Here is a 922,746-nt window from a genome sequence, read left to right as displayed (position 1 = left end):
GTTACCGGATCGAAGTCCTGGGAACGGAGTTCAATGCCTTTTCAAGGGCGCGTGGCAAGCGGGTCTTTCTGGAGAAAGGAAAGGTGAAGCTCAATCTCCCCAAAGGACAGGAGGTTTACCTGAGCCCGGGCAATTATTTCACGGCCGACGCGAAAGGCAGTTTTCAGGTGATCACCCCCGACGAGCCGCTGGCAATCACCGCGTGGAAGGAGCAGACCTTCTATTTTGAAGACGTCACGCTCACAGAAGTGGTGGAGCAGATCAACGAGCGTTTTGCAGCACATATCAAAATCGCGGACCGCGAGCTCGCCGCGCGAAAAATAGGAGGGATTTATCAGGCCAAAGACCCCGATGCGCTACTGCAAATACTGTCGGCCATGTTTGAGATGGACATAATCCGTCATGACGAGGAAATAGAATTGCGTTCACCCAAAAACCCAGATTTATGAAGATCCCAATTTTACGAACATGTCTGATCGGCACAGGCTTACTTGCCTCCCGGCTCGGTTTTTCACAGGACATTGCACTGGCGCGCCCGCCTTTATTCCACCAGGATAACCCAAGATCGGAGCGGACCTACAAGCTCAAAGATGTGCTGATGGACCTTGGCAAAAAGCACCATGTCAGTATCCTGTTCGAGCAATCGAGTGTGAGGGGGATCACTGTTTCCGCAGGTTCCTCCGATAACAGTGAAAATGTGGAGGCTGAACTGAAAAGCTTGCTGACCCCAACTGGCCTGGAATTTATCAAAACCGGCAGGAAAGCCTATTTGATCAGGAAAAAGGACCAGACCGAAAAGCCGCAGCAACAATCGCTGGTAAAACCGGTGATATTGGGTGCGGTGATCGGAAACGAGGTGGCTCCTGTTGTCGAAACCGTTCAGCGGCCGGTTGATGTGCGTGTCAAAGGAAAAGTAACCGATGAAAAAAACGACGGTTTGCCGGGGGTTAGCATTTTGGTAAAAGGCAGCAATACAGGTGCTGTCACGGATATGGACGGCAACTTTTCGCTCAGTGCTCCCGACAATGCGGCTGTGCTGGTTTTCTCCTTCATCGGGTATGTGTCGAAAGAAATGCCGGTAGGCAACCAAACTACATTAAATGTGCGCCTGGACGCATCGGTGAGCAGTTTGAGCGAGGTGATGGTCGTCGGTTACGGCACCCAGCGCAAAGGTGACATTACCGGGTCCATTGGCTCGCTATCGGCCAAAAATATCCGGGAAGTGCAGGTAACCAACTTCGAAAACGCCATTCAGGGACAAATTGCGGGGGTGCAGGTGCAGGAGCCCAGTGGGGAACCAGGCGCTGCCACCACGGTGCGGGTGCGTGGTCTGGGGTCGGTATCTGCCGGCAACGAGCCGCTTTATGTGATTGATGGATTTCCTGTGACGAAAAATATGGACCCAGGAATTCAGGGCGATATTACGCGCCGGACCACAGCTTTTGCATTGCCGCCAAGTAACCCGCTCGGGACGATCAATTCCAATGATATCGAGTCTCTGGAAGTGTTGAAAGATGCTTCTGCGGCTGCTATCTATGGGTCGAGAGGTTCCAATGGGGTGATTCTGATTACTACTAAAAAAGGAAAAAGAGGTTCCAAACCAGTGGTTGGGTTCGATGCGTACTTTGGCATACAATCCGTGGCTAAAAGGGTGGAGCTAATGAACTCGGCCGAGCTGGGCCCCTACGTGAAGGATTCGAAAAACAATGCCTATTTGCAGGATGTGCCGGGTGCCGATATCAATGACAACAACGCAACGCGCTACACTAAAACGACCAACGGAAGCTATTTTATTCCCGACGATTACGAAAATCCCACCGGGACAGACACCGACTGGCAGGATGTGATTTTTAAAACCGCGCCCGTGCAGAGCTACAATGCGTCGGTTTCTGGCGGTACCGAAACGATGAATTATTTCTTTTCAGGAGGTTATTTTAATCAAAAAGGGATTATCGACCGCAGCGGGTTTGAGCGGTACAGCTTCCGGGCCAATATGGAGGTGAACCCGCTCAAAAAATTGAAGATCGGGTTTGGATTAAGTCCTTCTTTTACCAATACCGATCGCTCTCCGGCGGGTGCTCCTTACTTTGCCGATCCTCCGGGAATCGTGTATTCTGCGCTGGTTACTTCGCCGACTGTAACACCTTACCTGCCCAACGGTACGATCAATCAGATCGATAACCAATCCCATTTGCTGACCCAGGATGGACGCGGCGCCAACATGACCGCAGCCAGTAACCCGTTGGCGATCATCAAATACGTGACCGACGATCTGAAACAATTCAGGACTTTCGGAAATGCTTTTATAGAATACGAGCTCATCGACGGACTGAAATACAAGTTGTATACCGGCATCGATATAAACAGTTATAACCGCTCATTTTACATGGCGCGTGCCTTCCTGAACCGCAATGCAACCGTGGGCGATCCTTATGCGCAATCCAATGCATCTTTGAACTCCAACTGGCTTGTGGAGAATACATTAGCCTATGAAAAGACATTCGGAAAAGAGCACCACATTTCGGCGGTTGTGGGTTATAGCGCGCAAAAAGACCGGCTCGATGCCAACCAGGTTTACGCACAAAACCACCCCGACGACCTCTCCCCGTCGATCAGCGGCGGGCAGGTGACCAGTGGGGGCGACAACGTGCAGGAATGGTCGCTGGTGTCGGCATTGGCGAGGGTAAACTATTCTTTTCGGGACAAATATCTGTTAACAGCAACCGTCCGTTCCGATCGCTCCTCGCGCTTTGGGGCTGGCAATAAAACAGGGACATTTCCTTCTTTTTCAGCAGGATGGCGTTTGTCCGAAGAAGCTTTCCTGAAAAGCCTGACGGTGGTAAGCGACCTGAAACTGAGAGGCAGCTGGGGTAAAACCGGAAACTTCCTGATCCCGAATTATGCAGCGATTGGTTTGCTGAGTCCATATAATTATACATTTAATAATGTGATTGTGAACGGAATCGCGCCGTCGACGATCAGCAATGATAAGCTTACCTGGGAAAAAACCACGCAGGTAGACTTCGGAATTGACCTTGGCCTGTTCCGAGACCGTCTTTTTATCTCTGCCGATTGGTACAAAAAAACAACTTCCGACCTGCTGCTGAATGTGCAGGTTCCTTCTTCGGTGGGGTTTACTACGGCATTGCAGAACATTGGTGAAGTAGAAAACAAGGGTATAGAACTCACGATCAACAGCCGCAACATTGTCGGCGCGTTTACCTGGTCGACCGACTTTAATTTCTCGGCCAATCAAAACGAAGTACTTCAGCTCGGGCCGACCGGCGATCCGATCCTGAGCACAGGAGGTGCAGGTATCCGTCATATTACGCAGATCGGCGCGCCGATCGGGAGCTATTACGGCTATGTGGTCGATGGGATCTACCAGTCACAGGCTGAGATCGACGCTGCTCCGAAAGATGCAATTGCACCCGCAGCCCGCCCGGGAGACCTGCGATTTAAAGACGTGAACGGTGACGGCAGAGTGAATGCAAGTGACCGTACGGTGATTGGCAACTACATGCCAGACTTCATGTACGGGATCACCAATCGTTTCAGTTTCAAAGGTTTGGACCTTAGCGTTTTCTTTCAGGGTGTGCAGGGCTCCAAAATCCTGAATCTGACCCGCCGCCACCTGGGCAATGGGGAAGCCGGGACTAACTCGTACAAAGACTGGACAGAGCGCTGGATCTCTCCCGAAAACCCGGGCAACGGCACCATCCCGCGTGCCGACCGCCTTACCGATTTGCACGGCGGCAACAACCGTCCCTCTTCCTACCAGGTTGAGGATGGGTCTTATTTCAGGTTGAGAAGCATCACCCTGGGTTACACATTTCCTAAGACCATGCTCGGGAAAGTGCAGTCACTTCGGGCATATGTATCGGGTACCAACTTGTTTACCAGTACCAAATACATTGGGTTTAACCCAGAGGTTAACAACCAATCGGGCCTCTCGGGCGTGCAGGGTGAAGATTATGGCGCATATCCGTTGTCGCGTAATTTCACTTTTGGCCTGAATGTAACATTCTGAAATCCCTTACTGACTTTAAAGCAAAAAGGATATGAAATTAAAAAACTTCTTTCTGGCCTCTCTAATCGCGGGAAGCCTGTGGTCATGCAGCCAGGATTTTACAGACCTTACTCCCGTAACCCAGCGGAGCGCTAATGGTTTTTACCTCACCGCGGGCGATATGAATACGGCCATCAATGCGGCTTACAGAGCATTGCAGATGAACGGCACTTACAACCAGAGCTATTGGATCATGCAGGAAATGCGTTCGGACAACACCGACCAGGGACCGGACGGGACAGGTCTGGGAGCTGAGTTGACGGTGATCGACAACTTCTCCGAAATCGCGACCAGCGAGATGATCGCCGCGGCTTATACGGACTCTTACCTGGGCATTGCGCGTTGCAACATCGTGCTCGACCGCATTGGAGCGATTGAAATGGACGCTGCATTGAAAGAGCGGATCAAAGGAGAGGCGCTGTTCCTGCGCTCACTGTTTTTCTATAATCTCGCGATCTCTTTCGGTAATATACCCATGCCGCTTTCGGAAGCTAAGTCTGTGGCCGAAGGCAGTTCGCTGCCGCAGCTGCCCGCGTCGGAAATTTACAAACAGCTGATCGTAGATCTTCAGGCTGCTGAAACCGCGTTGCCGATCAAGCACGCGGCGGCCGATGTGGGGCGGGCTACCAAAGGGGCAGCCGCTGCATTGCTGGGTAAGGTAATGCTTACTGCCGCTGATAAAACGGGCGCTGCCGCAGCGCTTAAAAGGATTGTGGACGGTTACGGGTATTCCTTGCTGGCGGATTATGGCAGTCTTTGGGGCCTGGCCAACAAGAACAATGCAGAATCGATCTTCGAGGTGCAGTTCAAGGGTGGGGGAACCGGCACGGGAAATTCATTTACCAATGCATTTTCGCCGCTGTTGAGGCAAACCACCGGCGCGTTTAAAAACCGCCCGACCGTGAACATGATCAATGCGTACGAGCGGGGCGACGATCGTTTTCTCAAATCCATGGATACCAGCTTTGTCAACAGCGCGGGGGTATTGAATACCAATTCGCGTAACGATACGCGCTTTATTACCAAGTTTGGAAAGGAAAATGCATTCAATGAAAACGATGCCTCTTACAACTTTGTGGTATTGCGCTATGCCGATGTGCTGCTAATGCTCGCCGAAGCGCTGGGCGATTCGCCGGAGGCTTACATCTATATCAATCGCGTGCGTGCGAGAGCCAAGCTGGCGCCGATCAGCGCTGCGACCGCCGGGACTTTCGAAGAGAAACTCCTTCGTGAACGCAGGGTGGAACTGGCCTTCGAAAATCATCGCTGGGCTGATCTGCTCCGTTTCGGAAAAGCGGCGGAAATGATGACCGCGCAGGGCAAAACTGCCCGGCCGCTTTACCTGATCCCGCAGCGGGAATTGGATATTAACGCTTCTTTTAAGCAAAACTAATCAGCCTAAACCCACGGTTTTCTCCTTAATCGTTTCATAATGATGCGCTTTAACCTCAAAAACGCGGCAATGTGCCTGTGCCTTGCCGCAGGCATGCAGCTCCCCGAGACGCAGGCACAGATGCCCGCCAAACCATCGTCGGCCAAGATATTGCACGACATGCAGAAGCTCAATGTACTGGGAAATATCCTGTACATGGCAGCTCACCCCGATGACGAAAACACGACTTTTATCGCCTATATGGCCAATGGAAGGCAATATAACACCAGCTACCTGGCCCTCACCCGGGGCGACGGCGGACAAAACCTGATCGGTCCCGAGATCCGCGAGCAGCTTGGGTTGATCCGCACGCAGGAGCTTTTGCAGGCGAGGCGCGTGGACGGCGGGAAACAATACTTTTCGCGGGCTAATGATTTTGGTTTTTCCAAAAATCCGGAAGAGGTTTTTACAATCTGGGAAAGAGAAAATCTGCTGGCCGACGCCGTTTGGGTGATCCGTAATGTAAAGCCCGATGTGATTGTAACCCGCTTTCCGCCCGATGCGCGGGCTGGCCACGGGCATCACAGTGCTTCGTCGATCCTGGCCGAGGAGGCTTTTGAGGCAGCAGCCGATCCGAAACGTTTCCCCGAACAATTGAAATTTGTACAACCCTGGCAGGCCAAAAGGCTGATGTGGAATATTGGCTTGTGGGCAATGCGAAACCGCGAGGAATTTATCAAAAGTGCTAAAAACTACATGCAGATCGATGTGGGCGGGTATAATGCATTGCTCGGAAAATCATACGGAGAAATTTCGGCGGAAAGCCGGAGCATGCACAAAAGCCAGGGTTTCGGCTCCATTGGTTCACGCGGGATTTCGGTGGAATATCTGCAGCATACCAAAGGCCCAAGGGCGCAGAAGGACTTGTTTGAAGACGTGAATACCACCTGGACGCGGGTAAAAGGTGGTGAGAAAATCCAGCCGCTGGTTACCGCGCTCATCTCGGGTTACAAGCCAGCAAACCCCGCTGCCAGCGTTCCGGCATTACTGAAACTAAAAATCGAGCTGAACAAATTGCCCGACGGTTTCTGGAAAACCACCAAACTTAACGAGGTAAACGAGATCATTAAAAACACCCTTGGACTGTACCTGGAAGCCACTGCATTCGATTATGCATTTACACCCGGCGAAACCATGCAGGTATCCGTGGAGGCGATCAACCGTTCTGCGGCCAATGTGGTTTTGCAGAAAGTAATATTTCCTTTCGGATCGGGTGACACCGCAGTAGCAACGCCATTGAAGTATGATACCAGTCTTGATTTTGTATTTAAAACAAAAATCCCTGAAAACACCCCGATCTCCCAACCTTACTGGCTGCGCAAACCGATTGGCTACAAAGGACTTTTCTCTGTGGAAGATCAGCATGAAATAGGCCGCGGCGAGAATCCGCCGGTAGCTATGGTCACATACGAACTGGCATTGGACGGGCAGAAGCTGCACTATGAAACGCCGGTTGTTTTCAAGAGAAAAGACCCGGTGGCGGGAGAGGTGTACCAACCTCTGGTAGTGACGCCGCCGGTTTTTGCCAATATTGTGCAGGATGTGTATATGTTTGAAGACGAGACGCCTAAGAATATTGTCGTGGCGATTAAAGCCGGGAAAGACGATTGCTCGGGCAAGGTAACCCTTGATTTGCCTGCGGGCTGGAAATTGGTCCCTGAAAACATTCCCTTCAATATGAAACTGAAAGGAGCGGAGCAAACTGTTACTTTTCAACTTTACCCACCTGCCCAATCACAGGAAGCAGAAATAAAGGCGGTTCTGGAAGTAGATGGCAAAGATTATGACAACAGCTTTGCCATGATCAGTTACGGCCACATTCCGGCGCAGGTATTTTTCCCAAAAGCCACCGCTCGGGCTGTGAAATTGGATCTTGTTAAAAAAGGGACCAACATTGGTTACCTGATGGGCGCCGGCGATCTGATTCCCGTGAGCCTGCGGCAGATCGGTTACAATGTGACGGTGCTAGACGATAAGGATGTAACGCCCGAAAAGTTGAGCCAGTACGATGCGATTGTGGCTGGTGTGCGGGTTTACAACACTAATGAGCGGATGAAGCATTACCAGGGCACGCTCATGGATTATGTCAAAAACGGGGGTAACCTGATCATCCAATACAATACGGATATGGACCTTGTGATGAAGGATATCGGCCCGTACCCGTTTGTCCTCACCCGCGACCGCATTACCGTGGAAGGTTCGGAAGTACGTTTTCTGAAACCCGAGAGCCCGGTTCTCAATATTCCAAACAAGATCACCAAAGCCGATTTTGAAAACTGGGTACAGGAACGCGGACTTTATTTCCCTCAGAAATGGTCGCCCGAATACGAAGCCGTGATCTCATCGAATGATCCCGACGGCCCTGCGCTCGATGGCGGAATTTTGGTAGCGAAATATGGCAAAGGTAATTATGTATACACCAGCCTGTCGTGGTTCCGGGAGCTGCCTGCGGGTGTTCCGGGTGCGTACCGGGTATTTGTGAACCTGCTTTCGCTGGGGAAATAAGAGGAGGGTCTATCATGCAAAAGCCAAGTTTCGGCAGGTAAAGGTTCTTCCAACTTAATTTCATGGCACTCGTGTTGAGAGTACCACGAAATTAAGTTGTTATCCTACATTACCGGCTGCCTTCATTTGTAACTAAGCCTGGCAGCGAGGCATAAATGGATCTATTCCCAGCCAGGGTTCTGAGGCAACAGATTGTTTTGATCAATCTCTGCCTGCGGGATCGGCCATAGATAATCCCGCGTTTGGAATCGTCTTGTTTTAAGCGTTCTGCCGGTAAATTCCAGGATCGGACTATTGTTAGCCTGTGCCAGCGATCTTCCATCGGCGGACAGGCTGTAAGACAATCCTTCCGCTGCCAGATGCTGGGTTCTTGCTTCGGCGTACATCAGCAGCACATCAGCCAAACGGATCACAGCAAAATCAATTGGCCCGTTTTCCCGAAGAAGACTTTCGTCCCCAACGGACACAAATTTGCGCCAAACATAGATTGCATTAGCGTTCCAGTTATTTTGTATGTGACGGAAAGGCGCCGCCGAGCCTTTGTAGGGCCAGCCGAGCGTGTATACAACGTTACTTGCGCCTGTGTATTTTGCATAAGGAATGATCACGCTGGCCTGCAGACGTAGGTCACGGTTCTGATAGGCCTTCTGCACTTTTGTTGAATCAGAAAACAAAGCACTTTCTTGATCCGTCGTCATTGCCGAGAATCCTGGTATCACCTTATTCCAGTCAAATGGCGAGCCGTCCAGATTTTCGTACATATCAACCAGCGTGGGGGAAGGAATGCCATTGGTCCAGCAGGAGCCGCTCGTAGCGCGGGTGCCCAACGAAAGCTTAGGCTTTCGCCGTAACCAGCTACTGCAATGTTTTAGATCGAGAAAATCACCTCACTGTTACTTTCTGTCTGTGAGCGGAACACCTGTGAATAAACCGGTTGTAATGTATAATTCATGTCCCTAACCGCCTGGAAGTCTGCTTCTGCCGACGCCCAATCCTGGCGGTACAGCGCTAGTTTTCCTCTCAATGCCAATGCTGCTCCCTTCGTTGCCCGTCCGAAATCGGAGGTGCCGTAACTTTCAGGCAATGCAGCGATGGCTTCTGTCAGGTACAGGTGTATCACCCTTTCGGTTGATCCAACTGAATCTGGCCGTGCTAATTGCCTCGAAACTCGGCGGCGGGTGGATTTTTGAGTAGTAGAAATATTTCTGTAGTGATTGTTGAACGTGAAGATGGAATGTGATGAAAGCGAAAAACGACAAGCGCAACCAATGGCAGCATGTGCGGCTGACAGAGCTGGAATACAAACAGATCCAGGAACCAGTACTACATCTTCGCCAGTTTTTCCTCGCAGTGTTTTTGCCAGCTCGGAGATAGCAAATAATGGCACAGAAATGACAAGAAGGTCGATTTGGTCCGTAATCGTTTTCATAGACACTGCTTTTGCCCCGGACAGGTTGGCAATAGATTGGATACTTTCTACCCCTTTCGCATCTGCCATTATAACCTGATGTGATGCCGCACTAAATTGTGCAGCGAGTGTTTTGCCTATCAGTCCGGCTCCAATGATTCCTATTTTCATATTTTATGTTTTTTTGTTGTGATTGTTTTAGACGCGCGGATCAATACCGTACTGGTCCGGGGCACCAAGATGGCTGCGTAAAGTCTTTCCGTCATACTCCTGGTGGAAAAGCCCGCGCTGTTGAAGGATCGGAACTACTTCATCCACAAAGGCATCAATTCCGTCTGCATTTACATCGGGAGAAATCCAGAACCCATCGGCGGCACCTGCTTCAAACCAAGCCTGCATATGATCTGCGGCTTCAATGCCCGGCCCGACAATTACAGGATGATAATCAATTACACCGTGGGCTAATATGTCACGTAGGCTCCATCCTTCTTTTGCAATCTTCAAAGCATGCGGTGAGCGGGGATCATAACGGGACGGGCGGGCATCAGCCAACTGTTCTTTGGAGAATGGCTCGTCCATGCGGCGAACATCAATTGGTATACCCAGCATTTGTTGAAGATATCCGGCCCTTTGAGCGAGTGATTCCCCGGCTAATTGAATCCTGCGGTCAAGGGCTGTGCGCCTGTCTTTGGCAATGGTAGTCATCAGGCCCGGAATGTATTTGATCTCATCGGGGTTACGGCCGTAACTTTTAGCCGCCTCCCGGAATGCGTTTCGCTGGGCGCGTGCATCGTCAATCGTGAATGCCGCACCTATTACGGCGTTGGCAAAACGACCGGCCAGCTCGTGGGCATTGGGGCTACCGCCGGCGTGAAAGATAACGGGCTGGCCTTGCTCAGATGGTGGAATGTAAAGTGGTCCCCGTGAGCCGGCATATTTGCCCTGTAAGTTTATTGGAAGGATCTGATCTTTCTTTGCAAAATGGCCACTCTGCTGGTCATGCACCCAGGCATCCTTTCCCCAACTGCCCCAAAGCGCCTGTATAAGTTGAACAACTTCGTGGGCGCGGCCATAACGGTCTTCGCTCGAAGGGATTTTCTTTCCGTAATTTGCAGCAACATCTTCACCACTTGATGTAATGGCATTCCAGCCCGCCCGGCCGTGGCTCATCACATCAAGGGCCTTAAATTGTCTTGCCAGATTGAAAGGTTCATTAAATGTCGTAGACCCGGTGGCAACCAAACCGATTCGGTTCGTTTCGCGAGCGACCGCAGCCAGGGTCATCATCACATCCAGGTTGAACGCCGGGGATTCGGTGGCAATATCTGCCAAGACAGCCCCGGGCCCATCAGGTAAAAACAGAAAATGGAATTTGCCGCGCTCTGCTGCCTGTGCCTGTTTTACCCTTGCGTCAAAACTGGTATAGCTTTGGGGATCTACTCCCGGCATTCGCCAGGCTCCCGGCTGAGAACCATATCCATTTCCCAGATGCAGGCCGATTAGCATCTTGTTACCGATGTTTGAAATTTGATTCATATTTTCTATTGAAGAATCAATAATTCTGTACTTTGAAATTACATGTACAATGCCCTGCTCAAACGTAGGCCAAAATCTGCATCTGGATTTGCCGTCGAACTGCTCATTCGTTCCATAATAGCTGCCACAACTAGATCCCTGCGTTTGGGAAGACGGTCTTTTTCTGCTGTGTCAATGACGGCTTGTATTTCAGTTAATGTCAGATCTGTGCAATAGGCAGGCGCGCCGGGCTGCTGCCGCCAGGAATTTGCTAAGGAGCCCGTATTGAAAGCATTAAATCCGGTGTCGTCAACTAGTTTCATGGTAAGCTCCCGGTCAGCGTCGCGATCCGCGGCGATAGGGATTGCAATACGGTCCGGGCTTCCGGCGGGTTTCCCGTTCACTACCAAAGAATGGGAGCCAATAGCATTCCATGCTTTGGCAATGCTATGTCCCAACTGTTGAACAACCCATAAACTTTCTACCTGGCCTGCTTCAATGCTGTCAATTTTCAAATCGCGGGCTGGATAATAATTAGAGGTGTCTATTACCGTTGTATCTTCTGATACCGATGCAAAAAGTGGCGCGATTTCAGGAATGCGGTTGAGGGGAATGGATAAAATGATTACGTCTTTGTCTTGTACTGCTTGTTGAGCTGTAACTGCCTGGGCACCCGTAGCAAGTACATCTGCATGTATTTTTTCAGGTCCACTTGAACCAGCCACAAATACATCATGTCCTGCTTTGGCCAACTTCATCGCCAATGTCTTTCCAATATGGCCTACGCCTACAATTCCTATTTTCATGCAAAAAGCTGTTTATATGTTAGATAATTAGATAAATATATAAGCAAATGTTTATGTATTTGGATAAAATAAATCCCGCTACATTTTGATCAGCGGGTGGAACTTTCTATGTTGTTTTCAGGGATTGTAGAAAGCTCGTCAACTCGTCTAATTTTTCATCATTAATAGCAAGGCGCATATTACGCCCTTCCTTATGCGACTCGATTAAGCCGGACTCGGCCAAGGATTTTAAGTGCTGCGACATGGATGGCTGGCTTATGGGAACAAATTCAAATAGATCCGCACACCCTCTGTTTGTCCCTTTTGCTATTTCTTTAAGCAGCAGTAGACGGTGCGGGTCGCTAAGCGACTTTGCCATTTTAGTAAGTGATTTCGTATCCATCAATAGTAAGTATTTAAATACATGCGCATTCGTTAATGTATTGGTAACTTGTTGTCCCCTTTAATCGTTCCATCGCAATTCAAAATTTTGAAGTTATTTTTAATACTTCGAAAAACAACCTTGTCAACTGGATAGAGAGTATTCCTATTACGTATGTCCAGGGTCGCCAGAAGCTCTGCTTTTCAGCTATTCAGCGCCTATGCAGGCGACAGGAAAAATGGAACATTAGAAAGAAGCGAGCAACTTTAAGGATGCTGTGCGCCAAAACCAACTTATTAATCAGATACTGCTATCGTCAGAAACATTTTAAATAGGACATTTGCATTGATCGTATTTACAAGAAACACGCAATTGCAAGTTTCTTCATTTACATGACGCTAAAGTATTCAAAGAGCTCAATTCGGTCGTGCGCGAAAACGGTCGTGGCCGTTGCACAACCGATCATCTCCAAACTTTATTAGGTAGTACAACCAAAATACTCGCTTCTGTGTCATTTAGACGAACTAGATCGGAAATTATGAGATCGATTGCAGCTATTGTCTTACTGTTACTTGTTCTTGCATGTAAAACGAACGATGTAACGACTGTTCCTAATGAGCTGATTGGCAAATGGAGAATGACTTCCAGGCAAATCAACCAAAATGGAACAGTCGAATGGGAAGACGTTGCGGAGAAAGACTCTATCTACATGTTTTTTAGTCGCTATGGTGAATACGTTGATTCCGAGGGGTATGTTTTGCCCTGTGGACCAACCTCATTGAATATTAATTCAAATTTCTACAAAATCAATTTTCGTAGCGAACTTTCAAATAGCTTCTACCTTAGTCTTTGTGCTGAATGTCCTACCTGGGATCTCGAACTGAAACAAACAAATCTTGTTGTTGATAGATGCTCGTCAGATTTAAAAATGATATATGTTAAAGCTGACTAGTTATATAACAACCACGGATGAAAATGTTGCATAACTCATTAAAAACTTTGAAGGTGAACCCTGGAGGTGAATCGTACCCTTATTGGGTTCATAAAACCTCAGCAATAATTTCAAAAGAGTTGTTTTTCCGCTGCCACTTGTCCCTACGATTGCTGTGGTCTTGCCATGTGGTATTGTCAGCGTGATATCCTTTAACACAGGTTCATTCCCTGCGCCCGGATAACCGAAGGCTGTTTTGTGTAGGACTATATCACTTTTTTGCTCCATTCTTTGCTGCTGACCTTGCCATCCTCTTCTTCATCCGACAAGCCATGTACTTCATTTAGCCGCTTCAAGCTAATTTTGAGCATCCTGCCCAGATTGAAGAAAGCCAATCATTTGTTCAACCGGAGCATTGAATTGCCCAGTATATGCTGAATGGACATCATGCCTCCAAGGCTCAGTTGCGCCCCTACCACCGCTTTTGCGGCAAGGAAGGTAATCAAGATATTTTTTACTTTGATTTATCAATAATCCGCCAATACCCTGATAATGAGCCAACGATAGGCTTTTAATATTCCATCGAAAAAGCTTTAACTGATTTCTTTCCCATTCCCAACGTTTCGAAGTTTCAGCACCAGCTAGCTCAATATCCTGCATGCCTTGAATAATCTGAATTATTTGGCTTTGATTCTTTGATGATACATCAAAACGTCCAACATCCAAGTTTCGCCTCGATTTCAGAAATGAAACGACTCAAAGAGCATACAAAATTGATGCTCCAACAGCTACCAGAAAAATAGCTTTATCATGATAAGCGAGTACAGTCACCCCGCGTATAGCTGCCGAAGAGAATGATCATTTCAGCCGGGACTTTGTCAAGTACATTTTGGTAAGCGCTTCTAATTGGTCTTGCTTGTTTTGTGGAGATGAGAGAGGGAGGTTTTCATTCGTGTGTGGGTTTTTGAAATTTTGGTGAGATACAAATTTCAAAAACCCAATGTCACCTGCATCCTAATTGAAACTGGTTCGGTATTCCGTCGGCGACATGTTGGTCTTGTTCTTGAATAGCTTGTGAAAGGATTGAGGATATTCAAATCCCATTTGGTAAGCGATCTCACTTACCTGTAAGTTGGTCGTTGTCAACAACTGTTTGGCCTTTTCAATCACTTTGGCCTGGATATGTTGCTGAGCTGTCTGGCCAGACGTAATACGCAGCATATCGCTTAAATAATCAGCGGACAAGTTTAATTCCTTCGCTATTTGCTGTACCGTTGGCAATCCTTTGTGCTGATCCCAAAACTGGTCAAGTACGTTTTCGAGTCGGGTAAGTATCTCATCATTGGCAATCTTGCGGGTGATAAACTGACGGGCATAGAACCTGCTGCTATATTGTAGCAAAAGCTCAATCTGGGCAATCATCACGTCCTGGCTGAAATTGTCGATACTGCTTTGATATTCGCTTTCTATGTTGGAGAATATATCCTCAATCCTAGCTTCTTCCTGCTCAGACAAATGCAGGGCTTCATGGAGCTCGTATGAGAAAAAATGAAAGTTTCGAATCTTGGCAGCCAGGGGCGTATTAGCGATAAAATCCGGATGAAACATTAAGGTCATACCACCTGGAGGTTTTGTTCCGGGGCTTAGTTTCATCAGCAGTTGAGCAGGAGAGATAAATGCCATCATCCCTTCATCAAAGTCATAATGCTTGTGCCCGTATTTCAACTTGCCATCATAATCTTTCTTGATGGAGATGCAGTAGAAATTCAGCGTGAAGTGCTGCAATTCGGTCAAATTGTCGTACGCAGCATCTTTATGGCGGAAGACGCTGATCAGCGGATGTTTGGGCTTGGCCAATCCGAGCAGTCGGTGCTGCTCGGATATGGAATTGATAAGATATGGCTTGTTCACTTCTTGAAATTACAAGGTTTTCATGTCAATGACAAAACGATATCGGACATCGCCTTTTTGCATCCGGTCGTATGCGGCATGGATATCTTTGATGTCGATCAGCTCAATGTCAGAAACAATTCCATGTTCTGCACAGAAATCCAGCATTTGCTGTGTTTCGGGCAAGCCTCCGGCACCGGAACCGGCAATGACCTTGTTGCCCGTAGCGAGCGAGAAAGAGCTCACCTCCCAGGGTTTGGCCGGCATACCGACATTTACGTAAATACCATTGGTTTTTAGTATGCTCAGATAAGGGTTCACATCGCTGTTGCCAGAGACTGTGTCCAGCACAAAATCGAATGTTTTAAATGCGGTTTTCATCTGCGCCTCGTCCCGGGAAATAATAAAGTGGGATGCGCCGAGCTGCATTGCAGCTTCCTGCTTGCCCGGAGAAGTGCTCAGCACCGTCACTTCGGCACCTAAGGCATTACCAAATTTGACCGCCATGTGTCCCAGTCCTCCTAAACCAACAACAGCAAGCTTATGGCCTTTGCCCACGTTCCACCTTTTTAGCGGCGAGTAGGTCGTTATACCGGCACAAAGCAATGGTGCGACCCCTGCCAGGTCGAGTTTATCAGAGATGTGATGGACAAAGTCTTCGTTAACTATGATGGTGTTCGAATACCCTCCATAGACGGGCAGGCCGTCGTGGCCCAGGTTATTGTAGGTTTGAACAGGGGCAACGGTGCAAAACTGCTCCTGCCCGTTCTTACAATCCTGGCACTCGCGGCACGAATCGACCATCACGCCTACACCGCCTAAATCACCGATGCCGAACTTTTTGGCATGAGCGCCGACAGCGCTGATACGTCCTACGATCTCATGGCCGGGAACCATTGGAAAGATACCGGGAAACCATTCGTTACGGATCAGGTGAATGTCGGTATGACAAACCCCGCAGTACAGAATTTCGATCTGTACGTCATGCGCGCCAATGTCGCGTCTTTCAAATTGCCAGGGCGCTAGTGGGCTTTCTGCCGTTTGCGCGGCGTATCCTTTTGCTGCTATCATAGATGAAAATTTTATGATACAAACATAAGTAGCGGTTACTTGCAGCGATTATCCAAATCCGGGAAAAACGTATCCAAGATTTCTTATCCGAAACAGGAGCATGAGATCTTAACTTACGGATATTCAAGCTTATTATAGCGACAATCAATGCTCGCCATTCCATACTTACTTATTGAACTTTGTTGGCATTGTCATCCAAATTAATTTTAACACCCTCTTTCCATACGCTAAGGATTGAAAGCGAATCCGAAATATTCTCTGTGGGATTCCCTTTGACTAATATCAAATCAGCTCGTAACCCTTCGGCAATACTTCCTCTGTCTGTTAAACTAAATCTTTTCGCAGTAACCGAAGTTGCTGACCTTAAAGCATCAATTGGACTTAAACCAGCTTCAACTAGCAACTGCATTTCATGATGAACGCTCACTCCGTGCGCAAGCCCTCCTAAATGAGCCATTGGAACCGATACATCAGTGCCTACGAGAATATCAACTCCTGCATCATGTAAATCTTTTACATTATTGAAACTATCTTCCATTTTTCCTGACGGAAAAGTATTAAAACAAGAGCACATTGTCGCTTTCCAATCTTCATTTAGTTTGTGTTGCACCCGGTCGTCTTTTGCTACATGACAAGCCGAATTTCCGATTATTGAAGAATTAAGCACTAAACAAGGCGTTACAAAAATTCTTTTGTCTGCTATAGATTTAATCAATTCGCACGTCCAACTAGGTCTGTCAATAAATAAATGAGCCAAGCCATCTACACCAACTTCAATCGCGGTTTTTGCAGCCTCAGCTGTCAAAACATGCGCTATCGCTATTTTACCTAACTTATGTGCTTCATTCACTGCGGCTTTCAATACTTCAGTTTTTATCATTGGCAAGCCTGGAGCATTCATAACCGTTCCTTCCTCAATCATTACTTTGAAATAATCTGCACCGTTTTCTATTTGTTGTCTTACAAACTGCACAGCACCATCTACTATTGTAACATCTATCTTATTACTATCTTCATTTTCCCTTTCCTCAAATGCAGCAACAAAATCTTTTTTTTCCTTCTCTGTCATTTTCTCCATCTTTTTCAAGATAAAGCTAGGAATTCCATCCTCTTTCGGAATTAATTCATCTGGATGTCCTCCAGGTGCTGTTAAAGCCATGCCTGATGAACGAACATCAGCAATATTACTCTTGTCTTTTATCTGCAGTTCACGACCTTTTCTTGTCATGCCACCTTGCATTTCTAATTCGGTAGTTACTCCAAACAGTATGGCATCTCTTAGCGAATCTTCCGAAGTATGGACATGTGCATCTATTAAGCCGGGCAGTAATGTGCATCCTCTTCCGTCAATAACTTCTGCATCTACTGGCACTTCTTTTGAAATGCTGATGAACTTTCCATTTTGAAAGACGACGGTTCTTTGTCCCAATATTTCCTTTCCATCAAATACATTTGCATTGATGATTGCTGTTTTTTTATTTTGCATCATTTAACTTGTTTAAAATTATGATGCAAAATTATTGGTCCTATGGGGTTGAAAATTGTATAAATCGGTCGTTTGTTTTTGTCTTAATGGGCCAAATAAAAGTCACAGTTTATGACTATTTATCTTTCATTAATAAAAGAGGCTTATCCTTTTCTACAATATAAGTTGCAAGTTCACAAGCTTCGAATTTGCCAAAAAAGTTGTCTTGGAGTGTTTCATTTTAATCTTTTATTATATAAAGGTAAATAGTGCAAGTTATTTGTTCGGCAGAGTATAAAATTGTATAAATTGGTCATTTTGGTTATTTCTCAGCTCTTTTGGCAGTGCCCCGGAGAGTTTTTTTACTTCTTTGATAAAATGTGATTGGTCTGCAAAGTTCTGTTGTGGAAATACACTGCCATCTTTGATATGTTGAAAAGAAGCTCGGAAGCGAAGAATATTGCAATATGCCTTTAGTGTGAGTCCAAATTGCTGATTAAAATAACGGTTGATTTGTCTACTGCTCCAGAATACTTTTTCTGAAAGCTCTTTGACAGTAAGTTCTCCATTTGAAGAATAGATTAATCTAAACAGTTTTTCTTTTCTTTTATCTATTTCTGTGGGTAAGAGCAATTGAATTATTTGAGACGATTTTTTATAGAAAAGTGTAAAATCATTTAATTCAGATGCGTCAAAGTTCCAATAATTCGGAGGTAAATTTTGAGCATTGTTTAACAACTTGGAAATCGAGCTCTTAAAAACATATTCTGCAGCAAGTAACTTAAAACTAACTACAAACATTGTTGTATTCCTTGTAAGAATTACTTTATCCGGGTGGGTTCCAATTCCTAAAAGGGTGGTTTGAGTTGCCTCAGTAGTGGATTTTGTGAAAATTAAGTCAATTCTTCCGTCCGGTAACACAATCACCTCCTTGTCGGTGTCTGATTGATTTTGAAGCATCCAAAAACTTTCTACAAAGTCGTCAAGCGATCTGTCGGGTTTGATGAGTTCGTAATTCAAGTGGTTATTCATAGGTACTATTCGTCTTTCGGGTTTCTGATATCTTGCTGATTGCGCACTTTCAATACAAATGAGTATTTCGCATTTGTGTTGTATATAGTTGGATTACTTAGCAGATGGCAAAAATCAGTTTGTTGATGAAGCGAATTATCGAGATATTTTAAGCATCAAATTGATGATCTCAAAAATATTTATTCGGTTTCATAAATTCAAGTTGAAAAGACGAAATGGACGTTTCCATATAAGGGGCCTCCAAAAAGTAACAACCGAGTTTACCTGGGTTGCTATGGCCCATAACATGAGAAAATTGCACCTGAAACGGCAGAAAGCAGCATCATAGAAGTAAAAAAAGGTCAAAAAGTGCGCTAAGAAGCACTTTTGACCCGTTTTAAAGTATCACATTGATAAAACCGAGAAAAAGCTGCGAGTATCGGCTTGTGCCCAAATTAAGGCATGCCTTTTGGTCAGCCCCAAAAAAGTCGCATATCTCAATTTGATGACTTATCTGCCTTGGGCAATTGAAGAATTTGGATTGACCCTCCCGCACTGTATCCCGAGATCTGGACAAATATATGATCTCCCTCTTTTCTACGGATTGCGTAAACTTTCACCAAATTGTTGGTGTAATCAATCGAGCCCTCTTCGCCGAAATAGGTAGCCTCGTCTTTGATACGGTCTAGTTCTTTCTGGGGTACTCTTCCTTGAAATATCAGCATACCCCCAGCCGCTGTGATCAGGTCTTTATAGCTCTTTTCAAAATACGGCAAAGACCATTCTTTGCCTGTGACACTCGTTAAAAAAGCTTTATAAACCTTTCCTTCCACAGGAACCATTCCTTCCCGCGTCGGAAAAAACAGACGATCAAAATCGCGGGTAAGCGGCTTATTCAGAGGAACTATGTCTGCCGGAGGATTAAAAACCGGAAAGGCGGCCAATTCCTTTTCATTGAAGGGGAGTTTGCTCAAATCAATCGAGTCTGCAAGCATATTTCTGACCGTTTCCTGCGCAGATGCAGTATTCTCCGCTAGGAGTTTGGGTTTTTCACGAAGGGTGTTTGCTTTGCCGGATTTATTGCAGACAAAGAACAAACTCGCCAGAATTACGGACATTAAAACTTTTTTACTTTTCATTTAATTGGCTGTTTTTGTAGTAGATTTTGCAAATATATCTTCAAATGCGATGTAAATGCTTCGTGACGTTCCCGTGTGGTTTCGTATCATCACCAAATTCACCGGATGATCTTTTGAAACTTCGGCGAATTGACGTAGCCAGGATTAAGGAAATTACACCAGTTCCAGCCCAAAATGCATCTGTAAGGGCAGTATAATAAAGTCCCATCGACCATGCATTAAAGATCCAGTCACCTGTTACAAATCCATTGGCAAGCGGGACAAGAACCGAAAACAGCCCACCAACAAGCAGGTAAAACCAGGTCATTCCGGATTCTGTTTTCAGCAGTAACCCCGCTATACTTAACGCGAGCCACGATACGAAAAACACAGCCCTAACCAGGAAAACGTGGTTTTCAACGTTTGGTATCAGTAATTCTGCACTGAACAGAATGGCTGTGGCAGGGAAAAGACCGAAGGAAATGGCAAGATACCACATGGTGACCCTGTGATGGAACTGCTTTTGTTTGTCAGTATAGCTTTTTTTATTCCTGGCCTCTTTCCAGAGCAAGACACCGCTAATGATAACGAAACAGGTAAACAGAGCTAACAGAAAATAGATTGCCTTCAAAGCAAGCCCTCCGAAAGTAGCGAAATGCAGTCGGGATATTCCGAATAATACGGATTCAGCGTAAGTCTTTTTGCCTGGTAATTTGTCGGAGATCAATGCTCCATCTTTCAGCCTTACCGCCACTGAGCCGTCGCCCGCGAAAGTTTTGCTGTTTTCCAGCGAAGCCGAAACGATACCGTCTTCCCGGTCATAATGTTTGATCTGCAAGTAACGTAAATCCAACTCCGGATTTTCATTTTTTACTTTTTCGAGAATGCCTGTTACCCCTAGATTCTTTGTGGTAAAAGGAGATGTTTCACTCACTTCCATGGCGCGCTCCGAAAAAATATCATTGATCGCTTTCTCCTGATTGCCGTCGTAGAACACCATCACCACCGGAAGCAAAACCAGAAATGACAGCATATAGTAAGCCCCGGTAATCGCATACATCAGCTGGAAAGGCAGTCCCAGTAAACCAAAGACAGTGTGCGCATTGGTCCAGATATTTTTCAATGACCCTTTGAGCGAAAAGCCGTGAAATTTGGTAAGCATATTTTGCCAGTGGATCATTACACCCGTAATCACCGCGAAAGCAAAGAACAGAGCCACGAAGCCGGAAAGATACCTGCCTATAAACGGGATCTGGTCAAAAAAATGCAACCGGTATAACGTTTCTCCGACCGTGGTTTTTTCGTCCTTGAAAAATTGACCGGTCGCCGGAAAATAGGTCGTGTAGTAATGTTGCTCGGGTTTGCCTTTGGGTACAGTTAAATGCCCGTAAACCTTGACCAGAGGTCTTTCCGCGGATTCTGTGACGATGGTAATATCTTCTGAAAAATCAAATTGGGGGTTGGATTTTTTCAGGCTGCTTAGCATTTGATCATAGTCAACCGGGTGTACCAATGTTTGCCGTGCTGCCGGATTTTCCCATTGGTAAAATTCATCTTTAAAGAGCGAAAATGCGCCGGCAAAAAATATTACGTACAGCCCAAAGCTGATGACAATGCCCGAAACGGTGTGGGTGTTAAAAGTAATGTTGTAGAGTCGCGGCGATAAACCTTTTAGTTTCTTCATAGCTATTTTAGAAGATATATTCCTGCTGCGCAAAAAATAATCGAAAGAAGATATATGCTCCAGACAATCCAGCCATTGCGCATTAGAAATGCGATGATCATGAGTGCTGTCCAAAGCAAAAAGACCGAAAACGCACCAGTAAGAATGATTTCCATGCGATAAGGAAGTGCGACGGCCAGAAGCATGTGAACGGCCACAGCAAGAAAATAGCCGCCGAAAAGTCCGGCCGTGATTTTGAGGGCACGCTGGCCGCGTGTTGTCAGATATTCCTTTTTAGCTGGCATCGCAGATCAGTTGTATCAGTAATAAAACATGTATGACTACGGCCATTCCATAGAAATAATATTTACCCAACACCGCAAAAAGCTGGACCATACCCATCGCCAGCATACTGGCGGCCAATGCAAGCAAAAGCCCGCCTGCCCAACCATCAGCTCGCACATATAACAAAGATCCGGCTATCGTAAAAAGCAATCCAAAGAGCCGGACGCTACGAAATCGCGGGCTGAACAGAAAGTCTGGATAATATTTTGACTTGGAATAGTACAAGTACATTCCCAGGAAGATAAAATAGAATTGTGGCATAAAATTATTTTTGCAAATATTAATATTATTTAAACTAAATACAAATAAGTAATTACATTTGACGAAAATTCTGCAAATGATCTGTTATGAGAATATTTTTCCTCCTCTTTATGTTGCTGCTTATTGATGAAACTGGATATGGCCAAGGGTTTTCCTTTTCTGGAACAGTCAAAAACGGCGATGGCAATGCTTTGTCTTTTGTTTCTGTCTCTTTGAAAAATACCAAATATGAGACTGCGTCAGATGCGGATGGTACATTCCGGCTCATAAATATTCCGGCAGGAGATTACAAACTGGTTGTAAGCCACGTAGGTTTTAAAACGTTTGAAAAAGATATAAAAATCACTAGCCGTAATGTGGTTGAAGATGTCGTATTGATTAGTGATACCAAAGATCTTGATGAGGTTTTGGTAAAAACTGAAAAGCAAAGCCGCGTACAGGAAATGAAGCCGATCACCATCAGCAGCGTGGAGATCAAGAATGTGGTGAGCCAGAATGTACTGATCACCGACATCATCGACCGGCTTTCGGGTGTGCGCATCCGGCGTTCAAGCTCACTTGGGGAGCCTTCAGATATTTCGATTAACGGTTTACGTGGCAATGCAGTGCGGGTCTACATTGATGGTCTGCCGATGGAATTCATTTATCCCAACTTCGATATTTCGACTTTGCCGATCGGAAACCTGAAACGGATCGATGTATATAAAGGCGTATTGCCGGTCGACGTTGGTACTGATGCGTTAGGCGGCGGTATTAATCTGGTAACCGAGCAGAAATCGTACAATTCGCTTCGCGCTTCTTACAATGTCGGCTCTTACAATACGCATTTGGGCGATTTTGCATTGGGGCTGGCCAATAAGAAAAATTACTTCCTGAATGTTACAGGCGCTGTCAATTACTCCGATAACAGTTACAGAATGGACGCCAGGATTTTTGAAAATGGTAACCGTATCGAACGCGTCAAGCGCTTCCACGACCAGTATAGGATCTTTTTTGGCGGGATAACCATCGGTACCCACAGTAAGCCCTGGGCCGACGAACTGAAACTTTCAGTGAACGTTTCGGGCGGAAACAAAGAATTGCAAAACGGCGCCAGGGTAAGCGGGACTGCTTTCGGAGAGGCGAAGTATAAGGCCGAAAACCTGACGGCGGTTTTAAAATATGAAAAGTCACTCTGGAAACAGCGGGCGCTGTTTTCCACAGCCGCTAATTACAGCAGTCAGACTTTGAATTATGTGGATACGACCACGAATGTGTACAGCTGGAGTGGAAAAGTGATTGGCAGAAAGGAGAGCCCGGGCGAATATTACGAAGCCAATTCGGATACTTACATCCATGGCTGGATCAATCGGAGCAGTTTTACCTTTAAAATAAGCCCGGATCACAAACTGCTTTTCTCGAATTTATATGCCAAACAAAAGCTGACCGGCATCGATTATCTGGAAGCCGATCCCATGGAGGATTACCTGCGCATTCCTCAGTTTCTGACCAAAAATGTGGCCGGAGTGCAGTATGAGGGCTTGTTTATGAACAGGTTAACTTTTTCAGCTGCCACTAAAAGGTACGATTATATTCTCGATGGTGCCGAAAACAACACATTTGAGCTAGTTAAAAAGAAGGACGGCATATGGGGCTGGAATACGGCATTGAAGTATGATATAGCCGAAGGTTTTTTCACCCGCGCATCTTTTGAGAAAGGTTACCTGATCCCGCAGTTTGCCCAGTTCGTAGGCAACGGCGCAGATATCGTCCGCAATACAGACCTGTTGCCGGAAAGCAGCGATAACCTCAATATTGGTGTTGTAATCAGCAAGCCGGTCACCAAAATTTTAAGCATTACGACGAACATTAACGGGTTTTACCGGAGCCAGCACGACATTATTTTCATAGGAAATGGCGTGATCAGAAGATACGACAATGCGGACCAGGTGCGGACGCTGGGCGTGGAGGGTGACGTGGCACTGACCTTCAAAAATGCATTCAGCCTGAAAACGAACCTGACTTTCCTGCGCAAAACTTTCACAAAAATGAAGCTGGCGGAAAGTCAGTTCCTGGTCGGCACCGACTTTCCAAACAACCCCAATTTTTATGGTAACTCGGAGTTATCATGGCAAAAACCGGGATTATTGAAAACCGACGATCGTTTCCGGGCTTACTTGTTTTACAACTACATCGCGCCGTTTAACCACATCACCGTCGGCAAAGGCAACAGTATCAAAAATACGCCGGAAGCTTACGTGCCCGTTCAGCATCGCCTGGATGCGGGTTTCTCCTATAAGTTCGCAAAACGCGGCCTAATCGCTTCCCTGAATGTCATTAATGTCTTCAACGCCAAGCTTTTTGATAACTACCTGGTGCCACGCGCCGGGACGAATTTCAATGTAAAGCTCATTTACGAGATTTCGCGCTTTTAGGGGAAGTAAGCTGTAAGCTGTATGCTATAAGCCGACAGCCGATTGCCGACAGCCGATTGCCCCCTACCACAACTTTCCAACAAAATCCAATCCCCAATGAAAACAACCAATCTATTACTATCCATTTTTTTTGCCGCCGCACTGATTTCATGCAGCAGTGATGATAAACCAGTTGCCGAACCTGAATCGCTTTATCAGGAAGAAGGATTTTTGTTGTCCAGCATTTCGCAATCGACTGCGGGGTTTAGCTATTACGCCGGTTTTTTTTCGCAGCAACCTTCCGGTGATGTCGATTTGACCAAAAACACGGCTTACAGCACCTTCATGGCGAGAACTTCCTTTAAGAATTTTATTTACGGGATTTCGCTGGATGGAGACAATAAATTGTCCAAGCAGGCAATTTTGAAATCTTCCGGGGCCGTGGTGGAAGTAGCAAGCATTCCATTGCTGGAATATTTGCAGTCTGTGCTGATCATCAATGAAAACCTGGGTGTTTACTCGACCAGTGGAAACAGGGCACTGTTCCTTTTTAACCCGGCCACCATGGAAAACCTGGGGCAGATCGATATGTCGAAAGCCAAAAATTTTCCTGAGAACGACAGAAATGTTTATGCGCATTTATCATATCGTCCCAACGACAACAAGCTATTCGCCTCGCTTTTAACAAACAGCAGCAAAACCGGCCAGTTTTACGATGCACAGGATGTATATGTGGAAGTGGTGGACCTGACGACCAGAAAATGGGAGAATACAGCTGTTTTTAAACAAGCCACTTATCCGGTCTCCCGGGGTTTGGAACATAGCGTTGTGGATGAAGCGGGTAACGTTTACATCAGTACGCAGGGTCAGTATGGGCTGGACGGGCAACTTGGGCCAAATGCTGCGAAAAGGTCCAGACCGCAGATTTTGAAAATTCCAGCCGGGAAAACGGACTTTGACTCCACTTATGCTTTTAACCCGGTCAATGCGGTAGGACAGCAAAGTTCAATGTTCCAATTGCTTTTGGGGACTACCTATGATGCCAATGGAATTGCTTATGCCTGCATTTCCGCAGCGCCATATCCTCCGAGATTATTGGAGCTGATCGGTAAGCTGGCAGTCAATTCAATTACGGCTGCAGAATACACGGAACTGTCGGACCTGGCATTTTACAGTCCCGTTCAGCGCTGGGTGAAGTTGGATTTAAATGCACAAACTGCGACAGTGATTGCGGATTTACCGCTTACGGCAGCTTATAGTTATCCCAGCACGCACAAATATGATGGCAAGTTTTACCTTCCGGTTTACAATTCCAGTATGAATTTGAATGGTTACTACAAATATGATCCGGCGACAGGAAAATCAGAAAAAATGGTGAATGTTACTGCCGGTGGATTGATAACGGACTTGTTAAAGCTAACGAAGTAGGAGTGGATGCAATGATAGAAAGACTGGTCGGAAGTGTTCGCCCATTTTTTGGTTGTCAGAAGGCGACTGATAAACGCAGGCTTAATTTCCTTTATAATTTATCACTTCAAATAGCAGCGGATCTATTTTGATGAGGTTCCAAGTGTAAAGCGTGCGGTTGCTTATTCCTGGCAGGTTTTTTCAAGTGGGCCATTGAAAACATCATAATACCAATGATACAAGGCTTTGGTTTGTTATAAATCAAAAGAGTTGAAATGACAGGCGGATTTAAAGCAGCAGAATTCATGTATGCCAGAAGACTATGAAGGAGCTGCGGGTATTTAACTATAAAAAGGAGACTATCGACAGGTTAAAACCCAAGCCAGTCTCCTTTTTACGTTAAATTTATCCTAAAAAATTATTCCTTAATTAACACCCGTACGTGTATCCCACCACATTTTCTTTCCCCAGAAATTGTCATTGATTTCAGCGATAAACGATGCGCTATTGGCTGAATTAAGCGTTGTTTCTGTTGGTGGATATGGATAACGGAACGGTGGGCGCGTATGCCCTAGGAAAGGAGATCCGGTAGCAGCAGCTAATAATGGCACATCTGTACGTCTCGATTCTGCCCATGCTTCCTGTCCGTTTTTAAATAACGAAAGCCATTTTTGCGTGTGCAGTTTGCTGGTGGTATTGTCCCATTTTACTCCTGAACCTGCCAGGTACGTACTGATAACCTTACCGTCTGTAATGCCGTTTTCATTCAGCGAAGCGGTTACACCAGCTTTGTATAAGGTTTCGGCAGTACTTGCGCCTACATTCCATCCTTTTTGTGCTGCTTCTGCCATAATGAAAAGCACTTCGCTATATCGCATGAAGGGAGAAAAGCCGGTTGCATCTTCACGGAACTTAGTGCCAATACGGGAATAAAGGGAAATGATCGGAGAAGTAGCAGGGCCCACTTCAACACCTCTGTACTGGCCATCACTTGGTGCCGGTTTGGCATAAACTGCTATTCTTGGATCGCCCAGTTCTTTCAGTTTAGTGATCAATATATTACTCGGGCCATGATCGTCACGTGTCATAAAATTGTTGTTCCACGGTTCAATATATGGGCTTGATCCCGACCATTTTAACATCGCATTATCGGCGTTGCTGGCCAGTACAGGATAAGTGGTAGCCGAGGAAGCGATTTCTTCAATTACCGGCTTGGCAGTGGCAGGGCTCACGTTTGATATACGGATTGCAACCCGCAAACGAAGAGAATTACAGAATTTCTGCCATTTTTTTACGTCACCTCCGTACAGCAAGTCTCCTTCTCCCAATACGTCCGTTCCTCCTGTTGCGAACAGATCTGCTGCCGTTTTTAATTGTGAAATGATAGCCGGATAAATTGTTTCCTGCGTGTCATATTTTGGTGTGATAAAACCAGCGTCACCTTTAAAAGCTTCGGTAAAAGGAATATCTCTCCAGCGGTCTGTGGCTACCTGCAAAATATAAGCCTGCATGGTGAGCCCCACTGCTTTCATGTTCGTAGAACCTGTTTTGTCTGCCTGGTCAATAATGGCCTGGGCGTTTTTCAGGTCACGATAAACAACAGTCCATAATGTATTGATATTCGTTGAAGTAAATACATACTTCGCGTCATCAATGTATTGTAATTTCCCAAGCTGGCCGCTGTAAGATGATGGCTCACTCATATCTCCGAGCGGTCCGAAATAATAGAGAGCGAAATCTTCCAGCACATAACCAAGCACGTTTGTAATAGGTGCTTCAACGGGATTGTTGGGATTTGTATTTATTTCTTCAAAATCGCTGGTACAGGCTTGTCCGGTAAATACCAGCAGAAGAATGATCAGGAAATAAGATTTTATATTTTTCATAATGATCAGAATTTCAAATTTAATTTTACACCTATGCTTCTGTTGGAAGGAATCTGGTATTGTTCGATTCCTAACCCGTCATTTCCTACACCAAATCCTGTTTCCGGATCGATGTTTGCTACATTGCTTTTGCTGGTATACAGTAAGGCTATGTTGCGGGCAAACAAAGAAATGCCGGCTCCTTTAAGCCAAGGGTATTTTAATGTAAAAGCAGACGGCAGCTGATAACCGAATTCGATCTGGCGTAGTTTCACGAAACTTCCGTCGACGATAGCCGTTTCTCTTCCACCCCAAAGGCTTTGGAAATAATCTCTCGCACCAATGCGGATTGTATTAGGTGTCCCATCAGCCATTGTAACTTTTTCGTCTTTCAAAACGTCCTGCCCAACAATAAGCCCGTTTTCACGAATTCCGCCTTCAACTGTTGGAGCTGTCACACCAGACTGTAAGCCAAACCATTGCGTCACACTAAACACATCACCGCCTTTTCTCATATCCAGCAGGAAGCTGAAATTGAAATTTTTGTAAGTAAAATTATTGGTAACACCACCTACCCAGTCGGGCATTACATTACCTACTGCAGTTGGGGTAGAATTGTAAGTTGGCAATCCATTGCTTCCGACAATGATTGCTCCCGTTGAAGCATCTCTTGCAAAGGAAGAACCTCTCATTACACCGTAAGCCTCTCCCGGAACCGCATCCACAGTAAGCCCCCAAACGGATGTGATCGTATAAGCTTCCAGTTTCTGGCCGGTTGTAGGGTCTTCGTATAGTTTATTCACCATACTTTTGTTCTTGGCCCAGTTTACGCTCAAATCCCAGTTGAAGCCACCCGAATTGCTGATAATGCCTGCGTTCAATTGCAGTTCAATTCCTTTGTTCTGGATTTCTCCCGCATTCAGCTGCATGGTGCTGTATCCCGATGCTCCGGAAATATTCACCTGCATGATCTGGTTGGTCGTGATTTTATTGTAGTACGTTGCATCCAGTCCGATTCGGCGGTTTAAGAACTGCAGTTCCAAACCAACTTCTGTACTTTTTGCTTTTTCCGGTTTCAGGTTAAGCGGAGGCAACGTGCTTGAAATACTGTAAAGCGTTACACCATCAAAAGCGGTTGCATTGGCATTGTAAGACGATTGCAGCTGATAAGGGCTGCCACCATTTCCTACACTTGCCCAGCTTGCGCGCAGTTTACCAAAGCTCAGGATGTCGGGATTAACCGGAATTACATTGGTGAAAACCCAGCTCAGACTCGCCGAAGGATAAAAATAAGACCAGTTGCCTTTTGGCAATGTTGAACTCCAGTCATTACGGGCAGTGACGTCTAGATAGAGATAATCCTTAAATCCCAGGGATGCTTGTCCATAAACACTATTTGTTCTCAACTTATTCGTAGTCATATCCGTTGTCGGACTTCCTTTGGCATTCTTGATATTGAACAGATCAGGAACAGTAAGTTGCGCGGCACCAAGTGAGCTGAAATTGTAGGAATAATTCCGGTAATTGGCTCCTGCTGTGTAACTTAATGTAAGGTCTTTTGAGATATTGCCATGACCGGTTAATATCAGGTCCGCATTGATCTCATTGATGTTATACTTCGATTCAGTGAATTTGCCGCCGCCCCACGTTTTGTCCGCCATACTTGTCAGCGTTTCGTTGGATTTGTTGAGCGTTATTTCCTTGCGTTGCTCAGCCGACCAGTCTGTACCGATTCTGGCCATGGCACTAAACCACTCATGAAACCGGTAAGTTGCACTCACATTGCCAAATACACGGTCTTTGTAACGTGAATGTGTATTATTGTTTACATTGAAATACGGGTTGTCATGGAAATTGTTGTTCCAGTTATAAGGCATTCCGTCTGCGAAAGTATCATTGTAATGTTCCTTCAAATCTTTCATATCCACCTGGCGGCCAAACCACCCTCCGAGAGATTGCATAGGGTTATTTGCATGATATCCTTGTCCTACCAGGTTGTCGTTGGCAGTTCTTACATAATTTACCAGGGCATTGGTTTTTAATCTTTTTGTCAAATTCTGCGTCGTATTCAGCTGGATTGTATACCGTTTCTGATCTGTATTAGGTATAGTACCAATCTGTTTTTGCTGACCAAAAGACAAACGCGTATCACCATTTTCAGAACTGGAAGACACAGCTACCGAATTATCAATCGTATAACCGGTCTGGAAAAAGTCTTTTACATTATTAGGATTTGAAACCCAGGGCGTTGCAGTACGATTGCCATTTGCGTCCAGCGGACTGTTATATTGAGGAATCAGCAAACCGGCGTCCAACCTTGGTCCCCAGCTTTCGTCAACTCCGTCGTTGATACCATTTCCGAGTCCGTCCAGATAAGAGAATCCTGTTGAAGTAGCGTAATCCTGATAAGTGGAACCGTCGTTTTTCTTTTTCCACATATATTCTTCACCATAAACACCCTGTCCGTACTGGTTCTGGTATTTTGGCAGGATGTAAGGTTTTTCATAAGAGAAGCCACCAGAATAAGAAATGGAAGTGCCTTTTCCTGAGCCTTTGCCATTTTTAGTGGTAATCAGAATTACACCATTTGCAGCCTGATAACCGTATAAAGCAGCAGCATTTGCTCCTTTCAGTACTGACATGGAAGCGATATTATTCGGATCAATTTCAGCAATGGCATTACCATAATCCACTCCTCCGCCAGAAGTTGTATTGGTTGAAAAATTACTTACGGGAACACCATCTACAACGAATAGCGGCTGGTTATTGCCAAATGAGTTATTACCACGAAGAACAATTCTGGAACCCGATCCGATTGCACCGCTTCCCGCTGTTATCTGTACCCCGGCCACTTTACCCGAAAGAGAATTGAGTACATTTTGTTCGTTGCTTTTAACAAGTTCGCTGCCTTTCAATTCCTGAATGGCATAACCCAGTGACTTTTTTTCTCTCGTAACACCCAAAGCGGTTACAACTATTTCAGTCAGAATCCTGCTGTCCGCTACGAGCGCGATATTAATGATGCCTTTTCCGGCAACTTGTGTTTCCTGAGACAGATAACCGATAAAACTAATGATCAGCGTGCTGTTTTCGGCCACGGTTAACTTAAACCGGCCTTCTCCGTCGGTGGTTGTACCATTGTTGGCTGCACCTTTTACAATAACAGATGCTCCCGGAAGTGGGCTGCCATCATCTTTGGAAATAATGACCCCGGAAATTTCTATGTCAGCCATTTGTGAAAATGGCGTTATGCTTTTTGCCCTGGCAGTATGTTCGGACGGTAGGCAAAAAAATGCAATGCAAGTCACCAGAAAGGCACGCATTGCCATCATTAAGATAGGTTTGTTCATATTAAAGTAGATAGGTTTGTGAAAATTCAGAATCAATTTTTTGTCAAGTCAGAAGTCTTTTTGTCTTGATTACTTCTATGTATAATAGGTTTAGATGTACCAATTAGTCAGAAAAGGATGATCGTAATTCTATTTGTAAAATTACTTTTCACACAGAATAATATCTTCTTATGAATTGCTGAATAGTTTACCAATATTAACTTCGCAATAAAGATATTTTGTGTAATGTGTATTATGCAGTGATTTATATGGAATTTTTGATAAATGTCAAATTAATCCATTGTGCGACCTTTACTTATCCTTATGCGCTGATAATATCAGAACTTGTGTGTTTTACAGTCCCTTACCAACTTCTTTGGTTTTTGTTTGGAGAGTAGGCGTGTCTTCTCAGAAAGTCTGTGTCGCCTCCTATTATACGTTGTTCTTCGAATCAAGTTAGGAAGCCACGGGGGCACCCGCCAACATTTTACACCCGGACTATTTGGGCGGCAAGTCGGCTATTGGCCATTTTGCTTGATAATACCAAAATAAAGGGCTGGTGCGACGTCGCCAATGATCACTGTTTTTTGCGAAAGTGGACCTGGAATCCCGCGCTGTGGTCAGGTACAACATCCCAAATTCGGACGCACATAGTGCCAAAAGGCAGCTGATCCATGAAAATAATATGTTACTTTTTTGAAAAGTACAGCCAACAAAACGATGAATGTATTGGAGATCGACCTCAAAGGTTGAGCTGATGATAATAAGAAAGGGGGTAACAAACTGAGATGAGAGCAATTTGTTATTTATGCGTCACTAGCATCCTTTGATTCAGAAAACCAGTGCGCAACAAAGAAGGCAAGATTAAAACCAACAACGAGAAAAAGATGGGAACGGATAGAATAACAAACCCGCGAACAAATTATATACCCTACCTTTTTTCTTTATTGATCTACCTGAATGGTTGACCGGCAACCAGCAGTTAAAACTGAAAGGTGTGCTTTTGGGTTTGCGCTTCTCTATTACTAAATACCGTGTCGAAATTTGCCTGAGAATCAGAAATATGCATACTGCCAATTGCAGGATAACTAACTCCGTTGGTCCTGTCATTCAAGGCAGACAAGGAAATCAATATTGATCGTGTTCTTAACCCCCGCTTAGTATCATTATTTGCAAGCATGTATATAACGTCACCAGTCATTGGGTTACCACTTTCTTGTGGTTCAAACCCCAGTCTTTGAGTGCATAAATGATTGGCGTCAGTGTATCTGCATATTTTTCCAGTTTATAAGAAATTTTGACCGGATAATCGTCAATAATGAGCCTGTTTATCAATTTATGCTGTTCAAGGTCTTTAAGTTCCTTGGCCAAAACCTTGGGCGTAATGCCTGGGATACTTTCCTGAATGTCCGTAAAACGGTCGTTTCCCACACCAATGGAAATGATAATTGGTAATTTCCATTTTCCGTTAATCACATCCAGTGTGTCGCGTACGGGTTTAATGGTAGCAAGACAGTCGCAATGTATTTTCTTCTGTGCCATAGTTCTTTCTTTTATCAAGCCCGTGAATTTACGTTAATTTCCTTCATCACTTCGGCAAACAATTGGGCCGATTTAATGCGGTCTTCGGTAGCATACATGGTGGAAACGGCAATCAGTTCATCCACATTCGTGTCGTCCAAAAAGGCGATAATTTGCTTTTTTACGGTTTTTTTATCGCCTACAAAAGAAAATCTCAGCATTTGGTGCACACTCGGATGATTGAAGATTTGCCTCCATTCTTCTGTCATTTCAGATGGTGGTTGCACCGTTTGCATATTGCCCGTCATCATTCCGTAAAACATCCCGATCAGTGAAGTGAATATTTTTTCCGCTTCCTCATTGGTGTCCGCCATAATTATGTTGATGCCCGCAATGGTGTAAGGAGCACTTAGAAATTCCGAGGATTGAAATTCCTGCTCGTAAATGCGCAGCGCATTGTACAAATGTGTAGAAGCAAAGTGGCTGGCAAAAGCATACGGCAAACCTTTTTTGGCAGCCAAATGCGCACTGTCGGTACTCGAACCCAATATGTATATCGGAACATCTGTACCTTCCGCCATGGAGACCCTGACTTTCGAAGATCTGTTAGCAGGCGAGAAGTAAGTCTGTATTTTCTTAATCTCCTCAGGGAAAGAATGTGCCGCCTTGAAGGAGTCCGACCGGATGGCTTGTGCAGTTGCCGTATCAGTTCCGGTGGCCCTGCCTAAGCCCAGATCGATTCGGTTGGGATACAACTGTGCCAATGTTCCAAACTGTTCTGCCACAATCAAGGGCGAATGGTTGGGCAACATTACCCCGCCGGAACCCACTCTGATGCGTTTGGTATTTTCTGCCACATAACCGATCAAAACGGCGGTTGCCGAGCTTGCCACTGTGTCTGAATTATGGTGTTCGGCAAACCAATACCTTTCGTACCCGTTCTCTTCGGCCACTTGGGCCAATGCCAATGTATTATTTAAAGTTTCTTTTACAGTGGTACCTTGCGATACCGTTGCTAGTTCCAGTATGGAATATTTTATGTTATTTTTCATTTTAAGAATTATAATGGACTATTCTAAATGCGGATCTAAAACAGCGTTTTTTTAAATTTTTCTGAACAATGGTCTTGCCAGTTCATTATTGTTCCTTTTGGACCAGCCATTCAACAGGAAATGTATAAAGCAAAATTAGACAAAACTTAGTTACCAAAAGATAGTACTTTCCTAAAAGAAAGTAGTTTTCGGTTGGCCCGAAACCCTATTTCACTTTCCTTTGGGAAAGCGCTATCCAAGTGAAAGAGATGGTGGTGTATCTTTATTTGCTTGATCGAAAGAGAAATAAAAAAGATTGATACCGATAAGGTTTACGATGGTTTAACACTTCGTGATCAGTTGGGCTTGCCTTATCAGAATTGGTTTTGGGATAAGTGCTTATTCAATAAAGATCAGACCATTGATGGAGGCGATTGTAGTGGTGGCGAGAAAAATTATAACAAACCGATAGCAGGGCCGGAAGAAAGGCTAAGTGATTTAAGCAGTAAAATCGCAAGCCAGCTCAAATCTTTTATATAAGGTTACTTGTGCAGATCGTGATTTCAAGCTACGGATTATCAAACTAATCAGCTGTACACAGAAGATTTTAAATTAAGTAAATCAATAAACTAATTAAAACAGATCATGATGAATATAGGAATTATTGGATCGGGCAATATTGGTAGCGCCCTTGCCGGATACCTCACAAATCTTGGGCACCAGGTTATGATTGCCAACTCTCGCGGACCTGGCTCGATAAGCGAGCTTGCCGCAAAAACCGGCGCAATTCCGGCAACTACGGAACAAGCTGCGGGCGCCGAAGATCTTGTTATTATTGCTATTCCTGAGAAGGCAATCCCCGATCTTCCAATATCCATTCTTGCAGCGTCAAGGGCCATTATTGTCGACGCGGGCAACTATTATCCCTCGCGCGATGGCCGAAACACTGATATCGAAAGCGGATTAACGGATAGTGAATGGGTGGCAAAAGTGATAGGGCACCCAGTAATCAAGGCTTTTAATAATATCGTTGCCCCAAGCTTAGCTTCAAAGGCTGTTGTGGCCGGAAGCGCGGACCGGATTGCGATATCTGTTGCCGGTAATGATGAGCAGGAAAAGCAGGTGGTTATGGATCTCATCGATCAGATTGGCTTCGATGCCATCGATGCAGGCTTACTGTCTAAGTCGTGGAGGCAGCAACCGGGTGAGCCCGCATATTGCCGGGACCTGGATAAAGATGCGTTAAAATCTGCCTTGGCCGATGCCGACATAAGTAAGCGCGCGGCTAACCTTGCACATGCAGACGAAATGGCGCGTCCATATCTTTAATGGTCGGGTTAGTCCTGAGCTGTCGAGCATCATTCATAAGAGTTATTCGAAAAAACGATCGTAGCTCTGTTAACGAAGTATTTTATGAATTTTAGTAAGGGAAACGGATGGTTTGGCTACATATGAATGTGCAGTCTGCTGCGTGCTGCGTGCAAAGTATAGGGCGGACTATATCCCACGATGGCTTTTTCTAAAAAAGTCAATGATGAAATTACTTGGCTGTGCGCCCACCAAAGCCCACGATAGAGGGCGTTGGTGGCGAAAACCTGACAACAAACACCAATGCTGACTTTATACGCCCACCCAGAAAAAACGGGTATTGGCGCATGCCTTTGGTCACATAATCGGCCTCCTGCATACTGGCACAAGCAATAAGTGGGTGCCAATCATATCGGAGGCATCAACCGCAACTTGGTACTGATGGCACATTATTAGCATTGGGGCGGGTTTACAATTGATGACAAGAGGGCCATAGAATCCCTAGTTCTGTGAAATTCTTTGAACACTGTTCAAAGAATTTCACAGAAAAGTTTTTTTATTGAACACTGTTTAATAGATTTGCATATCAAATGAGTTTGACATGTCTATATCGAAGAGGAAAGAGCAGGAAAAGATAGAAATGCACAAGAAGATTTTGGACAGTGCGCGTAAGATTTTTCTTGAAAAGGGCTACGAACAGACCAGTATCCGCAACATTGCCAGTGAGATCAATTATAGTCCGGGTTCCATCTATTTCTATTTTAAAGATAAGAGTAAGATTTTTCATGAGCTTCATAAAGAAGGGTTCCGGTTGTTTTTAAGCCAGATGAAAGCTTTGGATAGCATCCAGGATCCCTATGAACGCTATAAAGCGCTTGGTTTGGTATTCATCCGCTTTGCACAAAAACACACCGATTATTACAATCTGATGTTTCTGGTCAGTGATACGGGTAAATCAGAAGGGGAGGGGTTTCAGATTGCGCAGGAAGCGATTGAGCACTTGTCGGGCGTGATCCAGCAGTGCCAGGATCAGGGAAGGTTCCAGGGGCTCAATAACAAGTATTTCACACTGATGACACTGTCTTTGGTACATGGTATTTGTTCACTGTACTGCAAAGACCGGATGTCGGGGTTCTTTGAAAAATCAAGTGAAGAGCTGATGCTGCACGGATATGAAACCTTTATTGCCTTGATAGAATCAAAATAGATCAGGACTTAAAATTTTTTTCAGAAAGAGTACGCGTTGATGTAAGGCCGGTTGTAACAGGATGATTTCATTCTGAATGATTTGGCCTATTCTTTTAAATATTAATTAAACAGTGTTTAAAATTATCACAGTGAATAATTTGCTAAAAAAATCTAATGTTTGGAAAGCGGCGCTGTCGTTTCCAATGCTTGCCATGCTGGCCTACCCATCTCAGGGACAGGGCAGGCTCCATGATTACATCACCGAAGGGCTTGGGTCAAACCAGAGCATCAAACAGCAAAATTTTCTCTTCGAAAGAAACGTGCTGGCCCTGGCAGAAGCCAAAACCATGTTTCTGCCCAGCGTGTCATTTTCTGCAACTTACAACAAGGCAAGCGGCGGACGAACGATCGATTTCCCGACCGGTGATCTGTTAAATGGTGTTTATTCCACACTCAACCAGCTGACCAGCACCAACGCCTTTCCAAATTTGCAAAACCAGAGTATTCAGCTTTTCCCCGACAATTTTTATGATGCAAAATTCCGGACCACGTTGCCTCTGATCAATGCCGAACTGGTTTACAACAAGCGTATCAAAGGCCAGCAGGTAGATCTGCAAAAAGCGGAGATACTCGTTTATAAACGCGAACTGGTTAAAGAGATTAAAACCGCTTACTACCAGTATGCCAAGGCGGTTAATGCCGTGCAGATCTACGAATCTTCACTGGGTCTGGTACAGGAGGGCAAGCGGATCAATCAGGTGCTGTTTGACAATGAGAAGGTGAACCGCACCGGGGTAATCCGCAGTGCCAATGAAGTAACCAAGATCAATGCGTCGCTGACGGCAGCCATCAAAACCAAAGAATCCGCCCGTTACTATTTCAATTTTCTGCTTAACCGGCCGCTTACTGATAGTGTACAGGTTGACTCCATTACCAGTCTGCCCGAATTTGGTACGCTGCTGGCTGGCGATGTGGCAGGCAGGGAAGAGCTCTACAAACTCAAAATTTCACAAGGAATCAATACCAACCTGACTGGTCTTGCCAAGTCCTACATCATCCCCAGAGTAGGAACGTTTATAGACCTGGGTTCGCAGTCATTTGATTGGAATTTCAATAATAAAAGCCGCTACTATTTCTGGGGTGTGTCGCTGGACTGGGACCTGTTTGCTTTTGGAAAAAATAATTATAAAATCAAAAAGGCGGCCGCTGAACAGAAAAGCATTTCGGCTCAGACTGATTACATAGAAAAGCAGCTATTTACAGAGTTAAAGGTCCGTCAAAACCAGATGCAGACTGCGATAGCCCAGTACCAATCCGCCCAGTCACAGCTTAAAACAGCCCAAACCTACTACAACGACGAGCTGAAATTATATAGGGAAGGTGTGGCGATTTACATTGAACTGCTCGATGCGCAAAACCAGCTGATCAATGCCCGTCTGGATGCCAATATTGCGCTGTTCGACATCTGGATTACCCAGGCTTCGATCGAGCGCGCCAATGCCAGTTTTACATTTCAATAATCAAAAAAATAGAATATATGAAAACGATACCATTACTGATTTTGGGAACTGCGGCCTTTCTGGCCTGCAAACAGACACCCAAAGAGGAAGTTCATTTCGATGACAGGGAAGCAATTCCTGTAAAAGTTTCAGTGGTCAGCTCACTTGACGTTTCGGGGAACATCAATGCAACAGGTCTTGTCAGCACAGAACATGAAGCAAAGTATGGCTTTAAAATAGGAGGGGTGATCAGCCGCATTCTGGTCGAGGAAGGACAATCTTTCAAAAAAGGGCAGCTATTGGCCGTTTTGAACGCCACAGAGATTGCAGCGGGGTTGAGCCAGTCGAATCTGAATGTAGAAAAAGCGCAGCGCGACTATGACCGGGCGGTGAACCTTTACCGCGACAGTGTGTACACCAAAGAACAGTTGCAGAATACCAAAACGCTTTTAGATATCGCCAAAAAAGGGGATGAGACCGTATCCTTCAACGAGCAGTATTCCCGGATTTACGCCGCGTCCGATGGTTTTGTCGCCAAGCGGCTGGCCTCGGAAGGAGAGGTGATCGCGCCGGGTAGCCCGGTACTTGTCATCAACGAGACCAAACAGGACAAAAGCTTTCTTTTGCGGGTAGGACTTACCGATAAGGAGTGGGCCGCTGTGTCCGCTGGACAAAAAGCAACGGTTATCCTGGACGGCTACCCGGACAAACCGATTGATGCCTTCGTATTTCGTAAGTCTCAAACCGCTGATGCGGCCGCGGCCTCTTTTCAGGTGGAATTAAAATTGAAATTAACAGACATCAAACCTGCCGTGGGCATGTTTGGCAAAGCGCAGATCGCTACCGGAAAAGCGCAGCATGTAATGAGCATTCCCTATGATGCGTTGGTGGAAGCGGACGGATACACGGCATACGCATTCATTTTAAATGGCCCGGGAAAAGTAAAGAAGGTGCCAATTGACATTGCCAGTTTCGACAACAAAACGGTGTATCTGAAAGAGGGGCTCAAGCCGAGCGACCAGGTGGTTATTTCCAATAGTGCCTATCTGAACGAAGAATCAACCATCAAAGTAATACAGTAATCTCAAAGCAATGAAAATTACCAGTTTCGCTGTTAAAAATTATCAGTTCACCCTGATTATTTTCCTTCTGGTTGCTGTTGTCGGCGTGCTGACGCTGCTTACCATGCCACGCTCAGAAGACCCCACGACCCATCCACCACAATATCTGGTCACAGTAATTTACCCTGGCACCAGCCCCAAGGACATGGAAGAACAGGTTGTTAAACCCATCGAAAATAAAATTTACGGTCTGGAAAACATCGACAAGATCCTGACCACGGTCGAAGACGGAGTGGCCGCCATCCAAATCAAGTTCAAGTATGGCGTTGATGTGGATAACAAGTATCAGGAAATTTCCACGGAAATAAACGCTTTGAAAAATAGCGAGCTTCCCAAGGAAATTTATCAGATCAAGACTGAAAAAATCGCCTCGTCCGATGTGAAAATCATTCAGGTCGCACTCATATCCAATACGGCTTCATCAAAAACATTGAGGGACAATGCGGATATTCTGAAAACCAAACTGGAAAAGATCACCAACCTGCGAGAGGTGAAATACACAGGAATGCCAGAACAGGAGATACGTATTGATTTGCAACTGGATAAGCTCACACAGCTGAAAATACCGATAAACCTGGTCGCAGGTAGTTTGCAAAGTGAAGCGGCAGACATTCCGGGAGGAAGTATCCATATGGACAGCAAGGTTTTTAATGTGAAAACCAGTGGGAAATTTAAAAATGCGGAAGATGTTGCAAACACGGTCATCTACAACGCCAACGGAAAAATAGTATACCTCAAAGATGTTGCCAGCGTGAGCTATAAAGATGGCACAGTTAGCCACATCACCCGCATCAACGGTCAGCGCTGTATTCTGGTCACGGCCGCAATGAAAAACGATGTCGACATCAGTCAGGTTAAAGGACAGTACACACCTGTACTGGAAGAATTCAGCGAAATACTGCCTGCGAATATTAAAATGGTCAAAAACTTTGACCAGGCCGATATGGTTTCCAAACGGCTGGGGCACCTCGGATTCGACTTCGGACTGGCCATCCTGCTTGTGATTGTTACGCTGCTGCCTTTGGGTTTCAGGCCCTCATTGATCGTGATGATCTCCATTCCACTCTCGCTCGCCCTGGGGCTTATCGCGATGAACCTTTTAGGCTACTCGCTTAATCAGCTTAGTATCGTGGGGCTGGTGGTAGCGCTAGGCCTTTTGGTTGACGATAGCATTGTAGTGGTTGAAAACATCGAAAGGTGGCTCAGGGAAGGGCATTCCAGAAAGGATGCGGTCTTAAAAGGCACCCGGCAGATCGGGGCAGCCGTTGTGGGCTGTACCGCAACGCTTGTCATTGCATTTTTACCGTTGGCTTTCCTGCCTGATATGGCTGGCGAGTTCATACGGAGTCTTCCGATGGCGATCATTACCAGTGTGCTCGCATCAATGATCGTAGCGCTGACGCTGGTACCTTTTATCGGGAGCAAGATCCTGAAAACCCATGCGCACGGAGAGGGTAATTATTTTCTGCGGAAATTGCAGGGCTTTCTGACCTATTCTTACCGGGGCATCATGCCGGTAGCTTTAAAGTGGCCGAAGGTAACAATAGGCATCTCGCTTGTATTGAGCGTACTGGCGTTTTTGCTGTTCCCGCTGGCAGGGTTCAAGCTTTTCCCTACCTCAGAAAAACCGATGTTTCTGATCAATATTAAAATGCCCCTGCAAGCCAACATCCCTGAAAGTGACAGGGCCACGAGGCTGGTGGAAACGGAGCTGAAAAAACATGGAGAAATCGCTTACTATACCTCTAATGTGGGGAAAGGCAATCCGCAGATCTATTACAATGTTCACCAGCAGGATATCAAACCGGATTTTGCACAGATTTTTGTGCAGCTCGAGGAAGAAACAAGTCCGGATGCCAAAACAGCACTGATCAAAAGACTTAGAGGGAAGTTCAGTGATTTCCCTTACGCCAAAATAGAAGTAAAAGATTTTGATCAGGGTACCCCGATTGAAGCCAACATCGTGGTGCGGGTTTTCGGGGACAATCAGGATACGCTGCGCGCGCTAACCTTTAAAGTGGAAGAGATCCTGCGCAAACACCCCGGCACCTTTTTTATCAATAATGAGCTCAATACCTATAAGTCGGATGTGAAAATCAGCATCGATAAGGAAAAAGCCAGGACATTGGGCGTGATGACCAGTGATATTGACAAGGTTATTAGATTGGCGGTTGCCGGACTGAATGTCGGAGATTACATTGATGACAGGGGAGATGCCAGAAATGTAGTTATTACCATTCCGCGCGACAAGTTCTCCAATCTGGACGCATTAAAAAACCTTTATGTAAGTAATATCCAGGGTATGCCTGTACAGGTAGATCAGATTGCGAGTATCGGTTTTGAGACCTCGCCGACGGCCATCAACCACTTCAACAAGTCGCGATTTGCAAAGGTTACTTCGCTGACAAAGGATAACATGCTGGCTAACGATATTTTGAAAGATGTCGTACCGCAGCTTAACAAATTGAAAATGCCTAAGGGCTATTATTACAAATTGTCTGGTGAGGCCGAATCAGAAGGTGATGCGCTGGGCGGGAATTTCCTTTCAGTGATCATTTTAAGCACATTCCTTTTTATTGGCGTGCTGCTGTTACAATTCAAAACCTTCAAGGGAATCATCATCGTTTTATCAATTATTCCACTGGGCGTTTTGGGTGGGGTGGTCTTTTTGCTGATGACCGGAAACCCGATGTCGCTTGTTTCAATCATTGGTTTCATTGGTCTCTCCGGTATACAGGTTAAAAACTCGCTGCTGCTCGTAGACTTTACCAATCAGCTCAGAGCAGAGGGTAAAAGCATAGAGGAAGCGATCAGCATTGCCGGAGAAACCAGGTTCCTGCCCGTGGTGCTCACTTCGATAACAGCTATATGCGGTCTGATCCCAATTGCGATGAATCCCAATCCGCAGATCGCACCACTTGCCATTGTACTGATCGGAGGATTGATCTCCTCAACGATCCTTTCCCGTATCGTTACCCCGGTGATGTACAAGCTGATCCCGCCAAGCATTGATAATGATATGGATGATGAGTGACAAACGTTGCAAAACCGGATGAAGGGAAATGTAGTAGCCTGTTTTTCAGGCATGTCAAAATCGCTCAAAAGAACCTGATCAAACAAATATTTTAAATTTATCAAAATGAAAATTAAAAATGTCACAGTATTTGGCTCCGGGGTACTGGGTGCCCAAATTGCTTTTCATACTGCTTATCACGGGTACGATGTCACATTGTTTGATATCAAGGAAGAACTACTTGAAAATGCGAAGTTAAAACTTGAGCAGTTTAAAGCGCTTTATCAGCAGGATATCAAAGCGGCCCCTGCTGATCTGGATGCCGCTGTATTAAGGGTAAATTTTACAGCGGATCTGCCCGAATCAGTGAAAGATGCGGACCTGACCATTGAAGCGATTCCAGAAAGCATTCAGATAAAAAAGGATTTTTACACCAGGCTTGCTCTACTGGCTCCGGCAAAAACCATTTTTTGTACCAACTCCTCTACGCTGCTGCCCAGTCGGTTTGCTGCTCAGACCGGCAGGCCGAACCGGTTTCTGGCGCTGCACTTTGCTAATTATCTGTGGAAGAACAATGTGGCTGAAATTATGGGACATGCTACAACTGATCCTGAAATTTTTGAGCAGGTTGTGGCATTCGCCAAAACAATTGGCATGCTGACCATACCGATCTATAAAGAACAGCCTGGCTATGTGATGAACTCACTTTTAGTGCCCTGGCTGATAGCAGGTCTGGACCTGTACCGAAATGGTGTTGCCGATGCCGCATCCATTGACAAGACCTGGATGAAAACACTGGGGGCGGATCTGGGGCCTATGGCGATGGCGGATCTTGTAGGAATGACCACCGCCTATAATGTGACAACATCCTTTGCAGAACTGACCGGCGAGCAGCTGTGGAAAGACAGGAGGGATTTTCTGAAAGAAAACTTCATTGCTAAAAACAAGCTGGGTATTTCTACGGGGGAAGGTTTTTACTCATACCCAGACCCGGCATATGAGGATGTGGATTTTTTAAAATAGTGCCTGATCTAAATGTAACCAGGTAGGATGACACCCAAAATTCAAATATTACTAACCTAAATTTTACTGAGCATGAAAGAATACATACTGCTCACCGGGGCTTCATCCGGTATTGGCTATGAGATGGCCGATCAATTGGCTGCGAAAAAATGGAACCTGATATTGGTGGCCCGGACCGAATCCAAATTGCAGCAGATGCAAGCTGAGCTAACAGAAAAACATGGCATTAAAGTTGAGTATTTTGCTGCGGATCTATCTGATGTAAATGCTGCAATAAGCCTTCATAAAGCAGTGAAGCAGGCAAAGTTTATAGTAACCCACCTGGTCAACAATGCAGGTGTAGGCAACTATGGCCATTTTACAGAAACGTCTTTGGAAGAAGAATTGAGCATGATTCAGTTGAATATTTCCAGTCTGGTGGTACTGACCAAGCTTTTTGCACAAGATATGGTCAGCCGCAAGTCTGGCCGGATCATGAACGTAGGCTCTGTGGTCTCATTTTTACCAATGCCTTATTTTTCTGTTTATTCTGCTACCAAAGCTTTTGTAAAGGCATTTAGTGAAACGCTTGATGCCGAATTGGACGGGACTGGTGTTACCGTTATCTCGCTATATCCAGGCACGGTAGATACTGGCTTTACGACAACCGAAATGCAATCTACCAATCTTCACAAAACCAAACCCATGCACCCTAAAGAAGTGGCAATACAAGGTGTAGACCATCTATTAAAGGGAAATGGGAAAAAAGTAGTGGGTTTTCAAAACTGGTTTAACTCTAAACTTCCAAACTTCGTGCCTGATCGTATTATGATGAAGATTAAGAAGGGTTTGGCCAGTCAACGGTAATAAGCAGATTATAAAAATAGCCGGGCTGCAACTTTGGGGAGCTGGTGATTTGCCACATTAGGATCATCGTAAGCATTCTCTCTGCTTGCGATGACACTGGCGAGGGAACCGAGGGGTGTGGGATACAGAACGTTCCGGATGTTTAACAGCAAAATTGCACAACACTGGGAGATTTTTGATCATACTCAGCTATCACGCTCCAGAGATAAACAGTGCAAGAACAAATGTCGCGCTGATAATTTGCTGGTTAAACGCTCTTTCAAAAGGTCACGGGCATCCGCAGTAATTAATGTTCAGAATGGGAATAGCAGAACGTAAAGTAAGAAAGCATAACGCAACAAGAAAGTTGATTCTTGGCACTGCTCTTGATTTATATTTACAGGAAGGCTTGGAGAACACAACGATTCGTAAAATTGCCCAGAAGATAGAATATAGTCCCACAGCGATCTATCTTCATTATCAAAGTAAAAATGGAATTCTCTACGACATGCAAAAAATTGCATTTGATTTTTTGTTCAAATATTTAAGTGCAAACCAGGTACAGGAAAGTCCATATCTAAGGCTGAAAAAATTCGGGAAGGCCTATATTGATTTTGGTTTAAAGTATCCAAAATATTATGACCTGATGTTTATACTCCGTTCGCCCATGGAAGGGGTTCAAGAAGATCAGCCTTTTAAAAATTGTCGAGAAACTTATGCGTTCATGCTGGGCATAATGACTGATTGTATATCAACAGGTGAGGTTAAATATACCGATCCACAGACGGCATTATTACAATACTGGGCAATTTTGCATGGACTGACATCGCTAAATATCAACAACCGGCTATCGGTGATTGCTACTGACGAATGGCAAACCACTGATTTTATCTATCAGGCTTGGGAGGTTTATATCAGCAGTGTGCAAGCTTAACTACCTGGATATAAGGGTCCGATAATTAATGCTTTCTGATTGGAAACCCATTTATATCATGATAAATATCTACTGAATGGTCGACAAACCCTTCCGGATAATTACCTGAGATAAGAATATTGAAATACTCATCACCATTATGGGAATATGTTTTTTATCTGGGATATGATCTTCGGCACTGCCAAAGTAACGAGGGAATTCTCCGGGCACATTGGCCTGGAAGATTATCATGAAGAACCGTGGTATGTGCAATTGGGCTATCCCAGTCTGCGAACCGAAAACCAATTTATCGATGGTGCTCTAAAAACATCCACGACCGACTATCGGTAAAATGGCAGGAAAAAGGAAAAGGTACTTACTTCCAAATCAGCATTAAGTCAGTACGAGGTCGATTTTTTTGGGTCGGGGAAGATTTAGAAAAGCGACGACATAATTACCTTCTGCAACAATCCTGCAGAACTCGTCAGCTCGGAAACGCAGAACCTAGGAGTATAGGGTACCTGTTTGGAAAAGTGCCATTCCCATTGTTAACAATTCACCGGGCAAATCAGATCTATGCATATCAAGCCAATTCTTTTAACCTAAGGAATGTCCTGGAATTTGTTAGTGACCATTACGTGAGCACAACCATCGATCATTCATTCATTCATTCAACGAATTTATTTTCAATAAAACACCACTGTTAAAAAGGCTAAAACTGGGGGAGCGGTCTCATTCAAAGGGTTGTAGGGTGGTCCAAGACCACAAAACAGTCCAATCGTGAACAATAGGCTGTACCAGTTTCCTGTCGATTCACAAGGCGTTCCCTATACTTATACCCTGGGGAGCATTCCATACATGGAAGCTAGCTCAGGTGTTTCCAATTTTTTTAAATTCTTTCGGGTCGATGCCGTACGCCGTTTTAATTACCTTAATCATCCAAACGTTTCTCCATGGGAAATTCGAATGAAGGCGACATTTGATTTTTAGTTGTTTATAGGTGACTCGCTGGCTACTATATGAGTCGGAAAGGTAGTTTTGAAATTGCATTGCATCGAAAACTTTCTTGTGATGAAAATCCCATCTCAAACTGGAACGGGAGTCGAACCCCTGCAGTTTGTACAGTAAATCAATAACTTAGGGAACACATAGAGAATTAATCGAAGTATCGGAGTGCGATAATTTGTTTTGTTTGACGATGTTCGAGTCCCGCCGGAAGGCCGGCCCCGCCAGACTGCAGAAAGCTCAGAGAAATCTAAGCTTTTTCGTTTATGGAGGGTTCGAGTCCCGCCCGAATGCCGTATTACCAGACCGCAAGAAGCTAGAAGATAATGTTGAGAGCAGCCGCAGATCGAAGTGATTTTTTCCTAACTTAGTTTTCCTTAAACTGAGCGGACAGATGCAGAATATTGGTATTTATACAAATATTACAACTGCGGATTCCTGATTAATCTTTTGAGAAGATAAGCTTTACACATGCCTTCCACAAAACCCAAAACAATCGACGAATACATTTCTAATTTCCCGCCGGAAGTTCGGCAGGCATTGCAGGAAATTCGGGAAACGGTTCGAAAAGTTGCTCCTGACGCGGAGGAGACCATTTCGTATGATATGCCGACATTCAATTTGAACGGTTCATACCTGATTTATTTCGCGGCCTGGAAAAAACACATTGCATTGTATCCGGTTTCTGCGACACTCGCAGCTTCATTAAAAGACGATCTTTCCGGCTACAAAGGGACAAAGGGTTCCGTCCATTTTCCGCTCGATAAGCGGATGCCGCTCGAACTGATCGAAAAAATTGTTACATGGCGGCTTGAAGAAAACAGCAAGTCCTGACAATCCTGCATTCATATTCTCCGGCTTGCTCGCTGATAAGTATAATATCAGCATTGCTTTCTTTTTTTAAGCGCCTCCTCCAATGTTTTAAGATAATCACGTTAAGTCAGGTTAACTCAACTGCATTCTGCTATATCTGACGCTTTTTTCATAATTCAAAAACGAATATTTATACACTATCCATAAGGTTATGTCCATCTTTCGAAGATTATTGATCCTGCTTCTTTACGTCTATATAACAGGTGCTCATGAGCAGATTTTAGCGCAGAAGCCAAAAGCCACAGCAGTCAAGGCGGACACCGCCAAATATGATCGGGAATATGCATTGGAAGCGACGATGCTGGGTTTTTTTGCACCTGACGGTGCGCGCAACCCCACGTTGAAAGCCAATAAAGGGGATAAGGTCCGCATCAGAATCACAAATGGTGAGCTGATGACACATGATATCGCTCTTGAGAAGCTGGGTATTAAGAGCAAGGTAATCCTGGAAAAGGGATCGAGTACAAGCATTCATTTTGTGGCAGCGCAAAGCGATACCTATTTCTGTTCGGTGCCGGGCCACCGTGCCGCGGGGATGGTGGGCAGTTTCGAGGTCGTGGAAGGAGAAGTTAGTGAGAAAACAGTCGCAGGCCAATTGCCCCTGAAAGACGGTCAGCCTTTGAACCTGAATTTTGAAACAGGCACATTGAAAGACTGGACGGCGACCGGCGATGCTTTTGCAAATCCATTGTTTAGTGAAGACCCTTCGCCGGTGCATGAAAAAGAAATGAAGATTGGTTTTGATGGAAAATATTTCCTGAGCAGCGGTGGAAATACAAATTACAAGCTGACCGGAACACTGACCTCCGCGCCATTCAAGGTAAGCCAACCTTTCGCTGCATTCAAAGTTTCCGGTGGCGCGTTGCTGGATACGCGCGTCGAGCTGGTTTTGGCGGGAACGGATAGCGTTATTTATCATATTACAGGTCAGGGGCGGGCGACTTTGCAGCCTGCTGTCGTAGATTTGAAGGGATATCTCAACCAGGAAATTTTTATCAGGATTATTGATAATGAGACGGGTATATCACAAATCCCTTACATAGCCAATGACAAATGGGCGCATATCAATTTCGACGAATTCCTGTTTTATCCCAGCCGCCCGGAGTTTACCAACGAATTAAAGCAAAATGATATCATCATTCTTCCACCACTGGATCCTGTTCTGAACGCGGGGCTTTCAGGTGAGAAAGCAGCGGCGGCTATGACGCCCCCGGCAGGTTTTAAAGTAACATTGGCTGCGTCGGAGCCGGAAGTTGTAAAGCCGATCGCGTTTACAATCGATGCAAAAGGTCGGCTTTGGGTTGTAGAGGGACATACTTATCCGGTCCGTGCGCCGGAAGGGCAGGGCAGGGACAGGATTTTGATCCTGGAAGACACAAATGGTGACGGAACATTGGATAGCAAGAAGGTTTTTGCTGAAAATCTTAACCTGATCAGCGGAATAGAAGTGGGAATGGGGGGAGTTTGGCTGGGCTCTGCGCCTAATTTGCTGTTTATTCCCGTTGATCCGAAGACAGACAAACCAGCCGGGCCAGAGCAAATATTGCTCGACGGCTGGGGCCTGGATGATACGCATGAGGTGCTAAACAGTTTCAGGTGGGGGCCGGATGGCTGGCTTTACGGAACACATGGCGTTTTTACCAATTCAGTTGTAGGAAAGCCGGGTGCGCCCGAAGGGGGCCGGGCGAAAATCAACGGCGGCGTGTGGCGGTATCACCCTACAATGCACAAATTTGAAGTTTATGCAGAAGGTTCAAGTAATCCCTGGGGCATTGATTTTAATGATTATGGGCACCCATTCATCACGGTTTGCGTAATCCCGCATATGTATCATGTGATCCAGGGGGCGCGTTACCAGCGCCAGGCTGGAAAGCACTTCAATCCATACACATATGATGATATCAAGACCATTGGCGATCACGTGCACTGGCTTGGTGAACGTGGTCCTCACGCAGGCAATTTCCGCTCGGCGGCGGCAGGTGGCGGACACGCTCATGCGGGTGCGATGATTTATCTGGGCAATAGCTGGCCAAAAGAATATCGCAACGAGATCTTTATGAACAACATCAATGGCGCACGGATGAACATTGATCATTTTGAGAAAAAGGGATCGGGTTATGTGGCTTCTCACAGACCGGATTTCATGGCCATGAATGATTCCTGGTCGCAGTGGCTGAATTTCAAATACGACGCGAGTGGTTCTGTCTGGGCTATTGACTGGTATGATAAAAACCAATGTCATAGTCCCAATCCCGATGTTCATGACAAAACCATGGGAAGGATTTTCAAAATCACACATGAAAACGACAAATGGGTGAAAGTGGATCTTACCAAGGCGTCTGACATGGAACTGGTTAATTATCAGTTGAATGATAATGATTATTACGTAAGACAAGCCCGCACGATTCTGCAGGAACGCGGTGCAAACAAAAAAGTGCACAAAGCATTAAAGGAAATCCTGGCTAAAAACCCCGATGCAACGCGCAAGCTGCGTGCATTGTGGACCTTGCATGTAACAAAGGGTTTGGAGGACAAAGATTTGATGGATCTGCTGTCAAATGAAAACGAATACATCAGAAGCTGGTCGGTTCAATTGCTTACGGAAGACAAACAAGTTTCGCCGGAAGCATTGAAAAAGTTCGTAGAAATGGCTCAGAACGACCAATCGGCCATGGTAAGGCTTTATCTGGCATCGGGAATGCTTCGGCTGGAACCCGCGCAACGTTGGGATGTGGTGGATGCATTAATGCAAAAAGAACAGGATAAGGATGATCATAACCTGCCATTAATGGTCTGGTACGCGGCCGAACCTTTGGCTCCATTAGATATGAAACGCGCGTTGCAAATGGCAGAAAAATCAAAATTGCCGAAAATCCTTGCTTACACTGTTCAGCGCGTTGCGGCGATTGGAACCGAAGATTCTAAAAAGGTTTTGAAGGAATTGAATCAAAAGCTGGGTCAAAGTGGCTCGCATGAGCATCACGAAAGCCAAATGCTGATCGGAAAAGCACTTGAGGAGAAGTAGGTGTATAAAAAAACACGCAGGTTTCAAAATGAACCCGCGTGTCAAATTACACTTCATCAACAAACTAAAAACCAAATAAAACTAATACGAAAATATTCGCTTGTCAAGTTTTTTTTGCTGTAGGAGGGGGATTCGAACCACCCACGGTGCGGTTAGCTACGGTACAAATACTGTTGGTGGTCCACCCCAGTCGACTTGCGTCGGCATTATGCCGCGTTTATCCCTTATTCACCACCCCCGAGACAGGAGGGCATGGCTGCCAATTTCATCACCCTACAATGTGACATTTCTCATTGTAAGAGGCATTTTATTAAGATACCTCATACTTTGGTTTTGCAAAACTAAAACTTCTCAACTTAAATATAAAATATTTTCATTTAAAATTGTTAAAATTTACAATTGTTCTATAAATTAGATAGGTTTATTATGAAAAATTCAAACAATTTGGGGTAAATGCAGAAATATTCAGATATAGACAGCACCGATTTGCGCATACTTTCTCTGTTAATTGAGAATGCGGCATTGCCTTATACGGAGATCGGTAAAAGAGTGTTTGTGTCCGGCGGTACCGTACACGTTCGCATGAAAAAGCTGGAACAAATGGGCATTGTCAAAGGCTCGCAACTCGTAATCGACCCTGCTAAATTAGGCTGGGATATCAGCGCGTTTTTAGGAATTTACTTAGATAAGAGTTCCTTGTACGAGCAAGTTGCGACAGAGCTGGAAGGCATTCCCGAGGTTGTCAATATCCACTATACCACAGGCATTTACAGTATATTTTTGAAAATCGTATGCCGCGATACGGGGCATTTGCGTGAGATCCTGCACGATAAGATTCAGAAGGTAAATGGCATCCAGCGCACGGAAACCTTTATTTCTCTCGAGGAACGGATTAATCGCTCGATACCGCTGGCTGAAAGTTAAAATTTTTTGACAATCATTTGTAAGGAAAAATAAATCTCATAATTTTGTATTGTATATATAAAGAACTTATATATATTTGTTCAGAAACAAAATGACTCATGGAGAATAACGCAACGAGTAACGAGTACGTACGCGGTACATTGAAGACCATAGTATTGAACCTATTGGCTGAGCACGAACGGATGTACGGATATGAGATAACCCAGGAGGTAAAAGAAAGGACAGGCGGAGCTATCGCATTGACATTCGGTGCGTTGTATCCTGTTTTGCATAAATTAGAACAAGAAGGAATGCTGATAACCGAGTCGGTCGAGGTGGATGGCCGTTTGAGGAAATATTATTCACTGACAACCCCTGGAAATGAGGCTGCCCGTAATAAAACCAATGACCTTGAACGTTTTATAGATGCAGTGAGATTATTACTGGCTCCAAAAAGTTTGGCAACTGAGTAGACCTTGTTACATGGCTCATATCTAAACAGATAAACCGATGAAACGCCTTCAGGAAAATCGCATCGATTTGATTAACAAATATTTGCAGTCAAGCAAGTTGGATCCGGAGTTGCTACCCGAAATCCTGGACCACCTGGCTTGCGAAGCAGAAGAGCGTCTTTGGGATGGAAAACCGTTTGAGCAGATCTATGATAATATTCTGGAAACTGCTGATCCGCAATCTCTCCTTAACCTGAGTGTCGATCACAAAAATCTGTTAGCCATGAAAAAATCATTGAATGACATTGTTTTCGAAGGCCGTAACAAATTGTATGGAGCGTATGATCTGAGGAAAAGTTACGGACAGACTATTCAGCGCTCGGTGTTGATGGGCGTCACGCTTTTTCTGCTTTTAGTCATGTTTCCCAATCTCTACGCACGTTTAGTGCCGGAATCTAAGCCGGAAGACATTGCCTATATTGTTGAAGCGAACCCGCTGAACATTACGCCGGAAATGCTTCCGAAGCCACCTGTTAAGGAGGAGGTTGCACCAGCGCCTAAAACGGTCCGTTCGTTGCCTCCGGTTGTTTTGCCGGATGAACAGGTCACCGTTGAAAATCTCCCTCCGGCCATTGAAGAGCTGGAAAATGCGCAGCCAGCAGAAAAAACATTGGATGGCATGGAGGAAATAACGATTATCGTTCCGCCTGCTCCCGAAGCTGCTTCATCGAAGCCCGCGACGGCCGGATTGGAACCAAGGAAAGAAGAAATATTCAGGAGCGTTGAACAAGCGCCCCGATATAGGGGTGGACTTGCGGAAATGGGTGCTTTCCTGCAAAAAAACCTGAGATACCCTTCCAGTGCAGCGCAAGCTGAGGTTCAAGGAAAGGTTTTTGTTGAATTCACTGTTGCATCTGATGGAAAAATTGAAAATGTGACTGCAATTAAGGGAATTGGTTTTGGCTGTGATGAAGAAGCGGTACGCGTGGTTAAGCTGATGAAAGACTGGATTCCTGGCAAGCAAGCCGGAGTGCCTGTGAAAGTCCGCTTCACGTTACCAATCGTTTTTCAGCTGAATTAAGGTTTCTCACGGCATTGCGTAAATGCCTCCCGATTATTGAAAAAATCCTCGCTTTGCCGGGGATTTTTTTGTTTTTTTGTATATAAATATTAAATAGAAAGAGTTGTAAGGTTAATGTATGCAATAGTAGATATTGAAACAACAGGCGGGGGAGGAGGAGCGCGCATTACTGAGATAGCCGTGTTCAGGCATGATGGTCAGCAGATTGTCGATATCTTTCATTCCCTTATCAATCCCGAAATATATATTCCACCGTTCATTACCCGCCTTACGGGGATAGACAATGCGATGGTGCAGGATTCACCTACATTTTATGACGTGCAGGATTCCGTTCGTGCATTAACGAAGGATGCCTGGTTTGTAGCGCATAATGCGAAGTTTGATTATGGTTTTATCAAACGCGAGTTTGGTGCGATGGACGAGTATTTCCAACGGGATTTACTGTGCACCGTTCAACTGAGCCGGAAAATATTTCCGGGGTTGAAATCTTACAGTTTAGGCAATCTCTGCGAGAGCCTTGAAATCTGCATTGAAAACCGGCACAGGGCGCATGGTGACGCGGCGGCAACGGTGCAATTGTTTGAAAAACTGCTTGTTAATGATCGTCAGAGTCTTATTCCGATGGATTTCATGTTGAGATGAATGCGGTTTCCGGAAGTGGAACGATTATTTAGGTAAAGCATTAAAGTATCAACCTAAATTTTACCTGCACATGAAAGCATACATCAACTTCCTCGTCGTTTTGCTATTAACCGTAACACTTACAGGCTGTGAAGTCGTAGGCGGCATTTTTAAAGGTGGCGTTTGGACCGGCGTTATATTAGTGGTTGCGGTCATTGCGATTGTGATCTGGGCGTTATCCAGGGCATTTGGAGGCGGGCGAAGGTAATCAAGATAAAAATAGCGACATGCTTGCTTATAAGGATTCTCCGTTTCATCTTTGCACTCCCTTCGACGGAGGGTGTTGCAGTTTTGAAATGGGGGATTAGCTCAGTTGGCTAGAGCGCTTGCATGGCATGCAAGAGGTCGTCGGTTCGAATCCGATATTCTCCACATCAATTATCAGGCTTTTAAGTGTAAAAACTTAGAAGCCTGTTTTTTTTAGTCGAACATCAGTCGAACATTTTGTTAGGCTGCTTGGGCTAGCTTAGTAACTGACGGAGGCGCGTTGGTAAGCATTTGGCGAGATTAGTCATTTGGAGTTGGCTGTATGCCAAGATCTACAGGTAAAACAGCCGCTGTGTGGCAGCCAGAGTGGAAGAGCCGCAAATCAAAAGTTAATTAAATCCGAGGTATCAGAAGTTCCCCATTTACAAACTGAGCTTTTAACTGATCTGCAATGGCCCAGTTAAATGTATCAACTCTCAGCATGCTGTATTTAGATTTGCTGTTATACTAACTTGTACTTTCGAGCAGCAGATTTAGCAACAAGTGAATTGAACGAGAAAAGATCGAAAGTTCTGAGAGTACAGTTTAACTGCCGAATTTTTAGTAGGTCAACATCGGTTACATAATAAGTGTAAGCGTGCTTTCCAATATGCATAGACGCTTTTGGTGGCGTTATGCTCTCAACATGAAATGAATTCCAGGTCACCAAGAACTTTACCAGGAACAGCAATTTGGCACACTATTAATGAGAAAGGGCAAAGCTGCGTATATTAAAAACAAGAACTATGGCAAAGGCCCCTTCTAAAACGGAAAAACAAATGAGTGATATTATCCGGCATTTACAAATGCAGCGGGAAAGTATTCTAAATAAATGGCGTTCAACCTGTGCAGAAGACCTGGTTATGTTAAGCAAAACCAGCTTTTCCAGAGAAGAATTCAATGACCAGGTGCCTGCAATTTTAAATATTCTGAATCAGCGCCTGGCAAAATTACCGGAGGAGTCAGAGGTGGTCATTGTGGCACAGGAACATGGGCTTCACCGGTGGCAGCGGGGTTATTCACTTCCTGAGTTATTAGTTGAGCTGGAGCTGCTTTTCAATATCCTGATGGAGACAATTAACCAGTTTCATAAGGAACAAGATATTTCGGCTGACGTGCTACTGGAAGTCTATCAGCATGTGCTATGTGTTTCTCAGGAAGCAAGCCGTGGCAGCGTACTTTACTACGATGAACTACGCCAGACCAACGCAGCTGAGCAGGTCAATGCTACAAGAAAGGCACTGCATCAGCTGGAGGAGTTGGGGGAAAAGCGAAATAAGCATTTGCGGGAAACCACCCACGACCTCCGATCCGGCTTTAGTACATTGTTTGGGGTTTCGCACCTGCTGGAGCTGCCGGGGAGTGAAAAAGAACGGACGGAGCTTTTTGCAATGCTCAACAGAAATTTGGGTTCAATACGCGATATGCTCGTGCAATTAAGTGATTTTTCCCGCATTGAGGCAGGACAGGAAACCCTGGAGATAAAAGAGTTTGATGTGGCAGACCTGTTGCGTAAAAGTGTGGCGGCCGCACGTCCTTTCGCGGATCATCGCAGTCTCGACTTACGCGGAGAGGGACCAGAAAAGCTCAAAGTGAAGAGTGATCCTGTTAAGATTCAGCGAATCCTTCAAAACCTGTTAATGAATGCTCTTAAGTATACCGTCGAAGGAGGTATATACATTTCCTGGGCACAAGAAAACGATACACGCTGGATACTTAGCATTCAGGATACCGGGCCGGGCTTTCCTGCAAGCAGCCCCTCAGGCCTTCTAGCTGAACAGCTAAAACCGTTAAGCCAGCAAGGCAGCAGTCATCGAAAGGGCGGAAAGTCAGAATATCCGATGGACCAGCCACCTTCAACAGAAACAATCAAAAATGATATTGCTTCCCAAATGAAGGAAAGCGAAGGTCTTGGATTGTTTATCGTAAAGAAGCTTTGTGAATTATTAAAGGCCAGTATGGACATAGAAAGTAGCCCAGGCCAAGGCACGCTTGTCCGTATCAGGTTCGTTAGTTATCAGTGATTACATGCTCAAAGAAGACTTACTCAATCTCTTATGTTTAGTTCAAACTACCCGGTTAATAGCCAATAGCGGTTACATAACCAATAAGCATTCATTGTTGTCCGCACCTGGGGAGGAATTACATAAATATCCGTTATAAGATGCTTGCCAAAAATATATAAGAGTGACATGGCATTATTTTTTTGTAATGTGTCTGGAGGTTAATGTATTATGAATAAAGACGGCACAATTATTATTATCGAAGACGACAAAGATGATCAATTCGTCCTGGAAGAAGTATTTGGTGAATTGGGATATCCAAACAAGAGAATGTACTTCTCAAGTGGATTGAAGGCATTGGATTTTCTTTATTCAACTAGCGATCGGCCTTTTCTTATCATTTCAGATATCAATTTGCCAGAACTGAATGGATTAGAACTAAGAAGTAAGATACAGCAAGACGCCGATCTCAATTTAAAATGCATTCCTTACATTTATTTTACCACTGCCCTTAATCAACAGGTAGTGATAGATGCTTATAGCACTTCTGCCCAAGGCTTTTTTGTGAAACCGGGTACCTATGAAGAGATCAAAGAAGCTATTGATGTGATGATCAAATATTGGAAAAAATGTGCCGCCCCTAATAACTTTTAAACTGCATTAGGACTGAGCTAACCGTCCAGGAAAAGAAATTTTATTCTAATAATTTCTGCAAGAGCTTGAATTCTCGGAATTTTATTTTACATTTGTGGAATATTTTAATAAAAAGTTATGAATCAAGGAACAGTTAAGTTTTTTAATGGCACCAAAGGTTTTGGTTTCATTGCTCCCGAACATGGTGGAGACGATATTTTTGTACACACGTCTGGCCTCAATGATGATATTCGTGAAAACGACAGTGTGTCATACGATATTGAGAACGGTAGAAAAGGACTGAATGCAGTTAATGTAAGCATTATCTGATCAAACCATATCACGCAAGTGCTGAATCCTCCCCTTCGGGAGGATTTTTTTTTGCCCTAGGTTGCTTGCTGTTTTATTTAGCCTCACCATTATCGGGCACCATTAAGCCATTGCCCGGCGCAACCATTCTGTGGCACAGTTTTTTACTATGCCATCGGATTTACTCTCCCGCCGCTTGCTCTTGAAGTTACCTTTATAAACCCTTCCCATACCGCAGGTATGCTCCCCGATCTGATACCCTAAATTCCATATGTGACAGCGATAGTATGCTTGAATCCAAACCGTTCACAATCTATATTTGCCGATTTTTTTAGTAGCTATCATTGCTGATAGCCTTTGCGTCCAGGGATAAACAGTAGAAAACCAAATTTTGAGAAGCTAATGGCATTTATTGATTATGTATTGCAACCCCCTTCCTATGGATGGAAGAAGGAAAACGGTGAGCTGGCCATACCAACTCACAGTCAGATCCTTCGGGAATTTTTTAATAGGCTGAATATATTCAAAGACATCAGGAATTGGTTGCCACTGATGAGTTGGGTTAAAGTATTGGCCATGTTACCGTTCTTGGGCCTGTTTATATTCAAGTTCTTTACCTGGCCATTGCTGGCAGTAGCATTTGTTTATAGCATGATCATCATGGGGACTCATGGTACGATCTGGCATCACAGGTATTGTACCCACCGGGCATACAAGTTCAAAAATGGTTTTTGGCGGTTTATCACCAAAAATTTGACCATCAGCATGATACCCGAGGAAATATATGTAATCTCCCATCATGTCCATCACGCCAAGTCCGATCAGCCAGGTGACCCTTACAACGCAAAGGCGGGTTTTCTGTACTGCTTCCTTGCAGATGTGAACCATCAGCCAATCGCAAAAGATCTTAGTGAGAGCGATTATAATCGTGTAACATTACTGATGAAACATACCGGTGTAGAAGCAAATACATATAGCCAGTACCTCCACTGGGGCTCTTATGTAAACCCGGGCGCGGCGCTGCGTGGCTGGATTCTCAACTGGTCTTTCTGGTATCTGACTTTTTACCTGATCGGCGGCCATGCGCTGGCTTGTTGCATGTTCGGCGCTGCGGGCTTTTGGGCTGTTGGGGTTCGTACTTTCAACTATGAAGGCCATGGGAAGGGTAAGAATGTGCAGGTAAAGGGTGTTGATTTCAACACAAATGACAATTCGATTAACCAGGTGTGGCCCGGCATCGTCGCTGGTGAATGGCATAACAACCACCACTTGTACCCCAAGAGTGCCCGTAGCGGATTTAAACCCTATCAGGTTGACCTTGCATGGTATTACATCAAATTCCTTCACCTGATAGGCGGGGTAATTACGTACAAGGATTCGAAAACCGACTTCTTAAAACGTTATCACCTTCCGCATTTACAAAAATATGAGTAGCAAAAGCGTTATCTGACTGCTTCGAGTAATCTGGATTTAGCAGCAAATGAATAGCCTAGGGAAAGAAACATAGTCTTCCCCGTTGACCTTTCCGTAGTCCTCTCTCTCCCTCTGAAAGAACAAAAAAAGTCTTTCTCCGAATTGGGGTCATTCGTAAGTGTTTTTTTTTGTATTGGTATATGCTTAGGTTTGCTATATTGGCGGTTACAAACTCCAATATTTACACATTATGCAGACCCTACCCTACGTCGATTTACCAAAATTACGGCTGGTTAGTTTGCGCCGGAATGGTTTTAAAGCTTGCAGACTAATATTTGCTGCATATTGTATTTTCACGTTTTTTGCTTGCGAAAATTACAGACCGGGAGAACCCATTATCAGCCAGTACGTGCAAATAACAAATGTGAATCGAGATACGCTCGTAGTAATTCCAAATGAGAAATCAGCTAAAACCGCTAGCATAGCTTTTACAGAAACTTTATCTGATACAGCACTAGTCAGGATTTCCCCTGATACGGCATTCTCAAAACATGGATCCTTGTTTTTGCTTCCAATAACAAACCCTCCGTTAACATATATATCCGGCCTTTCAGGAGATTCCTTGTTTATTAAATATCAGCCATATAAAACACCCATTTCCGGTGACCTTACAATTATAGTTACATTTCAAAATTAGTTTCAGCAATCTCAGCTAGATGTCTCAGATGACGTGTTCAGCCAGCCCATGCCCTCAGCTTTGTTTTTCAGGCTCTCCTCAGACCAAAAGTCAAATCCGAAACTGGACAAGACAATGGCTGGCTTAAAGCCATTTGGTGTGCCACCAGGTTCGGGAAGGCTGTTTGCTGCCCAGCCCTATACACACAGTTTTATGTAGGAATTGTACTAACGAATTCTGCTACAAGAATATCTTCTAATGAAAAAGCCCCGGCAATGTGCAGGGGCCTAAAATCTTCTCCGTTTTTTGTGGGTCAATGGTTACAACACTTTATAATTCTGACCAGTTTGACCGCCCGCCACACTTTTCACATAAGCTTGCGCTACGCGGTGCATGGAGACCGGAACATGGCCGGGGAAAAATGGGAAATAGCCTGGCGACTCTTCAACCACGTCTGGCCCCACTGCATTAATGCGGACGCCATTTTCGAGTTCGATTGCGGCAGCCCTTACAAAAGCATCGATAGCGCCGTTTATCGCACTTACAGCTGCACCCAGCATAATGGGATCGTCCCCCATGGTTCCCGAAGTAAGTGTAAATGAACCTTTTGGATTGATGTATTTCTGGCCGATCAGGACAAGATTAACCTGGCCCATCAGTTTGCTGTCTACTCCGGCACGGAACTCATTTTCAGTCATGTTCGCAAGCGGACCAAAATGACCATATCCGGCAGTACTGACCACCGCGTCGAACGGGCCAACTTTCTCAAACAGGGACTTGATAGATGCTGCATCCGAAATGTCCACCTGCAAATCGCCGCTTTTTGAACCGACCTGAATAATTTCGTTGCCATTTTCCAGTGCTTTTACGACATGTTTGCCGATTGTTCCCGTAGCGCCGATAATAATGATTTTCATGATATTGATTGTTTTACGAAAAGAGGATTGTTTTTTTCTCCGATATGTGAGTTTTTTTTAACTTATTATAAAAGCTGTTTCAAAAACTTTTTACTACCTGGCGAGTTATTGTTTAAACATTTACGGATTCTGGGGCCAAATCAAATCCTGAGAAACCAATCCCCCGTTTCTTTAACCGTTCTTTTCATAAAGTTTGCACCTCAAACTGGGTTTGTATGAACTCGTCTTGTTTCTGGTGGTGCAACGAACAAAGGAAGTTGGGGTTCGGCAGGTGCTTGGGGCCAATGTAATTCTTGAAATCGGAGCATCATTGGGTATTCTAATTAGCCGTATGTATCTTGTGCGATTAGAATCTACTACATGAAAAGCTTCTTTAACCTGTTCGATTTTACCCAAAAGATCAATTATAAAAATGAGATCCTTGCCGGGCTTACCGTCGCGATGACGATGATGCCGGAATCACTTTCATTCGCCATTTTAGCTGGCTTTTCGCCATTGGTTGGGCTTTACGCGGCGTTTATAATGGGCTTGGTCACCTCTATTTTTGGCGGTCGGCCTGGTTTGATTTCGGGTGGTGCCGGTGCAACCGTGATCGTTTTGATTGCGCTAATGCAGTCTCATGGGGTTGAATATGTGTTCGCGGCGGTTGCACTGGCGGGTGTCTTTCAGATTTTGGTGGGCGTTTTTAAGTTCGGGAAATTTGTTCGGCTGGTGCCGCAACCGGTTATGTATGGTTTTGTGAATGGCTTGGCCGTTGTGATTTTCATGTCGCAGATGGAGCAATTCAAAACCGTTGTTAACGGCGAGCAAGTGTGGTTAACCGGCTCACCATTCATGATCATGGCTGGTTTGGTTGCCCTGACTATTGCCATTGTTGTCATCTTTCCAAAAATCACCAAAGCCGTTCCGCCATCGCTGGTTGCGATTATTGTTGTGTCGTTCATTGTACTGGGTTTTGGCATTGAGACTAAGACGGTTCGTGATATTGCATCGGTAAGCGGCGGATTTCCTCCTTTTCACATTCCTGATATTCCGCTTAACATTTCCACGTTGCAGATTATTTTCCCCTATGCGCTCGTAATGGGTGCTGTGGGGCTTACGGAAGGGCTTTTAACATTAAATCTGGTTGACGAAATAACAGGAACCAGAGGCGATGGAAACAGGGAATGCATTGCGCAGGGAAGTGCTAACATTCTGAATGGGTTTTTTAACGGAATGGGAGGCTGTCCGATGATCGCGCAAACGCTCGTCAACCTTTCTGCGGGCGCAAGATCCAGATTATCCGGTGTTATTGCTTCACTGACCATTTTGATGATTATTCTTTTCGGCGCACCTGTGATTGAATTGGTGCCCATGGCTGCCCTCACCGGGGTAATGTTCATGGTCGCAATCGGGACATTCGAGTGGGTCAGTTTCAGGATCATCAACAAAATGCCAAAGCAGGATATTTTTATTGGCATCTTGGTAGCAGCCATCACCATTTATCTGCATAATCTCGCATTGGCTGTCTTAATCGGTGTTATTTTATCGGCACTGGTGTTCGCATGGGAAAGTGCGAAAAGGATCCGTGCCCAAAAAATAATGGATGAAAACGGTGTGAAACATTACAAAATATACGGCCCGTTATTCTTCGGCTCAGTAACTGCATTTACCGAAAAGTTCGACGTTGCAACGGACCCCGAAAAAGTAGTCATCGACTTCTCAGAAAGCCGCGTCGCAGACATGTCGGGCATAGAAGCGCTTAACAAAATCACCGAAAAATATCAAAAGGCAGGCAAAAAGATCCATTTGACGCATTTGAGTCCGGATTGCAGAAGGCTGCTCGCCAATGCGCACGACGTGATTGAAGTAAATATTATCGATGATCCAAATTATCACGTGGCGCATTGAGCGCACAAATGCATAAACTCAATAGCAGCCTGCTGATCCCATTTGACCATGCTGTATTGACTAAGACCTAATGCGGAAAATATTCGATATAGTTACAAATAACTACGCTAAAAGTCGATGGTAGATAAAATTACCTATAAACCGAATCCCATAGCGTAAATTCCTTTATTATTGCAACTTCTTTATTCAAGACGCTTAAATTATGTCAAATAACGTATTCGATTTTGGAATGATCGGACTTGGAGTGATGGGTAGGAACCTATTGCTCAACATGGCCGATCATGGCTTCTCTGTTATCGGTTTCGATAAGGATGGAGCTAAAAACGCAGCATTAGAATCTGCTGCAACGCCTGGGACCACTGTGAAAGGTGTGTCGGAACTAGCGCAAATGATCGAGCTTCTGCAGCGCCCGCGCAAAGTGATGATGCTCGTTCCGGCTGGTCAGCCAGTTGACGACGTGATCGCTTCTTTGCTTCCTTTGCTGGAAAAAGGCGATGTGATTATTGATGGTGGAAACTCACATTATACGGATACATTGAGGCGCGTGAAATATTTGCGCGAGAAAGAAATACATTTTATGGGCATCGGCGTTTCCGGTGGCGAACAAGGCGCACGCACGGGCCCGAGCATTATGCCTGGAGGTGATCAGGCTGCTTACGAGCATGTAAGGCCTATGCTCGAAGCAATTGCCGCAAAAGTGGGCGGGACGCCTTGCGTGGATTACCTAGGAAAAGAGGGTGCTGGCCATTACGTGAAAATGGTGCACAACGGCATAGAATACGCGATTATGCAATTGATCAGCGAGTCCTATGCGATCCTGAAACACGCCGGGCTGACTAATCAGCAGCTCCACGAAGTTTTCAAAACATGGAATGAAGGCAAGCTGCAATCATTTTTGGTTGAAATCACTGCGGATATATTCCTGCAAATGGACGACCAAAGCGACGCCCATCTTGTAGATGTGATCTCCGATAAGGCGGGCTCAAAAGGAACCGGTAAATGGACTTCTCAGGATTCTATGGAACTCCCTGTGGCTGTGTCGGTAATCGATACTGCAGTGGCTATGCGGACATTGTCTGGTTATAAAGATGAGCGCGTTCAGGCTGCTGAAATTTATGCAAAAGATGGTTATGGCTCGTCGACACCTACGGACGAACTGGTTCAGGAAGTGCAGGATGCCTTGTATTTTGCAACCATTATAAGTTACGCGCAAGGACTTGCCATGTTATTCCAGGCATCCAAAGATCTTGCCATGGATATTCCGCTTCCAAAAGTGGTGAGCGTATGGAGAGGCGGCTGCATTATCCGGTCCTCGTTATTGGAAATCTTTACCAATGCATATACGCAAACATCGGAATTATCCAACATTTTGCTGAACCAAGAGGTTGCCGAAGTCGTTAAGTCGGTAGAAGAGAATACGCGTTCGCTGATCGCGTTTGCAGCTAAGGCAGAAATTCCGGTTGCTGGGTTAATGTCGTCACTGGCTTACTTTGACGCCTATAAATCCAAGCGCATGGCCACTAACCTTATCCAGGCGCAACGTGACTATTTTGGAGCGCATACTTATCAACGTATCGATATCCCCGGTACTTTTCATACAGAGTGGGGTCAACAATAAATCAGAAATTTTATGCAAACCAATAAACGTCCACCTGCCTCAGTAGTATTTATTTTCGGAGGAAGCGGGGACCTTAATTACAGGAAACTGACTCCGGCACTCTACAATCTGTTTTTGGATAACTGGATGCCAGAGAAGTTTGCCATAGCGGGCATTGGCCGCAGCGCTTACTCAAACGATAAATATCACGAGCATTTACTGGACGGCGTTACCAAATTTTCGCGCCGGAAGGGAAAGCAGAACGGTCATTGGACAGAGTTTGCCCAGCACGTTTCGTACCTGCAAATGGATGGGGATGATGCTGCTGCTTACCATTTGATCACCGATTTGGTAAAACAAAAAGAAGAAGAGTGGGGCGTGCATCCCAATGTTATATTTTACCTTGCTGTTGCACCTCAGCTCGTTCCTTCGATTGCGCAGAAGTTGGGCGCTTTGAAGATTTGTTCAGAGAAAGGCACGACCAGGATTGTTGTTGAAAAACCTTTTGGTCACGACCTGGAAAGCGCACATGAACTGAATGAGCTATTGTCCAGCATGTTTGCGGAGGAGCAGATTTTCCGTATTGACCATTATTTAGGAAAAGAAACGGTTCAGAATATTCTTGCACTGCGTTTTGCCAATGCGCTTTTCGAGCCACTTTGGAACCGCCACTACATTGATCACATTCAGATTACCGCTGCGGAAAGTGTTGGTTTAGAGGGCAGGGGAGGCTATTTCGAACATGCAGGTGCTCTGCGCGATATGGTTCAAAACCACATTTTGCAAATCCTCTGTATGATCGCGATGGAGCCGCCTGTTTCTTTCGACGCTAATGAAATTCGCAATAAAAAAGTAGATGTGCTGAATGCGATCCGTCGCATTACCAAAGATCAGGTTCATGATTACGCTGTTCGCGGGCAATATTCAGGCGGTTGGAAAAAGGGTGAAAAAGTGGTTGGATATCGTCAGGAGGAAGGTGTTAACCCACAATCCAATATTGATACGTTCGCCGCTGCAAAGTTTTACATAGATAACTGGCGTTGGCAGGGCGTTCCTTTTTACGTGCGTACAGGCAAGTTCTTGAATCAGAAAGCCACGCACATTACATTGCAATTCAAGCCGGCACCGCATTACGCATTCCCTTCGGAAGCTGCGGAAACCTGGCGTTCTAACCGATTGACTATCAGCATTCAACCGAATATGGACATTAGCATTCGTTTTCAGGCGAAACGTCCGGGTCAGACGATGACGCTCGATCCTGTGGACATGACATTTGATTACGATGCAGTTGCGGGCGATCATGCTCCGGAAGCTTACGAAACATTGCTTTTGGATGTGATGGAGGGTGATGCAACATTATTTATGCGCAATGATCAAGTGGATGCAGCCTGGAAAGTGATTATGCCGATCCTGGAAACGTGGGAGAGCAGAACACCACAGGATTTCCCTAATTATGCACCGGATTCATGGGGCCCGGATGGTGCTGATGCGCTCCTGGCGCGCGACGGTCATACCTGGATCAACCTCCCACCCGCGCTTTAACATATGGAAATGCACATTGCAACCGACACCGGGCGACTTAGTCATGATCTGGCTGCCTGGTTAAGTGATTATATCAGGGACGTCCTGTCAAAAAAAGACCGGTTCACATTCGTTTTGTCCGGCGGTGGCACACCGAAGCAGCTTTACGCATTGCTGGCGGAAGCACCTTATAAAGAAGCGATTGACTGGCAAAAGATCCATTTTTTCTGGGGTGACGAGCGCGCTGTTCCTTTCGAAGATTCGCGTAACAATGCGAAAATGTGCTATGATGAGTTGCTAAATAAAGTGCCGGTTAATCCGGCTCATATTCATATCATGCGCACGGACATCGAGCCGGAGGAATCTGCAATCGAATACGAAAAAGTCTTGAAAGAATATTTCACTGACTCAGAATTGACATTCGACTTCGTGCTGCTGGGAATGGGCGATGATGGGCATACGCTCTCGCTATTCCCTGGCACAGAGGTGATTCATGAGAAAAGCGCCTGGGTTAAGGCATTTTATCTGCCAGCCCAGGAAATGTTCAGGATCACATTGACGGCGCCGGTTGTTAACAATGCCGCGTGTGTGGCATTTCTTGCGGCAGGGGCAGGGAAAGCGGAAACATTAAAGCACGTTTTAAAAGGCGGGCCTAATATTGACCTTTACCCATCCCAGATCATCAAGCCGCTAAAAGGACAGCTCCACTGGTTTGTTGATCAGGCAGCAGCAGCATTGCTTTGATTTTAAAAGTTTGTTATAAAGAAAGACGCGTCTGAAAGGATGCGTCTTTTTGTTTGTAATGCTTTTGATACGTTTAACGGTCCAAAGAAACCACTGGATAATATATATTATATGTCTGGGTTTGATAGCATTAAATTTACTTTAAACAAACCTCACAGGCATGAAATACTTTCTCAAAATCGTGGCGGTTATCATCGTCATCACTTACTCGCTCAGACTTGTCAATGCTCAATCCGATCTTCTTGTATTTGGCGGGTTGGCGATCATTGGCGGTGCCGTTTATTTGCTAGCAACGGATCTTAATCAGTTTTTCAGCTCTTTTAAATCGAAAATACAATGACCCTTGGTAGAAAAATTATAATTGGTTCAGTGAGTTTTTTTCTGGCTGTAATAGTGCTTTTTATCCAGCCTTTTACGTTTGAAAACATTGATGCAGGTAATGTCGGCATTCGCATCAACCTTTACGGAACTGATAAAGGGGTTGATAACATTACATTGGTGACTGGTCGTGTTTGGTACAACACCTGGACAACAAAGATCATTGAGTTTCCCACTTTCACGCAAAGTGTTGATTATGATTCTTTTGTAATCACAACAAAAGATGCAGCAGAATTTAAGGTAGACCCTAAGCTGAACTATCACATTAACCCGGATAAAGTGCCGCAAATTTATCGCCAATACAGACGACCGTTAGGCGAAATTCAGCAGGGATTTATGAAAAATACGATTTACGACGCATACAGAATTGTTGCCAATTCATTCAGTTCGGATAGCGTTATGTCCAATCGGGAAGCGTTTGAGGATCGGGTGCAAAATGTGCTGACGAAGACTTTGGGCAAGGACGGTTTTATTTATGACCAGCTCACATCCGCCATCACGCCGCCGCCATCATTGCGGCAGATGATTGATGAAAAAAACACATCCATTCAGGCGCGTTTGAAAGCCGAAAACATGGCTAAACAGGCAGAAGCAGAAGCAAAAGTAATTATTGCCCGTGCAGAAGGCCAGGCGAAGGCAACTTTGATCAAGGCACGGGCAGAAGCAGAAGCTAACCAATTGCGCCAGAAGACTTTGACTCCACTGCTCATTCAGCAGGAATGGGTTTCTAAATGGAATGGCGTGTTGCCTACAACCAATGCTGGCGGCAGCACTAGTTTAATGCTGGGGGTTAAATAATCTATTTTATCCCCAGATTGAAATCTAAGGCCGTTAAATCTGTCGTGCCTGACTGCACTGGACGAGTAAAAGTGCCCCGTCAGGGACAGCCAATTCAATTGCTCCGGGTTTTAACCCGGAGCAAATAAGAATCAAAGTTTTTTAAGCAGGCTTCCGGGCAAATTCACATGAGCGCTGTTCGAAACTTCTAGGTCTAATGATTGGAAAATATCTTGATCGACCTGAAAATTGCTGCTGTCCATCACAACGACTTTGCTTTTTCCAAACCGGTTCATACCATTCAATTTCACAATTGTACCGGCACTAAATTGTGCATCCAGGTCGGTCACCTGATTTTCCGACAACATAATAGCACCTCCATGTTGCTTCACTTTCAGCTTTTCTCCTTTGAAACCTTTGATCTTGCAAATGATGTTTTGGGATTCCAGTCCATCCAATTTGGGAGCTAAAATGTAGACTGCTGGTCTTGAATAAAATATATTTTCGTTGAATCGCCATCCTTGCGGTAATTCTTTTTCGTATTTGATTATCAGTGTATCATTTACAACTTTCCAACTAATGTTTTTCTGATCTAAAATAGACTTGATTTCATAATCTTCACCATAACTGATCTCACTAATGCCGAAGTGCTGTCCTTGCAACTTTACGTAACGAAATGGTTCGACACTATGTCCTTTGTAACCTGTGAACAGGTCTTTCCTGTCAAGCAAGTCAAACCTTTTTTTTAGGATCAAATCGGACCCGACGACCGCCGTCAGAAACATGGAGAGCATTATAATGAGTAATATATTGCTGGCTTTCATAGCATTAAGATTAATTGTTTAGCGGAAATGTATCTACAACAAACTGATCATATAGCGTTTTTACTTCGTCCATTGTGATATTGAGCAGATAGAGTGTTTTGAAAACCTCCGGTAGTTCTGATTCAAGGAAACGCTCCTTTTTGTAAATCAAAATACGCTGTTGCGCATCTTCGGTCACCGAATAACCAATGCCCCTTTTGTTAAAAATGATCTCCTTATTCTGTAAAAAATCATACGTCCGCATTACGGTGTTGGGATTCACTTCCAGCATTCCGCCGAAATCCCGCACAGACGGAATGCGCTCGTTAGGAGGCCATTTCCCCAGCAAAATCTGCTCGCAGATGTAATCTGCAATTTGCAGGTAAATAGACTGTTTATCTTTAAATTCCATGAATGCGTTTTTTAAACTTCTTTTTCTTTTAGTCGTAAATAGGCCATGTACCAAAAGCTCACGATAAAAAGTGCCGTGAAACCTTGTATAATATGATAAGCGCCTTCCGGGTGTGTGATATGCAGTTCATTTATTCCTGCAACCATATTTTGACCATCGAAATACCAAATCTGCCAACCGGCAAGTGGCAAAGTGTTAATCCTGGATGGATAGTGGGTCAGATAACCCGACAGCATAGTGTGGGTCGTGAACACAATAAGCACGGCAATGACGATGAACGCCGCGGTTTTGACATATGACCGTTTCGAAAAATAGATTGACCCTAAAAACAGAATGCTATGCAACATCAAATAGGCAAAACAAAAGTAGACCGCTAAATCCGGTTTCATGTACGGGTATTTGTAGCTGTTAGCGGGGAACTGGGCATTGGCAGCATCAATCGTTTTGTAATGCAACTGGAAAAAAAGAAGTAAAAATGGAATGATGAACACCAAATTGTAGAAGAGCGCACTGAGAAATTTCTCCAAATTCGAGGCTGGCAGCATTAAACTGCTGATGGAAGTTGGAAAAGCGGAATAATGCGTCATGGCACTGCCTGTGTAAAAAGTAGTTGCAAAAAGCATAACCATGAAAATAGCCATATAATGCAAAGCCTCGTAAAAGCCCACTGGCTTACTCGACGTTGTGATGGGGAGCATCATTGCAAGTAATAAAACCAGCAAGATTGCGGCGATCAATAAGTAATTTTTGCCGCGCTCAAAAAAGTCGAGCTTGATGACGAGTGCGAACCGGTGAATGTTAAATGTCTGATTCATAATAAAAAGCGATCAATTGATGACAGGAAGCAGCGATTGCGTGAGCATAGCCAGCAAAAGCAACAGTAGGAATAAGAAAAACTGCGTCATTTTTTGCTAAAAATTTGTCTGATCCGTTCCGGGTTGCCGAGCACTGCGTTGAACAGATATTCAAGATCCACGCGGCTTTCTTCCAGGTCTGAATTTTCAAAAACAGCTTTATAACCCTTCATTGATGGTTCGGAATAAATAACGCGATCATCATATTCGATGCTCGGGAGTGTGCCGAAACATAACTTTTCAGCCACTGTATCCAGACTGTGTTGAATCAATATCTTGCTGTTTTCCAGAATGATGATCGAGTCGATCAGGTTATCGAGGTCGCGCACCTGGTGTGTCGATATGAGGATAAGCCTGTTTTTGTCAAGATTCGTTGAAACCAGTTTCCGGAACTGGCTTTTTGAAGGAATGTCCAATCCGTTAGTCGGCTCGTCCATGATCAGAATCTTCGTGTTGGTGGAAAGCGCAAATGCAATCAGGAACTTTTTGCGCTGGCCATAGGACATGTCTGTCAGCTTGTTACCCTCCGGCAAATCCATGTTCGCAATATATCCGTCAAATTGCGCCTCATCGAATTTAGGATAGAAAGGAGCCATCATTTCCAGATATTTTTTAATCGTCACCGAAGGCAGGTAAATTTCTTCCGGTAAAAAGAAAACGTCTTGCAAAAATGCAGGAAGCCGCTTTTTTGGTTCATAACCAGCAACAGTAATGTTGCCGTCCTGCGGAAAAAGCAGTCCCACGATATTCCGCAGCAAGCTCGATTTGCCCGCGCCATTCGTGCCCAGCAACCCGTAAATGTGCCCGGCTTCCAGGTTAAGCGACAAATTTTCAAACAGTTTTTTCTTCTTACTATATCCAAAAGTTACACGGTCTAGGTGGATCATTTTCAGAATTGTTTAGTGTTCTAGTTAAGTAGTACACTGTAAAGGTAAAAGTCTGTAACGGATAAGCAAGATTTTGTGAAAATAATTTTTGGAATTGAATGAAAGGAGAGTTGATCCGGCGAATGGTGAAATTTATATTCAGTGAGGTCGGGACGTTTTAACTAGCTGTTACGGAGCAATTTCTGATAATCTGCCTGCGTGTCAATATCTACGCTGCCGAGTGGAAATGGGATAGAGGTCGCGTCGTCGGTGAACTTTTTAACAAGCTTTTTAGCTCCTTCTGCTCCGCTAAGGGTTAGCAGTGCAGGAAAATATCGATTAGAAAACAGAACAGGCGTTCCAAATGTATTGTCGTATTCCGACGCAACAATGCCAAATTTAGTTTCTAATGCTTTGTCAATTAATACATTAAATAAATCAGATGTAACAAACGGCTGGTCGCTCACTGCGAGAATAACTCCTGCAATGTTCGGATGCATCGTCATGAGTTCTTGGACCCCAGCCACTATTGATGAAGCCATTCCACTTTCCCAATTTACATTCTGAACGGCGTGGTAAGAGAGTGAAGCTAATTCCTCTTCGATTAATGTTGAATTGGAACCGGTTACTACAATCACAGTTGCACTTTTCGCTTCGATTGCAGCTTTGGTAACGTGCCTGATGAGCGTCTTGCCTTGATATTTCAGCAGTTGCTTCGGTTCGCCGAGTCGTGAGGAATTGCCGGCGGCAAGAATAATGGTCGCATATCCGGACGCCTGATGCATATTTAGGATTGTGAAGTTTGAATTTCACAAAGAAAATCTTCCCTTGTGGATTTGTGATAATCCACTTTTTGATCTGATCTGCTGTGAATAGGCTCGGGCTTTTCACGCAATGAAATTCCGGTTCTGCCATTTAGAACGGCTTTGATTTCCGCAAGCACCGACAATGCGATTTCTTCTGATGTTTCAGCGCCAACGTCCAATCCAACCGGTCCGAAAATTTTGGATTTTTGCGCGTCAGTTACGAAAATTCCTTCATTTCTGAGATCGTCATACATTCTTTCGAGTTTCTTTTTTGGGCCCAGTGCACCTATATAAATGCAATCTTTCAGATTGATCAACTCTTTTAGCAGCGCCAGATCGTAGTTATAATTATGCGTCATGAGCACAAAGAATGTTTGTGCGTCAGTTTCAATTCTGGACAGCACTTCGGATGCCTTTGCGACAATCACATTGTTCGCTTTTGGAAAGCGTTGCTTCGTTGCATGACCATTCCGGCCGTCGACAACCGTAACGTCCCAACCTAAAATGTGCGCCATTTCAGATAACGGAACGGTGTCATTGCCAGCGCCCGCAATGATCAGCGCCGGAGCCGGACGCAGATATTCCACAAATCCGGTGAGTTTTTGACCATACAAAATAAATTCTTTGAAAAACGATTCCTGTCGTTCTTTTACCAGCTCAGCCTCGGGAATCAGTTGTTCTAAAAGATTATGATCCGACACATTATTAATGGTGATCTTGTCCGTTTCCAGATCCAGGAAGCAAGTGCCAGGCTGGCTGGCAGTTCTCGAACTGAGTGAAAAAAGGGTGATCACCACTGCATTCTGACGCTTTTCGAGTGCCAGTTTCATAAGCGCAACAGGGTTTGCGGCATCATCCGGATGAATAGGTTCAAACAGAATATGGACTATGCCGTTACAGCCGAGCTGAACGCCAAGTGTTGTGTCGTTGTCGTCCGTTGTATCGTAGGTAACAAGTTTGTTTTTTTGTTGAGAAATTGCCAGCAATGCTTTTCTGAGCGCATCTCCTTCGAGGCAACCGCCACTAATAGCGCCCGTGAGCTGTCCATCGTCGGTGACGAGCATACGCGCTCCGGGCCGTCGGTAGGATGAGCCTTCTACATGCACAACTGTTGCCAGTGCCGTTTTTTTTCCGGCCGCAACTGCAAGGTCATATGACTTTATGATGTCCGTAATTTCTTTCACTTCTATGCTCCTTTACAATTTTAGAAATGACCTTTACAGCGTGATCTACTTGTTGTTCCGTAGAGAACCTGCCAAAGCTGAACCTGAATGTGTTGTGAATCAGTTCATTGGAAAGGCCCATCGCTTTTAACACATAACTGGGTTCAAGTGTGGCGGAGGTGCAGGCCGAGCTTCTCGAAAATGCAATGTCGCTGCCTGCTTCGAAAATCATTTTTTCGCCGTCTATATCGTGAAATGAAATGTTCGTCGCATGTGGCAAGCGCGGCGCATGACCGGCATTAATGTCAATGTTGTCCAATTCCAAAATCTGCTTTTCAAAACTGTCGCGAAGTACGCCCAGGCGCTCGTTCTCAGAAGTGATCTTTTCTGCGCAGATTTCGCACGCCTTACCAAAAGCCACGATGCCGGGGACATTGAGTGTGCCGCTGCGCATGTTGCGTTCGTGGCCTCCGCCATCGATTTGTGCGGTCAGCGTAACCGTCGGGTTTTTCTTTCTTACATAAAGTGCGCCAACGCCTTTTGGACCATACAGTTTGTGGGCGCTGAAAGCCAGCATATCAATGCCATCTGTCTGCACATTGACCGGAATTTTACCAACAGCCTGTGTTGCGTCTGTAAAAAACAGAATGCCACGGGCTTTTGCAATGTCGCTTATTTCTTTAATCGGCTGGATCACGCCCGTTTCATTGTTGGCATACATCACAGCAATCAGGAATGTGTCTGGCGTTATGGCTTTCTCCAGCACTTTAAGATCAACCAACCCATTTGACTGAACAGGCAGATAGGTGACCGAACCGCCTACGTTTTCAATATGCTTGCAAGTGTCCAGAACAGCCTTGTGTTCAGTTATAATGGTGATAATGTGCCCTTTCTTTTCAGGATCATTTTGCCAGGCACCTTTAATAGCAAGGTTTACTGCCTCCGTGGCGCCGGATGTAAAAACGATTTCCTGTGGATGAGATCCGATCAGGCCGGCAATATTTTCGCGGGCAATGTCAACTGCTTCTTCTGCTTCCCAGCCATAAGCGTGCGTGCGGCTGGCTGCATTACCGAATTTTTCCGAAAAGTAGGGCAACATCTCTTCCAAAACCTTTGGGTCCATTGGAGTGGTTGCATTATTATCCAGATAAACGGGCAAATTTAAACTCATGGCAACAGAAGTGAATGTTTATTTAGAAAACAAAAACCTTCTTTATAGTTCAAAATAAACAAAAAACCATCTCGAATTGAGAAACTCATTTTTGAAACTTATTATTTATTTTTGCGTTAACTCTATGACCTTAGTAGATTATATCGTCCACTTAAATCTTTATATATTATGTCACTTCGACTAGGAGACATCGCCCCTGATTTCGAGGCAAATACCACACAAGGCCAGATTAAGTTTCACGAATGGCTGGGAGACAGCTGGGGATTGTTATTTTCTCACCCTGCCGACTTTACACCTGTTTGTACAACTGAACTTGGAAAAACGGCTCTTTTGCAAGGCGAGTTTGAGAAGCGCAATGTGAAAGTGCTTGCAGTGAGTGTTGACGACATTGATTCTCACAATCGCTGGATTCCGGATATTAATGAAGTGAATAACACCGAAGTTAATTTCCCGATCATCGCCGATGAAGGCCGCAAGGTTGCTGAACTTTATGATATGATCCATCCTAATGCAAGCGAGAAGTCAACAGTTAGGTCTGTATTCATCGTTGGTCCTGATAAGAAAATTAAGCTTACACTGACTTACCCAGCTTCCACTGGCCGTAATTTTAACGAAATCCTGCGTGTGGTTGATTCGCTTCAACTCACTGCAAATTATTCCGTTGCAACGCCAGCCGACTGGAAAGATGGCGAGGATGTGATCGTTGTGCCGGCAGTAAGCACAGAGGACGCACAAAAGAAATTTACAAAAGGCCTTAATATTGTGAAGCCTTATCTGCGTTACACGCCACAGCCAAATAAATAGCCTGGCAGCAGTAATCCGGTCCGGCCATAAAAAAGAGGATGTCTGTTCACAGGCATCCTCTTTTTTATGGCCGATTAAGTATGAAAGATTAGCTTTCGTTTTCGAGCACTTCTTCCGGCTTGATCATTTCCTCACCGTAGTAAATCATATGCCGGGCTCCCTGATAATAAAACCAGATCGAAGCGCCCATGCTGATGTGGCTAATGTCATTGTAGTTAAACCATGGCCCGAAACTGAATTTCAACGCATGCAAACCAGCCGATACGGCTCCTAGTCCCGTTGCAATGAATATATTGACGCTTCCGGGATCCTTTCGCTTTTTGTAAACATAAATTTCTATTAAAAAGAGCATGAGGAAAAGCCCGTAAAATGCGTGGATTTCTACAACCACAAAATTCAGCGTAACGAAGGTGAGGACGAAGAAAATAACGAGCTCGACATAATTTAGCCAGCCCAATATCAACCCGTTACGTGCGTGCAAAAGTGGTTTGATATGCCATATGGCGGCCCGTTCGAACAATGCTACGGCGATCATACTGGCAAACCAGCCGGGGATTTTTCCGGGTTGTCCGGTCAGGTAAAGAAATCCGTGGCCGAGAACGCCGCCGATTGCGGTGGCAATTCCCATAAACAGGAAAAAATACTGGATCTGCAAATACATTCTATGCGCACGGCCTAATTTGTTTAACTGGAAAAATGCGTAGATGCATATTATGGTCATCATCAGACTGGTGATGACAGTCGAAGGTTCCAAAATGGTTATTCCAAAAACCTGGATCTGGTGAACCTTGCTGAAATCAATGGCAACTTCATTCATGAACGGAAGAGTATTTTAAATATTAATATAACAAAATTATACCACGATCCGGAAATGACATCTCATTTCCCGGATAATCTTCCAAGTATGCTTATATTAAGCATATATTTGAGGCGAATAAAACGTTATTATACGGAGTAGTTTTGGTATTTTTTTAATGCGGATTATCGCTTGAGTAGTTTCCATTTTTAACATTAATTGCATGAAATGGTCTTTCGTAATTCAACAGAAATTAAAAGCAGCATTGTTGCTGGGAGGCATTATGGCGCTGATCATACTGGCTACACTGCTGTCCAGGCACAATATGGAGGGAATCGACAAGTCATTTTCGTCTATTTACCAAGACAGGCTTATACCAGCTACGACGATCATTTATTTAACCGAAAATCTTTACGGGAAGCGCCTTTCGCTGGAAGAATATTTACTGACGAATGGCGCAGGAAATGAAAGTGAGATAAAATCACAATTAAGCGCACATAACCAGCGTATTGACTCGCTGATCGCCGCATTCGAAAAAACGTATCTTGTGGATGAAGAGGCAAAAAGCCTCACGACCTTCAAGACCGAAGTAGTGAAATACACCGCGTTGGAAAAATCGGTGTTAAACCTATGTAATGCAGGTGAGCAGGAGGAGGGCAAAAAGCTTTTTGCCGGGGCGGGAGCAAACACTTTCAGGAACACGATTACCAATTTGAATGAGCTGACAAACATTCAGTCGAGCATTGGAAAGGATTTGATGAAGGAATCTAAAAGTGACATTGCCAGCTTTGGGATTATTTCTTTCCTGCAAATTGGGCTGGCGGTGGTTATCGGCCTCATGTTGCTGGTTCTGATACAAAACTCAGCGATTATTAATAAACCGAAAATCACAGGTGAGAAAAACCGGCATTTTAACCTTAATTAGAACGACATTAAACGCAAAAAGGTCAGGATTTCCTGACCTTTTTGCGTTGTTGATAAATATGTCACTGACCTACTTTGCGGCCTTTCAAAGTTTCTCTTGAATTTTTAACCTGTTTCAATAGGTCTTTCTTCACAAATAAACGGGCGCCGTTTCCGCCTTGCAAATCGAATGTGCGTTCTTTGTAGTCAAACTTATTGTTTGGCAGCACATCCAGAAAATAATTCTGTCCGCTCAAATTGAACTTCATTCCTTTGGTATCCTGTTGCGTATCATCCCATGAAACGTGGATAACGCCATTATCCGAGCTCAGTGCCACACCTGGCGTAAACGGAAGCACATTAATGGTTTGAATGCTCTTGCCATTGCTCATTGTGATCTGTCCTTCAGGATTGACTTTAATGTCGTTCGGATCGGAAACTTCTCTGCGAATGTTGATGGCCTTGTCGTTGAAAAACTGGACTTTGGCTATCTCAATATTTGCTGATTCCAGGTCGCGGCGAAGATCTTCCGTAAACACTGTATAATTAGAGAGAGGGACGGAATTCATTGTGGTGCAGGCTGATACTGCGCTCAATAAAAATACGCCTGCAAAAAGTTTTTTAATAAGATTCATGTTACTAATTGGTGTTCTGAATGAACGGTTTGGATGATTTTAGTTGAGTTGTTTACAGATCGCAATATTAAGAAAAAAGCCAGTCAGTTACCAACCCCTTGATTTTATGCAATTGATTTAGCATTCCTGACAATCTGTCAGCCAAACCGCTTTTAACTGTATTTGGAACGCATATTTGAGTTCGGTATTGCAGAGTAGAAAAAACAATTTCTTCAATAATATAAACAAAAACGGCATAACTATGGAATCAGTGATTCAGGAAAAAGGAAACCTAAGCATTCATACCGAGAACATATTTCCGATCATCAAAAAATTCCTTTATTCGGACCACGAAATATTTTTACGAGAATTAGTATCCAATGCAGTTGACGCCTCTCAGAAAATCAAAAAACTGGCTTCTTACGGCGAATTCAACGGAGAGCTGGGCGACCTTAAAGTGGTTGTAAAGCTTGATAAGGAGGCCAAAACCATTACGATCAGCGACAATGGGATTGGTATGACTGCTGACGAGATCAAAAAATATATCAACCAGATTGCATTCTCCGGTGCCACTGAATTTGTAGAAAAATACAAAGACAAAGGTGAGGACGGAAAAGGCGACAAAGGCATAATCGGTCACTTTGGACTTGGTTTTTACTCTGCCTATATGGTTGCGGAAAATGTAGAGATCATTACAAAATCTTACAAGGAAGGCGCGGAAGCTGTTCGCTGGGAATGCGATGGCTCTACGGAATTTGAATTGGGTCCGGCGGAGAAAGCAGAGCGCGGTTCGGATATTATCCTGCACATTGCTGCTGATTCTGAGGAGTTTCTGGACGAACACCGTTTGCGTGGCATCCTTGAAAAATATGGTAAGTTTCTTCCGATTGAAATTGAGTTCGAAGAAAAGGTAATCAACAACCCGAATCCGATCTGGACAAAAAATCCTGCTGACCTGAAAGACGAGGATTATCTGGCATTTTATAAAGAGCTTTATCCGTTCAGTGAAGATCCGCTTTTCTGGATCCATTTGAATGTGGATTATCCGTTCAACCTGACAGGGGTTTTGTATTTCCCTAAATTGAAAAATGATTTTCAGGGACAGCGCGAAAAAATCCAGCTTTACAGCCGTCAGGTGTTCATTACGGATGAAGTAAAAGACATTGTTCCCGATTTCCTTCAATTACTCCACGGTGTAATCGACTCGCCGGATATTCCGTTGAACGTGTCGAGAAGTTACCTGCAAGCGGATGGTAATGTGAAGAAAATCAATGGCTATATCACCCGTAAAGTGGCGGATAAGCTTTCTGAGATCTTTAAGAACGACCGCGAGGGTTTTGAGAAGAAGTTTGATGATATCGGCCTTTTTGTAAAATATGGCATCATCAGCGACGATAAATTCTATGAAAAAGCGAAGGATTTCTGCCTGTTGAAAAATACGGAAGGCAAGTTCTTCACATTTGAGGAATATCGCGAGCATGTGAAAGGCAACCAGACAGACAAAAACGACACCCAGGTTTGGCTTTATACAACGGATGAGAAAAAGCAGGATGCATTTATCCAGTCGGCCAAGAAACGCAGCTATGACGTCCTGACTTTCACCACGATCATTGATTCACATTTTATCAATGCGCTTGAACAGAAACTTGAAAAAGTGAATGTGAAACGTGTGGATGCGGATACGCTTGACAAACTGGTTGAAAAGGATGTAACATTAGAAAGTATTCTTTCCAGCGATGACCAGGATAAAGTGAAGAAGATTTTTGAGGAAGTGGCCGGAAGCAAGAGCGCTCACGTTCAGGTAGAAGCGATGCCGGTGGACGAATTGCCTGTTGTGATCACATTTCCTGAGTTTATGCGTCGTATGACGGACATGCAGGCGACTTCGGGACAGCGTTCGATGTTTGGTGACATGCCATTAATGTATACCGTTTCGCTTAATTCCAATCACCCGGTAATTAGCCGCGTGTTGCAAACTGAAAACGAAGAGGAGCAGAAATCGCTTGCCAAGCAGGTTTTTGATCTTGCATTGCTTTCGCAAGGTTTGCTTTCAGGAAGCGATTTGACGCAATTTATTCAGCGCACCGTCTCGACTTTGTAAGCTGTAACCAGACTAGACTTACCAAGTCTTCAAGACTTGGTAAGTCTATCGCACAAAAAAGCCCGCTAATATTCGGTTAGCGGGCTTTCTTTATATGGTAAGTCAGGATTATTCTTTGCCTGACAGAATCAATCTTTTAAGTTGTTCCAGTTCATCCCATTTCTGGTCCCTGGCCAGCAATGCTTGCTTTGGCCAGGAAGTCGGGTTTTGGATCTGAAACCGTGGACCGGCTTTTTTCAAAATAGCCGCGATCCTGATAATGGAAGTGTCTGCTAGCTGTTCAATGGTACGAATGCCTTCCCGATTGAGCAATTCTTCAATTTTCGGCCCGATCCCTTCAATAATCTTCAAATCTTCCATTAGCTGCATGCTTAGCGGTTCATGGAGATCAGGAATTCCTCGTTGCTTCTGGTGCCTTTCATATGTTCAAGCAAGAAGTCCATAGATTCCATAGCATTCATGTCGGACATGTGTTTTCTAAGGATCCACACTTTTTTCAATGTTTCTTTATCCAAAAGCAAATCTTCACGACGCGTACCCGATGCCATCACATCGATAGCGGGGAATACACGTTTGTTGGAAAGCTTGCGATCCAGCTGCAATTCCATGTTACCCGTTCCTTTGAACTCTTCAAAGATTACTTCGTCCATTTTAGAACCTGTATCAATCAGCGCCGTGGCAATAATCGTCAGTGATCCGCCATTTTCAACATTTCTCGCCGCTCCAAAGAATCTCTTTGGCTTATGCAATGCATTGGCATCCACACCACCTGAAAGGATTTTACCGGATGAAGGAACCACTGTGTTATATGCACGGGCAAGACGCGTGATAGAATCCAGCAGGATAACCACGTCATGACCACATTCAACCATTCTTTTGGCTTTTTCCAAAACAATGCTCGCAACTTTCACGTGACGGTCTGCCTGCTCATCAAATGTAGAAGCAATCACCTCAGCTCTCACGCTGCGCTGCATATCCGTAACCTCTTCCGGACGTTCGTCGATCAGCAGGATCAAAAGGAAAACTTCCGGATGGTTGCGCGTGATGGCGTTTGCAATTTCTTTTAACAAAACAGTTTTACCTGTTTTGGGCTGCGCAACGATCATTCCGCGCTGCCCTTTTCCGATCGGAGCAAACAGATCGAGGATCCTTGTAGAATATTGATCAGGACGTGAGCTTAGTTTTAAACATTCTTCCGGGAAAAGCGGCGTAAGATATTCGAAAGGAATACGATCCCTGATCTCCTCTGTTGTCTTACCGTTAACTGTTTCAACACGAAGCAACGCAAAATATTTTTCACCTTCTTTCGGCGGGCGAATCTGTCCCCGCACGGTATCACCGGTTTTCAAACCAAAAAGCTTGATCTGAGAAGGCGAAACGTATATATCATCAGGACTAGCCAGGTAATTGTAATCTGCCGAGCGAAGGAAACCGTAGCCGCCGTCCTGCATAATTTCAAGGACACCTTCGTTAACGATCAGTCCGTCAAACTCTCTAACGTAGTTGTTGTAATTGCGCTTAATTTTCGAAGACGGATCGTCGCGGTGGGCAGGCTGTTGAGGTTGCTGCGATTGGCGGTCGTTTGCTTCGTTAGGCTGTTGAGGTTGCTGCGATTGACGGTCGTTTCCTTCGTTAGGCTGATTTTGTTGGTTCGGCTGGCGGTTTTGCTTTTCTTCTTTCGCAATCGCAGCAGCTTCTTCAATGGTTGTTTCATGTTTTTCCTGAGCAACTTCCTCATTTACAGGCGTAACTTCCTCGGGTTGACTCACAATTTCTTCTTTGCCCAAATCATTCAGCGTATCGCTGTCAGAATCCGCTTCTTCACGGATATCCAAATTCTTTGGTCGGTCATTTATATCGGGACGCTGATTTCTCAGGGAAGTATCAAATAGGGGAGCAGGTGAAGGAACTTGCGATGCACTGTCTTTTTTCATTCTTGCCGACCTGTTATTTGCATTTGCCGGCCTGTTGTTCGCAGGTTTCATCGTATCCCCGGCAGCGTTCTCGGCTGGCCTTCGTGCTCTTTTTTTCTTTGGCTCGTCGGAGTTATAACCATCCGAATCTGAGGCCGTCGGATCAACCGGGGCTGCCTCCGGTGTATTGTTAACGGGCTCGGAAGCTGTGGATGCTTCGGTAGCCGGTACAGGTTCCTGTTTAAGCAGGATTCTGTTAATCAATTCTTTCTTAGGGAGTTTAGCATAATCCGCAACACCAAGGTTGCCAGCTATTTCTTTAAGCTCTGATAAAAGCTTAATGTTCAATTCATCAATTGTAGGCATACAGACAAGGGAAAGTAAAGTAACACTTTACCAAATGGATATTAAAGTTTTGAATTTTTTTGGACAAAAGCCGAGAAGCATATCTCGAAGTGACGTGATGGTCATTAATATTGAAAAAATATCTTTTGTATAAGCCCGGGTGGCGACTTTACAAGCTGAAAAACTTTATTGGATTTACTCTGAAAGTTAGCAATTAAATAAAGGAAGTAAAGACAGTAAATCTGCAAGATTTTTAAAACCTCGACAACGTTGAGAGTTATCGCGAGATGGAATTTGGATTTAGAAGTCGATACTGGACTTATAGCGACGAAGGTAAAGAAAATCTTTTCAATCTCAAAATAAAAATTTGATAAAGATTTAAAAATGATAAATATATGGCCTATACACTCGAATGCAAATCTTTAAGGCCTGATAATGAATGTACAAAACACAGACGGGTCTTTTAAAAGCGTTAGTTTTTGTGCCTCAAATGTAGGACTTTTGCAAAATTATGAACATTGTCATTGACTCAGGGAACACCTATTCGAAAGTTGGGTGGTTTCAGGAAGAGAAACTCTTACGATATACGACGCGGCTTACTTTCAGCGAATTGATAGAAGCGGTGCGCTCCGAAATCCCTGAGTACATTTTATTCTCATCCGTGAGTTACACCGCAGCTGATTTTGAGAATGCGCTGGGTAAGTCTTTGAAAACATTCGAGCTGACGCCGGAAACGCCTTTACCGATCACAAAGAACTACGATACACCTCAAACTTTGGGCGCAGACAGGATTGCAGCATCGGCAGGCGCTAATTTTCTGTATCCCGGTGAAGATTTGGTTGTGATTGATATGGGGACATGCATTACATATGACCTGATAGATAAAAATGCGGTGTTTCAGGGCGGATTGATTTCCCCGGGTGTGAAGATGCGATTTAATGCCATGCATTCGTTCACTAAGCGGCTTCCACTGGTAGAGCCCGAGCCTGGCCCTCCATTAATAGGGAAAAGCACGCGTAGCGCTATGCAGAGCGGTGTTATGAACGGGGTTTTGGCAGAAATACAAGGAATTATTGAGCAGTATCGTCACAATTCACCGGATTTGCGCGTACTATTATGTGGAGGAGATGCCGCTTTTTTTGAAAGTAGCCTGAAACCACCCATCTTTGCGGTGCCGGAATTGGTTTTAATAGGATTGAACAGAATTTTAACATATAATGTCTCGTTACAGTAGATTCAGAATACTCACTTTTGCAATTGCACTCATTTGGAATTGTACATACCTAAATACGGCGCTGAAAGCACAAGGCCTGGGCAATTCTCCATACTCTTCACTGGGGATGGGTGAGTTTTACGGAGATGCTTATTCTGACAATACAGGGATGGGGCAATCGGGTGTTAGTACCAGCAGCGGATTTCAGATCAATAACCTCAATCCTGCGCTTTGGGTCCGTAATCGGTTCACCACGCTTGATATCGGTCTGGTGGGACAATATAAGGATGTTGTTTCCGGTTCAAAAAAGCAAACCAATGCGGGTGGAAACCTGGCTTATGTTTCGCTTGCGTTCCCGATCAGCCCGCGCTGGGTCATGGGTGTGAGCCTTAAACCATACACATTTGTTGATTACAGTAACGCATCTGTTCGCGAAGTGCAGGGAACGCAATTTGTTGGAATATATAACACAACCGGCAAAGGTGGCATCAACAAAGCCTCATTAACAACGTCTTATCAGGTTACAAAATACCTGAGCCTTGGACTTGAAAGCTCTTACTTCTTCGGCAATGTACGTAAAGCCACAGAGGTTTCCCTAGTTGATAGAGTTGTTCTCGAAAGCGGCGCAGACTTTTCAGATGAGGCTGTTGTGAGCTTAAATGACAGAACAACCTATAATGACATTGCTTTTCGCGCTGGTGCGGCATTAAGAATCCCCATCAAAAAAGAAAACAAGCTGAACCTGAACCTGGGTGCATCTTACAGCTTCGGAACGACCATTAATGCAGACCGGACGACCACTTTCGAAGTGACGTCCAATGCGTTCAACATCATTGACCCCGACACGCTGGATAATGCGGTTGGCGGAGGTCTTAAAACGCCTAACCAGCTCCAAGTAGGAGGAAGCTTGGAATGGCCGTTTAAACTGATCCTTTCTGCCGATTTCAGTTACCAGCAATGGTCAAAATACAGAAGCTTTGCAAAGTCCAACGATGGTCTGAATGATGTAGGACGCATCAATGTGGGTGCTGAATACCTTCCCAGATTTACATCGCTTAATTATTTCGACCTTGTGAGATACCGCGTTGGTTTCAGTTATGGCAAAACGCCTTATACAATTGGAAACAGAGATGTGAACGATGCAAGCGTGAGCTTGGGCTTCACATTTCCAATGGGTCGCGGTTACCAGAACTTTCTATCCGTTGCGCTCGTCGGTGGTCAGAGGGGTTACACAGGCGGCGGGATGATCCGCGAACGTTACGGACGCATTGTGCTGGGTGTTACACTGTTGGAAAGGTGGTTTGTTAAACAAAAAATTGATTAAAAAGCTGATATGCGTATTGCATTGATCTTCAAGTATATAATTAAAGGAGATAAATTTTTATCTCCTTTTTATGTTATTGTGCTGGCCACCTGGCTGTTGGCGGCTTGCGAGGGCAAACAAAACAAGGTGGGGGCATTATACACCGGCCCACTCGAAGTCGTGAATGATGTTGAGGTAAAATACAGCGAGCAGGGTAAGCTGAAAGTCGTGATGAAAACGCCAAGGAGGCTTGCTTATCAAAATGAAGCACAAGTTTTTCCGGACACAATTAACATTAATTTTTACGATACAACAGGCACTATTGTAACACGGCTGCGTTCTGATTCAGGACATTATGACAAAGCTGCGGATGTTTATATTGTGAAAGGCAATGTGCGGGTCGTGAAGTCGGAAACAGAGGAGTTACTTAAAACAACGGAGTTGAATTGGAGCCCCAGAACGCGTAAAGTTTTTACTGAAAAACCGCTTTCAGTTATCAATAAAAGGACTTCCGAAGTAACAAATGCCATTGGAATGGACGCCGAGCAGGATTTTACGAGGATCAAATTCCGGAAGGCGACCGGCATCTACAAGTTTAGCGGCGCGCCTTAATATGCTTTGCAATTTTTTAATGCAGTTTGAACAGCTTCAATAGGCGTATATAAGCTGTCTTTTCCCCATTTCATACGCACAAACGTCACCAGCTCAGCAATCTCAATTTCGGTCAGCTTCGGATTTGCCGGCATAGGGCGGTTAAATTCCTTTCCGTTCACGAGAATGGTGCCTTTCATCCCATTTCTGATAATGCAGGCAACGGCGGACTTGTCATTAAGTATAGAGGAATTGGCTAATGGTGGATACAGATTAGACATCCCTTTCCCATCGGCCTGATGGCAGTTGGCGCAATAGGTCGTGTAAAGTTGATATCCTACTACAAAATACTGCTCGCTCTTTAACTCCGATGCGCTTTTGCAAGCAAACATTGTAGTGACAAACAAAAGAAAAATTGCTGATTTGGTCATTAAATTGAGAGATAGGTTACTGCTTATATTCTTCAAGCAGTGTTTTAATGTCAGCTATTAATTTCTGAGTTCCTTCTTCAGTGGTGCCGTCATACATACCCCTGATGTGCTTTTCCTTATCAACAAGAATGAATGCACCGCTGTGAATGTAGCCACCGTCAGCCGTCTTGTCTTCCTTTGCCGTGGACAAGTATTTCTTCTGGCCGATTTCGTAAATTTTCTCTTTTTCTCCTGTCAAAAACTGCCACTGATCGCCGCTGATGCCCAGATCCGTCGCAAATTTCTTTAAAACCTGAGGCGTATCGTGATCAGGATCGATAGAGTGGGAGAGGATCATTACATCCGGATTGCCTTTGTATTGGTTATAAACCTTCACCATTTGACGCTTCATAACCGGGCAAATGGTAGGACAGGTTGTGAAGAAAAAATCAGCTACATAAATTTTACCTTCTACAATTTTTTCAGAAACCGTGTCGCCTTCCTGGTTTACAAAAGTGAAAGCAGGAATGGCATTGAAGACCGTATCAACGACCTCTTTGCCGTCCACCGTTTTCTTCACCACGTCCCGTTCGCCTAATATGGGCAGCCTCCGATCTTCCTTACAACTGATCACACTGGAAACCAGTATAGTAAGAACGAATGTGTATATATGACCGGCGTTTTTTATTAGTTTCATAATCTTACTCCAAAAATGTTTGCGCTTCCTGAATAGACTTTAAAGTTGTTTGCTTTACTTCCAGGATTTTTTCCTTTTCCTTTTCAAAATATGCCACAGCTCCTTCCGGCGCTAATTTCTTCGCAGAGTCGCCGCGGTATGCGTGCATCCAGCTCATCATCAGCTTATCCGACTCATTGAGTTTTTGATTGAGATCAACGGCTTTAATTCGCTCTTCGGCAATGGTGTTACTGCTTATCCCCTCATTTTGCAAGCTGTCCATATGCTGTATTTTCTTGGATAGCTGTGATTTCAATGTCATAATCTGATCCATTTGCGGCATTACTTCGTCGTGAATGGTCATTACTTCGGCTTCCAGCTCAGAAACTTTGTCTTTTTTTGCTTCGTTGCCACAGCCGGCCAAAAAAACCAGGGTTAATAGAGGGAGTATTAAACATTTCATATCATGAAGAGGTTAGGTGTTAATTATAAAAATGCTTTGTTATGTTTGTTCTTTCAGGATCATTTCGCGCGCATTCACCAGCACTGTTTCCGATGGATTATGCCCACCTATCATTTGCGCGATTTCCTGAACCCGCTCGTCTACGGTCAGTTTTTTAATCTTACTTACAGTCTTGTCCGACGAATGGTCTTTGTAAACGAAATAATGCGCATTGCCGCTGCTGGCGATCTGATGTAAATGGGTGATGGCGATGATCTGATGGTTATGAGCCATATTCAGCATCATTTTGCCCATTTTCCTGGCAATTTCACCTGAAACTCCCGTATCAATCTCGTCAAAGATAATGGTGGGAAGTTTTCTCTTGTCAGCCAAAATGTATTTGATAACCATCATTAATCGCGAAAATTCACCACCGGAAGCTACTTGCTTCAATTCCTGCGGAACAATTCCTTTGTTTCCGCTGAACAGGAATGCAACCGAATCCAGACCATTCGCGGTCGGCAATGTCTCGGTGATCTGTATAGATAAACTGGCGTTTGGTATTCCCAGTTCCGAAAGCCTTTCTAAAATCAGCTTTTCTATTGCCTTGGTCACTTTGCGGCGTTTTTCGGAGAGAACATTTGCACTTTTAAGCATTTTCTCTTTGGCCTGAATTGCCGTCTTTTCTGCTCTTGCCAAGTCTTCGTCCAAATTCAAAACAATGCTCAGCTTATGCTGCAAATCAGCTTCTATTGCGAGCAGCTGATCAACATTGGTTGCCTGGTGTTTTTTGAGCAAAGTGTAAATCAGATCCAGGCGCTCCTGAACCAGCTCAGCCCGGCCCTGATCAATGTCCACCGAGCTGTTTGCCTGGTCGATCTCGTCCGCAACATCGCGCAATTCGATCAATGTGCTTTGGACGCGCTCGCGTATCGCGTCGTAAACGGGAACGAGGCGCGCTGCCTGGCCTAACGCATTCGCAGCATTTTTAAGTAATTCAAGAATAGAGTTATCGGGGCTATCGAGCAGCGTGTGGGCCAGTTGCAGCTTTTCCCTGATCTCGACTGCATTTTCGAGGATGTTCAGTTCCGCCTCCAGCTTTTCCTGTTCATCACTCGCGAGCTTCGCATTTTCCAGCTCCTGAAAAAGAAACTGATCATAATCAAACTCTTTCCTTAACTTGACTGCTTCTTGTTGAAGATTTTCAAATGCTCTTGCTGCTTCTTTGTAAGCTGAGAAATCGCGTTGATAAGATTTAAGTAATTGTGAATTATCTGCAAATGAGTCCACAACCTGCAACTGGAACTCATTATTGCCGAGCATGACAGAGTCGTGCTGCGAGTGAATATCGAGTAACTGACTTCCTATGCGCTTCAATGCATCCAGATTAACCGGCGTGTCATTGATAAATGCGCGCGATTTGCCTGCCACAGAAATCTCGCGCCGAATAATGCAGTCATCGGAATAATCGAGGTTTTCGTCTTCAAAGTTGGGTGCGAGATCATATCCTGAAAGGCTGAAACTGCCTTCAATGACGCACTTTTCACTGGAATCATACAAGGATTTTACGTCGGCCCGATTGCCCAGAAGCAATCCGATAGCGCCCAGCATAATAGACTTTCCTGCGCCCGTTTCACCTGTAATGATGTTCAGCCCGGGATCGGGGGACATCTCCAGCTGCTTTATCAGCGCGTAATTCTTTATAAGTAAATTTGAAAGCATCTCTATACGAATATAGTTATCATATCAACAAATAGGAAATATAACCATCCGCTGCCCATTTTGGCTTGCTTACTTTGAACTTGCGTCATAAACAATTTCGTAAAGCGACAGCAATGGAATATGGTGCGCATGATTTCGCGTATCCCGGATCAGCAGGTTCTCTTTGGTGAACGATTCCAGTTTGCCAAAGTGCGTATTGCCGTTGTCCGTGATCGCGTTAATCTCTGTTTTGAGCAGCCTTTCGAGTGAAGAATAAATGTCTTTGGCAGAAATACGAACTAATCTTTTACTCATAATCGGGAGCTTCGAATGGAGGTGCTGATGGAGAGAATGCAGATGTTATAAGGAAAGACGTTGATATAATTGCGTTTTTCCAGGATCCAACCCCACCAATAAGGTGTAAGCTTTGGCCCGCTCCTCGGGTTGGGCTTCGATCAGGATCCTATAAAGTTCGTCAGATTTGGAATCAAAAAATGAGTTGATCACCACGCTGGCGGGACGAAGCTGATTTACTTCTTTGGCCGTATTCAGGACTTCCAAAACCTTGGCGCGTGTTTCAGCAGGATTTTGAGTTGCTACGTCCAGTCCAAGCCGGTAATATTTATACATACCCTCGCGGAAAGGCGTAAACTGCTGGCTCATGAGGTTTTCAACCAGCCAATAACGATTGCGGGAATCGCCATTGGAATCCCAGCCCCGCTTGTTAGGCGACGAGTTACGCGCTTGGTTTACAAGATTAAATGCTTTCTGAACATAAGGCGAACCGCCTAACTTGCTAAAAGAATCATAATCGAAAATCAACGCGATGTTGGCATAAAAAGCCAGAATATAGGGAAGCTCTTCGGTGTAATTGTTTTCGTTGAAGTAAAGCGGTGTGTTGGGCAAATAGGTGAAAGTGAAATTTTTATCGACGTAAGTAAATAGGACCGTCTCGTAATTGGAGTTGTAGACCGGTCTTGAAACAATCAGTTGTGCATTTCCCTCATAGTTTCCCTGATTCAGCGAGCGGGTCAGATTGACATTCAATTTACATCTGATTTTCTCTTCCTTTCCAAATTCATCATTTGTCCAGCGGGTGTTGTTCAGAAAGTCACTCATATAAGTTTGAAGCTGGGCCATGGACTGCGGGTCAGTCTTTTGCTGTGCAACGAGCTGTTCATAATTGAGATTGACCGAGAACTGGAATTCCTGGGCAAAGGACTGCCCGGAAATGGTGCAGGCAACCAGTAAAATCAACCAAACCCCTATTTTTTTCATGCTTCACTCCATTTATTTAGGACAATGTTCAGGATGTCCTGTGCCACTTCTTCTTTATGTTTCAGATCGAAATGTTTCACATTTTTCCTTTTGTCAATAACGGTTATTTTGTTCGTATCGTGTGCAAAACCTGCGCCCGGATCATTCAATGAATTCAGAATGATGTAGTCGAAGTTTTTGCGCAGTAATTTGTCCATGGCATACTCCATTTCATTTTCCGTTTCCAGCGCAAAACCAATCAGCAGCTGGTTTTCCGTTTTCGATTTGCCTAATGTTCCCGCAATGTCCCGGGTCTTAACCAAATCGAGCGCCATTTCTTCGCCTTGCTTCTTGATCTTATTCGCTGCAACAAATTTTGAAGTATAATCTGCAACGGCCGCCGCAAATATCACCACGTCGCTCTCCGCAAAATGTTCATGGGTTGCTGTAAACATTTCATCGGCACTTTGCACATTGATGCGTTGTATAGTCGGTTCAGGAATCGGCAGGCTCGTGGGGCCGCTGACAAGCGTAACCATCGCGCCCGATGCGGCGAACGCTTCTGCGATTGCGTAACCCATTTTGCCGGAAGAGCGGTTGCTAATGTAACGAACCGGATCAAGCGCTTCAACGGTCGGACCTGCTGTAATAAGCACTCGTTTCCCGGAAGCGACAGCCTTTTTAGCAAAAAAGACTGACAATGTCCGGACGATCGTCTCTGGCTCGGCGAGACGTCCATCACCGATCAGCCCGCTGGCCAGTTCACCGTGTTCCGCCTCGATAAAATGATTTCCAAAGCGAATTAATGCTTCAATATTTTGCCTGGTAGAAGGATGCTGATACATATCCACGTCCATTGCCGGCGCGAAAAAAACCGGGCATCGTGCTGATAAGTAGACAGCTGTGAGCAAGTCATCACAGTTTCCCGTTGCGCATTTGGAAAGCGTGCGTGCTGTTGCAGGAGCCACAATGATGGCATCCGCCCAAAGCCCCAGCTCCACGTGATTATTCCAGGTTCCTTCTTCCCCGTCTGTGAATGTGCTTAATACAGGCTTTTTGGATAACACAGACAACGTCAGCGGTGTAATAAATTCCTTAGCAGACTTTGTCATAACCACTTGGACCTCAGCGGCAGCCTTAACCAGGAGTCGGACAAGAAGCGCGGATTTATATGCAGCAATGCTGCCGGAAACGGCAACGAGTATCTTTTTACCTTTGAGATTCAATCTTCAATCGCTTTGGGTGGTCAATTCGGATGAATTCCTATCAGGCATAAAGTTACAGAGATAAGTGTAACAATTTAAAATCTTTGGGGCCTATAAATGAAAAGCCAGCCGCAAAAGAACTTTGGCGGCTGGCTTTTTGTAAATCAAATTTTATTCTTCTGTCGTATCGCGGTAAGCGTGATATGTTTTTCCTTCGATAAACTCATCGATTGAAATGCTTCCGGCTTTTGGCATGCGCTCGTAAAACTTAGAAATTTCAATCTGCTCTCTGTTTTCAAACACCTCTTCCAGGTTATCTACGCCAGAAGCAAATTCAGCCAGCTTGTTGTTAAGCTCTTCCTTCATTTTGCTCGAAATCTGACGGGCTCTTTTAGAAATCACTGATACTGACTCGTACAAGTTACCAGTTACGTCTGCGATCTTGTCCGTATCCCGGGTAATGATTGATGGATTGGTTGCCATGCTTATGGATATTAGTTGAAATTTTGATTAATAAAAAGAACTACTGTCCTTTTGGTTCCGAAATGGCCGGCGTTGTTACTTTCGTCGGCTTATTAGCTGGATCCGGCTGTGTTTCAAGTAGTTTTTGCCGCTCCACTTCTGCTTTTGCAATGACTTCAATTTGCTTCTGACTTTCGTCAAACATCTTTTCCGCGTCCCTGTTAAACTTGCCGGTCGGATATTTGTCGATCAGTTCCTGGTAGAACTTCAAAACGTCCTGATATCTTTCTTTTTGCTTGATGCTGTAACTGTTCGCTGCAAGATTGTATTGTGATTCCACTTTCAGGAATGCAAGCTCCTCGTTGTATTTTGAATCCGGGAAATCTTTACGAAAGTTCTCAATCGAAATTACAGCTGATTTCAAAGACATTGCATTGAAGTCACTGATCTTGTGGTATAAGCGTGCTCTCTCGTAAGCTTTCTTTTCCAGTTTCGAGCGTAGTTCTAATATATACCGCGTACATTCTTCCCTGAACGGACTTTCAGGATATGTGTTGATAAAATCCTGCATCGCGGAAACGGCCGTGAAAGTGCTGGTCTGATCTAAATTGAACGGCGACGAGTCCTTATACAGGGAAAAAGCATGCATGTATAGTGCTTCCTGTGCGTAATCGCTGCGTGCGTATGTATCAAAGAACTTTTTAAATAAAAACTGGCTGGTATTATACTGCCCTTGCTGATATTGGGTGTAAGCATAATAAAACTGCGCTAACTCAGATTCCGTACTTCCTTTCAATAACGGAATGAGTTCTTCGAAGAGTAAACCGGAACGGTAAAAGTCCCCCTTTTTGTAATAGGACATCGCGGCATCATATTTTTCCTGATCCGTACCAGTCTTTTGTAACTTCGAGAACTTACTACAAGAAGTAATTACAAGGATCGCAATAAAAAGCAAGAAATAGCTTGCTGGACTGTTTTTTCGCATATTAGGTGCAAAGGTAATAAAAAAAGCTACACCATTCATAACGAATGCGTAGCTGATATAGTGTTAAAAATTAGCCTATTGCTGATGACGTACAAGCATTTTTTTGGTGGCTACTTTCTGACCGTCCAGTGACAATTGATAGAAATAAAGCCCTGTTGGCATATCCTTCGTATTCACACGCAGCTTTCTGTCATTTCTGTTTAGGGGCAGCTCAGCCATTTGCGAACCGAGCACATTGTATATAATCACTTTTGCGTCACGAATGCTTGCTGTAATGTTATAATCAAGATCCGCATATTCGCTGGCAGGATTGGGATAGATATTTGAAACCGAAATTTTGTCATTTACATACAACTGCTCTTCCGCTTTCATCTGCGCTTCCATCGCTGGCTGTCTTCTGTCCGTTGTCTTTTCCACAATCTCAGTTGCTGCTACACCCGTGCTTTCAGAAGCATTTGGAGAGGAGAAAAGGAAAGAACGGTAAAAACTATTCAGTGCTTTTGGATTTTGCAAAGACAACAATTTATAGCTTGAACCCGTTGCCAGGCCTGAAAATTTGATGTTTTCCCCGGAGGCCGGTTTCTTTTTGCTGACCATGTTCAAACGACTGCCGTTCGAGACGGATTGTGCGTTTAAACCCTGTAAGGCCAACGTTAGTGAGATTAGTAAGTAAAGTATATTTCTTTTCATAGCGTCTTATTGTGATACTTTTGACTAATAATTTTTGACTATTTTAGCAAAAAAGTACATTACAAAAATATAGAGAAATAATTGTATCTTCAAAATATATTGTGTGAATGGACATCTTTATTTTTTAAAATAAAAAACCATGCCGGTCTGCCGATTTTTAAGCTTGCCCTGATATATTTTTCACAACTCTCTCCAAATTGTCTTATTCTTAGTTGGTTTTTCTGTAATTCTCCAGTTAAACCCTTCCAATTGTCTCTCCGGGGCCTTGATTTTCGAAGGCGGAATCAGCTTGCCGTCTGGTTTCCCCACAAATGAGATTTTTTGTACCCGATTGTCGGTAAACAGCAGATTCATCCTTCCACACTCTACGCGGTTCAGCCCAATGTTTTTCTGGTTATCATCCACCGCATAATAAGCACTTTCGCCGTTTCCGTCCACGAGAACCTGTTTTAACTTGTTACCCGTTTCGAAGTATGCATTGATCGTGCGGCCTTTTACCTGGTTAAACTGTTTTACCAATGTGTCCTCCGTAATCACGAAAGATTTTCCTTTCAGCAACATCCGGTTAATCTCGTTATTAACCAGAAACGCGGTGATTGAGTCGGCCTCCATCTGATAATGCTGATCGCTCCAGAGGATCGGCTTGCGGAAAAAACGGATGATCGAATCAGCAGTATTATACGTGATCGAATCGCATTTGCCCTGGAAATCGGATTTGTATATAAATACATTCTTGTTCCCAACCAATTTTCTGGTACTATCGCGCTGATTTTCATAAGAATATAATGTGTCGGCGCGAATATAAAGCGTGTCATCGGAAACCACATTTCTGACATAAGCGTGACCGAAGATTTTGGAATAACCTTCCTTTTTCCAATAATAACCTTCGTCACCATTCAGAACCGTCTTGTCCTTTTTTGCAACAATAACTACGTTCCCTTTTCCTCTACCATTGTTACTTTTTCCGTCCACTTCCAGCGAGTCAGCGGTGAGTGTATACGTTTCATTATCAACCGTAGTCCGCTTCTGAAATGCCGACGCTGCTGACTCTGTATTATAGCGACCTTTTGTTCCGTTTACTGTGCCGTCTTTATTGGTGATTTTCGTCACACCATTAAAGTCCGACCATTTCGTAATCGAGTTATAAAGCAATGTGTCGGTAGTCAGCACATATTTTTTGTTAACCAGTTTTACATTTCGATAATATGTAAACTCCTTGGTCCGTGTGTTATAAAAGCCCTCTTTGCTCGTCAGCACATTCTCCTCATCGACGGTCCGGCCCGGCGTTTTGTAATTGGCAATGCCGTTGGCCATGTCGTACTCAATCTTCCGGGTTGTCAGGGTGCGCTTACTATCTTTCAGGACCGTCTTTTTACCGCTAACAATCGCCAGACGCGTATTGCCGTAGTAATAAAGCGTGTCGCCGGTAACCGTAACCGTATCACCCTGAACGATTTTTACATTTCCAAAGGCCTCAATCACGTTCGTATTAATATTCTGAATGGCCAGTTTACTGTATAAAAGTGCTCCTTTGTGCTTAAATACGCCATTTGTGACACGTCTGGAATCAACGCCATTTTCATTCACAATTTCCAGCTCGTCGGACTTTATAATTTCAACAAGATCCTCACTCTGAACGGGCTTAGATTGCGATAATGCTTTCTGTGCCAGCAGATAAGGTGAAAAAAACATCAAGACAAAGAACGTCAATCGGAATATGTTACTTTTGATATTGATGACGCGTAAAAGTTTAAAAGGGTTGCAGTTTGTGATGTATTTTTTTTTCTTCATGTTGCCGTTCTTTCCTTTACCTTTGAAATAGGTGCCCTTAGTAAGCCTGGTAAAAGACTTTTTATTCTTATATACGCCAAAACTACATCAATTACGTTTCTTAGGTTCATGTTGGATCCTTTTTTAACTTTTATTAACCAACACAAGCTGGATCTCAAAAAGCAGCCTTGCTTACTGACTGTGAGTGGGGGAGTGGATTCGGTGGTAATGCTTCATTTGTTTCAAAAAGCTGGTTTTCCTGCGGGAATTGCACATTGTAATTTTGGGTTAAGAGGCGATGAATCGGAAGGTGACGAGCAGTTTGTAAAAGAGCTTGCCAAGACATATGATTTTCCTTTTTTTTCGAAACGTTTTGATGTTAAATCTTTCGCAAAGAAAAGAGGCATTTCTACTCAAATGGCCGCCAGAGAGTTGCGTTATGAATGGTTTGAGCAACTCAGGGCAGCACACAATTACGCATATATTGCTACTGCGCACCACGCGAACGATTCGCTCGAAACAGTGCTCCTGAATCTAACACGTGGAACAGGATTATCGGGACTGTATGGCATATCGGGCATTAATAGTTACCTTTTGCGTCCATTGATCCTGGCTACGAAAGAGCAAATCCTGGCTTACGCGCAAGCAAATGGATTGCATTGGCGAGAGGATCAATCCAATGACTCGGATGATTACAAACGCAATTTGATCAGGCACAAAGTTGTTCCGGTCTTGCAGCAGCTCAATCCTTCGTTGGAAGCAACATTCATTCATTCTGCGGATAAGCTCCAAAGCGCGGATCAATTGCTGAGGGAATTGCTGGATGAGTGGTCAATAAGGGCCGTTATAAAAAAAAATGATCAAATCCGGATTCATATCGCTTTGCTTCTCGCCGAGGGCCAGGCTGCATACCGGCTTTGGCATTTGTTGGATCAATTTGGGTTTTCGTATCGCCAGTCAGTTCAAATCATCGCGAGCTTACCAGGCATTCCCGGAAGGCAATTTTTATCTGATTCACATATTTTACTGATTGATAGAGAGGAGTTAATTGTCCAAAAAAAATTTGAAGGTCTGGAAAGTTCAACTTGGGCGATTCATGTCCCGAATGGCGAGTTACAACTGGGCGGCTTCATACTCCGCCTTTCGCAGAAAGACAGGGATTCGCTTCCCCGCAACGCTTACGACAGCCAGACAGTCATTCTGAATTCTCAAAAGCTCGAATTCCCTTTAACCGTCAGGAAGTGGCAGACAGGCGACGTTTTTCAACCCTTTGGAATGAACGGCAGGAAAAAAAAGCTGAGCGATTTTTTTACCGATCTGAAAATGGACCTCTTTACAAAACAAAGTACATTTATCCTTGTAAATGGTAATCAGGAAATAATCTGGGTAATCGGCTTGCGATTAGACGAACGCTATCGAGTTAATCCGGACACGACAGGCTTTTTAGAGGTTACATGGACAGTTTGCGAGTGAGCAGAAGAACGCACTCGCAAACTGTTCAGGTCAATGCAACCGAGTTTGCACTTGCAAAAGAGAAATTACTCATAACAGCATCTTTCAACAGGAGACCATTTTTTTAATGTCGTGCCGGAAGGCTCCAAATAGTCTGCTCGGGCATTTACTCGGTTCTTAAAGCAGAAACAGGGTTCAGCCAGGCGGCTTTAATGGCCTGGGAGCTAACAGTAAGCAAGGCAATGGACGTGGTCACCACACCTGATACGGCAAAAATCCACCAACTTATTCCCGTGCGATAGGCAAATGTTCCCAGCCAGCTGCTTAAAGCCCACCATGCGAGCGGGGAGGCCAGCAGCAATGCGATCAGGATGAGTTTTAAAAAGTCGGATGAAAGCAGCCCGACAATGTTGGCCGAGCTTGCTCCGAGGACTTTTCGCACCCCGATTTCTTTGGTTCGCTGCTCAGCCGTGAATGCAGCCAGCCCAAATAGTCCGAGACACGAAATCAGGATTGCCAGCACACCAAAATAGTTCACAAGCGTATTCACCTGTTGCTCGCTCCGGTAAAGATTTTCATACTCATCGTCCAGAAAATGATAATTGAAAGGGTAGTCCGGGTTAAATTCGCGGCTAACATTTTTGAGATCTGCGAGGGCCTGCTCTGTTTTTCGAGCGCGCGTTTTAATCAATAAGTAACTCGAATTTTCAGGGATATAAGTCAATATAAGCGGCGTTATGGCCTGGTGGAGTGAACTCATATGAAAGTCCTTCATGAGCCCGATCACACGTCCGGTGCCTTTCCAGAATTTGATTTCCTTGCCGACCGGATTTTTTTCGCCCATCAGCCGTGCCGTCGCTTCATTGATCAGGTAAGCTGATGAATCCGCCGCACTGCCAGGACGAAAGTCTCTGCCGTCCACCAGTTTAATGTTCATCGTTTTGATGAAATCGGCTCCCACTGTCATAGCGGTCACCGTAGTTTCCAGGTTCGGATCTTTACCGGGCCATGTCAAATCGCCTGATGTCGCCTGGATATTGACCGGGAGCATGGCGGTCACCGACGCCGAGGCCACGGATGGCTGCCGCATTACTTCCTGTCGGAAGGCTTCCATTTTTTCAGGCTTGGTAACATTGCCTTCCAAGGGGAGGTAAATGACATTGTCACGGTCTAAACCAAGATTTTTCGTGCGCAAATATTGCATTTGTTTACTCACAGTAAGCATACCCACGATCAGGAAGACGGATAGAGAGAACTGAAAAGTTACCAGGACCCGCCGGAAGAGTGCCGGGCCATTCCCAAACTGTAATTTGCCTTTGAGGATCTTGATCGGCTTTAATGCGGACAGAAACAACGCCGGGTAGCTTCCGGCCAAAAGTCCGGTCAACAATGTCAGTGCCAAAATCCCTGCACAGAGTGCCGGGTTGGTAAGGTCCACGGTCAGCTGCTTTCCAAACAACTGGTTAAAAGTAGGTAGCGCCAGCCAGACGGCTGCCAGGGCCAGGACAACTGCTAGCGCACTGGTAAGAACCGATTCACTTAGAAATTGCCCGATCAGCGACGAACGATGTGCCCCAACCACCTTTCTTACACCCACCTCTTTTGCCCGTGTAGCCGACCGGGCAGTGGCCAGATTCATAAAATTGATGCAGGCAATGAGCAGAAGAAACCCGGCAACGATCGAAAACACACGGACATACTCAATCCGCCCACCGACCGGCTTTCCCAATTTGTACTCACCATAAAGGTAAACGTCCGTAATGGGCTGAAGAATGGGGACGCTGGTATTTTCCTTGTCTGTATAGCGCTTGTAAATCCCCTTCATGCTTTGCTCGGCCTGTGTTGCGGACGTATTTTGCTGTAGCCGGACATAGGTTAGAAAAGAACTGTTGCCCCAGGTTTTTTGCCACGGCTGTTCCTGCTCTTTCCAGTTGACAACCCAGCTGAACTTTAAGGTCGAATTGCTAGGCAGGTCCTTCAAAACAGCGCCGACAACGTAGAATTTCTCGTTATTCAGCTGTAATGTTTTTCCCAGCGCCTCGGTGTTAGGGAAATATTTGTCGGCAATTTTTTGTGTAATGATTATTTGATTTGTTTGCGCAAGCGCCATGCGCGGGTTACCTTTCAAAGCAGGAAATTCGAATACGCCGAAAAAATCTTCCGTTGCATAATATCCCTTTTCCTTGGCACTCTTTTCTCCCGCTTTGACCAATAACTCCATCCAGGGATTGATTTTTGTGGCGGCCGCAACTTCCGGAATGTCCTTTGAAATGGCATCCTGCAACGGTCCGGGCGTCACTTCACCTGTGCCGATCTCTCCCGTGTTGCGGTTGGTAGAGTTTGTCCTTACAAAAAAGACTTTTTCTGCATCCGGAATGAAGCGGTTATAGCTAAGCTCGTCTTTTACCCACAAACCGATCAGCAGGGCGCAGGCCATGCCAAGGGCGAGTCCAAAGACATTGATGCTGGTGTACATTTTGTTTTTGGCGAGGTTGCGCCGGGCGGTCGTAAAATAGGAATGCAGCATATCGGCAAGGGTTGGTTTAGGATATTTTGAAATGACTTGTCGTTTGTAAAAGAAAGGGGTAATGCAATGTAAAACGGCCCATGTATACGCACGCCGGGCACGGGTCGGTCCGCTCATTGCCACTTGTTTATGGAATGCTTCATGCAGGTCGCCCTGCACAAATTCGAGCAGGTGCGGTGCTACAAACCATTCAAGAAGCTTGTCAGCCCAGCGGGGAGGATTGACGGCCGGTTGTTGATGTTGATCTTTTCGGGTCACGCTTTCATGAGCTAAAGGCCTAATAATTTCAATTTTTCTTCCGGAATAGCTTGCCAAAGATTTTCGCGCATTGCACGGATTTCGGCCAGCACGCTGGCGCCAGCTGCCGTCAATGCAAAAAAACGCTTGCGTCTTCCGCCCCTGTCACTGGTCGCCCCGCCGACGGATGAAGATAGGAAGCCCTTTTCTTCGAGCCGGTACAACGTGGTATGCACAGCACCAATGGTAAAGCTGCGACCAGCGTGCGCTTGCAGTTGTTCCATTACAGGAACCCCATAAACTGGTCCGGTACTGGCGGCCACCACTAGGAGCACCAGTTCCTCCAATTCTCCCAGGACTGTTTTCTTCATGAATGTAGGACCCCTGATTATATACAATAAGTTAAATCAAATGCCATGCCTGAGGCTGAATGTGCCCTCTTAGGCCAGTATAAGGGCAAAGCAAATGAAAAGGGCGTTCGAATACGGACAGATCATGTCCATCATCGAACAGCCGATATTTAGCGCATAGGATGTGTTCAACATTTACTGTCCATCAGGACGCAACACGAATGGCCTGCTTTTCTTGCGTAGATTAAGCTTGATTAATGCACTCAATTGCCCGGAAATTTTTGGATATCGGCACTACTCGGGCGTCGATCAGCTCGATTATTAAATTAAAATTTCAAAAAACTGAACTTTTTGAAGTATGTTTAGGATACCTATCCATTTCAATGAAAACGGCCGCCTGCATTATTCTGCTCGTACTGCTGCTTTGCAATATGCTGAGCCTTTCATTGACTATTTTATTCTTCGACAGCGGCTATAAGAATGCCAAGATCAGTATTAAAGGCAACGTAACCCAAGCTATTAAAATCCCGTTGCCGTCGATCCCATACGCAGCTCCGTTAGAGTTGGGTGATGTAGAAAACCATTTGTTGCGCATTGCAGACGGTTTTTATAATATCACCCGATTTGTGCACGAAAACGATACGCTATTCGTGACACTTACGCCTGATGCATCTGCCCATCAGCGTTTTGCGGAGCTTTCCCACATGGTGCAGCAAGTGCACGAATTTCCGGCTGGAACATCCGAATCTCCACGCAGCAAAACAATCAAGCTGCTGAATGATCTTATCAAGATCTATCTGCCGGCAAATGCTGATGTGTTGGATGGTGATATGTTTTTGGTAGATTTAATCATCGAAAACCGGTATCCTTGCCTCAATTTCAAACTACTTTCCTCAATTCATACGCCTCCATATTCTCCTCCGGAAGCAGCCTAATACTTCATTGATTGGTTGACATAACACGGCTGTAATCCGTGCGTATGCCTGTATTTTATTATCCAAAATCAAAAAAATGACGAGCACATAGCTGCTGAGTCTATTGTGAAACTGCGGGTAAAATCGGTTCTATTCAAAATCTTTCATAAAGTTATGACGAAGATCAGACCAAAAATTATATTATCAATACTGGTTGCAGGAGGGGTTATGGCCATGAGCCTTTGCAAAAAACCTTCATCCGAAGAGAAAATGCTGCAACTCTTGCAAGACAGTAAAGCCAGGGTTTTTAATTATCAAAACAATTTTAGCCCTGAAGCGCAACTCGCTTATCTTGATTCCTGCATTAAAACAATCCCGGAGACAGAACAGGGCCAGCTTTTTAAGCTTAACCACTTCAAAGCGAACGTCCTCGTACAGCTGGGGAACGCTAAGGAAGCGATAACGATCCTGAAAAAGCTGGAACGAGACCCAAATCCGATATACCGGCACATCGGAATTATTCGAAGAGTGAAGGATGACCTGGCAGTAGCCTATCTCCGGCTCGGAGAGCAAACCAACTGCATAACCAACCATTCCATCGACGCCTGCATATTGCCTATAAAAAATGGGGGCGTACACCGTGATATGGGCGGTTCGAAAGGCACAATAGGCATTTATAAAAGATTGCTGGCGGAACGCCCGGATGATCTGGAAGCGCTTTGGCTGCTCAATGTTGCTTATATGACCTTGGGCAAATATCCGGAGGGTGTTCCAAAGAAAATGCTGATCCCAAACCTTGATAAGGCTGATGAAATTAGTGTAAATGCCTTTCAGGACATTGCCCCGGACCTGGGACTGGATGTCAAAAACATGGCAGGCGGAACGATCATTGACGATTTCGATAACGATGGTTATCTCGATTTAATCATGTCGAGCTGGGATCTGGGAGAATCCATGCATTATTTCAGAAACAAGGGTGATGGTTCATTTGAAGACAGATCCGCCGCTTCGGGTCTGGACCGTTTTACCGGCGGCTTGCATATTATGCAGACCGATTTTAACAATGATGGTCTCAAAGACGTATTTGTGATGCGCGGCGCCTGGCTCGGCAACACATTTGGTGAGCAGCCCAACTCCCTTCTGAAGAACAATGGTGACGGTACATTCACCGATGTGACCATCGATAGCGGCTTACTCTCATTCCACCCCACCCAAACCGCAACCTGGAACGACTTCAATAACGATGGCTGGGTGGATGTCTTTATAGGTAACGAGACAAGTCTCGGGGTTAACAGTCATCCCTGCGAACTTTACCTGAATAACAAGAATGGCACCTTTACGGAATCCGGGAAGCTTGCTAATGCCGGGATCGAGGCTTTTGTGAAGGGAGTCACTTCCGGCGATTATGATAATGATGGCTGGAATGACATATTCCTGTCGACGCTCAGCGGGAAGAGGATTTTATTAAAAAACAAGGGTATATCCGGTTTAAAAACAGGTCATGTTCTCTTTGAAGATGTGTCGAAAAAAGCGGCTTTGGATTTGGATCAAAACAGAAGTTTTACAACCTGGTTTTTTGATTATGACAATGATGGCTGGTTGGATATTCTTTGCGGCGATTACACGATGGAACACAATCTGAGTTATTATGCTGCTGCTGAACAACTGGGCATCTCTCCTGAATTTCATGGCCAGCCTGTTGTTTACAAAAACAATCGCGACGGCACATTCAGCAATGTTACCAGAGCACTGGGCCTGGATAAAACTGGTTTTGGAATGGGAGGGAGCTTTGGCGATATCGATAATGATGGCTTTCTGGATATTTTTCTGGGAACAGGCAATCCGAGCTACAAATCTTTGATACCAAACAAGATGTTCAAAAATGTCGGTGGCCAATCATTTGTGGATGTAACGTCATCAGCAAAAGTGGGAAGCCTGCAAAAGGGGCATAGCGTTGGATTTGGGGATATGGATAATGACGGCGACCAGGATATATATATCGAAATGGGCGGTGCGTATCTCGGCGACGCATACCAGAATTCGTTTTTTCTAAATCCAGGGCAGGCAGCAAATAACTGGATCTCCATCGATCTTGAGGGAATGGCAGCCAACAAAGCAGCTATTGGAAGCAGGCTTAAAATCACAATCCGCGAGGATGGTGTCACCAGGCATATTTATCGGGATGTAAACTCAGGTGGCAGTTTTGGATCAGCTCCTTTCAAAAGAGAAATTGGTCTGGGAAAGGCTACGCAAATTGATGAAGTAGAAATTAAATGGAATGGAAGCGGGAGAATTCAAAAGATTCGGAATGTTGCTGTAAACCAATTTGTTAAAATTAAAGAAGGCAGTAACAAAGTCGAGAAAGTAATGCTGAAAATGCTTGCCTTTAAAAACAGATCAGATCACCAAATTCCAGTTTGTCCACCTATTGCCAAGGCGTCTATATAGTATGTAAGTAGGCATTATAACTTGGAGATCCATTGATAAAGGGTCTCCAAGTTTTGCTTTTTTTCTCAAATAGTTCGGCCACATCAGATCTTCGTGAGATTTGTCGCATTGCAACCACGGCAGTTTTTGCCGTCAGCCGGGCTTTACAACCCAAGGGGGAAGGTTATGAATACTTTATGAAGGGCTTGATATTGTTGATGTAATTCTGCTAAGCCAATACCACCTATCCTAATCCTTCCTGGCCTTAGCTAGCGTCAGTTCACTATTCAGATCATCTTGCTGTTGCATAAGGATCAGGTTTTCTTTCTGGAGAGTGGTCATCTTGGTTTTCATGACCATCAGTGTTGTGTCATCAGCTTTGCTCTTAATAATTTCGTTAAAAAGATCGACATAACTGGTGATAATGCTTGTGTAAAATGGCTGCTGATACGCATTTTTAAGATCACCTGTCCATTTAAAAAGGGGGGCAAGTGCCTGTGCCTTTACATCGGCTGCCTTTTGGATTTGAATAACCAATGTATCCGCGTCGTTGGTATGATGTATTAATTTTTCAACCTGCTCATTCGTGATCGCAGTCAGTTCACTTTGCTTTTTTGGTATTTCAATCAAGGAAAAGTAGAGCAGGAAAACGAACAACAAAATCATTACAAAATAACAAAGAGAGAACCGGAGTATTACTGCATTGCGCTGCGCAGCATTGATTGGCTTCATGGAAAGTCGGTTATGGTAAGCCCAGCAGGACCTGTTTGATCATTTGATTCTGAGATTTTAACTCTGTATTTTGTTCTTCCAATTTGGCAACTAACGCACTGACACGTTTTACTTCACCTGCCTGCTCATTTCGTTTGCTTATTAAGTGCTTGTTCAACAAAACTCTCACCTGGTAATTCCGGATGAGTTTGGATGCTAACAGGGCAGGGGAGGTTTGTCCCGCATATTCCTTTTTCATCCATGTAAATTGCTTTTCCAAGATGGCATCCGTGCTTGCAATCGCGATCTGATCATTGGAAATCAATGCATTGACGTGTTGTTTATACAAGCTGTCAAGGACTATCACTTCTTTTCTGAACTCACTTTCTTTTTCCTGGCTAATCAGCTTTGTTTGATTGCTCTTTCGAAACTTGGGTGTCGCATAGTAAAAAGAGATGCTACCGAAGAGGAATAACATTGTGTTGATCAGTATATACCAATGAGATCGATTCATATTCCTTAGAGGTTAAGCAATGTCCCATTTCCCGGCGTCGACGTAGGGTAGTGCCAGCAGGTTTTGAAGGACAAAATCAATGAAGTCCAGATAGCCTTTCACATTGTCGAGCAAATGGCTGCAATCATTATGGTTATAAGGGCTTGTCAACACCGAATCGATCATCGAATCCATTACCGACTTGGTTACTTCACCGTAATGCGTGTTGAACTTGGTTGTTCCTGCCACATTATTTCGCAGATACTGGTAAAAACGACTAGCACTATTTTCGGACAAACAATCGATTGCAGTGCGCATCGTGCGGGCATATCTAACGAGCTCCTGGATAAAATGGACTGGAGGGAGATCTTTGGAAATAAGCCGGTAATGATCGATAATTTCGAGGCCTGCAAAAACCAGCTTCTCCGAAATTTGGTAAATGTCCCGGGCAATTGGCGACTGGTTTTGCATAGCATTAATTTTCCTCAGGATTAAAATTGCGGTCTGATGTATGCTGTTGATCTGTTTTCCACAAGTTTCATAATACCAAAGCAGATTCTCGCCGAAAACGCCAGCCGAGGGAGGAATGTAATCGTAATCAGGAGAAAACATCTGCCCTTCAAACCTAATCCTGAAAATAGGCATACTATGGGCGTCAGAAAGCTTTTCATGAACAGAAAGCAGTTCCAGCATGGGTTTTAGTGTCACAAACGGTTTACGAAGCGGTTGCTCCTCCATGTCATATTCGCCCGTTTCCGTTAAGCCGGACAGCGCAATGCGCAGGACTACGTAAAAAATACCCACATTGCCAAGCCGATTTTTGTAATCCATCAACGACAAGCTTACACTATCCGGGTCGGTGCCCGCGTCCCATTCCACGCGTATGCCGCCGGGTGTAATGGCACGGCAGGACAACATTTGAATGGTATCGCCCAGGACCCGAAGCTGTATCCCGGCACCCGCATTATCTGCGTCGGGCAGCAGACCATAATTATGCGCATTCAAAAAAATGGCGGTGGCATCGCGCACTGCGTCGCGAATTGCGTGGTCGTGGGCGACGAGATGCCGCTGGGTAATTTTCATCCCATCCCGCCAGTTCAGAAATGGATAAGTAATTTCTGGAAGTGTCATGACCGGATTGGATTAGTGCTGATTGCGTAAATAGTGTCATTTCCCCTTACATCATTCTCAAAAAGGGTTTTATCTGTATCTAAAATGATCTTCTTCCTTCGAGAAGAATATTTGAACAACATCCATTCAAGTGGCAGTTGGTTATCCGACAAGAACTGGATGGGTTTCTTGCGATATTCCCTGTGTTTGTTATGAAAAGAAATGAAGTAATGAAAAAGCTGTCCCAAACTGGTGTTCCCAGGATATTCCACTTCATAACCTTCGAACGGCTCATTTTTGCCGGGCACAGGCGTGAAATTCATCATTACCCTGATGGTTTCAACGGGCACCAGTCTTGGCACCGGCTCATTTACCGGATAAGCCCAGGTCTTGTATCTTAGTGCAGGAATGGTTATCCAAAGTTTATAAGAAACAAAAATCAGGGCCGGGAGAAGAAATGCGGGGGAACCAGAGAGTAAAAGATATTGAAAAGGATTGTTGTGTTCCAGCAGGTTGTAAGTGATGATATATCCGGCAATCCCAACAAAGTAAAGTGACAAGCCGCCAATGAAGACGTCCAGCAAGGAATCATTGCTCCACCATGACAGCGTCATGGGCGCCAGTATAAGATACAGGATACCCATTATAAAGGACACAGCAAGTAATACGATAAAGCCAGTTGTAATCGAATCTGTTTTTGAATTAACAAATCCTAAAACGGCAAACAGAAGAAATGTCCAGATCAGCCAGATCGCCCACCTCAAAATGGACATCGCGCTTCCTTTCTCGTACATTAAAATTCCAGTAAAGGCGAGCCCTGATAACAGTGCTAGCAATGCTGGTAATATCTTGTAAAACAACTCCATAAATGCCAATAATCATAAAATTGTTGAATAGCCGAGGACACCCGTTTCCCTGGTTTTATTAATGGTGAAAAAGCCTTTTTCAGCGATCAGTAACATGTCCCAGGATATTTCCGCCGGCAGTAGTAAGTCGCATAGGAATGTCAGCGTGCGATACTGTTTTCCGTACGGCTCATGGCTTCTAAAATCGTAAAGCCCGGAGTCGGCAACCGGGCCAACGCGGATGTTGATGTGATCAGGATTGTTGTATTTCCCATGCAGGATCCAGTCGACGCCTAACGTGCCTTTGCCCAGCGGTTGCAGGAAATCCATTCCAACGCTATGCTCAGACTTTTGCTGGCTCGTATCAAAGGACACTTTTTGCCCCAGCACTTTTTCAAAATAAACCGGGCAAGCCTGCATATTGCCGACGATCAAATGTGCGTGAATGGTCAGCTCTAAAATCGCCTCCTTCTGCTCCGGCGAAAGTTGGAGGTCCAGATCCGGCCATAAGTAATCGAATAGTGTGTCGTGATAATAGGCGAATGGATTCACTACGGAATGATGCTCATGCATTTCCAATGCCATCCGCTGCCTTCCAAATTCAATATCAAAGGGTGAGAAGAATGTTCTTGCCTGACTAATTCCGGTTTCATAGTCATCAATGTCTTCCAGCACAACTTCTGTGGAACGTTCGCTCCGGCTGATCGTCGGCTGGAATATCATTCCCGGCGGCAGCATATCCGAGATCCCCTCCCGCGTCATGCGCACTTTGGTATAAGGCATCTGCAAATCGGAATCCCGGTTCTCGTCCGTTATGGCCGTAACATCCCTGGATCCGGACCTGTTAAAGGCGCCGACGGGCGCTAACAGAATATTTTCGGGAGTTTGGATGGCTGCTTCGGCGATTTCGCGTGCGACGGTCTCCGCTCGCAAGTCGGGCTTTAATTTGAGCAGTGTTTCGGCAACTTCATATATCTCCATCACATTTTCCAGTTAAATCCGTGAACAGAAACATATAAGGGCATCATCCCCACCGACTTTTGTGAAAGGTTGTTTTTCACCAATCGGGCCTGCCTCATCCAATATTCATCATTCTGATCTTCTTTATTTGGGAATATCAAAACATCCAATGCGAAGCGAAGGCCTTCCTTTTGTCCTTCACCTATGCCCAGTCCTTTTTTGACCTCAACCTTTGATGCAGTATCGCCTAAATAGTTCTGTGCCATTGTGCGGTAGTCTTCAAGCGTAACGGCTCGTCCCCGCGTGAGCAGTGTTTCTTTGAGTGCCTTTTGCATTTGCACATCGTTCATAGGAGCGCGGCCGCCTGTGGTAGGGAGCATTAAGAAGGATGCTTCGGTTTTGAATCGATTCGAAGGAGCGGCATTCAGCTTCGTTAATGCACGGAGACCATTTGCTTTCTCACCTTCGGAAGTCCAAAAATACACGTCGAGAATGGTTCCCACAGACCGGGTTTTCACCATAATGTAAACCTGAGGCAGTGCGAAATCGAATGTTTCCAAATGCTCCTTTAACTTACTTACACTCTGATTGATTTTATCCAGATGATTGGAGACGGTGGAAATATCAAGTGCGTTAAAAGCAGCCAAGTCGTCGCGCATTTTAGCCGTAACATCATTCAGGCTTTGGAAAGCGTCGCGTTTATCAAAACGTGCAACGCCGCGGTTGCGTAGTGCGTACACATTCTGGCCGTTTGCGAATTTATTTTTTTCAGATGACAAAAGCGTTTCCCCGTCTCCATTCACAACTTTATCAATCGTCATAAAACCCTCGTCATCTTTCAGGCCATATACATTAAAAAGCGGCTGCAATCTGCCGCGTTGATGGACAAGCTTTCGGTTGAGGACAGGAATACAGTTCGTGAAAACTTCCATTTTGTCCAGTGCTTCGGGTGTGATCGAAGCCGGGCAGCGCATTTTTATCCAAAGTAATTTATTTGGGAAAAGCGTTTTGACATTTGATTCGGGAATGATCCCAGTCCATTCTTTCGGATGATTTTCTAGTTCAGATCCGGCTTTAAGTCCGGTAACCGTCATAAAGTGCGCGTTATAAGATTCCCTCACGCTCTCTTCAATGGGTTTGAAAAATTCTTCTTTGTTTTCGACAGTTTCGATGGTCGTCACACCGTCGAGTAATCCGTAATGCAGAACGGGATCTGTAAATGTGCCTGGCGAGCTGTTGGAAAACCTAATTAAGGGTATGTACGACAGGTTTTTAGATTGATCAGCGATCGCCGTCCAGTTGAAAAACAATGTTATTTGATCGGGCACTTCTTTTTCCGGAATTTCAAGGGCAACCCAACAGGTTTGTTGTTCGATAGGTTTGCCGGTGATCCGGAATGCAGTTTCCCTTTGAAAAGTGGAGCCGATCCTGTCGATCCGTGCGCCAGTTGCTATAAAGCGGACGGTGGCACCCGAAAGTCGGAAAGATCCCGCCGGGCTCATCGTGATCTGGTTATTGCCCTGGGTTGTAAACTGATCCGAACGGATAATGTCGATTGGTCCTGAATTGGTTTTGACCATCAATACGGAGTGCGCAGGAACAATGCCTGTGATTGTTTCGGGTAACACTGCCTCGGCCATGCGCTTCACAGTATGGGATTGTGAGGACTCAATCTCTTGCCAGATCTTTTCGGTTTCAGTCGCAAACGCACCAAACAGCAGATCTACAAGCGGGTCGAACGAACCATTTTTCAGGTCAATTTCATCCACGCCCCATTGCCGGGCAGCTTCCTTATGCAAGCGGCTTTTTATCGACTCTTTGGTTTCTGAAATTTGCATAATGTTGGATTTCGACTGATGTCACTCAAACCACCGTAATCGGCCCGAAGAACATTAAAAATGTTTCGTCAAAATTTTCACCGGACTGAATCACAATTCCCTTGACTCTTATGTTGAGACGATTTCGAATGCGTGTAACTTTATTTTCTTTGTTAACTTCTTGCAATTCATCTCTTTGTACATCTACGTCGTGGATTTTTAGCCGTGTCTCGTATTTATGGACAGAAAGCCTGATGTCGTCCCTGACCTGGTCTAACCAAATATTGAGGTTGTCTGTTTGTTCAAAATCTTTTTCCCACAACAAGCATTGAAATCCGTTGTCATAGCGCCATTCACCGCGCTGGGTAAGCAGCAGGAGATAAATGTATTCGCGCACCGATGCTTTTATCGTGACCTGTGGCAGCGGCTTTTTTTTGAGCAGCGCGCCAAAATCAACTGGAATGCGGTGATGCTTAGCCATTATTTTAGTTGATCATCACCATGGCCGCTTTCAAGCTTGCCTGGGCACCGCCTTCGAGTGCAAGTTGCGCATTCCCTTTTACGCTGGTTTGAGACTTGCCCTCGATATTTACAGTCGCGCCTCCGATCTGCATTTTGGCTTTGGCTTCAATGCTGCCTTTATTGGTTTCGACGGTCCAGTCTTGCTGGGCATTCATGCTTATTTTGTCTGCTTTCAATTCTATTTCTTTTGCTTCGAGCTTGATTTTTCCTTCGCTTTTTACGCTGATGACGGGTTCTCCGTCCAGGGTCAGGATCACCTCGTTTTTGTTACCCTTATTGTAAATCCTGATCGCTTCTTTTCCGCTTGAATCATCGATAATGATGTGGTTACCGCCTTTGGTAATGATCCCTTTGATCATATTATCTTTTTCAAAAAGGTTACTTCCAGGCAATGCTGAACCCGTGAACATGGATCCGCGCACAAAGGGCAGGTCTGGGTTTCCGAACTCAAAATCAACAAAAACCACCTCATCTATTTCAGGCACAAAATAAACGCCGCGCTCATCGCCGCTCATTAGGTTTGCTACCCGGGCCCATGGCGTTGAATCACCATCTTTTTGCCAGTAAAACTGCACTTTCACCCGACCCATTTGCTCGGGATCGTTGGTATCAATCACTTTGGCTGGCTGGGTTTCGGCTTTGGGTTGAAAAACCGGGTAAGCTACGGGGGGATAATCAATGTCCTGCGGAATTGCTTCGAAACTATTTTGATAGAAACCTCTGGAATCTACATAATGTCTGATGCTTGTGATGATGAATGAGCCATAGTCGTCGGTGCGAATGATTTTGCCGTTTTCTTTAATATCATCTTTAACCTTGATCGGGCTTCCTATACTGATTTCCAGGCTGGTTGAAGATCCTTTGAGAATGGCAAGGCTGTTGGTAGATTTGCTTTTATTATTTTTTACCGATTTGCTGATTAACGACTGTTCATCATCTCCCGAAAATTCAATGTTGAGGACTTCTTCACTGAACATGCTCTCGGATTTGGATAATGCTAATTGAGCAAAATCTTGCAGGTCGACAGTCTCGCTTTTCGACGAAACTTCGAGTTTTTCATCCTTTATATAATTGTAATACTGACCTTTGAAGGTCAGCGGCACCAGTTTCAGTTCATACTCCATTTGCGTGAGGTTCACGCGGTATTCAAGGTTAGCAACGTTCGTTTTACTCCGAGCTGATTTTCCAAACAGCACTTCCTCCCCGTCATAATAAAACCATTCACCGTAAGTTTCGGCCAGGCGTTGCAAGAATTGATAATTGTCTTCCTGATATTGCGTGATATAGGGGATTCTTTCGCCGAATTCCGGTGAGATTTTAGCTTTTAGCAAACCCTTAAAAGGATTTACAACCTCCTCCACAATGTCTGCCAGCGTTTTTTCTGAGAATGCGCGCGTATTGCTTCCTGTTTTGAACAAAACGGTTGGGCAAACGCCGTAAATGACCAATGTGTTGTCAACGGCATCATTCATCTGAATTTGAACGCCTTTCACGATCCCTATGAAAGTGTGCTTGGTTTTCTCCTTCAAATTGTTGGAAGTGTCTGCCTCGCCCTGCATGATTGTCGCTGTCACTTTTTCACCGGCCCATTTTTGGGTTAGTTCTTTCAGGCTTACCTGGCTGTCAATGCCTTTGCCCAGCAAGTCGTTGATATCCTCGAAAGTAACGTGGATATCTAAACTATGCTGGGAGTCAAAAGGTTGTGACAGACTCAAAAAGCTAAACTTTTTGAGGGTTAATCCGCCAAGATTTACGTCTATCCGGTTGATCATTTGGCTTTCTATTTTAGCGTTATAGACTATATGACACTTATACAGCCAAGCTTAGCATGTTTGTAAGATTATTTAGCTACTGCCAGTCTGCAGATGAGTTCGGTCCATAGTGCCAAGGGGTCTGGACCATATTTGTTCATATTGAAATCTTGTTTCAGATTTGGACCATGAATGCATAATATGTCTGTCAATGTGGTCAGGAGAAAACGCGTAGACGGCCTCATATTCGTTAGAGAATTGAGCCTGGGCTGCGTGCTGAATCATATTTTCACCAATGCGCTTATTAACATAGTTTTCTACTGCAAAAAAGCGAGGTCCTCTGTTGTGTTGATGACCATAGCGAGCCTCATTTACTGTACGAAAGTTTCTTCTTTCGTGTCCTATCGGTACGATATCAAATAAATCGTAGTCTCCAAATAAGTACTTTCCATCAAATTTTACACATCCGTAATAGCGCGACGATGGATTCCTGTCAACACTAAATCTAAATTCTTGTATACTGTTAGGCTTAGTAAGATTAGATAGTGTTGAGCCTAGCCTAGCAGCGTATCTATTCCAGTTGATCTTTTTTTCATTTGAATATATTCCCGGCAGCAAATCCGGACTAGCCACCAAACCAGCTACATTGTGAAACTTATTATTTATCCACACACCATAATCAGCGGTCTTGAATTTGCATTGAATTGGCTTAGGACTGAATCCTGATTTTCCTATGTATCGTAGCGAGTGGTGGTTTGTGCGTTTTAGCAAAATCCAAGCATTTATTTCGACTGCTGCATTTTTAAAAATTATGGCATCTTGAATTCTGATATTTTCAAATGAGATTCCCATATTTTCGCTAAGTAAGAGTTATTGAATATACGGCAAAGAGGACCAGAAAACAGAACGGTTATCTATTGACAGCCATATTCCGCTGCACCCATGTGATCGAAACCTGTTAAAGATATCCACTTAGTGTAGTTGGAGTCGGTCGGCTTATTCTTATAATATGTATTTTCACCGAAACTAATCTCTGTTATGTTTTCTGGAAAGTTTACCCTGTCAATTGGCAGCAGAAATTTCTTTCTGGCATCATTTATTAATAAGCTATCTCTGAGTAAAATATTTATTTGACGAAGATTTCCGTGTTCAAATTTTAAATCAATATGTTGAAATGATGAGTCAATTTTAGCAGTTGTTTCATCCCCGATCTGGAATCCTTCATAGTATTGAGTTGTTTGGTTGCAAGGATCTCCTTTATTTATGTAGCTTTTATTGCTGCAATTATATAAATTATGATGATAGCCAAGCTCCTTCTCAAATATGCATCCTAATTCAGTGGATGGCATTCGTAATAAAGTTACCAATGGGTATTTATCAAATAAATTTGAAGGTTTCGGACGACCCATCAAACTGTCAGATACTTCTGTAAGATCTGTATTAGTTTCTTTGATCTTGTTGCAGCTGATCGCTAAACTGACCAAGAAAATGAAGGCTGTATATTTCATTTTAATATTTATGACTATCGCCCATTGACGGACCAGTGTGGAGCATCGTTAAGGTGCTTTATTAATCCATAAGATTTACCAACTTCGATTAACTTCTTATTTGTATTAGGATTATCCTGATAAGTAAGCTCGATTTTGGTTCCGTCTTTCTTTTGGACATGAATTTTTCCAACCCAGTTGATATCGAGGTCGACTGCTTTTCCTAAAATGTGATTACTGCGTAAAGCAGGTGCCACATTACTTCGAGGCGGTATAGCAAGGCCAAACGCGCGAACCATTTCTTCGGCACCGGCAATACTCTGCATTTTATTTCCATGATCCCAACTAATGTCAACACCTTCCATTGAGGTTGCCGCTGATGGGCTGCATTTCCCAAGTGCAATTAACCAACTCCAATGGAATAGATAAGCTCGTCTTGCGGATCGCCTCGTTGCCTGGACTGAAACAACAGCACCAGCCGCAACAAGTGCTTCAACAAAATCCTTTACTTGTATCCTGAAGTGGGGATCCAATGCCATTAATCCCTTGCTATTCGGAGCATTTAGATCTGCCCATTGCTTCCAATGTTTCCCAGATTTTCTATTCATAAGTTCCAAATAAATTAGTATATACTAACATTCAAATTACGAACACACCAGCTGCGAAAACGAGCAATTCGTAATTTGAAATGTTATATCTTTTGTGACTACCACTTTTTCTCAAAAGCCACTTCGTCGATTGTCAGTTTCTTTACCGAAAGAGTTACATTTTCCGTCGTTGTACCAGTTGATCGAGCATCGAGAGATTCGCTATATCCGACAACAGCAGCATCTTCAAATGCAACAGTTTTAAAAGTTTTTTCCTCATCATCATCTGCTTTAAAGATGATCTCCCCTTTAAACCGTTTGGTTGGGTGAATGGCGTATTCCCAGAATTTGGATTTATTAACAGATTCGACCTCCAATGTTACATTTCCAGCATACACTTCTGAGGTAGTTTTACCAGTTACATAGTCGGCGCTCTGAGATACGGAATAAGAGGCATGAAGAACCCGTCTTTCTGGTGAGCCTTCGAAATTAATTTTAGCATCAAACGGCATGATCGTGATAGTTAGAGATTTGAAAATGATTAAGATTATTTAATTTCTGTGTTCCATGCATCTCCGCCGTCCATCCCTGACAAGCTTACCAAGAAACTTCTGGCTGAGAAATGCGGGGTGATTGAAATATCCAGGATAATGTTTTTGATATCGTTCGGGTCACGGCGAATGTCCTTTACCGTGTAATCTTTGATCAGCTTCTTGGATCCGGTGATGCTGTTCAGGAACTTGGAGATCTGTTTCCGCAAATTATCATCTGTGTCGTAAGTCCAGTTTTGAAATGCATAACGGTCCAGGAAGTCGACCAGCACTTTATTGATCCAGTCAAAAACGCGGACAACGGAATAAGTTTGTAATCCAACATTGTCGCCATTGAACATGGTCCTGTCCGAAAATGCCTGCACTTTTCCGTAAGCCGACAGCATCGGGATCAGCCCCATGCGGTTCATATCCCCGGCCTGGTTCCGGTCAATGTTAAAACGCGTTCCTTCTGCGCCCATCAGCATGCCGTAAGTTGCTCCGGCCACCGGTTGCGACATTAATACCGAGTGCATTCTGCCAGCCAGCGCCGTGGAAGGCGGAATGTGCAATGCTTCCTCTTCACCCAGATCATTGTAAGCTTTTCTTCCGACAAGCCAGTTGCAGGCCATTAACAAGTTGGCTTTGTGATTGCTTGCGTCGGCCAGTTTATTTTTTTCGAATGAGGAAATCGCATCCTTAACGTCCACAAAATCCTCGTAATCGGTGATCATCATGACCTTATGCTTGCTGGCCACCCGCGCAAATGAATCGATGACCGTATTTTTGCCCATATAACCCGGGATCACCATCAACGAATAATTGTCGCTCAGATCGTAAACCTGATAGTTGTTATGCAGCTCTTCATCAATGGTTTGTAACACTTCGCCATCCTTAATGTCCGCTACCTGATCCATGGAAGCATTCACCAATGTCAGCTTTGGAATAGAACGTTGCTCCGTATTGAGCATGAATGTCGAAAGTCCCTGATACGAAACTTCCAGGTCGCGGGAGGCTTCGAGAATAGAGGATTGGTTTTTTTTAAGTAAAGCCTCATTCAGTTCCTGTCCAGCTCGGGCTTTGGACTGCATTTCATCCACGGAGGCACTTTCGCTGATGAGCTCAGCCCACAGTTCGAGGCGCTGCAGTAAATCTTTACGCTCCTGCTCGGTGTCTTCATCCGAAAGATAATTGGCTTTCGCCCCTGCTTTCTGGGGATTAAGATCGCGCACTCCTTCTACGGTCGTTTCGATAAATTTGAATCCGCCCAACGATTTCAATAATTCCAGGCTATCATTCAGTGAAAGCTGCTGCGAGGCAGTTTGTGCTGCCGACGGCTCCTTAAACGCAGCTTCTGATCCTAATGGCTGGGTTTCTTCCTGTTGTTTTGCCATGTCTGTATGACTGGTTAAAAAATGTTTTGAAATAGATAACAGGGATTACAAGCTTTCCTTTAACTCGCCGATCAGCGTTTGCAATGCGCTCAGATACGTTGCGCGCGTGGCGGGGTCGCTTAATGCTTTTTGTAATTGGCGGTTGTTTTTGAGGTTTTTATAAAAACGGTCGTAATTATATTCTTTCCCCGAAAGTTCTTTCAAAAACGGGCTTTGTTCCAACATTCCCTCGGGAGAGAAATCTTTCATTTTGGTAAAAGAAATGGTTTCAAAAACAGGCGCACCATTCTCATCCTCGAATTCTGCCTCGACTTCGGGCTTGAAATGTTCGAAAACGGCTTCCATAGTTTCCAGTCCGGTAACCTTTTCCTTTTCTGGGTTGCTGTTGAAGGCCGAGACATACAATGTCCTGGAAGGAGGCAGTGCTTCTATCTTTTCATAACCTTTGTTAGCGTCGGGATCCACATTTCCGCCGGGGCGAATGAAGTCAAATTGGCCAGCCATAAGCTTTTGTATTTTAAATTTTATGGGTAAAAATTTTAGTCAAACGGAATGACGTTTTCCTGTATACGTAAACAAACTAATGCTCCCAAACGTAGGCGTTATCTTCTCCAAAGCTTAGCTTCACATTGCTTCCTTTTCCAATTTCTCCTGAGATGATCATCTGCGAAAGCGGCTGTCGTAATCGGTTGCTGATGACGGCCCTGACCGGCCGCGCCCCGAACTGCGGGTTGTAACCTTCCAGTGCTAATGCTTTTTCTGCTTCTTCGGTGATGCTTAATATGATGCCCAGCTTATCGAGGCTTTTGCGCAATGGCCGCAATTGGAAATTGAAAATCTTGCGAATGGTGTCTTCCGTGATCGGCCGGAAGGGCGTCAGGCCTGTAAGCCGACCAAGGAATTCGGGGCGGAAGTAGCCTTCCATATTCTGTATCAAGTCAGTCTGCGAAGGCACACGTCCTTCATTGAACTCTTTAACTATAAACTGAGAACCAATGTTTGAAGTGAACAGCAGGATCGCATTCGTAAAATCGCCCTCTCGGTCCAATGTATCGTGTAACCGTCCTTCGTCCAGGATTTGGAGAAAAATGTCGTACACTTTTGGGTGTGCTTTTTCCACTTCGTCAAAAAGGAGAACTGCAAAAGGCTGCTGACGGATCCGGGTAACGAGCAAACCACCTTCTTCATAACCAACATAGCCCGGAGGCGAACCTTTTAATAGTGAAACCGTATGTTCCTCCGCATACTCGGACATATCAAAACGGATCAATGCTTTTTCATCATTAAAAAGCAATTCGGAAACCGCTTTTGCCAGCTCTGTCTTTCCTGTTCCTGTCGGTCCCAGCAAAAAGAATGAAGCTGGCTTGCCCGTCTCGCCTACACCGGAACGGCTCTGCCTGATCGCATTGGATATGATCTCGATAGCAGTATCTTGGCCCACAACCCGTTTCCTCAAATGGTCTTCCAGCTGCATTAGCTTCTCTTGCTCGTTCACCTGGATCTTACCCAGCGGGATCCCCGTTTTGTAAGCCACTACGGCGGCAATATCCGTTTTGTCAACCAATTCTTTGTGTTGCTGTCCCTGAAATGCTACTTTTTCGAGGAGTAATGTTAGTAATTCAATGGCCGTCTGCGGGTCTTCAATGTTCTTAATGTCATTGAGTTCCTCAATTTGTCCCAACAAAACAGGGCTTAGCCGATCATGCAATTGTTGCTCAAACCACCGCAGTTCTTCCAGAAATAATGCTGGTTCGGCTTCTCTGTATTCATCTTTTAACCTCCTAAATTCCTCGTTAAGATATTCAATTTCCCCCGGCGTTGTTTCGGCCATCAGTTTGCGTGCGGCCATGGTGCGGTCTATCAAATCCAATGCTGCGTCGGGTAGGCGACGGTCTTTAATGTATCGCCTTGATAACATCACTGCTTCTTTGACAGCATCTGTATCCAGATTTAAGCCATGATGTAGTTCAAATTGGGGCACAACCTTTTCGATCATTCTACGCGCACGCACATCGTCCGGCTCGTCGACTTTAACAATTTCGAAACGTCTGCTGAAAGCCTCATCGCGCTCCATGTATTTGCGATATTCGTCCAGCGTTGTAGCACCAATCACCGTCAGTTCGCCTCTTGCGAGTTCCGGTTTAAGAAGATTTGCCAATCCCGGAACACCGCCCTGCGGGTCCATTAAAACGTGGATCTCATCGATAAAGAGCAAGGCCCTTTCGTATTGTTTTATTTCTGCAATAATATTTTTCAAACGGTCCTCAACCTCGCCTTTATAGGACGCACCGGCAATTAATGAGCCCATATCCAGCTGGAAAAGCTGAGAATTGAGCAAATGTGCGGGCACATTTCCGTTGATAATCAAGTGGGTTAATCCTTCCACCAATGCTGTTTTGCCCACGCCTGGTTCACCTACAATGATCACATTGGGTTTTGTTCTTCTTCCCAATGTCTCCACCATCATCCGGGTTTCTTTTTCCCGGCCAACGATCGGATCCAGTTTGCCTGCTTTTGCCATAGCAATCTTGTCAATACAAAATTTCGCTATTGCTTTGTTTTGTGGATTTGCGGGCGGTGCAATGGTGGCTGCCTGCGCGGACCCGTTTGGCAACGTTGTTCCATTATTGCCGGAATCCATGGACTGAACCTCTTCCAGCGTTTTGGTCAGCAGAACGGATTCGGTTATCGGGAAAGCTTTTAATTCATTTTTAGTAAAAGCAACTTCGGGGCGGGTCAGTGCTATGAGGACGGCAAAAGGTGAAACTTCCTGTTCTCCCAGTTTGAGCCGGATCACATCCGCAACTTCCATCGTCTTCATAACCTTTTCGTCACCGGCGGGTTCTTCGATGGCACGCGCCGATTTAGGATATTTCTCAATCTTGTATTCGGCCCAGTCGCGGATAAACTGAATGTCCGTTCCCCACGCCACCAGTGTGCTTCCTATGCCCACATCATTGTGCAAAAGGCCGATCAATAAATGCGACGGTGAGAATGTTGCATGCCGGTATTCTCTGGCAGTTGCCTGGGCAACCTGCAATGCGCGAATCAGTTCGTCGGAGAGATTTGAAGTCAGCATGAAAACCCGCTTAGAAGGTGTATTGAATTAACGATGCAATGTTATTAAAGATAAAGGGCGGGCGAAATACGTCATTTGACGTATTTTTTAGCATTACCACTTTTTGCTACTTGCATTGGTCTTGAAACCGGCTTTTGAACTTCATGAATCCATCTGCAAAGCGCATTACCATTGGCCGAAAACCGGGTAACACCATTGTCCTCAACACGCACGATGTTAGCGGCACACACGCTTCGCTCACATTGATAACGCCAGTAACGAATACGTGGGAAATTCAGGACCTGGGATCAGCGAATGGCACTTTTGTGGATGGAATGCGCGTGTATAGAAAGGAAATTACACCTGCAAATCAGATTAAGCTGGGGCAAACATTGCTTTCATGGGAGCTTATACTGGACCCGCGGCCGTTGCCGCCGGTGGTCCCTGTGATGCAAACAGCCAAAGTCCCTGAGCCCGAAGAGCCTTCCGCAGAAGAGGAAGAAATACGCGAGATTGCCTGGAACCTCAAAAAAGTAAGCGACGACTTCCGGGAAAAGCGGAACAGGATCGCAGAAATACAGGCGCAGGAATCCATCAATTCCAGAATTCAGGGTTTGGGTTTTCCAATGGGAGCTGTAATAGGTTCATTGGCACAGGCGCTGCCGCCGGATTATAAAATATTCGGATACGCAGGTGGCGTCATTTCGCTTGGGTTCGCGGTAAGCGCTTTGATTAGTTCAAAGAAATTGAGTAAGGAAAAAAAGAAATATATGGGGCTCGACGACTGGTACAAAATCAACTATGTGTGCCCGCACTGTCACACATTTATCCAGCAACCTTTTGAGTTACTTGAAAAAACAAAGAATTGCAGGGCATGTAAAAAGCCCCTGATTCCTTAATATCATATGGATATCTTATGAACAATCTAGATTTCGAAAAAACCCAGATCTGGGCGAAAAACCTGGCTGCTAACCCTGTTCCGCCTGCGACCACCATTCCCAGACCGTCCTTAAATTTTCAAAAGCCGGCTTTCAACATGAAGAAACCCGTGCTCAGGCCATTGACAAAAGAGGAGAAAATTACCCTGGCAGCAGGCGGCGCATTGGCGATAGGCCTGGGAGCCATTGTCATCACGAGTTTGTCTGACGAGGAAGTCGCAGCTACTCCAGCCGCTCCGTCCATTGCACACCTGAACGCGCCAAAACTTAATCTTGACTCGCCGGAGCCGGTTGTAAAACCAGCAGATCCGGAGCCCGCACATCACACGCCACCACCACCAAGACCCCCTTCCAGGCCACATGAACTAGCCCGCGAGCATTCTAAACCAGACGGCCTTCATGCCCTGATCGACATTCCGGAAACACCCCGAAGTTGCTACAACGCCGAAAGACGAGCAGACTTTTATCGATGCATTTAATACGGCCAGAAAGGAAGTAGGCCCGGCCGGACTTTTCGCATGGAGGGACACCTATTACAGCACATTTACCGACAAAGAGTGGGAATCCGTTGCGGAGGACAAGAAAACATTATGGCTTGACGGCGCCCAACCGATCATTGATCCGCACGTCGAAAATATAGTGCAAGTGGCTGAGCCAGTTGCTGAGCAGCAGAATGTGATCGTGGCAGAGCGGGGAGCGGTGACCTGGACAGGGATCGACAAGGACGAAGACGGGCAGGCGGAAATCCTGATGGCGCGTATCAATGGCCAGTCTCCTATGGTGCTCATGGATACGGATGGCGACGGGCTGCTGGATACGCGGTATGATTATGAAGCTTCCAGCGGTAGGACTTATGCATCAGTAATCGATCCGATTTCAATGAGCGCGGCAGAGATCGCACAGCTTGAAATCGTACCCGTGGGGCCGGATATGGGTTTCTTTTAATCAATCTACAAGCGTACATTCGTCTGAGTCATTGCCCGTTTCTATTGTAGAATATGGGGATAGTTATGTTGTAAGCCTGGACAGCAATAACGATAACACAGTTGATGCTATAACTTACTTAACGGACGATCGCGGGCCGATTGTTGGTCTGGATCACGATAACGACGGGCAGATCGAGACAGGTTATGTTTACGATTCGGAAAGCGGAACGATCAAATTCCAGGAAACCGCGCCGATGGAGGAGATGACCGTGGGCCCACCGGAGTACCAGTTGTTTTCGGAAACGTCAGGTCAGGAAGAGCTTCATACACCGGATCTGCCGGATAATGAAGCATTGTCGGTGAATGAGGACGATGATGTTACCGACGATTTTGATTCTTATTTTAAAAACGATTCGGATCAGTCGGACGAGTATTCAAATGCCTGAGCGAAATGTTAACATGGCAATAAAATGGAAATAGCATGCAGAAAGTGCGGCGCCGTGCTATCCGTAGCCAGCACCGCTATACCGATTGTGAAATGTACCAACTGCGGGTATCCCAATCCCGTGATCGCGGGGGCACAGCCGCCGCCTGCAAGACCGCAAATGCCCGCTCCACCTGCGCCATCTCAACAAATGGCTGCTCCGTCACCGCAGCCATCCATGTCCCAGCCGCCTAGACCAGCGGCGGGCAGGACACAGGCAACCGCGCCGGAATTGGGTTGGCTGGTAGTCCACGACGAAAATGCGGATCAGCAAACCCATCCCCTACGAATTGGCAAACAGGTTATTGGCAGGAAAAGCGTTAGCCGCCCGTGCGACATCATGATCGATACGGACGATCCTTATATGGGCCGCAATCATTGCATTTTGGAGGTTAAGCCCAGCAGGACCGGCAGCTATGAATTCTTTTTGTCGGATGTGAAAATGACCAATGGTATTCCCGAACAAATGAGCACGAACGGAACATTCGTGAATTCGCAGCCCGCTCCGTTGCGTCCAAAAGATATGGTGTATCTCAAAGATGGGGACACCATTCAAATGGGCAAAACCAAAGTCGTAATTAAAACATTAATTACCGTTGCCAGTGCTCAGGATGCGTCCCGAATTGTGCAGGACATGGACTATGCGCCGACCGTCATTATCAAATAACAACACCCAGATAAGTCAGGAAATTTAAAGCCTCTCCCGGAATGAAAATATCAATTCATCAGCCAGCCGGTTTTAACGAAATAGGTGGACGCTCCAACAATGAGGACAGCATTTATCCCGCTCCCGGAAAAGCCACAATTTCGGACCGGCTCTTTATGGTTTGTGATGGGGTGGGAGGTGAGCATAAAGGGGAAGTAGCAAGTTTTCTTGCTTGTAAGCATATCGGCGAGTTCTTCTCACAGACTGGTGAAGTTGATGTTTCAAAAGCATTTGTTCAAAAAGCAGTCGACACGGCTAGGGAAGCTTTTATAGAAACCGAAAAAAATGACCCGGAGACGGCAGGAATGGCCACAACGCTGACATTGCTTTACTTTGATGATTCCGGTGCAATATTGGCTCATCTGGGGGATAGCCGGATTTACCATATCCGAAACGGGAAGGTGATTTTTCAAACCAAAGATCACAAATGGGTAAACGAACTGGTGGAAAGTGGGGTGATTACCGAAGCGCAGGCTACACAACATCCACAGCGAAATGTGATCACGAAAGTCATCACCGCCTCTCGTTCGGACGAAGCCGATTATATGCAGATCAGCGACATTCAGGCGGGAGACTTTTTTTTTCTGTGTTCCGATGGCGTGCTTGAACAGCTGTACGACGACCTTTTGGAGTATCACTTGCGTGACAACCCGGACAATCATCCCGAACCGATCGAAATATTAGAGGCAATAAAGACCGAATGCGCGCACCAAACGAACGACAATTTTTCAGCCTACCTCATCAGAATAGAGTCCGTCATGCAACAAAAAGTTGTGGAGGAAAAGGTGAATGAAAAGGTGGTTAATGCCGTCACGCCTGAACCGGTCATTTCACAACGACCATTAAGAAAGCCGCGTGGCGTTTTGTTTGGCCTGATCACTTTTGCAGGCATTTTTTGCAGTGGATTAATATATCATTTTGTCAGATCAGAGAAACAAGCGCAAAAAGCTTTTTTTGAGTCAAAGGTCGATGTGAACGAGGTTGATACTGCGCAGGTTAAGATTCCCGCCCGGGCGATTGACGTGCAGGAAATAGACAATTAAGTTTGAATCTGAAGTGAATTAAGAATTGATCAATATGGATGCCACCGACTTCAATGACCGCTTTGACTATGATGCCGACAACGACTTGCTCGGCGAGGGTGGTTTTGGCAAAATTTTCAAAGCCTGGGATAATGTCAGGAATGAGTTTATTGCTCTTAAAATGTCCAAAGTCGTTCCTGGCATGGAGGAATTCAGCCTTTTGAGTGAATATGAAAGGGTCAAGCAATTGGAACATCCGAATATTGCGAGATATATGGATTGCCGCCGGATCAAATTACCGGGCATAGGGACGCATGATATTGCATTGATGAAGTATTATGAGCATGGCAATCTTGCACAATTACTAAAAAATCACACCCTTACCACCGGGCAGAAAACCAAGCTTATAGAAGGACTTCTGGACGGTATTTCCTATTTACATAAATTGAAACCCCTGATCATTCACAGCGACCTCAAACCATCGAATATTCTGGTTGTGGAAAGGAGAGGGTTTTTCATTCCGTTAATCACCGATTTCGGAATAAGCCGCAGGGCAACAGTGGACGATAAGTCTTACGTAACCAATCTCACAGGCGCCGGCACGTACGCCTATGCGGCCCCGGAGCAGTGGGAAGCAAAGGAACTAAGGCCGAATGCCGACTTGTGGAGCTTTGGTATTCTTGCCATTTATGTTTGGTTCAATGGTAAAAAACTTCCTTTCCGTTCTGACGACATCAGCATTGCCACGGAATCGGGAAGAATTGAATACATGAAAAGGGTGATGGCGTTGGATTTTATTCCTGACCTGAAAGGGCTGCCGGAAATGTACCAAAAGATGATCGACGCGTGCCTGGTTATCAATCCTCAAAACAGGGTAAAGAGCGTAGATCAGCTGTATACAATCCTTCGTGGAGGCGAGCCTGCCGCGGTGGATGAGCAAACGAAGGTCATGCCAAAGCCAGAGGCAGTGAAACCAAAGCCTGTGGTCATTGACGAAAAGACCAAGATCCTGCCACAAATTCCGGAGCCTGTGAAGGAGGTCATAAAAGAGGAGCCTAAACCCCAGCCGGAACCCATTCCTGTGAAAAAAAAGAGCTATCTCATGCCTGTTGCAATCGTATCTGCGGCAGTCATTGGCGGGCTTTTGTGGGTGTTGATCACTGCGGATCCAAAGCCGGTGGCAGTGAAATCGGCACGGTCCATACCAGTCGTAGCAGTCAAGCCTGTTGTGAAAGAAGAGCCTGCGCCGACTGTTATTAAACCTGTTGAAAAGCCTAAGAAAAAACTCCCGGTCAAGAATGCCGCCGCTGTGGTAAAAAAACCCAAAACGGACAGTAAGGCTGTGTATCACGTGGTGGAAGAAAGTCCGAGGTTCCCGGGTGGAACATTGGCAATGGAAAACTGGGTTTCCAATAATATGCAGATGCCCGAAGCAGCATCCCGGTCTTTTATTTCGGGAGCTGTGCGTGTTTCGTTTGTGGTAAATGCCGATGGAACCCGTGAAGATGTACAAGTGGTCAGAGGCCTGGGCTATGGCTGTGACGAAGAGGCAGTCCGGCTTGTAAAAGCGATGCCCCGCTGGATCCCCGGCAGAACAGCCGGAAGCAGCGTGCGGGTGAGGACTATTGCCGCCATAACATTTGATTAATAAGTCCTGCCGATAACTTTGGCGACCGCCTCACGGCTTCCTCTTACTTGCAATTTTTGGTAAATGTGTTCGAGATGTTTGCGAATCGTTTTGTCCGAAACAAATAGTTTTTCGCTAATCTGCCGGACATTAAGCCCGCGCACCAGCCATTCGAGTATTTCATTTTCCCTTAATGTAAGTTCCGCTGATTTCGAAACCGACTGTATTTGAATATCATTGGATCCCTGGCGAAGCAGATCCAAAGTTTTGGCGGCCATTAACGGCGACATCGGGGCACCTCCTTCCAGCACTTCTGATATGGCATTGATGATCTTATGGGGCTTCTCATCTTTTAACAGATAACCGGATGCACCCGCTTTGATTGCTTCGAAAAGTTTGGCATCATCGTCGAACATGGTCAGAATGAGGATCTTTACCGAAGGGTATTTTTCTTTTAGCAGGCGGGTTGTCATGATCCCATCCATTTCAGCCATTTCAATGTCCATCAAGAAAACTTCTGGCAGCGCAGAATAGGCTAATTTCTTAAAAAGGTCTTTCCCGTTTATTGCCTTAAGTATAAGTTCAATGTCTTCGCTCAGAGACAATTTCTCCCATAAATCTGAGGCAATTGTGGGATTGTCTTCTACTAATCCGATACTGATTTTAGGCATAGAACAGGGGGTTAACTTTGTAACGAAAGAGAAAGACACCGCAATGCGGTAATAGCCCTTTTACAAAGTAACGAATCAGAAATCGCTCAAAAAATACGTCAAATGACGTATTTTGTTTGTTAAAGTGGGAATTCTACGTGCACTTTTGTGCCTTCTTTTGAAGAATTCAGATCGAGCTTTCCGTTTAGTTCTTCCGCCCGCTTTTTGATATTTTCCAAACCATATCCGGGACAGATTTCCTGGGGGCAAAAGCCCTTGCCATTGTCGTTAACAAGCACGGTAAAGCTGGTCTCGTCAATGGCCAGACAGACCGAAATCATGGTTGCTTCCGCGTATTTCATCGCGTTATTGACGGATTCCTGGACGATTCTAAAAATGGAAGATGCAACATGTGGTGAAAGCAGCACTTCGCTGTCTCCGTAAGCCACAATGTTCAGTTTTGGATATTCCGATTCGCAGGAAATGCGGGTAAGCAGCCCGCGGACGCGTTCCGTCAATTGACCGTATGGAATCTCAGGCTGATTGAGAACCCAGATCGTCTCCCTCAATTGCTGGAAAGTTTCACTGGTAAAGTCCCGCAGGTCCGCCAGTTGCGTTTGGCTCGCTTGATTATTGAAAGCCATGATGTCGAGTCGGGAGATAATGTGTGTTAACTGCGATCCGATACCATCATGCAAGTCCCTGGCAATGCGTTCGCGCTGGTTTTTCAGTTGAGAATGGAGCAACGCGCTTTCCTGCGAGAGGAATTGGACGGCTCTTTTCGTAGCATGCCTGTCAAGGTCACCATTCTTTTCGTTGATCGATGAGCTGGTTTTTGTGACGGCAAGCACGGGATAATCATTAAATGAGGAAACGTTAGTCATGAGGTCGGGGGCGAAAATTACGTATGTCAAATTTCATTTAACTATTTAATTGCTACAATACTGATCATTCAGTAATTTGGGAGAAACCCTCACTAAATGCAATGAACTCTACTCAGCCAATTGCTTTTGATTTGACTACGATCAGGAAGATATGGAAATCTGACATACTCAAATCGGAAGCCAAAGAAATAGAAGAATACCTGCGGGAAAATCCACTCCTGACGGAAACCCTGAATTTGAATAACACCTCAGTAGCCATCATTGACATTCAATCGATGCGCTATCTCTGCTGCCTAGGCGATGCTGAGCCCGTCATTGGATGGAGCAACGACATGATAATGCGGGAAGGAGTGCAGTTTTTTCTCTCCAAAGTCTTCCCTCCGGACTATGTCGGATTTGAAACCATGTCGGCTATGACTACTGAATATGTGTGTAAATTGGATGATCATAAGATTATTTCGTTTAAATCACTTTTTGATTTTAGAATGGTCCGGCCAGATGGGAGTTTAACCAGGGTAATGCATCAGGGAGTTGCGTTAAAGCGTGATCCTTTCGGTAATATATCTTTTCTGCTTGCATTAATCTCGGATATTACACATTTAAAGCGCGATGGAAGGCAGCACTTACACCTGACAAATGGCTCCGAAAATCTAATTTATGAGGTTAATAATGAAACAGGTATTTCCAAGAAACTGGAAAGCCTTAGCGATCGTGAACGCGAAATTGCCCGGCTGGTAGGTAAAAAGCTCACGAGCGAAGACATTGCAAAAAAGCTGTTCATAAGTACACACACCGTAAATACACACAGGCAAAACATGCTCAAAAAGTTAGACATGGCAGATACAATGGAACTGATTAATTTTTTGACCGTGTATCACCTCATTTAAGTCAGGTTAGCACATTTTAAATGTGCTCATACCATTCGTCGGAATCCTTTGTCTGGACATCATCCGTGTTTTCGGCAATTTCGTCTTCTGAGTACAATTCGTCTATCTGCTGGTCGAGACGTTGGTCTTCTGCAACCGGCTGCACGTTGAAATTTTCAGCCTCTTCATCTTCATGAACATACTCGGGATCAAGAAATTCGCGGTAGAACATTTCATTTCTGTAAACCAGGGGCTGATCATCGGAAAAGCGTTCGTAATGAAGCGAAACCGTGTCCCAATCCTCATTTAATACGGCCGTGGTCAGCTCGGGGAACCTGGATAACGAACCTGTATTATACACATAATCGAACAGGATCTGCTTTTGTCTTCCGGACAAGCTTTCCCAATCCGTATTTTCGGGAAATAAATCAGGATGCGCACTGACGAAATTTGCAATCTGATCGATCGTGCGCTGCTCATATTCGGGAACAAGCACATTCTCAAAGAGGCTCCGTTGCTGTTGCTCTGTAATAAAGATCCCGCCTCGTTCCGCCACCCAGCCCGCAGCTTCCGGGCCCGTTTTTTCCGCCGCATCAATTAATGCATATGCAGTCTCGGGATCGATACCCGCATTGGTAAGGTCTGTATAGATTTCCTGAGGTGTGCGGTGCCCCATATCGTAACCTGGTCCAATGGTAACACCCGATTTCCCCCCTGGGAAATGGGGAACTAAGCTCTGTCCCTGGTGGCCTATTTCCTGATGATAAGTAAAGGTATATTTTGCCATATGAAATAGTATTTTGTACTGCTGCGATACGACCAGGGCACCTGATTATTGTTTAAAAATACGACTTTGTTTTTTATTATCCACCGAGAAATTTTAAAGTTATTTTACGGTTAATACTACCAAAATATACGTCAATTGACGTATTGATTGCCAGTTTCGACCAACCTATTTTTGGCTTGTCAAAAGTGCAAAGTTCCCTTCTACCTTAACTTTACGCAGCCATGCACAATCGTTTACCACAGCATATCATCCTGTTGTTGTCAATACTAATCTGTGGTAACTCAATTGCGCAAACGCCTGTCCGCAAGCCCGACAAGATCTTTAAAGGCGATCAGACCATTATGGAAGTGCTGATTGAGGAGGTAAATAAAACGGACATCGCGTACAAAAAATTAAGCGACCCTAAGGGGCCCCTGTATGCCATTCCTAAAAAGGATGTGTGGAAGATCATTTGGAATAACGGCGAGATAGAAGAAGTAAACCCGCCCGTTACCGCAACGGCAAAAGCAAGAAAACCAACCGATCTGATCGTCAGTAAAAAGAAGGCGGAGGAGAAATTCTGGGAAAAAAGCGGCTTGTATGCTGGCGCCAGAATAGGGGCGGGATTGTCCTTTATGCCCGAATCAACCGGATTAATTAAAGGAACTGAATTGGCTTATAGTGGCGGCATTGCTGTTGGTCTGCATAAAAAAGCATTGGGTATTCAAATCCAGGCGCTATACACACAGCTAGGGTTTGGCGTGTCTGTGCCGCTAGGCTCGACGGGTGAGGTAACCAGTATAAAGGGCACGCAATCGCAGCTGCTTTTACCACTGACTGTTATGACGTCCCAAAAAGCAGGCCCGGTCAGAATTGGCGTTTCGGTGGGCGCATTCGGAGTCATACAGGTGGGCGCTGGGGGCCTGAAAGTCAGTGATGCAAACGGCAGCTCCACAGTGAAAAATTGCGATGCTTGTTCGGATAAAGATTTAGGTTTTGGCGTGACTGGCGGAATAGGCGTAACAATATTGGAAGGCCCGCGCCACGCCATCTTTATTAATGCAGACTGGTATTACAATCTGGGGGAAAATAAGGATTACAGGCCTGGGGAAACCAGTGTCAAGACGCATTTGGGTTTGTTAAGCGCAGGAGTGCTGCTCCATTTTCCCGGCCAGCACTGATCAAAGATCTGATATGAAAATTTATTCTGGAACGGTCGTTCTATTTCTTGTCCTGCTTGTTGGTTCTCGTGCATCATATGCGCAGGAACGCTTTTACTTTCGGAACGGCAATACGTTCCCGCATCGAATTGTGGAAGCCAATGATAAGGAGATCAAATTCTTGGAACCAAAAGGTGATGCTACGATCAGGCGCGGCATTGACCGCGAGAATGTTGTGGTCGCTTTTAATGCGCATGGTTTGTTTATTGTAATAAAAGATCTTAGTGCGGATCCGGAAGTTTCCAGAAAGTCCCTTGAAAAGTTCTATAATGCGACCGGTCCAGCCACAGATCTGCTGATCAAGTCAACACCTATTGAAGTTATTCCGGCAACGATCAGGATGGAAAATGATGCCATCAACTATCTCACAGAAGACAATAAACCTGCGTCCATTAATAAAAATGACCTGGTAGCCATCATTTATCAGGACGGCAGACATCAATTGTTAAAAGATGCTGAGGAAGCCGAAAATTTACTTAGCGCCGCCGCCGACAAAGTGCTGAAATATAGCAAGCCTGCATCCAAACGGGCCAATGTGCCACCCGCGAAAGTGGTCACTGCACCGCAGCCGGTTGCCGAAAAAGCAAAACAGCCTGTGTTGTCCGAACAGGAATATAAAGAGTACAGGCAAAAATCAATCACTAAGGTGGAACAATTTAGTGACTATCTGCAAGTGATTGTAGACAGGAGTTTTTCCATGAATGAAAGGGATTTGGCTATTAAAAACGCATTGCAGCTTTTTCTGCCTGAAACACAAATCGAGGTTTCTTCGAAAAACAGAAAAGGCGTAACAAAGCTGCCGCTGGAAATGTATCTCAAACGCCTGAAAATGCTTCCGTATGGAAATGTTCAGATTAAATGGAGCCAGATTGAATATGTGAGCGAACTGAAACAGGAGCAGGATGGCAACTATTATGGGACCATTGTCGGTAACCAGACATTCACCGGCTATGGAGAAAAAAACCAGAACATTCTTTACAGTGATATCACGAAAAAGAGCGTTCGGGTAAAGCTTGAAGCATATCAAAAAGAAATTGACGGGCAAAGTAAAACCAACTGGACGGTGCTGCTCGGGAACATTGGTGTGGTGGCTGACGAATAGTTATTCTAATATTTTGATGAAAAAGGTTTTGCTGCTTTTGTTGCTGAGTATAGTGATCTGGGACCTGAATGCGTCACCTCAGGCACTGCGTATTAATGGACAGGCCAATGATGTGCGCTCCGGAGCAAGCGTGTCGGGTGTATCGTTTTACATTGAAAAAGAAAACCGGCGCACATTGCTTTCGTCCACAGACGAGCAAGGGCGTTTTAGTCTCGACCTGCTTTCGGATGCTACAAAGCTTATTATAGAGAAAAAAGGTTATCGCCTGATCAGTACGGGAATTTCAACATATAAGAACACGGGGAAGAGGATCGACTTTTTTGTTAAGATACCACTCATACCACTTGATGAACAGGCGAATGATACACCCTATATGCAAAGCCAGCAAACGCAATATACAGTTGAGAATGAGCAAAAGAAGAAGACGGCCATCGTGAGAAAGTTTTTTGTTTTCGACGCTGTAAACGGCGCTCCCGTGAAAAAAGGGATCTTGTGTTTCGAGTTCACAAGAAATGCCAAAAAGGAATGTAAGGATTTAAATGCAGAACCAGTCATGTCTTTTGGCGAATCGGACATTGTGGGCTTTACCGTTTCCGCGGAAGGTTACCAGGAATACACAGGCAACCTGATCATTGAGAAAATGGATGAAAGACCAGGCAAATACGACATTAAACTTACGCCGGAAATCACCATGCTTTCATTAAATATAACCGGAAATCCAATGGTGGCTTCTTGTAAACTCACCGCGGATTCAGGCGGAGAAATTGTGTTGCCTGCTTTGGATAAGATGGCCTATTCGGCCATGATGCGTGCGGGAAATTATCGCCTTAGTGTATATGACAGGAAAATGGCATTAATACATTCCGAGAAGGTTTTAGTGACAAAGGGGCTGAATTTTATGGGCCTGGTCGTAGGAAATAAACCCATTCGCGTTCAGGAAGCGCTGGTTGAAAAAGTTGAAATAGAGCCTGTAAAGGCAGAGGGGCTGGATTCTCTGGAAACGCTTACAATATATTTCAATCAGAGCGATTACACATTCAAACCGGAGGAAAAAGCGAAACTCGATGCCCTAGCAGAATGGCTAAAACAAAATATCAACAAGAAAGTACGGGTAGTAGGGCATACCGATAATGTGGGCAGTACCAAGCTGAACATTACGCTTTCCGAATTTAGGGCCAAGGTAATCCGTCATTACCTGTTGTCGAGGAAGGTAAGCGAAAAGCAAATTCTGTGGGCTGGGGTGGGAGGAAAGTATCCGGCCAGGAAAAACGATACGGAAGAAAACAAACGATTGAACAGGAGAGTCGAAATTTCCATGCTCCCTTAAAATTTAGACTAAAATCATTAACCGATATAGCTTATGCGATTGATTTGTACCACCTGCTTTTATTTACTCGTCCGGGCTTTGGCATTCTCACAAACCCAGGAACTTTCACCTGCCGACATTAAAGAGATACGCGCTGAGGCCAGGAAGGTTGTAGAAGTGCAGCTCAACGACCTGCTGAACACCGTCGCCCTGGACAACATTACCGAAAGCAACAAACAGCTTTTGATTTACGACAGCTATCTGCCGAGCCAGAATCAGGTTTTTTATGGAGACAAGGCCATGGTGGAAGATGATGTCAACCCGGATAATACTGTAAAAAAGTCAGGGCCGGACCTGCCGATCCGCAAGTATCTGGACGATCTTAAATTGTATTATAACAAAAGCCCCAAATACAGTATCAAAATTTCGGAGGTCGCGGTTGGTCAGGTGCAACAAAAGGAATATCCCTATGTGCAAGTTACCTTCAAAACACATTTCACCAATACACACCGCCAAAAGGCAACCAAATACGAAAACGTATATAGGGTAGCGGAATTGCGTGCAGACAAGCCAGACAAGCAATGGATCGTGCTGATAACACGGATCGGCTATTATCAGCCATCAGCAAACACAGTTGCAACCGCACCAACGGCAACAGCGCCGGTTGTTGCATCAGCACCGGTTGCGGTTAAAAAACCGGAAGAAACCAAAAAGATAGAGGAAGCGAAAAAGCCCGAGGAACCTAAAAAAACAGCGACTGTTGTTCCGGAAAAAGCGGCGGTGACGGCGGTAGCGAACAAAGAACCGGATAATGTGCCCAAAAAAGAAGCTCCTGCCAAAAGCACGATCAAGGAAGAAGTGCCTGTGGCTGAATTGAAAAAACCAGAGGGTCCGGAAAAGAAAGAAACACCAAAAACAGAGCCGAAAAAGGAAACTCCCGCCACAGTAAAGCCAGCCGAGAAGTCGCCAGAAATGGTTCCGACCGCTCCCAAGGACAGGCGAACAGTGACTTTGAATGCAGAACTGGCCTCTCTGGAGAGAAAAGCAGCCAAATATAAACGGGAAAGCACGCTCATCCGAGCAGGTGCAGGCATTGCGGTCGTGGCTTCAATAGCAACCGGTGTGATCTTATACGGCGCTTACAACGATTACAAGTCCGAGATTGATAAAAATAACGCAGCTTTTGACAAGTGGTATGATACGGAAGTCGGGGGCGTAAGAAATGGGGAAAGATTCAATTCCCGGGCGAGCTATCACGCCAGACCCAACAGCCTCATCTCTTTTGCAAGTCCGGGGATTTTTGTGGCAGGCGCCGGCATCATTGCCGGAGGCGTGCTCTGGTTTGTGGGCAGTAAAAGTGCCAAGGAAGCCAAACGTTACAACAAGTTGCTCGAGCAGAAGAGAAAGCAGATCGTTGTCTCCCCTCAGTGGAATGGTACCCAACGATATGCCGGGGTTCATTTGACTTACCAGTTTTAATTGATTTCTAAATCCGACGGAAATGATTTCCAAGATAGCCCTCATACTCATTGCATTAGTAACCGTCGCCTGTTCAATGCAGGAGCCCGGTGCTCCAAAGGTGGATTTCGAAGCATCGATTACGGACTGCCAGGCGCCATGTAAGGTCGAATTCAAAGATTTGTCAGTAAATAAAGGTGTTTACAATTGGGAATACGACTGGGCATTCAAGGATAGCGCGAGCTTTTCATCAGACCAGGATCCTACTTTTACTTTTGACAAAGCAGGTAAGTACCAGGTTGTAATGACCATCCGTAATGCAAAATATGGCAGCCACAGCGCAGAAAAAACCATCACTATTACGGCACCCATTGCTCCGGTAGCGGAATTTAGTTTCACGGGCAACAATTGTCAGGCACCGTGCGAGGTTGGTTTCACCAATCTTTCTAAGAATGCACAAACATTCAAGTGGGAGTTTGGGGATAGCAGCACGGTGAATACAGAACAATCTCCAAAGCATACGTTCAACAAAGCTGGGAAATTTAAAGTCATATTAACCGCCTTCAACGAAACGGTAAGCGACACCGCTGCGAAAGTCGTGACCATTATCACGGCGTCCAAAGTACTGGAAGCCGATTTCGACATTGTTGCAAAAGATACAACCCGTTCCGATTCAGCTGTTTACTCATTCGTCAACAAATCCAAGAATGCAACCAGCTATTTGTGGGATTTCGGAGATAAGAGCCGGGTCAAGGTCGACTCACCGACACACGCATTTCCACGCAGCGCCAAAGATGTTACGTATAACATCTCTCTTTCCGCCATTTCGGGAAGTGAAATGAAGAAAAAAACAAAAGCCCTCATCATCAGAAAGAAATAGCAAGCCGAACCTATGAGAAGAATTTTAATTCAGTTTTTGTTACTGGCAATCGTTTTCGGCTGTCATAAAGAGCTGCCACCGCAGCCGGTAGCTGTATTTACTTTCGCGCCAGAAACCTGCACTGCACCTTGTAAGGTAACATTCACCAGCAGATCGGAAAATGCAAATAACCTCGAATGGGATTTTGATGATGGAAAAGGTATCAAAACAGGCAGCGGGCCAATTGAATATAATTTTGAAGACGGAAAAGACTACTATGTTAAGCTAATTGCTAAAAGTGCGGACGGAGGCAGTCATGGAATCACACAGAAAGTCGTGGTGAATGCCAAACCGGCCTCAAAACCAGAAGCCATTTTTTCAGTTACGCTCGACCATGATAGCATAGCGCCAGCTACGGCGACATTCAGCAATCTATCTAAAAATGCTAAAACTTATCTATGGAACTTCGGTGACGAAGAAAATAGCACTCCGTCTAATCCAAATACCAGCAAAGAGCAGAATCCGAAACACCGATATGAAAAGCCCGGAAAATATAGCGTATCGTTAACATCTTATAATGAAGAAAATGTAGCTTCCGAACCAAAGGTTATCGTAGTTGAAGTCAAGTCAATGAAACCTATCGCTAACTTCACCTTTCCTGAGAATGAATGCTTTGCCCCCTGTGAAATTGCTTTCACAAATAAGTCAACCGGTGCGAAATCATATAGCTGGGATTTTGGAGATGAAGGTGCGAAGAGCGCAGAGATTTCACCCAAACATACATTCAAAGAAGCTAAATCCTATATCGTAACTCTGACTGCTTTTGGCGATGGAGGCCAAAGCAATGTTAAGACAGATACGGTTATTATAAAGAAGAGCGAATCTAATGCGGTGAGTATTTCCAGCGAATGGAATGAGCCTCGTGACATCATTGCTGACGCAGTTGGAAATATATACATATGTGGTATAACGAGAGGCGAAACCAGATTTGGTGACGGAAGAGTTTTTTCCTCCAATTCAAAAGGTAAAAACGATTTTTACATTGCGAAATATAACATCTCTGGGCAGATGATCTGGGCATACGTGGATGGAAGTGTAGAAGATGACGCTGCGAATGGCATGGCCCTGGATGATCAAGGGAATGTATACCTTACCGGTTTCGTCGGTGGTGCAGTACAAATTAACAATATAATACCCCAGGGTAACTCTGATGGCTTCGTTGCCAAATTCAATGCCGCAGGTGTGCGGCAATGGTTTACTCTTTATGGAGGCCCCGACAATGATGATGGTGCAGCATTGGCATTTTATAATACTCCAGAAGGCCCAAGAGTCTACTTAGCAGGCAACCTCACTGGCGATCCAAGAAGAGATAACATAAATTTTTTCAACGGAGCCCCGAAGATGTCTGCCTTCGATGAGGATATTGTTTTTGTTTTTGTAGACGCAAATAATGGAATGATCAGGCAGCCTACTATTTTGACACATGTTGGTAATCAGCGCGTTAATGCCTTGAAAGTGGATAGCGACGGAAATGCTTACTTAGCCGGAACATTTGAAGATGTAATTATCTTTCCAGGGTCCGACCCACCGCTCGAGTCGCTTGGTCGGACTGATGCCTTTGTTGCGAAATGGATATTACACCCAGGCCGCTTCGAGTGGTCCAGACGAGCAGGATCTCCAAATGAAGACTCCGGATATGATGTTGTAATTGATAACGGGAGAAACGTATATGTAACGGGAAAATATATTGGCCCTTTAACTCCCTTGGGTGTAGGCAGTAGAGGAGATATTAATGTTTTCCTTGGCAGATGGAATGCCGACGGAAGTACAAATAACGAAATCCCCTGGGGTAAAAGCGGTTTCAATAATGGCAACAATGATTATCCTGGTGGCATTGCCATTAGTCCAAGCGGAAATATTTTAATATCCGGATCCTATCCTGGCACAGGCAGTTTTCCTTTTGATACCCGGGTTCCTTTTGAATCGCAAGGGAGCACCGATATGATCATAGCAGAGGTTGGCGCGGGTGATGGCCTGGCAACAAACAAATTCCAGATCACCGGTGGAGGACGAGGCGAAGACCAGGGAATCAAAATTTGCGTGTCGCCTGATGGCCATGTGTACAGTGCCGGATTTTTTTCCGGAACGGCAACATTCAACGGTAAGGAGCTTTCTACGACTGGATCTCGCAATACCTATATCGTAAAATACAAATACTAACTGCTCAATGGGAAAACCAGCTGCAAGAATAGGCGATATGCACGTCTGCCCAATGGTAACCGGGCTCGTACCACACGTAGGCGGCCCGGTCATCGGCCCTGGCGTCCCAACCGTCCTGATCGGCGGAATGCCTGCCGCGGTCTCAGGCGATATGTGCGTATGCACCGGCCCGCCTGATACGATTGTGCTTGGTTCTACTGGTGTTTTTATTGGTGGAAAACCGGCCGCAAGGATGGGGGATATGTGCGCACATGGCGGGACGATTGTGGTTGGGTTGCCTACGGTTTTGATTGGGGAGACGTATGCGGGGAGTGCGGCTGCGGGCGCGCCTCCGGCGGCGTTGGCGGCAGGGTTGAAAGATATGCCCGATGCCCTTTCGAAGGTAGTCGCCCAGGCCGTCACATTGAAGAGGGCGGCAGATAATGGTGTTCCGTTTTGCGAGAAATGTTAAAAATCAGCTATGAAGATTTATAAAAAGCAGTATCAGTCAATTGATCTGATCCTAATAAATGCATATCAGAAAAAAGTAATTGCCTACCTGACGCAAACTTTTGATACTAAAACTTTCCCAAGTTTGCTAGGAGGTCTCAGTGCGGAACAATTCACATATAAATGTTATAGGCAGGCAATAGAATATAATATTGATCAGGAAGCAAGTGTAACTGCTTATACCTTATTAAGTATATTAAATGGTATTAATTTTATTGAAAAGCCGGAATACGAAATATACAAATATAAACTATTAGAAGATACTACGGATTCTAACTTGTATATCTTTGAAATTCCATCACTTTCAATGAAGTAGAAAAATGGATATTCTGTTTACTCAAAAAGCATTGGGATGTGCTGAAAATTGTATTTCTAAACAACCGAACAAGGAGAGCAGGTATCTTAGAAGGCAATCTCTAATTTACGAGGGTAAGCAAAGTGGTAATGAAATTTTGATGTTAGCTGCTGAAAGGTTAGAACGAAACAGTCGGGCAGTAGAAAATGCCAAACTGAGTAAGGATGTTTATGATGCAGACAAGAATTTTATATCACCTATTGAAGGTCAACCCGAGGGTTGGCATAAACTTGATGAAGCGGAACTTAATTCGATTGGTATTAATAAGTCAGATTTAATAGATCCCATCAGCGATTTTAAAGCAGCAATTTATAAACCTAGTTTTAAATCTCCTCCTCCAAAATATGTCGTCGCTTTTGCAGGAACTGATTCCGTTACTGATATGGAACACAATATCAAACAAGGTTTGGGAAAAAAGTCAGAACAATATAACTATGCTATGGAAATAGCTAAAAGGATTCAAAACAGAGTTGGGACTGCAAACGTAGAGTTCACTGGCCATTCATTGGGAGGAGGACTTGCTTCTGCGGCAAGCACTGTTACGGGCAGTAAAGCTTCAACTATTAACTCTGCGGGGCTCAACATGGCGACAGTAAAGCGCTTAGGGATTGATCCCGAGGTATTTGAAGCCAGGGCTAAGAACATTGACGCATTTTATTCTAAAAGCGACCCGCTTAATAACATACAGGACAATTTTTCGCTTACTCCAAAAGCCATAGGCAACAGATTCGATGTTAATGTTCCGAATATGGATCAACATTCATGGCTTGCGTTAATTATTCCTGTAATTGCCCTTAGTTTTCTCTCACCCATATTATCAGTGGTCTATGGCCTGCGTAAGAGTGGGAACATGGCCTTGCAGGGGCATAGTGTTGATCAAATGATTGTCAACTTTGAATATGAAAAAAATATGGATGAATATATCTTGTCAATCGGTAAAGATACGTCTATGCTTGGGTAGCATATTTACTGTTATATTTGCTATTGCGTACTATTTTTTTATTATGACACAAAACAGTGATTTATTCCGAGGAGAAGATTGTAAAATAGCAGAAGCTGTTTGCAATGAGGATTTGAATTATCTGGAAAGTCATTTAAACGAATCTAATATAAATCATCTGAATGAAGGTGGATTGACATTTATTAATCTAGCCTATTTAAAAAATAAAAAAAAATCTTTTAAGTGGCTGATAAATCACTCAGCGGATCCAAACGTGCCGATTTATCAAAATGGCTCATATCTAACTTTTTTACTGAATTTGGCAATAAAAGATGATTCAAATTTTTATTATCAGCTTCTTATTGGTAAAGGAGATTTTGAATTGAAAGATTATAAAGGGCTTAGTCCGGTACATAATGCATTAAGAGTTTCACAGTTTGAAAGAGCTTTGGAATTAATAGATGCGGGTGCCAATATTAATGTAGTTGATAGTCATCATCAGACTCCAGTCTTTTATTTATGCCAGATTGGTAATTATGAACTGGCGTATAAATTTCTACAACGCGGTGCAGATATAGATATACCGGATGATGGAGGAATTAAAATAGCTTTTATGATTTCCAATGACCAGCTTCCAATCAAGTCTAAGGCGTATTTCTGGCAACAGAAGATCCTGGAGGAATTCATATACCACTAGATAACCTTATTCCATGCCAACCCACCTCCTCCTAGACGCAGCCCGCATGGAAGATGCAATGGATCGGGCACGGGAACTTAATCCTTTGCACGCGTCGCTTTACCGCAACAAGGAGGGACAGGATGAGATTCTTCCTTCTGTGGCGCCGTTTTTGTTTACGTATCCCTATACAGCCGACTTTGAGGAGTTTGTAATGGGCGAGGGGTGGGGCAATTCCTGGGGCCTTTGGGTGGAGAGTAATGCTGAGTTTGAGGAGCTTTACAAACATTTTCGTCGGTTTCTCATGGTGCAGACGGAAGATGGACAGGAGCTTTATTTTCGGTTTTATGATCCGCGGGTTTTGCGGATTTTTCTGCCTACTTGCGATCAGGATCAGCTAGCAGAGTTTTTCGGGCCTGTCAGCCAGTTTGTTATGGAGGATGAAGATCCTGCTTTTTGCATTCTGTTTTCACTTTGGCAAGCGCAATTGTTTGTGGATCGCCAGGATGCTTCTTTATTGAAATATATTCTGAATGATGAGGTAAGCGGCTGAAATGTGCCCGCGTGATTAACGATTACATTCGTAAAAGTAGGTGTTGTCCCCGCTGAAAAGATTCGATTTCGTAGGGAAGCCTTCGCTGTTATATTGTGTGAATGCGGTTGCTTCATTTACCTGCATTTCATCCATCGATCCGGCGCGGTATATCGCCTTCGTGTAGCTGGTTATATTATGTAAAATAACACCTTCCGGTGCCAGGTAGGACGGATGACCCAGAAATACGCGGGAGAGTAAATTGATATTTTTTTGATTATCATATCTCCATTCCTCAACACAATTCGTCTCAAAAGCCAGAGCGGGATCCCGGAAAGTTTTTCTGATTAATTGTCCCTCATTATCATATTCCAATTTTTGCTTTGCATTGTCTGTAAACTCGATCTCGGAAATTCGGTTATTTGCAATGATATATCTGGTGACTCTGTATGTTTTGGTAAAATTCTGGTGTTTAAGTGTATACAATTCACTTGGATTTTCACTGCTCGGGTTAATCGAGGTGAGCAGGCCGGTTTCAGAATAGTTGTAAACAGTGCCGTCAACAGTGACTTTTGAAACATTGTAATTTGAATGATACTCGTACTGAAGGGCCGACCTGCTTATCGTACTTCCCCCGGCAGGATTGTTCCGGTCCTTGACGGTTGTTCTCAAAATTTCGGTGGAGGACAATAATCCGTCATTATTATATTTATGAGTAAACCTTCCGGAACTGATCTCGACCACAACCTGGCTATTGTTTCTCACCGATAAAGAATAATTCCGAACCGTCAGAAAACCGTCTGCGTAAGTATAATCGTTGACGATTCGGGAGACCGGAGCACCCGAAACTTCGTTTTCTATTTCCGTACTTCGAAGCGGGAAGTCATTCGCGTCGTAGCTGTAAAGAGCTTCGTAATTTCCGCTGATCTGGTGCTGCCTTGTTTGTTTGGTGAATTTACATTTGGCGTAGATCTGCACCGTCTTCTTTTTCATGCTGGTCAAACTTCCATTTTTGGTGACAAGTATGACATTATACGCTCCTGCACGCTTGTAATTGTGTTTTGGTGAAAGATCGGTTGATAAACCTCCATCCCCGAAGTTCCATAGATACGTGATCCCACTGGTGGATTTGTTTGTGAATGTGACATCACAATTATGTGTGCAGTCGTCCCCGGAGATATCAAATTCCGCTGTCGGTTGCACAGACTGCGGCGCAGTCACGCGTAAAGTCTTGGTCAGCGTGTCATTTGGAAGGCCATTTGCCTTTGCAATTAATGTAATGGCATAACTGCCAGGATCGTTGAAAGTGCGGCTAAGTTTCACTTCACGTGTCTCAACAGGCGTATTGTCGCCAAAAAACCAGGTAAAGGACGTGGAATGAATAGAGGAGTTGGTGATGGATACTGTGCACGGAGCGGCGCATTCGGTGGCCGGGTCCAGTTCAAAAATTGCTTTGGGGAGCGGTCTGTCGGGCTTCTCCACTTTCACCGGCCTGGAAATTCCATGGGACCCGCCGCCACTTTTGGCGATCAGTCTCACTGTGAAATCGCCGCCAATCTTGAAGTTGTGAGTAACCTCGACATCGCTGCTGGTCACGATGGTCGAGGTGTCCCCAAAATCCCATTCATAAGCACTGGCATTCCGGGAAGTGTTTCTGAACGTTGCAGGCACGCCCGCCTTGATCGTTCCCGTCGGCACTTCGAAATCCGCTTCCGGAAACTCGACCTCTTTGTGACAGGAGAGGACGACCGCCAACAAAACCATCAAAATAATATTTTTCATCATTGGATTAATCTTTGTTTAAATGGAAATCCCCATAAACTGTTAATTCCCGTTAATAAAGATAAAATCACTATTAGCTCGCAACAATACGTCATTTGACGTATTTTAGATAGCAATTTTACGATTGAGACGATTGTGCGGATTGAGGAGGTGCTACAGGTGGAGTTGATTGGGGTTAAGGTGGAGTGAGTAACAAGCCTGCCAAATTCTTCAGAATAGAGATTCTGGAAATTGCTCATCCTCCGTAATGCAAGAATTATCTAATTCTGCGGAGGAAAATCCTTTTTCTCTCGCAAGTAAGGTCTCCCTATGTTCCATTGCCTCCGGAACAGAGGTGAATTCCGCCTTGAAACCGAGTTCAGTAATTTTACTTTCGATCTCCTCTAACGACACATTAAAAAATTCCCTCCGGTAGTTTAGCATGTTGACCTTTAAAGTCCAGGATACCCATATGTATTGGAATGGAGGTTTTGAATAAATCAAATATATATAACTAATTCAAAAAAAATAATCCAACGTGTCGGATCAAATCGCAGAGTACGTTTAGCCGCAGAGCGGCTCCTTGTTTATAGAAAAGTACATTCCAATATTAATGCAAAGGCCCCAGCGGGGCCTCCTGATTGATTGCCAATTCAAAGGAGGCCCCGCTGGGGCCAGAAACATACGATCTTCGATTTTCTAGAAACAGGTAGCTCCTCCGGAGCTTTAAGCTGTCTTTTTTGTCTACCCCCGAATCAGCCGCTCCAACCGCCCCATCATTTCATCCTTCTCCTTCAACATCCGCTCATACAAAGCAATCTTCTCCTCGTGAAGTTGAATAATCTTTTCAACCGGATGTAAATTAAAGGTGCCGAAGTTGAAGGAGTTTTCAACTTTATCAAATGTGTTCGCGATAATATTCACAGCTTGCTGCTCATCAAAATTCCGAATCGCCTCAGCAGGAATTTTAAGAATCGCCGCAACTTGTTCCAAAATATCAGAATCAATTTTTTCTTTTTGTTCGAGTAGCGAGATTTTTTGCTGGTTCCAATCTTCACCGAGCTCAAATGCTAGCGCATCTTGCTTCACCGACATCATTTCCCTGAAACGCTTCAAATTACGGCCTTCGTGAATCTTTGGATTGGAGGTAGTATGTGTCATGCGAAAAGGTGTTTGGTTAAAAAAAGCAATTTATGTAAATCTCCCCGGAAGTGCCCGGATATCTTACATGCATTGCAATGTATGTTACCTGATGGATTCGTTGCGTACAATTGGGGAGAGTCGGTGCTTTAACTAGCCATCCTCCCCAAGTGACATGGCAAAATGCCTTTGCAATCTGCTTCGAGAAGAAAGTTCATTTATGGACAGCTACCAAGTTTGCGCCAATATATCAATTTTTTTAGTTAGCGATCTCCGATCTGTTTTGTTCAATCAACTCGGTTGGCGTCAGGCCGAATGTTTTTTTGAAAGCGAATGAAAAGTGCGACAGGTTTTCAAACCCAACTTCTAGATAAACCTCAGAAGGCCGCATTGATCTCTTTGAAATGAGATAATGCGCTTGTTCCAAACGCTTTTGCTGTAACCACTTTTCGGGCGATGTTTCAAATATCTTTGTAAAATCCCGTTTGAAGGTAGACAGGCTACGCCCTGCGAGTTTAGCAAACGATGATAGGGGAATGTTATACTTGAAATTGTGGTTCATGTACGTTTCCAAATCCATCTTATGCGGTTCCTGAAAATCAAACAAAAGTTTTCGGTAAACATCACCGCTTTGTAGCAATAGCTCAATGGCTTCACGGGTTTTTAGCTCCGCTAGCTTTGCTGTTAGTTTGCTCGGATGATCGACGTAGGGCAGCAATGAATCAAAAAATCCCTTTAAAAACACATTGCCTGTTAAGTCAATCATAGCGTGCCCCTTATACCCGCTTTGTTTTGGAACATCATTTTCTGCTGCGTATTGGAGTAAAGATTTTTGATCAAGGAATATGCAGATCAATGAAGGCGGCTCACCGTTTGGACCTGCTTTTTTGAGCTTTTTGAATAACTCATTTTTACGCATTAAGCAGATGGTGCCTTCCCTCATCACAAATGTTCCGTCATTCGAAAAATAGTACGATTCGCCTGACAGCATGATTCCCAGGGCGTGTTCGGGAAAGTAATGTTCACTGCTTTGCGTTTTTTGATGACCCAGTGCATACAGGATATTATGTTGAATGACGACGTTTTCCACAGCACACTATTTTATTTGGCTCATGATCAATCTATCCATTTGCTTGTCGGATAGAATTTTTCTCAAAAATAGCAAAAGCGAGGAGGCCATTTGTGAAGTCGTATACCGTGTTTTCGGACTTTTTGCTTCTATCCCGTTCCTGACGAGCTTAGCGATCACTTCCGGTTCTGCTATATCCTTATTTAACCGGGTAAATACATTGTGTGTTTTGGCCGCCAGGTCTTTATAAGCGGTATGGCCTGAAACTTTCATGAGAATATCCGTTGCAACATTGCCCCATTCAGATCGGGTGGCGCCAGGCTCAACAACGATCACGTCGATACCAAATTCCTTCACTTCACTTCGCATACTATCGCTCAATGCTTCCAGTGCAAATTTGCTGGCGTGATACCAACCACCCAGTGGAAAAGCAATCTTACCGCCAACAGACGAAATGTTCACAATCTTGCCGTATCTGTTTTCCCGCATTTTCGGTAAAACCAGTTGTGCCAAACGCATGGCACCAAAGACATTCACCTCTAATTGATAGCGTGCGTCTTCCATGGGTATATCTTCGATCGCCCCTTCCAGTCCAAAGCCTGCATTGTTTACCAAAATATCAATACTCCCTTCTTCCTGAAATATTTGATTTACGCACGCTGTCACGCTTTCATCTTTTGTTACATCGAGTGAGATCGGTTTAATGCCGTACGTTTTCAAGTCTTGCATTTTGTCGATCCTGCGCGCTGCACCGTACACATTATAACCATTTTGTGCGAGATAAATGGCAGTCGCTTTGCCAATTCCAGCCGAAGCCCCTGTTACTAACACTGTCTTTTTCATATTGCCTAAGTTTTCTTTTGCTAAAATTTATATAGCAAAGGTAATTCAGGCTCGCAGGTGCGGGTTTGTTGAAAAGTCCAAGTTTGTATGCTGACAGGGTCATGCTTCAAAGGCAGTGCATCACAATAAATTCTTAGTTATAGCCCGCCCTGAATTGCAGTGGTGTTTGCTGTGTCTTTGTTTTGAAAAGCTTGCTAAATGACTGCGGATAATCGAAACCTAATTGATAGGCAATTTCACTGACTGACAGCTGCGTAGTCGAGAGCCTTTCCTTGGCCCGCTCGATCAATTTTTCATGGATCAATTGTTGCGTGGTGCAGCCCGTAAGCTGTTTTAGGCAATCGCTCAGATACTTGGAAGATAAATGTAACTCTTCCGCCAAGAACTGGGCCGTGAGTAAACCATTATTGAGCTGGTCGGACTCAAAGTAATTGTTCAAGATTCTTTCAACTTTATTCAGAAGCTCATCGCTGACTGTTTTGCGCGTGATAAACTGCCGGTTGTAGTAGCGATCGCAGTAAGTCAACATCAGCTCAATATTCGCAATCCATACTTCCTGACTAAAATTGTCAATAGGCAGCAATAATTCTTTGTGCAATTGCAGGAAAATCGTTTCCATTGTCTTCTGCTCATCGTCGGAGAGGATAAGCGCTTCATTGACAGCATAATCAAAATAACCGTAAGACTTGATCTTGCTCCCCAAAGCCGAATTTCGCAGGAAATCCGGATGGATAGATAGCTGCCAGCCAGCTTTGGCAAAGACAAAATCCTTCTCAATAAAGCTTACCTGCCGCGGCGCAAAGCAGGACATTACCCCTTCATCAAAATCAAAAATGCTTTGGCCGTACTGAATTTTGCAGGGGCATTCTGTCTTCAGAGTCACCTGGTAAAAATCCGTAATAAGCCTTGTACGCTCTTCAATTTTTATTTCGGGAAAATCCTTAAATGGGATCAGGCTCACCATTGGATGCCTGGGCTTCGGGAGCTGCAAGAGTTGGTGCAGCTGGCTGATAGACTGAATGTGAACCGTCGTTGTCGTTTCCATCGTACTAAGTTAGTTACAAGAGCGCTAATTTTTTCTGATAGGACTTGGCCATAAAGCGGGTGATCATCGCATTAGGCAATAACGCCACGATACGTGAGCCCAGGCGGTTCCTGCTTCCGGATACGTGGAAATGTTTTTTTGTGTTTAATGCCTGCAATAGTTCGTCGGCCACTTCGTCCGGCGTCTGCGTTGCAGCGGTTTGATAATCTGCGTTCAGTCCGGCTCCCTTTTCATTATTGATGCCCGCAGCTTCGTTGAAATTGGTTTTTGTGAGTCCCGGCGCAAACAACATAACCTGAATATTATATGGTTTACATTCTTCTGTTATCGCCTCGGTAAAGGAGCGGACAAATACTTTGCTCGCTGCATAAGTCGCCATGTAGGGTACCGGAGCGAAAGCTGCCAGCGAGGCTACATTGATGATTGTACCGCTTTTACGATCACGCATAGGTTGCATGAAAAGATGCGTCATAGCCACCAGGGATGCATTATTTAGTTGCATCAGATCCAATTCCGATTGCAAATTCAACGTTGCAAACTCACCACCTGAGCCGATTCCGGCATTGTTGACCAGCATATCGATTTCCCAGTTTTGTCTTCGGGTTTCTTGAAAAATTTGAAATGGAGCCTCCTGTTTAGCAAGGTCTGCCGCAATGTAAGCTGCCTGCACTCCGTAGGTTTCCTGTAATTGTTTACTAAGCTTGGAGAGTTTCTCCGCGTTGCGGGCTACAAGAACGAGGTTATGCTTTTTCTTAGCCAGCTTTATTGCCAAAGCTTCTCCGATTCCGCCAGAAGCTCCCGTTACCAATGTATATTTCATTTTGTCTCTGCATTAAATGATGATGCAAAAGACGCTCGGTACGCTGAACAACTTGTAATCAAAAGTCGGTTTGTTGTGTTCAATAATCGGGTGACTCGTCAAGCAATGCGAAGTGTATATGTCAAGGACGAGCAATCAGCAGTATTTGGATTACTACTACAAAAATCCTGACAAGCCATTTTGCAAAACTTGAATCCTCAGCCCGAAAAAACAAGCTCAGCGTAAGGCAGAAGGGCTTGGTTTATGAAAATGGAGTCAGAGAAAACAGTTCTGAAACCAGTAATAAAATCTGAATGGTCAATCTTCGAGTAAATTCAGAAATAACGATTTCGTTAAAGTCTTCCTGTGAGTTATTACTTCAAATTCGTTTCGACCCGACCTTTCAGCACAACCCTTTCCGGATAGATTGGACCGAAAGAAGAATTTCTCTGACTTATCTTAAAACTGAGGTCGAATTCGGCATGAATTGCTCCGGTGAGGGGATCGTAACTTAAAACATTAATAGTGTTTTCCACACTTCTGTCCATTACATATTGGTCTTTACCAGCATCACAATTGATGCTGGTAAACTTCAATACAGTGTATTCGTGCTCGGTTAACTCTACAAACTTGTTCATTGATGTGATTCCAGTAGCAAGGGGTACCCTAAACAGCAAAGTCTCTAAAATACAAGATTCAATGGGACGATTGGTCAGCAAAGAAGATATAGAGATGAATAACTCCTGGCTTCCACCCACGGAATTTGGAGGGCTTAAGACCTCGGCGTTAATTGAAAGGTATGGTGCATGATTCCATGTATGCCCATTGAAAGAAGCCTCAATCTGGCCACCCAGAATTTCAGACTTGTAAGTTTGGATATCAGAGCCATCCATATTTTTTGGGTATTGCCCATCATATGAATTTGGATTGAAGCCGATGTCATCCTTACAAGAAAAAGTAAGGATGACAAAAACCAGAATACTTACCGTTTTCATAACTTAATTATTTAAGCACAACAAAGGGTCTGGCGGTGGTTTTTGTACCGCTTTTGAATTTGCATATATACATGCCACTATTTAACGATGTTAATTCAACAAAATGTTTGTGACTCCCGGCGGCGACACCTTTAATTGTTTTTTGAACCCTTTTCTGACCTGTTATATCTAATAATTCCAATTCAACATCGGATGTTTCACTAAGAGAGAAATCGACCGTAAGCACTTTATCTGCTGGATTGGGATAGACCGCCTTGACATCAGTAACCAGCTCCTTAGAAGTACTTGCCGTAACAAACTCGGAGGACTGCCTGCATCCCGAACAGATATTTACATTGATTGTGGTAGTTGTAACATAATTTTGTCCCCCGTTATTGATTATGCAACGAAGAAACAGGGTGCCATTGTTACTGGCGTCAATGTTATAGAAATTGACTGCATCCCCAAAACCTACCGGGGACCCATAGTTAAAGCCATCAGTACTGAATTGCCAGGTCGTGGAACCAAGAGGCTGGCAAAAAAAGTATAATTCCCAATCGTACCAACCAGCTGTGTTTATACTTGTTGGGCCGATAATGGTTGCATTAAAAGGTTGCGTTACTGATGGCCTAAAATTTACAACATTCAAACTGGTTTCTGAGATGACTCTGGCAACATGGTTAACGTTACTTGTTCCGGTCGGCACGCCGTTGAAATTTACATTTGGGCTGGAAAAGTGCATTATACGGTTTGAATTGTCTTGAAACGTATGCATCATCGTCCGAAATGCGCCGTTGGCTGCAAATGCAAAACCGTGGGAATATGAAGGTGGACCTGGGTCAGTCTGATGACGTCCCCCCATTAAATGACCTAATTCATGAGTGAATGTGAAAAAATTCGCAGCACTTGAGAAGGGCCCCCTTACGATGGCTGCATAATTAACATTACTCGCCGGGACAACAACAACTGAACCAATAGCCCCATTATTATATTCCCGTTCTACCATGCAAATCACCAGGTCTGCATTGTGTTGATTTCTTAGGTTCTGGATGTTTGCATTGTCCCGCACGAAAGCCGCAGCTTGTTCAGCGTCGGGCGTACCCTCAGGATCGTTTGCCCCAGCGAAGTTTACCAACTGCGTGCCAGTTAATACAATATTGTTTGTCTGGGGCGTTGATACCCCCGAGTTAGCTAATGTCTGATTGTACTGTTGGACCGACAAATTGATTGTCTGTCCAATGTTCGCTACGCTGTTGGCGGCTGCTTGGGTATATACCACTAAAACCCGGGTTGGTTCCGTACACACGCCCATTCTCGCGCCTTTGTCTGTTGGAATTGAAGGCTGCACTATCGTATCTGGCTTTGCATAGCCGTGCTCACCAGAACTACACTGGACGGTGATATCCGTTCTGTCTTCCTGCAGAATAGATATTCCATCGTCCAAAGTATATACCTGAAAGTACCGTTTGCCAACATTGAATGCTCCGGATATAGCCCCTTTTTCACTTATAAAAGTCGCCGTAGATAAATAATCTTTCGAATGGCCGTACCATACAAAATCAAGGTCAGATTCAGCATTGACCTTTTGTGCAATGAAAGTGAATTTTTCTTGTGAACCCGGGATGGAAAATGTGAGGACTCCGTTTTTTTGGATTCGGGGTATTCGCCCAATTTTTACTGGAACGATCTGCTGGTAGAGCCTGGATCCGTTCATCTTATTAATCTTTTCTGAGACAGTCGCCTGAAGCGAAACCTCGTCTTTCGAAATAACTGTAAATAGATCCGTTTCTGAGCCAGTTGACTGGCCAACTACCGAACTTATAGCAACCAATAATAACAGGACAGCCAAGTATGGCTGTTTACTCTGTAAGGATAAACCGCCTCTTAGTTCTGCGATAAATCTGATGGGAGAAAATGTAAAAAATCTGTTCATTGTTTTTTGAAGTTAAAATGAGCAAAAAGAATACTTTTTTACACGAAGACTCCAATGCGCCCCATATGGTTGTAACTATTTTTACATTTATTTAAATTTTTTCTTAAAAATAGAAATTTAAGTAGCATTAATATGACGCAAAAGAGCTACAATCTTGAATACGTATATCAGAATCGAACCAATGGGTGGATCGGATCAATTCTCTTCTCGAACCGATTCCATCGAACTCAATGCAAACGAACGTTACAACGCAAAAAAATGATGACTGCAAGCCGGCACTGTTATCCGGGAGAAAACTACTTTCCAGAAGACCGCAGCTATGTAGTCGTTGAATCCATTGAGGTATCTAAAAGATAAAGGAGTTCTCCGCCTGGCCAGACTATCGAAACTTACTCTACTGGACGAACTCTTACGTTCAATCTGAAACTCAATAAGCGACCAGAATCAAACTTGGCAAGCAAACCACTCGGACGCATTAAACATGCACTATTTTGCTAACCGCACAATGGGTTAATAACGTTAGTCAAGATAAATACGCCCATCCTTCAATTGCCAAGTCAAAAAAACAGTGAGCTGCTTTATTTATCAGATCTCAGCAATCAATTGCCTCGGGTTCAGCCCGGGGAATAAGTTATTCAATGCTTGCCAAACAGGGACGTAAAGCCTGATCCCGTTCTCTGGTCCACAATGTTCAAAATGTAGGTTCCGGCAGGTAATGCTTGCAAATCAAGTTTGATAGTCTCGACAGCGCCTGATTTCTGCTGCGTCATTACCCTGCCTGTTATATCCAGAACATACAGCTCAACCGGCTTGTTTATTTTGATACCGGATACATTTAAAATCCCATCGGTCGGGTTGGGATATACCACATACTGAGCTGGTGCTAATGGCTGTTTTAAGGCGACCATTTTCGAATAACTATATGTCCCATCATAATCGACCTGTTTGAGGCGATAATAGGATAGTGCAACAGGAGAAAGGTCGTAATAATGATATGTTTTTGATTGAGTCGAATTCCCCGTTCCTGCAATCCGTGTCAGGGGGTAAAATATCAAGCCGTCTGACGATCGCTCTACCTGGAAATATTCGTTGTTCGTTTCTTCCGAAGTTGCCCATCGCAGCTCATTCTGGGCGTCAAAGGCTTTTCCTGTAAAATAAATGAGCTTAACAGGGAAAGGGGCAAAAGCATCGGGCTGTAATAATCCTTGTGACAGCATATTTGCCGGGGATTTTAATGTCTGTACGCCTGCCATTTCGCCCACACTCCAATCCAGATACAGGGTTCCGGCATTTCCCTGCCCACCGCCTGCATTAATTATTTGCGGGCTCAGGCTTTGGGCGCGGACTACCAACGTGCAGTTTGCCAAGAAGACAGCTATTAAATACTTTTTCATGTTGATCGGGTTGATGTTAGTAGACCAAAACACTCGTATAGCCCCATTCACAGTTGATCCAGTTCGCGCTGCTGGTAACACCTCCCATTCCAAAGTCATAAGTCCCCGCAGGAAGATTTTTGAAAACGCCGTTGACAGAATGGATAATTCTTGTATTGGCCGGCACCTGAAGTCCAAACATGCCCAGGCCCAACTCTATAATCGGACTGCCTGGGATGGTACTCTGAGCAATTGGCTTGATACCCAATTCGTTAGCCACAAAATAACCTCCCAAAGCCCTTGATGCAATGACAAAAACTGATTGACCCTCCTGAATGGTTAACCTGACAGGTTTGGTGATGAATGCCATGATGGATGAAGGGTATGGGGCTGAGCCCGCTTCATACGCACTTTGAATAACACCTGGAGAACCTTGTGGCCCCTGAGGGCCTGTCCCACCCAGCAAAATCCAATTTGGGGAACCAGCGGAGCCTTTGTTATAGTAGAATCCCTCCGGCGCTTCGGTCTGGTATACCAACAGCCCGGTTGCTGGCTGAGAAAGGGTTGTTCTTTGCTGGGCGTTCATCCGCGGAACCAGCAATCCTTTGGACTCACTGCTCAGGTCCAGCAATGCGCTTGCGTCCGGAGCGTTTGTCCCGATACCTACATTGCCGCTGTTCTTGTTGATAATGCTATTGCCATTTGTTTTCCACTGATTGTCGGCACTGCTCAATGAATAAGGTACACTCAGCAATTGCGAGGAGCCCATGTCGGTGAAAGCATTACCGCCACTGGGATCGATTTCAACTTTCAGAAATTTCGGACCGTTTTCCCAGTTCGCTGCGTTCATGGAGCCAGACACATCCGTGGCGCCATTACTGCCAATCGCGACCGTAAACAAGCCCAGATTATTGGTGGTAACGCTTCTGGTTTCACTATACTCAGCATTACCCGACGGGCTATCGTGTCGGACACTGAGGCGCAACGTAATGTTCTGATTAGAGAGGGCAATCCCAGCCGCATTCCGGGCAACTGCCTGGTAATTCATTTGTTCAGGTGCCTGCGCCTTGAGTGAAATTTTTCCCAGAAAGCAAAGAAGGAAGGTGAGTATTGATAGCCATTTCATGATAAAAAGTTTAATAGTGTTTAAAATAACGCCGTAAATGTAGAATGGCCCGCCAGCTCAGTACTAAGGGGACTGAGTGGATGGCGGTTTGCCTGGTGTATGCAGTTACTTTATTGAGTACATGATTTAACGGTCAAAGAACACACCGTATCCTGCCCGATTGACGTCCGGTCTGACCGCTAATGAGACGCGCCTGCGACCAAGAAATTGAGTTAGCGGCTATGTTTTTCGCGCGGAATATTTATGGCGTTACAGAACACTCAAAAAAAGTGCATTCCGCTCATTACCAGATTCGCAAGCTGGCGCCTCACCATAGTTTTGCACAAAACAAAACATAAAACAGAAATGAAATCTTTCAGAATTTACAGTTTGCTTTTATTAGCACTCATGGCTATCGCCGCATGCAGCAATGATGATGATGATGCCGTCCAACCTGCGCCCACGTCAGTGGAAGGTACCTGGGAAGGAAAGTATGGAAACGGAACCAAGGTGCCCGACTGGTTCATGGGCTTTGAAATCGACCCCAATGGCGTGATTCATGAGCTGAATGAAGACGGCAAAAAAATCGGCAAAGGGGTGTGGACGATTTCAGGAGATCAGTTTTTATCCACTTATCACAACGACATACCCTACAACTCAAATTATTCGCTTAAAGCAACCTTCATAAAGTCGCAAGGCACATTAAAAGGAACCTGGGGTTTTGGCAATAAGGATACCGATGGTGGCACTTTTGAGTTGGTCAGGAAAGGGGTAACCAACAAACGCTGAGTCAATTGCTTCATAACAATATAAATCATTCAATCACAAGCACATGAAAAAGTTATTAGTACCATTTTGCTTGCTTCTTTTGGCAGGATTTACAGCATTCAGGCCGGTTAGTAAAGTCGACGGTGTATTTATCCGGTCAGCCTACAAATTTGGCGATATGAAGGATTGGGGGAAGGACGATTCCTTAACGGTGATCAAAGTATTGCGGGACGGCTTTTGGATGGTCGCTTATTATGACGACAACAGAAAGGGCCGTGCTTCCTTCAATGGCCTTGCAGGAGGAACATATGAGATAGCAAACGGAAAATACGTGGAGCATATCAGCTTCTATTCCTGGGATTCAACAGCTGCCGGGAAAACTTTTGAATTCGACTTCGAGGTTGGCGACCAGTCGTTTGAACAGCACGGCAAGATCAATTCGGATAAGTACAAAAACTATCCTATTCATGAGAAATTCAAACGGCTGCAAGCAGATACACCATTGGAAGACAAAAGGCTGGAAGGAATCTGGAAAATGACGCGAGGCGAATGGGGAGAGAAGGGCCGGTTTGGAGAAGGCATTTACAAAAATATGACCACCATCAAGATCTATTCCTACCCGATTGCTATATACGCATACTACAATGAGGCGACTAAGAGCTTTCAGGGAGGGGGTGGAGTTCGTTACAATTTCAATGGGGAAACGCTGACGGAAACCAATGAGTTTTGGTCATGGAAGCCGGATGGTAGCCGAAAAGGTCTGTTGCAGACACACCAGATCACATTTGATAAAAACAAAGTGACGCAAAAGGGTTGGGAAGGCAAGCTGCATGAAGAATATGAGAAATTGAAATAATCCGGTAACGAAACGAAACACGGAAACTTTAAAGAAAGAACCCAGCTGCGCGGACAATAGCCGGATTACAGAAAGCGCACTAAGGTGCGCTTTCTTCGTTTAAATTAGTCTGAAATCAGCTGTCTACAAGATAAGTGAATCATTGACAGTCCACATGGGAAATGTTACCGTTTACTAAATAAATCGGACAGGTACAGATCAATACATCCAAAATGCCGATTAAATCGGGAATTTGTTAGCTTAAATGAATTCACGAGCTTGAACTGTTTCAAAAACTTAATTACCCGCTTCGTTGTCACACTTTTTCAGTTGTGCGGTTTTACCTGCCTGGCACAGCTCCCTGATTTCAATGTGCAGGTACTCAATGAAAGCAACGGAATTAAGACGTCAGACATTTACCGGATCATTAAAGATAAAAAGGGCTTTTTGTGGATACAGTCTTCGAGGCATTTACAACGGTTTGACGGCCAGAATGTAAAACGTATCGAGACAAATGGTGAGGATCTGCACGATATCGCAGCCGATTCGTCGGGAGTAATTTACATTACAACTGAATCTGGTATTGAGCGGTATGTAAATGATATCAAAGGGTTTGAGCCAATACGCATTACCGGCAGGGGCGTAAAGCCGGATAATAAGCTTAACAAATTACAGGTCACACCGGACAACCGGATCTGGGCCAATTCGACAAAAGGCCTCTACAGTTACATTGCCGGAGAGGATGCATTTAAGCATTATCCATTGCCCGGCCTTGAAAACCACAGGTTTTACCGGCGGATATTTAACGCAAAAGGATATAATCTTTTTATAGCGGATATCGACACAGTTTTCACAGTAAACACCCGAAGCAAGGAAGTTCGAATGGTTCCTCTCCCAGGTATCAGAACTGTGGTTCCTTTTTCAGAAGATGTGGCCTGGGCCACAAACCACCTGCTTCAAAATTTTGAAGTAAATTTCAAAACAAGGTCGGTCAAACGCATTTCCGGGTTGCCATTGGTCGAATTGAACAGCATAAATCATTTAAAAGGAGATAATTATCTGGTTAACACGAGGAAAGGCTGTTACAAGTATAACAAAACAGCGAAGGCGTTCACCAAAGCCACACTTTACAATTCGGGAAACGAGCTTCCCAATGACGAAAATTATACGGATTATTTCGATTCCGACAGTACTTTCTGGCTCGTTTGTCAGGAAGGCATCGTGTTTTTCAGGCCACTCGAACATAACATTGGCTGGTTGCGAGGTTTGAAAAACGCTGACAGGGAATGGAATAATAATATCCGTGCCGTGACTGAAGACAAAAATGGTAACATCTGGCTGGGGACCGTTGAAGGGTTTTACAGGCTAAACCTGGTTGACGGCAAAGTCAAATCTTACCGTCCGGATGTTAAGGGGCGTAAAGGTTTACCTTTTCCGGCGGTGCGGTCACTTGTTCATGACGGACGAATTCTCATTATCGCACCAGAAAAAGGCGAGCCTGTTATTTTTGATCCGGTTGCCGAATCGTTCAGGCCGCTGAAATATCCACAGGGAATATCTGGTATCAGGCTGAGAAGAAAAATGCAGAACGAATTGATCGCGACGATTTACCGACTGCACAAAGGCGGCCACCTGATCGTTGGAGAGGAAACCTGCTATTTCATCGAAAAAGATACTTATCTGGTCAGTGAAAGGTATTTTCCGGAGGCCTATCACAACATTCAAACGGTTGCAGAGGAACAGGGCGGCAACTTTTGGATGGGCTCGTACAGAGGCTTGTTGTATGTAAACAAGAATTTCAAAACGTTGTATAATGATATCAGCTTTACGCCCAGTCTTTTGATAACATCTTTGCTGATACAAAACGACTCGACAATCTGGTGCGGCTCGGTAGGTTTATACGAAGTCATCCGCTCGGAGAAATCATTAAAAAGAAGGCTTATATTCCCACAGCTGCGTAACCAGCGGATTACTATGTTATACCGTGACAAAACCGGCAAAACGTGGATTGGCGCCGACGATGGATTGTACCGTTATGACCACGTTTCTCAAAAGCTCGAATGGTTTGATGTTTGGGACAATATTCAGAATAAGCGATTTAATCTCAATGCTTTAAAGGAATCCCGCAGCGGATATGTCTTTCTCGGGGGATTCAACGGGTTGAATTACTTCAAACCGGAGGAGATCAAACCAATAAAGGAGAAACTGAACGTAAGCATTTCCAACGTCAAGGTTAATCAGGACGATACCATGTATCTGCTGCGGCCTGCCCCTATGGAATTGAACTGGCAAGAAAACTCGGTTGAATTTCAATACCTGACCACTTATTACCGAAATCCTCAAAAGCTGACTTACCGGTACCGGATGATCGGGCTGGACAGCAACTGGTCGTTAAACGGACGGAACAACAAGGTTCGTTTTTCTTCACTCTCATCCGGCAATTACACTTTCACGGTGGCGGCCAGTCTGGACGGCGTAAATTGGGATGAAACCTCGAACCCTTTCTCTTTTGTGATTTTACCTCCGATCTGGAAACGTGCCTGGTTCATAGGCTTGGGTATACTGGTCACCGGCGGGATCGGGTATGTCATATTCCGGGGCCGGATCCGGGCTATCCGACAGCAAATCACCATGCGCGAACGTGTTTCAGAGATTGAGATGAGAGCATTGCGTGCGCAAATGAACCCGCATTTTATTTTCAATTGCCTTAATTCGATTAACCGTTATATCGTGAAAAGCGATAATGCGACCGCCTCTCTTTATCTGACCAGGTTTTCAAAGCTGATCAGGCTCATTCTTGAGAATTCAAACAGTAAAAAAGTGCTGCTTTCCAATGAACTGGAAGCATTGCGGCTGTACATTGAAATGGAAGGAATTCGTTTTGACAATAAATTCAGCTGCGAAATATTCCTTGCCGATAATGTTTTTGCAGATTCAATCGAAGTGCCTTCACTCATCATTCAGCCCTATGTCGAAAATGCGATTTGGCATGGTCTGCTGCATCAGGAAACCAATGGTAAGCTCCTGATAAAGATCAGTATGCTGGAAGAGAACGTGCTGCAGTGCGTCGTCGAAGATAATGGCGTGGGGCGTGAAAAAGCGCGTGAATTTAAAAGCAAGTCGGCAACAAGTAAGAAATCTATGGGAATGAAACTCACCGAGGACAGGATTGCCATCCTGAACCAATATGCCCAAACCAGCGCCAGTGTAGAAATCATCGACCTCATGGACCAAAACAACGAGGCGTCCGGGACCCAGGTCATTATCAGGATTCCGGTTTAAGTGGTAATAAATGGAGTATCAAACTTTAATATCAGCTGCCTGAAATATGGAAACTATAAAATGTGTCATTATTGACGATGAAAACAATTGCCTCGAAATGATGGAGTGGCTTTTGAAAATGTACGCACCCACCGTCTCCATTTCTGCCATGTGCAATTCGGCAGAGAAAGGTATTGCGGCAATCCACGCGCACCGGCCCGATGTGGTTTTTCTGGATATTGAGATGCCCAGGATGAACGGTTTTGATATGCTCGAACAATTCGATAAACTTTTCTTTGATGTGGTTTTTACCACAGCGTATGACAAGTTTGCTATTAAAGCATTCAAGTACAGCGCATTGAACTATTTATTAAAACCGGTCGACCCCGACGATCTGAAAGAAACGGTCAGGCGGATGGAAAACAAGAAAACAGTTCCCTCCAAAGAACAGATTGAGCTGCTTTTCCAGAGCGTAAGGCAAATGAAACCGACCCCGATGCGCATTGCCCTTACGACGGCGGAGGGGCTGATTTTTGCCACTACACAGGATATCATCTATTGCGAAGCGGAAAGCAATTACACCACGGTGGTCCTGTCAGGCGGGAAAAAAATTGTGGTTTCAAAGGTGCTCAAGGATATCGATGAAGCACTAAACGGCCCTGACTTTTTCAGGGTACATAATTCTTATCTGATTAACCTGAACCGGATCAAGAAGTTTGTGCGCGGGGACGGCGGCTACGTCGTAATGGATAACGATATGGCTATCGGTATTTCACGCTCGCGCCGTCAGGAGTTCATGGACATGTTCGCCAAGTTCTAGTGAATGTACCAACCTTTCCAGATAACAACAGACTCAACAAAATAGCAGCAAACTAAACAAGAAAGCGGTCCGTTCCTTCACATTGATGTAGACAATCAATAGAAGTAACATGGGTTTGGCATTAAGGAAGCTGACATCCATATTCTGTCATATTAAAAAGTAACCGTAAAGCCTGCTGAATTTTGAACAAGCTAAAAAAGGCAATGTGATTTTTGTTCGATGAGCTTATCGAAGCTTGTTTATACTATAGTACATACATGTCTTGCGAGATACTCTTGAAGCTATCCCATATCTCGCAAGTAGCATCCGATTGAAATCGAGTCATTTATTTGTCGATCTCGATTCCGATCTTGCCGTAGAAGTTTTTATCTCCGGTTTTGTTTTCCAGCAAACTATGCGCTTTACTCATCTCCGACAACGAAAAGACCTTGTTAAGAACAGGTTTTAACTTGTTGGTTTCTACCAGTTTCGTTATTTCATCCAATTTATTTCGGTTTTGGCGGGTAAAGACAAAATGATAGGTCGCATTTTTCCCCCAGGCGTGAATCAGGTTTTGAGGTTTTTCAATGTCGACCACTGTAACTACCTGCCCCATCTGGCTAAGGATCAGCCCGCTATCAGAAAGTGTATTACCTCCAAGGGTGTCAATAATGACATCAACCCCCTTACCACCAGTAAGTTGCTGAATAGCGTCGATGTAGTTTTCATTTTCATAGTCGATCACATGATCAGCTCCTAATTCAAGCAGAAATCGGTGGTGGACTTTCCTAGCTGTGGTGAAAACGATCGCTCCCATTGCCTTGGCAATCTGAATGGTCGGTATTCCTACGCCACCGGCACCACCATGGATCAAGATGGATTGATTGATCTTTAGCTGTGCCCTGGTAACCAGCATTTCCCAAGCCGTGCCCGCTGCTAAGGGAAGCGTTGCAGCTTCGAGATGGCTTAGGTTTTTTGGTTTTAATGCAATGATAGACTCATGGGCGCAGTGATACTGCGCATAGCTTCCCTGGCCCTTAAAGATCTCAGGGGTATAATATACCTGGTCACCGATCTTGAAATTTTCTACACCCTGACCGACTTCTACAATTTCACCGGAGACATCGTGACCTGTTATGACAGGTAAGGACAATTCATTTTTATAATCTCCACGGCGGACCTGGTAGTCCAAAGGGTTCACAGATGTTGCAAACACTTTGACCAAAACTTCTCTGAAACCTGGTTTTGGCATCGGCACGTCTACAATTTCGAAATTTTCGGCAGGGCCGAACTCCTTTAAGATTGCTGCTTTCATTTTGCTTTTAGTTAATTAGGTAAATATCTAAGTTTCTTGTCAAAAAAATTATAAATTCTCTTTTATGTGCTTCGCCAAATTTTGGATTGATTGTTCATTCCTCTTGTAATATGTCCACTGATCCTTTCTTGTGGCGGTTAAAATACTGGCGGTCGACATTGCTTTTAAATAAACAGAAACGGTAGGGACAGACATCCCTGCTTTTTTTGCAATATCAGAAACACATACGCCTAACTCTGGCGAATAGTCGGCTAGCTCTTCGGCAGGAAAGTGCGTAAAAGGCTCTTTTAACCATTCTAGAATGTTTAGCCGGGTCTGATTTGATAATGCCTTAATGACTTCTAATAGAACCATGATACAAATTTAGAAAATTACCTAAACGCCTACAAGTCTTTTTGCTTTTTTTTTTAGTATAATCGTTTTCGGGTCGGCGATTTGCGTTTGACTAGCGTGTATATTCCAGATTTGTCCGGCAAATTTAGGACAGGCATATTTCTCTTACAGGGAATGCAATCAGGTCAAAAAATAATCTAATTAATTTCCACAGGGGAAGTGGACGTAAAATCAACATGCTCGATGTTCGTTGTTTCGTACGGATCATTTCCTGTGAAGTAAAAATCAAAATTTTTTTACCAAATGGTAAATGAACTGTCCCCAACCAAGTCGAAATTTAATGTATGGAAGAATTCATTAATTATATATTACAGTTTGGAAATCTGAATAAGCAGCAAACAGATTTCATTGTTGGCAAAGCAAAGACGCTGGAACTTCATAAGGAGGACTATTTTTCAGAAGCCGGAAAGATCCCAAGGCAGGTTGGATTTCTTCTCGAAGGGGTCGTTCGTTTTTGCTATTATAATAACAAAGGTGAAGAAATCACGCAATACTTCATTGACGAGAATAATTTTGTTTCGGACCAACAAAGATTTGAGGCACAAGTAGTGGCTTCCGAGTATATACAGGCAGTTACCGATTGTAAATTGCTTGTTTTTTCAAAGAAAGATTGGGACGAGATTGGAAATACTATTGTTGGCTGGGACGCTATTACAGGTCTGATATTAAAAAATTGTTTGTTGAAAACGATAGAAAGGAGGAGCCCCCTGGTTTCAGAGGATGCAACCACCCGATATTTATCATTTATCGAACATTTTCCTGGCCTTGTCACTCGTATCCCGCTTTCTCATATCGCTTCTTATATAGGAATTACACAGCAGTCTTTAAGTAGAATAAGAAAAAACATCCGTTAAAATCCGTTTTTACCATTTGTTAAATGCTTTCCTTTTTTAGATTCTGACCTTTGTCTCATGATTTAAATTAAATAGAAATGAGCAAAAAGATCGTTTTAATTACAGGAACAAATAGTGGTTTTGGATGGCTTACTGCCAATAGTTTAGCCGCTTTGGGGCATAAAGTTTACGCCACCATGAGAGATACCAACGGAAAGAATGCTGATAAAGCAAAAGCACTGTCACAAGTGGAAAATATCACCGTGTTAGATGTAACCCTAACAGACGAAACCAGCGTGAAAACTGCTATTGACACCATCATCACCAAAGAAGGAACCATTGATGTAGTGGTGAATAATGCCGGTATTGGAATGATGGGCGTGGCAGAAAGTTATTCGGTGAAGGATGTGCAGGAAATGTTTGACGTGAACGTAATTGCACCTTTTAGATTAATAAAACTGGCATTGCCATTCATGCGCAAAAAATCAGAAGGACTGATCATTAATATCACAAGTGGTTTCGGGAGGGTTAGCTTTCCTTTTTCGGTAGTTTATGGTGCTTCAAAATTTGGTTTGGAGGGATTGAGCGAAGGTTTGCATTATGAAGTAAGGCCGTTGGGAATTGATGTGGCAATTATAGAACCGGGCGCATTTCCTACCGAGATGAGCCAAAAAGCCAGACTTGCTTCGGATGTGGAAACCACTAATGGATACGAAGAATTGTTAGCCGTTTATCCGAATAAAATGGTAGCCGCCATTGGCCAACTATTTGAAACTTTTACGCCCAATCCTCAGGATGTGGCAGATGCAGTAGTGGATCTGATCAATTTGCCAAATGGAGAAAGACCATTAAGAACAGTTGTCGATCCCACGACAGGGGAATTTATAAAAAAAGCCAACGACGCTGTCAGTGTTGAATATTCAAAAGCTTTGACAGCATTTGGGATGGAAGGCCTTTTAGCATAAACTTTCATGGTTGTTCAAATCAGCCCGGGGGATCACTTATTCCCGGGCTGATTTGCTGTAATAATAAACCATACTTCTTTAACTTGGAAGTAACTAGTACATGCTAAGATTGCTTCACCAACTGCAATTCAACATGGATAGATATATCGTCACTTACCAATAACCCTCCGGTTTCCAAAGGCATATTCCAGTTTAATCCCCAATCTTTACGACTAATCGTACCCGTTACCGAAAAGATCGCTTTTTCCTTGCCCCAAGGATCTTTAATGATGCCTCCAAACTCAACCGTTAGTTTCACTTGCTTGCTGACACCTTTGATTGTAAGCGCACCATAAATGTTATACTTGTTGCTCTTATCAGCCGCTTCATAGGTGTTTCCAGTAAAATTAATTTCCTTAAAGTGATCAGTGTCAAAGAAATCGGAATTCCTCAGGTGGTCATCCCTTTGTGCATTGCCTGTATCTATTGAGGCAGGATTGATCCAAAAATCAACCTCAGCAGTTAAAAAATCTTCATTTGTTGTGTAGATACTAGCATCATATTCTTTGAAGACGCCTCGTACAGTCGATACCATAAGATGTTTGAGTTTAAAGCCTACTTCGCTGTGGCTCCGATCAATCACCCATCTTGTTTTATTTAATGTTTCCATTTGTATTTATTTAAATTCTATGACTGATTTTGGATGCTGTTAGATTGGGAAACTGCTTTCTTTTTCATGCTATATTGACGTTGAGGGATTAAAGTTTAGGTAGACATTTGGGGGGAGACTGGCTTTCGACGTTCTGATTGACCAGCGGAATCACTTTGCTGCCGATCAACTCGATAGACCGCATTAACTGCTCATGTGTCAGGCCCGCGATGTCCATTTGGAATGTGAACAGGTCGATACCGCCGAGTGCTTCACTATGCCTTTTCAGCTTTTCGGCCACCGTTTCCGGTCCGCCGACTACCAGGACACCTTTTGCCGAGGCACCCGCATCGAATTGCGATTTGGTAACCGGCGGCCAGCCGCGTTCCCGGCCTATTTTGGACCATGACTCTATGTACCCGGGAGCATAATCCGCGATCGCCGACTGATCAGTATCGCCTACATATCCCGGTGAGTGCAGTCCAACTTTCAAATCCTCCGGCTTGAAACCAGCTTCTTTTCCAGACTTTCTGTAGAGATCTACCAGCGGCCTGAAACTTTCTGTCTGTCCGCCTATGACGGCCACCATTAGCGGAAGCCCCAGCGTACCGGCACGCACAAATGATTGCGCCGTACCGCCTACGCCTACCCAAACTGGTAATTTCTTCTGTACAGGGCGGGGATAGACCGGCTGATTATGCAATGCAGGTCTGAACTTACCCGACCACGTCACGAACTCCTCGTCCCTGATTTGTAGCAACAGTTTTAGCTTTTCTTTGAACAAAGCGTCATAATCATTAAGGTTATAACCGAACAACGGAAATGCCTCGGTGGCAGAACCCCGGCCGGCGATGATCTCCGCACGTCCTTTGGAAATAATATCCAGTGTAGCGAATTGCTGAAACACCCGAACCGGGTCGGATGTACTTAACACGGTCACTGCACTCATCAGCCTGATCCTTTTGGTACGGGCGGCGGCAGCTGCCAATATCACCGCCGGAACCGAATCCAGAAATTCTTTTTTATGATGTTCTCCGATCCCGAAAACATCGAGTCCAGCCTCGTCTGCCGCCACGATCCTGTCCAGCAGTTGCTCCATTGCGTCGACGCTGTTCAGTTCATTACTTCCATACATGGCCGATGCGAAACTATCTATGCCTATTTCCATATTCTTCCGTTTTTGAGTTTGTATTGAATGATATCAGTATCCGGTTACTGAACCGCTGTCAGGACAAGGTATTGGCGAGCATAAAGGCGACATCCTGAAATGATCGGAATGTCGCCTTGCCGGTGGTGTTTGTTATTGTGCCGGTACAGGGGTATTTAACAATTGCTGTTCCCATGCATAAGCTACGCCGGTTGCTCCGCAATGCTCGATCATCAAGCCGGATAACTGGGTAGCTGTATCAAGCCGCGCCCAATCACGCTGCCATTCAGATAAGACTGCAAACCAGTTAATTGGCGTAATACCATGCTGTACCATACGTCGCACAGCCATTTCGTGCCCTTCCAGCGATGACGACCCACAGGCATCGGTTACAACAAATACATCATAGCCCTCCGCTGCTGCCTGGATGGCAGGCATAGCTACGCATATCTCTGTCCATAATCCGGCAATGATCAGCTGCTTGCGGCCGCTTTTTGCCACAACATCGGTCACATCGGGGTCTTCCCAGGTATTGATCCATGTACGGTTGATCGGTTTTTGCTCCGGAAATACATCCTGGATCTGTTTGATGATCAAACCGCCGCGTTCCTCGAGCACCGTGGTCAGAATGGTGGGCACATTAAAAATCTTTGCGGCTTTTGAAAGGCCTGCAACATTGTTAATGATCATCGTCGGCTCGTGGCTGTTCAGGTTAGTAAACTGGAATGGCTGGTGATCGATCAGCACAACAATACTGTCCTCGGGACGCAACAGGGCATCAAGGCCTTTTTTTTGATTGATTGACATTTTTTAATTATTGTATGGTTAATGAACAGTTGAGACTGTGATGCGGGTACGGAAGGTTTGTTTTTGTGGATGCAAAGTTCATGAACCAGACAAGTCGGAACGATGACATTTGAAGCAAAATCACGTAGATAATTGTCTATGAAATTTTAACAGATACCCCAGTGGGTAAAAGCATATAATTTATAAAAAGCAGTCTATCAGACAATTAACAGACACGCAGGGCCTGCGCTCGGAGGAATGCTCCATTAATCTTATATTTGTATGACGGTCAAAAATATTTTAGAGAGATACAAAGGCTTATATGTACGACGCTTATTTTGAATATCTGAAGAAATTTAGCTCCGAACCACTTACAGACGACGAAAAGGCATTGATAAGGCTGAACGTAACGCCATTCAGATTAAGGAAAAGACAATATTCATTACAGGCCGGGGACATTTGTAGGAAGTATGCATTTATCGTAAAAGGCGCGATGCGGATGTATTTTGTAGATGATAAGGGCATAGAGCATATTGTGAGGCTTGGGATCGAGGATTGGTGGATGGGCGACCGTGAAAGTTTTGTAAATCTTACGCCAAGCCGTTACAATATTGATGCTCTGGAGCCATGCGACCTGCTCTATATGACTTTGGATAATGCTAACGAGTTGCAGAAAAAAGTTCCGGCCTTTCATCAGATGAAGAACATGCTTGACGAACGAAACCAAATGGCCAACCACCGCCGCATCACATCTGCGATCAGTTCAACTGCAGAAAAGCGATATGTGGAATTTGTTGAATGCTATCCCGAGCTTGTCAATCGTTTCCCTCAGCATGTTATCGCTTCTTATCTCGGTGTCAATAAGGATACGCTAAGCCGTGTTAAACGCCAGCACAATTTGAAATAATACAGTGTTGTTTTTTGTCTCAATTAAATAAGTAGACATTTATCTACTTCATTTTCCTACAAACATCATCGTCCTGCGGCATCTGGTTGCCGACATTTGTATGGCAGCTTTAACGATCGTCATGCACTGCACGGAATCCGTATCCTCATGGAAATCCGTCTTACATGGCGGCAAAAAATCAGAAAGATATGGAAATCCACGAATATGCGAACGGGGAGGTAACCCTCCTCTGGAAACCCAAACTATGCATCCACTCGGCCATTTGCGTTCGGACGCTTCCTAATGTTTATGACCCGAAGGCGCGTCCCTGGATCAGACCAGAGAATGCGACCGGCGATGAATTAATCGAACAGATCGCCAAATGTCCCTCAGGTGCATTAAGTGTCAAAGAAGAATCGAAAATGAGCAATAAACTTGAATAATGGAAAGTACAAAAGTTGTTTTTACAGGGCATGTCCATGGTGAGGTCCAGCTCTTTGCGGATGAGGAACAGATCGGTAAAATGAGTCTGGCCATGACGGGAGGTAGGCTGGCGGTATTTCATACCGAGGTTGACCCGGAGTTCGAGGGCCGGGGTTTTGCAAAACTGCTGCTGGCCGAGCTGGTCGGCTACGCCAGAGAAAAAGATCTGAAGATCATTCCGCTTTGCCCCTACGTGAACGCGCAGTTCCACCGACATCCCGCGGAATATGAAGATGTGTGGAGCAAGGACTGGCATGGAATGCAAGGTTGATGAAACTAAACATAATACTGCTGGCAGGTCTGTTAATCTTAGCAAAATTCTCCCAGGCCCAAAATTTCAGGCTGCTGCGCTTTGATGAGGACTGAGGAGGAAGGGAGGTTTGCATGCAGGTTTTTCTCTTGCAACGGTATCAGCTACACGCCGATCTGCATTTAGGTGATCGGGCCCTGCAATATGGCAGCGGCCGCCTCATCGATGTACAGGAAGGCCCTATATCTCCGGCTCTATTTTGACGGTGCTAAGGTTGCTTACAGTTCTGCTAAGCTAAGCGTAGACGGCTTTGTCATGGCCAACGGCGGGATAAAAACCGGTGTCTTTGACAATCGGGTGAGCCGTATGGCGGGTTTATAGGGAGTATACAGCACCTGGTTTGCAGCTAAAAAGATCAATATCGATCTGTCTTATCTCGGGATCAGCCGGACTGGTGCCAGGTTTGACGAGGGAATTGCTGATGAATTGCGACATACCGTAGGCGCGCGGTTCTGGAATTCGGGCAGCGGCTTTTTGTACAACTTAGAGACGAGTTATCAGTTTGGGTCCTTCGGGGAGGGAAAAATTCAGCCCTGGGGTGGCTTTGCCAATAACCACTATTGAAAGCAAATACATGAAAAATAACGCTATGGATTTCGGTCAATATATATCCGATTTTAAAGCAGTGAATGAAAAAGCAGAACCAATTGAGGTCAAAAAGCTGGATGTGAACACTTGGAAAGTTGCGGACCTGAAAAACGCTGCTTAAATAAGTTACCCGGTGTCCGACGGATGGGAACACCTTATGCAGCAAACTGTATTGAACAGGATACAAATCTTGCGACTCGGCTTAGCACATTTCAGATCGTAATACTACAAAATGAGTGAGAAAAAATTGTTTAGCCTTTTTAGAAAAATAGGCAGAGCGATACCCTAATTGCTGTTATATTCACATTCCCTATTTGATCTAACAGTTTCGGAATATCTCTATATGCTCCGCCCCTCTGCATGCATTTCAGTTCTTATTTTTTGTGGGGGTATATTGTGTTTTCTTTCGCAGGGAAAAGCCGGAACAATCGACTCCCATGAAAGCCTGTTCAAAAAAGCGACAACACAACAGGAATTAAGGCAAGCAGAACGCTACGGGCGAAAAGCGTGCGAAATGGCTGTCCGGGAGAAGGAGTTTGAAAAAGCTTCAACTTACTACCTCACGCTTGGGAAAGTATTTTACGATAGAGGTAACTACCTGCCCGGAATAGCTCAGGCGCTCGCCGGGTTGCGGGTCATCGAACAGTTTAAAGTCAACAACGATACATTAAAGTTCAATCAGTTTTCGCTGCTCTCGGCTTCTTACAGTCGGCTGCCTATGAGCGATTCCGCCACCTTTTGGTTTACCAAAGCAAATGACTGGCTGAAACAGCAACCTCTGATTGCGAAAAAGATACCCGCAGATGTTTGCGGACATTACCTGAATCAGGGCCTTTTTTACGGTTGGACAGGTGATTTTGGCAGGTCTACCAAATATCTGCGGGAAGCACTGGTTTTGTCTAAAGCAGTCAAAAACATCCGGCTCGAATCCATCGCTTATAATTATCTGGGCAATAGCTATTTCAGGCAAAAAAATTTCCGGGAAGCCGATCATTACTACAGAAAAGCATTGGCGGGTTACCGGTCCGGCTCTACCGATAAGTGCTGGGGTGAAATCATTCTGGGTAACAATCTCAGGGCGGAGGGGCGTTTATCGGAAGGGATTACACATATCCGAACCGGGCAGAAGGATTATAACCGGATAAAAAGAGGAGACCCGGCGCAACAGGACATTGATTTCGAAATCCAGTCATCGAATTACCTTGCTGAATGTTTTCGAGCAGCAAAGGATTTTAATGCGGCTGAGAAATCATACAGGACTTGTATAGAACTGCACAAAAGATCAGGGCGATTACAGGGCGAATTCATTGCATTCAGCTGGATAGGGCTGGCCCATATTGCCCGCCAAAGGCAAAGCCTGGACTCCGCGCTTCACTACGCGGATGAGGCGATCAATGCTTCGAGATATCCGGTAGCAAAAAAGAAAACTGCCTTTCCCGCTGTCGTAAGTGAAAAAACGCTGTATGAAGCTTTGCTTATTTCTGCCGAAGTGAAACAGGACAAATGGAAAAAAACTAATTCTGTAAAACAACTTGCAGAAGCGGTTTTGGCATACGAAGAAAGCCTGGAAGCGGCGGCCAGACTTCGCAGAAACATGATCCCGGAAGAGTCAAAGCATTTTCATGTTGAACGCGTTGCAAAAAGTGCGAGTACGGCGGTTCGGCTCTGTTATGAAATCTATACAAAAACGAAATCCGATCAATGGAAAAGTTTGCTTTTTGATCTGACAGAAAGAAACCGTAGCATGGTCATTTCGGACCTTCTGCACGAAAAATACAGGGTCGTAAAAAAGGTGCCTTCCAGAATAATAGCCGTCGAACGCACGCTGAAACAACGGAACACCGAACTCAACAAACAGCTTGCCGCCAGCCGGACAAAACAAAGCACCGATAGCTTGCTCGCATTATTAAACACTGTGGACGTTCAATCCTATAATTTCCTGGACAGTCTGGAAAGAGAATTCAGCCAATATTATGCCTTAAAATATGATTTCAAGGAGCTCAGTTTGGCAGATGTGGCCGACCGGCTCGAAAAGAATACTGCGTATTTGTCTTACTTTATTGACGGAGAGTCGCTCTACTGCATTTTCATCCACAATGGCAAAAGCAAAGTAAAACGAATGCGGTTACCTGCAAATTTTCCTGCTCTGGTCATGCAGTTGCGGCAGGCTTTGGTCGCCGACCCGGTGATGTTTGCATTTTCAGGACATAGCCAATCCGCAGCACTTAATGATATTCTTATCAAACCTTTTCTGCGGCCTGAAAAGTCGATCAGGCGATTGATCATCACCAGGGACGGGCTGCTTCATTACCTTCCCTTCGAGGTTTTAGAACCAAAAGATAAGCCGGAGCATTTCCTGGCCAGGAATTACGCGATCAGTTACAGCTACTCTGCCAAGCTTACGTTTGATGCTGACCGTCAATTCAAGGGCGCTCCAAAAGTGCTTGGATTTGCACCTTTCGCGGGTGATAATGTTCCAGATTCATCCAAATTAATCAGCTCTCTTTCAGAAGTAAAAGCCTGGAAAGGGGTGATTTTAATTGATTCGGCTGCGACAAAACCGTCGCTTCACAAAATGATCGGCCAAACGGACATCCTGCTGCTTGCTACCCACGCGATGGCGGACGTAAAGTCTCCTGAGCATTCTTTTATTGCACTTCATCCAGACACACCCGATAGCCTGCTTTACGCAACCGAAATTGTCAATATGCCGCTTGAAAAGCTCCGGATGGTGATTCTTAGTGCCTGTGAAGGACATGAAGGATCTTTTAACAAAGCCGAAGGACTGTTGAGCCTCGCGAGGGCATTCAGGATAGCGGGTTGCCAGACTATACTTACCACTTCCTGGAAAGCCCAGAGTGAAAGCACATCGGAATTTTCAAAACTGTTTCATCAGTACCTTACCGAAGGATATCCCACCGACATTGCACTGCTAAAAACACGTCAACAATTCTTTACAGATTCCCGACTGCTCAAATGGGCTCATCCCTATTACTGGGCGAATTTTACATTAATCGGGAATTCTGCTGTGATTTACCCTCCTGAAATTGCGTACAATCCCTGGTACTACTGGGTTGTCGCATTACTTTTCATTGTTTTTCTTCTGCTGATAATCAGCCGTTCAAGAGCCGCCGGTCCATTGTGACCTTTTCAGGTGCCACCAGATTTTCCAGCGCTCGATCGCCGGTACGGAATATTCTTTGGAATCCTGCAGTTCATGATAGGTCTCGTTTGCTTTCTCAGTTTGGCTGTTTTTGAGATAGCAAATTACCAGGTGCCATTGTGCCGCCTCCTTGAAATAGGGCCTGAGGTCGGAGTAGCCTAATACTTTTTCAAATCGCTGTTGAGCCAGCTGGGATTCGCCCTCAGCAAGATAAGATTGTCCTTCAAAAAACAGGTCGAAAGCCTGCTTTTTTGCAAGTGAAAGGTTATTGGTAGAATCTGCCTTGTATTTGGCCCTGAAATCACGCAGAATGCTCAGGTCGTTTTCTTGTGCAGGCAGCCTGAGTGGAGAATATGCCAGGAACAAGATAAAAGCGATGCAGGCCGCTGCCGCGAAGCTGCTCGTCAATGTGAAAATGCGCGTTACTTTTCTCCTGGAGCGGCCTTCATCCCGTAGTTTTTCTAAAATGTGCCTGGCGTTTTTCTCAAATCTTACTTCTTCCAGCAATTGTATGCCCGGGCGAAGGCTTTTGGCTTCCCTGGCAAAATCCTCGTTTTCTTTCATTTCTTTTTCAAAAAAGAGTTTCTCGTCATGGGATAGCTTTCCCGACCAATACTTCTCTATCCATTCCCATTCTTCCAATTGTCCAACAGGGCGTTTCATAGCGACGGATTAATAAGTTTTCCCAATCTCTTCAAACAATGATATTTCTGCGCTTTGGCTGATGCAGCATTTCTGAAACCAACCATCACCGCAATATCTTCCATAGACCAGCCATCCATAAATGCCCTGATCAGTTTCTGGCAGTTAGGTTCCAGCTTTTCGAGCAACCTTTCCACAAGCTCTTGATTCTCATAATTTGTAAACTGAGAATCATCCGCTTCATCTGCCTGCGTCCCCGCTTCGATGTCTTCGGCAGCCCTCGGCCTTGTTTTCTGTTTTTTCAATTCTGTAAGCCACTTGCGCTTCGCTACACCATAGAAGTACGTGCTGATTTTTGCATCCTGATGCTCAAACTTTTCCGACCGGACATTTTTGAAAAATGTAAACACCACATCATTCAGGATTTCCTCAGCCTCTTCCCGCGAGCCGCTGTTGGAAGTGACATACCTTAAAATCATCGGCTCATAGGCCTTGTGAAGAAATTTTAGGGCTTCGTTGTGCATGCGAATGTCAGTCGACTGCAGCATTGAAATTACTTCCTGGTCTGAGTAGCGTTTGGCCATAGGTGTAGGGACATTTTACTTCTTAATGCCCCATTGTTCGGTTAAGGTAAAAAATATTACAAAAAAGATGTGAAAAAGTCAGGCTCTCTTCGATGAATAGAGGAAGAGCGGATCAAGGCGCCAATCCTGCTCGGTTTTTTTCCTCACTTAAACAATCGACTGAAATGAAACTGACAGTGCTTTTGGCGCATGGTCGCTCCATAGGGGTATGCCTTGCTGTTGTCGGAATGCTTTGGCTGGCATCCTGCGAATCGCAGTCCGACGTTAAACCGCTGACCAAGTCGGCAGCGGATTCCACCTCCCACAACCTGGTAGCCGACGATCCGCCGGTGAAGCCAAGTGGCCCTGGCGGAGGGCCCTAAGTGCCAATGCAGCTGCGGCCTGTTTGATCAGGTCGCAGCTAAACATTAAAGGGTAAGCGTATATGGTAATACGTTACAGTGACGAAAGAAAAAAACTTTAAAAAGCACTTTACTTCTTGCAAGCAGATGTGCATTCATCGGAAAAGGGCATAAAAGTCTGCTCAATGTAAACCAATTTAAATTTTACCTTAAAACAAGCCCCCTATTATGAAGACACTCGCCGTTTCTATTTTTCTGCTGGCCATTTGCGGCAGCGTTTTTGCTCAGGATATCAAGATCGCTCCAGTGCTTGGACCAAGTGTGAGCATTCCAATGGTATCAACCGAAATGAGGGATCTTCTTACCGACATCTACGACGAGGATTTTGAAACATCCTCCAAAAGTACATTTCCGCCCTCGTTAAGATTGCAGGCTGGTGCACTTGTAGACTACGGATTTAACGAATCGCTGAGCCTTCAGACCGGATTAATTTTCAATCTCAGAGGCTTTAAGTATAAAATAAAAGCGGATTATACGGATGCAGATGGGGACAGACAAAAAGCGAGCGGGAAAGCCACTTTTTCCATAACCTATCTCGAAATACCTATTTGGCTTAGCTACCGTCTGGGAGACACCGGGTTTAAAATTATTGCTGGTCCCGGTTTCGGATTTGCAATAGGCGGAAAGGCAAAAAGCAAAATGAGCGTAGGCGATGAATCAGAATCGTATTCCGAAAAGCTTGACATTGGCACGGATCCTGATTCAGACGCCGTAAAGCCTTTTGATTTGAATTTTAATATCGGAATTGCAAAGGAAATTAATTTGGCTGACCGTCCGCTTGAAATATCTGTTTTTGCTCAGCCTTCAGTTACAAAATGGATCCCCAGATCCAGTGCAGAATCGGATTATTTCGCCCGCCATCTTAGTGCTGGGATTCGTGTAGCTTACTTCTTTCAGATCAAATAATAGCAGCGATAACCATTGTAAACCATCCTTTATCATGAAAAAGTACCTGCTTTTTTCTATGCTCATGTTGATCCTGGGAGGTTGTGAAAAAGACAATCTCCCGGACAAAATGCCGGAAGTATATGTTTACGCGAATGTCAACGGTGAGAAATTTAGATACGAAGGCGAAGAGGATTATTTCGCTGAAAATAAACCGTGGGTGCCTCAGTTTCAATTAGGAGCATTTCTAAGTGATTTTGAAGGCCTGGCTTTCTCAACAGAAGACGCATTGAGCGGTAAATCCCAAACATTGAAAATCAATTCCGCCACGTTTTCAGACAGCCGGTATACTGAATATTCGTCGGGAGATTACAGCAACGCAGGCAAACCAACCAACGGAAAATGTACTATCACGCATGCCGATAACTACGTAGTTGAAGGGACATTCTATTTTGACGTGTATGACGAGGATGGTTACGGCAATAAAAAGCTTTCGATTAAAGACGGGCGCTTTCGGGTGAAGTATAATTAGCACGTCGCGGTTATCAAATTCGCTATCCATTCTTAGTAACTACTATTTCGGCATCCGCTTCCAAATGATGAAAAATGCATTTCTATTGATGGTCCTATTCCTGACCATCACGAACTTATACGCGCAAAAGGGTGAGGTTTTAAGCAATAATAACATTGTTGCTATGCACCAGGCCAAGGTGTCCAAGAGTTTGATTATTCAGAAAATTAACGCGAGCACGGCCAGATTTGACATGTCCGTTCCCGGTATGCTTGCCCTGGAAAGTGTCAAAGTGCCTGAGGCAATTATGGAAGTAATGCTCACTGCCAGCAAACCGGCAGACGTACTTCAAAACGAGCAGATCATTCAAATGCATCAGGCGGGTTTTTCCAAACGGCTGATCATCCAGAGAATACAGGCCGGGCCGAACAGATTCAATGTCACGACAGATGGATTGATCCAGCTCCGGATTGCCAAAGTGCCCGAAGCGATTACCAAAGTGATGATCAACGGAAATTCAAAGTCGAAGTGAAAAGCATTTCCAGGGCAAATCGGAAAATATCAGCGCATTTAGCATCTTAAAACAATGAACAACTTTTACCGAACACTCGGGCTCTCATCATTATTGTCCGTAATAATGGCAGGATGCGGCGCAACAGAAAATCGAGAAGCAGACCGCCCGGATTGGAATTTCGACAAATCAGAAATTACGGATACAGGCGCTGCCAGTACTGAGAAATTGAATGTTGATGTGTATCTGGATGTAACCGGGTCCATGGAGGGATTTTCCGTACCAGGACAAAGCGACTTCGGGAACTTTGTGGACGATATTGAATCGACCTGCCAGAACACCTGGAAGAAGACCGATATCAAGTACTTCAAGTACGGGAGCCGGGTTGACAGCATTTCCAGGAGCGAATTCGTTTCGGCCAAAAATGATAAGGCGATTTTTACCGACAAAACCCTGAACAATAAAACGGACTTCGCCAACACGATAAAGAATACAGATCCAAAACGTGTCAGTATTCTCATTACCGACCTGTTTTACAACAACAATGACATTAACTCAGTAGTGGGCACCATTAAAGAGCAATGCATTCAGAAAGGGATAGAGATTGGTGTGGTGGGTGTTTCCAGTGCTTTTAATGGCTCCGTCGGCGACCTTGGGCAAGGTGTAAGCAGGTTGACCGTCAATGCGCAGCGCCCGCTTTTCGCATTGGTTTTTGGTGACAAAACAAACATTGACCTGTTGTTCCGAAGCTTGCAAAACAAGCCCTACATTACTGGAAACAGGTTTCTGATACTCGCTAATAAGCCAACTGAAAGTTTTGATGTAGCGCTGGAAAAGGATAGAAAAAGCAAATCTATCAATAGAAGCAGCCTGCCCAAAAAACAACTTGAATCCTATGGTACCGTCTTCGCTTTTACCATGAAGGAACGTGAAAAAGAGGCGCTGCTCCATTTGGATATGACGTTGCTAATGGATAAGTCCATGCCGGATTTTACAGAGAAGAACATCAAAGCGCAAGTATTTAAAAGGAAGATTTCAGGCAAAGATTCTGTTGCCGTAGATAGTGAGATCAGGCTTGAAAATCTGAAAATTTCAGGCGGCAAAGTCACTGCCGACATTAAGCTCAACAACGCCGATCCGGAAGGGATTTTTTCCTATGCTGTGTACCTCACCATGGATAATACGGTACCGCTTGCTATGCCTAAATGGATTAAAGATATAAGTACCGATTCCATTGACGGCGTACAGGCAGGCAAAACACTAAACCTGGAAAAACTCCTCACCGATATTGCCACCAGCCACGCTACGGCGAAGCAGCCGAAAGTCGCCAAGTTTTACATATACCTCGAAAAAAAATAAACTTCAAATCCTCAACCAAGATGAACAAAAGTCCGATTAACTATGTACTGACCGCCGTAATTGGCGCAACGCTCTGGGTCATTTTTGCCATATTTCTGGCCAGTTATTTTTCAGAAAATCCAAGCCTGGCCGAGAAGTACCCGGAAGATCTCGCGGTAGAATTGCGTCTTATTTTCGGCGCGGGAACAATGCTGAGTATCCTTTTCGCAGGCTACTGGTATTATTACGGCAGCCAGGAAAAAGTAGCAGGTCAGCTGCCTGCGGCTAAAACCAAATGGCGGACCCTATTTTTCATGCAGGTTCTTATTGCCGTAGCCCTCGCATTTGCAATTGTGATCCGGAACAGGAACGAGGGAATTGAATCTCAATGGTTTGTAATATACTTCCTGGTTCTTTCCCTGCTGACATTCACACTATTCTGGCTTACTACATTCCTGTTTTCTCCCCGGACTGTCAAGTTCGTTCCATTCGGCAAATAACTAAACTCCTGCACCATGTTAAAAAATGTTTTGATCGGAATTGGGGGAACGGGTTCGAGGGTCATTGAATCAGTTATTCACCTATGTGCCGCAGGGCTGGGGCCAGACAAGTTACACATCTTCATGATCGATCCGGATCAGGGAAATGGCAACCTCACCAGGACACATACTTTGATTAAAAATTACATTGACCTCAGGAATAAATTTCAGCGGAGGGGGAACAACAAATCTTTCCGGACCGAAATCATAATCCCGCCGGGTGACAAGCAATTCGTTTGGAATATTTTTGAAGAAAGCAATTACACACTCGCCAAATACATCAACTACGACAACATTGTTAAGACCAAACCGGAAATAGCGGACCTGGCAAATGTATTGTTTACAGAAAAGGAATTAAATACCTCGTTGAACAAGGGTTTTCGCGGGCATCCTTCTATCGGTGCGGTCGTGATGGCGGATCCGCCGATGGAAGAATACCCTTTCAAAATGCTTTGGGAAGGAATTGAGTCATTCGGGGCAAACGAGCTGCGCGTATTTCTTGTAGGCTCTATATTCGGCGGAACCGGCGCGGCAGGCTTTCCGACTCTGGGCTCCCGCCAGCTCATTAAATTCAACGAATCCATGCAGGCCAGCCTGGGTGGTGAGCAAAGCCGGGTGCTGCTGGGAGGCGCGCTTGTGCTTCCTTATTTCAGCTTTTCGGTGGATAGTGTAAGCAGTGCGGGCGAACCAATGTTTGTTACCACGGGAGATTTTCCCATTGCCACAAAAGCGGCATTGCAATATTACAATGACAAGCAGCTCGGTTTTGACCAGTATTACTTCATCGGAGATTCGCTGGCACAAAAGGTCGGCGATTTCAGCACCGGAAGTTCCACACAGCAAAACAAGCCCCATTACATTGAAATGGTCAGCGCACTGGCAGGTTTCGATTTCTTTGGTCAACCGGCTCAGCTGCCGAATAACAATAAAAAGTATTTTTTAGCGAGCCGCGAAACTGAGAAAATCACCTGGAACGTACTTCCCCTGACCAGGGACAATACGGGCCTGACTGAATACAAGCGGAAATTCAAAGCTGCAATTGCTGATTTTACCGTGTTCGCCTATGCTTATCTGACATACGGAAAAAAAGAGCTGAACAGGACCCACAAAGAAGTCTCGATTGAGCCGTGGTATTCCGAGAATTTCGGACGGGATTTTAAGGAAGATAACCACCTGTACAATCCGCGGCACAATCAAAACAGCGATCTGTACAACGTAGCCGACCATTTTCTGAATGCGTTCCTGTATTGGATCGCCTCCATAGACGATGGTGAAACGGTATTTCTGATCGATAGTAAAAAGCTCGCATCCGGCGCAATCGCCCCCAATAAGAAGCTTGAACTTTTTGATCCCGAAACCAACATTGGCAACATCGGAGAGTTGGTCAAGGGAGATTCAATGCATAAAACTTTCAATGCTTTTAGAATAGAAGGACTTCAGGAGGCGATCATCAAGGATAACATCACTGCCGGAAGCAAGTACCTGAACATTTTCTATGACGCTGCAACCAGGTTTAACACTAGTAATCTGGTCAACAACTAACGCTCTGATTTATGTCACAAAAACATCTATACCTTCCAAAGCTGATCACGGGAGCAGAAATCAGCGAGCCCACCTCAGATGCACTCTGGGAAGATAAACAGCGCAGAATAATCACCGATATAGGCAATGGGATCGAAATAGACGAGTCGGCCCAGGCGAGGGGCGTTTCATCCATTCCGGACATTTACGCAAGACCGCTCACGTTCCAGGGCGCTCTCAGTTCCGAGAAGCACCCGCTCCGCGACCGCATTGTGCAGGAATGGAAGGGATTACTGAGCTTGCTCGCATTGCACAGCGTAAAGCCTGACCTGGGCAAACTGCAAATATCGCCGGTGATTTTCAACGACGAAAAGTTTTGCCGGGCGCTGGTTAACCTGGCACCGAAGCCCATTGAGCTCCAATCGAATGGAACATTATATTCCTGGACGGACATTCTGATCATCAAGTTTGGGGACATTCCGATCGGGGCGTTTTCTCCGGCCACCATGGTTTATACATCAGCCGATTACAATCGGAAACTAAAAGACTTGCGTGGATTTTCGCTGAAAGACAGTGAAGGCTATCTGCGCCCGCCATTGAAATACGAAGGGCTGGAATATGTGGGAAAATGGCTGGAAGATTTCCTCGACAAGTTCAATCGCATTGCACAAACCAATGATACCCCGTCGCAAGGGCATGCTTACATTGGCGATATCAACAAGTTGCTAGCCGACTGGCTTAAAGAAATAAAACAGGAGCTGGGTGTTGCGCAGGACAAGATCATCCAGTCCGCTAAGGTGAAAGTAGCCGAAGAAATGCCCGAGGCGATACGGAGAAACCCGCCTGCATTTCTTTCACGATATGAAATTTACCAGCACATTCTTACCCCGCTGGTGGAAGGCGACGTAGATGGTGAAAGAAATAAATCGGATTACAGTCTCTCTATGTCCCGGAACAAATCGGGTTATCTTGAAAACAAATCGGGGTATAAAGAGGTGGTGGTTATTACGCCTTCACTGCTGTCGCAAAACAAAACTTTATGGGATGGTCTCACACCGAGGGAATTGGGAGATGATACCCATTCGCTGGTTAGTAAATTTTTCAATGAAGAGTCAGGTGTTTTTATCAATAACATCAACATCAAGAACCACGATTCGATCTGGATCAGGCCGGAGCTCTACTTTCTGACGGATACTTTGTTGAAAAATAAGACCGATGATGACATTCTCAATACCACAGAAGCCTTTCTGAATGGCGACGAAACTGAATTTATCCTGCCGTTCAAGAAAGAAATTCTTTACTTTTTCACACCCGAGGATATTCAGGAAAAATTGAAGCCACGTTTTGTAAAAACGGACGAAAAAGTCGTTTTCTCATTTTCCCTGCCTTTGATCGACGGGCAACGGGTGGAAATTAAAAAGACATTCAGGACTGCGCAATCGGGTCTTCAAAAGGGAGAAGGCGAGATTATCGAAGTAGAAGTGCCCGTTCTTGAAATCTTTCCCGACTATCTGGGAGATTTCTGGTGCCAGTATTTTATGCTTTGTTCCAACATTGATTCCTTCAAAATCGCGCCGCTGAATTTCGCGGAAAACATAATCGTTTCCCAGAAAGAACAGAAAATTGAATCCAACCAGGACAGGGAAAAAGCAGAGATTATCCGGATTTCTGGATATAATTCTTTCCCGGAAGCAGTTTCTATCAACAGTTCAAATCGCGGCAACAATGCGTATGGTCTGGTTTTGCTGAGTAAAAACCCGGATGTGGAAGGAAAACAGTTTACCAATAAATGCATTGTAGGAGTCGACCTGGGAACATCCAATACCAACATCTACCGCTATACCAATGAAAATGCGAAAAGGTGGGTTTTCAGTTTTTCCAAATATGTGAGATCCATTTTGAATTCCGATCCGCAATCGGCAGGAGGAAACAGCAACCAAAAAAAGGAAAAGTCGAAAAGGGAAAAAATCACGCGGGCGTTTTTTGTTCCAACCGAAGACCAACATCTGCCGATACCGACATTGCTGAGGATTTTCAAAGCTGGTATCACCAAAGATATCCTGCTCGACCAGTTCATTTATTTTCCCAACGAGCCTCAGTATCCCAATTACGTTTTTACGGATGTGAAATGGCACGAGGATACCGCGGGAATGATTGCATTTATCCGATCCACCATTTTTCTGGTAATTATTGATCTGTTGCAAAACCGGGTTGGAAAAATTGAATTCAGGTGCACTTATCCCAAGTCTTACTCAGATGACAAAGTCCGGGCAGTGAAAAGGGCCTGGACCGAATCACTCGAAAAATTCGTGCACGTGGCAGACGAGGGTGAAAAGAATGTTCCAGACGGAAAATTCATCTGGGGGGAAAGGCGGCGATTCGACGAGTATGAAGGATATTACAATATCACCACTAAAAACAATGGGAAAATTATCATTAACACAAAACCCAGCTTTACAACGGAGGGAATTGCCGCTGGCGAGTATTTTTCCAGTGACCATATCAACAACGATGGCACCAGTCCGGCTAATAAAGAAGATGGCGCACTTTGTGTGGATGTGGGCGGCGGCACGACCGATTACAGCATTTGGTTTAACAGCAAAATAAGGCTCGACGCGTCGGTAAAACTGGCCGGCACACAGATAGCCAACTTGCTGAAAAACAACTCCCGGGTACGCGACCTGTTATTTACCGATGATTCAGCCAATGCGCTGAACGAAGTTAAGGAGGATTCGCTCCTTTTCTTTTCCCGGCTCAACTTTGTACTCCGGAAAGAAGAAAAACAAATTGCCTCCAATCTGAGCAACAACGCCGGCAACCGGGATATTGCCTGGCTGCGACGCATTCTTGCTATCGAGTTCGGGGCGCTATCATTTTATGCGGCGCACCTTTGCCTGGCTGTGGACGAATTTCTGGAATCGGGACTTTCCAAACGCGCCAAAGAGAACATATTCAAACTGCACTGGGGTGGAAACGCGGCCAAATTTATCAATTGGATCGATTACGGCCGTTACGAACAGGATGGTATCGCATCAAAATTCCTGAATGGGATATTTGCCAATACGATCTACGACAAAAGCATAGGCGCCAGGGGATTTTTACCTTTGAAACTCGGTCAAATCCAATCTCCGGGGCATAAGGACGAAGCATCAGGCGGCATTGTGGTAATGGAAAATGTCCCAGCGCCTGATGGCCAGTCTGCTGACTCACCCGGCGGGTTGATATTACTTGAAGATGATTTTTCGAGTAAAGACAGACTTGAAGGAGTCATACTAGGCGAACGTATAAACATAGGCGGCAGTAAATTCGAACACTATCAGGTAATCAATAAAAACGACTTCTTCAACGAAGCCAGAAGTGTTTTTGAAAGCACTGAACTGGTGCAGTTGGAAAGGTTTGTGCATCTGATCAACCAGGTAGGACTGAAAACCGGGCTTTTCCCGGAAGGCGCCCAAATCAATTTATCGCTCGAAGAGAAGCTTTCCATCAAGCAACGGGTGAAAAATGAACTGGCCCGCCAGGCCCAGCGTGGCCCGGACGAACGGGACGTTGAGCCGATTATCATCTTGGAGATCAAATATTTGCTAGACATATTAAGCCATAAAATGAAATGATCCCACGCGTAGGAATCGATCTTGGAACTACTTTTTCTTGTATGAGCTACATTGATGAACAGGGAATTCCGGTAATCATCAAAAACAGCGACGGCCAGGATACCACTCCGTCTGTGATCTGGTTTGACGGCAAGGTTGCATATGTTGGAAAAAAAGCAAATGACAGGAAACTACAGGCGAATTCCCCGGTTTACGAGTTTGTAAAAAGGGATATTGGAAAATCTGTATCGAACCGGTATGTGATCGATGGATTTGATTATGGTGCAGTCGGAATGTCAGCGATTATTCTCAGAAAGCTGAAATACGATGCTTTTTATTTTTTCAAAAGGAAAGCGTGGCTGTCGCCCGATGATACTTTGCAAAACCTTGTGATACCCGCAGTGATTACCGTACCCGCCTATTTTCGCGACAAGCAACGGCACGAAACAAGGCTGGCGGGCATTGCTGCCGGGTTCGACGTGATTGCGATCGTCAACGAACCGACTGCTGCTGCACTTACTTATGGTTTTGACCTGAACGAAACGAAACGGATCATGGTGTTCGATCTGGGCGGAGGTACTTTTGACGCGAGCATTCTGGAAATTGCCAAAGGAAATGCAAAGGTGATCGCCTCCGACGGTGCCGACCAGCTGGGTGGAAAAGATTGGGACAAAATCATCAAAGACTATCTTTTAGCCGAATTTGAAAGGCAAACAGGCAAGGAAGTGCCCGACGACCTTTGCTGGGACATCGACAGGCATGCCAATGAAAGCAAGATCAATCTCACCGAGCAGCCGGAGATCAGTGTCCTTTTGAATGCGGAAGGAAATGTTGCTGAACTGACCTTGTACCGGGAGCGCCCGGCGGGAAGCGGCGACGTGCTTACGGATTTCATACTTGACGATGAAAATGAGGATGGCGGTTTTTATTTCGAGGAACGAGCACAGGACCTGTTGGCTATCTGCAAAGCGATCATGAACAACATGCTAGATAAAGCCGGTTTTACCTGGAATGATATCGATGATATCGTTCTGGCAGGCGGCTCTTCCAGGATGCCCATGATCTCCAAAATGCTCGAACAGGTTTCCAGGAAGAAAATAAGGCGCAGTATCTCCGGATATAGCTTTGATACCGCTATTTCACAGGGCGCCGCCATTTACGGGAGAAATCGTGAGCGGGTTATCGATGTCACTTCCAAGTCAGTGGGAATTGAAATGCGCCAATCGGGCAAAATGATCATTGAACATTTGATCAAGAAAAACATGCCGCTGCCGGTCAGTATCACCGAAACATTTCCCGCAGAAAAGAACACGACTTTAAAGATATACGAGGGAGAAGACAGCACAGACCCTGAACATTGTTACCCGAGAGGCAAGTTGCAACTCGAAAATCCGGCCGGAAAGGTGGTGGTAGGTTTAACCATCGACGCATTCGGCATCATCCACGCGTCTATTGATTCCAATGGAACCAAGGCTGAGTTGAGGATTCAATCAGAAGAAGGTGAGATTGATATTGTAGAGCTGAAAAGCAAAATCGAGGCAATTGACCTAAGAGCATAACAGATATGGAAGGTTCAGAAGATAAGATAATCCCCGGAGAGAATTCCAGTTTCTCACCCAGCCAGAAAGTCATTCCCGGTGGGCAGAACGCGACTTACGGAACCAGCAAAGTGCTTCCTGGCGAAGATGCGCCTCTTGAAAAACCGGGCAGTAATGCGCCGCGGCCCGCGCCTGAGGCAAGTCCGACTGACATAAAGCAGCTCATTGCTATGTCAACAAGCAAGGGCGGATTGAAAGTCATTCCGCCGGATTTTGAAAATAAGAATGGTTCATGGAGCAGCATTACTTCAACCAATCCATTCGAAATCTTGTACCTGGATTACAGGCAGTACAAAAGCATTACCCCGGAGATTGTGCAGAACAATCACAGGATCATTGCGGAATTCTGGGCGGATAAATTGCTGATCATGAACCGGGGCGCGCGCGATCAGATTGAGAAAAAATACACGGCGGCCGTCGTAACCGGCGCAGAAAAAAGGCTTCAAGCGGCATTTAACAAATTAAAAACGACCGCCAGCCTGGAACTTACCTTTCAGCAGGTAGACGAAAAGAGGCTCACCGACGGTTTTGCAGCTATCGCGGATTTGATTGATTTGTCGGTTCAGGACGGTGATATTACCGAAAATAAGGCTAACGTCATTATCACAAGAGGGTTAAAAAATGGCCTGGAAACGCACGAAATTGAACGTTACATTATTTCTGTTATTCAAGAAAAAGGATTTAACCCGAGAGCAGAAAAGCCAGACGAAACGCGTCCGTTTAGAAACCTGTGGATGACAGACGTAGCCTGGGCAGCCTACCAGAAAAGGGCAATTATAAGGGTAGAATGGCTGGACGAATACGCATCATCATTGGAAGAACTGGGCGATATCACATTTAGGAAAAAGGAGAAATCCGAATATTTTCTCAGGGACACCAATTTCCTGCCGCCGCTTGTAAACAAACTGACAGACAGCGCATCCAGAACTGCCGAATTTCAGCGGATCATTCAAGAAGAAAAAGATGCCGAAAAAAAATACCTGAAAATCCTCTACCATTTAAACCCTGCATTACCTTTCCGGTTTCGCGGCACGGGCTTTACCGAGGTTGATCAGCTTTTGGAGCATGCCTGTGAAAAGCCAGAATCATTTTGGGAAGCTGCTGATTTTTTCTCGAAAGATTATCTCCAGATATGGCTCAGTGAGTCTGCACCGCAGGTTATGATGCTGGCCCCGGAGAAAAGGGACGCGATCGGCTTTCTGACTTTCCTGTATTCTGTTAATAGAAATTATCCCTTTTATCTCAACAATAATAAATTTCTTAGCCCCGAAGACCTCGCGCGTTCTATGAAGACCAACCAGGCGATGTGGGTCAATGTAGCTCAGCATATGGAGAACGGGTATCTTCCGGTCTGGTTCAAAGCAATCGGCAGATCTGATATCAACAGCAGGTACAATACCCACCTGGAATCCATAATCGGCTCGGGGTTGTATGATGCGAAAGAATTGAAGCTGGCCGCGGCGCAAACGCTGATACTCATCATTGACTCCTCTGTTACTATACCCACCATCACTGCCGACGTCAAACAGATTACATTACCAGAGGTGGAAGGCGGGAGCGTGGTAAAGTCTGCCGTCAGGTTAAGGATACAGAATCATGCATTCGTAAAAGCAACAGTAAAACTCGACACCCAAATCGAAGGCATTACGATTAGTGAGAGTGAACTGACATTCAACAGCTATACCCACGACTCAGAAAGGGAGGTGTTTGTTACCATAAACTCAGCCCAATTAATCAAAGACAGACCTTACTCCCTGAATCTTTTGATACAAACGTCTTACGGCATTGTTGATATTCCGATCCAGATCAAAGTCGTTTTCCCGAAAAGAGCCGTGACAATCAAGCTGGCTCAATATGGCGCAGCAACCGCACTTTATTTCGGATTATTCAGGTATCTGTTGAGTCTGCTTCTAAACTATGACGATTGGCTGGTGGGTTACAGCTATGTGACCGGGAATTACCCTTTTCTGGTATTTCTCCTCTTTGCAGGCTTTATTTCAGGAGGTGCTTATTCTTACAAACTGGTCAAAAAACTTGAAAAAATTTAGGACATGAAAAAGAAAAAATCTTATTTCTGGCCCATTGTATTATTAGTGGTCGTTTTCTCTCTGATGAGCGATTTCCTGGCGAGGATCAGTTCAGCATTTTTCCTGCCTGTTGACAGATTGCTGTTCATTTCCCCCAGCATATCACCCGTCACCATGTGGGCGTTTCTGGGGATGCTGCTGGGGGTAGTATACGGATCTTTTGTAGCGATAAAAAAATTTCGGCTTGATAGTAAGCTGATCGTGATACCCGTCGGAATAGCGATCGTTATGATCAACTTAATGATCCTTTTGTCATGAATACGGCCAGCTGCTTGTCACGAATATGTGATTTCATGGAATGAAATCACATATTCGGAAGCACAACCCAATAAAAAGTAACGACCCTTCGTCTCTTATCATTTTTCAAGACCTCGTCCGGGAGTCCAGGCGGGAGTTCTTCACCTCTTCCCAGCGTTTGCACGGATATGTCGATCAGGTTTGCGTGTTCCTTTTTGCGATCAGCAATGATCCGTTCGAGAAGCTGCCGGACGGCATCAGCCCGCAGCTCCGACAACTTGCGGTTGAGGTCGGGCTGGCCCGGCTCCGTGATATTTTCCGATTGCGAGAGTCTGGCTGCAAGATCCTTGTATAATGCAGAACCCGGTTCGACCGCGGTAGCATCAGAATATCCGGTAACGATGATTTGTCCTTTCAGACTATTGAAGGCATTCTTATATTTATTTGCAAAAACGTACAGTTTTTCAACCACAGGACCAAACAACCGCGTTCCCTCTCTTACCTGCTCCCTGATCAGCCTATATTCGCCCGGCCTGAACAAAGCGCCGATCTCAGACTTGGAAAAGGTTTCACTTCCCAGAAAGTCGACAATCACTTTCGTTTTCTCTTCCATGATCCTGAGGATCTCAGCTGACTCGAACACAGTGCGACTTGCATTAGCCAGGATTTCTGCCTCCTTTTTATCTGTCTTGTCGTTTTCAAAGTCCCTGATATCTTGTTGTGCGGCTTCCAGTTTTCGGGTAATTTCATGAATCTTCTTACGTTCCGAATTCACGTAGTTTTGGATATCCACATTCGTTTCATGATTGATCTGCCGGGATGAGTCGGCCCTGTTCGCATTGTCGGAAACCCTTTCCAGCATGATGAGTGCATTTTGTTGAGATTCCAATGCTACTTTCAGGGCCAATGCCGATTGAGACGTCGCGACGCTTTTTTTTGCACATTCGGTCAGCAAGAAAATCATCATAAATCCGGTAATTGCGAGAAAGACCCGAGGGTGAATTACAGAATGCATAGAGGAGTTAAGTAAGGTCGGGTTCTATAATGGATTAAAAATTAAAGCCAATCGGCCACAACAGCAAGTTAATTCTAAATATTTGGCAAAAAACTGGTGCTAGGAAGATGCCATTATAAAATGAAGTATCCGCCGGTTGCAGGAAGGCGGGTTTAAAGTACATTTTTACTGTTAATTTTTTAGTTTTGGTAAAGACTTTCCATCAAACCTCCTATGAATAAGCTGTTTGCTCTTCTTATCATTTTCACTATCCCTTGCAAGGCACAGCAGACGGACCGGATCACCTGGAAATTGTTGTTTGAGATTCATGATGCACAGTCGGGTGTTTTGAGAGAAGCAAAGATTAGCAACCGCTTATTTCAGCGAATGTCTGCAAAATCGAACATTTGGCGCAGGAACAGAATTGATAACACTGATGGGACTGATCATCAATGGACCGAAGAAATCCATTTGAACTCCTCAAAACCTGAAACCGTTATTTTCGTTACCAGCGAACCTGCGGAATTTGACCGACTGGTTAAGTCTCTTACCGATCAACAAGTGGGCGCGGGTGAAGGTCAGGGCTTTGCGTCGCTGGAAGCACGGACTTTCGCCAGTGGGAGAACAATGTCGAGTTTTTCAAAGAGTTCACGTTTGGTGGAGGTGCTGTCCAACAATAATGCAGGTACCCAGGAATGGATTTTTCAATTGTCCAAAACAGCACCGGCAACTCCTACTCCTACAAAGGACAAAACTCCGCCGGTGATTTCCATCATTGAACCGAAAGAGGCACAAACCAAGTCGCTTGTTGAAGTAAGATTGAGCAGGATTTCTGTCAAAATCAAAGTATCTGACGGCAGCGGGATCAAATCTGTTGTGATGGATGGAAAACTGGTAAAACCGGACGTAGACAGCATATATAGTCAGGTATTTACGCTCCCGCCCAATTTGTCTCAAAAAACGGTAAAAATTGAAGCAATTGACAATCCAGGGAACGTAGCTTCGGCCCTGGTAACACTTAAATCCAAGTTGCCGGAACCCATTACTGCCAGTGACGAGACCAATTTTGAAGACATTGCTCAGGGTCGGTATTACGCCTTGATCATTTCGGTTCAGAGCTATCAGCCTGGCATCCGGCCGCTTAGCAATCCGCACAAAGATGGGGAGGCACTGTCCAAGGTGCTTTTACGCCGTTATAAATTTAATGCTGGCGATGTTTCCATCCTCAAAGACCCAACTGTTGCCGAACTTGGGCAAGCGCTTGAAAAGCTCAAAGCCACTCTGACGAAAAAAGACAACCTGCTGATCTTCTTCTCTGGGCACGGCGAATGGGATGAAAAAATCGGACAGGGATACTGGCTTTTAAAAGATGCCGAATACAAAAACCAGGCGACCTGGATTTCCAACTCAACGGTTAAAGATTACATCCGCGGGATCAATTCGCGGCATACATTACTGGTAACCGATGCTTGCTTTGGAGGGAGTATCTCATCTAAAAGTGCTGACGACACGGCCGAAAAGAAGATCTATAAATTGCCCAGCCGCATCGCCATCACTAGCGGAAATCTGGAACAAGTACCTGACAATAGTGTCTTTATGAAGTATTTTTTGGAAAGGCTGCGTGAAAACGAGAGCAAATACTTGCCGGCACTCGCGTTTTTCAGTTCTTTTTACACGGCGGTGATCAGCAATTCAGGAGAAAATACGCCGCACCAGCCTCAATACAGCCGCATTGATAACACCGGTCATCAGGGAGGAGATTTTATTTTTACCTTGAAATAAGGTTTCAAACATAGCACGGAGGATCAAGATGCGAATCGCAACCGGGCGCCCATGCGTAAAGCCCGGCTAAATTGCCAGGCAGTACGTTACTCAACCGTCCTTATTTTTTTAAGAAGAGCTCGCGTTCTCCGTCCGTAGCTTTTTCAGCAACATTGCCTTTCCGGTTAGAAGCTATCCTGAATGTGCCGCCTGATTCGGAGAATGCGTCGCTGTCGTAAAAAGCCCTTCCGGTATTGTTTGGAATCAGGTCATCATTAACGTTGCCGTAATTGTCTATCATTATAATCGCGTTCTGTATGTTTTTGATCCCGGTCGGAGATAACTCTCCGGAATATACTTCCAGCATCTTAAACCTGGAACTGTTGTAAGTGTGCTCCCCCTCCGTTACGATAAATACCGTAAAGAAATTACCTTTTCCCGCTATATACGCCCCATTCTGACCAATTGAAGTGGTGCGGAGCTCACCGGAAAAATTGTAACCTTTATTATCCAGGGATATGGTAAGCTTTTTCTCATCCTGATTGTAAAGTTTTATTTTATAATCATCGAATCGATGGCCCACCTTATAATTATCGTTTGGCACTTCGGTCATTGTCATGATCAGCGGAGATAGCCAGTAGGTACCGTTTAATAAAGGTGGTTTTGTACCCTCGTTCACTTTAATGCCCATTTCTCTTATTTTATCAATCGTCTCTTGGGGGATATTACTGCGAATTGCTTCGCTGAAGGGTTCGTCAGGCTGCGGATCATTGTTTTTGCAGGCCCCAAAAGTCAGCGCGATTCCAACGATAAGTAGCAGACGAAGGCTGAATAATTTCTGAGATAAAGTTGCAGTTTTCATAAAGTCAAAAAGTTAAATTGGATGGTTGATTTTGCTTTCGTTAATTCATCGTACGACCCTATCGATTTTCACACAATGCATAAATTTTTTTTCAATCGCTTTTTACTATTTTCTGATTCTGCCTATTAAGTAATAAGTAAGTCGCTATTTCAAAATCTGCGTCTGAATTCGCTTTAACATTGTTGGATAATGCGTGAAAATCCCGTGGATGATCCGATACAGTGAGAGGCTAGGGGAGAGGAAGCAAAACTCTTCAGACTTAAAAAAAAGAATGCGGTTCTCGCATAGATTAGACTATGAATCAGTATTTTTTGACTTAAATAACCTCCTTCTATTTATGAGTACGGAAAAGCCGCCTTGTCCCGAATACAATACGGATGCAGAACTGTTAAAAGATTTTCTTGAAAAACTTGACAAGGCATATACTTGCCTGCTTTTTATATGTTATCGCAAGATCATTCCGAGCCTGAAAAGGAAAAATTTCCAGATAGAAAAGGATGTGGAAGATATTGTGATGAATGCGCTGACGGAAGTCGTTATGAAAACAGAAGTGTACGGTTCATTGAAGAAATTATTGTGGACTGTGAGCAGCATGCGGTTGATCGACTGGATCAGAAGATTCTCGTCCTATGATGCTGACGGAGAGGTTATCGTCAGGGAGAATACAACCGACAACTGGGGCGTTTTTGAATCGCTTTTCGTACAGGCAGACCCGATCCTGGACATCGAGTTCGAAGATGAATTCAGGTCTTTTCGTACGACACTCAACGAGCGGGAGGAATTGCTTCTGCGGCTACTTTCCGAGGGTAAGACTGAGGAAATGATTGCTACAATGATGGATTTGAAACCCGGGTACGTAGATAATCTCAAATCGAGTGTTAAAAGAAGCTACCTAAAATTTTTCGATGTGCGAAAATAAAAGCGGATCGGTGTGCGAATTGTCAGTTGAATTTTAAAAACAAAAGTTCTCAAAGTGGAAAATTTAAGCCGGGAAGATATTAAACAAATTCACCTTTATCTGCATCATCTGATGGAGCCGGAAGAGCGTGAACAATTTGAGTTAAAAATAAAATCAGATAAAGCGTTTGCTGATGAAGTAGAAATTCAGCGGATCGCCCAAATGTACCGTTTTACAAAAATCAAGGATCATCTTGCGGGCCTACGAGACGAGATGATTGCTAATGGACAGCTTTCCGATGAAAAGGAGAGCTTACCTCTAAAAGAGCTCCCGCTGCTGGGCCGTAAGGCCGACATCAATTCGGAAACAAACGTAATTTCACTTTGGCCCAAAAGACTTGCAGCCGCAGCATTGATTATTGCAATGCTGGGCTTCGGAACCTGGTATTGGTACAACCAGAACAATACGGGCGATGAGATTGCTGACGGCATTAAGAAGGAGCAGAAAAAAGACAAGGTAACCCCGATTAGTCCGACCGCCGAAGACATGGTAGCCGTATTCATTGGCGAGGCCTCACAACCAAGGGAGAATGTGCCTCCAAATTTCAAAAAGGCAGTTGGCGCATTTGAAAACCAGAAAACCGATGAGGCGATCAGAATGTTGCTGGACAAAAATATAAGCCAGCCACCCAAAGGATCAAAGGGTGAATATGGCGCTAGTCAAAAAGGTCCGAAAGCGGATCCTGTTCTGGAATCGTACCGAAAATTTTACCTGGGGATCAGTTACTTGTCCAAAGGCGAGCCGGCGAAAGCATTAACCTACCTGAGACAGGTTAAGGCGCCATTGAAGGATGAAGGACGCTGGTACATGGCATTGGCATATCTAAAAAATAGCGAACCTGCCAAAGCCAGACCGCTACTGAGGTCCATTAACAGCGACAGATCTTCCAAGCATGTGGATGAAGCTGCACAATTACTAAGGGAGTTGAAATAGATTACTATGAAATCATTGGAGCTGCTTCTTTCTATTTTGCTTGCGATCGCTGCCGGGGCGCAGGAAACTTTGCAAGGGCAGAGCCTGGAAATCAATGATTCTGTTTACAATTCAATCGAATCCGCCAACATGCTCTACGGAGCTGCGCTTCCGGAGGGAGCTCCGAAAAATTTAAGTTTGCGAATGTACTGTCCCCTAGCTCCTGTTACGGCTTCGGGAGGACTAATCTGGACGGCCGCAATCAGCAAAGCGATGAGCATAATGTTGGGATACGGTAAACAGTGGAGCCGGGAGCAGGTCGAAAACCAAGCCTTTTCACCGTATTTTTTATTTGATATGCTGCCAAAAGTATCAATTGAAAGTTGCGGGCTTCATAAGGAATGGATAAAACAAACGCAGGATTTGCTTGTCAACATTGGAAATGTCAAGTTGACTAAATATAGTCAAGGCGCGGCTGACTGCCACAATAAACCATCGGAACTACTCAATAAGGTCGACCGCTATCTGATTCGTGCAATGACCAGGCTCTTTGTTAATAATCCCACGGATGATCTTGCGAGCATTGGTCAGAAACAATTTGTCATCAAACGCTGTCTTGGCCGGAAGCACCCGGTTGTGTTGTGTATAATGGCCGACGAGGGCTTTGTAAATCTTAAAACGGACGTTTGGGCACCTGGTTCCGGTATGAAAAGCCTTCAAACGGTTGTGGTAACCGGATATGATGACCAGCGGCAGGCATTTGAAATTACGCATCCGATTGGTAAGAATTGGGGAAAAGGTGGTTTTGCCTGGATCCGTTATGCTGATCTTGGACATGCAAAGTATGCATTTGAATTTACAATGGAAGACCGTCCCGTACTCGCCCGTGAATCAGAAAAGAACATTGCCAGGCATCAAAAATCCAACACTGGTACACATATTCCTGATAGAAGTGTACTATATGGAACATTGGTGCTAAATTCAGTCAATACAGAAGGAAATTACATACCTGTGGCGCTAACCAGCCACCCTGCAGGTTACTATGAACCCGACAGACGCTACGACGTGCTTTCTCAGTTTCAATTGCTGGGTACTGGTGCCGCGAAGAGTTATGTATATGTTTTGGGCGTAGATCCCGATGGAAAAGCACAGCTGCATTACCCGCATCAAAAAGAATATAAAGAAGATTCTCCCCGAATATCGTCAGCGATGTTGTCCGAAGCCCAAAGCCAGGTTGTAATCCCTGAGCCGATCCTGACTTACGATGTGAATGGAAATCAGATCCGAAAGGAGCAGGTATTTATCAAAGAACGTCAAGGAACTGATTGGTTGGCAGCAATTTTTAGCAATAAAAAGATGGACCGGGAAATCACGATCCTGATTCGGGAGCTGGACGGGCATAGTACTGATTTTCTATCGCGCTTTCAACAAGTCTTTGGCAAATACCTTACGCCAAAATCAATGGTAAACTTTGAAAAAGACCACATGAAATTCAAAAGCAGCCCATTGCCGGATGCGTCACTAGTTCCAGTTATTTTAAAATTAGAGGGCAACTAGAAAAACCGATGCGATCAAAAAAAATAAAGATGAAGCTTACCCCTTATTTTACTCTCCTGGCAACTCTTGTGTGTTCTGTAGTAATAGCGCAGGAACAACAGGGGTTCGGGTTGATATTTGACGAAAAGAATTTTTCACTAATTCCGAGAATGCCCGAGCAGACCTCTGCGACAAAAAGCCTGGGAAACATTGCATTGCGAAAAGATTTATTGCAATATGCGCCCAGCCCTGCCGCACAGGGGGCGATTCAAAGCTGTGTTTCCTGGGCAACTGCTTACTATGCCTATACCATCCAGTATGCCGTTCAACATAAAATAACAGACCGGTCGGAGATTGATAAGATCGCACTCTCAGCCATGTACCCTTACAAAAAGTTACGCCCTGGTTGTGAAGGAGGTATGGATATCTTTGAGATTGCGGATTACATGAAAAAGCAGGGAAACATTCCCTTTAAAGAATTTTCTATAAACGCTTGTAGTGGCAAACTGCCGTCCTCAGTATCACCGATTTTCCCTATCATAGATTATCAGGCGGTATTTGACTACAAAAAGGATCCTGGGAACAAGGGAGTACAAGCCATATTGCAGGCGATTGCTTTCAATGACTTGCCCGTGATTGTGGGCATGGAAGTAGGGGATGTTTTTGCAAAACTCAATGAATCAAAAAACCATTATGACCCCAAAAAAGAAGGAACGAAAAAGTATGGTCACGCTATGACGGTAGTCGGCTATGATCTTCCCAAAAAAGCATTTAAAATTCTGAACAGCTGGGGGGAAAAGTGGGGCCAGCAGGGCTGCTTTTGGATCGGGTTCGAAGATTTTTCGAGGATTGCCAAGGCAGGAATCATCTTGATCCTACCCGAAGAAGTGACCGAGGCAAAGGCTGAAACAGGCGGTATGACAAAAGTTGGCGGAGTATTCGGTTTTCAATACCTGGACGAGAAAACAAGCGATTTTGTACGGGCCAGCCCGGCATATTTGAGTAATGGTGTTTATGAACTCAACAAAAAAGACTGGAAGGTAGGCCAGGCATTTCAGCTCCTCACCAATAATGCCCGCAATGGTATGTCCATGTGCGTTTTCAGTATTAATAGTAAAGGGAAGTCGACCGTGCACTGGCCAAGGGATAAAGATTTTGGATTAGGAACGGGAGACAAGCTGCCTGTCAGGGGTTTCGATATGGTTATCCCTTCGCCTGAAAGCGCCTTACTAATTGAAGAAGTCGGCTCAGATTACTTATGTGTCTTTTACAGCAATCAGACCTTGATGCCTCATTTACAGGGCATTCTTGAACGTATTGAAAATGGTAAAGGAGATATTCCGTCACGTATCCGTGAGAGCCTTGGCAGCAAATTGATGAACCCTACAAGTATACGTTACGAAGCCAAAGAAATGCGTTTTTCCGCGGCAGGGAATGAAGGAGACACAGTTCCTCTGATTTTGAAAATTGAGTCTGTGAAATAAAAGAGTTGTCATAATGCGAACCGCATAAATGCCCTGCCCCGCCAAGTGCTGGCCAGAACGCGCCAGAACTTCCACTTCAATATCTGCCGCGGCAAAATCATCCCATGGGAAGCCACATTATCAACCATTTGTTGGATTACCGGAAGAAGAAATGGCTGACGCTGCGTCAGCGCTCGCATGAGATATAATACCCCTTAATTGCTCTTGGGCGTTTTTTCAAACATGGCAACGAACTTCAGTGCGGTCGGCACCGAAATTGTGAGTACCGACAAATATTTCAGCAGGGTTTCGTAAGCCTCCTGCTGGGACGCGAAAAGAAATGCGAACACTGCCACGATCAAGATGATCAATGGAATTCTCAAGCTGTTCCATTCTCCATTATCCCTGATCTGGCTACGGATTTTCATGACCTCACCGGTACCGATAGATGTAAGAATTAAATGACGGAAGCCGAAATAAAAAATGCCCAAACCGCTGTCATCCTGCAAAATGAGCCCTTTCAGGATCAAAAGGGATAGGTTATGATTGTCAAACGGGTTCCATCGGCATAGTCTGTCAAATCAAACCATTTCCTAAAGAGAGAACCGTCGTTGTACATTCCATAAGTGCCTACATAGATTTTTGGAGCATTTTCTGAGGCCTTTACCCTCTTCTATGTTTTGTTGGTTAAGATAAAATCCGCTAATGAAACAAACCGTCCGCCAGGGATTTAGGGTTTTAAAGGTGAACTTTATTGGAAATCAGTTCGAACCGTGGTTTTTGGGCTTCGAGCCAACAAAGTGTGGCTGTATAAAATCCAGATTTTATTTTCTTAGGAATTTCTACATTGAATTCACCTGCCATTAACTCCCCATTTTTCCGGTACGGCCTGTCATCTTTCAGCGCCACCAGATAAAAGCAATTAGGATTTGAATTTTCCGAAAGTCCCAGATAAACATCCTTTCTGGGCACATCACCCCCGACATTCAAGATTTTGATCGCATTGATCCTGTAGATAAAGCTTTTGTACCTGTCTAATTCCGGATATTCGGTTACCTGTATTTCCAAACCATGTCCAGGCAAAGCGGTTGCGCTTTTCCATGCATCAATAATCTTGTTGTCAAAATATTCCGGAAATGAGTAGTTTTCGAAAAATGCGGGCTCAGGTTCAGGAAGGTTATAATATTGATGAAGGAAAATTCCATTCCTTGTGTAATTGTAAGTATCAGCTTTCAGCCCGCTGTCATTGAAATTGACCGCCCGATCATATTTTTTGTAACTGTAAATGCTTACGACCAATGCAACACCTATGGAAGTGATTTTGAAAAAAGAAGCTTTTCGAAATGGGGCACTTTTAACCATAAACAAATAGAAGACGATTGCTATGCTCACGGAGTAAATCTGAAACCGTGGTGCGATCATTGTTCCCACCCCTTCTGCATAACGTCCAATCATAATGGTCGCCATGCTAGCGAGCATTCTTAAAAAGCAGATATCTGTCAAATCAAAATTAAGCAGTTCTTCCAAAGAGAACTTTATACCTTCTTGTGAGCGACGGAAAAACTTAAGCGAAAGAAAAATGACAAGAATGCCGGAACCCAAGATTGTGGACAGAACTATGCCGTGGGTGTCTGAAATAAATTTAGCAATCGAACCCGTGATAACAATAAAAGCGTGCGCCATAACCGGCAAATTAGTAACTGAAAAGTCAATGTGGCTGGCTGAGGAAAGTTTGAAATTTGTAAAGTAGATGGCCATATAAAAAGCCGTAAGGCCAAAGAAAACTGCCCCGTCTTTCCAGCGTTTCTGCATCAAAAGCCAAACAATACATACGGGCATGACGCTAATGCCGTCTAGGTTGGTCAGGCTGGCTGCTACGGCGATGGGAAATGCAAAAAACCAGGAAGCTTTCTTTTTAGGCTGTAAAAAATACAGGCTCAAAATGGAAAATGCAATAGAAAGGGTGTGCTGAAAAGCAGTAAGGCTCCAGAGATGGACGTGATAGACTAATGGAGAAAATAGCAATAACGGCACCGGTAAGAACAGGGTATTCTCTTTATTCGCAGATCTGTAAATGAGGTAAAAAGCATAGCCCAGTAGCATAAGGTTAAAGTATCCCAAAAGGACTGTCAACCTGAAATTCAACGTACCACTCAGGAGATAGCTGACTATAATGCCCAATCGTGGAAAGGTCGACCGGTGGTCATTCTGCTGTCGGAAAAGAGTGGTGAAGGCATTTGTAGTTCCCTTTTTAAGAACATTGACACAATCGATGAGTTCCATGTCATCCATATAAGGAACGTTGAGTGCATGTTTAAAGACGTAAACAGCAAACACAACGACTGGAACGGACATTGTAAAATAAAGCAGGATTTGCTTCCCCTTGGTACTAAGCGCCTTCATGCAGTTAGTTGTTTGAAATATAAGGCATCTTAATTCAATTTGACCGGCAAAATAAAAAAGTGTGATCCACCGATTATTGGAGCGCTGCACTATTTCTTGACTAAGCCTTTGAGATATCCATATGTATGAATGATCGTCAGCCAAGCATTCCTTTTAATTGAATCGACAGAATTTGCGAATTGTACATAGCCGGAAAACTTTATCGGACCATAGTTGTTTTCAATATATTCCCTTGCATTTGCCTCAGAACGAAGGTACAGATCGCGATTGTCATTCGCTTGTGTACCGCTGCTTGTACTATCGAAAGGGGCGTGCCTGGTGTAATCTTCTAAACGCAGATGTTTGAAGCGGTATCCTTTTTGGTAAACGTCGTGTGACCAGACAGTGGCATTATCTACACCGCCCCAATTGCCTCCATAGCAACCAATATCGCCATCAGGAATAGTTTCTCTCCGGTAGCTTTTCACATTGATCATTGCGCAGTATTCATTCAATCGGCATTCGGGCATAATATGGACCCGACCGCCAGAGATTACATTTTTCTGTATTTGCTGTCGGGGAGTGGCGTAGGCCTCCGTAATTTCCATGGCCTCTTGGTAAGTAGGAACAAAATCTTCGTACACGTGAGGGTTGCACTTATTTGCCCAATCACTTCCTGCGGGACAACTCCAGCATTGGCCAATAGAACCTATACCAATTAAGTTTTCAGGACCGGTCGTCATTTGTTGCAGCATTATCCCGATCATGTCGTCATGGAACAACATGTCGTTATGCATAATACACAAATAGTTCTTTTTCGTGGTTTCCAACGCATACTGGTACATAATACTCTGCCTCCAGCTGGTATCATTCTTCGCTCTTTGCAAATCTATCACACCAAGACCGAGATGGTGATATGGATAATGAATGACCAGGCGAACGTTTGGATCGTTGCGGAAGTAGTCGACAACCTTAAAGATTCCTATATAATCATTGTGTGGTTGTCTGCGTTCGCGGGATATGTATATTTTGTCTATGTATTGACCGCTATGTTGGATTAGCGACTTAATAGTAACAATGGTCTGATAGGGTTTGCCATAAAATGCAATACCGACGTCGACTTGGGGTTTCATAACTATAATTTAAAATATTCTGTCAACTTATATTACCTTTTTTGAGACAATTGACTTGGTGATTTATTGGAACGGAACAGAGACAAATCTTTTAAAAGTACCTTCAAAGTTTGTTCAACTCGTTTGTTAATCCGAAGACTACCTGCGCTGTCATCATTAGCATATGCTGATTAATACATCTGGGAGCTGTTGCTTTAAATTTTAGTAGAAATTGGATTTATCCGGGAAGCAACCAAACGGCATCAATGCCATTTTTATGCAGGAAATATATAGTGGCCTGTCACCTGAAGCAATAGTCAAAGGTAAGAATACTGTAAAAATTGACACCATTGCGGAAAATTTACGATTTAAGTAATACTACAAAAGTCAGTGACATAGTGCAAAAGTAACTTATTAAACGGTTGTAAAAGTCGAAGAACCGTATTTAAACTTTACGCCGGGGATATTGGGTGGTGGGCAAGACCCGCTCATGAAACGGGTGTTCGCAGAAAAGACTTATTTCGGAGGGTTTGACCGATAAAGTGACCGATTCCGCACCGATAATGTGGGCGATCTAGTAAGCGATATTTATCACCTGTCTTTGTCTGCGGTCTTCAAAAGAATATAACAACTCACCTATAACAAGTTCCTGCCTGGGAGTCAGCCTTGTTGTTGTCGTAAATAAAGTCATTTTGCTTGATCGTTGCATCAGGTGCAAGTGTTCGATAGAGTTCCTCTATAAGAAGTTCGTATTCCATTCCACTACTCATAGTTACCAATTGCAATTATTGATGTTCGGATTTATCCTCAATCCAGTGACCATAAATATATAAGGTGAGTATTTGACGAAATTGGTGCCTTTGTATCCATTCTGACAATGATAATGTCGGCCAATTACTAACGGTAGTCAAAATCAATTTGAATATGTTGGCCGGGTATACGCAAATGACCCTCAGTCCTTGCAGAGGGTAAGCGAAACAAGTCAAATTACGACCAAGATAATAAATGAGATTCGTTCGCTTACAAAAAGCATGGATCAGAGTTTCATTGCCCATCACGGACTGGCGGAGGCATTGAGTCATCATCTGGGTTATGTAAGTTAGGCTAAAAATATTGAGACTGAAATTGTTACGTAGGGAGACGCCCATCCTATGGGCTTTGAAAAAGAGATTGTGATAGTGAGAATTGCTCAGAAATTTTTCAACAACTCGCTAAAACATTCCAGAGCTACAAAAATTTCAGTTTTACTTAATTTCGAAAGTCATCATCTACAAATCGAATTATTTGACAATGGAGTTGGGATGGATATCGAGATTATCTAATCAAGGAATATGGATGTTTCAGATGCAGGACTCCCGTATAATAAAAGACCTTATCAATTGTTCTTGGGCGTTTTTTCAAACATTGCAAAGAACTTCAATGCAGTCGGTACCGAAATGGTAAGTACCGACAAATACTTAAGCAACGTTTCGTAAGCTTCCTGCTGCGAAGCAAAGAGAAATGCGAACACCGCCACAATCAAAATGATCAATGGAATTCGCAGGCTGTTCCAGGCCCCATTATCCCTGATCTGGCTACGGATTTTCATGACCTCACCGGTACCGATAGATGTAAGAATGAAATGACGGAAGCCGACATTAAAAATGCGCAAACCGCTGTCATCTTGCAAAATCAGCCCTTTCAGGATCAAAAGCGACAGGTTATGTTCGTCAAACGGATTCACCAGTCCATCTTCGGCCAGGTCATAAAGTATAAATTTTTCCTCTTTGGTTAGAGATTGCCATAAGCCCATATAGTAGTAATGCGAAGTTATTTCCATTTTAAAGTCCAGTGAATCTCCGTCAAGCATACGCAGATTTTTATTTGACATTTGTGTTAATACTTTCATTGCAGGGTTCCGCATTTCATTCAGGAACGATCCGTAACGCAATTCCGACTTGATGGTTTTCTGCCATTCGGTGGTGGCACTGCGTGATTTTCTGCCATCAGCGATTCCTCTCACGATAATCCTGAAATGACAAAGCAATAGATGCCATCGTTCGAGGTCATGCTCAGGCTGCCTTTGCCCTACCGGCTTTTTATTTTCAGCCTGATTTAGTGAATCCAGGAAGTTGATTGGGTGCACTGTTGATACAATGATTATTTTGCAGTCGGTTTTGTGCAGCAGGCTTTCCAGGAAATTCAGCTTTATCCGGTTGGTATTCATATTATGAAGATCGTATTCAAAATGGTTCACGATAATTAGTTTGTAATTTTTATTCCTTGTACTGGCCTGGATGCCAAGCCATATTTTATCGGTCTTTGCATCTTCCTCATTGTCCGGGATCATAAGCATATCTGCGATATGGGCATTTTTGGTCCATGGAAAACCACCCCCAAAAGCCAGCTTCTCATCGCCCGGCCCTCGGATCTTGCCGGCGTTTACATGTTCTTCAACCATTTCAAGAATATTGGAGCCAAAAGGTCCGATCAAGAACAAGTTGGAATTCAAATTGTTGTTGAGGAGCAGTTCTTCATCAATCTTGGCCCAGCCAATCTGCTTTGGAAGATTGAGCGCAAACAGCTTCCGGATAATTCTGTGCAGGATAAATGCAAACAAAACCAATGCACCCAGAAAAATACACCAGTAAGAAACGCCCTTCCAATCTAACCAGTTAGCCCAGTTAGTTCCAACGACGGCAGGAAGCCTATAATTGATTGGTTCAGTAGTTAGTCGGTTGAAACCCGGGTTGTCAGCCTGGAAATCCGTAGTTGTGATGCCTCCTTTGAATCTGGCATATCCGCCGGCTTTCTGCGCACCTGTGTATGAAACGCCTTCATCATGTGGGATATGCCCGCCCAACTTTTCGAATAAACGTTTTGCCATATCTTCCATATCTGCCGCTATCGCATCAGGTTTTTGCAAACCTGCAATCCATACATTGTCAAAAAACATATTGGTACCCAGCCCAAAGTGCTTTACCCCGCCGCGCCGGACAAATTCCTCATTAAATTGTTTGTGACGATAAGTGCCGATTAGCGACGATTCGTAGTTGTAAGCTGAAATAAAGAAGTAAGCGACCGGCAAGGCACTCATAATAAGAAGCCTGGTAAAGACCATGGCCGTAAAGCAATGGCTTACCCGGAAATTACTGGCCAAATTGACCAAGCGACGCCTGTGTCGGGTCTGAACCGTAAGCTTTGTGTAAAAAAAGCCAAAAACAGAGATGATGATTGTAAAATACAGAAAGCAGTTAAAGTCCGTATTCACTGCGGCGGCAATAATAATGACACCCGCAATCCCGAAAAGCGTTTTGATGGCCTTCTCCTTTTGCCGGAACTTGTGAGCCTCATTCTTGAAATAACTCCTGTTATACTGGATGTTAAGGAATATCGAAACCGCAGTAGCAGAAAGCAGCATGATAAAAAGAAACTGCATAAAAGATGCAAAGCAGGCGAACGGAATGAGCAAAACAATAATGACGCAATTGAAAACAAAAACAAGAATGTACCTCGGCCTGAACTTCTTATTAGGTCCCAGCCAGGCAATGTCGAAGTAATGCTTTTTAAGGAAACTTGGCCGCTGATAAAGCAGATAGATCACCACAAAATGAATGGCAAGGAAAAGAAAGAAGAGGAACAAAAGTGTAAAAGTAAAAACAAATACCTTGGTATCTCTTGCGGAGTTGAAACCGGTGTCTTCAAAAACAACCATGTAATAAGGCAACCTACTAAACGGTGAAATGTATACGTTGCTCTCTTTTCCGCTGTATTTGGTTTTCATGGAGAAATCCTCCGTCCCGCGCAATCCTTCCCGCAGCAGATCTGTGTCGTAAAATTCCTGAATCAGGTTTTCGTTCAGATTCTTGAACGGATTTGAATGGTACAGAACATTTCCTTCCTTGTCTATTATGGCAAATGTGAAACCTGCCGGCAGAAGCGGGCGCGCAACACTTTTAGGATTGAACGCAATAGCCGCGTAAGACGCAGCACTATCGCCTTCGACTTTTTTGGAAACTACAGTCACGAAACTACCTGTGGTCCACGAAACGACTTGCTCAAGGCCAAAACCGGATCCGTTTTCTAAATGGTACGGTCGGTTGTCGGACAATTGTTTGTAATAACTGCGATCAGCGTAGCTAGCAGAGGGCGCACTCGTCGTTTTGTTGTAATTGTATATCTGCCAGCCCTTGCGATCGAGCCAGAAAACCTCCTCAACAATCAATTTTGATATAAGTGGCTGCAGCGCGGCTTTTGCAGTCTTGTCACTGAGTTTCACCGGAGTCACCGCATTCTGGGATTTAATATCCGCCGAAATATTCGAGAGGTTTCTATTTATGTTATTCTTGATGCGTAAACTATCAATACTGGAAAGCACATTGAAGGCTTTTGTAATGTCTGACTCAAATGCTGTTTTCAAACCATTTGCCAGGTTCCTGCTGCTAATCTTGGAGGAGCGCTCGCCCGGCTGCATAATCCCATTGTAATTCAGAAAGGCGAAAACGAGGAAAGCAAGCAGCAACAAAGACGATACGAATGCAAAAAGGCCATCAAAAACCGTCAACCTATCCTGATTTCCAATTTGATAAAGCTTAATCCAGGGAAAAGAAAGAATGAGCGCCAGCAGGATAAACAGTATAAATACTACCATGTTTTCAGGCAGGCTAGTATTCAAGTGCTGATACTTCTGCTTATTTAGCAGCCCCGCAATGGTCACAAACTTGGTTGGAGCCAGCTTGATCTTCTGAAGAAAAATCTTGTAATCAACCCCTCCCAGACGAATGTCCCGGACGTTTTTGTTCTTGAACCCGGTGTAATTGCTTTCAATCGAATCCATGGGAAGCACGATGGCCCCGCTATGAAACGTCTGATAAATGATTCGCCCCCGTTCATCGATCAGCAAATAATTGTCGAATGCATCTTTGGAAAGTAAAGGCTCAATGAATTTTTGGAGCGTATATTTCATCTGGATACTCAGATTGTCATTTTGCAATCTGATCTTCACATTTTCATCGTCAAAAGAGATTTTCCGGAGGTTGTCCCCTCTCGTGTCCAGTGGAAATGAGTCATCGGGCTTAACCTCAGACAATTCAAAATCGTTCTTCGGAAAGGACTTTATATATGAAGCCACAACAGTATCCTTATTCTGTTGGTACGCCAACAACTGGTTCATCAACATCACAGAATTGTCAACCTTCTTGCCAATATTTTTATCAATGTTTTGAATTGCCCGGAAGCGGATTGCCTCTACATTCCTTTGATTGGATGGTATGTAAATAAAAAGATACAGCGCAGCAGTAACCAGTATAGAAAGGATCGTCATCAGGATAACGATTTGTTTTCTGTCCAGAGAGAAGAAATTTGAGAGCGAAAATGTCGCGGCTTCCTGGTTCATATTGGTAGGGGGTAAAATCACTTAAACTCCAAAGCTCGCAAGTAAAACGACCACTTTAAATACCTGATTACTACTAATTTGCATCCTAAAATTTAAGGATATTGCCCTTGGTAAATCGTTGTATCTTCGTTAAGTTTACCTAAACGCCTCCTCTATGAAAAAACTGCTACTTATTTTATCAATACTGTCGTCGAACTGCTACGCACAGCAGGCTGCTATCGATGGTTTAAAACAAGAACTAAGCAATGCGGGCTCGAAACCCAAAGGATTGGTAAGGGACACGCTTATATGCTACGCTCTGAAATCCATCATGCGGGCTTATGTGGATGTAGATATTGATTCCTCGTCGCATTACAACCAACTATTGATTGCTCAAAGTGAAAAGCCGGGACTGGAGAATTACCTGATTTATGCCTATCAATATGCCGGGTATCTTTACCAGGTACGCGGAGATTATCATCAGAGCATTCGCTACCATTATAAAGCGCTTCCGCTTGCCGAAAAAATGCGTCAATACACGCGGACGGCTGCTTCCCTCGGGTGGCTCGCTCATGCATATACCAGCCTGACGGAATTCGATAAGGCTTCAAAGCTTTGTCAGCAGGGCCTGGCAGTCCTGCGCAGGCACCCCGATTCTTACATTGAGTCTTCGATCCTCAATGTACAAGGGGCGATATTTCGGCAGCAGGGCGAGTTGGAACAAGCGCTTGAAGTTAATCAAAAACTTTACAGACTTGCCCAAAGGGAGCAGCTCACGTGGTATGAAGCCCAGGGATTGCACGCGATTGGCTGGGTTTATAAAGAAATGAAAGATATGCCCAAGGCACTGGATTATTTCAGAAAAGCACTTTCACTAGCCCGCGAAACAGGAAGTGCTGATCTGGAGGGAAGTATTTTGCTGAATATCAGCAATCTTTATTCCAGCCAGAAAAGATGGACAGAGGCCCTTGCTTACTGCCAATTGGCTAAAGAAACTGCCAAAGATGTGGGTGACAGCAGCATTGAAGCAGAGGCATTTGAAGCGCTTTACAAAATATTCAAGCAGACCGGCAACCCCGCCAAAGCGCTGAATGCATACGAAAACTATGTGCTGTTAAGAGACAGTCTTTCGAAGGAAAAAACAGACCATCGGATAGAAACGCTGCAGGCCCAATATGACAATGTTCAAAAGACCAGTGAATTGCAGAAAAAACAAGTAGAGCTATTGGCCAATCAAAAGGCCCGCAAAGTGCTTTTCATTGGAATAATTCTCATTTTGGCCGTTGCCGGGCTGCTTTTTTGGAACAACAACGGTCTGCAGGCCAAAAACAAACTAATCAACAGACAAAAGGCGCAGCTGGTAACAACCCAGGCAGAGCTTGCCAATATTAACAAGACGCTGGAAAGCCGGGTAGAAGAACGAACGCTGGAGCTGGTGGAAGCAAACTGCGAATTGATCAGGAAAAACGAGGAAATTAAAGCAGCACTTTTCAAAGGGCAGACTATTGAACGTAAACGGGTCGCAATTGAGCTGCATGATAATCTGAGTAGTCTCCTCAGTGCCGTTAACATGAGCATACAGCACATCAATCCGCACCATTTATCAGAATCAGAGCAGTCGGTGTATCAGAATATAAAGCATCTTATACAGAACGCGTATGCCGAAGTCCGCAACATCTCACACAATATTCTGCCTGCCGAACTGGAAAAAGAAGGTCTGGTAAGAGCTTTGGCTTCCCTTGTCGCTAAGCTCAACCAAAATTCACCGCTGCAATTTTCGTTGATGTTTGCAGGGCTGGATCAGCGGCTGCCTGCCGAAATTGAATTTAATGTTTATAGTATCGTGCTCGAACTGATCAACAATGTGATCAAACACGCGAAAGCATCAGCTGCGGGAATCAGCATACGCAGGAGCAGTTACGGCGTCGACATTGCAGTTACCGACAACGGAATCGGGCTGGGGGAAAACCAGGTTAAGAAAGGGATCGGCCTACAGAATGTTGAAACCAGGCTCGAATCCCTTGGCGGTAGCCTGACCGCTACATTGTCTGATGGTAGAGGCATGAGGATAGCCATAAACATTCCCATTGAAACGGAAAGCCTCAATGGGAATGTGTTCATCGCCTGAAGCCGGATCCTTGATTATGGTCTGGGAGGCCCCGTCGGATTCATGTCGTCCATCGTTTCAGGAGTAGGCAGTTCGGCCGTTTCCCAGGTGAGGTCAGGATCAATGATCTTCCAAAGGTCATCATAAAGCTTAAACTGGTCTTCCGTAAACTGCGCGTACATGTCGATCTTCAAAAATCTGATCGGCGGGTTTACGGGCGGTGGTACCACAGGCGGATTTTCCGGAAATGATGGAGTCCAACCTTCTGGTGTCCCGGGGATAAAGGAGAAAAAAATGGGCCTCTTCACTGGATAGGGTTTTCCCATGGGATCGCACATGCTGAGGGTCAGGCGCCCGTCCACTGCCACGCCAATGTGGGCATAGCCCCGCAGACGTACATACTTTACTGTTTCTGTGACAGTCTCTGCTGCTGTTTCAGTCATAATCATAATTGTAGTTAACGGTTGAAGGTTTATTAATTTATCTTGCTCAATTGGGTCAGCACCTGGGGACTGTAAAACTTATAGCCTGCTGCGATCAGGTTCATTGCTGTTTCCAGCTGTTCGAATTCGGCATTTTTCAGGATATAACCATCTGCTCCGGCATCTATTGCTTGTTTGATGATCTCTGGCTGATCTTCGACTGTCAGCAAACAGATCTTTACCATCGGGAAGCGCTCCTTCAATGCACAGGTAAGCTCGATTCCTCCCATACCTGCCATATGTAAATCAGAAATCACGAGATCGATATCGGAATGCTGTCTCAATGCATTTAAGACCTGCTGGCCATTTGCATGGCCCGACACGATCTCTACACCTTTTATGCGTGACATTAAAAGTGTAAGCGTTCTTAATAATATTTGATTGTCTTCCGCTATTAAAATCCGCATACATGCATGATAGAACATGACAAAGGTGCCTGATTTAAAAGCTTGTAAAAATCCCCGATTCTTATGATTTTTTATCCTAGAATTTTAGGATTTGGAATGAAATACAAAATGGCCATGCACTGCGGGATCATTTACTTGCAGCTACATTTATTGGCGAAGTTATGCAGCCATTTATTTTCATACATTGAAAGGGACAAAAGATAATATGATGATAATCTTAGTTGTTAAAAAATATTTCAAAATTGCGCCGTTGTTGCACTTATAACGGAGAGATTTTCCTGATTTTTGCTTTGTTATTATAGTGGAATATCCAATAGGTTAAAACCTGTGAATTAAATTTACCGGATAATTTTCATGCTTTGTAATGATCTAACTTCTTCGTGAAAAAATGATGCGTATTCTGATAGCAGATGACCACAGAATTCTACTTGATAGTCTGGTTTTACTTCTATCCAGTATGAAAGATGTAGAAGTAGTTTCTAAACATACAAATGGACAGCAGGTATTATCTGCACTCGAATTGGAGCCAAATATTGATCTGGTCGTTTCGGACATTCAAATGCCCTTCATGGGTGGGATTGATTTGACATTAAGAATGAGAGAACGATTTCCGAATGTTAAAATCTGCCTGCTCACTGTAGCGGATCAGCCCGAAGCCATTAAGGAGGCTATTCGCGCCGGCGCTCATGGCTATGTACTTAAAAGTGCGGAGAAACACGAGCTTGAAACGGCAATTAACCTGATTGCAAAAGGGAATAAATACTATTGTGCCGAAGTTTGGACCGTATTGTCGAGAGATACGAGTCTGGATTTAACGATTAAAGTTAACAAGCCGCAGAGTATCGCTATTACCAAGCGGGAACTCGAAGTGCTCAGGCTAATTGCAGAAGAATATTCAGGAACTGAAATTGCCGAAAAGCTTTTTATTGAACCAACGACCGTGGAAACGCATCGCAAACATCTCATGCAGAAGTTAGGAGTACAATCTACAATTGGCCTTGTCAAATATGCATTGAAATTTCAGATTATATAAATTAATCATCCATTTCATCCTAAGAACTGCCTGCTTGTACAAGGAGGTAAAACAAAAGAAGCCGCCTTTGCATTAAGGAAGGCGATTGGACCAATATAAATTACCACCATCTATTTTCAACTGAAATATCCTCAAATTATAGGATATCAAATCGTCATAATCCAGTATTTACAAGACGCCAATTCATCACGAACTTTGATTCGTAAAAAATGTATTGGACTTAGCTGCATCAAGTGTCAGATACATTTTCAAGCAGTTTTTAAATCGCATAAATTATGAAATTTCAGCATTGACCAACTGGTGGATAGTTGGGACTTTCAAGATAACCCACATCCATAAATTTAACAACAGTTGGCCAGATAAGCAGAACTCAAATGCAAATTTTACATGATAACAATTAACAATATTTTCACATGAACGGGATATTAGATTCGACAAATGTATCGCTGAAAACTCATATCGACCTACTGAGCGACTTGCAGGGAAACATACTTAAATTTCATGGACGGACGCATGCATTTCATATCTTCCTGCAATTTGATCGTGAATTGGCGGAGGCCGCCAGAGATTGGATTTCCAGATTCAATGTAACTTCTTCTGCCACGCAACTGGGTGATGCCCATTTAAGAAAATCTAACCCCACACATGATGGCGGAGCTTTTTTCAATTTCTCGTTAGCTGCCTCGGGATACGAGGAGTTAGGAATTCCGGAGGCGCTTATACCCTCGGAAAGGGCATTTCGCGACGGCTTGCAAAATAGGGTAAGCGAAACGGCTGATGACCTTGAAAAATGGGAGCCGGATTTCAGGCAACGAATTGATGCCCTAATCATAGTCGCGGACAGCAATATTTCAAAAGCAACACTGGAGAAAGATCGCATTTTAAATGAGGTATCCGGATTTGCAAAAATAGTCCATGTTCAGAAAGGGAAAGTCCTGCGTAATGCGAGCGGCATCGGCATTGAGCATTTCGGTTACGCCGACGGCGTTAGCCAACCCAGCTTTCTGGCCCATAACGATTCTCCGGCCTCACAATGGGACGATAATGGTGCTTTATTGAAGACACTCCTGGTGCCCGAAGCAAACGAAAGCGACACGGAGACATTCGGGAGCTACTTTGTATTCAGAAAGCTGGACCAAAATGTCAGGAAATTTAAAGAAATGGAGGACCGGTTAAGTAAGCAATTTAACAAGATATCTGATGAAGAATATGGAATATTAAACCGAAAAGGCAAAAGCAATAGGGAACTGGCAGGTGCAATGATCGTAGGCAGGTTTGAAGACGGGACTGCAGTAACAAATCATAGTGATGAGTTCGGAATAACAGGAGAAGCACAATTGGAAAACGATTTCGATTATCGCGATGATTTAAAAGGCTTGAAATGTCCGTTTCACGCGCACATCAGAATCACCAATCCTCGCCGGGATGTCAGTAATGAATTTGCAAAAAGCGTGAGACTTACGAGAAGGGGAATTCCATACAACGACATTGGCCGCGACGAGCATAATCTTGAAGAAGATCAACCAGATGGCGGTGTAGGGCTTCTTTTTATGTGCTATCAGAGCAGCATTGAAGGTCAATTTGAGTTTATTCAAAGGGATTGGGCTAATAAAGGGGACATTGGTGGCAAGCTTGTGGGCCAAGATGCGATTATTGGTCAGGGGCCGAATGGATTTATCAAATCTCTGCCGAATCAATGGAATACTGATACAGGCAGAGAAAATATACCTACCGATTTCAGGGACTTTGTTACCATGAAAGGCGGCGAGTATTTTTTTACGCCTAGTATCGGGTTTTTAAGAGGATTGGTTTGAAAACTAATTTGAGCAATAAAGGAATAAATATCTATCAATATGGCAAGGGGAAATATTTATCCGATCACTAACCATTTCTTAGTTATAATGAATTCCGGCTTCGGCTGAATACAGTTACGGACCGGCAATAGCGATGCAGGATACATCTATTTTGAATCCGATTTAAGCGGCAAGCCAGATCGCTTTGGCGGACCAAATGAGCACCCTTACATCGTTACAACTTTGCCCTCAAGTATGTTGGACACAATCCTGAATCTCCTTAGAAACGAGCAAAATATATTTATAAGGGGATTTGAAAGTGGTGATGGCGATGTTACCGCATTCCTTTTCACCTCCGGCGATGGTGCATTCTTCGAAGGTGGATAAGATTGCCGGAGAGCTTATTCCTCCTGCCAGAACCCAGGCTATTGTTGGCACTGTTATTCACAGTTCCGGAATGTCAGGGGAGTGGAAGTGTACTTCCAGAATGGATTAACAGGCGAGATAATTGTAAAAGTGGCGAACCTTTCAGTAATGTAAAACTCTTCCCCTATGACCCTTGCCGACATCCCTATCCTCGCTACCGCCATAGCTATCGTGGTCAGTTGGGCTTTATATGCATTGTTCTGCAGCTATATCCTCGAAGCCTGGGTGCAGATCAAGGCGGACCGCGGAAGATTTATGAAAGATTATCTGTACCTGCAATTAATGGACAATGTGAACGGGATCAATTGGGCGGAAATGATTTACACGCATGGAACAATTGATTTATTAAGCCGTGATCCAAAGAAGCCTTCCAATGATATCTCCCCAAAGCTTTTTGCGGAGACACTTGTTGAAATCGTAGGAAGTGCACATTTGGTTCGGAGCGGAATCAGTTCTTTTAAAGGGCCGACTGTTGGTTATCGATCAGAACTGTTAAGAGATTTTAAATATGGCACGCTCCTACTCAATGCAAGCGACGTAGTCTCACTTTTCAGGCAGGCAATAAATTATGCAGAATTGAAAGCAAAAAAGGATGCTGCAGGTAATATCAATGAGGAAGATGTACATAATCATCTCGTTGGTTATTTCGAAAACTGGTTCAACGAGTTTACACAAAGGCTTACATTATGGTACAAAAAGAAAACCAGGGAAAGATTGTTTTATCTTGGCATATTAATGGCTGTTATAATTAATGTGGACAGCCTTCAATTATTTACTTTCTACGAAAACAATCCGAAGGCAAAAGCAGATGTTATCAGGTTTTACAATAAACATCCAAATCTGGAAATAGGCACTGCCGTAAATGCTTCAAAGAATCCCCTGACAGATACATTAAAGAGCCTGATCGAAGAAACCCAATTGCCTGTGGGCTTTAAACACAATCTATTTAAAGATAAGATTTTTCAGCACAAGGCAAAATCGAATAAGTGGGAAATTTTACTCAAAATCCTTGGTGTTTTGGCCTCCGGTTTCGCTGCCAGCTTCGGGGCTCCTTTCTGGTTTGACGTTCTGAAAAAAGCTACTTCCAAACCTTCTTAAATCATGCAATTCTATAATGTTCATAGTCATGTATTTAACATCAGGAATGCGCCAAAAAAATTCCTTAACCTCTTTCTTCCGGATTTCGCTGCATACCTGGTAGACCGCCTGACCAACACAGATGCCGGGTCGGCCATGTTCCAGGTACTGTTGTCCAAATTAGGAGGGAATCTGGGAAAGAGGTATGCCAGCTTTTTACAGGTCGGCAAAAGCAGAAATCAGCGTGAAATCTTTGAGAATTTAAAAAAGCAATATGATGATGACCCGCATCTGAAGATTGTTGCACTTACGATGTATATGGAAAAATGCGGAGCAGGACCATCCGACACGGGGTACGAAGGTCAATTAGAAGGTATTATTGAAATTAAAAAAGAGAATCCGGATAATCTTTTGGTTTTCCTTGGTATTGATCCCCGATGGAAAGCAACGGGGAAAGAGTTGAAAGAAACCGTTGAGCGTTATTTTGAAACAAAGGTCCGGGTTAACGCGGAACGGTCCGTATATCCGTTCGCCGGCCTGAAAATCTATCCAAGTCTGGGCTTCTATGCTTTTGATGAAAAATTGAAAGATACTTTTGAATGGGCCGCCGAAAATGAGGTGCCTGTTTTGACACATTGCAGCTATCTCGGCGGGATTTACAATAATGATACCAGGTTTGTTAATGAAAGTCTGGATCCTGTTAATGCTTACACTGGTCTTAAGTACTCTGAAACACTTGGAAGTGAAGCAACGCCTCCGTCGCCAGACAAATCCATAAACATCCTCAAATGGATATTTGGACAAAATGACAACAATCGAAATCTCAATACCTGTTCATATTTTCTAGAGCCTGAGAGCTACCGATCGCTTTTGGAATACTTTAAGAACAAAACAAAGCCACTGAAAATTTGCCTTGCTCATTTTGGAGGTGATGAGCATGTGTTAAATGAAAGCAAGGAATCATCTTCGGGAAAGCTATTTGGAACCTTACAAAAAAATTGGTGTGCCCAAATCAAAAATCTGATTCGCGAATTTCCTGAAAGCGTTTACACCGATATCTCATTTACGGTAGGCAATCCTGATACACACAAGCCTTTCTTTAAGGATTTAAAGGATCCTGAACTGCAAAATCGCATTATGTTCGGCACCGACTTCTTCCTGACCGAACGGCTACTTCCCGAGAAAGACGATTACGCCACTTTTAAAAAAGCAGCACTGGCGCAACCGTTTGGAAATACCAATGCCTGGGAAATAATGGCTTCAAAAAATGTGGAGTCGTTTTTAGCCAGTAAGTACAATCCATGACATCCAGGTTCATTGTTCAATTCTAAATTACGAGATTTAAAATGGCACTTCCCCGTCTTATCCCTGCCAGTGATTCTGTCAACGTCCAGCAAACAACATTTGGGCTTGACGTGATACCGCGTTTTGTTTGCAATACATGGGATGAAGCAACATCGGATTCGGAGGGAATTGATGTTGTCGTAATTGGCTCCGGCATGTATGGAGGATACTGCGCTTCAAAGATTTATGAAATGAGCCGGGAGCGTTTCGCACAGGGAGACGCCACCAAAGCGCTTCGTGTTCTGGTTTTGGAAGCAGGTCCATTCGTGGTGGCCGAACATACCCAGAACATTCCTAACCTCGGATTATTTGATCCTGCAGGTGCTGGACCGGTTTCCGTTGGATCGGGTTCAAATCCGGGAACCCGCAACCTGGTTTGGGGGGTAGGCTGGCGAAGTAACCAGCCGTTTGTCGGCCAAGCTTACTGCGTTGGCGGAAAGGGAATCTACTGGGGTGGGTGGTGCCCGCGTTTACAGGAATCCGATCTGAAAGAATGGCCGGAGGAAGTCCGTAATTATTTGCTGGATGTAAATGACAATAATCCTGTTGGCACAAGGCCAATCAGCCATAAAGATCCGGTGACGGAAAAGACATTTGTACGTGGCGAACCACTTTCTGCCTACGAGGCTGTTGAGTACGAAATCGGCGTTGCTCCGGGCGACGATTTTGTTTTTGATCCGATTTCTTTTAACAAGGAGGGCCCCGAACCGGTAGGGCTGAACGAAGCACTCCGCGTTTTCCTCACTAAACAGCAAGCAACGATTGATCCCCGGATTACTCAAATACTTCCTGCGCCGATCGCCGTCCAAACCCAGTCCTATATTTCCGGTTTATTTGCGCTGGACAAGTATTCCAGTGTTCCGGCATTAACGGCCAGCACGCGGGCAGATCATGGGGATGGCCGCTCCTCCGATCTGCGTATGTGTGTTGTTCCTCTGACCCACGTAATCAAACTGGAATGTGCCCCTGCCGGAGCCGAAAGCCCTGAAACAGGCACCAGACTTGTTGATCGTATTGTTGTCAATACGCCCGGAGGACGCAAAACGCTCAATCTCGGTCCTCATTGCCAGGTCGTACTGGCTATGAGCAGCATCGAGTCAACACGCCTTGCCCTCGAATCGTTTTCATTGGAATCTTCGCGTCTCAGAGCGCCGGGGGAGGAGCTGATGGGCCGTAATTTTATGATCCATATCAGGTCAGATATCAAATTCAAGGTTGAGCGTGAAAAATTTGCAGCGTTTGTTGCAACCCAATGGCCAGGAAAAAAATTAGCTGACGTGCTTCAGCTGGCTTCTCTGCACGTGCAGTGTGAAGGAGCGCATGGTACCTATCAATATCAGCTTTATGCAGCAACCAATACTTTTGGCCCTGATTCAAATATGTACAAGATGGTACCCGACCTGCAAATTCAATCGAGAATAGCAGACGACTTTGACAGTGAATCGATTAGTCTTGTGCTCAGGTCCAGCGGGGAGGTGAAAGGCGGGCGAAATACTGTATTAAAGGATCCCGCATTCGACTACGTTGACCTGGCAGGAGATGCCGACAGCGACTTTGAATTTGGTCACCGCAGGGCGTGGGTGCAATTCAAAACGAATCCCGATCATACTTCGGACCTAATTTGGCTGGATATGCACGACACTGCGCATGCGATTGCCCGGGCATTGGCAAACGGTGGTTCACTCACGTATGATGCTGATTACACATTGCCGGCATTCAGCAGGCAGCAAGGTGTGGGTACTACTTTCCACGATGCCGGGACCCTCTGGATGGGAGATCATCCCGATACCTCGGTAACCGACGCGAATGGACATTTTCATCACGTAACAAACGCTTATTGCGCAGATCAGGCATTGTTCACGACTGTCGGATCTGCGAACCCGGTTCTGACGGGGCTGGGACTGGCGCGCAAAGTTGCTGACGATATCGTGTCGCGTCACGGCAGTTACACCGCGCCGGCATCTGAGTTAACCGGTTTCAGGATTGAATCTCTCGCCCCGGGCCGCGGCTGGAAAACGGCTCCGTATAATGGTATCCGTTTGCTGGATTCTGATATCATTGAGACAAACCCGGATCAGGGAATCGGGATTTATTACCTGCCTGAAGAGCTTGACGATTTCGAGCTATCTGTTGAATGGAAAGCGTTCCGCACCCCGGCATTCCCGAACTCCGGCATACTGCTACGAATGCCTGATCCGTCTGCGGTCAATTTCAACGACCAGGCGCAATTTGATGCATTTTATGAGAGCTCCATTGAGGTTCAAATTGATGACCTGGGAAAGAATTTCGATAAAGACAGAATCCCCCAATCGATTTTTGGTGATTCGAAATACAAAACCGGTGCCATTTACGGTGTTTCTCCTGCTCGCCAATGGGCATCCACTGTACTCGCACCCGATGGTCCGTTAACAACAGAAAGATATTGGAACCTGTATCAGATCTCCGTGAACCAAAATGAAATAACGGTGCGGTTGAATGGAAAATTAGTCAATAAAGCGACGTTACCTGTCTCCAAAAGAACCAAAGGTTTTCTTGGTTTTCAATTTCACACAGGACGGGTGCAGTTTAGGAACTTACATATTAAGTAAAATCTTCAACCTTCAAATATCGAAAACATGAACAATCCAGCACAAGACGCAAGAGACCCGAACAAGAAATCAACAGGGATTCCCGTGGCAAAAAATGAGCGGAAAATCGCCCGAGGCCACGGATTTGGCACACGTACGGAAGAATGTCAGCCTTTGGGCCAATTTTCTCAAACCGGCAAGTTCGGGAGGCTGTTTCCATTGCTTAAACCGCTGGTTCCGCCTGCGGCAAGTCTTGAAGCCCTAGGTGCTGCCATGATTGACAGTGTTACGGTTGATATAAACGGACCAGTAGCTCACCCCGACGGCGACAACGACAACCTTCCGGCAGGATACACTTATTTCGGACAGTTTGTTGATCATGATATTACACTCGACACCACTTCTCTTCAGGAAATCTTGGTTGACCCTTTGGCAGTTACAAATTTCCGGACCCCGATGCTTGACCTTGACTCGATCTACGGCTCCGGGCCGGTAGCCAATCCTTATCTCTATCAAAGAGATAATAACGGTTTATTTTTGATCGGAAACACCAGCAACACGCCTCCGTTTGGAGACCCCTCTGTTCCGGTAAGTCTTCCTAACGATCTTCCCCGTAATTCAGAAGGCTTCGCACTGATAGGAGACCCCAGAAACGACGAGAACCTGGTCGTAGCTCAATTACATCTAGCATTTCTGAAATTTCACAATAAGGTCGTGGAAGGGCTTGTGGACGGATCAATTCCCCGTGAATCTCCGTTACGTAAATCGACTTTCGAAGAAGCCCGTGATCTGGTGATCTGGCACTACCAATGGATAGTCTTGCATGACTTTTTGCCCAGGATACTGGATCCCGTGCAACTGAACGATGTACTTGTAAACGGTAGAAAGTTTTACAATATCAATGATGACATACCATTTATTCCAGTAGAATTCTCCGTCGCTGCTTACCGTTTTGGCCATAGCATGGTAAGGGAAGCGTATAATTATAACCGTGTTTTTGGTTTTGGACCCGGGGCAGTAACACCGGCAACATTGGAACTACTATTCGAATTCAGTGGATTGTCCTCGCGTAATCCCCAAAGTAGTGTTCCTATACCAAGCGATTGGATCATTGACTGGAGACAGTTTCTGGAAATAGAGCCGAATATAAAACCAGAACTTAGCCGTGGGATTAATCCATTGATTATCCCTAAATTACATGACATCCCTGGATTAGGAAGCCTAGCTGTACGAAACCTTAAACGCGGCAGTAGCATGGGCTTGCCTCCGGGCCAGAGCATTGCCAGACTGATGGCCTTCACGCCACTGACGCCCGATGAGATAGCAACCGGAGCAGATGGCGAGGTAGCAGCAGCGCATGATTTGCATCTGGAAACACCTCTATGGTACTACATTCTAAAGGAGGCGGAAATTCAGGGCGATAGTAAGCATCTAGGTCAGGTTGGGAGTCGCATTGTTGCAGAGGTTTTTATCGGATTGTTAAAAGCAGATTCCAGCTCGTTTCTTGCCAGAAAACCGGAATGGGTTCCTACTCTGGGTGTGCCAGGATCAGGAAACTTTACACTGGCGGATCTTGTCAGGTTTGTGGGTGAAATAAATCAAATCGGTGACACCTTTGATTGGAGAGCAACAGTGGACCTGCAACCTGTTCAACCTACGCCTGGTGGTACTTTAAGTGTGGTTGGAAAAATAAATATGCATCAGGAAATAAAGGTTGCCCAACTTCAAAAACGCATTCCACAGGGAATAAATCCTTCCATTTTGCAATTGGAGATCATCAAAATTGATGCTGAGCTCCCGGAAGGTATTCAGGAAATCAGGTATGAAGAAAATCTGACCACGACAGACCAGTACAGTTCGATTGAGGTCTTTCTGGGTAGTGAAGTGGTGAAAAATATCACTGACATTCAAATTGTTCAATAGTTAAAGGAATTTTCAAGAACAACTTTGTGACCAATGTCTTCCCTAACACAACTTTCAGATATCTGCCAGCGACTGGCGCCGTTCGGTTGGGCGGCGCTTTTAAAAAGGCACGGCCTTAACATTGAAGCTCCGAACCTGGAAGCGGAGATCTACAAGGATATTTCGGCAACCATTGATCGGAACATATTGGGGTTCGAGGATTTTATTTCCTCCGGACGCCGGGCAGTTGAGCCTTATATCCCTTGCAAAAGCCTCCTTTTCCATGCATTTTCAAGCCCGAATGTGCATCCAGGACCAGGGAATTCGATTGTAGATAACCAGGATGCCTATCCCACACTGACCGAGCTCGATGCGTTGGAAAACTTCATTTTTTCTTCTCATCATGGAGCGTCCGGAGTTGCTGTTCGGGATAAGACATTTTTTGAGGAAAATTTTCAATCTGATAACCTGTCGATTACCGTTTTTGCCTATCAGTACCGGGCAGGGATAAGGAGTGTCAACGAGAGATATGCCGACTTTGTCTATTCCAGAACAGGCGTTTCCCGTGTTGGGACGGCCGGTCCTGTGTATGTTCCGGCACGAAGGAGTTTTTGGACCATCCCCGAAAACGGGGAAGATACCATTCCTGTACTGCCTGCGAGATATGGCCTGTTTCTAGCGGAAAAAAGACTCGCGACACGCCGGGAGGACGTGTTGCGTAACCCGAGTGATAACCGGGACTACAATTTTCCAATCCACAAAATTTTCAGTGGAGACGATTGTATCAGGAACCTCAACATTCCGGACTTTGAGTTTGCAGAAAACCATCTTTCTGAAAAATTAAAGCGTGCTTTTGAAGCAATCAATGTGCCGCAAAACGGCTTTGACATCAATCATGCACCTTTTTTGACGAGCTCTAAGTCGGGTGGAAAGTTGGTCAGCCTGGAACCGGTCGGTTCTTCGGCCATCCTGGTGCCGGAGCATGAAGAAACATTGGTCAGTTTCGCAGAGCAGGACGGAAGAAAAGTCAGTTTCCGGGTTCCCGCAAGAGGTAATAATAACCGCTTTTCAACTTCCTTCCAGATCCCCACATTCGGCGGAGGATTAAGACTGGGACCAGAATACATGAATATCCGTTTTCAGCTTATGGCAGACGACACGGTCGAAAATGTGTCAGATCAATTTCCAGCTGCGCGGCACAATGATTTTTTGACAAAAGTCAGGACCGGCGGCTATGATGCAGCCCTGTTCACCGATAAGACCTGTGACGGATGCATTGTTCCTCAATTTGCTGGCCCAAATCCGCTAACCGATAAAATCCTGCCTGCCTATTCGCTTGTGACGGCACCGGATTTCTTTCCATTATGTGATCAGCTGGAAATCGTGAACTGGCTCGCCGAAAACAGACTCACCGCCAACGAGCATTTTGCATTTGGAGCACCGCGACCGCTCTTTAACGATAGGTCCCGCATCAATCCTTTCATCGAACTGCCGGATTCAGGGAACGCTGCTTTTTCTGAAAATACGCAAACTGAAACAGTCGTGGCCATTGTGAGTATGTCCGTTTTTAGCAATTCCAATTCAATTGTTACAAAGGATCATAACCAGGTCAGCTTTTTAACCGATGCCGCGAGCGGGGTCTTTGCGCCAGGCTGGGATGTATCGTTGGTGTTTGACAGAGGGTTGAACAAATCATTTCTAAGTTCCAGCGGGTTGGGAAGTCCATTCCCGGAAGATGCGAAACTTTGCGCCGCTCTGAACTCATTTTGGCCGGCGGTGGCGCCGGATGCTTCTCAAACTTTTATTGATGACAAGGTAAACGGGGTGATCCCTACGGCCTTCCCGATGATGAACTCAGAGCTGGGCTATCACCAGAACCACCCTTTGGTCACTACCGGCATAAAGAGCGCATCAACCGGCTGGGATGGCGAGCAGGGGCCCTTCTTTGAAGGAGATTTTCAATTTGTAAATTTTACCAACATTGAAAGATCCGACTACACGGCAAACGCGCTGAAAGGAAAAATATCGGTAAAGCAATTATGTATGGTTGGCGCGAGCGAATGGATCGACCGGATGACTGTTTTAAGAAACTGCATTTTTATCTTACCGGGTAATGGCCGGGTACCCGACTCGAAGGAAATGCGATTGGTTTATGCTGAGAAGATAACGGATTGGGGTGAGGCTGCGGAAAGGGTGGATGTTCGTCTGACAGGAGTCGGCTATATTTTTCAATTTGCAGTATTGGAAGGTAATGAACTGTCTACGGGAGAAGTAATGCGCAGAAAAAAGGCTGTGAAAGAATCGTACACATGTCAGATTTCTGAAACATTCATTTTCTTCAAAGAAAATTCCCAACCTAATTTTCAGGCAGTAAGGAGATCCGCAATACCGATCAGACGTTGAGCACCGACTAAAAATGAATGCATTGATCATTGGTGCCGGCCCCGCTGGTACTTCCTGCGCAATTCAACTTTTAAAGGCTGGTATTGAGGTTAGCATATTGGATAAGCAACATTTTCCAAGATCCGCTCCTGGTGAAACGTTGCATCCCGGTATTGAGCCACTGTTGAAAGAACTGGACATTTGGAAGGAAATCGAAGGGTTTTCCTTTAAGCGGCATCCCGGAATTATTACAGAATTCCGGGATTCGGCTAAGTTGGACTTGTACAATCAGGAAGGCAGTTGGGAAGGGTTTCAATTTCCCCGGGACACTTTCGATCAACTTTTGCTGGATCAGGCAATTAGTTTAGGTGCAAAATTCTATTCCGGCTCCAAAATAACCGATGTGACATTAAGCTCTATCGGCATTGCGACGGTGTTTACTAATTCCGGAAGCTTCAACGCAAGTTTTTTCATTGATGCATCGGGAAGAAATGCTGTATTGCCTAAAAAATTGGGTATCCGATATAAACAACAGTCAACCCCATTATTTGTCCATTTTGGTTATGTAGAATCGGAGAATACCCATTCATTTTCAACTCCCCGGATGATTTGGGATGCTGACGGCTGGATTTGGGTTTCGAGGATCTCGGAAAAGCTCATCAGTTGGAACCGACTTTATCCGTTTAACCAAAAAATTGCTAAAAACTGGCTGCCGGAATGCCTGCAACACCTCAAACCGGCCGGGTCGCACAAGGCTGCAGATGTTACCTGGCGGATAGCCGAAAACGTTTCCCGGAGTAACTACTTTTTAATCGGCGATGCCGCCTTCACATTTGACCCGGCATCCTCCAAAGGCGTTTTGAAAGCGGTCATGAGCGGTATGATGTGCGGCTATTTGCTGGGACAATTGAAGCTTGTAAAATCGGATATTAAAGAAATACATGCTCATTACAACACCTGGATGAATGACTGGTTTTCGAACGATCTGGCGAATATGAAAAACATGTACGCAGAGAAAGGATTTCCAATTTAATTTATATCAACCTTCGACGCTTGTTCCAGTGAAAGTGCTCCTGGTTTTCACAATGTTATGCCTTTGCTACTGCACTTCTTTACAAATCAATAGCGTATCAGGAGTTTGTTTGATGCTTGAATTCTGACCTTAAAAACAAAAAAGGACTGTCGCCAACAGTCCTCCGATTCCTAAACCTTTTCTCCCAACTTCTGAAACCCCTCTACAAGTAAGTTCACATCAAAAAGCGCCGACTTTTCGGTCGTATCAAACGGAATATCCGAATGATAAAGCGCCAGATCATGGACCATTTTGAGCGAATGTGCCAGCTCCTTGCAGCCCTGACATTCTACAAGATACCGAAATGATCGGCGGCAGCATTGTTGCTTTTTTCACAAGGCAAATCCCTTGGTAGCAGAAAAATCGAAAAAGTACTAAATTGCCGCACAAAACCCACACCCTATGAAATCCACACTCGCCCACCTCCCAAAAACCAAACAAGACCAACTAAAAGCGCTCACCCAAATAATTCTCGACAAAGTCCCAGCCGAAATGATCATCCTCTTCGGCAGCTACGCGCGGGGCGATTGGGTCGAAGACTACCAGGAAAAATACGAATATGTGAGCGATTTCGACATTCTGATTGTCACCAAAGACAAGAATGCCGCCAAGCAAGTCAAGAAATCGCGGGAGCTGGACAAGGAATTGATGGCCAATGAGGCGATCACCAGAACCAGCATCATCTACCACAGCATTGGTTTTGTGAACGACAAGATCGAGCGGAACTACTATTTTTTTGTAGATATTTTGAAGGAAGGAATTTTGCTTTATGATTCAGGAAAATTCACTTTGTCCGAGCCGAAAAATCTTAATGTGGCGCAACGGGTGGAAAAATCGACTGAGGAATTTGAACATTGGTTCGAAGGTGCTTGCCAGTTTTTGGAGACAGCATATATCCAGATTGAAAAAACCTGGTATAAAATAGCTGCCTTTCAACTTCACCAAGCCACTGAAAGATATTATGCTGCCATACTTCTCGTTTTCACTGATTACAAGCCAAGAATCCATGACATTGATTCTAGGAAATCAGGTCGAAAAACTGAACACCAACTTCGCGACAGTTTTTCCAAAAACGACAGCCGAAGAAGAGCGACTATTTATTCTTCTTAAGAAAGCGTACATCGATGCGCGTTACAACAAGAATTACAAGATTGAAAAAGAGGAATTGGAATACCTTGGCGGTCGGGTTACATTACTGAAAGATTTGACGGAACGGATTTGTAGAGAGCGGATTGCGCAGTTTACTGACAGCTGATCCAATGAACGAAGCTTTTTTCGCTTTGGCTGCTACTTGAAGAACTCGGCTTCGCTATTCTGCATCACCCCAGCGATCAATACATGCTTGCAGCCGCTTTCAACGTGCCGACTTCGTTGCCTATCCGTATTAATTGACCACATAATTTCCTTAAAACTCTCAATTCCTGCTTCCAAATTCTCAATAATATCATTGGCAAAAATGTCAGGATCAGGCAAATTATCCAGGTCTGTCAAGCTATTGTCTTTTAGCCAGATTACGCAAGTTTGGGCAAATTCACTTCCTCAGGTTGAACCGCTGAGTTCAGTGCAGCCATTTTTATAATATTATCAGCATTCTCAGGATTGATCATTAAATGTGTCCTCTCCAATAAGAGCTTGTCATTTAAGAACTTGTGCTTCATCTCAAATTCGGCGAATATCTGGCTCCATTTCTTAACATAAACTTTAATACGTCCCTTATCAGACCAATGCACCAATGATTCAATTCCATGGTTAGCATTCGTCTCTATCAGTTTTTTTATAAATCCTGTATTGTCAAACTCGTTTCCAATCAAATAGAATTCCCAAGACATATTAGGCGCATTGAACATTGGCTCATTTAGGATTGTCTGTAAATACTTATCCACTTGCCCATACTGGCTCAGTCCTAGCCTAATTTTCGGGTGTTTTAATTCAACTACAATATTTTCAATTCTATTTGTCTGAACATTTTGTCTGCACATAAATATGTCCATTTCTTTGTATTTATGAGGATGGTCGAGCTTATGATCAGTATCCTCTTTATATAACAAATAGTGATATCGTCTTAAAGCTTCATCAAACTTTGGTTCGGCTGCTGTGACTAAGTGATATTGTTCTCCGAAAAGCCAATAATGATTTTCAATAACCTTTTGTAAATGATTGACCTCGTTTGCTTTGAGATCAGCGCTAAATACCAAATCTCTTAGATGATAATATGTTTTGTATCGATCCTCAATTAGCTTAATGCATTCAACAATTCTGTTAAGCTTCGTGGTTTTGAATAACTCCACAAAGTCGTTCCTTTCCTCCGTATCAAGATCCACAACTTCATCAATTATTCTCAGCAAATTATCCCTTTCATTTGAGTCGAGCAGCAAATCCAGTAATCTGACAAATGTTTTCTTCTGATCAGTGTTCAGACTAATAAAGAGTTTAGGTTGCACCTCATAGAGTCCAATGATCGTTTCTTCAAGCAAAGATTTTTTGAAGATTTTTTCCCATTCATTTCGATATATGGGCATTATTCCATCTTGCTCGTATTGTTGAACCAGTTTCGCACCGTATTCCCTGAGGAATGGCTTCCGCTTCTCACGTAAATATTTGGTGATCTCAAAAAGCAAAAATTTGTATTCAAGTGAAGATTTTGCCTTGCTAAGCAAACTTAGCTGAGGTGATGATTCTGAACTTCCGAAATCGAAGTTGTCAAAAATATCACTTTGAATGTAGACGCTGTGATAAAACTCGTCACCTTTCTTATTTAGTGTTGTAAAATCTTTATATACCTCGTCTCCAGCACTGGAAAGAAAATAAAACTTGGAAAGCTCTTTATGAAGTGTCTCTTTCCACTGCACATACTTGAACGTGAATACAGTACCCGTAGCCTCATAGATTAGTGTTTGTGTTTCTTGGTAGTCGAGAATGTTGTTAATGTAATCTAAATCAGCGTCATTGACAATAATCCTGAACCCCTTTGCTTTGTTCAATTCAAGAAACCAGCAAAATTCGGAGACTAAAAATGGAATCACCGAATTCTCCATTACTTCCTTGGAAATGAACACATTGTAAAATAAAACCTCAGTTCCAGATAGACTAGTTATTGGAGAATTATGTTGGACTGCGTTGTATGTATGCAAGCCGGATACGCCAATTTCAACTGTCCCACTTGCAAGTCCGTTCTTTGTCTCGAACGCCGTTGTCCATCTTGCGTTGTGGGCAAATGTAAAGAATGTGAGACGTCCCACGCCATTCTTTCCATGCGTTGCAGAATGATGTTTTGGGGAGGATATTTCTATCGCCTTTTCAGACTCATAAAAGGGCACAAATTTGACAGGGAGCTTTTCGAAGTCAATGCCATATCCGTTGTCCGTAATTCTGACTTCATTTATATTTTCGAAGGCGTCAATAGAATACTTGAGATTTACAATAGTCGCATCTGCGTCAAATCCATTCCATATATATTCGGCAATCGACAGTTGTGCGTTGTAATTGCGAAGAATTTTTTTAATTCCCTTTGAGCTTATTTCTAGTCTATTTCTCACGGTTTACAGGCTGATTTCTGATTGTATGCCAAGTTTGCTGGATTAGCTTGATCATGAGGTTATTGTATATCCTAAACCTTCGTCAAGGCAACTTCTATTATGTCGTTGTCAAAACCAATTTGGTTTAAGAAGCATGCTACAAGCAACAGTTTGATCTTTTTGGTAACGTAATATAACTCCTTTCCATCTAGAATGTCATCGCTATCCTTTTTGTAGAAATGAGAGTAATAGTGTCTCGAGTCTACTACCTGCTTGAAAATTTCCGTCTTATTGACAAAAGCCGAGCTAATCACGCTGAGATGGCAGAATTCATCATGTAAGCATAGGAGTCTGTCTGAAAGGCCTTTTTGTTTCGCATATCTAAATCGGCGATGGAATCCCTCCAAGGACTGTACAATGTTCAGGAAGTTGTTCACCGCAAATACATTATTGGGCTTGATGTTCTCAATAAGGTATCTTCGAATCGGCCAAAGATCACCATCCATATGTAGCCAGTTTTCAAGCAACTTTTTCACCAAATGATCTACTTGGTTGAATGAAAATAAGAATTTTGAAAAATGCTTTACTGTTGGCGTGTAAGATAACGGTGGTTCTAGAAATACATCCAAAGTAATTGGCCGATTGTGTTCATGTTCTCCCTTCATGTTCCAAAATAACTTAATGGCTGCAACCTTCACTTCTGAAAGCGTAGCAAGAGATAGAAAGTCACAGAATAGTGAAATTTGCTTGGATAACTCAAGATAGGAAACGGAAATTTGGCTCTCAATATCTACGAATACGTCCTGGTTTATTTCCCGTCTGTACTGATCTTTTCCTTGATAATCATACTTATAGTTGAGAGTAAACTTATATTGGTCGTCGATAGCAATTGCAATCGGTTCAGGATATTTGTATTCAAGACTAAATCCTGATTCATCAACGGAGGTACGAGTTATACCAGTGAAGCCAAGCCATTCTTGCAAATGTGAATATTGAACACGAATTTTTTTGAAGATGGCCTCGTTTGGGTCTTCGAGGAAACAGCCCGCCACAATGTCACCAACGATGAAGGAGGTCAATGGGAACTCTGAATTCAAATTAAGACTGGATGCACCGGGTATACAGTTTAGTAAAGAATATCCTTCACCGTTAGCCCCCCGTCCAAAAATTGCGGGCGTATTTTTCGATTGTTCCTTTTCGAGCGAACTGAGATATTCGTCATGCGAATTCCCGTTCAATGAGCCAAATAACTCAAGCCGGAATCGATCTCCTTCAACATTTAAAATGCCCGCAATTCTGTTTTCTTCATGATTGGGCAAGAACCAATATCCTTTAACCGGAAATTTTGTCATCATAGTTATTTTTGGGAGGATTTGCTTCATAAAGTCTGGGTTGAGACTGCCATCCTTCAAAAACTTATTAACCGGTTTTTGCATACATATAAATCTTCCTAACTAGACAATTCACCCACCCTCTAACATGACCGCCGAAACCCTCAACATTCAACTCCTCGAACTCTACCAAACATACACCCAATCCATCTACTCCCAAACCTGGGATGACAATGTCTCCGCACCATTGCTAATGCACGTTTTTGACGAGTATTGTGTGATGGAAAATAAGATTCTTTTCGTCGGACAGGAGACCCATAGCTGGGGACAGATGAACTTAAAACCAAGTCCCGAAGAGCTACTAAACAAATACCGTGATTTCAATCTCGGCAAGTCGGCCGACTATGGCGACGGAAAGCCGTTTCGTTATTTGCGTAGTCCGTTCTGGAATTTTAATCGCAATCTCTTCTTTCAGGGGAATTGGCGTAACAGTGAGGTAACTAACAAAACGAATGGATTTCTTTGGACCAATATATCCAAGTTCGATTGCAACAGTACTACGCCGTCACACGAGCTGCAAGATCGCAACAAGGCAGGTTTTGAATTGCTGAAAGCTGAAATTTCCATATTAAAACCAGATGTGGTGGTTTTCCTCACCGGTTCCAAATACGACCATCGCATCGATGAGGTGTTCAAGCCTACGCGCGAAACCATTTTGCCCGACGGATATTTATATCGACTTTCCACCAGCGACGGTTCTCTGCCGCCCCGCACTTTCCAAACCAAACATCCCAGAACATTACTAGGCTCCCGCCGGAATAAAATGCCGAATCGGTATCAGGAGGTTTTGGGGGAGGTTGTTGAATGTGGGTTTTCAATTTAAAACTTATAAATTTATGAAATGAGTTCTGTAAAATTTGATCTGGCAATATTGGGTTGGCAGCAGTTTGAGTTGCTTGCGTTTAAATGTCTCCAAGAGGATATATCTCGATCGATAAAGTATTTTGATGGCGGAAAAGATAAAGGTAGAGACATAATATACAGCGGTGTTACGCATTTCTTTGAAGTTGGTGAAAATTCAGCGGACCATATCTTCCAAGTGAAGCATAAATCGGATCTAAAAGCATTTGCGGACTTAAAAAATGATCTCAATAAGGAATTGAGAAAAGTTATTATTCGACATGATTTACCTTTTGATAATTATTGTCTTGTAACGAATCTGCCGATAAACGCAAATGAATACGATGAACTTAGAGAACTATTTATTGATTTCAAAGCTGAGCATTCGCCAAATAGGAGTATTAATTTCTATATATATGATTATCATCACTTTGAAAGTGCAATAGAAAAATATAGTTATATTAAATGGAGCTTTCCCTCCATAGTCAAGTCAACCGACTTTGAATATATAATTAGAAATTTGTTCATCGAAAAAAATAGCCTCTTTGTTAAGACATGGCTAAGCATATTTAATAGGAACCGAGCAAAGTTTATAAATACTAATATCTATGAAGAGGCAAAAGTGAAAATCGAGGATAATACAGCAATACTATTGTCAGGCCCACCAAGAACTGGTAAAACATTTACTGCGGAAATGATCCTATTGGATAAGTTTATTCAGGAAGGTTTTTGTCCCTATAAGATAGATAATATTGAAAAATTCTTTAATTTTTTTGTTGAGGGAGAGAAGCAACTATTTTTGTTTGATGATACATTTGGTCGTCACGAGATAGAACCTTCTCGAGCAGACGAAATTAATCGTAAATTGGAAGATGTGTTTGAATTGTTGGATTCTAATCACAAATGTGTTTTTACTAGCCGGGAATATATTGTTAGAGCATTTGATGAGTATTCTGACTTAAATATTGAAAAGATGCTATCGAAAATTACCGTGGATACGTCTTTCCTAACTCCTGAAGAAAAAGAGAATTTATTGCTGCGCTATTTCACAATCAAATTTCCTAATTGTGACTTTGCTTATCCAAATGGCTTAAAATTGCTGACTTCGCATGTTAATTTTTCCCCAGAAAGTGTACGTTCGTATTTTGAAGATGTAGACGAATTCAAGGCACATCTCTTTCTTCGACATATAGGAAAACCATTCAAATATTTAGAAAAAATTTTCATTAACCTATCAATTGAAAAGCAAAGTATTCTCCTCTCGATCCTAGTTTCCCTGCGTTCAGATTTAAAGAATATTGAATATTCATACAAAAATATATGTAACGATTATGGACGAAATTCTTTCATTAGTTTGCAAAGAGAGGTTTATAATATGGACGAGTCAATTATCAAAATTGAAGGTAATCAAATAAGTTTTTTTCATCCGTCGATGGTAGATTTTTTTGTTGAATACTTAGGAAATCTAAATGATATTTATCGAGACGTAATAATAAAAAATATAAATTTCGAGCTACTAAGCTTAGTTAGATTTAATAACAGATCTAGTCCCGAAATATTGAAAAAATACATCTATTTGGAATTGAGTGATTTAGATAGTTTGCAACTTGGGTTCCGAAGAATCATTTCTAACCAAAATATATCAATAGCTGATATAAATGCCATTTTAATCTGGCTTAACTCACCAAATATTTTAATTAGTTTTAAGTTGCAGTGGGGTATCCAATATAGAGATTTTCAGAACGGGGTTATTTTTGACTTAGTACACGTCAATATAGATAAATTTAGAGGTTCGAGTGTTGGTGATCTAATTTTTTTCTTTAAACAAGTTACTTTACACGGATATCGACTTTCTAATGCATATAATATAGTTACAGAACTGCTTTTCTGTAAAAAGAATGATCCTGATTTTTGGAATTTAGTTTTTAGAATAATTCCAGTTACTCCACATGAAATTCTTTTTGATGAGCGGTACCTTGGTCAGACTTGGTTTGATGAATTTTATGCCACGTTGGATGCCCAAATCATCCTCCTTCTAAAAGAACAGTCTTCCTTAAGAGGTTTGGTAGATATAAGTTGGTACCCTAGGTACCTTCGCTGTAAAGAGCAATTAAAAGCAATTCAAGCTCATCATCCTCTTGGATATCCAAGATATGAAAACATTATCAACAAGTTTCAAACACTAAAAAGCCGTGAGGATTATCACCAGACATACTTCAATAGATTGAAGGGTGAAGGAAAAGAGAGATTGCCGTTCTAGCACAAAAAATGCTTTAAGATTGAATAATGAACCGTTAGAAAATTCCCCCACCCTCAATTTGCATTTCAGCAAATTTCTCCCGAATAAGCGACCTCCAAAAAAGTAGCGTTTATGAAAAATCTTGAAAGTGTCGCCCTGTTATGATGTGAGGTCGGCGAAAGTCCCTCGAACGATGATTACTTCGTCTGGACACCTTGGGCAGGGCATTTTTTTATCCATCCATCCAAAAAAGTATCTTAATGAAGAACAAACCAAACTTCCCCCGAGTCTGCGGACTCTACGTGTAAGGCCTACGGTGAAAAGGTCAAAGAATTGCTGAGGGCCAGTTCGCCAGAAGCCTGATGTGATTATCTTTGGTCGCTGCATGGCGGTTATGTGCTGGCTCAGAAGTAATTAGGCTATCCCCCCGACGCCCCAAATGTATTCTGGTCGTTCCGCGATCTGCTGTTTTTCTTTGAGAGTTTCAGGGAAAATAAGCGGAAGATTGATTGAGTGATCGGGACTCTCCCGATGTGAATTGCATTATTTACTCTCGTTCCTTATTATGATTCTTCCCCCGGTTCAGCATTGTTTTATCCGAAATCCCAATAATACAAGCCGCAACCATTTCGTCCAATGTATTAGCATACTGACTATTTTCTAATAACCAGCTTAAATGGTCGGAGGTCAGGCTGACATTCTTGTGATCAAGATCTCGCAGTGTGTACACTTTCCGTTTCCTCTGCATTTCAGCTTTCAACTTATCCAGTTCAGGAAGCAGAATGCTAAGCCACAAATCCGCGAATTGATCAAGGTCTGCATAATTCTCGTCATCATATTCTGGGTGGAAAAGAGCTAATATTTTCTCAGCATTTTGGTTGTCTGCTTCCGACTTGAAAATGTTCGTCGCGTAATAATTCAGAATTTTTTCGGCACGCTCTAATGCCCGTTTCTTCTTCCAAGGTAAGAGCTCCTTTTCTTGTTTGCGGAGCCGATACATTACCTGTCGCATTGCTTCCTTCGTATTTACTTCATTCCACCTTCGCTGAACGACCTTGCCAGTTGAAAGGTATTGCTTTAATTTTTCTGAAATTTCAGAGAAGTCAGTGTAGCTTTTGCTTGTACCATCAATTAACAGCCATTTTGGACTTTTGGCGGTGCTGCCTCTAAAAGCAAAAAAGCTCCAAGTCTGCTCTGTCTCTAAAAAGCTGATTGCTGTTTTTACCGAAGCTTCGACATCTTTATACTCATCATAAGTACGACGATCGATTAACGCGCCCTTCCCTTCAATGAGACTGTAAAGATCCTGCGTACTATCACTTACCCCGTCCCAGCCGTAGTCTTCTTGGGTGTACTCTGTAAATGCTTGTATAAAATTTTTTGTATTCAGACCATTCCTTAATTGTTTATTATAGATAGCGGTCGGGATTTCCACATTATTTCCAATCAGGCCTTGGTTACCATGAGCGTATCAATCATTCTTTTATCACCATTCAGTGAAAATTCTTCCGAATCGTCAGGCCAAAGGATGGTAATCTCTTGGTGCTCGCAGTCCATGCGTTCCAGCCGACCGATACGCTGTTCGATTATTCGCAATACACTGGGCATGTCCAGCAAAACCAGGCAACTGGCGTCTTGAAGGTTGATCCCCTCCGACATTGCATCGGAACAAAGCGCAATTAATTTCTCATCTGCCTGATTTTCTAATGCAAAAAGTCTGGTAACTTTCTCTCGGTTGCCGGTATTGTGGCCCGCAGCAACGATCGTTGTCAGATCCGGACGCTTTTCTGAAAGTAATTTGTGTAGATAATCCAGCGTGATAACAGTAGAATCAAACGCAAGAATTTTCTTATGACTCTTGGTTTGATTGATCAACTGGTTCACTTTACTCAGCTCTCTTCTATTGTTTTGCCACTTCCTGTCGGGTCCGCGATTAGCACGCGCCCTTGATCCTGCATAATCTTCATAGCGCGAGCAATACCGATTTTTTGAGAGGGCCAAAGTTCTTGCGACATTAAAGCTTGATATAAAACCGGATACTCCCGCATCCATTTGCTTTCCAGTATTTCGGCAACTGTCCTCCCAATCCGCATCCTTAAATAGCTTTTTAAGCAGTGCTATCAACTCATCATTATAGTCTTTTCCCTTACTGAAATAATATTCTCCGATGCGCTTAATGTCTTTATACATATCCTCGCTAGCAGCGTTGGATTGTTATTCGACTCTAATGTTAGCCTCAGTTTGAGCGATTGTTCCTGACTTACTGAAATTAGAGGAACCCAAAATCGCAGCATGATCGCCAATGTAAATTTTCGCGTGGAATCGATCTATGGCCTTAAAATGATAAGTCTCTGTTTTTATTTTTTCAATAATCTTTAAAATCGGACCGCAGAGTTTAGTGCTTACATTTTGCTGGCACCAAATACATCTAACAGCATGGATAGAGAAGTAAAGCCCGTCAGGATAAGGTAATCTGACGAGTTACGAATGTCCTTCAAAAGGATCTCGCGAACGGTCCGGCTTTGTTCCTTCAAATCCTATTTTAAAATAAGGTCTTATACTCCGTTTCTTAAATGGATTTACCTTGATGGCCAAGGATCCACTGACACCGCTCACTGTAATTCACCGGGCTACTATCTGAATTTACTTTATAAAGTGGCTTATTGGCTCCAACGCCTGCCACGATTTCTACACTAATTTCCTGCTTGCCCTTTAATGTTCGCAATTCGCCCAGCTCATTGTCGACATCGGCCTCCTTCCTGGCGGCGTCACAAACTTCCATTTCAGACAACCGATTGTATTTAGCTTTCGCATCACTATACTTTCCGTCGACTACCGCCTTTCTTCCGTTACTCCTCAGCGTATCGATTTTATTATAGATGCTTTTGAACTGATACCGCTGCCGAGGATTCTGTAACTGCAAGAACCAAGTAAGAATGCACTTATCAAACCAAACATCCCAGCATTGCGCAAACACCCGCCGGAATTAAATGCTGATACGACTGGAACTCTACAAATGGAAAAACTTCTGTATTCCGGCGGCTCAATATTATTTATGGTCGAAACTATTCTGGTAAAACAACTTTATCTAGAATATTAAGTGTATAGAAAACGGTTGTCTGCACAGGCATTACCAGGACGCAGATTTTTCAATTGTACTGGAAGGGGGGAAGATATTCAATCAGAACAACTTTGATCAGCTCGACAAGAAAACTAAAATCCGTGTTTACAACACTGATTTTGTGAGAGAAAATCTAAGTTGGATTCACAATGATGAAGAAGGAACTATTGAACCCCTTACAATTCTTGGTGCATTAAATGTAGACCTGGATAAGCAAATTAAAGAAATTGACTTGATGCTTGGCAGTTTAGAAGAAGCAAATGGTCATCTTGCCGATTTCAAGTCAATGGAAGAATCATTTGCGAAAACAACAGCCGAGTTTCGTAAGAAAGATATGGAGCTAGATGAATGCAATTCGCCTAGTTGATCTACTCCCAAGTTCGTAGCTCTGATAAAGGTAACAACTTGATCAGCAACACTACATACCGTTAGGTATTTTCCCTATTGATCCGCATTTGGGGCAGTACGAAGTATTATTATTTAAAGTCGCTTGATGTATGTTGTCCAAAAAAATTCCCGAACCATAGACATGACCTCGAGAGCAAATTGCCTGAATTTCCACTGGATTGATTTAAGAGAATCTAATGTGGTACCTACAAAAAGACAACAGAAATTAATACATAATCGAAAAAACCCTCAATGCTGCCTGTATTGAGGGTTTTAGCGTCTATCTGCAGAGAGAGAGGGATTCGAACCCCCGGACCTGTAACAGTCAACGGTTTTCAAGACCGTCGCAATCGACCACTCTGCCATCTCTCTAAAGTATTTCGCCGTATGCGAAACGTGGTGCAAATGTAAATATAAAATCCTTATGCGCAATAGTTGCGTTAAAAAAATCTCGTTGATCAATACGAGGAAAAGGCTGAAACCGCTTGCCGATCGGGAATGTAAGCGGTCGGGGGAGTCGAAATTTTGTATCGGACGTCTCAGTAGTAACAAGGAATAAAAGACGTTTTTATTCGAAAAGTCGCGAGAAATGATCTTTCCAATTTGCTGCGCATTCCGTTACGCAACTGTCTGAACTGCCGTTCTCAACAATTTTCACAACGCCCTTATTTAAGACAAAGCTCGCATCGGCTGGATATGTGCGCAAGATTGATCCGTTCAGCTCAACATTACGCTCTTAAAAGTGCTGTGAAAGCGTTTTATTGTGCTCTCTGGGAAGATAGTTGTAGCAGCGGTTTCAGACGGAGCCGAAGAGACAGGCACCAAAAGAGGTTTGGACCGTTTTGAGGATTCGTTGTCCCCAAAATTACCGAAAATCTCCGCTATAATGTCCTCTTCAATGTCTTTGGAAAACACAAACCGCACGGACGTGGCTGCACATAGTCTTGTAATAATGACCGTCAATGCTGTATTTTTTTTGAAGTTTTTTAAAAACAGTTGAAATACAGGCTACTTTTGCCAGATAACACACAACAATGTTCATCTCGGAATATGTGGGCGAAACTTCCATGGTTGAAGTGATTTGAAATGAAACATTACCTTGCACTTTTTGCCCTTTTTTTCTCCTTCGCAGGTCATGCCCAGGTTTTGCGAAAACGTACCACCATGCTCATGGGCGGGCGTTTCGACATTACAATCGTCGCCAAAGATTCGGCGGAGGCAGAGGAGAATATCAAGGAGGTCATCGCTGAAATCACGCGGATCGAAAACCTGATTTCCGATTGGAAGCCCACATCCCTGGTTTCAGAAGTAAATGCGTGTGCGGGCATTCGTCCGGTGCATGTCGAAATGGAGGTCTTTGAGTTAACAGAAAGGGCGATCGCGCTCTCGATATTAACCAACGGTGCCTTCGATATCAGCTTTGCCGCTATGGACCGCATCTGGAAATTCGACGGATCTATGACCGAAATGCCGACCGCTGTGGCGATTGCAAAATCCGTTGAAAAAGTGGGTTATCAAAACATTATTCTTGACAAAAAACACATGACTATTTTCCTGAAAAGGAAGGGAATGAAGATCGGGTTTGGGGCGTTGGGCGAAGGCTATGCGACGGATCGATGCAGGGATATGATGCTTAAAAAAGGGGTTGAAGCGGGCATTGTGAATGGTTCGGGCGATATGAGCGCGTGGGGAAAGCAGCCGGATGGCAGCGATTGGGTGATCGGCATTACAGACCCGAAACGACAGGGAGCACTTTTTGCAGTGGTGCCGCTCCGCCAGGGCGCGGTGGTGACTTCGGGGAGTTATGAGAAGTTTGTGGTGTTCAATAATAAACGTTATTCGCACATAATCAATCCCGCAACCGGTTACCCCGCAACCGGACTCACCAGCGTGACCGTTTTTGGCCCCAGCGCCGAGAGAGCCAATGGTTTCAGCACTTCATTGATGGTTTTGGGGAAAAATGCCGGAATGAAACTGATTAATGATTTTCCTGAATTCAGCTGCATTATGATCACCGACAACGGCAAAGTTTTCACTTCCAAGAACTTCGATATTTCGGACTATCAGACTCAGTAGCAGTCCATAAGCACCTGGCTGTGCGACTGGTAATAGCTGATGTCTTTTCCTAACCGGGCCTGGCAAATGTCGTCCAGTAAGGCGACCACCTTGTTTTGCATCGAAAGCGAACCACATAGCATAATCACGCCATCGTTTGCCAATGTATCGGCTACAAAAGCTTCATCGGCTGCGAGCAAATCGCGCACATACTGCCTTTCTCCCTCACGTGAGTAAGCAATATGGAGGCTGTTTAACTTCTTGCCTTCCAGGCTTTTATCGATAGCGTTTTTGTAAAGCGAAAAAGAAGCCTGGTCCCGGAAGCCACAGTACAACCGGCAATTCGCATCAGGACTTTGCTCATCGATCATGCCCAGAAATGGCGCTATGCCTGTTCCGTTGGAGATCATGATCACGGAAGTGGCTTTTTCCGGAAAATGAAAATGCTCATTCCCGACAATCCTGGCACTGATAACGCTTCCTGAATTGAGGCGATACAGATACTCGGAACCCAAACCGCCCTCGTGTAACTTTACGCTTAACTGAATATTATTCCCAACCTTACCAATCGAATAAAGCCGCTCGCGGTGATCATTGGCGGGATAAATAGCCAGCAAGTCGCCGGAAGTGAAGTCTGTGAGATCATTGGCCTGAAAGCTGATTAAAAATGATTCGCCTGCGTCAGTAACCTCTGTTTTATGTATTACGGTAAAGTCTTGTAATGGCTCCTGCCGGGTTGTCAGTGCATCGCTCGCAATCTCCAACGCAATGCCCGCCTGCTGCGACCAGCTTGCCGCCCATTGACCGAATTCATCGGGCGATTTGTCATTCACTGTGTGGATTTCGAGTGTTGGAATAGACCATTCCTGCTTTGCGAAAAGGTTATCAACCTCAAAAGCGAATTTGCAAAAATCGGGATAGCCATGCGAACCAAAACCTACAACGGAGAATCGGATGGGATGGGGCTGTTTGTGCTTTTCCAACTGCATTGCGAACCGGGCAGCATTGGTAGGCGGGTTACCCAGCCCGTAAGTCGCCGCCATGATGATCATATTCGATGCTTTTGGGAAAACCCTGTAATTATTTAATTCCGTGACAAAGGCTGATTTTCCATTGGTAATGAGCTGTTTATGAATGGCATTGGCAAAGCCGAATGTGCTGCCGTTTTCTGAGCCTACCAGAATAATAAACTCGCTTTCCTCGGCGGTATATTTGTTTTGGATCCGATTGGCCCTGCGCCTGAATGTCATCGCAAAGCCGGAGTAAATGAAGAAAAGGATGTTTCCCGAAGCGACTGCCAGAATAATTGCCCAAACCGCATTCGTACGGCCTGTGTGCAAATCCAGGTTAAGCTCGGTCAGCATTGAAGCAGTCGGGTAATTTATTTCGCTCAGAATATCCCCCGTTATCTGGTTCACCGTCACTTCCCGGTTGGCAAGTTTTAATGTGTAGTAATCCTCAGGATCTTCGGAAAACGGGAACTCAATGGTCTGGACTTCTGATAATTTTATGTTTTTAAATATTTCAAAATCAGCCGGATTCTTAACCGGCTCTGATTTTATGGCATCAAAATCCACTTCGGCTGACACTTTCGGCGATGCTATCAAGCCAAAACGTGCCAGCGACAGATAGGTGCCGCTTAATGCAATGATCAGGATTGGAATAAGCGATAACCTGCCCAGAATCACATGATAATACTGGGCGAAATTTTCTTTGATGATGCGGTTGAAAAACCGTTTAAGGCCACGCTGGCGCTGAATGATCAACATTGTCCCGGAAACCGTGATCAGTAGTAGCAAAAATGCCGTCAGACCGATCAGGAAGCGGCCGGTTTCGTGGATAAAAAGAGAGCGGTGTAAAGCGGTTACCCATTCAAAAAACTCGCTTTTGGGAGATGGATAACCGAGTATTTTTCCCGTTTGCGGATCAATGTAGGCTTGCAGCTTTTTTCCTTCGGCATCGGAGCCCCTGATCTGGACAAACTGGTTTTTGTCAACTGTCAGCTCGCTGATTCCGGGATATTGTTTTCTTAAAACCGGCAGTGTCCGGGCAAGCGTTGTTTCACTTAAATTGTCGGTGCGGTAGGGTAGGACTTTCTCCGATAATGGCTGGAACGCCAGGATGATACCGGTTATCGAAGCAAGGGCCAGAAAAATAAAAGAAGATACAGCCAGTGCGAGGTGGCTGTATCTCCATATGGAAATGGTCATAGGACACGCATTGCATTAATTTGGGCTAAACCGGACGTAACGAATGTATCCGGTGCCTTCATTTTTGGCAGAAAGCGCCTCGGTGGTCAATGGTATTTCCAGATCTTTTACATGATATTTCTGGTCTTCCACAGCACTTTCGAAACGAATTTTATAACCAGCATTGAGCTTCGCATTATCAATTTCAAACACGTTCACGCTGCGGTCGCCCCCGGTTACGGATGCTCCGGTGATCGCGCTAATGTTCGTTTTTTGCCTGGATTGGAATTTATGCCATTCTTTCATGCTGTTATACCACTTTTTATCCGGGCCAAGAACATACAACGTTTTTTCGTAAGCGCCTTTGCCGTTGATAAGCGAAATCACAATGTAAGCGCCTTCACCCATGTAATTCGTCATCTGGATCATGCACTTGTATTTGCTGGTGCCGGTTGTTTGCGCAATTGCAGCATTGGGTTGGGCCAGGTTCAGCGTGAGAAAAAGGATTGTTATTTTAAGTAAATCAGACATGAAAATTATTTCAGGAAATTAACGGTTACATTGTTTTTGGACAACGATTCATTTTCACCTGCCAGGTCAAAAGCAGTTTCTTTGAAGTTGGTTTCAATCTCTTTTTTAGCCCCGATCGAAAGCAGATATTTCAGCATGGCATCGTCTTTAGAAACCATCGCAGCCTTGTGCAAGGCTGTTATGCCTTCGGTGTTTTTTGCATTCACATCAATCTGATACGGCTCCAAAAGTTTCACAAGGGCCAGGTCGTTTTTCGCAACTGCCACGTGGTACAATGTGTTTCCATTTTTAGCCGGGGCAGCAATGTTGAAGCCTTTGTCTTGCAAAGCTTTCACCTTAGCTCCGAATTCATTCGCCGTTCTTGCATTGTAGGACTGTGCGAGGTAAAATGCCAGGTTATCGCCGTTTTTATCCGTTGTGTTAATGTCAGCGCCTTTGTTGATCAGGTAGCTGATCACTTCCGGAGAATTTCCGCGAACAGCCATTGCCAGCGCGCTAGCCCCCTTTTCGTTGACCTGGTTAATGTTTTTAACAGTGGAAAGTAATATTCCAATGGTCGCTGTGTCGCGATTGCTGGCCGTTGCGTTCATGAAAACGGTGTTGCCATCTTCGTCCGCTTTATTTACATCAACACCCTTGCTCAGGAAATATCTGATGATTTCTTCTTGCTTTGGCTTACGAACAATGGCGTGCAGTGCATTCTCTCCGTTCTTGCCGATCACCGTCGGTTTCAATTTCAGACTTTCCAGATATTGATAAACTTCAATCAGATTAGCACCGCCGCGAGAGCCTTGTGCCGCCATGAGGATCGCATCTGAATTTGCAGGGACACCTTTCGCCAGGAGCGCTTTTAAAACTTCAATCTTTCCTGCCCGTGCGGCGTAGCTGAATGCATTGTTACCGGCAGCGTCTGTACTTTTCAGATCAAGGCCTTTTGATATAAAATAATTGGTCAAAGCCAGATCTTTGTCATTTGCAATGCCGATGAGCAGCGCATTCGCTCCGTCATTGTTCAGGTCCTTTTTCAAGTCAGCGCCATGTGCCAGGCAGATGTCGTAAACTTTGGTATTCTGCTGACCGCCGCCCGCCGCGAAATTGATCGGAGTAGCGCCGTGGCCGTCTACATAATTTCCTTTCGAACCTTTTGCAACGAGATATTCCATCAGCTCCACATTGCCACGCATTGCGGCCCAATGCAGGTAAATGCGGCCATCGTGCGTTGCCTTGTCCACTGTGTTGCCCGGCTGGGTGAGGAGATATTCAATGGTAGGATTGGGTGCACTGGCATTAATCGCCAACACAACCGGATCAAACATGTTGTTGTTAAACTGAGCGGGATTGCTTCCTTTTTCAATTTCTGCTTTCACTGCGTTCACGTCCGGGGAGGTTTTCCAGAACGACTGTTCCAGAAGCACATTTTGCTGAGCCTGAGCAGCCAAAGAAAAGAATGCGCAAACGGCAATAAGAAGTTTTTTCATACAGACACGAATTAGTAAATGCTGGGTTAACCTGATGCGTTTCCCTGGTCAAAGAGTCAAGGTGCACAAAGTTAAACGATACTTGGTCTAAATATGGATTTGCCGGAAGTTTTTGAAATGAAATTAAATGGGAAAAAGACAAATCATCTCAATATGCCACTTGAAACAACATACTTGGAAAGTTCCTTTGCGAACCGCTGCGCGCCAGGTTCGCTGAGGTGGCAAACGTCGCAAAATGTGGCGGAATCTTTGGGCATAACGGCTGAAATGTCGAAAAAATAGGTTTTCTGTTCCCGGTGGACTCTTTCGAGCACTTGGTTGTGCGTTCGAACGCCCTTGAGGACATTTTCGGGTTTGCCCCATGTGGTCACAGGCGAGACCATGTAACAGGGCGTAAAGTATTGTTTATCAGTGGCTTCGCCCGTCAGCTTTGCACCGGTAGGGAAGAAAGTTGTGTACTTTACCAGGAGTAGCGGATCGTGTTTTTCGCTGGCCAGGCGGGCAATGTCGCTGATGTTATGGTAATAAGACTTTGCGGTTTTGATGTCTTTTCCGTAGACAGCGTAGGTAGGATCCACTTGCTCGTTGCTGACGAAATTGCGGTGCCTTAACCTGTCTATGACGCTTTTATACAATAAATGAACCGCATAGGGGATCACGGTAATGTTCAGTTCCGGGTGTAGCAGCAGCAAATTGATCTCGTCGTACCATTTGATATGGCTGTAATCGGGATAGAACATTTCCGTTGGAACGTTGTTGGCGCGGTTTTCATTAATCGCCTCGTAGTAAATAACCAGGTCGTAATGCTGGTCTTTCAGCAGCCTGTATTTCACCATATTATCGCGGGAGTTGTGCCCGGGCATCGCAACGTTGAAGAAATTGAACTTCCTGATATCCGGATAGGCTTTCTGAAACAATGTATCCAGACGCATCTCCAACCTCGACCAATGCGTATTGACCACAGAACCGCCCAGGATGAGGATATTACGCGTATCATCCCTACGCTCAACCGCTGCCTGCTGCATAGGCTGGATGTAGGGATAATATTTACTCTCGAGATATTTGGCTGGCTGAAAGAACGGGTAACCGAAAAAGACAAGCGCGATCCTGAAAACAAGCTCTGAAAAAACAAACAGGAGCCCCAACAGGGTAATGGAAAGGTAAAATTTTCTAGATAGCATGTGTTTAAGGTAATGTGCGACGTTACCATAAAGACCCCGAATCACTTTCCGAACGTTGCATCGCCCCAGAATTTATTAACTGCCCGGTTGCATGTGCGTGCTGATCGCAATGCGGTTCCAGCCGTTGATCGTCACAATGGCCATGATAACCTGCGCCAGATATTGCTGGCCGAACGTTTCCTCTGCCTGGCGGTATAGTTCGGTGGGAATACCATCATTATGGATTAAGGTCACCGCCTCGGTTAGTGCTAAAATGATCTTTTCTTCGGCTGTAAAAAGGCTGGTTTCTTTCCAGGCATTCAGCAACACCAGGCGTTCTACGGTTTCTCCGGATTTTAGCGCGTCTTTGCTATGCATGTCCAGACAAAACGCGCAATGGTTGATCTGCGAAGCCCGCATTTTAATCAGTTCTTTGTGGACTTTGGTTAACTCACTGTTTCTCAGGAAGCCTTCAAGGGCATACATTGCTTTGTAAGCTTCCGGCTGCACGGCCTGCATGTTTAATCGATTTTCCATGATCTTGTTCTATATAATGAATGAGTGAATGAATTATTAACTGGACAAATGTCGCAGTCAGTAGTCTGAAAAAACTTAAACCAGTTTAAGAACGCACTGTTGATTGTAAAAGCGGCTTGATGCAAACCGGTCAGGATAATCTTGTTCATATCCTGTTTTGTCCGAAGCTTTTAGGGTAATAAAGATTTATACTTACTTTTGAAGAAATGCTATTCTAATCCATATGCGGCCTTACATTTTTGGCAGGAAATGGTTGCTCGGCTTCGCACTCGCAATTGTCTACATCCCTTTACGAACATTCATTAATGTTCAGCAGGACTTTTGGAACACCATATTAACCAAGTTGCCGTTTTTCTGCATTGAAATCCTGATCAGCACTATTTTCTATACGGCGTGGATCTATCTCATCGACTGGTTTCTGCAAAAACTGGCACTGGTAACTGGCAGCGACAGGTCGTCGGAATTCAAGATTACCGACCAGCTGATGACACTGCTGCCTGCCGTTGTGCTTGCGCTGCTTTTCAATATTATGCTGATTTATACCTGGGGTTTCATGAATTCATTTTGGACGCACATGCCCAGTCCGACCTTTCACGGGGCTTACAGGTCTGAAATAGGAATGGTAAAATGGAGAGCTAATGAGGCTTTGACAATCCTGGCGCTGCTTGCAGGTTATTATTTGTGCCTGAGCAATCAAGTGCAGGAAAAGTTGAAAAGGTTATTGGTTGACTCCGAAAAGCTGGCGAAGGAAAACATGGCAGCACGTTTTCAGGCACTGAAAAACCAGATCAGTCCGCATTTTTTGTTCAATAATCTAAGTGTTTTAGCGTCGCTGGTGGAGTCCCAACCCGAGAAATCGGGCGAATTTATCCAGCAGCTTTCCCTGGCTTATCGCTACATCCTCAGCCAGGCGGAGTTACATCAGATCAGCTTGAAGGAGGAGATCAAGTTTTTGGAAACTTATACATTTTTGTTGCGGACCCGGTTCAAGGAGAAGGTGCGGATAGAAGTCAGCCTTGCGCCCGGGGACCTCGAACGGTTTTCCATCATTCCCCTCACATTGCAGCCGCTGATCGAAAATGCAGTTAAACACAACACCATGTCTGCCATTAATCCGCTCACGATACGGATCTTTATCCAGGATGATATGCTGGTGGTGTGCAATCTTTTGCAGGCCAGAAAGTTGAATGCGTCTTCGACAAAGCTGGGATTGCAAAATATTGAAAGCAGATATAGGCTTTTGCAGAATAAAGAGGTTATTGTTGAAAAAACAGACGCTCATTTTATTGTAAAAATTCCGTTACTGTCATGAATGTGCTCATTGTTGAAGACGAGGAACTGAGTGCCGAGCGCTTGCAAAAACTGATATTCGGGATCGATCCCTCCATTCAGGTGCTGGCCATGATCCCGTCGGTCCTGGAAACAATTGCTTATCTCGAAAACGATACGAAAACCAAGCCTGACCTTATTTTTCTGGACATTCACCTCGAAGATGACAACGGCTTCCGGATCGTTGAAAGTCTTAATTTGCTGATCCCGGTTATTTTCACCACCGCTTTCGACGAATATCTGCTGAAAGCGTTCAAAGCCAACAGCATTGATTATCTTTTGAAACCCATTAATCCGCTTGAATTGCAGGCAGCGCTGGCCAAGTTCAGAAAGTTATTCGTCACTGGCCGTCAGCAGCAGACAATTGTAGCGGCAGAACTTATTGCTAATGAGCCCTATAAAGACCGGTTCTTATGCACGGCTGGCTCGCGGATCTTTACTTTTAAAACGTCGGAGATCGCCTATTTTTCAATCGAAGAACGCGCCACCTTTCTGCGACTTTTCGATGGCCGGCATTTTGCGGTAGAATATAGTCTCGAAAAATTGTCTCAAATCCTCGATCCAAGCCATTTTTTCCGCGTCAACCGTACTTTGCTGATCTCCATCGACGCTATTAAGGACATGCACGCGATTACGGCTGGCAGGCTAAAATTAGTGCTCAGCCCGGCGGCATCGCAAGAGGTGACCGTGAGCCCCGATCGCATCGCAGGTTTCAAAAATTGGCTGGGCAGATAATGGTCCCATATGCTTCTGCATGCAAAAATGGCTTTTCGTGAATCGATAATTGACTTCCGGACACAAAAATTTTCGGGACTAATAATGATTACCAAAATTGGAATAGCATTATTCCATTTCGTATCATGCCAGCCATTAAATTCACCGTTCGCAAGCGATTCCATTTACTCCAAGGCAAGACCCGGTCATTGGATGCGGGTAAGGAACATTCAGCGCATTACCGGCTTATTTTTGTGCTTTCCGGGGAAGGGAAGTTTATTCTAAATCAGGAAATCCATTCCTATGCGCGTGATGGTGTCATTTTCCTGGAACCGGGCCAGCAGCCGGCATTCCAGGAGGACAGGGGGACGGAGATCCTGATAATCGCTTTTGATACGCATCTGTCAGACGATTTTCAACAGAAAAAGGCTTACAGTCCGGATTTTGCCGATACTTACAAACAGATCGAAAATCTTTGTAAAAATCTGCGGCTAAGCCAGGGAAAGCAAGTGAAAATCGATCGGGATGCACAGACGATCAGCTACTTGATCAACCAGATATCCTTTGAGCTCTCACAGCAATCCGCATCTTTTATCAAGCTTATCAAAAGCAGTATTGAACTGATTGTGACGATTTTGGTAAGGAACAATTTTGAATGCAGAAACGCTGCGGAAAAGCCGTTACAGCAGGACCTTGCAGCGTCTATGATTGGTTATCTCAAATCTCAGATGCAACAGAACAAGAGCGTTCGGGTAGGAGCGCTGCTGATGAAGTTCGACATTTCCGAGGAAGCGGCCAATCTATGTATGCTGAATCAAACCGGCATGTCGCTGCGCAATTTCATTTTCAAGTACAAAGCCGATCTTTTTAAGAGTAAAATGCTCAAAATGGACGTTTCAGAGTTTTCGGCGCGAGCGTGTATCGACTGATTTTCCCATCTTTGCATTTAGATAAGCACCTTTATCTGCTTATATTTTTTGCGTGGATTTATTTTAATGTTAGGAATATGTCGATTACCAAAGAAGAAGAACTGACAGGAATGCAGCGTGCCAGTGAAGCTGTGGCATTGATTCTCAAAGAAATGACGCGTTTTGCGAAGCCGGGAATAACGACCAGGGAGCTGGACAACTTCGGGGCCGGGCTATTTAAAGAGCTGGGGGCCAGATCTGCGCCAAATCTGGCTTACGGCTTTCCAGGCTGGACTTGTATCAGTGTCAATAACGAGTTTTGTCATGGCATTCCCTCTTCAAAAACAATGCTTCGTGACGGGGATCTGGTCAACATTGATGTTTCGGCAGAGGTTGACGGTTACTGGTCTGATAATGGCGGATCATTTGTTCTGGGACCGGATAAAAACGGACATCAGCAGCTGGTTGATGCGTCGAAGCTGATCTTAAAAAAGGCCATTGGCAATATTAAAGGAGGCGTAAAGATCTCGGATATAGGTTTTCTGATTGAAACCGAAGCAAAAAAACGTGGCTATAAAGTAATTAAAAATCTGAACGGTCACGGAATTGGAAGAAGTCTGCACGAGGAGCCGTCGGAAATCGCTAACTATCGCGACCGCTTCAACACGCGGCGCTTTAAGAAGAATACAGTCGTGGCTATTGAAACATTCATTTCAACAAAATCGACGCTGGCCGTTGAAACAGGTGACGGCTGGACGACGGTTGGGGATAAAGGCGGCTTCATGGCCCAGCATGAGCATACAATCGTTGTAACCGACGGTGCGCCGATCATTCTGACGCACAATAATGATATTTGGGCATAAGCCTATGCACGAAACGGATTATCCCTTCGGCAATTTATAGCCGTTGTGATAATCCGTTTCTATCAGCTTGTTAGCGGCGGAGTTATCAAATTTCCCCTTCTCTTCATTCCAGTCGATTTTCTTCCCTGTTCGGTAAGCAATGTTACCCATTTGTGACAGGATCGCAACATCGGCACCCACCTGGATAGGCGCGTTCAGGTTTTCTATTTTCCTTGACCGGATCACCTCGATGAAGTTTCTGGCATGCAGATCCAGCCCGTTATCGGAGGATTTTTGAAATGGCACGGCTTCCATTTTTTGTCCCTGCGGCAGTCCCTGCGGCAGTCCCTGAGGCACCACTTCCCAGCCCTTTCGGTCGAGGAGAAGCGTTCCGTTTCCGCCCATGAATGCAATGCCGTGCTCCCGGTTATAAATGCCGGCGCCGTAGCCAATGGCGTGTTCCCACTGAATGTTAAAGCCGTCAAATTCGTAAATGGTGGTAAGCGTATCCGGCGCGTCCACACCAAAATTAAGGACCATCCCGCCCGCAGCGGAAACGCTTTTTGGCGCGCCAGCTTTCATTCCCAGCAAGGCGTAATCCAGTAAATGAACACCCCAGTCGGTCATAATGCCGCCTGCGTAATCCCAAAACCATCTAAAACTTCCGTGGAATCGGTTTATATTGAAAGGCCGTTTTGGCGCAGGCCCGAGCCACATATCATAATCAACACCCGCAGGCACCGCGCTGTCGGGAATGGCGGATATTGGTGTGCCGTAATTGAAATAACCCCAAACTTTGACCAAACCAATGTTACCCAACTTCCCGGAATGTACAAATTCAATGGCATCCCGGAAGTGCTGCTGGCTTCGCTGCCATTGCCCTACTTGCACCACACGCTTGTAACGTTCCTGCGCGGCCACCATAATCCGGCACTCTTCTATCGAATTGCCAATAGGTTTTTCTACATACACATCTTTTCCGGCCTCACAGGCTTCCACCATCATCAGGCAATGCCAATGATCCGGTGATCCGATCACAATAGCATCGATATCTTTGTCTTCCAGCATCTTACGGTAATCGTCGTAAGTTTTGACTTTCATGCCTTTGGCAGCAAGCTCAGCTGCGCGTCTGTCGAGCACATTCTTGTCCACATCACATAATGCTACGCAAGTGACGCCTGGATTTTTGAGGACGGCATTCAGGTCGGCCCAGCCCATGCCGTTGATCCCGATCGCCGCCACGCGAATGGTGTCAGCAGGCGAAAAAATCTTAGGGAAAGCGGATCGGGAAGAGGGCAGCGTGGCAGAAAGCCCTGAGCCCGCCATAATCAGCGATGCCGAACTTATAAATTTTCTCCTGGAAGTTGTCATGCTGAGACCAAAGAAATATTCAGGCCAAATAACAGAATATTATAAATATAAAGAAATATAATGCTATGATTTGGTCGGAACATTTTCATCTGATGTTTCACATTTTTCCGACAACGGCCATGACCAGAGTTGCCGCGTTATGGGCGGCGATGTCGTAAAATGCCATAATGTCGTTTTGCGCTTTGTTATTCGCTTTGTCGCTGAGGCTGCGGATGATCAGGAAAGGCGTATTTTGCTGGTAACAGGTTTGGGCAATAGCGGCACCTTCCATTTCCGTTGCAGCGGCATTGAGTTCTTTGCGGAGGCGCTGTGTTATGATTTCAGAAGAAACAAATACATCGCCGGTAACAATGACGCCTTTTTTTACAGCCGGTTCGAAACTGCCGTTTTCGCGTTTGATTTTGGAAAATGTTAGATTTTTCGAGACAGCTAATGCTTTCGTTACCAGGGCGCTGTCGCAAACGAATGATCTCGGGTTTTCCAGCATTGTTGCAGGATTTTTGGTAGACCAATATTGCATTCCGCTGTCTTCTGCCATGCCGTAGTCATGATAAGTGACGTGCGTGCCGATCACAATGTCGCCTGGGTGCAGGGCAGGGTCAATGCCACCGGCAATGCCGGAGAAAACGATTTCCCTTGGTTTGAAATGCTCTATCATGATCGTGGTGGTGATCGCAGCATTTACTTTACCGATCCCGGTTTGCGCCAAAACGATCTGACGACCATTCAGTTTTCCCCTCGTGAAGCGGATTTGCTGGATAATGGTGTCTTTTTTGTCCTCCATTTTGCTTTGGAGCAGCACCAGTTCAGGCGGAAAAGCACCGAGTATGCCGGTCACATTCTGGGCTAGAAGGCCGTTGATTTGAGCAAATAAAAAGAAGACTAACAGGAGTGATTTTTTCATAAAATTAAAGAATGAGTGCCAAAACGGCGAAAATGTCAATGATCCATAACGCAAGACTAATCTCGCGTATCTTTCCAGTGGCAATATGCAATGCCGTCCAGCTCAGAAATCCCCAGATAATCCCTTGCGTAATGGAGTAGGTGAACGGAATGAGCACCATGGCAAAAAATGCAGGAAAGGCTTCGCTCAGGTTTCCCCAATTGATCTTCACAACCGGTTTCATCATGAAAACGCCGACGAGAACAAGCGCCGGCGCAGTTGCAATGGTTGGTATGGCGCTGAGCAATGGTGATAAAAACAGAAATGGCAGGAATAAAATTGCGCCTGCGACAGCAGTAAGACCGGTTTTCCCACCTTGTTCTATGCCCACAGCGGATTCAATGTAGGCCGTTCCCGGACTGCTTCCCACTAATCCGGCTATGGTTGTCGAAAACGCGTCGGTAATGAGGGACCGTTTGATATTTTTCGGCTCGCCGGTTTCGTCTAACAGATCAGCTGCTTCGGCCAGTCCGACGAATGTGGAGAGGCTGTCGAACATGTCTGTGAAAACGAATGCAAGTATGATCGGGGCGAGGCTCCATTGAAGTGAATTGACAAGATCAAGTTGAAAAAGGAGGCTGAAATCGGGCATTGAGATCATATTGTCAATGTTTACAATGGTCTCGGTTCCGCCCCACCATCTGCCGATAGGCCAGGCAAGTAAGCTCGTGAGCACAATGCCGATGAGGATGCTGCCTTTTATATTTCTGATCAATAAAACGACGGTAATAAGCAGTCCGGCCGCAAATGTGAGAGCCGGCGCATTTAGCTTACCCAGACCAACCATGGTCGCCGGATGCGCAACGATAAATTTGGCATTCGCAAAGCCTATTAATGTGATAAACAGACCGATACCCGCCGCGATTGCAAACCGCAAGGATTTCGGAATGGCCTTAACAATGTATGCCCTGACATTAAAAAGCGACAATAAGAGAAAGAAAACACCCGACCAGAACACGGTCCCCAGCGCAACCTGCCAGCTCAGTTTTTCGGTAAAGACGGCTGTGAATGTAAAGAAAGCATTCAGCCCCATTCCCGGCGCAACGAGGATTGGATTGTTTGCATACAAGCCCATCATCAGACTGCTGAAAAATGCGACCAGGATCGTGGCCGTAAGCACTGCCGAAAACGGCATGCCGGTCTGACTTAATATGGAAGGATTGACAACGATAATGTAAGCAGTCGCTAAAAAAGAAGAGATTCCCGCGAGAATTTCGGTTGAGAATGAAGTGTTGTTTTTCTTTAATTCAGCAGCGGAAAACATAGCGTATCTGTTTATTTCAAAGATATTGATTACGCTTTGTTTTAAAAAATGGAACGGTGGACTAATTCGCTGCGCTATCAGATCAGGCCATTTCGTTTGGCAATGTTCACGGCCTCGATGGAGTTATCGACCCGAAGCTTTCCGAGAATGCGCTGCCGGTGGGTGTTGACCGTATGCACACTGATTTGCAGCGACCAGCCGATTTCCTTACTCAGTTTTCCTGCGCTGATCATTTTGAGCACTTCTTTTTCCCGTTCCGTCAGGCCGGATGTTTCGCCGGTTTCGGCAAGTTGGATAAGCTCGCCTGTGTGAAAATTATTGATCTGATATTTCACGCCTTGCACATCTGTCTGATTGGGGGAAATGTCAATTACGCCTAATGAAAGCCAAATGTTGCCCAGCGCATCCTGTTCCAAAATTTGCTGTTGTTCAATAACCTGCACATATTTTTCATTGTCTGCCCGGATCCGGTATTCACTCACCATTTTATAATGTTTCCTGGTTTCGGGCGGCACGCTCATAATGAAATTCATGGCGTTGGAGCCATTCTTTTTCAGCTCTTCCAGATCATCGGGATGGATTTTGCTGTCGTAGATCTCGTTTTTAATGTTGATTTGCTGCGCACCGATTTCATATCCGTAAATCCTGTAAAACTGTTTGGAAGTGAAAATATGGATATTATTCTGCATGTCGTAAACCGTAACTCCACTGCTGCTCAGCTGGGCCATAGTACGGATCATAGCCAGTTGCTTTTCCAGAATTTCCTGCTCTGATCCATCAAAATGAAAAGGCTTATCGGTACAAACGCCGGAGGCATCTTTAAGGCGGTCCACATCGGTTACGGGCTGTCGTTGTAATGATAAATCAGTATTTCGTTTCATTTTGAAGCTGCCTTTATTTGTAAAAGGTTTTGGAACGTATTGGATAGCACTGGTTTGCACAGGTATGACAACTTCAACCGTGTTTACCTTAAACCTTGCTGGGCTTTTTTTGAATAAACTATGAATTTTTCTGTCATCAGGAGCGCAGATACGCTTTGGGGAAGCGCGGCCGCCATGGAACTGGCCATGCAAAAGAGACATTTGATCCTGCTGGGAAAGGAGCTTCCGGCACTAGAATCATTGAGTCAAAAAATAAGAAAGCACGCGGACGTACATGTGCAGTATTTCCAGACGGATGATGCCTCGACGCAGGATATCATTGCTGTCTGTGACTATATTAATATGCATTATGAGGTAGATATGCTTTTCAATTTTGCTGAAATAGGCTTTGAGCAGAAGCTGGAAGACTACGATATTCACCAGCTTGACATCAAATTAAAGGTAAATCACGCAGCCGGGACATTGTATCTGCACCAGCTGCTGCCTAACCTGCTTTTGCATGGCCACGCGTTAGTTATGCAATTCTGGTGCTGCGCCGCTCCGATGCAGCCCTGGCAGGAGGCTTTGGTGAATTATAACCTGCATTATGCCGAATTTTTAAATAGCCAATGGAAGGAAACAGGATTGATCATTAAAAATTTCACGGTTGAAGTTCCCAGGACGGAGCCGGTTTTTACATTTTAAGTAAGCAAATCATTTTACGGTGTGCAGGGCGTGTCATGAAATGATAACGCATTGGCGTTTGTTGGTAACCCCCCGGCGGGGGATGAATTTTACATTTGTATCAGTCAAATCGATCATTCATCTAAACAATTAACAACATGAAAACGCTGAAAAATGTATTGCTTCTTAATGCGGTAAGTTCAGGTGCAACGGGGCTGGGGCTGATCTTCTTCCCTGATTTCTTTGCCGGACTTTTTGAGATCAAAAGTACGGTTCCATTTGTTGAAACCGGCATTTTCCTGGCTGTCTTTGCGACGCTGGTGTTTGCCGCTGGGATCAAAAATCCGATCAACGCAGGCGCAGTCCGGTTTATTATCGTGCTGGATACGCTTTGGGTGGTTGCCAGTTTTACCGTTATTTTGTTTCAAATGTTCAATTTATCACTTATTGGCTATTTGATGATAGCGGCCGTAGCATTATGGGTTGCGGCAATGGCTTATCTTCAAACTGCTGGTGTGAAGCAAATATCGGTCATCAAATAATTTGATTTGCGTATAGTAAGATGCGTTATCTGAGCCAGGTAAAACGGCATTTGACACGCTATCAAAATTTTTTTCCAGCCAGGAACCTGATTCTTATTTCGTCAGTTATGGGTAACCCACATGAGGGCTTGACTGACAGGATTTTAGCCATTTGAAAATAAGATTTTGAAGAAATGAGATATCAGGTTTTCCCAGCTCCGCACGTGCTCAGCAAATACGTTCGCTATTTTTGGTCGATCGATTATCAGGAAAGTACGGATTTTAGCAAAATCATCAAGATTTTCGCAGACCGTTATCCGAGGCTGATATTCCAGGATTTGGATGGTCATCGCAAAATCCAAACTGCCAATGGAGAATGTTTGCCGGCCACATTCCTGACTGGCATCGCTACGGCCGACACCAACTACATTGTCAACGGCAAATACGCTCACCTTGGGATCAGTTTTTATCCGCAGGCGCTGAAATTGTTTTTTAATGTAGACGCATTCGAACTGACAAACCAGATGCCGGACCTGATCAATTTTTGCCCGGCCGATCTGCCCCTCAGATTGCAAGATGGTCGCAATCACCAGGAGCGTATTGCTATACTCAACCATTTTCTGATCCAAAAGTTACAAAGATATGGGAACGAGGATCATTTGGTGAACGACTGCGTGTTCGATCAGGATGTTTCGGACGAATGGCTTGTGAGTTTGTGGCTCAAAAAATACCGCATTTCAGAAAGACATTTAGAGCGCAAGTTTAAAGCTTCAGTTGGTGTTTCACCCAAGACATTCTTACGCATTACCAGATTCGAAAAAGCACTCGACATGATCAAGCGTGCACAATTTCATAATCTTTCGGACATTGCCTACGACTTGAACTATGCCGACCATTCGCACTTTATCAAAGAGTTCAAGAGCTTCTCCGGGTTTACGCCCAACACATTCCTTTCCATGCAAAAGCTGGGTGAAGAAAGCGCGTCATTTTTGATTGAGAAGGCCTGAAATAATATCAGCGGATGTCGGGTTTTTACTATTTTTCTGATGAAAGCCCCGATAGTTTTGTAAACTAAAATTTGGTTATCAGGGGCTTGACCAACTGGAATTGATTCGTTAACGACATAAATATTATATCCACCATGAACAATGAAAGTATCATTATCAGAAAACTAACGCTTCCCGCGAGCATCTCCGAAGTATGGGACGCTCTGGTGAACCCGAAGAAAACGAAGCAGTTTATGTTCAATTGTGAAGTGAATTCGGATTGGAAGATAGGAAGTCCGATTGTCTGGAAGGGGAATTATGAGGGTTATGAAAGCGGAGAAAGGGGAGTGATCCTTGAATTTGATGAAGGCAAAAGATTGAAATACACTTCATTCGATCCCAATTTCGAGCTGGCAGATACGGAGGAAAATTATTTGCATATTTCTTACGATCTGTCAGCGAAAGGGGATAACTCAACAGAACTGGTAACCACGATCGAAAATTTTAACGGTGATGCGAAGCGAAACGGACACCTCGCAGCCGGTTGGGATATAATAGTTTTGCCAGCATTGCAAAAGCTGTTTATCAAATAGAATCCGTTAGCCATGAAATAAAACTTTCAGCTCATTAACAGCGTAAGAGAATGTATTCTGGGCAGCATTCCAGTTTGCCGCTCTGTGCTGATTTTTATTTCCAGAATCACGAAACGGTCAGCCTGACCCGGGAAGCGTTTTTCCGGGCCAGGCATTGCCTTGTCATTTCAAAGCTAAGAAATTCACTCCTTTTCTTTTGACTCCTCCGGCCCTTAATGCGCCCAAAAATGTTATCATTGTATTGGAAATCAGACAAAAAACGAGTGTCAGCCCAAATCTATTTGAACAATCATGGATGATCGTGAACAACCTTCCTTTTCCCATGCAGAACCGGTTCTTGCAGTCTATAACGTGACTGGGACCATCAAATACTGGCAGGAAGTGCTGGGCTTCCCGAACCAATGGACCTGGGGCGATCCGCCAACGCACGGTGGCGTTTCGTGGCATGGCGCGTTTATCCAATTTTCACATGACCCTGCACTGGCTGCCCTCCGGCATGGGCATTCAATCTGGATTCGTGTGCGTAACATTGACCGCCTTTATGAAATTCACCAGGAGAACAAGGCCGAGATTACCATGCCGCTTTCAAAACAGGTTTACGGGCTTACCGAATATGTTGTCAAGGACAACAATGGTTACTATGTCACTTTCGCTGCTCCGACAAACTACAAAAAAGGGCATTCAGAAAAACTACCGGACAACGTTAGAATCCTGGTGAAAAAGCCAACCGTGGTTCAGTATCGTAACTTATTCGAAGCCGTGGGTTGGTCTAACAAGGCAACCGATGCCATGTTGCAGGCACAGCTTGATTTCATGCAAACGGTCATTATAGCAGAAAACGAGGACAATGGCGACGTCATCGGCTGCGCTTTACTGCTTGGCGACGGGTTTAGTTTCTATTATGTAAAAGACGTTATGGTCCACCCCGACTGGCAAGGAAAACGCGTTGGCACTGCAATCATGCAGGAACTCTCGCGCTGGCTGGATAAAAACGCAGCGAACAAAGCCATGGTGACATTATTCTCGTCCGAACATCTCGCTCCATTCTATCAGCAGGTTCATTTTTCACCAACATTTGGAATGATGCGGATCATTGACCGTGATCACCAGCCAATGCCGTAATCTTCCCCATGATTACTGGACCCGCCCCAGAAACTTTTATGCTGCCAATCAAAGTATATGGCGTTAATGGGACCGCTTGTTCTTGGCTGATAATAAAGCTTATATCCCATTCTTGAAAGTTCCTTTCTTGACCAGTCCGGCATGGCCTGGTTCAGGATCAGGCCACCCGGTTCCTTTTCATGAGCACCAAAACTCGCATACATTTGCAAAGTTTTGAAGCTTGGCGCCTCGGTTGCTTCCTGAACGGTCATTCCAAATTCCACAACATTCAAAAAGAATTGAAGCAGCAGCTGATCCTGCTCGTCGCCAGCTTGTTTGGCAAAGGAGAGGAATGGCTTTCCATCTTTAAGTGCAAGGCTTGGTGTCAATGTTACCCTGGGGCGTTTCCCCGGCTCCACAACATTGAACGGATTTTCTTTTGGATCCAGAACGAATGACTGCATACGTTGGCTTAATCCCACGCCTGTATTACCTGCAATGCAAGCGGGCACCCAACCGCCACTAGGCGTAATGCTCACCACCCAGCCTTCTTCGTCCGCTGCTTCAACGGAAGTGGTCCCGGCTGTAAATTCTTCCATATACTTTTCATTCAGTCCGTTCGCATTGCGGTTGAGCGAAGCGTGGAAGTTTCCCCAGGACCTAATCTGATCGGCGTAAGGATTTTTCTTGCCTTCAAATGGATAGGGATCTCCCTGAAGAGCCTTGGCATCATTCGTTTCCCAATTGATTTGCTTGATCCTTTCCTTTGCATATTCTTTGGAAAGCAAACCTTTCATCGGTTCTTCCGGGGCAAAAGCAGGATCGCCATAGTAAAAATCACGGTCTGCAAAGGCCAGGTTCATCGCCTGGTACAAAGTATGCACATAACGGGACGAATTGTAACCCATACTTTTCAGATCGAAGTTTTCCAGCATGTTTAATGTTTGCAGCAAAACCGGTCCTTGTGTCCATTGCTGCATTTTATAAACATCGATGCCCCTGTAAGAAGTCATCAGCGGTTCTTCAATTTTAACTTTCCAGTTTGCCATATCCTGTTCCGTGATCAGGCCGCCCTGTTCCTGGGTGCCTCTTGCAATTTCCTTGGCAATGTCCCCTTTGTAAAAACGGTCGTAAGCGGCATAAATCGCCTCTTTTCTGTTTTTGCCTTTTTTTAATGCTTCCTGCTCTGTGTCTACCAGTTTTTGGAGCGTTGCCAGCAAATCCTTTTGAACAAATATCTCACCAGCGTCAGGAGCCTCGCGCTTGGATCCGAGATGGGGTAAAAATATTTTGGTCGAGTATGGCCATTTTTTTATTTCGCCTTTATCCCTTTCAATGGCATTGGCAGTTTGCGCTTCGATCGGATATCCTTCTGCCAGCTGCATGGCTGGCGCGAGCACTTCTTTCAGTGACATGGAACCATATTCCGCAAGCATTGTCATTAATCCGCCGGCCGTTCCGGGCGTAGTTGCCGCGAGAGGACCATATTCCGGCGGATATTTCATGCCTTTATTTTTGAAAAACGCAGCCGTCGCGCCGGTTGGAGCTACGCCCATTGCATTGATGGCAATCACTTTTTTTGTTTTCGGGTTGTAAATCAAAGCCTGGGTTTCACCGCCCCAGCTTAATACATCCCACATTGTGCAGGTCGCTGCCAACATAGCACAAGAGGCATCAATCGCATTTCCTCCCTTACTAAAAATCATTGCACCCGCTGTTGCGGCCATCGGTTTACCCGTAATGCCGATCCAATGTTTCGCATGCAAAGGCGGCTTCTGCGTGGTGACCGGAAAGTTATTAAAAGACTGGCTATTCGCTGCAAACGAGATGACGGTCAGGGCGAATGATTTGAAAAGAAAATTTATTTTCATCAGGTAGCTGGTTCAGGTTTCGGCTAACGGTGATCTGTAATCACTACATTATCCTCTACGCAATTTAAACATTACTCTTTGCTGAGCCGCGCCCTTTTGTATTTTTGTTTCAATCATCCGCATTGAATGTTGTTCATGGCACGACACCCTTCGCGCCATGAAACAAACATTCAAAACAATGAACCTTGGGTATAACTGCCTCCGGGAAGACCAAGAAGCGGAAATGTTGCGATTTGCTCGTATTTAGAACCCGTGATCAGCGATCTTCTGAGCAAGATCATTTCGCTCGCCTGGAAAGTAGCCAAAAACTCGCGGTAAAGCCAGTCTATTGCTGCCTTTGCAGTTTGCAAAGCACTCATGTTCCTGGCGATGGTAAAGTGCGGATCGTCACAGAAATGATTCTCTCCCGGCGCCCATTGCCGCACATGATTGCCAACTTCCATTTTCAGCCTTTTAGCCAAATCCAGAACCTGATCCGATGCGCCTGTTTCCAAGTCAACATAGAACGTGCCGTATTCGTACTTTTTAAACTGTGTAAGCGAAATAGATAATGGAGATGCATGACGGGCCACTTTCTCAAACCCTTGGATAATACGGTCCACTTTGTTTTCGTGAATCGTGCATTTAAAGAGCGTCAGGTGAGGCACCAGGTTAGCGGCATATGCACAGCCGTAATTCTCTTCGAAATACCGCTTGACATTATGAAGCAAAGCTTCTGTAACCTTATCACATGAAAATACCAACAGATATTCATACATGTGGTGCCTAATGCTGGCCAGTGTATTCCAATGGTTGTTGTTGATGTGAACCCGTTTCATATTTATGTTGATGAAGTGTAATCCTGATGTAAAAATAATATTGTTATTTTAAATATCAAACATTTGACACTAAAAATATCTGAAATATTTTTCATAAAGCATTGACAGGGCCAGTTTTGTAGCCTAGGTAGCTTAAAAAGGCCTATATCGGTACGAAACAAGTGTTGGGTTTTTTCTTAAAAATCCGATATGCTTCATTGTATGTGGGCATAGGTGGATCAGGGTGATTAAAATACGGGTGGATCGGATAAGTGGTGACAGGGTGGTGCTCATTCGTCATTCGAAAACGGTTTTCCGTCAGTTGATCCGTGCATTATAGCGATTGGTCATTTTTTGGTTGAGGAGGGAAGGTTCAAAATGTCATTTTTGCATTGTTATGAACAAGGCAATCACCATTTTTTTCCTGCTTTACTACCCGGTCCTTGGCCAGCCGGATTGGAAATTAGCCGCTGAAAAGGAGGGGATAAAGGTGTATGCCAAAACAGTTTCCGATTCTAAAATCAAAGCACTGAAGGCGGAATGTGTCGTTGAAGCCACTGTCCAAGAGGTTGTTGCTCTGCTGCTGGATGTAAAAGCGGCTGAGCATTGGGTCTGTCATACAAAGCAATGTTCACTGATCAGAAAAGTGTCTCCAACTGAACTGTATTATTATACCGAGGTGTCATTGCCGTGGCCATTGGAAAACAGGGATTTTGTAACGCATATGGAAGTTTTTCAAGATCCGGCAACCAAGATTGTGACGGTTAATGCCCCCGCAGTGCCTGGTTTCGTTTCTCCAAAAAATGGTAAAGTACGCATTACCCATTCATCCAATGTCTGGCGAATCATTCCTCTGGACAAAAGACATGTAAAGCTGGATTACACCCTACAGGTTGATCCCGGCGGCCTGCTTCCGGCCTGGGTGGTTAACCATTTCGCTTGCCAGGGGCCAATTATAAGCTTTACGGCAATGAGAAAGGAGTTGCAAACCGGAAAATATAAGCAAACAAACGGCCATTAAATGCCGAATTTCCGAAGATTGTACACAAAGCTGATCAGGAAATATCGTTTCAGGACCTTGCTTTGGACATCTTCAATAAAAGTTTCTGCTGTGTTGCGTATGAGACTGCGGTTTTGGTTCAGTAAATCGAATATCTGCCAACGGACTTCTCCTTCTTTACCCTTCATAAATTTTTTGGCAAACGTTACATTCCAGAGCACAAATTGCTGATTATAAGCGGCAGTACGACCGGTTGTCGCATGATACGTTACATCGCTGGCAACCACCCAGTTAAAAGGGAGCTGCCAGTTCACGTCACCAGTGGCATAGGGCGACCAGAACGCTGTGTTTTGTTTTGATAAAAGCGAATATTTTGCGGTCTGATAGCTGATCCTGACGGTTAGTCCGAAATCAAGTTTGCTATCCCCGGTCGACTGAATGCCCAGCCCGCTGCCGAGCGAAACGACCCGGGAGCGATTGGTCTGACTATTGACCAAACTATTCACCTGCGTTAAATTGCTGTTCGCACTCACAGTAACAGACATTTGAATCGCCGGAATGGTCTTGCCAAGCGACAAGAAACTATTTGAAACCCAGTAACCGCCCGCATTGACTGGTTGGGTTAGTTGTGCTCCGTTTTCTGTGACGCGCGTAGCGGAGGTAATGTAATTGTTACTTTGGTTAAAGGTCGTGCTTAAAAATATGCTTTCTCTTCCCGCATTGTACGAACTGTTGTACGTCAGCACGACATTGTTGAGATATGTGGGGTCCAATCGCGGATTTCCAATGCTGATATTCAGTGGGTTACTGTTGTCGGGAACCGGTTGCAGTTGGGTAATGGACGGTGGGGTGAGCCTGCTCCTGTATTGCAATCGTATGCTTTGGTTTCCCGCGATAGCGAAATTTAGCAGCGCATTTGGTAAAACATGGAAATACTTTCGGGAGGAACTGGAATCAACGCTTCGATTTTTAAGGCTGAGCATCGACGCTTGTAGGTCGAAACCTACGGAAAAACTGTATTTCAAACGGCTCGTCTGCAAAGCGGAACCTATTTTATGGGTTGCAAAGCCGCTGCCGGACCGGTTGCTTAGCAGCATATTGGGATGAATATATTGGCCGGTTTTTTCCTGCTTTTCCCAAACTTCCCTTCCAAGACGGTTCCTCGCATCACCGTATGCATATCGTATTTCCAGCTTTTTGTTCAAAGATATCCGCTCGGTAAACGACAACGAAAGCATATTTTCGAGTGAATAATTATTTTGAAAGCTTTGTTGATCTATGCGTTTCACATCTGCATTTGTTGAGTCAGAACCGGAAAAACTGATCACAGATCGGTTATAGGAGTCGGCTTTGCCATTGTTCAACGTCGTGTTTAGGTTCGCTGATAATGTTCTGCCTGGTTTGTTTAGTTTTCGCATCAGCAAAAGGTTATTGAAACCATTCATCCTATTGCCATCGGAATCATAGACTGTATTTCCGGAATTCAGTGAATCACCATTGTTCAGGTAGGATGAGCTGTTAGCAATGCTTTTGTAATCAGTGTTTTGCCAGGAAATATTCGGAGTGATCCGGATGCTTGTCAGCGAGTCCAGCTGCCAGTCAAACCGCCCGTTGAAACGTTGGTTTGTCCGTTTATTTTTGGAATAGTTATACTGATCGGTCACAAACGAGCGGTCTGGAAGCACATTAATGCGGCGACTTTCCTGATCTGTCGTCGTAATGGTCTGATTGGCAAAATAACTTGCAGCGATTTCCGCCCTCTTGCCCCATTTTGGCTTGGCGCCATCGCTTCTGTAATTGATCCCGCCGGCTTTTGTTTCAATAATGTTAGTCGGCATCTGGTTGCCCGGCGGCCCGGCATTACCATTAATCTGAACCTCACCATTGTCACCAGTCATGGAAAAGTTCTGCTGATTAAGGTTATTCGCCTGGCCAACAACAGATAGCTGACGGGTTTGCCCGCCGTCATGGTTATTGAAACGGTTCACGCTCAAGCGTCCCTGATAACGTTCAGATCCTTCGTTGAGGCCATTTCCGGCGCCAAGCGAATTTTGTCCGAAATATCCTTTCCCCATATCCTTTTTAATGGTCAGATTGATTGTATTCTGGCGGTTTCCATCGTCCATTCCCGAAAATTGCGATTGGTCGGATGACTGCTCATACAGCTGGACTTTGTCGATAATATCGGCCGGCAGGTTGCGGGTTGCCATTTTCGGGTCATTGCCAAAAAACGGTTTCCCATCCACAAGCACCTGGGTTACAGCTTGTCCATTTGCTTTGACAGAGCCATCCCGCGCAACTTCGACGCCGGGAAGCTTCCGCAGCAACGCTTCGACCTGCGCATTCGGTTGCGTCTTAAAGGAATTGGCGTTGAACTCAATAGTGTCCTGCCTGATCCGCACCGGTGGTGCCTCCTCTTTAACAATCATTTCGTCCAGCACATTTGCCTGCTGCACCATGCTAATCGTGTCCAATGCAGCATTTAAAGTATTTACAGAAACCGGCGCTGACGCATTCCGGTAACCTATAAACGTCGCGAGCAAACGATAATTTCCTTGCGGCACATTACGGACCAGGAACCGGCCGTCGCCATCGGTTACTGTCGCATCCACATAGGACGAATCTTTCGCGGACAATAACGAGATGGTAGCAGCACGCATCGGCTTCCTGCTCACCGAGTCCACCACCACACCGAAAATCTCAGATTTGCCCGTGACTTTCTGCCCAAATACCGAAGTGGAGATAAGCAATAATGATATCCCAAAAATTGAACATCTCATGTTGTCAATCAATTGCGTTCCCGGGTCATCAACTGCTGCTGAAAGTCAGCCACTGCCTTTTGTCTAAGGTCTGCCAGTTTCTCGGCGGCTACATGCTCAGCACCTTCGGTGGGTGTAACCTCCCTGTCGTCTACCACATGAAGACTTACCTTGGATGCCTTAAATTGTTCTCCGCTGCCTTCAATAAGCAGCACAACTCCTTTTTCTGGCATCAAATCGGGGATAGGGGAGTAAGTCAAGGGCAGCTCAGTTGTAAACCACACCGTGTATGTCTCATTTTTAAACGGAACTGTTGCCTTTTTGCAATTGTAACCCGCTATTTTCCTGGTTTGCTCAGAACTTTGCCAGCCAGTTGTACGCTTGACCGGCGTTTCGGCCTGATAGGTTTTTGCTTCTTTTGCTTTTCCAACAGTGAGTTGTGTTATTGTTTTCAAATTGACGAAATCCAGAAACGTTTGCTCTTCGAAAGGACGACCCATATTCGTAGTTCGGGGCGGGCCGCCGCCGCCCTGGACAAATGTTCTCACCACCGCGTTTTGCTCATCCCGGCTCTCTTTGGCAAAATTTCCGGAAAAAGTGACTTTTTGGCCGAAAGTCCGCGTATCTGGTACGTCCGCTGGAAAGTTTGGATCGCCAGGCTTAACCTGCTCACCATTAATCATGATCCGCATGCCGGAAGGGTCTGTTTTCCTTACAACTTCATAGCTGATGTGTCCCGAAGACTGAGCGAATGCTGAAAATGTGCCGGTGAGCAGCAAGCCGGAAAGGAAGATCGATTTAAAACGTGTTTTCATGAGCGTTACCAGTTTTGTTTTGACCCATCAAAGTTGAACACACACTTTGTAATCGACTGCTATCTAGTGTTAAATAGTGTTAACTGCATAAAAAGCTGATTATGAGCATTTAGATTTGCAATATGAAACTGCGTATCCGCTCTATTTTTTGGTTGATGACCTGCTGCATCGTCGCGATCAATGCATTTCAGGGATATTGGCTTTGGACGACTTACCGGCTTAATAAGCAGCAGTTTATCCAAACCGCACAAAACGCAATGTTCCAGGTTGTGGAAGCGCAACAACTTGCAGACGCGGACCATATGTTTGGAAAGGACCATGAGAAAATGGGTGATGTGAACGGTGTTGAGCGGTCCCGGATGATCATCAAAAAATTCCGGACACCGGATAGCCGCCGTGCAAGTATGTTCTTCACCTCGTCCGACACACCTGCTGATACATTAGCGAAGCGACTTTCTAATAAATTAATGCTAGGCTGGACGAAAGGCGGGCTGTTGGACCTTACAAAATTCAAAAAGATCTATCGTGCCGAAATGGCCAGAAGAGGCATCTCGACTGATTTTACATTGGATACGCTTACTATTAAACCCAAAAAGAAAGAAGACAATGTTTATATTTTTAACAGTGAAGAAGTTGCAGTGGAGGATGGCAGCGGACTGAGCACGGTCGCTATGCCGATAAATCCGATAAAAAACCAGTTTGTAAAAGCAACATTCCTTTCCCCTTTCTCTTATTTGTTACGGCAAATGGCCTGGTTATTAGGTAGTTCAATGTTCTTGCTGATGCTTACTTCCAGCTGTTTTATCTTCATGCTCACAACCATTCTCAGGCAAAAAAAACTTTCAGAAATAAAAAATGATTTCATCAATAACATGACGCATGAGCTCAAAACGCCGATCGCAACGGTTACAGCGGCGGTCGACGCGCTAATGCATTTCGGGGCAATAAATGATCCAGGGAAAGCGCAAGCTTACTTGCAAATTTCTCACCATAATTTACAGCACCTTGCAGCTATGGTGGAAAAAGTGTTGAATCTCGCCGTTGATGAAAAGCGCGAACTTACATTGAATCGTGAGCCGGTTAGTCTTGCAGTAATGGTGCAGGAACTGGTCGATAACCATCAGCTTAAAGCGCAGAAACTTATTTATTTCGACACAGACATCCCTGCCGAAGCCGTTGTATGTGTTGATAGCATGCATTTTAGCAATGCGCTTAATAATCTAATAGACAATGCGATCAATTATTCATATGATCAGGTTAGGATTTCAATGTGTTACAAAAGAGAAGCCGATAACTGGCGCTTGATCATTTGTGACAATGGGATCGGCATTCCCAAAGCCTATCACGGGGCTATTTTTGAACGTTTCTTTCGCGTGCCGACCGGGGACCTGCACCAGGTAAAGGGATTTGGACTGGGATTAGCTTATGTACAACAAGTTATGCAGCGGCATGGCGGCAAGATCCGCGTTTCCAGTGAGTTGGAAAAGGGCAGTAAGTTCATTTTAGAGTTTTAAAATATGTCAACAGTTTTACTAATCGAAGATGAGCCAGCTTTGGGAATGATCGTGAGCGACAGCTTGCAAGTGCGCGGTTTCAATGTCATTCATGCTATGAACGGCTGTGAAGGGCTTGCGATGTTCAGCGAATTTAATCCGGACATTGTCGTTGCCGACGTAATGATGCCGGAAATGGACGGTTTCACCCTGGCCCGTCATATCCGAAAGTTCAATTCCGAAACGCCGATCATGTTCCTTACATCCCGCTCGCAGACTGCCGATGTGGTAAAAGGATTTGAGCTCGGGGGAAATGATTATTTGAAAAAGCCGTTCAGTCTGGATGAACTTGTTGTACGGATACACGCTTTGTTACGCCGCAAACCAGTAATGGCTGAAGCTGCTCCTTCCGTTTTTCAAATCGGCCGTTATCAGTTCGATCCCGCCAGACAAAAGCTGGTGTTAGAAGGCAGGGATTTCCTTTTATCGCATCGTGAATCCGAGCTTCTGCGCAGGCTTTATGAGCAACGCAACCAAGTTTTGGAGCGGAATGCAGTCCTCCTGGAACTCTGGGGAGACGACTCCTTTTTTAACGGACGCAGCCTTGATGTTTTCATTACCAAGCTGCGCCGTCACTTAATGGATGATCCTCAAATTCAGATCATTAATATCCGGGGGATTGGTTACAAGTTGATTGTTTAAACATTAGTTTTTGATCAGCTTTGACGAATGCAACGTCCCATCCTGATCCCGAACTTGTATCACATAAATACCTGCGGTAAGCTGTTTTAGACTAATCGCATTGTCTCGCAGCTGTTGAAACTGAGTTTTATTTGCCTCATAAACCACTTTCCCGGATTTATTGATGATTTTGATATGGTCTAATTGCTGTGCATTTGGCATTTCAATTGTTAGTAAGTCCGCCACCGGATTTGGATGGAACGCAATCGAAAGGTTATTTTCCAGCCGGATGTCTCTGATTCGGCTGAATGCATAACTTCCGTCATTATCGACCATTCTTAAACGGTAATAATGCACTGATGCTAACGGTCGCTCGTGTACGTAGGAATATGTACGCTCGATTTTGCTGTCGCCATTTGATTTTACCGTTCCCAACGCCAGCCAGTTTTTTCCATCTGTGCTATGTTGTATCTCAAAGAAATCGCTGTTTGCCTCAAACGAAGTACTCCAAGTCAGCACAATGTCGTCTTCCCTTTGAGCAGCCACAAAATCCACAAGCCTAACCGGCAACACGCTTCCGGATGAAGTCGCTGTGATGAAACTGACATTTGTCCATTCACCCGTTTCGTGTACATTATCTAATATCGGATCGGCCGAGCTCTTGTTGGTTGGAATCTGATAAACCTCATTCGCTCCGGCACTAGCTATTTGCAGCATATCCTCAGAATTTCCATTCAACTCCGATTCCAGGTAGTTTATCAGCACTTGTCCCTTAAATGAAAACGGATTCGCAAGTTTATAAACGCGATTTATACTCCCGGTTGGTTTACCAACAACCGGCTCGCTGGAATGCGTTATTTCATTATTGTTCAAATTAGTCCCTTCCGTAGGAGTCAGTGATAATGCACTTACCGTTACCACTGTTCCGGGAGAAATATAAAAGCTATTGTTTCCGGTTTTAAGCTGGGCCTGTGCAGGAAACGAAGCGAACCCACATGCAAGCAGTGTAAGAAATATGTATTTTGTTTTCATAAACGAATGATGATTAACTAGGTGAATTGAATATGCTAGGCATCAAAGCTTCTGCAACAGTCTACCATTGAAATGGGCTGTGGAGTTGGAACTTTCCAGCTCGATGCCATTTTTTCCTGATCTTCCGGTCACAAAAACTTGATCACCCTGCTGCAATTCACAGTCAACTGTAATAACCGATGTATGCCTAAATGCTGCGTTAAATGCGAAGTCAAAAGCAATTTCTGTTTCAATATTGTTTCGACTCCTGATCAATCTAAACCCAGGATTGAATGTATAATCAGAGTCTGGATGCTTCCATTCTATCATTGCGTCAAAATGATAAATTCCGTTGTGTGGTGCTGTGAAAACATTAGCTACCCCATTATATGCACCGCCGAGGTTGTAAGCGACGCTGCCAAAATTCACTTTAACAGGCGTTAATCCTTGAGTTGAGTTGATATTTCCCTCACCATCTATCCCGGTCTCGGAAAAGGCTATTAAATTTATAGCCGGGGCTTGCCACGAGGCATTGCCATTTGCGTCCGAGGTTAGTAGTTTGCCTTGACCTGGTGCTTGCCCGTTACCGGCAATTTTTAGTTTTCCATTAACATTCAGGGCTAATCCAGTTGTACTTGACGCGTGTACACCAATGCCATAATTACTGGTACCTGATACACCGGTGCCGGATTCAGACGAGCCTCTTACCCCTATCTTTTGAGACAGCCCAGAGATGGCTATTGCATTTGCTTCATTGCTTGAATTTTCAATAAAGAATAGTGCGCCACCGCTACTGCTGCTCTGGCTGAACGGAAGATTAAGCCTTGTACCGACCAGTCGCCATAAGGGATTATTCTTGTCACCTGAATTGTAGTAAAATCCTTCCGGTCCAATTTGAGTATTTATATTATATAAGAGAAGGGCATGTGCAGGATCGGGCACTGTAAATTTATCCGTAGTTGATTCCAAGGAAACTTTCGGTAATAACACTCCTTTATTTAAGCTGTTAATGTCAAGTACGGAACTTGCATCAGGAGTGTTCGTATTAATGCCCACACTTTGTGCGTTTGCGCTTTGCCATAGTAAAACTATTATTAACGAGGTAACTAGAAATTTCATAGCGTTAACGTATATAAGGTAAGTGATCTGTTAAAGTTCTATTGCAAGGTGTCCGGTAAAGTTTGCATCCCGGTCAGACATGGATAGGGCAACCTGAGGGCCGTAGGCTCTGGCGATTACATTTATGACATCACTTGGTTGCAATTGGCAATCCAAAACGATGTGTGATGTGTGAGATTCGTCTGTCGAAAGGACCCTGTTCTCCGATAATTCAGTGGTGACACCATTCCTTATTCGCACCAGTTTTATAGTTGGGGTGAAGGCGTCGTCTGTTTCCGGTCTCTCCCATCTAATCATAACGTCAAAATGATATATTCCATTTTTGGGAGCAATAAAGGAACTGTGTGGCGCTATATTAATATCGTTATAATTGGCACCTATATCATATTTTTGACTTGCAAAAGCTACCTTAACGAAGGTGCTTTCCGACATATTCTGATTTCCACCGCCTGAAACACCAGTGGCATGAAATCCATTAAATACATTATCAAATTCGTTGATCGGCATTTGCCACGAAGCGTTGCCGTCGCCGTCAGAAGTTAGCACTTTCCCAAGGCCCGGTTGCATAGTGCCACCACTGATCTTCATTTTCCCATTCACATTTAACGCTAAGGAATTTAAGGAAGATGCAAAAACTCCCATTCCTGTTCCTGAGCTGCCTCCGAAAACGGCTGTCCCGTTTGAAGAAACACCAGCAACAGCATGGCCCGTGGAAGAAAACCCTCCAATGGCTGCGGCGGTGGCAGTTGTCGATGTATTTTCAACCGAAAAAAGTGACACGGGGCTTGTCTCCACCTGAATAAATGGCAACGTCAGATTCCGTTCCACGTTTTTCCAGGACGGACTATCTGGCGTCCCAAGGTTAAAATAAAACCCTGTTTTGTCCGGTAATCCAGGATTCGTGTTGAAGATAAGCAATCCATGCTCCGGGTTGGCAACTGCCCCGGCATCCGTCGTCGATTGCAAAAAAACCCGAGGCAGCAGCACGCCCTTATTCGTTGCATGAATATCCAGCGCAGCACTTGGATTGGGGTAATAAGTGCCGATCCCCACATTCCCGACGGTCTGCGCAAATAGCTTTTGCTGAAACCACAGCAGGGCAAAAAGTAGAAAGGTTTTCTTCATAACATAGCAAGGTTTACAAAGTTGAAATGACGCATTTCTTTAATGCGTTAGATAAAAATTGCGCAGATCTTGCTTTGTTAAACTATCTAATGTGCCAGGAGTGGGTTTGAGTTATTAATCGGCAAAAGCGTTTCTTTTACTTCATTCAATCGAACGGAATGCGCTTTATTTCAAATCGGAGATGCCCGCCCAAACTTCCCGCGTCATGCAGTAAACAGCGCATGGATCGTCTCCGAATTGGCGGTTTTCCACAAATTCGAACCCGATCCTCTCGTAAAATTTACGCGCTCGGACATTGGATTGCAATGGGTCGATGATGACCGCCGTAACAGCCGGATTTGCAAAGCAACGTTCGAGTGCCAGTTGCATCATGACTGTTCCGTAGCCTTTGCCAAGGTCTTCTTTTTCACCTATCCAGATATCGATGGCCATCAGATTCTCAGGAATTTGGCCCCAATAGTGTGTTTCTTCCAATGCCGGGTCAATGATCTGCAAGAAACCGATAGGCCTGCCGTCCAGTTCTGCCATTAATTGTTGGCGCCATTCGGGATTCCGCAGCAGCTCGGTTTCCCATTCCCAGTCGTCGTTGGGATCGGCCTGGATGTTGTGCGGCTGCTCGTCCCAGTGGTTCAGTAATGGGAGATCAGCGATTGTTGCGTCTCTTAATCGTATCATTTATATGTTGATGATGTTGCGTTTTGGTTTGCAAATTTACAGGTTGGCATGGTTGGAAGCTTGTAAATAACCGACATGATTTCCGTGTGGAATGTTTTCCGAAGTTCGGCCTTATGTGAGCGATTTCGGTCTTTCCAATGTTTTTTCAAGTAACTTTTAAACTACGCCATACTTTTGAACATGTTCTTTTATTATACGATTTACCATGCTCATTATTTTCAAGTATTTCCGTAAACACCCCGGAACAGTCTGGATGTGTATTTTGACAGTAGGATCTATTTTTCTGACCGGCTACACGGATAACAAAACAGTTGTTTCAAATTACAAAGATTCCCTTGAACTTGGTACGTTTATAGAGGCAGGTTTCCCTTACATTTCCACGTCAGTCGATGCGCGCAAGCTTGGGCCGGCCTATCCGCAGGACAATATGGCGGCGCGCACATTGGCTTTGCAGCTTGGGGGCGATGCCTATGCTTGTTTTGATACGGATCTTTTGCGTTGGTCGGTGGCGTGGACAGGGAAGTATTTGCCGATGGTTTTGATGGCGCAGATCTCTTATAAGGACTTTTTTAATAAAAATAACAAAATCGCCTCGCTCACGGGTGATGCGAAAATAGCAACAGGTCTTTATCCGGGCTGGACATTGGAAAAACCCTTTTCAGGAGATTTATCCAAAATCAATGAGATCAAACAACCTACCTGGGCACCAATGCCTGCTGAGCAAGGACGCTGGAAAGGCCTTTATGTGTATGGAAATCAGGCTGTTCTCAATTATTCTGTTGGTGCTGCTAATGTGGCGGAGTTACCGGGGAGCGCTAAATTTGAGGATCAAACCGTTTTCACCAGAGCATTTCAATTTGAAAACAATTCGAAAGATATTTTCCTGACGGCTGCCGAAGTGCGTAATGCAACGGGTTCGGAGTTAAAGGGCAAGATCGCCTTTATATATCAGGGTGCAAATAAGGATACAGTTACAGCAGTTAGTATTGTGGGCAAAAGCGGTTCATTACAGCCCGAAATTGCTGGCAATCAGTTTGTAACGGTGAAAGTTCCAGCTTCTCAAACATTAGTCGAAGAGACAGTTGTGGTCTGGAAAGGGCCCGCCAGATTAAAAAAAGCATTTGAAAATTATTGCAAAAGAGCAAAGGTTACCATGCCCGATTACAAAAAAGGCGGTCCTGCGCTATGGAAAGAAACGGTGGTAACCAAAGGGGAAATCGCGCCCGACACGGCCGCATTTGTGACGGACCAGCTCACACTGCCTTTGCCAAATCCCTGGAAGCGTAATGTGCGGGTGGCAGATATTGCGTTTTTCAAAGACGGACGGGCCAGCGTGGTAACATTTGAGGGCGATGTTTGGATGATCGACGGAATTGATAAAAACCTGCAAAATCTGAAATGGACGCGGTTTGCTTCTGGTTTTCACGAGCCGATGAGCATTGAAATTGTGAACGAAAAGGTTTATGTTTTTGGAAGAGAAGGCATTGTGAAATTGCACGATCTTAATCATGACGGCGTCGCGGATTTTTATGAGAATTTTTCCAATGTGATGGAGCAGTCGGCGGAATCGAGAGAATGGGCGGCAGATATGGTGACCGCTCCGGATGGGAGTTTTTACATTGCAAAAGGAGGCAGCCTGGACAATGGGCCGGGGATGACTGCCAAGACGGGAAAGGGGTTCAGATCAGGATCCAGTCAGAATGGGGCTATTTTAAAAATCAGCCTGGACGGGTTGAAATCCGAGGTGATCGCAACGGGTTTGCGAGGTCCTTATCTGGGCATTCATCCTGAAAAAGGCATTTTAACTGCTTCCGATCAGCAGGGGAATTTTGTTCCGTCTACGCCGATTTATTTGATCAAAAAAGGCGATTATTACGGCGTCCCGCCCACCATGCACCGCTCAGATAATCCGGAAATAGCGCCGCCGTTGACTTGGATTCCGCACAGAGTGGATCGCTCGGCCATTAGTCAGGCATGGATTACCGGGGATAAAATGGGTCCGCTAAACGGCAGTCTGATCCATTTTTCATTTGGCAGACCAGGTTTGTTCAGGGTTTTGATTGACAGTGCTGCGAGTGTGGTTCAGGGCGGCGTTTCGGTCATCCATGCTGATTATCCAGCCCCAACTTCCAAGGGGATTATGAACCCGGCCGACGGGCAGCTTTATGTGGCAGGATTTAATTTGTGGGGTTCAACTTCGACGGGGATCAGCGCATTGCTTCGGTTGCGTTACACGGGTAAGCCTAGTTATATGCCCAATCGGTTCACAGCTGGAAAACAGGGGGTTATACTCGGTTTTGATGCAGAACTGGATGCGCAAACGGCCGCTAACCCAGCCAATTTTGCAGTGAAAAGGTGGAATTACCAGCGCACCGAGGAATATGGTTCGGGACACTTTAAAATGGATGGCACTTCGGGTGAGGAAATCATGTCGGCTGTTGCATCTTACTTGTCTGCGGATCGTAAAAAAGTGCTGTTACTGGTGCCCGAAATGGCCGAAGTAATGCAAATGGAAATTGCTTATAAACTGGTTGCGGCTGATGGCAAAAAAATGAACGACAGCTTTTGGTTTACAGTCAATAAAGCGGAAGATATGGATTTGAAACCTTACGGGTTCAGCCATGTTGATCTGGCACTTTTGAATGTGAAGAAACCGGATGTTACGGCAGTTCCCGAGAAAGCAGTTGTGGTTTCTGCGGATCACGGCAGGGAGATTTTTCAAAAAATGGCGTGTGCCGGCTGTCATTCCGAAGGATTGAAAACGGATGGCATGTACGGTCCGCCGTTCCAGAATTTGTATGGTTCCAAACGCGTTTTCGAAGATGGCACGACAACTACTGCTGACGAAAAGTACATCCGTGAATCCATTCTGAAACCAGGAGACAAAATCGTAAAAGGTTACAATGAAGAAATGCCCTCGTTCGTGGGCATTCTTACAGATCCGGACATTGAATCGGTGATTTTGTATATCAAATCACTGAAAAAATAGCTTTGAAAATGCGGCTGGCAGGTTCGGGTAAGCCCCTGTCCGGCTCATTTTGAATACGTTACGACATTGGAATGGCAATGTATCGACGAGATAAAAATGATAGGCCTGTAAATTAATGCAACAAAAAAATTCATAGAGCAGCCCGGAAGGCGGCTCTATGAATGTATAACTATGATCTGACCAGTTTGTAGGTAAGAATATTCTCTGACTCTCCGGCCAAAACGAAACCGTTTTTATCCAGAATTTTCCTGGATGGAATATTGTCCGCAGCTGTTTGGACCACTACTGTCTCTACTTCTTCATGCGTAAAAGCCCAGTTTGCCATTGCCTGCAATGCTTCGGTAGCATAGCCTTTCCCCTGCTGATTTTCGTAGATCATATAACCGATCTCAGCTTCCTTTTTTTCGTTCGGCAAACCGTTAAAACCGATGCCCCCTACGGATATATTGTCGCTTTTTAGGACAATTTCCCAGCTGGTAAACCATTGATAGCGTTCTGGAAATGCCAATGTTTTGGGTAACCAGAAATTGACCAGTGCGTCCTCAATCTCAGTTACATAAAGCGGATCAATCTTTATTTCTGAATGATTCAGGCCTAATGCAGACTCCATTTCGGGCCTGCTGGTATGATATTGCTGCAAAAGCTGATGCGTTAGAGGGATTAACCTCAACCGCATGGATTCGATATAAAACATTGATTTATTTTGATTTGGATAACAATAAAACTGATTCAATTAAGACAATTGAAATCTGATCCGCCTGAGTAAGGTGGCGGTTGTTATACAATTCCAGGCGAAGTAGTCGGCCTTTTAGAAATAAAAAGTAACAGAGGCGTTCAATTTTTTTCCAAAGAAAAGACATTGATTGCATAAATGCAAAACGACTTTGCGCGGGGAATTTGGAAACTTATATCCTCACTTAATATATTTGTTTTAGCCGCAAATCAAAAAACTGTAACTCCGAGCATAAGTATGGACGTACTCAATTATTTGCGAGACGAGATTAAAGCATATTTTCCTGAATCCAGCGAATTGCAACTTTCAAGCGCTTTTGCCAATCAGCGGCGCTTCAATTTTTATTTTGAAATTGCTCCGCAACAACGCTTCCTGCTCTACCTGAGCTGGGATGGCGATTACAACAGATTTACATTTAAGTCACTCGAATTCAGCAGTGAAGAAGTGTTGCGAACACTTGCCGGGGCATATCCCGAGAAAGGTTCCAGGACATTCAACATAGGCAAGCCCCGGTCCACGGTTTCATTCGAAAGCAAAGGCAGCGGAAGTTTGTCTGCATTGGAATTCAAAGGTGTAACCGGGTTTGACACCGCTGCCAAGGAGATTTCCGGACGTGAGCTTATGGAGTGTGTTGATCCTTTGAGGTGATGAAATGGGTATGGGTACAATTGTTGTACTTTCTCTCCCACATCTAAATCACCATCATGACAGACTTTACGCAGACGCCCCAAACCGGGACCATTATTCTGGCAGGCGCAACAGGCGAATTGGGTTTCCTTATCGCAGGCTTTGTAATCCGACGCGGCGCCACCGTAAAGGCCCTGGTCAGAAAAGGAAGTGCTAATGCGCGCATTCCTGAGCTGCGGCGCTTGGGGGCAGAGGTTATTGAGGTGGATTTCAACAGTGTATCCGAGCTTACCAGAGCCTGTTCAGGCGGGACCTGCGTGGTTTCGGCATTGTCAGGGCTTCGGGATGTGATCGTGGAAACGCAAACCCGTTTGCTGAATGCAGCCGTTGAAGCAGGTGTGCCGCGCTTTATTCCGTCCGATTACAGCATTGACTTTACCAGATTACCGGAAGGCAGCAACCGAAACCTCGATCTGCGCCGCGAGTTCAGTACGAGGCTAAATAATGCACCGATAACACCCACTTCCATTCTCAACGGCATGTTCACCGACTTGCTGACCGGCCAGGCGCCAGTGGTTTTGTTTAAAATCAAACGGGTGCTGTACTGGGGAGACGCTGATCAGCCCATGGATTTTACAACGATGCGGGATACTGCGGCTTACACGGCTGCCGCTGCGCTGGATTCCGCAACACCGCGTATTCTGCGCATCGCCGGAGAGGTTGCAACGATCCGTGACATTCAAAAAGCCGCTGCTGAGGTGACCGGAGAGAAGTTCGGGACATTGCGGGCGGGCAGTTTGGGATTTCTTGGGTTAATGATCCGGATTACGCGCTCCTTATCTCCTAAAAACGACGAAGTTTTCCCGCCTTGGCAGGGAATGCAGTATCTGCATAATATGCTGAGTGGCAAACCAAAACTCAATCCGCTGGACAATGACCGTTACCCCGAAATACGCTGGACGCTTATCCGGGAAGTGCTCGCGACGGCACGTTAAACATTAATCTGCGTTCGGAGACAATGGGTAGACTTCCTGGTTGGGAGGGCTTATTGGAATTATATTATTTCGAAATGATATGACAAACAAGAACGCGGACGGCGAGGAACCGGACGACCATTATTTTTTCAATCTGGCGCACGAAGATCGCCGTCGTTTCCTGAAAAAGTCGATGGCCATTGCCGGGCTGACATGGATGCCTGCTTCCTTTACACAGGCGGCAACCGAACCGGACTTGCCTGTTGGAAATGCGGAAAAAGTCAAAATTACTTTACATGTAAACGGCAAAAAAAAGCGCTTAACCGTGGACCCGCGTATGACCACGCTTGACCTGCTGCGCGAGAAATTGTTGCTTACCGGCACGAAAAAAGGTTGTGATTTTGGTCAATGTGGCGCCTGCACCATTCATATAGACGGGCAACGCGAGCTATCCTGCCTGAGTTTCGCCGTTATGCAGCAGGGTAAAAAGATAACAACGATTGAGGGTTTGGGTAATGAAAATGAGCTTCATGCGATTCAGGAGGCTTTTATCAAGCATGATAGTTTCCAATGCGGTTACTGTACGCCCGGTCAGATTATGTCGGCGGTTGCTTGTATACGCGAAGGCCATGCCCGATCAGCAACAGAAATCCAGGAATATATGAGCGGTAACCTATGCCGCTGCGGCGCCTACCCGAACATTGTGAATGCCATTATGGAGGTCAAAAACGGTAATGCTAAGCCACCTGGCGATGCTTCTGAGCCGGAAATGTCACTCGATCGCGTTGATGGACGGGTTAAGGTGAGGGGAACTGCTACTTATTCGGCAGAATACGCCTTTGATAATTTGGCGCATGCGGTGCTGATTACGAGCACAATCACAAAAGGATATATTTCAAATATCGATTCAAAAGCCGCAGTAGCCGCTCCTGGTGTTCTTGCCGTGATCAGTCATTTGAATTCTCCCGGCGTTCCTGGTTATGGAGAACCCAGACAACCTGCGGAGCGGGCAAGCACAGGCACCGCATTCCGGGTATTTTATGATAACCTGATTTATTTCAATGGTCAGCCGGTTGCGATGGTTGTCGCCGAGACGTGGGAACAGGCTAGTCACGCTGCCTCGCTTGTAAAGATTGCTTACGAAGTGGAAGCGCATCGCACCAATTTTGAAGAAAATATGCAGCAAGCTGCTATTGCCCAGGGCGTTCAAAAAAACAAAAATTCCCCATTTCAAGATTACATAAGAGGAAATCCCGACGTCATCACGGATGCGAAGGTAAAAATCGAAGCCACTTACACAATCCCGAACCAGCATCATCAGCCGATGGAGCCGCATGCAATCATTGCGGTTTGGGAAGGAGCGGACAAATTAACGGTCTACGATAAAAATCAGGGGGTTAAGTCTGCACAGGGTAATCTGGCGCAGGCTTTCAAGCTGCCCCGGGAAAATGTGAAGGTAAATGCGAAGTTTATCGGCGGAGCATTTGGATCGGGAATCCGCGTATGGCCTCATACGGTGGCGGCTGTGCTGGCCGCGAAAAAATTGAACAGGCCAGTGAAGCTGGTTCTGGGACGGGAGTTAATGTTTACGTCCGTTGGTTACAGGCCCTATACAGTTCAGAAAATTGCTTTGAGTGCTGATGAGAGCGGCTTGCTTTCGGCTATCACGCACGAAGGAACCGGGCAGACTTCGGCTTATGAAGAGCATTTGGAACGAACCATCCTGGCTTCCCGCTCCATGTATGCCTGCCCGAATGTGTCCACGAAATATAAGTTGCTCAGTCTCGACGTGAACACGCCCACCTGGATGCGTGGCCCTGGTGATGCAACCGGTATGTTCGCGCTCGAATCTGCGTTAGACGAACTGGCTTATGCACTGAAAATGGATCCGCTGGAAATACGCTTGCGTAATTATGCCGAAAGTGATCCGGAACGGAATTTACCCTGGTCGGCCAAGGGGCTCAGGGAATGTTATGAATTCGGCGCGGAGAAGTTTGGCTGGAAAAATTATCCATTGGAACCCCGCTCCATGCAGAAAGACAACATGCTTATCGGCTATGGCATGGCATCCAGCTTGTATGGCTTCCACCGGCATCCGAGTAAAGCAAAGGCCATTATGCTCGCAAATGGCTTAGTAATCGTGCAAAGCGCCACGATGGACATCGGTCCGGGAACCGGGACAGCCATGACCCGGATTGCAGCAAAAGTGTTAGGGATAAGTCCGAAAAAAATCCGGTTTGACCTGGGCGATTCCAGTCTTCCCGAAGCGCCGGGGCAAAATGGTTCTTCAACCATCCCAAGCGTTGGCTCCGCAGTGCATGTTGCCTGTGAAGCGTTAAAAAAGAAATTAACAGAATTAGCCGCCGCAATGCCGGATTCTGCTTCAAAAGACATTGCGTATACGGACATTTTGAAATACCACAATTTACCGCAGCTTGAAGTTACCGAAGAGTCGAAATCCGGCCAGGAGCGCGATCAATATTCCATGTATTCCTTTGGATGTCATTTCGTTGAAGTCCATGTAAATCCGGTTACCGGCGAGGTGCGGGTAAAGCGTGTGGTGACTTGCGCGGACGTTGGCAAAATTATAAATTACAAATCTGCAAGAAGTCAATCCATCGGCGGCGTGGTGGGCGGCATTGGAATGGCGCTGATGGAAGCCTCCGTCATGGATCACCGTTATGGTCGTTACATTACTACTGACTTAGCCAGCTATCACATCCCCGTTCACACCGATACGCCTCAAATTGACGTGATTTATATAGACAAACCGGATATGCTGGTCAATCCGATCGGTTCCAAAGGCTTGGGTGAAATCGCCATTGTCGGCGTAGCCGCTGCTGTTGCCAATGCGGTATTTCACGCCACAGGCAAGCGTGTCAGGGAGTTGCCGATTACAGTTGAGAAGTTGATTTAAGATGGCGTTTATAGCCTGAAATATTGCAAATGAACTGTTGCTTCCTTGCTATGGTCTTAGCAAAGCAGCAAATTAATGTTTATTTTTTACTTCCCGCGGCGGGTAGCTTCGCGCCTCATACTGTTGATTCTTTATCAATTTTAAATGATTAAGTTCGGGGACAACGATTACAGAATCGTTTGGAATTACGCCTCTTACAATCCAATTGAGAAGCCTGGGGATTTTGATGTTATATTTTTTGGAGTAATCCGATAATGTAATCCATTCCCACAAATGATATTCGTTGCCCATAATTACCAGCTTGCTTTGGGTCAGCTGCATAAGTTTTTGCTGCATAGCCAAAACATTATTCTCAATTTCTGTAACAGTAAAGTTTCTCTCTAACGTCTCCATATTACATCTTTTTAATTATCTCCAAACTCGCCCGCATCGCTTTTACCATTTCGATCAATTCAAGATATTTTTCCTGACTCATCCCGTAAGGTGTATCTATCAAAGCCCTCTCATTTTCTTCCAAAGCATTTTCAAGTTCTTCTATTAACTTCTCTCGTCTATTTTTACTCATGAAAAAATGCAGATGCGATAGGTGTGTATAATCGCAAAAATACTTATTGTAAACTAACTTCACAATAGCTTTACCGGTTTTTTATTATCTTTTTTCCTGCCCGAACATCAGCCTGACAGTCGTATGATTTTTTGAATTGATGGATGCGAAGATGTCGATGCGCAACAGTACGCACAGGTCTTTGACGATCACAAGGCCGATGCCTTTTTGTTCAGGGTACAGCGAAATTTTAAGCCATTCTTCGTAGGAACGATAGGATTTGTTAAGCCATTTTCTTAGGTCTTCGGGCATGCCGGAGCCACTGTCCTCAATGACGATCTGTTTTTTGCCTGCTATAATATTTGAGGAAATAATGATTTCTGACGCGCTTATCTTCAATGCGTTATCCAAAAGATTATGAATGACAATGGATAATAAATTAGGATCGCTCCACACTTCTAAGCCCGGCTCCACTTCATTTTTAATGATTACGCCCTTGAATCCGGCAATGGCTGAAAACAGGTCACTAATGCCGGAAACCATTTCCCGCGCATCCACATTGCCCATTTGTGTTCGTGAGGAGCTGCTTTTGTTTTGAATTTTAATGTAATCGAGCAGATTTTTCGTCAAGGTCCCGATTCGTTCTGATGTGTTCAAGGATTCGTCACTCATTCTGGTAATGAGGGGGTTACCATTTTCTTGTTTGTGCAGATAAGCATTAATATGCCTGAGTGAATAACCAATGTAATGAAGGGGAGTCTGGATGTCATGATTAACGGCGGCCACAATCTGGCTGATAACCCGATAATGTCTCATCATATTATCCTTTCGCTCTTTTTTAACGAGATAACCCGTCCGCCATTTCACAACCAGCAGGAACAATGCCAGGACTATAAGTGCCAGCACCGACCGGAACCACCACGTTTCGTACCACGCTGGCGGAATATTTAACAGGATAGTTTTGTAATTATAATCGTTTGTTTTAAATCCGTTTGCTTTCCGCACTACAAGCTTGTAATTGCCATAGGACATTTTGGGGATTGTGATAATTAAATCCGCATTCACAGGAAACCACTTTGCGTCCCTGTTTTCGCCCGATAATGAATAGTGCATTTGAATGTTTTTCGCATGTCCGAGGTATGGCGTGCTCACTTGCAATCGCAGCTGCTCGAAGTCGCGTGGTATCCGGAGCGTGTCTTTTACCTGAATTTCCTTACCGTCGAGATTGGTTGAACTAATAAAAATATCCCTGTCCGGAAGCTCAGCCATGATTTTGTCAGGGGTAAACCAAACGAGGCCTTCCATGGATGGAAGCGAAACTATGCCGTTGGCCAGCTTAACGGAACAGGGCTGGCAACCGCCATTGAACTCATTCGTGGCAAAACCCTGGCTGCGATCGTAATAAAGATAGTAAACCAGGTTTTTGCTATCCCGGGCATAATCCAGTAACTGCTGCTTTGCAACTTGAAAAAGTCCCCGGTTCGTGTTGATCCAGAAAAACCCTTTTTCGTCTTCTGTAATACAATGTGCGGTGAGCAGGAAACGGTCCCGATCCAGCGGAAAATGGATTAGTTTATTATCCGTTAAAAGAAAAATCCCGTTTCCATAAGTCGTTATCCAGGTTCCGTCAGCAGTTGTATAAAAGCTCCGAATGTTCATATTATTCAATTTCGTTAGCTTTTGAACCGCTCCTGTCCGTACGCTAAATTTGAAAACGCCTTTTGTCCCACCAATTAAAAGCGTGTCTGCAACTCCCTGCCCAATAATGGAAACGCCGCCAAATGGTGCTCTAACAACAAATTTGACATGGTGCTTCCCCCCGGATTCTTCCATTTTGTAAAGCGCATCATGTTCGGTGCCAATCCATAGCCTATGCTTTTTATCAATAAAAAACGCTCTGGAACGGTCTTTCAACTTGAAGCGCATGAGCACTTTTTTGCCTGTTTTATCCAACCTGAAAAGGTCATAATCAATTCCAAACCAGAAGGAGCTATCCGGATTCATGGTGATGGCGAATTTATAGCCAAAGTCCTCCATGAACGTTGAGACGCGGCTTGCGATCACTTTTGAACCCGTGACATTAAGCCCAAGCTGATAACCTTGCCCGGTAATTACAGAACGCATTCCGGCTGGTTTTTGGGCATAGTACGCGTTATCCGCGTCTTTAGAAACCAGTTGTAACGTCTGAAAATTTTTGTTTTTAATCAAAAACAATCCCTTTGTAACGCTTCCCAGCAACAGCGCTCCGGTTGAGCGATTGTAATGTGCCGCGACGATATCAAGGTCGGCAAAATCGTAATCTTTTAGGATAAGCTTCGTCGTCAGCTGGCCATTGCCAGATTCTTCAAGCGTATAAAAACAATTGTTTAAGTAGAGGAATGCGCACTTTGCAACATTGTTCCAGTAAAGCTTAAAATCAGCTTTTACCTTGGAATATTGCTTGTTATAGATAATGTCCCCGTTGGGATATTGCACATTTCTGGTCGGTCTTGGGGTGATTTTAATAATATTCCCCTCTGAATCAATGGCGTAAGGATAGGTTCCTATCAGGAAAAAGTCTTTGTAAGGTCCGGTCGATTTATAACTGAGCTTCCCATTTTTGTAGCACGAGACGGTGTTTTGTTTCCAAATATAGAACGTCTGGCTGTCCGAAATGGCGAAATAATGCTCGTCCATGGGGTAATTGGGGTATTGTTCAGGCACACTTCCCAGCATACTGTTATGCCGGATATTTTTGCCTGCAAAGGGATCGGTTTGCTGGTATTTTCGGTAAAAAGCTGTATCCGAGGTAACCAAGCCATTACTCAGAATGCCAATGTATTTATTGTCTTCCGTCAGGCCATAAAATTCATAGGCAGGGTTCGCATTCCGGCCGGGAAGCGCAGGAACAAAGCCGCGTATCCGGTTACTGGAAATCGGCAGGTTGGATCTGTCAAATGTTATGAACTTCTGCCCGTCAAACCGGACCACACCACCCTCCGTTGCGAGCCAGTAAAAGCCGTTTTTATCCTGCATAACCGCTTTTACGCTGTTTTGTGGGAGACCGTTTTCATCAGTGAAATGTTGCAGACGATACGCCGATAAATCCTGTTGCTGATGCGCTTCGGCACAAAAGGCAACGAGCATCAGCCAGAGTAAGCATTGCGAAACGAAGAGCAGGTCAACTCTCATTCTGGCGTCGGTAGGACATTTCAATTTAAGAGAATGCCGGGGATGGAAGTTACCCGTTTAATTCAAAATATCTTGTCAGCTCGATAACATTGCTGACACCCAGCTTATCAAAAATCTTGGCTTTATAACTGCTCACCGAGGAGGATGAAAGGTGAATGTGCTCGCTTATTGCTTTGGTAGACAGTCCTTTGGATAACAATTTGGCCACTTCCAGCTCTTTGTCGGTCAGCTTGTCGGCAATGGAATCCTGACTGCCTTTGTTAAAAAGTTGTTCGAAAACCTGCTCCATAACGGATGGGCTTGCATAGATTTTTCCACTGATCACGGTGTCAACGGCATGTTTGAACTCCTCGTTCAGGGCTGTTTTGGAGATATACCCGTTGGCGCCAGCTTTCAGGAAGGGCAATGCGTAAAGTTGTTCATCATAACTGGAACAAACCAGGATCGGGACCTTTGGCTGTTTCATCCGAACCGAATTGATCATCCCCACTTTGTCACCGCCGGGGAGGTTAATGTCCATAATCAGCAGGTTGTATTGCTGCTTTTCCAGCAATGCCAGGGCTTTGTTGAAATCTCCCGTTGTCGTGACCACGGCCGTGGGCATATGTTCCATCAACAAATACTGAATTCCCATTAAAATCAGGGGATGGTCCTCGGCCACGATAATCTGGATGCTCATTGGGGAACGTCAGTAAATGGTAAACACCGGCATTAGCTGAACAATATTATAAAAAATCAGCCATAGAATTAATTCGGTAGGCTATTTAATTTTTTTAATCCCTAATTAACATTTTTTACTGATCATTTCAATAAATTCTTGTATCGCTAGGCGCTATACGCAGTAGTTTTGCATTATGAAAATTGCGCTAATAGACCAGCATCCGGTCCTTCGTTCAGGGATGCGCATCTTTCTCACAGATCACTTTCAAAATCTCACAATGCTTCAAACGGCGTGTTTGGAAACGTTCAGTCCAAGCGCTGACGATCCTTCATTTGATGTCATTATCATTGGCATGACAGAGGAAGCGGATGGAGTTGATAATGTTGCTTTAAAACGTATTATGCAGGAAAATCCGAATTCTTCATTCGTTGTCTACGCAGGAAAGTTGCAACAAGACCTGGCCACTTCCCTGATCAACGAGGGCGTAAGCGGTTACATTTTAAAGAACAACCATCCCAACGAACTCGTAAAATGTATACAGACAGTGATCAAGGGCGACAAATATGTCTGTGAAGAAGTTAAAATCCAGTGAGCGTATATATAATACAGTTATGAATAAAGACGAGCGGATTCTGGGCCTCATTTTGGTTCTGCTTTTGGCAGCCGGCACTTATTTTTTAAATCAGACAAAGCATGTCCATCAACTGGCAGTCAGGAACAAACGTTCGAATCCGGTGCGGCTTTATATTCCCAGGGAAATTAAAACGGATCTCTACACACCCCATGAAGGCCCCGCGCCACTTACCGGCTGGGACATGAGCGGGATCGGTAGAAAAGGATGGAGTGCGACCATCAAAACATCAAAATCCACGAAACGCCGCAAGCAGCGCGTTTCTGCTGACAGCACGCAGGCCCGGAACAATGGAAAAAGACTCGACAGCCTGACTTCCGCAAATCGGGATTCTGCCGCTTCCAAATAATTTTTCGCTTTAAAGCATTCTTTTTGCAGGGTTTAATTTGGTTAAGAAAATGAATTCGTTTTGTTTTATGAAAACCAAATAAAACGACACTCAACGATGAGACAAATCCTGTTTTTAATCCTTTCATTATTTTTATTCTGCTGTAAATCGGCAAAAATCACCGACAAAAGTTTCAGCAAAGAAGACATCATTGTTGAGCAGGTAAAACCAAATGTTTACAGGCACATTACGTTTTTTCAAAGTGAAACTTTCGGAAAAGTGGCCTGCAACGGGATGGTTGTTTTTGACAAAGGGGAAGCCATTATTTTCGATACGCCGGTCAACGATTCTACTTCGTCACAACTCATCAACTGGGTGCAGGACAGCCTTGATTGCAAGGTTATTGCTATTATCGCGACGCATTTTCACGAAGATTGCGTTGGCGGTTTGAAGGAATTTCAACGCCGGGGAATTCCTTCCTATGCTGAAAACAGGACCATTGCTTCCACCAAATTGAAGAATTTCCCGACACCCGAAAAAGGTTTTGATAATAAGCTTGCGCTGAAAGCAGGCAATAAAGATGTGGTAACCGAGTATTTTGGAGAAGGACACACCAAAGATAATGTTGTAGGATACTTTCCAAGTGAAAAAGTAATGTTCGGCGGATGCCTGATTAAGGAAATCGGTGCCGGAAAAGGAAATCTGGAAGATGCTAACGAAAGCGCCTGGTCGGCTACGGTAACCAAGTTGAAACAAACGTATCCGGACGTGCAGGTCGTAATCCCCGGTCATGGAAAACCGGGAGATACAGCTTTGCTGGACTACACGATCAAACTGTTTGAAAAAAAATAATTAATCAGATTTCAACGATTTTACCGGATTTAATGTGGCTGACCTGATTGCCTGGTAACTCACTGTCAGCACTGTTAAGCCCAGGGCAACAAGCCCTGAAATCGTAAATATCCACCATGACAATGTGGTGTGATACTGATATTTTGCCAGCCAGCCGGACAGAAAATAGTAGGTTAGGGGCGTGGCAATAAGCAATGAGGCCGTGATGAGGTAAACAAATTCCTTCGATATCATTAGCCAAATGTTCATGACCGTCGCGCCAAGGACTTTTCGGATCCCGATTTCCTTGGTGCGGCGCTCCGCCGTGAATGCCGCGAGACCAAAAAGACCCAGACAAGAAATGAGGATTGCCAGTATGGCGAAGAATGTGACCAGGTTCGCAACCCTTTGTTCGGCAGCGAATTTTAAGTCATATTCTTGTTCCGCAAACTTGAAATCGAAAATCGCGTCGGGCAGATGTTTTTTGAAAACAGACTGGATTTTTTCCATCGCCATCGTCGTTTCGACGCCCGGTTTTATTTTCAAATAAAGAAAATTAGGCGCATAGGTCATGAAATAAATGGTTTGCTTCACCTGCTCGAAGGGCGACTGCATCACCATATCGTCGATCACGCCCACAATGTGATACACGTCGTCATTGAATGTAGCATCTTTCCAGCGAATTGTTTTGCCAACCGGATCTTTCAAATCCATGTATTTTACGGCTGATTCATTCAGTATCACTGCCATGGAGTCGGAAGCAGTGTCTTTGGAAAAGTCGCGCCCTTCTTTCACATGCCAGCCTACCGTCGTCCCATAACTGTGAGATGCCGCTATAACGGCGAAACTTTCTTGTAAATCCGCAGGTTTTCCGGCCCAGAAAAATCCACTGGCATTAGAGAGTACATCTGTCATGGGGCCGGAAGACTGTGCGACGTCCGAGAGATAACCACTTTCCAAAAGGTCGTTTTTCAAAGCTTCAAGCTGGCCGCTACCCCTCGGCATCTGCACATTAATCAGGCCATTCCTTTCGTAGCCCACGCTTCTGTTTTGTCCGAACTGGATCTGACGGAAAACAACGATTGTGCCAATAATTAAGGAAACCGAAACCGTAAACTGTATTACGACCAGAATTTTCCTGGGTAAGGAGGTAATGTTGCCAAAATGAACATTTCCCGACCTCAGGATCCTGGCCGGTTTGAATGAAGACAAATAAAATGCCGGATAACTTCCTGAAATGAGCGAGACAGCACTGCAAAAAGCAACGATCAGCAGCCAGACGATTGGCTTGGTCAGTAATCCGCTGCCTCTCACAAATTGCAGACTTTTATCGGAAACAGCATTGAAATAAGGAAGAGCCGCTTCTACCAGAACAAAGGAAACAAATAATGCAATGGTGACCGTTATAAGTGATTCAAACAAAAACTGGAAAACCAGCTGGGAACGCAAGGAACCAACCGCTTTGCGAACACCGACTTCACGCGCCCTTTTTTCGGACCGTGCCGTGCTCAGATTCATGAAATTAATGCAGGCCAATAACAAAATGGCAAGGCCAACAACGCTGAATATAGATACATAAGTGATCTGACCGCCGGTATTGAATCCGTTTTCCCAGTTACCAAAAAGGTGCCAGCGCTCCATTGGATGCAGTACTAAACTGGGTTTGAGGCTGGCTTCGATCTTGTTGTCCTTCACGCGGTTCATCATGAGTCCGCTGATTCGTTCGGATATGGAGTTGATGTTGGTTTTGGGTGCTGCTTTGACGAGAATTTCAAATGTTTTGATGCCCCAGTTATCCTTTGCTTCACCCATCCACCGCCGTCCTTTGGCAGCGACAAATAGTTTCCACGGCGCAATGAAGTCGAGATTTTTATATTCCGAATTATTCGGGAAGTCCTGATATACGCCTGCCACTTCTGCTCTCAACTCATTATCAATCAGGATGATCTTGCCAAGAGCGCTGTCGTTTCCAAATATAGCGGCTGCCGCGGATTCCGATATGATCACGGATGCGGGATTTTCCAAAGCTTCCCTGTTGCCTTTCAGCATTTTAGGCGACAAAATGTGCACGCCGTCCGGCTCCATAAAACGGCCTTTACGCCGAAACTTGCTTTCGTTCGACAATATATCATAATCATCGCTGCTCCAGGAAACGGCCACCCGTTCCAAATCCTGGCCATAACTGTTCCGGAGCTCGGCAGCGAGTGGAAAAGGCATATGGGGCGAAGTAATAATTTTGCCATTCTGCGTTGAGTTCCACATTACCCGCGCAATGCGATCACTGTTTTCAATGTTTTTGTTATAATTCCATTCATCCCAAACCCACATTGAAATGAGTAACGCAACAGCCATTCCTAGGGCCAGGCCTGCAATGTTGATGAAGGAATATGCCTTGTTCCTGGCAAGTCCCCTGAAAGCGATCTTCGCGTAGTTTCGTGTCATATCAAAAGCAGTGTTAACCCCACAAACTAAGCTGAGCTTGTGGTCGTTCGATTTCGAGTAAAAGCGTTTTGTTCATTAATCCACCGCCAAAGCCGACTAATTTTCCTGTGGCGCCGATTACCCTGTGGCAAGGTGCAACAATGCAGATGGGATTTTTGTTGGCTGCGCCTCCCACCGCGCGAACCGCCTGGGGACTGCCGATCTGTTTGGCGATATCGCCGTAAGTCCTGGTTTCGCCGAAAGGAATGGTGAGTAAAGCCTCCCAGACTTTTTTCTGAAATACTGTTCCGTCAAAATCAAGCGGCAGGGAGAATGTTTGTCTTTTCTTTGCAAAATATTCATTGAGCTGTTGCTCCGTTTCGAGTAGGATAGGGTGGTTATTGTCTTCAATACCAGGCCTTTCGAACCCTTCCCGGTCCCAGATTAACGATGACAACCCGCTGTCACTGGCTACAAGCAGTAATTCCCCGACCGGCGACTTGATGATTTTGTGATAAGCGCTATTCAACGTCAGACCCATTCATAGTTAATGATGGTCTAATGTCGAAAATTTTGTCTGAAATTTTGAATAAAATATATTATTGTTTCAAGAAGCATTCCAAATCGGCTGTTTGGTCAAAGGGAGGGCTCACTTTGCTCCGTACTGCCTTCCTAAATACTGCCTGTGATATTGCCTCAACTTCTGATCCAGCTGGTAGCCTGTCCGGTAACGCTCCCCGATGCGGTAACCTCTGGTGTAGTTGTATTCCCACGGAAATTCGCTTGATGTTCTAAACCTTACGTGTTTGCCGTTGAGCAGTTTACCCGGGAATAGGGGGATTGCGAAATTAAATCCAATGGTGGAGCCATTACTGGTGGTCATGGCGTAAAAGCCGATTTCTACATTGGAAAATTGTCTAAGCATATCAAGCCGCACACCCGTGTCGCCTGCAAGATAGCGGCCCGCCGACACTTTAAACGTAATGTCGGGATTGGAAAGCAGGTAAGCTGCATCGAGTATGAGCAACAATTTTTCCATATTTCCGTAATAAACACCTTTGTCGGGATAATAATAGTCACCTGTCAAACCTGCTTCCACACCGAATGACCACGGTTGCTGTAAATTGGCACGGCGATATTGAATGTTGACGCCATATTGATCATTCTGAAAAAAGCCGGCCGATGCACTGATGTGGTTGTGGTTTTTTGAATAAAATTGATTTAAAAAAACAGGTGAAGGGCGAATCTTTTTTGGGCGGCTATCCAGGTCATTGACGATCGGGAAAAGAATTCCGAAATCCAGCGACATTCCCGGAAGCAGCAATATCTGGCTCTGGATCGCAATGCTGGTGTTGCTCTGGACAGGTTTATCAAAATTTCCAAAAATGGCGTTGAAATAAGGCTGTACCCAAAAGTCCAGACTGTAACCATTGCGGTGCAGTGGAAATTTGGTTCTCATTTTGTGCCTCTCCCTGAATTCCTGGCTTACCTCGCTCATTTCCAGTTTGTCCGAAAGCTTGTACTGGGCTATCGGGATTCCCTGGAACAATGGCACAAAACGCATGTCCGCCGAATCTGCGTACAGCTGTTTCAGCTGGTAAAGGGCGGGGAAAGGGTTCCGGTTAAGTCTTTGTTCATAGGAAATGACGCCTGTGCTGTCCAATGTTACATTTTCGAAATTGCCGCGCAATTTGCGGTAACCAGTGCCTATGATGATTTTCTGCGGGTCCGCAGGTGTTTGACCATTATCCCCGTTTTGTTTTTTACCAAGGGAAAGCATTCGCCTGGATTGCTTTAAAAGCGAGAAATTATACGCGCTTCCAAATGTGATTTGCTCACCATTCAGAACGGCCGCCTGTAACACCCAATTTTTGAATGCTTTCACATAAACACCTGCATTAATGTTCTGTGAATCGTATTCAAGCATTAACCCGAATTTTGATTTGTATGTAAATGAAACGCCGCCGAACGGGCCTTCCAGATAACGTTTGTGATAGGCGTAATCTTCTTTTTTCTCGAAAGCCATGTTGGCAAAAAGCCCGTAGTTATCAAGTGTGCTGCCTTTTCTGTAAATGTGATAGGGGCTTCCATAACCGGCCGTCACTTCGGCTTCCCACTGTTTGGCTACATGAATATGCTTGGTTGCAACGAGCGCATGGGTCAGCAGCGTGGGGCTGATGCTGGTAGGCGTGGAGGTGATGAATGCAACGGAAGGCCGGTTTTTGCTTTCCTTCATTAAAAGATATCGAAAGTCGAGTTGCCGGTCGCCCAATCCAAGTTTTACCGGATTGGCTGCGGTCGAAAAAAGCTGTAACACATTGATATTAATGTCAAACCTGGGCAGCACCGTAAGGTTCATGGATAAAACCCTGCCCGGATTTTGATTGTCTGAATTGAACCCATACTTGCCAGGAAAAAAATGAAGCCCGATTTCCATATTGCCGTCGGGGACGTAACGGGCAGTAGGCGTATAAATAAGTCCGGGTTTGCCTGAAATGTTTGACTGGGCCGCAACTTTACCATAAATAACAAGCATTAGGGTTGATAAAATACCAACCCTAATCAATAGACTACGAAAACAATGCTTAATTTCCTCCACCTTGATTGTGACAGCTTTCAACGAGTTTAGCTTTTGTTTTTTCTGCTGACGCAAGGGCAGTCTGGTATGCGTTTTCAATTAAAAGTTTGTTTGCATCGTGCGCATTTGAGGCGCTTGTGTTACCCGCCGTGCCTTTCGCTACGCATGCCTGAAGATCGGCTTTGGCAAGGTCGTTCAGCGATGTCAGGTAAGCGATGAGCTGCAATCCGACAATGCCTTTGAGCGGCATGTAATCGTCGCCCAGCAAATCTTTATTTGCATCCAGTGCCGCGTTGAGCTGATCAGCCAGCGTCTCTGCTTGTTTAATGATCGCCGCATATTTTGCCGGTTCGCCAGCCGTGCAGGCAGCTTGCGCATCACCGATCAGCTTAACTTCAGCGTCATATTTGTCTTTTGCCGATGCAAGCAATTTTCCGCGGGAAGCATCCAGTTTGGTTTTAGATTTTTCAAATTCAGCTTCTGCGGCAATGAGGCACGCATCGTTAGCCAGGGTGCCTTCAAATTTGCTAGCCGGACCACCTTCAACTGCTCCCGTGCGCAACCCTTTAATCTCTTTTCCAGCAACGGTCGGCAATGTCACTTTCGGGAAGTAAGCGGCCATCTCGGGGCTTTTGCTTGCGCGTGCGAGGATCGCCGTAAGGTTTGCGGGAAGCTTTCCGGTTGTTCCGGCCGCATCAAGGACTTCCTTCTTCACCGATATCAGCGCGGTGATCTCCGCTGCGGTAAAAAACGACGCGAACTTACCCGCGGCTGCCTTCACATTAGCAGGTTCAGCACCAGCGGCGCCCATTCCGGCAATCTCGGTTCCGAGTGTGGTAACGGCAGGTGAAAGCGTAATAGCAGCTTCCGTAGAGGCGACAGGGGCAGGGTCGGTCAGTTTCACCGGTTCCACATCGATTTTACTGAGTTCTTCAACCAGTCCCTGATCCGGTGTGAGCGGTTCAGCGTCTTTGTTCTTACATCTGTACATGACCAGCGTTAGCACCAGCATACATACCATCAGGGTAAAAGTTCTTTTAATCATCGTTTTTGTTTAAATAGTTGAATTGTGTTTGAATGTCTGGTTGTTATCGCCCACGTCCCATCAGCATTACCTGTATGGTTTGGACAATCAACCTGACGTCGGTAACCATGCTGTATTTTTTCAGGTAATTCAAATCGTGGCGGAGCCTTTCGAGGTTTTCATCGATATTAGAGGCATAACCCACCTTGATCTGACCGATTGAGGTGATGCCGGGCTTGACCGTTAGCAAAGTCATAAACTCCTGAGGCACTTCCTGCATGAGCATTTCCACATCATACCTGAAAAGCGGTCTCGGCCCTACTATGGACATATCGCCTTTGAAAACATTCAGGAACTGGGGCAGCTCGTCGAGGCGGCTGCGCCGCAGCAGTCTGCCAAGCGGAGTAATGCGCGGGTCGTGGTCACCCTGGGAATGTTTCAGGCCAAACTTGTCTGCATCCTGATACATTGTCCTGAATTTGATCACCTTGAAAATCTTTCCCCAGCGCCCGGAACGTTCCTGCAGGAAAAATATAGGCCCCGGTGAAGAAACAGCCACCAGTCCCATCAGCAACACAAATATCGGCGCGCCGAATATCATAACGATCGCCGAGAATATCAGGTCAAATGTGCGCTTGATGGTTTCATCCTGCAAGCCTGAAAATGGCTTTGTATTAAGCTGAATAACAGGGTATTGATCGTGGTATTCAATGGTCGCCAGGTTATTCATGAAACCCCCGAAATCGGGAACGAGGCGTACCTGGGATTTTTGATGCTGTGCAAAACGGATCACGCCTTTTACCAGCATCTCATTCATGTCCGAGAGGCAGCAATAAATGAAGTCCGGCTGTGTTTTTTGAAGGAAACGTTCCAAAACGGCGACTTCATCTTTATCTTCCCCAACCTCATAATTACCACATTTCTTATAGCCCAATTCTTTCCTGTCATTGTAAAATCCTTCTATCAAACCGGCCACCTCTCCTTTGCCGATGACGGCGTAGGTCCTCATGTTGTATCCGGCCCGCCTGCAAAAAAGGATAAACGACCAGATAAGTGCCCTGGCAACCAAAGCACACGAAACGAAAATGGCATACGTCAACAAAAACTGTGTCCGGGAAACTTCGCCTCCTTGCTGGCTGAAATACAGGAAACCCAGAATAAAAGAAACGTGAATAATGCAGGCTTTCAAGAGAATTATTGCCTGACGGTATGGTATATACGATATCCGGTTAAACTGATAAGTTCTGAAAACATAGGTCGTAAGGATCCACAGTAAATTCCCGATCAATAATAAATTAGCATACAAATGGTCGGGAACGCGGATCTCGAATCGAATGTAATACGCGGCTGCAAAAGAAACGTTGAACATCAGCAGGTCCGTCCATAAATGTATTTTTGGCAATAGTCCTGTGTAGCGATTTTTCATAAAATCGTTGTCAAAATAGTTATTAAACTGACGTGTCTTTTATAGAATTAAATTGGTTTAGTACAAATTTGCAAATCGCTTTTCATAGTGCCGGAATGGCAATACGGGACAAGGACATATGTAGAGATTGTCATAGGTCAGGAATTTTGGAAGGTTCGATTAAATGTCAAAAATTGATCGGGTGGGGGCGCCCGGTAAATCAACTGTTAGGCCAAATATACTTTTTAAATAATTAACTATCAAGTATATAAAACTATTTTCTAATAATTCAGATTTATTGGTCTGATCTTCACAAAGTCCGAGCAGATTTCAGGCGGTCGCCAGCAAGTTGGTCTCGAAATTTCCTATAATCGTATTTTTAGTCAGGTATTTCTGGGCATATTCCCGCGCATTGGTTCTTAGAATATTCAAATCTTCATGCAGCGCCATTTCGATTCCCTGAGCGAGCGCCGCCACATTTTCAGGTTCGATCAGGATGCCCATTCTGTGATTCGTGATCACCTCGTGCAATGTGGTGCCCGGCACAGCCGAAACGATCACACACCCCGCAGCCGCGAGAATTCCCGTTAATTTGGAGGGCATTACCAGATCAGAGGCAGATTTCTTTTGCAGAACCAGGTGAATATCAGCCATTGCGAGCAGCGCCGAAAGGTTTTCGTAAGGCTGCAGAGGATAAAACTTGACATTGCTCAGTCCCAGTTCTTTCGCGCTCCTGATGAGTTTATCCCTGCCGCCGCCCGACCCGCAAATCACAAAATGCAGATTAGACTGGTCCTTGTACAGTTTGGCAACTTCAATGATGATTTCAAGTCCTTGTTTTTCGCCGAGGTTGCCTGAGTACAAAACGACCTTATCATCGTTATTGATCCCAAATTCCTTCCGCAAAGAAAGCTCGCGGCTCAAGGGGCAAATGAGTCCTGAGTCCACCCAGTTGGGAAACAGGATTACTTTGGAAGTGTCGATCCCTTTGGCCTGAATTTTACGTTGCATGCCTTCGCTGATGGTCGAAACCTGCCCTCCCCATTCAAAAATGGCTTTTTCCAGCGCGAACATGAGTTTAAGGAAATGTCTGTTTTTGATCATACCCAGGTCTTTCGCTACATCCACCTGCAAATCCTGTATGTGGTTGATAAACCGGACCCCTCGAATTTTGGCATATAAAAGCGGCAGGATACCAATGTGAAATGGCGGGCTGATACAAAGTACAACATCGAATTTCTTTTGAAAAAGCGTCATAAACCACCAGGGCAGAATCCCCAGCAGGAATGAAAATTCGTGCAATATCCTTTTGGTAGATGTCACATTCTTGGGTACATACAAGGGGCAACGGAAAACCTTTACACCATCCAGCACTTCTCTCGTCCACCATTTTCCTTTGTGTGCAGGATGGACCTCCCAATCGGGATAATAGGGATGGGCCGTGATGACATTCACATCATGTTCGTGAGAGGCCAGCCAGGCGGCGAGCTCCCCGGTGTATTTTCCTATGCCTGTCAGTTCAGGCGCGTAATTGATGCCATAGATCAAAATACGCTTTTTCTCATCAGCGTTCATTGGCTTTTTCAATGTATGGTCTGGTTAGAAGAGTTTGAATAAAGCAGTACGTGTTCTGCCGAGCTTTTTTCAGGCGAGCACTTTGCCCATTTTACCCGCCGCTTTTTCCACCGAAAAGTCTCCCAAAAATGCCTTCCTGGCTTTGGATGACATTTGGGCCCTTTCCGTTTTCGAAAGCGACAACCAATTGACAAGTAACTTCCTGACACCGTCGGAGGTGTCTTTTTCCACGAGACCTCCGCCGTTATGCTCAATTTCACGCCAAATATTAACCTGATCGGAAATCAGGACTGGCCGGCTGCATGCCATGGCTTCCACGACGGCAATGCCGAAATTTTCCTGGTGGCTCGGCAGTAAAAAAGCTTCGCAGCCATAGAACGCGCCCCATTTGGCAGGGCCGGAAAGCATACCGGGGAAGTAAATTTCCTTGTCGTACAGTGCTTGCTTTTTAATGGCCATACCGAAAGGAGTATCCATTCCGGGGCCGGCGATGACCAGCGGGGGGAGGTCATAACCTTCGGATTTTAATGCTAAATAGGCGTCAACTAATAAATTCACTCCTTTTTTTTCGTCGATTCTGCCCAAAAAGAGTAAGTAATCGCGGGTGTCAATGTTGCAGGCTTTGTTAAAAGCTTTCTGCATTTCCAGGGTGTATGGTGGCGGCCGATGCACGCCGAGTCCGACAACCATTTCAGATTTTGGAAAGTACGGACTGAACGTCTGCCGGGCGAGTTTTCTCTCTGTTTCGCAGGTGAAAAAAATTCCATCTGCCAAGTGGATGATCCGGTGTTCGATAAATTTCCAGATCAGCCAGTTTCTGAGGCTTTTAATCTCTCTGCCTTTTGCCTGTTGAAACCACGGGTCCAGCATGCCGTGAGGCATTACATAAACCTTTGGTCGCAGACCATTTAATGTGTTAATCGCTTGATAAACAGCGTATGTGTGATATTGCCATAACCCGTGAACAATCACCACGTCATAATGTGCCAGGTTTTTGTCCAGCCAGCTTCGCAATCCCGGGCTGAATTGCCATGCACTTTTTCCACGGCCTGTAAAATGAATCGGGAATGGATCGTCTGTTTCATGGTTGCCCATTTCAGAGCCAACGCTCACAACTTCACTATAAATCCCCTGGTCGGTGAGTCCTCCGATCATGGTCCTGATAGCCTGGCTTATGCCTCCGGCCTTCGGATCCATTCCGGATACAACATGGATAATTTTCATTTTGGCAAAGCGGTTCCATAGCAGCTGATCGGGGATATCAGTGCATACAATGTTAACGTATACCCGCGAGCGTTTATAGCTCCGGGAAAAATTTAAGATGCGTTTCCACAACAGGTTTAGTGACCTGTCAGGAAATTAACAATCAGGATCAGACTTTGTAAATGGGATAAAAAAAACTTAATATTCCTTGAAGGCCTGAGAAAATTAAATGCTGCCGGGGGATTAAGGACAGGCCAAATAATAAGGGGGATCAGGCCCCGTATTCATTAGTTAAATATAGTCAATATACCGCAACTTTAAAGCAAAATGGGGTGAAAGGGTGGATTTCAGGGGTGAAAAAACCAATCATAAATGGACACTTTTTGTGTGGTTTATTTTGGATAAATATTAAGCTGTTTTGTTCTGATTATTTGGAATTAATTTATTATATTTATCTGAATATCAATATGATATGAACCAATTCTGGCAAGTTGTCGCATTTGCATTTATCCCAAACTTCAATGTATGGATTCACTCTTATTTACTGATGCTTTCACCAGTGTGGAAGCGGAAACCATTGCGCGCGAACTAAAATCCGGACCGGGTTACCATGTTTTTGGAAACGCCCTCTCTCCGGAAACCGTTTCGGCACTCACCAACATTGTTTCGTCCGATTCGCTCCTGGTCAACAACAATAACCTGGGCTATGTGAGGGCTTACTGGACGAAATATCTTTCTCACACGCTGGCGCTGTCAAAAGAATGCTACGACATTATTACATCGGAGCGAATCCGCGGAATCTGCCGTCATTTTTTTGATAACCCATTCAAAATCAGTAATCAAAGAGTTTACGAAACGCATACCCGCTCCCATCTTCCGTGGCACACCGACAATAATCTGCAAGCCGGAAATGCTTATAATGGCAAGCACGACCTCCCGGGCATTATGTTCCTGTTTTATTTGTCCGATGTTTCCGATACGAACCCGTTCCAGCTGATCGCTGGATCCTATAGATGGTCGGAGCAAAATAAGGAGCGGTTTTTTTCGGATAAGGTCATTGAACAAAATTACAAGGACGATATCGTGACTGTGCGAGCACCAAAAGGAGCTTTGATCATCTGCAATACACACCTGATCCACAGGGCCGAACCCTTCAACCGGCCAGGTTTCAAACGGCTTACTTATCTTTTTCAAATCGACGAAATCTCGACCAGACACGAGGGCCACGGTGAAAAAATCTTACTGAATCCGGCATTTGTAAACGAAACCAGTCCCGAAATCCTCACTTATCTTGGCTTCGGCCAAAAAGCCGATTATCCTGCTTTCCCCGAAACTTCGGTTTCCACCATGTTGCCGCATGATATCGCTTCACTGCAAAAAGACATTCTTCCCAAAGCTGTAAAAGGCCTGGCCGTTTCACTGGCCCGGCGCGTAATTCCCGGCTCCATCGTTAATGCAATCAGAAAAAAAATTCACAAAGGATCTATTTAATTGATAATGAACCCTTCCAAAAGAATCGCCAATCTTGACCTGTTTCGTTTTCTTGCCATTGCTCTCGTTATTTACTATCACATTGGAGAGCGGTTTACGCTGGACAAAACCATTGCTGTCGGCAAATATGGTGTTGAAATGTTTTTCGTACTGAGTGGATTTCTGATCACCAACATTTATTACAAGAAAAGTGTCGGTGAAAATCTGATCCGGTTCTGGCTGCAAAGATTTCTCAGAACTTATCCGCCTTATCTGGCCGCCCTCGCAATTTCTTACTCTGCTGTGTTCTTTGGCAGGCGCCAGGATTTTGATCCGGGCTTCCTCTTCTTTTTTCAAAACTTTTATCAGGTCATTCCGTTTTTCAAAATTTCCTGGTCATTGTGCATTGAGGAGCATTTTTATATCGTGTTTCCGTTCGTTGTCCTGCTCACTTCCCGCGCTACTTCTTCAAAACATGCCCGCCTCGCTGTTTGGATCGCCATCACATTGACTCCATCTGTCATTCGATATTTCGCAGGCGATTTTCAGATAAAGGAATTCGGCTATTACACGACGGCAACGATTTTTCGGTTCGACGGCATTGCGCTAGGGTGCACGATTTCTTATATTATCAACCATTATTCCTTTTCATTCAAGTCAAATGTTTATGTAAGTCTGTTTGCGGCAGCCGTTTTTGCGGGGATTTCTTATTGGCTGGCTGATGTTGATTCCCAGTTTAAGTATTGCACCGGTTACCTGTTCCTGGTTCTTTCTGCCGGTATGCTGCTCGTTTCATTCTATTTCTCGCCTGAGTTTGTGCTGAGCAAAACACTGTTTGTCAGGCAGATCGCTCTGATGGCTTATTCTCTTTATCTCACGCACGCCCTTATTTTGAATGTTTTTGATAAAATATTTCACAAATATCCTGCTTTCTCGATCCTCGCTGTGCCTGTATGTGTGACGGCGATGTTACTGGTTGGGCTGGCGTTCTACAAAACCATTGAAGCTCCAAGTATTTCATTGCGGGACAACTTGTTGCACTTCCAGCCCTCGTTTAAAAAATCATCGCGTCGGCCATCTTGAATTCTTCCGGATGAGGCGGTTTTTTATTCCTCAATTCTCTCATTTTAATCTGGACCAAAAACTCGTAATAGGCAATGTTAACGCAATAGATAAGTCCGGGCCTGCCTTCCAGAAAGCCCAGGTTTAGCAAGTAAGCTTGGGTAAACCGGATCACCGGCCATAAATGCAGGCGGCTTAACCACGATTTCAATGCAGGATTTCTTTCACTCGCATGATTGGAAAACATATGTTTGAAAGGCGGGCAGGCATTAATCCTGCTGAATGCTTCCTCGTCTGAGTAGCGGTTATGGCGGTTGATCCAGTGTGACCAGCCTTTGGAAAAGCCGTAATGCAGATAGGGTTCTTTCAAATATTCGATCTTGCCAATGACCTGATCTTCTTTTTGGCCGTGGCCAAAATCTTTAAAACGCGCACGGTCTTTTCGCATTAACCGGAACTGCCATTTGGGGAAATTGTCACAATTTTTCAGCCACCGATTTTCATACATCATCTTCCAGCAGCAATAAAAACCGGCCACATCCTTGCTTGCGGTCAGGGTTGCGAGCCTCATTTCTACCAAGAAATCGTCCGTTACAATTTCATCAGCGTCCAGAAACAGGATCCAATCGTAGCGAAAATGAATATGGTCCAGCGCATAATTCCGTTGTCTGCCGAAGCTTTCGAAATCATTATGCCAGATTTTTGCACAATGTGCAGCACCAATCTCAATGGTCCGGTCGGTGCTTCCTGAATCCAGGATGTGAACGTCATTGGCCCATCTCAACGATGCCAGACAAAGCGGGAGGTCCTTTTCTTCGTTTTTAGTGAGGATTACGACTGAAATCATATCGGTTGCATTTTAAAAATAATTGATTGCGGGAGGGTAGACACTGCCTTTACCCGACCAGTTTGACATTCTCTTTCAAGTGGGATTCGCTGAACATGGAACATAAAATGACGCTTTCAGGAAAATCCCGGATCAGCTTTTCGATCTTTTCCGCGGGGCTCATGTCCCAGGTTCCACCCCGGACAGGTGAAAAGATAATGTTCGGTTCGCCCCACCGCTCTTCCGCGAGCTTGCGATAAGCCGTAACGCCGGGCGGACTGTTGAATTGCAGAATGTCAAAACGGTCAAAATAGGATTCATGCAAGTGTTTCTGAGATTGCATGTATGCCAGTCCAAATGCCCGGATCTTGCCGCTTGCTTTCAGTCGCATGGCCATTTCGCTGATCTCGTCTATATTGGTAATGCTTTTCAAGGGTTCGTGCACCATGAAATAATCGAGATAGTCTGTTTTCAAGGCTTTCAAGCTCTCTTCCAGGCTTTTGTACATTTCCATGCTGTTAATCTCGACTCTTTTAAAAAGCAGGTCAGAAGCGCTTTTTCCAGTGCCCTGCTTGGGGGGCAAATGGGCGTCGTGCTTTTTTTCTGAACCTCGCAATATGCGTACGATCGGCTTCATGGGACGTAACAAGCTGGCTTTCCAGTCGGCTTTAATGCCAAACTTGCTGGTCAGCACAATCTTGTCCCGGTTATTTTTAAACACCCTGCCCACCAGTTTTTCTGCATCGCCGAAGCCATAAGACCGCGCCAGATCATAGTGTGTTATGCCGTGTTCAAAGGCCAGGCTGAGTGCCCTGCCGCATGTTTTAGAATCGATGGATCCCAGCACCGGCGCACATCCCAATCCGAGTACGGAAGATTGAATCCCTTCGACTAATTCAATTGTTCTCATCAGTTCGTCATTAAGTGTTTGGCAAGGCGACATGCAAATGCCCCGAGCAAAAAGGTCGGGTTGGCCTGGCCCGAAGTGGGGCATACTGAGCTGCTGCAAACGTAAACATTGCTCGTTCCCCACAATTTCAGATTGCTATCTACGACGCCTTTTCGCGGGCTGTCCGCTATTCTGGTTGTTCCCGACTGGTGCATGCCATCCCTGGACATATTTTTTATTGCGTCATAAAGCTGATCTTCTTCATACCAGTAAGTGAGTTTTCCGCATCCGCATTTTTGCAGCCAGCTGTCCAGCGCCTGGTGTGTTTTGATCACTGAATTGATATCATCGTCTGTCAGTGCATAGTCAACGTGCAGCGTTTCCTGGTCTTCGTCCAGATACAGTCGGTTTTCGTAGTGTGGCACCTGCTCAGAGTGAAAATGAAGTGCATATTTATTTTCAGGTGAAAACAGAAACACGCCGGGGAGCTTTCTTTTGAGTAAATATCTTTTGTAAAAAATCGCGGCAGGTGTCAGGAGCGAATGAGGCAATTCGCGCAGAATGTTCAGGATATGCCCGTTAATACCCGTTCTTTTTCCTTTGGTAATTGACTGGGCAATGGCTGGTGGCGCAAGCTTTTTGCCCAAAACAGGCGTGATCATGGCCAGATACATGAACGACATGGCGCCGCTTCTGTGTAACGGGTTGTAATAAAGCGGGTTGTCCAGCCAGATTGCCGTGTTTAATAAATTATTTTCTTTTAAAAAATCCGGGGTAAATTGAAACCGTCGCCGGATATAGGTGTTATCCCGTGTTTTCAGAAACCCAAAATCCGTTTTATCCGGATTTCCGTTGAAGACAACCGAGGCGATTTTTCCGGAAATGTGGCCCTGGTAATAATGTCCCAAAGCAGCAGGAACAGCATCCAGATTGCGAAAAAGCTGTTTGTTGCGGAGTAATATGCGGGTTGTTTCCTGTGCGCCGGATGCGAGGACAAACTTCATGGCAGTGATTTCAAGTCGTTGCCGGGTAAGCACGTTCCGGATTGTCGCAGAAGTCACTTTACCTGATTCGTCCGGTGCTTTGAAGTCCCTGAACTCGTAACCTTCCAGGATGTGAATGTCCCGCGAAGCTTTCAACTGCCCGGCATAGCGTTTCCCAAACCGCGTTGGCATGCTCCATCGCTCGATGACCGAATCCGTGACAAAACCTTCTTCAAAACCTTCTGCAATGTGCGTGTTCTTGAATTCCTTAATCTCGTTCAGGTTGAACACGGGCTCGCCGCATTCGAAGTATTCGGCCGTTTTGGGGAGATACGGGGTGAGGTCTTTGAGTATATCCACTCCCCAGGTGCATTCGTCACCAGTGACGCCGCGTTCCATAAAATCAATTTCATCGTACATGACGCATCTGCCGCCCCAGGTGGCCGAGGTGCCGCCCAGTCCTTTGTTGGTGCATTCATAAGGACTGTAATGGTTTACATGGTTATGGACTTTGATTGAATCGTCCAGCGAATTCCGGTTATTTTTTCCGGCATGGCCGTATTCTACGATCAGGATTTTTTTGCCGGGATTGAGCCGGCTGTATTCCAGTCCCGTAATGATACCAGCCGGGCCGCTGCCGGCAATGCAGAGATCGTAGAGCATGTTAAACGGATGGGTCAAGTTCATTTTCTAGGAGGAAATTATTGCGTTGTCTGATACATTGGGCAGGGTTTCCGGTATACACCATCCAGGGTTCCAGGTTTTTCGATGTCACAGAACCTGCACCCAGGACACTTCCCTCTCCACAGCGTACACCCGGCAGTACGATGGCTTTTGAGCAGATCCAGGCATAGGGGGAGATGTGGATCTTCTTTTTTATATAGGTAAAATCAAGACGGTTGTAATCGTGCGTGGCACCACAGAGAAATGCATGTTGTGAAAGAATGGAATGATGTCCCAGGTAAACGCCTCCCGGATTATAGATCTCTACATGGGGGCCGATGGTGACCACATCTTCCGTTTCCAGGAGCCAGGGCGCCCAAATTTTGCAATCCGGATAAATAAAATTCTCTTTACCGAGCTTTGCACCAAACATGCGCAGGATGAGGGCCCGCCAGGCATGAAAAGGGGCAGGAGTCCACGCGCATAGCAGCAGCCAGGACGCTTTCCAGAGTAATCTTGTAATTTTGTTGCCTACTGAAAATACGGGGCGCTTGTATGGATCAGAATCGTTGATATCATGCTGAAACATCGGAATTGAGGTTAAGTGAGACATGTTTTGCAGCGTTTCCTGCCGCAGCCAGATAAATCTTTTCAATCTTTTCAATCGTTATATTACTGTCAAATCGCTTGACGTTTTTTAATCCTTTGGCTATCAGTCCTGATCTCTCTTCGGGGCTGTACGACAATAGCTTTTCAAGCACTTTTGCCGCATCGGTGGCCCAGGCTTCGGCCTTTCGCTCGTCGGATGGTCGCCTGTCGATAAACAATGCAGCGCCGCCCGCGACCTCGGTCATAGGCGCTTCGTCTGTTGTAAGCACCGGGGTGCCACTTGACATGGCTTCCGCAATGGGCCAGCCAAATCCTTCCGCTATAGAAGGAAAAAGAAATGCGCTTGCTGCCTGATAAGCAAGCATTACAAATGAATCGGCCTTATTTACCAAAAAATGAATGTCATCCCTGTATGCCGACGATGCGTGTGCTTTTTTTATCACGTCATCCGGCTCAGGGCCTATCATTAGCAGGGGTTTCTGATTGGTAAATTTCACACGCCATTTGGAATAGATCTCAATAACTCCCTTTCGGTTCTTGTTCCACTGATTACCTCCTACATGCAGTAAATAGCCGTTTTTGAGTTCAATTCCGGTTTCTGCTGCCAGTGATGACAATGCTTCAGCCGGGCTTTCGCTTGGTTTGCAGGACTGTACAAGCCCGTTGTAAACCATTTCAGAAACAGCGGGCCGGTGGCCGAGGAGAATATGCAGGTCGTCTCTTGTTTTTTCGGAAATTGATATAAAATTTTTTGCTGAAAGAAACCCTTTGCGAATCATTTCCTGGTATTTCCTGCCGCTCCAGCTGTTCCTGTTCTCAGGAATAAGGCCCATGGCCGAGAATTGTGCGAGAAAATCGTGGCAATGGACAATGTGGTTATAGTCCCGGATCAGCGGTGCCCAAATACCAAGTGAATGATCCGTAAGCACATATAGTGTGTCCTTTGGTTGTTTTTTGATCAATTTTTTTACCTGACGGGGAAACAGGATATACTGATCAATGTAACCCATCCACTTTTTGAAATTGGCGGGGCCGGGAATGTTAAAGCATTGGGGTTCAGGGATCCATAGCTGCACCTGATGACCGCGCTCTCTCATTCCGTCCACCAGCCATTTGGCGTAGCGCTGGGTGCTGATAGAGCCGAGAAAAACCGGGTGCGAAAAAAATACAATGTTCATAACGTTGGCAAGGTGAACGATGAGGAGTGGGTTTTAATGAGGAACTTCTTCGGTCTCGATATGCTCTGTTTCTAAATCGTCATCATAGTCGGGGCCTTTCAGTGCGGCCAGGATCAGTCCACCCGAAAGGACGGCAAAGCCAAGGGAAGCAGGCTGTGCCCACTGGCCTTGCAGAATGTTAACCAGCGAAAAACCGATCAGCATCCAGGGTAAAAAATTCTCCGCACGCAATGCGCGCACGGCGTTAATGGTCATGCGGGCGATCAGGTGTACGCGAAGCAGGATCGTTGCCAGGCCCAGCACCAGTCCCATTTCACCGATAATGCGGCCCCATTCTCCCTCTGAGATCAAAAAACGGTTGGTTCCCGTCATCAGCTTAGCACCAGCATTTGTGCCCATACCAAGCCCTTTTCCCACGAAGAGCGACTGTTCGGTGGTTTCTGTAACGGCTGTGATCATCCCACCCAAAAAGCGGTCGCCTAACGTTCCTTTCAGCCCGCCTTCGACCCGGTCGGCCGACTCGAAGCGGGAAATGAATGCTTCGGTGGCTGTTTGGAAAAAGCCAAAGTTGGACAGCAGCACAAACAGGATAATCCCTGCCACCAATGTTCCGGCCATGCGTGGCATGTAGGCAGGTTGCCGGGAAGCGGCCAGTAAACCAAACAAGAAAGCAATGACCACCTCAAAAAGCAGTGTACGGCTGATCGACATGGGGATAGCGGCAAGCATGCAACCCGTCGCAACCACCAGCAGCCATCTGTTGATCTGACTGGATTTGTCGAGCCAGAAGAACACAACATAAATGGCAACAAACCCATAAAAGGAAGCCAGTCCTGTAATGAAGGAAAAGGTGCCGGGAGGGCGGAAAAAGCCCATTGCCCCGCTAAATCCCCCGCCCGTGACGTCTCCGCCGATCCCGCGATTGACCCAGGCTGATTGCGGACTGTAAAACTGCATGGCCATCAGAATGGTCATGAAAGGTGTGATAATGAGCAGTACACGTCCGATTTTGATCACGTCCTCGTATGTGAAAACGATGCCGATTAAAAACAGAAGCGGGAATTGGATCAGCATAATCCTGGCGCCATAAACGGCCACGGTAATATCGCCATGACCCACAAAAAGGGTGAGCAGAAACGACGCAAATGTTACCAGCAGGGCGATAATGGTATAGGGGTTACTCCGGAAAAAGCCCTCCCTGAATGCCAGAAAAAGCACACCGATCGCGACAGGATCACGAACAATCAGCAGGGGAGTGGCCAGGCTCGGGAACACCCATTTGCGTAATGCTCCTTCCAGGATCAGCAGCCAGAAATACAGCCAGATCCCCTTTCTAATTTGGGATAGGACCCGTTGCTGCCGAAGTATCTCCGGGTTGATTTCCTCTTCCATCTCTAAATAGCTATCCCACGTATTGGCTTGAATCATTTGCTAGGCAGTTTTTTTGATATTTTTCTATTTCAAGAATAATCTTATTGGTGTAACCGGCCCAGGAATAACTGGCTGCGTGCCGTTGTGCATTAATGCTCATTTGATCCAGTTGGTCTGTATTATCCAGAAACCATCTGAGCTTTTCAGCAATAGCACCCGGACTTCGGATAGGAACCTCAAACCCGGTTCCGCCGTCGATGACGAGGTCTCTTCCTCCCGTATTTGCTGTGATGATGACAGGTAATCCCTGGCTCATGGCCTCTTGTATCACCAGCGCGCGTCCTTCGACGATGGACGGCAGGCAAAAAACGTCACAGCTGCGCATCAGGGTGAGCACGTCGGCGTGCGGACGTGTGGGCTCGTAGGTAAAACGGGTAAGCTTGTTCCGGTAAAAGGATAATTCACGTAGCAGGCTTCCCAGTACGACCAGTTCTATTTCGTCGGTATCCAGTATTTTGATTGCTTCAAAAAGATCGGCTAATCCTTTCCGCTGACCCATGCTTCCGGCAAACAGGACCCGAAGCGGACGGTTGTTACGTCTCGTTTTTTTGGTTGACAAATTGTTTTCAGGTGAGCCAAATGGCGAAACAACCAGTTTTTTCTCGAGGGCAAGTGTTCCGAGCGAATCCGCGACGAAGCTTCCTGGTGTGACTATAATGTCGGCCAGGTCAAGTTCCATGCTTTTGCGTTGCAGCTTTTTTTCTGAGTCGCTAATGCCGCCGGCGAGTGTTTCGGACCATTCGGGAAGTCGTGCGGCTTCTTCCAGCAACAATTTGCGGCTGGTTTCCCAGAAAGCGATCGGCAGTTCGTACACACAGGTGATCCCAAGCTTTTTAGCCTGTCTGAATGTTTCGAGCGCACCGTCTTCATAGGCATAAACCACATTCAGCCCGCTCTTCTGGAGGCCGGGCAATTGAGAAGCGACATATCTGTCCAGGCTGTGATACACCTTGTCGATACAAAACACGCCAGACTCGTGGGCTGTTAATGATTTAAAGCCTGCTTTGTTGCTGATCATCCTCCCCATTTCAAGCCACGGGTAGGTGTGGGTGCGGGCCTGGATCTCCGGGTCAAAATTTCTTCGTTTCAGCTCCGATAATCCGGGCAGCCGCGCGAGCAGATCCAATGTCGTATCCGGAAATGTGGCAATGGTCGTATAGAAGCTATGGAGGTTACCTGCCTCGGCAAGACCCTTCGCGATGGCACGGACATTTGCATTACCGGTAGGATGTGAGACAAGCACTTTCATCGGGTCCGTGGCTTGGTTAAAATCAGTTTTTTGACGTATTTCTTGATTGTCGCAGTAGAACTTTGATACAGTTCAATCACTTTTCCGAAGCCGTGTTTGTGACTCCATATATAAAATTTTGTGGCGGTTGTTGAAGATAATTGAAGAATTGCCGTTTCAAGATCCCTCTTTTCTTCCTGGTTATACACATCCCACGAAAGGCATCCCGAATGCGTAATGGCGAAGTGTTGCTTTGCGCGCTCGACGGGTTTTAAATCCCAGGAGAGCTGCTCGAAAGCGGGCGTTAACGCATAATTGAATACCGCATTCAGACCATTGATTTCTGCCAGTTTACGTTTCTTCCTTACATTCCCCTGGTCCGTCCAAACCCGGTAGGCAGAAAGGATTTCAGGGCTATAAACATTGCCATATCCTGCTTTCGCAATGCAAACCGACAAAAAATAGTCCTCGGCAAAATCCTGTCGGCATTGAATGTAACCCGCTTTTTCCAGCGCCTCTCTCCTGAACATCAGGATGTTCGCAGCAACGCGATATCCCTTCAAGGCCCATTTCAATGCGTTCTCGCTGGTAACAAATCCTGCGCCGCGCAGCAGCCTCCTGGGTTCTCCGGCGTAGCCATTGTGGTCTATCTCACGTACCGCCGCGTGCGCGTAACCTGCCTGCGGATGCTCGGTCAGCAATGTGGAAAGCGTTTTAATATAATCCGGGAATAGCGCATCGTCGGAGTCGAGTTTAACGATGTAATCGCCTGTTGCTGCCCGCAAGCTATCGTCGGTGTTGCCAGCGAGCCCTTTGTTGCTTTTCTGGCGGATAATGCTCATTATGCCTATTTCGGTTGCCAGCTTTTTCAGAATTTCCCAGGTTTCGTCGGTGCTGCAATCGTCGGAAACAATGATCTCGTCGGGCAACAAAGTTTGCACCATTACGCTACGTATGGTAAGCCCGACGTAGGCTGCTTGGTTGTAGGTGGGAATGCAAACAGAAATTTTCATGTTTTATGGGGTTAGGAATGGTCAGCTAGTTCGCATACCGACTTCAGAATATTGGATGTGTATGCGTGCAGGTGCCAGTTGATACATTCACTGTGACCGGCAGCGCAAAGTGGGTGCAGGTCTCTGGCGAGATGCAGACAAGGGTGACAAGTTGCGTCCGCGTCAACCACTTTTCCTTTGAATGCGGGTGATACGATCCTGCCTTTCAGCGTTCCCGTGATCAGAATGGTACATTTGTTCGTCGCTGTTTGCAGCAAGTGCGATGGAAAGCTGTCGGTGCTGACCGTCCATCTTGCCTCCTGGGCCAGCCTGATAATGTCTTCGGATCGGTAAAACCGTATGATTTTCAGCCCTGCGTTCTTGAATGTATCAGCATAGCTATCATTTGCAAAAAAGGCGTAATAGGCGTCCGGCATGTGTTTCTTGGCCCACCAGAGCGGTACGAACTGTCTGCCAGTCCCGTTTGGGAAAACGACGGTATATTCTTTCAGGTCCCCGGGAATGTTGAGCTCGACGGAAGCGGGAACGGGTTGCCGAAATTTCTCAATCAACCGCACATGCTGTTTTTCAACCTGGATTGTAAAGTTTTCGTAAGAAATGTGACGTAATTTCTTAATTCCGATAATGTCCAGATAGCCCTGATAGCCCGAAATCCACTTGGCAGCAGGAATCTGAACAACCCCCAGCCGGTCTGCTGCGTTGAAGATCCAGGTGTTGACGTAATCTTTTAATTCTTTTTTCTTTTTATCCTGAATAACAGCGCGCTGATAAGGCGAAATGAAGCGTTTTCCCTTTAATAAATCTTTATATAAATGTCTGATTCCCAAGTTGGTGTATTCGAGGTCAACCTTAAAGGAGCTGTCTGTTACAATGGTAAGTTTGTCGCCAAACGCGAATTCTGCAAGCGTTCTGAAATAGGAAGGAATGCAGATCCGCAGCTTGAAACCGGGCAGGAGATCAGCGACGGCGTAGAAGCCTACCAGGCGCATCCAGATATCCCCGTTGCCGCCCTTCGTTGAGTCAATTGTAAGAAAACGATCCATATCAGTTACGTTAATTTTGGCACGGTTGCTTTTGCGTTGCTATTGACAAGCATGTTCAGGAATTCATTTGAAACAAATTGTGTGCTCCATTGCTCAGAGGGCCTTTCTTCGAGGAAATCATTGTAATCGCTAATTTCTCTGTCATATTCGGGAATTGAGCTCCATGCGGAGGTCAGTACTTCAAGTCGGTGTAATTTCATGGCTGCGTACACCCCGCTTTTGCCGTAATGCTGGCGAGGCGTGCCTGAAATCGCCTTGTCGAGCAATTGCAGCATGGTAGAAACTTTGGCTTCTGGTAACTCACCCAGATTGGCAAATGTTACTTCGCTTTCAAATTGCGTTTTCAGCTTCTCGTATTCTTCCTTCGCGCCTATGCGCCCGAAAGCAATGAAAACCAGCTTCTTGCTCACTGCCAGTGCGGACAGATACTGCTCCCGGATTGTGCTCTCGAGGTCGCAGCCAGGATAAAGGCTTCCGAACAATCCGATCACTACATGATGCTGGCGCTCATGAGGTGCTATCCCAAGCTGCCTGTAAACAGAATCAGCAAATTGATCGTCTTTGGGCATTAGTGAAATGTTACTGAAAAGCGGCAGTATGCCTGCTTTTATATGTTTATTTTCCAACACAAGCTGATAGAGCCTGTTGCTGGTTGTGATGATTTTCGGATTGAGCTTTTCCACAAGATCCCGCGCAATCCTGGCCTGGAAAAAGCCGTAAATCTTGTGTTTGAGTGGAGAAAGTCGGGTTATGCCCACCCACATCTCGTGAAACATGATGTGGCACGGAATTCCGGTTGTTATTTTTTTCAATGAGCTGCCCAGACCAAATGGTAACCCTTTTTTTTGAAACCCGTAAGGCACATATTGCAGGCTTATCCAATCGGGCCTTATGAGTCGGATGAAGTTGCCTGCCAGTACAATCCGTTCACCCCAGGGGAGGCGGCTGGACAGCCTGAGGACCCTGATCGCAAGACCTCTGTCATACTGGACCCGTTCCTGATGATGCGGGTGTAAATGTGTGTCGTTCAATGCAATGATTGATGCGTGATGGCCTGCCCTGATCACTTCGGAAGACATACGCCGTGCATAGTCTCCGACGCCGTCAGATCCTTCTTCAAGGGATGGGCAAATGAACAGTATCTTCATTTCAGGCATTTATAATATTCTTTGTATAGCCCAGGATGGCAAGGCTGAGATCATCGCTTGTGCCAGTCTGATATGCATTTTGTTTTTTGGGTAATATGGGCTGTTCATGAATGCCAGTGCCAGTGCTTTATCGCCCCTGCGCAGACTCATGTTGATGCCCGGTATCAGTTTGGATGATACAAATTCGTATTTCTGTTTCTGATAGTGAGCAGGCACGTCGATACTGATCACATTGCGAAGCAATTTGTCAATAGTGAGGCCGCCCGAAGTTGCGGCAAGTGAATGAACCCGGTAACAGGCGAGTTGTTCAGCATGATAGACGAAAATTCCTCCGTTCACAGCAATTTTCAGGAAGACCTCAAATTCAGGTGTGTTAAGGCTGTTATCAAAGTTGTGTTGCAACAGCAGATCGCGCCGGATCAATGCTGCTGACATAGGCACACTGTTGTTCAAAACAGTTGATACCGCGTCTGAAATGCGACCGTGCGGCAGATTAGTGCGATGGTAAGTGGCATTGGCCTCTTCGGTGTAAGCATGCAGGATCTGGCCTTTTTCATCAATAAAATATTGGTTGCTGAATGCTACATCCACGTGCCCCGAGTCCAGTAAGTCCACAAGCGACTGGATGAAATCGGGCATCAGGATATCGTCGTCCCCGATAATGATCATGTATTTGCCGGAAGCGATCTGCACACATTCGTTCCAGTTGCCTGCCAGTCCGAGATTTCCAATATTGAGGTTGTATGTAAAAAAGGGCAGTTTCTGCGCCTGTTCCTGGCACCATTCCATGATATCCGGGTCGGGGCCGTCTTTTTTGGGGTCCTGGGACACGCATATCTCAATGTTCTGATAAGTCTGGTCCAGACAGCTCTGCACCGACTGTTTCAGATATTCCAGACGTGAATAAGTGGGTATACAAATGGAAATCAGCATAGACATTTTGATTTGGAAAACTGCTTACTGAAACAATCTTTTATAATCGTTGGAATAGGTAAAGGCCTTATTAAAAGCACGTTCACGAATTTTTTTGGCCGGAACCCCTGCTACCACATCGAATGGCTTCACCGGCCGTGTCACTACTGCGCCAGCTGCTACAACCGCAGCTTCTCCAACCTGCACACCCGGCAAGATCATGGCCCTTGTCCCGATCCATGCATAACTGCCGATGCTCACCGGATAGTCGCGTCCGAGGAAATCCTCAGAGTCCATGTCATGATCGCCTGTGAGAATGCACACTTCATTGGAGACAGATACATTTTCGCCAATGTTAATTGTCCCCCGATTATCGATCCTGCAATTGGCATTTACCACCGAATTGCGTCCTATGGTCAGGTTTTTGGCCGAGTCGAATGTGCAGCCCATGAAAATGTGACTTCCCTTCTCAATGCTGAACTGCATTACATTGCGGTAATACCACAGCCTGATCCGGTTGCTGGGAATGTGTTTGATCCAGTGATTGCACAGGTACAATCTGAATTCCGACAGTAGTCCTTTCATCACTTTTTCGTTAATACCTTTTGTAAAATCTTCCCAGGAAAGTTGCCACTTTCATTTCCAGCTGTTTTAATCCAACATAATAGCCGGGATAGAGCCGGACTGCATCATTGGTGTTATTCCAATAGGCGCGATCGGAAAGGGATGGCGGGTTCCCCTTCAAAAAGCTCAGCATGTAATTCTTTTTCCACGGTTTCGGACTGCCCGTTGCGTGCGACATTACCTTTCCGCCATGCACAAAATCCATAGCTTCGGGGCCATATTCGCTGAGCGGAACGCGGCTGCACATGGCTGCAATGTTCAAGGCATCCTGGTCTTTGGCATAAAACGGATTCGTACGGTCCAGATCGAAGGTGAAATCGTTGAGATCCATGTTGTAATCGGTCACCGATATTTCGACGAACTTTTTATATAAATGTGCAAACTCTACGTGCTCCCGGCTGATTCCCCAGAAACCCGCATTGATATAGGAATGAATGTGATTGGTCACTTCCAGGTCATTTTTCCGGATCAGATCGCGCCATAGCACACGCACCGGATGGGTTGCCGGCATGTCGTTATTGGTAATCTCATGCACGAGCGGAACGCCCAGCGACAGCCATTGTTCGTAGAATGACCATCGGCATTTGATTACAATATCCGGGTCAAAATAAATAACGCCGGCAACGTCGGCTGCAACCTGTTCCATCAGTTCAATGACGAAGCCAGGCTTGTAATTGGTAAGGTGGAATTCGGTTTTGACGGGCAGGAAATGCACGGTGATCCCTTCCACCGGGTTAATTGTGCTGGAATTTTCCCACTGCAGGACTTTTCCTTTCTTGCCGTTTGCCCACTCGGGAATGCTCCCTTTATAGCCGGCATAGATGTGCCCGGAAAACCCGTTCTTCGACAACGAATTGACCAGCGCGGCTACGCCATAATGGTAGTGACCTTCAAAGAGGGTGCATACAGCTATGTTCATTTTTAACGGGTTACGTGAGTAGGGTCCTTTTGTTTTGGATCAGAAAATGGGCGTAGCGATACATGCTCTCCTTCGTCAGGTGAATACCGTCAATGGTCTGGTAATCATGCAGCTGGCCCGATTCGATCCAATGGTAATTTTGGTTGTTAAATACTGCTTTTAATGTGTTTCTTTGATATTCCAGCAACTTACTGTGATACAAGTCCTTGTGCACAGGCATTTCGAAAAATACGATCTGACAGCCTTGTGCGCTGATGTAATTCACATGTTTTTCCAGTTCTTCCAGGATATTCTCAAAGTGGTGTGTGTCAATGGATTCATTGTAGATCCGGTAAAACCGGTCGAGTTCTTCGGTGTTCAGCCGGCCGAAATCCGGGTTTGCTGTTTCAGGTCTTTTGCTGATAGATAAATGCTTTACTGCCGATTTAATCAGCGAATCGGGCCGGTTCTTTTTTAGAAAACAAGGAGCAACGTGCCTCAGCTTTCTCCATTGTTTTTCAAAAACCGTGGTGATAAGTTCTTTGTCCGAGCCTTTGGAAATATAGTTTGTCTCAACAAAAACCACTTCCGGCACCTTACCCGACAAGGCAATGATTTCCAGCCCCGTACAGCTCCCGGAGTAAGGAAAACATAAACTAAATGCTCCTTCGGGCATGTAATGGTCCAGCTCGCCAATCAGTCCTGAACCTGCGAAAACCTTGTTATAACTACCCTGATACATATATTCTTCACAGCGCTCGATAGGGTCGTAGGACTTGTAACGAACTGCCGGAAACATGCGCAAGACCACATTATAGCCAATAAACAGCACAAATACAGTTAACAGTAAAATAGTTGCCAGGCTTATGGTTATCATCATGCTGATGCCAAATGCTTCGTTTTCAGAATTTTAAAGCCACAAAAAGCGGTGTTGACCAGAAATTGGGCGAATGCAACAACTATGTTGAATATCAAAACACCTTTCAGGTTGGACACATCCAGGAGCATAATACCAGCAGCCACAGTTACTAGGTTTATTCCAATGGAAAAGAAAGGTTGTATGGTCCATCCTCTGCTGGAATAGATCCCATAAACAGCCCCGCTGATCATTGCCAGCGAACTTCCCGCCATATTCAGCACCAATGCCGTTTCCAGGTCGGCATACTCTCTGCCCAGAACTGACAGGATCACCGGCGAGAACAACCAGGAAATGAGCACGATCAGCACCGAGAACGTTAAAAGCCCGCCCATAATCATTAAAAAGCTTCTCAACAGCTTATTCCGGTCCGCATTTAACCGCGCAAATCTGGGAATGATCATGATCGCGAACATGACGTTGAAAAAATTCAAAATCATCGATATCCTGCCCAAGGCCCCGATCTGTGCCACCGCAAATGCGGTACCGGAAAGCGAAACCAACCAGATCACTATCTGGCCGGAATAAGCATAGTAGACTGTCAACGGAAAGATCCGTTTAACCATTTTAAGCATCTCCGCATTCACAACTGCATCCACCGGTTTGCTGAAATCAGCGAACCGACCTGCATTCTGTTTCAGCTTTACATTGCCCCAAATCCTGGGTATCCCATTGGCCAGCAACGAAATGAATGTCCAGGGGAAAATGGACAATGAAAGAATGCTCAGTAAAAAGCGCCCGATCCCAACCAGTAACTGGTTCACCTGTAACGACTTGATGTCCTGGTGCAGCCTGGATGGGATTTCCAGGATCGAATCAGATAACCCCGCAGTAAATGCCGGGACCAGTGCCGCCGCAATCAATAAGCTCGTGGGCCATCCTGCTCCCTGATGGATCAGAAAAAACAACAGTATCGGAAGCGAAACACACAAGCTTAGCACAGCAAATCTGCGCCTTAGGTAAAGTCCCGTCGACAAAACCGTACCCAATTGCTGCTTGTCCTTCCATACCGGTCCGCCCTGCGACATGATTGCATTGTTGATCCCGCTGTCGGAAAGCACCATCATCGTTCCTAAAACCGTGTTGGCAATGGTATAGTAAGCATATTCTTTCATAGGCAACAACCGGATTATCAGTATGCCTGTTATCAGGCCCATTGCCTGAACAGCCGCCTGCGTTCCTCCGGTAATCGCTACAAGCTTACCCCATTTCACTGCTTTGTCATAGACAGCGTGCGTCTGCATTTGTTCTGAAAGTTTTTTCAAGCGGTTAATGGTTTATACGACAAGACAAATCCCCATTTTACTTGTTGATCTACCTCTAAAAGCTGCAATCAAAACGGATCCAGACGACCGCTCTTTGCCAAAGCGGACGTTTCCAAAGTACTCTCGCCAGTAATCTTGGCACAACCCCCCAGCTGTGCTGCACATCGAAATAAACAATCCACTTAAATTGATAACGTACATAATTATACGTTTATCAAGATCTTTATAATTTCGCTAAAACATGCCCGCCAGTTTTTTCAGCGTTTTAAATCCGAACTTACTGTCCTCGACATCTTCCGTATGATAGCCGTAGGCATTTCCACCCGAGCCATACACATAGCCGTAACCAAATGCGTAGTCAACACCATTGTAGATCAAGCTGAGATTAGCAAAGCGTTTGGTGCGTTGCAATTCCTTGATGTGTTTCAGGTGGTCAAGAAGCGTGTGGTTGAACCTGACCACATATAATGTCGCGTCCACATGTTCTGCGATCAGTGCGGCGTCCGTCACCAATCCATAAGGCGGAGAGTCGATTAAAATGTAATCATATCGTTCGCGCAGTTCTGCTATGAGTTCCGGGAGCCGGCCATTGCTTAGCAACTCTGATGGATTAGGAGGCAGGGGACCGCAGGACAATACATCAAACTGTGGATGCAGGCCGGATGGCTGGATAAGCTCATCGAGGTTTTTCAGTCCAACCAGATAATTGGATGCGCCCTTTTTATTCGTAATGTCCAGCCGGTTGTGCAGGGAGGGTTTGCGCAGGTCTAATCCTATGAGGATCACCCGCTTATCCGACGATGCAAGGCTTACAGCAAGATTAATACTGATAAAACTTTTCCCCTCGCTGCTGATCGAAGAGGTGAGCATAATGGTGCGGCAACTGCCGTCGCCCATATATTGCAGGTTGGTGCGCAGTGCCCGGAATTGCTCGGCAACAGCGCTTCTGCTGGTCACTTTAATAATGGATTCAGAAGGATTTTTTCCTTTTCCTTTCATCATCCCGATTTCCGCAAGAATAGATGCGTTCGTGATCCGCTCGACCTCTTCCCGGTTTTGCACTGTGCTGTTGAGCATGAACAGCAGGTTGATCAGGATCAGCGGGATTACCAGACCGGCGAGTCCTGCGCCAAGCCAGATAACCGACCGTTTTGGCTTGACCGGCATATAGGACGAGATCGGCGCATCAACTAACCGGCTGTCTGTCACCGTAGAAGCGTAAGCCAAAGCAGTTTCTTCCCTTTTCTGGAGCAGATACAGATATAGGTTTTCTTTAATGGTCTGTTGCCGTTTGATCCCAACATACTCCCTTTCCTTTTTCGGAATGCTGCTCAGTCCGGATGAAAACTTGGTGTTGATCCCACTCAGATTTTCTTTGGTGGCGGCCATCCCGCGTTTGAGATTCTGCACGTTTTCCTGGATCGCCTGTCTGGTCTGGTCCATTTGGGTGTTAACCGTCTCGAAAAGAGGGTTTTCCACTTGTGTAATCCTCGCATAGCGCTCGCGTTGCAGGCTTAGCTCATTAAATTTTGTAAGCAAGGACACCAGGATGGGGTCGTCGATCATGTAGGTGGCCGGGGCAGGGGCGCCATCTCCTGCATTCTGAATATAATGGTCAACGCTTTCCAGCACCTTGATTTGCGTTTCGATCTCGTTCAGCTTGCTGTCGTTCTCCTTAATGTTTTCCAGAAATAGCTGGGACTCAGCGCTTATGTCCGTTAATCCTTTTGATTTTTTGTAAACTTCCACATCTTTTTCAACCTCGCTAAGCTCGCCTGTGATTAATCCGAGGCGGCTTTCTATGAATTTCAGCGTGTTGGAAGCTTCGCTGTTTTTATCATTCAAAGAGGATTGGACATACACGTCCAGCAGCTTATTGAGGATGTCTTTTGACTTTTGAACCGATGTATCTTCAAAGCTCAGTTCCAGCAACGTGCTTTGCGGATAAAGGACGCCAACTGTAAGCCTGCCGAGCATTCCCCGGGTGAGCGCCTGCGGATTATGGAACTGCACCTCCACCTCCCGATAATCGGATGGTGTTCCTTTGACTACTGAAAACAGTCCCCATGAAGTGCGTATTTGTGTGCCTATGCGATAATATGTCGAACCGTTATTGACGCGGAAGAATCCAGCGCTGTCCGTGTTGATAATCAGCGGATGCGCATAAGCATAGTCTGTAACGATCTGCGCATCAATCTTAATCGGGCTTTGTCCGTATAAGTCGATTGTTTTCAGCCCGTCCCTGGCCTGGAAGGAAATGTCCAGGTTAAGCTGCTTGACGACCATTCCCATGAGCAGTTGCGATTTGAGGATACCAATCTCATTTTCAAGGACCTTGTTGCCATTGAACTGAGCCATTTCCTTCATGATGGTTTCATCAGGACCTACCTGCGTTTTGCTGTCCTTGATCAGCAATGTGGTTTGGGATACATATGTTGGTTGTGTGACGATCAGGTATAAGTATGCTGCACCCAGGCACAGGGGAATGGTCAGGAAAAATAAATACCAATAGTGGAGATAGCGGCGTAAGTAAGCCTTAAGGTCAAATTTTTCGTGAAGGCCCTCGTGAGATTGCGTTAGATGCGTAGATTTTTTGTAATTCATATCATAAGATTATAAAGTGCGGTTGCTTTAATAGCATTCTTAAATGAAACGGAATAGTACAACACTAAGCGCGGTTACAATGCCTAACACGATAGGCACAACCTGGAAACCCCTGTTATTGGCACTCATCTTGGCCTTGGTAGGCTCGATATAAACCAGGTCGTTTTTATGCATATAATAAAAAGGAGAACTGAAAATATCCCTGGACGTAAGGTCCACGCGGACATATTCCCGTTTACCGTTTTCCTCCCGGATAATCATGATATTTTCGCGCCTTCCGTAAATGGTCAGGTCCCCGGCAAGGCTTAGGACCTCCGGCAATGTAATTTTTTCATTAGGGATATTGTAAACGGCAGGGCGGTTCACCTCGCCAAGCACAGAGACTTTGAAGTTGAGATTATGAATGATAACGGAAGGTTCCTTAAGATAGCGGTTGAGTTTCTTGCGGACCAGGTCGGCGGCGGCTTCTGTTTCGAGCCCTTCTACGGCGATCTTGCCGATCATGGGTAATTCAACACAGCCATCGTTACGAACCAGATAGCCAAAAGGCTGCACCGAAGGCGCACCACTGCTGCCGTAACTCATGCTCGAAGAGCTCCGCTGATTGGCGGCATTGAAGATCTCGTTAGCCTCCTGGCTCAGGCTTCCTACTATAATAGAAAGCATGTCACCTTTTTGAATGGTCGGTGTGTATGCCTGTCCCACCTCTCCGGATGAGTACCTAAGGGAGTCTCCTTGGAAATATACAATTTTCTTAGGTGAGACGCATGCATCGAAACTACCTATAAGCAATAATCCGGCACTATAAAGACAGATCAGTTTTAGTAACTGAGGGCGTGTGATCATAAAGGTTTCTACAAATAGTAAGAGGGTTGAGCTTTTAATCCAAGCCTAAGTTAAAACAAAGTATTCGGAATTAAAATTAGGTTAAAGAATTATTTGACAAATTTACTTTTGATCGAACGCTTAATTTTACATTAATATTCTGTTGAATAAATAACTTATTGTGATTGCACGGCAAAATACTTGTAGGATCATATCTAGAATTCATTGTAAAATATAAATGACATTTTGGAAATAATTTATAGTTAAAGGTTCTATGTAGAATTCCAATATTACTACGACCCTATAAAGAATAAATCCAATACATATGGATCCTACTACAAGAAATTTTGAAAATAGTATTTTTTTGATTGTAAAATAGATTTAATTTATATCAAATTTTGTGAGTGCTTGAATAAGAAGTCATTATAAAATGATCTAATTGTGCAAGCTGCAAGGAAGGATTGGTTTTTTGCAGATTCTAAAAAGGAATATTCTACGCCGAAAAAAAACTTAGTAAACGGTATGAAAAAGAATTAATTTTTTTCTTGCCGCGGAAACTAGATGGTAGCATCGGCTGAAAACATTCTCAGTGGTTGTAAGGCTGAGCGCGACCTAATTCTTTTGAAGCGCGGTATATGTAAGAAGTACGCAAAAGATTCGTTTTTTTGTGTGATGCGAAGTTGCTTTTGGTGTTTTTGTTTGACGATAGCGGGTGTGCTGGGATGGATAGAGAAGGGTATGGCTCAATCCAATGAATACCAGTTTGCGCGCTATAACACGGAGCGCGGACTATCGCATAACGAGGTCAACTGCTTTCTGAAAGACAGTCGGGGTTTTGTCTGGATCGGCACGGCCAATGGCCTGAACAGGTTCGACGGCTATTCTTTTAAGGTTTTCAAGCATATTCAGGGCGATTCCAGCACCATTTCCAATCACCGGATCAACGCGATATTCGAAGATCCGCAGGGTTTTATCTGGATCAATACACAAGTCGGCTTTGATATTTATGATCCTGTTGCAGAGCGTATTGAACACAATGCGGATCTGGCAGCCAAAAGACTGGGCCTTCCCGACGCCAATTTTAGCCGCATTATCAAAACCCGCTCGGGCGATTATTGGATTAATCACAACCGGTTGGGCCTGGTGAAATTTATTACACGCTCCAAAAAGCTGATTAAGATCAAATTCAGTCCGTCCGAAGACTCGTCGGCTCCTGCCAAACGGCTGATTTCTGACTTTGATGAAGACCTGCAAGGGAATCTCTGGGTGGTCTGTGACGACGGTTTCCTTGCCCGCGTACATGCAGGCACGCAAGCCGTGGACGTGCAAAGCGAGATGTTACAGAACCGGAATCTGGGCAATTTATCGAATCACAAAGTTTTTGTCGATGATGACGGCGAGCCCTGGGTTTACGTAGTGAAAGCTGCATTGGGTGCGTTTTATTTTGATTTTAAAAACAACACTTTACGCATTGCCAATACTGCCAACGCGGATTTCCGGCTCAGCAATAATACGGTGAGTTCGATGGTGACAGGTCCGGACGGCCGTATCTGGATGGGGACAGACCACGGCGGCATCAATGTCGTGGACAAAAAACAAGGGACGGTTTCTACATTGCTATTCAATCCCGGCGACCCCAGAACGATAAGCCAAAACAGCATTCAAGCACTTTATAAAGATCCGACGGGCATGATCTGGGCCGGGACATTTAAAAAGGGTTTTTGCAGCTACCATAAGAATATTTTCAAATTTTCACTCATCCAGCATGCGCCCGGCGATCCGCGAAGCCTGCCTTTTGATGACGTGAATATGTTTGTGGAAGATCAGAAGGGCAACCTCTGGCTGGGTATGAATGGCGGAGGCTTGATTTATTTCGATCGTAAAAACAACACTTTCCGTAATTACAGGAATGTTCCGGGTGATCCCGGGAGTTTGAGTAACAATGTGATCGTCAGTTTGTGCCTTGATAAAAGCAATGTACTGTGGATAGGGACGTATTTTGGCGGGCTCAACAGTTTTGACGGCAAAACCTTCACACGTTACTTGCACAATCCGGCAGATTCCACAAGCCTGATCGACGACCGCGTCTGGGAGATTTTTGAGGATTCACAAAAACGACTTTGGGTAGGGACGCTGGCCGATGGCCTGGATTTATTTGACCGCGGTAAAAGGACGTTCCGGCATTATCGCCGACTGGCCCCCAACTCCGTTCGCTCAGATTATATTTCGGCTATGCTGGAAGACAAGCACGGCAATCTGTGGATCGGAACTGCCAATGGAGTCGATGTTTTAATGCGGCAAACGGGCCGTTTTGTACATTATGCATACAGAGCCGGCGATAGCACCAGCCTGAGCAGCGATGCTGTTACCTCGCTGGCGCAGGATCATTTCGGCAACATCTGGATCGGCACTTCCGAAGGGCTTAACCGCTACGATGCCGTAAGCAACACGTTTGTAGTCTACGACACGCGCCACGGCCTGCCGGAGAACTCCATATTGACAGTAGCAGTTGACGCAGCACAAAATCTCTGGCTTGGCACGCCCAAGGGATTGGTTAATATCAACATTTCCAAGCGTGCCGGCGGCTTACCAACTGCATTTGAGGTGCGCACCTTCAATGAAGTGGATGGTCTGCAGGGTAGGGGTTTTAATGAGAATGCGGCATTGCGGCTTCGTTCGGGCGAAATGGTTTTTGGTGGCGCCAACGGATTCTCGATTTTTGATCCGCAACAAATTACAAACGAGCGCACCGCTTCGAAGGTAATGCTCACCGATTTTCAGATTTTCAATAAAAGCGTACAACCCGGGGAGCCTTTTAATGGAAAAGCAGTGCTAACGAAGTCCGTTTCGCTGACGGACCGCATTGTGTTGAAATACAGCCAGAATGTGTTCACCATCGAATTTGCTGCGCTAAATTTCCTGCATCCCGAAAAGAACCATTATTTATACACATTAGAAGGTTTCAACGAGCAATGGTTTGAAGCCGACAACACGCGCAAGGTCACCTATACCAACCTGGATCCGGGCACCTATGTTTTCAAGGTGAAAATGAAAGAAGGCGGCGCGTCCACCGAGCGCAGTCTCCGCGTGGTGATCCTGCCTCCTTTCTGGCGGACGCCCTGGGCTTACCTGCTGTATTTCCTGGTTGTCGCGGGCGCATTGATGATCGCGCGCTGGATCCTGATCGAGCGGGAGCGTATGAATTTCAAGCTGGAACAGGAGCGCCACTATGCACTTCAACTGCATGAGCTGGATATGATGAAGATCCGTTTTTTTACCAATGTAAGCCACGAGTTCCGTACACCGCTGACGCTTATGCTCACGCCGCTGGAAAACCTGCTGAAAAACATCCGTTCGGACCATGCGGTGCACCGGCAGTTGTCCCTCGTCCACCGCAATGCGCAGCGGCTTTTTAATTTGGTAACCCAAATGCTCGATTTTAAAAAGCTGGAAGTGGAAGAAACGCAGTTCCGCCCCGAGCGCGGTGACATTGTGAGGTTTCTCCGCCAAATCGCACAGACTTTTTCAGATCTGTCCGAGCATAAGCACATCCGTTACCGGTTCGAAAGCGAATTAACGTCGCGTTATGCAGATTTTGACCAGGATAAATTGTCCAAGATCATGTATAACCTGCTGTCGAATGCATTCAAATTCACGCAGGAAAACGGTCAGGTGACGGTCCGCTTGCGGATTGTGGATCATGGGAGCAGCGAGGCTTTGGAAATCAGTGTAGCCGACTCCGGTATAGGGATCCCTCCCATTGCGCAGGCCAAGGTTTTCGAGCGATTTTACCAGCATCCGATGCCCGACCACATTATGAACCAGGGCAGCGGTATCGGGCTTGCTATCGCGTGGGAATTTGTAAAAATGCATGGAGGCACCATTGACCTGGAAAGCGCCGTGGGAAAGGGCAGCACATTTACGGTCACATTACCGTTGCAGGAAAGCCCGGCGCGCACTTATTCGTTGCCACCGGCAGAAGCGGAACCAGCTTTGGATAATGCGGGGGAGATAGACCTTCCGACTGAAAAACCGGTCAAAAACAAGCCGCTCGTACTTCTTGTGGAGGATAATGACGAGTTCAGGGTTTATTTGAAAGAAGTATTTTTGAAAGAATACGAGATCCTGGAAGCGCCGAACGGGAAAATCGGGCTGGAAATAACATTGGAACAAATTCCTGACCTGATCGTCAGCGACGTGATGATGCCCGAAATGGATGGGATAGAACTATGCCGAATTATTAAAACCGACCGGCGCATTTCGCACATTCCGGTGGTGCTGCTTACAGCACGTGCGGAGGAAGAACAACAGCTGCAGGGTTACCAAACCGGCGCAGATGCGTACGTAACCAAGCCTTTCCGGTTAGACATTCTGCAGGTCAGGATCGCCAACCTCATTCGTCAGCGCGAGTTATTGCAGCAGCAATTCCAGCAGCATGTGCAGATCCGCCCAAGCGAGATGGCTGTAAGCTCACTGGACGAGCAATTTGTAAACAGCGCGGTAAAAGTGGTGGAGGCAAACCTGGCCAATGCGGAGTTCACCGTTGAGGAACTGAGCGACGCCATGTCGATGAGCCGGATGTATTTATACAAAAAAATCCTTTCGCTGACGGGCAAAACGCCCATTGAATTTATACGCATCATCCGAATCCGGAGAGGCGCGAGCCTGCTGGAGAAAAGCCAGCTTTCCATTTCTGAAATTGCCTACCAGATCGGTTTCAATAACCCCAAATACTTCGCGAAGCTCTTTAAAGAGGAGTATAATATGCTGCCCACGGCCTACCGTAAAGAGCGCCTTTCCCAGGAATAGTACAATGGAACATTCTGATACGAACATAAGCATGGAATGTGCCTGCTCGTTACTTACTCATCGTCTTTTTTAAAATATCCTTCTCAAAATGCACTCACAGGCGAAAAAGTAGGGTGATTTTTTGTCTGAGTTTACAAATGAACCCCTATTTGTAAACATTTGGATCCCTTGCTGATTGTTTTTTAAAGGCACATTTGTCCAACTATTCATTCGATTTATACCAAATCCTGCGCTTTACCCAGAAGTATCGGAAAAGTATAATTCGGAGGCGAACAAATAGTCACTTTATAAAACCAAACAACATGCAACAAAATTTGTACGAAACAAGGCGGGTAAGTCAGCTCCTCGCCGGGTTGCTACGACCTTTTCTTTTAACATTAGGGATCATGGGTGCCGGGCTGGGTGCCTATGCGCAGGGCGATGCGAAGAAAACGATTACCGGTACAGTGGTTTCGGTGGATGGCGATGACGGAATTCCAGGCGCGAGCGTGGTGGTGAAAGGAACCTCTAATGGAACAACTACCAATACTGCGGGTGAATTTTCAATTGAGGCGGCTTCGGGAAATACATTGGTTATTTCTTTTATCGGGTATGTGACGCAGGAAATTCCGGTAGGAAACAAGACAAAAATTGACATCAGATTGCAGGAAAGTATTGCTGCGCTGGACGAGGTGGTGGTGGTAGGGTATGGAGAAATGAAGAAAACGGATGTTTCCAGTTCCCAGGTGACTGTATCAGGCAAAGACCTGAGCAAAACCATCAATACTTCGCTTGAACAAGGCTTACAAGGCCGTGCGGCCAACGTAATGGTGCAGCAGAATTCGGGTCAGCCGGGAGCTGCGCCTTCGGTTCTGATACGCGGTCTGAGCTCGCTGACAGGCACAACGCAGCCATTATATGTGATCGACGGTGTGCAGATCAAGCCGGATAATATGAAGGACGATCCAAACAGCCGTCCAACGGGTTTTTCCAACATCCTTTCCAGCATTAACCCGGACGATATCGAAACGATCAACGTTTTGCAGGGGCCTTCTGCAACAGCGATTTATGGTGCGGTGGGAGCGAACGGTGTTGTAATGATCACGACAAAACGCGGTAAGGCAGGCGAAGCGAAAATCACTTTCAACTCGCTGCTGACATTGCAATCCGAGCCAAAGCATATTGATGTCATGAACCTGCGCGAATACGCGCAGTTCCGTAACGAAGCGGCGGCTGTGGGAAGCACAGCTACTGAACCGCAGTTCGCAGATCCTTCGGTTTTAGGTGAAGGAACGGACTGGCAGGGTGCGCTTTTCCGTCCAACCACACTGCAAAAGTATTCGGTAGGGCTGAGCGGCGGTACTGAAAAGTCAACCTATTATCTTTCAGGGGAGTATTTCAACCAAAAAGGGATTGTAGAAGGATCTGGTTTCAAGCGCTATAATGGTCGTCTGAACCTGGAAAACCAGACCCGTAACTGGCTGAAAATCGGCGCGAATCTGAGCGTTGGTATCACAGAGGAAAAAGTGAACACCAACAATGGTGGCATAATCCAGCTTGCATTGGACCAAAACCCGAGTGTGCCTGTGACCAATCCGGATGGCAGCTGGGGCGGGCCGGTTTCCACGCAGTTCCAATTTACCAACCCGGTAATGATCTCCAAGATCTACAACGACTATAACCGCCGGACGTCGATTCTCGGAAGCCTTTTTGCTGATGTGAAGTTGCTGAAAAACCTGACCTGGCACACGGAAGTGAACGGAAGTGCTGAGTTTTTGAAATACTACTCATTCCACCCGTCTTACACAATCGGCGGTTATGTGGTGTCCCAGGATGCAGCTACATCGGTGCGTTCGGTGAACACAAATAACTGGTGGAGCTTACACAGCCGTCTGGCCTATGATTTGAAACTGGGCAGACATGACGTGAACATTATGGCGGGTCACGAGGCGCAGGCATTCACTTACGAGTCATTAACAGCTTCGCGTAAGAAGTTCATTACCAACACCATTGAAGAGCTTTCAGGTGGTGATGCATCGGTTATTTCTAATGTCAGCAACAACAGCGGCAAGGGATCAGGCTCACGCGAATCGTATTTTGCCCGTGTGAATTACAGCTTTAATGAGCGCTATATCGTCCAGGGAACTTACCGGATGGACGGATCTTCCGCATTCCGCGACGGGCGTCGCTGGGGCAACTTTCCGGCTGTTTCGGTGGCATGGCGTGTTTCGGAAGAGCCTTTCCTGAAAAGTGTTAATGCGATCAATGACCTGAAACTGAGATTTGAGATTGGTCGCTCAGGTAACCAGGGAAGTGGTGGCAATGCCATTTACTCAACGCTTCAAACCGTTCCAACGGGCTGGGGTACAGGCTTTCTGGCTTCCAATTTTGCTAATGAGTTCCTGACCTGGGAAAAAGATGATGTGATCAACGGAGGTTTAGACCTGCACATGTTCGGCAACCGTGTGGAGCTGATCGTGGATGCCTATATCAAGAACATAACCAGCCTGATCACAGTCAATTCTTATCCATTTACTTACGGTGGTGACATTGCTTACTCACCAGGATATCTGAGCTGGCCGGCTGTAAATGCCGGTTCGATGAAAAACCGTGGTGTGGGCTTTACATTGAATACAGTGAACATTGATAAAGGCGGGTTTTATTGGAGAACAGGCATTAACCTTTCATTTGACCGCAATAAAATAACCTCGCTTTTGAACCCGATCACGCCGGTGTGGAATGCTACTTCGGTTGGTTTCAAAACAGAAGTAGGACAACCTGCCAGTATGCTTACCGGCTACATTGCCGACGGCCTTTATCAGGATGCCAACGATATCAGAAACCATGCCATCCAGACTTCAAACGGGGAGATGACTGTCAATCCGTTAACCGGAAGCTGGGTAGGGGATACGAAGTTCAAAGACCTGAATGGCGACGGCGTTATCGATGCTGAGGACCGCACGGTGATTGGTAACCCATGGCCGAAGTTCACTTTGGGTTTCAACAACAATATGACCTATAAGAACTTCGAGCTGAATGCGTTCATGACCGGAAGTTTCAAAAATGACATTCTCAATTACCCGCGTTACCGCGCCGAAGTGCCGGGCAATGGCGGTGTATTCGGGAACCAGTGGAAATCAGTGGCCAATTATGCGCGGCCAAGCAGTTACGCGGTTGGCGATGCCGAAACAGTGACGCTTACCAATCCGGGCCACGTAATCCCGCGCATTGCACCGGGCGACCCGAACGGTAACAACCGGATGAGCAACAACTTTATCGAAGACGGCAGCTACGTGCGTTTGAAAAACATCACATTGAGCTACAATTTCCCGAAATCACTGATGAAAGACCTCTTCATCCGCGGCTTGAAGGCTTCGGTGGGTGCACAAAACCTGTTTACCATTACCAAATACAAAGGTTATGATCCTGAGATCGGGATGGTGAATTACGGCGGAACTGTGATGGCAGGTGTGGACACGGGCCGTTACCCGTCTGTTCGCATGTATTCCTTCGGTTTGACGGCTGATTTCTGATTGATACAATTTTAATTTCAAAAGAGCTTTTATATGCAATTCAAAATCAAACTCTTAGCGGCTATCAGCACATTGATGCTTATGCAGGGATGCAGTGAGGAATTCCTCGACCGCCCGCCGCTGGACGCACTTACTTCGGGTAATTTTTATAAAACTGATGCGGAAATACTTGCCGGAACTGCACCGCTTTACAACATTGTGTGGTTTGATTTCAATGATAAGGCCAATATGTCTTTTCAGGAAGCCCGCGCCGGTAACCTTAATTCCAATGACCGCACTGCTTACATCAAGCACGCGGTTCCTTCAACGGATGTGAACACGCTTTTACCCGGTTATAAATCTTTTTACAAAATCATTGCCCAAAGCAATAACGCGTACAAGGCGATTAAAGAGGCAACAGGAAGCACAGCCTCGGCAGCAGTAAAATCACAGGGGCTTGGTGAATGCCGTTTCATGCGTGCGACGGCCTATTATTACCTCGTTACCAACTGGGGCGCTGTGCCGATTGTGTATGATAACGTGGCGCAGCTGAACGCACCGCCGGTTAGAAACCGCATTGAAGATGTGTGGAAGCTTTTGATCCAGGATTACCGCTTTGCCGCAGAAAACCTGCCATTAACTGCCGAGCAAGGCCGTTTGACAAAATATTCTGCTGAGGGAATGCTGGCCAGAATGTATTTGATGCGTGCTGGTCTGAACCAGAATGGAACGCGCAATCAGTCGGACCTCGACAGTGCGAAATTTTATGCGGAAGATGTAATTACAAAAAGCGGCCGGACGCTGGCGCCAACCTATGCCGAGTTGTTTGAAAGTGCGAACAACAACTCTTCCAAAAACAATCCGGAGAGCTTGTTCTCGCTTCAATGGATGCCGGTAAGCAGCCCGTGGGGGGTTAACAACTCATTTCAGGCCTATTTTGCTTACGATGCCAACATTACCACAACCGGTGATGGCTGGGGTGCGGCGCAGGGTTTGTCAGCGGATCTGGTGAAATACTTTGTCGAAAATCCGGCAGATTCGCTTCGCAGAAAGTCCATCGCGATGTTTGACAGCGATGTTTATCCCAACATTCAAAAAGCAACCGGCGGTCTGAAATACAACAGGCCAGCGCAATTATCAGCCATCAAAAAATACATTGTGGGTTCACCTGCTGACAATGGTGGCTTGGGTGGATTTATGGCGGCCAACATCAATTCTTATATGCTGCGTCTCGCAGAAGTTTACCTGATCTATGCAGATGCTGTTTTGGGCAATGCGGCCACTACTAACAATGCCAAAGCACTGGAATACTTCAATGCAGTACGAAAAAGGGCTGGTATGCCGGCTAAAACGTCGCTGACATTTGAGGATATATTTAAGGAAAGAAGAATCGAGACGGTGTTTGAAGGCAACTCCTGGAATGAGGTGGTGCGCTGGTATTATTTCAATCCGGCCAAAGCGATCGCTTACACGGCTGCGCAACGCAGGGAAAATTACACGATGAGCTATGTGGCTGGCTCTACAAAGCCGAAAAAGTACACTGTGACTTATTCGCCGGCTGAATATTACCCGTTATCGGCCAACACGCTTTATCTGCCGTTCCCTGAGGCTGAGCTCGTAAATGCGCCTTCATTGAAAGCTGAGCCAGTTCCTTTTGATTTCAGCAAACTACTAGATTAACCCAAATCCTGACCAATGATGAACTTCAAAAATATATATAAAACGGCTTTTGGACTATGCTTGGCGGCGGGAATGCTGCTGTCTTTCCAGAGCTGTAATGACGACGACGTAGACGGCGCGCCTTCGATCACCAACGTGCGTCTGCTCGATCCTGCCCTGGCGGACAGTTCACTGAATGCAGCAGAGCCCGGCAGTCTGATCGTGATCCAGGGGCAGAATCTGGGCAGTGTAATGAAAGTGTATTTCAATGATTTCGAAGCAACTTTCAATGCGGCTTTGGGCAGTAATTCAAATCTGATTGTGACCATACCGGCCAATGCACCCACAAAAGCTGTGGATGCTGGTGTGACCAACAAGATCAAGGTGCAGACCAGAGGCGGAGAAGCCACTTACGATTTTGTGCTAACGGCGCCGACACCGGTGCTTTCAGGTCTGTATTCTGAATTTGTAAAGCCGGGCGGAACACTGGTGATCAACGGGGATTATTTTTATAATATCAAATCCGTAAAAGTTGGCTCAACCAGCTTGCAGATCCTAAGCACAACCGAAAAGCAAATCACTGCAAAAATGCCCGCTACTGCCGTTTCAGACATTGTTACGGTCGAAGGAGAATTTGGGACCGTGAAAACAGCATTCAAAATGAATAGTATGGAGGGGCATATGATCAATTTCGATACTCCCGCAACAACCTGGGGCGCAGAAGTCTGCTGGGGAGCGGCGGCGATTTTGCCTGCAACCGATCCGGGCGCCATTTCAGGTAAATATTCCAGGATCAAACAAACCAAGTTGCCAGCTGCCGGCTATGCGGATGCCTGGGTTTTCTCGACTTGCAGCTTCAACTTCAAACTAGCCGCAGGACCAGCCGCAGAAAGACAGTTCAAATTTGAACATAACATTGCAGAGCCGTGGAAAGCAGGTAAATACGACATCACCGTCACAGCAGGCGGCAGTGAATTCGTCTATTCCTTCCAGCCCTGGAATTCCACGGAATATACGGCAACAGGCTATCAAACAAATGGATGGAGAACAGCCGTCATCGAGCTTTCGGAATTCAAAAACGCAGCGGGTGCCACCATCACCGACGTATCCAAAATTTCGGATTTGAAAGTGTCATTCGGCACGGCCGACGTCGCCATTGCGTCATTCAATGGCAGTGTCGACAACTTCCGGATTGTGAAAAAGTAATTGACTGTCACCAGGGCGGCTTTGCCGCCCTGTCACCCTGAGCGGAGTCGAAGGGGCGCTGCTGGCTAGGCATGACGCCTTTTGCATCTTGCTCCTCCCTTCGACTCCGCTCAGGGTGACAGCAGTCAAGGGCAAGATAAATTGCATTCCCCAATATGTATCATTATAAGTTTTCACAAAAAATAGCGTCGCTGCTCATGCTGCTATCGCTCATTTTTAATAGAAATCATGTTTCTGCCCAGCAAAGCAAACTTGTGAATGACCCGGTTGATATCAGCGGTGATTTCAGGGATTTTTCAAACACCATTTTCTTTGCCGATAGTCTGGCGGCGTTTGACTCTGTGACTGGCGCAGGGAAAATCAAATGGAAAAGACATGAGCCTTTTGCTGCTCATAATTTTGATAACTCCATGCTGAGTTACAAGCGGTCTTATAGTAACGAGTTTCCTTCCATTGAGTACGCTCAGGATCCCGTTTTACCTTTTTCGGTGGAGTTCACTTCTCCGCGCACCGTCCGGATTCGTGCGAATACGGGCGCGCAAGGCGCTGTTGGTGAGCCTTCGCTAATGCTTGTGAAAGAGCCTTTGAGAGATGCTTCCTGGAAATATGCGAAGGTGAATGGTGGCCACGAATACACGAATGTACACGGATCGGTGACCATTTATGAAAATCCCTGGAAAATCCTGATTCGGGATGCGAATGGGAAAGTGCTTACACAGACGCGCGGGCAGGCGGATGGAAAATCGTCTTACACACCTACTTTACCGTTTTCATTTGTTCGCAGGGCTTCCGATTATTCGCGGAGTGTGGCAGCTGTTTTTTCCATTTCACCGGATGAGAAGATTTTTGGCTGTGGCGAGTCCTTCACGCGGCTTGACAAGAATGGGCAAAAGGTCGTGTTATGGACGCATGATCCGAATGGCGTCCAAACGCAGACCATGTACAAGCCCATTCCATTTTACATGAGCTCACGCGGTTATGGGATGTTCATGCATACGACTTCGCCTATCACCTGTGATTTTGGCGCAACTTACGGGGAATCAAACGCCATGCAGATTGGCGATGAGAATTTAGACCTGTTTATATTTCTGGGGCAACCCAAAGACATTCTTGACGAGTATACCAATCTTACCGGAAAAGCATCCATGCCGCCGTTGTGGTCATTTGGCTTGTGGATGAGCCGCATCACTTATTTTTCCGAGCAGGATGGCCGTAATGTGGCCGCCAAATTACGCAAGAACCGCATTCCTTCCGATGTAATTCATTTCGATACGGGTTGGTTTGAAACCGACTGGCGCTGTGATTATATCTTTGCGCCCAGCCGTTTCAAAGATCCGGAAGGCATGATCGCTGATTTGAAAAAACATGGTTTCCGCACATCGCTGTGGCAATTGCCTTATTTCGTGCCCCAAAACAGTCTTTATCCCGAAATCACATCCAAAGGCCTGGCCGTAAAGAATGCAAACGGGACTATTCCTTACGAGGATGCCATTCTGGATTTTTCTAATCCTAACACCATTAAATGGTATGAAGATAAAATCTCAGGCTTGTTGAAGCTGGGCGTTTCAGCTATTAAAGTGGACTTCGGTGAAGCTGCTCCATTTTCAGGTGTATATGCCTCCGGGCGTACAGGCTTTTACGAGCATAACCTTTATCCGTTGCGTTATAACAAAATTGTCTCCGAGCTTACCCGCAAGATCACAGGTGACAACATTATCTGGGCCAGGAGCACCTGGGCGGGAAGTCAGCGTTACCCGATCCATTGGGGTGGCGACGCGGAAACGACGAACAAGGGGATGGAAGCACAGTTGCGTGGCGGATTGTCCCTGGGAATGTCCGGGTTTACATTTTGGAGCCATGATATCGGCGGTTTTACCATGAAAACGCCCGAAGATTTGTATCGCCGCTGGCTCATGATGGGCCTGCTGAGCTCGCACACCCGCACGCACGGACAGGCGCCTAAGGAGCCCTGGGAATACGGCGAAGATTTCCAAAACTATTTCAGAAAAGCGGTGGAATTGAAATACAGGCTCATGCCTTACATTTATACCCAATCCAAACTCTCCTCCGAAAAGGGCTTGCCCATGGTGCGGGCACTGCTGGTTGAATTTCCGGAAGATCCTGGCGCCTGGATGGTGGACAATGCATATATGTTTGGATCCGACATTCTGGTCGCGCCTTTGTTTGAAAATACGAAGAGCCGGCCAGTATATCTGCCAAAAGGGAAATGGATAGATTATCAAACCCGCAAAACCTACGAAGGCGGCTGGCACAATATCGCCGCCGGCGAGCTGGAAGTGGTTATGCTGGTGCGCGAAGGAGCTGTGCTGCCCCATGTGGAAGTGGCACAGTCAACGGACCAGATCGACTGGAAAAATATAGAGTTGATTGGTTTCAATGTAACCAGTGCAACAACGGCTGTAAAACTGTTTATGCCGGGAGAAAGCGAGGTGAAAGATGTTTCAATAATCAAAAAAGGCGGTAAACTGGCTGTCAGTAAAGATCCTTTCAAAGGAAATGTGCGCTGGATAACCAAGTGAAAACAGGCTTGCAAGGTGGATTTGCTTTGCCCTACTTTTCCGGCTGCGCTGGATCGGAACTTACGGGGTCACTTTTGAGCATGTTATTAAGCGATGAGTGCCAGTTGATCAATACATCAATCACAAAATAATCCCGTAGATTGCTTTTCAGACTTGTGCGCATGATCCTCTTTACCACGCTCTTATGCACCTCACCTGCCTCGAGCACACGGGGCAGGAATTGAAGTGCCACCAAAGTCAGCACCGCACCGATCAGAAAAAGGAAGTTCCATTCGTGCAGTAAAAGCAGACGGAATGTTTTTTGAAGGTTCGGGCCACTCCATTCCGCGATGACGCGGAGTTGTCTTAATGTATAATAATCAGCAAGATAGCCGCCAATTAACGGTGCAAGGGAAGAGAATACCGCGGTAATGATATTTTTTACAGAAAGATAAACAATCGCTTCGCGCGAAGGAGCGAGCTTCAAGCCTATGTTGGTCAGCGCCAGGTTGGTACCCGCATTGGCTGACCCGCTTACAATATGAATGGCTGCCAGGAGTGCCAGGTTGGAGATTAAATTGGTATAAATCCCGACAAAACACCAGGCAATCACACAAGCCGAATAAAGCGGCGCGCATATGGAAATGATCGTTTTGTTACTATACCGGTCTGCGAATTTACCCCAATAACCGATTGTGAAAATGCTGGACAACTGGCTTAAAATCGTAAGCGGAATAATGTAGGTTAGCGTAAGCCCCAGCGTTTTTAACATATATACCGTAAAAAAGGGCGTGGCAATATTAACAGCAAACAGCCATAACGAGTTGAAAACCAGTAATCTCTGGAAATTCTTATCGCGCAGCGGCTTTATAAACATTTTAAGGATATTCTCATTGGGTAAATAGGATCTCGGTTCCGGCACACGGGCCAGCAGGACAACTGCTGACAGGCCGGCCATCCCGGCCATCATAAACATGGTTGCATATACATACAACTCATATTGCGGGGCATGTCGGCGCAGATAATCGATGGATACCGCCAGAATGATGCTGAGCACAACATTAAGGGTTTGCGCATAGCGGCTCCGTCTAGAAAAAAAAGCGCCCAGCATATCTCCGGGCACCAGGTCTTTCATCCAGGCATTCCAGCTGGGACCCGCAATGGACCCGAAGAGATAATAGAAAAACAGAAAAAAGAGCAGCAGACTTACCGGGGCATTGGCGCCAAAGAAAAACGGCATCGCTCCCAGCAACACCATGGGAATACGGGCCAATATGCAGCAAATGACGGACACAGCTCTACGGTTATTGTATTTTCGGATCAAAAACACTGATAAGAGCTGAAAAATATTAGTGAATGTCGGCAGCGAAGCCAGTAACCCGATCTGAAAATTGCTCGCACCGAGTATGATCGCGAATGCAACCATAAAAGTGCCTCCGGCGAGGGTTACCATGGCTTCGGTGGTCATTCCTTCTTTCAGAACGGTGTTCAGTCCGTTCCTGACCTCTTCCTCGGTAAGTGTTTCTTTTGGTTCAAAGATCACAACGCTTCTTTTTTAATAACACCAGAGCAGCCTAAAATTCATACCAGCCAGTAAAAGCAGCATTGTTGCATCGGCACGATTTTTCTAAATGATTAAAATGTACCCAAGTGTGTATTAAATTCTGAAAACACTTAACAATCAGACACATCATCAAACTATACCAAACGCAACATGAGAATCGGGATCATTGCTCACCTGAAGTATCCAATTTGCAAGCCTTTCATGGGAGGATTGGAAGCCTTCACCTATGATATTTGTCAGCGGTTACTCGCCCGCGGGCACGACGTGCTGTTATACGCCTGCGCTGGCTCGGATCCCATTCTGAATGTCAGGCCCATCTTATGTGAAGAAGATTATCACCCAATTACTTCTTCTCAGTTCACTTCCCGCCAGTTGAGTACAGAATATATTTCTACACATCACGCTTATGTGGAAATGATGCAGGAAATAGACAAGGATGAACTGGATATTATATTTAATAACAGTTTGAATTACGTTCCGATTATGATGTCGGCACTTGTAAAGGCGCCAATGGTCACTGTGCTGCATACCCCGCCAATATTTGAGCTAAAAAATGCTATTCGACGTGAACAGGATTACGGGCGCGTCAGGTATGTTTCTGTTTCAAAGACCAATGCAGAAAATTGGAAAGCATACGCGCCGCAATGTGATATCATTCATAACGGAATCGACTTAGCCTCATGGCATTTTTACTCTGGCAATGACCGTGGCTATATCATGTGGTTTGGACGGATTCATCCGGATAAAGGACTGCATCTGGCGATTGACGCCGCCAGGCTTGCCGGTAAAAAAATGAAGATCGCAGGGGCGATCAGCGATGCGCATTATTATGAAACTCAAATTGTGCCGCGCCTTGACGATTCAATCGAACTGCTGGGATCTTGTGACCACATAAAACTGAACGAACTGATCGGTAATGCGGAAGTATCGCTGATCACGCCGTGCTGGGATGAACCTTTCGGACTTGTGGTTGCTGAATCGCTTGCGTGCGGGACGCCGGTTGCAGGCATTGCAAAGGGCGCATTACCGCACTTGCTAAACGAGCGGACGGGAAGCCTGTGCAGCGGAAACGACGTGCAGGAACTGGCGGATTGCATTCTGATGGCAGGAAATTTAGATCGCACAGATTGTCGGCAACGTGCAGAAGAGTTATTTGATGTTGAAAAAATGGTTGATGTCTATGAGGCCTTATTTGAAAAAATAGCATCGGAAAGAATGGAAATGACGATTAAGGCACATGTCAGCTAGTTTTGCTTTCTATATCCATCACCACGGTTCGGGACACCTGATGCGTGCGATTTCCATCGCATCGCAGCTGGGAAATGCAAAGGTTACTTTTCTTGGAAGCGATTTGATGCGGTATGCGGAAGTTATCCCAAATGCTATTACCTGTATTCACCTGCCCGGTGATGTTGCTGGCCCGGAGGATCCTTTCGCTTCCCGAATGCAGTTAAGTTTTCTGCACTACGCGCCCCTCAATGTTGAAAGAGTTGCCAGGCTCGCGGCAGCAATCTCCGCAGCTTTACACGCATTATTTCCTGTGATATTGATTGTTGATGTTTCCGTGGAAGTGACGATGTTAGCCACCTTGTGCGGAACGCCCACAGTAGTGATACGCCAGAATGGCGATAGGGATGATAATGCCCATTTACATGCCTATGAATGCGCACAGCTGCTGATTGCACCTTCGACAGCGCAGTTGATGAACCCTTCTCCGTATGATTGGGTAAACAGCAAAACTTTCTTTTCGGGAGGCTTTTCCAAATATTCCGGAATGGGACAACATCTCGGAGCGGTGAATCCCTGGTCAATTGGTGTCATTGTCGGCTCGGGCGGTACTTCAATAAATGGGGCTGTCATCAATGCTTTGGCAACCCAATGCAGTGGCTGGTCAATCCACGTAATCGGAGCAGTTTCGGAAACGGAACGTGTGGTAACGCCGAATGTTATTTTCCATGGACAACTGAACGATCCGGCTTCTGTACTGTCCGGATGCAGTGTGGTCATAGGCAATGCCGGCCACAATACGGTTATGGAAATGGCCGATCTGGGGAAAAAATTCGTTTGCATACCCGAAGACCGCCCGTTCCGGGAGCAGTTGCGTAAGGCAGCGCTTTTGGAACAGAATGGGATGGCAGTCGTAGTCCATCCCGAAGAATTAGGCAATGTTGCATGGGAGCCAATCATCAGGCAGGCTGCAAGCCTGGATAACAATTGCTGGCAGGATGTGATCAAGCCATCAGCATTGGCAGATGTTGCGCGTAGGCTGCACGGACTATGGGAAAATAACTTCTCCCATCAGCAATCATAATTTAAGAGCGGCAGCGATTTCGACATCGCCAGGCTTACGCACGATCCTGATCTCATTGTCTTCCCAGGCTATTAATCCCATATCTGCAAATTTTTTCAGCCATCCTTCCATAGGCCATTTTTTCCATTTCATAAAGAATGTTTTTGCATTGGTAAGAATATCTTCAAAATGGTTAAGCGGCGGATCATAGCTTGCGTGATACTGATGATAAGCAATGGCATCGGCGACACTGAGTGCAATGCCCTGTTGTCTGGCTGTGAAGCCGAAGTCCGTATCTTCTGCTCCGTAACCGGTAAATCGGGTATCGAAACCACCGATACGGTCGTAGATTTCCTTGCTGCACGCAAAACTAAGCGACCAGAAAAGAGCGTGCGTCACCTCACGCAAATCGGCACGCACAGGATCCGGCGAGCTCGCTTCCCACATTTTTGACAGGAAGCCTGGCTCCAAAGTGGCTCCCTGCCGGAGATATCTGACCGGCCCTATCCAGAGATGGTCGGCATTCCGGCAAGCATTCAAATAATTTCCTACCAGTTGCGGCGCCGGAATACAATCCACATCCAGAAAAATGATGAAAGGGGAAGCTGCTTGTTCTGCCGCAAAATTGCGTGCAGCTGCAAGAGGCAATCTTTCATCGGCATCAAACCGGAAGGTACGGACAGGGAAATTTTCAGAAGCAAGCTCACTGGCGGGCTCATTCATATGGACGATCACAAGCTCAGCCGGAAAAGCCTCGGCCCTCTCCAACCCCAAAACCAGATTGTGAAGCGCCTCCTGCCGGGATTTGACTATTGTTAGTACGGAAACAGGTGTAATGTTCATGGATAAAAATTTACCCAATTACGATACAAAAAATCTGCCATTGCGAAAAAGAATATAACATCAGGTGCGCGTAAACCAGCCGGGAAGCCGTGGACGATTGGGAATATTGGTGTAAGTTTGATGGGCGTCGCTGAAATTAATGTTATTTTACTTTTAAGAACAAAAGAATGAATCGTAGCTGAATGGATGAAAAAATACGGCACTTTCGAAAGCTGCTTGATTACATACTGATCGCAATGAGCGTCGCTTGCTCGATGGTGGTTGTTTTTCACCTGGGCTATAACACGGACCCGGACATTGAGCACCTTACCAACCGGATACTCGAGTGGTGCTTTTTATTTTTTGCCCTGGCATTGGCCGCCAAAACATTCACCGCATTTAAAAGCAAATCTTCGGTTATTTCAAGGGTGGGCGAGGCGCTGCTCCTTTTTTATTTTCTTGCCGTGATCATCGCCGACAGCTACCATTTTTCCGCGATGGATGGCACCGAACTTGTCAAGCCCGAATGGATGTACCTGGGCATTTTTGCAATCCTGATCATTGAAGTTTCAAAGCAGACACTGTTTTTTGATAAATTCTATTTTAATCCGACGCTGCTTTTCGTCCTGAGTTTTCTAGCGCTGATCCTGATCGGTACGGCTCTGTTGCTGCTGCCTAAAACAACTCACCACCAGCAACTTAGTTTTGTAGACGCGCTTTTTATGGCAACAAGTGCGGTATGCATTACCGGGCTGTCCGTCGTAGACACTGCCTCCGAATTCACGCGCTTCGGGCAGACGATCCTGCTCGTGCTTGTGCAGATCGGCGGGTTGGGAATCATGACATTCACAGGCTTTTTTGGCTACTTTTTCTCGGGTGGATTTTCATATAAAAACCAGCTCATGTTTACCGAGCTCATTGGTGAGAATAAGGTAAGCTCGGTGATTTCTACTTTATATAAAATTATACTCGTCACCTTCTTTTTTGAAATACTCGGGGGTGTTTTCATCTATTTTAGCCTGGACCCGGATCAATTTGAGAACCGGGCCGAACACTTTTATTTCACTGTTTTTCATGCTGTAACGGCCTTCTGTAATGCAGGCTTTTCCACTTTGCCCGAAGGGCTGAACAATGGAGCCGTTCGCTTTAATTATGAGCTCCATTTATCCATAATTGTGCTTTATGTGATGGGCGGGCTTGGTTTCGGGATCATTTTTAATACTTATGAATTCATCCGGCGCTGGGTTTTTAATATTTATCATAAGATCAGGTATGGCCGCCATTTTCTGCACCGGGCGCGCGTGATTGCTTTTAACTCCAGAATAATTGCTTACACCAGCTTTTTCCTGATGCTTTTCGGGTTCGTCCTGGTTTTTATATTGGAATACAAGCATACGCTCCGGGCCCACGAAAGCATTTATGGCAAAGTCGTTACTGCTTTATTCATTGGCACCAGCCCCCGTTCGGCAGGTTTTAATACCGTGATGATCAGCGGGCTGGCCTTTCCGACAGTGATGCTCATTTTCCTTTTAATGTGGATCGGGGCCGCTCCGGGCTCAACCGGAGGCGGCATTAAGGTGACAACATTTGCACTCGCCACCCTCAATATTTTCAGGATTGCAAAGGGAAGGGACAGCATAGAAGCTTTTGGAAGAAAAGTATCGGATGACTCGGTTTCCAGGGCGTTGGGCATCATTTCATTGTCCCTGATCTTTCTGGGTGCGGCCATATTTATGCTAGCGGTTACAGATCCCGATAAAAACCTGCTATCACTGGCATTTGAGACGTTTTCAGCTTACAGCACCACCGGTTTGAGTCTCGGCGTAACTCCGCAACTGAGCAATGCAGGCCGGTTAGTGATCATTTTAACTATGTTTGTCGGTCGGGTAGGGTCGCTCACCTTGCTGGTAGCATTTGTGAGAAAGTCAAAACCAACAGATTACCGGCTCCCGGCAGAGCAAATGAACTTTTAAAACTGCAATTATATGAAGTATATCATATTTGGATTGGGAAGCTTCGGGAAATCCCTTGCCATTCGCCTCACGGAACTGGGGCATGAGACGATTGGCGTAGATAACAATATGCAAAAAGTGGAGCAGTTGAAGGACCGCATTACCCATACGGTCTGCATGGATTGTACGGATAAAAACGCGGTCAGCTCACTTCCGCTCAAAGACGCGGATTCAGTGATCGTGGCGATTGGCGAGGATGAAGGCGCTTCGCTGCTGTCTACGGCATTGCTCAAACAGCTTGGCGTGAAAAAAATCATCGGCAGGGTTGTTTCGGATCTTCAGAAAACGGTTTTGGAAGCCATGCAGATCGAAGAATACATTCTTCCCGAAGAAGAATCGGCTGAAAGGCTGGCTATGCGCCTGGATAATTCCGGCATTGTGGATTCTTTTAAGATATCTGAAAAATACAGCATTATTGAAACCCGGGTCCCGGAGCGTTACATAGGCATGACACTTGCAGAGGCGGATTTGACCAACCGTTACAATGTGATCGTACTCACGGTGCTTACCCTGTCGAAAGAATCTGAAAACGGTCTGGCCAAAATCTTTAAAAGGGCATCGGGAATCGCTACGCCCAGCACAGTAATGCGTGAAAATGAGGTCCTGGTTCTTTTTGGGGAGTTGAGTGATATAGAAAAACTTATGCATTAAGGCACTGACATGATATCCGGCAAGATTCTGTTTATATTTCAGAGCATTACAACCACGCGTTTTCCGTCGGGCACATCCATCGTCCACAGCTCCGCAATATTGGCCAGCTTTCCGGTGACTGTATCCAATTTCAATTTTCCATCAGCAGCTAGTTGCAGGGCTTCTGGCAGAATGTCAGAAAAGATACTGCTTGTGTGTTCCCGGGGCCAAGATCCGATTCCTGAGCCGGTTAATTTCAAATCTACACTGCGCAGTATTGCGGACGACAACTGTATCATATCTCCCGCCATACTACCCACCGAAACATAGGTCACCGGATTTGTAAACAACTCCTTGCCTTTGAGTACAGACAGGATCAGCTCTGCAGTCCGGCCCCACAAGTAGTCAATGACGATATTGATGGGTGTTACCCGATGAAGCTCTTGCAATTGTTCCACAAAATGCTCGTGCTTTCCTGTGATCGCAATGGTTTCATCAGCTCCAAGTGGCCGCAGCCTGGCAAGGGACTGTTGATTTCTGCCTGTCGCAATTACTTTTTTTGCACCGTAGTACTTAGCCAACTGTACGGCAACCTGCCCGGTCACCCCCGTTGCGCCATTTATCAGCACTATATCGCCGTCTTTAATGTTGGCTTTGAATTTCAAACCCATTGCTGCCCCGACCACTGCATTAGGCAGGGCGGCCGCAGTTGCGTCGTCTAAGGCTGAGGGCAATTTCACAATGCGGTCTTTGTGAATAAAGGCCTTTTCAGCCATCATTCCGCTGATACCCATGCCGTAAACACGGGTGCCGTCGGGCAAAAGGCAGACGCCGTCGCCTCCTGGAATATGGCCCGTCTCAGGTGTGGCTACGCTGCTGTAATGCTTGCCTGATGCAATGCTTTTGTCCAATTGCTTGATGGCGACAGCCTTTACACTTACTAAAACTTGGTTATCCTTTTCCGCCAAAGGTTCAGGGATCTCCGTGTACTTTGGTAGTCCGATGCCGGGATATATAATGGCTGCTTTCATCTCTTATCGCTGTTTTTTTGTTTTTCCAAAACTACTTTGTGCAGCAGGCTGGCAGCGATAACATATGTTATTAAATCAGAAATGGTCAGCGCCCCTGGCAAGTTTTCCTTTAATCCGGCTCAGGTGAACGGCACTCACACCTAAATAGGAAGCTATGTAGTGCTGCGGAACGCGCTGGATAATATGTGGCCGTTCGGCTAAAAGTCGCAGGTAACGCTGTTCGGGCGTGTCGCGGATAAAGGATACGAGTTCGTTGTTGTATCGCTTGTGGCGGTCTGCCGATATTTTAAGAAATATCTGTATAAAACCAGGTTCCTGGCTCAAATCCTCAACCATTTGCATCACATGGATCCTGGGCAGAAGGTAAATGACAGACGGCTCGATCGTTTCAATGGTAAACTGGCTTGCGGCTTCGTTAACAAAGCTGTCAAATAAGGAAAAGCCAGCGTTTTCAAAGAAAAACTGAACCGTTTTCTCATCCCCGCCTTTATCAAAATATGCCCGTACGCAGCCTTGCTCAACGGAAATGTAATGTTGAGACACCTGTCCTTCTTTCAGTAAAACGGTTTTGGCTGGGACGTCCAATCGGCGCTGATGCGGTAAATATTTGTCCCAGTACTTTTCCAGTTGTGGGAATTCTTTGCGGAAATGCAGGAACATATTTAATTGATCATCTTGAATGAACGCTTAATAAGCTTAGGACAATGCTCCCGGAGGAGGGCCGCCTGCCGGCCTGGAGTTATCCTTGGGAAGCGGCACATATTCTTCATTGTCTGTCGGTGGCAAAATGATTCGTCCCTGCTTCCAGTCCTCTTTTGCCTGTTCGATTCTTTCCTTTCGGCTGGATACGAAATTCCACCAGATATAACGTTCCCCCAAATGTTCACCGCCCAGCATCATGAGGATTGTGTTTTCTTTCGCAATGATCACCGGGTCCACGCCATTGTTAAAAACCATCAACTTCCCGGCGGAATAAGTAATGCCGCTGATTTCCACACTGCCCCTGACAATGTAGGCCCCTCTTTCACTATGTCCTTGTGGCAGGCCAAACCGTGCACCCTGATTGAGAACAACGTGGACGTAAAACATGGGCGAACTTGTACTGACCTCATTTGTCAATCCATACGCATTGCCCGCAATCAAACGCATCCAGATTCCTGTGTCTGTAAATATCGGTAGTTGATCTGGTGTATAATTTTTAAAAGAAGGTTCTGATTCTTCGTCCTTTTCGGGAAGTGCTACCCAGGTTTGTATCATTTCCAGTTCGCCGCCTGCCAGCATGGCCGGATCTTCAAAGCGTTCGCTATGGGCTATGCCTTTTCCTGCTGTCATCCAGTTTACTTCGCCAGGCCTTATGACCTGTTCTACCCCAAGGCTATCCCTATGCGTGACATTTCCGCTAAACAAATAACTGACCGTGGACAAGCCAATGTGCGGATGCGGTAATACGTCCAGGTTTGTTGAAGTAGGCGTAGGAATGCTTACAGGACCGCCATGATCCATAAAAATAAACGGACCTACCATTCTGCGGAGCTGATAGGGCAGAATGCGTTTCACTTCAAAACCAGGGACTATCTGGGCTTTTCTTGATTCAATAATTATATCAAGCATATCGGTTAAGGCCGTTTGACAATGTGTTGTGATTTATAGAATGTGGCATACTGAGGATTTAAGTTAGTGATCCATGTGTTTATATATCCGGTTGAGCCGGTAATTTTTCAGTTCAGCCGGGACTGTACACCATTTTCATAGAAAAATTGACATTTTATAATTATATATTACTATTCACGAAAATAGATGATACTTTTGTTAAATATGTCGTGAACTCCGTGAAAATAGAAGCTTTAGACAACGAAGTCGGATTGTTAAATGAGATATCGGCTGGAAGCGAAACGGCTTTTGCTACGCTGTTCCACTGGTATCGTGATAAGGTATACGCCATTGCATTCCGGATTACCAAATCCAATTTTATGGCGGAGGAAGTGGTCCAGGACATTTTTTTAAAACTTTGGGTAAAGAGAGAAGAGTTGGCTGAGATAGCTGCTTTTGAAGATTACCTTTTTATTATAACCCGTAACCAGGTTTTTTCTGCACTTAAAAAAATTGCCCGCCAGCAGCAATTAGTCCTTGATCTCAAAGCTGAACTGCCTTCCTTCGAAAACTCCACCTATGAACGCATTGATGGCAAGGAGCTGGAAGAAATTTTGCATCAGGCCGTGGAGCTGCTTCCCGCCCAGCAGAAGCAAATTTACCTGATGAGTAAAGAGCAGGAATTGAAACGCGACGAAATTGCCAAGGTCCTTCGTATTTCTTCTGAAACGGTTAAAACGCATCTGGCCAGAGCATTAAGGCACATCAGAGCTTACAGCAAGCTCAGGCTGGATGTTACCATCTCGTTATTGTTACTATTCTTGATAAAAATTTAACTTTTTTTATTTCTGTTGTCACCCGAAGCCAGTTGACAGGAGTCTTTATGTGTGAAGGTCTGATACAGGCCTGTCCGTAACCCAATGAAGTTATGCGCGATCCACGCCTGGACGATCTGTTTTACCGGTATTGTGAAAAGAAAATCACTGACGATGAGCGGGATGAGCTCATGTCGCTCCTGATGCTGGAAGAAAACCAGGCGCAGATCAACGGACTGATCGACCAGTTTATCCGCGACGACGATACGGAACATCGGCTGTCCGACGAGACGGCGGATGACATTTTGCAATCCATCTTTTCGGCAACGGCCCAGCCCGGGCGAAATGCTTACAAGCCTATCCAGGAGGAAGAAATCGACAACACACGCACCCGGCCGTTGTGGATTTTTAAGCTGGTTGCTGCGGCAGTGGTGTTGCTGCTCGTTTACGGAGGTTATCATTCATTTGACAAAAGCCCTAAAAAAGCGCCGGTTGCGGCAATGAGCAGTGTTTACGGCGGCGATGTAAAGGCAGGCGGCAACAAAGCGAGTCTGACGCTTGCGAACGGAGAGACTTTTGATCTTGCGACCATTACACAAAACAACCTGCAAAGTCAGCCGGGGACAATGATCGATAAGGATAAGGGTGAAATCACTTATAACAAAGTGACCGGAAAAGGAGCGGTGACTCCCTATAACATTCTCAGAACTCCCCTTGGCGGGCAATACAAAATCGTGCTGCCGGATGGATCAAGGGCCTGGCTCAATGCAGCATCGAGCCTGAAATATCCAACGGCTTTTACAGGCACGCACCGCAATGTTGAAATGAGCGGCGAGGTTTATTTTGAAATAGAACCCAACAAGAAAATGCCCTTTCAGGTGAAGGTTACGGATACCAAAACCAAAGGCAAGGACATGGAAATCACTGTTTTGGGAACGCATTTTAACATTAGTTCCTATGGTGACGAGCCTACAATGCAGACAACCTTGCTGGAAGGTTCGGTGCGGGTAAAGAAGGATAATGTTGTGAAAGTGTTGCGCCCGGGCCAGCAGGCGCAGGTGGTGACGGGTGAGCCGGTAAGGGATATCGCTATAAACAAAGTAGACCCGGAAAGCGTGGTTGCCTGGAAAGAAGGACGGTTTGAGTTCAACGGAAATATTCGTGAGATCATGCGACAGATCTCGCGCTGGTATGACCTGGATGTGAAATATGAAGGCGACGTGGAGCGAAAATCCTTTGCAGGCACAATTTCACGAAAAAACAATGTGTCGGAAGTGCTGAAAATGCTTGAACTGACGGGCGGGATCCAATTCCGGATCGAGGACCGTAAAATTACCGTGAAGAATACAGATTAAAATACCTTCAACTAAACGCTAATCTTAACATATGAAAACCGTAAATTCTTCCTAACCGGCGTTTACAGGATTTTCAAAAAAAACCGGATGCGTTGCGACCGCACCCGGCCAGACTTGATTAATCCTGAGATCATTGGACAACGATACATTCACTTTAACCAAGCATACAAACTTATGAAATTTGTATACAAAGGCAAAACAGTTCCATGGGGCGCGTATATAGGTGTGCGTTCGAATGGGCCAGTCAATGCCATAGGCAAACGAACCGACTTTGGCAAAGTCCTCCTGACCATGAAATTAACCGTGTTGATATTTCTGATTGGTACATTGCAGGTGTTGGCAGAAGACACTTATGCCCAGCAGATATCGCTGAAAAAGAAAGATGCGACTTTACTGGAAGTGCTCAAAACCGTCCGTAAACAAACGGGTTACCTGTTCATATGCGACCTGGATATGCTGGCCCAAGCTCAGAAAGTGAATGTTAGCGCAGAAAATGCGCCGATGAAGGAGGTGTTGGATGCCTGTTTCAAAGATCAGCCGCTGACATACAGCATTGTAGATAAAACGATTATCGTTAAAAAGAAAAAAGAACCGATCCGTAAAGCCAGGGAGGAAGCCAGCTTGAAAGAGGCTTACCACTTCACCTCCGACAGGGTCTTGAAAGAGCGCATGACCGAGCTGATGCGCAGAAAAGTCGACCTCGATGCTATTTTTGACATGAGCGTTGGCGGAAAAGTAATGGACGAAAAAGGCGATCCGCTCGCGGGTGTGAATGTGATTCAAAAGGGCACGCAGCGTGGCAGTTCCACGGATGCAAAAGGGCTTTACAACATTGATATCACCGATGCAGACGCCGTGCTCATCTTTTCGTTTGTAGGATTTACTTCTCAGGAAGTGATTGTGGGCCGCCGCAGCAACATTGATGTGACGTTGAAAGTAGACAATAAGGCGCTGGAAGAGGTGGTTGTTGTGGGTTATGGCACGCAAAAGCGATCCGATCTGACCGGTGCGGTCTCATCCGTAAAAGCCGAAGACATCAAAAGTCTGCCGGTTCGCAGTGTAAATGAGGCGCTGCAGGGACGTGCGGCTGGTGTGCAGGTAACCCGTAATGATGGTTCTCCCGGCGCCTCGTCCGACATTGTGATTCGTGGTGTAGGCTCCATCGGCGGAATGTCGCCATTATATATTGTGGACGGAATCCGCATGTCGGCGGGCAATAATTTCAATTTGCAGGATGTGGAATCGATTGAAATCCTGAAAGATGCGAGCGCGGCTGCAATTTATGGCGCGCAGGCTGCCGGTGGCGTCGTGCTGGTAACAACCAAACGCGGCACGCAGGGTTCCGATAAAATGAATATCAATTTCAATGCTTATTATGGTGTCCGCCAAGCCCGAAACCTATATAAAATGCTCAATACGGCCGATTATGTGGCAGCGAAATCTGCTTTCGGCGTAAATACAAGTGGCTGGGGCGATCCTTCGACCCTGGCAGACAATGACTGGGCAGATCAGGTTTATCAGAATGGGAGCGACCAGAGCTATTCACTTTCCCTTTCAGGGGCGACAGCTAAAACGAACTATTATCTATCGGCCAACTATCAGCGTGAAGGCGGAACAATGATTGACAACTCGTTTGAACGTTATGGCCTTCGCTCTAATGCGGATTTCAAAATCAATAACCGTCTGAAAGTGGGTGAAACCTTATACGCATGGCGAACAGGCACCAATCCTGTCCAGACAAGCACGTTCCCATTCCGCTCGGCGCCGCTTGTGCCCGTTTATGACCCCACGAATCCGGTCGGCGGATGGGCTAAAACAGGAACATTTTTTACAGGCCCGAACCTGGTTGCCAATGAGCTTATTAATCATGCAAAAAACATTCAGTATGCCTTGGAAGGCAATGTTTATCTGGATTGGGAAATTGTTAAAGGACTGAACTTTCGTTCCACTTTTGGTGCCTCGATTTACAGCAGTGCTAATTACAAATTCACCGAAGCATATGATTTTGGCACATTAAAGAATGTCAATGCGTTTCTGAGCCGTGATTTGGACAATTCCCGCAATCTTACAGGCAACTTTGTATTAACGTATGGTAGAGTTTTTGGCCGTCATGATATCAAGGCAATGGTTGGTTATGAAGCCTACCAATCTGATCTGAGCAATTTGCATGGTGAGGCCCAGGGTTTTCAGGTGATCACCTACAATTTGGGAATGACCACGAACCCGAGCACATTCAAAGCCAGTGGCGGGGAATTTCCGCAAACCCGTTTGCTTTCACAGTTTGGCCGGATCAACTACGCATTTGCTGATAAATATCTGTTCACCGCAAATGTCCGCCGTGATGGCTCCGATAGGTTTGGTCCCGCCAATAAATGGGGCGTATTTCCTTCTTTTTCTGCGGGTTGGAGAATTAGCGAAGAAGCATTTGTCCGCGATAACCTGCCACAGGTTTCCAACCTGAAACTGCGCGCCAGTTACGGCAAGCTTGGAAGCACATCCAGCATTCCGCAATACACCTATCAGGCTTCCTACGGAGGAAGCGGCGGCACGAACATTCTTGGCTTACCCGATGGAAGCCGTGCAAAAGGGTATGCTTTGACTGCACAATTGCCGAACGAAGACATCAAATGGGAACAAGTAAACCAGACCGACGTTGGGTTGGAAGTGGGATTATTTAAAAACGCTTTGAACATTACCGCCGACTGGTACAGCCGCCAGACTGAGGACATGATTTACCAGGTGCCCGTGCCGGTTTCATCCGGTTTCTATGGAACAAATGGCGTGTTTACGAACATTGGCCAGATGAGCAACAAGGGGGTGGAGCTGACTGTTGATTACCGAGGAAAAACGAAAGATTTCACCTACGCAATCAATGTTAATGCAGCATTTAACCGCAATTTGGTAAAACAATTGAGCGGCACAAACAACAACCCGATCAACGACGGAGCAGCTGGTGATTATCTCGAAAGCACTGTAACCCGCACACAAGCGGGCAGACCATTAAGCCAGTTTTACGGATACATTGTCGACGGGATATTCCAAAGCGATGCCGAAGTGGCTTCCCTGAACCAGAAAGCGCAGGAGGCCTCGGCTGCAGCCGGAGGCTCTTCCACAGGCATTTATTACCAAAGTGCAGGGACAGGAGCCGGTGACCTTCAGTTCAGGGATTTGAATGGTGACGGCCGCATTACGATCAATGACAAAACGTTTATCGGCAACCCGTGGCCTAAAATGACTTACGGTTTCTCGATCAACTTGGGTTGGAAAGGCATTGATCTGCAAGCCATGTTCCAGGGTGTACAGGGAGTTGATGTTTTCAATGCGAACAAGTATTATACCCAGTTTTTTGTGGGTGACTACAACACGACGCGTGACATTTTCAACACCTCGTTTTTCAACGGCGGAGGCCTGACCGATCAGCCTCGCATCGGCACCACGGACGCTTCCGGCAATTATGTGCGCGACCCGAACTCGAACTACACCCGCATTTCATCATTCGTTGTTGAAAACGGTTCATTTTTGAAACTCCGTAACCTTCAGATAGGCTACACGCTGCCTTCGGATCTGGTGAAACAATGGAAAATGACTGGCTTGCGTATTTATTTACAGGGACAAAACCTGCTCACGTTCACCAAATATTCGGGTCTTGATCCGGAAATCCTGGGAAGGAACGGAACAACTGCCCGCGGCCTGGATACGATTTATTCCTATCCCCGCACACGGCTGCTTTCCATGGGTATCGACCTGAGTTTTTAACTGATAAAAAGCAATCATGGCAATGAAAATATTCCAAAAACTAATGCTGTTTGTCGTTCTTACGGCAATGGCCTCCTGCAGCGAAGACTTTGTAAATGTTGTTAATCCGGGCGCGCTCGCTCCTTCACAATATCCGGCGTCGGTTTCCGATCTGGAACAGTTGCTGACGGGCGTTTATGCAACACAACACGCCAGTGGCCTTTACGGGCACACAATGTTGGCCAAAAACCTGTTTTTGTGGGATCACACCACCGATCTGAGCTGGCAGGGAACGCCTACCTGGATCCAGATGGGACAGAACAATTCCCAGCCTAACGACAGCTTCCTTTACGACACCTGGCGTGAATTATGGCGCGGCGTGCAACGTTCCAATGCATTGCTTGCCGGCATCGAAACTTACCGCCAGAAAGCGCCGCAGGATGGCGCCGCGATCGACCAGATCAAGGGCCAGGCTTTGTTTTTGCGCGCCTGGTATTATTTCTATCTGACCTCTATTTGGGGAGAAGGCTTTAATGCAGGCACGGAAGGCGGTAAGATGGGCGTTCCGATCATTACCGAAGTGGCAATTGGTCTGGACCAGACGCAGGTTCCGCGCAAAACCGTAAAGGAGAGCTGGGACTTCATTATAAGTGATCTGAAAACGGCTGAAACATTGCTTGCTGGTGTGAACTGGACGGGCGCAACAGATAAATACAAGGTCTCAGGTTGGGCTGTTAAGGGATTTTTAGGTAAAATTTACGCTTATCAGGCCGACTGGGCAAATGCTAAAACTTACCTGGCGGATGTGATTACCAAGAGTGGCAAGTCGCTGACAACATTCGATGTGTATAAGGATATGTTCAATGGCAAGAACGAGTTTACCTCCGAATCGCTTTTTGAACTAAACCTGAATGTGGACATGACCTCACGTGGCGGGGATGATCAGTCGATGGGATCGAGCCTGGGCATGGTGATCGCACCGACTTATGTGGCTGATAACGGCGGACAAGCCGCTTCGGCCTGGTCGAATGTGTTTCCTCATGCGAAAAACATTGCGCGTTTCGGCTTTGCGGAGGGGCATTATTTCAAACCGGGAACGACCAGTGCGAACATCGCCAATGTTGATCCGGCATACATTACCCGTTCGCTGGATGCACGCAAAAAGCAAACGGTGGATCCGCGGCTTTGGGTTGCCTGTTACCAGCCATATGTTGATTCGATGATCGTGAGTGGTAAAAAGCGTCCGATTTCACATTATCTGGATGTTAGCGAGACGGATATGGAGGCATGGAGTTTCCGTAAATTTACCAATCCGCTTGGCACGGAAGCGGAGATTAACATGGCTAATGGTGCCAATATTCCGTGGCTGCGGCTGGCCGATATTTACTTGCTATATGCCGAAACATTGAGCCATTCAGGGGACAATGCGATGGCTTTGGAATACATTAACAAGGTGAAACGAAGGGCATATGGTTTGCCTGTCAATGCACCCTCGGGGATTGACTATAAAAGTCTGACCGGACTAACCAAAGCCAGCGATGCAGTCCTGAAAAACGATCCGCTTAAATACGAGCGCTGGGCTGAGCTTTTCGGTGAAGGCCATTGGTGGCTGGATGTGCGAAGGTGGCAGATTGGCGACAAGGAAGCCGCTTACTATCAGCGTATTCGCGGCGGGACCATTCAGTGGGAAGCCACCGATTATGCCCAGCCGATCCCGATCAACGAGGTTACAGCTAATGTGAATATGAAGCAGAACGCAGGGTATTAATCCGTAAATTAGGCGGCACGATCATTCAGCCTTAATGTTATCTTGAATTGCTTTATTAATGATTTTGAAACGCCAGTCAATTATTAAAATGGTTGCTGTGTTAATGCCCTTTTTGGCGCTTCTGGTGCTGGAAGGGGCATTGCGCTTATTTGGTTACGGACATGATCTGAGCGTTTTTACAGCCGATCCGGGCAGGAAAGGATATCTGGTGCTTAATAAATATGCATCTGAAAAGTATTTTGCAAACCAAAAAAATGCTACGATAGGCAATTTCGAGCCTTTTCTTGCCAAAAAAGCGACGGGCACATTCCGGATATTTGTGCTGGGTGAGTCCACGACCATTGGTTATCCCTACATGAACAACGGCTCGTTTCACCGGTGGCTGCAATTCCGGCTCATGCACACCTATCCTGACCGGGATTTCGAGATCATTAATCTGTCATTGACCGCTGTCAATTCTTATACAGTGCTTGATTTTGCCAAAGGCGTTATTGCCTGCGAGCCTGATGCTGTGCTGGTTTACACAGGTCATAATGAATATTACGGCGCAATGGGCGTCGCGGCGACAAGCGGCATCGGGCACAGCCGCCTGTTGGCAAAGTTGCTGATGAGTCTGCGGGAATTTCGCGTGACGCAATTAATAAATGCGATGACCAGCGGCATAAGTGGCTTGTTTTCAGGAGAGGTGGATTTACGCGAGAACCTGATGAAAAGGATGGCCGAAGGCCAGCAGGTTGCATTTGAATCCGCGGATTATAAGGCTGGTATTGAGCAGTTTAGGGTAAACGTGGATGAGTTGGCACGGGTAATGAGCGAAAAAGGCATTCCGTTGCTGATCAGTAATTTGGTTAGTAACGAAAAAGATCTGAAACCATTTATCAGCATTCCGGATGAGCAGGGCAGGACAGCTGAAATGCACTACAAATTGGGTTTGGATAAATACAAGCAAGGTGATTATACCCACGCAAAAAAAGAACTGGTGCTTGCCCGGGAGCACGATGCATTGCGTTTCCGGGCGCCGGAGGTTTTAAACGACATTATCCGTAATACAGCAAATCGTCACAAGGGCATTACGCTTATTGACACAAAACAGCTTTTTGAACAGCATTCTCCGCATCACATTCTTGGTCAGGAAACGCTTCTTGAACATGTGCATCCTAATCTGCTGGGTTATGCATTGCTTTCGGAGGCATTTTATCAAAGCATGAAAAGGGCAGGGCTTCTTCCGCCGGTTTCTGTTGAAATGTCGCTGGCAACGTTGCGCGCCCGGATGCCCATTACCCGCGTCGATTCGTTAAAAGGAGCTTACGAAGTAATGATTCTGAAAGAAGGCTGGCCGTTCAACATTCCGATGCCGGCAGCGGAAAAGCAGGAAAAAACAGAGGAAGAAAAGCTCGCGGGAGGCTTGGTCGTAAAGCAAATTTCCTGGCGCGATGCGATGGCGCGCTTGCGGCAACATTACATCGCCGCGCACGACACCGCGAATGCATTACGTGTCGCAGAAGCACTCGCGCTGGATAATCCGCTGGACCCATTGGCATTTGACCAGGCGGGGAATTTAAGCGCAGTTTTAGACCAAAATCAGCAAGCTGTAACTTATTTCTCCAAAGCATTCCGACTTGAAAACAGTTTTGCACGCGCGAAAGCACTGTTTGTCTTGCTGCTAAAAATGGATCGGCCCGAGACTGCATTGCCCTACATTGCCTACGCAGCCGCTCACAACAGTTCCGGTTTCAGCCTTAACGAGCTATACACTTCCGTCGGACAAATAAATGAGTTGAAAAAACAATATACGGCCGACTCCGGCAATGTGCAGCTTGCCAACAGCCTTGCAGCAGGTTATCTTAAATTTGCAAATGCAGCCGCCGCAAAGAAATACATTCGCAGGGCATTGGAGATCGACCCCGACAATGTGAACGCACAGGCATTGTTACAACAGGTTCGTAGTATAAGGTAAGGGCTTAGCTGGCCAATTGATTCAAAACGTAAAAGTTGTATAGGAAGAACTGCGCAGTCGGTTAAGTTTTTGCACCATGGGAAGAATCACTGGCGAATATCGGTCGTCTTATAAAAGACTGCGCTCGGCACCGAATTTCAAGCGCTCATCTCGGTGCATTTGCAGTGCTGGCTAACTTCCATCAAATTTGCAGGTATTTTTCCCTGACAAAGATGATTAGTCGGCTGACTTCGAAGCAGAAATGGAAATTGGCGATCAAGTTGTTTTTGATGTACTCGCCCCTGCTTTTTTATGTGAATATGCCCCAAACGGAGCATAATGGTGCTAGTATCGTTTATTTTCTCCCCTTCTTTATACTTTTCAGCTTAGTCGGCCTGGGGATGTACTTTATATGGATCACCGCCACCGACTGGTTACAAAGATATCTTTTTAAACGCTTTGGGCTGGAAATCCTTTTGGAATCCGGTTGGCAGGAAATTGTACTGACGGTAGCAATTTCATTGGGTCTCGCCGTGCTATATAGTCTTGTTTTTCAATTGGTTATGAAATCAGTGGCTTTCCTGATTTTTCCTGTATTACAAAGTACTAACGCATTACCGAAAGGGGAACCCTTCTTACCGGAAGTGATGGATTATGTCCACCGGGCAAACAATGGATTTTCGGTGGCGATCATGCTGTCGATATTCTACCTGATCATCAATACCAGGTCTTCCCAGCAATTGAAAAGTATCCAGCTTCAAACAGAACGCCTCGAAAAAGAGGCGGCGATGAGCCAGTTTGAAGCATTGAAAAATCAGCTGAGCCCCCATTTTCTGTTCAATAGCCTGAGTATTCTTACCTCACTCGTCCATGAAGATGCGGACCTTTCCGAGCAGTTTGTCAAGCGGCTTTCCAAGGCTTACCGCTACATTTTAGAGCAGCGGGACATGGCATTGGTTTCCCTGGCTGTGGAGCTGGACTTTATAGCGTCTTATACTTTTCTTCTGCAAATGCGTTTTGAAGACAAATTCCAGGTCGTTATCGACGTGCCCGTAGACCTTTCGGCCCACTATTGCATTGCCCCGCTTTCCTTGCAAATGCTGGTTGAAAATGCAGTGAAACACAACCGGATGTCGATCCAGGAACCATTAAAAGTCCGGATTTATCTGGAAAATGAATATTTGATTGTAGAAAATCCAATCCAGCCGCGCGATCAGCCGGAGGACTCAACGGGCGTGGGCCTGCACAATATTACCAATCGTTACTCGCTGCTGACCGATCATAAAGTCTGGTATGGTGAGCAAAATGGATCATTTGTTGTCCGAATCCCCCTTTTAACATGAATGTAGTAATCATCGAAGACGAAGCCCGCACCGCGCGGCAATTGGAGCGGATGCTGAGAAAATATGATCCGAACATAAAGCTTTCTGCTACATTGCCTTCTGTAAAAGAGGCAGTTAGCTGGTTTAATGAGAGCCCGCTGCCCGACCTGGTTTTCATGGATATCCATCTGGAAGACGGGCTGGCTTTTCGGATTTTTGAACAAATTTCACTGACTGTCCCCATCGTCTTCACAACGGCGTATGATGAATATATGCTGAAAGCATTTAAGGTCAACAGCATTGATTACCTTTTGAAGCCGGTCGATTATGATGAGCTGGCGGCATCCATTGAAAAATTCAGAAACCTCCGGCCTGAGCAGCCCAACATGAATTCTCTTTTCCGCCTGATTGAAGCCCGCCAGTCTGCCAGTTACCGCGAACGCTTTATGATCACCATCGGGCACAAGATATGGAGCATTGATGTTTCGAATGTCGCGTATTTTTTCTCCGAGGAAAAAGCGACCACGCTTGTCACCATTGATGACAAACATTATCCGGTGGAATACAGCCTCGACCAGCTGCTTACTATGGTTGACCCAAACCATTTTTTCAGGATAAACCGGCAATTTTTAGTGTCGAGACGAGCCATACAGCACATTCATGTGTATTCAGTAGGCAGACTAAAAGTGGATTTAATTCAGTCTCCTAAACAGGATGTTTTTGTGAGCATGAGCAGGCTTTCCGAGTTTAAGGACTGGCTTGGCCGCTGATCTTCACTGTACTCTTCCACTCAAAACCTTCACTCGTCGGATCGGATCCGGTGCTCCTCCCGATTCGTTTTTTCTCCTTCATCCGGCACGCCAACTTTGCATCATCTCGCAGACCAGGCCGGATCAAAATAGCCGAGTCGCCTATTCCTACCTGGCCGGCAAAACATGCTAATATTTCTTAGAGTAACTTGTTATGGTATTAAAAGAACATGCTCAGGTCCTGAGCGTAATTTTTGTAACCCTATGCTTATTAAGTGCCTGTGGAAACAATGAAAAGAAAACAGGCATGCCCGGACCAGGTTCCGGCCCTCCCTCATCTGGAATGCCCGGAATGCCTGAGTCTCCCAAAACGTATTCCGTTTTAACCCTGGAACCCCGGCAGGTCACGTTATATGACGAATACCCCGCAACCATGCAGGGGAAAGAAAATGTCGAAATCAGGCCAAAAGTGGATGGCTACGTGGAAGCGATTTATGTAGACGAAGGGGCCTCCGTTACCAAGGGACAGCGTTTATTCCGGATCAATGCGCCCCAATATTCAGAAGATGTCCGCACTGCCGAAGCACAAATCGTAACGGCCCGCTCAGAAGTGGATGCAGCGCAGATGGCCGTCAACAAAGTACGGCCATTGGTTGAAAAGGACATTATCAGCAAATATGAACTGGAGTCGGCTGAATACACGCTGAAATCCAAACAGGCCACCCTCGTACAGGCTCAAAGCAGCCTGGCGAATGCAAAAACAAACTTAGGATACACGGTGCTGACAAGTCCGGTGAATGGCGTTGTCGGAACCATACCTTATAAAATCGGAAGCCTGGTAAGCAGCACGACCACCGAGCCACTGACAACGGTCTCCAATATCAGTTCGATGTATGCTTATTTTTCATTGAATGAAAAGCAGCTGCTTAGCCTGATACGCGAAGTCCCTGGCAAAACGTTTCAGGACAAACTTTCAAAGATCCCGGAGGTTTCTCTACTATTGTCTGATGGATCGGCTTACCAGCAAAAAGGTCGGGTTAAAACCAGTACGGGCCAGATCAGTACCGAAACCGGCTCCATGCAGCTACGTGCCACATTTACTAATCCGCAAGCCTTGTTGCGTTCCGGCAACAGCGGGAAGGTACGAATTCCAAAAACGATTGATTCTGCCATGGTGGTGCCACAGAGCGCGACCTACGAACTGCAAGGTAAACGGTTCATTTACACGGTCGGTGCAGACAGCGTCGCCCACAATACCGAGATCGACGCCTCGCCTACGTCCGACGGTAAATATTTCGTAGTGGAGCGGGGTGTCGGTGCCGGGGCCCAGGTTGTTCTGGACGGAGTCACCAATTTGAAAGACGGGGCTAAAATCGTTTCGAAGAAAGTGCAGCCTTCCACTATCTATGATCAGCCTTAAATCAAAAGGCATTTTCCAATACACTTATGCTTAAAATATTCATTGAGCGACCCGTTCTCTCAACTGTTATCTCCGTATTCATTGTCCTGCTGGGGATTCTCGGACTTACTTCGCTGCCTATTGAGCAATATCCGGATATATCTCCGCCCACCGTCCAGGTTTCCGCCAGTTACGCCGGTGCGAACGCGGATGTCGTATTGAACAGCGTCATCGTTCCGCTGGAAGAACAAATTAATGGGGTGGAAGGCATGACTTACATGACCTCATCTGCTACCAATGATGGCGGGGCTACCATTAGTGTTTATTTTGATGTGGGTACTGATCCCGACCAGGCGGCTGTGAACGTGCAGAACCGGGTATCCAGCGCTTCAAGTCTGCTTCCTCAGGAAGTGACAAAAGCGGGGGTGACCGTGCGCAAGCAACAGAGCAGTATGCTGCTGATATTCGCCCTTTACAGCGATAATCCGGAATACGATCAGACATTCCTGCAAAATTTCGCCCAGATCAACCTGGTTCCACAGGTGAAGCGGGTGAGCGGCGTTGGTAATGCGAGTGCATTCGGCTCGCGTGATTATGCCATGCGGATCTGGCTCAAACCAGACGTGATGTCGCGTTACGGGCTTGTGCCAGAAGACATTACATCTGCTCTGGGTGAGCAGAATGTTGAGGCAGCTCCGGGCAAATTCGGAGAAAATGGCGACCAGAGCTTTCAGTATGTGATACGCTACTCCGGAAAGTTGAAATCTGAGGCAGCATTTGGCGATATCGTTCTTAAAGCCTCTTCGACAGAGATACTCCGGCTTAAAGATGTGGCACGGATCGAACTCGGGTCTCAGTCATACAGCAGCACAACGGCTTTGAAAGGAGGTAAACCGGCAGTCGGGATTGCGATCAGTCAGACAGCCGGGTCGAATGCACGTGAGGTGATTAATAACTCCAAAAAGGTTATTGAAGAGGCTGAAAAATCATTTCCAAAAGGGATCCATTATACTACACTGGTGGATGTGAACGAGTTTTTAGATGCCAGCATTGAAAAGGTGATCATCACGCTACTAGAATGCTTCGCGCTGGTTTTTCTAGTCATCTTCATCTTTCTTCAGGATTTTCGCTCGACGCTCATTCACGGTATTTCGGTTCCTGTTTCCATCATAGGCACATTCTTTTTCCTTTACCTTTTCGGTTTTAGTATCAATTTGCTTACGCTGTTTGCACTTGTATTGGCCATTGGTATTGTGGTCGATGATGCCATCGTAGTAGTAGAGGCCGTGCATGCCAAGCTGGAACAGGGTAACCGAACGCCGAAACAAGCAGCCGTAGAAGCGATGAGCGAAATCACAGGGGCGATCGTCTCGATTACCCTGGTCATGGCGGCCGTGTTCTTGCCGGTTACTTTTATCGGCGGCTCGACCGGTGTTTTTTACAAACAATTCGGCATTACCCTTTCTGTCGCTATCCTAATTTCCGCAGTCAATGCACTGACACTTTGCCCGGCACTGGCCGCACTGTTTTTAAAGGCGCCGCATGCAGGCGACCGTCCGCCGAAGAACTTTCTGGAAAAGTTCGGTCTGGCCTTCAATGCGGCTTATGATGCCATGATCGCGAAATACACACGCTCGGTTCAATTTCTTATCGGCAGAAAGTGGATTGCTATCGGTGCTACTGCCATGTTTTGTGGTGTGTTGTACTATTTGATGACGACAACCCCGTCGAGCTTTGTGCCCGACGAAGATATGGGGACCATTTTTGTCAATGTAACCCTTCCTGCCGCCTCGTCGCTCGAACGTACGCAGAAGGTAATGCGCCAGGTGGATAGTCTGGCGCGCACGATTCCTGAACTGGAAAACGACCTTCAAATTTCGGGACAAAATTTTCTGGCCGGTACCGGGAGCGCGTATGGGATGATCATTTTGGAATTAAAGGCCTGGGGCGAACGCAAGGGAGTCAGTAATCAGGACGTGATTCAAAGTCTGATGCAAAAAACCTCCGGCATCCAGGACGCAAGCATTCTGGCCATTTCACTTCCGACCATTACCGGCTTCGGTACAACGGGCGGCTTTTCCTTTCAGTTACAGGATAAAGGAGGGCACAGCACGGACGAGTTCTTTAAAGTGTCCGAAGACTTTTTGAAGGCATTGAATGCACGCCCTGAAATCCAGTTTGCTGCGACTTCTTTCAACCCAAATTTCCCCCAGTATCTGCTGGAAGTGAATGTGCCTAAAACCAAAGAGTCAGGGATTTCGGTATCATCCATCCTTTCGGCGATGCAAAGCTATTATGGCGGAAATTACGCCAGCAACTTCAACCAGTTCGGCAAGCAGTTCCGCGTGATGATACAAGCCGATACCACTTACCGGGCTAATCCAGAGGGGCTTAACAGCGTATTTGTAAAGACGGCCACGGGAAACATGGCCCCGATCACCGAATACATCTCATTAAAAAGAGTTTACGGGCCGGAAAGTATTTCACGTTTCAATTTATTTACTTCCATATCTGTCAACGGGTCGCCCAAAGATGGTTATAGTTCCGGCGAAGCATTGGCGGCCATCCAGGAGGTAGCTGCACAACATCTACCGACAGGTTACGGCTACGAATACTCGGGTATCAGCAGGGAAGAACAAAACAGCGGTACGCAATCCGCTTACATTTTCATGCTCTGTCTGGTGTTCGTGTACTTTCTGCTCAGCGCCCAATACGAAAGTTACATCCTGCCATTTGCCGTTCTGCTTTCCCTTCCTGTCGGGCTGGTAGGTTCATTTCTGTTTGCCAAATTGATGGGGATCGATAACAACATTTACATGCAGATCTGCTTGATCATGCTGATCGGGCTGCTGGCTAAGAACGCTATCTTGATTGTGGAGTTTGCGATTGAGCGTCGCCGGCACGGGATGGCCCTGGTGACTGCGGCCATTGAAGGATCGAAAGCCCGGCTTCGTCCGATCCTGATGACCTCCTTTGCATTCATCTTTGGGCTGATGCCGCTGCTTTTTGCGAGTGGGGCAGGTGCAAATGGCAATAAATCCATTGGGGCAGGCGCGATTGGCGGTATGCTGATGGGCACGTTGCTTGGGGTGTTCCTCGTTCCGGTGCTTTTCATTTTATTCCAGGGTTTACAGGAACGCATCAGCGGCCCGCCGACCACATCAGACGATATCATCATTGACAAAACCACTTCCGGAATCGCCTGAGTGACGAGACCAATGGTGGAATTTATAAAATTCAATTTATCAAAATCAATGAAAAAAATAGGGAGAGGTCCGTGCTTTGCTTTATTACTGATGGCGATGCTTGCATCCTGTCGGGTAACAAAACCTTATCGACAACCTGAAACGGCGGTCGAAGGTCTTTACAGGGGCGTCAAGGCAGCCGACACGACCAACATCGCACATCTTTCCTGGCGGGAGATGTTTACCGATACCGTGCTGCAGGGACTAATCAGCAAGGGCATCAACAACAACCTGGACCTGAAAATCGCAGTTACGCGTATCCAGTCTGCGGAGGCCAACTTGCGCCAAAGTAAACTCGCATTATGGCCATCGCTGAGTGTGAGCCCTTCTTTCACGCTTTCCAAAACATCTTCTGCACAGTTGCGTTCTTTCAACATTCAAGGTGACGACTCCGGAGGTGGCGGTGCCACTACTGTCATTCCTACCGTCAAACAGTACGCGCTGACGGCCAGTACGAGTTGGGAGGCCGATGTTTGGGGCAAGCTGCGCAGCACCAAGAGGGCTTATCTGGCCTACTTCCTGCAAAGCGAAGCCTACAAACGATCCGTTCAGACGCAGCTCGTTGCTGACATTGCGACGAATTACTTCGCCTTGCTTGCCTACGACCAGCAACTGCGGATTACCCAGGAAACTATTGAGATCAGAAGATCAGATGTGCAGACAATGAAGGAGCTTAAACAGGCGGCCCGAGTAACAGGTGCAGATGTCGTACAAAGTGAATCCAACCTGTACGCTGCCGAAGTTTCCCTTCCCGATATCAGGCAAAATATCCGGGAAACCGAAAACGCACTCAGCGTGCTGCTGGCTATCCCGCCGGACAGCATCCCGCGTACGCGGCTCGATGAACAACTGCGCGATGGCTCATTGCAGACGGGCATTCCGGCACAGTTACTTGCAAACAGGCCAGATGTGCAGCAGGCAGAGTATTCATTTCGCAATGCATTTGAGCTAACTAATGTGGCCCGTACTTACTTCTACCCCTCACTGAGCATTACCGGCACCGGGGGCTTTGCTACCGCTAATACACTCTCTAATTTCTTTACAGGAACATTCTATGGCAACTTGGTTGCCGGACTGACGCAGCCCATTTTCAGTCAGGGCGAAATCAAGCGGAGGCTCAGGACAGCAGAGGCAACACAGGCAGAAGCCTATTTTACTTATCAATCGACCTTATTGACTGCGGGGCAGGAAGTTTCAAACGCGCTTTATTCACATCAGATGGCGGTTGAAAAATCAATGAAGCGTCAGCAGCAACTGGAGGCACTGGCAAAGGCCGTATCCTATACAAAGGAATTTGTCCGCTATACATCCAATACCAATTTTACAGATGTGCTGACCTCTGAGCAAAACCTGCTTGCAGCCCAGCTCAACGGTGTGGATGATACGCTGCAGCGGTTGCGAAGCATTGTTCAGCTCTACCGCGCTCTGGGCGGCGGCTGGCGTTAACTTTCGAAGTGTCTCTTACCTGGCGAACCGAACCCTTCACGCAGCGGACTCTCCATGCCAAGTTGAGTAATGTTTGATTTTTTAATCCGACAAATCACTTGCTGTTAATCCAGTTTCAGAGTTCTTGCCCCTTCGTTGAATAAAGCTATTACATATAATCGGATTTAAGGATTGGTGCAAAAGTGATGATCTCGAAAATAGGTCAGGCTCTTGCGGCCTTTTTGTAGGGTGACCGGATGGTAAGTTTTGAAGCCTTTTTTCGGAGAATATAATCGCTGAATTGGCCTACCGTTTGGAGTTCATGGTATTCGTCATCGGGTATCGTAATACAAAACATATCCTCCATTTGAATCACCAGATCCACGATATCAAGGCTGTCAAAACCGAGATCTTTCGAAAGATGTGCATTGTTGGTAATCGCATTGAAAGGTAAGCCGGAATTAATGGCCAGTAAGGCCCTTAGTTGCTCTTTCATCTGAATATTATGGGGTTTAAATTATGGAAAATTCCCGTAAAAATTCATTGCATAGCGCATTGCCTTTGGCTTGGTTTATTATGATGGAGCAGAAATGATTTAAGCTTTTCCCAACTCATACAGATTCTTCAAATTGTCCCCAAACTGATTTCCTATGGGGATCTCTTTTTCGGCTATTCTTAATTTCCTCTTTTGGAACGCGCTAATTTTCTCGATTGAAACAATATAAGATTGATGAACTCTGCAAAAGCTATCAGCTGGCAGAAGCGCGCAAATTCCTTTTACATTCATCCGGGTAAGCAGCGGGTTGGCCCTCGAATTCGTATATATTTTTACATAATCTTTCATTCCCTCGATATAAAGAATGTCGGAATACAGAACTTTAATTGTTTGATATTCTGATTTAACAAATAGTGCTCCCTGCTCGTCAACAGATTTTTTATTCGGCAGTTTCATTTGATGCATTGAAACTGCTTTTCCGCTTGCGGAAACGAGCCGTTCAAAAGAAATGGGTTTTAATAAATAATCTACCACATTCAATTCAAAAGCTTTTACCGCATATTGCTCAAAAGCTGTCGTAAGAATAACCATTGGTGGGTTCGATAGTTGCGACAGGAGTTGTAAACCTGAAAGTCCCGGCATGTGTATATCCAGAAAAATCAGGTCGAAGTCCGCGTAGTCAAGAACTCGTCTGGCATCCACGGCACTCCTGCAAGTTTTAACTAAATTTAAGGTTTCAATTTTGCGGATATCATCTGCCAGAATCTCCAATGCAAAAGGCTCGTCATCTACGGCCAGACATCTCATTTTGTCCATAATTCAGACTTAATTTAAGTATGACAGAAAAAAGCGATTGATCGTGATGTATTGTCAACGCGTGAGTCAGTGGATAATAGAGTTCCAATCTTCTCTTCACATTTGGCAATCCCTGGCCTGTTCCGGGCATCTGTTCATCGTTTGACAAATCAAAGCATTGATTTGAACAGATAAATAGCAATTCATTTTCTTTCACGGACAGATGAATTGTTATTTTCGAAGGCTGTTCAGAATGAACTCCAAACTTAAATGCATTTTCAACAAACGGCATAAAAAGCAGGGGTTCTATTTTAATGTTTTCATAGTCGCCATCACAATTGAAGTCGACCTCTGTCTTTGCATGAATCCGCAGTTTTTGCAAATTCACATATCGATTTAGATATGTTATTTCCTCTTTAAGATCTACTTTATGATGGGTAACCTGAAAAAGCATGTATCGGAGGATTTCAGCTAATTCCATGACTGAAACTTCGGCTTGATCGGATTTTGTTCTGGTAAGCCAGCGGATGTTGTTGAGTGTATTAAAAAGAAAATGGGGGCTGATTTGGAGACGAAGGACGGCTAGTTCTGCACTTGTTTTTTCGTACAATATCTGTTGACTAAACGCTTGCTGACGTAACCTGTCCGTTAAAACTGCCCAGAGTGAGCTGGAAAGGATAATGAGCATAAACAGGAGTGAATTTGCGAAAAGCTGGTGTGGGCTTGGAAATGTATCTGCCGAAATACTTTCCAAAAACGGATCGTGGGCATGCGTATTTGCAAAATACTTTTGCAGGTCCTCCTGAACACCTTTTAGTAAAAAATAATCAAGCAGAATTACCAGGACAAGCATTGCCGCCAGGTAAAGTAAAAAGCGGGTTAAATTCCTTGTCCATAATAACCGGGGAGTTAAATGAAATAGATTTAGATAAAATATGCCAATAAAAACCAGGTTAATAATTACTCTGGTGACGAACAGATAATTGACATAAAACCTTGGAAGGTGTTCAAAAACAGGAGCGGGTAAAATTAAAGGAGATGTGAAGAAAGCTAGCCAGCCGGTTACGTGTAACCAGAATCGGTAATTGAGCAGAAATCGAAGGTAATTGAATTTTTGCCCGAATAGTGCAGTCATAATGTATTGTGATTTATAATAATCTATACCTGAGAACGGGCTATTTTGTTGCAGCGGTGCAGCTGCCATAGTCGAACATTATGGCAATAAATCAGAAGTAAAATTTCTTCCCCCTGCCAGCCACAGCAGCCACATTAAAAAAACCTACAACAGCCGATCCGTTTGCATTGGAATTGACAATATTCGTTGAGACATTCGCCAGCGGAGCGGAGGTGAAAAGCTCTGAAATGCCACCCATTCTATCAGCCTGCGAGACGACCTCGGCCAGATAATTAAACGAGACCAGGTTAATGGAATGGATTTCAACATATATCGTATCACCATTGGACAACGGAGATACGGGCCTGTCGTCATCGTCAAAGTTATTTGCATTGATCCCTACTCTGACCGGCGTGATGAATGTTACGCCATCGAAGCCGCTGCCTGATGAAGTTCCTGCATCGTAGGCCGTGGTGATTTCACTTGCTTTGTTGAGTAACTGGCCATTCTTATAAGCTCTGAGCCAATATGTATCTCCTTTACCCGCCGGATCTGTTGACCAGAATTCGGCGCGGTAGATGTCGTCCATCATACCCTGACCTTCTGTATATGATAAGGTTAGGCTATCCACAGACGGAACACGGTTCATGGCTGAGGTCGCAGTGTAAGTTTCACCCTTATAGATCACTTTCAACGTATAGCGTTGGCCGACCCCGGCCAGTGTTTCTCCCTTTTTTGGTTGCCAGCTGTAAGCGCCGTTCCCGCTTTTGGGGTCTTCGGTAAATTCGTAAATGCGCCCGTTGTTATCTGTAACGGTCACCGTTGCCCCGGTAACTGCTGGCGGCAAGGTGTTATTTTCGAAATAATCCTGGGTGAGGGTCAGATAAATGTGTTGGGTTTCGGGCTTATTATTAATCCACGCGTCTATGTTGAGTATCGGGTTCGCAGTGGAAATATTCAGATCAATTTCATCGTCACAACTCCACAAAAACGGAATGCTTAGGAGGCATACGAACCTTAAACAGGTTTGAAAGGCTGTTAATTTCATAGATAATGTATGCTTTTTAAAATTTAAAATTGTAGGAAACAGACGGGACCATTGACCCGATGATGGACACACGATGCGCCTGCGTTTGTATGGGCTGATAGGCAGTAACCCGGTCGGAGGACTGGGTAAAATAGGTTGAAAAGGCATTGCGGCGACCGTATATATTGTACACGGAGAAAACCCAGTAATCACGGTTTTTCCTTGTCAGACCATTCTTTTTCAGCGTCCTGCCCTCCATTCTCAGTGACACATCGAGCCTATGGTAAGGCGTCAGGCGGGCGTCGTTTCGTGCGTTGCCGGTGTTGTACGGAATTAGTACGCCTTGTGAAAGATAGCGCTGATTTGGGTAGGTTGTCGGCGTTCCTGTGGTCAATGCAAAGTCCGCAGTGGTCGACCATTTCGGGTTAATTGTATAGGAGGCGACAATTTTTAAATTGTGGGTTTGATCAAAACGCGTCGGATACCATTTTCCGTTGTTGATCCCGTCTACTTTCAGTTCCGAGCGGCTCAGTGTATAACTCACCCAGCCGGTAACGAGGCCCTTCTTCTTTTGGAGATACAATTCCAAACCATATGCCCGGCCATTACCACTTAACAAATCACCTTCCAAACGATCATTGTTAAGCAGCTCCGCTCCGTTGATATAGTCAATTTCGTTTGTTGTATTGCGGTAAAATGCCTCTGCCGAGAACTCGTAAGCAGCACTCGCCCCCAGGTCGCTGAAATAACCCAGCGTGTATTGATTGCCCACGGCGGGCTTAATGTTATTAGTGCTCGGGGTCCAGATATTCAGCGGGTTGGAGGCGCTGGTGTTGGAAATAAAATGGATATATTGAGTTGTTCGGCTAAAACTTGCCTTTAATGATGTCCTGTCATTGACCTGATATTTCGCCGAAACCCGCGGTTCCGGATTGCCGTATGATGCGATAGATTCCCCGCTCTTGTATTGCTGTTCAGAAATCGCGGTCCGCTTTCTCCCTGGAATGGTGTCATTATAAGTATAAGCGGTCCCGGGTCCCAGATAATTAAACGCAGAAAATCGGATCCCATATTGGACTTCCAGTGTTGAGCCTACTTTCAGGCGGTGGCTAACGTAACCTGCAAGCTCCAAAGCATATTTTTTTGGTTGACTGCTATCAACAGTTTCTCCATTGGTTGTCCCCACCGTATTGGAAGGATTGAACTGATAATAAGAACTTTCCAAGCCAAATTTAAATTCCGAATTGCTGTTGATGAAATAGCTGAAATCAGGTTTCAGGACATAATTGCTGATCGAAGAACTCCAACTGTATTTGTTATTCTCATCCTGATTAAAGCCCAGATTGTAATTATAGTTGCTGAAAACTGCGGAAACATTCGCAAACAATTTACTATTAATGACCGTGTTCCAACGCAGCGTTCCCGATTTATTGCCCCAGTTGAATTTGGCATCATCCGACAAACCAAAATTGTCGCGACCGAAGAAGCCAGAGAGATACAAGCGGTTTTTCTGATTTAATGTGTAATTGGTTTTAACGGTTATATCATAAAAATTTAATCCAAAATTATTGCTGGTCAGAAGCGTAGATAATCCGTCAATGTAGGATCGCCGTACAGCAATCAGGTAGGAAGATTTATCCTTAACAAGTGGTCCCTGAACAGCCAGCCTGCTGAATATGAACCCGATGCCGCCATCAACTTCGGTCTTCTTATTATTCCCTTCTTTCAACCGGACATCCAGCACCGAACTAATCCGGCCGCCATATTCTGCCGGGATGGCTCCTTTGTACAATTTCACATCTTTTACGGCATCCGGATTAAAAACCGAAAAGAAGCCTAGCATGTGTGAGGAATTATAAACCGGAGCTTCGTCGAGCAATACAAGATTTTGCCCAACACTGCCGCCACGGACATTGAAACCTGATGAACCCTCGCCAACCTGGCTGACACCGGGTAGAAACTGCAAGCTCTTGACGATATCCACTTCCCCCATCAGAGCGGGCAGCTTCTGAATGGTCTTAATGTCCAGCTTATTCACACTCATTTCAAAGTTACGGGAGGTAGAAATCCTGCTTTCGTCGACAATCCTGACTTCATCGAGAACCCTGGACAAAGCCGGCAACTCAATGTCAGCTGCTACATTGCTCGTCAGTACGAGTTCTCTCACCACCTTTTCGTAACCGATATAGGAATATTCCAACGTGTAGGAGCCTTGCGGCAGGGTGATGGAATAAAAGCCATAGACATTGGTTACAGCACCGGCTGATGGATTTTCCTTTACAAAGATGCTGGCTCCGATCAGGGTTTCCCCGTTTGACTTATCCTTCATCGTTCCACTGATGGTAAATTTGTTTTGCCCAACTGCCGCAGTGGTGGCTGCCATAAAAAGCAGCACCAAACCACAGCAGACACTTAGAGGAAAAGGAATAGAAAACTTATTCATTTTTTACTATTAAGAGGAAACGGAAGCTTTTTGAGGCTGTTGGCATTGATGACGTAGCCCAGACCGACATTGAGATTAAATCCCCGGATTGCGTCGACTTCTCCTGCACTTTCAAAGTTGGCGGAATGCAGGTAACGGAGGTGAGCGCCGGCAGTGAATCGCTTTGCGAACCTGAGATCAATGCCAGTGCCTATCGTAGTATGGAACACCATCCTCATTTCAGCATTCAGGTTAGGTCGGACTCCCGAGGTCATGGCGCCGGGGTTCATCCTGCCCCCGAACACCATCACCTGCATGATGCCCGATCCCAATAAGAAATAAGGGTGGGCCCTGACCTTTGGAAGCGCATATTTAAAACCCAGCGTAAGGGGCATGATCATCCCACCGCCTGTTCTCATTGTCCCGCTTTCCGTCGCTTCCTGGGTTTGCGGAACTTTCAGCCTGCCTATGTCGATGAACCAGGCCATGGAATCGTTCATCCATTTGGTGAGATGAATGTCCATAAAGGAGTGGGACTTGTATAACTTGGCATAAGTCCCGTCAGAAATCCCCGTCCGCACTGAGCCCAGCATGGCAAAACCGCCATACCGGAACTCTATGACGAGCCTGTTATGTAACCTGTATCCTTTAAGAGAATCGATCGGGTCCATCTTCTTCCTGATGGAGGGATCGCTCCATAATGCATACGATGTATCGGCTTGCACTGGATTCCCAAGCAGTTTTTGCACACCGCCGAGGGCAATTAAACTGTCTTTCTCACTTCCTTGTTTCCAGGTTTCAAAAGCGGCCAATGCTTTTGGATATTGCTGCTGGAAACGCTCTATGACACATGCATTATCCTTGTCTCCCACAACAAATACCCGGTTTCGGTTGTGGTGAAAATTGCTGTAGGTCTCCGAAAGAATGAACCTCAGGAACTGGACATCCTTCGCAAGAGAAGCTTCGTCCTTGCAATTCCACGTATTTTCGATAGCGTTTGGAAAAACCAGAATAGCCGGTTCTTTGAGGGATTTCCATGCAGCTTTTGAAAATGCTTCGCGTGCAGTTTCTCCGTTTTTATGCAGAACGATGACAACGGGTTTGTTGCTATTATAGTCGTTATTGCTAGTGTTGGAATAAAAAAGATAACTCCTGTTAACACCTTGGACAGCATTCGCAAACACACGTTGTGCCGAAGCTTCAAATGAAATGGAGAAAACTAAAAACACAAGTATTCCAAGTTGCTGCTTCCTCAGAAATAGCGGCATAATAAAAGTATGTATGCTTGATTTAAAATCTACTGATTCCTGATCCCAAGACTGTCCAGCTCTTGCCGGCTGAGGACGGGAGGGAAAATGCCATGGTCGAGTTTGTGTTTCACGAGCTGTGCAGTCACCAATGCTTGCTGCTTTGTCTGAAAGCCCTGGTTTCCTGCAATATGCAGAACGGATCGTTGTTCAATGACAGTTGTCGTATCCTGGCGAATCCGGTAACCCCATCCGCGATCCGTTTCAAAAGCCTCTGTGCTGAATTGGGAGGGGCTCATGATATGGCTTTTATCTTCATTTTGAGAGAATAAAGCGTAAATGGCTGTCAGGGCAAATATGCTGATGGCCAGATCAATGAAATTTTTCTTTTTCATATATCGTCGTCATCGTCAGTTTCCTGAGTAGGGTCAAACCCCCAAAAATCATCGGTTCCACCGCCGGTGCCATTGGAGCTGCCTGTTCCAAAATAACCGATACTGCCCACAACGAAGCCTCCTGCATACCCGCGCGCTGATCCGGGAAATGACGCTCTCTCAGTCCAGTCATTTGTCCGGGCGTCATACTCCCAAACATCGGACCTTCCTTCACCGCCTACAATGTATGCTTTGCTATTAATGACCATAGCCAGTCCGAAGGCGCGCGCCGGGAAGTCGTCCTCGTCGAAGTCGTCTTCAAACTCAATGCGCGTCCAGGCTCCCTTACCGTCGCCTCCTGATGGGTCAAAACTGTAGAAATCTTTGCTCTGGGTTCCTGAGTTACTTCTTCCGAAACCGACGTATGCAGTGTTATCAATCGTAAATGTGATTGCTCCCGTACGTTTCCCGCCTATAAATGTTGCCATTTCAACCCATTTGTCGCCAGTAGGGTCGTATTCGTAGAAATCCTGGAATGTATTTGTTCCATTGTATCCCAGGCCAACAAACGCACGATCATTCACAACGAAAGAAGTGGAAAATTGACGGGTTCCTCCTGCGAAATCAGCTTTTTTGGACCACTTGTTGCCCACGGGGTCGTATTGGTAAAAGTCTTTTTTGTATCCGTTGTTATCGGTCAGGATGTAGTCATAACCTGTCCCTACATAACCTTTGCCTTTCAGGACAAATGCAGTGGCATTATTGCGGCCAGTCCCCGGAAAATCCGCAACCTGTGACCAGATTTTTGTCTTGGTGTTGTAAGCCCAGAAATCCTTCACTCTCGCAACTGTTTCATTGGTATAACCCGTGCCAATGTAGCCGATATCACCAATCACGAAGCTTACTGCGTTCGTGCGAATTGAGCCTCCAAAACTGGGAAGGCCCTTTCTGAACCAGTTACCTTGCAGGTCGACGTCATCGTTCTCACAGCTGGGTAGCGTGAATGCCATTGATGCGGCCAGAAGGGTCAAAGAAATCTTTCTTAATGTACTGAACATAAAAAATAGTTTTGTGAATTATTACGAATAATGGATCGCTACCAAACAATACTTTCCAGCGGTACCCGCCGATGAATTGTGTAGATAAAAAGCAGTTTTCTGTATAGAAATCGACTCTTTACGTCGTTAAAGCCGAGCATCAGAACCTCGAAAAATGGGTCGGCATCGTGTTAGTTCTGTTGGGTCAATGTGCGGAGCCTGTTATTGCTTGATGTAGGTGTAGTAAAATTCCAGTTTTACGCCGGGTTGCGAATGGTGCTGATTAGCAACGACAAGCCGGTCGACGCTCTTGCTGAACTCTGTGTCTGCATCGCGATAGGATGAACTGGAGCTAAACGGCCCGCTGCGTATGATGAGCCCGCCGACGTCGTCTGTCTCCGAAGCAATCATTTCTGTCGCATATGCAGTGAGATCGAGCAGGTAATATTCGTCATTAGCAACATAATCATAAATATACCTGCTCGAAACCCCGGTTGCCTGGCTCGCCGCTGCCAGATAATATAATGGGAGAGGCGTTCCGTCCCCGGACACATAAAACTGGTTGTTTTTATCACAGCGGTATACATATAGTGCCTGGGGAACCCTCAAAGCATTGGTGACTGACGGACGAAAAGGCCTTATCCTCAGGTATGCACGATTGACAGCGGTATTTTTTAGTGATTTGTAATGTTTGAGAAATGGTAAATCAACCCGGATCATGTTGCCCATGCCTGCCTGTAGAAAAGCCAGGTTGCCAGACTGGGCCGATGGTAACGCTATATGTTTATTTGCAGGCATCTTGGCTAGCTGTGAACCCGCATAGTTTCCTTGAATCTGATTATAGCTCGCAGTGACTTTGAATATCGCCGAGTCCTTTTGGTATCCGCTTACAAGTGGTGTATGGTAATGCAATTGTACAGAGCAGCTATCGCCTCCGATCTTAAATCCAAGTATTGCACCATTGTCAGTTTTCCCTGGTATAATAACCAGGCCTTTTACGATGTTGATCCAGTCCGTATTGGAAGACAGCAAGTTTTCCTTAGCCAAATCAAAGACCTGTTTGCCAATCTGGTCCGATAGCTTGATTTTCAGGAGATCGGTGGTGTAAGGCCTGGGGACAAACTTGGTTTTCCCGATGTTCACCACCTCATATTCGGTAGCGTTGCCGCTCCAATAGGAAGATTTGTCAAGAATGTCTTTCAGGAGCCGGTGGACGGTTAGGTTTAATGACCCGGGTAGTATCACCATAGTTATATCGGTCGTATGGCAGCGAGAGGATCAGTGAATCATATTCTGCGTCGTTGGCAATACTTATTCCTCCGTCTGTTGTGGGCTGGAAAAAACTGGTCGCGCGCACTGCACTGTCCCGAAATAAGGATCGGTATAATTTCCGAACAGCATTCTCGATGGTCCGCCGGTCATCAACGAGTCAGACCCGACGGTTGAAAGCTGAACCGTTAATGTATCTGAAAATTGCACTGAGTAATCGTCGAGATTCGGTTGTTCAAGGGCTTGAATGTCATCACCCCATTGGCAAGAAGTAAGCAAAAGATGTAAGCATAATATCATATTGAGCCCAAGATTTGTATAAAATCTTTTGTAAAAACAACTATTGATTTTCATTAATTACCAGGATATTGAGTGATTTTAAATGAATTTATGGTGTGGAGTGCAGGGTTCGATTACATTTTCTTCCAGCTATTGCTGGTGGGATCATACTTCCAATCGGCAGATCCTCCTTTCCCGTTTGCGCCATTATGCTTGACATCCGGGATGGATAAGTTAGTGTCGATCTGACTGGCTTCCGGAGAATCCGCCATCTGCGACCAGATCTTCGTTTTGGTATTATAAGCCCATAAATGTGTCTTGTTTGCGATCGTTTTATTGGGATTTTTTGCAACAATGTATTCGATATCCCCAATCATGAAGCTCACTAGGTTCTTTCGGTTCAAGCCGATAAGCTCTTTTTCGAACTGCTTCCGTTTTAAGTTCACATAATCACTTTCACAGCTCGACAACCTGATGGCAATAGATGCCACAAGTAGGAGCAATGATGATTTTGTAATGAAATTATTCATTAGGACATTACTGATTGAAAACTAAAAAGGCGTTGAGTTGTGAACATTGTGCTTTATCATTTGGCCGCAATATTTACAGATACTCCTGCTTTCGGGAGAACTGATAAAAAGTGTCGATATATACCGATTATATGTAGACGCACGCTCCATATTCCTTTCGAAATGGTTGTGCCCTTAAAATTGGATAACTTCAAATCGTTGTTTGAACTGTTTGTCTGAAGGCAACAGCTGATGTAAAAAGTGTTTTTCCAGAGGTTTGGTGAGAGGGTTCCATTGTTTGGAATCAGTGGAGCAGATTACAAAAGCATATCTGACACCAAAAAAATCAGGGAAGGGTCAATACTTGTTTCAGGAAGGAGATGTCTGCGAAAATATCCAGGTCGATTCTAAATATTTAAGGAATTGAGGAGGGCAGAAGCGTATTGTTTATCTTAAATTCAAGAACTCTTTTGGATCTCTGACCAGAATCGATGCACAAAAAGGCGCTCCTGAACCGCAGCTGAGGAATGAGGCAAGCAATTTGTTGCATTTTTATTTTTACAGTTGTAAATTTACAGAAAATAGCTTTGGAAAGAAATTTATATTGAAATAATGTACTGGCATGCCAAAGTCAAATCATTTAGAACGGAGCGTTAACACGGTGCTAGTCCTTATAATAAAAACTTAATCAGCAAATTCTTATGGAATTCGAAATCATCGTGTCACTCTTGTCGCTGGTCGCTTTGGAAGCGGTTCTTGGCATTGATAACGTCATTTTTATATCAATTATCGCAGCGAAGCTTCCGGCAGATCAGCAGAAGAAAGCCAGGCAATACGGCCTGATACTTGCCGGTGTTATGCGCATTGGCCTCCTGCTGCTCATTTCCCTTATTATGAAGCTGGATAAAGACCTGTTTGTGGTTTTTGGTGAAGGCTTCTCGGGGAAAGAACTTGTTCTGCTCGCGGGAGGTTTGTTTCTGCTCTACAAAAGTGCGACTGAGATTTACCACAAAATGGAAGGGGAGGAGGGCGACCAGAGTAAACAGATAAAAGCTTCCTCATTTGGGCAGGTTCTCACGCAAATACTGATCATGGATATGGTTTTTTCCATCGATTCGATCATCACCGCTATTGGAATGGTAAAGGAAGTCTGGGTAATGTATGTGGCAGTTATTGCAACGGTGATATTAATGCTGGTGGCTGCCGAAACGATCAGTAATTTTGTAAACCGGCATCCGGCATTCAAAATGCTCGCTTTGTCATTTTTGTTACTGATTGGCTTTTCTCTGGTCAGCGAGGGCTTCGGACTTGAAATTCCAAAGGGCTACATTTACTTCTCTATGGCGTTTTCACTGTTGGTGGATGTGTTCCAGATGCGCATGAATAAATCCAAAAATGCTCCTGTAAAAACCCACGAACATTACCAGCAAGGAGAAGATCGCCTGCTACCCTAAAACATTACCCATATTGTAGTGAAAAAGATATTGAGCCCCATTGATTTCTCTTTGGTATGAAAATATAAGGCTGAATACATTTATCCCAAGCTCTGATGACTTTAAAAAAAAGCTTCTTAAAATTACTTTTTGGCCTGATTGCATGGTTGCTATGGACGCCCTGTCTGGCTCAAAAAAAATATGAGCGGGAATATAGCATCAAGCCGGATGCTGTTCCCCAAAAGGCAATGGAGTTTGTTACTTCGGTTTTTAAAAAACCTAAAATTCATTGGTACCGGGAAGAAAGCCTTACCGGAAAAACCATAGAAGCAAAGCTGAAATCTTCGGGGAAACGGTTTAGCATTGAATTCGATGAAGCGGGAAATATTCAGGATGTTGAAATATTATCGGGCATCAGTAAAATGAATGCAAAAGGCCGGACAAATTTAGAAGATACACTGAGCAAAGTATTTTCGCGCTACAAGATTGACAAAACCCAGATTCATTGGAGCGGGTCCGCCCAAGCCCTGAAAGAGTCCCTGAACCAGGATAGGGCTGTGAATGATGTCCTGATCAGGTACGAGCTAGTCGTAAAAGGTTATCGGGATAAAATCGAAACCTATTTTGAAGTGCTCGCTGAAAGTGATGGAACGATTGTGCGTATTAGCGAGATTGTGCAGCGTAATACTGATAACTTAATGTACTGATGTATAAATTTTTTCTAACTGGTTTGTTATATGTCATAATTCCCGTTACGGCACTAAGTCAAGCCAATTACAGGGCAGGGACGCTTTCTCAAATCAATGTTAATGTCAAAATAGCTGAGACCTGGAAGTTAAATACGAAGCTGGAAACCCGGCAAATATTTTCCAGCAAAAAGCCGGAAGTGCTAGCCAGTCATCGGTTTGATTACGAAAGAACAGATCTAAACTTTATACTGACCAAAAAAGTGTCCGCCGACAATACGGTCGGTGGCGGTTATCTGGTCAGGTTGGAAGACGGCCGGTTTACACATCGTTTCATACAGCAGTTTAATCATGTAAAAAACTTGGAGGTGCTCAGTGTTGCACACCGCATAGTGGCTGATGAGACTTTCAGTCCTGATAATGCTGCGGAATTCCGCCTGCGATACCGATTGGGGTTGGAATTGCCCCTGAACGGTCAGCAAGTCGACCCTAAGGAATTTTATGGAAAAGCAAATAATGAATATCTGGGCATTTTTTCAGACAGCGATCCAGATTTAGAAATACGCGGACTACTTGCCTTGGGATATAATGCTTCCGATAATAACAAGATCGAGCTTGGCCTGGAATACCGCGTGAATGAATTTAATGCTCCGGTAAAAGCGCATCAATACTGGTTGACAATTGCTTGGTTCGTCAGTATCTGACACATTTAAACGACTAGATTTTCACTTTTGAAAAAACATACAGTGTTTCTGTTGCGATCTGTTTGCAGCGCTCGTCGTACTTTGCCGTTTCTTGCGCGGTACCATCAAACGCTTTCGGGTCATTATAAGGAACAGCAACCCGCGCAGTGGCACCTTTTACAACCGGGCAAGCTTCATCAGCCTGTGAGCATGTCATGACTGCGCAGAAATTGCTTTGGGGATTGCTGGCGTCATCATACTTTTTTGAGAATGCTTTCAATGGTTCAGTTCCCGCCCCGTAGCTCACAGCATAGACTGGATTTTTGCCTTCTGATGTTTTTGTGATATCAAAACCTGCCCTCTCGCAAGCAGCGACAGCCCTTTCATTGAACGCGCTGGCCTCTGTGCCGCCAGAATATGTTTTTACATGGGGTATGTTATAGTAAGCAGCAGCAGTTGCTCCCCAGATTTGCCCGAAGTGGCTGCGTCTGGAATTGTGGGTACAGATGTAGGTAAGCTGTACAGGCTGAGAAGCTTTAACTTGATTTTGGATAAATGCAGCAATCTTGTCAAGCGCTTCTACCCGGTCTTGGGGTATTTTTGAGAAGTCTTCTTTAATGGTGTCAATGTAAGCGGACAGCTTTGGATTAAGGGCTTTCTTTTCTTCGGGATCAGAAGTTGGCATAGTAGCAGCAGTAGAGATCAAGGTCATAATTATCAAGTTGATCAGGTTCATGTTCTATCAAGGTCAGTTAGAGTTGAAAACTTGATCGTAAAGATACGATAGATTTTATCACACAAAAAAATATTTATCGTAATATTGCAATTAATAAATTGACCGTTATATTTGCAGCATGGGAGTTACAAAAACTGAAATATTCACTGAGCAGCAAAACCGTATTGCGGATCTGGCCAAAGCGTTCTCGCACCCGGCCAGGGTTGCGATTTTGCAATTGCTGATCGCCCGGAAGTCCTGTGTATGTGGAGACCTGGTCGATGAGCTCGAACTTGCCCAGGCCACCGTGTCCCAGCATTTAAAAGAGCTGAAACGGATTGGGATCATTCACGGTGAAATCAATCCACCGCGGGTTTGCTATTGCATTAACCCGGTCGTATGGGAGGAAGCACAAAAATCTTTTGGAGCGCTGCTGGAGACTTTTACACTTACCGCATCCTGCTGTAACTAGGCGGGGTATTTTTTTGATAAAATCAATCGTAATATTACATTTAAACAATAGAAACCATGAGCCAATCGAATCCTGCCGCCCGCGGCCCTATGACCCGGGGGCCGATGACCTGGGGTGATTTCAAAAACACCCTCGAACAAAATCCAGATTTACACCTTCAATTCCAATACGAAGAAGGCAGGTTTGTTGATAGTTCTTACCACATCACCGAAATCAAACAAGCCCCGATTGTATCGGTAGACTGCGGCGGGCAAATGAACAGCTGGACAGAAGTTATTGTCCAACTCTGGGAGCCTTGGGTGAAGGAAGTCGACCGCTCCATGAAAGTGGGTAAGGCACTTAAAATCGTGAACCTGGTTGAAAAAACATTGCCTTTGAATCCAAATGCAACCGTTAAGATCGAATTTGGCAATTCAAAGTTTGATACGCGCCAAATGTATCCAGGCGAATTTATTGCCGATGGTGAAGCATTCACAGTTAACCTGGTTCCCGATTTCACCCAATGCAAGGCGCTCACACGCAACCAAAGCTGCGGCACATCAATGGCAGAAGCTTCATGCTGCGCGCCTGCCCCTGCAAAACAAGAGCTGGAATTAGTTGCTTCGGATGGAGCCAGCTGCCAGCCTGGCTCTGGATGCTGCTAATTAAATCAAATACATGATGACACTACAAATTGATGACGCAAGGCCGGAAGAAAAAGAGTTGGTGATCCGTTTGCTCAAAGAAGCTGACCTTCTTACCGAAGACCTGCCAGATAGCCTGCCCAATTTCCTTTTGGCCAAAGAGGGTGAGGTACTTGTTGGTGTCGCCGGTCTGGAACGGTTTGGGTCGGTTGGCTTGCTGCGCTCAGTCGCTGTCAGTCCTGCTCATCAAGGCCAGGGCATTGCAGGCCACATGGTCGAGCGGCTTCTCAATAACGCTGACAAGCAGAAATTGGAAGCCGTTTATCTGATCACAACCACAGCCGATCATTATTTTGACCGTTACGGATTCATAGCCGTTGACCGTCAGCAGGTTCCGGAAGCAATTCAGCAAACCAGGCAATTCAGCGGCCTTTGCCCTTCATCAGCTGTTGTCATGAAAAGGAATATAAAGCATCAAACCGCATGAATAACCCACGTCTTTCTTTTTTAGACCGCTATCTAACCCTATGGATCTTTTTAGCCATGCTGATCGGTGTTTCAATCGGTTATTTTTTACCCGGGACGCCTGACTTTATCAATCAATTTAATTCTGGATCCACCGGTGCGCCGGGCGCCGGTGCGGCGGCCGTGAATGTTCCACTAGCCATTGGCTTGGTGCTGATGATGTACCCGCCTTTGGCCAAAGTCCGTTATGCAGAGCTGCCAAAAGTGTTTAACAACACTAAAATCCTGGGGCTTTCCCTGCTTCAAAACTGGATTATCGGGCCGCTGCTTATGTTTGGCCTGGCGGTAATTTTTTTGCCGGATAAGCCAGAATATATGACCGGACTGATCATGATCGGCATTGCGCGCTGCATTGCGATGGTTATTGTCTGGAATGACCTGGCGAATGGTGACCGCCTATATGCGGCCGGTCTCGTTGCATTCAACAGCATTTTTCAGGTGTTGTTTTATTCGGTATATGCCTATGTGTTTGTAACGGTCTTGCCACCGCTTTTTGGACTAAAGGGTTTTGATGTAAATATTACGATTGGCCAGGTCGCCCAAAGTGTTTTTATCTATCTGGGCATTCCATTTCTGGCCGGAATCATTTCCAGGATTGTATTAAGCAGGCTATTTAGCAAGGAATGGTATGAGCAAAAATTCCTTCCGGCCATCAGCCCGATCACATTAATTGCTTTGCTCTTTACAATTGTGGTCATGTTCAGTTTGAAAGGGCAGCTGATTGTGAGTATCCCGTTTGACGTCCTGCGCATTGCGCTTCCGCTGACAATCTATTTTGCAATCATGTTTTTCTCGGCTTTCTATTTGTCCAAGCGTGCAGGTGCGGATTATGCCAAATCAACTTCTTTGGCATTCACTGCCGCAGGTAACAATTTTGAGCTTGGGATTGCGGTCGCTATCGCCGTATTCGGGATTGACTCCGGAGCTGCATTCGCTGCGGTGATCGGCCCGCTGATCGAAGTGCCGGTGTTGATCCTGATGGTCAATTTTGCACTCAAACAACAGCACAAATTTTCCAATTAATCACGTATTAAATGAGAATTGCCCTTTTTTCCGACATTCACGCCAACCTTCCCGCCCTGGAAGCGTTTTTCAAAGATGTTGAAACCAGAGATACGGACGCTATTTATTGTTTGGGTGATCTGGTAGGTTATAACATTTGGCCTAATGAAGTCATAGATCAGATTAGAAAGCGGGGAATCCCTACCATTGCCGGCAATTACGACTTCGGAATAGGAAGAAGCAGCGACGATTGCGGATGCGCTTACAAAACGGACGATGAAAAAGAAAATGGCAAAGTATCGATTGCTTATACCAATGAAATAATCAAAGACGAGCAGCGGGCTTACCTTCGTACGCTGCCGGCACACATCCGGTTGGATTTCCAATTAAATGACAAACCACTTTCGGTGCTGCTGGTGCATGGTAGCCCGCGCCGGATCAACGAATACTTGTTTGAAGACCGCGACGAAAAAAGCATGCTGCGGATTATGGAGCAGGCTAATGCGGATGTAATGCTTTTCGGCCATACGCACAAACCTTATCACAGAATTCTGGACTCTGCACAGGCCGACGGCACAGCTCATTTCCGCCACGCGATCAACATTGGATCAGTAGGTAAACCAAAAGATGGAGATCCGAGAGGCGGTTATGTTAGCCTGCACATCAACGCGGAGGCTTCAACATCAAGTAAAAACAGTATTACGGTAGAATTTATACGCTTTGAATATGATGTTGAAAAAGCGGCGCAGGCCGTCGAAAACAGCATCCTTCCCAATGCATATGCGGAATCATTGCGCCTGGCAAAATGAAAATAGCACTACTATCTGATATCCATGCAAACCTTCCCGCTTTTGAGGCGGTGTTAGAAGATCTGGAAAAACAACAGCCTGATGCAGTTTACTGCCTGGGTGATCTGGTCGGCTACAATGTATGGCCTAATCAGGTAATCAGCTTAGTTCGAAAGCATGGTATTGCGACTATTGCAGGAAACCACGACCTGAAAGTTTCGAAAATACTTCCATCAGTAGGGGAGTGCAGCAAGGAAGAAAACAGCGATTATGCCTATAAACTGGTCGGAAACAAGGAAAGGGATTTTTTGTTAACACTGCCGAGGCATCTCAGGTTGGAATTTCAACTTAATGATCAGCCGCTCCACATGTTGCTGGTCCATGGAAGCCCGCGGAGGATTAACGAATATCTGTTGCAGGAGCTGCCAGAACAATACATGCTCGAACTGGTCAAGGAATTTAAAGCCGATATCCTTTGCTTTGGGCACTCTCACAGGCCTTATCACCGTGTTATTAATTCGGGTGAGAATGGCATTGACCATTTTCATCACCTGGTTAATACAGGTTCTGTCGGTAAACCCAAAGATGGCGATGTGCGCGCTTGTTATGTACTTATCATGATTGACCAAATGGCAAGCATTAAGTCTAAGGATGCTGTTCGGGTTGAATTTATCAGGGTGAAATACGATGTCGAAAAAGCAGCGCAGGCCGTAGAGCTCAGCTTGCTTCCTGACGCATTGGCAGATAACCTAAGGAAAGCATATTAACCTGATCCAAATAAACGTGGTGGTACAATGTTCTATCAGTGAAGGTAGTGCCACAGGAAGGTGCAAGCATTTACCAATTTGTTGAGCGCAATAAAAGCCCTTCAGCGCAAGCTGAAGGGCTACCGTACCCGCAACGGAACAATGTCGGGCCAATTGCTTCCTGATTTAGAGAAAATAGCTGCTTTAACTATGTCATAACTAAATCAATGATACAACTGGTATGCGATCTTAAAGTGCGCTTCCTCTGAACCGATTGAAGTTTTTGAAATCCTCTGGCACCCGAAGGCTTTAAATTAATGTTGATTACTACGTCTTTAAAGATTTAGCCGGGTCGGAGCCTGTACGGCCTGGCCGTCATTTCAATGCATAGGTGTGGTAACCACCATCTGCTACAACCTCTGTCCCTGAAATAAAGCTTGCGGCATCAGAAGCCAGAAACAACACTGTTTTTGCAATTTCATCGGGTTGTCCAAGCCTTTGCAATGCCGTGGTGGTAGCCAGGAAAGCTTGTGCTTCCGGGGGTAAGACGCTATCCAGACCCGGCGTCGCAATTGGTCCCGGACTAATGAGGTTTACGCGGATTTTCCGTGCTGCCAGCTCATTAGCCGCGATTTGGGCAATTTTATTTAACGCACCCTTGGTTGCAGAATATACGCTCGTTCCCAGGGTTGCAGCAGTAGCAGCCGATGAAGAAGTGAATATTACGGATGCTCCATCTGCCAGATGCGGAAGTAATTTTTGCAGCGTGAAAAAATGCCCTTTTACATTGGTGGTGAACTGAGCGTCAAAATTTGCCTCTGTGACGTTTTCTATCGGCTCAAATACGCCAATTGCTGCATTCAGGAAGAGAACATCCAGTTTATTCCCGCTTTGCGCAAATGCTTGTTCCAGAACCGAAATGTCTGCGAGTTTTGACGTATCCGATACAACAGTGGTCAGTTTTGAGCTGTTTATTTCCGCGCTTGCCTTTTGTAGATTGTCGGCACTTCTTCCTGTAATCCACACATTTGCACCTGCGTTGATGAATGCTTTTGCTGTTGCCAGTCCTATTCCTGTTGTTCCGCCTGTGATAATGACGTTTTTGCTTGTGAAGTCCATAATTAAATTTTAGCTATTTTTGCAGTCTGTTTTATGAACTGCAAATTTATTAAAAAGCAGTTTAAAAAACAAACTGCTTTTATTGGTGATATTATGAAAACAATGGAGAGACGATCAACATGTCCCATCAATTTTTCGGTGGAAATTTTCGGAGATAAGTGGATGCTGCTGATCTTGCGGGACTTAATGTTCAACGGCAAAAACTCCTTTCTGGAGTTTCGGGCATCGGCCGAGAAAATATCTTCGGCCGTATTGACCGAAAAGCTGAACACGCTGGTGGATGAGGGAATTGTTTCTAAGGTAGTTTCGCCGAAAAACGCGTCGAAATTCCTGTATCTGATCACTGACAAGGGCATCGAGCTGGTGCCGGTCATGGTGGAGGTTCTTGACTGGGGTTCCCGGTACAACCCGGATGGCGGCCCCAAGCCATTGCTTGCCCAGATTAAGCAGAACAAAAAGAAAGCGATTGCCGAGCTGCAGGATAAATTAAGAAGCGAAAGGCAATCTTACGGGTTAAATTAAGGCAGGGATGCCAGCCCGTAAGATTGCGAGCGTTTTGTAATTATTTATTTTGAAGAGGTGAGATTGATTCACCTCACCCAATCAACCGTTCCAACCGCGCCATCATTCCATCCTTCTCCTTCAACATCCGCTCATAAAGGTCCATTTTTTCGTCGTGTAACTTTCTGATTTCTTCGATTGGATTTACATAGAAAGTCGGAGTATTTCCATTATTGACGAATGCATTATCCTTAAAGTCATGGTAGGTATTCGTGATAATATTAATCGCTTGATTCTCATCAAAATTCCGAATCGCCTCAGCTGGTATTTTCAAAATAGCCGCAACTTGCTCCAAAATGTCAGAATCAATCGTTTCTTTTTGTTCGAGCAGGGAAATTTTTTGCTGGTTCCAGTCTTCGCCAAGCTCAAATGCGAGATAATCTTGTTTGATCGCGAGCATCTCCCGAAATCGTTTGAGATTACGGCCTTCGTGGATCTTCGGATTGGTGGTAGTATGTGCCATGTGGAAAGGGTGTTTGGTTAAAAAGGCAATTTATGTAAATCTGCCGGGAAGTTCCCGGATATTTTACGGCCTGGCGATGTAAGTTACAGGTTAGGGAAAGCGGGGAGGACGGAAAGCTGTTTTGCCAGCTCAACCAAATGGTGAATAGTTATAAAGTCGATTTATCCTGCTTTATTAACGAAATGCATCCCGGCCTTAAAACATTTCCTATATGAGAAAATTTTACGTTTCCGTCGCCTTCATTTTGTTTGTCGGCCTTGTTTCGGCGCAAACTGTAAAACCTTGTATGCCCTGCGCGGATTTAAAAAACCTGAAACTTCCGGATGTTACAATTCTGGTCGCCGAGTCCAATGCCGGGGATACGATTAAAAATCCGAACGAGCCATGGCGCGGAACTATCGTCATCAGGAAGCCTTTCTGTCGCGTACTGGGCAGGATAAGCCGGGAAATCAATTTTGAGATACTGTTACCGGATGAAAGTAATACGCGTTTTCTGATGTCGGGAGGAGGCGGTTTTGTGGGAAGCATTCAAAATGATTTTAAGTCAAAAGTAGACGAAGGATTTGCAACGGCGGGCACTGACACAGGTCACGAAGGAGGCGACGATGCTAAATGGGCGTACAACAACATGGAACGACAGCTCAACTTCGGGCGGCTTGCCATCCATCGTACCGCCGTGGTTTCAAAAGCCATTATGCAAAATTATTATTGTGCAGCACCTTCCAAATCGTATTTTGTAGGTTGCTCGCGTGGGGGCGGACAGGCGATGGTGGAGGCCCAATATTATCCCGAAGATTTTGACGGGATCGTGGCCGGGGCACCCGCATTTGCATGGCCGGCAATCGCTGCCAAGTTTTTGCGCCACAGCCAACTCAATTATCCCAACTCAAAAGAGCTGAGTCCGGTTATCACAACCGACAATCTCAAACTTTTACAGAAGGAAGTTCTGAAACAATGCGACCAACTTGATGGGGCAGGTGACGGGATCATCAACAACCCGGGTAAATGCAAGTTCGATTTTTCTAAATTACCGGTTTGTGCGAACGAAAAACCGGGAAACGCATGTCTTACAAAAGCCCAGCTCGCTGCTATCAAGTCTATTTACAGTCCTTTGGTCGCCAATGGCAAACAGATTTATCCAGGTTTTCCATTTGGCGGAGAAGCCGAAGGCGGTTCCTGGGACCCCTGGATTACCGCGCCAGTTTCCGCCCAGCAAAAAGAGCCCAGCCTGCATTATATGTTTTCTACCAACATTTTCAAGTATTTTATCTTCAACGATTCAACCTTTGATTATACAAAGTACAACTACAAAAATTTCGCAGCGGAAACGGCATATGCCTCATCCTATCTGGATGCCACCCGTACTGATTACAGCGAGTTCAAAAAACGAAATGGCAAAATCATCTTTTTCCACGGATGGAATGACGCCGCACTCTCGGCAAACGCAACCATTGAGCATTACAATGGCATTTTAAAAACCGACCAAGACGCACAATCTTTTGCAAGACTGTTCCTTCTCCCGGGCGTTTTGCACTGCGGCGGCGGCCCAGGCTGCGACAAAGTAGATTGGGTCAGCCTCATCATCGACTGGGTAGAAAAGTCAAAAGTGCCGGATCAGATCGTTGCTTCCAAAGAGGCTGGGGGAAAGGTTGCTACCAAGGCTATTTTTGCTTATCCGAAGGAGTAGGAGGTGTTGCCGTAAAGTTTGGCAACTATATGCTGCTTTTCCCAAAAAATTCGATTTCCCCCGACTAGGTTGTGCTATCTCTTCTGCCATAAGCGCAGCATTGACACACGTCTAAAAATAAAAGCGCAAAAGATTGCATATCAATCCGTGCGCTGTTTTGATGTTAGGCAATCCCCTGTAACCCCAATGCTTCTTCTAGCCCAAACCATTTTTCCCGAATAAAATTTCTTGTTTTAAAAATTATTCAAAATTTTTCTAAAATACGTCTAGGGGTTTTTCCTTCTCAGTTGCCTTTAGAGCATCTTAGCATTTTCTATTTCTATGTACAAACGTTTTACCGATGAACAACTAGTGGAATCGCTCCGGAAAGGGAATGAGAAATCCTTTGAGGAGATTTATCTTCGATACTGGTATCGCTTGTATACCATTGCTTACCAGGAAACCGGGACCAAAGAAGAAGCCGAAGAGCTCGTCCAGGATGTATTTGAAAACCTTTGGTACAAAAGAGAGGAATCGCTGATCAAACATTTGCGTGCTTACCTGATCGTTTCAATGAAGCACCGGGTCATGAATTACATCAAATCTGCGATCACACAGAGAAAATACCAGGAGTACCTGATCTTTCACGAGATCCAGCAATCCTACGGCACTGACGAAATCGTCAACTTTTCGGATTTATCGAGGGCTGTGGAGGAAGTCATGAAAAAGTTGCCCGAAAAAACCTCTCAGGTGTTCCGTTTGAGCCGCTTCGAAAACCAGTCGGTGAAGGACATTGCCGAAAAACTCAGCCTGACCGAAAAAGGGGTCGAGTACCACATTACCCAATCGCTGAAAGTCCTGAAAGACCATTTGAAATATTACAATTCAGATAACTAAGAATCGAGAAACACATAATGAATCAACACGATTTCGATATATTATTACAAAAATATCTCTCCGGGGAATGCGACCCGGAAGAAGAAAAACAGATTTTGGAATGGTCTGAAACGGCTTTTGCAAACGGAACGATGACGATCAGCCGATCCGAGCAAATCGTTGTAGAACGCAGGATGTGGAAACGTATATCCAGCTCCGTACTTGGCAAGAGCCCCATGTTGAAGAGAATAGGCTGGCGGTGGCTGGCGGTGGCGGCGACGATTATCCTGGTGTCAGGCCTGGCGATATTCGTGCCGGACTCGATCAGTAAACTAAATCAAAATATCATTTCCAAAATATCTTCGTCTGACGCCGATTTAGCATTGGAAGATTATGCAGAGGTTTACAATACCACCGGGAAACCTAAAACATTATCCCTGGAAGACGGCACGATCGTCACATTGACCCCGGAGAGCAGCCTGAAATACTCCAGACATTTCGACAATAAAAAGCGCCAGGTCGAATTGGAAGGAGAAGCATTTTTCGAGGTTAAGAAGGATTCCAGCCGCCCGTTTTTCGTGTATACCGGTGAGCTGGTAACGCAGGTATTAGGGACAACATTTAACGTGAAATCTTACAAAGACTCCAAAATCATCGAAGTGAAGGTAGTTAGCGGCAGGGTATCAGTTTACGAAAACAAACAAAAGGCGCCCCAAAACCGCAATGGCGTGATTTTGAGGCCAAATCAGAAAATCACTTTTGACAAAGAATCCAAAAAACTGGTGCCGGAACTTGTAGAAGCACCTGTATTGCAGGATTTACAGGAGAAAAAACTGGAATTCGTTTTTGAAGAATCGACCTTACAGGAGGTTTTGTCAGTCATTCAAAAGGCCTTTGGCGTGGAGATCGTCGTCGAAAAATCAACATTGAACGATTGCATTTTCACCGGCGACCTCACCGGTCTCCCGCTGCACACACAGCTCCGGTTCATTTGCAAATCGGTAAATGCCAGTTATGAGTTGCGGGGAACTACTTTTTTTATCAAAGGCGACGGCTGTAAAAAATAGCCGCACAAACACCAAAATACCTGCCTATGTAGAAACCGGTATTCAAAAGAAAAAGCCAACAATGTTGCGAGCATTATTGGCTTAGTAGTGGTCCTCTCAGAACGCCAATTCTGTCGAGAACACCAGTGTTCATGAGTCTGTAACAATTCAAAAACATTTAAAATTATGCAAAAAAATGTATCTGTCAAACGGTATCTAATTAATGTCATGCGAATAACTGTTACACAGTTACTGCTTTGTGCCCTGTTCTGTAACCTTTCTTTTGCGGTGGATACACGCGCACAGGAGGCCCTTCGGAAGGAGATTTCCATTCAAATGGAATCCGCGGAGGTAAGGCAGGTATTAAGCCACATTGAAAAGCAGGCCAATGTGAAATTTATTTATAGTACCAACAGCATTCAGGCACGTCAGAAAGTGTCGCTGAATGTTTCCAAAAGACAATTATCCAGGGTTTTGGACGAATTGCTGACACCAATCCAGATCTCATTTGAGGTAGTAGATTCCAGGATTCTACTCCATAAAAAGCCGCTTGAAGCGCTCGTAATGCCGAAAATTGCGGAAGTTGATAAAACCATCACCGGTGTTGTTTCCGACGAAAAAGGGGAAGCATTACCGGGTGTGAGCGTAATCATAAAAGGTACCCAGCGGGGCAGCGTCACAGGAACAGACGGCAAATATGAACTTGCCGTGGAGGACGATGCTGCCGTGTTGATATTCAGTTTTGTAGGCTACGAAAGTCAGGAACTCACCGTCGGCAGCCGGACCACCATGGATATTGCATTGAAAGCCAGCATTAAAGCATTGAGCGAAGTGGTGGTGGTTGGTTACGGAACACAAAAGAAAACTTCGGTTACTGCCGCCGTCTCAACATTAAAAGGCGAACAGCTCGCTGCCACGCCGCTGACCAACCTGAGTAACGGGTTAGGCGGCCGGGTTTCCGGTGTGATCGCCAAGCAAGCCTCCGGCGAGCCGGGGCGGGATGGTTCCAGCATTTACATTCGAGGTGTTTCCTCGACGGGCAACAATCAGCCCTTATTGGTAGTAGATGGTATTCCAAGAAATTTTCAACAGCTTGACCCTAATACCATTGAGACTTTTACCGTGCTGAAAGATGCCGCGGCTGTGGCGCCTTACGGTGTTGCGGGTGCAAATGGGGTGGTGCTGGTAACCACCAAACGTGGGAAAACCGGAACGCCATCATTGACCTATAATGCTTACGTGGGATTTCAGAATCCAACAGTAATGCCGGATTATCTCAATGGCTACGATTTTGCTACTTTGAAAAACGCGGCCGCCAGAAACGCCGGTTTGCCTGTGCCCTATACGGACGAAGCTCTGCAAAAATTTAAAGATGGTTCCGACAATGATTCGTACCCTAGCGAGAATTATGTAAAGGAGCTGGTGAACCGCAATGCGGTTATTACAACACATAACATTGAGCTTTCGGGCGGTGCCGAGCGGATCAAATACTACGCAAGTCTCGGTTACCAGTATCAGGCCGGAATGTGGCCGTCGACGAGCAACAAACGCTATAACCTGGCGATGAACCTGGATGCACAGGCTACCAAAACCACCAAGATATCATTCAGCCTGAACGGTCGGCTGCAAAAGTCACAATATCCATCCATCGGGACATCGCGGATCTTTGAATTGATCGGTTATGCCACACCGCAAAACGGCCCGCTGTTTTTTAGCAATGGTATGAACGGCACATATGTAACCGGAAGCATTTACAACAGTGGTTATCAGAAGACAAATACGACTGCTTTATATACCCAATTGTCTGTTGAACAGGCAATTCCTTTTATTCCGGGACTGGTTGCGAAAGGAACGATCGCATATGATCCTACGATGATCATGGACAAGATCTGGACTGTGCCGGTTCATCTCGCTACGATCAATCCTGTGACGAAAGTGATTACCGACGGTATTTTTGGTGCGGCCAAAGCATCTTTGAACCAAAATTATCGGCAATATCAGCAACTTACTTACCAGGCCAGTCTGAACTACGCCAGGTCATTTGGTAAAAGCAGCATTGGCGCGCTCACTGTTTTTGAGGCCAAAGCAAATGATACGATCGCACTGGGAGCGTCGCGCCGGAACTACAACCTGGGCATTGATGAGCTGAACATGGGCAGTTCGAGCAATGCAGATATGACCACCAATGGAACCGCGAGCCTCGGTCGCCAGATGGGCCTGGTATATCGGGTTACGTACGACTATGCCGATAAATATTTGTTTGAAGCCAGCGGTCGCTACGATGGCAGCTACTACTTTTCCCCGGATAACCGCTTTGGTTTTTTTCCTGCATTCTCAGTCGGATGGCGTTTGTCGGAGGAGAATTTTATAAAACAAAACCTTCGCTGGATCGATAACCTGAAACTGCGCGGATCATATGGAGAAGTAGGTGCGCTCGCAGGCAGCGCCTTCCAGTATATGAGCACATACGGTGTGGCAGGGCCAGCTTACGTGATCGGCGGGAACGCGGTGCAGGCGATCCGGGAGCGGAATGAACCAAACCCAAACATTACCTGGGAACGCGCCAAAAAGACTGATATCGGCATTGAAGCCACACTCTGGAAAGGTTTACTGAATATAGAAGCCGACTACTTCCACGAAAAACGCTCCAATATGCTGGTCAATCCGGACGTGATCGTTCCTTCCGAATATGGTATCGGCCTAAGCCAGGTGAATGCGGGTATCATGCAAAACCAGGGCATTGACCTGTCCCTGGGATCCTCGCACCGGTTCTCATCGGACCTTCGTGTATCGTTGAACGGTAATGTCACTTATGCCAAAAACAAGCTGCTTCAGGTCTTTGAAGCAGGTGCTACTTATAACAATCCCAATCGTCGTTTAACCGGTAAGCCGCTCGGAACGCAGTTTGGATTTCAGTCATCGGGATTCTTCCAGTTAGCCGATTTTGACGACGCCGGCAAGTTGAAACCCGGCATTGCAGTTCAGCCGTGGGGCCCTGTACTGCCCGGTGACATTCGGTACCAGGATATGAACAATGACGGGAAAATCAACGATGACGACCGGACCAGGATCGGTGACGCAGTTGCAACGCCACGGATCATTTACGGTATTTCTCCTAATGTTCAGTACAAAGGTTTTACGCTGGATATCTTATTTCAGGGCGCGGCTAAAACGAACTTTTATTATGCGGGCAGCGCAGCCTGGGCTTTCAACAACGGAATGGGCGCCGTACGGGAAAACCTGGATTACTGGACGCCGGAAAATCCGAACGCCAAAAACCCGCGCATTACCAATGCGCCAACGGCCAATAACACGCAGACTTCTTCATTCTGGGTCGGCGACGCCAGCTATTTACGTTTGAGAAGCGCCACGTTGTCTTATTCGCTGCCATCGGTCATTACTCAAAAAGTGAAGATCCAGAATGCACGCATCTATGTGTCTGGCCAGAACCTACTTACATGGACCAAGCTTCGGAATTTCGATCCGGAAATTACCCAGGCGAATGCGTGGAGCTATCCCCAGCAAAAAGTAATGTCGGTTGGTCTAAATATTACTTTCTAATTTCTTGAAAACGATACGAAAATGAAACTCCATAGGTTTATGAATTTGAATGGTAAAGTAGCTTTGCTGTTCATGCTGTTTGGGATATTTTCCTGCCAAAGCTTCCTGGATGTAGCTCCGAAAGATCAGATTTCAGATACAACCGTCTGGACAGACACCGGCACCGCAGACCTCTTTTTGAACAATGTATATTCAGGAATCCCCGGCCCGTTCAACTTCTTCGATCCATGGGAAAATTACACGGATAATGCAATGAACGGCGTGAACGGGCTCGATAGCAGGGTTTTATATTCTCCATCAGTGTATACGCCGAGCAATGCGCCCAACTGGTGGGGCCAGTACGCCAACATCCGCAGAGCTAATCTGTTTATTGAAAAAGTAACCGCATCCACGCTTCCGGATACCTGGAAAAAGCCCAAAATTGCGGAAGCAAGATATTTACGGGCCTATTACTACCAGCTTTTGTGGACAGCCCACGGCGGCGTTCCGATCATCACCAATGCATTGAACCAGAACAAGGAAGGCGACGCCATATTCAGGGCACGCAATACGGATGAAGAAACCTACAAATTCATTGTGGACGAGTGCGCTGCTATCGTGGAGGACCTGCCGCTGAAAGCAGAAGCAGGCCGGGTTTCCAAAGCCTCAGCGCTGACGCTTAAAGGATTCTGCGAGCTTTTCTGGGCCAGCCCGTTGAAAAATACCACCAATGACAAAGCCCGCTGGGCGGTGGCGGCGGCTACCAATAAGCAGGTAATCGACCTGGGTTCTCACAGTTTGTTTTCCAATTACGAAACGCAGTTTTACGAGGATAACAACAACAATATAGAAGTGATTTTTGCCAAACAATACCTTGGCGGCACGGCATTGGGCAGCGGAAAGGAAGGTTTGTGGGGCCCCTGGATGGTAGGCGGTGTGCAGAAAGCCTATGGTGGCGTGGATCCTACGCAGGAACTGGTGGATGAATATGCAATGGCCAATGGTCTGCCGATTTCAGATCCGGCTTCCGGCTATGATCCTCAAAACCCTTACCTAAACCGGGAAAAACGGTTTTATCAGTCCATTGTCTACGACGGATCAACCTGGACGGGCGCTGAAATGGTGATGAAGCAAGGCGTAGGCAGCCGGAATGCGACCGATCTGAGCAACACCAACGAGGCCACCAACACGGGTTACTACCTCCGAAAAACACTCAACCCGAAATACGCGATCAATGGTAACAACCAGTTGAACAGCGGCAGCTTCATTATCTATCGTTATGCCGAGGTATTGCTGAGCTATGCCGAAGCCCAAAACGAAGCGGCCGGCCCGGATGCATCGGTGTATACGGCCATTAACCAGATACGGACACGCTCGGAATTGCCTGCGCTCAAAGCCGGGCTTACCCAGGCCCAAATGCGGGTGGTGATTCAGCGGGAACGTCGGGTGGAACTGGCTTTTGAGGAAAGACGCTGGTTTGACCTTATGCGCCTGAAACTGGCCGAAAAAAACCTGAACGGAACGCTGCACGCCATGAAAATTGAAGTGGTGGGTGGAAAAACTGTTTATACCGTAATTCCCGCACCAGAAGGAGGCAAAAAGTTCTTTCCGGAAAAAAACTATCTGTTGCCTATTCCGCAGGCAGCGATCAATCAGAATTCAAAGTTGGTGCAAAATCCTAATTACTAGCATTATCCTATCTCTTTTCCTTTTCTGAATTGCTCACCCAGCCGCAACGGTATTTTCAGGGACAACTTGCTTATTAAGTTGGAGTTAGTCCTTGAAAATACCACAGCGCCCATGAATGCAAACCAACCTATTTATCAATATAATGAGTGGTAACCACATTATTAAGCCTGTAACCGGATTGCTTTTTTGCATCTGTCTGCTTGCCGCAAGCAGCCGGCCTAAACCCCACGAAGTCCCGCCGGAAAAAGCATTGGCGACCTTTCAGCTTCCCGAAGGCTTTCAAATAGAAATGGTTGCCAGCGAGCCGCTTGTTGCCGACCCGGTTGCCATGGAAATTGACGAGGCAGGCCGTATGTATGTTGTGGAAATGCACGGCTATCCGCTCGACAAAAGTGGGTCTGGGAAAATCAAGTTGCTGACGGATACCGACGGCGATGGAAAAATGGACAAAAGCATTGCGTTCGCAGAAGGATTAATGTTGCCAACCGGTGTAATGCGCTGGAAAAAGGGTATCATCGTCACAGATGCGCCCAATGTCCTGTATCTCGAGGATTCCGATGGTGATGGAAAGGCCGATTTGCGCGACACGTTGGTCACCGGCTTTGCATTATCCAACCCGCAGCATAACCTCAATAATCCGACACTGGGCCTGGACAACTGGATCTACCTGGGTCACGAGCCTGCGGTTTCCACCCAAACATTTAAAAGCGAATTCGGCGACAGAGGCGGTGATGTATATTATCCTGATAAAAAAGAAACCCCACGCTTACCCGACAATGCACGCGGAAGAAGTGTACGAATGCGGCCGGACCGCGCAGGATTGGAGATACTTTCGGCCAATACGCAGTTTGGACATACATTTGATAACTGGGGCCGGTATCTTCTGGTGAGCAATGCCAACCACATTATCCATCAGGTAATGTCTGCCGAATACCTCAAACGAAATCCAAACCTGCTCGTTTCCAATGCAGCGCAGTCGATTTCTGATCACGGCAATGCGGCAGAAGTTTTCCCGATTACGCAAAATCCTTTGAACCAGTTGCTGACCGACCTCGGCGTTTTCACCTCCGCCTGCGGCTCAAAGACTTATCAGGGCGGGATTTTTCCGGCTCCTTTTGATAGCGTCATGTTCGTGGCCGAACCCGTAAGCAACATTGTGCACGCGGATGTGATACACGACAAAGGCGCAACTTTTACCGCCAGTCGGGTTTACCAGAACAAAGAATTCCTTGCTTCCACCGACGCCTGGTTCCGCCCGGTCAATATGTACATTGGCCCGGACGGTGCGTTGTATGTAGTTGATTATTACCGGCAGATCATCGAACATCCGGAGTGGATGGCCGACGACGTGATCAAATCCGGGGAGTTGTATAATGGAATAGACAAAGGCCGCATTTACCGCATTACGCCAAAAGGCACCAAGCCGCTGACCTGGGTTAACGATTTAAAAACAACCCAATGGACCAACGATTTCCTGGTAGGCAAGCTGGCCGATCCCAATATATGGTGGCGGCGCAATGCACAACGTTTATTGATTGACGGTGATGATAAAACGGTGGTAGCGTCATTGGAACAAATGGTAGCCAATGAAAAAAATCCGCTCGGCCGGTTGCATGCGCTTTATACTTTGGAGGGAATGAACGCGCTGAAACCAGAACTTCTGGTCACTGCCTTGAAAGACAATGCTTCTGGTGTGAGGGAAAATGCGATCAGGCTTTCTGAACCATTTTTGAAAGATAATGCCGTTCAAAATGCGTTAATTAGCTTGCAAAATGACCCGAATGCCAAAGTGCGTTTTCAGCTTCTTTGCACGCTCGGCTTCCTGGATTCGCCCGAGGCTGGTAAGGCAAGGGAAAATCTTTTATTCAAGAATATAGAAGATCCCTGGATGCAGATCGCGGCTTTATCGGCTACACCTTCTTCCAAAAATAGCTTGCTTGGCGCAGTACTAAACCGCTACCAGGCGGATAATGCCGCGTACAGCTCGCTGGTGGAAAGACTGAGTACGATGACCGGAAATGGCGGCAGCGCTGTTGAGATTAAAAATGCGATAATGAGGGTGTTGGCTCCGGAAGACAAGAAAAACAGTGGCTGGCAGGCGGCGGTTTTACAGGGATTGGCACTTGGATTGAAAAATAATAAAACAGCCGCAATTGCTTTGAAAAGTGAACAGAATGTACTGGTAAGCGCGGCCATAAACAACCCGTCTGCGGCTGTGCGCCAGGGAAGTATCCAGTTACTCAATATCACAGGGTTGATTCAAAATGCGAGCACCAAACTGGCTGTTGAAAAATCTGTCAGAACTGCATTGGATAAAAAGGCGAGCGTCGAAAACCGTACCGCTGCGATCAACTTCTTGTCTCTGGATAATCCCAAATTATACATCAGACCGCTCAAAAAGCTGATTGCGCCTACCGAGCCGCTGCCCGTGCAACTGGCTGCTTTGAAAACCCTCAGTGCGGTTCCAGATAATACCGTCAGCCATTTTGTGGTGGAACAATGGCCTTCGCTGACGCGGGATGTCCGGAATGCGGCGATCAATACTTTTATGGTGAATGAATCGCGGATCTCGCTGCTTTTAGACGCTCTGGAAAAGAAGATCATTGATCCTTCTGCCATTGGCTGGCCGAGAAGTGTGGGACTGATGGCGCAGGGAAATGCGGCTTTAAAAGCGCGGTCGCGAATGTTGTTGACCAAAAAAGACGATGGTCGGATGGAAGTCGTAAAAGCTTATGCGCCAGCATTATCCATGACAGGAAGTATAGATAACGGCCGCGCCGTTTTCCAGAAAAACTGCTCCGCCTGTCACCAGATCGGCGGCAAATCGGGCACACCTTATGGGCCAGACCTAGGGACAATCCGAAACCGTCGGCCTGAGTCCATTATGGGCGATATCCTGAATCCCAACCTTTCCATTGCCGATGGATTTGATATCTGGTCGATCGAAATAAAGGAAGGCGAGCCGGTGCAGGGATTGATCGCAACGGAATCGCCGACTGCTTTGACCATCAGGAATTACGGCGGACAGGAAACGGTTATCGCACGCGCCAACATCAAATCGTTGAAAGCACTGGGTATGTCGGTCATGCCGGCGGGCCTGGAAAACCAGATCAGCCGGCAGGAAATGGCGGACTTGCTTTTGTATCTCAAACAGGGAAAACAGGACACACCCGCCCACTAATTTTTTCTTAATCAATCAAAAAGAAACCATGATGTCAAATCATCACATATTTCATGCCCATATTTTCAGAAATTGGCTTTTAGCGCTGTTTGCAACGCTGCTTTACTTCACGCTGCATCCGGTTGGCGCAGCCGGTTTTCGCGCCTCCGTAGTGAAAGTTGATATTACTCCCACTAATTCGCAGTATCTGCTGGGTTACGGCCCGCGCAAATCCGAAAGTGTTTATGATAGAATATACCACCGGATTGTGATGATGGACGATGGTGTGACGCAGTTTGTACTTATCTCGTCGGACCTGGCCCTGGTAGCACCTTCTGAATATGACAAAGTAGCAGCACGCATTCAAAAAGAGCTGAAAATCGACCCGGTAAACATTTGGTGGACTTTTACCCATACCCACTCAGCACCGGAAGTTGGCCCTCCGGGACTGCCGTCCGTATTTCTGGGTGACCGCTATCAGCATGAGTTCGACAAAGTATATACCGCTCTGGTGGAGCAAAAACTGATTGATGGTATCGCGGAGGCACGAAAAAAACTGGTTCCTGCCAAGCTCGGAACCGGTTGGGGGTTTGCGTCGGCCAATATCAACCGCCGCGCAAGATTAGCCGATGGAAGGATCACACTCGGCATGAATCCCGACGGCCCGGTAGACAGGCGCATTGGATTAATCCGCATTGAAAAAGAAGACGGCAGCCTGCTGACATTGATTGCCAACTATGCCATGCACGGCACTGTTTTCGCTGCCATTACAGAGATCAGCGCGGATGGGCCGGGTGTTGTCGCCGAATATGTAGAAGAAAAGCTGGGCGCGCCGATGCTATATATCAATGGGGCGGCTGGAAATATTGCGCCGCTTTACAGCCAACTGGACGCACCAAACGGAAAAAGGGTCATTCCGCAGTTCAAGGTAATGCTGGGCGATAAGATCATTAAGGCCAATAAGGAAATTCTGTCGATGTCGTCGGATATAAAACTTCGCAGCAGTGCTTTGATCGTGGAAACACCCAGAAAAGTCGGAATGGGCTGGACAGACGATATGCTTAATTATACGAGGACTACGAAAGAAGGCGTAAACCTGGTGAAGCTGCCTGTACGTTTTCTGAAGATCAATGAGGACGTAGCGATCTGGAGTGCGCCGCTCGAACTTTTTTGCGAGATATCCAATGAAATCCGTGATCGTTCGCCCTTTCCTTATACCATGTACTTTGGCTACGGAAATGGCTGGCTGGGTTATTTGCTGACCGAAAAGGATTATGCGCAAGGCGGCTACGAAACAACTGTAACCCCTTACTCCCCAAAAGCCGGCCAGGACCTGACCGATGCCGTGATGAATTACCTGCAGGGAGAAATGAAAAAACCTTGAACTATTAACAAAACTATGAAAATGTATCTGTCTAAGTACCCAATTTGCCTGTTTCTGATCTCGGTTTTGTTGGTTACTCCCCAATGGGCTTCCGCGCAAAAAGAGCCTTTCAAATGGCCGGAGGGAAAGAAGATTGCGCTCAGCTTGTCATTTGATGATGCCCGCGCAAGCCAGGCTACAACCGGAATTCCGTTTTTGAACCAATATGATGTAAAAGGGACGTTTTACCTGGTGCCCTCCGCCGCTGAAAAGCAGCTTGCCGGCTGGAAGAAAGCAGTTGCGAGTGGGCAGGAAATCGGAAATCATTCGGTCAATCACCCTTGTTCGGGAAACTTTGCCTGGGCCAGGGCGAATGCATTGGAAAGTTATACTTTGGAAAAAATGAGAACGGAGCTCATTGATGCCAACAAACGCATTGAGCAGTTGCTCGGCGTGAAACCGGAAGTTTTCGCGTACCCCTGCGGCGGTACTTTTGTGGGAAGAGGCGTGAACACAAAGAGCTATATTCCGGTTGTGGCGGAGCTTTTCCTCACTGGTCGGGGCTGGCTCGATGAAGGGCCGAATGATCCTGAATTTGGAGATTTTGCCCAGCTTACCGGCATGGAAATGGACGGAAAGGATTTTGAACAGATACTTCCCCTGATCGAACAGACACGGGCGAATGGGCAATGGCTTGTGCTCGCCGGTCACGAAATGGGCGAAAGCGGCGGACAAACGACCCGATTATCGATGCTGAAAAAACTCATCGAATACGCCAAAGATCCTGCCAACGGAATCTGGATTGCTCCTGTGGGTACGGTGGCTAGGTATATTAAAAATAACAGAAAGCAGCCGGAGTAACCCTTTAAGTATACGTTTCTGGTTTTGATCGACCGGTGCCAGCCTAAAAATGCACATGTAAGAGCAGTATTGTAAAATCCTCTCGACCGGGCAATAAAGAACCAGCCACCCGTTAATTGCCTTACATACTAGCGGAATTTGGCACCTTAATGTTTCACGAAAATGGATTTGATTCTTATAAAACCCTTGGTAGAAAGTCGTTCACAGTAACATTCTCGGACGCTTTTGATATAATCGCGCAATGGTGTCCTTGACAAATTTGTATTCCGGTTGCTGCAACAGAATTTTGGAAACACTGTCGTTAAAGGCCCTAACCGGGCCTTCACCATCCGAAGCAACGTTCAATTCAGCAACGCGGATGTTGTTTTTAAATACCACGATGGTGCTAAATACGGAAGGGGTAATCGCCGCTTTCTCTATATATTTCAAACCTTCGATTTGATCGATCCGGTAACGGTAAAAGTTGTTGGCGATCCTATCCATATCCCTACGGCTCAATTTCATCGTGTCCTTATAGACCACAGAAGAGTAAAAATTACCTTTCAAAGCATCAGAGCGGGACTCGTAGACTACGTCCTTTAAACTGGAATAACAAACAAGGTGGTACTGATCCCCTTCGAAATCTCCATAAGTCTTCCTGCTTTCGTACTGCACTTTTTTGGACCCGGTTGATCCGTTGCAGGAAACAAATACCATCAGAGCCAGAATTGAAATTTTGTTCATAGTCTATTGAGCAATGGACGCAAGAGTCCTCTTACAGCTTTTTTTTTGCAAAATATCAAGTTTCAATATGGGGATTTTACTTTTTACTTGTCTGTAAAGGGATATGTTGCCAAAACTCTTCAAAATACTTCTACGTAATGTCGACTTTTTTAACGAAAAAAAGTGCCATTCAGAAGCTGTTTTTTCGATGCGGTGACAAGCCAGTTTACATCATAATACTAACGTAACATTTATGAAAAGAACAATCCGAATCATGCTCCTGTTGATTGCATTTGCAGGAGCTTTGAATTTTGCAGCCAGCGCGCAGACTTACAACTGGCGATCCGTGAAAATAGGCGGGGGCGGCAACGTCACAAGCATTAAGGCGCATCCGAAAGTCCCAAACCTCTTTTTTATTACTACCGATGTAGGCACGCCGTACCGGTGGAACCATGCAGCCCAGAAATGGGAGGATATGATGTGGTACAATAAAATACCCACCACATACTGGAACTGGGAAGCAGCCGCCAAATGCGGGGATATTGCTTTTGATCCCAGCGATGCAACCGGAAATATTCTCTATGCGACCCATCAGACAGGCCAGGGAACGGTTCCTGGCGGCGGAACCTCTCCCGGAACGATCATGAAGTCGGTGGACCGGGGTGCTACCTGGACCGACTGCCAGCTTCGGGTGACAGTTTTGCCTAATAGCGACCAAACTTTCACAGACCGTCTGGCTGTCGATCCCAACAATAGTAATGTAGTGTATGTAACAACCCGGGCCAATGGTACTTATAAAAGCACAGCCGCAGGCGCGGTAGGATCATGGACGAAGGTGAACACTTCTTTGCCGGATTCAGTCTCTGGCAGGTTTATCTTTTTTGACAAAAGCGGCGGTGTGGTCGACGGTGTTACCCGGAATATTTTTCTGGGTGGAAAGGCCGGCGTATATCGCAGTACAGACGGAGGAAATACCTTCGCATTGATGATCGGTAGCCCGGCCGAACCGAGGCGCGCCAGCATCAGCAACGACGGTACTTTTTTTGTGACCCGGTTGCCGAAAGCTGATTATCGTCCATTGGGTGCTCATTCATTACACAAATGGAATGGAAGCAGCTGGATTGATATCACGCCTGTTACCGGCAAAGAGTTTAGTGGCGTGGGCGTCAACCCTGCCAATAGCAATGAGGTGATCGTATCAACCACCGCCACGTGGAACCACGATATCGCTTACCGCAGCATTAGCGGTGGAAGCCCGGGCAGCTGGTCGTCGATGGTACCGGCAACGCGCGATGTCGCGGAAGCGCCGCATTCAGCCGGAAATGGAGCTGACGGAAATATCGGTCACAATGTCAATGGTTTTGCCTGGGATCCTTTTAATGCCAGCCATGTCTGGTTTTCGGATTGGCTTGACGTCGCTCAAACGACCAATGTTTGGGCAAGCAGGGTCACCTGGAAATTGCGCGATAACGGACTGGAAGAAATTGTGGTGGCTGGTCCGTCAGTTTGCCCGCCTTCGGGACCCAACTTCCTGGTTTCGACAACGGGCGATGTAGGCGGATTTGACCATAAATCACTGGACATTCCCCCTCCAAAAGGTATATCGAGCTTTTTTGTAACGAGTACCGGTAGCAATACAAGCGGCGGGGCTATTCAGTACTCAGACCCAAATTTTATCGCACGTGTGGGAAGCGATGGCTGGAATGGCATTGGCATAGGAGGGTATTCAACCGATGGCGGGAATTCTTATACAAAATTCCCATCCATTCCCGGAGCAAGGGGAAGGATCGCCGTTTCTGCCACCAGCCGGAAAATGGTCTGGGTCACGCAGGGCGGCCTGACTTATCAGTCCGACAACCTGGGTACTACCTGGACGCCATGTAACGGAGTTCCCAATGCGGTTTTAAAGCCCGGAAGTATTTACGAGATATGGGCCGGGATGCAGCCATTGGCAGCAGACAAAGTAAACGGCAACGTCTTTTACATTTATGCAGCAGGCAAGGTTTACGTGAGCACCGATGGCGGTGTGAACTTCGCTCCCACGACAGCTTCCAATTTGCCTAATGTCGGTAATGTGGCCCAAATGAATGTGGAAACCACACCTGGGAAAGAAGGAGATATCTGGATCTCATTTTCGGGCGACGGAATTTACCATTCTACGGATGCGGCTAAAACGTTTACTAAAGTAAATCCTACGGTTATACCAAAATCAAAATGGATTGCTGTCGGAAAAGCAGATACCACCGCATCGTCCAACCCGGTGATCTATGTAACCTCAGAGGGGACTGCTATCAATGGGGTTTCTTACGGTGTTTTTCGTTCAGATGATAATGGTGCCACCTGGACAACCATCGCCAACCCGGTTCCGGGCATTGTGAGCAACATGGCGGCGGATTTGCATGGCAGAGTGTATTTGGGGATTGGAGGAAACGGGATTTTTGTTGGCGAGCCTGCGGGCGGGCCAGTCGTTTCAGTGGCGGTAGCTCCTGCGGCGGATTCTGTTATAGTGGGTTTTACAAAACAGCTTAAAGCGACGCTTACCCCCACATATCCGTCAAACAGTGCAGTTAGCTGGGCTTCGTCCGATGCGGGCATTGCTACCGTTAATGCAAGCGGACTGGTTACAGGAGTCGCTCCGGGTGTTGCAACGATTACAGTGACGACACAGGATGGTGGAAAAACTGCCCAAAGCAGCATCAAGGTTACATCTACAACAGAGGTGACAAGTGTGGTGCTCGATCCGGCCATTACAATGGGATTAGGTACAAATAGAAATCTGACCGCCACAGTGCTCCCCGCCAGCGCAACGAACAAAAAAGTGAGCTGGACCTCGTCAGACCCGACCGTTGCCACAATAAATGCCAGCGGATTGGTTACCGGCTTAAAGCTGGGTACGACTACCATTACTGTCACCACAGAAGATGGGGCAAAAACAGCGACCTCGCTATTGACCGTTGGAACAGTTGTAGTTGCCAACAACTGCGGCGGGCCTACTATTGGCTATTTTGTAGCTGATTCACCACAGTCGGGATACCAATGGACCACATCCACGCAAACAGCTATCGATTTAACCGGCGTAAGTAACCCTGCTCCGGCGGATGTATACAGATCACAGCGCCACAGCGGTCATCCGCTTATTTATTCCTATGGAAACCTGGTTCCAAATGGTTTGTATGTTGTCAGGCTTCATTTTGCTGAAATTAGTGGAACAATCACTGCCGGAAAAAGGAAGTTTAATGTGACAGCCACCAGTGTAGCCGACACATTGCTTAAAAACTTTGATATTGTCGCGCAGGCAGGTGGCAGATATAAAGGCATTGTCAGAGAGTTTTCGGTCCGGTCAAATGCCTCAGGGGTACTCAATATCGTTTTCAGGCCCATACCGAATTTTGAGTTTCCTGTTGTTAGTGGTATAGAAGTGGGACTTACTCCACTTACTTCTGTTGCCGTAAACCCTTCAACTGCTTCCGTGGGTGTAGGTGATACGACAAGATTGTCGGCCGCCGTATTACCAGCAATTGCTACCAATCAAAAGGTAACCTGGAGTTCGTCTAACACATCCATTGTAAGTGTGGACGGAAGCGGACTTGTAAGAGGAGTGTCACCAGGTACGGCTACCATTACCGCTACCACAAACGAGGGTCAGAAAACAGCTTCATCAACAGTTACTGCGGGCAACATTGCGGTAAGCGGCGTTACGATCGCAGCCACGTCGTCTGTTGGTGTGAATAACTCAATAACCCTTGTTGCGTCCGTAGAACCCGTCAATGCGACGAATAAAACGCTGACCTGGTCCACTTCCGACGCCGGCATTGTATCTGTCAGCCAGAGCGGCGTATTATCAGGCGTAGCACCCGGGACCGCCACGGTGACTGTCACAAGCCAGGACGGAGCCAAAACCGCAAGCAGTGTGGTCACAGTTTCCAATGTTTTGATCACATCCATTACGTTAAACAAACCAACTGCTACCGTTGGAGTAGGGGATACGACTACCATCAAAGCAGCGGTAGCGCCTGTTAATGTAAGTAACAAAACAGTGGTGTGGAGCTCATCCAATCCATCTGTGGCTACGGTGAACGCGACCGGAATTGTGACAGCCGTTGCTGTCGGTAATGCTACTATTACTGCCACAGCGCAGGATGCAGGCGGTGTTTCCTCAGGCTCAGTGGTCACGATAGTTAGCGCGGGTTCATGTGGTGTGCTGACCAACAACGGCTTTGAAAGCGGCTTTGTAGACTGGATCAGAAACCCGAATGCCGCCGCTGCAACCATTGGCACATCAGCGCAGAGCGGCTTGAAAAGTGCTGTCATAACAGCCGATCAGGGGGCAATTAATTATGGGAAAACAATTCCGGTGACCGGAGGCCGGGAAATCACTTTCGAGGTCTGGGCCAAAGTGGAAGGTACGCCTAACCCTGCTAACAATACCCAAATGATCCTGCCGTGGTGGGCCGGGATCGGAATCGATTTTTATGATGCACAAGGAGTTAAAATTGCAAGTGGTACCACGCAGTTCCAGGTTCATCCATTTGATCCACCTAAAACCGTGTATACCAAGTATTCAGTGACCAAACTAGCGCCTGCAAACGCCGCGACCATTGGTATATGGGCGTCAAAAGCAGGTCCGAGCGGTAAGCTGGTGCTGGATGATTTCTGTCTGACGATCGCTGCTCCGTCACTGATCGCACAAACGGTTTCTTTGGATAGTCTGGCACAAAAAACAGTTGGTGACGCTGGTTTTGATCCGGGTGCAGTGGCAACCTCTGGCCTGCCCGTTAGTTATGCAAGCTCGGATACATTGGTAGCCGTCATTTCCAACGGAAAAGTAAACGCCGTTGGACCGGGTACTGCTGTGATTACCGCATCTCAAAATGGGAATGAAGTATACAGCCCTGCGCAGCCCAGGAGCCGGACATTGGTGGTAACATCGGGTTTGAAAGTGCTTTATAACGATGGCGATAATGGCCAGGTGAATAACAATAACATCAAGCCATACCTGACCATTGCCAACGAAAGTTCCGTTGCCGTGCCATACAGCGAGCTAACCGCACGTTACTGGGTTACTGCTGAGAATTATGCAGGCATTAACAAATGGATCGATCACGCCGAAATGGGAAATAACAAGGTGACGATGAACTATGTACAACTGGACAAACCGCGGCAGGGTGCCTTGGGTTATGTGGAATATGCTTTCAATGCATCTGCCGGTAATTTAAATCCTGCGGGAAATTCAGGAGCTATCCAGTCGAGGTTTGCTAATGTGAATTGGGAGAATCTTTCGGAAACCGACGATTACTCTTTCAAGAGCACGTCGTCCTACGTGGCCAATGATCACATCACATTGTACCGCAATGGTAAACTTTGGTGGGGCGTAGAGCCTGATACGGCAGCAGCGGTGTTAGATTTAAAGGTTTATTCTGAAAACAAAAACACCAATACTGCAACGACAGCGCTGAGCACCTGGCTCAAAGTAGAGAACAAAGGCAATGTGCCGGTTGATTATGCCGATCTCACCATCCGCTACTGGTTCACAGCCGATGGTACCGCCAGCCTCAACTACTGGATTGACTTCGCCAAATTAGCTGCGGCCAACATCTCCGGACAGTTTACAGGCAACCAACAGCGTACCCAGGCAGATACGTACTTTGAATTGAAAGCAGCGCCTTCTCTTGGCAAATTATACCCGCTGAGCAGCACAGGTAACATTCAGTACAGGATCGCGAAGTCGGACTGGTCTGCATTTGACGAAACCAATGATCATTCTTACAAAGCAGCAGGCACATTTGCTGAAAACAACAAGATCACGGTTTACTACAAAGGTCAGCTGGTGTATGGCGAGGAGCCTGCAACGCAGTCTAACGGCAGAATGGGTGTGAAGGAGAATGAGGTAACAGCCGGGAAATTGAATGTAACGGTGATGGGGAATCCGGTGCAGGGAGACGAGGCAGAAGTGGTCATCAAAGGTGCCAATGCATTGCCTCTCAGCATTATGGTAACAGATCTGAACGGACGTTCTTTGTTTCAAAAATCAATTGAAAAACCTTCTGAAACGGAGCGGCATACATTGCCTCTTGGTAAGAACGCAGGTCTTTATCTGATTAAAATCGGTTCTGCCAAAGAATCCGTTTTGTTGAAGGTGGTTAAGCCTTAGCTTTTTTTCAAAGCAATTAATTTCCCATGCAAGCTTGTCACACGGAGCGTGGTCGAAGTGTATGTGCAGAGAGCACGTGCACTTCACCACGCTCCGTGTGACATTTGCGTTTTCCGTTTAATAACGCTCCATTGCATCAATGGTCCTACCAAAGTTGACCATCTGATGGCATGATATTTATTAAGAAATACGCCTCACAAAAAAATGAAATTACTGCTTCGCTATGGAAGTCACCAATAACCAGTTTGGCCTTCCAATTGAAAGATGAGGTGAAGTGGCAAAGTAATTTTCAACTACTCATAACTATGAAAAGCCTTGCTGATACAACCGGGTTATTAGAAACTACAATTAGCATGCTAATGGGAAGCCAGGAGCCTGTTACGGCGCAAGCTGGTGTAGCCTTGATCGATCAATGGATCCTACCGCTTTCTGAAAGTGAGAATACTCAGCCGATCGCCCAGGAGCTGCAAAAGCTCAAAGGTTTGCTGATATCCGACCCAACAGATTCAGCAGTTGTTACAAATCAGATGAAAGTGATAGCTGAAAAAGTTTTAATGATTGCCCCGGATATTGGTGCTGAGGGAGAAATGCCATCGCTACTTTCATCTCTGGCTACTGCGCTGCGAACCGGGACTGGCAGCCCGCAGGAGCAATAAGTGCTCAACTTTTTAAGAAATTTCAAATCAACATTCTTATGACAACAAGTAAAGTAAAACAAATACATGATTTTGGGCAAAGCATCTGGCTGGACTTCATAGACCGCAAAGTTATTTTTTCTGGTGAACTGAAAAAGCTGATCGACGAAGATGGCATAAGAGGGGTAACATCAAACCCCGCTATTTTTGAGAAGGCCATTAGCAGCAGCTCGGATTATGACCAGGATATTGCCGAGCTGTCAAAAAGTGACAAAACAAATGAAGAGATATTTTTTGCTATTGCAGTGAAGGATATCAAACTGGCATGTGACCTGTTGGCGCCGGTTTACAATGAGGAAGAGGTTGTTGGTGCCGACGGGTATGTGAGCCTTGAAGTTTCTCCTTTTCTGGCCCTGGATACGCAGGCGACGATCAAGCAAGCGCGCCAGCTCTGGGAAGAAGTAGGTAAGGACAATGTAATGATTAAAATTCCTGGCACTGAGTCCGGACTGATTGCAGTCCAGACGGCGATCAGCGAAGGTATCAATGTCAATGTCACTCTGCTTTTTAGTCTGGAACGTTATGAAGCGGTGGCCGAGGCTTACATCTCGGGCCTGGAAAAAAGGGCCGCAGATGGCTTGCCGGTAAACCACGTTTCTTCGGTGGCTAGCTTCTTTTTGAGCCGCATCGATATTTTAGTTGACCCGTTCTTAGACCAAAACGGGCTCGGGGAGCTCAAAGGTCAGGTAGCGATTGCATCTGCAAAGACAGCATACCAAATATACAAACGGATGTTCAGCACAGACCGCTGGAAAAAGCTTGCCGAAAAAGGCGCAGTACCGCAGCGGCTGCTATGGGCAAGCACAAGCAACAAGAACCCTGCTTTTAAGGATACCTGGTATGTAGAAGCACTCATCGGTCCGGATACTGTCAATACTATTCCAATGGAAACACTACAGGCTTTCCGTGATCACGGCAATCCGGCGAGCAGTTTAGAACAGGATCTGGATGGTGCAACAAAGGTCCTGGAATCAATAAAAGAAGCCGGCATTGATATGGGCGCTGTTGCAAAACAGCTGGAAGATGAAGGGATTGACAAGTTTAGCAAGCCGTTCCAACAACTGTTGGATGCCATCGAAAAACAGAAGTGATCACTAATCTAAAAAAATAGAAATCATGTCGAACCAAAAAGTTGTGCAAAAAGACGATAAGAAAAAGCCCGCGAAAAACTTGAAAGAAAAGCGTGCAGAGAAGAAAGAAAAACGCGACACTAAACAGCAAGGGAATTAATTTCGGACCACGCGCTAATACTAACTACCTCAGCCCATGCAAGATGAGTTTCATTCTTGCATGGGCTGAGGTGTTTTGGATTACTACGGAAGTGCTTTTGAGAAAACATTTGTCGTGTATAATAATCATTGGCTAGAAATAGCAGGTTAAGTTTAGAGGCTATACGCGGCTGTTCCATTTGTCTGGCCCATAACAAATCAAGGTAATTATGGATAGCTTCGCGAATGTATCAAAGTAGCAAAAATTGAGCTGGTCTATCAAACCAATGTACAAGCAGGCCAGCGTCCTAAAATTGCATCATCCAGTAATGCATACAATGTGCTGATCCAAAGCTCGAACTTTAACCGGCTTGAATTTATTGAAGAGTCCAAGATACTGCTATTGGACAATGCCAGCCGTTTGCTAGGCATTTTTGAAGTTTCCAAGGTGGGATTTTAGGTAAGAGTGCCGATGTTCGGATTGTTTTTGCAGCTGCTTTGAGAGCCAATTCCACAGGGAATATTCCAGGATATAATCGTCTTCGGGGAGCTAAAAAGAGCCCCAGCGAGAGAAAGCATAATAGTTGTTTACCAGCGTTTATTAAGCTAACTTATTAAGTTCGTTTTTAGTGAGTTGATATAAAAATTATACTGTGTTTTTGGTGCACTTGATGATATAATTTCAAAGCGAGGAAAACATAATGAGCATGTTCGAGGGCTAATATGTATTTTTTTGCGCAGAAGTCATTAAAAAGCAGATAGATGAAATAGGGAGAACCGACCCGGGCTAGGGATATCTAGCTATCCACAATTTCACGTCAGGAAAGTTAATAGTGCCTGAGAAAGAGCTTTCAATAAACATAGGAAATATACAGATTGTCGAGTTTTTAGAAGAAGACCATAAGCTTCGTTACTCACTCTATTTCCCGAGCTCGATTTTGTTTATCGCATGCTTGCATTCGGATCTTATGCGATGATGATACATAATGTGCCAGATTTTTTTGCTCTTTTATATAGCGCTATGAAGCAAGCAGGATTAGAATACTCCAGTCGTCGATCTACCTTTTGTGAGTCACGTGTGTTTAACAGGGAAATTTCACTTCACCATAAAGATTTGAGTTTTCCCTACCAGCAAGAACATCGAATTATGACGTAGCTTCCTAGTGCTGACTTCCTTAACTACCAATGCCTGGAATGAAAAATTTTGTATCTCTTATTCAATCAATCGATGTGCCAAAACTGAAAATTTCCGTTGCTCAAATGGATCATTGAATGAGAGAAGAAGTGAACGACAATATTAACATAAGTATCTTGCTACCCGTCTTTTTTTAATTGTCAGTTCTTACTGCTAATGCAATTATATAACACTAAGAGATTTAATAATGATTAGAAATACTGAACAAGTCATTGCTGACCTTAAAATACTAATTAGTACCAAGGGATATATCTATTCTCTCTGTCTCATCCTGATTGATGATTTTCATGTCGATCTAAACAAAATTCATCAGCTTGATCAAAAATCGCTCCTTAGTGTAAAAGAATGCTCGCTTATTATCGGCTTCCTTATTCAGAAGAAAATTGATTTTGGTTTACCCGAGTCACCAGAAAAAGTCGTCGATTTGAAGGATAAAACATACGAACTAATGAGGGAATTGCAAACATCCTTTTTAGCTCCGCATGCTGTTAAACTCCAGGAGCTGAGAAAGCGCCAGGATAATGGAGAAATACTTGGGAACACAAGAGAGGAAAGGTTGGACTTCTTTGTAAAGGACAGTGGGATGGTAGAACCAATGTTTTACGCAGGGGATGGCGTCTACGATTTCCAATACCTTGAATTTCTGGAATCTAAATATAAATATGATCGGGATTGGCTGAGGGAAAATCGTGAATTTGATATAGACAGTAGCAGGAAGATAGTGGCAAGAATAAAGGAGATTCGAAAAAGAAAAATCCAGGATGTGGCACCTATAGATGTTGAGGAGATTTTTCCGGCGTTGTCAAAAAAAGAGCGCAGGAAACTAAAAAAGGAATTCTCAAACCGCCAAATTACCGAAATGGAGCGCCAAAGACATGTGGCTGCAACATTCTTTCGATATAGCTTGCTTTTTCCAGACTCTGAGGAAACGAAATTTGATCTTACCGAGAAATGGGTCAAATTTTATGAAAACCTACTGAACATCTTCATTGTAACTCCAACTGATTTGAAGGACATTGATCAAGATGCAGTAAAAGCCTTCTTTGAGAACTTCTCTTCTGTCCCAGGATGTAACCAGAACTATGAAGGTTTTGGTTATTTTAATATACTTAATTCACGCCCTTTGGTCAGTTTGGAGGACGGACGTCATTTTGTAGGGCTCAATTATCTTATACCCGAAGCCGTTTATGAAAGCCCGTTTTACTGGATGTTGGAAGATGAAAACTATCGAAGTATACTTGCAAAAAATCGAGGTGAAGTAGGTGAAGAAATTGCCTATGATTTTTTAGTTAGAGTGTTCGGGATAGACAATACGTTTAGATCTGTAACTATTGAAGCGAAAAAGGGGCAAAGAACAACAGATATTGATGTGTTATGTTTGCTTGGTAACAAAGCCTTGTGTGTTCAGGTAAAATCCAAGAAACTTACGATGACTGCGAAACGTGGGGATTTCGATCAGTTGATGAAAGATTTCACCGGGGCGGTTCAGGATGCTTACCATCAAGGATTAATTTCGAGAGAAGCAATTTTAACTAGTGCAGCGAGATTTTATGATGAAAAAGGAAATAACTTTTTATTACCACGCAAGGTAGATGATGTATATATCATGGGGCTCACAACCGAAAATTATCCTTCTCTTGCACATCAGGTGCATATGATGCTTGACAAGGAGGATAAGGATCCATATCCCTTGTTTGTATCGGTTTTTGATTTGGAACTGTTAGTACATTATCTGAAAGACCCATTTGACTTCTTATACTATGTACGTCAGAGAATTGATCTAATAGAATATTTTAGAGGTGATGAAGAACTAGTGTATCTGGGTTACCATCTTGATCGCAAGCTTTGGCGACTAAAAGATTATGATTGGGTTATGCTCGATACGGACTTTGGAGCTCTTATTGACAGAAATTATTATCCTCACAAAATAGGAATGTCGCATTTATTGCCTGAAAGTGACGACCCGCTTCATCATAGATGGAAGGATCCAAAATTTGACTTGCTTATTAAAGAAATCAAATTAATGAAGCATCCCAAAATCGTAGATATTGTGTTTCACCTGCTCGATTTGTCTGGTAATAGTCGCCACGAAATAGTTGAACAGATGGCAATGATAAAACAGGTTTCTCAGCGAGACAAAGTAACGAAATCACTGGCTATATCCAGCTTCCCTGATTTCGGTTTAACTTACAATGTATTGAACACTAAAAATAATGAAGATCTTGAAGATAGTGTTATAACTTATGCAATGTTGAGAAAGTATCGATCGAAATGTGATTCATGGCTCGGATTGGGTTCTTTTTCGTACAGCGCTAATTTTGTAGACTTTCTTGTATTTAATGATGAGGTATGGAAGGCAGATGCCGATTTTGAAAATGAATACGGAGAAACGCTATCAAAAATGCAGGAAACGCCAGTAACATCTGTTGGTACCTGAAAAGGGTAGGGATAAACGATCATCTTTTTGTCGAAACTACTTCCCCCCAATCAACCGCTCCAACCGCCCCATCATCTCATCCTTCTCCTTCAACATCCGCTCATACAAAGCAATCTTCTCCTCATGAAGCTGAATAATCTTTTCAATAGGATTTAAATTAATCGTGCCCTGATTAAAGGAATTGTCATTGGAGTTGTTACTGGAATGATCGTGATAAGTATTGGTAATAATATTAATCGCCTGATCTTCATCAAAATTCCGAATCGCCTCCGCAGGTATTTTCAAAATCGCCGCAACCTGCTCCAAAATATCCGAATCGATCTTTTCCTTCTGTTCGAGTAGTGAGATTTTTTGCTGGTTCCAATCTTCGCCGAGCTCAAACGCCAGCGCGTCCTGCTTATAGTTAAAAAGTTCTCTGAATCTCTTTAAGTTACGGCCTTCGTGGATCTTCGGATTGGAGGTAGTATGTGCCATGTGGAAAGGGTGTTTGGTTAAAAAAAGCAATTTATATAAATCTGCCGGGAAGTGCTTAGATAACTTACATGCATTGCAACGTATGTTACCGGCGATTATGTTGGGAACAGGCCGCGGCAGTTCGTGCTTTGCCGAAAACGTAAATTCAGGATATTGTACCAAAAGCATTTTGGAAGCATAAATATTGGGGATTTCGGTCTTTGTATAAACAACATTAAGTCGAAACCACTTTTATAACCAACTATCGCACAAATGAAACTTGAAGTAGAAGAATATCAGTTGAGTGACGATGGCGTCATTCCCAACAGTAACCTGCCCGTTCTGGTATACCGGCAGGTTTGCACGCACGAGAATAACTCTGATTGGTTTGAATCGACATTCGTAAAGAACGGATGGACCAACAACTGGCGAGACACCATCCTTTCATATGATCATTTTCATAGTACGACACACGAAGTGTTGGGAGTGGGGCAGGGAGCGGTCCGGCTGCGGCTAGGCGGAAGAGCAGGAATCACTGTCTCTGTTGCGGCAGGAGATGTGATTGTGTTACCGGCAGGTGTCGGTCATTGCTCATTACCGGGGCAGAGTGGTTATGAAATTGTGGGCGGTTACCCCGATGGCAGATCGTGGGACTTGCTGACAGGAACCGAAGAGGAACGCAGGACTGCGCTGTCACAGATCAAGGCTGTCCCTGTACCCGTCACAGACCCAATCGATGGTGTTCAGGGCACATTGAGGAATTACTGGGGTTAGTTTTTGTCATCTATTTGTGTCTCCGCATTCGGGTGGGTTCAATACAGGAAAAACGCATCATGCCGCTCCCAGCGAGCGAATACTTTCTGCTACGTTGCTCAGGTCATTATTCAACTGGTGACCACCGGCAGAAATTTCGCGGAACGTCGCCCATGGAAGCTGCTGCTTATAATTGGCCAATTGAACAAATGGAACTTCTTCATCGTCTATTCGCCAATGATCTTCTTGCGGTGCGCTACTCCCCAGTCAGTGAGGTTGTTAATGATGGTTTTCAGCGTCAGGCCGTGTTCGGTTAGCTCGTACTGAACCGTTATGGGCTGGGTGTCCAGCACGGTCCTTTTTACCAGCTGATTTATTTCCAGCTCTTTCAATTCCTTGCTCAGCATTTTGTTGGAAATACCGGCCACGTCGTTGAGAATGTCCGAAAATCGCCTTTTGTTATAATAGCAAATAGAAGATATGATAGAGATCTTCCATTTGCCGTTCAGCACATCCATGGAATCCTGGACGGCCATCATCTTTTTTTTATGCTTGTCAATCAGATGTGGTTCGCACTGCATAGGTTAGTTTGTTACCTCGATGTTACTGTTACTTTTCGTAACAAAGTTACGATTGTAAACTTCGCGAACCTAACTTTGTAAGCGTAAACTTAAATGGATTGAAAAGTGAGCAGATTACAGAATAAAGTAGCAGTAGTAACCGGCGCATCAAAGGGAATAGGAGCTGCGATAGCCAAACAATTTGCAGCAGAAGGCGCAAAAGTGGTCGTGAATTATGCTTCGAGTAGGGAAGGTGCAGACAAAGTGGTAAAGGATATCACAGACAACGGCGGCACCGCCATCGCTGTCCAGGGGGACGTATCCATCGAAGCCGATGTAACCAGGCTGTTTGAAGAGACCAAAAGTGCTTTCGGGACTTTGGATATCCTGGTAAACAATGCAGGAATTTACCAGTATCAGCCGATTGAAGAAGTATCCGCCCGGACTTTCCACGAGCAGTTCAACATCAATGTTCTCGGTTCGATACTCTCCATTCAGGGTTCATTAAAACTCTTTGGAGATAAAGGCGGCAACATCATCAACATTAGCTCCGAGGCAGGCAAGACGCCATTACCCACAGGATCGGTTTACTCCGCAACCAAAGCTGCGCTGGATGCCATAACGATCTCCTTATCAAAGGAATTCAGCGGGAAAAACATCCGTATCAACTCAATTCTGCCGGGCGTCGTCGAAACCGAGGGTTCACGCAGCGCAGGATTTATTGGTAGCGAAGCCGAAACGAAATTCGTTGCCAGTACACCACTGGGCCGCACCGGACAGCCCGATGATATTGCGAAAGTGGCAGTATTCCTGGCTTCGGACGAATCTGCATGGATCACGGGAGAGAAAATCTCCGTATCAGGCGGCATTTACGGGCTGTAAGTATTAAGAATTTATTTATCAAAAAATGAAAATGAAAAGATTAGAAAATAAAGTAGCCGTCATTACCGGCGGGAATAGCGGTATTGGATTTGGCATTGCAGAGACTTTCAGGAATGAAGGCGCAGTGGGTGCAATTACAGGAAGAAACCAGACAACATTAGACAAGTCGGTTACAGCATTGGGTGAAGGTTTTATTGGTATTAAAGGCGATGTTACAAACCTGGATGATCTGGAAAATACCTTCAAAAAGACCGCAGATACGTTTGGGAAAATTGACGTATTGGTCGTGAATGCAGGCGGTGTTGTGGATGGGGTTCCGATGGGTTCAATAAGCGATGTGACCGAGGAAGGGTATGATCTTTACATGGACTTAAACCTGAAAAGTGCCTATTTTACGGTGCAAAAGTCGCTGCCTTATTTAAATGACGGAGCGTCTGTCATACTGATCGGATCGAGCGCTGCGCATCGTGCCGTGCCGGGAATGGCCATTTACAGTGCGGCGAAAGCAGCCGTCATATCTTTGGCAAAAGGCTTATCGCTGGATTTATTGCCTAGAAAAATCCGGGTCAATGCACTATCTCCGGGTTCTATCGATACACCTGTTTTTGAAAAGCTAGTACCGGCAGAGCATTTGAAACAAGTGAAGCAACTTTGGGTTGATATGATCCCGGTCGGCAAACAGGGACTTCCGTCCGACATTGGAAAAGCTGCACTATTCCTGGCTTCGGACGATTCGGCCTTTGTAGTTGGCACCGAAATCCTGTCGGATGGCGGAATGACCAATATTAGTCTGATGAAGTAAGCAGCCCGGCTCAATGTGGTAGTGCCATCCCGAGTAACAATCATTAACAGGCTGTTAACTAAATCTTTAATCAAAAAACAGTTGATTTGCAGGAAATCTTAAACCTGTAAATTCATGACAAAATCCGTGCACATTTGTGCCTTATTCATGTTGATTCTAACCACTTTGTGTGAAGGACAAGGGCAATTTGGCTTACCAAAAGGGGAGATTTACGAAAAGCAAGAATTGATTACCTCTAATGTGCCTAAGACAATCACCCGTAATTTTATACAAGACAGTAAGGGCAATACCTGGATTGCTGCGTTTGATGGTATTTTTCGGTACGATCCTAAACGGCCGGTAGGACAGTCGTTCACAAATATTACCGGCAATGTAAGTTCAGCCCGTTTTTTTGCTGTGTTAGAAGATAAAAAAGGGAATTTTTGGTTTTCGACCACTTATTCCGGAGTATATTATTATGATCCCAGTCGGGCAGATGGGAAAACTTTTCAGCATTTTACAACTAAGGATGGGCTTGCGAGTGATCAGGTTCTTGATATTTATGAAGATAAAGCCGGCAATATCTGGTTTGGCACAAAAGCCGGAGCAAGCCGCTACGACCCGGCTCGGCAGTCCGACTCGCTCAACGCAAAAGGAAAATCCTTTACGACATATAAGATGAATGAAGGATTGTCACGTTTTGACCCTTACGATAATGATGTTAATTCTATTGTAGAAGACAAAACTGGAAAATTTTGGTTTGGCACAAGAGGCAATACCTTCACTTTTGACGGAGAAAAATTTAAGGTTGTTACCCATAATGGCGAATCTTTCTTAAATGTTCGTAAGATCATTGAGGATACGAAAGGCAATATCTGGCTAGCAAGCGCAGAAGACGGCCTTTGGCGCATTGATGGTAATACATTTACCAATTTCTCACAGCAACCTACCGGATATGTCTACGAAGACAAAATGGGCAACATCTGGACCAGTTCAAAATCTCCTTATAACGGAAGCGAAAAGTGGGCACTTTCCCGGTTTGACGCACAGACATTGTCTAACCAAAAGCCTACTGTAACCGATGTAATGTCGGAATATGAAGATTATAAAAATTTGATTTTCGGTATCTCAGAAGCGAATGATGGAAGCATCTGGTTTGGCACTTTAAGTGGAGTGTATCGTTATGATGGAAATGCCATTACTGCCTTAAATAAATAGGATCAGTTTGCTGACCTTGTGTTCGGATTAACAGGGAGATACATAAAGGAAAAAACGGAACTTTCGAAAGCATTGAAACATCTATCTTTCGCCGGTATACAGGAAGGTTATTATACTCCTTGTTTAGCTGTTGTCCATTCCGGGCATATACCTCTATTTTGTAGGGTAAACTCAGCTTGTTTTTAATGGCAATATAGATTTTGTCCAGCTCGTAAATGTACACAGATGCTTCATACATATCATTCTTCCGTGTTTGATTCTTCCAACAAAACACCCATATCTTCAATTAGCTTGGCAGTGCTTTCCTTTGAAGTGCCGTCATAAATCCCACGGGCATACCGGTCTTTATCAACCAGCACAAAAGCGCCGCTGTGAATAAACCCACCCGGCTCATTGGGGTCAGCCATCGCGCTGACCATGTAGTGCTTCTGACCGATGTCATAGATTTTTTCCCGGTCCCCGGTCACAAACTGCCACATATCGCCTTTCAAGCCTAAATCATCCGCATATTTTTTGAGTACAGCCGGGGTGTCGTGCTCAGGGTCAATGGTATGGGAAAGAATGCCCACTTTTGGATTGTCTTTATATCGCTCCACCACTGTTAGCATGTTTGATTTCATGACCGGACAGATGGTCGGGCAGGCGGTGAAAAAGAAATCGGCGACATAGATTTTCCCTTCCATTTGCTTTTGGGTGAATGTTTGATTTTTCTGATTAATAAAAGAATAGTCTGGAATTCTCGGATACTCTGTCACTTCGGTTTTCTTGCCATCTACCATTTTTGTGACAATTTCCGGCTCGCCCAGAATCGGAAGCTTTTTATGTTTACATGCACCGATCCATAGCACCAGTACACAAGCGATTAAGTGTTTCATTGGTTGTTGTTTTTTATAAATTCTTTTGACTTTGACATAGCATTCTGGGTCTGGCTGTTCACCAGGTTCATTTTCGCGGTCTGGTCCGCAATGTAGGCGTCTTGCCGGCCGGCATCGAGCTTTTCTAGGGTGTCTGTTTTGTACTGATGCATCCAGTCCATCATCGATTCGTCTGCCTGGCTCAGCTGTTCCGCAAGCGCTTCTGCCTGCTGTTTTCGCTTTTGCAGCTCTGGGCTCGGGCTGATCCCATTCAGGCTGTCGAGTCGATTGATGATACTTTTCAGGCGCTTTTTGAGCGTCAGAATTTCCTCCATTTTCTCCATCAGGCTGTCATGCAGATCGAGCAGCTGCTTCGCCTTCGGGTGTTGGTGACCGGCCTGTGACATCTCGTGGTGAGCAAGATGATTTCCGCTCTTCTGATCGCTGTCGCAGGCCATTATAGCCAATGCAGCAATCATTAAAATCAGGTATGTTTTCATTCTAAGTAGTTAAATGTTAGTGATCTGATGGTTTTCCATGATCTGGATTTTCAATAAATGAATCGTCTGTCAGCGTATGCAGAAATGCGATCATTTGCTTCTTTTCCTGTTTTGAAAAGTGAAATCCTCCTTCGGGAATCCGGGAAGAAAGCGTGGCAGAGCCTTTGATCCCGCCCGAGTAATGTTCAATCACTTCTTCCAGCGTGGCGAAACGACCGTCATGCATATAAGGAGCAGTCAATGAGACATTTCGGAGCGATGGCGTTTTGAATTTCCCAAGATCGGCAGGGTCATAGGTGATCCTGTATCTTCCCTGGTGAATGCCTTCATGTTCCGAATTGGAGAAGTCCGAATCGATGCCGTTGTTATGGAAACTTTGGTCCGTGAAGAGCTCGCCAACATGACATCCCTGGCATTTTTGCCGGACCAGTTCCCGGCCTTTCAGCTCGTCGTCAGTCAACGTTTCGCCCTTGATTTTCAACAGGTATCGATCATACTTCGAGCCGGCAGACACCAGTGAGCGCTCGAATTGCGCCAAGGCCTTCGCTACATTTTGTGCATTGGCGGGTTCGTCAAACGCCTGCTGAAAACCTGAAACGTATGCAGGAACCGCATTAAGCTCAATGACCAGCTGATCCAGGTCCTGTGCCATTTCGTCTTGGGCAGTCAATGGCGCAAATGCCTGGGATTCCAGGTTTGTTGCGCCGCCGTCCCAAAAAAGCCCGTTGTTGGCCCATGCCAGATTGAACAATGCCGGTGAATGGCGGTGCAATGCAGTCGCCGAAACGCCCGCATTACTTAGTTTCACACCATCGCTAAGTGCGAGTTTCGGATCATGACAACTGGCACACGACACCTGGTTATTGGCCGACAGCCTTTTATCATAAAAGAGCATCCTCCCCAGTTGCACCCCGGCCTGGCTCATCGGGTTTTCGGTGTCGAAAACAGGTTCAGGAAAGTGCGCAGGAACCTGAAATCGGTAAGGCTTTTGTTGCAATACCAGTCCCGGTTTGTCACAAGCATTCAACATGACAGCCATTAACAAGATCGTCAATCGATTGATACCTGGTATCATTGAATCACTGAGCTGCTCATCCCGTTGGCGATCGACAGTTCGCCCGCACGGAGGCTCAGGTTATCATTATGCCTCGCATCTACCCCGATAGCAAACTTGACGGACTTGTACTCACCGGCTGGAATGCCCTTTAAAGTGATTGTTTCGCGCTTGTTGGCAGGATAGATCAATTTCTCGTTGATCGTGCCGGAAAGATCCAGCTCACCCACCTCCTCCATTAGGAAGTAGGAATCCGGCACGATGAACTCGGTTCCCTGCGCATTGACTAGAACTACATTACTGATCCAGTACCGGAGCTTTGAAAAGTTCAGCGTCTGGCTCCCAACCGCAAAGTCTTTGTTCAGCGCAAAATCAACATTACCCACCTTCGCATCAAAAGTGATGTTCAGCTCTCCCGCTGCGATGGGTGTTACCAATGGCTTGTTATCCTCTCCTGAGCAAGCCGAAAAAATTATGGAAAGACAAACGGATATGATTATACGTATCATTTTTTTTATTGCTTTAGATGTATTAAAATAAAAATCCTACTTGCAGCATCAGCCTCTCCCGGGCTAGGACATGACCAGAAGCGCTTTTCTGGGCCACGGGCTTTTGGGCATTGATCCCGACCGTCCATTGGTCGGAGAAAAATGTAACCCCTGCGGTGGCATTCAGCAGCCTGCCTCCCGTGATGTCGAGCACCTGACCGTGCTGCTTTCCCTGGTCCGCATGTTCGCCGTAAACGCCGATGCTGGGTGTCAGTGAAATGTTGCCCAGGTTAAAAGACCGGTACAGCTCTACGGTTCCAAACACCTGATCGCCAAACCGGTAACCCTGTGAATTGGTCGTATTAAACTTGCGGGAAATGTTGGTAGCCAGGCCCCATTGCTCTTTATTAATCGTGTAAAAGGCATTGACGATCAGGTCTGTGCTGCCAGTCCCTAACTGAAAATTGGCGTTGGCCACTTCCAGCGTATTGTTCTCATCAAATTTGAACTGACCGGTAGGTAGCTTAACCCCGCCACCCACCATCAGGGTATGATTGAATTTGCCGGAAGTTTCCTTGTCCATGAAAGTGTTCAGGATGTTGTAATTGGCCAAAACCGTGATATCACCCAGGCCATTCTGCTTTTTCACATCCGCAGAAGTGACCTGTCTGTCAATGCGATAAGGGACAAAAGCCATCACCTGCACACGCTTGATCGGGAACAACCGGGCGTACAATTCGCCGACGTGGAAATGCTCTTCCGTTTTCAAAACCTTGCTGTCGCCGTGCGTTACGAAATGCAGGCGCTGATAACGCAGCCCGATCACCGATTTGTGGGATTGGGGCATCAGGCCGAAATAAGAGCCACTGTTGGCACACCCGCAAATGTCACAGGCCACAGAGGCCCGCCCCGCGAGAAACAGCGCTATGAACGCTATGTATTTGATTTTCATAATCATATCGTTTAAAATGCGGTTCCTACCCCCGGGTCGGCGAATTTGGTATCACGGATAAACTGCTCGTCGGAAAGTGTTTTCAGGAAAGCAGTGAGCGCCTGTTTGTCTGCCGGGGACAATGCAATCCCGGTTTTACCATTGGACTGAACCAGCAGGGAATCAAGCGTAGGCGATTTCTGGACACTATCGGTGTAATGGTCGAGCACTTCCTCCAAAGTATGGTATCGCCCGTCGTGCATGTAAGGCGCAGTAAGGCCCACATTGCGGAGGCTGGGGACTTTAAACTTGTAGTCGTCACCCGGCTTTCCCGTGATCGCAAACCGTCCCTGGTCATTATTGCGCATTGGCATTAGGCCATTGTTGCGAAATGAATGATCGGTAAAAAGAACGCCCTCATGGCAGGAATTGCAATTTTTTTGAAACAAAACCAAACCTTGTTTCTCCTGCGCATTTAATGCATTCTGGTCACCCGCACGGTAATAATCGTACTTGGAAGTGGCCGAAACCATCGTCATCATGAACTGCGACAGCGCTTTCATCATGCGCTCGGAATTGATCTCTTCCGTTCCAAAAGCTGCCTTGAACATCTTGGGATAATCCACCGGGATCTTCGATGTAGCCGAGGGCGTTTTGCGCAGCTTATCGAGCACATTCACCACTTTTTGATCCATTTCCACCGGATTTTCGATCGGGTTGAAAGGCACCAGGTCCATATCATGCACGCCGCCGTCCCAGAAAAAAGACGTGTTCCATGCCATATTTTGAATGGCCGGGGAATTGCGGACGCCCAACCGGTCGTCCACGCCGTGGCTGAGTTCATGCCCGTGGTGGGTGAAAGCAGCTGCCTGCTGGTGGCAGGTCCCGCAGCCTACCAGGTTAGTCCTGGACAGTATGCCATCGTAAAACAGGAATTTCCCCAATTGCACCCCTTCCTCGGTCAGCGGGTTGCGCGACAGGTCGTAAACCGGGTCGGGAAAACCGGCCGGCTTTTTCCAGACAATGGGCGTAGGTCCTACCTGGACCGGCAGGGGCGATTTTTGCTCGGCTGTACTACAACAGATCAGCGAAAGCATTAATATCAGAATGAGTCTGCTCATATCAAAAGCGGATAGCTGGGTGGTTCAGTGGATATGATCCAAAGTGAACATATTCACATAGTTGTCCGCGATCTGCTGCGACTTTTCCGGCTGGCCGCCCATGATACTGTTATAACCAGCAATGGTAATGTTGGCAGCAGGCCCGTCGAACACTTTCAGTACGTCGACCAGGAAATGCACTTCCGGCGCTTTGCCGCTTGTGACACTGGCTTTCAGCTCGCCGAAGTTCATTTTTACGACACGGGTGTTATTGACAGTTTTTTCGTTGTAGCCGCCAAAGAGGCCAATGTGATAGTAAAATTTGCCATTCACCGGGTTGCCTTTTGAAGAAGTGCCCTCCAATTTGACAAAAATGTAACCAGAATTCCAGGCCCAGTACATGCCGTCATCCATCATGGAACCGGAAGGGTCAAGTACGCCAAACCTTTTCTCAATGGGCGCGGTGTTGCGGAGGCTGTCCACGCCTACCATAAACTCTGCGGCCGTATAATCACCGAAGGGCACGTTGTTCAAAGTGACGAACTGCGAAGATTTGGTATCTTCCTTAATCAGGAAATAACTCGAATCCTGCGGCATGGTAAATACACTCCCGTCTGACTTCGTCAGTTTAATGTTGGAAATGAAGTAGTTAAACTTGGTAACCACAAAATCTTCATTGGAAGCATTTTTATAAGTTACACTATTCAAAACCAGGTTTTTGTCCCCAACAACATTATCAAATTCAAGGCGCATTTTTCCACCATCAGGGGCGACTGGCTCAGGGCTGGGACTCGCAGGAGTGGAACATGAGAATAATAGAAAGACTGCACAGGCAGCTACCGACGCTACAATGTATTGATTAATACATTTCATACAATATGAGGTTCTGTCTCAACAAGTTAATGTTGAGAGCGTGGATGTTTTTAGTAAACTGTTAAGAAAAGAAATGACAGGTTACTACACGACGGGCGGACGGAATATGCTGCCTATGGACAGGCGGTCGATAAATGAAGATTGATAACGATATTGAACCGTATCAAGGAAAAGGAAGGCAACAGGGGTATATTCAAATAGCTTGTTGCTATCTGTATTCATCACCTGATAGATCAGGCTTGCCAGATAGTTCTGCTCAGCCTGGCGCTCCTGCTGTTGACTGGCGGCATTAAGCTTTTTAGCCAGGTAACATTTCCCATAACACATCGTGATGGGCGTGTCCCTGTTTACGCAAAGCGTTTTGGCAATATAATCTTTACGAAGTTCGTAGTCCAGACAAACAAGCGGGATCAGCCATGCTTTTACAAGCATTAGCGTCAAAAGGCCCAGGCCAATCCACTGTCTGTGTAAACGAATCAATTTAAGGCAGATAAGAATTTGTCACTCGAAGATGCGGTAAATGTAAACATCAAACGCCAATATTGAAAGACTAACACATCTTAATATTTTTTTCACTGCAAATTTATTAACTACTTAGTAAAACATGATCAAGTAAATGCCTGGGAGCCTCGGCTTCATTAACGAGGTAATCGGCCACGCTGGCTCTGGATATTTTTTTCACTTTTACTCCCGGATATAGCTCTGTGAGGACTTTGTAACTGGTGTTCAATGGACCGTTCGTGAGCATTCCGGGCTTAATGAATTCCCAGTTCAGCTTGCTTTCGGAAATGATCTTTTCCATCAGGGTCTTATCCTTATACTGATCTTTTAGGAAAAATCGGATGATCAGACGCATAAAAAGATTGAGATAACCAGCACTGTCGCCGGTGCCAAAGCCGGACACGATAAGTACGTTTCCTTTGTAAGCTGTTTCTGAAATGGCGACTACCAATGCTTTTGCCGACTCTGAGAAAAGCTTGGTTCCCTTTTTGTTATTGGTTCCTACCGTTACGATCACGACATCTGTGTCAGCAATAACTGTTTTCAAATCGGCCACCGAAAGTGCCGTTCCATTGATTTTGATTAATGACTGATGTTCAGCCAAAGGCGCATTATTTCTTGAAAGCGCCTTGACGGTATGTCCTCTTTGCAGTGCTAACCTGACGGTTTCAGACCCTATGCCCGCCGAAGCTCCGATGATTGCTATTTTCATTTTTGAAGGTTTTTGCCTGATCAGGAATCAGGTTGTGGTGTAAAAATCAGCCGATTTCAAATAATGATGGTTTTATGCTTTTGAGGCTACTAGCGGCGATAAGCCATTAAAAGACCTGGCGGCTTTGTAGCCGTCATTGAGCATCCAGTGTGTAAAGGCAGCATACCGGCCTGCATAATCCTTTGAGTCGGCCGACTGCTCTACATCATTTGAAAAGCGGCGTACGATATCAAAGTAAGGCATGCGGTAGGCTTCATATCGCTTTAATGCGGCGGAGATATCGCGCTCGGCGATAAGGGAATCGGTAAGCACTTGGATGTCTTCTATACCCAGCGCACCTCCTGCCGCAATATGCGGCGACAGTCCATGGGCTGCGTCGCCTACGAGCGCGACCCGTTTTGATACCCAAAAAGGCAATTCAGGTACGTACATGATCTGGCTGAATATAATGCTGTCTTCCGGTGTCGCCTCGATCAACCGGATGAGCGAATCTCCCCAGCCGGCATCATTCAAATTGGCTGCCCGGCGCAAGGCCTGCTCTTTTTTAGTACCGGTTGGTTGTTCGCTATTAAACTGATTGATCATCCAAAACACCTGGTTGCCGGCGGTTCTGGCAAGCCCACCCCTTGTCCGGTTATGTCCAACTGTGAGGATCGTATTTTGAACTGCTTCATCGCCTGGCGCCACAACCGCTCTCCAGACGTGATGTCCTTTATGTTCTTTGGCGGGGTAAGAGGGCAGCAACTGACGCCGCACAGTGGAATAAACGCCGTCTGCGCCAATCAGCAAATCGGCTTGAAGCTGTTTTCCATGTGTCAAAGTAATGGTCACCCGATCAGCATCTTCATCAAAGTGAGCAAGTTTACTGTTAAGCATGATATTTTCCCTGCCCACAGCATCAGCGAGGATGTTCGTTAAAACAGGTCTTGAAAAGAGGGTAAAGGCATAATCTTCCGGATCATACCCGGGCGCGCGATAACGCTTGCCAGCCGCGTCATAAAACCAGGTCTCCAACGGAACCCCGGTTGCACGTATTTGCTCGCCGAGTCCCAGGTCGTCAAACACGTCTAGCGCGTTTTTCCATAGATTGATCGAAGCGCCTGCGGCCCGTATTTCCGGCGCCTGCTCGATCAGAGTTACCCTAGCGCCCAAACGTTTGAAGGCAATTGCCGCGGTCATTCCAACCAGGCCTCCTCCGACAATAATGACCCGGAGGTCTTCGAGGTGTTTTACAGATTTATTGATCATCGCTTTGCTTATCAGTTGCTTTGTTATTTACTTAATGCAAAGAAAAGTGGATAATAGATCTATAAATATGCGGTTAAAAGGTAATAATATCGGGAATCGCGGAAAAATCTCTCGCATACCGGAATATGGTCTTGCCGAGCCCGGATCGAAAGGCATTGTGGTCCGGAGATTGAGTCCGGATACCAGGGTCACCGGAAGCCATAGTGTTGCCTTGCCCCATCGGGACAAGCACTACATGTTGCTGATCATTGAGGAAGGAAAGCTGACAGGCAGCATAGATTTGGAGAAGCTCGACTTGGAGGGGCCATTTGTGCTGCTCGTATTTCCCGGACAGATACACCTGCTCACGCAGGTATCTCCACTTAAAGGATGGGTCATTGACTTTGATCCCACGGTGATTGATCAATCACAACAAAACGAACTGGATATCTATTTTCAAAGGCCTGTAAAAATCGATCAGCTTCCAACAGATGCAGGTTACCGGCAAATTGAAAAATTGCTGACGGTGATAGCGGAACAGTCTTTGCAGCGCGGGTTAGCGGGCAAAGCGATGGTCGCCCTATTTTCGGGTATGCTGTATATTTTGAGTAGCATCGCTTCTTCCGTGGCAGAGCAGAGCAAACACAAGAAAAACAGGCCACAGCTTATCAAACAACAGTTTTTGGCGCTGCTCGCCGAACATTATCGGGATTGGAAAAAGCCGTCCCAGTATGCACAGGAATTGTCCATTTCAACTGCCCATCTCAACGACATGCTCAAACAATTGACAGGTAGCACGGCAACAACCATCATTCAGGACCATTGTATGCTGGAAGCACAGCGTTTATTGCGGTATACCGATATTTCTATTAAAGAGATCAGTTACCAAATTGGATACACCAACCCGAGCCATTTCATCGCGATATTCTCCGCACGGCTCCGTACTACTCCCTTGCAATACCGGATCAAGTACGCCAACAGTCGATAGTTGAAAAGCATTATTTTTCCAAGGTAATATGATCCACCTTTATGTAAACGCGAAAAGACTTGTTGCTACTTACTTCTAAGCAGCGTCCGACAAACTTTAAATTCACCCCACTTGCTTAAAATTAATTTTGTGTTTCGGGATTTGACCAGAATCATAAGTTGCAAGCATTACACAGCGCCGCTCAGGATGGCATTGGGTGAAAATACGCAAAAAGAGCTGGCACTGGCTAGCGAAAAGTAAAGGATAGCCCAACCATTTGGGCTACAAAAATCTCCACATCTGCTACAAACGCCAGCCGTGCGCCGCAGAAATTTGTCTCTCGAAAATTAACAAGCAAGACAAATGACAAAGACTATTTTTATTATTGGTGCTTCAACAAGTATCGGAAGGGCTACGGCCAAATTGTTTGCGGCCAAGGGCTGGAAAGTGATCGCGACCATGCGCAAACCTGAAAATGAAACAGAACTCAATGTGCGGGATAATGTAACGGTGCTGCCCCTCGACGTGACCAACGCGACGCAAATCCGCGAAACCACCCAACAGACGCTGGCTTTGGGCGATATCGATCTGGTATTTAACAATGCCGGTTATGAATTGTTCGGCGCATTGGAGGCGATGACCGACGAACAGCTGGTACATCAAATGGAAACCAATTTTTTCGGTGTCGTGCGGGTGACGCAGGCATTCATTCCGTATTTCCGTGAGCGGAAAGCAGGGCTTTTTATCACTACCGGCTCGTCGGCAGGGCTGATGACTTTCCCGGTGAGCTCGATGTAATCTTTCGGACGAGCTGCACGTTTCGCCCCGCTACCTGGGCGACATGCTCCGCGCACTGACCGGCCAGAATACGCAGCAGCACATTCACAATAAACTCATCGAAAAAGCAAAGGAAGTGTTGACATTCAGTGATATGACAGTAGGTGAATTAATTAGCTCATGCAGCGCAGCCTGAACTGCCAGGCTGTACGATTGGCTTTTTGATCCGTTGTATTTGGCCAATACTTTCAGGATCAGCGGCATGTAAATGAATTTTCTGTCGTTTTCGTAATGCTCCGGAAATGGTGATTAAAATGAAATATAGCCTTAGTAACAAACTATGCTATAACAGCGGTGTGGACGCCATGATAGTACAGATTAATCTTTTGTGGCACATGTTAAATTGTACTATGTTAAATAAGAAAACACAGAACGTTGGGAGAGGGGTTTAGTGAAAGTTCTTGGGATAGTACAAGGTGTACGGACTTTTGCGTTAATACCAAAACCTAACCTGTAGACGAGCTAATGAGGAACAAGTTACAACTGCTGTTTTTGGGTCAACAAAATGATCAAAAAATATGAGTAGGGAACTTTGCATATAAGTGTCGTGTATATTATAGTTGCGACTATTAAATTATATGCATGATGAGAAAATTAGAATTTGCATCTCTTCAAGTGAGGGATCTTGAAGTCTCGAAAGAATTTTACACTACAAAACTGGGTTTTGAGCAGGCGGGAATCCCCAACCCACAAGCCTGTGTTTTTAGCTACAACAAGGGTGAAGCAAGTTTTGCTATCAGAACCCCAATCAGTGACCTCGAAGGAAAGGAACTGGGCACCGGTGTCTCAGTATGGTTTGCAATTGATGAGGAAATAGAGGATTTGCAGGCGCAGCTATCAGCAAAAAGCGTGACCCTGTTAGGGCCGATTCAGGATACACCTTTCGGAAAGATACTCATTGCTAAAGACCCCGACGGATACAACATCACCTTTCTGAAGGCAGCCGAATCCATATGAGCGGGGATACGAAATACTGGATCATCGTGGCATCAAAAGATCATGTCAAAAGTGCGCTTGTGCAGGGTATTGCCCAAACCTGCCATGGAAAGGCATCACCCTTGAAGAGGATGCGTAAAGATGATTTCATGATTTATTATTCCGGAAAACAGACATTGGGAAGACCCGCGGCGTGCCAGGAATTTACGGGTATAGGAAAGGTTATGGACGAGCAAATTTATCAGCTCCAGGTGTCCGAGGATTTCTGCCCGTCTAGACGTAATATTAAATTTTTGCCCGGTAGAGATGTTTCTATTTTACCGTTAATTTCCAGACTGAACTTTATTAAAGACAAGAAAAACTGGGGTTACCCGTTCCGTTTTGGTCTCTTGGAGATCGATCGTCAGGACTTTGAATTAATTTCTTCACAGATGCTACAAGAAGACTATGCCGAAGAGAATTGAATTTCATTTCAAAAAACCCGAAGACAGCCCTGGATATCTTTTGGGACAATTGACCATGTTATGGCAAAGGAAGCAAAGGCGTGTCTTGGATCCTTTAGACCTGACCCATACTCAGTTTGTACTGCTTTGTGCGTTAGCCTGGTTATCGAGGGAAAGTGATCAGGTTACACAGGTTGATATAGCCAATCAGGGCAATGCAGACACGATGATGGTGTCAAAGGTACTCAGGACCTTGGAAGAGAAGAAATTCATCACCCGTCAGGAGCACCCGACAGATACCAGAGCAAAGACGATCAAGTTGACGTCGGAGGGTGAGGCCGTACTGCAAAAAGCCATTATCTGTGTAGAAACTGCCGATTTGGAGTTTTTTCAAAGGTTGGGGACAGATCTGACGGATTTTAATTCAACGATCGTGGCACTTATTGAGCAGAATAAGCCCGGATAGTCATCTATTATGGTCGTGTTGATCATCAAGTTTTCTTCCAAATGTTTCAATTCTTTGGAAAGCTCCCGATTGGTGATCTAGGGAATTGAATTCGCAATATCGTTGAAACGTTTGTAAAGGATTAAACCTTAATTGTATAAGTACTGAACTAAAAATCGCAGATAATGTTTGATATATCAAACATTGATTATGATCTTATGAAAGAATTCGTTTTAGATGATTCTATTGGGTACAACTTTAACATTGTAGCTAATTTGCTTAAACGTGAACTGAATGAGCAATTAAGGCGTGAGAATATTGATGTCATGGCAGAGCAATGGGCGCTGCTATTCAGGTTACACGAACGAGGAAGCATGAATCAGCAAGACCTGGCTGTGGCAACGTCAAGAGACAATGCAAGTATCACCAGATCATTGATCGTTCTGGAAAAAAAACAGCTTATTCAACGCCAGTTTGGGCAGGATCGTCGGAATCATTACTTATCCCTGACGCCAGCGGGCGAAGAACTAGTCCCTCGATTGATTGCATGTGCCAAAAAGGGCTTGGATCGGGCTACACGTGGAATGGAACCAGAGGAATTGGCAGTTCTTAATAAACTCACGCTGAAAATTGCGGCTAATCTAAAAAACTAAAATTTACATTATTAATTGATATATCAAACATTATTATCATGAAACGCAAAACCACATCTTCAATTCATGCCATAGCTGGCATATCAGCCTTTTTATTGATCCTAATTTTCTTCCTCGCCTCGTTGGCCTGTGAATTATCCGGCAATCTTGCTTGGTTAATCCAGCTCAAAAAGATCATATTCTTCACCATGTGGGCGATGGTAATATTAGTGCCTGCCGCTGCCTTAACCGGAAACAAACTAGCAGGAAAGTCAAAAGATGCGCGGGTAGAAAAAAAACGGGGAAGAATGCGTTGGATAGCCCTTAATGGAGTGATTTTGCTGTCTCTGGCTTCCTTCCTTTTTTACAAGGCGTGTAACGACGAAATAGATTCATTATTCTTTGCTGCCCAAGTCGCTGAATTGATTGTTGGAGCTACAAACATACTGCTATTGGGCTTGATGATACGGGACGGATTCCGGTTAACCCGTCGCTTCAAGGCAACACCTGCAATCGGATCATAAACGAATTTAGAAATCGACTCAAATAGGGCAGTCGGCATCTAACGCTGCTTTACCAAATCCAACGTTTATTTTAGAATCTTTTGCTACTACTCTTACGTTCCAGGGTTTTGTGAAAATAAGGGAGCAAACAATTACCGGGATCATTGGGTAAGTGTATACCGAAAGCCAATAGAGTGGCCGCAGTCTGGAGTTGTTCGGCGACTTTAATACTAATCGACCACTCATACTAAGCCAATTTTGCATATTGTTTGCGCTTTTGAACAAATGCTGCTCAAAGACACGAGAAAAATGACTCAGGTTCTCAAAGTCCAGCCGAAAACCTGCCGAAAAAATCGGCGCAGTTTGCTTTCGCTCATCCCCGTCACTGAGGCCAGATGAGGTATGCTCGGCATAACACTACTCTAAGCGACTAAATTTCAGACGTGTTGCAACGTTGTGCAACATCTTTGACAAAAAAGTGTCTCTTATTTGAATCAATAGTACACCGCTTGGTCGACATATCATTGATTCAAATTGTTTATTTAACTACATAAAAAATGAGGGTTACAGTTGGGGGCACTAGGATTAACTTTATTGTACTCGTTGAGTTTCTATTTTTTTTTAGTGCAAATCTCAGTTTGGGGCAGGGACAAAACCTGCAAAAGAAATATGAACCGGAAAAGCTAAAGAGTGATATTGATTCCCTGGTTAAATTTATAGAAGATACCCATCCCGATCCTTATTTTCGGTATCCAAAAGATTCCTTTTACAGAGACATGTCTAATGTTAAACGCCAGATAAACGAGCCTTTATCAACTTTGTTATTTTACCAGCTTATAGAACCTGTCATCGTTAAGCTTGAAGATGGGCATACGGATTTAGCCATGCCATTATCCGAATTCTATGACCTATACCCCAATCCGTTCAAGATACCGGTCAAGTTAAAGTTCTCACCAATAAAGCCTTATATCTCTTATCAGGGACCTATCCTGCCCGATCTGGACATACCCATTCCGGTAAATGGGGAAATCTTGTCAATTAACAACATCTCATCAGAAGACCTGATCAATGGCATCATCAAAATGACCTCTGGGGAAAGTCGGGATTTTCGCCTTGCCTTTGGAAGCTCATTTCTTCAATTTCATTTGAAACAGCTTTATAATATAGATAGCAGCTACACCATTACTTATGCTTCGGAGCAGGGAGTGAAGGAAATAGCACTTGCTGGTATTAGGGAAATGGACTTTAATAAGCGCAGGCCAAAGGAAATTAATGCAGCACCCAGTCAGGCGCCTTATAGTTTGAAACTGATGGATAGTCTGAATACTGCCCTCATCGACTTTCGCAGCTTTGAAGACAAGCCTTCATTTCTACGTTTTGCTGATTCGACCTTTTCATTGCTTAAAGAGCGGGGAGTCGACAAACTCATCATTGATTTAAGATCCAACCTGGGGGGAGATTCTGAAATTGGTGACGAATTTTTACAATATTTTATCAAATCCGACTTCACCCAATACACCAAAGTGGTCACAAAGTATAGCCAGCTGCAAAAAGAAAGGTATAAGAACAATGCAAATACTGATACGAAATCCAGTGCCTACAAAGCAATAATGCGAAAAAAAAATGGCAGCATCGAAGTAGAAGACTGCAAGCTTATAAGGAAAAAGGATTTGTTAAACAGGTTTGATGGTAAGCTTATCGTGTTGACAAGTCCCTTTACGTTTTCATCTGCTGCTGATTTTGCCCAGGCTATTCATCATTACAAACTCGGAACATTAGTGGGACAGGAAACTGGTGGATTGATTGTAAGCTTCGGAGACATCATTACCACGCATCTACCCATGACAAGTATGGAGCTAACCATATCACATAATTTATATTTCAACATTGGAGCTAAAAAATCAGATTTCAATGGCGTAATCCCAGACCATCATGTAGCGTATCGGGATGCTTTAAACTTTGCGCTAAATCTAATGACAACCGAAAAATCATTAAAGAATAATTAATGCCAGTGACTTGTAGCAGATAACGTTGGTTGAGCAGCTCCTCGTTGGCCAGGATCACAATGATGAGTAACATCTCAATCTGTTGTTGATCCTTCGAACTTCCTGAATGCATATAAGGCGGTTGTTTCACATGATATAAGGAAAACGTCTCTGTGTTAGATCCAGGGTCATACATACAATAAAAGCCTTCAAGACGGTAAGGAATCATTTACCAATTCCTCATATTTACAAAGGCAGAAGGTCCGCAGCACTTTCGCATTTGTTAGTTTATCGGCGTCGGTAAAATACAGTGGTTTTTCTGTACTCTTGAACGTCTGTGTTTTCCTTCCCATTTTGTGAATTTCAACATTATTTTGCGCAGATATTTCAGAATTGAATTGCATACAATTTTATGCATTCCACTTTAATAGCTGGTCTTCTTCGATTTCACAACCCGTCATCTATCTCATTAGGATCGATCAACGCTAATAAGTCGGGGAGCTTTTCCCATTAATATGAAGTCAGGGAATCTACTATAAATTGTAGATAAGTTCTTGGTAAAGGGAGGTAGAACAACATTTGCTTCCCAGCCTTCTGGAATTTTGCGGAAAGTCTCGCTGGCTTTTTGAATAAATTGATCCCAGCCAGGAAGATCCTCGCTGATGGACAATAGTTTATCTCTGTATACGATATCCATGTCGATCCTATCAATGGTAAACAGATCTCGTTTGAAAACGCTTATTTGTGAAATGTCTTTCCACATTATATCTATTGAAATGTTTTCATAGGAAACCGTAAAGCCGCTTGGGTTATATTGAAACACTCCGTGCGCCTTTTGTACTGATTCTATGCTTAATGGCCTACTTAAATCCGAAAACAGTTAAGGGTTTGTAGAGCATGATTTTTGAAACTTAGGCCGCTTTCTGATATTTTTTGACACCATTCTTTTTAATCCAATTCGATAAAGTCGCTTCAGTAACCCGATAACGGTCGGCAATGTACTTCTGACTTGACCCACTGAGCAGCAACGCCTCGATCTCCGGTCTATACTGATCAAGTTTGCTTTTACCTGGGCCAGAAGGTCTGCCAAGTTTTATACCTGATAACTTTTTAGCAGCGAGTGACTCTTTCGTCCGTTTGCTGATCAGGTCTCTTTTAATTTCGGAAGCCATCGCAAAAACCATGGCCATCACTTTGCCCTATTGCTAAATATTCTTACGGCTTCAGCTGCATCCAGTTCACAGGTATGCATCAAATCAATTCTATCTCGCTGTAAGCCTGCCATTTCAAAATAGCGTATTCGGAACCAGAATACCCGTCAAGTGAACTGACATGGGGGTGGAAACCATGCCGACCTTTACTGCACCAAATGCGATGCCTCTGGATGGTCAATATGGTAAAATAATCCAACCTTGGAGCGCGCAGGCGGCAAAAGGAAATATCAAAAAATTCAACCATTAATTAATATTACTACATGAGCTCAGACATCACCGACAACAGCAGCATGACTCGCGCGGAGCGCGCATTTCGGCAGCACCTTGCGTTGTTCACTAACCCCGCTATGACTGCTGAAGCCTATGCGAATTTGATTACGGAGGACGTGGTGCACGAGTATCCATATGCACCCGCCCCTTTCGCTAATCGGGTGGAAGGGCGCGACGCCGTGACGGCACACTTGGTAAACGTAACCCGCCTTGTTTCCAACTGGAGCTTTACGAACTTGACTTTTTCGGCCAGCTTTGACCCAAATACGTTGTTTGTAGAGTTCGAAGGCGGTGGCTTAGTGACGGCTACCGGCAAGACCTACCACCAGGTATACAACGCACGCCTGACCATGCGAGGCGAGCAAATCGCCCATTACCGCGAATTTTTTAATCCAAGTCGGATTCTTGAAGACTTCTTTCCGAGTCGCTCCGCAGAAAGAATCATTAAGCAACATACAGCGTCAGACCGCCTCAACTATTTCCACCATGTTGGTATCACCGTGCGCAACCTGGAAGCAACGATCGCCTGGTATGAGAAGCATCTCGGCTTCAAGAGATTGACTGACTTTGGCTTTCCGGGAGCGAGCGTGGCGTTCATCGGACGTGGCGATCTCAGGCTTGAGTTCTTTCAGATTGAGAACGCCATGCCGATGGAGGACGGACGGAAAGAGGCTGAATCAAACCTAAGCTTTGGAGGAATAAATCACTTTGCGATTTTTGTGGATGACCTCGACAACATTCTTATGGAGTTGATGGCCAAGGGAGTTGAGCAAGCATTTACACTCAACGTCGTACCCGATGGTAGCGGAGACCGCTATACGTTCATTAGAGACAATGAAGACATGCTTATTGAGTTGTATCAGCCAGGCCCGGAGTCCGGTCTAAGGCTACAGTCGTCGATGGACCCGATTTGATCCAGAGCCCTTCGCGGGGCTTTGCTACCTATCTAAGAAGTCTTGATTTACAGGGGCCTCTGTTGTTTATAGGCTAGTGGGGTCTGTCCCGTCTGACGCCGGAAGAATTTGCCAAAGGCCGACGCATCGCTGAAGCCCAACTCTTCGGCGACCTGCATTATACTCCGATCGGTCTGCCAGAGCAGGTGGCGGGCTTCACGTAGCACCTGGCTATCAATCCATTCTCCTGCCGTTTTGCCCGTGGTTGCCTTCAAGGTTTCGCTTAAATACTTACTGGTAACACAAAGCAAACTAGCATAGTCGGCTACTCGGCGACAATGCGGGTCAGGCTGCGCTACGAGCAGCTGGAAACGGGTCACCAAGTCTATCTGGCGTGGCGGAGCTTCTGCAAGAGTCATGCGCTGCTCATAACTGTCGGCGGCTACGAGCAGTAGGATGGTAACGTAGCTACGCACAATGTCGGCCTGGTGTTGGCTCGGCCGCTTGAGGGTTTGCCGGACTTGCTCTAGCAGCTGCCCCACCTGTGCTACCTCGGCCGCTGATAGAGACAGCACCCGCGTGGCTTGGGCACTAAAGAAGGCGAATTGCCGCAGTCGCGTCGGATCCGTATAAGGCGCCGAGAAAAAGGTTTCGGTAAAAAACAGGGCTTCGGTGTAATAGTCGGCCGATTGCTGCTGCCAGTGGCGCAACGCCTCAGGCCCCAGAAGCATTAGTGAACCGGGAGCTACGTGGTAGTAATCCCGGTTTACTTTTAACTCCACGGTGCCCGCCCGGCACAGGCCTACGGCGTAGAACGTGGTACGGTAAGGAATATTGGTTAATTTGTGGCCAGGTGGACTCACCGTCAAGTGATAGTCCTCCGAAAGCAGTGCCTGTGAAGAATGTCCCTTCAGGACTTCGGCAATGGCAAACTTGGGAATTGCATCAGGCATAAGGTGATACGCTTTTTGATCCGGTGTAAAGAAATATAAACTCCATTTGTGTGATCCTGTTTCTCGATTGCTTTTAATCCAAAGACTAGCTTGTTGTTGTTTGCCAGGAATTTTCTTTGAAACAAAGTGGGACAGACTAAAATTTCACTTGTCTAGAATTAAATGGGAGGGAATACTCGGTTCGTTCCATTTTTTGTAGGAACTCTATCTCAGCCGAACATCCTGTTAAACTTAACTATTAAATCGCGTGCTGCTTCCATAGTGTTATTTCAATAATTTTAAATCACATTTTTACTCTAAATCTTAAATTTTGGCCACATCTCAACTTATAGAATATTTCAAACAATATTTTCCGCTTGCTGAAAAAGAGCGGGCTGAAATAACTCGATTATTTGTTGAAAAGCAGGTGAAACGTCGCCATTTCATACTGCATCAGGGAGATGTGTGCCAATACTATACCTTCGTCGTTTCGGGATGTTTTAAGATGTACCATGTAGACCAGAAGGGCGTGGAGCACAACCTGCAATTTGTTGCCGAGAATGGCCGGCCGGCGGACCGGTGGATTGCCGATTTAAATAGCTTTTATTCAGAAAAGCCAAGCCTGATGTATATTGAGGCTATTGAGCCATCCGTCATCCTTCAAATTAAGAAGCCAGATCTTCTTTATCTATTTATCAACCATCATAAATTCGACCGTAATTTCCGCATTATCACTGAGCAGAAATATATCGAGTTGCAAATCAGGGTTTTAGAAAATATCAGCTCTACCGGAGAGCAACGTTACCAGTCGTTTCTGGCCCGGTACCCTCATTTGCTTAACCGTCTTCCCAATTCCCAGATTGCTTCTTACCTGGGCATCACCCCTGAATTTTTAAGTAAAATCCGAAAGTCAATCGTTTCCAGGGAAAAATCTTAACATAGTTTAAGGGTTTTTCTTGCAGTTGTTTATGAGTCTGTTTCAATGTTTGGCCACAACTTTGCATAGCATTCAATTATATACTCTCTTCACCTTCAATGGAGTGAATGATTGCATGGAAGATGATATGCCCGATGGTTTTGCAACGATCCGCGGCGCGCAGCAAATTCACAAGAAAGCCGAACGTTTCTTTCAAACCCAAACCTTGAAAGCTGAGTTTTTGCTTAAAAATCTGGCCGTGGAAAGTGATTTTGCATTTGCTGAAAGCATCGCAACAGTGACAACTGAAAACACCCAAGGTCAATCCATCGCCGTAAAAACGAGGGATTTCTTTGTAGTGCGAAGAGAGGCGGAAGACTGCAAGATTTTCCGGTATATTTTTAACAAGATCTGAATTAGGCGCCCACACGCCTAAAATCTAAATGACCAATATGAAAGCAGCGGTAATTTACACGGCAGGAGGACCAGAACAGTTGACAATTGAAGATAGAGCCGTGCCCCAGGCTGGCCTGGATCAGGTACTTGTGAAAGTAAAGGCTTTCGGGCTAAACCGTTCTGAGCTGATGACCCGCAAAGGCTACTCCCCCGGAGTGGTCTTCCCCAGGATATTGGGCATTGAATGTGTGGGTGAAATTGTTAGCGACCCCAGCGGAAAATGGCAGCCCGGGCAGCAAGTGGCTGCTTGTATGGGTGGAATGGGCAGAGATTATGATGGGAGTTACGCAGAATATGCTGTCCTACCCAATTCCATCATCTATCCGTTTACCAGTAAGCTTCCCTGGGACGTACTCGGGGCAATCCCTGAAATGTTCCAGACCGTTTATGGCTCTTTGCACCTAGCGCTGCGCATACAAAAGGGTGAAAGCATCCTGGTTCGTGGTGGTACATCATCCATTGGACTCTTAGCCATTCAGATGGCCAGCCATGAAGGCCTGAATGTCATTGCAACGAGTCGCAGTGAAGAAAAAAAGCAGTTTTTGCTCGAAAAAGGCGCAGAAGCTGTGCTGATTGATAATGGCAACCTGAAAGCACAGGTTGATAAGCTTTATCCAGAGGGAATCGACAAAATATTGGAACTGGTCGGGGCCAATACGTTAAAGGATTCGCTTTCCTGCGCGAAACCAGGAGGAAGCGTGTGTATGACCGGCATGCTTTCTGAAATTTGGAGCATTAAAGATTTTGCTCCAATGGACTACATTCCTGCCACTGTAAACCTGACTGTGTTTGACAGCGGACAGATAAAAATCGAAGTGGATGCCTTTCAGGAGTTTATATCGATGGTAGAAAACGGCGAAATAGAATTAAGTATCGGCGGTGTATTTAAGCTCGGCGATATTGCCAGAGCGCACAAGCTGATGGATAGCAACAAGGCAAGCGGAAAAATTGTAATAACCACCGATTGAAACCACGAGTTTTTATGCAACAAAATGTTCAAGAAGCGCTTTTCCCAACCGAATCTGTGAAAGGCACATCTTATGTGGATGTGATAGAAGGCCGACGGTAGGCCCAATCAACGACTAGGCGTCAAGATCGACATTTCGGTTTCGTTGACAATTCAGGGGGAGCTGGCCCGGCAAGGCGAAATTATGGACCGGGCCTTACAATTTATAAAGCAGACTGCCCGCTAAGGACTCTCATAAATCCGTACGAATGCCAGGCGCTAGTTTAGGTATTTCTTACAAAGCCGCAGCTTATGAAGCTGCCACTGGAATGAATAACTATTTTTCCGCTCTAATCTTGAGTGACGACAACCATTTATTAAGCGATGCATCGAGACCTGTCTGGAATTTATCCGTCATTAAACTAACTAGCCACCCTTGCATGCTTTCTCTGACATCAACCCTTGTATTTCCATTTGGAAGTCCTGTAAAAGTCCAGGTATGGATCGCAAAGCAGCCGAATGCAGGTCCGGACCAGGCGATTTTTGAATAAGGTTCAGCTATTTTGATAGTAGAATGAATTCGTAGACCGTTAGACTTCCAGGTAAATGAGTTGCCAGACTTAAAAGCTCCTTTTAAAACGGGGCTTTTATTATCGCTTTCCCAGGTTTCCCATTTATTAACTTCGCTCATTATTGTCCAAGTTTTTTTTGCGCTTGCATGAACAATTATCGATTTTACCGATTGCACCGGGGCTTCGGTATTATAAACTAAAGCCCCATTGGGGTAAGAACTGAAAACCTCTAATCCAGCTATCAGTAAAATGACAGCAACCAGGAGTACAATTGCGATATTTAAAATTTTTCTTGCCATTTATTTACATCTGTCCAATTCCTCCGTCCAGTACAATTTCTCCTGCTAACATAAAAGATGAATCATCACTTGCCAGGTATAAAAAGCCTTTTGCCATTTCATCAATAGTACCCAACCGTTTTAAAGGCACTCCGCTGGCAAGATATTGTTTGATTCCATTTACATTTTCCTGAGGCATTCCTAATCTGTCAAAAATAGGTGTTTCAATAGGTCCCGGAGAAAGAACATTGACTCGTATGTTTCGCTCTAACAGGTCAGCAGAAAAACCGCGGGCTAAAGAGCGTATAGCAGCTTTTGTTGCACCATAGACCGAAGCGGTTGCCGCTCCACTTTCACTTGAAACCGAAGATGTCATTACAACAGATGCACCGTCATTTAAAAATGGTAAGGCCTTTTGAACTGAGAAGAAAGCTCCTTTAAAATTAATATCAACGAGTTCATCAAATAGTTCTTCGGTAAAATCAGCCAACGGAAGACCTTTATAAACTCCTGCGTTAACAATTAATACATCAAATTTACCATGCCTGGCAGCAATTTCAGCATAAGCATTAACAATGCTTTTTAAGTTTAATACATCGGCTCTAACGCCTATTGCATTGTTTCCTATTTCTGAAACGGCTTTTTTTAAGGTTGCTTCATTGCGACCAGTTATTGCTACTTTGGCTCCTTCTGTGGCAAATAATTTTGCGGTGGCTAAACCCATGCCACTATTACCACCCGTAATAACAGCTACTTTGTTTTTTAATTTTTCCATTCCGATTTTTAGTCAATTGTCATTTGTCAAAACTGACAATGCAAAAGTGAGTTGATTCTTAAAATTTAAAAATCAACTAGAAGAAGAAAAGAAGTGAAACTGGATTAACTTTTTATGAGGTTTTTTTGATTCCGTATTTTTGACAGGAATTGGGTTGTAATGCCCAAATAGGAAGCTAATGCGTACTGTGGAACGCGTTGTACCAATTCTGGATGGCTTTCAATAAAAAGATCATAGCGCTCTTTTGCTGACTTGGTGAGATTTGTAACTATTCTTCTCTGCATAAACGCTGTTGCAAGTTCAGCCTTATATCTGAAGAATGTTTCAAATTTATGATTGAGTGCCTTTAATGTTTGTTCATCCTCAAAACTAATTTGCAAAAGAATACAATCCTCCAGGGCAACAACAAACATACTTGCAGGTTGTTGATGTATGTAGCTGTCGTAATCTGAAATCCACCAATCTTCTACAGCAAATTGAATCGTGTGATCTTTACCTTCGTCTCCAACAACATAAGCTCTCAAAGCACCTTTAATTACAAAATATCTGCACTTTGGAACAAAGTCAGGCTGAACAATAAACTGTCTTTTCTTTATTCTGATTTCTTTGAATCTGCTTGTAAATTCAATTTTTTCCTTCTCGGTCAAACGAACAAATTTCTCTACGTAAGAAGCTATTTTTTCCTGGCTGGTCATTTTAATGTAAAAATTAAAAAATACTATGGGTTAAATTAACTTCTCACAGTCGTTAACGGCACTGGTAATGGCCTGGTTAAATATGAGCACAAGCGTGTCACCCAGTTGGTTGTAAATAAATAACGCCTGATCTCACATAGCTCCCCGAAAAAACGAAATCAGCGCAAAAACACTCCAAAGCAAAATATACAACGCAGATATAAGATTAACTTCTAAACTTGTCTTTACACGACCAAACACCAAAGTGGTGATTTGGTCAGATGTCGGCCAAGGAGATCCAGCCTGTTTATTCTTTCGATAAAACATCATAATCTATACAGTCGAAAGCCATAGGGCGTACAAAAGAATACCTGCCAAAACTGCCATCTGGTAAAGTGCTAAGTGGGTTCGCTAAGTTACAAGTTGAGTGCGAAATTCCTTGTCCCAACTCCTATATAGTTGCCTATAAATCAATGGTAGTGGTTAGTATTATTCCCTTTGATAAGAGTATAACCCGCTCAAAATTCACTAAACTACTTATTATTGCTCTTCAACTCACTATTCTTAATTAACTCCATTGCTTTTTTCATATCTAGATCCACGTGCCCTGCAACTGATTTGGGTGTATTTATAATTGGGTAGTCCGGTTGTAATCCACGACCATAAATAGGGTTAGGCGAAGAAGAAACAAATTACAACCAAGGGAATTGCAGAATAAGCTTTGAGTTAGGCAGAGTGAGCTTATTATTTGTTCCACCACCGCAGCCAGACTCGGTTCCTCCTGTTTCTCTGCCAACAAAAACCGCATTTTTGCAATATGCTTTAAGGGCGGCAGCAAAATTTGAGCCATTAGAGATCGTTCCTCCGTCAATCAATACATAGACTTTCCCCCGAAAACGCTTTGTATCTGCAACAGGCTGGATGTCTATTAATTTCCACATTTCTGGTAAAAAATCAAATTCATATTCATCAGCACCAACTCGGTTGCCTGGTCTGTCGAAAGTAACAAGGTAACTTCCAGGGGACAAGAAAGACATAAATTCCGATTCGGTCATTGGCCGGCAAATCAACTTGAATGACCGGTCAAATATTGAGTCCAGGCTATCTTTCGGTGTATACAAATACAGGCTTGGGTGAATTTCTTCAAGAGCTTGCCGCATAATCCGAAAATCGGAGCGTAGGGCTGTAACCGGTATTTATCATCTCTTGATGGCTGAACCAGCAAGAGACATGGAGCTAAAAAAGTTGAAATTAAGGTAGATATACTTTTTAACATCCTCATTATAGTATTTCATTAGGGTATACAAATAGGTTTCTCTGTAAATGGGGCAACTGAATTCCGGAATTGAACTATTGGCTCTGGACAAAGGGATGCTACCAGAACAGGGCATTTGGGTATAATACTAAAATATTAAAGTTCCGCCAGTGGCAACCCCTGGATGAAATCTGGCTTTCACCGTGGCTACTCAATAAAGGCATGGAACATGACAACGAACCGATATTACTTCAAGAAGTTTGTTTGAAGCTCGGACAGGAAAATTTTTCAAGGTAGCTCAATTTGTCGTTCAAGCTAGTTTCCTATTTTCGTCTGTTTCCCATCAACTTTTGTTCATAATTTATTTCATATGTTACGATTTTCAGCTTTAACCAAAACATTCAAACGAAAAAATATGTGTCACGTCAACACTTCACTACATTTGTTTACATTTGTATAAAAAGTTGTCAAATTCTTTGTCTAAATTAGGGTTGAGGTATGATTTGGATTGACAATCTGTATAGTAGAAGTGAAAGGCATATGCTTTTGAATAAAATACCTAAAATTTTGACATTTCGGATATTTGGGATCATTTGCCTTCTGCTAGAATTTGTGGCTGTCGCCAGCGCGCAGGTGATACCGCTTAAATTTTCCTATCTCACCGTTGATAATGGATTGTCCCACACGGACACAAAAGAAATTAAGCAAGACTCTGCTGGTTTTATTTGGATCGCAACTTTATACGGGCTAAGCCGTTACGACGGTTATGCCATCAAAAAATTCTACAATGCTAATTACCCGCTGCGCAATGCTGCCAATAATAGAATTCTGAGTCTGGGGATGGGGGATAATGGCCGGATATGGTTAGCAACAGAAGGCGGGATTCAATGTTTTGATTCAAAAAGGGAGCGATATATCGATTATAATTTCGGAATAAAATCGATTGGTGATCAGCACTTTAATAAAATAGTGCAAATTAATAAAAAGACGATTGGAGCATTGCTGGGCAACGTTTTTAAAGTTTACCATTTAAATGGTGATAGCCTCACTGCCCTTAGCCTTCCGCATCTCAAGACTACGAAGTTTACCGATTTTGTTGTGGATAAAAAAGGTCTTGTGTACCTGTCAGCCAATGACGGCGTATGGACTTTTGACCACAAGCTTCATTTGAAGCGCTTTGATATTAGCAATGCTTCCGGCCGCCGTTATGCCGATTTTTCAGGAATTTTTTTAGACCGCGAAGACAATCTCTTACTCAGCTCGAACACGAAACTTCTGAAAATCAGGCAGAATTATGCGGCGACGATTTATGCAGGTCAATCAAATTCCCGGGGGATAACCGTCGAAACAGAGACTGAATTGGGGAAAGGGCTGGATATTTTGGATCTTGTGCAGGATAACCGTTACAACTATTGGATTTCTACCGAAGAAGGTTTAATGTATCTCGATGGAAAAACAGCTTCAAGAAAGTTGATTACGAGTAATAGTTTTGTGCAAAGCTTAAATACGAATACTCTAAGCCGCTTGTTCATCGATCGAAGCGACTGTTTGTGGACTTGCACCTATGGCGGCGGTGTAAATTTTTGCGATTTAAATCCTAAACTGTTTTATACATTCCAAAATAACCCGCAGCTAAATAACACTTTATCAGGCAACGTAATCAAAGCCGTACTCGAAGAAAATGAACAGAAGGTTTGGATCGGCACCAATGCAAATGGGTTAAATGAATATAGTTTCGTTACCAAAACTTACAAACATTACGCAACCGATACGCCTGTAAAATTGAAAAGTAACCAGGTAAACGCCCTTGTTTATGATGAAGATCATAATCTCTGGATTGGAACTGGAAAGGGAATCGATGTTCTTAAAAATGGAAAACTTGTATCTAACATACCGGGTTCAGAAAAACTGCCCCTGCAGGCCGTCACAGCGTTATTCAAAGATTGCTATGGAAATATTTGGTTTGCGCTTAGAAATGTTCGGATTGGCTGTATTATATTGAAAGACAACAAGATAGCTAATGTTCGATACCATGGCGAGGGCCATTTTTTTTCAGCGGATAACAAAGTCCCTGAAATAATGGTGGCCGGCATCAGCGGACTGCGCCGTCTTATCATCGACAATAACGGAATGATCACTAAAACCTTCCGCTATACAGCGAATGGCAAACCCAATTCACTGAGTTCTCCTTACGCCTGGCCAATCAAAAAACAGAATGACAGCACTTACTGGGTCGGAACGCTGGGAGGCGGACTTAATCAGTTGATATTGAAAAAAAATAATGCTTATGTGATCCACTCGTACGGAAAGCGTTATGGGATTTTCAATGATGTAGAAAGCATTGAAATCGATACGCATGGTAAAGTCTGGGTAGGTGGCAATGGTTTGCAATGTTTTGACCCAAAAACAAAGAAATTGGTGAGCTACGACCAAAAAAGTGGCTTGCAGGGAAACAGTTTTAAAGTGGGTGCATCGTTTACCGGCGAAAACGGCAGATTGTATTTTGGCGGAATCAATGGGCTCAATTATTTCAATCCGGACAGCATTAAAAGCAACGGCGAAAGGGTCCGTCCTGTATTTACCGATCTGATTGTGAACAATAGGAAAGCTGACATTGGCGAGAAAGACAATCCGGTGCCACAATTGCAGGAAGTGACCAGTTACAGCAAAGACCTGAACTTGAGCTATTTACAAAATAACTTTGTGGTGTATTTTTCTTCCATGCAGTATTCCAATCCGCTGATATGCAAATACAGGTATAAATTACAAGGTTACGACACGGACTGGAAATATACGGATGGCATCAATCCTTCGGCGTCTTATACGAACCTGGATTATGACAGTTACCAATTATTGGTGGAAGCAAGCAATCATGATGGAGTTTGGGGTGGTTATCAGGCGGTTCTGAACATTTCTGTGGCTCCGCCTTGGTGGAAATCACTGACAGCCAAAATAATTTATGCATTGATCATTATGCTGTCGCTGGCCGGAGTTTACATTTATCAAATCAGGTGGTTCCGGCTGAAAAGTGAACTGGCGGTCAGGAATGTTGAAGAACAAAAGAGAGAAGAAATCCATCAGCACAGAGAGGAGCTTTACCAGCAGCAACTGGACTTTTTCACCAGCATTTCCCACGAATTCCGCACACCATTAATGCTCATTTTGGGCCCGTTAGAGGTTTTAGTAAAAGAAGCAAAGCAATCCGGGCATTATCATTCATTTCAAATGATGCACCGCAATGCAAAACGCCTCCTTAACTTGATCAATGAGTTGATGAATTTCAGAAAGCTTTCCGACTCGGCCATTACATTGGAAGTAAAGCCGGTTTCTCTGGACTTATTTGTAAAAGGAATCCACACCACATTCGAGGATCTGAGCGCGAACAAGAACATTCAATTCAAAATTATTTCGCCAAAAGAACGCATTACAACCTTGCTGGATGAACAGGTTTTGGAAAAGATTCTTTTTAATGTCCTGACCAATGCTTTCAAATATACCAAACCAGAAGGGCAAGTGACGCTGGAAGTATTATTTGATTGGGAAGAACCAGAATTTACGCCCGGCGCATCCTTTAAATTACTCCATGAAAGGCGATCGGAGCAGTATGTTTACTTTCGTATAGTGGATACCGGCATAGGTATTTCCGCCGAGTCGATTGGCCTTATATTTGATCGTTATTACCGCGCTAGCAATAACCATTTGGGTTCGGGGATTGGGCTTTCTTTGGTAAAAGGGCTTACCAGTCTGCACCAGGGCGATATTTATGTGTATAGTGAAAAGCTCAAAGGAACAGAAATCATCATCGCCATTCCCGATCAGCCAAGCCAGGAACCAGTTATAGAAATTGAGCCAGGCAGTGGCCCTAAGGCCAGTTTGGAAAAGATAGATTATGCCGACATTCTTGTATTCAATCATCCTGAACCGGAAACAACATCCCCGCTTTCTTCGGAAATAACTGCACATGTGCTGCTTGTAGAAGACAATGATGAACTGAGGCATTTCTTAAAAGACCGTTTGAAGCAAAACTATGTTGTATATGAAGCAGTTGACGGCAAGCAAGGCTACGAAATGGCTTGCGAAAAAATGCCTGACCTCATCATCAGCGACGTAATGATGCCGGTGATGAACGGAGTGGAATTGTGCCGCGAACTAAAAAGTGCGCCCGCAACGAGCCACATCCCGTTCATTATGATGTCGGCCAAAGAGGCGCTGGATGCGCAGGTGACTGGGCTGGAATCGGGTGCGGATTACTATTTCCCCAAACCGCTGAGTGTGGATATGCTCCTGCTGACGGTTCATAACATCTTCAACCAGAAGCAGAAACTGAAATCGAAATACACCAGCGATCACTATGTGGACGCTTCGGATCGCTTGCATTCAATGAAGGATAAGGAATTTTTGGAAAAGGTCGTCGCCATTATTGAAGACAATCTAGAAACGCCCACGCTCGATGTTGAATTCATTTGTCAGCATATGTTTATCAGCAGAACCAAGCTCTATCAGAAAGTGCAGGCCATCACCGGACAATCAGTAGGAGACCTCGTGCGGACGGTCCGGCTGAAAAAAGCGATGCATTTGCTGACGCATGAGGATATTTCCATCAGCGACCTCACGGTTCGGGTCGGATATACCAGCACTTCCTACTTTTCTTCCGCGTTCAGGAAAGAATTCGGCAAATCCCCATCGCAGTATTTGCAGACGATCAGGATGGCGAAAAGTTAACATTGTCATTTATTCAAAACCTCATTTTCAGATCAGAAATTCAAGCGCCAGCCCGGCGCTTTTTTTATACATGAGATCCAAAGCTACGTCTCTGTGATTTAGGTTTTCCGCTGCAATCGCTGCCGCATTACCAGAAGACGCTAAAAATCAAAAACTGCATTTTTAGCGTTTAAATGAATCAATAATGTACGATAAGAACATTTAAATGTACGATAGCAAGACTAATTCAAGTCGGTTTATACTTTTCTTTGCCACAGTACAACGCGACTTGAAACCCATTTCTCACCATTGAAACATCTTGAAACAATTTTTACCAACCACTTTATGAAGCGAGGGAAAACATTTGGCCTGTCACTGGCTGGTTGCGTCGTCATGGGCGTGATGGCGGGCTTTTACCAGCGTTCCAATCCAAGCGCTTTCAGCGGCCCGGCCATAGACAGCTTATATAAGGACCTGACCGAGGCGCAGAAAAGATCACCGAAATATGCCGTGGCCGGACTGTCTGTGACGGAAGGATTGGAGGCGAATCTGTTTGCATCGGAACCCACTATTATCAATCCCACAAACATTGACGTTGATTACCGGGGCCGGGTTTGGGTTTGTGAGGCTTACAATTACCGGCCAGCCATAACCGGAAACCCCACCAAAAGCGAAGGCGACCGGATTTTAATTCTGGAAGATACGGATGGCGATGGCAAATCGGATAAAACAACGGTCTTTTATCAGGGCAAAGAACTCAATGCACCGCTGGGAATCTGGGTGATGGGCAATGATGTGATCGTGTCGCAAAGCCCTTATGTATGGAAATTCACGGATGCCGACGGCGATGGCAAAGCGGATAAGAAAGAAGTCATTTTCGAAGGCGTAGGCGGCGAACAGCACGATCACGGTATGCATGCATTCACATTCGGCCCTGATGGAAAATTGTATTTCAATTTCGGGAATGAAGGCGGCCATTTGCTGGACGGAAAAGGAAAGCCTGTGATCGGAAAAGATGGTCAACCCATTGATTTCAAAAAAGTGAAACAGGGAATGGTGTTTCGTTGCGACTCTGATTTCCGCAATATAGAGGTGCTGGCCAATAATTTCCGTAACAATTTTGAAGTCGCGCTGGACAGCTACGGCACCATGTGGCAGTCGGACAATGATGACGACGGAAATAAAAGCGTGCGGATCAACTACGTCATGCAGCACGGCAATTATGGCTACACAGATGAACTTACCGGAGCCGGATGGCGTGCAAACCGGACTAATGTGGAAGATTCTATTCCTTACCGCCACTGGCACCTGAATGATCCGGGCGTAGTGCCCAACTTGCTGCAAACAAGTTCAGGTTCGCCTACAGGCATGGTGGTGTATGAAGGAAATCTGCTTCCGAAGACTTTCTGGAACCAGATGATCCATTGCGAGCCGGGGCAAAATGTAGTCCGCTCCTATCCCGTCCAGAAATCGGGTGCAGGTTATAAAGCCAGCATTGTAAATGTGCTCGATGGCAAAAGAGACCAGTGGTTCAGGCCATCGGACGTTTGCGTGGCATCGGATGGATCACTCATCGTTTCCGACTGGTACGATCCGGGTGTGGGAGGGCACCAGGCGAAAGACCAGGCGCAGGGCAGGTTATACCGCATTGCTCCACCTAAAACAACCTACAAAAGCCCAAAAGTGGATTTTTTAACCGCATCTGGGGCTGTGACCGCATTGCAAAGCCCGAATGTGTCGGTGCGTTACCTGGCCTGGACTGCGTTAATGAAAATGGGCAACGGCGCTGTTGGCGAGCTTGAGAAATTGTGGAACAACAAGGCAAACCCAACAATGCAGGCACGTGCCCTTTGGGCTTTGACGAATGTCAATGCTTCCAATAAAAAATACATTGAAAGTGCATTAAAGGACAAAACCCCGGAAATCCGCATGACGGCGATCCGGATTCTGGTGGAAAAGCAAAGTCCTGAAATCATCACTTACCTGAATACATTAGCAAATGATTCCGATGTACAAGTGCGCCGCGAATGTGCGCTTGCACTTTACGGATGCACATTACCGGGTGCCGCAGAACTATGGGCCAAGCTGGCAACACAGCACGACGGTAAAGACCGCTGGTATCTGGAAGCGTTGGGAATCGGAGCCGAGGGACAATGGGATTCATTTTTCAAAGCATGGCAAAAAGTGGCTGGTGCAGACCCTGTGGCGAGCCTGGCAGGAAAAGATATTGTTTGGCGCTCGCGCAGCAAGGAATCTGTGCCGTTGCTCGCCTCACTGGCCAGCGACAATAATGTAGACCTGAAAAAACGGTTACGCTATTTCCGTGCATTTGATTTTAATCCGGGTGCAAAAGAGAAATCTGCGGCATTAATTACGATCATGAATGGCAAAGCAGCCAATCAGAGTGAGATCAATGAGCTTGCATTGCGCCACCTGGATCCCGGTTTTGTCAAAGAATCGCCTGTGGCACTGGCTGCTTTGAAAAAATTGCTGGACTCTTCTTACGGCACTTCCACTTACATTGAACTGGTTACGCGCTATGAGCTTGCGTCGGAAAACAACCGTTTGCTCGACCTGGCGATTTCTAAGGCGCCTGTTAATCTGGGTAAAATGGCGGGACAGCAATTGCTGTTACAAGGCGGTTCGGACCTGATTTGGAAAACCATTAAAGGCTCCGACGAAGCCAGTGCAAAAGCTATTTTGACCGCGATTAAAATGGCAGGAAGCAAAGAATCCCTGGCAATTCTGGAAAAGGTAACATTGGATTCTAGCTACCCGCAAGCGGTGCGCAATGAAGCTGTGAGATCGCTGGGAGGAACTATGAAGGGCGAAGACCAGGTGCTGGCTTTGCTGAAAGAAGGCAAATTGGAAGGCGAATTGAAAATCGCTGCCGTAAAAGGCGTGAGCAATGCGTGGCGTAATTCCGTGAAAGTGGAGGCTGCAAAATACCTGGACGGATCGGTTGCCACCACCAAAAAACATCCTGACACCAAAGTCCTGCTGGGAATGAACGGCAATGCGGCCAAAGGCAAAGAGGTTTTCGCATTGTACTGCGCCGTGTGCCATCAGGTCAACAATGTCGGGATGGATTTCGGGCCTAAGTTGTCCGAAATAGGAAGTAAGCTTCCCAAAGAAGCATTGTATGATGCCATTTTCCAGCCCAATGCAGGGATCGGCTTCGGCTACGAAGGTTTTGAGGTTACGATGAAGGACGGCTCGGTTGTTGCGGGAATCGTTTCCAGTAAAACAGAAACCGATCTGATCCTCAAATTCCCCGGCGGATCTACGCAGGAATATAAAATGTCGCAGGTAAAATCCATGAAACAGATGAGCGATTCCATGATGCCCGCGGGCCTCGAAGACGCTATGACCACCGATCAGCTGACGGATTTGGTTGCGTATCTGAGCAGCCTTAAGAAAATGTAATGCCAATGCCGCGTTTCGGGACGAAGGTCCTGAAACGTATGATTATCCACTTGTAACGGTCTGTCCTATTACGCTTTGTGATGCGATCACGAAGAAACTGCGCGCAAATTTACAATTGTCTATTTAACAAAAACGAGCTTGACAATTCATGACAACTTTTATTAAAAATGTATCCTTTATACTGACGAAGAGAATGCTCTTGTTACAACTGTTCCTGTTTTCCGCAGCACAACTTGTTGCGCAAAACACGGCGATCAAGGGTAAGGTCTCCGATGAACAGGGGCAAGCGCTCCCGGGCGTGAGCATACTCGTGAAAGGCACCAATACCGGCACTGTGTCCGATGTAGAGGGCGCGTTTTCGCTGGATGCTACTGCCAGCCAGACATTGGTATTTTCCTACATTGGTTACCACACCCAGGAAGTTCCAATTAACAACCGAACCACCGTGGACATTACGATGGCCACAGACGTGAAGTCGCTTACTGAGGTGGTCGTTGTGGGTTACGGAACGGAAAAACGTGCGACCATTACAGGCGCCGTTGTGGCGGTGCAGGGTAAAGATATCCAGCAATCGCCTGCAATGAATGTAGGGAGCAGCTTATCGGGCCGGTTGCCCGGTCTGGTGGCCGTAACGCCGTCGGGTGAGCCAGGAAGTGACAATTCTACCCTGCGAATCCGTGGTGTGAACAGTCTTGGAAATAATGATCCGCTCGTTGTAGTCGATGGTATTCCGGGCAGGTCGCTAGAAAGGCTCGACCCCAATAGCATTGAAAGTATTTCTGTGTTGAAAGACGCGTCCGCCGCTATTTATGGTGCACAGGCTGCTAACGGGGTTATTTTGGTTACCACAAAACGAGGGAAGCTGGGAAAGCCTGAGGTTACGCTAAATTTTAACCAGGGCTGGGGAAAACCAACTCGCTTGCCAAAACTGACCAATGCTGCGGAATATGCGACGTTGCAGAATGAAATAGAATATTACAAACAGGCCAATGTTGCCAATTACGTCCCCAAATTCACAGAAGAAGAAATCCAGAAATTCAGGGACGGTTCTGACCCCTGGAAATACCCGAACACAGATTGGTATGATGAAGTCTTAAAACCCTGGTCGGGACAGAATTATACGAATGTTATCATTTCGGGCGGTAGTGAAGCAGTGAAATATTTTGTATCCGTTGGCGCAAAATCGCAGGACGGTTTCTATCAAAACAGCGCCAATAAATACAAGCAGACTGATTTCCGGAGTAACCTGGATGGCAAGATCAACAAGTATATCACAGTTGGTTTCGACGTAACCGGTCGTATGGAAAATAAGAATTATCCAATCCGGCCGGCTGGAAGTATTTTCAGAATGGTGATGAGGGGCAAGCCGAACGAAGTGGCTTTCTGGCCCGACGGAACGCCCGGCCCGGACATCGAGTACGGTGATAATCCAGTTGTGGTGAGTACGGATGCGACGGGGTACGACAATGACAAATGGTATTATTTGCAAAGCAACATTCGTGTGGGCATTCAGATTCCCTGGGTGAAAGGGCTTTCGTTTTCCACCAACTCGGGTATTGATAAAACATTCCGCTTTCAGAAACGCTTCGAAACGCCCTGGTATCTGTATTCGTGGGACAAGCAAACCTACGATGCAACAGGCAAACCTGTCCTGGTTCGCGGGAAAAAAGGTTTTGAAGACGCTCGTCTGACGCAGCGCGCCGAAGACAGGCTCGACATCCTGATCAACGGATTGCTGAACTACGAAACCTCGATCAACAACAAGCACAACATTAAAGTGTTGTTTGGTGCGGAAAGAAGAACGGGTTCCGGCGGACGTTTTGAGGCATTCCGCAGGTTTTTCCTTTCTACTTCCATTGACGAACTCTTCGCAGGTGGAGATGCCCAGAAGGACAACAATGGTATGCCATACCAGAGCGCAAGGCTTAATTACTTCGGACGTGTGAATTACAATTTGAAAGAAAAATACCTGGCGGAATTCGTTTGGAGATATGACGGTTCCTACATTTTCCCGCAACAAAAACGGTTCGGATTTTTCCCGGGCGTTTCGTTGGGATGGAGGGTTTCGGAAGAGGACTTTTTCAAACCTGTTGAATTCATGAACAACCTGAAGCTCCGCGCTTCATGGGGACAAACGGGTAATGACCGCATTGACGAATACCAGTTTCTGGCATCCTACCTGTTTGGTCGCTGGGAAGGAGGCGCTACCAGCCCGATCCGCAATCAGAACTACATTTTTGGGATAGATCAGGAGCATAAAACGCTGTATGAAGCACGCATCCCGAATGTGAATGTAACCTGGGAAGTTGCCAATCAGTCCAACATTGGTTTTGAAACCGCTTTCCTGGACAGCAGACTTACATTGGAAGCCGATTATTTTTACAATGTGCGTTCAAACATTTTATGGAGAAGAAACGCTTCCATTCCAACATCTGCCGGGCTTACATTGCCTCGTGAAAACATTGGAAAGGTGGCCAACAGCGGTTTTGAATTCAATCTGGGATGGCGCGACGAGATCAGGGATTTCAGATATCAGGTTTCCTTAAACGGAGGTTATCAGCGAAACAAGATCAAGTTTTGGGATGAATCGGCGGGCGTGCCCGATTACCAGCGTTCCACAGGTTTTCCGATCCCTACCGATCCGCTTAACCCCAACAACGACCTGCATTACCAGGCAAACGGCATTTTCAGAGATCAAGCCGCCATTGACGCGTATCCGCACTGGGACGGTGCAAGACCCGGCGATATCCGGTTCGAAGATGTGAATGGTGATGGCAAAATTGACGGAAACGACCGCGTGAGAAACCGCAAGACAAACATTCCGCGCTTCTCCACGGGCTTATCGCTCAATGCACAATACAAAGGTTTTGATCTGGCTGTTCTTTTCCAGGGTTCGATGGGCGCTGTGCAGTACATCAATACTGAATCGGGCGAGATTGGCAACTTCCTGAAAAGCTTTTATGACGAAAGATGGACCGTTGACAATCCCGACGCGAGCGGCCCGCGGACATTCAACCGCAGCAACGAATACTGGAAAAACAACAGAAACACATTCTTTTTGATTAACACGGATTATGTGCGCCTGAAAAACGTGCAACTCGGCTACACGATTCCATCGGCACTCACCAAGAAAATCGGCATGTCGGTAGCACGAATTTATGTAAGCGGGCTTAACCTGCTCACTTTCACGCCTGATTACAAAGACTTTGACCCAGAAACCGCCAATGAATCGGGACAAGGTTATCCTTCGCAGAAAGTGTTCAACACAGGCTTACTATTTACTTTTTAATTAGCAGAACAATGAAAAAAATAGCACATATCATTACCATATATTGCCTCTTGCTTTTCAGCAGTTCCTGTGACACCGATTTTCTCGACAAAGCCCCGCTGGACCAGTACTCCGAAGACGCGGTATGGAACGATCCGGCCCTGATACAGGCATTTGTGAACAGCATTTACTTCGGCGTTCCGCACGGGTTCAGCAACATTATGATGGCTTCCATTTCCGACGAGTCTATGTACAATGCTGATTTCGGGAGCAGTAATGTGACCAAAAGCCTTGTTACGCCCAGCGATTATTCTATCTGGAATACTTATAACCGGCAGGAAGGGATGATCTGGGAAAACCAGTTTAAATATATCCGCGCGGCCAATATTTTCATGTCCCGGATCGAATCAGCCCCTCTTGACGATCCTGCCCAGAAGACCAGACTTACGGGTGAAGTGCATTTTTTGAGAGCTTACCTGTATTTCAACCTGGTTTCCATTTACGGCGGTGTGCCGCTTGTGACAGAAGCTTACGGGCTGGGTGAAAACTACGAGGTGAAACGGAATAGTTTCGAAGAATGTGTGAAATTCATTTCCGATGAGTTGGATAAAGCAGCCGCTTTACTGCCGACTGTTTACAGCGATGCCGCATTAAAAGGCCGTGCGACAAAAGGGGCAGCGATGGCCCTGAAAGCACGTTTGTTGCTCTACGCAGCCAGCGATTTGTACCACAACCAAGCAAAATGGGCACCCGGTTACAGCCAGCCCGAACTCGTTGGTTATGTAGGTGGCAACCGCACGGCGCGGTGGGAAGCAGCCAAAGCAGCCTGCAAGGCAGTGATGGACATGGGAGTTTACAGCATGTATAAGCCTGTTCCCGCAGCCAGCGAATCGCCAGCAGATAATTATGCGGAAATGTTTTTGACCAAAGAAAGTTCGGAAGACATTTTCGTTCGTTTTTTTCTGCCTAAAACAGATGAAGAATGGGACGGTTATAATCCTGGTTTGTACAACAACCCGAATGGCTATCATGGTTGGGGAAGCAACACGCCGCTGGGGCAATTCGTTGATTCGTATGAAATGAAAGATGGGACAAAATTCAGCTGGGCCAATCCGGAACATGCACGCGAACCGTATAAAAACAGGGAGCCGCGTTTCTATGCGTCCATTCTTTATGAAGGAGCGCCTTGGAGAAAACGCCCTTCGGATGTCATAGCCAGTGATCCGGTGGGGATCGTTCAGGTGGGTTTTTGGGAAAGATACAATGCAACTACAAAACAGACAGACGTAATTCCCGGGCTTGACACGAGAAAAGGGCCGATTGAAGACTGGAACGGCACTTACACCGGCTATTACCTGCGCAAGTTCGTTGACCCGAAAATCGACGCCCAATATGTAAAGCAGGATTGGCCGTGGAGATACATGCGCTATACCGAAGTGCTGCTAAATTATGCGGAAGCCTGCATTGCGCTGGGTCAGGATGCAGAAGCCAAAACGTACATTAACATGATCCGCAAAAGGGCCGGGATGCCGCCTGTTACCGAAAGCGGGGCAGCATTAATAGAGCGCTACCGGAACGAACGGAAAATTGAGCTGGCTTACGAAGATCACCGGTATTTTGATGTGAGAAGATGGATGATCGCTGGCACCACGTTCGGCAATGCCAGGGGCGTTGACGTAAGATATCCGCTCAACCCGGATAAAACAACTGCCACTAAGCCGGTTTATAAGGTGATCGAGGTGCAGGAACGCGGATGGAGAGACCGCCATTATTTCTTGCCAATCAAACTGGATGAGATCAACAGGAACAAGCAGCTGATCCAGAACCCGCTGTACGATTAATAAGCTGTGTGTCCGGTCATAAACAATCCTGGATGTGACCGGACATCGTATTGTTTGGTATTAATAAAAATGTTTAAAACAGCTTCATGATGAAAAGCAATAGCAGTAGACGTTCTGCTCTGAAAAATATGGCGGCGGGGGTAGGTCTGCTAGGCATGCCTCCGACATTGACAAATGTATTTGGCGCGACCGAAAAGGCGCTCGGGTCAGTGCTGAACGGACAGATCAGACATTCGGTTTGCAGGTGGTGTTATAATAAAATCCCTTTTGAAACATTTGCCGAAGAAACCAAAAAACTGGGTATTACTTCCATAGAACTTTGTGGCCCGTCAGAATGGCCGGTTTTGAAAAAATATGGACTGACGTGCGCATTGCCCTGGGGCGAAGGAATTACCAGAAACCTCGAAAAAGGCTTTTGCGATCCGGCAAATCATGACGAACTGATCAAAGGTTTTGAAGAGTTGATTCCCAAAGTCCGCGAAGCGGGTTATGATCAGGTGATTTGTTTTTCGGGAAACCGCCGTGGCATGAGCGACCTGGACGGGATGCGAAACTGCGCCGTTGCTTTAAGAAAACTGATGCCCACCGCTGAAAAGCACAATGTTACGCTGGTAATGGAATTGCTCAACAGCAAAGTAGACCATAAGGATTACATGTGCGACCGCACTTCATGGGGCGCAGGTTTGTGTGAAATGGTGGGTTCGGAAAAATTCAAATTGCTGTATGACATTTATCACATGCAGATTATGGAAGGCGACGTGATCGCAACCATCAAGAAATACCATAAATACATTTCGCATTACCATACCGGCGGCGTTCCGGGCAGACACGAAATCGACGAAACGCAAGAGCTGTATTATCCTGCGATCATGAAAACGATCGTAGACACGGGTTACAAAGGATTTGTGGGCCAGGAATTCATCCCGAGCCGGAAAGATGCCATTGCGTCCCTAAAACAAGCCATCGGCATTTGCGATATTGCCTGATGTCTATCACCTTTGTATAGACAGGAATTCTATAGTTCAAAATAAATGATGACAGATGAAAAATAGATTTTTTCTCGCCGGGCTTTTCATGCTCTTCTCGGTTTTATCAGTTCAGGCACAAAAGAAAATCAAGGTGATGATCCTGGACGGTGAATCGAATCCATATCACCGCATTGACATTGGTACACAAATCCTTAAAAAGCTCTTGGACGAATATCAGCCATTTGAAGTAGAAGTTGTTTCGGCACCCGGTAAGGACGGTGATTTTAGTAATTTTATGCCAAAATTTACTGATTACCAGGCTGTTGTCCTGAATTATGATGTGCCTACCGAGCGCTGGCCGGACCCGCTGAAAAAATCATTTGAACAATATATGGTCAATGGCGGCGGACTTGTCATTGTACATGCGGCCAACAATTCTTTCCCCGGCTGGGTTGAATTCAATAAAATGATCGGCGTCGGCGGCTGGCGTGACCGCAGCGAAAAAAGCGGTCCGTACTGGTATTACAAAGATGGCAAACTCACAGAAGATACCCAGCCGGGAAGTGCGGGAAGCCACGGCGCCAGAACGCCTTTTCCGATCAAGCTGGTCAAAACGGATCATCCGATTACCAAAGGATTGCCCCCCGGTTTGGATGCACCACAATGATGAGCTTTACGCCAAACTTCGTGGGCCGGGTAAAAATATGACCATTCTGGCTACAGGTTATTCCGATCCGGCCAATCACGGAACGGGTTACGATGAGCCGCAGATCATGGTGCTGGATTATGGGAAAAGGAAGGATTTTCCACCATACCACCGGGCACGATGCGGTAGGGATGAGTTCCGTGGATTTCGGCGTCTTACTGCTTCGGGGAACAGAATGGGCGGCCACCGGAAAGGTAACGCAAAAAGTACCGGTTAACTTTCCAACTGCAACAACTGCTTCTTATCGTACAGATATTGCAGCAATGAATCCTTTGCCTGTCAAGTCTGCTACGAAGTAAGCTGTTTGGCAATAGTCCACATACCAATGACCTGACGGCACAAACGGTTTCGAAGCGATTAAAATGTCGGGGGCTTGCTGATTGTCCGGGAATCAGGAGATCAACTTTTCCGAAATATCCACATTGATACCTGTCAATGATCACGATTGCTGCCTTTTCCGAACGCGGCTAAACGTTTCCGGGGTCATTCCCAGCAGGGAAGCAATGTATTGCAAGGGCACCTGGGCGAATAGTTCAAATGGATATATTGCTCTAATTAGGTCATCTTACCACCCGCTTTTTGTCTACCCAATACGCGAGTGAAATGATAATGACCATTAGGGTTACCAGCGTTATAAATAGGGTCATTATTGAATCCGAAGGGGGTGGGCCGAAGGTATTGGCAAAATTGAAGATTAGCAGAAAAACAACAAAGGACCATAACCCCCAATTCGCCCCAGACGTTTTTGCTTTTGTGAAATTGGCATATATATAAACCCCTGCTAAGTAGATGATTGTTTCGATCGTGAGCGATATGGCTACATGGTTCCAAAGGCCGAACCCGAATTTGGCATCTGTAAAAGGGAACAATGGCAGATCAGCGGTATGAACAAGCAGATCACAAAACCAGTGACTCAGGACACAAAGGCCAAGTACGATAGCACCTTGCTTATCCTTTTTAAATAACCAAAAAATTAAACCGACCACCACACCCCAGATAATACCCGCAAGCAGGCTGTGCGTATACGGAAAGTAGAGAAACTCCAAAGCATTTGACTTGGTGTATCCTGGTACAATGGCGACCTTTTCGATATCAGTCACCAGCAGGAATGGCCAGAGTATATCAACAAATTGCGTTGCAATAAAAAGAGTCCCCAGAGAAACTTTTGGCGCCGCCTTTTTGGCAGCAAACGATAGTCCGAAGTGTCCAATAAACATAGAGTGAAAATTTAATGCCCGGTTTGAAATGCAATAATCTAAATAAATACTTGATACTTCACTTGACAAAAATCAAGACGCAGCAATCATTCACATTTTTTCATGTATTGAGCTTTTATTGAAATTTAGGGTTATTTTGAAGACTATTCTTCATTACCCAATCCATGCACTAAATACGCCTGGTGAGCACTCTTTTAAAAACCTAGTATCACCAGCCTAGGCATTTTTCAATGGCTACGATGCGGTCGGTCTTATGCTATACATTGCTTCGATAATTCTGATTGCGCAATTCTATGCTGAATTTAGCCAGAGCATCGGACTAGGCACATTGAGTAATTTTTTCTTAGGGAAATACCATCATCCGGTAGAGGAATTCTTACCGAGCAGGATTTTTTTTAAAATTTTTTGCACGATCTTTTGATATCTTAAAATTAAGTGTCAAAATTACATTTTAATTCAACGTAGTGATTTTTACGGAAGGCGCTTCCTTGTCAAGAAAGCGCCGACTTTGTTCATGGCTTAGAATATTGGCGATTTTCATTTATAAAAATTCGATTTAAACACATTACTTAAAGTATCCATGAATAGAAAATTAAGAATGGGAATGATTGGTGGAGGTAAAGATGCCTTCATTGGAGCCATTCACCGCCATGCAGCCAATTTGGATGGCACCATTGAACTGGTTTGCGGAGCGCTTAGTATCAACCCTGAGATTGCTATGGACAGTGCCCAGTCGCTGTTCCTGCCAGCCGAACGGAGTTATTTGACGTATCAGGATATGCTTGAGAAAGAGAGTGACTTACCTGCCAGTCATAGGATGGATTTTGTTACGATCGTGACGCCTAACTTTGCGCATTTTGCTCCGGCAATGCTGGCGCTTGAAAAGGGATTTCATGTGGTGATCGAAAAGCCTATTACCTTCACTGCCGATGAAGCTAAAAAGCTCAAGAAAAAGGTGGAAGAAACGGGTCTATTGCTTTTACTGACCCATACGTATTCTGGATATCCAATGGTAAAGCAAGCCCGGCAAATGATACAGGGAGGCGAACTAGGAAAAATTCGGAAAATATGGGTGGAATACCCACAAGGGTGGCTCAGTCAGCTCACTGAACGGGAAGGTAATGCACAGGCAGCATGGCGGACCGACCCAAAGCGATCGGGCAAGAGCGGTTGTATGGGTGATATCGGGACTCACGCTGCCCATCTGGCGGAGTACGTATCGGGTTTGAAAATTACGGAGTTGTGTGCTCATTTGTCTACTATGGTTGATGGTCGCGCACTGGACGATGACGGTAACGTATTATTAAAGTTTGAGGGAGGAGCTAGTGGTGTACTTATGGCTTCACAAGTAGCAGCAGGAGAAGAAAACGCTTTGAAAATTCGTTTATATGGAGAAAAGGGAGGGGTGGAATGGGCCCAGCAGGAGCCAAATACCTTAGTGGTAAAATGGTTGGAAAAGCCTACGCAGATCTACCGCGCAGGAACAGGCTATAAGAATATACTGTCTTCTTATGCAACTCACAATAGTCGCACGCCCGGCGGGCACCCAGAAGGATACCTCGAAGCATTCGGCAATTTATACCGTAATTTTGCCCTCACGCTGGCTGCGCGAATCGACGGAACAAACCCTTCTCCGGAAGCGCTGGATTACCCTTCGGTTGATGAAGGCATCAGGGGCATGGCCTTTATTGACAACGTTGTCAAGAGCCACCTGAGCGAACAAAAATGGACTGCTTTTGAAGTGTGATTTTGAATAGCTAAAATTTAAAAGGTTGCAGTTGGGGGGCGACCATAAAAAAATCGGGTATCACTTGAATAGAAGGCAATGTATTAACGAAACACCAAATGGTAAAACGACTGGGTTTACAGGAGTGTGTAAAGTTGATCATGTTGATTTTAATGATGTGCGCTCCTTTCAGATCAGTGGGGCAGGAGCATCGTTTTGTCCATATCGATGCCCGTAATGGCCTGTCGCACGGCCACGTAACTGCTATTTACCGGGACCAGACTGGTTTCCTCTGGATCGGTACAGAATCGGGCCTTAATCGTTTCGACGGCTATACCAATATGGTTTTTCGCAAAGATGCCTCCGATTCCACATCACTCTTTTACGACTACATTGCCGGATTGTTTAAAATGCCAGATGGCAAAATGGGCGTGCTTACCTCCACAGGCCCTTGCCTTTATGACCCCGCAAAGGAAGCTTTTTCCGGCCCTTTGCGGGGTTTTAACGCGTATGCAATCAAAAATCCAAACAATCTTAAAACGGTTGTGCCGGATAATAGGGGTAACTTCTGGTTTATCCTTCGCGGTGAAGGACTGATTTGCTACAATGAGAAAAGCAAAAGATCCATTGTTATCAAACATTTAGACCGCGATGCCACTTCCATTGCCAGTAACAATGTCACATCGATAGCACAGCAGGCCGATGGCTCCTATTGGGTGGCCCATTCCAATGGGATGGTCGAAAATGTTATTCTTGGAAAACACGACGTGAAGGTGATCAAGAGGCTCAATTTCTTCCATGATCGCAGGCCAGCCGGGAGCGATTATCTGCAATGTGAACTGACGGTTGATCGTGACGGAGATATTTGGGTGTACCCCACCAATTACGATATCGGTGTGGCTAATTTGAACAGGCAGGAAGGCAAGATACGCTATCTTGGAAAGACATTTGGGGATCCTCGCCTCAGTTCCGACATGATTACCGGGGTTGTCGGTGATAACAAGGGCAATATCTGGATTTCCAATGGCCAAACCGGTATTGATGTGCTCGATAAGAAGACGATGTCGGTGACCAATATGTCTAACTCATCGGAGAATGATCAAACGCTGAGCCATAATGCAGTTACGACCATGGTGAAGGACAGCGATGGGATCATCTGGGCGGGAACCTTCAAAGGCGGGTTGAATTACTTTCACAAGAACATCATGCAGTTTCCGCTCGTTAACCGGTATTCGAAACCTTACGGGCTGCCATTTGATGATATCAATGCCTTCGTAGAGGATAAAAAGGGGAATCTCTGGCTTGGAACAAATGGCGGCGGGCTGATATACTTCGACAGGCGTACCGGAAAATTCACCACTTACCGGCACGATCCGAAGAATTCGCACAGCCTGGCTAGCGATGTGATCGTCAGTTTGTGTCTCGACCATCAAAACCAATTATGGATAGGTACTTTTTTGGGAGGATTGAATTGTTTTGACGGACAAAAATTCATCCGTTACCAGCATCGTGCCGGACAACCCAAAAGTCTTTCAGGAAGAAGCGTATGGGAGATATTTGAGGACTCCCAGCGGCGACTTTGGATCGGCACTCTCGACGGAGGCCTTTGCCTGTTTGACCGAAATACAAAAACCTTCACAAAATACCGTCACCCGGCGCAACGTGCGCTCCACTCGGTCTACGTTCCTGCCATCTTCGAGGATTCGCGGGGTAATATGTGGTTTGGTACAGCCAATGGAGTAGATGTACTGATGAAAACGTCCGGCGAGATCGTCCACTATGAAACGGAAAAGAACAATCCCAATTCCATTGGCAGCAACGATATTTTAGGTATTCTGGAAGACTCAAAAGGACGTATCTGGATCGGGACCCGCGGCGGGTTAAGTGTATGGCAAAGGAAATCGAATAAATTTATTAATTATACCGAAAAGCAGGGCCTTGCTCACAATGCTATTCTATCGATGGTGGAAGACGAAGACGGGCGACTCTGGCTGGGCACGCCAAACGGACTCTCATCCGCCACCATTACATCGGACAAAACCGGTTTGAAGGTGAGTTTTAGCAATTATTCCGAGATCGACGGGCTGCAAGGCAAACAATTCAATGAGGATGCTGCGATTCGAGCGCGCAGTGGTGAGCTGATATTTGGCGGGGCCAACGGGTTTAACATATTCAGGCCAGTCGACCTGGGTAAGAACCGGATTCTCCCCCGGCTGGCGCTTACTGATTTTCAGTTGTTTAACCGCAGTATTATTCCAGCACATCCGGCCGAAGGCAAGTTCACATTGGCTGCCTCGATCACCACAAATCCGCCCATTGTGCTCCGCGCGAGCGACAATGTCTTTTCCATTGAGTTTGCGGCGCTGAGTTTTATCCAGCCTTCAAAAAATCAATACAAATACAAAATGGAAGGGTTTAATGAAGATTGGCTGTTCACTGATGCAGCCAACCGGAAAGTTACCTTCACCAATCTCGATGCGGGCGACTATGTTTTTCGTGTGATTGCATCAAACAACGATGGACTTTGGAATAAAAACGGAATTGCATTGCAGGTGAAAGTGCTTCCTCCTTTCTGGAAATCGCCGACTGCCTACGTCTTGTATGTACTGGGCATAGTCTTGCTTTTGTTAGCCATTCGCAGGCTGATACAGGAAAGGGAAAGGATGAAGTTTGCCATCAGGCAGACGAGCGAAGAGGCCAAGCGTTCGCGGGAATTGGATATCTTGAAGACGAAGTTTTTCACCAACGTAAGTCACGAGCTGCGTACGCCGCTTTCCCTCATTCTCGCCCCGGTTGAAAAACTGAGGGAAAATGCCACCGATACCCATGAACGCCGGCAGTTTGAGCTGATCCAAAGAAATGGGCGGCGATTGCTGAACCTGGTCAACCAGCTGCTCGATTTTCGCAAACTTGAAGAAAAGGAAATCCGGTTCCAGCCTTCGGACGGGGACATTATCCTGTTCATCAAAGACACGGTCTACTCGTTCTCCGATCTTTCCGACAAAAAGGAAATCCGGCTTAGCTTTACTTCCAATGTCGCGGCACTGGAAACGATCTTTGACCATGATAAACTGGAAAAGATCTTGTTTAACCTGCTTTCAAATGCCATTAAGTTTACGCTTGGTCCGGGCGAGGTGTCTGTAACGGTGGATGTTCAGGAGACCAGGGAGGAAAAGTTGGTCGAAATCCGGGTAAAAGATACTGGCATCGGGATTCCCCCAGAAAAACATGAGCTGATCTTCGAGCGATTTTTTCAGAATGATTTGCCTAATACGATCATCAACCAGGGAAGTGGTATCGGGCTTGCCATTACAAAGGAATTTATCCGGATTCACGGCGGGACCATTCGTGTGGAAAGTGAAGTGGGTCGTGGAAGCTGTTTTGTCCTGAAGCTCTCTTTGAAAATGCCTGGCAGGACGGTGCATGAAGTAATTAACGAGCCTGTTCAGCCTGTTTTTTCCGATGTCAGGATCCAAACCGAACAAGCGTCCACAGGCAAGCCACTTATTTTGATCGTGGAGGACAATGAAGATTTTCGTTTTTATCTGAAAGACAATTTGAAACATTCCTATTCGGTGATTGATGCTTCGACAGGCGAGGAGGGCTGGGCCAAGGCCATCGAACAAAGACCCCGCCTGATCGTGACGGACATTATGATGCCTGGACTGAATGGCCTGGACTTTTGTAAAATGGTCAAATCAGACGAGCGGGTGGCCCATACGCCGGTAATACTTCTTACTGCCCGATCCGAAGACGAGCAGCGTCTGGAAGGATTTGAAGCGGGGGCTGATGATTATATTGGCAAACCGTTCAATTTTCAGGTGCTGGAATCAAGGATCAAAAACCTTATTTCGTCTCGCGAGAGTCTGAATGCCCTGTTTGCGCCTAAAAACGGGATCAAAGCAAGTGAAATCCCGATCACTTCACTGGACCAGCTATTTCTTAAGGAAATGGTTCAGGTGATTGAGAAACACATTTCGAATGCCGAATTCAGTGTTACTGATCTGGCCCGTGAATTGGGGGTGAGCCGTTCACAATTTTTCAAAAGGGTCCAGACGCTTACAGGCAAATCCCCACTGGAAGTAATGCGGTTGATCAGGCTGCAACATGCGGCCCAGCTCCTGGAAAAAAGCCAGCTTTCGGTTTCTGAAATTGCCTATCAGGTTGGATTTAACAATCCTAAATATTTTACCCGCTACTTCAAGGAAGAGTACCATACGCTGCCCTCCGCCTACGCAGGTGGTAAACGAGCAGCAGAGTAAACCGGCAACGTACCCGATTCGGACGATTTTTACCTTCAATTGGGATGTTTTGTTCCGTTTCCAAAGAATCTGTTTCCCTACTTTTGGGCCACTCATTCTTTGCTATCCATGAAAAGAAAACTAACAGTATTGCTTTGCCTCGAAGTCTTTATTTATGTATTGCTATCCGCATTGATCAGTTGGGTTGCTGCTTTATTATGCAATTTGTTCTAAGCTGAGTACTTCCCCTGGTAGTTACCTTACTATTACAAAAACAAGTTTAATTGAGACAAAATATCTATTGATTTTGTGTATTTGGATCATCTGTGGACTTTTTATCACTTTAATTAGGACTAATTAGTACCATCCCAAAGTACGCCTACCGCATACCTTTGATGCAAGGAATTCCCGAAAGTGTACCAGCTTCGCAAAGGTAGGCGCGCACCGAATACAGGTCTGTTACATATAACAGGAATCCGTTTTCAAACTGCATTCTGTAACGTACTTAAGGCAAAATCAATGATGAAAAAAATTTACAGATCCTTCTGTGTTGCTGCCCTTATTTTGTTTTCCTGTATTGTGGCCCAGGCGCAGCGACGTCAGGTGTCCGGGACAGTGAAGAACGAAACAGGCGGCGCTATGCCCGGCGTAACCATCCTGCTGAAAGGAACAACGATGGGCGTCACAAGCGATACCGATGGAAAGTTTACTATCCAGGCAATGCCCGAGGATGTGCTTAAAATTTCCTTTATCGGTTATCTCTCGGAGCAAATTCCGGTGGGCAACAAAACGCAATTTGACATTACCATCCAACCGGATATTGCCACACTTTCAGAAGTAGTCGTGATCGGGTATGGAGAATCGAAAAGAAAAGACGTTACCGGCTCGATATCTTCTGTGTCCGGCGGGGAACTCCGGAAAACGAACCCCGTCACCATTGATCAGGCATTACAGGGAAAAGTGGCCGGTATGGTAGTGCAGCAGGCATCGGGGCAGCCCGGCGGAGGCGTTTCGGTGCAGATCAGAGGGATATCTTCCTTCGGGGGCGGGGGGCCGTTGTATGTGATCGATGGTGTGATTATCGGTGGCACTGCCACGCTGGGCGCTGGTACCAACCCATTGGCTGCTATCAATCCGTCTGAAATTGAGTCGGTTGACGTGCTCAAAGATGCCTCCGCCACTGCTATTTATGGTTCACAGGCCACGAATGGTGTGATTATCATTACCACAAAACGTGGCGCGGTAACACCTCCAAGAATCTCTTACGATTTCTATACAGGTTTCCAGCAAGTGCCAAAGCGAATTCCCATCATGAATTTGCAGGAGTATGCCTCCTTCATCAATGAGCGGAATGCAGGTTTGCTCTGGGGATTCGATAAGCGGCCTGAATTTGCCAATCCGCAATATCTTGGGAAGGGTACCGACTGGCAGAAGGAACTCTTTAGAAACGCGCCGATGACTAACCACACGGTAACCATAAACGGAGGTGACGTCAGAACGCAATACCTGCTTTCAGGTTCATATTTCAAACAGGAAGGGATCGCTGCCGGCTCTGATTTCAGAAGAATATCCGTCAGGCTTAACCTAGATAACAAGACCACCAGCTGGTTGAAAATCGGTACCAGTCTGCAACTGGCCAATATCAAAGAGAATGTAAATTCGACCAGTTCAAACGTCATTAACGCCGCGCTCAGCCAGACTCCCGACATCGCGGTGAAAAGTAACGATGGCAGCTGGGGCGGTGCGTATAACCCTAACGGTTGGGTGAACAGTACCATCAATCCATTTGCTATTGCGACGATCAACAAGGACCAGGTGAACAGAAATCAGATATTTGGAAATGCCTATGCTGAGATTCTGTTGAGCAAATCGCTGACGTTGCGGAATGAGGTTACGGGAAGCTTTTCAATGGCTACTGAGGATAGATTCAACCCAACCTACACGATGGGGCTTGTGAAAAACACGAACAACAACGGTTCGTACCGTTATGAACAAAACATGTACGCAACGGTACGAAATTACCTCACCTATTCGCATTTGTTTAGCGACAAATACAATACAAATGTCATGGTGGGACACGAGGCGCAATTGAGCAAAGGCGAGAATGTAAGTGCGGAACGCAATAATTTCCCGTCCAACAATGTGCAGACGATAAGCAGCGGTGATCCAACTTCTGCTATTAACTCAGGCTCAAAAAGTCAGAATGCCCAGGAATCGTACTTTGGCCGGTTGAATCTGGGGTTATTTGACAAATACCTGATCACCGCAAACGTACGGAGCGACGGCTCTTCGAAATTTGCTGCCGGAAATCGATGGGTAACTACGTATTCGGGTGCGGTTGCCTGGAAGATCCAGAATGAGAATTTTTTGAAAAATTTCAAGGACATCAATGAATTGAAACTCAGGGTAGGTTATGGTCTCACGAATAATCAAAATGTCAGAGATTTCGCCTATACTTCAACGTTAGCTACCGTCGCCACCGGTTTGTCGGGTATATCCCAGCTCACCGAAAACATCGGGAATCCATATGTGGAATGGGAGAAAACGAAATATGCCAATATCGGTCTTGACGGTGCATTATTCTCATGGCGTATCAACTTTTCGGTCGATTTTTATAACCGGAAAACGGATGGTCTTTTAATGCAGATCCCGTTGCCATTTTACTCAGGAACGACCGTTGGCTGGTCTCCGGGAGCATTGGGTGCGCCGTATGTGAATATCGGCACGATCAACAACAAAGGATTCGATTTTAAGATCAGCTCTAACAACATCCAGGGTAAGGATTTGACGTGGAAGACAGATCTGACAGTATCCCGTAACGTCAATAAAGTGTTGAAACTGAATACCGAGGGGGCGTCGCTTGTTGGGTCGCCATATAGCCAGACGGTTGTAGGGAACTCGATCGGCCAGTTCTTTGGATACAAGGCAGACGGCGTTTTTGCGAAGAAAGAAGATTTTGAGACTCATGCCTTGCCGACCAAGAACGGAGCGCCATTGCCAGTAGGCGCGGCAGGAGGTAGTATCTGGTATGGCGACCTTAAGTTCAAGGACATCAATGGCGATGGCGTGATTGACGAGCGCGATCAAACCTTCCTAGGATCACCGATCCCTAAAATTCAATTGGGACTGAACAACTCGTTTTCCTACAAAAAATTTGATCTGAATGTATTTCTGACCGGTAACTACGGTAACAAGGTATTCAATCAAATGCGCATGAACGGAGAATTTCCAGGGACCAGCTTCGGGTATCTTAAAGCATTGAACAACTACGCCAAACTTGCTTTGATTGATCCCACTAAGCCTGCCACCGACATCAATAATGTGTATGTGGTTAATCCTGATACGAATATTCCGGGCATTAGAAATGACAATACAAACGGCAACAACAGGGTGTCAGACAAATATGTTGAGGATGGTTCCTTTATCAGATTTAAGACCATTTCGCTGGGATATTCGCTTTCGGACAAACTGCTGGAAAAAGCGCATATTCATTCAATGCGGGTTTATGTAAACGTATCCAATGCATTCCTGATCACGAAGTATAAGGGAATGGATCCGGAAATCGGCTCATGGAACCCTCTGAATGCGGGCTATGACAATGGTTTTTATCCGCAACCGCGTGTGTTTACTGTTGGGGCAAGCTTGCAGTTGACCAAATAATTGCTTCGAAACAGGTGTCAGACACGAATGTTCGGAGACAATTCTTCACTTGATGTGTATCTATAAAAATATTGACCAATGAAAATCAAAAAAACAATGGCGGCTGCCGGGCTTTGCCTTGCCCTATTCTCGGCCGGATGCAGCGATAGCTTTCTGGACCGTCCGCCATTATCCCAGATAAGCGCAGACAATTTTTACCAGACCACCAACGACCTCAGATTGGCCACCGCCGCTCTGTACGGTGGCAAGCCATGGGCCGAATGGAATTATAACTGCTTCTTGCCCATAGGTGACGTCCTTAGCGGTAATATGGCCGTGGGTTATTGGGGAGACGCTGTTCAGCTGAATACGTTTGCAGTTACGGGTAGCAACGAAATTATGATCGCCAACTGGAAAGGCATGTACAAGGTCATCGCGCATTGCAATGTGACCATCAAAGCCATTGAAGAGAAGGCACCGGCTTCTATTCCTGAAAAAGACAAGCTTGGCGCCATTGCCGAAGCGAAGTTTTTGAGGGCGTTTGCTTACTATAATCTGGCCTTGTTATGGAGAGATGTGCCGATTATCAAAGACAATACTGAGCTGATAAGTACACCACTGGTTCACCGTAATCCCCTGGAAGATGTGTTTCGTTTTGCTGCGAATGACCTTCTTTTTGCAGCAAAAAACCTTCCGGTGAAGGATGCAGCAGGAAGATTGACAAGCTGGTCGGCGCAGGGTATGTTAAGCAAAGTATATCTGACCTGGGCCGGGGTAGAAGCAAAAGGCAATGGACCGCGCAACCAGGCACTTCTTGACAGCGCCAAACTGCATGCCGGCAATGTCTGCAAACAAAGCGGATTGTCGTTGCTGCCCAATTATGCCGATCTTTTCAAATCGCAGTTTAATGATAATCCCGAATCCTTATTTGCATTGCAATGGGCACCGGGTACCGGCTGGCTTGAAGGAAACATGCTGCAGGTTTATTCGCCCGGGGGGCCGGAGATATCGGCGGCTGGTCAGGCGGGCTGGTTTGGCATAGCACCTACCTATGACCTCTACAAGCAATATACGAAGGAAGACTCCATCAGACGTAAGGCGACCGTCATGCTTAAAGGTGACTATTACGCTGAGCTGAATGCGGCAGGAGGAGGGTATAAATTCGCAGGTAACTCCGGTTTGAAAAAGCACATCATCGGTACCAGGATCGATAACAGTGCGCCGACGATGAGCTTGACATCTTCTATTGAGCACAATGCTTTGTTAAGGCTTGCCGAAGTGTACCTGATCTATGCGGAAGCTGTTATGGGCAACAATACCTCGACAACCAATGCGGATGCCCTTTTGTATTTCAATAAAGTGCGTACCAGGGCCGGCATCGCTCCAGTGAGTTCCCTTGACGCTGAAACTTTGTTCAAAGAAAGAAGAGTTGAACTGGCAGCCGAAGGGCATTTTTGGGAAGATTTGGTAAGGCTTTCTTATCACAACGAACCGAAGGCGATCAAAAAGCTTAACGAGCAGGAGCGTGTCCTCTTCACTTTTGAAAGCGGCGTTGTAACAAAAAGCAACCCGCTCGCCGAAATCACGCCCGCCAATACCACAACTTTCAAGCTGCCGATACCTTCACCAGAGGTAACGGCTAATCCAAAATTGTTAGAAGCCCCCGTGCCTTACTCGTTTTAAAAATTAGAAGAAATGAAAAAAAACCTATATAAAAGAATTTGCTTTTTGCTGTTTTGCTGCATTGCTGGTGTTTTAATGCTGTCCGCATGCGAAGAAAAGGACGACATGACCGCTCCACCGGTTATCACGGAAATACGAAACTACGCCGCATCACCAAGCGACAGCCTGGTGGACACACTGAGAGCCGGGCAATGGGTAGTTGTGCTCGGCAGGAACCTGGGTGAGATTTCACAGGTCAACTTCGGCAGCAGACCGGCCAGCATTAACCCGACTTTAATCACCGACCAGAGCATTGTGGTGCAGGTCCCTTCGATTCCGTTTGATTCTGTGGCACGGGAAAAAGTGAATGTGGTGACTGTAATGAACAGCGCTGGTTCAACTTCGTTCACCATTAACATTACGGGTCCGCCTATTATTTCCCGTGTGAGAAATTATGCCACTGCGCCGAAGGACACTGTTACCAGCGTCATTGTGCCCGGGCAGTCGATCAACATTGTTGGATATAACCTCAAAAACGCGCTTAAAATAGCATTTCAGGGAGTAGCGGCAGATTTGAAGGCAGCTATTTACACCGATTCGAGTGTGATCGTAAAGGTTCCCAGCAATTTTTCCGGCTCGGATCCTTTACTGGCGAACAAAATCACTTACGGGACAGCAGCCGACACAATCGAATATTCCATCCGGATTTTTGACCCTGCCATCCTGCAATATTATAAAGATCCCTTGTTTACATTGCTTGCAGGTGGAATCGGTAAAGAAAAAACCTGGGTACTGGACCTGGATGCAAAGGGTGTTTCGGCCAAATTTAAAAGCCCATTGTACTTCTCGGGCGTCGATTACGGCTGGGATAATCAATGTACAAAAACGGGCGGAGATTGCTGGTTGTATGATCCAAGTTATGACAGCTGGATGGGTGCGGTCCAGGATTATGGCTCCATGACTTTCGGCATTAGGGCTGGTTCCGCCGAGCCTGTTTTGAAGGTGATCCAGAAAGGAATAACGAAAAACGGGACATTCCAGGGCAGTTACTTTTTTGATATCAAGACAAAAATCATATCCTTCATCGGTACTGTTCCGCTTAATATGGGAAGGGACCAGGTTTGGACGAAAGCCTATGTCATCAGCCTCAAGGAGGACAGGATGCAACTCGGTTTCAAAGATCCGAACAAGGCGGAATTTGCAATTCATAACTACATCCGAAAATGATAGTTTGACTGTCCAGGCAGTAACAGGTATGACTCTCCTCTAATCATAAAGAGAAATATCAAACCAAACTAACAGAAATTCAGAATGAGGAAACTAGTATTTTACCTGGCCAAGGAGTGCCTGGGATGGGCAGTGTTGTGCAGCATCCCGGTCACAGCCTTTGCACAGAACGAGACTATTTCAGTGAATGCGACGGAGAACAAGCGCCCGATCTCACTATACATTTATGGAAAAAATGATTTCCTTGACCACTCCGTGCAATTTTACAAAGATGCGGGCTTGCGGCTGGCGCGTCTGAATGGAGGTAACAACGCATCACCTTATAACTGGCGTGCAAAACTTGCAGTCCATCCCGATTGGTACAATAATGTTTATCCTGCCAATTGGGATACATATGCACAAAAAATCAATAACGACTTTCCCGGCATGAACAGGCAATCATCTCAAAGCGTCAGATGGTGTTTCTGCCGGACAACCTGGACTATAGCACAGCCGCTGCTTTGCCAAATGCAGTTATTGGTTCAGCAATGGGACTACGATTTAAAGCAGATATTCAACCCGGAGACACCGTGCTTATTAACGGGGCAACCGGTTTTACAGGCCGCGTGGCGATTCAGATTGCTAAGCATTATGGGGCCAAAAAAGTAATTGCTACTGGCCGTAATCTCGAATCATTAAAGAGGCTGGTCGATCTGGGAGCAGATGAGGCTATCTTATTAAGCCAAGCAGATGAGGTGGTTGTAGCTCAGATCCAGGAACTTCATGTGTAAATGCCAATCGATATCATTATCGATTATTTGTGGGGACATCCTGCCGAACTACTCTTATCAGCGTTGAAGGGGAAAGGTTCTTTCACACATCCGACCCGATATGTCTCCGTCGGGCTTATTTAAATGTCACACACTGATGAAACAAACCTATTTAATATTGGTCTTTATTATGAGTGGATTTCCACTTATCGCCCAGACGAATTCTGTCATGTCTGGACAGACCGAATTTGAGGTGAAAGCAATTTATGGAACTGTTAAAGGCAGTTTTGAATCGCCTTCGGGTAAAGTTATTTTCGACCCGTCTGCACCAACAAAATCGGAAAGACACATATCAATTGCCGCTTCCTCGTTTTCTACTGGCAAAGCAAGGCGTGATCAGAAGATGCTGAAAGGTAATTTTTTTACTCAGAGCTGTTTTCAAGGATACAATTCAAATCCTCAACAATTCAGCCTCTCGATGATTACTATTTGGCTACAGGAATGTTGACGATCAAGGAAGTCTCTAAAATGGTTACTCTACCTTTTGAAGTTAACAAGAATCCAGACGGTAGCCTCGCTCTTAGCAGTACCTTCAAAGTAAGCCGCTTGGCATATGGGATAGGAAGGCCTTCCTTTATGCTCAAGGACATGATAACCGTTAGCATGAATGCTGTAATAAGATAACATTTAAACCATCTAATCCGAAATGCGACAGAATGCTTACAGCTAGTGCCTCGAAAGGCCGCAATGGGCGATATCATTACTATCACTGCCGGTCTTCCTGCGGCTGCCGCTATCCTGCCCAACAAATCAATGATCACTTTCATAAAAGAAGTCTCGAAATTCAAGCCGAAGAAGGCGACCATTAGGGTATTTAAAAAGCTTTTGCTTGAAGAGTTTTCCGATCATGCCAGAGCCAATAAAGGAGAACAAAAATCCCTGCATGAGCGAATCGAAAAACTAAACGGAAAATTGGGTAGAGCACGAGAACTTTTGCTCTCTTCGGAACTTGACTCGAAAGACTATAAAGCCATCAAGCAAGTGATCGAGCAGCAACTTGTAGGTCTGGAAGCTAAATTGGTCGAGACATCGCGTAACACGCAACCTGGGGTTCGAAATGTCGAACAAATGACAGAAAAGGCGCTGGAAATTCTCTTGAATCTCGATTCCATATTCGTTGGAGCTGACTCCGAAACCAAACGGCAAATAGTCGGTTCGATTTTCCCGGAGAGATTATTATCTCAGAAGAAGGATGCCGAACCACAAAAGTCGACGAAGTCGCGGCTCTTATCTATCAGATTAACAGTGACTTATATAAAGGAAAAACCGGAACTTACGACGAAAATTCGTCAAAGTTCCGGTTAGTACCCAGAGCCGGAGTCGAACCGGCACGAGTGTAACCTCATTGGTGTTTGAGACCAACGCGTCTACCAATTCCGCCATCTGGGCATTGATCTCTCTTGTTGGGAGTGCAAAAGTATGGAGAAAAATATATTAAGCAAGCGTTAATTTAAAAAATCATTGGAAAAAAGTGAGGAAAATAGCTTACAATGCGTAACTCCTTTATTCATAACGCAATGCCTCAATCGGATCGAGGCGGGAGGCTTTGATGGCAGGATAAATTCCTGAAAGAACGCCAACGACCACACAAACCAAAATTCCCATCGCCATCCAGATCCAGGGAACGACAAATGAACTGTCGGAGCTGATGAGGCCGGAAATGACATTGCCGATAACGATTCCTAAAATCAGGCCTGCAATTCCGCCCAGTATGCAGACTACGATGGCTTCGATCAGAAACTGGAAACGAATGACCCCTGGCGTCGCGCCCAGCGACTTGCGGATTCCAATCTCGCGCGTCCGTTCGGTGACGGAGACGAGCATAATGTTCATCAACGCAATGGAAGCGCCTAGTAAGGTAATAATGCCGATTCCAAAACCGCCTATGCGCAAATAGCCAGTGACTTCTTCGAAATCCTTGGCCACCGCATCTGCGCGGTCAATAGTGAAGGAGTCTTCTTTGCCCAAATCGTCATTGCGGATCCTGCGCATAATTCCGCGGGCTTCTTCAACGATGAAATCACCATCTGAAATATTAGGGGCAGATGCGGTAATGTTGTAAGTTAATGCACGGTTCGCAGCAAGTCCGCGGCCATTTTCAAGCGGAATGAGAATAATTCGATCTGCGTCATTTTGCCCGCCGAGCGAGCCTTTCTTTTGTAAAACGCCGACGACCTTGTAGCGACCGCCCATGAAAGTAATGTCTTTATTTAGCGGATCAACACGCTCGAAGAGCTTTTTTGCAATTTCCTGGCCGATTACTGCAACATTCAGCGCGTTTTCCATATCATTCTTGTCGAGGTTACGACCCAGATCGATTTTATAGCCATTAATGCCTAAATACTGCTCGTCTGAACCGACTACGCTGCTGTTTGGATTGGTTTTTTTTGAAAGATAATTGACCTGAACAGCACCGCCAATGTCTGCTGAAAGTGAAGCGGTTGCGGTGTAGGATGCTTTGAATTGATTGGCAAATGTAAGTGCTTGCCGGTAGGTTACTGCGGGATATTGCTTGCTTCGTCGGCCGCCATTCCGGAATTCGTCGTCTTCCTTGTTCTTGACGGTGAATGTGTTGGCGCCAAGATCGGCAAAACTGCTGTTAACCGAGTTCTGGATGCCTTCAATGGCAGTCAGGATGCCGACTAAGGATGTGATTCCGATCGCAATGATCAGGGCGGTCAGTACGGTTCTGAGCAGGTTGCTTTGGATAGAGCGGAGGCCTTCGTCGATATTTTCCCTGATGTTCATGGTTTTAGAGCTTGTGCACCATAATGTGAATTTTATCGTTTTCTTCCTATATTTAATAAAATCCGAATTGTAAAGCTGCGCATGAAACGTGAAAGAATCAAACCAGTGATACGCTTGTTTATCCCGCTTATCATTTTTTTAACAATATCATTTAACAGCATGTCCAACAGGCTGCTTATCCCGATGGATGAGAGTCAAAAGAACCATTTGAAGGCTTACGGGATATCTTACTGGATACTGAGAAACTTCGAAATGGAAATGGACTGGCTCCTGAATTACCGTGGCGGCAGCTTTATGATTGCTTATAATCAGCAATTTGCGTCCGAAATGACGGTGCGCGGCGTGAGTTTTGAAGTGATTTCAGATGGACAGGCGGGGCAGATCCTGAGCCAGATCAGTGCGCCGGACGTAAATATGGATGCGGTGAAATTGCAAAAAGCGCCCAAAGTCGCTGTTTATTCGCCAAAATCCAAGCTTCCGTGGGATGACGCCGTAACGCTTGTGCTAACTTATGCGGAAATTCCTTATGATGTAATTTATGATGACGAAGTGCTGAACAATAAGTTGCCGGAATATGACTGGCTGCATTTGCACCACGAAGATTTTACAGGCCAGTTTGGTAAATTTTATCAATACAAAGATTTCCCCTGGTATCGCGAGCAAAAACGCGAAGCCGAAGAAACGGCCAATAAATACCAGTTTGGCAATGTGCCGCAAATGAAGCTGGCTGTTGCCAAACGAATTGCTGAGTTTGTGACAGGCGGCGGTTATATGTTTGCGATGTGCAATGCAACGGATACATTCGACATTACGCTGGCAGCAGAAGGGCTGGATATCGTGGAGGCGATGTATGACGGCACGCCGGTTGATCCGACGGCTAATGGCAAACTCAATTACGATAATACATTCGCATTCAGAGACTTCAAGACCATTTCCTATCCTTATGAAGTGGAGTTTTCGGACATCGACAACCAGCCGGAGGAACGCAATCTGACGGAATCGAACGATTTCTTTTCTCTCTTCCAGTTTTCGGCCAAATGGGACCCGGTGCCGAGTATGCTTACGCAAAACCACCAAACCATTATCAAAGGATTCTTAGGGCAAACTACTGCATTCAAAAACCGGCTGATTAAACCCGAGGTGATTATTCTGGCTGAAAATAAAACGGCAAAAGAGGCGCGTTACATTCATAGCACGCACGGGAAGGGCTTCTTTACTTTCTATGGTGGCCATGATCCGGAAGATTACCAGCACCGGGTTGGCGAAGAGCCTACGGACTTGAACCTGCATCCAAATTCAGCGGGTTACAGGTTGATCCTTAACAACATACTGTTTCCGGCAGCGAAAAAGAAGAAGCTTAAAACGTAGTTTCAGACCATATCTTTTTTTCGTTCCAAATCACACAAACCGTGCGCTATCGCACGGTTTTTTATTTGTATTTCGAATGTAAGTATTTGATTGTGAGTATTTTATATGTTGGCATAAAAATGGATAACTAATAAGCACATTAGCCATGAAACAGATCAACCTTCAAACAAATCACAATGGATCGGGAAGTTGCGCCGGACTACATTAAAACCACAAGGAACCGGCGATGGCTGTTCATCGCACTGGGCATTATCTTAACGGCAACCTTGCTTTACTTTTTTCGGAAATCGCTTGGCAGTACATTGGAAAGTGCCAGGATCCGTACGGCGACGGTTGAGAAAGGGAATGTTGAAAACACATTAACCGCCTCAGGAGAAGTCATTCCGGCTTATGAGCAAATTTTCACGAGCCCCATCCGTGCGAGCATTAAGCGCATTTTGTTAACGCCCGGAACACAGGTGAAACCAGGCCAGGCCATCGTTGAGCTGGACAAATCGCTTACTGAGATCGAATCCGAACGCTATGAAGATCAACTGAAATTGAAGCAAAACAGCATTGAGCAGTTGCGGATGAAGTTGAACAAAGACCTTTACGACGCAGAAATCAATGACCGGATCAAGTCGCTGAACATTAATAAGCTCCGGGCCGATTTTGAAGATGCCAAAAGACTTCAAAAAGTAGGAGGGGGCACGGCGGAAGACATTACCCGGGCGGAAAATGCACTGAAAATTGCGGAACTGGAAAAACAGCAGTTGGAAAACGACTTGAAATACAACCGCGAATCCATGGGTGCAAGTTTGAAAGAGACCGAACTGGGCGCACAGATCGAAAGCAAAAATTTAAAGGAATTGCAGCATAAGCTGAGAATGGCCAACATTGTGGCTGACAGGAAAGGGGTTTTGACCTGGGTTAACGAGAACATTGGATCGTCGGTGAACGAAGGCGAGATGCTGGCGAAAGTGGCGGATCTGGGTAGTTTCCGGGTGGAAGGAAGCTGCTCGGACATTTATGCAGATCAGGTGAAAGCGGGCCTTAATGTGATTATTAAACTGAATGAGGTGATTCTGCGTGGCGTTATTACCCAGGTAAAACCGGCGGTAAAAGATGGCGTGATCGGGTTTGTGATTCAGTTGGAAAATGCTAAGAGTGAGTCGCTCAGGCCCAACATGAAGGTAGAAGTTTATGTGGTGACGAGCAGTAGTTCCAATACGCTGCGTGTGGCGAATGGTCCGGCGTTTACTGGGAAGAAAAAACAGTTTGTTTATGTTTTGAAGGATAATAAAGCACTGCGCAGAGAAGTGGAAACCGGTCTCTCCAATTTCGACTTTATTGAAATTAAAAGCGGTTTGGAAGTGGGTGAGAAGGTGATCCTGACGGATTTGAATGATTACGAGCATTTAGAGGAAATATCAATTCAATGAATGCTATGAAAAACCTCTGCACATTCATCTTCGCCTTTTTTATCACTTTCCCTGTTTTTGCGCAACTGCGGAAGTTGTCCTTGCAGGAGGTTGTATCCGCTGCCAGGGACCAATCCATTGATTCCAAGCAAGCTGTTACTGCCCGGAAAACCAATTATTGGCAATACCGCTCGTTCCAGGCAGATTATAAACCGCAATTGAGCCTGAACGGCACAATCCCGGGTTTTACAAGATCTTACATTGAGGTAAGGCAGCCGGACGGGACAATTTCTTTCGAGCAGGTTTCAAATAATAATTCTTTGCTGAATTTGTCTCTGAGTCAGAGCATTGCACTTACCGGTGGCACGGTTTACGTGCAGCAGCAGACGCAGCGTTTTGATGATTTTGCCAGAGATAACACGCGCTACAATGGTGTTCCGTTTGAGATTGGCATAACCCAGCCGCTTTTCCGGTTGAACACATTGAAATGGGACCGGAAAATCCAGCCATTGAAATACCAGGAAGGTAATCAGCAGTTTATTCAGTCCCTGGAACAGGTTGCGCTGGATGCAACGGGTTATTATTTCGAGCTGCTGGTCGCGCAGGTCAATTTGCAGATTGCGGAAAAGAACCGGAGTAATAATGATACGCTTTACAAGATCGCGCAGCAAAAACTGGCTTTGGGCAAAATCTCTCAAAATGACCTTTTGCAACTCCAAATGGGACTTTTGACTGCGCAAAAGGATCTTGCATCCGCACAGCAAGCCACCGCTGTGGCCTCTCTGAAACTGAAAATGTACATGGGTTCCAGGGATGAAAGAGGGCTTGAACTTGAAATTCCATTGGAAGCAGCAGAATTTGCCATTAACACGCAACTTGCATTGGATGAGGCATTTGCAAATCGTTCCGCAGCTGTTGGCTTCCGGCGGAAATTGCTCGAAGCCGAGCGTGAAGTGCAGTTCGCAAAAAAGGAAAACGGCCTGAATGCTTCATTAAACGCAACTTTCGGATTGTCAAACCAGGGCTCCCGGCCTTCGGACGTGTACAGAAGCCCTCAGGATCGTGAGTTTGTAGAGCTGCAATTCACATTGCCGATCATGACCTGGGGCCGCAACAAGGCGCGGACAGAAGTGGCAAAGGCGAATCAGGAATTTGCGCAACAGTCGGTGGAGCAGGAGAAGCTGACGTTTGAGCAGGAGATTTTTACACAGGTTACCCTTTTACAAATGTTACAAAAACAGGTTAAACTCACCAAATTGGCCGATAACATCGCTGCGGACCGCTACCAGATCGCCAAAGAAAGGTTTATACTGAGCAACCTCAGCGTAACGGACCTGGGCATCGCAACCCAGGAAAAAGACATCGCCAGAAGGGATTATATTTTAGCATTAAGGGACTACTGGCAATCCTATTACAGCCTAAGAATCCTGACATTATATGATTTCGAACAAAACAAAAAAATAACATATTAGCAATCTGGCTGTCGGCAATCAGCATTCAGCGCTAAGGGACCCGCTCAGTCAGTCATTCAGTCATTCAAAATTACGAACCGCCATGATCAAACTCGAAAACGTTGAAAAAGTCTACCGCACCAGCGCCATTGAGACATTAGCACTCAACAACATTAATATCAATGTCAAAAAGGGCGAATTCGTCTCCATTATGGGGCCCTCGGGCTGCGGGAAGAGCACATTACTGAACATTATGGGCCTCCTGGACACGCCCAGCAAAGGCTATATTGAAATCGATGGAAGCAAGGTCGAAAAGTACACCGACAAGTCGTTAGCACATTTGCGTAACCAAAAGCTAGGTTTCATTTTCCAAAGCTTCCACCTGATCAATGATCTATCGGTGATAGATAATGTTGAAATCCCACTTCTATACCGCAGCAGTTCCTCAAAAGAACGCCGCGAACTGGCGCAGGAAGCATTGGAAAAAGTGGGCCTGAGCAACCGGATGAAACATTTTCCCAAACAACTTTCGGGAGGACAAAAGCAGCGCGTAGCCATAGCCAGGGCCATTGTCGGCAAGCCGGAGATCATTCTGGCCGACGAACCAACCGGAAACCTGGACAGTGCAATGGGCAACGAAATCCTGAGCATTCTGCAAAACCTGAATGAAGGAGGCGCCACCATCGTCATGGTAACCCACGATGACGCCATGGCAAAACGCACGCACAGGTTGATCCGCCTGTTTGATGGCACGCAGGTTTTTTAATTTTGAATGAGTGAATGACTGAATGTGTGGCTAGTTCAGCATAATGAATATTAATTATTCAACGCATAGGCACCCGTTCATTCAGCACATCGGCGCCCGCTCATTCATTCAATCATTCAGTCATTCAAAATTGGCACACATTCAGTCATTCAGTCATTCACTCATTCACTCATTCACTCATTCAATCAATGAACACATGCTTCTAAACTATATCAAAATCGCCTGGAAAGTATTATTAAGGCATCCTTTTTATACATTTATCACGCTCTTTGGCATCAGCCTTACGCTTACGGTGTTGATGGTGCTGACTTCTTTCCTGGATCATTTGTTCGGGACGCATTACCCGGAAGTCAACCGCAGCCGTTCATTGTACATTGCCACGGTTATCCAAACCGATTCCGCCCGCAACTCCATGTCTTCCGGGCCCGCGACTTTTAACTTTTTGACCAAGCATGCCAAGTCATTAAAATCGGCAGATAAGGTCGCTATAATGTCCAATTTTAGTTTTTCTAATACTTATGTAAATGGTAAAAGGATCAAACTAAACACCAAATACACGGACGCGGAGTTTTGGGATGTGATGGGTTTTCAGTTCCTGGAAGGAAAGCCGTATAACGATAATAACATTAAGAATGCGGATCACGTGGCCGTTATTACGGATGCGCTTCGGGACCAGTATTTTGACACGGGTGGCAACGCTGTCGTTGGTCGGAATATTGAAATTGAGAATATCAACTACCGGGTGATCGGCGTGGTGAAAGGCAGTCCTCCCACCCGCCTTTACAGTTATTCGGATATTTATTTTCCATACACGGCGCCTAAAAGTAATTACCAAAACAAAGGAATGCGTGGCAGCTACATTGCGATCGTTACAGCGAAAAATGCCTCTGATATGCCCGCAATCCAATCGGAATTTGACAGCAACATTTCCCGAATCCCTTATTCCGAGATTCATACGGATAAAAATCTGACTGTTCTGGAAGTGAAAGCGGATCAATACTTTGATCATTTCGTCAACACTTTTGCGCGGAGTAGCACGCAGCGGTTTTTGTTTTACACGGTGGTAAGTTTTGTGATCCTGATGTTTATGGGGCTGCCTGCCATTAATCTGGTCAATGTTAATGTCAGCCGGATTTTGGAGAGGGCTTCGGAAATAGGTGTGAGAAAAGCTTTTGGTGCGCCTTCTGCCGCATTGCTCTGGCAGTTTATCATCGAAAATATCTTCATTACATTCATCGGCGGCGCATTTGCACTGGCACTTTCCTGCCTGATCATTTACCTCATCAATGCCAGCGGCTGGATCGCCTACGCGGACCTCACGATCAATCTGCCCGTGTTTGTCATCAGCCTCGGCGTCTGCCTGGTTTTCGGCTTGCTTTCCGGTGTGTTACCCGCTTTCAGAATGTCCAGGTTAAAAATCGTAGACGCACTTAAAGCTTAATGTTGAATAAGTGAATGACTGAATGATTGAATGTAAATATTGACTATCGCTCTCATTCCTAAATCATTCAACTCAAAGACGCACCTTTCTATTCAGTCATTCAATCATTCACTCATTCAGCGCATCGGCGCCCGCTCATTCACTCATTCAATCATTCACTCATTCAATCATTCAACCCATGCTCCAACACCTATTCAAACTAATATGGAACAAAAAAGGCACCCACTCGCTACTGATTATCGAGATTTTGGCGTCCTTTCTGGTGCTTTTCGGTGTGCTTTCGCTGATTGTTTTTAATGTGAGGAATTTTTTGCAACCCATTGGTTTTGAGTATGAACAGGTCTGGAATCTGGATTTGGCCAGCAATCAGGACACTGTGGAAGTGTCCGGTAAGCTGGCGAACGTCATGCAGCGGATCAGGTCGTACAAAGAGGTGGAAACGGCTACAAGGACGAGCAGTAACACGCCCTTTTCAGCGAATCAAATCGGGAATTCAATCACTTATAACAAGGTTACAGTCGGCGGCGATTTTTATTACACGGATCAGGATTTCAGTAAAACACTCGATCTGCCGCTGACGAAAGGTCGCTGGTACAGTGAAGGTGACCGAGTGGCGAAATTTATACCGATTGTCATCAATAAGAAGATGGAAGACAAGCTCTTTTTAAACGAAACATCATTGAATAAGGTGATCAAAATCGACGATAAGAGTTCTTTCAAAGTTGTGGGCGTGGTAGATAACTTCAAAGCCAAAGGCGAATTTATGTCAAACAATCCTGCCCTTTTTGAAATGATCGCTAAGGATGACAGCTGGAACACGAATGTGCTGATTAAGACCAAGCGCGGCACCGACGCCAATTTTGAAGCAAAACTTGTAAAGGATATCGCGATAATGTTGCCAGGATGGGGAATTGAGGTAAGTTATCTGAAAGAGTCACGTCTCAATCGGCACAACCTTACTCTCGTTCCTGTTATCATATTTTTGATTGTCAGCGGATTTCTGCTAACCAACGTTGCCCTTGGGCTTTTTGGCGTGCTTAATCTCAACATTGCGCGCAGGAAAAACGAGATTGGACTTCGCCGGGCGATGGGTGCGACAGAAGCCAGGGTTACCATTCAGTTTTTGGGAGAAATATGGGTAATTGCGACTTTTAGTCTTATTATCGGATTGCTTTTCGCCGTCCAGTTTCCGCTGATGAACGTATTTGATCTGGATAGTGGAATTTATATCACTTCAATTTTCGCATCCATTGCCGTAATTTACATCATCGTTACCCTTTGCGCCTGGCTCCCGAGCAAGCAAGCGTCCCGGATCCACCCGGCGGTGGCGTTGCATGAGGAGTGAGGCCTAATTAAACTAATGTGTAACTTGCATTAAGTGAAATTCGTTAGAAATTAAATGATAAATAAAATGGAAACGAAATCTCTTTCAAATTTACAGCTAGAATTGCTGAAAGTTTATTCCAGGCAAATTGAGGATGAGGATGTAATTGCAATCCGCAAAATGCTCGCTACATATTTTGCAGAAAAAGCCATACGGATGGCCGACGAAGCTTGGGTGGAAAATGGATGGAAATCCGTTGATACTCAACGTCTGTCACAGGAACACAACCGAACATCAACAGGGCTTTGAAGGTTGTAATTGATACCAACCTTTTGTGGGTTTCCATATCCAGCCGATCTTCCTCCCATTGGATTTTTCAAAATATCTTGGGAGGTAATTTGACCTTATGTGTCACGAATGAGATCCTTGAAGAATACGCAGAAATCATTGACAGGAAGCTAGGGCATGCCGTATCGGAGGCGGTGCTGAGTACTTTTGACAATTTACCTAATATCGAGTATGTCACACGTCATTTCAGGTGGTTCGCAGTGAAATCAGATCCTGACGATGATAAATTCGTTGACTGCTGTGTTGCTTCCGGAGCCGTTTGCATTGTAACTGAGGACAACCATTTCAATGTCGTGAAGACATTGGAGTTTCCCAAAGTCCTGGTGATGAGTTTGTCGGAGTTTGAGCAATTTTTTAACACTGAAAAGTAAGGTTGCACATGCTCCTAATAGTTGACGATGATTTAGCGATTCGTACTTCCTTGATCCTGCTGCTTAAAAAAGAGGGGTTTGAGGTGAGAGGCGTGGGTTCGCCGAACGAAACTTTTGATATTTTAAAAACGGTGACGCCGGAGCTGATCCTGCTCGACCTGAACTTCTCCATTGAAACTTCGGGAAAAGAGGGAATGCAGCTTTTGCAACAGATCAAAAAGCGTTACCCGGTCATTCCGGTGATTCTGATCACAGGCTGGGGCACTATTGATCTGGCTGTGAAAGGAATGAAGGAAGGCGCTATTGATTTTATTACAAAACCCTGGCAGAATGATTATGTGCTGCAATCGGTAAGGACAATACTGAATTTGTCCGAAACATTGCCCCTGTCAGGAAGCAGGAAGAAGCTTGAACAACAATATCATTTTGAAAATATTGTAGGGCAAGACCCCAAGCTGCTTGATATACTGGAAACGGTCGGCCGCGTTGCCTCCACGGATGCCGCCGTGCTCATAACGGGCGAAAGCGGCACGGGCAAGGAGCTGATCGCCGAGGCGATTCACATGAACAGCAAACGTAGGTCGCGGCCCTTTGTGAAGGTGAATCTCGGCGGGATTTCGTCTACATTGTTTGAAAGTGAGCTTTTCGGCCACGTCCGGGGTGCTTTTACGGATGCCAAGACGGATCGTTTAGGCCGCTTTGAAATGGCGCATAAGGGGTCTATTTTTCTGGATGAAATAGGAGAACTGGATTTATCAAGTCAGGTGAAATTATTGCGTGTGTTGCAGGAACGCACTTTTGAGCCGCTGGGAAGCAGTAAAAGCCGGACGGTTGATGTGCGCGTGATCTGTGCCACAAACCGGAATCTGGAAGAAATGGTCGCACAGGGGACATTTCGCGAAGATCTTTATTACCGCATTAATTTGATCACGGTTAAGCTGCCGGCGCTTCGGGAAAGGCCGGATGACATTCCGCTGCTGTCTGAATTTTTTGTTAACAACCTCAAAATCATTTACCAACGCCCCAATCTGCGCCTGACTCCGGCCGCGATGAAATGGGTACGAACGTTGCAGCTGCAGGGAAATATTCGCCAACTGAAAAATTTGGTAGAGCGCACTGTGCTGCTCGCTGGCTCCGACACGCTGGACATTGTTGATTTACAACGAAATGTGAGCGGAGGTGTGCAGCCATCGGCACAAAAAAGTCTTCCCGAAGTGGGGGCGATCACTCTGGAAGAAATGGAATATCAGATGATCACGAAGGCCATGCAGTTTCATCAAAACAAAGTCAGTAAAGTGGCCAGATCGCTTGGAATCACACGTTTTGCCCTTTACAGGAGGTTGGAAAAATATGGTATTTCCTACGAATCGGAGGACGCATGAGACTATCTACGAAGGCCAAATACATCCTTTATATACTGGTTTTGCACATTGTCCTGATCTTTCTGGTTTACAAAATTCTATATCAGGATAAAGTTCTTTTCATTGGTTCTGAGGTGTTTCTGCTGCTTTCTGCTATCGTTTCCATTCAGATTTACCGAAATTTTATGCAACCTATCCAATTTGTGAAATCGGGCATTGAGGCCATTAAGGACAAAGATTTTTCCATCAAATTCGTTCCGACGGGAAAAGGCGAGGTCGATACGTTAATTGAAGTGTATAATCTGATGATAGACCAGCTTAGAGAAGAGCGCACGCGCTTGCATGAGCAGCATTTTTTTCTCGAAAAACTGATCGCCGCATCGCCCATTTCCATCATCATCCTCGATTTTGATGAACGGATCGATTCCTTTAATGTGAAAGCGAAGGAATATTTCAAAGATGAAGCAGCCGGTTTAAAGGGACTTTTGTTGCAGGAAACAAATAATCCATTGCTGATGGAACTGGCCGCAATCCAGGATGGGGAATCAAAAATTGTCAAAACCAATGGCGTGGTTACATTCAAAATACAGCGCTCCCATTTCATGGATCAGGGCTTCCGCCGCTCTTTCCTGATGATCGAAGAGCTTACCAATGAGATACTTGAATCGGAAAAGAATGCATATGGCAAGGTGATCCGCATGATGGCGCACGAGGTCAACAACACGTTGGGCGCCACAGACTCCATTTTGCAGACGACTACAAATATTCTTTCGGATGATTCGTATACAGATCTGCGGGAAGCACTTGTAATCGCCTCTGAGCGCAACCAACGGCTCACGAAATTCATGCGTAATTTTGCAGACGTGGTTCGGCTCCCGGCACCAGTGGCCGTTTCCGCGAATGTAAACAAGTTCATTAAAGATGTTGCCGTTTTCATGGAGCCCGCGGCTGTCAATCGCGGCGTCTCAATCAGGACATTACTGCCGGAAGATGCAATCTCCAAAAACATTGATATAGGGCAAATGGAGCATGTGCTGGTTAATGTTGTAAAAAATGCCATTGAGGCATGTAACCCTGGCAACGAAATCAGGATCGAGGTTTCGGAAAACGATTTAACCATTAAAAACAACGGAAATCCCATCGAAGCGAAAGTAGGCGCACAACTATTCAACCCATTTTTCAGCACCAAACACGACGGCCAGGGCATAGGCCTGACATTAACACGCGAAATCCTGATCAACCACGGATTTTCTTTCTCCCTGCAGACCCATGCGGATGGCTGGACTGTATTCCGGATTGAGATGTAAGAGGGGATTAATGTTCGTATATACCAAATCAAATCCTCCGAACCCGGATTGCAAAAGCATTTGCTGGGTTAGCGACCATAATTTGCTTTATATCCGCGTCGCTGAATCCTTTGGATTTCAGTAGGGGTAATAATTGATCCGAAATAGTAGTGAAGCCTCGAAACTCGCCGCCGTTCGGTTCGCCAGGGCGATACCAGCCTGCGTCGTGGGAAATAAGGACTTGTTTGATCAAACCTTCTTGTTTTAAAAACAGGATCAGCGCAGCATTTTGTTCAACATTATCTTCATTAACACCGTCCAAACTGATCCAGCAGCCACTTTTTCCAATTTTTTGAAATTCATCATGACTCCCATTCGCGTGTACCCAAACAAACGCGGCAGGACTGACGCCGCACTGTTGCAGAATCTCTATTTCCTGTTGGGCTGGAAGTGCAGGCCCTGTGTGCGAACAAATGGTGAGGCCGGTTTTTAAATGCGTAAGCGCCGCCGCTTTGATCAATTTCTGATGAATTTCAGAGAGTGGCCCGCCATTGACACCGGTTTTGATAAAGCCTGGTTTGATCATCGTTCCCTCGATGCCATTTTCAAATTCGTTAATCCAGCGTTTGGAAAGTTGCTCTGCTGTTTCTGTAAAAGCAAATGCAGGTAAATATTTGTTATCAGAAGCACCGTAATAACCCGTATTTGTCAGGATGTTCAATCCGGATTTTTCGGATAGCTTTTGAAGTAATAACACATCCCGACCAATGTAGGCGGGCGTACATTCCACAAAACTCTTAATGCCGAGTTTTTTAATTTCTAACAAATATGGAAGCACTTTTGCTATAACTTCTTCATGTTTCCACCGATCCGCTGAAATCTTATCAGCTCCAATAAAATCAACCAGGACATGCTCATGAATAAGCGTCACGCCGAGGTCGGAAGCATTAATTCTTCCCTTAACACTATTGATAAATGGTTTTTCAAAACGAAATTTAACCAAAAGCGGCAAACTAGCGCATGCAGCAATGAATTGCCTTCGCGAGAATGTGGTGATTGGTGATTTAGTGTCTAGTGCTTCCATCGGTATGAAGTCTTAAGTCCGATCCTTCATATGAAAGCGCTTTATCCCCCATTTGTCGGCAGAATTGAAAAAATGACTCATTATCGATCATCATCTGTCTAAGTCTTTCAACGGGCGGTTTTGAAAGCCACAGGTTCGTTTGCAATTCCTTGATATGTTTGGGAGTATCATTCATGTCGCAAAAGGTTGAAGGTTTTGAGGTTAAGTGTATAAATCCACCTTTTTATATATGCCCAGTCAAGGCTTTTCAGCTCGGATAAGTTCCTGATGTCCTCCGACTGAATCCCTGATTGAAGATCCTGAATCCAGATTAACTTAGAAATAAGCAGATCTTCGGGAGTTACGACGTAAATGCTTTTCCCAAAATAGTCCAGCTTCGTTTTCCTTTCAAATTCATGCTTACGAAATGTGTCGTTTTTTAAAACTATGAAGTCGGCCTTATATCCAGACTGATGATCGATGATATTAAACATGCCATGATTGACTACGGCCTCCATAACAGACTCTTTATTGCAATAATAGCCGTTTTCAAAATTGCTCGCAAAGACATCAACGTCCTTCGGCAATAGGTGTATAACAAAATCGAAATCTCTGGTCGCTCTTGGTACAATATACAAACTCATAGCAACGCTGCCCGAGAGCATGTATGGAATGTTCTTGCTGTTAAGTACTTCAATTATCTTATCGAAGAAAAGAATCATAGCTAACGGTTATTTCAAGGAACTGTCCTTCACAAATTAAGATCCCAGCCGGATTTTGCGTCGAAATATGCCCCTAATCTACTCAATCAAAATAAAAGGCGTTGGGCTGAATGAGATGATAAAGATAATCAATGCGCAGATTCCCAGGATGATGCGCGGGGCGTCGAGGGGTTCGTTTTCGTCGGTGTCGGGATGGCGGATGCCCAGGAAGCGGCCTAAGATGAAAATGAATGGTAAGAAACCGGTTGAACCCTGCCAATCGGGGCGGATGTAGGAGACTGCGAACTGGCCCACGACAACAATTAAGCTTAGCATCAAGCCAGTCATCGGACTGTCGCTCGCCCTTTTGAAACAGATATAAAGAAAATAAATGTAGATCGCCAGATAGAAGAAACGCTCGTAGAAAATGGCATTGCTTCCTGTTGCAAATGATTCGGCTGTAAAGAGTCCCAACCCTGCGTAAAACGCGAAAAATCCAAAAAGGATCGGCGCTACAACGTCAAACCTTCTTTTGCCGATTAAGCCGTAAAGAATGTGTCCGCCATCGAGCTGGCCGATTGGAATGAGGTTGAGCGAAGTGAAGAAAAGCGCCAGATATCCTGCAAAAATGTATGGATAATGGATCATTTCGTAGGCATGCGGCAAGCGAGCCGGGTCAGCGACGTAGGTTTTAAACATCCAGAACAGTATGTTATCGCCTAATGCAATGTTCCCGGACGCATTTTCATAAGCAAATTGCGGATAACTTAAACCGAAACGCGCATATTCGGGATGAATGGAAAAGATATACTCTGGCGGAGGCAAATGCGTAAAGCCATACCAGAGAACTGCCAAAGCAGCAATGAAACCAGCAAGCGGACCGGCAATGCCGATATCAAAAAATTTCAAGCGTGAACGCACGACCGACTTGATCCGGATAAACGCACCCATCGTCCCAATGCTGTTTGATATACCAAACCAAAGGGGAATGTAGTAGGGAAGTGTAACCTTAACCTGATGCATTCTGGCGACAAAGTAATGTCCGAACTCATGAATGGTCAGAATGGCAAGGAATGGAATGGAAAATTGGAAGCCTTGCAGGAATTGAGGCCAGCCTAGCAACTTCACAGTTTCGTCGGTGACTGGTTTTTCGGCACCCTTGCCCATCAGGAGATAGGCGAAGTCATATACGAAAGAAAAAATATTACCATACATCCATTCTGCACCCGCCATCGTGGTGGTAATGACCGTCAAAATAAAAAGAACCGCCTGGATAATGTAGGTGCGTGTGCTAGACTGCATAGTCTTTGAGATATTCCAAAATGGTTACAGGTTTCTGGACGTGGATAGTGTCGATTCCCAATTTTGACGCTGCTTCAATGTTGGCAAGGTTATCGTCCAGGAAAAGTGTTTCTGTTGCTTCGAGACCGGCTTGTTCCAGCACTTTTTGGTAAATTTTCGGATCAGGCTTCATCAAACCCATTTCATAAGAAAGAAAAACGGTCTCGAAAAGATCATCCAGTCTTTTAATGCCGGTCGACGCTTCAAGGATTTTATTGACTTGCGTAATGTGGATAGAGCTGGTGTTGCTCAGTAAAAACAGGCGATAATTTTTGGCAAGATTTTGAAGCAGCTCAACGCGCTCGGGAGGAAGATCGAGCAGGAGGCTGTTCCAGGCAGTATCAATGGCTTCATCGGAGAGGTCGGAGAAGTCGAGGATTTTTCTGACATAATTTCGAAAACCGGCCTCATCCAGCTCACCGGTTTCGAATTGCCTGAAAAGCGCGTTTTTGCTAAATAATTCTAGGATTTCAGCTTGTTCCCTGCCGCTTAGTTCTGCAAACGACTTTGATGCAACAGGCACATCAATGTTTAGAATTACGTCGCCGAGGTCGAAAATGATATTTTTTATTTTGCTGTTCTTCATTGTTCCGGTTATTCAACAACTACACCCATTGCACAGAATTTCTCAATGCGCTGGTCAATCCTGTCTTGCTGCTCGATCGCCGCGAGTTCACTAATATTTTCCAGAATTACCCTTTTAAGCTCTTCGGCCATCCAGTTATGATCCAGATGTGCGCCGCCAAGTGGTTCGGAAATGATGCCGTCGATCAGCTTGTTCTTCTTCATATCCTTGGCTGTGATTTTCATCGCTTCGGCTGCCTGTTCTTTGAAATCCCAGCTTCTCCAAAGGATCGCCGAACAGTTTTCGGGGGAAATAACGGAGTACCAGGTGTTCTCCAACATTAAAACCCGGTCGCCGATCGCAATTCCTAATGCTCCGCCCGATGCCCCTTCGCCGATCACAATACAGATCACGGGCACTTTCAGCATGAACATTTCTTTCAGGTTACGCGCAATGGCCTCACCCTGACCACGTTCCTCAGCCTCCATACCAGGAAATGCGCCCGGAGTGTCAATAAGCGTAACAATAGGTTTATTGAATTTTTCAGCCAGTTTCATCAGGCGTAAGGCCTTACGATAGCCTTCCGGATTGGGCATGCCAAAGTTCCGGTGCTGTCTTTGCTTGGTATTCCGGCCTTTTTGCTGACCTATGAGCATAAAAGATTGCCCGCCGACATTGGCAAGTCCGCCAATAATTGCCGGATCGTCCCGAACCTGGCGGTCTCCATGCAATTCAATGAACTCGTCGCAGATCAGCTCAATGTAGTCGAGCGTGTACGGACGGTCCGGATGGCGTGAAAGCTGCACACGCTGCCAGCGCGTAAGGTTCTCAAATATTTCCTTTCGAAGATCTGTTATATTGTTTTCCAGTAAGGAAATGGCGCCGGAAAAATCCACATTGTTATTCTGCGCCAGTGTTTTCATTTCTTCGAGCTTGCGTTCGAGCTCGGCCATAGGTTTTTCGAAATCCAGGTATGTTCTCATATTCAGGTTCTGGTTTGGTTGGCAACGGGGCGGGTTAAAGTTCGTAAGTGTGTCCCCTCAATGGTATTTCTACCGATTTATAGCCATTTTCTTGAATTTTACTTTGAAAATCAGCCATGCTTTGCTGCTCTCCATGCACCAGAAAAATACCTTTCAGTTTTTCCGGGTCTTGTATTTTAATGAATTTCAATAAATCGTTCTGATCTCCGTGGCCGCTAAATACGTCAATTTTTTCAATATTAGCCAAGACCGGCAACTGCTTTCCACGAATTGAAATCGTGTCCTGTCCATTCAAAAGCCGCCATCCCAGCGTGCCCTCCGAAGCATAACCGATCATCAGGATCGTGGCATATGGGTTGCCAATGTTAGCCTCCACGTGCTGCTCCACGCGACCACCCTGCACCATCCCCGAAGATGAGATGATAATGCAAGGCTCATTGTAATTGGAAACGGCCTTGCTGGCATCGGAGCTTTCCAGATAGATGAGGTTATCAAAATCAAAAAGCATATCATTATCATCCTGAAAAGTCCGCGCCTCCTTGTTCAGCATGCGCACATGGCGCTGGTAGACTTTCGTGCTGCTATGCGCGAGCGGGCTGTCAGAAAATACCTTTAAATAAGGAAAGGAATGATCCATATAGATCTTGTTCAATGTATAAAGGAGCGCTTGCGTGCGTCCCACACTGAAAGAAGGGATAATTAACCGGCCCGGAATGTCGATGCAAGTCCTTTTGATCACATCCGCGAGTGCTTCAACAGGCGAGCCCTGGTCTTCATGCAGGCGGTTTCCATAAGTCGATTCGCAAATAAGATAATCCACTTGCGGGATTTCCTGTGGATCAATCAGCAACGGATAATTGCTACGGCCAATGTCTCCTGAGAAGCAGATGCGCTTCTTCTGGCCATCCTCATAAACTTCCAGCACGATATGCGCAGCACCCAGCAAGTGCCCGGCCGCGTAAAAAACAATCGTGACGTTATCTGCAATGCGGTAGCGCTGGCCAAAAGCAACCGGCACGAAGTTGTCCAATGCCTCATTTACGTTCTTTTCAACGAAATAATCCATAGGGACTTCTTTCTTTTTCTTGCCCCTTTTCTTCGAAGAGCCATTCATACGCGCATTCAGGCGCTTCTGGTGCAGGTTGGCGGCGTCTTTTAAAAGCAGTGAAGTGAGCGCTAATGTAGGCTCCGTACACACAACTCTCCCTTCAAATCCATATTTATATAAATTTGGAATGTTGCCCGAATGGTCAATGTGAGCGTGTGTTAAAAGTACTGTGTTGATCAAACTCGCATCAAATGGGAATACACTTTTTTGCTCCTCATACCTGGTTTTTCTACCTATCTCGTCTAAGTCAAAGTCAGAGCCGCAGTCAATTAAAATTCGGTAATCGTCTGTTTCTAAAAGAAACATGCTACCTGTCACCTGCTGCGCAGCTCCCCAAAATGTCAATTTCATACGTTGGAAATGGGGTGTATCTTACAAAAGTACCAAAAACCGGCTGAGATTCGGAGATTACTTACTAGTTTAGATTTGCTATCTTCTCATTCTGTGCGAATGTCACTCTGCTAAACTAATATGAAATTCGGCCTGTTTTTGGTTTTTCTTTCTTTCTGTTTTAATGTAAATGCCCAAACTATCGACAGTATTGCGCTCAATAACCTCCGCGATGCCGTGCTGGAACTCGAAAACAGCGAACTGATGCGAAGCGGTTCCCTGTCTGTCAGTGTAAAGAAAGTGAAAGATGCCACGAATGTCTTTGCATTGAATACAGAACGCTCGCTACCATCCGCTTCCACTTTAAAATTGGTCTCCACGGCAACCGCGCTGGCTGTTTTCGGCGGTGATTTTAAGTTTCAAACATTCCTGGAACACGATGGCGTAATAAGAAATGATACATTAGTCGGCAATTTATACATTCACGGAACCGGTGATCCCTCTTTGGGGAGCGATCGCTTTAAGGGGTATCCGACAGGGATTGAGTTGATTAACCGTTGGACAGCGGCAGTCAAGAAAAAGGGAATTCGTTATGTTAAAGGGAAAGTCATCGCCGATGCGTCGTTTTTTGATACAGAAACCATTGCCAGTACGTGGATCTGGGGCGATATAGGCAATTATTATGGCGCAGGCGTTTCAGGGCTGAATTTTAATGAAAACTTGTATAAGATTAAATTTAAACCCGGCGCCGACTTCGGCGATCCAACCACTTTCCTGGGCATTGAGCCCGCGATTCCTTATCTGACATTCACAAACCAGGTTACCACGGGAGAAAGAGGCTCGGGCGATCAAACTATTGTTTATAGCAGTCCATTAGGCAATGCAGCAGTACTTACGGGCACGATTCCAACCGGTTCTGCTGTATTTTCCGTTAAAGGTTCTATTCCTAATCCAGCCGAATATGTGGCGTTTGCTTTGAAAACCAGCTTGATGAATGGAGCAGTGGGAATAGGAGAGAGCACCGTGCCGCAACCCGGAATGCCCATCGCCTCCGCCAATCCCAAAACAGTTCTCGACCAATACGATTCGCCGCCATTACGCGACCTGTGCCAGCAAACCAATTTCTGGAGCATTAACCTGTATGCAGATGCGCTCTTTAAACAGGCTGGAAAACGACTTGCAGGTAAGTCGGCATTCGACGAGTCTGCCAAGGCTATCACTGCTTACTGGTCAGGTAAGAATGCGGATTTGCGGGGGTTTTATATCAAAGATGGCAGTGGCTTGTCACCATCCGGGTCCATCACAACGCATAGCCTGACAGATATTTTGAATGTGGTGAATAGGGATGCCAGTTTCAATGATTTCTATAAAAGTATTGCTGTCCTCGGCCTTAATGGCACTGTAAGGAACCTTGGGAAAGGCACAAAAGCGGCTGGAAATATGCATGTCAAGAGCGGGTCCATTGAAGGGACCCGCGCTTATGCCGGTTATGTTACGTCAAAGTCAGGCTCATTGCTCAGCTTTTCCATTATTGCGCACAAATACATGCCGGGCAGTAACCGTGTCATCACCGATTCTCTGGTGAGGATCATGACACTCATGGCCGAATTATGATACTTACTGAACTTTTTCGATAACCAGGTTATGGTTTGTATAAATGCAAAGGTCAGCCGCAACGGTTAAGCCTTCCCGCACCATTTCCTCGGCAGTGAGATGTGCCGCGTGTTTTTTCAAAGCTTGTGCTGCAGACAATGCATAATTTCCACCTGACCCGATGGCGGCAATGCCGTTTTCAGGTTCGAGCACATCGCCGGTTCCGGAAATAACCAGGATTTCTTCTTTGTTTGCAGTGATCATCATTGCTTCCAACTTACGCAGATAACGATCTGTCCGCCAGTCTTTTGCAAGTTCAATAGCAGCACGTTTCATATTGCCGCCGTATGCATTCAATTTTTCTTCGAATTTTTCAAGAAGCGTAAAAGCATCTGCTGTTGATCCGGCAAATCCTACCAGGATCTTGCCGCCCATTAAGGTGCGGATCTTTTTAACATTGCTTTTCGCAACTGTATTACCCATCGTCGCCTGGCCATCTGCACCCAGGGAAACTGTTCCGTTATGAAGCACCCCCAAGACGGTGGTCGCATGTATTTTTTCCATAAATTGATTTTATACTAATTCCTTAAACCCCTCACAAAACAAAAGTGCCAGGTCGAGAAACCTGACACTTTGTACATTTTATTAAAATTTTAATGAATTCTACTTTGATAGGAGAATTGACAAAATAGAATTTTGCGTCTCCGCCATCTTATCAAATTTGTCATCCATCTTGTCAAACCTGCTGTTCATTGTGTCAAGCCTGGTTTCGATCTTATTGATTGTTAGTTCAATCTTTTCAATCTGGCCGGACATTTGAAGCTGATTTTTAAGCAAAAAAGAAACATTATCACTTTGCTTGGTTAAAACCTGACTAATATTTAAAACAATATCAGTTAGCCTGTCAACTTTTCTGTCGGTATGATCCTGCTTTACCAAAAGCTCTGCAAGAACTGGTTCTATTTGATCTAATCTTTGATCTGCATTCATAGTGCGGTATTTATTTTAATGTGCGTTTTTTATTTTATCAATAATTTAAACCAACATACTCATCGGCTCTTCCAACAACTTTTTCACAGTCAGCAGGAACTGAGCGCCTAGTGCTCCGTCCACAACGCGGTGATCTGCGGAAAGGGTTACTTTCATGATGTTTTGTGGATAGACCGTTCCATCTTCTTTGAAAGCAGCCACTTTTTTGATTGCACCGATTGCCAAAATGCAGGAATCTGGTGGGTTAATGATCGCTGTGAATTCATCTACACCAAACATACCCAGGTTTGAGATCGAGAATGTGTTTCCTTCCCAGTCTTTGGGCTGCAGTTTTTTATCTTTCGCTTTTCCGGCAAGATCTTTCACTTCGCCTGAAATCGTCGACAATGTTTTCTTGTCAGCATCGCGGATTACCGGGACCAGCAAACCTTCGTCCACAGCCACGGCAACGCCGATATTTACATAATTGTATTTTCTGATTTTGTCTCCCAACCAAGCCGAATTAACCGCCGGATGTTGTTTCAACGCCACCGCGCAAGCTTTGATCACCATGTCATTGAATGAGATTTTCGCAGGGCTCACTTCATTCAGCTGCGGACGCAACGCCATTGCCTTGTCCATGTTGATTTCCATGGTCACGTAGAAATGTGGCGCTGTGAACAGGCTGTCGCTCAATCTGCGGGCAATGGTTTTACGCATTTGCGAGATCGGCAGGTCTGTAAAGTCGCCGGGCGCCGATGAGCCGCCTGTCGCCGGAGCCGGTTGTTCAGCTTTTGCAGCAGCGGCTGGCGCAGATGCCGCCTGAGCAGGAGCAGCTTCTGTTTTCGCAGCAGCGGCTGCCGCAGCAGGTTTGAATTCGTCCACATCGCGTTTCACGATGCGACCATTGTCACCACTGCCGCCAACCTGGCTCAGGTCAATTCCTTTTTCGTCTGCAAGACGCTTTGCCAATGGTGACGCCTTGATCCTGTCACCTGAATCAGCAACAGAAACCGTTTTGTCAGCACCATTTGAACCGGATTCAGCAGCAGGAGCCGCTTTTCCTTCGTCCGTTGCATCAATATTTTCAACTTCCGCACCGCCTTCACCGTTTTCACGCGCAAGCAATGCTTCCACATTAGCGCCCTCTTCACCGATTACAGCAATAATGCCGTCAACAGGAACAGATTCGCCGTCTTTGATACCAATATATAGAAGCGTTCCGTCTTCGTAAGCTTCCAGTTCCATCGTCGCCTTGTCAGTTTCGACTTCGGCCAGGATGTCACCTGATTTTACTTTATCTCCAACTTTTTTCTGCCATCCTACCAATGTCCCTTCCTCCATCGTGTCGCTCATCTTTGGCATTCTGACAACGACTGCATTGATTTTTTCAGCGGGGGCAGCAGCAACTGGCTTTTTCGCTGGTTCAGGCGTCACAGTTTCAACGGCAGCCGCAGGTTTTGATTCTTCTTTTGCAGGCTCCGCACTTGTTTCAGCTTTTGCTGCGCCATTGGTGCTTCCGCCTTCCAGCAATGATTTATAGTCTTCACCTTCGGCACCAACAACCGCCATAATGCCGTCTATGGGAACCGCATCGCCCTTGTTAACACCAATGTATAGAAGAGTGCCGTCATAATAGGACTCAAGATCCATCGTCGCTTTGTCTGTTTCAACTTCCGCGATGATCTCACCTGATTTTATTTTATCGCCAACTTTTTTGTGCCATTCTGCGATAACACCTTCTTCCATGGTGTCGCTCATCTTGGGCATACGAATTACTTCTGCCATATCGCTTGTTAAGGTATTTTAGTTTCTTGGTCTAAAAATTAGATTTTAGTCAAAATTACAATAAAACGCGAATAGGTGTCGCCTTTCACATCATAAAATTGACCAAGACAGCGCTCGGCTGAACATTTGGGATTTAATCAATTGATTTTCAATACAGCCATAAATGCCTCTTGCGGGATTTCCACGTTACCAACCTGGCGCATGCGTTTTTTACCCTTTTTCTGCTTTTCCAAAAGCTTCCTTTTCCGGGAAATATCACCGCCATAACATTTCGCCAAAACGTCTTTCCGCATTGCTTTCACAGTTTCACGCGCAATGATCTTCTGACCAATTGCCGCCTGAATGGCGATTTCAAACATCTGACGCGGGATCAGTTCTCTCAGTTTTTCACAAAGTTTTTTACCCCATTCATAAGATTTTGATCTGTGAACGATAGCCGAAAGCGCATCAACCGGTTCACCATTCAACATGACGTCCAGTTTCACCATATCCGATTCCTGGTAACCAGCCAGTTCATAGTCCAGAGACGCATATCCCCGGGATATTGTTTTGAGTTTATCAAAGAAATCAAAAACAACCTCGGCGAGCGGAATAAGGAATTGAAGCTCAACACGTTCCGAGGTTAGGTAAACCTGGTTTTTCAGAATACCGCGCTTATCCATACACAAATTCAGAATCGCGCCGATGTAATCGGACTTCGTGATAATTTGTGCGTTAATGTAAGGTTCCTCAATGGAGAGAATGTGGTTAGGCTCAGGCATTTCCGAAGGTGCGCTGATATTTACTAACTGGTTCTTCGTGTTCGTAACGCGGAACTGTACCGAAGGAACCGTCGTGATGACAGTCATGTCAAATTCACGTTCCAGACGTTCCTGAACGATTTCCATATGCAGCATCCCGAGGAATCCGCAACGGAAACCAAAACCTAATGCAGCAGATGTTTCCGGCTCCCAAACGAGCGCAGCATCATTCAATTGCAGTTTTTCCATTGCCTCGCGCAATTCCTCGAATTCGCTCGTGTCTACCGGATAAATCCCGGCAAAAACCATGGGCTTAACCTCTGAAAAACCAACAATTCCTTCGCTTGCCGGCCTGTCAATATGCGTAAATGTGTCGCCTACCTTTACCTCCTTGGCCACTTTTATGCCCGAAATCAGGTAACCCACGTCGCCGCATTCCACCACTTGCTTGGGGATTTGTTGCAGACCAAGCGTTCCTATTTCGTCGGCGATGTATTCTTTGCCTGTCGCCATAAACTTAACGCGGTCACCCTTTCTGATCGTCCCGTTTTTAACCCGGAAAATAACTTCGATCCCGCGGTAAGAATTGAAAACCGAGTCAAAGATCAAAGCTTGCAACGGCGCTTTTGGATCGCCAACCGGTGCCGGAATTCTTTCAACAATGGCATTCAGAATAGCCTCAATGCCAATTCCTTCTTTTCCACTTGCCGGAATAATGTCGTCCCGCTCGCAGCCGAGCAGATCCACCATTTCATCCTTGATTTCCTCAGGCATTGCGCCTGGTAAATCTATTTTATTTAAAACAGGAATGATAACCAGGTCATGATTGATCGCCAGATAGAGGTTGGAGATCGTTTGGGCCTCGGTTCCCTGAGAAGCGTCCACTAACAGCAACGCGCCTTCGCAAGCGGCAATGGAACGGGAAACTTCATAAGAAAAGTCTACGTGGCCCGGGGTGTCGATGAGATTAAAAGTATATTCTTCTCCCTTGTAAGGATAAGTCATCTGGATAGCGTGGCTCTTGATCGTGATACCGCGTTCGCGTTCCAGGTCCATGTTATCAAGTAACTGCGCCTGCATTTCTCGCTTGCTTACAGTATTTGTAAATTCCAGCAAACGATCTGCCAGTGTGCTTTTCCCGTGGTCAATATGGGCAATAATGCAAAAATTACGGATTTTCTTCATGAAAGTAGTTACTGTTCCAATGCCCTGCACGTAAAAGTCTGACGCAAAGCATCTGCAAAATTACAAGGGGAATTAATATTTCAACAGCTTTTCTTTTTGAAGTTCAAACTTAAAGCAAATACTTCGCCTGAAATCCAGGCAGGGAAGGTTCGGTAACTTTTGTTTATGTCATAACAAGGTTTACAAAAACATCTTTGGATAATTATTAATCAAATGATTAAATAATTTGTATAACTAAAATTTTCCTTTTAGTTTTGGCATATTAATACATTCAGATACAATGGCGAAAGTTGTGAAGGCAGAAATGGACCTGTCGACGGAGGAGAAGATCAAGGAAGCTGCCAGTAAAGTTTTTACCAAAAAAGGATACGGCAATGCACGGACCAGGGACATTGCGGAGGAAGCCGGGATTAATCTGGCGCTGCTTAATTACTATTTCCGGAGTAAGGAAAAGCTGTTTGAGGTGATCATGGCAGAGCGGATTCAGAAGCTGTTTGGCATTCTGACGCCCATTCTGAATGACAGCGACACAACATTGCAGGAAAAGTTTGTGAAAATAACGGAAAGCTATATTGATATGCTGAATGAGCATCCGGACCTGCCGATTTTCGTTTTGAGTGAATTAAGGAATGATCCGGAGCGATTTGCGGACCGGATACAAGCTAAAACGCATTTAACAAAATCAGTTTTTGTGAAGCAGTTGCAAGAGAAAGGCACGGAGATTCATCCCTTCCACTTCCTGATGAACTTGCTGGGAATGATCATTTTCCCCTTTGTAGGCAAGCCAATTCTACAGACTGTGACCGGCGGTGAAGAAAATTACCCCGCACTGATGGAGCAGCGTAAGAAGCTGATCCCGGAATGGCTTAATATGATGCTGGCAAAGGCGTAAATTTTTTTGACTATAAATTAATCAAATGATTAAATAAAACGACTAAATAAAATGATTAACAGATTCAAATTCTCGCTTGTGTGTGCGCTTGCCTGGATAGCTATACTAAGCGTGCAGGCGCAGGATAAAGTGCTGCGCCTGCAGGAGTCGTATGCACTCGCCAGACAGAATCATCCTTTGATAAAGCAGCATGAACTGATCCGCAAAACAGCGCAATTTTCAGTTGAGAACGCAGCAAAAGGTCATTTGCCGCAGGTTGCGATTCTTGGGCAGGCGACTTACCAATCTGCTGTCACCGAATTCAGGCTTCCCATAGCGATTCCAGGAGTAGAGTTTCCGAGCATTAGTAAGGATCAATATAAGGTTTATGGAGAGGTTAATCAGACAATTTACGACGGCGGCGCAGTTCGAACGCAAATCGCGCTGCATAAACAGAATGCCGTTGTAGAGTCAGAAAAGCTTGAAGTAGAGCTCTATAAACTAAATGAACGCATAAACCAGATCTTTTTCGGCATTCTAATGCTGGACGAACAGCTGAAACAGAACGCACTTTTAAAGGCCGACATTGAGCTGGGAATCAAGAAAATACAAGCCTTTATCGGCAACGGAACGGCATTCAAAAGCAGTGGAGACGCTCTGAAAGCCGAATGGCTCAAAACGTTGCAACGCGCAACCGAACTTGCAGCAAACCGGAAAGCCTTTCTCGGTATGCTAGGCTTGCTCGTAGGCCAGGATCTCTCGGAATCAACGATTTTGGAAAAGCCGGCAACCATTTCGCTGGCAGGCGACATTAGCCGGCCTGAGTTGAGACTTTTCGATTACCAGCGCCAATGCCTTGACATTCAGGATCAGTTGCTTAAAGTGCGCAACCGTCCCAAGCTGAATTTTTTCTTTCAGGGAGGTTACGGGCGGCCCGCGCTCAACATTCTCAACAATGGATTTGACCTTTATTACATTACGGGTATCCGGTTAAGCTGGTCTATTTCAGGAATATATACATTAAAAAACGACCGTGCGCTGATCGCCAGTAACCGGGAGGCCATTCAATTACAGCAAGCGGTTTTTTCGTACAATACAAACCTGAGCTTGAAACAGCAAAATGCAGATTTGATCAAACTTCAAAAGCTGCTTGAATCTGATAATGAGATCATTGCATTACGCGAAAGTGTCAAAACGACGGCGGCTGCGCAATTGGAAAACGGTGTGATTAACACCAGCGATTATCTGAGGGAAGTCAGTGCAGAAGATCAGGCCAGGGTGAACCGCATTCTGCATGAAATACAGCTGTTAATGTCGATTTACAATGTGCGCACAACATTGGGTCAAAGAATTGATCAATAAATGTTTATAAAAATTTTAAGCAGTAAATATTTAGAAATAATGAGGACAATCGGGTTTATTTTAATGATAGCCATGGTTTTTGCAGGCTGTAAAGGTGAGGAAAATGTATACGATGCTTCGGGAACATTCGAAGCGGTTGAAACGATCGTTTCGGCGGAAGCAACCGGCCGGATCATAGAGTTCAAGCTGGAAGAGGGACAATTGCTGAAAGCGGGTAAACATGTCGGTTACATAGACAGTCTGCCCCTTTACTTAAAGAAAAAGCAGCTTGAAGCGCAAATTAAGGCAACAGGCAGTAAGCTGCCGGACATTGTGGCGCAAACCAATGTCTATAAACAGCAACGGGCTGTTTCTCAGGTGAGACTGGATAATTTGCTGCACGAACAAAAGCGAATCCAAAACCTGCTCAAAGCCGATGCGGCCACGCCAAAACAACTGGATGACATTAATGCGCAGATTAGTGAACTGCAAAAGCAGTTGGAAGTAATCAGTCGTCAGGACGCTGCGCAAGCATCGGTGCTTAAAACGCAGACGTCCGGGTTAAAGGCGGACGTGGTGCCATTATATGTTCAGATTGAGCAGGTTAATGATCAGCTGGCCAAAACCAAAATCGTAAATGAAGTGAACGGAACGGTGCTTTCCAAATATGCGGAGGAAAGTGAAATGGCAGTTACAGGCAAGCCGCTTTACAAAATTGCAGACCTGTCAACGATTATTTTACGGGCCTATGTAACTGGCGATCAGCTGACAAGTGTAAAGCTAAACCAAACGGTAAAAGTGCTGGTGGACGATATAGAAGGCAAATACAGAGAGTTGCCCGGTTCAATCGAATGGATCAGCGACAAAGCGGAATTTACTCCGAAAACCATTCAGACGAAGGATGAACGCGCCAATCTGGTCTATGCGGTTAAGATCAGATTAAAGAATGATGGCTTTTTGAAAATCGGGATGTATGGCGAAGTAATTCTTTGATATGGAGGCGGTTATTGTAAAAAATATTAGTAAAACTTACAGCACCGAGAAAGCATTGGCCGTAGACAATGTTTCCTTTTCGGTAAGTAAAGGCGAGCTTTTTGGGCTGATCGGGCCGGATGGGGCAGGGAAAACGAGCATTTTCAGGATGCTGACCACATTGCTTTTGCCGGATGAAGGTTCTGCAAGCGTGGACGGTTTTGACATTGTGAAGGATTTTAAACAAATCAGGAGTGCTGTGGGCTATATGCCTGGAAAATTCTCGCTCTACCAGGATCTTACCATTGAAGAAAACCTGAATTTTTTCGCTACGGTTTTCGGCACAACGGTTGAGGAAAATTATCATTTGATCAAAGATATTTATATTCAGATTGAGCCATTTAAGAAGCGCCGCGCGGGAAAATTGTCGGGCGGAATGAAGCAAAAACTAGCGCTATGCTGTGCGTTAATTCACAAGCCTGCAACATTGTTTCTTGATGAGCCAACGACCGGCGTTGACCCGGTTTCGCGGAGAGAATTCTGGGAAATGTTGCGGAGACTGAAAGAACAGGGCATAACAATCATTGTCTCAACGCCTTACATGGACGAAGCCGCCCTCTGCGACCGGGTCGCATTGATCCAAAGCGGTAAAATTTTATCCATTGACACGCCGGAGAATGTTACAAAGGCTTATCCTACAAAGCTTTACGCCATTAAGGCCAATGAAATGTATCGCCTGCTAAAAAGTCTGGATAACTACCCGGACAGGCTAAACAGTTATGCTTTTGGAGAGTATGCGCATGCTACTTTCAGTAATAAGACGTTGGACGAAGCGCATTTGAAGCGATTTCTCGCAGATCAGGGACTTTCGGGAATTGAGATCAAAAGCATTCCTGCGACCATTGAGGACTCTTTTATCAAATTATTAAATTAAAATCCGGCGCTGCTGACGGTTATGGAAGAAAAAGTCATTGTTTGTGAAAAGCTGACGAAGCGTTTTGGTGATTTTGTTGCTACGAATCAAATTTCTTTAGAGGTAAATAAAGGAGAAATATTCGGCTTTCTGGGCGCGAATGGCGCAGGCAAAACCACTGCTATGCGCATGCTTTGCGGCCTTTCCGCGCCTACTTCCGGCTCAGCGACGATTGCGGGCTACGATGTTTACACCGAAACCGAAAAGATCAAACGGAACATTGGCTACATGAGCCAGAAATTTTCACTTTATGAAAACCTGACCGTGCTGGAAAACGTGGAGTTTTTTGGTGGCATTTACGGGTTGACCGATCAGGAAATCAAAACAAAAACGGAAGAACTGGTGAGCAAACTGGGGTTGAAAAGCGAAATGAAAAAGCTCGTTGGTTCGCTGCCTTTGGGCTGGAAACAGAAATTGTCCTTTTCGGTTGCCGTTTTGCACCAACCCAAAATCGTTTTCCTGGACGAGCCCACGGGAGGCGTTGATCCGGTTACGAGGCGCCAGTTTTGGGACCTGATCTATGAAGCTGCCGATCGTGGCATTACAATTTTTGTGACAACACATTACATGGATGAAGCCGAATATTGCAATCGTATATCCATCATGGTGGACGGTAAAATCGAAGTTTTGGACACACCCGCCAATCTGAAAAAGCAATTTGATGCGAGTTCAATGGACGAGGTGTTTTATCAACTGGCCAGAAGCGCAAAAAGAGCCGATTCATGAAACAGTTTATCGCATTTGTCAGAAAAGAATTTTTTCACGTTTTACGCGACAGGAGGACATTACTCATCCTTTTCGGCATGCCTATCGCCCAGATCCTGATCTTTGGTTTTGCATTGACCAATGAGGTGAAAGATTCCGAGATCCTGGTCGTGGATTATGCCAAAGATGACGCCTCGCAACAGACCATTTCCGAGATCGGGGCAAGCCGTTATTTTAACATCCGCAATGCTGCATTGACGCATAAAGAGATTTTATCAACTTTTCAGCAGGGTAAGATCAAGGCCGTGGTAGTCTTTCCGGCAGGGTTTAATCGCGACCTTTTGCATGATAATCAGGCTCATATACAAATCATTACGGATGCGACGGACATTAACACGGCTAATATGATCACCAATTATCTGACCTCGATTATCAGGGATTACCAAACCAAGATCAACGAAAATTTCTCAATTCCGTATCAGATCATTCCCGAAACGCGCATGCTTTATAACCCGCAGCTCAAAGGCGCGCATGGTTTTGTTCCGGGCGTAATGGCGCTTGTGTTAATGCTGGTTTCGGTGATGATGACGGCCATTTCCATTGTGAAAGAAAAGGAGACGGGAACCATGGAAATCCTGCTCGTTTCACCATTTAAGCCGGTTCTGGTCATTTTCGCCAAAGCGTTTCCTTATTTGATATTGTCGTTGATTAATGTAACGGCTATCCTTTTTTTGAGCGTTTTTGCGTTGCAACTTCCCGTAAAAGGAAGCTTGCTGTTGCTGTTTGCGGAAAGCACTTTGTTCATTATCACTTGTCTGGCACTGGGGATTTTCATTTCGATCAAAACGGATTCACAGCAAATCGCCATGCTGATTTCCTTAATGGGCATGCTGTTGCCGACCATGATGTTCAGCGGTTTTTTGTTCCCGATTGAAAATATGCCGGTTCCTTTGCAGGTCGTTTCCAACATTATTCCTTCCAAATGGTATTACATTATTGTCAAATCCATCATGATCAAAGGATTAGGCATAGCCGCGCTGTGGAAAGAAACGTTAATTCTGGCTGGTATGACGCTGTTTTTGCTGACAATCAGTTTAAAAAGTTTTAAAATCCGTTTGCAATGAGGACGCTCCGATTTTTACTACGCAAAGAGTTCCGGCAGATTTTCCGGGATAAGGCGATTGTGGCCATGATATTTCTGATGCCTGTTATTCAGCTTGTTATCATGCCGATGGCGGCCGATTATGAGGTCCGCAATGTGAATTTATCGGTGGTGGACAATGATAAATCCACCTATTCGCAAAAGCTGATCTCGAAGGTGATCGCTTCGGGTTACTTCAAATTACAGGGCTATAACAGCTCATTTAAAGAAGCATTTCGATTAATTGAGTCCGATAAGGCCGATTTGATCCTGGAAATCCCGCATGGTTTCGAACGCAACCTGATCAGGGAGGACAAGCAAAAATTGTTTGTTGCCGTGAATGCGATCAATGGCACGAAGGCCAATCTGGGCGGCGCTTATTTGAGCAACATTATCGGGAATTTTAATGCGGACATTCGTATGCAACTGGTTCAGCAACCCAGATTCAGCTCATTTCCCGTGATCAATGTGGTCGCTTCCAACTGGTTTAATCCGGTTTTGAATTACAAAGTTTTCATTGTCCCGGGCATTCTGGCCATCCTGGTGACTATGATCGGTGGATTCCTCGCGGCGCTGAACATTGTGAAGGAAAAGGAGGTCGGGACGATTGAACAAATCAATGTTACGCCCATCAAAAAGCATATTTTTATTCTTGGAAAGCTGATTCCGTTCTGGATTCTGGCGATGATCGTTTTCACGATCGGGCTGATTTTAGCGCGCTTGGTTTACGGCATTATTCCCGTTGGCAGCCTGATGGTGTTATATGCTTTTATCGCTATTTATCTGCTTTCCGTGCTTGGTTTCGGGCTGTTGGTCTCCACTTTTTGCGACACGCAGCAACAGGCCATGTTTATTATGTTCTTTTTTATGATGCTTTTTATCCTGCTGGGCGGCTTATTTACGTCCATCGACAGCATGCCGGACTGGGCCAAGCTCGTCACCCGCATCAATCCGGTACGTTATATGATCGAAGTGATGCGGATGGTGATTTTGAAAGGGAGCGGGTTCCAGGATGTCATGCAGCACTTTGGCGCAGTTTCGCTGATGGCATTGATTCTAAACGGCTGGGCAATATTGAATTACAAGAAAACAAACTAATCAACTGACAGAAACCATTGCCTTAATTACGCCGTTCGCGGGGTCGAGCCAGCCTTCAAATTCATCCTTAACCTGACCGAAAGTCACGCGGTGTGTGATGTAAGTGGTCGGATCAATAAGCCCGTTTTTCATGCTGCCGATCACATGCTCAAAATCAGCGCGGGTTGCATTGCGGCTGCTCATTAATGTGGCTTCACGCTTGTGAAATTCCGGGTGGCTGAAACTGATCTCGCCCTTTTGCAAGCCCACCAGCACATATCTTCCACCATGCGCCAGATAACTGAATGCGGTGTTGATGGCGCGCAGATTACCGGTTGCATCCACAATTACGGTCGGCATATCGCCATTTGTAATCTCATTCAATTTTTCCAAAACATTGTCAGTCAATGCGTTGATTGTGTGGGCGACGCCCAATTTTTCGCGGCAGAATGCTAACCGGGCATCATTAATGTCGAGCGCGATAACATTTGCTCCGGCAATGCGTGCAAATTCCATGGTTCCCAGTCCAATCGGCCCGGCGCCAACGACTAGCACCATTTCATTTTGCTCCACATTTGCCCGCCTGATGCCGTGCGCGCCGATTGAGAGCATTTCCACAAGTGCCAGTTCGTCAAAACTCAAACCATTCCCATGCACCAGCGAGTAGGAGGGAACCGACAGATATTCCGACATTCCGCCGTCGATATGTACGCCGGAAACACGGATACTTGTGCAGCAATTGGGCTTGTTGTTCCGGCAGGCGACGCATTTTCCGCAATTGAAATAAGGAATAAAAGTGACCGCTTCACCAACGGAGAATTCCGGTGCGCCGTCGGTTTCAACGATCTCGCCAGCCAGTTCGTGACCGAGAATGCGCGGATAGTTGAAGAAAGGCTGCGTTCCTTCAAATGCATGCAGATCCGTCCCGCAAATGCCGATCCTTTTAATTTTTATAATCGTATTCCCTGGGGTTAATGCTGGTTTCTCAGCTTGCTGATAAGCAAATTCCCCGGGTGTTGTACAAACCAAAACTTCCATAACTGAATGGAATTAACTTAAATTTTTGTATTGAGAATATTAAGAATTAGCCAGTGCACGGTCCAGATGGACATATCCGCCGTCCACATAAATGAGCTGTCCGGTTGTATGACTGGAACGCTGGGATAGCAAAAATACGGTCATATTAGCGATTTCTTCGGCTGTGGTCATCCGGTTTTCCAACGGGATGTGCGCAGTAATGGAAGCCAGTTTTTCCTGCGGATTGGGCAATGTTTCAATCCATCTTTCATAGAGTGGTGTCCAGCATTCAGCCACGATCACTGAATTGACCCGGATGCCATATTTCAAAAGTTCCACTGCCCATTCACGCGTAAGCGCATTGCGGCCACCGTTGGATGCGGCATAAGCAGATGTGCCACCCTGGCCCGTATCGGCCGTTTTTGAACTGATATTGACAATAGAACCCCTGGAAGCTTTGAGCGCGGGCAATGCATAATGCGCCATCAGGTAATAATGCACGACATTCTTGTGCAGCGAAGCCATAAAGGCCTCATAATTACCGTTCTCCAATCCGACGCCATCATTAACACCCGCGTTGTTTACAAGCCCGTCAATGCGGCCGAATTTTTCAACAACCGCCGCCACGGCCTGTTCACACGCTTCTGGCCTGGTAAGCTCGGCAACCACCTGAAATGACGAAATTCCTTTGGCTGAAAGCGCATCAACCACTATTTGATTATCACCTGCATTGCGGCCAACGATTACCGGAATCGCTCCTTCATTTGCAAGCACATGCACAATGCCCTCGCCAATTCCTTTCGCGCCACCTGTTACGATAACGACCTTATCTTTCAATTGTAAATCCATGATTAAATCATTTTAGCAAAATACGGACGACTTAATGCGAAGCACCCAGCGTCACATGTTTAATTGAGTTGTTTTTAATTGCAAAATAGAGCACCACCAGGAAACAGACCGCCGGAACGATATAGGCTGTTTGAATAGACGAAATATCTGAAACCTGACCCATAATAACCGGAAAAATCGCCCCGCCAACGATCGACATAATGACCAGTGAAGAACCAATTTTAGTCTTTTCTCCCAAGCCGCGGATGCTGAGTGCGAAAATTGTCGGGAACATGATGGACATGAAAAACTGAACGCCTACCAAAGCATAAACGGCCACCATGCCCTCGGTAAGCACTGCAAGAATCAGTAATCCCACATTGATAATGCTGTAAAGTGCCAGCAGACGCGGGGGAGCCACAAAGCGCATAAGGTAAGTGCCGATAAACCGACCGATCATAAAACTGAGAAATGCCCCGGACAGCACATAAGCGGCAGTTTTTTCATCAATCCCCGCCACTTTATCCGAGAAACGGATGAAAAAGCTGCTGATACAAACCTGGGCGCCGACATAGAAAAACTGCGCTATGACGCCCAGAATGAGGTTTTTCTCATCCCAAATCGAGCCACTTACTTTGCCGCTTGTCTCTTCTTCTTCCTTGATTTCGGGTAACGGCGTACGCCAGATCATTAGGGCGACAAACAAAACAACAATCCCAATGACCAAAAATGGCAGTTGCACGGAAGAAGCTTCTGCATTAAGGTAACTGTCAAGCTGCTCCGGAGACATAGATTGTTGCTCCTGTTCAGAAAGCGTTTTTCCTGAAAGAATAAATGTTCCACCCATTAACGGCGCTAAAAAAGCAGCCAAGCCATTGAAGGACTGCGCAAAATTCAGGCGTTGCGTTGCGGAACCGCTGTCGCCGAGAACAGTAATGTACGGATTAGCCGCCGTTTCAAGTAATGTTAACCCGCTTGCGATGACGAACAATGCAAACAGGAAAAAGCCAAAATGCCTTAATTCTGCTGCCGGATAGAACAGGAATGTGCCAAATGCAAATAGAAGCAGGCCTAATGTGATCCCGGCTTTGTAGCCAAACCTTTTCATAAAAAGCCCGGCAGGCAGGGCAATCAGGAAATATGCGATATAAGAAGCCGAGTCGATAAGGGCTGATTGAAAGTCACTTAGCTGGCATGCCTTCTTTAAATGCGGGATAAGGATTGGGTTCAGATTGAGGGCAAAGCCCCAGAGAAAAAACAAAGAAGTGATCAGAATGATAGCCAGCCGCGTTTTACGATCGGTCATAGAGGTCCGTAGTTAAGGATTTAATAACAAGATATAGTAATGCCGTTTTGCAGCGTATCTACTTTATCCGGGCAGAATTTCTCTGCCAAGTTATGACCCTAAGTAACATTCAGCAAATTTAAAACAGCTTCTCTTTTCCTTCTTGAGATCTCTATTCTGGTCCCGTCCGAAAGCACAAGAAAATCGTTGCCAATGGAAATACGCATAACGTGTTCAGCATTAACCAGGTGGGATTTGTGAACGCGGATAAAGTTGAAACGTCCCAAGACCTCTTCATAGTGTTTAAGCGTCTTGGTGGCCACGAAAGGTTTTTTCCTGTCGGTAAGGTGGATAACCGAATAATTTCGATCCGATTCAATGCGCAGGACGTCGCAAAGTGAAAAAAAGAAAGCGCCTTTTGAAGAGGTGACTGCCAGCCTGAACTCCTTCGCCTCCTTTTTCTGAGCATCGTGAAGAAAGTTTTCATACACTTTCCGTCTTCGTGGTGAAATAGAACGCTTGGCGAGATAGCGTTGCATGGCTCCCATGAGCTCTTTCGGATCGATTGGTTTGAGAAGATAATCCAATGCGCTGAAACGAAGCGCCTGGATGGCATACCGGTTGTGCGCGGTGGTAAATATGACATCGAACTGCGGATTTTTTAACTTTATCAAAAGTTCAAACCCATTCTGGTAAGGCATTTCAATGTCTATAAATGCGATATCTGGCTCAAAGTCATGCAGAATATTACGTGCATCTGCCGCAGACCGCGCCATGCGTACCTCCGAAATTTCCGGAACAAAGTCCATAATCAGACGGTGCAGGAAATTCCGCGCAGTTAGTTCATCATCAACAATTAACACTTTGATCATAACAGGGGAGCAGGGCATTTGTAATGCGAAGCCCATTGCATTTCTCTCGCATTCCAAAATATTGGTAATTGAGAGATTTGCGCCTGTCGGATGTGCTACCGGCCGCTATGGTTGATTCTTAGGTTAATGTTCAGCCACATGTTCCAAGGGTTTTTTCTGAAAGCTGTAAATTAAGTAGAAGAGCGCGGGCAGAATGAATACGCTTCCGATCAGCAATGCGAGGGCGAGCGCTTCCATTGTTTTTTCCTGTCCGCTGTGTTCGAGCAGCGACAGATAACCGCCTCCTTTGAGAATTACAATGTTGGGAAAATGTTTGTAAGTGGTTGTCAATAAGATCATTGTTACCTGGAATCCGGCAAGTGGCCGGAGTAATGCAAGCTTGCCCTGGTAAAGCAGCGACCACATCCAAACAAGCGAAAGCGTGGCAGAAATGATCGCGATCCGTCCTACCCAATTGCCGAAAACCCAGTCGATTAACGGAATGTGTTCCATGTATGCCGTAATAAAAACAAGGATGCCGCACATCACAGCTGCAATGTTGAAGAACTGCGCCTTATGTGCAAAACGGAGCCTGTCCTGATCATTATCTGTCTCTCCAATGAGATAGACGGAGGCCAGGAAGCCGCAAATCGCAACGGTGAACAATCCCACGGAAACCGAAAACCAATGCAGCCAGCTGAAAATGTAAGCCGAAAGAAAGGAATCGGCCTGCGGATCAATATGTCCGGAAACGGCACTTCCGGCAATGATGCCCAAAAACAAAGGTGTTATAAAGCTGGAAACGGCAAAAATGGTGTTGTACAAATATTGCATGTCATCCACCACGGCGTCGTAATGCCTGAAAGTGAACGCTGTTCCACGAGCTATTATACCCAGGAGCATGATCGTCAGCGGAATATGCAGGTGGATGGACATGGTTGAATAAATCACCGGGAACCCCACAAACAAGATCACGATGGCAATGATCAGCCACATGTGGTTGGCCTCCCAGATTGGCCCGATCGCCCCGTATAATGTCTTGCGCGTTACCGCTTTATTCTTTCGTGACGTGAAGAGCTCGATGATCCCCGCACCAAAATCGGCTCCTCCCAGCAGGAGGTAAAGCAGGATAGAAGCCCAGAGGAATGTGATGACGACGTAGAGCATTTTTTAATGAGTGAATGAGTGAATGAGTGAATGAGCGGGCGCCGTTGCGTTGAATGATTGAATGAGCGGGCGCCGTTGCGTTGAATGAGCGGGCGCCGTTGCGTTGAATGATTGAATGGGTGGCGCTTAGTGCTGTTTTTATTGCGGTTTGTCGTATAGCGTTCCGACCATTTTGATCTGGCGGTAGAGCATGAAAATTACGATTACAGCCAGTGAGACGTAGACGGCGCTGAAAAGATAGAATGAGTAGGTGATGCCGGGCATTGGGGTAACGGCGTCGGCGGTGCGCATAACATTGTGAATAATCCAGGGCTGCCGCCCCACTTCCGTCACCGTCCATCCAGCTTCCACGGCAATAAACCCCAGTGGCGTTGCGGCCACAAACAATTTCAAAAGCCATGGACTGGTCAGCCAGTGTTTCTTTTTCCAAAGCGCCAGGAAATAAAGGACTGCAACCAGCATCATGGCCATACCCATCCCGACCATAATTTGGAAGGCATAATGTGTGATCGCAACGGGCGGCTGATTTTCTTCCGGGATTTTATCCAGACCTGTAACTTCCGATGTGAAGTCGCCATGCGCCAGAAAGCTCAGGAAGCCAGGCAATTTAATGGCATAATCTACCTTTTTATTTTCCTCATCAGGAATCCCGCCAACGATCAGCGGCGCAGATTTTTCTGTATGAAAATGCGCTTCCATTGCGGCAAGCTTGGCTGGCTGACGGATGGCAACGTCTTTGGCTGAAATATCCCCGCTTAATGGTTGCAGAATCGCCGCCACACACCCGAAAATGGCTGCAATGGTGAAAGATTTGGTATGAAAAAGCACATTTTGTCCTCTCAGAATCATTAGCGCGTGAACACCGGCCACTGCAAAGCCGGTCGCCACAAATGCAGCGATTGTCATATGAAGCGCCTGCGAGAACCAGGCGTCGTTGAACATGGCTTCAATGGGATCAATGTTGATGTACTGGCCGTTGACAAAGTCAAAACCGGCCGGGCTGTTCATCCACGCATTGGCGGCCACTACAAGGATTCCCGAAGCAAGGCCGCTTATGCCCACAATGACCCCGGTAAACCAGTGGAACCATTTATTGAACCGGTCCCAGCCGTAAAGAAAAAATCCCAGGGCGATGGCTTCAATAAAAAATGCCGTTCCTTCCAGCGAGAACGGCATTCCGAAGATAGGGCCTGCATGTTTCATGAATTCCGGCCATAAGAGGCCGAGTTCAAAAGAAAGGACCGTTCCAGATACGGCGCCCGTAGCAAAAAAGATCGCGACGCCTTTGCTCCATGCTTTTGTCACATTTTTATAGACGATGTTGTTGGTCCTCAGCCAGTAATAATGTGCAACGGCCATAAAAAACGGCATGACCATGCCAATGCAGGAAAATATAATGTGAAAGCCCAGCGAAAGGGCCATCTGAGATCGGGCAGCTATAAAATCATCCATTGTGGAATTATTTTACCAAAAAATAGGAAGCATTCAAAGCTCCCGGCTGCCTAAAAAACAGCCGTCCAAAGCTAACGAAGTCTTGTATGAAGAACCAGTTTTTCAGCAAAAAGGATCTGGCGGAGCGGAAGGAATTGGGAGAATTATAAAAAGAAATGTCGAGTATAGAGAAGCTTATCGCATTACCAGAATTTTCAGACAATATTAGCAATTGGATAAAGATTTATTAGTAATATTACTAATCTTTGAAACGACAATGTTCTCGATATGATAGGTATAGTTGAAGATTATAAAGAGCTAAAAAGTCATTTGGGAATCCTGATAGACAAGTCTGGATATAAGAACGCCTACATAGCTGAAAAAGCAGGTATCCCTGCACCAAATTTTTCTCAAAAAAAGAAACGGGGAAACTGGTCGGTGGAGGAAATTGAAAAAGTGTTGAAAGTGATTGAAAATCAGGAGCTCGAAGATATCTTTTTGATAGAAATTTTGAAGGACCGGGATAAAGGAGATACATTAACCTTCGAGCAGTTCCTAAAAGAAATGGGATGGAACTAGTTTTTGAGAAGGCTTTTGTAAAAGAACTAAAACGCTGTCCCGATTACATCCAACGGCAGGGCGCCATTGTTTTGAACACGATTAGGGCTGTGGAACACATTATGGACATTCCGGATTGTTCGCTGATCCAGGGGAAAGGCAACAATGCGTATTACAGAATCCACGTCGGCGGTTACAGGATTGGCCTGAAATATCATGAAGGCACGATTAAAATCGTTTCGATCATTACCATGCAGTCCCGAGGTGATATCTATTAGAAATTTCCTCCTAAATATGGCATCAGCCTTCCCGCTTCTCAGCCAATCTCTTCTTCACCACATCCGCAGGATATTTCAACGCCAGCTGCCGGATTTCATAAGTGAATTCTTTAAATGTTTCTTCCCAGACCTCGGCTTCGCCAGGCTCATAGTCGTAGAAGCCTTGGGAATTGGCTACGCCGCGGCCACCTTCGCGAACGACTTTGTCGATGAGTTCAGGGACTTGGGTGCTGTTGTTCAATGTGGGAAGCAGGTTTTTCATAACCGTGTGATAAGCCGGAACTCCAGTGAGATCCATCCAGCGAAACACGCCAACGAGTGTCATGAAATAACCTGCATTGTTGCGGCAGGAGCGGTCAACGTCTTCAATGGTCGCGTAACCGTTTTCAACCAGGCTGATCGCCTCACGATACATGGCGTACATAAGCCGGTTGGTAATAAATCCGGCAATGTCTTTTCGCACCAGGATCGGCTCTTTGCCCCATTTGTGCGAAAGTCCGTACAAATATTCTGCGTTTTTGATGTCGGTTTCATCCCCGCAGATCACTTCCAGAAACCGCGTTGTATGCGCAGGTTCGGTCCAGTGTAAACCCAGAAATCGCTCGGGATGAAGCGTTAACTTTTGTAACTGGCTGATGGGGATTGCAGACGTGTTGCTGGATAACAAGGCATCCGGCGCAATAACCGCTTCCACTTTTTTATAAACAGACTCTTTAATATCAATGTTTTCAATCGTGCATTCATTGACGATTCTGCACGGTTTCAGTTGGTTATAATCTTCTGTAATGATCAGATTTTGGAAATAAAAATCGGGATCGTTTTCGATCAGTCCTTTTTCCTTTGCGTTTTCAAGATGTTCCCGGATGCGTTTCTCCGCATGAAGCATATCGGCGCTGACCGGCGCAACCGCAACCACCGGATGGCCGGCGATCAGCAGGCACGTAACAATGCTGCAGCCCATTAGTCCCAGACCAACTATGCCGACCGGTATTTCATTTGGATTCATTCGAAGAAGAAAATTTATATGGAAGATGACATAAAAAGAATTTTGCGGACCCTTCCTACTACAAAAAAGAGCCCCGGAATCGCAATTCCGGGGCTCTTAACCTTTTCATTTTCTTAGCTTTTAAAACCAAGCCTACACGGCCCAGCCTATGTGGCTCAACCTATGCGGTCCAACCTATCTTGACCATCTATCTACTTCACTTTCAACTTCTTCACGGGTCTTACCTAATTTTTTTTGAAGTTTTCCAAGAAGCTCATCTTCTTTTCCATCTTCATATAACAGGTCATCGTCGGTCAAATCTGCGTATTGTTGCTTGAATTTACCTTTCAGTTCATTCCAGTTTCCTTTTACTTGTTGTGTGAAAGCACTCATGATTTCATCAATTTAAATTAAAAAATATGCTTAGTTAAAAGCATGCGACTAATGAACCATGAGCAACAATCATTCCACCAGCATTCTAATGTGTTATGAAGGGTTTTGAGTAAGAATTTTCCCGAAAGTGTCCAAATATTTGCTTGGAAAACCTTACTCAGCCTGTGCAATGAGCTTATCCAGCCGCACAATGCCCTGCACCATCGAACGGACAGAATGGTAATTCACCTTCCAGGAATGGCTCATATGTTTCCAGATCGGCTCTCCCTGGCGCGTCAATAACGGCAGCCATTCGCCCACTTCGTGATGGATCATGTGGTCAAATACGAAACGGTGGGTGGCATTATAAGCTTTCAGATATTTTTCATCACCATAAACGCGATAAGCATCCAGCATCCCAATGATCACTTCCGCTTGCTGCCAGAATTCCTTTTCACGGTCATAAACCTCGCCTGCATGCGAGCCTTCTACATACACGCCGCCAAACTCCCAATCGATGCCGTGCTCCACCGCGTGATCATAGGAAGCCAGGAGTTGTTCCTGATATGCGTCATAAGGCACGCCTGCAATGTCCAGCGCATGCATGAGGAGCCACGCAAACTCGACGTTATGGCCGTAACTTGTGTTGTCTTCGGCCGAGCTTTTCATGCCATCCTCCGAAAACCGGTCCCAGCCCCAGATAATGTCAAACTTGATCTGCGGCGCAACCGTCCAGTCTGCCCAAAACTGCGGAATACCCGTTTTATATTGGGGATGCATGATTTTATTCAAAAGCAGCTCAATGATTTCCATCAGCTTGCGCTTATGCACCTGTTTCTGGCTTGCTTCATACAATGTTGTAAACGCCTCCATCAAATGCATGTGCGCATCCAGCGTTTTGCGATCCCCGCCGGCGGGACCCTTGCCTTTCAGCTCCCAGTTGCGGTGGAACATTTCGAAGTAACCACCATAATAAGTGTCTGCGCCGTGTATTTGTAGTAAATCAAAAACCTTTTCCGCATATTCCAAACCGCGCGGATCGCCCGTTGCCAATGTGTATTCGGCCAGACTATAAATGGCGAAACTGTGTCCGTAAACGATTTTCTCATCAATCTTCACGTTGCCTTTGCGGTCCATCAGCCAATAAAACCCACCATTTTCCGCATCCCACATTTTGTTGATCAGGAAATCAACGCCGTGGCTCGCGACGGCAGCATAACGACCGTCGCCATAACCGGCCCGATGCGCTGAAGAAAATGTAAAAACGGTCCGGGTTTGGGCAATGAGCGATTTCTCGTCTTCGCCGGAGTCATTTCCAGCATTGTCGAAATGGGTGATGAACCCACCATTTTCTTTGTCTACACATCTGGTTTCCCAAAAAGGAAGCAATTCGGTTGTTAAATGGTTGTGGATTTCGCTGCGGTAATTTTTTAACTGGTCAAGGCTCATTTTTGTAATCTTATTTATGTCCCGGAAGGGCTGTTTTGTTTAAAGCTTTTTTTATTTAAGACAGGTTGATACTATAACTACTTAAAGGAAAAAATGGACTACTTACCCGATATTTGCAAATGCTGAGACATAAATCGTAATTCGCAAAGAATTCATTAACCTGAAATGATATGAGCAATCCTGAAATTGTAGAGATCCTGGAATTAACCGCCAAATTGATGGAACTGCACGGTGCGGACCCTTTCAAGATCAAAGGATATTCGATCGCGGCTTTCTATCTGGATAAATATAAGGAAGGGGAGCTCCAACATATGACGGAACAGGAGCTTACCAAATTGCAGGGAATTGGTAAAAGCACTGCCGGCAAGATTGCTCAGATTGCAAAAACAGGAACATTTCCGGAGCTTGAAGAACTGCTTAGCAACACGCCGCTCGGCGTGATGGAGATGTTCAATATCAAAGGCATCGGACCTAAAAAAATTGCCGTGTTATGGCAGGAACTTGGCATCGATAACCTGCATGAACTTGAACTGGCTTGCCTGAACGGCACCGTTGCCAAGCTCAAAGGTTTTGGTGGGAGCATTCAGCAAAAGATCATTGATTCACTCGCCTTTCTGAAAGACCAGGCTGGTAAATTGCGGATGGATAAGGCAGAAGTGATCGCTGAAATGATCGTTACGGAGCTGAAAAAGAGCTTCGAACAGGTGGAAGTGGCTGGTGATATCCGGCGCAGGGCCGAGATTGTGGATACAATCAAAATCCTGGTTGGGACAGATTCGCCGGCTTTGCTGCAGACATTTATTGGTGAAATTGAAATTCTTGTTCAGGACGAAAAACGGTCATCACCTTTTGTTTGGCGCGGTAATGTGCAGGATGTGATGGTTGATATTGAAATCGTCGCTGCCAAGCCGGATCGTGTTGTGAATGAATTGTTTATTGAAACTTCCGATGCATTGCATCTCGGTTATCCGACGCCGTCCGGCGGCACGATCTGGCGGCAGGCATATTATGGAGAGGCAGAGAATGAAGAGGTTATATATCAGAAAGCGGGGCTGCCTTACATTGTCCCGGAAATGCGTGAAGGCGCCAACGAATTCATCTGGGCAGAAACGCACTCCACGGATCAGCTCGTTACCTGGGATGATCTGAAAGGGATTTTGCATAATCACAGCACATATTCGGACGGTCAGCATACATTGGAACAAATGGCGCTGTATTGCCGTGAGCTGGGTTTTGAATATCTGGGGATAGCCGATCACTCGCAAACCGCCACTTACGCGCAAGGCCTGAAAATCGAAGACGTCATTCGCCAGCACCAAGAAATCGCGAAATTGAATGCACGTTTCGCATCCGAAAATCCGGAAAAACCATTCAAGATTTTAAAAGGAATAGAATCCGACATTTTAGGGGACGGCTCACTGGATTACCCAACCGAAATCCTCGCCTCATTCGATTACATTGTCGCATCCGTGCACAGCAACCTCACGATGTCGCTCGAAAAAGCCACCACGCGCTTGCTGAAAGCCATTGAAAATCCATATACAACCATTTTAGGCCACCCAACCGGCCGCCTCTTGCTTTCAAGAGAAGGTTACCCCATTGATCATAAGGCAATTATCGACGCCTGCGCCGAGCACCAGGTTGTCGTTGAAATCAATGCCTCCCCCTGGCGCCTCGACCTCGACTGGCGCTGGATCTCTTATTGCATGGAAAAAGGCGTCCTCCTAAGCATCAACCCCGACGCCCATTCCAAAGAAGGCTATTTTGATATGCGTTACGGCGTGGCTGTGGCAAGAAAAGGAGGGTTGACGAAGGATATGACTTTCAATGCGTTTGATTTGGAAAGGATGGAGGAGTATTTAAAGAGTAGGTTAGATTTGTTTAAATAAAAATAAAATTATTTATAATAATTGAGTTTAGTTATGCTATTTTACTGGTGAAGTTGTAAAATAGTATAACTATTTTTGTGTGAAATAAGTAAATCGAGATACAACCTTACAATTTCACAACTTTTGCTTCATGTTTTTTCCGAGAGATATTTATCCACAACTACTCGCTCATCTTTCCAGACGGCAAATTACAGTCTTAACTGGCATGCGAAGGACAGGTAAAACCTCTCTCGTAAAGCAACTGTTATCTCAATCCGATATCCCTCAAAAGCATTATTTTGATCTTGAAAGAATAGATACCCGGGTACTTTTTGCCGAACCTAACTATGAAACGATCATATATGCATTGACGCAACGAGGAACCGATTTTACTAAAAAGGTGCTGATCGCCATTGACGAAATTCAGTTAGTCCCGAATCTTCCCAGTGTTCTGAAATATTTATACGACACATATGATGTTAAGTTCATAGTGACAGGATCCAGCGCGTACTACATGAAAAATCAGTTTTCGGAGTCGCTTGCTGGCAGGAAGAAGATTTTTGAAATTTTCCCGTTGAATTTTGGGGAATTACTTTCCTTTAATAACGTGAAGGCAGTTACATTGGACTTTGACCAGTCGGCCAGATATGTAGATGCTGAGTACGAAAGGCTAAAAATGTATTATGATAGTTACATCAATTTTGGCGGATTTCCGGAAGTGGTTTTGGCTGATTCGGTCGCTGAAAAAAAGGATCTGATAAGTGACATTTTAAGTTCGTATATTAATTTTGACCTTGCGCTGCTTTCTAACATCCGTGACCCGACCAACTTATTTAAATTAATCAAGTTGCTGTCTGTTCGTATTGGTACGAAGCTGGACGTGTCAAAACTGACTAGTCTAATAGGCATTACCCGGCCGACTGCTGAAAACTATCTCGACCTGTTAGAGAAAAGCTATCTGATCAAAACGATTCCGGTCCTTTCCACTAGTCCTGACAGGGAAATTGTGAAAGCCAGAAAAGTTTACTTTCTGGATAATGGAATTGCGTCGCTGTCAGGAGAACTGGGAAGCGGCTCGAAATTTGAGAATGCGGTTTTTAATCAATTGTTGCACAAAGGAGAAGTGGCTTACTATCAACTCAAAACCGGAAGGGAAATTGACTTTATTGTGGACAAAGATTACTGCTTTGAAGTGAAAGAAACCGCAACGGAGGCAGATTTGAAGAATGTTCAGTCCCTTGCTAAAAATTTGGAAATCACCAAGTCCTTTGTCATAGGAAGGCATCCGGTCAGGAACTTTGACGGATTCATCTGGGGAGGATTTATTCGTTAAAATCTCCCCAAAACGATTTTAGAGCATTAACCCTTCCCAAAAACCAAAGCTAGAATCCTCGGAATCTTCGTCCGGTCGTTATCATCAAAAAACTCGTGAATTTCCTCGACTTTCAATCCATATTTCAGCGCTGCTTCTGTGAAATCGGAGACATTGTGGATGTAGCAAGGGACTACGGTTTGGCCTTCGTCGGTTTCAAAGCGGGCCTTGGAGCCGGAATATTGTTTAAACGGGTGAAGCTCGCCCAAATAAACTTTTCCGTCGGGAGTTAGTTTTTTGCTTACTTCACTGAAAATGAAGTCCAGGTTTTCGATATGTTCCAAAACCAGGCTGAATGTGATCAGTTCGAAGTTTTCCTGAGTGAAATTCCATTCCTGGGTAATGTCGGCCTGGATGAATGTGGCTTCGGTGCCGGATAATTTTTCCCTGGCTATGCCGAGCATTTCTGCTGAAAGATCTGCGCCTACGAGTTTTTTGGCCCTGGTAATCAGCCATTGCGAATTCTTTCCTGTTCCACAGCCAATTTCGAGAATGCTTTCAAAAAATTGATCAGTCAAAATCTGGCGGAGCGCGACTGCTTCCAGATCGCGTGTTTTATTCACATTCGTATCATATTGCTCCGACCATTTGTCGTAAGCTTTTTGCGTATTATCAATGCTCATAGCTTTTATAAAATTCTCAATGCTGTATTTGTTTCAAAAATTTCCTGCGGCAAATATGCAGTAATTCCTGTTTTTAATGCATCAATAAGCCGTGTTTTCATCTGCTCGCGGTTTACCACCAGGCAAACTTCGCGTGCAGGTTCGGGAAACTGGAAGCTCCGAATGTGCTTTTTGCGCTCCTCCGAAAGCTCCATAACCGCCATTTCAGGAAGAATCGTAATGCCGCCATTTTTTTCAACCATCCGGATCAGAGTTTCAATGCTGCCTGACCGGTAACTGAAGCTGCTGCCAAACTGGCTGTTCCTGCTGAGTTCGCACAAGCGCTGGATCTGTGTGCGAAAGCAGTGTCCTTCCTCCAAAAGCCAGAGCTCATTCGGCTCGATATCTGCGGGAAGAATGTATTTTTTTGCATATAAATCTGTGTTTTCCGAAACATAGGCATAAAAACGTTCCTTATATAGCGGAATTTCCTGTAAGCTGTTTTCCTCGGACAGTGACGCAATGATTCCAACATCCAGATTGCCCAGTTTTAACTCACTAATGATGCGCTCCGTGATCATTTCCGAGACGTGCAGTTTAATATCCGGATAATTGGTAATGAACGGATTAACAAAATGCGGCAGCAAATAAGGCGCAATAGTAGGAATGATCCCAATCCGCAATTCGCCGGACAAGTCACCATTGAAGTGCTTGGCGATCTCATTCATTCGGGATGCCTCACGCAAAATGGTTTTGGCCTGATCAATAATCTCGCGTCCTATCCCGGTGGGAACGATGGGCTGTTTGGTCCTGTCAAATATTTTAACAGACAATTCCTCTTCCAACTTACGGATCATCATGGAAAGCGTAGGCTGGGTCACATTGCAATGCTCGGCTGCTTGTACGAAATGCCTGTAATTATCGACGGCTACAATGTATTCTAACTGTTGAATGTTCATTTATGTAATGCCATTACACCTAAAATCTGTGGGTGTAATAGATTTTGTTTATGCAAAAATACTATTAAATGTTGATATCTATAATACAAGATTGGATTTCTGCATATTAGTAAGGGCCTGTAAGAAATTGTCAAACTGTCATTTTAGCTTTTTCAAGTGCGGTGAATTTAAGATCGACTGCATTTGGGTAATTGCAATTTGATTAAGCTGAGTTAATCTTTGTGAAGCAGTCAATCCCTGGTGAATGAACATCGCATTAATGCTCTCCAAATTTGACAAGATGACCAATTGCTCAATGGAAGCATGATCTCGCATATTGCCGGCGATTCCTCGATTTTGGGTGCGCCATTCCTTTGCAGTCATTCCAAAAAGCGCCATGTTAAGCAGGTCGGCTTCACTGGCATAAATGGCCATACATTGTTCCCTGGTAAGAAATTTAGGGACTAGATTTGCTTTGATTGCATCCGTATGGATGGTGTAGTTAACCTTTGCTAATGTTCGTTGAAGATTCCAGCTTTGGTTTAGGCGGGCGCTTTCATCCAATTTCAGGCGCTGAAATTCCTTGATCAAATACAGTTTGAATGATGGAGAGATCCATGAAGCGAACTCGAAGGCAATGTCCTTATGCGCAAATGTGCCTCCGCCATATCTGCCGCTCTTGGAAATCAGGCCGATAGCATTCGTTTTTTAATCCATTGTTTCGGAGACAAAACGAACGAATTGCTTCCGGCGTCATTTTTAAACTCATCGAATTCGAGTAGTTTAAAACCTGGATTATGCAGTTGCTCCCAAAGTCCCATAAACTCAACTGTGAATCCCGTCCTGAGCCAGTTTGAGATAATTTGTCCCGCCGACTCCGGATTTTTGTGCTTGGCAATGTCGGTGAGGGATATGAAATCATTGTCGTTGATGTTGATTAGGGCAATTTCCTGACCCGCTACTTGGATGGATGTGTTTTTTGTCGTCATAACATTTGATTTAAATGCTATTGAGACGTCAGCTTTTGGAAATGGTAACGGCCCGTGAAGTAATATTTTTGAATTAAATCGTCATTAAATTTAATCCTTCAATTATCTCTGGCTGGATTTTTTTATTACTTGCCATAATTTAAGGTCCACATTTGTCACACTTTTAATCGAACAGAAAATGAAAAACTTGAAAGCATTAGTCCTGCTGGCTTTTATGGCATTTGCAGCACCGTCATTTGCGCAAACTGCAACGCCTGCCAAACCTGCTACGAACAAGACGACCGTAGCCACCAGGCAGACCGGAAATGATAAGACCAGCATTAAGGTTAAAGCCAATGGCACGCCGGACAAGCGTTATGCTGAAAACAAAAAACTGAAAGCCGACGGCACGCCAGATAAGCGTTACAGCGAAAATAAAAACCTGAAAAAAGACGGCACGCCGGACAAACGCTTTAAAGGCAACAAGGCTGACTCGTTGAAGGCGGCTAAAAAGCAATAGATCAAAATAATACCGGAAATAATATCCGGAAAAATTAGGGTAAGCGCCCGACTGGTTGTCATTCCAATGAACAGCCTAAGTCGGGCGCTTATTTTTTTACAAGTAATCTACCATTGCAATGAACGTAGCCATCGCGGATCACGTAACATTTTTGAGCAGGGATCGGGAAGCGGAGTTTGAAAGGGTTTTTAAAGCACACTTTAAGGGCCTGCACGCCTATGCCTGCACCATTTTGCGGGATGATATTATGGCCGAGGAAATGGTGCAGAATGTTTTTTGCCGGCTATGGGAAAAGACAGATCACATCGAAATAAAAGAATCGGTCAGCGGCTATCTCTATCGCTCGGTTTACCACGAAAGCCTTAATTATATCAAGCATTTAAAAGTCAGGGACGCCTACCAAACGTACGCAATAAACCAAATGGAACACAGCAACAACACAGCCCACCCTCTGGAATTAAAAGAGCTGGAACAGCGCCTGGACAGCGCATTGAAAGAATTACCCGAAAAGTGCAGAACGATTTTCCAGATGAGCCGCTTTGAAGAGCTGAAATACCAGGAAATCGCCGACCGCCTGCAATTGCCATTAAAAACGGTTGAAAATCAAATGGGCAAGGCGCTGCGTCTTTTGCGCCTGAAACTGGTTGATTTCCTGCCCGCATCCATCCTCTTATTTTTCCTCAGCTAATCCGTGTCAGTCATGCATAAAGAATTGAATTACAACATAGACGACCTGCTTGTCAAGGCCTTACTGGACGAAGCGAGCGTCGCAGAACAGATCGAGATCAACCAATGGTTGTCCGACAGCGATGATAACCAGCGTTATTTCGAACATTTCGAAATGATCTGGAACCAGAGCAAACAACTGGCGGCTCAAAGCGCAGTCGATGAAGATGCAGCCTGGGAGCGATTCCGCAAACGGACGCAGAAGGGTAGGGAAGAAACACCGGTCATCCCGCTTTATGTGCCGAAAAAGTCATTTGGTTTCCTCAGAGTTGCCGCGCTCATTGCCGCGACGTTATGTACGGGCTGGCTTGCCTACGTACTTTTTGGGCAAAGCACCCAAAGCGAAATGCTGACCGTTCGTTCGGGATCACAAACTGTGATTGATACACTGCCGGATGGGTCTATTGTGACTTTGAACAAAAAATCGAGCATTTCGTATCCTGCTGAATTCAGCGGCGGTAAAAGGGAAGTTGCATTAACGGGAGAAGCATTCTTTGAGGTTACCAAAGATAAAACCAAACCATTTATTATTTCAGTCAATGACATGACCGTGAAGGTTTTAGGGACAAGTTTTAATGTGAAAGACAATGCCAGGAAAACGGAGGTGATCGTTGAAACCGGGCTGGTGGAAGTGGCGAAAAACAATGAATTCGTACGCATTAGTCCCAAACAAAAAGCAACGGTCATTAAAGCCAGTCCGGCGCTTGTGAAGGATGAAACGGAAGATGATTTTTACAAATATTACAGGACAAACAAGCTCGTCTGCAACGACACGCCTTTATGGAGACTGGTTGAGATCCTGAATGAGACTTACGATGCCAGTATTGTGATAGGGAATGAACGATTGAACAATATGCCTATCAACACAACATTTGATAAAAAATCGCTGGACAGCACATTGAGCCTGATCAGTGAAACATTAACGATAAAAGTTGAGCACAAGGGAGAGCAGATCATTTTGAAATAGGACTTATCTTTCGGAATGAATCAGACTTTTACCTTACTCAAAGCGATAAAATTCGTCCTCATTATGCTGATTATGCCCTGCGCAACCTACGCGCAGGGCATTCTGAATAAGACAGTTACCGTTTCCGCGAAAGGGGAAACGGTTTCAGCGGTTTTGAAAATAATCAGCGACCAGGGGAAGTTTTACTTTTCCTATAACAGCAACATTATTTCCGGCGACAGCCTCGTCACGTTAAACGCTGCGCAACAATCGGTTAAGCACGTTTTGGATCAATTATTCAGCGGCAGATATCAATACAGGGAAAAAGGGGATTACCTGATCATTCTTCCCGCAGCAAAAGAAAGGACATTTTACATTAGCGGCCATATTTTAGACCAGGAAACCCGTTCAGGCGTGGACTATGCCAGCGTATACTCCAGGCAACTGCTGGTCTCCACATTGACGGACGACGAAGGGCATTTCCGGCTTCGTATCAAGGATCGGACTCTGCCGTTAACCCTGATGATCAGCAAAGTAGGTTATGGGGATACAACTATTGTGATCAATCAGGAAAGCGCGGATTTGCGGATCAATATTTCGCAAAAGGCCGTTGACCTGGACCCGCTGATCGTTCGCTATTCCGAAGGCGAGGCCACCTGGCTGGGCCGCTTCTTTCTTTCTGCAAAGCTGCGGGCGCAAAGTCGTAATATTGGCCGGTTTTTCGTAGCATTACCCTATCAGGCATCATTGACGCCGGGCTTAGGAACGCACGGGCGGATGAGCTCGCAGGTTGTGAACAAGTTCTCACTCAACTTGCTGGGCGGTTACACGGCGGGCGTTGATGGTGCGGAAATAGCCGGAGGCTTTAATATTTCAAAACAAGATGTCCGGTATGCGCAACTTGCAGGGATTTTTAATGTTGTTTCGGGCGACGTGACAGGCGCTCAGCTTGCAGGTCTTTTCAATCACATTCTCGACTCCCTGAGCGGCGTACAAGTCTCCGGATTTGCAGGAATTGTCAAGAAGAACATTGAAGGCGTGCAGATGAGCGGCTTTCTGGGCCGTTCGGCGGGGACGTTGCATGGCGTGCAGGTTTCCGGTGCCATTGGTCTGCTTGGAGGCGATTCGGACGGTGCACAGGTTTCCGGCGCTTACAACCATGCTTCCGGAAATTACAATGGTGTGCAAGTCAGCGGTGGCGCCAATGTTGTCAGAAAAGACTTTTCGGGCGGGCAGATCAGTGGGGGCGTCAATATTGGTAAAAGTGGGGTCCGCGGGTTTCAGCTGGCGCCGGTTAACGTGGCAAGGCGGCTTCATGGAACACAGCTGGGAATCATCAACATTGCAGATAGTTCGTCGGGATTAAGCCTCGGTTTGATCAACATTATCAGAAAAAGTACTTCTAATATTTCGATTTACGCGAGTGACATTGTGCCTGCTAATGTGGCGTGGAAAATGGGCACACACAGGTTTTACAGCATTCTCATGGCCGGAGCAACCACAGGCGGTCCAAACAGGACATACACATTTGGTGCGGGATTTGGCTTTGAATTTTTTCCATTTAGGAAATTTGGGTTCTTCACGGAAATCATGAACCAGAACATTTACACAAGCGATTGGTATCGCATTCCCTCGCTTTATCGCTTCCAGACCGCAATCACCTACAAGCTTAACAAACGCTTCCTGCTTTTCGCCGGCCCGGCATTTTCCCTGTACGATAGCGCCGGTTTCGAAACTGAAAAAGGTTTCAAATCTTTCCCCCCAAAACATTACCCCAACTTCAAAATGAGCAACAAAAACCTGGCGTCCTGGATCGGCTGGCAGGGCGGTTTGAGCTGGCGATACGGGAAATTATAAAAGTTAATGTAAGTCAAATTGCTCAATAATCTTCATGAGTTCGGGCATATTGTTTTTCATCCAAACTGGCACCCTATCTTTTTGAATGAAGCCAATCTTTCGATTCTCCAATGTAAGAATGTGGGTAGCGTTGACGAAGCTATTGTCAAGCACGATAAGCTTATCTATTAAGGTTAGATTTTGATCAAGTAGCTTGATGTTGCCAAAATAGTTGTCATAAATATGGGCAGGCGCAACATGATGTCCGCCCTGAGAAACCCTTACAGCAACCCGCTGCAGCGACAAAGTAGCGTTTTCAAGCGCTAGAAATACCATATTGATTCTATAACCAGCCTTTTGAAACTTTTTGATGGTTGTCCAGGAATTTTCAGTATTGAAATGACCTTCATATGCATAGTCCTCATTTCTTGCAATTGCTTTATCCACTTGATCTGCAAAAATAACTTGAAGTTCATCCTCCGCCTTGATCCGCGCGTATTTAGAAACTTTGACTATCTTATAATGCTTATCTAACAATTGATAAAATAATTTATCACCGTCAAAAACGGGAAAATCACTTGATTTTGGAATTAAGGAACTGGCATTTGATGACTTTCCTGCACCGTTTGGGCCGGTGATCACGAAAAGATCAGGCATATTGGAATACGGGCAGATTGAGTTTCTTTCTGATAACCGTAATCTCGGCGGTCGTCAATGCTCTGACCTCAACGATTGTTTGCAGGTTATCTTCCAGGTTCATCAATTTCATCGATCCGTCCGGAAACTCGTAAATGAAACCCTCAGCAGCAATTTCGGGATCGCGAAGCATAAACGGAAAGCCTTTTTCAAGCGTTTCCACCCGAAGGTCCTTTAAGTGACTATTCAAACGCGATTCTTCCAAAGTTCTCATCTATCAAAGTTATAGTGTCCTGACAATGACCAAAAATAGCGAAAGCAAACGTGTAATAAAAGCTCGGCTACCAAAACTAGTCAGACGCTATCACACATAATTAAGCAGTTTTTTCCTCCATTTTTTAGGGTAAGCCCTGCTCTTGTTGTCGGTACTTTGCATACAGCAACGGGACCGGATTGAAGGCCTGCAATTTTGAGTTCCAGTGGCTGTATGTGTTTAAATGATTTCTCTTTAAATACATTCCCATGAAAAATTTAAGATTTTGCGCAGCTAAGGCACTTTTTGTCAGCATCTTTTTATTCGGCCTTTCTTTTGTTTCATTTGGTCAGAATGACACTACATCAGCAGTGCATGTTGGTTTTATTTATCCGCTCAGTACCAACGGCAAACATGCTGCTTCCTATACAAACCGTTTTTCCCTGCACGCCATAGCAGGACTTTCCAAATCGGAAACCGGCGTTGCCATTTCCGGAGCGGCTAATCTGATCAAACAAGACGCTTCCGGCTTACAAATGGCTGGCGCTGTGAATTTGATTTCAAACAATGCGAAAGGAATCCAGCTGGCGGGTGCAGCCAATATTACCGGCAATAATGCCAACGGAATCCAGATGGCGGGTTTTTCAAATGTTGTGAAAAATGAGTCAAAAGGCGCTCAACTCGCCGGGTTTATGAACCTGGCCGGGAGTTCACAATCCCTGCAAATGGCGGGTTTTGCCAACATTACACGTAATGATGCGAAAGGCCTGCAAATCAGCGGGTTCCTTAACAAAGGAAAGAATGTAAATGCGCAGGTTGCCGGATTTGCAAATGTCGCCAAAAATGTAAAAGGCGTTCAACTCGCCGGATTGGTCAACATTGCCGACACAAGTGATTATCCCATCGCCATTTTCAACTTTATCAAAAGTGGTGAGAAATCCATCGCCGTCACGCTCGACGAAACCATGACGACCATTGCATCCTTCCGCTCCGGAGGCCGTGTTTTGTACGGGATTGCGGGGATAGGATATAATTTCAAAGACGATAAACGTGATCTGTATGCAGTGGAAGCCGGTTTAGGGGCACACATTAAGCTGACCAATGATTTCAGGCTGAATCTGGAAGCGGTGAGCCAAACATTGTCCAATTTCAAAAAAGGTGCTTATAATAAAAACGCACTCCGTATAATTCCCGCTTACAAAATCGGCAAGAAGCTAGAAATTTTCGCAGGGCCAACGATAAACTACGTGAGCTATAAACGGGGTAACGATTATGATTTTGTCAAAAAATTCATCTGGAAAAATGATGGCTCCAAGGATTTTCAGGGCGTTCATTTCGGATTCAACACAGGCATCCAGCTCATATTATAATGCGCAACGCCCAATCCATGCCATGGAGAGAGAAGCTGCGGCTTACCGCTTCTCTCTCCCGGATCGGCTCGGCGAGCCTCTCCGTAATGACCTGGCGATTGTTTTCGCATTTGATCTACCTGATTTTCAAACACATTTGGGCTTATCGCAAGAAGGTTATCCTTAAAAACCTGGCAATCTGCTTCCCAGCTCATTCAGAAAATGAGAATGCCCAACTGGCAGACAAATACTACCGGCACCTGGCAAGCCTCATTGTGGAGCCGTTTATAGTCAGGAACATTGCTCAGAAGGATCTTGCCAAGTTCATTAATTACGCTAACCCATCCCTTATTCATCAATTACTTTCGGAAAGAAGGGACATTGTATTAATGGTTTCACACTACGGAAACTGGGAATATTTGTTTTCGATGCCGTTAATAACCGATAGCAGCGTGTTGGCTGCTTATTCGCCGGTTTCGAACGGGTTACTGAACGAGAAATTGAAAAGGCTGAGAAGTCGATTCGGCATCAAGCTCATTCCAAAGGCCAACTGGTATCGTTCAGCTGTAAACTGGCGAGAAAGCAAGCCCACGATTTTTATCAACGTTGCCGATCAGAGACCGCCCGTTGCAGGGAAAAATGCGATTGAGTTTTTTGGTAACCATACGTATATCCAGTCGGGTGCGGCACGCATAGCGATTAAACGAAATAGTGCCGTGGTGTATCTGGATGTACATAAAAGAGGTGCGAACAAATACCAGTTCAGGTTCAATTTGCTCGTAAAAGAAGCGGGAGGAATGCAAGAAACGGAAATTATGAAATTGTATTATACAGCGTTGGAGAAGAATATCAGACGCCAGCCAGAGTTGTGGCTTTGGTCGCATAACCGATGGAAATTTGGTTTTTGCTCAACATTACCATCAAAAAACATATAAATGTTGTATAATTCAGCAATTGGTGTGAATACGTCCCCATTCCCGCTATTCGTATTAAAATTGTAATCTTTTCATAGTCAGTTATTTGAAGCGATTGTTTTAGCAGGAGCAGGTTTTTTACGGTCAGCCGCCAAACCAATTATTTACTAAAACAAAGCATTATGAGAAAATTAGCATTTTTGGGTGTGTTTTTTATCGCCGCGATGGTAGGATGTAGTGATGACGATGAAGTAACAGACCCGACTCCTGTATTGCCCGAACTGAAAGTAAGTACGACACTTTCCGGTGCAAACGAAGTCCCAGCTAATCCATCAACCGCGACCGGTTCAGTAGATGGTACGTTAGATCAGGAGAGCAGGATTTTAAGCTTGAACATTATGTACAGCGACTCTGCTTCGTCGGACTCAACTTCAACCGATTCGACATTTATTCCGACAGCATGGCACATTCACAAAGCTCCATCTGACTCCACGGGAGCAGTGGTCATTGATTTGGGAACAACATTTACCTCACCTTTCGCATTTAAAGACACTTTAACCGAAGCGCAGGTTGCCGACCTGAAAGCCGGTTTGTATTACCTGAACATTCATTCGGCTAAATATCCGGCGGGAGAAATCCGCGGACAGTTGAAAGCCGAGGAGTAATTAAGTTCTTATTATAGTCCTTAAATTAAAAGAGCGACGCCAGTTTTGGCTTCGCTCTTTTTGTGATATTAAAGTCAGCTTTTTATATCCAAATACAATTCTTGCATTAAAATAGACTCATCCAACTTCCTAGAAAAGCCCCTTTGCCTTATCCAATGCCGCGTCAAGTCCGCTGACATCCGAGCCGCCGGCCGTTGCAAAGAATGGCTGACCGCCACCCCCGCCGCGAATTTCTTTTGCAAGATCTTTTACAATCTTGCCAGCATTCAAGCCGGTTTCCTGAACAATATTTTCAGCAATAAAGACCGAAAGTTGCGGCTTACCAGCTATTTCTGTCCCAAAAACAGCAATCAGGTTTTCGATCTGATCGCGCAGTTCGTAAGATAGTTGTTTCAGTGAATCCGCATTAGGCACATCCACTTTTTCAACGATCAGGTTGAAAGTGCTGTGCTTCTTCATAGTGTCAACCAATGTAGATTTCAGCGACTGGATCTTCTCATTTTCCAGAGAAACGATCCTTTTCTGCAAACCGTTACGCTCTTCCAGCAAGCTTTCCACAGCCTTAACGAGGTCAGTAGGATTTTTCAGCAAGTCTTTTATTTTGTTCAAAGTTTCCTCCTGATGGCGCATAATATCCAGCGCTTTCGCGCCCGTAACAGCTTCGACGCGACGCACACCTGCAGAAACCGAGCCTTCTGAAATAAACTTGAAAACGCCGATCTGTCCCGTTGAGGGAATGTGAGTTCCGCCGCAAAGTTCGAAAGAGTAAGTCGGGTCAAAAATGATCAGACGAACAAAATCGCCGTATTTTTCGCCAAAAGTTGCCGTCGCCCCTTGGTCCAGCGCCTGCTGGATCGGCACATTTCTTCTTTCGTCCAATGCAATGTCCTCACGAATTTTTTCATTCACGCGGTCTTCAATTTTTTGCAGTTCTTCGTCTGTTACCTTCGCAAAATGCGAGAAGTCAAAACGAAGCACTTCGTCGTTGAGGTAAGAACCTTTCTGCCCAATGTGCGTGCCCAAAACTTCCCGCATGGCAGAAAGCATCAAGTGCGTAGCCGAGTGGTTAGCCTTGATCTTCTCACGGCGCTCGCTATCAATTTTGGCAACGATAATGCCAGCATTTCGTAATGCGTCGTCTAAATTTTTATCAAGGGAAATGTGAACAAAAAGGTCGTTTTCCTTCTTGGTATCAATGATCCTGATCGTCTTTTTGCCATCAGCCAGGCCGTTATCCAGGAGCAGGACGCCTGTGTCCCCAACCTGTCCACCCATTTCAGCATAGAAAGGTGTGCGGTCCAGGACAATGTGATATTCTTCGCCCGTTTTGGTCTTTACCTTACGATATTTAATGATCTGGCTATGTGTTTCTTCAAAATCATAGCCCAGGAATTCAACGCCGTCTGCCTCGCGCAGTTCAATCCAGTCCGTCGCTTCTTTTGCAGCGTCTTGTCTTGATCTGTTTTTTTGCTCCGTTAATGCATCCTGAAAACCGATTTCATCAATTTGAAACCCTTTTTCCCTTGCAATAAGTGCGGTAAGGTCAACCGGAAAGCCAAATGTGTCGCTTAGTTCAAAAACCTCATCACCAGCAATGGTGTTAATGCCCTTCTCTTTTAAAGAATTAACAATCACATCAAGCCGCTTCAAGCCGGATTCAAGCGTTCTTAAAAAGCTTTTTTCTTCTTCCAGAATCACCCGCGTCACAAATTCTTCCTGTGATTTCAGCTCAGCGAAAACATCTTTGAACTGATCCGCCAAAACTGCAACCAGTTTGTAAAAAAATGGCTCCTGAAAACCTAAATAAGAATAGCCGTAACGAACCGCCCGACGCAAAATCCGGCGGATTACATAACCAGCCTTGTTATTGGACGGCAGCTGTCCGTCCGTGATCGCGAATGCAACCGCCCGGATATGGTCTGCAATGACGCGCATGGCAATGTCCGCAAACGGCTCATTATTAGCACCGTATTTTTTGCCGGATAATGTTTCCAAAACCTGAATGGTGTTCTGGAAAACGTCCGTGTCGTAGTTAGAAGTTTTATTCTGAACCGCCATGCACAAGCGTTCAAAACCCATTCCTGTGTCCACGTGTGTGGCAGGAAGCGGCACGAGTGAGCTGTCGGCCTTGCGTTCAAACTGCATGAAAACCAGGTTCCAGATCTCCACAACCTGCGGATGATCGTTGTTAACCAGCGATTTGCCGGAAATTTCCGCCACTTCGGCAGCAGGGCGCAAATCGATATGGATTTCCGAGCACGGGCCGCAAGGACCTGTATCACCCATTTCCCAGAAATTGTCTTTTTTATTCCCTAAAATAATGCGGTCTTCGCCCACGATCGGTTTCCAAAGATCCCAGGCTTCCTGATCAAACGGAACACCGTCTTTGGAATCTCCTTCGAAAACGGACACATAAAGCCGGTCTTTCGGAAGCTGGTAAACCTCTGTCAAAAGCTCCCATGCCCAGGTAATCGCTTCTTTTTTGAAATAATCACCAAAAGACCAGTTACCCAGCATTTCGAACATCGTATGGTGATAAGTATCAAAGCCAACGTCCTCTAAATCATTGTGTTTTCCTGAAACCCGAAGGCATTTCTGAGTATCCGCGATGCGGCGGGAAGGAGGTGTGCCATTGCCTAGAAAGAAGTCTTTAAACTGCGCCATCCCCGAGTTGTTAAACATAAGGGTAGGGTCATTTTTGGCCACCAAAGGTGCAGAAGGCACAATTAAATGCTCTTTACTCCGAAAAAAATCAAGAAAAGCCTGACGTATTTGATGCGAGGTCATTGTATATATTTTGGTCCTTAAAGTCTACGAAACGAGCGGCAAATGTAAGGAAAATCACATAAAGAATCAGTCTGGTGTTTGCCAAGCCTGATTCTTTATGTCTTGTAGGTTGAGCATTCTAATGTTACTTCTTAATTACATGAAATGATTTTTCACTGGTTTTGATCAGGTAGGATGCTGCCGTAACGTATCAGCGTTGAAGTCAGCTGCGGCTGAAAGGCAATTTGAGTATAAACCCGCCGGGATTTTCTTATTTATAAAATTCAGTGATCCGGCAGTGCCGTTGTTTGCGTGGCTTTTTGCAAATGGATTTACGATTTTTATACCAAAGGGAATGTGCCTTTTGGAATTAATAATGTGCTTGAAATGAAACCGTTTTCGGAGTTATCGGCGGAAGAGTTAGCGATGGAAAACCTGTTCATTAGATGGGTCCGGTTTCCTGATGACCCACCTATCCGCACTTTTTGGGAAGGCTGGATCGTAAAATATCCCGCTATGAAAGATACTGTGGCCAAGGCCAGGGAGCTCGTATTGCTTGCGTCGGACTGGAAGACAGACTCACTTTCCAGTCAGGAGGTTAACTCCATTTGGGGGCGGATCCGGAACTCGCTGGATATCATTACAGAGCGCGATACCAGCCAGTCGAAAATGAGCGCATTTAAAGAAACCGTTACCTCTACGAGCATCGTTCTTGGTGTCATTTCCATGGCCGTGATCATTATCCTCGCATTTTTCTTCTTTTCGATTATCAACAGATAGTCCATTCCAGTCGGAAATAATATTTTAATAAATACTGGTATAGTACAAAAAATAGCTATTTGCGTAATCTCTTTTTTGCCGGCCTTATCGGTTCAATTGTTGATATTTTATAATAATTTATTTGATCAAGCCTATCCTGGCAACGTTCCCGATAACGTTTGCATAAATAAAATGCGGTTTTCCTTTCCGGATTAACGCTGTTATTTCTATCCTCAATTATTGATTTCAAATTGTACTATATATACAAATAATGTACTTATTGGAATTATTCAAACTGAATCCCTGAGATCGTTCTTACTTCTCCTTTTCTACACACCTCTTACTTTTTAAGTGGCTCATGTAACCGTTTAAGTGTAACCGATCATTTACAGTTTAATTTTTTTTAGAATTAATATAATAATTTTTAAGGGTATATTATGTAAAACTCGTCCAGCAATAAGCAGTCAGAACTTTATCAATCACCAATCAATGCGTATGAAAAGAAAATTTACCAGTACTGGTCAAAGCGCTCTGCGTCTGACCATGGCAGCGATGATCGTGTCGGGCTTCACGGCCGAGGCATTTTCACTGAACCGGCCTCACGTAACCCATGTTTTTTCTATTGACAAAACGGTGTCTGGAAAAATCACCTCATCAGAAGACAATACACCCATTCCTGGCGTGTCTGTAGTGTTGAAAGGGAGCAGAAGCGGAACAAACACAGATGTGGACGGGCAGTTTAAAATTGAAGTGCCGGATAATGGCGCAGTGCTTGTGTTTTCATCAGTAGGATTTATCACCCAGGAAGTGGCGGTTGGTGCTAGAAGCATTGTAGACATTAAGCTGGAAGCCGATATGAAGGCACTTTCGGAAGTTGTGGTTGTGGGTTATGGTAGTCAGAAAAAAAGCCAGACCACGGGTGCTATTTCGTCTGTTTCTGCCAAGCAGATCAGCGAAATGCCGATTACGAACATTGGCCAGGCTATGCAGGGCCGCGTGGCGGGGGTGGACGTTTCGCAGTCTGGAAGTAAGCCCGGATCTACACCGAAAATCCTGATCCGCGGCCGACGTTCATTCAATGCCGGTAACAATCCATTATATGTTGTGGATGGAATTCCCTTGGCAGGTGACCGGAATGAGCTGATGGCAGCGGCTAATCGTCCGTTCGATTTTGTGTCGGGAGGTTATGAAGACATGAATCCGAATGATGTGGCATCGATGGAAATCCTGAAAGATGCGACCGCAACAGCCATTTATGGTGCCAGAGGTGCCAATGGCGTTGTGCTGATTACTACGAAAAGAGGTGAATCTACAAAAGGTAAAACCACGATCAGCTACGACACCTATGTGGGTGTGACGGACGCGCTTGACAAGATACGCTTATTTTCAGGTCCTGAATTTGCTGAATACATGCGTGAGTCGCGCCGTGGAATAGCATCCGGAAGCATTTATAAAGACGCGAACGGAAATCCAGTTCCAAGTGGCCAGGTGGATGCTTTTGCGGACTCGAAGTTATTCGAAGCTGTTGAACTGGACGGTATCGCAAAAAACCGCACAACGGATTATCAGGATATGATCCTGCGCCAGGGTTTCCAGCAAAATCATTCAGTGGGCGTTCAAGGCGGAAACGAGAAAACACAGTTCTACATTTCAGGAGGCTTTTTCAGAGACAAGGGGATTTCGGAAGGACTGGACTATACAAGAACTTCTTTGCGTGCAAACATTGACCACAACATTAACAGCCGCGTTAAGGTTGGGATATCGTCGTATCTCATGTATTCTGTGCGAAATGGTAAAGATCTGAATCCATATGCATTCACATTAAACCAAAATCCGCTGGGAAGGGCGTATGACGACGCTGGTAAGATCATCTTTGCACCAACAAACGATGCGCTTTTGACGAACCCACTCGCAGAAATCGTGCCGGGTGCGCAGGTTGACGAAAGAAAAAAATACCGCATTTTCAACAGCATTTATACCGAGGTGAAGATCATCGAAGGTTTGAAATACCGGATCAATTTCGGCCCGGATTTCGCAGTTGAACGCGGCGGCCGCTTCATCGGTGCGCAGACCAATGCCCGTAAAGGCGGTGACCCGCAAGCCGCGCTTTATAACCAATATGGCTTCAACTGGACGTTGGAAAACATTGTTACCTATAATAAAACGTTTGCTGCAAAGCATAATCTGGGCATTACAGCGCTACACTCCGTGCAGCGTGAGAACTTTGAGGCAAACACAATCTCGGTTCAGGGCGTACCTGCCGAAACGCAGCAGTTTTACAGTGTGGGTAATGCAAGTGCAGTGCTTGGCGTCGGCAGTGTGTTGATTCCCTGGACTCTGAACTCTTACATGGCGCGTATTAACTACGATTACAACGACAAATACCTGGTGACCGTCACTGCCCGTCGCGATGGCTCGAGCCGTTTTGGAGAAAACACGAAATACGGAACATTCCCTGGGGTTGCTTTGGGCTGGAACATTTCCAATGAGCCATTTATGAAGAGCGTTTCCTGGCTCGACCTCTTGAAGCTGCGCGTGAGCTATGGTTCTGTGGGTAATCAAGGCGTGGCGCCTTATCAAACGCAAGGTTTGCTGGGCAGAACGATCTATGCATGGGACAACACACCCGCTTACGGTTATCGGCCGAGTACCATCGGAAATCCGGATTTGAGATGGGAGTCTTCCGCAACCAAAAACGTGGGCATCGATTTCAGTTTTATCAAAGGACGGGTTCAGGGTTCTCTTGAACTTTATGAAACGAATACTACGGATTTGCTGCTCTCTGACCAGCTGCCTGCTTCTATCGGTTTTAATGCTGTGACGCGCAACGTAGGTGAAACCCGTAACCGCGGAATTGAGCTGGGCGTTTCTACCATTAACGTCAATGCTAAAAACGGTTTCAAATGGACGACTGATTTCCAGTTCACCAAAAACACCGAAGAGATTATTTCGCTTTACAATGGAGCGGTGGATGATTTGGGTAACAAATGGTTTATCGGTTACCCATTGTCTGAGTTTTTTGATTACAAAAAAGCGGGAATCTGGCAGACAAACGAAGCGGATGCCGCTAAATCCTACGGAAGCCGTGTAGGACAAATTAAGGTGCAGGACGTAAACGGACGTAGCGCTGATGGAAAACTGACCGGACAGCCAGATGGCAAAATCAATGCAGATGACCGCCAGAAGCTTGGTTCTGATGTGCCGGATTGGAGTGGTGGTATTACCAACCGTTTCAATTTCAAAGGATTTGACCTTTCATTCTTCATTTATGCAAGACAAGGACAAATGATCATCAGCGGTTTCCACAGGGATAACAATGCACTGGCAGGCCGCTATCAGCAAATGTATGTGGATTACTGGACGCCAAACAACCCGACGAACGAATTCCCTCAGCCTAACAAAGACCAGGAATTCCCGGTAAATAACCAGGCGATAATCTATTACGATGGCTCGTTTGTGAAAATTCGTAACATCAACTTCGGTTACACTTTCAGTAACAACCTGACCAAAAAACTGGGCCTTGAATCGCTTCGCTTGTTTGCAAGTATCCAGCAGCCTAAAATCTGGTCAAAATACCGCTCTAAATACAATGGTGTGGATCCGGAAACTTCTGATACAACCATTGGATCGGGTGTAACGCCTGCAACGCGCGTATCCACGGTCGGACTTAACGTGAAGTTCTGAGCATCCTGAAAGGTTTGGTTACAACATTTAATATTGACGAAAATGAAATTTAATTACATAAAGAAAACATACAAATACATTGGCTTAATGGCATTCATGCTCATGGGTCAGTCGTGCAGCGATTTGCTGGAAGAAAAGGTTATTTCCAGCATTGGGAATGATTATATTAATACGCCCAAAGGGTTTGAAGATGCGGCAAAATCAGCCTATTCCTCTCTGCGCAACTATTACGGCACGCAGCAGGGGATTACCATCACCGAATTTGGTACAGACCTTTACGCAACAGGCGCTGATGGCGGATACAAAGGTTTCCACTTTTACGATGCCCAGTTGCAGCCAACCGTGGATTATCTGGCAACGATCTGGGACGAGACTTACCGCGGCATTAACGTATGTAACGCAGTAATTGAACGAGCACCCGCGGCAACCGTTACCGATGCCATTAAAAAAGCGCGTGTTGCGGAAATGAAGTTTTTACGGGCGCATTATTATTTCCTTTTAATGCAGCAATATGGCGGCGTTGACCTGAGGTTAACAGAAACCATTTTGCCTACCAAGAAGACGTCCCGCGCACCGGAATCGGAAATTTACAAACAGATTATTTCCGACCTGGAATCTGCTTTGCCTGATCTTGAAGCCAAATCGAAAGCAACGGATTATGGGCGGGCGACCCGGCCTGCGGCGGAACATTTGCTGGCAATGGTTTATCTGGCAAAAGGCAATTCCACTTCGAAAGCGGCGGATGATTATTCCAAAGCGGCAACTTATGCTTCCAATGTGATCAATAACTACACTTTCAAGCTGTTACCGGATTTTGCAAGTGTTTTTGACCAGGGAAATCAGAATCATGATGAGGTTGTTTTTGCGGTTCAGTACACAACTGATCCATTGACGAACGGCACTGGAAACAGCCTGCACCTCTATTTTGGAATGCAGTATGATGTGCAGGCAGGAATGGTGCGGGACATTGTAAATGGTCGTCCTTTCAAACGCATGCGCCCAACGAAATACTGTCTTGAAACTGTTTTTGCTGACCGTGTAAATGATTCGCGTTATAAAAAGACATTTAAGGACACCTGGATCTGTAACAACCCGGGCACGTTTACCAACGTTTTCGATAACTCGAAATCCACAGTAACATTCAAAGCGGGTGACACCACGATCTTCATTCCCGGCTATGAAATGCCGCTGGCAGAGCGTGCTAAAAAGCCTTATCAGGTGTTAGTACCAAGCCGTTACGACGAAGCTTTATTCCCGACAAACAAAAAATTCCTTGATCCGCTTCGTCCAGACCGCACTTACGAGCCGGGAAGCCGCGATTATATGTGCTTCCGTTTGGCAGACACGTATTTGTTGTTGGCTGAGGCGCAACTGCTGACAGGAAAGGTGAAAGAAGCGACAGAGGCGATCAATATGGTGCGTCGTCGTGCAGCATTCCCTGGAAAAACCGCTGCTATGGAGATCAAGCAGGCAAACATGAACATGGAAATGCTGATGGAAGAGCGTGGACGTGAGTTGCTCGGAGAACAAATTCGCTGGATGGACCTGAAACGCTGGGGTAATCTGGTTGAAAGGGTTCAAAAATACAATCCGCAAGCTGCCCCGAATGTGAAGCCAATCCATTTGCTGCGTCCTATCCCGCAGACACAGATTGACAGAACGGAAGGCGGTGCGGCAGCATTCCCCCAAAATCCGGGCTATTGATCATTGATTTGAATTAAAAATGCGCATTCCCATCATGCAGAGGATTTAAACGTCCTTTGGATGATGGGAATGTTTGTTAAAAGTAAGGGTAACGTATGCAAAATATCGTTATATTGATAATGTACGGAAGTCCATTTTAGTCCGTTACTAAGTTCATTTATCAAACAGAGTTCCTTTTTTACAATGAAAAAACAAAGATTTCCGCTGACCATTTTAATCCTTTTGGTCACCCTAACATTGGCGAATGCGCAAAAATCGAAAGACGGATGGGAAAATCTTTTCAACGGAAAAGACCTGACCGGCTGGAAACAACTGAACGGAAAAGCTAAATATGAAGTAAAGGACGGCGCCATTGTAGGAACATCGGTAACCGACACGCCGAATTCATTCCTGACAACCGAGAAGGATTACGGTGATTTCATTTTTGAATGTGATGTAAAAGTGGATAATAAGCTAAACTCGGGCATTCAGATCAGAAGCCTGTCAACACCCGAGTATCAAAATGGCCGCGTACACGGTTACCAGGTTGAAATTGACCCCAGCGACCGTGCTTACTCAGCCGGACTTTACGACGAAGCACGCCGAGGCTGGCTCTATCCGCTGGACTTGAACCCGGAGGCAAAAAAAGCATTCAAAAAAGACGCCTGGAACAAATACCGCATTGAAGCCATTGGGAGTTCTATCCGTACATTCCTGAACGGCGTTCCTGTTGCACACGTAATTGACGATATGACACCGAGCGGATTTATCTGTCTGCAAGTGCATGCCATAGGCAGTAAAGACCTTGAAGGAACGCAGGTAAGCTGGAAAAATGTAAGGATCAAAACGACAGACCTAAAACCTAGTCCGGCAGCCAACATTCGCATTGTAAATCTAATCCCCAACTCCCTTAATGACGCCGAAAAAGCGCAGGGATACGCATTGCTTTATGATGGAAAAACAGCCGATCAATGGCGTTCATACGGCGGGACAGATTTTCCTTCCAAACGCTGGAATTATGCAGACGGAACCATTACCATATCAAAATCTGACGGTTCAGAAACCGGGAATGACATTGTTACCAAGAAACTGTACGGCCCGGCATTCGAGTTTGAATTTGATTTTAAACTAACAGAAGGCGCTAATAGTGGCGTAAAATATTTTGTAGATCAGAAATTTAATTCAGGTGGAAAGTCAGGCATTGGCTGTGAATATCAGGTGCTGGACGACGAAAAACATCCGGACGCAAAACTTGGAAAAAACGGAAACAGGACCATTGCCTCATTCTACGATGTAATTCCTGCCGACAGACCCAAAAACGCCGTGAAGAAAATAGGGGAGTGGAACCAGGGAAGGATTGTGGTTCAGAAGGACGGAACCGTTCAGCACTTTTTGAATGGTTACAAAGTAGTAGAGTACGTGCGCGGGTCTCAGCAGTTTAAGGATTTTGTTGCAGAATCGAAATTCAAAGGCTTTGAAGGTTTTGGATTATCACAACAAGGGAATCTGCTTCTGCAGGATCACGGCGACAATGTCTCATTCCGTAGTTTGAAAGTGAAAGAAATTAAATAAATCCGCTGCTCAAAAAAAATCTTTTTTTAGAGTAGATAAAAGTCCACCGGTTTTTTACAACTGATTGCCCGCCAAACTCGCGGCCCATTAACTGAAAATTAACTTTTTAAGATCAAAAACATGACAAGCAGAAGGGATTTTATAAAAAATGCAGCGCTGGCTTCGGCGGGTGTTGCTGTTGGTTCAAATGCTTTTAGCGCAGCAAGTTATCGGAAAATTTTGGGCGCGAATGACCGCGTACGTGTGGGGATCATTGGTTTTTCCGATCGTTTCCGCAGCTCTCTGGCCCCAAGTTTTTTTGATCATGCAAAAGAACTGAACTTTGAGTTTATGGGTGTTTCCGATCTTTGGAACCGCCGCCGCGACGAGGCTGAGGCATTTATGAAAGGTAAGCCTTATACTTCCGCCGAATTTGCAAAAGCAAGAAATAACGAAGAATTGCTCGGTCGTAAAGATGTAGACGCTGTCATCATCAGCACGGCGGATTTCCAGCATGCATTGCATTGCGCGGAAGCCGTGAAATCGGGTCGTGACGTGTATGTGGAGAAACCGTTCGCCGAAACATTGGAGGATGCAAAAGTTGCTTTAAAAGCAGTTGAAGCTTCAAAACAAATCGTGCAGGTTGGCTCCCAGCGCCGCAGCGCACCCAATTACTGGGCCGCTTATGAATACATTAAATCAGGCAAATTCGGCGACATTACTACGGTTGAAATGACCTGGAATGTGAACCAGCCGGGCCGTTGGAGACGCAAGGAGCTGGTTTCTCAGATCAGAAAAGAGGATACGGATTGGGACCGCTTCCTAATGAACCGTCCGAAAGTGGAATGGAACCCGCGTTACTATTTGGAATTCCGTTTGTTTTACCCATACTCCTCTGGAATCCCTGGACAATGGATGGCTCACCAGATCGACACAGTGCATTGGTTCTCAGGACTTGATGCGCCAAGGAATGTGGTTGCCAATGGTGGAATTTACACTTGGAAGGATGGTCGTACGAACGTAGACACATTCAGCGCCGCTTTTGAATACGGACCATTTGATAATAAGGAAAAAGGCTTTCAGGTGATTTACTCATCCCGTTTCAATAACGAAGCAGGCGGTGTGAAAGAATATTACTACTCTAATGGTGGTATGATTAACCTCGACACCAATAAGATCACTCCTGAGGGTGGTTTAACAGCAAAAGACGCCAAAGGAATGGGGATGGAAGCCAACTTGCTGACGGAAATGTCGCTAAAAGCAGGCGACAAAATCGCGACAGACGCAAATACCGGCTCTGACCCGATGACCTCACTTCACATGCGCAACTGGATGGAATGTATCCGCAGCCGTAAAGAAAGCAATGCGCCTGCACGTGTTGGTTTCAACCACTCGGTGGCGAACATTATGGCAACACAGGCGTTGCATACAGGCAAGCGCGTGAGCTGGGATCCTAAGAAGAAAGACATTGTTTTAAGCTAAACGACACGGAACGTGAATGTTATAACGAAGGGCATCGCAGCAACTGCATTTTCTGTTTTCGCAGCAGGTGGGTTGGTGCAAGCTCAAAAAGTGGATCTGGTTAATAATGAGAAGGAAAAGAAGGTTGAAGTCAAAATCGATGGCAAAGCTTTTACCTCCTATTTCTATCCGGGTGAAGATGTATTGAAAAAAGCAGTGCTCTATCCGGTGCAAACGGCTAAGGGAACGCTCATTACGAGAGGCTGGCCGCTCGATCCAAGACCAGGTGAGCGAGTAGACCATCCGCACCACGTGGGCATCTGGCTCAATTACGAGGATGTGAATGGTAACGACTACTGGAACAATTCCAATGCGGTGGACCACGCAAAACGCGCTTACGGAACCATCATCCACACCGGCATCAAATCCATGAAAAGTGGAAAAGACAAAGGTGAACTGACGGTAACAGCCGACTGGAAGGATAAAAATGGCGTCCTGACATTAAAGGAAACTACCACCTATCATTTCAGCGGAAAAGGCGACCAGCGTATTATCGACCGTTCCACAACCTTAACCGCCGTGTTGGACGAAGTGGCGATGCCCGACATTAAGGACGGAATGTTCGCGATCCGTGTGGCCCGCGAGCTGGAATTGCCTTCAAACAAGCCTGAGATTTTCACCGATGCGAGCGGCATAGCCACCAAGGTTCCGGTCATGAACAATGAAGGAATCACTGGAAATTACCGCAATAGCAATGGTGTGGAAGGAGAAGCTGTTTGGGGCAAGCGCGCCATCTGGTGCAACCTCACAGGAAAGATCAAAGATGAAAACATCAGTGTAGCCATGATCGATCACCCGAAAAATGTAGGTTACCCAGCCTACTGGCATGCCCGCGGCTACGGCCTTTTCGCCGTAAATCCATTAGGCATGAAGGCATTAAGTGACGGCAAAGAAACGCTCAACTTCAAGCTAAAAAAAGGCGAATCCACCACATTTCGCTATCGGCTGGTAATCGCATCGGAGCATCTGAAAGACGAGGCCATCAATGCGATGGCCGCAGATTACGCCAAGACGAAGTAGGGCTGAATTATAATCAACATTGCCAAAAGAGCCGCAGGAAACTGTGGCTCTTTTTGGTTATTATTGCGGCTCATTGCACACTATGATTTATGAAATTGGAAAAATACGAGTTGGATCAGCTGGATCCATTTATGTATGTTTTTAACAGCACAGGAAGGCAAGGCAGAATTACGATGCTCGTCGCATTCACACCGTTAGGTGAAGATATTTTTAATTTAGGTTTCGGCGTGTGGCACAAAGAGTCAAGATATGCCGACGATTCTGTTGAAACTAGAAATGGTGACACCGATAAGATTCTTGGGACGGTTGCTCAAATTGCTTTGGATTTTCTTAATGCCCATCCTAATGCAAGTATATATGCAACTGGCAGCTGTGCCAAAAGAACAAGAAAATATCAAATGGGAATTAACAAATATATGGCTGAGCTTTGTGAACGCTACGTAATCAAGGGTTTGGTTACAGATAAAACGAGGAATAATCCTTTAGCAATCATATATCCAAAATGGCATAATAATTGGCAAAGTCTGAAATCGGGCGTCAATTATGATGCTTTTTTGTTATCCTTAAAATGATTTGTATTTTTACCTTCATCAAAAATATGACACTATGGACACTATAATTGAAAGTGATAAAAATAAAGATTCTGAGAAATTTTCAGCTCAGGATATCGAAAAAATAAGGGTCTATTTCGATAAAAAATCGGATAAAATGAGGTCTCTTTTGAAAGCTTACCCTGTTCCCGAAGAATTTTTAAGGAAGCAAAATTAATTCCCCTTACTTCTTCATCCCAGCCGAGTGCCAGCTGAATACATGATACGTTGTCGGCGTTTTACCCACGTTCTTGATTGAATGCATTTGGTTGGAGGCCTGGAAAATGACGGAACCAGGGCCCACTTGCTTCATTTTGCCGTTGACCAACGCTTCTACGGTTCCTTCTTTAATGATAATGATTTCTTCTTCCGGGTGTTTGTGCGGTGGGTGCGAGCTGTCGCCCGGATTCAATGTTGTGATGTGACATTCCAGCTCGCCCAATGTGGCCGTTTGTGAACGGAAAACAGTTCGTACGGCGCCGGTCTTGGTATTTTTCACTTGCATATCTTTCCAATCAAAAATAGAGGAATCCAGGATTGCGCCAGGCGAGTTTGCAAATATACAGGTGATCGTCAGGCATGCCGTGACCGCCGCAACACCGAAATCTCTTTTTGTAAAATACATTGTGTCAACAGGTTTAATGATGTTTAACAAAAAGACCCCGATTTTTCAATCCTACCATTAACAGTGGGTTTGAAAAGAATGGAAAGATGTTGTATTCTTGACCTCCGTAAACTGGAATATTAAATCTGACAAACCCTTGCCGATCGGAACCGGGACACTCGCCTAATAAAAACATGGAAGACAAATCAAGAAGAAGATTCTTGCAAAATGCAGGATTAGCTACAATTGCTTCAATTTCCCCGCTGGCAGCTGAGCCGGAAAAAGTAAAGGAACTGTTTATTCACCACGTTTATTTTTATCTGAAAGACCCTCACAATGCACAGGATGAGGCGAAATTACTGGAAGGCTTGCACAAGCTGGCAAAGGTTCCAACCATTCAATATGTACACATTGGTAAGCCAGCCGAAACTAGCAGGTCTGTGATTGTAAGGGATTACACGTTTTCCTGGATGTGTTTTTTCAAAAATATAATCGAAGAGGAAATTTATCAAACGCACCCGATCCATCTCGACTTTGTCAAAGAATACGCTCATTTGTGGGAAAAGGTCGTTGTATATGATTCAGTTGGTCCGAAAAAAGTAGGATAGGCATGGTGTCGGCATCGTGCACAGCATTGATTGCCCAATGTGAAATTTAGGCGGGCCAGCGGTAAAGAGCTGGCCTTTTTGCTTTTTAATACAGATATTCTAATCCTACATGAAGCCCATGCAGCAGTCCTGCCGATTTATAAAGCAAATCATGCTCCACTTCCTTTGTTTAATCTTAGTGGGTTTTTTTAATTTGTTGTTGGCGCAAAGTGCTCCGGCACCCATCCGTTTGAACCAGATCGGGTTTTATCCGAATGCGCAGAAAATAGCTATTGTGCTTAGTGAGAAGCAAACACCATTTGAACTGAAAGACGTTTTAACAGGTAAAACGGTTTTCAAAGGCAGGCTCAGCGAGCCGCGAACCAACCAGCATTCCGGCAAAATCAGCCGCATTGCGGACTTTTCCAGCATTCGCAAAGCAGGTAAATATTTTGTTGAAGTCCAGTCTTTGGGAAAATCAGCGCCATTCGAAATAAAAGAAAGGGTTTACAAGGAAGTTGCAGCGGCTTCACTAAAAGGCTTTTACTATCAACGTGTTTCCATTGATCTGCCCGAAAAATTTGCGGGAAAGTGGGCCAGACCTGCGGGACATCCTGATAACAAAGTGCTGATCCACGCATCCGCGGTCTCTGAATCGCGACCTGAAAACGCAGTGATCAGCTCATCCAAAGGTTGGTATGACGCGGGCGATTATAATAAATACATTGTCAATTCCGGTATTACAATGGGCACGCTGCTGTCGTTGTATGAGGATTATCCGTCGTTTTGTGAAAATTTTATGACCAACATCCCGGAAAGCAACAACGGCGTTCCCGATGTGCTGGACGAAGCGCTTTGGAACTTGCGCTGGATGCTTACCATGCAGGATCCGGCCGACGGCGGCGTTTATCATAAATTAACCAATCCGCGATTTGACGGAATGGTCATGCCGGATGCTGCTAAAAATCCACGTTATGTAGTTCAGAAAGGCACTGCTGCCACATTAGACTTTGTTGCAGTGATGGCGCAGTCGGCGCGTATTTTTAAGAATTTTGAGAATAAATTTCCCGGACTTTCGGATTCCTGCGTCACGGCAGCAGTAAAGGGTTGGGAGTGGGCGAAGAAGAATCCTGCGGTGCTTTACAACCAAGATGAAATGAATAAAAAGTTTGATCCTGATGTAGTAACAGGCGCATATGGAGACCGGGATGTAAAGGACGAATGGGTTTGGGCAGCGGCCGAAATGTACGCGTTGACGAAGAAGCCGGATTATCTGAAAGATATAGACTTCCAGGCCGGTCAAGCGATGCCTTTGCCTACATGGAGTCAAGTAAGAACCTTAGGTTATTACACGTTGATCCGGTTTGCAGAAGAAATTAAGGCAGATCCTGCATTGACCAAGAGCCTGGAAAAGAATATTATATCTTTCGCCGATAACCTATTGACGGATCTTGAAAAACAGCCATATCATACCGTAATGGGCAAAACAGCGAAGGATTATTCATGGGGAAGCAGCTCCGTGGCTGCCAACCAGGGCATCGCGTTACTTTACGCTTTTAAACTTACGAAAAACCCCCGGTATACGCAGGCAGCGCAGGGGAATCTGGACTATTTGCTGGGCAGAAATGCAACCGGTTACTGCTTCCTGACGGGATTTGGCTCGAAACGCGTGATGCATCCGCACCATCGGCCGTCCGTTGCCGATGGTATTGCAGACCCCGTTCCCGGACTGTTATCCGGCGGCCCCAATCCTGCTCAACAAGACAAATGCACGACTTACACGAGCAAATTTGCGGACGAGTCTTTCACGGACGATGACTGTTCTTATGCCTCGAACGAGATTGCGATCAATTGGAATGCGCCTATGGTTTACTTGTCAGCAGCATTGGAAGCATTGTCGGAGATGAAATAACCGCTTACTGTTTGGTTGATTTGACGGGCACGGTCGGAGGCGTTTCGTTATAGCCTTTTTGACCTGTCATATTTTCGTCCTCAGACTCTTTCGCTGCTTCTTTGGAAAGTGTTTTCGAAGGTTTCGCGCTGTCATCTTTTTGTTTTTCGATGCCTTTTGGGCCACCGTGTGTGGGTGAGCCGCCTTCTACATTTTCTTTTTTTGATTGCGTAGCCATGTTTGTGTGATTTTTTCCAATCAATGCTCAATTTTCGTTCCCAAAGCGTATACGTTTCTAATGCCTATTAAATTCTACACTTTGACCGGCTTTAAACGATTTCTTTGCAGTGGAATAGATTCGGAAGCAAAGGGACTTTATTAATAAGCTAAACTGCAATCAACCAAAAATCACCATTATGGGTTTTCTCGAATCATTTTCAGAAATACGAACATTACTCAAAAACATTGATCTCGATGCGTTGGGCAAACTTTCTAAAAAGGTTGACCTCAATAGAATGATGGGTGTGGTTTCAAAAATGAGTGAAGAAGATCTGGGGAAAATGCTGAAATTCATGGAAGCGGGATCGGGGAAAAAGAAGGCGCCCCCGGTTGTGAATGGCGATTTTTATGAACTCAGTGCAACATTAACCGGGGAAGACCGCGAAATTCAGCTGAAAGTACGCGATTTCATGGAAACTGAAATCCGACCAATCGCCAATGAGTATTGGAATAAAGCACAATTTCCCATGCATATCATTCCTTTGATGGCCAAGCTGAACATATGCGGACTTACATACAAAGGTTACGGCTGTGGAGGGAAGTCTGCATTGCTGGAAGGCTTTGTAGCCATGGAAATGGCACGGGTGGATTCCTCCATTTCGACCTTTTTCGGCGTGCATAGCGGGCTGGCCATGGGATCGATTTATTTGTGCGGTTCTGAGGAACAAAAGCGGCATTGGCTGCCTGTTATGCAAAGGATGGAGCTCATTGGCGCTTTCGGGTTAACAGAACCGGAGGTGGGTTCCGGCGTAGCTGGCGGGCTTACAACCACTTGCGAACGCAAAGGGGATGAATGGGTTATCAATGGTCAGAAAAAGTGGATTGGTAATGCTACGTTTTCTGATATTACGATAATTTGGGCGAGGGATTTAGCTGACAATCAGGTTAAAGGATTCATTGTGCGGAAAGAGAACCCTGGTTTTGTGGCTGAAAAAATGCAGGATAAAATGGCGCTGCGGACCGTTCAAAATGCACTGATTACATTGACAGATTGTCGGGTGCCGGAAACAGACAGGCTTCAAAATGCAAATTCTTTTAAAGATACGGCCAATGTATTGCGTATGACGCGGGCAGGAGTTGCGTGGCAGGCTGTCGGTTGTGGTCGGGGTGCCTATGAGCTTGCTTTGAAATACACTTTGGAAAGAAAGCAGTTCGGACGTCCGATTGCCGGATTTCAGCTTGTTCAGGATCTTTTGGTAACCATGCTGGGCGACCTTACGGCTATGCAAACATTGGTTTACCGGCTTTCCCAATTACAGGACGGCGGCGTGCTCACCGACGAACACGCGTCACTCGCAAAAGTGTTCAGCACATTACGAATGCGCTCGATCGTAGATCACGCCCGTGAGCTATTTGGAGGAAATGGAATTTTGTTGGAATACGATATTGCCCGATTTGTCGCGGACGCGGAGGCTATTTACTCTTATGAAGGGACCAAAGAAATTAATTCACTGATCGTGGGACGGGCCATTACAGGTGAAAGTGCTTTTGTTTAAGTAAATATGATGGAAACCCAAAGAATAACGATCAGGCAAGCTGGCGAATCCGACAAAACTATCGTTTATGACATGATATGCCGTCTGGAAAACATGGTCATGGATGTCGCGGGTTTTGATTTCGCTTTTGATATAAATATAAAAAATCCTAATATAGGTTACTTCATTGCAGAACTGAACGGTAAGCCGGTGGGGATGGTGAGCTGCCACATTCAGCCGCTTTTACACCACGCGGCATTGGTTTCAGAAATCCAGGAAATGTATGTCGAGCCGGAATATCGTTCTCAGCAGGTTGGGAAAGCACTGATGCAGCACGTAACCGACTTTGCAAAATCAAAAGGGTCTATTCAAATGGAAGTTACTTCGCGCAATGTCCGGGAGCAGGCGCACCGCTTTTATCAGCGCGAAGGGTTTGAGAAATCGCACGTTAAGCTCGTCCGTTATTTTAAAAATGACCAATAAAAAACCATCCGGTCAAGCGACCGGATGGTTTCCAAATTACCCTAAACCTTCAACTGCCATTTAAAACTTAATATCTGCCTCTGTTATCGCGGGCCCAGCCATCGCCTCTGCGATCACTCATTCTGCGTGTGTCCGCCATTAATCTTCGCAGGTCTTCCCGTAGGATCCGGGTTTCCCGCGGTGACAACCTTCCGCGATGGCTGTAATCTCTTTCTCGGGCTTCGATGCGCTCATATCTATCCATCAAAGCATTGGCCTCACGGCGAGAAAGCGTTCCCCGATTGATTCCAGTGGCAATCTGCTGGCGGGCTTCGCGCTGTAAGTAATTGATTTCCGATCCGCCTCTTTCACGATATTCGTTATGGCGGTAATCATCGTGGCGACGGTCACCGCGTTCTGAGTGTGGCGTAGCGCCGTATTGTGCGAATGCGCTTGTGAACCCTAGTGCGAGCATTGCGGCAAAAAATATCTTTTTCATAACCAATAAATTTTAAAGTTCATGGGTTAGAGGGCCGCCGGAGACATAGGTTTAAAATGCGCTTGTTAATGATTGTTAAGCCAAAAACAGCCATTTAAACGCTTCACAGGATGATTTGATTTTGAGGCGCTTATCTGCCGGATATGGAATTTTGTATGGCTTCCTGCGCTTCGGCAAGAATTTCTTCGGCCTTTCTTCCGGCTGGTTCGATGCCCGCAAGTACGGTCCAGGAAAGATGAGAAAATGATCTGAGCGGGAAAATTCCTTTGGGGTTAAATTTACCTGTGCCATTGATCGCAACCGGGACGATCAGCGCGTCCGGCGCGCGTTTCAGCAAGGTTGCTACGCCACCCGGAACGAATGGTTTCATCACGCCGCTCGCTGTGCGCGTGCCTTCGGGGAAAATGATCGCAGACGTCCTTTCTTCATGGATTAATTTCCCAAGTCTCGCAATTTCAGTAACGGCCTGTTTGCCATCTTTTCTGTTAATTAAGGCTGCGCCGCTTTTACGCAGGTTGTAAGAAATGCTTGGAACGCCTTTTGAGAGTTCTATTTTGGAAACGAATCGCGGGTGATATTTTCTGAGAAACCAGATGACGGCCGGAATGTCGAATGTGCTTTGATGATTGGCCACAAAAATTATGGGGCGGTTATCGGGTAGCTTGGTACGGTTTTCGAGTGTAATGCGGGCGCCGGTGAGATACAATCCGTAAGTGAGAAAGAAGTTCAGATAGTCGACAACAGCTTTGTGTACTTTTTTACCAAAAACATTAAAAGCAATAACCTGAAAAACGTGGAATAGGAGCAGGGTTAAGCCAAAATGAATCAGGTAAATAGCACTCAGGACGTAGTCAACGATTTTTTTCATTCAGTTTTTTTCTGCAAAAATAGTTTAAAACTGCGTTGATTGTCATAATTTGTGGCCCGTGAAATGATAAAAGTCATTCGATACTTACATTTAATTCACGTAATTTGTAAATTAACAAACAGAGCTAAAAATAGAAAATATAATGGATACCGCACTTTCAGCAGAAAGGCTTGAAGTCATGCAACACGTAGGAAAGGACCTGGATGTGCTAATGGCCGAATATTTAAAGCCGATTGAAGAGAATTGGCAACCCTCGGATTTTTTGCCGGATTCCAGTGATGAAAATTTTTTCAGCGAGGTGAAATTGTTGCAGGAAAGTTGCCGCGAATTGCCTTACGATTATATAGCCGTGCTGATCGGCGACACCATTACTGAGGAAGCATTGCCTACTTATGAATCCTGGCTTATGGACGTGATCGGGGTGGATCAGGTGGATCAGCCTTCGGGCTGGGCGTCGTGGGTGCGCAGCTGGACGGCGGAGGAAAACCGCCACGGTGACCTTTTGAATAAATATCTTTACTTGTCTGGCCGCGTGAATATGCGTGCTATGGAGGTTTCAACGCAGTTTTTGATTGCCGATGGTTTTGATATCGGAACTGACCGTGATCCTTACCGCAACTTTATTTACACATCATTCCAGGAGTTGGCCACTAATGTTTCGCACAGAAGAACTGCAACATTGGCCAAGAAATTCGGAAATCCGCATTTATCTAAAATTTGCGGGGTAATTGCATCCGATGAAATGCGCCATGCAAAGGCTTATAAGGACTTTGTGAGACGGATCCTGGAAGTTGACCCTTCTGAACTGCTGCTTGCATTAGAAGATATGATGCGGAAGAAAATTGTGATGCCCGCGCATTTCCTGAGAGAATCGGGTGTGAAAATGGGTGACACTTTTTCCCATTTCTCGGACGCAGCACAAAGACTAGGCGTTTACACAACAAATGATTACATCGAAATCCTGGATAGTCTCCTGATTGAATGGGAGATCGGGGCGGTTAGGAACATCAACGAAAAAGCGGAGAAAGCCAGAGATTACTTGATGGCGCTTCCGGACAGATTAAAAAGGATCGCCGACCGGACAAGGATCCCGGAATTGCAGTATGAGTTTAGCTGGATTAAGTAACTTGTTTACGTTGAGCGGCGCTTCGGCTCCGCTCAGCGTGACAGTTTAGAGTGCGCTCAGCGTGACAGTTTAGAGTGCGCTCAGCGTGACATTTGAGAGTCGGGCTCAGCGTGACAGTTTAGAGTCGGGGCTCAGTGTGATAGTTTAGCGTATGCTCAGCGTGGCAGTTAGTGACTGGGCTCGCGGCAGTTGGTTTTATTTAATCAACATTACTGCTCCATTCTTCTTCATCACTTTTCCTTCGTTGGAGATCCCTTCGATCATCCATACATAAGTACCTGAAACGGCTGGTTTGCCGTCATAAGTGCCGTCCCAGCCTTTATTCAATTCTTTCGTATAGAACATCAGCTGTCCCCAGCGGTTATAGATTTTGAAATAGGTCAGGCTCGTTACCCCGTTCAAAATAGGATTCAGCACTTCATTTTTTCCATCGCCATCTGGTGTAAAGGCTGTCGGGACTGTAAGATTTTCGCGCTGCCTAACCCGGAGATTTACAGTCGCTGTGCCCGTGCAACCCATTCCGGAGGTGATGGCAACGGTGTAACTTTGGTCGGTCTGCAATGTGGCGACAGGGCTGGGGCTCGCGGGATTGTCAAGTCCGTTGGGCGGTGACCAGGTGAAAGTGGCATCGCTCAGGTTAGTGACCTGAGGGGACGACGCGACGAGCTGGAAAGGGACGTTTATATCAATAATTGCATCCCGGGTAGCCCTGACCTCAATCGCCGGAGCAACCTGGATCGTGACCGTATCCCTTAAATTGCAAACTCCAAGCGATGCATTAACCACATATTGTGTTGTAACAGAGGGTCTTGCAGTCGGGTCCTTAACATTGGGGTTATCCAGGCTGGGCTGCGCTTCCCAAGCGAAGTTCTGCGCATTACTCGTTGTAAAAAGCTGGACAGACTCACCTGCACAAACTGTCGTGTCGCCAATGGTCTGCACATTAATGTTGCTCGCAAACTCAACTTTCACTGCCTCATTCACCACGCAACCATCGCTATCCTTCATAAAAACTTTATAATCGGCAGGAAAAAGCTTGAATGATGCATCAGCCTGATAATTAATGGAATCGATTGAAAATTGATATGGCATCGTGCCGCCTTTTCCGGTAACAGTAAGCGTTCCTTCGCTCGTTTTGTCGCATGTTCCCGGTTCCAGTGTGGTGGTCAGACTGAGGTCGCTGACAGTTGCTTGTTTGATATTGACGATCTTATTTCCACATTTAATGTTGGTAATGGTCAGGCCTACGTCTTTCTCTCCCGTGCTGTTCCATTTCACCACATAAGGACCCATTCCCGTTCCCGAAATAATCTGTGCGCCATCAAAATCCCACTCGAAAGTATAACCCTCGCCAGGCACTGGAATTGTGCCCGTATAAGCTATTGCAACGTTTTGATCGGATTTGCAAATGGCCAGCGGCGCGATGGAAAAGTCTGCGTTTGGATTGATATTGGCTGTAAAACAAATCTCGTTGAATGCTTTGTCAACATCGGTTTTGGAATAATACTGATCCGTAAATGATAAATATCCAAAATGAGCCTGACCGGATTCGCATGAGACCGACTGGTCGTCCCTGAAAATGTAGATTGGCGTTCCTGCTTTTCCTACATATCTTCCATCTTCATCATTGTATGACGCAAACAGGGTGTTATCAACATAAACGTCCATAATGCCGGTTTGGCCATTCCGTGTGAAAGTCAGAAGATAGTAAGTGTTTGTATTAAAAAAAGGGCAGGCTCCTGCAATTCCGTAAGGGTAAAAGTCAATGCAGCGATCCGTTGACCCGTTCTTATCCTTAAAATAAATACCCTGATCCGAACCTCCATTTGAAAAATCAATGATCCGCGCCCAGGTTGTACCCCAGTTCGTCGGTTTAATATACATTTGGATTGTATAATTATTGGTGATTGCCCCTTCTGTATTCGGATACATCAGACCCCAGTTCAGGTTGTTCTGATAAACGGTTCTTTGAACGCCGCAGGGGAGCACATCACTGATAAAATCACCGCCCGATGCAGGAGCAGGGCATGTACCCAATGCTTTTGCAGGCGCTAGCGCAGGCCCGCACTCGGGAGCAGCCACCTCAAGAGTTTCGTAAAATCGGTAAGTATGCTTAACGGTCTGGCCGAAAGCGCTCGGCAGATAGGATAGTGCGCAAAGAAAAAGGAACAGTAATCGTATTTTCATATTCAGCCGAGGCCGTGAGTAAATTAGAATAAAATTACGCGAAATCCGTCAGATTAACTGTTTTGTCCAGCTTATTTAATGCGGGGAAACGTGTAAAAAAAAGAGGTTCCCATACGGGAACCTCTCTGAATGCACTGTTATGGGGCGGATTTACTGGTTAGTGGTTTTGAGAATGCCATCCTTAATCATCAGATTTTTCCTTGGTTGAAGATCATCACGAAGCAGTTTTCGGAACGGCTCCACTGTCTTAGCAGTCGCAACTCTTCCTGCTGCAACAACAGGAACGCCCATCACTTCCAGCGCTTTGCGTAAAAGTGTCTCGTTTTCATCACCAAAGGCGCTGTACGGGACTTTCGAATCTTCCACAACATAGTCAGGGGTCATTCCGTCAACCGTTCCGTAATCGGATTCATTGTTGGCGTTGGCTGTCTGACCGAGCATGACGTAAGCACCCCATTTCCACCGTTCCTTGTCGTCGCTGATCAATGAACCGAACAAGTTTTTACCCGCAGTGTTCTCGCCGATCGTCACAACATTCATATATGGTTTCAACCCGTTGATAACCAACTCGCTTGCAGATGCTGTTCCGTTTGACGTCAACACAAAAACGCGATTGAGATTGCTGCCAATGTTGTTGGTTTCAGCCTGGAAATTGTAATTCAGCGCATTGGCACCATTTGCTTTTTGCCAATATGCAATGTATTTATCATTCCATTGCTCCTTATAAAATATTTTGGAAGCCGTAATGTTTTTGCCGATCAGCGAAGCCAAAGTATTTGCAGAACTTATGTATCCACCGGAATTCAGGCGCAAATCGAGCACCAGTTCGTTTACACCTTTTGCTTTGAAATCTGCAAAGATCTGACGGAGTTCATTGTCATATTGACTTGCATCCGCCGCATTGCCGGGCACAAATTGCGTATAAACGAGGTAACCAACCGTCTTGCCCAAAGCCGGTTTTGAAATGACTGTTGAGAATGCAACCGGATCTTCCGTAACTTCCGCTTTTGTGATCGAATAAGTCGTATTTGTTGCCACAATTTTACTGTCTTGCAATGCGCCTAATGTCACATTAACAGTCTCATTGCTGCTTAACAACGACACATAATTGGCTTGCGTAAGCTGAGTTCCATTGACTTTTAGGATGATATCACCTCTTTTCAGACCCGCAGCGGCGGCCGGGCTTCCTTTTACAACATAATTCAAAAATGCAGCAATATTCGAGTTACCATCATCAATGTACGAAAGCGAATAACTGATCCCGAAAATTCTGCTCACGCCATTGAATTCATTTTGAAGTGCGTCAATGTCATCCGTCACGGCTGAAAAACGGTCGACTGTCTGGCGCTCGTAAACAAGCTTTTCAAAGTAATCATAAGGGGTTTGCGAAGCATCCAGACTTGATTCGGCAGGGAGATTTTTATACCAGAAATAAGCATCGTCCATCACCTCATAAAGCCACGCATTAACTGCTCTATAATCTGTAACAGAAGTCGAATCGGCTGCGGTTAAAACGTCAGGCTGGACATCTTTATCCTTGCAGCCCGCCACCAACACAGCAAAAGCAAATGCAAAAAGAAGGTTTAACTTTTTATAATTTAACATATTAGCAGGTTTGTTGAATTAAGTTGTTTAACGAACTATACTGCTATTACGTATGTCATATAAGCTTTGTGGCGCGGGTGAGCGTTTAAATGCAGGGTTTAAGGGTAAATTTAATAGAGATTTAATAAGTGTGAATATTGATTCACTTTACAGCAAGTGTAAAGTGAAGAATTTATGGACATCAAGCAAATAGTGACAATCGACAGTGACATTCTAGGCGGTCAGCCCGTTTTCAGCGGAACCCGCGTGCCTATTGAATCGCTATTCGATCATTTGGAAGCGGGCGTTTCCTTGGATGAGTTTTTGGATGATTTTCCAACTGTGAGTAAAGAGCAGGCGATCGCATTACTGGAAGTTGCCAGCAAGATAACGTCGTCAAAGAACATAGCCGAGCTGTATGAAGCTGCTGCTTGACGAAAATTTACCCAAAAGACTAAAAGAAGATTTTCCTATACTGAGCTTACAAAGCTATCGCCACAGGTCAGGAGTTATCTCAAAAAAGCAAGAATTCCTTTCGGACCCGTGGCGATAAGTGAAATGTAGCTTGTATTAAATTCCAGTCAAGTTTTTAAAGAACTTCCGGGCGATGATGGCGTATTCTAGTGGGTTGGCTTTGGCGGGGTCTTGTTCTGCTTCGAGAACAATCCAGCCGTTATAATCACTTTCTTTAATGATAGCGAAAAGCGCAGGAAAATCGATGGAGCCTTCGGAATCGCCGGGAACCGTGAAAACGCCGCTTTTTACGGCTGTCAGGAAGCTAAGCTTTTCGTCGTGAACACGTTGCAAAATGTTTGGGCGAACGTCTTTCAAGTGAATATGCGCTGTGCGGCCAATGTATTTTTGCAGCGCAGCCGCCGGATCTTCGCCTGCGAAGTAGAAATGTCCGCAATCATAGTTCAGGAACACATTTTCGGGATCGGTTTCATTGAGCAGGCGATCCGTTTCTTCAACGGTTTGAATGCAAGTTCCCATATGGTGGTGAAAAGCCAGCTTTATGCCACGGTCTCGGGCGATTTTGCCTAGCTCATTCAGGCCAAAAGTGAAGCTGTTCCATTCATCCTTGGTCTTCAACATGCCTTTTCCTTCAAAAACAGGCACATTCATTTGACCCTGGCAACTGTTTCCAGTCTCACCGCCGCCGATTACTTTCGCGCCCATGGTGTCCAGGAAGTCAAGCAATGTTGTGAAGTTTTTCCGGTTTTCAGCAAATGTCTTGGTCGTAAGCTCGTAACTGTTCCATTGGTTGCAAATCTGCAACCCCCTCAATTCCAATGCTTTTTTTAAAACATTCGTATCGCGTGGAAACTTGTTGCCAACCTCGCAGCCTGTGAATCCGGCCAGCGCCATTTCGCTGATGCATTGCTCAAATGTATTCTCACCGCCCAGTTCGGGCATATCGTCGTTGGTCCAGTTGATGGGCGCAACGCCTAATTTAATGTTCTCGAAGTTCATGACTTACAGGAAAATGCGCTGTTCTTTTTTGTTTGTTTTATAGTTTTCAAAAGCCTTTTGAACGCCCGGCGAAGTCGAAACTTCCGCGATAGGCACTTCCCACCATGCATTATAACCCTTCACGGTGCGGTAAAGACTGGTTTCAATGTAAATCACTGTTGTCCTATTCGCTGTTTTGGACTGAGCCAGAGCATTTTCCAAAGATTCACGATCTGTGGCACGGATGACATTCGCTCCAAGGCTTTCTGCATTTTTGGCCAAATCCACTGGCAGGAATTCTCCTGACAACTGCCCCGAATTTTCATCCCGGTATTTATACATAGTCCCAAATCGCTCGCTTCCTATGCTTTCCGAAAGTCCGCCTATGCTGGCATAACCATTATTATTCAAAAGCAAAATCGTGAATTTAACGCCTTCCTGGATGGATGTCACGATTTCGTGATTGTTCATCAGATAACCGCCGTCTCCGCAAATCACGTAAATTTCCCGCGTCGGATCCGCCATTTTTGCGCCCATTCCCGCCGCGATTTCGTAGCCCATGCAGGAGAAACCGTATTCCAGATGGAAGTTTTTCGGATCGGTCGCGCGCCATAATTTGTGCAAATCACCCGGTGCACTGCCCGATGCATTGATCATCACATCCCTGTCGTCCATGAAGCTGTTCAATGTGCCGATCACAACAGCCTGATCGATAGGCGAAACGGTGCTGTTTCCTTCTGCATAAATCTGCGTCACTTCATCATCCCAGGCTTTGTTCATTTCAGCAATCCGCTGACGATAATGTTGATCCACCTCAAAATCACCCAAAAGCGCTCCCAACTCTTCCAAAACCGCCTTGGCATCCCCTATAACCGGTAATGCAGCGTGTTTGAAAGCATCGAATTCACTGATGTTAATGTTGATAAACTTGACATCTGGGTTCTTGAAAATAGACTTGGAAGCCGTAGTGAAATCGCTGTATCGCGTTCCTATGCCGATCACAATGTCTGCTTCGTTGGCAATTTCAATGGCATACTTCGTCCCCGTTGCACCCAGGCCGCCGATGCTGTAAGGCGCGTCATAACGAACAGCGCCTTTTCCTGCAAATGTCTCACCAACTGGAATGCCTGTTTTGGTCGCAAAGCTGTCCAAAACGCCGCTTGCATCGCTATAAATGGCTCCGCCACCCGCAACAATCACCGGATTTTTAGAATTTTTTATCCATTCGGCAGCCTTTTGTAATGTTGTTAAATCGGGGCGGGGCCTGCCTACGTGCCAGACTTTTTTCTGGAAAAGTTCTTCCGGGAAATCGTAAGCATGCGTTTGCACATCCTGCGGCATCGACAATGTTACTGCGCCCATTTCCGCTTGGGAAGTCAGCACGCGCATTACTTCGGGGAGTGAGTAAATGAGTTGTTCGGGGCGGTTAATGCGGTCCCAGTATTTTGAAACGGGTTTGAAACAATCATTAACCGAAATATCCTGCGTAGAAGCACTTTCCAATTGCTGCAAAACCGGGTTTGGCTCGCGGGTGGAGAAAATATCCCCGGGCAAAAGCAAAACAGGCAGCCTATTAATGGTCGCCAAAGCCGCGCCTGTGATCATATTCGTCGCGCCGGGGCCTATGGAAGTCGTGCAAACGAATGCGCCAAGACGGTTTTTGACTTTCGCATAAGCCACAGCCGTATGCACCATTGATTGCTCATTGCGACATTGATAATAGCGGAAATCAGGGTTTTCCTGCAAAGCCTGGCCCAATCCGGCCACATTACCATGCCCGAAAATGCCGAAACAGCCGCCGAAATAAGGCTGCTCAATGCCGTCGCGTTCGATGAACTGGTTCTTTAAAAATGTAATCGTAGCTTGCGCTACGGTGAGTCTTCTGGTCATGTTGTTAATGATTTTGCTTGAAATATCAGGCGTTAACCAAGCCGAAATCGCCCGCTTTATTCGTGCAACCGAACAAGTCGAATTTTTTCAGCATAAATTTTTTATACTCTTCCATAAAGATTTTACCAGGCGTGGTCGGTGCAAATTCATCAGGCCGGTCACGGAAAAATTCGCGGTTTACCATCGTCCAGAGCAGCCGCGTATCGGTCGCAATGTTGATCTTGCAAACACCCAACGGAATCGCTTTCCTTATTTCCTCTTCCTGAACGCCTTTGGCATCCGTTTTCAGGTTACCACCAGCCGCATTGATCCTCTCTACAACTTCGGGAATCACATTAGAACCGCCGTGCAGCACCAATGGAAAGCCCGGAAGCAGTTCCTGAATTTCTTTCAAAATATGAAACTGCAAACCCTGCCCACCCGAAAACTTATAAGCCCCATGGCTCGTCCCGACCGCAATGGCCAGACTGTCGCAATCCGTCGCTTTTACAAAATCCTCGACCTGCTGCGGATTGGTATAAAATGAATGCGCTGCATCCACAGTCAGATCGTCTTCAACACCAGCCAAAACGCCCAATTCAGCTTCCACGCTGATGTTTTCTGCGTGGGCACGGCGAACGACTTCTTTGGTCCTGGCCACATTTTCGTCAAAATCGTCATGCGATGCATCGATCATTACGGATGTATAACCGCCTTTTTCGATTGCTGCAAAAATGTGCTCTTCAAAACCGTGATCCATGTGAATGGCGAAAGTCACATTAGGATAAATTTTTGCCGCAGCATTAATCATGGACAGCAGCATTTCCGGATGCGCATAATCTCTCGCAAAAGGTGTTGTCTGTACAATAAAGGGCGCATTTGCTTCCTGTGCCGCCGCAAACAGGCCATGTATTTCTTCCATAAAAAACACATTCACCGCAGGGATCGCATAGCGACCATAGCATTTTTCGAAAAGTTGTTTGGTGGTAAGGAGCATTTTTGGCTATCAGATATTGGCTATCGGCTTTCGGCAGTCAGCCGTCAGCCGTCAGCCGTCAGCAATTAATTACTATGTATAAAATTCTTTAATCTTAAACCCATTGACCATCGATTACCGAAAGCCGAAAGCTGACCGCCGAAAGCTCTACCAAAACACCGTATACAATGCCGCAATAACGCCACAGATCACAATAGAGCCTACCACAAAGCTTCTGCCTGGCTCGAACATCGTCCGGTCAATTTCCAGGCCTTTCGGATTGTGCTTGCTTTTCGGATCAGCCAATGTCATGATGACGATTACGGCGCAAAGGATCAGGAAGATGATGCCCATCCGATCCAGGAACGGGATTTCAGGAGCCAGAAATTTGCCTGCGGTCGAAAGCGGAATCGTTAGCAATGCAGCCGTAAGCGCTGCCGCGGAAGTGGTTCTTTTCCAGAACATTCCCAAGATAAAAATCGCGAAAACGCCCGGCGTGATAAAGCTGCTGTATTCCTGAATGAACTGGTAAGCCTGGTCGAGCGCACGAAGCTGCGGCGCGATGATGACGCCGATCGCCATAGCGAAATAAATCGTGTAGCGGCCCATCCGCACCAATTGCTTTTCGCTAGCATTCGGGTTAATGTATTGTTTGTAAATATCCAGCGTGAAAATCGTCGAAATGCTGTTTGCCTTTCCGGCGAGGGAAGCCACAATCGCCGCTGTTAATGCTGCAAAGGCCATTCCCTTTAATCCGCCGGGGAGTAAATTAAGCAAAACAGGATACGCATGATCTGGTTTTACAGCGCCCACACCATCCAGCATTTCCTTTTGAAACATGCCATTTTGGTATAAAACATAAGCGGCAATTCCCGGAATAACGACAATGATTGGAATAAGCAATTTCAGCACAGCAGCGAAGAGAATCCCCTTCCTGGCCGTTTTTAAATCCGCCCCCAAACTTCTTTGGATAATGTACTGATTGCAACCAAAATAAGCCAGGTTGTTGATCCACATGGCACCAATAATCACGGAAAGTCCCGGCAGATCTTTGTAAAAAGGGTTTTCTTTGGGTAAAATCATATGGAAATGTGAGTCTGCCTGTTCTTTCAGCAAACTCAATGCATTAAAAATGCCTGGCCGGTTGAAATGTGTTGAAACCAGATCCAAAGCCAGATAAGTTGTCGCTAACCCGCCCAAAACCAGCACAATAACCTGCACAACGTCCGTATAACCGATCACTTTCATGCCACCAATCGTAATCACGACAGCAAAAATGCCCAAACCTATAATTCCCCATGTAAAGTCCAGACCAGCAGTTACTTCCAATGCAAGCGCGCCGAGATAAAGGATGGAAGTAAGGTTGACGAAAACATAGAGCAGCAGCCAGAAAACGGCCATGATCGTTGCCACCGTAGGATTATACCGTTCCCGCAGAAACTGCGGCATTGTGTAAATTTTGTTTTTGAGATAAACCGGCAGGATAAAAAGTGCAACCACAATTAGCGAAGCCGCCGCCATCCATTCATAGGAAGAAATCGCCAAACCAATCGCAAAACCGGAACCTGACATGCCTATAAAGTGCTCAGCCGAAATGTTGGAAGCAATAATGGACGCGCCAATGGCCCAGAATGTCAATGATCCTTCTGCTAAGAAGTAATCCGTCGAGCTGACTTCCTTCGAACTCTTCTTCTTGTAAATCCAATAACCATAAGCAGATACGCCTATCAAATAAATAAAGAAAACAACATAATCCAGCGATTGCAAACCGGTATTGGACATTCGGGTAAAGGGTTAGGTAAATTTGGCTTTCGATTTTTCTATACGAATTAACTTAAACCGCCGCATACTGCAAAACCTCATCCATTCTTACGCTGCGGCCTTCTGTCAGCGATTTCATGGCAGCGATGCCAATTGCGGTGGCCATTAATCCATCATGCGCATCAACCGGCGACGGTTTGTCTTGCAACACGCAGTCAATGAACGATTTAAGGCAAACGCGATAGGCAGTTTCGTATCTTTCCAAGAAGAAATGCAGCGGCAGCGAAATATGTCCGCCATTGCTGTCGAAATGCACTAACGTGTCCGAAGTGTTATTTTCAGCCTTCGCCATACCTTTTGAGCCAAAAATTTCAAGACGCTGGTCATAACCGTAAACTGCTTTTCTGCTGTTGTCAATGACGCCAATCGCTCCATTCTCAAAGGTTAGCACGATAACGGCTGTGTCTATATCCCCGAATTCCTTGATCTCCGGATGAATAAGCGCATCGCCTTTTACAAAAACCTCTTTCACCTCGCTGCCGACAATGTAACGCGCCATATCGAAATCGTGAATGGACATGTCCAGGAAAATGCCGCCTGAAATTTTCAGATATTCCACAGGCGGAGGCGCAGGGTCACGGCTCGTAATACGCAGGATGTGCGGATCACCGATTTTGTTGGCTTCCACCAGGTTGCGAACATTGCTGAAATTAGCGTCAAAACGGCGGTTGAAGCCTAGCATTAATTTCACATTGTTGTCTGTAACAGCTTTTTCGGCAGCTTGGATGGCTTCCAATGTCACATCCAAAGGTTTTTCACAAAACACATGCTTCCCTTTTTCAGCCGCTGCAACTGTGTAAGGAACGTGGAATGGAGTGGGGGAGCAAATGATAACCGCCTCTACATCAGGATGATTAATCACGTCGTAAGCGTCGGTTGTCACCTCGGCGACGCCCAGACTGCGCGCGAATTCATGCGAAACAAGCGACACGTCAGAAGCAATAATTACCTCAGCGTCAGGCATGTGATGAACCAGGTTACTCAGGTGAATCTGCCCAATCCGACCCAGGCCGATAACCCCGGTCTTTAATTTTTTTGTCATTTTTCTTGTTGGATAAATAGTTTATTTATTTACTTCGGCTGTCGGCTTTCGTTTTTTTAACTGCCGATAGCCGATAGCCGAAAGCCGATGGCCGATTGTGCTTAAAACTTCCTGTTCCACTCTTTCAGCCAGCGCTCGATCACGACTTTTGTTTGCGTGAAGAATTCTACTGCGTGTTTTCCTTGTCCGTGTAAATCGCCGTAAAAGCTTTCTTTCCAGCCTGAGAAGGGGAATTGGGCAACAGGGGCGGCTACGCCGATGTTGATACCAATGTTTCCGGCTTCTGCTTCGTGGCGGAATTTTCTTGCATTGGAGCCGCTGCTGGTGAATATGCACGCCATATTTCCGTATTTGCCCGCATTGATAAAGCGGATCGCTTCGTCGATGGTGTTAATGTGAACCAGGCTCAAAACGGGACCGAAAATTTCAGTTGTAGCAAGTTCACCATCCAGCGGGATGTCTTCAATAATGGTTGGATTAATGAAGTTACCTTGCTCATAACCATTCACTTGCGCATTGCGGCCATCTACGAGTAGCCGTCCGCCTTCGCTTAATCCTTTGTCGATCAATGTTTGAACTCTTGATTTGCTTTCAGCCGTGATCACCGGGCCCATTTGCACGTCGCTATCAAGTCCGAAACCGGTTTTTCTGTTCTTCGCAGATTCAACCAGACTTTCCGTAATGTCCTTATGCTCACCGACTGTGATGATGGTCGAAGCAGCCAAACAGCGCTGTCCGGCACAGCCGTAAACGCTGTCGATCACGATTTGAGAAGTCATTTCAATGTCGGCATCCGGCAAAACGATCACCGGATTTTTAGCACCGCCTTGTGCCTGCACGCGTTTTCCGTTCGCAGCGCCTTTGGAATACACATATTTGGCAACATTGGATGATCCAACGAAGCTAATCCCTTTAATAGCAGGATGTTCCAGGATCCCATCCACCACTTCGCGCGCTCCTTGAACAAGATTGAGCACGCCTTTCGGTAAATCCAATTGTTCCATCAGGGCCACGATTTTAGTCATCGTTAATGGCACTTTTTCAGACGGCTTAATGATGTAGCTGTTCCCGCAAGCCAGCGCGTAAGGAAGGAACCAGAATGTGATCATTCCTGGAAAGTTGAAGGGCGCAATGCAAGCGCAAACGCCCAGCGGCTGACGGATCATGTATTCGTCAATTCCTTTGGCAATGTCCTCCGAAAACTCGCCTTGCATCATCGCTGGCATTCCACAAGCATTCTCCACATTCTCGATCGCACGCACCATTTCTGCTTTGGCTTCGATGAATGTTTTGCCGGATTCCAGCACAATTGTTCTTGCAATGTCGTCCGTATTATCTTCCAGCAGGGTTTTTAGTTTAAATAAATATTGAACGCGCTTCGAAACAGGCGTGCTTCTCCATTCCTGGAATCCTTTTACCGCAGCTTCCGCAGCATCTGCAACGTCCCTTGCATTGCCATAAGGCACTTGTGCAAGCACTTCCTGGCTGGCAGGATTCAGCACATTCTCGAAATGATCCGAATGGCTGTCCACCCACTGTCCATTGATGTAATTTTGTAATTTTTCCATTTGTATTTGATTATAATTCAAAAGTTTGACTAGAGACTTGCTAAGTCTTCAAGACTTAGCAAGTCTCTACAATCCGCCGTAGCCAGCAACAAATGCATCCACCTCGGATCTTGTCGGCATAAAATTGGCGCAGCCTTCTCTGGTGACAATGATCGCACCGCAGGCATTACCCATTCTCACGCTTTGATACAAATCCCAGCCGCTCAGCAATCCAAAAGAGAATCCGGCACAAAACGCATCACCTGCGCCAAGCACATTTAGCACTTCCACAGGGAAACCAGGCACCTTAACCTCCTCTTTACCAGGCTGAAAAATGGAAGCGCCATCTTTTCCCCGCTTCACAACCAATGTTTCCACACCCGAAAGCATGATTTCCTGGATTGCATTTTCAATGTTACCACGTATTTCAGGAGCGGAGATTTGCTGATGCTTGATCAGGAGCTGTTCTTTGTCTGTCAGGAATGTGGCCAGAATTTCTTCCTCCGTCCCCACCACAATGTTGAAACTGCCCAATGCCGCACGGATTGTGACGCCAAACGCCCGCGGATCAAACCATTGATCTGCCCGGAAATCAATGTCCAGCAACCGGGTTACATTGTTTTTCTTGGCCAATTCCAAAGCATAGAACATCGCAGTGCGGCTCGGATCTTTGCTGAATGCGGTTCCGGAAAATGCGGCGGCTTTAAAATCTCCGAACGGAATGGCGTCAACGTGATCGATGTTCAGATTAATGTCCGCGCAATTTTCACGATAATAAACGAGGGGAAAGCGATCGGGCGGCTCAATGCCCAGCACAACCGCAGAGCTTCTGGTGCCTTCAATCGTTGGCACCCAATCTGTAATGATGCCTTCCTGATTCAGGAAATGTTTGATAAAATTCCCTACCTGATCATTGCCAATTCCCGTCAGAATCGCAGTTTCCAAGCCAAGTCGGCGTGCGCCGGTGGCGATATTGAGCGGACAACCGCCCACAAAAGCATTAAATGCCTCAATTTTTTCAAAAGGGCTGCCCACATTGGCCGAATACAAGTCTATAGACGAGCGGCCGAGGGTCAGGAGGTCGTATTTTTTCATAGGGAAGTTTGGATTTCGGCTCTCGGCTCTCGGCCGTCAGCTATAGGCTATAAGCTGTATACATTTTTGTTTAATTCATTATTATTCAGAAGCTTGCCAAAGCTTACACAATAGGGCTTAAAGCTTACAGCATAAGGTTTATAGCTGACAGCCGACCGCCGAAAGCCGACCGCTCTTATCCATTCATCTCCGCCGTTACAATCGGCAACCTGGGATCGGAGCCTTTCCAGGTTCCGTAAATCCAGTCATGATCAGGGTCGGATGTGTTGGCCAGGGATTGGTCGCTGCCGGCCAGGAAATTGAGATAGTAAACATTGTAGCCATGCCCGGCAACCACGGGATGATAACCTTTTGGAACCAGCACAGCCTCATTATGATGCACCCTGACAATTTCATCCAGCGATCTGTCCGCTGTGTAAACCTGCTGGATCGCATATCCCTGCGGTTTGTCGATTTTGTAAAAATATATTTCCTCCAGATTAGCCTCAATCAAATTGCCGTTTTCATCTTCCGTACGCACGTCGTGTTTATGCGCAGGAAATGAGCTCCAATTTCCCGAAGGCGTGTAAACTTCTACGCATACAATTTTATGACAATCAAAACCAGGCTCTAAAAGGCTGTTAATCTGGCGGTTTGCATTATCACCGCCTCTATATTCAATCGCTGCTTCCTCCGGGCGCTTCATGCGAGGTGGATGATCTTCATCGGATGCTACATAGCAAATCGCAATGTCTGTTTGAGGCGACTGTGCGGTTAAAACATAGTCTGTATTTCTTGACAAATACATCGCATGTCCAATCCCGCTGAACACATCCTTGCGACCGTTTCTGGTTTCCCAGGTCTGTCCTGCCGATTCCATTTTGAAGTTCCCGCCCAGCAAAACGAAGCAATACTCGTATTCGCCTGTGTTTCCTGAAATTTGTTCGTTTACATCCAGTATTTTAGCCTCGAAGTTCAGGTAAGTCCAACCGGCTTGATCGCTTGTGAGAGAATGATAGGTCTTTTGGTCAGGCGCAGGTTTAATCAGCAGGTCACTCATTGTGGTTATTCGTTACATTTGTACACAATGATAGCGTTGTATAAATTAAACACAAAATGTAAATATGTTTATATTGAATGCAAACGTTTGAAAAAATTTCAAAGAATTAATTGCTATAATCATACAAATGAATTCCTCCCGTCCCGTTACAATTAAAGACATTGCCCGTCGCTTCCGATGCTCGCCATCCACCGTTTCCCGCGCCCTGAATGACCATCCTGCGATCAACGAAGACACCCGCAAAAACATCCAGGAATACGCGAGAGAGGTCGGTTACCAGCGAAATGAAGTGTCGCTCAGCTTATTAAATAAAAAGACGGCGTCGCTGGGCGTTGTCGTTCCTACGATCAGTAATTATTACGAAACCGCAGTCATAGAAGGACTTCATCAGGCATTGCAGCCGATGGGTTATACGCTCAACATTTGTGTTACCAATGAGAATTATGCATTGGAAAAAGAATATTTATCCAAACTCCTTTCCAACCGCACCGAAGGCATCTTCCTATCCGTTTCGCAAGAGACTTATGATTCAGGCTATTACGAACATTTGGAAAGTGTAATTCAAAGAAAGACCCCATTAATCTTCATAGATCGTGAATATGAAGATTTCGAAACCAGCCGCGCGACCGTCGACGATTACCACGGAGCCTTTGCTGCCGTAGAACATTTAATCAACATTGGCTATAAAAATATTGCACATTTAAAAGGTCCTAACGGCTTGACAGTGAGCGAACAGCGTTTCAAAGGTTATGTGGATTGCCTCAAAAAGTATGGTATGGCGGTTCAAGATGAATTTATTATCAACACGAATTTCAAGGTAGAGAGCGCCATTGTCCCGACTAAAAGGCTTCTTGAAATGGCCACTCCGCCGGATGCGATTTTTGGGGTCAATGACCAGGTCGCAATAGGAGCCATGCGTGTCGTGAAGGATAAAGGGCTCCGCATTCCGCAGGACGTTGGTTTGGTCGGTTTCGATAACTCACCTATTTCGGCATATACATTTCCATCATTAACCACTGTTAGCCGACCAGGCCGAAAAATCGGCATGGAAGCATCCCGGCTGTTTTTGAATCAGGTGAATGGTGCGGAGGATTTCAAACATGAAAGCATTGTGCTGCCTTCGGAGTTGATTATAAGGGAGAGTTCGCTGCGGATTTGAAAATTTCTCACAGAGTTTTGTGACCGATAGAAAAGTCTAACGTCTGAAAACGTGGTGCGGTATTGCACCATAGTAACTTAAAAGTTACCTTTATCATGACGAAGATTAGAAAAGTTGTCGTTTACAAGCACTATTTTGATGAATTTGCGGCGCAGCAGCCACCAAATGTAAGGCAGAAGATTTTTAAGGTAATCCAAGGAATAGAAACATATCAGAGGATTCCTTCTCATTTTTTCAAACATATAAGTGGCACAAAAGGACTCTATGAAGCAAGGATTATGCTGGGATCAAACATTTGGAGAGTTTTTTGATTCTTTGACAGCGACAGCATCATAATCTTACTGAACGGATTTCAAAAGAAAACTGAGAAAACGCCCAAAAAGGAAATTGAACGCGCGTTGCGACTCATGAATGAATACTTTGAAACTAAACGGAATAGTAATGGACATTAGAACTTGGGATCAAGTAAAGGACGATGTTTACGGAGTCGTAGGAACCGAAGAAAGGGATCGTCTGGAAAGGGAGTTTGAAAGCTTTAAAATCGGATTGCTTCTAAGAAAAGCCCGTGAAGACAAAGAACTAACGCAGGCACAGCTCGGAGAAATCATTAATAAAAAAAGGGAGTACATTTCCCGAGTGGAAAACGACGGAAGCAATCTGACGCTTAAAACACTTTACGACATTGTCGAAAAAGGATTAGGAGGAAAAGTGAAGATTGAGCTTGAATTCTAAACAAATAATCCCTAACACTGTCACACAAGTAAATAGCGAAAAAACTCTCACAATTTCGCAAGCACGGAAGCTTAGCAAAAAGCTTATTAATAAATGGGCAAGAGAAGCATCAAAAAACAAACAACCCAGAGCGTTAAACCCTGGGCTGTCGGATAAATAACTATCTTAAGTCAATTAATACCCCTCATTCTGCACTAAATACCCAGGTGTGTTCGACGCTCCATCAATTGCAGTCTGCGGGATTGGGAAGATCCTTTTCTTCACATCGGCGTTGGTTTTCTCCGTCCATTTGCCTTCGTATTTGCCAAAACGAATCATGTCGCTGCGGCGGAGCATTTCCCAGTAGAATTCAAATCCTCTTTCGCGGAAGAGCAAGTCCAGATTCATGGTTGTCAATGCCGGCGGAGGCGCGGTGGCCGTTCTGGAAGCTCTTACCAGGTTAACGTCTGCTAATGCCGCTGCGGCGTTGTTGCCTTTGCGCAATTTGGCCTCGGCGCGCATCATGTAAATGTCTGCAAGACGAAGGATTACAATGTCCGCATCGCCTTTATTACGACCCGTGTTCGACTCGCTTCCAAACTCATACTTGGCAACCCGGTAACCGGTGTTGTAATTACTTCCAGCCGTCGTAAAATCAACTATCTCCCCGAAGCTGACAGGCAGATCTGCCCTGTTACGCGTTACATAGCTCAACTTTCCCACTTTCAACCGACCATCAGGACATCTTAAAAATGCACCATTCACACGCAAAGCCCCAAATTGCTGACCGCGCAAGATTCCGCGGTTGATCTTGTAATCTGAATCCTTAACGCATGTATCCGCTGCATTGGAATAAACAGACATATTTTCCTGATAAAAACGCGGATCTCGTTTCGGATCGACTGCGCCGTATGCCTGCACCCAAGACTGGTAAAAGTCGGATGTGATACCGGGTCCATCGGTTCCGTTTGCTGCGGGGAATGCTGCGAGCGGGAATTGGTCGCCGGATATTGAGAAGTAGGCCAAACGGTTGTGACCATTCAGGTCTGAGCGCTGGTCTACCGCGAAGATCAACTCCTGGTTCGAATGGTTTTGGTTGCCAAAAATCGAGAAGTAATCTGGTGACAATTTCGCTTGTCCGGAAGCAATGATCTTATCCGTATACTGGATCACTTTGTCCATATCCTCAGCACGGAACTCGAATGTGGGTGCGTAAATGTTGCGGTAAACGGCTGCATTCAAATTCAAACGGGCCAGCAAGCCCCAGACGGCCACCTGGTTCAGCCTTCCAGGGCCAACGACGGATTTGGGTTGCACAATCGGCTCGATAGCAAGCAGCTCACTTTCAATGTATTTTACGGCTTCTTCACCTCTGATAATGACCGAAACAGCGTTTGGATCGTCCTTAACAAAAGCGACCCCGAACATATCGAGCATGATCATATTGTAATATGCCCGCATTCCGCGCGCTTCTGCGGTGTATAAGGCTGCTGTTGCGGATGTCGAATTTTTCAACCCGTTAATGGCCGTAATAGACCTGGAAATGGATTGTGATAATGTGCCCCAGGTGTTGTTCACATTGGGATCTGTTGCAGTGGTGTTGTGCTGGTGCAGCGCAAGATAAATCCCGTTATCGCCCCAGTCGGTTCCGCCCCGGTAAGGCAAAATGGCCTCATCCGTGGTAATTTCGTTCAATGCGAAATATGTGGTATGCTGGAATAAGTTCGGAAGCAATGCGTAAACAGGTGCCAAAAGGCCATTTGCAGCTTCGTCGGGAGACAAATTCGCCTGAAGGGTTTCGTCCAGCACTTGTTCTTCAAGATCGGTGCAGCCAGGTGCCATGAACAGCATGCCGGCAACCGCAAATATGAGTGGTAATTTCTTTTTCATCGTTTGATTTTTAAAAGCCTACATTAAGACCAAAGAGAATTGTTTTAGCCTTTGGATAACTCAAATAGTCAACGCCATAAGAGGTAATGCCGTTGATGGAACGGTCGTTGTTCACCTCAGGATCGTAGCCTGTGTATTTGGTCCAAAGCGCCAGATTCTGTCCCGTAACCGACACGCGCACCGTCTGCACCCACTTGTTGATGCCAAGCTTGGCGGTGTTCAGGTTGTATCCCAATGCAAGGTTGTTCAATCTCAGGTAAGCGCCGTTTTTGAGATAACGGGTAGAGACAGGCGCTGAATTATTGACGGATTCTGCTTCATCTGCAAAAGACTCACGGGTGACATTCAGGCCCTTTTGCAACCTTAGTTTGAAGAAATTGGAGTTTGCCGTGTTGTCGTAAACCTTGTTTCCTGCAACGCCATTGAAGTTGGCGGTCAGGTCAAAGCCTTTAAAAGACACATTACCATTGAAGTTGTACATCCGGGTAGGAAGTGCCGTCCCGGCGGCAACGCGATCTTTGTCCGTAATGATCCCACCACCGTCCACGTCCCTGAAAGTGTTGATCCCCTTGTCGTCAAAGCCGGTAAATTCTTTCAGGAAGAATGTTCCGATGGGCTGGTTGTTAATGTAACCGTTGATCGTTGCAGAAGTCAGACCCGAGCCTTGTGCGGAGCCCGATGGAATCACGGAATATGGCGAACCGGTCACATCGTTTTTGATAAATGTAATGTTACCACCAAACCCATAGCGAAGTCCGTTGTCCAGCGATTCGCGGTAATTCAGGTCAACTTCAAGACCCTGGTTTTTGATTTTCATATCCGGCACGTTGGTCCAGAATGTTCCGGCAGGCTGAATAGGATCGGCAGGAATAACTTCGAGCAAGATTTTTTCTGACGTTTTGGTAAAATAATCTATCTCACCGCTCAGCGCACCTTTGAACAGACCGAAGTCAAGACCAATGTCGGTTTGTTTGGAAACTTCCCACTGAATGTTCGGATTCGCCAGCCTTGTGTTGGTGGTTCCGGCAGGATATGGGCCTGTTCCAAGCGGGTAACTTGCTGTTGGTGAAACAACCGAAGTGAAACGCGCCAGTGTAATTTTGGAAGGAATTTCCTGATTTCCGGTTGATCCCCAACCTGCACGCAATTTCAGCTCCGAGAATGGCGACGACTTCATGAATGGCTCTTCTGAAATTCTCCAACCCAATGAGAATGAAGGGAAATAACCATATTTATTGTTCGCACCAAATTTTGAAGAACCGTCCACACGCAATGTTGCAGTGGCCAGATATTTGTCCCTGAAACCATAATTTACCCTTCCAAAAAACGATTGCAGTTCATTAATCGTCGCGTGGCCTTCGGGTGCATTCAGGATTAGGGAAAGATCTTGCCCTAAACCTGGGTTATAGATCGGTTCAATGTCCGAAATCGGGAATTTGTTAATGCTGAACCTTTTGTCCTGCAAGAAGATATGCTGGTAAGAATGCCCCACCAGTGCGTTGAAACTATGCACTTTGTTGCCAGCCGTGTAAGTAAGATAGTTCTCGATCAGGCGGTTACTGTTTTTAAACTGGAAATTTTCAAGCCTGCCGATTTCAAACGGGATCGTGTTCGGCAATGTTTGCTTATCCTGCGTAGCAGTCGAATGGTCAAGGCCAAAGTTCAGTTTGTAAACCAAGCCCTTCATGATCGTAACAGAAGGGGAAATAGAAGCCAGAATCCGGTTTGTACTCAAAATTTCCTTGTATAACCTTAATGGGATCAATGGGTTGGTTCCATCCTGATATTGGAACGGATTGCCGTCCGCATCATAGGGCGCATAAGTGGGGTTTGCCGTAATGGCACCGCCGATCATACCCTGGACGTTCGGTTTTCTGTTCTTTGTATTGGTTGCGTTAAGGTTTACATCCAGCGTAACACGATCATTTAAAAGTTTTTGAGAGAGGTTAATGCGTCCTGTGTAGCGGTCCTGCTGGCTGCCTTTCAAAACGCCCTGCTGTTTTTGTGCTCCGAATGATCCGTAATAGGTCATCTTGTCTGTTCCGCCGCCCACAGAAATGTTATGGTTGTGCGTGGTTGCGCTGCGGGAAATCTCTTTTTGCCAGTCCGTATCCGCCCCGCCATTGATCACCGTTCCGCCTATTTTTGCAGCTTCCGTCAAAAATTCCGGACCGGATAACACATCCAGCGGCCGCGCCAGTGTAGAAATGCCCAGCGATCCTGAATAAGTCACGCTTGCCTGTCCTGATTTTCCTTTTTTTGTAGTGATTAGAATAACCCCGTTTGCGCCGCGTGCTCCATAAATTGCTGTCGCCGAAGCATCTTTCAAAACGTCCATGGACTCAATGTCCTGCGGATTGATGAAGTTCAACGGGTTTGTATCACCGCCGGTTCCGCTGTTGTCGAGCGCCATTCCGTCTACCACAAAAAGCGGCGTGCTTCCTGTGCGAACCCCGCCCGGGCCTCGAACGGTAATGCTGGTTTTCGCGCCAGGCTCACCCGTTGCGGAAGTCACATTCACACCCGAAACCTTTCCTTGCAGCAATTGCTCCGGTGAATTAATGATCCCGGTATTGAAATCACTGCTTTTCAAGGACTTAACCGATCCGGTAATGTCTTTCTTTACAGTCGTTCCATAACCAACAACCACCACTTCGCTCAGGTTGGATGCAGATTCTTTCAGTTTTATTTCAATGGAATTAATATTGGATTCAGTAAGCAGGAAATCGTTTAAGGATTGTTTTTCAAATCCTATATAACTGAATTCCAGATTGTAACGTGTTCCCGTTTGCAGGTTTTGAATGGTAAAAACGCCGTTTTCATCCGTCGTAGCACCTTGCTTTGTTCCGCCGGAAACAGGTGTAACGACCACAGTAACGCCGGGTAATCCTTCCGTTGTCCCATCCGCAAGCACCTTTCCTGTAAGCGTAACGTCTGGCATAACAGGCATATGAATGCCGGCATACGTTGCCGGGTTTCCCGAAGCCGGCGATATGGCTGCTGCCTGTGCATGCGGACCGCAGATCGCTGCGGCTTGCATCATACAGACGCCAAGTGTCCCGGTTTTGACCAATAGAGTCAAAGTTTTTTTCATGAGATCAAATTATTGGGTTGAATTGTTAATGAAAAGTAGGATGCACGTGCTAAGAGGGGCATATCATATGGTTTAGGGTTCTGGTCACACAAGATTACAAATTGTATTTTTGAAATATTTAATAGAAATTAGTTGATAGCTAATGCAAACGTTTGAAATTTTATGCAAACGTTTGAAAAAATACAAAGAATAAATAGGATGAAACCAACAGGAAAATACATCAATAGCCCACAAGCACAACAACCGACAATTGCATCGCAAAAGTCGGTTGTTGTGCTTGTGGGGAAGCAAATTGAGTTTAAGGAGTTGTCAAACCGGCCTTAAAGCGCTTAAACGTCTTGACGCAACACTTCCAGCGGCGGACGCGATAAAATGCCGCGACTGTTGACCAAACCGATGAGAACGGTCATTGAAGACACAAAAAGAAAGACGATGATTACTGGTAGAAATTCGGGTTTGAATTCTGCTTCAAAACTGAATTTTGCTAATAAAAAGCTCCCAACGAGCGATAGCAAAATGCCTGTTAACGCCGCCAAAGATCCCAGGAAAAAGTATTCCAATGCTGTGATAGCGAATATCTGTTTCCGGCTGGCACCTAATGTTCTCAGTAAAACGCTCTCCTGCAAACGTTGATATTTACTGATTAATACGGAGGCGATCAGCACAATCAATCCCGTGAGAATGCTGAATCCCGCCATAAACCGGATTACAAAACCGATTTTGTTAAAAATATCATCTAAAACCCTGAGTACCAATGCAAGGTCGATGATCGAAATATTGGGGAACTGGCGAACAATGGCTTGCTGAAAAACCGCCGAGGCCTGTGGATTGGGCACGTGCGTAAGCATAACGTGAAATTGCGGAGCCTCTTCCAGCACGCCGGTCGGGAAAATTACGAGGAAGTTGGTTTGCACTTCACCCCAGTTAACTTCGCGGAAACTTGAAACCGTGGTCGACATCATTGTTCCCTGCACATTGAAAATCAGCGTGTCCCCGAGTTTCAGCCTGCTTCGATCTGCAAAACCTTGTTCAAGTGAGATAGGGATGAGACCGTCTGCATTTTTGTAAGTGCCTTTCCATTGTCCCTTGGTGAGTTTTTCCGTAGAACTTAGTGAATCGCGGAATGTAACGCGGTATTCACGCCCGAAAATCCGGCGGGACTGTTCGGCAGTGGTGTCGCCTTCAAAGTCGGAAGCGGTTTTACCATTCACTTCTTCCAATCGCATATTTACAATCGCAACATTTTGATTAACAGGAATATTTTGCGCCTTTGCGATAGCCAGTACAGCGTCTTTCTGGCTTCCCTGAATGTCGAAGAGCACAATGTTGGGCTGGTTGCCGCTGGATGACATTTTTACCCGGTTAAGTAAAATGGATTGAACGAAAAACAATGTACAGACCAGACATGTGCCAAGGCCAATAGAAACAACCAGAATAGAAGTCTGGTTATTAGGGCGATACAGATTCGCTAGTCCCTGCCGCCATAAATAACTCCACGAAGTTGGGAAAAACTTGCGCACAAGCCACATGAGCAGGCTCGCTATGGCGTACAAAATAACGAACGAAGCCAGAATGCTTGCCGTGAAAACCAACGCTTCGATCCACGTTTGCATTTGCAGGAACGCGAAGCCGTAAATAAAAACAACGATCAGCCCATACAGCACCCAGGCCCACGGGTCTCTTTCCATCTTCACGGCATCCAGTGAAACGCGCAATACATTTAAGGGTGAGACCTTGCGGATGGATACCAGCGGAGGCAAAGCAAAAAGGATGGAAATAAGGACGCCAATGGCCAAACCTTGCCCGATAGCAAGCCAGGAAATGTCCGTAGTAAGTTCAAAAGGCAGGAAGTCCTTGATAACGACGGGCAAAAACTGCTGGATCGCGGTGCCTAGCATGGCACCCAATACGGATCCGATTATACCGATTCCCGCAATTTGAATTAAGTAAATCAAAAAGGCCTGAGAACCTTTGACGCCCAGACAGCGTAGAATAGCAATGGAATTCAGTTTTTCCCGGATGTAAATGTGGATGGCGCTCGCCACGCCAATGCAGCCCAAAAGCAACGCGACAAATCCAACTAATGCCAGGAAACGCGTCAGATCCTTGAATGACCGGCCCGTGTCTTCTTTTTGCGATTGAATGGTCTTGTAATCGAGATCACCCGCTTCAAAGCGTGGTTCGAGCTGTTTTGCAAGCTTTTCAACGTCTGTGTTCGGCGCAAATTTGTAATAATAACGATAGGCCACGCGGCTTCCTTTTTGCATTAAACCGGTTTGCGTCAAATAGCGCATCGGAATGTACACGGTCGGCGCTACTGTGCTTGTTAATCCTGTTGATCCGGGTGCCTTTTCCAGAATTCCGGCAATGGCAAAAGTAACATTACCAATCTTGATCGAATCTCCGACTTTGGCCTGATATTGCAGCATCAGCGTCTGGTCCACAAGTGCTTCCCGGCGCAACCGGAATGTTTTTTCCGCGGTAACGGGCACAGTTTCAAATTTTCCATAATAAGGAAAGTCGCCTTCCAGCGCCTTCACCTGCGCCAGTCTGTTTCCACCGCTTCTTGGAAAATAAATCATGGAAGCAAAGCTCCGCTCCTCGGATCGGGTCTTTCCTAATGAGTCTACGAGGGTTCTGGCTTTCCCTTCAACCGGCTTTCCCGTGTTAAGCGCCAGGTCAGCGCCGATCAATGTTGCTGCTTGGTTATCAATATTTTGTCTCAAATTATCACCCAGCGAGTAAATCGCCACGAGTGCGGCAATGCCAAGAATGATAGACGAAATAAAAAGCAAAAGCCGCGATCGGTTTTTCCGGCTGTCACGCCACGCCATTTGCAGTAACCAGGGGAGATTTATTTTGTTCATTTTATGATGAGTTAGACGGCTACGAGACTTACCAGGTCTTCAAGACCTGGTAAGTCTTAAGTTATTCAACCAGTTTGCCGCCTTTAATGCGAATAATGCGTTGTGTTTTGGCGGCAAGTTCCAGGTCATGCGTCACCAGTACAAGCGTCGTCCCGGCTTCCCGGTTAAGATCGAAAAGCAGCTTCACCACTTTCTCGCTGGTTTCCGCGTCCAGATTTCCTGTTGGTTCGTCCGCAAAAAGGATTTGTGGTTTGTTGGAAAATGCTCTTGCAAGCGAAACGCGTTGTTGCTCTCCGCCGGAAAGCTGGGTGGGATAATGATGACTTCTTTCTGCGAGGCCCACTTTGTCCAGCAAGTCCAGAGCACGGGGTTTAATGTTCTTTTCACCGCGAAGTTCGAGCGGGACCATGACATTTTCCAGCGCGGTAAGCGTGGGAAGCAGCTGGAAGTTTTGGAAAATAAACCCTACATATTGATTTCGGACAGCAGCCAGCTGGTCCTCATTCAGGTCGTTGAGTCTGGTTCCGTGCAGCTCAACGGTCCCTGACGTGGATCTGTCCAATCCTGCGCACAGGCCCAAAAGCGTCGTTTTCCCGCTTCCCGAAGGCCCGACGATCGACATGGTCGACCCGGCTGCGATTGAAAAATTAATATTATCTAAAACGGTCAAAGAGCGGTCGCCACTTTTATAAATTTTACTAACCTGTTGCAGATCGAGTATGGTATCCATCAATTGTTTATAATTTTATGTTTTCCCTGGTGCGGGCCGGGGCAGCTTGATTTACTCCAATTTGGTTCTTTTGGATTTAGGTTGCACATAAATATAGTTTAAACGGCGTTTAAAACTAAATGAGCGGCCACCGTGGAGCGGCCACCGTGGAGCGGCCCCGCAACCTAGTCTTTTAGGAACAGTTTTAAATGTTCGTGCTTAAATAATCTACTGGTTAACATATTATATGATAAATCGCTTTGTTTTTATAGCCAGAATGCTGCTTTCCGTGGCCATTTTGACGTCTTGTAACACTGAAAAACAAGAAACCGCCGGGCAGGCTGACTCCGTGAAGACAGTCAGCGAAGCCACAGTCGGCACCAAAAAAACCATTGTGTTTTTCGGTAACAGCCTCACTGCGGGTTACGGCCTTGATGATCCTTCACAAGCATTTGCCGGTTTAATTCAAAAACGAATTGACTCCCTCGGACTTGATTACAAGGTGATTAACGCAGGTGTGAGCGGTGAGACAACGTCGGGGGGAAACAGCCGGATCGATTGGCTTTTGAAGCAGCCTCTGGACATCTTTGTGCTGGAATTGGGTGGTAATGATGGGTTAAGGGGCATTCCGGTTTCCGAAACCAGGAAAAATCTGCAAGCAATTCTGGATAAGGTGCATGCCAAATATCCCGATGCCAAGCTTGTGCTGGCCGGTATGCAGATCCCGCCGAATATGGGGCAAAAATATGCTTCCGAATTCAAAGCCGTGTATGCAGAGATTGCCAAAGCGAATAACCTTACACTCATTCCGTTTTTGCTGGAAGGCGTCGGTGGAGAAAGTAAGCTGAATTTGCCGGACGGCATTCATCCTACAGAAGAAGGGCATAAAATCCTGGCAGAAAACGTCTGGGTGCGGATTAAGGATCTGCTGTGAACCGCAGTACAAGGAGAAACCGGAGTTTTGCAGCGGCATAAACAAACTAAAAGCCCGGGATAATGTTAAAAAAACATCCATCCCGGGCCTTTTCATTTATTAGGTGCTTTCTCCTTACACAACCCTGTCGCCACGAATCAAACGAAGAACTATCGCAATCACTGCAATCACCAAAAGAATGTGAATGATGTTACCCATTCCAAAGCTGGCAAAGCCAAAATAGCCGATCAGCCAAAGAATGACCAAAATGACAGCTATTGTATAAAGAAGATTTCCCATTGTCTTAAATTTTTTGAGTTTGAGTTATTTGTGATAATGTGATTTATAACAAATAGAGTGCCAGACGTCATACATGAAAATAGGGCCTTATTATTCCCCGAATTCTACAATATTTGAACAATTGAAATTATGTATAGCGCTAAGTTGTAGAAAATTTTCTCAAAAATTTATGAAAAAAAATATCCTGTTCACTCTTATTATTTGTGCAATAATCTGCCATTGTGCGTCGGCGGCGACTGTGGACACCATTCAGGTTTACAGTGCGGCTATGAAGAAAAATCTCAAAACGGTGGTCGTAAAGCCATCTCAGTACGATTCGGGAAAAACTTATCCGGTGGTGTATTTGCTGCACGGTTACAGTGGGAATTACGCGGACTGGGTTTCAAAGGCCAAAGGCTTTGAAAAAGCCGCGGACCTTTATAATATGATCATTGTTTGCCCTGATGGCGGTTACGGAAGCTGGTATTGGGATAGTCCTGTGGATGCGCAGTCGCAGTATGAGACTTATGTTTCCAAAGAACTGGTTTCCTTTATAGATTCAAAATATAAAACCATCAAAGACCGCACAGGTCGTGGCATTACAGGTTTGAGCATGGGCGGACATGGTGCGCTTTATCTTGCTTTCCGGCATCAGGATATTTTCGGTGCGGCGGGCAGCATGAGCGGCGGCGTCGATATCCGTCCTTTTCCAAACAATTGGGATATGGCTAAAAAGTTGGGCAAATACGCCGAGCAGCCTGAAAGGTGGGAAAGTAACACAGTTATAAATATGCTGCATTTACTGACGCCCAATTCGCTGGCGATCATGATCGATTGCGGCGTCGATGATTTCTTTTACGGGGTGAATGAAAAGTTGCACGAACAGCTGATTTACAGAAATATCCCACATGATTATCTTGTGCGACCAGGTGCGCATAACTGGCCCTACTGGACCAATGCGATACAATATCAGTTACTTTTTATGGACAACTATTTCAATAGAAAGCCAAATCCTTCCAATTAAATTTCTCTAATTTACGTTTCGAAAAAAATAGAACCTACCTAATATTTATTTTTACTATTCAGCTAGATGAGCAACTATTCCTCTACCGTGGAGCCCACCAAAGCCCGATTCACTGAGAACAAATACCTGATAACACTCATTTTTGTAACATCCCTGTTCATGTTCTGGGGCATCGCGATCACGATGGGCGACGTTTTGAACAAACATTTTCAGCACGTTTTAAGTCTTAGCAAAACACAATCTGCATTCGTACAATTCGCTATATTCGGCGCTTATGGTGTCATGGGTATTCCTGCCGGTCTTTTCATGAAGCGTTTCGGATATAAGAATGGTGTGCTTTTCGGGCTGTCGTTGTTTGCATTGGGTTCATTTCTTTTCGTTCCGGCTGCTGCGGCCGCTTCATTTCCATTTTTCGGCGGTGCATTGTTCATCCTGGGATGCGGGATTTCTACACTGGAAACCGTTGCGCACCCGTTCGTAGCATCCCTTGGTGACCAGCGCACAAGTGATATGCGCATCAACTTTGCACAGGCATTCAATGCCCTGGGCACGATCATCGGACCAGCCGTGGGTTCTTATTTTTTGCTTCGAAACAATGTGGAAGGCAGCACAGACCTTACATCTGTAAAAACATTATATATCGTCATTGGAAGCGTAATCGCAACCATCGCTGTTTTATTCTCCTTTGTAAAAGTTCCGACACTTACAGACCCGCACGTCGTTGCCGATCCTTCTGCGGCAAACGTGGATACGCACCCTGAAAAAGGCCTTTTCGAGCACAGCCATTTCAAGTGGTCGGTTATTGCACAGTTTTTCAATGTGGCAGCACAAGCCGGAACGTGGGCGTTCTTCATCAATTATGGCCATGAGAAAATGGGCTTCACGGACGCGGTTGCCGGTAACTATATGATCTTGTTTTTCGTACTGATGCTAACGGGGCGTTTCGTCGGCACTTTCCTGATGCGTTTTATTGCACCAAACTCCTTATTGGCCATTTTCGCTGCTTGCAACATTGTAATGTGTCTGATCATCGCGCAGAGCTGGGGCTGGCCGTCATTCATTGCATTATTAATGCTCAATTTCTTTTTCAGCATCATGTTCCCTACAATTTTTAGTTTGGGACTTAAAAATCTGGGAAAACATACACAGCAAGCCTCTTCTTTTATTTCCATGGGTGTTGTGGGCGGAGCATTCTTCCCATTCGCAATGGGTGCTGTTGCAGAATCCGACGTAGCGCATGCCTACTATTTGCCGATCATTTGCTATGCGGTGATATTCTTGTTCGGATATAAATTTTATAAAGTGCAGTAATGTGCTTTCGAATTGATTTTTTAATGCTTTAAATAAATTATAAATACTAAAAATGAATGCTGAAAGCCATCCGCCGACAGCCATACAATTATGAAACTCTGGGGAATAGACTTAGGAGGAACAAAAATAGAATGTGCCGTTCTGGATCCGAACCGGAACCTGGAAGTGGTTGTACGCATGCGCCTTCCGACTGAGTCGGCAAATGGATATGAGCATATATTGTCGCAGATCAAAAAGCTGATCGATCAGGTTGCGGAGCAAGTAGGAGAGAAGCCGACTAAAATAGGGTTTGCCACACCCGGTGTTTTGGAACCGGACTCCCAGTTGATGAAAAATTCCAATACGATTTGCCTCAACGGAATGCCATTAAAGGCAGATCTTGAAAAAATACTCGGAATTCCGGTTCAGCTTGCCAATGATGCCAACTGTTTCGCACTGGCCGAAGCGTTGATCGGTGCCGGGAAAGATTATCCAAAAGCAGAAGTCGTTTTTGGCGTGATCATGGGCACGGGTGTAGGAGGCGGATTGGTGGTAAATAATAAAATTATCGCCGGGCACCACGGAATCGGCGGAGAATGGGGCCATAACATTCTCGAAGAAAACGGCGAGCCTTGTTATTGCGGAAAAGCCGGTTGTGTGGAGCAGGTAATTTCCGGCCCGGCACTGGAACGCTTTTACGAAAAGGCCAGCGGCGAAAAGCTGACCATGAAGGTAATTTTGGAAAGATATCATGAAGGCGAAGATGAATTTGCCAAAGCGACCATTGAACGTCTACTTGAATTTTACGGCCGCGCCATTTCTACATTGATTAATGTGATTGATCCCGGGCTCATCGTGATCGGGGGCGGCGTTGGCAATGTTGAGCTGCTCTACACCGCCGGTTTTGAAAAAATCAAGAAGTACATCTTCAACAAAGGCGTGGTAACCACTCCCATCTTGAAACCCAAACTGGGCGACAGCGCAGGGGTTTTTGGTGCAGCACTTTTGTAAAATACGTTTAGCAAGGCGATTCTGAATGTTATAGATCAGTAAACCAGTAATTTCCGTGGCTTCTTAGTGAATAAATCACTTTCATCGGAAACATTGGTTACATGTCAACGAACGGAATCTCCTTGCGCGTAAAGTCCATCGACACGGTCCGTGGACTCATCATGGTCATCATGGCATTGGACCATGTCCGGGATTATTTTCACATTACCGCACTCTCCGCCGACCCGCTCGATCCGGGCACAACGAATCCAGCATTATTTTTCACAAGATGGATCACACATTTTTGTGCGCCGTCGTTCATGCTGCTTTCCGGGATCTCGGCCTATTTATCAGGGCAAAATAAAACCCCCGCTGAAACTTCCTCTTTCCTTTTGAAACGCGGTTTGTGGCTCATCGTTGTCGAGCTCACATTCATGACATTTGCCTTTTCATTTGACATTACCTTCAAAACCATTTTTCTCGCGGTGCTTTGGGCATTAGGAACCAGCATGCTCGTTTTAGGCGTATTTGTGCGTTTTTTCTCTCCGAAGGCGATTTTGATTTCCGGACTGGTTTTGATTTTTGGCCATAGCTTATTCGACCTTCTGAAACCTGCGCCCGGCTCGGGACTGGATATTTTTCTGGGTATTTTTCTGACCGGAGCGGGCCGTTTTGTGCCGAGAGGCGACGGCGGGAACATTGCGTTCTTGTATGTTATCCTTCCCTGGGCAGGAATTATGATGTCGGGATACGGGCTTGGGATGATCTATAACCGATCATTTTCTGAGCAAAAACGGAGGAAAGTGCTGTTGCAATTGGGCATCGCAGCCATTGTGCTGTTCCTTATCCTGCGATTTGTCAATTACTATGGGGACCAGGCCCCATGGAGCGTGCAATCCGAAGGGTTAAGGACATTTTTTTCGTTCATGAATGCGTCCAAATATCCGCCATCGCTGATTTATACACTGATGACACTCGGTCCGATCCTCATTTTACTGGCCTTAACCGAGCATACCAACACGAAACTGACACGCTTTTTTACGGTGTATGGAAAAGTGCCGTTTTTCTATTTTATGCTGCATTTTTATCTCATTCACCTGCTTACAATGGTCGTCGTTTTGTCGTCGGGTTATACTTGGGAGCAGGCCACGGCGCCAGAGCTTTTCTTTAAATTTCGTCCCAACGATTTCGGTTACAATCTTGGAATGGTCTATGTGATCTGGATTACAATCGTCCTTGCGCTTTATTTTCCTTGCCGATGGTTTGGCAATTACCGTGAGCGAAATAAGAAATGGTGGTTGAGCTATTTATAGCATTGTTCATCATAATCGACATTGAATTTTATCTAAACCCAACTCCCAAATGCACATTGTACGCACATTTGCTTTCATTTTTTGTATATCAACTAAAATCATTTTCGCACAAGCGCCTTCTGAAAATTATCCCGTTGATCCGGCTTCGGAAGAGCAGGCTGGCGTGCCCAAAGGGGAGGTTTTGAAATTCACATTTGAAAATTCAAAGATTTTCCCCGGAACCTGGCGGGAATACTGGGTGTATGTCCCCGCGCAATACAAGCCCGACAGGCCGGCCTGTGTTTACATCAATCAGGACGGAATTCAATGGAAAGCGCCTGTTGTGTTTGATAATCTGATCTATAAGGGGGAAATGCCTGTTACGATCGGCGTTTTTGTAATGCATGGAAAAGTCAGGGCAGCCAATGGGAACGAAGCGAACGATCGGTTTAACAGGAGTTTTGAATATGATGGTTTGGGGGATGCTTATGCAAGATTTATCCTGGATGAGATTTTGCCGGAGGTGGAGAGGCAAAAAACCAGCGACGGACGTCCGATCCGCCTCTCCAAAAACGGCAATGACCGCGCCATAGGCGGATCGAGCAGCGGGGCAGTTTGTGCATTCACGGCAGCATGGGAGCGTCCGGATGCATTTACCCGCGTTTACAGCGCCATTGGAACGTATGTAGGCCTGCGTGGCGCCGACCGCTATCACACTTTGGTCAGGAAGTATGAACCAAAGCCCGTCCGGATCTTTTTGCAGGATGGGGCCAACGATCTCAACATTTATGCGGGCGACTGGTGGATGGCCAATCAAACCATGCTCCGGGCATTAACATTTGCAGGATATGAGGTGAAACATCAGTGGGGCGAAGGCGGCCACAATGGCAAGCACGGAACAGCATTATTTCCCGAGGCCATGCGGTTTCTATGGAAAGACTGGCCCAAACCCGTTAAAGCTGGAACTTCTCAAAATCAAATGTTAAGTGCTTTGTTGATTCCAGGACAGGAGTGGGAGCAGGTTTCGGAAGGCTATAAATTTACAGAAGGCATTGCGGCAAACCAGTCCGGGGAAATTTTCTATCAGGATATTCCTAATTCCAAAACATACAAGATCGGGCCCGACGGAAAGGTTGCTACCATCAATGAAGACTCGGAAAACGCCAGCGGAGCGGAGTTCGACAAGAGTGGGAACCGATACGAAGTGGCAAAAAAAAGCTTGTCCATAGTTCGTTATGACGCGAAAAATAACAAACAAGAAATAGCGAGGGATATTGCCGGGAACGACTTAACCGTTGCCTACAATGGCAATGTTTATGTTACTGCACCGGATGGCCGGGAGAAACCGAGCACCATTTATTTGATCAGACCCAATGGAGAGAAAATTGTCGTCGACAAAGGCTTATTATTCGCCAATGGCGTTGCCTTATCGCCCGATCAAACATTGCTGTATGCAACCGAATCAGCTTCACACTGGGTTTGGTCATTTCAGGTTCTGCCGGACGGAACATTAAGCCACAAGCAGAAATTCGGCTGGCTGCACGTCCGCGACAACGATGAAAATGCATGGGCAGATGGCCTTACCTGCGACCGGGAAGGACGCATATATGTGGCTACACGCGCAGGAATCCAGGTTTTAGATCAAACAGGGCGTGTGAATGCGATATTACCAACGCCAAACGGTTCAGTATCAAACATGGCATTTGGCGGTAAAGATTTTGACACAATTTACGTCACTGCGAACGAAAAAATTTACCGGCGGAAGCTGAATGTCAAAGGCGCTAATGGTTGGGATATTCCAAACAAGCCGGAGGCGCCCAAATTATAACACGGTGCGTCTCGGCTGCGCGTTGGCAGGATGTTATAGCCGGTATTTGAGGGAGTTATTCAACAAAGGGGCCACCTGGCACTCCCCAGCCCCATTTCGGCATGGGTTCGTCGGGGTTCATTTTAAGATCATCAACATTGGAATTGAGTACGGCGATGCGCGTGCCCCATTCAATGTAGGCTACAAAAGCGGATCGGAATTCAGGATCGTCCGGAAGGTTCATTTCGTCGGACGTTTCCAAAAGCAGGGCAACCCAGCGTTTTCTGTGCGCTTCGGTGAGGTGTTTGGACAAATGCTTCTGGATCATTTTAAAATGGCTCCCTTCCTGCTTGCTGTACATTTCGGGACCGCCGAAAACCTCTGCAATAAAATGCGCCACATGCAGCTGATGCTCTTTTGACATGTGTTTGAAAACCGGTTCAAGCAACGGATCAGCCAGCACTTTTGTGTAAAAAAGATCTGTTAACTTTTCAAAAACAGGCATTCCTCCTGCCCATTCGTATAACGTTGGAATTGCTTTTTGCTCCATTGTGATTATTATTGGTTCAACGGGGAAAATGTTTTATTCGTCAAAAACGATTCGCTCCTCATTACAAAATTTGCATTTTTTGTCCTTTGGCAAATCGTCTGGATTAACATTTGGAATAATTTTACTTCCTGAATACACGTGGTTTTTATCGTACGAGCAACTCACTTGACCAGGTAAGGCATTGAAAGTTTGCGGATCAGAACCAGATATGGGCTTTTCTCTGAAATATGCACGTTTGCTGTCTTTGGCATACATATCGTTTATTCGTTTAAAACTATCTGAATCTGAATCAGAAATTGCAGTATAATGCCAGTAAGCACGATTTTCATCAATAGCGTATTGTCCACCAAGCAATTTGAAACTGGCAGGATCAGCACCTTCAATCGTCTTTAACACGAGGTTATCAAACACATAAACATGATTTTGATCTGCACAATATACACCTGGCAACGGCTTGAAAGTTAATGCATCCACCCCTTCCATGCGCATTCCATTACTGGCAAAAACACCTTTACTATCCGCTAAATAGGTCATCGAATTAGAATCTGCACGCACTGTAAATTTAAGGTTTTGAGGCTCATCGGAGATCATTACCGTCCCGCGGTAAATGTGTTTTGTGTCTAAGTACAAGTCCCCAATCAAATGTTTGTAGTGATCCGGATCATCTGAAAACGCTCGAACCCTATCATATATATAATTTTTGTCCCTGCCTCTTAGCGAATTATAAGCCTCAAATGAAGCAGGATCGGCACCGGGAATAATGTGGCCCTTCCAGTATACATGTTCTTTGTCCCGTGCGAAATTTGATTCACTTACTCTTCCAGGCATATCATAGTCCAGGCGTACCACTTCAAAAGACGACGCGTCAACCTCTGCCAGTTCCGTGATAGAAGCGTTCATCAATCCACCATAATAATAAACCCTGTGATCTCTGACATGATAGCCCGTCGGCGTTATGAGGCCAGGCTTGAAGACGCCCTTTTTAAAAGAACAGCCAACAAACTTTGAACAAACCCAAATGATGATAATCAACAACAGGGTTACGAAAATGTATTTCATTGTGAAAAAGTTTAGCGTTTTTCCAGCTAAGCTTCATAAATCAAATACAAATTCCATGTTATGTTATTCTTTGGCGTAAATGGTTTATTCTAAGGTTGATATTCCATCACAATGCCGTCAAATCCGTCCAATTTGCTTATTTCAAAGTTAATGAATGCATTACGGTATGTAAAACTGATCGGTTTGCCGCTGCTTAATGAGAATATTCTCGCCGGTTTTTTCTCTGACTTGATCTTGAAATTCAGATTGTAAACCGGCAACGGCTCAAAGTAAGTATTGCCGCTAAACCCGGTTAAATTGACCAAATGCAGGATCAGACCATCGCTTTTCACCTTCTCTTTATTACTGACGTTATTCTTCACAAATTGCTTTAAAATAACTTCAATTCTTTGCGGCGCATTGGTTTGAATGTCTTGGCTGGCCTCCGGCAGAACATGATTAATTGCGTCCAAAAGCAAATTCTTGTGCTCCTGATAACCGTGCATATAATAGATCCTGCCGAGATTGACAGGAAAAATAAGTGCTTTGCTTTTTTCATGATTTTTGATTCCCAAGGCATAATAACCAGTGGGTTCATGACCTCCGATAATTTCTGGCGGGCCGGGGCGGCCTTTGGACAAAACCGGAAGTAACTTCTGATCTGCTCCGGAAAGGTCATAGAGCCCCAGATTGAATTTCCAGAACAGCATTTTCTGACCCGGAAAACTTTTAAAAATGCTTCTGTTATCAGGAACAAGGTAATTTCCAACCCCATCGTTGTCTTTTTTCTCAATTTTTGCCCCAAATAATTCCTGTAAACTCTCCGGACTATCAAACATGGTACGGTTTGTGGCGATGAGGTTTGTGCCTCCTTTACTGGCATCTTTCAGCACTTGAATGGCTTCGGGTTTCAAATAGGTGATTTCGGGAAGAATGATCAGTTTGTAACCTTTCACTTTCCCGGCCAGATTCCCGATCTGGCCGTCTTCTATGATGTCAAAAGGAATGTGTGCTTCGCGAAGCATAAGCTGGATTCCGCGATATTCTTGCATCGGCTCGCCATTGGGCCAAGCTCCGGGTGCTATGACCGCGATTTTAGCAAGCGATTTATATTTGCCAAAATATTGCTCATGCTTCTTATGGAAAGCATAAACCTTCTTAATCACCTCATAATTGCGCTCATCTTCATATCCCCGCATATCGCCCATCATGCTGAGATCGAGGCCCGAACCATTGGCAATATTTTCATAAAGCCGGATTTGAACTTCCTGAGGTTCAACCGCATTATAACGCGATTGAAAAGAAATCTGCTGAATGCTGGCGTTGCTGATAATGTGATCCGGGAAAGAGTTCACCGCATTAGCCACATTATCAGAAGCAGTGTAAGGCCAATAGGGCAGGGTGGTCATACTTTGCGATTCATGCCGGATAATGTCGACGAATTTGTCCGAGTATGTGCAGATGGCAATCTGTTCATTTCTGGATTTTACCAACTTATGCAGCCGCTCTGACCAATCTTCAACGGTGTGTTTTTTGAAGTCGAGATATTTTTGGTAAAGCGTGTCCCCCTTATTTTCTTCCGTAGGGAGCACTTTCCCATTTGAATATTTGGAAAACGCCTTCTTGTCAAATTCATTTTGATCAATTCCATGATATTTTCCTTCATAGGGATTATTGACCTGATAACCCGGCATATTCAGGAAAATTCCGTCGATCGGAAACATATCAATGACCTCTTCGATGATCTTAAATGCCTTTTCCTGTACATATGGCGCATTAATGGACACTACATACATGTCTGTGTTGATGATCCGTTCCCCCTTGGGAGAAATGTAACACCAGTCGGGATGCGCTTTATAGATGCTTTCGTGTACGCGGCTGAAATCGAAGCGGACGATGACCTTAATGTTGTTCTGATGGCATTTTTTGATCACATCCCCCAGCACGCGTTCCTGCATAAAAGGATTGATATAATGAAAATCCAGCTTGGTAGGATAGAAAGCCATGATGCCGCCTGCATTGATAAGCAATGTGTTAGCGGAATAAGTTACCAAGTCTGCAACGATCGAATCAGCGTTTATCGTCGCGGCTTCGTAGGACGGCAGGTTCATTTGTATCACGCGCAGATTGTTACGCTTCCACCAAAGCTCGCCGACCGGCGTTTTTTGAGCAAAAAGAGGAGTTGTGAAAAATATTATCCAAAAAAGCGCCGCAAGTTTTTTCATTATGGGGATCAAATCGTTTAAAAAGGGAAAACAGGCTTTTATTTGTGATCTACTTAATCGAATCCCTCATTTTGGCTCAGTTTTTATATCTTATGCTTTGTAAATGCTTTCTCATCAAAAGTTACATGAATTGAAGAAGATTAAAGCCTGGCTGCTTGTTTCCGTTATGATCATTGCGGCCAATTGCCACGTACAGGCGCAGGAGGGCTGGTTTAAGAGATTTGTACAAAAGACTATTTCCGATACGACCGCCCCTGGCGAATCCAGTTTCAGGATTTATCCCACATTGGGATATTCGCCGGAAACGAGCTTTGAATTCGGACTTTCTTCCCTGCTTATTTTTCAGGCTAACAAAGACACTCTCAACCGGTTAAGCGAAGTGCAGGCTTTCACGTTTGTCACTTTGGAGGCGCAGTATGGCATTTGGCTTGATAATGCGATTTATGGGGATAAGGATAAATGGTTTTTTCTTGGCAGGACACGTTTCCAGCGTTTTCCGCTACTGTATTACGGCATAGGCCCGGAGACAGTGGGGAAGGACCCGGCGCTGATCGATGCCAATTACATTCTTTTTAAGCAAAGAGTTTTAAGGAAAATTAAACCGAATTTTTTCGCAGGGCCTGAAATTGATTATCAGCAACTGTACAACACAGACTTTGAGCAGCCCGATAACCACACCTATGATAAACCGCTAGGCAGTGATGGAACTAGAAACATTGGTTTGGGTGCGGCTCTGGTTTATGACAACCGGCACAATGTGCTCAATGTTCGCAAAGGGTTTTTTGGAGAAATATCATTTTTGAAATATGGCTCAGGCCTGGGAAGCGATTATAATTTTCAGGGGGTGAATGTGGATGTGCGCTCATCGCATCCCGTAAGCGCGCGTAATGTGCTTGCCTGGCAGGTTTTAGGGAATTTCTATTCCGGCAATGTGCCTTTCAATCAGCTCGCGCTAATGGGTGGGGAAATGATCATGAGGGGTTATTACTACGGCCGTTATCGCGACAAAAATATGATTGCGGGCCAGGTGGAGCACCGGTGGTTGCCTTTCGGGTTTAGCAAGCGCTTTGGAGCAGTGGCTTTCGCCGGAACTGCTGTTGTAGCGCCAAGACTGAATGCCTTCACGTTTAAGCATATCCGTCCGTCGGGTGGTGTGGGATTGCGTTATTTGCTATTTCCCAGAAAAGACATTTACCTGAGGCTGGACGTTGGTTTTACCAAAGATGGGCCTGGATTTTATTTGTTTACAGGAGAAGCTTTTTGATTTTTTACCAAAATCAATCCCTGTGTTTGTAAGTAAGCGCCACAACAAATAACAGCACACCGACAAAGCCCAATGCAATGGATAGAGATGTAAATTCTGCAATGAAACCGATGAGGGCAGGCCCCGCCAATTGTCCTGCATAACCTAATGTTGTTACGGCAGGAAGCGAAACGGAAGGAGGGACATTCGGGAAGCGCCCGGCGGCTGTAAAGAAGATGGGGACAACATTCGCGGCACCCAGACCAACCAGCACAAACCCGACCAATGCAGCAGGCGCCCAGGGCAAAGCCACTGCGATGAGGAAGCCGGCTCCTGCCAGAAACGTTCCGTACAAGACGACTTTTGAAGGCCCCAGCTTGTGGATAATGCCATCGCCGGTGAGTCGCATAATGGCCATTGCAACCGAAAAGGCGGCATAACCAACGCCGGAAAGCGAAGGGTCAAAGTTTCTTGAAAATTGCAAAAAAACAGCGCTCCAATCCAGCAGGGAACCTTCTGCCAGGAAAAGAATAAAACACATGAGCCCCAGTATCAGCACCGGGCCTTTGGGTAGGATGAAGCTGGCGCTGTCAATTTTGGCCTCCTCGGAATGGGGAAGAAGATATTTGAACTGCGTTGCCGTAATCACTACCAGCAAGGCTGAAATGCTTACAGCAGCAACAGTCGGTGACAATCCTGCTTTGATCAAAAAACCTAATCCGATTGAACCGAGCAAACCACCCACGCTGAACATCCCATGGAACGACGACATAATGTGGCTCCCATGTTTTTCCTGAACCAAAACAGCCTGCGCATTCATGGCAACATCCACAGAGCCAATGCCCGCGCCGAAGAAAAATAATGCTGCTGCGAGTTCGTAAGGCGTTCTGGCAAGTAAAAGTACCGGAAGCAATGTGGCAATAATCAGTGCAGAAAACAGGGAGATCCTTCTGCTGCCGTACTTATTGATCAAAACGCCGGTAACAGGCATCGTCAGAATCGCCCCTGCACCTAATGATAAAAGCACAACGCCCAGATCTGCCTCGCTGAGTCCCAACGACAGTTTGGCAAAGGGAACCATGGGCGCCCAGCTGGAAAGGCCGATGCCGCAAACCAGGAAAATGAGTAAAACGGCTCTTCTGGCCGCACTGATTTTTGACTTTTCTTCCATGAGGCAATTCACACGATTGATTACGGGTTTGCAATATTATGCAAATTTGCATAATATTGCAAAAAATATTTTCTGATGATCAAGGAAAAGAGATTCGCTTATATTCTGGGAAAGTTGCAAGAGCAGCAGGAAGTGGGCTTCGCGCAGCTGAGCACAGACCTTAATGTTTCGGAAGATACGATTCGCAGAGATATTGATGCGCTGAATAATAACGGACTTTTGATGAAAATTCGCGGTGGCGCCATTCCGCGGTCACACAATCCGCTGACATTTAAAGAGCGGATCGGCTATTTAAGGGATGATAAGGAGGTGATCGCTCTGAAAGCACAGCCTTTGGTCAAGAGCGGGCAGACCATATTTTTGGATGGCGGGACTTCTGTGTATACATTGGTTTCGTTGCTTGCGACGGACATTAAACTGACCGTTATAACAAATAACACGGCGATTATTCCGGCATTATCTGCCTATGCGAATGTTAAGCTGATCATTTTGGGGGGCACTTATTTTAAAGAATCAGAAACGATCGTCGGCTTGCAAGCGATTAATATGGTGAAGAATTTTCAGGCGGACCTGTATTTTATGGGCATTTGTGCACTCGATACGCAGCGAGGTGTTACGGCCAGTTTTCTGGAAGAAGCGGAATTGAAGCAGGCCATGTTACAACATTCCGGAACCGCTGTCGCGCTCAGCACTTTTGAGAAATTGGAGACTTATGAAACTTACCGGGTTTGTGCTATTGAAGATCTGGATTACATTATCACAGAAGTGGACGCGGCGGATGAGAAATTCGATGCTTTTAAGCAGGTGGGGGTTAAAATCCTTTGAAAAGACTTTCCAGGTTTTCAAAACCTGGAAAGTCTAACGTTACCGATCAGATATTTTTCTTCTTCGATTCTTTTACAGCAAAATCAACTGCGCGCGCTGTTAATGCCATGTAAGTCAATGAAGGGTTCACGCAGGAAGCCGAAGTCATCGCTGCTCCATCCGTAACGAATACATTTTTTACAGAATGCAACTGGTTATTGCCATTCAAAACCGAGGTTTTTGGATCGCGGCCCATTCTGGCAGTTCCCATTTCGTGGATAGCCATTCCGAGATAAGATCCGTTATCGTGGGTTTTTACATTTTTAAGACCAGATTTTTCAAGCATTTCAGCGGCATCATTCATCATATCGACGCGCATTTTCTTTTCGTTCTCCCGTAGTTCTGCGTCGAAAACAACGGCTGGCATGCCAAATTTGTCCTTCTTGTCTTTGTTGAGATACATATAGTTTTCGTGGTAAGGCAATGTCTCGCCAAAGCCACCGAAGCCCATTGTCCAGTTGCCTGGCGTTGTCAACTCTTCTTTGAAGTCGGCTCCGAAGGAAAGTTCGGCAACATTGCGCTGCCATCCCTGACGGCCTCCGCCACCCTGGTAACCAAATCCGCGCAGATAATCACGCTTATCAGAACCAATGTTTCGGTAACGCGGAATGTAAATGCCATTGGCACGGCGTCCGAAATAATATTTATCCAAATCACCTTCCCAAACTCCGCTCGCGCCTGTTCTGAAATGGTGGTCCATCAAATTATGTCCAAGCTCCCCGGAATCATTGCCCATTCCATTCGGGAAACGGTCGGAGGTTGAGTTAAGGAGCAATGCGGTAGACGCAAGCGCACTGGCACAAACGAAGATCAGCCCTGCGAAATATTCCTTTTCCTGCAATGTTACCGAATCCACAACGCGAACACCCGTGGCTTTGCTCGATTTGGCATCGTACATAATTTCCCGCACCACCGAGTCCGGACGCAAAGTGAGCAAGCCCGTTTTCACTGCGGGCGGTAATGTGCTCGACTGCGTGCTGAAATATGCGCCATACGGGCAACCCAGGGAGCATCTGTTGCGATACTGGCATGGAGAACGGCCCCCTTCAAGCTGGATTTTGGTCGGCTGCGAAAGGTTCGCTACGCGGCCAATGGTCATGTTGCGGCCAGGGAACTGCTTTTCCAGTCTTTTTCTAACCTCTTTTTCAACAAAATACATGTCCATAGGAGGAATGAAATCGCTGTCGGGCAATTGAGGAAGCCCCAGTTTTTCACCCGAAATCCCTACATGTTTTTCAACATAAGAATACCACGGCGCAATGTCTTTATAGCGGATCGGCCAGTCAACGGCGACACCATCCTTCAAATTTGCTTCAAAGTCAATGTCGCTCAATCTATAAGACTGGCGGCCCCACATGATCGACTTTCCACCTACAATGTTGGGACGGAACCAGTCAAATCTTTTCTTTTCTTCATATGGAGAATCCATGTCGTTCATCCAATACTTTTCCGTCATCTCATTATACGGATAGTCCCGGGACAGGAACGGGTGTGTTTCTTTCTGTTTTACGGTCAATCGGCCATTGTACTGTGTTTCCCAGGGAGCTTTCAGAGCGTTTTCGTAGCCGGTAACGTGTTCCAGGTTTTTGCCTTTTTCAAGCATCAGCACTTTCAGTCCTTTTTCTGTAAGCTCTTTCGCCGCCCAGCCGCCCGATACGCCGGAACCGATCACGATTGCGTCGTAGGTAACTTCTTTTAATGCGTCAATATTTAAATTCGCCATTATAAGGATATTATTTATGATTTTGGTCAGGGATAGTTCGTGTTAAAGTGCCCAGCTTTTCTGGCCTTTTGGCATAGGCCAGCTGCCATCAAATCTTCCGGGAATAGGCAAATAATCGAGTGCCTGTGTAGCACCAACTTCCGACGTAAAATATCCCGTAACAGTCAAGCCCTTCATTTGCAGAAAGAATGGCTTGTCCGAAACCGTCGTACGTTTGATGATGTCGTTTTTCTGTGTTGCATCCAGTGCCAAAAAACCTTTTCCGTACACTTCCTTGCTCTGGGCGTCGACTTTTTCCAGTCCTGCATAGAATTTTTTCTGATCCGCCATTTCGTAGCAGTCGCGCATGATGCGGGTGATGAATTTATCTGCACCCGCTGCTTTCGCGCCCGGTGTTCCCGTGGTTGGAATGATGACGTCTGCAACATCCGCCAAAAGCGCCTCCTGGTCGGCAGAAATATCAAGTGAGGGACCGAAGTTTAGTTTTTCCCCCATGACGCCTGCCATCAACGGGGCGGAGATCGTGCCTCCGAGCAGGAAAGTTATTTTTTGAACAGCTTCTCTACGGTTCATTAGTCAAGAATTTAAGTCGGAATAGAATTAATTAAAATTAACCTTTAAATATAACAACCTGTACAGAATTTTTGCCATTATAGGCCATAATTTTCCGTAAATTCATTGAGGTCGACCGAAGAATCATCGCATTTGGTTCCTTCGACCTCCCCGCGCCATATTTGATTAATATTCTGAACCAAGGCTTAGGCAACTCGTCAGATTTCTTCAATCTGGCGGGCAAGTTTAAAGGTTAAGTAATAGAGGAACGTTGAGTAAATAATGCAGATATCTTCCCTGACTTTCAGGGAAGATATTTTTTTAAAGATTAGACGAAGAAGCGGCCATAAATGGCATATTCAGTTGTTCATGGAAAGTTTTTCAAACCTAACTAATAATCGAGTGACCAGGTGCCTTTACCCGCGTCTAAACGTAGTGACGTAAAAGTCATAACAGTGTGTGTTAATTAAAATGGCCGGGAATTTCCCGGCCATTTTTTGTTCTCTCCCGTCCGCAATGATGCCAGGATCTTATTTAGCAGGCGTGATAACAATGTTTCTGTATTCAACCGGACCATGGTCGCCCTGGATGTAAAGCGGGCCTGGCTCTCCTTCATTGCTGTCCAGCGCACCGCCGGTAATGCCGGGAATTTCTTGATTGGTGATCACCGTTTTGCCGTTGGTAACCAGGGTAAGCATCCGGCCAACCAGTGTAATGTCAAACGACTGCCATTCGCCCGGATCTTTGGCCATCATTTCGCTCGGAACCAGAAACCCATAAATGGCACCCAGTTGATCCAGGGAAGGCTCCATTCCCTTGCTGTCGGTAACCTGCACTTCGTAACGGCCTCTCAGATACACGCCGCTGTTGCTTCCTTTTGGAATGCGGAATTCTACATGCAGTTTGAAGTCGTTAAATTTCTGGTCTGTAATGAGGTTGGCACCGGATTTTGGGCTGCGCAGAATGCCGTTTTCAGCAATCCACTGGTTTTCACCCATTGCATGCCATCCTTTGATCTCGTTTCCGCCGGTAAGTTTGATGGGTGTGCCCCAGACCGGTGCTGCTGTTCTGCGTAATGATGGTGCGCGCACGCCGGTGTAAGAGAAAGTTTTGCCTTCCGGCGTGGTCACAGATCCTGCAATTTTCTCGCCCGTGAGTGTGCCTTCGAGCTTGAATTTACCATCGCCTTTTTCCCATTGCGGCGGAATTTCGAAACTAAATTTACCGTCTTTGAAAACCACTTCGGAAACAGGCCGCGCGCTTCCCGAGACGCTTGTGAACTGCCCGATCAGCGTATGGTTTCCGGAATGGCGCACTTCCAGCCAGGAAGGGGCCATTTTTCCAGCCATATCCACTGTAATGTCCCACCGGCCTTCGAGCGGAGACGGTGCTGGCTGGATTGGATTCGGTTTGGTAATGTTTGCAAATGCACTTGTCAGCAATGTAAGTGCGAAAAGGCTGGCTTGTACTAATTTTTTCATGATTTGTATAAAAGTTAAGGACCGCCAATTTAAATATAAAATTCGATAATCGGCTCAGTGCCGGCGCGGCCGGATTTTGCCTGCTGCATGCAAGGAAAGTAGAAAAGCAAAACAAAAATCCCCAACTATAATAACGCTGCCCTGAATGCGGACCGCTTATTATAATTGGGGAAATATAAACAGGCTTGTCTTATTTCAAGCCGCGACCAGTCTTATGCTGCAACTCGTCGATCCTTTTGGAAGCTTCGGCTTTGCTGAGTGTTGCATCGAACTCTTCGCCGGCTTCGTCCGACAGTGTTTTGAGATAAGACTGCTGGGCACCGGTCATTGGCTCATCGCCTGTGGTCCATTCATCCGGATCTTTTACCGTGTTGGACCCTTGTATCTGTTCATTTTGGTCGGACAAGTTCTTTGTCTCGTCTGTCTCGTTTTTATTTATATCAGCCATTTTATATCAATTTTTATGATTAGAATAAAAAAACTGAGCCAGCCTCAGGATGGACATTTACGGATGTTGCATTAACCATTCGTCAACCGCAATAAAACCGGGAGACATCATGACATGTTCTTCAATAGCCCGCGCTTTGATTGCGGCTATTGTAGTAGTTAAACTCACTCCGTCGAAGCGTTTGTAATGATAGTCCGCTTTCGCATCTTTCAATAAATAGAGCACAAAACGCCACGTCTCCGCCCAGTTTTTGCTTGTTCCGGCATTGTTTGCCGCTGCCATCAGCGGCGTGATGTTCTCGCTGTTTTTTGCGTTCACATCGGCTCCCCGTTTTGCCAGCAGAATTGCGATATCCGTTTCCCGCTTTGACGGACGGATGGCCGCAAACAAAAGCGGGTCGCGGCTCACAAATCCATGGGTGTTTGGATCCGCTCCGGCATCCAGCAATGCTGCAATGGTCTCAACCGGGAGATCTGCAATGCCTTCGGCAAGCGCCCTGGTGGTGGAAGAACCTGCGTCGATCAGCATTTTGATGATGGCAAGATTTGCCTTTTCCGTAAAAACAGCATTGCGATGACTGCGCATCCTTATTGCGAATTGAAGATAATTGAGCCCATCCGCATCCCAGACGCGATTGCCCTGAATGTTCACATTTTGCCCTTTGATATAAATGGGCAGCATTACCGTATCAGAAACTTCAATAGCACCCGCGATCTGTCGCTGCACTTTGTCCTTGAAATAGACCTCTGCCAATGTTTCTTTCTTGCCGAACGAAGGCATATGGTTGGAAATCCAGAACGATAGGGCGATCACCAGCGGGAGTACAGCGAAAAATGCGGATAGGATCATGCTGAACCGGGACTGGCTCATGTATAAAGGAATGGCTGCCAGAAGAATGATTACTATGCCAAGGATCGCCAGAATCGTCATCCAGCCCTTTTCCATGGTATCCACATTCCTTCCATCCGTGCTGATTAAAAAGTAAATGAACACTATCACAAATGTGGCAGCATTAAGACCAATTAAGGTCCACAAAATCTTGATTATCATGAGAAAGGAGCGTTTTGAGGTGGCAAAAGTAATTAATAATATGCGTGAGCTTGTCTGGCAACGCATAATCTGTGTTACCGGACAAAGCTGTTCGCAATTGAACATGGAAATGAAGCAATAGGCTCGTTTTTGAGCTGTTATGGCCTGTTTGGATGATGGTATAATTGTTTTTTAAAATCTGGCAACAACTGATAAATGTTTCTTATATGTTGCAGAACTACTTCAAAATCGCCTGGCGTAACCTTGTTAGAAGTAAGACTTACAGCCTGCTGATCCTTTGCGGCCTGGCGACCGGTATGACTTGTGCTGTGCTGCTGGGGCTGTATGTCCATGACGAGCTTAGTTTTGACCATTATCACGCAAAAGCCAGCGATATTTACAGGCTTAATTTAAATGTAAAATGGGCGGACAATGAATATAATATGGGTCATTCGGCAGCGCCTTTCGGGCCGACGATGAAACAGGATTACGCTGAGGTTGAGGACATGCTGAGGGTAAAACCGAAGGACCTGACTTTCCGGGTCGGCGAGAAGGCGGCCTATGTGAAGCAAGTCGTGTTCGCTGATCCGTCTATGTTCAATTTTTTTGAATACAAATTCACTGAGGGCAATGGTCAAGGTGCACTCACAAGCCAGAATAGTGTTGTACTGACGGAAAAACTGGCGCTTAAATTATTTGGCAGAACGTCCGGCCTGATCGGAAAGGTTGTAATTGTGAAAGACAGCATTCCAATGACCATTTCGGCGGTCATACAAAACGTCCCGGCTAATCATCATTTGAAGTTCGATGCGGTGTTGCCTTACCAAAACAGGCAAGTCAATGATATGAACCTCGCCAAATGGGACAGTTTTACGACCTGGACATATTTGCTTTTAGATCACCAGGCGAACGTCCAGGATTTTGAAGCCAAAATGCCCGCCTTTTATAAGAAGTACATTGCCAAGGTCATTGGCGATGAGACAGCAACAAAAGTGGATTTTAATATCGCATTGCAACCTTTGACCGACATTCATTTAAAATCTTCTCATTTACTGGGAGAAGAAAATGGCAGTTCGATGACCTACGTTTACACTTTTACGACCATTGCGCTATTTATATTACTGATCGCAATTGTCAATTACGTGAATCTGGCCACAGCCAGGTCGTTGAGCCGGGGAAAAGAGATTGGAGTCAGGAAAGCAGTCGGTTCGCAAAAGTCCCAGCTGATGGGGCAATTCCTTACCGAATCCATGCTGATGTCGTTCATGGCACTGATACTGAGCATTGTGCTGATCATTTTATTGCTCCCTGTATTCAATACGATAGCGGACAAGGCACTGACTTTCGATTTTGCTGACGCGCAAATGATCGGCTTCCTGGTCGGTTTTGCGGTATTGACGGGCTTGTTGAGTGGAATGTATCCCGCGTTTGTTTTGTCTGAATTTAAACCTGCTTTGGTATTAAAAGGCGCATTGTCTGACTCCGGCAGCGGGCATCTGCTTCGCAAGTCACTGGTTGTGCTTCAATTTTCTATTTCCATTGTGATGATTTTGGGGACAATTGTCGTGTACAGGCAATTGGAATATATGCGCAGCTCCGACCTGGGTTTTGATCAGCAACAGGTTATAACATTATCGTTGAAAGGCCCTGCCGCACAGAAATCCGCCGAAGTTTTGAAAAACAGGTTGCTCGCAAATCCGCTGATCAAAAAGGTGAGTCTGGCGGATGGCAATGTGGGTGACGGTTTGAATAATAAAACGACTTTCACTTTCTATGCAAAGGGCGCTGAGATCCCAATCGGGACCGAATACTTCCATGTGGATGCTGATTTTCTGGATGTAATGAAAATAAAGGTGAAAGACGGAACAGGTTTTTCCCGGAACATTGCGAGTGATTCTTCGTTCTCCGTGGTTGTGAACCAGGCGATGATCAAACGGTTAGGTTGGAAGGGCAGGACAGCCGGAATGATTGAGGTGGACACCAAACGCGTGCCGATTACGGGCGTTATCAGCGACTTTCACCTGCGGTCGCTGCACAACCAGATCGAGCCGTTGGTTCTGGTTTTAAAAAAGCATAATCGTGGTAACTTATATATTCGTGTGTCGGGACACGACACACGGGCGGCTTTGGAATATGTGCAAAATGTTTTTGAAAAAATAAATCCGGGACAGCCTTTCGAATACGCATTTATGGATCAGACGTTTGCCAAACAATACCAGGCCGACGAGCGTAAAGGCAGCATGTTCTTATCATTTTCGGGCATAGCAATTTTCATTGCGTGCATGGGACTTTTTGGCCTGGCCACATTCACTGCCGAAAAACGGACGAAGGAAATTGGTGTGAGAAAAGTGCTGGGCGCTTCGGTAACAAGCGTTATCGCGCTGCTTTCAACGGATTTCTTAAAATTGGTGGCAATCTCAATCCTCATCGCTGCGCCGGCAGGCGGCTATATTATGAAATTATGGTTGCAGAATTTTGCTTATCAAACAAAACTTGAATGGTGGATGTTTGTGCTTGCAGGCTCACTTTCTGTCATTGTCGCATTGCTTACGGTAAGTTTTCAAAGCATTAAGGCCGCCTTGCAAAATCCCGTGCAGAGTTTAAGGGCTGAATAGCTTTTGATGATTGAGATCTGGATGGTAGATTTGCTGTATGAAAAACATTCTCATCACCGGAGGCACGGGAAATTTAGGTCAGACTGTCGTAAAAACATTATCTGATCACGGCTATCATCTGCATCTTGCAGTAAGAAGTGATGTTGCGGATAATGCGGAAAATGTTTCGTACTATCCAACCGATATTGCTGATAATGAGCAGGCGGAGAGATTACTAGCGAAAATTGTTTCGGAAAACGTTACGGTGAATGCCGGTGTATTTCTGGCAGGCGGTTTTGAGCCAGGAAAGCTGGCAGAAACTTCTATGGACGACATTTCCAGGATGATCAGCATAAATTTTGCCACTGCATTCACTGTTGCGCAGAAACTGATTACGCATTACAAAACAGCGGGTGGCGGTAAACTGATTTTCGTTGGTGCAAAAGCGGCCATGAATCCCCAGGCAGCAGCCAGCAGTTTGGCATACTCCTTATCCAAGCAGCTCCTTTACAATTTTTCAGAACTGATTAACGAAAGCGAAAAAAGCGCGGGAACCACATCCCACATCCTGCTTCCCGGCATCATCGATACCACGGCAAACCGTAAAGCCATGCCAGAAGCAGATTTTTCGAAGTGGATCAGCCCGGCCGACATGGCCGCGACCATCGGGGAAATCATTGCGGGGAATGAAACAAGGGCTGTAATTGAATTTTAAAGATGCGAAGGTCCTCCCGGTTTAAAGAGGACCTTCAAAGCTAATATCAGTTATGTTGCTGTTGCGGATAGTTAACCATCCAGCCGATCCCGAACTGGTCATGGAAACTGCCGAAGTAATCGCCCCAGAAGGTGTCTTCCATGGCCATTTCGATTTCACCGCCTGCGGATAATCCTGCAAAAAGGCGGTCTGCTTCTTCTCTGCTATCTGTAAAAACAGAAATGTAAGCGTGGTTACCAATGCTCAGCTTATGTCCCATGGAAGGCACTATATCGGAAGCCATGAGCACATCGTCCTTTCCAATCGGAAGCGAAATGTGCATCAAGCGGCCTTTTTCATCTTCGGCAAGTTGTTCAGCGCCAGGCATATCCGACATGCGATGGACAGACAGGAACTCTCCTCCAAAAACGGATTTGTAAAAATTGAAAGCCTCTTCCGATTTTCCATCGAAATTAAGGTAAGTGTTTATTTTGGCCATGACTAAAAAATGAGGTTGAAAAGGTTACTAATGATAATCCGGATCCAAAAGTACCATGCCGGCAAATGCTAAATCGTCCGTAGTAGGGACAATTGAAGGGGGGGGTTGGGACAAATAGATTGCCACACTTAATTTTAATCGGTATATTAACATCACACCAGCCCTTCGCCATATGATTTACAAAACTTCCTGGGATACCCTGACTAAAATCGTTACAGCGGGCGTTACGGTCTTATACACAGGCATTTTTCTGAATATTTTTATCAATGAAAGCGACCTTTCGCAGGGTTCCACTTATGTGATAGGAGCCATTCTGATTCTCAGCTACGGGATAACGTACGCTTTCAGGCCGGTGGATTATCGGATCACCGCCGACAAGCTGATCATTCGGAGACCGCTGAATGAAGTCGTTATCCAGCGCAGCGATATCGCCACAGTGGAGGCGGTCGAAAGCGACAGGTTACGGTGGAGCCTTCGAACATTTGGGGTGGGAGGGCTTTTCGGATATTTTGGTAAATTTTATAATCCAAAAATCGGAAGCATGACCTGGTACGCCACCAGGAGAAATAATGCCGTTTTGATCAAAACAGTGAAAGGAAAAAACATTATTGTCACTCCGGACGAAGTCGCTGCATTCGTAGGCGAATTTGGTATTCCGGACAACGTATTGTCTTAGACGGTAATCATTGATATATTTGTTCTTCAAGCAGTGATCGCAAATGGAAGAAGGACAGACAGTGCACCTCGCAGATGATGATGAGGATGATAGAATGCTCATTAAGGACGCTTTACAGGAGGCCAATCCTAATTTGACGGTTATCGAAGCGGAGAACGGAAAGGAATTACTGGAAAACGTAAAACAGTCCGCCGACCTTTCGGAATCCGTCGTGCTGGTGGATATGAACATGCCCAAAATGAATGGCATTGAGGCTATTAAAGAAATCAGATCAGAGCCGGGCCTTGAAGATCTGCCGGCGGTTATGATGTCCACGTCTAGCAATCCGGAGTTAAAAAAGAAGGCTCTGGCAGCGGGAGCAAACGAATTTATTGTAAAGCCCAACACATTCAAAGCATTGCTTGACATTGCGAGAAATATCTTGTCCAGGTTCCTGGGGAGGAAATAATACGCTTTCAAGCACCTATTTTCTTCACCGCACCAAGCAGGGTTGATTTAAATTCATTTCAATGATTCATATTATTCATCGATAGGTTTGGATCTTTTATGTTTGATTGTTTACTTTGTATTTCAAAGTACTTTTATTATTTTGGTGCTCAGTTTACATTTCGGAATACTATCTGGTTATAAATACAAAAATGGCTGTTTAGCCATAACATTATGAAATGGTTCGTCAAGGAAGGTTCGGTTGTGCGGGAGATTTGGGGAAAGGCGGATACGATCTTATTCATTTTCGCGGGGGCCTCGGCTGAGTTCGCTGTAAATAAATCGGTAGATTGGCTGTATTTCACTGGTAAACTGCCTGCTGATCCGCTGGGACGGCTCTTTTCGACAGTATCGTACGCGAGGCGAATCGTATTCTCCGAACATCAGGCAGCATTAAAGGCAATCGACCAGATCAGCGCCATACACCGGGAAGTGGAACATAAGCGGGGCGCTCAAATCCCGGACTGGGCATATCGGGATGTGTTGTTTATGTTAATCGATTACTCAATCCGCTCTTTTGAATTACTGGAAAGAAAATTGACGGCGAACGAAAGAACAGAGGTTTTTGAGGTTTTTCAACAGGTAGGAGCAAGAATGGGAATTCGTGGCTTGCCTGAAAATTACAATAGCTGGCTGGAAATGAGGAATAAGCAGCTCGATGACAATTTTGTCAAAAGCTCTTTTTCAGTTGATTTATACAAACAATATAAAAAACACCTCGGATCGCCGCGTTATCTGATGCTCAGAGAAGTGCAGGTGCAGATTGTGCCCAGACAAGTCAGAGAACTCCTGGCGCTGCGAAGATGGTCTGCGCTGACCTTAATCCTCCCAACTTATAAATTCACACGCATCCTGCACCTCCATAAGCTGGTTCGCGGCTTGATATTACCCGAAAAATACAAGGTGGAAATCGCGGGTTTGGATGCCATTTGATACAAAAAAACATTACTCAACCGGATTGACAATTGCATTGAGCAGGTTCATATTTTTAATTGCCTCGCCCATTGTGTTGTTGAAATAGGCGTATACTATTTTACCGTCTGCTAGCCAGTCCTGAATTTGCTCCGCAGTTTCGTACAAAAAGTCGTCCTCGTAAGTGCCACGGTAATCGCCTTTTGGTCCATGAAAACGCAGGTATTTGAATGCCGTGTCGGAAACTGGTAAGCCGGGGGCGGAACCTGGCTTGTCATGCGCCACGATTTCAAAACCGAAATGGTCGATCATTTCAAAAATATCTTCTTCATACCAGGAATTGTGGCGAAACTCCAAAGCCACATTCCAATGCCTTTGCGGGTCTGCTTCGGAAATGGCGACGAGCAGGTTTTCAAGTTGTGGACGCATGATGACTTTAAGACTGGGAGGGAACTGGACGAGCAGTGCGCCTTTTTTGTCACCAATATGGTCGATCACCTTTACAAACCGATGCACATCTTCCGCGTTGAAAACCAAACCCTTGTTATGCGAAATGTCCCTCCAGAGTTTGAATGTAAATTTGAAGTCGTCCGGCACTTGCGTAGCCCAGTTCCTGACTGTTGATGCGAGCGGAACCTTGTAAAACGAGCTGTTGATCTCAATGCTATTAAACATGGAGGCATAAAATGTCAGCCGGCTTTTGTCCTTAAATTCCTCGGGATAAAATTGTTTGTTGGGCACAGGCAACATTAAGCCGCTGCTGCCTGCAAAAAAAAGGGAATGTTTACTATCTGTCATATAATCAAAATAAGATTTCAATGCACAGATAAAATCATTCCCGGACGGCGAGCCAGTCACTGTTTTACTTTCCGGACACGCTATTTACCTGCTAACTTTCCTGAAAAGAAAGGCAGCATTTTGTGTTCAATCCGCTCTCCGATTTTATTCAAATGATCGCCGTCATATTCCTCGTAAGTGTGCTCAATTTTGTAATTATCAAGCAATGCGTGTAAAAGCTTAATGTTCGCCGCAATCGGCTGATCCTTATTTCCCGCGTCAAATGCAATGCCTTTGAGCTGTTTCAGATTGGCTATATACTGATCAATGGTCGCCAAACCGGAGTTGGCTGCCCATTTCAGCTCAGTCATTTTTTGGACTTGCCCATTTTCTACGATCTGGTCTGTAAAAAATGGCGGTTTTGTCGGATTTGGGGACCATGCAGCTGCCGAAGCGATAGCGACCTTAGTGCCGAAATCCGCCTTATTAAATTCGGCAGGATCCTTAATGGCCTCGATTTTGGCCAGTGATTCGGGAGAGCGATTGCCGCCCGGCGCCATGCAGCAAGGACTCAGCGCATAAATGCTTGAAAACACGTCGGGGAATTTTTCACCAAGGCGTATGGTGCCATATCCGCCCATAGAGTGGCCGGCAAGCCCTCGGCTGGCAGCTTTTGCAATCGTCCGGTAATGCTGATCAATGTAACTGATCAGCTCTTTTGCAACATATTCTTCCCAGTTTCCGACGGTAATTGAGTTGGAGTAATAGCTTCCCCCGCTGCGCGTGTAGGCATTGGGGGTAACGATGATCATCTCATTCAACTTACCCTCTGCAAAGACTTTATCGACAATGGCAGGCATGTTGATCCAGTGTTTTACCAATCCATACCATTGCGCATCCGTGTCGGTGAAACCATGCAGTAAATACACGACCGGATAGCGTCGTTTTGAATCTTTTTTATAGCTTGGCGGCAGATAAACAGAAACGTCCGGATCGGCAGTATTGCCCTCCAAATTGCCTTCCAGGCTCTTTCCATGCACCTTAATCCTTTCGATAGAGCCTAAAAGCATTTCTTGTCCAAATGCAACCGTCGAAGCGAAACATGTGAAAACGAGTGCGATGATCGAAATGCTTTTCTTCATTTTGGTTAGGTTAAAAAGTTGATTTAACATCAAAAGCAGATGTCGCCCCGGACATACCGCGACGACATCGAAATCATTTTGTTCTGCTAATACTCAGTTTGCGACCTGGAATGTGTTCAGACTTCCGCGCTGACCAGCGCCGCAACATAATCGCGTAAGGTAGTGTCTCCGCGAAAAGGGGAGTCGCTTACTTCAAATTTTTCTTCAAAGGTCACATCAGTCATGGCGGCCATGGCTTCTGCTGCTTTTTGCGAAAAGCCGGAATTTCTAAGATAGGGAATCCATTCGGTTCTGGGAATGACCACTGTTTCAACGGGTTTTCCCAATGTTTCCGCAAATGCGTTCGCAACATCGGCCGGAGCATATGTCTCGGGGCCTTCCACATAATAAAGTCCGGTCCTCTCGACGGCCTCGGTAAGCAGTTGTGCCGCAAACTGACCCAGATCTTGCGGAGCGATCATCGGGAGCTTAAAATCGGCGGGATAAAGTGAATAAATCTTGCCCTCCTTTTCAGCCGTTTGTAAAAACCAGTCCTAATTGCTCATATAATACGCGCCTCTGACGACGCTGAACGGGATCCGGCTTTCGGAAAGTTTCTGTTCCAATTCATACAGCACGCCCAGATCGCCCACACCCTCACCGTCATGTGCTCCGTATGTGGATTGCGCCACGATTTTTTCAAAGTCAGAACCTTCCACAGCGGCCATAATGCTGGCCAGGCTTTTCTTCTCTTCGGCAACCGTATCTGTATCAGGCGAAGCGGGTGGGTTAAGGAGAAATAGCCGCTTTCCGGTCTGAAAAATTTGGCGCAATCTTTTCACATCATGGACGTCAGCCACCGCAACTTCCGCGCCTTTCTGTTTCCATTGATCTGATTTTGCGGGGTCTCTGGTTACGACTGTAACCCGTTCACCCTTAGTTAATAATGTTTCCGCGACCGCCGAGCCGACGTGTCCGGTTGCTCCTAATATGATATACATGGCTAATGAAATTTGATTAAGCTTCGGTTTTTACCAATTCTATACCAAGGCTTTGGATACAGTAACTTATCAGGCAAGACTGGCATTTCTCTGATCCATTTCCCGGTTGTCCCGATTTCCCCCTCACTTTGTCGTGTTTTCACATCCTGCGAGCAGTTTCTGTGCGGTACTTTTGTTCAATAAAAACACTTTAACCGGCTTAGCGCCACAAACTTGACAACCATGGCTACAATTGATTTGCATCCTTATTTAATGTTCGACGGCAACTGCCGGGTGGCATTCGAATTCTATCAGAGCATTTTTGGCGGAGAGCTGAATTTCATGACTTACGGAGATATGGACGGAAGCTGCCCCGCTGGCATACGCGACCAGATCATGCACGGCACATTAATGGGTGGCTCGGTTGAATTTATGGGCGGCGACGCGCCTGAGGGAATGCCACTGGGTGCCGGGAAGATCAATCTGTCGCTCAGTGGATTTGACGAGGTTACATTGCGGCAAAAATATGACATGCTCAGTGAAGGAGGCACAATTGTGGTTCCTATGGAGCGGCAGATGTGGGGCGATATTTTCGGCGCGTTCCAGGACAAGTTCGGGATCGACTGGATGATAAATATCCGGACCGTTTAGCAGGAAAAGATCTCTGTCATTTGTTGGACAAATTGTCGATATTTAGTGAAAATTTTTATGATTTTTGGAAAACTAAAAATGTATTGACATGAAAAAGAAAATGATCCTGGGCAGTTTTGTCATGATGTTCGCGTGTATGCTAACGGCTGTTGTGAGCCAGGCACAAGACAAACCGAAGCCAAGTCCGGCTAAAACTGCAACCGGAAAGGCAGGGGCGGCAAACATTACGATCAGTTATTCGGCACCCTCGGCGAAGGGACGCAAAATTTTTGGTGAACTTGTTCCTTATGACAAAGTTTGGCGTGCAGGCGCTAACGAAGCCACAATTTTTGAGACAGATAAGGACATTATGGTAGAGGGCCAAAAACTTCCTGCCGGTAAATACAGCCTTTACGCACTGCCGGGTGCGAGTGAATGGTCGTTCATTTTCAACTCTGAAACAGGACAATGGGGCATCAAGCGCGGTGGCGAAACTTCCAAAGACGCTTCTAAAGATGTGTTGACAGTGAAAGCTAAGCCAGCCAAAAGTGCTTCAATGGCGGAAACAATGGCTTACGAAGTCACGCCTGCCGGTTTCGTTTTGCGCTGGGAAAACACTGAAGTACCCGTCGCTATTAAATAATTTTTTCGGGAATGATAAAAGCCTCGCAAATCTGATTTGCGGGGCTTTTTGTTTGCCGGATTCTGAATTTTTACTGATCAAAACCAGCGGTTACACGCTTCCCAGGCTCTTCATCAGATCCGGCAGCGCGGCCTTCATGCCTGATAACTTCCGGTAAGAATGGAAGCTGAACGACATACTCGTTGAACCCTGGCCTTCGTGAAAAGCGGACAGCTTTGTTCGTTTTGGAACGACTATTCATAACATCATCGCGTTACGCACTATCATCAAGGGAAGTGGGGAAATTCGGGGGCACATAAAGGATATACGTACTAATGATTGTCATGGCATGAGATTTGAACTACCATTACTGAGGCCCGGTTGGTGCCGGGACTGCAAAGGCAAATCAGCAAACGGATTTGTATTCATTAAACGTTATCTCTATTATGAAAAAATTATTATTGGCTGCCGTCCTGCTCATTTCAGTTCAGTCAGCATTCGCACAAAAATTCAGCATCGGACCGAAAGCAGGTCTGAACATCAGTAATTATACTGGCGGTGACATTGAATCGGATGCATTGGTTGGATATCACCTGGGTGGAATCATCAACTACGGGTTTGGAAAAGTGTTTTCGTTGCAGCCGGAGGTGTTATTTTCAACACAAGGCGCGAAAGTGAACAATGACGGAAGCAAATCTGACTTCAAGATCAGTTATGTTACGGTGCCGGTTATGTTCAAATTTAAGACCAACGGTGGATTTTATGTTGAATTTGGCCCACAAGCCGGATTCAGGACTTCGACAGACATCCCCAACCAAACGATCGACAATTTTGCTAAAAACCTGGATCTCGCAGCAGCTGGTGGTATCGGTTATCATTCACCGATCGGACTGGGTGTTGGCGTTCGTTACATTGCAGGACTTTCCAAGGTGGGAAACTTCTCGGGACAGGACATTGATCCCGATTTTAAGAATAGCGTAATTCAGGCCAGCATTTTCTGGGCCATTCCGTTGGTAAAATAACGGATCTTACCTTCTGTAAAGATTTTGAGAGAGGATGGGTTCAACCCATCCTCTTTTTTATGCGGTGTTTTTAACCGCTCTAAATTAGCTTTTGAGCTGGTTGAAATGGATTGCTTCTGATATTTTTGATCTCTGAACTATACCAATCCACCCTTACGCTCACTATGAAAATAATCCGTTACATCGTTCAAGATGAAACAGTTCTGTATAATTTGAACGATTATATCCATTTACTTATTGATGCGAAGGTCTTGCATCCGGTGATGCCGCAGCTCAGGAAAAGTACAAAGGCCGGCAAAACGCCGATGCAGATCGTTTTGGAAAAGCTCGAAAAATTTGAACCGGTTTATTACCTCAGGTATAATCAGGATCTCTATGTCAACTGGGTGTTGTTTGAATATTTTTTCAGGCCATTGAAGCCATTGCTCGTTAATGCTTCGGACTGGCGGGATGAGGCAGGCATTTTCAAGCAAACGCAGCTTTTTATCAACGAATCTACACTTAAATCCAATAAAAAAAGCAGCACAGAGGCTGCTTCCTACTTTCAGAAAATTACCGCGAAGCTCGCTCCCAGCGACTAATATCCGAATTCAATGTTATACGAATATGGAGGGAAATTGACGCTTTCAACGCGCACCGTAACTTTGGACGGGTAACCGTTGGGCAAGTAATCGTATGTGTAGTAAATGTTGGAAGTTACTTTCGACCCAGCGTAATAAATCTCGCGCACCGGATTATTAGGGCTCAGTGACCGGATTGTAATCTCGCCATAGCTGTCCAGGCCCATTTTAAAGAAAGGGTTAGGATGGTTGTCATACATATATTCCACATCATTGCCTTTCGCTTCCGAGGGTTTTTTTATCCAGCTTTTGGCAACATTGTTTTGTTCATTACGAACATAATACACATTTGTGCTTTCCGTCGCTTTGAGGTCGGCCCACACTTCCTGACGCGTTATATACCCCTTATTATCAAATGCGTAAATTCTCGTGGAAACGCTTGTATTTCGAAGATCTTTCCGGGTAACATAGCGCAGGGAATCATTGATCGGCTGCTCATAAGTGACCAAATAAGACGGTTCAAGCGAATCGCCCTGGGATCTGGTCATAATTTCGACCGTCTGAATCTTGCCCTCAGCCCTTTTGAAAACCACGCGCTGCGAGGGAACGGACACGGATGATGAAGAAAAACGGCGCTCTTCTGCAAGCATTTTCCCCTCGTAACTATATTCGGCTTCCAGAATGCCATTAAACAGCACTTTTTTAAGCTCAATCTCTACTTCACTCTTTCCGAAAGGAGCTTGCTGCTTGTCCAGCGCATTTTCACCCGAAGGATCCGGATTTTTGTCCTTATCGCAGGATATGAAAAATAGAATCGCAAAAACGTAAAGTAATCTCCTCATAGCGACAAAGTGTAAAACTAATTCCGGGCAATTTATTAATATAAAATTAATGCACAATGGGTTACAAGAATGGATTTTCCAAACGTTCGCACTACCGCACAGAGGTTGTTCGATATCGGACAACCTTTGCATTGAATGTATTTTTAAAATATTCATTTTCATGCAGTTGAAAACTCATTTGCTCGCTGGCAAGCTATTTTTTCAAGATACACAGGACTTAACCAAGGTTCGCCAGACGGTTCGCTTCCGGAGCGTTTGCAACACTTTCCAAACTTCGATATGATCGCAAATTATTTCAAGATCGCATGGCGTAACCTGCTGAATAACAGCTTTTATTCTCTGCTTAATTGCCTCGGCCTATCCATTGGTCTGGCGGTTGGCATTCTTATACTGCTTTGGGTTCGGGATGAATTGAGTTTTGATCGCTTCAACACGAAGTCTGGCAGCATTTATAAGCTTGAAAATAGGGTAGGCACAGGCGCCAGCCAGCAGATCTGGACAAACACCGTCGCGCCGATCGCGGGATTTGCCAAACGGGAAGTTCCCGAGGTGAAGGATGCCGTCAGGATGACCTATAATGGCGCTTACACATTGTTCAGATATAAGGATAAAGTTTTCAATGAGGAAAATACTTTCTTCGCTGATCCGACGCTGTTTACAATGTTTGATTACAAGCTTATTCATGGCAACAGAAACAAGCCATTTCTTGATAATCATTCCGTTGTTCTTACCGAAACTACCGCCAGGCGATATTTTGGCAGCACAGATGCGATAGGAAAGGCGATCATGGCCGAAAAGGCAACGTTTACCGTAAGCGGCGTTGTCGCCGATTTTCCTGAGAATTCAAGTGTGAAAGGCGATATGATTTTCCCTATTGCCCTCCGGTTTAAAGATGTGTATGAGGGGCGTAAGGACGGGAAAACCATGGATAATGACTTCACTGAATTTGATTACACCACCTATTTTCTTTTACAGCCAGGCCGGCCGGTCACCGAAATTGCGACCACACTCCGCAACATTCATTTGCGCAACAAACCCGACGATACGGACCTCACTTACCTTTTACAAGCATTGCCCGACGTACATTTATACAAGTCGGACGGCGTTGAACAGGGCATTGAAACGGTCCGGATGTTCTCTGTCATTGCGCTGCTGATCCTGATCATTGCGTGCATTAATTACGTCAATCTTTCCACGGCCCGCTCGCTATTGCGCTCGAAAGAAGTAAGCATGCGCAAGATCGTCGGTGCGGCCCGCATGCAGCTTTTTGTTCAGTTTTTGGTTGAAACTGTTTTGCTGTTTTCGATCGCGACATTGCTGGCGGTTGTGTTCATGTATGTACTGATGCCATTTTTTAACCAAATATCAGGCAAAAAATTGGTGCTGGACTTCACAGAGCCACATATCTGGCAAGTGCTGGGCGCAACGATTGCCGGAACACTGATTGCTTCCAGCATTTACCCCGCTTTACTCTTGTCCTCTTTCGAACCACTTAAATCGCTGAAAGGAAAAGTTTCCGCGGGATTGAATGAGGCAATGTTCCGGAAAACGCTGGTTGTGATTCAGTTTACCGTTTCGGTAATCCTCATCGCCGGCACGTTAATCATCAGTAATCAGCTGAAATATATCCGGTCAAAAGGTTTGGGTTATGACAAAACCCATGTTTTGTCGTTCTACATGCGGGATTTGCCCAAGCACTATGATGTGATGAAGTCCGAGTTATTGAACCAGCCTGGAATCACAGACGTCAGCAGATCCAATTTCAATGTGGTACTGATCGGCGGCCAGACAGGAACCAGCAATTGGGACGGAAAAGAGCCGGGCGAAACGATGATGATCCAGTTTATGAGCACGGACAAATCCTTTATTCCGTTTTTCAAAATGCAACTCAAAGAAGGCGCTAACTTTACAGACGCGCCATCGGATTCCAAACATTATATATTGAATGAAACTGCCGTGAAAACCGCCCGGATCACCAATCCGATTGGTAAGCGTTTCAAGCTGTGGGACACCGAAGGGACGATTATAGGGGTCGTGAAGGACTTCCATTTCGCATCCATGAAAGAGAAAATCAAGCCAGCGGTTTTGGTTTATAATCCGAATGATATGAGCCGCATTTACATCAAAACGACAGGTAATGATGCCAAAAAGGCGATTGCTGCCGCAGAAGACGTTTGGAAAAAATTCAATGCAGATTCTCCATTTCAGTATGCGTTTCTGGATGAAGCATTCAACAGTCTTTACAGGTCGGAAGAACAAACAGGCCTGCTGTTTAATATTTTTGCTTCTATTGCCATTCTGATTTCTTGCCTTGGCTTGTTCGGGTTAGCCACTTACACGGCACAAATCCGAAAAAAAGAAATTGGCGTCCGCAAAGTTCTGGGATCAAGCCTGGCCGGGATTGTCCAGCTATTGGCTAAGGATTTTGTGAAGCTGGTATTCATTGGGATCATCATTGCCGTTCCCATTGCCTGGTATACCATGGATAAATGGTTACAGGATTTTGCTTACCGCATGGAAATGCCTTGGTGGGTTTTCGGATTTGCAGGTTTGCTGGCCCTGGCCATTGCGTTGCTCACGATCTCCTTTCAAAGCATTAAGGCTGCATTAATGGATCCTGTCAAAAGTCTGCGAAGCGAATAGAAGGTTGGTTCCGCCTGTTTATCCACCGGCATATTGGTAAAATGTGCTCAGAAATAACAATTCACTTTATTCCCTCTATAACGTTACCTTTGAGGGATTACAGGGTTTTTGTCATTTTATGGATATATATAAGCGCAATAATGTTACGGTTCGGGGCCAGGGTGTTCAGCCTATGATCTTCGCACACGGGTTCGGATGCGGACAGCACATGTGGCGTCATATTTGGCCCGCATTTGAAAAAGACTACAAAATTGTGCTCTTTGATTATGTCGGAAGTGGCGGATCGGACAACACTGCTTATAATCCTGAACGCTACGACAGTCTGAACGGTTATGCACAGGATGTGCTGGATATCTGCAATGCGCTGGATCTCAAAGATTGTGTTTTTGTCGGACATTCGGTTAGCTGTATCATTGGATTGCTTGCGTCGATAAAGGACCCTGAGCGGTTTAGCAGCCTGGTCATGGTCGGGCCTTCCGCAAAGTATATTGATGAACCGGGTTATCTTGGAGGCTTTTCAAAACAGGACATCGAGGAGCTTCTGGATACGATGGAAAAGAATTATATCGGATGGGCTAATTTTCTCGGCCCCGCTATTATGCAAAATGATGACCGGCCCGAACTGGCGGAGGAGCTGACGGAGAGCTTTTGTTCGACAGATCCCGTTATTGCGCGGCAGTTTGCGCAAGCCACGTTTTTGTCTGATAACAGAACGGATCTGGCCAACGCAAAACACCGCACGCTCATCATGCAATGCTCGAACGACCTGATTGCACCGGTTGAGGTGGGAGAATTTATCCATAGCCAGATGCCCGGAAGCGTGTATCATCTGATGCAGGCCACCGGCCACTGCCCTCACCTGAGCGCCCCGGACGAGACCATTGAAGTAATACAGGAATTCCTTTTTTGACAAATCATCCCTTGGAGCAGGCGAAATTTATTTTACAGGAATTGCCTTGTGGCTGCGCTATTCTTGACGTTTCGGGTTCGCTAACGTATGCAAACCCAGCATTATGTCAGCTCCTTGGCTCGTCTGAACCTGCTATCCGGGGAAAAAGCATTGAGGCTATTCTTACCATCGCCAGCCGCATTTTTTATCAGACCCATTTTTTCCCCTTGCTGAACCTGAAAGGTGAAGTCAGCGAAATCTTCATGTCGCTCAAAACCGCGAACGGGGCGCATATTCCGGTAATGGTGAATGCGAAAATGAGTGTGGAGAATGAAGAAACTGTTTATATATGTGTTTTTGCGCCGGTTTGGGAACGGCAGAAATATGAGGAACAACTTCTGGCAGCCAGAAAAGCACAGCAAAAAGCGATTGAAGAAAATGAAGTATTAAACAAGCTTAAAGCACAGCTGGAAGTGAACCAGTACCAGCTTGACAGAAAGATATCCATTCTGCGCGAGCGAAACAATGAATACTTGCAGATGAGTAAAGTGTTCATGCACGATATGCAGGAACCTGTGCGTAAGATCAGTCTTTTCTTTGATGCATTGTTTGGGAATGATCAGCCTCCTGCCACACCTGACGATCAGCGAAAGATCAACATTATTCGCAAATCGATCCAGCGTTTGCGCCACATGACCAAATCACTGCTTGATTTTGTGCAGATAAATGCCTCCGATGAAAAAATCAACTTTCTGGATTCGTCGCTGATCCACCAGGCAAAAGAAGAGGTTACGAAAGATTTACCCGAAGTTAATATAGACATTCAAATCACGGATTTGCCTCCATTTGAAGGGAGACAATCTCAGATCAGGAGGGTGTTTGTTGAATTAATAAAAAATGCACTGCAAAATACACACGATGAAAGGCCACTCAGCATTAAGGTGGCCGCTGTGGTAATTCAGGAAAATGTTTATCAGCACCAGCTGGACAAATACAGGTATACCGACCACGTTCAAATCGAAATAAGAGACAATGGTTCAGGTTTCGACGGGCAGTACAATTCGTATGTCTTCGGGCTTTTCAATAAAATTGATGCGCGATCGGGCGGGGCGGGGCTTGGCCTGGCTTTGTGCAGACAGATCATTTCGAATCACTACGGCACCATTAAGGCACAGTCCGAACTGGGAAAAGGAACGTGTATCACCATTGTTTTGCCAATCAGGCAATTGGCGGAGTAAGTGAATTATCATGGGCTACCCGCAAGGGCTTGCCGAGATGTTTACGAAAGCCAACTCAGCAAAGATAATGGCTCTCGTAAACAGCTTAGCAGCTCACTTAATGGGGTTACACCCCCGATTTTGTAACGATTTTTACATAAGCTTCTGCAACATTGCCGATGGCGCTCGGATGTCCGTCCAGCTCTGCGGCAGTTGCATCATTGTAAATTAAAAAGGCTGTTAATCCACGAAAAGCTGTGGGCTTTAAGCCAGATCCGGTGTTGACGATCTGGTAAAGGTAAGATAGCTCAAAAGAATGTTCGGCAGTGCCGCCAACCGGAATGGCGAGTGGAACGGAGCTCCCAACCTGAAAACTTTCGCCTGGTGTTGTCAGGGCAAGAACGCCTGAGACGTGCTGGGTATAACGGAGCTGATAACCAGCAACAACTGGAAATGATGGCGTTGCAATCCGCCTGATCGTCGCTTTCACATCGTAAGTCAGCAACCCGATCTGATCTACCGCCACTGCCAACGGATTGGAATCCTCCTTGGCAGCCGATCTTGTCAGGATAATTTCACTCGAAGTCGGGGTTACATCGCCAATCACGGCTCCGTTCTTGTCGTAAAAAGTTAGTTTTTCAATTTTGAATTCGCAGGGATAGGCGCGGGTTATCGCGGCGTTGGTTGCCAGCATGCATTCAGATTCCGGCAAATTTGGAATTTCCGGCGTTTCGTGGTCTGTACAAGCCAGCGCGATGCCTAACAGGCAGATACTGCTAACAGAAAATGCTTTGGTAAAGATCGAAGGTGCTTTCATAAGTCATTCCGGTTTGGTTATTAGTTGAGAAACGTTATCATAATGATAGTCAACTCTTTATATGGAAGCAAAGATCTGATTAGCTTATGTGTGACAATCTTATTTTACGGTTTGCCCAGATTTTATGCTTCATTACTGGGATGTCCGCAGGATGATTCTTAAGAAGCAGAACGTTGTAATTAGATTTTTACAGTATTATCTTGTATTCTCGCTGCTATCAATGGCAACCTACCATACACAAAACCTTTTCTCCCGTCCTACTCTCATGACTTTTATCAACAGAAGGCACTTTTTGTCACAAGCCTCTTTCGCTGCTGCTGCACTTGCTGCGAGTGGTTTTGGATTTTCTTCGTATGCCATACGGGATGGATTTGTGGAGATCGAAATCGCACCGGGTAAATTGCGCGGTGTTCGTTATGAAGGCGTTAACATTTTCAGAGGCATTCCTTATGGAGGGAAAGTTTCAGGGGATAGGAGATTTCGACGCCCTGCGCCCGTGGAACCCTGGACGGGTGTACGTAGCTCCGTATTTGGTGCTCCCGCTATGCAGCCCCCACGCCATAATGAGCCGGCACCTGCTGAGGATTGTTTGTTTCTGAATGTGTGGACACCAGCCAATGACAACAAAAAGCGGCCGGTCATGTTTTATAGTCATGGCGGCGGATTTGTGATCGGGTCGGGCGCGTCGCAGAGTCAGGATGGTTCCAATCTTGCGCGGAATTTTGATGTGGTCGTGGTGCAGACCAATCACAGGCTCGGTTTGCTCGGCTTTCTTTACCTGGATGAAATTGCTGGCGCTGACTATGCCGGATCAGGGAATATGGGCATGCTAGACATTGTTGACGGTTTGAAATGGGTGCATGACAACATTGCCCAGTTTGGTGGAGATCCCGAGAATGTAATGATTTTTGGAGAGTCGGGTGGGGGAGCAAAAACTTCCTGTTTATATGCAATGCCATCGGCAGCACCTTATTTCAATAAAGCATCCATCGAAAGTGGCCCGGGTGTACGTATGACGACCCGGGAAACAGCGTCTCAAACGACCGCAATGCTTTTGAGAGAACTGAACATTGCACCCAGAGATTGGAAAAAATTACTCGATGTGCCCGCATCCGACTTGCTCGCCATTCAAGCCAAACTGCCCTTCGTGCCACCCTTTATTGATAAGGAAAATAACAAAACAGCCCAGCCCGGAGCCGGTGGATTTGGGCCTGTAGTGGATGGTAAAGTGTTGCCTAATCACCCGTTTGACCCAGCCTCACCCGAAATATCCAAAGACAAACCACTTCTTGTCGGTTGGAATGAGGATGAGTACAACTTTTTCATATGGCAACGAAAGGAAACGGATTTAGTAAAAATGGATTTCGATGGCTTAAAGAACAAGCTGGAACCTCTCCATGGCGCCAACACGGCCAGAATGATTGAAACATATCGAAAAACAATGCCCGGTGCCTCCGCAATTGACGTTTTCGTGGCTATCTCATCCATTGCTATGATGGGGCTGGGTTCGATCGAGATTGCGGAAAAAAAGGTAAAACAACTTGGAGCACCTGTTTATCTATACAATTTCGGATACAAGTCGGAAAAAAAGATCCTGGATACGGAATACCCTATGGGCACGCCGCATGCCATGGACATTACATTCAAATTTAACAACGAAGTTCCCCCAAAAAACCCGTTACAACCCAGTGAAAGCTTCTTTGGAGGGAAGAAGCCGGAGCGTTTCGCAGCTTCCCACCATTTTGCAGAACTCTGGACAACTTTTGCGCGAACAGGGAAGCCATCTGCCAGTGATGTGCCTGAATGGCCTGCTTACAATCTGGCGACCAGGCCTACCATGCGAATCGATACAAAATGTGAAGTCATCAATAACCGGTTCGCAGAAGAGCTTGCCATGTGGAAATCGATCAGGAAAGGGTAGGCTTCTGAGCGGCTGATTTAAGTCGGACGCATTAAATAATATCACAAACCCAATATTTATTTTTAATTTCCCGCTACTTACCTTATTCATTAAACTTAAACATCCGAATGACATGAAAACAAAACGCTACATTCTATTACTGGTTATCGCAATTGGCGTGTTCTCGATCGCTGCGCGGAAAGCAATCGTGGCGGATGACCTGGTGGGCACCTGGAAATATCTGATCAGTGACGTTCCGCCTGAATATGAATCGGGATTATTGGTTTTTGAACAAAAGGATAATAAAACGGTCGGGTATGTCGAGGCCGCCGAAAAAAATGAGATGAAAGAATTGACTGTTGATCAGGGAAAAGTCACTTTTTCGACCGAAAATCAAAGTGGTGTATTCAAATACAGCCTCATGCAGAAAGGCGACACGCTTACAGGAATGATCGGATCTCAATACGGAGACTTTCCAATAAAAGCGGTTAGACAGGCTAAGAAGTGACCTGATCGCAAGCCTCAATGCATGGATCCGGGCCGAAATATCAACAGCCGAGCAACAACGGGATTCGCCAACAGTGTGAAATCCTGCGCCATTTTTGCGGATATGTTCGTACAGGGATAGAGAAATGCAGCGCTTAACGGTCGATTTTTCACGCTGGCACGGTATTCGTACAGGTTAGTTTTTTCAACAAATAAAAACTATCATGGCCACTACATCAAGTGCAACAAGTGTAATTAACGATTTGATCGAAATTAATAATGACCGCGTAGCAGGATTTGAAAAAGCAATCGCCGATATCAACGACGAGAATATTGATTTGAAAGCGATTTTTCAAGGATATGCAGAACAAAGCCGTAAAAACGGACAAGAACTGGCTGCAATCGTGGGATCAGTAGATGAAGTAGAAACTGGTAACAGTGTAACTGGAACATTGCACCGGGTATGGATCGATGTAAAATCACTCTTCGGCGGAAGCGACCGTGCGAGCATTCTTTCGGAAGCTGAACGCGGTGAAGATGCAATCAAAAAAGCTTATCAAGATGCATTGAGCAGCAACGATTTGCCATACGATGCAGTAGAAGTGGTGAGAAGTCAGGCACAGGAAATTTATTCCGCGCATGATAATATTAAGCTTCTTCGTGATGCTGCGAAAGCATAAAAATGAGCATAATGCTTGAAACCGTCCTTTTAGGGCGGTTTTTTTTATGCCCGATTTGGTGAGATCCATTAGCTTTGTACAAAACAATTGCTGGTGTCGCGGTCAACGAATCAATACGTGCAAAATCTCGGTTTAATAGTCTTCATGACCGCATTTTGTGCAGTTAAAATCTCTGCGCAGTCCTCCGATTCACTGCGACATGAGCTGGTGGTCGATTTTGAAGCGCGGCCTCGAGCCGAATATCGTGATCATTTTATGTGGACCGCTGCCGATTCCGTTATGCCGGAACTATTCGCCACGCAACGAAACCGCCTTAGCATTACTTACCGGCACAATTGGCTGCGTTTGCATGCCTCGCCACAAGAAATCCATGTTTGGGGCAAATCCGGAGCATTTTCCCGGGTTGGTAATGTTAACTTTTTTGAACTGTATGCCGAACCCAATCTTTCCAAAAACCTTTCAGTCAAAGTAGGAAGGCAGGCGTTGTCACTGGATAACGGACGGATATTTTCGGCAGCACCCTGGGGCCAGCAGAGCCGCGCACACGAAGGGATAAGGTTTCTTTACAAAAAGCGATTCGAAACAGATTTTACGTTTGCATTCACCCGACCATACGCCGCTCATTTCGATCCTACCTTTTCTCCGGTCGCCGCACACACTTACAAATATCTCCTTGTTCACCACTTCAAACATAAGTTCGCCAATCAGTTGACCCTGACCACCATCAATGCCATGGATGTATTCCGTCGAACTACCGTCGATCGGGCTTATTATGAGCGTGTTACCAATGGAGGTCGGCTGGAATACACCCGTAACTGGTTTTACGCCACGGTGAATGCGTACTATCAATACGGACAAAATGCTGCATCTAAAAGCATCCGGGCTTATTACATTCAGCCTGAAATCAGCGTCAGCACGGGCAGAACATTATTCAGGCTCGGGGCAGAGATCCTGAGTGGAAGTAAGCGCACAACTTCCGGTAAGACATTTGCGTCATTTGTACCGCTTTATGGCGTTGCATGGAAGTTTATGGGGAATATGAATCTTTTCACGAGGTTTCCTGCGGATGTTGATGACAAAGGACTGGTGAACCCTTACCTCTTTATCCTGTATCAGGCGGGGAAAAAGTTGTCGCTTCGGGGCGACGCCCATTTATTTTATTCACAATATCCTTTGCTGACCGAAGGAAAGGATATTGAAGGCACATATCTGGGTTTTGAAAGCGATTTGTCGTTGAACTATAAACCCGCCAAGGCGATTGAGATCATTTACGGGTTTTCCTTCGCCCTTACCGATAAACGCATAGAACTTCTGGACAAGGTTCCGGACTCAGGGAAGATTCCGGTCTGGAGTTATTTGATGGTCTCTTTCGCGCCGCGCTTGTGGGACCGGAAGTGGGCAAAAGCGCGATAAGTAGCGTTTCTTTATCTTGATTTTTCGACCTTCGGGGTATTTTTAAAGAAAAAATGAAAATGGTTTTTGAAAATTCGAATGAAACCCTCAGTCTTTACGAGCTCGACTCCGGCAATAGCCATTTAGTTCTCAATGTGCGCGAAACGGACATGACTTTCATCTGGAACGTCGCAGATCGCATGGATCTTACCATTGATAAAGTCCCGTTTCGGCTCAGCAAGAACCAGATTATTTTCCTTACTGAATTTCACAGGATCGACAGCATTGATATTGAATCTGCAAGAATGGTCAGGTTCAATCAACCGTTTTATTGTGTTGTAAACCACGACAATGAAGTAGGAAGCAAGGGGCTCCTGTTCTTTGGTGCGACGGGCGTTCCTGTTATCACGGTTGATGCGTCCAGTGTGCGGGATTTTGAATTATCATGGGAGATTTTCCGGTCTGAAATGCAGAAGATGGATATTTTGCAACAAGATATGCTGCAAGCACTCTTGAAGCGGATGCTGATTCTTTCGGTAAGAATATTAAGGCAATCTAATAACCTGAGTCAACTGGATAAAAGCCAGGGTGAAATTGTTCGGGAATTCAACTATTTGGTAGACAAGCATTTTGCTATGCACCACGATGTGGCTTTTTATGCATCTCAACTCAACAAATCACCCAAAACGCTCTCAAATCTCTTTTCGCTGGTTTCGTCGCGCACGCCATTGAACATTATCCACGACCGGATCATGATCCACGCCAGACGGCAGATTAATTACAGCAATCTGTCGATCAAGGAGATTGCTTACGAGCTGGGCTATGAAGATGTCCAGACATTCAGCCGGTTCTTTAAAAGCAAGGAAGGTGTGTCGCCGGGTCATTACAGGGAGAAATTGGGACAACCCATGCTGCAATAGGGAAAAATTGCTAACTGCACGGGAAATTTTGCCTAACAAAAGCATTCATTAATGATGCAAATTTGAAGCATGAAATCAATAAGATTTCTTCACTCAAAAACAGCATCATGAAAAAAATAGCGATTAATGGCTTTGGCCGCATCGGGCGTGCCGCATTGAAAGTCATCTTTGAAAATAACGACCTTGAACTGGTGGGTGTCAATGATCTGATGAGCATTGAAAACGCTGCCTATCTCCTCAAATACGACAGTAATTACGGAAAATACGAGAAAGAGGTAAAAGTGGAAGGCGACTCTATCGTAATCGGTGGAAAACCGGTTAAATACCACAGCATTAGGGAAATCGAAAACTTGCCGTGGAGATCGCTGGGCGTAGATGTGGTAATTGAAAGCACAGGATTTTTTACCAACAATGCTGACGCAGAAAAACACATTGCCTCCGGGGCGAAGTTTGTGGTCATTTCCGGTCCAACCAAAGACACGCCTACGGTTGTGCACGGCGTTAATACAGACGAGGGAAAAGTCTCTATTTTCTCTTGTGCGAGCTGTACAACCAATAGTATCAGCCCTGTAATTGAGATTCTTGGCCGCAGGCTAGGCATTAAAAAAGCAATTCTGAACACAACCCACGCTTACACTGCTTCGCAAACCCTGGTGGATGCGCCATCTAAAAGAGAGCCGCGTATGGGCCGTGCGGCGGGCATTAACCTCGCTCCGGCTGCCACGGGAGCCGCTATTGCCACCACCAAGGCCTTGCCGCAATATGCAGGCAAGTTCGACGGCATCGCTGTTCGGGTACCGGTTCCGGTAGGTTCCATTTCCGACATTACATTCATCGCTGAACGTCCCACAACAGTTGAAGAGATCAATCAGATACTGACCGAAGAAGCTGCAACGGAGCGATATGAGAAAGTTGTTGCTTTTACGGATGAGCCGCTCGTTTCGAGCGACATTGCCAAGAGCCCTTTCGCCGCAATCGTGGACCTGGAAATGACACGCGTTGTGGATGGCGACCTCGTTAAAGTAATGGCCTGGTACGACAATGAATGGGGTTTTACCAATCAGATGATCAGACAGATCCAGTCACTGTAACATAGATTAAGCCTAACCAAACATCACTGTCATGAACTACTCCGAACTTGCATTTACCGACGGCATTAAAGCGATCCAGCAAAGAATGGGGAGCCGTAGCACTTATGAAGTGGTAGAAAGGAGGAGTTTCAGGGAAGGTTTGACGGCCGTTGAAGCCAATTTCGTTGGTCAGATGGATAGTTTCTATATCGCGTCGTACGGGGAGAACGACTTCCCGTACATCCAGCATCGTGGCGGGCCGAAAGGGTTTATCAAAGTCATCGACAGCAACACAATCGGAATCGTTGATTTCAGTGGCAACCGGCAGTATATATCGGTGGGGAACATAGCCAAAAACCCGAAGGTCTCACTGATCCTGGTTTCTTATCCCATGCAGTCCCGATTGAAAATTTATGCGGAGGCAGAAATCATAGAGATTAAGGATAATCCCGATCTTTATGATCTGCTCAAACCCGAAGACTACAAATTCCGGCCAGAGAGAATGCTGATTTTTCATATCAAAGCTTATGACTGGAATTGTCCCCAGCACATTACCCCGAGATATACGGAGCAGGAAATACAGACAATGCTCGTAACACAGGATGATTACATCCGCAAATTGGAAGAGGAAGTAGAAGCGCTCAAAAGCAAGCTTGCCGGTTAACTATGAACGCTTGTTCTGCTTTTCCTAAAAAAGCATAGTGTTCGGTTAAGTTCTCTTGCACCGCTTCCGGTCATCGTTGGTGACCGGAAGCGGTGCTTTCATGTCATAATCAACAATAAATTCTCTTCTTCTTCTCCAATATACCTGACTTTATTAGTAGGCGCGGGTGACGCCTGTCAAAAAGCGTCTAGACGCTTGGTTCGCATGGCGTTGTGCTTTGGCAGGCCCGGTAAGAAGTTAAGCGGGTTGTTACAAAAGTGTTTTCGCGTTTTAGGGAAGCACTTCCCCAGATAGTGCATATCAGGTGCCTGGTAATATAAATGGAGGGAAAACCCGGTGAAGATACTGGGATCGCGGCTTTTGGAACAATTCTTGGGAAGCGTGGTGCCTAATCAATTTCAACAGGTAACCACTTAACAACAAACTTATGCTCGCAATGAATTATCGCGGCCCTTATCGGGTCCGGGCAGACCAAAAACCAATGCCCGAAATACAGCATCCCGGGGATGCGATTGTAAGAGTGACACGTTCCTGCATTTGCGGATCTGACTTGCATTTATATCATGGACTGGTACCCGACACGCGCGTGGGTACGACCTTCGGCCATGAATTTATTGGTGTTGTAGAAGAAATCGGCTCCGACGTTGAAAATCTGAAAGTCGGAGACAATGTGTTGGTGCCGTTCAACATAGCTTGTGGCAAGTGCATATTTTGCCAGCAAGGCCTTTACGGGAATTGTCACGAATCAAATCCACAAGCCACTGCGGTGGGAGGGATTTTTGGCTATTCCCACACAGCGGGAGGATTTGACGGGGGGCAGGCGGAGTATGTCAGAGTGCCTTACGCCGATGTGGGCCCGATGGTAATCCCTGATGACATGGATCATGATGATGCTGTGCTGCTAACAGATGTTGTGCCCACGGGATATCAGGCTGCTGAAATGGGTGCCATAAAGCCAGGTGATACGGTTGTGGTTTTTGGAGCCGGGCCTGTTGGACTCATGGCGGCTAAAAGCGCCTGGTTATTCGGGGCAGGGCGTGTAATCGTGATTGACCACATCGAATATCGACTTGAATTTGCGAAACGGTTTGCACAATGCGAGGCATACAATTTTCGCTCATTGGAAGATGTGGTTTTATTTATCAAAAAAACAACAGATTACATTGGAGCAGACGTGTGTATTGATGCAGTCGGCTGTGAAGCTGCGGGAAATGCCATGCAGACTATCACCGGTCGCAAGCTTATGTTACAGGCTGGCTCAGCGACTGCTTTGCATTGGGCCATCAATTCGGTTAAAAAAGGAGGTGTTGTGTCCATTGTAGGTGTTTACGGGCCGACTGATAACCTGGTTCCGATTGGTAATGTTGTCAACAAGGGGATTACAATCCGGGCTAATCAGGCTTCGGTCAAAAGGCTTCTTCCCAGACTGATCGAACATGTGCGTGCCGGGCGACTGAATCCTAAGGAAATGATTACCCACCGGGTGCCCTTGGAGGAAGTGTCGGATGCGTATCACATCTTTTCAGCAAAGCTGGACAATTGCATCAAAACCATTTTGATTCCGTCATCAGCCAACAAATAACATTAAAATCATGGAAAACAAAGATTTTGAGCGTAAAGACATCATCGGATGGGGCATTGATGCCAATCCGCTGGACGTCCCGTCGTATCCGATGAAACTTCGCAACGAGAACGATAATAAAGGAATGACATGGGAAAGGCCATCTCAGCAGCTTGCACAGGTTGAAATTCTGACTTCTAACGAAAGGCCCACAATAACAGCCGTTTTTGGAACGCCCAATCCGCCTAGTGGATTAAGCGGAAAAATCCGTAGATATGCATTTAAATTCAGTGAGTCCAGCTACGGGCATTGGTTACCATTGCTTTTGGCAGACCGGGTCAATATGATAGAAGGGGTGGTGGATGACTTTAAACGTGGACATTTCCCTAATATCTTCTCGGAACTGGGTGGCAAGTCTGAATTAAAGCATAATCCGAAGGGATTTGCTAGAAAAGTACTTGTGGGCCTGGCCATAACCGCAGCCATTGTGATGGTTTGCAGGCGGGACAATGACGATGAAGATGATGAATATTAACAATTAAAAAAAAGCATGCGAAATCATACCAACTACGGTTCTTCCAAAAGCCGGGAGGCACCGCTGGAAAAGGAGAGTTTTCAGGACGACTTGCCCAGGGCTGTAATCCGGCCCAATGAATATTTACTGCTCGATGGCGAATGGAAATTTGCAGTGGACCCCAATGACCGGGGCGTCGCTGAAAATTGGTTTGTTCAGCATACGTTTACGCAAACCGCCCATTGGCCAGGAAGCGTGGAACAACATCTGGCAGGGTTTCAGCAAGAAGGTTCTTCCTGGAAGGATAAGATCGTAGTTTGGTATGAAAGAGAATTTAGGAGACCCGAATATGCGTCTTCGGACGAAGAAAGCGCCACGATCCCGCAGCTTACTTTTGGGGCTTGCGGTTACGAAACACAGGTTTGGCTGAATGGAAGCCCATTGGCAACCATAGAGGGTGAACAAATCCACGTGGGAGAGTACACGTCGTTTTCTTATGAATTGGAAATGCTCCGGCCAGTCAACCGCCTCACCGTTCGCGTCGCAAGCAGTATGGATGCTGATATTCCTCGCGGAAAGCAGGAATCGCACGTTTACAAGCGGGGCGGCATTTGGTACCAGACTTTTACGGGCGCAGTACGCAGTATTTGGTTGGAAAATGTGGAGCGGAACCGGTTGCGCTCGCGGGTGGGGGTGGTGAGTATCATTGAAGATAACCTCGTCCGGTTTACGCTCACGACCCGTATTCACGACCCGGGGTTATATAAAATAAAGCTTTCCGTTTTCCTGCCAGATTCGGCGAAGGGAGAAAACCCGGTAGCCGAAGATGAATTTCCGTTGATGCTGGAAGCCGGACAAAAATCGCAGCGGCTCGTGCTGGATGTTGCGGATGCATTGCTATGGTCACCTGAAAACCCGAACCAATATCGGTTGGTGGCCCAGCTTGTGAATGAGCAAGGCGCTATTTCCGAGATCGAGACGAAGTTTGGACTCAGAAAGTTTGAGGCAAGGGGCAGTCATTTGTACCTGAATAATCAGCAGATTTACCTGGACGGCATTCTTTATCAGCCTGGTAATGCCACATATGATCAGATTAAGAGGCATTTGCTGGCTATGAAAGAGCTGGGCTGTAATCTGGTCCGGATACACATTGCCGGGGTTGACCCGCGCATTTACAAGCTTGCCGATAAAATAGGGATGCTGCTTTGGGTGGAAGTCCCCAGCCCCCACCAAAGCACGCTCAAAAGCCGGGAAAATCATCAGGCAGAGCTTATGCGGATGCTCGCATTGATTGGGACGCATCCGTCCGTAGTAATATGGAGCTTGTACAACGAAGACTGGGGCGCACAAGACATTGCTTACAACCAGGATACACGCAAGTACATTATTGACATGTATCATTATATGCAGCTTGCATTTCCCCAGTTTCTGGTTGTCGACAACGATGGCTGGCAGCACATTTCGTTGGAGGGAAGACTTAAATCTGATTTGCTGACCGCCCATTTATATACACCGGATCTTGCACACTGGCAATGGATGCTCGATGAGCTGACCAAGGGAAACCTGGACACTGTTGCGGCTTTCCCTCTTGTAGTAGGCGATCCTTTTTTCTACCGCAAACAAGTGCCGCTGGTCGTGAGTGAGTGGGGAGGCTTCGGTTTTGAAAATTACGGCGGGCCAGCCGATGACGCCGATCGTGCGACCCAGATTACCCTTTTCAAGAAGGAATTGGGAAAACGGTCCGTTGCCGGAGACGTTTATACCCAGGCAACGAACATTGAAAATGAGCGTAATGGTCTGATTGATTTTGAAACCGGCGCGCTCAAAGTTCCTGCGGGACTTCTGGCCTCCAAGTGACTATCTAATTTTTAACACGTAACATACTTATCTCGCTGGCTGAAATCGCATTTATATTGGTGGAAAACTTTAATCGCGCATAGGAAACGATCTCAGAAAGTTGCTCATCAGGCAGGAAGCCAAATCCGGGCATGCCTTCGCCTGATGCAGACTGCGAACCTTTGAGCAGAAACGGGATAAGCACATTGTTTGCACCGGCCAGCTTCGATGAGGTTACCAGGGATGGAAACGAACCTTGAACGCCCTGACCATCGGCTTTATGGCAGGATTCGCAGAAGCTGGCAAACAAGGCTGCCGCCGATTGTTTGTCAGCTTTTTGCTTTGTTTTCGCCGTGCGCTTGTCTTTTGGGATAATACCACTTTTGCTGATGCGAATAATCCGGTCGTCGGTTTTGACCGGAAAATTTGCAGGCGGATTCCAGTCGCGGTTGCTGGTGGAAATGTAGACGTCACCTGAGGGAGAAACGCAAACATCGCGTAACCTGCCGAATTTCTGACGGAATAGAATGTCTTCTCCTATTACCTTTTCTTGTTTTTTATCCAATTTTAGAACGCGCAGACTTTGGTCCTTCAATGTACTCAGCAACAATGCATTTTTCCATTCGGGAATGTTGCCGTCATAATATTCCATTCCGGCAGGTGCGATGGTGGGAGTCCAGGCTTTCGCCGGGAATATGGATTTGTGGTTTTCGGAATAGTTCTTTTCCTGCGGCATATCACTGAACCCGGCAATGTAAGGCCAGCCATAATTGCCGCCTTTCACAACGCGGTTCACCTCGTCATCCGTCGCATCGCCATGTTCGGCGATAAACAGGTTTCCTTTTTTGGTGTAGGCCAATCCCTGTGGAACCCGGAAACCCATGGCCCAAGCCGGGCTTCCGGGATGAGGGTTATCATTGGGAATAGTGCCGTCCAGATTCAGCCGGAGTACTTTTCCATTGGCAAATGCTGGATTATGGATTGTTTCTTTTTGCTTCAAATCGCCTGTCGCCCAAAGTAATTTGCGGTCTCTCGAGATCACTAATCGGGAACCATTGTGGCCCAGGTAACCCGGGATTTGCTTCAACAAAACCGGATCGATCAGCGCCTGACCATTATAGGTGTATCTAACCAGTTTCGAAATGATAACAGAGTCGGGCCGGATATGGGTGTAGTTAATAAAAACCTGCGGATTTGTTTTCCAATCAGGGTGTAAAACCATACTCATTAATCCAAGCCGTTTTCTATAATAATCTTTGATCTGCAAGAGTTCCGTGATCTGGCCGGTTTTAGGGTCGATCTTGCTTACCTTGCCGTCATGGTCCGTAAACCAGATCGTATTGTCGGGCCCCCAGGTCATTTCCCAGGGCACATTCAAATTTTCCGCAATGGTCGTAACGTCCAGGATCGTTGAATCCAGCTCCAACTTTTCCGTATTGAAATCCTGTAACTGCTGAGGCCGGTAACCGAACGAGGCAATCAGCAATGCAGCCATGCCCGAAAGTATGGCCGTAACATAGAATGGTTTTCTCATCCGGCTACTTTTCAAAATAATGGTAAAAAACTTCCGGCAGTTTACCGCCTAGTGAAAGCCAATCTGCTGCTAACGGAGCTTTTTTCAAACCTTCCACCCACTCGTAATTCAGTTCATAAACAAGCGCTTCAATGCCAAATCTTTCCATGAAGCCTTCCCCTAATGTCCCTGGATTGCGGAAGCCCGGCTTGGTAGAACCTTCTGTATACCAGGTGTATTTTCTTAAAAGGCTATCCAGTTTTGCCATATTCGCACGGTAAGCCGTAATATCACCGTCGGGGCGGCTAATGTGCAGATTTCCGCCTGCATCATTATGGACATCAATGCCCAGGTCCGGCTTTTTACCAGAGGCTCCCATTTTGGTAAGCCATTTTTCCAGATAATAATTTTCCGGCGCAATGAGGGAATCTGCCGGTTTGTCCCATTTTCGGTTCAGGTCATAACCATTGGCATTGAAACGCGTTTTTCCACGGGCAACACCATCTTTATTGGTCATCGGCAGAATGTAAACGCAATATCTTTTGAGATACAGCTTCATTTCAGCATCGTCTTTCAATAGCCGGTTTATTAGCCCTTCCAATGTCCAGTTACCACCTGCTTCGAATGCATGCGCGCGGCCCCGGAGAAAAATACGCTTGGGCGCTTTCTCGTTGCCGATCTTGATAATTTCCAGGGAACGGCCTTCGGTTGTTTTGCCAATGGGCGTAATCGTCACCAGTTTATGGTTTCTGATTCTTGCCAAAAGCTTGTCCAGATCGCTGATCCGATAAGGCTCAATGCTGGCAATGTAGGCGCTCGGCGCGGTCATTTTGAGCTTGATCAGCATCCGGTTTCCTTCAATGTACTCGGTGGGACGGCTTTCCCAGATTTTGCCGTCGGTTGAAACTACAACCGGCGATTGTTTGGAAATCGGGCTGGCGTGGATGTTGTTCCAGATGTTATCAAAATTTTGCAGGATCAACGTCACCTCTTTTCCAACCGGTGCTTCCACTTTAAAGTGCCAGTGGTTGTTGGCCCGGTTTTGTGAAAACCGCTCATGATCGTAAACCAGGCTGATGATGATCCTGCCAGCGGAATCGGCTTCCCAATTGAGCGGCGAAGCGTTTTCGAAACCAGTATGGATGAAGACTTCCGGCGCTTTTACTGCGTCCGAATGAGTCTGCGCATTGGAAACACTTATTATTAACAAACAAAACGTGAAGGCCGCCAGCGACTTGAAAGCATTTTTACCAAACATATAGGAGCTGTTTTAAAATGTATAACCGGGATTTTGCTTGATCCCCTGCGGGTTTACATCGATCTGCGTCTGTGGGATTGGGAAAACGGCATTGAATTCTGCCACAACAGGGGCTTTGAAATGCTTGTTCATGATAGCGACTTCCCTGCCCGTCCTTACGAGATCAAACCAGCGGTGGCCTTCAAAAGCCAGTTCCACCTGCCGTTCGTGCTCAATTGCCAGCGAAAATGCCGCTTTCGTCATTCCCGCCGGAAGTGCAGCCAGCTTTGCCCGTCTTCTCACTGCATTGATTGCTTCGTAAGCCTCCGCGGTCGGGCCATTGCTCACCTCGTTGTTCGCTTCCGCAAACATGAGCAACACGTCCGCATAGCGCATTACCGTCCAGTTGTTATCCGCGTCGCCTTCGGAAAATGGCGTGTCCTGATACTTTAATGTGTACGGGTCAGCTACAAATTTGCCCGTCGCAGCGTCAATATAGCCGGTTGCCAGCGATGCGGCTTTACGAGCATCTCCTGGCTCATATGCGGCCACCAAATCAGCCGTAGGATTATTTCTGCCTCCCGCAAAGCCGACCTTTATGACATTTGTTCCCGAGTTACGTGGCGCAAAATTGTTGTAAAAACTACTTCCCGTCCCAGTCCCGCCTTTTTTGAACTGCACCTCAAAAATCGATTCTTGGTGATTTGCATTCGCAACAGGCCACAGCGCAGCATAGTCATCGAGCAACTTGTAATTTCCCTGATCAATGACTTCTTTCAGCTTGTCTTTGGCTTTGGTAAAATCACCCATTGTCAGGTAAACTTTGCCTAGAAGTGATTTTGCCGCTCCTTTCGTAGCTTTCCCAATCTCAGCTCCTGTGTAGGTGACCGGAAGTTTTTGTTCAGCTTCGGCCAGATCGGCGATGATCTGGTTGTAAACTTCCGCCTGCGCAACCCGCGACTGGCTGTAACCCTCGGAAACGGATTTGGTCTCCGACAAAACCAACGGAATGTCACCGAATGTCCGCACGAGGTTAAAGTATTTCAATGCGCGCAGAAACTTTACTTCACCCACAAAGCGATCGCGAAGCGCCTGGTCCATACTGGCACCATTGATGTGATCCAATACTGCGTTACAAGCCAGAATCCCGCGATAAGTGTCGATCCACATAAGACGGATAATTTCGTTGGTAGAAGCCATTTTGAACTGGTCAAGCTCAGCATCCGGCAGGTTTCCGCCGACTTCGAAGTTCATCGTGTTGTCGGATCGCACCTCTGAAACATTGTAATAGGCATAACCATATTCGCCCGAAGAGGCGAGCATTCCGTAAGCGGCATTCACCGCGGCTTGCATATCGGATGCATTTCTGTAAAAATTGTTCACATTGGTAGCATCCCTGGGGGCGAGTTCCAGGAAATTGGAACAACCGGTGGCGAGCATGCTTAGCGCACTAAGGATATATGCATTTAATTTCATCTTTTTGTCATTTAAGGGCTGGTGATTAAAAGGTCAGGTTCAATCCAAGTGTGAATGTCCGGGCGAGCGGATAACCATTGAAATCCACACCGGGTGTGAGCGAACTGCTGCCGTTCAGGCTTTGTTCGGGATTGTAACCCAGGTATTTGGTGAATGTAAAGGCATTCTGAACAGACAGGTTGATGCTTGCAGCGCGAACATAAGCCACTTTTCCGATTCTATCCGGCAGCGCATAACGCAGGTTAACATTCCGGATCCTGAAAAAGGATGCGTCCTCAACCAGCAAGCTTGATACATAACTCACATTGCCGCCGGTAGCAACCGTATTGGCCCTGGGAGTTCTTCCGTCGCCCGGTTTCTCGGCCGATTGCCATCTGCCCAAAACATCCCTGCGGCTGTAACTGCCGTTCACAAGCCCGAGGTTTCTGCGCGAACCATTCAACAGTTCAAGCCCTTGCACACCGTCTGCCAGAATGCTCAGGTTAAATCTGCCGAGACTGAAATTGTTGGTGATGCCGTAAAAAAAGTCGGGATGGTTGTTTCCGATAATGGTAACATCCTTGGGGGTAATGGTGCCGTCGCCGTCCACGTCCTTATATTTCAAATCGCCCGGCCGGGAGCTTCCCTTGACAGATGGCGTGTTATCCACCTCTTCCTGCGACTGGTAAACGCCGATTGCCTCATATCCCCAGTAACTTCCTATCGGCTCGCCAATTTTTGTAATGTGGGTATTTGGGCTAAAAGACGGACTTTTTGAAATGATCGTATTGCCTTCCGGCCCTAATGCAACGACTTTATTCCGGTTGAATGAAATGTTGAAATTGGTCGACCATTTGAATGCTTTTACGAAATTTTTGGTATTCACACTGAATTCCCAGCCCTTGTTATTGAGTTTGCCAATGTTTTGCAAAGCCGTTTCGTAGCCCGTAGAGGCGGGCACAGGCACATTGAGCAGCAGGTCTGTCGTGTTTTTATTGTAGTAATCAATAGTGAACATCAACCGGTTTCTGAGTATTCCAAAATCAACCCCGATATCCATCTGGTGCATTACTTCCCAGCCAAGCTGCTCGTTGGTGATCGAGGAAGGGTAGAGGCCGTAAACTACATTGCCGGTCCCCGCGCCGAAGCTGTAACGACGGTTCGACAAAAGGCCGATCTGACTGTAATTCCCAATGGTGTTATTTCCCGCAAGCCCATAACTGGCACGCAGTTTCAGGTCGCTTACCACGTGCTGCGTTTTCAAGAACGGCTCTTCCGATAAATACCAGCCTACTGATGCAGAAGGAAATGTTCCCCATTTATTTTTGGCTCCAAAACGGGAAGATCCATCGCGGCGAACCGTTGCGGATAGCAGATATTTGCTCGCAAAAGTGTAGTTAACCCGGCCCAAATAGGAGAGCAGCGACCATTCGGACATGCCCGTGCCACCACTGGTGACCTGTCCCGCATTCAATGTTGGGACCAGATCCGTCGGGAAATTGGTGGCTGCAAGTGATGTTGATTCGTATTTCGCTTTTTGGGAAGTAAAGCCGGCAAGCACATCCAGCTCGTGTTTGCCACCGAACGTTTTTTTGTAGCTAAGGATGTTTTCATTCAGCCAGTTGATTTCCCTGCCGCTGCTGGCCGTAGCCCGCGCTTGTACAGGTGCGGGAACGCCGTTGCTACCCAGATCTGAGGGATAAAAAGAACTTTGGCGGGCGTCCGAATAATCTATCCCGATAGAAGTCCTGAATTTCAGGTTTTCCAGAATGTTAATTTCCGCATAAATGTTCCCTAATGTCCTGAAAACGGTCTTTTTGTCCTTAATCTTACTTGCAATCGCCACCGGGTTATCGATAATACCCAGGTTGTAAGGGGAAGTGCCCAGTAATGTGGTAAATGTTCCGTCGGGATTATAAACCGGCACAGTAGGCGGCATAGAAAGGGCTGATGCGAGAATTCCGCTGGAAAAAACCTGATCTTCAACAGGTAATAATTTATTTGAAGAAAATGAAGGCGCGAGGTTAACACCCACTTTTATGGCTTTTGAAACTGAATGGTCGAGGTTAATGCGTGCAGAATATCTGTCAAATCCTGTGTTCATCACAACACCTTTCTGTTTGAAGTAAGCACCTGACAAAAACAGTTGCGTTTTTTCGCTTCCCGCTGAAACAGAAAGCTGGTGGTTCTGGATCGGCGCAGTCCTGAAAACTTCGTCCTGCCAGTCGGTTCCCTTTCCGAGTGATTCCGGGTTCCTGAACATTTCGGGAATTTGAAGTGTGGCTGGCCGTAAATCGTTCGGGTCGGTGGCTTTTCCGCCGCGGTCTATCCAGGCATTATTCCTCGCTTCGGTGTTAAACTCTGCATATTCCCTTGCATTGAGCATGTCAATTTTATTGGCCACCTGCTGCACGCCGTAGTACGTGTCGAGCTGAATGGTCGATGTGCCCGTTTTGCCGTGCTTGGTCGTTACCAGCACCACGCCATTGCTTCCGCGTGAGCCGTAAATCGCTGCTGCTGAGGCGTCTTTAAGTATTTCAATGGATTCAATATCATTGGGATTAATGGTCGAAAGCGGGTTAAAACTGCTGTTGAAATCCCCTGAAACCGGAAAGCCGTCGATCACATACAAGGGCTCGTTGCCAGCGCCTATGGAGCCGGTTCCGCGTACCCGCACCGAAACGCCCCCGCCAGGCGCACCTTTGGATTGTGACACGCTCACACCCGCAATTTGTCCGGCCATTGCCTGATCCAGGCTTGTCAAAGGCTGGTTAGCAATGCTTTTCATCGGGACTGAGGCCACAGAGCCTGTAATGCTGCTTTTATTCTGGGTGCCATATCCCACCACGACAACATCATTCAGCGATTTGGTATCGACGGACATGCCAAAATTGATTTCGGTCCGGCTGCCTGCATTGATTTCCTGACTTTTATAACCCACAAAGCTTACGATCAATGTGACCTCACCCGCCAGTATCGCGCCGTCGGGAATGGTCAGCTCATAATCACCATTCCCATTGGAAGTTGTGCCCGTTTGTGAATTTTTGACCAAAACACTCACGCCCGGAAATGGATTGCCATTTTCATCGGTGATCTTTCCCCTGATTCGCCGGTCGGTAGGCTGGGGGACAGGTTCAATGTTTTTGTAATGTAGATTGATTTCCTGTTTTATGTCCGGGGTTTTCAGCGGTTGTATATTTTCCTTCGCCGGACTTTTTACCACTTTCCTCAGAACAATGTTCTGGTTGAAAATTTTGTAGGTCAGCGGCAGGTCCTGAAAAAGGGTTGTAAGTGCCTGATCAATGTTCGCATTTTTCACGCGCACCGACACTTTCTGTGTTTCGGGCAGGTCCAGTTTGTCATACAAAAACAGGTAACCGCTCTGTTTCTCAATGGACTTTAACACATTCTCAATGGGCAGGTTTTTGGCATGAAACGATATTTTCTGACTGTATCCGTCTGCGGTGACCTGCGTGAGCGTGACGACAAGCAAAAAGAGAATCCGAGTCATAATGGTTACTATTTTAGCAGGAAGGCCCGCCTGCCGGTATCCGCACAAGGCGGATAGCAAGTTTATTTTCATAAATTTGTAAAGTTTAGGAATAGCAAATTGACTTTTGAAGAGAAGCTCGGTTGTGCGCCTGGACATACGGGAAAATGTTAGCGCATTTTCCCTTTTTGTTTTAAAGGCACCGCGCTCATGGAGAAAAATTTCGGATCGGTGTCATGATAATGAAAGGTTTGGATTGATAAAAAACGGAAACGCAAAACTATATACGTGTTATGGGTCAATAATCATTTTGGAACCTTCAATGCGGCAGCTCACACCCGCATAGCGAAGCATTCCGGACACTTCGGACAGGTTCACATTACGCGAAACGCGGCCAGTGAACTGCCTGACCGGAATTTTGCCGGAATAGGAAACTTCCACGTCGTACCACCTCGAAAGCTGCCGCATGACTTCCTCAATGCCGGCATCCTTAAAATAAAACATGCCATTTTTCCAGGCAACTGCCTCATCCAGTGCAATGTACTGCGTCTTGATTTTTCCGGTGGGCAACACCGCCGCCTGCTGTCCGGGTTTCAGCTTTGTGTTTTGATTCACATTTCTGATAAATACTGAACCTTCCACCAACGTCGTTTTGCTCGGCCCTTCGTCCGGGTAAGCCATGATATTGAAGCTTGTTCCGAGAACCTGCACCTCAGACTTATTAAATTTCACCCTGAACGGCCTGCTTTTGTCTTTCGCAACTTCAAAATATGCCTCGCCTGTAATTTCCACCTTTCGTTCCGAAGCTGGAAAAACGGAAGGAAAACGAATGGAAGAGGATGCATTGAGCCACACTTTACTTCCATCGGGCAGGAGCATTTCATATTGGCCGCCTTTAGGTGTGGTGAGGGTGTTCATGCTTATTTTTGTGCTTGTATTTTCGGATTTTGCGTTGTAAACCAGCACACCGTCCTGGGATTTACTCACCTCTGCGGCACCTTGGCGCGCAAGAAAGCCACTTTTTGCATGCGCAAGTTCAATGGCAGAGCCGTCCGAAAGCGTCAGTAGGGCCTTGGCACCACCAGGCTTAACGTCTTCTGTTTTGGGCTGAGCCGTATGCGCTATGCCGGTCTTGGGAATTGATGTCACTTTCCAGATTCCCAAACCGATCAAGATGAAAATAGCAGCAGCTGATGCGTAGCGAATCCAGCCAAGACTGAAAATCTTCGTTTTCTTTTCTTCTTTGGGGGGTGAATCGAAGATGGAGCGCAACATTGCACTGCTTTTTTCCGCAGTGAATACGTTTTCTTCCGCGTCCAGACTTACCCAGCCACTTTCGAGGAATTTTTCCAGAAGTGCATCGTCATTGGCGGACCGCATATACGCCATCAACTCCTCTTTTTCCGAGGCGGTCGCCAGTCCCTGATAATAGCGGTTAAACAACTCCTCCAACCGGTTCTCCGGATTATCCATAAATAAACAGCATTGCTTTTTGATCTCTGCTGAAAGGACAATTACCGGCAATAAAAAGGGGGTATTGTTTTTGGTAAAATTTAAAGAAAGTTTTGAATTGTAAGCCAAATACTGACCATGAGCCTTTTACCGATATATGCGGATATGAATTCCGTCGCGATCTGCAAATATTTTTTAACGGTTTCTTTTGACAAATTCATTCTCAATGCAACTTCCACGTAAGAGAGGCGCTCATGTCGGGCCAGGAGATACGCCTGCCGCTGCTGTGGAGGCAACCGGTCAATGGCTTCGTCTATCAGAATGTACCGGTAATCGTCTTCCGGGGTGTCTGGCAGGGATACTTGTTCTGAATCCGTATCGAGCTCTGTGGTTAGTGCCCTTTCGCGAATTGTTCTTTTAAGACAGTTCAGCGCAGCGTTTTTGGAGATCACATAGAGATAGACCGAAAAATTTTCGACGTTAACCAGCGTCTCCCGGTTTAGCCAGATTTTCAGGAATACGTCGTGCACAACCTCCTCGGCCAGCTCGGTCGATTTCGTGATCCTGTAAATGTGGGTGCCGAGCCGTTTGTGATAATGGTTGTAAAGTGCCGTAAATGCCCTTTCGTCTCCCTGAGAAACTGAGATCAATAGCTCCGTTTCCTGATGCAAGGCAGATATATGCGGCATTTTGAATGGTTGATTGGTGTCTGTCTTATGCGTATAAATTCGTAAATAATTATAAAGTAATCCAACCGCATTTTCTACCAAAGGCAAGTAGCAATGCCGCCGGATTCTTTTGGGGAACTGACGGAAAGCGCTTTCCGCTCCGGTTTATTTCACATTCCGATCGGGTTCTTTCATTGCTAAATGTGTTTAATGTGAAACGCATTTACCAATGGATTCAAATGTCGCGGCAACCGGACACCACTGAAATTTCGGGCCAGCTTTTACCAGTTGGGTTATTTCCGGTAATTTCTGTCCTGGCGGACCAATTGGCAAAGTTTTATTAGGGAACCGCACGTATCATCCAGTTTCTGGAAACAGTTCTACTATTTTACTATTAAAACTTCATTGACATGTCTGAAACAATCAAAGCAACGCTTCAAAACCCGGTGAACAAATATCCCAAACCACCGTTTAACAAACAGCCGCAGCAAGTGCCGGGATTAGCCTCGAAGATGGATCCGCAACCTGATCACGGTGAGAATTCCTACAAAGGATCTGGCCGGCTGGCCGACAGAAAGGCCTTGATTACAGGCGGCGACTCGGGCATTGGACGTGCAGCAGCAATTGCCTACGCACGTGAGGGGGCCGATGTGGTGATCAATTATTTGCCGGATGAACAATCTGATGCAGATGAAGTTATTGAACTCATCGAAGCAGCGGGCAGGAAGGGCTATGGAATTCCCGGCGATATCACCGGGGAAGCTTTTTGCCGGGAACTTGTAGAGCAGGCCGTAGAGAAATTAGGCGGACTGGATATCCTGGTCAATAACGCGGGGCACCAGCAAGCCGTGGAATCCCTGCTTGAACTCACGTCAGAAGGTTTTGATGCGACCATCAAGACCAACATTTACGCTCCCTTCTGGATAACGAAGGCCGCTTTGCCGCACCTTGCGGAAGGTTCGGTAATCATCGCCACTTCGTCTGTTCAGGCATACGACCCGTCGGAAAACTTATTCGACTATGCGCAGACAAAGGCTGCCAATGTTGCTTTTGTGAAATCGCTGGCCAAACAACTGGGGCCGAAAGGCATTCGGGTGAATGGTGTAGCACCCGGGCCGGTATGGACGCCGCTGCAGGTAAGTGGCGGCCAGCCACAGGATAAGATCGTGGAGTTTGGGGAAGCGACACCGCTGGGAAGGCCCGGCCAACCGGCCGAGCTCGCATCCATATACGTGCAGCTTGCCGACTCCGAAGCCAGTTTCGCCACCGGGCAGATCTACGGCGCCGCAGGTGGCAGCGGACATCCATAAGCATTACACGAATCGATTTATGAAAGCAAGCACAACCTTTGTTGCTTGCTTTCTTTTTTGGTAGTAAAAGACCTTGTATAAAACGGGCGATAAGGAGCAGGTATTGATAAAAATCTGCTTTCAACCTATGACATAAGGTTGTCACAAGGAAGCATTAAATTTGGACAAACATCGAATCTGACTCAAATCAGAGCAAATGGACTTTCGTACCAACTTCCAATCACGAGGACCAATTTTATAATGATCGATCACGAAGTAAACCGTCTTTCGAGGCTCGTGGCGCTGCTTACGTTGCTTCAAACCAAGCGGATGGTGACTGCCGCAGAACTGGCGAAGCGATTTTCGGTCAGTACCCGAACCATTTACCGTGACATCCGGACTCTTGAAAGTGCAGGAATCCCGGTGATCACCCATGATGGCAAGGGTTATGCCATGCTGGAAGGTTACAGGCTGCCGCCGGTCATGTTCAGCCGTGGAGAAGCCACCGCGCTATTGACGGCCGAAAAGCTGGCCGCCCGGTTTACAGACCCTGCCACCGCGCTCCTGACCACCACTGCGATGGATAAGCTGCGGGCAGCACTCCGGTACACAGATCGGGATCACCTGGAAACGTTGTCGCCCCAAATCCAGGTTTTGGAACCAGCCAGCGAGAGTAACCGCGCTGATACTTATCAACAGTTATTGAGGGCCGTTACTTCAAGGCTTGTGGCCGATATTACATATAACGCAGCTGAAACCGGCTTGTCTACCAGCCGGGAAATTGAACCGATCGGCCTTTATTTAAGCCAGCACAGGCATGTGGTCGCATTTTGCAGGCTCCGGCAGCAATTCCGGGACTTTCGTCTTGATCGCATCCGTGATTTAAATGTGAAGGAAGAAGTATTCGCTGTCAGGCCGCAGGCCCTGCAAAATTATTGGATCGACCAGGCAAAGCGTCAGGAAAAAGAGAAGGTCGTCATCCGTTTTCGGATGGCTGGTATTATCCCTGCCCTGGCGCGACGGATGGAGGATACCAAACACCAGTTTGGCTTCACACACGAAACATTACTGTCTGATGGAAGTGTGGAAATGCTGTTTCTGGTTGGCTCGTTGCCTTACCTCGCCACCTGGCTGCTGCCTTACGCCGGCGCTGTCACAGTTCTGGAACCTGTCGCCTTGCAGGATCAGCTCCGGGAACTGGCCCGGCAGGTGCATCATGCTTTTTGCGCGTGACTTCAATGCAGCCAGATGGGTTTGAGTGAGACATTCAGAACAAAAAGCCCGTTTCCGGGCTCTTTGTTCTGAATGTCTCACTTAGCTACTTTACTACCGTCGCTTCCAGCTCAACAGTAAGTCCACCAAATAATGCCTTCACTTCCAGCATGGTAGTGGCCTGTTTGATGCCATGTTTTGCAATCCATGTTTGATAGGTTTGGACGCAGCTCGTGAAGAACTCTTGTGTTGAAGTAGTGTAAACATTTAGCCTTACAATGCCGCTGGGCTCATAGCCCGCCTCCGTAATGAGTTGCTCCAGATTTCGGATAGTCAGTTCCAGCTGTGCATTCATATCACCGGCAACAGGCTGCCCGTTCGCGTCGATCGCAACTTGCCCGGAGCAGTAAAGTGTGCCCTCCGGCTGTTTAATTTCGACTGCTTGAACCGAATTTGTGTACTTACCCCAAGCCCAGGGATCCGTTGTGTTCTTTTCCATCTTTGTTTGTTTTGACGACGTTTTGTTTTTGTCGCCACAAAGGTTGGGTGGGGAAGTGACAGCCTTATGTCATACCCTCAGAACACCCGAAGATATTTTTGAGATAATCATTAATGATCACTCAGGTGTTTTAAAATCCGGCGGTGTATACGCCGGGCAGGAAGTAGGAAGTAACAATATCGATCTGACAGCTAAACACGTGCCGGTGGGTTTAATGGGCTGCAGTCACCGGTTACATAAGTCCAAGGAACCAGTTAACTTTGCTATTCACTGGATTAAAGCGATTGCTGCCAGTGTGAAACATAAATGATAAGTTAAGAATATCAGACTAGTCTTACCAATTTTTATAATGAACCATAGTTTCAAAACAGTATTTGTATCCCTTTTTGTTTTTACTGCCATTTTATCAATCAATGCCCCGGTATCAATAGCTCAACAAATATATTCGAAAGCCTATGGTCACAGGGGAGATCCGGCTATTATATATTTGCATGGCGGCCCTCGGGGTAATTCAACATTGTTCGAAGGAACAACCGCAACCGCGCTTGCTTCAAGGGGCTTTTATGTAATCGTATACGACAGGAGAGGCGAAGGCCGGTCCATTGACGCTGAGGCGAAAATAACATTTGATGAGGCGTTTTCCGATTTGAACACTCTTATCAAACAATATGATTTGTCGAAAGTGAGTCTTTTAGGCCATAGTTTCGGTGGTATTGTTTCAACCTTGTATGTAAATGCATTCCCCGAAAAAGTGGAGCGGCTTATACTCGTTGGCGCATTGTTCTCTCAACAGGAGTCATATGACCATATCCTCAGTTCCAGTCTAAGCGCTGCAACGCAAAAGGAAGACACAGCAATGCTGAAAAAGATTTCTTACATTAAATCGCTGGATAAGCAAAGTGAACAGTATCGCAAGCAGACATACGAAGTGGCGTCACACTTTGGCTTTTTCAAAATGCCGAAACCTACTGAGGAGTCGAAAAAACTGAATCAGGAGTACGATAGCAGTAGCTTTTCCAAATCGAATATCCGCAATGATAAAGCCCCGGTGTTATTCTATCAAAATGAATCCCGTGTAAATATTGACACCAAAGCCATTTTAAAAAGCATCAAAAATAAAAATATCAAGCTCTCGGCCATTTATGGACTGCAAGATGGCATTTTCTCAAAAAAGCAGCTCTCCGAGATGCAAAATATCACTGGCCCGGCCAATTTCTACGCCATCGAAAATTGCTCTCATTACCCCTTTGTAGATCAACAAGCTAAGTTTTTACAAAGTGTTCAACAGATAATGAATAAATGACATTTCTCGAACAAATTACAAAGACCTTGGTTGCATGGAATGCTGCATGTAAAGATTCTTGATACAGGGAGGGGAGCTCTCGTTGGAGATGCTAAACAAGCCAGTTTGCCACGTCCAAGAGCCCAGAGACATTTTTCGTTGAACCTCATACTATCATAAAGAAATGCCTATCTTGCAAAGAAACGGCCCTTACTATTATCTATGAAATACCTTTCCGTTGTTTTGCTTCTCTTCGTTATCGTCAGTTGTAAAAAGACAGAAATAGAGCAGTCTCCTGAATTTCCATCGACCGTCTATTTAAATCGTATCAGCATAAAATCGAAAACTCGACTTTATTCCAATAAAAAGGAGATAACCGATAATGATTTAATTAATAGGTTCTTAAAAAGCAATGGAGGTCTTATAATAAAAGACTCTTCATTCGTCAGCGACGAACACATCAAGTTCTTTTCTCCCGACTCCGCTAAGTTTTCAAGCTCAGATTACCCCTGGCTAATCACAAAAAACAACGACCAGTTAAAATTCAAATCGACGAACACGTGGATTGTAACGAATAACGAAATTCGAAACATCGAAATGTCAAAATACAGGAGCGAATTTGAACCGGTTTGGGATAGCAAATTCAGAACCTACAATATGCAAGTGGGCTACGGAAACTATTCTGAACTGAGTTTATCTTCGTTTGAGTACATGCTTGTATCTTGGACATACCACGACCCGGAATATTCCTGGTTTCCTGGGGAGGGAGGATTATATAAAAGTTCAGGATCTGGTACCAGGTTTAATGAATTTGATGAATCTTTTGTGCAACATCTAGGTAAAGGGGATACGCTAGCCATTCGGGAATATTCTTATTCATTCAAAAAAAGGTAATTGCCCCGCCCTGAATTTTCCAGTCAGGCTAAACAATTTACGTACATCATTTCACGACTTAGCATGTCAAATGCTACCAGGCTGAATTCACAGATGCTTGTTTGCGGGGTCTTAAAAAACGGAGGGGTATGGATGAGATCCCGTGGAATCCTGAGAAGCTTGACCAAGCTGGTCCGATGTTGCGAGAATGATAGTCTCGACGTCGCGATCAGGGTAAAGTAGCACTCTTAGTTTCGTATAGTCCTAAAATAGCACTCATAGATTGCTAAGCAACGCTTCTTATTTCGAAGACATTGCTTATAACTCGTAAGCGGGAGCTGCTAGGCACAAGCGCTTTACGTGCAAGTATACGAGCTTATTCCTTTTTTACTCTTGGCCCTTAAGATGCTTATTGAAGTATGATATTGTATAGCTTGAAATGGTGTAGTAAACTTTGGGAACTGAACATTTGCCGGATGTTCTAATAATGGTTGCCAAGGAAGAGAAATCCTGGTGCCTGGCAGAGTCAATCTTTACAACCTGCTTTGCCGCTTTGACTTTTCTTAAAAAATTATATGTGGAATCTTTCTCAGATCTATTCGGTTCAGGGTTACTCTCTAAACGCAGGTAAGGCACGGACAAAGTTGATTTCTCGAAAAAAGGGGTGGAGATAGTATACTCAAAATCTTGATCCTCTGATTTTGAATTCCCATAATGATGAACCTCAGAACCATCCAGTGATACCATAGCGTTTATGCCCTTCCGTTGCATAGCCCAGAGTGCCCCTGCAAGTCCACCCCAGCTATAACCTAATACGCCGATTTTTGTCGTGTCAATGCTATTATCCAGTTTTAACCGGTTCATGATTTGATCAGCGTCCCTGACCTGCTCCATTAAGTCGGCATTTTTCATCGTCATATCACCAGGGTAGCGGCCAATAGAGTTAACGCAGGCAATGATATAGCCCTGACTAGCCAGCGATTCAAAAAGGAGGTAATTTTCATAACCCATCGAGCCGAAACTTGCGAAGTATACGACCAGAGGAAATTCCTGGGATACTGGCTTAGCCCGGTTGAATGTATGGGTAGGGCTTTGTAGAAGAAGGGCCGGTTGCGAACAACCGAACCCATCGCAGAAAGACTTAGCAACAGTCGTTGGTAAACTGTCAAACTTCTGAGGAGCACTGTAAAAATTAGCTCTGTCTTGCAACAATTGAAGAAAATACCCAAATTTCAGTATTGAATCAGAAACAACTGGTTTGGCAGGATACCATAGATCAATATCAATTGGTCGGAAATACAAAGGGTCGCTTTGCTCAACGCCTGGCCTGTAAGTTCTCGAACTATCGGCAAATGAGATACTTCTGTATCCAACTTGGAAAACCATTGTACTATCTGCGGATCTTTGACGGGTATTGTTGTCGGAACTACTGCCTGCCATTATTACTAAAAGCAACCATACAAGAAGCGAAACGATTTTCAGCATGAGCGTTTGAATCAATTGTAACCAAGGATTCCCGTTGACCATGTACGCAGACCTAAGCTGTGATGTTGCCGAATGCTCAAAATAGATCTTACCTAAAGATCTATTTCCTAATCGCTTTTCTTTAAACAGATTTAGGATTTTTTTCAAATAATGCTCTATTGAATTTAACTACATCGGGATGGGATGGATAGGTTGGTAGCGAAGAAAGACCAGCAATCGCTTTTTCTCTTATAGCAGGTGCTTGTTCTTTAATGCCATCAGAAAGTGCTTGTTTTAATTCTTCTGCATTAAGTTCTGTGCAGTGAGCAGGTGTACCTGGCTGATGTTTCCAGGATTCGGAAAGATCACCAGAGTCAACTGCATCAAAGCCGGCATCATAAACTTGCTATCGCACCGCCAATTGCGCCGGTGCCTATAATTCCTATTCCATTTGATGTATATGTTATTTTCAACGATTTTTTCGATTTAAACGCGGGGATCAATTCCATACTGGTCCGGTGCACCAAGATGCTTGCGCAGGGTTTTACCTTCATAATCATGGTGAAATAGTCCCCGCTCTTTGGGACTCAATGAGCCCGGATTGTGATTGGTGTACGTGGAAATGGTGGTTTTGAGAGAATGTTAGAGACAACGACGGTATCGAGGATGGGGGAATTTGAAAATAAGAATGTATAGGCGCAAGCTGTGTTGAGTTTTCAAATGTCATGCAAGGTAATGGTTAGCACAAATGAAAATGTTAAGATTCTAAGTTGGTAACGATAGACTGACTTTGTTAAATTAACTAATCAGTTAGTTTTTAAACTAATAAATAAGTTATACATTTAGCTCGTAGATTGAGATAGGGCACAAACTCATTGTCTGATTTAAATTCACGTTGGCTATGATGCAAAATTACATTACAGTTGCCTGGCGTAATCTGTTGAAGAATAAGGCGATTTCGTTCATTATGATTTTCGGGTTGGCTGCTAGTATAGCTGCTTTTCTCTTGATTACTCAGTATGTATTCTCTGAGTTTAGCTATGATGAATTCCATACGGGTGCAGATAACATCTACCGTATTCGACTCGATGATTATAAACAGGGCGTTCTGACGAACAGCAGTGTAATCAGCTACCACGCCGAAGCCACGGCCATAAAAGAAACCTTTCCTGAGGTTGAGAATTTTGTTCGGCTACACCGGGCAGATGGTATGATCAGTTACCGGAAACCATCGGGAGAACTAGTCAGCTACCATGAGAAAAAGGCATTTTATGCCGATTCTTCTTTATTCGATGTATTTTCATTCCCGTTGCTAAAAGGTGCTGCCAATCAGGTGCTGCGTCGGCCTGAGTCGGTTGTGATTTCAGAATCGATGGCCCAAAAGTATTTTGGTCGGCAAAATCCGATTGGCAAAACGCTGCGGTTAAGTTCAGATTGGCAGGGAGGCGACTACGTAGTGGAAGGGGTATTTGCTGATATTCCAATGAACAGTCATATCCATTTCGATTTTGTTTTTTCCATCCAGAATCTGCTCAAAAATCAGCAGTTTGCCACAGGAGGCTGGTACTGGACCAATTTCTATACGTATCTGCTCCTTAAACCAGGCACCTTGCCAGAAGCATTAGAGAATCGGCTGTCTGGTGTAATCGAAAAGCATATTGGTAAACAACTAAAAAAGTATAAGGTCAGGCAAGCGTTCGCTTTACAACCCTTTCGTTCCATTCACCTTCATTCTCAAACAGCCTCAGAAGTCGAACCAAACGGAAAAATTGGCATTGTTTATGTGCTTATCCTGGTTGCTTTCCTGATTCTGGCCATTGGCTGGCTAAATTATATAAACCTATCCACGGCCAGAGGAATTGAACGGGCTAAGGAGGTAGGACTCCGCAAAGCACTGGGTTCCGAAAAACGGCAATTGATTCAGCAATTCTTTGTTGAGTCTTTGGGTTTTAACCTGTTATCTGTGTTCATCGGAATTGGTCTTTTTTTACTGGCGCTGGTGATCTTTTCTGATTGGATTCAGACTACCAATGGCTTTTCCATGCTTCTGAATCCCTTATTTTGGATCGTATCCTTAACTGTGATTTTTCTCGGGTTCTTTCTTTCCGCATTTTACCCTGCTTTTGTCCTTTCCTCGTTTAAACCGATTGCAATTTTAAAAGGGTATTTGCCTAAGCAAACCGGTGGCGAATCGTTCCGTAAATCCTTAGTAGTGTTTCAGTTTACAGCTTCGATTTTCCTAATTATTGCCACACTGGTCATTAATCAGCAGCTTGCTTTCATGCAGCAGCAGGATTTGGGGATGAACATCAACCAGCAGCTCATCATTAAAGCCCCCAAAGTATTACGAACGGACAGCTTTACCAATGACATTCGCTTTTTTAAGGATCGGATGTTAGCGCATACAGATGTCCGCCATGTAACTGCTTCCTCCGAAGTTCCGGGGCAGGAAATTTTCTGGACAGACGAATGGCAACGGTTCCATCAGGCTGCCGCCGATTACAAACTGTGCAGCATGATGGCTGTTGACGAAGATTTTATTCCGACGTATAACATTAAACTGTTGGCGGGGCGAAATTTCAATAAAGAACTAGTGCTTGACAATGAAGCGGTTATCATCAACGAAAGCGCCTTGAAAGCTTTTGGCTTCGCAACCGCCGAACAGGCAATCAATCAGGAAATTGGCAACGTGATACCTAAAAAGATTGTTGGCGTGGTCAATGACTTCCATCAGCAATCCCTGAAAACGGCAAATCGTCCTATTATTTTTCAGCACATTCCCTGGAATAGCAGCTTTCTGACGATTGCATTACGAAGCAATCATGTAGGGGAATCAATAGCAATGCTTGAAAAAGTCTATCATGAAGCATTTCCCGGCAATGCATTTGAGTTTTTTTTCTTGGATGATCATTTTCAGCAACAGTACAAATCTGATGAACGGGTAGCCGCTCTGTTCAGCTGGTTCGCGCTGGTTGCAATTAGTATTGCCTGTTTAGGCCTGCTGGGTCTGGCAATGTTCACGGCTAAAAATCGCACGAAGGAAATTGGTATCCGAAAGGTGCTCGGAGCCAGCGTTGGCAGTGTTGTCATGCTATTGTCCAGGGATTTTCTCAGGCCAGTGGGTCTAGCTATCCTATTAGCTTCTCCACTTGCCTGGTACGCTATGACCTGGTGGTTACAGGACTTCGCGTATAAAACTGACATCAAGTTGTGGACATTTTTGGTAGCTGGTGTGCTGGCAATAGGAATCGCCTTGGTAACCGTAAGTTTCCAAAGTGTCAAAGCAGCGTTGACAAATCCAGTCAAGAGCTTACGTGGCGAATAAGTTTGGCGTTTTCTTTATGTTACCCTCATTTAGATGGCTATGTCCATCACAGAAAAGGAGGCTATTTTTGACAGTTACTTAACGTTCGCGAACAAGTCGGTTGACATATGAACCAGAGATTCTTTGTCTCAAAGATTGTTGCAAACAACGTCGGGATGGAAGTTGAGCGGACTATTTCTTTCTCCTATTGCGTTATTATTGGTGTTCATGAAAACACTACATTAGTTGTACCCAGGCCAATATTTTATCAACATAGCTGACACTAGCTGGCTTGCTATTTTCGGGACTGCCTAAATAATGATTGCAGCCTACGCAGGTATCATAGACTAAATTCGTCTTTCCTAAACGCAGAAATTCGAGTCGGACATAATCGAGTCCGTAAATGGGAGAGCTATCGTCTTGGCTGGCAGCAATCATATAGATAGGTATCGACAATTTACGCAACTGTTCGAAAGGGATGATAGTGCCGAAGCTCGCCCAACGCAAGTAGGAGTGGCCGCCTGTTTCTTTGTCTGCTGCAGTAGGATTTTTATAAATCTCGGCAATGCGCGTGAAGGAAGCTTCCACACTATCCTGAGCCTGCTGCTGGGTCAGTTCACCTTTGGCAGCTTTGATGCGCCAGCTAATTATTCCATCATATAGCTGGTTTAATCCACTTCCAACAACAGGCGCAATATGCGTAACCCGCTTGTCGGCAACAGCTAATGAAGGAACCACCTGCCCACCTTCGGAGTAACCAAAGGCCACTATTTTAGTTTTGTCCCAAAAACCATTTTTTACTAAATAATTGATAGCCAATTGGGTCGCTTGGACGCGCCAGTTCAAGCTAAGTCTTCTTGTATATTCCTCGGAAGGCTTGTAAACGAACAAAACTTGCGACGGATTCTCTTGATATTCTTTCACGCTTACATCAAGGTTCAATGTATCGCAAAAAGAAGTGCCCGGTTTGCCCAGAATGATATAATGATACTTATCCTTGGTCTTACTAAATAATTCTTCGTTAAATGTTATGGGTGTTGTTACAAATTTTTTTCCCTGAATATAAAGGCACAAGGGAAGTCCCCCGCTTCCATTAACTTCTATGAATAGAGGTGCTTTGTGATGTATATTGATGGTATCCACGTAAAATTGGATCAGGCCCAGTTTCTTGTCATTAATAGAAAATTCTTTCAGACCGAATGCATCGGGAGTTACAGGCTGAGCAATTGTAATAGTTTTTAGTAAAAGTAGAGCAATGAGTAATAATATGGTTTTCATAAAAGTCGGACAAATCAGATAGCACCACGAAAAGACGCAACTAAGGGCTGACAGTTGCATTCGGAGTAATATTTAACATATTATAATAGCAAGTCTATTTGGGGTTCAAGCTTTTACTTACTTTTTTGGCTAAAAGCTACATTGAGTTTTACAAATAACATTAACAGACAAACAGTGATAATCCTCATAAAAATAGAAGCTGGTTGCTAAGGCTGACAGAGTGTAGCTGAACGAACCTATTATCAGAAAAGATAAGGCTCACTTGTATTTGAAACCAAAGACAGCTGAATAATTTTGAAGCTATTCACTTTTCAATGACCTTACCGGGTTCATTAATGCTGCTTTTATGCTTTGAAAACTGACAGTAATTAATGCAATTCCTACCGCCAGCATTCCTGCTAATGCAAATACCCACCACTCGATTTCAATCCGGTAATTAAAGTCTTGCAACCAGCGGTTCATGATGTACCAGGCAATTGGTGTCGCAATTACGATAGCAACTAATACCGGTTTGAGAAAGTCTCTCGATAGTAGCGTCACAATGCTGGCCACGGATGCACCGAGCACTTTTCGAACACCAATTTCTTTGGTGCGCTGTTCAGCTGTAAAGGTGGCCAGACCAAATAAACCCAGACAGGAAATCAGGATAGCAATTGTTGTAAATCCTGTAAAAAGCACCTGAACGCGTTGTTCAGCGCGATACATGTCGTCGAAACTTTCATTTAGAAAAGCGTATTCAAAAGGCTGACCTGGCGCTACTTTCTTCCATTTATTTTCCAAAGCGGCTAGTGAGGATGCCATATCTTCCGTTTCCAATCTCAGTGATAGCGCATCCGTATTTTTACCTGAAACTATATCGGCATCCAGCATAAAGCACAAAGGCTCAATCTTAGTCCGCAGTGATTCGTAATGGAAATCTTTCACTACCCCAATAATCGTCAATAGTTCTCCGCCTTGTTTGTGAATGGTTTTGCCTACCGGCTGTTTATATCCAAGCTGCTTGGCAGCACTTTCATTGATCACCACGCGACCTGAATCAGCCACTTGTCCTTTTACGAAATAACGGCCTTGAAGTAACGTCATTTTATAGGTTGTCAGGTAGTCTTCGTCAACTTCCCATTCCTGCATTGTCACCGAGTATTTCTGGTCGGTCTGGCCCTCAGGGTACCAATAGTCACCGTTACGTTCGGAAGTAACGGGCAGAAAACTGCTAATCGTTGCTGCTTTCACTTTACTATTCTGTAAAGCAATTTCCTTGAAAGTACGAAGCTGGTTTTCAGGAACTTCGGCTGTTTTTAGGATGATAATCTGTTCCTTTTCAAAACCCAGGTTCTTTCCTTGAATAAATCGCAGCTGCTGGTTAATGAGCAAAGTAGCGATGATTAACAACACGGACATTGCGAATTGGAACACGACAAGCGAACTACGCAAGTTTTGCCCATTGGGTAGCGATCCCACAGTGCCTTTGATCGCATTAGCCGGTTGAAAGGAGGAGAGATAAAAAGCAGGGTATACACCTGCCATAATGCCAATTAAAGCTGTGAACAACAAGAGCCCAGCAGTATTTGGGATGTTCAAAAGATCAAATCCCGATAGATTTTCGGCGGTCAAAGAATTGAAAAAAGGCAGTAAAACCAATACCATCACGAATGCGATAAGCATAGATATGATCGCTATTAACAGGGATTCAGACAGGAATTGCGATATTAAGCCTATTCGGTTTGATCCCAGCACTTTGCGAACACCAATTTCCCTGGCTCGCTTAATGGAACGGGCAGTTGTCAGATTAATGAAATTGACAACAGCAATCAGTAGAATAAATAATGCGATTCCAGTGAAAATGTACACATATTCGATGCTGCCGTTTGGCATTAGCTCGCCTGCTCTCGCGGAATGTAAGTGAATGTCAGTTAATGGGGTTAGCGAATACCGGAAGTAATTTCCCTGCTTTCGTGCTTCGGCTAACGACGTGTTGAAAAACCGCCTGAGCGCAGGATCCATGTAGGTTTGTAATATTTTTTCAAATTTGGCTTCTACTGCTTGCGGATTAGTCCCGGGCCTGAGTAAAATATAGGTATTGAAAATATGATTACCCCACTTATCGACTTTTGCATTATTGGTTTCCCACAATGGTAAAATGAAGTCTGCCTGAAAATGCGATTGCGCCGGTATGTCCTTGATAATAGCGCTCACTTGTTTGGATTCTTTGTTGTTAAAAATCATAACTTTATTCAACGCATTGGTCGAGCCAAAATATTTTTTGGCTATGCGCTCCGTAATGACAACCGAATTGGGCTGGGTTAAAGCCGTTGTCGGATTTCCAGCCAGGATGGGCAGTGTAAAAACGTTAAACAAAGTAGAGTCGGCAAGCAAAACAGCCTGTTCACGGATATTTTCATGCGTGCTTTTTACTAAGCAGCTTTGATATTTGCCAAGTCTTACAGCTTCTTCTACTTCCGGAAAGTCCCGCTTCAGGGTTGCGCCTAGGGGTGTAGGTGCAGCAGCTGTTTGTAACCCTTGCAGTGAAAAACTAATGTCGCTGTTGATTCGGTATATACGATCCGCCTTTTGGTTGAAACGGTCAAAGCTTAGCTCATTGTTGATGTAAAGGCCGATCAGCAAAACAACGGTAAGTGCTGTTGTCAAACCTATAATTGTAATAGCAGAGTACCATTTGTTCTGGCTCAGACTCCGCCGGGCCATTTTGATATGGTTTCGTATCAAGAGAACAGGCTGATTTAGGTGATTAAATTATTGAGATCCTGAACGCAAAGTTCAACTACTGTGCCATGCATGATAATTGGCACTTGGGGAGCTGTAACGAGCAATTTAGATTTGGCACATGTTCAATTTCGGACAGCACTTATACGAATGTCCGTTTCAGCGATAACTAATTTTCTTGTTTTTATTGATTGATTTTCATTCAAAACCCTGTGACAATATTATTTCAATTGTTTGGATATTATTCACGTTCTGTATCGAACGATGGTGTCCGAAACTGGACATTCTTGGTGAACTCATACTTAATAACGCACTGATAATTAGTTAATTAAAACTTTAATTTCCTTTGGCGTGCTATTTGAATATTGAATGATGATGGCGCAGCGTCATGAAATGATCTGAGTAAAAGTTTTAAAACGACCATATTTATGATACAAAATTACTTCAAAATTGCCCGGCGAAACCTGACTCGCAACAAAGCTTTTTCGGTAATCAATATTTTAGGTTTGGCGTTGGGTATGGCTTCGGCTTTGCTCATTTTTATTTGGATTCAGGATGAACTAAGCATTGGTAAGCAATATGATAACGCTCCAAACTTATACCGCGTCATGGAGCGTGAATTCAGCGACGGCAAAGTTGTTGCAGACGATAATACGCCTGGTTTACTGGCTGATGAACTGAAAAAGCAATTTCCCGAAGTGATTCATGCAGCCGGCTTTTCCTGGCAGGAAGGCCACGTACTGGGAGTAGGAAATAAGACTGCCAGACAAACCGGTTGTTACGCCGGACCCGATTGGTTTAAAATGTACAGCATTCCAATTCTTGCCGGCGCACCTGCCACCGCACTCAATGCACCGAATAGTCTCGCCATTTCCAGAAAACTGGCAGAAATCTATTTTGGTAATCCGGAAAAGGCACTTGGCAAATCCATCCAATTTGACAATGCTGTAAATTATCAGGTGACCGCTGTCTTTGAAAATTTGCCTGCCAATTCATCTGATCAATATGAGTTTTTATTAAACTGGCAGGATTTTCTGGCCAAGAATTCGTGGATGAAGGAGTGGACTAATGCAGGCCCTAAAACGAGGTTTCAACTCCGGGCGGACACCGATCCCAATAAATTTAATGATAAGCTCAAATGGTTTCTGAAGGGACGTAACACCGATTTTAGCAAGACTTTCTATATCAATCTTTTTCTTCAGCCAGAAACGGAGGCACACCTCTATTCCAGTTTTAAGGATGGCTACCCCAATGGCGGTCGCATTGAGTATGTAAGGTTATTAGGTGTTGTAGCGGTGTTTTTATTGCTGATCGCTGTAATCAATTTTATGAATTTGGCCACGGCAAGGTCGGCGAAAAGGGCGAGAGAAGTGGGGGTCCGTAAAGTGGTCGGAGCAGGGCATGCATCGCTCATTGGTCAATTTATGAGTGAAGCAATGCTTCTGACGGCGCTTTCGCTCGTTACAGCGCTTGTGTTGGTTATCCTTCTTTTGCCCGTTTTTAATCAGCTGACCGACAAGCAACTATTGCTGCCATGGAAGCAGCCTTTCTTTTGGGTGGGTTTATCGGGATTATTGGTTGTCACCGGGTTTTTGTCAGGTAGTTATCCGGCGCTATTTTTGTCTTCTCTTGATCCGATTAAAGTGCTCAAAGGTGCTGGGTCGTTGTCACGGCTTGGTAATGGCGTTGGTGCACAATTATTTCGCCGCGGTTTGGTGGTTTTCCAGTTCTGTATGTCCATGCTTTTAATTGTAGGCACGGTAGTGGTTTACCGGCAACTTCAATACATTCAAAACAAGAACCTGGGTTATGAGCGCGAAAATTTGATCAGCATTCCTGTTGAAGGGGAATTAGCGAAAAATTATCCACTGTTCAAGCAGCAGCTGTTGGCTATGGGTGGCATACAATCTGTCACAAATATGTATGGTGGCCCTTTGGGAAATGGCAGCACGACCGAAGGGGTAAGCTGGACCGGAAAGGATCCTAATGCTGCTATTTCATTTAATAACACCGCGGTAGGTTATGATTTCGCTAAGACTTTGAAATTAAAATTTATTGGCGGCCGTGATTTCTCCCAGAATTTTGCAACAGATTCCAGCAACTATCTTATCAATCAAGCAGCAGCTAAACGTATTGGTTATAAAGATCCTGTCGGGCAGCCACTCACTTTTTGGAGCAAACCCGGAAAAATTGTTGGAGTGATCGAAGATTTTCATTTCAACTCACTTCATCAACCGATCACGCCGCTGATCATTCGCCTGGCCAACGAGTATTACGGCAATATTCTAATACGCACCCAACCCGGGCAAACTACGGTTGCCCTTGCGGGCATTGAAAAAGTCTATAAAGAATTGAATCCCAAATTCCCTTTTGCGTATTCATTTGTAGACAACGAATATCAAAAAATTTACAGAGGAGAAACGGTGGTTGGGACTCTTTCAACCATTTTCGCCCTCCTGGCTATTTTCATTGCCTGCCTTGGACTATTTGGTTTGGCCGCTTTTACAGCTGAGCAACGTATAAAAGAGATTGGTGTTCGTAAAGTGCTGGGCGCATCGGTAGCGAGCATTGTGTCTTTGTTGTCCAAAGATTTTGTAAAACTGGTATTCATCGCCATTGTCATTGCTTCGCCCATTGCATGGTATGTCATGAATCAATGGTTGCAGAACTTCGCTTATAAGATTGATATAGACTGGTGGGTTTTCGCATTTGCCGGTTTACTTTCATTGACAGTTGCGCTGCTGACGATTAGTTTTCAGAGTATCAAAGCAGGGTTGATGAATCCTGTTAAATCTTTGAAGTCTGAATAAAATTTCCCGTTATCTTCATCAGGAAGCTGAGTCCCAACATTATGAATGCCACAAGATATTGGCTGCTAGTACTGCTGCCTTTTACCATTTCTTTCAACATTTTTGGTCAGGAAATACCGATACTAAAATCACATACGTATAACATATCTATACGAGATGGAGATGATTTCAGAAAAGGCCGATGGAATATAGATCCAAAAGTAAACCCCGATATTTATGAAGCGCCGATTGCCATAGACGAAAAATACAAGCTGGTGACATTTATCACTGATGTTGATTCACTTCAGATCAGGGTTGAGAAGGGGAAGACATACCCTTTTCTCATTATTGTGAATGAAAAAGATAGTGCATTTACCCAGGTCAGAACTGTCAAATCAGCCGTTAATTTCAATAAAGACTATATTAGATCTCACGAAGGGAAAACCTTTGTTGAAATACCGGATGTATATGAATTGGTTAATATCATTATTGCCCTGACTAGCACAGGAAAGAATAATGATGGATTGGTCGCTAAAAATACTGCGTACTACAAAGAAGTAATGAACTGGTTTGGCAAGTATGAGCAGGAGCCAGTTATTATGAAAATAGATTCTGTTTTATCAAAAAGTTACGTCGAGTACTTTTCGATCAAAATGAATGCTTACTCTTTTAATTTTAATTCCTCAGGAAAAATAGTACAAAATCCCATTTACGACAGACTTACCAGCGTTAACTCGCTCAGGCCATATCTTAAAGAATTGCAAAGCTTCTCTGACAAATCCAAGTTTGAGCATTTTTTTAAACAGAATCAACTTCTTTATAACCAACAAATAAGTACATATAGGGATTCAACAGGGCTGATGGAAATGCAAAAATGGTTGGGTAAGAACTTTCCAAAAACAAAATACAATTCCTATAAGATCGTTTTTTCTCCCTTAGTTGGCAACAATCAGTCCGCAAATTGGTACGAATACAATGGATTTAAAGAAGTCCAGGCACACGTAAATTTTCCCTACAGACGAGAGGAAGAAAAAGGAGAATTTTCCAGCGCTGCCCTTCATGTGAAGGACGGAAACATTGTTTTTACAGAATTGAACCACAACTTCATTGGTCCGGAAATACAAAAATCGGAATATCAAAAAGGCATTAAAGTTGCATTTGAGAAACTGGATACATGGATAGAAAATGGCTCCCCTGCTGAACGCGCATATAATAATGCCCGCGCTTGTTTTGATGAATACATGAATTGGGCGCTGGTGAGCCTGAGATATATAGACTATGCTCCACCTGGTGAGCAGGATAAGCTTATATTGAAAATGGAAAAGTACCAGGTAGAAGTCAGAGGGTTTAAAAAGTTTGCTGAGTTTGATCAATTTCTTATTCAATTGTATAAAAAGCGAAAGGTAGACCAGGTTGTAGCTGATTTGTATCCGCAAATCGTGGAGTGGTTTGTTAAGAATAAGTAGAAATTTCCGGCTGAAATTTGAATGTTCAAGCGCAACTGCCCCCTTTTTTGAAAGGCAACCTAATGCAGTGCTGTTAGCTGATCACCAGATCGGATTTCCAACGTGGGATGTTGCAACAGAAATTAGCCGCCAGTGCTTAAAAATATGCGAATACGAGGGTAAATGTTTGACAACTGGCCGGTGCTGGGGATTATGGTGCGCTTCGTTTAAATTGATGATTCGTTCCTGCTTTGCGCGACTTAGGATATAACTATGTGCTGACACGGGTAAAATTGTGATTATACCCTGTTTGATAGTAATGTATCTAGTTATCCAGACGAAAATTAACCTTCCATGACAAATAGAGTTCTTGTTATTCTCTTGATCCTAAGCATCCGTGCTTATGGGCAACAGCCTACGCCTCAAAGTTTAGGATTTCGGCACCTGACCACTACTTACAAAAATGACCAGGTAGATCTTCTTGTAAAGTCAAAGAAAGGAGATGAGTTGATCCCTAAACCTCTATTCCTTTTTATCCAGGGTTCTTTACCGAGACCACTCATCATAACATACGACACCACGCGTGCTTATGGGACATTCCCTTTCAACCTGGATAGTCTAGTGCTGGATTACCATGTCGCTATTATTAGTAAACCACATATCCCACTGGTAACCGACGAAAAAGAACTCTCGAAGGACTTGAATTTTATTGATTCGGATACAAAACAATTTCCATATGCGTATCAGGAGCGTAACTATCTGGATTATTATGTTGAACGAAACAAGGCAGTTATTCGATTTTTACAAAAGCAGAAGTGGGTGTCAAGCGAAAAACTTGTTGTGGCCGGGCATTCGGAGGGAAGCACAATTGCTGCAAAATTAGCCAGTACTTCCAAGGATGTCACTCATCTCATTTACCTGAGTGGAAATCCATTTGGGCGGATAATGTCAATGATTGAGAGAAGCCGCCGTAATGAAACAGACAGCAGCAAGCTTGCGGAAGAAGATTTTGTCTATTGGAAAAGTGTGGTCAAAGATCCGGAAGGAACAGCGGGTTCCGGTGACTCGAACAGGACCACTTATCAATTTTCTATACCGCCTTTGGATTATCTTAATAAACTATCGATCCCCGTTTTAATCGGGTATGGGACAAGCGATTATTGCTCACCTTACAATGATTTTTTTAGAGTAGAAACGATCAGACAAAAGAAAGATAACTTTACCTTTTACACTTATATCGGACTGGATCATAACTTTTTCCATGTCGATAAGAATGGAAACACAAATTATGAAATGTACAATTGGGACAAAGTAGGTGCGGATGTGTATCGCTGGTTGTTGAACCAAGATTAGATCTAACCAGAGAATAAGAAAAAGCTTAGTAGGTAAATACCAGAACAGTTAATCGCAGATTGACTTGTCGCAGATAACCGTCCGTGAGTTTGTGCCCCCTTCTTTCAGCAGGTGAGTTCCGGCCCCTCTATCCGATCGGATCTGCACCTCATATGTATTTATAAAGTGATACCAAATCCCGCCCTGAACGAAGCTAGCAAAGGCTTCACATCAGGCGGTGTATGAAGTAGGTTATGGCTGGCACTAAGTGATAGGTCAACATAAGCTTTTCTCAATAATGTTTGCTGAAATCCGGCGGCGACTCCCAAGCCCAGATGTCTTTTAGGCCTTCCCACTCCGTAAATTGTTTCACTTTGATAAAATACAAAATCACTGTGAGGTCCTATATATAAACCTGATAAATTCTGGCCGCCTTTACCATTTCTCATTGCCTGTTTTTGGTCAAGATAGTAGCGTAGCTGCAATGATGGCCATACCTGAACGTCATTGCTAACAATTTTTGGATATGGAGCAGGTCCCCTTGAGGCTATACGCATGTAATCAGTTAGCACTTGTGCATTAACTGAGATGGGGCTGCTTCCAAACTTTCGCTCGAAGGCCAATCCGAGGGTACTTTGTATAAATTGAGAAGAAAGATATAGTTTCGGCCATAAAAGCTTCCATTGCTGGTGGACATTTTCGTCACAACGGAGCACTTCACATATTTTGACATTCTTGTTCCGTTTCCAGTCGCCGAAGGCTAGCCCCATGCTAGTTCGGGAAGCGATAACAAAATCAGCTGCGTTATGTACTCCATAGCCCAATTGAACGGGATAATGCCCTTTTGAATATTGTTGATAAGAAGCTCCAATTGCAAATTCAATCCGGCCATTGTTGAGAAATCTTCGCTGCAAGCCAAATTCAATCCCAATAGTTGAAAACTGATAGTCAACCTCTAACTTCCCCCAACGTTTTCCAGCGACAATTGCTACATAAGTACCTGTAAAATTATTTACGTTTATGCCTTTATTAATGCGGTGTCTCATGTCATAATACCACCGCCCGTAGATGTTCCCATCAAGTGCCCCGGCAAAACCGATACTGCTTCCCCAGGCACCGTTAATTAAAATATCAGTACCAACTGAAAATGAGGGAGAGATTTTATATTCATAGCCCAAGCCATAAGATGTAGTTTGCAATGCGTTGTTATCCACGGCAAAAAGAGAGTTCGGTACGAAATTCAAACTCAATTTAAACATGTGCCTTGTCGGCACTTTTGTCATGAATACATTCTCATACCTGTCGATAAAGCGCTGCTGCACTAATGTATCCTGTTCTTCACTGAATTTGATTTCTGTACTGTCCTGGCTATACGCAGCGCAATAGCAAAGCGATAGACCAAATATGTAAATGCATTTTTTCATGTAAGCGATCCGTTATTTGATTGTTAACTTGCCAAACTCTGTACTGATCTGAACACTGGCGAACTGGTCATTTGAAAAGAAAGCGTCTTTAAAATCGGCTGTATTATGTTTCCATTTAAAGCCATTTGGCAGTTTCATGCTCGTATAGGCACCATTGACTGTATAATTAAAAAGCCGCCAATTCTTCGCGCTGAGCGTCACCTCTGATTTTTTAGAGTGAATTGTCAGCCTGGAAAGTCCGTTTGTGGGCATTATCTCCACGTTGCCGTAGGAAGCATCCACTTTTAAAGTGCCGGAAACATGATCAAGCCGAAGGTTTGTGTGGTCACCTGAAAATGAAATAGCACCTGCCAGCGCTGTGCCTTCAAGCTCTCCGAAAGTGGTTTGCAAGTCGATCGTACCTTTGAGGTCGGCAATTGTAGTTGTGCAAAAATCGGCTTTCAAGTGGAGCTTTTTAGTAAGCCCCTTCATTTTTATGGTTCCAAATGTATTGGTCACATTTACCGAAATCGAAGAAGGCACGTATATGGTATATCGGGCTTTTATGTTGGAAACAGGTTTGCTTTCGCCTTCGGCCAGCGAGATGTAATTACGCAAATAATAATCTCTCCCACTGCGTTCAGCAATATACTTGACTTTTGAGAGGTCGCTGGCAGCTGTTGTCCTTTCGGTATGTCGCGCAGAGAGCTGCAACTTTACAGACATTTCTGGCTTATCCCAGGCTATTATTTCTACATCGCCTTTCTCTGCACTGATATGGAGCGTTTGGACGGCTGGCAGGCCAATGGTTTTTTCAATGGTTTTTGAAGCTACCTGCAATGTCGTCTGCGCAATAGTTATATCTGGGAAGATTAATGTGCAAATGAGTAAGGCAAGCGATAGCAATACGGGTAAGAAAATTGGTTTGGTTTTCATTTTCATCTAAATCATTTTGGCCATTTCATTCAAAACAGCAGTTTTTCGTCGCTCAACATCATTGAGTTGGTGGACAAGTTCAGGCTCAGTGTTATAGTTACCGATGGCCCGGTGCAATTGCTCCGATGCCAGATTAAGCTTTTCATATTCGACTTTCAGGTGCTTATAATCCTGTTTGTCGCAAACCGGTGATTTAGTCTGGCAATACGCTTCAAGCTTTTGGTAAGCCAGATCGGTTTCAGGTTGCCCGCCCGATTGTAGGCGAATGTCAGCCATTTCCTGAGAAAACTCGATACGCTTATCTGGTCCCTTCATATACATCCAAGCACCTGCCAAACTTGCTATTAACAGGACGGCCGCCGAATACCACCATGTCAGATTAGCGAGTCTGCCAGGAAGGTTTGCTGAAATGGCTTGCCAGGTTAAAGGGCCCGGGGCATATACAGGCAGGTTTTGCAAAGCTTCATCGAGCCTGCCTTCTTGGAGCTTCTGCTGGACGGAATCCCATAGTTTGTCATCCGGGCCAAACTCAGGAAGGCGTTTGATTGCATTTGTTAATATATGTTTATTTTGTTCCATTACGCTGATCATTAAGAAAGTATACTGCGCAGTTTCCTTTTTGCATGAAAGAGCTGGGATTTGGAAGTCCCTTCTGAAATTTCAAGTATAGCCGCGATTTCACGATGGCTATAACCTTCCACTTCTGCCAGGATAAAAATGGTCCTGAAACCGTCAGGTAACAACAGGATTGCCGCTTCAAGATGAGCAGCATTGATTTCATCTTCGCCCCAGTTGATGATCTCGCCGGTTGATTCGTCAGGATTTTGCCAGATGACAATCCGCTTCTTTTTTGTGGACTTACGAACCACTATTTTCTTAATCCATGCACCCAGCGACGATTCCGATCTGAACTGGTCCAGGTGTCGGAACACATCTAGAAATGCATCCTGCAATACATCGTTGGCGTCATCAAAGTCACCCGTGATTCGGTAAGCCAATGTGTACATCGCTTTTTTGTACCGGTCATACAACAGCCGCTGCGCAGTCCTGTCATGTATTAGGCAACCCGAAATCAACTCCGCCTCAGAGGTCATATAGTGCTTATTTTATCTCTCAATGTAAAGAGGCATAGAAGTTCTTCATTGGTTGTATCTGAGAAATATTTATTTTCAGAATGATAACCTGAGAGCCAAGTTAATATTTGGGAATCTGGTCGCAGACTCACATTGACAGAAATAAATACGGGCTGTCATACTCCACCAAGATTTAATAGAATGCGTAAACTTGACATTGCCTAGGATTATATGGAGGTAAGCTCTCAGTCGGATGTTGGTCGCGCAAACAAAGAAGGCCTTTTAGCTGGTAAGCGATTACTTAGCAACACTGATGTGTAAGGCGTAAACATGCTGTCTGTCAGTAGTTTATTTAATTTTTATGCGCGTTTTCTCCTCCGGTGAATAGTCCACAAACCACGCATAAAAACTTTGGATTTCCTTGCATATTTTGATCAATCTGAAAAACAAAAAAGCCTGTAAATGTATGATTTACAGGCTTTTGACGCTTTTTGATATTCTTACTTGCAGAGAGGAAGAGATTCGAACTCTCGATGCAGTTACCCACATACTACCTTTCCAGGGTAGCTCCTTCAACCACTCGGACACCTCTCTAAATTGTGGTTATGGGGTGCAAAGATAGCTTTTATCGGTTTACTTGCAAATCAAATGTGTTGTTCTTCGAAAATATCTGACCATTGCTTAGTTCAAACGATCAAATACTCATTTCGCCACGCAATGGTGTCGCCAGCATTTCGGCGCATTTTTTTGGATCAGTTTCTTTGCCGAAAACGTACATCATTTTGGTGATTGCGGCTTCGGCGGTGATATCGGAGCCGCTTACTACACCGGCTTGTTTGAGGAAGCGACTGGTTTCGTAATGGCCTTGTGCGACGCGGCCGCCGTCGCATTGGGAGACGTTGAAAATGATAATGTTTCTTGCAATGGCATCGCTGATCGCGTCGAGGAACCATGGTGCGGTGGTGGCGTTGCCGGCTCCGTAAGTTTCCAGGACTATGCCTTTTAAACCTTTGATATTGAGCAAAGAATTAACAACCAATGGACTTATCCCTGGGAACATTTTCAGGAATGCAACATGATTATCTATGTTCTTTTGCACCTGCAACGGAAGACCTTGAACTTGCGATTGAATGTATGGGAAGTTGTATTCAATGCGCACGCCAGCGTTTGCCAATACGGGATAGTTTTCAGAATGGAATGCGTTGAAATCGGAGCTTTCGCGTTTTTTGCTTCTGTTTCCGCGCAGTAAAAGGGAGTTGAAATAGATGCAAACTTCGGAAATGATCGGCTGGCCGAGTTCATTCTTCGCTGCTGCCAGTTCCAATGCGGTGATGACATTCTCACGTGCATCTGAGCGGGCGACACCGATGGGCAGTTGCGCGCCGGTAAGGATAACGGGTTTGTTCAAATTTTCAAGCAAAAAACCAAGCGCTGAGGCCGTATAGGCCATTGTGTCCGTGCCATGCAGGATGACGAAGCTGTCGTGTGCTGCGTATTCCTGCTCAATGATCGTTGCCAGCTCGATCCAGATTTCCGGATTCATGTTCGACGAGTCGATGGGCTCCGTGAGAGACAGGAATGTAATGTCAAAATTTAATCTGCCAATTTCAGGAACGCGGTCAATGATCTGGTCGAAATTGAATGGGACGAGCTGCCGGTCTTTGGCTTCGTAAACCATTCCCAGCGTCCCGCCGGTGTAAATCACGAGCACGGAACCAACGGTCGGTTCAGGGGAAATAGGGTTGATGTGTATTTTATTGTAAGACATTGCGGCAAGAATAGAAAATTAGATAGTTTTTTGCAGCATTTGTTTGGCATTAGCAGTTGTCGCTGTAATGACTTCCTGCTTGCTAATGTGCTTTAAATCAGCCACGCGCTGTGCAACCAGGTCAATGTAAGCGACTTCGTTTCTTTTGCCGCGATAGGGGACTGGCGCAAGGTAAGGAGCGTCGGTTTCGAGAACTAAATGTTCCAGATCAACAAATGGAAGGACTTTGTCCAAGCCGCCGTTCTTGAATGTTGCCACACCGCCTATGCCCAGTTTGAAACCCAGTTCAATGGCTTTGTTCGCTTCATCGAGCGTTCCTGTGAAACAATGAAAAATGCCTTTCAATGCAGGATCGGCCAATTCCTCGATCAGATTTACTGTTTCCCAAAACGCATTTCTGCTGTGAATGTCGATCCACAAATTATGCTTTCGGGCCAATTTGCATTGGTATAAAAACGCTTTTTCCTGCTGCTCCTTGAATGTCACATCCCAAAACAGATCCATCCCAATTTCACCCACTGCAATAAACGGATATTTGTCGAGCCATTCTTCCATAATAAGCAGCTCTTTTTCAAAATCCTCTTTGACATAGGTCGGATGTAACCCGATCATCGGCAGGCATTTACCTGGAAACTGTTCCGCGAGTTCCAACATTCCGGGAATCGTCGAATGGTCACAATTAGGCATCCAGATCTGCTCAATTCCTGTGTTCCAAGCCCTTTCGAGCATCGCGTCACGATCTTCGTTGTAATCGTCACTGTATATATGTGCGTGGGTTTCAATCATTTGAACTAATATTCTCGTCCTTTCCAGACGGTTTTTCCGGGTAAAAGATAATTGGCCAACATGATCCATCCAATGAGCGTCATGTGAAACCAAAATAGAAGTGCGGCTTTCCAAAGGTCATATTGTTTCAGAAAGACGATTGAAAAAAGCGATATAATGGTGATCAGTAAATAATATCGTCCAATGCCAATCAATGGTTCAACAGGAAACCAAATTGACAGAATCAGAAATATCGGCACGATTAGCGAAGATAGAATTAAAGTCCATTTGGTAACCCAAAATGACTGCATAACGCCCTGCATCCATCGCCTTCGCTGTTTTATTAACTCAGAAAAGCTGGTAACAGGTTCGGAAACATTCAAAATGTCAACATGATAAGCCATTTTGAAATCATATCCGCCCTTGGCGATTCCCATAAATAAAGTGTAATCTTCAACAATGGAAAACCCGAGCTTTTCATAACCTCCGACGGCAAAATAAGCCTCCCGTGCTACGGCCATATTGTTTCCCATGCCCGTCATCGGGATTTTAAACAAAGAAAAAAAACGTGCGACACTAAGTGCAAAAAGCCATTCAGTGGACAAAAGGTCCGCCAGCAAGTTGCTTCTTTTCATGCGTGTAAGGCCGACAACCACGCCGGTTTTTTCTTTAAAGTGTCTCAACATTGCGCTGATCCAGGTTGGCCTGACGGCAATGTCAGCATCACAATAGAAAAAATATTCGCCCTTCGCTTCATGGGCTAACTGTGCGAGCACATTGGCTTTTCCCTTTAATCCAGCGATCTGTTTGGTGATTTTAATGCATTTGAATTGAGCCTTATCCCAGATAAATCTTGCAATAAGCTCTTCTGTTAAGTCATCGGAATCATCGTCACCGATAATGATTTCAATGTTTTCTTTTGGAAAGTTGAGCTCATTCAGCGATTTCAGACATCTTTCTATATTGTTTTCTTCGTTACGTGCCGCGACAAGCACGCTCACTTTAATGCGATTGCCTGTTTGAAGCATGTAATGTTGTAAATTTTGCGGTCATAAAGTGTTGATCTAAAAGCTTTTGCCTCACTTCATCGCCATTGCTTCGAATGTATATCCTTCATTACTGAAATGTTCTAAAAACCTGGGAAGCGCGTATTGCATGTTTGGTGCGGCTTTGACGCTGTCGTGGAATAAAACAATTGAGCCAGGCCGCGCATACTGTATCGACTTTTTTAGGCATATTTCCTGCGTAATCTCCTTCGAAAAATCCCCGCTCAAAACGTCCCACATAATAATCTGACGCTCCTTTCTGACAACACGCGACTGGCTTTTTTTGATCCGTCCATAAGGCGGCCTGAAAAGATTTGTTTGTACATTCAATTGCTCTTCACACTTTTTAATGTTATCCAGATACACCGCGTCCTGAGTCTTCCAGCCATTCATGTGATTGAATGTATGATTGCCAACGGAATGTTGGTTATCAATTAATTGCTGGAAAATATCAGGGTGTTTTTCAACATTGTTCCCAATGCAAAAGAATGTTGCTTTGGCTTTAAATTGATTAAGCGCGTCGATTACAAACTCTGTGATATCGGGAATTGGGCCGTCGTCAAATGTGAGATATATTTTCTTTTCGCGTGTCGGCATGCGCCAGATAAAACCTGGGAAGAATACTTTCAGCCAAAAAGGGGAGTGATGCAGGAACATTATATAATGGTGTCGGACGCAAATTTTGGCCAAATATAAAGGGTTATAAAATAAGAAGCTGCCCATATAGAGCAGCTTTCTTACCAATAACATTGAGCGGTTGTCTTAATAAATTAATTTCTATCAGGCGTGTGCGAATGCAGGATTGAACATGGAAACCGCTTTGGCTTCCAGGAATGACTCGCCCATCAGATATTCGTCCACAGATCTCGCAGCTTCACGACCTTCGCTGATCGCCCACACAACCAACGATTGTCCGCGGCGGCAGTCACCGGCTGCAAACACTTTTTCGTTGCTGGTGGATTGATAACCGTTGGTTTTAATGTTGCCACGTTCGTCAAATTCCACTTCCAGATCTGTCAAGAGCCCTTCCTGTTGCGGATGCAAAAATCCTGCTGCCAAAAATGCCAGGTCGCAAGGAATGTTTCTTTCGCTTCCTGCCACTTCTTTCATCTGCATACGGCCCGTTTCAGGATCCTTTTGCCAATCCAGGTCAACGATTTTCAATTCTTTCAAATTGCCGTTTTCGTCGCCTACAAATTCTTTTGTATTGATAGACCAATGTCTGTCGCAGCCTTCCTCATGCGAAGTTGAAGTCCGCAGCATCATTGGCCAGTTCGGCCATGGTGTGCTGGAATCACGTTCTTTTGGAGGGATTGGCATTAATTCAATTTGCGTAATCGACGTTGCGCCGTGACGTCCGGAAGTTCCTACACAGTCAGATCCTGTGTCACCGCCACCGATAACGACAACATGTTTGTCTTTTGCAATGATCTGTCCGTTCGTATAAGGCGCGCCGCGGTGGTCCACTTCCGGGCTAATGCCTGCATTGCGTTTGTTTTGCTGGCTAAGGAATTCCATCGCGAAATGAACGCCTTTCAAATGACGGCCTTCAATTTTCACATCTCTCGGAACCGTTGAACCCATTGTTAGCAAAACTGCGTCAAACTCATCCAGCAATTCGTTCGCTTTTACGGTCACGCCCACATTCACATTCGTGCGGAATTCAACGCCTTCTGCTTCCATCACCGCCAAACGACGGTCTATAATGCTTTTTTCCAGTTTAAAATCAGGAATTCCATAACGAACCAATCCACCGATTTTATCCGCGCGTTCCATCAGCACCACTGAATGTCCGGCTTGGTTAAGCTGGTAAGCCGCAGCCATTCCCGCTGGTCCTGAACCTACAACGGCAACTTTTTTGCCGGTGCGGAATTTAGGAACTCTTGGTTTTACAAGATTCAGTTCAAAGGCTTTTTCAATGATGGCTTTTTCAATGTATTCAATCGCCACAGGCGGCTTGTTAATGCCCAGCACGCACGATGCTTCGCACGGAGCAGGGCAAATGCGGCCTGTAAACTCAGGGAAGTTATTGGTCGAAGACAGAATTTCATAAGCCAGCGCCCAGTTTTCATCATACACCGCGTCGTTGAACTCGGGGATAATGTTGCCTAGCGGACAACCATTGTGGCAAAAAGGGATTCCGCAGTCCATACAACGGGCTGCCTGCTGTTTGGAATGAGAGTCAGTAGGGGCAGTTTCAATCTCGCGGTAATCTCCAAGGCGTTCATCAACGCTTCTCTTCTTTGGCAACTCCCTATCAAACTCTAAAAATCCGGTTGGTTTTCCCATTCTTATATTACTTATTAAATCGTTATTCTATTTAAAAATGACAGTTGAAAATGTGATAACCGCTTATTGGTGAACTACATCCACCACGATATCTTTATAAACCACATTCTTGTCAGCAATCTGCTGCGCCAGCGTAATGTTGCGTCCTTCCAATGCTTTCTTGAAATCAGCAGGCAACACTTTCACAAATTGCTTCACCGACTGTTCCCAGTTTTGGATCAATTGGAATGCAATGTTGCTGGTTGTGTATTGGAAATGTTTGTCAAGATATTCACGCAAAATCCCTTGATCTTCATCATTAAGGGGATCAAGCGAAACCATTTCCATGTTCACTTTCTCTTTAAATGTGCCGTTTTTGTCCAAAACATAAGCCACGCCACCCGACATCCCGGCAGCAAAGTTCCGGCCTGTTTCCCCAAGAATCACAGCCAAGCCGCCGGTCATGTATTCCAAACCATGGTCACCAACGCCTTCGACAACCACTTTCGCACCTGAGTTACGCACGCAGAAACGTTCGCCTGCGGTTCCTCTGATGTAAGCGTCGCCCGAAGTTGCTCCGTAGAAAGCTACGTTCCCAATGATAATGTTCTCTTCCGGTTTGAATTTTGAGTCGCGGTCCGGGTAAACGATCAGTTCAGCGCCGCAAAGTCCTTTTCCAAAATAGTCATTGGCATCCCCTTCCAGTTCCAGACGAAGTCCGGCTGTGTTGAATGCACCAAAGCTTTGTCCGGCCGTTCCACGGAATTTGAAATGAATATTTCCTTTTGGCAAACCAGCGCCACCGTATTTTTTAGAAATCTCATTTGAAAGCATTGTTCCAACCGAACGGTTCAAGTTGTTCAATGGAAACTCTGCATAAATTTCATCCTGGCTTTCCAAAGCAGGTTGCGCTGCCTTAATCAGATCCCAATCGATAATGCTGTCAATGCCGTGATCCTGCTCTTCCTGCTTGAATTGAGCCACTGAAAGGTCGCCTTCTTTATATAGGATCGCGTCGAAATTCAGGTTTTTGTATTTCCAATGTTTGATATCATTGCGCAGTTCAAGATATTGAGCTTGGCCAACCATCTCATTTACAGTCCGGAAACCAAGTTGTGCCATAATCTCGCGCAACTCTTCGGCCATGAAATGGAACATATTCACTACGTGCTCAGGTTTCCCTGAGAACAATGCGCGCAGTTCCTTATTTTGTGTTGCAACACCCACAGGGCAAGTGTTCAAATGGCATTTGCGCATCATGATGCAACCCGCAGCCACAAGTGCCGCCGTTGCCACGCCCCATTCTTCTGCACCAAGCATGGCTGCAATCGCCAAGTCGCGACCCGTACGAAGCTGACCGTCAGCCTGAACGGTAACACGTCCGCGCAATTTATTTTTAACCAAAGTCTGGTGCGTTTCCGCCAAACCAAGCTCCCACGGCAAACCTGCGTGACGAATCGAGCTCAATGGTGAAGCACCCGTTCCGCCGTCGTAACCTGAGATCAGAATGTGGTCCGCATGCGCTTTCGCAACACCGGAAGCAACCGTTCCAACACCCGCCTCTGAAACCAGTTTTACACTGATCCTCGCCTGACGGTTTGCATTTTTAAGGTCAAAAATCAATTGAGCCAAATCCTCAATCGAATAAATATCGTGGTGGGGCGGGGGAGAGATTAAGCCTACGCCCGGCGTCGAGTGACGCGTGCGGCCGATCCAGTCATCCACTTTGAAACCAGGAAGCTGCCCACCTTCACCCGGTTTTGCGCCTTGTGCCGTTTTAATTTGTAACTCACCCGCATTGCTCAGATAATGGCTTGTAACCCCGAAACGTCCGGAAGCAACCTGCTTAATTTGCGAATTCATGCTGTCGCCATTCGCCAAAGGCGTGTAACGCAATTCGTCCTCGCCGCCTTCGCCGGAATTGGATTTTCCGCCGATCCGGTTCATGGCAACGGCCAATGTTGTATGCGCTTCCCACGAAATAGAACCAAATGACATGGCACCCGTAGCAAAGCGTTTGAAGATGCTCTCAACCGGCTCCACTTCTTCAATTGGAATAGACGTTCCTTTCTTGAAACGCAGCAATCCGCGAAGTGTTAACGCCTTATGACTCTGATCATCAATTAGTTTTGAGTATTTTTTAAATGTTTCGTAGCTGTTTGTCTTCGTAGATTGTTGCAGCAAATGCACCGACGCCGGGTTGAAAATGTGCGCTTCCCCGCGTTGTTTCCATTGGTAAAATCCACCCACTTCCAGCTTCGGTTTTGAATCCGGTGTTTCGTGGTAAGCCACTTTGTGACGCACCAGAATTTCACGGGCAATCTCAGAAATCCCCATTCCGCTGATGCGGGAAATGGTTCCTGTGAAATATTTGTCAACCACATCTTTATTCAAACCAACACATTCGAAGATCTGGGCGCCCTGGTAAGACTGCAATGTTGAAATCCCCATTTTAGAGAAGATCTTCAAAAGCTCCTTATTTACGGCCTTAATGTAGTTGTAATGCAGTTTTTCATCCGTAAACTCACCTTCGATCATCTTCTTGCGATTCATGAAAGAAAGCGTCTCAAATGCCATATAAGGGCAAATTCCCGCTGCACCATAACCGATCAATGCGGCCACATGGTGCGTTTCCCAGACGTCTCCTGCTTCAACCAAAAGACCCACTTTCCCTCTCAATCCCTCGCGGATTAAATGGTGGTGAATGGTCGCAGTGGCTAATAGAGAAGGAATCGGCGCATGATCCGAGTCAATAGCGCGGTCTGAAAGGATCAGGATTTCAAATCCATCCTCAATCGCATCGGTTGCATAGCGACAAATGCGCTCTAATGCTCTTTCCAAAGCTTTTCCGCCTTCGTCTGCACGGAAATAAGTGTTTATTGTTTTGGCCTGAAAACCATCTTTATCTACAAAACGCAGTTTATCAAACTCCTGCACCGACAATATCGGATGCGGAAGCGCGATCTGGCGACAATGTTTCGGTGTCTCCGTTAATATATTTTCAGTTCCCCCCACGAAGGAGATCAGCGACATAATCGAACGTTCGCGGATCGAGTCAATCGGTGGGTTGGTAACCTGCGCAAAAAGTTGTTTGAAATAATTGGACAAATGCTGGCTCTGCTCGGAAAGAACCGCCAAAGGCACATCCGTTCCCATGGAACCAATCGCCTCCTGACCAGTCTGGCCCATAGGAGCCAAAATCATCCGCAAATCTTCCGATGTATAACCAAACGCAACCTGACGTTTCAGCAATGCATTGTCGTCATAAGCACGGTAAGTGCGAATCGGGTGATCCAGCTGATCCACGTGCAACTTGTTCTCATCCAGCCATTTCTGATAAGGTTGTCCGGAACAAACGGCTGCCTTAATTTCTTCATCAGGAATAATGCGGCCTTGCTCCATATCCACAACGAACATCCGTCCCGGCTGCAAGCGACCTTTTGTCACAACTCTCGACTGATCCACATCCAAAACCCCAGCCTCAGAGGCCATGATAATCGTATCATCATCCAAAACCCAGTAACGCGAAGGGCGGAGTCCATTCCGGTCGAGCGTTGCGCCCACCATTTTACCATCCGTGAACGAGATCGAAGCCGGACCATCCCAAGGCTCCATCATCGCAGCATTATATTCGTAAAATGCTTTGCGTTCCGGGTCCATCTGCTCGTTTCCGTCCCATGCTTCGGGAATCAACATCATCATTACATGTGGCAATGAGCGGCCCGAAAGGTGCAGCAATTCAATGGCGTTGTCCAGGTTTGCAGAGTCAGATTGGTTTCTGTCGCAAATCGGAACGATCATGTCCATTTCTTCTTTTGTAAAAAACTCAGAAGCAAATGACTTTTCCCCGGCACGAATCCAGTTTACATTACCTTTTACGGTGTTAATCTCACCATTGTGCGCAATGTAGCGGAACGGCTGAGCCAATTCCCAGGATGGGAACGTGTTCGTAGAAAAACGCGAGTGAACAACCGCAAGGGCCGAAACCACCGATTCGTTTTCCAGATCCGGGAAGTAATATTTTAATTGGGCAGTCGTAAGCTGTCCTTTGTATGAGATCGTGCGGCAGGAAAGCGAAGAATAGTAAAAGCTTCTGCCAACACCGATTACTGTATCTTTAATCATCCGCGCAGAAACCTGGCGGAGAATGTAGAGTTTTCTTTCAAAACCAAGATCATCCGTCACTTCGTCCGGGCGCTTGATAAATAATTGCTCCACATGCGGTTCAACAGACAATGAGCCTTCGCCCAACGTGTTGTTCAATGTGGGCACTTTTCTGTAACCTAATATATGGAGGCCAAGCTTTTTGGCTTTGCGGTTCAGAATATCGCGGCACTCTTCACGCATGGTTTCATTGCCCGGGAAGAACAGCATTCCCACGCCATACTCACCAGCTGGCGGTAATTGAAAGCCTAGCTTAGAACACTCTTCAACAAAGAACTCGTGTGGAATCTGAATCAAAATGCCTGCACCATCACCCGTGTTCGGATCAAAACCAGTTGCACCCCTGTGTTCCATGCGTTCGAGCATGTGAATGGCGTCTGCCACGATCTGGTGTGACTTGCGGCCCTTGATGTTAGCCCGGAAACCTATACCACATGCATCATGCTCAAATTCCGGACGGTACAGTCCCTGATTTTCTACCATTGGTTCAGACATTTGCGACATTAATCGAAGATTCTAGAGTTGACAAATTCGTAAATAGAATTTGTTTAAATAAGCAATTAAAAATTTTTACTAAATGCCCATCCCGTTATGATTTGGGTAAAGCCACGCAAGATAACCATAAAAGATATTTGGCCGAATACTCAAATGGCAAAATTTTCTATCTGCAAGAGTTTTTGATTTTTTTATTACAATAAATATAGAAATATTGATAAACCGATCAGTGCTTTCCCTGATTAGTTAACAAATTCATAATCAAAATGCCGGGTTTTGCCGTCTTACTGAAATACAAATAGCGTCTTGTTAAATTAATAAAAGTTACTTAAACGTCCAAAAAAAACGTCTGGCTTTCTTGAAGCCAGACGTCATTATTGACAGATATTTATTAGAGAATGGGGCTGTTATGGCTCCTTAGACTCGCTTACATTATCATAATCTTCATCATCATAACCATCATCTCCTGCACCAAATTCATTTTCAAGACTATGCATGAAAACGGCATCTATCGCCTCTTCTTTGGATGGTAACACCTGCATATCCGGCACTTTCAGGTCTTCCAGCAAGTCCATGAAATCATCATCCCGGGTTACGATCACCAGCAGGCCAAGGTCGTTGGCGCAAAGCCAGTTTATTTTCTTCAGAACCGTCGTCCCCGCGGCATCAACCGATTTCACGGGCTGCATATTCACGATCAGGTTGTGATATCCTTCGCGAAAAATGCCCTTGGCCGTTTCCTCAAATGCTGCCGGAACGTCACCCGCAAATGCCGGCTCTTCCAGCTCGATATATACGAATTGCTCTTTCTTTTCCAGTTTATAGTTCATTGCAATTTTTTGTTTTGTTCAAACAAGATTTTTAATAAAATATCAACAGAATGTGATTACAACGCTCTCAAAATTGCATTTTCAATGCGTTTCAAGGGATTGTCCAGATTGTTTTTCTGAAACTTATTACCCGTAACTTTCTCGAATAACTCAATGTAACGGTCGGAGATAAGCTGAACGCGTTCGTCGTCCATAACTGGAACAGTTTGTCCATCTTTCCCCTGGAAGCCATTCTGAATGAGCCATTCTCTCACAAATTCCTTGCTAAGCTGTTTCTGAGGCAGTCCTGCCCGCTGATTTTCCGCATATACGTCTGCATAGAAATAGCGTGAGGAGTCTGGCGTGTGGATTTCGTCAATCAAATAAATCACGCCGTCGAGTTGGCCAAATTCATACTTCGTATCTACCAGAATCAGCCCCTGATCCGCTGCCATTTCTGTTCCTTTGGCAAAAAGCGCGAGCGTATATCTTTCCAAATGCTCATAATCATCCTCACTCACAAGTCCTTGCGCGAGAATTTCTTCGCGTGAAATGTCCTCGTCGTGACCTTCATGCGCTTTTGTCGTCGGCGTAATGATCGGCTGGGGAAGCTTGTCATTTTCTTGCAAGCCATCCGGCAACGCAACCCCGCAAACCGAGCGCTTACCAGCTGAATATTCGCGCCACGCATGTCCTGCCAGATAACCACGAACAACCATTTCCACCGGATAAGCCTGGCATTTCAGGCCAATGCTCACATTCGGATCGGGCACTTCTTCGAGCCAGTTGGGGACAATGCCAGACGTTGCATTCAGGAAATGTGCAGCGATCTGATTCAAAACCTGTCCCTTATATGGAATCGCCCGGGGCAAAATCACGTCGAAAGCGGAAATGCGATCGCTGGCAACCATCACAAGTTTTTTCTCAAAGGAATAAACGTCGCGCACTTTTCCTTTGTAAAACCCTGTCTGGCCAGGAAATTGAAAGTTGGTTTCTGGAATGCTATTCATCTTTTTATAGTAAAAATTACCACTCTATTTCGTCTTGTTTTGCAGTTTTTTGCTTGTATTGCTTCTTTCTGAGCTGGTAAATATATTGCGATTCGTTTGATTTCATGGCATCCAATATCGCACGCGCCTGTTCCTCAGACATATTCATCTCCCGTAAACTCCGCAGCAACTCTTCTTTCTGCACGTCTTCCGCGACTTCCCTGGTCTCCGGTTTTGGCTCCGGGGGCACAGGCTGGTTTCGCTCTGCAACAGCCTCCCGTTCTGATTTTTGTTTCTTGTTGTTGAGATCGGAAGGCTTGTCAATCCCTGAAAATGCTTTTTTCAAGATAATGTAATTGCTTCTTGCCAGGCCATTTCCCGGTTCAAGACGCAGCGCTGCTTTAAGATAGTCAAGCGCATTTGAAGTGTCTTTCTGGCTAACCTTGATTAACGCGATCTGACTATTTGCAATGGACGCAATGGTGTTATTATCAATGTGATCCAGCAACGTGTAATGTTTCAGCGCTAACTTATAATTTCCCATCTGGTAGTAAGAATGGGCAAGGTTAAGCCGGGCGGCCGGATCCGAAAATATGGAGCCGTAAGTAATCTGGTAATAAAGCTCGGCCGATTGCTTGTATTGTTTGTTATTATACGCCTGTTCCGCGCCCAATTTCCGCTCATTCGCTTTGGTAATGGAATCGAAAGTCCGATTATCCCAGAGCCAGAGCAGAACATAAAGAATTATTGCGGTCATGTATAAGCCTAGGTGAGACGCAAAAATAAGCATTGATTTTTACAGTCGGAACGTTCCGATCGTAATTAAAACATCGAGCAGGATTAACACCAGCGCAGCGCCCAGGAAATAGTAGTATTTGTTACTCACGACCGTGATGGTACGTGAATCCACCAATGTGCCCTCCGCCTGGTTGATATCGTTGGTCAGTTTTGGCATCTCATTTTTAGCATTATTAAGCTCATAATATGTGCCTCTGGATGCGGTGGCCATGGTTCTGAGGAAGTTTTCATCCAGCTTACTGATCACAAGCTTGTCATTTTTATCCATTAATGGCTTGCCGTTTTGCTGAATGCTGATGCCCACTTTCGTTCCCACCGCGACCGCGTAAACGCCGATTCCAAATCGGCGAAGATTGTTATAAAGCGCGCCGCTGCAAGAAGAATTGTTTTCGCCATCGGTAAACAGGATCATCATTTTCGAGCGCCCACCCGGGTCAGCGGCGTTCATTAATTTGCTGTAAGCCAGTTCGGTAGCATCACAAATGTTGGTTCCGCCCGTTGCCAGCAAATCCGTTTGTAATGATTGAATAAACAATTCCAAGGCCGCGCCATCATAGGTAAGGGGCACATGGATAAATGCCTTATTAGAAAAAATAATGATCCCGATCCGGTTCGCACGTTCATTCTGGACAAAGCGGTTCATTTCAAACTTCACTTTTTCCAGTCGCGATGGCGTCACATCCGCCGCGTCCATGGATTTAGAAAGGTCAACGATCATGAAAATGTCTTTGCCTTTGGATTGAATCTGCCGGTCGGCCTCCCCGAACGACGGCCCGAGCAAACTAATGATCAGTAACGAAAAGGAAATGGTGCGTAAAAAGAGTTTGAGGATAAGCGTTCTTGCGGTGGTTTGCAGCTGCCGGGCGATGCGGACAGTGCGGATTATGTAGGCTGTGTAGATTAAGATGAAAAAAAATATAAATAAAAATTCAGTGGTCTCAAAGGGGTAATTCCAGTTCATAATGAACGCTTTGGGGTAATTTAAAATTTTTCAAAAATAGGCAATTGTGGCTTCTGATAAAGTTTTTTTAGGGAAATGTTTGTTTTTCTGAGGGGCAACCTTCTATATTTGCAACCCAGAACGGAAAGAAGGAGGGATGGGTGAGTGGCTGAAACCAGTAGTTTGCTAAACTGCCGTACTCGCAAGGGTACCGCGGGTTCGAATCCCGCTTCCTCTACACCGATCTTGAAAAGAGTAAAAGAGGAGCTGACAATTGACGAAATCGAGACTCAGCTTAGCAAGTAAAATAACTCGGGGAGTGGCGCAGCCCGGTAGCGCATCTGGTTTGGGACCAGAGGGTCGCAGGTTCGAATCCTGTCTCCCCGACAAATAGGTTTAGGCAGTTAGGCCGTAGCAGATTAAACTGCGAATCGCTGACTGCCTATTTTTTTGATTACGGTCCGGTAGCTCAGCTGGATAGAGCAGCTGCCTTCTAAGCAGCAGGTCATGTGTTCGAATCACATCCGGATCACATTAAGCACTTAGCATTTATTTGTTAAGTGCTTTTTTTTTGGCTGCAACTTTTCAGAGTGTGCGCCTTCTAAGCAGCAGGTCATGTCCGGGTCGCCGGTGCGATTCGAATCACATCCGGATCACATTAAGCACTTAGCATTTATTTGTTAAGTGCTTTTTTCTGGCTGCAACTTTTCAGAGTGTGCGCCTTCTAAGCAGCAGGTTATGTCCGGGTCGCCGGTGCGATTCGAATCACATCCATTAAGCACTTAACATTTATTTGTTAGGTGCTTTTTTTTATGCCGGGGAATAATTCAGAATGGACGTTAACTTAATAGATTGGTAGTGCTCGTTATTTAGCTTTTGTTTTGCTCATCCGGTTTTAAAAGTTTAATTTTAATGACATTGATTTGAGAATTGTAGAATCTGAACATCCTTTGAGTATGTCTAATTTTGAACTTCGTAAGGTTGACTATTTGAGTGAACTTGATAGAGTCCCGTCTGAGGGGTTGAACCTAACCGAAAATGAGATTGAGGGTGTTCTTGTTGTTTATACCGGACAACAAGGAAGTCATATGCTCAGCGTGATCCCTTCACTTAATGTATCAGGATATGGTAACACTGAAGAGGATTCAATTAATGCTTTAAAAGAGAATTTAGAAACACTTTTTGTGGATCTTTTCGAAGTCAGTAAGTTGCAACGGCAGAAAGAACTGTTCAATTTAGGGTGGAGGACCGCGCCTGATTTAAGTATTCACCTTAGTTGGTCAAATCAAGACGAAGCAAGCGTCTTGCAAAATTTTGACTTCCCTGAAAGAGTGAAAACTTCAATTTTACAAGCTGCATAATTGGGAAATAACAGGCCAGTTAAAATCAAGGATTGGATACGTTTCCTAGAAACCCATGGGTGCCATTATGTGCGTGAGAAAGCATCGCATGAACACTGGAAATGTCCTGGATGTTTCCGCACCATTACCCACAGACCTGCTTATAAAGATATCCCTGCTCTTCATTTAAGAACTAATCTTGCGACGATGGGGAAATCTTTGGAATATCTCTACAATTGGATTGAGAAAAACTGACGAGTCCAACGCCATCTTGGCTTAAAACAATCATGAAATATTTTCACTGAATTGCTTGTCGGAAGTTCCGACTTTATTACATTTGAGCATGAAGAAATTCTCAACAATGAAAGAAGCATTTGACTATTGGGCGAAAAGTATTTACCCGACTTTGACACCTGATGTCAAAAAGGGAAGATATACAAGTGCATGGAAGGACTACACTTACCAGCAAGGAATTTCTGAGAAACGGATGACAGAAATATTGTCGGAATTTGGCAAAGTCGATATTAAATTGGAGATAACTTTTACACCAAACTAAAATTTTTTTACCTAAAATTAGTCGGAAACTCCGACTAATAAACATTAAAGAAAAACCCGGAGCTTCTAAGTTTACGAGGCCGAGACTCTCCGGGGGAGTTTAATCAGTAACAATTAAACATTGTAAATGTATGACAAGGATACAAGAATCCAAAGAAAACATTGAACCGACATTCAAAAATCTGAAAATCAGTGCATTGAGGCAGGAAATGCTTAATGTACAAAAAGACAAGCTTATTGCCCATATCCGCGAATTCTTCGACGAAGGCGATGCTTGTGGCCCGGTTTGTTATTTGAATGAGTTGATGAAACGTAGCCCGGATAATGCCGAAGGTCTGAGGATATCCAGCTTTTTAATGCGTCTAGAAAGGTTTGATCGATGCATTACCGTGCTCCGAAAATAGTTAGGCTTTCTCCGCCTGACTAAACCTCTTCCCCAAGGTTACCATCGAAATCCAAATCACAGTCGCCCCGCCGTAGCCAGTATAGAACTTATCCATTTCCATGGCATCAAGCTCGATCAACACGCGGATAATGAGTTTGATGCCGCTTATGATCGACATAATCTGGAATCCGGAGCTGACAAAACCTGTAACTTCTGTTTGCCTGAAGCGATTTTGGCATTTGTAAATAATCAGATAAGAAATACTCCCAATAAATGCCAGAACAAAAATAACCCTTGGAGCCAGGATCTCATCTAAAAGAACATATAAGAAATCCACAAACTCTGATGAAAATGGTTATAAGGATTTGTTCTGAGCTTGTGAATTTTTCAATCGTAAAAATGGCCAAATTTCAACAAATATTCCAACCGCTCCACCTATTAGTGCGCCCGTCATGTTAAACAAGGTCCCACCTAACACTGCCCCACCAGAAGAAGATGTTATTGCTGCTGCGATAACAAAGTCCCAATCATCTTTGTGCTGTCCCGTGCTATTCATTTTACATGCCATAATTAGCGTGTTTGATGGTTAATTAATATGTGAAACTATTCACTTTTCATCAAATTTCAAGGGCTCTAAAAAATATAATTGCCTCATAATGAAAATTATAAGCCTCACTTATAATTTCATTCCACTGAAAAAGCTGGCGGTCTTTTTCTAAACTACCGATCAATAACTCAAACTAACCGCCTGAAAACTCCCGGCCTGGAAAACGCTCTTATGGCACTGATTTAGCGCTTGCTAATTGCAAACATTCGAGTGCTAACATGTGTAAATTCTTAGTTTTTCTAATTGCGATAGGGCTGACGCCGTGCTTCTCTCAAACAAAAACACTTTGGAATGGAGAGGTCAATGCGCTTAGCTGTAATGCGGATTACGGATCTGTCATTTCAGGGGGAGATGCTTATGATGGGAGTGTTTGCTTTCGGGCAGAGCCGGACAAATTTCACGTGCCGAAGTTAGGTTTCAATTGCAGTGATGCGTGGCGTGCAGACATTTCGGGGTTTGATGAATTGCGCTTTTTCATAAAGGCAAACCAAAGCGGGCAAACGACTTCTATCCGTTTGACGACCTATTTTGCACAAAGCAATTGGGTTGATCTTGAACATTATGTGCAAGGTGGCGGAGGGATTATGACCGACTACAAGGAAGTAAGAATCCCCCTGAATGTGCTGAAAAAGCCGAATTACGATCTGAGCTCGATTGAGTATTTTGAAGTAGCCACAACAACTATCGACCAGCTTTTCTTTTACATGGACAACATTCAGGCAGTGGATCTGCTGTCGCCTGTGCTTACGTTGCAGCCGGTGTCTGATCAAGTGCTGAAAGTTCGAATCAGTGAGCGATTTGATACGACAGGATGCCATAATGTTCTTAATTATATGCTGAAAAGCGAGACAGACGGCACTTATAAGATTGCGCAAAATCCGGTTAAGGTCGGGCGGCATCATCTGGTGACCGGTTTGCTTCCGGAATCCGGAGCGCCCATCGTCGACTATGAGCTGTTCCTGATTTTTAATAAACCATTGACTGCTGGCAGTGTATATAGCCTGACGGTGAATGAGGTAAAGGATCTGTCTGGCAATGGCGCAGCTTTCGACACTATATTTATTTACAACGATCTTGAAATTTACGGCAATGTCAAAGCCAATCAGGTTGGTTATTTGCCGGTTGGTCCCAAACTCGGGAAGCTTGGAAATTTTCTGGGTGATGCATGGTTTATGCCTGTCGATACAGTTATAACGCCTGTTTTTCAGGTTCGAAATGAGTTGGAGCAGGTTGTTTTCAGCAAGACGAGCCGGTTTTTGAAAGCGGATTCTGCATTTAGCGGCGAGTTGGTTTTTGATCTGGATTTTTCTGATTTTACCACACCCGGATCATATTATTTGTATGTCGAAGGATGTGGCCGTTCGGAAACATTCAGCATTGCTGATGATGTCTACGATAATTTACACAAGCAAAGCGCACGGGCTTTGTATTTTCAAAGATCCGGAAAACTGGATGCGCCTTATGCGGAAAACTGGCAGCGGGGAGGTTTGCCTGCAACTACTGCCGAAATTCACGCGTCACATGCCTCTTCTCCGCTCAATAACGTTTCTGATTTTCCCGTAGGAACAAGCATTCCGATGACGAAAGGCTGGCTGGACGCGGGCGATTACGGACGCTATGTTCCCACGGCTGCAAGCGCGTTGTTCATTTTGTTTACAGCATTAGAACTCTATCCACAAAAATTCCCCGATAATTATTACAACATTCCGGAAAGCGACAACAACATTCCGGATATTTTAGACGAGATCAAATACGAAACGGACTGGCTGAAACAAATGCAGGCGCCGGACGGCGGCGTATACTTCCGTGTAACGCCCGCAACCTGGTCGGCCGGATTGCCAGAGGAAGAACTCAGTACATTGTATGTTTCAGAAAAAACAACGCAGTCCACGGCGCTTTTTGCTGCTGCGATGGCCATGGCCGCTCGAAACTTTAAAAAATACCTGCCTTCCTATGCGGATAATTGCCTCGACATGGCAAAAGAAGCCTGGGCATTTCTGCAATTACATCCTGAAACATCGCCGGTGCTGAATGTTCCGGGAATTGCAGCCGGGCCTTATCCCGATCCCATTGATCTCGATAACCGCGCCTGGGCTGCTGCTGAACTGTATAAAACAACGGGCGAACAAATCTATAATACTGCCTTTCTGAACTGCTATGCACAAATCCCTCACCAATTTCATGCAACCATGAGCTGGTCACAGCACACTTTTAAAGCTGCGTGGGCTTATGCTACGACCAAGTATCCAGTTGATAATGTGCCTGTTGCAGAATTCAAATCCAAGCTGGATTCAGAAGTGCTGGTCAATTACAACAAGAGAACCATGAACATTCATGCTTATCATGGTGCTTACCATCCGTTTAAGGGATATATCGGGTACGGCACATTTGGGATGGCGCAGAGTTATGCATTTGACTACATTATGTTCAGTTATCTGTTGTCCAAACCGGAACTTTTGGATCTGGCGAAAATTCAGCTGGATATTCCATTGGGTAATAATCCCCTGTCCAAAACTATGATAACAGGAGTTGGCAAAAATTCGCCCAAGCTGCCATTGCATTGGTCAACTGTTAAAGACAAGTTTACGGAGCCTGCTCCCGGCATTCCTGTCTTTGGCCCGGCTGCTTCACTCGTCATGAACCGGCCTTCGAGCTTTGCTATTCAGGATTCGGCGAACCGTTATCCTTATGGTTTTAAAAAAGAAGATCCTTATCCGGTGCTCCGCCGATATACAGATACAAGGGAAGCCGTGGAAATGTCGGAGTTTACAATTCAGGAAATTGCCGTTACCATTGCCCCATTCGCATTCTTCAGTACAGCCGTGAATGACGCATTGCCAGTCCGGTTTGAAAGTTTTGAAGCGCGGGTGGAACAATGTCATGTCAACTTGCACTGGGCAACCAGTGAGGAGATCAATGCAGCTTATTTCATAGTTCAACGCAGTTCGGACGGAATTTCATTTGACGACATTGGCCGTATTAATGCCACAGGATCAGGCAAAGTACAACAACAATATACCTTCCCGGATTCTTTACCAGACCTTCAAAATTATTACAGGCTCAGACAGGTTGATTTTGATGGAAAATGTCAGGTTACCCGAATCATTTACGCAAGGGATCCATGCAATGGAATAAAAATAAATGTTTTGCAAAGGCAGCAAAACATTTATGAAATACACATCAAAAGTCATAGAAAGGAAAGCATGTTAAAGGGAGAGATCATCGACAAACGAGGGATCCTTCGCCGGAAATTCGATGTAAAAGCCAGTGAGGCAACCCGTTTCGACACCTTTGGCTTACCCGATGATCTTTACATTTTACAGATTAAAAACCAGTCAGGATATCGTTTGTTCTCGCAGAAGATGATCGTTCAATAGCGATCGTTTCATTGCCAGATGCTCGTCCAGTTATAGGAAGCGGACCCCGAGACGGTTCCGCTTGTGGGATAGCCGGAGCCATTTAGAATGTATGTGTAATGTGTGGAAACAGGGTTTTTACCGGGCTTTTTCAAATATTTCGTTTCTACAAGATTCTGAGATTTTTGCGGAAATAATTTCGCGTCTGTTTTGAAATTAAACTGGCTGAAAACTGTCGACTTATCGGCGTGTTTCAGATAGTATTCGTAACTGACTTTATTCACGATCAGGCCGTCGGCGTCGTAGCGCTCCTGGAATGTAACATTGTGATTGTCATAATAATAGGCCAGATAGCCATCCGGTAAGTTGTTTTCACGATAATATTCTTTCGCCACTTTGCCAGCTTCATAAACGTAGTCTGTCTGGATTACGTCCGAAAGATTGCCACCGCTGGTGTAAAACGTTTCAAGCTTTTTGACAGCATATTGATTCACAAGGTCATAAACAATGTCGGAGCTTTTGTTGCCACCATAAACGGTTGTATAAATCACTTTGTTCGGTGCGTAAGTCACGCTGATCGTGTAAGTGCCGCCTTCTGTTCTGTATCCTTTAAGTGAATGGTCGGCATTGTATTGTATGTCCGTGATGTCGGAGCCGGGCATGGTGGTTTGTAACAAAACCTGACTTACAACAAAAGCATTTGAATTGCCCTCTGTGAAGGCAGAGGAGGCCTTTTGCGGGCTTAATTCATTTTTCCCGCAGGAAAAAATAGCAATTGAAATGAGCAGGAACATCTGTGCCGATATTCTGAAAGGGGATGGTTTTTTTGTCATAATAACATTACTGTTTTCGTAAAAGATGTCGCAATAAGGCGAAAGCAACGCCGTGAATTTTTGCGAAAAGGACGAAACGCTGTTTTGGTTTACCCAGCGGCTAGTAATCATTTATCCTGCGGTTAATGAGGCCGTTAAGAACAATTGTCCTGTTTGCCCTGCTTATTTAGTTTTCCATTGTTAATTAGTGTATCTTACAAGATTGGCAACCGAATTTCCGGCGCATGCTTTACGACAATTAGCAATGAAACCTACACCAGAGCAGTTAATGGACTTTTTTAAGTCTAATTTTTTCCAGGTTGGTCAGCCTTTTGACTATAATTACGAGGCGGCCATAGCCGATTTTTATGATCGTTTTCACAACGAAACGCCTGTGGCAAAGCCCATGCCCAATCCGCGTAAGTGGCAAACCACTTATGTGAGAAAATACGCTGTGAAGGCATTCATGAGAACCAAAGACGGGAACATTCACCATGTGATATTCAGACAGGATTTGGACAATAATCAGATTACAAACTTTGATGGCTCGGCATGGCAGGGGGATCCCAATTTGCTGGATGTATGGCAGGAGTATTACGAGTCTGATAATAACCTGGTTGTAAGTGGCTGGTAACGAATAATAGAGCCTTTTTTAAGGCTTGCAAATGCAGGAGCGTAAAGTATCGTTCAGAAAACTATTTGAGAAAAGTAAAAAGTTGTACTTTAGCGGCAACCGTAACCCACTATCAGAATTTTATGAGCATACTTTACATTGATCATGAGGTCAATAATCTCAACTCCTTTAAAGCTTCGTTCAGAAGGGACGCAACCATTTATCTTGCAGACTCAACGGATGAAGGCCTGAAAGTTTTAGAAGAAAAACAAATTGATGTCATTTTCGTCGACCAGCAAATGCCTGATATGACGGGCCTGGAATTCCTGAAAATCGCGTCGAAGCAATATCCGGAAAGCACCCGCGTCTTGCTTACCGGGCAGGCTTACAGTGCTGAATTTAAACACGCGGAAGTCAAGGGTTACATGCACAATTTTATTACCAAGCCCTGGGATGAACAAGATTTGAGAAGGCTAATCACCACAAACTTGATTTGAATTTTTTAAAATGTGCCAAATGAGTGTGTTCCGGTAAGGGGCACGCTCATTTTTTGTGAATAGCAGCACTGTCTGCTAAAAATATTGCCACAGCAATATTTGTTAGAAATAATTTTTACATTGTGATTTCAATATTACTTCCTGAACATTCGATGAATAGAAGAGATTTTATACAGATGACGGGAACGGGTGCAGGAGCCATGCTGCTTTCGTCTGTGCCTGTCATAGGAAATCCGGTGAGTGCCGCACATCTGCTCGAACACTGGATCGATGTTGCTGCCAAGAAAAAATTCGCAGAAATCGCCCTTAATGCAGCTAAGAGCAAAGGCGCTACTTACACCGACGTCAGGATCGGGCGTTATTTGCAGCAATATCTTTTCACGCGCGAAAAACAGGTTCAGAACATTGTCAATGCGGAATCTTATGGTGTCGGGATCCGTGTCATTGCAAACGGGACCTGGGGATTTTCGGCGACAAGCGATGTGACGGCAGATGGCATTGCGAAATGTGCCGCGACAGCCGTTGAAATTGCAAAAGCAAACTCTAAATTTCAGACAGAGCCAGTTGTACTTGCTGAGCAGAAGGGAGTTGGCGACCAAACATGGAAAACGCCAATCAAGAAAAATGCATTTGAAATCCCCATTCAGGAGAAAATAGATCTGTTGATGAATGTCAATGGCGAGGCAATGAAAAATGGCGCCGGCTTCGTGACTTCCAACTTGTTTTTTGTAAACGAACAAAAATATTTCGCTTCATCCGATGGCTCTTTTATAGACCAGGACGTGCACCGGATTTGGCCGACATTCACGGTGACTGTGACAGATAAAGCAGCTGGCAAATTTAAAACCCGGGATGCCATCAGCTCGCCCATGGGAATGGGTTATGAATATCTGGACGGGCTTGCGTCTGAAAAGATTGCTGGTCCGAATGGTTTGGTTGGTTACCGCAATTCCTACGATATGGTGGAGGATGCGATCGCAGCGGCCAGGCAGGCGAAGGAAAAGATGGGTGCAAAGTCAGTGCTTCCGGGCAAATATGACCTTGTTTTAGATCCTAACCACCTTGGGCTGACCATTCATGAGTCGGTGGGTCACCCGACCGAACTGGACCGTGTGCTGGGTTATGAGGCTAATTATGCAGGAACAAGCTTCGCAACATTGGATAAATGGGAGTCTAAAAACTTCCAATACGGCAGCAAGCTCGTGAACATTGTGGCCGATAAAACGCAGCCGAATACTCTGGGAGCTGTGGGTTATGACGACGAAGGCGTTCCTTGCAAAGAGTGGGACATTATTAAGGATGGTGTTTTGGTCAATTACCAGGCCATCCGCGATCAGGCGAAGATTATAGGTGAAAAAGAATCACACGGTTGCTGTTATGCGGATAACTGGAACTCGGTTCAGTTTCAGCGAATGCCAAACATTTCCCTGAAACCCGGCACCGAAAAACGCAGCGTGATGGACATGATCAAAGGCGTGGAAAAAGGCATTTATATTATTGGCAGAGGATCGTATTCAATTGATCAGCAGCGCTATAACTTTCAGTTTGGCGGTCAGGTTTTTTATGAGATCAAAAACGGACAGATCACAGGCATGCTCGACGACGTCGCTTATCAATCCAACACCCAGGAGTTCTGGAATTCATGCTCTCAACTTTGTGACAAGGATGATTACCGCACATTCGGTTCATTTTTCGACGGAAAAGGGCAGCCAGCACAGGTCAGCGCGGTTTCTCACGGCAGTGCAACCTCCCGTTTTGACGACGTGAACGTTATCAATACAGGACGGAAGATATGATGAGCGGGCGCCGTGGCGCTGAATGAGTGAATGAGTGAATGAGAGAATGACTGAATGATTGAATGACTGAATGAATTATTTTTTTACTGTTCCATCGTCGTCTGGAACCTGTGTCAACTATTAAACCATTTACTTACTCAGTCATTCTATCATTCAGCAAAACGGTGCCCGCTCATTTAGTCATTCACTCATTCACTCATTCAAAATTAAAAACCCAACCACATGGCCATTTTATCCAAAGAAGAAGCGAAGAAAATAATTGATAAGGTTTTGGGCTTTTCAAAAGCTGATGAGATTAGTGTTGGACTGAGCGGTAACCGGACAGGGAATATTCGTTATGCCAGAAACTCAGTTTCCACGAGTGGAGAAACGACTGATTTGTCCCTCTCGGTAACCTCTGTTTTTGGTAAAAAATCAGGGACATCCACGATCAACGAATTCGACGATGCCTCTTTGGAAAAGACAGTCCGGAGGGCAGAGGAAATCGCCAGATTGGCTCCTGACAATCCGGAATATGTGCCTATGCTCGGCGCACAGCAGTATTTGGAAACCAATTCATTTTCTGATAGCACCGCAGCAATAAATCCAGATTACCGCGCCAAGGCCGCATTCGAGAGCATTGATCCTTGCATTAAAAAGAACCTGACGGCAGCGGGTTACATGGAAGATACAGCCGGATTTTCGGCTATGGGAAACAACAAAGGCCTTTTTGGTTACAACAAAGCAACATCTGTTGACTTTTCGATTACCGTTCGCACTGCTGATGCCAAGGGATCGGGCTACGCCGCACGAGATTATAATGATGCTTCTAAGCTCAGCACGGCGTCTGCCACAGAAATTGCGATGCAGAAAGCATTAGCCTCATCGACTGCGAAAGCATTGGAACCAGGTAAATACACCGTTATCCTTGAACCGACCGCGGGTCTGGACCTTTTGCAAAATATGATGCGGAGCATGGATGCACGCAATGCAGATGAAGGCAGAAGTTTCTTGGGTAAAAAGGGAGGCGGAACGCGGTTGGGTGAAAAGCTTTTCGACGAGCGCGTGAACATTTACTCGGACCCGCAAAATGTTGAAATTCCGGGATCCCCATTTGCTGGTGACGGCCGGCCGCAGGAGAAAGTAATGTGGGTTGAAAAGGGCGTTGTCAAAAATATGACTTACTCGCGATTTTGGGCAGAAAAGCAAGGCGTTAAGGCGATTCCTCCGCCATCGGGTTTCATTTTTCAAGGTGGGAGCGAATCGCTGGCGGACCTGATCAAAGGAACAGAAAAGGGCATTTTGGTAACGCGGCTTTGGTATATCCGTGCCGTGGACCCGCAAACCTTGCTTTACACAGGCCTTACCAGGGACGGAACTTTCTACATTGAAAACGGCCAGATTAAATATCCTGTAAAGAATTTCCGGTTCAACGAAAGCCCGGTTATCATGCTCAACAACTTGGAAGCAATCGGCAAGCCGGTGCGCGCGGGCGGCAACCTGGTGCCTCCGCTGAAAATCCGTGACTTTACATTTACCAGTCTTTCGGACGCTGTTTAGCAGGTCATTGCCGCTTAAACAGCTTAATTTCCTTACGTAAAAAGTGCATTGATTCTGTCGCGTCTTTTCGCTAGCTTATGCTTTGCACTTTTTGTTTCCAATGGCCAAAATTCATCACTATTAGCAAACATATATACTTTGAAACGCAGAGACTTTATACAACTGGCTGGACTCGGGACCGGAGCGTTCATGATGCCCGCTTTTGCAATGGGCAGGAATGTTTCTCCCGAGGCATTTCTTGAAAAAGGTGTCGATGTTGCCGTCAAAAAGAGACTGGCCGACGCCGCGCTGAATGCCGCAAAATCCAAAGGCGCTTCTTATGCCGACGTCCGGATCGGTCGTTATCTCAATCAATTCGTGATCACCCGCGAGGACAAGGTCCAGAACATCGTCAATACAGAATCTTATGGGGTGGGCGTGCGTGTGATAGCGAACGGATGCTGGGGATTTGCGGCGGTGGTGGATGTAAATAACGAAGCCCAGATGGCGAAAGCCGCCGAAGATGCAGTTGCGATTGCCAAAGCGAATGCTAAATTGATGAAAGAACCCGTTCAATTGGCTCCCCAAAAGGGATTCGGCGAAGTAAGCTGGAAAGCGCCGATCAAGAAAAATGCATTTGAAGTGCCTATTAAAGAGAAGGTTGACTTATTGCTGGCTGTCAATGATGCGGCTATGAAAAATGGCGCTAATTATGTCAATTCCGTACTTTTTTTAGTGAATGAACAAAAATATTTTGCTTCCACAGACGGCTCATACATTGACCAGGACGTGCACCGCATCTGGCCGATCTTTAATGTAACTGCCATTGACCCAAAAAGTGGAAAATTTGAAACCAGGAATGCATTAAGCGCTCCAATGGGCATGGGTTATGATTATCTGCAAGCCAATCCTTCGGACAAAATCACCGGCGTGACTACGCGTTACAATAAAGGTTACGATATGCTGGAAGATGCCACAGCCGCAGCCAGACAAGCCAAAGAAAAGTTAACGGCGAAGTCGGTTGAGGCTGGGAAATATGATCTTATTCTGGATCCATCGCACCTTTGGCTGACGATTCACGAGTCTGTTGGACACCCGCTGGAATTGGACCGTGTGCTGGGTTATGAGGCTAATTTTGCAGGAACTTCTTTTGCGACATTGGACAAATGGCAATCCAAAAACTTCCAGTATGGGAGCAAGCAAGTGAATCTGATCGCCGATAAGCTGCAAGAAGGATCGCTCGGTGCCGTTGGCTGGGACGATGAAGGGGTTAATACAAAGAAGTGGGACTTGGTGAAGGATGGTGTTTTGGTTAATTATCAGGCCATTCGCGATCAGGCGCACATTATTGGGGAAAATGAATCACACGGTTGCTGCTATGCCGACAGCTGGTCGTCTGTCCAGTTTCAAAGAATGCCCAACGTTTCCCTGGCAGCCGGAAAAACGCCATTGTCCGTGAACGACATGATTAAGGACGTCAAAAAAGGCATTTACATCATTGGTGACGGTTCATTCTCGATTGACCAACAGCGTTATAATTTCCAGTTCGGCGGACAGTTATTTTACGAGATTAAAGACGGCAAAATTGCCGGAATGTTGAAAGACGTGGCGTATCAGTCTAATACACAGGAGTTTTGGAACTCGTGCGTGCAGGTTTGTGATGAAAAGGATTATCGTCTGGGCGGATCATTCTTCGACGGAAAAGGCCAGCCCTCACAGTCCAGCGCAGTTTCACACGGAAGCTCAACAACGCGTTTCAACGGAGTAAATGTGATCAATACGGCTAGGAAGATTTAATGAGTGAATGACTGAATTTTGAATGACTGAATGACTGAATAGGTTTGACATTCACTCATTTAATTTCGATCATTCAAAATTCATTCACTCATTCGCTCATTCGATCATTCACTCATTCAAAATTAAAAACATGTCAATCATACTATCTGAATCAGAAGCAAAGGCATTATTGCAAAAAGTGCTCGCTTATTCCAAGGCGGATGAATGTGAAATTAATTTACTGGGCGAGGAGCGGGGCAATCTGCGTTACGCCAGGAACGAAGTTTCTACAAGCGGATCGCTGATCAACCAGAATTTATCTGTTCAATCTTCTTTTGGAAAAAAAGTAGGGGTTGCAACGATTGATGAATTCAGTGACGAATCGTTGGAAAAAGTGGTCAGAAGATCCGAGGAACTGGCGCAACTTGCACCGGAAAACCCTGAATACGTGAGCATTCTGGAACCGCAGACTTATCTGAAATCAACTGGTTTCTTCGAGTCAACGGCAGGCATTAATGCCGACAAACGTGCCGATGCGGTTGCAAAAAGTTTGGAATTATCAAGGGCGAAAAACTTGACGGCAGCCGGTTTCCTGGACAACCAGAAAGGCTATTCGGCTATGATGAACTCCAAAGGATTATTTGCTTATTACCCAAGCACGAGCGTCAACTTCTCGCTCACCGTCCGTACGCCGGATGGCACAGGCTCGGGTTATATCGCCAGAGGTTATAGTGATGTAAATAAGCTGGATACGGCCGCGGCAACAACCATTGCGATCCAGAAAGCCATGGGCTCGATGAAGGCAAAAGCATTGGAGCCGGGAAAATACACCGTCATTCTTGAACCGACGGCGGCAGCGGTATTATTGGAAAACATATACTTTAATTTCGATGCCAGAAGCGCAGACGAAGGGCGCTCATTCCTGAGCAAGCCCGGTGGAAAGACGAAATTGGGCGAAAAAATTGTCGACGAACGTGTCAACATTTATTCCGATCCAACACACCCCGATCTGCCCGCTTCGCCGTGGGCAGGTGATGGCCAGCCTTTGGATAAAATAACCTGGATAGAGAAGGGTGTTGTTAAAAACATGATTTATTCGCGCTATTGGGCACAAAAGAACAATGTGAAGGCCGTTCCTTCTCCCAGCAATGTGATCATGGACGGCGGAACCGCCACAATGGAGGAATTGATCAAATCCACGAAACAGGGGATTTTGGTTACCAAGCTTTGGTACATCCGCGAAGTGGACCCGCAAACATTATTGCTCACAGGACTCACGCGCGACGGTACATTTTACATTGAAAACGGCGTTATCAAGCACCCGGTCAAAAATTTCCGCTTCAATGAAAGTCCGGTCATCATGCTGAACAATCTGGAAACGTTGGGTAAGTCAGAAAGGGTTGTGAGCACGGAGTCGGACAGGAATTATATGATTCCGCCCATGAAAATCAGAGAGTTTACGTTTTCTTCACTTTCCGACGCAGTTTGAAGCCTTTTTTCTTTACACGAATTCAATACACGTCCGGAAACTGGGACACCGACCAGCGAATGCCTTCCAATTTGTTGCATTCGCTGGTTGAATACACTACGATTCCTATTGACGAGAAGGAAAAAGTAGTGCAATTGAATAGTAATGAAATTTTCAAAAGCCCTTTCTGCTATCTGAGCGGGCACAAGCTCGTTGAGTTTTCCACGCAGGAAAGGGACCATTTCCGGCGATATGTGCAAAATGGCGGATTCGTGTTTGTAGACGATTGTAACCACGATATCGACGGACTTTTTGCCAAGTCATTCGAACAGGAAATGGAAAGGACATTCGGTCCCCGAGCCTTGCAGAAAATCCCTAATAACCATCCGTTATATCATAGTTTTTTCAAATTCGCAGACGGCCCGCCGACGACTTCTTTCGAGTTGAATGGCTGGGGCGATGACCTTGTGCATGACTATCTCAAAGCGATTACGGTCAACGGACGCATCGGGGTTTTATATAGCAACAAAGATTACGGCTGCGAATGGGATTACGATTTTCGGAACAAACGTTTTTTAGCCGTCGATAATACGCGTTTTGGCGTGAATATCGTGGTTTACGCTTTGAACGAATGATTGAATGATTGAATGAGTGAATGAGTGAATGAGTTGCTGTGGCGACTTTTATTTAATGTAAAAATGCTATTTGAGGTTTGGAAAATTTGGAATTGAACCGTTATAAAACACTTGTAGCCAAGCTGCCGCTGCTAAAAAAGGAAATTGCTAAGGTGATTGTCGGACAGCAGGAAGCCATCGATCAGATATTGATTTCGCTGCTTGCTTTGGGACATTGCTTACTGGAAGGTGTGCCTGGTTTGGCGAAAACACTGATGGTTAAGACCATGTCGGAAGCGCTGCATATGAGCTTTAAAAGGATCCAGTTTACGCCAGACCTGATGCCCGGTGACATTGTGGGAACCGAAATTCTGGAAGAAGACCATGAAACCGGCAAGAAGTTCTTCAAATTCAACCGCGGCCCTGTTTTTGCCAATGTCGTTTTGGCCGACGAAATAAACCGGACGCCTCCCAAAACACAGGCAGCCTTGCTGGAAGCCATGCAGGAAAAATCCGTGACTTACGGCGGCACCAATTACGAGCTGCCCAACCCGTTCCTGATCATTGCCACGCAAAACCCCATCGAGCAAGCCGGAACATATCCCTTGCCCGAAGCCCAGCTCGACCGTTTTTTGCTTTATATCAGATTGAATTATCCCAATGAACAGGAGGAACTGGATGTTTTGAAAGGCACAACGGGATCATTTAAAGCTGACATTGAGCGGGTTTTGACGGATTCCGAAATCGTGGATTTGCAGAAATTAACGCGCCAGGTGCACATTAGCGATGACCTTATTCGATGGATTAACAGATTAGTAAGAGCCACAAGGCCCGAAGGAAGCCCATCCGAATTTGTCAAAGAATGGTGCGACTGGGGAGCCGGTCCGCGCGCGGGGCAGGCGCTCGTATTATGCGCCAAAGCCCGCGCAGTCCTGAACGAACGCTTTTCGGTGATCCCGGAAGACATTCAAACATTGGCATATCCTGTCTTGCGGCATAGAATCGCTATTAATTTCCGCGCCGAAGCCGAAAACATCAGCACGGATCAAGTGATCGACCAATTGTTGCGAACGGTAAAAAGCTGACATAGCAACATGAACGTGGCAAAAAACACCGGACTACTCGCATCGCAGCTCATAAAGCTGAAAAACCTGCAACTTACCGGGAAGCTGGTGAGCGAGGAACTGATGCTGGGCATTCATGCGAGTAAGCGGTCGGGGATAGGGGTGGAGTTTGAACAATATCGACATTATGAGCCGGGTGATGATCCCAAACGCATTGACTGGAAACTATTTGCGCGTACGGACAAGCATCTGATCAGGGAGTCTTCAACGGAAAGTGATAAGCAGGTGCGGTTTGTCCTGGACCTTTCCGGTTCCATGAATTATGCGGAAAATGGTGTCAGCAGATTGCAATATGCCCAAATCCTGCTGGCCTCGCTGAGCTATCTTAGCTACATTCAGAATGATCAAATGAGTTTGTATACATTGAAAGACAGCGCGATACAGACTATATCCGCAACCGGTGCAGCGTCTTCGGGCAAGCAGGCATTTCAGAAAATACTGATAGGTCTGGAAAAAACAGTTGCGCAAGGGCCCTGGCGACAGCAAGCCGAAACGGGTGGCAGAATCAAGTTTCCCGAGCTGCAATCGAAGAAAAAGGAGCAACTGATTTTTGTAAGCGACTTTTTGCAGGCGCATGACGAATGGTTGGATCTGATAAGGTCTTTGGCGGGCCCTTATCGGGAAATTGTTGTTTTTCAGATTTTGGGAGACCAGGAAGTGGACTTTAATCTCGAAGGGTTTTACCGGTTTAAGGATCTGGAAACGGGCAGGGAAGTGGAGCTGGATGCGGGATCGGTTCGGGAAAAGTTTCGCGAATCGGCTGAGCAGTATTTGCAGCAATTGAAAGAAGCTTTGCAAATTCCGCATGTAAGCCTCGTCCGTGCACGCATGAGCGATCCGATTGGAATGGTTTTGAAGGCCTTTTTAACAAAACGGAAAGGATAAATGGAGTTTTTGAATCCATACATGCTGTGGGGGCTGTTGGCAGTGGCTTTGCCGGTGATCATTCATTTTTGGTATCAAAAAAAGGGTAAACAGATTGCCTGGGCTGCTTCACAATGGCTTATTGACAAAACTGCACTCCAACACCGGGGCATCCGGCTGGATGAGATCCCGCTACTTTTGATCCGTTGTCTGCTGGTAGTTTTGCTGGCTATGTTACTGAGCCGCCCTGTTTTAAACTGGTTTGGCAAGGACATTAAAAAAGAGGAAGCCCATTTGGTGCAGGCGGATCATAAAGTGGTCAGCAACTTTCGGTTTGAAATTGAAAGTGCGCTGAAAAGGGAGGAAAAAGTGATCTGGATTGGTGCCGGTTTAAAGCCTCTGACGGACATTGCTTCAATTCCAGAGGAAAGAAGCGGTTTGGCATCGTTGCAGCGAAGCGTTAATAGCACGGCAAACGACAACACGCATTTGAATTTATATTTGAACAACAGTCAGGAAATAAGCCATTTACCCAAAATACTTATTCCCGGAACCTATAAATTAAATGTCGTTCGGGATTCTTCCCGTAAGTTGGAGAATCCGTTGAGTGGATTGGCCCGGAAACTCGGAAAAACCAACATTAACGTCTTGATCGATTACCGGAATCCGGACGAATCGCGCACGGTTCAGGCTGGTTTGGAGGCGTTGAGAGTGGTTTTTAAGATTCCGTTTCACATTGATTTGAAAATCGGATCACGAAATCAATATGACTGGATATTTACAGATAAACCCATAACAAAGCCGAATGCGCAAACTTTGTACGTTGTGCCGGAGGGGAATATGGGCGATAAGGTGTTTGAAAATATTATCCAGGTAAGCGACTCATTGCGGTTAGCGACTTCTGATATCGTGCAAAATGGTCAATTGCCGGAATGGCTGGGAGAAATGCTGATAGAACATTATGACCTGGAAGAAAACACAAATCCGTTAAGCGGTAGGCAACTGAATGCCGCATTTGGACGTGTTAAGCCCGGGAAGGGACCATTATCAGATGGTCTGCATCAATGGCTTTTGTTGCTTTTTCTCCTGACACTAATACTCGAGCGTTGGATCTCACTCAATCAAAGCATTTCCCGCAAATATGCATGAATTGAGAAAAATGATCGGTTTGGTGACCAACCAGCTCTATGCCAGCGCCTTGCTGCGATGCCTGTTGTTGGCTGGCACAGCTTATGTTTTCACCTCAACGTTTGCAGGGCCTTCTCATCCGGCCAGCATTGCCGCAGCATTTGCAGGATTATGCGCTGGATTTTTACTATCCGGAATTTATAAGAATAACAGAAACAAGGCAATTTCGCTGATCCACAATCACGTGGGGGAGACAGAATATAGTTTGCATCTTCTGGAAAAGCCTGATCTGAACATTGCGGAACAATTGCAACTGGAGCGTATAACAAACCGTGGTTACGACTTCCCATTTTCTAAACTTTATAGCGGGCTGACGCCTTACCTGGGCATTCTCCTGACGGCGCTGGCGTTCCACTTCATTCATCCTACCATTTTTTTGGGTAAAAAAGCAGAGGACAGCATTCAAAAGCAGCTTGGGAAATCAGCAAAAGTGAATGTGCCGACCCCTCCCGAAATTGAGTGGGCCCGCATTTACATTGCTCCGCCTGATTATACGACATTACCTGACAGGCAATCGAATGATTTGAATATTAGTTCAATCGCCGGTTCAGCATTGACTTGGAAGGTGAAGTTTACACATTCAGAAAATCTCGTTCTACGCTTGACGAATAGTAGAGGAGAGGAAATTCCTTTTCAAAAACAGGGTAACCTTTTTACGCATTCAGATAAGATCACGGGATCAGGTTTATATGCGATGAAGGGTTATTGGAAGGATTCACTGGTTTACCAATCCGATTTTTACAGGTTGGAAGCATTGCCTGATCTTGCGCCGAAAATTGAGCCTGCTTCAAAGGATTTGTATAAATATCACATGCTGCAAGATGCCAAAACCATCAAAATCTCAGCTAAGATCTCTGACGATTTCCGTGTTAAGCAAGCATTTATCGTGGCAACATTGGCAAGAGGGTCCGGGGAGAATGTCAAATTCAGGGAGGTGAAATTCCCTTTGTCGCCAACGGATTTTAAAGAAGCCAACCTGCACAAGGAAATTAATCTCAATGAGCTAAATTTCTCGCCCGGCGACGAACTGTATTACTATTGGGCGGCATTTGACAACAAATCGCCACAGGCAAATTTTAGTAAGTCAGATACATATTTCCTGGTTTATAAAGACACCTCAAATGTGGAGGAGGCGGAGCTGGCGACGATGGCTGTGAACATCATGCCGGAATATTTCAGAAGTCAGCGGCAGATTATTATCGATACAGAGAAGCTGATCGCCAGGCGCAGGAAGTTGCCGCAAAAAGAGTTCGCTTCTATTTCAAATGAAATCGGTTTTGATCAGAAAGTGCTCAGGCTGCGCTACGGGCAATATCTGGGAGAGGAATTTGAAACAAGCATTGGTGGTGGCGGTGTGCCCGAAGCAGCCATTCCGTCGGGTGAAAATATGCTGGACGCTTTCACACACAAGTCGGATGCCGCGGGTGAGGCGACCGAACGCGGCGTGACCGAACGCGGCCCGACCGAACGCGGCCCGACCGAACGCGGCTCGACCGAACCGGCGCATAAGGGCGATCATGACGGGCATGACCATGGGAAGGGGCATGAGGAAACGGGTGAAAAAGATCCCCTGGCGGCACTAATGGAACAATATGTACACGCGCACGACGATGCGGAAACAAATACTTTCTACGAGCAATCGACCCGAAGCTTGTTGAAAATGGCTTTGGAGCAAATGTGGCAGTCGGAACTGCATTTACGCCTTTATGAGCCTGAAAAGGCGCTTCCATTTGAGCATAAGGCGTTGGAATATCTTAAATCTGCCCAGCATAAGGCCCGGACCTACGTCAAAAAAAGTGGTTACGATCCGCCTCCGATCAAAGAAACAGAGAAGCGATTAAGCGGCGAATTAAAGGAAATCAGCAATGATCTGAATGCTGAGAAGTTTTACAGAGAAAAGACAACTGCGCAGCTGGCCGCAGCGATTTCGGGTTTTTTGGATTATACAGAATTTAATAATAAGCAACGATCCACATTGCGGCTGGCCGGAGGAACATTATCCGGCCGACTCATTAACAGCGAGCCTTTCAACGGCGGATTAGGAAACTGGGAAATGATCGGGTTGTTGCAAAAACTGGTTAGTGGGAAAACGTTGTCTTCGAAAGAAAAGCAGCATTTGAAAATGCATTTGTTAAGATATACCAACCATTCTGAGCAAAGCAGGCGCGGTTATTCCAGCGAGAAAAAGCTTGAAGACGCATTTTGGAAAAAGATACAATAATTATGAATGCAGCCTGCCGGTTCAACAAAAACGCATGATTCAATTCGATTTTAACTGGTCAGACCCCCTAAATCTCGTCATTCTTGCACTCGCTTTTGGGTTGCTTCCGTTGCTGCTGTGGCTGACATTTTTGAGAAATAAAGTCGACGTTTCAGCGCCACGACGATGGATAGGGGTGGGTTTGAATGTGCTGTTATGGCTGGCCGTTATGGCGTTTATCATACAGCCCTATCTGATCACAGAAGCGAAATCAGTGACGGGATTTCTTATTGGAAAAGATGTTCCTGCCGGGCGGGCGAATGCGTTGAAGGACAGCATTGCCAATGCGAAAAAAGTAGTTTCAAATGACTTCAAAAACACTGACTTCGATACGTTGATTTTGGCAGGACAGGATTTTCAACCGGAAGTGCTGATGGAGATTACAGTCGCGCAAACCACCCCTGCCGAAATTCAATGGATTCCATATTTTGCTGATAACCAATTGCAAAGCTTGCATTGGAAAGGTGTTGCCCGGAAGGGTGAAATGCAGGTGATACGCGGTAATGTTACTTCCTCCAAAGAGCAGGTTTTAAGAATAACTTATGGAAATCAAACGCTCGACAGCACGGTTCTAAAACCGGGTCAAAATCAATTCAGAACACAATTTCCCGTTTTTTCAGAAGGCAGGACGGCTGTGGAGCTTGTCATGGATGATCATGTTCAGGATACTCTTCGTTTTTTCGCAAGACCCGCCCAGAAGCTGACATTTCAATTTATTCTCGACAATCCCGACTTCGAAAGCCGTGCACTGGCAAACCGGCTGGGGAAATCAGGGCATTCCGTGATTTATGCGGCAACATTATCAAAGGATGTAAGAAGCCGGGAAACGATCAATGAAGCAAAAGAACCCGACGTTATCCTTACACATGCTGGAAATGCTGGTAACAAACGGGTTAAGAAGTTATTAATGGCCTGGAAAAGTGTTCTCTTCATCAATGTCACAAATCCGGCAGCCGAAATTAAGGCGATTAATGCGGCTTTGGGGACCAGATTTGCCCTTGATAAAATTACAGGAAAAGACGCAATTCCCGTGAAATCAGGGCTTACTGCGCTGCCTTTCAGGTTTTTGCAAAGCAACCGATACTTTACTTCCCGGGCATTTCCTGTCGCTGTTGAAAAGGCACGCGGCAAAGTGGGCGTGAGTTTGTTGAATGAGACTTTTCCACTACAATTAACAGGAGATAGTGCAACTTATCAAAGCGTTTGGGGCGCGGTTTTGGCGCCGGTTTTACCTGCTATTGGGAATAATGTCGAGGTTGAAGCACCTTTGTTGGAAGGCATTCATGCTGACATTGCATGGAATGGTTTTTCAAAAATGCCAGAATTCCTGAAAGTCGGTTCAGATACGCTTTTTACAAAAACTTCCTCACTCAATAACAAATCAGCAACCATCCGTTTCAAGCCCACAGAATCCGGCTGGCTCAGCTCAGACGACTCGCTAAATATGGAAGTATATGTGGAAAATAAGAAAACTGAAAACAGGATTAATCAGACTGCCCGGCTGGCTAATTTTATAAAATCTTACAATCATCTTCAAACTAAATTGAAGAATAAATCGGCACTATCCAGCCATCATGCAAGGGGCGTAAGGAAAGAGCTTTCCGACTGGATGTGGTTTTCGTTGCTGATGGGTTGCTTCCTGGCCGTTTGGATCGAACGGAAGTTATAGCTGCTTTTCCATTTCTTCCATGGAGACCTGTTTTGGGAATGTGAGATTTTGTGAATTAGGCTCGTTCATTCTGTAATCATCGAGCGCATATTGCCTCGCCCGCTCGAAATAGAGTTTCTGTTGTGTGTTTCCAGTAATCTTCATCGTCATGGCGAGGTAATAATTGGCCATAGGGTGCTGTTCGTACATTTGCAGGCAGTCCCGCAACCATTTCTCTGCCTGGTCGTATTCATTCATCAGATAATAAACGATTCCAAAATACAACAGGGAATTGAAATGTAGGTCATTCTTGCCTTCGCCGCGCTTTTGCTGCGCAATGTCCTTTTGCAAAAAGCTTTCCGCCTTTACATAATTTCCCAGCTCCATATTGCACAAAGCCAGGAAAAACCAGAACGTATGATCCTCGATAAAACCGTTCGGCGTTAGGGTTAATGCTTTTTCGAAGTCAACAATCGCTTTGTCATAATTTTTAGCGTAGATGCAATGCAGATAGCCGCGGTAAGACGTCCAGCGCTTCGGGTCCAATTCCACGGCCTTATCATTATATTCAAATACTTTTGCGAGGTTTCCATTAAATAAATGCGGCAAACCTTTCTCCTGGTAAGCCTCCGCAATGTTTGGACAAATGGCTATCAAACTATCATAACTCTGGTCCCAACCCGGATGATCATAACCAAAGGAGCGCGCTCTATTGGAATAAACATTAAAAAGGCTGTCCTGGATAGCGATAGAGCTGCAATCAATTTGCTTCTGTGCAAAGCATTCCGCGCTGCTTGCCAGGATGAGAATAAAGATCGTTGGCAGTTTCATTGGTTACCGTTTCGTGGCTCCATACAAGGTAAAAATTCTCACTCTTTTTTGCCATTTAAAAGCAACTCAATGCCTGCTTTTTTTAAAATGATCTGTCCGAGCCTTTCCGATGAAATACCGTTTTCAATCTGATATGAATTGATAAAATTATCGCCCTTAATGTGCGTTCTGAAACAGCGGAAGCAAATGGAACCTTCGTGCTCAAAGCGTTGCAGAAGGGGTTCCAGGTGTGTTGATACGAAGAAAAGGGAATTTTTGTGTCGGGCAAAACCACCGATAACCTTAATGGAACATTGCAGCGAATCTTCCTGGTTGGTGCCCCTGAACAGCTCGTCGATAACGATGAAGCAATTTTCTCCCGCATATAGTGCTTCTGCAATCGTTTTGATCCGCATTACTTCGCTGTAAAAATGGCTGTAACCCAGCGAGATGTCGTCAGAAAGATGAATGGATGTGAAGAGCCTGTCACAAAACGTTAAGCGAAGACCGGTCGCAGGAACCGGCCAGCCGAGGTGTGCCAGGTAAACGGCAATGCCGCATGTTTTCAGGAATGTTGTTTTGCCGCTCGTATTGGCGCCCGTAAGCATACACACAGGTGTCTCGTCGTCCAGGGAAATGCTGTTTGGAACCGCCGCTTTGATCAACGGATGCCAGATGTCTCTTGCATTGAAGCTTGCTCGTCCAGCATTACGTTCATCGAATTCAGGAAACGACAGCCGATTCACAATCGCCGTTTGGGATATGGCCTGGTAAGCATCGAACTTATAAAAAATATCCAAAACGCTTCTTAGCTCCTTTTTAAACACAATACGTAAAAAGTAATCCCAGTAAAAGATAACGCGGATCGATAATTTTTTTTCTTCTCGTCTCAGCATATTCCGCAGGCCCTTCTTGTTCAAAAAAGCGTTCAGAAAGCCTGCATCATCTTTCAGCAGATCGGGCAGGCTGGCGGGTAAGGCAGCGGTCATTTTTTCAATGGCCTTCAAGACTTTGAATGTTGCGAAAAACCCGCTTTGCACCATGTAAAACTCCGCAGGGTTCCGGAGTGAAAATATCAATGTGTCGAACCAATGCCGAACAACATCCTGGGACATTGAATAGGCAATATTGGAGCCATAATAAGCTTCCGCCGCGGCAACATACGTTCTTGAAATGTTGATTTTAAATGTATCCGGCTCGTTCATGATCGCTTTCAGCAGATCCTGAAATGCGATTACATCTGAATGAGAGCGCTTAGGGCTTGTAAGCAATTGCCGTAAATGGTCTCGTCCCCCTTCGGTTGCAGACCGGTCGAAAAAATTCAGGATGCTAGCGTCCCTGGGGTTTTTGGGGAATATTTGTAGCTCTTGAAGGGTTTGGCTGTCGATGGGATGCATCTTGAAGGTTTCTGTAATCCTCAAAATTATACATTCCGGTGTAAGCTAAATCTTAAAAAGAGTTAAAGGGGATCTGTGAAAGTGAATTGCAGCCTGTTATCAGCCCAAGCGCTGCGAAATGGGTAAAGTCAGTTCGAAAACTGCTCCTTCGCCTTCTTTGCTGGAGACGGCGATGCTGCCGTTGTGTTTGTCAATGATTTTTTTCGTAATGGCCAATCCTATGCCCGAGCCTTCGTATTTGTCCTTTGTATTCAGCCTTTCAAATAAGGAGAAGATTTTTTCATAGTACAACTCGTCGAACCCGATCCCATTGTCTGAAATGGTTACAAAGCAATTTTTCGTTCCAGTTGAGTCTTTCAGCGATCCTTCCGAACCCTCGCGCACGCCCCCCGAAATACGGATCACGGGTGCTAAGCCTGGTTTAGAGAATTTAATGGAATTGCTGATCAAATTTTGAAAAACCTGCTTGATCTGACCTCTGTTAACTTCAATATCAGGGAGTTTGTCCACTATGATTTCTGCTTTTTTCTCCAAAATCAAGATTTCGTAATCTTCAATCACTTCGTCAATTACTTCATTCAGGCTTGTGACGGCGAAATTATTGACGTTGGTCGAAAGCCTTGAGTAACTGAGGATGTCTGTGATCATGTTCCGCATTCTTTGAGAAGAGGCAATGATCTTGTTCAGATAAGTAACATTCTCGTCCGTGAGCTCATCAACAAGCTTGTTACGGAGCATGGTTGAGAAAATCAATATTTTACGTAAAGGCTCCTGGAGGTCGTGCGAGGCGATAGACGCAAACTGTTGCAAATCGTGATTGCTGACCTCCAATTCTGTATTGATCTCAGCCAACCGCAAATTGTTCTGTTTGAGCAGCTGTTGAATTTCTTTTTGAAACGAAAGGTCCGTCAATATCACACTCAGTGCTGGTCCCTCGTCCAGTTGTAGCATTGTAACAGAGAGCTGGCAGGGAACGAGTTCACCGCCTCTTGTGACGCATAGCTCCGTTTTGCTGTCTTCCCGCCAGCCGTTATTGAACAGATCGAGATAAATTTCCTGAAAGCCGTCTGCAATAAAATCGCTGAAATGCAAGCCCAGCACCCTGGACAGCGGCATGTTGATCATCGAGGCGAACATTGAATTACAATAAAGGATGAGGCCCTCATGGCTTAGCGTAACCGCACCTTCGTTCATTTTTTCGATAAACACACGGTAAGTCTGGTCGGCTGTTTTAAGCGTAAACAACTGGTGCCCGCCATTCGGGCTTTTAACCACGAGCGCATCCACCTGGCCTGACCGGATCGCCTGGATGGTATCCGTTGCTTCTTCCAGTTGCTGGTGCAGTTCCTCGTTTTCCTTTATTAACTCTTCGTATGTCTTTTGCCTATTCATGATCCAATCGAGATTCCCAGACCTTTGAGTACTTTTTGTGTGTCGGACATGTCGCCGATCAGCCTTCTGGCCGGAAGCGGCGTAGTCTTGATTAGTAAGGGTAAAGCAATGATCTGTTCTTGTTCAGCGATGCTTTTCTGTTGATGGACATCGATGATTTCCAAAGAATACTTGTCTTTGATATAGGTTTCACATATTTCTTTTACATTAACGACCGCTCTTATCGAATTAACGGACGCGCCTGTCACAAACAGCCGAAGCACGTAAAAATCGTTATCGTCGGTCGGGTTAGTTGGCTCAGTATCCGTGTTTTCGTTCATTCTGTTCTTTTTGCAGGGCGTATATTTAATCCAACTAAAACTTTCTCTTCGTTGGATAGATCTCCAATGATCTTGCGAATCGGTTCCGGCACTTTCTTCACAAGGGTAGGAATAGCAAGTATCTGGTCGCCCTCAGCCAATTGCGGCTGTAAAAGAAGATCGATTACTTCAATGACGTATTTACCTTTTAAATGTTCTTCACAATATTTTTTAAGGTTGGTTAGTGCAGTAACCGACTTAGTGGTTTTGCCTGCCACATACAACCTTAGTTCCCACATTTCTGCTGTATCTTCCATTTAATTATTTTGGTGCATTTTGTTATTCCAATGATTTGCCGGTGTCGCGGAAACGGGAAATTTCCTGCCGATTCTTCTCGAAGACTTCTTGTTTGAGTTGTTCTTCAATAAAGGTTTTATTCAGTTGCTCTTGCAAAGATTCGAATTCTTCTTTAAGGCTATTGATTTTGGATTCCAGCACCAGTTTTTTCCTTTCAATTTCCCTGTCCTTCCTGGACACCGCGTGATCTCTTAATGCCGCATCTGTTTGTTCCAGCAACTGTTGCGCTTCCCTTGCCGAACCTGTCAGCACCCCATCCGGTCCGAGGAAAACATCCAAGAGATCCAAGCCATTGTCGCTGATCACAAATTCCCTTACTTGATTTGAGTGTTTCATACCACGCGATTTCATCACGTAAAGTCCTCTGTTTCGCTCACCGTTTAATTCAATGTCGCGTACAAGCAGCCACGCATCCACCAGCGAAGAAATGCTTTCGTCTGTTTGCTCTGAAATACTGTCATTCAGGGACAGAGCAGTGAACATTACGGTAATGCCTTCCGATTGCAGAAAATCTATCAGCCTGATCAGCAAACTTTTAACCTCACTGACTGAGCCAACGGTGGTCAGGTTTGTGATCGGATCTACCACAACCGTTGTTGGTTTAAATTGGGTAATCAGCTTATTAATCGCTAACAAATGCATCTCCAGTCCATTCAATGTAGGCCTGGACGCATGGAACTTCAATAGATCATTATCGATGTGGGCCTGTAAGTCAATGCCTATGGACCCCATATTCCGGATAATCTGTTTTGGGGATTCCTCAAATGCGAAATAAACGCACTTTTCGCCATTAAGGCAGCTTTCGTTGGCAAATGAACCTGCGATACTTGTCTTGCCGGTTCCTGCCGCCCCGGAAACGAGAACGCTGCTGCCCCTGAAAAACCCTTTACCACCCAGCATTTTATTTAGCGCAGGTATTCCTGATGAAATACGGTCACTGGAAGCAAAGTGGGATAGCGTGAGTGATGTTACAGGCATCACAGAAATGCCATCCTCGTCTATCAGGAACGGATATTCGTTGGTTCCGTGAACGGAACCCCTGTATTTCACAATGCGCAAAAGCCGTGTCGAAATTTTATTCTCAACCCGGTGATCCAGCATAATCACACAATCAGAAACATATTCTTCAAGTCCCTGGCGTGTAAGTGTGCCTTCGCCTTTTTCTCCGGTAATGACTGTGGTAACGTTTTTGTTTTTCAGCCATTCAAACAATCTCCTCAATTCGGCGCGAATGATCGCCTCATTATCAAGCCCGGAGAAAAGACTTTCAATCGTATCGAGTACAACCCGTTTGGCACCAATGCTGTCAATAGCATGACCAAGGCGGATAAAGAGACCATCCAGATCGTATTCGCCCGTTTCTTCTATTTCACTTCTTTCAATGTGAACGTGATCGAGCTTGATGAGCCTGTCTTTCTGCATTTGTGCTAGGTCAAAACCGAGCGATGCGACGTTGACAGTCAACTCTTCGGTTTTTTCCTCAAATGCAACAAAGACACCAGGCTCGCCGAATTCCAGCGCGCCGTGCACCAAAAATTCAATCGAGAAAAGCGTCTTGCCACATCCGGCGGAGCCGCATATTAATGTCGGCCTTCCCTGTGGAAGCCCGCCGAGCGTGATTTCGTCTAAGCCTTTAATGCCGGTGCGTGACTTTTGCAAGGATGGCAGGCTGGTGTTTAAGTCAGAGGGGTTGTTATACATTGAAAATGACGTTATGATTCTCTTGGTAACGTGTCCTGAAGTTGACATTTAAAAATACCGTACCAATCTGCCAGAGCGGGCCCGAATGCGCGAATTGGGGTTGCATAAAAAATGTTCTACACCCAAAGTGAGTATATTATGAAAGGAATTTTTCGGTTAACTGAACACCAAGCTGGTTGAATTCCTCAAATGTGCTCGGCTTGGTGATAAAACTATCTGCACCGGCCTCGTAGGCCATTTCGATGAGCGAAGAATTGGACGAAGTGGAAATCATTACTACCGGAACCGTCGAAAGCGCGGTATCTGCCCGGATAGCCGCAATGGTTTCGAGACCGTTCATTTTGGGCATGTTCATGTCCATCAGGATAAGCGAAGCCTGGGGCCCAGGTTGTTTTTTCATGACGGTGATCAATTCCAGACCGTTTTCCACTTCGATAATTTCGGTGGAAGCATTGGCGGCTTTCATTGCCTGTCGTAGGAAGTAGCGGTCGTCCTGGTCATCATCAGCCAGATAGATGGTTTTGGGTTCCTTCATTTGAAGATTGTGAATCGCAAATATAATGTGAAAATGCACATTGCGCAGCTTTTCCACGGCTATTCCGAGAAATGGGTTGCGTTTATTAAAGTCTTATTTTCCAGGCCTGCGGTTCTTGTAGTGCTCCACTTTCACAAACATCTCAATGATCGTGGAAACTTCCAGCTTTTCAAAAATCCTGGATTTATAGGTGCTCACTGAGCTTCCGGTGATGTTCAGGCGGGTTGCTATCTCTTTTGTCCATTTCCCATCCAGCAGCAGGTCCATCACTTCCAGCTCTCTTTGAGAAAGGTTTTCAAGCGGGTTGCCACTGTTGATATCAGCCTCAAAAGTGTGCCGCATGAGCTGTTGTTGTACAATATCGCTTACAAACCGGCCGTTTTCCAACACCGCTAAAATCGCTGCTTTTACGGTATGCTGAGGAGAATTTTTGGCCAGAAAGCCATTTGCACCAGCTTTTAAGTAATGCATGGCGTAGAGCGCTTCATCCATGCCTGAGAAAACGAGAATGCTAACCTTGGGCTGCAATTTTCTGAGTCTCGGGATCATATTAAAACCCTCGCCGCCAGGAATGTCAATGTCCAGCATGATGAGATCAAAATGCGATGATGATACGTGTGTGAGTGTTTCTTCAAAATTTGTGGCTTCCATAATGCTGGCCGAATCGATCAGATTATGGATCAGGAAACGGGTGGCCAGTCTGACTACTGAGTGGTCTTCGACAAGTAATATTTGTTTCATTCTGGGCGCCAGGTCGTTTTGTAAGTGTGAGTCTGTATGTCTTAAAAATAGCTAATTTATTAAAATGTACTATAAACCGCTCACTATTTTGTTGAAATTGTAGAAATTATTCTATCAAGCAGTTTTCGAAATGCAAAGAACGCTTTCGTCTGCATGGAACCTGGGCAGCTTTTTAGCTTTAAATATTACATCAGATCGGGCATTCTTTTCGGCCTCAGGTTAATCCCTAAAAAGCTCGTATATGACTGATAATGAACAAACGGTATACTTCATACGCACTTGCTGAGTAAGGTTTTCGACCTGCTGGGCCGGCACGTTCAACATGCCAGCGGCTGTAAAGGCAGTGACAAATATCGGAGCATCGGCCATGTTCTGCGGCCGAATGTGGTTGCTTCTTTTACAAAAATATATGTAGTAGATTCGTACTTTAATTAACGTTGAGTATCGCAGATATCCTTCCGACCTTGTCGGGGGGATATTTTTTTGTCTTTACATGACATTTGATTGTCATTAGGCGACAGGGGCTTTTTTCAAAAATCCGGCGATGATATCTTTATGGCATGGAAGATCAACAAGAACAGTTCGTTCTGGGCATTGTCGCTTATGCGGTGCAGCGGGACATTTCGGCAACGCAACTATGCAAACTTTCAGGAATTTCACTTCCTGAATTAACAGGCAAGAATAGTATCACCTTTTCGGCAAAGCAGCTTAATGATCTTTGGCTTAACGCCTGTCATTTAAGTAATGATCCGCTTTTTGGTCTGCACCTTGGCGAGTCGCTGCAACTGGCAGCGCTGGGTGTTGTGGGTGAAATTGTGAAAACCAGCACAACGGTTGGGAATGCGGTAAGCATTGCTACTTCGTTAACGGGACTGGTTACGGATCTTTTCAAAATGGAAGTGCGGCAAAGTGAGCGGCGTTTCACCATTAATCTGATTCCGAACCAGGCCAGGCTTAAAGACTCCGAATTTGCATTTAAGCAAACGCTTGATTTTTTTATGGTGTTTCTGATCCACGAGCTGGACGGATTTATTCTTGAAAAAATCAAACCCGAAGAAGCCCGCTTGCCGTTCACCGCATCGGCTGCAAAAGAGTATACAAGACTCTTGCGCTGCGAACCACTGGAAACAAAGGACGAATATGCTTTGACGTTCGACAGCAAATACTGGGACCTGCCCATTATTACAGCCAATTACGAGTTGCAGACCAGCTTGCTGCAAAATGTGAATCTGCTTGAACTTACCCAGGCGGAAAGCGATAGTTACCGTGCACGGATTTACCAATATCTGCTTAAAAACGCGTATCTCGGAATTGTGTCGCTGGAAGAGATTGCCGCAAATTTTAATGTCAGCCCGAGAAGCCTGCAACGCAAACTCAAAGATGAAAACGTCACTTACCAGGAAGTTGCGGATGAAGTTCGTAAAGCTCTGGCACTGAATTATTTGAGTTCCGGAAAATATTTAATCAAGGAAATTTCCTACATGCTCGGTTACAATGAGCTCAGTGCATTTTCCAGGGCATTCAAACGTTGGACCGGAACAACGCCCGGCTCGTACCAGAAGAATGCCATCATCAATTGAGATGCGAATCATTCGGCTATGACCACATTCAGTCCTTTTTCAATAAGCCCCTTTTTTCTACCCGGATCGAGATCCTGATCTGTGAAAAGGGTGTTAATCTGTGACAAGTTGCCAAATTTAATGTGGCTGTCCTTACCAACCTTCGACGAATCGCAAAGGACAAAAACCTGCGAAGCATTCCTTATAAAGGCAGACGTGATCGAAGATTCGTGCTCGCTATGCGCAGTTAAGCCATTGTGCGCCGAAATTCCATCAATGCCTATGAATGCTTTGTGCGCATGATAACTGCCGATATGTTCAATTGCCTTGTGCCCGTGAACGGCTTTGCGTTGTTTGTCAATTTCGCCACCGATCAAATTCAGGCTTATGGAGGGGACATCAATCAGTTCTGCCATGATGGGGAGCGAATTGGTGATCACTTTGATTCCATTGCGTTTTTTGAGATACCGGCACATTTTGAAAACAGTGCTGCCGCAATCAAGAAAAATAATGTCTCCATCTGTCACATATTCAGCGGCGACTTGCGCAATTTTTTCTTTGTTCGCTTCATTCGTGCCCGCTTTCGCAGCGAAGCTGGTTAAAACCGGATTCTCAATCTTCATAGCGCCCCCGTGAGTGCGCAGCAGCAAGCCTTCTTCGGCAATGTCGTGCAGGTCACGGCGTATCGTGGCAGGTGACATGGCCAGTTTTTCCGACAATTCAAACACCGACAAGCTGCCCGATTCTTCAACTGCGGTCAGAATTTTTTTCTTTCGCTCTTGGAAATTCATCGCAAAGATTTACATTTGATCAAATAAAATCAAATTTGATCAATAATGATAAATTTATAGATCTATTTTGATTCTAAAGTGTTAAAATTAATCAAAGCAGCTTAGCTATTCACTTAATTTAATCAAAAATAATCATGAAAGGTTTAATGATACTTGTCGCCGGTCCTTATCGTTCTGGCACGAATGATGATCCCACGCTGATGCAGCAAAATCTGTCCAAATTGGAATCCGTTACGCTTGAACTATTCCGGGCGGGCCATTTGCCGGTAATAGGAGAGTGGGTGGCTTTGCCTTTGCTGCGTCTGGCCGGATCGAGCGTACCCGGAGACGCCCCTTATGAAGAGATCCTATACCCGGTTGCCGAGCGTTTGCTGCACAAATGTGACGCTATCCTGCGACTGGAAGGCGCTTCCAAGGGTGCAGACGAAGATGTGCGCATTGGTCGGGAGCGAGGACTGCAGATTTTTTACAACCTGTCGGAAGTTCCGAATTGCAATTGATCCGGTTCAGTGGTTGAGGTCGATTTCGAGGCCCTTGGGATAGCAACAAAAAACGTTGTTCCATCCGAAGGGGCCGACTCGAACCAGATCTTCCCATCCTGCGCAGCAACGAATTCCTGGGTTAATAACAAGCCCAGGCCAACGCCTTTCTCATTTTTGGTTCCATACGTAGATTGCACATTGAGCGAAAAAATGACAGCCTGTCGCTCAGCTGAGATCCCGATTCCGTTATCCCTGACCGCGATGATGCAGTCAGTGCCCGATAATTGGGATTCTATGCTTACCTGTCCGCCTTCTGGAGTGAATTTGATAGCGTTGCCGATCAGATTTCTAAACACAACCTGCATCATGTCCCGGTCTGCAAAAATCGCAATGGCCGGGTCTATCTTGTAATCAAGATCAATGTTTTTTCTGGTGGCGCTGCTCCTTTCAAGGGCCAGGGTGGTGTTCAGCAGTTCGTCCAGGTTCAGGCGTTGCTTTTGAGCAGATACGCCGTTGATCTGGGATTTAGACCAGTTCAATAACTTAGACAGCAAAGCCATTGTGTCGTTAGTGGCATCGAGCAGCTCTTTCTTTATATCCTTTTTTTCGGCTTCGTCCAGTTCGTAGTCAGTCAGCAGTTCCAGGAAATTCTGAATGCTGGCGAGCGGCGCCCGAACGTCATGTGCGACGATAGACATGAGCTTGTTCTTCTCGCCATTGATGCGTTCAAGCTCAACATTTTGTTTCAGGATCTGCTGATTTTTCTCGGCAATAAAGTGGGATTTTTCGAGTGCAGACTTCTTCTCATTTTCATAACTCCGCCTGATATAATCCGTACAAATGTATGCCAGGATTGACACAACCACATATGCGGACATATGGTCAATGAACGCGCTGTATCTGTCAACATAGGTATATGGAACCGTTTCGGGATAGAAATACTCAATGGCATTCAATGTTACAACCACCAGGATATTGATTGGAATCCAGATTTTATACTGGTTGGCAGGACTTATGCCAATGCTCAACAACAGGAGGAGGAGAAAAAAGAGGTCGGTAGGGCCTCGCAGCCCGGAATTGAGAAAATAATTAATGACGAATAATATCAATCCCACCATATTGGTGATCAGAATCGAAATCCCATACTGGTTCCGTATGCGTGAAGCATAATACAGAGCCGTAATTATCAACAAAACTACCAGGCTGATCAGGGCTACTTTGGGTAGTCCTATAAAGTAATTGAATGGCACATTATAACTCAGCGCAGCAAGCGAGATCAGGCATACCGAGTGAAATATCCGGGCGTTCAGAGGAAATTTGGTGGGCGGCCCGGTTAATTTGATCCAAAAATTGTAAAGCGTGGATTTGAAACGCAAAACAGTCACTATTATTTAGGTCTGCTGGAAGGTTAGGAACTCATTGTAAAGATCGCGAAATAATCCTACGCTCTATCAAATCAATTCAGAAAATCATGTGTTTATTGGAATTCCAAATAAGGCAGGGATACCCCCCGTTCAAGATTAGGCGCGGTAACCTACCCGGAGCCGGTTGTTTTTATATTTGGTTAAGTTTCGTTTTAGTATTAAACTCGTCCTGTTATTCTGCTGAAATGCCATATTTCAGATTACTGCGGCTCATTTATGCAAAATCTTATACTTTAACATGCTTTTGTCCGCCAGAACCTTTTCATATTCCTTAACCTCATAAAAAAGAATGAAACGTAGAGATGCAATTAAAGATTTATCCATGCTTCCGCTTGCAGGAAGTATCATGCTTCCCCAAAGAAAAGCTGCCGAAACTGTGTCAAGAAATGCTGAGATAGCTGCAAGCAAGGAAATTTATCAAGCCATTGGTGTAGAGCCGATCATCAACTGCCGCGGAACATTTACAATCATCGGCGGTTCTATTGAAAGACCCGAAGTGCGGGCAGCGATGGATGCTGCGGCTCAGGTTTTTGTGCAATATGACGAGCTTGCTTTTGGCGCTGGAAAACGTCTGGCCGAGCTTACAGGTGCCGAGTGGGGGCTGGTATCAGCCGGCTGCGCAGCGGGAATGAAGCACGTGACCGTCGCATGCGTAACGGGCGGAAATCCGGAGAAGCTGGTACGCGTTCCGGATTTGGCCGGGTTTGATAAAACGGAGGTCATTATTCCCAGATATTCCCGAAACGTTTATGACCATGCCCTTCGCAATGTAGGCGTAACATTGATCACAGTTGATTCTATCGAAGAGCTCTCTCACGCTATCAGCTCCCGCACGGCGATGATATACCTGATGGCAGGCGACGAGTCCATGAGTGGGCCTATGTCCCTTGAGGCGATATCGAAATTGGCCAAGCCGAAAAACATCCCGGTAATGGTCGATGCAGCTGCGGAAGATCTGACGATTCCCAATGTGCATCTGAAAATGGGCGCGGACGTTGTCATTTACAGTGGCGGAAAAGCATTATGCGGACCGCAGTGCGCCGGGTTGGTACTCGGGAGAAAAGACATTTTAATGTCGGCCTGGCAGGCAAGCGCCCCGCATCATGGCCCCGGACGCGATAACAAGGTGGGTAGGGAAGAGACGATGGGAATGGTTGCGGCGGTAGAAGCCTGGACGAAAAGGGATCATGCTGGCGAATGGAAGCGATGGCTTTCCTGGCTCGACAACATTTCCAAAAAAGTTTCCGCAATTGAATCTGTGAAGACAACGGTTATTGAGCCCAAGCAACTGTCAAACCGAACGCCACAATTACGGATTTCGTGGGACCCTGCCAAACTGAATATCACCGGAGAAGAAATCGCTGAGCTTTTCGGGCGCACCAAACCGCGCATCGCGCTGGGTGGCGGAAGCCGCGACGGGGCAACCTTCGTCTCGATCACGACCGGGCAGATGCAGCCGGGAGATGATAAAGTGGTTTCCGATCGCTTGTTTGAAGTGCTATCACAAAAAAGAGCTCCGCAGAAAGCCGACATGGCTGCTGCATCCGTGTCACTAAAAGGACATTGGGAGGCGAATGTGGAGTTTTTCTCATCGACCAGCAAACAAATGCTTATCATTGAGCAGGATGGCAACTGGCTTGAAGGTTCTCACAAAGGTGAGTTCAGTGTGCGCGAGTTGCAGGGAACCGTAGAAGGAAATGAGTTTAAAATGCGCAGTACGGACCGGCAGCCCGGGGATGCGATCACATTTATGTTTTCCGGAACTGTGAAGGATGATGTAATGGCTGGCTCGATCTACATGGGCGAATATATGACAGCAAAATTCACAGCCAAAAGGATGAAGTTCAAAATGAAGCGAGAGAAGATCATGATCCCGTCAGGCCCTCCGCTGGCAACCTAGGAAATTCGCAGGCATTAAATAAAAAGAGATCGTTCGGCAGGGGTAAACCGGCTGGACGATCTCTTTTTGTTTAAAAATATTTATTGAAAATAGGAAAGTGTGTCGTGCAGTGAAATGTCCTCGTGGGACGCATCAAATACACATTCCCCGTTTTTTACAACCAGCAGTTGAGGCGACTCGTGTTGCACATTAAAGCTGTTTGCAATCGACATGGATTCGGTGCGGTTATTGACCACATCTACAATATAAAGCGGCACATCCACGTGCGGAACCGAATTGACATCCGATTTTAACTGACGATAAGCCATCAGGCTGGTCATACAGCGAGGACTGTGCTTGTATATAATGGCGTACTCAGATGATTTATAAATCTGCTCGACCTCTTCCGTGCTGTTGATTGTAATCCAATTCATAAAGCTTGATAAAAATTTATCTTTGATTCTGATAGTGCATTAACAACAATAATCGTACCAATTTTCATTCCCGAACGGCGAAAAAGGCCGCCTAACTCGCTGTGATTGCTGTATTTATTGGTATAGTCTATTCAAAGTAACCCGTTACGCCTGCACGTAACCCGTTAGATCGCTGCTAACGAAGGGCTGATTTATATCTTGCCAGGCAACCGATCAGGCGTTTTTTTTCTATCCTGAATTCTAAAAACATCATCGTATAAATCATGCCCTAGTTCCGCTTCTCAACCGGCACGATAATGAAGTTCAGTAATTCCGTATGGCGGATTACTGAAATGTTGGTGATCGTCAGAATGTTCTTATTTGTGAGTGCTTTGAACAGCTCATTTGAGTCGCTTACCGTTTGGTTGTTAAATGAAACGATGATGTCGCCTTCGAGCAGCTGAGATCGCGATGCGGGCGTGTCCGCATCGATTTTTGTAATGAAAATGCCGGTCCGGCTTTGCAGCTTATAATGCTGCCGGACTTTTTCGTTGATCTGCACATCTTGTAATTGCAGACCCAAAAATGCCTTGAAAACCCTTCCTTCCTGAATCAACTGACGTGCAATTTCCTTTGCGGTGTTAATGTTCACGGAAAAACTCAGTCCCTGAGCTCCCTGGATCACGGCCGTATTTACCCCGATCACTTCGCCATCCGTGTTGATCATCGGGCCTCCCGAATTTCCTGGGTTCAATGCCGCATCCGATTGTATCACATTATCGACCATCCTGCCGGATTGTGTTTGCAAAGTCCGCCCCAATGCGCTCACAACGCCAGTCGTTACGGTGTGTTGATAGCCGTAAGGATTGCCAATCGCAATCACAAACTGTCCGATCTGCAATTGGCCCGCATCGCCGAGCTTGGCCACAGAATATCCTTGCGTATAAATTTTTAAAATAGCCAGGTCTGTGTCAGGGTCTTTCCCGACCAGCGTGGCTTCGATTTCATTTTCATTCAAAAGGCTGACCATTACTTTCTCCGCGCCTTCTACCACATGGCTATTTGTGAAAATCAGCCCGTCGGATGAAAAAATGAAGCCGGAACCCGACCCGGCCGGCTTCATTTTTCCGTTAATGGTTTTAAATGTATCGATTTTAACGACCGCGTTTTTGATCTTGTCAACGGCGTCGATAATCATGGTTGAAAAGGTATCCATAGCTCCAAATTTTTGTCTGAAATGCTATGGTCAAAAATGCATCCAGCACAGACTTCGTGCCATACTGTCGCGACGGCGGTTGTTTTATGCGTCAAAAGGGCATAAATCCTTGTAATTATAATGTAATCACAACCTTACCAACGGTCCTGCCTGCATCGACGAGCGTTTGTGCCTGCGGTATTTCTTCAAAAGTGAATTGGGCGGAGATGTATGAATGCAATGTTCCGTTAGCGAGCAGTGCAGCGATCTGTTTCATGTCTGCACCATTGGATAAGACACCCAGCCGATGCGCATAGACCTCTTTTTCTGTTATTTTTTTGACCAGATTTTCGTCTGTAAAAAAGGTCAGCAGTGAAATAAGTCTTCCGCCTTGTTTCACTGCATCCAGCGAGCGCACCACATGATCGCCAAAAATCGAATCAAGAACAATGTCTGCATCCCGGACCTTTTCCTCAAATTTTTCAGTGGTATAATCAATGAATTCGTGGGCTCCCTGGCTGATGATGAAATCCTTCTTCGCGCCTGAGCCGGTCCCGACAATGTGTGCTCCAAAGTATTTCGCGATCTGGATTGCATAATGGCCCACTCCCCCCGCGGCTGCGTGGATCAGGATTTTGTCACCTTTTTTGATTTTTGCATAAGTAACCAGTGATTGCCAGGCAGTCAATGCTGCCAATGTAGCCGCAGCTGCTTCTTCGTAGGAAATGTTTTCAGGTTTCAGTGCCAACTGGTCCGCTGGTGCAGCGACGTATTCCGCATATGCTTTTCCATGACCAGGAAAATTCACCATTCCAAAAACGTCGTCGCCAATCTTAAAATCAGAAACCTCATTTCCAATCTCGACCACAGTCCCTGAAACGTCCCAGCCGAGTATTATATCCTCTCCGGGCTTCGGATTAATGACTCTTTCCAGATAGGGCTTATTTCCTCGTACAAAGCCGTCGACCGGATTAATGCCGATTGCTTTTACCTGAATTAAAACCTCATCGGGTTTAATCTGTGGCGTTTTGGTCTCAATTAAAGTCAGCTTTTCAACTCCTCCTGTTTCTTTTAATGCTATCGCCTTCATATTTGTGTTGTTTTGATTTAACGACACAAATTTTGCAGTACGAGGGCGATCATTTCTTGTAAAAATTTGGGTTAATTCCGTAATTTTATAGGTATGGAAATACATAATCTGTTTCAACCATTTGACATCCGGTTCGTTAAGGTCAACGAATGTCCGGTCAAGGCGCATAAGAATACATTTATTGAATTGATATACATTATTGACGGGGACGGCACATACCACATCAATCAGAGTCAGTTCAAGTATTCGTCGGAAAACTTGTTCCTCGTAATGCCTATGGATATGCATTATACAGAAGTGCTGACTACAACTTCATTTATGTTTATCCGCTTTAACAACATCTATTTAAATGCACAGCGTGCTAATGAGCAGTATAGCAACCTGGGAGACTGGGCGCATAAGCTGGAATATATTTTCCAGAACAGCAATCATCTGCAAGGCTGTATTTTAAGAAATGCGCATGATAAGCCGCTGGTGAGGGCCGTTATGGATGCCATTGTGCAGGAATATGTAAACCAGCAAACGCTTCATAAAGAGCTTGTTCAGCAGCTGATCAACACATTGATAACGGTGGTTGCAAGGAATATTTCGTTGCATATTCCTGAGAAATCCAATATCACCCAGAATTTATCTTTGGAGATAATACATTACATACACCGGAATATTTACAACCCGGATAAGTTAAAGGCGGAAAACATTGCTTCCCACTTCAACATTTCTTTGAATTACATCAGTGAATATTTCAAGAAGCACACCCATGAAAATCTTCAACAATACATCATCAATTACAAATTGTCACTGGTTGAGATCAGATTGAAGCATAGCGATATGCGACTGAACGAAATTGCCGCTGAACTGAACTTCACGGATGATAGCCATTTGACAAAAACATTCAAGAAATACAAGGGTGTAAGCCCGGCGGAATATCGGAGGCAAAGACTGGCGCTGGCTTCCTGAATTTGCCATGCTCAGGGAAAAGCAGAAAGTTTTTCCCTGAGCATGGACACTTACTTTTTAACAACTTTATACCTTTTTCCACTGGCCGTGATGGTATACAAGCCAGCAGGAAACTTGCTCATATCCAAAGTCATAGCATGCAGCGGTTGCCTGGATACATGCAGCCTTGTCCCAGCCACATTCATTACTTCGACCTGTCCGAGTATTTTTTCTGATTCAATGGTCAGCACATCGGTTACCGGATTAGGGTAAGCTTTAAGCAAATCGTTTTCGGCGATTTTAGTGCTCACAGTCCGGCTGTATGTAAACTTGCCATCAAAATCTACCTGCTTGATGCGATAGTAGTAAATCCCGGCGGGAAGGAATTCTTCCTCATATTCGTAGGCGTTCGTATTTTTTGAATTACCTGCTGCCTGGATCGTGTGAATGTTCGCAAAATAGATTGCATTGCTGCTGCGCTCCAATTCAAAATGCGACGCGTTCGTTTCCTCAGAGGTTGCCCATTGGATTAAAGGGCGCCTGTTTTCATTGTTACGGACAGTAAAGTATTTCCAAACCACCGGAAGTGATGTGCCAGAGACGTGAAGTCCAGGCGAAAAAATGGTGTTTTTGTTAGAGTCGACGATCTTTAATTTATAAAAACCGGTCGCTGCTGTCCACTGCTGGGATGTACTCTGAACTTGGTTGCAGTTATCAGCATTCAGCCAGTTATACACAGAGCCGGCGGGAATGTTGGGTCCTGTAAATGTCAGGTTTGTGCTTCCGGGAGCCTGGCTGGCAGTCACTTCTGCCGGTGGTAAGGCCGGATATGGCGTGGATTGACTCATAAAATCACTGGTGATCTTATCGTTCCAAAAGCCGGCCAGGGAAATCAGGCCGGAATAAACCTGGCCGTCCGGAGAAGGTGTGACGCCGTCACCCCGGAAGTGGATTTCGTCGCTGCGATATTGGATGTCGTAATAAGGGTCCGTTTCCGGGCCCTGGTATACATGCGCATAAGTCCCATCATTGTCAATCAATTCATTTTGGGCTGCTACCACATTGGCAGAGGTTCTGGTGGCGCCATCAAATGTAAAACGGGATGCCCGCGCCACGACCCATGCCAGATTGCTTTTGCCCGAAAGGCTGCGGCTGGCATTGATTACTTCCCATAGTTTATCGCGGTAGCGATCCTTTGGGTTGACTGTGATAGAGTTTTCAATAAGGTTATCAGTTTCGCCCTGATGCCAAAGTACGGCGCGTACACCGAGTTGCGCTATGTAATTATTTAATGCAAGTCGGAGGTGACCAAAGGGGAGGCCTCTGGGGAATGTGTAGCCGAATGGCCCGGTTGTAACAGCATTCGGATCGATGCTCTGCCGCCATTCTTCAATGCCTGTGCTCGACCAGCCCGCGTTGAAAATCATTACCGGCACGCGGTATTTTTCGTATATTTTGTCCCCGAATGAGCCCCAGCACCAGGCATAGTTTCCAAATGGAGCCGTTTTTGTGCTCGCATCGAGGTGCACAAATTGCGGGCAAGGAAGTTGTACATTATTATACTCTGTGATCGTTCCGCCGCTGACATTCTGGAAATCCACACTGTTGACCTGATCATTCGCCGCGCCCGGACCGTTTGGATTGGCATCACCACCTGTGGCATTGGACTGACCCGCAACCACAAAAATTTCACCAACACCCACCCGTTCGACGCTGGAAACTTTTGGTTCACTGCCGCTTTTGACCCCACGGACTTCGAGCTTGTACCAGCCGCCTTTGATGGTCATCGAGCCATAAAAATGCCCCCCGGATGGCGTTGCATCTATAACGGTCCAGCCGCCGCCTGCGGGAGCAGCTTCACCTTCACCTGAGATACGCGGGATAAATCGGGCTTCTATTTGCTGGAATGGCTCCGCGATATACCCTCCGATGTATACGTTTGCCTCGTTAGAATTGTTTCGCTGAAAAACAGCTCGTTCAGTAGGATAAGTTACCGTTACTTGTGCGAAGCTCAAGTGTGGCGTGATTAGAAGAAAGAAGCAAGCAATTCTAAGTAAATTTCTATTCATAGGTAGTAATTATTTATGGTTTGTTATTGGTTTGAATTCAAAGATTTATAATCGACTGGGCACAAGAATATTAGCTCGGCTGGATGATTTTTACCAGTCTGTTCAGTCTTGTACCTGACTAAGAATGAGAAAATTTCTGAATTGAAAGTTAGTGAATGATCTAGTAATTCTGCGCCGTCTGTAATATTATTTATTTATAGGAGTGTAGTGTATGGCGCTGTTTTTCGGGGCTGTCTATTTAAAATAGAATCCGCTACTTTTGTTGAATGGTAAATATGATCCCGCAGAATTTAAGAGAAACAATGATCCACAATGCCCAGGAAGTGCAAAATGACCTGGCTAAGGATCATGCGCCTGTTGTGAAACTACATTCAAAATACGGCAAGGCGATCTGGCTGCTTTCAGAACTGGACGCGGCCAATAATATTGCATTCGGCCTATGTGATCTTGCGCAGGGGAAACCTGAATTAAGTTACGTTTCCATCACCGATCTGGAAAGCATCAAACATGCGAGACTGAAAGTCCCTATGGTGGAAATTGATCCCGCTTTTGATGGCAAATATCCAATGAGCGTATATCTGGAAGCCGCCAAGGTCAATAAACGTGTGACGGAGGATGAGGCAATGCTGCGGGAAGCCTCGCTCAGACTTGCTCTGTAATTTTTCAACCCATTCCGTTTTCTTGTCCTAGTTCAATGTTTTGCCCCTGGGGGTGACGGTATCTTTGTATCAGCAAAAAACAAAGAGAACTAAACTTTCGGAAAACATGGAAAATACAATCAACGGCATACACCATATTACTGCCATCGCTGGTGACGCTAAAAAGAATTACGACTTCTATACACGGGTGCTGGGATTAAGAATGGTGAAAAAAACCGTTAATTTCGATGATCCTAACACCTATCACTTTTATTACGGTGATAAAGAAGGGACGCCGGGCACGATCTTAACATTCTTTCCATGGGGTAGCCAAATTCCGGCCGGACGCAGGGGAACCCGCCAGGTAACCGAAATCGGCTATTCTGTTCCCGAAGGCAGCCTTGATTTTTGGTTGAAAAGACTGGATGCGAACCACGTAACCTATAATAAGGTTGCGGAGAAATTTGGAGAACAATATCTTACATTCCTGGATCCGGACGGTCTGAAATTCGAGCTTACCGTTCCTAAAACGGTTGACAACCGGACGCCGTTTGAGACTTCCGAAGTGACTGCCGAAAATGCTACACGCGGATTTCACAGCATTACGATCACCAGCAATACGATTGAAGAAACGGCCAAAATCCTGACAGATATTTTCGGTTATAAATTAATGGAACAGCATGTTAACCGCTTCCGGTTTGTGACGGATGCAGTTGAAAATGCGGCGATTGTCGACCTGGTTGAAGTGCCTGGCGAGAGAGCCGGTCATGTAGCGGGCGGATCTGTTCACCACGTTGCTTTCCGGGTTGCGAATGACGATATTTTGATGGAATTCCGTAAAAAAGTCGTTGAAGCCGGACATCAGATCACGGATAAAATTGACAGAAATTATTTCTATTCACTTTATTTCCGTGAACCTGGCGGTGTGTTATTTGAAATTGCAAGCGATAATCCCGGATTTGCAACTGATGAAACGGTTGAAGAATTGGGTACAGGTTTGCAACTTCCGCCTCAGTACGAACCACGCAGAGCCCAGATTGAAAGTGTGCTTCCTAAATTGGTTTAAGAAAACATGCCGATTGGCCGGATTGTGACGTAGTTCACGTCCGGCTTAATTTTTTAACATTAATTCAAATATCATGTATACGCATAGCAAACAAGTCGTTAGGGACGGTGCGCCGATTGAAGAAGCCAAAAAAGCGATCGTCATGTTGCATGGCAGAGGCGGATCTGCGGAAGATATCATTTCGCTGAAACGTGTGCTTAACATTAACGATATGGCCATTTACGCACCGAAGGCGAGCAATAACAGTTGGTATCCTTATAGTTTTATGGCACCGGCTAATCAAAATCAGCCGGCGCTGGATTCGGCATTGGACATTGTGGATCAGGTGGTTAGGGACATAGAAGCGGACGGGATATCTGCTGAAAATATATATTTTGCGGGATTTTCACAGGGAGCCTGTCTCACTTTGGAATACACCACAAGAAATGCGAAGCGGTATGGCGGGATCATTGCTTTTACAGGCGGATTGATCGGAGAGCAGGTTGCAGAAGAAAATTACAGCGGAGACTTTGCAGGCACGCCTGTTTTCATTGCAACGGGCGATCCTGATCCGCACGTGCCGGTTTCAAGGGTGAAGGAAAGTATTGCGATCCTGGAACGGATGAATGCTTTTGTCACATTCGCGATTTATCCCGGCCGCCAGCACACGATTTCGTCGCAGGAGATTCAATTGGCTAATAAAAACGTTTTAGACGCCTGAATTCAGCACCAGTAAAAAAAGGAGGTCATGAAAAACAATATTTTGCATAAAGCCGACTCCCGTTTCGTGGCGGATCATGGCTGGCTGAAAAGCGCTCAGACATTCAGTTTCCACGATCATTACGATCCCCAAAGGATTCGGTTTGGCGCGCTGCGGGTTTTGAATGATGACATTGTGAATGGGGGCAAAGGTTTTGGAAGACATCCGCATGACAATATGGAAATCATTTCCATTCCCTTGGAAGGCACATTGGAGCATCAGGATAGCATGGGCAATGTGGCGGTCATAAATCCGGGAGAAATTCAGGCCATGAGCGCTGGAACCGGCATCTATCATACAGAATTCAACAAAGACCCTGCTGAATCTGTAACATTCTTGCAAATCTGGCTTTATCCGAATAAGCTGAATGTGACACCACGTTACGACCAGCTGGATTATAGCAAAGGGGACAGGCACAACAAATTTTTGCAAATTCTTTCGCCGGAACCGAGCGATGAAGGCGTGTGGATCCAACAGCAAGCCTGGTTCCATATGGGTGAATTCGATAAGGATTTTGAAACGTATTATTCTCTGAAACAAGCGGGGAATGGACTTTATGTATTTGTTATTAAAGGAAGTGTTACCGTTAATGGTCAGGCTCTGGAGCAGAGAGACGGTTATGGCTTGTGGCCCGATTCGGATGTGAAAATAGCTGCTGCCGACGACGCCCAAGTGCTTTTAATGGAAGTTCCGGAGGAGTGGTGAAATGCATAAAACCGATAGGCGGAAGATTGAATCTTAAATCCAAAATAACATGGCAGATGTAAATATTCTGGTGCTGGCCGATCATGCGGAGATCCTGGAAACCATCATCCGACTGATCAATAAAAACGAAGGTTGGAGGGGCACCGGCGTTGCCGGTTATGATCAAGCAGAGGAAGCTTTGAAGACAAATAAATTTGATTTAGTACTTTTAGGCGTTGGCGTCGATGACGAAGCGGAGGCCCGGATTTTGCGCCTATGTGAGTCTATCGCGCCCCAAACGGTCTGCATGCGGCATTACGGAGGCGGAAGCGGCCTGCTATCCTCCGAAATCCAGCATGCATTAGCGCAACGGTAACCTGAAAAGATTGAAGCATGTTTGAGAAAATAAATAACTATGCATTGCGGTGCATGATGTTCACTCCCGAGGACTTAGCCTATTTTGATTCCCTGCTTCAATTTAAAAAATTCCCCAAAAAGAGCTTCCTTTTGCAGGAGGGCGAAGTATGCCAGTTTGAAGCATATATTTTGAAAGGTTGCATCAGGACTTACCACATTGATAATTCCGGTGCGGAAGTCACGTTGCAATTTGCAGTGGAAGATTGGTGGGTTAGCGACATTACCAGTTTTCAGAACCAGACGCCGGGCCTGGTTTACATTGAAACACTTGAGGATTGTGAGCTTCTCATGCTCACACCGGAAACCAAAGAAAAACTGCTGTCCAAAGTGCCGGGGTTTGAGCGAATGTTCAGATTAATGGTGCAACGAAACCTTGCCCAATTGCAGGAAAGGCTGTTTCGAACCATTTCAACCACTGCGGTCGAAAAATATCTTGACTTTCTTAACCGTTACCCCGCCATTCCACAAAGGGTCGCCCAGCACTACATTGCGTCATATCTTGGATTTTCGCCTGAATTCCTAAGTAAAGTGCGGAAAAAACTGAGTGAAAAATAACGATCTGTTACAGCTTCACACAGTATTTTGTGCCTATACGGCGTAAAAACGTCTACAAATTTTCCATTGAATGTTATTTAGGGCTGGTTATTGTATTGGAACAATAATTGTTCTGGTCCTGTCATAACCAAATTAGTAAGAGTCATGGAAAATAATTCAGCAGTAGTAGACATACTCAATGATTTGATCCTGATTAATAACGACCGTATTGAAGGATATAAAAAGGCAACTGATGAAACCGATGGTTCTGACACAGACCTGAGATCATTATATTCAAATCTCGCCGATCATAGCCGAAGCATTGTTTCGGAATTGTCCGGTGAGGTAACCGCATTGGGCGGAGAGCCTGCCACAGGCACCATGGTGTCTGGCAAGTTGTACAGGACCTGGATGGATGTGAAATCCGCATTCAGCAGTGACGGCAGAAAAACTTCGCTTGAAAATTCTGAGTTCGGCGAGGATGCCGCGCAGAAAGCCTATGACACTGCATTACAATCGGATGAGCTCACGGCTGATCTGAGATCATTGGTAACAAGGCAAAAAGCTATTTTGAAAGATGGTCATGATACGATTAAACGTCTTCGTGATTCGGCAAGAATAGCGCACTAAAATATTCATCATCAACAAACTAGCGAAGGGCCTTTTTTGAGAGGTCCTTCGCTTTTTAATATAAAATCGGGCATGAATATTTTTCGTGCCCGATTTTATGCATTACGCATACTAAGTTCATTCGCAATTGAACGGGTAAATATTAGCTATCCAGCTTCCGATCATTTTGATTTGGAAGCTGGATAATTTTTTGCCTAACCAATACTCGACATGAAAACCCTCATCTACGCCTGTATGGCGATCAATATCGGCGCTGCCGTATTTCTGCTGTTTTCTATTTTTAGCAGCGGTCAGGATTCCGGAGGAAGAGCGATGGTGCTCCTGCCTATTCTTTTGCTCATAGGATGTGCGGTTGTATCCTATTTTCTGATGAACAGCGGACACACAGGGTGGGCATTGGTTGTCAGCGGGTTTCCTGTGGTGATCCTTGCTTATCTCGCTTTCATTTCCTTCACCTGATCAGTTCTCGGGCTGCGGTCTTTTCGTAGCCTAATTGTCGTGCTTGCGGCCTGTCGAGTCAGCATTCAGGTTGGATTGGTTGGATGGGTAACCCAGGCTGTCATTTTGATTATCCTCGCCTATGCCCGTCGCGGCCCGGCTCTCAGCGCCACTGCTATCGTTCGGTGTCGTTTCAGATTTACTTCCTGAACCTTCACTGCCCTTTTCAGAATCGTTCACTGTTCCGCATGAGGAAAGTGAGATGCACAATGCAAGTGCGGACATTGTTAACATTGATCTTAATGCTTTCATAATCATTAGGTTGTTGATTTAAATTAATTGGGTATTTCATCCAGGATCAGCTTTGCAACTCGATCAATGGATTGTAGTACAACTTCTTCCGGACCGCCTGAGAACTGTTCCCGGACCGCCACAGATTTTCCATTTAAACACGCATGGATAAATATCGTTCCTACGGGTTTCTCCGGGCTTTCGCTGCCACCAGGAGTTGTGAGGCCGGTGACAGCAACATGGATATCCGCCGGTATAAAGGTTTGCAAACGTTCAGCCAGTTCCTGGGTAACTTCTGCGCTTTCGGGCGTGAAGCGTTCAATCATTTTTTTGGGAACTTTCAAAATGTCGGTCTTAAGTGATGCGTCGTAGCAAACCAGACCACCCTTCAAAATTTTCCCGGACTCCGAACAGAGAGAAAACTCGGCTGAAAGCCTGCCCGCGGGGGCACTCTCTACAAAAGCGACCGTAAGCCCTTTGGCGGCTAGCGCGTGGCTGCATTCCGTTACAATTTGCGAGGGCATATGCGTATCATTTAATGTTATTAAGTTCAATGAGCAACCCTTCATCACCACCAAGCGTGATAATGTCTTCCACCATCATGCCAATTCGCTCCACTTCTGTTCCCAGCAGGACGGTCCCGGAGTAGGACTCTTGTCTGGGTTTGAAATAAGCAGGTCTGTGACTGAGATTCAGGATAATTAAAAACTTTTCGTCATCACGCTCGCGGATGTAGGAGATCAGCTGCTGATCGGCGTAAACCGGGCGGTAACTTCCCACATTTAATGCCGCATGTTTTTTACGCAGCTGGATGAGTTTGCGGTAAAACCAAAGTTTGGAGTATTCGTCCCCCTTTTGTTTTTCGACATTCACACGGCCCGAGTTGAAAGGCAGTCTCAGCCAGGGTTTGTGGGCCGAAAACCCGCCATTGACCTCACTGCTCCACTGCATTGGTGTACGCGCAGGGTCACGGCTCACATTCAGCTCAGGCATATTGAGTCCTTGCGGGTCTACAATTTCGTTCATGGGAATGGGCACGTCGCGCATTCCGATTTCATCTCCGTAGTAAATTGTGGGTGTCCCGCGCAGCGTGAGCAGCATTAGGGCGGCTACTTTCGCCTGGGCACGTCCTACACGGCTGGATATCCTGGGTTTATCATGATTTCCCAACACCCAGTTGGGCCACCCTTCGGCAGGCAGCGCACCTTCGTATTCATCGATCGTCATAGCGATTTGCGGCGCGTCCCAAGGCAGAGTTAACAGCTGAAAGTTGAATGGCAAATGTGCTCCCTTGTTGTCTTGTCCATAATAGGTAACCAGCTTATGGATCGGCAGATAGATTTCGCCTATCAGCACGCGATCTTCGTACTCGTCTGTAACCGCCCGCATCATGCGCACAATGTCGTGAACCTCAGGCTGATCTGTGGAATAAACGGGTGTATAATGGTCATAAATGAGATCGTTAGCATCGTATGGTGAGCCGGGGAACGGCGGGTTGTCTCGCAATTGAGCATCCTTAATCATGTGCCACATTACATCAACACGGAAACCGTCAATGCCTTTATCCAGCCAGAATCGCATAACATCCATCATTGCTTCCTGCACCTCGGGGTTGCGCCAGTTCAGGTCGGGCTGCTCTTTCAGGAAGGCGTGGTAATAATATTGTCGCGTTGTTTCATCCCATTCCCAGGCATGTCCGCCGAATACGCCAAGCCAGTTATTAGGAAACCCGCCATCCTTTTTCCCATCATGCCATATATACCAGTCGCGCTTCGGATTGTCCCTGGACGATTTGCTTTCAAGGAACCAGGGATGCTGGTCAGAAGTGTGGTTAGGGACAAGGTCGAGCAGCAGTTTCATCCCCCGGTTATGCACCTCGTTCAGGAGCTGGTCGAAGTCGTCCATTGTTCCAAATAATGGGTGTATGCCCTGGTAATCCGAAATATCGTAACCAAAATCGGCCATCGGGGATGAAAAGACAGGAGACAGCCAGACGCAATCAATCCCGAGCCATTGCAGATAATCGAGCCTGCGGATAATGCCCTGCAAATCCCCGACGCCATCGCCGTTAGAATCCTGAAATGACCTTGGATAAACTTGATATATAACGCCCTTCTGCCACCAAAGATGCTGTGACAGCACGGATCGTTGTGCCATTACTTGCTCCATAATTGTTGGTTTTTTTGTAAATCAAAACCGTTCATTGTAAAAAATCGAGCCTGCACAAGCGTCACTGCGGAAAAAATGGCCTTCGCGCCCCGTTGATTCGCGAAGGTGCGTGGATGTGTATACTCAACTCCCGTGACAAGAATGGGATGAGGAGTCAGAACTGGATGAAGGCGTAGGACAAATACATTTGGAGTATAACCAAAGCATAACCTGTGAGGCAGGAGGGTTATGTATTTTATGTATTATACGTCCAAAGGCATTCAGCACATTAGGGTTGGATAATGAAAACAAGTTTAAAGAATTGCATTTTTACCACAAACTTCTGTACGCATTGAATGTAAGTGGCACAGTTTTTAAATCGCCGGGTTTGTTGGCAAATTCTGTGAACTAATAGATAAACTAAAAAATGGAGCAAATAACAAAACAGGAAAACAATGCTTTCTTCAAAGTCGCGGAAGGCGTTTGGGGGTTGACGGACATATTTGTGAACGTATACATTGTCCAAAACAAAGGCGATAATTCCTGGGTTTTGATCGATGCAGGGCTGAAAACGGCTTATCCCAAGATCAAAAAGATGGTGACCCGGTTATTTGGTGAAAACGCCCGGCCCAAGGCAATTGTACTCACGCACGGGCATTTCGACCATGTAGGTTCACTTAAAAAATTAGCAGAAGAATGGGATGTTCCTGTATATGCACATCACCTCGAAATGGCATATCTGACCGGGAAATCGGGCTATCCGCCACCGGATTCAAGTGTTGGCGGTGGGATGATGGCCTATATGGCTGACCTTTACAGCGCGGCTCCTATTGATTTGTCGGGCCGGGTGGAGGAATTCCCTGGCATTACACCTGACATTCCATTCATGCCCGAATGGAAATACATCCATACACCCGGACATTCACCAGGCCATGTGAGCTTTTGGCGCGAAAAGGATAAAGTGCTGATTGCGGGCGATGCCGTTGTGACTACCAAACAGGAGTCGGCAATGGCTGTTCTCCTCCAGACAAAGATCGTCAGCGGACCACCTAAATATTTCACGTGTAATTGGCTTAAAGCAGAAGATTCGGTGGATCAACTGGCTTCATTGCTGCCCAATGTGCTGGCTTCCGGCCATGGTAAGCCTATGTATGGCAAGGATATGCAGCAGCAGTTGTTAGAGCTGGCTTATTATTTTGAGGACAAGGCCGTGCCGGAAACGGGCCGATACGTGATGAGTCCGGCCATCACGGATAGTGAGGGGATCGTGTCTGTACCAAAGGAAACGGCTGAGCCATACCGGGTGCTGCTGACAGTGGGTGCAGTGGCCGGATTAACTGCACTTGGCTGGGCCCTTTACTCGAAATACAGAATGCAAAAGAGCTATTAGCCAATGCCTAGCTCTTGAATGTAGTTATAATAATGTCAGCGTCAGAAGTGGCTTGAATGCTATGTGCTATGCCAGCATGAAAAGTCATCATCTGACCTGGCGTTGTGTAGAAAACCCTGCCCTCCGTCTCTACCTTCAATTCCCCCGATAACACCTGAAAACTGAGACCTTCTGCAATAGAGTGGTTGTTAATCACTGCGTCCTGTTTCAGCGCTGACAATACCATCGTAATTTTATCAGATTTATAAATGGTGATTGCATTGCGGTCATTCTTCACCCATGAACGCTCATTTTTAAGCTGTTCCAGGTACATCGGGATATCCGTGAACACATAGGGGGCGTCCAGTATGCGGTCTCCATCCGGACGGCTGTCAGTTGATTGATTTGATTTAATATCCATTTCGACACCTTTTAAATGAATTTTTTGGAATGTGAAAATGTGCGAAAAACCGTGCCACTGCTTATTTCAGGCAACTCGCGATTTCATGGAATGATTTTTGAGTAGTGTCTTTATCATCTCACAATTTTCATAAAATCGTAGGCAAAACAAATGCAACTGTAAAATGGATAATAAAGAGATTTACCTTGTAGACGATTCCGCTGATCACAGATATCTTGTGAGGACGATTTTTAACAAATTCCTGCCGAACTACCATGTGCGTTTTTTCCAGGGAGGTAATGAACTGTATCAATTTCTGATTCTTCAATCTGCCCCCAGCTACACCGGCAGGCGTCCGGGTTTAATCATCATGGATCTTAAAATGCCGTCTATCAATGGTTTAGAGCTATTGAAGCTGATTCGTCAGACGCCGGACAACGGCGTCACCCAATGGAAAACAATGCCGATAGTGATTTTAAGCAACAACAGCTCTAACGAAATTACCACCAGGTGTTATCTTGCGGGAGCGAATTCCTTCTTTATGAAACCGGTTGAATTTGAGGAGCTTAGATATATGCTTGAAACCATTTGCCATTATTGGATGGATTACAACAAGCTGCCCGCAGTTAGCCCAACAGAGTCACAGCAAAAACCAACTGCACTGGATCTTGACGAGTAGCACCAGGAACTTTTACGATTTGGAGGGCGGATTTATCCGGTAGGGAAAATGATAATTTTCCGGGACACGTTCGACTTGTTAAATGCTGTAAGTAATTGTGCCTAAAAGAACCGCGTAATATTACGTAACAGGTCGCCATTTAATAATTAAAACGACCATTCAATAATAGGAATACGGCATTTGTGGGCTATTTTGGCTTATTTTGAATGTCACTCATAACTAGCAAACACTGTGGAAAGCAATAGAGAAATCGGCGCAACCATTATATTATTTGGAATGATCCTTTTTTGGGTTATGTCTACAATCAAAAAGAATCACCGGGCGAAGCAGAAGCAGAAAATTCTGCGTGAAGGTATTCAGGCAAACGCAACGGTTTTGAATATCAAGCCAACTGGTGAATATCTGAATAACCTTCCGGAATATCAGATGAAAGTGAAAATCCAACACCCAAAAGGCACAGATTTTGTAGCAGAAGTTACCGAAACATTGTCTTACTCAAAATATGATTCAATGAAGCAAGGAAGTCAGGTTTTGGTAAAGTACGACCCGGAATATTACAAACGGGTTATTTTTTTACAAACCGCCTGAAAGATATCAATTACACACCTATCAAATAAATAACACACCTATTCGCAATGTATTGCGGTTCAATGCAAGGCAATCACCATTCAAGCGGTGATTGCCTTTATTTTTTTCTGTAAGCTGCAATCTTGGCAAATAAGTCATTGGGAGTAAACGGTTTGCTGATATAATCATTCATACCGATCTGAAAGGCAAGGTCCTTTATATCCAGCATAGCGGATGCCGTGAGTGCAATAATGGGCAGCGTTGCGTATTTAGGGTCGGGGAGATAGCGGATTTTGGCAGTGGCCTCGTAACCGTCCATTATAGGCATTTGCAGGTCCATTAAAATAAGGTCATAATCGTTCTGCTGCACGGTTTCGTAGGCGATAAGACCATTTTCAGCAACGTCGAAATCGATTTCCCACTGTTTCATGAAATTTTTCATCAGGAAAATGTTCACTGCATTATCTTCAACAATGAGCACCTTCATGCCTTTTAAACTCTGAATGTCGGCCGTTGCGCCACTTGTTTTGTTCGCTAGTTGCGTTTCGCTAAGCTTAAATGGCAGGCTAAAAAAGAATACAGAGCCCTTATCTTGTTCGCTGCGCACCTGGATTGTGCTTTTCAGTAATTCCAATAACCGCTTGGTGATGGTAAGACCAAGACCGGAGCCTCCATATTTTCTGGTTGTATCTGATGTTGCTTGCGTAAAGCTGTCGAAAATGTTATTGATTTTTTCTGCGGGTATGCCAATGCCGGTGTCCGCAACCTCAAAATCAACCGTTACGGACTCTTTTCCCCGGTTTGCCACCGACGCGGAAACTGTAACTTCACCCGCCTCTGTGAATTTTACTGCGTTACTGACAAGGTTCGTCAGGATTTGTCCAAGCCGAACGGGATCGCCTACTACGGTCAAGTCCAGTTCTTTATCGATGTTAAGTTTGAGCGGAATTCCTTTCTCGTCTGCCTTTTGCGTGTTGCCTGAGCGAATGTTTTCGAGCAAAGAAAGAATGTTGAAATCCACTTCTTCAAACTCTATTTTGCCCGCTTCAATCTTACTGAAATCGAGGATGTCATTGATGAGTACTAACAGATTCTCAGCCGAAAATTTAAGAATATTGAGATACTCCATTTGCTCAGGCTTCGGGTCCTGCTGCAAGAGCAAATGCGTAAATCCGATTACGGCGTTCATGGGTGTCCGTATCTCATGACTCATCGTCGAGAGGAATTGCGACTTGGCCACGCCCGCCATTTCCGCATCTTCCTTTGCCTTGATGAGTTCCTGCTCATTTTTCTTCTGGGCATCAATGTCCATTATGGCTCCATAAAGCTTTGCTACCCGGCCGGTCTGATCTACAAAAGGCTTTCCTATGGCATGAATGAATTTGATCTTCCCGTCCGGAAGCACGATCCTAAGGTCGAAACTGGCAGGATTCAGGTTGCTGACGGCATCTTTGATGTGCGAAATATACAAGTGCATATCGTCCGGATGGATCATTTGGGAAAACAACTCCGTATTAGGACCGGTGCTGTTGGGTTCGAGGCCAAAGATGCGGAACGCTTCGTCGGACCAGTAGTTTTGCCCGGTGACCAGATCGGCCTCCCAACTTCCACTATGTGTAAGCTGTTGAGATTCAGCCAGCATAGCCTCATTACGGCGGATGAGTTCTTCTGCGTTCTTCCTATGGCTGATGTCATGCCAAACCACGAGTAACACTTTTTTATTATCAATGTGCACCGGATTCAATGTCACCTCAACCGGAAACTCTTCTCCGTCCAATCGCTTATGCACCCATTCGAAGCGGTTATAGCCTGTTTTGCGGGCTATGTAATCCATTTCCAGTGATTTATCTGCTGAACGCCGTCCGTCGGGCTGGAATTCGGGTGAAAATTTGGCCGGATGGATGGTAAGCAATTCGCTTTTATCCTGGCATCGCAGCATTTGCACAGCCGCTTGGTTACAATCCAGAATGCCCCGGTCGTCTATAAGCAAATGGGCATCGGTTGAATGTTCAAAGACCACACTTAGCTTTTCCCGCAGGGAATAATGCTCATGAATGTCGGTAATGGAACCTACCATGCGTACCGGCTTTCCATTTGCAAACTTGGCGTTTCCGCGACATTCGAAATAGCGATAACCCCGGTATTTTGTAAGAAGCCTTACCTGCACATTATAGGGGATATTTTGTTCAAGCTGCGCTTTTACAGCGTTTGATACAGTCTCTTTGTCGTCTGGATGAACCAGGATTTTTGTAAAATTTTCGTAGCCGGGTAGGACTTCATTAGGTTGATATTCAAGTAATTCAAAGAAACGATCCGACCAGATCTGCTCATCAGTATCGAAATCCCAATCCCAGATTCCGGCATTAATACCGGAAATCACCATTTCCAACGACTCGATTGTAAAAGCGGAACTCATTAGCTATTTCTTTCCTATGTTCATTTAAAATAAAGCTAATTAAATTGTTTGATACTGTTACAAAAATGGATTTTGTAAAACTAATTTGGTGAATGTTTAACGGAGTGGTGTAAATCTCCGGCAATATAAAAGCGGGCAACGACCGTCCATGTCTGCACAACCATGGATACATTGGCGGCCATTGCCCGCTGGGCAATAAAAGCTTTGAAAATCAACTAGAAAATAAATTTCGTGCTGAGGAAGTTCGATGTGTCTTCATGAACGATTTCATTGATCAGCTGCTTGTTCGCATCGTTCATTTTGAATGCAACAAGTGAGCGGATCGAGAAAGCACGAATGGCATCGGCAACCGATAATGTTCCTTCCGCGCTGTCTTTACGGCCGGTAAAAGGAAAAACGTCCGGCCCGCGCTGGCATTGGCTGTTCACATTCACGCGGCTTACCTGGTTTACCAACGGATCGATCAGCGCTGCAACTTCATCGGCATTGTTACTGAAAATGCTAACCTGTTGGCCGTGCGTTGATTCGATCAGATATTCTATTGTTTCTTCCAGATCATCGAACGGGACAACCGGCACGATCGGGCCGAATTGTTCGTCATAATAAAGCTTCATTTTGTTATTCACCGGGTATACCACCGCCGGATAGAAGAATGATCCTTCCGAGGTCCCGCCGTTTTCATTGATGATCTGCGCGCCGTGTTCCAGCGCATCCGCGATGCAGTCATTCAGATATTCGATCTTATTGGTTTCCGGCAGGGGAGTAAGCGCTACGCCTTTTTCCCAAGGCATTCCATATTTCAGTTCACCAACCGCAGCACTCAGCTCTTTCAGGAACTGATCCGCAATGCTTCTGTGCACCCAGATGATTTTCAAAGCCGTACAACGCTGGCCATTAAAAGAAAGTGAGCCTGTAATGATTTCTTTTACAGCCAGATTAATATCAGCATGAGGCGTAACAATCGCCGCGTTTTTGGCATCCAACCCTAAAACTGCGCGCAGTCTGTTTACTTTCGGGTGCGACTTTTTCAGCTCGTTCGCCACTTTACTCGATCCGATCAGCGTCAGGACATTGATCTTCCCGGATTGCATAAGGCCCGGCACAATGGCATTGCCGCGTCCGTAAATAACATTCACCACGCCTTTTGGAAAACTATTCATGAATGCTTCCTGCAATGGATAATGCAGCAGCGTCCCAAATTTCGGGGGTTTGAAAAGTATGGTGTTGCCCATGATCAGCGCGGGGATCAGGGTTGTGAAAGTTTCATTTAAAGGATAGTTAAAAGGCCCCATACAAAGCACAACGCCCAGCGGCGAACGCCTTACCTGAGCCGCAATGCCGTCCACAATGTCAAAACCGGACGAATCCCGGTCGAGGTTTTTCAGGGAATCAATGGTTGCATAGATGTACTCGATCGTGCGGTCGAACTCTTTCGCTGAATCAGCAAAGGACTTACCTATCTCCCACATGATCAGTTTCACGATAATGTCTTTTTGCTCGATCATTTTACCCGTGAATTGCTCCACGCAGTGAATCCTTTCGGCCACGCTCATGGTGGGCCATTCACCGCGGCCATTGTTATAAGCAGCAACGGCAGCGTCCAGGGAGGCAGCGGCTTCATCAGCTGTACAGATCGGATAACTGCCGATCAGTTTCCGTTCGAGACCATTTTCAGTTTTAATGCATACAGGTGAATAAACCTCGTGAACAGGGCCGTCCCAGGTTTTCATTTCGCCATCGCTGAGATACTCGCGCTGGTGTATCAGCGAGGGCAGCAAAAATTCCGCAGGAATGTCTTTTTCTTCAACAAAGATGTTTTTTAACGTGGAATTGAAATCCATTGAGTCGTTTTTTATTGTGGAACCGGAACATTTTTAACGTACTGGGATGATGACGAGGTTTAGCCATTTTATCCCTAATCACAAAACAAACTTAGCGGACTTTTGAATTCTTTAATGGATTGATTTCGGCCTAAAATGACTTAAAATTGTCAAATATTACTATGCCTGGCCATTTTGAAAAAACGCGTTATTAAAAATATCGATGCCATGGTAAGTCCCAGGATCAATCCCAGCCACATGCCTACGGCGCCAAGCTTAAAATGAAATGCGAACAGATAGCCGACCGGGATCCCAATCACCCAATAGGCGACGCCAATGAGGATTGTCGGCGTTTTTACGTCCTTAATGCCGCGCAAAAGCCCAGCGCCAATTGCCTGGGTGCTGTCGGAAATCTGGAATACGGCCGCAAACAGCAGCAGCAAGGCGGACAAAGCCAGAACCTCCGTATTTTTATTAAATAACGTCGGGATCTGATGCCGGAAAGCCGCAAACATGACGGCGCAGATTGTTCCGTAAATCAATGCTGTGAGAATGGTGCTTTTTCCGATGACGAAGATTTTGAACCAGTCGTTCCTGCCCAGAGCATTGCTCACGCGGATTGAGCCTGCCTGTGCAAGACCCATAGACACCATAAATGTGAGCGAAGCACTGCTCAAAGCAATCTGGTGCGCGGCCTGCGCCACAGCTCCCAGTGTTCCTATAATGATCCCTGAAACGGCAAAAGCCCCTGCTTCCATACCAATCTGCAAGCTGCTGGGAACACCAATATGCAACAATTCACGCCAGGTTTGTGCTTTAAACTTCCATTGGCTGCTGCTCACGGCAATGTAACGGGAGAATGTTTTGTGTTTTAGAACAATGGCGGCCAATGCTAAAAACATGCAGGTCCGGGTGATCAATGTGGCCCAGCCTGCACCTTCAAGTTCCAGGCGCGGGAAGCCCCAGTTGCCGTAGATGAGCAGCCAGTTGAGCAGGATGTTCAGCGGCATTCCGGCGAGCGACAGGATCATGGCAGTCCTGGTAAATTCCAGCCCATCCGCAAATTGTTTCAACGTCATGAAAAGCAGCATGGGAATAATGGACAGACCCATCAGTTTCATAAAAGGAATAGCCAGCGTAACAACTTCGGGATCCTGTCCGAGGTTATGCAGCAAATCTTTTCCAAAAACCAATGTGAGGGAGATCGCTAACGCGGTTAGCGCGCAAAGGCAAAAACCATTAAACAAATAATGCGAAACCAGCTGCGAATCCCGACGCCCATTGGCAAGGGAAACCATTTGGGAAACAGAAATTGTCATCCCCTATGCCGATCACAAACGGGATGTTCATGGCATTAATGACCAGCGCGGCGGCGGCAAGTTGTTTGTAGCTGATTGCGCCGACCATGGCGCTGTCGATCAGGTGGAGGGCCATTTGGGCGAGTTCTCCAATAATAATGGGTAAAGCTAATTTTAACGTTTGTGATGCTTCGTTTTTCATGACTTACTAACAGATACTAAAAAGACTGCAAAGTTAGATAACCCAACCGGATAAACTTTGATTCGCTGAAAAGCTGTCTTCTTTTTGATATCGTTATTATGGGTCCAGGTAAGTAGCGGATTTATTCGTCTGTCCAGTAACTTGGTAGAGTAAAAACAATGAGAGAATAGGGTTTCTATATTTATACAAAAAAGAGAATATCGATAAAACGCTTACAAAAATTTATAATGACGATCAAAAGCAGCATTGCAGCAAGAGGGCTCGGTAGGGCAACGGTAACGTTCACATTTGCGGGATTGGGCCTGTTATTCATGATTATTTGCGGCGGTCAGCCATTGCTTGCGCAAACTGCAAATAAGTTGTCTGTCACCGGGAAAATCGTGGATAGCCAAAGCAACAGCCCGCTTGGCTATGCAAGCATACGACTTTTCCGGACTGCCGACAGCACTTTTACCGCTGGCGCGATCACGGACGAAACCGGCGGATTTGTGGTGGACATTGTTGCTGGTTCGTATTATGCGTTGTCAGAGTTCATCGGTTATAAGCCGCAAGTGACGCAAAATATCAGGCTTACCGCCGCAAACTCACCATTGAACATGGGCATCATTAAAGTATCGGGCTCGGCCAGGACACTGGACGAAGTTACCGTGCAGGCGGAAAAAAGTTCGATGGAATTATCGCTGGATAAAAAGATCTTTAATGTTGGGAAAGACCTCGCTAATGCGGGCGGAACGGGCGTTGATATTCTTACCAACATTCCTTCGGTTGCCGTCGATGTGGAGGGCAATGTTAGCCTGCGAGGAAGCGGGAATGTACGTATACTAATAGACGGTAAGCCTTCTGGTCTGGTAAGTATCAAGGGTGCCAGCGGATTGCAGCAATTGCAGGGAAGCATGATAGAGCGTGTGGAAATCATTACTAATCCATCCGCACGTTACGAGGCGGAGGGAATGGGAGGGGTTATTAATATTGTATTGAAAAAAGAGCGAAAAGAGGGCATTAACGGCTCGTTTGACATTATAACAGGTTATCCTACAAATTACGGAGCGGCTGCTAATGTTAATTACCGACGCAAAAACCTCAATTTCTTTATTAATTATACATTGTCTTACCGGAATACACCAGGCAAAAATTACCTTTACCAGGAGCTTTACCGCGGTGATTCGACGTTCATTATGGAGCGTGATATGACTTCCAACCTGAAAGGGATGAACAACAGCGCCCGCGGTGGGATTGATTATTATTTCAACCCAAAAAACATTCTGACCGGCTCGTACACATGGCGGACCAGCAAAGGAAAGCGGTTTTCGACATTGAAATACAGGGATTATCTGACCAGCGTTAACAACCTGACCAGCTTTACAAACCGGACGCAGGATGAAACGGAAACGGAGCCGAATTCCGAATATTCGGTCACATACAAAAAGACATTCGACAAAAAAGGGCAGGAGTTCACAGCGGACGTCCGCTATCTTGACAACTGGGAAAATTCGGACCAATATTATCGGGAGAATGTTTACCGGCCCGATGGAAGTCCGTCCGACATTCCACCGCTGCTGCAACGTGCGGTAAATTATGAAACGGAAAAACAACTGCTGTTTCAGATGGACTATGTGCATCCGTTTGGCAAAGAGGGTAAGTTTGAAGCCGGGGCGAGGAGCAGCTCGCGTGACATGACGAATAACTACACCGTTACACAGGAAACCAGCGAAGGCTGGATCACTTTACCCGACCTTACCAACAACTTTTTATACGAAGAAAACATTAACGCGGCCTATGGAATTGTGGGGAACAAAACAGGCAAATTTTCTTACCAGGCAGGTTTACGTGCAGAATGGACGGGTGTAACCACGGAATTGAAGCAAACAAATGAGGTGAATAAGCGCACTTACGCCAATCTTTTTCCGAGCGTCCACGTGACCTACGATTTCGCCAAGCAGAATGCCTTTCAGCTGAGTTTCAGCCGCCGGGTGCGCAGGCCGCAATACAATGATCTGAGCCCGTTTGCAACTTATAGCGACAACCGTAACTACTGGAGTGGTAACCCCGACCTCAATCCCGAATTTACAAATGCATTCGAACTCGGGCACATTAAATATATGGGTAAAGGTTCGCTCACATCATCGCTTTACTATCGTCACACAAACGGGAAGATCACAAGCATCAGAAGAGTTCAGGAAGACGGAAGCTCTTATACGCGCCCCGAAAACCTGGGGACAGAAGATGCTTACGGAGCGGAATTTACGGGCTCATTTACGCCTTACCAGTGGTGGAAGCTGGATGGCAGTGTTAACTTTTTCCGCGCAATCACCGACGGAACGGATTTGGACGAAGAATTCCAGAGTGATACTTATAGCTGGTTCGTGCGGATGATGTCCCGCTTTACGCTTTGGAAAAACACGGATTTGCAGCTAAGGGGCAACTATGAGGCACCTCAACAAACGCCTCAGGGCAAGCGGAAGGCACTGGCGACACTCGATCTGGCAGCCAGTCGTGATATTTTGAGAAACAATGGCACACTTACATTGAGCGTGATCGATGTTTTCAACTCACGCAAGTTCAGGTCAGTGATTGAAGGCGATAATTTCTATACAGTAAACAACTCTCAGGGGCGCAGAAGGCAGATTAACCTCACTTTGAATTATAGATTACACCAGGCAAAAAAGAAACCGAAAGAGGGCGTAGAGGGGGAATTTTAATACTGCAAATTTTATTAAACGGTAATTTTCTCTAAATTGTATTGTGATTTGGCTAAAATAATTGAAAAATTCTTCCAGTCTGTTGTAAGCCAGTGAAAAACGATAATTAGAGAATTTAAAACCGGATTATGAGCGCAAAACCAAACAAGTCAATTTTCCTTGCTGACGACGATGCGGATGACTGCATGCTGTTCGAAGATGCATTGAGAGAGGTGAGCACATCAACGGAGCTAATTACGGCGAATGATGGCGTTGAACTGATTAATCTGATGGAGACAACCGTTCCTCCGCCGCCAGACGTAATTTTTCTGGATCTGAACATGCCAAGAAAAAATGGTTTTGAATGTTTGGAACAGATCAGAAACACAAAAGCCTGGGAAGCGATTCCGGTTGTAATCTTTTCTACGACAGGTCAGGAAGAAATGGTACGCAAGGTGCATGCGCAAGGTGCCAATTATTTCATCAGGAAACCGGGGTCTTTTCTCAAATTGAAGCAGGTGATCAAGCAAATGCTGGATATAGACTGGACTAAGCACAACTGGAAGCCGGTTGCAGGCAATTTTTACTACCAATATTAATTTCGGATTGTTCACCTCCCAAATTTGTAAGTATCTTCCATCAGAAAGCTAGTGGACAATTTACAGCAGGAAACGGATTCAGGTAAGCGTGTTATCAACACAAACTCTCATAATACGCTAATCAGTGTAAACGATAGCGAAAGCAAGTTCAGAAATACAATGAGACAGGCACCGGTAGGAATCACAATCCTGCGCGGACCCGATTTTGTTGTAGAAATGGCCAATGATACGTATCTCAGTATAGTAGGTAAGCGGGAGGATGAATTTGTAAATAAGCCGCTGTTTGAGTCCCTTCCCGAAGCCAGGGGCTCCATCGAGGACGTTCTGAACCGGGTGCTGGAAACGGCAATTCCCTATAATGGCAATGAGTTTGAGGTAATTATCAGGCGTTCCGGAAACCCTGAACATTGCTATTTCAATTTTGTATATCAACCCCTCATTGAAGATTCCGGAGAGATCTCCGGAATCTTCGTGGTTGCGACGGAAGTAACGCAGCAAGTGCTGGCCAAGCAACGCCTTGAACGCAGCGAAAACCAGTTCCGGACCCTGGTTACGCAATCGCAATTCGCAAAAGCGATATTGAAAGGGCCCGAATTTGTGATCAGCATTGCCAACGAAAGTATGCTGAAAAATTTGTGGGGCAGGGAATTGTATGAAGTGGTCGGGCAGCGCCTGTTTGATGTTTTTCCTGAGCTTGAAGATCAGAATTTGGGAAAAATCCTCCGGGATGCCTACCAAACTGGCAAATTATATCGGGACACGGAAGCTTCTATCTTCATTAACGGAAGCGATGGGCTGAAAGAGCATTATGTGGATTTCCAATACGCGCCTATATTTGAAACTGACGACGAGGTTTCCGGCATCATGATCTCCCTGAATGATGTAACGGATAAAGTGACATTTCGCAGGCAAATTTCGGAGGCTGCGGAAAGATTATCCCTGGCAACCGACGGAACGCAGCTGGCAACCTGGGATCTTGACCTGAAAACACGGCACATTATTTATTCAGGTCGTCTGGCCACCATTTTTGGATTTGAAGAAACCAAGCTGCTCACGCATCAGCAAATGCGTGATATGGTCCATCCTGAGGATAGAAAAGCGGTTGTAGAAAAGGCTTTTGAAATAGCATTGCAGACCGGCACTTATTACTACGAAGCACGCATCATTCATCCTGATAATTCTGTCCACTGGATCCGGACGCAGGGGAAAATCCTGTATGACGAGAATCGCCGCCCGCACCGAATGCTGGGCACAATGATGGACATTACCGATCGTAAAGAGGATGAGCTTGCATTAAAAATCAGTGAGGATAAATACAGGACATTAGCTGATGAGCTGGAATCGCAGGTCCAGCTCCGAATAAAAGAACTGACTATTGTCAACAGCGAACTGGTCAAAACCAATATGGAGCTTGCACAATTTGCATATGTGGCAAGCCATGACCTTCAGGAGCCATTGCGAAAGATCCAGACGTTTGCAACAAGGATACTGGAAACTGAAAATGATAATCTTTCGGATCGCGGTAAGGATTATTTCAGGCGTATGCAGGCTTCCTCCACGCGTATGCAACAACTTATTGTGGATTTGCTCGCTTTCTCACGTGCTAATGCAGTCGAAAAACATTTTGAAAAGACAGATTTGAACATTGTTTTACATAATGTTCGGGAACAGCTCGGTGACATGATCCTGCAAACCAATGCCCGGATTGTGAGTGATGAGCTGCCAGTGTGGAACATTATCGAATATCAGTTCGAACAGCTTTTTACTAACCTGATTGCGAATGCGATCAAGTTTACCAAGGCGGATACAACACCAGTTATAACAATCCGCTCGGGATTGATATCGGGCGAGCTGATTTCATTAAACGGCGCAGACGCACATTTGACCTATCAATATTTATCATTCTCCGACAATGGCATCGGCTTTGATCCGCAGTTTAAGGACCGGATTTTTCAGGTGTTCCAGCGCCTGCACAACCGCAGTGCGTATGAGGGAACCGGCATCGGTTTGGCAATTTGTAAAAAAATTGTTGAAAACCACAAAGGTCTCATTGATGCGATCGGAAAGCCGGGAATTGGCTCTACTTTTATCATTTATTTGCCCGTTTGATTGAGGTGGTATAATTCTTATAGCGCAAAGTTGTAAGACGAAATTATAGCCACCATGATTGATCGAATACTACCCAATGCCGAATGGCTTGCAGTTATCGCTGCGTCCGGAATCATCGGAACAGCGGTAATGACACTGTTTATGTATGCCATGACTTTTATTACCGACAAGGTGATGAAAGTGACCAAGATTTTAGGCACAATGATTACTTGTCAGACCACCGAAGACCGCGGTTTATCAGAGCGTAAGACGGCAATTTTTACAGGGGTGGTGGCGCATTATCTCGTCGGGATCGCCTTTGTTTTCTGCTACCATATCCTTTGGTTTTTAGGAGTAGGGCAGCCTGATTTTGTGAACGGGCTGATTCTCGGTTTTGCAAGTGGCGTTTTGGCTGTAATATTCTGGTTCACGTTCTTTGCCGTGCATCCTTTTCCCCCCGATGTTGATCTGAAATCTTATCTGCTGACACTGTTTCTGGCCCATTTTGTGTTTGCGCTTACGGCTGTGTGGGCTTACGTGTTCTTTGCAGCGCGACTGTAGGACCGTTGAAAAGTGATGGCAATGCCGCTGAGGATGATAATCCCGCCAATGATCATCTGCCAGGTTATCTTTTCGTCAATTAGCGCCCAGGCCAGCACGCCCGTTACAACTGCCTGGCTCAAAAGAGCGAGTGATACGCGTTGCGCATCCATTTTCTTGACTGCATAAGTGATTGCCAGCCAACCTATTAATTGACAAATCAACCCTTGAATGACAAAGACGCCCCAGACAACCGGCGTAAAATTCCAAAGCGGCTCACCGAAAACGAGGCAGATCGTGAACAGGTAAACGCTGGAAACTGCCATGCTGATTGTCATGAAACTCATAATGTTCAAGCGGTTCAAAATGGATTTGCTGATGAGCATATAGGTGGCATACAGCATTCCGGACAGCACTGCCAGTGCGAAGCCCCGGTCCAGTTTCATTTCCAGAAACGCCTCAGGCCCGATCAGAACCACCATGCCTGCAACAGCAATACTTGTCCCGATCCAGAAACTGGCTTTCGGTTTATCACTCAAAAAAAAGAAAGATCCGATCCCCACCCAGGCAGGAGCCAGGTTGGTCAGCAGGGTGGCTTGTGTGGCATTGGAATAGCGAATGGAGAGGTTCCAAACGGCAATATCCGTGGCAAAAATGATTCCGCAAACGATAATCGGAATCCATAATGCTTTATCGGGCCAAGTAAATTTGCGCTTCAAAATAACCAAGGGAAGCAAAAACAGCACCCCGAAAAACATCCTGTAAAACGCAGAGGTAATTCCTGAAACCGGTGCCCATTTTACCAAAACTGGAAAAATACTGATACAAAAAAGCCCAATCAGAAGGGCGATTCGAGGATTCAACATGGCTAAAATAAATTCAGGCAAAGATACAAATTCATATCACCAGGACCGCATCGGGCGAAACCTGGTGATATGTATGCGTATCACTTGCCGGCAATCAATGTGAAGGCTTTGCGCGGTCATATTGGATTGGCCACGAAATGTCGTCACCAAGTTCGTGTGCCGCATGTAGGGGGAAATAGGGATCGCGGAGCAATTCCCTGGCCATAATAATGAGATCCGCTTCGTCGTTTTGCAAAATTTCCTCTGCTTGTTTCGCTTCTGTAATCATGCCTACTGCGCCGGTCAATGAGTCGGTCTCCTTTTTAATTTTGGCAGAAAAAGGGACCTGATACGATGGACCGACTGTAATTTTCTGGTGAGCTGCCAGCCCACCGCTCGAAACATCGATCAGGTCTACGCCTTTGGCTTTAAGTATCTTAACCAATTCAACAGACTGATTTTCGTCCCAGCCATTTTCGGCCCAGTCGGTTGCCGATATGCGCACAAGCAATGGCAGATCCGCTGGCCACACTTTCTGAATGGCGTCAACGACCTGGATCAGCAAGCGTACCCGGTTTTCGAAGCTGCCGCCGTATTCGTCCGTGCGTACATTGCTGAGCGGTGACATGAATTGGTGAATGAGATAGCCGTGAGCAGCATGGATTTCAATAACCTTATAACCGGCTTCTAATGCACGTTTGGCCGCATCCGAAAAATCGGAGATCACTTTCTGGATTCCTGCCATGTCAAGCGCCAGGGGTGCGAGTTCTTTTTCGTGAAATGGGATGTCCGATGCGCTTAACGGCTGCCATCCGCCTTCACTCACAGGCACTTGTCCGCGGCCCTTCCAGGCAGGATATGTGCTCGCTTTCCGGCCTGCGTGTCCGAGCTGTATGCCAGGAACAGCGCCTTGGGCAGCAATGAATGTGGTAATTTGTATGAGTTTTTCAATATGTTCATCTTTCCAGATTCCCAAGTCCTCAGGCGAAATCCGGGCTTCGGGTGAAACCGCGGTGGCTTCTGCAATGAGCAAGGCCGCGCCGCCTACTGCCCGGCTACCCAGGTGAACCAGGTGCCAGTCATTGGCAAATCCGTCCTCAGAGGAATACTGGCACATAGGGGATACCACAATCCTGTTTTTAAAATGTGATGCTTTTTATCGTGAGCGGAGTGAATAATCGGGATGACATGCTATAAATGTTAGGTTTTTACTGTTTTTATTTTTTGCAAAATCTTGATCTCGTCTATGGTTATCGTGCTGATGAGTTCGAAAAGTCCGTTGATCGTTTTCAGGTCGGACAACATCTTACGCGCTGGCGATTGATCTGCTTTCTCGATGCCCAATTCTTTAATTTCCTTTTTCCGTTTGGCCAAGAGCTCCACTAGTTTCATGTTCTGGGGCAGCGATTCGCGGGCAATTTCGAAGCTGTTTTCCAACTTCCCTTCAATAATGTCCGTAGCGGCCTTAATCTGCCGGTCGATTTGCCGGATCATCACTTCGAATTCAACAGAAAACTCCGAATATTCCAGCGTCTGTGCATATGTGGAAAGCGAGGCAATATACGAGGTCAGCATATGGCTCGTCGCCACGAACTGGTGATATTCTTCCATATTCAACTGCTGTCGTTTCGGCTCCGAAAGCATTTTTTGAAAGTTATCGGACAAGTTCGCCATCGCGATGATCGCATCCTTCCGTAATACTTTCAATTCGTTGATATCCAAGTCTTTTCCTGTGAACTTGGCGGCTACAACGTCAAAATATTTACGGTTAGCATTCAGTGCATCCCGGATATACTGGTTAATTTGTGTATGCTCCCATACGGGCAGGACGTAGGAGGAAATCAAGTATGCGATAATCGATCCGACGACCGTATCTACAACCCGGTCCTGCAAAACTTCTGTAATCTGCTGTGGGTTCAGAAAGTTGAAAGACAGGATGACATATAAAGTGATGCTTGTGGATGCAATAAAATAATTGGTCTTTAAAAAGCTGTAAGCCAGGATCATAGCCAGTAACATGACCATGAAAAGCGCCGTGCCGTCCTTGGTCAAATACAGTAGCATAAAACCAGAGAACACACCTACAAGCGTCCCGCCGATCCGCTGCACATTCCGTTGCTTCGTAATGCTGAAAGCCGGTTTCAGGATCACAACAATGGTTAACAGAATCCAGTAACCATGGCCGACTTCCAAAAATAAAGACGTTATATAACCAAGCAGCAGCCCGATCGTCACCCGCACCGCATGCCTGAAATGACTGGATTTTAGTGAAAGATTGTCCAGCAGGATACGCGGATGATATTCCTGTTTTGGAATAAAATTCTCTGCCTCAACATTCAATTTGTATCCTTTGCTTACCTCCGCGTCATAGGTCGTTGCGCGATGCAGCTTCTTAATCCGTTCGGTAATATCCTGTAAACTGTTCAGGATCTGACGCAGCATGATAAAATCTTCCATATTATCATGCGTCATTTTCTGCTCACGCATGGTTTCAAAAGCCCGCTGACATTTGTTGAATGCTTCATCCAGGTCGTGCTTGGGATGGGAGGGGAATCCGCTTTGTACGGCCAGGCCGATCTGTTGTATTTCAGCGGATAACCAGGTAATGTATGTGCCAAAGAGCCTTAAAACTTTGGTATGGTCAAAGGCTCTGTGCAGGTTAGTATAGTTTTGCTGAGAGTTGAGTATCCTTTCAAACAGGTCAATGCTATCCAGGAACATCAGCATGAGCACACGGCTTTTGTTCGTGGATTCTGTAACAATTTCCCGTGTCTTAAAAAGTATTTCGCGGAGGTTTTCGTGGTTTTCCCGAAGGATAACCTGCTGATGTACCATCCTGTTAAAAAGATCATCATAGTCGGGGTCGGCAAAATAATATCTCGCCTTAATCCAGAGAAGCTTGCCGAGCTCCACAAAGTTTTCCCCCAAAAGCTGCTGTATGAGCTTATATGGCAATAATTTTTGCAGAATCATGAAAAGGGCAAAATACCAGATCCCGCCGGCCGCGAATATCGCAGCCGTTCGTAACACCAGGTCGCCGCTAAGATGGTCGTCAATGTTGAACACAAAGACCAAGAGGGCGATAAGCCCGATGCTGTTTACACGGTTTCCATACACCCCGACGAGCGAAAAAAACATCCCGAAAATGATGATTTCAAGAAAAATGACGAAGTGAATGTGCCGGAGAAAACCGGTGATGCAAGCGACTATAAAACACGTTGCAATGGCAATGAGCAAGGAATTGCGTCTTCTATGGTAAGGTCCGGGATTGTCCGTTCCGCCGATGAGCAATGTGCCAAGCGGAAATGCAATCATATCACCCAGGATCCCGTAATGCTGAAATATAAGGCTCGGAACAACCGCGCCCAGGGTTAATCGTACGCCTGTCGAAAGGTAATGACTGGAAATAAATTTTTTGAATTCGTCGAGGTAATTCATTTTTAATGATAAATTGCCCCTGACTGTTTCATAAGGGCATTTTTGTGTGTTGATGAGAAAGATTCACAATGAAATTCACAGTGATTACCTATCTGTCTTATTTGGCAATATAACAGAATTTCAACACATATATTCCTCTACTCCTAACATTCACGCCAATCATTTTGCAATTGTCCAGTAGCCTTCTCCGGGCTTAAGGTCGACCCAATATAAGCCCATACGTGCATTTGCAGGAGTATTATGATGAATTAGTGAATGGATATCTGTTAACACTTCTCGGGCTTCTGCCACATAGCCATGGCCGAGCAATGACATGTCAATGTCGCCAGCAAAAATCGTGTCAATATCCGGAACAACAGTAATGGGCGGGGCAAATCCAGCGCGGGGGAATTGAGTGAGATATCCGGAGGCGGAGAGAGCCCTGTCCTTGTCAGATATATACAGTGTCGTATGCTTTGCTACTTTTTTATATTCTTTGGCTAATTGTGCAAAAACTCGGGCGTCAACATCCGGCGCCGCCAGGATAAAATGGCCAAAGCTGACATGTGGATGTTTTTCTGCATTAGCAATTATTTGGTTAATTATACGTAGCAGTGGCCGATTACCCATGCTATGTGCAATAATATGAACTGTGGTTAATCCGGACTTTGATGCAAAAATATTTATAAACTCATTTATTTGGTCTTCACAAGCCTCAATTGTGGCCCCGTCAGCTAGATAATCGAGAAAATCTCCCTTAGATGGCCAGCTAAAAAATGCCATCGGCCCTTTTATTTGAAGGTCTACCCCTAACTGTGCTGCTCGAATCGCCGCTTCCTCGAAGCTAACATTGTATCCATGGATAAAAATTACCCCAGCTTTGGCATCGTCCGCTAGTTTTTCGCATGCCTTTTTAAGATCTTTCACAAACTTCTTGCTACTTACTTCTCTTGTCGTCAATAGCTTCAAGCGATCGTCTGTTAGTGTAATCAATCTCTTCCACCACGGCGAGCCTGTTGATCCAATCTTATGGGACTTAGGAACGAATACTGTACATGTCCCAAAATGAACAATTGAGTCTATTTCATCTGCGTATAACGTTGTGTATTCTGAGGGTTGTTCAATCCGCTCACTCCTATTGGTTCCATACCATACTTTGTATTCAAAGCTTCCGTCATCTTTTTTGAAAAATTTGGGCCACGTTAATTGCCAACTCGGGGATTTAGGTTTGAAATTGGGGGACGGCGGTTCTGGGGAATTTGATTGCTCAAATGATTCATAGTTGATTTCAGATCGAGTCTTCGGTGACTCTTCTTGGAGAACGTTGGGTGCGAAGTCCTGGTTTATTGGCGCCTTTTGAGCGGAGAATCGTTCATTGTCTGATTCTAATAGTCTAATGAGCTCTAGGTAGTAGCTAACAGTCCCTAGTTCAGGTGTTCCCCATCGATGGAGTTTCGCGGTTCGAAGCAAACCGTTTTTATGCGCGAAATAGAGAAAATTTGGTACAGACTCAAACCGTTCAGGGACGGCCCTCCAGGCCTTCCCGAGTTCAAAAGAAACATGTTTGAGAACTCCTTCAAGCTCATACGGAGTGCCAATGGTTAAATAGGTGCCAAATGCAGAGTTCGGGGTTAGTCCAGAAGAAAATTGTCTATAATGCGGAATTTGAACTCCCACATAGATTATTTCTTTAATCCAGATGGAGCGACGATCACTAAAAAGAGCCGCTAGCTTGGGGTTGTCGAAAAGATAACTAGGATTTAAAAGATCTATAATAAGCAGAAAACTATCAAAGGGGGACTCTCTAAATGGTGATTCTTGTAACGATTGGAGATCTACTTCTTCAAAAACCGTGTATTCGAAACCGACTAACATCTCAACCAATAAAGCCCTGATCTCAGGATCGGTATATTGGTCGTAATTGATAATTGCTAACTTTCTTTGTCGCAAGTACGGATGTTCCATGGTGAGCTGCTTTAAGGATATACAGGTTGATACGAAATATTCGATAATCAAAGAGACACGATAGGGGCAGCATACTCAAATTCAATGATTTCCAGAAACATAGTTTATTAAGCGGTGAAAATGGACTCTCCATTCAGTTGTAACATTTCTATCTGGGCATGCTGAACGGATGTTACCAATTTCATCCGACAGGTGCCCAAGATTGCCAGCACTCTCATTTTTTGCAAACTTCCAAAGGATCTTTGATGGCAGCCCCGAAGCCGTTTCAATTTTGCATTATCATCCTTATCCATTAGGAGATAAATGGTCTGAGGAGTCTGAAAGGATTCCATGTTGTCCATGTCCGCCTCAATGAGGATCGCTGCCACCTGGCAGATTAGCTCGTGTACTCGATCAGATTGCTTTGACATCTTGTTAATTTATTGGAATATTGAATTTTTACAGCTTATATGAAGGTCGTACCAATAAGCAACCATATCTATGGAAAATCCCTATGAAATACTGTTAGGCAAACTAAAACAGGAACTTGAGCGGGTAGAAGACAGCGTTGTATACAGGATATTAGAAAGTCTTGAAAAAGAAAAAATGCGTTTCGATCCCTTACTTGAATACGTGTTAGCCAAAGACGCCGCGAACCTTCTTAACGTACCACCAAACGCATTGCATCGAAAGAAAGATGAAATCGGATACATTAAATGCCTAGGAAAGATCTTTTTTAAGGTCAGCGACCTGGTGGCATATATGGAGGCTGGGCGCTCTATTAAAACAGAAAAACGGGTAATGTATACTAAAGGGAAATGAACGGAATGAAAGACGTGTCCGACGGCGGGCGGCAGCCGTTCACCTTTTTTGCGTCACGTATTCCACCTTGAATATTTCTCTAACCGTTGAAAGTTGAATCTCGGCCGGTACGTTATTCTCGGCCGGATTAAGAGCTTTGCATCGAATTGATTGATTATCATGATCAATAGACTCAATCCGTCTGATGCAGATCCCGTTTACGAAATGAATGACATATATGTGCCCCAAGGGAAAATGCCACATCTCTTGAAATTTTCGTTCTATCCTACGTGCAATAACAATGTCTCCCATGACGAGGGAATCGCGTGTTTCATCTTCCATGGTCTGATCTGGCACCTCAAACGAGCGGTAAATACCGAAGTGTATAGTGTCAATTGCTATCGCGTGCTTTGGAAAAGAATCAAGAACGGAAGCGTTTATCCAAAAGCCATGGTAGTTTTCATGATTGTAGCGATTGATAAGCGGCATAATGATTAAATATCGTTCGTCGCCCAAATGCTGGAATACAGTACTTTCTGACGTCTTGATCTTTTCAAGGTATAATCCAGAATTTTTGCTTTCAGTAACGTATTCATCTGCATTCTGCTTTATGGTATCTAATTGTTCGCCGACTTGCTCGGCATTCATTCCAGACCATTTGGCAATCTCAGCTTCCAATTTTCCTTTTTCGCGTATCAGATCTTCTAGTTTCATCGCTTGAAAATTTGAAACTGGATGTTCCAGATTGTTATTGACTTTTAAATAACGCGATACGTCATTGTCGACCAGCATTTCACCCTGTCCGGAAATTAACCAGGATACATTGATTACAGGAGCATATTCGGATTGTAGGAATAAATTGAAGAACTCAAAACCTGGCTTAACTTTTCCTGCCGTATAATCATAAATACTTTGTGGACGCTTGTAGCCAAGGTTAGAAGCAAAACTGCTGGGGGTAAGTTGTAGATATTCAATTACTTGTTTTATTCTTTCAGAAATTTCTGTAATATTTTCCCGATTTTCTTGCATATACAATATATATTGTTTTATATTTGTTATCAATCAATAATTTCTGTAAATCTACTGCAAAGATTGCGTAAAGTTACAGTATATCCATTAAGCGGTAAAACTAACAAAAATATAAACAAAAATATATGTATGGAAGGTAGCGCAATTGTTTTGAAGCCTATGATTGACCAGGCGTTTGCAAAGATTAATCAATTTCCCGGGGGGAACACCCTCTTCTACACGCGCTTTTCAAAATCGCGAGCAGTGGTGTCTACTTGGAAATCAGGAAAAGTCGTTCCATCCGATAAAGATTTGATGGAGTTTTTACAAGTCTCGAACGACGTTATTAAAGAGCTTAGGGATATCCAAGCTCAATCAATTGTTAGGCAGACCGAACTACTAGAAGAATTTCAGTCTCTAATTTTAGCTTAACTATTTTAACACGAGTTACACCAGTAATTGTGATGCTAAACGATCTCCCCAGTTATGTCTTATCGGCTTCAAGTATGGAGGACGAAGACGCAGAAAAAGTGTTACAGGCTTACATAATTTTTAGAGAGCATTGGGAATTAATTGACCGGGTTTTTCTCGTTGAATCGCCGAAAGGGCCAAGCCGAGCCGAAATCGTAACGCTTGGATCACTAATATTCAATTACGCGCGGATATCGAAAAACGAAATATTGTATGCGATGTTCCGTGCAATTGATGCATTGGCTCTTGATACGTATACCGAAGAAGAGCTTGAAGAGGAAAAACTCGTTCGTGAGTTGTGTAGGGAAGCAATTGAAAAGTTAGGCGATTGCAATTACAAGGAGATGGCGAGAGAGGTCGAGCGGATCCGCGCTTCGCGGATTAACAACAGTGATGCCACTGCATAAGTAATCGAGAATGTATTGAAAAGTTAAAAACTGGGGAAACCTGGAGTGGGAAAGTTATGTCAAAATTAAACGGAAAATAAGGTATGAAAACAGGCGTCACCTTAATTAGCCAAAGCAGGGTTTTATTTGGCGAAACCATCAGACAGGAAACGAAAACGGGGAGCCTAAATTTATCTGACCTGGAAAAAGCGTATCAGAAAGCTCGGGCGCTGTACGGATGGGGGGAGAAGGGGAAAGTTCAAGACATAATTTCCCAGAAAGAAAATTCTGAAAGGGTCTACTATGTATTGAAGGAGACTGGTATCATAAATTCAGACTTCTCTGAGTTTATGGAAATGGTTGAAAAACAGGGTATGATAAAGACTCTGAAGGAGCTAAATTGTTACCATGCGTCCGGGAGATCAACTAATAAAACCGTCTGGTGTAATCCTTACATCTGGGTACTAATAGCGATGGAATTGAATCCAATGCTATATGGCAAAACGGTTGTCTGGCTCACAGATCAATTAGTTTTTAATCGAATTGAGGCTGGTCAAATGTATAAGGGTCTTTCAAAAGCGGTATACAAATTTCCCGATGTTGATTTTTCTGCACTCGCCAAAGCTTTAAATCACATTGTATTTGGCCGACATGAAACCGGGATACGCAACACAGGGACCGAGAGCGAGTTACGAGAACTGGAACGATTGGAGGCAAACCTTGCATTTTCTATTGATTCCGGATTTATTAATTCATTTCCTGCCTTAATGGATCACTTGCGATCGCTATGGCATAAAAAGTCAGCTGCGCTTACCGCCTAATTTCAGGCCTTTTGATAAACGTTTAGATCATCACATCACGGATTGTACACGAATCCGTAACAGAAAAACTATGTACCATGAGCAACATTTTAGATGAGCTGAAAGAAGGGATTGATGAATTGAAACGCATCGTTTCGACCGCTATTCCAACTGGACAGATGCCAAACGACGCCGACCAGAACCAATTCTTGACCGTAGCCGCGGCCGCAGAATATCTAGGTTTGAAGACGTCCACCATCTATGCGTATACACGTAACCGTAAAATCCGGCATTACAAACGCGGTTCGACGATTTACTTCAAGAAATCAGAGATTAATGCCTACATCGAGGCGGGCTTAGTAGAGAGTAAAGGCGCTTCAAACAAGAGAGTTAAACAACTTTAAACATATCTACACATGGAAAAATTTGTGCTTGATGAGGATCAGCGTGAAGCGCTGGCACATCACCCGAATTTTGAAGGTAAAACATATCGTCAAAGAAGGCGAATTATTCAACGCTGGTATAACAACAAAGAAAGAGAGGCGAGAGTGGTTAACGCCAACGGATGGCTGATGGATGACTTATCCTGGACTATTCTTGAAATCCTGTCTCCGTATCCCCGACCCTCATACCTGCCCTGTAAGCAATCAAAACCATTCAATTTCACCAATTAAGGAATAACGAAACGCATGGAAACTTTAACTGTCAGGATGCCTGACCATTTTCGAGATAAATTCAATGAACAGTTTGGGATACCGTTACTGCAAGAGCGCACGCTCAACATGTTCTGCGCCTTTTACGAAACATTTGCCTACAATCCGACGGCATTCAAGCATTCAATGCATGTCGTTACAGCATTACAAACGGGTCTATTTGATATCTTTTCCCAGCTTAATGGAAATGAAACATTTGAATTAGCTGATAACACTTTTTGGTTTTGGGGGAATGGCTCGTTAGTTATCAACGAGACAATTGATGTTATTCAAATCGTTTACGAGGCAATTGATGTTATTCAAATCGTTTACGATTGCTATCCCCTAACAGACTATGGTCAATGCAACAATCCGGAGTTCACGCAGGAGTTGACTAATGATCGCCGCGCAATTGTCAAATTGCTTGGTAACATTAGTCTTGCTTTTGTCGATAGGGCGAATCTGTTAACCTGCAATTAATCGACCGTCCTTACAATAGATGCTCATTGATGTTGCGTTCGGTCACGGCATTCAAATAAACTAGCATTATTTCCATTTTTTAGCCAACTAATTATCATGGCGAGACCTATTAAAGAAGGATTAGATTATTTCCCGCTTGACGTTGATTTCTTTGATGACGAGAAAATTGAAGCCATTAGCGGTGAGTTCGGAGTTATTGGGGAGCTTGTCGCGATCAAGTTACTTTGCGCTATCTATAAAAATGGCTATTACATTAGGTGGGATACCCTGATGAAGATGAAGATAGCCAAGCAGCTACCCGGGTTTGATCGTGTCGAACTTGATAATTTGGTTGACCGCCTAATTGAATTTGCCTTTTTCAACGAGGAACTATATCGTGAACATAAGATTCTAACAAGCAACGGAATTCAACTTAGATTTAAGCTGGCAAGTTCCCGCAGAAAAGGCAAATCTGAACTTATCTACGCTGTCACTAATGGAAGCTCAACACTAGTTAATGTAAACAATAACTCACAGTCAGCGACCCGCATTTTAGACACCAGTTCCAATGAATCGACAATTGACGACTCTATAGAAGGGGAAGTAAATGAAGAAGATTCGGAAGCGGAGCGAGTTAATGTTGACAATAACCCTCAGTTAAGTGTAGTTAATGACGACATTAGTACACAAAGTAAAGTAAAGGAAAGTAAAGTAAAGGAAAGTAGATTAAAGAAGACAAAAGAAACTACTAATATAAGCGCCTTTAATCCAATGGATATTGACCTTCCTTTCAGGAATGAAGAGTTCAAAGATTCATGGAAAGACTTCTGTTCTATGAGACAACAAAAGGCGGAAAAAAACAAAAAGAGCGGTGAACTGACAGAGTTAGCGACTAAGAGAATCCTTAATAGATTAAAGAAAGTTGCGGCGCCTGTCGCTGTTGAAATGCTGAATCGCTCGATAATAAAGCAGCATGAGGACGTCTACGACCTTCCTGAGTGGGAATTAGCAAAATTCAGTAGGACGGCAGATCCACAAAATCATGCAAGTAACGAGTTGCCTGAAGACGTGATGCTTGAACGTGAGCGTAGGAAAAGCCAATACGAAAACATAATATTCTCAATGCCATACCTAACCGGTCAAAGAGTTGATTTCCCTGAGATAATTTCAGTTTATCACGCCCAAAATGGATTTTACGATGAGCTCAAAGTAGCAGAGAAATTTAATCCTGCGAAGATGGACTTACCGTATGATACGCACGATTTCGCTGAGGCATGGATTAAATGGATCGCCCATTTAAGTCAATCAGGAAGAGTTTTTACACAGATAGCCTATTCAGAGCAACTTGAATTACTAGGCAAAGAAAAGAGCGCAGCGGTCGCAATAGCGATGATAAGTAAGGCTGTTTCAGGTGGGCGAAACGACCTTCGCCCACTCTATGATGATGAAAAAGCGAAACTATTTCCGGTGACCCGCCGCTACTTGAATGGGCTATTTCCCGCAGACTCCCAAGGTCAAATGCCTGACGAATTACCACTTCCCTTTCAGTCTGAGGCATTCAAGATCAAATGGGATAAGTGGAACTCTCATTTGCTTGAAAAGGGAAAATTGCCGTCTAATTCCACTTTGGAAGCCCAACTCGACTTATTGAGCAAGAAAAGCGAAAGGGTGGCCCTCAAAATGATTGAGAAATCAATTGTCGCCGGTCACACTTCATTGTTTGAATTCAGAAAGGAGGAAGAAGAGATCATTGACCCAAGGCTAAAATTACAGCAACCAAAATATCGCCAAAAGTATTCTGAATATTCCGACTTGCCCGAAGAGGCGTGGACTGAGGCTTGCCAGCGCGGCGACTATCTAACAGGATTGGGTCAAATAAGCCCATACACATTCCCTGAGGAGCTATCATACTATCACGCATCTCAGGGAAATATCAGAGATTTAAAACCGGAATATCAGGATGTTCGACCATACGTAAGTAAAAATACTTTCGTGTAAGCCGGAGCTCTTTCCAACCATAAATGAATCGAAAATAATTATAGATATTATCTATAATTTGGTATTTTTAATAACTTTTGTTTATATTTGGTAGTGCTTAAACGTGAGAGAGGTAGTGATGAGAAAGCAAAGTTTTAGAGCGAAAAGTACATTGATGAACTCGATTATCAATGCAAATCCAAACCAACATTTGATTTTAGAGGTCGTTCCGCTGGATCGGCCATCGCAAGAATGCCTGTCGATTGAGGTGGCCATTAAAGACGGTCCCAATCAGCAGGCATTTTCTTCGTCGTATTTTCGAGTAGTAAACGCATCGCCGCGTGAGGCGAAAACAACAGTCATCGTTGGCTACCAGGACTAAGACGGAGATCCTTAAAATTCGGAATTGTAGGCTCTGGCGCAATCACGTACGGGTTCAACAATTAATCGATTTCCCCTGGTGTCAGAAATGCTACGAGAGGGCCAAACTGACACCCGCACAAGAAGTCGATCATATCATCCCTCTGGAAGAAGGAGGAGAGGCGTTTGATCCAAAGAACTTGAAGAGCCTGTGCAAGCGGTGCCATGTGATCAAAAGCGCAGAGGAAGCCAGGAATCGGGCAAAGAAAAAGAATAAACTAAATCGAACAATTACACTTCATCAGCATTAAATGAGCCATTCAAATCACCTTAGCCAAATTAAGGCATTTCGTGGAGCTGACAAGACGATCATCTTAAAAATGTTCGACGGCTTTGCCATGCCTTTCGGCGGCATCTCTTTCGAACTATGGATAAATCATGCAAAGGTTTTCAGCGGAATAGGAACCTTTGATTCTGTATCCAATGAATTAACGGTCGTGATCCCGGCTATCGCAATCAATGATATTTTCGTAAGTGGAAAGTTGCTGATACGGCTCAGCAAAAGGCATGAGTTATGGGCTCCGTTTAAACTATCTTCCAATGCAGCAGACTCTGATGTTGTAAAATGTAACATAATTAACGACGGAGTTGATGTGACGTGCATTTCAGCTTTAAAGTTCACGGCTAAAAGATATCGGAGCTCTCAACCATTAATGCATACACACCATGATTGATTATTCACAGTCTCCAGTAAACGACATTACCAGTTTCGAAGCTGCTGAGTACAGCACCCGGCAAGTATTTGGAAATACAATTGTCAACCTACGTGGTGTCCCGACTCAGCAGGATCACTTGGTTAATCCACGAGAATCTGTGCGCAGGCGTCACCATTTTGATATTCAGGTGAAGGGCGATAGGCTGCTATTCAGCGGATTCCTTGGTTCTTACGGTAAGAGAATGCATAAGGGAGTGTTTGTCGATCCTCCGAGCTGGGACATCGAAATACAACTGGTTAATTCCGACTTTTTTATAATAAACGAATAGAGCAAATGAGCACAGAAACAATGCTGGAAGAAGCGGTAGCAGGAAAGGAGGCGAGAGAAGTAGCAGACAAAAAGGCGATTATAGTGTTCTGCAAGTCCTCAATAATGACGCGAATCAGAGGACGCAATACACAATGGGATATTGAGATAGGCGGAACTGATGAGGACAGAGAGAAACAATTGGCACAGATTATAAAGGCCTATCGAGCTGCACCCGCTGCGCTGCATACATTCAAGCTTAAAAATGACGCAGATAAAACCGAGACTATTGAAGCGCAGATCGTGTACATCAGCAGATGGAAGCTGAGTCTGGTTGAGCCTGTTTGATGAATATTCTTGGTGACGGCACGACGTGTAAGCGGGAAGGTAGTAAGAAGTGAACGCAATTCAGGTCATTAAAAGTCTCTGCCAAACTCAGATTCCGAGAGCAGTGCCATGATTTCTGATATTATCTCATGTTCAGACATTTCTTTATCTGAGCTACTTTCTGGGGCCAAACTCGTTAAAGAAACCTTGTATTGACTTGAATTTGGGATGTCGCCTATGATAAATATGCTCTTTTTCTCGTGTGAGTATTGGGATTGAGCGTTTGAAAATTCTGGAAGAGGCTTAAACAAGTGCCTCTCAATAGAATTGATTGCCGGATAAATTTTTATCACTAACAATGGTCCACTTGGAGTATTTGGAGCAAATTCAAGGGTTATTGTATGCGGGCTTAGGGTTTGAATTAATAATTGAATATATCGATAACCCAGCATCTTACTTTCTTCGGCATTTGGTATCGATTTTATTTCTCGGAAACTGTTTGAAATTGTGTCTAAAATTGAATCGAAGAGCTCTTTCATGAGATCATTTTGATGAGGTATTAATCAATAAAGACCAGAGATAAACTTAACTACCTAATGCAAAATGGCGACGCGGCTCAATATTCTATTCAGCGGTTTTCCAGTCTAGTTGTTGGCAAATAAGATCCGTGGACTTAACCCAAAAAGGCCATTTCCAGCGTTGTAAGGGCGTAGTAGTGCTACTACACGGGGGAGGGTCAAAAGTTTAGGGCTCGACCTTTGGCAACCGCCCCTGCCCACATCCTTATATCGTGTCAAAATTGAATTGAAATTCCCCGTTTTTGAAGTTGGAAATATTCGCACAAGGGGTTTTATTGATCGCGGCAAGAAGAGTTACATTGCTTCGGATGTAGAAAGCCGGTTACCGATTGCATTTGCAGATAATTAACCTTCATAATTGAAATGACAGATCATCCAGTACTAAAAGAAATAAAGGAAGCCCTGCATAACCTAAGCGGTGATGATGAAACATACGCATTGTTAGCAATTTTTGAAACTATTCACGATCGTGCAGTAGGCGATTTAGTGTGTATAACCACCCGTGGATATCTAAGCCGCTTCTGGTCGGGAACCTATACGTTACTCGAAGTGCGAATGGTAGCACCCTCTACATCGAAAAGGACTTCCCTTCAAAAGAAAACGAAAGGTTAATGTTGGTTGATTCCGAAAACAATCTCGTTGTGGACGATACACTTCCGTTTTTGCGCCGGATAAAAATTGCGTTACAAATGTATCCTTACACAAAATAGAAATATGCCAGCTGGAAGAAAACCGAAAAGTACCGAACTGCTACAAGCACAAGGCACGTACCGCAAAGACCGGCACAAGGACCGGGTCAAGATAGTTGATGAACTCAAAAAATCGCCGGTTGATTGGTTGACCGATGAGGAAAAAGAGGTCTGGTCGAAATGGTACGACTATCTGCAAAAAAACGACGTACTCAAAGAAACGGACGAAGTGGCATTTGGCCTCCTGTGTAAAACCTTCGTAAGGGTTCAGAAATTTGGGGCGGAGCTTATTACTACTGACGACTACATATCCGAGCATAAATCTGATGTGGGCGCCATGGTGACCAAGAAAGATCCGAAATATGAAATCATGGCAGATTCCGAAAAAAGCTTGCTAAGGCTGCTAACAGAATTTGGAATGACTCCCGCCAGCAGAGCAAAGGTTAAAGCCGCAGTCCAAGCAAAGAAAAATCCATTGCAAGAATTAAGGAACCGCGGTAAGGAACAATGATTAACCCTATTTCCAAACTTTACGATTATGTTTCCGGTGTCGAGTCGGGGGAGATCGTTGTGTGCAATTATGTCAAGCTGGCGGTTCAGCGTTTTCAAAATGATTTATTGGCCGCGACAGAAAAAGGATTTTTATTTGATGAGGAAGCCGCACAAAAGGCACTCGATTTTTTTGAATTACTGCGTTTTACAAAAGGAAAGTGGAAAGGAAAGGCATTTGACTTGCAACCATGGCAATGTTTTATCGTTGCCAATATTTTTGGGTGGAAGCGGTTAGATGACGGAAACCGCAGGTTCACCGAGGTATACGTCGAGATCTGCAAGAAAAACGGGAAAACCGAGCTTGCTGCTGCAATCGGCCTTATCATGTTGGTGATTGACGAAGAGAACACGCCAGAAGTTTATGCCGCTGCGGCTACTAGGGATCAAGCCGGAATATGTTTTAAGGCTGCTAAATCAATGGCACGACAGTCTGAATATATTCGTCCAGAGCTCGATATACTCACTTACAGCCTATACTGCGATTATAATGAGGGAACTATGTCGGCTGTCTCTCACGACGCTGATAATACGGAAGGAAAGCATTCAAGTTGCGTCCTTTTTGATGAATATCACGTTCATAAAACTGACGATGTAAAGACTTCTCTCAGATCTGGGATGGCAGCCCGCGAGCAACCATTATTCTTTACTATAACCACATCAGGATCCAATAAACAGGGCCCTTGTTATAAATATCGAGGTGACTGTATTTCCATTCTCAAGGGCTTTTACAATCGTGAGAACCTGTTTACAGTAATTTACACACTTGACGAGGGCGATGACTGGGAGGATCCTAATATGTGGCGCAAAGCCAATCCAAATTATGGCGTTTCTGTAAGACCTCAGTTCCTGCAAGAAGAGTATGAAAAAGCTAAAAAGAACGGCCGGGAGGAGGTTGAATTCAAGACGAAACACCTTGATTTATGGGTTGACTCGGATGTGACATGGTTAGCTTCGGAATTGTGGGCAAAAGGTGCTGACCCGAATATCCAGATTCCAGCTGATGCGGTTTGTTACGCCGCCGTTGACCTTGGCGAAACCAGTGATTTTACCGCTTATTCAAAATATTTCCCAGAGTATAATTTTGTCACAACCAGATATTACGTGCCGGAAGATACAGCTGAATATGCATCACGGCATGGTATCGACTATAAAGAGTGGGCAGAAGATGAATTTTTAACGCTAACGCCAGGATGTACCACCGATTATGAATGGTTAAAGCAAGATATCTACGAGGATGCTTCAAATTATGATATGCGGTTTATTTCTCTTGACCCATGGCATTCAGCCATGCTTAAACAGGATTTAGAGAATGAAATGGGTACTACCTACGCGGCAATTCGAAAAGAGGACGGGGAGCTGGTCTATGACTATCACAGCAAGGTTCAAACGTTCAAGCAAGCGGCGATTAATATGAGCCCACCAACAAAACTTTTTGAAGAGATGGTTATGAATACCAGGCTAAAACATGATGGAAACCCGGTATCCGCCTGGCAACTTGCCAATGTCGCGCTCCACACCGACCCAATCGGCAATATCCGCCCAGATAAGAAGAAAAGCCGAGACAAAATCGATGGTATTGTTTCGAAAATAATGGCCCTGGGAACATATGTCAAATGGCATATAGGCACCGAGAATTATGCGAATAGTGGATTTACAGGAATAATTTAATATGGAGATTGAGCAATCTGATTTACAACTAACTAAAAAGGCTTATTTCAAGCTTTTTAACGAATTCTACATGTCAAAAAAACGATTAAAACAGTCGTTCGACCAGGTAGAGCAGCTATGCGAGGAAAAGGGCTATCAAAGCTACTACAACTCCTTTGAGTCGTTTAAAACGGCTTTTTACACTCAAAAAGAGCAAATTTAAAAATACTGGTATTGACAGTTACCATTGATGAATTGGAACTCGATTAACTTTCGCGTAAACCGAAACATTAATTGGCTAATTGGCTTTCAAATCTCATTGGGAGGAGCACATTCGTTCCAACACCAGCAATCAGCATTGTGCCAATTGCAGAGGAGCGATCTGTATTAGCTTCCGTAGCGGATGATGGCGATGTTTTCTTAAAGAAGCTAGGTCTTGAACACCTAAGGGCGCACGTAACGGCTAAAAATGCAATGGGTTTAGCAACCTTTTACGGTTGCGTGAAATTCATTTCGAACCAGATTGCAAGCTTACCGTATAATGTTTACCGTTCGGAGCTGGGCCAGGGTGCAATGAAGCAATCAAAGCATCCATTAAACTACGTTTTAGAGACGCGGTTTAACAAGAACATGGCCCCGCTCGTGGCAAAGAGAGCGATGCTACTCAACTGCCTGGTGCATGGGTGGTCAGTGGCTGAAATCAAACGAAATCGAGCAAGGCATACTATTGAAATTCAACCATATCCATGCAGTCAAGTTTACATTTTGCACGATAGGGAGTCAGATAGCTATTTTTTTGATATCCCTCATTTGAATAAGAAGCTGTCACAAGATGATGTGATTTTTCTTAAAGATTTAGATTTTGACGGAGCTACGGGCGGCTCGATTATTAGCTGGCAACACCAAACGATTGAGATTGATCTAACAGCGAAGGAATTTGCGGCAAAGTTTTTCAGGAACGGAACATTTATGGGCGGGATCATCGAAAATCCAGCCATGGCAAATGCCAAAACAGAAGAAGTTGCAAAGGGAATCAAGAGTCAGGTAGTAAAAGCTTTTGATAACGGTGACGGAATAGCAGTTTTTGCGCCGGGGGTTAAATTTCACCCGATTGGATTATCTCCTGCCGACTCCCGGCTTCTGGAAATTTTCGAGATGTCAGATAAAGACATCGCAAAGATGTTCAATCTGAGCCTTTCAATGATTGGAGATACCGAAGTGCAGAGCAGTTGGGGAAGTGGAGTGGAGCAGATGTACACGATTCTAACTAATTCAGTATTAGTCCCGATAGCTCGGCAAATTGAAGAAGAGGTTGACTATAAATGCTTTCGCGGGGACGATTTGCAAAATGGATATTACACCAAACACAATTTCAAAGGGCTTCTTAGAGGCGATTGGAAAACGCAGTCTGAACATTTGCAGCGCATGGTAACTAGCGGCATTTACACGCCAGACGAAGCAAGATATTACGACGATATGGGGCCGCTACCGAAAGGTACTGGCAACAGGGCATACATGAACGGCACAATGACGCCTCTGGAATTAATCGACGAGGTAAAAACATCAAAAAGGAATGGAAACAAGGGTGCTTCCGCAGGAGTTCAGCGAGGTTAGAGCGATCCAGAATGAAGAAGGCGTCTGGCACATTCCAGGCAAGGGCATCGTGTTCAATCAAAGATCCCGGAAGATAGGTTGGTTCCATGAGATAATTGATTCCAGGGCATTAGAAGGAGCACGGATAGATGACGCGATTTCATGCTATAACCACAACATGAATCACATTTTGGGCTCAGTCCGGAATAAAACAGTGAGCTACAATATCACTTCCGACTATTTGGAATATGATATTCTGCCGCCGGACAATCAGACCACCCGGGACATAGTGATTGCGCCGATTGTACGCAGAGACGTAACGGGAAGTTCCTTCATGTTCAATGCTGTGCAAAAAGGAGGTGACGAATGGGTCCAGGAGGCAGACGGAATTATAGTTCGGTATGTCAAAAAAATTGAGGAGGTCTACGAATTCGGGCCCGTATCAATGCCTGCCTACATGAATACAACAACGGACGTAGCCAAGCGGTCATTTGACGACTTTATCAAGGAAAACAAGCAGCAAGAAATTCAGTACAGGAGCCAGTTTGCCAGAATGAAAGTGGCCCTGTTAAGATAGTTTACAACTTCATCAACAAATAAAAAAATGAAAAAAACGCTTAAAGAGCTGCTTGATGAGCGTGCTCTAAAATTCGGAGAAGCCGAGACATTGGCAGACGAATCCGACAAACGCGAATTGACAGCTGAAGAGCGGACCCTTTTCACAACTCGCACGAGTGAAGTGCTTGTTCTTGATGAGGTAATTGCCAGTAAGAGGCAAATTGAGTCTTTCCAACTTGGTCGGGCAGCTTACGTTGGTTCAGGTGAAGAAGGGAATCGCGATACATCGAAAGGTGATCAGCGTGATCTTGCGGGCTATAACCTTAATAAGGCGCTGTTAGCCAAACTCGACAACCGCGCCTTGGATGGTATTGAAGCAGAGGTTCAGCAAATGGCGGAAGCCCGAGCAAAAGAAGACGGCATCAAACTTACCGGTAACGGGATTGTTGTTTTGGATGAAGTTTTGCAAAAACGCGGTCAAACTGTAACGTTGCAAACGACGAATCCGGGCGATCAGGGCGGTGTGCTAGTTGAGAAAAAACTGCAAGGCGTTCTTGAAGTATTGCAGGCTAACACCTTCCTAGATGAGGTTGGCGCACGGTTTATGACTGGATTAACCGGTGACTTAGTTTTCCCAGTACAGGAAACAATGCCTATTATTCAGGAGCTGACAGAAATTGAGGCCATGAATGACAGTGAAATCCTGTTCAGTTCATTCGAAATGAAGCCAGCGCGTAGAGGCACAACTGTACCTATTTCTCGTCAGCTGCTTATTCAATCTTCCATTGATATGCAGAATTTCACAATCAATGCGATTGGTGAGGCGCTTGCACAGAAGATGAATGCTGAGGCGATTTCAAACCTTCTGACGATCATAACATTGGCTAATGGTAACCTGTTGGCTCTTGGACTAAACGGAGCAGCTCCAACTTACAATGATATCGTTGCTCTTGAAGCGTTAGTTGATGGATACAACCACAAACGCGGCACTCCTAAGTATCTGACCAACACGAAAGTGAAGGCCAAATTGAAGACTACTCAGAAGTTTACAGGCACAAACGGAGATCCTGTTTACAACGATGACAATGAATTGAACGGATACAAGGCCGTGATTTCAAACATCGTACCATCCAATTTGACGAAGGGAACAGCTACAAACGTCGCATCTGCAATCGTTTATGGTAATTTCTCTGATTTTATGGTTGGAATGTGGGGCGGAACTGAGTACATCATTGACCCATTTGCGAAGAAGAAGTCAGCGCAAATCGAAATCACTGCCAATGCATTCTGGAACATGAAAGCGGCCCGCGTGAAATCCTTTTCAGGAATTAAAGACGCTTTAACAGCGTAAGCATCAAACCAGTAAGAAATAACCAGGCCGGGAAACCGGCCATATCATATTTATCAAATGGCAGAAGAAACAAAAAAGACTGAGACTAAGGTGACCATTGAGGAAACTCAGGTAGGTGAAAAAATCAAGACTAAACAGGTTGAGATTACGAAATTCCACCCTCTTATGGCACACGAAGTAGGTGAACAGCCAATCCTTACAGAGGAAAAGGCATTGGAGTGGATTGAAAAGGGATATGCAAAGGCAGTAAAGTAAAAATATGAGTTACCCTTATCTAGTCGAGAAGTACGGAGGCGGCAATTTCAGTATAGATGATGGCCGCCGATGGATCCGCATGGACATTCCGGGCTATGATGAGTGTGATGATGACCTTGCCGAGACAATGCATGCTGCTCTTGACTATGTGGAGACAGAATGCAATGTTTCTCTCGGAATTTCGACTTACGAATGGTACACGGAAAACCTTCCTTGTACTATTCCAGACGCCACTTTTCTAAAAGAAATTGTGAGCATTGAAGGTTTTAAAGATGGTATGGCAACCGCTATTGCAACGACAAACTACGCTTTACGGAAGGTTGGAGCTAAGAACACTAGAATTATATGGAATCCTAGTTTTAACCACCAGTACGAGCATTTTATCGTAAAATTTAAGGCCGGAATGGGGCCTGAGGAGATCCCGCCGCGCATGGTTATGGCGATCAGAATCCTGGTGGGCGAATGGGACACAAACCGCATTGACCTCCCGGCTGAAAAGAAAACAATGGTAGATCGCTTGCTTTCTATTTACGTGATACCGCGCTGCGCATAATGGCAAAACGACAGACGACAGGCCCCGGAATTTACGACCGCAGGATTGCTATTTTACGTCCACAGACGATTGTAAACGATTTTAATGAAGAGTTCACTGGTGAGATGAAGGTGGTCTATACTGGCGTTGCCGCGAATAGAGAAGACACATCGAAAACAGACGCTGAGGATGTAGTAAGCAATGTAATGAGGTCGATTCTATTTTATGACTATCGGATTCGATTCATGGTGGGGCTTGACATTAAAACAAGTTGGCAAATCAAAGATTTGTTTGACGGGAGAATTTACAAGATCATCGCGCCGGTATCGGAAGTTGGTAGGAGGGAAGGTTTGTTGATTAAAACACAATACATTGAGTGATCCAGGTCAAAATTGATACACAAGAGGTGGACAAACTTGGAAAGGCTATGTCCAGGTATGCAGGCATTTTCCCTCAGAACAAAGCGAACTCTGTTTTAAGAAAAGCTGTGCGTCCGATGCTTACTGCCGCATGGATTGAAGTGCCTGTTTCTAAGGGTTCAGAACGCGTATCATTATCGGGAGCCCGCCGGGCGATTAAAAAGGGGTATAACGCGAATTACTTACGACAAGGCGGAGCGACGCGGAGAGATTTGAGGATAAAAACTGTCGCACCAAAGGGAGATGAACTTGGACGTATATTGGTTGGGGTTAGTAAATCCAGAAACAAGGTTGGGTGGCGTACGCACTTTATTACGCGAGGCTTTAAAGACCGAGGTGGCAATCCTCATGGGCCAAACAATTTCTTGCAGCGAGCCTACGATCAGACGATTTCAATGGTCAGGGCTGATTTCTTAAAAGCCTATCGCGAAGCGTTTGCGAAGTGGGCAAAACACACCTTGCCGCAAGGTATGATATGATAGAAAAAGCCATAATCCAATTGCTATTGCAAAGCCTGCCTTTAAAGGCGATAGTGGACACCAGGATATACCCAAACATTATTAAAAGGGCCGTATACCCTGCCGTATTCGTAGCAGCAAATCGAATGAATAAGGTCGATTGCGATGCAGATATGGGCCTGAAAACGGGGGTTGTTGAGATCGGTGTTATGGGGGCAGATTATTTAAAATGCCTAAATGCTATCATAGCAATACGTGAAAAATTAGATGAGTACTCCGGGATGGTAGGCAATGTTGGAATTACATTCCTTAACGGCGAAGAAGCTCCGGACGGATATGACGAGAATACAGAAGTCCACTTGAAATCCATTGAATTTCAAGCATACGCAAGAATAAAATCATCAACGTAAAAACTAAAGACAATGCCAGAAAGAATTGAACCCGCCGTCCTTAGTAAGGAGGTGAATGTCTTTATGAATAAAGGCACAGTACAAGCTCCGGACTTTACAATGGTTGGTTGCGCGACATCTAAGGACTGGGGGCTATCTAATAACATTCTCGAATTGAACTGCGACAGCGGCAAAAGGACTGTGGACGACGGAGAAGATTCTACGTACGATTTCCAGCTTACAGGCATGGTGTTCGAGTACGGGGATGAAGCGGCGGACAATGTTTCAGCCTTTGACTTTGAAACGCTTGCGCAAACTAAACCGCAGCCATTAAATCAATATCGCTTAGCTGGGAAGTTTAGCGGCGATACGGTGCGTACGTTTTTCGCTCGTATTGCGACATTTCGCGAAACAGGGTCCAACGGAGAAGCTCGGACTTACACTGTGGGATTCCGCGTTGACGGTGTTCCTGTTCTGTCTAGGCAGACCTAACTAAATCACTTCATCAATGAGAAATGGGCTCCTCATTCCTGAGGGGCTCAATAATAACTAAACTGAAATGGAAGACTTAAAGAATTTCTCGGAAACGAAAGTTAAGCTGAAACTTGGCGACAACGAATACCTAGTCAACTTCGGAATCTTTACCCGTAGGCGTATCGAGGAGCAAAAGCCAGGGTTTACGTTGTTTCAAAATGATATGCCAGATTTCGAGATGTTGCCATTTCTGATCCAAAACGGCATTGAGCCAGAAGATCGGAAGTGGGATAATGAAAAGGAATTTATTGGCCTATTTGAAGACTGCGCAGACATTGAGTCGCTTAATAAAATACCCCTTGCATTTCAAAATTCTGTGGGGTTTACCAATCAAGCGTTCATCCCTCTGTTGGAGAGAGTGAGCGCGATGATGCCGAAAGCGGATCAGAGCAAGAACCCGAAAACGAGGTAAAATTCGATTGGAGGGACTATTGGCGAGATGCAGCTAGAATGGGTATATCTCCCGGCGATTTGAGGTATATAACTCCTTACGAATTCAATCTCTTACGGGAAGGCCATTTCAAACAGAGGCGAGACGATTACTATCACGAGTGGGAACGGGCAAGATTCCAGGCCCACACGGTTTACGCGTCGGTAACAGCTCTGGTAAGTGGTGAAATCGATCCAATAGAAACATTTTACCCATTACCGACAGATAAGGACCGCAAGGAGGCGATAGCTGCGCTTCCAGTGGCCAGGAAGATCGACCCAGACTACAAGGCCGCTTGGGAGGCAAAAATGAACGCAATTAAGTAAATGTCATGGCCGAAACCGTTGGTGGCGCTAACATAAGAATTACCGGTAGTTCAACTGGTTTTATTACAGCACTAAGTCAAGCTCGTCAAGAGGCGGCTCTTTTTGTGCGTGAAGTGAATTCTAACGTTTCTTCTGCTTACCGCGCGGCTGATGCCCAACAAAAAGTTTTTAGAAATGGATTGACAAGGCTGGGGACTGAATTAAAAAGCATCGGTTCTCAGCTTTCTGTGTTTGGCAGCCTGCCAGCTCTTTTCGCAGCCGGCACAGCATATAAGACGTTTGCGGATCTCGAAAAACTGGAAATTGGATTAAAGGGTTACGGCGAGTCTTTAAAAACTGTTCGTGAGCTCGCTAAGCTTCCAAACGTTAGCATTCAGGGTGCGGCCCAATCGCTGCTCCAACTACGTGCTGTCGGGGTTGAATCTCAATTCGCCCAGCGCAGTATTACAGCTTTCGCAAATGCTCTTACTGCGGCTGGAAAGTCATCGATAGACTTAAATCCAGCGCTCACTAACGTTGTTCAAATGTTGTCAACAGGCATAGTAAGCGCCGTTGATGTTAAAGAACTGGCGAACAGGATTCCGCAGGCAAGAAGGGCATTGATTGAAGCGTTTGGAACCGCGTCGGGTGAGGAGTTGACAAAGTTAGGAGTAGATAAAGTCGTTGAGGGGCTCATAAAAGAGCTCGAGAAAATACCGCCCGTTGCCGGTGGCGCCGGAATGGCGCTGGAAAAACTTGGCGATGATGCAAAGTTCGGATTAGCTAGCATCGGTGAATCACTGGATAAGGCGTTTGGTGTTACCAAGGCCATCAATGAGGTTTCGGAAATGATTGGCGGGTTGACAGAGAAGTTTCAATCCCTTGATCCAAAAACACAAAAGGCGATACTAGGTTTTGCTGGAATGGCAACAGTAATTCCTGTTCTAATTACAGCCATAGGCGGAGCAATTTCAATCACCGCAATGTTTGCGGCCGGAATTGGGGTTGCAACCGGCACGGTATTCGCTATTGCTGCGGCTGTTGCAATAGCGGGCACGGCCATAATCGCCAATTGGGACGACATCAAAACTTCCGTCGGAGATACGTCTATTTGGAAGACAATGGCGGATGTTGCAGGTTCCTCTTTAAGTGCCCTGGTAGAACTCTTTAAAGTAGCGGCAAACCTCATTACTGGTGACTGGGGTAACATGGGTATCAGCCTGGTTAATGTCCTGAGTCATATCGGGAATGCAGGGGTGAAAATACTTGGAGGGCTGTTAAAGTTTCTGCCATCAGCTATGGGCCTAATTACAGGAATCGATACCAGCTTCCTAACAAAGGGGATTGATAAGCTTGTTAATGCGCTCACTATCCAAATTCCGAAAGGTGCCGGTTTTTCAACAGCCGCAATCGACAACCTGAGAAAGAAATTTAATGATCTTGTTGGAGGCGGAATTGGCAATATCCCAAAAGTAGATCCAAAAGCACCCAAAGGTCGTGGTGTAGCGGTACCAAAAGATCTTACAGAGCTGGGCTTCATTAACTGGCAGATCGACCTTGCATCTAAGGTTTACAAAGACCAAAAAGCGATCAAGGACGCTACCAACACATACAAAGAGTTGGTGGGGGTAGTTAAGGCTCTAAACATTGAGCGGTTAAAACTGAGTAATTCTACTGGCTCAACGATTGGGAATTCGACTTATGCGGGAAGGGAAGTAGCGAAAAATCGACTTGGCGCCATCGGTGATTTGCGAACCGGACAAACGCTGGATAGCTTAAACCGGAGTATTGCAAAGAATAAATTTGGAGACACCATAAGGGAGTCCGCATCGCTAGAATTATCTGATTTTGTTGGCGGCAACAGCCTCAGTGATATTCGGCAATACTTCAATCAAATCACTCAAATAGCCGGAGAATCCAATAACGAGTATGCCAAACGTGTCTATTCAATTGTCGACGGTACAAAAGACCTAAGTTCTGGACTTACCTCTGCGCTCAAAACGGCCGCAGCGGATGTTGCTTATGGTTTTGGTGAAATGTTAGGCAACCTAATGTCCGGCGCGGGAGGCATTGAGCAGTTTGGCAAAAGAGTAATGGGTTCGCTGGCCAATATGATGAAGGAGATGGGTAAATCTCTGATCGCTACCGGTACGGCTGGTATTGCCTTAAAAGTGTTCGCTAAAAATCCAGCCCTGGCACTAGTCGCCGGTATCGGCTTGGTCGCGTTGGGTACGGCTGCACAAAACAAACTCAACTCACAAGCAGAAAGCGGGCTCACCAAGTTTGCAAATAGTGGTATGGCGTACCGCAAGATGGTTGCAGTTGTAGGTGACAACCCAAATGCACGGCACGACCCTGAAATCATTGCTCCGAAATCTATGGTCGAAAAAACGATCCAAAAAAGCATCTCGAACATGGGCGGACATGGTAACGGAAACGGATTCATTGCCGAGGCGCGCATCAGCGGACAAGACTTGCTGATCTTGATTAGTCAGGCGCAAGACAGAAACAAAAATATAAGAGGATTCTAATGGCGCTAGGGCTTAAATACTTTGCGCGTTATCGCGATATTGACGGTGTAATTAAAGAAGTTCGCTTCCTGAAAGAGGGCTACGGAGGCCCTGCTACGGAATGGTTTTGTTTGAACGGAGCCGTTCGGTATGATTACGCCGGGTTTGATGGCATGTTCGAAAAACCAATCATTCCATCGCAGGCTCGGATCTCACTCTTCTTGAGTCAGTATTACGATTTAAAGGATTTCGTTTTCAACCGGAAAACATATTTCTGCGAAATCTGGCATATAGAGGAGGGGGTTATAAATTGGTCTGGATGGATAGAGCCTTGGGACGCAAGACGACCACACAGAAAGCCGCCTTGGACCGTCGAACTTACTGCCAGCTGCGGCCTTGCTCATCTTGCGAAAAAGAAATATTTAAACCAAACAGACCAATTTAAAAAAACCGGTCTGCAAATCATAAAGGAGTGTTTAGCCACAATAGGCGTTACGCAGCCAATCCGCATTTCTACCCACATGGTAGAAACTACCTGGGGTGGCGATGACCGATTAGGATTGAACAGTTTTGAGATTGACGTTTCCCGCTATTACGATAATAATGGTGAGGCGATGTACTGCGATGTCATTGTCAATGATATCCTCGATCATTTTACCGCAGAGATTGTACAAGAAAAGAACAGATGGGTAATCCGTTCAACAGTTGATAATGCAACAGGGCTTGCTACCGGCTACATAGACATTGATAATCCCGGCGCGCCCGCTGATATGCCATTTACCTATTCCATTAACGGAGAGGGTGATTCGGCGACAATGAACGACGGGAATGTTCGGATTCTTCCTCCAATCAACAAGTACCGGACAGAAATAGATTTCGGTACGCAGGCGCCTTTTTTTCTCAATGGGAATATGGTCCTATGGAATGAGAATGGCTTGGTAGGGTGGGATTTTACCCACATGAACAAAAGCACAACCGACGGATGGGAACGTTTCGAAATAGGAGGAGAAATTAGCAGAGGTGTGCTTAAAATCAACGGCAAGTCTCCTCAACCTTACCGAAAAAAGAAAAAGAAAAAATTCTTGCAGGTCCTGATCCCTATCCTTACGGGGATGGTCGGGGCAAACTTGAAAAACAAATACTATGACATTGAGCCTACTCAATACATAGAATCCCCTGGTGGGACTATTAGCCGAGGGGACAAAAGCGTTACCATATCTTTCGATTATGAAACAGATGCGTTAGCGTCTGATATTCTCATATCCATCCGCATACCTATCAGGGAATTTAAAAGCGGGAAAGTAAATAACTTTTGGGTTGACCCCGATCAGGGAGTTGCTCTTGCGGGAGCGGATAAGACGCATCGGGGCGCTACGCAAGAATTCCAATTGATCCGGATCCCTCCTGTGGATATGGGAACGCTTACCAATAAAGGGGATCTGAACGTCTCTAGCAATCCTAATTACCCTGCTGCAACGTGGACTCCTGGATCAAGGGATATTAACTGGACTTGGACGGCGACAGGTGTGCCGGCAGGTGAATACCGTCGTGTGGGTGGGGTTAATGGGGTACTTGTTGAAAACGGCGATTTGATTGTTGCACGTGTTCCTAATAATGGTGGTTCTCAGGCGGAAGTAGGGGGAAGCTGGGAGATTATTGGAATGCGGAACAATGTCAAAAAAGGCACGTTCTCAATTACAGTCGCAATCAATACGCTTATTATTGCAAAAGCAGGTGATCCGTGGCCGGCCGATAAAATCTATGTGAGATTTTATAAAATGGCCGATGACCAAGGGTTGCCTGGTGATTGGTACAAAGTATACAACCTCAACGGCGCGCTTGAAGGATTTATTGCAAAAGAAGAATCTGCAAAGTATGCAACTGTCTTGCAACGTGGCGACGTTACCGATGAAGAAGCAAAAACTATAAACCTGATCAGTGGAGACTATAATCCGTGGTATGCAGGTTCCTGGACTAAGCCTGGATCAAAAGAAAACACTCGGACATGGCGGCGAAGACCCGACCTAAACGAGGCGATGAGCGTCTACCGGGCGATGATGCTCGACCGCTTGTCTTTGACAAGCAGGCCTCTTACAGTCGTCGAAGGTGTGATAAAATTGGCTCAGGGAGCTCCTCGGCTTTCGTACCTCCATACCTTGCTTATGCAGGATATGGGCGGAATCCGGATGCGTTTAACCAGGTTTTCTTACAACGACTACAATCGGCAAATCACCTTTTCTGCGATTGAGGTCAAGTATGAAGAAATTCCGAGGGAAGAATTAAAACAAGATTCTTACATTCCCGGATCTCGCCAACTTAACACCGTTCCAGGTGAAGGAGACGGCATTTACCCATCCAAACAAGACAGCACGAATGGAAGGTTGAATGCGGAGGACATGGCGCTCACGGATGAGGAGCTTGCCGCCGCCCTTGAACAGGGTAGCAGGCTATCCGCGCTGTTTGAAAACATCCCACCGCTTATTTTCACCGCGGGCGAATTAAGCTCTGATTCGGTGAATCTAAATAACTACCTATCTGAGGTTGTTAAGTATAACAATGCGGATCAGGAAGAAGAAGACGTTTATAATTTCGATGATCTGCGGTGGCTAGTGACAGATAAGCCGTCCTGGGTCACTAATCAAAGCGTTGTTTTTTTGAATGTTACCGTAACAGGGAAGCCCATTTATGTGGGTGATTATTCGATTACCTTCAAAGTAGGAGAGCAAACATCTGAGGAAGCGCAAAAGACAATTGATCGAGCCATAGCGGAAGCCGAGGCGAATGGAGAAGAGTATGTTCCAGTTCCAGCTTTTTACATCGAGGTGGAGATACCGATCAAGGTATTTCCAAGAACGATTATAACATATGAGTTGCTGGATATGTCGTCCGGCAGTCCGACTGTAATTGGCCCGCTCCCCGGAGTTTACCCAGTTCCTGCCGGGAAATGGGATATTCGTGCGAGGATTAAAGGCTCTCACGATTGGTGGCAGATGTCGCTGTTTGGCGGCGGAGATACCGGCAGCGATGCACCATTAACTGTAAGCCAAAATGTGCTACAGACAGAAAGCGGCACCTACCTTATGTTTGAGGAAACGGGCGGAATCCAAACAGGGCCAGGCCAGTATCGTCATTTTACCACAACGCAACTTTCGAAGGTTACGGTCAGCCGTCAGGATATAGTATTTACTCTTTATGACGAAGAGTTTTTAGCATCGGGTAGATTCTTCCTTCGTAAAGGCGCAGTTAATATCGGCGAGATAGCTCTCGACGGTAGCAGCATGTTTGAAAATCCAGACGGCTGCGACGTTGTCTTTGTGACTGGCGGAGTTGAGCACGATGAAGTCGACTTACGATTGCTTACCAAGAATCAGGTAGTTCTAACCACCAAGGGCTTTTCATTGCCAGACTCCGCTAACTCTGGCGAATATAGAGTTTACGGCGCTGATACACTCAATCAGATTGGCAAATATATAATTGAAGCATACGTTTACCTGAACGATAACAAAATAGTAAGTCGCTTTACTGATTTTGAACTCGTTAAAAAGAAACCGGAAGCAAAAGGCGGGGCGCTGGCGCTAATGGGAAAAGTGCCGGGTTCTCTGAATTTCAAGCAACTTGCGGTACTTCCCAAATCGGGAAGCGAGCACCTTTTGCCAGTTGCAGGATTCAACGTTAAAACAATAGGCGAGTCTTCCGAATTTGACTGGGAAGGGTGGACATATCAGTTAGTCAGGGGAGGACAGCTAAATACAGTTGACATCAGTAAATATACTGGACAACCTCAATTTATCTCATACCCGAATCCGGTTACAGAGTCGCCGTTGCTATTGTTTGGTAGATTGACCAGTATTCAGATTGATACAATTCATGAAATAAACACCACGCATCGCGCAATTGTCACTCGTAGGCTTGGCGGCCCGACTGGCGAGATCGCGGCGATTCTGCAAGCGGACTTCTCGTTCGGCGAGTTCCAAGACCCGGACGGGGTGCCTGATGAGGATGAGACCGATAGCCTCACGGATTATCTGGCGGGGTACGGAATGTTTGAGGAGATTCTGGATTACAAAAAAGTATTTGGTGTACGTGTCGATAATATCGGCATTGAAATTAACGGCCCTGAAAGTCCAGATAACCCAGCGGGAGGAACGCCTAATAACCTGCGCCTCAAAGCGAAAGGCGTCAAGTTCGCCAACATCCAAGACATCCCCACAAAAACGGTCATTGGCCGTATGGCTGGCGGCACTGGCGTTACTTCGGCTATACCTGTTGCCACAATCGTAACAGGGGCGGATCCAGGGGATCTAGTGACAGTAGAGTACATCGAAGAGCTTATAAGCGCGTCACTGGCTAAATACATGCCATTGACCAACGTTACAACGGGCAACGTAATCCCTAACTATTTCGGCGATGTAAACGCATACAATTTCACGGGCGTAGCTTTAATCGGAACAGGCGCAGCCAATGCGCCGAATGCTATTCCTGGTATGCTAATCGCAGGCGTAAGCGGATCAAACGTTTCTCAGCTTGTTGTTACCCGGTCGGGCGATAACTCTTATTACAGGGGCACAAATGGGGGCGCATTGGGTACGTGGTATCAGATCGCAAGCCGGGCGTGGGTGGATTTGAAAGAAGTTAACACAGGGGTAGGATTACTAGGCGGCGGCCCAATAGCGACGAACCTTACATTAACATTCGATACCGTTTGGGGTGATGCGAGGTATTTGGTTAATGCCAGTACTGGACTTCCGTGGACGCAGGTAAACGTCAATACCAAACCAAAGTTCAATGTTTCAGCAGTTGACTCACCATCAGGCGGAAGTTCTTCTTTCCATGGTATTTACATCCCTCATTCAACGAATGCGGATATTGGTTCAACCATTGCATTTAGGAATGGTACTGCGTTTTTCAGAAGCGTTGAAAGCGGCGTATGGGGGGTGTGGCTGGCAATTGCAGATAAACCATGGGTGAACGCGAAACAGATACTTGGCGGCGATGGTATGGCAGCGGGAAGTGGCGGGGATTTATCAGCGAACCGGGTTATTGATCTGGGTACGCCTTCAACCTTAGATGCATCCACTACCAATGCAGTTACCACTACAAGCCACACCCACGAGATTACGACAGGCAGCCTTGTGCAGGGTTCAAATATTGTCTTGTCCGGCACACTGACAGACAGGTTGATTGGTGCGGGTAATGTGACCATTTCGGCAACCGCTATACCATGGACGATTGTAACCGGAAAGCCTACAACACTTTCAGGGTTTGGGATAGTGGATGGTGTAACGATCGGTGATTTCAATATCGGACTGGGAACGAAGGAGAACACATTTCCAAAGGGTAACCTGGTTACTGGCGACAATATCACTTTCGGAGGATCAGGGGTAAACAGACTTGTGGGATCGGGGGACTTGGTTATAGCGTGCAATAGCATGCCGTGGAATGATGTGACAGGAAAGCCAACTACGGTTGCCGGCTACGGTATTACGGATGTGTACACGAAAGCAAATGTCGATTCGGGGCTTAATGGAAAAGAGAACACCTTCTCAAAGGGTAATCTCGTAACAGGCAACAACATTACATTCGGCGGCGATCCTCTAAGCAGGCTTGTGGGTTCAGGAAACCTTGTGATTGCCTGTAATAATATGCCCTGGAACGACGTAACGGGCAAGCCGACAACAATTGCAGGGTATGGGATAACAGACGCCTATACTGAATCTCAGGTTGACTCTCTGTTATCCGGCAAAGCCAATTCGTCCCATACGCATACTGCCTCTCAAATAACTGACTTCACCAGTGCGGTACGCGGGTCTATTTCAGGTACTGGGGGGATCAGCTATAACAGTTCTACTGGGGTTATTACCTATTCAGGATCATCGGGAACGGTAGACGGAACAGGAACCAAGAACCGACTTGCCAAATGGGATACGCCGGGTACAGGGCTGCTTGATAGTAGAATTTACGATGAAGGTACTGGTGACGTGGAAATACTTACTGGGTTGAGGCTTAGCGGCGGCCTAACTCCTCAGAGAATGACGCGAGCGGCAAGACTTGCATTAGGGGATCCGGGAAGAGTAATGATTGTCTTTCAAACGGATACCGTTTCGGGGTCTGATTCAGGATTGAAGCTCCACTATGCGGCTGGGTTTTGGGTCGGAATTGAAGAAAAGATTGCATAACAACTAAAATCGAAAATAACATGAAAATTAAACTGGACAGACTAAGGACATTAAAAGCAGAGTGCGAAGCGCTCGTGGCTCAGAACGCATTCAGTTTCGCAACAGACACCAGGCTTACGAGGTTGGGTGTGATGGCTAAGAAAACCATAGAAAGAGAAGCGGGAGAAGCGCTGAGGGGCATCAATACAAAGCGCAATGAATTGTATCAGCAAGTTGTAAAAGATAACCCCAGTGCAGATCAGCAAGCGATTTCATCCATATACCTGGCAGACAGCCGATCAAAAGAGATCATGGATCTGCAAGCAGAAATATGGGCAGAGGAAACCGATTTTGAATTTAAGCCTATACCGATCGGTATTGACGAGGTAAAAAAAGAAAACTTCGAAAAGTCCGTGACGGTAGAATACTACGGGTATTCTCACCACATAAACCCGAACATGTGTTTACAGGGCTTAATTACCGAGGGGTTTGCAGAAGTATCAGAGTTAGACGAAACAGCACAGAGAGAATAACAAGTTTTTTTAACTCCTATTGCTGATTGCTTTTAACTAATAACGGTTTAGTTAATAGTGCATAAAAAAGAGGCTTATGGCCCCTAATTTATTTCAAAGTTTGTCGGTAACATTGTCATCTCCTGAATAAAACACGCGGATAAGTGTCTTATACAGTGGGTTTTCGTTATGAAGTAGCATTGATGTATACAGTAGTGTTTCCACTTTTTCTGTATTGCCCTCTTCGTCAATTTCTTCGTCTATTGCAAAAACCTGCCTATTGTGCTTTTCAATTGATTTGTTTTCTAAGCAAGAGAACCACCTGTCAAATTTTAGGCTTCGTTTAGCTCCTTTACCATCAAAAGGATCACAGAAATAAACGATAACAGCGCTTACATCGGCTAGACGATCAGATAAAATCTTAATAATAGTATTCCGGATCTTAATATCTATCGAGAGTGAGGGCTTATCGGTAACTATATCAAAACTGTATACTTCCTTGATCTCGGTATTGTCGGAAAACCAACGGCGATCACGTGAAATTGCAACAGTTACCTTTATTTCACTTCTGGTAATGAAACTGTAAGTTTTTCGGGCAGGATCAAAGGTGTATTGGTAAAGTTCAGACAAGCTCTATTCCTTTGGATTCTAGGTCTGAAAGGGTAAGTTCACCATTAAGATATGCTTTAACAGCTTTCTTTGTTTCAAGCATTCGGCTTAATAGCGAACCTTTTGCAACAACTTTGACCGCACCGACAGGCGCCGTGCTTGGTATTTTTGTTGAATGTGCTGTTTTCATCACAATTAGAGTTTAATAATTCATTTTCTCTAATAGTGTGTGTTGTATACTTCTTTCATAAAGGAAGTATTTTTCAAAAGTAACACTACAAGCGTAAAAATCAATCCACAAATAATTAATATTTCTATTTTATCTCGCTGATTATCAGACTTATAAAATCAAACCGTTAGGGTTTTATATATTGTAAATATCTCTACATCTGCATTTTAAATCGGAGCAACGTATATAGGTCGTGCCATTTTGTAATTATCTCTGTAAGCCAGTATTTTTTGATGCGTTATGATTGAACGGTCGCCATTTGACTTTGATTTATATTTTGAAACTATTAAAGGCAAGAGACTTTCAAAGTATTTACTCCAGTGGTGAACGATTCGATGCTAGTAACTAAATTTAGTGTCCCACAATAGCTGTCCTGAATAGCTTGCACAAATCAAGAGTGCAATCCAAGCCTATTTAGAAAATCTGACCATTCAATATCCCAACGCTCAACAATCTCTCTCCCTTTGCCGATGTCAGATAATTTGACGCTTGCCAGACTAGGTGTATTCAGCGAAGTCACTGCCTCTGCAACCAGGTCCAATGATCTTGGCTTGTCGTTTAATTTGAGTTGATAAAATTCCGCGACGCGAATTGCCATGTGAATAAAATGTGTTAAATCGTCTCGATTACTAGAAGCATAATTACGCTGTAAAGCCAACGCTTCAAGGTAGTGGGATTTTGCATTCTCATTATCACCAGATCCTTCAGTGATTTCACCCAAGGTCGCAAGCGACCTCGCTAACAGAGGTTCGAACACGACTGGCGTTTTTGAAGCTAGTTTCCGTCTAGTATCTATACTATCTATAATACACCTTTTTGCTTCTGGATAATTCTTCCACTGTAAATATACGCCGGCCAAATTATGCTTAATTCTCGCAATAGTATTGCTGGAAAGCGGGCTATCCTCTACCTGGTACTGATCTATGATTGACAAACTTTCGAGCCAATTTTTTTCAGCTAAGTCAAGTTTGCCTCTTTCTTTTTGAATAACGGAGACTGTATTGAGTGACTCAATGAGAGAGCCCCAGTTAGCTTCAGGATTATCAGCCATCCTTTCTCGTCTGATTTCCAGGCTTTTATTTAGTGCCTCATCCGCAGACTCTAGGTGGTTACAGTGTAAATAAAGTGTTCCGAGGCTATTCCATATATTGCCTAAAAGGGATCTAGCAGATAAAGTGTGGAAACTCGAATCTTGGGATAGGTCGATTGCCGTGTTATAATAGGATTTCGCATCCTCAAAGTACCCCATGTGTCGAGACGTCACTCCCATTTCGTGATATAGGTGGGCAAGACTAACCAAAAATACTTTCGATTCAGAAGCCAGTGTGAGAAATATTGCTAGGGATTCCTTATACAAAGGGTCGGCAAGGTCAGGACGATTATTGTCAACATAGTGTTTCGCCATCGTCTGCAATGCACTTGCAAGTCCTGGACGATGTTTCTCTGGGTCTAGCTTAACAAGGTCTTTTTGGATATTAAGCGCTCGTTGAAGAAATTCTAGGGCTTTTTCTTGGTTGTTATTGGCTCTCTCAATTTTAGCAAACGCAGCGTACTGCTGGCTAAAAATGTCTAACCTTTGATTTGAAGGGGCCATTGCAGAATGTAGCACGATTGCTTTTTCCAGTGCTATCTTTGCGCTGCCATAATTTCCCATACGCAGCAACAACGTACTTTTTTCGTACAAAATTTGACTTAAATCTCCGTCATTCTCGCTAACCTCTAATGCTTTTTCGATTAAGTTCTGACAAGTTTTAAAATCCTCAACTAGATAGGATAAGTTATTAGCATTTAGAAAATTTTTGACAGTGGGACGGAGCTTGGCCGCTTTTAGTGCGTTCACTAAGGCGCCGTCAAAATCATTATTTATTACTAGCAGCTGGGACTTAAAAAACAACGCTTCGCTAACTTGTTTCTTTTGGGCGTCAAGTTCGTTTTCCCGTTCACCTAGATCTGCGATCATGCCGTCCATTGCAGAGTCTTCGATAGCAGCAATGGCTCCTTCGATATTTCCTTGAATAAGATGCTTTACTGATGCTTGGTGTGCTTCACTCGCCTCAGAAAGATCCTGTTTACTTAAACTTTTGAGTAAATTTTCTACCTTAATAGTGAGTGCGGCTTTTTCATCTATCTCTTTTTCTAGTTGCTTCCGCAGATCGTTTATCTCTTTCAGATTATATTCATTAATAGTCGATTTGTCATGGATTGCGATCTCTAAGTCGGATATGCGCCTTGTATGCGACTCCGTTAGTTTATCCACCAAATCCGAAAGAGGTTGAACGGTTACGGTTCCTTTTGCATCTTGAATTATAAGATTATACGATCCATCAACGAATAGATTGTTTATTTGGGGCTTATCAAACATTTATTCTTGGATTAAGTCATTATTCTTACCGTCAACATCTGATTTATTTTCGCTAGACATGTCTGGAGAGCTTGAATTGCCTTGCCGCACCTTGTTCCCTTCACCTCGGACACGTGCCTCATTTCTCCTATATCTATTATCAGACTTGATAGAAAGGCTTCCCCAGCTAATTATTGAATTTAGGTTAACTATTGCGACAATGGCCAAGATGATAACTACTGCCACAATAAAGTAATATTTCATTTCCATATGGTTGACATTTTTACTTGATGATTCACTTTGTGAAGTTTGGTTGGTCCGAAACGAGCATATACAAATAGCGGTTCAAGAGAAAATAGTTCTAAAACCCTATCTGGCCTCTATCTTGGCTATTTTCCCATTCAATCATCTTATCAATAAAATCCCCGACAATATCAAGGACAACATTCGAATTTAGCGATTCTGGTGGGTATTCCTTTCCTATAATCAGATTCTCGTAATCCGAGCCTAACTCTGGCAATTCAGGCTTTTTAATTACGGTCATTATGTTACCATTTTTTAGCTGGGCAAAGATCAAGCTACCACCTTTTTTAATAAATCTCTTTCCTGTGAAATGATCTCTGAAATTAGTTACTTCATCATTTAATACTAAAATTACAGAATTGTGATTTTCAACAGCGTCGTTGAGTTCTGCCCTCGCGGGTAGATCACTATTTAATGACAAATTTTTCAATAAATCGAAAATCAAGTCTCTGATTTTGTTTTGCCACGTTTCTTGTTTTTTCTTAATCAGGTCTTTTGCAGCAAGATAACTTTGTACTTTGGCATTGATTTGTTCAATTTTCATTTTTATTTTCATTAAATGTTGCACAATTTAAAGATTTCTCATGCATATATCACCATATACTGATTTTCTGCGAAACTCTCTGAATCGTCGTCAGCTTTCACAAATTTCTTCTTTTCCCCGGGGGCCTTGGAATCGTAGTGAAACGAATCATTGCGGTTGATTTATAATATGGATTTTACGAAGTAACTTTGCCCTCCCGGGGAATCAAAGCATTCATGTATTTTTGAGTCTGCTCTTCTTCAAATGAACCCTTATAGTCCTGCGTCGTGCTCAGGCTGGAATGCCCTAATGATTGCGATATAAACGGTAGCGGAACTTCTGAGCGCAGTACGGTAGTGGCGAAGGAGTCGGACTACGTAGATCCTAACATCGGATTCGATACCAAGTTCTTTTGCAATCAACGACATGTTAGTCTTATCCCTATTTTCAGGTAAAAAATCAACGGGATGTGTGAAGCCGCGACCCACTCTCGCAACTTGGACAAACACCTACAAAAATCACAGTTGTTTAACGGACATTCAAAAGTTAATTTCGTAAAAAGCAACCAGTGGGGATGGCGAATATTTTTTAGAGATACGAAGCTGATATAAGGGAAGGTCAATTTGGATCTACTGATTGACCTCAAGCCAATGTTTAAATTCTTCCAACCTTAAGCGGCAAGAGTCAACCAATTTATTTCCCGATGGGTAGCAACTTAGGATGTAGAGTTCGGCTTCTACGAATGCTTGGGGGTCTACGATTGTACTAAACTTGTTTAATTTGACAGGGCCTTCCGGCAGCTGCCGATCTTTGAAATATTCCTCTAATTCTTCGACGCTCATGAAAACCGTGATTAGTTATGACTTACTTTAACGCCTATCCGTGATCTGCTTTGGTATCAACCCACTGACAACTAAGGGTAATAGAATCACGCTTATGACTTGACGGCTATGCCCAGGAAAGGGAGCGAGAGGCGCAAAAGTCAAGAAGGCCAATACCGAAGTCCGCGTTGCTGTAACAAGAATTATTCATCATCAGCATCATCACCTTTTTCTATCAATTCGAATTCCTCAGTTGGGGAAAAGAAATTGTCATTGCTCAGCGATGAAATTGCATACACCTTTCCGTTGTTAATAATAGCTTTAATCATTTCACCCTCCATTTCGCGTGTGGTTTTCACACCCGTGATTTCCATGCAACGCAAGACAAAGTGGCCAAAGAAGTCTGAACCTTCATTGGGAATTGAGCTAAATAGGGATGGACCACCAAATACATAGTAATCTTCATTGACTTTTATTTCCATTGAAGCTGATAGCGCTCCGGATCCTACTACTGTCCACACGTCTCCGTCATTGTTACGGTGGATCTCAAAATCAACTATTTCAGCTACGATTGCATTTGATGTGTCTAGCATAGATTCGGATTTTAGGTTATAAGTCGATCACTTCAATAATCGAGCCTAACGTATCAGACTCGGCTGGCTGATCTGATCGAATGAAAGTCAGACAAGGGTTGCCACATTCACCCCGTCAGCCATTCTCAGCTTCAACCATTTTTCAAAAATTTTCAATGGATTGCAAGAACTGGAAGGCATTTTGGCATCTTTCATACTCCGATGATCTTGACTTGAGTTCATTAATTTGATACTATTGATGTCAAATACACGATACTATTAACATCATCAACACTAAAAATCATGCTTGATATTCAGAAAAGGGACTTTTTCCTGTCCGAAGCTACGCCGTACCTAAATCAGCTGAAACCTGAGAGCCGTAGGCATTTGGGGACGTTTTATTTGTGTTATGTGGATTGCGCAAACTACGCAGTCACGTTCAAATACACTGATAAATGGGAAATCAAGACATGTATAAAATGGATGAGGTGATATGTCACATTGGGAAAGAAACTATTTTGGAGAAAGCGAAATACGGGTTGACGACGTGGTATTTCTCGAAAACGGAATGATTGTTGACTGTCTGAAATGTCCGGCTTACGTCCACCAATACGAGAGTCCATATTCCACCGCAACGGCTATCCGTAGAATTACTATTGGAGTAAAATATGACCGACAAATCAAGCTGGACGTAATCAGAAGCCATATATTTTCAACTATTCAAGCCGCGTTTGACTTTTTTAAGATTCCATTGGACGATGATCTCGCCAGGCGGTACATTCGACATCAGGTCCCAGATTTTGATGAGTCGCCATTTTGTGTGCCGCAGGGCTTGTATGTTGTTAGTGGCATGAGCAAGTATCTGCGCGGCCAAATTATTACATGTACGACCTACAAACCGGACGAGAGCCGACCGAAACTCAACGTATGTTTTCATCAGGGATATTCCCACGAAACCAATATTGAGAGGTTGCGAGTAATCAAAGATCCTGAAAACTTTGACGGATAGAATAAATTTATACTTTAGGTACAAAATTTATATGGTATGCTTATACTTCCAGACGACTTCAAAATTGATTGGGGGGAGCTAACGCTCGACATTAAAATCCATACAAGCAATGACCGTAAAGTCTTCGAGGTGACTTTTCCTGATGGCAGGCCAAGGCTCTTTCTTAGCAGGTCGGTGGTTGCAAGCGGGCATAAAGTATGGATGTCAATACCGGAAGGCAGACAGATTGAGGCTTTACCGATAGGCAAGCTCATTGTAAAGTATTTTCAACAGCAGCAAAACCAGCAATAGTATGTGTTATTACAACGGCCAGAAAGTAACGAAAGCTGAATATATCGAGCTTATGCAGCTGGAAAAATATATTGCAAATATGCCTGAATTAAAACGGCCGACCGTTCTCGGTCCCGAATCACCTCAAATGGTTGTATTAAAACCAAACTCAGGGCACACTGACTTTGATGTGACAACTATGAGGTGGGGTTACATTCCAAAAGGCATTGCAAATCTGGAACAGGTTAGGAGGTTCGAAAATGGCTATAAAAAAGATGATGGCACATTTCAAACTGGTTATGACACGGAGAACGCCCGCGGAGAGGAATTGTTCTGGACCAATCCTAAGACGAATAAGCCGAAAATTTTCCGTGATTCTGCGCTCGAAAACCGCTGCCTGATTATTTCGCATCAGTATTATGAATGGCATCACATTTACAGGACTAACAAGCGCACTGGAGAGCTATTAAAAACACCTGATAAGTATCCATTTGCGATCAAGGTAAAAGGTCGCGAGTATTTTTATATGGCCGGGCTCTGGAATACCTGGACTGATAAAGATACCGGCGAATCGTTCGATACGTTGGCGATGGTAACAACTGATGCAAACCCTTTGACCGCAAAAATCCACAATTCGAAAAAACGAATGCCTACCATCCTTCCTGACCAGCTCGCATGGGAATGGATGATGACGGATCTGCCACAGGATAGGATAACGGAGTTAGCGAGCTTTCAATTTCCAGAGGACCATATGGAAGCATTCTCAATCAATCAGAAATTTCAGTTTACTGGCGAAGATCCTTACCAGGTGACCTACCCAGAACTTGCGGACTTAAACAATCCAGGAGGCGCTCAACCGGCTCAGATGTCGCTATTCTGATAATTGTGGTAAACTAGCTCGTAATCTGAGAGGTCGATTTTGTACTTGTCTTCCAGCATAGGTATATCCTCATTCTCATCGAAGAACTCATAAGTTTGTGGCAAGTGAGGAACTGAGGGCAGGCTGTTGAATTCTGCGAGGTAATAGCCTTCTCCTTCGCTGAGCTCAATCACTCCGAATACGGGCGCTTGTTCTGTCGATCTGAGCTTGTGTCTTAGTACTTGTGCCATTTCGATTGGATTAGTTTTAGCAAAAATAAAAAGTCTGATCGATCATCACCTGATTTTTGTCATAGGGATTGAATTTAACTACAATCGAGGCTCCGGCTTTGAACATGTCATATTTTTCAAAAGGAAGCTGGCATTTGACCTCGGAAACAAAAAAACGCATTGAAGATGGCCGAACCAGGATCACGAGGTTTGCGATAACTTCTTTGCCATCGCGGGAGAGACAGTGATTAGCTCGGAGAACTGTCGCTTCCGCGTGCTGGCCCGATTTCGCTAGATGGGATACTGAGAAATGAGAACGTAATGCCAATCCTGAGATGATGAGAGCTACTCCCGAAACCAAAGTGATCAAGATGGCTGCCTCAGTGTTGATGTCAATTTTATCCCAAAGTATCTGCATAACCCCTCCGTTTTGAACCGAAGTAAAATCACTGCAAACTAGTGGTAAAATCCCTTGATTCTCCGGCGAAAACAAATTATTAAACGGCAACTGTATATTGTTTAAGAGAAGAAGGCAACAACGGGCAAGTGCCCTAAAGTGAGCTTTTAGAAGAAGGTGAAAATCACTTTGCATCAATACCCCTAGCCCTTCTCATGGTCGAGACAACACCCCTCAAAGAGCGGGTCAACCTCCTAATAGTCTACGGCTCGTGGGGTAGAGGCGTAGACTATCGTGAAATATTTTCAGGAATTACAGTTTTTTTTCTTAAGCAAAGTGTTATATCTTTGCAATGCAAATAGGCCGACCGGAAATGAAACCAGCCGACCAAATTTGATACAAGTGAGACCGGATATGTTTTCGAATCTCGCAGGATTTCGATAAACAAGCGGGTGGCGACCCCACTTTTGGCTTAAGGCCTAGTTTATCAGAAATAAATTAACCGGGTCACCGCCCTCCCAGCGGCTCCCGGGCGAATCAACTACCGTTTTATCCGGATAGTGATTCTTCGCGTAACTGTGACACGTACCGGAACGATACGTCTTACAACAGTGACACTTGTGCTTGTTCTTCTAATCATTGGACTTAGAGCGTCAAGGTTACGAACCCAAGTTGATCGGCCGGGAACATCGCCGATTACCGCTGACTTAATGTTCGAGATTAAATCAGCAACAATATCTAAACGGCACCTGCTTCAACAGGTGCTTTTTGTTTCTTTAGAATGGAAGATCATCTTCTTCGTCATAACTACTGCTTGTATAATCTGGATCTGGCTCATCTTCTACTTCGCCTGTTAGTGAGGAGACCGCTTGTTGTTTGTCCTCATCCTCCTCATCATCATCGTCTACTGATTTATCCCTATTAAACTTACGAGGCTCGTATTCAAATTCCAAAGATGTGTATCCGTGTCCAATATCATCTTTTGATGGGTGAAACTCCTCAATGATATACTTGTATCCTCCCGCATCTGTTCCAACCCATTCCGGTAACCCGTAGAATACTTTTTTCCAGTTTTGATTATATCTAACTGAAATCAAGCTACCTTCCTCAATCATGGCGTTAACGGGTGTCCTCAAAAATGTTTCCGACTTCAAGTCGTGTGCATTTAAATAGTCTTTTACCTCATCTCCTAGAAATTTCAGCTTTACAAAGCGCCCTATTTGTTTAAGGGTGTATGTAATCTGAGTTTTTCTATCTGAATGAAATGGAAATTCTACATCTTCCTCCTCATTCGTTTCATATTCTGATCTCTGAAAGGTGTCTCGATTAGATGCTACATTTGCCAAATCCTCAATAGAGGGTGTCAAAGGTTGAGCATCCGGTAAAAACTTCGTAAAATGTTCTATCGAAACTTCATAGCCAGACTTCCTCTTTAGAAGACTCTGAATTTCGGAATCAACCTGCGCCTTTGCTTCATTAAGACTCCTGATTGCTTCGATTGCGATATTTGGTTCCATTTTACTTGGAAATCTAGTTATGATAATATATATTTGCAGCAAGAAAATAGTGGAGCCAACGGGAATCCAACCCGCACAGAATGGTCTCAAGTCGCTCTGTGTTGTAGCACAACTAGCCCCTTATTATTCTTACTTCCGAAATTTGCTCACTCCGCCGTCCAAAGTCAGAGTGGGCTTTTTCATGTATCAATATTACGAGATATTACAGAATAACACAAGCAAACACGAAGAAAAAGAAGAAATATTTTTGTATTTCTCGTGTTCCCTCTCTGTTTGTAATTCTAAATCGAACCATATCTACAGGTTAATTCTACATGTCTCCAAATTTCTTTTATATTATTAATGTTTGGAGTAGAATTATATCCATATATCTGGTTGACCACAAAAAAAGAGGCATTTAGCCTCTCTGAAGCCGTAACTCTGCACTCTTTACCTATCGCCAGCCCCGGATTTTGGTTCTCTCATTAACTTTCCAGTGTTATCGTAATAGTACACGTAGGTATCATCACATCCCAGACCTATGATGTCTAAAGGCCTGCTAGTGGGGTTGACAGCAAAGGCCGTGTCGGCCGCCAACATCAGACAAGTTGCGCTCAAAAGTACGATGCTAAACGAAAAGGTGATCACTAAAATTCTTTGGCTTCCGCGATCCAGATTCAAGAAGAAAGTTTTCATAAGCAGTAAGGTTTATGTATAATGAAACAAGTTACTGAGAATCAAGCACTATTTCAATCTTGTCCCAACTCATATATAGTTGCCATTTAATCAATAATCTTGTCGTCGCCAGGGATTAAGGCATTCATGTATCTTTGAGTCTGCTCGTCTTCAAAGGCCCCTAAATAATCCTGTGTTGTGCTCAAACTGGAATGCCCCAGTGACTGTGAAATAAATGGTAGTGGAACGTCTGACCGTAGCAGGGTGGTGGCGAAGGAGTGTCGGGCAACATAGGTTGTAACATCAGATTCAATGCCAAGTTCTTTTGCAATTAATGCCATTTGGTAATTTACCTGATTGATGGTTTTGCGGACCTGGTATGTCTTCTCTCTTTCCGTCATCTCGACCGAAATGAAGTCGAAGACGTAGTCTGTCGCGCTGTTTTTTGGTGCTGCCCACCGTTCAATGATCTGCTTAACTTGCGGCAGAAGACGAATTACAACGGTTAGTCCTTTTTCTTCTTTTGTGTCCTTGGTCTTGTTTCGAACAAAGGATATCCTAGTTAAATCTTTGCTAAAATTACTCCATCTTAAACGGCATATATCCGCAAAATTAATCCCGTTGCAGTAATAGGAAAATGCCCACATATCACGCGCATGCATTCTGTCTTGGTTGGGGTGATCGAACCTAAGGATTTTAGAAATCACGGCGGAATCAAGTGCTTTTTTGGGTTTCCTGCCTTTCGGAATCTTATAACCCCGTTTACCTATTGGAAAATTTGTTTCAGGAATGACTTTGTCTTCAAGTGCGCGCTGTAAAACGTCAGAAAAACATTTGGTGTAATATGCGACGGTGGTCATTTTTACCGGGCGCCGTGCTTTGCCAGTTTTATCGGTTCCGCCGCGGGTAAGCATGTATTTTTCATAGCGATTGAGAAAATCCGTAGTGATCATTTTCATCGGGAGCTTAGGGTTAACCTTGGACGTTAAGCCCTCATCGGTTATGTACCTGATCATACTTTGCCTTGCCGATCGATATATGCCTTCTCTATTATATTTCTCCTCTTCTGCGAATTGGTTAACCCGGGCATCAAGCGCTTTTAGAAGATCGGTTTGAATTTCCCCTCCAGCAAAATCATTTAAAAGCATTTGATTAAATTCCTCGAAACTGAAATTAACGTCCAGATCAGAAATTGCTTTTTGTGCACGGAAAAGTAGCGATTCTTTTACTTTGCCAGTAACATCGTCAAAGTAGTATTGGCCATAGACCCTGTTCCAGAGATTCCTCTGATCCTCGTTACGGATCTTTCCCGACAAACCAATTTTATTCTTCTTTAAAAATTCAACATCTTTCTCAGGCAATACTATTCCTGTCGGAACAAGTTTTTGCTGATCATTGAAGTAGACAGAAAGCTTAACGGAGGATTGGCCGTCCTTCATCCGCCGCTTATCGAAGAACACAGATACGGAGGCTTTTTTCATTCAATATTCACAGTGAAATTCACAATGATTCGAGTAACAATAGACTCTTTTGATATCGCAAAATACTAAAATAATATCGGCTTTAACAACTTAAATAGCTGAAAAACAATGATATTGTATCAAGGAAGCATAGTGATAATTCCCATAGGAGAATTCGTCGAGGTAATTCATGTAAACAGGCAATCGGTAGCTAACGCAATACTACTATTTATAATCCACAAGCAGCAAAACGCGTTCCAAAAAACCGGATTATTTGCACGGCCCGGGATTGGCTGATAGTTGTTTTGTTTTTGTATTTTTGAGAAATGCCAACCGGTGATTTTAATCAATGAGCTTCTAAAATGCATTAGAAAACAATGCTATTTGTAAATTTCGACCCATTCCCGAGTTTAGAAACTGGCCGTTTGTTGCTGCACTGTATGTCCGAAGGGCATACGCCGGATATGTTCAGGCTAAGAAGCAATCCGCTCGCCATGCAATACATCGGCAAGCCCTTGCTCGCTTCCGAAAATGAGGCCAGAGACCTGATAGATGCTTATAACAGAAACTTGAAGGAAAAGATCGGCATTACATGGGGAATTTCATTGATGGATATGGAAACCAGGAAAAGTGAAGGCGCTTTGATCGGCACAATTGGATTTCATAAAATGGATCTTTATAACCATCGCGCTGAGATCGGCTATATGATACATCCTGATCATTGGGCAAAAGGAATAATGAGTGAAGCAATAAAACGAATCATTGATTACGGGTTCAAGGATATGCATTTTCACAGCATAGAAGCGAAGATCAGCCCTGAAAACGACGCTTCACGGAAAATTTTACTGAAACATGGTTTTGAGAAGGAAGCCTATTTTAAAGAAAGTTTTTATGAAAACGGGCGGTTTCTGGATACGGAAATTTATTCTTTATTAGATAAAACAGCATAAAAAAAATAGCTGCTCCTCCCGGGGCAGCTATTTTTTTTATGCTGGAAATGATCAGTTCTCTGAGCCTATTTTAAGAATCGCTTTGTCAATGAAATATTGACCCGTTCCTTCTTCGCCGATCACATCAAATAATTCAATCGCACGACGAGCGTTATCCTCTTCTTCAATTTGCTCATTCACAAACCATTGCAGGAAGCTTTCCGTAGCGTAGTCTTCTTCTCTGCGGCTTTGCGTTACAATTCTGTTGATTGACTGTGTTACGGCTATTTCGCTTTGGAGCGCTGCTTCAAAAACACTTCTGAACGTCGCAAATTCTTGCTTAACTGCTGCAACTTCAGGAGAAACCGCTGTTCCGCCCACAGTCATAATGTAGTTGAAAATTTTAAGCATGTGTCCACGCTCTTCGTCAGACTGCTTAAGAAAATATTTTGCGCTGTTTTTGAATCCGTTACGGTCACACCATGAAGCCATGGCCAGATATTTGGCAGAAGCTTCCGCTTCCATTTTCACCTGATTGTTCAAAAGTATTTCTATTTCCTCTTTCAGGGAAGTCCGTTGTCTTAATAAATCTCTCATGGTTTACTTTCTTTTATTTGTATTAACAAGTACAAATATCATGCGAAAGTTCAGCATTACAAACGAAACCCGAAATTTGGAATTGGTCTAATATGATCGAAATGAGCTATTTAGACTAATTCTGACTCGTTAAATAACAACTCGTGTAAAAGAGAATTAAGCTCGATTGCAAAGTGGGTGCCGTTTACCAGTTCTCTGAGCTGGATCACCTCGCAAAGGGTAAGTTTGTGATTGATATTGAGCTGAGGCGCTTCAACGAACTCATAGTCAGAGTCATCGGAGAGGTCAAAAATCCTGCTGTGGATATCAATGTTGTTAATGAAGCGGCGGAAATTCAGGAAATCCTGAATTCTGAACAAAGCCTGCATTTCACCAAAATGAAGAATGATTTTAGCTGTTAAATCGCACTGGAGACTGAATCCTTTCGCAGTACTGAACAATTCATTTGGGGTATTCACTGACAGCAATCTATTTGAATCGTGGAAATTGTTGCACAAATATAACCGCAAACTAAATGTGAAGCAAGTTTATTTGTAAGCAATCTAATTACAGGGAGGGAGTTATGATGCCGTTTGCATATTATGATCTTTTGCCGAAGTGCCGGATAATGGTACAATCCACTTTTTTTTCCGCATACCATATCTCGTAATTTTTTTGAAGATTTATCCAAAATTCAGCGGAGTTGCCAAATGCTTCCGAAAGCTTCACAGCAAGTTCGGAAGTGATAGCTGCTTTTTCATTGACAACAGCGGAAAGCGTCTGGCGTGATACACCGAGTCCATTAGCCACTTTAGTGATCGTCAGACCCCTTTCCACAATATATTCTTCTCTTAAAATTTCTCCTGGATGAACAGGAGCAAGGTTTCTTTTTATCATACTTATTAATGATAATCTACGTAATCAACGTCCAAAATCTCACCATTTGCAAAACGAAAGATGATTCGAAAATTTGGAGACACTTTAACCGACCAGAATTGACTTAAACTTCCGGTAAGCTTATGCACGCCAGATCCAAGGTGGACAATGTCTTCAATACAAGTAACCGCATCTAGCTGATCAAGAATCCGGTTGATCTTCCGCAAATACACCGCTGGCAATTTTGAGCCGTCACCATTTTGATAATATGCCAACAGCCCTTTATGCTTAAAGGTGACAATCATTATATTAGTGTGTGTAATTTATAAAAAGTCTTAGCTAGTTCCCAGCCTTTGCCCAGTTATCCCTTAATGTTACTGTTCGGTTGAAGATAAGCTTTTCTGTGCTGTCGGGGTCTTTGGCGAAGTAACCCTTTCTCAGGAACTGGAATGATTCACCTTCTCTGGCTTCGTTGAGTGCTGGCTCTGCGTAACCGGTGATGATTTCCAGAGATTTCGGGTTGATGTAATCTTTGAAATCGCCTTCTTCCGATGAAGGGTCTTCAACGGAGAAAAGTCGGTCGTAAAGCCGTACTTCGATCTCCTGTGCATGCGGAACGGAAACCCAGTGCAAGGTGCCTTTTACATTAATGCCGGTTGTGTCATGCCCGCTTTTGCTGTTTTCAATGTATGAGCAATGCACTTCCGTTATTTCTCCACTTTCATCTTTTACGAAATCGTCGCACTGGATAATGTATGCGCTTTTCAGGCGGACCATTTTGCCCGGTGCCAGGCGAAAATATTTCTTGGACGGCGTTTCCATAAAATCCTCTTTCTCAATATAAATCTCTCTTGAAAAAGGGACTTCACGATTTCCGGTTAAGATGTCCTCCGGATTATTTTCGCTGTGGCACATTTCCGTAACACCCTCCGGGAAGTTGGTAATGACCACTTTCAAAGGATCCAAAACTACCATTCTGCGCAGCGCCTTTTTGTTCAAATCCTCGCGGACGCAGAATTCCAGCAGGCCTACATCGATCATATTTTCACGACGCGCCACGCCGATCCGGTCGCAAAAATCACGGATGCTTTCTGGCGTGTATCCTCTTCTGCGCAGGCCGCTAATGGTAGGCATTCTTGGGTCATCCCAGCCATTCACATGTTTTTCCTGAACCAGTTGCAACAATTTCCGCTTGCTGGTCACTGTATAATTCAGGTTACGGCGTGCGAATTCGTACTGGTGCGAAGGATAAATGCCCAGTTTTTCAATGATCCAATCGTACAATTCACGGTGAGGCACAAATTCTAATGTGCAAATGGAATGGGTCACTGTTTCGATTGAATCGCTTTGGCCGTGAGCGAAATCGTACATCGGATATATGCACCATGTGTTGCCTGTGCGGTGATGATGCGCGTGTTTGATCCGGTAAAGAATCGGGTCACGCATGAGCATGTTAATATGCGCCATGTCAATTTTAGCACGAAGCGTGCGGCTTCCGTCCGGAAAATCGCCGTTTTTCATTTGTTCAAAAAGCACAAGATTTTCTTCAACCGAGCGGCTTCTGTAAATGTTGTCTTTTCCAGGTTCGGTCGGAGTGCCTTTCATTAATGCAATCTCCTCGGAAGTAGAGTCGTCCACGTAGGCCAATCCTTTGTTGATCAGCTCTATCGCATATTGATATAATGTATCAAAATAGTCAGAAGCGTAAAGCTCGTTTTCCCATTCAAACCCCATCCAGCGGATGTCGTTCTTAATGCTTTCCACGTATTCCGTGTCCTCGGTAACCGGGTTGGTGTCGTCGAAACGAAGATTTGTGTAGCCAGGGAATTTTTTGGTTAACCCAAAATTAAGGCAAATGCTGGACGCATGGCCAATATGCAAATAGCCGTTTGGCTCGGGGGGAAATCTTGTTATGATCTGGGTATATTTTCCTGCCTGCAAATCCGCCTCCACAATTTCCTCAATAAAATTCAGGCTTTTCTCTTCTTTTTTCTCTTCCGTAATCATACTAAAATGGAAATATTTTTCGATTTTCAAAGTTAACCTTCTTCCCAACAAAACCAGCAATGAACTGCGGCAAATCGCAAATCCGGCCGGTTTCCGTTACTTTTGCAAAATGCGCTATTTTCTCGAATTCAGCTATAAAGGAACTGCCTACAACGGCTGGCAAAAACAAAACAATGCATTGGGCGTCCAGCAGGTCCTGGAAGAAGCGCTCGCGAAAGTCCTTCGGCTACCGATTGAAATTACAGGCAGCAGCAGGACAGACACGGGCGTACATGCAGAACAACAATTTGCGCATTTTGATTTAGAAAATCAGATTGAAGACTTTGAACTGCTGATTTACAAACTCAATGGGCTCATTCCCAGGGACATTGCTGTGCGCAGGATCATTCCAGTCTCCGAAAACATCAATTCGAGATTTGCAGCCACACACCGCAAATACGAATACCGTATTACCAAGCGGAAAAACCCGTTTCTGACAGAATTGGCTTACTTTCTAAAAGCTGACCTGAATGTGGAGTTAATGAACGAAGCTGCCGCATTGCTTTTGACATTCAATGATTTTGAAAGTTTTAGCAAGATCCATACACAAGTCAATAATTTCCGATGCACCATTACCGAGGCCGTTTGGATTGATTCGGAAGACATGCTGGTTTTTCACATCCGCGCTAATCGTTTTCTGCGTGGAATGGTCAGAGCGTTGGTAGGGACGCTGCTGGAAGTAGGAAAAGGTAAAAGGACAGTCGCTGATTTTGAACGGGTTATCCTTGCAAAAAACAGGAAAGTTGCTGGCGCCCAAGCTCCGGCCGAAGGCCTTTTTCTCGTAGAAGTAGGATATGATTTTATTTAAATCGCGTCCTTACTGAATTGATTATTGACCAAACGGAAAATACCCAGCGGATTGCTGTTCTTCAACTCATCCGGTAAAAGCGTATCCGGCCAGCCCTGGAACGATTGCGGTCTAACAAAACGCAGAATAGAATGTCGGCCGACCGATGTGAATTTGGCGTCCGCCGTAGCCGGAAACGGTCCGCCGTGATGCATGGAAGGGCAGACTTCCACACCCGTGGGAACACCATTCAGAATAAATCGACCGGAAATCTGCGAGAGCTTGTCGACTATGTCCTTATTTGTGTTAACCTCACTTTCCTCAGCCATGAGTGAGCAGGTTAACTGTCCTTTCAGGTGAGCAATGGCTTCGAGCATTTCATTTGTATCCTCACAAATAACAAGCAGCGAGAACGGCCCGAAAACCTCTTCATGTAATTTAGGATTTGCAATAAAACTTTTGCCGGAAACGGTTGCAATAGATGCCTGCGCCTGATTTTCCTCACCAGACATCTGCGCCGAAACAGCCAATATATTTACATCTTGCTGCTCAAAGGCATGATCACGGAGCTTGTAATAATTTTTGCATATGCCCGCAGTTAACATTGTAGCGGAAGTGGTTGTCAGGATTTCATTTTTGTAGGAGTCTGTGAATGTAATCAGACCCTGCGTTTTGGTCACAAATACAAGTCCGGGATTGGTGCAAAACTGCCCCGCACCGAGGCTTACCGAGCCAGCAAGCGTTTTTCCGAGCTCCAAGGCATTGTTTTCCAGATATTCCGGCAGAACAACAATCGGGTTAACGCTGCCCATCTCTGCAAAAACAGCAATGGGTTCGTCACGTTCCTGCGCCATTTTGAAAAGGGCCATTCCGCCTTTCATCGAGCCGGTAAAACCAACGGCTTTGCTTGCCGGATGCTTCACCAAAGCGGTTCCTACTTCAAAACCATCATCGTATAGCATAGAGAAAACGCCGTCCGGCATTCCTGTCCTTTGCGCGGCCTTTACAATCGCCTGCGCCGTAAGATCACTTACGCCGGGATGTGCGGCGTGCGCCTTTACAACAACCGGATTTCCTGCTGCCAAAGCCGGACCGGTATCCACGCCAGCCACAGAATAGGCAAACGGAAAATTACTCGAGCCAAAAATAATGACCGGGCCAATAGGGACGAGCATCTTGCGAATGTCGGGCTTGGGGACAGGCTGACGATCGGGTAGGGCAGTGTCGATAGATGCGTCTACCCATGATCCTTCACAAAGCAGTTCCGCGAATTGGGTAAGCTGGTTGATCGTGCGTGCGCGCTCGCCTTGCAGGCGTGCAAAGGGCAGGCCGGTTTCCAGACTGGCCCTTTCGAGCAAAATGTCACCAATCGCCAGGATTTCTTCTGTTATAGCGATCAGAAAATCGGCCCTTCTAATAGCAGGGATTTTTGCATATTCTGCAAAAGCCTTGCTGGCAAGGGTCATCGTCTGATGAACTTCATCATTTGTCGCTGTATGAAAAGTTTCAGGAAGAAATGCATCTTTTGCGGGCACGTAAGATTGAAATGTGCGATCGCCCTGGCTGGAAAGTGAGTAGCCAATGTAATTTTTACCTTTGATCTCCATAGTTTGATTGTGTCAGACAAGACGAGCAATAAGGTCATCCACTGAAATTCCTTCGGCCTCCGCTTTGAAATTCCGGATAATTCTGTGGCGTAACACAGGCAATGCTACTGCTTTCACATCTTCAATGTCGGGAGAATATTTTCCCGATAGTAATGCATTACATTTTGCAGCCAGGATAAGCGCCTGTGAAGCCCGCGGGCCGGCGCCCCACTCGAGATAATCATTGGTGTCTTTTACAGCCAGACCGGCGGCAGGCCTGGTTTTGTGAACCAGCTTTACCGCGTATTCGATCACGTGATCGGTTACCGGGACGCGCCTTACCAAATGTTGGAAATCCATGATCTCCTCGGCAGAAACGACTTTTTGAACCTGGTAACGAACGTCGTTGGTTGTATTCTTAACAATATTTACTTCCTCTGCATAGGAAGGATAATCCAGCTGGATCATAAACATGAAACGGTCAAGCTGGGCTTCGGGCAGGGGATAGGTCCCTTCCTGTTCAATCGGATTTTGCGTGGCCAAAACAAAGAATGGACGCTCTAATGTGTGTTTAGCACCGGCAATGGTCACGGAATACTCCTGCATCGCTTCCAAAAGTGCGGATTGCGTTTTCGGCGGTGTCCGGTTAATCTCATCGGCCAGGATAATGTTTGCGAAAACAGGCCCTTTGATGAATTTAAAGTTACGGTTCTGGTCCAATGTCTCCGAGCCGAGAATGTCCGACGGCATTAAGTCGGGCGTGAACTGGATCCGGTTGAAATTCAAGTCGAGAGAAGATGCAATGGTCTGGATAAGAAGCGTTTTGGCTAACCCGGGAACGCCTACCAACAGGCAGTGGCCCTGGCAAAAAATAGCGGTAAGCAACCCTTTTACAACCTCATCCTGTCCGATAATCACATTTCCAATCTCACTCCGGATTTTATCGTAAGCTACTTTCATAGCTTCGGCAGCTTCAACGTCCGATGAATACTTCACAATTTGTAGGATTAAATTTTCAACTCCTTTAACCGCAATAATCTCTTAAAAAAGCTAAATATCGTTTGCCAAAGCCTCTAAACCGAGCACTTTGCAATCCTTATATTCGGGTTCAATGCTGATGAAAACGTCACCCTGCGCTTTTTTAAACCATTCTTCCAATGCATTGTTTCGTTTGTTGCTGAGCACGATCTGAGAGAGTTTTTCGTAATCGTCGCGCAGGTTGGCTGTGTGCGGCTCTGATTTGCTTTTATACCAGATGATACGCATCGCGCTTCTTCCGTCTTCTGTCCGATAGGCCACCGGCTTGCTCAGGTCACCGACTTTCATCGTGTCAATAGCAAAATACAATGCCGGGTCCATAGAGGCATCCAGGGTGAGGCGGGCTATGCCCGTATTTCTGTCCATGATTAAGCCTCCGGATTCAGCGGTTTCCTTATCTTCCGAGTTGTCGAGTGCTGCTTTCGCAAATTTCAATGTGTTGATTTCAATTAGATTCCTAAGGCTGTCCAGTGCGCGGATGGCCGAGGTCATGTCCGTTCCTTTATTATAATCGGGCCTAAGCAGGATGTGTCTTGCATGATATTCTGCACCACGCGTTTCAATCAGTTTAATCAAGTGGAAACCAAATTGCGATTCAATAACATCTGACATTTCACCGGGCTTCAATGCCAATGCTGCTCCTTCGAACTCAGGCACCATTGCGCCACGTTTTGCAAAATTCAGGTCACCGCCATTTTTCGCCGAACCAAGGTCTTCCGAGTAAATCTGTGCTAATGTCGCAAAATCTTCGCCTTTTTCGGCACGCTGCTTCAGTTCGAGCAATTGTTGTCTTAATTTATCTTTTTGCTCGCGGGTTACCGTTCCTAATTTGACAATGTGCCCAATTTCCACTTCGGAAGGAATGTAGGGAAGACTGTCTTTTGGAATGGAATTGAAAAACTTGCGCACTTCACTTGGCGTGATTTTTACATTGCCGGAAATGGTCCGCTGCATTTTTTCTACGATTTTCTGCTCCTTAACCTGCGTGCGAAGTTCGCTTTTCAGGTTTTCTATGCTTTTTCCGTACGCTTCCACAATGTTCTTTTCCGAACCGAAACGCTGGACCATATAGCCCATTTTGGCATCCAGTTCGCCATCCACTTCTTTGTCTTCCACGACAACGGAGTCAATCTCAGCTTTGGCCAAAAGCATTTTATTAATGATGAGGGATTCCAGAAGCTGGCATTTTTCAGGTGCTGCGCGGCCCTCTGCTTTATACTGATTGTACATTTCCTCCAGTTCGGAGTTTAAAATGTAGTGATTATCAACCCTGGCAATGATCTTATCAATGCTTATTCCTTGCTGGCCCTGTCCGAAACTAATGATGCTGAAAAACAGTGAAAAAACTGCAATCAGACCGGGCGCCGTTACTTTATTTATTTTCATACGTCTATTTGATTCTCCTTTATCTGTTCGGGTTACTGTGGTTTTGCCAGCAAATACGGTTTACGAAATGCTAAAATACGTTTAACGCTTAATTTTTTCTAATTCTTGTGCGTTCACTTTTACAGGGAATTTTTCCTGCAACCGGCTTATCAGTTGCTTTTCAAGTTCTTTTTGGTAATCATTAATCACGCTGCCCCTTGCTTCGGCGAATGTCTTGCTGCGTGCAGGATCAATTTTTTGTACAGATGTCCAGAAAACCATATTGTTATCCGTCACCGTTTGTTCGCCTGTCTGCCATTTAAATTTGGTAAACAAAGGGTTTTCTTTGGTAAAATATCCATCCCGGATCATAACGGCGTCGGGCTTATCGGCATTGTAAATTTTTTCGACATCGCTTTTCGACTGGCTGTAAAACTGGAAGCTCACGCGCCGGTTCCGGTCCGCCTCAGCAGCCTGCCTGAATGATCCATAATCTTTTTCGATGATCCTCAAAATCGGGATGTTCCTGCCATTTAAATATTTTACCACGTTCCGAATCCGGTTGGCGGATGTAATCTCACTTTCGTCGGGCGATCTGTAACCTGCGATTTCTACAATGTAATCAGGATTCTTTTCCATTACAATATAAACGTCCGTTAGCGCATCAAGTTGCTCATTCTCAACTTCCGTTGCGTTGGCACCAAACAGAATTTCCTTCGATCTCCTTTCCAGCTTATATGGGCTTTGCGCCAAGGTTCTCTTGATCGCATTGACTGTCTGCGTGTCCTTTGCGGAAACGATCGTGGCCAGAGCGCGTTCAGGGAAGTTATAACGCTCTTTATTCCGGTCATAAAATGCTTTCTGACCCGTCGAATCCGTAAGAGAGCGTCCCCAAACCTGCTCTTCCATCACCTGCGAAAGCAACACGCCTTCTTTGATCTCACTCATTACACTGCGGAATTCGGCATTGGTTTCCTCTAAATGTTCCTTTTCGTAATCTGCCAGACTTTCGGTCAGATAATCATTGTAATATTTGCGAAAAACAACCGCTGCCGATGCGTCTTTCGATTTGGCCTGCTGCTTTCTTTTTACATAATTCAAAAAGCTTAGTGCGTCGTATGATTGCTCCTCAATCTTAAATAACGCAGCAGAGGCCCAATCTGTTGACACGGCTCTCATATAATCCCAATTTCCGGACTTAATGGTGCTGTCGCCCAGCGCCGCAACGGCATTCCACTCCGCTGCATTTTCCTGCACCTTGTATTTCTCCCGAAGCCGTCTTGCGTTTGCCTGTTCCAGGATTTTCCCCCTTGAATCTGTCACAACTTTTTTGCGCAGCGAGGGCGCCATAACGCTGTAAGGTTCTAATGCGCGTTTTTCAGCCAGCCTTACAATGTGCCAGCCGTAAATCGTCAGCACAGGTTTGGAATACGCATTTACTTTGGTCAGAGCAAAAGCAGCGTCTTCAATTTCGGGCACCATTTGTCCTATGCCGAACATGGGGAGTAGCCCCTTGTTTTTCCTCGATTGCTTATCATCTGAGAAGCTTTCCACTACGGCCTCCCAGTCTTCGCCACTTTCGAGCAGACTATATGCCTCATCAATCCGCGCTTTTGCAGATTCCTTTTGTGCAGCAGTTCCGGCGGTATCCTGCTGCACCATAATGTGCGCAATCCGCACCATTCCCCTGTTTGAACGACGATCCGTCACCTTCACCAGATGGTAACCCGCTTTCGTGCGCACAGGCTGAGAAACTTTGCCGACCGGCAATGTGTAGGCAGCGGTTTCAATCGGGTACAGGGTTTGAAAAGCAGTGAAGTAACCCAGGTCACCTCTTGTTCTGGAAGCAACCGGATCCTTGGAAAACTTAGCGGCCAGATCTCCGAAATCATTACCTTCTTCCAATCTTCCCCGGAGCGCAACTGCCGCCCGGTAAGCTTCGAGTGTGTCGGCAGGCGAAGCGTCTTCCGACACGCCAATGAGGATATGGGAAGCCCTGACTTCCTGTTTTAGCCTGTTATAGGCCTCAGTGGAAAGCTTTTCGACGAGTGACTTGTCAACCAGATGATTTTTAGCAAGCTGCTCGCGATAGGATGTGATTTCTTCTTTATAGTCTTGCGTTGTATCCTTCCCCTCGCTTTTGGCATGCAGAACCTTGATTTTTAAGTCTTTATATAAATTAAAATATTCCTCAGGAGTTAATTCGCGCGTTGAATCAGAAGCATTTTTGTTTTTGTTATATGAATCCTGATAATCCTCTGTTGAAAATTTTTCATTTCCTATTTCCAGTAATGCAGGCGTTTCGGTTACTACTATTTGTTGAGGAGGAGCAGTTGTTTTACAGGAGCTTACAGCCAGCAGCGCAAGCAAGGCAATGTTGTATTGTATTTTAAGCATGTTTACTAATCGAATTTTTAAGGAGCTCCCGGCATCATGAAGCTGCCGGTTGGACGCTGGTAAAGCCGGCAAAGTTAGACGCTTTCCCAACAGATCAAAAATATAACGTTCCGTCAGGTGATTTGTTCTGTTCCGTCCACACCGGCTGGGATTTAAGTATGGCGCAATCACCCCAATGCAAACGTTTGTAATGTGTCCATTCCGGGAACAATGGTTTATTTCCATCCCGATTTGCACTCTTGGATGAATCTTTGGTTTAATAACAATAAATGCCATTTTCAAGCATTTGGGGCACAATTTTTTTATTAAATAGTGTCAAAGTAGTTCTTAAAAGGTCGGTTATGGAAAAGAGTGGAAAAAATGATTTCGTTCAGGCAATCAGAGCATTGTGGATCGAGCAGAAAACCAGAGAACTAATTTATTTAGAAGCATTGAAAAAGGACAACATGGGCTCTTGCCGACGCATGTTCAGCCAGGGGCACGTTAGCGCTTTGTTGTTCCAAAAGGAGATCAAATGGATATACGACTATTTTAAGTGTTTCCTCACTGATAAAGAGTTGGGCGAAACCAATCACATAACGGCCAGAGCAGCCGTGCAAATGCTGGAAGATGTCGAAGAAAAAGAGGAAATCGCAACCCGCTTGAAAAAGGTGGAAGCGGCGACTTTGCAACTCTATAAAATGCTGCGAACTTACGTAGATAAAGACTCTGAGGCAAGACAAATGCTGGACGAACACCTGGTCCGGATATCTGAATTTTACGAGTCGTTATGCAAGCTTGAAGTCGGAAAGCGAAACAAGATTGCATATACTGCAGCAGCTTAATCTGCAAGATTTAAATCTCATATAATTCAATTGGCAGGTCATCAGGATCGGCAAAGAATGTGAATTTTTTGCCGGTAAATTCATCTACCCTCACGGCCTCCGTAACAATATTTTTCTTCCGCAACTGCGCAATAGCCAGTTCAATGTCCTCAACCTGAAAGGCAATGTGCCGCAAACCGGTAGATTCGGGCCTGGAAGGACGCTTAGGCGGATCGGGGAAGGAAAACAGCTCAATAATGTATTGCCCATTCAGTGAAAGATCAAGTTTATAGGAATTCCTTTCTTCCCGAAACACCTCCCTTTCAATTTCAAAACCCAGAATATCAGTGTAAAAGCGCTTCGATTTGTCGTAATCCGAACAAATGATCGCAATGTGGTGGACGGCTTTAAGTAGTTGCATGACGATGAATTTTGAGGTCAAATATAGGCCGCATATTTTTAGATCCTGATAAATATCTTTCGCACGTAAAGCCAGTAAAGGATGGCCCATTCCACGAGCAATATAATGGCTCCACGGACCAGCGGCTGATAACTCTGGCCAAAAACCATGTCATAATGCTGGCTCACATTAATACGGAAAGAACTGTCGATAAAACTGACAATGGTTTCCGCCATGACATACGCCACAATGGAATTCGTGCCAATGACAATCAGCGGGAAAAAGAACTTTTGCTGTTGATTGACATCCGCAAGGAAGTAAAATCCGGCAAGAAACAACATACAGATCCCGCCGCTGAACAACGTCCAGGCAGGCGTCCAGATTCTTTTCACAATCGGATTAACGCCGGTGAAATTCAGGATCAGGGCAAGCGCCACAAGAATTGCGGCGGTGATAGCGAGGCGTTTGAGAAGCCAGGTCGACGAAGTTGCCGATTTTAGCCATTTCCCGGCAATAAGCCCGAGAATCATTGTCCCTAATGTGGGAATAAAACTCAATGTGCTATATCCGCCTCCGTTGAATTTGAATACTTCCGGTCTTGGAAATAAATTAAGGAACCAACGGTCAAATGCCCAGGCAATGTTCGTATTCTTATTCCAATGTGCCGCAAAGCCTTTCAGATTATGCTCCCAGTTGGCAACATTGCCCGTTTCCGACCAGTCAAAATAAGGTCCTGGCAGGCTGTACAATGCAAACGCAAGTCCATACGCCAGTAAAATTCCACCCAGCGCACCCCATTGCGTGCGTTCGCCCGTGAAGCCCAGCGCGAACAGGATTGGGTAACCCAGGCCTATCTGTGTTAATGTGTCTTCGAATGTGAAATTGGTTTGCTCACTATGCATGGAACGCAGGAAAATGCCGAGCAGGATCAACGTCAGCGATCTTCTGAATGTGTGCAGCCACATGACCGTTGTGCTTTGATCCTGGCTGGCGCGACTGGCAATGGAGTAGGGAAGGGCCACGCCCACGAGAAACGAGAAGGATGGCTGGATCATGTCATGCAATGAGCAGCCTACCCATTCCACATGACTTTGGTGAAAATCCAGAAATGACCAAAAAGCACTTCCGGGGAAGGCTTCTGCCACTTTTCCAAATCGCAGCACTTCGGCCATCATCAGGAACATTACGAATCCGCGGTAAGCATCGATGGATGAAACACGTTTCGGAGCGGGTATATACTCTTTCAAATTTCGATGGGTTTAGTCAGAGCATAAAAGAAAAAACCTCGCTGGATTTACCCAACGAGGTTTTTGGTTCTTGAATGTGGTTTTACTAAACATTCATTTTTTTAAGCTCCTTAACAGCATGGTCAGCTGCACGGGCCGTCATTGCCATGTACGTGAGCGATGGATTTACACAAGATGCGGAAGTCATAAATGCGCCATCTGTAACATACACATTCTCTGCACCCCAAACCTGGTTGTTTTTGTTCAAAACAGAGGTTTTCGGATCATTGCCCATTCTGGCTGTCCCCATTTCATGAATGCCAATGCCTGGGTGCTTTGAGTCGTCGATATACGGCGTTACGTTCTTCAGCCCTGCCGCTTCCAGCATTTCTGCTGCGTCGTTCATCATATCCACACGCATTTTCTTTTCGTTTTCGCCATAAGCTGCGTCAAAAACAACGAGTGGAAGCCCCCATTTATCTTTTTTTGTTGGGTGCAATGTGAACCGGTTTTTCTCATCCGCGATCATCTCACCAAAGCCTTGAATGTTCATATTCCAACCGCCTGGCTCAGAAATCGACTTTTTGAAGTCTGCACCAAAACCGTCCGTTCCTACGCCGCGTCCCCAGCTTTCACGGCTTGCTCCTCCCTGGTAACCGAACCCGCGGATATAATCGCGTTTGTCGTCGCCCCAGTTGCGGTAACGGGGAATATAGATCCCGTTCGCACGTCTTCCGAAGTAATATTTGTCTTCAAATCCATCCACATCTGCTCTGGCGCCTACCGCCAAATGGTGGTCCATAATGTTGCGTCCCAACTGATCGCTTTCATTACCCAAACCGTTCGGGAAGCGTTTCGACTTGGAGTTCATCAGAATAGAAGCCGAAGCAATGGCCGAAGCATTCAGGAAAACGATTTTTGCATAATATTCTTTCGTTTCCAATGTGTTCTGATTGATCACGCGCACACCGGTCACTTTGCCGGCTTTGTCGTCGTAAATAACTTCTGAAACGATGGAATCAGGCACCAATGTAAGATTACCCGTTTTCTGTGCAGCAGGAAGCGTAGCTGACTGTGTGCTGAAATAAGCTCCATAAGGGCATCCGCGCATACACATGTTCCGGAACTGACAAGCAGCACGTCCCAATTCTGTGTGGAAAGCTTGTGGTTGCGTAAGGTGGGCAGCACGTCCCATAATAATGTGACGGCCTGCAAATTTTTTCTCTACTTCGCCTTTAACGTGTTTTTCAACACAGTTCATTTGCATTGGGGGCAGGTAATTGCCATCTGGCAACACATCCAAGCCGTCCTTCGCACCGCTGATGCCTGCAAACTTCTCCACGTAGTCGTACCAGGGCGCAATGTCTTTGTAACGGATGGGCCAGTCAACGGCAATGCCGTCCTTGGCATTCGCTTCAAAATCCATGGGGTTGAGGCGATAGCTCTGGCGTCCCCACAGCAGGGAACGTCCGCCTACGTGATAGGCGCGGATCCAGTCAAACTTGCGGGTTTCTTCGTACTGATTTTCTTTATCGTTCTCAAACAGGTAGGCCCACTCTTCATTGGCCGTATAACCTGTCCTGATCCCGGCCCAGTATTGCTCTTTTGCAATGGTAGTAACGCGGCCTCTGTGTTCAAATTCCCAGGGAGCCAAAGTTGCTGTTTTGTAATCGGTAATGTGCTTAATGTCGCGGCCCCTTTCAAGCATAACCACTTTTAAGCCCTTTTCTGTCAATTCCTTAGCTGCCCAGCCGCCGCTGATTCCCGATCCAACCACGATTGCGTCATAGGTGGTTTGTTTCGCTGCTTTTATGTTTAAATTCATGATGAATGTTTTTCAATATTAATAACTTGGCCAAATCCGGCCATATGAAGAAATTTCGGTGAGCAGTTGCTTATAGAGCCCAAGCTTTTTGTCCAGGCTTGTAATCGACGCAACCGTCATAACGGCCTGGAACCGGCACATATTCAAGTGCTTGTGTGGCTCCTTGCTCCGAAGTGAAATAACCCAAAAGGGTCAATTCTTTCAGCAGGCGGAAGAATGGCACAGGTGCGTCGGTATATTCTTTTCCGGCTTCGGTGTATTTCTTCTTTTCGGTGTCTGCTTTGGCCAGATCGGCTTTGGATGCTTTTTCCATTTCGGTCAGGATCTTGGTTTGTTCCTGTGGAGTGGATTTCATGAAATCTTTCTTTTCCAACTCTTCCAAACCTTTGTTGAAACTTTCTTGTTCAGGCTCGGAATAGCAATCCTTCATCATCTTTTCAATAAACTCACCCACTTTCGCATCCTTCGCTCCCGGCGTGTCTGTTTTTGGAATGATGATCTCAGTGACCTCTGCAATCAGCGCCTGCCGTTCCGGTGTGAACGGAAATGTAATTCCGGTGGCGGTATCCGAGGCTTTCTTGCAGCCTTCCAGAAACGCCAGCATCGTGGGGGCTGAGAGTGCACCACCCATTAAAAGTGCCACACGACCAAGGGCATCACGTCTTTTCATTTGATATACTTTATATGATAGGTTAACAATCCAAAGTGTAATAATACATTTGATTAATGCAATTTCTAAAAGCCTGCTAATTTATGAAATATTCTCTATTTACGGGTTCTTAGAATAATTCTATATAATGGTAGAATATGCTATGCTATTCACAATCAATATGCTGTGCGATATTAAAATAGCATTAATGTATACTTTCTTACCACGGCCTGATTTCTCTAACGCCAGAGAAAAACGACTTAGATTACCATTAAATTGCAACCACGGATGTCAGAATTATCAAAGCGGCCCATAACATAGAACGACCCTTCTTTCTCCCCAAATCTGCCGAGGTCCTGGGTTTCAATAAATGAGCAGCTATCCAGGTTCGCCAGGTCGATCACATTGATGCCACCGGTTTTAGAGCTGTTGATGTTGTGATCATAAATGGCAAACGGATCATTGATATCTCGCAGTAAGATCCTCATGGAGAACCCCGGAACGAGCAGCCCGCCACCGTGGGAATAACCCTGTGAGAGCATTTCGGTCATGCCATATTCTGAATAAATTTTATCAACAAAAAGTTTGGCTGTGAGAATGTCGTGCACTTCCTCTCGTAACAGTTCCTGCCGGCGACCTTTCATGCCGCCCGTATCCATGACCGTAAGATCCCTGATTTGGCTTAAAAAGGACAGATCATATTCGCTTTCGGCGAGGTCCAGCAGCGCGAATGTTACGCCCAGCATAAGCACCTTCCTGCCATCGGGGTTGTTGGCAAGAAACATGAGCGTTTTGAGCATTTCATCCACATTTTTGAGATAAAACCCTGAAATTTCCGACTTGCTTTCAGCAATAAAATGCTGCATCATATACACGAGCGAAGAGTTGTTTCGTTCAAGATATGATGGAAGCAGCGCCAGAATATGGAACTGATTCAGGTCACCAAAATTTTCCTGGAAAATCCGGTTTGAGACGGTTTTATACAATGTCTCATCGAACAAATGGTGCTGGCTTGTCTGCTGTCCGGTCGTTCCGCTGCTTTCAAAAATTACAGCAGTGGCTGGCGGTTCGCAGCTTCTAATAATATGGTGTTTGAAAAACTGGACCGGCAGGAAAGGAATATCGGTTAAGCGGGTGACCTGCTCCGGTTTAATGTTCAGGTGTTGGATATACTGGCCATAAACGGGGTTATAAAGTGCCTGATAGCGGAAAATATCCAGTGCAAGGCGTTCAAAATCAGAAGATCTTAAATTGAGGATCTGCCTGCGCAACGCCTGCCTTTTTTCGGTTTGTGATTTGTTGTTTTGAAGTTCCAATACTGTTACTTTCGTAGAAATATAAATACAAAGTTAATATGCAATTGAAAGTTTCCCTATTCATCATTTTGGCAGCCGGAGCATTGGGTTGCGTGGATATTCCGGACTTTGACGATACACCCAAAATATACTATAATGGCATCGACCAGGAACCTGAGGTTGATGAAGCAACCGGAAAGAAGGTCCGCGAAAATGTGATCATTACCATTGATTTCGAGGATGGCGATGGCGACCTGGGTGCCTCTGCTGATGAACGTTCGGATTCTTCTTTTATTAAACCCTACGGGAAATGGGGAAATTATGAGCTTGTTACTGCCAGAAAAGGAGCGGACGGCAAGTGGACAGAGTCAATTCTAGCCGAAGATCAATACAAATGGATGCCGATTTTGAAGCCGGACGGCAAGCCAGGCCCGATCAAAGGAAAAATAGATCTTAACACGAGTTTTTTATATGGTAACAGCACAGTTCCGGTTTATGTGAGGTTCAAGGTGCGTATCCGCGACAGGGCATTCCATGTGAGTGAGCAAATCCAGACAGACAGCATCCAGGTTCCAGGTTATCGTTGAGTATTTCTGACCCTCTAAATGATTTGACAATGAAACTTAGCACTACCATAATCGTTGCATTTTGCACCTCTTTATCAGGTTGTTTACAAACACCCGATTTTGATTCAGTTCCCAGAATTGAATATGCTGCTATTGACCAATTTCCTGAAACGGATCCTGTAACAAAGGAAAAGCTGCGGGAAAAGGTCGTTATCACAGTCACATTTGAGGATAAAGAAGGCGATCTTGGCGCCACTGCGGATGAGCGATCTGATGAGGATTTCAAGGCGCGCTACGGAAAGACTGGCAATTATGAGTTGGTTACATTGACGAAGCAACTAAACGGCTCCTGGGATGAAAGAATCCTGTCCGTTGATTCTGTGATGTGGATGCCGATCTTAAAGCCGGATGGCAAGCCGGGTGCGATTAAAGGAAAGCTCGATTTGCAAGTCGACAGAATTTACGGAAATACCACTGTGGATGTTGAGCAAAAGTTCAAAGTCAGGATCCGTGACAGGGCTTTACATTACAGCAACCAGGTAGAGACGGATGTTGTGACTGTTCCCGGTTATAGATAAAAGTGCATCATTCAATAATGTTTGCGTTCAAGGAAATCCTGAACGTCGTTCCTTTACCGATTTCGGAGCTTTTGACAAAGAGCTTGCCGGAATGGTAATTCTCAATAATCCTTTTTGCCAGTGTTAATCCCAATCCCCAGCCGCGTTTTTTTGTGCTGAATCCCGGATTAAAGATCTTATTCATATTGGCTTTGCTCATTCCTTTTCCTGTGTCCGCAATGTCGATCCAGATTTCCTTTGTATTCGGCGGCGCCTGAAGCGTCACATTGATTTCCCCTATCCCGCCCATTGCGTCAACAGCGTTTTTACAAACGTTTTCGATCACCCATTCAAAAAGGTTCTTATTGAGCAATGCGGTCTGTTCGTCTGCAAGCTCATTAAAGACAGAGAATTTGACTTTGGACGAAACACGCTTTTCGAGGTAACTGATAAAATTCGTCACAATCTCGGTAACCGGTTCATCCTTCAATGTTGGCACAGAGCCAATGTTGGAAAATCGCGTGGTGATCATTTCAAGCCGGATCACGTCCTTTTCTATTTCCTCGGCAATCGATGGATCAATGCTCGCATCGCTCCTGAAATATTCAACCCAGGCCATCAATGAGGACAGTGGCGTTCCTAACTGGTGCGCAGTTTCTTTGGCCAAACCAACCCAAACCCGGTTCTGTTCCGCTTTCCGCGCAGAGCTGAATGCCAAATAAGCGAGATAGCCTATCAGAAGCATTACCGAAAGCTGCAAAAACGGATAATAGCGTAATTGCGTGAGCAAGAAAGAGTTGCTATAATAAATGTTGCCTGTGCGTCCTCTTCCCAAATCAACCGGAATAGGCGGATGTTCGAGTTTCATATCAGCCAGCTTGTCCTGAATGACCCTCTCGCGCTCGGCAGGACCGGCGTTGGCAGGAAATTGAATGTTCTTATTGGGATTCGGGATGTTATTTTCATTCACATAGATCACAGGAATCTGGTAAAAGTTGACAGCATCCTGGATCACCTGAAAAACCACATTGAAATTTTCGTCGAACGGGCTGTTGAACACATAACGCATTCCCTCTGCATAAAGCTGGACCTCACGTTCTTCACGTTGTTCGAGTTCTTCCACCAGTTTGTCGGTATAAAACAGCGAACCAATGCTTAATAAAAGCAGGATGATGCCGATAATGTATTTATAAAAGCTCTTCTGGTTATACGTGTCCATGAGCGAGCGGCGCAGGCGCTGACTGTTCAGAACGGCTACGGGCTGCAGACGAAAACGAGGCTTTTGCTTTGGAGTTTCGCTAATCATTCAATGGCCGGGCACGCATTCCCCGGTGTTCATGTTATATCCTGTAAATAACGTAAAATATTCGTGCTTAGTGGCTAAAATGTAAGAATTCGAGTCGGTCGCGATATTATTATTTATAAGATTTCTAAATAAACTTCCGGTGCATTGGACACGTTCCTATTGTAAGTTTTGTGCCGTACTTTTGTGAACCGTATAAGAACCAGTGATGTATAATCATTTCAAATCAATAAGTTTATCACATCGGAATGCAACTCTGACTATCAGGGAACAGCTTGCTTTGAATGAGGCGGAGGCGAAGAGTATGATGCTCAGGCTGAAAGATTTTTTCGATGTCTCTGATGTCCTTGTTGTCTCCACCTGCAACCGTACCGAAATATATTATTCTGCCTCAACTGATCTGAATGAGGAAATCATCAAAATGCTTCTGATTCAGAAAGGCGTTTCAGATCTGGAATCTTTCAAAGGTTATTTTGAGCGTTTTTCAGAAGGTCAAAGTGCAGTTCAGCATTTATTTCAGGTGGCCACGGGCTTGCAATCGCAGGTTGTGGGAGATATGCAAATTCCAAATCAGATCAAGCATGCATATCAATGGTCGGCTGACCTCAATATGGCCGGGCCATTTTTACACAGACTTTTACACACCATTTTCTTTGCCAATAAGCGCGTAGCGCAGGAGACTTTCTTCCGCGACGGAGCTGCATCTATTTCCTATGCAGCCGTTGAGTTGCTGGAAGGGTTAATGCCGAATCCGAAAGTACTGATTGTGGGGTTAGGGGAAATAGGGGCGGATGTTTGCCGTAATCTGGCTCAGAGAGAAACCACCGAGGTTACGATCGTTAACCGTTCAAGGGACAAAGCGGACAAACTGGCTGAGGAACTAGGTTTCCGTGTTGCCGATTTTTCCGACATTGAAGCAGAAATTTCGGGAGCGGACATCATCGTATCTTCGATTGTGCGCGACGAGCCTTTCTTTACCAAGGAAATGATGGTCCGTTTGCGCGGAATGTCCTTTAAATATTTTGTAGACCTTTCTGTGCCCCGCAGCGTTTCTCCCGAAGTGGAAGAAATTCCGGGCGTAATGCTTTATACCATAGATTCTATTCGTTCCAAAGCGGATGAAGCATTGCACCGTCGTTTGGAAGCCGTGCCGCAGGTTCGCGAGATCATTGATGAAGCGGTTCTTGAATTTAACGACTGGTCAAAAGAAATGATCGTTTCACCGACCATTCAGAAATTGAAAGGCGCTTTGGAACAGATCCGGAAAGAAGAGCTGACGCGTTTCACAAAGAATCTGTCAGATTCAGAACTGGAAAAGGTAGAGCGCATCACCACCAGCATGATGCAGAAGATCCTTAAACTTCCCGTGCTGCAATTGAAAGCAGCCTGCAAAAGAGGTGAAGCGGAAACGCTTATCGACGTTTTGAATGATCTGTTCAATCTCGAAAAACAACCGGAGAAACATTAATCAAGATTTTATATAAAGCAAAAAGAAAGGATGGCATTTGCCATCCTTTCTTATGTATTACCTTACCCTCCACAATAATTAATTGTATTTTTTACATTCCCATTTTTTTGATAAATGGTCCTGCTATTGCTAAAACCTCTTCCATTGTCAAAGGTTCGTCAAATGCTTCTGTAACATTGTCTCTTGAAATAGAGCCTATTCCCGAAAGTGTAGCAGCATCAAGTCCTGCATGAACTGTGTTTGATTCAGGTGTTGCCCCTTTGTAAACAGCCGGCGGGAAACCTTGATCCTGTGTGATCCAGCCTTTCATCATCGGATCTTTTTTCAAGTGACCGATAATTCTTCTCACCAGTGAAGCGTGACGAGCTTCTACTGAATGCACTTGCAAAGCGTATTCCAAAATTGCAGGAGCAGTGATCAGGTTACCAGCTTGTCCTTTGTAGGCACGAACACCAGTGTCTTCCAAAGCTGCTGATATTGTGATGAATGTCATGAAGTTCGTCCATGCATCAGGGAAAGCGCCACCGTAAGTGAAATCAAACTGAGGGCGATCAACAGCCTGGCTGCCCAGCGCACCTTTCAGAAAGTCAACGTGTTGCGTTTCGTGTCTTTCAATTTGTGAGAACACCAAAGTATATTCCGCTGGAATAAAATTGGTCATTCTGTTTGCCTGAAAGTAAAATGTTTCTTCTAGATATTCGAGTGTTAGTGCGAAATTAAGAATCTCTGTAACCGAAGGAGTTGCTCCGTAGGCTTTGTTAACAACCGCTGCGAATGCAGTAGGGACAGCAGCTGTTGCCAGAGAGCTTCCTATGCGGTTCATAAACATGCGACGGGTTGTGTGCGCAAGGCGGCCCGCAGCGTCACCGTCAACTTGTTGAATGCTATCTAATATTCTAAAAATATTCATGTCAGTAGTTTTTTAAGAGTTAGCGTGGCAGGTTTTTTCCACTAATTTTATCCATCACAAATGGCTGTACGCCGCTCAGTATTACGGAAGGAGAAAACGCATTTTCCAATCCCATGTTATTAATCTGGCCACCTGCGAATTCAAGTGCGTTAGGGTTGATCAGATCAGCGATAGCTGAGGCGTGCCTTGCTTCCACCGAAACGATTTTGCCTGCTACTAACAAATAGTTAACATCCTTGATCAGTTTACCTGCACCATTGTAAGCTGCAACGCCTGTGTCTTCGAACAATTTTGCTGCGCCAAGAACGCTTCTGCGATCCGCGAAGTCGATGGCGGAAAAATTTGGGGTAAGTCCTTTAATTGCTTTGCTACCCAATGCTGTTTTAAAAAATTCTCTGTGGACGATTTCGTGGTCACGAATGTCGGTAAGGATCCATTTTTCCATATCTGTCATATTCAGATAAGGGGTCATCATTACTTGTGTGTAAAATGCAGCTTCCAGTTGTTCCAGTGCGTAAGCATAGTTCAAAATTCCGAAATCGCCTTCTCCAAGATCCACTGTGTCATCTGACATCAGATCTTGCTCGGTGCAGGCACCAAGAATGAAAGCTCCCGTCGCAGCAGCAACGCCTGCGGATCTTAGGAAGTAACGTCTGTCCACTCTGGCAAGCATTGCGCTGTCCGGATGTTCAGAAGGTTGAGTTAATGTTTTTTTCATATCCAGTAAAGTGTTTTGAGTTTATCGGGAACCATTTCAGATTAGCCCCTGGTCCTGCCAGACTTACGCCCGTTAAGATCTTATGGATTAACAGTCAGGTAATTATCTTGCAACTTTTAGGAATACTTTATTTTCATTTTGTACTAATCCAATTTAAACGAATGTTATTTGGTAAAAACATTGGATTATTTGGTTGAAAATATTTTTTGAAATTTTAAAACAAATAAAAAAAGTGGCGTTACAGCTAAGTAACGCCACTTTTTTTACGGCTCAATTAAAGTCCGAATCCTAATGCAAAACCTTTTACAGATCCCGCAAAATCAGAGACTTTGGTTGCGTTTCCGGTTGTCAGATTGATGGAATACAGGCCAGTGTTTCCGCCTACGGTCAGCAGAGCGTACGCCATACCCGTGTTTCCGCCGATATCAAAGCCATTTGCCGAGTCCAGATCCACGCCTAATGAACCAACCCTTTCAAGTCCGCCGCTGTTGGGCGGGTTTTGTTTGTAAAGTGTATTGGTTTGACTATCAATGTCGTAAAGAATTGTTGAAGTTGTGCCCGCGAAACTGTTGGTGTAAGCAGCAGCATTCACGAAAGGTGTGCCTTGTCCCGCAGGCAGGTTAAGCGCTCCATCTACAAGGGTTATGCTGTTGGAAACATTAATGCGCAGGTTTTGACCTGTGTTGCTAACGATGCGAAGTCTGTCGGCAACCGGGTTAAAGTCAAATCCGAAACTTGTTCCCATTACTTTGAAATTAGGATCATCCAGGTAATGCAGATCAGGCAGCACTTTTGCTGCTGCAGAAGCCAGATCAAGCGAATATAATTTGCCATTGGATCCCAAGGCGTGCAACTTGCCATCCGTTGGGCGGAAGTCGATCCCTTCGATATTGACACCCATTGGCAAGCCCGTGATTGGCTTTTCAATGCGTGTTCCCGCATTCATTGGATTGAAGATCAGTAGCTTGTTTGAAGCGTCTACTGCGTAAGCAACAGGCGCCGTCGGCATAGCAATGCCGATAATTTTTCCAGCCGGAAGATTCCCTATTTTTAACAGAGAACCGGTTGTCAGGTTGACCTCAGCGAGCTCCCAAATGTTATTTACCTTTACCGATGCGATCGCAAAGTTTGTTCCCGCTGCGATGTCGAATCCGCCAATATCCTGAATATCCATGCCCAGAGGACCCACCTCTTTGAGAACTCCATCATTCGGGGGCATTTGTAAAAAGAGTTTGTCGACGTCGGGGTCAATGTCGTAAAGCTGCGTTGTGGTTGCACCAGCTACATTGTTTGTGTATGCAGCAGCAGCAACTTTGACGTCGTTATATCCTTTCAGATAACCATCCAGCGCAGCCAGAGCGTTCGTTTCCGGATGCAAGCGCATGTTTTGTGCAGTATTGGTAACCAGACGGATGCGGTCGACAGTTGGATTGAAGTCAAAACCAACGACTTCCGGTCCGGAAATGCCCGGATTAAACGGGACTGGACTAACGACAGTCACTCTTCCGGGATTGATATCCGCACGAAGGTTCACTGTGTAAATGTGATTTTTGTTTCCAACGGCGTAAAGCTGGCCGGTTGCAGGGCGGAAATCAATTCCTAGTAGTTTTTCATCAGTTTCTAATCCTGCGGAGATTGTAAGCGTTCGGATTGGCGTGCCTGGGTTTTGTACATTTAATTCATAAATCTTGTTGTCACTGGTTAATGCATAAAAAATTTGGTTTGGCTGGCTCACTAACGGCACCGGCTGGCCGTCCAGCTGTGGTTGTTCCGTACATGCCTGATTTACAAAGATAAGGCCGGCGATTAGCAGCGAGCTGCCGGAGACCGTTCGCAACATTTTAGAGATTTTCATAACATTTGAGTTGAGTGTGACAAGTAATTTGACACACCACATACGCTGGATCTATTCTTTTAGATCAACCTCAGTTAATTAAATTTTAATCCCTAAACGAACATTTTTAATGTTTTTTTAATCCGAAAAATACCTCATTATCAGTCTTTTGTGATCATTCCGATCATTTTGTCAAGATTAAGGCTTCTGGCAGAGGCATCAAAAATTTCCCGGTATACGCCTTCTTTTTCGTACAGTTCGGCATGCGTTCCAAATTCGGCAATGCGTCCTTTTTTCATCACATAAATCTGATCGGAGTCGAGGATCTGGGAAAGGCTGTGAGAAATGATAACAACAGTTCGTCCTTTTTTAATGGCGTCCAGGCTGTTCTTGATCTGCTCGGTGGCAATGGCGTCGAGGCTGGCGGTGGGCTCGTCGAGGAAGATGACGGGAGGGTTTTTGAGGAAGAGCCTGGCTATGGCGATCCGCTGCTGCTGGCCACCGGATAACATTTGTGCGTCGGTTTCATATTGCGCCGGCAGCTCCATGATCTGATCGTGCAAATAAGCTTTTCTGGCAGCTTCGGCCAACTCATCCTGAGAAGCATTCATTTGCCCATAACGGATGTTCTCGGCAATAGAGCCTTTGAAAATGTGATTTTTCTGTAAAACCATCCCGATGCTATTCCGAAGTGCTGGCAGATCATAATCTTTCAAAGGCAATCCATCCAATGTTAGCGTGCCTGAACCTGGTGCGTAAAAGCCGATCAGCAGATTAATCAACGTGCTTTTTCCAGCGCCTGAAAGACCAACCAGTGCGGTGGTCTTGCCGGCTTTGATATTTACATCCATGTTGAACAATGCTTTGGTGCCATTGGGATACATAAAAGAAACATCATTGAGCACATAATCACCTTTAATCACTGCTGGGACCACTTTTCCACTTTGTTCAACGGCATTGTCTGCATCCAGAATATCGAAAAAACCTTCCGAGTAAGTTAATGCATCATTCATCTCGTCGTAAATGCGGTGCAGCTGGCGGATAGGAGCGGAGACATTGTTGAAGAGCAAGATATGAAACATGATGGCGCCGATCGACATTTGCTGATCCAGAACCAGATAGGCGGTGAGAATGATGATGAATACGACGCCAATCTGCTCGATAAAGCTCTTGATGCCATCATAAGCGAAGTTTGTGCGTCGGGTTTTCAATTGCGTTTCCATCAGCTCCATTTGTGTCTGATACTGCTTTTGTCCCTCGAAAACCTCTCTTACGAATGATTTGATGACAATGATGGATTCGATGAGATTGATCAGCCCGCTGCTTTTATTTTCCCTTTGCCTTTTCAATTTCCGCCGGACGCCCTGCAATTCCCCCGCTTGCTTGTAGCTGATCCAAAAATAAATGGGTAAGATCGCCAGGGCAATGCTACCGACATAAAAGTTGGCCGAAAACATGATGGCAAGCGCAACGATTGAATTCGCAAAAAGGGGCAGAATGTCAATAAAAAAGTTCTGGATCAGCTTTGTAAGACTTTCCACGCCGCGGTCAATGCGGGTTTGCAGCTTGCCTTTTTGATTATCATTATCGCTGTAAAACGAGAGATTATAGGTCAGAATCCGGCTTACGGCCTCTTGGGCAAGGTCACTAGAAACCTTGATCCTGATTTTCTCACCAAAATAGCGCTGTCCGAATACGATGAGGGAGTTGACAATTTCCTTCACAAAAAGGATCACGGAAATCTGGATCAGCAGTTCTTTGCCTTGAATGATCCCCCATTTTTTATCTAATATAGTCTGCACCGAATCAACGGTGTAGCGCAAAACCCAGGGGTTAACCTGGGCAGTCACAGCGCCTAACAATGTTAGAAAAAGCGCAAAGATAATTTGCTTGTAATAAGGTTTGACGTAAGGTTGCAGACGCTGGAATATTTGCCAGATACTCATATATAATGTGTTGAGGAAAATTTAGAAACGCTGCTCCAATAACTATGCCCTATTTCTTACCCGACCGTTTGATAGGTCGGCCATATTTCTGCATTTTTTCCTGCGCATGGTTTCTCCGCACATTCACTTTCTTGTTCTTGTCGATTTTTTCGTGGAATGCACCGCCGCCAGCTTCTCTCTTTGGCAACTTCACATCAATACTTTTCATGTAAATCTGCGGCTCTTCGTCCGGTGTCAGGATCTCCGACATTCTGAGGTTTTCCGGCAGAGTTTCGATCGGTATTTCGTAATTCATCAGGGCTTCTATCTGTTCCTGACGTTCTTTTTCACCTTCTGTAATGAATGATATCGCCACGCCTTTCTTGTCCGCACGGCCCGTGCGGCCAATCCGGTGGATGTAGTTTTCGGGGACTTCCGGGATATCAAAATTAAAGACGTGAGAAACTTCGGCTACGTCCAATCCACGCGCAATGATGTCTGTGGCAATCAGAATGCGGTAATTACCTTCGTGAAATTGCTTAACGGTGTTAAATCTGTGATTTTGTTCTTTGTTGGAATGTATCACACCGATCTTATTTAGGTAACCTAATTCCAGCTGCCCGAAGAGCTGATCCGCAAGTTTTTTGGTTGCTACAAACACAAGGACTTTGCTCATGTCCTCATTCTCTTCCAGCAACAAATCCAACAGGTTCACTTTCGTGTAAAAGTTTGGAACGTAATAGGCTTTTTGCTCAATATTATCCAATGGCGTTCCCACGGGCGCTGCTTCTATCCTTACCGGGTTGTTGAAGTAGGTCTGCATCAATGCTTCCACTTCCGACGTCAATGTTGCCGAGAAAAGCAGGTTCTGGCGTTTTTGCGGGAGAAGGTCTAATATGTTTTTCAGTTGCGTCCGAAAGCCGAGGTTTAGCATTTCGTCCACTTCGTCGATAACAAGTTTTTTGATCGCCTTTGTTTTTAGAGAACCATTGAGAGCGAGATCGAAAAGTCTGCCCGGCGTTGCTACCACCACATCCGCACCGTTCGCCAGTTCGGCCATCTGCACCTTAATGTTGCCTCCGCCATATGCACCTACCACTTGCAATGTCAGGTAAGCACTTAGTTTTCGCACCTCCTCCACAACCTGCACCACAAGCTCACGCGTTGGAACCAGGATCAGCAATTGCGGAAGCCGGTCCTTTGAAAATTCAAGCTGGCGAAGTGTAGGAAGCAGGTATGCAAATGTCTTCCCAGTCCCGGTTTGCGCAATACCACACACATCTTTACCAGACATCATGACAGAAAACACCTTGTGCTGGATCGTTGTGGGCGTTTCGTAGTTCAGATCGGCTAGGGCTTGCAGTAGCGGCTTGGTGAGATTTAATTCTTCAAAAGTCATAACAATGATTAATATAAAGCACAAAGTTACGTCTAATCTGCGGTTAGCGACGCATCATCTGCCCGTATATAGCCACGCCCACCAGATCAGGATCAATTGTAAGGGCAATCTGAGCAAGGCAAGCCACAAGTAAGGATTATGTTTTTGGTAAAAATCAATAGCCATTTGAATGTTGGCAGGAAACACCGCTATCAGCAAAATGATGATCAGCCAGGCGCCTGTTGCGCGCGTTGCGGGAAATAGCAAAAGTAATGCAAAAGCGATCTCACATATTCCGCTAAGCAAAACCAGCTCATAATGCCAGGGTAAATATTTGGGCATGATCTGCATAAAAGCTTTCGGGCGGAGCAAATGCATGATGCCTGTGAAAACATACAGCGCGGCCATGATGTAAAGTCCAGTGAGTTTCATGGTCAGCGTTCAATGTGTTGCAATCGGATGAGAATTTTCGACGTAATGGAGAGGATAATGAATGTTGCGACAAAAAAATAACAACCGGGACGCCAGCAGGGACCAGGTTGTTATTTTTTTCAAATATTCTTGTATCACGATAACGGCCGGTTAGCGAGTTCTCAGCCTGCCAGTGTTGCTGTTATAAGTGCCTAACGGGAAGCTTAGACCTGCATTAATTCCAAAGTTATGGTTTTTCACGTTGCTGTTGCCGTCTTTGGTTACATCAATCAGCCCCAGTCCATAACGCGCGTCCAGATTCAGCCAGACTTTTTCTTGCAAACGAATGTTAATCCCTGCTCCAAATGTCAATCCAAGATCGAAAGGCGAGTAGACGCGGTTGTTTGAATCGCCATTCAGATTGTCGCCATTTTTATTTTTTGCGCCCACCAGAAAGTTAAGGCTTGGTCCAAGGAAGATTTTAGGGCGTACCTTATCTCCGTATTGCCCGAAAAAGAACGTCGCCAGCAATGGAGCCTGGATGTAATTTAAATTGATTTCATCGGTTTTGTTACGAACCTGCGCACCCATTTGTGTAAAAAGCAGCTGTCCGCTGAATCCAAATCCACTCTCGGAACTATAATTGTAGAATCCGCCGACTGTCAATCCTGGTTTCCAGTCTGTGTCAGAAACGTCACCTCTGAAATTGGCGATGGAAACTCCGACGATGGGCCCTATGGAAACGTTTTCCTGAGCTTGTACCCGCGTTACAAACGATGTAACCGCTAGTAATAGAATAATGCAATTTTTCATCATAGTAGGTTAAATATAGATTTGCCAAAAAATTACAAATCATGTACCACAACAGATGAAAAATCGCCTGAGAGCCAAAGCGCTCACAACAAGGCCGATATTCGTATATTTATATTTAGTCTAAACCTGTATGCGGGGAATTAACTCTACAACTGTATACGTTACCCGCAAAAACCGGCTTAGTACAATTAGTCTTCATCGTCTTCCAGAAAGGATTGACCCGGGATTTGATAAGTTTTCAAATATGCTTTCAGCTGCGAAGGCGTTTTCCAATTTTTGATCACATTCCGGATATTTTTTATTTCCGCTTTCAGCTCATTCACATTCGTGTTGAACTTCACAATGACCGTCGTTAGTGAATTAGCATGCTGGAATGGCAAGCCGCAGACAGATGAAATCCTTTTTTGGATGTTTTCTTTCACTATTTCCAGTTCTTCTACTTGTTGCTTCAAAACCTTGTTATAGTAATTCAGCTGATTTTTGCTCAGATTTTCAAGCTGATCCTGATCGATCCGATCCAACTGGATCTGTAATTTCAGCAGTTGGAGCAGGTTGTTTTCCTGATAAGCTTGGGTGATCTGCTGCATAATGTCGGTTTTTCGCAATTTTTCGGCCTCGTCTTTTTCCAGATCAGGATGAAATGTTTTCACCAAATCCATGTAAACTGTTCGGACAGACTTCGTGGTTTTTTGTTGTTCAGCAAGTTGTTTTGCCTCCTGAATGCGGCTGTTCAGCCTTTCCTCCCGCTGTTCTGTCTTAATGCGTTGCTGTTCTTCCTCGGGTAGATCGTGAAAACTTTCATATTGAACAGGATCCTTTACCGCTTCGCTTTCTATTAAAAATGAGGGATCTGTGATCTTTTCTGCTTTCGCCCTTTCTTCGTCAAGCAAGGTTTCAATGTCAACCTGGCTGTATTTGTTGAAAACGGGTTTCAGGTCGTCAAATCCGTAATGTGCGATAAGGTCGTAGGCACTCTCGGTAATGAGGTAAGCGAGTTTGTCCTGATAAATCTTCCTGAAAAGATCGGCGGAATACGTCCTGTCCATAATATGAACGATCTCCGCACGATACTCCTGATACTCCTTGATCAGCGGATCAAGGTCCGTAGGGATGCGCTGGATCATTTGATCGTAAGCATTTTCCAGCTCAGGGATCAGGCGATCCAGTTCCTCGATTTTTTCGGATAGCTGGTTAAATTCCTTTTGTCTTTTGTTCAAGACATTCTTCCGCTCATTAATATGTAAAATAGCAGTTTGGGGCATATTCTGGTTTTAGGTGAAAGCCGGGCAATTAAAGGCCCAGTTCCTGGTAAGATATCATGATAATCGCAACGACTGCCAATAGAAGCCCAAATTTGTTAAGATGGTTCAGCTTTTCGCGGTAAATCAGCCAGGCGGCGCAAGCGGAGACGAGCATTGTGAGAATGTTGTAAATGGGGAAGACGAATGCGGCGCTGTTCCCAAAAGACGCCAGCGCCAGCAGCAGAAAATATAAGGAGAGAAAATTAGGGACTCCCAGAATCAGCCCGCCGACAACACTGCGCCAGTGCACTTGTTCGCCGCGTGTCAGGATCCGGAACAATAGTATAGCCGAACCAATCAGGATAGCGCCCGAGCAGGCGATGATCATAAATAGCGTGGTTTCGCCGGGCGCGTAGTATTTGACAGACAAGTAATTGATTAATGTATTATTGGTCCCTGCTGCCAGAAATGTGAAAACGGGCAAAATAAGAAGCAAATGAGCCGGTGCTGCCGAATTTATCGGAGAGTCCTTTTTAGTACTCTGGATTGCGCCCAGCGCCAGGGCAACGACTGCGAAGACGAGCCCGGCATAGTTGATTAGGGTAAACGCTTTATTATTGTTTTTGAAAACAAATAAACCAAAAAGCACAGGGATCACCAGCGACATATTCCCCGCCAGCGACGTTGCTGTGACACTCACTTTCTGCGCCGTAAGCCCAATTAGCATGAATGTCACAACAAACATTCCGCCTAATGCTAAGGTGATCCATGTCCCTTCGTTATGCCAGGTGATTTTTTCAAACAGATGCAGATCCGGCGTCAATAACAATCCTGTCAGCACGCACGCGTAGTAATTGAAAACAACGGCGTGGAAAGAGTCCACTTTATAGCGCGGAAAAGCGCGCATAACGAGGTAAAGGGCAACCGTGAAAAGAACCGACAGTGAAAAATAAAGCATGGGAGGGTTCTAGCGCTTTTTATAAAGGACTTCGTCAATCACCCTTGGATAGTTTTCGTGTTCCAATGCATGGATTTTGGCAGCCAAGTCAACCGATGTATCCGTCGGGTCCACCACGCATGAAGCCTGGAAAATCACATTTCCTTCGTCATAATGTTCGTTTACATAATGAATGGTAATGCCCGATTCTTTTTCCTTGGCATTCACAACTGCCTCATGGACAAACTGCCCATACATGCCTTTTCCTCCATATTTAGGAAGCAAAGCGGGGTGAATGTTAATAATCCTGTCTGGAAAGGCTTCGACCAGAAACGGAGGCACAAGCAGCATGAAGCCCGCAAGAACAACCAGGTCAATTCCTTCATTTTGCAGGATTTGGAGCACTTTACGCGTCTGATATAATGTCTTTTTATCAAAAAACACAACCGGGATCTGCATGTTGCAAGCTCGCTTTATAACGCCGGCTTGCGGATTATTGGTAAAAATAAGTGACACTTCCACGTCTTCCCGGGCAGCAAAATAGTCATAGATTTTTTCAGCATTTGATCCTGAGCCGGAAGCGAAAATGGCCAATCGTTTCATATTGTAATGTAAAGAGTTAATTTGTTCTAATAATGCGTGTCAAATTTGTTTGACAAATCTAAATAAAAAGAACGGCTTACGGTAAACGCCGAAAGCCGTTTTAAGCATATTTTAATCCAGGTAACTGTAAATCAGTAGATCTTGGTGAGTTCGCTGTATCCGATGAGCTTTCCCTTCCGGTAAGTTTCAGTTTTCAGGTCCCATAAAACGCCAGGCGCGCGGTACGAAATACTTTCCATTTCCATCTTCACCGGAAAGCCCATTTTCATTTCAAATGCCATGTCAGATTTGATCTTGTAGGCATCAAATGTTCCGCTTGGAACGGTGATTTTTTCCTGCCCAACCACATTTCTGTTTTTAATTAGCATATCGAATGTGATGCCCATCGGGCCCGACTGCCCGGTCCCTTTGACAGAAGCATCCTTCAATTTATCACCAACGACGTATTTGGTCGGATATTCAATGTTGTCGTAAGTAAATTTCATTTCCATATCCTTGAAAGTTCTGAGCTGCTCCTGGCTGATCAGCGATTTGGCATCAACAGTCGTCACATTGCCATCACACTTCATCTGATAAGTATTTTTTAGCTCCGACTTTCCCTTCGCATTCAGCGCTTCCATATCTACACTGAAGACCGTTGCTGAGCCTTCTTGCGAGACGTTCACAATTTTGTAAATGATCTTCCCGGATTCTTTTCCCTTGGCGTCGAAGTTCGTCATCTCAAAACCGCTGTCCTGCTTGATCGCTATGCCGCCGCATTCTTGTGCAAAGGACAGTGTGTGAATAAAAAAGAGCATCAGAATGCTCCATAATAGCGTTTTTTTCATGATGAGTAATGTGAGAACACAGGTTTGTTTTGTTAACCAAAGATACTTTCCCTGATCAGAATACCGTTGGTTGCCTGATATATTGATTATACGGTAGAACTTTATGCCCAGATCATCGTAACCAGGCCGAGCAGCATAATAATCTTGCAGAGGCTGCTGATTTGTTTGAAATCACGTCGTGTATCGGCCCGCGCCAGGCTTGCACACAGCCAGGCGATGGGGATCAGAAGAAGGAAGAATAAGATAATCAATACATTATTATCCAGCGCGCGTGCCATCACAAACAGGGTGGCTACGAACATTAACAGGATCACATACAGGAAGTTCTTCGTTCTGCGAATGCCCCAGATAATAGGCAGGGTCCGGCAGCCGTGAGCTTCGTCGCCTTTGATGTCCTCCATATCCTTGACAATTTCCCGGACAAGCGAAATAAAGAAGGAAAAAACCGCGTAGATGAACACCAAATGACGGTTAACAGGGAAATGAACGGTCAGGATCAGCAGGGAAAGACCCGTCAGCAGCGAGACGATAAAGTTGCCAATGAAAGGCAGCCTTTTGTAACGCTCTGAATAAAACCACAGCAATGTGATCGAAAATACATTGATCACAAAAATATAAGGACTCACAACCAATCCGAAAACCGCACCCATCACATTCAGCACCTGGTGCGCACCCATAGCCCAGCGGCGTTTCAGATACCGCCCGACCACCACGCGCTCCGGCTTATTTACAATGTCGATTTTTATATCAAAATAATCATTAATAATGTAACCTGCTGCTGCAATGCAAACCGTTGAAAGCGATAAAACGAACATATCTGCATCCGCGATAATGCTTCGCCATTCGTGCCGGGGACCAATCAGTAAAATACGCGTCAAATATTGAGTCATCACCACAATCACCAGGTTGGTCATACGGACCAGCCGGGCGCTTCCGGTAACGTAATCCCATAAAGTAATTTTTGGTCTTGCAGACACATTCATGCAGGCTAACTCAGGAAACAGAAGGTTTAGACAATAAAATTATTCATTTTATCCCATTAACGACAAATCTCAACATCTTTATCCATTTTAGGGATAAAAAATGGATCATTTGTTGTTAGCCTAAAAGATCTGTTGTCATAACAGCTCGCCAAAGTGACTTTCAACTTTTTAGATAGAATTATGAAAATTGGCATTGTATGCTATCCTACCTTCGGAGGAAGCGGTGTGGTAGCTACTGAACTTGGTAAGGCACTTGCGAAAGTAGGCCATCAGGTTCATTTTATTACATATTCACAGCCCCAAAGACTCGACTTCTTCAATGAGAACCTTTACTACCACGAAGTAAATATCCCGGCTTACCCGCTGTTCCAATATCCGCCTTACGAATCCGCATTGTCCAGTGAAATGGTTCACGTAGCCGCAAGTGCTAACCTGGACTTGCTGCACGTGCATTACGCGATCCCGCATGCGTCGTCCGCGTATCTGGCCAAGCAAATCCTGGCACAGCAGGGCATTCACATTCCCGTCATCACAACATTGCACGGGACGGACATTACGCTGGTTGGAAAAGATGAGTCGTACGAACCAGTTGTAACATTCAGCATTAACCAGTCGGATGGGATTACTGCCGTTTCTGAATCTTTGAAAAGGGACACTTATGCCCATTTTGCGATCACCAAAGACATTGAGGTGATCCCGAATTTCATTGATCTGGACCGTTTTAACCGCCAGAAAAAGGAGCATTTCAAATTAGCGATCTGCCCGAATGACGAGAAACTGATCGTCCACACATCCAATTTCAGAAAAGTAAAGCGCATTGACGACGTAATCCTGATTTTCGAAAAATTGCGCAAGTTGTTGCCTAGTAAGCTTTTATTGGTGGGGGATGGCCCGGACAGGCAGCGCATTGAACGGATGTGCAAAGACCTTGATATGCTTTCTGATGTTAGATTTCTGGGTAAACTGGATGCGATCGAAGAAGTGCTTTCCGTAGCGGACTTGTTCCTTATGCCTTCTGAATCAGAAAGCTTTGGGCTTGCCGCATTGGAAGCATTAGCTTGCGAAGTCCCGATAATCACCTCAAATGCCGGTGGTCTTCCTGAATTAAATCTTCATGGCATTACCGGATTTTTAAGTGATGTTGGTGATGTGGATGACATGGTGAAAAATGCGGCTTACATCCTGGATGACGCTAATCTGCCAACATTCAAGGCAAATGCCCTGGCGCGAGCAAAAGAATTTGATATTACTAAAATCCTTCCTCATTATGAGTCTTATTATGAGAAGGTTGTGGAAAATAGCAAGGCGATAGCGATATAGGTATGGTATTTTTAAGGTCTGGTCATCTATTTAAAATGACCAGACCATGTTACCAAACATTCCATATACACAACACAAGCGGGTAGTGATCGTAGGCGCGGGCTTTGGCGGACTTGCATTGGCAAGGGAAATTGCCAAGCGTGAGGACTTGCAAGTCGTGCTGATTGACCGCAATAATTACCACCAGTTTCAGCCGTTGTTCTATCAGGTGGCAATGGCCGGCCTTGAACCAAGCTCCATTTCTTTTCCGCTCCGGAAAATCTTTCAATCCAAAAAGAACGTACATATACGCATCACCGAGGTGCACAATGTGAATCCCGACCGCAAATCCATCACCACGGATTTGGGCGAAATTACTTACGACTATCTGGTAATCGCGACGGGTGCCGTTACCAATTATTTTGGAATGAAGGAAATTGAAGAAAGGGCAATCCCGATGAAAACGGTTTCCGAGGCATTGGCTTTGAGAAACAGAATATTACAAAATTTCGAGGATGCCCTTTCTGTGGATTCGGAAGAGGAGCGCGCCGGGTTAATGAGTGTGGTGGTGGTCGGCGGCGGTCCTACCGGGGTCGAATTGTCGGGAACGCTGGCGGAGATGAAGCATTTTATTTTACCAAAGGATTACCCTGAAATGGATTTCAAAACCATGGAGATCCATTTACTCGAAGGTTCAAAGGAACTTTTGGGTGCGATGTCAGACGAATCGTCTCAAAGATCGAGGGAATACCTTGAAAAAATGGGCGTGCACATTCATACAGAGCAAGTTGTAACTGGTTTTGATGGGAAATATGTGACTACGAAGCAAGGAATGCGGATTCGGGCTGATAACTTGGTTTGGGCCGCGGGGATTAAGGCAAATCCTTTGAATGGTTTGAATCCTGAGTTGATTGTTCGTGGCGGGCGCATTAAAGTGGATCAGTACAATCGCGTCCAGGGTTTTGAAGAAATTTTTGCGCTGGGCGATGTGGCAGCGATGCAGGAGGGTGAATGGGAAAATGGCCATCCGCAACTGGCTCAGCCGGCAATTCAGCAGGGTAAGGCGCTCGCCCGGAATGTATGGCGTGTCATGGATGGCAAGAAAGCGGTGCCATTTAAGTATAAAGATCTGGGTTCCATGGCCACAGTAGGCCGGAACAGGGCAGTTGTAGACTTGCCTTTTATCAAATTCCAAGGTTTCATGGCCTGGCTGACGTGGATGTTCGTCCATTTGATTTCCATAGTGGGCGTGAAGAACCGTTTGCTTATTTTGATCAACTGGGTTTGGAACTACGCTACGTATGACCAGTCATTGCGCTTGATCCTGAGGCCAAAAACGATAGAGCAAATATCCAATAAGAATGAGAAGAACGAAGAAGCCGTGAAACAGGAAGCCTGACGGCCCAGCAAGATCCCGGGACTACTGACTGCCAGCCATCCATAATTTGATATCGCCTTTCCTAAGCCGGATTGGATCATTCGTTAGGTTTTCATTATATTCGTGTGCTATTTATGCCAGCTTTACGTTATACATTAATGTAATAAACATTTGAAAAATGAAACTCGTATTTAATATAATCCTCATATTCCTGCTTCTGATCGCATTTGTTCCGTTTTTTAGAAGATTTATTTTCCACTTGCTTGTAGGCCGCCAGCTCATTAAAGAACAGGAAAGGCAATACAAGGCCCAGCAGCAACGCCAACGTCCCAATGCGGGTGTGAAAGTGGATAATACGCCGCCGGATGTTAATCAGTCGTCCCGTTTCCGAGGCGGTGAGTATGTGGATTATGAAGAAGTGAAGTAAAATTTTCTGTTTAAATATATAAAAGCGAAAGCCGGCACATTTGTGTCGGCTTTCGCTTTTATATACAAAGAATGTAAACTAGCGGCTCAGATATAGATTCCGCTCGCCGTAAATTTTTTGGAAGAAATCATCCTGCAAGTCATCGATGAAATAAATAGCTTCCCCGGTTGACTTCATTTCCGGCCCAAGTTCCTTATTTACATTCGGGAATTTGTTGAAAGAGAATACCGGGATTTTAATCGCCCAGCCTTTTTTCACAGGATTAAATGTGAAGTCTTTCAATTTCTTAGTGCCCAGCATCAACTTCGTTGCATAATTTACATAAGGTTCTTGATAAGCCTTGCAAATAAACGGAACGGTGCGGGAAGCTCTTGGATTTGCCTCGATCACGTAAACAATGCCATTCTTAATAGCGAACTGCACATTGATCAATCCGATCACATTCATTGCCAACGCAATTTTCCGCGTATGCTCTTCAATCTGGCGTATTTCGTCCGCTGTCAGATCGAATGGCGGAAGTGCGGCGTGCGAATCACCGGAGTGAATCCCGGCGGGTTCGATATGCTCCATAACCCCGATAATGTAAGCGTCTTCACCGTCGCAGATGGCGTCTGCTTCCGCTTCCAAAGCCCCTTCAAGGAAATGGTCAAGCAAAATATTGTTATCCGGAATATCATGCAGGATTTTAACCACATGCTGCTCCATTTCTTTTTCATTGATCACAATTTTCATGCTCTGTCCACCCAAAACGTAACTTGGGCGAACCAGAAGCGGGAAACCGAGCGTGCGGGACAATTCAACTGCAGCATCCGAGGTCCTTACCGTTCCGAATTTAGGGAATGGTATTTCAAGGTCTTCCAAAAGGGAAGAGAAGCGCCCGCGATCTTCGGCCCAGTCGAGTGAATGGTAACTGGTGCCAATGATCTTAATGCCGTATTTTTCAAGCTTTTCTGCCATTTTAAGGGCAGTTTGTCCGCCAAGCTGAACAATTACGCCTTCGGGTTTTTCATGTTCGATGATGTCGAAGACATGCTCCCAGAAAACAGGCTCAAAATACAGTTTATCCGCAATGTCCGGATCGGTTGAAACTGTTTCCGGGTTACAGTTGATCATAATGGTCTCGTAACCTTCTTCCTTCGCAGCCAAAACCCCGTGAACGCATGAGTAGTCAAACTCAATTCCCTGTCCGATCCGGTTTGGACCAGAACCCAGCACAACCACTTTTTTGCGGTCGCTGACAATGGATTCGTTGTCGGGATATTCCTGGGAAGTGTTGAATGTGGAGTAATAGTAAGGTGTTTTTGCTTCAAATTCAGCTGCGCAGGTGTCAACGCACTTGTATACGCGCTTAATACCTAGCTCCTTACGCTTGTCGTAGACTTTGCTTTCTTTTGTGCCGATCAAATGGGCGATCTGGCGATCTGCGTAGCCTTTTTGTTTTGCAGTGAGCAGAAGTTCCTTCGGTAGATCGCTAAGGTCAAATTTTTCTATCTCGTGTTCCAGCTCGATTAATTCTTCGATCTGACGCAGGAACCAGGAATCAATTTGGGTGAGGCTTTGAATGGTTTTGAATGATAAACCAATTTTGAAAGCATCATATATGTGGAAAAGGCGATCCCAGCTCGGATGTTTCAGGCTGTGTTTGATGGCTTCCTGATCACGAAGCTCGCGACCATCCGCTCCCAAACCGTTTCTTCTGATTTCCAGTGACTGACATGCTTTTTGCAGCGCTTCCTGGAAATTCCGGCCAATGCCCATCGCTTCTCCAACCGATTTCATTTGAAGTCCCAAAGAACGGTCAGCACCTTTGAATTTATCAAAGTTCCAACGCGGCACTTTTACGATCACATAGTCGATCGAAGGCTCGAAGAAAGCCGAAGTGCTTCCAGTGATTGGGTTAATCAGCTCGTCCAGGTTATAGCCAATGGCCATTTTTGCAGCGATTTTCGCAATTGGATAACCGGTTGCTTTGGATGCCAGCGCAGAAGAGCGTGAAACACGCGGATTAATTTCAATGGCAATGATCTGATCATTGGCAGGGTTTACTGAAAACTGAACATTACAGCCACCCGCAAACTTTCCGATCCCGTCCATCATCTTGATTGCCAGGTCGCGCATTTGCTGGTAAAGCGTATCCGGAAGCGTCATCGCCGGCGCAACTGTAATGCTGTCACCTGTATGCACGCCCATCGGGTCAAAGTTCTCAATGGAGCAGATGATGATGAAATTGCCTTTATTATCTCGCAAGAGCTCTAATTCGTATTCTTTCCAGCCCATTGCGCTTTGTTCAACCAAAACTTCGTGGACCGGCGAGGCATGCAATCCATTGTTCAATGCTTTGTCGAAATCCTCTTCTCTTTCAACAAAACCGCCTCCTGTTCCTCCTAATGTATAGGAAGGGCGGATCACAAGCGGAAAACCGATTTCCTGCGCAATTTCTTTTCCTTCCAAAAACGATCTTGCCGTGCGGCCTTTGCAGACATTCACATCGAGTTCAAGCATTTTCAACCTGAACTTCTCCCGATCCTCCGTCGTTTCAATGGCCTTAATGTCGACTCCGATGAGATCCACATTATACTTTTTCCAAATCCCGGCTTTATCGCAATCAATGGCAAGGTTTAACGCGGTTTGTCCGCCCATTGTAGGAAGCACTGCATCGATAGGCTTGCCCATCGCTTTGTGTTTTTCCAGGATTTCAACGATATATTTCTTTTCCAATGGAAGCAGGTAAACATGATCTGCACTGATCGGGTCAGTCATGATCGTGGCGGGGTTGGAGTTGATCAACACAACTTCTATCCCTTCTTCGCGCAGCGAACGGGCAGCCTGAGAACCGGCATAGTCAAATTCGCATGCCTGACCGATGATAATTGGACCTGAACCGATAATTAGAACGGAATTGATATTCGTATTTTTGGGCACAGTAATAGGTAATTTGTAGAAATGAGGAAAACTTTTTAACAACTTTTGGCAGAATTGCCTGTTAATCTCAGCAGGGGTACGTCCAAAAATTCCACAAAGTTAATTCACATATCTGAAAAAAAAGAAAGGATAGCGGAAATTACTGTTATTTTTTGAAGCTGAGATTTTAAGAGACTTATTATCAGTTAAATGCAATTATTGAAGCGGTGCTATGGCAGGTGCGGAAATGTCGAAATCCCTCAATCTCAACGGGACATTGCCATCTACTCCAAACCTGAATACCGATGTGTTTCCCGGAATATTCGGATAATATCCAACGCGTAGTTGCAATGTATTAAATGTCAGGTTTTCGTTTCTTAGCCGCAAACCAAGCCCATAACCCTGGTACAACGGACTTTTCCAGATCGATTCCGCGCCATTCACCAGGCCGATATCTGCAAAAACAAAATAGGCGATACGAAAGCCCAACAAACTTTTATCCGAAAAAAAGACTGTTTCCGTCCCCAGCGTAAGCCGGGTTGTGCCGATCAGCTGCTCGCTGTTAATGCCCCGGATTCCCTGGTCGCCGCTGATATTCAGATAATCCAGCGGGTCCCTGTTCACCCCCCGCGTATAACGCCCTGTGAAAAACTGGCGGAAAAAGCTGTATCGGAAAGGGATCAGGTTGCTGATGTAGTTGAGCTGCGCACTGATGACGCCTTGCTGCGTCTTGGCTTCTTTAATGTATGAGCCAATGTTAAGAAGACCATACATATACCCAAGATTATGCGGCAGATATTTTCCGGTTGCATATTGCAGACCTGCATAACCTCTCGCGCCAAATTCAGTATCTTCCCGGCCGGCGGTCAATGCAAACAGGTGACCGACAGGAACGTCCTCCGTCCGTCCGAAACCATAGATCAAGACGTCCCGTTTGTAATTACGGTTGGAATACCCTAGACTAAGCAGCGTTGCGCTTTTATTCCAATACACTTTATTGATATAGGGTGAAACCTCCGGGCGTTCAAGAAAGTTAAATTTGTTATGGCGGGCCGCAATAACGATGCGAGAATTTTCCGCCAGACGGCTTGCGGGAAACGGAAATTTGAATGACCGGCCAAGCCAGATATCGTAGTAATTAAATCTGGTAGGGAAAATGATCGGCTCCTCGGTGTCGCTGGGATTCCGCTTTATTTGCCTTACCATGCGCTTACCGGCCTCCACGGAACCGGCGTATTTCGTTTCGTTGGTTAAAAAGCTGCGGAAGAAACGGATAGACTGTTCTTCGAGATCCCGCTCGTAAATGAAGCTTCCCTGTCCTGTAATGAATGTTTTGCCAATGTACGGAACTGTATAAATAGTCCGGAACTGGAATTTTTTGCCATAAATATCCTTGCTATCCCAGCGGACGCGTGTAAGCTGCGAATGCGTTGTTCCGCGTACGTTTACATTTTCAACACCGAGATTGAATTTGTTGAATGAATTGAATCCGCCCCTGAAATTCAATGACCAGGAATCCTGAACGAGCACAATCACGTCGGCCATCCAGGTCACATCTTTTCGCGGAACGACAATGATACGCGCATCGGTGATTGTCCTGTTGGCCCGCAGCAGACGCTCATTGTCTCTTAGCACTTTGGCCTGGATGTCATCACCTTCGGAAAACAGCAGAAATGATTTTCGTATGATGCTTTCCCGCGTATTCGTGTGCAGATTTTTACTTAGAAATTTTTCGAGCCGCTTTCCTTCACGTGTCGTATCATAAACAGACTCGCCCAGGATATCCAGCTGCCGGATATGGATTTTCCGGATCACCATGCCTTCATAGGGCGTGAACGGATTGGTTTCGATCTCCTTCACCTCCGTCACCTTGCCCTGGTTGTAAACATCTCTGAACAACAGCCTGTATACCGCACGCGAAAACTTGGTTTTCGACATCCTTGCTTTCAGGTTTGTGTAGCGTAAGCTATCTCTGCTGTACACTTCCAGGCTGTCGGGATTCTGGGCCGAAGCATAAGTGGATAGCAGCAAAAACAGCAGGATATATCTAAGCATGTGCACTTTTATTCCAAATCAACAGACTTAACGATAACGTACGTATGATAGATATAACAAGATGCTGTAAGCCTAATTTTTAAAGTTTAAATGCAGAATGAGTATTAATTACCAGCGTCCAGAATAGCTTTTATTGTCTTTTCGGTTGTGCTGGGCGCCGATGCATTTTTAGTTGCAAATTTGCCGTTGGGCCTGATGATTGAAAAAGTCGCTGCATCCAGCGGGTTCAGGCGAAAGAGCAGGTCCATCATTTGATTCGCGTCCATGAACAAATGTGTTCCTTTAAGCTTGTGACGCACAATGTATTGCTTCAATAATGTTTCGGAAGGGACAGCTTCATCACCCGATAAATGAACAAACAGAAACACAACATCCTCAGGGACACTGGCCTGAAGCGCCGGAATATATTCAAGCTCTTCGCGGCTTCTGGCATCATCCAGATTCCATTTTATAAGATAAACCGTTTTGCCTTTGTATTTGTCCAAAACACGATTGAACCAGCTTGTGCCCCGGTCATTGGATGCTGCCAGAAAATAGCCGGGCAGTGCCTCGGTAGGATCTGTTTTTAGATCTTTAAACTCAACAATCTTGCGAATGTCAGCGCTGTCTTTTACTTCAAGCCGTACAATCTCATCCAGCGACTCGCGAAAAGCGGGATATCCGCTTCTGGACTGAATGTGCTTATTGAGAAGGAGTTGCTGTTTGTAAGTATACTTATATAGATTTTTAGTCAGGTAACGCACTTTGAGAAATTCAGTTGCCGTGCTGTCGAAAAGATCCGTATAGATGCGGCTTTCCCGTTCGTAATTGAACAGGATATTGAGCACCATTTCGTTTTTTGCAAAAAGCTTATTCAGGAAATCCAGCTCTGCTTTTTCAGCCAGACCATTTGCTGTAATGTTATCCAGACGCTGTTTCTCCTCATCGGTCAGGTTTCCAGCATTGTTTTTGATCAATGTCGCCATCAGCCGGACGGGCAGCGAATTGGTTTTGCTTGGGTTGGTATACTTGCGTTCCTCCACTTTCAGATCGGCATAATTGCCAAACCGGTTTGCCCAGATAACGCGCTGACCTGTGAGAGGCGGCTCAGACAGTCGTTTGAGACTGTCCAGCAGCGCTTTGCTTACGTCCGTTTGGTTGCTTAATGCATGTTCATACAAAATCTGCATTTGCTCTTCATCTGTAATGGACTTTGCCCATTGCATTAGTGCAGGTGAAGGGACGTTATTATTTGCAGCTTCTTTGACGGCCGAGAGTCGCAGTGTTGCGCGTTGCTGTGCCATTTCACGGGCAGCGGAGGCACTGTTTTCCCAAAAATTTTTGAAAAAATTAGCCCCAAGATAACTGTTGGCCGTCAGCAGCTTATTTTCAACCGCCAAATATTGGGCATACTGATTGTTTGCATCAGCATTCACTCCTGAAAAATAGAAAAGTTTCGAAGCTTTGGCTAGCGAATCCCCATCGAATATTATTTCAACCGTTCCAGGAGAGCCCAGGAATGTTGTAAAAGCCTTTCCGCCATAATCAAGATAAAATTCTTCTTGTGGGAAAAGGATAGGAAGTGAAACCAGGAAACTGCCATCAGCCTCCAAAGGTGTCTGTTTGCTAAGCTCAGACTGCGGCTGTAACAGGTTGTTCCGGGAGAATGTAATGGCAGGTGCTTGCCTGTAAAGCCTGCCATTCAGGTTTAATATGCGTCCCTTAACGATCAGGGAATCAGTTGAAGCAAAAGAATATGTAAAAAAGCCTGAAAAGATGATCGCCAGACAGATGAAGCGCGTGCCCATACATTCGAAATTTATCATAATTAAACTTTAAGCCCTGTCCTCATTAGCAGGCAGTTGCTCAGAAACACCGTCTTCATAACGCACATAAATGCCGTGATAACGATCCTGGACGCTGAAATCTTTTCTCAACGGATGGCCTTCCCAATCCTCCGGCAGCAAAATCCTGCGCAAATCCGGATGACCCTTAAAATGTATGCCCATCAGATCATAAGCCTCTCTTTCATGCCAATCCGCTGTCCGCCAAATATTTGCGACAGATGCGACAACAGGCAATGGGGCACCTTCTGCGTTTCGCGGGAATATAATTTTCAGCATTAAATCATGACCAAATGGAATGGATGTGAGATTGTAAATAATTTCCATTGTTCCCAAGGTCGCACCATTATCAAGAGCGGTAAGACAAGCCAGATAGTCGAAAAACAAGCGGTTATCCCGGTATAAAAATTCGCAGATCTCGGCGATGCCATCAGCCGGAACAATCAAAACAGGCTGTGGCCCTTTGATATCCGTTTCCATCATTTTATCCGGGAAGTGCCTACTAACCAGCTCCGAAATTTCCTGAAAGGTCATTGTTTTGAATATTAATGTTAGGCAATTACGTTTTCGGTGGCTTCCATTTCAAGAAAAAGCGCTGGTGCAAGCGGGTGCTCGCCTTTGATCTTCTCCTGCAACTTCATAAAACCACCGATTAATGCCTCCGGACGCGGCGGGCAACCAGGAACGTATACATCTACCGGTATAATCCTGTCGACACCCTTAACCACATGATAGCCATGTTCCCAATAAGGTCCGCCACAATTTGAGCAGCTGCCCATCGAGATCACATAGCGCGGTTCAGGCATTTGCTCATACAATCTCCTAATCCGGTCGGCCATTTTGAATGTCACAGTTCCTGCCACAATCATTACATCCGACTGGCGCGGAGAAGGCCGGGGGAGGATGCCAAAACGCTCCAAATCGTAATTAGAAGCATACGCAGCCATCATTTCAATGGCGCAGCAGGCTAATCCAAAGCCCATTGGCCAGAGAGAAGACAATCTCGCCCAGTTCATCAGATCCTCCGCATTCGTCAGAATAATGCCGCCGTCCCCCGTTTTTATTTTCTCACTCATGCTAATTTTCCTTCCTGAATTCCCGTGGTACAGATATTGCTTGCTAAGCCATATCAATGTATACAAAAGTAACCATATTTAGTAAAAATCTGTTTCCAGCTTTCGTGAGGAAGCTATTCAAAAACAAAACTGTATGAAAAACAAATTACTTTTTAGCACCATTTTAGCCATGTCGTTCCTCAGTTTTGCACACGCGCAAACTGACAGCACCGTGCGTATGTTCAAGAGCGGTATGGCCATCTACGCCGAATTCGGACTGCTCCCCAATAACAAAGCCATGCGGGAACAGCTTGACAGACTGCAAATTAAGCCATTCACCTCCTTTATGGGGTCCATCGTCCTCGCCAAACGGACGGAATCGCAACGTTGGTTTTCCGAAGGCCGGATCATTATTATGAACAGCACCAATTATACAAAGGATAAAGATTTAAGAAAAGCATATCTCAACGGCATCGGGATAGGAACGGACGGCGGGCCGAAAATCGTCAATAACCGCCGCTGGAATGTGTTGATTCCCATTGGTTTCGACCTGATGCTGTATCAATTAAAGATCAAAAGCAATCAAACCGCAACCATCAGTCAGGTGGCTCAAAATCCGCAATCCTACCAGCCTGTCAGGCTTCGCACCGGCAACATTAACTTTCATGCGGGTATAGGGGCGGACTATAAGATGAATGTGTTGCCCAAATGGCACGATCAGGTCTATCTGAGTGGAAAGGCTTCCTATCATTTGCCTGTGCTGGGACGCAGGAAGTGGAAAGGGGAGGATGTCACGATCAGCGATTTGTCGTCGCTCAAACTAAACCAAATTTATTTTCAGCTGGGCCTGGTATTTTTTCCGAAGAAAGATGCCAAAAAGTGGAGTGGAATGGGAATGCATAAGTAATCTAATCTTCCTTCTTCCTAAGATCGGCCAGCTGGTTTTCCAGCATTTTAATGTAATGATCTCTTTCTTCAATCGCCTTGATAAGAGCCGATTGCTTTCCCTCAGTATTCGCCGATGACTCGCGGATCTGAGGGATTTTTTGTTTTTTAACCTCAGAAATCAGCTCGTCTACGGTCACTTCCAATATTTCCGCAAACCTTTTGAGCTGGTTAATCGACGGCCTGGTTTTGCCTCTCTCGATGTCGGAGTAATTGGGCTGTGACATCCCGCTCAGAAACGCCATATAAACTTGGGTAAGCCGTTTTTCTTCGCGTTTTGCGAGCAGGTTACTGGCAATGATATTCATGATAGTGTGTTGAATGTATGGATAAGCCGGAAGGTATCTGAGTCGCAAAGTCAATAATTTTTCCATTTCAATCAAGCCAAAAAATTCAATTATAAGCCACGGTTATATTTTATAAGTAACAGCGATTAACTTATAAGCACAGCCTGTTGGATTGAAGTTTCATGACAACGCATCTTTGCATTACATCTCGCAGCCGCTCGAATTAATGCGGTAGGAAGGGTGGGACTAAACACATGCTAATGCTTATGAAGATGTTATTGTTACCAGGTAAATTGCTAGTTCTCTGTTGTATTGCAGCGTGGTTTTTTGTTCAATGTAGAAGGGATGAGCCTCTAAAAGATCCTGATCCTAAACCCGAAAACGGACATGATGCGTTAATAATCTCTTTGAATGAAGCCAGAGAAGTAGCATCCTTTTCGGTGGAAACTGCAACAATCCGAAAGGTGAAAACTATAATGGAAATTTGCACGTGATAACTGGTATTAGACCTTAAAGCTAACATTATGAAACCATTAAGAGACTTCTGCATGATTTGTTTATCAATTCTCCTGTCAGCTGGGGCGTGCGAATCTGATGATGGCTGGGTTGCAGGAGGGCCAATTACGATGTTCCTCATGGGAACTTGGAATCTGGAAAAAGTTGTAACACCAACAGGCTCATTTAGCGGCACCCAGATAGGCTACAAGGAAATCCTGGTAAGTGGCCACGAGGTTGATGACGAGGTTGAACGGGTTTACCGCAACGATACCCTATTTGCTAAACATATTTGGACACGAGTACCCGGGACAACTGCGAAAACAAAGGATATGACCGTTATGGTTACGTATAGGGGCAGTGGGCTCAAACGCTTCTACAAAATTCGCAGGGCGCTCGGAGAGCCAACTGTCCTCGAAGCATCGGCTTATTTGCCAGAGTTGGGAGGAGCAGCCGATACATTGAAGTTCTTTTACAAGCAAGTCTTGTAAAAACTTCACCACAAAAAATTATAGGTAAAGACTTTCAACCCAACCCGATGTCTTCAAAACAGCACGGCTTGAAAGTGCGATCGAACACATGCTAATGTTTATGAAAACAATACATTTTTCCTGCTTATGTTTAGGGTTACTCGCCCTACTATTACTGAATAGTTGCTCCAAAAATGAAGTAACGGATCCGCTACACAAAGATCTAACGGTTGCGAAAAATCGATTTTTTCTTAGTCAGAGCGAAGCCGTAAAACTCACTTCGGATGATGCCCTTGCAGCGCTCGACAGGAATGCGCGAACATTGGAAAGAGGGGAGAAGGTTATCAAAGATGTCAGAAGCTTTTATAATGAGGATGGAGCAATTGTCTTTTATATTGTTAATTATGAGGATGATAAAGGTTTTACCTTATTATCTGCTGACCGAAGAATGAAGCCTATCCTTGCATTTTCAGATAACGGCATCTTCGATGAGAAAACAGAAAATCCCGGCATTCAAATGTGGTTTGATATTATCAAGGAGAATTTCAGAGGAGCCCAGACAATCAGAAGCACATATTGATATTGTCAACTATTGGAAGCAGCTGGAACAAACGCCAGATGGAGGCAGAACCAGCGAAAAACCCGTGTACACGCCGGAAGAAAGCTGCGAGTGGTTCGTAACGCATCCCATTCCACCGAACTTGACGATCCAACATTTGACTGATAATCTGTCGCTTTGGCGACAAGACGAGGGATATAATTCATTTTGTCCTGATGGAATATCGGCGTTGAATTGCAAAGGAAAGTATGAGTGCGGAAAAGCTCCAACAGGGATGCGGGCCCGTTGCCGTTGCGCAGGTGTTGAAATATCATCATAAGCCTGTTACGATAAATGGTCGTGCATACTCTGCTGCGACTCTAAACGCGATGCCAAGGATTGCGCCGGATGTATGTGTACCCGTTAATGCCAATCACATAAATTTAGTTCAGCTTTTGCGAGACACAGGTAAAGATTTGGATGCGGTATATAATACGATTGTGCCAGCCCTAGGAATTCCCATGTCAGGGGCTGGTTGTCAAACTTGGAACATTCCAGGCCACATTGACAATTTCTTTTCAAATCGTGGATATACTTCGTTCGATAAAGAGTTTTTTACAAATTCAGGCATCATAAATTCAGAATTGCGCGCCAGCAGACCAGTCATAGTATTTGGCTCGAATTGCGCTGCTTGTGCACCAAATCAGCATATTTGGGTTATGGATGGAATTCAGGATCATTTCGCAATTTTTAATGATCAAAATGGTTTTTGTTACGAAAATCATTCGATTTACTATCAAATGAACTGGGGATGGCAAAATCAAAATGAAAATAATGGGTGGTTTTCTTACACCGGTATCACAGGCTCCGGCATCCTGTATAATAGTTCAAACATGAGAGCTTACATAATTCAACCTTAAATAAAACAAGATGAAGACTTTTTTGTTAATGTTTTACATCAATCTAATGATAGGCTGCTATCAACAAAACCTAGGTCCCAAGGGCAATGTCGTGCAAGACGGGAGCGAGGGTTACTGGAAACTGACGAACTACAAGGTCAAGAGCAATTCTGTGGCTTTATCAAATGTTCCTAATATGTTCCTTTTGCAAACGAGGCAGGAGGTAATGCAAAAGGATAGCCTGGAAGTGCCGATATACAGTAAAGGCATGCCTTATATTATATTCTCGTTTTACGATAATACAATAGGCAACGTCTCCTCAGTTCAGGCAATTCAATATGATCATGAATACAACAAAAAGTCAGAGCAAAGTAAGTTTTGGTATAGGATTGATCAGGAGTCAGGCTTTCTGACAATCCTCGATGTTAAGCCTGATAACAGGAAAACAACGCGCATCGAAGTGAGCAATGTCATAAAAAGTGCAGCTTATAATGCCGCGTCGGATTCAGTGAGATACATCTACGAACCCACGGAAAAATTCAAATAGTGATTTACGCACATTCAAAGTTTATAAGCAAGCGGATAGACCGAAAATGAGAACTTTCCTGCAAATCACTTCTTCCCATACTTCTCATTTACACGATTATACAGATCCGTTGGCACAGGAGAATCAATTACAGGAACCTGTGGTTTTGGTCTTACCCAATCGAGGTAGCCTTTGCCCCAGGCGTATGCTAGGCCGAGGATGAGGATACCGATGAAAACGGTCATTTCGGCAAGGGCAAACCAGCCCCATTGGCCGTTGGTTTGATTAATGAGATCTTCATTTCCAAAAACGATGGCCCAGGGAAAGAGAAAAAGAAGCTCGACTTCGAATAAAACAAATATCAATGCGATCACGTAAAAACGGACGTTGAATTGAATATTCGCATTGCCTAGCGGATCTTCGCCGGATTCGTATGTAGTTAGTTTTTCTTCGTTCGGATGATGGGGGCGCAAGAATTTGGCAATGGTCAGCATCACGCCCAGCAAGACAATCGCAGCAATGATAAAGAGTAAAATGTAACCAAAATCAGAGATCATAATCCGGGACTCGTTTGCGCAAAGCTACTGATTTTAGCGTCTTGACGACGTTCTTTGAATGGAAAACCTTTGAGATAGGGTGAAATTAAAGATTGATAAACACCCAATAGTAGCTGGTTTAAAAACTCAGCCAAATGGTCCGCACACTTAACCCAATGACCAATGCACCAATGATGAGCATCAATGGCTTCCGCTTTATCTTCCCTACCAGCATGGCACCAAAAGGCGCAGCGATAACACCTCCGATAATGAGACCTGAAACAACTTGCCAGCTGCTTACTCCCGTAAAAATGAGGAAAGTAATACCGCTTGCAAAGGCAATCACGAATTCAGCGGCATTAACCGAACCAATGGTGTAACGGGGATCGCGGCCCTGGCCAAGCAATGTTGAGGTTACGATCGGTCCCCAGCCTCCGCCGCCAATGGAATCCAAAAAGCCGCCCGCCGCTGCAAGAATGCCGATTTTCTTGGTTTTATTTTTGACCAAATTCTTTTGCAGCGCTTTTTTGATAATAATCAAACCGAGAACAAGCATATAAGCCGCAATGTATGGCTTAATAAAATTACCATCAATAACGTCGGAAAGCAGATATGCACCAGTGATTGCGCCTAACACGCCAGGGATCAGAAGGCTTTTGAATAGTTTCTTGTTGATGTTCTTGTAGCGAAAATGCGAAATCGCCGAAGCGCCGGTTGTGAACATTTCTGCAACGTGAACGCTTGTGCTGCTAATCGCAGGTGGCACCCCCAGGCTAAGCAGAAAAGATGTTGAAGTCACCCCATAAGCCATACCTAATGCTCCGTCAACGACCTGCGCAGCTAATCCTACCAGCAGATACAATGCAAAATCGCTTCCGATAAATGCATTTACATCCTTCTGACTAACCGATAAAGAGCCATTAAAAATGAATACCGCAGATAAAAGGAGCACAATTGCCGCAGGAATGATATACCAGGCAGAAATGGAAGGAAGTTTAAGCGAAAGCACTTTTGTAAGCATTACTGTTGGGTTTTAAACTCTCCATGAAACAGGAAGTTACAAAAGTAGTAAAACTATTTAATCTACATAATTAATAGATTATTAAAATTTCGGCAGAGTTTTAGTTTACCAAATGATTTTAAGAAGCGAAACACCTTGTGCAGGCAGGTCGAAATTTAGCTTGATTTTCTCATGCTCAACATTCACCCACTGTGGCGAAGTCAGTGTTTGCAGCTGACCGGCGCTTTCCAAAGTAGCGATCTGTTCAGCTGTTGGCTTTTGCGGTGAACCCATCTTCTTCCATACTTCATAAGCATTGCTATGTTCCTGATCAATCCGGTAATGTTGCACCTGAACCCGTTTTGCCTTCACACCATCGAGCTGAATCGTAACAGGTGATGCTGCAACAATTTTGTTGTCGTCATGATAATTCCAAACCATTATAGCCGCTTCCCGGTCATTTTTTGTAGCAAATGCGTTGATATCGCGCTCACCGCGCACGCTTTCTTTTTTCAGCTTTTCAAAATTATAAGCCAGATTTTGCTTCACTTCAACGCGGTTTCCATCCATCATGCCGAACATTCTGAACACATTTAAAACGGGCTTATCGACGCCGTTCGTTGCTAAATCACGAAAGCCCCTGAACCAGGGCTGATCCTCAAATTCAAAAGCCCAGGTCACCGCACCCAGTAAATTTACGCCACGCGCGTCGGCCAGTTCATGCTTCCGGGCAAACGACGCCGCCGTGTAACTGGAATACATAGTCCCATTTCGATAAGCATTCTGAGGATGAAGGTCTTCGGAGCAAGCTGCGCAGCCTTCCGGATCGGATTCTCCGATGATAATGGGCAGATTTTTTAGGCTGGGATAAGAAGCGACGATTTCAAAACCTTTGTCAATGTCACGCAGCTGCGTGCCCATATCCATGCGTACAATGCCATCCACAACTTTGGGATTGCCTTTTGCATGGAAAGTAATGAAGTCCAGCGGCGAGCCGGTTTTGCCCGTCACATAGTTTTTGCCGCTTACAACGTGATCCAGAAAAGTCCTGAAAAATTTCGCAGAAACATCCCAATTTGGTCCTGTAACTTCCGGCCCTCCGATTTTTGCAGTTGGCAATGCCCGTTTGACAGCATCGGCAGAGTAATCGTAGAGTTTAATGTATTCCTCGGTTGTGCCTTTCCAGTAACTAATGTTGGGTTCATTCCAAAGCTCCCAATACCACGTTTCCACTTCTGCTTTCCCGTATCGCTCAATGGAATGTTTCACCCATTGGAACACGAGTTCGGCAAATTTTTCATAATTATTCGGCGGATAGGCCCAGCCTGTGTAAATGTCGTTGTAATTATCGCCGGGCTTCCAAAAGTGCCTGTATGGTTGCGGCTTAGAAGACAATGCTTCGGGCATAAAACCAATTTGGGCAATTGGCTTCATGCCTCTTTCAATGTATGTGTCAAAAATCTTGTCAACAATTTTCCAGTCGTAAACCGGATTGCCTTTTTTGTCTTCCGTATAAACATTGGTCGAGCCCCACTTCAATGCCGCAACGCCATCGCCCGTAACGAACATGCTGTGCGCCCGCACATAAACCGGAACTTTACTCAACTGCGAAATCTCCGTCAGCAATTTCTGGCCATCCTTCATATAAGTATAGTTTGGCTCGTCGTAACCAAACCAGGCCCAGATCGGCTTCGCCGGGCCTTTCCCGACATTCAGATTGACTTCAATGGTGACCGGCTTTTGCGCTTCATTCTGTGCATTGACGGGTTGTGATATGAATATGACAAAGGTCAGGAGAATGTAGCGCAATGTATTTTTGATTGTCATGAATGCTTCTGGTAAATGGACAGAAATGAAAGTTAAATGATGCCGGTTAAAAAATCAGTATAGTTGTCCCGGTTAACCCAGTTCGTTTTGGCTTCGGGGTACGCTTCAACGAAAGCCTTAGGAAACTTCACTTTACTGTCATTCCACTTGAATTCATAGGCACTAAGCTGATCATTTTGTAATTCCAGCCAATCCAGTTCCTGCTGATCGTACGTTCGCCAAAAATAAGTGTACGGAAATGCACGCGTATAAGTGTTATACTTCACGCGTTCAGAGGCAAGGTAATTTTCCCAAAGTGCACCAACGTACTGGCGTAGTGAAGCTTGTTAATTCATTGAATCAATTCAACGAATTTAGCTAAATTGGTTGAATGAACTCAATGAATTAACGAAAATTGAGTCATTTTAGCTACTTTACTAAGGATGATCACCAATTCCCAGCCCAGAAACTTGCCCCATCAAACCCACTCTGAGCAAGCAGTTTTGCGGCTTGGGCGCTTCTTTTTCCGGTTTGGCAATAGAAGACGATGGTTTTGTTAGGGGGTAATGTTGGAAGGATGTCGGGGATTTCGGATAGGGGAATGTTGATGCCTCCGAAATTGTCGGCTTCATATTCGTTGTATTCCCTGACATCGACGAGGTGGATTTGGCCGGGGTAGGAGGCTTCAATCCGCTCGAACTCTTCGTATTTCATTTCTTTTAATTCAATTTGCGGCTCGTTTTGGTTTGGCTTCTTTTCTTGTTTTTGAGCGGGTGCAGTTTGTTCAGATCTGGAAAATTTGAAAATGCTGGTTGCATTTGTTAATGCATTCATAACCAGTAGCTTTCCTGACAATGGCTCGCCGATTTCGCAGATAATTTTAATCGCCTCGTTGGCCATGTAAGTGCCAATCATTCCGGGTAAAATGCCGATCACGCCAGCCTCGGCGCAATTATCGCCCTCTTCGGCATCGGGGAAAAGGCAGCGGTAAGTTGGGCCGCCTTTGTAATTGAAGACTGAAACCTGTCCTTCGAAACGCAGTATGGAGCCAAAAACCGATGGTTTATCCAATTCAACGCAGGCGTCATTGACCAGATAGCGCGTCGGGAAATTGTCTGAGCCGTCGATCACGAGGTCGTATTCAGCGACGATTTCGGCAACATTATCTTCTTGTAAGCGAACTGGGTGGGGAGTTAGTTTGACAAATGGATTTTGAGCATTTAACCTTTCAATGGCAGCCAGGACTTTGCTTTTTCCAATGTCGGCTGTGGTGTAAAGAATTTGCCGGTGCAAGTTGGTCATGTCCACAACGTCATCGTCCACAATCCCAATATTCCCGACGCCCCCGGCCACAAGATATTGCAGCACCGGACATCCCAAGCCGCCCGCACCAACGACCAGCACTTTTGCGGCTTTCAGCCTTTCCTGGCCAATATGTCCCATTTCCGGCAGCAAAATTTGTCTGCTATAACGTTTGCGTTCCTGTTGCTCAAACATATTTATCCCATTTCTTTATTGCACAAAAATCTGGTCCCAATCCTTCCAAACCGGCTCGTAACCCCTTTCCCGGATCATTTCGGCAATCTGAACCGGACTGCGCTCGTCCGAAATTTCGAACTGTTCCAGCGACCCCGGTTCAACCGCATAGCCGCCCGGATTCGTTTTGGAACCCGCACTGATGGACGTAACGCCCAATTGAATGCAATGATCCCGAAATTGCTCGGATTCACGCGTCGAAAGTGAAATTTCCACCTCCTCGTTCATGATCCGGTAAGCGCAAATCAGCTGTACAAGCTCCCTGTCGGTCATTTCAACCTTCGGTTCCAGTCCGCCGGAAAATGGCCGCAATCTTGGAAACGATAAACTATAACGCGTTTGCCAATAGGTTCGTTCGAGATATTGCAGGTGTGCTGCTGTAAAAAAGCTATCCGTGCGCCAATCTTCAAGCCCTATTAAAACACCCAGTCCCATTTTATGGATTCCGGCTTGTCCGAGCCTGTCCGGCGTTTCCAGGCGATAATTGAAGTTTGATTTTTTCCCTTTCGGATGGTGCTTTTTGTAATCTTCCTTGTGATATGTTTCCTGGTAAATTAAAACAGAATAGAGCCCCAGCCCGATCAATTCCTCATATTCTGCGGTTTCCAAGGGCTGAACTTCCATTGAAATCTGCGAAAAATAGGGTCGTATCAATTGGATCACTTCCTTGAAATAAGCTGTATGCACCGTCTGGTTTGCCTCGCCCGTAACCAGCAAAACGTGATCGTAACCAAGCGATTTAATCACCTTCACCTCACGCAAAATTTCCTCGCGTGAAAGCGTTTTTCTTCGCACTTTATTATCCAGACTAAACCCGCAATAAGTGCAAATGTTGGTGCATTCATTGGATAAATACAACGGAATGTACATTTGCATGGTTTTGCCAAACCGCTTTTGGGTCAGTTTGCGGCTGAGCTGCGCCATGGGTTCCAGGAAACTTGAGGCCGCCGGGGAGATAAGCGCTTTGAAATCTTCTAATGTTCGTTTTTGGGCTAGCAGCGCCTTTTGCACATCATGGGGCGTTTTGGAATAAATGCTGGCCTTCACTTCTTCCCAATCGTATGCCTCAAACTTTTCTTTAAAGCTCATAATCTAAAAATGCGGTTAACGGACTGCTGGGCACAGCATGATTTTCCTGATTTGCCAATCTTGCCTCAAAAGCCATGCGCCCGGCAATGACAGCCATTTTAAATGCTTCCGCCATCGCCACCGGATCCCCCGCGACAGCAATGGCCGTGTTCACCAAAACCGCATCAGCACCGATTTCCATTGCTTTTGCAGCATCCGAAGGCGAGCCTATTCCAGCGTCCACGATTACGGGAACATTACTTTGCTCAATGATTATTTCCAAAAAATCAATCGTTTTCAAACCCTTGTTGCTGCCAATCGGAGCGCCAAGGGGCATTACTGCTGCGACGCCCACTTCTTCCAATCTTTTACACAAAACCGGGTCCGCGTGAATGTAAGGCAAGATTACGAATCCCAATTTTGCCAATTCCTCCGCAGCTTTCAGCGTTTCAATGGGATCGGGCAGGAGATATTTTGGATCGGGATGAATTTCGAGTTTGAGCCAGTTGGTTTCCAGAGCTTCCCTTGCCAACTGCGCTGCAAAAACCGCCTCCTTGGCCGTTCTTACCCCCGAAGTGTTGGGCAAAAGATGGATATGCGGGTGTTTTAAATGTAAAAGCATATCATCGTGCGCATCATTCATGTCAACGCGGCGTAGCGCAACAGTCACCAGTTCCGAGCCGGAAGCCAGCAGCGATTCTTCCATTAATGCGGCGGAACTGAACTTGCCCGTCCCGGTAAAAAGCCGCGATCCAAATGTTTTATCTGCGATTTTTAACATAATAATTTGTCGAGTTTTTGGACTGTTTCTTTCCTGTCTTGGGATTGGATTAATGCAGAGGACATGGCGACGCCATGGATGCCGGTCGTCATCAATGTCGGAACGTCGCCCGGCAAAATCCCTCCGATGGCAATGATCGGAATGTTTATTTTTTGTTCAGATAGTTTTTGCATTAAGTCAAGATAACCCTCCAATCCCAGAATCGGACTCAGATTTTGCTTGGTTCTGGTAAATCGAAACGGCCCCAATCCAATGTAATCCGCGCCTTCGCTGATGCGTAAAAGAATGTCTTCGAATTTATTGGCAGTGCCACCAATGGTCATGTTTTTCCCAACTATTTTCCGGGCTTCGGGGATGGGCATGTCATTTAAACCGAGATGCAAGCCATATGCATCAACTGCCTTTGCAATGTTAGGGAAGTCGTTGATAATCAGCTTAGCGGCATAGCTGTCGCAAAGCGCTTTGGCAGCATGGGCTAATTCAAGTACATCATTTTCGGGCTGATCCTTCACCCGCAACTGGATCCATTTGCACCCAGCTTGAAGTGCCAGGCCAATGCTGTCCAAATGGCTCATTTCCAATGTTTGATTAGAAATGAAATGAAGCCTTTCAATTTTCTTTGTATTCGAATTTGCAGCTGAATCCAGATCCTGATCCAAATTTTCATTTTTCAATTTCTTTAATTGCCGGGGGCTTAAGCCCCCGGCAATTAAAGAAATTGAAAAATGAAATTCTGAATACCAGATTGCTCCTAACATGGCTGCGCCGTCAAAGTTCATTGTCTTTATCATGTGCAAATTTGACCGCTTGATTCCTCCGATCGCGATGACCTTGACTGCTTTTTTTTCCTCTTCTAGATAAAAATCATCAGTAATAGCACGCTGATAGCCTGTTTTTGAAATGCTGTCGAAAACGGGTCCGAAGAATGTGTAATCGAAAGCTTTGGAAAGCCCGTCAAGCTCATCAATGTCATGAATAGAAGTGCTGAGCTTGAAGCCAGCATTTTCAAACTTTTCCATCATGAATTCCGGCGTCTCCTTTCGCAATTTTTCAGGAAAATGAAGCCTGGTAATCCCGTATTGCGCTGCAAGCTCGTGATGCGAATGCAAGGCAATTTTGGAATAAAAATCAGGGTTAATATCTCCTATCAGCCGGTTCAAATCTGCCACATTACAACCCGGTTTTCTGATGTGCAGGCGCAGCAAACCATCCCGGAAAAGCGCATTGATCCGCTCGGCTTCATTGGGGATAAATTCAGGATGCGATATCGCGATCAGTTCCATGTTATAAGTAAATCTGACCGCCCAGACTGGCAAATTCCCTCGATTTTTCCTCCATGCCTTCCGCAATTGCCTCTTCATTCAGCCCATTTTCCTCCGCGTAGTCACGCACGTCCTGCGTAATTTTCATCGAGCAGAAGTTGGGTCCGCACATGGAGCAGAAATGCGCAATTTTAGCGCCCTCTGCGGGCAATGTTTCGTCATGAAATGATTTGGCGGTTTCGGGATCAAGCGACAGGTTAAACTGATCTTCCCAGCGAAATTCGAAACGCGCTTTGCTCAATGCATTGTCGCGATATTGCGCGCCGGGATGTCCTTTGGCAAGATCCGCAGCGTGCGCAGCGATTTTGTAAGTTATTACGCCATCCTTTACATCCTTTTTATTGGGCAATCCCAAATGTTCCTTCGGTGTCACATAACAAAGCATCGCCGTCCCGAACCAGCCGATCATTGCGGCACCAATCGCTGATGTAATGTGGTCATAACCAGGTGCAATGTCGGTTGTTAAGGGTCCTAATGTATAAAATGGCGCTTCCTGGCAATGTTCCAGCTGCTTTTCCATATTTTCTTTGATCAAATGCATGGGCACGTGGCCAGGACCTTCGATAATTGTCTGGACATCGTGTTTCCAGGCGATTTTCGTCAGTTCACCCAATGTTTCCAGTTCCGAAAATTGTGCAGCATCATTGGCATCGGCAATGCAACCGGGCCGCAATCCATCGCCAAGTGAAAACGCGACGTCGTAAGCCTTCATAATTTCGCAGATTTTTTCAAAATGCGTGTAAAGGAAATTTTCCTTATGATGCGCCAGACACCATTTGGCCATGATAGAACCGCCTCTCGAAACAATTCCGGTGATCCTTTTGGCAGTAAGCGGAATGTAGCGAAGCAACACCCCGGCATGAATCGTGAAATAATCTACACCTTGTTCAGCCTGTTCAATAAGCGTATCACGGAATAGCTCCCAGGTCAGATCTTCGGCTTTTCCATTCACTTTTTCCAGAGCCTGATAAATCGGAACAGTTCCGATAGGAACCGGCGAATTACGAATAATCCACTCGCGGGTTTCGTGAATGTTCTTGCCTGTGGAAAGGTCCATGATAGTGTCCGCGCCCCAGCGGCAAGCCCAGACGGCTTTTTCAACTTCTTCTTCAATGGTGGATGACACCGCAGAGTTGCCAATGTTGGCATTGATCTTGACCAAAAAGTTGCGTCCAATGATCATCGGCTCGCTTTCCGGGTGGTTAATGTTGACGGGAATCACCGCACGGCCAGCTGCCACTTCCGAGCGCACAAATTCCGGCGTAATGAAATTAACCGGCGTATTGGCTCCAAAACTATGACCGCGATGCTGATGCGCAAGCGAGCTCGCCTTACCATTCAATTCTAATAAATTTTCCTGAATCCGCTGATTCTCGCGGATCGCAATGTATTCCATTTCAGCGGTGATAATGCCTTTTTTAGCATAATGCAACTGGGAAACATTAGCACCCGCTCTGGCACGTAATGGCTTGGTAATGTGTGCAAAACGCAATGCGTTAAGTGACGGATCTGCAAGCCGCTGCTTGCCGTAATCAGAACTGATGCTATCCAATTGCTCCACATCCTGCCGCGCCTTTATCCATTCTGACCGCAATGCAGGCAGTCCTTTTTTAACATCGATTTCCACATTCGGATCGGTAAAAGGGCCGCTCGTATCGTAAACGGTGACCGGCGCGTTTTTTTCTACCTGACCAGCTTTCCCGTGCAAACGCGTGTCGGTCAATGCAATTTCCCGCATAGCCACAGACACATTATACAGGTTGCCTTTTACGTAAATTTTCCGGGAATTTGGAAACGGGTCTGTGGTCACACTGCCGCTTTGTGGCGTTTTCTCAGTTTTCATAAAATGTTGGATTAAGGATAAACAAATGGGGAAGAATGGAGGCTAGCCGCCTTGGGTAGCGGTGATCAGCATCACGCGGTCATACGGCTGCAATGCGTGACCGGCCCATGCCATTTTCGGAATAACAGACTGGTTTACAGCGACTGCGACCCCTTTGATTTGATCAGGAAAAAGAGCAGAAAGTAGTTGCTGGACCGAGAGCGGTTCAGCAAATTCACGTGATTGACCGTTGACGATAATTTCCATTCTGAATTGTGTTTTTGAGAAAAACTTCAGGAATGGACCTTTTTTGGAAAGATACATTGAGATACAATAGCAGTATCTCTTACTTTTCCCTTCGGCAGTACTAACTGCATCAGGTTCAAAGGGTATTATCTCAGTCCGCATATCGGGACACCCCTAAAGTTTAGGCAAAGCTATTCCAAAAAATGTATTATCAAAAATAAACCAAAGAAAACAGTGCTGATTCCAGAATTGGAAGCACTTTTATTTTAAGAATTATCGGCTAACTTTAAGCTCATATTACCAATTATATCGAACCTACGTTATTTTGATGGATCTTATTATCAGAAGCGCTGCTCCTAAGGATTTGCCTTCCTTGTTAGAAATTATTAACCACGCCATTTTAAATACCACCGCCATTTACGATTACGAGCCGCGGAGTTTGGAAGAGCAGAAGGAATGGTTTGAAAAAATGTTCAATGATGGTATGCCTGTCATTGTTGCGGAAAGGGAAGGGAAAGTGATTGGTTATGGTTCCTATAACATCTTCCGTCCCAAAATCGGCTACAAATTTAGTGTCGAGCATTCCATTTATCTGGACGAAAAATCGAGAGGGCTGGGCGTAGGAGGGAAACTTTTAGGCAGTCTGATCCAGCGTGCAAGAGAATCCGGCCTCCACAGCATGATCGCCGGTATCGACGCAACCAACCGTGGCAGCATCGAATTTCACAAGAAATATGGTTTTGTAGAGAAAGGATATTTGAAGGAGGTGGGCTATAAATTTGACCAGTGGCTCGATCTGGTTTTTATGCAGTTGTTGTTGGAGGAGGATTGAGACTAGAGACTTGCTAAGTCTTAAGACTTAGCAAGTCTAGCTTTTTTCAATGCGCCCTTCCAGTCTCCACATAAGTCTCCTCGTCCCCGGTCGGTTTACCTTGCCACCAGGATGCTAATATGGAGCCGGTAATGTTCATTAAGGGACCGAAAATGGCCGGTGCGAGGCCGACGGTGGCCATTTTCCCCATTTCTTTTGCGATGCCTGAGGCGAGGCCTCCATTTTGCATGCCTACTTCTATGGCGATGGTGCGGCAGTCTCTTTCGCTCATTTTAAACAAGCGCCCTGACCAGTAACCCAGCGTGTAACCGGACAAGTTGTGAATAAGCACAAGTAGGAGCAATGTCGGTCCGATTGTGAGGAGGCTATCGCGGCCGGCGGCGGTGATGATGACAATGATGAATGCGATTCCGGCCATGGAAACGATTGGCATGGCGTCGTCCAGCCATTTCGCTTTGCCGCTGAAAAATTTATTGAATAACAGTCCTGCGCCGATTGGAATAATCACCATTTTGATAATGTCCCACATCATATGCAAGGTGTCAATTTGAACAAAAGCTCCTGCTAACGCGCTCATTAGCAACGGTGTTACGATAGGAGCAAGCATTGTAGAAATGGCGGTGATAGTAATCGACAATGCGAGATTTGCTTTGGCCAGATAAGAAATTACATTCGAAGCCATTCCGTTTGGGGAGCAGCCTATGAGGATAATCCCGGCTGCGATTTCGGGTGGGAAGCCGCTTAGGTTTGCCAATGTAAAACCAATCGTTGGCATAATAATAAAATGGCTTACTACGCCGATTAACACGCCTTTTGGCATTTTTACAACACCTACAAAATCGCCGAAGCTCATGGAAGTTCCCATGCCGAACATGATAATCTGGATCAGTGGGGTGATCAGTGCGGCTAGTTTAAAGCCGTTTACTGTCTGGAAATGCTGCGGAAAGTAAAGTGCAGTGGTTACTGCGGCAAAAATGACGGTTGTATAAGTAAAGCCTTTCAGCTTTTCAAAACCCCTGAAACTGACGGCCAGGGCGAGAAAAAATGCAATAAAGAAGGGACCGGCTTGCGGCAGGTTTCCGGAGAATGCGAGGAAAAGCGCAACGAGAAGACACAAACCTGCGACACCAGCGAGTAGCTTGTAAACATTCATATAATTGTGGTTATAATGCTATTGAAAAGAGAGCGCAAAGTGCCCTGGCACTTCCAAAAGAGGTTACCAGGTTCTTTTTTTCATGTATTCATCCAGCTCGGCGCGTTTCATTGGGATTTCTTTCGGGTTACCGTCGAGCCATTTCAGAAAGGCTTCTTTGAGCTGGTCGGTCCATTGGTTGTCGATCTGGCCTGGGGTGAATTTGCCTTCACGGAGCATTTGAAGCGCGAATTTGTCCCTTAATGTAAGGAATTCGGCGGTTAGGATCACTTTTTCGGCCATGTGCGCGGGAATGAAAATCACGCCTTCTTTTTTAGCCAAAACCACATCGCCCGGAAGCACAATGGCGCGGCCAATGCGAATGGGCGTGTTGATGCCGGTCAGGAAAACGTCTTTCAGAAAGGACGGGTCAAAATCTCTGACAAAAGCATTGAAACCTTGAATTTTGGAAAGTCCTTCGAGGTCGCGAACGGAAGCGTCGAAAACCACGCCATTGCCTGATTTGGTGAAAATGGAGGTTCCCAAATTGTCGCCGATCAATGTTCCGCTGGCGATTTTTCCAAAACCGTCTGCCACATAAACGTCACCTTTGGAAAGCTTGTCGATAGGCCAGGAATTGGTGTTTCCTAACATTCCATTCTTGTTGCCGCGGTCCTTTACAAGCTTTTCAACGTCCGGGCGGGAAGGCATAAATTGGGCTGTCAATGCGCGGCCAGTAATGACAATGTCATCTTTTAAAATCTTCCAGTTTCCGTCGAACTGGCAGTTATATCCTTCATTTTGAAGCACAACCCAGGCTTCTTCGATGGAGATATTTTTGGCGCGGGCGATGAGCTCGTCGGGCACTTTCGGGCGGCCGTCAGGAAAACGTTCGCCTTTCCATTCGGAGGTGAGGAAGATCAACTCTTCCTTGGGCATCATTTGCGCCTGGCTCGATTGCAGGCCGTTAAAATTGAGGGCTAAAAGGGCTATTAATCCAAAAAAATGTACTCTCATAATTGAAATGTAAAATTGCGGCAAATTAGTAGGTTAAAGATGCATCGAATGGTTTATCATTCAAATTATCTTTTGGTAAGCACAAGCGGTTCTGTGAGTCCGTTGAGGTCATAAACGACTTTTCCTGCACGGATTGTCACCTCAGCTTCCAGCTTTTGTTTACCCTGAATCTTCGTCCCGGTGTAATCCCAGAACCCAAATGTTCCCGTGTCATTCAGCTGAAATTTACCATCCAAAACCCTTAAAACGGTCACGTCTGCACGCGCGCCGACCGACAGGTTACCAAGCTCTTCCCGGTGAATAGCCTGCGCCGGAGCCCAGGTGCTGGCTTTGATCACAGCCGGAAGGTCCATGCCCATTGCGAGGAATTTGGACATAACATTTAGCATATCTTTCATGGCGTTGTTCATGCTGCCTGTGTGAATGTCCGTGCTTATGGTGTTGGGATAAAAGCCGCTTTTAACGGCCGGAATAGCTTGTGAAAACGCGAAGCTGATGCCGCCGTAGCCTACATCAAAAATGATCCCTTTCTTGCGCGCTTCGTACACAAACGGCTTGATCTTGCCTGTTGCAACGTCTAGGATCGGCTCCCTGCTGCTTAGCTGGCCGAAGCAATGCGTGAAAATGTCGCCAGGGCGTAAACGCTTCATGAATAGTTCCTCAATAGGCAAAACCGGCTTGCTTCCGCCAAAATCCACCATAACAGGCACATTAGCCAGTTTCCCAGCTTCTACAGCGCGCTCCGTTGGCGTCCAGTTGTAGCCATTGTAGTGTGCCAGTTTAATGCCGACGATGTAATCCGGATTTTCCTTCACCACTTTCGCCGTTGCGGCCGCGTCCATATCGTCCACATTCTGCTCGTAAGTGCCGCCGCGCATGCCTTCTCCTACAATGTTCAGGAATGCGAGCACGCGGGTTTTGGATATGTCAATGGTTTGTTTTTTGAAATCGGGGAAAGACTTCCAACCGGCGCAGCCTGCATCCACAACCGTGGTAACGCCGGTGCGGAAAGTGAAACCGTCTGGCGGAAGCGCATTGGGACCATTGCTGTAAGTCTGGTCCATTTTGGTGCCGTAAAAATTGTGGGAATGCATGTCGATCAGTCCGGGCGTCACGAACAAGCCTTTGGCATGGACAACCTGCTTGCCTTCTTTGGCGTCAATGTTTTTGGCGACGAGCATGACGGTGTCGCCTTTCAGGGCAACGTCCATAATCCCGTTCACGTTGTTTTTGGGGTCGATGACGTGGCCGCCTTTGATTACGACGGAGTATTGCTGGGCTTTGACGGCTGCGCATGCAAATAGCAGCGCAAAACAGGTTAAGCGTAATTTATTAGTCATGATTTCAGGTTTTAGGAATATGGGCATTAATAATCAAAGGAATTCGGGGCGGGTTTTTAATGCTGGTTGCGTGTTTAAAATTAGAGGGCCAAATATGAATAAAATCAGACTTCCCGGGTTTATGGCCTGGAAGTCTGACAATTGGGCGTTAAGACTTGCTAAGTCTTTAAGACTTAGCAAGTCTAGTAGCAAATATAAACGCCAATAGCAAATACTATTTATCCCACCAAACAGTGCTCGAAAGCGTATTGGTGCCGCCTTGTCGGGTTCTTGCTTCGTAAAAATTAGCTTGATTATACTGCTCTTCCGAGTCAGGAATTACAAATCGTGTTGGGATTTTTCCGCCTGTGAGGTTACCAGGATAGTTTGTTGGCGTCAGCTTAGGATATCCGGTGCGTCTCCAGTTGGACCAGATTTCATACTCATCTTCCAAAAACAGCGCCACCCATTTCTGCGTGCCGATCTGCTCCATTTTTTCAGCCAGTGTTCCGGTTGCTTTAAATGGATTCGCTTTCAGGTAAGCCGCGATTTTCGCATCGGAAATTACTCCTCCCGCACCAAATGCTGCCCATTGTTTCATACCCGAAACCACTGCACTTTCGTATTCAGCAGCAGGTGTCGTTGCTGCATACCAGCCTCTCAAACCCGCCTCAGCAAGCAGCAAATGCACTTCCGCAGGGGTGAAGACCAGTAATGGTGCATTGTATTTCAATATCGTGTTCGGATTCGGTTCCGAATATGAATCAAAATCTGCCGGCAGCGAGTTGAAAGCGGCATTAGGCATTCCTTTTTGTAAAGCAGTTGCTGTATCAGCCACATAAGGAGCTGTTGCCGAAGCTTTTGTCCAAACCACAGAAATTACATTCAAGCGCGGATCTTTCGTTGTTTTCAAATGATCAACCAATGTTTTGGCTAGCTTTCCACCTTCCACATTGTCTCCACCCGGGGAAACGTAATCTGTTGACATTAAGCCTGATGAAATAAAGTTTCTGCTCGCTGTAATGGAACCGTCGACATAAGCGATCGTCGCTATGTCCGCATCTGTTATGATCACGCCGCCAGCGATGGCCTTTTTTACCCAGGTTTCAGCTGAGGCAGCATCCACTTCGGTCAGGCGCATGCCTAAGCGCAGCATTAACGAATACGCAAACTTTTTCCACTTTGTAATGTCGCCGCCGTAAACCAGGTCGGCTGTTCCAAATGTGGGTTGTGCCGCGTCAAATGCATTAACCGACTCTTCCAATTCTTTCAGCAAATCGGCATAGATAGCCTGTTGCGTATCGTATTTCGGCGTAAAGTTTTGGCTTGAAAGTGCTTTTCCTGCATCGAAATAGGGAATGTCACCATACAAATCGGTCAGACGGTGAAACAAATACGCTTTCCAAATGCGGGCAACGGATAGCTTGTTAATGTCAGCTGGATTTTCGGAAACCGCTTCAATCACCTGCGCAATGTCGATCACCGCTCCCTCGGTCACCGGATTACCTCCGTAAAGGTTCCAGCTGCCCTGGCTGTAAGTGAAACTGAAATATTTGTCACCCGCCGCAGGCACTTCTTTATAAGTCGCAAAATGCTGCATAGATCCTCCAATGGTCAGGTAAGCTGCGCCTGTAAAGTTTGTGCTTACTGTCACCAGCTGTGCCCTGGTGAAGAGAAAGCCCGGGACAACTTCCGTGGACGCATTAGGGTTCACGTTCATCTCTTCAAACCCATTGTCGCAGGAGGCAATAAACATGGCCGGAGCCAGATATAGTATCTTAAATAAATTTTTCATATCCACTAAAATCTTTTGAATGATTAAAACTTCACTGTAAGGTTCGCACCCAGACTTCTCGTTCTTGGAACCCCGAATGCCTCCAAACCTTGCGCATTGCCATTCGTATAGCTCGATTCAGGATCGAAATAGTTGTTGCGCTTATCTTTGTAAAGCAGCAGCAGGTTACGGCCTACAAGGGATACGGAAGCAGCCTGCAGTTTCAGGAACGACATCTTGCTTACATTGAGGTTGTAGCTCAAAATCACCTGACGCAGCTTGATGAAGTCGTTGTTGAAAGTGAAAATGCCCGTGTAGTTCTTATCATTGTCATAGTAAGTATCCACATCTTTTTTCTCCCAAGTTTTGGTAAAAGGAGCACCCTCAGGCGTTACGCCCGTTACAGTCACACCTGTTTCACGACCTGGAAGGGTTTCTTTTGGCAAACCAAAACGATAGGCATACTGATACATGTTCGAGTAAACCACGCTTCCGAATTTACCATCCACGAGAATGTTCAGCGAGAAGTTTTTGTATTTGAAATTGTTGGTGATACCCATTGTTAACGGAGGAATCCCATTGCCCAATTTCTGCAAATCGCCCCTTACCGCATAACCGCTGGCTGTGTTGAAAACAACATTGCCATTGCCGTCAGTTTTCTTGTTATAACCCCAAACTTCACCATAGCTGCCACCCACCACATTCTGGATCATACCGCCGCCCACACCGGCTCCGATGCTAAGCGTTTTCAGGTTATCAGCCAGTTTGATGATCTTGCTTTGGTTATAAGCCATGTTGTAGCTGATATCCCAGGTGAAATTGTTTTTGCGAAGCGGCGTTGCTGTCAGCAAAAGTTCCACGCCCTTATTACTTAATTCACCTACATTCAAAAGTGCCTGGGTGTAGCCCGAAGAGGCGGCAATGTTGCTCTGCACAATGTCGTTTGTAGTCTTACGGTTGTAAAAAGTAAGGTCAAGACCCAAACGGTTGTTCAGGAAACGGGCTTCCAAACCAGCTTCGTACGTCGTTGAAGTAAGTGGTCGCAAATCCGGGTTAGGAACCAGAGCTGAAGCAAGTTGTTGCACCGGACGGCCATTGTGGCCACCTTGGGCCATTTGATAGCTTTGGTAAATTTTGTAAGGATCCACATTCACGGCACCCACTTGTGCCCATGAAGCGCGTAGTTTCGCAAAACTGATCGCAGCCGGCATATCAATCGCCTCCGAAAGGATCACCGTTCCACCAATGGCAGGATAAAAAATGCTGTTATTGGATTTGTTCAAAACCGAGAACCAGTCCTGGCGACCCGACATGGTCAGGTAAGCCAAACCTTTGTAACCCAAATCCACCGAAGCAAATACCGAGTTAATGCCGCTTTTCAGATATTTCGGCGTCGTTGTTGTTGTGGCCAGGTTGGTAAAGCTGTAAAAATTCGGGATTGTGAACTCGGCTCCCCGGTAAGCCATTTCATCGTAAATGTTGCGCTGCGTGTTGCCGCCGAGCAATGCGGAGAAGCTTATGTTTTCGAACTCTTTGTTGTAGTTCAATGTCAGCATTCCGTTTGTTTCAGAAGAAGTCGTGCTGTTGGATTCGTATTTTCCCAATGGCTCGTAAGCATTGTTATTAGGCACCACAAACTCATATTTGAAATTGTAGTAATCCTGGCTCACGCTTCCTTTTATAAACAGGTTGTCCAAAATGTCGTAGCGAATGTTAGCTTGACCCAGGAAACGGTTTTTGCGGTCATCGTTTTTGAATTTATTGATGACAAAATAAGGGTTTGGTGCAGCCGGAACCGGATTCCATTCTACTTCCTTGCCTGTAACTGCATCATAACCAGGCGAAAGGCTGCGGATATCCACCGTGTTAGCGATCAAATGCGTGGCCCAGTGCGGGTTGTAATCGGCATAACCCACTTTCGGGCGGTTGTGACCATCTTCAATGTTGTATTGAACCACTGTCTCAATGCTCAGTTTTTTGCCCAAAAACGCGTTCACATTCAGGTTAGCGATTCTTCTTGTGAAGTCAGAGTTAGGAACAATGCTGTTCGATTTTGTATTGTTCAATCCAAAACGGAAGTTGATCTTTTCATTGCCACCCATGAACGCGATGGAGTTGATGTAGTTGGTCCCGGTTCTGTAAAAGTTTTTCAGGTTGTCTTTTTGAGGCGAGTAGGGGCGCATCTGGCCATCAAACTGAATTACGTCCGTGCCGTCCATTCTTGCGCCGTATGACAAGCGGCCCGAGCTTTTTGCCTGCGTTTGAGTCAATGGTTTTACGCCATCCACACCTTGTCCGTACTCATATTGCCAGTCCGGGATGATCGACAGGTTTTCGGTTGTAAAGTTGCTGTTGAACTCTACACCAATTCCTTTTTGTGCACGACCTTTTTTGGTGGTGATCAAAATAACGCCGTTACCCGCGCGTGCACCATACAAAGCCGCGGCCGGGCCGCCTTTCAAAACGCTGATCGACTCAATGTCGTCCGGGTTAATCCCGCCAATTCCGTCTCCGCGGTCCGTATTGTTACCATTTCCGTCAGAAGCATTGCCACCGCCCGGAACGCTGTTATCCATGGGCATACCATTGATTACATACAAAGGCTGGTTGTTTCCACTCAATGATCCGTTACCACGAATGATAATCCGGCTAGATCCGCCGGGCCCTGTCGACATACCCGTTGCATTCACACCGGCGATTTTACCGGTCAATGCATTAGCTACGTTGTTTTCGCGAGCTTGTGTAAATTCAGAACCTTTTACTTCGGTTACTGCATAGGCAAGCGCTTTTTTCTCTTTTGAAATACCAAGAGCCGTTACAACGACTTCGTTCAAAGCTTTCGCTTCCGGTTCGAGTTTTACAGAAATAGTTGATTGCGTTCCCACAGGCACTTCCTGCGAAGTGTAACCTACAAAGCTGAAAATCAGTACGGCAGAAGCCACTTCGCCATCCGGAATTTCCATGGAATAATTTCCGCTCGCATCCGAGGAAGTTCCGCGTTGCGTTCCTTTCACCAGCACGCTCACGCCTGGGAGTCCTGCACCGGTTTCATCTGTTACCACACCGGTCACATTGCGTTTGGGCGCTTCTTTTGATGATGAGCCTGTTTCGGGTGCTCCCGTTTCGCGCTTCAAAATGATGCGGTCCTGCACCACTTCGTAGGTTACTTTGTGCGGGGCAAGGATCTTACCTAATACTTCCGATAGGGCTTCGTCCTGAAACTTGAATGTATATTTTTGGTTATTGAAAATCTGCGGGTTATACATAAATTTAACCTTCGTCACATTCTCAATTCTTTCCAGTGCCTTGTCGATTTCGGCATTGGCTAAACGCAACGTTACTTTTTGTTCTAAAACCCGCTGACCGCGTACGTCATTGGCGTGCACAAATGTGCTGACGACGATAGCGAGTATGGCTTGATACAGCGTAATGCGCATGATTTTCTGTAAAGCATGGTGAACTTGTACTGTTTTTGACATAATTTTGATTTTTGTCGGGTTAAAATTCGGCATAATTGATTCCCACGGCCGCTGCAAGGCGATAGCCGTAAGAAGAAACAAACTGGGGATTAACGGAGCCGGTGGTGTTGCAGCATCATCGGCTCATTTCTTAGGGAACTGATAATAGATTCTCGTCATAGGCATTATCTGAATTTACGGGGTTATGTGGGACGTTAGTAGCAACCTTTGCTGGTAATGATAATGCTCGCATCCAGCTGCTCATATTGTGCACCGATCGTTTTGCAGATCAGGTTTATTTTTTCGAAAAGCGGCTCGTCGGATAGGGAAGCGGTCAGGAAGCAGTCTTTCATGACATCTGCATCGTGGATGATCTTCACCCCATAAGATTTTTCCAGCGTGGCAAAAACATCGGTAATGGGCGTGCCTTTGAACTCAAATGACTGACTTTGTATCGGTAATTCCAGCAATTTCGGATCCGGAATGAGGCTGCGTGTGAGACGTAACTCCTTGGGAGCGAAGACGATCTGCTGGTTGGGTGTTAACACCATTCCACCGAGCTTGCCATCTTCGTGCTGGGTTGCGATTGCTTCTTTGGTCATGGGAAAAACAGAAACACGTCCTGTTTTCACGACTACTTTTACCTCCTTATCTCCTTCAAATGCACTCACTTTAAAACTGGTCCCTAATACTTTGGTCGCCAGCGTGTGTGCGTATACATAGAAGGGTTTGTCCGGGTTTTTTGACACTTCAAAAAACGCTTCTCCGCTCAGGAAAACTTCTCTTTTGTTTCCCTCAAATTTAGCGGGGTAAGTGATCCGGCTGTTAGGCTGCAGCAAGACCGAACTTCCATCGGCCAGAATGATCAGCTGCGCTTTGTCGGTCACGTTTTCTTTTTTCACCAAAGGCTCCGTAATCTGGCTTAAAATAACCTTGTACTGGTCCGATTGCTGCTGGGAAGGCGTTTGTTTGTTAAACCACCATCCTGCAAACATTAAGAGCAGGATAGACGCCGCCATATTATACCAGTTTGGCCTGAACCGGCGCCAAATGCCAGATTTCTTCGCCTTATTTTCACCAATGGAATGAGAAAGCCGGTAAATCTCATTCGCAATTTCATCCTCAGAGATCTGATCGAAAGCAGCTTCCGTATTGATCAGAAAATGTTTTGCTTTTGCGACGAGCTCGTGCTTGTCGGGATTAAGTTCAAGCCATTCAGCCCAAATAGCTTCTTCCTCAGGATCATTCAACAACGTCCAGCGTCGGAATGATGGATCTGCTGCTAGTTCCTCCGGAAGAAAATTGCGGTAATTATGCATATCGGGCAAATAATAGTATGGCTAATTTATCTAAGGATGCATTTTCATGCGGCCGATACTCTTTTTCCTGAAATTATTTTTTGATGCGAGGGGGCGGCCTGCTTGTCTTTCCCGGCAAACGGTTATTTGCGAAACCACGTTTTGTGTTTAGTTTTATTTAAGCATTTATCGACCACACTAACATCTACACATGAAAGTCACAGTTTTAATATCGCAGGGTGATGAATTCCTCATCGGACGCGTTAACGAGATTCCAGCAGTAATGACGCAAGGGAAGACAATTAATGATGTCATGGATAATATAAGCGATGCTCTAAGCCTCTACGCCCAAGGTTCTTTCGAAAATATGGTTTTTAATGATCAATCCGTTGAGGATGAGATTTATGGGACTTTGATTTCTACGAAAGAACTAGAATTTGCCTGATGTCAATTAAGAGAAATGAACTAATCAGGCATCCCGAAAATCACAGTTGCCACTTAAAAAGAAACGGAGAAAAGCATGACCTTTACTTCAATGGCATTAATAGCAAGCAAACTACAATTCCGAGACATCCGAAAATCGACAAGCATCTTTGTGAAGCGATCTGCAAACAATTGGGGATAGAGAAGATGTAATCTTCAAGATTCAGTGCTATCAGTTTGAAGCAACAATCAGTAACATTAAGCTGGTTACCGTTTTAATATGGGTTTTAAGCGAGGAAATAGCTTTGAAGAGGAGATTGGCGACGGATTGGCGATTAACCTGCATGAGATCGGCAATCTGCTCGTTATCCATTCCTTCGAAGTATTTGAGGAAAACGGCTTCCTTTTGGCGGCGCGGAAGCTCATTGATCGCAGACCGGACCTTGATTTGATTTTCTGAATAAATCTCGCTTTGCTCAATCTCCGTTTCCACAGTCTGATAATCCGAAATCTGCCCGACTTCATCAATGTCCAGCAGCGAATTGGCCGGATTATTTCTGCGAAATTCTTGGAGCAGCTGATTGCGAAGCGCTTTCAGGAAATAGATGGAAACGTATTGAATGTGAATGGCCTGGCGCTTTTCCCAGATGTGGATCAGCAATTCCTGGATAGCATCCTTAATGAACTCGCGGTCGGAAGTGAAATTGGTCGCGTAATTGAAAAGCGTCCGATACTGCTTGTCCGCAAGTTGACAAAAAGCAAGACTGTCCCCGGCCTGGGATTGGTGCCAGAGATTTAGAAGAAGTACATTCTCCTCAGCGATGCGTTGTCGTTTGTTCAAATCTTATTGGAGTCAGATAACAAAGTAACTGCTAAATCGCTGTATTTTAAAATATAAGAGTGAGTTTATTTTTTATTTTAAAATTACCTTCGGCTTAATTGTATTATATCAAAATATAAGTTTGTGATTCGGAGGTTTTTGTAAACAACATTGTGGAAGCCCTTCGACTCCGCTTAGGGTGACAAGCGCTTGTCAGCCAGGAGCGGAGTCGAAGGGCTTCCACAATGTTTAAATATAAGCAATACAGTCAATCTCCACCAACGAATCACCTGGCACGCCGCCGTAAACTGCAACAGTCGTGCGGCATGGGGGCTTTGAGCCAAAACGGCCTTTATAGGCTTCGTTCATGGCTTTGTAGTCGTTCAGGTCGTGTAGGAAGACACTGCATTTCAATACTTTTTCCATGGAAGAACCGGCTTTGATCAATTCTTTTTCGAGCTCGTCCAGCACGTGCTTCGTGTGGGCTGTGATGTCGCCTTCGAAGTGCGCGCCTTTTCCGGCAACGAACACCATATTATTGAACTTGGTATGACCTGAAAACAAGGGTACATCCTGACACATAACAACATCACCGACTTCTTTTTCAGGAGCTGCTGCAACAGGAGCAATCGCTGCTTTGGAAGCGACTCCGATTCCGGCTACTCCGGCAACAGAGGCGAATAATTTTTTAAGAATGGATCTTCTTTCGGACATGGTTGTATAATTAAGGTTATTAAAACGGATATGATTACGATCTTTTTTTCTTGCTTTTCTTCGCCATTTTCTCATTCGCAGGCATGGTCACTTTCCAAATGCTTCCGCCCGATTTGTTACCGCCCTGCTTGCCGCCGTACTCGATAATATACAAAGTGTTTCCAACAAGCAATGCATCCGTAGGCGACGTAAAGCCATCGATGATGCGGGTTGTTTTCACTTTGTAATTGTCTGAGGGTTTATCATAGGCCATTTCCAGGTGCAAAAGGTCTCTTCCCTGCTTTCTCAACGGGCTTGGATTGGCTACACCGTTCCTTGGCCCGCCGGTGTAACGGATCACGAAACCATCGCCGGTAAGGTCTTTACCCAGCGTATTTTTGGTATCGAAAAACAAACCCAATGGGGATGAATGTGCATTGAATGTGCTTACGCCTATGCCAGTGGAATCTCCGTCAACAACCAGGCCCGTTTTCCGGTCCCGATATTCGTTGGCATCGGGACCCATGTTTTGAACGCCAGGACTGAATTTAACGCCAGCGGGTCTTTTTGGGAAATCGGGATCATTGTGAAAATACTTCATGAGCCATGCAAAAGCGAATTTGCTCAGGAATGGGTCTGTGTCCGGATTGGGCTGGTAATCAGGGAATTGTTGTGGGTTGTCAATGCCGCCCATCACCCACGGAAAACCGTAATGATAGCCTTGCCGAACCCAGAACATATCTTCGGAATGATCATAATCGCCTGAATTTGAAACGGCAAACAGATTTCCTTTCGGATCAAATGCCATATCATATGCATTGCGAATGCCTTCTGCATAGAGATAACCATCGGCTTTCAATTTTTGCGTGTCGGTAGAAAGCAACAGGTCTTTGGTATCAATAGGAAAGCGGAAAATGTTGGCTGTTAATGCATTATCGCGTGCATTGGGATATTCACCGCCGTTGTCCTGCACTTCGCCGTGATCTGTCCGGGCGCCGGTGTTTACGAAAATATACTTTCCGTCCGGGCTGATTTCCAAAGCGTTCCAGCCGTGGTCGAATGTTGTTTTATTTGCTCCATATTCGACTGTGTTGAAAACAACCGTCATTTCGGGTTTTACGTCACTGTTTTTCAGCTCGTAGCGCACCATCCGGCCTTTATTTCCTTTGTTATTATTCACATTAATGTTCCCTGCCAGGAACAATGTGTTTCCTTTGAAGGCAGCGCCCTGCAATCGCGTAATGCCATGATCCTCAGCACTGAGTAGTTTTTTGCTTTCAGGCTGGTTGTTTGTAGTAACAATTTTAAAAACATCCCCGAAAAAGGTCGTATAATAAATATCGCCCGTTACAGGATGCTGAATGATCCGCACCGCTTCCGGCTCGATCTTCATGTAATGCTCAATGGTAATGTCCTCCCGGAGCGATTTCGGTGTGTTTGTAACCGTCTCTTTGGGCTGCGCCCATGCATTGCAGGCAACCGTCACAACGAGCAGGGCGGTGATTTTTGGTTTAATAAAGCGGCTAATAGTCAGCATATGAGGATTAATGTTCAGGATTTACTCTGTTTTGCCTAAATGACGGATGTAGGCCACAAGCTGCCACCTTTGCTCGTCGGTAAATACATCTTTAAAAGGCGGCATGTTACCGCGGCCTGTTGCGATTTTCCAGAAAATGGAGCCGTCGCTTTGCGCCTTTACCAATGTGTCGTGAAAATTAGCCGGTTTTTGTCCCAATGCTCCGCCGGCTGCGCCATCGCCATAGCCCGCGTCACCGTGACAGGTTGCGCAATAAAGGGTGAAAAGCTCTTCTCCCTGGGCCAATGTCAGCGGCTCTTCGTGATATGGACTTTTGAGCGTATCTGCCCAAGCGGGCGCTTTCCAAGGGTCCTGACTTGTGTGCGGAGCGGAGTTTCCGGAAGAAAATCCGGCCAAAACGACTCCGGCAAAAACGATAAAATTTGCGGCTAAAATCTTATTTTTGAACATTAAAATATAAGAGAAACGTGGTTTGTATTTTTTGTCTTTCTCCCTCCAACCCCTTAAAGGAACACTCAATTGCCGGAGAGTAATATCCGCTTAAACGAGGTTGGAAGGAGAAAAACGTTATTTCAAGCTGTCGAGAGAAGATCTTGTTTTGGTAACTTCGCCGATGGTGACGGGACTTGCATTGTTTCCAAAATTACTCCTGATGTGCGTAAGCACTTCGGCGATCTCCTCATCCTTTAAAAAACTGTGCTGGGGCATTACATTGTTGTAAGATTGCCCTTTCACTTCCAGCGGCCCTTCCAGCCCTTTCAGCAATACTTTTATAAGGCGTTCTTTATCTCCGGTTACCCATTCGGCGCCGCCAAGTGGTGGAAATCGCTGCGAATCGCCCATGCCGTTGCGTTGGTGACAGGCCGAACAATATACACTGTACACTTTTCCACCGGCAACGGGTTTGTCTTTATCCAGATTGTCATTAATCTTGTCGGGTGTGCGGATGTTGGACATGGATTTTCTTTTTTCCATTTTCACAAGGTCAGATTTGGCAAATTTCTGCTTGTCACCCTTGTAAGTGACTTTCCAGATTTTCCCTTTTTCGGTTTCCGCGATGTAAAGTGCACCATCAGGTCCCATAGCAAGCCCCATAGGGCGATAAACGGCATCGCTCACATTCACGATTGGATCTACACCTGCAAAACCATCGGCAAAAATCTCATAATCACCGGAAGGCTGGCCGGCTTTAAACGGAACAAACCCAATAAAATAGCTAGATTGCGGATAAGGTGCGCGGTTTGTAGAGCCGTGAAAGGCAATGAATGAGCCGTTTTTGTAACGATCCGGGAAATGGTTACCCTGATAAAACAGAATGTCGTTCGGTGCCCAGTGGCCTGGGAATCCGATCAAGGGTTTTTCATATTCACCACAGCGGCCGACCTCCTTTCCATCGCCGCCATATTCAGGGTTAAGGACTTTTTTACCCTGCATTTGATCCCAAAAACAATATGGCCAGCCTGCGTGGGTGCCTTCTTTAACCCTCAAAAATTCTTCGGAAGGAAGCATTGCACTTTGCCAGGGAGAAAAAAGCTGTGGAAACAGACGAAGCAGATCGTCGCGACCATGTTGCAAGGCATATAAATTATTATCCGCAAAATTCCAGTCCAAGGCAACTACACTACGTAATCCGGTCGCGAACTTCACGCCGTCTTTTTGCAACTGCCCCCTTTTATTAGCATCAAAACGCCAGATTCCCCCGTGATCTTCCAGGATAGGGCAGGGGTCTAGTCCGCTGGATGAGGGAATGCGGTTATCATCCTGGCACGCATTGGAATTGGCCCCGAAAGGCACATACATAAAACCTTTGTCATCGAAAGTGACGGGTTTCGCAATGTGCTCGTGCATGCCATGTGCGTGATCGTCGGTCAGGATTACTTCTTCTTCGCTGGTCGGGACAAGCTCGCCCGGTTTCAATTTATATCGATAAACAATCAGCTCGGAACTAAAATAAAGATACCCTTTATAGATCCGCATGGCAGTTCCATAAACCCCTTCGCCACCCCGGCCGCCAAACCGCTTGATCATGTCCGCGCGTCCGTCACCGTTCGTGTCTCGCAAAGCGATCACGGATTCGCCTTTCTTAGCGAACCGCGCTTTCACATATATGTCACCATTATCATTGACGGCAATGTGCCGCGCCCTGCCAGGCAAGCTGTCCACCACAACAGTCGCTTCGAAGCCGTCCGGCAAAAATAACCCACCGTTTTTTGTATTTACAGGCACGTCCTGCTGACCGCCGCGCTGGGTAAAACCCAATGCAAAAAGCAGCAGAAAGGAAGCGGAAAGTTTGAAAGAATGATAGCGCATAGCGTTAAGGGAGCTTTGGGGGCTTTCGGCGGTCGGCTTTCGGCTGTCGGTTTTTTTTTGGGGTTGATTGCTGACGGCCGACTGCCGAAAGCTGACCGCCTACTTTAAATAAATTGGTGTGGCAATGCCATTGAGATCGTAGACGATTTTTCCGCCCATGATCGTCATTTCACATTCCAGCTTTTCCTTGCCTTCCATTTTAAAACCTGTTTTATCATAAAAACCAAAATTGCCTTTGCGCATGGAAAAAATTGCGACGTCGGCAATGGCGTTTTCAGAAATGTGTCCCAGGTTTTCTCTGTGGATTACTTGTGCAGGTGCCCAGGTGCTGGCTTTGATAACCGTCGGCAGGTCCATGCCCATCACATAAAACTTGGACATAATGCTCAGCATATCCTTCATGGAGCCGTTCATGCTGCCTGTATGCAAATCTGTGCTGATTGTGTTGGGATAAAAACCCTGCTTAATTGCCGGAATGGCCTGTGAATAATTGAAACTTGCGCCTCCGTAACCCACATCGAAAATAATGCCGCGCTTACGTGCTTCCAGGACGAATGGCCGCACTTTTTGTGCTTTTTCATCCACAATGGTTTCTCTTACATTGCCTTCCAGCAAAGTGTATGCGTGTGTGAAAATGTCTCCGGGACGAAGGTGTTTCAAAAACAGATCTTCCAGCGGCAGCGGAGGTGTGCTTCCGCCAAAATCGATCATAACCGGCATATTAGCCAGTTTTCCGGCCTTTACAGCGTTGTCAACCGGTTTCCAGTCGTTGCCCATGAAATGTGCCACTTTGAAACCGACCACATCATTTATATTCTTAATCGCGACTCCTGCGGCAAGTTCCGGATTCATGTCGCTCGTGTCCTGCTCCCAGTTTCCGCCACGCATGCCTTCGCCCACAATGTTCAGGAAGGAGAGCACCCGTGTTTTGGAATTGAAAATCACATTCTTTTTAAACTCAGAAAAAGAATCCCAGCCCGCGCCGCCTGCATCCACAATCGTGGTCACGCCTACGCGGAAGGTGAAACCATCGGGCGGTAACGCAACCAAACCATTACTTAAATAATGGTTTGGTTCGGTTCCGAAAAACACATGTCCGTGAATATCAATGAGTCCGGGTGTGACATACATGCCTTTGGCATCCACGACCTGTCGGGCTTCCCTGGGATCAATGTCCTTGGCAACCTTCCTGATCTTTCCTTCGAATATCCCCACATCCATAATCTGGTTGAGGTTATTTTTGGGGTCAATGACCGTTCCGCCTTTAATCAATATGCTGTAAGTCTGCGCATTAACGGCGAGACTCACACTGCATATCAGCAAAAGGATAAGCAGGGATCTGTGTTTCATTTTTTATAGGGCTTAGGAATAGGTATTCTGGTAATGCAAAATCTTAAACAACCGCTTTCGACAATTCTTCCTTGAGGCGGGTTGCCACTATTTTTTCTTCGCCCGGTTTCAGACACCAGGTTGTGATGGTCAATGTATTGTTTTCGCCGGGCATGATCTCGATGGACGGATCGCCGTTGCGAAGATTTTCCTGCAACAGTTTTACAGGCAGACTTACTTTGGCTGCGTCCCACGAAATTCTGAGGGTAGGCGTGTGGTTCCCGAGCTCCGGTGCAAATGTCTCCACATTCACGCCAGCAATGCTTTTTGCAGCATTACCAATGGTTGCGGCACGTTCTTCCCACATTTTCCACTCTTTTTTGTGGTCCATTTTCACAAATTTTTCCAACGCCACGTACATGCCCAAAATCTCCTCCTTATTCACTTTCATGCCGCGTCCGATCGTCGATCCGCGTGGCGGCATGCTTAATCTTGCTGCATCGATCAAATGTTTTTTACCCATTAATATGCCAGCGCTTTGTGGCCCGCGCATGGCTTTTCCGCCAGAGACGCACACCAGGTCAAAGCCCATATCATTGAATCGCCAGAGGTTTTCAACCGGCGGAACATCCGCAGCCATATCAATCATGGTCGCGATGCCGTGCTTTTTGGCAATTTCCACCCATTGTTCGTGCTTGATCTGACCTTTATCGGATTGGATATGCAGGAACCAAAGCAGTGCCGTTTTTTCATTGATTGCCTTTTCCAGTTCTTCAACCGTCTCAACCTGAACGATTGTGCAGCCCGTGTTGGTCAATGCGTGGGAGTAACCAATGTTGTGGCCTTTCTGAATAATCACCTCCGATTTCATGCCTGTTCCTTCCAGATGAGGCAATGCTTCCACTTTTTTGGCGTCCATTCCTGTGAGCACACCGGCAAGTCCCAATGTTAATGCAGAAAAACAGCCGGCCGTTACGACGGCGGATTCTGCATGGGTTAATGCGGCTATCTTTTCCCCAACCTTTGTCTGAACCTCGTCCAGCATCATGAAATTTTGCGCTGCGCCCTGGATCGTTTGTACAACTTCGTCTTGCATCAGCGATCCCGTCATAGCCGTGTAGGTACCCGCAGCATTAATAAATGTTCTTATCCCCAGCTCCTTCGCGAGGTTTCTTACCGGGAGCTTAGCGGCGAAAGTTGCAGCTTCCGCACTGCCATTGCCCAGAAATCCGCCTAACAAGGGCACAGCGGACAGGTGTTTGATTAAATCTCTACGGTTTATCATGATATTGGAAAGGACTTAAAAAAAGGTGATAAGGGCGTTAAAATCTATTTCGAAAGGATCAACATTGTAAATGATGCAGAAAATGCATGTTGATACTCTTTTTAGTAAGATTATTTTTTTTGATAAATGAAATCTGGAAAATAAACTTTGGTAATAATTAATTTTAACGCCTTATTATTCCGACAAATGTTATCGATCAAATGCAACCGATTAATAACAACTTAATTGAGGAAAAGCTGCTTTACACATACAGGCGTAGGGACGCTGATCTCCTTGCTGGTATAATTAAGCTGGCCGGTTTGTGGGTTCCTTTTGAAAAACACCACATTATCATTGTCGCGATTGGTCACAATCGCCAGGTCTCCTTTCTGGTCTATTAAAAAATTACGGGGATGTTTTCCATGCGTTTCTGCGTGTCCTGCGATGGTTAGTTTGCCTGTTTGGGCGTCAACAGCATAAATGGCCAGACTTTCGTGTCCGCGGTTGGAGGCGTATAAAAATTTACCGTCCGGCGAAAAGTGAATGTCTGCGGCGGAATTTTTACCCGTAAAATCAGTGGGAAGCATAGTCACGCGTTCTAAAGGAACCAGCGCGCCGGAGTTTTTCACAATTTTGAAAGAATTAATAACAGAAGCGAGTTCGCCAGCCGAGTAGGCGAAATTTCCGTTCGGATGAATAGCGAAATGGCGGGGGCCGTCGCCTGCTTTTACTTCGACGTAAGGAACGGCGCCCGGCGTGAGTTTTCCGGTTTTTGGGTCAACCGAGTAAATCATGATTTTATCAATCCCCAGGTCAGAAGCGTAAATATATTTACCATCTGCCGAAGGGACTACCGAATGCATATGCGGTTTTTGGGAGGCTGCCCCTTTGTCCTGAATGCTGTCTGCCGCGGCACCGATTGTCCCGTCACTATTGAGCAGATAAACGCCCAGTTGCCCGCTTCCATAATTCGAAACATACAGGAACCGGCCTTTGGGATCCACGCTTACGTGGCAAGGACCCTTTCCGAGCGATGATTTCGAATTCAATGTCGTCAGTTTTCCGGTGGCGTCAATGGCATAGGAAGACACCGTGCTGTTGCCTTCGTTAGCGGAATACATGAATTTTTTGTTGGGGTGGAATTCCAGGAATGAAGGACTGTTTTTATTGATTAAGACCTGTAATTCCTTGTAAGACAAGTTATTTCTGTCGAATTCATAGACATAAATTCCTTCCCCCTTCTGGGTGTAAGTGCCTATGTAAAGGATTTCTTTTCCGGATTGTTGTGCAAATGTCATGATCGCGGAGATTAAGCAAATGAATGTTAGCAATGTATTGCGCATGGTTCGGGAATTTGTGGGTGAATAATGGGAAACCCCGCTGGGGTTCACGATGTGGTTTGAATTTACGATTTTCTAGAAACAGGTTGCCCCTGCGGGGCATTGCTCGTGATTATGCATTTGTTTACCGCAGAGCGGTCTCCTGTTTCAATTCACTCAAAAATCAATGTGCCGAATTTATTGAATTCGTGGAAACTTCCACTCGTTTTTTGCCAGGAGTAGTAGGCCGTTTCAGAGTCATAATCAATGCGATAGAAATTGCCGCGCCACTTGGTTCCGGACTTTGGTGCGCCCGTTACCATTGGGCTCATTAATGTATAGGGAATAAAAAATTCCGCTTTCCAGCCTTCCACCGACGCCATACTTTTCTGCTGTCCGCCTTGCGCGCTCGTGGCGTGTTGTACGCGGTTGCGATCGTTGTAATGCCAGGCTTTCCAGCCTTCGGTTCTGCCTTTGATGTTGGCGATAATAATAGGGAGCTCGTAATCGAGTGGGGAAAGTTCGTATTCCAGATAGATGGGCAGGGAGGTGTCGGGCCAGAGAAAAACTTCAACAACATCCTCTTTAAAAAGCAAACCAAAATCCTCCATGATGGTCGCGGTCAATTTCTTGTCTGTGCAATCGAAAAGGAAATAGATGCCTTTATCGGAGTAGAGCATTTTCACTTTGGTGGGAAATTGTTTTCCCGGGGAAGGTTGGTTCGGGCCTTTTTGAACGGTAATGTCAAAGGCTTTTGCAGTAGACCAGTTAGCGGCACTGCCTGCTCCGTCTATCTTGAAATCGGTTGTTTTTTTGATGACCAGGGATGAGTCAGGGACAGCGGCTCGGGCGTCGGCATGCCTGGTGCCAATGCCCAGCAAGATTCCCGCCCACAACGAAAAGAGGACGAATTTTCTCAACATTATTTTATGGTTTAGGATTGGAATTGGTCCGGCCGGAGGCAGGCTTCGGCAATTTCATTAGGTTTTTAGATATTACCAAATGATTATTTGTGTCCAGTATCGTGACCAGGTTTCTTTTTCCCGTTCCCAGCTTTCTTTGGAATGATTATTTAAAGAACTGCATTATAAAATCAACTGAAAACCATTTAACTTTTAAAATTATGATACGCGAACGAGGAGAACCTGCAATAGCAGATACAAGTAAACCAATATTGGAAGCACCCGTAGTTCCGGATTTTCCAACCAACACACAGCAAACGCGCTCGGTAGCCGACGATCCGGATTTAGTAGGCCGCGACGACGACGACGATATTGATGGCGATGATGACGCAGACGATGTGTTGCCGCAGGGTGTCCAGGACGACGATGACGACAGCTTGTTAGATGACGATGAGCCGGTTATCATTGACGGTGATGAAATCATTGACCGTGAAGATGACGAGGAGGATGATGATGTTTTGTAGCCGTTCCAACAAATAATTTTTACCTGAAAAAGGGAAACTGTAAAAGCCTCCGGATTTGATCCGGGGGCTTTTTTGTGGTTTAATGAGTAATGATATCCTTGTTACCGCTTTTCCAGCTAATTAAGGAAGATTATTATCCTCACCTTGACCTAACCCATGCAGTCCACAGACAAAAATGTTTCCCAAAGCATTACCCAGGTAATCGCTGCTTCTTCTCTTGGTACTTTAATTGAATGGTATGATTTCTACATCTTTGGCAGCCTGGCCGTTATTATCGGGCAACAGCTTTTCCCCAGCGACGCCGGGGCTTCCGCATTAATCAACACGCTGGCGATTTTTGCCGCCGGCTTTATTGTAAGGCCATTCGGCGCATTGGTTTTCGGTCGGTTAGGCGACCTGATCGGCAGGAAATATACCTTTCTGCTGACCCTCGTTTTGATGGGCGGTTCTACATTCCTCATCGGATTAATTCCCTCTTATTCGAGCATTGGTTATGCTGCGCCTATTTTGGTTTTGATATTGAGATTGGTGCAGGGACTTGCGCTGGGGGGCGAGTATGGCGGTGCGGCTACCTATGTGGCTGAGCACGCGCCTGTGGGGAGAAGAGGGTTTTTTACAAGCTGGATACAGACCACGGCCACATTAGGCTTGTTCCTTTCGCTAGGCGTTATCGTGCTCACCAAGAATTTATTAGGCGCGGGAGCATTTGCAGACTGGGGCTGGCGGATCCCTTTTCTGGTGTCCATATTGCTGGTTGGCGTTTCCATTTATATCCGGATGAAAATGCACGAATCCCCTGTTTTTACAAAGTTAAAAGCAGAAGGCAAGGTGTCAACGAATCCGTTAAAAGAGAGTTTTCAAAAGAAGGCTAATTTCAAAATGGTGCTGCTGGCATTGTTCGGGGCAACCATGGGACAGGGCGTGATCTGGTATACCGGGCAATTTTATGCGCAATCGTTTTTGGAGAATACGTGTAAGCTGGATTTTAATGAGTCCAGATACGTGCTGCTGTGGGCCATTTTATTCGCGACTCCGTTCTTTGTGGTTTTTGGTTCGTGGAGTGATAAAGTGGGAAGGAAATGGATTATGCTTACCGGGATGCTGCTTGGAGTAATTTGCTATCGCCCTATTTATCAGTATTTTATAGATGCAACCAATGTAAGGGAATTTCAAAAAACGGAATTGAAAAGCGCCTCTGATCCTGTTGTTAAACGCACTTTGGTGAAAGACACAAAAGATTCGCTGATCACGACGACCGTGTTTAAGACATTGAACAACGGAATGACATTCAAGGAAGCGACGGTGGTGACCATTCCTGATGATGTGCTCGCAACATATCCCGAGCCACAAACGCTGATCAAAGATGTGACGCTCTCCGGCCCGTCCTACATTATTATAATTGCCCTGGTTTTCTTCCAGGTTTTGCTGGTAACCATGGTTTACGGACCCATTGCTGCGTTTTTGGTGGAATTGTTTCCTACGAAGATCCGCTACACATCGATGTCCCTTCCTTACCACATTGGAAATGGCGTTTTTGGTGGTTTGGTGCCGTTTATAGCCACATTAGTCGCTTCGTTCAACGGGTCTACACCTTTGTCGGGCCTGTGGTATCCGATCGGGATTGCGGCGCTTTCCTTTGTAATCGGGGCGGTGTACATTGATAATAAAGGAGATGCGAACGTCGCAGATTAACTCCGGGTTTTGTCAAAATATTTAAAAAAATAGCTCAATATGAACGCTTTAAAGAAATTTCTGGGGATTCTCTGGATGCTGCTGGGGCCAGCTATCATTATATTCTTATTCATGCAGGCCAGCGAGAAAATTGGTTTGGCTGCGGAGGGAATTGCACGAACAAACACGACTTTACAATGGTCTATCATTATCCTGATTTTCATTCCTATCTGCGCCGGTCTGGTGATTTTCGGCTATTACGGCTGGAAAGGAGAGTATGAAAAATTGCCACGGAGTTCGGCTGATATATAGGAGGGAGGATTAAACTAACTTCTTCTTTTTTGGATTTGGTGCTTGTTAACATAGATTTGTCAGGATAGTTTTTATTTTTGGCGATCTCATCAGACGAGCCGATAACCATGAAAGAAGAAGTTTTTATTTTGTCCGCAGCCCGGACGCCGATTGGAAGTTTTGGAGGAAGTTTGTCGACTGTGCATGCAGCAAGACTAGGTGCAACGGCCATTCAGGGCGCTCTGGAAAGGGCAGGCGTTGCTTCTGAGCAGGTTGAGGAAGTGATCATGGGCAATGTGATTTCTGCCAATCTCGGACAAGCTCCGGCGCGGCAAGCGGCATTGTATGCGGGCTTGCCAAACAATGTAATTTGTACAACAGTCAATAAAGTTTGCGCTTCCGGGATGAAGGCTGTGGTTTTCGGTACGCAATCGATCCAGCTTGGCGATGCGGATCTGATCGTGGCGGGCGGAATGGAAAGCATGTCGCAGGTTCCTTACTATTTACCCAAGGCAAGAAATGGTTACGGATATGGCAATGGTGAAATTATCGACGGTTTGCTGAAAGATGGTTTGGTAGACGTTTACGACCAGATCGGAATGGGCTTGTGCGGCGACCGGACGGCTGAAAAATATGGTATCTCGAGAGAGGAGCAGGATGCATTTGCCATCCGCTCCTATACAAAAAGTGCGGAATCAACCGCTAATGGATCTTTTCAGAAAGAAATAATAGCGGTGGAAGTGCCTTCACCAAAAGGGGGCGATGTGACAACTGTAGCGGAGGATGAGGAATTTAAAAAAGTGAAATTTGAAAAAATTCCTGTTCTAAAACCGGCCTTTTCCAAAGAAGGAACCGTTACTGCTGCTAATGCTTCCACGATCAATGATGGCGCCTCTGCGCTGGTTATTGCCGGAAATAATTTTGTAAAAAACAACAATATTAAGCCGGTTGCACGAATCGTTGCCTATGCCGACGCGGAGCAGGAGCCAGCGTGGTTTACAACTACACCCGTTTTAGCTACACAAAAGGTTTTGAAGAAAGCTGGAATGTCCCTTTCGCAAATTGACTATTTTGAAGTTAATGAAGCATTCGCGGTTGTGGCGTTGGCTTACATTAAAATGCTGGAAATTGATATGGAGAAAGTAAATATCTTCGGCGGAGCCGTCTCGCTTGGCCATCCGCTGGGATCTTCCGGCTCGCGCATTATCACTACCTTGCTATCTGTTCTGGAACATAATAACGGACGCTATGGCCTGGCTGCGATCTGCAACGGTGGTGGTGGCGCTTCTGCTGTTATTATTGAAAGATTGTAGGAAAAGTTAGCGGATAAGGACTTTCAGGCGATTGTAAAATCCGGTGCTTTTGAATGTGAATGTTTTGTGCAGAATATAATTACTCACAAAACTGAAACCCATTCCAGTAACATAAGAGCCCATTTCTGTAAGATTAACCTGCTTTTTACCGAAAGGAAGCTTTACAATATAAATGTCCATGCCCAGCACTTCGGTCGCGAGCTTGAATGATCCCAACGTGAAAATTTTGGTTACGCCGAGTGAGATCAATGCAACAATTAGGAACTTCACCATTTCGCGGCGCGTCTGGTTGCTGCGGCGTGCGTCAAATGCAAATAATTTGGTGAGGATAAAACCTACAACAAATCCTACCAAATAAGAGAGGGTGATGGACTCGCTCCAGGTGACATCGAACCAATCCTGGATTAAACTGCTTGATATGAGTTGTATTACTGCCCCGGTGCCCGCAACAAGAAAATACGCTATTAAATCTTTGGTATTGAGAATTTTATCCTGCTTTACTGGGGCCACTTGAAAGATGGTTAATGGACTGCCGGGAACAACTAAGGCCCAATATTAGAAAGAAATTGATCCTGAAACAAAACCCGTTAGTGAATTTGAGCAAGTGGAAATAGAGGTCAATGTTATGGTTATGGCACTATTTTTGCCCTCTTTACAATTTTGAACCATGATTATGAAGAAGTTTATTACGCTTGTTTCGCTCTTATTTTGTGTTATTCCTGCCTTCTCGCAGACCCAGAAATGGGCCGTTGGATTTGAGGTCGGCGAGCCTATTGCCGTCAGTATTCGGAAATACGGTGAACGTAACGCACTGGACATCAGCATTGGAACATACATTGGTTTGTTTAAAAGCAAGGATAATTACAAAGTAAGCAATGATGATCTGGGCGGAGTAGGAGTTATGTTTAACGGGACTTATCTTTGGTATGCGCCATTGTTCAACGAGCGGATGATCGCGTATGCAGGTCCGGGCGTACAGGTAAATTCGAGAAGATATTACCCAGACCGTAATGTGAAATCAGTTTATACAACCAACATTTCAACCGGCCCCTCGGCAACAGCGGGACTTGAATTCTTCTTCTCGCAGAAACCGGCTTCTTTCTTCGTGGAAGGTGGTGGCTATGTGGAACTGATTCCAAAGTTCTTTTATTTTAATCCCAATCTAAGCATTGGTTTAAGACATAACTTTTAATAGCAAAAATCGTGAAAAAGATTTATCTGCTCTGCTGTGTGGCCGCTTTGACGGTGATCAGCTTTTCGTGTTCCCAGCAATTACAAAGGCGCTATGACCAGCGTCACGGCACGTCGTCCGGCAGCAGCGATCCTTCCGACCGTTCTTATGACAGTGATTATCGCTCAAACAGTGGCACTTACAAACGGGATTATGATCGCGTGCTGAATGATTCACAACGCAATGATTCACAAAATCCAGGTTCGCCGGGAAGCGCGGATTATAACCAGCAGCTAATTTCCCAATATCAGGAAATGGACAAGCTTGGCGAGGTGGTTTTGTATGAGCTTGACAATCTGGAAAGCCGCTATAATGTGCTCATTAATGAATACAGAACGGCCAAATCTTCGCAAAAAGGTGTTCTGGCGGATCAGCTGGATAAAGTTAGCGCTGATCAGCTGGTCCTTTACAGGGCGTACACGAACATTTACCGCAACGGTAAAACAAACTGGGTGTCAGTGAAAAGAGATGTGGAAAATGATCTTAGGTCAGTGAGGCGCGTGGCGGACCGCTAGTTAGTTACCAACCGGCGCCTTTTGTGTTTGTTTTTACCCTGCATACATAGCCGTCCACGGTCATATATAATGTAGATCCGTCATTTCCCCAGGCACAATTGGAGGTCAGTTCACCCATTTCAATTCTGCCTAACAACTTCCCGGCTGGCGTGATGATGAGCATTCCGCCGGGTCCGGATGACCAGAGATTGCCGTCCTTATCTATTTTCAAGCCGTCGGGTAAGCCTGGTTTTCCGGCTTTTCCCATCGCTGTTGCGTCGTAGACAAGCCTCCCTTTTCCAACGACATTGCCGCTTTCATCCACATTATAAGCCATAATGATGGCTTTTTCAGGATCAGATTGGGCGATGTAGAGAATTTTTCCGTCAGGAGAAAATGCAAGTCCGTTGGGCCTGGTAAGATCCGGGATTTGCAAGCTCACTTTTCCATCTTTGGCAATGCGGTAAACGCCAAACTGTTTGGTTTCTCTACTAGGATCATCTTGTTTTTTAGCCAGGCCATAAGGTGGATCCGTGAAATAATAGCTGCCGTTCGAATGTTCGGTCACATCATTGGGACTATTGAACCTTTTACCTTCAAAATGATCCGCCAGCGTTATTTTTCCACCTACTTTTAATGATACGGCCGAAATGCGCCGGTCGCCGTGCTCGCACGAGATAAGCCGTCCTTTGCTGTCGATGATCAGCCCATTGCTGCCCGGTTCGTCGCTATACGCACCGCGGCCCGTATAACCGGATGGTTCGAGGAAAACGGACAGTCCGCTTTTTTCGTCCCACTTGTAAATTTTGTTTTTTGGAACGTCAGAAAACAACAGAAAACTACTGTCTTTCACCCAGACCGGTCCTTCTGACCAGTCAAAACCGGAAGCCAGCACTTCAATTTTTGCATCTTCTGACAGCAGCTTCCGAAATGCAGGATCTTCATAAATAATCTTTCCCATGGTGGGATAAGATTTCTGGGCAAAACCAATGGAGGAAAGCAGAAAGAGGAAAGGCAGAACGGACGCGCAACGCTTCATAATTCCGAAGTTTATTGGAAAGAAAATCTGAATATGGAATAAAGAATGGGAGGCCCCGCAACCTACTGTTTAAGTTTCAGGAATGAGAAGCGAGAATAAGGCTCGAATGGGGCGCGAGCTGCATGGTTTGTAATGTGCCCGAATGCTGCGGGTCTGTGCTGAAAAGGATATGCTTGAAACCCGATTTGTCTTCCGGCATCAGAATCGGTTTGTCGTAACTGCTTAAATTATGGATGATAACCAGCGATTTATCCACATGCGGTCGAAAATAGGAGAGCATCTGATCATCTTGCAAGCAGACGCGGTGCAGGTTTGGTGCAAAAATTTGGCTTAGCGCCGGTTCTGATTTTCGCAGATTGACTAATGTTTTATAATGATTAAAAACCGAATCAGGATCTTCGGTTTGTACGGATAATGGTGTGATGGTTTCTGCTTTTGAAAATTGCGCGTCGATCCAGCTCGCAGTGCAGCTGTTTTCCGCATCACCGGACCAGATAAACGGCTCCCTGATGTAAGGGTCGGGCTTGGTGCCGAGCATGCCAATTTCTTCACCATAATAAATGTACGGCTGGCCCGGCAATGTTAGCAGAATGCTGGCGGCCAGTTTGATCTTCGCTTTATGATTTCCTGTAACGCTTGCTATGCGGTCCTGGTCGTGGTTCGTAAGCATGATCGCATCTACGAAAAGCGGATTGTATTTTTCGAAAACGGCATAACTGGCCTGTAACTTCTCAACAATGTCTTCATCCCTTTCTCCGATCAGCATGCGTTGCAATGCGAAGCTGAGATCAAAATGGAAGGTCGCGTCCAGATACCGGAAATAAGGTGCAACCTCCTCCGTTTCTGCCCAGACTTCACCCACTGTAAAGGCATCTGGCTTAATCTCCTGCACCTGTTTTGAGAAATATTGCCAGAATTCAACGCTCAAATGCTTTTCCCACTCCGGGTAAACGTGCCGGGCGGCGTCGAGGCGAAAACCGTCTACACCCACTTCCACCAGCCAGAACCGCAGGATTTTCTCCAGTTCCGAACGCAGTGCTTCGGAATGATAATTAAGATCAGGCATGCCTTTAAAAAACAGGCCATAGTATTTTTCAGGATCTTCCAGGTTCTGGTGCCAGGGATAAACCACTTGCGAATCGTCCGAAGTCTCCCTGGTAGAAATGCCTAATGCTTCAATTTGCGGCGGCGTCATCCACCAGTAAAATTCGCGGTAAGCATTCGCATGGTTTTTCCGGGCTTCCGAAAACCACGGGTGCAACGTGCTGGTGTGGTTAATGATCAGGTCGAGATAAATTTCGATGCCTCTTTTGTGTGCTTCTGTGAGTAGTTCTTTGAAGTCGTCCATTGTACCGAACTCCGGTTCAATGCCGTAATAGTCGGTCACATCGTATTTGTGATAACTGGGCGACGGGTGGATCGGCGTAAGCCAGATCGCTTCTATGCCGAGATCGGCAAGATAATCCAATTTTGAAATGATGCCATTCAAGTCACCAATCCCATCACCGTTTGAATCACAAAATGAACGGACAAAAATTTCGTAGCAAACCCTCGGAATAAATCTTGATTTATCTGCAATCATATTCGTGTCGCCTCAACAGGGCCGGCTTAGCTGATGAAATAAGGTTTCAGCAATTTATAAACAATATGCACCGGTAAGCCCATTATCGTGTAAAATGATCCTTCAATTTTCTCAACAGCAACCATGCCAATCCATTCCTGGATGCCATAGGAACCCGCTTTGTCGAAAGGTTTGTAATGCTCAATGTAACGGGTTATCTCCCACTCTTCCAACGCACTAAACGTGACTTCTGCCACGTCAGAAACCGTTTCAATGTTGTCTGCGGACAGCAAACTTACCGAGGTTATGACCGTATGCGTTTGACCAGACAACATTTGCAGCATTCTAAATGCCTCATCACGGTCCGCAGGTTTCCCCAAAATTTCGTGATTGGCAACAACAATGGTGTCTGCGGTGAGGACGATCGCATCAGGCCGAATGCCCCTGAACATTTCCGCTTTTTCTTTCGAAATGAAATCGGCGACTTGCTCAGCCGGCAAACTTGCGGGAAAACTTTCATCGGTTGGGAGCACTTCAACGGTAAAATCGAATCCGGCATCTGTAAGCAGCTGTTTTCTGCGGGGCGAATTGGAAGCGAGTATAAGTGGCTTTTGTAAAGCAATCATGTAAACAGAGATAATTATGTGCTGACCGTCAAATATTTAGAGCTGGTTACAACCAACTTCTTAAATTCTTTTCAAATTTTATTCCCGCTGGTGAACCATTCGTTTATATATAGATGTTGTAACATTAAATGTATATACATCATAAATACATTTGCAATCAGCTATGTCTATTGAAACTGATATAAAACAAAATAAATTTCGAAGCGCTTATCAGCGACTCGCATTGAACCTGATTTATACGAGCAATTGGCTGGAATATAAGCAACTCGAATTTTTTAAAGAATACGATATCACAAGCCAGCAATACAATGTGCTGAGAATCTTGCGCGGTCAGCAACTGAACCCGATCAAGGTAAGTGATATTACGGAAAGAATGCTGGATAAAAATTCTAACACTTCCCGGCTTGTCGATAAGTTGCTGGCTAAGAATCTGGCTAAACGGTCTTCTTGCCCGAATGACAGGCGGGCTGTGGATGTAGTGATTACGGAAGAGGGGCTGAAATTGCTTGACGACCTTGATCCGCATGTGGAAGAGTGGGAGGATCGCTTCAATGTGATCTCAGCGGAAGAAGCTGATCAGATCAATGCACTGCTGGACAAACTGCGGGAAGCTGAGCATTAAAATAATAAACCCACAAAAGTACATAGCCGAATAAATGAATTACCCAATAATTAAAACAATCAATTAATTTAAAAATGAAAACTACAATGAAATCCGTTAAATTTTTCCTTGCTTCTGTCGCAGTTGCTCTTTTCGTTTCAGGCGCTGTATCAGCAGACGACAAAGTTAAAAAAGCGACAAATTTGAAAGTAAACACCTCTAAAAGCGAGCTTACCTGGTTGGGCAAAAAAGTAACTGGCGAGCATACAGGCAAAATCGCCCTGAAAGAAGGAACGATCACAATGGACGGCGCGAAATTGACTGGCGGTAAGTTCGTTGCAGATCTTAACAGCATCACTTGTACCGACCTTACGGACAAAGAATACAATGCTAAACTGATCGGCCATTTGAAATCTGATGATTTCTTCGCTGTTGAAAAACACCCTACTGCAACATTTGTAGTGACAAAAGCAACACCAAAATCAACGGGCGTTTACGAAGTTACGGGTGACCTTACTATCAAAGGCATCACAAAACCTGTAACATTCCCTGTGACTGTAAAAACAACAGCAACTGGCGCGGAAGCAACTGGTAAAATCGTTGTGGACCGTTCTAAATACGACATTAAATACAACTCCAAGTCATTCTTTGAAAACCTTGGTGACAAAATGATCAACGATGATTTCAGCATCGACGTGAAGTTAGTTGCTTCAAAATAATCGACTGACATATAAATTTTCATGGCTAAGATTGTTAACCTGTCCGACCTTTTGGTTGGGCAGGTTTTTGTTTTTATGCCAATAAAATTTTAATTATTAAACGCTCTGTATTGAGGGAAATCGTCCATAAAATGGATCTGTCCGTTGACTGCCTTGAAACAATAATGGCTCATGCCATTGGTAACAGCCAGATATTGAGGTTGCAATGTGAAGTTATAGCGGCTGATCTGGGCAAAAGTGGCCTCGTTAACAGAAATAAAAGGTGCTTTACATTCAACCAAAAGAAACGGCAACGATTCGCCGGACAGGATCATAATGTCTGTTCTTTTCGCTAATGTATTGTATTGCAGGCCGGTTTCTACGGCGAAAAGTGATTTGGGATAACCGTATTCCGTGATCAGCAAATGTATAAAATGCTGCCTTACCCATTCCTCTGGCGTGAGTGAAACGAATTTCCTGCGTATAATGTCGAAGATATGCGGTTTCCCATTAACGTGCTTAACTTTGTAAGCAAACGTCGGGAGGTTCAGAGATTCCATGAACGAAGATACGCATCACACCAAATGCAGCCAATAAACCGAGTGAATTCATGACTACAAAGGAACAAATCGTCGAAAACTGGCTGCCTCGCTATACGGGCACGGCCGTTGAAGATTTCGGAAACTATATATTGCTGACCAACTTCGGGAACTACGTGACCATGTTTGCGGAGAAGTTTAATGTGGAGGTAAAAGGGCAGGGCAGGGCCATGCAAACTGCTACTGCCAAGGACATTACCATTATTAATTTCGGGATGGGAAGCCCGATGGCCGCCACGGTGATGGATCTCTTATCGGCCATCAATCCCAAAGCAGTTTTGTTCTTAGGGAAATGCGGCGGACTGAAAAAGACGCAGGTTGGGGATCTTATTTTGCCCATCGCAGCCATTCGCGGGGAAGGGACCAGTGACGATTATATGCCTTCGGAAATCCCGGCATTGCCTTCATTCCGACTTCAAAGCACAGTTTCGGCCAGCATTGCCAAGCATAAAATGGATTACTGGACCGGGACGGTTTATACCACCAACCGCAGAATTTGGGAACACGACGATAGTTTTAAAGAATATCTGCGGGACATTCGGGCCATGGCCATTGACATGGAAACGGCGACAATTTTTATTGTTGGATTTGCCAATTCCATTCCGCACGGCGCATTGCTTTTGGTGTCGGACAATCCATTGGTCCCGGAAGGTGTTAAAACAGAAGAAAGTGATAAAAAAGTGACCACAAATTACGTCAAAATGCACCTCGAAATCGGCATTGAGTCACTAACCGAGCTCGCCAGATCTGGTGCGTCGGTGAAACATTTGCGGTTTGAAAACTAATTGAGAAATGAGTGAAGCTTCCCTATACGAGCGCATTGGCGGCGACGCCGCGCTACGACAACTGACTGATAAATTTTACGATTTGGTTTTCAATCACGCGTTGATTTCCAGGCTTTTCAAAAGCGATAAAGAGGAAATAAAGGAAAAGCAGCGTCTCTTCCTGACCCAATTCTTAGGCGGTCCACAGCTCTACTCCGACATCCACGGCCACCCCATGATGCGCGCCCGCCACATGCCCCACGTCATCACCGAAGACGACGCCATCGCCTGGCTCCAATGCATGTCCGAAGCAGTGGGGGAGCTCCCAATCAGCAAGGAGTTAAAGGATGAGTTGTTTGATCGGTTTCCGAGGACGGCATTTTTCATGGTGAACCGCTAAGGATTTAGTAGCCGATTTTGCTGGTTTCAACTCGTATAGTTTCCAGAGACTCGGACCCTGTCTCATCCAATTGCGATAATTCAGGGTTCTTACTAACTCTGGTTGCGGATCAAAAACTAATTTGAGACTATCGCCAAATTCCTCCTGCTGGTTCTTATCCAATACAATATACGTCAGTGTGTCCGGGTGTACGAGCACATTATGAACGTTTTTGCCAATACTCATGGAAACGAGTTCCATATCTATCACATGCCGATCTTTATAAAAATGGGGGGTTATATTCTTTGATCCATTATTCAATGTGTAGAAAAAGAAGGAATTTGTATAGTAAACTTTGATCGGCTTATCCGGCAACTTTCGAATAAACTTGAAAATTTCAGTTGAGTTATCTCCTACACTTACTGTTGTCGCTACAAAAGCAAATGAATTTATAATCATCAATAGACCGATCAAAGGCCGGAACCTAAACCTTTGATGCTGAAAGCGATCGGATAGGAACTGCAGAGAGGAGGTGACGATGAACGGCAAATAAATGAGAATTGGGTAAACGAAGCGCGTCTCCTTGTGAGCAATTAAGGAATGGACGAGCAGAAAAGGATAAAAGACCCAGCTGACCGGGTGCTTTGGACGAACCAGCAAGAACAGCAGTACTAGCATGATCAGCGAAATATTGAGCGGAATCATCCATTTTCTCAGATCAATAGAAGTGATATAAAAATGCCACGGACTTATGCCGAAAGCAGCCGATCCGCTTTCTATAATATTGAAATTAAGGTAGTTGTAAGCAGAAAAAACCCATTTTGCATAAAGCCAGTAGTCAAGTACAACCCCCAGTAAACAAACAATTAAGAATCCGGCAAACACAACAAGCCAATCGGAAAAGCGCCGATATTGATATACCATTAGCCAGCTTGCCAGTCCGCCAATCAGAATTGCACTTTGATAACGGAATAGAAATGAAATGCCGAAAATTGCACCGGTTAAAATCAGTTTTTTCTTATCCAGAGTCTCTGGCCCAGTGGCAAACAACAAAGGAAAAATGATGGTAAATCCCAAAACAAATGAGCAGGCGCTCATGTTTTCAGACGAAAACCTGACGCCGGAAATCGGAAACATGTAAAAGAAAAAGCTCAGAAAAAAGAAAACCTTTTGTAAAAAGGGCGATGTTATTTCATTTGAAAAGGTCTTGTAAAGTCTGAGCGAGCTGTATAAAAAGATCAGAGAGCTGAATACACGGAATATAAACGCTTGATGAAACGGGTCTGTTAACCTTAGGGATTGCATAACATTAAGCATAGCGTATGCGATCGCTGGTTGTAATGATGGACGCAGAGCCGCATTGAATTCCCAGGGGAGATGATTGTTGCTGATCATTCCTCTTTTGAAATTTGCAAATTCGATGATTTGAAAATGTTCGTCGTGATGAATGCAGTACACCAAAAGGTAAGAGGAAGAAATGTAGCAACATATAATAAAAAGAAAACAGCAAGTCGTCCGCCAATTCAATATCAAGTGCGCTATTAAGGAAGGTCCCATAGAGTAGTTGCTTTGCCCGGGTGCAGTAATTTTGACCTGTCAGCAATTTATCTTTGGGTTGAGCCGGCTGAGGAAACCGATTATTAAAGGGCCTGGTTGAATTATTTGTCGGGCTGAGAATGCTTCCTATATGTTGAAAATCATAACATGCTTGCTTTCTGAATGAAAAGTTCTTGATTTGGGAACTTTTCATATCTTTGTGTCGTCAATAAAATTAAGATGGAACGCATCTTTGCTAAAAGCACACTACGAGAATACTGGGAATCGCATCCGGAAACCGAACAATATTTAAAAACCTGGTACGACACAGCTTGCAATGCTGGTTGGAAAACACCTGCGGACATTAAGCAAACTTATGCTTCCGCTAGCTTTCTTAAAGAAGGCAGGGTTGTTTTTAATGTGAAAGGCGATGCATACAGACTTGTTGTAAAGTTCAATTTTGAGAAACAATGGGCATTTGTCCGATTTATCGGAACGCATCAGGAATATGATTTAATTGACGCTAATTTGATCTGACATTATGAAACTCATTAAAACAAAGGACGATTATCAGGCAGCGCTCAAACGCATGGAAATCCTTTTCGATTCGCCCATAGGAACGCCGGAAAGTGATGAAGCGGATGTTCTTGCACTACTGATCGATGCCTATGAGCAGCAATATTATCCGATTGAAGCACCTGACCCAATCGAAGCAATCAAAATACGGATGGAGGAAATGCAGTTGAAGCAGGTTGATTTGATTGATGCAATCGGTGGCAAAAGCAGAGTTTCCGAAATTTTAAACAAAAAGAGAAAATTAAGTGTGGACATGATCCGTAATCTTGCCTCACGTCTGCATTTATCCGCCAACAGCCTCATTGGTGACTACCAGCTCACCCGATAATTTTATTCTTCAAGTCAGGCAGAACAAGAAATCTTTACCTTTGCCGCATGAATTTTAAAGAGCAGTTAATCCAGTATCCGATTCTTGAAATTGTGGCGAAGGCTGCCGCGGAGCTGGGAGTGGAGGCATATGTAATCGGTGGATTTGTAAGGGATCTGATACTCAAACGGAATAGTAAGGACATCGACATCGTTTCGATCGGAAGCGGCATTGAGCTGGCTGAAATGGTCGCCAGCCAGCTGGGACCGGATGTTTTTGTGAGCATATACAAGACTTTTGGAACAGCGCAGATCAGGCAGGGCGAGCTGGAAATCGAGTTTGTAGGCGCCCGCAAAGAATCTTACCGTGCAGAGTCGCGAAAACCGGCGGTGGAAGACGGAACGCTTAGCGACGACCAGAACCGCCGGGATTTTACGATTAATGCGATGGGCATCAGCCTCAATAAAGGAACATTAGGCGAGCTCGTAGACCCTTTTGACGGCATTAGGGATATCAGAAAAAAAATCATCCGCACGCCGCTTGAACCGGAAATTACTTTCTCCGACGATCCGCTGCGCATGATGCGCGCGATCCGGTTTGCGAGCCAGCTCAACTTTGATATCGAACCCAATACATTCGACGCGATCATTAAAATGAAAGATCGCATTGAGATTGTTTCGATGGAGCGCATTTCGGATGAATTGAACAAAATAATTCTTTCACCGACACCTTCCTACGGCTTCAAATTACTTTATCACGCAGGCATTTTACAGATCATCTTTCCTGAAATGATCGAGTTGCTGGGCGTGCAAACCATTGACGGCAAAGGACATAAGGATAACTTTTACCACACATTGCAAGTGCTGGACAATGTGTCGCAGCACACGGACGACCTCTGGCTGCGCTGGGCGGCAATCCTGCACGACATTGCCAAACCTGCTACCAAAAAGTTTGACAAACGCATTGGCTGGTCTTTCCATAACCATGAAGAAGTCGGTGCGCGTATGGTGCCGGTTATTTTCAGGCGGATGAAATTGCCTTTGAATGAGAAAATGCGTTTTGTGAAAAAGCTCGTTCGGTTGCATTTAAGACCCATTGTTTTGTCCAAAGAAGAAATAACCGACTCGGCCATGCGGCGTTTGCTGGTGGAAGCAGGCGAAGACATCGAAGCATTAATGAAGCTTTGCCGCGCTGATATCACTTCCAAAAATCCCGACAAAGTGAAGCGCTATTTGCACAATTTTGATCTGGTGGAACAGAAATTGAAAGACCTCGAAGAACGCGACAAGCTGCGCAACTTCCAACCCGTTATCACCGGCGAAATGATCATGCAGGCTTTTGGTTTAAAACCGGCGAAAGAAGTGGGCATTATCAAAGAAATCGTGCGGGAAGCAATTCTGGAAGGCATTATCCAGAACGAATTTGATCCTGCCTACGCATATATGGTGCAAGAGGGCGAAAAAATGGGCTTAACTTTACAATCATAAATCTGACTCCTCATTACAACTAAATGGAAAACAATACGCAGTTTAAACGCTTCTTTGGCGCACTTCTCACAATCTTAGGCATTTCGGTCCTGTTATTTGCCTGCATTGCATTTTTATCCGACAAGCCGGTACTAGGACTTACTGTCTCCAAATGGGAATCTGTGGTTCCGTTTTTGGTCGGAACGGTTTTCTTGCTTACGGGCGTGAACCTGGTTAAAGGCTGACGGAGCGAATCAATGTTGCCCCAACTGTACATTCCAGGCATTTCCGGAATGTACAGTAATGATTATACCATTCAATAAGCGCCTGTGAATCAGCGGCAGTTGTCACTTTCATTCCTAACATTTCCCATTCCCTCGTGATGCGGTTCTTTTCCGCGCCGATTTCGGATAGCCAGTAAATTGCTTTTTCCAGCAGTTCCGGTTGTTGCCTATGCTTGGCATAACCGACCAAAAGGGGCACAGCACCATTGATAATAAGCAGATTAACAGAGTCTTTTCCCAGAAATGGCACTTTCCCTTTTGATTTTTTCTCAAATAGATAATGATCCTGCCAGTAATCAGACTGTTCAGTATGAAACATGGCCTGCAAAGATGAAAAGGCAGAAGTGGAAATAATTTCAGAAAACAAACTGCCGTTTTTGTGTATCAGCCGCGCAAATTGAGCGAGGCGCACGGTAGGAAACCCTGCTGGCCGCATGCGCAGGTTTTTCCATTCGTGACCATTCATCTGCTGAGTTTTTAATCCGTATTTGGCACTCAAAAACTGATATTCCGTTCGCAGCTGGCGGATGTAAAAATCGTTGGATTCGATTGGGATAAGTCCTGCACAGCCAAAAAGCAATGCTTCAATCTGGGATAATTTGTCGCGGTGTTTCCGGATAATTTTCCAGGTTACAATTTCAGTCAGGCGTGTGAATGGTGCATCATTTAATTTGAATCCAAAGTTCCTTGCGAGCCACTGGTAGGCGGTTTCTTCCCAGTCGTTGTTGTTTCTGGCCAGTAACTCCATCACCAGGCTGGCCTTTTTGTCCAACCTTTCGAGTAAAGTCCGGTCAAGCATCCCGTATTTTTGAATTTCATTGACCTGCGCGAACATGGGCGCACAGGGAATCGTCTCGGTTTCGTCCTGCAACTGGGTATACCGCTCCAAAACGGACTTTTTTACAATTCCTTTCAATGTGAGTGTAGGCAGTAAAGTGCCATCACGCCTTACAACCGGCCGGTCATTTTCCCAAACCACATGCAGGATTACCGTTTCATAAGCAGGGTCCGTTTCGTGGTCATGTAAATACCAATCCGATGATTTTACATGGATTTCGATACTGCCGATCCACTGAAATTCGCCGATCACAACGCGTGCTTCGGAAAAGTCCGGGCCGGAATTGCCGTTCCTATGGCCTGTTCGGATAATGGAAAGCTGGCTGCCTTCATCGGTGTATAATGCTTCCGCAGCGAAATATTGGAATCGCCATATAAAACTCAGGATATCTTCATTCATAGCATTTGGAATTAGCGTGTGCCGAAATATTTAAGGGAATGGTCTTTATTTTCTTTGTCTTAACCTGATTAGTTTCTGTTCTTTGTACGCTGATTTTTTGGTTTGGTCACAGGTTTTAGAAGTAAAAAAGTTTTATGCTCCGCCGTTTGCAATTTATTGCGCTAAGAATGCTCATCGTTTTTTTCGTTGTTTCAATCGTTTGGGTGCTGGTTTTGAAGTTCTTACCTGTTTGGGTCACGCCATTTATGCTGTCAAGAAAAGTGGAAGCTTTCAGGGCAGATGAGGATACTGAAATCCATCACGACTGGGAGCCTTACGAAAACATTTCAAAGGAAGTAGCGCTGGCCGTTGTTGCATCCGAGGACCAGAATTTTCCCAACCACTGGGGATTTGACTTTGATCAGATTTATAATGCTGTGACCGAAAAGCGGAAACGGGTGCGCGGGGCTAGTACAATCTCGCAGCAAGTCGCCAAAAATGTTTTCCTATGGCATGGCAGAAGCTTCATCAGAAAGGGTTTAGAAGCTTATTTCACCGTTTTAATTGAATTGATCTGGGACAAGGAGCGCATTCTGGAAGTATATTTGAATGTAGCCGAAATGGGAAAAATGACATTCGGGGTTCAAGCAGCCTCATTAAGATACTACGATAAATCCGCCAAAAAGCTCTCCCGCTTCGAAGCCGCCCGCATCGCCGCTGTGCTCCCAAACCCAGTGCGGTTCTCGATCAAAAATCCATCGGGCTACGTCCAAAAGCGGACAGGCCAGATTGTAAGGCAAATGCGGTATCTGGGTGGGCAGAAGTACATTGCGGATTTGTGAGGCGAGTGCATCCGTAAAATCTACGATCTGGAACAAATAAAATGACCTGTCATAAATGGCAGGTCATTGGTCTATAACTTGGTTACGTTATCCGAGGATAAGAGGCTTTTCCAAGCATCGCACACAAAAATATTTATATTTGGCGAACAAAAAAAGCGCAAATGCATTTTGATAATTTCACACTATATTTTTCAGAGCCGAGAGTAAGCAGATTTTTACAAGCGAGTCAAGGTTCACCCATATCCCCTCAAAGCCTTTACAAAGGCAATTTGAAAGTCTCTCAGGCCTTCCATCCACTTCTGGGAATATTGGAGGTTGTGCTACGCAACCGACTTAATGATGTTATCTCCGAGCATTTTCTCGACACTAGTTGGATAACTAATCAGCGAAAAGGATTTATGTCTGACCCGATTTTAACTTTTCTTTACAAGAAGACAGGTCTGCGAAAAACGAATGACTTTCTAATTAGGGAGGTTACTAGTGCTGAAAAACGGATAATAAAGTCGGGAACCAGTGTTACAACTGGAAAGATCATTGCAGAGCTGCCGTTTGGCTTTTGGACAGATTTATTCGAGGTAAATCATTATAAATTACTTCAAGGAACACCTATTCAAATATTTCAAGTTTTACCCGCAGGCTATGGCCGTAAGGACGTGAAAGATACGCTTGATGTTATCCGAAGGTTCAGAAATCGAATTAATCATAACGAGCCGATCTGTTTTGAAGGATTTAAAATTGACTTTAACAACGCACTAAACGTTCATTTAGCGATTGTCAGTGTATTAAATTGGATTGATCCTGACTTGGTTAAATTCATTTCAGACCTTGATCAAGTTGAGTGGACCATTGATTTAGTCCGAAGCTTGGCATGAACTTCCGTACGACCCATTCAACTATTCCCCCGCCTTTTCTCTTTCAAAAACTTATAAGTCCGGTGCCTTGCTAATGATGGGTCGAGTTTTTCGAAAATGCCCAGGTTTTTGAAGGCATACCAGTTGACTTTCAGGAGATAAAGGCTTACGAATGAGCTTAGGTTGTTTTGGATGAATGTGCTGGTTTTGATTTGGAGGTCCAGGCGTTCGATGGCTTGCCGACCACGCCAATAATCAATGCTGTCGGCCTGGGCTTTGTTTCTGGCGCGTCCTTCGCCGGCGGTGTAGATGAGCAAGCGGTCGTCGGAAGGTTTTTGAATGTTGTTCCAAAACACCTGCCATTCTTCGTTGCTTTTTGAATTGCTTGCGACTGATTTGGAAAGATCCGTCGTATCAAGCTGGATCTTGACGCCGTTTTCCAGAAAAAAATAAAGGGAGCCTTTCAATTGCGAAACCTGCATTTGGTACAAATTCGGAACAAGATCCTTTTCCATTTGCAAGTTAATGCTGTCCTGGCCTAGTTTAATTGAATGTACGGTTGCTGCAAAACCCTTTTCACGGGTTAGCAAGATCGCTTTCCGGCCTTTCAGTCCATCGGGGTTGACGATTTTTATCTTGATAAGCTGACCAAAAGCAGGGGGGAAGAGGAAAGAAAGTGCAACAAGTCGGAGCAGCAATTTGGTCATTTTTAGGAACATTAGGCGGTAATGGCGCTCGAACAGTCCGCTTTTGTCTTTCGGCGGTCGGCTTCTGGCAGGTAAATTAGTGAAAAAATCAAAATTATTTGCCAGAAGCCGACCGCTGAAAGGCACTCCTTATTTTATTTCAACCTTGATTAAAACAGGCTGGTGATCAGACGGATAACGTTGTTCTCTGGCATCCGTTAAAACGCCGTATTTCAAAACATCAATATTCTTGCTGACAAAAATATAATCGATGCGCTTGTCCATCGGCGCGTCGAATTTGAAGCTGTTGAATGTTCCTTCCGGGCCATATGGAGGCTGTTTTGTTACCTCATGGGAGTCGTTCAGCAAACCTTGGATCGTCTTGATCTGCTCCGTGTCCGGTGTGGAATTGAAGTCTCCGGTTAAGATCACGGTTGATTTACCAGCGATCTCGCTGATTTTCTTGACCATCAAATGTCCCGATTGCCTGCGCGCCTCAACGCCCTGGTGATCAAAGTGAACATTGAAAAAATAGAACTCCTTTTTGCTTAACAAATCCTGAAACTTTACCCAGGAAGCGATTCTGTTGCAGCAGGTTGCGTCCCAGCCTTTGCCTGGTTTGTCCGGCGTTTCGCTCATCCAGAAATCGCCCGATTGCAATGCTTTGAAGCGGTCTTTTTTATAGAAAATAGCCGAATGCTCGCCACCTTCCTTTCCATCGTCGCGGCCTTTTCCATAAAATGTAAATTCTGTCAGTTCAGCCACGTCTTTCAATTGACCTATCAGTGCTTCTTGCACACCGAAGATGTCAAATTCGTGAAAGCGGATCAGGCCTTTTACATTCTCTTTGCGGTTTGGCCACGCATTTACACCATCATTCGCGGTGTTGTAACGCACATTATAGGAAGCAACATTGATTGTGTTTTTTTGTGCAAATGTGCTTTGCGACAATGCAAACAAAAAGGAAAGGGCTAGGGCGATTTTTTTCATTTAAGCTTATTAATTGTAAATATTAGGCAAAGTTAAGCGGCTTGCCGGTTATTGATATTTCGGATGTATGATCATTTGCCCTTTTTTGACAGGAGAAGTTTTCAAACCAATTCGCCATCATCACGGATCATTTTCAGGTCGAGCTGCTTTTTGGTTGCGTGCAGCTTGATTAATGTCCGCTTGCCTTCCAGTGGCCCGCCTCCAATGTCGATCGGGTAATTGTGCGTTGCATCCGGTTCGTGCGTGGCGTAACGGTGGGGTATGACCCGAGATTTTAAAGTCCGGCTTCCCGGAGTGGAATGGCCCGCAAAATTGGGACAATAATTCTCTCTTGAATCTTTTAACGGATTAAGTAATCTCGTTCTTTTTTTTACTTTGTTAACGATAATTTAAAATAAGTCAGACGGCAGATCGATTTTTGTAACTGACGGCTCTTTAAATTGCCGCTTATTACAATCTCTACATCATTGAATGAATGAATAATTATCCGCAGGCTTCGCGCATTCTGCTGGCAATCGACTGTATTATTTTTGGCTTTGACGGGAAGGATATCAAACTTTTGCTGATCAAAAGGAATTTTGAGCCTGAAAAGGGGAAATGGTCATTAATGGGTGGTTTCCTCAATGCAGATGAGGATCTGTCGGACGGCGCAGCACGGATTTTGTATAACCTCACCGGGCTGAAAAACATCTACGTCGAGCAGCTCGAAACGTATGGCAAGATCAACCGCGACCCGGCAGAGAGGACCGTTTCGGTTGTGTTTTTTGCCCTTATCCAGATTGAGGACCACGACTCGGATGCTGTGAAGAGCCACAATGCTTCCTGGATCACGCTGGAAAACCGTCCCTCGCTGATTTTTGACCACGAAGATATGGTTTGCAAGGCCATTGAACATTTAAAATATAAGGCTGCCCTGCATCCCATTGGTTTCGAGCTGTTACCGGAGCTTTTTACCATTCCTCAACTACAAAAGCTTTACGAGGCAATTTATAACATTCCGCTCGACAGGCGCAATTTCAGCAGAAAGCTGTTGTCAACGGGCCTGCTCATCGACACGGGCAGCAAGAATAGTAACAGCACGACAAAAAAGGCAACATTGTACAAGCTGGATGAGGTGAGATACAAGGAAAAATTCCATTCTTTTTGGAATTTTATGCCAGATAGTATGAAACAGTCGTAGGGTGCAGAGAGTTAGTTTTAGTCTTTGAAACAAAAGCAGCATTTGAACTTATAGCAAACGTCCGCATAATTATATAATATTAATTGTGTCAAAATAACACCATAAACAAATTTATTTATATTTGTTTCGTGATAAGTGAAATAAAACGACCATGAAAGAAAGCTACGTGATTGGAATTGATTTTGGCACTGACTCGGTGAGGGCACTGGTGGTGAACGCCCGGACGGGTGACCAGGCGGGGACTGCGGTTCGGGAATATAGCCGGTGGAAGGAGGGGAGGTATTGTGATGCGGCTTCGTCGCAGTTTAGGCAACATCCGCTGGACTACCTGGAAGGGCTGGAAGGTGCAGTGCTGGAAGCATTGGAAAAATCGCCGGAAGGTGTGCGGCAAAATGTTCGCGGAATTTCGGTAGACACGACTGGTTCCACGCCCGTTGCTGTGGACCGGAACGGGACGCCCTTATCACTTTTGCCCGAATTTGCTGAAAATCCAAATGGCATGTTTATTCTCTGGAAAGACCATACGGCGAACGCTGAGGCAGAGGAAATTAACACCTTAGCACACGGTTTAGAAACGGATTATACCAAGTATGTAGGCGGAATTTATTCCTCAGAATGGTTTTGGGCCAAAATCCTGCGGACACTGAGGGTTGACGAACAGGTTCGCGATAAAGCATTCTCCTGGGTTGAACATTGCGACTGGATTTCTGCTGAGCTGACGGGAAACACAAATCCGCTCACATTAAAAAGGTCAAGATGTGCCGCTGGTCATAAAGCTCTATGGCACAGCGATTTTGACGGTTTGCCCCCTAATGATTTCCTGACGAAACTCGATCCACTTCTGGACGGCCTCAGGGATAGACTTTTCTCCAAAACTGAAACTTCGGACGAAGCCATGGGCACTATTTCCCGCAAATGGGCTGAGAAGTTGGGCATTCCAGGCGATACGGTCATTGGTGTAGGGGCTTTTGACGCGCATATGGGTGCCGTAGGAGCATTAATCGAGCCTTATTCTCTTTGCAAAGTGATCGGGACATCAACTTGTGATATGCTTGTCGCGCCGAATGAGGAAGTCGGGCATTTGCTTATAAAAGGAATTTGCGGGCAGGTGGACGGCTCCATTATCCCCGGAATGCTGGGTATGGAAGCGGGCCAATCCGCCTTTGGCGATATTTATGCTTGGTTTGCCAAGCTTATTATTGAGCCTGTACGCGCATTACTGGGAGAGGCGTCTGCACGAGAATTGTCAAAAAATCTCATTCCGCATCTGTCCGAACAGGCGGCTAAATTGCCTGTTACTGAAAATGATATCATCGCCATAGACTGGCTGAATGGCCGCAGAACGCCGGATGCGAAGCATACATTAAAAGGAGCTATACTAGGCTTGAACCTAGCCAGCGACCACGTCCGGATCTTCAAGGCCCTGGTGGAAGCGACGGCTTATGGTTCCAAGAGCATTGTGGAGCGGTTTCGGAAAGAAGGCGTTCCGATCCATGAAGTGATCGCGATTGGCGGCGTGGCTAAAAAATCTGCATTCGTCATGCAAACATTGGCAGATGTGCTCAATATGCCCATCAAAGTGGCTGCTTCGGAACAGGCATGTGCGCTGGGAGCAGCTATGTTTGCGGCTGTCGCGTCGGGAATTTACAAAACCTTACCGGAAGCACAGGAAGCTATGAGTTCAGGTTTTGACGCGGTTTACACGCCTAGGCCGGCGCAAGCAGCTGTTTATAAAACATTATATCAAAAATATGCACAGTCCGGGGCATTTATAGAGAACGACTTCTTACATAAAGTGCAGCTTGCCCCGGAAAATACATTGTCAACTTCTTTATCATAGCCACCCTTTCACAATCCTAATGGTTGATTTAAAACAATTTGAAATTTGGTTCATTACGGGCAGTCAGGATTTGTACGGAGCAGACACGCTTCGCCAGGTTGCGGAACATGCGCAGATCATCAGCAAACATTTCGACGAATCTGCCGTGATTCCGGTCAGGACGGTTTTTAAGCCTATTGTGAAGTCCTCCGAAGAGATTTTCAATATCATGCAGGATGCGAACGTTGCCAAAAACTGCATTGGCATTGTGGCTTGGATGCATACTTTTTCGCCGGCAAAAATGTGGATCCGCGGTTTGCAGATCATGCAAAAGCCGCTGTTGCATTTGCACACGCAATTCAATCGGGATATTCCATGGGAGAACATTGATATGGATTTCATGAACCTCAATCAGTCCGCTCACGGCGACAGGGAATTTGGTTTCATGATGACCCGTATGCGCCTGAACCGGAAAGTGATCGTGGGGCATTGGCAACAAGCCCACGTTATTGAAGATCTTGCACAATGGACACGCGTTGCGGCTGCGCGTCACGATATGAAAGGTGCCAGGTTCGTACGATTTGGCGATAATATGCGGCAAGTCGCAGTCACAGACGGCGATAAAGTCGCGGCGGAAATGACATTCGGCTTTTCGGTGAACACCTATGCTGTCGGCGACCTGGTTGCGGTGATTAATCAGGTTTCGGATGAAGAAGTCGGGCTTTTGATCGATGAATATGAATCGCTGTATGAGCTGGCGAGTGGCATCAGGAAAGGCGAGGGGAGGCACAGCGCGCTTTGGGATGCTGCGCGGATTGAGTTGGGGTTGAAGTATTTCCTGGAAGATGGAGATTTTAAGGGGTATACCAACACATTTGAAGATTTGTACGGCATGAAGCAGCTTCCGGGCATCGGTTCGCAGCGCATGATGGCGGCGGGCTACGGATATGCCGGTGAAGGCGACTGGAAAACGTCAGCCATGGTGCGGGCGCTTAAAGTGATGGGCAGCGGGCTGGCTGGCGGAAATTCGTTTATGGAAGATTACACTTACCATTTCGATCCGGCTAATAACCTGGTTTTGGGATCACATATGCTGGAAATCTGTCCGAGCATTGCTGCGGGCAGGCCTTCCTGTGAAATTCATCCACTGGGCATCGGGGGCAAGGAAGATCCGGTTCGGCTGGTATTCAATGCAGAAGCTGGTCCGGCCATCAACGTTTCCCTGGTTGATATGGGAAACCGCTTCCGGATTTTAGTGAACGAGGTCGAGGCTGTGGAGGCAACCGAGGCGCTTCCGAAACTGCCTGTTGCAAGGGTGTTATGGAAACCTGCGCCTGATATGGCAACAGGATGTGCTGCATGGATCTATGCCGGCGGCGCACACCATACGGTTTACAGTCAGAACTTGACCACAGATCATATCGAAATGTTCGCTGATATGACTGATGTTGAGCTGGTTGTAATTGATAAAAACACATCTCTCAGACAGTTGAAAAATGAATTGAGATGGAGTGAGGCTTCTTACAAATGAAATTTTACAGAAAGTATGTCTAAATACACCTATCTTAAAGAACAAGTTTACGAGGCTAATATGGAAATACCCAGGGAAAACCTGGCGATCGTCACCTTCGGAAATGTGAGCGGAATTGACCGGGATGCCGGCGTGATCGCCATCAAGCCAAGCGGCGTGCCTTACAGTAAGCTGCGAGTGGATGACATTGTTTTACTGGATCTTGATAATCAGGTTGTTGAGGGCGCTATGAGACCGTCTTCCGATACAAAAACACATACATTGCTTTATAAGCATTTTCCTTTGATCGGTGGCGTTTGTCATACACATTCTACTTACGCAGTGGCGTGGGCACAGGCAATACGCGCGATCCCGAATCTGGGAACAACGCACGCGGACCATTTGACAACCGCAGTTCCTGTTACCGAAGTGATGTCAGACGAAATGATCCAGCGGGATTACGAGCTTGAAACAGGCAATCAGATCCTGGATTTATTTGTAGGCGGGAAATTGAATTACAAGGAAACCGAAATGGTGCTGGTTGCCTGTCATGGGCCATTTACCTGGGGAAAAGATCCGGCTAAGGCCGTTTATAATTCAGTTGTGCTGGAAGAAATCGCAAAAATGGCGTTTCTCACGCTCCAAATTAACCCTTCCGCTCAAACCATTAAACAAGGGCTTATTGACAAACATTATTTTCGCAAACACGGCAAGGATGCTTATTATGGTCAAGGTTTCTGATCAATCCTTGTTTCCGGTGCGCTTGCTAGTAATGTTGCGCATCTGTTGAAGTGCTTCCTGACGTGTCATTCGCTTTTCGCTCGCTTTCGCTTCATTAATAGATTCTTTGGAAAAACGACCTTTAAACAGATTAAAAAGAGCAAACAACATATCAGGGAATCTTAAAGTACAATTGACATATTAACGTACATCAAACATAGAAAAGTTTGGTATAAAAAAAAACTACCGAGAACGAGTCTTTCGGTAGTTGCTAGCTTAGCTAAACGTTGAGTATGAATATCCTTTTTAGCTGATGAATGTTATAAGCTTCTCCGTAACTTGCTTCCCGGATTAAATTCATCCTGGATCCAGCGAACAAAATTGTTGGAGTTAGTCTTGTAAATCTCCATAGAAAGTGGTTTGATACCACTGAACTCAACCTCCTTAACGTATTCTGCATGCAACTTTAAGATCTCAGACAGGGTTTTGCTATCAGTTTTCATTTATTATGGGATGTTAAAGGTTACGATAATTTAGATTTGGCGTACCAAACCTGTACCTGAACAAGCCCTGTTAATAAGATTATTTAAAAATTTATATTAACAATTTGAATTATTATAAAATGGGGCAGCATTTTCCCATCTACCGTGCAAATGGAGATTTGCTCAGACGTATTCTGTAACATTTTTCGTCAAAATGGGTAACAATTATACAATACGGAGGCTAAATAATAGTAACCGGCCGTTTACCCTTATTAATAGAGAGTTATATTAAAAAGTTGTGCCACAATGAATTAATTCTACGATACATAGAATTAGTGTAATGTGAGGTTGGGGCAGCTTTAATCCAGGCAGCAGGAGAGTAATGTTCAAATTCCCAGTTTTTTCCGAAGCGTTACAATCTCCAAGGGCTTAGGAAGCAGGTCGATGATATGCTGACTTGCTTTGGCTTTGTCGATATCGCGGGTATCGATGGTGGAAGAAAGCATAAAGATCCGGATCTTTTGCTGCAGTGTTAATGGCAGGCTGTCGAATTCGTCGATGAACTCAAAGCCGTTCATGTCGGGCATTTGCAAATCCAGTAGGATAACGCTTTCTGGTAGCGTATCGGCCCGGCTTACAAGGTGTTTTAATGCATCTCGCGCCGAATTAAAAGTCTTTACAGAGTCAGTTATGCCGCTCTTAATCAGCAGTTTCTCATATATAAACAGATCGAAAGCACTATCATCTATAAGAAAAAAGTGTAAAAGTGGCTTCATGTCTGTTTATTTATGAATAGAAGGGATATTAACCTCGAAAATACTTCCTTCGCCTACTTTTGAAGATACAGTGATTGCGCCTCCGAGTTTGGCTATCGCTTCGTGCACGATATATAATCCTATGCCCGAACCGCTGTTTGTTGCCCCCGCCCGGTAAAACATTCTGAAAATTTTGTCCTGATCTGACTCTTTGATCCCATGACCATTGTCTTCAACGATTATTTTGGCCTGCTTGGGTGTAGACTTGATCGTTAAATGGACAAATTGATGGGGCTTCGACTTATCCTGAAATTTTATCGCATTATTAATGAGGTTGTTAAATATAATCCTGAGCTTCATCACATCCGACTGGAAAACGCCCTCCTGGTCAATGTCCGTTGTCATTTTCAGGTTGCCGTATTCAGGCAGATACTGGATTGTTTCCTGTGCTTCTGTTACCAGCTCCTTGAAGCTGATGTCCGTAACCACCGGGATGCCACGCGCGTTTTTATAATAATCGATGATATTGATGATGAATGTATCCAGCTTTTTCACCGATTGCCGGATCAGTTCAAGATATTCGTTTTGAGATTTGACATCGTCTTCAAGCAAAGCCAGGTTGACAATTCCAAGCACGGACATCAAGGGTGCCCGAAGATCATGCGAAGCACTGTAAACGAACTTGTCGAGTTCTTCGTTTGCCTTCTGTAATTCTAGGTTACGCTCTTTAAGGTCCTCACGCGTTTTATAAATATCGTAGGCATGCGAAATTGCATTTTCGACGTAATTGTAGTCCCAGGGTTTGTCGATAAACCGGAAAACCTCGCCTTTGTTAATGGCATCGATAGCTGCACCGATATCCGTGTGGCCTGTAATTAGGATGCGTATCGGCTTTGGATATTTAGTTCTGATTTTTTCAAAAAACTGCACACCCGTCATGATCGGCATGCGCTGATCGGCGAGGATGATGCAGAAGTCACGATTTTCAAGAATTTCCTCTGCTTCTACAACCGACGAGGCAATCGTAATGTCGTACTGTTTCCGGAAAGATGCTTTGAACGAATGAAGGTTGTGTTCTTCATCGTCGATGTACAAGATGCTTATTGGTTTTTCACTCATTGAAATTCTGGATAGGGCGTGCTTTTTGTTTTACGGGGAGGGTGATCAAAAATTCTGTTCCCTGACCGACCTCCGTGTTTACCTGAATATTCCCGCTGTGAACCTCGATAATTTTAAACACAATCGACAGCCCCAGACCTGTTCCGTCACCAACCTGCTTGGTCGTGAAGAAAGGCTCAAAGATCTTAGCACGAACCTCCGGCGGCATTCCCGGGCCATTGTCCCGAATAGAAATGGCAATATTTTCAGGATCTTTCAGCCACGACCTTACCCAGATCGTTGGTGTTTTATTATCATTCTTTTGTTTTAACAGAGCGTAAATGGAATTGTTGAGAATGTTCATAAACACCTGATTAAGCTTGCCTGCGAAACATTCAATGCTGGGGATATTCCCTAATTCCTTCACCAGCTTAATCGAGTTGCCCATTTGGTAATTCAAAATGATCAGGGTCGACTCAATGCCATCGTTTATATTGACGACATTCAGATCGGATTCGTCCACACGGGAGAATATTTTTAAACCTTTTACAATCTCAACAGTCCTGCTGGCACCGTCTTCCATGCCTTTCAGCAGTGTTCCCAGCTCGGTTTTTATGTAATCGAGGTCCAGTTCATCTTTCAGTTTGTCAATCTCCCTGATCTTCATTTGCAGCCCGTCGATCGAATCAACTTCGTGTATACTGTCGTAGGAGTCGAGAATTTCCAGCACGTCGTCAATATCACGGCGCAGTGGCCTGATGTTGGAACTTACGAAGTTGATCGGGTTATTGATCTCGTGTGCAATGCCGGCAGTGAGCTGACCGAGTGAAGCCATTTTCTCGGAATCCAGGAGCTGCGTTTGCGTGTCTTTCAATTTCGTGAGCGCAACATTCAGTTCTGTATTAGCATATTGCAACTCAGCGGTTCGCTCGTTGACGCTTCTTTCGAGAAATGTGTTCTGCTCCATAATGATTTTTTCATTTTCCAATGACACTTTCAGCGCCTCGGCCTGTGATTCTTCTCTTTCTCTTTTAAAGATATTAATCTTATCGGCTAGTGCAATAGAAAGTAATACTACTTCTGCAATTGACCCAAACTGCATAGTATAGGTTGTTAAGAAATTATACGGCAGAATATTAATATTTCGAAGAACCAGCAGGAAAAGGCCGAAGAGAAAAATCGTCCAGGCAGTTAAAAACAGCTTAGCCGGCCGGTAATTTTCTTTTGACAGTTTGACACCGATTATAAAAAGACCAATGGCACCAATTCCTCCTGAAACATCAACTGCCCGAAAGCTTAAAAGTTCAAAACCAAGCAGATTGAGCACCACCGTCGATGAATAAAGCGCAATGATCACATTAAGAATAATGACGCCCGGTGGCCATTTCTCTTTCAACTGGAGAAAGTTTTTGACAAAAAGCATCGCAAATATGCCCGCCAAACCGGAGAAGTAAATCGTGGCGACGGAGTTGAAATTGGGCGCGTAAGGCCAGATATACTTAAATCCATAGCCTGTCAGCGCAGTTTGTGCCAGCCCGACGGAAAGAACATAAAGCACATAAAAGAGATAACTTTTATCGCGGGTAGAAAAATAAATGAAGATATTGTAAAGCACCATCACAATAATGATCCCTGAGAAGATCCCATTGATGGTTTCGCCGATCTGTGCGGCCTCAAAGAAATTATCCTGGTCACGGACAATGAGCGGAAGGATTACCTGATTGAAACCCTTAACCTTCAAATAATACATTTTTTGCTGTCCAGGCCTGATGTTCAGGTCGAAAACCAGGTTTTGATGTTTGATATTCCGGGCACCAAAATCGGCATTTTCCAGGTATTTTTCTGTTGTGACCTTGCCTTCGCTGATCTCGAAAAGCTCACAGGTGTGGATCAACGGATGGGCAAGTTCCAGATAAAGCAGCGAGCTGACCGACTTGTTGGCGATTGAAAAACGGATCCAGAATGTAGACTGGCTGAGTCCCATATTCGGGGTGTCGTCCGTGCTTTGTACGAAATTTTTTTCCTTTAAAACTTCTTCGAAGGTGCGCGTATTTGTGGCGTCTTCGAAAATTTCAACGCGCTTGCCTATGATTTGCGAACCTTGGTAGAAATTCACAGGGATTGCGTAAACCAGCTGTGTGGCAAGTAGAAATAGAATTGCAAATATTTGCTTCAACAGATTCATAAAACTTAAATCTTCATATCGAGATCGTAATGTAAAGCAATTTCTCCCTTTGGACCTTTTTCTACCGCATATTGAACCGGCTGTTCCCGCAAATGCATAATGCGCCCGCGTTCATCCTCGTGCGCATGCGGTAAATTTTGAAGGTCCTTGACAATAATGGCCGTAGCAATAAGACCCTCTTTGGGGTAATAAAAGGTTCCGTTATTTCCTAAGTCCCGAATGACCTCAAATCCGATTCTAAGGCACTGACGCAAGGTAGGAGGGGAGCACAGCGCAAACAAATGTTCAACGCCGATCTGTGACGTAATCGCTACGCCAATTCTTCCCAGAAAGATACTGCCGATACCATAACCGGCAACTTCCTTGGAATTGAAAAGACCGCAAAATTCTGCGAGCTTTCTGCCCTTGAAATTGTCTACGTACCCGTAAACGCGCTCATCCTTTTTTGCGATGGCACCTTCCATTGGCATCTTCATTTTTTCGCTACGCACCTGGATTCTCCCGCCACCAAATATCTTTTCGCCGTCCTCCGATTCCACAATGATCACGTAAGTATTTTCGTCGTTGAGCCAGTCATGGCTCGCAGAAGTTACCTGTTTTACCCCATAAGCTTCCAGTACTTTTCGATGTTCGTCAATGTACCGGTAACAGGTTTCGATATCCTCAGTTGACTTGTAAGCTCTAATTTTTGCTACCATCAAATTGCGTCGTTTACGATAAACAAGGTTTCATTCAATGGAAGACGTCGGGATTGAATGGCGGGCATTTCAGGTTTGATGATTTTTAAAAGAAAAACCGCTCTTGTGTTATTTTTTAAATATATGATATTTTGAAAATCATTCCGTAAACCTTGCAATTTGTCTTTCTCCTCTTCGCTTAATCCGACGCCCGAGTCGAGCCTGGCAAAAAGAGAAAGTGGTGATAGCAGCGGCTGACCGGCCAGGCCTAGTTTTTCGGCGGTTAGCCACAGCCTTTGTGCAGCAATTCCGGCCAGGAAATGCTGATCCGCCGACTCCGGCAATGTAATAACGGCCACGCAGGGGGCATTGCCAACACTCGCACGTACAGCCTCCGTTAAGGCGTTACCTCCTCCGATGTCTCTTAATGTACCCGCAATCTTTTTATTCCTGGCGATCGATAACGCAGCCATTTGCGCTGGCGCTGAAATCAATGTCTGAATCGGGATTCCATCGCCCGCATCTGCGTTTTCTTCCCCTGGCCACCTCGTATCGCGTTCAAAAAAGTCCCGGTGACCTTCTTCATTCAGCATGATCATCAGATCGCAGGCTGCCACAATCCTGCCCAGATCGGCAAGATGGCCTTTTTCTGTGATAAAGTGAACATTTGACCCGGATATGCTTTCCGCAGCCTTCCGCAATGCATTGATTTCCTGTTCGGCAAGGATATAAGAGGCACTTGGGCTGTAATTTGTAGATGTAGATGCAATGAATTCTGCCAGCCCGATAAGATCATTTCCAGTCAGATTTTTTTTCGAGAACTGGATGCTGGCAACCAGCTCGGGCGAGCCTGTTGCAGGAAACAACTTTTTATTGGTTTGGTAGCCCAGCTGGTTGGCTTTGATTATTGCATTTTCATAAGCTGCGCCCAGCGCCAGATGCGCCGCCAGGTTATTGATGTTTGCAAACGAATGCGAACGGAATGTGTCATGGAACAAATGCAAATTTCCCTTCCGGAAAACCCATTTCCACGGCTGATCATTTCCACTAGAATGTGCATGCGTGCCTGCACCAACGACCAGCGAAATTTCATCGTCGCTAGGAATAACATGCGCAGGAACAGTTTCCAGCGCATCAATGATCGTTACGGCCCGTTTCAGCTCAAATGGCGTGTTCGGATTACTATAAACGGTTTCGGAAGTAACTGCTGGTTTATTTCCTATCAGACTTTCGAGATCCACGTAATATCGGCCCGAATCTGTGAATTGGTCTAGCAAAATACGTCGGCAGACATCGGTAACCACACCACCGCCCAATGTCACGGCGCTCGCAAGCTGAGGCCAGGTGCTGATCGTCTGCCCGATTTCCAGTAGCGAAGCACGGCCACGCGCAGACGTGTTCATGGCATCGATAATGCGCATTACCAGCGGAAAACGGTCGGCCGGGGCAATATTTTTTAATTTTTCAGCGGGAATTCCGGCCAGCATTCCGTGCAAAATAGGCCTGTCCGTTTCACGGTCGAACCTTTCCACATCCAGCATTCCACGGTCGCTCGTTTCCATCACCACAGGAATTTGAAGGCTCTTAGCCATCTGGCGAGCGCTGATCTTTACTTCCAGGTCATCACATTCGTCAACCAGAATGTCGAGTTTTCCGTGCTCTGTCAGAAAAGCGGTAATGTTCTGGTCGGTGATTCCCTCAGGATAGCATTCGATTTCCAGATAAGGATCAATTTCAGCGATTTCCCTTGCGGTAACAACGCATTTATTGATTCCCAGATTATGCAACCCGGTTTTTATCCTGTTCAGGTTGCTGAGTTCAATTGTGTCAAAATCAGCGAGTTTCAATGTTCCGCAAATGCGCTCCGTGGCGACACTTACTGCTACGGCATGTCCTACTGATAGTCCGATTATACCAATCTTGCATTTAGACAATGCGGCTTGTTCCTGAGGAGTAATTTTATAGTGGTTTCTGCTAGTCCTTAAAGTAACAAAATCCAACTCGTTCAGAATGTGAAGCAAGCGGTTGGACCAGGGATAATAGATCCAGGAACCCAGCAGATCGGGATCTTTGTCAGCGACCCATTCGTTGTATTTTTCGTCAATTTCAGCACTCGTCAAACGTATTCTCGGACTCCGGATCTTGATCAGTTCCTTCATCTGCGCAGGAAACAGGTCCAACACGATTTTGTTCTGGTAATCCGAAATAACTGAATTAAACTTTTGCTTGTCAGCGTTTTGCTCTTTAAAGATAAAAACCGGCTTATATATCGTGCTGTTAGTCGAATCTGGATACATTTTTAAGCTATTAGGAGGACGGTTCCCAGAAGAACTCACTTTAAATTTAAAATTTGATAAAATGTATTGATCTTCGTATAAAATCGCTGATGAATGAACAGATTCACGAACTACCCGGCGATCTTATGTGTATCAATAGTTACACAAATTGCTTAAATTATTTTTGTAAAGCTACCACTGGTTCCATCGCGTACAAAATATTTGATTGAAAAGCATCAAAATTCGTTGACACGGAGTCATTTAACCGAAACACAAAAAGTTAATTTGTAAATAGCGCTTGCCGCTTTCATGTTATTATAGAATTAATATTATAATATTATCAATTAGTTTAGAACCTCAATCAAACTAAACAGTCACTAAACCTCCGAGGAAGATTTTTGCGATAATGGAAACCAAAGAAAAAATAAGTGTCCTTTATGTGGATGATGAAATTAACAACCTCAACTCATTTAAGGCAGCCTTTAGAAGGGATTTTAATATACTGATCGCCACCTCGGGGCGGGAAGGCCTTGAATTGCTGAAACATAATGTAGTTCATGTGATCATCACCGATCAGCGCATGCCCGAAATGACAGGCGTTGACTTTTTGATCGAAGTTTTAAAAGACTACGCGGAACCTGTGCGTATCCTGCTCACGGGTTATACAGACGTTTCAGCCGTGATTGATGCGGTGAATAAGGGGCACATTTACTATTATCTCAACAAGCCCTGGGATGAAGCGCAATTGCGGATCATCATTAAAAATGCCCATGAGATATTTTATTTGCGCGAGAAAAATAAGGAGCTTATCGAAAAGCTGATTGAAGTAAATGGGCAGCTGGAATTCCTGCTCAGGCAAAACCTGCTTTCCTAGCAAGTTTTAAACATTCATTTCCTTTTGAAAATAAATGACCTTTTGTTCAGTTGGGCTATGCTAAATTCTTTTAACAGGTTCATTATGATGGAGAAGCCTGCTGTGATGAAGATAGCCAGGAAAAGAATTAAGGCAAAAAGTAAATTGCCGATTGCCTTCAAAAATATGATTGCGTCCATGTCTTGATGTATTTAGTGAGTGTTTGAGACTGATATGTAAAAATTGTACCAACGCCGAAAACTGCAATAAAAGCCAGGCCTACAATTGCATTGGTATCCTTTTTGCTTGCATACTTGGATAATGTGTACAATAATTCATCAAACCGATTCAATCATGAAAAAGATATTGGCAGTAGGAGCAATTTCAGGCGTAGTCTTATATGTTTTCTTCAACAAATTTTTCCGTCAAATGGAAAGAAACTTTGGTTTGGAAAAAAAACAGGATGAGATTGCCGAGAATAATAAAACAGAAGGGTATTTTTACCATCAGAGCGAGTTGGCGACTGATAACAATGCGGGCCAGCTTTTGAAGAATATTAACAATTAACACCCGGGTCCGGGAGTCCCAGCCGGGACTCTCACCTTCCGGTGAACCCAGTATAATTAATTCCGGATAATGTGGCGAGCAGTCTGTTTTCAAATTCTTTTTTTTAGTATAGCCGGACTGTTCGCATCGTGCGGGGAGGGCACGATTCCTCCTCCACCTCCCAAAAAGCCCATCGAAGAACCCGGTAATGGAGGCGAGCCCACTGATACAACCGGCATTGACACAACGGGAAATTCAGATCCCGACACGATCATCATTGATACATTAAAGCCCAGGAATAGCAATCAGTTTCTCGCTTTGTCCAAGGGTTTTGGCGCTACCAACATTTACAGTGAAGCGCAGCTGGGCATTCGTACGGGCACTTATAAGCAGGCGCGCGACTACATTGGCCGTTCGGTTACCCTCAATTACTCTTTTCTTGCTAAACAGGCTGATACATTGGAATTTCGGCCATTCGTTCTGATGGTGCATGAAGGGGCGTTTCTTTTTGGCGATCTGGCCAATGAAATGGGTAAGGCCAAATGGATGGCAAGAAAGGGATACGCCGCCGCTGCCATCAATTACAGGCTCGGTTTCAACGGCGGATCGGAAGGCAACACTTGCGGCGGGAATAACCTGGAAGTGATCCAGGCCATTTACAGGGGCGTTCAGGACACTTACACAGCATTACATTACTTTGCAGATAAGTCTCACGAATTTGGCATTGACCCGGGTCAAATGATGCTCGCCGGAAGTAGCGCGGGTTCGATTATTGTTTCGGCGCTGGTTTACATGGATGAAGCGGATTTCGAGGCATTGCAACCAGGAATTGTCAAAACACTGGGACCGCTGGACCCGGTAAAAACGGGCACAGAGTTTCGCGTACGCGCTTTGCTGACATACCTCGGCTATTCCATCTTCAGGACCGGGTTCGTTAAAAAGTCCAATGCTAAGCCGACCGTATTTTTCCAGAGGACAGGTGACACGGTGCTGCCGTACACCCAGGGGAATTTGTTTTCATGCGGAAATTATTTCTGGATGCAGGGCGCCAAACCCACTTCGGACCGGCTGAAAACATTAAAAATGCCTTATGAACTAAACTACCAGCCGGAGAAGGGGCACATCCTTTCCTACACAGAAGAACATGTGGCAAACCGCTATGCGCAGTTTATGAAGCGGTTCTGGTCTGGTGATCTGCGCCAAACCACCATTGAAAACTTCAAGACATTGCAAGATGTCAAAATTCCTTAATGTGCCTATCGCCTTCTCATGAAAGGCAGCAACGGTTTCAGGTAACCGGATAATCTCAGTTCAAGAAATTGGTAGGACAGGTAAGAAACGACCATTGTCATAAAAAGTGACAAGAAGAACATGGAGGTGCCCGTGCTATAAACCGGGTAACCCAGTCTTTTGAAAAAGTTACCCAAAATTACCACAACGGGTACGTGTACCAGGTAAACTGAAAACGACATATCGCCGACTTTTACCAACCAATCGGGGAAACGTATAGGGCGTCGCGCATTGTAAAAAATAAATGCGGTGAACATTAAGCCTGAACCCAATCCCCACTGCGAGGGCCCCAATCCGCCAAAAAATCCCGACCAGTATTGCCATAATGCAAGGGAGATGAACATAAACACAAGCCACACTCTTGAAAAAAGGGTTGCAAAAATGGGGAAGAGTTTCTCGTTTGTGTAAATCAGGCCGATGATGACGCCGTATACGAAGTTCCATATAATTGGATTCATGATCATGTTCAGATAGCCATTTCCATGGTCCGCTGTGCGCTGCGTTTCCAATGTGATGTAGCCCAATGTGCCAGGAAGGATGACGAGCGTAATGAAAATGATCACGAAGAAAACGTACCATCGGAACCGGTTAAAAAACATTGATATTGCCACCAGGCCGTAAAAGTAGATCTCATAATTCAGCGTCCAGCCAACCGGCAGAAATGCATAACCGTAAAAAGGCGGATCAGTGTGGGTGACGGGAATAAACAGAAGGCTTAGTATCAAGCTTTTAAAGGCGCCGGGTTGCAACCCGATCCTGCTCTGGAACAAAAAATATACGAGGGTAATTACCGCATAAGCAGGCCAGATCCTGATAAATCTCCGCGCCATAAACTTGTAGACCGAGAGAAGTGAAAATGTGGCATGTTTGGTAATGTAAACCATAATAAATCCACTGATCACAAAAAACAAGGCAACACCTGATGGCCCTGAATTGAAAAAATAATCGAGTTCCTGCTTAAAGGGCTCGTCCTTTCCGATAACGTCTTTGAGGTGGTAAATGGTGACAGTAAGTGCCGCAGCAGCTCTCAGAACCTGTATACTATTGATTTTGGACTCAAAAGGATTGCTTACCGTCTTTATCTCCTGATTCATTCTGTTAAATAAAAATTGGCGGTTTGGGATCCGGGCGTAAAGTAAGTTAAAGTTTGCTTCATGTTGTAATTTGTCAGGGTCCACCTGTGAATTTCCGGTCAAATGTAGGTTTCATCGGATAGCGGCACAATTTTAGTTGCCAACTGTAAACGTATATGGCAAAAAGTAAATCTCAGAACAATGGATCAAATATTGACAGTAAAAGATCAGATACAAATTGAAGCCCCGCTGAGCAAAGTCTGGGAAGTATTGGTGGCCCCGAAATATATCCGGCAGTGGGACGACCTTCCGTCCGGATTCGACGATTATTATCTGGAACCAGGCCGCGTCATTGAATGGACAGGCATAACCAGGCTTACCGTTACGGAAAGCGAACCGAATGAACTTTTGAAACTCTCGTTATATGTTGATAAATGGGAACTTCCACCAGCCGCATGCGACATTGCCTACACTTACAGGCTTTCAGATGCAGGGGAGGGCGTTTTGCTGGAAATAGAAATCGGCGACTTTGGCGTTTTGGAAGACGGTCAGACTTATTATAACTCGTCTCTTGAGTTTGCGCAGACGGCTCTTGAAAAAATCAAAAATCTGGCAGAAAACAGACTTTAATTGTGGTCATGAGTATATTTGTACAGATCACCGCCGAAAGTCATGCAAGCAAACACCAAACTATATTACGACACCAACGAAGTAGCCGAAATGGTCGGTTGCGAACCTTCTGCGCTTCGTTTCTGGGAGAAAAAATTCCCTCAGCTGAATCCCAAGCGGGATGCCCGGAACAGAAGGCGATATACCGAACGTGACATTGAGATCATCCGGAAGATCATGCACCAGCGTGATAAACAGGGTCGTACAATTAAGGGCGCTCGCGAACAGATGCGCAGGAAAGAAGAGTCTCAGCTCTTGATCCAGCGTTTGATGCGTGTCCGCAAGTTCCTGGTAGAGTTGCAGGAAACACTGTAATTTATTTCCTTAACCCTGCTTTTCCATGAAATATTTCCTCTTGTTCATGCTTGCCTGTGCTTCTGTGTCGTCTTATGCGCAGAAATTCCAAGCGACGAACATTCGTAAACACATTGAATTTCTGGCTTCCGATGAAATGGAAGGACGGGGAACCGGGAGCCTGGGAGAGATCAGGTCGGCCAATTACATTGCCGATATTTTTGGTGAACTGGGTTTGAAACCGGCCGGAAGCGACGCAGGATTTTTTCAACCATTTCAAGTAAAATATTCCATTGAAGGCAATCTGCACCAGGTTACCGGAAGAAATGTTGCCGGCTTTCTGGATAATGGTGCGAAAAAAACGATCGTGATCGGTGCGCATTATGACCATTTGGGAAAAGGCTTCCAGGGAAGCTCGCTTTCACCGGATAGCCGCAACAAAATCCACAATGGTGCGGATGACAATGCTTCCGGGACAACCGGGCTTTTGGAACTGGCCAGACACTTCGCGAAAAACAATATCACTGAAAAACACAATTATCTCTTCCTCGCATTTTCAGGGGAGGAGCTCGGTTTGCTGGGTTCGAAACACTTTACCGAAAATCCTACAATTCCGCTAGCATCCGTTTCGTGCATGGTCAACATGGACATGATAGGCAGGTTAAGCGATGAAAAAGGAATCATCGTTTCGGGCTGGGGAACAAGTCGGGTCTGGGGCAAACTGATTCCTGGACTGGCTAAGGCCCAAAATCTGAAATACACGGTGGATTCTTCGGGTGTAGGGGCGTCCGATCACACTTCATTTTATTTGAAAGACATTCCCGTTGTCCAGTTTTTTACAGGCGGCCATAGCGATTACCATAAAGTGAGCGACGACATTGAGCGCATTAATTTTGAGGGAGAAGCCAAAATCCTGACAATAATTGCAGGCCTGCTCGAAAACCTGGAAAAAGAAACCACTGATCCGCAATTTGTAACAGCCGCAAATCCGCATACTGGCAACAAAACAACAGATTTCAAAGTCACATTAGGGGTTATGCCCGATTACAGTTACTCGGGAAAAGGCTTGAAAATTGATGGCGTATCCAAAGCCCGTCCCGCCGAGAAAGCCGGCATCCAGGCTGGTGACATCATTACCAGGCTTGCCGGGAAAGAAATCACATCCATCTACGATTATATGGAAGTGCTCGGCAAGCATGAAAAAGGCGAAAAAGTGGAAGCAGAATTTTTGCGGGGCTCCGAAACAAAAAAAGTATCAGTCACTTTTTAATTCATAATTGCCCCGCGTTTTCCCAGTTCAATCGCCTCCATCTGGCTGATCAGCCCTTCGTGTATATTGAACCGCAGCAATGTGCGGAATTTATGAAAACCTTCCCGGCCTGCCGCGCCAGGGTTAATGTAAAGCATGTTGTTGAGCGATTTGTCCCGGATCACGCGCAGGATGTGTGAATGCCCGCACACGAAAATGTCCGGCGTCTGGGTTTTGAGTACCGGCATTACGATCGGGTTGTAACGTGGCGGCGCGCCGCCTATATGTGTTATCCACACCCGAAAGCCTTCTACGTCAAAATGCATATTTTCCACTGTTCTGGCCCTGATTTCATTGTTATCAATGTTGCCGAAAACAATCCGGCAGGGTTTGAAAGCTTCCAGCTGTTCAATGATTTTTATCGATCCGATATCCCCTGCATGCCATATTTCATCGCAGTTCGCAAAATGGTCGAACACCCGCTCATCCAGATAACCGTGCGTGTCTGATATTAGGCCAATTGTTTTCATTTGTTCAAAAAATATTTGGTGTCATAGTGACCTGTAGCCGCATTTTGTAACCGCAAAATAAATTAATAAATTTTTTCTTTGAGTTTAAGTAACTTATATATAACGATTTTATATATTGAGACACGAAATCTTAATTTAAGTTAATTTATTATTAACATCTTATAAAATGAGTTTTAAACTAATTTATTAGTTGTAAAGTTGCGTCAGTTTGTATATAATTGCGTAATGTAGTTTATCAGTTACAACCTACTACTCACATAACCATCAAACCAGCCTTGAAAAAAATCCTACTTCTGTTCTATTTATGTCTTCATTTCACGGCTGTGCACGCACAAACCGGAGGGCGCTTCACGCTTAAAGGCGTGGTTACCGACACCTCAGGCGCCTCATTACCTGAAGCAACTGTAATGTTGCTGCTTCCAAAAGACTCATCGCTGGTGAACTTTGGAAGAACTAACAAAGAAGGGGCATTTGAATTGAAAAACCTGAAACGTGCACAGTACATTTTCAAAGTTTCCTATGTAGGCTTCGTCCCATATCAGGAAACGGTCAACCCGAAAGACGGGGATGTGACGGATTTGGGCAAGATGAAAATGAAAGTGCTGCAAAAGGAGCTTTACGAGGTGGTGATCAAAACGGCCAGGGCGCCATTGAGCATTCGCGGCGATACGGTGGAGTTTGACGCAAGGGCATTTAAAGTTCCGCCGGGATCAACGGTAGAAGACCTGCTTCGAAAGCTGCCGGGTATGCAAGTGGACGCCGACGGGAACATCAAAGCACAGGGAGAAGAGGTCAAACGTGTAACGGTCGACGGTAAGCGCTTCTTCGGCGATGATCCGAAGATGGCGACCAAGAACCTTCCGGCAGAGGCCATCAATAAAGTGCAGGTTTTCAACGGGAAAACAGAGCAATCCAAAGTGACGGGCGTGGATGATGGGAAACGTGAGAAAACGGTGAACCTCGAATTGAAAGACAGCCATAAGAAAGGCGGTTTCGGCAAGGCCATTGCAGGCGTAGGAACGGACAAACGCTTGGAAGGAAAAGTGAGTTATAACCGCTTCGATGATAAGCAGCAATTTGCATTGCTGGGTTTTGGAAATAATACAAACCAATCAGGAATCGCAAGGAATGATTACCAGGATTTTAAAGGAAGCCAGTCGTTCAACTGGGGTGATGACGGTGACTTCGGTTTCAGCAGCGGGCGCTATTACGGAGGCGACGACATTACCATTCAGCCGAACTGGGGTGGAGGCGCATCGGAAGGTTTTACCAAAAACTTCGCAGGAGGTGCCAACTACAATTATGATAACAAGAAAACGAAGCTGAGCACCAGCTACTTTTATAACCAGACCAAGGCAATCATGGACGTGGAGTCACGTACAGAAAACTTCCTGACGAACGATTCTTACAGCTCCATTGCTAATTCAAAAACAATCGGGTTTACAGGCAATCACCGCCCGAGCCTCCGGTTTGAAAAAAACATTGACTCGCTGAACACCATTATCCTGATCAGTAATTCGCGGATCAATGCGGGCGATGACAACTTTGACAGTTACCAGCAGTCATTCCGCAACGAAGGCGTAGTTACTAACCAGTCGACCGTAAAGAATTTCAGCGAATACAATTCGTTCGCCATGGCCAACCTGCTTATTTATCGGCATAAGTTCAAGAAAAAGGGACGCAATTTTGCAGCAAGTGTTGGGTATAACATCAATAATGCGGATGAGAGCAAGGACCTGAGTTCAAACAATGTCTTCTTCCAGGATCCGACGAGGAACAGCATTATCAACCAGCTGAACGAAACGGAAAGCACCCGTGGTAACCTGAAAGGAAGCTTGTCATACATTGAGCCGTTTGCCAAGAAATTTTTCTGGGAGACGTTTTACAATTATAGCATGCGTAAGGATAAAGTAGACCGTGACGTGTTTGATGTTTCCGGCACCGAGCGCGAAGTGAACCAATCACTGACCCGCTACTATTCCAATGATTTTACTTACAACAGGGTAGGAACCAGCATTCGCTATTCCAACAAAGGACTGAATCTGGCTGCCGGGCTGGCTGGGGTGCAATTTGAGTTAAGGGGGAAATTCGCTTCGGATAAGGCAGCTGCCGATTTTATGCGGGTAAGCAAAAGCTACTTCACCTTTGTACCCAATGTTTCGCTGAATTATGACCTGAAAAACAACCGCTATCTGTACGCAGAATATGGTTTAAATGTCCGCGAACCTTCGATTACCGACTTGCAGCCTATCGTGGATAACAGTAACCCGCTTTTCATCACAGAGGGAAATCCGGACCTGATCCCATCTGCAACACACGGTGTGTACGCAGGCTATAACATGTTCAATCCAGCTAATTTTATCAACCTTTATATCGGTCTTTCTTATAATTATAATGTAAATCAGATCGTCTATAATCGGACTGTGAATGTAGAAAACCTGATTACGACGACCAAGCCTATCAATATTTCAGGTGGATACAGCTACGGCAGTTACGGAGGTTTTGGCTTTCCGCTGAAGAAAACGAAGGCAACCATGAACCTCAATGCCAGCATAAATTATAACAACAACATTACTTATATCAATGATGTTGAAAATGAGACAAATACAAACAGCTATAATTTTGGAACGCGCCTGGATTTGACGCCCAGCGATGCATTTACGTTTTATGGAAATGCGAACTGGGGTTTCAGTAATTCGGAATATTCTGTTAACACCACCCAGAACCAGAAGATCTTCAACGCCACTTATGGTGCGGATGTGAATGCGAAAGGGCCCAGGGACATTTACTTCAATGCTCGTTTTAATTACAGGATTTATAAAAATGACCAATTCGGCTTTGATCAGAAATTGCCGATCCTGAATCTCTCGGTTTATAAGATCATTTTGAAAAGTAAAAAAGGGGAAATCAGGCTTACTGCCAATGACGTGTTCAAGAAGAATCTCGGGATCACGCAGAATGTCAACCAGAACTTTTATACCGAAAGGAAAGTGGCGACATTATCCAGATATTTTATGCTGAGCTTTACGTATAACATGCGCGGTGTAACCGCTTCGGTACGCCGCAATAACAATTTTTAAAACATTGAAACAGAACCTATGAGAGCCGTAATTATAACAATGTTGTTGCTTGTTACCGCCGTCTTTTATGCTGATGCGCAAAAATCGGAGGGCGAAATTACTTACGAGAGGGTTTTCCACTGGACGCGGGTGTATTCGCGTCTAAGCTATTTGAGTCAGGAAGAGAAGGACAGGATGAAGCTCACCTGGGGCAATGATGACGAATCAAAGCAGGAAATGACGCTGATTTTCAATGATAAGCAAAGTTATTACGGCTATCCCAAAGTGGAGACATTATCGGAGGGCGGTTATTCCTGGACTAAGGAAGAGTTTAAAAGTTATCGCGACTATGAAAATGGCAAAATGACGGATCTGATAGCCATGCTTGGGAAAACCTACATTATTGAGGACTCCTTGCAAACGCCCAACTGGAAGGTGATGAACAAGATTAAGGAGGTGGCAGGCTACATGTGTATGATGGCAGTTACGGAGGACACTGTGAAAGGCCAAAAAATAACCGCCTGGTTTGCCGACAACATTCCGGTTTCGGGAGGTCCGCAGTTATACGGCGGTTTGCCCGGGATGATCCTTGAACTGGACGTGAATGACGGGGACATTGTTACAACGGCCAAAGAAGTGAAATTCAGGCCGGTTACAGCCGAAGAGCTGGCCATGCCCAAAAAGATGAAAGGGAAGAAAATCAATACGCAGAAATACAACGAATTGATGAGCACCCACATCCGCGACAGCATCAAAGCCCACCGTAACCCGTTCTGGTCCATACCTTATTAGTTTTTAATTAGAATTATCTGAAAACCTTAAAAAGGGAAGATTGTCAGGAACAATCTTCCCTTTTTTTGTACCTTTGCGACTTGAAAGCTACTATGTCCTGCGACGCATTGGCTCGATATTTTTAGAATTCGCTCACGTACCAATTTTTTATACATAACTCAATAGCTTTAATTAACCACCCTTTATTATGAAACAAAACGCTTTTGGCCGTTGCCATGCTCTTTATTCTTGGCTCGTGTGCGAGTAAGAAGAAGATGCTTTCTGCACAAAAACAAGCCAATGAAATCCAGATCCAACTCGACAAGGCACGCGCTGACCTGAACGATTGCGATAGCAGAACTGCCGGACTTAATAATGATTTGAAAGCGAAAAACGACGAGCTAACCAGCAAAAATGCAAAATTGAAAGAGCTGGAAGAACAAGTTGAATTCTTGAAAAAGAACAACAACAACCTGCTTGACCGCATGTCCGATCTTTCGGTTATCAGCAAAGAAGGCTCTGAAAGCATTAAAAAATCGCTTGCTATGATGGATGCACAGGGCATGCAGATCCGCGATTTGAATTCAAGCATCCAGAAAAAAGATTCTCTGAACATGGCTTTAGTATTGAACCTGAAACGTTCATTGGCTGATGTGAGCGATGAAGACGTTCAGATTGAAGTGAAGAAAGGCGTTGTTTACGTTTCACTTTTCCGACAAAATGTTGTTTAAATCCGGAAGCTCAGTAATCAATACACAGGCTGAGACGGTGTTGAGCAAAGTGGCTAAAATCCTGAATGACTACAAAGAAATCGAAATCCTGATCGAGGGCCACACGGATAATGTGCCCATCGCTACAGACAAAGTGTCTGACAACTGGGATCTTAGCGTATTGCGTGCTACGTCAGTTGCCCGTACACTTCAAAAGAAATATGGTGTTGAGCCAGTTCGCATGATTGCTGGTGGCCGTGGCGAATATTTACCCAAAGTGGCAAATGATTCAGCGCCTAACCGCAGCTTGAACCGTCGTACTGAAATTATTATTACGCCGAAATTGGATCAATTCTTTAACCTTTATACGCCCAACGCTGGCAAGTAATAGTTGAATTGCATTATTTCCAGAGCCCGTCCGGTACGACGGGCTCTTTTTTTGAAAAAATTGAAACACAAATTCCAATGTCTGACACTGTACCCAACCGGGAAATCATTGAGGCTGCACATAAGCTTGTTAAGTCGTACATTCACCGTACGCCGGTTCTGACTTCCGGTTTTTTGAATGATCTTTGTGAAGCAGAAATATTTTTCAAATGTGAAAACCTGCAAAAGATCGGCGCATTCAAAGCCAGGGGCGGGCTTAATGCCATTCTTTCCCTTTCAAAAGAGCAATTGAAAAATGGCGTTACCACGCATTCCAGCGGAAATCACGCGCAGGCCATTGCGTTTGCTGCGGCCAAGGTAGGAGCGAAGGCTTACATCGTCATGCCGGATAATTCGCCTTTAGTCAAAATTAAAGCAGTGGAAGGATATGGCGGACAGATTACTTTTTGTAAAAACACACCAGAGGAAAGGGAGCATACGGTTCAGCAGATCATCAAAGAGACCGGCGCGACATTTATCCACCCATTCAACAATTATGCAGTCATTGCGGGGCAAGCGACGGCAGCCAAAGAGCTGATTGAAGACTGTAAGGAGCCATTGGATATCATTTTTGCACCGGTTGGTGGCGGCGGACTGCTGAGCGGAACCGCCTTATCTTCCCATTACTTCTCTCCCGGGACGAAAGTTTACGCAGGCGAGCCGGAAGGTGCGGCCGATGCGGTGCTCTCATTCAGAAGTGATAAGATTGAGAAAGCACCTTATGTAAAAACCATTGCGGACGGTTTGCTGACTTACCTGGGAGACAAGACATTCCCGATCATTAAACAACATGTTACGGACATTTTGACCGTTTCGGATGAAGAGATCATTCAGGCGATGCGTTATTTGTGGGAGCGGATGAAGCTCGTGGTGGAACCGTCGGGTGCGGTTTCCCTTGCCGCTTTTATTAAAAACAAGGATCGTTTTAAAGGTCAGAAAGTAGGCATTATCCTTACAGGTGGAAATGTAGATCTTGGGAAATTACCATTTTAGAAGCACCTGGGCGCGATTTTTGTAATAAAATACAATTTAGTTGCGGTTGGATATGCGGTTAACAATTCATTGCCGTTATTAGTAGAAATTGCCGCACTCCGGTTTATTTAATTAGATGTTATTTACTCTTAATGTGAAAGTATGAAAAAGCTGATTTTTTGCTGCCTGGTTGTTTTAATGGGTTCTTGCAAAGATAAAGATGACGCTGTGGAACCGGAAGTGGACTACGCACCGGAATACGTGGGAAGCTATGGAACGCTGGTTGTGGACGGACCAACTTCGGTTCAAAATGACTGGGTTATCACGGCGACCGGAAAAAATCAACTGGCGATCGTTTACACAAGAAACATCCACGTGGAGATCGCCGGAACGGAGGTGGACGTGATTCAGGAATATAACCTGATAGACGTTAAAACGACCAAAGATTCATTCACGATCAATGAAACTGTGGATGTGAAGCAAGACAACGGAAAGCCATTAAGACATTTGGTAACCGGCGTTGCGACAAAAGTAGCTGGCGCGTCCGGGGTGGCTCAGTTGAATACAAATATAAAGCTGGCTGATCCAGCCAATGGAAAAACCTCATACGAAGGATATCTTGAATTCAAGAAGAAATAATAAAATCTGCGTAAACGAAAAAAGCGATTGGGTGCACTGTGCACCCAATCGCTTTTTTCGTTTTCAAACGCCACGTCTCTTTGATTTTATCAAACCGAAGTCCCGTCTATCACCGTCCTCAGCTTTTCATATATTACGATCAAAGGAAATACCGTACCCATCACGAGGCAGGTCAATGCAAAGGCCACTAGCCACAACATAAAGAGGGTAAATTTAGCAAGAACGACCATATTTAATCATTTTTTATTTTAACTAAGATCGTCTTTTCCCGCCTTTGGTTGCAAGCCGCAAATGTTATTTTTTGTTAATAAAAACTTGCTATCTGCCGCAAATTCCAACGAAATCGCAATACTGGCAAGTGCTCAGATCCGGCGTTTTTCGGAAGGGCACATCGGGGTCCAGCAGCACATTCAAAATGTCGGTAAGAATCACTTCCGACTTCTCGATAAATTGACCGGGAGCCAGCTCTTCGGTCAGGTCCAGCGGGTTTGAAATGAGATTTTTGGGATCACGGAAAGAGTAAAACCCGGATTTGACGGCATAGTCGCCAAAAGCGTAATTTTTGCCTGCTATTTTCAAACCCTGCTCGTCCAGCATCTTGCGATACATCAGATATTCGTACATCCAAAGCTGCCTCACGTAACCCATTTTACGGTCCGGATCGGTGCGAATCACTTCTTCTCGCCTTACAGGGTCCGCCAGTTTTTGCTTGCCGGTCAGTTCTACACTTCCGGTTTTGTAATCCATCACGTATAACGTTCCGTCTTCGCTTTGTTCGATACGGTCAATTTTTCCGCCTATGCGCACAGGCGTGTAGGCGCCTTGCAGGATAAGCTGGATTTTGGTGCTTAAAGGCTGCTCGGCTGCAAGAATTTTTCTTCTGGGCTGCTGCGACATCTGGTGTTTCAGAAAAACAAGGATCTGGTTTTCGCCTACCTGGTAATATATGCGGTTCAGGCCCATATCCGTCACATAACCTTTAAATTTATCATCAAATTCTTCCCGCAAAACGGCCTTGATCTGATCCTCGGAGGGGTCTGTTTTTTGAAGGAAAAACGCATTATCCAACCTTTCCAGCACGGCGTGCAGCCAGGTTCCGATCTTGTCCATCCCCAGCTCTTCCTCGACTTCCTCTTTTTCTTTCACGCCCACAATGTGTTTCAAATAAAACTGCATTGAGCAACGGATGAACTCATTTAAATGTGTCGGGAAAATGCCCTTACCAGCCAGATATGCTCTGATAACGGTTAGCATTGCCTCATCTTTGTGCACCACTTCTTCCAGCTCCTCCTGTTTGCGGTTTTCCAGGATAACTGTTCTGTTCCGGATTTTGATGAGTGGGTTATATTGTGCCAATTCATATTCCACTTGTCTGATAAACCGACTTTTTTCGCCGCCACCGGGTGCATCGTTTGTGCTCGTGTAAAGCATATGCACCTCTTTCGCGCGTTGCAGTAGCCTGTAAAAATGATATGACATGACGGCTTCCTGATGCTGGTGTGTGGGAAGTCCAACCGCCTGGGCAGCGTCGTAGGGAATAAGGGAATTTTGTCTTTTGGCCTGCGGGATCATTCCTTCATTCACCGAAAGAATAATAATTCGCTCAAAATCAAGCGCCCGGGTTTCGAGCATTCCCATAATTTGGAGATTGCTTACAGGCTCGCCACTGAACGGGATCTTGGTTTGACGGATTAATTCAAACATAAACGAACGCAATGTCCGCATGGTGATCATCTCCGCTTTTTCCTCAATCGTCTGCTCAAATTGTTTTAGTAATGTGTAAAAAAGATAGAGATATTCCGTTTCCAGCGCGTTTTTGTAGTCCTTGTAAACCTCCCTGAGCAGTTCTATCAACTGGTAAAAAGTCTGAATAACCTGTCGCGAATTGTTTTTTTGCCAATGCGTGAACAGGATTTTGAACAACGGATGATTATCGCTCAAAGCCATCAGGTCTTCGGGGCTTAAAAATACCTGATTCCCGCTCGTTATAGCCCAAAGCGTTTGCTGAATGATCGTCTGCCCGTCATTCAGCGGGCGCAGCGCAACGTGCTCATAATGTCGGATAAAGGGGTGATTAAGAACCTTATTAATGGATTTATGTCCGAATTTAGGAATACGGATCAGCTGACCTTTTTTGTTTTTAAATTCGACCACATTTTGTTGCAGCTCGAAGATGCTGTCTATCAATGTATAAAGCAGCGAATTGCGCATGGAAAGCCCCATGGTCACATTCAGGTCGCTGACGCTTTCGTCCAGGGAATACAACATAGGCGATAGCAAATTTTCATCTGCAAGCACAATGGCCGTAGGAATGGCGTCTCCCTGCGCGTCCAGTTCCCTCATATGCTTATAAAGCTGACCAGCCACTTTCGTTTGCAACGTTGCGTTGGGCACTCCGTAAATGGTGATATGCTTTTCCGAAGACATCAAATGGTCCGTGGTCCAGCTCCATGCACCGAATGCTTTGCTTTTTTGGTAGTCCCTGAGACTTTTTCCCGCTTCCACACCCACATTTTCCGACATATAATAACGGTCGGTATCCCAGAGCACTTCCGCTTTTTTTGCCTTGATCAATGCGCTCACAATAACCTTTTCAGACTCGGTAAAGGCATTGAAGCCTGCGAAATAGAGTTTTTCAAAATCACTTTTTCCAATTAAAAAACCCTCCACATCTTCCGCAACTTCCCGGTAAGCCATGCCGCGGTAAGCTTTGCCCTTGGCCAGTAAACGGTTACGAAATGAAATGTAAACCTTATTGATATTCTCAAAAAGCGAAAAATATTGCTTTGCCCCGCCTTCCGTTTGCAGCGTCTTGCCAGCAGGCAGGCTTTCCTGCCAGCGCGTGATAGCGTGTGCTTCCGTCAGATATTCAAACAGATAGGAAGTTTTTACGAGATATTGGTCAATGCGGTCGAGGTCATTGAGCAGCACCGAAGCCCAGCCCATAAAGCGGTCAAACTGCACGTCGGGATCTATCTCTTTGAATGTTTCGTAAAGATCAAACAACAAATGCACCGGATCTTCAATTTCCAATGTAGACATGCTTTCTACGAAATCGTCAACAGCCATCACGTTCGGGCTCATGAGAGGCTCCGTTGTTTCCTTCGCCAACTCCTGCATCAGAAAAAAAGCTGCCCTACGTGTAGGCACTATAATGCTTACCCTTTCCAATGCGGCATGGTTGCTGAGAATGTGTTTTGCAACAAGATTAAGAAAGGATTGCATGCTAATGTTTTCGTGAAAAAGTTAATGTATCCGGTCGCCGCGAGGGGTTAGCGACCGCATGATTTCGGCTTCCTGATGGAGCAGCTCTTTCCACCGCGCCCTCACCTCCTCAACAGGTAAGTATTTTTCAGCCAATTCTATGAAAGTGCGGTAATGTCCTGCTTCCGAGATCATTAATTCCCTGTAAAACTTTTGAAGCGATTCATCTTCAAGGGATTCCGATAATAATTTAAAGCGCTCGCAGCTGCGCGCCTCGATGAGTCCGCTGATGAGCAGGCGGTCCAGCAGGGCCCCTTCGTAGTCACCTTTATTACGCACCAGTTTCATGAGCTGGCCCACGTATTCATCTTTCCGCTGCCTGCCCAACGGGATATTCCGCCTTTTCAATTCTTTCAAAACGCGTTGAAAATGGCCCCATTCCTCTGCCACGATAGGCGCGAGCGTTTCTACCAATTCCGTTTTTTCAGGATAATGCACAATCATGGAAATGCATGTGGATGCTGCTTTTTGCTCGCAATATGCATGGTCAATCAGGATTTCGTCCAACTGCATGGCCACGATGTCAGTCCAGCGCGGATCGGTGGGCAGTTCAAGTCCAAGAGTGGTAAGCGATAAAGCCATAATGATGCTGAATGGTTAGTCAAACAACGGCCAGTTGATGCCGAAAGAAAAGGATCTGGGAAGGCCCAGGTAATTGGGAGCAATATAATAGCCCTTTGGAAAAAGGCCGAAATTTCCACCCTGGTTCAAGTACTGCATTTTAAAAAATAGCCGTACGCGCTTGATCCGCACATTAGCAAATCCATCAACAATAATATTGTCGCCAAGCCGATAGTCGTTCTGAATGTGAAACTGCTGCGTAACAGGCATGTAACTATCTGCAAGATAACCCGACCGATATCTTGCCGCCAAACCTAGCTGGATAAAAAGGACTTTGGCATACACAAAATCATAAGTAACCTCGCCGCTGGCAAAAAGCGCTGGAATGCGGATAACGTCTTTGTTATCATTCAATGTCAGGAAACCCATGGTTGTGAAATTCCATCTTTTCAGATTAATCCCGGAATTAAACCCAATCCTGAGCAATCGGAAGCCCGAGTTCAGCTGTTTGGGCAGCGCGAGCGTGTCATAGTAAATGTAATCATTCACCTGATGGATCTGGATTTCCGGCACGAATGATATTCTATCTGTTTTTAGAGGCAAGGATGCATAAATGGTTTGCACTTTGGTCGGGTCGAAGTTGTTCCGCCAGTCGAAATGATTGCTGAAATAGCGCTGCACGAGCAAATCGGGGGCCGTCTGGATGCTCTGGAAACCTGCTTTTCCCCAGCGCGTGCTCAGTTCGCCTTTTAAGCGATATTCCACATTGGCAGCTAGGTTAAGGTCTGCCTCGGCGGTGAGATAATTAACCGAATCTTTCAGATAATAACCCAACCAGGCACCTATAATGTTGTCGAATTTCAAACCTGTCCGGTAAGTTGTATAGGTTTCACCGATCTCATTGCCTAGCTGCGTGGCGGCACGCATGCCGTAAAAGCGCTGCCGGATGTAAGCCCGGTAATTAAAGCCCGAATAAAAACCTTTGACCCCGACCTTGTTATCGAAGAGCTTGTAATAAATGTCCTGTCGTGTTTTTTCAAAATCGAATTTTGCAGCCGGATAAACCCCTTTTTCTAATCCCCGGCTAATCGCAAGGTCGGTATAACGATCGATGACCGTAGAATAATCCGCTTGCTGGAACACCTGAAAACCATTGGCAAGCCGGTATTGCTGGTAAACGTGCAATCCCTGCCTTCTTTCCCACGAGTTGGCATCATCACTGATCCGCGCCGCGCCGTCGTAAGAATATTTGTCGACAATGCCGTCTTCGTCCACATTCGGGATCACACCGCCTTGCTCACGCACTTTCTGGTTCATGTGCCTGTAATGAGCGAGGATCAGATATTTTTTGTTTTTGGAAAAAAAACTGGTGTGCATTAAAAACGTCCAGTTTTGACCCAGAAAAGCGCCGGAGTTTAAGTTGTTGACGAACCCGTATTGTTTGTTGGAAGTAAGCCTTCTGAACCCTAAACCGAAATTGAAACGGGCATGTACATTCTGTGTATAGGAAAAGCTTCCCAGGGAAGTTTTACGCGCACCGGAAATGAAATTAAGCTCGGTATGCTGCGATTTTGTATCCATATACTGCACTTCCTCCGGTTTAATCGCATAGGCATCGTACGATCTGAAACCAAGTTGAGTCCCAATGTCTTCACGGGGTTGAAAAAGCAGGTTTCTCGTTGCAGTAACCGTGTTTCCCAGGTCCGTAAGCTTTCCCCACGAACGGTCCACCGGCGTCCAGCGGTGAAAGTTTGTCAAGTTCGTATCCACCCGGTAACGTGTCGAATCCCGGTTGTTCAGAATGTCATTCTCAAAGTAATGATGGGTTGTTGCAGGGCCGTAAATGTTCTTTGTGCTGTCGTCCAGGATCACGCCTCCCGTTTGTGATCCGCCCGTGCTGCCTTGCTGGCCGCGCGCGCCGCCGCTGCCTGTATTACCCGGCATTTGCATGCCGCCGGGCATCCTTACCTGCGCGTGAATGGTCGGTGTGAATAAAATAAGGCTGCCTAAAAAACACAGTATTATATAAAAAGCAATTCTCATAGAGGAAACTATCGTTCTGCCTGAAAAAGGTGACCGGTTTGTTTGAAAATCCATTTGTGGAAGCGTTCGGTATCATTGCCGAAACTCACTTTAACAGGAATATAGGCAAACTTTCCTGCTGCGCCCAACGCTTCAACCAATGGCTTCAACTTGACCATATCCTTTTCGGTTGTTACCACAAAAGTATCGTTTTTTAAGTTCTTAATCAGTTCTTCCACGTCAGCGGGCGTGTAATTATGATGGTCCCGGAAAACGACTTCCTCTGTAACGTCGAACCTGGCCCGCAGATGTGCAGCAAAGGGTAAAGGATTTGCGATGCCGGCTGCCATTTTAACTTTCTTTAACGAAACGGGCCCCTCTGCGTAGCTTTTGACCGCTCCATATTCAATAAATGAAAAAAAGACAGGCGCTTCCCGCTTGCTGTATTTTTGAATATTCTGAATAACCTTCTCTTTGTCGGTTTCCGAAAGCCGGGCGGGCGCCTTGGTCACAATAATGGCATCAGCACGCCCGGCACCGGTTCTGGTTTCGCGCAGGCGTCCGGCAGGGAAGGGGAGATCCTGATAAAATGGCCTTTGAAAATCATTCAATAGCAAATTGATATCTCTTGCAATCGCCCTGTGCTGAAACGCGTCGTCCAACAGCAACAGCTGTTTTTCCGGTGCGGCTAATGCAATGTGCTCAGCACCATGAAACCGGTTTTCGCAAACAGCCACCAGCACGTCCGGATTAAATTTTAAAAAATACTGCATAGGCTCATCACCAATCTCGGCTGGCGTGGATGTAGCAGTGGCCAGAACAAAACCATTCGTTTTCCGGCCATAGCCGCGACTCAAAATAGCCGTCGGAGTTTTACTGGAAAAAAGGCTTGTGAGATATTCAGTGACAGGTGTTTTGCCTGTTCCGCCGACGGTCAGGTTACCGATGGAAATGACGAATTGAGAAGGTTTTTTGGAAGCAAATAACTGGAAATCATATCCTAAATTGCGCAGGCTGGTTATCAAGCCATATACCCACGAAAACGGTGTCAGTGCGATTTTTATCCAATTATGTTCTTTCATAACTGGTGCATAATTACGTATTTTTTGTCTAATATTGTGCCCCGAAAAACTCTGACGCCTCAAAAACATGCCTTTAAAAATTGTGTATAAACCCTACACGCTTCATTTTCGCAATGAAGCGCGCACTTCCCGGGGGGCTCTTACACAAAAGACTTCATGGCTTATCAAAATAACCGATTCCGACAAACCAGGCATTGAGGGTTATGGCGAATGTGGCCCGCTGCCAGGTTTGAGCGTCGACGATATCCCTGATTACGAACCGCAGTTAGCGGCAGTCTGCGACCTTTTCAATGATATGGATCTGGACGTTTTCCCTTTTAATCTCGGTATTATTCTTGATCAGGTTATCCCGCAGCATTTGCCGTCCGTTCGGTTTGGCGTGGAAATGGCTTTGCTGGATATAATGAATGGGGGGGAAAGGGTTCAGTTCAAAAATGCTTTTTCACGAGGGGAAAGCGGCATTTTAATGAACGGGCTGATCTGGATGGGGTCGTATGAAAATATGGCTGCGCAGGTTGAGGATAAGTTGAACCAGGGCTTTTCTACGCTGAAAATGAAAGTCGGTGCAATCAATTTTGATCAGGAATGCCGCATTCTGGAATCCATCCGCAAGCGTTTTGATAAAGAGAACATTACACTGAGAGTAGACGCCAACGGCGCTTTTGAGGCAGATAATGTGGGCGATAAGCTGACAAGGCTGGCGGAATTTGACCTGCATTCGATTGAGCAGCCTGTGAGGCCGGGACAACATCAGCTCATGCAGGAACTGTGCATTTCTTCGCCTATTCCCGTTGCGCTGGACGAAGAGCTCATCGGCATATTCGATTACCGTGAAAAATTTGCGATGCTCAAAAAGCTGATGCCGCCATTTATCATTCTAAAACCCACATTACTGGGCGGATTCAGGCACACGGCCGAGTGGATCGAGATTGCGAACCGGCTGAACATTGGCTGGTGGATCACTTCTGCTTTGGAATCCAACATTGGCCTGAGCGCCATTGCCCAATTTACGGCGTCTTATAACAACCCGCTGCCGCAGGGCTTAGGGACCGGCCAGCTTTATACCAACAATTTTGAATCTCCGCTGAGCGTGGAAAACGGTTGCCTCATTTACGACAAATCACGAAGCCCAGTTCAGCCCCTTTTTTAATGCTTCCAGCGTTTTTGCTTCCGGTGATCCTGGCTCCGGCTCAAAATTGTATTCCCAATTGGCCTGGGGCGGCAAGCTCATCAATATCGATTCCGTGCGGCCATTGGTTTCCAATCCGAACTTCGTCCCCCGGTCCCAAACCAGATTGAACTCCACGTAACGGCCACGTCGCAGAAATTGCCATTGCTTTTGCTCTTCCGTAAATGGTTCGTCCCTGTGATTTTGCATCAATGTCGTATAAATAGGAGCAAATGATTCACCAACTTCCTTCACAAAAGCAAACAATGCCTCCTTCGACAATCCGTTTCCATTCCCTGCATCATCAGGTTTCAGATAGTCGAAAAAAATGCCGCCTACGCCGCGGGTTTCATTTCTGTGTTGGATGAAAAAATAATCGTCCGCCCAGGTTTTAAATTTGGGATAGAAATCAATATGGTGTTTGTCGCAGGAACGTTTCAGGTAATTGTGAAAAAATGCGGCATCCGCTTCATTAATATAGTGCGGGGTTAAATCAATGCCCCCGCCGAACCAGCAAGTGCCATTACTCAGCTCAAAATAGCGCACGTTCATATGTATAATGGGCACATGCGGATTATACGGATGCATGACGATGGAAACGCCGGTAGCTGTGAAATGGAAGTCGTCGTTTTCACTCAGGTTCATTTGCTGACGAAGTCTCGGGTGCACCTCGCCCTGCACTTTGGAAAAATTAACACCGCCTTTTTCCAGCACGCTTCCATGCTGGATTAATCGCGTCCTGCCACCGCCTCCGGAATGGTGTTCCCAAAGATCTTCCTTGAATTTTCCGGTGCCATCCGTTTCTTCAATGGAGCGGCAAATGTTGTCCTGCAAGCTTTTAAAAAATCCTTCTATCTCTTCAACCTTCATACTAAACCGTTATCGTAGCGTGCAAAATTACGACAAATCTCAAAAACGCGCACCCGCAATGTGCAAAACAGGACGACTCATTAATCCGATTAACATGCGTATATGCTTAGAAAATTAGATAAAGTAAATTATACAAACGAATCTTTATAAAAAAGTAAACAAAAGGTGACTTGTAACCGAAAAAACGCTCACAACGTCGTTTGAAAGATAATGTTGCTAAATCAGGCGCAATTTTCTTGATATCTATGATTTTTTCTATAATTTGCCAATAATAGCCTATTTTGCTTGCAGACGCCCATTTTCAGCCCAGCCTGTGTTGTAACAGTAGGTTACTGTTTCTTCTTTTTTTATTAATATTTTAAACAACCCGACCAGTTAATGAAAAAAAATCTCTACCTAACTTTCTTACTGTGTTTCTCTGTCCTGCACGTATGGGCACAAAACCAGGTAAGCGGACGCATTACTGATGCTGCCGAAAATGTGCCTTTACCGGGGGTAAGCGTTCTCTTAAAAGGGTCAACAACCGGAACGACTACGGATGCAGACGGTCGTTTTTCGCTTGCTACTCCATCCTCCTCTGGAACACTTGTTGTTTCCTACATCGGTTATTTTACACAGGAAGTTGAAATCGGAAACCGCAGCACGATTGATATTGCCATGAGTGCGGATGTAAAATCACTCAGCGAAGTTGTTGTAACGGGTTATGCCGCACAGCGCAAAAAGGACATTACCGGGGCCGTAACGGTTATCAACACGAAGGAACTGACTGCTGTACCTTCTGCGAGTGTCACACAAATGCTGCAAGGGCGTGCGGCTGGTGTGACTGTCGGAAATGATAATTCACCGGGCGGTGGAACAATGGTTCGTATCCGTGGTTTCGGGTCTATCAATAACAACAGCCCGCTGTATGTTATTGACGGTGTGCCAACACAAGGAACATTAAACCAGCTGAACCCGAATGATATCGAATCCATGCAAGTGTTGAAAGATGCTTCCGCCGCTTCTATCTACGGGGCTCGTGCGGCGAACGGTGTTGTAATCATTACTACGAAAAAAGGGAAACAGGGCGATCCCAGCATTACATTTGACTTCTATACCGGCACGCAGAGACCTGGCAAAATGCTGGATCTGTTGAATACGAAGGAATTAGGGGAGTATTTGTACCAGTCAGATTTGGGCGCTGGCAAAAATCCTTCTGCTACCTCTCCTTCTGTTCAGTACAAGTTTGATGAGAATGGTAACCAAACGATTGCGGACTACATTTATCCGAACGTTTACGGTGAATTGCCTTCAAACTACACTTATACGAACGACATTGCCGATCCGGCGCTTGGTAAAACGGCTTTCAACATTACAAAGGCCAACAAAGAAGGAACCGACTGGCAGGATGTGATCTTCGATCCAGCCCCGATTTCCAATTATCAGATCGGTGCAAGTGGTGGTTCGAAATCTGCGAAATACGCGATCTCCGCCAACCATTTCAAGCAGGATGGTATTTTGAGATATACTAAATACAAAAGGTATTCTGTACGCGCCAACACGGAATTTACAAAAGGTAAAATCACTGTGGGAGAAAACCTTACCTTCTCCTATGACGAAAGACAAGGCATTACAAACAACGACGAGGGTAACCCGATCATGTTTGCGATCCGCGTTCACCCGATTATTCCCGTATTCGACATTACCGGCGGACCAGCGGAATTGGGCGGAACAAACTTATCTGCCTACAACGGTTTTGCAGGAAGCCGCGGAAGTAACCTGGGTAATGCGCCCAACCCGCTTGCACGTCTGTACCGTGAGAAAGACAACATTACAAGAGGCACGCACGTGTTCGGAAACATGTTTGCACAAGTGGATATCCTTCCTGGGCTGGTTGCCCGCACGAGCTTTGGTCTTGAATACAACCAGACAAATCGCTCCGAGTATTTCCACCGCGACATTGAAGCTGCGGAATCAAGGAACGCGAACAGCATGAACGTAATCAACAACCTCGACCGTTCGATCACCTGGTTCAACACGTTGAACTATGCGAAAACTTTTGGTGTGCACAACTTCAACATTTTGCTGGGAACGGAAGCAGTTAAGACGTATTTCGCTGCTTTTCAGGCTAGCAGGAGCGGTTTCGCATTCGATGACCTGGATTACCGTTACCTGGATGCAGGTTCGGCGGCAGGTTTGGCTAATGCAGGAGCTGGTGCTGAAAGAACTGCGCTTTTCTCGCAATTTGGTAAAATTAACTATGGTTACAAGGAGCTGTTATTAGCCGACTTTACATTGCGTCGTGATGGATCTTCGCGTTTTTCAGAAGCGAACCGTTACGGTGTGTTCCCCGCATTCTCTGTGGGTTTAAGGATGACAGAGCTGGAATTTATGAAACCTACTAAAAGGGTTTTGGATGATCTGAAAATCCGTTTTGGCTGGGGTAAAACAGGTAACCAGCTGATCCCGAACGTTTACAATGCTTACACCTTGTACGCGCCGGATCCACAAAACAATGCTTACGATATCAACGGAACAGGAACATCCATCGTGGGTGGATTTGACCTTGTACAGTTTGGTAACAACAATGGTAAATGGGAAACCAACACTTCTACCAACATTGGTCTTGATGCCGTGTTGCTGAATGGTAAACTGGAATTTGTGCTTGATGTATATAACCGTAAGACAACGGATATGTTAACGCAGATCGCCATCCCGAGAACAGCCGGAACGGGAACGATTCCTTACACAAACATTGGTGAGGTAAGCAACAAAGGTTTCGACATCGGACTTAACTGGCGCGATAAAAAAGGCGATTTCTACTATGCAGCAGGTGTGAACTTTGGTCACTACAAAAATGAGGTGATTAAGCTGAACAATGACCCGAATGCAACCATCTTCGGTTTCACAACGCGTCTTCCGGCGATGTCGGCTTCAAAAGCAGGTTACCCGATCGCGAGCTATTACGGCTATTTTGTTGATGGCGTGATCAAAGATCAGGCAGAAGCGGATGCAGCTCCGAAGTTCGGTTCGTATACACGTGAGGGAACATTCAAATTCCGCGATGTAAATGGCGACGGCATAATTACTGCCGCTGACCGTACGATCATCGGAAGCCCGCACCCGGATTTCAACTATGGTGTGAACCTGAATGTGGGTTACAAAGCATTTGACTTAACTGTGTTTGGACAAGGCGTTCAAGGCAATGAGATCTTCAATTATGTAAGATACTGGACAGATTTCAACGTTTTCCAGGGTAACAGGTCCAAAGACATGCTTTATAATTCCTGGAAAAAATCGGGTGATGACGCGAAATTGCCACGCCTTAATTCTGGTGATGCAACGAGCCAGCAGGTTTCCTCTTACTTCCTGGAAGACGGTTCTTATTTCCGTGTGAAAAACGTTCAGCTCACTTACACTTTGCCAGCTACGTTGCTCAAAAGAGTAAAAATAGCTTCGGCACAGGTTTATCTGCAAGGACAAAACCTGCTCACATTCACGAAATACACAGGACTTGATCCGGACATTAACCTGAGAAGATCTGGTAACAACAACGAAGACAAGCACATGGGTGTGGATGAAGGTGCTTATCCGGTTTCCAAATCCTATCTGGTAGGCTTGCGTTTCGGTTTCTAATCCTTTGACATTCACGAAATTTCATATCATTACAATGAAAAAAATAACCATATTAATCGTTTTGATCGGATTGAGCTTCTCCTGCTCTGACAGCTTTTTCGATCTGAAACCGCAAGGCCGCGCTTCCCTGGAACAATTAAGTAACAAGAATGGCGTAAATGCTTTGCTAATAGGCGCTTACTCACTTGTTGACGGCGTTGGATCCGGAAATACAGGCCGTCAGTCTACGGTTTCTAATTACGTATTTGGCGGGATCGCGAGCGACGACGCGGTGAAAGGGACCGATGCGGGTGACCAGCCCGAACAGTCTTTCATTGAGCAGTACAACTGGCTTTCTGACAACACTTATTTCTTAGGTAAATGGTGGCACCAATATGACGGCGTTGCAAGGTGTAACGAAGTGATCCAGATTGTGAACGGTGAGCTTGTAAAGGACATGACGGATGCGGAAAAAGAGCAGGTGATTGCAGAAGCGAGGTTTTTAAGAGGTTTCTTCCATTTTGAGGCCAAGAAAATGTGGAACAAAATTCCTTACATCGACGAGACGGTGTACAAGTCTGCTGATCCTAACTCTACCAAAGTGCCAAACACGGAAGAGATTTGGCCGAAAATTGAAGCGGATTTCCAGTTTGCAGCGGACAAATTGCCTACAACACAAGCGCAAAAAGGAAGAGCAACGCAATGGGCAGCCAAATCTTTCCTTGCAAAATCATTGTTGTTCCAAAAGAAATGGGCTGCAGCGAAGACTTTGCTGGATGATGTGGTGAAAAATTCCGGTAAAAAACTGGTAGCCAATTATCATGACAATTACAGGACAACGGGAAACAACAATACTGAATCCATCTTTGAAGTGCAGTTCTCGGTTAATGACGGAACGAATGGTAACAATGGTAATGCGGGAGATAACCTCAACTGGCCATATTCTGCCGGTGCCCCCGGACGTGGCTGCTGCGGTTTTTATCAGCCCTCACACAATTTAGTAAATGCATTTAAAACACAAAACGGTTTGCCAATGATCGGCGCTGCCGGAGACGGTTCGCTTGACACTTACAACAAAGTGGATCTCCCTAATGATCAGGGAATTGTGAGCTCCGCCGCATTTACCTTAGACAAAACAGTGCCGGTGGACCCACGTCTTGATTGGACAGTTGGCCGTCGTGGCGTTAACTTCCTGGATTGGGGCCCGATGCCTGGCTCTGCCTGGATCCGTGATCAGGTTTATGCAGGTCCCTTTACCGGTAAAAAATGGATGTATTACCTGGCCGAAGAAAACAGCACGACGCATTCAACCAGCAAACGTAACGTCAATAACAACTTCCGTATGATCAAACTATCGCACGTGTTGCTGTGGTTGGCCGAATGTGAGGTTGAACTTGGAAACCTGGCGGTTGCGGAAGGTTATGTAAACCAAATCCGTTTGCGTGCAAAAACAGGTTCGGTGCAGGATGCTTCCGTAACTTACAAGGTGGAGCCATATCCGGCAGGAACATTTGCCAGCAAAGGCGCTGAATATGCAAGAAATGCAGTCCGCATGGAGCAAAGACTTGAATTTGCAATGGAAGGCCACCGCTTCTTTGACCTCGTTCGCTGGGGAATTGCAGCCAAAGTGCTTAACAAATATGCTGCTGAGGAAGCTGTTCCGGGTAAAGAGCCATCCGGTCGTACATTCAGCAAAAGAGGTTACATGGCTGGAAAGTCTTTCACAGAGAAAAACAATTACTATCCGCTGCCACAGGACGAAATCCTGAACAGCCAGCTGGATGGTAAGCCTACATTGACGCAGAATCCAGGTTATTAAGATCTGTTAATCCATAAAGAATAAGGGCGACCATTTGGCCGCCCTTATTCTTTATACACCCACCAAATAATATTTAATCGTCAATTCTACGAAATGTGCCGCTCAGGTTGAACAGGAGCTCTTTGTTGTCCGACAAGCTTACTTCCTGAGTAGTTTTGCTTTTCTCCCAGTCGGTGATGTACTTGTCCGGATAGCTTTTTTGCACGTATTCCAGGATTTTCAGCGGGATTACGCTGTCAGGCAGTTTTTCATTCGCATTGCCATCCACGCTGAAACATTCACCTTGTTTATCAAATTCCAGCTCAACCTGGTTGTCGAGGATTACATCGAAGCTCGTCAGCAGGTCATCCCGGTCACGCACTACACGGGCAATCTTTGCATCGGGGAAGTGGGCTTCAATAAACTCTGAGGCTTGTGGCGGCAAATTGGTTTCATCAACAACTTTCTCATTATCACAGCCAGAAAAGGCCAAAAGAATCATTATAAAGTAAATCGAGAGCGCTTTCATCATTTCTTCAATAGTTAAATTGGAACATTTGCTTTCCATTTGACAACTTAGAAACAGCGTTCCCCTATGCGAACTGAAATTTTTTGTTCAAATCTGTTCACCCGGCAACTTCAAAGCAGGATAGTTTGTAAATGCAACCGACTATTTTTGTAACCTATATTTACACGTTTCCGAAATGCTTAGACTTCTGCCCATATTATTATTTTTTGTTTCAACTGCTTTTGCCCAAACATTCACCTCAACCATTCGCGGCTCGGTGAGGGATTCAGACACTGGCTTGCCGCTTATGGGTGCTACGGTTTCAATTTCTCCCACCCAAGCAGGTGCGATTACAGATGCGCAAGGCACATTTCGATTTGGCAATCTGAATGTCGGGCGCTACCAACTGACCGTTTCCTACCTGGGTTACACAACCGTTTTAATTTCAGAATTGCTGTTGGAATCGGGAAAGGAAAATGTCCAGCAAATCCGCTTGCTTCCGTCCGGCAAGCAATTGAACGAAGCGACCGTAACCGCAACACGCCCCGTTTCAGTCAACAGCATTCAGGAGATAACGATTGAGCAAACATTCAGATATGCAGCCACTTATATGGATCCGGCGCGAGTAGCAACATCTTTCCCGGGAGTTGCTGCTGCAAATGATCAGGCCAACGGATTGGTTATCAGGGGAAATTCGCCCAATAGTATGCAATGGAGGCTGGAAGGAGTAGAAATAGTTAATCCAAACCATTTGTCCAACGCGGGCACATTCAGCGACCGCCCGACTTCAACCGGAGGTGGCGTCAATATTTTGAGCACGCAACTCTTGGGGACATCGCAGTTTTTGTCGGGCGCCTTTCCTGCACAATACGGCAATGTCAACGGCGGGATCCTGGATATGCACTTGCGAAACGGCAATGACGAACAAACCGAATTTACGGCGCAGGCCAGCTTATTGGGTCTCGACTTCGCCGCAGAAGGGCCGTTTTCCAAAAAATCAAAAGCATCCTATCTTGTTAATTATCGCTACTCATTCACAGCTTTGCTCGGCGCAATGGGCGCGAGTTTTGGCGGAGAAGACATGCGTTTTCAGGATTTATCATTTAATCTCAACTTTCCGAACGCAAAAGGAGGAAGGTTTACCGTTTTTGGCACTGGCGGCATAAGCAGCAACACATTCGAGCCCGACAAGGATACGGCAGCATGGGAATACGAAAAGGACGGCCAAAATATTTTGTATAAAAACAGAATGTTCGCCAGCGGGGTCACTTTCGAGCAACCGCTTGCAAACAAACTATCCGTGCGGGCTGCACTTGTTGGCTCGGCTTTGGCCACTTCCAGGGTTGCTTATGCAGTGAACAGCCAGAGTTTTGGAAGAGATGAGCTGCTGGGAGACCAGAAACTGATCAATGGTAAAATATCGCTGAACACGACGTTCACATATCGTTATAACCCGCGGTCCAGATTTCAGTGGGGGCTTTTTGTGACATTAAATAAGTATGAAACGGATGTCTGGTCGGTGAATACAAATCTAAACAGCTTAGCGGTTCAGCCATTCGTGAAATGGTCATTTCAGGTAACGCCAGGTATTTCAGGAGAAGTGGGGCTTCATGCGATGCTCAGCAAGGTGGAAAGAACCGAGAAATTAAGTGCGTTGCCAGAACCCCGTGCTGCGGTAAAATGGCAGCTCAGCGAAACCGATCAACTCTCTGCGTCCTATGGACTTCACAGTCAAATGCAAACGGCCGGTTTGTATGCCACACATATTTATGACACAGATTATTACAATAACAGGAACCTCTCCCCAACACGGTCTCAACAGATCGTTTTAGGTTATCAAAAGACCTTCCCTAAAAATAGCAGCCTGAAAATTGAGGCCTACTGGCAGCATTTGTTTGACGTACCGGTGGGGCAGGGGATGCGCGATAATTATTCGGTGGTCAATTTGATAGAGGAAATCCCTTATGAATTTTTGAAAAATAACGGAAAGGCTCGAAATTATGGGGTTGAGGCAAGTTTTCAAAAGCTTCTGACCAGTGATTATTACATGCTGGTTTCGGGCTCATTGTATGACGCCACTTACGTCGATTTATTCGGTCAAAGGCACAAGGCACGCTTCAACGGAAGGCATACATTCAGTTTTACCGGTGGAAAAGAATTTAGGTCGGGGAATGAGAGTTTGTGGGGTGTTAATGCGAAAGTACTTTGGTTGGGCGGGTTTCGGGACAAGCCGATTGATGTGGAATATTCAAAAGCGCTCAAAACCACCCTTTACGAGGCGCGAAGTCATTATTCGGTAAAAATGAAAGACTATTTTCGACCCGATCTGAGGATATATTGGAAAAAAAGCAAAGCTAAATTCAACAGAACTTTGGCAATCGATCTGCAAAATGTCTCCGGCACGAAAAATGAGGCTTATCGGTATTTTGATAAACGTAAAGACGATGTTGTAACGCAATATCAGCTTGGGTTGATTCCTGTGTTGAGTTATCGGTGGGAGTTTTGATGATTGAATGATTGACTGAGCCGCCGTGGAACGGGGAATGAGTGAATGAGTGAATGAGTGAATGAGTGAATGAGTGAATGAGTGAATGAGTGAATGAGTGAATGAGTGAATTATCCGCCGTGGAACGGGGAATGGGCCGCCGTGGAATGGGCAATAATCCGCCGCGGATCGGTGATTGTTTGGTTGGGGTGGGGAATTTTTTTTAATTGGTTTATTGTTAGCGTGTTAGCGGGATGAGTTGGAGTTCTGGTGAAAAAAGTGTTTTAAATTGCGAACTTTTTAACTTGAAATGCTGTACTTTACTTTGCAATGATACTTTAACCTGGCAGCTTTTTGCTGCTTTTGTGGAGTCCAAATGCCAACAAATATGGGGGTGACTGGAATTGACAGCGGGTTGGAAGTCTGTGTGTAAGCATGTCGGGAGTTGAGATTACCTCCCGTAAATAATGGTCTCAAACAATAACTGGCGAATCTACTTACGCCATGGCAGCCTAATCCGGAGGATTTAGCTAATGCCATCATCCCTCCAACCTACGTGCTGATGGTTGGGCTCCGGGGTGTCGCAAATCAGCGCTGGTTGAAATAGTGATACGGAAATTCAACGAGACACCAGTATCTAAGGTCATGACGCGGGTCCGCCGCGAACCTTGTCTGGCCCGACAACCTAATCGAGGATAAGCATGTAGAAGGCGCAGGGTTTCCCTGTTCTGGACCAGGGTTCGACTCCCTGCATCTCCACAAACAGTTAAAATTAGTTCACACAGCAGGGTTTTTTAATCCTGCTTTTGTTTTTAAATAGTTATATATAAGACACTTATAGAAAGTTAATATATAGGGGGTAGTTTTTCGGTTGCCAATGACTTATGGTAGTCTTTCTACTACCTAACCTAACCCCCTATGATGATTAAATTTCTTAAAACTTTAGTACGCATGCGCACCCGATTCATAATCAGGAGAGCGAGAACAAACCAAGCGGGCCTATGCCCGATCAATTGCAGAATCACGGTAAAGATGATCAGAGCGAATGAATTTGCTGTCGGCTTATTAGTTGACCCCAACAAATGGGACAGCAAGACACAGCGCTTAAAAGGCAGCTCACTGACCGCGATGGATGTTAACCGGCGGCTCGACATCATTAAATCAGAGCTGGAGGAAATCTACCTTTCTGCCAGGGCGAGAGGAACCCACCTTTCCGCCGATCAGATCAAAGACATTTATAACGGGGTATCTCTGGTTGGATGTTCGATTTCGAAACTAAGTAAACAGTTTCTGGAAGAGTTGATTTTACGAGAGCGGTCCACTGTCACCACCAACCGGTACAAACGATGTTTTGCTTACCTGACCGAGTACCTGGGCAAAGATTACGATGTTTCCGCGGTGCAAAAAAAGGAGGTTTCTGGCTTTTGGGTTTGGCTCAAAAGCCGGGGTTACCACAATGATTATTGTAATAAAATAGTACAGTCCTGCATAGGGCTTTTTAGATATGCAATCAGGGAAGGGCATATTGATAGCAACCCGTTTTCGGGGGTTTCCCTGGAATGGAAAAAGGAGCTTGACATAACCTGCCTGGACCCGCGGGAAATAGAGAGTATCAAGATGTACGATTGGAGTGAACGTTTACAGCTGGTGGCCGACTCGTTCTTGTTTATGTGCTACACGGGCCTGCACATTGGGGATTATCGGGATGTTCGACAGGAATCCGTTTATGAGTACGACGGTCATCAATTTATGAAGATTCGGCGGGTAAAGACGAATGTAGAGGCAACTTTCCCGCTGACAGATTACGCCCAGTTTTTAATTGCAAAGTATGGCGGCGTTGATAAGCTACCGCATATATCGCCGCAAAAGATGAATGATTACCTTAAAATAATTGCCGAAAAAGTTGATATCAATAAAAATCTAACCAATAAGATAGCGAGAAAAACATTTACAAACATGTGCCTGAATGATTTCGGGTTTAGTCCGGAAGTTGTTGCAACCATGCTAGGGCATACAACCACCCGGCAGATCCGGCACTACGGGGCAATTAAGGAAAAAAGGATTCTAACAGAATGGAGGTTGGTTAAAGAGTAACCCGCACCGTTCGCTCAACGTTATTTCAAATGAAACTCAGCATTACCCCCGAAGAAGCCAGGAATATACACAGCATTCTAGGGAACAAAAATTCTTTGACAATCCTCTGGCTTATCCGTCAATTCGGGAGCCAGAGGAAAGTTGATATACAGGGATTTTTAGGGCTGACCTTTCAAGCAATGAACTTCCACATAGCATCCCTGGAAAAGATTGGTTTTGTCACGCGTAAAAGCGTACACAAAAGAGGCCGACATCAGGGCAACTCTCAGAAGGCTATCGATTTGAACATGGAAATGCTACCTTTCTACATGACAACTTTAATGCTCCTGGGAGAATCCTCCGAAATGAAAGCATTGGGGGCGCACTATCAGGAATACATCAAAGAATTGGAGAGTGATGATGATGTGGTGGTGGGGTTGAGTTAAAAAAGCTCCTTTATTCGCTGCAATACATCTGCACTTGTGTGCCCGTCGAATTCCGGACATTTTTCAAGTTCAACCGCAAAAGCGCATTCACCCCATTTAGATTCCGGCAGATGATAGGTTATCTGCCTTCCGTTATTATCGGTTAATCCAAGAATGAACCAACCATCCCAGTGAGACCCATCGCTATGTTTCTGCGATTTCCATACGGGGCAACTCGATTGCGGATTTTTGTTAGTTGCCGCCCACTCGTATTCGTAAATCTTACAAAGTATAATCCACAAATGGATTCTGTGTTCGTATAACTCCCCGAAGGTGTGGTAGCCGTCTGATATCAGATTGGTGTCTATGCCTGGCTCCCCCGATATGATGGTGTTAATGGCAATTTCCTTGTTCATCCTTTCCCGATTTAGTATTTCCCCAAACTGTGCATAAATATAACCAAATTTCCTTTAACAAAAAAGCGAGAGCTACATGCCTTCTACCCAATCAACCATACTTTTTATTAAAGTTTTTTTGGTTATATTATAAAAAACCCTAATTTTACAAGGTAAAGTATCACCCAAAAAATTAGAGAAATGAAGACATTGATTATGTGCTTGTGCCTAGCCTTGCTTTCGGTCGGCGCGTATGCCCAGAAGGTTGCCGTTTTGAAATCAACCTACAACGCGACGGTAGAGGACACAGTGACAAATACTACACCTAAAACGCAGCAAGTTGGCGTTGGGCAGTATTGGCCTGCGGCTTCGATTAAAGTTGACCTGACGCGAATTTCAGGCACTTTGGCGGGGATGCTCAGAACGTTTGGGAGCTTTGATAACGTCAATTTCGTAAAAACGGATTCAGCAACGGTTACTAACGCTGCGACTTACAAGCGATCATTGGATATTTCGCCGACCAAATACAACTTTTACCGCGTAACGTATACCCCGACAGGAACGATGTCTACCAAGATGCGAAGCCAGATAGAGGTAAAGAAATAAAGATTTAGCCGTTAGTTAGGCCCGGCATGCTCCGGGCGCTACTCTGCTTCGATGTAGATGCGGCGCTAACCAAAGCCTTTCCAATGTGGTGAGGCTTTTCTTGCATAAGGAAGAGGCGAATGGATTACTTACCGTACGAGTTAGGGCGTAGTGAAGTTTTTAGGGAGTCAGCTTGGGAGGACACTATACGGTTCCCTGACGGGTTTGCGTTCCCTGCCTTAGAAGACCTTCGCGCTGAAATCCGGTACGGTCGTGTAGTAAAAGGGTCACCAACAATAGAAATCACCGGCCGTGACCTGAAAGTAAAATTTACAAAAGAGCAGATCCTGAATATTCCCGTTTCGGCGGAATACTACGTCTATTTCGAGACTGCGCCTAATTATGTATTTCACGGCTCTATCTTCCCTAAGTACGGAAGCGGTTCGCCCACTGGTGGTTATAACGAAGTTGTAATTCAGGAGGGAGAGGTTAAGGTTGTTGAGGTGATGGGGTTGGACTTAGTGAAAACCCAGGTTGATCTAGCCAAATACTACTCGCTTCAAGCCTCACAGCTATACTTTGATCAAGGCCCGTATAATGCCGCTACTAACACGCCGACATTGACCGCTGACGCAACGATAGGCCAGCAAGGAGAAAAAATGTCGCGATACAAGGTTACAGTGGGTGGCGTACTCAATTTCGCCGGCGAAAACTTCACGGCAGGAACATCGGTCGCCAATTACGACGAATTGATACAGTTTTACAATGGCAAATGGTATTTAGTGCCAGGCCCGTTTACTCCTTCGGATGACATTACAGTGCAGAATTATGCTGATGCGGTGCCTTACTTTACAGGTGATGCAAAGCGAAGGGTGTATGTGACAACCGACTTTGCTTACAACGAAGGAAACGAATCTTTTTACGACTGGATTCCGGGGCGAGGAGAATATTTTTTAGGACTTGATCCAGATTATAAAGACGTTTAACGATGGCATTAAAAATCGATTTCCTGGACAGTATTTTTGCCAAGCTTACGGCGGCTTTTAATGTCTCTAATGTTCTTAAAGAAGGTGGGACAATCTTTGTTAAGTCGAAAAGAGAAGTCCAAACATTTGAAGCCACAGTGATTTCTTCCGGCGATATGCCTATTAACGGTGTTGTAAAATACGGCGCATCAGTAGATGTTAGTCAAGCAGACAGGATACTAATAGAGTTGTGCACAAAATCCTTTACCAAAGGATCATTGGCGGGGCTTCAATGCTATATTCAAGCTCTTTCAGCCATGGACAATGTTACATATTACTTGGTACCAGTGGATGCAGTTTTTACCGCTAACCCGGCAACAATAGACCCCGCTGCTGTTACCACCCAAATATTTAAAGCTTTTTATTTGCCAGGATGTTTTCAGTTTATTAGAGTCGGCTTTATTGCTACTACTGCTCATTCCGGCGGACAAATAATTGCACAAATAATTGTCAAGAAATAATGTCGATAGTAAATACACTTACACATTCAAACGGGTCAATGGTCTTCCAAAACAGCGCCGGAAGCGGTGCGGGATCATGGGCTAGTATATCGGCAGCCGGTTCATTGGGTGGGAGCCATAGAAAATCAACCACAATCGGCGATAAAGTAACAATTAGCTGGACTGGACGAGCGCTTTACTTGTATATCGTCCAGGACTCCGGCGGCGCCGATTTTACCATTACTACGGATGGCGTAACCAAGCAGTTTAAGGAGACATGTAACGAAAGAGATTCGGTTCACAGGCAAAAAGGGTTTTACAGGGTTCCTATTTGTTTGGAAAGAGATTTGTTTGATGGGCCTCACATAACGGTAATTCAGAGTGTAGCTACCACAATACAAAGCACCCCGACCGCTCCAGCCTTTAATCTATACGTTGAAGGGCACGTTTCTATTTCCGGAATAAGGACTAAACCAGCATCCAATACGCGCATTATAAACACCACCGGCGACTCTTGGACAGTAGGTGTAGGCGCAACTACATTAAGCAATTCTTATGTATCATTATTGGTAAGGGAGTTAAGTCGGGCATCAAAACAGGAGTGGACACTAAACAACAAAGCGGCATCTGGCGCAGCAATTGTTAACACTGACACGAACAATATCATAACTATTTTCGAGCAAATCGTTAGCTCAAATGCCAATGCGCCTAATAGTTTAACGATACAGTCGGGCGTAAATAGCCTAAGATCGTTTGGAAACGGGGAATCGGCAGGTCAATTTATAGGCTACCTGCGAACTGCATTAATGCTTGTAGAAGATATTTTTGACACCTCCGAAATGAAAGTTGTCGTCGGTACGCCTGGATTTATATCCTCTCATTTCCGGATGGTTAAGATGACATATTTCAACACAATATTAACCACTGCTAGTTATTCACAAGGGGAGTATGAGTTAGCGGTAAGGCTAGTTCGGGGCCTCAAAAATCAATTCCCATGGCTTAGGATTGCAGACGTGTACGCGGCGATGAATGAAGATCCAAAATTAGTATATCCTAACAACGATCCATTTGATTTAGGGCTTCACCTAAATAATTCTGGGCATGGTGTTGTAGCAAGTCCTTATATAGAAAGTTTAATGTCTTAAAAACTAAGAAGATATGACAAAAATGCGCGCAAAGTTTCTGATTTCGCATATCGAAAAAAGAGAGGGGTATATTACGGTCAATGCAGGGGTCACCCAGGACGGAAGCGAAGAAAATAAGAAGATCAATAGCTTACAGCCTGCTGGAAATCTAAATATTGACATAGATGAATCGTCTACATTTGCAGAATACTTAAAGGCTGGCGAAGAGTTTTATATCGATTTTATTAAGGTCAAAAAGTAATTCAACCCATGAATAAGTTAGTATTCATAATCTTAATACTTGTTTCCAGATTTTGTGCAGCACAAATTCAAGTGGTTGATTCTGTTAACCATGTGATCATAAATGATAGTTTCGGGAAGCGATCTTTTCCTAAAAATGTAATTCAGACCGCTTTAATTGGCGGCGAGTTACGTATCAGTAATGGATACCGCCTTATTCGCAGAGTTACCAACCACATACAGGTTACGACTCCAACAAGCACTAGTCTTACAGACTTGCAAACTAAAATTATCGGCATTTTAAATACTGGATCCGCGGTAAGCCCATCCGGCTCAACAACCCTAACAAACAAGACGATGGCCTGGGGTAGTAACACGTTCACCGGGTTTCCCTTCGTAAATAGCTCACTTGCTGGAAATATTATTCCAGACGGCGATGCGACGCGCAGTATAGGGAGCCAGTCCAACAGATTCTCTGCATATTTATCGAATATCTATAAGAACGCCACCGGGAGCTTTAATATTCTAGAAGCGGGCGGTTCGAATATTATTTTTAGGGTTCAGCCAACGACAAATAATATATTAATTCAAGCAGCAGGGGTTAATAGTGCCGAGACTAATTACAAACTTACAGTGAACGGTACAGGAGCCACTAATGGGGCTTTATCAGTCGTTGGAACCGCAACGGCAACGCAATACCGGTTATCGGCATTAAATACCGCACCTGCTTCTGCGACCGATACAGGGACATTAGGAGAAATACGGGTTACGAGCACAGGAATTTATTGGTGTGTGGCCACTAATAGTTGGATCAGGCTTGTTGGTGCTTCATGGTAAGCGCTTGTAATAAAGATGTAAACTAAATCGAGATATGAATATTTACTTAATCACAGATGAAAGTTTTGATGACAGATCAGGGTCAGGACTCGTTAAATGGGTTGTTGCGGCTGAAAATGAACAAGAGGCCATAAAAATAAATCCTGAAGTCTCTTTTCAGAATCCTTATAATCCTGAATGGTACAAAGACGCAAAAATTCAACTTATTGGAGTTGCGAGCGAATCTATATCTGCTGGGTTAATATGTTCTGATTGGTACCAAGAGGTACATTTTAGTTAATGAATGATGGGCACTACACATTGGGCTAAATAATGCTAGACAACAAGGACCTGATAAAAGCAATCAAAGCGCTGACTCTCGCGGTGAAAGAGTTAACCGAGGAATTGAGGTATGAGCGGGAGAGGGAAGAGGAAGAAAAGCCCGGGTATAGTATAACGGGCATTAGTCCGGAAGAGTTTTTAATTAAAGCAGCGGTGACGCGAGGGTAGTGATGGCAGGGGGAAGACCACCGATATATAAACCAGAGTTTGCAGAACAGGCCAAAAAGCTATGTTTGTTAGGGTTTACTGACAGAGAATTAGCGGCTTTTTTTGAGGTTCAGGGATCGACTTTAAATAACTGGAAAGTTGATCACCCAGAGTTTCTGGAGGCAGTCCACGCGGGGAAACATATTGCCGACGCAGAAGTGGCCGCCAGCTTCTATAAAAAGGCCACAGGGTACCGCTACGAAGAGGTTACTTATGAGAAAATAATCATCAAGGATGGCGAAGGCTTTCTTACAGAAGGCGATGCTGACGACGACGGAATAACGGTCGATCCTTTTAAAAAGAAGGTGGTTGTAAGGGAAATTGCGCCGGATGCGGGAGCGGCTTTAAACTGGCTCAAAAACCGTCAGCCTAAGAAGTGGAGGGATAAACAGGAGATTGATCACACATCAGCAGGCGAGAAAATATCCCCTACCGTGATTGTATTCAAAGACGGCAATGGAAGTAGCTCTGAGTAAAAAATACCGGCCTCTTTTCCAGTGGAACAAATGTAAAAAAGATGATCCGCTTCAAAAAGTTGATACGGTGATCATAACCGGGGGTCGGTATTCGCAGAAATCATTTGCAAGTGGCCTTTTTTCATGCGTATCAGCAAAGGACTTTAAACATAGGATACTTTATACCAGGTACACACTCACGGCAGCAGAGGACTCAATTATACCAGAATTCAATGAGAAAATAGATATACTGAATTGTAATGCGGCATTTGAAACCAAGAAGGACCGGATTATTGGTCATAATGGAAGTAAGATTGTCTTTAAAGGGATAAAAACCAGCTCTGGAAATCAGACGGCGGCATTGAAATCATTGAAGAATTTCTCAATGTTTATCCTCGAAGAAGCCGAGGAGATGCCCAATTACGAAGGCTGGGACAAGATCAAAAAATCAATACGAGCGCTTGACGTACGAAACCTTAGCATACTTATCCTTAACCCAGCTACAAAAGAGCATTGGGTTTATACAGAGTTCTTTGAAGCAAGAGGAGTTCAGGAGGGATTCAATGGAATCGTTGGCAATGTGCTTTATATCCACTCAACATACCTGGATCTCGAAAGAGAATTCATTCCTGATTCTATATTTGAGGACTTTGAGGATAAAAGGGCTGCTTATGAGTATTATGAAAGTTTAAGTCAGAAGGAAAAGGATATTTGCGACGCCGGCATAGTCAAAAAGGCGAAGTATTATAAGCATGTTGTCTTAGGTGGATGGTTGGATGTTGCCGAAGGCGTTGTCTTTACCAATTGGAGCATAGGGCAGTTTGAAGAGCCTACGCCGTCTGTCTTCGGGCAAGATTTTGGTTTCAGCGTTGACCCGACTACGTTAGTGCAAACGAGCATTGATAAGTCAAGAAAGAAAATATACGTCAAGGAGCTACTTTATAAGCCCCGGTTGACAACCAGTATGATCATTGAGGAAAACAAGCGATATGCTGGTAAAAGCTTGATTTATGCTGATAGCGCAGAGCCGAGGTTGATTGATGAAATGAGACGCGCGGGGTGCAATATACGCGAGACAATAAAAGGGCAAGGGTCGGTGAGTGCGGGGATAGCTGCCTTGCAAGATTTTGAAATAGTGATTGATCCAGGCAGTATAAACCTGATAAAGGAGTTCAATAACTACGTATGGCATGATAAAAAGTCAAAAACGCCAGTAGATGCCTGGAATCACGGAATAGATAGCTTAAGGTACGCAACCTATCCAGAGCTATCAAGAGTTAAGAAAGTTTGGCAACAGTGGTAAACGGATTGAGGGGATGGGGTTTTTAGGAGATTTTTACAATAAGAACATAAAGTTGAAACGGCAGAATGCGCCCAGTGTAGTCGGCGTTTCTCAGCCATTGAGAATGCAGTTTCGCTTTATGGGTGTCAATCAATTCGTTTGGAATACGGTAACGACAGATGACTTTGTTGAGAATGGTTTTTTGGGTAATGGTGTGGTATTTACCGTGCAGGACTGGAAAAGTCAGAAGTGTGCAACCGCTCGGCCATTGGTATACCAAAAGCGCGATGAAAAGTCTTACCGGCAATACAAATCATTCCTAACCAATCCAACTAAAGACAGCTTTCTAAGGGCAAGAGATATTCAATTTAAGGCATTGGAAGAGATTTCAGGGCATGAAATGCAGAACGTCCTTGATAACCCTAATCCGTTTATGACCCGCTTCGAGTTTGAATACGGGTTGACTGCTTATCTTGATTTGACCGGAGATGGATATATTTTCGGTGCCCGTGACAGTATAGATGGCACCACGGGCAAGATCAGGGAAATGTACCTCCCTCAGGCGCAGGACGTGGCCGGGGTGATGAACGGATACGAAATAACCAAATACTACCTTCAGTCAAATCCTGGGACTTACATAGATGCGCGAAACGTATGTCATTTAAGAAATTTCAATCCTACTAGAAGAATAATTGGTCAGTATCACAAAGGGCTTTCAAGGCTTCATGCATTAAGCCCCTTGGTAGATTCTTACAGAGAAAATATTACAGCAGAGGCCAGTATTTATGCTGACAAAGGCGTAAGGACAATGGTGTTCCCCAAAGGTCAAATGGATCCAAATGAGGGTTCCATTGAGCAAAAGCAATCCATGCGGGACCTATTCAATCAGCAGCTGAAAGAATCCAGCGCGGGCGGGATTATCACCAGTTCGGTTGAAGTGGGTAGTATTAACCTGGGTTTTAATCCAAAAGATCTTGGACTTGTTGAATCCAGGCAGGACATTAAAATTGACATTTGCGCGGCTTATCATATCCCGCCTGAATTGTTTGGCTGGGGTGCTCATAGCGCATACGAAAACCTGCCTACTAATAGAAAGATTGCCATCACCGACGCGGTGCTTCCTGAGTACGAAAAACGGATCAACAAATACAACCAATGGCTTACCCCTTCGTATGATCCAGACGGTAAACAAGGACTTGTGATCGGGTATAATCTGGATGACTTTAACGAGTTGCAGCCAGACCGAAACGAGCTTGCAACATGGATGGAGCGCGTGCCGGGATTAACGGCCAACCAATGGCTTGAAGCCTTCGGTTATGGTGCAGGAAATGACGAGAATGCCAACAAAATGCTTATCAGCACAAAGTTCAAATTATTGGAACAAATCGGCGTCGAGTCCTTCGAAGGCAGACCCGGAAATCCGTTTGAAAATGAGGATGAAAATGGTTGATAATGTGCATGTTATGTTGTAAATTGGGGGAACTAAATCGATACTTATGGAACAGGACGTTATTGATTTTTTATTAGAGAAAGGTGTTTTAAAAGAGGGTAACACCAGATTTGAAATCTCCTTTCCAGATGGCCGTACTGTATGCGTGAATGATTTGATTGAAGAATTTGCGGAAATAGCTAAAAGCCCTGCAAATCTGCGCAATAAACAGCCTTGGTAACCATGGGGATCACAGAAAGCAAGAGCCCTTTTTATTCTATTGTCGTGGATGAAGGGATTGAAGTTGGTTATTTAAAGCACTACGGCAGTTGGAAAAAGTGGGTTCCAAAGTCAGTTTTGTTTTATTCGCCCAAGATTAACAATGGCGTTAAAAGGCTGATTTCTTTTATGAATTGTAATACAAAAGGGTTTGAAGTTTATAGAGAATGGATAAAGTAGCATCATGCACTAAGTGCACCAAATGCACCGTCGGCAACTACGGTAAATGCGGGTGGAAGGATAGGGAGATGGAGCCGGGGGAGATGATTCTTAATGTTTCTCAACAAGCAAAGCTAATGCAGGCTATCAAAGATGCGCCAAAGATTCCCGAAGGAAGAGATGTAAGGGAGTTGCCGCATCCGATATTTTCGGAAACCGGATGGATGATACCTGTTGCAATCGTTATCGCGGTAGTGGCGGTAGTGGCGGGAGTTGTGTTGATGTATTTAAACTAAACAGGAGGTATGGATTATAAAACACTACTCGAAAAGTTTGTCTCTATGGTTAGAGAGGAAGGCGACGCTTATTACGTGATAAAGAACCATATGCGCAGCAGCCCGTACATTGATGAAGATGGAGAGATATATGAAGGGCAGCACATATTCAGTGAGGAAGAAATAAAAGAAATTATTCGAATTATGGGTGTAGATCCAAGAGATGCAGATTAAAATATTAAGTCATTATGAACAAACGAGACTTTTTCAAAACATTGATAGGTGGGGCTGTTGTCGCGCCGGTTGTGGTGAAGGCAAGTGCTCCTTCTCAGGGACTAATTGGGAGCGGGAATATTAGTGTTACCGTAAAAGAGCCACTAGCTATTCCAATGGTTACTCTGAACGAAAGAAAAGCCATGCGCGATGTGAAACCCGGCACAATGGTGTTTCAAACGGATGATAGAAAAGGGTTGAAAACGTTTTGCAAAACAGGGTGGATGGCTACCGAATATGCGTTAGATGATAACGGATGGGCCTCACATGTTCCTTGCGACGAGATTGTATGAACCGCCAACAACGCAGACAAGCCGAAAAGCAAGGCAAGCGGCTCGTTAAGAAATTCCCGTCAGTCTCAAAACTAGCCCGTCAGGACGCAATTAACGCCCTATGCAAGGGTGAGTATGACACGCCGTTTTATCGAGCGTTAGCGGAGTGTAGGTTGGATTTTGAGGAAGGGAAGATTGGGAAGGCAGAGTATGAGAGGTTGACTAAACAGCATATGGGATGAGCGAAGCTACACTTAAAATAGAATTAGACACGACCGAATGTCAGAAGTTGATCCAAGAGGCAAAGGATGAAATTGGCGAACGTATGACCTATAAACACGCCTTAATGTGGGCGATTGATAACGTGGAATTGATTTACGGTAAGCCTTCGTTATCTGCTGTACATATCACTGATATGGCGGAGATAGTGCATGATTATGTTAAATGTTTGGTGAAATGAGTGGGAAGATTTACATATTTTATTACAACGATTGCATATTTGAGTCCGCTCCTTTCGCGGTGAGTCTACATTACACAAAAAAAGGCGCTTATCAAGCCATGCGTAAACATCGAATCAAGTGCTATAACGAATACATGGAAATATTTGATAAGGAGTTTCGAAGGGATTGGAGAGATGATTTTGGCAAAGCCTGGTTCATTGGTGAAAAGGAAATTAAGCCATGACCAACCCCGAAACCTATTGGCTAAAATACGCCTCCCAAAACGCTAAGATGGAGAGGTTGGCGTACTATATCCTGATCAAAGCATTTCAGTCTTACATGCAGAAAGTCGCCGACCGGATCAATAAAGTAGGTGCTCAGCAAACACTTGTTGAAATGGACTTCATTTTCAACGAGGAAGGCGTCAGACAAGCCTACCAGGATATCTACTATCAAGTTGGCCTCAAACATAAGCGGTGGACTGATGAAGACGTTAGGCGCAGGTTTAAGCGCAAGAAGGAAGAAGATGACCGCCAGCGCAGGCCCAACCCGTTAAGTAGGATCTTACCCAAACCAAAACCGGTAACGCCTCCCGTCTTCGAAGAAACGAATTTCAGCGTAGGTTTCTTCAATCAACAATGGCTCAACAGGCTTAAAAATATTGTCAATAGCGTAGATATCACGCAGCGTATTGCTAGTGTCACAGAGACCGTAAAAAAGCGGGTGGTGAAGTCCATTCAGGAATCATTACAAATCTACGTATCTCCCTTAAAAATCATCGCTAAGCTGCGAAGGGATGCAGGGAGTTCGTTTATACGTGAACGGGCTGAAATGATCGTCAGGACGGAGGTTACGCATATTACTAATATTTCGGCTGAGCAGTCGGCGGTTGAGACGGGATTGGATTTGGTTAAGGTTTGGATTGCCACGAAGGATGATAAAACCAGGGATACTCATAGGGCGGTTGGCAATAGGCGTCCAATTAAAGCCAATGAGAAGTTTAATGTTGGTGGGTATATGATGGAGCGTCCGGGTGATAGCTCAGCGCCGATCTCCCAGGTGGCGAACTGTAGGTGTGTCGTCGCTTTTCTTCCGGCAGATGATTATGAGGATTTGTTTTAAATAGGAGGATACCCCATAAACACTCTTGCCGCGTTAACGCCTCGTGTTTCTAGTATCCTCATAGCTCTATTTAAATCTTCTGGTGAAGAGTATCTTTCATTCGAAGGCTCTGATTCGTTTTTGATGATTAGGTAGTTCACCAAATCTTTCGCGTTTGCATCTACTGTCACTTGATCGCTGTTTAAGAATTCAATAATGGTGGGCTGCTGAATGTCATCTACGGGTTTAAGTTGTGAAATGCTCTTTATATTGGACACCGAGAAATACTTATCAATGACATACTTATCAATCTTCTCCTCTATGTGGATAAATCCATTCTGTATTGTGATCATGCCGAAATTTTCTTTTTATACGCATCCACGATTTGCTTATACACTGCACTCCTTGCAATAGCGATATACTCCCATTTAAGAACAAAGTCGATAGATAATTTTATCCCCCACCCGAAGGATAAGTCTTCAATATAAAACTCGAGTGTAATAACATTAGCCCGCTCGGACTTATGGGGCGGACTGAAAGATATTGATTCTCCTGTTTCTGCTTTGAATATTTGGCAGATGTTTTTGCACACAGCAAGCGCAGCGGTGTTTATTTCGTTCTCCATATCCATAAATTTACCGTTTCGGATTAAAAAATCAACCTACGCATGCAGGCTTCACGTAATATTCCATATGTGTAGGACTGTATTCAAAACTGACATCATGTAACCAAAATGTTTGCTCAATGTCAATCTGACAAAGGCAGCAGTGCGGTTCAACCTTACTGTGAAATTGAGCCGGTATACCTCGAAAACCAAAGTGTTCTTCGAACTCGCGAGGCGTTTCAATTTCCTTTTCTCCTATGATGACTGTTTGGCACATGGTTATTCCGTTTCCAACGTTAAAACATACTTTAAACTCCCATCGTCAAACTCTGTTACTTTGATTGACTGGAAGTACGCAATGTTCATTTTGTCTAGCTTGGCGACGATCTTTGATAAGCCGCGCAGTGCTGGTCCGTCGTTATAGGTGACCGTGTGTAAGGCTTTCTTTTTCATATTCCTAATGCCTCGCGCACGCGAATGTACCAAATATACAAAGTGAGCTTTCCAAGGAAAATCTTTACTCCAATAGGCGTCTTAGGGCTTGGTAATACCATCCTGTAACCTTTCTTATAAACCCCTCTCCATACTGTCACGGTTATGGCCAGCTTATTCTTGATAAAGTTTTCTGGGGTGTCAGTGCCTATTGTTATTTCCATATCTATATCCCTCCAAATTGTCCACTTCCATCCCAAATACACCTGTAAGTTCTATTCTCGTTTCTCACCTGCGCTATAATAAGCCTTTGAGAGGCGATCTTGCAGCGGGGAGGTGTTTTTGTGCGTGGGGTGGTGGTGCTCATGGTATCCTTAACTGTTTTTTCTTCATTTCGTCCGCAAGAGAAAATCCCGGAATGTTTTCAACTCTAAAATACAGATCACCATTGAGCGATATTGAATAGTAGAATGGAATGCGCCTTTTTTTTAATTCTTCAAATAGGTTTTCAAATGCCTCCGCTTCATGTTCACCAATGTCCGAAATTGTATATTCCTCATTGACGAAATCCGAGTTAGGGATGTAAACAAGCCCGTCTGAAATCCTGAACTGCATTAAATCCTCCTGAATTGCGGAAATCGACACCTCTTTAAACCTCATCTCTTCCTAATTTTTAAATTCATCCTAACCCACCTCTCCCAGCCGACGCAGGCAATTAAGTGAAGGTGACGGCGCAGGGTCATAATTTAAGCCCGTTTCTTTTTGCGATGAGCTTCATTAGTGCCTTTCGAGATGGGTTCCATGTATTTTTGTGGTAGGAAAGGAACATCTGCCAAGACTCTTTCTTTTCGTCGCTCATGTTATCAAATTTGCCTTGGTAATACCAATACCAAGCACGAGCCTCAAAAAAGCCGCTTATACTTAACAATATAGTTTTTAGTGTTTTCATTGCTCGTGTGCCAAATCCCAAAGAAAGAACCTTTCAATACCATAGCATTCATATTTCGCTACGAAGGTTACGCCTATGATTTCTAACTCGGCTTCTTGTTTTTCTGTAGGCGGGTTGCCCTCAAAAAATAACAGGTATTCGGTTCGCACGTCAGCACCAATAAACAACCGGTTGGGCTCTTTTTCACCAAGAATGCTCAATGCGTTTTTAATTATGTCAAATCCATTCATTGCTCATTTGCCTCGCGGCGTTTAAATCCCCACCCGCTCGGATCGCACCCCGATTAACACCCGTTATGCTATGGGAGTGCACGCCCCGGATGATACTGTGTGAGGTGGGGGTGTTAGTTCTCAACTGGATTAACCAACGCTTCATCACTCGCCTCTAATCCCCATTTGGTAATTACTCTAACCATTCCACCCCGGCAGTATTCAAATACAATCGGGTCTTTGATTTCCCGTTTGGTTATATCCATCCATCCGAACTTGCTATCCTGAGAAAGGCCTTTGAGATTAAACTCTGATCGGGGCGCTGCTATAAAAAGGCCTTGCTTATAAACCGTCTTCTCCTCCGCTGACAGGAATACATAACCTTCATGGTCAATACCTTTACTCTTCAATACCGATCCAAAAAAATCATCACTTACCCGATACTTGGTATTTTTCTTATGCCATCCCCGCAAAGCAATTCTCTTCCTGATTGAAACATCCATCATAAAAGACTTCACCCTTGCGTAATGTACATCCTGAGCTTTGTCTTCCTCCTTCAACACCTGCGCCCGCTCAATGTCCAGAAGATTCTTCTCCGGAACATCCATTTTGTAATGAGATACCGGCGCAAAAATTAGATTATACTTTTTGCAAATCCGCTCCATTTCCTGCTCAGTCAAGAATTTTTGGAAAGGGTAGGTTTGGATGTAATAGCGAAGCAAATCAGCCTTCGCTTTGGCCTCATGTACCTTATCCCATAATGGCCTCGTCGCAACAACTGGCAATGATTGCGCAAACCCTACATTGCTCAACCTTTCAGCCTTAGACGTGTCAGGGAAAGAAGAGAGTATGTCGTTCGCCTCTTTCAATAAGCGATCTGATGCGGTGTCGAGTTCATCGTGAATTCTCTGGATGATGACATGAGCCGGTGGCGGGAACAATGCTGATAGTATTTCCATGATAAAACAAAAAAAGCCCGTCAGGGTCAGCTGAGCGGGCGGTGAAACATGAGTCTCACTATCTTCTCAATCAGGGCTGACCCTCCTGATTGTCAAATTTCAATAATCAAATATAAAGCAAATAACTTTAATATTCAATACCTTAATGTCCATATATTCTAATTTTTATTAAAGTTTTTTTGTATAGTATTAATTTTCGTTTATATTTGCTAGTGAAGGCGAATGCCTATACGTGAGGATAGACTGAGGGGAAGATGTTATTCAAAAATAATAGCCTGGCATTTCGGGATGTAGGGGAGAAAGAAGGGATAGTGTCAGGCTATTTCGCTTCTTTCGATTCGGAGCCGGATTCGGATGGTGATATTATCCAACCGGGTGCGTTCAGCAAAACGATCAAAGAAAGCGGGCCACTTGGGACAAAACGTATCAAGCATTTCCTTGATCACGATCCACACAAAGTAGTAGGGGTAATTACAGAGCTTTTCGAAGATTCGAAAGGCTTAGCCTATGTATCACGGGCCGGATCTCATACACTTGGCGTTGACTTTGTCAAGATGGTTCAGGACGAGATTATCACAGAGCATTCCTTCGGATACAAGACAATAGCCAGCCGTAAAGGCGATAAAGGGTGGAATTATCTCACTGAACTGAAAATGTGGGAAGGAACATCAATGCAGGCTTGGGGGGCAAATCAGAACACCCCGATCACTGGCCTAAAATCACACGAAGAATTAATTGAAGAGTTTGACAAGCTCATAAAAGCATTGAAGTGCGGCACGTACACAGACGAGACGATGCTTAAACTTCAAGAAAGACAAGTTATCCTTTCAGAGTATTTCAAAACCACACAGCCGAACGCATCCAGCGAAACCACTGTGCCGAGTGAAGGAAAAGAAGAACAAACCGCCAAAGGGTTCAACTCCGAGGTATTTTTTCAACATTTCAAAACGGCATTTACAGATGGAAATGAACGAGGCGCAAGTGGCCGAACTTGGTAAACAAGTTGGTGCTGTGGCACAAAAGCGTATGGATGATGTTCAGACAGCGCTTGAAAAACAAATCAAACAAATTGAGGAGCAGTATAAGGCAGATGGTAAAATCTCTGCTGATGCCATTAAAGGTCTGAGCGATCTACAAGGCACTGTTAAAGCGATTGAAGACGAGTTCGGGCAACTGAAAACACGCATCAACCGCGATGGCCTGCCAACTGGCGGCAACGGTGCAGAGCGTCAAAAAGCACTTGAAAACCTGATCTACGACCAACTTAAAGAGTTGGAAGCTAAGGGCGACTTTAGTCAGGAAAACCAGACAGGAAGCAAGCGTTATGCAGTTAAAGGCGGTCACGCTGCATTGCACCAAAAAGCGGTTGGGGTGTTTACCTCAGGCAACCTGACTGACGGAGCGAGCAACCCGGCAGTGTCAGCCCGTGACATTCGTCAAACAGTTGTCACCAATCCAAGCCCATCTATTCATGTTCGTAATTTGCTGAACTCATCCGTGATGACGCAAAATTACCTTGAATATCCACAGTTTGTGGGCGGTGAAGGCGAGCCAGGGTATCAAGTGAACCAGGGCGACACGAAGGCGCAGATTGACTATGACTTCATCATGGTTCCTGTTCGTCCTAGGACAATCGCTGCATGGACCCGTGTTTCGCGTCAGGCATTGAATGACATTTCATGGCTTGCAAACTTCTTCTCTACTCAAATGATGCTGGATCTTCTCAAAAAGGAAGACAAAGAACTTTTGAATGGAACAGGGGTGAACTCAATCAAAGGTATTATTCCATCGGCGGCGGATTACACGCCGACAGATGCAGGGTACAACACTTTGTTTGAATATCTGGTAGACGGCATCGCGCAGCTTGAAGCAAAAGATTACGCTGCCAATGGCATTGTAATGCACCCATTGGATTACGCCCGCCTGTTGGTTTACAAAACCACTACCGGCGAGTTTAATCACCCTGGACTTGTGTTTGGCGGAACTGATCGCTCACTGTTGACTTTCAACGGAACGCCGATCTACAAATTGAACCAAATTGCGCAAGGTAAAGCAGTCGTAGGCGACTGGAACCGCGCTGAGTTGTTGATCCGCGAAGGAATCAACTTCGGTCTGTTCTATGAAGATCAGGACAACGTGACAAAGAACTTGGTAACGCTTCGTATTGAAGAGGAAATTGCTCTTGCGGTGTATCACCCACAAGCATTCCTTGACATGGACATCACAGCGGTAACAACAGGAGTATAGAAATCTGACACCGGGAAGGCTGCGATGGTGGCCTTCCTTAATATTTATCATCATGGTAGAAGTTGAAGTAACAAGAGCATTCCGGGATGTGGATTCATTGGATATGCGCGAACCGAAGACCATAATTAAGGTTAGCGAGGCGCGTGCAAAAGGTTTGATTGAAAACGGTTTCGCCAAAGAGGTTAAGGCTGAAAAAGCCGAAGCTAAGGTGCCAGAAGCCGAGGAAAAAGAAAGCAAGGAAGTGATCTCAACCAAAGAAGAGAAAG

General features: G+C 45.3%; 821 protein-coding genes, 7 tRNA genes, 1 other RNA gene, 7 pseudogenes and 1 riboswitch (2 of these 837 only partly in view). Of the genes and pseudogenes, 435 read left to right on the top strand and 401 right to left on the bottom strand.

The window, feature by feature from the left end; translation table 11 throughout:
- The 4 genes in view from MUK70_RS16015 to MUK70_RS16000 are tightly spaced (at most 39 nt apart) and all read left to right on the top strand, a layout consistent with a single transcriptional unit that may run on beyond the window.
- Positions 1-449, top strand: partial view of a FecR family protein gene (locus MUK70_RS16015; protein ID WP_234653701.1) — the final stretch only. The gene continues 559 nt to the left of window position 1, outside the view; the window shows 449 of its 1,008 coding nt (coding positions 560-1,008); its start codon lies beyond the left edge, outside the window; the stop codon is at positions 447-449.
- The gene (locus MUK70_RS16010; RefSeq protein WP_234653699.1) at positions 446-4,030 is read left to right on the top strand and encodes a SusC/RagA family TonB-linked outer membrane protein; all 3,585 of its coding nucleotides are present in this window, start codon (positions 446-448) and stop codon (positions 4,028-4,030) included. The genes MUK70_RS16015 and MUK70_RS16010 overlap by 4 nt, the downstream gene beginning before the upstream one ends.
- Before the next feature lie 31 nt (positions 4,031-4,061).
- Positions 4,062-5,462: a RagB/SusD family nutrient uptake outer membrane protein gene (locus MUK70_RS16005; RefSeq protein WP_234653696.1), complete on the top strand. Its 1,401-nt coding sequence runs from the start codon at positions 4,062-4,064 to the stop codon at positions 5,460-5,462.
- 39 nt (positions 5,463-5,501) lie between these two features.
- On the top strand, positions 5,502-8,006 hold the full coding sequence (locus MUK70_RS16000) for a PIG-L family deacetylase (RefSeq protein ID WP_234653695.1): 2,505 nt from the start codon (positions 5,502-5,504) through the stop codon (positions 8,004-8,006).
- A gap of 161 nt (positions 8,007-8,167) precedes the next feature.
- Here the strand turns inward: MUK70_RS16000 and MUK70_RS15995 are convergent, their stop codons facing one another.
- The 5 genes from MUK70_RS15995 to MUK70_RS15975 all read right to left on the bottom strand — a co-directional run bounded on the left by MUK70_RS15995 (position 8,168) and on the right by MUK70_RS15975 (position 12,117).
- Positions 8,168-8,833, bottom strand: coding sequence for a RagB/SusD family nutrient uptake outer membrane protein (locus MUK70_RS15995; RefSeq protein WP_234653693.1), 666 nt, complete (start codon positions 8,831-8,833; stop codon positions 8,168-8,170).
- Positions 8,834-8,874: 41 nt separating this feature from the next.
- Complete coding sequence (locus MUK70_RS15990; protein ID WP_234653691.1) at positions 8,875-9,585, bottom strand: NAD(P)-binding domain-containing protein; 711 nt, start codon at positions 9,583-9,585, stop codon at positions 8,875-8,877.
- A 27-nt stretch (positions 9,586-9,612) separates the two neighbouring features.
- Positions 9,613-10,950, bottom strand: a complete 1,338-nt coding sequence (locus MUK70_RS15985; protein WP_234653689.1) for an NtaA/DmoA family FMN-dependent monooxygenase — start codon at positions 10,948-10,950, stop codon at positions 9,613-9,615.
- A gap of 38 nt (positions 10,951-10,988) precedes the next feature.
- Entirely contained in the window at positions 10,989-11,735 is a 747-nt protein-coding gene (locus tag MUK70_RS15980; RefSeq protein ID WP_234653687.1) for an NADPH-dependent F420 reductase, read from the bottom strand.
- 106 nt (positions 11,736-11,841) lie between these two features.
- The gene (locus MUK70_RS15975; RefSeq protein WP_234653685.1) at positions 11,842-12,117 is read right to left on the bottom strand and encodes an ArsR/SmtB family transcription factor; all 276 of its coding nucleotides are present in this window, start codon (positions 12,115-12,117) and stop codon (positions 11,842-11,844) included.
- Between the two features lie 517 nt (positions 12,118-12,634).
- Between MUK70_RS15975 and MUK70_RS15970 the strand changes: the two genes are divergently transcribed.
- A complete protein-coding gene (locus tag MUK70_RS15970) occupies positions 12,635-13,048 on the top strand; it encodes a hypothetical protein (protein WP_234653683.1) in 414 nt (137 codons plus the stop codon).
- On the opposite strand, the gene MUK70_RS30860 is transcribed toward MUK70_RS15970, so the two are convergent.
- The 10 genes from MUK70_RS30860 to MUK70_RS15920 form a co-directional block, all read right to left on the bottom strand.
- Positions 13,049-13,315 (bottom strand): ATP-binding cassette domain-containing protein, encoded by a 267-nt coding sequence (locus MUK70_RS30860; protein WP_275975539.1) that lies wholly within the window; start codon positions 13,313-13,315, stop codon positions 13,049-13,051.
- A 69-nt stretch (positions 13,316-13,384) separates the two neighbouring features.
- Complete coding sequence (locus MUK70_RS15960; RefSeq protein WP_234653681.1) at positions 13,385-13,753, bottom strand: 6TM ABC transporter family protein; 369 nt, start codon at positions 13,751-13,753, stop codon at positions 13,385-13,387.
- A 288-nt stretch (positions 13,754-14,041) separates the two neighbouring features.
- Entirely contained in the window at positions 14,042-14,938 is an 897-nt protein-coding gene (locus MUK70_RS15955) for a helix-turn-helix domain-containing protein (RefSeq protein WP_234653680.1), read from the bottom strand.
- 9 nt (positions 14,939-14,947) lie between these two features.
- Complete coding sequence (locus MUK70_RS15950) at positions 14,948-15,988, bottom strand: NAD(P)-dependent alcohol dehydrogenase (protein WP_234653678.1); 1,041 nt, start codon at positions 15,986-15,988, stop codon at positions 14,948-14,950.
- A gap of 169 nt (positions 15,989-16,157) precedes the next feature.
- Positions 16,158-17,477 (bottom strand): amidohydrolase family protein, encoded by a 1,320-nt coding sequence (locus MUK70_RS15945; RefSeq protein ID WP_234653676.1) that lies wholly within the window; start codon positions 17,475-17,477, stop codon positions 16,158-16,160.
- Between the two features lie 252 nt (positions 17,478-17,729).
- The gene (locus tag MUK70_RS15940) at positions 17,730-18,485 is read right to left on the bottom strand and encodes a helix-turn-helix domain-containing protein (RefSeq protein ID WP_244784405.1); all 756 of its coding nucleotides are present in this window, start codon (positions 18,483-18,485) and stop codon (positions 17,730-17,732) included.
- A 476-nt stretch (positions 18,486-18,961) separates the two neighbouring features.
- The gene (locus MUK70_RS15935; RefSeq protein ID WP_234653672.1) at positions 18,962-19,603 is read right to left on the bottom strand and encodes a hypothetical protein; all 642 of its coding nucleotides are present in this window, start codon (positions 19,601-19,603) and stop codon (positions 18,962-18,964) included.
- A 40-nt stretch (positions 19,604-19,643) separates the two neighbouring features.
- Positions 19,644-21,266 (bottom strand): PepSY-associated TM helix domain-containing protein, encoded by a 1,623-nt coding sequence (locus tag MUK70_RS15930; RefSeq protein WP_234653670.1) that lies wholly within the window; start codon positions 21,264-21,266, stop codon positions 19,644-19,646.
- Positions 21,267-21,268: 2 nt separating this feature from the next.
- Positions 21,269-21,550, bottom strand: a complete 282-nt coding sequence (locus MUK70_RS15925; protein ID WP_234653668.1) for a hypothetical protein — start codon at positions 21,548-21,550, stop codon at positions 21,269-21,271.
- On the bottom strand, positions 21,540-21,851 hold the full coding sequence (locus MUK70_RS15920; RefSeq protein ID WP_234653666.1) for a hypothetical protein: 312 nt from the start codon (positions 21,849-21,851) through the stop codon (positions 21,540-21,542). The genes MUK70_RS15925 and MUK70_RS15920 overlap by 11 nt, the downstream gene beginning before the upstream one ends.
- Positions 21,852-21,937: 86 nt before the next feature.
- Between MUK70_RS15920 and MUK70_RS15915 the strand changes: the two genes are divergently transcribed.
- Positions 21,938-24,265: a TonB-dependent receptor gene (locus MUK70_RS15915; RefSeq protein WP_234653664.1), complete on the top strand. Its 2,328-nt coding sequence runs from the start codon at positions 21,938-21,940 to the stop codon at positions 24,263-24,265.
- A 96-nt stretch (positions 24,266-24,361) separates the two neighbouring features.
- Entirely contained in the window at positions 24,362-25,672 is a 1,311-nt protein-coding gene (locus MUK70_RS15910; protein ID WP_234653662.1) for a DUF4374 domain-containing protein, read from the top strand.
- 404 nt (positions 25,673-26,076) lie between these two features.
- Here MUK70_RS15910 and MUK70_RS15905 read toward each other — a convergent pair whose 3' ends face one another.
- The 4 genes from MUK70_RS15905 to MUK70_RS15890 form a co-directional block, all read right to left on the bottom strand.
- Entirely contained in the window at positions 26,077-27,537 is a 1,461-nt protein-coding gene (locus MUK70_RS15905) for a SusD/RagB family nutrient-binding outer membrane lipoprotein (RefSeq protein WP_234653660.1), read from the bottom strand.
- Between the two features lie 5 nt (positions 27,538-27,542).
- Positions 27,543-30,749, bottom strand: a complete 3,207-nt coding sequence (locus MUK70_RS15900; protein WP_234653658.1) for a SusC/RagA family TonB-linked outer membrane protein — start codon at positions 30,747-30,749, stop codon at positions 27,543-27,545.
- A 1,293-nt stretch (positions 30,750-32,042) separates the two neighbouring features.
- Positions 32,043-32,387 (bottom strand): winged helix-turn-helix transcriptional regulator, encoded by a 345-nt coding sequence (locus tag MUK70_RS15895; RefSeq protein WP_234653656.1) that lies wholly within the window; start codon positions 32,385-32,387, stop codon positions 32,043-32,045.
- Positions 32,388-32,401: 14 nt separating this feature from the next.
- Positions 32,402-33,418 carry an LLM class flavin-dependent oxidoreductase gene (locus MUK70_RS15890; RefSeq protein ID WP_234653655.1) on the bottom strand — a complete coding sequence of 339 codons (1,017 nt, stop codon included), beginning with the start codon at positions 33,416-33,418 and terminating at the stop codon, positions 32,402-32,404.
- A gap of 270 nt (positions 33,419-33,688) precedes the next feature.
- Here MUK70_RS15890 and MUK70_RS15885 point away from each other — a divergent pair, with 270 nt between their 5' ends.
- The 23 genes from MUK70_RS15885 (at position 33,689) to MUK70_RS15775 (ending at position 56,932) form a co-directional block, all read left to right on the top strand.
- On the top strand, positions 33,689-33,937 hold the full coding sequence (locus MUK70_RS15885; RefSeq protein ID WP_234653653.1) for a hypothetical protein: 249 nt from the start codon (positions 33,689-33,691) through the stop codon (positions 33,935-33,937).
- A 105-nt stretch (positions 33,938-34,042) separates the two neighbouring features.
- The gene (locus tag MUK70_RS15880) at positions 34,043-34,726 is read left to right on the top strand and encodes an NADPH-dependent F420 reductase (protein ID WP_234653652.1); all 684 of its coding nucleotides are present in this window, start codon (positions 34,043-34,045) and stop codon (positions 34,724-34,726) included.
- Between the two features lie 580 nt (positions 34,727-35,306).
- Entirely contained in the window at positions 35,307-35,912 is a 606-nt protein-coding gene (locus MUK70_RS15875) for a TetR/AcrR family transcriptional regulator (RefSeq protein ID WP_234606248.1), read from the top strand.
- Between the two features lie 130 nt (positions 35,913-36,042).
- Positions 36,043-37,413, top strand: coding sequence for a TolC family protein (locus MUK70_RS15870; RefSeq protein ID WP_234653651.1), 1,371 nt, complete (start codon positions 36,043-36,045; stop codon positions 37,411-37,413).
- 17 nt (positions 37,414-37,430) lie between these two features.
- Complete coding sequence (locus MUK70_RS15865) at positions 37,431-38,474, top strand: efflux RND transporter periplasmic adaptor subunit (RefSeq protein WP_234653650.1); 1,044 nt, start codon at positions 37,431-37,433, stop codon at positions 38,472-38,474.
- 10 nt (positions 38,475-38,484) lie between these two features.
- Entirely contained in the window at positions 38,485-41,547 is a 3,063-nt protein-coding gene (locus tag MUK70_RS15860; protein ID WP_234653649.1) for an efflux RND transporter permease subunit, read from the top strand.
- A 105-nt stretch (positions 41,548-41,652) separates the two neighbouring features.
- A complete protein-coding gene (locus MUK70_RS15855) occupies positions 41,653-42,549 on the top strand; it encodes a 3-hydroxyacyl-CoA dehydrogenase (RefSeq protein ID WP_234653648.1) in 897 nt (298 codons plus the stop codon).
- 72 nt (positions 42,550-42,621) lie between these two features.
- On the top strand, positions 42,622-43,395 hold the full coding sequence (locus tag MUK70_RS15850; protein ID WP_234653647.1) for an SDR family NAD(P)-dependent oxidoreductase: 774 nt from the start codon (positions 42,622-42,624) through the stop codon (positions 43,393-43,395).
- Positions 43,396-43,693: 298 nt separating this feature from the next.
- Entirely contained in the window at positions 43,694-44,308 is a 615-nt protein-coding gene (locus MUK70_RS15845) for a TetR/AcrR family transcriptional regulator (protein WP_234653645.1), read from the top strand.
- A 147-nt stretch (positions 44,309-44,455) separates the two neighbouring features.
- Positions 44,456-44,638: a hypothetical protein gene (locus tag MUK70_RS15840; RefSeq protein ID WP_234653644.1), complete on the top strand. Its 183-nt coding sequence runs from the start codon at positions 44,456-44,458 to the stop codon at positions 44,636-44,638.
- 429 nt (positions 44,639-45,067) lie between these two features.
- Positions 45,068-45,277: a hypothetical protein gene (locus MUK70_RS15835; protein WP_234653642.1), complete on the top strand. Its 210-nt coding sequence runs from the start codon at positions 45,068-45,070 to the stop codon at positions 45,275-45,277.
- Between the two features lie 486 nt (positions 45,278-45,763).
- On the top strand, positions 45,764-46,126 hold the full coding sequence (locus tag MUK70_RS15830; protein WP_234606257.1) for an iron chaperone: 363 nt from the start codon (positions 45,764-45,766) through the stop codon (positions 46,124-46,126).
- A 190-nt stretch (positions 46,127-46,316) separates the two neighbouring features.
- Entirely contained in the window at positions 46,317-49,190 is a 2,874-nt protein-coding gene (locus MUK70_RS15825) for a PVC-type heme-binding CxxCH protein (RefSeq protein ID WP_234653640.1), read from the top strand.
- Between the two features lie 453 nt (positions 49,191-49,643).
- Positions 49,644-50,114: an Lrp/AsnC ligand binding domain-containing protein gene (locus tag MUK70_RS15820; RefSeq protein ID WP_026630987.1), complete on the top strand. Its 471-nt coding sequence runs from the start codon at positions 49,644-49,646 to the stop codon at positions 50,112-50,114.
- A gap of 98 nt (positions 50,115-50,212) precedes the next feature.
- Positions 50,213-50,566, top strand: coding sequence for a PadR family transcriptional regulator (locus MUK70_RS15815; RefSeq protein WP_234606261.1), 354 nt, complete (start codon positions 50,213-50,215; stop codon positions 50,564-50,566).
- A gap of 37 nt (positions 50,567-50,603) precedes the next feature.
- On the top strand, positions 50,604-51,626 hold the full coding sequence (locus tag MUK70_RS15810) for an energy transducer TonB (protein WP_234653638.1): 1,023 nt from the start codon (positions 50,604-50,606) through the stop codon (positions 51,624-51,626).
- Positions 51,627-51,740: 114 nt separating this feature from the next.
- Entirely contained in the window at positions 51,741-52,268 is a 528-nt protein-coding gene (locus tag MUK70_RS15805; RefSeq protein WP_234606265.1) for a 3'-5' exonuclease, read from the top strand.
- Positions 52,269-52,338: 70 nt separating this feature from the next.
- Positions 52,339-52,515 (top strand): hypothetical protein, encoded by a 177-nt coding sequence (locus MUK70_RS15800; protein WP_234653636.1) that lies wholly within the window; start codon positions 52,339-52,341, stop codon positions 52,513-52,515.
- Between the two features lie 90 nt (positions 52,516-52,605).
- Positions 52,606-52,679: transfer RNA gene (locus tag MUK70_RS15795), tRNA-Ala, on the top strand.
- Positions 52,680-53,332: 653 nt separating this feature from the next.
- Complete coding sequence (locus MUK70_RS15790) at positions 53,333-54,577, top strand: sensor histidine kinase (protein ID WP_234606267.1); 1,245 nt, start codon at positions 53,333-53,335, stop codon at positions 54,575-54,577.
- Between the two features lie 210 nt (positions 54,578-54,787).
- Positions 54,788-55,210, top strand: coding sequence for a response regulator (locus tag MUK70_RS15785; protein WP_234606269.1), 423 nt, complete (start codon positions 54,788-54,790; stop codon positions 55,208-55,210).
- A 117-nt stretch (positions 55,211-55,327) separates the two neighbouring features.
- A complete protein-coding gene (locus MUK70_RS15780; RefSeq protein WP_233876568.1) occupies positions 55,328-55,519 on the top strand; it encodes a cold-shock protein in 192 nt (63 codons plus the stop codon).
- Positions 55,520-55,900: 381 nt separating this feature from the next.
- Positions 55,901-56,932 (top strand): fatty acid desaturase, encoded by a 1,032-nt coding sequence (locus MUK70_RS15775; protein WP_234653633.1) that lies wholly within the window; start codon positions 55,901-55,903, stop codon positions 56,930-56,932.
- 975 nt (positions 56,933-57,907) lie between these two features.
- On the opposite strand, the gene MUK70_RS15770 is transcribed toward MUK70_RS15775, so the two are convergent.
- The gene (locus MUK70_RS15770) at positions 57,908-58,504 is read right to left on the bottom strand and encodes a short chain dehydrogenase (protein WP_234606272.1); all 597 of its coding nucleotides are present in this window, start codon (positions 58,502-58,504) and stop codon (positions 57,908-57,910) included.
- Positions 58,505-58,864: 360 nt separating this feature from the next.
- On the opposite strand from MUK70_RS15770, the gene MUK70_RS15765 reads away from it, so the two are divergent.
- From MUK70_RS15765 to MUK70_RS15740, 6 genes are all read left to right on the top strand, one after another.
- Positions 58,865-60,394 (top strand): SulP family inorganic anion transporter, encoded by a 1,530-nt coding sequence (locus MUK70_RS15765; RefSeq protein WP_234653631.1) that lies wholly within the window; start codon positions 58,865-58,867, stop codon positions 60,392-60,394.
- A 202-nt stretch (positions 60,395-60,596) separates the two neighbouring features.
- Positions 60,597-62,012, top strand: coding sequence for an NADP-dependent phosphogluconate dehydrogenase (gnd, locus tag MUK70_RS15760; protein ID WP_234653629.1), 1,416 nt, complete (start codon positions 60,597-60,599; stop codon positions 62,010-62,012).
- A 12-nt stretch (positions 62,013-62,024) separates the two neighbouring features.
- Positions 62,025-63,533: a glucose-6-phosphate dehydrogenase gene (zwf, locus tag MUK70_RS15755; RefSeq protein ID WP_234606275.1), complete on the top strand. Its 1,509-nt coding sequence runs from the start codon at positions 62,025-62,027 to the stop codon at positions 63,531-63,533.
- A 3-nt stretch (positions 63,534-63,536) separates the two neighbouring features.
- The gene (gene pgl / locus MUK70_RS15750) at positions 63,537-64,256 is read left to right on the top strand and encodes a 6-phosphogluconolactonase (RefSeq protein WP_234653627.1); all 720 of its coding nucleotides are present in this window, start codon (positions 63,537-63,539) and stop codon (positions 64,254-64,256) included.
- Positions 64,257-64,416: 160 nt separating this feature from the next.
- Positions 64,417-64,596, top strand: a complete 180-nt coding sequence (locus tag MUK70_RS15745) for a hypothetical protein (protein WP_234653625.1) — start codon at positions 64,417-64,419, stop codon at positions 64,594-64,596.
- Positions 64,593-65,432: an SPFH domain-containing protein gene (locus tag MUK70_RS15740; RefSeq protein ID WP_234653624.1), complete on the top strand. Its 840-nt coding sequence runs from the start codon at positions 64,593-64,595 to the stop codon at positions 65,430-65,432. Before MUK70_RS15745 ends, MUK70_RS15740 begins: the two co-directional genes overlap by 4 nt.
- 131 nt (positions 65,433-65,563) lie before the next feature.
- On the opposite strand, the gene MUK70_RS15735 is transcribed toward MUK70_RS15740, so the two are convergent.
- From MUK70_RS15735 to MUK70_RS15705, 7 genes are all read right to left on the bottom strand, one after another.
- A complete protein-coding gene (locus MUK70_RS15735) occupies positions 65,564-66,235 on the bottom strand; it encodes a hypothetical protein (RefSeq protein WP_234653622.1) in 672 nt (223 codons plus the stop codon).
- Between the two features lie 10 nt (positions 66,236-66,245).
- On the bottom strand, positions 66,246-66,626 hold the full coding sequence (locus MUK70_RS15730) for a GntR family transcriptional regulator (RefSeq protein ID WP_234653620.1): 381 nt from the start codon (positions 66,624-66,626) through the stop codon (positions 66,246-66,248).
- Positions 66,627-66,637: 11 nt separating this feature from the next.
- Complete coding sequence (locus tag MUK70_RS15725) at positions 66,638-67,441, bottom strand: hypothetical protein (protein WP_234653618.1); 804 nt, start codon at positions 67,439-67,441, stop codon at positions 66,638-66,640.
- 86 nt (positions 67,442-67,527) lie between these two features.
- A complete protein-coding gene (locus MUK70_RS15720; RefSeq protein ID WP_234653616.1) occupies positions 67,528-68,367 on the bottom strand; it encodes an ABC transporter ATP-binding protein in 840 nt (279 codons plus the stop codon).
- Between the two features lie 161 nt (positions 68,368-68,528).
- Entirely contained in the window at positions 68,529-69,131 is a 603-nt protein-coding gene (locus MUK70_RS15715) for a nucleotidyltransferase family protein (RefSeq protein ID WP_234653614.1), read from the bottom strand.
- Positions 69,132-69,133: 2 nt separating this feature from the next.
- The gene (locus MUK70_RS15710; protein WP_234653612.1) at positions 69,134-70,336 is read right to left on the bottom strand and encodes an XdhC family protein; all 1,203 of its coding nucleotides are present in this window, start codon (positions 70,334-70,336) and stop codon (positions 69,134-69,136) included.
- Positions 70,302-71,486 (bottom strand): cysteine desulfurase family protein, encoded by a 1,185-nt coding sequence (locus tag MUK70_RS15705; RefSeq protein WP_234653611.1) that lies wholly within the window; start codon positions 71,484-71,486, stop codon positions 70,302-70,304. The genes MUK70_RS15710 and MUK70_RS15705 overlap by 35 nt, the downstream gene beginning before the upstream one ends.
- Positions 71,487-71,654: 168 nt before the next feature.
- Between MUK70_RS15705 and MUK70_RS15700 the strand changes: the two genes are divergently transcribed.
- Positions 71,655-72,290, top strand: coding sequence for a peroxiredoxin (locus tag MUK70_RS15700; RefSeq protein WP_234653609.1), 636 nt, complete (start codon positions 71,655-71,657; stop codon positions 72,288-72,290).
- An 88-nt stretch (positions 72,291-72,378) separates the two neighbouring features.
- Here MUK70_RS15700 and MUK70_RS15695 read toward each other — a convergent pair whose 3' ends face one another.
- Entirely contained in the window at positions 72,379-73,107 is a 729-nt protein-coding gene (locus tag MUK70_RS15695; protein WP_234606288.1) for a DUF6962 family protein, read from the bottom strand.
- A 202-nt stretch (positions 73,108-73,309) separates the two neighbouring features.
- Here MUK70_RS15695 and MUK70_RS15690 point away from each other — a divergent pair, with 202 nt between their 5' ends.
- A complete protein-coding gene (locus MUK70_RS15690) occupies positions 73,310-74,011 on the top strand; it encodes an MCP four helix bundle domain-containing protein (protein ID WP_234653607.1) in 702 nt (233 codons plus the stop codon).
- A 61-nt stretch (positions 74,012-74,072) separates the two neighbouring features.
- Here the strand turns inward: MUK70_RS15690 and MUK70_RS15685 are convergent, their stop codons facing one another.
- Positions 74,073-74,558, bottom strand: coding sequence for a hypothetical protein (locus MUK70_RS15685; RefSeq protein ID WP_234612099.1), 486 nt, complete (start codon positions 74,556-74,558; stop codon positions 74,073-74,075).
- A gap of 307 nt (positions 74,559-74,865) precedes the next feature.
- On the opposite strand from MUK70_RS15685, the gene htpG reads away from it, so the two are divergent.
- Positions 74,866-76,704: a molecular chaperone HtpG gene (gene htpG / locus MUK70_RS15680; RefSeq protein WP_234653605.1), complete on the top strand. Its 1,839-nt coding sequence runs from the start codon at positions 74,866-74,868 to the stop codon at positions 76,702-76,704.
- 108 nt (positions 76,705-76,812) lie between these two features.
- On the opposite strand, the gene MUK70_RS15675 is transcribed toward htpG, so the two are convergent.
- Both MUK70_RS15675 and rho read right to left on the bottom strand, forming a co-directional pair.
- The gene (locus MUK70_RS15675; RefSeq protein ID WP_234653603.1) at positions 76,813-77,064 is read right to left on the bottom strand and encodes a helix-hairpin-helix domain-containing protein; all 252 of its coding nucleotides are present in this window, start codon (positions 77,062-77,064) and stop codon (positions 76,813-76,815) included.
- Positions 77,065-77,075: 11 nt separating this feature from the next.
- Complete coding sequence (gene rho, locus MUK70_RS15670; RefSeq protein ID WP_234653601.1) at positions 77,076-78,983, bottom strand: transcription termination factor Rho; 1,908 nt, start codon at positions 78,981-78,983, stop codon at positions 77,076-77,078.
- Between the two features lie 490 nt (positions 78,984-79,473).
- Here rho and MUK70_RS15665 point away from each other — a divergent pair, with 490 nt between their 5' ends.
- Genes MUK70_RS15665 through lptC form a run of 3 tightly spaced genes read left to right on the top strand, consistent with a single transcriptional unit; the run spans position 79,474 to position 82,090 of the window.
- Positions 79,474-80,196, top strand: a complete 723-nt coding sequence (locus MUK70_RS15665; RefSeq protein WP_234653599.1) for a type III pantothenate kinase — start codon at positions 79,474-79,476, stop codon at positions 80,194-80,196.
- The gene (bamG, locus tag MUK70_RS15660) at positions 80,180-81,499 is read left to right on the top strand and encodes a BamG family beta-barrel-assembly machinery protein (RefSeq protein ID WP_234653596.1); all 1,320 of its coding nucleotides are present in this window, start codon (positions 80,180-80,182) and stop codon (positions 81,497-81,499) included. Before MUK70_RS15665 ends, bamG begins: the two co-directional genes overlap by 17 nt.
- A 9-nt stretch (positions 81,500-81,508) precedes the next feature.
- Positions 81,509-82,090 (top strand): LPS export ABC transporter periplasmic protein LptC, encoded by a 582-nt coding sequence (gene lptC / locus MUK70_RS15655; RefSeq protein ID WP_234606298.1) that lies wholly within the window; start codon positions 81,509-81,511, stop codon positions 82,088-82,090.
- On the opposite strand, the gene MUK70_RS15650 is transcribed toward lptC, so the two are convergent.
- The 11 genes from MUK70_RS15650 to MUK70_RS15600 form a co-directional block, all read right to left on the bottom strand.
- Positions 82,087-82,500, bottom strand: coding sequence for a c-type cytochrome (locus MUK70_RS15650; RefSeq protein ID WP_234653594.1), 414 nt, complete (start codon positions 82,498-82,500; stop codon positions 82,087-82,089). The two genes, lptC and MUK70_RS15650, sit on opposite strands and share 4 nt — an antisense overlap.
- A gap of 16 nt (positions 82,501-82,516) precedes the next feature.
- Entirely contained in the window at positions 82,517-83,176 is a 660-nt protein-coding gene (locus tag MUK70_RS15645) for an SCO family protein (protein ID WP_234653591.1), read from the bottom strand.
- Positions 83,177-83,180: 4 nt separating this feature from the next.
- Entirely contained in the window at positions 83,181-83,618 is a 438-nt protein-coding gene (locus MUK70_RS15640) for a viral A-type inclusion protein (protein ID WP_234606302.1), read from the bottom strand.
- Between the two features lie 39 nt (positions 83,619-83,657).
- Entirely contained in the window at positions 83,658-85,319 is a 1,662-nt protein-coding gene (gene recN / locus MUK70_RS15635; RefSeq protein WP_234653590.1) for a DNA repair protein RecN, read from the bottom strand.
- Positions 85,320-85,388: 69 nt separating this feature from the next.
- The gene (locus MUK70_RS15630) at positions 85,389-85,613 is read right to left on the bottom strand and encodes a hypothetical protein (RefSeq protein ID WP_234653588.1); all 225 of its coding nucleotides are present in this window, start codon (positions 85,611-85,613) and stop codon (positions 85,389-85,391) included.
- A gap of 45 nt (positions 85,614-85,658) precedes the next feature.
- Positions 85,659-86,576, bottom strand: coding sequence for a type IX secretion system protein PorD (porD, locus tag MUK70_RS15625; RefSeq protein WP_234606308.1), 918 nt, complete (start codon positions 86,574-86,576; stop codon positions 85,659-85,661).
- Positions 86,573-87,781 (bottom strand): bifunctional phosphopantothenoylcysteine decarboxylase/phosphopantothenate--cysteine ligase CoaBC, encoded by a 1,209-nt coding sequence (gene coaBC, locus MUK70_RS15620; RefSeq protein ID WP_234653586.1) that lies wholly within the window; start codon positions 87,779-87,781, stop codon positions 86,573-86,575. The genes porD and coaBC overlap by 4 nt, the downstream gene beginning before the upstream one ends.
- A gap of 150 nt (positions 87,782-87,931) precedes the next feature.
- A complete protein-coding gene (locus MUK70_RS15615; protein WP_026632203.1) occupies positions 87,932-88,243 on the bottom strand; it encodes a DNA-directed RNA polymerase subunit omega in 312 nt (103 codons plus the stop codon).
- Positions 88,244-88,283: 40 nt separating this feature from the next.
- Positions 88,284-89,207 carry an outer membrane protein assembly factor BamD gene (locus tag MUK70_RS15610; protein ID WP_234606312.1) on the bottom strand — a complete coding sequence of 308 codons (924 nt, stop codon included), beginning with the start codon at positions 89,205-89,207 and terminating at the stop codon, positions 88,284-88,286.
- Between the two features lie 75 nt (positions 89,208-89,282).
- On the bottom strand, positions 89,283-89,897 hold the full coding sequence (locus tag MUK70_RS15605) for a T9SS type A sorting domain-containing protein (protein WP_234653584.1): 615 nt from the start codon (positions 89,895-89,897) through the stop codon (positions 89,283-89,285).
- 180 nt (positions 89,898-90,077) lie between these two features.
- A complete protein-coding gene (locus tag MUK70_RS15600; protein ID WP_234653582.1) occupies positions 90,078-91,607 on the bottom strand; it encodes an OstA-like protein in 1,530 nt (509 codons plus the stop codon).
- 189 nt (positions 91,608-91,796) lie between these two features.
- Between MUK70_RS15600 and tilS the strand changes: the two genes are divergently transcribed.
- Positions 91,797-93,140, top strand: a complete 1,344-nt coding sequence (gene tilS / locus MUK70_RS15595; protein ID WP_234653580.1) for a tRNA lysidine(34) synthetase TilS — start codon at positions 91,797-91,799, stop codon at positions 93,138-93,140.
- 145 nt (positions 93,141-93,285) lie between these two features.
- Here the strand turns inward: tilS and MUK70_RS15590 are convergent, their stop codons facing one another.
- Entirely contained in the window at positions 93,286-95,904 is a 2,619-nt protein-coding gene (locus MUK70_RS15590) for an ABC transporter permease (RefSeq protein ID WP_234653578.1), read from the bottom strand.
- An 11-nt stretch (positions 95,905-95,915) separates the two neighbouring features.
- Positions 95,916-96,254: a PadR family transcriptional regulator gene (locus MUK70_RS15585; protein ID WP_234606319.1), complete on the bottom strand. Its 339-nt coding sequence runs from the start codon at positions 96,252-96,254 to the stop codon at positions 95,916-95,918.
- A gap of 362 nt (positions 96,255-96,616) precedes the next feature.
- Between MUK70_RS15585 and MUK70_RS15580 the strand changes: the two genes are divergently transcribed.
- The gene (locus MUK70_RS15580) at positions 96,617-97,168 is read left to right on the top strand and encodes a hypothetical protein (protein WP_234653576.1); all 552 of its coding nucleotides are present in this window, start codon (positions 96,617-96,619) and stop codon (positions 97,166-97,168) included.
- Between the two features lie 153 nt (positions 97,169-97,321).
- On the top strand, positions 97,322-99,595 hold the full coding sequence (locus MUK70_RS15575) for a CRTAC1 family protein (RefSeq protein ID WP_234653575.1): 2,274 nt from the start codon (positions 97,322-97,324) through the stop codon (positions 99,593-99,595).
- 228 nt (positions 99,596-99,823) lie between these two features.
- Here MUK70_RS15575 and MUK70_RS15570 read toward each other — a convergent pair whose 3' ends face one another.
- The 15 genes from MUK70_RS15570 to MUK70_RS15500 form a co-directional block, all read right to left on the bottom strand.
- Positions 99,824-100,306 carry a hypothetical protein gene (locus MUK70_RS15570; protein ID WP_234653573.1) on the bottom strand — a complete coding sequence of 161 codons (483 nt, stop codon included), beginning with the start codon at positions 100,304-100,306 and terminating at the stop codon, positions 99,824-99,826.
- Between the two features lie 10 nt (positions 100,307-100,316).
- Positions 100,317-100,799, bottom strand: coding sequence for a hypothetical protein (locus tag MUK70_RS15565; RefSeq protein ID WP_234653571.1), 483 nt, complete (start codon positions 100,797-100,799; stop codon positions 100,317-100,319).
- A 12-nt stretch (positions 100,800-100,811) separates the two neighbouring features.
- A complete protein-coding gene (locus tag MUK70_RS15560) occupies positions 100,812-101,909 on the bottom strand; it encodes a FliH/SctL family protein (RefSeq protein ID WP_234653570.1) in 1,098 nt (365 codons plus the stop codon).
- Positions 101,906-102,754, bottom strand: a complete 849-nt coding sequence (locus MUK70_RS15555; RefSeq protein ID WP_255715947.1) for a TssN family type VI secretion system protein — start codon at positions 102,752-102,754, stop codon at positions 101,906-101,908. Before MUK70_RS15555 ends, MUK70_RS15560 begins: the two co-directional genes overlap by 4 nt.
- A gap of 12 nt (positions 102,755-102,766) precedes the next feature.
- Positions 102,767-103,714, bottom strand: a complete 948-nt coding sequence (locus tag MUK70_RS15550) for a hypothetical protein (protein ID WP_234653566.1) — start codon at positions 103,712-103,714, stop codon at positions 102,767-102,769.
- On the bottom strand, positions 103,714-105,531 hold the full coding sequence (locus MUK70_RS15545) for a hypothetical protein (RefSeq protein WP_234653564.1): 1,818 nt from the start codon (positions 105,529-105,531) through the stop codon (positions 103,714-103,716). Before MUK70_RS15545 ends, MUK70_RS15550 begins: the two co-directional genes overlap by 1 nt.
- Positions 105,532-105,556: 25 nt before the next feature.
- The gene (locus MUK70_RS15540; RefSeq protein WP_234653562.1) at positions 105,557-105,991 is read right to left on the bottom strand and encodes a GPW/gp25 family protein; all 435 of its coding nucleotides are present in this window, start codon (positions 105,989-105,991) and stop codon (positions 105,557-105,559) included.
- A 4-nt stretch (positions 105,992-105,995) separates the two neighbouring features.
- A complete protein-coding gene (locus MUK70_RS15535) occupies positions 105,996-107,804 on the bottom strand; it encodes a type VI secretion system Vgr family protein (protein WP_234653560.1) in 1,809 nt (602 codons plus the stop codon).
- A gap of 72 nt (positions 107,805-107,876) precedes the next feature.
- Positions 107,877-108,635 (bottom strand): hypothetical protein, encoded by a 759-nt coding sequence (locus MUK70_RS15530; RefSeq protein ID WP_234653558.1) that lies wholly within the window; start codon positions 108,633-108,635, stop codon positions 107,877-107,879.
- 62 nt (positions 108,636-108,697) lie between these two features.
- Positions 108,698-109,291, bottom strand: coding sequence for a hypothetical protein (locus tag MUK70_RS15525; protein ID WP_234653556.1), 594 nt, complete (start codon positions 109,289-109,291; stop codon positions 108,698-108,700).
- Positions 109,292-109,305: 14 nt separating this feature from the next.
- On the bottom strand, positions 109,306-109,878 hold the full coding sequence (locus MUK70_RS15520; RefSeq protein ID WP_234653554.1) for a hypothetical protein: 573 nt from the start codon (positions 109,876-109,878) through the stop codon (positions 109,306-109,308).
- Positions 109,879-109,976: 98 nt separating this feature from the next.
- Positions 109,977-110,369, bottom strand: a complete 393-nt coding sequence (tssD, locus tag MUK70_RS15515) for a type VI secretion system tube protein TssD (RefSeq protein WP_234653552.1) — start codon at positions 110,367-110,369, stop codon at positions 109,977-109,979.
- A 35-nt stretch (positions 110,370-110,404) separates the two neighbouring features.
- Positions 110,405-111,781, bottom strand: a complete 1,377-nt coding sequence (locus MUK70_RS15510) for a DUF5458 family protein (protein ID WP_234653551.1) — start codon at positions 111,779-111,781, stop codon at positions 110,405-110,407.
- A 45-nt stretch (positions 111,782-111,826) separates the two neighbouring features.
- The gene (locus MUK70_RS15505; RefSeq protein WP_234653550.1) at positions 111,827-112,285 is read right to left on the bottom strand and encodes a type VI secretion system contractile sheath small subunit; all 459 of its coding nucleotides are present in this window, start codon (positions 112,283-112,285) and stop codon (positions 111,827-111,829) included.
- A gap of 76 nt (positions 112,286-112,361) precedes the next feature.
- Positions 112,362-114,860, bottom strand: a complete 2,499-nt coding sequence (locus tag MUK70_RS15500) for an ATP-dependent Clp protease ATP-binding subunit (protein WP_234653548.1) — start codon at positions 114,858-114,860, stop codon at positions 112,362-112,364.
- Positions 114,861-115,003: 143 nt separating this feature from the next.
- Here MUK70_RS15500 and MUK70_RS15495 point away from each other — a divergent pair, with 143 nt between their 5' ends.
- The 7 genes from MUK70_RS15495 (at position 115,004) to MUK70_RS15465 (ending at position 120,563) form a co-directional block, all read left to right on the top strand.
- Positions 115,004-115,738 carry an FHA domain-containing protein gene (locus MUK70_RS15495; protein WP_234653546.1) on the top strand — a complete coding sequence of 245 codons (735 nt, stop codon included), beginning with the start codon at positions 115,004-115,006 and terminating at the stop codon, positions 115,736-115,738.
- Positions 115,739-115,755: 17 nt separating this feature from the next.
- Positions 115,756-116,256 carry a hypothetical protein gene (locus tag MUK70_RS15490; protein WP_244784403.1) on the top strand — a complete coding sequence of 167 codons (501 nt, stop codon included), beginning with the start codon at positions 115,756-115,758 and terminating at the stop codon, positions 116,254-116,256.
- Positions 116,257-116,422: 166 nt separating this feature from the next.
- Positions 116,423-116,722 (top strand): hypothetical protein, encoded by a 300-nt coding sequence (locus MUK70_RS15485; protein WP_244784401.1) that lies wholly within the window; start codon positions 116,423-116,425, stop codon positions 116,720-116,722.
- A complete protein-coding gene (locus MUK70_RS15480; RefSeq protein ID WP_244784399.1) occupies positions 116,682-117,149 on the top strand; it encodes a hypothetical protein in 468 nt (155 codons plus the stop codon). The genes MUK70_RS15485 and MUK70_RS15480 overlap by 41 nt, the downstream gene beginning before the upstream one ends.
- 24 nt (positions 117,150-117,173) lie before the next feature.
- Positions 117,174-117,854: an FHA domain-containing protein gene (locus MUK70_RS15475; protein WP_234653542.1), complete on the top strand. Its 681-nt coding sequence runs from the start codon at positions 117,174-117,176 to the stop codon at positions 117,852-117,854.
- A gap of 41 nt (positions 117,855-117,895) precedes the next feature.
- Positions 117,896-118,936, top strand: a complete 1,041-nt coding sequence (locus MUK70_RS15470) for a PP2C family protein-serine/threonine phosphatase (RefSeq protein WP_234653541.1) — start codon at positions 117,896-117,898, stop codon at positions 118,934-118,936.
- A 34-nt stretch (positions 118,937-118,970) separates the two neighbouring features.
- Entirely contained in the window at positions 118,971-120,563 is a 1,593-nt protein-coding gene (locus MUK70_RS15465) for a TonB family protein (protein ID WP_234653539.1), read from the top strand.
- Here the strand turns inward: MUK70_RS15465 and MUK70_RS15460 are convergent.
- Entirely contained in the window at positions 120,560-121,213 is a 654-nt protein-coding gene (locus MUK70_RS15460) for a response regulator transcription factor (protein WP_234653537.1), read from the bottom strand. The genes MUK70_RS15465 and MUK70_RS15460 overlap by 4 nt on opposite strands.
- A gap of 119 nt (positions 121,214-121,332) precedes the next feature.
- On the bottom strand, positions 121,333-122,106 hold the full coding sequence (locus tag MUK70_RS15455) for a sensor histidine kinase (RefSeq protein ID WP_234653535.1): 774 nt from the start codon (positions 122,104-122,106) through the stop codon (positions 121,333-121,335).
- 71 nt (positions 122,107-122,177) lie between these two features.
- Here MUK70_RS15455 and MUK70_RS15450 point away from each other — a divergent pair, with 71 nt between their 5' ends.
- Positions 122,178-122,963, top strand: coding sequence for a helix-turn-helix transcriptional regulator (locus tag MUK70_RS15450; RefSeq protein ID WP_234653533.1), 786 nt, complete (start codon positions 122,178-122,180; stop codon positions 122,961-122,963).
- Positions 122,964-122,979: 16 nt separating this feature from the next.
- Here MUK70_RS15450 and MUK70_RS15445 read toward each other — a convergent pair whose 3' ends face one another.
- Positions 122,980-123,729, bottom strand: coding sequence for a pesticin C-terminus-like muramidase (locus MUK70_RS15445; protein WP_234653531.1), 750 nt, complete (start codon positions 123,727-123,729; stop codon positions 122,980-122,982).
- Between the two features lie 221 nt (positions 123,730-123,950).
- Between MUK70_RS15445 and MUK70_RS15440 the strand changes: the two genes are divergently transcribed.
- From MUK70_RS15440 to MUK70_RS15390, 11 genes and pseudogenes are all read left to right on the top strand, one after another.
- On the top strand, positions 123,951-124,889 hold the full coding sequence (locus MUK70_RS15440; protein WP_234653529.1) for a hypothetical protein: 939 nt from the start codon (positions 123,951-123,953) through the stop codon (positions 124,887-124,889).
- Positions 124,890-124,902: 13 nt separating this feature from the next.
- Positions 124,903-126,030, top strand: coding sequence for a hypothetical protein (locus MUK70_RS15435; protein WP_234653527.1), 1,128 nt, complete (start codon positions 124,903-124,905; stop codon positions 126,028-126,030).
- A gap of 16 nt (positions 126,031-126,046) precedes the next feature.
- On the top strand, positions 126,047-127,357 hold the full coding sequence (locus MUK70_RS15430; RefSeq protein WP_234653525.1) for an OmpA family protein: 1,311 nt from the start codon (positions 126,047-126,049) through the stop codon (positions 127,355-127,357).
- Between the two features lie 33 nt (positions 127,358-127,390).
- On the top strand, positions 127,391-128,815 hold the full coding sequence (locus tag MUK70_RS15425) for a hypothetical protein (RefSeq protein WP_234653523.1): 1,425 nt from the start codon (positions 127,391-127,393) through the stop codon (positions 128,813-128,815).
- A gap of 22 nt (positions 128,816-128,837) precedes the next feature.
- Complete coding sequence (locus MUK70_RS15420; RefSeq protein ID WP_234653521.1) at positions 128,838-129,674, top strand: PKD domain-containing protein; 837 nt, start codon at positions 128,838-128,840, stop codon at positions 129,672-129,674.
- 12 nt (positions 129,675-129,686) lie between these two features.
- Positions 129,687-131,873, top strand: a complete 2,187-nt coding sequence (locus MUK70_RS15415; RefSeq protein WP_234653519.1) for a PKD domain-containing protein — start codon at positions 129,687-129,689, stop codon at positions 131,871-131,873.
- A gap of 7 nt (positions 131,874-131,880) precedes the next feature.
- A pseudogene (locus tag MUK70_RS15410) lies at positions 131,881-132,168 on the top strand (PAAR domain-containing contractile injection system baseplate protein); the annotation flags it as partial.
- Between the two features lie 165 nt (positions 132,169-132,333).
- The gene (locus tag MUK70_RS15405; protein WP_234653517.1) at positions 132,334-132,678 is read left to right on the top strand and encodes a hypothetical protein; all 345 of its coding nucleotides are present in this window, start codon (positions 132,334-132,336) and stop codon (positions 132,676-132,678) included.
- A gap of 4 nt (positions 132,679-132,682) precedes the next feature.
- A complete protein-coding gene (locus MUK70_RS15400) occupies positions 132,683-133,678 on the top strand; it encodes a Tle-like phospholipase domain-containing protein (RefSeq protein WP_234653515.1) in 996 nt (331 codons plus the stop codon).
- A 43-nt stretch (positions 133,679-133,721) separates the two neighbouring features.
- Positions 133,722-134,354, top strand: coding sequence for an ankyrin repeat domain-containing protein (locus tag MUK70_RS15395; protein ID WP_234653513.1), 633 nt, complete (start codon positions 133,722-133,724; stop codon positions 134,352-134,354).
- 13 nt (positions 134,355-134,367) lie between these two features.
- The gene (locus MUK70_RS15390; RefSeq protein WP_234653512.1) at positions 134,368-134,886 is read left to right on the top strand and encodes a DUF4123 domain-containing protein; all 519 of its coding nucleotides are present in this window, start codon (positions 134,368-134,370) and stop codon (positions 134,884-134,886) included.
- A 15-nt stretch (positions 134,887-134,901) separates the two neighbouring features.
- On the opposite strand, the gene MUK70_RS15385 is transcribed toward MUK70_RS15390, so the two are convergent.
- The 10 genes from MUK70_RS15385 to MUK70_RS15340 all read right to left on the bottom strand — a co-directional run bounded on the left by MUK70_RS15385 (position 134,902) and on the right by MUK70_RS15340 (position 146,928).
- On the bottom strand, positions 134,902-136,650 hold the full coding sequence (locus MUK70_RS15385) for a PKD domain-containing protein (protein ID WP_234653510.1): 1,749 nt from the start codon (positions 136,648-136,650) through the stop codon (positions 134,902-134,904).
- A gap of 720 nt (positions 136,651-137,370) precedes the next feature.
- On the bottom strand, positions 137,371-137,787 hold the full coding sequence (locus MUK70_RS15380; RefSeq protein WP_234653508.1) for a helix-turn-helix domain-containing protein: 417 nt from the start codon (positions 137,785-137,787) through the stop codon (positions 137,371-137,373).
- A 238-nt stretch (positions 137,788-138,025) separates the two neighbouring features.
- A complete protein-coding gene (locus MUK70_RS15375) occupies positions 138,026-138,856 on the bottom strand; it encodes an AraC family transcriptional regulator (RefSeq protein WP_234653506.1) in 831 nt (276 codons plus the stop codon).
- 6 nt (positions 138,857-138,862) lie between these two features.
- Positions 138,863-139,678, bottom strand: coding sequence for an oxidoreductase (locus MUK70_RS15370; protein WP_234653504.1), 816 nt, complete (start codon positions 139,676-139,678; stop codon positions 138,863-138,865).
- Between the two features lie 133 nt (positions 139,679-139,811).
- A complete protein-coding gene (locus MUK70_RS15365; RefSeq protein WP_234653502.1) occupies positions 139,812-140,723 on the bottom strand; it encodes a helix-turn-helix domain-containing protein in 912 nt (303 codons plus the stop codon).
- A 13-nt stretch (positions 140,724-140,736) separates the two neighbouring features.
- Positions 140,737-141,543, bottom strand: a complete 807-nt coding sequence (locus MUK70_RS15360; RefSeq protein ID WP_234653500.1) for an SDR family NAD(P)-dependent oxidoreductase — start codon at positions 141,541-141,543, stop codon at positions 140,737-140,739.
- A gap of 353 nt (positions 141,544-141,896) precedes the next feature.
- Complete coding sequence (locus tag MUK70_RS15355) at positions 141,897-142,517, bottom strand: hypothetical protein (protein ID WP_234653498.1); 621 nt, start codon at positions 142,515-142,517, stop codon at positions 141,897-141,899.
- A 7-nt stretch (positions 142,518-142,524) separates the two neighbouring features.
- A complete protein-coding gene (locus tag MUK70_RS15350) occupies positions 142,525-144,429 on the bottom strand; it encodes a zinc-dependent metalloprotease (RefSeq protein WP_234653496.1) in 1,905 nt (634 codons plus the stop codon).
- A gap of 635 nt (positions 144,430-145,064) precedes the next feature.
- Positions 145,065-145,823: a T9SS type A sorting domain-containing protein gene (locus MUK70_RS15345; protein WP_234653495.1), complete on the bottom strand. Its 759-nt coding sequence runs from the start codon at positions 145,821-145,823 to the stop codon at positions 145,065-145,067.
- Positions 145,824-145,839: 16 nt separating this feature from the next.
- Positions 145,840-146,928: a phage tail-like protein gene (locus MUK70_RS15340; RefSeq protein WP_234653493.1), complete on the bottom strand. Its 1,089-nt coding sequence runs from the start codon at positions 146,926-146,928 to the stop codon at positions 145,840-145,842.
- A gap of 345 nt (positions 146,929-147,273) precedes the next feature.
- On the opposite strand from MUK70_RS15340, the gene MUK70_RS15335 reads away from it, so the two are divergent.
- The 4 genes from MUK70_RS15335 (at position 147,274) to MUK70_RS15320 (ending at position 152,591) form a co-directional block, all read left to right on the top strand.
- Positions 147,274-147,696, top strand: a complete 423-nt coding sequence (locus MUK70_RS15335; RefSeq protein ID WP_234653491.1) for a hypothetical protein — start codon at positions 147,274-147,276, stop codon at positions 147,694-147,696.
- A 43-nt stretch (positions 147,697-147,739) separates the two neighbouring features.
- Complete coding sequence (locus tag MUK70_RS15330) at positions 147,740-148,531, top strand: hypothetical protein (RefSeq protein ID WP_234653489.1); 792 nt, start codon at positions 147,740-147,742, stop codon at positions 148,529-148,531.
- A gap of 258 nt (positions 148,532-148,789) precedes the next feature.
- A complete protein-coding gene (locus MUK70_RS15325) occupies positions 148,790-151,792 on the top strand; it encodes a sensor histidine kinase (RefSeq protein WP_234653487.1) in 3,003 nt (1,000 codons plus the stop codon).
- 46 nt (positions 151,793-151,838) lie between these two features.
- A complete protein-coding gene (locus MUK70_RS15320; protein ID WP_234653485.1) occupies positions 151,839-152,591 on the top strand; it encodes a LytR/AlgR family response regulator transcription factor in 753 nt (250 codons plus the stop codon).
- A 325-nt stretch (positions 152,592-152,916) separates the two neighbouring features.
- Here MUK70_RS15320 and MUK70_RS15315 read toward each other — a convergent pair whose 3' ends face one another.
- Together MUK70_RS15315 and MUK70_RS15310 are read right to left on the bottom strand one after the other, a co-directional pair.
- The gene (locus tag MUK70_RS15315; RefSeq protein ID WP_234653483.1) at positions 152,917-153,885 is read right to left on the bottom strand and encodes a zinc-dependent alcohol dehydrogenase family protein; all 969 of its coding nucleotides are present in this window, start codon (positions 153,883-153,885) and stop codon (positions 152,917-152,919) included.
- 48 nt (positions 153,886-153,933) lie between these two features.
- The gene (locus MUK70_RS15310) at positions 153,934-154,239 is read right to left on the bottom strand and encodes an ArsR/SmtB family transcription factor (protein WP_234653481.1); all 306 of its coding nucleotides are present in this window, start codon (positions 154,237-154,239) and stop codon (positions 153,934-153,936) included.
- 323 nt (positions 154,240-154,562) lie between these two features.
- On the opposite strand from MUK70_RS15310, the gene MUK70_RS15305 reads away from it, so the two are divergent.
- Both MUK70_RS15305 and MUK70_RS15300 read left to right on the top strand, forming a co-directional pair.
- Positions 154,563-155,132 (top strand): Crp/Fnr family transcriptional regulator, encoded by a 570-nt coding sequence (locus tag MUK70_RS15305; RefSeq protein WP_234653479.1) that lies wholly within the window; start codon positions 154,563-154,565, stop codon positions 155,130-155,132.
- A gap of 77 nt (positions 155,133-155,209) precedes the next feature.
- Positions 155,210-156,076, top strand: coding sequence for an SDR family oxidoreductase (locus tag MUK70_RS15300; RefSeq protein WP_234653477.1), 867 nt, complete (start codon positions 155,210-155,212; stop codon positions 156,074-156,076).
- Positions 156,077-156,179: 103 nt separating this feature from the next.
- Here the strand turns inward: MUK70_RS15300 and MUK70_RS15295 are convergent, their stop codons facing one another.
- The 3 genes from MUK70_RS15295 to MUK70_RS15285 all read right to left on the bottom strand — a co-directional run bounded on the left by MUK70_RS15295 (position 156,180) and on the right by MUK70_RS15285 (position 158,658).
- Positions 156,180-156,725, bottom strand: a complete 546-nt coding sequence (locus tag MUK70_RS15295) for a YceI family protein (protein ID WP_234653475.1) — start codon at positions 156,723-156,725, stop codon at positions 156,180-156,182.
- 88 nt (positions 156,726-156,813) lie between these two features.
- The gene (locus MUK70_RS15290) at positions 156,814-157,872 is read right to left on the bottom strand and encodes an Atu2307/SP_0267 family LLM class monooxygenase (protein ID WP_234653473.1); all 1,059 of its coding nucleotides are present in this window, start codon (positions 157,870-157,872) and stop codon (positions 156,814-156,816) included.
- Positions 157,873-158,004: 132 nt separating this feature from the next.
- Positions 158,005-158,658 carry a hydrolase gene (locus tag MUK70_RS15285; protein WP_234653471.1) on the bottom strand — a complete coding sequence of 218 codons (654 nt, stop codon included), beginning with the start codon at positions 158,656-158,658 and terminating at the stop codon, positions 158,005-158,007.
- A 301-nt stretch (positions 158,659-158,959) separates the two neighbouring features.
- On the opposite strand from MUK70_RS15285, the gene MUK70_RS15280 reads away from it, so the two are divergent.
- From MUK70_RS15280 to MUK70_RS15260, 5 genes are all read left to right on the top strand, one after another.
- Positions 158,960-159,544, top strand: coding sequence for a Crp/Fnr family transcriptional regulator (locus MUK70_RS15280; RefSeq protein ID WP_234653470.1), 585 nt, complete (start codon positions 158,960-158,962; stop codon positions 159,542-159,544).
- 188 nt (positions 159,545-159,732) lie between these two features.
- Positions 159,733-159,966 carry a (4Fe-4S)-binding protein gene (locus MUK70_RS15275; RefSeq protein ID WP_234653468.1) on the top strand — a complete coding sequence of 78 codons (234 nt, stop codon included), beginning with the start codon at positions 159,733-159,735 and terminating at the stop codon, positions 159,964-159,966.
- Positions 159,966-160,277 carry a GNAT family N-acetyltransferase gene (locus MUK70_RS15270; protein WP_234606352.1) on the top strand — a complete coding sequence of 104 codons (312 nt, stop codon included), beginning with the start codon at positions 159,966-159,968 and terminating at the stop codon, positions 160,275-160,277. The genes MUK70_RS15275 and MUK70_RS15270 overlap by 1 nt, the downstream gene beginning before the upstream one ends.
- Before the next feature lie 613 nt (positions 160,278-160,890).
- Positions 160,891-161,025, top strand: coding sequence for a M61 family metallopeptidase (locus MUK70_RS15265; protein ID WP_234653466.1), 135 nt, complete (start codon positions 160,891-160,893; stop codon positions 161,023-161,025).
- 393 nt (positions 161,026-161,418) lie between these two features.
- Positions 161,419-164,049 (top strand): CHAT domain-containing protein, encoded by a 2,631-nt coding sequence (locus MUK70_RS15260; protein ID WP_234653465.1) that lies wholly within the window; start codon positions 161,419-161,421, stop codon positions 164,047-164,049.
- Here the strand turns inward: MUK70_RS15260 and MUK70_RS15255 are convergent.
- Both MUK70_RS15255 and MUK70_RS15250 read right to left on the bottom strand, forming a co-directional pair.
- Positions 164,026-164,730: a hypothetical protein gene (locus MUK70_RS15255; RefSeq protein ID WP_234653463.1), complete on the bottom strand. Its 705-nt coding sequence runs from the start codon at positions 164,728-164,730 to the stop codon at positions 164,026-164,028. The genes MUK70_RS15260 and MUK70_RS15255 overlap by 24 nt on opposite strands.
- The gene (locus MUK70_RS15250) at positions 164,727-165,293 is read right to left on the bottom strand and encodes an RNA polymerase sigma factor (protein WP_234653461.1); all 567 of its coding nucleotides are present in this window, start codon (positions 165,291-165,293) and stop codon (positions 164,727-164,729) included. Before MUK70_RS15250 ends, MUK70_RS15255 begins: the two co-directional genes overlap by 4 nt.
- Before the next feature lie 164 nt (positions 165,294-165,457).
- Here MUK70_RS15250 and MUK70_RS15245 point away from each other — a divergent pair, with 164 nt between their 5' ends.
- The 11 genes from MUK70_RS15245 to MUK70_RS15195 all read left to right on the top strand — a co-directional run bounded on the left by MUK70_RS15245 (position 165,458) and on the right by MUK70_RS15195 (position 178,535).
- The gene (locus MUK70_RS15245; RefSeq protein ID WP_234653459.1) at positions 165,458-165,655 is read left to right on the top strand and encodes a hypothetical protein; all 198 of its coding nucleotides are present in this window, start codon (positions 165,458-165,460) and stop codon (positions 165,653-165,655) included.
- A gap of 207 nt (positions 165,656-165,862) precedes the next feature.
- Entirely contained in the window at positions 165,863-166,600 is a 738-nt protein-coding gene (locus MUK70_RS15240; RefSeq protein ID WP_234653457.1) for a porin family protein, read from the top strand.
- A 34-nt stretch (positions 166,601-166,634) separates the two neighbouring features.
- Positions 166,635-167,111 carry a hypothetical protein gene (locus MUK70_RS15235; protein WP_234653455.1) on the top strand — a complete coding sequence of 159 codons (477 nt, stop codon included), beginning with the start codon at positions 166,635-166,637 and terminating at the stop codon, positions 167,109-167,111.
- 64 nt (positions 167,112-167,175) lie between these two features.
- The gene (locus tag MUK70_RS15230; protein WP_234606362.1) at positions 167,176-167,622 is read left to right on the top strand and encodes a hypothetical protein; all 447 of its coding nucleotides are present in this window, start codon (positions 167,176-167,178) and stop codon (positions 167,620-167,622) included.
- 54 nt (positions 167,623-167,676) lie between these two features.
- Complete coding sequence (locus MUK70_RS15225) at positions 167,677-168,960, top strand: hypothetical protein (RefSeq protein ID WP_234653453.1); 1,284 nt, start codon at positions 167,677-167,679, stop codon at positions 168,958-168,960.
- A 20-nt stretch (positions 168,961-168,980) separates the two neighbouring features.
- The gene (locus MUK70_RS15220; RefSeq protein ID WP_234653451.1) at positions 168,981-169,439 is read left to right on the top strand and encodes a hypothetical protein; all 459 of its coding nucleotides are present in this window, start codon (positions 168,981-168,983) and stop codon (positions 169,437-169,439) included.
- Positions 169,440-169,454: 15 nt separating this feature from the next.
- Positions 169,455-171,020 (top strand): hypothetical protein, encoded by a 1,566-nt coding sequence (locus tag MUK70_RS15215; RefSeq protein ID WP_234653449.1) that lies wholly within the window; start codon positions 169,455-169,457, stop codon positions 171,018-171,020.
- An 11-nt stretch (positions 171,021-171,031) separates the two neighbouring features.
- Complete coding sequence (locus MUK70_RS15210; protein WP_234653448.1) at positions 171,032-174,613, top strand: hypothetical protein; 3,582 nt, start codon at positions 171,032-171,034, stop codon at positions 174,611-174,613.
- Positions 174,610-176,151 (top strand): Hsp70 family protein, encoded by a 1,542-nt coding sequence (locus tag MUK70_RS15205; RefSeq protein WP_234653447.1) that lies wholly within the window; start codon positions 174,610-174,612, stop codon positions 176,149-176,151. The genes MUK70_RS15210 and MUK70_RS15205 overlap by 4 nt, the downstream gene beginning before the upstream one ends.
- Positions 176,152-176,156: 5 nt before the next feature.
- Positions 176,157-178,238 (top strand): hypothetical protein, encoded by a 2,082-nt coding sequence (locus MUK70_RS15200; protein WP_234653445.1) that lies wholly within the window; start codon positions 176,157-176,159, stop codon positions 178,236-178,238.
- A 3-nt stretch (positions 178,239-178,241) separates the two neighbouring features.
- Positions 178,242-178,535, top strand: coding sequence for a hypothetical protein (locus MUK70_RS15195; protein WP_234606369.1), 294 nt, complete (start codon positions 178,242-178,244; stop codon positions 178,533-178,535).
- Positions 178,536-178,581: 46 nt separating this feature from the next.
- On the opposite strand, the gene MUK70_RS15190 is transcribed toward MUK70_RS15195, so the two are convergent.
- On the bottom strand, positions 178,582-179,481 hold the full coding sequence (locus tag MUK70_RS15190) for an OmpA family protein (RefSeq protein ID WP_234606370.1): 900 nt from the start codon (positions 179,479-179,481) through the stop codon (positions 178,582-178,584).
- Between the two features lie 261 nt (positions 179,482-179,742).
- Between MUK70_RS15190 and MUK70_RS15185 the strand changes: the two genes are divergently transcribed.
- Positions 179,743-181,290: a caspase family protein gene (locus tag MUK70_RS15185; RefSeq protein WP_234653443.1), complete on the top strand. Its 1,548-nt coding sequence runs from the start codon at positions 179,743-179,745 to the stop codon at positions 181,288-181,290.
- 100 nt (positions 181,291-181,390) lie between these two features.
- Here MUK70_RS15185 and MUK70_RS15180 read toward each other — a convergent pair whose 3' ends face one another.
- Positions 181,391-182,131, bottom strand: a complete 741-nt coding sequence (locus MUK70_RS15180; protein WP_234653441.1) for a hypothetical protein — start codon at positions 182,129-182,131, stop codon at positions 181,391-181,393.
- 337 nt (positions 182,132-182,468) lie between these two features.
- On the opposite strand from MUK70_RS15180, the gene MUK70_RS15175 reads away from it, so the two are divergent.
- Genes MUK70_RS15175 through MUK70_RS15160 form a run of 4 tightly spaced genes read left to right on the top strand, consistent with a single transcriptional unit; the run spans position 182,469 to position 187,021 of the window.
- Positions 182,469-183,050: a hypothetical protein gene (locus MUK70_RS15175; RefSeq protein WP_234653439.1), complete on the top strand. Its 582-nt coding sequence runs from the start codon at positions 182,469-182,471 to the stop codon at positions 183,048-183,050.
- Between the two features lie 54 nt (positions 183,051-183,104).
- Entirely contained in the window at positions 183,105-184,022 is a 918-nt protein-coding gene (locus MUK70_RS15170) for a tetratricopeptide repeat protein (protein WP_234653437.1), read from the top strand.
- Between the two features lie 6 nt (positions 184,023-184,028).
- Positions 184,029-185,558, top strand: a complete 1,530-nt coding sequence (locus tag MUK70_RS15165) for a hypothetical protein (RefSeq protein WP_234653436.1) — start codon at positions 184,029-184,031, stop codon at positions 185,556-185,558.
- 29 nt (positions 185,559-185,587) lie between these two features.
- Positions 185,588-187,021, top strand: a complete 1,434-nt coding sequence (locus MUK70_RS15160) for a C1 family peptidase (protein ID WP_234653434.1) — start codon at positions 185,588-185,590, stop codon at positions 187,019-187,021.
- A 194-nt stretch (positions 187,022-187,215) separates the two neighbouring features.
- Here MUK70_RS15160 and MUK70_RS15155 read toward each other — a convergent pair whose 3' ends face one another.
- The 3 genes from MUK70_RS15155 to MUK70_RS15145 all read right to left on the bottom strand — a co-directional run bounded on the left by MUK70_RS15155 (position 187,216) and on the right by MUK70_RS15145 (position 190,515).
- Complete coding sequence (locus MUK70_RS15155; protein ID WP_234653432.1) at positions 187,216-187,530, bottom strand: hypothetical protein; 315 nt, start codon at positions 187,528-187,530, stop codon at positions 187,216-187,218.
- A 208-nt stretch (positions 187,531-187,738) separates the two neighbouring features.
- A complete protein-coding gene (locus MUK70_RS15150; protein WP_234653430.1) occupies positions 187,739-189,403 on the bottom strand; it encodes a hypothetical protein in 1,665 nt (554 codons plus the stop codon).
- Between the two features lie 89 nt (positions 189,404-189,492).
- On the bottom strand, positions 189,493-190,515 hold the full coding sequence (locus MUK70_RS15145; protein WP_234653428.1) for a hypothetical protein: 1,023 nt from the start codon (positions 190,513-190,515) through the stop codon (positions 189,493-189,495).
- 1,130 nt (positions 190,516-191,645) lie between these two features.
- Here MUK70_RS15145 and MUK70_RS31185 point away from each other — a divergent pair.
- Positions 191,646-191,816, top strand: a complete 171-nt coding sequence (locus MUK70_RS31185; protein ID WP_374759706.1) for an ATP-binding protein — start codon at positions 191,646-191,648, stop codon at positions 191,814-191,816.
- A 53-nt stretch (positions 191,817-191,869) separates the two neighbouring features.
- On the opposite strand, the gene MUK70_RS15140 is transcribed toward MUK70_RS31185, so the two are convergent.
- Positions 191,870-195,868 carry a cache domain-containing protein gene (locus MUK70_RS15140; protein WP_234653426.1) on the bottom strand — a complete coding sequence of 1,333 codons (3,999 nt, stop codon included), beginning with the start codon at positions 195,866-195,868 and terminating at the stop codon, positions 191,870-191,872.
- A gap of 154 nt (positions 195,869-196,022) precedes the next feature.
- On the opposite strand from MUK70_RS15140, the gene MUK70_RS15135 reads away from it, so the two are divergent.
- On the top strand, positions 196,023-197,975 hold the full coding sequence (locus MUK70_RS15135; RefSeq protein WP_234653424.1) for a tetratricopeptide repeat-containing sensor histidine kinase: 1,953 nt from the start codon (positions 196,023-196,025) through the stop codon (positions 197,973-197,975).
- 14 nt (positions 197,976-197,989) lie between these two features.
- Here MUK70_RS15135 and MUK70_RS15130 read toward each other — a convergent pair whose 3' ends face one another.
- Both MUK70_RS15130 and MUK70_RS15125 read right to left on the bottom strand, forming a co-directional pair.
- Positions 197,990-198,397 carry a hypothetical protein gene (locus MUK70_RS15130; RefSeq protein WP_234606382.1) on the bottom strand — a complete coding sequence of 136 codons (408 nt, stop codon included), beginning with the start codon at positions 198,395-198,397 and terminating at the stop codon, positions 197,990-197,992.
- A gap of 32 nt (positions 198,398-198,429) precedes the next feature.
- Positions 198,430-198,843, bottom strand: coding sequence for a response regulator (locus MUK70_RS15125; protein WP_255715897.1), 414 nt, complete (start codon positions 198,841-198,843; stop codon positions 198,430-198,432).
- A gap of 388 nt (positions 198,844-199,231) precedes the next feature.
- Here MUK70_RS15125 and MUK70_RS15120 point away from each other — a divergent pair, with 388 nt between their 5' ends.
- The 10 genes from MUK70_RS15120 to MUK70_RS15080 all read left to right on the top strand — a co-directional run bounded on the left by MUK70_RS15120 (position 199,232) and on the right by MUK70_RS15080 (position 213,549).
- Positions 199,232-199,876, top strand: a complete 645-nt coding sequence (locus MUK70_RS15120; protein WP_310590045.1) for a response regulator — start codon at positions 199,232-199,234, stop codon at positions 199,874-199,876.
- Positions 199,877-200,289: 413 nt separating this feature from the next.
- Positions 200,290-201,690 (top strand): Dyp-type peroxidase, encoded by a 1,401-nt coding sequence (locus MUK70_RS15115; protein ID WP_234653420.1) that lies wholly within the window; start codon positions 200,290-200,292, stop codon positions 201,688-201,690.
- A gap of 234 nt (positions 201,691-201,924) precedes the next feature.
- Positions 201,925-202,056, top strand: coding sequence for a hypothetical protein (locus MUK70_RS30855; protein ID WP_255715895.1), 132 nt, complete (start codon positions 201,925-201,927; stop codon positions 202,054-202,056).
- Positions 202,057-202,221: 165 nt separating this feature from the next.
- Entirely contained in the window at positions 202,222-203,193 is a 972-nt protein-coding gene (locus MUK70_RS15110) for a hypothetical protein (RefSeq protein ID WP_234653418.1), read from the top strand.
- Between the two features lie 3 nt (positions 203,194-203,196).
- Positions 203,197-204,477, top strand: coding sequence for an amidohydrolase family protein (locus tag MUK70_RS15105; RefSeq protein ID WP_234653416.1), 1,281 nt, complete (start codon positions 203,197-203,199; stop codon positions 204,475-204,477).
- A gap of 41 nt (positions 204,478-204,518) precedes the next feature.
- A complete protein-coding gene (locus tag MUK70_RS15100) occupies positions 204,519-207,104 on the top strand; it encodes a 3-keto-alpha-glucoside-1,2-lyase-like domain-containing protein (protein ID WP_234653414.1) in 2,586 nt (861 codons plus the stop codon).
- Positions 207,105-207,131: 27 nt separating this feature from the next.
- Positions 207,132-209,006: a peroxidase family protein gene (locus MUK70_RS15095; protein WP_234653412.1), complete on the top strand. Its 1,875-nt coding sequence runs from the start codon at positions 207,132-207,134 to the stop codon at positions 209,004-209,006.
- Between the two features lie 33 nt (positions 209,007-209,039).
- Positions 209,040-211,388: a hypothetical protein gene (locus tag MUK70_RS15090; RefSeq protein WP_234653410.1), complete on the top strand. Its 2,349-nt coding sequence runs from the start codon at positions 209,040-209,042 to the stop codon at positions 211,386-211,388.
- Between the two features lie 13 nt (positions 211,389-211,401).
- Positions 211,402-212,400: an NAD(P)/FAD-dependent oxidoreductase gene (locus MUK70_RS15085; protein ID WP_234653408.1), complete on the top strand. Its 999-nt coding sequence runs from the start codon at positions 211,402-211,404 to the stop codon at positions 212,398-212,400.
- 441 nt (positions 212,401-212,841) lie between these two features.
- Positions 212,842-213,549, top strand: coding sequence for a HEPN domain-containing protein (locus tag MUK70_RS15080; RefSeq protein WP_234653406.1), 708 nt, complete (start codon positions 212,842-212,844; stop codon positions 213,547-213,549).
- Between the two features lie 177 nt (positions 213,550-213,726).
- Here the strand turns inward: MUK70_RS15080 and MUK70_RS15075 are convergent, their stop codons facing one another.
- The 3 genes from MUK70_RS15075 to MUK70_RS15065 form a co-directional block, all read right to left on the bottom strand.
- A complete protein-coding gene (locus tag MUK70_RS15075; protein ID WP_234653404.1) occupies positions 213,727-213,930 on the bottom strand; it encodes a hypothetical protein in 204 nt (67 codons plus the stop codon).
- A gap of 20 nt (positions 213,931-213,950) precedes the next feature.
- Positions 213,951-215,975, bottom strand: coding sequence for an ATP-binding protein (locus MUK70_RS15070; protein ID WP_234653402.1), 2,025 nt, complete (start codon positions 215,973-215,975; stop codon positions 213,951-213,953).
- Between the two features lie 71 nt (positions 215,976-216,046).
- Positions 216,047-217,336 carry an ApeA N-terminal domain 1-containing protein gene (locus MUK70_RS15065; RefSeq protein ID WP_234653400.1) on the bottom strand — a complete coding sequence of 430 codons (1,290 nt, stop codon included), beginning with the start codon at positions 217,334-217,336 and terminating at the stop codon, positions 216,047-216,049.
- A 97-nt stretch (positions 217,337-217,433) separates the two neighbouring features.
- On the opposite strand from MUK70_RS15065, the gene MUK70_RS15060 reads away from it, so the two are divergent.
- Entirely contained in the window at positions 217,434-218,168 is a 735-nt protein-coding gene (locus MUK70_RS15060; RefSeq protein ID WP_234653398.1) for a uracil-DNA glycosylase family protein, read from the top strand.
- Between the two features lie 18 nt (positions 218,169-218,186).
- Positions 218,187-220,445, top strand: coding sequence for an nSTAND3 domain-containing NTPase (locus MUK70_RS15055; protein ID WP_234653396.1), 2,259 nt, complete (start codon positions 218,187-218,189; stop codon positions 220,443-220,445).
- 526 nt (positions 220,446-220,971) lie between these two features.
- Here MUK70_RS15055 and MUK70_RS15050 read toward each other — a convergent pair.
- From MUK70_RS15050 to MUK70_RS15040, 5 genes are read right to left on the bottom strand one after another with little or no spacing between them, the layout of a single operon-like run.
- Positions 220,972-221,859, bottom strand: coding sequence for a hypothetical protein (locus MUK70_RS15050; protein ID WP_234653394.1), 888 nt, complete (start codon positions 221,857-221,859; stop codon positions 220,972-220,974).
- 11 nt (positions 221,860-221,870) lie between these two features.
- Positions 221,871-222,614, bottom strand: coding sequence for a helicase-related protein (locus tag MUK70_RS15045; RefSeq protein ID WP_234653392.1), 744 nt, complete (start codon positions 222,612-222,614; stop codon positions 221,871-221,873).
- Positions 222,615-222,638: 24 nt separating this feature from the next.
- On the bottom strand, positions 222,639-222,785 hold the full coding sequence (locus MUK70_RS31180; RefSeq protein ID WP_374759715.1) for a phospholipase D-like domain-containing protein: 147 nt from the start codon (positions 222,783-222,785) through the stop codon (positions 222,639-222,641).
- Between the two features lie 41 nt (positions 222,786-222,826).
- Positions 222,827-222,958, bottom strand: a complete 132-nt coding sequence (locus MUK70_RS30850; protein ID WP_255715886.1) for a hypothetical protein — start codon at positions 222,956-222,958, stop codon at positions 222,827-222,829.
- A 35-nt stretch (positions 222,959-222,993) separates the two neighbouring features.
- Positions 222,994-223,347 carry a hypothetical protein gene (locus MUK70_RS15040; protein ID WP_234653390.1) on the bottom strand — a complete coding sequence of 118 codons (354 nt, stop codon included), beginning with the start codon at positions 223,345-223,347 and terminating at the stop codon, positions 222,994-222,996.
- 104 nt (positions 223,348-223,451) lie between these two features.
- On the opposite strand from MUK70_RS15040, the pseudogene MUK70_RS31175 reads away from it, so the two are divergent.
- Together MUK70_RS31175 and MUK70_RS15035 are read left to right on the top strand one after the other, a co-directional pair.
- Positions 223,452-223,532, top strand: a pseudogene (locus MUK70_RS31175) (AAA family ATPase); the annotation flags it as partial.
- A 134-nt stretch (positions 223,533-223,666) separates the two neighbouring features.
- Positions 223,667-223,912, top strand: a complete 246-nt coding sequence (locus MUK70_RS15035; RefSeq protein WP_234606402.1) for a hypothetical protein — start codon at positions 223,667-223,669, stop codon at positions 223,910-223,912.
- A gap of 307 nt (positions 223,913-224,219) precedes the next feature.
- Here the strand turns inward: MUK70_RS15035 and MUK70_RS15030 are convergent.
- Positions 224,220-224,304: transfer RNA gene (locus MUK70_RS15030), tRNA-Ser, on the bottom strand.
- Positions 224,305-225,018: 714 nt separating this feature from the next.
- On the opposite strand from MUK70_RS15030, the gene MUK70_RS15025 reads away from it, so the two are divergent.
- Positions 225,019-226,008, top strand: coding sequence for an FAD:protein FMN transferase (locus MUK70_RS15025; protein WP_234653389.1), 990 nt, complete (start codon positions 225,019-225,021; stop codon positions 226,006-226,008).
- Here MUK70_RS15025 and MUK70_RS15020 read toward each other — a convergent pair.
- The 5 genes from MUK70_RS15020 to MUK70_RS15000 form a co-directional block, all read right to left on the bottom strand.
- On the bottom strand, positions 226,002-228,197 hold the full coding sequence (locus MUK70_RS15020) for a PepSY domain-containing protein (protein ID WP_234653387.1): 2,196 nt from the start codon (positions 228,195-228,197) through the stop codon (positions 226,002-226,004). The two genes, MUK70_RS15025 and MUK70_RS15020, sit on opposite strands and share 7 nt — an antisense overlap.
- A gap of 15 nt (positions 228,198-228,212) precedes the next feature.
- Entirely contained in the window at positions 228,213-228,707 is a 495-nt protein-coding gene (locus tag MUK70_RS15015) for a DUF2271 domain-containing protein (protein WP_234653385.1), read from the bottom strand.
- A gap of 5 nt (positions 228,708-228,712) precedes the next feature.
- Positions 228,713-230,185: an ankyrin repeat domain-containing protein gene (locus MUK70_RS15010; RefSeq protein WP_234653383.1), complete on the bottom strand. Its 1,473-nt coding sequence runs from the start codon at positions 230,183-230,185 to the stop codon at positions 228,713-228,715.
- 143 nt (positions 230,186-230,328) lie between these two features.
- Positions 230,329-231,366 (bottom strand): hypothetical protein, encoded by a 1,038-nt coding sequence (locus MUK70_RS15005; RefSeq protein ID WP_234653381.1) that lies wholly within the window; start codon positions 231,364-231,366, stop codon positions 230,329-230,331.
- 75 nt (positions 231,367-231,441) lie between these two features.
- Positions 231,442-231,882 carry a carboxymuconolactone decarboxylase family protein gene (locus MUK70_RS15000; RefSeq protein WP_234653379.1) on the bottom strand — a complete coding sequence of 147 codons (441 nt, stop codon included), beginning with the start codon at positions 231,880-231,882 and terminating at the stop codon, positions 231,442-231,444.
- Between the two features lie 223 nt (positions 231,883-232,105).
- Between MUK70_RS15000 and MUK70_RS14995 the strand changes: the two genes are divergently transcribed.
- The 4 genes from MUK70_RS14995 (at position 232,106) to map (ending at position 235,696) form a co-directional block, all read left to right on the top strand.
- The gene (locus MUK70_RS14995; protein ID WP_234653377.1) at positions 232,106-233,194 is read left to right on the top strand and encodes a sensor histidine kinase; all 1,089 of its coding nucleotides are present in this window, start codon (positions 232,106-232,108) and stop codon (positions 233,192-233,194) included.
- On the top strand, positions 233,191-233,946 hold the full coding sequence (locus MUK70_RS14990) for a LytR/AlgR family response regulator transcription factor (protein WP_234653376.1): 756 nt from the start codon (positions 233,191-233,193) through the stop codon (positions 233,944-233,946). The genes MUK70_RS14995 and MUK70_RS14990 overlap by 4 nt, the downstream gene beginning before the upstream one ends.
- A 125-nt stretch (positions 233,947-234,071) precedes the next feature.
- Complete coding sequence (locus MUK70_RS14985) at positions 234,072-234,854, top strand: hypothetical protein (protein ID WP_234653374.1); 783 nt, start codon at positions 234,072-234,074, stop codon at positions 234,852-234,854.
- A gap of 77 nt (positions 234,855-234,931) precedes the next feature.
- Positions 234,932-235,696: a type I methionyl aminopeptidase gene (gene map / locus MUK70_RS14980; RefSeq protein WP_234653372.1), complete on the top strand. Its 765-nt coding sequence runs from the start codon at positions 234,932-234,934 to the stop codon at positions 235,694-235,696.
- A gap of 18 nt (positions 235,697-235,714) precedes the next feature.
- Here the strand turns inward: map and MUK70_RS14975 are convergent, their stop codons facing one another.
- The 4 genes from MUK70_RS14975 to MUK70_RS14960 all read right to left on the bottom strand — a co-directional run bounded on the left by MUK70_RS14975 (position 235,715) and on the right by MUK70_RS14960 (position 240,134).
- Entirely contained in the window at positions 235,715-237,046 is a 1,332-nt protein-coding gene (locus tag MUK70_RS14975) for a Gfo/Idh/MocA family protein (RefSeq protein ID WP_234653370.1), read from the bottom strand.
- Between the two features lie 97 nt (positions 237,047-237,143).
- Positions 237,144-237,950: a 5'-methylthioadenosine/adenosylhomocysteine nucleosidase gene (locus tag MUK70_RS14970; protein WP_234653368.1), complete on the bottom strand. Its 807-nt coding sequence runs from the start codon at positions 237,948-237,950 to the stop codon at positions 237,144-237,146.
- 4 nt (positions 237,951-237,954) lie between these two features.
- Positions 237,955-239,253 carry an NCS2 family permease gene (locus MUK70_RS14965; RefSeq protein WP_234653367.1) on the bottom strand — a complete coding sequence of 433 codons (1,299 nt, stop codon included), beginning with the start codon at positions 239,251-239,253 and terminating at the stop codon, positions 237,955-237,957.
- Between the two features lie 77 nt (positions 239,254-239,330).
- Positions 239,331-240,134 (bottom strand): LuxR C-terminal-related transcriptional regulator, encoded by an 804-nt coding sequence (locus MUK70_RS14960; protein ID WP_234653365.1) that lies wholly within the window; start codon positions 240,132-240,134, stop codon positions 239,331-239,333.
- Positions 240,135-240,254: 120 nt separating this feature from the next.
- Here MUK70_RS14960 and MUK70_RS14955 point away from each other — a divergent pair, with 120 nt between their 5' ends.
- The 5 genes from MUK70_RS14955 (at position 240,255) to MUK70_RS14935 (ending at position 244,019) form a co-directional block, all read left to right on the top strand.
- Positions 240,255-240,818, top strand: a complete 564-nt coding sequence (locus MUK70_RS14955; RefSeq protein WP_234653363.1) for an SDR family oxidoreductase — start codon at positions 240,255-240,257, stop codon at positions 240,816-240,818.
- Positions 240,819-240,955: 137 nt separating this feature from the next.
- Positions 240,956-241,339, top strand: a complete 384-nt coding sequence (locus tag MUK70_RS14950) for a hypothetical protein (RefSeq protein WP_234653361.1) — start codon at positions 240,956-240,958, stop codon at positions 241,337-241,339.
- A 173-nt stretch (positions 241,340-241,512) separates the two neighbouring features.
- A complete protein-coding gene (locus MUK70_RS14945; protein ID WP_234653359.1) occupies positions 241,513-242,325 on the top strand; it encodes a helix-turn-helix transcriptional regulator in 813 nt (270 codons plus the stop codon).
- Between the two features lie 134 nt (positions 242,326-242,459).
- On the top strand, positions 242,460-242,897 hold the full coding sequence (locus MUK70_RS14940) for an SRPBCC domain-containing protein (RefSeq protein ID WP_234653357.1): 438 nt from the start codon (positions 242,460-242,462) through the stop codon (positions 242,895-242,897).
- Between the two features lie 291 nt (positions 242,898-243,188).
- Positions 243,189-244,019, top strand: a complete 831-nt coding sequence (locus MUK70_RS14935; protein WP_234653354.1) for a GNAT family N-acetyltransferase — start codon at positions 243,189-243,191, stop codon at positions 244,017-244,019.
- Here MUK70_RS14935 and MUK70_RS14930 read toward each other — a convergent pair.
- Together MUK70_RS14930 and MUK70_RS14925 are read right to left on the bottom strand one after the other, a co-directional pair.
- Positions 244,001-245,869 carry a gamma-glutamyltransferase family protein gene (locus MUK70_RS14930; protein WP_234653352.1) on the bottom strand — a complete coding sequence of 623 codons (1,869 nt, stop codon included), beginning with the start codon at positions 245,867-245,869 and terminating at the stop codon, positions 244,001-244,003. The two genes, MUK70_RS14935 and MUK70_RS14930, sit on opposite strands and share 19 nt — an antisense overlap.
- Before the next feature lie 170 nt (positions 245,870-246,039).
- Positions 246,040-246,687: a 2'-5' RNA ligase family protein gene (locus tag MUK70_RS14925; RefSeq protein ID WP_234606493.1), complete on the bottom strand. Its 648-nt coding sequence runs from the start codon at positions 246,685-246,687 to the stop codon at positions 246,040-246,042.
- Positions 246,688-247,063: 376 nt separating this feature from the next.
- On the opposite strand from MUK70_RS14925, the gene MUK70_RS14920 reads away from it, so the two are divergent.
- Complete coding sequence (locus MUK70_RS14920) at positions 247,064-247,687, top strand: START domain-containing protein (RefSeq protein WP_234653350.1); 624 nt, start codon at positions 247,064-247,066, stop codon at positions 247,685-247,687.
- On the opposite strand, the gene MUK70_RS14915 is transcribed toward MUK70_RS14920, so the two are convergent.
- The gene (locus MUK70_RS14915) at positions 247,684-250,446 is read right to left on the bottom strand and encodes a TonB-dependent receptor (protein WP_234653349.1); all 2,763 of its coding nucleotides are present in this window, start codon (positions 250,444-250,446) and stop codon (positions 247,684-247,686) included. The two genes, MUK70_RS14920 and MUK70_RS14915, sit on opposite strands and share 4 nt — an antisense overlap.
- An 8-nt stretch (positions 250,447-250,454) precedes the next feature.
- A complete protein-coding gene (locus tag MUK70_RS14910) occupies positions 250,455-251,240 on the bottom strand; it encodes a GLPGLI family protein (protein WP_234653347.1) in 786 nt (261 codons plus the stop codon).
- Positions 251,241-251,362: 122 nt separating this feature from the next.
- On the opposite strand from MUK70_RS14910, the gene MUK70_RS14905 reads away from it, so the two are divergent.
- Together MUK70_RS14905 and MUK70_RS14900 are read left to right on the top strand one after the other, a co-directional pair.
- Positions 251,363-252,754, top strand: coding sequence for a sensor histidine kinase (locus MUK70_RS14905; protein ID WP_234653345.1), 1,392 nt, complete (start codon positions 251,363-251,365; stop codon positions 252,752-252,754).
- Positions 252,755-252,757: 3 nt separating this feature from the next.
- Entirely contained in the window at positions 252,758-253,435 is a 678-nt protein-coding gene (locus MUK70_RS14900; RefSeq protein ID WP_234653343.1) for a response regulator transcription factor, read from the top strand.
- A gap of 3 nt (positions 253,436-253,438) precedes the next feature.
- On the opposite strand, the gene MUK70_RS14895 is transcribed toward MUK70_RS14900, so the two are convergent.
- The 4 genes from MUK70_RS14895 to MUK70_RS14880 form a co-directional block, all read right to left on the bottom strand.
- The gene (locus tag MUK70_RS14895; protein WP_234653341.1) at positions 253,439-254,446 is read right to left on the bottom strand and encodes a T9SS type A sorting domain-containing protein; all 1,008 of its coding nucleotides are present in this window, start codon (positions 254,444-254,446) and stop codon (positions 253,439-253,441) included.
- A gap of 42 nt (positions 254,447-254,488) precedes the next feature.
- Positions 254,489-255,544, bottom strand: a complete 1,056-nt coding sequence (locus MUK70_RS14890) for a phage tail-like protein (protein WP_234653339.1) — start codon at positions 255,542-255,544, stop codon at positions 254,489-254,491.
- Positions 255,545-255,574: 30 nt separating this feature from the next.
- Complete coding sequence (locus MUK70_RS14885; RefSeq protein ID WP_234653337.1) at positions 255,575-256,669, bottom strand: phage tail-like protein; 1,095 nt, start codon at positions 256,667-256,669, stop codon at positions 255,575-255,577.
- 165 nt (positions 256,670-256,834) lie between these two features.
- A complete protein-coding gene (locus tag MUK70_RS14880; RefSeq protein ID WP_234653335.1) occupies positions 256,835-257,344 on the bottom strand; it encodes a GNAT family N-acetyltransferase in 510 nt (169 codons plus the stop codon).
- Positions 257,345-257,549: 205 nt separating this feature from the next.
- Here MUK70_RS14880 and MUK70_RS14875 point away from each other — a divergent pair, with 205 nt between their 5' ends.
- Positions 257,550-260,333 carry a DUF6797 domain-containing protein gene (locus tag MUK70_RS14875; RefSeq protein WP_234653334.1) on the top strand — a complete coding sequence of 928 codons (2,784 nt, stop codon included), beginning with the start codon at positions 257,550-257,552 and terminating at the stop codon, positions 260,331-260,333.
- 169 nt (positions 260,334-260,502) lie between these two features.
- On the opposite strand, the gene MUK70_RS14870 is transcribed toward MUK70_RS14875, so the two are convergent.
- Positions 260,503-261,027, bottom strand: a complete 525-nt coding sequence (locus tag MUK70_RS14870) for a GNAT family N-acetyltransferase (RefSeq protein ID WP_234653332.1) — start codon at positions 261,025-261,027, stop codon at positions 260,503-260,505.
- Positions 261,028-261,303: 276 nt separating this feature from the next.
- Between MUK70_RS14870 and MUK70_RS14865 the strand changes: the two genes are divergently transcribed.
- The 3 genes from MUK70_RS14865 to MUK70_RS14850 all read left to right on the top strand — a co-directional run bounded on the left by MUK70_RS14865 (position 261,304) and on the right by MUK70_RS14850 (position 265,584).
- On the top strand, positions 261,304-261,714 hold the full coding sequence (locus MUK70_RS14865) for a hypothetical protein (protein ID WP_234653330.1): 411 nt from the start codon (positions 261,304-261,306) through the stop codon (positions 261,712-261,714).
- Between the two features lie 56 nt (positions 261,715-261,770).
- A complete protein-coding gene (locus MUK70_RS14860) occupies positions 261,771-262,688 on the top strand; it encodes an NmrA family NAD(P)-binding protein (protein WP_234653328.1) in 918 nt (305 codons plus the stop codon).
- A gap of 79 nt (positions 262,689-262,767) precedes the next feature.
- Positions 262,768-265,584 carry a molybdopterin-dependent oxidoreductase gene (locus MUK70_RS14850; protein ID WP_310590044.1) on the top strand — a complete coding sequence of 939 codons (2,817 nt, stop codon included), beginning with the start codon at positions 262,768-262,770 and terminating at the stop codon, positions 265,582-265,584.
- Positions 265,585-265,656: 72 nt separating this feature from the next.
- Here MUK70_RS14850 and MUK70_RS14845 read toward each other — a convergent pair whose 3' ends face one another.
- The 4 genes from MUK70_RS14845 to MUK70_RS14830 all read right to left on the bottom strand — a co-directional run bounded on the left by MUK70_RS14845 (position 265,657) and on the right by MUK70_RS14830 (position 269,978).
- A complete protein-coding gene (locus MUK70_RS14845; protein ID WP_234653325.1) occupies positions 265,657-265,977 on the bottom strand; it encodes a hypothetical protein in 321 nt (106 codons plus the stop codon).
- Between the two features lies 1 nt (position 265,978).
- Positions 265,979-266,149: a hypothetical protein gene (locus tag MUK70_RS14840; RefSeq protein ID WP_234653323.1), complete on the bottom strand. Its 171-nt coding sequence runs from the start codon at positions 266,147-266,149 to the stop codon at positions 265,979-265,981.
- Positions 266,150-266,233: 84 nt separating this feature from the next.
- Positions 266,234-269,299: a sensor histidine kinase gene (locus MUK70_RS14835; RefSeq protein ID WP_234653321.1), complete on the bottom strand. Its 3,066-nt coding sequence runs from the start codon at positions 269,297-269,299 to the stop codon at positions 266,234-266,236.
- Between the two features lie 49 nt (positions 269,300-269,348).
- Positions 269,349-269,978 carry a response regulator transcription factor gene (locus MUK70_RS14830; protein ID WP_234653318.1) on the bottom strand — a complete coding sequence of 210 codons (630 nt, stop codon included), beginning with the start codon at positions 269,976-269,978 and terminating at the stop codon, positions 269,349-269,351.
- A gap of 175 nt (positions 269,979-270,153) precedes the next feature.
- On the opposite strand from MUK70_RS14830, the gene MUK70_RS14825 reads away from it, so the two are divergent.
- The 3 genes from MUK70_RS14825 (at position 270,154) to bla (ending at position 271,771) form a co-directional block, all read left to right on the top strand.
- Positions 270,154-270,552, top strand: a complete 399-nt coding sequence (locus tag MUK70_RS14825; RefSeq protein ID WP_234653317.1) for a response regulator — start codon at positions 270,154-270,156, stop codon at positions 270,550-270,552.
- 19 nt (positions 270,553-270,571) lie between these two features.
- Positions 270,572-270,940 carry a hypothetical protein gene (locus tag MUK70_RS14820; protein ID WP_234653315.1) on the top strand — a complete coding sequence of 123 codons (369 nt, stop codon included), beginning with the start codon at positions 270,572-270,574 and terminating at the stop codon, positions 270,938-270,940.
- Between the two features lie 96 nt (positions 270,941-271,036).
- A complete protein-coding gene (gene bla, locus MUK70_RS14815) occupies positions 271,037-271,771 on the top strand; it encodes a subclass B1 metallo-beta-lactamase (protein ID WP_234653313.1) in 735 nt (244 codons plus the stop codon).
- Here the strand turns inward: bla and MUK70_RS14810 are convergent, their stop codons facing one another.
- The 7 genes from MUK70_RS14810 to MUK70_RS14780 form a co-directional block, all read right to left on the bottom strand.
- Positions 271,772-274,192, bottom strand: coding sequence for an ABC transporter permease (locus tag MUK70_RS14810; RefSeq protein ID WP_234653311.1), 2,421 nt, complete (start codon positions 274,190-274,192; stop codon positions 271,772-271,774). It lies immediately after the preceding gene.
- A 13-nt stretch (positions 274,193-274,205) separates the two neighbouring features.
- Positions 274,206-274,712, bottom strand: coding sequence for a methylated-DNA--[protein]-cysteine S-methyltransferase (locus tag MUK70_RS14805; protein ID WP_234653310.1), 507 nt, complete (start codon positions 274,710-274,712; stop codon positions 274,206-274,208).
- A gap of 108 nt (positions 274,713-274,820) precedes the next feature.
- On the bottom strand, positions 274,821-276,707 hold the full coding sequence (locus MUK70_RS14800) for a YjbH domain-containing protein (protein WP_234653308.1): 1,887 nt from the start codon (positions 276,705-276,707) through the stop codon (positions 274,821-274,823).
- Positions 276,708-276,756: 49 nt separating this feature from the next.
- Positions 276,757-277,794: a hypothetical protein gene (locus tag MUK70_RS14795; protein WP_234653306.1), complete on the bottom strand. Its 1,038-nt coding sequence runs from the start codon at positions 277,792-277,794 to the stop codon at positions 276,757-276,759.
- Positions 277,795-277,837: 43 nt separating this feature from the next.
- Positions 277,838-279,199: an exopolysaccharide biosynthesis polyprenyl glycosylphosphotransferase gene (locus tag MUK70_RS14790; protein WP_234606517.1), complete on the bottom strand. Its 1,362-nt coding sequence runs from the start codon at positions 279,197-279,199 to the stop codon at positions 277,838-277,840.
- A gap of 309 nt (positions 279,200-279,508) precedes the next feature.
- Positions 279,509-280,765 carry a WcaI family glycosyltransferase gene (locus MUK70_RS14785; RefSeq protein ID WP_234606518.1) on the bottom strand — a complete coding sequence of 419 codons (1,257 nt, stop codon included), beginning with the start codon at positions 280,763-280,765 and terminating at the stop codon, positions 279,509-279,511.
- Positions 280,766-280,822: 57 nt separating this feature from the next.
- The gene (locus MUK70_RS14780; protein ID WP_234653304.1) at positions 280,823-281,977 is read right to left on the bottom strand and encodes a glycosyltransferase; all 1,155 of its coding nucleotides are present in this window, start codon (positions 281,975-281,977) and stop codon (positions 280,823-280,825) included.
- A gap of 504 nt (positions 281,978-282,481) precedes the next feature.
- On the opposite strand from MUK70_RS14780, the gene MUK70_RS14775 reads away from it, so the two are divergent.
- The gene (locus MUK70_RS14775) at positions 282,482-283,447 is read left to right on the top strand and encodes a phytanoyl-CoA dioxygenase family protein (protein WP_234653301.1); all 966 of its coding nucleotides are present in this window, start codon (positions 282,482-282,484) and stop codon (positions 283,445-283,447) included.
- A 6-nt stretch (positions 283,448-283,453) separates the two neighbouring features.
- On the top strand, positions 283,454-284,509 hold the full coding sequence (locus MUK70_RS14770; RefSeq protein ID WP_234653300.1) for an acyltransferase family protein: 1,056 nt from the start codon (positions 283,454-283,456) through the stop codon (positions 284,507-284,509).
- On the opposite strand, the gene MUK70_RS14765 is transcribed toward MUK70_RS14770, so the two are convergent.
- From MUK70_RS14765 to MUK70_RS14685, 17 genes are all read right to left on the bottom strand, one after another.
- Entirely contained in the window at positions 284,481-285,335 is an 855-nt protein-coding gene (locus MUK70_RS14765; RefSeq protein ID WP_234653298.1) for a glycosyltransferase family 2 protein, read from the bottom strand. The two genes, MUK70_RS14770 and MUK70_RS14765, sit on opposite strands and share 29 nt — an antisense overlap.
- A gap of 49 nt (positions 285,336-285,384) precedes the next feature.
- Positions 285,385-286,224 carry an aldo/keto reductase gene (locus tag MUK70_RS14760; protein WP_234653296.1) on the bottom strand — a complete coding sequence of 280 codons (840 nt, stop codon included), beginning with the start codon at positions 286,222-286,224 and terminating at the stop codon, positions 285,385-285,387.
- A complete protein-coding gene (locus tag MUK70_RS14755) occupies positions 286,224-287,873 on the bottom strand; it encodes a GMC family oxidoreductase (RefSeq protein WP_234653294.1) in 1,650 nt (549 codons plus the stop codon). The genes MUK70_RS14760 and MUK70_RS14755 overlap by 1 nt, the downstream gene beginning before the upstream one ends.
- Positions 287,851-288,438 carry an LbetaH domain-containing protein gene (locus MUK70_RS14750; protein ID WP_234606525.1) on the bottom strand — a complete coding sequence of 196 codons (588 nt, stop codon included), beginning with the start codon at positions 288,436-288,438 and terminating at the stop codon, positions 287,851-287,853. Before MUK70_RS14750 ends, MUK70_RS14755 begins: the two co-directional genes overlap by 23 nt.
- Complete coding sequence (locus MUK70_RS14745) at positions 288,425-289,636, bottom strand: glycosyltransferase (RefSeq protein ID WP_234653292.1); 1,212 nt, start codon at positions 289,634-289,636, stop codon at positions 288,425-288,427. Before MUK70_RS14745 ends, MUK70_RS14750 begins: the two co-directional genes overlap by 14 nt.
- Before the next feature lie 33 nt (positions 289,637-289,669).
- Complete coding sequence (locus MUK70_RS14740; protein WP_234653290.1) at positions 289,670-291,064, bottom strand: O-antigen ligase family protein; 1,395 nt, start codon at positions 291,062-291,064, stop codon at positions 289,670-289,672.
- The gene (locus MUK70_RS14735) at positions 291,039-292,316 is read right to left on the bottom strand and encodes a glycosyltransferase family 4 protein (protein ID WP_234653288.1); all 1,278 of its coding nucleotides are present in this window, start codon (positions 292,314-292,316) and stop codon (positions 291,039-291,041) included. The genes MUK70_RS14740 and MUK70_RS14735 overlap by 26 nt, the downstream gene beginning before the upstream one ends.
- A complete protein-coding gene (locus tag MUK70_RS14730; protein WP_234653286.1) occupies positions 292,313-293,308 on the bottom strand; it encodes a glycosyltransferase family 2 protein in 996 nt (331 codons plus the stop codon). Before MUK70_RS14730 ends, MUK70_RS14735 begins: the two co-directional genes overlap by 4 nt.
- 11 nt (positions 293,309-293,319) lie before the next feature.
- Complete coding sequence (locus MUK70_RS14725; RefSeq protein ID WP_234653283.1) at positions 293,320-294,351, bottom strand: hypothetical protein; 1,032 nt, start codon at positions 294,349-294,351, stop codon at positions 293,320-293,322.
- Positions 294,352-294,356: 5 nt separating this feature from the next.
- Positions 294,357-295,499, bottom strand: a complete 1,143-nt coding sequence (locus tag MUK70_RS14720) for a glycosyltransferase family protein (RefSeq protein ID WP_234653281.1) — start codon at positions 295,497-295,499, stop codon at positions 294,357-294,359.
- Positions 295,500-295,508: 9 nt separating this feature from the next.
- Positions 295,509-296,432 (bottom strand): glycosyltransferase family 2 protein, encoded by a 924-nt coding sequence (locus MUK70_RS14715; protein WP_234653279.1) that lies wholly within the window; start codon positions 296,430-296,432, stop codon positions 295,509-295,511.
- Positions 296,433-296,456: 24 nt separating this feature from the next.
- The gene (locus MUK70_RS14710; RefSeq protein WP_234653277.1) at positions 296,457-296,996 is read right to left on the bottom strand and encodes an acyltransferase; all 540 of its coding nucleotides are present in this window, start codon (positions 296,994-296,996) and stop codon (positions 296,457-296,459) included.
- A 10-nt stretch (positions 296,997-297,006) separates the two neighbouring features.
- Positions 297,007-297,954 (bottom strand): hypothetical protein, encoded by a 948-nt coding sequence (locus MUK70_RS14705; protein WP_234653274.1) that lies wholly within the window; start codon positions 297,952-297,954, stop codon positions 297,007-297,009.
- Positions 297,955-297,964: 10 nt separating this feature from the next.
- The gene (locus tag MUK70_RS14700) at positions 297,965-298,813 is read right to left on the bottom strand and encodes a hypothetical protein (RefSeq protein WP_234653273.1); all 849 of its coding nucleotides are present in this window, start codon (positions 298,811-298,813) and stop codon (positions 297,965-297,967) included.
- Complete coding sequence (locus tag MUK70_RS14695) at positions 298,810-300,114, bottom strand: lipopolysaccharide biosynthesis protein (protein WP_234606536.1); 1,305 nt, start codon at positions 300,112-300,114, stop codon at positions 298,810-298,812. The genes MUK70_RS14700 and MUK70_RS14695 overlap by 4 nt, the downstream gene beginning before the upstream one ends.
- A 234-nt stretch (positions 300,115-300,348) precedes the next feature.
- Positions 300,349-302,718 (bottom strand): GumC family protein, encoded by a 2,370-nt coding sequence (locus tag MUK70_RS14690; protein WP_234653271.1) that lies wholly within the window; start codon positions 302,716-302,718, stop codon positions 300,349-300,351.
- Between the two features lie 39 nt (positions 302,719-302,757).
- On the bottom strand, positions 302,758-303,564 hold the full coding sequence (locus MUK70_RS14685; protein ID WP_234606538.1) for a polysaccharide biosynthesis/export family protein: 807 nt from the start codon (positions 303,562-303,564) through the stop codon (positions 302,758-302,760).
- Positions 303,565-304,281: 717 nt separating this feature from the next.
- Here MUK70_RS14685 and MUK70_RS14680 point away from each other — a divergent pair.
- From MUK70_RS14680 to MUK70_RS14660, 5 genes are all read left to right on the top strand, one after another.
- A complete protein-coding gene (locus tag MUK70_RS14680; protein ID WP_234653266.1) occupies positions 304,282-308,352 on the top strand; it encodes a hybrid sensor histidine kinase/response regulator transcription factor in 4,071 nt (1,356 codons plus the stop codon).
- 302 nt (positions 308,353-308,654) lie between these two features.
- The gene (locus MUK70_RS14675) at positions 308,655-311,864 is read left to right on the top strand and encodes a SusC/RagA family TonB-linked outer membrane protein (protein WP_234653264.1); all 3,210 of its coding nucleotides are present in this window, start codon (positions 308,655-308,657) and stop codon (positions 311,862-311,864) included.
- 33 nt (positions 311,865-311,897) lie between these two features.
- Complete coding sequence (locus MUK70_RS14670) at positions 311,898-313,523, top strand: RagB/SusD family nutrient uptake outer membrane protein (protein WP_234653262.1); 1,626 nt, start codon at positions 311,898-311,900, stop codon at positions 313,521-313,523.
- A 15-nt stretch (positions 313,524-313,538) separates the two neighbouring features.
- Positions 313,539-314,708 carry a glycan-binding surface protein gene (locus MUK70_RS14665; RefSeq protein WP_234653261.1) on the top strand — a complete coding sequence of 390 codons (1,170 nt, stop codon included), beginning with the start codon at positions 313,539-313,541 and terminating at the stop codon, positions 314,706-314,708.
- A gap of 155 nt (positions 314,709-314,863) precedes the next feature.
- Entirely contained in the window at positions 314,864-317,248 is a 2,385-nt protein-coding gene (locus MUK70_RS14660) for a glycoside hydrolase family 31 protein (RefSeq protein ID WP_234653259.1), read from the top strand.
- Positions 317,249-317,279: 31 nt separating this feature from the next.
- Here the strand turns inward: MUK70_RS14660 and MUK70_RS14655 are convergent, their stop codons facing one another.
- Entirely contained in the window at positions 317,280-318,770 is a 1,491-nt protein-coding gene (locus MUK70_RS14655) for an MFS transporter (RefSeq protein WP_234653257.1), read from the bottom strand.
- 171 nt (positions 318,771-318,941) lie between these two features.
- Here MUK70_RS14655 and MUK70_RS14650 point away from each other — a divergent pair, with 171 nt between their 5' ends.
- Positions 318,942-320,039, top strand: coding sequence for a glycosyltransferase family 4 protein (locus MUK70_RS14650; protein WP_234653255.1), 1,098 nt, complete (start codon positions 318,942-318,944; stop codon positions 320,037-320,039).
- Complete coding sequence (locus MUK70_RS14645) at positions 320,029-321,102, top strand: glycosyltransferase (protein ID WP_234653253.1); 1,074 nt, start codon at positions 320,029-320,031, stop codon at positions 321,100-321,102. The genes MUK70_RS14650 and MUK70_RS14645 overlap by 11 nt, the downstream gene beginning before the upstream one ends.
- On the opposite strand, the gene MUK70_RS14640 is transcribed toward MUK70_RS14645, so the two are convergent.
- A complete protein-coding gene (locus MUK70_RS14640; protein WP_234653251.1) occupies positions 321,097-321,924 on the bottom strand; it encodes a glycosyltransferase family 2 protein in 828 nt (275 codons plus the stop codon). The two genes, MUK70_RS14645 and MUK70_RS14640, sit on opposite strands and share 6 nt — an antisense overlap.
- Positions 321,925-322,106: 182 nt before the next feature.
- Between MUK70_RS14640 and MUK70_RS14635 the strand changes: the two genes are divergently transcribed.
- The gene (locus MUK70_RS14635; RefSeq protein WP_234653249.1) at positions 322,107-323,876 is read left to right on the top strand and encodes a TrkH family potassium uptake protein; all 1,770 of its coding nucleotides are present in this window, start codon (positions 322,107-322,109) and stop codon (positions 323,874-323,876) included.
- Between the two features lie 12 nt (positions 323,877-323,888).
- Entirely contained in the window at positions 323,889-324,566 is a 678-nt protein-coding gene (locus MUK70_RS14630; protein WP_234653247.1) for a potassium channel family protein, read from the top strand.
- A 38-nt stretch (positions 324,567-324,604) separates the two neighbouring features.
- On the opposite strand, the gene MUK70_RS14625 is transcribed toward MUK70_RS14630, so the two are convergent.
- The 3 genes from MUK70_RS14625 to MUK70_RS14615 all read right to left on the bottom strand — a co-directional run bounded on the left by MUK70_RS14625 (position 324,605) and on the right by MUK70_RS14615 (position 327,187).
- On the bottom strand, positions 324,605-325,576 hold the full coding sequence (locus MUK70_RS14625) for a quinone oxidoreductase family protein (RefSeq protein WP_234653246.1): 972 nt from the start codon (positions 325,574-325,576) through the stop codon (positions 324,605-324,607).
- Positions 325,577-325,651: 75 nt separating this feature from the next.
- Positions 325,652-326,236: a Crp/Fnr family transcriptional regulator gene (locus MUK70_RS14620; RefSeq protein ID WP_234653244.1), complete on the bottom strand. Its 585-nt coding sequence runs from the start codon at positions 326,234-326,236 to the stop codon at positions 325,652-325,654.
- A gap of 36 nt (positions 326,237-326,272) precedes the next feature.
- Entirely contained in the window at positions 326,273-327,187 is a 915-nt protein-coding gene (locus MUK70_RS14615) for a pirin family protein (RefSeq protein WP_234653242.1), read from the bottom strand.
- A gap of 218 nt (positions 327,188-327,405) precedes the next feature.
- Between MUK70_RS14615 and MUK70_RS14610 the strand changes: the two genes are divergently transcribed.
- The 10 genes from MUK70_RS14610 to MUK70_RS14565 all read left to right on the top strand — a co-directional run bounded on the left by MUK70_RS14610 (position 327,406) and on the right by MUK70_RS14565 (position 344,936).
- Positions 327,406-328,002, top strand: coding sequence for an RNA polymerase sigma factor (locus MUK70_RS14610; protein ID WP_234653240.1), 597 nt, complete (start codon positions 327,406-327,408; stop codon positions 328,000-328,002).
- Positions 328,003-328,094: 92 nt separating this feature from the next.
- Positions 328,095-329,336, top strand: a complete 1,242-nt coding sequence (locus MUK70_RS14605; RefSeq protein WP_234653238.1) for a FecR family protein — start codon at positions 328,095-328,097, stop codon at positions 329,334-329,336.
- A gap of 174 nt (positions 329,337-329,510) precedes the next feature.
- On the top strand, positions 329,511-333,092 hold the full coding sequence (locus tag MUK70_RS14600; RefSeq protein WP_234606555.1) for a TonB-dependent receptor: 3,582 nt from the start codon (positions 329,511-329,513) through the stop codon (positions 333,090-333,092).
- Between the two features lie 22 nt (positions 333,093-333,114).
- Positions 333,115-334,839 (top strand): RagB/SusD family nutrient uptake outer membrane protein, encoded by a 1,725-nt coding sequence (locus MUK70_RS14595; RefSeq protein ID WP_234653235.1) that lies wholly within the window; start codon positions 333,115-333,117, stop codon positions 334,837-334,839.
- A gap of 103 nt (positions 334,840-334,942) precedes the next feature.
- Entirely contained in the window at positions 334,943-336,796 is a 1,854-nt protein-coding gene (locus MUK70_RS14590; RefSeq protein ID WP_234653234.1) for a GSCFA domain-containing protein, read from the top strand.
- A 212-nt stretch (positions 336,797-337,008) separates the two neighbouring features.
- Positions 337,009-338,118 carry a sensor histidine kinase gene (locus MUK70_RS14585; RefSeq protein ID WP_234653232.1) on the top strand — a complete coding sequence of 370 codons (1,110 nt, stop codon included), beginning with the start codon at positions 337,009-337,011 and terminating at the stop codon, positions 338,116-338,118.
- Complete coding sequence (locus MUK70_RS14580; RefSeq protein ID WP_234653230.1) at positions 338,115-338,867, top strand: LytR/AlgR family response regulator transcription factor; 753 nt, start codon at positions 338,115-338,117, stop codon at positions 338,865-338,867. Before MUK70_RS14585 ends, MUK70_RS14580 begins: the two co-directional genes overlap by 4 nt.
- A 193-nt stretch (positions 338,868-339,060) precedes the next feature.
- The gene (locus tag MUK70_RS14575; RefSeq protein ID WP_234653229.1) at positions 339,061-340,266 is read left to right on the top strand and encodes an efflux RND transporter periplasmic adaptor subunit; all 1,206 of its coding nucleotides are present in this window, start codon (positions 339,061-339,063) and stop codon (positions 340,264-340,266) included.
- A 26-nt stretch (positions 340,267-340,292) separates the two neighbouring features.
- Positions 340,293-343,451 carry an efflux RND transporter permease subunit gene (locus MUK70_RS14570; protein ID WP_234653227.1) on the top strand — a complete coding sequence of 1,053 codons (3,159 nt, stop codon included), beginning with the start codon at positions 340,293-340,295 and terminating at the stop codon, positions 343,449-343,451.
- Positions 343,452-343,499: 48 nt separating this feature from the next.
- Complete coding sequence (locus MUK70_RS14565) at positions 343,500-344,936, top strand: efflux transporter outer membrane subunit (RefSeq protein WP_234653225.1); 1,437 nt, start codon at positions 343,500-343,502, stop codon at positions 344,934-344,936.
- 202 nt (positions 344,937-345,138) lie between these two features.
- Here the strand turns inward: MUK70_RS14565 and MUK70_RS14560 are convergent, their stop codons facing one another.
- From MUK70_RS14560 to MUK70_RS14510, 11 genes are all read right to left on the bottom strand, one after another.
- A complete protein-coding gene (locus MUK70_RS14560) occupies positions 345,139-345,411 on the bottom strand; it encodes an acyl carrier protein (RefSeq protein WP_234653223.1) in 273 nt (90 codons plus the stop codon).
- A gap of 99 nt (positions 345,412-345,510) precedes the next feature.
- Positions 345,511-346,227, bottom strand: coding sequence for a LytR/AlgR family response regulator transcription factor (locus MUK70_RS14555; protein ID WP_234653222.1), 717 nt, complete (start codon positions 346,225-346,227; stop codon positions 345,511-345,513).
- On the bottom strand, positions 346,196-347,341 hold the full coding sequence (locus tag MUK70_RS14550) for a sensor histidine kinase (RefSeq protein WP_234653220.1): 1,146 nt from the start codon (positions 347,339-347,341) through the stop codon (positions 346,196-346,198). Before MUK70_RS14550 ends, MUK70_RS14555 begins: the two co-directional genes overlap by 32 nt.
- A 91-nt stretch (positions 347,342-347,432) precedes the next feature.
- Entirely contained in the window at positions 347,433-348,368 is a 936-nt protein-coding gene (locus tag MUK70_RS14545; RefSeq protein ID WP_244784846.1) for a DUF4249 domain-containing protein, read from the bottom strand.
- A 16-nt stretch (positions 348,369-348,384) separates the two neighbouring features.
- A complete protein-coding gene (locus MUK70_RS14540; protein ID WP_234653217.1) occupies positions 348,385-350,790 on the bottom strand; it encodes a TonB-dependent receptor in 2,406 nt (801 codons plus the stop codon).
- The gene (locus tag MUK70_RS14535; protein WP_234653215.1) at positions 350,787-352,037 is read right to left on the bottom strand and encodes an alpha/beta hydrolase family protein; all 1,251 of its coding nucleotides are present in this window, start codon (positions 352,035-352,037) and stop codon (positions 350,787-350,789) included. The genes MUK70_RS14540 and MUK70_RS14535 overlap by 4 nt, the downstream gene beginning before the upstream one ends.
- A gap of 29 nt (positions 352,038-352,066) precedes the next feature.
- Positions 352,067-352,411 (bottom strand): DUF4907 domain-containing protein, encoded by a 345-nt coding sequence (locus MUK70_RS14530; RefSeq protein WP_234653213.1) that lies wholly within the window; start codon positions 352,409-352,411, stop codon positions 352,067-352,069.
- A complete protein-coding gene (locus tag MUK70_RS14525) occupies positions 352,408-353,448 on the bottom strand; it encodes a Kelch repeat-containing protein (protein WP_234653212.1) in 1,041 nt (346 codons plus the stop codon). The genes MUK70_RS14530 and MUK70_RS14525 overlap by 4 nt, the downstream gene beginning before the upstream one ends.
- A gap of 201 nt (positions 353,449-353,649) precedes the next feature.
- Entirely contained in the window at positions 353,650-354,675 is a 1,026-nt protein-coding gene (locus tag MUK70_RS14520; protein ID WP_244784844.1) for a DUF4270 family protein, read from the bottom strand.
- 63 nt (positions 354,676-354,738) lie between these two features.
- Positions 354,739-354,996 (bottom strand): DUF4270 domain-containing protein, encoded by a 258-nt coding sequence (locus tag MUK70_RS14515; RefSeq protein WP_244784842.1) that lies wholly within the window; start codon positions 354,994-354,996, stop codon positions 354,739-354,741.
- Positions 354,997-355,109: 113 nt separating this feature from the next.
- Complete coding sequence (locus MUK70_RS14510) at positions 355,110-355,505, bottom strand: Kelch repeat-containing protein (protein WP_234653208.1); 396 nt, start codon at positions 355,503-355,505, stop codon at positions 355,110-355,112.
- Positions 355,506-356,185: 680 nt separating this feature from the next.
- Here MUK70_RS14510 and MUK70_RS14505 point away from each other — a divergent pair.
- From MUK70_RS14505 to MUK70_RS14495, 3 genes are all read left to right on the top strand, one after another.
- Positions 356,186-356,938 (top strand): TerC family protein, encoded by a 753-nt coding sequence (locus tag MUK70_RS14505; protein ID WP_234653206.1) that lies wholly within the window; start codon positions 356,186-356,188, stop codon positions 356,936-356,938.
- A gap of 95 nt (positions 356,939-357,033) precedes the next feature.
- Positions 357,034-357,624, top strand: a complete 591-nt coding sequence (locus tag MUK70_RS14500) for a hypothetical protein (protein WP_234653205.1) — start codon at positions 357,034-357,036, stop codon at positions 357,622-357,624.
- Positions 357,624-358,307 carry a DUF2490 domain-containing protein gene (locus MUK70_RS14495; RefSeq protein WP_234653203.1) on the top strand — a complete coding sequence of 228 codons (684 nt, stop codon included), beginning with the start codon at positions 357,624-357,626 and terminating at the stop codon, positions 358,305-358,307. The genes MUK70_RS14500 and MUK70_RS14495 overlap by 1 nt, the downstream gene beginning before the upstream one ends.
- A gap of 13 nt (positions 358,308-358,320) precedes the next feature.
- Here the strand turns inward: MUK70_RS14495 and MUK70_RS14490 are convergent, their stop codons facing one another.
- Positions 358,321-358,998: a low molecular weight phosphatase family protein gene (locus MUK70_RS14490; protein ID WP_234653201.1), complete on the bottom strand. Its 678-nt coding sequence runs from the start codon at positions 358,996-358,998 to the stop codon at positions 358,321-358,323.
- A gap of 142 nt (positions 358,999-359,140) precedes the next feature.
- On the opposite strand from MUK70_RS14490, the gene MUK70_RS14485 reads away from it, so the two are divergent.
- Genes MUK70_RS14485 through MUK70_RS14460 form a run of 6 tightly spaced genes read left to right on the top strand, consistent with a single transcriptional unit; the run spans position 359,141 to position 363,178 of the window.
- Entirely contained in the window at positions 359,141-359,473 is a 333-nt protein-coding gene (locus MUK70_RS14485) for an ArsR/SmtB family transcription factor (protein ID WP_234606563.1), read from the top strand.
- Positions 359,474-359,529: 56 nt separating this feature from the next.
- On the top strand, positions 359,530-360,117 hold the full coding sequence (locus MUK70_RS14480) for a DUF6428 family protein (RefSeq protein ID WP_234653199.1): 588 nt from the start codon (positions 359,530-359,532) through the stop codon (positions 360,115-360,117).
- A 13-nt stretch (positions 360,118-360,130) separates the two neighbouring features.
- Entirely contained in the window at positions 360,131-360,583 is a 453-nt protein-coding gene (gene arsN2 / locus MUK70_RS14475) for an arsenic resistance N-acetyltransferase ArsN2 (RefSeq protein ID WP_234653197.1), read from the top strand.
- Complete coding sequence (arsB, locus tag MUK70_RS14470) at positions 360,580-361,644, top strand: ACR3 family arsenite efflux transporter (protein WP_234653195.1); 1,065 nt, start codon at positions 360,580-360,582, stop codon at positions 361,642-361,644. The genes arsN2 and arsB overlap by 4 nt, the downstream gene beginning before the upstream one ends.
- An 11-nt stretch (positions 361,645-361,655) precedes the next feature.
- Entirely contained in the window at positions 361,656-362,432 is a 777-nt protein-coding gene (locus MUK70_RS14465) for a metallophosphoesterase family protein (protein WP_234653193.1), read from the top strand.
- Positions 362,429-363,178 (top strand): metallophosphoesterase family protein, encoded by a 750-nt coding sequence (locus MUK70_RS14460; RefSeq protein WP_234653192.1) that lies wholly within the window; start codon positions 362,429-362,431, stop codon positions 363,176-363,178. Before MUK70_RS14465 ends, MUK70_RS14460 begins: the two co-directional genes overlap by 4 nt.
- 354 nt (positions 363,179-363,532) lie before the next feature.
- On the opposite strand, the gene MUK70_RS14455 is transcribed toward MUK70_RS14460, so the two are convergent.
- On the bottom strand, positions 363,533-364,276 hold the full coding sequence (locus MUK70_RS14455; protein WP_234653190.1) for an SDR family oxidoreductase: 744 nt from the start codon (positions 364,274-364,276) through the stop codon (positions 363,533-363,535).
- A gap of 102 nt (positions 364,277-364,378) precedes the next feature.
- Here MUK70_RS14455 and MUK70_RS14450 point away from each other — a divergent pair, with 102 nt between their 5' ends.
- Positions 364,379-364,798, top strand: coding sequence for a winged helix-turn-helix transcriptional regulator (locus MUK70_RS14450; protein WP_234608146.1), 420 nt, complete (start codon positions 364,379-364,381; stop codon positions 364,796-364,798).
- A 73-nt stretch (positions 364,799-364,871) separates the two neighbouring features.
- Here MUK70_RS14450 and MUK70_RS14445 read toward each other — a convergent pair whose 3' ends face one another.
- Positions 364,872-365,300, bottom strand: coding sequence for a helix-turn-helix domain-containing protein (locus MUK70_RS14445; RefSeq protein WP_234653188.1), 429 nt, complete (start codon positions 365,298-365,300; stop codon positions 364,872-364,874).
- A 211-nt stretch (positions 365,301-365,511) separates the two neighbouring features.
- Here MUK70_RS14445 and MUK70_RS14440 point away from each other — a divergent pair, with 211 nt between their 5' ends.
- From MUK70_RS14440 to MUK70_RS14405, 8 genes are all read left to right on the top strand, one after another.
- Positions 365,512-366,987 (top strand): tannase/feruloyl esterase family alpha/beta hydrolase, encoded by a 1,476-nt coding sequence (locus MUK70_RS14440; RefSeq protein WP_234653186.1) that lies wholly within the window; start codon positions 365,512-365,514, stop codon positions 366,985-366,987.
- 321 nt (positions 366,988-367,308) lie between these two features.
- Positions 367,309-367,863, top strand: a complete 555-nt coding sequence (locus MUK70_RS14435; RefSeq protein ID WP_234608149.1) for an RNA polymerase sigma factor — start codon at positions 367,309-367,311, stop codon at positions 367,861-367,863.
- Positions 367,864-367,880: 17 nt separating this feature from the next.
- Positions 367,881-368,909, top strand: a complete 1,029-nt coding sequence (locus MUK70_RS14430) for a FecR family protein (protein WP_234608150.1) — start codon at positions 367,881-367,883, stop codon at positions 368,907-368,909.
- Positions 368,910-369,116: 207 nt separating this feature from the next.
- Positions 369,117-372,449, top strand: coding sequence for a TonB-dependent receptor (locus tag MUK70_RS14425; RefSeq protein WP_234653184.1), 3,333 nt, complete (start codon positions 369,117-369,119; stop codon positions 372,447-372,449).
- 21 nt (positions 372,450-372,470) lie between these two features.
- A complete protein-coding gene (locus tag MUK70_RS14420) occupies positions 372,471-374,117 on the top strand; it encodes a RagB/SusD family nutrient uptake outer membrane protein (protein WP_234653182.1) in 1,647 nt (548 codons plus the stop codon).
- A 115-nt stretch (positions 374,118-374,232) separates the two neighbouring features.
- Complete coding sequence (locus tag MUK70_RS14415) at positions 374,233-377,298, top strand: PVC-type heme-binding CxxCH protein (RefSeq protein WP_234653180.1); 3,066 nt, start codon at positions 374,233-374,235, stop codon at positions 377,296-377,298.
- 28 nt (positions 377,299-377,326) lie between these two features.
- Positions 377,327-378,661: a neutral/alkaline non-lysosomal ceramidase N-terminal domain-containing protein gene (locus tag MUK70_RS14410; RefSeq protein ID WP_234653178.1), complete on the top strand. Its 1,335-nt coding sequence runs from the start codon at positions 377,327-377,329 to the stop codon at positions 378,659-378,661.
- 21 nt (positions 378,662-378,682) lie between these two features.
- On the top strand, positions 378,683-379,501 hold the full coding sequence (locus tag MUK70_RS14405; RefSeq protein WP_234653177.1) for a polysaccharide deacetylase family protein: 819 nt from the start codon (positions 378,683-378,685) through the stop codon (positions 379,499-379,501).
- Between the two features lie 201 nt (positions 379,502-379,702).
- Here MUK70_RS14405 and MUK70_RS14400 read toward each other — a convergent pair whose 3' ends face one another.
- Complete coding sequence (locus MUK70_RS14400; RefSeq protein ID WP_234653175.1) at positions 379,703-380,224, bottom strand: hypothetical protein; 522 nt, start codon at positions 380,222-380,224, stop codon at positions 379,703-379,705.
- A 232-nt stretch (positions 380,225-380,456) separates the two neighbouring features.
- On the opposite strand from MUK70_RS14400, the gene MUK70_RS14395 reads away from it, so the two are divergent.
- From MUK70_RS14395 to MUK70_RS14380, 4 genes are all read left to right on the top strand, one after another.
- Positions 380,457-386,354 carry an Ig-like domain-containing protein gene (locus tag MUK70_RS14395; RefSeq protein WP_234653173.1) on the top strand — a complete coding sequence of 1,966 codons (5,898 nt, stop codon included), beginning with the start codon at positions 380,457-380,459 and terminating at the stop codon, positions 386,352-386,354.
- Between the two features lie 170 nt (positions 386,355-386,524).
- Positions 386,525-387,010 (top strand): hypothetical protein, encoded by a 486-nt coding sequence (locus MUK70_RS14390; RefSeq protein ID WP_234653171.1) that lies wholly within the window; start codon positions 386,525-386,527, stop codon positions 387,008-387,010.
- Positions 387,011-387,048: 38 nt separating this feature from the next.
- Positions 387,049-388,140: a transaldolase gene (gene tal, locus MUK70_RS14385; RefSeq protein ID WP_234653169.1), complete on the top strand. Its 1,092-nt coding sequence runs from the start codon at positions 387,049-387,051 to the stop codon at positions 388,138-388,140.
- 1,499 nt (positions 388,141-389,639) lie between these two features.
- Positions 389,640-391,889, top strand: a complete 2,250-nt coding sequence (locus tag MUK70_RS14380) for a hypothetical protein (protein ID WP_234653167.1) — start codon at positions 389,640-389,642, stop codon at positions 391,887-391,889.
- Between the two features lie 36 nt (positions 391,890-391,925).
- On the opposite strand, the gene MUK70_RS14375 is transcribed toward MUK70_RS14380, so the two are convergent.
- Positions 391,926-392,363, bottom strand: a complete 438-nt coding sequence (locus MUK70_RS14375; protein WP_234653165.1) for a helix-turn-helix domain-containing protein — start codon at positions 392,361-392,363, stop codon at positions 391,926-391,928.
- A 252-nt stretch (positions 392,364-392,615) separates the two neighbouring features.
- On the opposite strand from MUK70_RS14375, the gene MUK70_RS14370 reads away from it, so the two are divergent.
- Complete coding sequence (locus tag MUK70_RS14370) at positions 392,616-393,116, top strand: cupin (protein ID WP_234653163.1); 501 nt, start codon at positions 392,616-392,618, stop codon at positions 393,114-393,116.
- A 206-nt stretch (positions 393,117-393,322) separates the two neighbouring features.
- On the opposite strand, the gene MUK70_RS14365 is transcribed toward MUK70_RS14370, so the two are convergent.
- On the bottom strand, positions 393,323-393,676 hold the full coding sequence (locus MUK70_RS14365; protein ID WP_234653161.1) for a winged helix-turn-helix transcriptional regulator: 354 nt from the start codon (positions 393,674-393,676) through the stop codon (positions 393,323-393,325).
- A gap of 105 nt (positions 393,677-393,781) precedes the next feature.
- Here MUK70_RS14365 and MUK70_RS14360 point away from each other — a divergent pair, with 105 nt between their 5' ends.
- The 3 genes from MUK70_RS14360 to MUK70_RS14350 all read left to right on the top strand — a co-directional run bounded on the left by MUK70_RS14360 (position 393,782) and on the right by MUK70_RS14350 (position 396,536).
- The gene (locus MUK70_RS14360) at positions 393,782-394,537 is read left to right on the top strand and encodes an SDR family NAD(P)-dependent oxidoreductase (RefSeq protein ID WP_234653159.1); all 756 of its coding nucleotides are present in this window, start codon (positions 393,782-393,784) and stop codon (positions 394,535-394,537) included.
- A gap of 31 nt (positions 394,538-394,568) precedes the next feature.
- Positions 394,569-395,339 (top strand): SDR family oxidoreductase, encoded by a 771-nt coding sequence (locus MUK70_RS14355; protein WP_234653157.1) that lies wholly within the window; start codon positions 394,569-394,571, stop codon positions 395,337-395,339.
- A gap of 114 nt (positions 395,340-395,453) precedes the next feature.
- Positions 395,454-396,536 (top strand): ligand-binding sensor domain-containing protein, encoded by a 1,083-nt coding sequence (locus tag MUK70_RS14350; RefSeq protein ID WP_244784840.1) that lies wholly within the window; start codon positions 395,454-395,456, stop codon positions 396,534-396,536.
- Between the two features lie 239 nt (positions 396,537-396,775).
- Here MUK70_RS14350 and MUK70_RS14345 read toward each other — a convergent pair whose 3' ends face one another.
- From MUK70_RS14345 to MUK70_RS14300, 10 genes are all read right to left on the bottom strand, one after another.
- On the bottom strand, positions 396,776-397,411 hold the full coding sequence (locus tag MUK70_RS14345; RefSeq protein WP_234653152.1) for an SCO family protein: 636 nt from the start codon (positions 397,409-397,411) through the stop codon (positions 396,776-396,778).
- Positions 397,408-397,890 carry a hypothetical protein gene (locus MUK70_RS14340; RefSeq protein WP_234653151.1) on the bottom strand — a complete coding sequence of 161 codons (483 nt, stop codon included), beginning with the start codon at positions 397,888-397,890 and terminating at the stop codon, positions 397,408-397,410. Before MUK70_RS14340 ends, MUK70_RS14345 begins: the two co-directional genes overlap by 4 nt.
- A 16-nt stretch (positions 397,891-397,906) precedes the next feature.
- The gene (locus tag MUK70_RS14335) at positions 397,907-398,965 is read right to left on the bottom strand and encodes a cytochrome-c peroxidase (protein WP_234653149.1); all 1,059 of its coding nucleotides are present in this window, start codon (positions 398,963-398,965) and stop codon (positions 397,907-397,909) included.
- Positions 398,962-399,453: an MbnP family protein gene (locus MUK70_RS14330; RefSeq protein WP_234653147.1), complete on the bottom strand. Its 492-nt coding sequence runs from the start codon at positions 399,451-399,453 to the stop codon at positions 398,962-398,964. The genes MUK70_RS14335 and MUK70_RS14330 overlap by 4 nt, the downstream gene beginning before the upstream one ends.
- A 22-nt stretch (positions 399,454-399,475) precedes the next feature.
- Positions 399,476-400,384, bottom strand: coding sequence for a transporter family protein (locus MUK70_RS14325; RefSeq protein WP_234653145.1), 909 nt, complete (start codon positions 400,382-400,384; stop codon positions 399,476-399,478).
- Positions 400,385-400,395: 11 nt separating this feature from the next.
- Positions 400,396-401,484, bottom strand: a complete 1,089-nt coding sequence (locus MUK70_RS14320; RefSeq protein ID WP_234653144.1) for a cytochrome-c peroxidase — start codon at positions 401,482-401,484, stop codon at positions 400,396-400,398.
- A gap of 24 nt (positions 401,485-401,508) precedes the next feature.
- On the bottom strand, positions 401,509-402,336 hold the full coding sequence (locus tag MUK70_RS14315) for an MbnP family protein (RefSeq protein ID WP_234653142.1): 828 nt from the start codon (positions 402,334-402,336) through the stop codon (positions 401,509-401,511).
- An 84-nt stretch (positions 402,337-402,420) separates the two neighbouring features.
- The gene (locus tag MUK70_RS14310) at positions 402,421-402,816 is read right to left on the bottom strand and encodes a hypothetical protein (protein WP_234653140.1); all 396 of its coding nucleotides are present in this window, start codon (positions 402,814-402,816) and stop codon (positions 402,421-402,423) included.
- A gap of 106 nt (positions 402,817-402,922) precedes the next feature.
- A complete protein-coding gene (locus MUK70_RS14305; protein WP_234653138.1) occupies positions 402,923-403,549 on the bottom strand; it encodes an NAD(P)-dependent oxidoreductase in 627 nt (208 codons plus the stop codon).
- Between the two features lie 72 nt (positions 403,550-403,621).
- Positions 403,622-404,797 (bottom strand): FAD-dependent oxidoreductase, encoded by a 1,176-nt coding sequence (locus MUK70_RS14300; protein ID WP_234653136.1) that lies wholly within the window; start codon positions 404,795-404,797, stop codon positions 403,622-403,624.
- A 67-nt stretch (positions 404,798-404,864) separates the two neighbouring features.
- Here MUK70_RS14300 and MUK70_RS14295 point away from each other — a divergent pair, with 67 nt between their 5' ends.
- The 9 genes and pseudogenes from MUK70_RS14295 (at position 404,865) to MUK70_RS14255 (ending at position 411,545) form a co-directional block, all read left to right on the top strand.
- On the top strand, positions 404,865-405,764 hold the full coding sequence (locus tag MUK70_RS14295; RefSeq protein ID WP_234653135.1) for a helix-turn-helix domain-containing protein: 900 nt from the start codon (positions 404,865-404,867) through the stop codon (positions 405,762-405,764).
- A 342-nt stretch (positions 405,765-406,106) separates the two neighbouring features.
- Positions 406,107-406,541: an SDR family NAD(P)-dependent oxidoreductase gene (locus tag MUK70_RS14290; protein ID WP_234653133.1), complete on the top strand. Its 435-nt coding sequence runs from the start codon at positions 406,107-406,109 to the stop codon at positions 406,539-406,541.
- A 1-nt stretch (position 406,542) separates the two neighbouring features.
- Positions 406,543-406,692, top strand: a pseudogene (locus MUK70_RS14285) (helix-turn-helix domain-containing protein); the annotation flags it as partial.
- 470 nt (positions 406,693-407,162) lie between these two features.
- Positions 407,163-407,537, top strand: coding sequence for a VOC family protein (locus tag MUK70_RS14280; RefSeq protein WP_234653131.1), 375 nt, complete (start codon positions 407,163-407,165; stop codon positions 407,535-407,537).
- Complete coding sequence (locus tag MUK70_RS14275; protein WP_234653129.1) at positions 407,534-407,980, top strand: EVE domain-containing protein; 447 nt, start codon at positions 407,534-407,536, stop codon at positions 407,978-407,980. The genes MUK70_RS14280 and MUK70_RS14275 overlap by 4 nt, the downstream gene beginning before the upstream one ends.
- The gene (locus tag MUK70_RS14270; RefSeq protein ID WP_234653127.1) at positions 407,964-408,425 is read left to right on the top strand and encodes a MarR family winged helix-turn-helix transcriptional regulator; all 462 of its coding nucleotides are present in this window, start codon (positions 407,964-407,966) and stop codon (positions 408,423-408,425) included. Before MUK70_RS14275 ends, MUK70_RS14270 begins: the two co-directional genes overlap by 17 nt.
- Before the next feature lie 164 nt (positions 408,426-408,589).
- The gene (locus MUK70_RS14265; RefSeq protein WP_234653125.1) at positions 408,590-409,057 is read left to right on the top strand and encodes a MarR family winged helix-turn-helix transcriptional regulator; all 468 of its coding nucleotides are present in this window, start codon (positions 408,590-408,592) and stop codon (positions 409,055-409,057) included.
- A 38-nt stretch (positions 409,058-409,095) separates the two neighbouring features.
- On the top strand, positions 409,096-409,560 hold the full coding sequence (locus MUK70_RS14260) for a hypothetical protein (RefSeq protein WP_234653122.1): 465 nt from the start codon (positions 409,096-409,098) through the stop codon (positions 409,558-409,560).
- Positions 409,561-410,096: 536 nt separating this feature from the next.
- Positions 410,097-411,545 (top strand): S41 family peptidase, encoded by a 1,449-nt coding sequence (locus MUK70_RS14255; RefSeq protein WP_234653121.1) that lies wholly within the window; start codon positions 410,097-410,099, stop codon positions 411,543-411,545.
- Positions 411,546-411,993: 448 nt separating this feature from the next.
- On the opposite strand, the gene MUK70_RS14250 is transcribed toward MUK70_RS14255, so the two are convergent.
- Together MUK70_RS14250 and MUK70_RS14245 are read right to left on the bottom strand one after the other, a co-directional pair.
- The gene (locus tag MUK70_RS14250; protein ID WP_234653119.1) at positions 411,994-412,347 is read right to left on the bottom strand and encodes a hypothetical protein; all 354 of its coding nucleotides are present in this window, start codon (positions 412,345-412,347) and stop codon (positions 411,994-411,996) included.
- Between the two features lie 88 nt (positions 412,348-412,435).
- Positions 412,436-412,714 (bottom strand): hypothetical protein, encoded by a 279-nt coding sequence (locus MUK70_RS14245; protein ID WP_234653117.1) that lies wholly within the window; start codon positions 412,712-412,714, stop codon positions 412,436-412,438.
- 284 nt (positions 412,715-412,998) lie between these two features.
- On the opposite strand from MUK70_RS14245, the gene MUK70_RS14240 reads away from it, so the two are divergent.
- Positions 412,999-413,922 carry a VOC family protein gene (locus MUK70_RS14240; RefSeq protein WP_234653115.1) on the top strand — a complete coding sequence of 308 codons (924 nt, stop codon included), beginning with the start codon at positions 412,999-413,001 and terminating at the stop codon, positions 413,920-413,922.
- A gap of 47 nt (positions 413,923-413,969) precedes the next feature.
- Here MUK70_RS14240 and MUK70_RS14235 read toward each other — a convergent pair whose 3' ends face one another.
- Positions 413,970-414,854, bottom strand: coding sequence for a helix-turn-helix domain-containing protein (locus MUK70_RS14235; protein ID WP_234653113.1), 885 nt, complete (start codon positions 414,852-414,854; stop codon positions 413,970-413,972).
- A 310-nt stretch (positions 414,855-415,164) separates the two neighbouring features.
- On the opposite strand from MUK70_RS14235, the gene MUK70_RS14230 reads away from it, so the two are divergent.
- From MUK70_RS14230 to MUK70_RS14220, 3 genes are all read left to right on the top strand, one after another.
- Entirely contained in the window at positions 415,165-415,770 is a 606-nt protein-coding gene (locus MUK70_RS14230) for a Crp/Fnr family transcriptional regulator (protein ID WP_234653111.1), read from the top strand.
- A 103-nt stretch (positions 415,771-415,873) separates the two neighbouring features.
- Complete coding sequence (locus tag MUK70_RS14225; RefSeq protein WP_234653109.1) at positions 415,874-416,164, top strand: hypothetical protein; 291 nt, start codon at positions 415,874-415,876, stop codon at positions 416,162-416,164.
- Between the two features lie 37 nt (positions 416,165-416,201).
- A complete protein-coding gene (locus MUK70_RS14220; protein ID WP_234653107.1) occupies positions 416,202-417,173 on the top strand; it encodes a zinc-binding alcohol dehydrogenase family protein in 972 nt (323 codons plus the stop codon).
- Positions 417,174-417,488: 315 nt separating this feature from the next.
- Here MUK70_RS14220 and MUK70_RS14215 read toward each other — a convergent pair whose 3' ends face one another.
- The 4 genes from MUK70_RS14215 to MUK70_RS14200 form a co-directional block, all read right to left on the bottom strand.
- Positions 417,489-418,022 carry an SRPBCC family protein gene (locus MUK70_RS14215; protein ID WP_234653105.1) on the bottom strand — a complete coding sequence of 178 codons (534 nt, stop codon included), beginning with the start codon at positions 418,020-418,022 and terminating at the stop codon, positions 417,489-417,491.
- 4 nt (positions 418,023-418,026) lie between these two features.
- Entirely contained in the window at positions 418,027-418,776 is a 750-nt protein-coding gene (locus tag MUK70_RS14210; protein ID WP_234653103.1) for an SDR family oxidoreductase, read from the bottom strand.
- A 104-nt stretch (positions 418,777-418,880) separates the two neighbouring features.
- Complete coding sequence (locus MUK70_RS14205) at positions 418,881-419,471, bottom strand: Crp/Fnr family transcriptional regulator (protein WP_234653101.1); 591 nt, start codon at positions 419,469-419,471, stop codon at positions 418,881-418,883.
- A gap of 671 nt (positions 419,472-420,142) precedes the next feature.
- Positions 420,143-420,505: a S41 family peptidase gene (locus tag MUK70_RS14200; RefSeq protein WP_234653099.1), complete on the bottom strand. Its 363-nt coding sequence runs from the start codon at positions 420,503-420,505 to the stop codon at positions 420,143-420,145.
- A gap of 767 nt (positions 420,506-421,272) precedes the next feature.
- On the opposite strand from MUK70_RS14200, the gene MUK70_RS14195 reads away from it, so the two are divergent.
- The 7 genes from MUK70_RS14195 to MUK70_RS14165 all read left to right on the top strand — a co-directional run bounded on the left by MUK70_RS14195 (position 421,273) and on the right by MUK70_RS14165 (position 435,832).
- Positions 421,273-425,427, top strand: coding sequence for a hybrid sensor histidine kinase/response regulator transcription factor (locus MUK70_RS14195; RefSeq protein ID WP_234653097.1), 4,155 nt, complete (start codon positions 421,273-421,275; stop codon positions 425,425-425,427).
- A 324-nt stretch (positions 425,428-425,751) separates the two neighbouring features.
- Complete coding sequence (locus MUK70_RS14190) at positions 425,752-428,832, top strand: PVC-type heme-binding CxxCH protein (RefSeq protein ID WP_234653095.1); 3,081 nt, start codon at positions 425,752-425,754, stop codon at positions 428,830-428,832.
- A 148-nt stretch (positions 428,833-428,980) separates the two neighbouring features.
- On the top strand, positions 428,981-432,121 hold the full coding sequence (locus MUK70_RS14185) for a SusC/RagA family TonB-linked outer membrane protein (RefSeq protein WP_234653093.1): 3,141 nt from the start codon (positions 428,981-428,983) through the stop codon (positions 432,119-432,121).
- Between the two features lie 11 nt (positions 432,122-432,132).
- Positions 432,133-433,941: a RagB/SusD family nutrient uptake outer membrane protein gene (locus MUK70_RS14180; protein ID WP_234653091.1), complete on the top strand. Its 1,809-nt coding sequence runs from the start codon at positions 432,133-432,135 to the stop codon at positions 433,939-433,941.
- 89 nt (positions 433,942-434,030) lie between these two features.
- Entirely contained in the window at positions 434,031-434,927 is an 897-nt protein-coding gene (locus tag MUK70_RS14175) for a hydroxypyruvate isomerase family protein (RefSeq protein ID WP_234655373.1), read from the top strand.
- Positions 434,928-434,982: 55 nt separating this feature from the next.
- Positions 434,983-435,576 carry a ThuA domain-containing protein gene (locus MUK70_RS14170; protein WP_244784838.1) on the top strand — a complete coding sequence of 198 codons (594 nt, stop codon included), beginning with the start codon at positions 434,983-434,985 and terminating at the stop codon, positions 435,574-435,576.
- 37 nt (positions 435,577-435,613) lie between these two features.
- A complete protein-coding gene (locus MUK70_RS14165; RefSeq protein WP_244784836.1) occupies positions 435,614-435,832 on the top strand; it encodes a hypothetical protein in 219 nt (72 codons plus the stop codon).
- Positions 435,833-436,175: 343 nt separating this feature from the next.
- Here the strand turns inward: MUK70_RS14165 and MUK70_RS14155 are convergent, their stop codons facing one another.
- Complete coding sequence (locus MUK70_RS14155; RefSeq protein ID WP_234653087.1) at positions 436,176-436,901, bottom strand: metal-dependent hydrolase; 726 nt, start codon at positions 436,899-436,901, stop codon at positions 436,176-436,178.
- Positions 436,902-437,430: 529 nt separating this feature from the next.
- Here MUK70_RS14155 and MUK70_RS14150 point away from each other — a divergent pair.
- The 8 genes and pseudogenes from MUK70_RS14150 (at position 437,431) to MUK70_RS14115 (ending at position 451,441) form a co-directional block, all read left to right on the top strand.
- Entirely contained in the window at positions 437,431-438,579 is a 1,149-nt protein-coding gene (locus MUK70_RS14150) for a Gfo/Idh/MocA family protein (protein ID WP_234655372.1), read from the top strand.
- A gap of 98 nt (positions 438,580-438,677) precedes the next feature.
- Positions 438,678-442,820, top strand: a complete 4,143-nt coding sequence (locus tag MUK70_RS14145) for a two-component regulator propeller domain-containing protein (RefSeq protein ID WP_234653085.1) — start codon at positions 438,678-438,680, stop codon at positions 442,818-442,820.
- 498 nt (positions 442,821-443,318) lie between these two features.
- Positions 443,319-446,459 (top strand): SusC/RagA family TonB-linked outer membrane protein, encoded by a 3,141-nt coding sequence (locus MUK70_RS14140; RefSeq protein WP_234653083.1) that lies wholly within the window; start codon positions 443,319-443,321, stop codon positions 446,457-446,459.
- A gap of 78 nt (positions 446,460-446,537) precedes the next feature.
- Positions 446,538-448,121: a RagB/SusD family nutrient uptake outer membrane protein gene (locus MUK70_RS14135; RefSeq protein WP_234653082.1), complete on the top strand. Its 1,584-nt coding sequence runs from the start codon at positions 446,538-446,540 to the stop codon at positions 448,119-448,121.
- A 12-nt stretch (positions 448,122-448,133) separates the two neighbouring features.
- On the top strand, positions 448,134-449,327 hold the full coding sequence (locus MUK70_RS14130; protein WP_234653080.1) for a hypothetical protein: 1,194 nt from the start codon (positions 448,134-448,136) through the stop codon (positions 449,325-449,327).
- An 84-nt stretch (positions 449,328-449,411) separates the two neighbouring features.
- Positions 449,412-449,975, top strand: coding sequence for a hypothetical protein (locus MUK70_RS14125; RefSeq protein ID WP_234653079.1), 564 nt, complete (start codon positions 449,412-449,414; stop codon positions 449,973-449,975).
- A 222-nt stretch (positions 449,976-450,197) separates the two neighbouring features.
- A pseudogene (locus MUK70_RS31165) lies at positions 450,198-450,760 on the top strand (YceI family protein).
- A 63-nt stretch (positions 450,761-450,823) separates the two neighbouring features.
- On the top strand, positions 450,824-451,441 hold the full coding sequence (locus MUK70_RS14115) for a hypothetical protein (RefSeq protein WP_234653075.1): 618 nt from the start codon (positions 450,824-450,826) through the stop codon (positions 451,439-451,441).
- On the opposite strand, the gene MUK70_RS14110 is transcribed toward MUK70_RS14115, so the two are convergent.
- Both MUK70_RS14110 and MUK70_RS14105 read right to left on the bottom strand, forming a co-directional pair.
- Positions 451,442-451,525, bottom strand: a tRNA-Leu gene (locus MUK70_RS14110).
- 114 nt (positions 451,526-451,639) lie between these two features.
- Positions 451,640-452,884, bottom strand: a complete 1,245-nt coding sequence (locus MUK70_RS14105; RefSeq protein WP_234653073.1) for an ABC transporter permease — start codon at positions 452,882-452,884, stop codon at positions 451,640-451,642.
- 105 nt (positions 452,885-452,989) lie between these two features.
- Between MUK70_RS14105 and MUK70_RS14100 the strand changes: the two genes are divergently transcribed.
- The 10 genes from MUK70_RS14100 (at position 452,990) to MUK70_RS14055 (ending at position 464,021) form a co-directional block, all read left to right on the top strand.
- On the top strand, positions 452,990-454,252 hold the full coding sequence (locus tag MUK70_RS14100) for an asparagine synthetase B (RefSeq protein WP_234655371.1): 1,263 nt from the start codon (positions 452,990-452,992) through the stop codon (positions 454,250-454,252).
- Positions 454,253-454,428: 176 nt separating this feature from the next.
- Complete coding sequence (locus MUK70_RS14095) at positions 454,429-455,673, top strand: efflux RND transporter periplasmic adaptor subunit (RefSeq protein WP_234653071.1); 1,245 nt, start codon at positions 454,429-454,431, stop codon at positions 455,671-455,673.
- 5 nt (positions 455,674-455,678) lie between these two features.
- Positions 455,679-457,124, top strand: coding sequence for a TolC family protein (locus MUK70_RS14090; RefSeq protein ID WP_234653069.1), 1,446 nt, complete (start codon positions 455,679-455,681; stop codon positions 457,122-457,124).
- 82 nt (positions 457,125-457,206) lie between these two features.
- A complete protein-coding gene (locus MUK70_RS14085) occupies positions 457,207-457,869 on the top strand; it encodes an ABC transporter ATP-binding protein (protein ID WP_234608170.1) in 663 nt (220 codons plus the stop codon).
- A 196-nt stretch (positions 457,870-458,065) separates the two neighbouring features.
- Complete coding sequence (locus tag MUK70_RS14080; protein ID WP_234653067.1) at positions 458,066-459,310, top strand: ABC transporter permease; 1,245 nt, start codon at positions 458,066-458,068, stop codon at positions 459,308-459,310.
- A 178-nt stretch (positions 459,311-459,488) separates the two neighbouring features.
- Positions 459,489-460,655 carry an ABC transporter permease gene (locus MUK70_RS14075; protein ID WP_234653065.1) on the top strand — a complete coding sequence of 389 codons (1,167 nt, stop codon included), beginning with the start codon at positions 459,489-459,491 and terminating at the stop codon, positions 460,653-460,655.
- Positions 460,656-460,721: 66 nt separating this feature from the next.
- On the top strand, positions 460,722-460,943 hold the full coding sequence (locus tag MUK70_RS14070; RefSeq protein WP_234608173.1) for a DUF8507 family protein: 222 nt from the start codon (positions 460,722-460,724) through the stop codon (positions 460,941-460,943).
- The gene (locus MUK70_RS14065; RefSeq protein ID WP_234653063.1) at positions 460,940-461,353 is read left to right on the top strand and encodes a putative toxin-antitoxin system toxin component, PIN family; all 414 of its coding nucleotides are present in this window, start codon (positions 460,940-460,942) and stop codon (positions 461,351-461,353) included. The genes MUK70_RS14070 and MUK70_RS14065 overlap by 4 nt, the downstream gene beginning before the upstream one ends.
- Positions 461,354-461,361: 8 nt before the next feature.
- Positions 461,362-462,735 (top strand): sigma-54-dependent transcriptional regulator, encoded by a 1,374-nt coding sequence (locus MUK70_RS14060; protein WP_234653061.1) that lies wholly within the window; start codon positions 461,362-461,364, stop codon positions 462,733-462,735.
- Positions 462,732-464,021 carry a sensor histidine kinase gene (locus MUK70_RS14055; RefSeq protein WP_234653059.1) on the top strand — a complete coding sequence of 430 codons (1,290 nt, stop codon included), beginning with the start codon at positions 462,732-462,734 and terminating at the stop codon, positions 464,019-464,021. The genes MUK70_RS14060 and MUK70_RS14055 overlap by 4 nt, the downstream gene beginning before the upstream one ends.
- Before the next feature lie 28 nt (positions 464,022-464,049).
- Here the strand turns inward: MUK70_RS14055 and MUK70_RS14050 are convergent, their stop codons facing one another.
- The 6 genes from MUK70_RS14050 to MUK70_RS14025 all read right to left on the bottom strand — a co-directional run bounded on the left by MUK70_RS14050 (position 464,050) and on the right by MUK70_RS14025 (position 470,112).
- Positions 464,050-465,084: a phosphotriesterase family protein gene (locus MUK70_RS14050; RefSeq protein WP_234653057.1), complete on the bottom strand. Its 1,035-nt coding sequence runs from the start codon at positions 465,082-465,084 to the stop codon at positions 464,050-464,052.
- 167 nt (positions 465,085-465,251) lie between these two features.
- Positions 465,252-465,785: a hypothetical protein gene (locus MUK70_RS14045; protein ID WP_234653055.1), complete on the bottom strand. Its 534-nt coding sequence runs from the start codon at positions 465,783-465,785 to the stop codon at positions 465,252-465,254.
- A gap of 78 nt (positions 465,786-465,863) precedes the next feature.
- Entirely contained in the window at positions 465,864-467,066 is a 1,203-nt protein-coding gene (locus MUK70_RS14040; RefSeq protein ID WP_234653053.1) for a site-2 protease family protein, read from the bottom strand.
- Complete coding sequence (locus MUK70_RS14035) at positions 467,056-467,691, bottom strand: HAD family hydrolase (protein WP_234653051.1); 636 nt, start codon at positions 467,689-467,691, stop codon at positions 467,056-467,058. Before MUK70_RS14035 ends, MUK70_RS14040 begins: the two co-directional genes overlap by 11 nt.
- 8 nt (positions 467,692-467,699) lie before the next feature.
- Positions 467,700-468,653 carry an acetyl-CoA carboxylase carboxyltransferase subunit alpha gene (locus MUK70_RS14030; RefSeq protein ID WP_234608181.1) on the bottom strand — a complete coding sequence of 318 codons (954 nt, stop codon included), beginning with the start codon at positions 468,651-468,653 and terminating at the stop codon, positions 467,700-467,702.
- Positions 468,654-468,687: 34 nt separating this feature from the next.
- Positions 468,688-470,112 carry an MBL fold metallo-hydrolase RNA specificity domain-containing protein gene (locus MUK70_RS14025; RefSeq protein WP_234608182.1) on the bottom strand — a complete coding sequence of 475 codons (1,425 nt, stop codon included), beginning with the start codon at positions 470,110-470,112 and terminating at the stop codon, positions 468,688-468,690.
- A 120-nt stretch (positions 470,113-470,232) separates the two neighbouring features.
- Here MUK70_RS14025 and dacB point away from each other — a divergent pair, with 120 nt between their 5' ends.
- Positions 470,233-471,705 (top strand): D-alanyl-D-alanine carboxypeptidase/D-alanyl-D-alanine endopeptidase, encoded by a 1,473-nt coding sequence (dacB, locus tag MUK70_RS14020; RefSeq protein ID WP_244784834.1) that lies wholly within the window; start codon positions 470,233-470,235, stop codon positions 471,703-471,705.
- A 3-nt stretch (positions 471,706-471,708) separates the two neighbouring features.
- On the opposite strand, the gene hslV is transcribed toward dacB, so the two are convergent.
- The 4 genes from hslV to lepA all read right to left on the bottom strand — a co-directional run bounded on the left by hslV (position 471,709) and on the right by lepA (position 476,366).
- Entirely contained in the window at positions 471,709-472,248 is a 540-nt protein-coding gene (gene hslV, locus MUK70_RS14015) for an ATP-dependent protease subunit HslV (protein ID WP_234608184.1), read from the bottom strand.
- A 99-nt stretch (positions 472,249-472,347) separates the two neighbouring features.
- Positions 472,348-472,674 carry a hypothetical protein gene (locus MUK70_RS14010; protein ID WP_234653047.1) on the bottom strand — a complete coding sequence of 109 codons (327 nt, stop codon included), beginning with the start codon at positions 472,672-472,674 and terminating at the stop codon, positions 472,348-472,350.
- Between the two features lie 45 nt (positions 472,675-472,719).
- Positions 472,720-474,441: a pyruvate dehydrogenase complex dihydrolipoamide acetyltransferase gene (locus MUK70_RS14005; RefSeq protein WP_234653045.1), complete on the bottom strand. Its 1,722-nt coding sequence runs from the start codon at positions 474,439-474,441 to the stop codon at positions 472,720-472,722.
- A 137-nt stretch (positions 474,442-474,578) separates the two neighbouring features.
- Entirely contained in the window at positions 474,579-476,366 is a 1,788-nt protein-coding gene (gene lepA, locus MUK70_RS14000) for a translation elongation factor 4 (RefSeq protein ID WP_234608187.1), read from the bottom strand.
- Positions 476,367-476,646: 280 nt separating this feature from the next.
- Between lepA and MUK70_RS13995 the strand changes: the two genes are divergently transcribed.
- From MUK70_RS13995 to MUK70_RS13965, 7 genes are read left to right on the top strand one after another with little or no spacing between them, the layout of a single operon-like run.
- Positions 476,647-477,258, top strand: a complete 612-nt coding sequence (locus MUK70_RS13995) for a TetR/AcrR family transcriptional regulator (RefSeq protein WP_234653043.1) — start codon at positions 476,647-476,649, stop codon at positions 477,256-477,258.
- 51 nt (positions 477,259-477,309) lie between these two features.
- Positions 477,310-478,599 (top strand): TolC family protein, encoded by a 1,290-nt coding sequence (locus MUK70_RS13990; RefSeq protein ID WP_234653041.1) that lies wholly within the window; start codon positions 477,310-477,312, stop codon positions 478,597-478,599.
- A gap of 39 nt (positions 478,600-478,638) precedes the next feature.
- Positions 478,639-479,571, top strand: a complete 933-nt coding sequence (locus tag MUK70_RS13985; RefSeq protein ID WP_234653039.1) for an HlyD family secretion protein — start codon at positions 478,639-478,641, stop codon at positions 479,569-479,571.
- A 1-nt stretch (position 479,572) separates the two neighbouring features.
- On the top strand, positions 479,573-480,484 hold the full coding sequence (locus tag MUK70_RS13980) for an ABC transporter ATP-binding protein (RefSeq protein WP_234653037.1): 912 nt from the start codon (positions 479,573-479,575) through the stop codon (positions 480,482-480,484).
- A gap of 21 nt (positions 480,485-480,505) precedes the next feature.
- Positions 480,506-481,249 (top strand): ABC transporter ATP-binding protein, encoded by a 744-nt coding sequence (locus MUK70_RS13975; protein WP_234653035.1) that lies wholly within the window; start codon positions 480,506-480,508, stop codon positions 481,247-481,249.
- Positions 481,246-482,352, top strand: a complete 1,107-nt coding sequence (locus MUK70_RS13970) for an ABC transporter permease (RefSeq protein ID WP_234653033.1) — start codon at positions 481,246-481,248, stop codon at positions 482,350-482,352. Before MUK70_RS13975 ends, MUK70_RS13970 begins: the two co-directional genes overlap by 4 nt.
- Positions 482,349-483,467 (top strand): ABC transporter permease, encoded by a 1,119-nt coding sequence (locus MUK70_RS13965; RefSeq protein ID WP_234653032.1) that lies wholly within the window; start codon positions 482,349-482,351, stop codon positions 483,465-483,467. The genes MUK70_RS13970 and MUK70_RS13965 overlap by 4 nt, the downstream gene beginning before the upstream one ends.
- On the opposite strand, the gene MUK70_RS13960 is transcribed toward MUK70_RS13965, so the two are convergent.
- The 6 genes from MUK70_RS13960 to MUK70_RS13935 form a co-directional block, all read right to left on the bottom strand.
- A complete protein-coding gene (locus tag MUK70_RS13960; RefSeq protein WP_234653031.1) occupies positions 483,468-484,484 on the bottom strand; it encodes a zinc-binding alcohol dehydrogenase family protein in 1,017 nt (338 codons plus the stop codon).
- 39 nt (positions 484,485-484,523) lie between these two features.
- Positions 484,524-485,312 carry an SDR family oxidoreductase gene (locus MUK70_RS13955; protein ID WP_234608196.1) on the bottom strand — a complete coding sequence of 263 codons (789 nt, stop codon included), beginning with the start codon at positions 485,310-485,312 and terminating at the stop codon, positions 484,524-484,526.
- Between the two features lie 31 nt (positions 485,313-485,343).
- A complete protein-coding gene (gene fucP / locus MUK70_RS13950; protein ID WP_234653030.1) occupies positions 485,344-486,597 on the bottom strand; it encodes an L-fucose:H+ symporter permease in 1,254 nt (417 codons plus the stop codon).
- Positions 486,598-486,695: 98 nt separating this feature from the next.
- Positions 486,696-487,448, bottom strand: coding sequence for a LytR/AlgR family response regulator transcription factor (locus tag MUK70_RS13945; protein ID WP_234653029.1), 753 nt, complete (start codon positions 487,446-487,448; stop codon positions 486,696-486,698).
- A gap of 123 nt (positions 487,449-487,571) precedes the next feature.
- Complete coding sequence (locus tag MUK70_RS13940) at positions 487,572-488,594, bottom strand: cytochrome d ubiquinol oxidase subunit II (RefSeq protein ID WP_234653028.1); 1,023 nt, start codon at positions 488,592-488,594, stop codon at positions 487,572-487,574.
- A 138-nt stretch (positions 488,595-488,732) separates the two neighbouring features.
- Positions 488,733-490,046, bottom strand: a complete 1,314-nt coding sequence (locus MUK70_RS13935; protein ID WP_234653027.1) for a cytochrome ubiquinol oxidase subunit I — start codon at positions 490,044-490,046, stop codon at positions 488,733-488,735.
- Between the two features lie 267 nt (positions 490,047-490,313).
- On the opposite strand from MUK70_RS13935, the gene MUK70_RS13930 reads away from it, so the two are divergent.
- Both MUK70_RS13930 and MUK70_RS13925 read left to right on the top strand, forming a co-directional pair.
- Entirely contained in the window at positions 490,314-490,604 is a 291-nt protein-coding gene (locus MUK70_RS13930; protein WP_234653025.1) for a hypothetical protein, read from the top strand.
- Entirely contained in the window at positions 490,595-490,861 is a 267-nt protein-coding gene (locus MUK70_RS13925; RefSeq protein WP_234653023.1) for a type II toxin-antitoxin system RelE family toxin, read from the top strand. Before MUK70_RS13930 ends, MUK70_RS13925 begins: the two co-directional genes overlap by 10 nt.
- A 22-nt stretch (positions 490,862-490,883) precedes the next feature.
- Here MUK70_RS13925 and MUK70_RS13920 read toward each other — a convergent pair whose 3' ends face one another.
- The 3 genes from MUK70_RS13920 to MUK70_RS13910 all read right to left on the bottom strand — a co-directional run bounded on the left by MUK70_RS13920 (position 490,884) and on the right by MUK70_RS13910 (position 493,667).
- Positions 490,884-491,867, bottom strand: coding sequence for a 3-hydroxyacyl-CoA dehydrogenase family protein (locus MUK70_RS13920; protein ID WP_234653021.1), 984 nt, complete (start codon positions 491,865-491,867; stop codon positions 490,884-490,886).
- A gap of 174 nt (positions 491,868-492,041) precedes the next feature.
- A complete protein-coding gene (locus MUK70_RS13915) occupies positions 492,042-492,239 on the bottom strand; it encodes a CsbD family protein (RefSeq protein ID WP_026630426.1) in 198 nt (65 codons plus the stop codon).
- 153 nt (positions 492,240-492,392) lie between these two features.
- Positions 492,393-493,667 carry a beta-1,2-mannosidase gene (locus MUK70_RS13910; RefSeq protein WP_234653019.1) on the bottom strand — a complete coding sequence of 425 codons (1,275 nt, stop codon included), beginning with the start codon at positions 493,665-493,667 and terminating at the stop codon, positions 492,393-492,395.
- 170 nt (positions 493,668-493,837) lie between these two features.
- Here MUK70_RS13910 and MUK70_RS13905 point away from each other — a divergent pair, with 170 nt between their 5' ends.
- The gene (locus MUK70_RS13905) at positions 493,838-495,556 is read left to right on the top strand and encodes a DNA polymerase/3'-5' exonuclease PolX (protein ID WP_234653017.1); all 1,719 of its coding nucleotides are present in this window, start codon (positions 493,838-493,840) and stop codon (positions 495,554-495,556) included.
- A gap of 130 nt (positions 495,557-495,686) precedes the next feature.
- The gene (locus MUK70_RS13900) at positions 495,687-496,868 is read left to right on the top strand and encodes an ATP-binding protein (RefSeq protein ID WP_255715817.1); all 1,182 of its coding nucleotides are present in this window, start codon (positions 495,687-495,689) and stop codon (positions 496,866-496,868) included.
- A gap of 26 nt (positions 496,869-496,894) precedes the next feature.
- Here the strand turns inward: MUK70_RS13900 and MUK70_RS13895 are convergent, their stop codons facing one another.
- The 4 genes from MUK70_RS13895 to MUK70_RS31280 form a co-directional block, all read right to left on the bottom strand.
- Complete coding sequence (locus MUK70_RS13895; protein WP_234653013.1) at positions 496,895-497,530, bottom strand: class I SAM-dependent DNA methyltransferase; 636 nt, start codon at positions 497,528-497,530, stop codon at positions 496,895-496,897.
- Between the two features lie 5 nt (positions 497,531-497,535).
- On the bottom strand, positions 497,536-498,468 hold the full coding sequence (locus MUK70_RS13890) for a hydrogen peroxide-inducible genes activator (RefSeq protein WP_234608209.1): 933 nt from the start codon (positions 498,466-498,468) through the stop codon (positions 497,536-497,538).
- Between the two features lie 138 nt (positions 498,469-498,606).
- Entirely contained in the window at positions 498,607-499,038 is a 432-nt protein-coding gene (locus tag MUK70_RS31285) for a hypothetical protein (RefSeq protein WP_445438799.1), read from the bottom strand.
- Positions 499,039-499,133: 95 nt separating this feature from the next.
- Positions 499,134-499,436: a KilA-N domain-containing protein gene (locus MUK70_RS31280; protein ID WP_445438798.1), complete on the bottom strand. Its 303-nt coding sequence runs from the start codon at positions 499,434-499,436 to the stop codon at positions 499,134-499,136.
- A gap of 178 nt (positions 499,437-499,614) precedes the next feature.
- Here MUK70_RS31280 and MUK70_RS13880 point away from each other — a divergent pair, with 178 nt between their 5' ends.
- The 4 genes from MUK70_RS13880 (at position 499,615) to MUK70_RS13865 (ending at position 503,464) form a co-directional block, all read left to right on the top strand.
- Positions 499,615-499,935 carry a hypothetical protein gene (locus MUK70_RS13880; RefSeq protein ID WP_234608211.1) on the top strand — a complete coding sequence of 107 codons (321 nt, stop codon included), beginning with the start codon at positions 499,615-499,617 and terminating at the stop codon, positions 499,933-499,935.
- 118 nt (positions 499,936-500,053) lie between these two features.
- On the top strand, positions 500,054-500,623 hold the full coding sequence (locus MUK70_RS13875) for an RNA polymerase sigma-70 factor (RefSeq protein WP_234608212.1): 570 nt from the start codon (positions 500,054-500,056) through the stop codon (positions 500,621-500,623).
- A gap of 12 nt (positions 500,624-500,635) precedes the next feature.
- Positions 500,636-501,628 carry a FecR family protein gene (locus MUK70_RS13870; protein WP_234653011.1) on the top strand — a complete coding sequence of 331 codons (993 nt, stop codon included), beginning with the start codon at positions 500,636-500,638 and terminating at the stop codon, positions 501,626-501,628.
- 15 nt (positions 501,629-501,643) lie between these two features.
- Positions 501,644-503,464: an STN and carboxypeptidase regulatory-like domain-containing protein gene (locus MUK70_RS13865; protein ID WP_234653009.1), complete on the top strand. Its 1,821-nt coding sequence runs from the start codon at positions 501,644-501,646 to the stop codon at positions 503,462-503,464.
- Positions 503,465-503,467: 3 nt separating this feature from the next.
- Here the strand turns inward: MUK70_RS13865 and MUK70_RS13860 are convergent, their stop codons facing one another.
- Together MUK70_RS13860 and MUK70_RS13855 are read right to left on the bottom strand one after the other, a co-directional pair.
- Positions 503,468-504,100: an ATPase gene (locus MUK70_RS13860; RefSeq protein ID WP_234653007.1), complete on the bottom strand. Its 633-nt coding sequence runs from the start codon at positions 504,098-504,100 to the stop codon at positions 503,468-503,470.
- Positions 504,093-504,353 (bottom strand): hypothetical protein, encoded by a 261-nt coding sequence (locus MUK70_RS13855; protein WP_234653005.1) that lies wholly within the window; start codon positions 504,351-504,353, stop codon positions 504,093-504,095. The genes MUK70_RS13860 and MUK70_RS13855 overlap by 8 nt, the downstream gene beginning before the upstream one ends.
- 248 nt (positions 504,354-504,601) lie before the next feature.
- On the opposite strand from MUK70_RS13855, the gene MUK70_RS13850 reads away from it, so the two are divergent.
- The 3 genes from MUK70_RS13850 to MUK70_RS13840 all read left to right on the top strand — a co-directional run bounded on the left by MUK70_RS13850 (position 504,602) and on the right by MUK70_RS13840 (position 507,260).
- Positions 504,602-505,702 (top strand): hypothetical protein, encoded by a 1,101-nt coding sequence (locus tag MUK70_RS13850; RefSeq protein ID WP_234653003.1) that lies wholly within the window; start codon positions 504,602-504,604, stop codon positions 505,700-505,702.
- Positions 505,702-506,616: a lysophospholipid acyltransferase family protein gene (locus MUK70_RS13845; protein ID WP_234653001.1), complete on the top strand. Its 915-nt coding sequence runs from the start codon at positions 505,702-505,704 to the stop codon at positions 506,614-506,616. The genes MUK70_RS13850 and MUK70_RS13845 overlap by 1 nt, the downstream gene beginning before the upstream one ends.
- A gap of 161 nt (positions 506,617-506,777) precedes the next feature.
- A complete protein-coding gene (locus MUK70_RS13840) occupies positions 506,778-507,260 on the top strand; it encodes a CHRD domain-containing protein (protein WP_234652999.1) in 483 nt (160 codons plus the stop codon).
- Between the two features lie 129 nt (positions 507,261-507,389).
- Here the strand turns inward: MUK70_RS13840 and alaS are convergent, their stop codons facing one another.
- Positions 507,390-510,047, bottom strand: a complete 2,658-nt coding sequence (alaS, locus tag MUK70_RS13835) for an alanine--tRNA ligase (protein ID WP_234652997.1) — start codon at positions 510,045-510,047, stop codon at positions 507,390-507,392.
- Between the two features lie 291 nt (positions 510,048-510,338).
- Here alaS and MUK70_RS13830 point away from each other — a divergent pair, with 291 nt between their 5' ends.
- The 8 genes from MUK70_RS13830 (at position 510,339) to MUK70_RS13795 (ending at position 521,012) form a co-directional block, all read left to right on the top strand.
- Positions 510,339-510,806, top strand: a complete 468-nt coding sequence (locus MUK70_RS13830) for a hypothetical protein (protein WP_234652995.1) — start codon at positions 510,339-510,341, stop codon at positions 510,804-510,806.
- A gap of 474 nt (positions 510,807-511,280) precedes the next feature.
- Positions 511,281-514,469 (top strand): SusC/RagA family TonB-linked outer membrane protein, encoded by a 3,189-nt coding sequence (locus MUK70_RS13825; RefSeq protein WP_374759705.1) that lies wholly within the window; start codon positions 511,281-511,283, stop codon positions 514,467-514,469.
- A 42-nt stretch (positions 514,470-514,511) separates the two neighbouring features.
- Positions 514,512-516,173, top strand: a complete 1,662-nt coding sequence (locus MUK70_RS13820; RefSeq protein ID WP_234652993.1) for a RagB/SusD family nutrient uptake outer membrane protein — start codon at positions 514,512-514,514, stop codon at positions 516,171-516,173.
- Between the two features lie 183 nt (positions 516,174-516,356).
- Positions 516,357-517,724, top strand: coding sequence for a 3-keto-disaccharide hydrolase (locus tag MUK70_RS13815; RefSeq protein WP_234652991.1), 1,368 nt, complete (start codon positions 516,357-516,359; stop codon positions 517,722-517,724).
- 120 nt (positions 517,725-517,844) lie between these two features.
- Positions 517,845-519,185 carry a Gfo/Idh/MocA family protein gene (locus MUK70_RS13810; RefSeq protein ID WP_234608222.1) on the top strand — a complete coding sequence of 447 codons (1,341 nt, stop codon included), beginning with the start codon at positions 517,845-517,847 and terminating at the stop codon, positions 519,183-519,185.
- A gap of 21 nt (positions 519,186-519,206) precedes the next feature.
- The gene (locus MUK70_RS13805) at positions 519,207-520,244 is read left to right on the top strand and encodes a DUF6807 domain-containing protein (protein ID WP_374759713.1); all 1,038 of its coding nucleotides are present in this window, start codon (positions 519,207-519,209) and stop codon (positions 520,242-520,244) included.
- A gap of 89 nt (positions 520,245-520,333) precedes the next feature.
- The gene (locus MUK70_RS13800; protein WP_234652989.1) at positions 520,334-520,816 is read left to right on the top strand and encodes a DUF6934 family protein; all 483 of its coding nucleotides are present in this window, start codon (positions 520,334-520,336) and stop codon (positions 520,814-520,816) included.
- A gap of 34 nt (positions 520,817-520,850) precedes the next feature.
- A complete protein-coding gene (locus MUK70_RS13795; RefSeq protein WP_234652987.1) occupies positions 520,851-521,012 on the top strand; it encodes a hypothetical protein in 162 nt (53 codons plus the stop codon).
- A 6-nt stretch (positions 521,013-521,018) separates the two neighbouring features.
- On the opposite strand, the gene MUK70_RS13790 is transcribed toward MUK70_RS13795, so the two are convergent.
- Positions 521,019-521,459 carry a cupin domain-containing protein gene (locus MUK70_RS13790; protein ID WP_234652985.1) on the bottom strand — a complete coding sequence of 147 codons (441 nt, stop codon included), beginning with the start codon at positions 521,457-521,459 and terminating at the stop codon, positions 521,019-521,021.
- 173 nt (positions 521,460-521,632) lie between these two features.
- On the opposite strand from MUK70_RS13790, the gene MUK70_RS13785 reads away from it, so the two are divergent.
- Together MUK70_RS13785 and MUK70_RS13780 are read left to right on the top strand one after the other, a co-directional pair.
- Complete coding sequence (locus tag MUK70_RS13785; protein WP_234652983.1) at positions 521,633-522,046, top strand: Dabb family protein; 414 nt, start codon at positions 521,633-521,635, stop codon at positions 522,044-522,046.
- 151 nt (positions 522,047-522,197) lie between these two features.
- Positions 522,198-523,937 carry a glycoside hydrolase family 9 protein gene (locus tag MUK70_RS13780; protein ID WP_234652982.1) on the top strand — a complete coding sequence of 580 codons (1,740 nt, stop codon included), beginning with the start codon at positions 522,198-522,200 and terminating at the stop codon, positions 523,935-523,937.
- 4 nt (positions 523,938-523,941) lie between these two features.
- Here the strand turns inward: MUK70_RS13780 and MUK70_RS13775 are convergent, their stop codons facing one another.
- Positions 523,942-524,154 carry a hypothetical protein gene (locus MUK70_RS13775; protein WP_234608228.1) on the bottom strand — a complete coding sequence of 71 codons (213 nt, stop codon included), beginning with the start codon at positions 524,152-524,154 and terminating at the stop codon, positions 523,942-523,944.
- 178 nt (positions 524,155-524,332) lie between these two features.
- Between MUK70_RS13775 and MUK70_RS13770 the strand changes: the two genes are divergently transcribed.
- Both MUK70_RS13770 and MUK70_RS13765 read left to right on the top strand, forming a co-directional pair.
- On the top strand, positions 524,333-525,691 hold the full coding sequence (locus MUK70_RS13770) for an acyl-CoA dehydrogenase family protein (RefSeq protein ID WP_234652980.1): 1,359 nt from the start codon (positions 524,333-524,335) through the stop codon (positions 525,689-525,691).
- A 6-nt stretch (positions 525,692-525,697) separates the two neighbouring features.
- Entirely contained in the window at positions 525,698-526,153 is a 456-nt protein-coding gene (locus MUK70_RS13765; protein WP_234652977.1) for a GNAT family N-acetyltransferase, read from the top strand.
- A gap of 67 nt (positions 526,154-526,220) precedes the next feature.
- On the opposite strand, the gene MUK70_RS13760 is transcribed toward MUK70_RS13765, so the two are convergent.
- Both MUK70_RS13760 and MUK70_RS13755 read right to left on the bottom strand, forming a co-directional pair.
- A complete protein-coding gene (locus MUK70_RS13760) occupies positions 526,221-526,631 on the bottom strand; it encodes a hypothetical protein (protein WP_234608231.1) in 411 nt (136 codons plus the stop codon).
- Between the two features lie 130 nt (positions 526,632-526,761).
- Positions 526,762-527,499 carry a lysophospholipid acyltransferase family protein gene (locus MUK70_RS13755; RefSeq protein ID WP_234652975.1) on the bottom strand — a complete coding sequence of 246 codons (738 nt, stop codon included), beginning with the start codon at positions 527,497-527,499 and terminating at the stop codon, positions 526,762-526,764.
- Between the two features lie 142 nt (positions 527,500-527,641).
- On the opposite strand from MUK70_RS13755, the gene MUK70_RS13750 reads away from it, so the two are divergent.
- Positions 527,642-528,625, top strand: a complete 984-nt coding sequence (locus tag MUK70_RS13750; RefSeq protein ID WP_234608233.1) for an acyl-ACP desaturase — start codon at positions 527,642-527,644, stop codon at positions 528,623-528,625.
- Positions 528,626-528,820: 195 nt separating this feature from the next.
- On the opposite strand, the gene MUK70_RS13745 is transcribed toward MUK70_RS13750, so the two are convergent.
- A complete protein-coding gene (locus MUK70_RS13745; protein WP_234652973.1) occupies positions 528,821-530,812 on the bottom strand; it encodes a T9SS type B sorting domain-containing protein in 1,992 nt (663 codons plus the stop codon).
- Between the two features lie 150 nt (positions 530,813-530,962).
- Entirely contained in the window at positions 530,963-532,417 is a 1,455-nt protein-coding gene (locus MUK70_RS13740) for a S41 family peptidase (RefSeq protein WP_234652971.1), read from the bottom strand.
- A 174-nt stretch (positions 532,418-532,591) separates the two neighbouring features.
- Here MUK70_RS13740 and MUK70_RS13735 point away from each other — a divergent pair, with 174 nt between their 5' ends.
- Positions 532,592-532,831 (top strand): DUF433 domain-containing protein, encoded by a 240-nt coding sequence (locus MUK70_RS13735; RefSeq protein ID WP_234652969.1) that lies wholly within the window; start codon positions 532,592-532,594, stop codon positions 532,829-532,831.
- A 135-nt stretch (positions 532,832-532,966) separates the two neighbouring features.
- Here the strand turns inward: MUK70_RS13735 and iolE are convergent, their stop codons facing one another.
- From iolE to iolB, 8 genes are all read right to left on the bottom strand, one after another.
- The gene (gene iolE, locus MUK70_RS13730) at positions 532,967-533,869 is read right to left on the bottom strand and encodes a myo-inosose-2 dehydratase (RefSeq protein WP_234652967.1); all 903 of its coding nucleotides are present in this window, start codon (positions 533,867-533,869) and stop codon (positions 532,967-532,969) included.
- 3 nt (positions 533,870-533,872) lie between these two features.
- On the bottom strand, positions 533,873-535,738 hold the full coding sequence (gene iolD / locus MUK70_RS13725) for a 3D-(3,5/4)-trihydroxycyclohexane-1,2-dione acylhydrolase (decyclizing) (protein WP_234652965.1): 1,866 nt from the start codon (positions 535,736-535,738) through the stop codon (positions 533,873-533,875).
- A gap of 25 nt (positions 535,739-535,763) precedes the next feature.
- Positions 535,764-536,714, bottom strand: coding sequence for a class II fructose-bisphosphate aldolase (locus tag MUK70_RS13720; RefSeq protein WP_234652963.1), 951 nt, complete (start codon positions 536,712-536,714; stop codon positions 535,764-535,766).
- Positions 536,715-536,861: 147 nt separating this feature from the next.
- Positions 536,862-538,475 carry a sodium/sugar symporter gene (locus tag MUK70_RS13715; protein ID WP_234652961.1) on the bottom strand — a complete coding sequence of 538 codons (1,614 nt, stop codon included), beginning with the start codon at positions 538,473-538,475 and terminating at the stop codon, positions 536,862-536,864.
- Between the two features lie 52 nt (positions 538,476-538,527).
- Positions 538,528-539,556 (bottom strand): inositol 2-dehydrogenase, encoded by a 1,029-nt coding sequence (gene iolG, locus MUK70_RS13710; RefSeq protein ID WP_234652960.1) that lies wholly within the window; start codon positions 539,554-539,556, stop codon positions 538,528-538,530.
- 101 nt (positions 539,557-539,657) lie between these two features.
- Positions 539,658-541,124 (bottom strand): CoA-acylating methylmalonate-semialdehyde dehydrogenase, encoded by a 1,467-nt coding sequence (locus MUK70_RS13705; protein ID WP_234652958.1) that lies wholly within the window; start codon positions 541,122-541,124, stop codon positions 539,658-539,660.
- Between the two features lie 66 nt (positions 541,125-541,190).
- On the bottom strand, positions 541,191-542,198 hold the full coding sequence (gene iolC, locus MUK70_RS13700; RefSeq protein ID WP_234652956.1) for a 5-dehydro-2-deoxygluconokinase: 1,008 nt from the start codon (positions 542,196-542,198) through the stop codon (positions 541,191-541,193).
- A gap of 175 nt (positions 542,199-542,373) precedes the next feature.
- The gene (gene iolB, locus MUK70_RS13695; RefSeq protein WP_234652954.1) at positions 542,374-543,237 is read right to left on the bottom strand and encodes a 5-deoxy-glucuronate isomerase; all 864 of its coding nucleotides are present in this window, start codon (positions 543,235-543,237) and stop codon (positions 542,374-542,376) included.
- Between the two features lie 127 nt (positions 543,238-543,364).
- Between iolB and MUK70_RS13690 the strand changes: the two genes are divergently transcribed.
- The 3 genes and pseudogenes from MUK70_RS13690 to MUK70_RS13680 all read left to right on the top strand — a co-directional run bounded on the left by MUK70_RS13690 (position 543,365) and on the right by MUK70_RS13680 (position 545,128).
- The gene (locus tag MUK70_RS13690) at positions 543,365-544,396 is read left to right on the top strand and encodes a LacI family DNA-binding transcriptional regulator (RefSeq protein WP_234652952.1); all 1,032 of its coding nucleotides are present in this window, start codon (positions 543,365-543,367) and stop codon (positions 544,394-544,396) included.
- Positions 544,397-544,719: 323 nt separating this feature from the next.
- Positions 544,720-544,848: pseudogene (locus MUK70_RS13685) on the top strand (type II toxin-antitoxin system RelE/ParE family toxin); the annotation flags it as partial.
- A complete protein-coding gene (locus tag MUK70_RS13680) occupies positions 544,838-545,128 on the top strand; it encodes a helix-turn-helix transcriptional regulator (RefSeq protein WP_234608247.1) in 291 nt (96 codons plus the stop codon). The pseudogene MUK70_RS13685 and the gene MUK70_RS13680, both read left to right, overlap by 11 nt.
- A gap of 174 nt (positions 545,129-545,302) precedes the next feature.
- On the opposite strand, the gene MUK70_RS13675 is transcribed toward MUK70_RS13680, so the two are convergent.
- From MUK70_RS13675 to MUK70_RS13660, 4 genes are all read right to left on the bottom strand, one after another.
- The gene (locus MUK70_RS13675; protein WP_234652950.1) at positions 545,303-546,997 is read right to left on the bottom strand and encodes a RagB/SusD family nutrient uptake outer membrane protein; all 1,695 of its coding nucleotides are present in this window, start codon (positions 546,995-546,997) and stop codon (positions 545,303-545,305) included.
- 10 nt (positions 546,998-547,007) lie between these two features.
- Complete coding sequence (locus MUK70_RS13670; RefSeq protein WP_234655367.1) at positions 547,008-550,037, bottom strand: SusC/RagA family TonB-linked outer membrane protein; 3,030 nt, start codon at positions 550,035-550,037, stop codon at positions 547,008-547,010.
- Between the two features lie 383 nt (positions 550,038-550,420).
- Positions 550,421-552,958 carry an ABC transporter permease gene (locus MUK70_RS13665; protein WP_234652947.1) on the bottom strand — a complete coding sequence of 846 codons (2,538 nt, stop codon included), beginning with the start codon at positions 552,956-552,958 and terminating at the stop codon, positions 550,421-550,423.
- A 61-nt stretch (positions 552,959-553,019) separates the two neighbouring features.
- Positions 553,020-553,688, bottom strand: coding sequence for an ABC transporter ATP-binding protein (locus tag MUK70_RS13660; protein ID WP_234608250.1), 669 nt, complete (start codon positions 553,686-553,688; stop codon positions 553,020-553,022).
- Positions 553,689-553,914: 226 nt separating this feature from the next.
- Between MUK70_RS13660 and MUK70_RS13655 the strand changes: the two genes are divergently transcribed.
- Positions 553,915-554,601 carry an arylesterase gene (locus tag MUK70_RS13655; RefSeq protein WP_234652945.1) on the top strand — a complete coding sequence of 229 codons (687 nt, stop codon included), beginning with the start codon at positions 553,915-553,917 and terminating at the stop codon, positions 554,599-554,601.
- Positions 554,602-554,715: 114 nt separating this feature from the next.
- On the opposite strand, the gene MUK70_RS13650 is transcribed toward MUK70_RS13655, so the two are convergent.
- A complete protein-coding gene (locus MUK70_RS13650) occupies positions 554,716-554,880 on the bottom strand; it encodes a lmo0937 family membrane protein (protein ID WP_234608252.1) in 165 nt (54 codons plus the stop codon).
- A 169-nt stretch (positions 554,881-555,049) separates the two neighbouring features.
- On the opposite strand from MUK70_RS13650, the gene MUK70_RS13645 reads away from it, so the two are divergent.
- The 5 genes from MUK70_RS13645 to MUK70_RS13625 all read left to right on the top strand — a co-directional run bounded on the left by MUK70_RS13645 (position 555,050) and on the right by MUK70_RS13625 (position 561,283).
- Positions 555,050-555,883 carry an alpha/beta hydrolase gene (locus tag MUK70_RS13645; RefSeq protein WP_234652943.1) on the top strand — a complete coding sequence of 278 codons (834 nt, stop codon included), beginning with the start codon at positions 555,050-555,052 and terminating at the stop codon, positions 555,881-555,883.
- Between the two features lie 66 nt (positions 555,884-555,949).
- On the top strand, positions 555,950-557,194 hold the full coding sequence (fucP, locus tag MUK70_RS13640; protein ID WP_234652941.1) for an L-fucose:H+ symporter permease: 1,245 nt from the start codon (positions 555,950-555,952) through the stop codon (positions 557,192-557,194).
- 90 nt (positions 557,195-557,284) lie between these two features.
- Positions 557,285-558,184 (top strand): ROK family protein, encoded by a 900-nt coding sequence (locus MUK70_RS13635; RefSeq protein WP_255713606.1) that lies wholly within the window; start codon positions 557,285-557,287, stop codon positions 558,182-558,184.
- 101 nt (positions 558,185-558,285) lie between these two features.
- Positions 558,286-559,476 (top strand): acetyltransferase domain-containing protein, encoded by a 1,191-nt coding sequence (locus MUK70_RS13630; RefSeq protein WP_234652939.1) that lies wholly within the window; start codon positions 558,286-558,288, stop codon positions 559,474-559,476.
- Between the two features lie 49 nt (positions 559,477-559,525).
- Entirely contained in the window at positions 559,526-561,283 is a 1,758-nt protein-coding gene (locus MUK70_RS13625; RefSeq protein ID WP_234652937.1) for an SMP-30/gluconolactonase/LRE family protein, read from the top strand.
- Between the two features lie 55 nt (positions 561,284-561,338).
- Here MUK70_RS13625 and MUK70_RS13620 read toward each other — a convergent pair whose 3' ends face one another.
- From MUK70_RS13620 to MUK70_RS13610, 3 genes are all read right to left on the bottom strand, one after another.
- Positions 561,339-561,812, bottom strand: coding sequence for a group II truncated hemoglobin (locus MUK70_RS13620; RefSeq protein WP_234652935.1), 474 nt, complete (start codon positions 561,810-561,812; stop codon positions 561,339-561,341).
- 33 nt (positions 561,813-561,845) lie between these two features.
- Positions 561,846-562,871 carry a DKNYY domain-containing protein gene (locus MUK70_RS13615; RefSeq protein ID WP_234652933.1) on the bottom strand — a complete coding sequence of 342 codons (1,026 nt, stop codon included), beginning with the start codon at positions 562,869-562,871 and terminating at the stop codon, positions 561,846-561,848.
- 89 nt (positions 562,872-562,960) lie between these two features.
- Complete coding sequence (locus MUK70_RS13610; RefSeq protein ID WP_234652931.1) at positions 562,961-565,075, bottom strand: family 10 glycosylhydrolase; 2,115 nt, start codon at positions 565,073-565,075, stop codon at positions 562,961-562,963.
- 130 nt (positions 565,076-565,205) lie between these two features.
- Between MUK70_RS13610 and MUK70_RS13605 the strand changes: the two genes are divergently transcribed.
- Positions 565,206-566,339, top strand: a complete 1,134-nt coding sequence (locus MUK70_RS13605) for a BamA/TamA family outer membrane protein (protein ID WP_234652929.1) — start codon at positions 565,206-565,208, stop codon at positions 566,337-566,339.
- 13 nt (positions 566,340-566,352) lie between these two features.
- On the opposite strand, the gene MUK70_RS13600 is transcribed toward MUK70_RS13605, so the two are convergent.
- Positions 566,353-567,489 (bottom strand): MFS transporter, encoded by a 1,137-nt coding sequence (locus MUK70_RS13600; RefSeq protein WP_234652927.1) that lies wholly within the window; start codon positions 567,487-567,489, stop codon positions 566,353-566,355.
- Positions 567,490-567,564: 75 nt separating this feature from the next.
- Here MUK70_RS13600 and MUK70_RS13595 point away from each other — a divergent pair, with 75 nt between their 5' ends.
- Positions 567,565-568,314: a DeoR/GlpR family DNA-binding transcription regulator gene (locus MUK70_RS13595; protein WP_234652925.1), complete on the top strand. Its 750-nt coding sequence runs from the start codon at positions 567,565-567,567 to the stop codon at positions 568,312-568,314.
- A 46-nt stretch (positions 568,315-568,360) separates the two neighbouring features.
- Here the strand turns inward: MUK70_RS13595 and MUK70_RS13590 are convergent, their stop codons facing one another.
- From MUK70_RS13590 to MUK70_RS13570, 5 genes are all read right to left on the bottom strand, one after another.
- Positions 568,361-570,076 carry a GMC oxidoreductase gene (locus tag MUK70_RS13590; RefSeq protein WP_234608264.1) on the bottom strand — a complete coding sequence of 572 codons (1,716 nt, stop codon included), beginning with the start codon at positions 570,074-570,076 and terminating at the stop codon, positions 568,361-568,363.
- A 42-nt stretch (positions 570,077-570,118) separates the two neighbouring features.
- Positions 570,119-570,649, bottom strand: coding sequence for a gluconate 2-dehydrogenase subunit 3 family protein (locus tag MUK70_RS13585; RefSeq protein ID WP_234652923.1), 531 nt, complete (start codon positions 570,647-570,649; stop codon positions 570,119-570,121).
- A gap of 509 nt (positions 570,650-571,158) precedes the next feature.
- Positions 571,159-572,109, bottom strand: a complete 951-nt coding sequence (locus MUK70_RS13580) for a 3-keto-disaccharide hydrolase (protein WP_234608266.1) — start codon at positions 572,107-572,109, stop codon at positions 571,159-571,161.
- A 190-nt stretch (positions 572,110-572,299) separates the two neighbouring features.
- Positions 572,300-572,557, bottom strand: coding sequence for a DUF3072 domain-containing protein (locus tag MUK70_RS13575; protein ID WP_234608267.1), 258 nt, complete (start codon positions 572,555-572,557; stop codon positions 572,300-572,302).
- Positions 572,558-572,614: 57 nt separating this feature from the next.
- A complete protein-coding gene (locus MUK70_RS13570; RefSeq protein WP_234652921.1) occupies positions 572,615-573,607 on the bottom strand; it encodes an ankyrin repeat domain-containing protein in 993 nt (330 codons plus the stop codon).
- Positions 573,608-573,813: 206 nt separating this feature from the next.
- Between MUK70_RS13570 and MUK70_RS13565 the strand changes: the two genes are divergently transcribed.
- A complete protein-coding gene (locus tag MUK70_RS13565; RefSeq protein ID WP_234652918.1) occupies positions 573,814-576,201 on the top strand; it encodes an ABC transporter permease in 2,388 nt (795 codons plus the stop codon).
- A 37-nt stretch (positions 576,202-576,238) separates the two neighbouring features.
- Entirely contained in the window at positions 576,239-576,895 is a 657-nt protein-coding gene (locus MUK70_RS13560; protein WP_234652916.1) for an SDR family NAD(P)-dependent oxidoreductase, read from the top strand.
- Positions 576,896-576,941: 46 nt separating this feature from the next.
- On the opposite strand, the gene MUK70_RS13555 is transcribed toward MUK70_RS13560, so the two are convergent.
- Complete coding sequence (locus tag MUK70_RS13555; RefSeq protein ID WP_234608271.1) at positions 576,942-577,373, bottom strand: VOC family protein; 432 nt, start codon at positions 577,371-577,373, stop codon at positions 576,942-576,944.
- Between the two features lie 172 nt (positions 577,374-577,545).
- Between MUK70_RS13555 and MUK70_RS13550 the strand changes: the two genes are divergently transcribed.
- The 3 genes from MUK70_RS13550 to MUK70_RS13540 all read left to right on the top strand — a co-directional run bounded on the left by MUK70_RS13550 (position 577,546) and on the right by MUK70_RS13540 (position 579,468).
- Positions 577,546-578,049: a PH domain-containing protein gene (locus tag MUK70_RS13550; RefSeq protein WP_234652914.1), complete on the top strand. Its 504-nt coding sequence runs from the start codon at positions 577,546-577,548 to the stop codon at positions 578,047-578,049.
- A gap of 43 nt (positions 578,050-578,092) precedes the next feature.
- Positions 578,093-578,497 carry a response regulator gene (locus MUK70_RS13545; RefSeq protein ID WP_234608273.1) on the top strand — a complete coding sequence of 135 codons (405 nt, stop codon included), beginning with the start codon at positions 578,093-578,095 and terminating at the stop codon, positions 578,495-578,497.
- A 212-nt stretch (positions 578,498-578,709) separates the two neighbouring features.
- On the top strand, positions 578,710-579,468 hold the full coding sequence (locus MUK70_RS13540) for an oxygenase MpaB family protein (RefSeq protein ID WP_234652912.1): 759 nt from the start codon (positions 578,710-578,712) through the stop codon (positions 579,466-579,468).
- 12 nt (positions 579,469-579,480) lie between these two features.
- On the opposite strand, the gene MUK70_RS13535 is transcribed toward MUK70_RS13540, so the two are convergent.
- The 3 genes and pseudogenes from MUK70_RS13535 to MUK70_RS31275 all read right to left on the bottom strand — a co-directional run bounded on the left by MUK70_RS13535 (position 579,481) and on the right by MUK70_RS31275 (position 582,346).
- Positions 579,481-580,245 carry a DUF72 domain-containing protein gene (locus tag MUK70_RS13535; RefSeq protein WP_234608275.1) on the bottom strand — a complete coding sequence of 255 codons (765 nt, stop codon included), beginning with the start codon at positions 580,243-580,245 and terminating at the stop codon, positions 579,481-579,483.
- Between the two features lie 80 nt (positions 580,246-580,325).
- On the bottom strand, positions 580,326-581,366 hold the full coding sequence (locus tag MUK70_RS13530) for an alpha/beta hydrolase (RefSeq protein ID WP_234652910.1): 1,041 nt from the start codon (positions 581,364-581,366) through the stop codon (positions 580,326-580,328).
- A 116-nt stretch (positions 581,367-581,482) separates the two neighbouring features.
- Positions 581,483-582,346, bottom strand: a pseudogene (locus tag MUK70_RS31275) (NmrA family NAD(P)-binding protein).
- Between the two features lie 222 nt (positions 582,347-582,568).
- On the opposite strand from MUK70_RS31275, the gene MUK70_RS13515 reads away from it, so the two are divergent.
- Together MUK70_RS13515 and MUK70_RS13510 are read left to right on the top strand one after the other, a co-directional pair.
- Positions 582,569-582,976 carry a VOC family protein gene (locus MUK70_RS13515; protein WP_234652905.1) on the top strand — a complete coding sequence of 136 codons (408 nt, stop codon included), beginning with the start codon at positions 582,569-582,571 and terminating at the stop codon, positions 582,974-582,976.
- An 88-nt stretch (positions 582,977-583,064) separates the two neighbouring features.
- Positions 583,065-583,598 (top strand): DUF2911 domain-containing protein, encoded by a 534-nt coding sequence (locus MUK70_RS13510; protein WP_234652903.1) that lies wholly within the window; start codon positions 583,065-583,067, stop codon positions 583,596-583,598.
- A 70-nt stretch (positions 583,599-583,668) separates the two neighbouring features.
- Here MUK70_RS13510 and MUK70_RS13505 read toward each other — a convergent pair whose 3' ends face one another.
- Positions 583,669-583,839 (bottom strand): hypothetical protein, encoded by a 171-nt coding sequence (locus tag MUK70_RS13505; RefSeq protein ID WP_234652902.1) that lies wholly within the window; start codon positions 583,837-583,839, stop codon positions 583,669-583,671.
- Between the two features lie 184 nt (positions 583,840-584,023).
- On the opposite strand from MUK70_RS13505, the gene MUK70_RS13500 reads away from it, so the two are divergent.
- Both MUK70_RS13500 and MUK70_RS13495 read left to right on the top strand, forming a co-directional pair.
- Positions 584,024-584,599: a porin family protein gene (locus tag MUK70_RS13500; protein ID WP_234608281.1), complete on the top strand. Its 576-nt coding sequence runs from the start codon at positions 584,024-584,026 to the stop codon at positions 584,597-584,599.
- Between the two features lie 164 nt (positions 584,600-584,763).
- Entirely contained in the window at positions 584,764-585,180 is a 417-nt protein-coding gene (locus MUK70_RS13495) for a hypothetical protein (RefSeq protein WP_234608282.1), read from the top strand.
- On the opposite strand, the gene MUK70_RS13490 is transcribed toward MUK70_RS13495, so the two are convergent.
- Positions 585,177-586,001, bottom strand: coding sequence for a hypothetical protein (locus tag MUK70_RS13490; RefSeq protein WP_234652900.1), 825 nt, complete (start codon positions 585,999-586,001; stop codon positions 585,177-585,179). The two genes, MUK70_RS13495 and MUK70_RS13490, sit on opposite strands and share 4 nt — an antisense overlap.
- Positions 586,002-586,280: 279 nt before the next feature.
- Between MUK70_RS13490 and MUK70_RS13485 the strand changes: the two genes are divergently transcribed.
- From MUK70_RS13485 to MUK70_RS13475, 3 genes are all read left to right on the top strand, one after another.
- Positions 586,281-588,644, top strand: coding sequence for an ABC transporter permease (locus MUK70_RS13485; RefSeq protein ID WP_234652898.1), 2,364 nt, complete (start codon positions 586,281-586,283; stop codon positions 588,642-588,644).
- Between the two features lie 118 nt (positions 588,645-588,762).
- Entirely contained in the window at positions 588,763-589,554 is a 792-nt protein-coding gene (locus tag MUK70_RS13480) for an alpha/beta fold hydrolase (RefSeq protein WP_234652896.1), read from the top strand.
- Positions 589,551-590,771 carry a PAS domain-containing sensor histidine kinase gene (locus MUK70_RS13475; RefSeq protein WP_234652894.1) on the top strand — a complete coding sequence of 407 codons (1,221 nt, stop codon included), beginning with the start codon at positions 589,551-589,553 and terminating at the stop codon, positions 590,769-590,771. The genes MUK70_RS13480 and MUK70_RS13475 overlap by 4 nt, the downstream gene beginning before the upstream one ends.
- 106 nt (positions 590,772-590,877) lie before the next feature.
- Here MUK70_RS13475 and MUK70_RS13470 read toward each other — a convergent pair whose 3' ends face one another.
- Entirely contained in the window at positions 590,878-591,567 is a 690-nt protein-coding gene (locus MUK70_RS13470) for a hypothetical protein (RefSeq protein WP_234652892.1), read from the bottom strand.
- A 292-nt stretch (positions 591,568-591,859) separates the two neighbouring features.
- Here MUK70_RS13470 and MUK70_RS13465 point away from each other — a divergent pair, with 292 nt between their 5' ends.
- The 10 genes from MUK70_RS13465 to MUK70_RS13420 all read left to right on the top strand — a co-directional run bounded on the left by MUK70_RS13465 (position 591,860) and on the right by MUK70_RS13420 (position 602,611).
- Positions 591,860-593,488 (top strand): carboxylesterase/lipase family protein, encoded by a 1,629-nt coding sequence (locus MUK70_RS13465; protein WP_234652891.1) that lies wholly within the window; start codon positions 591,860-591,862, stop codon positions 593,486-593,488.
- Positions 593,489-593,600: 112 nt separating this feature from the next.
- Entirely contained in the window at positions 593,601-593,975 is a 375-nt protein-coding gene (locus MUK70_RS13460) for a hypothetical protein (protein ID WP_234608289.1), read from the top strand.
- 202 nt (positions 593,976-594,177) lie between these two features.
- Positions 594,178-594,633, top strand: a complete 456-nt coding sequence (locus MUK70_RS13455; protein ID WP_234652889.1) for a ferritin-like domain-containing protein — start codon at positions 594,178-594,180, stop codon at positions 594,631-594,633.
- 144 nt (positions 594,634-594,777) lie between these two features.
- The gene (locus tag MUK70_RS13450) at positions 594,778-596,046 is read left to right on the top strand and encodes a hypothetical protein (protein ID WP_234652887.1); all 1,269 of its coding nucleotides are present in this window, start codon (positions 594,778-594,780) and stop codon (positions 596,044-596,046) included.
- A 53-nt stretch (positions 596,047-596,099) separates the two neighbouring features.
- Positions 596,100-596,945 (top strand): helix-turn-helix domain-containing protein, encoded by an 846-nt coding sequence (locus MUK70_RS13445; protein ID WP_234652885.1) that lies wholly within the window; start codon positions 596,100-596,102, stop codon positions 596,943-596,945.
- A 107-nt stretch (positions 596,946-597,052) separates the two neighbouring features.
- Positions 597,053-598,036: a type I glyceraldehyde-3-phosphate dehydrogenase gene (locus MUK70_RS13440; protein ID WP_234652884.1), complete on the top strand. Its 984-nt coding sequence runs from the start codon at positions 597,053-597,055 to the stop codon at positions 598,034-598,036.
- Positions 598,037-598,067: 31 nt separating this feature from the next.
- Positions 598,068-598,679, top strand: a complete 612-nt coding sequence (locus tag MUK70_RS13435) for a pyridoxamine 5'-phosphate oxidase family protein (protein ID WP_234608294.1) — start codon at positions 598,068-598,070, stop codon at positions 598,677-598,679.
- Positions 598,680-599,106: 427 nt separating this feature from the next.
- Positions 599,107-600,261 carry a zinc-dependent alcohol dehydrogenase gene (locus MUK70_RS13430; protein WP_234608295.1) on the top strand — a complete coding sequence of 385 codons (1,155 nt, stop codon included), beginning with the start codon at positions 599,107-599,109 and terminating at the stop codon, positions 600,259-600,261.
- 10 nt (positions 600,262-600,271) lie between these two features.
- Positions 600,272-600,775: a hypothetical protein gene (locus MUK70_RS13425; protein ID WP_234652882.1), complete on the top strand. Its 504-nt coding sequence runs from the start codon at positions 600,272-600,274 to the stop codon at positions 600,773-600,775.
- A 15-nt stretch (positions 600,776-600,790) separates the two neighbouring features.
- The gene (locus MUK70_RS13420) at positions 600,791-602,611 is read left to right on the top strand and encodes a glycoside hydrolase family 2 protein (RefSeq protein ID WP_234652880.1); all 1,821 of its coding nucleotides are present in this window, start codon (positions 600,791-600,793) and stop codon (positions 602,609-602,611) included.
- Between the two features lie 4 nt (positions 602,612-602,615).
- On the opposite strand, the gene MUK70_RS13415 is transcribed toward MUK70_RS13420, so the two are convergent.
- From MUK70_RS13415 to MUK70_RS13390, 6 genes are all read right to left on the bottom strand, one after another.
- A complete protein-coding gene (locus tag MUK70_RS13415) occupies positions 602,616-604,124 on the bottom strand; it encodes a PQQ-dependent sugar dehydrogenase (protein WP_234652878.1) in 1,509 nt (502 codons plus the stop codon).
- Between the two features lie 4 nt (positions 604,125-604,128).
- On the bottom strand, positions 604,129-605,361 hold the full coding sequence (locus tag MUK70_RS13410; RefSeq protein ID WP_234652877.1) for a M14-type cytosolic carboxypeptidase: 1,233 nt from the start codon (positions 605,359-605,361) through the stop codon (positions 604,129-604,131).
- A 12-nt stretch (positions 605,362-605,373) separates the two neighbouring features.
- Positions 605,374-606,816 (bottom strand): RagB/SusD family nutrient uptake outer membrane protein, encoded by a 1,443-nt coding sequence (locus tag MUK70_RS13405; protein ID WP_234652875.1) that lies wholly within the window; start codon positions 606,814-606,816, stop codon positions 605,374-605,376.
- A 25-nt stretch (positions 606,817-606,841) separates the two neighbouring features.
- Complete coding sequence (locus MUK70_RS13400) at positions 606,842-610,378, bottom strand: TonB-dependent receptor (RefSeq protein ID WP_234652873.1); 3,537 nt, start codon at positions 610,376-610,378, stop codon at positions 606,842-606,844.
- A gap of 198 nt (positions 610,379-610,576) precedes the next feature.
- On the bottom strand, positions 610,577-611,758 hold the full coding sequence (locus MUK70_RS13395; protein WP_234652872.1) for a FecR family protein: 1,182 nt from the start codon (positions 611,756-611,758) through the stop codon (positions 610,577-610,579).
- A gap of 80 nt (positions 611,759-611,838) precedes the next feature.
- On the bottom strand, positions 611,839-612,426 hold the full coding sequence (locus tag MUK70_RS13390; RefSeq protein WP_234652869.1) for an RNA polymerase sigma factor: 588 nt from the start codon (positions 612,424-612,426) through the stop codon (positions 611,839-611,841).
- Positions 612,427-612,815: 389 nt separating this feature from the next.
- Here MUK70_RS13390 and MUK70_RS13385 point away from each other — a divergent pair, with 389 nt between their 5' ends.
- Both MUK70_RS13385 and MUK70_RS13380 read left to right on the top strand, forming a co-directional pair.
- Positions 612,816-613,715 (top strand): SDR family oxidoreductase, encoded by a 900-nt coding sequence (locus tag MUK70_RS13385; protein ID WP_234652867.1) that lies wholly within the window; start codon positions 612,816-612,818, stop codon positions 613,713-613,715.
- 240 nt (positions 613,716-613,955) lie between these two features.
- Entirely contained in the window at positions 613,956-614,927 is a 972-nt protein-coding gene (locus MUK70_RS13380) for a helix-turn-helix transcriptional regulator (protein WP_234652865.1), read from the top strand.
- 85 nt (positions 614,928-615,012) lie between these two features.
- Here MUK70_RS13380 and MUK70_RS13375 read toward each other — a convergent pair whose 3' ends face one another.
- Positions 615,013-615,405 (bottom strand): RidA family protein, encoded by a 393-nt coding sequence (locus tag MUK70_RS13375; RefSeq protein WP_234652863.1) that lies wholly within the window; start codon positions 615,403-615,405, stop codon positions 615,013-615,015.
- On the opposite strand from MUK70_RS13375, the gene MUK70_RS13370 reads away from it, so the two are divergent.
- The 3 genes from MUK70_RS13370 (at position 615,392) to MUK70_RS13360 (ending at position 617,581) form a co-directional block, all read left to right on the top strand.
- Entirely contained in the window at positions 615,392-615,715 is a 324-nt protein-coding gene (locus tag MUK70_RS13370) for a hypothetical protein (RefSeq protein ID WP_234652861.1), read from the top strand. The genes MUK70_RS13375 and MUK70_RS13370 overlap by 14 nt on opposite strands.
- A gap of 39 nt (positions 615,716-615,754) precedes the next feature.
- The gene (locus tag MUK70_RS13365) at positions 615,755-616,708 is read left to right on the top strand and encodes an alpha/beta fold hydrolase (RefSeq protein ID WP_234652859.1); all 954 of its coding nucleotides are present in this window, start codon (positions 615,755-615,757) and stop codon (positions 616,706-616,708) included.
- Positions 616,709-616,909: 201 nt separating this feature from the next.
- Positions 616,910-617,581: a hypothetical protein gene (locus MUK70_RS13360; RefSeq protein ID WP_234652858.1), complete on the top strand. Its 672-nt coding sequence runs from the start codon at positions 616,910-616,912 to the stop codon at positions 617,579-617,581.
- A gap of 366 nt (positions 617,582-617,947) precedes the next feature.
- Here the strand turns inward: MUK70_RS13360 and MUK70_RS13355 are convergent, their stop codons facing one another.
- On the bottom strand, positions 617,948-619,192 hold the full coding sequence (locus MUK70_RS13355; protein WP_234652856.1) for a CocE/NonD family hydrolase: 1,245 nt from the start codon (positions 619,190-619,192) through the stop codon (positions 617,948-617,950).
- 733 nt (positions 619,193-619,925) lie between these two features.
- On the opposite strand from MUK70_RS13355, the gene MUK70_RS13350 reads away from it, so the two are divergent.
- Positions 619,926-622,349 carry an ABC transporter permease gene (locus MUK70_RS13350; protein ID WP_234652854.1) on the top strand — a complete coding sequence of 808 codons (2,424 nt, stop codon included), beginning with the start codon at positions 619,926-619,928 and terminating at the stop codon, positions 622,347-622,349.
- 216 nt (positions 622,350-622,565) lie between these two features.
- Here the strand turns inward: MUK70_RS13350 and MUK70_RS13345 are convergent, their stop codons facing one another.
- Both MUK70_RS13345 and MUK70_RS13340 read right to left on the bottom strand, forming a co-directional pair.
- On the bottom strand, positions 622,566-623,606 hold the full coding sequence (locus MUK70_RS13345; protein ID WP_234652852.1) for an alpha/beta hydrolase family protein: 1,041 nt from the start codon (positions 623,604-623,606) through the stop codon (positions 622,566-622,568).
- Positions 623,607-623,906: 300 nt separating this feature from the next.
- Positions 623,907-626,309, bottom strand: coding sequence for an ABC transporter permease (locus MUK70_RS13340; RefSeq protein ID WP_234652850.1), 2,403 nt, complete (start codon positions 626,307-626,309; stop codon positions 623,907-623,909).
- A 446-nt stretch (positions 626,310-626,755) separates the two neighbouring features.
- Here MUK70_RS13340 and MUK70_RS13335 point away from each other — a divergent pair, with 446 nt between their 5' ends.
- The 3 genes from MUK70_RS13335 to MUK70_RS13325 all read left to right on the top strand — a co-directional run bounded on the left by MUK70_RS13335 (position 626,756) and on the right by MUK70_RS13325 (position 631,914).
- Positions 626,756-629,137 carry an ABC transporter permease gene (locus MUK70_RS13335; protein ID WP_234652847.1) on the top strand — a complete coding sequence of 794 codons (2,382 nt, stop codon included), beginning with the start codon at positions 626,756-626,758 and terminating at the stop codon, positions 629,135-629,137.
- A 41-nt stretch (positions 629,138-629,178) separates the two neighbouring features.
- Positions 629,179-630,582: a DUF4932 domain-containing protein gene (locus tag MUK70_RS13330; protein ID WP_234652845.1), complete on the top strand. Its 1,404-nt coding sequence runs from the start codon at positions 629,179-629,181 to the stop codon at positions 630,580-630,582.
- A 333-nt stretch (positions 630,583-630,915) separates the two neighbouring features.
- Positions 630,916-631,914 (top strand): alpha/beta fold hydrolase, encoded by a 999-nt coding sequence (locus MUK70_RS13325; protein WP_234652844.1) that lies wholly within the window; start codon positions 630,916-630,918, stop codon positions 631,912-631,914.
- A gap of 158 nt (positions 631,915-632,072) precedes the next feature.
- Here MUK70_RS13325 and MUK70_RS13320 read toward each other — a convergent pair whose 3' ends face one another.
- The 15 genes from MUK70_RS13320 to MUK70_RS13250 all read right to left on the bottom strand — a co-directional run bounded on the left by MUK70_RS13320 (position 632,073) and on the right by MUK70_RS13250 (position 649,368).
- Positions 632,073-633,317, bottom strand: a complete 1,245-nt coding sequence (locus MUK70_RS13320; protein ID WP_234652842.1) for a hypothetical protein — start codon at positions 633,315-633,317, stop codon at positions 632,073-632,075.
- Positions 633,318-633,329: 12 nt separating this feature from the next.
- Positions 633,330-634,232: a DUF4097 family beta strand repeat-containing protein gene (locus MUK70_RS13315; protein WP_234652840.1), complete on the bottom strand. Its 903-nt coding sequence runs from the start codon at positions 634,230-634,232 to the stop codon at positions 633,330-633,332.
- Between the two features lie 6 nt (positions 634,233-634,238).
- Positions 634,239-634,811, bottom strand: a complete 573-nt coding sequence (locus MUK70_RS13310; protein ID WP_234652838.1) for a hypothetical protein — start codon at positions 634,809-634,811, stop codon at positions 634,239-634,241.
- A gap of 11 nt (positions 634,812-634,822) precedes the next feature.
- On the bottom strand, positions 634,823-635,326 hold the full coding sequence (locus tag MUK70_RS13305; RefSeq protein ID WP_234608322.1) for an RNA polymerase sigma factor: 504 nt from the start codon (positions 635,324-635,326) through the stop codon (positions 634,823-634,825).
- Between the two features lie 486 nt (positions 635,327-635,812).
- Positions 635,813-635,899, bottom strand: a tRNA-Ser gene (locus MUK70_RS13300).
- Between the two features lie 100 nt (positions 635,900-635,999).
- The gene (locus tag MUK70_RS13295; RefSeq protein ID WP_234652836.1) at positions 636,000-637,073 is read right to left on the bottom strand and encodes an asparaginase; all 1,074 of its coding nucleotides are present in this window, start codon (positions 637,071-637,073) and stop codon (positions 636,000-636,002) included.
- 18 nt (positions 637,074-637,091) lie between these two features.
- On the bottom strand, positions 637,092-637,859 hold the full coding sequence (locus tag MUK70_RS13290; protein WP_234652835.1) for a TatD family hydrolase: 768 nt from the start codon (positions 637,857-637,859) through the stop codon (positions 637,092-637,094).
- A gap of 5 nt (positions 637,860-637,864) precedes the next feature.
- The gene (locus MUK70_RS13285) at positions 637,865-638,866 is read right to left on the bottom strand and encodes a glycosyltransferase (protein ID WP_234652833.1); all 1,002 of its coding nucleotides are present in this window, start codon (positions 638,864-638,866) and stop codon (positions 637,865-637,867) included.
- 51 nt (positions 638,867-638,917) lie between these two features.
- Complete coding sequence (locus MUK70_RS13280) at positions 638,918-639,541, bottom strand: polysaccharide deacetylase family protein (protein ID WP_234652831.1); 624 nt, start codon at positions 639,539-639,541, stop codon at positions 638,918-638,920.
- Positions 639,542-639,664: 123 nt separating this feature from the next.
- Complete coding sequence (locus tag MUK70_RS13275) at positions 639,665-641,173, bottom strand: glutamate synthase subunit beta (protein WP_234608327.1); 1,509 nt, start codon at positions 641,171-641,173, stop codon at positions 639,665-639,667.
- Between the two features lie 63 nt (positions 641,174-641,236).
- Positions 641,237-645,820 carry a glutamate synthase large subunit gene (gene gltB / locus MUK70_RS13270; RefSeq protein WP_234652829.1) on the bottom strand — a complete coding sequence of 1,528 codons (4,584 nt, stop codon included), beginning with the start codon at positions 645,818-645,820 and terminating at the stop codon, positions 641,237-641,239.
- A 398-nt stretch (positions 645,821-646,218) separates the two neighbouring features.
- On the bottom strand, positions 646,219-646,641 hold the full coding sequence (locus MUK70_RS13265; protein WP_234607630.1) for an STAS domain-containing protein: 423 nt from the start codon (positions 646,639-646,641) through the stop codon (positions 646,219-646,221).
- Positions 646,642-646,697: 56 nt separating this feature from the next.
- Positions 646,698-647,630 (bottom strand): phosphoribosylaminoimidazolesuccinocarboxamide synthase, encoded by a 933-nt coding sequence (locus MUK70_RS13260; RefSeq protein WP_234652827.1) that lies wholly within the window; start codon positions 647,628-647,630, stop codon positions 646,698-646,700.
- A gap of 16 nt (positions 647,631-647,646) precedes the next feature.
- Complete coding sequence (locus tag MUK70_RS13255) at positions 647,647-648,366, bottom strand: tetratricopeptide repeat protein (protein ID WP_234607628.1); 720 nt, start codon at positions 648,364-648,366, stop codon at positions 647,647-647,649.
- A gap of 39 nt (positions 648,367-648,405) precedes the next feature.
- Positions 648,406-649,368 carry a vWA domain-containing protein gene (locus tag MUK70_RS13250; protein WP_234652825.1) on the bottom strand — a complete coding sequence of 321 codons (963 nt, stop codon included), beginning with the start codon at positions 649,366-649,368 and terminating at the stop codon, positions 648,406-648,408.
- Positions 649,369-649,498: 130 nt separating this feature from the next.
- Here MUK70_RS13250 and MUK70_RS13245 point away from each other — a divergent pair.
- From MUK70_RS13245 to MUK70_RS13220, 7 genes are all read left to right on the top strand, one after another.
- Positions 649,499-649,585 (top strand) — tRNA-Ser (locus tag MUK70_RS13245).
- Between the two features lie 75 nt (positions 649,586-649,660).
- A tRNA-Pro gene (locus tag MUK70_RS13240) sits at positions 649,661-649,734 on the top strand.
- 71 nt (positions 649,735-649,805) lie between these two features.
- A tRNA-Arg gene (locus MUK70_RS13235) sits at positions 649,806-649,879 on the top strand.
- A 391-nt stretch (positions 649,880-650,270) separates the two neighbouring features.
- Entirely contained in the window at positions 650,271-650,708 is a 438-nt protein-coding gene (locus MUK70_RS13230) for a hypothetical protein (RefSeq protein ID WP_234652823.1), read from the top strand.
- On the top strand, positions 650,709-650,942 hold the full coding sequence (locus tag MUK70_RS31160; RefSeq protein ID WP_374759704.1) for a type II toxin-antitoxin system HicA family toxin: 234 nt from the start codon (positions 650,709-650,711) through the stop codon (positions 650,940-650,942).
- Positions 650,943-651,030: 88 nt separating this feature from the next.
- Positions 651,031-651,243 carry a hypothetical protein gene (locus tag MUK70_RS13225; protein ID WP_234652821.1) on the top strand — a complete coding sequence of 71 codons (213 nt, stop codon included), beginning with the start codon at positions 651,031-651,033 and terminating at the stop codon, positions 651,241-651,243.
- Positions 651,244-651,373: 130 nt separating this feature from the next.
- Positions 651,374-651,646, top strand: coding sequence for a hypothetical protein (locus tag MUK70_RS13220; RefSeq protein WP_234652819.1), 273 nt, complete (start codon positions 651,374-651,376; stop codon positions 651,644-651,646).
- On the opposite strand, the gene MUK70_RS13215 is transcribed toward MUK70_RS13220, so the two are convergent.
- Both MUK70_RS13215 and MUK70_RS13210 read right to left on the bottom strand, forming a co-directional pair.
- Positions 651,647-651,964: a hypothetical protein gene (locus tag MUK70_RS13215; RefSeq protein ID WP_234652817.1), complete on the bottom strand. Its 318-nt coding sequence runs from the start codon at positions 651,962-651,964 to the stop codon at positions 651,647-651,649.
- A gap of 18 nt (positions 651,965-651,982) precedes the next feature.
- Entirely contained in the window at positions 651,983-652,195 is a 213-nt protein-coding gene (locus tag MUK70_RS13210; protein WP_234652815.1) for a hypothetical protein, read from the bottom strand.
- A 257-nt stretch (positions 652,196-652,452) separates the two neighbouring features.
- On the opposite strand from MUK70_RS13210, the gene MUK70_RS13205 reads away from it, so the two are divergent.
- Complete coding sequence (locus tag MUK70_RS13205; protein ID WP_234652814.1) at positions 652,453-655,611, top strand: glycoside hydrolase family 9 protein; 3,159 nt, start codon at positions 652,453-652,455, stop codon at positions 655,609-655,611.
- A gap of 8 nt (positions 655,612-655,619) precedes the next feature.
- Here the strand turns inward: MUK70_RS13205 and MUK70_RS13200 are convergent, their stop codons facing one another.
- Complete coding sequence (locus tag MUK70_RS13200) at positions 655,620-656,534, bottom strand: hypothetical protein (RefSeq protein WP_234652812.1); 915 nt, start codon at positions 656,532-656,534, stop codon at positions 655,620-655,622.
- A gap of 133 nt (positions 656,535-656,667) precedes the next feature.
- On the opposite strand from MUK70_RS13200, the gene MUK70_RS13195 reads away from it, so the two are divergent.
- The 12 genes from MUK70_RS13195 to MUK70_RS13140 all read left to right on the top strand — a co-directional run bounded on the left by MUK70_RS13195 (position 656,668) and on the right by MUK70_RS13140 (position 671,789).
- Positions 656,668-657,036 carry a hypothetical protein gene (locus MUK70_RS13195; protein WP_234607621.1) on the top strand — a complete coding sequence of 123 codons (369 nt, stop codon included), beginning with the start codon at positions 656,668-656,670 and terminating at the stop codon, positions 657,034-657,036.
- Positions 657,037-657,158: 122 nt separating this feature from the next.
- Positions 657,159-657,512: a response regulator gene (locus tag MUK70_RS13190; protein ID WP_234607620.1), complete on the top strand. Its 354-nt coding sequence runs from the start codon at positions 657,159-657,161 to the stop codon at positions 657,510-657,512.
- Positions 657,513-657,664: 152 nt separating this feature from the next.
- The gene (locus MUK70_RS13185) at positions 657,665-659,308 is read left to right on the top strand and encodes a TldD/PmbA family protein (protein WP_234652810.1); all 1,644 of its coding nucleotides are present in this window, start codon (positions 657,665-657,667) and stop codon (positions 659,306-659,308) included.
- A 222-nt stretch (positions 659,309-659,530) separates the two neighbouring features.
- Positions 659,531-660,847 carry a TldD/PmbA family protein gene (locus MUK70_RS13180; protein ID WP_234652808.1) on the top strand — a complete coding sequence of 439 codons (1,317 nt, stop codon included), beginning with the start codon at positions 659,531-659,533 and terminating at the stop codon, positions 660,845-660,847.
- Positions 660,848-660,985: 138 nt separating this feature from the next.
- A complete protein-coding gene (locus MUK70_RS13175; RefSeq protein ID WP_234652807.1) occupies positions 660,986-662,623 on the top strand; it encodes a TldD/PmbA family protein in 1,638 nt (545 codons plus the stop codon).
- Between the two features lie 130 nt (positions 662,624-662,753).
- Positions 662,754-664,091, top strand: coding sequence for a TldD/PmbA family protein (locus MUK70_RS13170; RefSeq protein ID WP_234607616.1), 1,338 nt, complete (start codon positions 662,754-662,756; stop codon positions 664,089-664,091).
- Complete coding sequence (locus MUK70_RS13165) at positions 664,088-664,705, top strand: DUF4159 domain-containing protein (RefSeq protein WP_234652805.1); 618 nt, start codon at positions 664,088-664,090, stop codon at positions 664,703-664,705. Before MUK70_RS13170 ends, MUK70_RS13165 begins: the two co-directional genes overlap by 4 nt.
- Before the next feature lie 77 nt (positions 664,706-664,782).
- On the top strand, positions 664,783-665,769 hold the full coding sequence (locus MUK70_RS13160) for an AAA family ATPase (RefSeq protein ID WP_244784831.1): 987 nt from the start codon (positions 664,783-664,785) through the stop codon (positions 665,767-665,769).
- Between the two features lie 9 nt (positions 665,770-665,778).
- Positions 665,779-666,693, top strand: a complete 915-nt coding sequence (locus tag MUK70_RS13155) for a DUF58 domain-containing protein (protein WP_234652801.1) — start codon at positions 665,779-665,781, stop codon at positions 666,691-666,693.
- Positions 666,694-667,821: a BatA domain-containing protein gene (locus tag MUK70_RS13150; protein WP_234652799.1), complete on the top strand. Its 1,128-nt coding sequence runs from the start codon at positions 666,694-666,696 to the stop codon at positions 667,819-667,821.
- A complete protein-coding gene (locus MUK70_RS13145; RefSeq protein ID WP_234652797.1) occupies positions 667,814-670,081 on the top strand; it encodes a DUF4175 family protein in 2,268 nt (755 codons plus the stop codon). Before MUK70_RS13150 ends, MUK70_RS13145 begins: the two co-directional genes overlap by 8 nt.
- A 34-nt stretch (positions 670,082-670,115) precedes the next feature.
- Positions 670,116-671,789 carry a hypothetical protein gene (locus MUK70_RS13140; RefSeq protein WP_234652795.1) on the top strand — a complete coding sequence of 558 codons (1,674 nt, stop codon included), beginning with the start codon at positions 670,116-670,118 and terminating at the stop codon, positions 671,787-671,789.
- Here the strand turns inward: MUK70_RS13140 and MUK70_RS13135 are convergent.
- The 8 genes from MUK70_RS13135 to MUK70_RS13100 all read right to left on the bottom strand — a co-directional run bounded on the left by MUK70_RS13135 (position 671,784) and on the right by MUK70_RS13100 (position 679,000).
- On the bottom strand, positions 671,784-672,599 hold the full coding sequence (locus tag MUK70_RS13135; RefSeq protein WP_234652793.1) for a tetratricopeptide repeat protein: 816 nt from the start codon (positions 672,597-672,599) through the stop codon (positions 671,784-671,786). The genes MUK70_RS13140 and MUK70_RS13135 overlap by 6 nt on opposite strands.
- A gap of 38 nt (positions 672,600-672,637) precedes the next feature.
- Positions 672,638-673,999 (bottom strand): MutS-related protein, encoded by a 1,362-nt coding sequence (locus MUK70_RS13130; RefSeq protein ID WP_234652791.1) that lies wholly within the window; start codon positions 673,997-673,999, stop codon positions 672,638-672,640.
- A gap of 75 nt (positions 674,000-674,074) precedes the next feature.
- Positions 674,075-675,367, bottom strand: a complete 1,293-nt coding sequence (locus tag MUK70_RS13125) for a sensor histidine kinase (RefSeq protein WP_234652789.1) — start codon at positions 675,365-675,367, stop codon at positions 674,075-674,077.
- On the bottom strand, positions 675,364-675,687 hold the full coding sequence (locus tag MUK70_RS13120; protein WP_234607606.1) for a circadian clock KaiB family protein: 324 nt from the start codon (positions 675,685-675,687) through the stop codon (positions 675,364-675,366). Before MUK70_RS13120 ends, MUK70_RS13125 begins: the two co-directional genes overlap by 4 nt.
- Complete coding sequence (locus MUK70_RS13115; protein ID WP_234607605.1) at positions 675,684-675,983, bottom strand: circadian clock KaiB family protein; 300 nt, start codon at positions 675,981-675,983, stop codon at positions 675,684-675,686. The genes MUK70_RS13120 and MUK70_RS13115 overlap by 4 nt, the downstream gene beginning before the upstream one ends.
- A 22-nt stretch (positions 675,984-676,005) precedes the next feature.
- Complete coding sequence (kaiC, locus tag MUK70_RS13110) at positions 676,006-677,724, bottom strand: circadian clock protein KaiC (RefSeq protein ID WP_234652787.1); 1,719 nt, start codon at positions 677,722-677,724, stop codon at positions 676,006-676,008.
- A 136-nt stretch (positions 677,725-677,860) separates the two neighbouring features.
- Positions 677,861-678,316 (bottom strand): response regulator, encoded by a 456-nt coding sequence (locus tag MUK70_RS13105; RefSeq protein WP_234652785.1) that lies wholly within the window; start codon positions 678,314-678,316, stop codon positions 677,861-677,863.
- 36 nt (positions 678,317-678,352) lie between these two features.
- Positions 678,353-679,000: a response regulator transcription factor gene (locus MUK70_RS13100; protein WP_234652782.1), complete on the bottom strand. Its 648-nt coding sequence runs from the start codon at positions 678,998-679,000 to the stop codon at positions 678,353-678,355.
- Positions 679,001-679,560: 560 nt separating this feature from the next.
- On the opposite strand from MUK70_RS13100, the gene MUK70_RS13095 reads away from it, so the two are divergent.
- A complete protein-coding gene (locus tag MUK70_RS13095) occupies positions 679,561-680,580 on the top strand; it encodes an AraC family transcriptional regulator (RefSeq protein WP_234652780.1) in 1,020 nt (339 codons plus the stop codon).
- A gap of 8 nt (positions 680,581-680,588) precedes the next feature.
- Here the strand turns inward: MUK70_RS13095 and MUK70_RS13090 are convergent, their stop codons facing one another.
- Positions 680,589-681,350: a DeoR/GlpR family DNA-binding transcription regulator gene (locus MUK70_RS13090; RefSeq protein WP_234652777.1), complete on the bottom strand. Its 762-nt coding sequence runs from the start codon at positions 681,348-681,350 to the stop codon at positions 680,589-680,591.
- A 134-nt stretch (positions 681,351-681,484) separates the two neighbouring features.
- Here MUK70_RS13090 and MUK70_RS13085 point away from each other — a divergent pair, with 134 nt between their 5' ends.
- Positions 681,485-681,850, top strand: a complete 366-nt coding sequence (locus MUK70_RS13085) for a DUF4406 domain-containing protein (protein WP_234652775.1) — start codon at positions 681,485-681,487, stop codon at positions 681,848-681,850.
- Here the strand turns inward: MUK70_RS13085 and MUK70_RS13080 are convergent.
- A complete protein-coding gene (locus MUK70_RS13080; protein WP_234652773.1) occupies positions 681,817-683,208 on the bottom strand; it encodes a sensor histidine kinase in 1,392 nt (463 codons plus the stop codon). The genes MUK70_RS13085 and MUK70_RS13080 overlap by 34 nt on opposite strands.
- A 337-nt stretch (positions 683,209-683,545) precedes the next feature.
- Here MUK70_RS13080 and MUK70_RS13075 point away from each other — a divergent pair, with 337 nt between their 5' ends.
- On the top strand, positions 683,546-685,156 hold the full coding sequence (locus MUK70_RS13075; RefSeq protein WP_234652771.1) for an aminotransferase class V-fold PLP-dependent enzyme: 1,611 nt from the start codon (positions 683,546-683,548) through the stop codon (positions 685,154-685,156).
- Positions 685,157-685,236: 80 nt separating this feature from the next.
- On the opposite strand, the gene ytxJ is transcribed toward MUK70_RS13075, so the two are convergent.
- The 3 genes from ytxJ to MUK70_RS13060 all read right to left on the bottom strand — a co-directional run bounded on the left by ytxJ (position 685,237) and on the right by MUK70_RS13060 (position 687,833).
- Entirely contained in the window at positions 685,237-685,569 is a 333-nt protein-coding gene (gene ytxJ, locus MUK70_RS13070; protein ID WP_234607596.1) for a bacillithiol system redox-active protein YtxJ, read from the bottom strand.
- A 268-nt stretch (positions 685,570-685,837) separates the two neighbouring features.
- Entirely contained in the window at positions 685,838-686,764 is a 927-nt protein-coding gene (locus MUK70_RS13065) for a S1C family serine protease (protein WP_234652769.1), read from the bottom strand.
- A 115-nt stretch (positions 686,765-686,879) separates the two neighbouring features.
- Positions 686,880-687,833: an NADP-dependent oxidoreductase gene (locus MUK70_RS13060; RefSeq protein ID WP_234652766.1), complete on the bottom strand. Its 954-nt coding sequence runs from the start codon at positions 687,831-687,833 to the stop codon at positions 686,880-686,882.
- 93 nt (positions 687,834-687,926) lie between these two features.
- Between MUK70_RS13060 and MUK70_RS13055 the strand changes: the two genes are divergently transcribed.
- A complete protein-coding gene (locus tag MUK70_RS13055; RefSeq protein WP_234607593.1) occupies positions 687,927-688,790 on the top strand; it encodes an AraC family transcriptional regulator in 864 nt (287 codons plus the stop codon).
- A 50-nt stretch (positions 688,791-688,840) separates the two neighbouring features.
- Here the strand turns inward: MUK70_RS13055 and MUK70_RS13050 are convergent, their stop codons facing one another.
- The gene (locus MUK70_RS13050; protein ID WP_234652764.1) at positions 688,841-690,784 is read right to left on the bottom strand and encodes a T9SS type A sorting domain-containing protein; all 1,944 of its coding nucleotides are present in this window, start codon (positions 690,782-690,784) and stop codon (positions 688,841-688,843) included.
- A gap of 329 nt (positions 690,785-691,113) precedes the next feature.
- Here MUK70_RS13050 and MUK70_RS13045 point away from each other — a divergent pair, with 329 nt between their 5' ends.
- The 8 genes from MUK70_RS13045 to MUK70_RS13010 all read left to right on the top strand — a co-directional run bounded on the left by MUK70_RS13045 (position 691,114) and on the right by MUK70_RS13010 (position 696,005).
- Complete coding sequence (locus MUK70_RS13045) at positions 691,114-691,497, top strand: DUF2958 domain-containing protein (RefSeq protein WP_234652762.1); 384 nt, start codon at positions 691,114-691,116, stop codon at positions 691,495-691,497.
- A 106-nt stretch (positions 691,498-691,603) separates the two neighbouring features.
- Entirely contained in the window at positions 691,604-692,542 is a 939-nt protein-coding gene (locus MUK70_RS13040; protein ID WP_234652760.1) for a ring-cleaving dioxygenase, read from the top strand.
- 73 nt (positions 692,543-692,615) lie between these two features.
- Entirely contained in the window at positions 692,616-693,242 is a 627-nt protein-coding gene (locus MUK70_RS13035) for an alpha/beta hydrolase (RefSeq protein ID WP_234652758.1), read from the top strand.
- Positions 693,243-693,269: 27 nt separating this feature from the next.
- Positions 693,270-693,986 carry a pirin family protein gene (locus MUK70_RS13030; RefSeq protein WP_234652756.1) on the top strand — a complete coding sequence of 239 codons (717 nt, stop codon included), beginning with the start codon at positions 693,270-693,272 and terminating at the stop codon, positions 693,984-693,986.
- 49 nt (positions 693,987-694,035) lie between these two features.
- Positions 694,036-694,341 carry a response regulator gene (locus MUK70_RS13025; RefSeq protein WP_234652755.1) on the top strand — a complete coding sequence of 102 codons (306 nt, stop codon included), beginning with the start codon at positions 694,036-694,038 and terminating at the stop codon, positions 694,339-694,341.
- A 17-nt stretch (positions 694,342-694,358) separates the two neighbouring features.
- Entirely contained in the window at positions 694,359-694,937 is a 579-nt protein-coding gene (locus tag MUK70_RS13020; protein WP_234652752.1) for a Crp/Fnr family transcriptional regulator, read from the top strand.
- A 144-nt stretch (positions 694,938-695,081) separates the two neighbouring features.
- Entirely contained in the window at positions 695,082-695,546 is a 465-nt protein-coding gene (locus tag MUK70_RS13015; RefSeq protein ID WP_234652750.1) for a PA2169 family four-helix-bundle protein, read from the top strand.
- Positions 695,547-695,756: 210 nt separating this feature from the next.
- On the top strand, positions 695,757-696,005 hold the full coding sequence (locus MUK70_RS13010) for a hypothetical protein (RefSeq protein WP_234652748.1): 249 nt from the start codon (positions 695,757-695,759) through the stop codon (positions 696,003-696,005).
- A 30-nt stretch (positions 696,006-696,035) separates the two neighbouring features.
- Here MUK70_RS13010 and MUK70_RS13005 read toward each other — a convergent pair whose 3' ends face one another.
- From MUK70_RS13005 to MUK70_RS12995, 3 genes are read right to left on the bottom strand one after another with little or no spacing between them, the layout of a single operon-like run.
- Positions 696,036-696,296, bottom strand: a complete 261-nt coding sequence (locus MUK70_RS13005) for a hypothetical protein (RefSeq protein ID WP_234652746.1) — start codon at positions 696,294-696,296, stop codon at positions 696,036-696,038.
- 23 nt (positions 696,297-696,319) lie between these two features.
- Positions 696,320-696,799 (bottom strand): CinA family protein, encoded by a 480-nt coding sequence (locus MUK70_RS13000; protein ID WP_234652744.1) that lies wholly within the window; start codon positions 696,797-696,799, stop codon positions 696,320-696,322.
- Between the two features lie 7 nt (positions 696,800-696,806).
- The gene (locus MUK70_RS12995; RefSeq protein WP_234652742.1) at positions 696,807-698,444 is read right to left on the bottom strand and encodes an alpha-amylase family glycosyl hydrolase; all 1,638 of its coding nucleotides are present in this window, start codon (positions 698,442-698,444) and stop codon (positions 696,807-696,809) included.
- 406 nt (positions 698,445-698,850) lie between these two features.
- Between MUK70_RS12995 and MUK70_RS12990 the strand changes: the two genes are divergently transcribed.
- Positions 698,851-699,813 carry an MBL fold metallo-hydrolase gene (locus MUK70_RS12990; RefSeq protein ID WP_234652740.1) on the top strand — a complete coding sequence of 321 codons (963 nt, stop codon included), beginning with the start codon at positions 698,851-698,853 and terminating at the stop codon, positions 699,811-699,813.
- A gap of 7 nt (positions 699,814-699,820) precedes the next feature.
- Here the strand turns inward: MUK70_RS12990 and MUK70_RS12985 are convergent, their stop codons facing one another.
- Positions 699,821-700,213: a cupin domain-containing protein gene (locus tag MUK70_RS12985; protein WP_234607579.1), complete on the bottom strand. Its 393-nt coding sequence runs from the start codon at positions 700,211-700,213 to the stop codon at positions 699,821-699,823.
- 163 nt (positions 700,214-700,376) lie between these two features.
- Between MUK70_RS12985 and MUK70_RS12980 the strand changes: the two genes are divergently transcribed.
- Positions 700,377-700,871: a response regulator gene (locus MUK70_RS12980; RefSeq protein ID WP_234607578.1), complete on the top strand. Its 495-nt coding sequence runs from the start codon at positions 700,377-700,379 to the stop codon at positions 700,869-700,871.
- 231 nt (positions 700,872-701,102) lie between these two features.
- On the top strand, positions 701,103-701,459 hold the full coding sequence (locus MUK70_RS12975; protein ID WP_234607577.1) for a hypothetical protein: 357 nt from the start codon (positions 701,103-701,105) through the stop codon (positions 701,457-701,459).
- Between the two features lie 97 nt (positions 701,460-701,556).
- On the opposite strand, the gene MUK70_RS12970 is transcribed toward MUK70_RS12975, so the two are convergent.
- The 4 genes from MUK70_RS12970 to MUK70_RS12955 form a co-directional block, all read right to left on the bottom strand.
- Positions 701,557-703,854: a PAS domain-containing protein gene (locus MUK70_RS12970; protein WP_234652738.1), complete on the bottom strand. Its 2,298-nt coding sequence runs from the start codon at positions 703,852-703,854 to the stop codon at positions 701,557-701,559.
- Positions 703,855-704,069: 215 nt separating this feature from the next.
- Complete coding sequence (locus tag MUK70_RS12965) at positions 704,070-705,695, bottom strand: NADP-dependent glyceraldehyde-3-phosphate dehydrogenase (protein ID WP_234607575.1); 1,626 nt, start codon at positions 705,693-705,695, stop codon at positions 704,070-704,072.
- Between the two features lie 149 nt (positions 705,696-705,844).
- Positions 705,845-706,993 (bottom strand): MATE family efflux transporter, encoded by a 1,149-nt coding sequence (locus MUK70_RS12960; RefSeq protein ID WP_244784829.1) that lies wholly within the window; start codon positions 706,991-706,993, stop codon positions 705,845-705,847.
- Positions 706,914-707,174, bottom strand: coding sequence for a hypothetical protein (locus tag MUK70_RS12955; protein WP_244784827.1), 261 nt, complete (start codon positions 707,172-707,174; stop codon positions 706,914-706,916). Before MUK70_RS12955 ends, MUK70_RS12960 begins: the two co-directional genes overlap by 80 nt.
- A gap of 311 nt (positions 707,175-707,485) precedes the next feature.
- Between MUK70_RS12955 and MUK70_RS12950 the strand changes: the two genes are divergently transcribed.
- The 4 genes from MUK70_RS12950 to MUK70_RS12935 all read left to right on the top strand — a co-directional run bounded on the left by MUK70_RS12950 (position 707,486) and on the right by MUK70_RS12935 (position 713,100).
- The gene (locus MUK70_RS12950) at positions 707,486-709,873 is read left to right on the top strand and encodes a TonB-dependent receptor domain-containing protein (RefSeq protein WP_374759712.1); all 2,388 of its coding nucleotides are present in this window, start codon (positions 707,486-707,488) and stop codon (positions 709,871-709,873) included.
- 128 nt (positions 709,874-710,001) lie between these two features.
- Positions 710,002-710,451 (top strand): response regulator, encoded by a 450-nt coding sequence (locus MUK70_RS12945; protein WP_234607572.1) that lies wholly within the window; start codon positions 710,002-710,004, stop codon positions 710,449-710,451.
- A 51-nt stretch (positions 710,452-710,502) separates the two neighbouring features.
- Positions 710,503-712,560, top strand: coding sequence for a PAS domain-containing sensor histidine kinase (locus MUK70_RS12940; protein ID WP_234652733.1), 2,058 nt, complete (start codon positions 710,503-710,505; stop codon positions 712,558-712,560).
- Positions 712,561-712,614: 54 nt separating this feature from the next.
- The gene (locus MUK70_RS12935; protein WP_234652731.1) at positions 712,615-713,100 is read left to right on the top strand and encodes a hypothetical protein; all 486 of its coding nucleotides are present in this window, start codon (positions 712,615-712,617) and stop codon (positions 713,098-713,100) included.
- Here MUK70_RS12935 and MUK70_RS12930 read toward each other — a convergent pair.
- The 5 genes from MUK70_RS12930 to MUK70_RS12910 all read right to left on the bottom strand — a co-directional run bounded on the left by MUK70_RS12930 (position 713,073) and on the right by MUK70_RS12910 (position 719,716).
- Entirely contained in the window at positions 713,073-713,945 is an 873-nt protein-coding gene (locus tag MUK70_RS12930; protein WP_234652729.1) for a DMT family transporter, read from the bottom strand. The two genes, MUK70_RS12935 and MUK70_RS12930, sit on opposite strands and share 28 nt — an antisense overlap.
- Before the next feature lie 94 nt (positions 713,946-714,039).
- Positions 714,040-715,053, bottom strand: coding sequence for an NADH:flavin oxidoreductase/NADH oxidase (locus tag MUK70_RS12925; RefSeq protein WP_310590043.1), 1,014 nt, complete (start codon positions 715,051-715,053; stop codon positions 714,040-714,042).
- A gap of 71 nt (positions 715,054-715,124) precedes the next feature.
- Positions 715,125-717,362, bottom strand: a complete 2,238-nt coding sequence (locus MUK70_RS12920; protein ID WP_234652726.1) for an FUSC family protein — start codon at positions 717,360-717,362, stop codon at positions 715,125-715,127.
- A 159-nt stretch (positions 717,363-717,521) separates the two neighbouring features.
- Positions 717,522-719,306: an alpha/beta hydrolase gene (locus MUK70_RS12915; protein WP_234652725.1), complete on the bottom strand. Its 1,785-nt coding sequence runs from the start codon at positions 719,304-719,306 to the stop codon at positions 717,522-717,524.
- Positions 719,307-719,413: 107 nt separating this feature from the next.
- Entirely contained in the window at positions 719,414-719,716 is a 303-nt protein-coding gene (locus MUK70_RS12910) for a hypothetical protein (RefSeq protein WP_234652723.1), read from the bottom strand.
- Positions 719,717-719,786: 70 nt separating this feature from the next.
- Between MUK70_RS12910 and MUK70_RS12905 the strand changes: the two genes are divergently transcribed.
- On the top strand, positions 719,787-720,107 hold the full coding sequence (locus tag MUK70_RS12905) for a helix-turn-helix domain-containing protein (RefSeq protein ID WP_234652722.1): 321 nt from the start codon (positions 719,787-719,789) through the stop codon (positions 720,105-720,107).
- A gap of 39 nt (positions 720,108-720,146) precedes the next feature.
- On the opposite strand, the gene MUK70_RS12900 is transcribed toward MUK70_RS12905, so the two are convergent.
- Complete coding sequence (locus MUK70_RS12900) at positions 720,147-721,115, bottom strand: hypothetical protein (RefSeq protein ID WP_234652720.1); 969 nt, start codon at positions 721,113-721,115, stop codon at positions 720,147-720,149.
- Positions 721,116-721,244: 129 nt separating this feature from the next.
- On the opposite strand from MUK70_RS12900, the gene MUK70_RS12895 reads away from it, so the two are divergent.
- The 11 genes from MUK70_RS12895 (at position 721,245) to MUK70_RS12850 (ending at position 727,609) form a co-directional block, all read left to right on the top strand.
- Entirely contained in the window at positions 721,245-721,526 is a 282-nt protein-coding gene (locus MUK70_RS12895; protein WP_234652695.1) for a hypothetical protein, read from the top strand.
- A gap of 74 nt (positions 721,527-721,600) precedes the next feature.
- Entirely contained in the window at positions 721,601-721,972 is a 372-nt protein-coding gene (locus MUK70_RS12890; RefSeq protein ID WP_234652693.1) for a hypothetical protein, read from the top strand.
- A gap of 83 nt (positions 721,973-722,055) precedes the next feature.
- Positions 722,056-722,772, top strand: a complete 717-nt coding sequence (locus tag MUK70_RS12885) for a hypothetical protein (RefSeq protein WP_234652691.1) — start codon at positions 722,056-722,058, stop codon at positions 722,770-722,772.
- A 77-nt stretch (positions 722,773-722,849) separates the two neighbouring features.
- Positions 722,850-723,155, top strand: a complete 306-nt coding sequence (locus MUK70_RS12880) for a helix-turn-helix domain-containing protein (protein WP_234652689.1) — start codon at positions 722,850-722,852, stop codon at positions 723,153-723,155.
- A gap of 12 nt (positions 723,156-723,167) precedes the next feature.
- Complete coding sequence (locus MUK70_RS12875) at positions 723,168-723,425, top strand: hypothetical protein (protein WP_234652687.1); 258 nt, start codon at positions 723,168-723,170, stop codon at positions 723,423-723,425.
- 15 nt (positions 723,426-723,440) lie between these two features.
- Entirely contained in the window at positions 723,441-723,923 is a 483-nt protein-coding gene (locus MUK70_RS12870) for a hypothetical protein (protein WP_234652686.1), read from the top strand.
- Between the two features lie 96 nt (positions 723,924-724,019).
- Positions 724,020-725,900: a DUF4373 domain-containing protein gene (locus MUK70_RS12865; RefSeq protein ID WP_234652684.1), complete on the top strand. Its 1,881-nt coding sequence runs from the start codon at positions 724,020-724,022 to the stop codon at positions 725,898-725,900.
- Positions 725,901-726,054: 154 nt separating this feature from the next.
- A complete protein-coding gene (locus tag MUK70_RS12860; protein ID WP_234652682.1) occupies positions 726,055-726,261 on the top strand; it encodes a hypothetical protein in 207 nt (68 codons plus the stop codon).
- Positions 726,221-726,550 carry an HNH endonuclease signature motif containing protein gene (locus MUK70_RS31155; RefSeq protein ID WP_374759703.1) on the top strand — a complete coding sequence of 110 codons (330 nt, stop codon included), beginning with the start codon at positions 726,221-726,223 and terminating at the stop codon, positions 726,548-726,550. Before MUK70_RS12860 ends, MUK70_RS31155 begins: the two co-directional genes overlap by 41 nt.
- Positions 726,551-726,973, top strand: coding sequence for a hypothetical protein (locus MUK70_RS12855; protein WP_234652671.1), 423 nt, complete (start codon positions 726,551-726,553; stop codon positions 726,971-726,973).
- A 315-nt stretch (positions 726,974-727,288) separates the two neighbouring features.
- Positions 727,289-727,609, top strand: a complete 321-nt coding sequence (locus MUK70_RS12850; RefSeq protein ID WP_234652668.1) for a hypothetical protein — start codon at positions 727,289-727,291, stop codon at positions 727,607-727,609.
- 68 nt (positions 727,610-727,677) lie between these two features.
- Here MUK70_RS12850 and MUK70_RS12845 read toward each other — a convergent pair whose 3' ends face one another.
- Positions 727,678-728,127: a hypothetical protein gene (locus MUK70_RS12845; protein ID WP_234652666.1), complete on the bottom strand. Its 450-nt coding sequence runs from the start codon at positions 728,125-728,127 to the stop codon at positions 727,678-727,680.
- A 753-nt stretch (positions 728,128-728,880) separates the two neighbouring features.
- Between MUK70_RS12845 and MUK70_RS12840 the strand changes: the two genes are divergently transcribed.
- The 17 genes from MUK70_RS12840 (at position 728,881) to MUK70_RS12765 (ending at position 747,076) form a co-directional block, all read left to right on the top strand.
- Complete coding sequence (locus tag MUK70_RS12840) at positions 728,881-729,366, top strand: phage terminase small subunit P27 family (protein ID WP_234652661.1); 486 nt, start codon at positions 728,881-728,883, stop codon at positions 729,364-729,366.
- The gene (locus MUK70_RS12835) at positions 729,363-731,075 is read left to right on the top strand and encodes a terminase large subunit (protein WP_234652659.1); all 1,713 of its coding nucleotides are present in this window, start codon (positions 729,363-729,365) and stop codon (positions 731,073-731,075) included. The genes MUK70_RS12840 and MUK70_RS12835 overlap by 4 nt, the downstream gene beginning before the upstream one ends.
- A 70-nt stretch (positions 731,076-731,145) precedes the next feature.
- The gene (locus tag MUK70_RS30845; protein WP_255715761.1) at positions 731,146-731,277 is read left to right on the top strand and encodes a hypothetical protein; all 132 of its coding nucleotides are present in this window, start codon (positions 731,146-731,148) and stop codon (positions 731,275-731,277) included.
- 71 nt (positions 731,278-731,348) lie between these two features.
- Positions 731,349-732,668: a phage portal protein gene (locus MUK70_RS12830; RefSeq protein WP_234652657.1), complete on the top strand. Its 1,320-nt coding sequence runs from the start codon at positions 731,349-731,351 to the stop codon at positions 732,666-732,668.
- Positions 732,628-733,224, top strand: coding sequence for an HK97 family phage prohead protease (locus MUK70_RS12825; RefSeq protein ID WP_234652655.1), 597 nt, complete (start codon positions 732,628-732,630; stop codon positions 733,222-733,224). Before MUK70_RS12830 ends, MUK70_RS12825 begins: the two co-directional genes overlap by 41 nt.
- A gap of 27 nt (positions 733,225-733,251) precedes the next feature.
- Complete coding sequence (locus MUK70_RS12820; RefSeq protein WP_234652653.1) at positions 733,252-734,556, top strand: phage major capsid protein; 1,305 nt, start codon at positions 733,252-733,254, stop codon at positions 734,554-734,556.
- A gap of 57 nt (positions 734,557-734,613) precedes the next feature.
- Positions 734,614-734,811, top strand: a complete 198-nt coding sequence (locus MUK70_RS12815; protein WP_234652651.1) for a hypothetical protein — start codon at positions 734,614-734,616, stop codon at positions 734,809-734,811.
- A gap of 4 nt (positions 734,812-734,815) precedes the next feature.
- Positions 734,816-735,364, top strand: a complete 549-nt coding sequence (locus tag MUK70_RS12810) for a head-tail connector protein (RefSeq protein ID WP_234652650.1) — start codon at positions 734,816-734,818, stop codon at positions 735,362-735,364.
- Positions 735,364-735,723, top strand: coding sequence for a phage head completion protein (locus MUK70_RS12805; protein ID WP_234652648.1), 360 nt, complete (start codon positions 735,364-735,366; stop codon positions 735,721-735,723). The genes MUK70_RS12810 and MUK70_RS12805 overlap by 1 nt, the downstream gene beginning before the upstream one ends.
- Entirely contained in the window at positions 735,720-736,241 is a 522-nt protein-coding gene (locus tag MUK70_RS12800) for a hypothetical protein (RefSeq protein WP_234652646.1), read from the top strand. Before MUK70_RS12805 ends, MUK70_RS12800 begins: the two co-directional genes overlap by 4 nt.
- Positions 736,238-736,630: a hypothetical protein gene (locus MUK70_RS12795; RefSeq protein ID WP_234652644.1), complete on the top strand. Its 393-nt coding sequence runs from the start codon at positions 736,238-736,240 to the stop codon at positions 736,628-736,630. The genes MUK70_RS12800 and MUK70_RS12795 overlap by 4 nt, the downstream gene beginning before the upstream one ends.
- 99 nt (positions 736,631-736,729) lie before the next feature.
- Positions 736,730-737,101: a hypothetical protein gene (locus tag MUK70_RS12790; RefSeq protein WP_234652642.1), complete on the top strand. Its 372-nt coding sequence runs from the start codon at positions 736,730-736,732 to the stop codon at positions 737,099-737,101.
- Between the two features lie 67 nt (positions 737,102-737,168).
- Entirely contained in the window at positions 737,169-737,555 is a 387-nt protein-coding gene (locus tag MUK70_RS12785) for a hypothetical protein (protein ID WP_234652640.1), read from the top strand.
- A 38-nt stretch (positions 737,556-737,593) separates the two neighbouring features.
- Positions 737,594-737,899 (top strand): hypothetical protein, encoded by a 306-nt coding sequence (locus tag MUK70_RS12780; RefSeq protein WP_244784825.1) that lies wholly within the window; start codon positions 737,594-737,596, stop codon positions 737,897-737,899.
- Between the two features lie 5 nt (positions 737,900-737,904).
- Complete coding sequence (locus tag MUK70_RS12775; RefSeq protein ID WP_234652636.1) at positions 737,905-740,409, top strand: tape measure protein; 2,505 nt, start codon at positions 737,905-737,907, stop codon at positions 740,407-740,409.
- On the top strand, positions 740,409-746,564 hold the full coding sequence (locus MUK70_RS12770) for a hypothetical protein (RefSeq protein ID WP_234652634.1): 6,156 nt from the start codon (positions 740,409-740,411) through the stop codon (positions 746,562-746,564). Before MUK70_RS12775 ends, MUK70_RS12770 begins: the two co-directional genes overlap by 1 nt.
- A gap of 20 nt (positions 746,565-746,584) precedes the next feature.
- On the top strand, positions 746,585-747,076 hold the full coding sequence (locus MUK70_RS12765; RefSeq protein ID WP_234652632.1) for a hypothetical protein: 492 nt from the start codon (positions 746,585-746,587) through the stop codon (positions 747,074-747,076).
- 93 nt (positions 747,077-747,169) lie between these two features.
- Here MUK70_RS12765 and MUK70_RS12760 read toward each other — a convergent pair whose 3' ends face one another.
- The 7 genes from MUK70_RS12760 to MUK70_RS12735 all read right to left on the bottom strand — a co-directional run bounded on the left by MUK70_RS12760 (position 747,170) and on the right by MUK70_RS12735 (position 752,474).
- The gene (locus tag MUK70_RS12760) at positions 747,170-747,685 is read right to left on the bottom strand and encodes a DUF6169 family protein (protein WP_234652629.1); all 516 of its coding nucleotides are present in this window, start codon (positions 747,683-747,685) and stop codon (positions 747,170-747,172) included.
- On the bottom strand, positions 747,678-747,854 hold the full coding sequence (locus MUK70_RS12755) for a hypothetical protein (RefSeq protein ID WP_234652627.1): 177 nt from the start codon (positions 747,852-747,854) through the stop codon (positions 747,678-747,680). The genes MUK70_RS12760 and MUK70_RS12755 overlap by 8 nt, the downstream gene beginning before the upstream one ends.
- A gap of 430 nt (positions 747,855-748,284) precedes the next feature.
- Positions 748,285-750,255 (bottom strand): tetratricopeptide repeat protein, encoded by a 1,971-nt coding sequence (locus MUK70_RS12750; protein ID WP_234652625.1) that lies wholly within the window; start codon positions 750,253-750,255, stop codon positions 748,285-748,287.
- Positions 750,256-750,504 carry a hypothetical protein gene (locus MUK70_RS12745; RefSeq protein WP_234652623.1) on the bottom strand — a complete coding sequence of 83 codons (249 nt, stop codon included), beginning with the start codon at positions 750,502-750,504 and terminating at the stop codon, positions 750,256-750,258.
- A gap of 91 nt (positions 750,505-750,595) precedes the next feature.
- A complete protein-coding gene (locus tag MUK70_RS12740) occupies positions 750,596-751,081 on the bottom strand; it encodes a hypothetical protein (protein ID WP_234652621.1) in 486 nt (161 codons plus the stop codon).
- 608 nt (positions 751,082-751,689) lie between these two features.
- A complete protein-coding gene (locus tag MUK70_RS31150) occupies positions 751,690-751,902 on the bottom strand; it encodes a DUF6965 family protein (RefSeq protein WP_374759702.1) in 213 nt (70 codons plus the stop codon).
- A gap of 182 nt (positions 751,903-752,084) precedes the next feature.
- Positions 752,085-752,474, bottom strand: a complete 390-nt coding sequence (locus MUK70_RS12735) for a hypothetical protein (protein WP_234652620.1) — start codon at positions 752,472-752,474, stop codon at positions 752,085-752,087.
- A 472-nt stretch (positions 752,475-752,946) separates the two neighbouring features.
- Here MUK70_RS12735 and MUK70_RS12730 point away from each other — a divergent pair, with 472 nt between their 5' ends.
- From MUK70_RS12730 to MUK70_RS12720, 3 genes are read left to right on the top strand one after another with little or no spacing between them, the layout of a single operon-like run.
- Entirely contained in the window at positions 752,947-753,462 is a 516-nt protein-coding gene (locus MUK70_RS12730; RefSeq protein ID WP_234652617.1) for a hypothetical protein, read from the top strand.
- 36 nt (positions 753,463-753,498) lie between these two features.
- Positions 753,499-753,753 carry a hypothetical protein gene (locus tag MUK70_RS12725; RefSeq protein ID WP_234652615.1) on the top strand — a complete coding sequence of 85 codons (255 nt, stop codon included), beginning with the start codon at positions 753,499-753,501 and terminating at the stop codon, positions 753,751-753,753.
- 1 nt (position 753,754) lies between these two features.
- Positions 753,755-754,612 carry an SOS response-associated peptidase gene (locus MUK70_RS12720; RefSeq protein ID WP_234652613.1) on the top strand — a complete coding sequence of 286 codons (858 nt, stop codon included), beginning with the start codon at positions 753,755-753,757 and terminating at the stop codon, positions 754,610-754,612.
- Here the strand turns inward: MUK70_RS12720 and MUK70_RS12715 are convergent.
- The 4 genes from MUK70_RS12715 to MUK70_RS12700 form a co-directional block, all read right to left on the bottom strand.
- Positions 754,594-754,842 carry a hypothetical protein gene (locus tag MUK70_RS12715; RefSeq protein ID WP_234652611.1) on the bottom strand — a complete coding sequence of 83 codons (249 nt, stop codon included), beginning with the start codon at positions 754,840-754,842 and terminating at the stop codon, positions 754,594-754,596. The two genes, MUK70_RS12720 and MUK70_RS12715, sit on opposite strands and share 19 nt — an antisense overlap.
- A gap of 16 nt (positions 754,843-754,858) precedes the next feature.
- Positions 754,859-755,239: a hypothetical protein gene (locus MUK70_RS12710; RefSeq protein WP_234652609.1), complete on the bottom strand. Its 381-nt coding sequence runs from the start codon at positions 755,237-755,239 to the stop codon at positions 754,859-754,861.
- 755 nt (positions 755,240-755,994) lie between these two features.
- A complete protein-coding gene (locus MUK70_RS12705; protein WP_234652607.1) occupies positions 755,995-756,735 on the bottom strand; it encodes a hypothetical protein in 741 nt (246 codons plus the stop codon).
- Positions 756,736-757,496: 761 nt separating this feature from the next.
- A complete protein-coding gene (locus MUK70_RS12700) occupies positions 757,497-758,870 on the bottom strand; it encodes a tyrosine-type recombinase/integrase (RefSeq protein ID WP_234652605.1) in 1,374 nt (457 codons plus the stop codon).
- Between the two features lie 356 nt (positions 758,871-759,226).
- Between MUK70_RS12700 and MUK70_RS12695 the strand changes: the two genes are divergently transcribed.
- Positions 759,227-759,799, top strand: a complete 573-nt coding sequence (locus MUK70_RS12695) for a GNAT family N-acetyltransferase (protein ID WP_234652603.1) — start codon at positions 759,227-759,229, stop codon at positions 759,797-759,799.
- A gap of 51 nt (positions 759,800-759,850) precedes the next feature.
- Here the strand turns inward: MUK70_RS12695 and MUK70_RS12690 are convergent, their stop codons facing one another.
- From MUK70_RS12690 to MUK70_RS12670, 5 genes are all read right to left on the bottom strand, one after another.
- Positions 759,851-760,375, bottom strand: coding sequence for a ferritin (locus MUK70_RS12690; RefSeq protein WP_233845553.1), 525 nt, complete (start codon positions 760,373-760,375; stop codon positions 759,851-759,853).
- A gap of 110 nt (positions 760,376-760,485) precedes the next feature.
- Positions 760,486-760,833, bottom strand: a complete 348-nt coding sequence (locus tag MUK70_RS12685) for a hypothetical protein (protein WP_234652601.1) — start codon at positions 760,831-760,833, stop codon at positions 760,486-760,488.
- A 121-nt stretch (positions 760,834-760,954) separates the two neighbouring features.
- Positions 760,955-761,251, bottom strand: coding sequence for a HigA family addiction module antitoxin (locus MUK70_RS12680; protein WP_234652591.1), 297 nt, complete (start codon positions 761,249-761,251; stop codon positions 760,955-760,957).
- 5 nt (positions 761,252-761,256) lie between these two features.
- On the bottom strand, positions 761,257-761,535 hold the full coding sequence (locus MUK70_RS12675) for a type II toxin-antitoxin system RelE/ParE family toxin (RefSeq protein WP_234607563.1): 279 nt from the start codon (positions 761,533-761,535) through the stop codon (positions 761,257-761,259).
- 34 nt (positions 761,536-761,569) lie between these two features.
- Positions 761,570-763,237 (bottom strand): glutamine--tRNA ligase/YqeY domain fusion protein, encoded by a 1,668-nt coding sequence (locus tag MUK70_RS12670; RefSeq protein WP_234655366.1) that lies wholly within the window; start codon positions 763,235-763,237, stop codon positions 761,570-761,572.
- 109 nt (positions 763,238-763,346) lie between these two features.
- Here MUK70_RS12670 and truA point away from each other — a divergent pair, with 109 nt between their 5' ends.
- Positions 763,347-764,084 carry a tRNA pseudouridine(38-40) synthase TruA gene (gene truA / locus MUK70_RS12665; RefSeq protein WP_234652589.1) on the top strand — a complete coding sequence of 246 codons (738 nt, stop codon included), beginning with the start codon at positions 763,347-763,349 and terminating at the stop codon, positions 764,082-764,084.
- Here the strand turns inward: truA and MUK70_RS12660 are convergent.
- From MUK70_RS12660 to MUK70_RS12645, 4 genes are all read right to left on the bottom strand, one after another.
- The gene (locus tag MUK70_RS12660; RefSeq protein ID WP_234652587.1) at positions 764,081-765,670 is read right to left on the bottom strand and encodes an aldehyde dehydrogenase (NADP(+)); all 1,590 of its coding nucleotides are present in this window, start codon (positions 765,668-765,670) and stop codon (positions 764,081-764,083) included. The two genes, truA and MUK70_RS12660, sit on opposite strands and share 4 nt — an antisense overlap.
- A 12-nt stretch (positions 765,671-765,682) precedes the next feature.
- On the bottom strand, positions 765,683-766,645 hold the full coding sequence (locus MUK70_RS12655) for an AAA family ATPase (RefSeq protein ID WP_234607560.1): 963 nt from the start codon (positions 766,643-766,645) through the stop codon (positions 765,683-765,685).
- A 54-nt stretch (positions 766,646-766,699) separates the two neighbouring features.
- A complete protein-coding gene (locus MUK70_RS12650; RefSeq protein ID WP_234652586.1) occupies positions 766,700-768,073 on the bottom strand; it encodes a peptidylprolyl isomerase in 1,374 nt (457 codons plus the stop codon).
- A gap of 81 nt (positions 768,074-768,154) precedes the next feature.
- Positions 768,155-770,449: a peptidylprolyl isomerase gene (locus MUK70_RS12645; RefSeq protein WP_234652584.1), complete on the bottom strand. Its 2,295-nt coding sequence runs from the start codon at positions 770,447-770,449 to the stop codon at positions 768,155-768,157.
- A gap of 341 nt (positions 770,450-770,790) precedes the next feature.
- On the opposite strand from MUK70_RS12645, the gene MUK70_RS12640 reads away from it, so the two are divergent.
- On the top strand, positions 770,791-771,273 hold the full coding sequence (locus MUK70_RS12640; RefSeq protein WP_234652582.1) for a hypothetical protein: 483 nt from the start codon (positions 770,791-770,793) through the stop codon (positions 771,271-771,273).
- 10 nt (positions 771,274-771,283) lie between these two features.
- On the opposite strand, the gene gloA2 is transcribed toward MUK70_RS12640, so the two are convergent.
- The 5 genes from gloA2 to MUK70_RS12615 all read right to left on the bottom strand — a co-directional run bounded on the left by gloA2 (position 771,284) and on the right by MUK70_RS12615 (position 776,668).
- Positions 771,284-771,673: an SMU1112c/YaeR family gloxylase I-like metalloprotein gene (gloA2, locus tag MUK70_RS12635; protein ID WP_234652580.1), complete on the bottom strand. Its 390-nt coding sequence runs from the start codon at positions 771,671-771,673 to the stop codon at positions 771,284-771,286.
- A gap of 38 nt (positions 771,674-771,711) precedes the next feature.
- On the bottom strand, positions 771,712-772,899 hold the full coding sequence (locus MUK70_RS12630) for an acyltransferase family protein (RefSeq protein WP_255715746.1): 1,188 nt from the start codon (positions 772,897-772,899) through the stop codon (positions 771,712-771,714).
- Positions 772,900-772,984: 85 nt separating this feature from the next.
- Entirely contained in the window at positions 772,985-774,703 is a 1,719-nt protein-coding gene (locus MUK70_RS12625; RefSeq protein ID WP_234607554.1) for a GMC family oxidoreductase, read from the bottom strand.
- A 70-nt stretch (positions 774,704-774,773) separates the two neighbouring features.
- A complete protein-coding gene (locus MUK70_RS12620; RefSeq protein WP_234607553.1) occupies positions 774,774-775,373 on the bottom strand; it encodes a gluconate 2-dehydrogenase subunit 3 family protein in 600 nt (199 codons plus the stop codon).
- Positions 775,374-775,612: 239 nt separating this feature from the next.
- On the bottom strand, positions 775,613-776,668 hold the full coding sequence (locus MUK70_RS12615; RefSeq protein WP_234652579.1) for a LuxE/PaaK family acyltransferase: 1,056 nt from the start codon (positions 776,666-776,668) through the stop codon (positions 775,613-775,615).
- Between the two features lie 38 nt (positions 776,669-776,706).
- Between MUK70_RS12615 and MUK70_RS12610 the strand changes: the two genes are divergently transcribed.
- Positions 776,707-777,234: a hypothetical protein gene (locus MUK70_RS12610; protein WP_234607551.1), complete on the top strand. Its 528-nt coding sequence runs from the start codon at positions 776,707-776,709 to the stop codon at positions 777,232-777,234.
- Between the two features lie 29 nt (positions 777,235-777,263).
- Positions 777,264-777,791, top strand: a complete 528-nt coding sequence (locus tag MUK70_RS12605; RefSeq protein ID WP_234652577.1) for a hypothetical protein — start codon at positions 777,264-777,266, stop codon at positions 777,789-777,791.
- Between the two features lie 7 nt (positions 777,792-777,798).
- On the opposite strand, the gene MUK70_RS12600 is transcribed toward MUK70_RS12605, so the two are convergent.
- Entirely contained in the window at positions 777,799-779,076 is a 1,278-nt protein-coding gene (locus MUK70_RS12600) for a sensor histidine kinase (protein ID WP_234607549.1), read from the bottom strand.
- Between the two features lie 205 nt (positions 779,077-779,281).
- Here MUK70_RS12600 and hemA point away from each other — a divergent pair, with 205 nt between their 5' ends.
- Entirely contained in the window at positions 779,282-780,541 is a 1,260-nt protein-coding gene (hemA, locus tag MUK70_RS12595; protein WP_234652575.1) for a glutamyl-tRNA reductase, read from the top strand.
- Positions 780,542-780,632: 91 nt separating this feature from the next.
- On the opposite strand, the gene MUK70_RS12590 is transcribed toward hemA, so the two are convergent.
- The 12 genes from MUK70_RS12590 to MUK70_RS12535 form a co-directional block, all read right to left on the bottom strand.
- A complete protein-coding gene (locus MUK70_RS12590) occupies positions 780,633-781,451 on the bottom strand; it encodes a ferritin-like domain-containing protein (RefSeq protein WP_234607548.1) in 819 nt (272 codons plus the stop codon).
- A gap of 19 nt (positions 781,452-781,470) precedes the next feature.
- The gene (locus tag MUK70_RS12585) at positions 781,471-782,169 is read right to left on the bottom strand and encodes a ferritin-like domain-containing protein (protein ID WP_234607547.1); all 699 of its coding nucleotides are present in this window, start codon (positions 782,167-782,169) and stop codon (positions 781,471-781,473) included.
- A 274-nt stretch (positions 782,170-782,443) separates the two neighbouring features.
- On the bottom strand, positions 782,444-784,024 hold the full coding sequence (locus MUK70_RS12580; RefSeq protein WP_234652573.1) for a DUF4394 domain-containing protein: 1,581 nt from the start codon (positions 784,022-784,024) through the stop codon (positions 782,444-782,446).
- A gap of 140 nt (positions 784,025-784,164) precedes the next feature.
- Positions 784,165-785,949, bottom strand: coding sequence for an ABC transporter ATP-binding protein (locus MUK70_RS12575; RefSeq protein ID WP_234652572.1), 1,785 nt, complete (start codon positions 785,947-785,949; stop codon positions 784,165-784,167).
- Between the two features lie 49 nt (positions 785,950-785,998).
- A complete protein-coding gene (locus tag MUK70_RS12570) occupies positions 785,999-787,327 on the bottom strand; it encodes a DEAD/DEAH box helicase (protein ID WP_234652570.1) in 1,329 nt (442 codons plus the stop codon).
- Between the two features lie 54 nt (positions 787,328-787,381).
- Complete coding sequence (locus MUK70_RS12565; RefSeq protein ID WP_234652567.1) at positions 787,382-787,738, bottom strand: DoxX family protein; 357 nt, start codon at positions 787,736-787,738, stop codon at positions 787,382-787,384.
- 150 nt (positions 787,739-787,888) lie between these two features.
- Positions 787,889-788,533, bottom strand: a complete 645-nt coding sequence (locus MUK70_RS12560) for a porin family protein (protein ID WP_234652565.1) — start codon at positions 788,531-788,533, stop codon at positions 787,889-787,891.
- 185 nt (positions 788,534-788,718) lie between these two features.
- On the bottom strand, positions 788,719-789,792 hold the full coding sequence (locus MUK70_RS12555) for a hypothetical protein (protein WP_234652563.1): 1,074 nt from the start codon (positions 789,790-789,792) through the stop codon (positions 788,719-788,721).
- 28 nt (positions 789,793-789,820) lie between these two features.
- Positions 789,821-790,729, bottom strand: coding sequence for an EamA family transporter (locus MUK70_RS12550; RefSeq protein WP_234652561.1), 909 nt, complete (start codon positions 790,727-790,729; stop codon positions 789,821-789,823).
- A 9-nt stretch (positions 790,730-790,738) separates the two neighbouring features.
- The gene (gene purN, locus MUK70_RS12545; protein ID WP_234652549.1) at positions 790,739-791,311 is read right to left on the bottom strand and encodes a phosphoribosylglycinamide formyltransferase; all 573 of its coding nucleotides are present in this window, start codon (positions 791,309-791,311) and stop codon (positions 790,739-790,741) included.
- A gap of 131 nt (positions 791,312-791,442) precedes the next feature.
- Positions 791,443-792,138, bottom strand: a complete 696-nt coding sequence (locus MUK70_RS12540; protein ID WP_234607538.1) for a TapB family protein — start codon at positions 792,136-792,138, stop codon at positions 791,443-791,445.
- Between the two features lie 101 nt (positions 792,139-792,239).
- Positions 792,240-793,121 carry a geranylgeranylglycerol-phosphate geranylgeranyltransferase gene (locus tag MUK70_RS12535; RefSeq protein WP_234607537.1) on the bottom strand — a complete coding sequence of 294 codons (882 nt, stop codon included), beginning with the start codon at positions 793,119-793,121 and terminating at the stop codon, positions 792,240-792,242.
- 180 nt (positions 793,122-793,301) lie between these two features.
- On the opposite strand from MUK70_RS12535, the gene bshA reads away from it, so the two are divergent.
- From bshA to MUK70_RS12520, 3 genes are all read left to right on the top strand, one after another.
- Positions 793,302-794,441, top strand: a complete 1,140-nt coding sequence (gene bshA, locus MUK70_RS12530) for an N-acetyl-alpha-D-glucosaminyl L-malate synthase BshA (protein WP_234607536.1) — start codon at positions 793,302-793,304, stop codon at positions 794,439-794,441.
- 46 nt (positions 794,442-794,487) lie between these two features.
- Positions 794,488-795,819, top strand: coding sequence for an NAD(P)/FAD-dependent oxidoreductase (locus tag MUK70_RS12525; protein ID WP_234607535.1), 1,332 nt, complete (start codon positions 794,488-794,490; stop codon positions 795,817-795,819).
- 157 nt (positions 795,820-795,976) lie between these two features.
- A complete protein-coding gene (locus MUK70_RS12520) occupies positions 795,977-796,225 on the top strand; it encodes a DUF4834 family protein (protein ID WP_234607534.1) in 249 nt (82 codons plus the stop codon).
- 78 nt (positions 796,226-796,303) lie between these two features.
- Here the strand turns inward: MUK70_RS12520 and carB are convergent, their stop codons facing one another.
- From carB to nuoB, 5 genes are all read right to left on the bottom strand, one after another.
- The gene (gene carB / locus MUK70_RS12515; protein WP_234652547.1) at positions 796,304-799,147 is read right to left on the bottom strand and encodes a carbamoyl-phosphate synthase large subunit; all 2,844 of its coding nucleotides are present in this window, start codon (positions 799,145-799,147) and stop codon (positions 796,304-796,306) included.
- 195 nt (positions 799,148-799,342) lie between these two features.
- A complete protein-coding gene (locus MUK70_RS12510; RefSeq protein WP_234652545.1) occupies positions 799,343-801,181 on the bottom strand; it encodes a BamA/TamA family outer membrane protein in 1,839 nt (612 codons plus the stop codon).
- Between the two features lie 104 nt (positions 801,182-801,285).
- A complete protein-coding gene (locus MUK70_RS12505; RefSeq protein WP_234652543.1) occupies positions 801,286-802,986 on the bottom strand; it encodes a hypothetical protein in 1,701 nt (566 codons plus the stop codon).
- Between the two features lie 9 nt (positions 802,987-802,995).
- On the bottom strand, positions 802,996-803,538 hold the full coding sequence (locus tag MUK70_RS12500; protein WP_234652541.1) for an NADH-quinone oxidoreductase subunit C: 543 nt from the start codon (positions 803,536-803,538) through the stop codon (positions 802,996-802,998).
- A gap of 17 nt (positions 803,539-803,555) precedes the next feature.
- Positions 803,556-804,080 carry an NADH-quinone oxidoreductase subunit NuoB gene (nuoB, locus tag MUK70_RS12495; RefSeq protein WP_255715730.1) on the bottom strand — a complete coding sequence of 175 codons (525 nt, stop codon included), beginning with the start codon at positions 804,078-804,080 and terminating at the stop codon, positions 803,556-803,558.
- A 133-nt stretch (positions 804,081-804,213) separates the two neighbouring features.
- Between nuoB and MUK70_RS12490 the strand changes: the two genes are divergently transcribed.
- The gene (locus tag MUK70_RS12490) at positions 804,214-804,966 is read left to right on the top strand and encodes a hypothetical protein (protein WP_234607529.1); all 753 of its coding nucleotides are present in this window, start codon (positions 804,214-804,216) and stop codon (positions 804,964-804,966) included.
- A gap of 1 nt (position 804,967) precedes the next feature.
- Here the strand turns inward: MUK70_RS12490 and MUK70_RS12485 are convergent, their stop codons facing one another.
- Positions 804,968-805,312, bottom strand: a complete 345-nt coding sequence (locus MUK70_RS12485) for a helix-turn-helix domain-containing protein (RefSeq protein WP_234652539.1) — start codon at positions 805,310-805,312, stop codon at positions 804,968-804,970.
- A 614-nt stretch (positions 805,313-805,926) separates the two neighbouring features.
- Here MUK70_RS12485 and MUK70_RS12480 point away from each other — a divergent pair.
- The 4 genes from MUK70_RS12480 (at position 805,927) to MUK70_RS12465 (ending at position 808,240) form a co-directional block, all read left to right on the top strand.
- Complete coding sequence (locus MUK70_RS12480) at positions 805,927-806,277, top strand: hypothetical protein (RefSeq protein WP_234652537.1); 351 nt, start codon at positions 805,927-805,929, stop codon at positions 806,275-806,277.
- 100 nt (positions 806,278-806,377) lie between these two features.
- Positions 806,378-806,836, top strand: coding sequence for a Spi family protease inhibitor (locus tag MUK70_RS12475; protein ID WP_244784823.1), 459 nt, complete (start codon positions 806,378-806,380; stop codon positions 806,834-806,836).
- A gap of 227 nt (positions 806,837-807,063) precedes the next feature.
- Positions 807,064-807,714, top strand: coding sequence for a C10 family peptidase (locus tag MUK70_RS12470; RefSeq protein ID WP_244784821.1), 651 nt, complete (start codon positions 807,064-807,066; stop codon positions 807,712-807,714).
- 10 nt (positions 807,715-807,724) lie between these two features.
- Entirely contained in the window at positions 807,725-808,240 is a 516-nt protein-coding gene (locus MUK70_RS12465; RefSeq protein WP_234652535.1) for a hypothetical protein, read from the top strand.
- A gap of 65 nt (positions 808,241-808,305) precedes the next feature.
- On the opposite strand, the gene MUK70_RS12460 is transcribed toward MUK70_RS12465, so the two are convergent.
- The 10 genes and pseudogenes from MUK70_RS12460 to thiS form a co-directional block, all read right to left on the bottom strand.
- The gene (locus tag MUK70_RS12460) at positions 808,306-808,776 is read right to left on the bottom strand and encodes an NADH-quinone oxidoreductase subunit A (protein WP_234652532.1); all 471 of its coding nucleotides are present in this window, start codon (positions 808,774-808,776) and stop codon (positions 808,306-808,308) included.
- Positions 808,777-808,894: 118 nt separating this feature from the next.
- The gene (locus MUK70_RS12455) at positions 808,895-809,776 is read right to left on the bottom strand and encodes a sulfite exporter TauE/SafE family protein (RefSeq protein WP_234652520.1); all 882 of its coding nucleotides are present in this window, start codon (positions 809,774-809,776) and stop codon (positions 808,895-808,897) included.
- A gap of 105 nt (positions 809,777-809,881) precedes the next feature.
- Positions 809,882-811,582, bottom strand: a complete 1,701-nt coding sequence (locus tag MUK70_RS12450; protein ID WP_234652508.1) for a GH39 family glycosyl hydrolase — start codon at positions 811,580-811,582, stop codon at positions 809,882-809,884.
- Positions 811,583-811,614: 32 nt separating this feature from the next.
- A pseudogene (locus tag MUK70_RS12445) lies at positions 811,615-811,872 on the bottom strand (DUF4143 domain-containing protein); the annotation flags it as partial.
- A 136-nt stretch (positions 811,873-812,008) separates the two neighbouring features.
- On the bottom strand, positions 812,009-813,058 hold the full coding sequence (gene moeB, locus MUK70_RS12440) for a HesA/MoeB/ThiF family protein (protein WP_234652505.1): 1,050 nt from the start codon (positions 813,056-813,058) through the stop codon (positions 812,009-812,011).
- Between the two features lie 15 nt (positions 813,059-813,073).
- Positions 813,074-814,186 (bottom strand): 2-iminoacetate synthase ThiH, encoded by a 1,113-nt coding sequence (gene thiH, locus MUK70_RS12435; RefSeq protein WP_234652503.1) that lies wholly within the window; start codon positions 814,184-814,186, stop codon positions 813,074-813,076.
- Complete coding sequence (locus MUK70_RS12430; RefSeq protein WP_234652485.1) at positions 814,176-814,946, bottom strand: thiazole synthase; 771 nt, start codon at positions 814,944-814,946, stop codon at positions 814,176-814,178. The genes thiH and MUK70_RS12430 overlap by 11 nt, the downstream gene beginning before the upstream one ends.
- Positions 814,940-816,229: a thiamine phosphate synthase gene (locus MUK70_RS12425; RefSeq protein WP_234652483.1), complete on the bottom strand. Its 1,290-nt coding sequence runs from the start codon at positions 816,227-816,229 to the stop codon at positions 814,940-814,942. The genes MUK70_RS12430 and MUK70_RS12425 overlap by 7 nt, the downstream gene beginning before the upstream one ends.
- 1 nt (position 816,230) lies before the next feature.
- Positions 816,231-818,111, bottom strand: coding sequence for a phosphomethylpyrimidine synthase ThiC (thiC, locus tag MUK70_RS12420; RefSeq protein ID WP_234652481.1), 1,881 nt, complete (start codon positions 818,109-818,111; stop codon positions 816,231-816,233).
- Between the two features lie 42 nt (positions 818,112-818,153).
- The gene (gene thiS / locus MUK70_RS12415; RefSeq protein ID WP_234607515.1) at positions 818,154-818,357 is read right to left on the bottom strand and encodes a sulfur carrier protein ThiS; all 204 of its coding nucleotides are present in this window, start codon (positions 818,355-818,357) and stop codon (positions 818,154-818,156) included.
- Between the two features lie 69 nt (positions 818,358-818,426).
- A riboswitch (TPP riboswitch) is annotated at positions 818,427-818,522 on the bottom strand.
- Positions 818,523-818,664: 142 nt separating this feature from the next.
- Here thiS and MUK70_RS12410 point away from each other — a divergent pair.
- Positions 818,665-819,168, top strand: coding sequence for a GNAT family N-acetyltransferase (locus MUK70_RS12410; RefSeq protein WP_234607514.1), 504 nt, complete (start codon positions 818,665-818,667; stop codon positions 819,166-819,168).
- Between the two features lie 46 nt (positions 819,169-819,214).
- On the opposite strand, the gene MUK70_RS12405 is transcribed toward MUK70_RS12410, so the two are convergent.
- From MUK70_RS12405 to MUK70_RS12380, 6 genes are all read right to left on the bottom strand, one after another.
- Positions 819,215-820,321 carry a bile acid:sodium symporter family protein gene (locus MUK70_RS12405; protein ID WP_234652479.1) on the bottom strand — a complete coding sequence of 369 codons (1,107 nt, stop codon included), beginning with the start codon at positions 820,319-820,321 and terminating at the stop codon, positions 819,215-819,217.
- 63 nt (positions 820,322-820,384) lie between these two features.
- Positions 820,385-821,317, bottom strand: a complete 933-nt coding sequence (locus tag MUK70_RS12400) for an RraA family protein (protein WP_234652478.1) — start codon at positions 821,315-821,317, stop codon at positions 820,385-820,387.
- Positions 821,318-821,382: 65 nt separating this feature from the next.
- Complete coding sequence (locus MUK70_RS12395) at positions 821,383-822,657, bottom strand: amidohydrolase/deacetylase family metallohydrolase (RefSeq protein WP_234652476.1); 1,275 nt, start codon at positions 822,655-822,657, stop codon at positions 821,383-821,385.
- A gap of 214 nt (positions 822,658-822,871) precedes the next feature.
- Entirely contained in the window at positions 822,872-824,431 is a 1,560-nt protein-coding gene (locus MUK70_RS12390; RefSeq protein ID WP_234652474.1) for a SusD/RagB family nutrient-binding outer membrane lipoprotein, read from the bottom strand.
- A 23-nt stretch (positions 824,432-824,454) separates the two neighbouring features.
- On the bottom strand, positions 824,455-827,889 hold the full coding sequence (locus MUK70_RS12385) for a SusC/RagA family TonB-linked outer membrane protein (RefSeq protein ID WP_234652472.1): 3,435 nt from the start codon (positions 827,887-827,889) through the stop codon (positions 824,455-824,457).
- Between the two features lie 194 nt (positions 827,890-828,083).
- On the bottom strand, positions 828,084-829,187 hold the full coding sequence (locus MUK70_RS12380; RefSeq protein WP_234652470.1) for a FecR family protein: 1,104 nt from the start codon (positions 829,185-829,187) through the stop codon (positions 828,084-828,086).
- Positions 829,188-829,377: 190 nt separating this feature from the next.
- On the opposite strand from MUK70_RS12380, the gene MUK70_RS12375 reads away from it, so the two are divergent.
- Together MUK70_RS12375 and MUK70_RS31145 are read left to right on the top strand one after the other, a co-directional pair.
- Positions 829,378-829,611 (top strand): type II toxin-antitoxin system HicB family antitoxin, encoded by a 234-nt coding sequence (locus MUK70_RS12375; protein ID WP_234652468.1) that lies wholly within the window; start codon positions 829,378-829,380, stop codon positions 829,609-829,611.
- On the top strand, positions 829,611-829,802 hold the full coding sequence (locus tag MUK70_RS31145; RefSeq protein ID WP_374759057.1) for a type II toxin-antitoxin system HicA family toxin: 192 nt from the start codon (positions 829,611-829,613) through the stop codon (positions 829,800-829,802). Before MUK70_RS12375 ends, MUK70_RS31145 begins: the two co-directional genes overlap by 1 nt.
- 19 nt (positions 829,803-829,821) lie before the next feature.
- On the opposite strand, the gene MUK70_RS12370 is transcribed toward MUK70_RS31145, so the two are convergent.
- The 9 genes from MUK70_RS12370 to MUK70_RS12330 form a co-directional block, all read right to left on the bottom strand.
- Positions 829,822-830,430 carry an RNA polymerase sigma factor gene (locus tag MUK70_RS12370; RefSeq protein WP_234607506.1) on the bottom strand — a complete coding sequence of 203 codons (609 nt, stop codon included), beginning with the start codon at positions 830,428-830,430 and terminating at the stop codon, positions 829,822-829,824.
- 228 nt (positions 830,431-830,658) lie between these two features.
- Positions 830,659-831,123, bottom strand: a complete 465-nt coding sequence (locus tag MUK70_RS12365; protein WP_234607505.1) for a RidA family protein — start codon at positions 831,121-831,123, stop codon at positions 830,659-830,661.
- A gap of 34 nt (positions 831,124-831,157) precedes the next feature.
- A complete protein-coding gene (locus MUK70_RS12360; protein ID WP_234652466.1) occupies positions 831,158-832,639 on the bottom strand; it encodes a PQQ-dependent sugar dehydrogenase in 1,482 nt (493 codons plus the stop codon).
- Between the two features lie 21 nt (positions 832,640-832,660).
- Positions 832,661-833,158 (bottom strand): c-type cytochrome, encoded by a 498-nt coding sequence (locus tag MUK70_RS12355; protein ID WP_234652464.1) that lies wholly within the window; start codon positions 833,156-833,158, stop codon positions 832,661-832,663.
- 48 nt (positions 833,159-833,206) lie between these two features.
- Positions 833,207-834,949: a PQQ-dependent sugar dehydrogenase gene (locus MUK70_RS12350; protein WP_234652462.1), complete on the bottom strand. Its 1,743-nt coding sequence runs from the start codon at positions 834,947-834,949 to the stop codon at positions 833,207-833,209.
- A gap of 99 nt (positions 834,950-835,048) precedes the next feature.
- The gene (locus tag MUK70_RS12345; RefSeq protein WP_234652460.1) at positions 835,049-836,299 is read right to left on the bottom strand and encodes an amidohydrolase/deacetylase family metallohydrolase; all 1,251 of its coding nucleotides are present in this window, start codon (positions 836,297-836,299) and stop codon (positions 835,049-835,051) included.
- A gap of 43 nt (positions 836,300-836,342) precedes the next feature.
- On the bottom strand, positions 836,343-837,563 hold the full coding sequence (locus MUK70_RS12340) for an aminotransferase class V-fold PLP-dependent enzyme (protein ID WP_234652458.1): 1,221 nt from the start codon (positions 837,561-837,563) through the stop codon (positions 836,343-836,345).
- A 221-nt stretch (positions 837,564-837,784) separates the two neighbouring features.
- A complete protein-coding gene (locus MUK70_RS12335) occupies positions 837,785-838,840 on the bottom strand; it encodes a lactonase family protein (protein WP_234652456.1) in 1,056 nt (351 codons plus the stop codon).
- Positions 838,841-839,034: 194 nt separating this feature from the next.
- A complete protein-coding gene (locus tag MUK70_RS12330; protein ID WP_234652454.1) occupies positions 839,035-839,784 on the bottom strand; it encodes a carbohydrate-binding family 9-like protein in 750 nt (249 codons plus the stop codon).
- A 200-nt stretch (positions 839,785-839,984) separates the two neighbouring features.
- On the opposite strand from MUK70_RS12330, the gene MUK70_RS12325 reads away from it, so the two are divergent.
- The 4 genes from MUK70_RS12325 (at position 839,985) to MUK70_RS12310 (ending at position 843,562) form a co-directional block, all read left to right on the top strand.
- Positions 839,985-840,287 (top strand): hypothetical protein, encoded by a 303-nt coding sequence (locus tag MUK70_RS12325; RefSeq protein WP_234607497.1) that lies wholly within the window; start codon positions 839,985-839,987, stop codon positions 840,285-840,287.
- A 156-nt stretch (positions 840,288-840,443) separates the two neighbouring features.
- Positions 840,444-841,979 carry an MFS transporter gene (locus MUK70_RS12320; RefSeq protein WP_234652452.1) on the top strand — a complete coding sequence of 512 codons (1,536 nt, stop codon included), beginning with the start codon at positions 840,444-840,446 and terminating at the stop codon, positions 841,977-841,979.
- A gap of 39 nt (positions 841,980-842,018) precedes the next feature.
- On the top strand, positions 842,019-842,270 hold the full coding sequence (locus MUK70_RS12315) for a DUF6814 family protein (RefSeq protein ID WP_234607495.1): 252 nt from the start codon (positions 842,019-842,021) through the stop codon (positions 842,268-842,270).
- A gap of 107 nt (positions 842,271-842,377) precedes the next feature.
- Positions 842,378-843,562 carry an acetyl-CoA C-acyltransferase gene (locus MUK70_RS12310; RefSeq protein ID WP_234652450.1) on the top strand — a complete coding sequence of 395 codons (1,185 nt, stop codon included), beginning with the start codon at positions 842,378-842,380 and terminating at the stop codon, positions 843,560-843,562.
- A 6-nt stretch (positions 843,563-843,568) separates the two neighbouring features.
- On the opposite strand, the gene MUK70_RS12305 is transcribed toward MUK70_RS12310, so the two are convergent.
- Positions 843,569-844,072: a GtrA family protein gene (locus MUK70_RS12305; protein ID WP_234607493.1), complete on the bottom strand. Its 504-nt coding sequence runs from the start codon at positions 844,070-844,072 to the stop codon at positions 843,569-843,571.
- A 163-nt stretch (positions 844,073-844,235) separates the two neighbouring features.
- On the opposite strand from MUK70_RS12305, the gene MUK70_RS12300 reads away from it, so the two are divergent.
- Both MUK70_RS12300 and MUK70_RS12295 read left to right on the top strand, forming a co-directional pair.
- Complete coding sequence (locus tag MUK70_RS12300; protein WP_234607492.1) at positions 844,236-844,754, top strand: hypothetical protein; 519 nt, start codon at positions 844,236-844,238, stop codon at positions 844,752-844,754.
- Between the two features lie 11 nt (positions 844,755-844,765).
- Positions 844,766-845,308, top strand: a complete 543-nt coding sequence (locus tag MUK70_RS12295; RefSeq protein ID WP_234652448.1) for a hypothetical protein — start codon at positions 844,766-844,768, stop codon at positions 845,306-845,308.
- A gap of 4 nt (positions 845,309-845,312) precedes the next feature.
- Here MUK70_RS12295 and MUK70_RS12290 read toward each other — a convergent pair whose 3' ends face one another.
- The 3 genes from MUK70_RS12290 to MUK70_RS12280 all read right to left on the bottom strand — a co-directional run bounded on the left by MUK70_RS12290 (position 845,313) and on the right by MUK70_RS12280 (position 848,513).
- Complete coding sequence (locus MUK70_RS12290) at positions 845,313-846,326, bottom strand: SMP-30/gluconolactonase/LRE family protein (protein WP_234652446.1); 1,014 nt, start codon at positions 846,324-846,326, stop codon at positions 845,313-845,315.
- Positions 846,327-846,402: 76 nt separating this feature from the next.
- Positions 846,403-847,908, bottom strand: a complete 1,506-nt coding sequence (locus tag MUK70_RS12285; protein ID WP_234652444.1) for an alpha-amylase family glycosyl hydrolase — start codon at positions 847,906-847,908, stop codon at positions 846,403-846,405.
- 26 nt (positions 847,909-847,934) lie between these two features.
- Entirely contained in the window at positions 847,935-848,513 is a 579-nt protein-coding gene (locus tag MUK70_RS12280) for a Maf family nucleotide pyrophosphatase (protein ID WP_234652442.1), read from the bottom strand.
- Positions 848,514-848,676: 163 nt separating this feature from the next.
- On the opposite strand from MUK70_RS12280, the gene MUK70_RS12275 reads away from it, so the two are divergent.
- Both MUK70_RS12275 and MUK70_RS12270 read left to right on the top strand, forming a co-directional pair.
- On the top strand, positions 848,677-849,135 hold the full coding sequence (locus tag MUK70_RS12275) for a MarR family winged helix-turn-helix transcriptional regulator (RefSeq protein ID WP_234607487.1): 459 nt from the start codon (positions 848,677-848,679) through the stop codon (positions 849,133-849,135).
- Between the two features lie 86 nt (positions 849,136-849,221).
- On the top strand, positions 849,222-849,833 hold the full coding sequence (locus MUK70_RS12270; protein WP_234652440.1) for a YceI family protein: 612 nt from the start codon (positions 849,222-849,224) through the stop codon (positions 849,831-849,833).
- A gap of 89 nt (positions 849,834-849,922) precedes the next feature.
- Here the strand turns inward: MUK70_RS12270 and MUK70_RS12265 are convergent, their stop codons facing one another.
- Positions 849,923-850,372, bottom strand: coding sequence for a type I restriction enzyme HsdR N-terminal domain-containing protein (locus MUK70_RS12265; protein WP_234607485.1), 450 nt, complete (start codon positions 850,370-850,372; stop codon positions 849,923-849,925).
- A 50-nt stretch (positions 850,373-850,422) separates the two neighbouring features.
- Here MUK70_RS12265 and MUK70_RS12260 point away from each other — a divergent pair, with 50 nt between their 5' ends.
- A complete protein-coding gene (locus MUK70_RS12260; RefSeq protein ID WP_082212807.1) occupies positions 850,423-851,196 on the top strand; it encodes an AMP nucleosidase in 774 nt (257 codons plus the stop codon).
- Positions 851,197-851,203: 7 nt separating this feature from the next.
- Positions 851,204-851,575, top strand: a complete 372-nt coding sequence (locus MUK70_RS12255) for a globin domain-containing protein (protein ID WP_234607484.1) — start codon at positions 851,204-851,206, stop codon at positions 851,573-851,575.
- Here the strand turns inward: MUK70_RS12255 and MUK70_RS12250 are convergent.
- Entirely contained in the window at positions 851,516-853,111 is a 1,596-nt protein-coding gene (locus tag MUK70_RS12250) for a glycosyltransferase family protein (RefSeq protein ID WP_234652438.1), read from the bottom strand. The genes MUK70_RS12255 and MUK70_RS12250 overlap by 60 nt on opposite strands.
- Before the next feature lie 219 nt (positions 853,112-853,330).
- Here MUK70_RS12250 and MUK70_RS12245 point away from each other — a divergent pair, with 219 nt between their 5' ends.
- Genes MUK70_RS12245 through MUK70_RS12230 form a run of 4 tightly spaced genes read left to right on the top strand, consistent with a single transcriptional unit; the run spans position 853,331 to position 855,684 of the window.
- Complete coding sequence (locus MUK70_RS12245) at positions 853,331-853,627, top strand: type II toxin-antitoxin system HigB family toxin (protein ID WP_234652436.1); 297 nt, start codon at positions 853,331-853,333, stop codon at positions 853,625-853,627.
- A gap of 4 nt (positions 853,628-853,631) precedes the next feature.
- Positions 853,632-853,994 carry a helix-turn-helix domain-containing protein gene (locus MUK70_RS12240; RefSeq protein WP_234652434.1) on the top strand — a complete coding sequence of 121 codons (363 nt, stop codon included), beginning with the start codon at positions 853,632-853,634 and terminating at the stop codon, positions 853,992-853,994.
- A gap of 47 nt (positions 853,995-854,041) precedes the next feature.
- Positions 854,042-855,460: a CCA tRNA nucleotidyltransferase gene (locus MUK70_RS12235; protein ID WP_234652421.1), complete on the top strand. Its 1,419-nt coding sequence runs from the start codon at positions 854,042-854,044 to the stop codon at positions 855,458-855,460.
- Positions 855,461-855,483: 23 nt separating this feature from the next.
- On the top strand, positions 855,484-855,684 hold the full coding sequence (locus MUK70_RS12230) for a hypothetical protein (protein WP_026630003.1): 201 nt from the start codon (positions 855,484-855,486) through the stop codon (positions 855,682-855,684).
- Here the strand turns inward: MUK70_RS12230 and MUK70_RS12225 are convergent.
- Positions 855,674-856,960 (bottom strand): DUF2851 family protein, encoded by a 1,287-nt coding sequence (locus MUK70_RS12225; RefSeq protein WP_234652419.1) that lies wholly within the window; start codon positions 856,958-856,960, stop codon positions 855,674-855,676. The genes MUK70_RS12230 and MUK70_RS12225 overlap by 11 nt on opposite strands.
- Positions 856,961-857,094: 134 nt before the next feature.
- Between MUK70_RS12225 and mtgA the strand changes: the two genes are divergently transcribed.
- Both mtgA and MUK70_RS12215 read left to right on the top strand, forming a co-directional pair.
- Positions 857,095-857,781: a monofunctional biosynthetic peptidoglycan transglycosylase gene (gene mtgA / locus MUK70_RS12220; RefSeq protein ID WP_234652408.1), complete on the top strand. Its 687-nt coding sequence runs from the start codon at positions 857,095-857,097 to the stop codon at positions 857,779-857,781.
- A 161-nt stretch (positions 857,782-857,942) separates the two neighbouring features.
- A complete protein-coding gene (locus tag MUK70_RS12215) occupies positions 857,943-858,653 on the top strand; it encodes a hypothetical protein (protein ID WP_234652407.1) in 711 nt (236 codons plus the stop codon).
- Positions 858,654-858,670: 17 nt separating this feature from the next.
- Here MUK70_RS12215 and MUK70_RS12210 read toward each other — a convergent pair whose 3' ends face one another.
- Both MUK70_RS12210 and MUK70_RS12205 read right to left on the bottom strand, forming a co-directional pair.
- A complete protein-coding gene (locus tag MUK70_RS12210; RefSeq protein WP_234652405.1) occupies positions 858,671-859,339 on the bottom strand; it encodes a DUF4369 domain-containing protein in 669 nt (222 codons plus the stop codon).
- Between the two features lie 129 nt (positions 859,340-859,468).
- On the bottom strand, positions 859,469-860,308 hold the full coding sequence (locus MUK70_RS12205; RefSeq protein ID WP_234652403.1) for an endonuclease/exonuclease/phosphatase family protein: 840 nt from the start codon (positions 860,306-860,308) through the stop codon (positions 859,469-859,471).
- A 475-nt stretch (positions 860,309-860,783) separates the two neighbouring features.
- On the opposite strand from MUK70_RS12205, the gene MUK70_RS12200 reads away from it, so the two are divergent.
- The 4 genes from MUK70_RS12200 (at position 860,784) to MUK70_RS12185 (ending at position 865,558) form a co-directional block, all read left to right on the top strand.
- Complete coding sequence (locus tag MUK70_RS12200) at positions 860,784-861,488, top strand: NUDIX hydrolase (RefSeq protein ID WP_234652402.1); 705 nt, start codon at positions 860,784-860,786, stop codon at positions 861,486-861,488.
- A gap of 151 nt (positions 861,489-861,639) precedes the next feature.
- Entirely contained in the window at positions 861,640-863,328 is a 1,689-nt protein-coding gene (locus MUK70_RS12195) for a ribulokinase (RefSeq protein WP_234652399.1), read from the top strand.
- A gap of 19 nt (positions 863,329-863,347) precedes the next feature.
- On the top strand, positions 863,348-864,838 hold the full coding sequence (gene araA, locus MUK70_RS12190; protein WP_234652397.1) for an L-arabinose isomerase: 1,491 nt from the start codon (positions 863,348-863,350) through the stop codon (positions 864,836-864,838).
- A 15-nt stretch (positions 864,839-864,853) separates the two neighbouring features.
- A complete protein-coding gene (locus tag MUK70_RS12185) occupies positions 864,854-865,558 on the top strand; it encodes an L-ribulose-5-phosphate 4-epimerase (RefSeq protein ID WP_234652395.1) in 705 nt (234 codons plus the stop codon).
- 299 nt (positions 865,559-865,857) lie between these two features.
- On the opposite strand, the gene MUK70_RS12180 is transcribed toward MUK70_RS12185, so the two are convergent.
- The 6 genes from MUK70_RS12180 to MUK70_RS12155 form a co-directional block, all read right to left on the bottom strand.
- On the bottom strand, positions 865,858-866,040 hold the full coding sequence (locus MUK70_RS12180; RefSeq protein ID WP_234607468.1) for a hypothetical protein: 183 nt from the start codon (positions 866,038-866,040) through the stop codon (positions 865,858-865,860).
- Positions 866,041-866,405: 365 nt separating this feature from the next.
- Positions 866,406-866,795: a response regulator gene (locus MUK70_RS12175; protein ID WP_234607467.1), complete on the bottom strand. Its 390-nt coding sequence runs from the start codon at positions 866,793-866,795 to the stop codon at positions 866,406-866,408.
- A gap of 6 nt (positions 866,796-866,801) precedes the next feature.
- Positions 866,802-867,893 carry a hybrid sensor histidine kinase/response regulator gene (locus MUK70_RS12170; protein ID WP_234652393.1) on the bottom strand — a complete coding sequence of 364 codons (1,092 nt, stop codon included), beginning with the start codon at positions 867,891-867,893 and terminating at the stop codon, positions 866,802-866,804.
- Positions 867,886-870,057, bottom strand: coding sequence for a sensor histidine kinase (locus MUK70_RS12165; RefSeq protein WP_234652391.1), 2,172 nt, complete (start codon positions 870,055-870,057; stop codon positions 867,886-867,888). Before MUK70_RS12165 ends, MUK70_RS12170 begins: the two co-directional genes overlap by 8 nt.
- 5 nt (positions 870,058-870,062) lie before the next feature.
- A complete protein-coding gene (locus MUK70_RS12160; protein ID WP_234652389.1) occupies positions 870,063-870,755 on the bottom strand; it encodes a hypothetical protein in 693 nt (230 codons plus the stop codon).
- Entirely contained in the window at positions 870,755-873,031 is a 2,277-nt protein-coding gene (locus MUK70_RS12155) for an Rv1355c family protein (protein ID WP_234652387.1), read from the bottom strand. The genes MUK70_RS12160 and MUK70_RS12155 overlap by 1 nt, the downstream gene beginning before the upstream one ends.
- A gap of 385 nt (positions 873,032-873,416) precedes the next feature.
- Between MUK70_RS12155 and MUK70_RS12150 the strand changes: the two genes are divergently transcribed.
- The 3 genes from MUK70_RS12150 (at position 873,417) to MUK70_RS12140 (ending at position 875,660) form a co-directional block, all read left to right on the top strand.
- On the top strand, positions 873,417-873,884 hold the full coding sequence (locus tag MUK70_RS12150; RefSeq protein WP_026630021.1) for a response regulator: 468 nt from the start codon (positions 873,417-873,419) through the stop codon (positions 873,882-873,884).
- Between the two features lie 333 nt (positions 873,885-874,217).
- Positions 874,218-874,430, top strand: coding sequence for a hypothetical protein (locus MUK70_RS12145; protein ID WP_234652385.1), 213 nt, complete (start codon positions 874,218-874,220; stop codon positions 874,428-874,430).
- Positions 874,431-874,499: 69 nt separating this feature from the next.
- On the top strand, positions 874,500-875,660 hold the full coding sequence (locus tag MUK70_RS12140; RefSeq protein ID WP_234652383.1) for a carboxylesterase family protein: 1,161 nt from the start codon (positions 874,500-874,502) through the stop codon (positions 875,658-875,660).
- A 5-nt stretch (positions 875,661-875,665) separates the two neighbouring features.
- Here MUK70_RS12140 and MUK70_RS12135 read toward each other — a convergent pair whose 3' ends face one another.
- Positions 875,666-876,793 (bottom strand): acyltransferase family protein, encoded by a 1,128-nt coding sequence (locus MUK70_RS12135; RefSeq protein ID WP_234652381.1) that lies wholly within the window; start codon positions 876,791-876,793, stop codon positions 875,666-875,668.
- A gap of 180 nt (positions 876,794-876,973) precedes the next feature.
- Between MUK70_RS12135 and MUK70_RS12130 the strand changes: the two genes are divergently transcribed.
- From MUK70_RS12130 to MUK70_RS12120, 3 genes are read left to right on the top strand one after another with little or no spacing between them, the layout of a single operon-like run.
- Positions 876,974-877,402 (top strand): SRPBCC family protein, encoded by a 429-nt coding sequence (locus tag MUK70_RS12130; RefSeq protein WP_234652379.1) that lies wholly within the window; start codon positions 876,974-876,976, stop codon positions 877,400-877,402.
- A gap of 42 nt (positions 877,403-877,444) precedes the next feature.
- Complete coding sequence (locus MUK70_RS12125; protein WP_234607458.1) at positions 877,445-877,756, top strand: MerR family transcriptional regulator; 312 nt, start codon at positions 877,445-877,447, stop codon at positions 877,754-877,756.
- 25 nt (positions 877,757-877,781) lie between these two features.
- Positions 877,782-879,005: a M20/M25/M40 family metallo-hydrolase gene (locus MUK70_RS12120; protein ID WP_234652377.1), complete on the top strand. Its 1,224-nt coding sequence runs from the start codon at positions 877,782-877,784 to the stop codon at positions 879,003-879,005.
- On the opposite strand, the gene MUK70_RS12115 is transcribed toward MUK70_RS12120, so the two are convergent.
- Positions 879,002-879,514: a metallophosphoesterase family protein gene (locus MUK70_RS12115; protein WP_234652374.1), complete on the bottom strand. Its 513-nt coding sequence runs from the start codon at positions 879,512-879,514 to the stop codon at positions 879,002-879,004. The two genes, MUK70_RS12120 and MUK70_RS12115, sit on opposite strands and share 4 nt — an antisense overlap.
- A 275-nt stretch (positions 879,515-879,789) precedes the next feature.
- Here MUK70_RS12115 and MUK70_RS12110 point away from each other — a divergent pair, with 275 nt between their 5' ends.
- The 6 genes from MUK70_RS12110 to MUK70_RS12085 all read left to right on the top strand — a co-directional run bounded on the left by MUK70_RS12110 (position 879,790) and on the right by MUK70_RS12085 (position 886,091).
- Entirely contained in the window at positions 879,790-882,594 is a 2,805-nt protein-coding gene (locus MUK70_RS12110) for an outer membrane beta-barrel family protein (RefSeq protein WP_234652373.1), read from the top strand.
- 18 nt (positions 882,595-882,612) lie between these two features.
- Positions 882,613-883,365 (top strand): GLPGLI family protein, encoded by a 753-nt coding sequence (locus tag MUK70_RS12105; protein WP_234652372.1) that lies wholly within the window; start codon positions 882,613-882,615, stop codon positions 883,363-883,365.
- 215 nt (positions 883,366-883,580) lie between these two features.
- Positions 883,581-884,075 carry a coiled-coil domain-containing protein gene (locus MUK70_RS12100; protein ID WP_244784818.1) on the top strand — a complete coding sequence of 165 codons (495 nt, stop codon included), beginning with the start codon at positions 883,581-883,583 and terminating at the stop codon, positions 884,073-884,075.
- A complete protein-coding gene (locus MUK70_RS12095) occupies positions 884,065-884,442 on the top strand; it encodes an OmpA/MotB family protein (RefSeq protein ID WP_244784816.1) in 378 nt (125 codons plus the stop codon). The genes MUK70_RS12100 and MUK70_RS12095 overlap by 11 nt, the downstream gene beginning before the upstream one ends.
- Before the next feature lie 77 nt (positions 884,443-884,519).
- On the top strand, positions 884,520-885,473 hold the full coding sequence (locus MUK70_RS12090) for a threonine ammonia-lyase (RefSeq protein ID WP_234652370.1): 954 nt from the start codon (positions 884,520-884,522) through the stop codon (positions 885,471-885,473).
- Between the two features lie 141 nt (positions 885,474-885,614).
- A complete protein-coding gene (locus MUK70_RS12085) occupies positions 885,615-886,091 on the top strand; it encodes a hypothetical protein (RefSeq protein ID WP_234652361.1) in 477 nt (158 codons plus the stop codon).
- A 318-nt stretch (positions 886,092-886,409) separates the two neighbouring features.
- On the opposite strand, the gene MUK70_RS12080 is transcribed toward MUK70_RS12085, so the two are convergent.
- Genes MUK70_RS12080 through lpxK form a run of 4 tightly spaced genes read right to left on the bottom strand, consistent with a single transcriptional unit; the run spans position 886,410 to position 893,020 of the window.
- A complete protein-coding gene (locus MUK70_RS12080) occupies positions 886,410-889,316 on the bottom strand; it encodes a PD-(D/E)XK nuclease family protein (protein WP_234652359.1) in 2,907 nt (968 codons plus the stop codon).
- 21 nt (positions 889,317-889,337) lie between these two features.
- Entirely contained in the window at positions 889,338-889,937 is a 600-nt protein-coding gene (locus MUK70_RS12075; RefSeq protein WP_234607449.1) for a MiaE family protein, read from the bottom strand.
- Between the two features lie 15 nt (positions 889,938-889,952).
- The gene (locus tag MUK70_RS12070; protein ID WP_234652348.1) at positions 889,953-891,959 is read right to left on the bottom strand and encodes a putative porin; all 2,007 of its coding nucleotides are present in this window, start codon (positions 891,957-891,959) and stop codon (positions 889,953-889,955) included.
- Between the two features lie 8 nt (positions 891,960-891,967).
- Positions 891,968-893,020 (bottom strand): tetraacyldisaccharide 4'-kinase, encoded by a 1,053-nt coding sequence (gene lpxK / locus MUK70_RS12065; RefSeq protein ID WP_234652346.1) that lies wholly within the window; start codon positions 893,018-893,020, stop codon positions 891,968-891,970.
- A 67-nt stretch (positions 893,021-893,087) separates the two neighbouring features.
- Here lpxK and MUK70_RS12060 point away from each other — a divergent pair, with 67 nt between their 5' ends.
- Complete coding sequence (locus MUK70_RS12060; RefSeq protein ID WP_234652344.1) at positions 893,088-894,170, top strand: o-succinylbenzoate synthase; 1,083 nt, start codon at positions 893,088-893,090, stop codon at positions 894,168-894,170.
- On the opposite strand, the gene hemF is transcribed toward MUK70_RS12060, so the two are convergent.
- Positions 894,141-895,058, bottom strand: a complete 918-nt coding sequence (gene hemF / locus MUK70_RS12055; protein ID WP_234652342.1) for an oxygen-dependent coproporphyrinogen oxidase — start codon at positions 895,056-895,058, stop codon at positions 894,141-894,143. The two genes, MUK70_RS12060 and hemF, sit on opposite strands and share 30 nt — an antisense overlap.
- A gap of 378 nt (positions 895,059-895,436) precedes the next feature.
- On the opposite strand from hemF, the gene MUK70_RS12050 reads away from it, so the two are divergent.
- Positions 895,437-898,673: a SusC/RagA family TonB-linked outer membrane protein gene (locus MUK70_RS12050; RefSeq protein WP_234652340.1), complete on the top strand. Its 3,237-nt coding sequence runs from the start codon at positions 895,437-895,439 to the stop codon at positions 898,671-898,673.
- A 34-nt stretch (positions 898,674-898,707) separates the two neighbouring features.
- Positions 898,708-900,471, top strand: a complete 1,764-nt coding sequence (locus MUK70_RS12045; RefSeq protein ID WP_234652338.1) for a RagB/SusD family nutrient uptake outer membrane protein — start codon at positions 898,708-898,710, stop codon at positions 900,469-900,471.
- A 73-nt stretch (positions 900,472-900,544) separates the two neighbouring features.
- On the opposite strand, the gene MUK70_RS12040 is transcribed toward MUK70_RS12045, so the two are convergent.
- On the bottom strand, positions 900,545-900,982 hold the full coding sequence (locus tag MUK70_RS12040; RefSeq protein WP_234652336.1) for a PepSY-like domain-containing protein: 438 nt from the start codon (positions 900,980-900,982) through the stop codon (positions 900,545-900,547).
- A gap of 172 nt (positions 900,983-901,154) precedes the next feature.
- Here MUK70_RS12040 and MUK70_RS12035 point away from each other — a divergent pair, with 172 nt between their 5' ends.
- The 4 genes from MUK70_RS12035 to MUK70_RS12020 all read left to right on the top strand — a co-directional run bounded on the left by MUK70_RS12035 (position 901,155) and on the right by MUK70_RS12020 (position 905,962).
- A complete protein-coding gene (locus MUK70_RS12035; RefSeq protein ID WP_234652334.1) occupies positions 901,155-903,464 on the top strand; it encodes a TonB-dependent receptor in 2,310 nt (769 codons plus the stop codon).
- A gap of 369 nt (positions 903,465-903,833) precedes the next feature.
- Positions 903,834-904,205: a transfer-messenger RNA gene (gene ssrA, locus MUK70_RS12030) on the top strand.
- A gap of 156 nt (positions 904,206-904,361) precedes the next feature.
- Positions 904,362-905,537 (top strand): site-specific integrase, encoded by a 1,176-nt coding sequence (locus tag MUK70_RS12025; RefSeq protein WP_310590042.1) that lies wholly within the window; start codon positions 904,362-904,364, stop codon positions 905,535-905,537.
- Positions 905,538-905,566: 29 nt separating this feature from the next.
- Positions 905,567-905,962, top strand: coding sequence for a MarR family transcriptional regulator (locus MUK70_RS12020; protein ID WP_234652330.1), 396 nt, complete (start codon positions 905,567-905,569; stop codon positions 905,960-905,962).
- Here the strand turns inward: MUK70_RS12020 and MUK70_RS12015 are convergent.
- Positions 905,959-906,357 carry a WDGH domain-containing protein gene (locus tag MUK70_RS12015; RefSeq protein ID WP_234652328.1) on the bottom strand — a complete coding sequence of 133 codons (399 nt, stop codon included), beginning with the start codon at positions 906,355-906,357 and terminating at the stop codon, positions 905,959-905,961. The genes MUK70_RS12020 and MUK70_RS12015 overlap by 4 nt on opposite strands.
- A 180-nt stretch (positions 906,358-906,537) precedes the next feature.
- On the opposite strand from MUK70_RS12015, the gene MUK70_RS12010 reads away from it, so the two are divergent.
- The 18 genes from MUK70_RS12010 to MUK70_RS11925 all read left to right on the top strand — a co-directional run bounded on the left by MUK70_RS12010 (position 906,538) and on the right by MUK70_RS11925 (position 917,101).
- Complete coding sequence (locus MUK70_RS12010; protein WP_234652326.1) at positions 906,538-906,942, top strand: hypothetical protein; 405 nt, start codon at positions 906,538-906,540, stop codon at positions 906,940-906,942.
- Between the two features lie 119 nt (positions 906,943-907,061).
- Positions 907,062-907,907, top strand: a complete 846-nt coding sequence (locus MUK70_RS12005; protein ID WP_234652325.1) for a hypothetical protein — start codon at positions 907,062-907,064, stop codon at positions 907,905-907,907.
- Positions 907,908-907,909: 2 nt separating this feature from the next.
- Positions 907,910-908,407, top strand: a complete 498-nt coding sequence (locus MUK70_RS12000; RefSeq protein ID WP_234652323.1) for a hypothetical protein — start codon at positions 907,910-907,912, stop codon at positions 908,405-908,407.
- Positions 908,408-908,445: 38 nt separating this feature from the next.
- Positions 908,446-909,531 (top strand): SGNH/GDSL hydrolase family protein, encoded by a 1,086-nt coding sequence (locus MUK70_RS11995; RefSeq protein WP_234652321.1) that lies wholly within the window; start codon positions 908,446-908,448, stop codon positions 909,529-909,531.
- Between the two features lie 13 nt (positions 909,532-909,544).
- Positions 909,545-909,772 carry a hypothetical protein gene (locus tag MUK70_RS11990; RefSeq protein WP_234652319.1) on the top strand — a complete coding sequence of 76 codons (228 nt, stop codon included), beginning with the start codon at positions 909,545-909,547 and terminating at the stop codon, positions 909,770-909,772.
- Between the two features lie 8 nt (positions 909,773-909,780).
- Positions 909,781-910,587, top strand: a complete 807-nt coding sequence (locus MUK70_RS11985; protein WP_234652317.1) for a hypothetical protein — start codon at positions 909,781-909,783, stop codon at positions 910,585-910,587.
- A 34-nt stretch (positions 910,588-910,621) separates the two neighbouring features.
- Positions 910,622-910,867 (top strand): hypothetical protein, encoded by a 246-nt coding sequence (locus MUK70_RS11980; protein ID WP_234652315.1) that lies wholly within the window; start codon positions 910,622-910,624, stop codon positions 910,865-910,867.
- 32 nt (positions 910,868-910,899) lie between these two features.
- A complete protein-coding gene (locus MUK70_RS11975; RefSeq protein ID WP_234652313.1) occupies positions 910,900-911,076 on the top strand; it encodes a hypothetical protein in 177 nt (58 codons plus the stop codon).
- Between the two features lie 65 nt (positions 911,077-911,141).
- Positions 911,142-911,591 (top strand): hypothetical protein, encoded by a 450-nt coding sequence (locus tag MUK70_RS11970; RefSeq protein ID WP_234652312.1) that lies wholly within the window; start codon positions 911,142-911,144, stop codon positions 911,589-911,591.
- Positions 911,572-912,873 (top strand): PBSX family phage terminase large subunit, encoded by a 1,302-nt coding sequence (locus MUK70_RS11965; protein WP_234652310.1) that lies wholly within the window; start codon positions 911,572-911,574, stop codon positions 912,871-912,873. The genes MUK70_RS11970 and MUK70_RS11965 overlap by 20 nt, the downstream gene beginning before the upstream one ends.
- Before the next feature lie 13 nt (positions 912,874-912,886).
- Complete coding sequence (locus MUK70_RS11960) at positions 912,887-914,302, top strand: phage portal protein (protein ID WP_234652308.1); 1,416 nt, start codon at positions 912,887-912,889, stop codon at positions 914,300-914,302.
- A gap of 46 nt (positions 914,303-914,348) precedes the next feature.
- Positions 914,349-914,522, top strand: a complete 174-nt coding sequence (locus MUK70_RS11955) for a hypothetical protein (RefSeq protein ID WP_234652306.1) — start codon at positions 914,349-914,351, stop codon at positions 914,520-914,522.
- Between the two features lie 205 nt (positions 914,523-914,727).
- A complete protein-coding gene (locus MUK70_RS11950; RefSeq protein ID WP_234652304.1) occupies positions 914,728-915,015 on the top strand; it encodes a hypothetical protein in 288 nt (95 codons plus the stop codon).
- A gap of 9 nt (positions 915,016-915,024) precedes the next feature.
- Positions 915,025-915,228 (top strand): hypothetical protein, encoded by a 204-nt coding sequence (locus MUK70_RS11945; RefSeq protein ID WP_234652302.1) that lies wholly within the window; start codon positions 915,025-915,027, stop codon positions 915,226-915,228.
- A gap of 14 nt (positions 915,229-915,242) precedes the next feature.
- Complete coding sequence (locus MUK70_RS11940; RefSeq protein ID WP_234652300.1) at positions 915,243-915,560, top strand: hypothetical protein; 318 nt, start codon at positions 915,243-915,245, stop codon at positions 915,558-915,560.
- 217 nt (positions 915,561-915,777) lie between these two features.
- Positions 915,778-915,999, top strand: a complete 222-nt coding sequence (locus MUK70_RS11935) for a hypothetical protein (protein ID WP_234652297.1) — start codon at positions 915,778-915,780, stop codon at positions 915,997-915,999.
- The gene (locus MUK70_RS11930; RefSeq protein ID WP_234652294.1) at positions 915,996-916,223 is read left to right on the top strand and encodes a hypothetical protein; all 228 of its coding nucleotides are present in this window, start codon (positions 915,996-915,998) and stop codon (positions 916,221-916,223) included. Before MUK70_RS11935 ends, MUK70_RS11930 begins: the two co-directional genes overlap by 4 nt.
- The gene (locus MUK70_RS11925) at positions 916,220-917,101 is read left to right on the top strand and encodes a phage minor head protein (RefSeq protein WP_234652285.1); all 882 of its coding nucleotides are present in this window, start codon (positions 916,220-916,222) and stop codon (positions 917,099-917,101) included. Before MUK70_RS11930 ends, MUK70_RS11925 begins: the two co-directional genes overlap by 4 nt.
- On the opposite strand, the gene MUK70_RS11920 is transcribed toward MUK70_RS11925, so the two are convergent.
- The 6 genes from MUK70_RS11920 to MUK70_RS11895 form a co-directional block, all read right to left on the bottom strand.
- A complete protein-coding gene (locus MUK70_RS11920) occupies positions 917,098-917,433 on the bottom strand; it encodes a hypothetical protein (protein ID WP_234652283.1) in 336 nt (111 codons plus the stop codon). The two genes, MUK70_RS11925 and MUK70_RS11920, sit on opposite strands and share 4 nt — an antisense overlap.
- Positions 917,430-917,705: a hypothetical protein gene (locus MUK70_RS11915; protein ID WP_234652280.1), complete on the bottom strand. Its 276-nt coding sequence runs from the start codon at positions 917,703-917,705 to the stop codon at positions 917,430-917,432. The genes MUK70_RS11920 and MUK70_RS11915 overlap by 4 nt, the downstream gene beginning before the upstream one ends.
- A 258-nt stretch (positions 917,706-917,963) precedes the next feature.
- The gene (locus MUK70_RS11910) at positions 917,964-918,137 is read right to left on the bottom strand and encodes a hypothetical protein (protein ID WP_234652278.1); all 174 of its coding nucleotides are present in this window, start codon (positions 918,135-918,137) and stop codon (positions 917,964-917,966) included.
- A 342-nt stretch (positions 918,138-918,479) separates the two neighbouring features.
- Positions 918,480-918,776 (bottom strand): hypothetical protein, encoded by a 297-nt coding sequence (locus MUK70_RS11905; RefSeq protein WP_234652266.1) that lies wholly within the window; start codon positions 918,774-918,776, stop codon positions 918,480-918,482.
- Between the two features lie 285 nt (positions 918,777-919,061).
- Complete coding sequence (locus MUK70_RS11900) at positions 919,062-919,295, bottom strand: hypothetical protein (RefSeq protein WP_234652263.1); 234 nt, start codon at positions 919,293-919,295, stop codon at positions 919,062-919,064.
- 113 nt (positions 919,296-919,408) lie between these two features.
- Complete coding sequence (locus MUK70_RS11895; RefSeq protein ID WP_234652252.1) at positions 919,409-920,233, bottom strand: hypothetical protein; 825 nt, start codon at positions 920,231-920,233, stop codon at positions 919,409-919,411.
- A 254-nt stretch (positions 920,234-920,487) separates the two neighbouring features.
- Between MUK70_RS11895 and MUK70_RS11890 the strand changes: the two genes are divergently transcribed.
- The 3 genes in view from MUK70_RS11890 to MUK70_RS11880 are tightly spaced (at most 52 nt apart) and all read left to right on the top strand, a layout consistent with a single transcriptional unit that may run on beyond the window.
- Entirely contained in the window at positions 920,488-921,231 is a 744-nt protein-coding gene (locus tag MUK70_RS11890) for an HK97 family phage prohead protease (RefSeq protein WP_234652250.1), read from the top strand.
- The gene (locus tag MUK70_RS11885) at positions 921,194-922,480 is read left to right on the top strand and encodes a phage major capsid protein (RefSeq protein WP_234652249.1); all 1,287 of its coding nucleotides are present in this window, start codon (positions 921,194-921,196) and stop codon (positions 922,478-922,480) included. The genes MUK70_RS11890 and MUK70_RS11885 overlap by 38 nt, the downstream gene beginning before the upstream one ends.
- Positions 922,481-922,532: 52 nt before the next feature.
- Positions 922,533-922,746, top strand: the 5' portion of a protein-coding gene (locus tag MUK70_RS11880; protein ID WP_234652247.1) for a hypothetical protein. It continues 29 nt past the right edge of the window; the window shows 214 of its 243 coding nt (coding positions 1-214); it begins with the start codon at positions 922,533-922,535; the stop codon falls past the right edge of the window.

Origin of the sequence: Dyadobacter chenwenxiniae (genome assembly GCF_022869785.1) — a bacterium.
GTDB classification, from domain to species: Bacteria; Bacteroidota; Bacteroidia; order Cytophagales; family Spirosomataceae; genus Dyadobacter; species Dyadobacter chenwenxiniae.
Note: the sequence above shows the minus strand (reverse complement) of the source record. Positions and strands in the feature narration are given on the sequence as shown.

Excerpts from the sequence above, each read along its gene's own strand:
- MUK70_RS14325 (WP_234653145.1), bottom strand. The coding sequence starts at position 400,384 with ATGAAAATCAAATACATAGCGTTCATAGCGCTGTTTCTCGCGGGGCGG.
- MUK70_RS13140 (WP_234652795.1), top strand. The coding sequence starts at position 670,116 with ATGATTCAATTCGATTTTAACTGGTCAGACCCCCTAAATCTCGTCATT.
- MUK70_RS13445 (WP_234652885.1), top strand. The coding sequence starts at position 596,100 with ATGAAAATGGTTTTTGAAAATTCGAATGAAACCCTCAGTCTTTACGAG.
- MUK70_RS15200 (WP_234653445.1), top strand. The coding sequence starts at position 176,157 with ATGGAAGGTTCAGAAGATAAGATAATCCCCGGAGAGAATTCCAGTTTC.
- MUK70_RS15865 (WP_234653650.1), top strand. The coding sequence starts at position 37,431 with ATGAAAACGATACCATTACTGATTTTGGGAACTGCGGCCTTTCTGGCC.
- MUK70_RS13075 (WP_234652771.1), top strand. The coding sequence starts at position 683,546 with ATGAAACGTAGAGATGCAATTAAAGATTTATCCATGCTTCCGCTTGCA.
- MUK70_RS14440 (WP_234653186.1), top strand. The coding sequence starts at position 365,512 with ATGAGAAAATTTTACGTTTCCGTCGCCTTCATTTTGTTTGTCGGCCTT.
- MUK70_RS12195 (WP_234652399.1), top strand. The coding sequence starts at position 861,640 with ATGAAAGAAAGCTACGTGATTGGAATTGATTTTGGCACTGACTCGGTG.
- MUK70_RS13310 (WP_234652838.1), bottom strand. The coding sequence starts at position 634,811 with ATGGAACAAAATAAACATATATTAACAAATGCAATCAAACGCCTTCCT.
- MUK70_RS16005 (WP_234653696.1), top strand. The coding sequence starts at position 4,062 with ATGAAATTAAAAAACTTCTTTCTGGCCTCTCTAATCGCGGGAAGCCTG.
- MUK70_RS15190 (WP_234606370.1), bottom strand. The coding sequence starts at position 179,481 with ATGATGATTTTCTTGCTGACCGAATGTGCAAAAAAAAGCGTCGCGACG.
- MUK70_RS13900 (WP_255715817.1), top strand. The coding sequence starts at position 495,687 with ATGTTTTTTCCGAGAGATATTTATCCACAACTACTCGCTCATCTTTCC.
- MUK70_RS13850 (WP_234653003.1), top strand. The coding sequence starts at position 504,602 with ATGAAAAATTTAAGATTTTGCGCAGCTAAGGCACTTTTTGTCAGCATC.
- MUK70_RS14630 (WP_234653247.1), top strand. The coding sequence starts at position 323,889 with ATGAAGTATATCATATTTGGATTGGGAAGCTTCGGGAAATCCCTTGCC.
- MUK70_RS12315 (WP_234607495.1), top strand. The coding sequence starts at position 842,019 with ATGAACGCTTTAAAGAAATTTCTGGGGATTCTCTGGATGCTGCTGGGG.
- MUK70_RS15335 (WP_234653491.1), top strand. The coding sequence starts at position 147,274 with ATGAAATCTTTCAGAATTTACAGTTTGCTTTTATTAGCACTCATGGCT.
- MUK70_RS13485 (WP_234652898.1), top strand. The coding sequence starts at position 586,281 with ATGATCGCAAATTATTTCAAGATCGCATGGCGTAACCTGCTGAATAAC.
- MUK70_RS14425 (WP_234653184.1), top strand. The coding sequence starts at position 369,117 with ATGCGAATAACTGTTACACAGTTACTGCTTTGTGCCCTGTTCTGTAAC.
- MUK70_RS11885 (WP_234652249.1), top strand. The coding sequence starts at position 921,194 with ATGGAAATGAACGAGGCGCAAGTGGCCGAACTTGGTAAACAAGTTGGT.
- MUK70_RS13720 (WP_234652963.1), bottom strand. The coding sequence starts at position 536,714 with ATGCTCCTTACCACCAAACAACTTTTCGAAAAATGCTATGGTCGCTAT.
- MUK70_RS13335 (WP_234652847.1), top strand. The coding sequence starts at position 626,756 with ATGATACAAAATTACTTCAAAATTGCCCGGCGAAACCTGACTCGCAAC.
- MUK70_RS14255 (WP_234653121.1), top strand. The coding sequence starts at position 410,097 with ATGAGGGTTACAGTTGGGGGCACTAGGATTAACTTTATTGTACTCGTT.
- MUK70_RS13970 (WP_234653033.1), top strand. The coding sequence starts at position 481,246 with ATGAAACAGTTTATCGCATTTGTCAGAAAAGAATTTTTTCACGTTTTA.
- MUK70_RS12265 (WP_234607485.1), bottom strand. The coding sequence starts at position 850,372 with ATGGAATCTCTGAACCTCCCGACGTTTGCTTACAAAGTTAAGCACGTT.
- MUK70_RS15095 (WP_234653412.1), top strand. The coding sequence starts at position 207,132 with ATGAACAATCCAGCACAAGACGCAAGAGACCCGAACAAGAAATCAACA.
- MUK70_RS14085 (WP_234608170.1), top strand. The coding sequence starts at position 457,207 with ATGATCAAACTCGAAAACGTTGAAAAAGTCTACCGCACCAGCGCCATT.
- MUK70_RS15910 (WP_234653662.1), top strand. The coding sequence starts at position 24,362 with ATGAAAACAACCAATCTATTACTATCCATTTTTTTTGCCGCCGCACTG.
- MUK70_RS12020 (WP_234652330.1), top strand. The coding sequence starts at position 905,567 with ATGAAACTCAGCATTACCCCCGAAGAAGCCAGGAATATACACAGCATT.
- MUK70_RS11945 (WP_234652302.1), top strand. The coding sequence starts at position 915,025 with ATGGATTATAAAACACTACTCGAAAAGTTTGTCTCTATGGTTAGAGAG.
- hemF (WP_234652342.1), bottom strand. The coding sequence starts at position 895,058 with ATGAAGGTTGAAGAGATAGAAGGATTTTTTAAAAGCTTGCAGGACAAC.
- MUK70_RS13975 (WP_234653035.1), top strand. The coding sequence starts at position 480,506 with ATGGAAGAAAAAGTCATTGTTTGTGAAAAGCTGACGAAGCGTTTTGGT.
- MUK70_RS13870 (WP_234653011.1), top strand. The coding sequence starts at position 500,636 with ATGCATAAAGAATTGAATTACAACATAGACGACCTGCTTGTCAAGGCC.
- MUK70_RS14030 (WP_234608181.1), bottom strand. The coding sequence starts at position 468,653 with ATGAGAACATACCTGGATTTCGAAAAACCTATGGCCGAGCTCGAACGC.
- MUK70_RS13990 (WP_234653041.1), top strand. The coding sequence starts at position 477,310 with ATGATTAACAGATTCAAATTCTCGCTTGTGTGTGCGCTTGCCTGGATA.
- MUK70_RS14350 (WP_244784840.1), top strand. The coding sequence starts at position 395,454 with ATGACAAAATCCGTGCACATTTGTGCCTTATTCATGTTGATTCTAACC.
- MUK70_RS15045 (WP_234653392.1), bottom strand. The coding sequence starts at position 222,614 with ATGTATAAAGACATTAAGCGCATCGGAGAATATTATTTCAGTAAGGGA.
- MUK70_RS14960 (WP_234653365.1), bottom strand. The coding sequence starts at position 240,134 with ATGAAACGAAATACTGATTTATCATTACAACGACAGCCCGTAACCGAT.
- MUK70_RS13055 (WP_234607593.1), top strand. The coding sequence starts at position 687,927 with ATGGAAATACATAATCTGTTTCAACCATTTGACATCCGGTTCGTTAAG.
- MUK70_RS13440 (WP_234652884.1), top strand. The coding sequence starts at position 597,053 with ATGAAAAAAATAGCGATTAATGGCTTTGGCCGCATCGGGCGTGCCGCA.
- MUK70_RS13945 (WP_234653029.1), bottom strand. The coding sequence starts at position 487,448 with ATGATCAAAGTGTTAATTGTTGATGATGAACTAACTGCGCGGAATTTC.
- MUK70_RS14330 (WP_234653147.1), bottom strand. The coding sequence starts at position 399,453 with ATGATACGTATAATCATATCCGTTTGTCTTTCCATAATTTTTTCGGCT.
- MUK70_RS12005 (WP_234652325.1), top strand. The coding sequence starts at position 907,062 with ATGGATTACTTACCGTACGAGTTAGGGCGTAGTGAAGTTTTTAGGGAG.
- MUK70_RS12840 (WP_234652661.1), top strand. The coding sequence starts at position 728,881 with ATGCCAGCTGGAAGAAAACCGAAAAGTACCGAACTGCTACAAGCACAA.
- MUK70_RS14405 (WP_234653177.1), top strand. The coding sequence starts at position 378,683 with ATGTATCTGTCTAAGTACCCAATTTGCCTGTTTCTGATCTCGGTTTTG.
- MUK70_RS14455 (WP_234653190.1), bottom strand. The coding sequence starts at position 364,276 with ATGGACTTCACAAGCAAAAACGTCATTATCACAGGCGGAACAACAGGA.
- MUK70_RS13360 (WP_234652858.1), top strand. The coding sequence starts at position 616,910 with ATGAAATACCTTTCCGTTGTTTTGCTTCTCTTCGTTATCGTCAGTTGT.
- MUK70_RS13875 (WP_234608212.1), top strand. The coding sequence starts at position 500,054 with ATGAACGTAGCCATCGCGGATCACGTAACATTTTTGAGCAGGGATCGG.
- MUK70_RS12990 (WP_234652740.1), top strand. The coding sequence starts at position 698,851 with ATGGAGCAAATAACAAAACAGGAAAACAATGCTTTCTTCAAAGTCGCG.
- MUK70_RS12710 (WP_234652609.1), bottom strand. The coding sequence starts at position 755,239 with ATGCAGATACTTTGGGATAAAATTGACATCAACACTGAGGCAGCCATC.
- MUK70_RS11895 (WP_234652252.1), bottom strand. The coding sequence starts at position 920,233 with ATGGAAATACTATCAGCATTGTTCCCGCCACCGGCTCATGTCATCATC.
- MUK70_RS14780 (WP_234653304.1), bottom strand. The coding sequence starts at position 281,977 with ATGAAAATTATCCATGTTGTATCCGGAATGGATCCGAAGGCCGGAGGC.
- MUK70_RS14435 (WP_234608149.1), top strand. The coding sequence starts at position 367,309 with ATGTACAAACGTTTTACCGATGAACAACTAGTGGAATCGCTCCGGAAA.
- MUK70_RS15915 (WP_234653664.1), top strand. The coding sequence starts at position 21,938 with ATGAGAATATTTTTCCTCCTCTTTATGTTGCTGCTTATTGATGAAACT.
- MUK70_RS15610 (WP_234606312.1), bottom strand. The coding sequence starts at position 89,207 with ATGCGAAAAAACAGTCCAGCAAGCTATTTCTTGCTTTTTATTGCGATC.
- MUK70_RS12690 (WP_233845553.1), bottom strand. The coding sequence starts at position 760,375 with ATGAGAGATTTATTAAGACAACGGACTTCCCTGAAAGAGGAAATAGAA.
- MUK70_RS12085 (WP_234652361.1), top strand. The coding sequence starts at position 885,615 with ATGAAAAAGCTGATTTTTTGCTGCCTGGTTGTTTTAATGGGTTCTTGC.
- MUK70_RS14295 (WP_234653135.1), top strand. The coding sequence starts at position 404,865 with ATGCGGTTAAAAGGTAATAATATCGGGAATCGCGGAAAAATCTCTCGC.
- MUK70_RS13555 (WP_234608271.1), bottom strand. The coding sequence starts at position 577,373 with ATGGCCAAAATAAACACTTACCTTAATTTCGATGGAAAATCGGAAGAG.
- MUK70_RS12955 (WP_244784827.1), bottom strand. The coding sequence starts at position 707,174 with ATGAAAAACGAAGCATCACAAACGTTAAAATTAGCTTTACCCATTATT.
- MUK70_RS12115 (WP_234652374.1), bottom strand. The coding sequence starts at position 879,514 with ATGAAAACAATTGGCCTAATATCAGACACGCACGGTTATCTGGATGAG.
- MUK70_RS14210 (WP_234653103.1), bottom strand. The coding sequence starts at position 418,776 with ATGGAAAAATTAAAAAACAAAGTAGCTGTTATTACGGGTGGTAATAGT.
- MUK70_RS15425 (WP_234653523.1), top strand. The coding sequence starts at position 127,391 with ATGCGATTGATTTGTACCACCTGCTTTTATTTACTCGTCCGGGCTTTG.
- MUK70_RS15775 (WP_234653633.1), top strand. The coding sequence starts at position 55,901 with ATGGCATTTATTGATTATGTATTGCAACCCCCTTCCTATGGATGGAAG.
- MUK70_RS13205 (WP_234652814.1), top strand. The coding sequence starts at position 652,453 with ATGTGTAAATTCTTAGTTTTTCTAATTGCGATAGGGCTGACGCCGTGC.
- MUK70_RS13280 (WP_234652831.1), bottom strand. The coding sequence starts at position 639,541 with ATGTTCCTGCATCACTCCCCTTTTTGGCTGAAAGTATTCTTCCCAGGT.
- MUK70_RS15550 (WP_234653566.1), bottom strand. The coding sequence starts at position 103,714 with ATGGAGATATATGAAGTTGCCGAAACACTGCTCAAATTAAAGCCCGAC.
- MUK70_RS11910 (WP_234652278.1), bottom strand. The coding sequence starts at position 918,137 with ATGAAAAAGAAAGCCTTACACACGGTCACCTATAACGACGGACCAGCA.
- MUK70_RS15240 (WP_234653457.1), top strand. The coding sequence starts at position 165,863 with ATGAAGACACTCGCCGTTTCTATTTTTCTGCTGGCCATTTGCGGCAGC.
- MUK70_RS13600 (WP_234652927.1), bottom strand. The coding sequence starts at position 567,489 with ATGGAAGAAAAGTCAAAAATCAGTGCGGCCAGAAGAGCCGTTTTACTC.
- MUK70_RS15665 (WP_234653599.1), top strand. The coding sequence starts at position 79,474 with ATGAACATTGTCATTGACTCAGGGAACACCTATTCGAAAGTTGGGTGG.
- lptC (WP_234606298.1), top strand. The coding sequence starts at position 81,509 with ATGCGTATTGCATTGATCTTCAAGTATATAATTAAAGGAGATAAATTT.
- MUK70_RS13375 (WP_234652863.1), bottom strand. The coding sequence starts at position 615,405 with ATGGAAAAGAACACAACGGATCCCTGGGCTTGGGGTAAGTACACAAAT.
- MUK70_RS12430 (WP_234652485.1), bottom strand. The coding sequence starts at position 814,946 with ATGTTAAAAATCGCAGATAAAACATTTGGATCGCGGCTTTTTACCGGG.
- MUK70_RS31185 (WP_374759706.1), top strand. The coding sequence starts at position 191,646 with ATGGGCTTTGAAAAAGAGATTGTGATAGTGAGAATTGCTCAGAAATTT.
- MUK70_RS12755 (WP_234652627.1), bottom strand. The coding sequence starts at position 747,854 with ATGAAAACAGCACATTCAACAAAAATACCAAGCACGGCGCCTGTCGGT.
- MUK70_RS12895 (WP_234652695.1), top strand. The coding sequence starts at position 721,245 with ATGGAAGGTAGCGCAATTGTTTTGAAGCCTATGATTGACCAGGCGTTT.
- MUK70_RS15135 (WP_234653424.1), top strand. The coding sequence starts at position 196,023 with ATGAAAAAACTGCTACTTATTTTATCAATACTGTCGTCGAACTGCTAC.
- MUK70_RS12695 (WP_234652603.1), top strand. The coding sequence starts at position 759,227 with ATGCTATTTGTAAATTTCGACCCATTCCCGAGTTTAGAAACTGGCCGT.
- MUK70_RS12010 (WP_234652326.1), top strand. The coding sequence starts at position 906,538 with ATGAAGACATTGATTATGTGCTTGTGCCTAGCCTTGCTTTCGGTCGGC.
- MUK70_RS15345 (WP_234653495.1), bottom strand. The coding sequence starts at position 145,823 with ATGAAAAAGTATTTAATAGCTGTCTTCTTGGCAAACTGCACGTTGGTA.
- MUK70_RS14340 (WP_234653151.1), bottom strand. The coding sequence starts at position 397,890 with ATGAAAACATACCTGATTTTAATGATTGCTGCATTGGCTATAATGGCC.
- MUK70_RS13460 (WP_234608289.1), top strand. The coding sequence starts at position 593,601 with ATGAAAACAAAACGCTACATTCTATTACTGGTTATCGCAATTGGCGTG.
- MUK70_RS14970 (WP_234653368.1), bottom strand. The coding sequence starts at position 237,950 with ATGAAAAAATCACTCCTGTTAGTCTTCTTTTTATTTGCTCAAATCAAC.
- MUK70_RS13925 (WP_234653023.1), top strand. The coding sequence starts at position 490,595 with ATGGAACTAGTTTTTGAGAAGGCTTTTGTAAAAGAACTAAAACGCTGT.
- MUK70_RS12910 (WP_234652723.1), bottom strand. The coding sequence starts at position 719,716 with ATGTCAAAGCAATCTGATCGAGTACACGAGCTAATCTGCCAGGTGGCA.
- MUK70_RS15235 (WP_234653455.1), top strand. The coding sequence starts at position 166,635 with ATGAAAAAGTACCTGCTTTTTTCTATGCTCATGTTGATCCTGGGAGGT.
- MUK70_RS13820 (WP_234652993.1), top strand. The coding sequence starts at position 514,512 with ATGAAATTTAATTACATAAAGAAAACATACAAATACATTGGCTTAATG.
- MUK70_RS12285 (WP_234652444.1), bottom strand. The coding sequence starts at position 847,908 with ATGATTGCAGATAAATCAAGATTTATTCCGAGGGTTTGCTACGAAATT.
- MUK70_RS13585 (WP_234652923.1), bottom strand. The coding sequence starts at position 570,649 with ATGAACCGTAGAGAAGCTGTTCAAAAAATAACTTTCCTGCTCGGAGGC.
- MUK70_RS14010 (WP_234653047.1), bottom strand. The coding sequence starts at position 472,674 with ATGAATGCAGATCAAAGATTAGATCAAATAGAACCAGTTCTTGCAGAG.
- MUK70_RS13490 (WP_234652900.1), bottom strand. The coding sequence starts at position 586,001 with ATGAGGAGATTACTTTACGTTTTTGCGATTCTATTTTTCATATCCTGC.
- MUK70_RS13095 (WP_234652780.1), top strand. The coding sequence starts at position 679,561 with ATGGAAGATCAACAAGAACAGTTCGTTCTGGGCATTGTCGCTTATGCG.
- MUK70_RS12215 (WP_234652407.1), top strand. The coding sequence starts at position 857,943 with ATGCATTTTGATAATTTCACACTATATTTTTCAGAGCCGAGAGTAAGC.
- MUK70_RS15815 (WP_234606261.1), top strand. The coding sequence starts at position 50,213 with ATGGAGAATAACGCAACGAGTAACGAGTACGTACGCGGTACATTGAAG.
- MUK70_RS12180 (WP_234607468.1), bottom strand. The coding sequence starts at position 866,040 with ATGAAAACTGATAGCAAAACCCTGTCTGAGATCTTAAAGTTGCATGCA.
- kaiC (WP_234652787.1), bottom strand. The coding sequence starts at position 677,724 with ATGTATAACAACCCCTCTGACTTAAACACCAGCCTGCCATCCTTGCAA.
- MUK70_RS14465 (WP_234653193.1), top strand. The coding sequence starts at position 361,656 with ATGAGAATTGCCCTTTTTTCCGACATTCACGCCAACCTTCCCGCCCTG.
- MUK70_RS15080 (WP_234653406.1), top strand. The coding sequence starts at position 212,842 with ATGAAATCCACACTCGCCCACCTCCCAAAAACCAAACAAGACCAACTA.
- MUK70_RS15720 (WP_234653616.1), bottom strand. The coding sequence starts at position 68,367 with ATGATCCACCTAGACCGTGTAACTTTTGGATATAGTAAGAAGAAAAAA.
- MUK70_RS12450 (WP_234652508.1), bottom strand. The coding sequence starts at position 811,582 with ATGACAATCAAAAATACATTGCGCTACATTCTCCTGACCTTTGTCATA.
- MUK70_RS13010 (WP_234652748.1), top strand. The coding sequence starts at position 695,757 with ATGAAAACCCTCATCTACGCCTGTATGGCGATCAATATCGGCGCTGCC.
- MUK70_RS12385 (WP_234652472.1), bottom strand. The coding sequence starts at position 827,889 with ATGTCAAAAACAGTACAAGTTCACCATGCTTTACAGAAAATCATGCGC.
- MUK70_RS14370 (WP_234653163.1), top strand. The coding sequence starts at position 392,616 with ATGAAACTTGAAGTAGAAGAATATCAGTTGAGTGACGATGGCGTCATT.
- MUK70_RS13540 (WP_234652912.1), top strand. The coding sequence starts at position 578,710 with ATGAAATGGTTCGTCAAGGAAGGTTCGGTTGTGCGGGAGATTTGGGGA.
- MUK70_RS12465 (WP_234652535.1), top strand. The coding sequence starts at position 807,725 with ATGAAGACTTTTTTGTTAATGTTTTACATCAATCTAATGATAGGCTGC.
- MUK70_RS14075 (WP_234653065.1), top strand. The coding sequence starts at position 459,489 with ATGCTCCAACACCTATTCAAACTAATATGGAACAAAAAAGGCACCCAC.
- MUK70_RS11990 (WP_234652319.1), top strand. The coding sequence starts at position 909,545 with ATGACAAAAATGCGCGCAAAGTTTCTGATTTCGCATATCGAAAAAAGA.
- MUK70_RS14345 (WP_234653152.1), bottom strand. The coding sequence starts at position 397,411 with ATGAAACACTTAATCGCTTGTGTACTGGTGCTATGGATCGGTGCATGT.
- iolE (WP_234652967.1), bottom strand. The coding sequence starts at position 533,869 with ATGAACTTCGAGAACATTAAATTAGGCGTTGCGCCCATCAACTGGACC.
- MUK70_RS12205 (WP_234652403.1), bottom strand. The coding sequence starts at position 860,308 with ATGAAAAAAATCGCCCTAGCCCTTTCCTTTTTGTTTGCATTGTCGCAA.
- MUK70_RS13610 (WP_234652931.1), bottom strand. The coding sequence starts at position 565,075 with ATGAAAAAACTTGCGGCGCTTTTTTGGATAATATTTTTCACAACTCCT.
- MUK70_RS14845 (WP_234653325.1), bottom strand. The coding sequence starts at position 265,977 with ATGGAGACGTTAGAGAGAAACTTTACTGTTACAGAAATTGAGAATAAT.
- MUK70_RS13385 (WP_234652867.1), top strand. The coding sequence starts at position 612,816 with ATGTCTGAAACAATCAAAGCAACGCTTCAAAACCCGGTGAACAAATAT.
- MUK70_RS14835 (WP_234653321.1), bottom strand. The coding sequence starts at position 269,299 with ATGAGAGTTGACCTGCTCTTCGTTTCGCAATGCTTACTCTGGCTGATG.
- MUK70_RS15840 (WP_234653644.1), top strand. The coding sequence starts at position 44,456 with ATGTTTTTTATCTGGGATATGATCTTCGGCACTGCCAAAGTAACGAGG.
- MUK70_RS15295 (WP_234653475.1), bottom strand. The coding sequence starts at position 156,725 with ATGGAAACATTAAATAAAACAAGATGGGTGATTGATCGGAGCCACAGC.
- MUK70_RS13655 (WP_234652945.1), top strand. The coding sequence starts at position 553,915 with ATGATAAATCGCTTTGTTTTTATAGCCAGAATGCTGCTTTCCGTGGCC.
- MUK70_RS12375 (WP_234652468.1), top strand. The coding sequence starts at position 829,378 with ATGAAAGTCACAGTTTTAATATCGCAGGGTGATGAATTCCTCATCGGA.
- MUK70_RS14570 (WP_234653227.1), top strand. The coding sequence starts at position 340,293 with ATGCTTAAAATATTCATTGAGCGACCCGTTCTCTCAACTGTTATCTCC.
- MUK70_RS13420 (WP_234652880.1), top strand. The coding sequence starts at position 600,791 with ATGCGAAATCATACCAACTACGGTTCTTCCAAAAGCCGGGAGGCACCG.
- MUK70_RS13430 (WP_234608295.1), top strand. The coding sequence starts at position 599,107 with ATGCTCGCAATGAATTATCGCGGCCCTTATCGGGTCCGGGCAGACCAA.
- MUK70_RS11975 (WP_234652313.1), top strand. The coding sequence starts at position 910,900 with ATGCTAGACAACAAGGACCTGATAAAAGCAATCAAAGCGCTGACTCTC.
- MUK70_RS13635 (WP_255713606.1), top strand. The coding sequence starts at position 557,285 with ATGAAACTCTGGGGAATAGACTTAGGAGGAACAAAAATAGAATGTGCC.
- MUK70_RS12230 (WP_026630003.1), top strand. The coding sequence starts at position 855,484 with ATGGAAAACAATACGCAGTTTAAACGCTTCTTTGGCGCACTTCTCACA.
- MUK70_RS14660 (WP_234653259.1), top strand. The coding sequence starts at position 314,864 with ATGTATCATTATAAGTTTTCACAAAAAATAGCGTCGCTGCTCATGCTG.
- MUK70_RS13265 (WP_234607630.1), bottom strand. The coding sequence starts at position 646,641 with ATGAACTATAAACTGGAAAAGAAAGAGCAATTCGTATATATCGAGCTG.
- MUK70_RS12150 (WP_026630021.1), top strand. The coding sequence starts at position 873,417 with ATGGAAACCAAAGAAAAAATAAGTGTCCTTTATGTGGATGATGAAATT.
- MUK70_RS15185 (WP_234653443.1), top strand. The coding sequence starts at position 179,743 with ATGAATAAGCTGTTTGCTCTTCTTATCATTTTCACTATCCCTTGCAAG.
- MUK70_RS14205 (WP_234653101.1), bottom strand. The coding sequence starts at position 419,471 with ATGACCAGCCAGGAAAAAATAGCTTCTTACGTAGAGAAATTTGTTCGT.
- MUK70_RS15490 (WP_244784403.1), top strand. The coding sequence starts at position 115,756 with ATGAACAATCTAGATTTCGAAAAAACCCAGATCTGGGCGAAAAACCTG.
- MUK70_RS13425 (WP_234652882.1), top strand. The coding sequence starts at position 600,272 with ATGGAAAACAAAGATTTTGAGCGTAAAGACATCATCGGATGGGGCATT.
- MUK70_RS14735 (WP_234653288.1), bottom strand. The coding sequence starts at position 292,316 with ATGAAAGTGCTTGTCTCACATCCTACCGGTAATGCAAATGTCCGTGCC.
- MUK70_RS13210 (WP_234652815.1), bottom strand. The coding sequence starts at position 652,195 with ATGGCATGTAAAATGAATAGCACGGGACAGCACAAAGATGATTGGGAC.
- MUK70_RS12360 (WP_234652466.1), bottom strand. The coding sequence starts at position 832,639 with ATGCTGACTATTAGCCGCTTTATTAAACCAAAAATCACCGCCCTGCTC.
- iolB (WP_234652954.1), bottom strand. The coding sequence starts at position 543,237 with ATGAGTGACCTGCTGATTAAACCTGCGCCTGACCAAAAGACCTATCAT.
- MUK70_RS12025 (WP_310590042.1), top strand. The coding sequence starts at position 904,362 with ATGATGATTAAATTTCTTAAAACTTTAGTACGCATGCGCACCCGATTC.
- MUK70_RS14645 (WP_234653253.1), top strand. The coding sequence starts at position 320,029 with ATGTCAGCTAGTTTTGCTTTCTATATCCATCACCACGGTTCGGGACAC.
- MUK70_RS30860 (WP_275975539.1), bottom strand. The coding sequence starts at position 13,315 with ATGGAGCAAAAAAGTGATATAGTCCTACACAAAACAGCCTTCGGTTAT.
- MUK70_RS14825 (WP_234653317.1), top strand. The coding sequence starts at position 270,154 with ATGAAAATTGCGCTAATAGACCAGCATCCGGTCCTTCGTTCAGGGATG.
- MUK70_RS12300 (WP_234607492.1), top strand. The coding sequence starts at position 844,236 with ATGAAGAAGTTTATTACGCTTGTTTCGCTCTTATTTTGTGTTATTCCT.
- MUK70_RS15990 (WP_234653691.1), bottom strand. The coding sequence starts at position 9,585 with ATGAAAATAGGAATCATTGGAGCCGGACTGATAGGCAAAACACTCGCT.
- MUK70_RS14760 (WP_234653296.1), bottom strand. The coding sequence starts at position 286,224 with ATGAGAACAATTGAATTAGTCGAAGGGATTCAATCTTCCGTACTCGGA.
- MUK70_RS15580 (WP_234653576.1), top strand. The coding sequence starts at position 96,617 with ATGAAAACGGCCGCCTGCATTATTCTGCTCGTACTGCTGCTTTGCAAT.
- MUK70_RS15950 (WP_234653678.1), bottom strand. The coding sequence starts at position 15,988 with ATGATAGCAGCAAAAGGATACGCCGCGCAAACGGCAGAAAGCCCACTA.
- MUK70_RS15545 (WP_234653564.1), bottom strand. The coding sequence starts at position 105,531 with ATGCAAATTTCAGAAACCAAAGAGTCGATAAAAAGCCGCTTGCATAAG.
- MUK70_RS14215 (WP_234653105.1), bottom strand. The coding sequence starts at position 418,022 with ATGGCAAGAAAAATTTTAAATATCGCAATTGTACTCCTGGTTGCTGTC.
- MUK70_RS14730 (WP_234653286.1), bottom strand. The coding sequence starts at position 293,308 with ATGAAAATTTCTGTTTGCATTCCCACCTACAACCAAGCAGCCTACGTC.
- MUK70_RS14525 (WP_234653212.1), bottom strand. The coding sequence starts at position 353,448 with ATGTTCAGTACATTAAGAAAGATTTCTTTGACCCTTCTGGCCGCATCA.
- MUK70_RS13760 (WP_234608231.1), bottom strand. The coding sequence starts at position 526,631 with ATGAAAAAGATATTTTTTGCCGCAATGCTCGCACTAGGGTTCACAAGC.
- MUK70_RS15570 (WP_234653573.1), bottom strand. The coding sequence starts at position 100,306 with ATGAAGCCAATCAATGCTGCGCAGCGCAATGCAGTAATACTCCGGTTC.
- MUK70_RS15845 (WP_234653645.1), top strand. The coding sequence starts at position 43,694 with ATGGGAATAGCAGAACGTAAAGTAAGAAAGCATAACGCAACAAGAAAG.
- MUK70_RS11940 (WP_234652300.1), top strand. The coding sequence starts at position 915,243 with ATGAACAAACGAGACTTTTTCAAAACATTGATAGGTGGGGCTGTTGTC.
- MUK70_RS12520 (WP_234607534.1), top strand. The coding sequence starts at position 795,977 with ATGAAACTCGTATTTAATATAATCCTCATATTCCTGCTTCTGATCGCA.
- MUK70_RS13305 (WP_234608322.1), bottom strand. The coding sequence starts at position 635,326 with ATGACCTCTGAGGCGGAGTTGATTTCGGGTTGCCTAATACATGACAGG.
- MUK70_RS11915 (WP_234652280.1), bottom strand. The coding sequence starts at position 917,705 with ATGGAGAACGAAATAAACACCGCTGCGCTTGCTGTGTGCAAAAACATC.
- MUK70_RS13955 (WP_234608196.1), bottom strand. The coding sequence starts at position 485,312 with ATGGATTTACAATTGAAAGATAAGGTCGTTATCGTAACAGGTGGCGCG.
- MUK70_RS14055 (WP_234653059.1), top strand. The coding sequence starts at position 462,732 with ATGAGACTATCTACGAAGGCCAAATACATCCTTTATATACTGGTTTTG.
- MUK70_RS12550 (WP_234652561.1), bottom strand. The coding sequence starts at position 790,729 with ATGCTTTATTTTTCACTGTCGGTTCTTTTCACGGTTGCCCTTTACCTC.
- MUK70_RS15465 (WP_234653539.1), top strand. The coding sequence starts at position 118,971 with ATGGATGCCACCGACTTCAATGACCGCTTTGACTATGATGCCGACAAC.
- MUK70_RS15360 (WP_234653500.1), bottom strand. The coding sequence starts at position 141,543 with ATGAAATATACATTGGTAACGGGAGCTTCTGGCGGAATCGGAGAAGCT.
- MUK70_RS12280 (WP_234652442.1), bottom strand. The coding sequence starts at position 848,513 with ATGATTGCTTTACAAAAGCCACTTATACTCGCTTCCAATTCGCCCCGC.
- MUK70_RS13290 (WP_234652835.1), bottom strand. The coding sequence starts at position 637,859 with ATGATTGAAACCCACGCACATATATACAGTGACGATTACAACGAAGAT.
- MUK70_RS13545 (WP_234608273.1), top strand. The coding sequence starts at position 578,093 with ATGGAAGAAGGACAGACAGTGCACCTCGCAGATGATGATGAGGATGAT.
- MUK70_RS12970 (WP_234652738.1), bottom strand. The coding sequence starts at position 703,854 with ATGAGTTCCGCTTTTACAATCGAGTCGTTGGAAATGGTGATTTCCGGT.
- MUK70_RS13220 (WP_234652819.1), top strand. The coding sequence starts at position 651,374 with ATGACAAGGATACAAGAATCCAAAGAAAACATTGAACCGACATTCAAA.
- MUK70_RS14810 (WP_234653311.1), bottom strand. The coding sequence starts at position 274,192 with ATGACACGAAACTACGCGAAGATCGCTTTCAGGGGACTTGCCAGGAAC.
- thiC (WP_234652481.1), bottom strand. The coding sequence starts at position 818,111 with ATGAAAACTGAGAAAACGCCACAAAGCGGCAGTGTGACCACAGACCCG.
- MUK70_RS14755 (WP_234653294.1), bottom strand. The coding sequence starts at position 287,873 with ATGAACTTGACCCATCCGTTTAACATGCTCTACGATCTCTGCATTGCC.
- MUK70_RS15725 (WP_234653618.1), bottom strand. The coding sequence starts at position 67,441 with ATGAATCAGACATTTAACATTCACCGGTTCGCACTCGTCATCAAGCTC.
- MUK70_RS12670 (WP_234655366.1), bottom strand. The coding sequence starts at position 763,237 with ATGATTACGGAAGAGAAAAAAGAAGAGAAAAGCCTGAATTTTATTGAG.
- pgl (WP_234653627.1), top strand. The coding sequence starts at position 63,537 with ATGGAAATGCACATTGCAACCGACACCGGGCGACTTAGTCATGATCTG.
- MUK70_RS14190 (WP_234653095.1), top strand. The coding sequence starts at position 425,752 with ATGAAGCGAGGGAAAACATTTGGCCTGTCACTGGCTGGTTGCGTCGTC.
- iolD (WP_234652965.1), bottom strand. The coding sequence starts at position 535,738 with ATGACCAGAAGACTCACCGTAGCGCAAGCTACGATTACATTTTTAAAG.
- MUK70_RS15530 (WP_234653558.1), bottom strand. The coding sequence starts at position 108,635 with ATGGGAATCTCATTTGAAAATATCAGAATTCAAGATGCCATAATTTTT.
- MUK70_RS15150 (WP_234653430.1), bottom strand. The coding sequence starts at position 189,403 with ATGAAGGCGCTTAGTACCAAGGGGAAGCAAATCCTGCTTTATTTTACA.
- MUK70_RS14995 (WP_234653377.1), top strand. The coding sequence starts at position 232,106 with ATGCGGCCTTACATTTTTGGCAGGAAATGGTTGCTCGGCTTCGCACTC.
- MUK70_RS12870 (WP_234652686.1), top strand. The coding sequence starts at position 723,441 with ATGGAAACTTTAACTGTCAGGATGCCTGACCATTTTCGAGATAAATTC.
- MUK70_RS13480 (WP_234652896.1), top strand. The coding sequence starts at position 588,763 with ATGGATATATATAAGCGCAATAATGTTACGGTTCGGGGCCAGGGTGTT.
- MUK70_RS15860 (WP_234653649.1), top strand. The coding sequence starts at position 38,485 with ATGAAAATTACCAGTTTCGCTGTTAAAAATTATCAGTTCACCCTGATT.
- MUK70_RS14365 (WP_234653161.1), bottom strand. The coding sequence starts at position 393,676 with ATGCAGTGCGAACCACATCTGATTGACAAGCATAAAAAAAAGATGATG.
- MUK70_RS15210 (WP_234653448.1), top strand. The coding sequence starts at position 171,032 with ATGTCACAAAAACATCTATACCTTCCAAAGCTGATCACGGGAGCAGAA.
- MUK70_RS15740 (WP_234653624.1), top strand. The coding sequence starts at position 64,593 with ATGACCCTTGGTAGAAAAATTATAATTGGTTCAGTGAGTTTTTTTCTG.
- MUK70_RS13935 (WP_234653027.1), bottom strand. The coding sequence starts at position 490,046 with ATGGATGATTTTATAGCTGCCCGATCTCAGATGGCCCTTTCGCTGGGC.
- MUK70_RS14945 (WP_234653359.1), top strand. The coding sequence starts at position 241,513 with ATGAGATATCAGGTTTTCCCAGCTCCGCACGTGCTCAGCAAATACGTT.
- MUK70_RS30855 (WP_255715895.1), top strand. The coding sequence starts at position 201,925 with ATGTTGGACACAATCCTGAATCTCCTTAGAAACGAGCAAAATATATTT.
- MUK70_RS13405 (WP_234652875.1), bottom strand. The coding sequence starts at position 606,816 with ATGAAATTAAATGCATATATCCTTAGTGCGCTAAGCATGCTCGCCACC.
- MUK70_RS14505 (WP_234653206.1), top strand. The coding sequence starts at position 356,186 with ATGGAATTCGAAATCATCGTGTCACTCTTGTCGCTGGTCGCTTTGGAA.
- MUK70_RS12100 (WP_244784818.1), top strand. The coding sequence starts at position 883,581 with ATGCTCTTTATTCTTGGCTCGTGTGCGAGTAAGAAGAAGATGCTTTCT.
- MUK70_RS14725 (WP_234653283.1), bottom strand. The coding sequence starts at position 294,351 with ATGGATCGTTTTCTTACAATTGACTCAACGAAGGGCGGCAACGGGGAT.
- MUK70_RS12700 (WP_234652605.1), bottom strand. The coding sequence starts at position 758,870 with ATGAAAAAAGCCTCCGTATCTGTGTTCTTCGATAAGCGGCGGATGAAG.
- MUK70_RS14410 (WP_234653178.1), top strand. The coding sequence starts at position 377,327 with ATGATGTCAAATCATCACATATTTCATGCCCATATTTTCAGAAATTGG.
- MUK70_RS15255 (WP_234653463.1), bottom strand. The coding sequence starts at position 164,730 with ATGAAACGCCCTGTTGGACAATTGGAAGAATGGGAATGGATAGAGAAG.
- MUK70_RS15025 (WP_234653389.1), top strand. The coding sequence starts at position 225,019 with ATGAAACATTACCTTGCACTTTTTGCCCTTTTTTTCTCCTTCGCAGGT.
- thiS (WP_234607515.1), bottom strand. The coding sequence starts at position 818,357 with ATGGAAATTATCGTCAACGGTCAATCACGTGAATTTGCTGAACCGCTC.
- MUK70_RS14520 (WP_244784844.1), bottom strand. The coding sequence starts at position 354,675 with ATGGTGATACTACCCGGGTCATTAAACCTAACCGTCCACCGGCTCCTG.
- MUK70_RS12120 (WP_234652377.1), top strand. The coding sequence starts at position 877,782 with ATGAAATATTTCCTCTTGTTCATGCTTGCCTGTGCTTCTGTGTCGTCT.
- MUK70_RS14795 (WP_234653306.1), bottom strand. The coding sequence starts at position 277,794 with ATGATTAAAAGAACTTTTACCCTGATGGTATGTATGCTGGTGCTAACG.
- MUK70_RS15415 (WP_234653519.1), top strand. The coding sequence starts at position 129,687 with ATGAGAAGAATTTTAATTCAGTTTTTGTTACTGGCAATCGTTTTCGGC.
- MUK70_RS14900 (WP_234653343.1), top strand. The coding sequence starts at position 252,758 with ATGTCAACAGTTTTACTAATCGAAGATGAGCCAGCTTTGGGAATGATC.
- MUK70_RS15165 (WP_234653436.1), top strand. The coding sequence starts at position 184,029 with ATGAAATCATTGGAGCTGCTTCTTTCTATTTTGCTTGCGATCGCTGCC.
- MUK70_RS15540 (WP_234653562.1), bottom strand. The coding sequence starts at position 105,991 with ATGGCTAAGCATCACCGCATTCCAGTTGATTTTGGCGCGCTGCTCAAA.
- MUK70_RS14450 (WP_234608146.1), top strand. The coding sequence starts at position 364,379 with ATGGAGAGACGATCAACATGTCCCATCAATTTTTCGGTGGAAATTTTC.
- MUK70_RS13530 (WP_234652910.1), bottom strand. The coding sequence starts at position 581,366 with ATGAAGAAAAGCATTTCGATCATCGCACTCGTTTTCACATGTTTCGCT.
- MUK70_RS13135 (WP_234652793.1), bottom strand. The coding sequence starts at position 672,599 with ATGAAACTGCCAACGATCTTTATTCTCATCCTGGCAAGCAGCGCGGAA.
- MUK70_RS12255 (WP_234607484.1), top strand. The coding sequence starts at position 851,204 with ATGAGTGAAGCTTCCCTATACGAGCGCATTGGCGGCGACGCCGCGCTA.
- MUK70_RS13980 (WP_234653037.1), top strand. The coding sequence starts at position 479,573 with ATGGAGGCGGTTATTGTAAAAAATATTAGTAAAACTTACAGCACCGAG.
- MUK70_RS13295 (WP_234652836.1), bottom strand. The coding sequence starts at position 637,073 with ATGTCTTACAATAAAATACACATCAACCCTATTTCCCCTGAACCGACC.
- MUK70_RS12570 (WP_234652570.1), bottom strand. The coding sequence starts at position 787,327 with ATGACTTTTGAAGAATTAAATCTCACCAAGCCGCTACTGCAAGCCCTA.
- MUK70_RS15105 (WP_234653416.1), top strand. The coding sequence starts at position 203,197 with ATGCAATTCTATAATGTTCATAGTCATGTATTTAACATCAGGAATGCG.
- MUK70_RS13580 (WP_234608266.1), bottom strand. The coding sequence starts at position 572,109 with ATGAAAAAATTAGTACAAGCCAGCCTTTTCGCACTTACATTGCTGACA.
- MUK70_RS14880 (WP_234653335.1), bottom strand. The coding sequence starts at position 257,344 with ATGATACGATTAAGAGACGCAACAATCGCTGATCTCCCATTACTGAAC.
- MUK70_RS13115 (WP_234607605.1), bottom strand. The coding sequence starts at position 675,983 with ATGGAAGATACAGCAGAAATGTGGGAACTAAGGTTGTATGTGGCAGGC.
- MUK70_RS14400 (WP_234653175.1), bottom strand. The coding sequence starts at position 380,224 with ATGAACAAAATTTCAATTCTGGCTCTGATGGTATTTGTTTCCTGCAAC.
- MUK70_RS15460 (WP_234653537.1), bottom strand. The coding sequence starts at position 121,213 with ATGCCTAAAATCAGTATCGGATTAGTAGAAGACAATCCCACAATTGCC.
- MUK70_RS15895 (WP_234653656.1), bottom strand. The coding sequence starts at position 32,387 with ATGGCACAGAAGAAAATACATTGCGACTGTCTTGCTACCATTAAACCC.
- MUK70_RS13195 (WP_234607621.1), top strand. The coding sequence starts at position 656,668 with ATGAAACCTACACCAGAGCAGTTAATGGACTTTTTTAAGTCTAATTTT.
- MUK70_RS14955 (WP_234653363.1), top strand. The coding sequence starts at position 240,255 with ATGAATTTTTCTGTCATCAGGAGCGCAGATACGCTTTGGGGAAGCGCG.
- MUK70_RS15120 (WP_310590045.1), top strand. The coding sequence starts at position 199,232 with ATGATGCGTATTCTGATAGCAGATGACCACAGAATTCTACTTGATAGT.
- MUK70_RS14950 (WP_234653361.1), top strand. The coding sequence starts at position 240,956 with ATGAAAACGCTGAAAAATGTATTGCTTCTTAATGCGGTAAGTTCAGGT.
- MUK70_RS12995 (WP_234652742.1), bottom strand. The coding sequence starts at position 698,444 with ATGGAGCAAGTAATGGCACAACGATCCGTGCTGTCACAGCATCTTTGG.
- MUK70_RS15830 (WP_234606257.1), top strand. The coding sequence starts at position 45,764 with ATGCCTTCCACAAAACCCAAAACAATCGACGAATACATTTCTAATTTC.
- MUK70_RS16000 (WP_234653695.1), top strand. The coding sequence starts at position 5,502 with ATGATGCGCTTTAACCTCAAAAACGCGGCAATGTGCCTGTGCCTTGCC.
- MUK70_RS14315 (WP_234653142.1), bottom strand. The coding sequence starts at position 402,336 with ATGAAATGTATTAATCAATACATTGTAGCGTCGGTAGCTGCCTGTGCA.
- MUK70_RS12650 (WP_234652586.1), bottom strand. The coding sequence starts at position 768,073 with ATGAAAATAAATAAAGTAACGGCGCCCGGTCTGATTGCAGTTTTTTCA.
- MUK70_RS13500 (WP_234608281.1), top strand. The coding sequence starts at position 584,024 with ATGAAAAAATTATTATTGGCTGCCGTCCTGCTCATTTCAGTTCAGTCA.
- MUK70_RS14025 (WP_234608182.1), bottom strand. The coding sequence starts at position 470,112 with ATGAAATTGACATTTTGGGGAGCTGCGCAGCAGGTGACAGGTAGCATG.
- MUK70_RS12675 (WP_234607563.1), bottom strand. The coding sequence starts at position 761,535 with ATGATTGTCACCTTTAAGCATAAAGGGCTGTTGGCATATTATCAAAAT.
- MUK70_RS12590 (WP_234607548.1), bottom strand. The coding sequence starts at position 781,451 with ATGAATATTTTTAGAATATTAGATAGCATTCAACAAGTTGACGGTGAC.
- MUK70_RS14790 (WP_234606517.1), bottom strand. The coding sequence starts at position 279,199 with ATGAAAAATCGCTACACAGGACTATTGCCAAAAATACATTTATGGACG.
- MUK70_RS11890 (WP_234652250.1), top strand. The coding sequence starts at position 920,488 with ATGTTATTCAAAAATAATAGCCTGGCATTTCGGGATGTAGGGGAGAAA.
- MUK70_RS13145 (WP_234652797.1), top strand. The coding sequence starts at position 667,814 with ATGCATGAATTGAGAAAAATGATCGGTTTGGTGACCAACCAGCTCTAT.
- MUK70_RS13910 (WP_234653019.1), bottom strand. The coding sequence starts at position 493,667 with ATGAGCCTTGACCAGTTAAAAAATTACCGCAGCGAAATCCACAACCAT.
- MUK70_RS15405 (WP_234653517.1), top strand. The coding sequence starts at position 132,334 with ATGAAGATTTATAAAAAGCAGTATCAGTCAATTGATCTGATCCTAATA.
- MUK70_RS14715 (WP_234653279.1), bottom strand. The coding sequence starts at position 296,432 with ATGCTGATTTCCATTTGTATACCCACTTATTCACGTCTGGAATATCTG.
- MUK70_RS15640 (WP_234606302.1), bottom strand. The coding sequence starts at position 83,618 with ATGAAATGTTTAATACTCCCTCTATTAACCCTGGTTTTTTTGGCCGGC.
- MUK70_RS14545 (WP_244784846.1), bottom strand. The coding sequence starts at position 348,368 with ATGAAATTAACAGCCTTTCAAACCTGTTTAAGGTTCGTATGCCTCCTA.
- MUK70_RS11950 (WP_234652304.1), top strand. The coding sequence starts at position 914,728 with ATGGATAAAGTAGCATCATGCACTAAGTGCACCAAATGCACCGTCGGC.
- MUK70_RS12730 (WP_234652617.1), top strand. The coding sequence starts at position 752,947 with ATGTCACATTGGGAAAGAAACTATTTTGGAGAAAGCGAAATACGGGTT.
- MUK70_RS15305 (WP_234653479.1), top strand. The coding sequence starts at position 154,563 with ATGGAAGAATTCATTAATTATATATTACAGTTTGGAAATCTGAATAAG.
- MUK70_RS15695 (WP_234606288.1), bottom strand. The coding sequence starts at position 73,107 with ATGAATGAAGTTGCCATTGATTTCAGCAAGGTTCACCAGATCCAGGTT.
- MUK70_RS14535 (WP_234653215.1), bottom strand. The coding sequence starts at position 352,037 with ATGCCGCTATTTCTGAGGAAGCAGCAACTTGGAATACTTGTGTTTTTA.
- MUK70_RS15220 (WP_234653451.1), top strand. The coding sequence starts at position 168,981 with ATGAACAAAAGTCCGATTAACTATGTACTGACCGCCGTAATTGGCGCA.
- MUK70_RS15260 (WP_234653465.1), top strand. The coding sequence starts at position 161,419 with ATGGCTGTCCGGGAGAAGGAGTTTGAAAAAGCTTCAACTTACTACCTC.
- MUK70_RS11955 (WP_234652306.1), top strand. The coding sequence starts at position 914,349 with ATGGAACAGGACGTTATTGATTTTTTATTAGAGAAAGGTGTTTTAAAA.
- MUK70_RS14585 (WP_234653232.1), top strand. The coding sequence starts at position 337,009 with ATGATTAGTCGGCTGACTTCGAAGCAGAAATGGAAATTGGCGATCAAG.
- MUK70_RS14710 (WP_234653277.1), bottom strand. The coding sequence starts at position 296,996 with ATGAAAGGACTACTGTCGGAATTCAGATTGTACCTGTGCAATCACTGG.
- MUK70_RS14390 (WP_234653171.1), top strand. The coding sequence starts at position 386,525 with ATGATATTTATTAAGAAATACGCCTCACAAAAAAATGAAATTACTGCT.
- MUK70_RS14105 (WP_234653073.1), bottom strand. The coding sequence starts at position 452,884 with ATGAACATCAGGGAAAATATCGACGAAGGCCTCCGCTCTATCCAAAGC.
- MUK70_RS13085 (WP_234652775.1), top strand. The coding sequence starts at position 681,485 with ATGAAAGGTTTAATGATACTTGTCGCCGGTCCTTATCGTTCTGGCACG.
- MUK70_RS13995 (WP_234653043.1), top strand. The coding sequence starts at position 476,647 with ATGGCGAAAGTTGTGAAGGCAGAAATGGACCTGTCGACGGAGGAGAAG.
- MUK70_RS13325 (WP_234652844.1), top strand. The coding sequence starts at position 630,916 with ATGACAAATAGAGTTCTTGTTATTCTCTTGATCCTAAGCATCCGTGCT.
- MUK70_RS31280 (WP_445438798.1), bottom strand. The coding sequence starts at position 499,436 with ATGACGACAAAAAACACATCCATCCAAGTAGCGGGTCAGGAAATTGCC.
- MUK70_RS13815 (WP_234652991.1), top strand. The coding sequence starts at position 516,357 with ATGAAAAAACAAAGATTTCCGCTGACCATTTTAATCCTTTTGGTCACC.
- MUK70_RS15175 (WP_234653439.1), top strand. The coding sequence starts at position 182,469 with ATGAGTACGGAAAAGCCGCCTTGTCCCGAATACAATACGGATGCAGAA.
- MUK70_RS15230 (WP_234606362.1), top strand. The coding sequence starts at position 167,176 with ATGATGAAAAATGCATTTCTATTGATGGTCCTATTCCTGACCATCACG.
- MUK70_RS13400 (WP_234652873.1), bottom strand. The coding sequence starts at position 610,378 with ATGAAAATAAACTTGCTATCCGCCTTGTGCGGATACCGGCAGGCGGGC.
- MUK70_RS12920 (WP_234652726.1), bottom strand. The coding sequence starts at position 717,362 with ATGAATTACCTCGACGAATTCAAAAAATTTATTTCCAGTCATTACCTT.
- MUK70_RS14605 (WP_234653238.1), top strand. The coding sequence starts at position 328,095 with ATGCGCGATCCACGCCTGGACGATCTGTTTTACCGGTATTGTGAAAAG.
- MUK70_RS12785 (WP_234652640.1), top strand. The coding sequence starts at position 737,169 with ATGGAAGACTTAAAGAATTTCTCGGAAACGAAAGTTAAGCTGAAACTT.
- MUK70_RS12240 (WP_234652434.1), top strand. The coding sequence starts at position 853,632 with ATGAAACTCATTAAAACAAAGGACGATTATCAGGCAGCGCTCAAACGC.
- MUK70_RS14170 (WP_244784838.1), top strand. The coding sequence starts at position 434,983 with ATGAAAAATAGATTTTTTCTCGCCGGGCTTTTCATGCTCTTCTCGGTT.
- MUK70_RS14635 (WP_234653249.1), top strand. The coding sequence starts at position 322,107 with ATGGATGAAAAAATACGGCACTTTCGAAAGCTGCTTGATTACATACTG.
- MUK70_RS14885 (WP_234653337.1), bottom strand. The coding sequence starts at position 256,669 with ATGAAGAAAACCTTTCTACTTTTTGCCCTGCTGTGGTTTCAGCAAAAG.
- MUK70_RS12735 (WP_234652620.1), bottom strand. The coding sequence starts at position 752,474 with ATGCTAGACACATCAAATGCAATCGTAGCTGAAATAGTTGATTTTGAG.
- MUK70_RS15875 (WP_234606248.1), top strand. The coding sequence starts at position 35,307 with ATGTCTATATCGAAGAGGAAAGAGCAGGAAAAGATAGAAATGCACAAG.
- MUK70_RS12580 (WP_234652573.1), bottom strand. The coding sequence starts at position 784,024 with ATGAAAATCTCTAAAATGTTGCGAACGGTCTCCGGCAGCTCGCTGCTA.
- MUK70_RS13015 (WP_234652750.1), top strand. The coding sequence starts at position 695,082 with ATGGAAAATAATTCAGCAGTAGTAGACATACTCAATGATTTGATCCTG.
- MUK70_RS14540 (WP_234653217.1), bottom strand. The coding sequence starts at position 350,790 with ATGAATAAGTTTTCTATTCCTTTTCCTCTAAGTGTCTGCTGTGGTTTG.
- MUK70_RS12380 (WP_234652470.1), bottom strand. The coding sequence starts at position 829,187 with ATGCATAATTACCGCAATTTTCTTCCGGAGGAACTAGCAGCAGATCCA.
- MUK70_RS12475 (WP_244784823.1), top strand. The coding sequence starts at position 806,378 with ATGAAAACAATACATTTTTCCTGCTTATGTTTAGGGTTACTCGCCCTA.
- MUK70_RS13260 (WP_234652827.1), bottom strand. The coding sequence starts at position 647,630 with ATGAATAGCATTCCAGAAACCAACTTTCAATTTCCTGGCCAGACAGGG.
- MUK70_RS13180 (WP_234652808.1), top strand. The coding sequence starts at position 659,531 with ATGGCCATTTTATCCAAAGAAGAAGCGAAGAAAATAATTGATAAGGTT.
- MUK70_RS12045 (WP_234652338.1), top strand. The coding sequence starts at position 898,708 with ATGAAAAAAATAACCATATTAATCGTTTTGATCGGATTGAGCTTCTCC.
- MUK70_RS12620 (WP_234607553.1), bottom strand. The coding sequence starts at position 775,373 with ATGAAAAGACGTGATGCCCTTGGTCGTGTGGCACTTTTAATGGGTGGT.
- MUK70_RS14175 (WP_234655373.1), top strand. The coding sequence starts at position 434,031 with ATGAAAAGCAATAGCAGTAGACGTTCTGCTCTGAAAAATATGGCGGCG.
- MUK70_RS12130 (WP_234652379.1), top strand. The coding sequence starts at position 876,974 with ATGGATCAAATATTGACAGTAAAAGATCAGATACAAATTGAAGCCCCG.
- MUK70_RS14745 (WP_234653292.1), bottom strand. The coding sequence starts at position 289,636 with ATGAACATTGTATTTTTTTCGCACCCGGTTTTTCTCGGCTCTATCAGC.
- MUK70_RS15215 (WP_234653449.1), top strand. The coding sequence starts at position 169,455 with ATGTTAAAAAATGTTTTGATCGGAATTGGGGGAACGGGTTCGAGGGTC.
- MUK70_RS15265 (WP_234653466.1), top strand. The coding sequence starts at position 160,891 with ATGAAAAATAACGCTATGGATTTCGGTCAATATATATCCGATTTTAAA.
- MUK70_RS12225 (WP_234652419.1), bottom strand. The coding sequence starts at position 856,960 with ATGAATGAAGATATCCTGAGTTTTATATGGCGATTCCAATATTTCGCT.
- MUK70_RS11985 (WP_234652317.1), top strand. The coding sequence starts at position 909,781 with ATGAATAAGTTAGTATTCATAATCTTAATACTTGTTTCCAGATTTTGT.
- MUK70_RS13690 (WP_234652952.1), top strand. The coding sequence starts at position 543,365 with ATGAATTCCTCCCGTCCCGTTACAATTAAAGACATTGCCCGTCGCTTC.
- MUK70_RS15395 (WP_234653513.1), top strand. The coding sequence starts at position 133,722 with ATGACACAAAACAGTGATTTATTCCGAGGAGAAGATTGTAAAATAGCA.
- MUK70_RS14720 (WP_234653281.1), bottom strand. The coding sequence starts at position 295,499 with ATGAAGATACTGTTCATTTGCCCATCCCTTGAAGAAGGATCTGACGGC.
- thiH (WP_234652503.1), bottom strand. The coding sequence starts at position 814,186 with ATGAGCTTTAAAGAAAAGTTTGAGGCATACGATTGGGAAGAAGTGAAG.
- MUK70_RS15005 (WP_234653381.1), bottom strand. The coding sequence starts at position 231,366 with ATGCTATCTAGAAAATTTTACCTTTCCATTACCCTGTTGGGGCTCCTG.
- MUK70_RS13755 (WP_234652975.1), bottom strand. The coding sequence starts at position 527,499 with ATGAAAAAAATCGTTGACTACGTCCTGAGTGCTATTTACCTGATTCAT.
- MUK70_RS13565 (WP_234652918.1), top strand. The coding sequence starts at position 573,814 with ATGTTGCAGAACTACTTCAAAATCGCCTGGCGTAACCTTGTTAGAAGT.
- MUK70_RS13100 (WP_234652782.1), bottom strand. The coding sequence starts at position 679,000 with ATGAAACAAATATTACTTGTCGAAGACCACTCAGTAGTCAGACTGGCC.
- MUK70_RS12510 (WP_234652545.1), bottom strand. The coding sequence starts at position 801,181 with ATGCTTAGATATATCCTGCTGTTTTTGCTGCTATCCACTTATGCTTCG.
- MUK70_RS15470 (WP_234653541.1), top strand. The coding sequence starts at position 117,896 with ATGAAAATATCAATTCATCAGCCAGCCGGTTTTAACGAAATAGGTGGA.
- MUK70_RS15505 (WP_234653550.1), bottom strand. The coding sequence starts at position 112,285 with ATGGCTGGCCAATTTGACTTCATTCGCCCCGGCGGAAATGTGGATCCC.
- MUK70_RS15890 (WP_234653655.1), bottom strand. The coding sequence starts at position 33,418 with ATGAAAAATAACATAAAATATTCCATACTGGAACTAGCAACGGTATCG.
- MUK70_RS15880 (WP_234653652.1), top strand. The coding sequence starts at position 34,043 with ATGATGAATATAGGAATTATTGGATCGGGCAATATTGGTAGCGCCCTT.
- MUK70_RS12330 (WP_234652454.1), bottom strand. The coding sequence starts at position 839,784 with ATGTTGAGAAAATTCGTCCTCTTTTCGTTGTGGGCGGGAATCTTGCTG.
- MUK70_RS15100 (WP_234653414.1), top strand. The coding sequence starts at position 204,519 with ATGGCACTTCCCCGTCTTATCCCTGCCAGTGATTCTGTCAACGTCCAG.
- MUK70_RS12090 (WP_234652370.1), top strand. The coding sequence starts at position 884,520 with ATGTCTGACACTGTACCCAACCGGGAAATCATTGAGGCTGCACATAAG.
- MUK70_RS11980 (WP_234652315.1), top strand. The coding sequence starts at position 910,622 with ATGAATATTTACTTAATCACAGATGAAAGTTTTGATGACAGATCAGGG.
- MUK70_RS14130 (WP_234653080.1), top strand. The coding sequence starts at position 448,134 with ATGAAAAAAAACCTATATAAAAGAATTTGCTTTTTGCTGTTTTGCTGC.
- MUK70_RS12585 (WP_234607547.1), bottom strand. The coding sequence starts at position 782,169 with ATGAAAAAAACATTAACTCAACCTTCTGAACATCCGGACAGCGCAATG.
- MUK70_RS12340 (WP_234652458.1), bottom strand. The coding sequence starts at position 837,563 with ATGATAAACCGTAGAGATTTAATCAAACACCTGTCCGCTGTGCCCTTG.
- MUK70_RS13930 (WP_234653025.1), top strand. The coding sequence starts at position 490,314 with ATGATAGGTATAGTTGAAGATTATAAAGAGCTAAAAAGTCATTTGGGA.
- MUK70_RS13860 (WP_234653007.1), bottom strand. The coding sequence starts at position 504,100 with ATGCCTGATCTTTTCGTGATCACCGGCCCAAACGGTGCAGGAAAGTCA.
- MUK70_RS11925 (WP_234652285.1), top strand. The coding sequence starts at position 916,220 with ATGACCAACCCCGAAACCTATTGGCTAAAATACGCCTCCCAAAACGCT.
- MUK70_RS14115 (WP_234653075.1), top strand. The coding sequence starts at position 450,824 with ATGGGCGATATCATTACTATCACTGCCGGTCTTCCTGCGGCTGCCGCT.
- MUK70_RS15565 (WP_234653571.1), bottom strand. The coding sequence starts at position 100,799 with ATGAATCGATCTCATTGGTATATACTGATCAACACAATGTTATTCCTC.
- MUK70_RS14940 (WP_234653357.1), top strand. The coding sequence starts at position 242,460 with ATGAACAATGAAAGTATCATTATCAGAAAACTAACGCTTCCCGCGAGC.
- MUK70_RS31145 (WP_374759057.1), top strand. The coding sequence starts at position 829,611 with ATGTCAATTAAGAGAAATGAACTAATCAGGCATCCCGAAAATCACAGT.
- MUK70_RS14595 (WP_234653235.1), top strand. The coding sequence starts at position 333,115 with ATGAAAATATTCCAAAAACTAATGCTGTTTGTCGTTCTTACGGCAATG.
- MUK70_RS12035 (WP_234652334.1), top strand. The coding sequence starts at position 901,155 with ATGCTTAGACTTCTGCCCATATTATTATTTTTTGTTTCAACTGCTTTT.
- MUK70_RS13040 (WP_234652760.1), top strand. The coding sequence starts at position 691,604 with ATGGAAAATACAATCAACGGCATACACCATATTACTGCCATCGCTGGT.
- MUK70_RS15355 (WP_234653498.1), bottom strand. The coding sequence starts at position 142,517 with ATGAAAACGGTAAGTATTCTGGTTTTTGTCATCCTTACTTTTTCTTGT.
- MUK70_RS12645 (WP_234652584.1), bottom strand. The coding sequence starts at position 770,449 with ATGCTTAAAATACAATACAACATTGCCTTGCTTGCGCTGCTGGCTGTA.
- MUK70_RS14305 (WP_234653138.1), bottom strand. The coding sequence starts at position 403,549 with ATGAAAATAGCAATCATCGGAGCTTCGGCGGGCATAGGGTCTGAAACC.
- MUK70_RS14560 (WP_234653223.1), bottom strand. The coding sequence starts at position 345,411 with ATGAAAGAGCAACTAAGGGCCTTACTGGCCATTAATTCCGGCTTACCT.
- MUK70_RS15060 (WP_234653398.1), top strand. The coding sequence starts at position 217,434 with ATGACCGCCGAAACCCTCAACATTCAACTCCTCGAACTCTACCAAACA.
- MUK70_RS15700 (WP_234653609.1), top strand. The coding sequence starts at position 71,655 with ATGTCACTTCGACTAGGAGACATCGCCCCTGATTTCGAGGCAAATACC.
- MUK70_RS13150 (WP_234652799.1), top strand. The coding sequence starts at position 666,694 with ATGGAGTTTTTGAATCCATACATGCTGTGGGGGCTGTTGGCAGTGGCT.
- MUK70_RS15535 (WP_234653560.1), bottom strand. The coding sequence starts at position 107,804 with ATGATCAACCGGATAGACGTAAATCTTGGCGGATTAACCCTCAAAAAG.
- MUK70_RS15430 (WP_234653525.1), top strand. The coding sequence starts at position 126,047 with ATGAAAAAGGTTTTGCTGCTTTTGTTGCTGAGTATAGTGATCTGGGAC.
- lpxK (WP_234652346.1), bottom strand. The coding sequence starts at position 893,020 with ATGAAAGAACATAATTGGATAAAAATCGCACTGACACCGTTTTCGTGG.
- MUK70_RS12865 (WP_234652684.1), top strand. The coding sequence starts at position 724,020 with ATGGCGAGACCTATTAAAGAAGGATTAGATTATTTCCCGCTTGACGTT.
- MUK70_RS12945 (WP_234607572.1), top strand. The coding sequence starts at position 710,002 with ATGAGCGCAAAACCAAACAAGTCAATTTTCCTTGCTGACGACGATGCG.
- MUK70_RS15205 (WP_234653447.1), top strand. The coding sequence starts at position 174,610 with ATGATCCCACGCGTAGGAATCGATCTTGGAACTACTTTTTCTTGTATG.
- MUK70_RS15300 (WP_234653477.1), top strand. The coding sequence starts at position 155,210 with ATGAGCAAAAAGATCGTTTTAATTACAGGAACAAATAGTGGTTTTGGA.
- purN (WP_234652549.1), bottom strand. The coding sequence starts at position 791,311 with ATGAAACGATTGGCCATTTTCGCTTCCGGCTCAGGATCAAATGCTGAA.
- MUK70_RS13155 (WP_234652801.1), top strand. The coding sequence starts at position 665,779 with ATGAACGTGGCAAAAAACACCGGACTACTCGCATCGCAGCTCATAAAG.
- MUK70_RS14860 (WP_234653328.1), top strand. The coding sequence starts at position 261,771 with ATGACAGACTTTACGCAGACGCCCCAAACCGGGACCATTATTCTGGCA.
- MUK70_RS12200 (WP_234652402.1), top strand. The coding sequence starts at position 860,784 with ATGAATAATTATCCGCAGGCTTCGCGCATTCTGCTGGCAATCGACTGT.
- MUK70_RS12880 (WP_234652689.1), top strand. The coding sequence starts at position 722,850 with ATGAGCAACATTTTAGATGAGCTGAAAGAAGGGATTGATGAATTGAAA.
- MUK70_RS12485 (WP_234652539.1), bottom strand. The coding sequence starts at position 805,312 with ATGAATATCATTGCCAGTAACCTGCTCGCAAAACGCGAAGAAAAACGG.
- gloA2 (WP_234652580.1), bottom strand. The coding sequence starts at position 771,673 with ATGCAACTACTTAAAGCCGTCCACCACATTGCGATCATTTGTTCGGAT.
- MUK70_RS12425 (WP_234652483.1), bottom strand. The coding sequence starts at position 816,229 with ATGGAACTGATCGCGATATCGCATCCTGAATTTATCCCCAATGAAGCC.
- MUK70_RS15290 (WP_234653473.1), bottom strand. The coding sequence starts at position 157,872 with ATGGAAATAGGCATAGATAGTTTCGCATCGGCCATGTATGGAAGTAAT.
- MUK70_RS14620 (WP_234653244.1), bottom strand. The coding sequence starts at position 326,236 with ATGTTCCTGCATTTCCGCAAAGAATTCCCACAACTGGAAAAGTACTGG.
- MUK70_RS12455 (WP_234652520.1), bottom strand. The coding sequence starts at position 809,776 with ATGCTTACAAAAGTGCTTTCGCTTAAACTTCCTTCCATTTCTGCCTGG.
- MUK70_RS13275 (WP_234608327.1), bottom strand. The coding sequence starts at position 641,173 with ATGGGAAAACCAACCGGATTTTTAGAGTTTGATAGGGAGTTGCCAAAG.
- MUK70_RS15605 (WP_234653584.1), bottom strand. The coding sequence starts at position 89,897 with ATGAAAAGAAATATACTTTACTTACTAATCTCACTAACGTTGGCCTTA.
- MUK70_RS13340 (WP_234652850.1), bottom strand. The coding sequence starts at position 626,309 with ATGGCCCGGCGGAGTCTGAGCCAGAACAAATGGTACTCTGCTATTACA.
- MUK70_RS12820 (WP_234652653.1), top strand. The coding sequence starts at position 733,252 with ATGAAAAAAACGCTTAAAGAGCTGCTTGATGAGCGTGCTCTAAAATTC.
- MUK70_RS15065 (WP_234653400.1), bottom strand. The coding sequence starts at position 217,336 with ATGAAGCAAATCCTCCCAAAAATAACTATGATGACAAAATTTCCGGTT.
- porD (WP_234606308.1), bottom strand. The coding sequence starts at position 86,576 with ATGAAAAAAATAGGGGTTTGGTTGATTTTACTGGTTGCCTGCACCATT.
- MUK70_RS13020 (WP_234652752.1), top strand. The coding sequence starts at position 694,359 with ATGTTTGAGAAAATAAATAACTATGCATTGCGGTGCATGATGTTCACT.
- MUK70_RS14930 (WP_234653352.1), bottom strand. The coding sequence starts at position 245,869 with ATGAAAATAAATTTTCTTTTCAAATCATTCGCCCTGACCGTCATCTCG.
- MUK70_RS13380 (WP_234652865.1), top strand. The coding sequence starts at position 613,956 with ATGATCGATCACGAAGTAAACCGTCTTTCGAGGCTCGTGGCGCTGCTT.
- MUK70_RS12310 (WP_234652450.1), top strand. The coding sequence starts at position 842,378 with ATGAAAGAAGAAGTTTTTATTTTGTCCGCAGCCCGGACGCCGATTGGA.
- MUK70_RS13285 (WP_234652833.1), bottom strand. The coding sequence starts at position 638,866 with ATGCTTCAAACAGGCAATCGCATTAAAGTGAGCGTGCTTGTCGCGGCA.
- MUK70_RS13185 (WP_234652810.1), top strand. The coding sequence starts at position 657,665 with ATGAATAGAAGAGATTTTATACAGATGACGGGAACGGGTGCAGGAGCC.
- MUK70_RS12805 (WP_234652648.1), top strand. The coding sequence starts at position 735,364 with ATGGCAAAACGACAGACGACAGGCCCCGGAATTTACGACCGCAGGATT.
- MUK70_RS15285 (WP_234653471.1), bottom strand. The coding sequence starts at position 158,658 with ATGTCAATCAATCAAAAAAAAGGCCTTGATGCCCTGTTGCGTCCCGAG.
- MUK70_RS14665 (WP_234653261.1), top strand. The coding sequence starts at position 313,539 with ATGATGAACTTCAAAAATATATATAAAACGGCTTTTGGACTATGCTTG.
- MUK70_RS14565 (WP_234653225.1), top strand. The coding sequence starts at position 343,500 with ATGAAAAAAATAGGGAGAGGTCCGTGCTTTGCTTTATTACTGATGGCG.
- MUK70_RS13715 (WP_234652961.1), bottom strand. The coding sequence starts at position 538,475 with ATGTCCAATACCGGTTTGCAATCGCTGGATTATGTTGTTTTCTTTATT.
- rho (WP_234653601.1), bottom strand. The coding sequence starts at position 78,983 with ATGCCTACAATTGATGAATTGAACATTAAGCTTTTATCAGAGCTTAAA.
- MUK70_RS31150 (WP_374759702.1), bottom strand. The coding sequence starts at position 751,902 with ATGAGCGTCGAAGAATTAGAGGAATATTTCAAAGATCGGCAGCTGCCG.
- hslV (WP_234608184.1), bottom strand. The coding sequence starts at position 472,248 with ATGGAAAAAATACATGCGACCACCGTCTTGGGGGTGCTTCATAACGGA.
- gltB (WP_234652829.1), bottom strand. The coding sequence starts at position 645,820 with ATGTCGCAAATGTCTGAACCAATGGTAGAAAATCAGGGACTGTACCGT.
- MUK70_RS15675 (WP_234653603.1), bottom strand. The coding sequence starts at position 77,064 with ATGGAAGATTTGAAGATTATTGAAGGGATCGGGCCGAAAATTGAAGAA.
- MUK70_RS14375 (WP_234653165.1), bottom strand. The coding sequence starts at position 392,363 with ATGGCACATACTACCTCCAATCCGAAGATCCACGAAGGCCGTAACTTA.
- MUK70_RS15975 (WP_234653685.1), bottom strand. The coding sequence starts at position 12,117 with ATGGATACGAAATCACTTACTAAAATGGCAAAGTCGCTTAGCGACCCG.
- MUK70_RS14840 (WP_234653323.1), bottom strand. The coding sequence starts at position 266,149 with ATGAGTAAAAATAGACGAGAGAAGTTAATAGAAGAACTTGAAAATGCT.
- MUK70_RS14910 (WP_234653347.1), bottom strand. The coding sequence starts at position 251,240 with ATGAAAACACGTTTTAAATCGATCTTCCTTTCCGGCTTGCTGCTCACC.
- MUK70_RS14135 (WP_234653082.1), top strand. The coding sequence starts at position 446,538 with ATGAAAATCAAAAAAACAATGGCGGCTGCCGGGCTTTGCCTTGCCCTA.
- MUK70_RS14090 (WP_234653069.1), top strand. The coding sequence starts at position 455,679 with ATGAAAAACCTCTGCACATTCATCTTCGCCTTTTTTATCACTTTCCCT.
- MUK70_RS14070 (WP_234608173.1), top strand. The coding sequence starts at position 460,722 with ATGGAAACGAAATCTCTTTCAAATTTACAGCTAGAATTGCTGAAAGTT.
- MUK70_RS15420 (WP_234653521.1), top strand. The coding sequence starts at position 128,838 with ATGATTTCCAAGATAGCCCTCATACTCATTGCATTAGTAACCGTCGCC.
- MUK70_RS14830 (WP_234653318.1), bottom strand. The coding sequence starts at position 269,978 with ATGAGCATCCAGATTATCGTGGCCGAGGACCATCCCCTGATTTTAATG.
- MUK70_RS14690 (WP_234653271.1), bottom strand. The coding sequence starts at position 302,718 with ATGAATTACAAAAAATCTACGCATCTAACGCAATCTCACGAGGGCCTT.
- MUK70_RS13985 (WP_234653039.1), top strand. The coding sequence starts at position 478,639 with ATGAGGACAATCGGGTTTATTTTAATGATAGCCATGGTTTTTGCAGGC.
- MUK70_RS15090 (WP_234653410.1), top strand. The coding sequence starts at position 209,040 with ATGTCTTCCCTAACACAACTTTCAGATATCTGCCAGCGACTGGCGCCG.
- MUK70_RS12680 (WP_234652591.1), bottom strand. The coding sequence starts at position 761,251 with ATGATAAAAAGAAACCTTGCTCCTGTTCATCCAGGAGAAATTTTAAGA.
- MUK70_RS12290 (WP_234652446.1), bottom strand. The coding sequence starts at position 846,326 with ATGAAGCGTTGCGCGTCCGTTCTGCCTTTCCTCTTTCTGCTTTCCTCC.
- MUK70_RS15000 (WP_234653379.1), bottom strand. The coding sequence starts at position 231,882 with ATGGAAAATCGATTAAACATGCAGGCCGTGCAGCCGGAAGCTTACAAA.
- MUK70_RS13940 (WP_234653028.1), bottom strand. The coding sequence starts at position 488,594 with ATGCTCTACGTCGTCATCACATTCCTCTGGGCTTCTATCCTGCTTTAC.
- MUK70_RS14805 (WP_234653310.1), bottom strand. The coding sequence starts at position 274,712 with ATGGGTCTGACGTTGAATAGCGCTTATCACAAAATCATCAAGTCGCCG.
- MUK70_RS14060 (WP_234653061.1), top strand. The coding sequence starts at position 461,362 with ATGCTCCTAATAGTTGACGATGATTTAGCGATTCGTACTTCCTTGATC.
- MUK70_RS13960 (WP_234653031.1), bottom strand. The coding sequence starts at position 484,484 with ATGGAAGTTTTGGTTTGTACAACACCCGGGGAATTTGCTTATCAGCAA.
- MUK70_RS15855 (WP_234653648.1), top strand. The coding sequence starts at position 41,653 with ATGAAAATTAAAAATGTCACAGTATTTGGCTCCGGGGTACTGGGTGCC.
- MUK70_RS15020 (WP_234653387.1), bottom strand. The coding sequence starts at position 228,197 with ATGACCATTTCCATATGGAGATACAGCCACCTCGCACTGGCTGTATCT.
- tal (WP_234653169.1), top strand. The coding sequence starts at position 387,049 with ATGACAACAAGTAAAGTAAAACAAATACATGATTTTGGGCAAAGCATC.
- MUK70_RS14485 (WP_234606563.1), top strand. The coding sequence starts at position 359,141 with ATGGGAGTTACAAAAACTGAAATATTCACTGAGCAGCAAAACCGTATT.
- MUK70_RS13665 (WP_234652947.1), bottom strand. The coding sequence starts at position 552,958 with ATGAACAAAATAAATCTCCCCTGGTTACTGCAAATGGCGTGGCGTGAC.
- MUK70_RS12350 (WP_234652462.1), bottom strand. The coding sequence starts at position 834,949 with ATGCGCTATCATTCTTTCAAACTTTCCGCTTCCTTTCTGCTGCTTTTT.
- MUK70_RS12410 (WP_234607514.1), top strand. The coding sequence starts at position 818,665 with ATGGATCTTATTATCAGAAGCGCTGCTCCTAAGGATTTGCCTTCCTTG.
- MUK70_RS15560 (WP_234653570.1), bottom strand. The coding sequence starts at position 101,909 with ATGACACTTCCAGAAATTACTTATCCATTTCTGAACTGGCGGGATGGG.
- MUK70_RS12525 (WP_234607535.1), top strand. The coding sequence starts at position 794,488 with ATGTTACCAAACATTCCATATACACAACACAAGCGGGTAGTGATCGTA.
- MUK70_RS14040 (WP_234653053.1), bottom strand. The coding sequence starts at position 467,066 with ATGCAGTCTAGCACACGCACCTACATTATCCAGGCGGTTCTTTTTATT.
- MUK70_RS12175 (WP_234607467.1), bottom strand. The coding sequence starts at position 866,795 with ATGAAGCCACTTTTACACTTTTTTCTTATAGATGATAGTGCTTTCGAT.
- MUK70_RS12345 (WP_234652460.1), bottom strand. The coding sequence starts at position 836,299 with ATGAAACACAGATCCCTGCTTATCCTTTTGCTGATATGCAGTGTGAGT.
- MUK70_RS14915 (WP_234653349.1), bottom strand. The coding sequence starts at position 250,446 with ATGAGATGTTCAATTTTTGGGATATCATTATTGCTTATCTCCACTTCG.
- MUK70_RS15385 (WP_234653510.1), bottom strand. The coding sequence starts at position 136,650 with ATGATGAAAAATATTATTTTGATGGTTTTGTTGGCGGTCGTCCTCTCC.
- MUK70_RS13455 (WP_234652889.1), top strand. The coding sequence starts at position 594,178 with ATGGCCACTACATCAAGTGCAACAAGTGTAATTAACGATTTGATCGAA.
- MUK70_RS12790 (WP_234652642.1), top strand. The coding sequence starts at position 736,730 with ATGGTTGGTTGCGCGACATCTAAGGACTGGGGGCTATCTAATAACATT.
- MUK70_RS13435 (WP_234608294.1), top strand. The coding sequence starts at position 598,068 with ATGAACTACTCCGAACTTGCATTTACCGACGGCATTAAAGCGATCCAG.
- MUK70_RS13590 (WP_234608264.1), bottom strand. The coding sequence starts at position 570,076 with ATGGCGAATTTAAATATTGACGCATTAAAAGAAGTTACCTACGACGCA.
- MUK70_RS12565 (WP_234652567.1), bottom strand. The coding sequence starts at position 787,738 with ATGAAACTCACTGGACTTTACATCATGGCCGCGCTGTATGTTTTCACA.
- MUK70_RS13785 (WP_234652983.1), top strand. The coding sequence starts at position 521,633 with ATGGAAGACAAATCAAGAAGAAGATTCTTGCAAAATGCAGGATTAGCT.
- MUK70_RS13795 (WP_234652987.1), top strand. The coding sequence starts at position 520,851 with ATGGACACTATAATTGAAAGTGATAAAAATAAAGATTCTGAGAAATTT.
- MUK70_RS15705 (WP_234653611.1), bottom strand. The coding sequence starts at position 71,486 with ATGAGTTTAAATTTGCCCGTTTATCTGGATAATAATGCAACCACTCCA.
- MUK70_RS14490 (WP_234653201.1), bottom strand. The coding sequence starts at position 358,998 with ATGACCTTGATCTCTACTGCTGCTACTATGCCAACTTCTGATCCCGAA.
- MUK70_RS13705 (WP_234652958.1), bottom strand. The coding sequence starts at position 541,124 with ATGGAAAAATTACAAAATTACATCAATGGACAGTGGGTGGACAGCCAT.
- MUK70_RS13780 (WP_234652982.1), top strand. The coding sequence starts at position 522,198 with ATGCTCCACTTCCTTTGTTTAATCTTAGTGGGTTTTTTTAATTTGTTG.
- MUK70_RS15810 (WP_234653638.1), top strand. The coding sequence starts at position 50,604 with ATGAAACGCCTTCAGGAAAATCGCATCGATTTGATTAACAAATATTTG.
- bshA (WP_234607536.1), top strand. The coding sequence starts at position 793,302 with ATGAAAATTGGCATTGTATGCTATCCTACCTTCGGAGGAAGCGGTGTG.
- MUK70_RS15825 (WP_234653640.1), top strand. The coding sequence starts at position 46,317 with ATGTCCATCTTTCGAAGATTATTGATCCTGCTTCTTTACGTCTATATA.
- MUK70_RS12535 (WP_234607537.1), bottom strand. The coding sequence starts at position 793,121 with ATGAATGTGTCTGCAAGACCAAAAATTACTTTATGGGATTACGTTACC.
- MUK70_RS14935 (WP_234653354.1), top strand. The coding sequence starts at position 243,189 with ATGGATGATCGTGAACAACCTTCCTTTTCCCATGCAGAACCGGTTCTT.
- MUK70_RS12935 (WP_234652731.1), top strand. The coding sequence starts at position 712,615 with ATGATTGATCGAATACTACCCAATGCCGAATGGCTTGCAGTTATCGCT.
- MUK70_RS13890 (WP_234608209.1), bottom strand. The coding sequence starts at position 498,468 with ATGAACATTCAACAGTTAGAATACATTGTAGCCGTCGATAATTACAGG.
- MUK70_RS13320 (WP_234652842.1), bottom strand. The coding sequence starts at position 633,317 with ATGAAAAAATGCATTTACATATTTGGTCTATCGCTTTGCTATTGCGCT.
- MUK70_RS15275 (WP_234653468.1), top strand. The coding sequence starts at position 159,733 with ATGGAAATCCACGAATATGCGAACGGGGAGGTAACCCTCCTCTGGAAA.
- MUK70_RS13895 (WP_234653013.1), bottom strand. The coding sequence starts at position 497,530 with ATGAGCATTGATAATACGCAAAAAGCTTACGACAAATGGTCGGAGCAA.
- MUK70_RS14875 (WP_234653334.1), top strand. The coding sequence starts at position 257,550 with ATGCTCATTATTTTCAAGTATTTCCGTAAACACCCCGGAACAGTCTGG.
- MUK70_RS15575 (WP_234653575.1), top strand. The coding sequence starts at position 97,322 with ATGACGAAGATCAGACCAAAAATTATATTATCAATACTGGTTGCAGGA.
- MUK70_RS13005 (WP_234652746.1), bottom strand. The coding sequence starts at position 696,296 with ATGAAAGCATTAAGATCAATGTTAACAATGTCCGCACTTGCATTGTGC.
- MUK70_RS11905 (WP_234652266.1), bottom strand. The coding sequence starts at position 918,776 with ATGAGGTTTAAAGAGGTGTCGATTTCCGCAATTCAGGAGGATTTAATG.
- MUK70_RS12560 (WP_234652565.1), bottom strand. The coding sequence starts at position 788,533 with ATGATGAAAAATTGCATTATTCTATTACTAGCGGTTACATCGTTTGTA.
- MUK70_RS13810 (WP_234608222.1), top strand. The coding sequence starts at position 517,845 with ATGACAAGCAGAAGGGATTTTATAAAAAATGCAGCGCTGGCTTCGGCG.
- MUK70_RS13550 (WP_234652914.1), top strand. The coding sequence starts at position 577,546 with ATGATTTACAAAACTTCCTGGGATACCCTGACTAAAATCGTTACAGCG.
- MUK70_RS12075 (WP_234607449.1), bottom strand. The coding sequence starts at position 889,937 with ATGGCTTTATCGCTTACCACTCTTGGACTTGAACTGCCCACCGATCCG.
- MUK70_RS13450 (WP_234652887.1), top strand. The coding sequence starts at position 594,778 with ATGACCGCATTTTGTGCAGTTAAAATCTCTGCGCAGTCCTCCGATTCA.
- MUK70_RS13125 (WP_234652789.1), bottom strand. The coding sequence starts at position 675,367 with ATGAATAGGCAAAAGACATACGAAGAGTTAATAAAGGAAAACGAGGAA.
- MUK70_RS13350 (WP_234652854.1), top strand. The coding sequence starts at position 619,926 with ATGATGCAAAATTACATTACAGTTGCCTGGCGTAATCTGTTGAAGAAT.
- MUK70_RS13915 (WP_026630426.1), bottom strand. The coding sequence starts at position 492,239 with ATGAGTGCTTTCACACAACAAGTAAAAGGAAACTGGAATGAACTGAAA.
- MUK70_RS14555 (WP_234653222.1), bottom strand. The coding sequence starts at position 346,227 with ATGGACAAAATGAGATGTCTGGCCGTAGATGACGAGCCTTTTGCATTG.
- MUK70_RS13765 (WP_234652977.1), top strand. The coding sequence starts at position 525,698 with ATGATGGAAACCCAAAGAATAACGATCAGGCAAGCTGGCGAATCCGAC.
- MUK70_RS14005 (WP_234653045.1), bottom strand. The coding sequence starts at position 474,441 with ATGGCAGAAGTAATTCGTATGCCCAAGATGAGCGACACCATGGAAGAA.
- MUK70_RS15245 (WP_234653459.1), top strand. The coding sequence starts at position 165,458 with ATGAAACTGACAGTGCTTTTGGCGCATGGTCGCTCCATAGGGGTATGC.
- MUK70_RS13825 (WP_374759705.1), top strand. The coding sequence starts at position 511,281 with ATGAAAAGAAAATTTACCAGTACTGGTCAAAGCGCTCTGCGTCTGACC.
- MUK70_RS13365 (WP_234652859.1), top strand. The coding sequence starts at position 615,755 with ATGAACCATAGTTTCAAAACAGTATTTGTATCCCTTTTTGTTTTTACT.
- gnd (WP_234653629.1), top strand. The coding sequence starts at position 60,597 with ATGTCAAATAACGTATTCGATTTTGGAATGATCGGACTTGGAGTGATG.
- MUK70_RS14320 (WP_234653144.1), bottom strand. The coding sequence starts at position 401,484 with ATGAGCAGACTCATTCTGATATTAATGCTTTCGCTGATCTGTTGTAGT.
- MUK70_RS12625 (WP_234607554.1), bottom strand. The coding sequence starts at position 774,703 with ATGAATTTAAACATAAAAGCAGCGAAACAAACCACCTATGACGCAATC.
- MUK70_RS13625 (WP_234652937.1), top strand. The coding sequence starts at position 559,526 with ATGCACATTGTACGCACATTTGCTTTCATTTTTTGTATATCAACTAAA.
- MUK70_RS12470 (WP_244784821.1), top strand. The coding sequence starts at position 807,064 with ATGAGTGCGGAAAAGCTCCAACAGGGATGCGGGCCCGTTGCCGTTGCG.
- MUK70_RS11965 (WP_234652310.1), top strand. The coding sequence starts at position 911,572 with ATGGAAGTAGCTCTGAGTAAAAAATACCGGCCTCTTTTCCAGTGGAAC.
- MUK70_RS14355 (WP_234653157.1), top strand. The coding sequence starts at position 394,569 with ATGAAAAGATTAGAAAATAAAGTAGCCGTCATTACCGGCGGGAATAGC.
- MUK70_RS15450 (WP_234653533.1), top strand. The coding sequence starts at position 122,178 with ATGAACTCTACTCAGCCAATTGCTTTTGATTTGACTACGATCAGGAAG.
- MUK70_RS15905 (WP_234653660.1), bottom strand. The coding sequence starts at position 27,537 with ATGAAAAATATAAAATCTTATTTCCTGATCATTCTTCTGCTGGTATTT.
- MUK70_RS12875 (WP_234652687.1), top strand. The coding sequence starts at position 723,168 with ATGGAAAAATTTGTGCTTGATGAGGATCAGCGTGAAGCGCTGGCACAT.
- MUK70_RS15900 (WP_234653658.1), bottom strand. The coding sequence starts at position 30,749 with ATGGCTGACATAGAAATTTCCGGGGTCATTATTTCCAAAGATGATGGC.
- MUK70_RS13315 (WP_234652840.1), bottom strand. The coding sequence starts at position 634,232 with ATGAAAACCAAACCAATTTTCTTACCCGTATTGCTATCGCTTGCCTTA.
- lepA (WP_234608187.1), bottom strand. The coding sequence starts at position 476,366 with ATGAAGAAAATCCGTAATTTTTGCATTATTGCCCATATTGACCACGGG.
- MUK70_RS13255 (WP_234607628.1), bottom strand. The coding sequence starts at position 648,366 with ATGACCGCAATAATTCTTTATGTTCTGCTCTGGCTCTGGGATAATCGG.
- MUK70_RS15630 (WP_234653588.1), bottom strand. The coding sequence starts at position 85,613 with ATGAGTAAAAGATTAGTTCGTATTTCTGCCAAAGACATTTATTCTTCA.
- MUK70_RS15780 (WP_233876568.1), top strand. The coding sequence starts at position 55,328 with ATGAATCAAGGAACAGTTAAGTTTTTTAATGGCACCAAAGGTTTTGGT.
- MUK70_RS15440 (WP_234653529.1), top strand. The coding sequence starts at position 123,951 with ATGCACAATCGTTTACCACAGCATATCATCCTGTTGTTGTCAATACTA.
- MUK70_RS15785 (WP_234606269.1), top strand. The coding sequence starts at position 54,788 with ATGAATAAAGACGGCACAATTATTATTATCGAAGACGACAAAGATGAT.
- MUK70_RS12040 (WP_234652336.1), bottom strand. The coding sequence starts at position 900,982 with ATGATGAAAGCGCTCTCGATTTACTTTATAATGATTCTTTTGGCCTTT.
- MUK70_RS14430 (WP_234608150.1), top strand. The coding sequence starts at position 367,881 with ATGAATCAACACGATTTCGATATATTATTACAAAAATATCTCTCCGGG.
- MUK70_RS13745 (WP_234652973.1), bottom strand. The coding sequence starts at position 530,812 with ATGAAAATACGATTACTGTTCCTTTTTCTTTGCGCACTATCCTATCTG.
- MUK70_RS12095 (WP_244784816.1), top strand. The coding sequence starts at position 884,065 with ATGTTGTTTAAATCCGGAAGCTCAGTAATCAATACACAGGCTGAGACG.
- MUK70_RS15805 (WP_234606265.1), top strand. The coding sequence starts at position 51,741 with ATGTATGCAATAGTAGATATTGAAACAACAGGCGGGGGAGGAGGAGCG.
- MUK70_RS12555 (WP_234652563.1), bottom strand. The coding sequence starts at position 789,792 with ATGCCCCAAACTGCTATTTTACATATTAATGAGCGGAAGAATGTCTTG.
- MUK70_RS12815 (WP_234652651.1), top strand. The coding sequence starts at position 734,614 with ATGGCAGAAGAAACAAAAAAGACTGAGACTAAGGTGACCATTGAGGAA.
- hemA (WP_234652575.1), top strand. The coding sequence starts at position 779,282 with ATGTATAATCATTTCAAATCAATAAGTTTATCACATCGGAATGCAACT.
- MUK70_RS14500 (WP_234653205.1), top strand. The coding sequence starts at position 357,034 with ATGACTTTAAAAAAAAGCTTCTTAAAATTACTTTTTGGCCTGATTGCA.
- MUK70_RS14145 (WP_234653085.1), top strand. The coding sequence starts at position 438,678 with ATGGTAAAACGACTGGGTTTACAGGAGTGTGTAAAGTTGATCATGTTG.
- MUK70_RS15615 (WP_026632203.1), bottom strand. The coding sequence starts at position 88,243 with ATGGCAACCAATCCATCAATCATTACCCGGGATACGGACAAGATCGCA.
- bamG (WP_234653596.1), top strand. The coding sequence starts at position 80,180 with ATGTCTCGTTACAGTAGATTCAGAATACTCACTTTTGCAATTGCACTC.
- MUK70_RS14765 (WP_234653298.1), bottom strand. The coding sequence starts at position 285,335 with ATGATTTCAGTCGTAATCCTCACTAAAAACGAAGAAAAGGACCTCCCG.
- MUK70_RS12170 (WP_234652393.1), bottom strand. The coding sequence starts at position 867,893 with ATGAGTGAAAAACCAATAAGCATCTTGTACATCGACGATGAAGAACAC.
- iolG (WP_234652960.1), bottom strand. The coding sequence starts at position 539,556 with ATGACAAAAAAATTAAAGACCGGGGTTATCGGCCTGGGTCGGATTGGG.
- MUK70_RS15310 (WP_234653481.1), bottom strand. The coding sequence starts at position 154,239 with ATGGTTCTATTAGAAGTCATTAAGGCATTATCAAATCAGACCCGGCTA.
- MUK70_RS11935 (WP_234652297.1), top strand. The coding sequence starts at position 915,778 with ATGAGCGAAGCTACACTTAAAATAGAATTAGACACGACCGAATGTCAG.
- MUK70_RS14095 (WP_234653071.1), top strand. The coding sequence starts at position 454,429 with ATGGATCGGGAAGTTGCGCCGGACTACATTAAAACCACAAGGAACCGG.
- MUK70_RS14895 (WP_234653341.1), bottom strand. The coding sequence starts at position 254,446 with ATGAAAACAAAATACATATTTCTTACACTGCTTGCATGTGGGTTCGCT.
- MUK70_RS14685 (WP_234606538.1), bottom strand. The coding sequence starts at position 303,564 with ATGATCACACGCCCTCAGTTACTAAAACTGATCTGTCTTTATAGTGCC.
- MUK70_RS11960 (WP_234652308.1), top strand. The coding sequence starts at position 912,887 with ATGGGGTTTTTAGGAGATTTTTACAATAAGAACATAAAGTTGAAACGG.
- MUK70_RS13670 (WP_234655367.1), bottom strand. The coding sequence starts at position 550,037 with ATGCAAGCCGCAGCGATCTGCGGTCCGCATGCACAGGCAGCAGCCATA.
- MUK70_RS12050 (WP_234652340.1), top strand. The coding sequence starts at position 895,437 with ATGAAAAAAAATCTCTACCTAACTTTCTTACTGTGTTTCTCTGTCCTG.
- MUK70_RS12490 (WP_234607529.1), top strand. The coding sequence starts at position 804,214 with ATGAAAAACAAATTACTTTTTAGCACCATTTTAGCCATGTCGTTCCTC.
- MUK70_RS15685 (WP_234612099.1), bottom strand. The coding sequence starts at position 74,558 with ATGAATTCCGTCCCTCTCTCTAATTATACAGTGTTTACGGAAGATCTT.
- MUK70_RS12325 (WP_234607497.1), top strand. The coding sequence starts at position 839,985 with ATGATACGCGAACGAGGAGAACCTGCAATAGCAGATACAAGTAAACCA.
- MUK70_RS14150 (WP_234655372.1), top strand. The coding sequence starts at position 437,431 with ATGGGAATGATTGGTGGAGGTAAAGATGCCTTCATTGGAGCCATTCAC.
- MUK70_RS15765 (WP_234653631.1), top strand. The coding sequence starts at position 58,865 with ATGAAAAGCTTCTTTAACCTGTTCGATTTTACCCAAAAGATCAATTAT.
- MUK70_RS14200 (WP_234653099.1), bottom strand. The coding sequence starts at position 420,505 with ATGACCGAATCGGAATTTATGTCTTTCTTGTCCCCTGGAAGTTACCTT.
- MUK70_RS15400 (WP_234653515.1), top strand. The coding sequence starts at position 132,683 with ATGGATATTCTGTTTACTCAAAAAGCATTGGGATGTGCTGAAAATTGT.
- nuoB (WP_255715730.1), bottom strand. The coding sequence starts at position 804,080 with ATGAGTGAGAAAATAAAAACGGGGGACGGCGGCATTATTCTGACGAAT.
- iolC (WP_234652956.1), bottom strand. The coding sequence starts at position 542,198 with ATGAAAAAATACGACCTCCTGACCCTCGGCCGCTCGTCTATAGACTTG.
- MUK70_RS15800 (WP_234653636.1), top strand. The coding sequence starts at position 52,339 with ATGAAAGCATACATCAACTTCCTCGTCGTTTTGCTATTAACCGTAACA.
- tssD (WP_234653552.1), bottom strand. The coding sequence starts at position 110,369 with ATGCCGTTTGATGCTAAAATTAATTTCGAAGGCTCACCAGAAAGACGG.
- MUK70_RS13920 (WP_234653021.1), bottom strand. The coding sequence starts at position 491,867 with ATGAATCCAAATGAAATACCGGTCGGCATAGTTGGTCTGGGACTAATG.
- map (WP_234653372.1), top strand. The coding sequence starts at position 234,932 with ATGTCGATTACCAAAGAAGAAGAACTGACAGGAATGCAGCGTGCCAGT.
- MUK70_RS15935 (WP_234653672.1), bottom strand. The coding sequence starts at position 19,603 with ATGAAAAGTAAAAAAGTTTTAATGTCCGTAATTCTGGCGAGTTTGTTC.
- MUK70_RS14870 (WP_234653332.1), bottom strand. The coding sequence starts at position 261,027 with ATGTTTTATATCGAATCCATGCGGTTGAGGTTAATCCCTCTAACGCAT.
- MUK70_RS13065 (WP_234652769.1), bottom strand. The coding sequence starts at position 686,764 with ATGGATACCTTTTCAACCATGATTATCGACGCCGTTGACAAGATCAAA.
- MUK70_RS12860 (WP_234652682.1), top strand. The coding sequence starts at position 726,055 with ATGAACTCGATTATCAATGCAAATCCAAACCAACATTTGATTTTAGAG.
- MUK70_RS15585 (WP_234606319.1), bottom strand. The coding sequence starts at position 96,254 with ATGAAGAAAACAGTCCTGGGAGAATTGGAGGAACTGGTGCTCCTAGTG.
- MUK70_RS14705 (WP_234653274.1), bottom strand. The coding sequence starts at position 297,954 with ATGAACATAGCTGTATGCACCCTCTTTGAAGGTCACTACCATTATGGC.
- MUK70_RS14925 (WP_234606493.1), bottom strand. The coding sequence starts at position 246,687 with ATGAAACGGGTTCACATCAACAACAACCATTGGAATACACTGGCCAGC.
- MUK70_RS14850 (WP_310590044.1), top strand. The coding sequence starts at position 262,768 with ATGACAAACAAGAACGCGGACGGCGAGGAACCGGACGACCATTATTTT.
- MUK70_RS14220 (WP_234653107.1), top strand. The coding sequence starts at position 416,202 with ATGAAAGCAGCGGTAATTTACACGGCAGGAGGACCAGAACAGTTGACA.
- MUK70_RS13415 (WP_234652878.1), bottom strand. The coding sequence starts at position 604,124 with ATGAGAAAACCATTCTATGTTACGGCCATACTTTCGGGCATGGCTGCA.
- MUK70_RS14985 (WP_234653374.1), top strand. The coding sequence starts at position 234,072 with ATGCCAGCCATTAAATTCACCGTTCGCAAGCGATTCCATTTACTCCAA.
- MUK70_RS15370 (WP_234653504.1), bottom strand. The coding sequence starts at position 139,678 with ATGAAAAAGACAGTGTTAGTAACAGGGGCTTCGGCTGGAATTGGCAAA.
- MUK70_RS15525 (WP_234653556.1), bottom strand. The coding sequence starts at position 109,291 with ATGAAATATACAGCCTTCATTTTCTTGGTCAGTTTAGCGATCAGCTGC.
- MUK70_RS12930 (WP_234652729.1), bottom strand. The coding sequence starts at position 713,945 with ATGTTGAATCCTCGAATCGCCCTTCTGATTGGGCTTTTTTGTATCAGT.
- MUK70_RS12505 (WP_234652543.1), bottom strand. The coding sequence starts at position 802,986 with ATGATAAATTTCGAATGTATGGGCACGCGCTTCATCTGTCTGGCGATC.
- MUK70_RS12270 (WP_234652440.1), top strand. The coding sequence starts at position 849,222 with ATGAAATCCGTTAAATTTTTCCTTGCTTCTGTCGCAGTTGCTCTTTTC.
- MUK70_RS15160 (WP_234653434.1), top strand. The coding sequence starts at position 185,588 with ATGAAGCTTACCCCTTATTTTACTCTCCTGGCAACTCTTGTGTGTTCT.
- MUK70_RS12915 (WP_234652725.1), bottom strand. The coding sequence starts at position 719,306 with ATGGAACATCCGTACTTGCGACAAAGAAAGTTAGCAATTATCAATTAC.
- MUK70_RS15145 (WP_234653428.1), bottom strand. The coding sequence starts at position 190,515 with ATGAAACCCCAAGTCGACGTCGGTATTGCATTTTATGGCAAACCCTAT.
- MUK70_RS15820 (WP_026630987.1), top strand. The coding sequence starts at position 49,644 with ATGCAGAAATATTCAGATATAGACAGCACCGATTTGCGCATACTTTCT.
- MUK70_RS14580 (WP_234653230.1), top strand. The coding sequence starts at position 338,115 with ATGAATGTAGTAATCATCGAAGACGAAGCCCGCACCGCGCGGCAATTG.
- MUK70_RS13800 (WP_234652989.1), top strand. The coding sequence starts at position 520,334 with ATGAAATTGGAAAAATACGAGTTGGATCAGCTGGATCCATTTATGTAT.
- dacB (WP_244784834.1), top strand. The coding sequence starts at position 470,233 with ATGAAATTCGGCCTGTTTTTGGTTTTTCTTTCTTTCTGTTTTAATGTA.
- MUK70_RS13250 (WP_234652825.1), bottom strand. The coding sequence starts at position 649,368 with ATGAACTGGAATTACCCCTTTGAGACCACTGAATTTTTATTTATATTT.
- MUK70_RS15350 (WP_234653496.1), bottom strand. The coding sequence starts at position 144,429 with ATGAACAGATTTTTTACATTTTCTCCCATCAGATTTATCGCAGAACTA.
- MUK70_RS13505 (WP_234652902.1), bottom strand. The coding sequence starts at position 583,839 with ATGAATAGTCGTTCCAAAACGAACAAAGCTGTCCGCTTTTCACGAAGG.
- MUK70_RS14920 (WP_234653350.1), top strand. The coding sequence starts at position 247,064 with ATGAACAAGGCAATCACCATTTTTTTCCTGCTTTACTACCCGGTCCTT.
- MUK70_RS15985 (WP_234653689.1), bottom strand. The coding sequence starts at position 10,950 with ATGAATCAAATTTCAAACATCGGTAACAAGATGCTAATCGGCCTGCAT.
- MUK70_RS15690 (WP_234653607.1), top strand. The coding sequence starts at position 73,310 with ATGAAATGGTCTTTCGTAATTCAACAGAAATTAAAAGCAGCATTGTTG.
- MUK70_RS13660 (WP_234608250.1), bottom strand. The coding sequence starts at position 553,688 with ATGGATACCATACTCGATCTGCAACAGGTTAGTAAAATTTATAAAAGT.
- MUK70_RS15970 (WP_234653683.1), top strand. The coding sequence starts at position 12,635 with ATGAGATCGATTGCAGCTATTGTCTTACTGTTACTTGTTCTTGCATGT.
- MUK70_RS12850 (WP_234652668.1), top strand. The coding sequence starts at position 727,289 with ATGAGCACAGAAACAATGCTGGAAGAAGCGGTAGCAGGAAAGGAGGCG.
- MUK70_RS13735 (WP_234652969.1), top strand. The coding sequence starts at position 532,592 with ATGGACATCAAGCAAATAGTGACAATCGACAGTGACATTCTAGGCGGT.
- MUK70_RS12210 (WP_234652405.1), bottom strand. The coding sequence starts at position 859,339 with ATGACCAAATTGCTGCTCCGACTTGTTGCACTTTCTTTCCTCTTCCCC.
- MUK70_RS15930 (WP_234653670.1), bottom strand. The coding sequence starts at position 21,266 with ATGAAGAAACTAAAAGGTTTATCGCCGCGACTCTACAACATTACTTTT.
- MUK70_RS12795 (WP_234652644.1), top strand. The coding sequence starts at position 736,238 with ATGATAGAAAAAGCCATAATCCAATTGCTATTGCAAAGCCTGCCTTTA.
- MUK70_RS14180 (WP_234653091.1), top strand. The coding sequence starts at position 432,133 with ATGAAAAAAATAGCACATATCATTACCATATATTGCCTCTTGCTTTTC.
- MUK70_RS15320 (WP_234653485.1), top strand. The coding sequence starts at position 151,839 with ATGGAAACTATAAAATGTGTCATTATTGACGATGAAAACAATTGCCTC.
- MUK70_RS14415 (WP_234653180.1), top strand. The coding sequence starts at position 374,233 with ATGCAAACCAACCTATTTATCAATATAATGAGTGGTAACCACATTATT.
- alaS (WP_234652997.1), bottom strand. The coding sequence starts at position 510,047 with ATGACCTCGCATCAAATACGTCAGGCTTTTCTTGATTTTTTTCGGAGT.
- MUK70_RS15940 (WP_244784405.1), bottom strand. The coding sequence starts at position 18,485 with ATGAATAACCACTTGAATTACGAACTCATCAAACCCGACAGATCGCTT.
- MUK70_RS12000 (WP_234652323.1), top strand. The coding sequence starts at position 907,910 with ATGGCATTAAAAATCGATTTCCTGGACAGTATTTTTGCCAAGCTTACG.
- htpG (WP_234653605.1), top strand. The coding sequence starts at position 74,866 with ATGGAATCAGTGATTCAGGAAAAAGGAAACCTAAGCATTCATACCGAG.
- MUK70_RS13905 (WP_234653017.1), top strand. The coding sequence starts at position 493,838 with ATGAGCAATCCTGAAATTGTAGAGATCCTGGAATTAACCGCCAAATTG.
- MUK70_RS14035 (WP_234653051.1), bottom strand. The coding sequence starts at position 467,691 with ATGAAGAACAGCAAAATAAAAAATATCATTTTCGACCTCGGCGACGTA.
- MUK70_RS12260 (WP_082212807.1), top strand. The coding sequence starts at position 850,423 with ATGACTACAAAGGAACAAATCGTCGAAAACTGGCTGCCTCGCTATACG.
- MUK70_RS15115 (WP_234653420.1), top strand. The coding sequence starts at position 200,290 with ATGAACGGGATATTAGATTCGACAAATGTATCGCTGAAAACTCATATC.
- MUK70_RS15500 (WP_234653548.1), bottom strand. The coding sequence starts at position 114,860 with ATGCTGACTTCAAATCTCTCCGACGAACTGATTCGCGCATTGCAGGTT.
- MUK70_RS14700 (WP_234653273.1), bottom strand. The coding sequence starts at position 298,813 with ATGATGATAACCATAAGCCTGGCAACTATTTTACTGTTAACTGTATTT.
- MUK70_RS12725 (WP_234652615.1), top strand. The coding sequence starts at position 753,499 with ATGCTTATACTTCCAGACGACTTCAAAATTGATTGGGGGGAGCTAACG.
- MUK70_RS12140 (WP_234652383.1), top strand. The coding sequence starts at position 874,500 with ATGTGGCGAGCAGTCTGTTTTCAAATTCTTTTTTTTAGTATAGCCGGA.
- MUK70_RS15435 (WP_234653527.1), top strand. The coding sequence starts at position 124,903 with ATGAAAATTTATTCTGGAACGGTCGTTCTATTTCTTGTCCTGCTTGTT.
- MUK70_RS12855 (WP_234652671.1), top strand. The coding sequence starts at position 726,551 with ATGAGCCATTCAAATCACCTTAGCCAAATTAAGGCATTTCGTGGAGCT.
- MUK70_RS15270 (WP_234606352.1), top strand. The coding sequence starts at position 159,966 with ATGGAAAGTACAAAAGTTGTTTTTACAGGGCATGTCCATGGTGAGGTC.
- MUK70_RS14650 (WP_234653255.1), top strand. The coding sequence starts at position 318,942 with ATGAGAATCGGGATCATTGCTCACCTGAAGTATCCAATTTGCAAGCCT.
- moeB (WP_234652505.1), bottom strand. The coding sequence starts at position 813,058 with ATGTTTGAGCAACAGGAACGCAAACGTTATAGCAGACAAATTTTGCTG.
- MUK70_RS14890 (WP_234653339.1), bottom strand. The coding sequence starts at position 255,544 with ATGAAATTTCTAGTTACCTCGTTAATAATAGTTTTACTATGGCAAAGC.
- MUK70_RS13790 (WP_234652985.1), bottom strand. The coding sequence starts at position 521,459 with ATGTATTTTACAAAAAGAGATTTCGGTGTTGCGGCGGTCACGGCATGC.
- MUK70_RS12835 (WP_234652659.1), top strand. The coding sequence starts at position 729,363 with ATGATTAACCCTATTTCCAAACTTTACGATTATGTTTCCGGTGTCGAG.
- MUK70_RS15180 (WP_234653441.1), bottom strand. The coding sequence starts at position 182,131 with ATGAAAACTGCAACTTTATCTCAGAAATTATTCAGCCTTCGTCTGCTA.
- MUK70_RS13345 (WP_234652852.1), bottom strand. The coding sequence starts at position 623,606 with ATGAAAACCATATTATTACTCATTGCTCTACTTTTACTAAAAACTATT.
- MUK70_RS14270 (WP_234653127.1), top strand. The coding sequence starts at position 407,964 with ATGCCGAAGAGAATTGAATTTCATTTCAAAAAACCCGAAGACAGCCCT.
- MUK70_RS14395 (WP_234653173.1), top strand. The coding sequence starts at position 380,457 with ATGAAAAGAACAATCCGAATCATGCTCCTGTTGATTGCATTTGCAGGA.
- MUK70_RS14420 (WP_234653182.1), top strand. The coding sequence starts at position 372,471 with ATGAAACTCCATAGGTTTATGAATTTGAATGGTAAAGTAGCTTTGCTG.
- MUK70_RS15110 (WP_234653418.1), top strand. The coding sequence starts at position 202,222 with ATGACCCTTGCCGACATCCCTATCCTCGCTACCGCCATAGCTATCGTG.
- MUK70_RS13775 (WP_234608228.1), bottom strand. The coding sequence starts at position 524,154 with ATGGCTACGCAATCAAAAAAAGAAAATGTAGAAGGCGGCTCACCCACA.
- MUK70_RS15130 (WP_234606382.1), bottom strand. The coding sequence starts at position 198,397 with ATGACTGAAACAGCAGCAGAGACTGTCACAGAAACAGTAAAGTATGTA.
- MUK70_RS13680 (WP_234608247.1), top strand. The coding sequence starts at position 544,838 with ATGGACATTAGAACTTGGGATCAAGTAAAGGACGATGTTTACGGAGTC.
- MUK70_RS14240 (WP_234653115.1), top strand. The coding sequence starts at position 412,999 with ATGAGCTCAGACATCACCGACAACAGCAGCATGACTCGCGCGGAGCGC.
- MUK70_RS13170 (WP_234607616.1), top strand. The coding sequence starts at position 662,754 with ATGTCAATCATACTATCTGAATCAGAAGCAAAGGCATTATTGCAAAAA.
- MUK70_RS12600 (WP_234607549.1), bottom strand. The coding sequence starts at position 779,076 with ATGATTAGCGAAACTCCAAAGCAAAAGCCTCGTTTTCGTCTGCAGCCC.
- MUK70_RS14335 (WP_234653149.1), bottom strand. The coding sequence starts at position 398,965 with ATGATACCAGGTATCAATCGATTGACGATCTTGTTAATGGCTGTCATG.
- mtgA (WP_234652408.1), top strand. The coding sequence starts at position 857,095 with ATGCTCCGCCGTTTGCAATTTATTGCGCTAAGAATGCTCATCGTTTTT.
- MUK70_RS15365 (WP_234653502.1), bottom strand. The coding sequence starts at position 140,723 with ATGGAAACGACAACGACGGTTCACATTCAGTCTATCAGCCAGCTGCAC.
- MUK70_RS15475 (WP_234653542.1), top strand. The coding sequence starts at position 117,174 with ATGGAAATAGCATGCAGAAAGTGCGGCGCCGTGCTATCCGTAGCCAGC.
- arsN2 (WP_234653197.1), top strand. The coding sequence starts at position 360,131 with ATGATGACACTACAAATTGATGACGCAAGGCCGGAAGAAAAAGAGTTG.
- arsB (WP_234653195.1), top strand. The coding sequence starts at position 360,580 with ATGAATAACCCACGTCTTTCTTTTTTAGACCGCTATCTAACCCTATGG.
- MUK70_RS15085 (WP_234653408.1), top strand. The coding sequence starts at position 211,402 with ATGAATGCATTGATCATTGGTGCCGGCCCCGCTGGTACTTCCTGCGCA.
- MUK70_RS11995 (WP_234652321.1), top strand. The coding sequence starts at position 908,446 with ATGGTCTTCCAAAACAGCGCCGGAAGCGGTGCGGGATCATGGGCTAGT.
- MUK70_RS14750 (WP_234606525.1), bottom strand. The coding sequence starts at position 288,438 with ATGTTTCAGCATGATATCAACGATTCTGATCCATACAAGCGCCCCGTA.
- MUK70_RS12070 (WP_234652348.1), bottom strand. The coding sequence starts at position 891,959 with ATGAGAATTGCTTTTTATATAATACTGTGTTTTTTAGGCAGCCTTATT.
- MUK70_RS12610 (WP_234607551.1), top strand. The coding sequence starts at position 776,707 with ATGCAATTGAAAGTTTCCCTATTCATCATTTTGGCAGCCGGAGCATTG.
- MUK70_RS12640 (WP_234652582.1), top strand. The coding sequence starts at position 770,791 with ATGGAAAAGAGTGGAAAAAATGATTTCGTTCAGGCAATCAGAGCATTG.
- MUK70_RS12105 (WP_234652372.1), top strand. The coding sequence starts at position 882,613 with ATGAGAGCCGTAATTATAACAATGTTGTTGCTTGTTACCGCCGTCTTT.
- MUK70_RS14530 (WP_234653213.1), bottom strand. The coding sequence starts at position 352,411 with ATGAAAAAGAAAAATTTCATTGATCTGGCCATCAGCATATTTGCCCTG.
- fucP (WP_234652941.1), top strand. The coding sequence starts at position 555,950 with ATGAGCAACTATTCCTCTACCGTGGAGCCCACCAAAGCCCGATTCACT.
- MUK70_RS14670 (WP_234653262.1), top strand. The coding sequence starts at position 311,898 with ATGCAATTCAAAATCAAACTCTTAGCGGCTATCAGCACATTGATGCTT.
- MUK70_RS13495 (WP_234608282.1), top strand. The coding sequence starts at position 584,764 with ATGAAAATAATCCGTTACATCGTTCAAGATGAAACAGTTCTGTATAAT.
- MUK70_RS13045 (WP_234652762.1), top strand. The coding sequence starts at position 691,114 with ATGATCCCGCAGAATTTAAGAGAAACAATGATCCACAATGCCCAGGAA.
- MUK70_RS15920 (WP_234653666.1), bottom strand. The coding sequence starts at position 21,851 with ATGCCACAATTCTATTTTATCTTCCTGGGAATGTACTTGTACTATTCC.
- MUK70_RS12985 (WP_234607579.1), bottom strand. The coding sequence starts at position 700,213 with ATGGATATTAAATCAAATCAATCAACTGACAGCCGTCCGGATGGAGAC.
- MUK70_RS12575 (WP_234652572.1), bottom strand. The coding sequence starts at position 785,949 with ATGAGTATCTGGCAAATATTCCAGCGTCTGCAACCTTACGTCAAACCT.
- MUK70_RS14275 (WP_234653129.1), top strand. The coding sequence starts at position 407,534 with ATGAGCGGGGATACGAAATACTGGATCATCGTGGCATCAAAAGATCAT.
- MUK70_RS12780 (WP_244784825.1), top strand. The coding sequence starts at position 737,594 with ATGGGTATATCTCCCGGCGATTTGAGGTATATAACTCCTTACGAATTC.
- MUK70_RS16010 (WP_234653699.1), top strand. The coding sequence starts at position 446 with ATGAAGATCCCAATTTTACGAACATGTCTGATCGGCACAGGCTTACTT.
- MUK70_RS12060 (WP_234652344.1), top strand. The coding sequence starts at position 893,088 with ATGCCTTTAAAAATTGTGTATAAACCCTACACGCTTCATTTTCGCAAT.
- MUK70_RS15645 (WP_234653591.1), bottom strand. The coding sequence starts at position 83,176 with ATGAAACTAATAAAAAACGCCGGTCATATATACACATTCGTTCTTACT.
- araA (WP_234652397.1), top strand. The coding sequence starts at position 863,348 with ATGGTTGATTTAAAACAATTTGAAATTTGGTTCATTACGGGCAGTCAG.
- MUK70_RS14680 (WP_234653266.1), top strand. The coding sequence starts at position 304,282 with ATGGCTCAATCCAATGAATACCAGTTTGCGCGCTATAACACGGAGCGC.
- MUK70_RS15015 (WP_234653385.1), bottom strand. The coding sequence starts at position 228,707 with ATGTCTGATTTACTTAAAATAACAATCCTTTTTCTCACGCTGAACCTG.
- MUK70_RS13025 (WP_234652755.1), top strand. The coding sequence starts at position 694,036 with ATGGCAGATGTAAATATTCTGGTGCTGGCCGATCATGCGGAGATCCTG.
- MUK70_RS12715 (WP_234652611.1), bottom strand. The coding sequence starts at position 754,842 with ATGGCACAAGTACTAAGACACAAGCTCAGATCGACAGAACAAGCGCCC.
- MUK70_RS13865 (WP_234653009.1), top strand. The coding sequence starts at position 501,644 with ATGAATCAGACTTTTACCTTACTCAAAGCGATAAAATTCGTCCTCATT.
- MUK70_RS14165 (WP_244784836.1), top strand. The coding sequence starts at position 435,614 with ATGACCATTCTGGCTACAGGTTATTCCGATCCGGCCAATCACGGAACG.
- MUK70_RS13190 (WP_234607620.1), top strand. The coding sequence starts at position 657,159 with ATGAGCATACTTTACATTGATCATGAGGTCAATAATCTCAACTCCTTT.
- MUK70_RS13570 (WP_234652921.1), bottom strand. The coding sequence starts at position 573,607 with ATGATAATCAAGATTTTGTGGACCTTAATTGGTCTTAATGCTGCCACA.
- MUK70_RS15315 (WP_234653483.1), bottom strand. The coding sequence starts at position 153,885 with ATGAAAGCAGCAATCTTAAAGGAGTTCGGCCCTGCCGAAAATTTCGAA.
- fucP (WP_234653030.1), bottom strand. The coding sequence starts at position 486,597 with ATGACCGATCGTAAAACGCGGCTGGCTATCATTCTGATCACTTCTTTG.
- MUK70_RS12245 (WP_234652436.1), top strand. The coding sequence starts at position 853,331 with ATGGAACGCATCTTTGCTAAAAGCACACTACGAGAATACTGGGAATCG.
- MUK70_RS14140 (WP_234653083.1), top strand. The coding sequence starts at position 443,319 with ATGATGAAAAAAATTTACAGATCCTTCTGTGTTGCTGCCCTTATTTTG.
- MUK70_RS13620 (WP_234652935.1), bottom strand. The coding sequence starts at position 561,812 with ATGGAGCAAAAAGCAATTCCAACGTTATACGAATGGGCAGGAGGAATG.
- MUK70_RS12770 (WP_234652634.1), top strand. The coding sequence starts at position 740,409 with ATGGCGCTAGGGCTTAAATACTTTGCGCGTTATCGCGATATTGACGGT.
- MUK70_RS14975 (WP_234653370.1), bottom strand. The coding sequence starts at position 237,046 with ATGACAACTTCCAGGAGAAAATTTATAAGTTCGGCATCGCTGATTATG.
- MUK70_RS14515 (WP_244784842.1), bottom strand. The coding sequence starts at position 354,996 with ATGATATTATGCTTACATCTTTTGCTTACTTCTTGCCAATGGGGTGAT.
- MUK70_RS11920 (WP_234652283.1), bottom strand. The coding sequence starts at position 917,433 with ATGATCACAATACAGAATGGATTTATCCACATAGAGGAGAAGATTGAT.
- MUK70_RS13395 (WP_234652872.1), bottom strand. The coding sequence starts at position 611,758 with ATGGATAATCCGGAGAACCGGTTGGAGGAGTTGTTTAACCGCTATTAT.
- MUK70_RS13510 (WP_234652903.1), top strand. The coding sequence starts at position 583,065 with ATGAAAAAGAAAATGATCCTGGGCAGTTTTGTCATGATGTTCGCGTGT.
- MUK70_RS12400 (WP_234652478.1), bottom strand. The coding sequence starts at position 821,317 with ATGAGAGTACATTTTTTTGGATTAATAGCCCTTTTAGCCCTCAATTTT.
- MUK70_RS14260 (WP_234653122.1), top strand. The coding sequence starts at position 409,096 with ATGAAACGCAAAACCACATCTTCAATTCATGCCATAGCTGGCATATCA.
- MUK70_RS12145 (WP_234652385.1), top strand. The coding sequence starts at position 874,218 with ATGAAAAAGATATTGGCAGTAGGAGCAATTTCAGGCGTAGTCTTATAT.
- MUK70_RS13645 (WP_234652943.1), top strand. The coding sequence starts at position 555,050 with ATGAAAAAAAATATCCTGTTCACTCTTATTATTTGTGCAATAATCTGC.
- MUK70_RS14300 (WP_234653136.1), bottom strand. The coding sequence starts at position 404,797 with ATGATCAATAAATCTGTAAAACACCTCGAAGACCTCCGGGTCATTATT.
- recN (WP_234653590.1), bottom strand. The coding sequence starts at position 85,319 with ATGCTTTCAAATTTACTTATAAAGAATTACGCGCTGATAAAGCAGCTG.
- MUK70_RS15195 (WP_234606369.1), top strand. The coding sequence starts at position 178,242 with ATGAAAAAGAAAAAATCTTATTTCTGGCCCATTGTATTATTAGTGGTC.
- MUK70_RS15510 (WP_234653551.1), bottom strand. The coding sequence starts at position 111,781 with ATGGCAAAACAACAGGAAGAAACCCAGCCATTAGGATCAGAAGCTGCG.
- MUK70_RS12540 (WP_234607538.1), bottom strand. The coding sequence starts at position 792,138 with ATGAAAAAAACGCTATTATGGAGCATTCTGATGCTCTTTTTTATTCAC.
- MUK70_RS14775 (WP_234653301.1), top strand. The coding sequence starts at position 282,482 with ATGGATTCACTCTTATTTACTGATGCTTTCACCAGTGTGGAAGCGGAA.
- MUK70_RS14265 (WP_234653125.1), top strand. The coding sequence starts at position 408,590 with ATGTTTGATATATCAAACATTGATTATGATCTTATGAAAGAATTCGTT.
- MUK70_RS15010 (WP_234653383.1), bottom strand. The coding sequence starts at position 230,185 with ATGAAAAAACTTCTTATTGCCGTTTGCGCATTCTTTTCTTTGGCTGCT.
- MUK70_RS13650 (WP_234608252.1), bottom strand. The coding sequence starts at position 554,880 with ATGGGAAATCTTCTTTATACAATAGCTGTCATTTTGGTCATTCTTTGG.
- MUK70_RS12810 (WP_234652650.1), top strand. The coding sequence starts at position 734,816 with ATGAGTTACCCTTATCTAGTCGAGAAGTACGGAGGCGGCAATTTCAGT.
- MUK70_RS12460 (WP_234652532.1), bottom strand. The coding sequence starts at position 808,776 with ATGATCTCTGATTTTGGTTACATTTTACTCTTTATCATTGCTGCGATT.
- MUK70_RS13965 (WP_234653032.1), top strand. The coding sequence starts at position 482,349 with ATGAGGACGCTCCGATTTTTACTACGCAAAGAGTTCCGGCAGATTTTC.
- MUK70_RS13630 (WP_234652939.1), top strand. The coding sequence starts at position 558,286 with ATGTCAACGAACGGAATCTCCTTGCGCGTAAAGTCCATCGACACGGTC.
- MUK70_RS15225 (WP_234653453.1), top strand. The coding sequence starts at position 167,677 with ATGAACAACTTTTACCGAACACTCGGGCTCTCATCATTATTGTCCGTA.
- MUK70_RS13035 (WP_234652758.1), top strand. The coding sequence starts at position 692,616 with ATGTATACGCATAGCAAACAAGTCGTTAGGGACGGTGCGCCGATTGAA.
- MUK70_RS14290 (WP_234653133.1), top strand. The coding sequence starts at position 406,107 with ATGACAAAGACTATTTTTATTATTGGTGCTTCAACAAGTATCGGAAGG.
- MUK70_RS12160 (WP_234652389.1), bottom strand. The coding sequence starts at position 870,755 with ATGGTAGCAAAAATTAGAGCTTACAAGTCAACTGAGGATATCGAAACC.
- MUK70_RS12720 (WP_234652613.1), top strand. The coding sequence starts at position 753,755 with ATGTGTTATTACAACGGCCAGAAAGTAACGAAAGCTGAATATATCGAG.
- MUK70_RS14820 (WP_234653315.1), top strand. The coding sequence starts at position 270,572 with ATGAATAAAGACGAGCGGATTCTGGGCCTCATTTTGGTTCTGCTTTTG.
- MUK70_RS15730 (WP_234653620.1), bottom strand. The coding sequence starts at position 66,626 with ATGGAATTTAAAGATAAACAGTCTATTTACCTGCAAATTGCAGATTAC.
- MUK70_RS12390 (WP_234652474.1), bottom strand. The coding sequence starts at position 824,431 with ATGAAAAATTTATTTAAGATACTATATCTGGCTCCGGCCATGTTTATT.
- MUK70_RS12405 (WP_234652479.1), bottom strand. The coding sequence starts at position 820,321 with ATGAATGTTTACAAGCTACTCGCTGGTGTCGCAGGTTTGTGTCTTCTC.
- MUK70_RS12705 (WP_234652607.1), bottom strand. The coding sequence starts at position 756,735 with ATGGAACCAAATATCGCAATCGAAGCAATCAGGAGTCTTAATGAAGCA.
- MUK70_RS11900 (WP_234652263.1), bottom strand. The coding sequence starts at position 919,295 with ATGAATGGATTTGACATAATTAAAAACGCATTGAGCATTCTTGGTGAA.
- MUK70_RS12980 (WP_234607578.1), top strand. The coding sequence starts at position 700,377 with ATGGATAATAAAGAGATTTACCTTGTAGACGATTCCGCTGATCACAGA.
- MUK70_RS13615 (WP_234652933.1), bottom strand. The coding sequence starts at position 562,871 with ATGAAATACATTTTCGTAACCCTGTTGTTGATTATCATCATTTGGGTT.
- MUK70_RS14675 (WP_234653264.1), top strand. The coding sequence starts at position 308,655 with ATGCAACAAAATTTGTACGAAACAAGGCGGGTAAGTCAGCTCCTCGCC.
- MUK70_RS15770 (WP_234606272.1), bottom strand. The coding sequence starts at position 58,504 with ATGAAAATCATTATTATCGGCGCTACGGGAACAATCGGCAAACATGTC.
- MUK70_RS12165 (WP_234652391.1), bottom strand. The coding sequence starts at position 870,057 with ATGAATCTGTTGAAGCAAATATTTGCAATTCTATTTCTACTTGCCACA.
- MUK70_RS14800 (WP_234653308.1), bottom strand. The coding sequence starts at position 276,707 with ATGCTTGTTATTTATGGTAAAGTTGCGGCCCAGTCAAACATTTCAGGC.
- MUK70_RS12825 (WP_234652655.1), top strand. The coding sequence starts at position 732,628 with ATGGAAACAAGGGTGCTTCCGCAGGAGTTCAGCGAGGTTAGAGCGATC.
- MUK70_RS15445 (WP_234653531.1), bottom strand. The coding sequence starts at position 123,729 with ATGGCAAAATATACCTTTACTTATCATCAGGAAATAGGCCACCAGGGA.
- MUK70_RS14235 (WP_234653113.1), bottom strand. The coding sequence starts at position 414,854 with ATGCCTGATGCAATTCCCAAGTTTGCCATTGCCGAAGTCCTGAAGGGA.
- MUK70_RS12745 (WP_234652623.1), bottom strand. The coding sequence starts at position 750,504 with ATGGAAATGAAATATTACTTTATTGTGGCAGTAGTTATCATCTTGGCC.
- MUK70_RS15495 (WP_234653546.1), top strand. The coding sequence starts at position 115,004 with ATGAATCCATCTGCAAAGCGCATTACCATTGGCCGAAAACCGGGTAAC.
- MUK70_RS15790 (WP_234606267.1), top strand. The coding sequence starts at position 53,333 with ATGAGTGATATTATCCGGCATTTACAAATGCAGCGGGAAAGTATTCTA.
- MUK70_RS14600 (WP_234606555.1), top strand. The coding sequence starts at position 329,511 with ATGAAATTTGTATACAAAGGCAAAACAGTTCCATGGGGCGCGTATATA.
- MUK70_RS13840 (WP_234652999.1), top strand. The coding sequence starts at position 506,778 with ATGAGAAAATTAGCATTTTTGGGTGTGTTTTTTATCGCCGCGATGGTA.
- MUK70_RS14550 (WP_234653220.1), bottom strand. The coding sequence starts at position 347,341 with ATGACTGCACTATTCGGGCAAAAATTCAATTACCTTCGATTTCTGCTC.
- MUK70_RS13390 (WP_234652869.1), bottom strand. The coding sequence starts at position 612,426 with ATGCCGCATATATCTGCCTTGCATCAGGAAACGGAGCTATTGATCTCA.
- MUK70_RS13535 (WP_234608275.1), bottom strand. The coding sequence starts at position 580,245 with ATGACAGATAGTAAACATTCCCTTTTTTTTGCAGGCAGCAGCGGCTTA.
- MUK70_RS15140 (WP_234653426.1), bottom strand. The coding sequence starts at position 195,868 with ATGAACCAGGAAGCCGCGACATTTTCGCTCTCAAATTTCTTCTCTCTG.
- MUK70_RS13740 (WP_234652971.1), bottom strand. The coding sequence starts at position 532,417 with ATGTTAAATTATAAAAAGTTAAACCTTCTTTTTGCATTTGCTTTTGCT.
- MUK70_RS13845 (WP_234653001.1), top strand. The coding sequence starts at position 505,702 with ATGCGCAACGCCCAATCCATGCCATGGAGAGAGAAGCTGCGGCTTACC.
- MUK70_RS14990 (WP_234653376.1), top strand. The coding sequence starts at position 233,191 with ATGAATGTGCTCATTGTTGAAGACGAGGAACTGAGTGCCGAGCGCTTG.
- MUK70_RS13770 (WP_234652980.1), top strand. The coding sequence starts at position 524,333 with ATGGGTTTTCTCGAATCATTTTCAGAAATACGAACATTACTCAAAAAC.
- MUK70_RS15280 (WP_234653470.1), top strand. The coding sequence starts at position 158,960 with ATGTACGACGCTTATTTTGAATATCTGAAGAAATTTAGCTCCGAACCA.
- MUK70_RS14480 (WP_234653199.1), top strand. The coding sequence starts at position 359,530 with ATGAGCCAATCGAATCCTGCCGCCCGCGGCCCTATGACCCGGGGGCCG.
- MUK70_RS15390 (WP_234653512.1), top strand. The coding sequence starts at position 134,368 with ATGCCAACCCACCTCCTCCTAGACGCAGCCCGCATGGAAGATGCAATG.
- MUK70_RS12395 (WP_234652476.1), bottom strand. The coding sequence starts at position 822,657 with ATGACTAATAAATTACGCTTAACCTGTTTTGCGCTGCTATTTGCATGC.
- MUK70_RS14460 (WP_234653192.1), top strand. The coding sequence starts at position 362,429 with ATGAAAATAGCACTACTATCTGATATCCATGCAAACCTTCCCGCTTTT.
- MUK70_RS15340 (WP_234653493.1), bottom strand. The coding sequence starts at position 146,928 with ATGAAATGGCTATCAATACTCACCTTCCTTCTTTGCTTTCTGGGAAAA.
- MUK70_RS14495 (WP_234653203.1), top strand. The coding sequence starts at position 357,624 with ATGTATAAATTTTTTCTAACTGGTTTGTTATATGTCATAATTCCCGTT.
- MUK70_RS14865 (WP_234653330.1), top strand. The coding sequence starts at position 261,304 with ATGGACGTACTCAATTATTTGCGAGACGAGATTAAAGCATATTTTCCT.
- MUK70_RS14510 (WP_234653208.1), bottom strand. The coding sequence starts at position 355,505 with ATGAATAATTTCATTACAAAATCATCATTGCTCCTACTTGTGGCATCT.
- MUK70_RS13225 (WP_234652821.1), top strand. The coding sequence starts at position 651,031 with ATGAAGAAATTCTCAACAATGAAAGAAGCATTTGACTATTGGGCGAAA.
- MUK70_RS14445 (WP_234653188.1), bottom strand. The coding sequence starts at position 365,300 with ATGGCACATACTACCACCAATCCGAAGATCCACGAAGGCCGTAATCTC.
- MUK70_RS15735 (WP_234653622.1), bottom strand. The coding sequence starts at position 66,235 with ATGAAAGCCAGCAATATATTACTCATTATAATGCTCTCCATGTTTCTG.
- MUK70_RS13060 (WP_234652766.1), bottom strand. The coding sequence starts at position 687,833 with ATGAAGGCGATAGCATTAAAAGAAACAGGAGGAGTTGAAAAGCTGACT.
- MUK70_RS13560 (WP_234652916.1), top strand. The coding sequence starts at position 576,239 with ATGAAAAACATTCTCATCACCGGAGGCACGGGAAATTTAGGTCAGACT.
- MUK70_RS14590 (WP_234653234.1), top strand. The coding sequence starts at position 334,943 with ATGCCCTTTTTGGCGCTTCTGGTGCTGGAAGGGGCATTGCGCTTATTT.
- MUK70_RS14045 (WP_234653055.1), bottom strand. The coding sequence starts at position 465,785 with ATGATTCTTTTCTTCGATAAGATAATTGAAGTACTTAACAGCAAGAAC.
- MUK70_RS13090 (WP_234652777.1), bottom strand. The coding sequence starts at position 681,350 with ATGAATTTCCAAGAGCGAAAGAAAAAAATTCTGACCGCAGTTGAAGAA.
- MUK70_RS11930 (WP_234652294.1), top strand. The coding sequence starts at position 915,996 with ATGAGTGGGAAGATTTACATATTTTATTACAACGATTGCATATTTGAG.
- MUK70_RS12900 (WP_234652720.1), bottom strand. The coding sequence starts at position 721,115 with ATGCAAGAAAATCGGGAAAATATTACAGAAATTTCTGAAAGAATAAAA.
- MUK70_RS12885 (WP_234652691.1), top strand. The coding sequence starts at position 722,056 with ATGAAAACAGGCGTCACCTTAATTAGCCAAAGCAGGGTTTTATTTGGC.
- MUK70_RS14740 (WP_234653290.1), bottom strand. The coding sequence starts at position 291,064 with ATGATTCAAGCCAATACGTGGGATAGCTATTTAGAGATGGAAGAGGAA.
- MUK70_RS12320 (WP_234652452.1), top strand. The coding sequence starts at position 840,444 with ATGCAGTCCACAGACAAAAATGTTTCCCAAAGCATTACCCAGGTAATC.
- MUK70_RS15925 (WP_234653668.1), bottom strand. The coding sequence starts at position 21,550 with ATGCCAGCTAAAAAGGAATATCTGACAACACGCGGCCAGCGTGCCCTC.
- MUK70_RS12960 (WP_244784829.1), bottom strand. The coding sequence starts at position 706,993 with ATGACAATTTCTGTTTCCCAAATGGTTTCCCTTGCCAATGGGCGTCGG.
- MUK70_RS30845 (WP_255715761.1), top strand. The coding sequence starts at position 731,146 with ATGTCAAAAAAACGATTAAAACAGTCGTTCGACCAGGTAGAGCAGCTA.
- MUK70_RS12480 (WP_234652537.1), top strand. The coding sequence starts at position 805,927 with ATGGGAACTTGGAATCTGGAAAAAGTTGTAACACCAACAGGCTCATTT.
- MUK70_RS12845 (WP_234652666.1), bottom strand. The coding sequence starts at position 728,127 with ATGAAAGAGCTCTTCGATTCAATTTTAGACACAATTTCAAACAGTTTC.
- MUK70_RS12235 (WP_234652421.1), top strand. The coding sequence starts at position 854,042 with ATGAATTTTAAAGAGCAGTTAATCCAGTATCCGATTCTTGAAATTGTG.
- MUK70_RS14575 (WP_234653229.1), top strand. The coding sequence starts at position 339,061 with ATGGTATTAAAAGAACATGCTCAGGTCCTGAGCGTAATTTTTGTAACC.
- MUK70_RS12500 (WP_234652541.1), bottom strand. The coding sequence starts at position 803,538 with ATGACCTTTCAGGAAATTTCGGAGCTGGTTAGTAGGCACTTCCCGGAT.
- MUK70_RS12155 (WP_234652387.1), bottom strand. The coding sequence starts at position 873,031 with ATGTATCCAGATTCGACTAACAGCACGATATATAAGCCGGTTTTTATC.
- truA (WP_234652589.1), top strand. The coding sequence starts at position 763,347 with ATGCGCTATTTTCTCGAATTCAGCTATAAAGGAACTGCCTACAACGGC.
- MUK70_RS12125 (WP_234607458.1), top strand. The coding sequence starts at position 877,445 with ATGCAAGCAAACACCAAACTATATTACGACACCAACGAAGTAGCCGAA.
- MUK70_RS12775 (WP_234652636.1), top strand. The coding sequence starts at position 737,905 with ATGGCCGAAACCGTTGGTGGCGCTAACATAAGAATTACCGGTAGTTCA.
- MUK70_RS14965 (WP_234653367.1), bottom strand. The coding sequence starts at position 239,253 with ATGTTTTCCGCTGCTGAATTAAAGAAAAACAACACTTCATTCTCAACC.
- MUK70_RS15850 (WP_234653647.1), top strand. The coding sequence starts at position 42,622 with ATGAAAGAATACATACTGCTCACCGGGGCTTCATCCGGTATTGGCTAT.
- MUK70_RS14050 (WP_234653057.1), bottom strand. The coding sequence starts at position 465,084 with ATGGAAGCACTAGACACTAAATCACCAATCACCACATTCTCGCGAAGG.
- MUK70_RS12365 (WP_234607505.1), bottom strand. The coding sequence starts at position 831,123 with ATGTCCGAAAGAAGATCCATTCTTAAAAAATTATTCGCCTCTGTTGCC.
- MUK70_RS12765 (WP_234652632.1), top strand. The coding sequence starts at position 746,585 with ATGAAAATTAAACTGGACAGACTAAGGACATTAAAAGCAGAGTGCGAA.
- MUK70_RS14615 (WP_234653242.1), bottom strand. The coding sequence starts at position 327,187 with ATGCTTGATATAATTATTGAATCAAGAAAAGCCCAGATAGTCCCTGGT.
- MUK70_RS13595 (WP_234652925.1), top strand. The coding sequence starts at position 567,565 with ATGATCAAGGAAAAGAGATTCGCTTATATTCTGGGAAAGTTGCAAGAG.
- MUK70_RS12950 (WP_374759712.1), top strand. The coding sequence starts at position 707,486 with ATGATTATTTGCGGCGGTCAGCCATTGCTTGCGCAAACTGCAAATAAG.
- MUK70_RS13470 (WP_234652892.1), bottom strand. The coding sequence starts at position 591,567 with ATGAAAGCACCTTCGATCTTTACCAAAGCATTTTCTGTTAGCAGTATC.
- MUK70_RS14640 (WP_234653251.1), bottom strand. The coding sequence starts at position 321,924 with ATGAACATTACACCTGTTTCCGTACTAACAATAGTCAAATCCCGGCAG.
- MUK70_RS13330 (WP_234652845.1), top strand. The coding sequence starts at position 629,179 with ATGAATGCCACAAGATATTGGCTGCTAGTACTGCTGCCTTTTACCATT.
- MUK70_RS12135 (WP_234652381.1), bottom strand. The coding sequence starts at position 876,793 with ATGAATCAGGAGATAAAGACGGTAAGCAATCCTTTTGAGTCCAAAATC.
- MUK70_RS12015 (WP_234652328.1), bottom strand. The coding sequence starts at position 906,357 with ATGAACAAGGAAATTGCCATTAACACCATCATATCGGGGGAGCCAGGC.
- MUK70_RS13855 (WP_234653005.1), bottom strand. The coding sequence starts at position 504,353 with ATGAGAACTTTGGAAGAATCGCGTTTGAATAGTCACTTAAAGGACCTT.
- MUK70_RS13750 (WP_234608233.1), top strand. The coding sequence starts at position 527,642 with ATGGATACCGCACTTTCAGCAGAAAGGCTTGAAGTCATGCAACACGTA.
- MUK70_RS15520 (WP_234653554.1), bottom strand. The coding sequence starts at position 109,878 with ATGAATAGAAAATCTGGGAAACATTGGAAGCAATGGGCAGATCTAAAT.
- MUK70_RS13120 (WP_234607606.1), bottom strand. The coding sequence starts at position 675,687 with ATGAACGAAAACACGGATACTGAGCCAACTAACCCGACCGACGATAAC.
- MUK70_RS13000 (WP_234652744.1), bottom strand. The coding sequence starts at position 696,799 with ATGCCCTCGCAAATTGTAACGGAATGCAGCCACGCGCTAGCCGCCAAA.
- bla (WP_234653313.1), top strand. The coding sequence starts at position 271,037 with ATGAGACAAATCCTGTTTTTAATCCTTTCATTATTTTTATTCTGCTGT.
- MUK70_RS15745 (WP_234653625.1), top strand. The coding sequence starts at position 64,417 with ATGAAATACTTTCTCAAAATCGTGGCGGTTATCATCGTCATCACTTAC.
- MUK70_RS12080 (WP_234652359.1), bottom strand. The coding sequence starts at position 889,316 with ATGCAATCCTTTCTTAATCTTGTTGCAAAACACATTCTCAGCAACCAT.
- MUK70_RS13880 (WP_234608211.1), top strand. The coding sequence starts at position 499,615 with ATGAAAAACTTGAAAGCATTAGTCCTGCTGGCTTTTATGGCATTTGCA.
- MUK70_RS14245 (WP_234653117.1), bottom strand. The coding sequence starts at position 412,714 with ATGGCCATGGTTTTTGCGATGGCTTCCGAAATTAAAAGAGACCTGATC.
- MUK70_RS13410 (WP_234652877.1), bottom strand. The coding sequence starts at position 605,361 with ATGTTTGGTAAAAATGCTTTCAAGTCGCTGGCGGCCTTCACGTTTTGT.
- MUK70_RS12660 (WP_234652587.1), bottom strand. The coding sequence starts at position 765,670 with ATGGAGATCAAAGGTAAAAATTACATTGGCTACTCACTTTCCAGCCAG.
- MUK70_RS13675 (WP_234652950.1), bottom strand. The coding sequence starts at position 546,997 with ATGAAAAAGAAATTACCACTCATATTTGCGGTTGCCGGCATGCTGTTC.
- MUK70_RS14185 (WP_234653093.1), top strand. The coding sequence starts at position 428,981 with ATGACAACTTTTATTAAAAATGTATCCTTTATACTGACGAAGAGAATG.
- MUK70_RS15650 (WP_234653594.1), bottom strand. The coding sequence starts at position 82,500 with ATGACCAAATCAGCAATTTTTCTTTTGTTTGTCACTACAATGTTTGCT.
- MUK70_RS15555 (WP_255715947.1), bottom strand. The coding sequence starts at position 102,754 with ATGGAGTTGTTTTACAAGATATTACCAGCATTGCTAGCACTGTTATCA.
- MUK70_RS13030 (WP_234652756.1), top strand. The coding sequence starts at position 693,270 with ATGAAAAACAATATTTTGCATAAAGCCGACTCCCGTTTCGTGGCGGAT.
- MUK70_RS15250 (WP_234653461.1), bottom strand. The coding sequence starts at position 165,293 with ATGGCCAAACGCTACTCAGACCAGGAAGTAATTTCAATGCTGCAGTCG.
- ytxJ (WP_234607596.1), bottom strand. The coding sequence starts at position 685,569 with ATGAATTGGATTACAATCAACAGCACGGAAGAGGTCGAGCAGATTTAT.
- MUK70_RS14280 (WP_234653131.1), top strand. The coding sequence starts at position 407,163 with ATGATGAGAAAATTAGAATTTGCATCTCTTCAAGTGAGGGATCTTGAA.
- MUK70_RS12605 (WP_234652577.1), top strand. The coding sequence starts at position 777,264 with ATGAAACTTAGCACTACCATAATCGTTGCATTTTGCACCTCTTTATCA.
- zwf (WP_234606275.1), top strand. The coding sequence starts at position 62,025 with ATGCAAACCAATAAACGTCCACCTGCCTCAGTAGTATTTATTTTCGGA.
- MUK70_RS14125 (WP_234653079.1), top strand. The coding sequence starts at position 449,412 with ATGAGGAAACTAGTATTTTACCTGGCCAAGGAGTGCCTGGGATGGGCA.
- MUK70_RS13575 (WP_234608267.1), bottom strand. The coding sequence starts at position 572,557 with ATGGCTGATATAAATAAAAACGAGACAGACGAGACAAAGAACTTGTCC.
- MUK70_RS12965 (WP_234607575.1), bottom strand. The coding sequence starts at position 705,695 with ATGGATTTCAATTCCACGTTAAAAAACATCTTTGTTGAAGAAAAAGAC.
- MUK70_RS12185 (WP_234652395.1), top strand. The coding sequence starts at position 864,854 with ATGTCTAAATACACCTATCTTAAAGAACAAGTTTACGAGGCTAATATG.
- MUK70_RS12275 (WP_234607487.1), top strand. The coding sequence starts at position 848,677 with ATGTCTATTGAAACTGATATAAAACAAAATAAATTTCGAAGCGCTTAT.
- MUK70_RS15380 (WP_234653508.1), bottom strand. The coding sequence starts at position 137,787 with ATGACACATACTACCTCCAATCCAAAGATTCACGAAGGCCGTAATTTG.
- tilS (WP_234653580.1), top strand. The coding sequence starts at position 91,797 with ATGTTGGATCCTTTTTTAACTTTTATTAACCAACACAAGCTGGATCTC.
- MUK70_RS12905 (WP_234652722.1), top strand. The coding sequence starts at position 719,787 with ATGGAAAATCCCTATGAAATACTGTTAGGCAAACTAAAACAGGAACTT.
- MUK70_RS15945 (WP_234653676.1), bottom strand. The coding sequence starts at position 17,477 with ATGATGCAAAATAAAAAAACAGCAATCATCAATGCAAATGTATTTGAT.
- MUK70_RS15980 (WP_234653687.1), bottom strand. The coding sequence starts at position 11,735 with ATGAAAATAGGAATTGTAGGCGTAGGCCATATTGGAAAGACATTGGCG.
- MUK70_RS14380 (WP_234653167.1), top strand. The coding sequence starts at position 389,640 with ATGATTAGAAATACTGAACAAGTCATTGCTGACCTTAAAATACTAATT.
- MUK70_RS12740 (WP_234652621.1), bottom strand. The coding sequence starts at position 751,081 with ATGAAAATTGAACAAATCAATGCCAAAGTACAAAGTTATCTTGCTGCA.
- MUK70_RS12250 (WP_234652438.1), bottom strand. The coding sequence starts at position 853,111 with ATGGGACCTTCCTTAATAGCGCACTTGATATTGAATTGGCGGACGACT.
- MUK70_RS15330 (WP_234653489.1), top strand. The coding sequence starts at position 147,740 with ATGAAAAAGTTATTAGTACCATTTTGCTTGCTTCTTTTGGCAGGATTT.
- MUK70_RS15055 (WP_234653396.1), top strand. The coding sequence starts at position 218,187 with ATGAGTTCTGTAAAATTTGATCTGGCAATATTGGGTTGGCAGCAGTTT.
- MUK70_RS14905 (WP_234653345.1), top strand. The coding sequence starts at position 251,363 with ATGAAACTGCGTATCCGCTCTATTTTTTGGTTGATGACCTGCTGCATC.
- MUK70_RS14770 (WP_234653300.1), top strand. The coding sequence starts at position 283,454 with ATGAACCCTTCCAAAAGAATCGCCAATCTTGACCTGTTTCGTTTTCTT.
- MUK70_RS15715 (WP_234653614.1), bottom strand. The coding sequence starts at position 69,131 with ATGCATCAGGCGTCCGGATATGCGACCATTATTCTTGCCGCCGGCAAT.
- MUK70_RS13200 (WP_234652812.1), bottom strand. The coding sequence starts at position 656,534 with ATGATTACTAGCCGCTGGGTAAACCAAAACAGCGTTTCGTCCTTTTCG.
- MUK70_RS12890 (WP_234652693.1), top strand. The coding sequence starts at position 721,601 with ATGGAGGACGAAGACGCAGAAAAAGTGTTACAGGCTTACATAATTTTT.
- MUK70_RS14080 (WP_234653067.1), top strand. The coding sequence starts at position 458,066 with ATGCTTCTAAACTATATCAAAATCGCCTGGAAAGTATTATTAAGGCAT.
- MUK70_RS13515 (WP_234652905.1), top strand. The coding sequence starts at position 582,569 with ATGGCTACAATTGATTTGCATCCTTATTTAATGTTCGACGGCAACTGC.
- MUK70_RS12335 (WP_234652456.1), bottom strand. The coding sequence starts at position 838,840 with ATGACATTTGCACAACAATCCGGAAAAGAAATCCTTTACATAGGCACT.
- MUK70_RS12750 (WP_234652625.1), bottom strand. The coding sequence starts at position 750,255 with ATGTTTGATAAGCCCCAAATAAACAATCTATTCGTTGATGGATCGTAT.
- MUK70_RS14625 (WP_234653246.1), bottom strand. The coding sequence starts at position 325,576 with ATGAAAGCAGCCATTATATATCCCGGCATCGGACTACCAAAGTACACG.
- MUK70_RS15125 (WP_255715897.1), bottom strand. The coding sequence starts at position 198,843 with ATGCGGATTTTAATAGCGGAAGACAATCAAATATTATTAAGAACGCTT.